A 903390-nucleotide genomic window follows, 5' to 3' on the forward strand; every position below is an offset into this window, starting at 1 on the left:
GCGCTTCATCATGCGCTCGGTCTGTTCCATCTCCATCGTTTCCTGGGCCTTTTCGACCAAGGCTACGATGTCGCCCATGCCCAGAATACGACCGGCTATCCGGTCCGGCTCGAAGGTTTCGAGCGCGTCCATCTTCTCGCCCAGACCGACAAAGCGGATCGGCTTGCCGGTGACTGCGCGCATCGACAACGCTGCACCGCCGCGCCCGTCACCGTCCATCCGGGTCAAAACTACGCCCGAGATGCCGACCTTGGCGTCGAACTCCTCAGCAACCTCAACGGCGACCTGACCGGTCAGGCCGTCGACGACCAGCAGGGTCTCACGCGGATCAACCGCGTTGCGGACCTGCTCAACCTCGTCCATCAGGACTTCGTCAATGTGCAGACGGCCCGCAGTGTCGAGCATATAAACGTCATAACCACCCAGCGTTGCCTGTTGCTTGGCGCGTTTGGCGATATCGACGGGTTTCTGGCCGGGAACGATCGGCAGGGTATCCACGCCGACCTGCGTGCCCAGAACCGCAAGCTGATCCATCGCCGCAGGGCGATAGACGTCGAGCGAGGCCATCAGGACCTTCTTGCCCTCTTTCTCTTTCAGGCGTTTGGCGAGCTTACCGGTGGTGGTCGTCTTACCCGAGCCTTGCAGACCGACCATCAGGATCGGGGCAGGCGGGTTGTCGATTTTCAGCTTGCCGGGGTCTTCCTCGCCCCGCAAGGTATCGACCAGCGCGTCATGCACGATCTTAACAACCTGCTGGCCGGGGGTGATCGACTTGGTGACGGCCTGTCCGGTCGCCTGTTCCTGCACCTTTTTGACAAACGCGCGGGCCACCGGCAGCGAGACGTCGGCCTCAAGCAGGGCAACCCGTACCTCACGTAGCGCGGTTTTGACGTCTTCTTCGGACAGGGCGCCCTGTTTGGTCAGCCGGTCAAAGACGCCGGAAAGGCGTTCGGATAGATTTTCAAACATGCCTTCGGCCTCCTTAGCCGGTTGTCTGGTGGCGCCTCCTAGATAGGATGCGTCGGTTAAATGCACAAACGCCCCCACGGGCGAAACTCGCTGGTGGGGGGCGATCCCTGAACGACTCAAGGGACCGGAAGATCAGACGCTTCCGGATGTTTGGAGGGGCTTTAGGCGGATTGGCTGTCAGAGTCAACCTTATGGGCCGGTAGCCAGTTATTGACAGCATCCACCAGCCGTTGCGCGCCGCGGCCGCTGACATAGGCTTCGACAATCGGGTGACGCCCAGTACTCATTCCTTTTTTGAGGATCAGAACCGGACGATGCATCTTGGAGGTGGTCCTGTCGCGGGGCGAAGTGGTGGTTTCCACCTCAGCATGGGACAGGTTCGACAGTTCATGTTCTACGGTGTCATATCCAAAGACAGATTGGCGACGGATCAAAACACTATTGCTGTTGCGGTCCAGTATGACCTGAACACGGCGCACAAAGACACAGAAAGCGCCGATCCCCATCCCGCCACCGAACAGGGCAAAGAAGAGGCCGAACAAAATGCCCTCGCCGCCTTCGCTGACCATGAACAGGCCGACACCGACAAAGGCGAGGATGAAGAAGACCAGCGAGATGCCAATGAACCATGGTGTGTTGGATAGGATCAATTGGTCCGGGGAATTGCGCGTCACTTTCATGGCGGCACGCTAACACTGAATTTCGCGACTGTCGTGGATTGAATTTGCCCGCTTGTTGCGCGATGAGCATGCTAAACAGGAGATTTCCATGGACGCATCATCCGCTTTTCAGGACACATTGCCACTCAGTTCCGATGCGCTGTTGGCGCAACTGGACGATTGGGGGCTGGCTTATCGCCTGCACACCCATGTGCCACTGCGTACGGTTGAGGACTCTAAGGCAGTCGAAGATCAGTTCATGGTGCCGGGTGAAAACGCGCTGCGGCTCAAGAACCTGTATCTACGCGATAAGAAGAAGCGGAATTATCTGGTGACGCTCGAACAGAGCCGCGAGATCGACCTCAAGGCGCTGGGGGCAGAGCTGGGGGTAGGCAACCTGTCCTTCGGTTCGGCGGATCGGTTGATGCAAAACCTTGGTATCAGACCCGGCGCGGTCAGCCCGCTGGCGATGATCAACGGGGTGCAAAACAATGTGCGGTTCTTCCTGGACGGCGCGGCGCAGCAGGCGGACGTGATTTATATGCACCCGCTGGTCAATGACCGAACGGTTGCGATTGCGCGGGGTGATCTGATGGCGTTCTTTGATCGGATCGGGTGCGAGGTCAGCTGGCTGCCCTGACAGAACGCACCTTGCGGCCGAGATGTTTTTCAACAGAAGATGCGGCGGGCGCTTTAGCCGTCATCCAGCGCCAGTGACAAAGCCTCCGCGACATGGGCGGCGGATGGATTGACGAACAGATGCCCGTCGGCCTCGAAGACCGGGTCGTCGAGGTGATCGGGGAAGGCCAGAGGCAGTTCGGTGCAGGCCAGCAGGATCGCGGTGCCGGGGGTGGCGTGTTTGTTGCAGAAGGCCAGCAGCCGGGACCGGGCCGTGTCCGACGTGCCGCCATAGAAGTCATTGTCGATCATGGCCTGCATTTCTGCGATGTCAGCATCTGGCAAACGGTCGTTGGCCGCGATGCCCTCTTTGGCCAACCGCTGGGCGTAATCTGACGCTTGCATGGTAACAGCTGTGCCCAGAACAAGCGCGCGCGACGCGCCTGTTGATGCCGTGGCTTCAGCGGTTGCATCAAAAATGCTGAGGATGGGCATAGCGACGCCTTGCCGGATCGCGTGCAGGCGCGCGTGTGGTGTGTTTGAGGCGATGATGCCGAAATCGCAGCCCGCGCGCTCCAACGTCAGCAAGGCGTCGCGGAACACGGCGTCGAAACCGGCCCAACTGGCTTCATCTCCGGCCACGCCTCGCAGGGCGCGGGTTTTGGATTGGGTAACAGATTCGATGGTCATCGGCGGGATCGGCAGCGGAGAGCCGTGGCCACGCGCAGCAAAATACCGGCCCGCGCCTTCGGCAATCGCGCGATAGTAGTCGACCGTTGAAGCCCATCCTACGCCACCCAGAATGCCGATCTTTTTCATGATAAACGCCCAGCCTGCTGCTTTCTTTGCCGGTGCAGACTGGACGTTTCGATCAGGAAAGGCCAGAGCGGATCAGGCGGCCAGCTCGGTCACTGCCTGACGCGCGTTGTTCAACGCTGCTTCGGCATCCAGCGCCATTTTGTCGGCGGCGATCACTTCGATTTCGGTGATACCGATGAAACCAAGCACGTGGCGGACGTAGTTTGTGGCAAAGTCGATCTCGGATCCGACCGCCGTACCGCCTGAGGCGATGGCCAGCACCACGCGTTTGCCTTCAAGCAGGCCTTTGGGGCCGTTTTCGGTATACGAGAAAGTCACGCCCGCGCGAGCGACCAGATCAATCCAGGCCTTGAACGCGGCAGGGACCGAGAAATTGTAGATGGGCAGGCCGATGACGATGGTCTCGGCGTCTTGTAACTCGGCCACCAGTTCGTCCGACAAGGCCAATTGGTCCCGTTGCAATGGGTCGCGCTGATCGGCCGGGGTGAAGTTGGCGTTGATCCAGTCTTCGGTCAGCAACGGCAGAGGAGTCGCAAGATCGCGCCGAATGATGCGTGCGGCGCCCAGATGTTTGACGATACGGTCCGACAGCTCTCGGGTGGTTGAGCCATTGCGGCGGGCCGAGGCGTCGATATGCAGGATGGTCTTGGTCATTTCGGTGGTCCTTTGGTTGGTGAATCTTGCTTGGCTCTCGATATGAGTGTTGCGCCACCGAACAAAAGTTCGATATATCAACATTGATTGTTGGAAATTGCACAGAAGATGATTGCCATGGACAATTGGGACGAAGTCAGAACTGCGTATCAGGTCGCGCGCATGGGAACTGTCAGCGGTGCGGCCGAGGTTTTGGGAGTGCATCACGCGACGGTTATTCGCCATATCGACGCCATTGAGGCGCGGCTGGGGACCAAGCTGTTTCAACGCCATGCACGCGGCTATACACCCACTGAGGCGGGAGAGGATCTGATGCGGGTGGCGCAGGCGACCGAGGATCAGTTCAACCAGCTGGTTGGTCGGATGAAGGGGCGTGGGGATGATGTCTCGGGCGAGTTGGTCGTGACCTCGCTGGCATCGCTGGCCCCGCTGTTGGTGCCGACGCTGAGCGATTTCCAAAAGGCGCATCCCGACCTGATTGTGCGCTATCTGACCGGCGACCGCCTGTTTCGGCTGGAATATGGCGAGGCCCATGTGGCCATCCGGGCCGGGTCAGCCCCGGATCAGCCGGATAATGTAGTGCAGCCATTCCAGACTCAGGAAATGGGGCTTTATGCCTCGGCAGAATATATCGCGCGCCGGGGTAAACCATCAGGTGTCGAGGACTTTGCAGACCACGCCTTTGTGGGTGCTGATGATGAAAACAGCCGCGCGCCGTTTTCGCGCTGGTTGCGTGAAAACGCTCCGAATGAGTCGATAACCTTTCGGTGCTCAAACAATTTCACGGCTGCCGAAGCGATACGTGCCGGGGCTGGCATCGGGTTCATGGCCCGATGGGAGGCCGCGCGCTATCCCGATCTGATCGAGGTGATGGAGGTGTTGCCCGAGCTGTCGGGCAAACTGTGGTTGGTGACGCATGTCGATCTGCACCGGACCACCAAGGTTCAGGCTTTCTTGAAGTTTCTCAAAGACCGGGCCGGGGATTGGTTCCCATGAGTCCACAGGCCCGCGGCCACCTGGCCATGCTGACCTTTTCGGCGCTGGTCGCGGGGAGTTTCTCGCTGGGGTCGCTGGTCGCCAATCAAATCGCCCCCGAGGCGATCACGGCGGCGCGGTTTCTGATCGCCGCAGTCGTGATCGGGGTCGCTGCGCTGTTGACCACGGGTCTACCCCGCAGCGCGGCGCAGGCGCCGTGGCGCTATTTGGTGCTGGGCGGGCTGTTTGCCAGCTATTTCGTGCTGATGTTCCACGGGCTAAAAACCGCGCCGCCGGTCAGCGCAGCAGCGGTTTTCACCCTGACCCCCGTGATGTCCGCCGTGGCAGGTTGGGTGCTGTTGCGTCAGGTGACGACGCCGCGCATGGCGCTGGCGTTAACGGTGGGCGCAGTGGGGGCGCTGTGGGTCATCTTTCGTGCCGACTGGCGCGCCTTTACGGCTTTTGAGATCGGTAGCGGCGAGATCATCTATTTCTGGGGCTGCCTGATGCATGCGATCTACACGCCCATGGTGCGCAAGCTGAACCGGGGCGAGCCTGCAGTCGTGTTCACCTTTGGCACGCTGGTCGCGGGATGTGTGTTGCTGGTGCTTTACGGCTGGTCCGAGATAATGTCGACTGACTGGCTAAATCTGCCCCTGATAGTCTGGATCGGTCTTCTCTACGTGTCGATATTTGCAACGGCGGCCAGTTTTGTACTGGTGCAGTTCGCCACCTTGCGACTGCCCTCGGCCAAGGTGATGGCCTACACTTACCTGACGCCCAGCTGGGTGATCTTGTGGGAGATTGCTCTGGGCAATGGCGCTCCGGTCATGCTGATCCTGGTCGGTGTCGTTCTGACCTGCGTAGCGCTGCTGATGCTGCTGAAACCGGATGATCCGGTGAGTGCTGCCTCTGCGCTGACTCCGGGCGCGAAGTCGGATCGAACCGGCCATTGAGGCAGATCAATGTGAACATATGCAGCTTTCTCTATGCTTTCTGCCGAGGAGGAAGCCACCATGTTCAATCACATTATGTTTCCCGTCGACCTGCATCTGCCGCCTGAGGTCCGAAAAGCACAAGACGTGGCCGCAGAGGTCGCCAAGTGGCAGGGGGCAAAGATCACGGTCGTCAGTGTGACCGGCATGCAGCCGGGTGATCCGGTCCAACCTGAAGCAGCCATAAATCAACAGCTTTCTGACTTTGCCGATCAACTGGCCGAAGAAAGCGGGGCCGAAGTCAGTTTCCGCAATATCCATTCAGTCGACGTTGCGGCTGAGGTTGATGGCGATCTGAAGAATGCAGCCGAAGACTTAGGCGCTGATTTGATTGTCGTGGGCACCCATGCGCCCCGGATCACCGATTATATCTTTTCCAGCCACGCAGGATACCTGGCCAAACACGCGAAGGTTTCAGTCTTCGTCGTCCGGTGACGTGTCAGGGGTCGTCACCTGAAGGCAGTTCGGTTTCAAGAAACCGCTCAAACGCATCCAGATTGACCGGTTCGAACTGCCCGAACCCCTGCATCCAGACCGACGCCGCGCGCAGGGCGTCGGGTTCTAGCTTGCACCACTTTACCCGCCCGCGTTTCTCCTGAGATATCAGCCCAGCCTTGGTCAGAATGACCAGATGCTTCGATATCGCGGCCAGGGACATCTCGAACGGGTCGGCCACGTCTGTCACGGCCATGTCGTCCTCTAGCAGCATCGCCAGGATGGCGCGTCGGGTCGGGTCGGCAAGGGCTGCGAATACGGTGTCGAGATCATTGGACATGCAATCGCTGAACCACAGCCTTCGGGTTTGGTCAACCATTTGGTTGAATATGCGGATTCCGCGCAAACGGGGCTGGTTGTCGGCATGCAGAAGGGTTTGACTGCGCTGCGTGATGCATAAAACATATTTAAATCAACGGCTTGGCGTGCGGCAATTCGGGTGCTCAATGCCGTTGACTCTGCGCCCCATGCCCCTTAGCACCCTACCCAAGACTGTGCGAGGGAAACGCCCGTGACCGATGACGACCAAAAGCAGCGTATGGCGCAGCTGGAGGCCAAGATCGACGCGGCGAAAAAGGCCAAAGCGCCGAAGCCTCGGGCAGATGCTGACGTCTCGGGCGGCGAGCTTGCCTGGAGGATGGTCATTGAAATGGTATCCGGTCTGGGGATCGGATTTGGCATCGGATACGGGCTGGACAGCCTGCTCGGGACAATCCCGATCTTTCTGGTGCTGTTCACATTGCTGGGCCTTGTCGCGGGCGTGAAGGTTATGCTCCGCAGCGCGAAAGAGGTTCAAGAGAAACAAGCGGCGGCGACGGCTGCCGAGAAGGACGAGAGGGACTGAACGTGGCAACTGAGACCACCGCAGCAGAAGGCAGCAGCCTGGTTTTCCACCCGATGGATCAGTTCATCGTTAAGCCGTTGTTCGGCGACGGTGCGATTGCGTGGTACACGCCCACCAACGTGACCCTGTGGCTGTTTCTGGCGATTGCGGCGATCTTCGCTCTGCTGGTTCTGAGCACCTCGAAGCGCGCGATTGTTCCGACCCGAATGCAGTCGGTGGCCGAACTGGCCTATGGCTTCATCTACAAGATGCTGGAAGACATCTGTGGCAAGGAAGGCGTCAAGTACTTCCCCTATGTCATGACCCTGTTCATGTTCATCGTCTGCGCGAACTTCCTGGGCATGATCCCCATGTCCTTCACCACCACATCGCATTTCGCCGTGACCATCCCGCTGGCGCTGTCGGTCTTCCTGACCGTGACCGTGCTGGGTTTTGTCAAAAACGGTGCAGGCTTCCTGGGCCTGTTCTGGGTCTCAAGCGCGCCGCTGGCGCTGCGCCCTGTTCTGGCGATCATCGAGCTGATCTCGTACTTCGTGCGCCCGGTCAGCCACTCCATTCGTCTTGCCGGTAACGTCATGGCAGGCCACGCCGTGATCAAGGTGTTCGCAGGCTTTGCTGCGATTGCCGCGATCTCGCCTGTGTCCGTGCTGGCGATCACCGCAATGTACGGCCTAGAGGTCCTCGTGTCCTTTATCCAGGCCTACGTATTCACCATTCTGACCTGTGTTTATCTGAAAGATGCGCTGCATCCTTCGCACTAAGGTCCGATACCCCAAAATCGAAACTTCCAATTCGTAAGGAGATACATCATGGAAGGCGATCTCGCACACATCGGCGCAGGCCTGGCAGCAATCGGTTCCGGCGCAGCCGCAATCGGGGTGGGCAACGTTGCAGGCAACTTCCTGGCCGGCGCCCTGCGCAACCCTTCGGCGGCTGCTTCGCAGACCGCAACCCTCTTCATCGGTATCGCGTTCGCAGAAGCCCTGGGGATCTTCGCATTCCTGGTCTCGCTGCTGCTGATGTTCGCCGTATAATCTGCGGAACCTGATCCTTACGCGCAGGTGGGCCCAAGCCATAGCGGCCCACCTGTTGTAAAGACAAGTTTCCGACGGAGGATATCATGGCGACTGAACCCCTTACAGAAGAGGTAGCTGGCTCGTGCGTCGACTCCTATGGCTCTGCCATCGGGATGCCGCAGCTCTGCTTCGATTGGTTCCCCAACCAGATTTTCTGGCTGGTCATCACGCTGGTCGTCATCTTTCTGGTCCTGTCCCGCGTGGCCTTGCCTCGCATCGCGGCAATCCTGGCTGAACGTCAGGGGACCATTACAAATGACCTGGCTGCGGCCGAAGATCTGAAGGCCAAGGCGGTCGAGGCCGAAGAGGCCTATAACAAGGCGCTGGCCGATGCCCGTGCCGAAGCGCAGCGTATCGCTGCCGAAGCACGTGCGGAAATCCAGGCTGGTCTGGATGACGCGATTGCCAAGGCGGATGCGGAAATCGCTGCAAAGGCGGCTGAATCGGAAAAGGCAATTGCCGACATCCGTGCCGGTGCGCTGGAAAGCATTCAAGTGGTTGCCAAGGATACGGCGGCTGAACTGGTCACAGCACTGGGCGGCGAGGCGGATGCTTCGACCATCGACAGTGCCGTTGACGCGCAGATGAAAGGATAAGTGACATGCGGAACACTCTTGCCCTTATCCTGACCTTCGGCGCAGCCAGCCCGGCATTGGCAGCCAAAGGCCCGTTCTTCTCGCTGGCCAATACGGACTTTGTCGTCACTCTGGGCTTCATCGTTTTCATCGCGGTCCTGTTCTATTTCAAGGTTCCGGGCATGATCGGTGGCGCGCTGGACAATCGTGCCGAAGGCATCAAGTCCGAGCTGGACGAAGCCCGTGCCCTGCATGAAGAAGCACGCAGCCTGCTGGCCTCGTATGAGCGCAAGCAGCGTGAGGTGCAGACTCAGGCGGACGCCATCGTGGCTGCCGCGAAGGACGACGCCGCTCTGGCCGCTGAGCAAGCCAAAGCTGATCTGGAGAAGTCCATCGCACGCCGTCTGGCCGCTGCGCAGGATCAGATCGCGTCGGCTGAAGCTTCGGCTGTGAAGGAAGTCCGTGATCAGGCCATCACCGTAGCCGTTTCTGCGGCAAACGCGGTTCTGGCCAAGCAGATGACGGCCACTCAGGCGAACAAGCTGATTGACGCGGCAATTGCCGATGTCGGTGAAAAGCTGCACTGATCGCTGAATATACGGTTTGAAAGAACCCGAGGGCCTCAGGCTCTCGGGTTTTTTGGTTGTATCAGCCGGTTTTTGTCGATTTGCGCCAACTGATGAACCAAACGATCAGGGCGAGCAGCACGATTGCGATCTCAACCTTGAACGTCCAGTGGTTGAGGAAGGACAGTATCCAGTGAGAGTGGGTCGCCTGCACGGTAACCAATGGATAGGTGGCGTCTGAAAGGGGCCAAAGCCACGCAACCTGACCCGTGATCGAGTCCAGCATCATGTGAACCAAACCACCCGCACCGAAGAAAGCCAGCGCAGTTCCCGCGCGCGGCAGCCAGAGCCTCAGCACTGCACCACATAACAGAAACCCGGCCCAAATGATCGGGCGGTGGGTCAGGTAGGAGTGATGGTGGTGCCCGCGATCGTCAACGAAATAAAACCATAAGATGTCCAAATCCGGCGCAACAGCCCCAACCATGGCGGCGGCAAATGCCAGTTTGCCCAAATTCGGAGTTGCCGCCCGAAAGATCAGGTAAGCGCCGGGCAAGTGGCCGATGAACATCAGACCTTGCCGGTCTCGTGCTGTAACCTTTGCCGGGCGATTTCCTCGTTGCGGGTGGCTTTTTGCTGATCGGCCATGCAGCGTTCGACGAAGCTGAGGTGCTGTTCAACCGCCTGACGTGCGCCTTTTGGGTCGCGATCCTGCAACGCGGTGTTGATTGCACGGTGTTGGTCCAGAATGGCGCCGCGCGTGGTGCGCTGCTGGAACATCATCTGGCGATTGTAGAACACACCCTGTTGCAGCAGGTCATACATCGACCGCATCATGTGCAGCATCACAACATTATGGCTGGCCTCGATGATCGCCATATGGAATTGCGCGTCCAGATTGGCCTCATCGCCCGGCGCGTTTCGGGTGTGGGCGGCCTCCATCTTTTCGAAAATCGCCTGTACGACCTTCAGATCGCTGTCCGATCCAAGACGCGCCGCGCGCTCGGCCGCAAGCCCTTCCATGTCGCGCCGGAAGGACAGAAAGTCGAACACCGCTTCTTCGTGGCTGCTGAACAATTGCACCAGCGCCGGGGAAAAGGCCGAGCCCAGAACCTCGGCCACATAGATGCCGGACCCGGCCTTGGCCGTCAGCAGACCCTGTTCCTGCAAGTTGGAAATCGCATCCCGCAGCGAAGGGCGCGAGACGCCCAACCGGTCCGCCAGTTCGCGCTCGGCCGGTAGCCGTTCGCCGGGGCGCAGAATGCCGCGCAGGATCAGCAGCTCGATCTGTTTCACCACCGCGACAGAGAGCTTTTCGGTCTGGATTTTCTGGAATGGCATAGAGATTTCCGAAATTGGTCAAATCATATGACCACGTATTTCGGGACGGTTCAAGAATGTCGGATCAACTCACCTGAAACATTAGGTCAGCATTATTGACTTTAATGAATCGATGCATAGGCTGCCGTCCAAGAGAATGGAGGAGCTCATGTCGACGAAAGATCTGTTCGCCACGCGGGCGTCGCGGATGAAGGCATCCGAGATACGTGAATTGCTCAAACTGCTGGATCAGCCGGGGATTATTTCCTTTGCGGGCGGCATCCCGGACCCGGCGCTGTTCCCAGCGGACGGGTTTGCCGCAGCATTCCAGAACGCGCTAAGTACCGGCAGCCAGGCACAGGCGCTGCAATATTCGGTCAGCGAGGGCTATGTCCCCCTGCGCGAGTGGCTGGTCGATCACATGCGTCAGATCGGGATCGAGTGTGACCTCGACAACATCCTTATCACCTCGGGTTCGCAACAGGCGTTGGATTATCTGGGTAAGCTCTATCTGTCGCCGGGCGATACTGCATTGGTCGGCTGGCCGACCTATCTGGGCGCGCTGGCGGCGTTCAACGCGTATGAGCCGCGCTTTGACAGGCTCAGCATCAATGGCAACCGGGGGGCTTCAGAATATGCGGCCGCCGCGGGTGAGGGGGCGGTGAAGTTTGCGTATCTGTCGTCCGACTTTGCCAACCCGACCGGAGAGACGGTGGATCTGCGCGGGCGCGAGGCTCTGCTGGATCTGGCTGATGACCTGAACTGTGCAGTTATCGAAGACGGTGCCTATCAGGCCCTGCGTTATGACGGTGAAGCGATTCCACCCGTTCTGGCGTTGGAACTGGCGCGTAAGGGTTCAATCGAGGCCTGTAGGACGATCTATTGCGGCAGTTTCTCAAAAACCCTGTCTCCGGGTTTGCGGGTGGGTTGGGTCGTGGCGGCGAAACCGGTGATATCGCAGTTGGTGTTGATGAAACAGGCCGCCGATCTGCATTCGGCGACGATCAATCAGATGGCGATCAACGAAGTGGCCCGGGTCTGTTTCGACACGCATATCCCCATGCTGCGCCGTATTTACGGTGCGCGCCGCGATGCCATGTTGGACGCCTTGCAGGAACACATGCCGGACCGCGTCGATTGGACCAAGCCCGAAGGCGGTATGTTCGTCTGGGTGACGCTGCCTAAGGGTAGCGTCGGGGCCGATCTACTGGCCCGCGCGCTTGAGACGGTCAAAGTAGCCTTTGTTCCGGGACAGGCCTTTTTCCCGGATGAAACCGGGGCCAACACCATCCGGCTGAGTTTCTCCAACTCGGACGAGGCGACGATCCGCGAGGGTATCCGTCGCTTGGGTGAAGTTCTACGCGCCTGAGGGTTGGAAAGGTTCTGTTAACCAAATTGCGGCAATGTTGGGTGCATGATCCGGTATCTGCCCCTCCTGATGGTGCTGGCCGCCTGTTCGGCCGGCACCCCTTATTTTCGCGATGTGCCGGCAACCCGTGTGGCGGTGAATGGCAGCGTGTTTGATGTGCGCGTGCGCGGAGACATTGCCGAGGCTGTACGTGTCAATGTGCAATACGCCCCTCGGCTGGGGCCAATCCGGGATCGGGCCGGGCTGGCGATGGCGCAGGTTTCGGGCTGCCCTATTCTGGATGTGCTGGGCGATGCGGCAGTGACGGTCGGCGTGCTGGGCTGCGACCGTGAGGCCGGAGAGCGTTTGCTGCTGACCGCCGTTTCGACCCCGAACTACGAATGCGTCGACTACGGTATCTATGAAAATGTCGGCAGTGGTTATGGCTATCAGGTTTTTGAGTGCACACCTTACTAGAATGGGCGTGAATCAGCGCATTTCGGCAAGATATTGTGGATAAGTCGGGATGATATCCCATATCCTGCGCATCATCGTTGACTCACCCCCAATCCGTTGCGCAGACTTCCAGATATAGGAATCACGGGACTCATTGCCTTTGCGCTTCAGCAAACTCAAACTCACCGGCTTCAAAAGCTTTGTCGATCCGACCGATCTGATCATCGCGGATGGGTTGACCGGCGTGGTGGGGCCGAACGGGTGCGGCAAGTCCAACCTTCTGGAAGCTTTGCGTTGGGTGATGGGTGAAAACCGCCCCAAATCCATGCGTGGCGGAGCGATGGAGGATGTGATCTTTGCCGGTGCCGCCACGCGCCCGGCCCGTAACTTTGCCGAGGTTGTCCTGACCATGGACAACTCGGAACGCCTCGCGCCTTCGGGGTTCAACGATACTGACCAGCTTGAGATTGTGCGTCGTATCACCCGCGATGTGGGCAGCGCCTACAAGACCAACGGCAAGGATGTGCGCGCACGCGATGTGCAGATGCTGTTCGCCGATGCCTCGACCGGGGCGCATTCGCCCGCGCTGGTGGGGCAGAACCGGATTGCCGAACTGATCAACGCCAAACCCCGCGCGCGTCGCCGTATTCTGGAAGAGGCGGCGGGGATTTCGGGGCTCTATCAGCGGCGGCACGAGGCCGAGCTGAAGCTAAAAGGCACCGAATCCAACCTGACCCGCGTTGATGACGTGTTGGAGCAATTGGGTGGGCAGTTGGCGCAGCTTGCCCGTCAGGCCCGTCAGGCCGCGCGCTATCGCGAGATTGGCGAGCAATTGCGGCAGGCCGAAGGGATGCTGCTGTATCGCCGCTGGAAAGAGGCTGATATGGCCCGCCAGCAAGCCGAAGAGAAACTGCGCGAGCGGATCACCGAAGCGTCCCGAGCTGAGGCCGAAGCCCGCGCTGCGGCAACAAAACGCGCCGAGATTGAAGAGACCTTGCCGCCGCTACGCGAGGAGGAGGCTATCGCTGCCGCTGTCCTGCAACGCCAGCAGGTGCAGCGCGACCAACTCTCGGATCAGGAAACCCGCGCTCGTCAGACAATCGAAACCCTGACCAACCGAATCCAACAGTTGGGTAATGATATTGAGCGTGAAACCGGTCTGAACCGGGATGCAGGCGAGATGATTGAACGCTTGGAATGGGAAGCGCGCGAGCTGGCCAAAGCCGCCGAGGGTCATGATGAAAAGGTTGCTGAGGCCGCCGAGATCGCCCGTGAAGCTGCTGCCGTTTTGCAGGACCGCGAAGATCACCTTTCGCAGGAAACCGAGGATATGGCGCGTCTGGTTGCCCGCCACCAATCGGCGCAGCGTCTGGTCGAGGACAGCCGCAAGACCCTGGCCCGATCCGAGGGCGAAGAGGAAAAAGCACGCGTTGCGGTTGCGGACGCACGCGAGGCCCTGACCCGTTCAAGCGAGGCGTTTGAAGCCGCACAAGAAGGTGAGGAGGAAGCCCGCGAAGCCGCCGAAGCCGCCGAAGAGGCGCTGGCCGCCGCCGATGAGCTGCGCAATGACACGCAGGCGCGCGAGGCTGAAGCTCGTGCGAAGCGCTCCGAGGCCGAAGGGGAATTGGGTGCCATCCGGGCCGAAACCACTGCGCTGGCTAAACTGGTCGAACGCGACACGGCCGAAGGCGGGCAGGTGCTTGACTTGCTGCGCGTTGCTCCGGGCTATGAAAAGGCATTGGGTGCGGCGCTGGCCGATGATCTGCGTGCGCCACTGGTCGAGGGTGACGGCCCCTCGGGCTGGGTGCAGGTGGCGGGTTATGACAGCGACCAGCCGTTGCCTGAGGGCGCTGAGCCTCTAGCGTTGCACGTATCCGGCCCCGATCGTCTGAGCCGCCGGATCGCGCAGATTGGTCTGGTTGATGCGGATCAGGGCGCGCGAATGCAGGCGTCGTTGAAACCGGGGCAGCGTCTGGTATCGCGGTCAGGTGATCTCTGGCGCTGGGATGGGTTCCGCGCCTGGGCCGAAGATGCGCCAAGCGCCGCTGCCTTGCGGCTGGAACAGTTGAACAAGCTGGAAGCCCTGAAACAGGAACTCACCCGCGCCGAGGCTCAGGCGGATGGTGCCCGTGCCGCGCATGAGGCTCTGTCCCAGCAGCTGGCTGATGTGACCGAAGCCGACCGCCGCGCACGTGAGGCGCGCCGCGCCGCCGATCAGCGGATGGCAGAAACAGCGCGGGCGTTGTCTCGTGCCGAGGCGGACCGCAATCTGGCGCAGGGCAAGTTGGAAACCCTCTCCCTTGCCGTGGATCGCCACAAAGAGGACGCCATGTCCGCCCGCGCCCAACTGCGCGAAGCCGAAGGAGCGCTGGCCGGGTTGGGCGACCTCGACAGCGCCCGCGCGCAGGTCGAAGACATCAAGCAAACGGTCGAGGCAGCGCGGATCACCATGCTGACTCACCGCTCGACCCATGATGAGCTGCGCCGCGAAGGCGAGGCGCGGACGCGCCGAGGCCAGGAGGTAACGAAAGACCTCAGCGGATGGCGGCACCGGTTGGACAGTGCCGAAAAGCGGATTTCGGAACTGGCTGAACGCAAGGAAAGTTCCGAGGAGGAACTGTCAGAGGCCATGGCCGCACCTGCGGAAATCGCCGAAGCCCGCGAAGAGCTGAACGAATTGATCGCCGCCGCCGAAGCCCGCCGGGCCGAGGCCGCCGACAAGCTGGCCGAGGCCGAAACTCAGCAACGTGAGATCGTGCTGGCCGAGCGCGAGGCGGAACGGCTGGCGTCTGAGGCGCGCGAAACACGTGCAGCGGCCGAGGCGCGTTGTGATGCGGCCCGGGAAAGCGTAGCTGCGGCATCAGAGCGGATCGCCGAGGATCAGCAACTGACCCCGAACCAGTTGCTGAACCAGTTAGACGTGAACCCCGATCAGATGCCCGCAGCTGACCAGCTTGAGGCCGAGGTCAACCGCCACAAACGTCAGCGCGATGCGATGGGCGCGGTGAACCTGCGCGCCGAAGAGGACAGCAAGGACGTTCAGGAAGAGTTTGACACGCTCAGCAGCGAAAAGGCCGATCTGGAAGAGGCGATCAAAGCCCTGCGCAGCGGCATCGCCAGCCTCAACCGTGAAGGACGCGAGCGTTTGTTGACCGCGTTTGAACAGGTGAACTCGAACTTTGCGATGCTGTTCAAACACCTTTTCGGCGGCGGTGAGGCCAATTTGGTGATGGTTGAAAGCGACGACCCGCTGGATGCCGGGCTTGAGATCATGTGTCAGCCGCCGGGCAAGAAGCTTTCGACGCTCAGCCTGCTCTCGGGTGGCGAACAGACCCTGACCGCGACTGCGCTGATCTTTGGCGTCTTCCTTGCCAACCCGGCCCCGATCTGTGTGCTGGACGAAGTCGACGCGCCGCTTGACGACGCCAACGTGACCCGGTTCTGCGACCTGCTGGACGAGATGTGCCGTCAGACCGACACTCGGTTCCTGATCATCACGCACCACGCGGTGACGATGGCGCGGATGGACCGGCTGTTCGGCGTGACCATGCAAGAGCAGGGCGTCAGCCAGTTGGTTTCGGTCGACCTGAAGAAAGCCGAGCAGATGGTCGCCTGACCCATCACCGCAATGTCATCCCCGTTTCAGTAGCACTCGGGCTAGGGTGGGGCATGACACGCTTTATGATCTTTGCCCTGTTGATTGCAGCCCCGGTCCAGGCCGCAGACTGGCCGGTGAAGCCCGGTGACGTCCCGCTGAGCCCCGAAGAACTCGAAGCGCTGGAAGGGCGCACGTTGACCTTTTACGATGACGGTCAATCAAAGTATTCGGCGGGCGGGGCCTATTCTTACACCTATGCCAGCGGGCAGTCCGCTTTTGGTACTTATTCCATCGCCGAGGATGGCAGCATCTGCATCGCCTATCGAAACGGCTTTAGCCGCTGTGATCTGTATGTGCGCAGCGGGGACAGACTGATCCTGATCGACGAGAAAGGGGATCGCTATCCGGTGCGGCCGGAATAAGGGCGCATGCGGTCGAAGAAGGTTGTCTCTTCATTTTGGTTACGAAAGTTGCAAGATTGCGGTCCGTAACCTGTAATGTAGTTGCCTAATAAAGGACTTACTAAGTGACCGAAGATAGCAGACTCGCCCGTGGGCGGAAACTTGGATCGCATGGTCGCCAGCAAGAAGATGGGGTGCTCGTCATACGCACCATCGCCATGCCTGCGGATACCAACCCGGCAGGAGATATCTTTGGCGGTTGGCTAATGTCTCAGATGGACTTGGCTGCGGGCAACATGGCAGCGCGGGTGGCACAAGGGCGATCAGCCACCGTTTCGGTCGAAGCGATGCAGTTCCTGCAACCCGTCAAGGTTGGAGATGAGGTGACGCTCTATGCAACGCTAACGCATGTGGGGCGCACTTCCATCCGGGTGCTCGTGGATGTTTGGGCGCGCCCGCGGCAATCGCAGAATGGGAAGAAGGTAACGGAAGCCGAGTTTGTGTTCGTAGCATTGGACGATCACGGCGCGCCGCGTCCGGTTTTCAAAGACGACTAATACTACAGTTGCGCATTGACTTGATCTCTGATTCATTACTGGTGATCTGGTAATTGGGAGGTTTTGGAGATGGCGGTTTCGGTCTGGAGGGAAACGCTTGTTGACTGGCGCAAGTCTCTGGAAGAATTGAAGTCTTTTGTTGCCCCGGCCTTCCGGCGTATTGAACAGCGCCGGACAGCGGGTGCCTTCATAGACGGCTTGCTGTCGGGGGCTGAACGCAAGACGGGCTGGATGCTTTCGGAAGAAGCCGGTTTTGACAAGCCGTATCGGATACAGTCGCTGCTGGGGCGCTCTTCCTGGTCCGCCGATGCGCTGTGTGACCTTGTTCGCAAATATGCCGTTGACATTCTTGGCGATCCTGAAGGTGTTCTTGTTGTGGACGAGACCGGTTTTTTGAAGAAGGGCGAGCATTCGGTTGGGGTTGCCCGACAGTATTCGGGTACAGCGGGGCGGGTAGAGAACTGTCAGATCGGGGTATTTGCCGCTTATGCGAGCCGCTGGGGTCATGCGCTGATCGATCGGCAACTCTATCTGCCGAAGGCGTGGGCGGAGGATCCGGATCGCCGTGCCAAAGCTCATGTCCCGCAGGAGGTGGGATTTGCCACCAAGCCGCAGATGGCTCGCGCGATGGTTTCCCGTCTCCTTGATGAAGGTGTCCCCTGCGCCTTTGTGCTGGCCGATGCTGTTTACGGGTCCGACAGCGGGTTCCGGCGCATGCTGGAGCAGCGCGGGCAGTCCTATGTATTGGCGGTGAAGTCCACGCATACACTGCGTCTTGTCGAAGACGATCACCTCATCCAGACCGATCCCGCCACCCTGACCGGAGAACTGGGCCCCGAAGCCTGGCGACCTCTTGCCGCCGGAGAGGGCGCGAAAGGACCGCGCCTTTACGAGTGGGCGCGTCTGCCCATCGGTAAACAGACCAAAGACGGGTTTATCAAATGGGTTCTGGCGCGCAGGAGCCGTCATGATCGCGCTTCCATAGCCTATTACTTCGCTTATGCGCCCGCCAATACCACCTTGGCGGAACTGGCCGCTGCGGCCGGGCTGCGCTGGACTATTGAAGAGTGTTTTCTCAGGGCAAAGGATGATCTGGGCCTGGACCATTGCGAGGCCCGGTCCTGGCATGGCTGGCACCGGCATATGAGCCTTGTGATGGCCACCGCCGCATTTCTGGCAAAGCTCAGCGCGGACCAGCGCCGCAATGCATTCGGGAAAGTGAACAAAACGAGTCCGGCAACGGGCCGCAGCGCATAGGCTTTCTGCGAACCGAGATATATACTACGCCAAGCTTTCTTTCGACCGTTGAAATCCTCAGATTGATCGCGCGCCTCATTCTCCCAACGCCCCCTTCTGACGCCTTCATTCTCGGATGGTCCCTCTGGCGAAGAACACATCAGGCCGCTGCTGCCAGAGCCCATCGAAAGTCCCGCCTCAATGCGCAACTGTAGTACTAAAGCCTTTCGAGATTAGTTTGCAACATATCCTGCGGCCTTGAAGTAGTTCCAGCACTCTGTTGGATCGTAGAGATCGCAGATTGATCCGATAGCCTCGAAGACTTCGGTGAAGGTTCTCGCCCCGATCCGTCTCAAATGGGCTTTCAGTTTTGAGAAAGCTAGTTCGATGGGGTTCAGGTCGGGCGAGTATGGTGGCAGGTAGAGAAACCAACATCCATGGTCACGCAGGGCCTGTGCTGCCTCTTTGTTCCGGTGCGTGGCTAGGTTGTCGAGGATGACGACAGTGCCGGGCGCTATTTCCTTGACGAGGACTTCTCGGATGTAGGCGGCGAATGCCGGGCCATCCATTGCGCCCTTGATGACCCACGGCGCGATCAACGCGTCCTGAGTCAGCCCCGCGATCAGCGTCTGTGTACCCCAACTGCCAAACGGCGCGTCCATGGTCAGCCGTTCTCCTTGAGGTGCCCAGCCACGGAGCCGGGTGAGGTTCGTCTTTACCGCCGTTTCGTCGATGAACACCACGCGGTCCGGCATTCGGGCGATGGCTGGCGAACGATAAGCAGACCAATCGTCGCGCTGTCGTCTTACCTTGGCGCGACGGCGTTCGGTGGCCACCAGCGACTTTTTTTGTGAGTGAAGCCAAGGCGCTTCAACAATCCGGCAATGGCCGAATGATGAACAGTGATCCCCACAGCATCGGCAAGCGCATCGCGCAACTCGAAAAGGGTAATGTCGGGGTCTTGAGCTAACAACTCGCGGAAGAACCCGACATGGGGTGCCAACTTTCCGCTGCCCGGTGGACGCCCCATCGGGGCAATTTGGGCCGCGCCAGACGCGTGTATCTGGCGTCTCCAACGCGCACCGGTCGCGGCGGACACCTGAAGACGGCGCGACGCCTCCCTCCCTGACAGCCCTTCTTCGATCAAGCGCGCAAAACGATCTCGTAGTTCCTTTGGCAACGGTGCTGGCATATTCCTGATCCTCCCAAAAAGGGTGAATCACAAATCAAACCTCAGGGGAACCCTGCCGATTCAAACTTTGCTCGAAAAGCTTTAGGACTGTTTTACAGCCGGTTCAGCAGTTCAGCTGTAGGCCACGCATCCGCGGGCAGCCCCAGTCGGGCCTGTTCCGCCTGCACAGCCGCTCTTGTTCCAGCCCCGAGAATGCCGTCGATCTTGCCGACATCATAGCCACGCGCTTGTAGCTTGGTTTGCAGCTGTTTCATCTACGCCCCCGACAGCCCCGGCGCAGGGTTTCCTGCGTCGTAAATTTGCACGCCCTCAAGCCGAGTGCCGAAATAGGCTGCGGTCAAGACATAGACAAAGCTCTGGTTCCATTCGAAATAGACATCGAAATTGGGATAAGCCAGAAAGGCAGGCCCCTTATGCCCCTGCGGCAGGATCAGTGAGGCGGGCAGATTGGCCAGCGATCCGCTGCGCGCCTGAACGCCCATGGCCTGCCAGTCACTCACCGAACGAGGTTTGCCGGGGCCGGACAGAGACCAGTCCATCTGAGCGGGCACCGTAACCTCTTGCAGCCAGGGTTGGCCGGGTTGCCAACCCAGATGCGACAGCATCTTAGCACCCGACATCAGCGCATCGGGTGCCGAGGTTTTCAGAGAAACCTTACCGTCGCCGTCCCCATCAACGCCGTTTTCCAGAATGTCGCGGGGCAGCATTTGCACCATGCCGATCTCGCCCGCCCATGCTCCGGTAGTGCGGGCGGGATCGAAGTCGCCGTTCTGGTACAATTCGATGGCGGCAAAGATTTGCGGCCGGAACAGCTCGGGCCGGCGGCAATCATGGGCCAGCGTCACCAGCGCGTTGCGGGTGTTGAAGTCACCCTGAAATGCGCCGTAGTCGGTCTCGAAAGCCCAGAAGGCCAGCAGGACCCCGCGCGAGATGCCGTATTCGCGTTCAATCCGGTCGAACACTGCGTCGTATTTGCGCGACATGGTTTGGCCGCGTTCGATCCGGTTGGCTGAGATCAGGCGGCGGGAAAAGTCGATGAACGGTTTCTGAAACACACCTTGCGCGCGGTCAGCTTTCAGAACCGCGCCGTCCTGTTGCACGCCTTTGAAAAACGCGTTGACGGTGGATTTGTCGAACCCTTGCTGAACGGCCTCTGTCTTTAGCCCTTTAACGAACGAGTTGAACCCGCCGCCGCATTGGGCAAGGGCGGGAGAGGCAAGCATGGAGGCAGCGACAAGGGCGGAAAGAAAGCGCATAGACAGGTCCGTCAGAGAAAAAAGCTGACCCCAACCCACACTGACAGAAGACCAAGCGCAAGCCCCCAAACGCGCCAGAGCATGTTACATGCGCGGAAAACCTCCGGCGCGCCGATGTCACGTGGGGCGTCGCCATTGACCCAAGCCAGATCGCGGACCTTTCCGTCATAGCTGCGCGGACCTGCAAGAGCCACGTTCAAGGCGCGTGCCATGGCGGCCTCGGGCCAGCCTGCGTTGGGTGAGATATGGCGGCGCGCATCCGCCACCATCTGCGGCCAACGCGCCCATTGGCCGGACAGCGCCACGATCATCACGCAGGTAAGGCGGGCAGGGATCAGGTTCAGTACATCATCCAGCCGGGCGGCGGCCCAGCCGAAGTCGCGATATTTATCGGTGCGGTAGCCGATCATGCTGTCGGCGGTGTTGATTGCTTTGTAGACCGACAGCCCCGGCAATCCTGCGACCAAAAACCAGAAGGCCGGCGCGATGACACCGTCGCTGAGGTTCTCAGCCGCACTTTCGATGGCCGAGCGGGCGACCTGCGCCTCGGTCATGTCGCGAGTATCGCGCGAGACGATCATCGCCACCTTGGCGCGGCCTTCGATTAGCGAGGTGCGCAGCCCTTCGCCCACGTCACGCACATGTTCGACCAGAGATTTCTGGGCCAGCAGGATGGCGCAGAGTGCGACCTCGACCACCGGCCCCAGCAGCGCCAGAACCCGGCCAAGGACAAGCGCGCCAAAAACCAGCAGCAAGACCACTGCGACGCCCTTTAGCCGCCGTTGCCCCCCTTGGTTCAGGCGTTTGTCCAGCCATCCGATCACATTGCCCATCATCACCGCAGGATGGCGAATGCGCGACCACAGCCAGCCCGGCTCACCCAACGCCGCGTCCAGACACAGGGCGCAGACTAGCAGGAAAGCGGTGCTCACAGGGCGGCCTCCAGCTTGGCCCACCCATCCGACGGGGGCAGGCCCAGCCGCAGATAGGTTTGCGAGTAGGGAAAGACACGGCTCCAGATTTGTGCGCGGGCCAGACGGTTCTGCCAACTTGCTGCGTCGTCGACCTCATAGAGGCGAAACAGGGTGGTGCCACCGACAAGAGCCGCGCCCCGGTCGGTCATCAATTGATCCAGCCGAGCCGTGTCCATGGTCAGACGTTGGCGGGTTGCGCTGGCCCAGCCTGTATCCCTCAGCGCCTGCTCGCCGACTCGCAAGGCTGGGCCGGACACGGCCCATGGGCCGGTCAGATCGTTTAGCCTGGCGATCAGATTAGGCTGTCCGATGGCAAAGCCCAGACGCAGCCCGGCCAGACCCCAGAACTTGCCAAAACTCTTTAGCACGATAACGCCGGGGCGCGCGGCCAGATGGATCAGGGACGTCTCGGGGCTGACATCGCAAAAGCTCTCGTCGATCACAGTCAGGGGCGCATTTGCATCCGCCTCGGTCCAGATCCGCCCGTCGGGGTTGTTTGGATGCACGACGACGCGCGCCTCGGCAGGGCCATCGGGCTGAACGCGCCAGCCCTGCGCGGCGAAGGCGGCGGCATGTTCGTTATATGTGGGCATCGTGATCTGAACCCGGCCCTCAGGCGCAAGCGCCGGAATTCGGGCGATCAGGGCCGAGGCTCCGGGGGCTGGAAGAATGGCCGCGGCCTCTGGCACGGACCAAAACCGACGGGCGGCTGAGGACAGACGCTCAAACGCGCCGTGATCGGGCAATTCGGTCCAGTCCGAGGGGGTCAGCCCTGAGACCTCGTAAGGGTGCGGGTTGATCCCGGTGGACAGGTCGATCCAGTCCGACCGCGCCCCGCCATAGGTCGCAATGGCCCCGTCCAGCCCACCGCCATGATCACGCCGGGCGCGTGGGTTCAGATTTTCGCTAGGGGTCGCCATGATTGTCGCCGGAATCGCTTGTTTCGGCCCGTTTCAAGCGGATTTTTGCCGGTTATACAAGCAAATCCGCGCCTTCGGGGTCCGCAAAGGGTGGCGTTAACACTTTGTTAAGGAAATCACGTGATCACCAATCACGGGGGTCGGCACCACTCACTCTATCCTGTGCCGAGGTTGTTGCAAATGAATGTTTTGATTGTTGAGAGTAACCCCGATCTTGGTCGGGTCTGGAAAAGACACCTGGAACGGCACGGCGCCGAAGTGACGCTGGTGGCCGGGCAAGAGGCCGCGATTCTGGCGCTGTATGGTCAGGATTTTGAGATCATCGTTCTGGATCTGGTGCTGGAAACGGGCAGCGCGCTGGCCGTGGCCGATTTTGCAAGCTATCGCCGCCCCGAGGCGCGGGTGATTTTTGTCACCAACACTACCTTTTTCTCGGACGGCTCGATCTTTGCCCACAGCCCGAATGCCTGCGCCTATGTGCAAAGCGCAACGCCGCCAGAGGATCTGGCGGCGATGGTGGAACATTACGCGGCGGGCCGCTGACCGCGACCGTGCGGCTCAAGATAGTCCAGCACGGGGTTCACCGGAATGATGCGGTTCGGGTTAATCGTCTCGTGGCTGTAGTGGTAGTGACGCACGATGTGCTTGAAGTTTACCGTCTGCGCCACACCCGGCCATTGATACAACTCACGCGTATAAGCCCATAAGCTCGGGTAATCGACCAGCCGCCGCTTGTTGCATTTGAAATGCAGATGATAGACCGGGTCAAAACGGATCAGGGTGGTGAACAGCCGCCAGTCCGCCTCGGTCACGCGGTCGCCCATCAGATAACGATTGCTGGACAGGCGGCCCTCAAGCCAATCAAGCGTGTCGAACAGGGGCTGGACGGCAGCATCATAGGCCTCTTGCGTGGTGGCAAAGCCCGATTTGTAGACGCCGTTGTTAACATCGGAATAAATGCGGGCGTTGACCTCTTCAATCTCGTCGCGCATCGCTTCGGGCCAGTAGTCGTCGGTATTGCCGGTGATTCCGTCAAATGCCGAGTTGAACATGCGGATGATTTCCGAGCTTTCGTTAGAGACGATGGTCTCTTGTTCCTTATCCCACAGGATCGGCACGGTCACGCGCCCGGAATAGGCGGGATCGGCCTTGGTATAGACCTGATGGGCATAGTCCAGACCATAAAGGCCATCGCCCGTCGCGCCATCGTTGTCGGTTTCGAAAGTCCAGCCTTTGTCCAGCATGTCGGGGTGTACGACTGACACCGAGATCAGGTCGGTCAGCCCTTTCAATTCGCGGAAGATCAACGTGCGATGCGCCCAGGGACAAGCATGGCTGACATAGAGATGATAGCGCCCGGATTCGGCTTTGAAACCGCCCTTGCCGGATTGTCCCGCGCTGCCATCTGCGGTCAACCAGTTGCGAAACTGCGCGGCGTTGCGTTTGAAGGCACCACCCGTAGATTTGGTGTCGTACCAGGTGTCGTGCCATTTGCCGTCAACCAACAGGCCCATTGAAAATCCTCCGCCTTGCGTTTCGGCAAAGATAGGCCCGAGGTGGCACCGTTCCTATGCGATGACGCGCGCAATCAGCCTGCATGTGCGCACAGGTTTTGATGGGATTTCCACGCAACAGCCTGAATTTCAACGTCTCTGTGTGCGCACCTTCACTGGATTTTTACGAAAGGCGGTTCACAATAGAAGATATTGCGGGGGACGTTTTGATATGAGTACCTATGTTTCAAAGGAAATTAGCGCCGAATTGGATGCGGCGCGAATCGCGGGTTTGAAGAAGGCCAGCCGCCTTCGTGTTGAGTTCGGCGACAATACCTTCAAAATCCTCAGATTGTGGAAGGATGGCTTCACGGTCGAGGCCGCCTCGACACCGCAACTGCGTGGTCTGGTCGATATCTACGATGGAGCGCGTCATCTGTACCAATGCCTGATCATCGCGGATGACGCTGAAGCGGGCGAGATGCGGTATGAGTTCAAGCGCAGTACCGCCGCAGCTGACAAGGCTCCGCTGGATTTCTACCGCGCACCGGATGCGCCGATTGCCCTGTTGGGGTACGAGGACTAAGGGCGGATTTCGACGGTGGTGCCATTTGGTGTCAGGCTCCACAACTGCGCCATTTCCGTATTGGAGAGCGCTATGCAGCCTTCGGTCCAGTCTCCGGGCAGGGTCAGACCAACCACGCCATTTGGCTGACCGTGGATGAAAATGTCGCCACCTGGGTCAATGCCCAAAGCTTTCGCGCGTTCAATATCCTCGGGTTGGGGATAGTCGATGCCTAATGACAAGTGAAAGGCGCTCTGTGGATTGCGCCGGTTGATGGTAAAGATCCCAACAGGCGTTTTGCCATCGCCCTCCTGATGTTTGTCCCCCTCAGGTGCGAAGCCCAGCGCAATATCAACCTGCATCACCACCGTGCCATCCAACGTGGCAGTTAGGCGGCGGGCAGATTTCTCAATCAGGATGTGGTCGATCTGCGCAGCTTCGGGTGCCAAAGGCGGTGCCGGCGGGCTCGGCCCAAAGCGATGCCAACCGAACTAGGCCACGCCCGCCAGAACGACAATGAGTGTCAGGAGCGCGAACTTTTGCATTCTTTACTGAAGATCAGAAAACGCGCGTTTCAGCCGGGCACAGGCCTCTTCGACCCGCGTACGTTGGGTGGCCAGGTTGAACCGCTCGAACGTCTCGCCTCCCGCGCCGAAACCGGGGCCGGAAGATGTGGCGATCCGGGCATCCTCGCGCAGTCGCCGGACGAAATCATCATGCGACATGCCAGTGCCCGAGAAATCGACCCACGCCAGATAGGTGGCTTGCAACGGCATTGACCACAGCCCCGGAATCCCGGCGATGGTTGCGTCGAAAAGCTGACGGTTGCCTTCCAGATGCGCGACCTGAGCGTCCACCCAAGCGGCGCCCTCGGGCGTGTAGGCTGCGGTGATCATGGCCACGCCCAAAGCGCTGGGCTCATAGTCCAGCGTATCAAGGCGATGACGCATGGCCGCGCGCAGTTTCGCATCCGGGATAATCATGTTTCCGGTCCGCTGACCCGCGATGTTGAATGTCTTGGACGCTGCCGTCAGAGACACAGTCCATGGCCGCGCATCAGGTGCAGCCACATCCATCGGCACAAAGGTATGGTCGGGATAGACCAGATCGTGGTGAATCTCGTCTGACACCAAAATCAGACCGTTCCGTTCTGCAAAAGCCGCCACGGCGCGCAGCTCCTCAGTTGTCCAGACCCGACCCGAGGGGTTTTGCGGCGAACACCACAGCAGCATCTTTTCGGAGCCGTCCAACCGCGACTGCGCATCGTCCAGATCAATGACATAGCTATCGCCCTCGCGCACCAGCGGGCATTCCACCACGCGACGGCCGGACTTGTTCACTTTGTGGGCAAACTCATGGTAAACAGGGGTGAAGATCACCACACCGTCACCGGGCTCGGTCCACACATCCAGACATAGGGCAATCGCGTTGCCCAGACCTTGCGAGGTCAGCACCCAATCCGTGTCGATGTCCCAGTTATGACGGTTTTTCATCCACCACTGGACTGAGTTCAGATAGTCCGGGTGTTTCCAGGAATAACCGAATACGCCGTGATCGGCGGCTTTGCGGACGGCCTCAATCACGCAGGGCGCAGTGGGATAGTCGGAATCGGCGGTCCACATGGCCAGCCCGTCCTGCGGCGAGACGCCATACAGCTGCTCCATCTTGTCCCATTTTGAACTGTTGGTTCCCCGGCGGTCGATCAGGTCGTTGAAAGTCATGTCTGCTCCATCTGTCCGAGGGAAAGCTAGCCACAATTCCGGCAGGTGCAAGGGGGGCGTTGCGGCGGGGGGCGGGATGGCCTAAATCAACCCCATGAAACGCAATATCCTGATCCATCCCGACCCCCGTCTGAAAAAGGTCTGCGCCCCTGTGGCGGACCTGTCGGATGAGCTGCGCAAACTGGCCGACGACATGCTTGAGACGATGTATGACGCGCCCGGCATCGGGCTGGCCGCACCACAGATTGGTGTGCTGGATCGACTGATCGTGATGGATTGCGTCAAGGAAGAGGGTGAGACCCCGCGCCCGCTGGTCATGTTCAACCCCGAGATCATTGCGTCTTCGGACGAAACCAATGTCTACGAAGAAGGTTGCCTGTCCATCCCCGAGCAATTCGCCGAAGTGACCCGGCCCAAGGTGGTCGATGTGACGTGGATGGACCGGGACGGCAACCTGCAACAAGAGACCTTCGATGACCTCTGGGCGACGTGCGTGCAGCATGAGATTGACCATCTGAACGGCAAGCTGTTCATCGACTATCTGAAACCGCTAAAGCGCCAGATGATCACCCGCAAGATGCAGAAGCTGAAACGCGAAAAGGCGCGCCCATGACCGTTCGCACCTGCCTGCCATGGCCTGACAAACGTCTGCGGACCAAGGCCGAGGACGTTGCCGAGATCACCGACGAAATCCGCGCCACCTGGGACGACATGATCGACACGATGGAGGCGATGCCCGGCGTCGGCCTTGCCGCGCCGCAGATCGGAGTGATGCTGCGGCTGGCTGTCGTTGATGGCTCGACCGAGCGGGGCCGGGCGGTGCGTCTGGCAAACCCGGAAATCCTGCACAGCTCGATTGAGCTGCGCGAGCATGATGAGGCCAGCCCGAACTTGCCGGGTGTCTCGGCCAAGGTAAAACGCCCGCGGGCGGTGACGGTGAGATTCCTGAACGAACAGGGCGCCGTGGATCGGCGTGACTTTGTCGGGATCGAGGCCACAAGCGTGCAGCATCAGATCGACCATCTGAACGGCCGGATGTATTTTGATCGGCTCAGCAAGGTGAAACGTGACATGCTGCTGCGCAAAGCCAAGAAACTGGGGTGACGATGCGCGTTGTCTTCATGGGAACGCCCGATTTCTCGGTTCCGGTGCTGGATGCGCTGGTCGAGGCCGGGCATGAGATCGCCGCCGTTTATTGCCAGCCACCGCGTCCGGCGGGGCGGGGCAAGAAGGACCGCCCGACCCCGGTTCATGCTCGTGCCGAAGCGTTGGGTCTGGACGTCCGTCACCCGGTTTCGCTGAAATCGGCAGAAGAACAAGATGGTTTTGCTGCGCTGAATGCGGACGTGGCGGTGGTTGTGGCCTATGGGCTGCTGTTGCCTCAGCCCATTCTGGACGCGCCCACGCATGGCTGTCTAAACATCCATGCCAGCCTGTTGCCACGATGGCGCGGCGCGGCCCCGATCCATCGGGCGATCATGGCGGGCGATGCGCAGACCGGTATCTGCATCATGCAGATGGAGGCGGGGCTGGACACCGGTCCCGTGCTGTTGCGACAAGCAACCGATATCGGACCGCAGGAAACCACGGCTGAGCTGCATGATCGACTTGCGCCAATGGGGGCTGAACTGATTGTACAGGCTCTGAGCCGCCTGCCTGAGCTGACGCCCGACCCGCAGCCCGAGGACGGGGTCACCTATGCTTCGAAAATCGACAAGGCTGAGGCGCGGGTGGACTGGACCCGCCCCGCACCTGAGGTTGATCGCCAAATCCGTGGCCTTTCGCCGTTTCCCGGTGCCTGGACCGAGATCGGGGGCGATCGGGTCAAACTGCTGAGCTCAAGACTGGCCGCGGGGCAGGGTGCACCCGGAGAGGTTCTGAATGACACACTCCGCATCGCGTGCGGAGAAGGGGCGATTGACCTGCTACGCCTGCAACGGGCAGGTAAAGGGGCGCAGGACGTGGATGTGTTCTTGCGTGGATGGCCAGTTGCGGCGGGAACCCGAATTTAGAAGGACCACAGATTTGTACATGACATTGTTCGGCACGGTGATCATTGCCGCCGCCGTAGGGGCGCTCTCGGAAAAGAGCGGGTTCACCCGCAACGGATATTTACCCTCGATCATTATTTGTGTCGGCGGTGCCTTTCTGTTTTTCTTTGCTCAGATCCTGTTCCGCCGCATGTTCGGGTTCAATCTGATCTTCGGGTCTTTGGGTCTGAATGCTATCGTGTCGTCCATCGGCGCGCTGGCTATCGTGCCGACCCACTGGAGGAAATGAAATGCCCATCATCGCCCTGATCGTCATCGGAGCCGCCGCCGGATTTCTGGCCACGCGTCTGATGCGGATCGAGGCTGACATTCCAACCACCATGCTGATCGGCATTATCGGGGCGTTGGTCGGTGGGTTTGTGCTGCGTGCGTTGATCACTGTGGCTGGCTGGTTGTCCGGGTTTGTCGGCGCGGTACTGGGTGCGTTGTTGGTGATCTGGATCTGGCAGTGTTTCCTGAGACGCTGACCTCTTGACCTTTGGGCAGCTTACCGGCCACATCGCCGAAAAGCTCAACCTGAAAGGTGACCAATGTCTCATGATCTGAACCCCGGTGACGTCGCGCTGATGGGGGTCCCGCTGGACCTGCATTCCTCATTCCTGCAAGGCCCCGCCTTCGCGCCCGGCCGTATCCGCGAGGCGCTGCATTCAGGGGCTGCCAACCTGACCGCAGAAGATGGCACAGATTTGGGCGCAACCGAGCGTTTCAAGGATACCGGCGATCTGGACGTGTTTGAGATGATGGGTCAGGAACCCATCGACCGGATCGAAGCCGGAGCCGTTGATCGTATTGCAAGCGGTGCGCGGCTGTTGTCGCTGGGCGGTGATCACTCGGTTGCATATCCGCTGATCAAGGCGCATGCGGATCGGTATGAGGGGCTGAATGTCCTGCATATCGACAGCCACCCCGACCTTTACGACAGTCAGCAGATCGGCCCGCTGGGCCACGGTTGCCCCTTTGCCCGGGTGATGGAGACCGGCAAGATCAAGCGCCTCGTGCAGGTGGGCATCCGCACCATGAACAAGCACCAGCAGGAACAGGCTGACAGGTTCGGGGTCGAGGTGATCGACATGCGCAACTGGCGCTCCGATCTTGAGATCAGTTTTGACGGCCCGGTCTACCTGTCGCTTGATCTGGACGCGCTTGACCCGGCTTTTGCGCCTGGTGTGTCACACCACGAACCCGGAGGGCTGAGTACGCGCGAAGTGATCAACCTGATCCACCGGTTCGAGGGGCAGTTGGTCGGCGCGGATATCGTCGAGCTGAACCCGCATCGCGACCCCTATGGCATGACCGCGATGGTGGCTGCAAAATTTGTCAAGGAAATTGGCGCGCGGTTGTTGACCCGCTAGCGTTCGTCGCAGATGGCTGCGGTTCCGAGCCTTGGGGCCGCCTGTGTAGTCAGGTCAAACCTGTTCGCCTCGGCCGCCGTCATCCAGTGCATTCCATCCTCGGGGGCTGCATTCAGCGTGAACCAATAGAAATCAGTGTCCACGTCGATGTCTTCGAAGTAGTCGAGATAGCGATCATGCTCGGGGTGGTCCTCGGGCAAGTCCGCAGCGACATAGCCTCCGCCGCCCCAGCTATGAACGCCGACGCAGGCTCCGGGCTCTAACACCCGGGTGTTGCCCGCCAGAAACAGATCGGTGCCGCCAGATGCGACCAGCCCATTCGACGGCACCACCGTATCAAAACCTTCGACCCGCACAACGCGGCTGAAGATCACATTCGAGTCGTCATCAACTGAGCCTTCGATATTCTGAAGAACCAGCGTCCTGATCCCGGGGTTTTCCTTGATGACCCTTTCAAAAGCGCTCAGCGTCGTGTGGTCGATTGTGCCGGAGGCAACGATCTGGTCACCCTCAGCTGTGAAACTGACCGGGGTGTATTGATCCGAGCATGCTGTAACCAGCAAAAGCGATGCGGCAAGGTATGAATACTTGATGATCATCGGAACACCTTGTTTCGGAAGCACCTGCTATTGCCGGGGCGGCCGCGCCTTGTAAACCGGCAATTGCCAGCCGAACAGCAGCGATCCTGCCCTCAACGACCAACAGGCCAGAGCACATAATCCCAGTGCTGGCAGCCCGTCCAACCCAAGACGCGTTGCGAACACCGCCACCAACGCACCTGCGAAAGCGCAAGATACATAAAGCTGCCCCTGTTTCAGCACCAGCGGCACCTCGTTGCAGACCACGTCGCGCATCAGGCCACCCAGACACCCGGTGCAAACCCCCATCAACACCACGATGGTGCCGGGCTGATCCAGCGACAGGGCCGCGCCCGTACCGGCGGCCACAGCGATGGACAATGCGAAGCTGTCCAGCCAGATCAGCCAGTTGTACCGGCTTTCCATCAGGTGGGCAGTGAAGAACACAACAACCGCAGCGGCAACGGCGATCAGGATGTAATAGGGCTGTCCGACCCAGAAGACCGGGTGTCGGTCCAGCAAAAGGTCGCGAACCGTGCCGCCCCCCACTGCCGTCAGGCAGGCGATGAAGGCAAAGCCGATAAGATCCAGCTGCGCCCGGCTGGCCACCAGAGCGCCTGTCAGGGCAAAGACCAGAACCGCGGCAAAGTCCAGCGCGGCCAGACCGTTCATGATTTTGCCTTTTGCGGTTTGAACGGCGCCATGCCTGCGCGGGCCAGTTCGTCGGCCTTTTCGTTTTCAGGATGTCCTGCGTGGCCCTTGACCCATTCCCATGTGACATCATGCCGGGTCTGCGCCTCGTCCAAACGCTGCCAAAGATCGACATTCTTGACCGGCTTTTTGTTCGAGGTCTTCCAGCCGTTCCGCTTCCAGCCGAAGATCCATCCGGTCACGCCGTTTTTCACATAAGCGCTGTCGGTGACAACGGTGATGGTTGAGGCACGTTCCAGCGTTTCCAGCGCGCTGATCGCGGCCAACAGCTCCATGCGGTTGTTGGTGGTTTCGGCCTCGCCGCCCTTGAGCTCCCGCTCTTTCAGGACCTTGTCGCCCTCTGTCGCGCGCAGCAACACGCCCCAGCCGCCGGGGCCGGGATTGCCGGAACAGGCACCGTCGGTATAGGCAAACAGTTCAGGCATGGGCGAGTACCAGAATGAACCCGTCATAGGACCCGGCCAGACCCGTTCCCATGCCAGTGGTGATACGGTCAATGGTGAAATCAGCGTGTGCCATGGCCTCTTCGATCTCAGTCTGTGAGAAATAGGTGTAATAGCGGTCCAGATCGTCGCGATGCTCGCCCGTTCCCAGTTTCAGGCCAAGGAAAAAGATGCCCCCGGGTTTTAGCGCTCGATGGATGGCCGCCAGATGACGCGGGAATTCAGCGCGCGGGGCGTGCAAAAGCGAGAAACTGGCATAGATGCCGTCATACTCGGCCTTTTCGGTGACATCCTCAAAGGTCCCCAGATGCGCATCCACACCGTTTTCACGTGCGTGCTCGACAAAGGCCGGGGTGGCGTCCAGCGCCCGCACCGTCAAACCTTCGCGCATGAAAAACGCGCTGTCCGATCCGGGGCCAGAGCCGAGGTCCAGAATGTGACCGGTGCCGACCGCTTCGGCAAAGGCCATGCGGGCTTCGATCTGTTCGGGCGGCAGTGGAACCTGAAGATAATCTGCCACGCGGGTCGAATACGCGTTGATCGTTCTTTCGTCGGTCACAGATACACTCCCACAGCCAGACAGGCGATCACGATGGCGGTCAGCGTCACACGCAGACGCAGCCACCAGACCGGGGTCAGCCGCCAATAGGCAAAGATGGCGTCCAGCACCAACAGTCCGGCAAAACCATACATCAGGTTGATGCCAGCGCTGATCGGCCCGCCACCGGTTTTGAAAAAGGCCCAAAGGGCGGGCAGGACCGACAGGGTGTAAAAGACCGTCGCCCTGCTGCCTGAGGTTTTGGTGGCAAACCCCCACAGCACGCCGGACATGAAGCTGAGGATCACCGAGCCGTAGAACAGTTGCACATAAGGCCCCACAAAGCGCGCGCCGATGGTCTGCGTACCCCATGCGTGCAGATCGTCGTTCAGATAGGTCAGCGCGCCCCAGATAAACGGGATCAAACCGGCCAGACCGAGGATCAGCGGAACCCTGGGTACTCCGCTCATGCAGGTTGCCTCAGGACACGGGGGACTTTGAATTCTACGTTTTCGACGGCGGTTTCGACCATTTCGACCGTTACGTCGTAGTGGTCGCGGAATGCGTCGATTACTTCATTCACCAGAACTTCGGGGGCCGAGGCCCCGGCGGTAATAGCGACGGACGAGATGCCTTCCAGCGCCCGCCAGTCAATCTCGGTCGCGCGCTGCACCAGTTGCGCGTAATTGCACCCGGCGCGCGAGGCGACCTCGACCAGACGGCGGGAGTTTGATGAATTCGGCGCGCCGACCACCAGCAGGGCGTCCGATTTCGGAGCCACGGCCTTTACCGCCTCTTGCCGGTTGGTGGTGGCGTAGCAGATGTCTTCTTTGTGTGGCCCGACGATCAGAGGGAACCGGGCTTCGAGCGCTGCGATGATGTCTTTGGTGTCATCCACCGACAGGGTGGTCTGAGTGACAAAAGCCAGCTTGTCGGGGTCGCGCACCTCGACGGTGGCCACATCCTCCACCGTTTCGACCAGCAAAACCTCACCATCGGGCAGTTGGCCCATCGTGCCGACCGTCTCAGGGTGTCCCTTGTGGCCGATCATGATCATCTGCAACCCTGCATCGGCATGGCGTTGGGCCTCGACATGGACCTTTGAGACCAACGGGCAGGTGGCGTCGACATAGATCATCTCACGCTGCGCCGCCGTGGCCGGAACGGATTTTGGCACGCCATGAGCCGAGAAAATCACCGGACGATCGTCTGGGCATTCGTCCAGTTCCTCGACGAACACGGCTCCCTTGGCACGCAGCCCGTCGACGACGAATTTGTTGTGGACGATCTCGTGGCGCACATAGACCGGCGCGCCCCATTTTTGCAGCGCCATCTCGACGATCTTTATCGCGCGGTCAACACCGGCACAGAACCCGCGCGGAGCGGCAAGGTAAAGGGTCAGGGGGGGCTTGGTCATGTCACGGTCTCCATAGGCCACAGGTAAGTCTTTTCATGGCCATGGTCCAGACAGGACCTTGTCATTTCCCTGACATGAATCGGTGTTAGCCCAAAGGTGTTTCAGCACCTGTGCATTGTTAAAAAGGCGCGGTCCGGGTGGTGAATCCAGACCGCGCCAATTTCTTTCCCCGGCTTGGTGAGTGCCGGGTTTACTGTCCGCCGGCGGCCGCGACGCTGCGCGGCTCCATCGGCATTTCACGAGGAGGGCGGCCGATAACGTCGCGCAGGTCCTCAAGCTCGATAAAGTTGTCGGCCTGGCGGCGCAGTTCGTCCGAAATCATCGGCGGTTGGCTGCGGATGGTCGAAACGACCGATACGCGCACGCCCTGCCGTTGCAGGCTTGCGATCAGCGGGCGGAAATCCCCATCGCCCGAGAACAGCACAATATGGTCAACCCGCGGTGCCAGTTCCATGGCATCGACAGTCAGTTCGATGTCCATATTTCCTTTGACTTTCCGACGCCCCATGCTGTCGGTGTATTCTTTGGCCGGTTTCGTCACCATGGTGAAGCCGTTGTAATGCAGCCAGTCAACAAGGGGGCGGATCGGCGAATACTCGTCGTTTTCCAAGAGCGCTGTATAGTAGAAAGCCCGAAGCATCTTACCGCGGCGCATGAACTCCTGCCGCAGCAACTTGTAGTCGATATCAAACCCCAGAGCTTTGGCGGCCGCATAAAGATTCGAGCCATCGATGAACAGCGCTAGCCGTTCGTCTTTATAAAACATAAATAGGTCCTTCCGGTACAAACCAGAACGCCGGGTGATAGGTGAGTGAGCTACAAAAATAGGCGGCGCGCTGATGTGTCTATAATTAGGCCTTTTAATGTGTATCGCAAGTATGCAATTCGCCGAATATAGGGGGTTTAATGAGCAATTCTTTGTCAAAAGCCGTGATTGCACTGGGTGCGAATCTCAATTTGAGAGGTTCTGAGCCCAAGGTGACACTTCAAAAGGCTCTTGACGCGATGTCGCGTCAGGGGGTGGTGATTCGCGCCGTCAGCCGCTTTTTTGCGACCCCCTGTTTTCCAGCGGGTGCCGGGCCGGATTACGTGAATGCGGCAGCTCTGATTGAGACGGAAAAGACCCCATCGGAGCTGTTGCAACTGCTGCATGAGGTGGAGCATGAATATGGCCGCGAGCGGGTGCAGCGCTGGGGGATGCGGACGCTTGATCTGGATCTGCTGTGCTATGACGATGTCGTTCTGCCGGACCGTGCCGAATATGACAGATGGCTGACCCTGTCGCCCGAGGCGCAACGGCAGCAAGCCCCGGATCAACTGATCCTGCCGCATCCGCGCCTGCAGGACCGGGCTTTTGTGCTGGTGCCGATGGCTGATATTGCCCCCGATTGGCAGCACCCCGTGTTGGGGCAAAGCGTCTCGGACATGCTTGCAGCACTACCAACTGAGGATATCGAAGCCGTTACCCCACTGTGAACGGCGCAATTGGGGCTATTTCCTGCTTGTCAAGCCGGGGATTCGCGCTTAGATAAACCCCTTCCTGACATAGATTCAGTAACGGAGAGCGCCCAATGGCCCGCGTGACGGTTGAAGATTGCGTAGACAAGGTTCCGAACCGGTTCGAACTGGTGATGCTTGCCGCCCATCGTGCGCGCGAGATTTCTGCCGGCGGTCCGATCACCGTGGACCGTGACAACGACAAAAACCCTGTCGTATCGCTGCGCGAGATCGCCGACGAAACCCAGAGCGCGGACGAGCTGCGCGAGCGCCTGATCGAGGCCAACCAGACTCAGATCGAAGTGGACGAGCCGGAAGAAGATCAGATGGCGCTGCTGATGGGTGCGGAATCGGACAAGCCTGCCGATGACGACATGTCCGAAGAAAAGCTCCTGCGCGCTCTGATGGAGGCTCAAGGCCAGGGGTAAGCCCCAAAGACGAAGGTGCGGACCGGATGATTTCTGCTGACGACCTGATTGCGCTGGTCCGCAACTATAACCCAAAAACCAATGCTGAACGCATCGCCCGGGCCTATGAGTTCGGGAAAGAGATGCATGAGGGGCAGTTCCGCCACTCGGGCGAGCCCTATTTTACCCATCCCGTTGCCGTTGCCGCCATCCTGACCGAACAGCGTCTGGATGACGCGACCATCATCACGGCGCTTCTGCACGACACGATCGAAGACACCAAGGCCAGCTATGGCAAGGTCGCCGAGCTGTTCGGGGATGAGGTTGCCAAGCTGGTCGATGGCGTCACCAAGTTGACCAACCTGCAACTCTCGAGCCGCGAGACCAAACAGGCCGAGAACTTCCGCAAGCTGTTCATGGCCATGTCCAAGGACTTGCGAGTCATTCTGGTCAAGCTGGCCGACCGTCTGCACAACATGCGCACGATCAAGGCAATGCGACCGGAAAAGCAGGTCGTCAAAGCGCGCGAGACGATGGATATCTACGCGCCGCTGGCAGGCCGGATGGGTATGCAATGGATGCGGGAAGAGCTGGAAGACCTCGCCTTCCGTGTTCTAAACCCCGAGGGCCGACAGTCGATCATTCGCCGCTTCATCACGCTGCAACGCGAAACCGGCGATGTGATCCATCGGATCACCGGCGACATGCGGCATGAGTTGGAGAAGGCCGGGATTGAGGCCGAGGTGTTTGGCCGCGCCAAGAAACCCTATTCGATCTGGCGCAAGATGCAGGAGAAGGATCAGGGCTTTTCGCGCCTGTCCGACATCTATGGCTTCCGCATCATCACCCAGACCGAGGAAGACTGCTATCGGACGCTGGGCGCGATCCATCAACGCTGGCGCGCGGTGCCGGGTCGGTTCAAGGATTATATCAGCCAGCCGAAATCGAACGGATACCGCTCGATCCACACCACCGTTTCGGGACGTGATGGCAAACGGGTTGAGGTGCAGATCCGCACCCGTCAGATGCATGACGTGGCTGAAACCGGCGTTGCTGCGCACTGGTCGTATCGAGATGGTGTGCGTTCGGAAAACCCCTTTGCGGTCGATCCGGCCAAGTGGATCGCGAACCTGACCGAACAATTTGACAGTGAGGACGATCACGAGGATTTCCTCGAGGCCGTGAAGCTCGAGATGTATTCGGACCAGGTGTTCTGCTTCACGCCCAAAGGGGATGTGGTCAAGCTACCCCGCGGCGCGACTCCGATTGATTTTGCCTACGCGATCCACACCCGGATCGGTCACGCCTGTGTCGGCGCCAAGGTGGACGGCATCCGCGTGCCACTGTGGACCCGGATCAAGAACGGGCAATCGGTGGACATCATCACCGCCGATGGCCAGACCCCGCAGGTCACATGGCTCGAGATCGCGGTTACCGGCAAGGCTCGCACTTCGATCCGCCGTGCGCTGCGCGAGGTGGATCGTGAGCGGTTCATCAAGCTGGGCAAGGAGCTGGCGCGATCGGGGTTCGATCACGTGGGCCGCAAAGCCACAGACAAGGCTCTGGATACTGCCGCCAAGCACCTACGCCTGAAAGACCGGCACGAGTTGCTGGCCCGTTTGGGCAGTGCCGAACTGACCGCGCATGAGGTGGTCAGCGCGGTCTATCCCGAGCTGACGCAGGATGAAGGCGACGCCATATCCCCGCGCCGCGCGGTGATCGGTTTGGAGCCGGGCCAGAAGTTTGACCGTGCGCCGTGCTGCCAACCGCTGCCGGGTGAGCGTATCGTTGGCATTACCTATCGCGGCAAGGGCGTGGTGGTGCATGCCATCGACTGTGACCGGCTGTCCGACTACGAAAGTGAGCCCGACCGTTGGGTGGACCTTCACTGGCATTCCGGTACGCACCCGGCCGCCTATGGCGTGACGCTGGACCTGACCATCGGCAACGACGCTGGCGTTCTGGGACGTATTTGCACATTGATCGGCGAGAAAAAGGCCAATATCTCGAACCTGGAATTCGTTGATCGCAAACCGGATTTTTACCGTCTGCTGATCACAGTCGAGCTGCGCGATCTGGAGCAGTTGCACTCGCTGATGCTGATGCTTGAAGCGGAGAGCGACGTTGCTGCGGTCGAACGGCATCGGAACCGGGAAAAAGCCGCGGTCGCGGCTGGCTGAGAAGGGGTGATCAGGAGTGGTTTTCAAGCGCCGAGACCGACGCTCGCCCATTCAGATCGCTTCGGAATTCATCTATCCGCGCGGTGGCTGGACCCGTGCATTTCACTACGTCAAACATCGCATTCGCCGGTTGCCAGACTCGCCTGAGCGTATTGCGCGCGGGGTCGGGGCAGGGGTATTTGCGGCCTTCACGCCTTTTTACGGCTTTCACTTCTTTGTCGCCGCACTGCTGAGCCGCTTGATAAACGGAAATTTTCTGGCCTCGCTCAGCGGCACGTTTTTCGGCAACCCACTGACCTATGTCCCTATTGGCGTGGTGTGCCTTCAGACGGGTCATTTCCTTCTGGGGGATGATTTTGAAGAGGGGGAAACCCACGGCCTGATGAACAGCTTCGGTCAGGCGCTGGGCGATCTGAAAAACAACTTTCTGGCCATATTCACCGATCGCGTCGCTGATTGGCGTGGCCTGAGCGTGTTTTATGATGAGGTGTTTTTTCCCTATCTGATCGGCGGGATCATACCGGGACTGATAACCGCTGTTGTCTGCTACTACCTCAGCCTGCCGGTGGTACGCACCTATCAGCAGCGCCGCCGCGCACGTATCAAGGCGAAATTCGAGGAAATCAAGCGTTTGGCGGAAACCAAGGCTGCCGTTCCTGTGGCAAAGCCTCTAGGCTCGGGCGGGAATTCGGGAAAGGAATCAAGCGATGTCTGACAACCAATTGCGTCTGGGCGTGAATATCGACCACGTGGCCACCGTGCGAAACGCCCGTGGCGGCGCGTATCCCGATCCGCTGCGCGCGGCTAAACTGGCCGAAGAGGCCGGGGCCGATGGCATCACGGCGCACCTGCGTGAAGACCGCCGCCATATCTCGGACGCTGACATCGACGGGCTGATGGAGGTGCTGTCGGTGCCTCTGAATTTTGAGATGGCCGCCACGCCCGAGATGCAGCAGATCGCTTTGCGCCATAAACCACACGCGGTTTGCATCGTTCCTGAAAAGCGCGAGGAACGCACCACCGAAGGCGGGCTGGAGGTCGCGCGCGAGGAAAACAAGCTGGCCCATTTCATTGCGCCTCTGCGCGATGTTGGCTGTCGCGTGTCGATCTTTATCGCCGCTGATCGCCGCCAGATTGAGGCCGCCCACCGCATCGGCGCCGAGGTGATCGAACTGCACACCGGTGCCTATTGCGACGCCCATGCCGAAGGCCACGTCGAGGACGCCGCGCGCGAACTGGAATCCCTGCGCGAAATGTCCGCATTCGCGCATTCGCTGGGCCTTGAGGTCCATGCGGGCCATGGATTGACTTACGATACTGTGCAGCCGGTTGCTGCCTTCCCGGAAGTGCGCGAATTGAATATCGGCCACTTCCTGATCGGCGAGTCGATCTTCCGCGGCCTCACCCCGGCCATTGCTGAAATGCGTCGACTGATGGATGAGGCCCGCGCGTGATCACCCCTGGCTTCATCGCCATCTGGTTCGCCTGGCTGATGGCCGGAGGCTCGCCTGGGCCGGCGACTATGGGCATCGCCGGAACTGCGATGAACGAAGGTCGTAAGGCCGGGTTGACCTTCGCGCTTGGTATCTGCGCCGGGTCCGCAGCGTGGGGTGTGGCTGCCGCGCTCGGCTTGTCGGCCATTATGCTGGCCAATGTCTGGGTTTTTGAAGTCATCCGCTATGTCGGTGTGGCCTATCTGGGCTGGCTGGCCCTTAAGGCTCTGCGCCGGGCGATGACATCGGATGAGGTTGCGTTGGGCAAGCCGGTCAAAGGGACCCTGCCGACCATCTTCACCAAAGGAGCAGCGATCCACCTGACCAACCCAAAGGCGATCCTCAGCTGGGGGTCGATCTACGCCATCGTCGCACCCAGCGACGCCAGCCTGTCGATGCTGCTGGGCTATTTCGCCATGCTCTACGCCGGGTCGCTGCTGATCTTCATCGGCTACGCCTTCCTGTTCTCGTCCGAGCGCATGGTCCGCACCTACCGCCGCGCCCGCCGCTGGTTCGACTTTGCCTTCGCCGGTTTTTTTGGCGTGGCGAGCTATAAGATTCTGACGGTGCGGTTGTCCTGACGATCACACCCAAATCACACGTGCCTTTAACCCCAGGAGGCGGCATTGAAGACGATAAGCCTTTGGCAATACACTGTTTGTCTGGTGGCAATCAGATTTCTTCTTCCCATCGCTATTGTCTTGCTGCTTGTACTGACTGGGATCAATCTTACGAATGTGGGAATTCCGGTCTTATCCGCCATTCTGGCTGCGGCAGTTGCTGGACGCGGTGTTGCCCGCTCCGCCCGGCACATGCCGGATTGGCGCGAGCTGTTGACCTTTGCGTGCCTTGCAACACTGATCTTCTTCTTTGTAAATTACGCTGCCTACGTCTTGTTGGCTTGGTCTGAAATCGGGCCAATTTCGCTTTACACGCTGAATGACTGGCATCGCACAGGTCAGGTTATATTTTTGATGGGGTTCCTGACCACAGTTGCGTTTGTGTCGAACGCGGTGGTGTTTCCACTCTGCATCAAAGCAGAACTCAGGTCGCTCGCGAGAAAACAACAGGAAGTAGTAGATCAATGATCCTCGGCATCGGCACAGACCTCGCAAATATCGACCGCATACAGGGCACGCTCGACCGTTTCGGTGACCGGTTCCGCAACCGTGTCTTCACTGAGACCGAGCAGAGCAAGGCCGAGCGCCGCCACGACACCGCAGGCACCTATGCCAAACGCTGGGCCGCGAAAGAGGCGTGTTCCAAGGCGCTGGGCACCGGTTTGCGCATGGGCATCGCGTGGAAGGATATGGCGGTGACAAACCTGGGCACCGGCCAGCCCGTGATGCACGTCACCGGCTGGGCCGCCGAGCGCCTGAAAGAGATGACGCCCGAGGGACATGAAGCGATCATCCACGTGACGCTTACCGACGACCACCCCTGGGCGCAGGCCTTCGTGGTGATCGAGGCGCGCCCGCTTCAAGATCACGCCACACAGCCTTGACTTGCCCCCCACGGCCACGCATGTAGCACCCCAACAACCAAAGGACCGGAGAGCAGTATGGCTGAGGACGTCAAAACCGGAAATCCCGTGTGGGAGACGATCAAAACCATCGTCTACGCCCTGCTGATTGCGGGCATTTTCCGCACCCTGTTCTTTCAGCCGTTTTGGATTCCGTCGGGCTCGATGAAGCAGACTTTGCTGATCGGGGATTTCCTCTTCGTCAACAAGATGTCTTACGGCTATTCCTACGCCTCGTGCCCCAGCCTGATTATTCCCAGCGTTGGTCTGAATATTGATGCCGAGGATATCTGCGGCTGGATGCAGGGCGACGACAATTCCCGCATCTGGGGGGGTGAGCCTGAACGCGGCGACGTTATCGTATTTCGCCACCCCGTCACCGGGCGCGACTATATCAAACGCCTGATCGGCCTGCCGGGCGACCGCATTCAGATCCGCGAAGGGCAGATCATCCTGAACGGCTCGCCGGTTCCACAGCAGCCCGACGGCGTATTCACCGAAGTTGCCGCCCCGCAAGGTCCGCAACGTCTTCGTCCTCGCTGCGAAAATGGCCCGGTCGGCATAGGCGGCGTTTGCGAGAAATCCCGGTTTATCGAAACGCTGCCGAATGGAGTGTCCTACGATGTGCTGAATATCGGCGATCAGGGTTCGGACAATACCGGCATCTACACCGTGCCCGAGGGCCACTATTTCTTCATGGGTGATAACCGCGACAACTCCAGCGACAGCCGCCTGCCGCAATCCGCTGGCGGCGTGGGCTACGTGCCTTATGAGAACCTGATCGGCCGTGCGGACCGGATCATGTTCTCTTCCGCAGGTCGGTCGATGCTGTTCTTCTGGACCTGGCGTAGCGACCGTTTCTTTAAGGCGGTCAATTGAAGCTTTCGGCCGAGATAAAAGCGTTCCAGCAGCGTTTGGGGTATGAATTCACCAACCCTGAACTGCTGGTGCGCGCGCTGACCCATGGGTCGGTATCCTCGGCCACGCGACCGGATAATCAACGGTTGGAGTTTCTGGGCGACCGGGTGCTGGGTCTTGTCATGGCGACGGCCTTGCTGGAAGCCGATAAGAAAGCCTCCGAAGGCCAACTCGCCCCCCGTTTCAACGCGCTGGTCCGCAAAGAAGCCTGCGCCGATGTCGCCCGACAAATCGACTTGGGCGCGGTTCTGAAACTGGGCCGGTCCGAGATGCTGTCGGGCGGTCGCCGCAAACAGGCCCTTCTGGGAGACGCGATGGAGGCCGTCATCGCCGCCATCTATCGCGACGCGGGCTTTGAGGCAGCCCGTGACGTTATCCTCGCCCTCTGGGGCGACCGCGTCCACACGGTCGAAGCGGACGCACGTGACGCCAAAACCTCGCTTCAGGAATGGGCGCAGGCCCGCGGCCAGAAGCCGCCCTCGTATATCGAGGTTAAACGCAGCGGCCCCGACCACGCCCCTGTTTTTACCATCGCGGCCCGTCTTCAGGATGGCACCGAAGCGCAGGCCACGGCAGGCTCAAAACGTCAGGCCGAACAGGCCGCTGCCAAAGCTCTGTTGAACGATCTGCCGAAATAGCCCGCCCCTGTGTCCGGATATGTTCTTCATCTGGCTAAAAATACCTCGGGAGGGGGGCTGGCCCCTTGCCGGTCGGATTGGCGAAGCCAATCCGAAACTCAGACCACGCGAATGAACCCCGTTAAACCGGTCTTTTGATGCTCGATCACGTGGCAATGAAACGCCCAATCGCCCGGGTTATCAGCGACTAGGGCGATCTCGACCACTTCATCCTTCAGCAATAGCATCGTATCCGTCATCAATTGCGGTAAGTTGCGCAGGTTTGATTTTAACGGCAGGAAAGCAAGCCCATGCAGATGGATCGGATGCAGATTTGGTGATTCATTGCGTAGGCGCAGAACGTAGCTTTTGCCCTGTTTCAATACTGCCAGTGGCCCCACACCCGGTGCCGCGTCGCCGGGCCAAGGCATTCGGTTGATGGACCAGAAATTATATCCCAGTGTCCCGCAAAACCCGTTAACGGGTTCTCCTCCTTCGGGGGTCCAGCCAAAGACAAACTCGTGAAGCTCTGCATTGGTTAGATTCGGTTTGGCCAGCGGGTTCTGTGGCAGAGGCCGCAACTCACGCAACTCGCGCGCGACTGACGCCCCAGCCGCCCTTAGCCGTGTCATGGCCCGATGGGGTTGGCCGGGAAGCTTGGCCTTCAGGTCGACGGTTTGACCTTCCCCCGAAGGCATCGCGATAGCGAAATCCACCCGTTGCCCCGGCCCGACCAGCAGCGGCTCGGTAGCGCTTGGCATCGGCACTACATCTTCGACTGGATGGCCGTCCCAGGCGATGATCCGGGCGTCTGCCCCTTCAAGGTGCAGTCGATAGATCCGAGTGGTGTCCGTGTTGACAACGCGCAGCCGCACCAGACTTCCTGCGGTGTGGTCATAGGTCGGGGCCTCCAGCCAATTGGCGGTTTGCACATTGCCAAATGTGCCTGCCCGCGCGGCTCCGCGTGTCGTGTAGGCCGGCAGGAACTGATCGTCGTCGTCCAATCGGAAATCACGCAGGTTGACCACTTGCTCGCTGTCAAAACCAGGGTCTTCGGCCTCGGCGATCACCATCACACCAGTCAGGCCATGGGCCATCTGCTCCATCGTCATGCAATGAGGGTGATACCAGTAGGTGCCTGCGTCGGGGGGTGTGAATTCATAGTCAAAGACCTCATCCGGCCCAATTGGCATCTGGGTCAAATATGGAACCCCATCCATGCCGTTCGGAATGCGCAGCCCGTGCCAGTGCATTGCGGTGTAGTCGCCCAACGTATTGCGCACCGGCAAGCGCATGACCTCGCCCTGTCGGCCATAGAGAACAGGCGGCGGCGCATCCGGCGACAGGCTGACCATCCCGGTCGTGGGCCGATCACGCAGCGTGAAGCTGGCCGGTTGAATGACCAACTCCTCGGCGCCCGAAGCCCGGCTCAGGCCGCCCAGCCCCAACGCGCCCGCAGCGGCTGTGCTGCCCACAAGGAACTCACGACGCTTCATATCTTGTCTCTTCTTTGGAGTGCTGCCTGGCTGGATTTGGCGCGGCATGACCTTATGGTGTCACCGCAAACGCATGGCCGCAATGCGACAAATCCCTCTGGCCCGTAGGCCCTTTCTGCTATAGGGATGCGCACTTGGAAACAGGATCGCATCACACATGACCACTCGTGCCGGATTTATCGCTCTGATCGGAGAGCCCAACGCAGGCAAATCCACTCTTCTGAACCGCATGGTCGGGGCCAAGGTCTCGATCGTGACCCACAAGGTTCAAACCACCCGCGCCCGTATTCGCGGCGTGGCGATGGAGGGTGACGCACAGCTGGTTTTTGTCGACACGCCCGGCCTTTTCAAACCGCGCCGCCGTCTCGACCGTGCTATGGTCGCCGCAGCGTGGGGCGGAGCGGCGGATGCCGATGTGGTTGTGCTGATGGTCGAAGCCCATCGCGGCATCACCGAAGGCGTTGAGCGTATTCTCGAAGGTCTGGAAGAGATCGGGCAGGGGCGCACCATCGCGCTGGCGATTAACAAAATCGACAAGGTGCCTTCCGAAAAACTGCTGGCACTGACCAGCGACCTGAACGCGCGCTACCCGTTTGCAGAAACCTTTATGATCTCGGCCGAGAAAGGCCACGGTGTCGATGACCTGCGCAAATGGCTGGCTGCGGAACTGCCCGAAGGCCCGTGGCTCTACCCCGAAGACCAGATCGCCGATCTGCCGCTGCGCATGATCGCGGCGGAGATGACGCGCGAGAAGCTGACTCTGCGCCTGCATCAGGAACTGCCCTACCAGTTGACTGTCGAGACCGAGAACTGGGAAGAGCGTAAAGACGGCTCAGCCAAAATTGATCAGGTCATCTATGTGATGCGTGACGGCCACAAGGGCATCGTGCTGGGCAAACGCGGCGAGACTATCAAGGCAGTTAGTCAGGCTGCGCGGGCCGAGTTGGAAGAGTTCCTCGACCGCAAGATTCACCTGTTCCTGCAAGTAAAAGTTCGGCCCAACTGGCTTGAGGAATCCGAGCGCTATTCAGAAATGGGTCTGGATTTCAAAGACGGCAACGCATGATACGGGCCAAGAATTTTCGTCGAAAACTCTTTCGGCCGGTGCCGAAGGTGGTGCGATGAGCCGCCTGACTGCCGAATTCTGGGTCCACGCCTATCTGGCGCGTTTAAGGTTTCAGGAAATCCCGGCCTTTGTCGTTGTTCATGGCGATGACACTGCAGGCGCTGTTTTGGTCAAGCTGAATACGCTGGACGGGCAGGCAATTGCGTTTCAGCGCAGCTTTGACCTGATGAGCGGTGAGCGGAAATGGGTGGAATTGTCCTCTGGTCCGGAGGCTGATGTTGATGACGTCATCCAGCGGCAGCGCAGCTTTGATCCCGACCTGTGGGTGGTTGAGGTTGAAGATCGGCAAGGGCGGCATTTGTTGGGCGAAGAGGGGTTGGAGTAATCAACGGCTCACAAGGTGATTATACATTGATACCAAACCTTTTTTCGGCCTTCCTGAATATGTAAGGTTCGCGCATGATTGATCTGAGCAACATTGAACCCCTTCGCAAAAGTCAGAACTATTCCATCTTCAACCACCCGCAGAACCCGGGTGCTTTGCTGAAGGTCCGAACTGACAAGCCCAAGAACAGGCTGATCAAACGGTACTCAGAATTCCGCTATGGAAACTTGCGGCAATGGAGCCGCGAGGCGAATGAATACCTTGCAGCTATGAACCGTGGGTGTTCTGAGATCCGGCGTCTTGCCGGGTTTCTTGGGTATGCGGTGACCTCCAAAGGCCCCGCGCTGGTAGTCGAGAAGATGACCGCCCCGGGTGGCGGGCTGGCGCCGACACTGGCGCAGGAACTCGCAGCAGCGCCGCAGGGCAGCGCAAGGCGCGCTGAGCTGTTGCAGGAACTTGCTGAGCTGCTGGATGATCTCGATCGTGGTCGTATCATCGTCGGCGATATCAGCACCCAGAATATCGTTCGCGCGCAGGAGCGTGACGGAAAGCTGGTGGTCATTGACGGGCTGGGGGAGCGTGTTCTGCTGCCGCTGACTCTGATCAGCGACCGGGCCTTCCGGCTTCAGTCTGCCCGACGTCGCAAGCGCATGTTAGTGTAGGGAATGACGCGGCTTTTTCTCCGCGCATGTCAAAGGACGATGCAGAGTTGGACTGGCGCGATCACGGTATACTTTTGACGTCCCGACGGCATGGCGAGACGGCAGCGATCATAGAAGTTTTTACGGAGGGCCATGGCCGTCACGCCGGTGTTGTACGCGGCGGGACCAGTCGCAAGATTGCACCCATTTTGCAACCCGGCGCACAGTTGGACGTGCTTTGGCGTGCGCGGCTCGAAGAGCATATAGGCACCTTTCAGGTCGAACCTCTGCGGTCCCGCGCAGCTGCGGCCTTTTCGGGGCGACTGGCACTGGCCGGGTTGAACGCAGTGGTGGCGTTGCTGTCCTTCTGCCTGCCGGAACGCGAGCCCCATCCGGCGATCTACAAACAGACCGAGCAGTTGATGGACCTGCTGGGGCAGGATGACATCTGGCCTTTGGCCTATCTGCGCTGGGAACTGGCGCTGCTTGAGGAACTTGGCTTCGGCCTCGACCTGTCCGCCTGTGCGGTGACGGGGGCGACCAGCGGGCTGGTCTATGTCTCGCCCAAAACCGGGCGAGCCGTCAGCGCCGAAGGCGCGGGAGAGTGGGCAGACAAGTTGTTGCCTTTGCCGCCCTGCCTGCGCGGAGAAGGCACCGCGCCGGATGCAGAGATCGCGATGGGCTTGCAGACCACCGGCTATTTCCTTGAACACCGGCTGGCCCTGTCTCTGGGCCATCATCCATTGCCCGAGGCGCGGGCGCGGTTTTTGGATCAGTTCACTCGGCGGCTGTAAATACCATCTCATGCCCGTCATCATTGCGCAGGATCAGCACATCCCCGGACACTTCGGACTGGGTCATGGTTAGGAGGGCGGCAAAATACATACCCTCAGCCTCTAACCCGGCGCAGGCGGCGCGTGTGGCGGCGAGATCTTGAACTTCGAACCAAGGATACGGGGCGTTGAGCGTGCCGTTGTAGCTGTTGCAGGGGGCATTTCCGTCGATCTTACCTTCCTCGGGAAAGCGCAGCCGGGCGCTGGCTTCAAACGGCTGACCGTCGATTTCCTGCAAGACCCAGACCTGATCCGCGGCTCCGTATGCCGCGACAGTTTCGTCCTTGTCGCACTGGAACAAGGCAATCAGGGGCAGGGTCAGTATCAAACGTATCATGTGGCGGCCTTAATCCATTGGTGTTGCGGCGGGAACCGGTATCAGAAAGGGTTGGCTCCGTTCAAAAGCTCTTCGCGAACCTCCAGTCTGGGCCGCCAGTCATAGCGCGTGTCTTCGCGGGTTGGTGCCCAGTATAACGCGCCGCTGTTGCGCCACGGGTCCAGAATGATGCCGTCATACATCGAGTCGCCCTTGGCGCTGATCAGGGCCGAATGGTGGATGATCCGGAAGGCCGTTGGCGGAGACGTCGCCCAGTGCAGATCCAGCGTTTGGAAGTTCTCTTGCTTTAAACGCCTCGTCATGTGCTCGGCCCAGTCATTGCACAGACCATAGTCGCGAAGTCCATTGATGACCTTCGCGTTGTGAATGATGGCCGAGTCGGTGACGTTCCATTCGCGCGCCAGTTGTTGCGAATAGGAGTATGAGATTGTAGCCGCTTTTTGCGCCTCAGCAGGGTCGACATCGGGGCCGAGGGCTTGGATTGCCTGTGCCAGCGCGTCAACGTCGTTCTGGCTGGCGGTGGGCTGCTTGGTGGCGCAGCCGCCTAGGAAAAGGGCTGTAAGTGTTACCCAAAGTGCAAAAAATCGTTTCATGCCAAGTATCCACGGCCACTGCTATCTCGTCGGGTGCAGTACCCGGCTTTCCAGTGCATTTCAAAGGGGAAGTTTCGGGTCGGCGGATCGGTACTGACGACTAAGTAGCAGCGCTTTGGTTGGCAACTCACAAAAATGACCCGGCGCGTGGCCGGGTCAGTCGGGGAAACAGGAGTGCCGAAATCGGTCAGCTCAGCAAACGCCGTGCGATGACCTGTGCCTGAATTTCGGCGGCCCCCTCGAAAATGTTCAGAATGCGCGCGTCGCAGAGGACACGGCTGATCTTGTATTCCAACGCAAAGCCGTTGCCGCCATGGATTTGCAGCCCATTATCCGCAGCCGCCCACGCGACGCGCGCGCCCAGCAGCTTGGCCATGCCAGCCTCAAGGTCGCATCGTTGACCGTGATCCTTCTCCCATGCCGAGAAATAAGTCAGCTGGCGTGCGATCATGATCTCGACCGCCATCATTGCCAGTTTGCCCGACACGCGAGGGAAGTTGATCAGTGACTTGCCGAACTGCTTACGGTCCTGTGCGTATTGCATGGCGATATCCAGCGCGCTTTGCGCCACGCCGATGGCGCGGGCGGCGGTCTGGATGCGGGCGGACTCGAAGGTCTCCATCAGCTGTTTAAAGCCTTTGCCCTCTTCGCCGCCCAGAAGGTTCTCGCCTTTGACCTTGAACCCGTCAAAGCCCAGTTCGTATTCCTTCATGCCGCGATAGCCCAGAACCTCGATCTCACCACCGGTCATGCCAGGCGTGGGTAAAGGGTTCTCATCCGTGCCGGGGGTTTTCTCGGCCAGGAACATGGACAGGCCGCGGTGGTCCGTGGTGTCCGGGTTGGTGCGGGCCAGCAACGTCATCACATGGGTGCGCGCCGCGTGGGTGATCCACGTTTTGTTACCGGTGATCTCATAATCGCCGTCGGCATTCTTCACCGCGCGGGTGCGCAGGCTGCCCAGGTCGGACCCGGTGTTCGGTTCGGTGAAGACAGCGGTGGGCAGTATCTCGGCGCTGGCCAGTTTCGGCAACCAGTTGGCTTTCTGTTCGTCGGTGCCGCCTGCTATAATCAGCTCGGCTGCAATCTCGGACCGTGTGCCCAGAGAGCCGACGCCGATGTACCCGCGTGAGAGTTCTTCAGACACCACGCACATCGACGCTTTGGATAGGCCGAACCCGCCGTATTCTTCGGGAATGGTCAGGCCAAAGACGCCCATCTCGGCCAGTTCCTCGATGATCTCGATCGGGATCAGCTCATCTTTCAGGTGCCAGTCATGGGCGTTCGGCTCGACCTTTTCCTGTGCGTAGCGGCGGAACTGGTCGCGGATCATCTCCAATTCTTCATCCAGACCCGAGGCACCGAACATGGTGGCACCGGCCTGATCCTCCATCAGCGCAACCAGCCGGGTGCGTGCGGCTTGAGAGTTCGCCTGCGCCATCAGCGTCTGCACTTCGGCGCATTGGAAGCCGGACAACGCATCCCAGCCCAGACCCATATCCTGCAGGCGCACGACTTCTCCCTGGTTCATTGGGATGCCACCGGCGACCTGATGCAGGTATTCACCAAAGGCGATCTGGTGCAGCAGCTGTTCGACCTCACCAAATTTGCCATCCGCATTCAGCGCGTCGGCCCAGCGTTGCATCTGTTGCAGCGACTGGTTGTAAGTTGCCAGCCATGCCAGCCCATGGGCTGCGGTCTGGTGCGCCTCAATCAGCGCGCCTGAAACCCGACCGTTTTCGGTAACCATGTCCCGGACGGATTCGCGGGCGCGTTCAAACACCGCCTCTACCGCTGGCACAGCCGCGCGGGTCAGAGTCAGAAGGTCGGGCAAAATCGCGGATGTCGTCATCTGGGTCATATCCTGTCCGTCATGGGCCATGAATCACGTCCTTCTCAGCTGTCGTCTGGTCATATCATGCTGCACGTGCAGCGCAACAAAAATACGAATTACGTGGTGAAATAGTTCAAAAATTGCTTTGACGATTTTGCGGTGCAGCGACTGGCAAGAGTGCTATCACAAGCGCATGACGTTATTTTCCTTGTTCACACCGCAGGACCTGTTGCTGGCCGCCGCCGTTGCTTTCGTGGCGGGCTGGGTCAAGGGCATGGTCGGTTTTGCCATGCCCATGGTTCTGGTATCGGGGCTGAGCATGTTCCTGACACCCGATCTGGCAATCGCGGGATTGATCCTGCCAACGCTGGTGACAAATGGCGTGCAGGCCCTGCGCGAGGGGCCTGCGGCGGCTGTCTCGTCGGTCAGGCAATTCCGCGTCTTTCTGGTCGTCGGGTTGCTGTTTCTGCTGGCCGGAGCGCAGCTTGTCAGTGCCGTACCTACGTCCACCTTCCTTCTGATGATCGGCATTCCGGTCTCGTTCTTCGCTTTGGTTCAGGTCTTGGGCGTCCAGATGACCCTCAGCGCACCGTCGCCGCGTATCGAGGCGGCGGTGGGTGCCGTCGCCGGGTTCGTCGGCGGAATGTCGGGGATCTGGGGGCCGCCTACCGTCGCCTATCTGACGGCGCTGAACACACCTAAAGCGGTACAGATGCGGGTGCAGGGGGTGGTGTACGGTCTTGGGGCAGTGGCATTGATGCTGGCGCATCTGGGATCCGGTATCTTCCGCGCTGACACGGCGCCGTTTTCGTTGTTTCTGGTCGCTCCGGCGTTGGCGGGGATGTGGCTGGGGTTGCGACTGCAGACCCGGATAGATCAGGCGCTGTTCCGCAAAGTCACGCTGCTGGTGCTGCTTATTGCAGGATTGAACCTGCTGAGGCGCGGGCTGATGGGTTAACTGCGGCTGTCGATAAAGCGCAGCGCGAAATACAAACCCAACATCAGGAAAAACAGCCCCGATATGTCGCCGATAAGAAAGGCCACGTATTCGACACGAGCGCTGCCAAAAGCGAGGTTGGTAAGAAGCGATACCAGGAAAGACGTGACGATCCCGACCCCCATGATGCAGGTCCAGCAGGGTTTACGGTCGGGATGAGGGAACAAGTCCCAACCCAACCATTTACACAGGTAAAACACCGCAGGCACCGTTGTCACCGCGATGGCGATTGCCATCAATCGGCTGGGCAGGAACACGTCGTTGCCACCCAAAAAGGCAAAGACCAAAAAGACACCGGGAAGCAGCGCAAAAATCGCCCTCCATCCCAGCAGCCAAGCTGCCAGAACTCGTACCCCGTGGGGCAGAAAAAGCAGGCTGGCGCGGCTGGGATATTCAGGGAAGAACACGTTTTGAAGTGGCATCAGAACCTCAAAAGTAAGGTAGGATGCAACCACATAGGCCAATGAGGCGAAAAACGTGTCAGAGGCGAACCTGCGCACAGTGATCAGCCACCAAAGCGCAGGTTCAAGGCGTCACTTGGGGGCATGAACGATATACCGGCCCCGATTGGCGCTGCCGCTTTGCGACAGATACCCTTTTTGCACCAGCGACTTCAGGGCGCGGAAAAAGGTTGGACGCGAAACGCTTTGGACAAGCGTGTGTTCGATCAGGCCGAATGTCCGCACTTCCTGATCTGCTTTCGACAGCTCTTCGGCTGCATAATAGATGTCGCGCTCAACCGGAGAGAGTTGCTCCAGCCCCAGTGTGCGCTCCATGCTTTGCATCAGCTTGCGTAGTTCAGTCAGTTTCGAGATTTCAGTCATACGTTACCCATCAGTTAATGTGTCAGAGACCGCAATGCTGTGTTGCGTCGAAACAAACTGAGTGTGAGTGTTTTTCAGTAAGTCTCACCTTGACACTAATCCCTTTTTAGTTACACTACTTGCTTGATTAGGTTGCTCATTTTGCTGGTGTGAGAGTCTGCAAGAGCTGCCCAAAAGTTTTTTCATCCCCGCCCGGTGCGAAAGCGCCGGGCTTTTTTCATTTCCGTAGTGTCCCGAGATACCGCAATCGGACATTCCGGGCAACGAATTTGTATACACGTTTTCGTATATACAACTTTGAGAAGATCACTAATTGGTGAGTCTCGCCAAAAGGAAAAGGGGGCGAAATGCCCCCTTTCCTGTCAGCCGATTGCGACGGCTTTGATGTCTTCGTCGATAAACGGCAGGTATTGCTCGAAATTCTCGGCAAACATCTGCACCAGTTTTTCGGCTTGTTTGTCGAATGCGGCCTGATCGTCCCAAGTGCGGCGCGGGTCCAACAGCACCTCGGCGACACCGGGTACGGAAACCGGTACGTCAAAGCCGAAATTGGCGTCCTTGCGGAATTCGGCATCGCGCAGCGAACCGTCCAGGGCTGCCGTCAGCAATGCGCGGGTCGCCTTGATCGGCATCCGGCTTCCTACGCCATAAGCACCACCTGTCCAGCCGGTGTTCACCAGCCAGCAGGTCGCGCCATGCTGGGCGATCTTGTCACGCAGCAGGTTGCCATAGGCCTCAGGGCGACGCGGCATAAACGGCGCGCCGAAGCAGGTCGAGAAGGTGGGCTGAGGTTCGGTCACGCCACGCTCGGTTCCCGCGACCTTTGACGTAAAGCCCGACAGAAAGTGATACATAGCCTGCGCCGGGGTCAGCCGTGCGATCGGAGGCAGAACGCCAAACGCATCACAGGTCAGCATGATGATGTTCTTGGGGTGGCCGCCCAGAGCGCTGCTGGACGCGTTCGAGATATACTCGAGCGGGTAGGCGCAGCGCATGTTCGCAGTCAGCGAGTCGTCGTCGAAATCCAGCTCCTTGGTCTCGGGATCGAACACCATGTTCTCGATCACGGTGCCGAACTTGCTGGTGGTCGCGTAGATTTCCGGCTCGGCCTCGGCGTTCAGGTTGATCGTCTTGGCATAGCAGCCGCCCTCAAAATTGAAGGTGCCGCGATCGGACCAGCCGTGTTCGTCATCACCGATCAGGGTGCGCGCCGGGTCGGCGGACAGGGTGGTTTTGCCGGTGCCCGACAGGCCAAAGAACACAGCGGTATCAACCGGGTTGCCGACCGCGTGGTTGGCCGAGCAGTGCATCGGCATCACGCCTTTTTCCGGCAGCATGTAGTTCAGCAGGGTGAAGACGGACTTCTTGTTTTCACCCGCATACTCGGTACCGCCGATCAGGATCATCTTGCGGTCGAAGTTCAGCGCGATCACCGTCTCGGACCGGCAGCCGTGTTTGGCCGGGTCGGCCTGGAAGCTGGGGCAGTTGATGATGGTGAAGTCTGCGATGAACTCGTTCAGGTCCTCACGGTCCGGACGACGCAGCAGGTGGCGGATGAACAGGTTGTGCCAGGCCAGCTCGGTGACCATACGCACGTTGATCGAGTAGGCCGGGTCAGCGCCACCGACGAGGTCCTGCACAAAGTAATCGCGGCCTTTCATGTGGGCCAGCATGTCTTCGTACAGCGCGTCAAAGCCCTCGGGGCTCATGGCGGCGTTGTTTTCCCACCAGATGGTGTCGGCGACGCTGTCGGTCTTGACGACGTGCTTGTCCTTAGGCGAACGGCCGGTGAACTTGCCGGTGGTGACCAAAAACGCGCCGCCGTTGCCAAGAGTGCCTTCGCCGCGCTTCAGCGCCTCTTCGATCAGCGCCGGTTCCATGAAGTTGTAATAGACATTGCCCAGACCCTCGATGCCCTGATCTTCGAGGCGGAATTGCGGGTTAACCCGTCCAGATGTCATGTGTGTCTTCTCCTGTGGCGGCGCGAAGGCGTTTGGCCGGTGCGCTCTTGGGGCAGTGTGCCGGGAAAATCCGGCGGCTGGGCGCGTCTTATCACGGTCGTTTGGGGCATGAACAGGACGGTTTGGCGCAGTTAGCGCAACCAAGTCCAAGTTTAGCGCCACCAGCAATTTCCTGTCGGAAAACAAGGCAGCTTTCGGTGGATGTTAACGGCTTTTTTGCCGCAGATATGTGACAACAATCGCACGATTCGCAGATACGGATTGATTCGCGGCCATAAAAACGACAAAAATGCCCTACTAATAAGCGAAATATTGCATGAGTGAGCAGGAATAGGGGTAATCCCGATGTCAAAGATTGCACTGGTGGATGACGACAGAAACATTCTGACGTCCGTATCCATGACTCTCGAAGCCGAGGGATTCGAGGTTGAAACCTACAATGACGGGCAGGCAGCCCTCGACGCATTCAACAAGAAACTGCCGGATATGGCCGTGCTGGATATCAAGATGCCACGCATGGACGGGATGGATTTGCTGCAACGGCTGCGGCAGAAGACCCAGATGCCGGTGATCTTTCTGACCTCGAAAGATGATGAGATCGACGAGGTGCTTGGTCTGCGGATGGGCGCGGACGACTATGTGAAAAAGCCGTTCTCGCAGCGCCTTTTGGTGGAACGCATCCGCGCGCTGTTGCGCCGGCAGGAGGCGACAACAGGTGATGCCACAGCTGCCAGTACCGGCGACACCAAAGTGATGGAGCGGGGCGATCTGCGAATGGATCCGCTGCGTCACGCGGTCAGCTGGAAAGGCTCGGATGTCTCTTTGACGGTGACCGAGTTCCTGTTGTTGCAGGCACTGGCGCAGCGTCCGGGTTTTGTCAAAAGCCGGGATCAGTTGATGGATGTCGCGTACGACGATCAGGTCTATGTGGATGACCGGACGATCGACAGCCATATCAAGCGCCTGCGCAAGAAGATGCGTGCGGCAGATCCTGAGTTCTCGGCCATCGAGACCCTGTACGGCATTGGCTACAGGTATAACGAAGAATAAGTGTGGCCGCTTTGAAGGGGTGATCGGGTCTCGTGCGCGATACGGAACAAGCCAGCGAATTGCGGGACGGTGATGTCGTTCTGGGGGATGATTGGGTCATCCCGCAGGATCCCGAGTCCGCCGAACTGCGCGCGTCACGACGCACGCGCAATCTGTTTTCCTTGCGCGGCTCGCCTCTGGCCCGCAAGATCATCACCTTCAACCTCATCGCCCTTGTGATCCTGGTCACCGGGCTACTTTATCTTGACGATTCCCGCGAAGAGCAGGTCCAGCAGACCGCGCGCAATCTGGTCGGCGATGCGCAGCTAGTCAGCAACGTGTTCGAGGCACAGTTGCGCCAAAACCAATCCTCGCCGCAAGACACGGCCGCTCTGGACGTCAAGGATACCCTTGCGGGGCTGAGCCTGCCCGTCGGCGGTGAGGTGTTTGTCTATGATACTGGCGGCACGCTGATCGGCTGGACGCGCGGCGCATCTGCGCCTGATCAGATGTCCGACCTTTTCCGTTCTGAGGCTGATGTTCAGACCGGCAGCACCCTGATCAGTGATGCGCTGAACGCCGTCTGGACCGGGCTGTCAACGGTTTTCACGCGGTCTGAACCCGGTAATGCGCCGACATTAGCCCAGCGAGTGCAGGATATCATACCGCAGGCCCTGAACGGTCAGATGCAGGTTCAGCCGGTCTTGGATGAACAAGGGCAGACCGTCATTGTCGCAGCCGCTCCGATTCTACAGGCCGGTGTGCCGGTTGGTGCCGTCGCCATGGCCGGACCTGCGGGTGAGATCGACGCGCTGGCTCGGCGCGAGCAAGAACGCATTCTGCAAATGTTCGTCGTCGCGCTGTTGGTTTCGATTGGCCTGAGCCTTGTTCTGGCCTCGACCATCGCCAATCCGCTGGCCGATCTGGCGTCGGCGGCTGAGATGGGCAAAGACCGCGGAGCAAGTGTGAACCCGGGCCGTATTCGCATCCCTGACCTGAGCGCACGCCCCGATGAGATAGGTCGCCTTAGCCGAGCGCTGCGGGGCATGGTCACGGCGCTTTACAACCGCATCGATGCCAACGAACAGTTTGCCGCCGATGTGGCGCATGAGATCAAAAATCCACTGGCCAGCCTACAGTCAGCTGTCGGCACACTGCGCATGGTGAAGCGCGAAGATCAGCGCGACAAGCTGCTGGGCGTGATCGAACACGATGTGCGGCGGCTGGATCGTCTGGTCAGCGACATCTCAAACGCCTCGCGTCTGGATGCTGAGTTGGTCAAGGAAGAAGAGCAGCCCTTCGACCTGCTCAATCTCTTGGGCAATATCGGACAGTATCTTGGCGAAGATGCGCGGTCCAAGGGCATCGACTATATCACGGACCTGCCGCCCGATCCGATCGTGATCAACGGGCTTGAGGCGCGTCTGGCGCAGGTCTTCGTCAATCTGATCACCAATGCCATCTCGTTCTGCGAAGATAGCGACGCCATCCGCGTCTGGGTGCGTCGGCGCGAAAACCGGGTGCTGATCGTGGTCGAGGATACTGGCCCGGGCATCCCTGAACAGGCGCTTACCAAGGTCTTCAAACGCTTCTACTCGCAACGCCCGGAAGAGCATTTTGGCAATAACTCGGGCCTTGGCCTTGCGATTTCCAAGCAGATCGTTGAGGCCCATGGCGGGGTGATCTGGGCCGAGAACATCCGCCCGACCGAGGCAGATATTACCTCGGACCCGCAGGGCGCGCGGTTTGTCGTGGGGCTGCCCGTTTAAGCGCATGCTGGGTTCGGCGCTTGCAAACATACAAGATCAGGACAAGGCCATTCTCCATGCCAGCTGCGTTTGCGTCGCAGGGTGCGGCCTGTTGATCGTGGGGAAATCGGGTGCGGGGAAATCTGGGCTGGCCTTGCAGATGATGGCGCTGGGGGCGGGTTTGGTCGCGGATGACCGCGTCGCGCTATGCATGGTAGAGGGCAGGGCGCAGGCCGATGCGGCCCCGAACATTGCCGGCTTGATCGAAGCACGCGGCATCGGGCTACTGAAGGCCATGGCAGCTGGACCTTCCCCTATCACCTATGTTGTGGATTTGGACCAAACCGAACCGGCCCGATTGCCCGAACCGCTCACAACCGTGGTACTGAGGCAAACTGTTCCCTTGCTTCGGGGCGGCGGCGTCCCCAATTTGGCGGCAGCTTTGATGCAACTTCTGAAATCGGGACGTGTAGATACGGAATGGCCCAGCAACTGAAACCGCAACGGCGTATCGTTCTGGTCACCGGCCCTTCGGGTGCGGGGCGGTCTACAGCAATCCGTGTGCTCGAAGACCTTGGCTTTGAGGCCATTGATAACCTGCCGATGGGCCTTCTGATGCGCCTTTTGGACGGGCCGCAAAGCGACCGCCCGATGGCGCTGGGAATCGATGCGCGCAACCGTGATTTTTCGACCATCGGGTTTATAGAACTTGCAGTGCGCCTGCGCCGGATGGAGCAGGTCGACCTGACGACGCTCTATCTGGATTGCAGTGATGAGGTACTGCTACGGCGGTTCTCGGAAACCCGCAGGCGGCACCCGGTGGCTGCTGAGGCGGGCCCCGAAACCGGTGTACGACAGGAAAAAGAGCTGTTGGCCCCGATACGAGAGATTGCCGACACCCTTATCGACACCAGCCCGCTGAACATTCACCAGTTGCGGGAGGAGGTTGAGCGTTGGTTCGCGCCACAGGGCGGACGGCATCTAGCGGTTTCCATCGAATCGTTCTCGTATAAACGCGGGCTTCCGCGCGGCCTGGACATGGTGTTCGACTGTCGGTTTCTTGCCAATCCCTATTGGCAGCCGGAGCTGCGCGCAGAAGATGGTCGAAACCCTGAAGTGGCGCGCTATGTTCAGTCGGATACAAACTATGCACCGTTTTTCGACCGGGTGGTCGATCTGCTGAAACTCTTGCTGCCCAGCTTTCGGGCCGAAGGCAAAGCGCACCTCTCGGTGGCCTTTGGCTGTACCGGAGGGCAACACAGATCGGTCTCAATGGCCGAGGCAGTTGCAAAGGCCCTTGCAGAGGAGGGGCAGCAAGTGGCAATTAGGCACCGCGAAATGGAACGTCGATCGTTGAATGTGAGGCCGGATTGATCGGGATTGTACTCGTTGCACATGGGGGGTTGGCCAAGGAATATCTGGCCGCCATGCAGCATGTCGTCGGTAAGCAACCGGGTCTGGCCGCGATCTCGATCGAGGCGGACCATGATCGTGAAGCCAAACAAGGCGAAATCTGTGCAGCTGCGGACAGTGTCGATGTCGGGGACGGTGTCGTTGTCGTGACCGATCTGTTCGGCGGTAGTCCATCGAATCTGAGTCTGCGCGCCTGTGCGCCACAGGATCGGCGTATCCTTTACGGTGCAAATCTGCCTATGTTGATTAAATTGGCCAAATCCCGCCACCTGCCAATCGGTGATGCCGTGCGGCAGGCGATGGAGGCTGGACGTAAATATATCAATGCGCAAAATGTGACGTTGGAAGAAGATCGGACTGATTAAGAATGACCATCCGAAGCTTGAAAATCATTAATGAAAAAGGTTTGCACGCCCGCGCCTCGGCAAAACTGGTCGAGGTGGTCGAGGGCTTTGACGCAAATGCCGAAGTGTCGAGAGAGGGACTTTCTGCATCGGGCGACAGTATTATGGGCCTTTTGATGTTGGCAGCCTCACGCGGAACGACTATTGACGTCGAAACGTCCGGACCTGATGCTGAGGCGTTGGCTGATGCGTTGGAAACCCTGGTGAACGACAAGTTCGGGGAAGGGTTCTGACCCAATCGGCCGCGATACCAAGAACGGGAAGACCAGGAATTGGCGGAAACAACGCACGAGACCAAGACAGGCCCGATGGTGGATGGGACTGCGGATCAGGGTGAAGTCTACGACCGTAGAACTCTGACATACGCGAACTCGTTCGACGACGCCTGGACTTCGACAGCCATTCGTACCATCGAATGGTGTACCGGCAAGCTGACCATTCTGCGCATGGTCAACAAGTTCGAGAAGAAGAACGAATACTACCGTGGCCAGCGGTTCTGGGGTGGCGCTCTGAAGACGATGGGCATTGACCTGACGACGCCGCAGGAACAAATCGCGCGCATTCCGAAAGAGGGCCCGGTCGTTGTGGTGGCGAACCACCCTCATGGCATGGTGGATGGTATGATCCTGGCCGAGCTGATTGGGCAGGTGCGCAACGATTACCGCATCCTCACCCGCTCGGTCCTGACCGGCCTGGATGAGGCCGCGACCTCATTCATGATTCCGGTGCCATTCCCACACGACCCCGAGGCGCAAGCCAAGATGCTGGAAATGCGTGGCAAGGCGATGGAGCACCTGAAAAACGGCGGCGTCGTAGCCCTGTTCCCGTCAGGCGTGGTGATGTCTTCGGACGATTGGTTCGGCCCCGCGCTAGAGCGTGAGTGGAACGTGTTCACCGCCAAGATGATCCGCCGCTCGGGCGCACGCGTGGTTCCTATCTTTTTCCCGGGTCGCAACTCCCGCGCGTATCAGATCGCCAACAAGCTGTCTCCGATCCTGCGTCAGGGCCTGTTGCTGCATGAGATCGTCCGCTCCTGCAACAAACCGCAGTCGCCGGTAATCGGCGACCCGATATCGGACGAGGACATGCAATTGCTGGAGCGTGACCCGCGGGGTTTCATGGCCTGGCTCAGAAAGCACACAATGGCATTGGGCGAAACGCTCAAGCGCTGATCCGTTTCTTCATCTGGCCGTAAATACCTCTGGGGTGAGCCCGGATAACATCCGGGCGAGGGGGCTGGCCCCTTACTAGCGAGTCGGAACTGGAACCTCTCCTCGATAGTCGTAGAACCCCCGTTCAGTCTTCCGACCCAGCCAACCGGCCTCGACATATTTGGTCAGCAAGGGGCAGGGGCGGTATTTGGTGTCCGCCAGCCCGTCATGCAACACGTTCATGATCGCCAGGCAGGTGTCCAGACCGATGAAGTCCGCCAGCTCCAAAGGCCCCATCGGATGGTTTGCGCCCAGCTTCATAGACTGGTCGATGGATTGAACATTCCCGACGCCTTCATACAGCGTGTAGACCGCCTCATTGATCATCGGCATCAGAATGCGGTTGACGATAAAGGCGGGAAAGTCCTCGGCGCTGGCGGCGGTCTTGCCCAAGCGGTCCACCACGGCCTTGCAGGTGCTGAATGTCGCCTCGTCAGTGGCAATTCCGCGGATCAGTTCGACCAGCTGCATCACCGGCACAGGGTTCATGAAGTGAAACCCCATGAAACGTTCTGGCCGGTCTGTGCGGCTCGCCAGACGGGTGATCGAGATCGACGAGGTGTTGGACGTGAGGATCGTATGGGGTTGCAGATGCGGTTGCAGATCCTCGAAAATCGCCTGTTTGATCGTCTCACGCTCGGTCGCGGCTTCGATCACCAAATCCGTCTCACCGATTCGCGGCAGTTCCAGCGTGGTCTTGATCCGCGCCAACGCCGCCTGCATCTGATCGTCTGAAATCTTGCCGCGCGAGGCCTGGCGGGCCAAATTGCCTTCGATTGTGGTCACCGCAGCCTTCAGCGCGTCCTGATTCACATCGTTCAGAAGCACGTCATATTCCGCCAGAGCCAATACATGGGCGATACCATTTCCCATCTGGCCTGCGCCGATCACTCCGACAGATTTTACGTCCATTGTCTGATGCCTCTGTGTCACGGGTTTGCGCGACAGTATCGGCAGAATGGCATGGGCGGCAAGAGGATCAGGCCCATCGAATTTGCTTCAAATGCGCACATTAGGGTTTTCTCAAGACTTGCGGCTGCAAGATGGCACCCGGGTGAAAAAATGGGTGAGTGTAATGAGCTATCATCAAACAGGCTCGGCTGGTGCCGGGCATGATCATTGCCAATATGGGGAATCGCGTCTTTGGTTTCGTGGGCCAGAGCGATCTCTGGAAACGTCTTTCATGGCTTGCGCAGGCGGCGAGGAGACGTTTGGCCGGTTTGTCGACCGGCCCTATGCCGCGATTCTCGAAGATCGCCTGGATCGGCGCTGCCTGAACTTGGGCAGCCTGTTCTGCGGGGTTGACGCGCTGTGCGGCGATGCGGGCCTTTTCGAACTGCTGAACCGGGCCGAGCTTTGTGTCTTGCAAGCGCCGGGGCTTTTGAGCCAATCAAACCGTTTCTATCGCGTCCACCCCCGGCGCAACGATCGGGTTCTGGCCCCCAGTTCGGAGCTGACACATCTCTATCCCGAGGCTGATTTTACAGATGTACATTTTGTGGGACATCTCATGGTCTATTTGCAGCAATTCCGGGACGCGCGCGTCGAGATCGTGCTGGAGGAATTGCGCCGGAACTGGGTTAAGAAAATTAGCGAACTTCTTGATCGCCTTGAGGTCCCTGTCGTTCTGTTGGGGCTTCGGGTCTTGCAGCACACAGAGGATCATCGCGACCCTGTGTCGGCCGAAGTATCGCCGTGCATGCTGAACGCGGTGCGTCCGCATTGCGCCGGAATGGTGAAGATTGCCGTTCAGGTGTCGGGGCAGTCGGAAGAACTTGAAGATATGTTATTCGGCACGCTTCAGCAGCCGATGGCGGAACACATGATTGGCCCTGCGGCACACAAAACCATAGCAGATGCGCTGATCGAACCGGTTCAGAACCTGCAATGAAAAAGGCCCGCCAATGGCGGGCCTTATCAGATTTTTCATCGAAAAATCTTTAGTCCGATACTCAACCGAGTTTCTCGGTCAGTTCCGGCACGGCCTGGAACAGGTCGGCGACCAGTCCGAAGTCGGCGACCTGGAAGATCGGCGCTTCTTCGTCCTTGTTGATCGCAACGATGACCTTCGAGTCCTTCATGCCCGCCAAGTGCTGGATCGCGCCCGAGATGCCAACCGCGACATAGAGGTCCGGGGCAACAACCTTACCGGTCTGACCCACCTGCCAGTCGTTCGGCGCATAGCCCGAGTCGACCGCCGCACGCGAGGCACCAACCGCAGCGCCCAGCTTGTCGGCCAGACCTTCGATCAGTTTGAAGTCCTCTTCCGAGCCAACACCACGGCCGCCCGAGACCACAACGCCCGCCGAGGTCAGTTCGGGACGGTCGCTTTCGGCAACCTTGTCCTCGACCCACGACGACAGACCTTCGGAGCCGGGAACCGAGATGGTTTCAACCGGGGCCGAACCGCCTTCGCCCGCTGCGTCAAACGACGCGGTCCGCAGGGTGACGACTTTCTTGGCGTCGTTCGACTTCACGGTCTGGATCGCGTTACCCGCATAGATCGGGCGCTCAAAAGTCGAGCCGTCGACCACGCCGGACGCATCCGAGATCACCATCACGTCCAGCAGCGCGGCAACGCGCGGCATCACGTTCTTGGCGTCGGTGGTGGCAGGGGCAACGATGTGCTCATAGCCATCGGCCAGCGAAACGATCAGCGCCGCGGTCGATTCCGCCAGGCGGTGGCCCAGCGACTCGTCTTCGGCGACCAGAACCTTGGAGACACCGTCGATCTTGGCAGTGGCCTCACCAGCAGCGGCGGCAGAACCACCCGCGGCCAGAACGGTCACATCACCCAGAGCCTTTGCGGCGTTGACGGCCTTGGCGGTGGCGTCCAGCGACAGCTCACCATTATTGACTTCAGCGAGAAGAAGAACAGCCATTACACAGCCCCCGCTTCTTTGAGTTTCTCGACCAGCTCGTCGACCGAGCCCACGACGATACCAGCGGCGCGTGCCGGCGGCTCTTCGGTTTTGACGACTTCCAGACGCGGAGTGACATCGACGCCGTAATCGGCGGCGGTTTTCTCATCCAGCGGTTTTTTCTTTGCCTTCATGATGTTGGGCAGCGAGGCATAGCGCGGCTCGTTCAGGCGCAGGTCAACGGTCACGATGGTCGGCATCTTGACGCTGATGGTTTGCAGGCCGCCATCCACCTCGCGGGTGATCTTGGCGCTGTCGCCTTCGATGTCCACCTCGGACGCAAAGGTGCCTTGCGACCAGCCCAGCAGGGCCGACAGCATCTGACCGGTGGCGTTCATGTCGTTGTCGATCGCCTGCTTGCCCGCCAGAACCAGACCGGGCTGCTCTTCCTCGACCACTTTGGCCAGGATCTTGGCAACGGCCAGCGGTTCAATGTCCTGATGCACATCATCAGCGGCCACAACCAGGATCGCACGGTCTGCGCCCATGGCCAGAGCGGTACGCAGCGTTTCCTGCGACTGCTTCACGCCGATCGAAACGGCAACAACCTCGTCGGCCTTGCCTGCTTCTTTCAGGCGGATCGCCTCTTCAACAGCGATCTCGTCGAATGGGTTCATCGACATTTTGACATTGGCGAGATCAACACCGCTTCCGTCCGCTTTCACGCGGACCTTCACGTTATAGTCAATCACGCGTTTGACAGGCACCAGTACCTTCATCGTGCGCTTGCTCCTCACATAAAACGGCAGGCCGCGACGCGACTCCACCAATGCTCTCGAGGGACTGAATAGCGTCTCAATTCACGGTGCAACAGGGCAAAATCGTCACGCCATGGTCTTGGGACGTCGCGTTTCGCGTTTTTTGACGTAGTGGAACGCAGCCCGGAGTTTTGCGTCGGCTTATCGGGCGGGGATTGAGGCTGGGTTTTTCGATATGATCACTAGCTCGCACCTGAGCTGCGAGATGGGGCTGCGCCCGTCCGGTCTCGGCTGCGCCCACTGGACACCTCGCCGCTTTTAGCGGTTCGCTCCTGGAACCCACAACACGTCCTGCGTGCCGTTTTCGTTGGCGCAGCGGGCGGCCACGAAGAACCAGTCGCTTAGGCGGTTCAGGTACTTCACGGCCACCGGGTTCACCGGTTCCATATTTGTCAGCTCGACCGCCAGCCGCTCGGCTCGGCGCGAGACGGTGCGGCACACATGCAAATGCGCCGCCAGACGCGATCCGCCGGGCAGGATAAAGCTGCGCAACGGCTCGAGCGATTCGTTCATGGCGTCGATCTCGGCCTCAAGCCGGTCGATTTGCGCGGCAACGATGCGCAATGGAGGGTAATCGGCGTCTGCGTCCTTTTCCATATCGGGGCGGCAGAAATCGGCACCCAGATCAAACAGGTCGTTTTGGATGCGGGACAGGGCGGTATCAACCTCGCCCCCAGCTTCGGTACGCGCCACGCCGACGAATGAGTTCAGCTCATCTACGGTGCCGTAGGCGGCAACGCGGCCAGAGTATTTGGCAACCCGTTCGCCGTTTCCAAGCGCGGTTTTGCCGTCATCGCCTGTGCGGGTGTAAATCTTGTTCAGAACGACCATGACTTAAGCTCCTTGTCCACGCAGCCAGACGTAGAGCACGATCAGCACGACGGCAATGAATTGAAACAGAATGCGCAGGCGCATCATCTTGTTGCTTTTGAGGGCAGCACTTTTCCCGGGTTTGCCGAAATTCGAAATGCCGATCACAAGCACGACGACAACTGCCGCCATAGCCAAAAGCAAAACGACCATCAAAAGGTCCATGGGTACACCGTCCGGGTTTCTTGTTTCGTTAGGCTATCATCTAGACCCGTGGCTGCGAAAAGCGAACGGGTAATTTCGCCTCAGACGTCCGAGAGGATGCGGTCGATGGTGCGGGTCGGCAGGATGCGGCGCAGGTATCCGGCGATATAGGTTGGGGTCGTGACGTAATACCGCGGGCGGGGCCGTTTTGATTCGACCGCATGCGCAAGCTTGTCGGTGACGGCTGACGCTGGCAGTTCAAATCGGTCGGGGCCGGAGGATTCGTACAGTCTTTTCAACAGCGAGGCTTCGTATTTGCCCCGCAGGGCCGAGTTCTGCCAGTTTATGAACCTTTCAAAAATCGGAATGGAGTTCTCGCGCAATTTCGAGGTGATCGGGCCGGGCTCAATCAGGATGACCTTGATGTCAGTGTCGGCCAACTCCAGCCGCAGAGTATCCGTCAGCCCTTCGATGGCGTATTTGGTCGCCACATAGGCACCGCGCCATGGATAGGCGACAAATCCCAGAACCGAAGAGTTCTGAACGATTCGCCCGTGCCCCTGTGCCCGCATCACCGGGATCACTTGGCGGGTCAGGTCGTGCCAACCAAAAAAGTTGGCTTCGAAGATATGGCGCAGGCCATCGGTCGGCAAATCCTCAACCGCGCCCGGCAGGCCATGTGCGCCGTTGTTGAACAGCGCGTCCAATGTGCCGCCCGTCGCGTCCAGCACTTCGGTCAGGCCGGAGGTGATGCTGTCGGCGTCGGTATAGTCGATGCGCGGGCTTTCAAAGCCCTGCGCGCGCAGCCGGTCGCAATCGCGTTGCTGACGGCACGAGGCGAACACGCGCCACCCACGGGCGCGCATGCCGTGGGCTGCATCCAGACCAATGCCCGAGGAACATCCGGTGATAAGAATGGTTTTCTGCATGATGTCCCCGCTTCCGAACTTCACCTATAGCTATGGCGCGGTTCGGGGCAGGGCAATGTCACGACTGCGTCAGTTGGCCGTTTTTCGCACCAGCGAAGAGGAAATCCATCCGACCTGTTGCTGTGGCAACACGCGCAGGCGCAGCCAGCCGGTACCGGAGTCGCTCAGTACTTCAACCTTCTGGCCGATGGTGACTTTGGCGATGATCGGATAGATCGTACCCGGCCCGTCACGCATGTTTACGCGCGTTCCGGAAATCTCGCGGATGTCCTTTTCAGGCTCGGGCAGGGCAGGTGTTTCGGCCACGTCCTCTGGTGTTTCATCCGTGACCTGACGCAGCCCGGCGACGCCGTCTTCGAGTGAGGCGAGCGTGATATTGGCGCTTTGATCTGCAAACACTGTGATGCCCGAAAGCGAGGCAAGGCTAGCCTCATCGGCAATAATCTCGACGACGTCTTCAACCGCAGGCTTGGGCTGGATGCGCACCGTAGGTACACGGGTCGAAACCTTGGTCACAAGCTCTTCAGCCTGGGCAGGGGCCACAGACGGGGCCGGAACAGCAACAACGCGCTCGGGCTGGTCGGAACGCAGGCCGCGCGGTTCAAAGTCCGGCCCGCCGCTCATGACATAAAAGCACCAGCCGAGTGCAGCAAAAGTCATAACAATAAGGCGCGTCATGGCGCATCCCCCACTAATCACAAGAAAATAGAAATAGGCAGCATTCTAATTCGTTCAGGGTACCATAATTCCGGCCTTGAGTCGAAAAACGGGGGAAATCGGGGGGTTGCCTCCCCCTGTTGCAAAAAGCGCCACTTGTCCCCAGCAAAATGCACGTTGCTTGCTTTACCAGCGCGCTCTTGCGGCGTATCACATTATGTATGAACGACACGATCGACGACCCCAACATGGAGGCCCCCGAAGGTGGGGGCGAGGTAGCTGAACCGCTGCGCCGCGCGATTGGCGAACGCTATCTGACCTATGCTCTGTCCACCATCATGCACCGGGCTTTGCCGGATGCACGCGATGGTCTGAAGCCGGTTCACCGGCGAATCCTCTATGCGATGCGCGAACTGCGACTCAGCGCGACGGGTGGCTTCCGTAAGTCTGCCAAGATTTCGGGCGACGTGATGGGTAACTATCACCCGCACGGTGACGCTGCGATCTATGACGCGATGGCCCGTCTGGCGCAGGACTTCAACGTCCGTTACCCGCTGGTCGACGGGCAGGGGAACTTCGGCAATATCGACGGCGATAACCCGGCGGCCTCGCGATACACCGAGGCGCGGATGACCGTCGTAGCCGAAGCGCTGCTGGAAGGTCTGAACGAAGACGCCGTCGATTTCCGCGACAACTATGACGGCACGCTGACCGAGCCGGTCGTGCTGCCTGCGCAGTTTCCGAACCTGCTGGCCAACGGTGCCAGCGGTATCGCGGTCGGCATGGCGACCAATATCCCGCCGCATAATATTTCCGAGCTGTGTGACGCCTGTCTGCATCTGATCAAAACGCCGGATGCGCGGGACGATACGCTGTTGAACTATGTGCCCGGACCGGATTTCCCGACCGGCGGCGTGATCGTCGAGCCGCCCGAGAATATCGCGCAGGCCTATCGCACCGGGCGCGGCTCGTTCCGTCTGCGCTGCAAGTTCGAGGTCGAGGACCTGGGCCGTGGCCAGTGGCAGATCGTTGTCACCGAGATCCCCTATCAGGTTCAGAAATCCAAGCTGATCGAAAAGATCGCGGAACTGATCCAGACCAAAAAGATCCCGATCCTCGCCGATGTCCGCGACGAATCCGCCGACGACATCCGCCTGATCCTCGAGCCACGCTCTAAGAACGTGGACCCCGAGGTGCTGATGGGGATGCTCTATCGCAATTCGGATCTTGAGATACGGTTCAGCCTGAACATGAATGTGCTGATCGACGGCGTGACGCCCAAGGTCTGCTCGATGAAGGAAGTGCTGCGTGCCTTCCTTGATCACCGGCAAGAGGTACTGCTGCGTCGCTCGCGCCATCGCATGGCGAAGATCGACCACCGCTTGGAGGTCTTGGAGGGCTTTATCGTCGCCTTCCTCAATCTCGACCGAGTGATCGACATCATCCGCTATGATGACGACCCCAAAGCCGCGCTGATGCGCGAGGATTGGGGGATCGACCATGTCCGAGCGACCAGCGAGGCCGATTATGTCTCGCCCCGGCCGGGCGAGGGCGAACTGTCCGAGGTTCAGGTCGACGCCATCCTCAACATGCGCCTGCGCAGCTTGCGCCGCCTGGAAGAGATGGAACTGGTCCGCGAGCGCGACGAGCTGATGCTGGAACGCGCCAATCTCGAGGATCTGCTGGCAGATCCCGCCTTGCAATGGGCCAAGATCGCCGAGCAACTCAAAGAGACCAAGAAGACCTTCGGCAAGGACTACGAAGGCGGCGCACGGCGCACGCAGTTTGCCGAGGCCGGGCAGGTCGAAGAGGTTCCGCTTGAGGCGATGATCGACAAAGAGCCGATCACGGTTGTCTGCTCTCAGATGGGCTGGATTCGCGCCATGACCGGCCATATCGACCTCAAGCGTGAGTTGAAGTTCAAAGACGGCGACGGCCCGCGTTTCATCTTCCACGCGGAGACAACCGACCGGCTACTGGTGTTTGCGTCAAACGGGCGGTTCTACACCGTCAGCGCTGCCAACCTGCCCGGCGGGCGGGGCATGGGCGAGCCGCTGCGCCTGATGGTCGACCTGCCGAATGAGGCGCAGATCATCGACATTTTCATTCACAAGCCGGGCCGAAAGCTGCTTGTGGCATCGGATGCGGGCAACGGATTCATGGTGCCCGAGGATGATGTGCTGGCCCAGACCCGCAACGGCAAACAAGTACTGAACGTCAAAGGCGACGAGACGGCGATGATCTGTAAACCGGTGGATGGGGATCACGTGGCCGTGGTGTCTCAGAACGGCAAGTTCCTCGTGTTCCCGACCGAAGACCTGCCCGAGATGACACGCGGCAAGGGTGTGCGCCTACAGAAATACAACATGGCGCGGGGCCGACAGGGAACGCTGGAGCTGGATGGCGGCCTGTCCGACATCACCACCTTCAACTGGGCAGAGGGCCTGAAATGGTCCATGGGCGGCGACAAAACCCGGCACGAGGCGGACATGTCCCAATGGCTGGCCAAGCGCGCGAGTGTCGGTAAAAAACCGCCCTACGGCTTCCCGCGCGACTATAAATTCTCGTGATCGACCCGGGGTCCAGAGTGGAATTCTGCCGATACGGCTTGGCACAACCCGTATCGGTGCGCTAGATCAATGAAAACAGGCCTATCGAGACGAGACATGTTGCGCATTCTGACCCTGATCACCGGACTGGCCCTGATGGGCGCCTGCACCCAAACGCAGGTGTACGAAGAACCCGAGTCGCTTGGGGAATTCAAGCTGCGCGTGAACTATGCCTTTGCTGAAAAGGCCGTTCAGGGACCTGTATCACGGGACGCTACACCGGAGGAATGGACCGAGGCGATTCAGAACGCGGTGGATATCCGTCTGGGTCGTTATGAAGGTGCACAGGAATATGACATCGGCATCAGCCTTGAAGGCTACATGCTGGCCCCTCCGGGTATTCCGGTCATCTATAATCCGAAAAGCACAGCCATCGTTCTGGTCAACGTATACGATGTGAAGAATGAAGAGTTTCTGGCCAAGCGCAAGCAGTTTCAGGTGCTGGAAGATACGACCGGCGAAAGTGCCCTGACGGGATCGGGTAATACCCGGACCAGGGAAGAACAGATGAGCGGTCTTGCCCTGAAAGTGGCCGACCGGGTCGAGGAGTGGCTGGCCGAGGAACACAAGGACAACGGCTGGTTCGACAAGCGTCCTGATCTGATCCAGCCGCTGGAAACCGACGCGATCACGCAAAATCCGGTGTGATCGGCGCATTTCCATCAGGATGTGCTTGATTTTCCCTCCTGAACCAAATATCTCGCGCGCGCAGATGTAACCACGGGACCAAGGGTCCCCCAAATCGCAAAAGGGCGCCTGAGGAATGGCAAAGGAAAAGTTTGAGCGTACAAAACCGCACGTCAACATCGGCACGATTGGCCACGTTGACCACGGCAAGACCACGCTGACCGCAGCAATCACCAAGTATTTCGGTGACTTCAAAGCGTATGACCAGATTGACGGTGCGCCGGAAGAGAAAGCGCGCGGCATCACCATCTCGACCGCCCACGTGGAATACGAGACCGACAACCGCCACTATGCGCATGTCGACTGCCCCGGCCACGCCGACTACGTCAAGAACATGATCACCGGTGCCGCTCAAATGGACGGCGCGATCCTGGTTGTGAACGCTGCTGACGGCCCGATGCCGCAGACGCGTGAGCACATCCTGCTGGGCCGCCAGGTTGGCATCCCGAAGATGGTCGTGTTCATGAACAAAGTTGACCAGGTTGACGACGAAGAGCTGCTGGAACTGGTGGAAATGGAAATCCGCGAGCTGCTGTCTTCGTATGAATACCCCGGCGACGATATTCCGATCATCGCAGGTTCGGCTCTGGCCGCGATGGAAGGCAACAACCCGGAAATCGGCGAAGAGAAGATCAAGGAACTGATGGCGGCTGTTGATGACTACATCGACACCCCTGAGCGTGCTGTTGACCAGCCGTTCCTGATGCCGATCGAAGACGTGTTCTCGATCTCGGGCCGTGGTACCGTTGTTACGGGTCGTGTTGAGCGTGGCGTGATCAACGTTGGCGACGAGATCGAAATCGTCGGCATCCGCGACACTTCGAAAACCACCTGCACCGGCGTTGAAATGTTCCGCAAGCTGCTGGACCGCGGTGAAGCGGGCGACAACATCGGCGCCCTGCTGCGTGGTGTTGACCGTGACGGCGTTGAGCGTGGCCAGGTTCTGTGTAAGCCGGGTTCGGTTACACCGCACACCAAGTTCGAAGCCGAAGCCTACATCCTGACCAAGGAAGAAGGCGGTCGTCACACTCCGTTCTTCGCGAACTACCGTCCGCAGTTCTACTTCCGTACGACTGACGTGACCGGCACCGTGACCCTGGCCGAAGGCACCGAGATGGTCATGCCCGGCGACAACGTGTCGTTCGGCGTTGAGCTGATCGCACCGATCGCGATGGAAAACGGCCTGCGCTTCGCGATCCGCGAAGGCGGCCGCACCGTCGGCGCCGGCGTTGTGTCGAAAATCATCGAGTAATTGGCTCTGGCGAAATGCTAAGGAAAGGGCGCCCCTCGGGGCGCCCTTTTTGTTTGAAACCGTTAATTCCGAGACGCATACAAGACGATTTGTCGAAAACCATCGCGTAAATAGTGAAGAAGTTGTTCGTTAAATAACCTCGGCCCCGACGGGTGAGAAAAAGAGGGCTCGTATTTTAGCGGCGGCCTTTTTCTTTTCATATTTTTGTCTATCCTACCGAAACGACCCAATCGTATTCAGGTAACATGCTAGATTCCTTGTCTAAATTCTATATGCCCGCTGTCGTAGCTGCCGCCATGGTCGGTGTGAGCAGTGTCAGCGGAAATGCCAAGCCGCTTTTGACAAATTCACAGTCTACCTATTCCTCGGCGTGCCTCGAACAGGTCGAAACGCCTGAGCGTTTAATTGAAATCTGTCAACATGGACTGGACAATGCCGGTGCTTCGGACCGGCAGCGCATTGAGATGCTGGACCGATTGGCCTGGGCGTATTTCGATCTGGGGAACTTTGAACGATCAGACGACGCATTTATGGAAATCCTCGATCTTGACCCAAAGGCTGAGCTGGGATTGCAAGGACGAGGCTGGGTATCGTTTGTCCGGGATGACTTCACCAGTGCCAGCGCATGGTTTCGTAAAGCTGTTTCGCGTACGCCCACGGCAGCAAATCTGTCCGGGCTTGCGGCCAGCGAGCGGCGCGATGGCCAAGTTGAGTTCAGTGAATTCGAAGAACGTATGCGCGTCGCTCTTGCGTTGAACCCTGAATACACGTGGGGGCTTCGGGAACTTGCATGGAGCTTGACTGACTATTCCCGAAATGACGAAGCGCTGGAGCTGTTTCGATCCGCCGTAGAAGTTGATTCCTATGACGCAAATGCGGAATACGGAATTGCCTATACCCTGTCGGAAATGAATGAGTGGGAAGAGGCTTTTTCTCATATCACACGCGCATTGGAGCTGGATCCTGAATTCACCGGGGCCAAGTCCCGTCGTTCTTTGATCCTTTTGATGCTGAACCGTCCGAAACAGGCGTTGAAGGATGCTGAGGCGGTTATTGCGGCTGGCCCAGAGGATGAAGATGGCTATGTCCGCAAGGCGCGCGCCTTGTCAGCTTTGGGTCGCAGGGCCGAAGCGCATTATGTGTTGGAAACGGCAGAAGAAAAGGCGGGACCAAGCGGGTATCTGCTGTATTGGCGGGCCGATCTGCTTGCTGACGATCACGACTTTTCCGCAGCGCTTGATCAGATTCGGCGCAGTGTCGCGTTTGATGATGCGAGCCATTTCAATCATCGCCTGCATGCCGAAATTGCCTTGTGGCTGGAAAAGGTAGACGAGGCTCGCGAAGCCATTGACCTGGCGCTGCAAGGTAATCCAGGCGAACCTTATTTGCAGTTCGTCGAAGCGAGGGTGATGATCGGTGAAGGCGAGTTTAAAGCTGCCGAAACCGCGTTTGATGCTGCGGTCGAAGCTGGTTTGCCCGAGGAGCGGCTAAGCGACTTCCTCACGGATTTGGTGGTTGAGGGTCGATTTATGCAGGCGTTGTCGATGCGCCTTCGCTATTCGACGGCGACTCAGGGTTAAAACGTCAAAGGCATTGCGCCCGGTGAGCCTTTGGCGCACCAAGACGCTGTTTCAGCGGCAACCGACCCAAATGACGTCAGGCGAAAGCAGCCTCAGCAGCCGCGCGAACGGCACGGATGTTTTCACCGTAAACGTCAGGCTGATCCACCGACCCGCCTTTGAACACAGCTGACCCGGCGACCAGAACATCCGCACCAGCTGCCGCAACCAGCGGGGCGGTCGTCGGATCAACGCCTCCGTCGATCTCGATATGCACGGGGCGGTCGCCAATCATGTCACGCAGCTTGCGGACTTTACTGGTCATGTCGATGAACTTCTGGCCGCCAAATCCGGGGTTCACGGTCATGACGCAGACCAGATCGGTCAGGTCCAGCAGATGCTCGACCGCCTCGGCGGGTGTGCCGGGGTTCAGAGCGACGCCAGCCTTCATGCCTGCCGCGCGGATGGCTTGCAGGGTGCGGTGCGTGTGCGGCCCGGCCTCAATATGGGCGGTCAGGATGTCGGCACCCGCATCGGCATAGGCCTGAATATAGGGATCGACCGGCGCGATCATCAGGTGAACATCCATCACCGTTTTCACATGCGGACGGAAGGCTTTGACGGCGGGGGGGCCGAAGGTCAGGTTTGGGACGAAATGGCCGTCCATCACGTCGATATGGACCCAATCGGCGCCTTGGGCTTCGATGGCCTGAATCTCGGCCCCGAAATTGGCGAAATCGGCGGACAGGATCGACGGGGCGATCTTGATGGTACGGTCAAAGCTCATGGCGGCCTCGTATAAGCTGAAGAGTCGGCCCGCGTATACCTGCGCTGTGCCGCGAAGGGTAGCCCCTGCGACTTTCGCACCGTTACAAAACTTTCACCACCCTGACACACAACCGTTGAGCAGCATCTGTAGCTGACCGCCAACATGAACTGGGGGTGGCACGTGCTGCGGATCGATAAACTGACCAAACGCTTCGGCGAAAATACAGCGGTGGATGCGGCGACGCTGGACGTGGACAAACCTTGCATGATCGGGATCATCGGCCGTTCGGGTGCGGGCAAGTCGACCCTGCTGCGCATGATCAACCGTCTGACGGATTCCAGCGACGGTCAGATTCTGTTCGAAGGCCGTGACGTGACCCAGTTGAAGGGTCGTGAGAAACGCGCATGGCAGGCCGACTGCGCTATGATCTTCCAGCAGTTCAATCTGGTGCCGCGGATGGATGTGGTCTCGAACGTGCTGCACGGCACGCTGAACCGCCACTCGACGCTGGCCACCATGTTCAACCTGTTTCCGATGGACGAGATTCACCGCGCAATCGACATTCTGGACCGTCTGGGCATCGCCGAACACGCGCCGAAGCGGGCCGAGGCCCTGTCGGGCGGTCAACAACAGCGGGTCGCCATCGCGCGCGCCCTGATGCAGGACCCCAAGATCATTCTGGCGGACGAACCCATCGCCTCTCTGGACCCGATGAACGCGCAGGTGGTGATGCAGGCGCTGCGCCGTATCCACGAAGAGGATGGCCGTACCGTCATCGCCAACCTGCACACGTTGGACACCGCGCGCCGCTATTGCGACCGCGTGGTCGGGATGCGTGACGGGCGCATCGTCTTCGACGGTCTGCCCGAGCAGCTGACCACCGGCGTCGCCCGCGAAATCTACGGTGCTGATGCCAGCTTCTCGGAAGAGGCAACGTCGACCGAGATCGAAACTCTGGATGCCACCCAGAAGGCCCTGATGGAAGCGGAAGCCACCATCTGAGCCACCCAACCCCCTTTCATCGCCCGGTCCGATGAAAGGCCGGGGCAATCAAACTGGAGAGAGACAGATGAAAAAACTAATGGCTGCCCTTGTTGCGACCACCGCAATGGCCGCGCCTGTATTGGCTGACGAAATCAGCGAGTTCCGCATTGGCATTCTGGGCGGTGAAAACGCTCAGGACCGTCTGAACAACAACGATTGCCTGCGCACGATGCTTGAGGACGAACTGGGCGTTCCGGTGAAACTGTTTGCGCCTGCTGACTATAACGGTGTGATACAGGGCATTCTGGGCGGAACCATTGATCTGTCACTGATGGGCCCATCTTCTTACGCTGCCCTGCATCTTGCCGACGAAAACGCGGCTTCACCGATCCTGGTGAAGGTGAACAGTGATGGTTCGATCGGCTATCATTCGATTGGTTTTGCCCGCAAGGATAGCGGCATCGCCTCGCTGAAAGATATGCAGGGCAAGACCTTCGGCTTTGGTGATCCGAACTCGACCTCGGGCTATCTGATCCCATCCATCGAAATTCCGGCAGCCACTGGCGCGACAATGGAGTCAGGAGATTACTTCGGTGAGGTCAAATTCACCGGTGGCCACGAGCAAACAATTGTTGCTGTGAAAAACGGTGACGTGGATGGTGGTGTGACCTGGGCTGACGGTCAGGGCGATTGGGAAGATGGCTACAACTTTGGCGCGCTGCGCAAGGCTGTGGATGCTGGATTGGTCGACATGAACGACCTTGTCGAAATCTGGCGGTCCAAGCTTATTCCGGGTGAGCCGATTGTGTTGCGCAATGCGTTGCCGCAAGACGTACGCGTTTCCGTTACCAACCTTTTGGATAACATCGCGGAAACTGACGCTGAATGCGCGTACAATCTGGCCGGGGGTGAAATTCAAGGTTTTGATCCGATCACCCACGACGCCTATGTTTCGATTGTCGAAGCACGCAAGCTGAAATCCAACTAAGCCTGCATATCCAATGCGCGGGGTCCGGTGCCAAACCGGACCCCGTTTTTCCACTCAGGAGCATTCCATGACAGACCTGACTGCTGGGTCCACGACCGTCGATCAGATTCGCGATGACTATACCGAGATGGCGCGACGAAAGAGGGTCTATGGTGGTATCCTTCTGATCTTGTTCGTGGCCATGATGGCCGCAGGGTTCCGCACGGCCGACAGCCGCAACGCGGGCAGTTTTGTCGACGGCTGGCACAGGATTTTTGACTACCCGGCCGAGGTTCTGTCCGAGGCTTGGGAAAAGATCGGTGAGATGCCGGCAAACCTGGTTGAGTTCTTCCCGGCGCTGGTCGAGACGCTCAACATCGCCGCAGCGGCAACGTTGGCGGGCACGATATTGGGGACGTTTCTGGCGCTGATGTCGACGCGTGGCATGGCTTATTGGCCCTCGCTTATCCCTCTGTTCCGTCGGATATCGGATGTCTTCCGGGCGGTGCCTGAGATCGTGATTGCTCTGGTGCTGATTTTCATTCTGGGTGGTGGCCCAGTGCCTGCAATGATCGCCATCGCAATCCATACAGCGGGTGCGCTGGGCAAGCTGTTTTCCGAAGTAAACGAAAACGCCTCGTTGAAACCGGTCGAAGGGTTACAATCAGTCGGCGCAAACTGGTCGCAGCGGATGTATCTGGGCGTGATCCCTCAGGTGGGGCCGAACTATGTCAGCTACGCCTTGCTGCGGTTCGAGATCAACATCCGCGCCTCGGCCATCCTTGGTTTCGTCGGTGCGGGTGGTCTGGGATATGAGCTGCGCAACGCGATGTCCTGGGGACAGGGGCGCTATGACGAAGCGGCTGCCATTTTCATCCTACTGTTCGTCACAATCGTCATCGTAGACCAGATATCGGGCTATCTGCGCGATCGTCTGGCCCACGGGTCCGAAAAAGGAGCTTCCGTATGAGCACCTTCGCAACCAATCTGACCACGGCCGAGCTGAAGGCCGAGGCAGATCGTCTGTTCAGCCGCAAACGTCTGGTAAACTTCAGCCTGCCAGCCTTAGTGTTGGTTTACCTGATTTATGTGTTCTTTGCCTTCGACGTGCCGGGTTTGGCGGCTCGGGCGAACTGGGAAAACGGCAAGACGCTGGTCTCAGACAGCTACAGCTATAAGACGCATATCGAACGCGACAACCGCTCGGGCGAAGTGTCCGCGGCCATCGAAGGCGAGCGGAAGGGGGCATACCCTGCCGGTGAAGCACCAGATTGGGTGACGTTGGGCGAGACCACGGTGATTGATCTGGAAGACGGTCACATCGTGCGCTTTGGTCCCGAAACCGTTGAATACGACATCCCCGGATACGGCACCGTACGCGCTACGCCGAACCGCTCGGCCGGGGTGCAGGCGGAATTGCCAGCAGGCGACGTGCCGGAATGGATCAACGTCTCGAAAAACCGTTTGGCGATCACCACGGATGCAGGCCGTTTGACTGTGACCCGCAACCGGTCCGAGGTGTTCCGCTATTTCACGGGGTGGGAACTGTTCTGGTTTACTCTGGACAGCCCGTATTACGGCAAGCCCTTCCCAGAACTGGCTGGCTTGGCCGCACAGGGTGAAGCGGGTGCTATCCTGAACGATTTCTGGACAAACAAGATGTGGCGTCATCAGGACGTGGTCTGGGCTATCTTTGAAACCATCCTGATGGCGTTCCTCGGCACGTTCGGCGCGGCAATGGTTGCGCTGCCGATGGCCTTTATGGCGACGCGCAATTTCAATCCGCTGCGCTCGGTCCGGTTTGCAACGCGCCGTGTGTTCGATTTTGTCCGTGGCGTGGACGCGCTGATCTGGACTGTGGTTCTGGCCCGCGCCTTTGGGCCGGGGCCGCTGACCGGTGCTTTGGCTATTCTGGTGACGGATACCGGCACCTTCGGTAAGATTTTCTCGGAAGCGTTGGAGAATGTCGATCAGAAGCAGATAGAAGGCGTGCAGTCCACCGGAGCCAACGCGCCACAGCGCTATCGCTTTAGTGTGATCCCGCAGGTGACGCCAGTGCTGCTGAGTCAGTTGTTGTACTTCCTCGAATCCAACACCCGCAGCGCCACGGTAATCGGGGCGATTACAGGCGGCGGGATCGGACTGTTGCTGACACAGGCGATCATCACTCAGAAAGATTGGGAAGAGGTCGCCTATTACATCGTTCTCATCATCCTGATGGTGATGCTGATGGATTGGTTCTCGGGCTGGCTGCGGAAACGTCTTATTCAGGGTGAGGCGGTTAAAAAGCGCAGGCAGCGTGATCCGAAAGCCAAGCCTTTCCTGTTGCCCTGAGCAAGGAGGCCAGACATGGCTCGCCTGCGCCCGGATCAGCCTTTTATCCACCCCGATTGCCAGATCACTGGCAGTCAATTCGGACAGTATGTCGAAATCGGCGCGGGCAGCCGGATCGTGAACTCGGTCTGGGGGGATTATTCCTATTGCGACAGGACCTGCGACGTCGCCAACGCCCGGATCGGAAAATTTGCCAATATCGCCAGCTTCACACGGATCGGTGCGACGGATCACCCGATGGAGAAAGCCTCGCAGCATCATTTCTTATACCGGTCCGCTGACTACTGGGAGGACGAGCCGGACGATGCAGATTGGTTCGCGCATCGCGCCAGCCGGACGGCGCAGATCGGGCATGACACCTGGATCGGCCACGCTGCGATCATCAAGCCCGAGGTGACTATTGGCCATGGTGCGATCGTTGCATCGGGCGCTGTCGTAACCAAGGATGTTCCCCCGTATTCCATTGTTGGGGGCGTCACAGCACAACCGATCCGCCCTCGGTTCCCGGAAGAGATCGCCGCGCGGATGCTGGCACTAGCATGGTGGGATTGGGACAATGCCCGCCTGCGCGCTGCGTTACCAGATTTCCGGGCGCTAGGTGCCGAGGCATTTCTGAACAAGTACGAATAAGCTCGTCCTGCCAAGACTAGAAAGGCTCCCGCACCCGCAGGATCATCGGCTGCGCCGATCCCCCTTGGCGGCTTTGGGCTCGGCGCCGCGCCTCGCGCGGCGCTACCCCCAACGGGATGAGGCCTCCGGCAGGAGGGCGAAGACGGGCGGGAGCCTTCCCGGTTCAGGGTGCGTCGATGGTCAGCGTCACGCGATCCCCGGCAAAGATGGTTTTGCCGAACTCGACCGGCTGGCCTTGTAGATCGGCGTTGACGCCAAGCGAGTGCAGGACCGGAGCACCTTCGACAAGGTTCAGGTGCAGAGCCTGCGTTGCGGTGGCTGCGCGGGCTGTCAGACGTGTGGAAACGCGCGTGTAGTCCGGAACGCCGCAGTGTTGCAGCGCCTGTGTGACAGACTGGGTCCGGGACAGGGCGCTCAGGATATCGGGAAAGCGGTCAGCCGGGAAACAGCTTTGGAACAAGGCAACCGCCAGGCCATTGGCCAGTGACAACCCATCATAGACATGCACCGGATCGCCGGGTCGCAGCCCTAAGGCATCGGCCTCAGCTTGATCTGCGGCGCGGGTCGTCAGAGACAGGATGCGCTTGCCGGGGATTTTACCGCTGGCCGAGATGCTTTGGTGATATCTGACACGCTTGCCGATCGGGTAATCCGTGGGCTGGGCGGTTACAAACACTCCGGAACCTCGGCGGGAATGTACCAGGCCCTGATCCGCCAGTTCGGACAATGCCCGCCGCACCGTGTGCCGGTTGACACCATGTTGTGCGGACAGCTGAGCCTCGGTCGGCAGGCGGTCGCCGGTGTTGTATCGCCCCTCGGCGATGTCCGACGTCAGGCTAAGGGCGATGCTTTTCCAAACGGGCGTTTTGTTCATGTCATCAAAGTTTCACAGTGTCGCGGATTGCGGGACTCGGTTTCGGGCTGTATGATTTGTCTAGTTGTATAGTTCACATAGACAACCCATCCAAGAGGGTTAGATGACCGATCAGACAAATATTACGACAGCGGCCCGGCGGGGCTGGATGGGACTGTTGGCCCGCGCCCCGGAAGACGATTTGGTGGCCTTGTGGGACAAATTTGGCGCGCAGCCGGGGTTTGACTGGTTGCGCAGCCCTGAGGTGGGCGGCGTCATGGTTCGCGGGCGGACCGGCGGCTCCGGCGCACCGTTTAATCTTGGTGAGATGACCGTCACACGCTGCTCGCTGGCGCTGAAGGGCGGCGCGGTCGGGCATGGCTATGTTCAGGGTCGATCCAAGCGAAAGGCAGAGGTTGCGGCGCTGATTGATGCGATGATGCAGACCGACGCCGCCGAAGAAATTCGCACGCGGATCCTCACGCCCCTCAGCCAGCAAATGCAGGCCGACAAAACGACCCGGGCGGCCAAAGCTGCCGCTACCAAGGTCGAGTTTTTCACTATGGTGCGAGGAGAGGATTGATGACCGCGCAACCCCAATTCTCAGGCGGTTTTCGCAACGCCCCTATCGACGCGGCCCACGCCTTTCGCGCTGTAATGACGGTCATGGCGCGCCCGGGTGAGGTCCGTGCGATCTCGGGCAGTCACCCTCCGGCCCCTTTGTCGGTGGCCGCCGGGACTGTGCTGCTGACGCTGTGTGACCCGGACACCAAAGTTCATCTGGCGGGTGACGCCAATACCGACGCCGTGCGGCAATGGCTGACGTTTCACACTGGCGCGCCCCTGTCCGATGCGGCAGACGCGGATTTTGCTGTGGGCACTTGGGAGGCGCTGTCCCCGCTTGGGGCCTACCGTGTCGGGACACCTGAATATCCGGATCGCTCGGCCACGTTGATCGTTGAATGCGATACTCTTACGCAGACGGGCGCCGCGCTGACCGGCCCGGGTATCAAAGACGTGGCGCATCTGTCGCTGCCCGACATCGGTGCCCTGCAGTTGAATTCCGCGCTCTATCCCTTGGGGTGTGATTTTTTCTTTACCTGCGGCGACCAAATCGCGGCCCTGCCGCGCAGTACGCAAATCACGGCGGAGGGCTAAGCGATGTATGTAGCCGTCAAAGGGGGCGAGAAAGCCATCGAAAACGCCCACGCCTGGCTTGGTGAAGAGCGGCGCGGTGACACCAGTATCGCCGAGCTGAGCGTTGCGCAAATCCGCGAACAACTCAGCCTTGCCGTTAACCGGGTGATGGCCGAAGGCTCACTATACGATCCCGATCTTGCCGCGTTGGCGATCAAACAGGCGCGAGGTGATCTGATCGAGGCGATTTTCCTGATCCGCGCCTATCGCACGACCTTGCCCCGGTTTGGCTCTTCCAACCCGGTAGAGACGGGCGATATGACCTGCGACCGCCGTATCTCGGCCACGTTCAAGGATGCGCCGGGGGGGCAGGTTCTGGGGCCGACCTTTGACTACACTCACCGCCTGCTGGATTTCAAACTGGCGGCTGAAGGCGACGTCCCGCAGGCCCCCGAAAGCCAGCCGCGCACAGAGCCCACACCGCATATCACCGAATTCCTGAAGGATGAGGGGATCATTCAGGACGAACCCGCCAGCGACGCAACTCCGGGTGATCTGACGCGCGAGCCATTGGAATTTCCCGCGGATCGCCCTCTGCGCCTGCAATCGCTGACCCGTGGGGATGAGGGGTTCGTGCTGGGCATGGCCTATTCCACTCAACGCGGCTACGCCCGCAACCATGCCTTTGTCGGAGAGCTGCGGATCGGTAAGGTTGCGGTCGAGATGGACATTCCTGAACTGGGATTTGCCATCGAAATAGGTGAAGTTGAACTGACCGAATGTGAGACGGTTAATCAGTTCAAAGGTTCCAAAACCGAACCGCCGCAGTTCACCCGTGGTTATGGTCTGGTCTTCGGCCAGTCGGAACGCAAATCTATCGCGATGGCTCTGGTCGACCGCGCCCTGCGGTGGAAGGAATTGGGCGAGGACAATCTGGGTGCGCCCGCACAGGACGAGGAGTTCGTCCTCAGCCATGCGGACAACATTCAAGCGACAGGGTTCCTCGAACATATCAAGTTGCCGCATTACGTCGATTTCCAGTCCGAACTGGAGCTGATCCGCAAGCTGCGGCGTGAGGCCGAAGAACGTATCACCCCAAAGGAGGCCGCAGAATGAAGGCCGTTGTATTTGATATCGGCGGTGTGCTGGTCGACTGGCAGCCGCATCTGGCCTGGGTCGAGGAATTGGGCTCGGAAGAGGCCGCACATGCGTTCATCGAACGAACCGGATTTCGCGACCGCAATGCGCGCGGCGATAACGGAGAGCGGTTTGCCGACATGGCGCAAGAGCTGGACGATGCGGAGGACCAGCGCTTGTTTGCCGCCTATGTCGGCCTCTATTCCCGCACTGTTGAAACCGCGATCCATGGCACGTGGGCGGTTTTGGATCGGCTGAAGGCACAGGGGACACCCGTCCATGCCATTACCAACTGGTCAGCGGAAACATGGCCGGAGGGCCTGAAGGCCCAGCCACGTCTGGGTGAGGTCTTTGAAACGCTTGTGGTTTCGGGGCAAGAGGGGATCATGAAGCCGGACCCCCGGATTTTCCACCTGCTTTGCAAGCGGGCAGGGCTTGCGCCAGCGGACTGCATCTTCATCGACGACGCGCCTTACAATGTCGAAGGGGCGCGGGCCGTTGGGATGGACGGCATCCACTTTACCACACCGCAAGCGCTGGAAGCGGCTTTGGTTGAGCGAGGCTTGCTATGAACAGGATCAGCCCCGAGTTTGAGGAGAGCTTAGGTTTTCGGGAAGGGCGACCGATGGCTTCAATCGCCGCCGCCCCCACCGCAATCTCCGTCTCCGAAATCGCCGCCATTGTCAAACCACGCGCCTGTCGGGCTGTGATCATGGCCACGACCCGGGCGGGGTCGCCGTCTTCGTGTAGGCAATCGCCAAACGTAAAACACGAATGCCAGCGTTCCGAGGATGATCGCGATTTCGGTAGAGGAAATGTCGGTCAAAATCCGTTCTCCGTACAAATTGCCATGAGGACCAAAACGTCATGAGCGAGTATAACTTCGCCTATCTGGATGAACAGACCAAGCGGATGATCCGGCGGGCGATCCTGAAAGGTCTGGCCGTGCCGGGTTATCAGGTGCCGTTTGCCAGCCGCGAGATGCCTATGCCTTATGGCTGGGGTACGGGTGGCGTTCAGGTTTCGGCGGCGACGCTGACGCCTGAGGATACGTTCAAGGTGATCGACCAGGGGGCAGATGACACTACGAATGCGGTTTCGATCCGCAAGTTCTTTGAAAACACGGCGGGCGTTGAGACCACGGAAGCGACCGAAAAGGCAACCGTCATCCAGACCCGCCACCGCATCCCCGAGGCAAAGCTGACCGAGGATCAGATCCTTGTGTATCAGGTGCCGATCCCTGAACCTCTGCGCTTTCTCGAGCCGCGTGAGACTGAGACGCGTAAGATGCACAGCCTCGAGGAATATGGGCTGATGCATGTGAAGCTGTATGAAGATATCAGCCAGCATGGGGCGATCTCGACCTCATATGCCTATCCGGTAAAGGTGTCGGATCGCTATGTGATGGACCCGTCTCCGATCCCGAAATTCGACAACCCCAAGCTGGAAATGGACGCGATCCAACTGTTCGGTGCGGGGCGCGAGCAGCGGATTTATGCGGTGCCGCCGCATACCAAAGTGGTGAGCCTTGATTTCGAGGATTATCCGTTCGAGGCCACCAAGGCAGAGCATCCCTGCGACCTGTGCGGCGCCGAGGACAGCTATCTGGACGAGGTCATCATGGATGACGCTGGCAACCGGATGTTTGTCTGCTCGGACACTGATTACTGCCGCTCACGCCGCGCGGCGGGCCACGTGGGCCGATTGGGCACGGAGGACGCAGCATGACCCCTTTGTTGCAGGTCAAAAGCATCCAGAAACGCTATGGCGCGCGGATTGGTTGCGCGGATGTGAGTTTCGACCTCTACCCCGGTGAGGTGATGGGGATTGTGGGCGAAAGCGGGTCTGGCAAATCGACCCTGCTCAACTGTCTGGCGGGGCACATGCCACCAGATGCGGGGCAGGTGATCTTCGATACTCGGACTGACGGGCCGGTGGATACTGTGACCATGTCAGAGCCCGAGCGCCGGATGCTGGGGCGCACGGATTGGGCCTTTGTCCATCAGCACGCCCGTGACGGGTTGCGCATGTCGGTCAGTGCCGGCGGCAATATTGGTGAGAGGCTGATGGCCGTAGGCGACCGTCACTATGGCGATATTCGGGGCAAGGCTGTGGATTGGCTGGGTCGGGTTGAGATTGACGAAAGCCGCGTCGATGACCGCCCGACCGCGTTTTCGGGCGGAATGCAGCAGCGTTTGCAGATTGCACGCAATCTGGTGACGGGGCCGCGGCTGGTGTTCATGGATGAACCGACCGGAGGCCTTGATGTCTCGGTCCAGGCACGGCTGCTGGACCTGCTTCGTGGCCTGGTACGCGAGATGGGGCTGAGCGCCATCATCGTGACGCATGACCTTGCCGTAGTGCGCCTTCTGGCGGACCGATTGATGGTGATGAAGGACGGCTGCGTGGTCGAGTCCGGGCTCACCGATCAGGTGCTGGACGATCCGCAGCATGCCTATACGCAGCTGTTGGTTTCCAGCGTGTTGCAGGTTTGAAGGGGAAGACGATGATTGAGCTGATCAATGTGAGCAAGAGCTTTACCCTGCACAATCAGGGCAGCGCGGTGATCCCCGTTATGGAAGGCGCATCCCTGAAGGTCGCCCCCGGTGAATGTGTTGCCCTGACCGGGGCGTCGGGGGCAGGCAAGTCGACCCTGATGCGGGTGATCTACGGCAACTATCTGGCCGCGTCGGGGCAAGTGAAGGTGGGTGATCTGGATGTGGCGCAGGCCGAACCGCGCGAGATTCTGGCCCTTCGGCGTGAAACGCTGGGGTACGTCAGCCAGTTCCTGCGGGTGGTTCCCCGGGTGTCGACGCTGGACGTGGTGGCAGAGCCGTTGCTGGCCGTTGGATGCGACAGGCAGGTGGCTTTGGACAAGGCGGCATCCTTGTTGGCGCGGCTGAACATTCCCGAGCGTCTCTGGACGCTCAGCCCAACGACGTTTTCGGGTGGTGAGCAGCAGCGGGTGAATATCGCCCGTGGCTTTGCGCATGACTATCCGGCAATGCTGCTGGATGAACCGACGGCCAGTCTGGATGTACAGAACCGCGAGACGGTCTTGACGCTGATCGAAGAAGCCAAGGCGCGCGGCGCGGCGATCGTAGGAATCTTCCATGACGTTGGCGCCCGTGAACGGGTGTGTGATCGTGAAATCAACGTGTCCGACTTCACTCCCGGGGTGGCTGCATGACCCTCGCACCAGTCATAGCGGTGGTTGGCCCGTCCGGTGTTGGCAAAGACAGCGTGATGGAAGCGCTGGAGGCCCGCGCGCCGGGTATCGCACGGGTGCGGCGCGCGATCACGCGGCCCGAGGGCGAAGAGGGCGAAGATTTCGACCGGGTGTCTGTCGCGGATTTCCAACAGTTGGTTGAGCAGGGTGCCTTTTCCCTACATTGGCCCGCCCACGGGTTGTTGTACGGCGTGCCGAAATCCATTGAGCAGCAGAGACAGCAGGCCGATGCAGTGCTTGTTAATTTGTCACGCTCGGTTTTGCTCAAGGCCCAAAAGGTATTTGGGGATCTGATCGTGATCTCGCTGACCGCCGATCCCGATGTACTGGCGCACCGCCTGTCGACCCGCGGGCGTGAGGATGCGGCAGAACAAATCCGGCGCTTGGCGCGCGCCAAACGCGCGTTGCCCGAGGGGCTGGCGCGGGTGATCGAGATCGACAATTCCGGCCCGCTTGAGGCGACGATTGACGCCATCCTTGAGCAGCTTCAACCGGAAAGGGCGTAGCGTTGGATCAGGTGAAAACGTCCATCCCCGGCCTCGCCCATCAGCGCCAAATCGGCGATGCGGAACGGGCTGGGCAGCAGCGGGGCCAGTTGCGCTTGCAGCGCCTGTTCAACCACGGTCAGCACCGGTTTGCTCAGCTTGCCGCTGAGGGTGATGTGAAAGCGGAACGACCCCATCACGTAGGGATAGCCCCATCGCGTCAGGTTGGCGTCCTGTTCCGGGGTCAGACCGTTGGCGCGGCGACGCTCAAGCTCGGCCTGTGTTGCAGGTGCACGAAACTCATCCAGATCGCGCACGCAGGCGGCAGCCAGTGCGTTCAACGCGGTTTCATCCCCCAAGGTGCGCAGCGCCAGGAACCGGCCCAAACGCGCGATCTCAAGCCCGTCCAAAGTGACCGGCGGCTGCGTTGCGGCCAGTCGCGCGCAGGCCTCATCCAACGCCTCGACCGTCTGCCCGTCGTGCAGGCGAAACGGCGGCTTCATCGTCGCGTGCAACCCGTATTTGCGCGGTACTTCGGTAACGGAGGCGACGTCTACGCCCGCGACCTCGGGATGCGCGGCGGTCGTTCCGGCCTCCATGTCCCACCCCAGCCAGTTGGTGGCGAATTGCGTCCAATCGGCCTGCGCCGGCGGTGCAAAATAGATCGCGTATCGCGTGAATGTCACATTGGCCTCCTATGCGTGGCCTTCCCAATAGCTCAGATCGTGTGAAGTTCAGATGACAGAAGAAATGATCCTTGCCAATGCCACGCTTGTTCTTCCGCATGAGACGGTAACAGGCAGCGTTCGTATCACCGGTGAGACGATAACCGACGTCGCCACGGGCGCGGCGGTTCCGGCCAGGGCAATTGATTGCAACGGCGACTATGTCTGCCCCGGTCTGGTCGAGTTGCACACCGACAACCTGGAACGTCACATCCAGCCGCGTCCAAAGGTCGACTGGCCCCATGCGGCCGCGATTCTGGCCCATGATGCGGAACTGGCCAGTACCGGGATCACCACCGTGTTCGACGCGATGCGTATCGGCTCGATCCCAAGCGGCAGCCGGTACAAGAAATACGCGCGTAACCTGTCCCGGGAACTGTGGCAATTGCGCGAACAGGATGCCCTGAAGATCAGCCATTTCCTGCATCTGCGGGCCGAGGTCTGTTCGGAAACGCTGGTAGATGAGCTGGACGAGTTTGGCCCCGAGGATCGTGTTGGTCTGGTCTCATTGATGGATCACACGCCGGGGCAGCGGCAGTTCCGGGATATGTCGCAGCTCGAAGCCTATATGAAGGGCAAGCACAGCATGAATGACGACGAGTTCCTGCAACATATCGCGCAACTCAGGGCGCTGCGCGACAAGAACGGCGACCGGCATGAGGTTGAGACCGTGAAAGCCGCCAAACGCTTTGGCGCAATGTTGGCCAGCCATGATGATACGACGGATGAACAGGTCCGGGTGTCGGCCGGGCACGGGATCAAGCTGGCCGAATTTCCCACCACGGTCGAGGCCGCGCGGGCCTGTCATGACCACGGTATCAAGGTGATGATGGGCGCGCCGAACGTGATCCGGGGCGGGTCCCATTCCGGCAATGTCGCAGCGCAGGAACTGGCCGATCTGGGCCATCTCGACATTCTGTCCTCGGATTACGTCCCTGCCGCGCTTTTGCTGTCGGCAGTCCGTCTAGGGGATATTTGGGGGGATATGGCCCGTGGTCTGCGGACCGTGACGCAGACACCCGCACAAGCCGTCGGGCTGGAGGATCGCGGTGCGTTACGCGCCGGAGCACGCGCGGACATGATCCGGTTCAGCCTGCGCCATGGTGCACCCGCACTGAACGGTGTGTGGTCCCGCGGGCGGCGTGTTGCCTGATCAGGCGCGGTAGAACAGATATCGGTCCGGCGCGATGGAGTCCGGCCCGGCAATCTGCTCGAACCCGACCAGAGGCTGTCCCGAAATCAGTAACCCTTTGGGCTGCATCACCCGCGCAATCAGGGGGCTGAGCCGTGCTGCTTCGGCCACGTCGTCCTCTTTGATGCCACGTCCGAAATCATAATGCGCCAGCGCAATCTTTGACCCGCCAGCAGCCAGCTTCTCAAGCATGGGTTCGGCTTCGCCCTGCAAAAAGTCCTCGGCCGGAGGGGTGCTGGAAGGATGGCATTGCAGCACCCGGTCCATCACCCAGATACGTCGATCTGGCAGGATCTCCCGCAGGTGATCGTATGTGCGGCCATTGCCGAGCCCCATATCCAGAACATCGCCCTCCATATCGCGGATTTGCGCCACGGCCCAATTCAGCCCGTCGCGCTGCGCGGTCAGGCGGCGCAGCATGGAATCCAGTCGACTCATTCACATCTCTCCGGTTGGGTCATGCACAGCGGTCCAGACGACGCCCGGGCCATTCAGAAGCCTGCGCAGCAGGGTTTCGGTAAAGGTCCAGATGTCCTGATCATGGACCAGATGATGGGTCAGCACACCAAACGGCTCCGTATTGTCGGCGCGCCCTTCGCGCCGGTCGCGCAGCAGCGTGGTTGTTAGGGCGATCAGCTTGTCGGGTGCGATCAACCCGCGCGTGCCACGCCAGTCAATCGGGTCCAGATGGGTGTTAATCTGTTCCAACCCTGGTGCCGGGTTGCGGGTTGTCCGCGGTGTTGCGGTTGAAATGATCCGATAGCCCAGGCTGGGCAACTCGCGCACCGCTTCTGGCGCTATACGGTTCCAGGGAGGCACAAACATCGGGCACAAGGTGTCGAACTTTCCTTGCAGATGCTCCAACCCCGCGCGGGCATCTGCAAGAATGACCTCGATTGGCCGGTGCAACCGGAATTCGGATTTCTTTTCTTCCTGCGGCGCATGATTCAGATGCGCCCAGCCATGCACGACCGGGGTCAATACCGGGTGTTGCGCGATGTATTCCGACAAACCGGCATCCGCATCGCGCGGGATCACGGCCAGATGCACCGGAAGGTCAAGCGACTCGGAAAGCTTTGACAGTTTCTCAAGCTGCGGTGTTTGCGACACTGCATCATCGTCGCGCCACCACAAGGGCAATGCCAGCCCCTGCGCGCGCCAGAGGTTCAGCTCCGAGTCAAGCGGGGACCAATCCACTGTCATGCCTGCTCTCTCAGCTGTGTGGCGATCTCAACGGACCGGGCTGCGCCATCAAAGCCTTCGGTTGAAACCGGGCGTTTGGGGTCGGAGATCACCTCTGCGACCGCCCACGCCAAGGCCTCGCCGTTCAACTCCCGGCTGGGCAGCACAGCGATTGCGGACAAATCAGAGAGGCTTTGCCCGCGCAGGCTCTGTTCGACTTCCTTGCCATCATCAAACGGGATGAAGACCGCAGGCGTCCCGCATTGCAGAATGTCCAGTGCGGTATTGTAACCGCACATACTGACCGAGGCCGCTGCCAATGGCAGCATCTGTCGGAAGTCCGGGCGCACCGACTCCAGCGTTACCGGCGCATCACCGACCTGTTGCTGTAACTGATCTATGCGCGCCCGCGCGTCCTGCCCGCCCACCAACAGGCGCCAGCGCCTGTTGGGCATCTTTTGGGCGGCCTCGATGGCCGCGCGAAAGATCGGCTGGCCGACCGATCCGCCTCCGGCGCTGACCAGAACTTCGCCGTCTCCGACAGCGTCCGGGTGGGCCATGGGGGCTGGGGGCGCGACAAACCCAGTATAGTGCAGATAGGGCCTCAGGCCGTCCGTCACCGGCCAGCTGATATCCAGCGGCACGACCGTTTCATCCGAATGGACCAGAATACCGTCGTAATACCGCGATACGATCTCTTCGGTTCGTTCCGCCTTCGAAGGCTTTGACGGCGGCGCGAGGATGTCGCGGATCGACCCCAGAACAAGCGGACGCCGCCGCAGGCCATGGGCCGCGTCCAGAGCTGCCGTAAACTCGTCACGCAGAGACCGGCGGCCAAAGGGAAACAACTCGGTAATCAACACGTCCGGGGCAAAGCTTTGGACGGCCTCCACCAAAGCGGTCGCGCGCGCTTTCAGATAGGCCATATCGGCGACGTCACCGGTCTGCGTCAGCAGCCGCGTGAAATCAGTGCCATCCGACCGTAGCGGAGGCAGGCCAAGCAATGTCATCCCAGCGCTGTCCAGTTGCGGCGCGGGCATTCCGCCCGATACCACGAAGGTTTCGTGGCCCGCGCGCAGAAAAGCACGGCCGAGTGTCAGCGCGCGGCTCAGATGCCCGGTCCCCAGCAAATGGGTGACAACGATCATCACTTTCATCAGGGGGCCTCGGGCGTTAGCAGGCGAACCGGGTCGGGCAGCGCGGTTAGGGTTGTCATATCGACGATATACAAGCGGTTGCGCTTGATTTTAAAGGGGGCAGGGCCGTCGAAATCCCATCCCCAAGCACGCGCCAGAATGACCCGCATGATGCCGATGTGGCACACGGCGACCGTGTCACCTGTCAGCTGATCCAGCCACGGGCGCAGGCGAGTCCAGACCTCAGCCGGGCTTTCACCATTTGGAGGGCGAAACGCCCAGCTCCAGTCCTCGATGTGGCGGTACCCGCTGTCCGGGTCAGCAATCAGATCGACTCCGCGCAAACCTTCCCAATCGCCCCAGTTCATCTCGGTCAGTGCATCCGAGGTCTGCGGTGCGCGCCCGGCCACCAAGCGGGCGGTTTCGCTGGCACGCAGCAGCGGGCTGGACCAAAGATTTGCTGCATCCCACGGCGCAGGCAGACGCGTGGCGGCCAGTTCCGCCTGCGCCTCGGCGTCCAACGGGATATCGCTGCGCCCCTGAATGCGGCCGGCGCGGTTCCATTCGGTGTGGCCGTGGCGGAGCAGGGCAAGTCGGGTCATGATCGCACCTCAATCAAGGGTCGGGCCGCTTGCCAAAATCGCTCGGTTGCAGCGGGCATCAGGTGGCGTTCCGCCATATGCGCGCGGGCGGCTGCCCCGCGCGATTTGCGCAAACTTGGATCTTGTAGCAGGGCCTGTACCTGTGCGGCCAGCCCGTCTGGTCCCTCCTCGACCGAGGGGTAATCTGCGGGTGCCAACACATCCCGAACTCCGGGACGATCCTGCGCGACAACTGGCACACCGCTGGCCTGCGCCTCTAGGTAGATCATTCCGTACGCCTCGTTCACACCCGGCCAGATCAGCAGCGATGCAGAACCGTAGAGCCGCCAAAGTTTATCGCGGTCACATTGCCCCAGAAACCTGACTTTGGACCCAAACGGAGCCATCAGCGCCTCGACCTCGGGGCGGGCAGGGCCGTCTCCGGCGATGTCCAGCGCCCAGTCGCCCCTCAACCGGGTCAGGGCGTGCGCTAGCAAGGTGTAAGAGGCCAGCTTGTCACCGTGCCGCATCATTCCAACGGTCAGCATCGGACCATCGCAGGACGACGCGGTTGGTAAGTCGGACAGGGGCAGAAAAGGCGGCAGTTCGACAAGGCTCTGGCTCGCGTATCGTTCTCGTTCCAGAGTGATCAGGTCGTTGGCGGTGTGGTAAAAAATCACCTGCGCCGCATCGCAAGCCTCATGCGCGGATTGGGCAAACCCGGCCCAAGGGCCGTTCAGGCGGCTGGTTGCGCGGGTGCTTTCCAGTTGGACATAGGGAATGTTGCGCGCCCTGCACACGTGCGGTCCCAACAGGTCGGGGGCCTTGTAATAGTTGTGATACGTCACCCAAAGCGCCGTGTCGGCAGGCAGTTCGGCGATTAGGCGTTGCGCTTCTGTGTCAGCCTTGGCCCGCAGCGCGGCTTGCACCTGCGCATCCCCCGTCTTGTCATAGATGCGCAGCCGCGAAGGCAGATCGACCGTGTCGCCCTGCGCACCTATTGCCTGCATAAGATTGCGCGCCATTTCTCGGTCGCCGGACGGTACCGGGCTGTCCGGGGCTTTCATCGGGCAGTAGAAGGCGACCCGCGCCATCAGCTTCGATCCGCGCCCAAAGCACTTAGCCGGTTGGACAAGCGGGCAATGCCGGGGTCCATGCGGAAATCGGCGATCAGGCGGTCATAGGCGGCAGTGGCCATCAAGGCCGTCTGCGCAGGGTCGGCAGCCAGATCGGAAATGGCCGCGGCCAGCGCAGCCGGGTCATCGTCAGACAGAATCCCGTGTGTGCCGGTTTCGATAAACTCGGGAATGGCCGAGACCGGAGTCGACAGGATCGGCAACAACTGGGACGCGGCCTCCATCAGCACGTTTGGCAATCCATCGCGGTCGCCATCCTCGGCAATCCGGCTGGGCAGCACGAACAGATCAGCCGCGCGCATGGCGGCGATGACCTCGGGCTGGTCGCAGGCCCCCCGCCACGTGATGCGCTGCGAAATGCCCGCTGCTTCGGCCCGGTTTTGCAACGCGGCACCAAGTGCGCCGCCACCGATATGCGTCCAGTGCCAATCGAGCGTTTCAGGCAGCATGGAAAACGCGTCGATCAGGCGGTCAAAGCCCTTTTTCTCGACCAGACGACCGACGGACAGCATATGAAATGACCCATTAGGTGCGCGTGGCGCTCGGTCGGGCGGGGCAGGAAAGCGGCTCAGGTCCAGACCGTGATAGATCAGATCAACCCGCGAAGGCGTGTCGGCCAGACTGCGCAGATGTTCAGCACCAATGGCGGTGCAGGTTGCGCCAAAGGCCGCGCCATGGGTATCGGCGCGCAGTTTTTCGGCCTTTTCCCAGTCGGGCGATGTCCAGATGTCCTTGGCGTGGGCAGAAAAGCTCCACGGCAGGCCGCGCATGATGGCGGCGTAGCGCGCGACCGAAGATGGGGTGTGCATGAAATGCGCATACAGAACCCGTGTCGGGTCGGGCAGTTCAGTGGCCAAAACGCAGGCCTGACCGAACCGACGGATGCGGTTGTGACTGGGGTCACGGCGCAGATCTGCCCGCCATACGCGATAGGCTTCGGCATAGCCGGGCAGGGCTTGTGCTTTGCTACGGGCGGTCCAGACGCGCTGTGGCTCGTCATAAAGGTATTCCGGCAGGTAATGGACCTGACCGGCAAAGCGGTCGTGCAGCGGGTGCCGTTTCACATCGGTCGGATGGCGCAACGACCAGATGTCAAAGCTGTGCCCGGCCTCCTGCAAGGCGACCAGTTCCTGTGCGATGAACGTCTCGGAGAGGCGCGGCCATCCTTTGACCAGCACCGCCAGTTTCGGTTGTTTTGAGGTCATCCGGTGGCCCGTTCCTGTTCCGGGTTCAGCAGGGCGTCAATGCGGTCGGTGACATAGTCCAACCCGTCCAGAAGGCCCGGCTGGATCGCCTGTGACGGCAGGTGCTGGTGCGGCAAATTGCGGATGGCCCGGATCATCGCGTCAGGTGTCAGGCCGCCGCTTTGTTCGTCCAGCATCCGGACCAGCCCCAGATCTTCAGCGCGCGAGGCCCGTATCCATTGCTCTAGCCGCGGTGTAGTGCGGGGGACGATCACGGCGCGCTTGTCAAAGGACAGAACCTCGCAGAAGGTATTGTACCCGCCCATGCAGACAACTCCGGCAGCACCGGCAAACAGGGTCTCGATCTGCGATTCAAAACCCACGGCCGTGACCCGGCCATTCAATGCGGCGACACGCGCCTCAAAATCTTCGCGCAGCTCACCGGACAGGAAGGGGCCATAGACCAGAACGGCCCGGGGTGAGAGGTCGGGGTCCTGCTCATAGGCCGACAGCACAAGGTTCACCATCGCCTTTCCGTCGCCACCGCCACCCGGCGTGATCAGGATATAGGGTTGTTCGGGGGGCTCACTGACCGGCCCAAGATCGCGGCGCAGATACCCTGTCCAGTGAATGCGTGATTGTGCGGCATTGCTGAGGGCCAGACCTTTGGTCGGGTCATAGATTGAGCGCAGCCCATACACCCAGATTTCATCATAAAACCGCTCGGTCGCGGCAAGAGCTTCCTTACGCTCCCATTCGGCGGCCAGCACCTCGGGCTCGTCAAGGACATCGCGCAGGCCGAGAACAAGCTTGGTACGTTGTGAACGCAAGAGGTTCTCAAGTGTTGGCAGCAGCTCTCCACGAAAGCCGGTCGGTTCTTTGTCGACGATCAGCACGTCGGGGTCGAACTGTTCGACAGCGGTCTGGATCAGACCGGCGCGCAGTTCGGTCACTTCTTCGATACCCATGCCAATGGTGCGCGCCGCATAGGACCCGTCGGCGCGTTTGGTCACACCAGGCAGACGCACGTGGTCGACCCGCCGCGGGAAGGTAAAGCGCCCTGCCACGGGCGACCCGGTCAGGATCAGCGCCGAGGCCAGCGGATTGGCCTGTGTGATGGCCGAGGCCAGCGCGCGCGATCTGCGCAGATGCCCCAATCCGAACGTATCGTGGCTGTAGAAAAGGATGCGCGGCGCCCGGCCGTTTATGTCGTTGTGTATTCCTAGGCTCATGCCTTTGCCTGTCGTGCTTTCAGGTGCAAATCCGCGCGTTTACACCTGTTATCGTATATTCTTTGTCGCCGCTTGCCAAAGGGGGGCTGACGATCACGCAAAATCAGCGAACATTGCGAATTGGCAACATCCGGAGACCCGATATCACCCAGACCTTTCCTGTCCAATGATCGTGATGTTGATGCTGCCATTTCCCATCCACTTTACTGGGTTGGTCATATTCAGTTTTGGCGAAGTTGCAAACACTCTAATCATGGACATTGCATCGCGAACACGAAATGACTCGATATCAACGGCTGTCAGGCTGACTATTTGAATACCGTTGGGGGCTTCTGTAACCTGCGCGGTAAGACGTGTACTGGATAGTGAACTCGATGATAATCAGACTTTTTGCTGCTATGGCCCTGATTGTGTGGGCATTCGCAGCGGCCTTCACCAGTGGTGCTGCGGCACAGGTTCCTTCGATCCCCGGGTATAGCTCGGGTTCCGGCGCTGAAGCCGACGCAACCGAGGACGGTGATCTGGCTGCTGCGATCCGCGCTGCGACCGACGCCGGGGCAAGCGTGATTGTCATCGACAGCACCGGACAGATCGTGTCCTCGGGCGCGCAGCAGGCAGACGCAACCGCAGGCGATGGCGAAGCCGGGTCGATGGGCGAAGGATCGCAACTGATGAAAGCGCAGGAGAGGTTCTCGGATTTCCGTGCCTCGATGCAGTCACGGTTGCAGGCGTTGCCTTATTCGATCTTCGAGGTGCAGTACATCCTGCGACAGACCAGTCCCGATGGCCGGATTCAAACCTATGTCGAGGTCTTGGTCTGGAACATCCTGTTCCTGCTTCTGGGGCGCTGGTTGTCGATTGAGATCTACGGCAAACGCATGGCCAAGCGGCTTGTCGTGGCGCGATCAAAGGAAAATCCGCAAGGCTACCGGGAAAAGATGCCGTTTCTGGTGTTCCGCTTTGTCATGGGAATCGGAGCAACAATCTTCGCGATGCTGATGGCCCTCATCGTTGGGTATCTGTTCTTTGGCGAAGCCGAAAATATCTCAATCCAGTTTACGGTGACGGCGATTTTCACGGCGTTTTTCCTGTCGCGTACGGTGTCCGATCTGTGGCGAATGGTCCTGTCGCCTTACCTCAGCCAGTACCGCCTGCCGCCATTTTCCGACCGGGACGCCAAGCGGCTGTATATCTGGGCTTCGGCGATCGCCACCTACGATATCTCGGTGGTGATGTTTGCCACATGGGTGGCGGACTTCGGGTTGAACTACAACGTCTACGCGATGGTTTATGGTGGCCTGACGATGTTGGGCGCGCTGGGCAATGTCCTTATGATCCTGTTCAATGCCCGCGCCATTTCCAACGCCATTCGCGGTGGCCGGGCACCGGATCAGGTGTCGTGGATTTCGCGTTTTATCTCTTATGCCTGGGCGCCGGTTCTGATCCTCTATATCGTTTTCAGCTGGTTCAAGCTGGCCGTCGATCTGGTGCTGGAGAACGAGAATTCGCTGCCGATTGTGGCCAGCAGCTATGCGATCTTTATGTCTGTGGTCGTGGCCTATGGCGCGATGAACTATCTGCTGGAGCGTTATTTTGACCGCAACCGCCAGATGGAGGATATGAACGCCGAAACCGCAGAGGCCGAGGTTGTTGCAGAACCTGTGGAAACGGCGGCGGCAGAGATGCGCAAGCACACGATCCTGACCTATGAGGATCTGGCGCGGCGCGTGGCGGGGATTCTGGCCTTTGTCGTGGGTCTTTATGCGTTGGTGGTGATCTGGAACCCGGATGCCAGCTGGAGCGAAGACCTGCCGATCGACCGGGCCTTGGATGTGATGATCATCCTGTTCATTGGCTATATCCTGTTCCACTTCTTCCGCATCTGGATCGACACGAAAATCGCCGATGAGATCGACGATGGCGGAGAAGAGGCCGAGCTGGGTGACGAGGGCGGCGAAGGCGGGCAAAGCCGTCTGGCCACGCTGCTACCCCTGTTCCGGGGTGCAATTCTGGCCGTTGTAATCGTCACCATCGTTCTCATCACGCTGATGGAACTGGGCATCAATGTCAGCCCGCTGTTTGCGGGCGCTGGTGTTGTCGGTCTGGCCGTTGGCTTTGGCTCGCAGACGCTGGTGCGGGATATCTTCTCGGGGGCGTTTTTCCTGCTGGATGATGCCTTCCGCAAGGGCGAGTATATCGACATCGGGGATGTGAAGGGCACGGTCGAGAAGATCTCGGTGCGCTCATTCCAGCTGCGGCACCATCTGGGTGCGCTGAACACCATTCCCTTTGGCGAGATCAAGGTGCTGACCAACTATTCCCGCGATTGGGTGATCATGAAGCTGCCGCTGCGCGTGACCTATGACACGGACGTTGAAAAGGTACGCAAGCTGATCAAGAAGCTGGGCCAGCAATTGCTGAGCGACCCGGTGATCGGTGAGAACTTTATCCAGCGGCTGAAATCTCAGGGCGTGATCGAGATGCAGGATTCGGCGATGATCATCCGGGTCAAATTCATGACCAAGCCGGGCGATCAATGGCTGGTGCGAAAGAAAGTGTATCAAGAGATCCGAGAGCTGTTCGCGCGCGAAGGTATCAAGTTTGCCCACCGCGAGGTCACTGTGCGGCTGGCTGATGGCAAAGAATCCGAAGACCTGACGCCGAAACAACGTGAAGCGGTCACTGGGGCCGTGCAGGCGGCGATCGACGAGGACTATCTGGACGATATCGGCCCCGGCGGCGACGACCGCTAGGGCGCACTCCCGCCCCTTTGGTCTGCGTCTCTGACGAGACGCCACCCAAAGCGTTGGGCCGGGCCGCGCGTGCCGCGCGGCGGTTGGATCAAGTCGACAGGGACGGCCAGACTGGTCGGGACGTTCCGAGTTTGGCGGCAGGCAGCGGCCAGGACATATTTGCAGGGCCGACCGTCAGGGCCGGTTTCAGGCGGTGGCCTTTGCCCCAGCCAGAGGTTTCGATCTGTTGCGCGAAGTCGGCGGGCGTTGCGCCGGTGATGTCTTCCTGCGCTTCAGATTTCGCAAGCGCCGCCAGCAACTCGGCCGTGCGGGCCAGAGACAACTGGGCGAGCATAATGGAGTTCCCAGACGCCGCCTCGGCCAGTGCCGACACCACCGCAGCGGCCATCAAATAGCCGGTTGCATGATCCAGCGCCTGAACCGGTAGCGGGGTGGGCTTGTCCGCCTTGGCCCAGGTTTGCCCGGCATCAGCGATGCCCGCGCTCATCTGCACCAGACTGTCAAACCCGCGCCGGGCAGACCACGGGCCCTGCCAGCCATAGGCGTTCAGCGTGACTTCAACCCGGTTCGGAGCCAGCTCATCCCGTTTGATGCGGGTCAAGCCCAAAGCGTCCAGCGCGCCGGGGCGGTATCCGTGGACGAAAACGTCCGCCTGCGCCAGCAGATCGTGCAGCTTCTTCAGCCCATCGGGTGACTTCAGGTCCATATAGGCGCAATGCTTGCCCAACGAGATATCGGGGATGACGCCCGGCTCATCCCATCCGGGTGGATCAATACGCAGAACCTCGGCCCCGAAAGCTGCCAGTGTCCGGGTCGAGACCGGACCGGCCAGAACACGGGTCAGATCCAGAACGCGCAGACCGGCCAGCGGGCGGCTTGCCGACGCTTGGGGACGGTCGCGAAGCGTGATCTGGCGCGGGTTGTCCCAGCCGATCAGGGGCGCGCGGGAGACTGCTCTTCCCTGCGGATGCTCCAACCATTCCGTGCGGCTGCGCATGGCCGCGGCAACGCCGCCTGCTGCCACGATTTCAGCTTCGAGATCTGCGATGGACCACGGCTTGAGGGCCTCAGACACCGCGTCCCGCGTCCCAGCCGTTCCCAGCACTTTCAAAGCCGCCGCCCTGTGGCGGGGCAGGTTGGTGTGCAACCTGACCCAGCCATCCGAGGCCTGATAGTCCCCGGCGATGGCATCCCAGAGGCTGGGCATCTCCCATCCCTCAGGCTTGAACGAAAACCCATACCAGAGCGAGGCCAACCGGTGATCAACCGAAACCACTGGGGTGGCAGGTGCAAGGTTCATTGCAGCAATCAGCCGGGCCAGTTCCTGCCCTACGGCCGCAAAGCTGGCGGTTGCCAGTTCCGACACCGCAAAGGCGCTTGGGCGCGCTCCCCCACCGGTCGTTTTGTAGCGGTCCGGTGCTGGGAGAGCAGAAATAAGTGTCATTGCTGATATGGGTCCAGACTGTCGCGCAGGCCATCACCGAGGAAGTTGAAGGCCAGCACCACCACGATGATCGGCAGCATCGGGATTGCCGTCCACGGGTAAATCTCGATCGAGGCAAGGTTCTGCGCATCATTCAGCATCACGCCCCAACTGACGGCTGGCGCGCGCAGGCCAAGGCCAAGGAAGCTGAGCGCCGTTTCCCCGAGGATCATTGCCGGGATCGACAGGGTGGCCGAGGCGATCAGGTGGGACATGAAGTTCGGCAGCAGGTGCTTGCGGATCACGCGGCCCGAACTTGCGCCCATCATCTCGGCCGCGCGGACGTATTCCTCTTCGCGCAGTGACAGGAATTTCGCTCGCACGGATCGGGCCAGGCCCGGCCAGTCAAGAATGCCGAGGATGATCGAGATGATGAAGAACACCGCAACGGGGCTCCAGTTCGACGGTACCGCTGCCGACAAAGCCAGCCACAGGGGTAGTTCGGGAAGCGAGCGCAGTATCTCAATCACGCGGTTGATGACCCAGTCGATTTTGCCGCCGAAATACCCGGCCATCGACCCGAATATGATGCCCAGAAAGAACGATATCGAGATACCGATCAGACCCACAGTCAGTGACAGTTGCGCACCATAGAGGATGCGGCTGAACACATCCCGGCCTAGACGGTCCGACCCCCACAGGAATAGCGTCGCGCCTTCGGGTGGGCAAAACAGGTGAGTGTCGGACTTGACCAGGCCAGCCAGCTTGTACTCAGCGCCTTCGCAGAAGAACTGGATCGGGCGTGGGTCATCCGTGTCGGTGACGGCTTTCCATTGGAATGTCTCAAGATCGGCCTCGATCACAGTTGGGTATACAAAGGGGCCGAAGAACTTTCCGTCATGAAACCAGTTGATGCTTTGGGGCGGGGCATAAAGATGTTCGTCAATACGCTCGTTGGCGCCATAGGGGGCGATGAACCCGGCGAAGGGCAGCATCAGGTAGCACAGCAACAGGAAGATGCCCGAGATCAGACCCAGCTTATGGGTGCGAAACTTGCGCCAGACCAGAACCCAGTTGGGCGCGTCCAGATCGGCGCGCTCCAGCTGTTGCAGGGCGGCGTCCGGGTCGTAAGGGGCGTCGTCGACATAGCGACCGTCAGGATGTTGGGTCATGCTTCACGCCCCTCGTACCGGATGCGCGGGTCCAGCATGACCAGCAGGATGTCAGAGATCATGGTGCCGATCAGAGTCAACAAGGCCACGAACATCAGGATAAAGGCAGACAGGAACTGATCCTGCGTTTTCAGCGCGGTCAGCAGGGTTGGGCCAATGGTTTGCAGACCCAGAACCACCGAGACCAGAACCGAGCCGGATACCATCGAGGGCAGCAGGTTGCCGATGTCAGCCACAAAGGGGTTAAATGCCACGCGCAGCGGGTATTTCGTCAGCATCCGCGACGGAGCCATACCTTTGGCAATGGCAGTTTCCACGTAGGGCTTACCCAGCTCGTCCAGCATGTTGGCGCGCAGGCGCTGCATCATGGCCGAGGCACCCGACGTGCCGATCACAAAGGTCGGAACGATCAGGTGGACGAGGATGGACTTCAGCTTCTCCCAGCTCATTGGCTGGCCTTCGAACACGGGGTCCATCAGGCCCCCGATGGGGAGGTTGAAATAGCGGTGCCCGTAATAGAACAGGATCAGAGCCAGCAAAAAGTTCGGGGTCGCCAGACCCAGATAGCCGACAAAGGCCGAAGTATAGTCAATCCATGTCCGCGAGCGCGCCGCGGCGAGGACGCCCAGAGGCAGCGCAACCGCGTAGACGAACAGAATCGCGGCCAGATTGACCACAACGGTCAGCCACAGCGTATCGCCTACAATATCGGCCACGGGGCGGTCGAATTCAAAAGACCAGCCATAGTTGCCTTGCAGCAGCCCTTCGAACCCGTGGGGGCCGGGCCAGAACCCCATCCAGATCAGGTATTGTTCCCAGACCGGCCGGTCCAGAGCGTATTCCGTGCGCAAAAACTCAGCCTTGGCAACACCGGCGGATTGGCCCGAGGCCTGCAATTCCGCGATTTGGTTGCTCAGGTAGTCACCGGGCGGCAGGTTGATGATCACAAAGATCAGCACCGACACTACCAGCAGCGTCAGCAGCATCGTGAAAAAGCGATAGACTGCATAGCGCAGCATAACCATTTAGCTGCTCCTGATCAGTCGACGAAGAAGAACTCGTCTGGCCGGTGAACCCCGAAATGCGCACCGGGCTCCCACGCCCACATGGCTTGTTCTGGGACGTTGCGCAAACGGTTGGAAACCACCACTGGCTGTGGCGCGCCGTTCAGAATGCCAATTGCATATAGCTGGTCGGCGTGGATGTTCAGCATCTCGGTCCAGACGGCCTTGCGTTCTTCATCGGTCGTGGCGATTTCCCATTCATGGGCCAGTTCCATCAGGCGTTCGGCCTCGGGCATGTCGGGCGCTTCGCCCACGTCGCCGCCGGTTTGGTAGTACTGACCCCATTTGGGCCATGCGAGAAACACCTGATCTGTCGGCGCCAGATACGCAGGCGAGGTGTGGGTTTGCGGGATACCGTCATCCCAGCCGAACCAAACCGAGGCCATGGTATTGCCCGCAAATACACGGTTGCGCAAAATGTCCCGATCCAGCGGGCGCATGACCAGATCCACCCCGATCTCACGCCAGGTATCGGTGACGATCTGCAAGGCATTCTCGACCTCTTGCCGTTCACCTGCGGTCTCGATGATCAGTTCCATCGGGCGGCCATCGGGCAAGAGACGAATGCCGTTCTTGTCGCGCTCAACCAAACCGGCCTCGTCCAGCAGGGCATTGGCCATCTCGACATCGTATTGCGCCCAGGCCTTGGCGTTGTCTTCATTGTAGAACGGAGACGCGGGCAGCACCGACATCGCGCCCGGCTGCGCCAGCTTGAAATACAGCGCCTGATTGATCGTCTTGCGGTCGATCGCCAGCGACAGAGCGCGGCGCACACGTACATCGCGCAGTATGTTCCGCCAGCCTTCATCGGCGAAGTTCAGGTTCGGATAGATCGCGATCTGCGATGCCACGCCGGTTTTCCAAAGCAAGGTCTTGTAGTTGCCGCCCTCTTCACCCTTTTTCAGGATCGAGGCATCGCGGAATGCCAGCCCACGCCCTTGTAGGTCGGTTTCGCCCGCATTTGTCTTGGCGGCGACGAGGCCCGGGGCCACGATCTCCATCTCGACCACGTCGATATAGGGTAGCTGCACGCCATTGCTGTCGATGCGGTGGTAATAGGGATTGCGCACGAAATTGTGCCGGATTTTCTTGCCCGAACTCGCGTTTAGCCAGGGCTGAAGCGTCGGCAATTCGTGGTTGTCGAACTTGTACAGATTATCCAGCTTGTTGTGCAGCGCCGCCCAGCTTTTGACGCGGGTGTCTTCGACCAAAAAGGCCAGTTCGTCCGCGTCGGCATATTTCTCGTGATATTGTTTCAGAAACTCAGATGGGCGGTAGATGAAGGGCGGTCGCGCCTGTGCCAGAGACTGTAAAAAGTCGGGGTTGGGATCCTGCCATTCAAAGACCACCGTGGTTTCGTCCGGGAAGGAAACTGTCGGCGTCTTGCCCTCGACGATCAGAAAATCCGGTGGGCCCGAGGGGCTGAGAAGCGGATTGTTCGCAACATCTTCCCACCAGTACCGGAAATCCTCGGACGTGAAGGGCGAACCGTCGGACCATTTGTGTCCTTCACGCAAGTTCAGGGTGAACTTGCGATTGTCCTCGTTCTCGAACGACTCCAGCAGGTCAGGAACGATTTCATAATCCTGACTGAATCCCACCAGTCGAGCGTAGCCATAAACCACCATCTGGCGGATATCCTTGGATCGCGTCACCATCGTGCGCAGGGTCCCGCCCGGTGTGCCGAATTCGCGCCCTTTGGCGGACAAATCGACAATCAGTGGTTCTGCTGGCAGGCGTTCGGCAACAGGCGGAAGGTTGCCCGCGCTGACCTCAGAGGCCCAGAATTCGCTTTCCTGGGGGGTAGGAACCTCTGCCGTGGCAGGCAACATCCACGCAGCAGCCAGTGTGGCGGCCAGAAACAGGGGGCGAGGGGTCTTAAACATGGCATCGTACCTTATGGCCGGGTTCCATCTCTACCAGTGAAGGTATCACGGAGTCGGTAAATCGGAAGGCGTCATCCCAACTGTCTGGCGAACCTGCGCCCAACGCAACCAATTTTAGGTCGATGGGTCGGTTGATGTCAGGTTCAGGCTGAGCGGCAATCAGCGCCTTGGTGTATGGGTGGCGGGGATTGTAGAAAAGCGTTTCGGGCGGGGCCTGTTCGACCACCAGACCACGGCGCATCACGGCAACCTCGTCGGCGATGCGCGCCACGACGGCGAGGTCATGAGAGATAAAGAAGTAGGACAGATTCAGACTGTCCTGAAGGTTTTCGAGAAGGGTCAGAATCTGCTCTTGCACGGACACGTCCAGCGCCGAGGTCGGCTCATCACAGACGATCAACTGCGGGTCCAGCATCATCGCCCGGGCGATCGACAGGCGCTGGCGCTGACCACCGGAAAATGCATGCGGATAGCGTTTCAGCATGTCTGCATTCAGGCCCACCCGCTGCAGCATCTCGGCAGCCCTGTCGCGTTGTTCGGCAGGGGTTCCCATCTTGTGAATTTCCAGCGGCTCGGTCATTGCGTCCTGAATCCGCATACGAGGGCTGAGCGAGCTGTAGGGGTCCTGAAACACCATCTGCGCCTTGCGCTGAAAGGCGGTGCGCTGGGCGCGGGTCATGTGGTGAACAGTGATCGGGTCGTCTGAGGCCGAACTGCGAAACAGAACCTCGCCCCCTGAATCCGGCGGTTCTGCGCCCAATGCAATCCGGGCGGCTGTTGTCTTGCCAGACCCGCTTTCACCCACAATGGCCAGTGTCTTGCCGCGGGCCAGCTTCAGATCGACTCCGCGACAGGCGTGGATCAGGCGTTCCCCCTGCCAGCCCTTACTGGACCGCATGGTGTAGGTCTTGGAGACCTCCTTCATTTCAAGGATCAGATCCTCGTCGGGCATGGGAATGCCGACCGCGTCCTTGTCCGGGATCTCGGGGGCCGCGTTGAACAATTGCTGGGTATAGGGATGGGCGGGCGCGGTCAGGATCGGCGCGGCAGCGCCCGATTCCATAACACGGCCCTTATGCATGACAACGACCTGCTCGGCCATGTTGGCCACGACGCCTAGATCGTGCGTGACCAGAATCAAGGCCATGCCAGTCTCGCGCTGCAATTCCTTGATCAGTCCCAGAACCTGAGCCTGTGTCGTAACGTCAAGCGCAGTTGTCGGCTCATCCGCGATCAGAAGTTCCGGCTTGGACACCATCGCCATTGCAATCATCGCGCGTTGGCGCATGCCACCGGACAATTCAAAGGGGTAAGAATCATACGCCCGTTGAGGGTCGGGGAAGCCAACACGCTCGAACTGGGTGATCACCTCTTTGCGAGCCTCAGCCTCGGACGCACCCCGGTGCAGCCACAGAACCTCGCTGACCTGATTGCCGATCTTGTGCAGCGGTGAGAGCGACCGCATCGGCTCTTGAAAGATCATTGACACGCGGTTGCCGCGAATGCCGCGCATCTCGCGTTCGCTAATCTGGGTCAGGTCGACCATGCCTTTGGAATCATTAAGGGTAATCGTACCGCTGCGAATCTGAGCCGTGCGCGGCAAAATACGCAGAGCGGCCCGGCACGAGATGGTTTTGCCCGACCCCGACTCGCCTACCAGGGCCAGCGTCTGACCGGCCTCTACATCGAAGGTCACGCCTTGGACGACGGCCTCACCCGCACCAAAACCGATGCTGAGATCGCGGACGGACAACAACGCAGTCATGCGGGTTTTCCACCCGTTCGGCCGTAGGTCGGCATCGGCTTGATCAACTCCCTGTGTTTTTTTTGTGCAGTTTCGCGCGGTTGGTGCGCGCTAGTCAAACCCGTTCTTGGGCCGAAATGTCGCGAATTTGTGAAACTGACACCAATTTGCCTACACAAAGTCTTGAGGATTTGTCATCAAATGCCTGTCGGCCACATCTGATAAGTCGACTTACTATCAAGGAGATATTTCCACGTGTCCGACGACCAAAGCCGACTCGATCTGTTCATTGACCGTATGGTTTCGCAGCGCGCCTGTCTGGATTTCGCCATCGCCGAAACGCGCGGCATGTCCGGCCCGGTGTTCGAGTTGGGCCTGGGCAACGGGCGCACTTACCATCACATGGTGCAATACGTGAAAAATCGCCCGGTATATGTATTTGAACGGGCTGTCGCCTCTCACCCGGATTCTACACCGCCGGAAGACCGCGTGATTTTGGGCGATGTGCGCGAGACACTGCCGGCCGCCGTGGGCCGGTTCGGGGCAACCGCCAGTTTGATTCACGCCGATTTGGGCGGGCATAATCGCGAAAAGAACGACGCGTTTGCCCGGTTCGTCTCGCCCTTGATTGAGCCGCTGCTGGCAGAAGGTGGATTGATGGTATCCAGCGACCGGATGTATTTTAAAGGCCTGACCGAATTGCCGCTGCCACCTACCGCCGTTGAGGGCAGGTGCTTTATCTATCGGCGCTGAGACACAGGAGCGTTCCATGCTGTTTTACGATTGCTCGACCGCTCCGAATCCACGCCGTGCCCGCATGTTCATTGCCGAAAAAGGGCTGACCATCGAAACCCGCGAGGTCTCGATCGCCAAAGGCGAACAACTGAGCGATGCGTTCAGGGCGATCAATCCCAATGCGACGGTTCCGGTTATGATCACGGATGAAGGGACGACGCTGACCGAAAATCTCGGCATCGCGGCCTATCTCGATGCACGCTTTCCTGAGCCGCCTTTGATGGGGCGCACCCCGGATGAAAGGGGTAGGGTTCTGATGTGGCACAGTATTGCTGAGCATAAAGGCGGCTTGCCCATCGCAGAAACCTTGCGCAATACACATCCCGCTTTTACCGACAGGGCGCTCCCGGGTGTCGAGAATCACGCTCAGATTCCCGAGCTTGCACAGCGGGGCACCAAGCGCATCGCGCATTTCTTTGACCTGCTGGAAACCCGCCTGACAGATAGCCCCTATTTGGCCGGGGACGAATTTACGCTGGCGGACATCACGGCTTTTGTCTTTGTCGACTTTGCCCGTGTGATCAAAACGCGGATTCCACAGGAAAATTCGGCCACTGTGGCGTGGTACGAAAAGATCGGCGCGCGGCCCAGCGCCCAGCTTTAAATCTCTTGGTTTTGGCTGGTGGCGATGTGTGTCTCGAACTGTACAGAAATGTCTAGACAGAAGTGAACAGTGCGTCTAGCGTCCTCTCCGAGTCATGCAGGGGAGAGCAGGATGAAATCGCAATATCGCGTTGTGGTCATTGGGGGCGGCGTTGTGGGTGCCTCGGTTCTGTATCATCTGGCCAAATTCGGCTGGTCGGATGTGGTGATGCTGGAGCGGCGGCGGTTGGCCTCGGGGTCTTCTTGGCACGCTGCGGGCGGCATTCACGCGCTGAACGCTGATCCGAACATGGCCTCTTTGCAGGCCTACACGATCGACCTGCTCAGCGAGATCGAAAAGGAATCGGGTCAGAATATCGGCTTGCATATGACAGGCGGCCTGACCCTTGCCGGGACCCCGGAACGGTGGGAGTGGTTGCAGGCCAATTACCGCATTTTCCAGTCCATCGGCATTGATGACTGTGAGTTGCTGTCCCCGGAAGAAGCGCAAAGGCGCTGCCCCATTATGTCTACCGATGGCGTGCTGGGCGCGATGTGGGCGGATCGTGAAGGTTACATCGACACGACAGGCACGGTGCAGGCCTACGCGACAGCGGCCAAGAAACGCGGTGCCGAGTATTACGAGGAAACCAAGGTCGAAAGCCTGACGCAAACCGCCGATGGCTGGCAGGTTGTGACCGACAAAGGCACCATTACCTGTGAACACGTCGTCAACGCGGCGGGTCTCTGGGCCAAGCAAGTGGGTCGGATGGCCGGGGTGGAACTGCCGGTCTCGCCGCTGAAGCACCATTATCTGATTACCGACACGGTGCCCGAAGTTGCGCAGGCGGACTTTGAGATGCCAATGACCGTGGACCTCGAAGGGTTCACCTATATGCGGCAGGACCAGAAGGGCGTTCTGGTCGGTATCTATGAGGTCGATCACGAACACTGGGCCATGGACGGCGCGCCGTGGAACTATGGCGAGGAGCTGTTTCAGGAACAGCTCGACCGCATCGAGAACGAGTTGACGCTGGGCTTTGAACGGTACCCCTCGATCCAGAACGTCGGCATCAAAACATGGGTGAACGGCGCGTTCACCTTCTCGCCAGACGGCAACCCTCTGGTCGGACCCGTGCCGGGCAAGCGAGGCTATTGGTCGGCCTGTGCGGTGATGGCGGGCTTCCTGCAAGGCGGTGGCGTCGGCAAGACGCTGGCCGAGTGGATGATTCACGGCGAGCCCGAGGCCGACGCATGGCCGATGGACGTGGCACGTTACGGCGATTTCGCTCAAAACAAACGTTACATCCGCGAGACGACGGGCCAGTTCTATTCCCGCCGCTTCGTGATGACTTACCCGAACGAACAACTGCCTGCCGGTCGTCCGCTGAAGATGGCCCCAGCCCATGATGCGATGACCGAGGCGGGCTGCAAGTGGGGTGTCAGCTGGGATCTGGAAGTGCCGCTGTATTTTGCGCCGAAAGGGTTTGAGGAAACGCCGACGCTGAAACGCTCGAACGCGCACGATATCGTGGCCGAGGAGTGTAAAGTGATCCGCGAAGGTGTGGGCCTTCTGGATATCTCGGGCTTCTCGCGGTTCGAAGTTAGTGGGCCGAATGCCGAAGCGTGGCTGGACAAGGTCATGGCCTCGAAATTGCCCGCGCCGGGCCGGGCCAAGCTGGCTCCGATGCTGGGTGAGAACGGGCGGCTCAAGGGTGATCTGACCGTGCTCAACTGGGGTGATGGCACATGGTGGATCATGGGCAGCTATTACCTGCGCGCTTGGCATAAGCGCTGGTTTGATGACCACATGATTGATGGCGTCGATATTCGTGATTTGGGTGAGGAATATTGCGGCTTTGCCGTGGTCGGTCCGAAATCACAGGCCGTGATCGAAAAGTTGGCGGAGCAGGATATCTCTGGCCTGAAATTCATGGGCTGTGGGGATTTTGACATCGGCCTCGTCCGCGCGCGTGTCGCGCGCATGTCCGTAACCGGTGAGAAGGGCTATGAGATCAACTGCCGCTACGGCGATCACATCAAACTGCGCCGGATGCTGCTTGAAGCCGGGGCTGATGAAGGCATCCGCGAATGTGGCTTCAACGCGATGCTCTCGACCCGTTTGGAGAAAAGCTTTGGCATCTGGTCGGCGGAGTTCACGCAGCTTTATACGCCGGGGATGACCGGGATGGATCGCTGGATCGATTGGGACAAGGATTTCGTCGGCAAAGCGGCGGCGGTCGCTGAACGTGACGGCAATGGCCCGGCACAGGTTCAGGTGACGTTGGAGGTCGATGCGCTGGACGCCGATGCCAGCGGGTATGAGCCGATTTGGGCAGACGGAGAACGTGTAGGTTTTGTGACCTCGGGGGGGTATGGCCATTACACGGGTACGTCGTTGGCGATGGCGCTGGTTAACCGGGACAAAGCCGATCCGGGTACGGAACTGACGGTGCATGTGGTTGGCGTCGAACGCCCTGCGCGTGTGGTTGCGCCGTCCCCCTACGATCCGCAGGGCAAGGCGATGAGGGGCTGAGGATGATCTCGCAAACCTCTGAACGCGGTCGGCGGCGGCGTGGGCGAGCGGCTGAAGCTGCGCCTCCGCCCCAGCGCGACGTGAACTATCGCCAGCTCAGGAATCCGTTCCCGCAGATGGAAGTGTTCCCGGCAGATCAGATCGCCGATATGCACGACACTGCCCTGCGTACGCTTGAAGAGCTTGGCGTCAAGGTCCTGCTGCCAGAAGCCCGCCGGATCTTTGCCGCAGGTGGCGCCCGCGTAGATGAGGACACCGAGATGGTTTTCATCGGGCGCGACATGGTCGAGGCCGCCATAGCCTCGGCCCCCAAATCAATTGCCTGTCGGGCAGGCGCGCGGCGACGTGATTTCACATTGGAACTGGGTTCATTGGTTTTTCAGCCCGGTGCCGGAGCCCCCAACGCCACAGATCTGGAACGGGGCCGCCGTCCCGCATCCGGGCAGGATTATCTGGAGTTCCTGAAGCTTACGCATCATTTCGACGTGTTCCAGATGATCTCACCTCAGGTCGAGCCGCAGGATGTGCCGACCCATTTGCGTCACTACTTTACGACAAAGGCGCAGATGGAGTTGACGGACAAATTCCCGTTCTTCTTCTCGCGCGGTACGCCGCAGGTGATGGATTGCTTTGAGATGCTCTCGACCGCGCGGGGGCTATCGGATGACGACTTCCGCGCTGGTCCGCATTGCTACACGATCATCAACACGAACAGTCCGCGCACGCTGGATATCCCGATGGCACAAGGGCTGATCGACTTCGCCCGCCATGGCCAGATGTCGATAATTACGCCCTTTACGCTGATGGGGGCCATGGCACCGATCACTGTGGCAGGCGCGATCACATTGTCTCATGCCGAGGCATTGGCGGCGCTGACCCTGACCCAGCTGATCAATCCCGGCGCGCCGGTGTGTTATGGCACCTTCACCAGCAATGTAGACATGAAATCGGGTGCGCCTGCTTTTGGAACGCCCTCGCATTTTCAGGCGTCACTTGCTGCGGGACAACTGGCACGGCATCTGGGCCTGCCTTGGCGATCCGCCGCTGGCTCGGCGGCGAATATCAACGACGTTCAGGCTGCGAATGAGAACCAGTTTGGCCTTTGGGGGTGTCTCATGGCCGGGGCCACCGTGATCATCCATTCCGCCGGTTGGCTCGAAGGCGGGCTGACTGTGTCCTTCGAAAAGATGATCTGTGACGCCGAAGTGCTGAACATGGTCGCCGAACTGTGCGCGGGGGCGCAGGCCGGCACTGATGAAATCGGCTTTGATACCGCCCTTCGCGAGGTCGAGCCCAGTGGACATTTCTTTGCCTCCAGTCAGACGATGGAGCGATACGACACCGAGTTTTATCAACCTCATGTCCACGACTACGCCAATTTTGGCACCTGGACCGAGCGTGGGTCACTGGATGCCAATAGGCGCGCAACCGGCGTGTGGAAGGACATTCTGAGCAACTTTCAGGCCCCTGACAGCGATAGCGACCGGTTGGGAGCCTTGCAGGATTTCATTGCGCGTCGTACTGCCGAAGGCGGCGCACCGCCGGAGAGTTGAATGAACACCAAACCGATCCTGCACCGGGACGATCCCAAGGCTGAACCGCTGGTCGGCAACGTCAAGGTCACGCGCGACGATTGGCTGAACGTTGCGATGGACGTGCTGATCTCGGACGGGGTGGACCAGATCAAAGTGCTGAGCCTGGCCGAGAGGATGGCCGTCTCGCGGTCGTCCTTCTACTGGTACTTCAAATCCCGGCAGGAGCTTCTGGATGCGCTGCTGGCGCGCTGGCAGGCGACCAATACAGCGGCGCTGATCGCGCAGGCCGAAGCCCCGGCCAACACCATCACAGGCGCGGTGTGCAATGTGCAGCGCTGTGTGGTGAACACTGATCTGTTCGACACCGCGCTGGACTTTGCCGTGCGCGACTGGGCGCGCAAATCGGGCAAGGTGCGGCGAGCGCTGGATCAGTCTGACGCGCGACGCTTGCAAGCGTTACACGCCATGTTCGCGCGATACGGTTACTCTGAGTTCGAGGCCGAAACCCGCGCGCGCGTCCTCTATTACATGCAGATCGGGTATGATCTGGCGCAGTTGAACGAGCCGATGGAAATGCGGTTGTCAATGGTGCCGCATTACCTCTACGTCTTTACCGGGGTCGCGCCGCAACCGGACGAAATCGAAGAATTCAGCGCCTATTCAAAGCGCTATTGGGAAGGAGATTCTGAATGAGCCAACCAGACGCAATCATCATCGGAACCGGTGTGATCGGGGCCGCCATCGCGTTCGAGATGGCCAAGGCCGGGTGGAAAACTCTGTCGCTGGACCGAAATGCGCAGGTCGGTCATGGCTCGACCGCGGGGTCTTGCGCGATCATTCGGATGCACTATTCGACCTTCGATGGCACGGCGTTTGCATGGGAAGGGTATCACTACTGGCGCGACTGGGCCGAGTATCTGGGCTTGCCCGCAGATGCCAATCTGGCGCAGTTTCGCGAAACCGGGTGTCTGGTGATGAAATCCGAGGCCAACGGGATGCTGGAAAAGCACATGCAGAACAGTGCCGATCTGGATTGCCCGTTCGAGGACTGGTCGCCCGAGAAAATCACCGAACGTCTGCCGGTCTACTCGCTGGACAGCTTTACACCGCCCAAACGGATGGATGACCCTGAGTTTGGTCAACCCAACGGACGCAAGATGCAGGGCGGCGTATTCTGGCCTCAGGCGGGATATGTCACCGACCCGGCCTTGTCGGCGCAAAACCTGATGGATGCCGCCAAACAGCACGGGGCCGAGGTACGCACCGGAGCCGAGGTGGTCGAGATTCTGACCGAGGGAGGTCGTGTGGCCGGGGTCAAACTGGCCTCGGGCGAGGAAATCCGGGCCAAGGTGGTGGTCAACGTGGCCGGGCCGGGCTCGGCGATCATCAACAAAATGGCCGATGTGCTGGGTGACATGACCATCGAGACCCGTCCGCTGCGGCAGGAGGTCGTCCACGTTCCCGCGCCGGAAGGGTTCGACTTTGAAAACGATGGGACCATCGTGTCCGACAGCGACATTGCCTGCTATTGCCGCCCCGAGCATGGCAACCACATTCTGGTCGGTTCGGAAGATCCCGAATGCGATCCGCATCAGTGGTGCGAGGATGACGTGCATTATAACCACGAATTCACGGATCAATGGACGACGCAGGCCATGCGCTATGCGCAGCGGGTTCCCAGCCTGGGTATTCCGTCCAAGACGCGCGGAGTGGTGGACCTGTATGATGCCTCGACCGACTGGATTCCGATCTATGACAAATCCAGCCTGCCCGGCTTCTACATGGCCTGTGGTACCAGCGGGAACCAGTACAAGAACGCGCCGATCGCGGGCAAGATGATGACGGCCCTGATCGAATACTGCGAGGGCGGGGCGGATCATGATGCCCAACCGCTGCAATTCGAGCTGCCATATATCAAGCGGATGATCGACGTGGGCTTCTATTCCCGCAAACGTCCGATCAACGAAGAAAGTAGTTTTTCGGTTCTGGGCTAGCCTGCGCGTCTCAATGGCCTAGGTCCTTCAGGAACCGTATGTGGGGCCGCGATGACCGAGCCAATGAACCGAGTTCTGATTCTGGGCAGCGCCCCCGGCGCGGTCGCTGCCCGGGATTGGCCTCGTCGAACCTTCACCCACATCGTGGCGATCAACAATGCCTGGCGCATCCGACCCGATTGGGACGTTTTGATTTACCCCGAGGATTTCCCGACCGCGAACCACCCCGGCAAAGTCGGTGATGGCCAACAAGTCGTCACTGCGCAGGACTATGTCCCGGTGCAAAACGCATTTGGAGGCTTCGTGTATGCTGGGGGTACCATGGCTTTCACCGCCGGATATTGGGCGCTTGCGGCGTTGCAGCCTGCGGTGATGGCCTTTTTCGGCTGTGACATGATCTATCCCAGCACCGGCAAGACCCATTTCTACGGAACGGGAACGGCTGATCCATTGCGCAACGATGTCACCCTTCGGTCGCTCGAGGCGAAATCGGCGCGTCTGGCCCTGTTTGGCGCTGTGCAAGGTTGCCGCGTTGTCCGGCTGTCGCAGGGCAAAAGCCGATTGCTGTTTCCCTCTGTGCAACTGGATGACCTGACAGCGGCTGACTTGCCCGCAACAAACGGGATGGGCGCGATTTTGCAGGCGGAAGACAGATTGGGATACCACGTCCCTTCGGGTCGATACTGGGAAGAGGAAGAAAGGTTCGACGCATCCCAACTGGATGAACTGGATCGTCAATGGCTACAGGCCTATGGGGCCGACATATCAGCGCACATTTCCTGAGCTGCCCCGATCAGGTGGCGAATTTCACCCACGCCCAGACCATCGCGATATAGGTCAGGTTGTGCATGCACTGATCCAACCCGGCTGCGCGCCAGAAAGCGGCCTGTGATGGCACAAGCTTCTTTTTGTCGGAATAACTTGCTTTGGCAAAGTCGATGTTGAAATGCACGATCCATTCCAGCGCGGCGATGATCAGGATGAAGGACCACGGCGCCCCGAAAAGCAAAAAGACGATGACTGAGCCGATAACATGCACGCCAGCATGCTGCGCACGGCCCCAGTGAAAATACTCACCGCGCCCGGACAACATCTTAGGAGTCTGGAGGTAATAGTCCGCAAACATATGTTTGATCTGCAATAAGCAGAGCATCAAAAACACTGCGCCTAGGCTGGCAGTCAAAGTGTTCCTCCCGATATCGTCCTAAAGCGAACATTAGGGGGTAAATGATTTTCGCGCAAATGAACTAGTTCACATAAGGCGGATTAATGTTCATGCCGGAAACTATTTGCGTCATCGGCTGAGATTGCTGTAAATTCAGGGTGTTGGATTTGCGACAGTTTCGGCAAGGTCGGATCGGTGATCCATAACAGGGGCAGGTTCCATAGAACGTACGATTTTCCGGTTTATTTGGAAGTACTCGAAACGCGACCAGCTGGTCCTGCTGGCCGTGACATCGACCTTGTTCCCGCTGCTGTACCTGACGCTGGAGTTGCCCAAACGCATCATCAACGATGCAATTGGTTCCAGCACACCCACGGTGGACGTTCTGGGATACACCCTGCCACAGACCACTTTTCTGATGGTGCTGTGTTTTGCCTTTCTGGCGGCTGTGCTGGCGCATGGTCTCATGAAGATGCGCATCAACACCATGAAAGGTGTGTTGAGCGAACGTATGTTGCGCCGGTTCCGGTATCAGTTGATCAACCGCGCCCTGCGCTTTCCTCAACCCTATTTTGAGCGGGTCAGTCAGGGCGAAATGGTCTCGATGATCACTGCCGAAAGCGAGCCGATGGGCGGGCTGATGGGCGACGCGATCAGTCAACCGGTGTTGCAGGCCGGGCAGATGATCACGATCTTGTCGTTCCTGTTTCTGCAAAGCGTCTGGTTCGGCCTGGCCGCCGTGGCATTGATCCCTTTGCAGGCTTGGTTAATTCCCAAGCTACAACGCCAGATCAATCTGCTGAACAAGAAACGTATTCAAGAAGTGCGCGTTCTTGCGGCGCAGATTGGTGAAAACGCGGCGGGGGCTTCAACCCTGCGCGGAAATGGCGGCTGGCGGTATCGTCGGGCGATGATCTCGGAACAGTTGGGGCGTCTGTTCGGCATTCGGTTCGAGATCTACCAGAAGAAATTCTTCATGAAGTTCATCAACAACTTCATCTCGCAACTGACGCCCTTCATGTTCTATCTGGTCGGCGGGTTGCTGGTTCTACAGGGGTCGGTCTCGCTGGGGGCGCTGGTTGCTGCTCTGGCGGCGTACAAGGACCTCAGTTCGCCGTGGAAGGAACTGCTGACCTATTACAACCAGACTCAGGACATGTCGCTGCGCTGGGACGTGGTGGTCGAACGTTTTGCGCCGCCCGGTATGCAGGACGAAAACCTGTTTGAGGGCGAGCCCGTATCTAAACCGCGTCTGAACGGGGACATCGTTCTGGACCGCGTCTCGGTCCGGGATATGGACGGCAATCAGGTGCTGGACGATCTGAACCTAAGCTTTCCTGCGGGCAAAAACATAGGCATCGCCGCCCCCAGCGAAGAGGATCGCCGCGCTGTGGCCGAACTGCTGACCCGGGAAATCCTGCCCAGTTCGGGCCGGGTCGAGGTCGGCAGTGAAAACCTGTCGGCCCTGCATCAGAGCGTGGTAGCCGCGCGGATCGGATATGCCTCGTCCCGACCGGTCATGTTTCAGGGAACGCTGGGTGACAACGTCATGATGCCGATGCGCCTGAAACCTTTGCAGGACCATTCGGATGAGCCGGGTTTTGCCGAAACCAAACGTGCAGGTAATAGCACCGATCCATTCCGGGCCGATTGGCTTGATCCGTCTTTGGCGGATCTGAACAGTCCGGCAGAGCTGCGCGATTGGTGGCTGCACCTGATTGACGGAATGGGCTCGGGCGCGGCTTTGTTCCAGCGCGGGTCAGAACAGGTTTTTGACGCAGACGAGCACCCGGAGCTTGCGCGCAAGCTGGTCGAACTTCGCCCGCTGGTTCAACAAGCCGTGCAGGATGCCGGGCTGGAACAGCAAGCGCTGGTCTTTGATTGGGATACGTACAACCCGGCCTTACCGGTTTTGGAAAACCTTTTGTTTGCCACCCCCAGCGTGACCGTCACGCAGGAACTGCTGGCGCGCCAAACCATTTTCCTCGGTCAATTGCGAGAGTTGGGGCTGGATGAAACGCTGGTGCATCTGACCCGCGACGTGATCGAAATGCTGCGCCAGATCTTCGGTCTGGATGGCACAGACCACCCGCTGTTCCGTAAGCTGGGGCTTGAGGCGCAGACTTACGAAACCGCGTTGGAGCTGGTCGAACGAACACGTAATGAGGGTGTGTCCGGTTTGGATGACGAGCAACTCGCCAACCTGCTGGCCGTACCCTTCGTGATTTCGGCCGAACAGATCGGACCTGCGTTTACGGATGAGCTCAAGAACCGCATCCTCGAACTGCGCCACAGCCATTCCGAAAAGCTGATGGAGCGGCTGCATGACGTCTTCGTGCCGCTCAAAAAAGACGCGTTCGCCCCCGGCCTGACGGTGATGGAAAACGTTCTGTTCGGTAAGGTCAGCCAGATTGGCGGCGGGCGCTCGGATGAGGCGCGCAAGCTGATTGTCGATGTGCTGGACGAAAACGGAGCGCGCCCTCTGGTGGTCGAGCTGATCTATGACGTGCCCGTTGCGATCGGCGGTCAGAACCTGCCTGCGGTCTTTGCCGAGCCGCTGGCGTTCACTCGCGCCACGATCAAGAAACCGGACATCCTGATCTTGGAAAACGCGCTTGCCAGCTATGACATGGCGACCAAGGTGGCGGTCTACAAAAACCTCCGGTCGCTGTTGCCAGACACTACGGTGATCTACCTGAACGATCACTTTGAGAACCCGGATGTATTCGACACATACGTCGAAATCAGGCAGGGTCGGGTGGTCACGGATGAAGGACCGGCCCAAGTGGAAGAAGACAGCGCAGCCTCAGCCGACCTTGCGCGCAAGTTGCGTGCGTTGGAACAGACCCCACTGTTCTCGGGGCTGGACCGCAGGCAGCTGCGCCTGCTGGCCTTCGGTGCGCGCTGGTTTGATGCCAAGCCGGGTGAGATCGTCTTCCTGAAAGACGACCAGCCGACGGACGGTGCCTATGTGGTGCTCGAGGGCGAGGCAGGGCTGTATCTGCCTCAGATGGAAGGCCCCGACCAGTTAATCACTAAGGTCGGCCCGGGGGCATTAGTCGGAGAGCTGGGGCTGATCCGCAAGGAACCTCGTGCGTTGAGCATGATTGCCGAGACGGACCTGTCCTGTTTGCGGATTGGTGAAGAAGAATTCCTCGCCGTGGTCGAAAACGATGCCGCGACCGCGTTTAAACTGATGCAGGTGATTGCGGGCTACGTTTCGAACTAGGTCTCCGGTTTGCAGAACAGATTGTAAAGCAGCCCTATGACCTGCGCCGTATTCCCATCTTGCAGCGAATAGTAAATCGTCTTGCCGTCTCGACGGGTTGAGACCAGCCGTTCCTGCCGCAGACGCGCCAGCATCTGGCTCACGGCGGCCTGACGGATTTGCAGCAGGTCTTCCAGCTGCCCAACCGATTTTTCGCCCTCGCCCAGATGGCATAAGATCATCAGCCGACCTTCATGGGCCAGCGTTTTTAGAAACGCCGAAGCCCGCGCAGCGCTTTCTTTCATCTCTGCGGGGTCTTCTGGGTGGGCGCCTTTGTCGTCCTGGTCTTTGATGGTCACGCGCGTCCTGCTTCGCAACTTGGGGTTCAGCCAATATGCCCCAATTCAGAGCGGTTTGTCACCCCTCGGTCGCTGGCGCGCCGCCCTGAAAGGAATTTCCGTTCACATAATCACAAGGTTTTTCCTGCATTTGCAGGTGCAACCCGTCGCCGGTGTAGGGATGCGCGCGGGCCAGATCCTCGTCTACCTCGATTCCCAACCCGGGGGCCGTCGGGGCCGTCACAAAGCCCTCATCTACGCGCAGCGCGCCTTTGATCAACTGATCGTGGAACGGCGTTTCGATGGTCTCAAGCAACAACAGGTTTGGGATCGACGCGGCCAGATGGATATTGGCCGCCCATTCCACCGGACCCGCGTAGAGATGCGGTGCCATCTGAGCGTTGAACACCTCGGCCATGGCGGCGACCTTCTTCATTTCCCAGATGCCGCCGGCGCGACCTAGGGCGGGTTGCAGAATCTCGGCGGCCCCTGCGCGCAGAACGGCTCCGAATTCGGCCTTGGTCGTCATACGCTCTCCGGTTGCGACGGGGATGCGGACATTGCGGGCAACGCGGGCCATGTCTTCGATCATGTCGGGCGGGGTGGGTTCCTCGAACCACAGCGGCGCGTAGGGTTCCAGTGCCTGCCCCAGACGGATCGCGCCTGCGGTGTTGAACTGGCCGTGGGTGCCGAACAAAAGGTCTGCCTTGTCACCAACCGCCTCGCGGATCGCTTTGCAGAAGGCCACCGACATTGAAATATCCGACATCGCAGGCATATGCCCACCGCGGATCGTGTAGGGACCGGCGGGGTCGAACTTGACCGCTGTAAAGCCGCGCCGCGCCATCTCAGCCGCGGCCTCTCCGGCCTGCTCGGCAGAGGTCCAGAAATCGGTCAGGTTATGCTGGGGCAGAGGGTAGAGGTAGGTATAGGCGCGGATGCGCTCGTTCATCAGACCGCCCAGCAGGGCATAAACCGGACGGTCGCGATCCTTGCCCAGAATATCCCAGCAGGCAATTTCCAGCCCCGAAAACGCGCCCATCACGGTCAGATCCGGGCGTTGAGTGAAGCCGCTGGAATAGGCGCGGCGGAACATCAGCTCGATATTCTCGGGGTTTTCGCCCAGCATGTGCCGTTCGAATACATCCCGGATCACGTGGCGCATCGCCTCGGGTCCAACCGAAGAGGCGTAGCATTCGCCCCAGCCAGTGATCCCGGTATCAGTAGTGACTTTAACCAGTATCCAATAGCGCCCACCCCAGCCCGGCGCGGGCGGAGCGGTGACGATGATGTCGAGGTCTTGCAGTTTCATCCGGTGTCCTCCCCGGTTCGCGTCAGCTTCTGTCGAACACGATAACGTTGCGCTTGGCCGATCCGGTTTTGGTATCCTCGATCGCCTCGTTGATCTGACCCAGAGACCAGCGGCCCGAGATCAGCTCGTCCAGTTTCAAGCGCCCCTGTTCATAGAGGTCGATCATCCACGGGATATCGCGCTGAATGACAACATCACCCATTTTCGAGCCGACTACACCCTGACCCAACGAGGCCAGCATCACCGGTTCATAGGTGGACATATCACCCGAATGCGGCATGCCGATCATGATCGCCTTGCCACCCCGGCCCAGATAGCGTGGGGCCTGATCATAGGCCGGAATCGCGCCGACCGTGATCAGGACGGCATCTGCGCCTCGCCCGCCCAGCGCTTTGATCGCGGCATTCCACGGTTCTTCCAGGCTCGCCAGAACGCCGTGTGTCGCGCCAAATTCTTTGGCGATTTCCAGCTTTTCCTCGGTCATGTCGACGGCCACGATTCGGCGTGCTCCGGCAAGGCGTGCGCCCTGAATGGCGTTCAGGCCGACACCGCCCGCGCCGATCACCACGACATCCTGACCAGGGCGCAGCTGGGCGGCGTTCACCGCTGCGCCAACCCCGGTGATCACGCCGCAGGACAGCAGGCTGGCCACATCTTTCGGCATGGTGTCCGGGATTTTCACAATCTGCCGGTGGCTGACGACGACTTTCTCGGCAAAGGCTCCGCAGGCCATGGCCTGATCCAACGGGCCGCCATCGGCGGTCTGCAATGGGCCGTTGAGGGTGTCATAAGGTGTTTCGCATATGGTCGGTTGCCCCCCAGCGCAGGACGGACAAGACCCGCAGGCGCGGACCAGAGTTACCACCACAGCGTCGCCAACCTTGAAATCTCCGGCCGCTTCCCCGGTTGCAGTGATGACGCCGGCGGCCTCATGCCCGTAGACAGCAGGCAGATTGCCGCCCCAAGCACCGCTGGCGTAGGTAATGTCGGAATGGCAGATCGCCACTGCATCCAGCGTTACTTCGACCTCGCCCATACCCGGCGGAGCAATCAATACGTCTTCGATGACCAGAGGTTCCTTGAACGCCCGGCAGACGGCAGCTTTGATCGTTTGCATTATATCCCTCATTCCCTTTGCGCCACGGTGGCGCGGGAAAATTCATGCTGCAAGACGGAAACCGTCATCAGCGCGTCGTTGTTACGCCACGGCAGGGCGAGAACGCCAAAACAGCGCGAATCCAACGATCATCAACAGCATCGCCAACAGAAACGGCGCGCCGGGCAGGTAGAACGCTGTGTCTGGTTTGATGAACTGCGCAAAAACGGTCGTCATCACCAGCGGAGAGATCACCATCGATAGCGCATGCAGAGAGGTGAGGACGCCTTGCAACTCTCCCTGCTGCGAATCTGGTGTGGCGCGAGATGTCAGCGCTTGGAGCGCAGGGGTCACGACGGCTCCGATTGCCGTGATCGGGATCAGCATCAGGGCGATGAAGCCGTTGGTCAGGAAGGCCAGCAACAGGAAACTGACGATCTCGAACGCCATACCGTAGATGATCGTGACACGCTCACCCAGATAGCGAGTCGCAGGTCGGATAAGGCCGCCTTGCACGGCGGTCATGCCGATTCCGTAAACGCCGAGGGACAGGCCGATCATCTGTGGCGACCAGCCAAAGCGCTCGGTCGTGAAATAGGCCCAGATCGCGGGGTAGACGTAGATCGACACCGAATAGAGGAAATAGACCCATAGCATCGGGCGGATGCCGGGCAGGGCGGCGATGGCGCGCAGCGAATTGACCGGGTTGGCGCGCCTCAGGCTGAAGGCGCGGCGGGTCTTGTCCGTAACCGTCTCGGGCATGACCAGCAGACCGGACAGAAAGGTCACGGCCGACAGGGCTGCTGCGGCCCAAAACGGTGCGCGGGTGCCATATTCGGCCAGTAACCCACCGATGACCGGGCCGAGTACAAAGCCGACCCCGAAGGCCGCGCCAAGCAAGCCAAAATTTGCAGCTTTCTCATGCGGTTTGGACACGTCCGCCATGAACGCGGCGGCTGTGGCGTGGGTTGCGGCGGTTATGCCTCCGACAATACGCCCTGCCAGCAGCAACCAGATGCTGCCCGCCAAGGCCATCACCACATAGTCCAGCGACATGACGAACAGCGACACCAACAGGATTCGTCGGCGCCCATAGGCATCAGATAAATTGCCAAGGATCGGGCCGAACACGAACTGCATCGCGGCAAAGGCGGTGCTCAGCACGCCTCCCCAGATCGCGGCGTCTGCCAATGTGCCGCCCTGAACCTCAACGATCAGTTCGGGCATGATGGGCAGCACCAGACCGATGCCCATGGCGTCGATCATGACTGTTCCGAGAACGAAGAGAAAAGGCAGACGCATGGCAACCGTTGATGAGTTTCCCCCGGACCCTATCACGCCTGCTGCACCTGTGAAGCGCCAGTTACGTGGGGTTATGCCGCCGGTAGTTTTTGTTCCAGATCGTCAAGGATTTCGGCCAGGTGGCGGGGATGCGAAAAGAACGGGGAATGCGAGCTGTTGATCGCTGCTCGCAGTTCTTCCGGTGCGATGTGGCTCATCTGTTCTTCGTATTCGGGTGGGATCGTGTGATCATCTGTAGCGCGGATATAGGCCTTGGGAACACGCGCGAAATTCTCGGATAAGGGCAGCGGAGTATCCTGCGGAGCGATAGCCTGCGGGCACAGACGTGCAAAAGCATAAGGCACGGTGTCGGGGGGGCAGTCGTGGTAAAACAGGTCCTGCACCATGTCCGGTTTGACCGTGTAGGATACGCCATCTGCTGATTTCTCAACCGCGTCGACGATGGGTTGCCTGGGCGCGCGCTTGCGCATCTCGACCATGGACAGGCCATCGCGGGGGACATAGGCGCAAAGATAGATCAGCGCGCGCATGGCACCCGGCGCAGCCTCGGCCGCGGCGCTGATGGGGTAGCCGCCCCAGGAATGGCCTACGATGATTGTTTGCGGAGTGCTGGCGTCCAGAACCGCATCGCGGCAACTGTTCAGTGTGACGTTGGCAATCGGTGTCGGGTCAGAGCCGTGGCTAGGCAAGTCAATGGCGCGAGCGGTATGGCCGAGTGCCTCAACGGCGGGGATCAGGTCGCGCCAGCACCATGCGCCGTGACAGGATCCGTGGACTAACAGAAAATCTGCCAAAACCGTGCTCCTTCAAATGTGCCCGATATCGGACAGGAAACTGCGCAGCAGGGCGGCGTATTCCTTGGGTTGTTCGACACAGGGCAGATGACCCGCCTTGCGCATCAGCTCGAATCTGGAACCGGGGATCAGGTCAATGGTTTCGCGCACCAGATCGGGCGGGGTTGAGCCATCCTCGCTGCCGGCGATACCCAGCGTCGGCAATCGCAATCCGCTGGTGGGAGTGTAGAAATCCGTTCCCGAAATCGCGGCGCAGCAGCCCAAATAGCCATCGACCGGTTGCCGCACCATCATGTTGCGCCACAGCAGGTGTTCCGGTGACGCCCGGAAGGGCTTCGAGAACCACCGCTCCATCGTCGCATCTGCCAGCGCCTCAATGCCGCCATCACGTACGGCATCAATTCGTTGTTGCCAGATCGGAGGCGTTCCTATCTTGGCCGCAGTGTTCGAAAGCACCAGCGCGCGAACCTGATCCATGCGTTTCACGGCCAGACCCTGTGCAATCAGCCCGCCGATGGACAGGCCGACAAAGACGCAGTCGCGAACATTCAGATGATCGAGCAGGGTCTCAGCATCCCGCACCAGCGCGCCCATCGAATACGGGGCCGGGGGTTGCGACGACAAGCCATGACCGCGTTTGTCATAGCGGATGATCCTCAGCCCCTCGGGCAGGTGCGGCAGCATCGCGTCCCAAAGGCGTAGATCGGTGCCAAGCGAATTGGCAAACACAACAGGCGCGCCATCGGGGTCACCATCGACCCGATAGTGCAACTGCACCTCTCCGAAATCTGCGATTTGCATGACTCAATCCCCTGTGGTCATACGTTAAAACATATATGTGGCCCAACTCTTGATCTATGTCAGGTCAGGAATTCCAGCGCTTTTCCAAAGACTTCCGGGTCCGTATTGCCGCCGGATGCCACAACAATCACCGCGTCGCCTTCGATTTCATCCTTGCGAAACAACGCTGAGGCCAGCGACACCGCACCCCCGGGTTCCAGCACGATTTTCAGGCGCAGAAAGGCTTGGGCCATGGCGCGCATTGCCTCTTCTTCTGTGACCGAAAGGCCCGGGCCGCACAGGCGTTTCAGAATTGGAAAGGTAACGTCTCCGGGTTGCGGCGTCAGGATCGCGTCGCAGATATTGCCCGCAGCGGCGTCGTTTTTCTGAATCTGACCACTGGCCAGCGAGCGTTTCACGTCATCGAATCCTTTTGGCTCGCACGGACGGGCGCGCAGACCGGGCGCGTGGCCTTCAAGCGCCAGAGCGATCCCCGAGGTCAGCCCGCCTCCACCGCAACAGATCAGAACGTCGGCCTGCTCAACACCCATGGTGGCGGCCTGACGGGCGATCTCCAGACCGGTTGTGCCCTGACCAGCAATCACCTGCGGTTCGTCATAGGGGCGGATCAGAGTCAGGCCGCGTTCGCTGGCCAGAGCCTCGCCAATTTCTTCCCGGCTTTCGTTGGCGCGGTCATACAGAACAACCTCACCGCCCAGCGCACGGGTATTGTTGATCTTCAGTTGCGGTGCATCCGAGGGCATGACGATCACAGAGGAGATTCCGTGTAGGGCGGCCGCCCGCGCCACGCCCTGTGCGTGGTTGCCCGAGGAAAAGGCGATCACGCCGCGCGCCCGGTCCGCCTCGTCCAGCGCCGAAATTGCTGACCATGCGCCGCGAAACTTGAAACTGCCGGTATGTTGCAGGCACTCGGGCTTTACCAGAACACGCCGCCCGGCCAGCTCATCCAGAAACGGAGAGGTCAGTAGTGGCGTTTCCCGAACATGGGCCCGCAAGCGTTCGGCGGCGGCTTCGATCATTTCCAGCGTGCTCATACGGTGTCCAATACGTTGCGGATCAGGTCCAGCGACTGCGGTTCGTCCAAAAACGGCACATGGCCGCGATCCGGCACTTCGGCAGATATAAGGTCGGGGTGCCGTTCGTGCATCTCCATCAGCGTGTCCTTGCCGAGGAGGTCGGAATTCTCACCGCGAATAACACCTGTCGGGATTTTGCGCAGAGCTTCGAAGAGTGCCCACAAATCCACGGCCGCACCCTCTGCCGCTTGGTTCAGCAGCGCCGTGCGAAGCGCCGGGTCATAGCGCAGGGACAATCCATGGGCGGTTTGCCGGTATTGGAACTCCGCCTGTTGCCGCCAGCGGTCCAGCGAAACGCCGGGGAATTGCGGGCGCATCACTTGAAGCAGTGCCTGTGCCGCTTCGTCATAGGTTTTGGCGACCGGCTTTTGGCCGACGTAGTCCATGATCTTGGCGATGCCCGTGGGTTCGATCACGGGGCCGACGTCATTCAGGATCACGGCGGATAACCGATCCGGGTAACTGGCGGCAAGGGCCATGGCGATCAGCCCGCCGCGCGAAGTGCCGATCAGTGACACGCGGTCCAGCCCCAGATGATCGAGCAGTTCGATCACATCAAGCGACTCGCGCGGAACACTGTAGTTCATGAAATCCGGGTCAAAGTCCGATCGCCCACGCCCCCGGTAATCCATCGTGATCATCCTCAGATCGGCAATGTGCGGCGCAAGAAATGAGAAATCCTGACTGTTACGCGTCAACCCGGCAAGGCACAGCACAGGGGCGCCGGTTCCGGTGTCCTCAAAATACAAGCGCTTGCCATCGGAGGTTGTGAAAAAAGCCACTAGAGACCGGCCAGTTGCGGGATTGTCGTCAGGTCAGACAGAACATGGGCCGGGCTCCAGGGCAAGCGATCCATCGGCTCTTGGGCGCGGTTGACCCACGCGGTCGTAAAGCCGTAGCCGCTGGCCCCGGCGGCGTCCCACCCGTTTGAGCTGACGAACAGAACCTCATCCCGGTCGCCTCCAAAACGTTGCTGCACCAGATCATAGACGGTGGAGTGGGGCTTGAAGACACCGACGCTTTCGACCGACAGTACGTCATCCAACAGACCGCCAATCCCGGCGGATTGCACCGCGCCATCCAGCATGGGCGGCGACCCGTTGGACAGAATCGCCGTTTGCAGACCTCCGGCCTTGAGATCAGCCAGCATTTGGGGAACCTCAGAGTAGGCCTGCAATTGCCAATACAGATCCAAAAGTCGTTGGCGTAGTGTCGGATCGCTGTCCAGTCGGGTGGCCTCTAACGCCCAGTCCAGCCCATCCTGCGTCACGTCCCAGAAGTCGGTGTGCGCATCGGTGATCGCGCGCAACCATGTGTATTGCAGTTGCTTCAGCCGCCAATGATTGGCGAGTTCCGGCCATTTCTGCTGCAATTTCTCAAAGCCGGGCTCTGCCGCAGCCTGCCGCGCGGCGGCGGCGACATCGAACAGCGTGCCATAGGCATCGAATACGCATGTGGTGATCGGCATCGGCTCTCCCCTCTTGGTTGCGCGCAGGTTGGCACAAGAGTTGACACTGAAAAAGAGGGAAGGGTTTACAATATCGTGTCACCCCCTAGGGTTGCCCGCTCACTTTCCTAACGGCCGGAGGCCACCCATGACCGAGATCAAACAAGGCGACACGGTTCGCATCCACTACAAGGGAACGCTGATGGACGGCAACGTGTTCGACAGTTCCGAAGGACGCGACCCGCTGGAATTCGTGGTCGGGTCGGGCCAGATCATCCCCGGGCTGGATACGGCCATGCCGGGTCTGACGGTGGGTGAGAAAAAGCGGGTCGAGATTGCCTGCGTGGATGCGTATGGCCCCATCAACCCGGCGGCCCGTCAGCAGATCCCGCGTGAAGGCATCCCGGATGACATTCCGCTGGACCTTGGGACTCAGCTACAGATGCAAACCCCGGATGGGCAGGCTTTGCCTGTGACCGTGGTCGAAGTGGATGAAGCAACCGTCACGCTGGACGCGAATCATCCCCTGGCAGGGAAGGACCTGATTTTCGATATCGAGGTTGTTTCGATAAACTGACCGCCATGCAGCGGGATATTGGATCAGCCGGAAATGAGGCTGGTCCAGGTTGCGAGGGTCGCACGGACGTCCGGCTGTGTGAAGAATACAAACAGCATCAGCAACGTGGTCAATGCCAGCAGCGCGATACGGCCGCGTTGACCCAGAAAACCCTGTTTGCCCCGGGAAACCCGGGAGTTGCTTGCGACGATTTGATCAGCTTTGCTCATGCGGTCATCCCTGCCTGCAAAAGATGGTTAAATCTTGGCGCGGGCAGGGAAAGATCAGGTCACATGTGATCGGGTTGCGGCATGCCCAGAACGTGGAAGCCTCCGTCAACGCGGATGATCTCGCCCGAGGTGCAGGCCCCGGCATCCGAGGTCAGGTAAACCGCTGTGCCACCGACCGCTTCCAATGTTGCATTCGCGCGCATCGGTGCGTTCTGATCGCAGAACTTGTAGGTCTTGCGAGCGCCACCGATGGCCGCCCCGGCCAGCGTTTTCATCGGTCCGGGTGAGATGGCGTTGACGCGGATGCCGTCGGGGCCCAGATCGTTGGCCAGATAGCGCGTTGCCGATTCCAGCGCCGCCTTGGCGACACCCATCACGTTGTAATTCGGCACAACGCGATTCGATCCCTGATAAGTCAGGGTCAGCAACGAACCGCCATTCTCCTGCATCAGGGGATAGGCACGGCGCGCGACTTCGATGAAGGAATAGGCCGACACATCCATCGAGTGTTTGAAGTTCGCCCGCGTGGTGTTCAGGAACCGGCCGGTCAGTTCGGATTTGTCTGAATAAGCGATGGCGTGGACGACAAAATCAATCGTTGGCCAGCGCGCGCCCAGTTCGTTGAACGCACGGTCCAGAGACTCGTCGTCGGTGACGTCCGCATCGACCATGAAATCGCTGCCCAGGCTTTGCGCCAGAGGCTCAAGCCGTTTGCCGAATGCCTCACCCTGATAGGTAAAGGCCAGTTCTGCGCCCGCTTCGTGCATGGCCTTGGCAATGCCCCATGCAATCGACCGGTCATTTGCCACGCCCATGATCAGGCCGCGTTTGCCCTTGAGAAGTTCCGACATCGTGTTCACCCGTTATACTTGGACAGAACCATGGATCCGTTGGTGCCGCCAAAGCCGAAGCTGTTGGTCATCACGCTGTCCAAGCCTGCGTTTTCAACTACTTGAGTAGCAATTTCACCGGGCAGGATGCCTTCGGCTAGTGTGTCGACGTTGATCGACGGAGTAATAAAGTCATTGTCCAGCATCAGCAGGCAGAAGATCGCTTCAAGCGCGCCTGCTGCACCCTGTGCGTGACCTGTCATCGACTTGGTCGATGAAATCGGCGGCACGTTGCCTTCGCCAAAAATGCGGCGGACAGCTTCGACTTCGCCGACGTCACCGACCGGGGTCGAAGTGCCGTGGGCGTTGATGTAGCCGACCTTGCGGCCTTCGGGGACAGTGGCCAGCGCCAGACGCATCGCGCGCTCGCCGCCTTCGCCCGACGGGGCCACCATGTCATGACCGTCCGAGGTGGCGGCATATCCTGTGACCTCGGCATAGATTTTCGCGCCACGGGCAAGAGCATGCTCAAGATCTTCCAGCACGACGATGCCGCCGCCGCCGGAAATCACGAACCCGTCGCGGTTTTCGTCGAATGCGCGCGAAGCTTTCTCGGGCGTGTCATTGTATTTTGACGACATCGCGCCCATCGCGTCGAACAGGCAGGACAGGGTCCAGTCCAGCTCTTCGCCACCACCTGCAAACATCACGTCCTGCTTGCCCAGCATGATCTGTTCGGCTGCGTTGCCGATGCAGTGCAGCGAGGTCGAGCAGGCCGAGGTGATCGAATAGTTAATGCCCTTGATCTTGAACGCGGTCGCCAAGTTCGCAGAAATCGTCGAGCACATGCATTTCGGCACGGCAAACGGCCCAATCCGCTTGGTCGCGCCGGTTTTCAGTACTGTCTGATGTGCCGTCAGCATGGCGCTGGTCGATGGGCCACCGGACCCGGCCACCAGGCCGGTGCGCGGGTTGACCACCTGTTCCTCGGTCAGGCCCGAATCCGCAATCGCCTGGCTCATGGCGATATGCGCATAGGCCGCGCCCGGACCCATAAAGCGCAGGGTGCGCTTGTCCACATGCTCGGCCACGTCAATCTTGAGCGTTCCGGCGATCTGGCTGCGGAAGCCATGTTCGACCATCTGTTCGTTGGCCTCGATGCCGGATTTGCCTGCTTTGAGCGAGGCAAGAACCTCTTCGGCATTGTTCCCGATCGAGGAGACGATCCCCAAACCGGTGACGACGACGCGACGCATATGCGTACTCCTGTGTTCCGTTCCCTTTTGCGTGTCCTCAGCTGGGGTCAGCTTTCGGACAATGCAACCTTCATGTCCTTGACCTGATAGATCACTTCGCCATCCGCTTCGACCCGGCCATCGGCCACGCCCATGGTCAGGCGGCGGGTTTGCACGGCCTTGGTGAAGTTGACGTAGTATGTCAGCATCTTGCGGTCGGGGCGCACCATTCCGGTCAGTTTGACCTCACCCACGCCCAGCGCATATCCGCGCCCCTGCCAGCCGCGCCAGCCCAAGTTGAACCCGGTGAGCTGCCACAGACCGTCCAGACCCAGACAGCCGGGCATGATCGGGTTGCCGGGGAAATGGCAGTCAAAGAACCACAGATCGGGCGTGATATCGAATTCAGCCACAACATGGCCTTTGCCATGTTCGCCGCCGTCGCCCGAAATATCGGTGATGCGGTCCATCATCAGCATCGGCGGGGCGGGCAATTGCGCGTTTCCGGGGCCGAATAACTCGCCACGGGCGCATTTCAGCAGATCGTCCTTGTCAAAGCTGCTCGGGAATTGGGCCATTCTGCCGCCTCTCCTGCCAGGGGTCTGTTTATATATCTGGCCTCACCTAGCACCCGTATGCAAGGTCCTGCAAGAGCAGTGGGCCACATCATGTTGTGTTCAGCCTATAGTTTGCGAATGAATTTCATTTGAAATTGCATGACCATCGCCCTTATATATAGCTGAGCAGAGAACAGGTTTCGGATTCATGACGCCTAATAGCCAGAACATAGCCACGAATTGGTTAGTTGACGCAGGTTTGCGTCCAACGCGTCAGCGCGTGGCCTTGGCCGAATTGCTGGTGGGTGATGGTCGTCACCGCCATGTCACGGCGGAAAGCCTGTTTGAGGCGGCAAAGACGAATGGCGATGCCGTGTCTCTGGCCACTGTTTACAACACTCTGCGCGCATTTTGCGAGGCAGGCGTGTTGCAGGAAATCACGGTGGACGGGTCGAAAAGCTATTTCGACACCAATACGCATGATCATCCGCATTTCTTCTGGGAAGACGAAGGCCGCTTGAGCGATGCGCCATCGGACCAGCTGGTGATTCAGCGCCTTCCGGAAGCGCCCGAAGGGGTCGAGATCGCGTCAGTTGATGTCGTGATCCGTCTGCGCAAGAAGTAACATCACCTCATTAGTTTGGTCAGCGCGCATTGGTGTACGCCGTTTTGCGGGCGAATGCGCCCGGTAAGTGCGCCCTAGAAAGATATCGCTTGAACAGAGGGCCGTCTCATGAGCAGATCGCGCAACCCCAAGGCACGGAGACTGACATGACACACCCTCTGGTCACGCAAGAGATGATCGACACCTATCAGCAAGACGGTGTTGTGCTGATCAAAGGGCTGTTTGCGGATCACGTCGATACCCTGCGCGAGGGGGTTGCTGTGAACATGGACGAACCGGGTCCTTTTGCGTCGGACAACAAAAAAGAAGGCCAAACCGGTCTGTTCTTTGACGACTACTGCAACTGGACCCGTATTCCTCAGTTTCGCGAGGTGATCGAGACCTCTCCGGCGGCTGAAGTTGCGGCCGATCTGATGCAATCGCAGAGCGTGCAGATGTTCCACGACCATGTGCTGGTCAAGGAACCGGGAACCTCGATGGCAACCCCGTGGCATCAGGACGGGCCGTACTACTTTGTTGAAGGTCGGCAGACCATCAGCTTCTGGTCGCCGCTGGATCCGGTGAAACAAGCCACGCTGCGCTGCGTGGCCGGGTCGCATCGGTGGGAGAAAGAGGTGCTGCCGACCCGCTGGGTTTCGGAAGAAGGGTTCTTTCCTGACGAAGGTCAGTACATACCGATCCCGGACCCGGATGCCGAAGGCATGAGGGTCGTCGAGTTTGAGATGGAGCCGGGCGATGCCGTAGCTTTCAACTATCGCACGCTGCATGGTGCGCGCGGCAACCATTCCGACAGCCGCCGCCGGGCGTTTTCGCTGCGTCTGGTCGGCGATGACGCGCGCTATGTGGAGCGTCCGGGTCGCACGTCTCCGCCGTTTCCGGGGCATGACATGACCCCCGGCCAGCGTTTGCGCGAAGATTGGTTCCCGGTGCTATTGCAGCGCTAGGGGCGTTCAGAACCACTGCCCTGATTCGATCAGCCCCAGATCTAGCAACTGACCGGACGTCCACTGAAACGGAACTGAGTTTTTCCAACAGAAACTAGGGATGTCAAAGGTGGACCCTGCGTTGGTCTTCAACGCCTTGGCGGCACGGAATGAGCATATGGCGGCGGTCATATTGTGGTGCCACGGGCAGGAATAAGTGTTGTACTCTGGCTCGTTGAAGGTGTGATCGGGGCTCAGTTCCAACCCTTTGCTGGTTTTGAACAGGGCGATCCGGTCGATACGGCGGCGCTCATATGGGATGTGATCCTCGAACCGCCAGCGCAGACCGCCGGACATGTCCAACTGCCGCTCGACCGGGTGGCCCTCGGCGTTATGGCGGGTGTGTGCGTAGTATCCCGTGCTGTCCAGCATCGCGCGATCCGGGGCGACTCCATTTGGAAAGGCGTTCAGGTCATCGGCATAGAGGTCGATGACATGACTCAGCATCGCGTCCCGGCGTTCCTCGGTATGGAAGGCAAGCAACTCTCCGACCGTACGGGTCTCGCAAAACGGAAAGAACAGATATTCGGCGTTGTAGCAGTAATACATCCAGATACCGGGCTCGGCCTGAATGATCCTGTTGATTGTGTCGAATACGATGGCACCGGGGACACAGCTCAGGTTGACGCGATGGATGCGATCCGAAAGCTCGGGGTCCAGTTCAAACTCTGGTGGCATGAGGGCGACCACCGATTTGAACCCTAGTTGCAGGTGGTGCCGGAGGGTGCTTTCAACCTCGACCATGTCTTCGACAAAGATCAGCGCGACCGGACCTTTGGAAAGGGCGGATTTGCCCGCACTTAGGAAATTATCAAGAGAGTCGTATCGCATTGCCTGTCTGGTTCCACTTGGCTGGAATCTGCGGCCAAAATCGGGTATCCGCCTCGGCATTGCAAGCAGCGTTCGTAAGGTATAGACGACGCCGATCCCGCGAATCCAAAGGCCATACTCATGTCAGAACCCAAAAAGCTGTACATCAAAACCTATGGTTGCCAGATGAACGTCTATGACAGCGAACGCATGTCCGAGACGCTGGGCGGGCAGGGCTATGTCGAAACGCAAAGCCCCGATGACGCGGATATGATTCTGTTGAACACTTGCCATATCCGGGAAAAGGCTGCTGAAAAGGTCTACTCTGAGCTGGGTCGCTTCAAGGGTTTGAAGGCGGAAAAGCCTGATCTGAAGATCGGCGTTGCGGGATGTGTAGCGCAGGCCGAGGGCGAAGAGATCATGCGCCGCCAGCCGCTGGTCGATCTGGTTGTCGGGCCACAAAGCTATCACCGCCTGCCCGAGATGGAGGCAAAGACGCGCACCGGTGCCAAGGCGCTGGACACGGATTTCCCTGAGGAAGACAAGTTCGAGAAACTCAAGAACCGCCCCAAGGCCAAACGCGGCCCGACGGCGTTTCTGACCGTGCAGGAGGGCTGCGACAAGTTCTGTGCCTTCTGCGTGGTACCCTATACCCGAGGTGTCGAAGTCAGCCGCCCGGCCGATCGCATTATTCGCGAGGCGCAGGACCTGGTCGAACGCGGCGTGCGCGAGATCACTCTGCTGGGTCAGAACGTCAACGCCTATCACGGCGCGGGCGCGAACGGCGACATGACGCTGGCTGGTTTGATCTGGGAGTTGAACAAGGTCGATGGGCTGGAGCGTATCCGCTTTACCACTTCGCACCCCAATGACATGGCTGATGACCTGATCGAGGCGCATGGAACTTGTGACAAGCTGATGCCTTATCTGCACCTGCCGGTGCAATCTGGCTCGGACCGAATCCTCAAACGGATGAACCGTAGCCATACCGCCGATAGCTATCTGCGGCTGATTGAGCGCATCCGGGCCGCGCGTCCCGATATTGTGATGTCGGGCGATTTCATCGTCGGTTTCCCCGAAGAAACCGACGAGGATTTTCAGGCGACGATGGATTTGGTCGAGCAGGTCAAATACGGGTACGCCTATTCCTTCAAATACTCGACCCGCCCCGGAACGCCAGCGGCAGAGCGGCCTCAGGTTGACCCCGCGGCAGCGGATGAGCGTCTGCAACGCCTTCAGGCCTTGATCACCCAGCATCAGCGGGAAATTCAGGACGCGATGGTGGGTCGCAAGGTGCGGGTGCTGTTTGAGAAAACCGGACGGTTGCCGGGTCAGATGGTTGGAAAATCCGAATATCTGCACTCGGTCCATGTGTCTGAAGCTGACGTTGCGGTCGGTGATCTGCGAGAAGTTTTGATCACTGATTCCGGCGCGAACTCTTTGGCGGGCGCGCTGGTCTGAGAAGTCGCGCCCCAGCGGTTGTAAACGTCACAACTGGCGTATGTTTCCAAAATTTACCCTTGATTTATCACTTGGTTCTATGGTCCGAGAGAGGCCAGATTTTTGCGGGGCTCGCGTTTTGGGTGCCTAAGAAAACGAATCTGTGCCGACCTGAACAAATCGGTCAGGACGATGGAGGGTGCGAGTGGATTTTCAGAAACGTTGTCATAGGCCTAACGGCCTGTTTGCTCTGTCGGTTTTGGTGCTGAGTTCCATATTCTCAAGCGCAACAGTTGCAGGGAATCTTGATCAGGGCCTTTCTGACCCTCCTGTTGTCACCCCTCAGCGTTTTGGCAGTGATGTCAGTGCCTTCTATCTGGGTCTAAGCGGTGGATATGCGACCGACGGCACTGACCGTTTCGGGCTCAGAACACCTGCCGGCGTTTTCGGGCTGGGCGAACTGGATCTAAACGGCAGCTATGGTGGCATCCGAGGTGGCTGGCGCGGTGTCGTTCCGGCCAAGGGCGGTCGCGATTACGTCTATGGTTTTGAATTAGGCTATGATTTCGGTTCGCTAGACGACGAAGTCACGAGCCAGATCGGAGGCACCACCGTAACCGGAAGTTCAGAGGTTTCGAACGTCCTGTCGGTTCGTTTTCGCAACGGTCTGACCAACAAAAGCGGCTCGACTCTGTATTTTGTTTCAGCCGGACTTGTCCGCGGGGATGTGCGTACATCCTCCAGTCTCACTGCTGGTGGCAACACGCAGCCGTTTGAAGAAAATGATCACCGCCAGGGATTTTCCGCCAGTATTGGTGCAGAGCACAGGTTAAGCGACAACTGGTCGATTACCGGTGAGTATGAATATGTGCAGTTCGACTCGGAAGACGTTGTTTTTTCGAACGGCTTTTCGACAAAATCCACGCCGCGCTATCAGGCTTTGAGATTCGGGCTGAACTACACGTTCTAAACTCAGAACGCTGGGTCTTTCGGCGCTTTTACCATCCGTTTCGGAAAAATTGAATCTGTGGCTTGCGCCCACCAGAAATTGTTGTCACGCTCAGGATGAAACGCCAAGACAGGAGAACGGATTGGCCATCGGTGCCCTGACCCCACCGCAAGATGATATGCCCCAGCGTGAGGCATTTGTTGAATTCCCCGACAACCGGTTGTTGATTGATCTTTGTGGTGAATATGACCGCAATCTGACCGATATCGAACAAAAGCTGTCCGTCCAGATCGTGCGCCGCGGCAACCAGCTTGTCGTGATGGGCGACGAGGATTCGCAAAAACAGGCCATCGAGGTTTTGCAGGCGCTCTACACCCGCCTGGAAGGCGGTCGAGATGTGGAAGCCGCGGATGTTGACCGCGAGCTGCGCATGGGCGGATCCGAGCAAGGAACCGGCAGCCGCGACGGCGATCAGCTTGAAATGTTCAAGGGTGGCACGGTCGAGATTAAGACCCGCAAAAAGCTGGTCGAGCCGCGCACCGATGCGCAAAAGGCTTATGTCCAGTCACTGTTCAACAATGAACTCGCATTTGGGATTGGCCCTGCGGGGACCGGTAAGACTTATTTGGCCGTGGCCGTTGGTGTCTCGATGTTCATCGGCGGGCATGTGGACCGGATCATCCTCAGCCGTCCAGCGGTCGAGGCCGGAGAGAAGCTGGGCTATCTGCCGGGCGACATGAAGGACAAGGTCGATCCCTACATGCAGCCGCTCTATGATGCGCTGAATGATTTCTTGCCGGGCAAGCAGCTGGCCAAGCTGATCGAGGAAAAGCGAATCGAAATCGCACCTTTGGCCTTCATGCGCGGGCGGACGTTGGCCAATGCCTTCGTTGTGCTGGATGAGGCGCAGAACGCCACGACCATGCAGATGAAGATGTTCCTGACCCGACTGGGTGAGGGCAGCCGCATGGTTATCACCGGCGACCGTTCTCAGGTCGATCTGCCGCGCGGGGTGCAATCGGGGCTGGCGGATGCGGAACGTCTTCTGAAGACGATCCCGAATATCAGCTTTAACTATTTCACCTCAAAAGACGTGGTGCGCCACCCGCTTGTCGCCGCCATCATCGAAGCGTATGAGGCCGACTCAGGCCGCGAGACGGGGTGATCGTCCGGGGCCGCGGGCTTTGGGCATGGTGATATGAACCTTGAACTGACAATTGAAGATGCGCGCTGGCAGGGGCTGGAGCCTCTGGCCGCGCGGGCCATTCAGGCGGTTCTGGATCATTGCGATCTGGATGCGGACCTGTGCGAGATCAGCCTGTTGGCCTGCGACGATGCCCGGATCGCCGAACTGAACGCCGAGTTTCGGGAAAAGCCTGCGCCGACCAATGTGCTCAGCTGGCCCGCCGAAGACTTGGCCGCCGATCAGCCGGGTGAGCCCCCGGCGCAGGCCGAGCCTGACTTTACCGGAGAAATCGCACTGGGTGACATCGCGATTGCCTATGAAACGTGCGCGCGCGAGGCTGAAGAGGCCGGGAAACCCATGGATGATCACGTCACGCACCTGATCATTCACGGAACATTGCATTTGCTGGGTTTTGATCACATTCGTGACCCCGACGCCACTTTGATGGAAGCTGTCGAAGTCGATATACTTGGCAAACTGGGTATTGATGACCCATATAATGTGTAGACAGGCCTCGGTGGCCGATTATTTGGAACAGGATTATGGGCGATACAGACGGCAGTTCTATGGCGGCGCAGAGCGCGCAACCCGAGGACGGCGGTGAAAAAGAAAAAGCCGGATTTTTTTCTCGAATAGTGGATGCGTTCTCGTCTCAGGGCGAGGATGAGGTTCACGAGGCCAATGGGCATGAGGTTGACAAGATGCAACCCCGTGGAATGATCAACCTGCGCCGGATGCGGGTTGAGGACGTGGCCATACCGACGGCCGAGATCGTCTCGGTCCCTTCGACCATCACCAAGGATGAACTGGCGCAGTTGTTCCGCGAAAGCGGTTTGTCGCGGATTCCGGTCTATGAGGGGACGCTGGATACCCCGTTGGGGTTCGTACACCTCAAGGATTTTGCCCTGACGCATGGCTTTAACGGCGGATCGACCGAGTTTGATCTGGTCTCAATGCTGCGGACATTGCTGTTCGTACCGCCCTCGATGCCAATTGGCGTGTTGATGACCAAGATGCAGACCGAGCGTCGTCACATGGCGCTGGTGATCGACGAATACGGCGGTGTCGACGGGTTGGTGACCATCGAAGACCTGATCGAACAGGTTGTCGGTGAGATCGCCGATGAACACGATGCCGACGAAAGCCAGCTGTGGCTTCAGGAAAAACCCGGCTGCTACATCGTACAGGCCCGTGTCCCGCTGGAAGAGTTCGAGGCCGAGATCGGGCGTTCGCTGACCAGCCATGAGGACGTGGACGAGGAAGAGATCGACACGCTGGGCGGTCTGGTCTTTATGCTGTCTGGCCGCGTACCTGCGCGGGGTGAAGTCGTTCTGCATCCCGAAGGGCCGGAGTTCGAGGTGATCGACGCTGACCCGCGCCGGATCAAAAGACTGCGTGTCATGTTGCCGGACCTTGTTGCATGAACCCAGCTCAGGGTTGGCCATTTTGGCTGAGGTTCCTGCTGGCGGCGCTTTTGGGGGCTGTGGCGGCCTTTGGCCTCGCGCCATTTGGTGTATGGGGTGCCACGCTGGTCGCGCTGCTTCTTTTGGCACCGCTCTTTCTGTCGACGGAAACGCGTGGCCGGGCTGCGTGGCTGGGTTGGGCCTTTGCCACCGGGTATTTCGCCCATGGGCTCAGCTGGATTGTCGAGCCGTTTTTCGTTGATGCTGAACGACATGCTTGGATGGCGCCGTTTGCTTTAATCTTCATGGCAGGCGGGCTGGCACTGTTCTGGGCGCTGGCTTTTTGGGTTGCGCGACGACCGGGTCAAAACGCTGTCGCTCAAGCGGTGTTTCTGGCTGTGGCCATTGCTCTGGCGGAATGTGCTCGAGGATATGTTCTGACCGGGTTTCCATGGGCCGGTCTGGCTCAGGTCTGGGTTGGCTCTTCGGTGGCGCAGCTTATGGCGTTGTTCGGGCCCTATGGTTTGGGTGCGCTGACGCTGTTGGCCACGTTGCCCTTGGGTGCGGCTATGACGCAGCGCAGGGACTTTGCCCTGCCGCTTGGCCTGACGGTTGGAGCCGCGTGTCTGGCGCTTGGCTTTGCCGCCATACGTCCGACCATTACCGAAACCGACCATGTCGTGCGCCTGATCCAGCCCAACGCGCCACAGCACCAGAAATGGGATCCCGATTATGCACCGCTGTTCTTTGCCCGGCAGGTCGAATTTACCGCCGCGCAACCTCGGCCCGATCTGATTGTCTGGCCGGAAACTTCGATCCCTGCATGGTTGGGAAGCGCCCAGCCCTATCTGGATGTTGTCGCCGACGCCGCACAGGGAACGCCGGTTTTTCTGGGTATTCAGCGCGGGGACGGGCCGCGTATCTATAACTCGATGATCTACCTGAATGAGGATGGTCAGCAGCAGGGATTGTACGACAAGCATCACCTTGCGCCATTTGGCGAGTACGTGCCTTTCGGAAATCTCATGGCAAAGTTTGGTATTCACGGCATGGCCACAACGGCGGGCCACGGGTTCAGCTCTGGCCCGGGCGCGGCACTTATGGATGCGGGCAAGCTGGGCAAGGCGTTGCCGCTGATCTGTTACGAGGCGGTGTTTACGCAGGATGTTCTGTCGGCCCCTGGGCGGGCTGATTTTCTGTTGCAGGTTACCAATGATGCGTGGTTCGGAACCCGATCCGGCCCATATCAGCATCTGGCTCAGGCGCAGATGCGGGCGATTGAGCAAGGCCTGCCTATGATGCGCGCGGCCAATACCGGTGTTTCAGCGATGATCGACCCTTTGGGTCGCATCACAGAGTCGCTGCCATTAGGGCAGGCGGGGTTCATTGACGCAAAATTGCCCGCGCCGCTGGCGTCAACCGTTTATGCGCGAATGGGGGATATTCCGGTCTTTGGTCTATTATTGTTCCTGTTTGCGCTACTTTGGCGCACCGCCCGCCGGGGGAACGCTTAATTACCGATTGACCCTGTTTTTCTGTGAGCGTATCCCAACGGGTGCCTGTCACAACGGCTTCCTGGCGTGATGGGGAAATCTTAATGGAGCACTTTCATGTCCCGACAGAACTATACATTTACCTCGGAGTCCGTTTCCGAGGGGCACCCGGACAAGGTCTGTGACCGGATTTCCGATGCCGTCCTTGACGCATTTCTGAACGAAGAACCCGAAGCGCGGGTGGCTTGTGAAACCTTTGCCACGACGAACCGCGTTGTGATCGGTGGCGAGGTTGGCCTGTCGGATCAGGATAAGCTGCACGACTATATGGGCCGCATCGACGAGATCGCGCGCGCCTGTATCAAGGATATCGGCTACGAGCAGGACAAATTCCACCACGAAACCGTCGAGGTGACGAACCTGCTGCATGAGCAGTCCGCGCATATTGCGCAAGGTGTGGATGCGTCGGATAACAAGGACGAGGGTGCTGGTGATCAGGGCATCATGTTCGGCTATGCGACCACCGAAACCCCTGCGCTGATGCCTGCGCCGATCCAGTATTCGCACGCAATTCTGCGGCGTCTGGCCGAGGTTCGGAAGAACGGCACCGAGCCTGCGCTGGGCCCGGACGCGAAATCGCAGCTGTCGGTTAACTATCGCGATGGCAAGCCGGTTGGCGTCAGCTCGGTCGTGCTGTCGACTCAGCATCTGGACGAGGCGCTGACCTCGGACGACATCCGCGCCATTGTTGAGCCCTATATTCGCGAAACTCTGCCTGATGGTTGGTTGAGTGCCGAAACTGAGTGGCACGTGAACCCGACCGGCAAATTCGTGATCGGAGGCCCCGATGGCGATGCAGGCCTGACAGGCCGCAAGATCATCGTGGACACCTATGGTGGCGCCGCGCCGCATGGTGGCGGTGCGTTCTCGGGCAAAGACCCGACCAAAGTGGACCGCTCGGCCGCTTATGCTGCGCGCTATCTGGCCAAGAACGTGGTTGCGGCGGGCATGGCCGAACGCTGCACCATTCAGTTGAGCTATGCGATTGGTGTGTCCAAACCGCTGTCGATCTATGCCGAGACCTATGGCACCGGACAGGTGTCGGATGCCCAGATCGAAAAGGCCGTAGGAGAGGTCATGGATCTGACCCCTCGTGGCATTCGCGAGCATCTGGAGATGAACAAGCCGATTTATCAGCGCACAGCGGCCTATGGCCATTTCGGGCGCGAGCCGGATGCGGACGGGGGCTTTAGCTGGGAACGTACCGATCTGATCGACGCCTTGAAAGCGGCGGTCTAAATTCGGCTACTAAAAAGTGCGCCCGTGCGGGCGCGCTCTATTCTTCGAAAACGGATTGAGGGGCGGCGGGTCAGTGAACGGGCACGACCGCCCCTTGCCTCATCCGCGCTTGCGCAGTATGGGCAGCGCCATGAGCACCCAGACACCCCAACGCCCCCGCAGAAACTTCTATGGCCGCTTCAAGGGCAAAACCCTCAAGCCCAGTCAAAAGACGTATCTGAATGAAGACCTCGACGCTTTGTCGCCGGGCGCTGTGGATTGGGAGAGTAATCCTGAACGCCACCCGTTGGACTTGGATGCGCTGTTTGGCGGCAAGGATGTCTGGCTTGAGGTTGGGTTTGGCGGCGGTGAACACTTGGTGCATCAGGCCGCCAGTAACCCCGATATCGGCATCATCGGGGCCGAGCCCTATATCAACGGCGTCGCCATGCTGCTGGGCAAGATTCGCCAAGCCGGGGTCGAGAACCTTGCCGTGCACCCGGGCGATGCCCGTGACCTGTTCGATGTGTTGCCCGAGGCCAGCATCTCGCGTGCATTTCTGCTTTATCCCGACCCGTGGCCCAAAACGCGGCATCACCGTCGGCGCTTTGTAACGCCTGAGCATCTGGAACCGCTGGCGCGCGCGTTGAAACCGGGATCGATCTTCCGTGTCGCGACTGATATTCCCGATTATGTTCGCCAGACTTTGGAAGAGGTGCCGCGCGCAGGCTTTGAATGGCTGGCCGAGCGCCCGGCGGATTGGCGCGAGCCTTGGGGTGACTGGATTTCCACGCGCTATGAACAGAAAGCCCTGCGAGAAGGGCGCACGCCGCATTACCTGACCTTCCGCCGTAAAGACTGATTGCCGCTGGACCATCTGGCCCCAATTCGCTAATCCGCCTTGAACTGATAGCGAAAACAGGAGCCCCCATGTCCGGACACGGCACGCCCATCCCGATGACCTCGCATCCCTGCGGCCCGCTGACCGGCACCGCCGAGGTGCCGGGCGACAAGTCGATCTCGCACCGGTCGCTGATCCTGGGCGCGATGGCCGTGGGTGAGACCAAGATCTCGGGCTTGCTGGAAGGTGAGGATGTTCTGGACACCGCCAAGGCGATGCGCGCCTTCGGGGCCGAAGTGACCGATCACGGCGATGGCGAATGGACGGTTTATGGCGTGGGCGTTGGCGGCTTTGCCGAGCCGGATCAGGTGATTGACTGCGGCAATTCGGGCACCGGCGTGCGGTTGATCATGGGCGCGATGGCGACGTCTCCGATCACGGCGACCTTTACGGGGGACGCCAGCTTGAACAAACGACCGATGGCTCGGGTCACTGACCCGCTGGCATTGTTTGGTACGCAGTCGGTGGGGCGCTCGGGCGGGCGTTTGCCGATGACCATCGTGGGCGCGGCTGAGCCGGTGCCGGTCCGTTATGAGGTTCCGGTGCCGTCGGCGCAGGTGAAATCCGCAGTGTTGCTGGCCGGTCTGAACGCGCCGGGCAAGACTGTGGTGGTCGAGAAAGAAGCCACCCGTGACCACTCCGAGCGGATGTTGGCAGGGTTCGGTGCAGAAATCACCGTCGAGGATACAGATGAGGGGCGGGTGATCACTCTGACCGGTCGCCCCGAGTTGAAACCGCAGGTCATCGCGGTGCCACGCGACCCGTCCAGCGCGGCTTTCCCGGTCTGCGCGGCGCTGGTCACGCCCGGCTCGGACGTATTGGTGCCGGGCATCGGCCTGAACCCGACCCGCGCGGGGCTGTTCACCACCCTGCGTGAGATGGGTGCGGATCTGACCTATGAGAACGAACGCGAGGAGGGTGGTGAGCCTGTTGCCGATCTGCGCGCGAAATACTCGCCGAACATGAAGGGGATCAAAGTCCCGCCTGAACGCGCGGCCTCGATGATTGACGAATACCCGGTGCTGTCTGTGGTTGCGGCCAACGCGACCGGCACCACGATGATGGGCGGCGTCAAAGAGCTGCGGGTCAAGGAAAGTGACCGGATTGACGCGATGGCCAAAGGTCTGCGCGCCAATGGTGTGACCGTGGATGAGGGCGAAGACTGGTGGTCGGTCGAAGGGCTGGGCATCGGCAACGTTCCCGGAGGCGGCACCTGCGAAAGCTTTCTGGACCACCGGATCGCCATGTCCTTCATGGTAATGGGCATGGGCGCCAAAACCCCTGTCTCGGTTGACGATGGCGGCCCGATTGCCACCTCCTTCCCGATCTTCGAGCCTCTGATGGCCTCACTGGGCGCTAAGGTCGAGCGCACATGAGCTTTACGGTTGCCATCGACGGACCTGCGGCGGCTGGCAAGGGGACGATCTCGAAAGGGATTGCGGCGCATTTCGGCTTTGCGCATCTGGATACCGGATTGCTGTACCGCGCGGTGGGTCGTCGGACGCTGGACGGAACCGCGCCGATCGAAGCGGCGCAGGTTCTGACCGCCGAAGAACTTGAGCAGGGTGATCTGCGGACCGCCGAGATTGCGCAGGCGGCGTCGAAAGTGGCCGTGATCCCCGAAGTGCGCGCCGCGCTGGTGGATTTCCAGCGCGCCTTTGCCCGTCGGGCCGGGGGCGCGGTGCTGGATGGGCGCGATATCGGAACGGTGATCTGCCCCGAAGCCGAGGTAAAGCTGTTCGTCACCGCCAGTGCTGAGGTGCGTGCGGAACGCCGGTATCTGGAACTTAGTGCAAAGGGCGCGGACGTAACCCGTGATCAAGTGCTGGCAGATGTGCGCGAACGCGATGCTCGGGATGCCGAACGTGCGACTGCGCCGATGAAGCCGGCCGAAGACGCCGTGTTGCTGGACACTTCGGATTTAAACGCCGACGCCGCGTTGGCGCAGGCATTGGCCCTTGTTGAGCGGAAACGGCCCGCGACGTTCTGACGCCGCGGGCAATAGGGTCACAGCTCGCCAACCGCGATGCTTTCGATCTTGGCCCATTGATCGTCAGCGGTTTTTGCCGTGCCGGTCACATCCTTCAGGAATGCGGCGCGGGTTTCAGCGTTCAGGAACAGGTACAGCTTGCCATCCGCGACCAGATATTGATCCGGGTCGCCATCGAACTTTTTGCCGACCGACACGCCGAACGAACAGAACCCACCATGCTGGGGCAGATAAGCGGCGGGGTTGGCCTCAAACGCTTCGAGGTTCGCAGCGCTGGTGAAATAGTAAGATGCGCCGTCATAGGTTGAGGAGTGGGTCGCGAAGCCTTCAACCGGATTGCCATCCTGCACCAGTGCCACCAGATCGACCCCATGTGCGGCCAGCGGTGCGCCAGCTGCCGAGATACCGTTCGAGACGTTGATCTCATCCGCCGCAAAGGCCGGTGCCGCGATCAGGGGCAGGGTGGCGATCAGGGTGCTCAGAACCAGAGATTTCATTGTATTTTCCTTTCATGTTCAGGGATGGGCTGGCCTGTCTGCCAACCGCTGAACCAAAGCTAGGGGGCGGGTTCTGAACGGGCTATGATCGTCAGGACGGCAAACCTTGCAGATCGTTCAAAGCTGCGGGCGCGCCGGAAACAGACCTCACCAAGCTTTGTTTGGTCAGCGCGGCGAGGCATTCCTATGCTTGGGGCATAGCTTGCAGGAGAGACGCAATGATCCGATTAGCCCTAATGCTGATTTTTCTGGCCGGAAGTTTGGCGGCCCAGGAGGCTCCCGAGACCGAGCCACCAATGGATTACGAACGTTTGGGCAAGATCCTCTTTGCACTCGATCCCGATGCACAACCGCAGGGCCCGGGGTTCCAATTGGTCGTTTCTGATGTGCCAGTGCTGGTGATCACCGACCAAAACGCCGACCGGATGCGCGCGATGGTTCCTATCCGCAGCGCCGAAGGGCTGACCGCCGAAGACATGCGCCGTATGATGCAGGCAAATTTCGACACCACGCTGGATGCACGTTACGCGATTGCCAACGGTACGCTGTGGGCTGCCTTCATTCACCCGCTGTCGTTGCTGGAAAAGGATCAGCTGATCTCGGGGTTAGCGCAAACTGTGAATATCGCCAAGACCTACGGGTCGCTCTACTCTGGCGGGGCGCATGAGTTCGGTGGCGGCGACAGCGGTAACCTTCAGCGTCAACTGATCGAGGAATTGTTGAAGAAGGGTGAGGAGATCTGACGTCTTTTGCGGTTCACGCCGGTAAAGGAACCGGCGTTCGATCACCCAGCAGGTACCGGATCACGTCGACATAGTCGAAGGCCAGTGAAATGGCGATGGTCAACAAGACGACTCGAATGATCCATTTTGGGGCGACGGGCATATCGTTACGGGCCTGTTGCCGGAACAGGTAGTAGGCAAGCGGCGTCCAGAATACGGCATGGCCCAGCCCCATCAGGCGCACATATCCCAGCTGGTTGAAGACAAACAGAACACCCATTCCGGCCAGAACGCTGCCCAGCACGGTGATGATTGCCGTAAGACGCGTTTGCCGCCAGATCAGCAGAGAGATAGGCAGTGCAAAGGCCCCAAAGCTTAGAATATTCATCCAGACCTGAATCCACTGGGGCTGCTGCGCAACGATGAGGTTGAACTCTTCCATGATCTGACGCCTCTGCTTTGTCTGCCTGAACCACTGGTGCCGCGCTGATACCACAGGCGCAACCGGACCGCAGTAAGTTCAACGGAATGTGAGGTCGGCGGCTTTGATCCTGTTTTTCGCCCTAAATGCTTTGGACTTGCGGGGCAGCAGCCAACCCGCTATAGAGCACCCGTCTTAACAAGGGCGGTTAACGTCCGGATGACGTATCTGAGCAGGGCCGGGTTACCTCGGCCCTTTGTGTTTGTGTAGTCAGATGCGCTCCGGGTCACGCCTGAAGACACCATGAAACAAGACCGGCGGAGACAACCGCTCGGCCAGCAAAAACGTATGTAAAGGAAAACAACGCCACATGGCTAACGCATCCATGGAGGAATTCGAAGCCCTCCTGAATGAAAGCTTCGAAATGGACACGCCCGAAGAGGGTTCTGTTGTCAAAGGTAAGGTTCTGGCGATCGAAGCCGGCCAAGCCATCATCGACGTAGGCTACAAAATGGAAGGCCGCGTTGATCTGAAAGAATTCGCAAATCCCGGCGAAGCCCCTGAAATCGCTGTAGGCGACGAGGTCGAAGTTTACCTGCGCGCCGCAGAAAACGCCCGTGGCGAAGCCGTCATCTCGCGCGAGATGGCCCGCCGTGAAGAGGCATGGGACCGTCTGGAAAAAGCATATGCCGACGACCAGCGCGTCGAAGGTGCTATCTTTGGTCGTGTCAAAGGTGGCTTCACCGTCGATCTGGGTGGCGCAGTTGCGTTCCTGCCCGGTTCGCAGGTTGACGTGCGCCCCGTGCGCGACGCTGGCCCGCTGATGGGTCTGAAGCAGCCGTTCCAGATCCTGAAAATGGACCGCCGCCGTGGCAACATCGTTGTGTCGCGCCGCGCTATCCTGGAAGAATCGCGTGCCGAACAGCGTGCCGAAGTTATCGGCAACCTGTCCGAAGGTCAGACCGTCGAGGGTGTTGTCAAGAACATCACCGAATATGGTGCATTTGTTGACCTGGGCGGCGTTGACGGCCTGCTGCACGTCACCGACATGGCATGGCGCCGTGTGAACCACCCGTCCGAGATCCTGACGATCGGCGAAACCATCAAGGTTCAGGTCATCAAGATCAACAAAGAGACCCACCGCATCAGCCTTGGCATGAAGCAGCTGCAGGAAGATCCGTGGGATCTGGTTGCTGCGAAATACCCGCTGGGCTCGGTCCATCAGGGTCGCGTCACCAACATCACCGACTACGGCGCGTTCGTCGAGCTGGAAGCCGGTGTCGAAGGTCTGGTGCACGTGTCCGAGATGTCCTGGACCAAGAAAAACGTCCACCCCGGCAAGATCGTTTCGACCAGCCAGGAAGTCGACGTCATGGTTCTGGAAATCGACGGCGCCAAGCGTCGCGTGTCTCTGGGCCTGAAGCAGACTCAGCGCAACCCGTGGGAAGTGTTTGCAGAAACACACCCCGAGGGCACCGAGGTCGAAGGCGAAGTCAAGAACATCACCGAATTCGGTCTGTTCATTGGCCTCGAAGGCGACATCGACGGCATGGTTCACCTGTCGGACCTGTCCTGGGACGAGCGTGGCGAGGATGCGATCCAGAACTACCGCAAAGGCGATATGGTTTCGGCCGTCGTTTCGGAAGTTGACGTCGAAAAAGAGCGTATCTCGCTGTCGATCAAAGCCCTGGGCGGTGACAAGTTCGCCGAAGCCGTGGGCGGCGTGAAGCGTGGCTCGGTCATCACCGTTGAGGTCACCGCAATCGAAGATGGCGGCATTGAGGTCGAGTACGAAGGCATGAAGTCGTTCATCCGTCGTTCGGACCTGTCGCGTGACCGTGCTGAGCAGCGCCCCGAGCGTTTCTCGGTCGGTGACAAGGTCGACGTCCGCGTCACCAATGTTGACAGCAAGACCCGTCGTCTGGGCCTGTCGATCAAGGCACGCGAGATCGCCGAAGAGAAAGAGGCCGTGGAACAGTACGGTTCTTCCGACTCGGGCGCATCGCTGGGCGACATTCTGGGTGCCGCGCTGAAGTCCGGCGACTAAGCTTAGGCATCAGTCCAAACCGATTTTACGGCCCCGTGCAGACGCGCGGGGCCGTTTTTGTTGCGAATCAATATGTTCCGTTTTCCGGGCTTTATTCATCTGGCGTTCACGCATTACGCGCTCAAATCACCCCTCCAAGCAAAAAATTGCGCGAGTTAGCAGTAAAATGAAGGGTTTGCACAAAGAGTTGTCGTTCCCCCGATCCGGGTTTTTTCCTATACTGTCCAGAACAATAGAGATGGTTAACCGGTCGCCTGGGAGGGGAACGCTTATGATCCGTTCAGAACTGATTCAGAAAATCGCCGACGAAAACCCGCACCTTTATCAGCGTGATGTCGAGCGGATCGTGAATACCGTGTTCGAAGAAGTGACGGATGCAATGGCGCGCGGCGACCGTGTTGAGCTGCGCGGGTTCGGAGCGTTCTCGGTCAAACAGCGCGACGCGCGTGTGGGCCGTAACCCCCGCACTGGCGAGACGGTTCAGGTCGAAGAGAAATGTGTTCCATTTTTCAAAACCGGCAAGTTGCTAAGGGACCGTTTGAACGGTAAAGCCTAAGGCATGATGCGCTACATTCGATATGCTTTTCTGGCGATCCTCGGGATCGTTCTCATCTCCATCTCTCTGGCCAATCACGAGGCGGTGGAACTCAAACTTATGCCGGATGTTTTTGCCGAGCTGGTGGGTTTCAACCTCAGCACGTCGCTGCCCCTGTTCCTTGTGGTGCTGGGCGGTGTGGTGGCCGGTCTGATCATCGGCTTCCTGTGGGAGTGGATGCGTGAACATAAGCATCGCCGCGACGCCACTGCGAAGAAAAGCGAAGTGCGCAAGCTCGAGCGTGAGGTCAAGAAGCTCAAGAAAAAGCAGAATGAAGGGCAGGACGAAGTTCTGGCACTGCTGGACGAAGCCAGCTGAGGCACCTGAATGTCGGATGTATCTGTCAAAATCTGCGGTCTGACCGCCCCTGATCACGTGCGCGCTGCGGTGGATGCCGGGGCGCGGTATCTGGGTTTCAACTTTTTCCCGAAATCACCGCGATATGTCTCACCTGAACAGGCCGCATCTTTGTCTGGTCATGTTCCGGTTGGAGTGGCAAAGGTGGCGTTGGTCGTGAATGCCTCGGATGCGCTTTTGGATGAAATCACCGCGACCGCCCCGGTTGACATGTTGCAGCTGCACGGGTCGGAAAGTGTGGAACGGGTGCAAGAGGTCAAGGCCCGCTATGGCCTGCCGGTGATCAAGGTTATCGGGGTTGCTGATGCCGAAGATCTGGTTGCGATTGATCCTTACAGCGATGTGGCGGATCAGCTTTTGATTGACGCCAAGGCGCCGAAAAATGCGGTGCTGCCGGGCGGAAACGGATTGGCGTTTGACTGGCGATTGCTGGCAGGGCGCAAATACTGGCGCAAGCCCTGGATGCTGGCCGGTGGGCTGAACCCGGAAAACGTCGCCGAAGCCATCCGTATGACCGGAGCGCGTCAGGTCGATGTCGCTTCTGGTGTGGAAAGCGCGCCCGGGGTCAAGGATGCTGCATTGATGCGGGCCTTTATCGACGCCACCCGGTGATCTGATTGCCAGCTGACCGCGTATCTCCGTCAGGGGGTGCACGGAAATGCTGGCAGCGATTGGTGGAGTTTCCTTGAAACATTGGTACTACGGGCCGGAGTTATTTTGGCGCGCTCATCAGGCTTTGTTGCAGGCGCGTGGCGATCCACTGTGTCTGCAAGCAGACGTGTTCCCGCATCAGGGGCTCTATTTCTCGCTGAGCGTCTGGCAAGACGCTGAGGCGATGCTGACCTTCGCCCATTCAGGTCCCCACCGCCGCGTGGTGCAGGCGGCCTCGCGGTTGGCTGATGTGAACGAGTTTCATCATTTCCCATGCATCGCCGTGCCCAGCAGGGATCAGGCGTTACAGGTTTGGGCGCAACATGTTCAGGCGGCGGAATAGTGCGTTTTGGCATGGCAAATCCCGTCGGCACCTCCTATGAACAACGCATACGACGATGGAGACACCCATGGCCAATGATCTTTTCAATTCCTTCATGTCCGGCCCCGACGAGCAGGGCCGTTTCGGCATCTTCGGAGGGCGGTTTGTCAGCGAAACGCTGATGCCGTTGATTCTGTCGCTGGAAGAGGAATATGAAAAGGCCAAGGACGATCCCACCTTCTGGGCCGAGATGGACGATCTGTGGGCGAACTATGTGGGTCGCCCCTCGCCGCTGTATTACGCGGAGCGCCTGACCGAACATCTGGGCGGTGCGAAAATCTACCTCAAGCGCGATGAGCTGAACCATACCGGCGCGCACAAGATCAACAACGTGTTGGGCCAGATCATTCTGGCGCGCCGTATGGGCAAGACCCGGATCATCGCGGAAACCGGGGCAGGGCAGCACGGCGTGGCCACCGCCACCGTTTGCGCCAAGTTCGGCCTGAAATGTGTGGTTTATATGGGTGCGCATGACGTGCAGCGTCAGGCCCCGAACGTGTTCCGCATGCGTCTGCTGGGGGCCGAGGTGATCCCTGTGACCTCAGGTCGTGGCACGCTGAAAGACGCCATGAACGACGCGCTGCGCGACTGGGTGACCAACGTCCGCGACACGTTCTACTGCATCGGCACTGTGGCCGGTCCGCACCCGTATCCGGCGATGGTCCGCGACTTCCAGTCGATCATTGGCAAGGAAGCGAAAGAGCAGATGATGAAGGCCGAGGGCCGTCTGCCAGACACGATCATCGCCGCCATTGGCGGTGGCTCGAACGCGATGGGCCTGTTTTACCCGTTCCTCGACGACAAGGACGTTAACATCATTGGTGTTGAAGCCGGCGGTAAGGGTGTGAACGAAAAGATGGAGCATTGCGCCTCGCTGACCGGCGGTCGTCCGGGCGTGTTGCACGGCAACCGCACCTATCTACTTCAGGATGATGACGGTCAGATTCTGGAAGGTTATTCAATCTCAGCCGGTCTGGACTATCCGGGTATTGGCCCTGAGCACTCGTGGCTGAACGATATTGGCCGTGCGAACTATGTCTCGATCACAGATAAAGAGGCATTGGAGGCATTCCAGCTGTGCTGCGCCACCGAAGGGATTATCCCGGCTCTGGAACCCAGCCACGCGCTGGCGCATGTGATGAAGATCGCTCCGAACCTTCCCAAGGATCACCTGATCTGCATGAACATGTGCGGACGCGGCGACAAGGACGTGCAGACCGTGGCAAAGTACCTGAACTTCGATATGTCGGACACCGAGGGCCGCACGGCGGATTGACTGACATGGGTGCCACAGTAGTATCTGTCTGATTGTTCAGATGATATGAGGTGCACTGTCTATGCCTGACAAAATCGACTACGGTGCTTGGCAGGACACCTATTTGGACGCGATGCATCCTCAGCCCGGCAGGCATCGGGTGAAATCCACTGTGAGCAGGAACAGGCCAAAGTTGTACCGCGCCTATAGCGACGAGGGAATTGCCGCCGCCTTGATTGTCGCTGAGATATCCGAGGCCAGGATGTCAGCTTTGAATGCGCAGCAACTCGGCATTTTGACAGTCCAGTTGACCCTAAGTGGTGGAATCGCTTTCTTTTGCGTTCAGGTACTTGAGACGAGCGAGATGAACCCTGTGCAGTTCTTCGCGTTGCTGGCGTTTCTTCTGGCGCTGGGCAGTGTGGTTCTGATTGCCTCTTTTCGCAACAGCACCGCCTACTATTATTACTACAAGCAAAGCTCAGAGGCGCGGTATCTGGCGCGCCATCATCATCGCTTGGCCCAGATTCACATTCAGGCCGACCGCGCTTACAAAAAGAAGATTGGCAGGCTTTCCTGGATGTTGGATGTACACAGCATTCAGTGGGTCAACTGGACGAGCCTTGCTTTATCGGCAGGTATGTTGAGTTTGATTGTCGCCAAATATTGCGAATTCTTCTGAACGATGGCGAAAAGATCCGCCGCTTCTACTAAGAACTCGTGACCCGGTGTTGCTGGAGAATGTCCAGCGGTACAGTCTCCAGCGCCCGTTGATGGGTCGCCTCAAGATGTACCTTCGGCGCGCAGCCTTCGTCATGCGCCTGAAGGAAACGCCCCGCGCACAGGCACCAACTGTCACCGGGTTTCAGGCCCGGAAAGTCCAACTCGGGCCGCGGCGTGCTCAGGTCATTGCCGACGTATTTGGAATAGGCCAGAAACTCGGCCGTCATCACAGCGCACACCGTGTGACTGCCCTGATCCTCGACGCAGGTATTGCAGGCACCGTCCCGAAAGAATCCGGTCAGCGGATCACGGGAACACGGGGCGAGCACTCCGCCCAACACATTGATACTGTCTTGTTTTTGCATGGCCCCACCTTACAGGCTTTGGGCGATCTTGCGGAACATTTCTATATTTGCTTCGTTCACACCTTCGTCGCGGAATTTGCGATCCGCTCCGGTTGTGACAATCAAAACCCCGCGCGGTTGGTCGAAATAGATGTACTGACCATAGACACCGCGGGCCAGATACTCGCCCTCATGCGCACCAATGGGCACCCACCACTGATAACCATAGCCGATCTCGCCCGCTTTAGTTGGGGCGCTGGGCAGGACGGATTCGGCGATCCAGTCTGCGGGCACAAGTTGCTGACCGTTATGTTCGCCGTTTTGCAGAATCATTTGACCAAAGCGCGCAAAATCGCGGGTCGTGAAGTTTAGCCCGCCCAGCACAAAGGCAACTCCTGCGCCGTCGGTCACATAATAGCCGTCATACTCCAATCCAAGAGGTTGGATGACCTTCTCGGTCAGCAGCTCAGAAACGCTGCGACCGGTCGCACCCCTGATCACCATACCGATCACGTGGGTGTCGATGGATACATACTGCCAAGTCTCACCCGGGGTGGCGAACGTGTTTTGCAGTGAGGCCGCGAAATCGTCCAGCTCTCCGCCCAAGGCCACCACGCGGCCCATCCTGTTGATGTCCGAATTGGGATCGAAATAGTCTTCGTTAAAGGTCACACCGCTGGCCATGTTCAACACGTTGCGGATCGTGGCTCCGTCATACGCAGTGCCTTCCAGTTTCGGCGCATATTTCGTGACCGGATCGTCCAACGACTCGATTGCGCCTTCGGCTAACAGGACTCCGAACAGGGCTGAGAGATAGCTTTTGGCAACCGACCAGGAGATCCGCCGGTCCTCAGGACCGGTATCCAGATAGTATTCTTCGAACCGGATTTGCCCGTCCTGCATCACCAGCAGAGACGTCACGGCGCGGTCTTCGATCCAGTCATCGGTACCTTCGGGCAAATCAAAGCCGGGGCCATAGGGCAACTCCCAAGTTGGGCCATCGCCGCGTGGCAGCGGAACTGTGAGAAAGGCCTCATCCATATGAGAAAAGTTGTGAACGATCTTGTCTTCGGAAAACAGAGAGTTCACTGCCATAAGACGTTGAATCTCTTCGCGTTTCCAAGCACCTACAACGACCGCTGCCAATACCAGCATCAGAAGGATGCGCAGCATCCACTTCAACACAACTCTCATGTGTCGCCTCCCCTCCACATGCCCTATTGGACCGCGCCTGCGTGCGATCTGCAATTGGGACGTTACGGCACGTGGGTAAGCGCTATTTGAATTTGTCCAACAGCTTTTGCATGGCCGAGCGATCATCGACTTCAGGCTCAGGTGTCGACTTGCTGCCAGGTTTCGGGCTCTCCGCTGGCGATTTTGACGACCGGGGAGGGGCCGTACGCAGCGCAACCGCATTCATGAACTTGCCGCCATCGCCGTCGGCCAAATGCCCGGCACCATCCGACACGCCGCGCAGGACATCATCCAGCCAATCGGCATCAGCTTTGGCGAAATCGCCCAGAACGTAAGGAGAGACCATCTCTTTGCGGCCCGGATGGCCGATCCCCAGCCGCACCCGATCATAGGCCGGGCTGATATGTTCGTGGATCGAGCGCAAGCCGTTATGTCCGGCATGTCCACCGCCCGCTTTAACGCGCACCTTGCCGGGGGCGAGGTCCAGCTCATCGTGAAAAACGGTCACGTCGGTCGAGTCGAGCTTGTAGAACCGCATCGCTTCGCCCACCGACTGGCCCGAGCGGTTCATGAAAGTTTGCGGCTTGATCAACAGCACCTTTTCACTGCCCAGACGCCCTTCGGCGATCTCGGCCTGAAACTTGGATTTCCACGGGCCAAAGCCATGATCGTCGGCGATCCGATCCACGGCCATAAACCCAATATTGTGCCGGTTGCGGGCATATTTCGAGCCCGGGTTCCCCAATCCGACAAACAGTTTCATACTCTCGTCCTTGTGCGATGCAGTTGGTTGATGGCACGGAATGCCACCCACTTTCCAGCCCGTTGGCCAAAAGAAAACGGGGCCCGAAATGAGCCCCGTTTCAAAATCCGAACAATGGGTCCGGACTTATTCTTCTGCTTCTTCCTGACCGACGACTTCAACTTCGTCTGCGGCCACTTCTTCGCCTTCTTCCTCATCGTCGCTGGTCGACAGACCGGTCGGTGCCGAAACGTTGGCGATCACGAAGTCACGGTCGATGGTCGGCTTGGTGCCTTCGGGCAGGTCAACCGCGGAGATGGTGACGACGTCGTTGATGTTCATTCCGGTCACGTCGACGGTGATCTTCTCAGGAATGTCACCAGCGGTGCACAGCAGTTCGACTTCCGGACGAACAACGGTCAGAACGCCGCCCTTCTTGATGCCGGGCGCTTCTTCTTCGTTGATGAACTCAACCGGGATGAACAGCGCGATCTTGGTGGTCCGACGCAGGCGCATCAGGTCCAGGTGAGTCGGCAGGTCTTTGACAACGTCACGCTGAACGTCGCGGCAGATGACGCGAACGTCTTCGTGGCCTTCAACCTTCAGGTTCCACAGGGTCGACTTGAACCGGCCTGCTTTCAGGCGCTTGAACAGAACGTTGAACGGGATCTGGATCGGCAGCGGCTCTTTGTCGCCACCAAAAACAATGCCCGGAACCATGCCGTCGCGGCGTGCTTGACGAGCGGCGCCCTTGCCTGTCCCCGTCCGTTCCAGAGCTACGAGATCAGGAATCTCTCCAGCCATGATAATTCTCCAATGTTAGGGCGGGCATCCTCCAAGGCTGTATGCCCGCGTGAAGCCGCGTCCTTAGCTTGATTCATTGGGTTTGGAAAGGGGTATTTGGCGGTTTTTCATTCTGCGCGAGTCGCTCGATACGGTAGGCAGGGGCAGAAGCCCCCTTTCGGGCATTTCAGCTTTGCCAGCGCCCTCCGAAATCTTCGGGGATCAGCAGATTGTGGCGGCCCAGATCGGTCACCTTACGCTCACCACACAACGCCATGGTGGTGTCGAGTTCTTTGTGGATGACATCCAGCGCAGTGGTGACACCCTTCTGACCCATCGCACCCAAACCATAGACAAAGGCGCGGCCGATATAGGTGCCTTTGGCGCCCAGAGCCAATGCCTTTAGAACATCCTGACCGGACCGGATGCCGCTGTCGAGGTGGACTTCAAGCTTGTCGCCCACGGCGTCCATGATCTGCGGCAGCATGCGAATTGAGCTGAGTGCACCGTCCAACTGGCGGCCGCCGTGGTTGGATACGACAATAGCGTCCGCCCCCAGCTTTGCGGCCATTTTCGCGTCTTCGGCGTCCAGAATGCCTTTTAGGATCACCTTGCCGCCCCATTGCTCCATCAGTTTTTCGACTTTCGCCCAATCGAGGCTGGGATCGAATTGTTCCGCCGTCCATGCGCCGAGAGATGACGCGTCGGAGATGCCTTCGACGTGACCTACGATATTGCCGAACTCGCGCCTTTTGGCGCGCATCATTTCGATGCCCCACGACCACTTGGTCATCAGATTTGCCAAGGTCTTTGCGGTCAGTTTTGGCGGCGCGGAGAGACCGTTTTTCAAGTCTTTGTGGCGCTGCCCCAGGATTTGCAGGTCCAATGTGATCACCAGCGCCGAACATTTCGCATCTTTCGCACGCTGGATCAGGCGGCTGACATAGTCCTGATCCTTCATCGTATATAGCTGAAACCAGAAGGGATTTGCCGTGTTCTCGGCCACATCTTCGATTGAGTTGATCGACATGGTCGACAGGGTAAAGGGTACGCCGAATGCCTCGGCAGCTTTGGCGGCTTTGATCTCACCATCCGCATGCTGCATCCCGGTCAGTCCGACAGGAGCCAGCGCAACCGGCATGGCAACGTCCTGACCGATCATCTGCGATGAAGTGGATCGCCCGGCCATATCCACCGCCACCCGTTGCCGCAGACGGATATCCGCGAAATCGGAGCTGTTGTCGTGGAATGTCTGCTCGGTCCAGCTGCCGCTTTCGGCATAGTCGTAGAACATCCGCGGCACGCGGCGTTCATACAGGCGTCGCAGGTCTTCGATGGTGGTGATAACGGGCATGGAGCAGCGCCTTTAGTGAATGTGTGAACCAGTTCTACTGGCCCAATTCACTTGGCGCAATTGATCTTGGAAGGGGTATGCCGCAGCGCGCCGGTGGAGCGCCACGGTTTCAGGGGCCGTGCCTCAGGGGCAAAAGATCAGGCAGAATGCGCGCCGTCGGCCAAGGTTTTCACAAAGTCCAGAACCTCGGCCACGGGTTTGCCGGCCGCGATCTGGCTGACGATGGCCGAGCCGACCACGGCCCCGTCCGCGACACTGGCGATGGCTTGCGATTTCTCGGGCGTGTTGATGCCAAAGCCGACGATCACAGGCAGGTCGGTTGCGGATTTGATCCGGGCGACATCCGGGCCGACATTGGTGGCTTCAGCTTCGGCGGCGCCGGTGATGCCTGTGATCGAGACGTAATACACAAATCCCGACGTGTTTTGCAGAACCCGTGGCAGGCGCTTGTCATCCGTGGTCGGAGTGGCCAGACGGATGAAATTCAGACCGGCGGCCTGCGCGGGAATGCACAGCTCTTCGTCTTCTTCCGGCGGCAGGTCCACAACGATCAGACCGTCGATACCGGCAGCCTTTGCGTCAGCCAGAAAGGTGTCAACGCCGCGGCTGTAGATTGGGTTGTAATACCCCATCAGAACAATCGGCGTTGTGTCGTCGGTTTCGCGGAAGGCCCGGGCCAGGTCCAGCGTCCGCTGCAAGGTCATGCCCCTATCCAGAGCCCGTTGACCCGCGGCCTGAATGGTTGGGCCGTCAGCCATCGGGTCGGTGAACGGCAGGCCCAGTTCGATGACGTCGACACCGGCACCCGGCAGGCCTTTGACCACCTCTAGCGAGGTGTCATAGTCGGGGTCGCCCGCCATGATATAAGCGACAAAGGCCTTTTTCCCTTCGGCTTTCAGGGCGGCGAACTTGGCATCAATACGGGTCATCAGCAGTCCTTGCATTCAGAGTTGGACCTGATGTGCAGAAACTTTGCCCGGAAATCAATCCCGCCGGGTCAGATTGCTTCAGAACGCGTAATGATATCGCAGCAAGGCCGAGTTGACGCCGGGGTTGTCGTCCTGAGTGCTGGCATTGGATTTATGCGTGATCGCCAGCGAAATCCTGTTGCCGCTGTCCAACGTGTACCCGACGCCCAGCAGGCTGCGAATCTGGAACTCGCCGCCAAGGTCATTCAGGCTGTTACCGTCCGAAAAATAGCCGGGCATCACGCTGCCTTCGACAAACCAATTGTCTGCAAAGGTATAAATGCCGACCAGCCCGATACCGATGTGAAAGTCACCTGCCGTGTCCACGGAAAGCGCGCTGCCCCACGTGGCCGAAAACCGTGTCGCCTCATGAAAGGGCCGGTGCTGGTACTCCAGCGAGAAAATGGCTTCGTCTCTGGCTGCGCTGTCCGAGAAATCAGAGTACCCGGCACCGAAGATAACAGACTGGGCCTGTGCGGTTGGGGCCGCAAGAACCAGCGCGAAGGCTGTTAGATAATGCTTCATATCTGGAGTTCACTATTTGATTGTTCACAACGTCCTACGTGGTGATCTTAGGGCCGGGGTTTCAATCCGGACAAGCTCACGTCTGACGAACAATCCTGTGATGTTGCATATTAGGCTTTTGGCGCGTTTCGTCGCTCTGGCTTGCGCATTGACCCGGACCTGCATAGAAGCACCCCGCAAATGGTATGCAGGAGGCCGTGATGGGCTTTAAAATGGGAATCGTGGGTCTGCCGAATGTTGGCAAGTCGACCTTGTTCAATGCGCTGACCAAGACAGCTGCTGCTCAGGCGGCGAATTTCCCGTTCTGCACCATCGAGCCCAATGTGGGCGATGTGGCTGTGCCTGACGACCGTCTGGACAAGCTGGCGGCGATTGCTGCGTCCAAGCAGATCATTCCCACGCGGATGACGTTCGTGGATATTGCGGGTCTGGTGAAGGGGGCCTCTAAGGGCGAAGGGCTGGGCAACCAGTTTCTGGCCAACATTCGCGAAACCGACGCCATTGCCCATGTATTGCGCTGTTTCGAAGATGGCGACGTGACCCACGTGGATGGCCGCGTCGACCCCGTGGCCGATGCGGACACCATCGAGACCGAACTGATGCTGGCCGATCTTGAAAGCATCGAGAAGCGCCGCGCCAATCTGGTGCGCAAGCTGAAGGGTAACGACAAAGAGGCGCAACAGCAGGACCGTCTGTTGGCCGAGGCGCAAGCGATGCTGGAAAACGGCAAACCCGCGCGTCTGGTCGAAGTGTCCGACGAAGACGCCAAGGCCTGGAAGATGCTGCAACTGCTGACAACCAAGCCTGTGCTCTATGTGTGCAACGTGTCCGAGGAAGAAGCCGCCGAGGGCAATGAGTACTCCGCCAAGGTTGCCGAGATGGCCGCCGCGCAGGGCAATTCGCACGTCATCATCAGCGCCAAGATCGAAGAAGAGATCAGCCTGCTGGAAGCAGGTGAAGCCGAGATGTTCCTGACCGAGATGGGCTTAGAAGAACCCGGACTCGACCGTCTGATCCGCGCCGGTTACGACCTGCTTAAGCTGGAAACCTACTTCACCGTCGGCCCGAAAGAGGCCCGCGCCTGGACCATCCGCACCGGCACCGCCGCGCCGCAGGCCGCAGGCGTGATCCATGGTGACTTTGAGAAAGGCTTTATCCGCGCCGAGACCATCGCCTATGATGACTACATCGCCGCGAACGGTGAGCAGGGCGCGAAAGAGGCGGGCAAGATGCGGGCTGAGGGCAAGGGCTACATCGTCAAGGACGGCGATGTGATGCATTTCTTGTTTAATACGTAAGGTGTTGCACACAGCCTTGCTTCATTCGTTTTGAGATGGGGTCACTCGGCTTCGGTTCGATTCTGGCGATGTCGATTAGGGTCTGTTGACATTTGGGATTCACAATTTGTCTGAACTCTGATTCAAGTTTCCAAAATGGAGGTTTGAATGGACGAAAACCGTTTTGTGATTTCGGATGATCTTTGGGAGAAGATGGCGCTGCTCCTGCCCGGCAAGGCCGGTGACCCGGGGGCGACGGGTCAGGATAATCGACGGTTCATGGAAGCGGTACTTTGGCGCGTACGAACAGGCGCGCCATGGCGTGACCTACCCAAGGATTTCGGTAACTGGAATTCGGTTTTCAAACGCTTTCGTCGATGGGCCAAAGCCGGTGTGTTTGAGAGTCTTTTCAATGCTATAAGCAGAGAGCCCGACCTCGAATACGCTCTGATCGACGGAACAATTGTGCAAGTCCATCAGAAGGCGTCGGGCGCAAAAGGGGGACTCAGCATCAAGCCATCGGACGCTCTCGCGGCGGGCTGACGACCAAGATTGTGGCCCTGGTCGATGCGCTCGGCAACTTGTTCCGTTTTCTGCTTCTACCGGGGCAAGCACACGACATGAAAGGAGTTGCTCCCCTGATCCAGGATGTCTCCTTCGGAGCTTTGCTGGCCGACAAAGCCTTCGATTCTGATTGGCTTCTGAAAGACCTTGATGAGCGCGGCGCTACTGCTGTTATCCCGCCAAAATCGAACCGAAAAATGCTGAGAGACTACGATACCCACATGTACAAGTGGCGTCATCTGATTGAAAATTACTTCGCAAAGATCAAGGAATTCAGAGGTATAGCAACGCGATACGACAAGACCGACATCAGTTACGCTGCTAACTGGCACCTCTGCGCTATGCTCGTCGCCGCACGCTGATTGTCAACAGACCCTAGTGCCGTAGTTGTTCTGTTGCCAGTTCTCACGGCTATTGAATTGACGACGGTGTTCTGGTGAGTTTGACCGCGCAGCGTGCTTGCAAATGCAATCAAACAGTAGGTTTTTATGCGTCATATTTCTCAGATATCGCTCTTGCTCTCTGTTGCTTTCGGAACTTCATCCCTAGCTGAAACAGCGGAAACAGATAATTGGTTCCAGATGTTGGATGCTTGTGAGACGATCGTCTTCGATCAAGACGTCTCTGTTTTCGATGGCCTTGAATCAGCTGAACCGCTTGTGAATGTCGGTGGCTTGCATGAAGTGGCGGTTTTCAACCCGAACGCCTCTTTGGTCGCAAGTGCGGTATCGTCCCAAGGAAGTTGGTTTATGTGCGTCATCGCGGCCAATCCGGCTTTGGAGCCAAGGCTCGCGGGATCACTCGTTCAGGCTTGGTCGGAAACTCAAAACCAAGTTGCTCAATCGGCGGAAAATAATCTCGTCAATTTTAATGACAAAACAACTTTTAACCCGGTCAGAGTGCGCTGCGGAGAAAACGAACGTTTAGTCGTGGCCGCAGCCTTTGCATACGAAAACAGAGAATTTCGTATGGCGATCACGGACAGATTACCGTCGTCCGTAGAAAATCCTTGTTTGCACTAAATCCGGTACTGTGAGGGACATCCCAGATCAAGGCAGCCCCAAATGATCGAAATCCGCGACCTTCAACTCCTCAGCGCCCTTGCGCGGCACCGCCACTTTGCCAAGGCTGCCGAGGAATGCGGGATTTCTCAGCCTGCCTTCTCGATGCGCATCCGTAATCTCGAAGACCGGCTGGGCGTCTCCATCGTCCGCCGGGCCAACCGGTTTCAGGGGCTGACCGAAGAGGGCGAGATGATCGTCCAGCGGGCGCGGCGTATTCTTGATGACACCAAAGCGCTGGAACAGCAGGTGCTGGCCGCCAAGGGTGAGATCACCGGTACGTTGATCCTTGGCGTGATACCCACCGCGATTGCCTTCACCGGTCGCCTGATCAAACGGCTACGCGACGCGCATCCCCGCATCATCACGCGGATCGAAACCATGTCGGCCACAGCGATTCAGCACCGGTTGGATGAGGGTAGTCTGGACGCGGGCATCACTTATGGCGACAGCATCGGAACTGATTTGCGGCAGGTGCAGCCACTGTACGAGGAGACTTATGTTCTGCTGGTTCCGTCGCACATGACGGATGAGACAGGAGAGATCCCTTGGGCGCGGGTGGCGGAGTTCCCGCTCAGCCTGTTGGAGCCGCAGATGCAGAACCGACGCATCCTCGAACGGATTTTCGCCGAACAGGGACTGCACCCGGACGTTGTCGCGGAAACCAGCGGTTTCACCGCTGCGATGGTCATGGCGCGTGAAGGGTTGGCGGCCACCGTTGTGCCTCGGGTGCTGGTGCGCGCGCTGGGTGATTTGAAGGGCACAAGGGTGCTGCCTCTGGTCGATCCCGTGGTCAGCAAACCGATTTGTCTGGCGACCCTGTCCCGCGACCCGGAACTGCCGACGGTCGAGGCTTTGCGTGCTGTTGTGACGTCTTTACGGTGATAAGCTGTCGTTATCGTGCGATAGCGACAAGAGATTTGACGATATGCTATTCTGATGAGACACGGAGCCTCAATCGGAGGGCATCATGGCACCATTAGATACCAAGCCATCGGGCGCACCCAAGGGCGTCTGGAAGTCAGGTAAAGGCAAAGGGCGGCACACGCCCAAAGGCCGTCAGTTCACGGACGAAGCGCAGGCGGAAATCGCGCGCCTGCTGGGCGACCGCCCACGCCGCCGCGACCTGCTGATCGAATTCCTGCATTTGATTCAGGACGAACACGGCCATATCAGCGCCGATCACATCGCCGCGCTGGCGGTTGAGATGCGGATCGGTCAGGCCGAGATCTACGAAACCGCGACTTTCTATGCCCATTTCGATGTGGTGAAAGAGGGCGAGACGCCTCCGCCTGCGCTGACCATCCGGGTCTGTGATTCCCTGTCCTGCGAAATGGCTGGTGCCCAGCAGCTGCAAAAAGCGCTGGAAGATGGTCTGGACCCATCCGAGGTCCGTGTTGTCCGCGCGCCCTGCATGGGCCGTTGTGACACTGCTCCGGTGCTTGAGATCGGTCACAACCATATCGACCATGCGACGCCCGAAAAGGTGCAGGCTGCGATTGCTGCCGATGACACCCATGCGCATCTGCCTGACTACGAAACCTTCGCGACTTACGAGGCCAATGGCGGCTATGCCAAGCTGAAAGAGCTGCGCGAAAGCGGAGATTGGGAGAAGGTGCAGGAAGACGTCCTGTCCTCGGGCCTGCGCGGTCTGGGCGGCGCTGGCTTCCCGTCCGGCAAGAAGTGGGGCTTTGTTCGCATGAACGAAGGTCCGCGCTATCTGGCCGTGAACGGGGACGAGGGCGAACCCGGTACGTTCAAAGACCGTTACTATCTGGAGCGCACGCCGCATGTCTTCCTCGAAGGCATGTTGATCGCCGCATGGGCGGTCGAGGCTGAGACCTGCTTTATCTACATGCGCGACGAATATCCGGCGGTTCTGGAAATTCTGCGCCGTGAGATTGCCGCGCTGGAACAGGCCGGGATCGTAGACCCCGGCTACATCGACCTGCGCCGGGGTGCGGGTGCCTATATCTGCGGTGAAGAATCCGCGATGATCGAGTCGATTGAGGGCAAGAAGGGCCTGCCGCGCCACCGTCCTCCGTTCGTGGCGCAGGTTGGGGTCTTTAACCGCCCGACCTTGGTGCACAATGTCGAAACGCTGTATTGGGTCACCAAAGTGTGCCGTGAAGGGCCGGAATGCCTCAACAGCACCGAAAAGAATGGCCGCAAGGGCCTGCGCAGCTATTCGGTCTCGGGCCGGGTGGCGAAGCCGGGTGTCTATCTGCTGCCTGCCGGGTCGACCATTCTGGACGTGATCGAGGCCGCTGGTGGAATGGCTGAAGGACAGACCTTCAAAGCGTACCAGCCCGGTGGTCCGTCCTCGGGCCTGCTGCCCGCATCTATGGATGACATCCCGCTGGATTTCGACACGCTGCAACCGCATGGCACTTTCATCGGTTCTGCGGCCGTGGTGGTTCTGTCCGATCAGGACACAGCCCGCGACGCGGCGCTGAACATGCTGCGCTTCTTCGAAGACGAAAGCTGCGGTCAGTGTACGCCCTGCCGGGCAGGCTGCGAGAAGGCGGTGAAGCTGATGCAGGCGGACAAATGGGACACCGACCTGCTGGAGGACCTCTGCCAGGTCATGGGCGATGCCTCGATCTGCGGTCTGGGGCAGGCGGCCCCGAACCCGATCCGCCTTGTCATGAAACATTTCGCTGACGAAATCTGAGGGAGACAGAGCCATGCTTGATGCAAGCCCAACCAAGACCGTCACCTTCAACCTGAACGGCGAAGATGTCACCGTGCCCGAGGGCTGGACCATCTGGGAGGCCGCCAAGGGGCAGGGGTTCACCATTCCGCATCTGTGCCACAAGCCGCAGCCGGGCTACAAACCCGACGGCAACTGCCGCGCCTGTATGGTCGAGGTGGAAGGCGAGCGCACGCTGGTCGCTTCGTGCATCCGTCCCGCATCCGAAGGGATGGTCGTAAAAACCGACACTGACCGTGCCGAGAAATCGCGCGCGATGGTAATGGAACTTCTGGTCGCCGACCAGCCCGAGGAAGCACATGACACATCCAGCCATTTCTGGGACATGGCCAAGCTGAACAATGTCAGCGACAGCCGGTTCCCGGCGAAAGAGGCCGAGAAAGTCCCCCTGCTGGATGACAGCCACGTGGCGATGCGCGTCAATCTGGACGCCTGTATCAACTGCAACCTCTGCGTCAGGGCCTGTCGTGATGTGCAGGTGAATGACGTGATCGGCATGGCCGGTCGCGGGCACACGGCGCAGGTTGTGTTCGATCAGAACGACCCGATGGGCGATTCAACCTGTGTGGCCTGTGGCGAATGCGTTCAGGCCTGCCCGACCGGTGCGCTGATGCCCGCTACCGTGCTGGATGACCAGCAGCTTGGCGACAGCAAGGACTATGACAGCGAAACCGAAAGCGTCTGCCCGTTCTGCGGTGTGGGCTGCAAGGTCTCGCTGAAGGTCAAGGACGGCAAGGTGAAGTATGTCGAGGGCATCAACGGCCCGGCAAACGAAGGCCGTCTGTGCGTCAAAGGCCGCTTTGGCTTCGACTACATCCACCACCCCCACCGCCTGACCAAACCTTTGATCCGGCGCGAGGATGCGCCAGAAAAGGGCTTGAACGTCGATCCGGGCAACCTGTCGACCCATTTCCGCGAAGCGACATGGGAAGAGGCGATGGATCTGGCCGCCTCCAAGCTGCTCGCCTTGCGCGACAAAGACCCGCGCAGCGTGGCAGGCTTTGGTTCGGCCAAGTGCACCAACGAAGAAGCCTACCTGTTCCAGAAGTTCATCCGTCAGGGGTTCAAGCATAACAACGTCGACCACTGCACCCGTCTGTGCCACGCGTCGTCGGTTGCTGCCCTGATCGAGAACGTGGGCTCGGGCGCTGTGACCGCGACCTTCAACGAGATCGAAAACGCGGATGTGGCGATCATCATCGGGGCCAACCCGATTGAAAACCACCCCGTCGCGGCGACCTATTTCAAGCAGTTCACCAAGCGCGGCGGCAAGCTGATCGTGATGGACCCTCGCGGTGTTGGTATGCGCAAGTTCGCCGATGAGATGCTGCAATTCCGTCCGGGTGCCGATGTCTCGATGCTGAATGCGATCATGAACGTGATCGTCGAAGAGGAACTCTATGACAGCCAGTACATCCACCGTTGGACCGAAAACTGGGAGGCTGAGAAAGAGCATCTGCGCCAGTTCACGCCTGAGGCGATGGCCCCTATCTGCGGTATCGAACCCGATCAACTGCGCCGCGTGGCCCGCACCTTTGCGCAGGCCAAGGCTGGTCTGATCTTCTGGGGTATGGGCGTCAGCCAGCACATCCACGGCACCGACAACTCGCGCTGCTTGATCTCGCTGGCTCTGATGACTGGCAACGTGGGCAAGCCCGGCGCGGGTCTGCACCCGCTGCGCGGTCAGAACAACGTGCAGGGCGCATCAGACGCGGGTCTGATCCCGATGTTCCTGCCGGACTACAAAACCGTCACGGATGACAACATCCGGGCGCAGTTCACGGATGTCTGGGGCTCGGACGATTTCTCTAACGAGAAGGGTCTGACGGTTACCGAGATCATCGACCAGATTTATGCACGCAATATCAAGGGCATGTATATTCTGGGCGAAAACCCGGCCATGTCTGACCCGGACGTGAACCACGCGCGCGAAGCGCTGGCAAAGTTGGACCTGATGATCGTGCAGGACATCTTCCTGACAGAGACAGCCAACTATGCTGACATCATCCTGCCCGCCTCGGCGCTGTATGAAAAGAACGGCACCGTGTCGAACACCAACCGTCAGGTGCAGCGTGTGCGTCCGGCCGTAGCCCCTCCGGGTGAGGCGCGTGAGGACTGGGCGATCACGGTCGAACTGGCGCAGCGTATCGGGTTGAACTGGGACTACACGGACGTCTCTCAGGTCTTCAATGAGATGAAGCTGACCATGGAGTCGCTGGACAACATCACGTGGGAGCGTCTGGAAACCGAGACGATCACCTACCCGTCGCTGTCTGAAACCGATCCGGGTCAGTCCATCGTTTTCGGCGACGGCTTCCCACGGGCCGAGGGCAAGGCACGGTTCACACCGGCCAGTGTTATCCCGCCGGATGAAGCGCCGGATGACGAATACCCGATGATCGCCACCACTGGCCGTCAGCTGGAGCACTGGCACACAGGGTCGATGACCCGCCGCGCCAAAGTGCTGGACACGGTAGAGCCCGAGGCGAACTGTTCGATGAACCCACGCAAGCTTAAGCTGATGGGCATTGAACCGGGTGAGATGATCCGTCTGACCACCCGTCGCGGTTCTATCGAGATCATGGTCCGCGCCGACCGGGCGATTGCCGAAGACATGGTGTTCATCCCGTTCGCCTATGTCGAGGCGGCGGCGAACATCCTGACTAACTCGGCCATCGACCCCTATGGCAAGATTCCCGAGTTCAAGTTCTCGGCGATCCGGGTCGAAAAGATCGAAGACGCCATCGCGGCAGAGTAACCGACACTCTTAAAGCTCGAAAAAGGCGGCCTGAAAGGGTCGCCTTTTTCGCGTCTTGACAGCGGGTTACTTGCAGCCAACCTTGTCACAGTCCTAGGTGCAAGAGGTGCAAATGGCCCGCCGTTTCGTCGATTTATCCGTTCCGCTGGAAATGGGCATCGTGTCGGACCCGCCGATCATGCTGCCCGAGATCGAGTACATGACCCACGACCAGACCGCCGAACAGGTCATGTCCTTCTTTCCGGGCCTTCAGAAAGACGACCTGCCGGGTGGGGAAGGCTGGGCCATCGAGCGGCTTCAGATTGCCACCCATAACGGCACCCATCTCGATGCGCCGTATCACCATCATTCGACGATGAACAATGGCGAGCGGGCAATCACCATCGACGAGGTGCCGTTGGAGTGGTGCATGAACCCCGGGGTGAAACTGGATTTCCGCCATTTCGACGATGGTTTCGTGGTCTCTGCCGCAGATGTCGAGGCCGAGCTGAAGCGCATCGGTCATGAGTTGCGCCCACTGGACATTGTGGTCGTCAACACCGCAGCCGGAACCCAATACGGGCAGCCGGACTATCTGATGAAGGGCTGCGGTATGGGGCGCGAGGCGACCTTGTACCTGACCGAACGCGGCGTGCGCGTGACCGGCACAGACGCCTGGAGCTGGGACGCGCCCTTTGCCCTGACCGCTCAGGAATATGCCGAAACCCGTGATCCCTCGATCATCTGGGAAGGCCACCGGGCCTCGATGGACATCGGCTATTGCCATATGGAAAAGCTGACCAACCTCGAAGACCTGCCGTCCTCGGGCTTTGAAATCTCGTGCTTTCCGTTCAAGATCAAAGGGGCGTCGGCGGGGTTCATCCGCGCTGTTGCGATCTTTGAGGAGGACACGGATGACTGACCCACTCAGCGGCCATGACGGGCCTTACGATGCGCCGGTTGAAATCCGCGGTTTCCGGGTGCTGCCCGAGTGGGTCGACTATAACGGCCATATGAATGTGGGCTACTACGGTGTGGCCTTCGATATGGCACTGGAAAAGCTGATGGTTGATCATCTGGGCTTGGGAGAGGTGCAGGTCGAAGCGCTGGGGCAGGGGCCGTATGTTCTGCAATCCCACATGAATTTTCTGCGCGAAGTGCAACCCGACGCAACATTCTGGTTTCGGTTCCGTATGTTGGACGCAGACCAGAAGCGCGGGCATTACTTTGCTGAGATGATGTCCGAAGATGGCACGGTCTGCGCCACGCAGGAGGCATTGTTCATGAATGTCAGCCACACCACGGGGCGATCAGTACCGTATCCGGATTGGGCAATTGCGCGTTTGGCGCGAATGGTCCGCGACCACGCTGCGCTAGAGTCTGCGCCACAGATCGGTCAGTCGATTGGCATTCGGCGGTCCTAGTAGTCGCGTTCAAAAAACAGCCCCAGACCCGTTTCCCCACGCCCGTCCACCGTGCCACGCACTGTAAAGTTGTCGGTGACATCCAGATTCAGGTTCACCTCGGTATCGCCCTCGGTGTTGACGGTGAAATCGGTATAGAGGTTCTCGCCGAGATACGCACCGGCCCCCAATACCCCGCCACCGCCTTCCGCTGCACCGACGTCAACTGTGTCCAGCCCGGTCGCCTCGCGCACGCCTTTAGTTGCGTCACCGCCTGCACCGCTGAGCTGTGCCAAGGACGCAGCCATTTGGGCAATTACGAACGGCGACAGTTCTGAAAAACGGTTGCCGAACAGCAGCATGGCCAATGCCTCTTCGGCTGGGCGCTCGGGGTCCGAAAATACGTCAACCTCGGGTGCATCCAACGGCCCGGCGATTTCGATCGTGGCGGTGCCGTCCGAGGTGCTGGCCGAGGATTCAAACTCGATATATGGCGTCAGGTCGCCTTGTAGGGTAACGATGCCTTTGGTCAGCGCCAGCCGGCGCCCCAGAATGTCAAAGTTGCCGCGGATCAGTTCAATCTGACCGGATGGAATGACCGAGGTTGTGGTGCCGCCGATGAAGATCTGACCACCCAGCTCGGCGTTCACGCCCCGACCGCGCACAAACACGGCCTTGGGGGCCAGCAGGCTGATATCCAGCGCGATACGGGAGTCGCTTTTGGCGGCCCCTTCTTCGACCACAAGACCTGCGCGTTCGCGGGTCACATAGCCCGCGGCGCTTTCGTTGACATGTTCCATATCCGGGATCGGCGCGGCCCCAACTGCCCCGGCGGCCGCCGCAAGGTTGATATTGGTTTCGTCAAAGGTGATCTGGCCGGATAGGGCGCTGTTGCCTGCCAGTGCTCCGGTCATGGCGATCTGGCCGTTCATTATGGTCTCGTACAACAGCTGATCAGTCAGCACGAGGTTGTCGAGCCGCGTAGTGATATCCGCATTGAACGGAGGTGTCAGGTCCAACGGCCCGGACACGGTAAAAGTACCTCCGGCCCGCATGCCGCCATTAATCGAAATCGTCGCCCGGCTTTGCGCCAGTTCAACCGAACCGCTGATCCCTGTGATCGTCTGACCCGCTCCGGGGATGGCCAGCGATGTGCCCGAGGTGGTGATCGTGCCGCTGAGTGAGGCCAGCTCGGGTTTGCCTTTCAGTCGCAGGTTATGGCGGGCGGTGCCTTCGATCTTGTTCGGCGAGATAAAGATGTTGGCGATGCCCAGGTTGACGCTGCCCTGACCTTGCAGGTCAGCCTCGCCGCTGGTCTCGTCAAATGTGCCGGCGACGGTGCTGCTGATCTCGGCCGGGCCATTGGCTGATCCGTCGATGGTCCAGACGCCGTTGTCACGCTTTGCCGTCCCTGTCGCGGCAATAGTGCCGGGGAAATCGGGGACGAACCGTTCGATCTTGTTCAGTTTGGCATCGAACTCCAAATCCGCCGCGCCGTCGGTGTCCACCGTACCCTTGAGCGCGGCATAAGAGCTGTCAGGTCCGCTCAGCCGTGCGGTGCCTTCCAGCCCTGACCCGGATGGCGCAACGTTTCCATCCAGCGACAGCGGCCCGGACTGAGTGGGAATGATGCGGCCCAGATCGTCCAACTGCGCCGAGAACGTTAGCCCACCAGCCTGACGGTCCAGCTTACCCGAGGCATTGGCCGACAACGCGGTGCCTTGCAGACGGAACGTGCGGATATCCAACCCCTCATCACCGTTTTCGGCATCGACGTTCAGGGTGGTCCGGCCTTGAATCAACGCATCCACCAAGTCGATGCCGGTGAGAATGTCGTCAGCTTTCACGTCGCCCTGAATATCGAAGGTTCTGTTGGCCAAAGTGCCAAAGCCCTTCATGTTGGCCGCGACAGAGCCGCCCAGATCGCGCTGGGCCAGGCCCGAGAACAGCGACAGGTCCGGCGCATTCACGCGTGCGCTGCCATCGACGGACAAATCGCCCGTGGGGTCGTCAATGGTCGCCGCAACCTGCGCCGTCAGGGCGGTGCCGTTCACGGTCGCGTTGCGGATGTCGATCCGGTCTGCGGTGCGCGCGCCGTCCCATGTGATCGTGGTCTTGCCGGTCAGCAGAGGGTCAATCTCAGCCATACCGGTTGTTATATCCTGCCCAGTCACGCTGGCCGTACCGTCAAACTCCAGCGTCTGGACAGTGCCTTTTCCGTCCAGTTCCGCCTGCACGGAACCACTAAGGTCGCGTTTGGCCAGACCGGAAAACACCGACAGATCAGGGCTGTTCACGCTGACCTGCCCGTCAATGGTCAGGTTGCCATCAGGTGTAGTAACATCACCGCTGGCCTGTGCCTGCGCCGCCTCGCTGTTGAGGTCAAATTCACGAATGGTGATGCCATCCGCACCTCGGCTACCGTCGAGGGTAATCGTCGTCTCGCCCTTGATGATCGGGTCGATATCGTCTCGTCCGGTGATCAAATCGCGGCCTTCGACCACCAGTTTTCCGTCAAAGCTCTGCTCAAGGGGGGAGCCTTTGCCTTCGACCCGGGCCGAGGCCGTTCCGCCAAGATCCAGTTTGGCCAGTTCTGAAAAGCGCGACAAATCAGAGGCTTGCAATTCAGCTGTCCCGTCCACCGTCAAACCGCTGGTCAGCCCGGCGATCAGCGCATCCAGCGCCAGCGTATAGTCGGTACCAACCAGTTCAAACCCCGACAGGTTCAGCGACTGATCGCTGCCATAGTCGAACTGGCCGTCCAGCGTGACACGCTCGCCCAGTGCGGTGGTCAGTGCCTGATCGTTCAGGTCGATGCCGTCGACGATGGCTTGAAGGTCGCCCTGAACGCTGAATGCGTTGCCCTGTTCAAGAACGCCCTGTGCCGTAATCCGGGCGGTGTCCAGCTTGGCTTGTGGGGACTGGAAGGCGTTCGCTGTCAGGCTGAGGTCCCACAGGTTGCCGTTCTTCTGGTCAAACAGGGCCGAGATTTGGGCCGCTTCGATGGATGTATCCCCGCTGCCCACCGGCAACACAACAGCCTGTCCATCTGGCGGGGTGATGCGCCCTTGCAGCGCGGCCAGTTGCAGGCTGCCACCTTCGGCCAGCTGCAACTCACCCTTCAGGTCCAGAGCCTGCGTGGTCAGCTCCAGATCAGAGATATCCAGCGCACCTTCGGGTTGGGTCTGCCCATCGACGAACAGTCGCGTGTCCGGCCCGAAGAACGGGTCCAGATCCTCGGCCATAAAGGGGGTCAGATCGCCGCTCAGATCGGCGGTAAAGGCAATCCCGTCTGCCGCTCCGGTTTCCGCCGCGCGCAGTTGGACCTGGCCTGCAACCCGTTGTTGATTGTCGCTGCTCAGCGCGATATCGGCGGTGAAGTCGGTCAGCGGCCCGGCACCTTTGGCTGACAGACCAATCGGCGGAGTGTCGGGGATATTCAGCGCGGTTGAGATCAATCCGCCCGAGGCTTCGTTCACCTGTAGGTCCAGATTGATCTCGCGCGAGCTGTTCTGGAAGCCCGCGGTCAGCGTGATCTCGTCACCCGCCCGATCCAGACGGGTGATGTCGAGGTTGGTGTCCAGCGTACCGTCAGCCAGCGACAGGTTCCCCGTGACCGACAGATCCGCGGCGACCCCGATCAGAGGTTCGCCGAGGGACAGGTCGTTCACCCGAAGCTCTCCGATCTCGATCGAGACGGGTAGTTCAGGCAGTTGAAAGGGTTGCGTTTCAGCCGATGGGGGCGGCGTTTCCTTGGTTGTTGTGCCGGGCGCGCGGGCGATGTCGATTTCCTGCGCGGTCAGGGCATTGACGGAAAACCGCCCGCGGATCAGCGCCAGCCGGTTCCAGTCCAGCACGGCGTCTTTGATGGTCAGCCAGACGCCTTCATCATCTGCAACGGTGATTTCTTCAATCGTGGCACGCGCGCTCAGCGCCCCTTGCAGGCCCTTGACGGTGACGTTCTGGTCATCGCCCGACAAGGTGTCTTGCAGGAACCGCTCTAACATGCTGCCGCCGCCGTCATCCTCCTGCGCGAAAGCGGGCGGCGCGGTCAGGATCATAACCGTGGTCACAATCGGGTATGAGTATTGCCGTATCAAAACGCCTGTCCGATCCCGATATAGAATTGCAGGCCGCTGCCCGTGTCGCCCTGAACCGGCAGCGCCAGATCAAGGCGCAACGGGCCGAAACCGCCCAGGTCATAGCGCACCCCAAGACCTGCACCCGAATGAAACTCGGCATTGCTGCCGATGAACGAGGACGTGTCCACCGTACCGAAATCATAGAACCCGACAAGCGATATCGTGTCGTTGATCTTGCCGCGCACCTCGCCGGAGAGCCCGACAAAGGACTTGCCGCCCGCGACCCCGCCATTGACCGGAATGCCCAGGCTTTCAAAGGGTTGCCCGCGCACCGTCCCGGCACCGCCCGAGAAAAACAGGAAATCCGGGGTCACATTGCTGGGCGATGGTCCGATTACCGACCCGACCTGTGCGCGCCCGGCCAGAACGATCTGCCCTCCTGTTCCCAGACTGGTATAGGTACGTGCGTCTGCAAACAGCCGGATGCCGGTATCCGTGCCGGAAAAGCCTATGAACGGCATGGCCTGCGCGTCCAGATAGAAGCCACGGGTTGCGCTGACCTTGCTGTCGCGCTCATCCCATTCCGACCGCAGCGGCAGGATAAAGTACTGGAACTTACGGCCAGTGCCATAAGCGTCATCCGCATCCGACCACTGGAACCCGGCCGAGGCTTCGGCATAAAGCCGGTCTGAAAACGTACGCCGCGCACCATATGCCAGCGATGCGATTGATACGTTGTAGTTGTCGGTGTTGCGACGCTCCAGTAAGGCGCTCCAAAATGTGTTATCGTCCGGGCCAAGGCGGTCGGGCTGGTCCAGCCGCAGACCGATCCGTCCGTCCAGGTCTTCGCTGCCGCCGATATTGCGCAGCGCGGCCTCGAACCGCAGCCGCTCTGCGCGGCGAAACACGTTGCGATGTGTCCAAGTGGCCGTCACGTCCAGCCCGGCATTCGAGGCGATCTCGACCCCAAAGGTTAGTCGGCGCTTGGGCAGGTCTTCAAACGTCGCATCGAAATCCAGTGTGCCGTCGGGATTGGGGGTATCCTTTTCCTCAATCGAGACGACGCTGAACGTGCCGGTCCGACGCAAGCGGGTGCCGACTTTCTGGATTTTTTCAGGCGAATAAACTTCCCCTGCGGGAAACCCGGCGATCTTTTCGATCGAGCGGTGGCGTACATCGGTGTCGCCCTTGATGAACATCTTGCCGAATGTCAGGCGCGGGCCGGGGGCAAGGTCGATTTCGGCGTCCAGTTTGTTCTGTGAATGGCGGGCGATCACCTTCTGGCCTTCGACTGCTGCCTTGGCGTGACCGGCATCCCGCCATCCCTGCACCCCGGCTGATGCCGCGCGCTGAATCGCACCGGTGGTGGCCAGTTTACCCGTGGCAAAGCTTTCGGGCAGCTCCGTCTGGGGCGCCATCGGTTCGACGATCGCGGTGCCAAAGGTGAAAGTCGGTCCGGTATCGACCGTGATAACAGCCCGATTGATTTGTGCCGGAACACTGAGTGAGCTCAGCTCAGCCGCCTCCTGACCGTCCAGTTTGATGCTCACGACTGGGCTGAAATACCCCTCGTCATACAAAATCTGAACGATGGTGCGGTAGTCCGACAGGGCTGCCGATAGAACCTCAAGCGGTGTGTCCAGCCCGCGTGCTTCGGCGGTTGTTACCGAAGACGTTTCTTCAATGCGCTGGATCAGTTCTTTCGATGCACCGGGGGCGTTCAGCGTTGTTTCCAGCGCGGCCAGAGAGGTCGGCAACACGGCGGCCATTGTGCCGAGAAGGCAATTCCTCAGATAGGCCCGTGGCCTGCTTCCCTGCATCTATTGGCTCCAACTGCCCCAACTCGAAATCAAAATCGCCGTCTTATGCGGAACAACGGCTGATTACATTCATGTTAGAGCATCAGTTTCCGCGCAGGAAAAGGATTTATCGAATTTGTTGCCGAAATAGCTTTCTTTGCCCGCTCAGGACCCGGCATTGCGGAACCACCTTATGATGGCCTCGCGATCCTCGGGCTCCATGTAAGTGACGTTGGCTGGGGGCATGGCGTGGCTGACGCCCGATTGCAGATAGATTTGCTTGGCATTTCGGGCGATATCGCCCTTGGTCTCCAGCAGCACGCCTTTCGGGGCCCAGAGCAGACCCTCCCACACAGGTTCGCGGGCATGGCACATTGAGCACCGTCCCAGCACGATGTCATGCGCCTGTTCAAACCCGTCCGCGGCGGCGAATTTCTGTTCATAGGGCGTCAGGGGCTGGGCTTCGGCCTCTTCCAAAGGTTTGTACATCGGCGCAGTCGATAGCCACATGATCGCGATAAAAAGCAGCGCAGTGGCCAGCCATGTCCAGGTCGGATTGCCAGCGCGTGCATGGCGGGTATTGAAATAGTGCCGGATGGTGACGCCCATCAGGAACACCAGCGCTGCAATGATCCAGTTGTATTCCGTCGCAAAAGCCAGCGGGTAATGGTTCGACAACATCAGGAACACGACCGGCAGCGTCAGATAGTTGTTATGGGTCGAACGCAGCTTGGCGATCTTGCCGTATTTCGGGTCCGGTGAACGGCCGTTCTTGAGGTCATCCACCACGATGCGCTGGTTCGGCATGATGATGAAGAACACGTTGGCGGTCATGATCGTGGCGGTGAAGGCCCCCAGATGCAGCATCATCGCGCGCCCGGTGAAAATCTGGTTATACCCCCAGCCCATCGCCACCAGCAGCACGAACAGCAGCACCATCAGTAGGGTGGGGCGCTCTCCAAGTCCCGATTTGCAGAGGAAGTCATAGATCAGCCAGCCAACCGTCAGTGAAGCCGCCGAAATCAGTATCCCTTGCCACAGCGCCAGATCAGCCTTTTGCGTGTCGATCAGATAGAGCTCTCCGCCCACCCAGTAGACAATCATCAAAAGCGCAGCACCGCTGAGCCAGGTCGCATAGCTTTCCCATTTGAACCAGGTCAGGTGGTCCGGCATCTGTTCGGGCGCGACCAGGTACTTCTGGATGTGATAGAAGCCGCCGCCATGGACCTGCCATTCCTCGCCATCCGCCGGGCCGGAAATGTTCCGGTTCAGGCCAAGGTCCAGTGCAATGAAATAAAAGGACGATCCGATCCAGGCGATTGCGGTAATGACATGCAACCAGCGCACGGCAAATGCCATCCAGTCCCAGAACACGGCGAAGTCGTACATGAGGGGTCTCTCCGGTAAGTTACCGCCACACTAGGCAAACGGGCTTTTCTTCGGTATTCCCGTATATTGTCAAACTGTATCAAAAAAAACGATAAGATGTCCTATCTCGACAATATCCGTACCTTCGTCAGGGTCTATGATCTGGGCAGCATGTCCGCTGCCGGGCGGGACCTGCGAATCTCGCCTGCCGTGACTTCGGCGCGGATTTCACAGCTCGAGGATCATCTGGGCGTGCGTCTGTTTCAGCGTACGACCCGCAACCTCAGCCCGACCGAGCAGGGACGCGCGTTTTATCCCGGCGCGGTTGCGGTTCTGGATGCCGTTGACGACGCCGAAGCTCAGGTCGTGCACCTGACCGAAGCGCCACGGGGGTCATTGTACGTTGCTGCTCCGCTGGGCGTCGGGAGGCGGTTGCTGGCTCCGCATGTGCCTGACTTTCTTGAGGAATACCCCGAGATCGACGTTCGCCTACGCCTGACGGACCGATCGGTGGACCTGACGACCGAGGGATTGGATCTGGCGTTTTTCATCGGCCAGCCCGAGGACAGCACCCTGCGCATACGCAAGATCGCTGATTGTCAAAGAGTGCTGTGCGCGGCCCCGGAATATGTGGAGCGCAAGGGAATGCCTCAAACGGGGAGTGACCTGATTTCAGGTAAACACGAGTGCCTGAACCTGCGCTTTCCTGGTGCGACAGAGTTCCAGTGGCAGTTGGAAACCCCTGAAGGGGCAAAGCGATTCGCTGTATCGGGTCGGTTCGAATGCGATGACGGGGATGTGCTGACGGACTGGGCGCTGGCGGGACAGGGCATTGCGATGAAGCCGGTGTTCGAAGTGGCTGACCATCTGAAGGCCGGGCGGTTGGTGCCGGTTGCGGTCGATACACCCCCGGTCCCGGTGCAGATGGCGTGTTTGTATACGCATCGCCGCCATCAGGACCCGAAGGCGCGTTTGTTTATGGATTTCATGATTGCGCGGATAGGCAAGGTCGTTCGCAGTTCGGAATCAGTCCCCTGACAAAACCTCCCGCCTCTGTTTGTGCCCTGCGGGCCCGGCACAGCGTTGGGCCCGGCGCTGCGGCTTTGCCGCAGCGCGGTATCGCGAGGTGAAGACGTTCGGTGAGCCATCTGCGGAACCGCGCCTCGCCTGAAAGGCGTGGCGCTTGGCCCAACAGGAGGAGACCCGTCAGGGGCGACCGACGGGCGGGAGCTCTTGCCGTTTGAGATCAACTGCCCCGGTAGGTCGAATACCCGTATGGCGACAAAAGAAGTGGCACGTGGTAATGCGCCGCGCCATCTGACATGCCAAACCGGATCGGCACCTGATCGAGGAACAGAGGGTCCTCGGCAGCCTGCTGGGTTGCGCGCAGGTAGTCACCGGCAAAGAACACCAGTTCGTAACTCCCTGTTTTGAAGTCTTCTTGCGGCAGGATCGGGCTGTTTGTTCGGCCGTCCGAATTGGTTTCCATATCAGCGAGCTTGCGGCGCGTTTCGCCCGTGATTTCGTAAAGCACGATCCTCAGCCCTTCGGCCGGGCAGCCACGTGCCGTGTCCAGAACGTGGGTCGTCAGATAGCCAGCCACGGGGACCTCCTATGATTTACCTTTTGCTTTGCCACAGTCTGGCGCAAAGTTCAAAACAGTGGAAATGCCGAAAGAACCGGAAACAGCGTTCGGATTAGTTTGATAATCATGGGCGTGTTTCTGGGCTAAGGCTGTCGAAACGCTTTAGAACGGAAGATGCCATGCAGCCGCCTCGATACCCTCGTGACATGATCGGATATGGAGCCACCCCGCCTGACGCCAAGTGGCCCGGTGGGGCGAAGTTGGCCGTTCAGATTGTGTTGAACTACGAAGAGGGCGGCGAAAACAACATCCTGCATGGCGATGCCGCATCCGAGGCGTTTCTGTCCGAGGTCGTCGGGGCGGCGCAATGGCCGGGTCAGCGTCACTGGAACATGGAGACGATCTATGAATACGGCGCGCGCGCCGGGTTCTGGCGTTTGCATCGGCTGATGCATGACCTGCCGATCACTGTCTACGGGGTAGCCACGGCTTTGGCGCGATCCCCTGATCAGGTCGCCGCGATGAAAGCGGCAGGGTGGGAGATCGCCAGCCACGGGCGGAAATGGGTCGAGCACAAAGACATGCCTGAAGGTCAGGAACGTGCCGAAATTGCCGAGGCCATTCGGCTGCATACCGAGGTTGTCGGCGAACGCCCACGTGGCTGGTACACCGGGCGCTGCTCAACGAACACCGTGCGGCTGGTGGCTGAAGAGGGAGGGTTTGACTATGTGGCTGATACCTATGCAGATGATCTGCCTTATTGGCTGAACACCGGCGGGCGGGATCAGCTGATCGTGCCCTATACGTTGGACTGCAACGACATGCGCTTTGCCACGCCGCAGGGGTTCAACTCGGGCGATCAGTTCTACACCTACCTAAAAGACAGTTTCGACGCGCTTTACGCGGAAGGCGTGGCAGGTGGGCCTAGAATGCTGTCTATCGGGCTGCATTGCCGACTGATCGGGCGGCCGGGGCGGGTCATGGCGTTGAAACGGTTTCTGGATTACGCGCGCGGGTTTTCCGATGTGTGGTTCGCAACGCGGTTGCAGATTGCCGAACATTGGACAGCACAGCACCCTCCCGCGCAGCACCCCAAGCCATCGCAAATGGAGAAGGCAGCGTTTGTGGAGGCCTATGGAGGGATCTTTGAGCACTCGGCTTGGATCGCCGACCGGGCGTTTGAGCTTGAACTGGGCCCGGCCCACGACACGGCCGGCGGGTTGCACAATGCGTTGGCACGTGTGTTCAGGTCCGCCTCAGACGAAGAACGTCTGGGTGTGTTGACGGCTCATCCCGATCTGGCCGGTAAGCTGGCGCAAGCTAAGCGGTTGACGCAGGAAAGCACGTCCGAGCAGGCCTCGGCCGGGTTGGACGCACTGACGGATGAGGAGCGCACTCGCTTTACCGACCTGAATGATCGGTACACCGAGACTTTTGGGTTCCCCTTCATCATTGCAGTACGTGACCACGATAAGGCGTCGATTCTGAAGGCGTTTCAGCGGCGGATAGAGCAGGATCGCGAGACGGAATTTGCCGAGGCCTGCCGTCAGGTCGAACGTATCGCAGAGTTCCGGTTGCGGGATCTGTTGCCGTCATGAGCCGTCGAATTGTCGCTGCGTCGCTGACGGCTGAAGCTTTTGCACCTTTTGGGGACGTGATCGAGATCGCGGGCGAACCAGACAAGATTATCAATCAGGGACAGTGTGGGCGGTTCCACGACCGAGCGGGAGTGGACTTTGGCGATGGGCGCGCCGGGATTAGCCTGTTCAACGCAAATCCGCGGAGCTTGCCGTATCAGTTGGATATGGTTGAGCGTCACCCCGAGGGCAGCCAGGCTTTCATTCCGATGACACAGCATCCATTTCTGGTGATCGTAGCACCGGACGTTGGCGGCAAACCCGGTAAACCTTTGGCCTTTGTGTCGTCTCCGGGGCAGGCCGTGAATTATCACCGGGGAACTTGGCATGGGGTTTTGACGCCGCTGCATGCTCCTGGGTTGTTTGCCGTCGTCGACCGGATCGGACAAGGCGCAAATCTGGAAGAGGTTTGGTTCGATGATCCCTATGAGGTCGTGTTGGGTTAGCGGGGCTCCCGCCCGGCCCCGGGCGCATCAAAGATGCTTGGGGCCCGTTGGGCCGGGCAGCGCACGGGCAAGCCCGCGCGCTGCGTCAGCGAAGGATCAGGGCCGGGTCATCAGCCGGGCGACGTCCAGCATACGCGCGGAAAAGCCCCATTCATTGTCGTACCAGCCGAAAATCCGAACCTGGTTGTTTCCTGTAAACCGTAACTCAGGCCCTGCTAACACAAGGGATTCTGGTCGCGTGCGCAGGTCGGACGACACAAGCGGGTGATCTGTCCAGCCCAGAACGGGTGATTGAGCAACGGCCTCACGTAGCTTGGCTTCAAATTCTGAGGCCGTCATGTCTTGGTCAAGCGTTGCGATCAAATCCACGGCAGAGACACTGGCGGTTGGCACGCGCACGGCCGCGCCCGAGATGCGGCCCGCGAGATGGGGCATGACGTCGTCAATCAGATGCGTGGCGCTAGTGGTCGTCGGAACCATCGAAAGTGCACCCGCCCTTGACCGGGCCAGATCGCCGCGAGGGGCGTCGACCATGGGCTGACTGTTGGTATAGCAATGGATGGTCGTCATATGGGCCGAGGCGATTCCAGCGATCCGATCCACCACCTTTACCAGAGGGGCCAACCCGTTGGTGGTGCAGGACGCGTTCGACACGATCCGGGCGTCGCCCAGTTGATCCTCGTTTGCACCCAGAACAATGGTGACTTCGGTCGCGGGCGAGGGGCCAGAGATCAGCACTTTGCCTGCGCCCGCGGTCAGCCCCTGGCTTGCGACGTCCGACGTACGCGCAACGCCGGTGCAGTCCATCAGAACGTCGACACCCGTCAGATCGACGCGCGACAGGTCCGGGCTGTGAGTGACCGGAATCGAATGTCCATCGACCACCAACACCCCGTCGCTAGTCTCGACCGGTCCGGGGTAGGGGCCAAAGGTGCTGTCGTATTTGAACAGATATGCACAGGTTTCCAGCGGTGCGATATCGTTGATCAGCACCAGCTCAATATCCTTGCCCCACGGCAACGCCAGCAGCTGCCGCAGGATCGTGCGGCCGATGCGGCCGAATCCATTGATCGCGAGTTTCATGCGCAAGCTATGGCAGTCAGATCAGGCGATCTCAATCAGAGTATTGTACCAATTTCAATTACAACTGACCTGCGAGAAAAACTGGCCTGAGATGTTCTGATACATGCTGGATACGATTGGCTTGCATCCGGTGGCCGCCTGAATGGCCGCGATCGCCTGAAGAGTGCGCAAGCGCGGCGGCGGGCCAAACGGGTTCAGATTGTTGTTGTCGCGGGTGGCGCGGTAGATGACCGGCGTGTCCGAGACCTGTTTTATTTCCCAGGTCCGGCTCAGGACAGAAACCGTTTTGGTTGCCTCTTTGGCGGCAACGGGTGTTGCCTCAAAAGCCGTCAGGCCAACAACAGCTGCCAATGCCAGCAATGATCCGCGCAGTACCATCGAACAATCTCCAGTGCTAAAAACCGGTTTTATTTCACCAGATTAATGCGCTTCTGTGAACCCCTGCGCGGGAAAAATACTGTCACCTTCGCGCCAAAGACAGCGGCATGTGGCGGTTCACATCTTTGTAGAGGAGATAGCGGAATCTCCCCGGACCGCCCGCGTAACAAGCCTGTGGGCAAAAGGCGCGTAGCCACATGTAGTCTCCGGCCTCGACCTCGACCCAATCCTGATTGAGCCGGTACACAGCCTTGCCCTCCAGAACGTACAGCCCGTGTTCCATCACATGGGTCTCGGCAAAAGGGATCACGCCGCCGGGTTCGAAATTGACGATATTGACGTGCATGTCGTGGCGCAAATCCTGCGGATCGGCAAAGCGGGTGGTGGACCAACGCCCCTCGGTGCCGGGCATTTCCACCGGAGTCATGTCGCGTTCGTTGGTGATGATCGGGTCGGGGGCGGGCAGGCCGGGGACGGACTCATAGGCTTTGCGGACCCAGTGGAAACGGGCGGTATCGCCGGTTCTGTTGTGCAGAGTCCAGTCCGAGCCGGGCGGGATATAGGCGTATCCACCTGTGCCCAGCTCATGCGCCGTATCGTTTAATGTCAATGTCACGGACCCTTCGACTACGAACAGCACGCCCTGTGCCTGCGGGTCGGTTTCCGGGTGATCGCTGCCGCCGCCCGGTTGCACCTCCATGATGTATTGCGAGAAGGTCTCGGCAAAGCCACTAAGCGGACGGGACAGCACCCAGAGGCGGGTTTTCTCCCAGAACGGCAGGGCGCTGGTGACAATGTCGCGCATGGTGCCTTTGGGGATTACCGCATAAGCCTCGGTGAACATGGCGCGGTCGGTCAAAAGCTGGTCTTGGCCGGGGTGGCCGCCTTTGGGCGCATAGTAGGTGGGATGTGACATCGGGTGCCTCTGATTGGTGGTCCGGGCACTATGAGCGGATTGAATGGCAGGTCCTAGCTTCAGAGTTCCGATAGGTTTTTTCGGGATATTTTGAAGGTCGCCCGTCAGGGCTTGGCCCCCGTTCGCTGCCGGTATATTCTTGAATGCAAATCTATTTCAGCAAGGCGAGGCGCACATGAAAGCCTGGATTTCTTCTACACTGGTGGCGGTTGTTGTTCTGGGGACGGTTCCGGTCGCGCAGGCCAAGCCGATTTCGCGAATCATTGCCGAGATGGGCCTGACCCCGGCAGATTTCGAGGTTGTTAATGCAGCATCGGACGCGATGCTGTCCGGCGCCATGCCTCGCGTCGGTGAAGAAAGCACCTGGGTGAATGATGAGACCGGATCAAAAGGCACGATTCGAGTGCGCGATGTACGTGACAATTGCGTGCACTTGCAGCACTTCATCCAGCCCGAAGGCGCGGATCAAACGCGTGAGGTCAGGACCCGCCGGTGCCGTGACGCCAACGGCAACTGGATTTTGACGCCGTAGCCGTGGGTTAATATCCGCGCGCCTTGTCGACCTCATGCAGCAATGGCGCGCCGGTGCTGAGACGTCGAAAGTTCTCACCAACATCGGCCAGAGCGTCCCCAAGATGCCAGCCGGACACATGCGGCGTGATAGTGACGCCGGGATGTGCCCAAAGCGGGCTGTCCTGTGGCAAGGGTTCGGTCGAGGTCACGTCCAGTACCGCATGGCCGGGTGTGCCTGCGTCCAATGCTGCGATCAGGGCGGCTTCGTCGATCAGGTCTCCGCGACCCGCGTTCAGCAATTGGCTGCCGGGTTTCATGGCCGCCAGCATCCTGGCGTCGAAAAGCCCGACGGTTTGTGGGGTCGAGGGCAGGATCGCGCAGATGTGGTCGCACTGGCCCAGTAACTCGGGCAGGGCCGCGTCGCCATGCAGGCAAGTGACGCCGTCGATCTGTTTGGGCGAGCGGCTCCAGCCCATGACCTCAAAGCCAACCGCTCGCAGCATTTTTGCACTGCGCGCACCTATGTGGCCCAGCCCCAGCACGCCGACCTTTGTATCCGGCGAGTAAATCGGGGCTTTGGGCGACCATTCCGCGCGGGTTTGTGCGGCCTCGTGAAAGGGCATGTGGCGCTGGTGACGTAGTACATAGGCGACGAACCACTCAGCGATTCCCTGCGCCGGGGCATCAGGTTTCAGCCGCGCGATGCGCGCGTGTTCAGGCAGGTTGGGATTGCTGACAATGGTCTCAACCCCCGCTCCCAGTTTTTGCACCAGTTTCAGGTTGGGCAGGCGATTGGGGTGGTCGTCCTGCAAGTCGACCACGGCGAGCATCGTGATGTCTGCCGGATCGCCCAGATTATCCGGTGTTCGCACGTCCGCATCGGGGTGAAGCTTGCGAATGCCGTCGGCGATATCGTTGTCGCTGATCCAATCGGACAGCCCGGTTTCAATCAGCAAGGCCATATCTCTTCCCCTCGAACTTAAAATTCCGCGCAGTAACGTCCCGTTACGTGGCTGGACATCCCCGTGAGAGCTAAGTCATTCTTTGTCGAAAGGTAAAGCCCGGTTGTCGGGCGGTTTAACCATCATATTTTGAGGCAGCCCATGACCGGCACACCTGACCTGAGCCAGCAGGCCTATTTTCATCTGCGCGGAGATGGCGCTTTTGTTGGCAATGACCCGGCGCGCGGGCCGTGGTCTGCCGATCATTGTCACGCGGGTCCGGTTAGCGGGCTGATCGTGCGCGCGGCTGAAACCGAGGTCGGCCCCGAGAAGATGCTGACCCGCCTTACTGTCGATCTGCTGCGCCCGCTGCCTTTGGCCGGTCTGCGCGTGGCAGCAGAGACAACGCGCCATACCAAGACGTTGGCGACGACGCGGGTAACGGTTCATGATCTCGACGACACGCTGTGCGCCACTGCGACGACCATGCATCTGGCGCGCCGCGATCTTGGGCCAGTTCCCAATGTCTCGATGCCACCGCCGCCGTTCGAGGGCGCGTTTTCCGGTGCTTTCCCTATCGGACTGACACGTCACGACCTGCCGTGCTTTGCCCATTTTTGCGAGACGCGCTATACAAAAGACAGCAAGCAGGGCGCTGGTCCCAAGACGATCTGGATGCGCACGCCGTCACTTTTGGAGGCTGAGACGCAATCTCCGATACAGGCGGTTTGCCCGCTGGCCGATTGTGGCAACGGCATCTCGTGGAATGCTCCGACCAGTGAGATGGGGTTCATGAACACGGACCTCACCTTGCAAATCCATCGCGAACCGGTCTCGGATTGGCTGGCCTCTGACTCGGTGTGTCATTGGCAGCCGTCAGGGATCGGGATGTCTCAGTCCGTGCTGTACGACCCCGAAGGGCCGATCGGCACGGCGCTGCAAACTCTGGTCCTGTTCCCGCCGTCGTGATCCGTTGGCTGGTTTCTGCAAACACCGCGTGAAACGCATTGCCGGGCGTCGGCCAAGCCCCTATCTTTCGTCCATGCGCTGGATATTTTCCATTCTGACCTGTTGCCTGCCAGTCCCGGCTTTGGCGCACCCACATGTGTATATCGACACCGGGTTGGAATTCATCGTGGACGATGCCGGCCAGTTGACCCATGTGCGCGTGACTTGGGCTTACGACGAACTCTACTCGTTGTTCACGCTCGAAGATATGCGGCTGGATCAGGACTCCGACGGTATACTCACCAAAAACGAGGAGCAGTTTCTGTCCGGTTTCGATGCGCAATGGATCGCGGGGTATAACGGCGATCTGGTCGTATTTGCGGACGGAGCGCCTGTGGCCTTGTCCGGCCCGCTAGAGCCTACGGCCACCACTGAGGACGGGCGCATCGTCAGCTCTCATCTACGGGCGGTTGAGGGTGGAGCGGTTTCCGCCGCTGCGCTGACGGCCAAGGCTTTTGACGAGTCATTCTATACAGCTTACGACGTCACCCGACCGGTGATCGTAACGGGACCTGTTTCCTGTCAGATTGACCGGGTTGATCCTGATATTGATGGGCAACTGGCGCAGATGCAGGCTTTTCTGCTGACGCTGGACGCTGATTATGACCTCGAGGAAAACGATATCCCGATGGTCGGTGAAAGCTTTGCATCCGAGATTTTCGTTTCATGTCCAAATACCTGATTGTTCCGGTCGCTGTCGCCATTGCGTTTCTGCTGTGGTTCTGGGGAAGCGGTGGTTTTGACAACCTTGCCGCTTGGGCTGCCGGTGAACAGCGCGAATTCCAAAACCAGATTGCCCGCGCCCTGCGCGCGGCACGGGCCGAACAACCCGAGGCCGTGGCGACTCTGCTGACGGTCTGTTTTGCATATGGGTTCTTTCACGCCATAGGTCCGGGTCACGGTAAGGTGCTGATTGGTGGCTATGGTCTGGGCCGTAACGTTGCGTTCTGGCGATTGTCCGCGATCAGTGTGCTGTCCAGCCTGGGTCAGGCGGTCACCGCAGTGGTGCTGGTCTATGCGGGCGTTCTGATCTTTCAGATGTCCCGCGCCAGCCTTGTGGATACGACCGAGCAGGTCATGGCCCCGATCAGCTATGGCGCGATTGCCGCCATAGGTCTGTGGCTGGTGCTTCGGTCCCTGCGTAGCTTTGCTAGGCGACATCGCAGCGAAACAGCGCATCACCATCATGATCACCATCATCACCAGGACCATAGTCACGATCACGATGACCACGGCGTGTGTTCGGATTGCGGCCACCGCCACGGCCCCACAGCGGAAGAGGTGGCGCAGATCGGAAGCATCCGCGAGGCTCTTGTTCTGATCGCAGGAATTGCCGCGCGTCCCTGCACCGGAGCGCTGTTCGTTCTGATCCTCACCTGGCAGATGGGCATTGCGATGGTCGGTATCGCCGGAGCATTTGCGATGGCACTTGGCACGGCGCTGGTGACGACTCTGGTCGGCTGGACCTCGTTCGGGCTGCGCGGAGGGCTGCTGGCCTCGGCTTCAGCCACACGGTTTGCATCCGTGTTGGCGCCGACGATTGAGCTGGTGGCGGGCCTTGTGGTTGTGGTGATTGCCAGCGGGCTGCTGATGCGCACGATCTAGTCGAACACCGGGTCGGGATAACCGACCCGCGCCAGATACAGACCCTGCGGCGGGCAAACCGGACCACAGGCTGCGCGGTCGGCGGCCTCTAACGCGTCGCGTACATCTTCGGGCGACCACGCGCCCGCGCCAACCCGTTCCAAAGTACCGACGAAACTGCGCACCTGATTGTGCAGGAAGGACCGGGCGCGGACGTGGAAATGCATCTCGGGGCCGGAAAAGCCTTCGACCTCTTCAACCCGCAACTCATCCAACGTTTTCAACGGGCTCGCCGCCTGACAAATCGACGAGCGGAAGGTGGTGAAATCATGCCGCCCGATCAACATATCCGCCCCGGCCTGCATCGCGTCGACGTCCAGCCGGTGATTGATCTGCCAGACCTGTCCCGCATCGTGGGTCGCGGGCGCGCGGCGCATCAGGATGCGGAACAGGTATTGCCGCTCCAACGCCGAGAACCGCGCGTGCCAGTCATCATCCACCCGTGCCGCTTTGACGATGGCCACCGGCTGCGGTTTGAGGTGATAGTTCAAAGCCTCGGACAGGCGAAACGGGTCCCACTCCTTAATCAGATCGCAATGGGCCACTTGTCCCAGCGCATGAACCCCCGCATCGGTGCGACCAGCGGCGGCAATCGTGTGCTCGCCGGGTTGAATACGCGACAGGGCCTGTTCGATTGCCCCCTGAACGGATGGCAATTCCTTCTGCCGTTGCCATCCGGCAAACGGTTCCCCTTGGTATTCGACTTTCAACGCGTATCTGGGCATGGCCCGCTGGTAGCGCGCCGCGCGAAAAGGGGCAAGGGCGGGAAAGCTCTGGTATGTCCGGCGACCTCTACCTATCTTGAGCGAAACGATAAATGCGGGGCGACAGTTTGGTCATCTCTTCTCTGGCAGACAGTCTCGTGCGCGGTGTCGAATCCGTGGGCGACCGCGTGTCCGAGGCACTGTTCGAGCCGGTCATCCGGCTGGGCGTCACCGGGCTGGCGCGATCGGGCAAGACGGTATTCATCACCTCTTTGGTCGCGAACCTGCTGGATCGGGGGCGGATGCCGGGGCTGGTCGCGCAGCAAGAGGGGCGGATCAACTCGGTCTATCTGCAACCACAGCCCGACGATACGGTGCCGCGCTTTGATTACGAAAACCATCTGGCCGCTCTAACCGGCCCGCAACCGCACTGGCCAGACAGTACCCGCGCGGTGTCCGAGCTGCGCCTGTCTTTCAAGGCACGTCCCTCCGGGCTGCTTTCGGGGCTGCAAGGGCCGCGCACAATCCATCTGGATATCGTGGATTACCCGGGTGAGTGGCTGCTGGATCTGGCCCTGCTGGACAAATCCTATGAGGTTTGGTCGGCCGAGACGTTGGAGCGTTTCGCGCACCGGTCCGAAGCGGCGGCGTTTCTGGCGCAGGCCAAAGCGACCGATCCGACCGGAGTGCATGACGAACCCACGGCGCAGGCGTTGTCCAAGGCATTTGCAACCTATCTGACCGATGCGCGGGATGCGGGGTTCTATGACTGCACGCCGGGTCGGTTCCTGTTGCCGGGCGATCTTGAGGGGTCGCCGGTTCTGACCTTTGCGCCCTTGCCAGTCGACGGCCCCGCGTCACGCGGCAGTCTGCATAAGGAAATGGCGCGGCGGTTTGAGGCGTATAAGGCGCAGGTGGTCAAGCCGTTCTTCCGCGATCATTTCGCCCGGATCGACCGGCAGGTGGTTCTGGTCGATGCGCTCGGCGCGATCCACAAGGGACCGCAGGCGGTCGAGGATATGCGCCGCGCGATGGGGGATATCCTGTCGGCCTTCCGACCCGGGCGCAATGCATGGCTGACCCAATTATTTCTGGGCAAACGAGTCGAACGTATCCTGTTCGCCGCCACCAAGGCCGATCACCTGCACCACACCCAACACCCCCGCCTGACCCATATTATGGAGGCCCTGACCCGCGATGCCCGCGATAGGGCCAGCTTTGCCGGGGCAGAAACCGCGGCGCTGTCTTTGGCTTCGCTGCGGGCAACGACCGAGGAAATCCGAACCCATAACGGTGCTGAACTGCCCTGTGTGCGCGGCACATTGCTGGACGGCAAGCAGGCGGCGTTCTACCCCGGCGATCTGCCCGGAGACCCCGCGCACTTGCTGGGACCGGCGCGTAACGGGGCCGAAAGCTGGCTGGGTGAGGACTATGGCTTTATGGCTTTTGCACCGGCTCATCTAACCTTGCGCCCCGGTGATGGCCCGCCGCATATCCGGCTGGACCGCGCCGCACAGTTCCTGATCGGAGACCGCCTGTGACCGTGATCCTCCGACCCGCACGCAGCACGGATGCCGGTGCAACCGGAGAGATTCTGCATGGGTTCGCACGCGAAAACGACTGGATGCCCGAGTTGCACTCGCAAGCTGAAACCATCGCCTTCTGCGGTCGGATGATTGATCTGGATTGGGTAACGGTGGCCGAGACCCAAGGACATGTCATCGGATTTCTGGCCCTGAACGGGCCTGAGGTTCATTCGCTGTACCTCAAACGTGGATCACGCGGGCAGGGGATTGGGCGGAGGCTGTTGGAGCACGCCAAATCCGACAGCGCGCACCTGTCCCTGTTTGCATTTCAGGCAAATCACGGGGCGCGTCGTTTTTATGAGCGCAACGGATTTGCCGAAGTCGCCCGCAGCGACGGGGCGGACAACGATGAAAACCTGCCGGATATCAAATATGTCTGGCGTCGGGAGGGTGCTGAGAATGGCTAAAGGTCCGGTTCTGATTGATCTCGACAACGAGGAGCCGGTCGCGGACGTGGCCGAGGCCCCGCCGGTTCCCGACATCGCGCAACCTCAGGGTCAGGCGATGCAGGCGGCGGTTCGTCTGGCGGCGCGGAAACCTTCCGCTTTGTCGCGCTGGTTCTGGGGACTGGCGCTGGCTGTGGTTGGTGCTGTGGTCTCGGTGGCCGCGTGGGATTTCGTCAATTCGTTGCTGTTGCGCGCGCCGATCTTGGGGTGGGTTCTGACCGGACTGATCGGCGCGTTTGTTCTGGTCGCTCTGATCATCGCCATACGCGAGCTGGCAGCCATCGGGCGCTTGTCCCGCGTGGACGGGATGCGGCAGGCAGCGGATACCGCATTGGCCGAAGGTGATTTGGTACAGGCCCGCGCCGTCACCAACCGCTTAATCGCCTTCTACAAAGGACGCGATGAAACCCAATGGGGACGGGACCGTCTGGCAGAACGCATGGGCGAACAATTCGACGCCTCGACCCTGCTGACTTTGGCTGAGGACGAGTTGCTGGCGCCACTGGACGCCGCCGCCAGCCGCGAGGTTGAGGCCGCCGCCCGACAAGTTGCAACGGTCACTGCCCTGGTCCCGCTGGCACTGGCGGATGTGGTGACGGCGCTGGCAGCCTCATTGCGCATGATCCGACGCGTAGCCGAAATTTACGGAGGTCGGGCCGGTTTTCTGGGCAGCTGGCGTCTGACCCGCGCCGTCTTTGTGCATCTTGTCGCGACCGGGGCCGTGGCCGTCGGTGATGACCTGCTGGAACCCGTGCTGGGCGGGTCTGTCCTCAGCAAACTGTCCCGCCGGTTCGGTGAGGGGCTGGTGAATGGTGCGCTCAGCGCACGGGTAGGCGTGGCCGCGATGGAGGTTTGCAGGCCCCTGCCGTTCTCTGAACGGCATCAGCCTTCGACCCGTGGTATGATCAAGCGCGCGCTCAGCGGGTTGTTTTCAAAAACTTGACCTGACGCAAAGTCAACTGGCCAGCTGGTGTGCATAACAAGCGCGGAGCCAGCCATGACCGACCACGGACACAGCCAGCAGGAAATTATCGCCCGGATCAACGCACCTCCGGGGCGCGGGGTGCTGCGGGATGTGGTTTATGGCGGAATTGATGGGTCAGTTACCACGTTTGCCATTGTGGCTGGGGTTGCCGGGGCGGGTCTTTCGCCGTTTATCATCGTCGCTTTGGGGCTGGCCAATGTGCTGGCGGATGGGTTTTCGATGGCGGCGGGGAATTACTCGGGCACCAAAGCCGAGCTGGACAATATCCGCCGCATCCGCGCCATCGAGGAACGCCACATCAGCCTGTACCCCGACGGTGAGCGCCGCGAGGTGCGCGAGATTCTGGCGCAAAAAGGCTTGTCCGGCCCCGTTCTGGATGACGCGACCGAGGCCATCACATCCAACCACGACAATTGGATCGACCTGATGGTCGAGGGTGAATACGGGCTGGGCAGCGTCGATCCGCATCCCTTCAAGGCTGCGATGGCGACATTCCTTGCGTTTCTTGTCGCTGGGATGGTGCCGCTTTTGCCGTTCCTTTTTTCGGTCGATCAGGCCTTTACCGTATCGGTTTGTATGACGATGGGCGTGTTCTTTGCCATCGGAGCTTTCAAAAGCCGCTGGTCCCTATCGCCTTGGTGGCGGTCTGGGTTGGAAACCTTTGTGATTGGCGGCGCCGCTGCGTTGATCGCCTATCTCGTGGGGTCCTTGTTCCATCCCTGACGGCCAAGATTGTCGCAGCAGTGCCTATGGCTCTGGTCAAATGCGGGACAGTGGTTACGCTGTGATAAACGGATAAAGTGATTGCGCGACCCTTGCGACTTTTCAATAAAAACGTCCTTGTTCTGGGGGCTTATGGATTTATCGGCGCGGCGGTGACACGGTCATTGCGATCTGAGGGCGCTGAGGTGACGGCATTTGTCCGCAGCCTGAAAACGGGCGCGCAGATATTGCCGGGCGTGACGCGGATACAGGGCGATTTGCGGGCCTGCCTGCGACCCGAGGATTGGGAGGCCCCTCTGGCTGGCGTTGACTGTGTAGTGAATTGTGCCGGTGCGTTGCAGGATGGGCCTTTGGATGATCTTGAGGCCGTGCACCACACCGCCGTCGCGGCATTAGGACAGGCTTGCGCGCAAAAGGGTGTTTCTGTGGTTCAGATATCCGCCATCGGTGCAAACCCTGAGGCCGGGACGGATTTCATGCGCACCAAGGCGGCGGGGGATGCGGCGCTGCGGGACTCCGGTGCGCCGCTTTGGATTCTTCGACCTGGTTTGGTGATCGGGCAATCCGACTATGGCGGAACGGCGCTGTTGCGGATGCTTGCAGCAGTGCCGTGGGTGCAGCCCATTGCGCATCCGCAATCGCCGGTTCAAAGCGTGGGTATGCCAGACCTTTGCACGGCTGTGACCCAGGCTGTGGCCAAGGATCTTCCGCAGGGTAGCTATGATCTGGTCGAGGATGCACCATCCCCTCTGTCTGACGTTTTGGCACAGACCCGATGCTGGATGGGGTTCCCGCCCGCCCGGACTAACCTGCCGATGCCGGGTTGGTTGACGCGGCTGATCGCCCGAGGCGCGGATGCGCTGGGCAGGCTGGGATGGCGGTCTCCGTTGCGCAGTAATGCGATGACCGTGATGGCCGACGGGGTTGTTGGCGACCCAGTGCCCTATCGGGCCGCCACGGGGCGGTCGCTGGCCGGGCTGACGCAAGTTTATGCGGATCTGACCTGTGCGCGAGAGCACCGGTTGGCCGCCCGGATGTCCTTGCTGATGCCGCTGGTCATTGCGGTACTCAGCCTGTTCTGGCTGTTGTCAGGCCTGTTCGGCTTGATCGGCGTGTCCGCGGCCACCGCCGTGCTGACTGGTGCCGGATGGAGCACGGCCGCTGCCATTGCCAGCGTTGTGTTCTGGTCAATTGTCGATATCACCCTGGGGCTTGCTATATTATGGCGACCATGGGCAGCGCGCGCCTGCCTTTTGCAGGCCGCGGTTGCTCTGTTCTATCTGCTGGCCGCCAGCTTAGCGGTTCCGGGCCTATGGCTTGATCCGCTTGGGCCGCTGGTCAAAATCCTGCCCGCGATGACCTTGTCGCTTGTCGCGTGGCCCTTATTGCAGAGCCGCTGATGGACCCGGACCTGATCCTGCGCTGGTTTCACGTCATTGGCGCCTGCGTCCTGCTGGGCACCGGGGCAGGGATCGCGTTTTTCATGTTGATCGCGCATCGTACAGGCGATGCCCGGTTTATCGCGCAAACCGCTGGAACCGTCGTGCTGGCGGATATGGTATTCACTGCAACCGCTGTAATCGCTCAGCCCATTACAGGCGGGCTACTGGCATGGCGTCTCGGCTGGCCTTTGACCGAAGCGTGGCTTCTTGCCTCGCTGATATTATACGCCGTGGCGGGGGCGTTCTGGTTGCCGGTGGTGTGGATACAGATGCGAATGCGAGCTTTGGCCCAAAGCGCCGCGGAAGACGGCGTGCCTCTGCCGACCGCATATCACCGACTGTTCCGCATCTGGTTCGCCTGTGGTTTTCCGGCCTTTGCGGCGGTGCTGGCAATCCTCTGGCTGATGATTGCGCGCCCGGTCTTTGGCGGGTTTTGACCATCTGGTGAATTGGAATTTCCGGCTGTTGTATACCGCACGCCTCGGATAGCCTGAGGCCGCAACCACGTCGGAGAAGTCCTTGGAATCCTTGTTTGCTCTTGTCGGATTGATCGTGATGGCCATCCCGGTCTCTATCATCGTGTTGCTGGTGGGCTATACGCGCCTGCGCCGCCGGGTTGAGATGTTGGAGCAGCACATCCTTGCCCTTGGCGCAGACGTTCCAAATCCGCCTGAAGCCCAGACACAAAAACCCGAGCCGCACGAGCCGTCGACGGCACCCGAAAAGGACCCAAGACCCACCCCATGGGCCGCAGCCAAGTCGCCGCCAGCAGCGCAAGTCGCAGAGCAAACGCCCCCCGCAGCCGTTGTTTTCCGCGAGGATCGAATGGCCGCGCTGACCGGTTGGCTCTATGAGAACTGGTTTTATGTGGTCTCGGCCCTGTCGCTGGCACTGGCGGGGATTTTTCTGGTTCAATATGGGGTCGAGAATGGGCTGCTGCCGCCAACAGCCCGAGTGTTGGCTGCGCTGCTGTTCGGCGCAGCGCTGATCTTGGTCGGAGAGGTCATTCGGCGCAAATATGGTGACGATGAAAGCTCGACCACGGCCTATCTGCCCTCGGTCTTTTCCGGGGCAGGTCTGGTCACGCTGTTCGGGGGCATTCTGGCCGCCCGGCAGCTTTATGATCTGATCGGCCCTGAGGCCGCGCTGTTTGCCATGGTGCTGATCGCGTTGGTGGGCCTTGTTCTGGGCTGGTTCCACGGCCCGTTGCTAGCCGCCATCGGCCTGATCGGAGCGCTCGCGGCCCCGTTTGTGGTCGGCGGCACCTCTGAGGACCCGGGGTGGCTGTACCTCTATTTCTTTGTATGCGCTGTTTTGGGCCTTGGCATCGACACCGTGCGGCGCTGGGCCTGGATTTCGGTTCTGACTCTGTTCGGGGCGTATTCCGCCAGTTTGCTGTTGGTTCTGTCCGCCCCTGCCACTGAAGCAGAGTATCTGGTCTGCGTAACGGCACTGGCCCTGATCACCCTAACCATCCCTGTCCGCAGGTTCTGGCCGGATCATGGCGGGGCGATGATCACCTCGACTCTTTGGCGCAAAAAGGGAGAGGCCTGGCCTGAGTTTCCGACACGGATGGCTTTTGCCGCTGTGGCCGTCACCTCGGCCATCATTGCGATACATTGGCCCGACAGTTCGGCAGAGTTCTGGTTGGGCGTTATCTTGTTGTCCGGTCTGACGCTGGGACTGATGACATGGGGCCAGCGGGCCGTGGCGTTGCAGGACGTCACCATATTGCCCGCGTTGGGTCTGATCTGGTTCGCTCTGGTGCATGGCATGGACAACGGCGTAGTCCTGCGCGCCTTTGCTGCGACCTATGCCGAAACGCCCGAGGCGGACTACCCATGGGTCATTACAATCCTAACCGTTCTGGGTGCGGTAATCTCTGTCACGGCGGCCTGGCGGTCGATGCGCGCGTCCGACTATGCTGCGGTCTGGGCCGGTGCGGCTGCGGTATTCGCCCCCGTATTGGCCATTGCGCTTGAGGTCGGATGGCATCCGGCCTCGGTCATCGGGACGTATCCCTGGGCGTTGCACGCTGTTGCGCTGGGCGGGCTTATGGTCCTCTTCGCAGAACGGTTTGCGCGCGTGGACGGCGAAAACCGGATGCGCCCGGCGCTGGCGACATTGTCGGCGTTGTCCTGCCTGACCTTCGCCTGTGTCATCGTCCTGAGTTCGGCCGCCTTGACCATCGCGCTGGTCGCAATGGTTGTGATCGCGGCGGCGTTGGACCGCAAGTTCACCCTGCCGCCGATGAGTTGGTTTATCTGGGCGGGCGTGTTCACGATCACGGTGCGGCTGGTCCTGAACCCGGGGCTGGGCTGGGCCAGCACGGCCCCGGTGGTGGAAATGGCGCTGGTTTACGGCGTCTCCACCATTGGGTTCCTGATCGGCTGGCTGCTGGTCAAACCGTTGAATCGCCCCGTAGCGAAACTGCTATTGGAGAGCGCCGCCTGGGCAACCGGTGGCATCTTGCTCTCGCTACTGCTGGAACGCTGGCTGCAAAGCTTTGGCGAGGGTGGCGCAACCGACAGCCATTGGGGTCTGGGTTTGCTGGCGGTGATCTGGCTGCTGCTGGCTTTTGCGCAAATCCAGAGGTTCGAGTTGGGCGGCAAGCTGAACTACCTGCGCTACGTTTTGGCCGCGTTCTTCGCTGGACATGGGTTGTTGCGATTGGCGCAGGCGTTAACCGAGGCAAACCCGCTGCTCACTCCGGTTGCTCCGCCGGTTCTTGGTGTGCCGGTGCTGAACACGCTGGCGGTGGCCTACCTGCTGCCGGCATTGGCCATCGGATTCTCGGTCTGGCGCATCCAGGCGACCCCGCTTTGGCTAAAGCGAGCCAGCTGGGGGCTGAGCGGCGCTTTGATGGCGGTCTGGCTGGGGCTGATGATCCGTCACGTCTGGCAGGGCGCGAGCGGCATGTTCGAGGGCAACGGAGTGACCCAACCCGAGCTTTATACCTATACCATGGCGCTGCTGATGATTGGTGCGGTGCTGTTCTACCAATCGCTTGCACAGCGCTCTGACCTGATGCGCAAAGCCGGTCTGGCGGTAATCGGTCTGGCCGTGGCCAAGGTGTTTCTGATCGATATCGCGGGGCTGGGCGGGCTGATCCGCGTGTTCTCGTTGCTGGCTTTGGGGCTTGCGCTTGCTGGTCTTGCATGGCTGAACCGTTGGGCCAAGCTGCGCCATTCGCCGCAGCAGGCGGAACCTCTGGACCATTAGGCGCGGGCGTCCTATAAGCGCGGCCATGTATGACCGGATGGCCATCATTATTCGAATTATATCCCCGGCGCTCTGACCCTCTGAGACGCCGGGCAAAGGTGTTTGAGAACTCGCACCGACCGCTTCGATCCATACGACGACCAGATCATCCAAAGGACGCCCCCAATGTGCGCCGACACGATCCAGACACCTGATTACAAAGACACGCTGAACCTGCCCAAAACCGATTTCCCCATGCGCGCTGGTCTGCCCAAGCGCGAGCCTGCATGGCTGGAGCGGTGGGAGACCATCGGCGTCTATGACCGCCTACGTGAAAAAGAGGGTCGTACGCCCTTTACCCTGCACGATGGCCCTCCTTACGCGAACGGCCACCTGCATATCGGCCACGCGCTGAACAAAACCATCAAAGACATGATCGTGCGGTCCCATCAGATGATGGGTCATGACGCGCGTTATGTACCCGGTTGGGACTGTCACGGTCTGCCCATCGAATGGAAGATCGAGGAACAGTATCGCAAAAAAGGTAAGAACAAGGACGAGGTGAACGTCGTCGACTTCCGTCAGGAATGCCGCAAGTTCGCCGAGGGCTGGATCGACATCCAGCGTGAAGAGTTCAAGCGGCTGGGCATCACCGGCAACTGGGCCGATCCCTATATCACGATGGACTATCACGCCGAGGCTGTGATCGCCGACGAGTTCATGAAGTTCCTGATGAACGGCACGCTCTATCAGGGTTCGAAACCGGTGATGTGGTCGCCCATCGAGAAGACCGCTCTGGCCGAAGCCGAGGTCGAGTATCACGACAAGGAAAGCTTCACCATCTGGGTGAAGTTCAAGGTTGTGAATGCGGGCGATCTGGATGACGCATTTGTTGTGATCTGGACAACCACCCCCTGGACCATGCCGTCGAACAAAGCGGTCGTGTATGGCAAGGACATCTCATACGGTCTCTATGAAGTGACCGGCGCGCCCGAGGAATGCTGGGCTGCGGTGGGCGACAAGTTCTTGCTGGCCGACAATCTCGCCGCCGATGTGCTGGGCCGCGCCCGCCTGAACGACGATCAATGGACCCGCGTTCGTGACGTGACCACCGATGAGCTGGAAGGCGTCCAACTGACCCACCCGCTGGCCGGGGCCGAGGGCGGCAATGGCGAATGGGACGACATCCGCGACTTCCGCGCCGCCGAGTTTGTGACCGATACCGAAGGCACCGGTTTCGTCCACTGTGCGCCGTCGCACGGTATGGAAGAATTCGAGCTGTACCGCGATCTGGGCATGCTCGAGCAAGTCATCACCTATAACGTGATGGACGATGGCTCGTTCCGTGCCGATCTGCCGTTCTTTGGCGGTAAATACATCCTGTCCCGCAAGGGCGGTGAGGGTGACGCGAACAAAGCCGTAATCGACAAGCTGGCCGAGGTCGGCGGGTTGCTGGCGCGCGGCAAGATCAAGCACAGCTACCCGCATTCGTGGCGCTCGAAAGCGCCGATCATCTATCGCAACACGCCGCAATGGTTTGCATCCGTTGACCGCAAGCTGGACGACGGCATGGGTGAGATGGGGGACACCATCCGCGAACGCGCCCTACGCTCGATTGACGAGCTGGTGAAATGGACACCGCAGACTGGCCGCAATCGCCTCTATTCGATGATCGAGGCGCGCCCGGATTGGGTTCTGTCGCGCCAGCGCGCCTGGGGCGTGCCGCTGACCTGTTTCACCAAGAAGGGGGCTCTGCCCACCGACGCGGATTACCTGCTGCGCAACGAGCAACTCAACGCCCGCATCAAAGCGGCGTTTGAGAAGGATGGCGCGGACATCTGGTACACTGATGGGTTCAAAGAAAAAATCCTCGACGGCATTGCTAACCCGGACGACTACGATCAGGTTTTTGACGTGCTGGACGTGTGGTTCGACTCGGGTTCGACCCATGCCTTCGTACTGCGCGACCGTGAGGATGGCACTGAGGACGGCATCGCCGATGTCTATATGGAAGGCACCGACCAGCACCGCGGTTGGTTCCATTCCTCGATGCTGCAAGCCTGCGGCACCAAGGGCCGTGCGCCGTATCGCAACGTGGTAACCCACGGCTTTACGCTGGACGCCAAGGGCAACAAGATGTCCAAATCTTTGGGCAACACCATCGTGCCGGAAGAGGTCGTCAAGCAATATGGTGCCGATATCCTGCGTCTGTGGGTGGCTCAGACCGATTACACCGCTGACCAGCGGATCGGGCCGGAAATCCTGAAAGGGACCGCCGACAGCTATCGCCGCCTGCGCAATACGATGCGGTTCATGCTGGGCTCGCTGGCTGATTTCACCGAAGCCGACCGCGTCGCGCCCGAGGATATGCCGCGTCTGGAACGCTGGGTGCTCAGCCGTCTGGCCGATCTGGATGAGCAGGTGCGCAAGGGCTATGCGGAGTTCGACTTCCAGGGCGTGTTCAGCGCTGTGTTTACCTTCGCCACGGTCGATCTGTCGTCCTTCTACTTCGACGTCCGTAAGGATGCGCTGTATTGCGACGGTGACAGCCTGCGCCGCCGCGCTGCGCGGACCGTGCTGGATATCCTGTTCCACCGCCTGACCACATGGCTTGCTCCGGTTCTGGTGTTCACTATGGAAGAGGTCTGGCTGGAGCGTTTCCCGGGCGACGACAGCTCGGTCCATCTGGTGGATTTCCCGGAAACACCTGCCGACTGGCGTTTTGCCGAGTTGGAAGAGGCTGTTGCCAAAGTGCGTCGCGTGCGCCGTGCCGTGACCGCCGCGCTGGAGGTTCAGCGTCAGGACAAGGTTATCGGTTCCAGCCTAGAGGCCGCCCCGATCGTTTTTGTCGAAGACAACGAAACCCGCGATCTGCTGGCAACCTTTGACGTGGATGACCTGTGCATCACATCCGGCCTGACTGTGACCGGCGACCCGGCCCCGGCCGAAGCGTTCCGCGTGCCGGAAATCGAAGGCGTTGCGGTGGTATTTGAAAAAGCCGAGGGCGCAAAGTGTCAGCGTTGCTGGAAAATCCTGCCCGATGTGGGCCGCCACGCCCATGCCGGAGTTTGCGGGCGCTGCGATGAGGCGCTGACCTGATACCGCGAAGCGGAATGTGGGCGGCAGGGTCTTTGGCTAGGCCCTGCCGCGCGCTCCGGGGTATTTGTGAACAGAGAAGCGCCTGGATCGTCAAGAAACGGGTTGCCGGGGCAGTGGGTCCTCTGTCAGCATCCGGCTTATGGGAATAATTGCGATAGAAACCCGTTTCGGGCGCCTGGGTATTGTCGAGGAAGATGAAGCCATCGTCCGCCTGACCTGGGATGGTGCCGAAGGCGACCCGGATACACCCTTGCAGCGCGAGGCGGCGGCGCAGCTGCGCGCCTACGATCAAGGCCGTTTGCAGCAGTTCGATTTACCGTACCGGATCAAAGGGTCCGAGTTTCAACGCCGTGTGTGCGACGCGATGTTTGCCATCCCTTTTGGAGACACCAGAACCTATGGCGATATCGCCAATGAGCTTGGGTATTCGGCGCAGGCCGTGGGCAAGGGCTGTGGTGGCAATCCTATTCCGATCATCATTCCATGCCACCGGGTTTTGGGTGCAAATGGCAAAATGGTCGGGTTCTCGGGGCATGGCGGGGTTGAGACCAAAGTCGCGCTGTTGCGGCACGAAGGGGCGGCGAGCCTGTTGATCTGAGCGATGGAATTCTGTTGCAATCCGGTTGGTTGAAGCCCAACTTGTATCAAATGGAGAATTCAAAGGACCGTATTGCATGACCGCTCAATCTGACCCGTCTGCCCGCAAAAAGGCCATTATCGACCGTCTGATGTCTCTGGAAGAGCAGGAGTTGGCAACGGCTCAGGCCCATTATGATGCCTTCCTGAAGGATTCACAGTTGGATGACCGCGAGGGGCACGACAAGGACGACATCGCCGCCTCGCGCGAGAATGCGGATCTGGCAGCGGCCTTTGATGCGCCGGTTCACGCGCATCACGCCAAGATAGATGTGATCGAGAATACGGATTTCGGCCTCACGGATACCGTGCAGCCCGGCGCCGTGGTCAAGTTCAACAATCGCCGGTTTGTGGTGTGCGTTTCGACGACGCGGTTCGATGTGGATGGCAAGACCTATATGGGAATTTCAACCCAAAGCCCGATCTATCTGGCCATGGTCGGCCTGCAAGCAGGTGATACCTTTACCCACAACGGCACCGAGTTTGAGGTTCAGGACGTGCTGTAATCCCGGCTTTTGCGCTGCGGTATGATCTGCTGCGCGATTCCTGCTGACACCAGATAAAGGCTGGTAATCACCAATCCCCAATGCGCCCAGCTTTCCGGGTGGAAATCGACCCAGGCTGCCCAACCGGCGAAAAAGGTCCAGGCCAAGGCCATGGGCAGTGACAGTGTGCGCCAGCGTTCGGTTCGCACCGGATGGATGAATTTCAGCGGCAGGAACATGGCCAGAGACAGCAGGGACACCAACAGTAGGATGACCCAGAAATTGGGCTCTAGCGCGAATACGACGATGACGAACATGTTCCAGCAACCGGGAAAGCCGGAGAAGGAATTGTCTTTTGTTTTCATGCGAGTGTCCGCGAAGTACATCGCACTGGCGAAGGTGATGACGATGATCGCGAACCATCCGGTCCAGCCGTCCATCAAACCGGATTTGAACAACGCAAAGGCCGGGATGAACACGTAGGTCAGATAGTCGATGATCAGATCCAGCAGAACGCCATCAAACTCGGGCGCGTTCTGTTTGACGTGGTAGTGCCGTGCCAATGGGCCGTCGATGCCGTCCACGATGAAGGACACAACCAGCCAAAGATACATCAGGCTCCATTTCTCCTCGACAGCGGCCAGCATGGCCAGCATTGCGAAAACGGCACCGGTTGCGGTGAACAAATGAACGGAAAGCGCTTTGAATCTGAGAGTCATGCAGGTGTCATGTACGATGCGCCGGGCAGATGCAAAGCAAAAAGCCCGATTGGGATAATCTGATTGGCACGGGCTGGAGATTTGTACACTGTTGTGCCTGCTTTAGATCACGAAGCTTGGGTTCAATGTGATGGCAATGCAACGATTTCGGGGACCAGCGATCTGACTGGAGACGATGCATTATCTTGTTAGCCGATTGCCCTGCAAATCGACCAGGTCAGGCTTTGGGATGGGCGCGGTTGTAGACTTCCATCAGCCGCGCTGTATCGACCGCTGTGTAAGACTGCGTGGTCGAGAGTGAGGCATGGCCAAGCAACTCCTGAATGGCGCGCAGGTCCCCCCCGGCTGACAGAAGATGCGTCGCAAAGCTGTGCCGCATCGCGTGTGGTGTGGCTGTGGTAGGCAGGCCAAGCTGCATCCGTGCGCGGGCCATCACCTCTTGTATGGCACGCGGGTTCAGTGCGCCGCCGCGTACACCGCGGAACAGGGGTTTGTCCTTGGTCAGCGGGTGCGGGCAAAGCTGAAGATAGCGGTCCACAGCAGTGCGGGCGGCGGGCAGGACTGGCACGATCCGTTCTTTGTCGCCCTTGCCGAGAATGCGCAGGGTCTGCGGCAGGGGAGCATCAGCGCCGGTCAGAGACAGGGCTTCGGATATGCGCAAACCGCAGCCGTAAAGCAATGTTACCACTGCCACGTCACGGGCCGAAACCCAGTCGCTGGTCGATTGCAGCTCGACCGTTTCGATCATGGCCCGGGCGGCGTCTTCGGCCAACGGGCGGGGGAGTTTCTTGGTGAATTTCGGCGCGCGGGTCGAAAGGACTGCTGTGGGTTCAAAGCCCTCGCGCTCTGCCAGCCAGCGGTAAAAGCTTTTGACGGCTGAAAGCTTGCGCGCCAGCGAACGCGGACCCACGCCCGAGGCCCTTTGATCAGCCATCCAGGCGCGCATGTCCGATATGGTGATCCGTGCCAACGCCGCCAGCCCCTGCCGTTCGCTATGATGCAAGGTCATAAACGACAGGAAGTCGGTGACGTCCCCACGATATGCGGTCTTTGTGTTTTCAGATCGCCCGGCCAAGGCCCCCAGACTGTCCAGCCAATGCTGAAGCGCATCGCGGCAGGCAGGGGAGATCAGGCTCACGACAGCCAGTGGCGCATTGAGCGTTCAAAGACGCCAGCGAAGAAAGACAACAGATCGGTCCCCAGTTGAGGGGTGAAGTGGTTTGCGTCTTTCGAGCCCATGACAATCATACCCGGTAGGCGGCCTTTACCCAGATCCAGCCTCAGGCAGGCTTCTGACTTGAGCTGGCCAGCCATGGCTCCGAAAATTGTGGGATTGGGATGCCGCACGGGGCGCAGTACAACCTCGCGCGCGGGGCCGCCTCGGTCTTGGCTGAGATAGGCGTCGATCGCGCCCGGCTCGACCACGGTGAGCACGCCGCCCAGTTTTTCGATGGTGGGGTCTTCCTGCACCGCAGTGGTTTCCAGAACCAAGGTGATGTGGTCGACGCGTAGAATCTCGCCGATATCGTTGCCGAGCGTGCTTAGGAAATCCTCGAAATCGACCGGTTCCAGCAGGCGCAGGATTGCCCGGTGGACCTGATTGGTGCCTGCAAGATTTTCATAAGCTGCCGCGATGACCGAGCGGTGGGTGTCTTCAAGGCGGTCCAGTCTCGCCTCAAGCCGTTGCATGGCGATGCCCCGCAGGTCGATGACATTGTTGCCACGCGCCTGTTCGTTGGCCGTCACCAGCGCCTGCATCAAATCTTTGTCGTCCAGCACGGCGTCTGGTTCGGCCAGAATCGCGGCGCGGAGATTGTCCTTGAGTTTGGTGTTGCTGCTCATGTCCCGTCCGGTCTTTTTTTGTTGAGCGGCTTATAACACGGGATGCCGGATTTGCCTTGGAAAAAATGCACGCAAAAGTGGATTTAACGTTGGAATGTGTCGGAAAGGCTCCCGCTTGCAACATTCTGATCCCAGATCAGGTTTTGCAGTTGGGCCCGGCGCGGCGCCTGTCGGCGCCGCGCGGTTGTGCATGGGATCAGAGGATTTTCTGACCAGTCTTGGCCCAGTCAGCTAGGAAGGTTTCCAGACCTTTGTCGGTCAGCGGGTGGTCGGCCAGTTTCTTGATCACGCCCGGAGGGGCTGTGATCACGTCCGCGCCGATGCGGGCGCTGTCGGTCACGTGATTCACGGTACGGATCGAGGCGGCGAGGATCTCGGTTTCGAACCCGTAATTGTCGTAGATCTGTCGGATGTCAGCGATCAGGTCCATGCCGTCGAGGTTGATATCGTCCAGCCGGCCGATGAAGGGAGAAATAAAAGTCGCGCCCGCTTTAGCGGCCAAAAGCGCCTGATTGGCCGAGAAACACAGGGTCACGTTGACCATTTGGCCTTCGTCGGACAGGGTTTTGCAGGTTTTCAGACCGGCCCATGTCAGCGGCACCTTTACGGCGATGTTGGGCGCGATCTTGGCCAACTTACGCCCTTCGGCGATCATGTCGTCGGCTTCGGTGGCGACGACTTCGGCGGAGACGGGGCCGTCGACCAGATCACAGATCTCTTTGGTGACTTCCAGAATGTCGCGGCCCGATTTCAGGATCAGCGAGGGGTTGGTGGTCACGCCGTCCACCATGCCCAGATCGTTCAGTTCGGCAATGGCGTCGATCTCGGCGGTGTCTACGAAGAATTTCATGAGGGCAGTCCTTTGATGGGTTGGCCTTGGTTGCGGATGGCTTTACCTCAAAGAGACCCATGCTGGAACCCCCTGCGAAGGATGTGCCGTGAGCGCTAACGGATTTTTCGACGAAGGAGAGCTTGTTGCGGTGCTGACAACGCAGCCGCTGGACCGGACGTTGGACTACAAAGCGCCCGAAGGTGGGTGCTTTCTGGGCGCGTTTGTCGAGGTGCCGCTGGGGCCGCGAAAGGTGCTGGGCGTGGTCTGGGGGCCGGGGCAGGGCGGCTTTGACCTGAGCAAGGCCCGGTCGGTGATCAGGGTGCTTGAGGTCGCGCCGATGCGCGAGGAAATGCGGGTCTTTCTTGGCAAGGTTGCCGATTACACTCTGACGCCGATGCCCGCGATGTTGCGTCTGGCGACACGCGCGCCGGGGTTGGGAGACCCGCCCTCGATGCGCAAGATCTATCGGTTAGGCGAAGCACAGCCAGATCGGATGACGGATGCGAGAACCCGAGTGCTTGAGGTGCTGCGCGACTATGGCGGGCTTGCCTTCACGCTGAAGGAACTGGCTGAACAGGCGGGCGTGACCTCTTCGGTTGTCAAAGGGCTGGTCAAGCAGCGTGCCGTTCGGGAAGAGGACAGCCCGCGTGATCTGCCCTATCCGCATCTGGACCCCGATCTGCCTGGCAAAGACCTGACGGATGATCAGGCAGCAGCCGTTGACCGCTTGCGGGCGGGGCAGCGCACCGGCGATTACGGCACGACGTTGCTGAAGGGTGTCACGGGATCGGGCAAGACCGAGGTTTATCTGGAGGCGGTGGCCGAGGCGCTGCGGATGGGGCGGCAGGCGCTGGTTTTGCTGCCCGAGATTGCTCTGACCGCCGAATTCCTGACGCGGGTTGAGGCACGGTTTGGCGCGCGGCCGGCCGAGTGGCATTCGGGTGCGACCATGACCGAACGTCGCCGGGTCTGGCGGATGGTGGGGCAGGGGGACGCGCAGTTGGTCGTAGGCGCGCGGTCGGCTTTGTTCCTGCCGTTTCGCGATCTGGGGCTAGTTGTCGTCGATGAAGAACACGACACCTCGTACAAACAGGAAGACGGCGTGCATTACAGCGCGCGTGACATGGCCGTTCTGCGGTCGGCCATTTGCGGCGGGCGCGTGGTTCTGGCCAGCGCGACTCCGTCGCTGGAAAGCTGGGCCAATGCTGAGGCGGGAAAATATGAGCGGCTCGACCTGACATCGCGCTTTGGCGCGGCGGTGCTGCCTGAGATGAAGCCCATCGACATGCGGTCCGAGCAGATGCAGCCGGGGACGTGGATTTCTCCGTCCTTGCGGCAGGCGGTGCGGCAGCGGATTGAGCGCGGTGAGCAGTCACTGCTGTTTATCAACCGTCGCGGCTATGCGCCGGTGACGCTGTGCCGGGCCTGTGGCGAACAGATTGCCTGTGATCATTGTGACGCGCGGATGGTGGAGCACCGGTTCCTGAAACGGCTGATGTGCCATCAATGCGGTGAGACCAAGCCGATGCCCGACGCCTGCCCGTCCTGCGGGGTTGAGGGCAAGCTGGCCCCGGTCGGGCCGGGGATCGAGCGGTTGGCCGAAGAGGCTGAGGCGACGTTTCCTGAAGCTAACATCACGATGCTCAGTTCCGATCTGTTTGGTTCAGCTCGTGCGTTGAAGGCTAAGATCGAAGAAATTGCCGCAGGGGACGCGGATATTGTTATCGGCACGCAGCTCGTGGCCAAGGGCCACAATTTTCCCAAGCTGACATTGGTCGGCGTGATTGATGCCGATCTCAGCCTGCATGGGGCCGATCTGCGGGCGGCGGAACGGACGTTCCAATTGATGCGACAGGTCGCGGGCCGGGCGGGGCGCGCCGACAAACCGGGGCAGGCGTTGTTGCAAACATTCCAGCCGGAACACCCGGTGATCCGGGCGATCTTGTCGGGGGACGAAGAGGGGTTCTGGAAGGCCGAAGCGGCAGGGCGGCAAGCCGCGGGTGTGCCGCCCTATGGTCGCATGGCTGGTATCGTGTTGTCCGGGCCTGAGGTCGGCCCCGTGTTTGATATCGGCAACGCAATGGCCCGCAATGACGCGCCTTTGCGCGATGTGGGTGCGCAGGTCTTCGGTCCTGCCCCGGCCCCCATCGCGCGTATCCGTGGACGGCACCGTGTGCGTTTGTTGGTCAAAGCCCCCAAAGGTGCGCCCATTCAGGACGCCATCGCGCGCTGGATAGCGCCCCTGCGCCTGAAAGGCGACATCCGCCTGACCGTCGATATCGACCCGCAGAGCTTTTACTGACCTCTGCATGTGCGCAGAGCCGCTGTGCACCAACCCCCTCGCCAAACCCAAGAAATGGGCGTAGTGGGAGTCCCATGCTGAAACCCATGCCGCTTTCCGAGGCGCAGAGCCTGCCGTTCTGGCGTCGTCCCATCACGCTTCTGTTCATGATGGCGATGATGATGCCCATTGCGTTCAACGCATGGAGCGCGCTGCTGAATAACTTCGTTATCGAGGTGGCGAATTTCGACGGGGCCGACATTGGCCTTTTGCACACGGTGCGTGAGATTCCAGGATTTCTGGCGATTGGCGTGATCGCGGTGATCATCTTCATCCGTGAACAAGTGCTGGCGATGATTTCGCTGATGATGCTGGGCGTTGCAACGGCGGTGACGGCGTGGTTACCCAGCCTCGGCGGGTTGCTTTTTGTGACGCTGTTCAGCTCGATCGGCTTTCACTACTACGAGACAGTGAACCAGTCGCTGCAACTGCAATGGCTGCCCAAGGATCGCGCCCCTCAGGTGCTGGGCTGGCTGGTGGCTATGGGCTCGGCGGCGACGGCGATCGTTTATGGCCTGATCGTGCTAACCTGGGACCGGTTTGATCTGTCTTATAACTTCGTGTTCATGGCGGCAGGCGGCGTGACAGCCCTGCTGGCGTTGTTCTGTTTGCTTGCCTATCCGCAATTCAACGCGCCGACCCCGCAGACCAAGAAACTGATCCTGCGCAAACGCTACTGGCTCTATTACGCGCTGCAATTCATGGCCGGCGCGCGGCGGCAGATTTTTGTCGTCTTCGCGGGCTTCATGATGGTTGAGAAGTTCGGTTTTGAGGTTCATGAGCTCACCAGCCTCTACCTGATCAACCTTATGATCAATATGATGGCGGCCCCGCTGCTTGGCAAAGCCGTCGCGAGGTTCGGAGAGCGCCGGACGCTGATCTTTGAATACGCCGGTCTGGCCATCGTCTTTGCGGCTTACGGCGGCATCTACTGGTTTGGCTGGGGCGTTCTGCTGGCGGCAATCCTATACGTGATCGACCACGTGCTGTTTGCTTTGGCGCTGGCGCTGAAAACCTACTTCCAGAAGATCGCCGATCCGGCGGATATCGCGCCTACCGCTGCCGTGGCCTTCACCATCAACCATATTGCCGCCGTCTTCCTGCCCGCTCTGCTGGGCTTGCTCTGGGTCGTTTCGCCCGGCGCAGTCTTTGGTCTGGCTGCCGCGATGGCGATGATCTCGTTGCTGCTATCTCTGCTGATCCCGCGCCATCCCGAGCCGGGGAATGAGACGATCCTGTCGAAATACACTCCGGCCCCGGCTGAATAAGCCCGAACGCTTGACCTCGGCTTGCCCACGCCCTAGGCGCTGTCTCAACTGAGACAGGAGGTCCCCATGCCCACATTCACCGCGCTGACCACTCTGACCGGCAAGAAAGCAGCCGAAGGCTTGGGCGAAGCGATGGAGCGTCTTGACCCGGAACCCACAGGCGTCGGTGTGTTCGAGGTCGAAGACGGCTCGGGCCTGTGGGAGGTTGGTGGCTATTTCACCGAAGCGCCCGATGAAACCGCGCTGGCCGTTCTGGCCGCTGCGTTCGAAGCCAAGCCCTTCGTCGTCTCGGAACTGCCCGAAACCGATTGGGTGGCGCATGTGCGCCGCGAGCTGGCCCCGGTCGAGGCCGGGCGGTTCTTCGTCTATGGCAGCCACGATGCCGACAAGCTGCCCGAAGGCCGCATTCCGTTGCTGATCGAGGCGGCGATGGCCTTTGGCACTGGCCATCACGGCACCACGCTGGGCTGTCTCAAGGCGCTGGACCATTTGCTGAACGATGGGTTTTCGGCGTCCAAGGTGGCTGATATCGGCTGCGGCACCGCCGTTCTGGCCATGGCGGCTGCGCGCGTTTGGGACGGCGACATCATCGCCAGCGATATTGATCAGGTCGCTGTGGACGTGGCCGAAGCGAATCTGAAGGCCAACGGCATGTCAGGTCAGGTTCAGTGCGTCGAGGCTGCTGGATTCGATCACCCCGACCTGCAAGCGAACGCTCCTTATGACTTGATTTTCGCTAATATTCTCAAGGGTCCTCTGGTAGCTCTGTCGCCGGAAATCGGGGCGAATCTACGCGACGGCGGCTATGCAATCTTGTCGGGAATCCTCAATGAACAGGCCGATGATGTGGTGTCGGTTTATTCACAAAACGGGTTCAATCTTGCCAAAAGGGATGAAATTGGCGAGTGGACGACGCTAATCTTAAGCAAACAGGGCTTAAATTAGACCATTTGCAGGAGATTCATGGATTCTCGCCTCTTTTTTGTCGCAATCTGCAACTACCGTCATTTCGTGGATACGGGGGCGGTTCTTGAGGAGGCTGCCATGACGGGAAAACAACTGGAATTTGATCAGCGCGTTCACCGCCTGAACAAAAAGCACGCGAAGATGAGCCGCGGCTATCGTGCATCCATGCGCAAAGATGGCCTTGTGGTGATGAAGCCGCAGAGGGTTAAGTCCGCTGTTCCGGCAAAGGTCCTTCTGCTGTGCCTTTGCGGTCTGTTCGTGTTCAAAACGTTTTTGCTCACCAGCTTAGGTGCGTCAGCCTATCAGTACCGGGTCGACAGCCTTGCTGAGGGGACCTCGGTTGAAAAAGCCGGAGCGTGGATGATGCAGATTGACCCAGTGTCCGAGTTCTTTGCGACACAGATCACCACCTATTTGCCGTGGATCAGCCAACTCTGACATCGGCCTGAAACGGTTGCTTCTGACGAAAAACGCCGCCCATCTTGCGATGTGCGGCGTTCTGTTTTGCCCCGAGGGAGATGAGGGCAGAAAAGTGGTAGCTAACCAGGTCTTAACGACGGCCTGCTGCTACAGCGTCGATGTCGCCACGGCACAGTCCGATGTCGTCCAGTTCGCGATTTGAAAGAGTGCTCAGCGCGTTGCGGGTTGCGCGAGCGTCATTCCATTCGATTACGGCATTTACGACCGATGCGAAAATCGCGCCGATACGGCCAACGAGGCCGAACGAGCCAGTGGTGGTGCGGGTGGTGTCCAGTGCAGCCATATCCTGTTTCCTTCTGGTTAGAGTTAAGTTCTCGATCATCCGATCTGAGCGGCATCTAGTGATGTCGAATTGGCGATGCAAGTGCAGAAATTGCATGTGTCCTATGCAATTTCTGCATGCCGCGAAAATCGTTAAAACTCCTTAATTTGTTGGCCATTTTTCGGTCATGAACCGTGTCGAAATCAGACGTTTTGCTGTCGCAATCAGGCCGATCTGTCGCCGGTGGAACAGGTCTGTCGTTTTCGGGTTCCGGGTCAATTTGCTTGGAAAATGTTCACGCTTCGTGCTAATCGGTAAGAAAGATCACAAAAACCCGAGCAGGCCGAGGCAAAATATGCGGATTTTGGGCATTGATCCGGGGCTCAGAACCCTGGGGTGGGGCGTCATCGAATCGCATGGCAGCCGTCTTAGCCATGTTGCCAACGGCTTGTGTAAGTCAGACGGAGACGATCTGGGAGAGCGATTGCTGTCGCTGCACAACCAGATTGTCGAGGTTATTGCCGAACATCAGCCGGATCAGGCAGCCATCGAACAGACCTTTGTCAATAAGGACGGGGCTGGGACTTTGAAACTTGGTCAGGCACGGGGCGTGGCGTTGCTGACGCTGGCGCAGGCTGGATTGCCGGTCGGAGAGTACGCGCCCAATCGGGTCAAGAAGACGGTCGTGGGTGTCGGCCATGCCGAGAAAGAGCAGGTCCTTCACATGGTCAAGCTTCAATTGCCGGGTTGCCAGCCCAAAGGAGCTGACGCGGCGGATGCGCTGGCGATTGCCATCTGTCACTCTTATTACGGCGCAGCGCCTCAGGCGCGGATGAAAGAGGTGCGGGCATGATTGGCAAACTGACAGGGCGTTTGGATTACCGTGCAGCAGATCACGTGCTGATCGACGTGCGAGGCGTTGGCTATATCGTCTATTGCTCGGATCGAACCATGGCCGCCTTGCCGGGGGTAGGAGAGGCCGTCTCGATCTACACCGATATGGTTGTGCGTGAGGACCTGATGCAGCTTTACGGGTTTCTGTCTCTGGTCGAGAAGGAATGGCATCGGTTGCTGTGCTCGGTTCAAGGTGTGGGGGCGAAGGTGTCGCTGGCAATTCTGTCGGCTTTGGGGCCAGATGGGGTCAGCCGTGCGATTGCTTTGGGAGATTGGGGCGCTGTGAAGGCCGCCAAGGGGGTTGGGCCGAAGACGGCGCAACGCATTGTGTTGGATCTCAAGGATAAGGCGCCGGGTGTGATGGCGATGGGTGGAACCGTGACCGAGGCGATGGACGGCCCTGATCTTGAGGTCGTTGAATTGGCCGAACCGGTCCCTGCGCCCAAACCGGCCACCAGACGCGCCTCGGGTTCTGCGGCGTCGGCAGGGGCGTTATCAGCGCTGTCCAATCTGGGTTATGGGCCGTCCGAGGCAGCCTCGGCGGTTGCCGAAGCTGCGGCCAGCCTGCCTGATGCGGGTGAGGCCGAGTTGATCCGTGCGGCGTTGAAATTACTTGCACCGAAAGGGTGATTGAATGGTAGACGCTGATCCCACCCTGCGCCCAGATCCTTTGCCAGAAGATAATGATAGGGCGCTACGTCCGCAGGGGCTGGACGAGTTTATCGGTCAGGCCGAGGCGCGTGCCAACCTGCGTGTTTTCATCCAATCTGCCCGTCAGCGGGGCGAGGCGATGGATCATACGCTGTTTCATGGCCCTCCGGGATTGGGCAAAACCACTCTGGCGCAGATCATGGCGCGTGAGCTGGGGGTAAATTTCCGTATGACCTCTGGTCCAGTGTTGGCTAAAGCAGGCGATCTGGCGGCGATCCTGACCAATCTGGAATCGCGGGATGTACTGTTCATTGACGAAATTCACAGGCTGAACCCGGCGGTGGAAGAAGTGCTTTATCCGGCGATGGAGGATTTTGAGCTGGACCTCGTGATCGGCGAAGGCCCTGCCGCGCGCACAGTTCGGATTGAGTTGCAGCCTTTCACTCTGGTTGGGGCGACCACGCGAATGGGCCTGCTGACCACGCCGTTGCGCGACCGCTTTGGCATTCCGACGCGGTTGCAGTTCTACACGGTGGACGAATTGCATGAGATCGTCACCCGCAATGCCCGCAAGCTGGGCGCGCCTGCCGATGACGATGGAGCTCGTGAGATTGCGCGCCGGTCGCGCGGAACGCCACGGATCGCCGGGCGGCTGCTGCGCCGGGTGGTGGACTTCGCCATTGTCGAGGGCGACGGGCGCATTACCCGCGAGTTGGCTGACGGTGCGCTGACGCGGCTGGGCGTGGACAATCTGGGACTGGATGGCGCGGACCGTCGCTATCTGACGCTGATTGCCGAGAATTATGCCGGTGGGCCGGTAGGGATCGAGACCCTGTCGGCGGCGCTGTCGGAAAGCCGGGATTCGTTGGAAGAGGTGATTGAGCCCTATCTGCTACAACAAGGTTTGATCCAGCGAACGCCTCGCGGCCGGATGCTGGCGCAAAAGGCGTGGGCGCATTTGGGGATGGCTGCGCCCAAAGGGCAGAGCGATCTGTTTGGTTGAAGTAGCCGCGTTTGGATTTTATGCGTCCGGCGGCCGTGTTTAAAACAAGAAGAAGGGACGGGGCGTGACACCCGATCAGATCGAGGCGCTGTTTACGCGCGAAAGTGGCGAATTTCTGCTTGCCCGTTGGGGGCGACCGCTTGTGCCGATCGTTTTTGGCGTCGAGGATGAGACTCTGTCCACCGTCAAGGGCGCCTTTGAGGCGGTTGTTGCTTTGGCGGGTCACAAGATGGCCGAGACCGATCCCGAACTGGGGGCCAATTGCATGGTCTTTTTCTTTCGGGAGTGGCAGGAACTGCTTGAGGTGCCGGATCTCGATCGGCTGATCCCGGACCTCGTGCCTTTGGTTGAACGTCTGGTGGCGGCAGAGGCCAATCAGTATCGGATTTTCCGGTTTGAAGAAGATGGCGCGATCCGTGCGGGTTTCGTGTTTCTGAGGATGGACGCGGAATTGTCAAAGATTCCCGCCGAAACGCTGGCACTGAGTCAGGTGGTTCAGACCATTTTACTGTGGTCAGACACGGCATTCCGCACGCAGTCGCCGCTGGCTGTGGCCGGGAACACAACGGTTCTGCGCCCGGAAATCGGTGAATTGATCCGCGCCGCTTATGACCCCGTGCTGCCAGGTGCGGCGCAGGATGCGTCGCACGCGTTGCGGTTGTTTGCGCGGATGCAGCAGCCGCAATAGGCCTGATTGAACTTTGGCCGACCGAAACTGGAATTTCGGCCCTCGCAGGGATTGCACGTGGTTGCGCATTTGTGTGAATCTGGTTCAGCCCCGCAACCGGCCCTTTGGCGCAGATTGAGTAACCGGGAAAACCGTAATGACCGACCAGAAAGCTGAGCCGCCAAAGCACCTATATTCCGTGCGGGTCTATTATGAAGACACCGATATGGGCGGCGTGGTTTATCACGCGAACTATCTGAAATATATCGAACGCGCCCGCTCGGATTATGTGCGGCGGTTGGGGAATGATCAGAACGCGATGCGCGACGAAGGGATCGTCTGGGTCATTCGACGGATTGAGGCGGATTATCTGGCTCCGGCGCGGTTCGAAGATGAATTGATCATCGAAACCGAATTTCTGTCACGATCCGGCGTTCGCCTGACGATGGGGCAACTGGTCAAGCGGGGTGAGACCGAGATTTTTCGCGCCACCGTCACTGCGGTCTGCATGAATGCACAGGGCAAACCTGTAAGGCTTCCGGCAGAGATTCGCGCATTGCTGTAACAAATTGCGGCGTTGGGGTGGTTCTGTTGGCTTTTCAGGACCAACTGGTTTAGCGTTTGGCAAAACAAGGCCAAACGAACGGCCATCAGGCAGAACAAAGAGCATATCTATGGAAGCTGAAACGCTGGCGCTGGCGCAGGAGATCGATTTCTCCATGTGGGGGCTGTATGCCCGCGCGACCTTTATCGTCAAACTGGTGATGTTGATGCTGATCGGCGCATCCATTTGGTCTTGGGCGATCATCATTCAGAAACTGATCAACTACCGCGCCGCCCGGCGCGAGGCACAGGTGTTTGATGAAAGTTTCTGGTCCGGGAACCCTTTGGATGAGTTGTTCGAGCAGATTGGCACGCAGCCCGATGGAAGTTCCGAGAAGATCTTTGCCTCCGGTATGATCGAATGGCGGCGATCCCATCGCACCGATGGGGGACTGATTGCCGGGGCTACTGCGCGGATTGACCGGTCGATGGATGTGGCGATCGCGAAGGAGGCTGAGACTCTGCAAAAGGGCTTGCCCATTCTGGCGACTGTGGGTTCGACCGCGCCGTTCATCGGCCTGTTCGGCACCGTTTGGGGAATCATGAACGCGTTTATCGAGATTGCCGAGCAGCAGAACACAAACCTCGCCGTTGTGGCACCGGGTATTGCCGAGGCGCTGCTGGCCACTGGCTTGGGCCTGCTGGCGGCGATACCGGCGGTAATTTTCTACAACAAGCTCAGCGCGGATAGTGACCGGATCGTTGGCGGCTATGAGGCCTTTGCCGACGAGTTTGCCACCATCCTGTCGCGCCAGTTGGACAGCTGACATGGGCGCGGCGGTTCAGCAGCCTTCGGGCGGAAACGGGCGCAGGCGCGGGCGGCGTCGCGGTCGGGCGCAGCCTATGGCTGAGATCAATGTGACTCCGTTTGTGGACGTCATGCTGGTGCTGCTGATCATCTTCATGGTGGCCGCCCCTTTGCTAACCGTGGGCGTGCCGGTCGATCTGCCCAAAACGGCAGCCAGCGCCTTGCCGGGTGATAACGAAGAACCCCTGACCGTGACGCTGACCGCAGATGGGCAGGTGCAAATCCAGACCACGGATGTGCAACGCGAAGAGTTGATTGGCAGATTGCGTGCCATTGCGGCAGAACGCAGCAGTGACCGTGTGTTCCTGCGCGCCGATGGGGCGATCCCTTATGCGCAGGTGATGCAGGTGATGGGTGCGTTGAATGCGGGTGGGTTTTCCAATGTGGGCCTTGTGACCGATACCGGCGGGCCGACCCTGGACGAAGGTGGAGAGTGAGGCCGCACGGTGGATACCGGCACCAAGATCTCGGCGATTGCCCATGTGAGTCTGATCGGATGGGCCTTGTTCGGCGGCACCTTCCGGTCCGAGCCGTTGCCCTTGGCCGTGCAGGAGGTTTCGGTGATCTCGGCTGAGCAGTTCGACGCACTATCTGCCCAAAGCAATGCGCCCGTGGTGCCGACGCCCGCCGCCCTACAGCCTCCGGAAGCGCCAGAGGTTGAGGTCGCGCCACCGGAACCGGTTGAAGAGGAACAGCCCCGGCCTGAGGTTTCAACCCCGGTCGAACCCGAGCCCGAACAGGTGCCGGAGCCGGTCGAGGCCCCGCCTGAACCAGAGGTGGTAGAAGAACCGCCGACTTTGGACCAGCCCGAAACTGTGACCGAAGTTCTGCCAGTACCTCCGGGGCCCGAGGCGCAGCCGCGCCCGGCTGATAAGGTCGCGCCGGAACCAGTCGCACCCCCGCCGCCGGAAGCGCAGCCTGATGTCGTGGAAACACCGCCTGTGTCATTGGATGAAGGGGCGGAAACCCAGCAGGAACAGCAGGACCAGACCGCGCCTGAGGAGGCCACCGACCAGATCGTAACCGAGGCGGAAGAGACCGAGGACAACGCCCCTCGCACATCTCCCCGCCCAAGGGTCCGGCCCAACCGGCCCGCGCCTCCGGCGCAGCCCGAGGTGGCTGAGGAGCAAGAGCCTGCCCCGTCAGAACCCGCGGCGACCGAAACCGCAATAAATGATGCGCTGGCTGAGGCGCTTAGTCAGGACAGTGAACCTTCCGGCCCGCCTCTGACCAGCGGAGAGAAAGACGCTATGCGTCTGGCGGTTTCGCGGTGCTGGAACGTAGGCGCGCTTTCGACGGATGCGCTGAGAACGGTGGTGGTGGTCGGGTTTTCTCTGACCCCGGATGGAAAAGTTGTAGGCAACAGCGTTAAACTTCTGAGCAGTTCGGGAGGGACAACCGGTTCCGTCGAGCAGGCGTATCAAGCCGCCCGTCGGGCCGTCTTGCGCTGTGGGGCCAGAGGATATGACCTGCCTGCTGAGAAATACGCTCAGTGGCAGGATATTGAGATTACATTCAATCCCGAGAGGATGCGGATCAAATGATGAGATTTCTGACCAGTCTATTGCTCGGGCTTACGCTTTTAACGGTCCCGGCGCACGCCCAAAACGGGCCGCTGCGTCTGGATGTAACTGCGGGCGTCATCGAACCCTTGCCATTCGCAGCCCCGAGTTTCGTGCCTGACAGCGCAGCTGCGGCGCAATATGCAATCGACATTTCGCGCGTGGTGGCTGCGGACCTGACCGGGACGGGGTTGTTCCGCGAAATCTCACCCGAGGCCTATATCAGTCAGGTCAGCAGCTTTGATTCTCCGGTGCAGTTTCCGGACTGGAAGGCGATCAACGCGCAGGCTCTGGTGACGGGTGCGGTGAATGTCTCGGGCAATCGTCTGACGGTGCGGTTTCGGGTCTGGGATGTCTTCGCAGGGCAGGAATTGGGAACAGGTTTGCAATTCTCTGGAACCACGGATGGCTGGCGTCGCATGGCGCATAAGGTGGCCGATCAGGTCTATAGCCGGATCACCGGTGAAGGCGCCTATTTCGACAGCCGCGTTGCGTTTGTGTCGGAAAGCGGCCCCAAGGATCAGCGCCTGAAGCGTCTGGCGATCATGGATTATGACGGCGCGAATGTGCAGTACCTGACCGACAGCGCAGCCATCGTGCTGGCCCCGCGGTTTTCGCCCTCGGGCGACCGCTTGCTTTATACCAGCTACGAAACCGGCCAACCGCGCATCTATGTGCTGGACGTCGACCGCGTCAGACGGACCGAGTTGAACACGCAGGGCGGAACGATGAGCTTTTCGCCGCGCTTCTCGCCAGATGGGCGATCCATCGTCTATTCGTTGATTCAGGGCGGCAATACGGACCTGTGGAAGATGGATCTGGCCTCGGGCCAGAGCGTGCGTCTGACCAACACACCAGCGATTGAGACCGCCCCCAGCTATTCGCCGGACGGCTCGCAGATCGTGTTTGAAAGCGACCGTTCGGGTACGCCTCAGCTCTATATCATGCCAGCAAACGGGGGTGAGGCGACGCGGATCAGCTTTGGTCAGGGCCGGTATGGCACACCCGTCTGGTCGCCGCGGGGCGATCTGATCGCCTTTACCAAGCAGAACAAAGGCCGGTTCCATATCGGCGTGATGCGCACGGATGGCAGCGAGGAACGTCTGCTGACCTCCTCATTCCTCGACGAAGGGCCAACCTGGTCGCCGAATGGCCGGGTCATCATGTTCACGCGGGAAACCCAGGGTGCAAGCGGTCGGGCGACGCTCTATTCGGTGGATATCTCGGGCCGGAACCTGCGGCCGGTGCGCACGCCGGATGGCGGCAGTGACCCGTCCTGGGGGCCATTGCAGAAGTGATCGGGGCAGGGGCTTGGAAAAGTTCACAAAAATCCTGCACTGTGCTAAAGAGACGGCAATAAACCGATAAAACAACGAGGCACTTGAAATGAATGTATTGGGCAAAATCATGGCCTTGGGCGTGCTGAGCGTCATGGCCGCGTGTACCAACAACGATCCGTCGGCCCTTGGGGGCGGCTTTGGCAATGGCGCAAATGGTGCCATCGCGCCGGGCTCGCCAAGTGATCCGCGCTCGCCTGCGTATTTCCAGCAAACCGTTGGAGACCGGGTGTTGTTCTCGGTGGATCAGTCGACCCTGACACCGCAGGCGCAGACGATCTTGCAGGGACAGGCCGACTGGCTGCTGGCCAACCCGGATTTCGTGGCGACCATCGAGGGCCACGCGGACGAGCAGGGTACGCGGGAATATAACCTCGCACTGGGCGCACGCCGTGCGAATGCGGCACGTGAGTATCTGATCTCGCGCGGTGTGGCGGGCAACCGTCTGACCACGGTCAGCTATGGCAAGGAACGCCCGATCGAGATTTGCAGCACCGAGGATTGCTATTCCAAGAACCGCCGTGCGGTGACGGTGCTGACCGGTTCAACCTTGGGGTAAGACAATGAGAGTTGCAGGATGGGTTCTGGCCGCGGTCGTTGCGACCGCTGGCGTGGCGCAAGCGCAGGATCAGCAAACGCTGGCGGACATTCGTCAGGAGCTGACGGTTCTGCATGTGGAAATTCAGCGCCTGAAGCGAGAGTTTTCGACCACCGGTTCGCCAGCCCCGAACCTGTCCGGCAGTTCCATCCTTGAACGCGTGGACGCTATCGAGGCCGAGCTTCAACGCCTGACACGCCAGACCGAGCAATTGAACCAACGGGTGCAGAATGTTGTAACCGATGGCACAAACCGGATTGGGGATTTGGAGTTTCGCTTGGTTGAGCTTGAAGGTGGTGACCTGAGCGCTATCGGTGAAACCTCGACCTTGGGTGGCGAAACGGAAATCACCGCCGCCGCACCTGCAACAATCGCGCCAGCAAGCCCATCCGTTTCTGAGCAAGGAGAGCTAGCGGTCGGAGAGCGCGCAGACTTCGACGCTGCCGCACTGGCCTTGGCCGAGGGGAATTTTCAAGCCGCAGCCGATCAGTTCGCCCAGTTTGACACTTCGTACCCCGGTAGTCCTCTGGCCCCCGAAGCAAATTTGAAGCGCGGGCAGGCTCTGGAAGGTCTGGGTGACACGCGTGAGGCTGCGCGGGCGTTTCTGGCCAGCTTTACCGGGGATTCTGAGGGTGCATTTGCCCCAGAGGCCCTGTTCGAACTGGGTGCCGCACTGGGTCGTCTGGGACAGACCGATCAGGCCTGTATTACCCTGTCCGAGGTCGGCGTTCGTTTTCCGGCTTCACCCACCGTCTCCGCAGCCACGCAGGAAATGGCGTCGCTGGGCTGTTCTTGAGCGATCAGAGCGAAACTCTAGGGTCCAAACTCCGCGCGCGGCTGCCTGAGAGGCTGCCGTCGCGTTTAGGCGTGGCCGTTTCTGGTGGCGGGGATTCGGTCGCGCTGTTGCATCTGCTGTATGACATCGCGCAGGCCGAGCAAGTGGAATTACTCGCGGCCACGGTTGATCACGGTTTGCGCCCAGAATCTGGGGCCGAGGCCGCTCGGGTCGCCGAACAATCCGCGCAAATGGGCATTTCGCACGAAATCTTGCCGTGGCACGGCTGGGACGGCGAAGGGAACCTTCAGGATAGGGCGCGTCAGGCGCGCTATGGGTTGCTGACCGATTGGGCGCGGCGCAACGACTTGCATGCGATTGCTTTGGGCCATACAGCGGATGATCAGGCTGAAACCCTCCTGATGCGGTTGGGCCGCGCTGCCGGAGTGACTGGCATGTCAGGCATGTCGATCACGCGGGATCAGGATGGAGTGACGTTGCTGCGCCCGATGCTCGGGATTACCCGACAAGCGCTTCGTGATTATCTGGCAGAGATCGGAGCAAGCTGGATCGAGGACCCTTCGAATCACGACCTGAAATTCGACCGGATCAAGGCGCGTCAGGCACTGTCTGAGTTGGGCCCGCTGGGTATTTCTGCTGAGTCGCTGGCGCGTGTGGCTGAAAATCTTGCACAAGCACGTGAGGCGCTGGCGCAGTTTACGCGGGATTCCGCGCTCAAAGTCGCCACTGTTGATCGCGGAGATGTTTGCGTCGACCGCAGCGGGTTCGTGCAGCTTCCTGAAGAAATCCAAAGGCGGTTGGTTATCGGGATCATCGCTTGGATTTCAGGACCGGGATACCCTCCACGCCGATCTGCGGTTGATCAGGCGGTGGGGGCTGTTCGGGACGGCCACACACTGACCCTGTCAGGCTGCCTGCTTGTCCCCAAAGGCGATAAAACGTGGTTTTGCAGAGAGCTAAACACAGTGGCGTTGGAAACTGCGTCGCCGCATGAGGTCTGGGATAACCGCTGGGTTCTGTCCGGTCCTCAGACCCGCGACGCCGAGGTTCGCGCGCTGGGGGAGGTCGGTTTGCCGCAGGTGCCAGACTGGCGCGCCCTGGGCAAACCCCGAGCAGTGCTTTTGTCCTCACCAGCGGTTTGGTGCGGCGAAAACCTGCTGTCGGCACCTTCGGCAGACTATTCCAACGGCTGGACGGCGGAAATGGCCCCGCAATGGCCTGAGTTTTACTCTTCGCTTTTATCGCATTGAACCTGCTTGAATCATCTCTATTTTATAGAGCAACCCGGCAGACCCCCACCTGCCGAAATCTTTTGGGAGATTTTCCTTGGGCAACGCTCGTAACATCGCCTTCTGGGTCGTTCTGTTTCTGCTGATCCTTGCACTGTTCAATTTTTTCAGCGGACAAGGCGGAACGCTTCAGAGCAATGAAAGAACCTATTCCGACTTTGTGACGGCCGTCGAAAGCGGCGAAGTCAAGAACGTGACGCTGGACGGAGAGCAGATTCGTTACTCCACCGAAAGCGGCGCGACCTATGTCACCATCAAACCTGCCGATGCCGAAGTTACCAAGCTTCTGATCGACGAAAACATCCCCGTTCAGGCGGTGAAACAGCAGCAATCGGGCTTTCAGTCATTCCTGATCACGCTGCTTCCCTTCCTGCTGCTGATCGGTGTCTGGGTCTACTTCATGAACCGGATGCAGGGCGGCGGCAAAGGCGGTGCGATGGGCTTTGGCAAGTCCAAGGCCAAGATGCTGACCGAAAAGCATGGTCGGGTGACGTTTGATGACGTCGCAGGCATCGACGAGGCCAAGGAAGAGCTGGAAGAGATCGTCGAATTCCTGCGCAACCCGCAGAAATTCAGCCGTCTGGGTGGCAAGATCCCGAAAGGCGCTTTGCTGGTTGGCCCTCCGGGTACTGGTAAAACGCTGCTGGCCCGTGCGATTGCGGGTGAGGCGGGCGTGCCGTTCTTCACCATCTCGGGTTCCGACTTTGTTGAGATGTTCGTCGGTGTCGGCGCAAGCCGTGTCCGCGACATGTTCGAACAGGCCAAAAAGAACGCACCTTGTATCGTATTTATCGACGAGATCGACGCTGTGGGTCGCCATCGTGGCGCCGGTTACGGTGGCGGTAACGACGAACGCGAACAGACCCTCAACCAGCTGCTGGTTGAGATGGACGGCTTCGAGGCCAATGAAGGCGTGATCATTCTGGCGGCCACCAACCGTAAGGACGTTCTGGACCCTGCGCTGCTGCGTCCGGGCCGGTTTGACCGCAACGTGACCGTAGGCAACCCCGACATCAAAGGCCGTGAGAAGATTTTGGGCGTACATGCGCGCAAGACGCCTCTGGGTCCCGACGTCGATCTGCGCATCATTGCACGTGGTACTCCGGGCTTCTCGGGTGCTGATCTGGCGAACCTCGTGAATGAGGCCGCGCTAATGGCCGCCCGTGTGGGCCGTCGCTTTGTCACCATGGAAGATTTTGAGAACGCCAAGGACAAGGTTATGATGGGGGCCGAGCGCCGCTCGATGGTGCTGACCCAGGACCAGAAGGAAAAAACCGCCTATCACGAGGCCGGTCATGCCGTTGTCGGTCTTGAACTTCCGCTGTGCGATCCGGTGTACAAGGCGACGATCATCCCGCGCGGTGGCGCGTTGGGTATGGTGGTTTCGCTGCCTGAGATGGACCGCCTGAACTATCACCGCGATGAGTGTGAGCAGAAGCTGGCCATGACCATGGCTGGTAAGGCTGCTGAGGTGATCAAGTATGGTGAAGACCATGTCTCGAACGGCCCAGCCGGTGACATCATGCAGGCCAGCCAGTTGGCACGCGCGATGGTGATGCGTTGGGGCATGTCGGACAAGGTTGGCAACATCGACTATGCCGAAGCGCATGAGGGCTATCAGGGCAACACCGCTGGCTTCTCGGTTTCCGCTCATACCAAAGAGCTGATCGAGGAAGAAGTGAAGCGCCTGATCCAGCAGGGCTATGAGCGCGCCCACAAAATCCTGACCGAGAAGAACGAGGAATGGGAGCGTTTGGCGCAAGGTCTGCTGGAATATGAGACCCTGACCGGTGACGAAATCAAGCGCGTCATGAATGGCGAGTCGCCCACCGAAGGCGACGACGAAGGCGACAGCCCGGATGAGGGCAGCGCGCCCAGCGTCACGGCGATTCCCAAGACCAAGGTCAAGAAATCTCCGCCAGATGATGGCGGGATGGAGCCTGAGCCAACAGCATAACCAGAAAACCCGGAGCCGGCCTCCGGGTTTTCTCTTTTCATCGGGCCGTTGCTGCGCATTATGCGGGCACAGACGCGGATCAGAAGGGAAGGCCCATGCCGTTTTTGCGCGAGACTGAGTACACAGGTGAAGTGGTCTGGTTGGGCCATGTTCCAGAGGGGAAATCACTGCGGGCGGAACCTGTTCAATCCTTGGAGTTCGGCTTTAACGGCGTAAGCGGTGAGCGGCATGAAGGGCTGAACCGGGCGTCCTGTGTCCGTGTCAAAAACCTTTATGCGCCGGGTACCGAGATCAGGAATGTCAGGCAGGTGTCGGTTCTTTCCGCAGAGGAACTTGCTGAAATCGCAGACAAGATGGGATTGGACGATCTCGATCCGTCATACCTCGGTGCGTCGATCGTGGTAAAAGGCATTCCCGATTTTTCCCATGTCCCGCCATCATCGCGCCTACAGGCCGGGAACGGTACTACGATCACGGTGGATATGGAGAACGCGCCGTGTGTCCTGCCCGGCCGCGAGATTGAGTCAGATCATTTAGGATACGGAGCCGCATTCAAACCAGCAGCTCAAGGGCGGCGTGGAGTAACCGGTTGGGTCGAACATCCCGGAACCTTGCGGATCGGCGACCAAATGCGGCTGTTTGTACCGGATCAGCCACTCTGGCGGCCTTAGGGTACGTTCGTTTCCGATCTTAACCTCACGATTTCCGGCAACGCCGTTTCGCGGCACAATTATGTCGGAATCTATAGCCATCCAGTTGGTACACAACGGTATGTATTGCCCAGCGCCGGCGCACCGCGTCGGTTTTGCACGGCATTCAATCAGGGACCCTGCCCAATGAGCTACAAATCCGATATCGAAATCGCCCGCGAAGCGAACAAAAAACCGATCCAGGAGATCGGCGCCAAGCTGGGTATCTCCAGCGACGATCTGCTGCCCTACGGCCACGACAAGGCAAAGGTCAGCCAGGACTTCATCAACTCGGTGCAGGACCGTGAAGATGGCAAGCTGATTCTTGTGACCGCGATCAACCCGACCCCGGCAGGTGAGGGTAAGACCACCACCACCGTTGGTCTGGGCGACGGTCTGAACGCCATTGGCAAGAACGCAATGATCTGTATCCGCGAAGCCTCGCTTGGCCCGAACTTCGGCATGAAGGGCGGCGCTGCAGGTGGCGGCCACGCGCAGGTAGTTCCGATGGAGGAAATGAACCTGCACTTCACTGGTGACTTCCACGCCATCACCTCGGCCCACTCGCTGCTGTCGGCGATGATCGACAACCACATCTACTGGGGCAATGAGTGCGAGATCGACATCCGCCGCGTCGCATGGCGCCGTGTGGTCGACATGAACGACCGTGCGCTGCGTCAGATCACCGCCTCGCTGGGCGGCGTGTCGAACGGCTTCCCGCGTGAAACCGGTTTTGACATCACCGTGGCTTCGGAAGTCATGGCGATCCTGTGTCTGGCGACCGACCTGAAAGATCTGGAAAAGCGTCTGGGTGACATCATCGTCGCTTACCGCCGCGACAAGACGCCGGTTTATTGCCGCGACATCAAGGCCGAAGGCGCGATGACCGTTCTGCTGAAAGACGCGATGCAGCCGAACCTTGTGCAGACGCTGGAAAACAACCCAGCCTTTGTCCACGGTGGCCCCTTCGCGAACATCGCGCATGGCTGTAACTCGGTCATCGCGACCAAGACCGCTCTGAAAGTTGCTGACTATGTCGTGACCGAAGCGGGCTTTGGTGCTGATCTGGGTGCCGAAAAGTTCATGAACATCAAGTGCCGCAAGGCGGGTATCGCTCCGTCGGCCGTGGTGCTGGTTGCCACCGTACGCGCGATGAAAATGAACGGCGGTGTGGCAAAGGCCGATCTGGGTGCTGAAAACGTCGACGCGGTTCAGTCCGGCTGCGCCAACCTGGGCCGTCACATCGAAAACGTGAAGTCCTTCGGCGTGCCGGTTGTTGTCGCCATCAACCACTTTGTCACCGATACCGATGACGAAGTGCAGGCAGTCAAAGACTACTGCGCCGATCACGGTGTTGAGGCGGTTCTGTCGCGTCACTGGGAACTGGGTTCGGACGGCTCTGCGCCTCTGGCCGAGAAGGTTGTCGAAATCGTCGAAAACGGTGCCGCTAACTTTGCGCCGATCTACCCCGACGACATGCCGCTGTTCGAAAAGATCGAGACCATCGCCAAGCGTATCTATCGCGCTGACGAAGTTTTGGCCGACAACAAAATCCGCAACCAGCTGCGCGAGTGGGAAGAAGCGGGCTATGGCAACCTGCCGGTCTGTATGGCGAAAACCCAGTACTCGTTCTCGACCGACCCGACCCTGCGCGGCGCGCCCACCGGCCACTCGGTTCCGGTGCGTGAGGTCCGCCTGTCCGCAGGTGCTGGCTTCATCGTGGTTGTCTGCGGTGAGATCATGACAATGCCGGGACTGCCCCGCAAACCGGCTGCGGAATCGATCTGCCTCAATGACGCAGGTGAGATCGAGGGCTTGTTCTAAGCGCCCGAATGATACATCTCGTGGTCCGGGGATATCCCCGGGCCATGAGGAGACGAACATGCCCACTCTGACACCGCCGCAAGACTGCCAGTCCATGCAGGAATTGCGGGCTCAGATCGACAAGCTGGATCGCCAACTGATTGAAATGTTGGTGAGGCGCGCAGGTTACATCGACCGCGCGTCGCAGCTAAAACCCGGCGAGGGGCTGCCCGCCCGTATCCCGGATCGTGTCGAAGACGTGGTGCAGCGCGTGCGCGCGAGTTCCGACGAGCTGGGTATGGACCCCGATCTTGCCGAGAAACTCTGGCGCATACTGATTGACTGGTCGATTGCCCGCGAAGAACGCGTGCTCGGCCCCGACTGAAGAACCGGGTGCGCACGCACCCGATCCGTTTTTGAAAGAAGGGATCAAAGGATGGTAGCGCAGGTTATCGACGGTAAGGCCTTTGCGGCCAAGGTTCGTGGCCAAGTGGCCGAACACGTTGCAAAGCTGAAAGAGCAAAACGGCCTCACCCCCGGTCTGGCCGTGGTTCTGGTGGGCGAAGACCCTGCAAGCCAGGTCTATGTCCGCTCAAAAGGTAAGATGACCGTCGAAGTCGGCATGAACTCGTATGAGCACAAGCTGGACGCCGAGACCTCGGAAGAGGACCTTCTGGCGCTGATCGACAAGCTGAACAACGATCCGGCGGTTCATGGCATCTTGGTGCAGCTGCCGCTGCCCAAGCATCTGAACGAAGACCTCGTGATTAACTCGATCGACCCGGCTAAGGATGTGGATGGGTTCCACATCTCGAACGTGGGTTTGCTGGGCACAGGTCAGAAGTCGATGGTGCCTTGCACCCCGCTGGGCTGCCTGATGATGCTGCGCGATTATCACGGTTCGCTGTCCGGGTTGGATGCAGTTGTGATTGGCCGGTCGAACATCGTGGGCAAGCCGATGGCGCAGCTGTTGCTGGGCGACAGCTGCACCGTGACAATCGCGCATTCGCGTACCAAAGACCTGCCCGATGTTGTGCGCCGCGCCGACATCGTTGTCGCCGCTGTTGGGCGGCCTGAGATGGTGCCGGGCGACTGGATCAAGGAAGGGGCCACCGTGATCGACGTGGGTATCAACCGGATCGAGCGTGACGGTAAGAACAAGCTGGTCGGCGATGTCGACTATGCCAGCGCTGCCGAGCGTGCGGGCGCGATCACGCCGGTACCGGGCGGGGTTGGCCCGATGACCATCGCCTGCCTGCTGGCCAACACGCTGACGGCCTGTTGCCGCGCCAATGGCCTGCCAGAGCCTGAAGGGCTGACCGCCTAAACACTGACTGCGCATGAAATGTTATTGAGGCCGAGGGGTGATATCACTCTTCGGCCTCGTTGCTTTCTGGGGAATTCACCAAGTTAGCATTGTACAGGTTTGAATATGATCTCCATCGGTGATAAACAAACAAATCCAGCCGGTTACGATTTAAAGCTGCGGATCGATGAGGGTGAGGCTGGCCTCTGACCTCTGTTTGTTGGGTAAATATGACAGTTCGACCAACTCCACGATTAACCGCGCTCAATTTACGCAGGGCTATCGCAGGCGTTACGTTCCCTCCGCTGTTGGCGAGCGCGTTTCAACCCTTTCCCGAATTTCACCTGAGTTACCTTCAGCGGTTCGTTTTTTGGCTAGGGGTGATGGGGTTGGCATTGGGCGTCACATGGATCGCCAGGCAAGTGACACAAAAGTGGTTTGCAGACACGCGTTTTTCCTGGCGTGACGTGGCCTTGGTGCTGGTCATTCTTGCTCTTTTCGCCCCTGCGCTTTGGCTCATGTCTTGTCTGTTGTTTACCGTTGGCGGGCAGCAGACGCCGAACTTTCTGTCGGTTGCGCCGTATGGGGCGCTTTTTGCCACCGGGTTGGTTTTGGTCCGCGGCCACAGCCCGGAGAATGAACCGGCGGAAGAGCCGGCCCTCCTGCAACCGCGCTTGATCAAGCGTCTTCCCCAAGGGTTTCATGGGACAGTCTATCGCCTAACGGTGCAGGATCATTTTGTGAATGTGGTGACCTCAGAGGGGACATTCACGATCCGGTCGAGGTTCACAGACGCAATCGCTGAAATGGAGCCGGTCCCGGGCCATTGTACGCATCGGTCTCATTGGGTCACAGACGCGGCCATTGACGGCATTGAAAAAGCCGATGGAAAACTGCGCCTGCGGCTGAAGAACGGCGATCTGGTGCCCGTTAGTCGCAAGTACAAACCGATGCTCGAAGAGGACGGCATCGTCTGACACTTTTACCGTGGCATGGGAATGATCCGCGGCTGAGGGCCGGTCAGAATGGCCATCGCATCGGCCCCCATCAGCGTGCTTAGCGTTTGGTCCGTACTGCGCAGACCGCCGGTGTAGGTTCCGTAGGCAGGTAAGATCAGGCGGGTTTGATCCACCAGAAATGCAGGGCGTGTGATCACGCGCGCCCGCGCCCTTACGCGGGCTTTGGGGTGGTAGTGGCCGGACACTTCGGCATTGGCGGGCGTCTGCGCGATGTGGCGAAAGGTCAACGCGCCAAGCTTGTGTTCAAACAGATGTGTGCCCCCCAGATCAATCGGGCCGGGGTCGTGATTGCCTTCGATCCAGATCCATCGCCGCCCGGCTTGTAGCGCGGCGATGTCGTGCTTTCCGGCCGCCTCCAAAGCTGTCGACGCATCCAGATCATCAAAACTATCCCCCAGACAGATCACCGTCGCGGGGTTCGTCTGATTGATGTCGGCAGCTAGGCGGGCCAAGGTGTCCTGACTGTCATAGGGGGGGAGGGTTGGGCCGCCCCGGCGGGCGACGCGTTCGGATTTGCCCAGATGTAGGTCCGAGAAACACAGAAGGCTCTGCTCGGGCCACCACAATGCCCCCGAACCCAATGCGCGCAAGCTTTGGTTCGCGAAAGTAAATGCCAATTCGTTCATGATACGTTCTTTGCCTGTTTTGCGCCCGGGCGCAAGCTGTATCAGCCGGGTTGCAGCCCTGCGGTTTGCAATAGACGGGCGCTTTCCTCGGCCAGAAGCCGTTCCTCTGCCGCACCTTTGACCGGCACTTTCCCGACCTCAAGGAACAGTGGCGCGGCGAGGGGCGAGACGCGGTCCAGCCGCAACAGGTCTATTCGGTCTCCGATCCGGGCGACCATTGCCTCGATCCGGCCAAAATCCACGAGCCCACGCATCGCTTCTTCACGGGTGATCTGCATCAGCAGGTGTTCGGGGTCGTATTTCAGCAAAGTGTCATAGAGAATATCCGACGAAAACGTCGCCTGCCGTCCGCTTTTGCGCTGGCCGCCGGTATTGCGCTCGATCAGCCCGGCGATGGTGGCCGAAGCGCGGAAGGTCCGCTTCATGACCGCGTTTCCAGCCAGCCATGTTTCCAGCCCGTCGCGCAGCGCGTCCAATTGGAACAGCGGGCGCGGGTCGGTCACTGCATCCAACCCCCAGATCAGCGTCGCATAATCGGTGGCGACGAAGCCAAGCGGAGCCAACCCGGTCTCCTCCATCCGTTTGGTCAGCAACAGGCCCAGTGTCTGCTGCGCATTGCGCCCGGCAAACCCGTAGACACATAAATGTTCACGCCCGTCATTGGGGAAACTTTCGATCAACAGCCGGTCGCGTTGAGGCAGGCAGGACATGTCGCGTTGGAGCGTCAGCCAGTCGGCCGTATGCGCTGGCAGTTGCGGCCAATCTGGTTGGGCGAACATGCGCAGGATACGGTCGCTCAGCTGTGTTGAAGTGGCGAATTTCGTGCCTGAGAACACGGCCACTTTGGGCTTTCGGTCGGCCCGGCGACTGACCTCAACCACCATTTCGCGCAGGCCTTCATACCGCACGATCTGGCCGCCGATCAGAAACGTATCCCCTTGGGTGAGCGAGGCGGCAAAGGCCTCTTCCACCTCGCCCAAAGGCTTGCCGCCGCGATTGCGTTTCAGGCGCACTTTCAGCGTGTCGGTGTCCTGAATGGTACCAAGGTTCATGCGGATGCGCTGCGCTGCGCGCGGGTCTCTTAACTGCCACTGCCCGTCCGGACGTTGTTGCAGGCGCTGCCAGCGGTCATAGGCGCGCAAGGCGTAGCCTCCGGTCGCGCAGAAGTCCAAGCAGGCGTCGAATTCTGTTCGGGTCAGGTCTGCATAGGGGCCGGCGGCTGTCATTTCTGCAAACAGCGCTTCGGCATCAAAAGGACCTGCTGCCGCTGCGATCAGGATATGCTGGCACAACACGTCGCGAGGACCCGCGCCACGCGGCTCACCGTCCAGTTCATGCGCTTTGGCGGCCTCAAGCGCGGCAACGCATTCAACCACCTCAAATCGGTTTGCGGGCACCAGAAGGGCCTTGGACGGCGCGTTGTAGCGGTGATTGGCCCGCCCGATCCGCTGCACCAGCCGCTTGACGTTCTTGGGTGCACCGATCTGGATCACAAGATCGACGTCCCCCCAGTCGATCCCCAAATCCAGTGAGCCAGTACAAACGATGGCGCGCAGGTCTCCACGCACCATCGCCGCCTCAACTCGTTCGCGTTGCTGTCGGTCCAGACTGCCGTGGTGGATGCCGATGGGCAGGGCTTCGTCGTTGGCCAGCCAGAGGTTGTGAAAGAATATCTCAGCCTGCGCACGGGTGTTGTGGAAGATCAGCGTGGTTTTGTGCTGTCTGATCTGCTCCAGTACTGCCGGGATGGAGTAAGCCGCACCGCCGCCCGACCACGGGGGCATCTCCTGCGTCTCAAGCATCCGGATATCGGGGTCGGGGCCGGGGTCGGCCTGCACGATTTGACAGGGATCAGGATGCCGGGCCAGAAAACGCGCGATGGCATCGGGGCCTTCGACCGTGGCCGACAGGCCAACCCGCCGCAGGTCGGGGCGTATGGTTTGCAATCGGGCCAAGGCCAACATCAGCTGATCTCCGCGTTTGCTTTCGGCCAGAGCGTGGATTTCGTCGACGATCACGCGCTGCACACCTGCGAACATGCGTGGCGCGTCCTCATATGAGGTCAGTAGGGCCAGGCTTTCTGGCGTGGTCAGCAGGATATGCGGAGGGTCTACACGCTGACGCTTTTTCTGCGTGGCCGAGGTGTCTCCGGTGCGATCCTCGATCCGAATGGGCAAGCCGATCTCATCCGCAGGGCCGCGTAGATTGCGGCGGATGTCTGCGGCCAAAGCCTTCAGCGGCGAAACATATATCGTGTGCAGCCCGGCGTGATCCTGTTCGGCCAGCTCTGCCAGTGTCGGAAGAAACCCGGCCATGGTCTTGCCGCCCCCGGTGGGCGCGATCAGCAACGTTGCCGGGTCCGAGGCCCGGTCGAACATGTCCTGCTGATGTGGGTGGATGGACCAACCTTTAGAGGCAAACCAATCTGTAATCCGGCCGGGAATCTGCGTCATGCGCGCAGACTACCCGGACCGTCAGGAAATTGGCACGGCGTTATTTGACGATTTTCTCGTCCTTGACGAACATGTTGGCCCATGCTCGGTCGATCAGGTCGGGGCTCATCTGATAGGGGATGCCCTCGAATTCGCAGATCGAGATCATCTGGTCGATCAGGAAGATTGGCTGATAGTTCGCGTAGATGTTGTTGATGGTCGGGTATTTGACCTTCAACAGATGCACCAGCGCAGCTTCGTCCAGCGGCATACCGCGTTTGCGGGCTACCATGGCAAAGATTTTCAGGAAGTTTTCCTGGTTCGGCCCGTCGATCTTGATCTTGAAGAAGATCCGGCGCAGGGCGGCTTGGTCGAAAATCTCATTCGGGTGGAAGTTGGTCGAGAAGATGACCAGTGTATCGAAGGGAACCTCGAACTTTTCACCCGATTGCAAGCCAAGGATATCCTTTTTCTCTTCCAGAGGGACAATCCAACGGTTGATCAGGGCCTGCGGCGGTTCCTGCTGACGGCCAAGGTCGTCCACGATAAAGATACCGCCTGTCGATTTCAGCTGCAAAGGGGCCTGATAGGTCCGCGCCGTGGGGTTATAGACCAGATCGAGCATCGACAGCGACAGTTCACCACCCGTAACAACCGTCGGGCGTTCGCACTGGACATACCGCGTGTCGAACCTTTTGCGGCGGCGCAGGCTGTTGGGGTCTTCGGGCTCTTGCTCGACCGCAGTATGCATGATCGGGTCATAGACCGTAATCACCTGACCCGCGTATTCGATGGCATAGGGTACGTAAACGTTGTCCCCCAGCGCGTCCCTGATCCCGTTCGAGATAGACGATTTACCATTACCCGGAGGGCCATACATCAGAATTGAGCGGCCCGCGCTGACTGCAGGCCCCAGATGGTCCAGCAAGCTGTCGGGCAGAACCAGATGGCCCATTGCACCAACCAGTTGTTCGCGGGTCACCTGAATATTGCGGATCGACTGGCGTTTGACTTGTTCGCGATACACCTCAAGCGGGACGGGCATGGCACCGAAATATTCCGATTGGCTCAACGCGTCCAGCGCGCGGGCCTTGCCGGCGTCAGTCAGTTGATAACCCATCTCGTTGCCGCTGTTGGCGTTCAAGGTACCCGTGGCCTCGATCAGCTTCTGCTCTCGGGCCATGTCGATCAGTTCCTGCGTCACAGCCCCTGGAAGACAAACAGCCTTGGCGACCTCGGACACGGTGTCCACGTTCTTGCGAAACATTGTTTTCAACATGATGTCGCGCATCATGACGATTGGCAGCTTCATTTCGCCCAACCCCTTTGGGGCAGGGGGGGCCATAACCGAGGTCGTTTGCATATTCATGAGTGTTGCCCGTCTATTCACTAATCACGCAAAAAGCCCGTCAAAGGGCCGGTTACGGAAAATGTGAACGGGATTTGTGTCAGCACCAAGGCGCGGAAAAGGCGGGTTAATGATAGTTTACGAGCCGTAAACAGTACCCGCGATCAGATAGATAGCCAGACTTCCACCCAGCGGAAAACCAAGTGGGAACTGCTTGGTCCGGTCCCAGCTTTCCCAATCAGGCGCGATGTTGCGCAGGCCTGTGTTACGGGCCAGTCGATGTGTCGCGAAGGCGGCCATCGTTGTGGCCGTCAGGATATACATCACCAACAGATAGTCCCCGGGCCAGACGAATGGCGCGGCAGCGGCCAGAAACTTGGCGTCTCCGGCCCCCATAATACCTGCGGCATTCAGAAAAACGCCAACGAACAGAACTACGACGAGTTGCAGCAGATGCCAAATATAGGACGGCAGGGGCAGCTGCACCGGGCCGATCCCACCCGTGATCCAGTCGGTGGACCACGGCGGTAGGGCGAAAAGCCCAATGATCACAAAAACGAAGAACAGCGCGACGACCGCGTGGTTCTTGATCAGCATGTTTCGTAGATCCGTGAAGGCCACGTAGAAACATATCGGCAGAACGAAGGGCAGAAACCACAACGCCGCCTGAGCTGGTATTGCCATCAATCAGGCTTCCTCAAGCGCGCGGAGCGAGCGCACCGCCTCGTCATAATGCTGAGGATGGGTGGCAATGGCTTCGCGGAACAGGTTCTTGGCGGTTGAAACGTCACCTTGTTTGACCGCAGAAATTGCCATTGTATTCAACAGCATGGCCCGCTCTACCTGCGTCATCGGGACAACTGGCATACTGTAGTTGCCCTGTGCCGCACGCGCCAGAACCAGATTGTTCTTTGCGGTGAACAGGTTTCTGTCCTGGCGAATTGCTTCTGTGAACAGGCGTTCGGCTTCGGAATATTCGCCGCGCGTCAGTTTGGAATACCCCCAGTTGTTCATGACGCCGCCAGGGCGGGTCGTCAGCCCGACAGCGGTTTCATAGAAATGATCCGCGCTTTTCCAGTCCTTGCGCGAATCCGCGACGACGGCCTCAAGTCGGTAACGCTTGAACGTCTCAAAGGTCGGAGGGATGGAGTCCAAGACCGCCTTGGCCTGGTTCCAGTTTCCGCCCCGCACCAGTGCTCCGGCATATTCAACACGGTCGGTGTTGTTGGCACCGCTCATGGTTGTCACTTTTTTCCAGGCGGAAGTCGCCTCGGTCGTGCGTTTTGCCCGCGTCAGTGAGATGGCGAGGCCACGCTGAAGGTCAATGCGATCCGGGTTTTTTGATGTCGCACCCTGGAAATAGGTCACCGCTTCGTTCGGGTCCGAAGCAGTCAACAGAACCTCATTCAGGTTGGTTTCGTCGATGACGTTGATTTCCTGAAACGTGCGTTCGACTTTTTCTTCTTCGGTCTCTTTCTCGCAAGCGGAAAGGATCAGCCCGCACATCACGAGTGACGGAATCAAGAATTGTTGGCGCATTTTTTGCGTCCCTTACTGCTCTTGCCTCTGTTACGGGAGCTTGCGAAGGCGGAATTGACCGTCGCCCAGTTGCTCCAGCGTATATTCTTGTTCTTCTTCCGTAGTATTAACAGGATTTTCCATTTTTGCGAGTGCTAAGCGCAGATTGTCCCGGATTGCGTCACTTTCGCCATTGTCCAGCGCAAAGGCGCGTTGAAACACCTGCACGGCTTCGGGATATTCGCCTTTTTCGATCAGCAAAACGCCAAGATTGTTCCATGCGACGGGCCAGTCCGAGCCGTCTTCGACTGCGCGTCGTAGCAGAATTTCCGCCGGTCCCAATTGCCGAAGGCCCAGATTGGCCGTTCCCATCGAGGTCAGGATTTCCGGCGTCATGCCCTGTTCAAGCGCAGCGCGGGCAAAGGCGTCCAGCGCCAGATCGTATTCGCCTGCGGACATCAACCGATTGCCCACGGTCAGGTCGTCTACGCCCTCACCCCTGGGGTCAATTCCGGGGGCGTCCAGGCTGTCGGACAGCCCCGCATCCGTGCAAGAGGCCACCAGGGCGATAACCATGGTGGCCTTTAAAACACGGCGTATCCCGGAGTGGATGCAACCGAAACCAAAACTCATTCGGCTATTAGCCTCCGCCTGCAAAATCAGCGATGCCTTTTGCAGAAGGGCCAACAAGAATGACCAGCAACGGCGGCACCGTCAGCATCATTGTGGCAAGTGTCATTTTGGTTGGCAACTTATTAGCGGCCTCTTCGGCGCGCATCACGCGCTTGTCACGCATTTCGCTGGCGTAGACCCGCAGCGCTTCGGCGATCGAAGTACCAAAGGTGGCCGACTGGATCATCACCGTCACAAAGGCACTGACGTCCTGCACCCCGCAACGCGTTCCGAAGTCGCGCAGAACAGTGTCTTTTTCCTTACCGGCCTTAAGTTCATAGGCCACAACCTCGAACTCCTGCGCGATGTCAGGGTAGGAGGCTTTCATTTCGTTGGCGACGCGCACGATCGCCTGGTCCAGCGATTGACCGGCCTCGACGCAGACCAGCATAAGGTCCAGCGTGTCGGGGAACCCAGAAACGATCGCCTCCTTGCGTTCCTCAACGCGGCGGGTGATCCAGTACCGGGGCAGGAAGTACCCCGCCGCGGCCGGAATCAGAACTCGTGTTGCCACCTGCGACGCCGAGAATTCCTGTCCCCCAGACAGTACTGTAACCAGTAGGACACCGATCAGGATGCCAACAATCCCCAGCGCGAATTGCGCAAAATGGAAGAACCGTACCGAATCCTTCGAGTGATACCCGGCCTGACGCATTTTGAGTTGCATGGCCGAATATTCTTCCTGATCCTGAGGTTCAAGGAAGTTCGCAAATTTCTCAAGCTGTTCGTTGCGGCTGGCGTTTCGCAGCTTGTCCTTTTTGGATTTTTTGTCTGGTTTCGGTGCAGCGTTCGAGCGTTGCAGCTTTTTCAGCGGGTCTTCGGGCTGGCTCATCATCAGCGAGGCCGCGATGAGGATCATGAACAGGCCCAGAACCCCCACAACGATAAGCGGTCCGAACTCACCCAGGTGTTGCTTCAGCAATTCGTTGATTTGGTTCACGATTTCCATTGCAATACCCTCAAACCTTAATGTTGGTGAGAATTTTCATGACGATAATGTTCAGGGTCAGCATGATGCCGACAAAGAAACACGCCGGAATGAACCAGGGGTGATCAATCACCTCGTCATAGTAACCCGGATCTTTCACCAGAATGAAAACCAGGCAGAACACAGGGAAGCCGGACAGGAACTTGCCTGACCATTGCGCCTCGGCTGTGATCGCCTTGACCCTGCGGAACAGGCGGAAGCGGGCGCGGATCACCTTTGCCAGACCGGCCAGAATCTCGGCCAGGTTACCGCCGGATTGCTGCTGGATGCCCACAGCAACCGACAAAAAGCGAAGGTCCTGCATGTCCAGCCGCTCGGCCAGGTCTTTCAGGGCCTCGCCCACATCGCGGCCATAGGCGCATTCATCGGCAATAACGCCGAACTCAGTGGCCAGAGGGTCTTCGACCTCATTCGCAACGATCTGGATCGAGGATACAAACGGGTTGCCCACCCGCAGGGACCGGACCATCAGTTCAACCGCATCGGGCAGTTGTTCTTCAATCATGCCCATACGCTTTTTGGCCTTGTGGTTCACCCAGGCATAAACCCCACCGACGCCGATCGCGACGGAAATGGCAACGCGCAAGGCGACGTCAGTGGCCGTGCCAATGCTGAGACCGACGAAGGCAAAGGCCGACACCAATACCATGATCAGTATCAGTTGCCGCGGGGTGAAAGCGATGGCCGCCTTCTGCGCCTTGTCCGCAAGAAGCGAGTAGAGCGGGATGCTCTGCGTCTTCATATGCTGCTGCATTTCTTTGCGCAGCTGTTCCAGAACCTGTTCGCGCCCGACGCCTTTGTCGAGCATGTCCAGACGCCGGTTTACCCGGCTGTTCAGGCTGATGGATTTGCCGAACGCCACCAAATAGATGCCTTCGACCAGAAGGAGCACTGCGACGAAGATCACAACATAGATCAGTGCCTCAACAGGCAGTTGCATAGTCAGATCTCCTACATTGTCGTTGGTTCGTAGATGGATGGGGGCAGGTCAAAGCCCCACAGGCGGAAGCGCTCGGAATAGTGACTGCGCACGCCGGTGGCGGTGAAGTGACCAATGATCTTGTTGTCAGGTGTCAGGCCAACACGTTGAAATCTAAAGATTTCCTGCATTGAGATCACGTCACCTTCCATGCCGGTGATCTCGGTGATCGAGGTCATCCGGCGCGAGCCGTCCTGCAAGCGGCTGGCCTGAACGATCAGGTTCACAGCGCTTGAGATCTGGCTACGGACCGCTTTGATCGGCATCTCAATACCGGCCATAGCGATCATGTTTTCCAAACGCGAGATACCATCCCGTGCCGAGTTGGCGTGGATCGTGGTCATCGAGCCGTCGTGACCGGTGTTCATGGCCTGAAGCATGTCGATCACCTCGGCGCCACGCGTCTCACCCACGATGATGCGGTCAGGACGCATACGCAGGGCGTTTTTCAGACAGTCGCGGGGGCTGACCTCGCCTTTGCCTTCCACGTTGGGCGGGCGGCTTTCCATCCGGCCCACATGGGTCTGTTGAAGCTGAAGTTCCGCCGTATCCTCAATCGTCAGGATGCGTTCCGCATCGTCGATGAAACTGGAGAGCGCATTGAGCGTTGTCGTTTTACCGGAACCCGTACCGCCCGACACGATGATGTTCAGTCGGGTCGAAACGGCAGCCTGAAGGTAGGCGGCCATTTCCTCGGTAAAGGCGCCAAAATTGACCAGATCGTCGATGCCGAGTTTGTCTTTTTTGAACTTACGAATCGACACCAGCGAGCCGTCCACCGCAATCGGCGGAACCATGGCGTTGAAACGCGAGCCGTCAGCCAGACGGGCGTCAACGTAAGGGTTTGATTCATCAACACGACGACCCACAGCGGACACGATCTTGTCGATGATCCGCATCAAGTGCTTTTCATCCTTGAACGTGATGTCGCTGATTTCCAGCTTGCCGTGACGTTCCACAAAGATCTGCTGCGGACCATTCACCAGAATATCGTTGACCGTGTCATCTTGCAGCAAGGTCTCAAGCGGACCAAGACCAGTGACTTCGTCATACAGTTCTTTATTTAGCTGCGAGCGATCCTCGCGGTTCAGAACGATGTTGCGCGCTTCCAGGATTTCGCTGACGATGGCGCTGATTTCCGCACGCAGTTCGGTTTCACCAGCATTTTCAAGCGCTGCGAGGTTCAGGTTTTCCAGCAGTTCACGATGCAGTTCGATCTTGATCTCACCCAAACGTTCCTTGCGTTTGCGGTCGCGGTCCGATCCCACGGGCTCGGCTGCTTTTTTCTGAACTGGTCGTCGGGCGACCGCATTAGCTGCGGGTGCTTTTTCTGCCGGCGCAGCTTGGGCGGGGGCCTCAGCCGGGGTTTGAACCGGCTGCGCGTCGGGCTGTTTCTTGTATCTTGAAAACATGGCGGCTCTCTCCCTGTTAGATGGCGTTACGCCGCTTCGGCGTCGCTGCTGCCAAGGCTGTGCAGCGATTTCGCAAGTTTCGCGATCTCACGGCGCAGGGGGTTCTTGGCGACCGAACTGGCCAGTGGCAGACCGTGATCCCCGGCCTGCATCACAGGCTTACCGCCATCCGGCAGTTGCAAGTCAATCGATATGCCCAGGCTTTCACCCATGCGCTTGACCCGGCCTTTGCCGTTCAGATCGGTGAATTTGGGTGCACGGTTGAGTGCAAAACGCAGCTTATTGAACGGCAGTTCTTCAGCCTGCAGGGCGCGTTTCAGGCGCAAGGCGTTCTGGGCTGAGCGCATGTCCAGTTCAATCAAGGCGAAATACACATGTGCGGCCTGAAGAATATTCTCCGACCACTGAACCAGCGTCGACGGCATGTCTACAACGACATAGTCGAAATGGCGACGGGCGGTGTCGATAACGCGCTCGATATCTTCGGGGGTAATCAGATCCAACGGCACCATGTCCGAGGGTGCGGTTAAGACCTGCATCTTTTCTTCATATGATTGAAGGGCTTGCGAGAACACCTCGTCATCCATTGAGGCTGTGTCCGACAGCATCTCGAACACGGTTTCGCGACGTGGAAGGTCCAGATAGGTCGAAACCGTGCCAAATTGCAGGTCCAGGTCGATCAAGCATACGGATGGCGCATCCTTGTCCGAGACGGTTGCCAGTTCCCAGGCCAGATTGACCGCCATTGTGGTCGATCCCACGCCACCGGCCAATCCATGCATAACGAACAGCGCGCCTTCTTTCGATTCGCCCTGCGTCAGCTGAGCGCCCGCCGGGGCAACGGCAACCGGGTCGGGCTGGTTCATCCGGTCGATCGCTTCCTGCAACTCGCCTTCGGGAAGAGGGTAGGGGACAAACTCGTCCGCGCCCTTGCGCAGCAGTTGGTGCAGAGACGCCGGGGTGACATCTTCTGCGATCAGGACAACCTTGATCTTCTTGTCCTTGGCAAGCGTGATGATCTCACCCATCAAAGACAGGTTGTCTTCGTCTTCGCCATCGATGGCCAATGCAACAAATTCAAGGGAATCGGCATCGGGCTGGCTGAAAAAGGCAAGAGCTTCGGCAAATCCGAGATCCCCCCAACGCTCACCCAGCGCTGCTTCCATATCCTCGATCAGCAGATCAAAATTCTGAACATCGCGGCTGATGGTGCAAGCCAGGATGGTATTCTTGTCGTCTTGCGGCGTTGCGCTGGTCATTAACACAATCCTCGTCGAAAGAGCCGTCACATCCCGCGAGCCGGAAAGGCTCGGTCCGGGTTGCTGTTGCCCCGTTGCGACCAATGGCGGTCACAGTTCACCTAATTGTTGAAAATGTGGCTTGGAACTTAGGCAAGATTTGGGCGCAAAAGAACCAATTGTAGGGAAATGGGCGACGATGTCGCCCATTTCATATTATTATTCACCACTTTCTTCGGTGGATGTATCTTCGCGCTGGATGTAGCTGGTTCTCGTCCCGCTTTCGACATACTCGCGGTAGATAACCTCGGCGTACTTGCCGTCCAGCAGCTGTCCTTTGCGATCCACGAAGCCGGACACTTCCGTAACCGTGCGGCGGTTGCGACGGTCCCGATTCGGTGTGTCGATCAGCGGTCTAGTCTTGCCGAAGGAAACAACAGCCTCAAGCCTTGAGCGTGAGATACCTTGTCGCGTCAGGAATGCGACGGCTGCATTCGCGCGTCGCTGCCCCAGGGCTTGGTTGTACCCGGACGAGCCGACAGCGTCAGTGTGACCGTAGACGCGGAACCGTGCTTCGGGGAACTGTTTGATCCAGTCCGCCTGCCGCAGCAGAATCCGTTGCGCAGTCGCATCCAACTCGGAACTGTTGAAGGCAAAGTTGATCTGAACCGGAACCTCGGCCGCGAATCGCTGACCCAGGATCTGAGCGTAGGTCAATTCGCCATTCATGACTTGCACGTTGTTCAGGGTTGCATTGCCGAAGGCACCCTGGTCGACCTCATAGCCAGCTTCACGCGTACATGCGGTGACGGCGACCGAGAGACCCAATGTGAGTATCCACTTTTGCATTGGTCCTACCCTCCTAATCATTCCAGGACGTAGCCGTAAGAGCTACCGAAGTCCTGTTTGGCGACTTCCGCTGCACCACCGGTACCGACACGCGTGGTGCGTGCAGTCTTACCGTTGATGAACAGATCAAACTCGCTGGGTGGTTTCACGCGATCCGTCGGCAGGGCCAGCGCCTCGCCCCGAGTCGGTGAAACCAGATGCGCGGTGACGATGATGACCAGTTCCGTTTGCTGACGCTGGTATTGCGCGCTGCGGAACAGGGAACCAAGAACCGGGATATCACCAACCCACGGAAGCTGACTGTTCAGATCCGTAAAGTCATCCTGAATCAGACCCGCGATGGCAAAGCTTTCGCCATCTCGCAATTCGACCGTTGTTTTGGTCGAGCGAGAGATAAAGGTCGGCACGTTGTTGCCAGCGATCGTAAAGTCCGAGCTGTCATCAATGCTGGAAACGGATGCGCCCATCTCGAGGTTGATCAGATCACCATCCACAACACGCGGAGTGAACAGAACCTGAACGCCGAACGCCCTGTATTCAATGGCGATATTGCCGTCATCCGCGGGAACCGGGATTGGAACTTCGCCACCGGCTAGGAACTCAGCTTCCTGGCCAGACAGTGCTGACAGGTTGGGTTCCGCCAGGCTGCGCGCGAGACCTTTTGCTTCAAGTGCTTCCAGAAGCAGACGAACCTGAGTTGATCCGGCGCCAAAGCCAAACAGGATTGCGCCTGTGTTGGTTTGCTGGAACGGGATGTTATTGTTGAGCGCGTTTGTCAGAGCACCCTGAGTGTTCAGAGTGTTGAAGCCGCCAGTCACGTCACTGCCGCCAAAGCCCAGAGATGCTGTCAGGCTTTTAGCAACCGAGCGGTTCATCTCAGCGAATCGGACCTTCAGCATCACCTGCTGAACGCCGCCGACCGACATGAGGTTCGAAACCCGCTCGGGCGCGTAGCGTTCGGCCAGTTCCAAAGCACGGGCCATTTTGGCTGCGCTTGAAATTGTACCGGACAGTACGATGCCGTCGTTGGCGGTGCGCACCTCGATGGGCTCAGCGGGCAGAATCTGCCGCAGCCGCTCTTTGAATTCGGAGACATCCGGGGAAACGCGAACTCGAACGTTTGCAAGCAGATTGCCTGCGCCGTCGAACAGAGTCAGCGTGGTCAGGCCCGGAGCCTTACCCAATACGTAAATAGTGCGATCCGAAAGCGACGAGATGTCTGCAATACCCGCATTTGCAATGCTGAGTTCTGCGAACGGTGTTTCACTTTCAACCACGATTGCGCGGTTCATCGGGACATCCAGCGTTTCCGCTGTGCCATTCTTCACCACGCGCAAAGTTTCAGCCACGGCCGCTGTGCCGACCGGACCAAACATGAGCGACAACCCCAGCAGGGTTGCGCTGATCCAAGTATTTATTTTCATGTGACCTGCCTCTCCGATCACGCCTCGTTGTCAGGTTTAGTACCCTATGGTTATTAACACTGCGCGACTCGCGAATTTATTGCAATAATCAAGGGTTTCTGGAATTTTCTTTATGTGGACAATGCGCAACATCCAAAATGAAACAAGCCGCGCTTTCGCGCGGCTTACTATAGGTAAATCTCTGATTTAACGTCAGTTTGTGCAGGGAATCTGGGTTTGCACGATTTCTGCGCCGCGCCGAATATTGGTGAAGCATTTACGTTCTTCGACAACAACCTCGGGCGCGATTTTCTCTATGCCCAGCAGCTTTCCCTGGTCGACTTCGATAGCGCTGGCGACCGTATCGTCCTGAACCCCGACCAGAGCCAGCGACAGGCGTCCGGTGTTTTGCGCTTGCGCCAAAGCTGCGATCTGTTCCGGAGTTGCCGCGACTGTGACCGTGCGCGCAATTGTGGTTCCGGTCAGGTCGGATCCGGCGATCTGGTCAACCGCGATAAGTTCGATATTCGTTTGAATCAGACGGGTAATTTCACCCCCGCCGCCTTCGAGGCCGCGGCTAACGGTACCGGTCCAGTAGACATCAATGCTGTCGCCCGGACGCAGAAACCCGGACACACCCGATGCAACGTCGACACTGATCGCAAAGGCCCGTTTGCCTTTTTCGATCTGCGACGTCAGCCCGGCAGATTCGCCAGGTTCCGTCACTTTGACGGCCATGAGTGCTTCGTCTTTTTCCATGGCGCGCAGGACAAAGCGATCACCTTTCGCGTCTTCTGGGAACAATACGGCCATATCGACAAAGGACCCTTCGGGAATCGCATCCTCAGGCCAGTTCACAACCCGGATATCTTCTTGGGTCAGCCGTTCACCGTATTTCATGGATCGGTTGGAAACAATAACGCCAATCGTTGCGACCGATTTTACATTTGCCAGAGCGTCCTGTGTTGCCTGCCGCTCTCGTGCCAATTGCGCCTGATACTGAGAAATGTAGTCGCGCGCCATGTAAACGGCGCCACCGGCCAGAGCTACCCCGACAATCAGGACAAGTCCAAATACCGCACGCATTTGCGTTACCTCTTATAGTTCTGTTTACGTCTGGCGCCGTCTGTCCACGACTCCGCTTACCCTCGGCTTAAATGTGAATTGTGTCGAAAAGGGGGAGAATTTGGATTTATTTGAGTGTGTGTTTATTTGGCCCGGCTTTTCAGACTTTAGAAATCAGTTGTTGCCCACATTGAATGAAAGATCAGAGACGGTGACGGCAGAAAGTGCGTTACCTGTTTCTGTATCCACATGCTGGATCGGATCTGCCAAATTCACAAACACAAAAGCACCGAATCCGACCAGACCAGCTGTAAGCACGACCCAGTCAACGGTGACGGCCCCGTCTTCAACAGTTATGAAATTTCTGAAATTTCGCATCATAAGATTCCCGGCCACTTTTAAAAAAAAAGGGGGGCGCGCTCTGACGAACGCGGCCCCCTTCGATTTGTCTTAACTTAAAATTATGGGGTCGTCGGGCCGGCATCAGGTGCGCTGACAGTCACACCTGTCAGTGCAGTGTCAATGTCGCCAGCCAGATCGTCGACGCCATCGCCAACCTGCGTGTAAGCAACTGCGGCCAGACCAACGATGGCTGCGGTCAGAACGACCCAGTCAACAGTTACGGCGCCGTCTTCATCTTTGCGGAAGTTCTTGATGAACTTGATCATGTTACGTCCCTCCTAAAGGATCAAACTACAATTAAACCTTGGCGTCTTTCAGAGCTTCGTCTCTCAGTCAGCTCCTGACCGTCTCGGTATGGCATTATGTTTGACGGGTAGGCGTGGCAGGAATTGGGCCAAACTCCATTTTTTTCCGGTGTCGTTTAACTTTTTGGTAGGAATTTCTGTAACGCATTGAAAATAAATGGTAAAAAAATGAACAAAAATATCGTCTTCCGGTGTTGCCGATGCAATATCACGCCAAATGAGGCAAAACTGCCCCATTTCGCTGTGTTTTTCTGGCTTTTCAGCGGGATTTAAGGTTCAAATCTCTCAAAAGAACAAAGATGAGGCGGGCAAATGAATCTCCGGGACGCAATCACGTGCGCCGGTGTTCTGGCATTGATGATGACGGGACCCGTACCCGCCGTCGCAAATGAACTTGAACCCAGAGGCGTATATAAAAGGCTGAAGGCCCCAAAGCCCGGTACGCGCCCGCGTGTGACGGTGCAGATCTCGCCCGAAGAACATGCCGCTGCCCCGTCAGCCCCAAGCACGGGGACCGAGATCGTCATTCCCGAAATAATCGCGCGCACAAAAGTTGTGCCGCCCAGCGTGCCAGATGCGGGTGGCCCGAAAAAGCCGGTCGGGTCCTACAAAGCCTTTTGGGATATCATATCGCCCGCCCTGGCCGAGGCGCGTTCGGGGCGATTGAATGATGCCCTGCGTGCGGTGGCGTCGATCAATGTGACCTCGCCGCGCTTACAAACCCTTCAGAACATCGCCAATCAGCAAGGGATCGAGATTTTGCGTTCGACCGTGGGTACGAATGTCTCGCCAGCCCTGGTGCTGGCGGTGATCTCGGTCGAATCGGCAGGGCGCGCGGATGCAGTCAGTTCCGCAGGGGCGCAGGGCTTGATGCAGCTGATGCCCGCGACGGCCAGACGATTTGGAGTGCAGGACAGTTTCCACCCGGCCCAGAACATCTCGGGCGGTGTGAAATATCTGAACTGGCTGATGGAAGAGTTCGGCAATGATCCGATCCTTGTTCTGGCCGGTTACAACGCCGGAGAGGGCTCGGTGCGAAAGCATGGCGGCGTGCCGCCCTTTGCCGAGACGCGCGACTATGTACCCAAAGTCCTTGCGGCCTTCCAGATCGCTCGGGCGCTATGCTCAACACCCCCCGAGCTGATATCGGATGGCTGCGTGTTTCGGACCAGCAAATAAAAAAGCCCGCCGGAAATGGCGGGCTTTTTGTTTGTTGTGGATCAGTTAACCAGTTTCGCTTCAGTCGCTGCGCGAATCTCGTCCTCGGTGACACCTTCGGCGAGTTCGACAATCTTCAAGCCGCCCTCGACCACGTCCAGAACGCCGAGGTTGGTGATGATGCGGTTGACCACCTTCTTACCCGTCAGGGGCAGGGTGCATTTTTTCAGCAGTTTTGATTTGCCGTGCTTGTTGGTGTGATCCATCACCACGATCACGCGACCCACACCGGCCACAAGGTCCATCGCGCCGCCCATGCCCTTCACCAGCACGCCGGGAATCATCCAGTTGGCCAGATCGCCTTCTTCATCGACTTCCATCGCGCCCAGAATCGCCGCAGCAATCTTGCCGCCACGGATCATGGCAAATGAAGTCGCGCTGTCGAAATAGGCCGTGCGGGACAATTCGGTGATCGTCTGCTTACCCGCGTTGATCAGGTCGGGGTCTTCCTCGCCTTCGAACGGGAAGGGACCCATACCCAGCATTCCGTTCTCGGATTGCAAGGTGATGTCCTTGTCACCCACATAGTTCGCCACCAGCGTCGGGATACCGATGCCGAGGTTCACATACATACCGTCTTCAAGTTCTTGCGCCGCGCGGGCGGCCATCTGATTGCGGTCCCAGGGCATTATGCGTCCTCCTTCTTGCGGGTGGTGCGCTGTTCGATGCGCTTTTCGTGATCGCCCTGAATGATGCGATGCACGTAGATGCCGGGCAGGTGGATCGCGTCCGGGTCCAACGAGCCGCGCGGGACGATTTCCTCGACCTCGGCGATGCAAACTTTGCCGCATGTCGCGGCAGGTACGTTGAAGTTGCGGGCGGTTTTGCGGAAGATCAGGTTGCCAGTGTCGTCTGCTTTCCAAGCTTTGACGATGGCGAGGTCGGCGAAGATGCCTTCCTCCATGATATACGTCTCGCCGTTGAAATCCTTGTGTTCCTTGCCTTCGGCGATCACGGTGCCTACGCCGGTTTTGGTGTAGAATCCGGGGATGCCGGCACCCCCCGCGCGCATCCGTTCTGCCAGGGTTCCTTGCGGGTTGAATTCCAGCTCAAGCTCTCCGGCCAGGTACTGGCGCATAAACTCTGCGTTTTCGCCGACGTAAGAGCTGATCATCTTCTTAACCTGCTTGGTTTGCAGCAGGATGCCGATACCGAAGTCGTCAACGCCCGCGTTGTTCGACGCAAAAGTAAGGTCCTGAGCGCCCGAGTCCTTGATCGCCTCAAGCAGCAATTCCGGAATGCCGCACAGGCCAAATCCGCCCGCTGCGATCAACATACCGTCCGACAGCACTCCGTCGAGCGCTTCGGCGGCATTGGCATAGATTTTCTTCATGGAAAACTCCCCCAATGACATGGTGATGGGCAGGTTGTGCCGCCACGTCAGGGGGAAGTCAACGAATCCAAGGGGGTGGTGGTATTTCTACCTAGGTCGCCGCCTTCTTGGTGGTTTTCTTGGCAGCGGTTTTTTTCTTGGGCGCGGCTTTCTTCTTGGTGCCTTTCTTGGCAGCGCGATCATTGACCAGTTCGATGGCCATTTCTTGGGTTACGTCCTCGGGCTTGATGTCCTTGGGAATGGTGGCATTGACCTTTTCCCATTTCACATAAGGTCCATAACGCCCGTCCAGAACCTGCATCGCGCCACCGTCGGGATGTTCACCCAGTTCTTTCAGAGGTTTGGCTGCCGCGCGACGTCCACGCCCCGGATTGGCGCGCTTTTCCGCCAGCATTTCCACAGCGCGGTTCATGCCGATCTCGAACACATCATTCGGGTCCTTGAGGTTGGCATAGACCGGCTTCGCCTCTTCCGGCAGCTGGTGCATGATATACGGTCCAAACCGCCCGAAATTCGAGCTGATCATGCCACCCTCGGGGTGTTCGCCGATCTGGCGGGGCAGGGACAGCAGCGTCAGCGCCTTGTCCAGATCCATGTCATCCTTGCTCCAACCACGGGGCAGGGAGGCACGAGGAGGTTTCTTGTTCTCAGGCGTCGGCTCACCACGCTGGACATACGGCCCAAAGCGTCCGGATTTCAGCCAGATTTCGTCGCCCCCGTCTTCGCCCAACAGACGTTCGTCGCCTTCCGCGCCTTCGCCCGCAATGGGGCGGGTGTAGGTACATTCGGGGTAGTTGCCACAGCCTACGAACCCACCTGTACGTGAAGTTTTTAGGTGCAGTTGGCCGGTGCCGCATTTCGGGCAGATACGCGGATCAGACCCATCCTCACGCGGCGGATAGAGCTGCGGTGCCAGCGCCTCGTCCAACTTGTCCAACACTTCCGATATGCGCAGCTCTGACGTCTCGCCAATCGCCGCCGAGAAATCGCGCCAGAACTTGCCAAGCAAATCCTTGTAGTCTCGGTCGCCCGCGCTGACATCATCCAGCTGTTCTTCCAGATTGGCCGTGAATTCATAACCTACATACTGACGGAAGAAGTTCAGCAGGAAGATCGTGACGATCCGGCCTTTTTCCTCGGGAATCAGACGGTTCTTGTCCTTGCGCACATACTCCCGGTCCTGAATCGTGGTCACGATTGAGGCATAGGTCGAGGGGCGGCCAATCCCCAATTCTTCCATCCGCTTGACCAAAGTCGCCTCGGTATAGCGCGGCGGCGGCTGGGTGTGGTGCTGCAGCGCCAGAACGGCTTCGTTGTCGGACAGAATGGCGGCCTTGTCCTCGGCCTTTGTGAACTGGTCCTTTAGCGATGTTTTGGCGAACGGCGCGGGATCGCCCTGCATGATCTGAGGCAGGCGCTTTTCGTCATCATCGGCGACGTCATCGCGGCCCTCTTCGTAGACGCGCATGAACCCATCGAACAGAACCACCTGACCGGTGGCGCGCAGGCCAACCTGACCGTCGTCGCTGCCGATCTCAACCGTTGTACGCTCCAGTCGCGCTGCAGCCATCTGGCAGGCGATGGTGCGCTTCCAGATCAGGTCATAAAGTTTACGCTGATCCTCATCCGTGACCTTCAGCGCCTTGGCATCGCGCGACATATCGGTCGGGCGGATACATTCGTGCGCCTCCTGCGCGTTCTTGGCCTTGTTTTTATACATGCGCGGGCTGTCAGGCACATAGTCTGCGCCGTAGCGATCCGCGATTGCATCGCGGGCAGCAGCCACCGCTTCGGGGGCCATGTCGATGCCGTCGGTCCGCATATAAGTAATGTACCCGGCCTCATATAGCCGCTGGGCCACCTGCATCGCGTGGCGTGCGCCCATGCCAAATTTGCGGCTGGCTTCCTGTTGCAGGGTCGAGGTCATAAACGGCGCGCTGGGGTTTCGCGCAGCGGGTTTAGCCTCGACCGAGGTGACGCTCAGCGCGCGGCTTGTGATCGCCTGAACGGCCAGTTCCGCTTGCGTGGCATTGGCTAGGTCGTGCTTGTCTAGTTTCTTACCGGCCAGAGTGACCAGTCGCGCCTCATAAGTCTGGCCGCGCGGTGTCTCGAACAGCGCGCGCACCGACCAATATTCGACTGGCTTGAACGCCTCGATCTCCATCTCGCGTTCGACGATCAGACGCAGGCAGACGGATTGCACCCGACCTGCTGATTTCGCACCGGGCAGTTTGCGCCACAAAACGGGCGATAGGTTGAAACCCACCAAATAGTCCAACGCCCGCCGCGCCAGATAAGCTTCGACCAAAGGCATGTCTACCTCGCGCGGGTTCTGCATCGCCTCAGTCACAGCATCCTTGGTGATCGCGTTAAAGGTCACTCGGCTAACCGGGGTGTCCTTCTTGATCGAGCGACGCTTGGTCAGCGCCTCTTGCAGGTGCCAACTGATCGCCTCGCCCTCCCGATCGGGGTCGGTTGCGAGGATCAGGGCGTTGTCTTCTTTTAGGGCGTCGGCGATGGCTTTGACATGTTTGCGGCTGTCATTGCCGACCTCCCATTTCATCTCAAATTCATGCTCAGGATCGACCGATCCGTCCTTTGGCGGCAGGTCTCGGACGTGGCCGTAAGACGCCAAAACCGTGTAGTCGGGGCCAAGATATTTATTGATTGTTTTGGCCTTGGCAGGGGATTCTACAACAACTACAGGCATTTAAGGGGAAACCTCGCTCGACGGAATGGGCGCCTTCTATGATTGTGCAAAATGTGTAGGGTAAGAGCGAATTGTCAATGCGTTCCTTTCATAACCGAAATTTGACGGTGATTTCAGTGTGCTGAGGGCGCAAAAAGAACGTATTGCACGAAAATCTCCGCTTAGGCCGAAAGCGAAAGCAACCCGCCAGGCTGGCGCTGAATGCGGCCATCCAGTTCAAGATCGACCAGTACCGGCCCGATCTCACCAGCCGATGCGGCGATGTCGCGGATCAGCTGATCCTCTGCGATGGGTGAGGGACCCAGCCGCGCAAGTATTTCGCGATGCAACGCTGCTTCTGATTGCGCGGGTTTTGAGGGGGCAGCGGGCGACGGGGTTTTGAAAAGCTCGGTCTGCTGCTTGGGCAAAGCCTCAATCACATCTTCGGCGGAACGCACCAAAGTGGCTCCGTCGCGGATGAGCAGGTTGCACCCGGCGGCACGCGCATCAAAGGGGTGACCGGGGACTGCCAGCACCTCACGCCCCTGATCCAATGCATCGCGCGCGGTGATCAGGCTGCCCGATTTGGCGGCCGCTTCAACCACCACAACTGCCTGCGCGAGGCCCGAGATAATCCGGTTGCGGCGTGGGAAATGCCGGGCTTGCGGTGTCACTCCCATGGGTTGCTCGGACAGGCGCAACCCGGATTTGGCGATGTCCCGCGCCAGATCTGTGTTTTCAGCGGGGTAGACGACATCCACCCCACCCGCCATGACAGCAACAGTTCCGGTCTCCAGCGCGGCCAAATGCGCTGAGGTGTCGATTCCGCGCGCCAGTCCGGACACAATGACATATCCCTGTTTCCCAAGATCGGTCGCCAGTCCCCGCGCCATCCGCGCGCCCAGCGAAGAACAATTGCGCGCGCCGACCATGGCAATGCAGCGTCTGCGCAAAATCGACACGTCCCCAATTGCCCACAGCATTGGAGGGGCGTCGGAGAGATCAATCAAGGCCTCAGGAAAATCGGCGGACCCAAGGCACAAAAGCTGCGCATTTGCAGCTTTTGCGGCCTTGAGTTCCGCCTCAATCACGCCGGGTGGGCAAATTTCATACCCTTTAATTCCGGCAGCGCGTGCCATTTCAGGCAGCGCGGCCAGCGCGTTCTGCGCCGAGCCATGTTCCCGCAGCAGCCGACGAAACGTCGCCGGACCTACTTTGCGCGAGCGCAACAGACGAAGCCAGGAAAACCGATCCTCTTCCGTGGTGGGTGGGAGTGTGGGGTGATAGGAAGAATGCTGCTCTTCGGTCATCCGTTGCTCCGCCTGATTGCAAAACTGGTTTACGGGGGCAGGAGTTAACAGCTTGTGAATCCATTCAAATTATTCGGATAATTTTTTCAATCAGGTACTCGTCCGGGTTCAATGTTCTGAAAATAAAAGGAAAAATAAAACCTCTGCTTGACGGGTTGTTTCAAGCAGAGGCCGCTATCCGTTCACGCCGACCGTGCGCAGTTAACCCTGAACTCAGCCGATTCTGCGTCAGGCCGCCGAACCACCGACGGTCAATCCGTCCATCAGGACGGTCGGCTGGCCAACACCCACCGGCACCCATTGGCCATCCTTTCCGCAGGTTCCCATGCCGGGGTCCAGCGCCATGTCGTTGCCAAGGCCGCGGATGCGTTTCAGCGCAGAAGGCCCGTCGCCGATCAGAGTCGCACCTTTGACAGGCGCGCCGATTTTGCCGTTTTCGACCCGGTAGGCCTCGGTGCAGGAAAACACGAACTTCCCGTTTGTGATGTCGACCTGACCTCCGCCAAAGCCGACGGCCCAGATGCCGTCCTTGATATCGGCTACCAATGAGGCCGGATCGGCGTCGCCGCCCAGCATTACTGTGTTGGTCATTCGTGGCATGGGTTTATGCGCGTAGCTTTGACGCCTTCCGTTGCCCGTCGGAGCCACGCCCATCAGGCGGGCGTTCTGTCGGTCCTGCATATAGCCGGTCAGAATGCCATCCTCGATCAACACCGTGCGCGAACTGGGCGTGCCTTCGTCATCCACGGTGATCGAGCCGCGCCGGTCTGCGATCGTGCCGTCATCCACAACGGTGACGCCTTTGGATGCAATCTGCTGTCCCATCAATCCGGCGAAGGCTGAGCTTCCTTTGCGGTTGAAATCGCCCTCAAGCCCATGTCCGATTGCCTCATGGAGCAGGATGCCGGGCCATCCGGGGCCAAGCGCGACCTCCATTACACCAGCGGGGGCGGGGATAGCATCAAGGTTCACCAGTGCGATCCGCAATGCCTCGCGTGTTTTGTCCTGCCAATCTGCCGGGTCGATTAGCCCGTCCAGCCCGACGCGGCCGCCGCCGCCCGCAGACCCGCTTTCGCGGCGGCCATTCTGTTCCACGATCACCGAGATGTTCAAACGGGTCATCGGCCGCACGTCACGTACCTGCACGCCGTCAGGGCGCAGAATCTCGACTTCTTGCACCGAGGCCATCAACGATGCGCTGACCTGAACGACACGTGGGTCCAGATCGCGGGCGAAGGCGTCGATCTCTCGCAGGGTTTCGATTTTCACCGGAAAGCTGGCAGAATCAATCGGGTCTTCGTCCGTGTACAGCCGGGTATTGGTCGCCCGGGGAGCCTCGGCCAGCGTGCCGCCTCCGTCGCCGACCGCCAGCCGTGCTGTTTCGGCCGCGCGTTTCAGGGCCGGGATCGAGACGTCAGTGGAATGCGCGTATCCGGCCACTTCGCCCTGTACCGCGCGCAGGCCGAATCCTTCGGATGCGTCATACGACGCCGTCTTCAAACGTCCGTCATCAAAAACCAGAGACTCGGATTTCCGCCGCTCGACAAACAGCTCTCCGTCTTCGGCCCCGGCGGTTGCTGCTTGCAAAACTGATAGCGCTTCATCCTGTGGAAGAGCGCGTTCAAACGGGCGAAACGGGTCGTTGGGCATGGGTCGAAGCCTTTCGAGTTTGATCCAGATCAAAAATAGCGTCTGTTTGACGCAAGCATTTTGCTTTATCTACCCGCCGGAATATGGTTTTTAACGCGGCCAAAGACAACGGGAGAGGTGCGACTGATTCACACCTTTTCGCCAGGGACGCAAAGATCAAACGATCAGGACAGAAAATGAAGAATGCTTTGATGCTTTCGGGGCTCGCTACAGCCCTCTCCAGCCTTCCCGCCATGGCTCAGGAGCTTGAGATTATCGGCAAGCCGGTTGCTGGCGGCTTGGGCTTCCAGCCCGCAGCCACTGAACTGGCCGAAGGGATTCACCGGCTGGACGGAATGATTCTGGTGATCATCACGGCGATCTGTATTTTTGTGGCTGGCCTGATGGTCTACTGCATCGTGCGCTACAACCAGCGCGCCAATCCGACGCCCGCACGTTTCTCGCACTACACTCCGGTTGAGATCGCTTGGACCCTTGGTCCGATCCTGATTCTGGTATTCATCGGAGCATTCTCGCTGCCGGTTCTGTTCAAACAGCAGGAAATTCCCGAAGGCGACGTGGTCATCAAGGTTGTCGGCAACCAGTGGTACTGGACCTATGAATATGTCGATCACGATTTCGCGTTCGACAGCTACATGCTGGGCCATCCCGCGACCCTGGACGAAGGTTCGCGCCCCGCGGATGCGGACGTAAGACCGTTTGTTCTGGATGACGCGATGCGCGCCAAGCTGGCGGATGCGGGCTACAGCGATGACGAATGGCTGCTGGCCACCGATACCGCTGTTGTCGTGCCGGTTGGTAAGGTGATTGTCATGCAGGTGACTGCATCTGACGTGATCCACTCGTGGACCATCCCCTCGTTCGGTGTGAAGCAGGACGGCGTCCCAGGTCGTCTGGCCGAGCTGTGGTTTGCAGCTGAAAAAGAAGGCATCTACTTCGGTCAGTGTTCGGAACTGTGCGGCAAGGACCACGCCTATATGCCGATCACCGTCAAAGTGGTCAGCGAAGAGGCGTATGAGGAGTGGCTGAAAGGCGCGATCGACGAATATGCCGGTTTGCCCGCATCCTATCAGGTTGCCTCGAACTGATCCGGGCCTCGGCCTGATCGAAACATGACGCAGGCTGCGCGGTGATCGCGCAGCTTTCGCCCCAGAAGGACCCGAGATGAGCGACGCAAGCATCAATGCCAGCACCGTTTCCGCGCAAACCCGCGCGGACGAGGCCAGCTTTGGCGACTATTTCGCCCTGCTGAAGCCGCGGGTGATGTCGCTGGTCGTCTTTACCGCTCTGGTCGGGTTGCTGGCGGCGCCGGTGCCTGTTCATCCGTTTGTCGGCTTTTGCGCCATTCTGTTCATTGCCATCGGTGGCGGCGCGTCCGGCGCTTTGAACATGTGGTGGGATGCGGATATCGACAAGGTCATGAAACGCACGAAGGGTCGCCCGATCCCATCCGGCAAGGTCGAGGAAGGCGAGGCCATGGCCATCGGCCTTGCGCTGTCCGGCCTGTCGGTGATCATGCTGGGGTTGGCGACCAACTGGTTCGCCGGAGCCTTTCTGGGCTTTACCATCTTCTTCTACGTCGTGATCTACACGATGTGGTTGAAGCGTTCGACACCGCAGAACATCGTGATCGGCGGCGCGGCGGGTGCGTTCCCGCCGGTAATTGGTTGGGTTGCGGCAACAGGCTCGATGACGCTTGAGCCGTGGTTGATGTTCGCTCTGACGTTTATGTGGACGCCGCCGCATTTCTGGGCGCTGGCGCTGTTCATGCGCTCGGATTACGACGACGCGGGTGTGCCGATGCTGACCGTGACCCACGGTCGCCGCGCAACCCGCTGGCATATACTGGTTTATACCGCGCTGCTGGCCTTGCTGGCCGTTGGCACGGCGTTCTCGGGCATTGGTGGCCCGATCTATCTGACCGTGGCCATCGTGATGAATGCCCTGTTTCTGCGTGGGGCGTGGCAAATCTCGCGCCGGACCGAGGACGATTCTGAGGCGGATAATTTTAAGGTCGAGCGCTCTTTCTTCAAGCTGTCGCTGCTCTACCTGTTCTTGCACTTCGGTGCGATTCTGGCCGAAGCCTTACTGAAACCTTACGGGTTGGGAGGTTGGTCATGAGCCTGCGCAAAAGCCATGAACTGCACCAACGCCGGTTCAGCCGCAATCTGGGTGTGGGCCTGACGCTGGCGGCCTTTATCGTGATCATCTTTGGCCTGACCATCGTTAAGGTCTCGGGCACGAGCCTCGGCCAGCCGACGCAGGAGGTGCAGAACTGATGGCTTTGTCCGGTCCGCAGAAAACAGTGGCGCAGACGGTTGGCGTGGTGGTCCTGATGGGCAGCCTGGCCTGGGCGGCGGTGCCGTTTTACGACTGGTTCTGCCGGGTCACCGGATTTGGCGGCACCACAGGCGTGGCCGAAGCGGCACCAGAGGATATTCTGGATCGCACCGTTACGGTCCGCTTTGACGCCTCAAAAGCGAAATACATGGCTTGGGAGTTCAAGCCAGTTGAGCGTGAGATGGAAGTGCGCATCGGTGAGACAGGGTTGGCCTTCTATGAAGCCTACAACCCGACTGATCGCCCGATTGCAGGGCAGGCGTCTTACAACGTCGCGCCGTATTCGGCTGGTGGGTATTTCCAGAAAATCGCCTGTTTCTGCTTTGAAGAGCAGGTGTTGCAACCCGGCGAGCGGGTGCAGATGCCAGTATCTTTCTTCGTTGACCCGGAAATGGTCGATGATCTGGAAGCCAAATACGTGCATACGATCACTCTGTCGTATACATTCTACGAAATTGATCTGCCTGAGGGCTATGCCGCCCTTGAGACGCAGACTGATACAAACACGAACTAACGCCTTTAGGTGAGGGACACTGATGGCACACGCAAAAGACCATGACTACCATATTCTAAACCCCTCGATCTGGCCGCTGATCGGCGCGATCGGTGGCTTCGTGATGCTGTTCGGGGCTGTGCTTTGGATGCACGGCATCACGCCGTGGATGTTCTGGGCCGGTCTCGTCGCCGTGCTGTACACCATGTTCGCCTGGTGGTCCGAAGTGGTGGTCGAAAGCCGTCAAGGTGATCACACGCCGGTTGTGCGCATCGGCCTGCGCTATGGCTTTATCCTGTTCGTCATGTCCGAGGTGATGTTCTTCTTTGCCTGGTTCTGGTCGTTCTTCAAACATCGCATGTATCCGATGTACGACTATGCCGGCACCGAATACATTCAGCCGGACATTCACGCGGTTGACCCGTTCCACCTGCCGCTGATCAACACTCTGGTCCTGCTGCTGTCGGGCTGCGCGATCACATGGGCGCACCATGCGCTGGTGCATGACAATGACCGCAAGGCTCTGATCAATGGCCTGGCCATCGGTATCGTTCTGGGTATCGCGTTCACCGCGCTTCAGGGTTACGAATACTATGAACTGCTGGCCCATGAAGGCTGGAAGTTCGGCGGTGATCAGTTCTATTCTAACTTCTTCATGGCAACCGGTTTCCACGGTGCGCATGTGATCATCGGGACCATCTTCCTGTCGGTCTGCCTGATCCGGGCGCTCAAGGGCGACTTCACGCCTGAGAAACATGTCGGGTTCGAGGCTGCGGCCTGGTACTGGCACTTCGTTGACGTTGTCTGGCTGTTCCTGTTCTTCGCCGTCTACATCTGGGGCCAGGCGCCGCTGATGTAACGCCGCCCAGGTGATCCAATTGCAAAAGCCGCCCCATGGGGCGGCTTTTCCTCTATTCAGGGCGCAAAATTGCGCCCCATACAATTGCGGTATTGCAATTGCAGCTGTGCCGCCCTTAACAAAGCGCCGGTTTCCGACACGAGGTTTGCCCCCGCCATGCGCCGCATCCTATTCCTGCTGATCTTCGGCCTCGCCGGTTTGGGCGTGCTGTTGTCGCTGGGCATCTGGCAGGTGCAGCGGCTGGCGTGGAAGCAAGGCGTGTTGGCTGAAATCGAAAGCCGCATCTCGGCTGAGCCGGTTGCGTTGCCGCTTCAGGTTTCAGAGCAACACGACAAATACCTGCCGGTGACAATCTCGGGCGATCTGGAGCCTGGGGAAATCCATGTTCTGGTTTCGGTCAAGCAAGTTGGTGCCGGGTATCGCATCATCCAGTCGTTCAGCACCGAGGACAGGACCATTCTGGTAGATCGGGGCTTTGTGCCGACAACTGCCAAACAGGCCGATCGTCTAATCGGCCCGATGGAGATCACCGGTAATCTGCATTGGCCGGATGAGATCGACGGTTACACGCCCGAACCTGATATCGACGAAAACATCTGGTTTGCCCGCGATGTGCCTGCCTTGGCCGCCGCGCTGGGGACTGAGCCGGTTCTGTTGATCGCCCGGTCTGAAACTGACCCGAATGTGACGCCTCTGCCCGTCGATGCGGCGGGCATCCCAAATGATCACCTGCAATATGCCGTTACCTGGTTTGGCCTGGCTCTGGTCTGGGCAGCGATGACCGGTTATTTCCTGTGGCGCAACCGCGCCTCTGCAAAGAGTGGAGAGCAATGAAATACATCTCGACCCGAGGGCAAGCGCCCGAACTGACGTTTGAAGAGGCCATGCTGACCGGCCTGGCCCGTGATGGTGGCCTGTATCTGCCCTCCGTGATTCCGGTGATGAGCCATGACGAGATCGCGGCGTTGGCTGGTCTGCCCTATGAAGAGATTGCCTTCCGCGTGATGTGGCCCTATGTCTGCGGGTCCTTCACTGAGGATGAGTTCAAGGACATCATCGCCCGTGCCTATGAAGGGTTTGGTCACGATGCCCGCGCACCGCTGAAGCAGCTGAACGAGAACCACTTCTTGCTGGAGCTGTTCCACGGGCCGACGCTGGCCTTCAAAGACTTTGCTATGCAACTGATCGGACAGCTGTTCCAAGTGGCTCTGAAGCGGCGCAGCGATCGTGTGACTATCGTGGGCGCGACCAGTGGCGATACGGGATCTGCCGCGATTGAGGCGTTCCGGGGGCTGGATGCGGTGGATGTGTTCATTCTGTTCCCTCATGGCCGTGTGTCCGAGGTGCAGCGTCGTCAGATGACTACGCCTGCGGATAGCAACGTGCATGCGTTGGCCGTGGATGGGGACTTTGACGATTGCCAGGCCGCGCTTAAAGATATGTTCAACGATTTCGACTTCCGCGATGGGGTGAAATTGGCCGGGGTGAACTCGATCAACTTCGCCCGCGTTTTGGCGCAGATCGTGTATTACTTCTCGGCGGCGGTCAGTGTCGGCGCTCCGCGTCGCAAGGTCAGCTTCACCGTGCCGACCGGCAATTTCGGCGACATCTTCGCGGGCTATCTGGCCAAGCGTATGGGCCTGCCCATCGACCGTCTGGTGGTGGCGACAAACCAGAACGACATCCTGCATCGCTGCTTGAGCGGGGAGGGGTATTTCAAGGGCGACACCATCCCCTCGATCAGCCCGTCGATGGACATTCAGGTCAGCTCGAACTTTGAGCGGGCGCTTTACTATGCCTATGACGAGGATGGGGCTGCCGTCGCGCAGTTGATGGATGAGTTGAAGAATGGTGGCTTCAACGTTAGCCAGGGCGCGATGGAGGCTCTGCGCGAAAGCTTTGACTCGGGTCGCGTGTCCGAGGACGAGACACTGGAGACGATCAAGCACACGCTCACTCACAGCGCAGAGCTGGTTTGCCCGCACACCGCCATTGGCATCAAGGTCGCGGAAGAGCACCGCGCAACGGACGTTCCGATGATCACTTTGGCCACCGCACATCCCGCGAAATTCCCGGCAGCGGTCGAGAAGGCGAGCGGCGAACATCCGCCTCTTCCATCCCGCATGTCTGATCTGTATGAACGTCCGGAACGGGTGACGCGGATTGCCAACGATCTGGGTGCCCTTGAGGATCATATCAAAGGGCATATCGCCGAGTGACTGTCAGACAAGACCAACTGAAGAACGGCTTTCGTATCGTCAGTGAACATATGCCGGGGCTGCAATCTGCGGCCATCGGCATCTGGGTGACCGCTGGTGGGCGGCATGAGCGGATCGAACAGAATGGGATCGCGCATTTCCTTGAACATATGGCGTTCAAAGGAACCGAGCGCCGTTCCGCGCTACAAATCGCCGAGGCGATTGAGGATGTGGGCGGTTATATCAACGCCTATACCTCGCGCGAGGTCACGGCCTACTACGCGCGCGTGCTGAAAGACGACGTGGCGTTGGCGATGGACGTGATCGGCGACATCGTTCTGAACCCGGTTTTCGACCCGCGCGAGATCGAGGTCGAGCGCGGCGTGATCCTGCAAGAGATCGGTCAGGCATATGATACGCCCGACGATGTGATCTTTGACTGGTTGCAGGAGCAGAGCTATCACGACCAGCCTCTGGGGCGCACCATTCTGGGTCCTTCCGAACGGGTCAGTGCGTTCTCGCGTGAGGACTTGTCAGGGTTTGTGGCGGAACATTACGGGCCAGAGCAGATGATCCTGTCAGCGGCGGGTGCCGTGGATCATGACGCGCTGATGAAGATGGCCGAAGAGATGTTCGGTCATCTGAAATCGCGCAAAGGTCTGATCCCGGATGCCGCGCGGTTTACCGGTGGCGAGGCGCGGCAGGAAAAAGAGCTGGAGCAGGCTCATTTTGCGCTGGCGCTGGAAAGCCCCGGATACCGCGATGACGCGATCTATACGGCTCAGATTTATTCTACGGCGCTGGGCGGCGGCATGTCCTCGCGCCTGTTTCAGGAAGTGCGCGAGACGCGTGGTCTGTGCTACACGATCTTCGCGCAGACCGGCGCTTATGCGGATACGGGGACGACTACGATCTATGCCGGAACTTCGGCGGATCAGGTGGGTGAGCTGGCGACGATTACCATCGACGAAATGAAGCGCGCCTCCGAAGATATGAGCCCGGAAGAGGTCGCCCGCGCCCGTGCCCAGATGAAAGCCGGGATGCTGATGGGGCTGGAAAGCCCATCGAACCGGGCCGAGCGTCTGGCGCGGCTGGTGCAGATCTGGGGCCGGGTGCCCTCGCTTGAGGATACGGTCGCCAAGATCGACGCTGTCAGCACAGAAGACGTGCGCCGCTTTGCCGAACAAATGGCTGTGCAAGCCCCGGCGGCCTTGGCGCTGTATGGTCCGGTTTCGGGCGCGCCAACGCTGGCCGAGTTGCAGGAGAGGCGCGCCGCGTGATGCTTCTGGGCCGACGCAAGCTGAAACTCGAAACCGAGCGCCTCAGCTTGCGCCCGCCCGTGCATTCAGATTTCAACGACTGGGCTGCGCTGCGGCGGGCGTCCAGAGAGTACCTGACCCCGTGGGAGCCGATCTGGGCCAAAGATCATCTGAGCCGCAAGTCCTTTACCAACCGGGTTTACTGGGCACAGCGATCGGTTGCCAGCGGCACTGCGATTCCGTTGTTTCTGTTCCGGCGCGAGGATGATTTGCTGGTCGGTGCGATCACGTTAGACAATATCCGCCGTGGCCCGGCGCAGGCCGGTACGCTGGGGTATTGGACCGGTCAGGCCTTTGCCCGCAACGGTTATATGCGCGAAGCAATCGGCGCGGTGGTGCATCATGCCTTCACCCGTCTGGACCTGAGCCGGATCGAGGCGGCCTGCTTGCCCGAGAACAAACCGTCACGCGGGCTTCTGGAAAGCTCAGGCTTCAAATACGAAGGCGTGGCGCAGTCCTATCTTCAGATCAATGGGCGGTGGCGGACGCATGTTCTGTATGCCAGCCTGCGGTCGGACCGGCGCGGAAAAACAGACGCAGGGTAGGGCGCTGCCCACACGCCTCCCGCGAGGTTTTTCTGAGCAAAAGAACTAGGGGCATGACTTGGGGCGCATCTGCGCTAATATTGGGTCATGCGCTGGGTTGTTCTGGCATTGATGGTAATCTCGGGCGGGGCTGCGGCGCAGGAGCGGCGGCCGAGCCATTGCATTGCGATTGCGGATGCGGCGCCGGGGATCGAGTATATTCAAAAGGCGGCATGGACAGATCCGATCCCGGAGTTTTCGGTGCGGATCAGTTATATCGCCCATGCCTCGTTCCTGATCCAGACACAGGGTGGGTTGAATGCAGTGACGGATTTTACCGGGTTCATTGGCAGCGCCGATCTGATCCCCGATGTTGTCACAATGAACCACGCGCACAGTACCCATTGGACCGCCCATCCCGATCCGGCCATCCCGCATGTTCTGCCGGGCTGGGGGGAGTTCGGGCAAGGGATCGAGCACCACCTTGATTTGGGTGAGATGCTGGTGAGGAATGTCTCGACTGATATCCGATCTGCCTATGGCGGGGTCGAAGAGCGCGGCAATTCGATCTTTGTTTTTGAGATCGAGGGGTTGTGCATCGGCCATCTGGGCCATTTGCACCATGTCCCCTCGGATGAGCAGTTCGAAGCCCTTGGACGGCTGGATGTGGTGATGGCGGCAGTGGATGGGGGCACAACCATGCCGCTGCCAGATATGATCCAGGTTCTCAAACGGTTGAAAAGTTCGGTCATCATTCCGATGCACTGGTTTTCGAGCTTTTCGCTGGATCGGTTTCTGGTCGATATCCGCGATGACTTTCCGGTCGAGCGGAAGGGCACGTCCGAAATCGTCGTTTCTCTGCGTGACCTGCCGGACCGGCCAACGGTTGTTGTGTTGGAGCCACGCTACCTGATTGAGCAGGAATAAGGGTTGTTGGAGCAGCCCGCGTTGGGCAAGGAATGGGCATGACATTAAACCCTGCCGATGAAACGTTTTCCTTACAAATAGCTGCGGAACTTGGCGATGAGGTTTTGCGCCCTATCGCTGATCGCTATCGGGAAGAGCCACGCCGCCGTTTGGCGGGGCAGGTTGGCGTGTTGGCCCTGCCGCGCACAGTTGACGAGGTGTCGGCGCTGGTACGGCTTGCATCGAACGCGCGGGTGCCGGTGGTCCCGTATGGTGGCGGGACCGGGCTAGTTGGGGGACAGGTCATGCCCGAAGGTCCCGCGCCTTTGGTGATTTCACTAGAGCGGATGACGGCAATCCGGGCGATCTACCCCACCGAGAACATCCTGATTGCCGAGGCCGGAGCCGTGCTTGAGGATGTGCAGAATGCGGCGGAAAGGGCGAACCGGTTATTCCCTCTGGCACTTGCCGCGCAGGGGTCCTGTCGGATTGGCGGCAATCTTGCGACCAATGCAGGCGGTGTGAACGTGCTGCGCTATGGCAATGCGCGCGACCTGTGTCTGGGGCTAGAGGCGGTTTTGCCAAATGGTGAAATCTGGCACGGGCTTAGCCGGTTGCGTAAGGACAATACCGGTTATGATCTGCGCGACCTTCTGATCGGCGCCGAGGGGACGCTCGGGATTATCACCGCGGCCTCACTGAAACTGTTTCCGCGCCCTCAGGCGGTGGGAACGGCGATGATACAGGTCGCTTCACCTGAGGCTGCGATCCAGATGCTGGCACTGGCGCGCGATCAGCTGGGCGATGCGGTCAGCACGTTTGAGCTGATCCACCGACAAGGGCTGCAATTCCTGACCGAGGTTTTGCCCGGCATTCGCCAGCCCTTTGATATGCAACCCGAATGGTGCGTGTTGGTTGAGCTTGGGTTGTTCGCCGGAGCCTTGCCGTCTGCCGCGCTTGAAACGCTGTATGTGGCGGCGAATGAGGCCGGGCTGGTCGGAGACGCAGTCATCGCGCAAAGCGACGCCCAAAGGCAGGAGCTGTGGGCAGTACGCGAAAACGTTCCCGAGGCAAACCGGCTTATCGGGTCGATATCCAGCCATGACATCTCAATCCCGATCTCTCGGATTCCCGATTTCATCAAGCGCGGGGTCGAGGTGATCTCGACGCTGGGACCGTTCCGTATCAACTGTTTCGGACATCTGGGCGACGGGAATTTGCACTACAACGTGTATCCGCCGGAGGGCCACAGCCGTGATGAGTTTGACGGGCAAAGGCACGCAGTTATGCATGCCGTTCACGAATTGGTAGCTCAGTTTGACGGCTCGTTCAGCGCTGAACACGGGGTCGGCAGGCTGAAGGCCGGAGAACTTGCAAATTACGCGCCCGCAGCAAAGCTGAACGCGATGCACGCCATCAAAACCGCGCTGGACCCACAGGGGATCATGAACCCCGGCGCGGTTTTGAGGTCATAGACGCGGCCCAGAGCACTCCGCGCCGCGCCACGAGAGTTTACGAGCCCGGCAGGATAACCTTGTCGATCACGTGGATCACGCCGTTCGAGGTTTCTATGTCGGCCTGCACAACGCTGGCGTCATTCACCATCACGCTGTTGTCCAGATCAATGGTGATGTCCCCGCCCTGAACAGTTGCAGCCGTCATGTCGTCGGACAGATCACCCGACATCACTTTGCCCGGCACCACGTGATAGGTGAGGATCGCGACCAGTTGATCCTTGTTTTCCGGCTTTAGCAGCGATTCCACGGTGCCTTCAGGCAGGGCGGCAAAGGCTTCATCTGTGGGGGCGAACACAGTGAAAGGACCTTCGCCTTTCAGCGTGTCGACCAACTCGGCAGCCTGAACGGCGGCTACGAGTGTTTCAAAGCTACCTGCACCGACAGCGGTATCAACGATATCCTTAGAGTGGCCGTCCGCGTAGGCAGCGGTACTTACGATCAGACCTGCCACACCGGCGAAAGCGATTTTGCGAAACATGATACAATTCCCTTGTTGGAATGCCTTGCTTGGCATCAACAGGGCTACGCGGAATGATTGAAATTAGATCACTGAATATGTCTATGAGATCGGGTTGAACTTGCCCGGAACAGCGCTAAGCCCGCCCGATCTCAAAATTCCACTCACAAATATGTGAAGGAACGGCGCTCAAAGCCCTTCGAATTCGCAAAGAACATGCACATCCATGTCCATCTCTTCCAAAACCTTGCGGCCGCCGAGTTCGGGCAGGTCGATGATGAACGCACAGGATACGATCTCGCCGCCCAGACGTTCGATCAGCTTGATCCCGGCGGCAGCGGTGCCGCCTGTGGCCAGCAAATCATCGACCACAAGAATTTTCTCGCCCGGTTGAATGGCGTCATCGTGGATCTCGACGATGGCCTCGCCATATTCCAGCTTATAGTCTTGGCTGATGGTGGTGCCGGGCAGCTTGCCCTTTTTGCGGATCGGAACAAAGCCGACGCTCAGTTGGTGGGCGATAGCGCCGCCTAGGATGAAGCCACGCGCTTCGAGGCCCACAACCTTGTCGATCTGCTCGCCCGCGTAGGGGTGCAGCATCTGGTCGATGGCCATACGAAAACCTCGGGGGTCGGCAAACAGAGTGGTGACGTCCCGAAACATGATCCCCTCATGGGGGAAATCAACGATGGTACGGATATAATCCTTGACCGATTTGTTTTTGGACATAACCAACCCCTATGACGTCAAAACACGCAGGGCTGTTTGGCCCATTGGGGTCAGTCATGCAAGAAAAGAATACGTTCGCTTAGCTGCGACGCCTCTGAATGAAGTTCGGCAGGCTTTTGTATCGGTACAGCGAAGCGGGCAGCCACGACAGATGCGGTTTGCGCCAATTGCGCTGGTCTCGCAAAAGAAATGCCTGAGCAGTATGAAGGTTCATTGCCATATTCCTTTTTTATTGTTAGGTGCTCGATAACTACAACCTCTATGCTGTGTATATACATTGCATCTCGAAAAGAATCAAGATTTGAACGGGGAAAAGGCGCGTGGCGAAGAAAGATGGTAAGGGATCTACCAAGAAAAACAGTCAGTTGGTCCTGCGACTGGATAAGGATGAACGTGACGCTTTTGTCGAGCTATGCAAAGAATTGGATACTTCAGCCGCGCGGGAAATCCGGCGGTTCATTCGTGGATTCATGAAGGAACACGCCGAGGATTAGGCCCTCAGGCCGGGCGGCGCAGCACCGCGGTTGCGATCCCCATTCCGATCAGAGTCAGCCCTCCGAACCGGGTTATTGCGGTGATCACCCCGGCGCGTCCGATCATGCGGCGCAACTTGTCTGCCAACAGCGCATAAGCCAGCGCGTTCAATCCGGCCAGCCCCACAAAAGTAGCGATCAGGATAGCGAATTGCGGGCCCAGAGGCTCAGCCGGGCGCAGAAACTGCGGCACGAAGGCAATGAAGAAGGCGATGGATTTCGGGTTCAGCGCGGTGACGGCGGCGGCGTGGCCAAACACGCTGCGCGGGGTGACATCACGCCCGGTGTCCACCGTTTCCAATCCACCCGAGGGTGCGCTGCGCAGCAGTTTGATGCCCAGCCAGACCAGATAGGCCGCGCCCACCCATTTCAGCACCGAAAACAGGGTGGCCGAGGCCAGAACCAGCGCGCCCAACCCCATCAACGATGCCGTCATGGCGATCAAATCTCCAACGGCGACCCCTGTGGCCGAGGCGACGGCGACGCTGCGCCCCTTTGACAGGGCGTAGCTGAGCACCAGCAGAACGGTAGGGCCGGGGATCAGCAGCAAGGCGGTCGATGCGGCCACGAAGGCCAGCCAGAGGTCCAAAGGCATGGGGTATCCTATCCAGAAGTTGCCCCTACCAAGCCCCGGCACGGCGCGAAGGTCAAGCTTTGCGTGGCTCGGTCACACGACGCATCAGTGCTTCAAGCGGGCCGCGCTTGAACCAGCGTGACCACAGCAGGGCGTATGCCGACGACAAGGCGCAGAACCCCAACGCATATCCCACAATCACCGTTGGGCTGAGCGTGCCGTTCAGCAAATCCATTTCGTCCAGAATACCCAAACCTATCAGGATATGAGCCATATAGAGCGTAAGACTTTGACGCCCGGGCGCTGCCAGGGCTGGACCTACGCGCAGTCGTTCGATGAACGGCCACAGTTTCAGCAACAGCCCGATCACGACGCAGGACGAGCCTGTCCCGGCCAGAATGTAGAACGGACCCGGAGGGATGCTCTCGGTCCCGAGATAGGCCGCGAGGTCAGGATCAGACACCAGCATCTGCGGGAACAAGGCCAGAACCGCCGCACCAAACCCCCACATGATCAACCGGTGCTGAATACAGACCGTATGCAGATCGGACCGCCCGATTGCCATTCCAATCAGCAGAAACGCGGCCCATGGCAGAACTGGGTGCCAGCCGTTGAACAGCGCGTTGCGGACAAAGCCGGGCAGAGTCCAGAGGTCGATATATGTCAGAGAGGTCCAGTCCCAGCCGCGCTCGTAGTCGAAGGTCAGGTTCGCCAGAACGGACAGCGCGACGATCCCCAGCGCACCCAGCCACAGCGTCCGCCCAGAAGCCTTTAGAAAGGCTGCACCGACCACGAAATAAAGGGCATAGAAATGCAGGATATCCGCGTCGAACACGGTCATGTTGATCAGGCCAACTACGAACAGAAACGCGGCGCGGCGCAGCAGAATACCTGCCTTGATCGTCGAAAGCCCGATGCCGATTCCGGCCAATATGACAAACAGCGCGGCGGCTCGTCCCTCCAGCGCGTCTACAAGGACCGTCGCCCAGCCCTGTCCCGGCGCGACCTGCGCCGCGATGCGGAAGTTCACCAGCACCATGCCGCAGAACGCTAAAAACCGGGCCGCGTCCAAAGCTTCGAGTCGTTTCATGGGGCTCCTTCTTTTCGCCGAGTTCTGGCGGAGGTTTATGGCACAAATGCGGTGCAGTGATTTGTTATTGATAAATAATTCGAGAGGATCGGGGCAGGCCGTCCACGATATCCCGCCCGGCAGACGCCTTGTGGGCGCAGGTTAAAGAATGAATTAAGCCTTGTGCATCTTCCTTGAAACCTCTGATTGAGGTCTCAGGTAACAGGCAACCACAGGATTGGAGGCGACCGTGACGCAGGCTCATCCCGACTATTCACAAGCGTTTCAGAATAGCTCCGGTGCGAGAACCGGTCGGGTGAAGCGCGTGTTGTTATTGTTGTCCCTGATCGCCGTTGCGTCTTACGCGGGGATCGTGGGGTACATGTACGCCAATCAGGGGGCGTTGCTTTATAAACCGTCCGGTGAGTTGCCAGACCCTGCCGCAGTCGGGTTGGCCGATGTGGACGTGGTTCCTCTGACCATGTCGGATGGGGTGACATTGACTGCTTGGACTGCGCCTCCGGCCATCGAAGGCGCGCCGACGGTTCTGTTCTTTCATGGCCAAAGTGGCAATCTGGGCGACCGGGCCGACCGGATGCGGGAAATTCTCAACAGCGGTTTTGGGCTGCTTGCCCCCAGTTATCGCGGTTTTCCGGGCAGCGAAGGCGAACCGTCAGAGCTGGCTCTGATCTCAGACGGGGTCGAGATGTTCGATCAGCTGGACTCCGATCGCATTGTTCTGCATGGGCAAAGCCTTGGCACTGGCGTCGCCGCAGCGGTCGCGCAACAGCGCCCCGAGGCGCAATTACTTGTGCTAGAGGCACCTTTCACCGCTACTGTGGACGTGGCGTCAGAGCGTTATCCGTTTCTGCCAGTGTCCGCCCTGATGAAGGATCAGTTTGCCACCCGCGACCTGATCGACCAGATCACGGTTCCCACACTGATCTTCCACGGGACCGAAGATGAAACGATCCCGCTGCATCATGGTAAAGAGCTGGCTGATTTGTCAGACGGCGCAGCACAGTTGCACGTCATCCCAGAGGGAACCCATAACGACCTGTGGTCGCACGGGCTGTGGGATGAAGTGCAAGCGGCTTTGCCGCAATAGAAGTGTGATCAGAGAATCCGCCCGGCCACGGCATCCAGCTTGGCCAACAGCGCCGGGTCGCGCTTTTCGGGTGCGGTCAGGATCGCATATTCAAGCGCCCGGTCGCAGCCATATGGGCAGGGTTCACGCTCGGTCCCCAACAGATCGGGCAGGCCTTTGACCAGCGCCCGGCCTTTCTCGGCATTCCCGGTCAGGGTGGCGATGATGGCGGTCACATCGACCTCTCCGTGATCCGGGTGCCAGCTGTCGTAATCCGTGACCATGGCGACCGAGGCGTAGCACAGCTCGGCCTCGCGGGCGAGTTTTGCCTCGGGCATATTGGTCATGCCGATCACGTCGCAGCCCCATTGTTCGCGATACATCTTGGATTCCGCCAGTGATGAGAACTGCGGTCCCTCCATCGCCAGATAAGTGCCGCCGCGATGGATGGTGATGCCTGCGGCCTTGCCTGCGGTTTCACAGGCGTCTGACAGGCGGGGACAGGTCGGATGGGCCACGCTGACATGGGCAACACATCCGGTGCCGAAAAAGCTCTTCTCGCGGGCAAACGTCCTGTCGATGAACTGATCGACGATCACGAAATCGCCTGGCACCATATGCTCGCGGAACGACCCGCAGGCCGAGACCGAGATCACATCCGTGACCCCCAATCGTTTTAGCGCGTCGATATTGGCACGGTAGGGGACTTCGGTCGGCGAATGTACATGGCCGCGTCCGTGACGCGGCAGAAACGCCATGCCAACACCGTTCAACGTCCCGGTCAGGATCTGATCCGACGGATCGCCCCACGGCGTTTCAACCGTGACCCATTCCGCGTTTTCCAGCCCGTCGATATCGTAGATGCCTGATCCGCCGATGATGGCGATTTTCGTCTGGGTCATGGTTGCGCTCCGCTAGAAAAAATCCGTTGCAGAATTTCTGCGGGGCTGTGGGGGATTTGGCAAGTGGCTTCAACGGTTTGTGTTGGTTACTGACAAGGTATGCGTTCAGTGCATATCAGGGTCCCGCCTGACGCGGTATCTCAGGCAGGGCTTGACCGCTAAAAGACCCCTTTCGCGCGAACAAAACAGACCGACAGGACCGTCCCATGCCCCGAGCCATGCTGGCAAGCTTTGCCAATCGTATAGCAAAACCCGACTTGCGCTGGGTGCCGGACGAGGGGCTGACCGCCTCACGCTTGCGCATCGAGTTGCTGTCCGGTTTGACTGTGGCCTTGGCTCTGGTCCCCGAAGCGGTTGCTTTTGCCTTTGTCGCTGGAGTGCATCCTCTGGTTGGCCTTTATGCCGCGTTCATGGTGGGTCTTATTACTGCGCTGATCGGCGGTCGGCCGGGTATGATTTCGGGTGCAACCGGGGCTCTGGCCGTGGTGATGGTTGCGCTGGTGGCCGAGCACGGGGTCGAATACCTGTTCGCGACCGTTGTTCTTATGGGCATTCTTCAGGTAATCGCCGGTGCGATGCACTGGGGCCGCTTTATCCGTCTGGTTCCGCATCCGGTGATGTTGGGCTTTGTGAACGGTCTGGCGATTGTGATTTTCCTGGCGCAGCTGGGTCAGTTCAAGGTGCCGGGAACCATGGAAAACACCGGCCATGGCGTCGGTGGGGGTGAGTGGCTATCGGGTTTGCAACTCTACACCATGCTGGGCCTCGTCGCGCTGACCATGGCTGTGATCTGGGTCATGCCGCGCGTCACACGCATTATTCCTGCGCCGTTGGCTGGCATTCTGGTCGTTGCGGCACTGGTCATCGGATTTGGCCTTGATGTACCGCGCGTCGGCGATCTGGCGTCGATCGAGGGCGGCCTGCCGCCGTTCCATATCCCGATGGTGCCGTTGAACTGGGAAACCTTCGAGATCATTCTGCCTTATGCCGTCATTCTCGCAGCAATCGGCCTGATTGAATCCCTTCTGACGCTGAACCTTGTAGGCGAAATCACCGGCAAACGTGGTGGGGCTTCGCAGGAATGTATCGCTCAGGGCGTCGCCAACGTGGCCACTGGTTTCTTTGGTGGCATGGGCGGTTGTGCGATGATCGGTCAGTCGATGATCAACGTAAAATCCGGCGGCCGCACGCGGATCGCAGGCATCGCCGCAGCAGTGTTTCTGCTGGTCTTCATCCTCTTTGCCTCGCCGCTGATCGAACAAATCCCGCTGGCCGCGCTGGTCGGGGTGATGTTTATGGTGGTGATCGGGACCTTCGCGTGGAACTCGTTCAAGATCATGCGCAAAGTTCCCCTGATGGATGCGTTTGTCATCGTTCTGGTGACCGTCGTAACCGTGATGGAGGACCTCGCGGTTGCCGTCGTGGTTGGTGTGATCGTCTCGGCCCTCGCCTATGCGTGGAACAACGCAAAACGTATCCACGCGATCACCCGCGACTCGGAAACCGAAAAAGGTGCTAAGGTCTATGAGATTCAGGGGCCGTTGTTCTTCGGATCATCCGAAGGGTTCGTTGAATTGTTCGACGTTCCAAACGACCCTGAAACGGTGATCGTGGACTTTGCCGAAAGCCGCGTTGTGGATCAGTCGGCTCTGCAAGCTATCGAGAATATCGCGGCCAAATACGAAGCTGCAGGCAAGCACGTGATGTTGCGCCATCTCAGCCGGGATTGCCACAAGCTGCTGAACAAAGCGGGCCACTTGATGGTCGATAGCGACGATGACCCGGATTATCAGCTGGCGGTGGACTACTCTGTCCGCACCGGAATTCTGGGCGGGCATTGAGCAACCAAAGGCGGCCGGACTGGCCGCCTTTATTTTGGGGCAAGGGCCTCCAACGCCTCGATATCACCTTGCAGCAGAGCCTCTTCGGCATTTGTAATGACCCTCGCGGGCCAATCCCACCAACACAGGGATTGTAGTCTTTGGATCACGCTCTTTTGGAACCGAAATCGCCTGATCTCGGCAGGGTTTCCGGTGACTATGGCGTAAGGCGGGACGGCTCCGCGCACCACCGAACCCGCGCCTATTACTGCCCCGTTGCCGATCTGCGCGCCCGGCAAGATCAACGCGCCATAGCCTATCCATACATCGTGGCCGATAATCATGTCGCGCGTATCCGGTTGATAACCGGATATGCGTTCGGGATCGAATACAGGGAATGGAAAACAGGTCATTCCGTCCATCGCATGGTTGGCTGATGACGTTATGAACCTTACCCCGTGTGCGATCTGGCAGAATTTTCCCAGCACCAGTTTTTCCTGTGACGAGGGAAACAGATAGGGAGCCAAACGGGCGGCCCAATCTTGTGGCGCATCGAAGTCTGAGGCAAAGCTGTAAGCGCCAGCCTCAAACCGCGGGTGATCCACCGCCTCGGACAAAAACACGGTCCCCTTATGCTGGGACCCGTCAGGCAACGTAACCGGGTAACGGAGGGAAGGATTCAGAAGCGGCATCAGTCGTCAGGCCTAGAGAGACTAAACACATTCTCAACGACTGAGTAATCCCGATAGCCAAGCCGGGCCAGCGGCTGGAAGGTCGTGACGTCGAACATTCCGTCCCGCAGGCAGTCATCGCGCAGGTGGACGCCTGTGACCTCTCCGAACACGACCCGATTTGCCTCACCCGGCAACGTGACGATCTTGGTCAACTTGCATTCCAAAGCCGCAGGGGCGCCCTCGACCCGGGCGCAGGGGATGGTTTCGCACTCAATCGGTGTCAGGCCGGCATGGTCGAACTCGTCGTGATGTTTGGCCAGGCCCGCAGAACTGGCGTTCATTGCATCGCGGTGCGCGTTGGCGACGACATTTACACAAAACACCCCGGTGGCTTCGATATTTGCGACACTGTCTTTGCCGGCCTCCTGATCATGTTTGGTGCCGGTTGAGGCAAACATCACTTGTGGCGGAGTGTAAGCGACACCGTTGAAGAAAGAATAAGGGGCAAGATTATTGACCCCGTCCGAACTGCGCGTTGAAATCCAGCCGATCGGACGCGGCGTGATGATGGCGTTGAACGGGTTGTGCGGCAAGCCGTGACCGTCTTCGGGGCGATAGAACATATTCTCTCCAAGCGTTTGCCCAAGGCGTACCGAAGTGCTAGGGCGAGTGCCAGCAAAGAAAAGAGGGCCGGGGTGCAGCAGTTCGGGATCAGGCCGGAAGAACCGGAAGATTGGTGGGAGGTCGAGGCCCTCTATGATCTGTGCTTTGCCCCCGGTCGCGAAGCGCTGTCTTCGTACCGTCTGCGCGATGATGTCCCCCCTGTTGCGGGCCTGTCGCTGGTCGCGCGGGACGGGCAAGGAATTCTGGCGGGCGCGATCCGGTTCTGGCCGGTTCATGTGGGGGATCATGATGCGCTATTGCTGGGTCCGGTCGCTGTGCACCCGACCCATCAGGGTGAAGGGTTGGGCGGATATCTGATCCACCAAGGATTGGAAGCCGGCCGGGCAAGGGGCTGGCAGCGCGTGATGCTGGTCGGTGATGCGCCTTATTATGAACGGTTCGGGTTTGCACGTCTGAGCGGGGTTGAGATGCCACCGCCGACCAACCCGGATCGCGTTTTGGGTTTTGATCCGGCGTCGGACTATTGGGATGGGGTGCGTGGCCCCGTCACTCGCTGGAGCCGCTGAGCTATTGAAACCTGCGACCCGAACCCCGATGTCTTAAGGGTAGGAGGGTTTGTATGCAGGACGTTGTCCTTATTGGAAAACTTGATACCGACGCCGAGCTGGATCGGCTGGCCGGATTTTACCGCACCGCTGGCGGCCCGGGCGTCAAGCTGTTGAACAGTCTGGGCGGATCGGCGGAGTCTCTGTTAGAGCAATTACCGGAACCTATCCGGCAGGGCCTGACCGGCGCGACCGAGCAGGCACTGTGGCTTGCCATGCACGCGGCCGAAAAGTCACGGCGCGCAGTGCCCGATCAAAAACCCTGGGTTAATACCACGCTGACCACGGCCATGGGAGCCGCCGGGGGTATGGGGGGTGTTTCCACCGCTTTGATGGAGTTGCCTGCAACCACGGCCATGTTGTTGCGTGCCATTCAAGGTGCTGCGGCGCGCGAAGGGTTTGATCCGTCAGAAGAGGGCGTGAAATTCGATTGCGTGCGGGTTCTGTCCGCAGCAGGCCCACTCTCCAATGATGACGGCGCTGATCTCGGGTTTTTCTCAGTCCGCCTGACGCTGACTGGCCCTGCGATGCAGAAACTGATTGCAGCAGTGGCACCGCGCCTGTCTGTTGTGCTTGGGCAGAAACTGGCGGCCCAATCCGTTCCGGTTCTGGGTGCGATTGCTGGCGGCGGAACGAACTATGTCTATACGCGCTATTACCAGCAGATTGCGCGTGTGCATTTTGGCCTGCGTCGGTTGGCCATTGATGCGGATGTCCCCCATGATGAACTGGTCCGCAAGCTGGCCGCACGGATGTGAGTTCCCCTGCGTCCTTGGCTGTAGCTGCCTTATATGGTATCTGTACATGTAAGGCCCGCTAAATAAGCGAAAAAACCGCGGGCAAAACAGGCAAAGTTCATTCGAAAGGCGGCATGGCGTGATTGACGCAACGCTTTCAACCCGCGCATCTGGCATGACACTGCCGATTATGCCGCAATCGGCCGCCCTTTGTTACCGGTTTGTGCAGGGACAACCCAAAATTCTGTTGATCACAACGCGCAAATCAGGTCGCTGGATCATTCCCAAAGGTTGGCTGATTAAGGGGTTGTCGCCGTCCGGCACAGCGCAGCAGGAGGCCTGGGAAGAAGCCGGCGTGCGTGGCACATGCAACGAGGTGCCTTTGGGTCAGTATTTCTATCAAAAGCGCCGAGCAAAAAAGGGAGACGTGGTGTGTGCCGTGGACGTTTTCCCTCTGCTCGTGCAATCCAGCGCGTCTAGGTTCCCGGAGTGCGGGCAGCGGCAGAAGTGTTGGGTTTCGCCTGAAAAAGCCGCGTTACGGGTCAATTCGCCCGATCTGGCGCTATTGTTCCGAAAGCTGGGTCCTGTTACCCACTGAGATGTGAACGGCGGGGCTTGATATTGCTATGCTGCCCGGTATCTATGTGGCGACCGACATTTGGACGGACCATGATTCAATACGCATTGAAATGCAGCAACGGCCATACATTTGACAGTTGGTTTCAATCGGCCGCAGCTTACGACAAACTGGCATCCTCGGGTATGGTGACATGCGCGGTCTGTGGCTGTGCAGATGTTGAAAAAGCCATCATGACGCCAAGGGTTCGTCCGGCCCGTTCAGCCAAATCGGAGGCAGAGGCAGAGCCTCAGGCGCTGGTTGATGTGGTGTCGCCGACACCGGATGTCGAAACTGTGCTGGCTGAACTCCGCCGCAAGGTCGAAGAGAATTCGGACTATGTCGGCAAGGATTTCGCCAGCGAGGCGCGGAAAATGCACTTGGGTGACGCGCCCGAACGTTCGATTTACGGCGAGGCCAAGCCCGAAGAGGCGAAGGCCCTGATCGAAGATGGGGTGCCGGTAGCACCTCTGCCTTTTGTTCCCACACGAAAGACGAACTGACCAATGCATATAGTAATTACCGGGGTCAATCGAGGGATTGGCCGGGTTCTGGCGGGCCGCTATCAGGGGCGGGGCGACAGGGTTACAGGGACCGCGCGGGATGACAGTGCGCAGGTCAGGTTGGATGTGACCGATCCCGCTCAACAGGCGGAAATGGCTGCGCAAATGGCGGATCAGCCGGTCGATCTGCTGATCTGCAACGCCGGGGTTTATCTGGATAAGGGGCACGACATCGACGGCTATCCGGCTGAGATGTGGGCGCAGACTTTTGCCACCAATGTCACTGGGGTTTTCCTGACCGTCCAGTCGTTGTTGCCAAATCTGCGCGCGGCGCGTGGCCGGATCGTTATCTTGTCTTCGACAATGGCATCGCACACCCGCGCGCCCGGTGGCAGCTATATCTATCGCGCGTCCAAGGCGGCTGCGTTGAATCTGGGGCGTAATCTGGCGACCGATCTGCAAGCGGACGGGATCGCTGTCGGCATCTATCACCCCGGCTGGGTGCAGACGGAAATGGGCGGACCTGCAGCCGAGATTACCACGGATCAGGCCGCGGACGGCCTGATCGAGCGGTTCGATGCGCTGTCGCTAGAAACCACGGGTTGTTTTGAAAACTGGGACGGTCGTCCGCACGCTTACTGACGGATCAGCGCGGCTTTAGGGATCTCGTACACCTCACCGGGGTCAATGAAGATCACCATCAGATCGCCGCGCGTCTCATATGTGAGTTTCGAGGCTGAACTGCTGGAGTTTGGCACGCCATCGGTGAAATAGATGCTGCGCACCTCGCCATCGCCAAGGCCCACGGCCAATGTTGTGGTGCCGTCGTCATGGTGGCGCAGTTCTGCGTGGCAGGTTTTCAGCGGATCGCCCGCATTTGCAGCGCAAGGTATGGTGCCAAGCGAGTTGGTGCCGTCGGTCCCGGCAAGCGAGGTTTCCTGTGCAAGGGCAGGTGAACAAAGCAGGGCAAAGGCGATGGCGGGGCGGATCATGGAAAACCTCGTGTAATATGCGTCACCTAAGGCTTACAGCCAAACCAGCGGTTGTAAAGAAGGGTGATGCGGCATTCAGCACGGTATTGGACCCTTGCCCTTGCGCCCCCCCTCGCATAATAGGCTCAGGACTTGAATTCCAAGGCGCAGAGAGACCACCCCCATGCCCTTACTTGTTATGAAATTTGGTGGCACATCGGTTGCCAATCTTGACCGCATCCGCCGCGCAGCCAAACGCATCGGCGTTGAGGTGGCAAAAGGCTATGACGTGATCGTCATCGTCTCGGCCATGTCCGGCAAAACCAATGAGCTGGTGGGCTGGGTGAACGAGACGTCGCCGCTGTTCGATGCGCGCGAATATGATGCCGTTGTGTCCTCGGGTGAGAATGTGACAGCCGGTCTGATGGCCCTGACGCTTCAGGAAATGGATATTCCGGCGCGCAGCTGGCAGGGCTGGCAGGTGCCGCTGCTGACCACAAGCGCCCACAGCCAGGCTCGGATTGAGGATATCCCGACCGACAATCTGAACCAGAAATTTGGGGAAGGCATGAAGGTGGCCGTTGTGGCCGGGTTCCAGGGTCTCAGCCCTGAGGGACGCATCACCACGCTGGGCCGCGGCGGCTCGGACACCACTGCCGTTGCATTTGCGGCCGCATTCGGGGCCGAGCGCTGCGACATCTACACCGATGTAGACGGTGTCTACACGACAGACCCGCGCATCTGCGAAAAGGCGCGCAAGCTGGACAAAATCTCGTTCGAGGAAATGCTCGAACTGGCCTCGTTGGGGGCCAAGGTGCTGCAAACCCGCTCGGTCGAGCTGGCGATGCGCTACAAGGTGAAACTGCGCGTTCTCTCAAGTTTTGAAGAACAATCCGATGAGGCCGGTACACTGGTCTGCGACGAGGAGGATATCATGGAATCCAATGTTGTGGCCGGTGTGGCCTATTCCCGAGACGAAGCCAAGATGACCGTCGTTTCCGTGGCCGACCGCCCCGGCATCGCCTCGATCATCTTCACCGCGCTCAGCGATGAGGGCGTGAATGTGGACATGATCGTTCAGAACATCTCGGATGAGGGGCGCACCGATATGACCTTCTCGTGCCCGACCGATCAGGTGGCGCGCGCTGAAAAGGCGCTGCTGGCGATCAAAGAGCAAGGTGAGCTGAACTATGCCGAGCTGGTTGCCGACGAAGATGTCTGCAAGGTCTCGGTTGTCGGCATCGGGATGCGTTCGCAATCGGGTGTTGCGGCCAAAATGTTTAAGGTGCTCTCGGATGAGGGTATCAACATCAAGGTCATTACAACCTCTGAGATAAAAATTTCCGTCCTTGTGGACAGGAAATACATGGAACTTGCCGTTCAGGCGCTGCATGATGCCTTTGAACTGGACAAGGCGGCCTGAGCCGATCGGCCTAAGGTCACGCCTGACGCACTAAATTGGTTGGGCCATGGCGGACGGCACCGAAACAGAATCCCGCAAGCTGCTGGGGCGGCTGCGCGAAGAGATGGCGAGCGAAGCCGCCGGTCAGGAACGTCTTGACCGGATCACGCATCTGATTGCGGACAGTATCCGGGCTGAGGTGTGCTCGATCTATCTGTTCCGCGACGACGAAACGTTGGAGCTGTGCGCCACCGAAGGTCTGGCCCCCGAGGCTGTTCACAAGACCCGTATGCGTATGGGCGAGGGGCTGGTAGGTCGCGTTGCTCAGTCGGGCAAGGTGGTGAACACTGCCAACGCGCCCGCGGCCAAAGGCTTCCGCTATATGCCGGAAACGGGGGAAGAGCGGTTTTCGTCGTTTCTGGGTGTTCCGGTTCAGCGGCTTGGCGAAAAGCTGGGCGTTTTGGTGGTGCAATCCCGTGACGCGCGCGAGTTTTCCGCAGATGAAATCTATGCGCTGGAAGTGGTCGCCATGGTTCTGGCCGAGATGGCCGAACTGGGCGCCTTTGTCGGCGAGGGCGCGGCCCTGTCACCGCTGCACCAGCAATCGGTACAGCTGAGCGGCGGACCAGCACAGGAAGGTTCGGCCGAAGGTCATGTCTGGCTGCACGAACCCCGCGTCGTTGTCACCAACCCAATTGCCGAGGACCCGCACCGCGAACGCGAACGCCTGAGCGAAGCGGTTGAAGAGCTGCGCGTGGGCGTCGACAAGATGCTGGAAATCTCGCAGGGCGGTGACAAGGAACAGCTTCAGGTTCTGGAAGCCTATCGCATGTTTGCCAATTCCAAGGGCTGGATGCGGCGGATGGAAGAGGACATTGCCCTGGGCCTCAGCGCTGAGGCGGCGGTCGAAAAGGAACAATCGCAGGCCCGCGCCCGGATGGAGCAGGTGACGGATCCCTATCTGCGCGAGCGGCTGGCCGATCTGGACGATCTGTCGAACCGGTTGCTGCGCATTCTGACAGGGCAGGGCAACACCGACGGGGCGGACCTGCCGCCCGACCCGATCCTGATCGCCCGCAATATTGGCCCCGGCGACCTGCTGGAATATGGCCGCTCTCTCAAGGGTATTGTGCTTGAGGAAGGCTCGGTCGGCAGCCATGCCACCATCGTCGCCCGTGCGCTGGCCATTCCGCTGGTCGTGCATGTGGGGCGCATCACGACCGAGGCATTGAACGGCGACCACATCCTTGTCGATGGCGATCAGGGCGTGGTGCATCTGCGCCCCGAAGACACGGTGGTGAACGCCTTCCGCGATAAGATCGCCATGCAGGCCAAAGCGCAGGAGCGTTATAGTTCGATCCGCGAAACCCCGACGGTGACGCGCGATGGTGAGCGGGTCAATCTGGTGATGAACGCAGGTCTGATGGCCGATTTGCCCTCGCTGGGCAATTCCGGCGCCGAAGGTGTGGGCCTGTTCCGAACTGAACTGCAATTCCTGATCCGCAACCAGATGCCCAAGCGCTCGGAACTGGTGACGCAATACAAGCGGGTTCTGGATGCGGCAGGGGACAAGCGGGTTGTGTTTCGCACGCTGGATATCGGGTCGGACAAGGTTTTGCCCTATATGAAACATGTGGCCGAGCCGAACCCGGCGCTGGGCTGGCGGGCTATTCGTGTGGGTCTGGACAAACGCGGCGTGATGCGCATGCAGTTGCAGGCCCTGATCCGCGCCGCCAATGGCCGCCCGCTGACGGTCATGTTCCCCTTTGTCGCGCAGGCAGATGAATTCCGCGAGGCCCGGTGGGAGGTCAACAAAACCATCGAGCGTGAAAAACGATTGGGACATGTCTTGCCCGAAACGCTTGAGGTCGGCGCGATGCTTGAAACACCGTCCCTCGGTTTCGCCCCGCAGAAGTTCTTTGACGAGGTTGATTTCATCTCAATCGGTGGCAACGACCTGAAACAGTTCTTCTTTGCTGCCGACCGTGAGAACGAGCTGGTCCGCCGCCGCTATGACACCCTGAATGTCAGTTTCTTGAGCTTTATCGAGCGGATCGTCGAACGCTGCAACATCTCAAACACCCCGCTTTCTTTCTGTGGCGAGGATGCTGGCCGCCCGGTCGAAGCACTGTGTCTTGCGGCAATGGGCATTCGGACGCTGTCGATGCGCCCGGCTTCGATCGGCCCGGTCAAAAGCGTTCTGCTGCGCGCTGATCTGCAATCCCTGCGCAAGATCATCGCGGATGCCCGCCACCGGGGGGAACAATCGGTTCGCCCCGCAGTTATGGAGTGGCTGCGCAATCAGAGCTGATTTCCCTATAACGGGCTTGCTTTCTGCGCTTGCTTTGCCTATTCAGTCCGCAAATGTTAGCGATAACATGTGCTCAGTCACAGGCTTCGGGGGTTTCTGATGCTATGGTGACTCTGGTGAACACTGAAGGAGCCTGCTGATGGTTTCACGCGTAATTCCGGTCAACCCGTTCGACCTTGTGTTGTTCGGCGCAACTGGTGATCTGGCGCAGCGCAAGATCCTGCCGGGACTATATCATCGGTTCGAAGTGGGCCAGATGCCCGAAGATGCCCGTATCATTGGAACGGCCCGCACCGATATGGACAGCGAGGCGTTTCGTGAACAAATCCGCGCTTCGATGAAAGAGTTCGCGCCCAAGTTCAAAAAAGATGAATTGGATCGCTTTCTCAGCCAGGTGGAATACGTCCCCGTTGACGCGATGGGTGAGGCAGGTTGGTCCGAATTGGCCAAGACCCTGCGCCCGGATGTTGTGCGGGCCTTCTATCTGTCCGTTGGCCCAAGCCTGTTCTCGGGAATTGCGAAACGACTGCACACCGCCGGGATGGCCACGCCGGACAGTCGTATCGTGGTGGAAAAACCGTTCGGTCACGATCTGGCCTCGGCCAAAGCTCTGAACGAGGGCCTGCGGGCCTGTTTTGAAGAACATCAGATTTACCGGATCGACCATTATCTGGGCAAAGAGACGGTGCAGAACCTGATGGCTCTGCGCTTTGCCAATTCTTTGTTCGAGCCGCTTTGGAACTCGACCCATATCGACCATGTGCAGATAACCGTTGCTGAAACCGTTGGTGTCGAGGGGCGGGGCGCCTATTACGATCAGTCCGGCGCGATGCGGGATATGATCCAGAACCACTTGGTTCAGCTTTTGTGCCTGACGGCGATGGAGCCGCCCTCGAAATTCTCGCCCAACGCGGTGCGGGACGAAAAGGTCAAGGTGATCGAAGCGCTGGAGCCGGTGGACCCGAAAGACATCGCGCGCGGCCAATACCGCGCCGTGGACGGCAATGGCGGCTATGTCGATCACGTTGGTAATCCGGCCAGCCGCACCGAGAGCTTCATTGCCCTCAAGGTTCATCTGGGCAACTGGCGCTGGGCCGGGGTTCCGTTCTACCTGCGGACCGGCAAACGCTTGCGGGCAAGGGAATCCGAGATTGCGGTCTTCTTCCGCGATCCGCCGCATACGATTTTTCCGAATGTAGGCCCGCTGCGCGGCAACGTATTGGTAATCCGCTTGCAACCGGACGAAGGGATTACTCTGCGCACCACGATCAAAGATCCCGGCCCCGGAGGGTTCCGTCTGTCCGACGTGGCACTGGACATGAGCTTTGCCGACGCGCTGGGTGCCGATTCCAGCGCTCCGGATGCCTATGAGCGGTTGGTGATGGACGTGATCCGTGGCGACCAGACCCTGTTCATGCGCGGGGATGAGGCCGAGGCCGCCTGGGCCTGGGTCGACCCCATCATCCAAGGCTGGGAGAACCGCGGAGACCGACCCGCGCGGTACGATCAGGGCGGTTCTGGTCCCGAAGAAGCATTGATGCTGATGCATCGCGACGGTCGTCGCTGGCGTCAGATCGGAGGTTAAATCATGGTTCACTCTGTCATTTCCGACGTCACCAAACGCATTATAGACCGCAGTGCGGACCTGCGTGGCCCGCATCTAGAGCGGATGGAGCAGGCGCGGTCAAAAGGTCCGGCCCGCGCGCATCTGTCGTGCAGCGGTCAAGCCCATGCCTATGCGGGTGCGGGCACGGATCAGCAGGCAATGGCGACCGGCACCGCTGGAAATCTTGGCATCGTCACCGCCTATAACGACATGCTCTCGGCCCACCAGCCGTTTGAGCGCTATCCGGCACTAATCCGTGCCGCGATCCGTGCCGCGGGTGGCACCGCGCAGGTCGCGGGCGGCGTACCCGCCATGTGCGACGGCGTTACGCAAGGAGAAGCGGGGATGGAGCTGTCGCTGTTCTCACGCGATGTGATCGCTTTGGCGACGGGCGTGGCGCTTAGCCACAACACCTATGACGCTGCGGTTTTCCTTGGTGTCTGCGATAAGATCGTTCCGGGCCTGATCATCGGCGCGCAAGCTTTTGGCCATTTGCCTGCCGTGTTCCTGCCCGCCGGTCCGATGACCAGCGGCTTGCCGAACGACGAGAAAGCCAAAGTCCGTCAGCAATTCGCAGCCGGAGAAGTGGGCCGCGACGCTCTGATGGCCGCCGAGATGGCCGCCTATCACGGTCCCGGCACCTGCACCTTCTACGGCACCGCAAATACCAACCAGATGCTGATGGAGTTCATGGGCCTGCACCTGCCGGGTTCCAGTTTTGTTAATCCCAACACGCCGCTGCGGGATGCCCTGACCGAAGAAGGCGCGCGTCGCGCTCTGTCGCTGAGCGCGCTGGGCAACCACTATACGCCCGTCTATCAGGTGCTCGATGAGCGCGCCTTTGTGAACGGTATCGTTGGCCTGATGGCCACAGGCGGATCGACCAACCTGCTGATTCACCTGATCGCCATGGCGCGTGCGGGCGGTATCGTACTGGACTGGCAGGACTTTTCCGAAATCTCTGCCGTGGTTCCTCTGGTTGCGCGGGTCTATCCCAACGGTCTGGCCGACGTGAACCATTTCCATGCTGCGGGCGGTCTTGGCTATTGCATCAGCACATTGCTCGAAGATGGCCTGCTGCACCCCGACACGCTGACGGTCGCGGGGCAGGGCCTGCATCACTACACCAAAGAACCCAAGCTCAAAGACGGCGAGTTGGTGTGGGAAGACGGCGCGGGCCACAGCCTGAACGAAAAGATCGTGCGCTCGGCCAAGGACCCTTTCCAACCCACCGGCGGCCTGTCGCGTCTGACTGGAAATCTGGGTACTGCGGTCATGAAAGTATCGGCCGTGGCCCCTGAACACCAGGTGGTCGAAGCCCCGGTCCGCGTGTTCCACGATCAGGATGAGGTCAAGGCTGCCTTCAAGGCCGGCGAGTTCACCGATGACGTCATCGTCGTTGTCCGATTTCAAGGCCCCAAAGCCAACGGGATGCCCGAGCTGCACTCACTGACCCCAATGCTGTCGATCCTACAGGGCAGGGGACAAAAAGTGGCGCTTGTCACCGATGGGCGCATGTCCGGTGCCTCGGGGAAGGTTCCTGCCGCAATCCATGTCTGCCCTGAAGCTTTGGAAGGTGGTGCAATCGCCTATCTGCAAGACGGCGACCTGCTGCGTGTCGACGCATTGAAGGGTGAATTGGAAATCCTTACTCCGGGGGTACTTGACCGCACCCCCGCGACGGCCGATCTGTCGGCCAATCAACATGGCGTCGGGCGTGATCTGTTCGGCACATTCCGCGCCAATGTCGGGTCCGCCGACACAGGTGCCAGCATTTTCGGAGCATAATCCATGTCAAAAACCCAACGTACCCGCGAGATTTGCGCGCTGGCCCCGATCGTTCCTGTTCTGGTCGTCGATGACGCCGCTCAGGCCCGTCCGTTGGCCGAGGCGCTGGTCGCCGGTGGCCTGCCTGCTTTGGAGGTCACCCTGCGTACCCCGGCGGCGCTGGACGCAATCCGCGCCATGGCCGAAGTTCCGGGCGGCGTCGTCGGCGCAGGTACGCTGGTCACGCCCGAGGATGTTCGCGCCGCTAAGGAAGCAGGCGCGCAGTTCGGCGTCTCGCCCGGCGCAACAGATACCCTGATCGCCGCCTGCGAGGCCGAGGGACTACCCCTTTTGCCCGGCGCAGCGACGGCCAGCGAGGCGATGCGCCTGCTGGAAAAGGGTTATGACATGCTGAAATTCTTCCCCGCCGAGGCTTCAGGCGGAGCGCCCGCGCTGAAGGCCATCGGCGCGCCCCTGCCGCAAATCACTTTCTGCCCGACTGGCGGGGTCTCGCCGTCGAACGCGCGGGATTATCTGTCTCTTTCCAACGTGATCTGTGCTGGCGGCAGCTGGGTTGCGCCCAAAGATATGGTGCAAACCGGCGATTGGGCGGGGATCGAAGCACTTGCACGTGAGGCTTCAAAGCTGATGGATTGACGCGGGTCCCTGTGGCGTTAGGTTGGTCGCCAATTCAAACAGGTTGACCCCATGACAAACCAATCCTCGTTCGCGCAAGGGCGCGAGTATCTGGCCATTCCCGGTCCCTCGGTCATGCCCGACGCGGTGCTGCAAGCCATGCACCGCCCATCGCCCAATATTTATGAGGGCGAACTGATCGAGATGATGCCCGCCTTGACCCGTGATCTCAAGCGCGTGGCCCGGACCAGGCACGACGTAGCCATCTATATCTCAAACGGCCACGGCACGTGGGAGGCAGCCCTGTCCAACGTGATCGCTCCGGGCGAAAGGGTTCTGGCCCCGGCATCGGGCATGTTCGCCCGTGGATGGGCCGAGATGGCCCGAGGCATTGGTGCCACAGTTGACGTGATTGACTTTGGCATGTCCTCGCCTTGGGACATGGACCGCATAGCCGAGGCGCTGACAGCCGACAAAAATCACGAAATAAAGGCCGTTCTTGCGGTGCATGTGGATACATCAACCTCGGTCCGCAACAACATTCCGGCCCTGCGCAACCTGTTGGATGAATTGGGGCACCCGGCACTTCTGATGGCGGATTGCATCGCTTCGCTGGGGTGTGACCGGTTCGAAATGGATGACTGGGGCGTCGATGTCACGGTTTCGGCCTGCCAAAAGGGGTTGATGACACCGGCAGGGGTCGGCTTCGTGTTTTTCAACGACAAGGCTCAGGCGAAACGGGCCAAAATGCCCCGCGTGTCGCAATATTGGGACTGGCAACCGCGCGCCAACCCCGATGTGTTTTACCAATACTTCAACGGCACTGCACCGACACACCATCTGTACGGTCTACGCACCGCACTCGATATGATCCACGCTGAGGGGCTCGACAAAGTCTGGACCCGTCATGAGCGCCTTGCGCAGGCCATCTGGACTGCCTGTGAAATCTGGGCGCAGGACGGGGCATTGCACCTGAACGTCACCGACCGCGGCCACCGCAGTCACGCGGTCACATCGTTGCGTCTGACTGACGGGCAGGGCACCCCGCTGAGGCAGTTTGCACAATCCCGGCTGGGCCTGACTCTGGGCATTGGTCTGGGGATGGAGGATTGGGACGGCTGCTTCCGCCTCGGGCATATGGGCCACGTGAATGGTCAGATGGTGATGGCGATGCTGGGTGGTGTTGAAACAGCACTGGCGGGTCTGAACATTCCGCGCGGCACAGGCGCGCTCGAAGCTGCTGCCGCCATTCTGGCGCATGATCCATAAGCCCGTCTAAACCCGGATCCCCTGCTTCATCTGGCCAAAAATACCTTCGGGGCAAGAGGGTGGCAGACAGCCCCCCTTACCCGTTACCCTCACGCGCCACCGCAAGCGCTTTTGGCAAGGCCGCAGCAAAAGCTCTCAGATCGTCCGTGTCACCGCAACTGACGCGGATGCAGCGGTTCTGCGGTGCTGCAAATGGCATCCGCACAAAAACGCCCTGCGCGACCAGCCCGTCCAATACCGCCTTGGCGAAAACTCCGTCCCGACCGCAATCAATCGCCACGAAATTAGTGGCCGACGGCAGTGCTTCTAAACCGTTTTCCTGCGCGATCCGGCCAATCCGGTCGCGTGCCGCAGTGATTTTCTGCCGAACTTGCGTCAGCCATGCATCGTCATGCAACGCTGCCAATGCCCCGGCCACCGCTGCACGGTTCATGCCGAAGTGATTTCGCACCTTGTTGAACGCGCTGATTAAGTCCGGTGCAGCAATCGCATAGCCGACCCGAGCGCCTGCCATCCCATAAACTTTGGAAAAAGTGCGCATGCGGATAACACGCGGATCATCGGCCTCAACAGGAGCCGCGGTTCCGGCGGGTGCGCATTCGACATAAGCTTCATCCAGAACCAGCAGGCAGCCTTCGGGCAGCGTATCCATCGCGTTGACGATGTCCTGACCGGAATGCCAGCTTCCCATTGGGTTGTCAGGATTGGCCAGATAAACCAGTTTCGCATCGACCTCTGCCGCCTCGGCAAATAGGGCGGCCGGGTCTTCGTGATCATCGCGATAAGGCACTTTGTGCAACGCGCCGCCATATCCGGCCACGTGATAGTTGAAGGTCGGATAGGCCCCGTCCGAGGTCACAACCGCATCCCCCGACCCAACCATCAGCCGCACGAGATAGCCCAGCAGTCCGTCAATCCCTTCGCCCACAACGATATTCTCAGGCCTTACCCCGTGGTGATCGGCTAGTGCATGGCGAAGATCGTGGTTTTCGGGGTCGCCATACATCCAGATATCCGTCGCGGCCATTGCCTCAATCGCGCGAGGCGAAGGGCCGAATACGCTTTCATTTGCGCCCAAACGCGCCACGAACGGAGCGCCGCGCTGGCGTTCCTGCGTTTCTGGGCCAACGAACGGAATTGTGGCAGGCAAGGACAAGGCAAGCGGGGTATAACGAGGACCAGTCATACTGGCAGATAACCGCATGGCAACGGGCCGGGCAAGCCTACCTTGCACTTGCTTGCCGGACAGACTGATCTCGCAATGCGGTGCCGAGACGGACAACGCAAATACTAAAAACCGGGCAGGGCACTTGGAGATCGCAATCGCCGTGGCGTTTACGTCATTGTCGCGACTCAGAAGCCGCCGCGGGCTGACCGAATGCGCATATCTGACCTGCCCCGACGTTGAGGTGGAACTTGTCCACCCTTTCAGGGCATGGTTGGAACAACCGGAAAGAAGAGGCCGCTTATGTCACGCGTATCCGTCACCTACAAAGATCACATTGCCCATGTCACCCTGACGCGCGGCGACAAGATGAATGCCTTGGATGATGCGATGTTCAAAGCGTTGTTGTCGGCGGGGCAAGAGGTTGCCGCCTCGGATGCGCGCGCTGTTGTGCTGTCGGGCGAAGGCAAAAGTTTTTGCGCCGGGCTTGATATGGTCAGCATGGCCGGGCTGGCGCAAGCCGATCCCGAGGCCATGTTGATGCCACGCACCCATGAAGACGCCAACGCGCTGCAAGAGGTCGCGCTTACTTGGAAGCGGGTTCCCGTGCCCGTGATCTGCGCCATTCAGGGTGTCGCCTACGGCGGCGGCCTTCAGATTGCGCTGGGCGCTGATATTCGCATCGCGCACCCCGAGGCCAAACTGTCGGTGATGGAGATGAAATGGGGTCTCATCCCCGATATGGGTGGCATGGTTCTGCTGCCGCAACTTGTGCGCTCGGACGTGCTGCGGCTCCTGACCTATACCGCGCGTCCCATCGGTGCGCAGCAGGCGGCAGAGTGGGGGCTGGTCACAAAACTCTCAGATGACCCTTTGACCGAGGCGCAGGCCTTGGCCGAAGACATTGCGGGCAGAAGCCCCTCGGCCATCCGCGCGGCCAAGCGGTTGATCGACGTGGCCGAGACGAGACCCCGTGCCGAAGTACTGCTGGCCGAGTCCGCTGAGCAGGTCGACCTGATCGGCAAGCCCGACCAGTTGGAGGTCATCGCTGCCCAGATGCAGGGCCGCAAGCCCGAGTTCAAATGATCAGGCGCCTGTGTTTCAGGATTTACGACGCAGCAGATAGGCCACCCCACCGGCAAGCAAACCCCAGACCGCAGCCCCCAGCCCAAAGACGGTGATGCCCGAGGCGGTGATAGCGAAGGTCAGGATCGCGGCCTCTCGCTCATCAGGTTTGTCCAGAGCGGCCTGAGTTGCGTTGGCCAGAACTCCGATCAAAGCAACTCCGGTCAGGGTTCCCATAAGCCTTGGGTCGGCATGTGCGGCGAACGTCGTGATGGCCACGGCGAATACACCAAACAGGCAATAGAACACACCGGCCATCACCGCTGACCAGTAGCGTTGATCGCGGTCCGGATGGCTGTCCTCGTTCGAACACATTGCAGCGGTAATTGCAGCAAGGCAGGTGGCGGGTGCCGCAAACGGCGCTGACAGGATGCTGGCTGCGCCGACCGCGGAAAACATCCGGCCCGGGGCCGGCGTATATCCAAAGCTGCGCATCACGGCGATGCCCGGGATGTTCTGGGTCGCCATGGTCACGATGAACAGCGGGATGCCGATCCCGATCAGTGAGGCCAGCGAAAAGCTGGGCACTGTCCAGACAGGCGAGGCGATCAGATGGGGCGGAGCAACAGACGCATCGCCCGCATTCAGCACGACAACGATGGCAGCGGCTACAACAGCGGCAGGCACCGCGAACAGGCGGTTGATCCGACCGGCGAGGAACCATGTCAGGATCACTGGCAAGGCCTGCCATGGTAGCTCGACAGCAGCCCGGAATGGAACGATGCACAAGGGCAAAAGTACTCCGCCCAGCATGGCTTGTGCCAGCGTGGTGGGGATGGCCGCCGCCAGCCGTCCCAAGGGCCGCCAGAGCCCGGCCAGCATGGTCAGCGCCCCTGCGCAGAGGAACGCGCCGATTGCGTCCGGGAAACCGGCTGCGGGCATTGCGGATGCCGCCAGCAGCGCGACACCGGGGGTTGACCACGCCACGCTGATCGGTTGGCGATACCACAGGCTGAGGCCTATGGCTGTCAGGCCCATGGCGATAGCTGCCATCATTAAGCCCGACGCGGACTGCGGGGCCGAGGCCCCCATTGCTGCGAGCCCCTGCAACACAATCGGGAATGAGCTGAAGAATCCGACGATGGCCACAACCAACCCGGTTGAAACGGTTTGGATCGGGGGATTTGTGCGCGCCATTTCGACCTCAGGGGTTTGTTGTTTGCTCTTGCTAACAAGGGTTTGTGTCGCGGGGCAAGGTCTTTGGTTGCAACAGAAAACCCCGCCGCTGGTTAGGCGGCGGGGTTCTGGAATTTGCGTATTTGGAACGAGAAGAAGATCAGGCGATTTCGGCCAGACGGGCCAGGGCCTCGTTCAGTTTCGCCTCTTCTTCTTCGCGGGCTGCGAGGTTGGCTTTGGCTTCTTCAACTACCTCTTCCGGGGCCGAGGCCACGAATTTGGGGTTGTTCAGACGCCCGCGCAGACCGCCGAGTTCTTTAGCCAGTTTACCCTTGGCCTTTTCCAGCCGTTCCTTTTCTGCGCCGATGTCGATGATATCGGCCAGCGGCAGGCCGAAGGAGGCTCCGGGCGCGGCGATTGAGATGGTGCCTTTGGGTAGTTCATCCGCCTTGGTCAGGCTGTCGATCCGCGCAAGGCGTTTGATCAGCGCTTCGTTGCGGTCCCATGCGGCTTGGCCGTGATCGTCGATTCCTGTAACCAGCATCGGCACATACAGCCCCGCCGGAACCCGCATCTGCGCGCGGGCCGAGCGGGTGTTTTCGATAACCGAGATCACCCAGTTCATCTCACGATCCGCATCCGCGTCAATCAGATCGGCGGCCGCATAGGATGGCCAGTCGGCATGGACTACCATCTTGGTGCGGTTGCCGGTCAGGTCCCAGAGTTCCTCGGTAATGAAGGGCATGATCGGGTGCAGCAGGACCATGCACTGATCCAGAACCCAGCGCATGGTGGCGCGGGTCTCGGCCTGTGCTTCGGCATCGTCGCCTTGCAGCAGCGGCTTGGACAGCTCCACGTACCAGTCGCAGACCTTGCCCCAGACAAAGGCATACAGCCCGTTGGCGGCGTCGTTGAAACGATAGCTTTCCAGCGCCGCGTCCACCTCTTCCCGCACGCGGGCGGTTTCGCCAATGATCCAGCGGTTCACGGCGGCTTTGGGTTTCAGGTCGGCCACGTCCAGTTGCGGCGCGGCGTCGGTGAAGACCTCGTTCATCTCGGCAAAGCGGACGGCGTTCCACAGTTTGGTGCCGAAGTTGCGGTAGCCGGTGATACGTTCGCGGGACAGTTTAAGCACGCCGCCAATCGCCGCCATCGAGGCGTTGGTGAACCGCAGCGCGTCAGCACCGAATTCGTCCACGATCTCCAGCGGGTCGATGACGTTCCCGGTGGTCTTGGACATCTTCTTGCCCTTCTCGTCGCGGACGAGTTGGTGCAGGTAGACGGTGTGGAATGGGATCTGATCGACAACGGCCAGTTGCATCATCATCATCCGGGCGACCCAGAAGAACAGGATGTCGAAGCCGGTGATCAGAACGTCCGTGGGGAAGTAGCGTTCCATCTCTTCGGTCTGCTCGGGCCAACCCAGCGTGCCGATGGGCCAGAGGCCGGAGGAGAACCATGTGTCGAGGACGTCGGGGTCGCGCCACAACGCAACTGGAAGCATGTATCCAGCTTCGTCGCCCATGTCATGCGCATGGATGGCATCCTGAGCTTCACCGATCCATTTGGCATCGGGTCCAGCATTTGCGTAGTAGTACTCCATCGCCTTCGACTTGGCTTCGTCGATAGTCGGCGCACAAAAATGTACTGGGTTGAGGTAGTCGTACTCCCAACCATTTACATCTTCATCGGAAATATCGACTACACGTGGCCCATACCAAACCGGAATCTGATGCCCCCACCACAACTGGCGCGAGATGCACCAGGGCTCGATGTTTTCCAGCCAGTGGTAATAGGTTTTCTCGCCCGACTCGGGGATGATCTTGACCGTGCCGTCCTTGACCGCATCCAGCGCGGGGCCGACGACCTTGGCGGCGTCGACGAACCACTGGTCGGTGAACATCGGCTCGATCACAACCTTCGAACGGTCACCGAAGGGCTGCATGATTGGTTTGCTCTCGACCAACGGAACCAGCTTGTCCGCGCCTTCGTGATCTGGCTTCAACGCGGTCGAACCCAGACGCGGATCGTCCGCGCGGGTCATCACGGCAAGACCGTCGGCGGTGATTTCCTCGACGACCTTCGTGCGTGCCTCAAACCGATCCAGCCCACGCAAGTGATCGGGGATCAGGTTGATCGCGTCGATCTCGTTCTCGGTGAACTCACGACCGCGCGCGTATTCCTGCGCCTTGTCGGCTTCTTCGGCGTAAGGCGCGCCATCGGCCCGCATCGCGCCTTTGGTGTCCATCAGGCGGTACATCGGGATACCGCCGCGCTTGGCGACCATGTTGTCGTTGAAGTCATGCGCGCCGGTGATCTTCACCGCGCCCGAGCCGAAATCTGGATCGGGGTAGTCATCGGTGATGATCGGGATTTGGCGGCGATGTTCTTTCGGACCAACCGGGATTTCACATAGTTTCCCGATGATTGGCGCATAACGTTCATCCGACGGATGAACTGCAACCGCGCCGTCGCCCAGCATGGTTTCGGGGCGGGTCGTGGCGATTGAGATGTAGTCGCGCTCCTCGCGGAAGATCACATTCCCATCTTCATCTTTTTCCAAATACTCATATGTCTCACCGCCAGCCAAGGGGTACTTGAAGTGCCACATATGGCCCGCGACTTCGATGTTCTCGACCTCCAGATCCGAGATCGCGGTTTCGAAATGCGGGTCCCAGTTGACCAGACGCTTACCGCGATAGATCAGGCCCTTTTCGTACATATCGACGAAGACCTTGATCACGGCATCGTGGAAATTGGCCGAGTTCTCATGACCCGTGCGCGGATCGCCCGCAGCGCCGGCCATGGTAAAAGCGTTACGCGACCAGTCGCAGGAGGAGCCCAAACGCTTCAGCTGCTCGATGATCGTGCCGCCGTACTCGCCTTTCCATTCCCAGACTTTCTCAAGGAATTTCTCGCGGCCCAGTTCATTCCGGCTGGGCTGTTGCGTGGCGGCCAGCATCTTTTCGACCTGCATCTGCGTGGCGATGCCCGCGTGGTCCTGTCCGGGCTGCCAGAGCGTATCGAACCCGCGCATACGGTGCCAGCGGATCAGGATATCTTGAAGCGTGTTGTTGAACGCGTGACCCACGTGCAGAGCACCCGTCACATTGGGCGGCGGGATCATGATGGTAAAGCTTTCGTCGCGCGATTTGTTCGCGCCTGCCTTGAAGGCTCCGGCCTGTTCCCAGGCCTCATAGATGCGGGCCTCGGCCTCGGCCGCGTTGAATGTCTTTTCCATCGCCATGGGGTGCGTCCTGCGTCATCAATCCTAGGTCAGCGCCTGCAATAACGAATGCGTGCGGGAAGGGGAAGGGCTTGCGCATTCCGGCCGCGGATCTGGGGGAGAAACCCCACCGCATTCAGGTGATCTGCAACAGCGCGCGGAAGTGAATTGAAAATAACCGTGATCAACTGGACATCGCATGCGCGCAGACTAACCTCGCTCGCAGCGGCGAGAGGTAGTTTTCATGGAAAAATTCGGCAAGAGTCAGCCAGTCAGGCGCATCGAGGATCAGCGGTTTCTGACCGGGCAGGGGTGCTATATCGACGACGACGTACCTGAGGACGCGCTGTTCGCCGCCTTTTTTCGCAGCTCGGTCGCGCATGCCAAAATCACCGCACTGGATGTTGAGGCCGCACGGGCCGCGGATGGGGTGCGGCTGGTTCTGACCTATGATGATCTGAGCGCTGCGGGTATCGACACGCAGATAAGCGCGACGATCGTGGACAATCGGGATGGCACGCGGGCGGCAGCGCCCGCGCGGCATATGCTGGCCAAGGATAGGGTACGCTTTGTTGGTGAGCCGGTCGCCGTCGTGATCGCCGACAGTGTGTCGCAGGCTCGTGACGCGGTCGAGCTGATCTGGATGGAGACAGACGACCTGCCTGCCAAACTGGACATTGCGCCGGGGGGCGAAACCCTGCATCCCGATGAGGCCCACGACAACCGTGCTTTTGACTGGGGGTTGGGCGATGAGGCGGCGACACAGGCCGCGTTCGAGGCCGCAGCGCACACCGTGTCGTTGGACGTGGCCGATAACCGGGTGATTATCGCCTCGCTTGAACCCCGCGGATGCCGCGCACATTGGGTCGATGGGCGGTTGCACTTCGCCTATGGCGGGCAGGGCGTCTGGGCGATGCGGACGCAGTTGGCGGATAAACTGAAGCTCGATGCTGAGACGATCCGTGTCACCACGCCTGACGTCGGCGGCGGGTTCGGCATGAAGGTGATGCCGTATCCTGAATATTTCTGCACCGCCGTTGCGGCGATGAAGTTGGCGCAACCGGTTCACTGGATGTCGGACCGGTCCGAGGCGATGCTGTCAGATCATCATGGCCGCGACCTGACCTCGCTGGCAGAACTGGCGTTTGACGAAGATCACAGGATCACCGCCTATCGGGTCCACAGCAAGGTGAACCTCGGTGCCTATAACAGCCATTTCGGGCAATCGATCCAGACGGCCCTGTTCAGCAAGGTGCTGATGGGGGTCTATGACGTGCAGACCACTTATCTGCGGGTCGAGGGGTTCTATACCAACACCACCCAGGTTGATGCCTATCGCGGGGCCGGTCGGCCTGAGGCGATCTATGTGCTGGAACGCGTTATGGATCGGGCAGCCCGAGAACTGGGGGTCGACCCATGGGAACTGCGGCGCAAGAACTTCATTCGCCCCGATGCGTTCCCATATAAGAGCGCCACTGATGAGACCTATGATGTTGGCGATTTCGACATGATCCTGACGCGCGCAGGCGAGCAAACGCGGGGATTCGAGGCCCGCAAGGCCGCTGACGCCGAACGTGGTCTGATCCGGGGGCAGGGCCTTTGTTACTATATCGAAAGTATTTTGGGTGACCCTTCCGAGAACGCAAAGATCGAATTCAACGAGGATGGCGCAGTGACCCTCTTTGTCGGCACCCAATCGAACGGGCAAGGGCATGAGACGGTCTATGCTCAGTTTCTGTCGGATCAGATCGGAGTTCCGATGGATCGGATCAAAATCGTTCAGGGTGACAGTGATCAACTGCCCCATGGCGGCGGCACCGGCGGGTCCCGCTCGGTGACGGTGCAAAGTACGGCGACTCTGGCCACAATCGACGTGATGATCGCCGCATTCACGCCGTATCTGGCCGATAAGATGGGGGTAGAGGAGGCTGACGTGAGCTTTGATCACGAAACATTCCGCGCGCCCGGATCAAACCTGACACCGACGATGATCGAGGCCGCCGATATGGCCCGCGCCGATGGGCGCTCTGACCTGTTGCAGCATCAGGCGCGCGCCAACCTGGATGCGCGCAGCTATCCCAATGGCGCACATGTTGCCGAAATCGTTATTGATTCTTACACCGGAGAAACATGGGTCGACCGCTATACTGTCGTTGACGATTTTGGAAATCTTATCAACCCTATGCTGGCCGAAGGGCAGGTGCATGGCGGTGTCGTGCAAGGCATTGGTCAAGCCCTGAACGAGCGTGTTGTGCATGATGCGCAGGGGCAACTGCTCACGGCTTCGTTGATGGACTATGCCTTGCCCCGAGCGGCCGAGATACCCATGATTAAGTTTACCTCGGCGCCGGTTCCGTCAACCTCTAACCCGATGGGGATGAAAGGATGTGGCGAGGCAGGCACCGTGGGCGCGCTGGCTGCTGTTGCAAACGCGGTTCAGGACGCGCTCTGGGATCACGGGGTGCGACAGGCGGATATGCCGTTCACACCTCAGAGAGTATGGGAGTTGCTGACGCATGGTTCTGTCGCGGCTGAGTAAAAAGGTACTGGGATGGCTCGGACGGCCTCTGCGGTCCGAACACTCGGCCGAGGCGCTGCACCGCGAGCCTATCAGCCACGTCATTATCCTTGACGGCACCATGTCGACGTTAGAACCGGGGTTCGAAACCCACGCAGGGCAGACGCTTCACCTGTGCCGGGAAATGGGCAGCAAGGTTTCGGTGTTTTACGAATCCGGAGTGCAATGGGAAAGCTGGAAATCCTCGCTGGACGTGATGATGGGGCGGGGCATCAACCGTCAGATCCGCCGTGCCTATGGGTATCTCGCGTCACGCTATAAACCCGGTGACAGGATCTTTTTCATCGGGTATTCGCGCGGGGCGTATGGCGTGCGCAGTCTGGCGGGGGTGATCGACATGATCGGTCTGCTCCGGGCCGAACACGCAACTGAACGCAATATCAAACAGGCCTACCGCCATTATGAATGCAACCCCGGCGGCTCGGCCGCCCGCGATTTCCGCCGCCAATTCTGTCATGAGGAAATCGCCATTGAGATGGTCGGCGTGTGGGACACGGTCAAGGCGCTGGGCCTGCGCCTGCCGTTGCTGTGGCGCTGGGCTGAGGACCGTCATGCGTTTCACAACCACCGGCTGGGGCCATCAATCCGCCACGGTTATCACGCGATGGCCTTGGACGAAACGCGCGAGGTCTATGAGCCGGTGCTGTGGACATGTACGCCAGAGTTCAAAGGCCATGTCGAGCAGGTGTGGTTCCGCGGCACTCACGGCGATGTCGGAGGCCAGTTGAACGGGTTCGAAGACGCGCGGCCGCTCAGCAACATTTCCCTGATCTGGATGCTGGACAAGGCTGAACTGCATGGCCTGCCGCTGCCCGAAGGCTGGCGCGACCGCTTCCCGGCCTCGACCACTGCGCCTTCGGTCGGAACCTGGCGCGGCTGGGGAAAGATCTTCCTGTTGCGTAAGCATCGCAAGATCGGTCGGGACAGGTCCGAGCATCTGCATGTCTCGGTTTCCCCGGATGAGCTGCCGGGCTGGGTGCCGATGCCGGATTTGCCGTCGCATCCGGCGCAGTGAATGGTTGATCATGCGTCAGCGGTTCCATGACGCCGACACCTCAATGTCAGGTTCGAGCCCTACTTACACTATTTCGAAAACAGTTTCGTTGTTTGTGGTGTTGCAGAATGTTAGCCAACTCCTATGGAAAATTTCATGGTCAAAATTCAGGAAATGTTCGGCGTTCAAGAGCTGCCGCATGGCCTGTTTTACTCTTTCGATCTAGCTTTACGATTTGAACTTGGCGGTGAGGAGTTTGGTATGGAGCGCCCCATGCGTCGCTTCACTCAAGCCAACGAAAGATCCAAAGCGATTTCGAAGAAGTTCTTTGAGAATTCACCCGAAGTTTTTGTCCTGCTGTCCAGCTACGGAATGGAGCAACCAGACAAAAAGCGCCTAGCTCCACTCAAGCTTTGCGGAATAGAACAGTCTGAATTCAAATACCTGGGAAAAACCCCACAACAAGATAATGATCATATTTCCGAATTTGGAAGTGATCTTTTCCGGCACTGGGATGTTGTTAAACTTAAAGATAGGCAATCCATTTCGGAAATTCTGTGGCTAGTTATTGCTTCCGAAATGATAATTGAGCCGAGCTTTCGCGGTATGGTGAGCGCATATATTGTGGACTTATCCAACGGGCTGATCCTGCATGTCTACGATGATCGAGGGATGGATGTAATCGCCACCAAATATGCGCCTCTGAAAACTCTCTTCACAACGTATCGAACTTGGTTGCTGGGGCACGATCTCCTGCAAATGACCGCAAAGTTCGAGGACGATACTTAGAGATGCGAACGGCAGCAAAGTCCTGCACAGCTGACGCTCCGGTCAAACACACCCCAGCAACTCTCCGCGAGGGTGTATTCTTTTCAATGGCTCGTTACGTCTTGCGTTGTTCTTGAATATGCATCGCTTTAAGTAAGAGGCGTGGCGAAACGCCTGCGCCCTTTTCACGATCTATAGTAACGATTTAGGTTCTTGTTTTCCCAATCACCGCCGACGATCCCGACGCGAGCTCATGGGCTGGAACGCCACGCCCACATGCGCCTCGCAATAGGGCTTGCCCGCTTCAACCGGCAGGCCACAGAACCAGAAATCCTCGGTCGCGGGGTCGCCCACGGGCCATTTGCAGGTTTTCTCGGTCAGTTCCATCAGCGTCAGCTTCTTGGCCTTTTTCTCAACCTCGTTGACCTTGGCCAATGCCTCAGGGCTGATTTCATTGGCCGAGGGCTGCGGCGGCAGCGGCTGGCCGGCCGGGATGATCTGACGGCGGGCGGGGACAGCGGGTTTGGCCTCGGCTGTCGGGGCAGGGGCCGGGCGCGCCGGTTCGGTCTTGGGGGTTGGTTTTGGCTTGGCCTCGGCCTTTGGCGCGGGGGCCGGTTTTTCCTTGGGCTCGGCCTTGGCCGGGCTGGCACCGGCAGCGCGGTTCGACAGGCCCAGACGGTGAACCTTGCCGATTACGGCATTGCGGGTCACGCCGCCCAGTTCCTTGGCGATCTGGCTGGCCGACTGGCCCTCGCCCCACATCTTTTTCAGCAGCTCTACACGCTCGTCAGTCCAGGACATCATTTGCCTTTCAAAAGCGGAAAGCGGCCCCGGATTCGGGCCGCCTTGGGAAATCGTCTCAGCGCCCTATTCTAATCACTGCTGCCCGAGTTACAAGCGGTCTTCGAATCAGGTTGAGGTCAGATGATGCAGATTCCCCTTGAGCAGAACGAACGCCGTTTCGGAGCGGTCAACTGGATGGGCCTTTACACGCTGGCACAGCGCGAAACACTGCGCTTTCTGGCGGTCTGGACGCAAACGCTGTTGGCGCCTTTGGTTACGGCGGGGCTGTTTCTGCTGATCTTCAATATCGCGATCGGACCCAGCCGGTCTGACGTGATGGGTGTGCCGTTCCTGACGTTCCTTGCACCGGGTATCATGATGATGACGGTGATCCAGAATGCCTTTGCCAACACTTCGTCCTCAATGGTCATCTCGAAAGTGCAGGGCAACATCGTCGATACGCTGATGCCGCCGCTGTCGCCGCTGGAGATTCTGCTGGGCTATCTGGCCGGTGCCATTGCCCGCGGCCTTTTGATTGCTTGCGTTGTCGGGGTTGCGTTGGCGCTGGTCTTGGGTTTGGTGCCGCAAAACCCGTTGATCGCGCTGATCTTTGTGGTTCTTGGCGGGGCATTCATGGGCGCTCTGGGCCTGTTTGCAGGCATCTTCGCCAACAAGTTCGACCAGATGGCGGCAATCACCAATTTTATCGTCACTCCGTTGGCGTTCCTGTCCGGTACGTTCTACTCGGTCGAGGCTTTGCCGCCGATTCTGAATCGCCTCAGCCATATCAATCCGGTCTTTTATCTGATCGACGGCCTGCGCTATGGCATGATTGGCACATCCGATAGCTCGCCATGGCTGGGGATTGCTGTTTGTTCGGGGGCGATAGTGGTGGTCGGTGCCGTCACCTGGCAGATGCTGCGGACGGGCTATCGGCTCAAGGCCTGACGCTGCCGGGTTTCCCGCCAGACCAGAATCAGCCCTCCGGTCAGGATTATGGCCGAACCGATCTGGCTGATGGCATCCGGAACCACGCTGAAAATGGCAAAGTCATAGAACGCAGCAAAAAGCAGCGTCGCATAGCTGATGGGGGCCACAAAGGACGCATCGGCGCGCGCCATGCCATTGACAAAGCACGCCTGCGCGCAGGCCATTAGAACACCAATCCCCGCTAGCGCCGCCCATTGCTGCGGCGTCGGCCATTGAAACACAAAGCTGATCGCAACCGAGGCAATGGTCAGACCCATCGCGTTGTTGATCAGCAGAATCTGGATCGGAATTTCACGACCCGAGAGCTTTTTGATAAAGATCAGCTCCATCCCGATCACGGCCGCCGCCGTCAAGGCCAGCAGGGCCGCAGGCTGAAAGCTTTCCGGTGTCGGGCGCAGCAGAACCAAAGCCCCGGTCAGTGCGACCGCCGCCGCCAACCAGCGCCACGGTCCAACGCCTTCTTTCAAAAGCGGAATGGCCAGCACCATCGCAAAGACGGGGTTCAGAAAGGAAATCGCGGTGGCGTCGGCAATCGGTATGAACGCGACCGAGGCAAACATCAGCGTGATCCCGAGCCAGCCAAAGCTTGTCCGCCCAATATGCAGGCCCCAATGGGGGCGGCTCAGCGACGGGCGCAGGATGCCGACAGCCGTGACAATGACGATAAACGCGAACAAAAACCGCCCATGGCTGATCTGCATCGGGTGCAGCGCGGGGCCGAGCGTATCGGTCCCCAGCGCCTTGGCCAGCAGAGTGGTGCCTGCCAGCAGGGCGCTGGCTGCAACGATAAGCAGGGCCGCAAGGGCAGGGTTCTGGGCGACAGGTTTCATGGTCACAGCGGTGCGTCAGCGGGCACAAAATGGCAAGCGTCAATTGCACGGTCTCGAACTGAAATATCAATCAGGCAATTTTCAGGGTTTTCAGAGGTCACACAGACCGCTATACGGCCCGCATGATCAAAACCGCACATATCCTGCGCCTCCGACGCCGACGCTTTTCTGCGTAACCGGCCCGTTTGATCCATTTGCGTGCTCTAATTCTGCGCAATCCTCACCAAATCAGTTGACGACCATGGCCCCGGTGTATCACTCACAGGGCTTAAACTATCTGAAAAGGATGATCCCATGATCCCGTCCGTTCTGCCGACCTATAATCGTGCGCCCCTGACATTCGTGAAGGGCGAAGGCGCCTGGCTGACCGAGGCGGATGGCCGACGTTTTCTGGACCTTGGCGCAGGGATTGCGGTGAACGCGCTGGGCCATGCGCATCCGGCGCTGGTGGCCGCGCTGACCGAGCAAGCGCATGCGCTGTGGCATGTCTCGAACCTCTATCACATACCGCAGCAGCAGGCGTTGGCCGACAAGCTGGTCGAGCATACCTTTGCCGATACCGTCTTCTTCACGAACTCGGGCACGGAATCCTGTGAACTGGCTGTGAAAATGGCCCGCAAATATTTCTATGACAAAGGTCAGCCTGAACGGGTCGAGATCATTACATTCGACGGCTCATTCCACGGTCGGTCCTCGGCTGGCATCGCCGCTGCCGGGTCTGAGAAAATGACCAAGGGCTTTGGCCCGCTGCTGCCCGGCTTCGTGCATCTGACATTCGGAGACCTCGACGGCGTCACCAATGCCATCACTGACAAAACCGCGGCGATTATGATCGAACCCGTTCAGGGCGAGGGCGGCATCCGCCCCGTTCCTGACGCTGAGCTTAAAGCGCTGCGCCAGATCTGCGACGACAACGGTCTGCTTTTGATACTGGATGAGGTGCAATGTGGTGTGGGCCGAACCGGCAAGCTTTTTGCGCATGAATGGGCAGGCATCACCCCCGATATCATGATGGTCGCAAAAGGCATCGGCGGCGGTTTCCCTCTGGGCGCAGTGCTGGCCACCGAAAACGCCGCCAGTGGCATGACCGCAGGCACCCATGGCTCCACTTATGGAGGCAACCCGCTCGGCTGCGCCGTTGGATGTGCGGTGATTGATCAGGTTGCCACTCCGGCCTTTCTGGAGGGCGTGAACCGCAAAGCAGGTTTGCTGCGCCAGAAGCTCGAAGGGCTGATTGCCGACCACCCCGACGTTTTTGAAGAAGTCCGTGGTTCAGGCCTGATGTTGGGTCTCAAGTGCAAGGCGACCAATATCGACGTCGTCAATGCGGGTTACGACAATGAGGTTATCACCGTCCCGGCCGCCGACAACGTGGTCCGTCTGCTGCCCCCGCTGACCCTGACCGAGGATGACATCGCTCAGGCCCTGATCCGCCTTGAAAAAGCCGCAGGGCAAATCGAAGCCAACCTCGCAACCGCCTGATACTTCATCATTTCCCAAATACCCGGAGGGTGTGAGACTTGATCCCCACCCGCCAAAAGCCAAAAGCGAAACGACATGAACCATTTTCTCGACATTCACAAAACTGAGGCGACCGATCTGCGGGTCATGATCGATCAGGCCGGTGCCATGAAACAAGCCCGTCTGGGTCGCCCCAAGGTGGCCTTGGATGATGATCAGCCGCTGGCAGGTCGCATGGTGGCACTGATCTTTGAAAAACCTTCGACTCGGACACGCGTGTCATTTGACGTTGGTGTTCGCCAGATGGGCGGGCAGACCATGGTGCTGTCGGGCAAGGACATGCAGCTGGGCCACGGGGAGACTATCGCCGATACCGCCCGCGTGCTGTCGCGCTATGTCGACATGATCATGATCCGAACCTTTGACGAGACCATCCTGACCGAGATGGCCGAATACGCGGACGTGCCAGTTATCAATGGCCTGACAGACCGCACGCATCCTTGCCAGATCATGGCCGATGTCCTGACCTTCGAAGAACATCGTGGCCCGATCGCAGGCAAAAAGGTCGTCTGGGCGGGCGATGGCAACAATGTCTGCGCCTCGTTCCTGCACGCGGCAGGCCAGTTCGGGTTTGACCTGACTTTTACCGGGCCGGCCCAGTTCGATCCGGAAGAAGAGTTTATGGGGTTCGCGCGTCAAAAAGGCTCGCGGATCGTTGTTGAACGCGATCCGTTCAAAGCTGTTGAAGGGGCTGATCTGGTTGTGGCCGATACATGGGTTTCGATGCACGATTCCCAATCCGCAAAGGAGCGCCGCCATAACCTGTTGCGTCCGTATCAGGTGAACGCCGAGCTGATGTCGCATGCCAAACCCGACGCGCTGTTCATGCACTGCCTGCCCGCGCATCGCGAAGAAGAAGCGACATCCGAAGTCATGGACGGCCCCAGCTCAGTGGTCTTTGATGAGGCTGAAAACCGCCTGCACGCGCAAAAGGCGGTCATGCGCTGGTGTCTGGACGTTTAGCGTCGTTTGATATCCCAAACCCGCATGCGGGCGAGCGTGCGTACGCTCGCCAGCAGAACCAGCGCGCACAAGGCAGTTTTGGTCATGATTTCCATAGTGCCTTCGATCAGCATCGCGTGCACCACGCTGCCAAGAATGGTCACACTGGCCAGCCCGGTGTGACTCAGCCTCCAGACTCGGAACCGAAGGTTCATGCGGCTCCGAAAAACACCAAATAAGGCCGCCGCAAACGCGGCCCACATGGCGACGACACCCCACGCAGAGAACGGCGTCGGCGACACAAACAGCAACGCATCAACAACATCAGGTGGGCTGGTGATCCAAAGTCCACCGACATGGATCATGATGGCCGCAACAAACGCCAGTCCAACCAATCGGTGCAAATGTCGGTTTGCTATCGCGGATAACCCGGGCAATTCGCGACCCGCCAAAAGTGGCTGCAGCAATAGCAGGCACATGCTGAAGATCCCGGCAAACCCTGCAACGATGTAAACCGGTTCACGCCATGCCAGATAGGGACTAAAGGCTGCCGCAATCACCGGCACCAGAAGGGCAGTCAACAAAGCCGCCCAGATCGCAATTCGCTTCCGCACCAATCAGACTGGCTGCAATACAAAATGCGCCGCGAGGGTCTTGTCGCGTGCGCTGGCCATAACTGGCCGCAGAAACACCGTTTCAAACTCACCACTGTCATACGCCAGATGGCCATGTGGTTGCCCAAAAGCAGGCACAATCTGCGGCATCTCAAGGCGGAATTCTCCATTGGCATCCGTCAGCGTCGCGCCATGGCTGCGCTGGTCGCGCTCATGCCCTTCGGTCGTATGTGCCCAAATCTGGATGCGCTGGCCGGGCAGGGGAGCACCGTCGCCCGCGCGGCGCACGGTTCCCGTCATCCAGAACCCGCCACCACCGATCCGCTCAACGATAGGTGCTCCGGGCCGGTAGTTGTTAGACCCGCCCCGCATCGTTGGTGTCGGCGCAAGACCAGCTGCGCGCGCAGGTACCAGCAGGCCGGATGCTAAAATAGCCCCTCCGCCAGCGATCAGGGAACGACGGTTGAGTGATGAACCAGCCATGAAAACCTCTTGAGATTTTACCTGTCGTTCTAAGATAGCACGATTGCAATTCATTCCGAGGGGGCTGTGGCGAATTGTGAATTCCTTTGACGCACATTCCTGCGCGCTGCAATCCTGATACCCAGACGCCAATCGAACGAAAGGCCAGGCACATGGATCACATCACGCCCGAAGAAATCGCAGCATTCAGGCGCGACGGTGCCGTGGTGCTCAGGTCCAAATTCTCGGAAACTTGGCTGGAAACACTGCGCGAAGGGATAGACGCAGATCTCGCCAACCCAACCGACAACTTTACGCGCCACACAAAAGACCCCGATGCCCCGGCTTATTTTGAGGATTTCTGGGCCTGGAACAAAATCCCACAATTCTCGGATTTTGTTCACAATTCCCCCTGCGCGCCCCTTGCCGCGCAACTGCTTGGCGCCGCGGCGGTCAATCTGGTTATGGACAACTGGTTTCTGCGCGAGGCCGGATCAACTTCGCGCCCACCCTTCCATCAGGATCTGTCCTATTTTGACTTTCAGGGTACTATGTGCGTGCTCTGGCTGCCGCTGGAACCTGTGACCAAGGAAAACGGCATCGCTTTTGTCAAAGGCTCACACCTTTGGGACAAGCTGTTCATGCGCGTGCGTTTCGCCGACGGTCACCCCAGCTATGAACCGACCGAAGTTGCAGGCCAAACCTATCACCCGCCGCCCGATGTAAACGCGGACCCGGATGCTTATGATCTGCTGCAATGGGATATGGACGCGGGCGATTGCATCTTTTTCGACATGCGCACCCTGCACGGAGGCCTGTCTTCGGTCACGCCATCCGAGACGGTGCGCCGGTTCACTTTGCGCATGACGGCACCCGACGGCATGATCCGCTATCGCGGCGATTGGGCCAAGGATGAACGCGCCCAGTTCGAGGCCGCGGGCTACCGCGAAGGCGACCGCCTCGACGGCCCGTTTTTCCCGCAACTCTGGCCGCGCAATACCGTCTGACATGCGCACGGATTGTGTGCGAAATTGCGCGTGTATTGCCGTGATTTCGCCCTATATCCTGCATCAGTGAACAAACCCCTGATCCTAGGAGCCTGAGCATGAGCTGGAACCCAACACATAATCCGGAATGTGTATCAGAGGGCTCTGCGCTGGAGACACTGATCATCCCGCGGGCCCGAGATCTGGGTGGGTTCGAGGTGCGCCGCGCCTTGCCCTCGGTCAAACGGCAACTGGTCGGGCCGTTCATCTTCTTCGATCAGATGGGACCGGCGGAATTTATCACCGATGGCGGTATCGACGTTCGCCCGCATCCTCATATCGGTTTGGGTACAGTGACCTACCTGTATCAGGGCGAGTTTGAACACCGCGACAGCCTCGGAACCCATCAGATGATCTATCCGGGCGAGGTCAACTGGATGGTGGCAGGTCGTGGTGTCACGCATTCAGAACGCACCAGTGAAGAAACGCGGGGCAAAAGGCACAGCCTGTTTGGCATTCAAACCTGGATTGCACTGCCCGAGGCCCAGGAAGATATGGCCCCGGCGTTTGAGCATCACAAACAGGGCGCGCTGCCCCATCTTCAGGATGCCGGTGTCAGCGCCCGACTGATCCTCGGTTCGGCCTATGGTGAAACCAGCCCGGTCACGATGCCGTCGGAAACCTTCTATCTGGACGTACAGCTTGATCCCGGCGCGTCTTTCCCGCTGCCGGACGATCATGAGGACCGGGGCGTCTATGTCACCCAGGGTTCGGTTGAGGTTGCGGGCGATATGTTTGACCAAGGTCGCATGATGGTGTTCCGCCCCGGCGACAGGCTGTCGGTCAAGGCCGGTCCAACTGGCGCCCGGCTGATGCTGCTGGGCGGCGCGACGCTAAACGAAGATCGTTATATCTGGTGGAACTTCGTGTCCTCGTCGAAAGAGAAGATTGAAAACGCAACGCGCGAATGGAAAACCGCCGACTGGGCGAACGGGGCGTTTCATTTGCCGCCCGGGGATGATCAGGAATTCATCCCGATCTCGGCAGAGCTTGAACGCACCAAACCCAGATTGGCACGCTGACCAAGCGTCAGGGGGCCTTGTCTGCCTACCCAATCCCGGCGATCCTTTCCGGCAGGGAGGGGCGCCATGAAGATCGTCATCGCGGGGTCGGGTAGCATTGGCTGTTATTGCGGGGCGTTAATGTCTGAGGCCGGACATAACGTCACCCTGTTCGGCCGCGCGCGTATTCTGGACCCGATCCGGGACAAAGGTCTGACAGTCACGGATTTTTCGGACCTGCACTGTCATGTCCCGGCGCGGGATCTGACCCTGACCGAGGATGCCGCCTGTTTGACCGACGCAGAGTTGGTCATCGTAACCGTAAAGGCCGGTGCAACTGCGACCATGGCTGGCGGCATCGCGCAACATACGCCCAGCTCAATCCCGGTAATGTCTTGGCAAAATGGTATGGAAAATGCGCGCATCCTGCGTACGGCCCTGCCGGAACATGACGTGCGGGCAGGCATGGTGCCTTTCAATGTCGTGCCGTTGGAGCCCGCCTGTTTTCATCGCGCTACATCTGGCGAAATCGTGGTGCAGAGCGGCCCTGGCGCGCTGGACCAGATTCTCAGCAGCGTGGACTTGCCGGTGATCGAAAGCGACGACATCGAGGCTGTGCAGTGGGGCAAACTGGTGATCAACCTCAACAACGCGCTGAACGCCTTGTCCGGACTGACGTTGAAACAGCAACTTCTCAACCGCGAATGGCGGTGTTTGATGGCGGATCAAATGGCCGAGGCACTGGCCGTGCTGAAGGCAGCCGGACATCCGGTTGTGTCGACCACGCCTCTGCCCGCATGGATGACGCCGTATATTTTGCGTCTGCCGACCCCGATCTTTACCCGGATCGCCGCGCGGATGCTCACCATCGATCCCAGCGCGCGTACTTCGATGGCGTATGACCTGAGTGCAGGCCGACCGACCGAGATCGACAGCCTACAAGGTGAGATCATTCGTCTTGGCGCGCAGTCCGGCGTTGCAACACCCATTTGCCAAACGGTGCGTGAATTGATCGAAACCCCGCCAGCAGCCCCGATGTCGCCGGGGCAAATCCTCGGATGAGGCGCGCCTATTGGAACAAGGTCAGAATCCAGAAGATTGATGCCGACATCACGGCGGCGGCGGGGACTGTGATCACCCAGGCCGCCACGATGGTCATGAAATGCGAACGGCGCACCAGTTTGCGGCGCTGATGTTCCTCACGCGCCAGTCGCTGCTGCGGCGGGCGTTGTTGGTTTGACTGCTTCCACCGCCGGTCTGAATGCCATTCGCGGTAGAACCCGACGCCAAACACGGCGCCGACAGCGATATGTGTTGAGCTGACGGGAAGGCCCAGCCAGCTGGCCACGATCACCGTAATCGCGGCGGAAAGCGCTACGCAGAAGGCCCGCATCGGGTTCAGTTTGGTGATCTGGCTGCCGACCATGCGGATCAGTTTGGGGCCGAACAGGAACAGGCCGAACGATATCCCAAAGGCACCGATCACCATGACCCAGCTTGGGATAGCCACTTTTGAGGCGAAATCGCCGAACTCAGCTGCGTGTACGATGGCGGCCAATGGGCCAACCGCATTGGCCACATCATTCGCGCCGTGGGCAAAGCTCAGGAAAGTGGCCGAGATGACCAGCGGCAGACCAAACAGAGTTTTCAGGGATTTGGTGCGGTTTTCCAGCCCCTCGGACTTGTGCCGGACCCAAGGTACCGTCGCCGCCCAAGCCAACAGCCCGGCGGCCAGACCAACCAACAACGCTACCTCAAGGTCAACCTTCACGATCCGTTTCAGGCCTTTGACGGCCAGATAGGTGGCAAACGCCCCCGCCATAAGGGCTACAAGGATCGGAACCCAGCGTCTTGCCGCGGCAATTTTATCGTCCTGATACTGAATTTTGGCCTTAATCAGCGCAAGGAACCCGGCCGCGATCACTCCGCCCAGAACAGGAGAGATCACCCAGCTTGCGGCAATCGTGCTCATCGTACCCCAGCTGACAGCGCTCAGCCCGGCGGCGGCGATACCGGCCCCCATCACGCCACCTACGACCGAATGGGTCGTTGAAACCGGCGCGCCAAACCAAGTCGCCAGATTGACCCACATCGCAGATGAGATCAGCGCCGCCATCATCGCCCAGATAAACACGTTGCTATCCTGAACCGAAGCCGGATCGATGATCCCCTTGGAAATGGTCGAGACCACGTCTCCGCCCGCCAGCAGCGCGCCCGCGCTTTCTGCGATGGCGGCAATGACGATAGCGCCCCCCATGGTCAGCGCATTGGCGCCAACAGCGGGACCCATGTTGTTGGCTACGTCGTTGGCACCGATATTGATCGCCATATAGGCCCCGAAGGCCGCCGCCGCGACGACGATCAGCCCTCCATCGGCCTGCCCGAACAGAACCGCAGCCGTCAGCCCAGCTACAGCGATAAAGGCCAGCGCGATGCCCGGTGCCAGCATTGGGCGCGCGACGTGGACATTTGCGCTTTCGACGCGCGATATCCGGTGTAGATCGCTGTCCAAAGCCTGCCAGCGGGATTTGGTGTTCGAATTTGACATGGGCGCGCTTCAGCTCTTTTTGAATTGAGGCTCGCGGCTATCCGGTTTCGGTTATCCCGGCAACCACTCTGTCATCAAAACTTCGCGAAACTGTTACATTCGAAGCAGTAGTTCGCGCAATTCGGGCTCATTTACACGCTCAGCGGCGGTCGAAGGGGAAACCCAGACCCGTTTGCGTTGACCTGCTTCGGGGTAGTCCTCAGCCAAGTCCTGTACTTCGATCCGGTAAACACTGGTCAACACGGGTTGCGCGGACCCATCCTTGAGGATTTTGTCGTAGGTGAACTGCCCAACCGGTTCATTTTGGGGACGTTGCGCATGCACACCGGCTTCTTCCCAGGCTTCCTGCAAGGCGGTTTCAGCCCCGCTCAGGCCGTCAATCGGCCACCCCTTGGGAATGATCCAGCGGCCGGTGTCGCGGCTTGTGATCAGCAGAACCTCTGGCCCGTTATCCGTGGTTCGGGTACACAGCGCCGCAAACTGCACCCGCCGGGGGCGCAGGAAAAGCGGTCGGGCGACCTCTTCCCAGATATTTCGCAGCCATTTTGTCATTACCTGATCGCTTGCGCGTGTGTGAATGTAAGAAGGCTGTGACATAGCAACGAAACCTTGCATCTTCAATGAACCTTAAGCTGCTTAAAATGGAAACGACTGCCATTCTGGCGCAACTGCCGAAAGGTTTCGTCGAAAAATTTGAACAAACGGTGAAGATTTGCGTCAGTTTCGCCGTTTCGCGCGCAGGGTTGGATCAGCTTGCGTAGGGTCTTCGGGCCACGGATGTTTTGGGTATTGGGCGCGCATGTCCTTGCGCACATCCGCATATGACCCCGCCCAGAACCCCGGCAGATCGCGCGTGATCTGGATCGGGCGTTGCGCTGGGGACAGCAGGGTAATCTTCAGTGCCTCTCCGCCCACAACCGGATGGAGGGTCACCCCAAACAGCTCTTGCAGGCGAACCGAGATCTCCGGCACTGCACCGCTGTAGTCAATCGGCACCCGCCGCCCAAGTGGCGTTTCAAATGAACCGGGGGCGCTGCGGTCCAGCTCTTGCGTCTGGTTCCAGTCCAGACGGGCGCGCAGAGGGGGGAGCAGGTCAAACCGCTTCCAATCTTCGGCGCTGCGCACGCCCGAGAGCATGGGCAGCAGCCAATCCTCCAGCGTGTCCATCAAGCCGTCGATCGAGAAATCCGGCAAGTCGGCCCCTTCGGTGCGCACCAGTTCCACACGGGCAGCCAATCGTGCCGCAGCGCCGTTCAAGCGCAGACCCAGATCGCGGACCCCGTCCAGCATTGCGAGAGCTACGGCCTCATCCGGCACGTCCTTCCAGATGCGGTCATCGAGCGTTACTGCGCCAAAGCATTCCTGCCGTCGCGCCACAACCCGCCGGTCGCGTTTGGACCAGACGCAACTGTCGATCCACTCGATCTGGTCGGCAAACAGGTCGCGAATTTCACCTTCGCTGATCTGAACGGCCATCCGAACTCGGGCTTCGCGTGGGTTCCCGTCGGTGTCTGTGACCACCAGATAGGGCGCGGCGGCCAGAGTGTCGCCGTTGTCCAGCGCAACGCCTTTGCCGCCGGACAGAACGTATCGCGGCGTATCCCCCTTGCGACGTTGCCCAATCCGGTCGGGATAAGCCAGAGCGGCCATAGCGGCCGGGCTCAGATCATCAGACCCGGGCTGCGCGCGTAACCGTTTGGCTTCGGTTTTGATCCGGTCCATTGCGCCTGCATTGACCTGCCAGATCCGGTTGCGCTGAAAGGCGCGAAGGTCGCGCAATGCTTCGAGCCTCAGCAGCAAATCCGTCGGAGCGCCCCTCAGCGGATCCCGTTCCGCCATCAAGGCGGCCAACGGCGCAGCCTCGGACCCGGCGCGCACCAGCATGTGCCCCAGACGTGGGTGCAGAGGCAATGTTGCCAGCGCCCGTCCGTGATCCGTGATCCGCCCGTTGATGTCCAAAGCGCCGAGCATTCGCAACAGCGCCTTCGCCTCGGCCATTGCGCCGTCAGGCGGGGGGGTCAGAAAGGCCAGATCGCCAGCGGCAGCCCCCCAGAGCGCCAGTTCCAGAGCCAGTCCGGTCAGGTCTGCGGCTTCGATCTCGGCCGGGGGGTAGGCGGCCAAGGCGCCGTCTTCGCCTTTGGACCACAGCCGGTAACATACGCCTTTGGCAACGCGCCCCGCGCGGCCTGCGCGTTGTGTTGCTTCGGCGCGCGTTACACGCTCAGTCACCAGCCGCGACATGCCCGAGCCCGGATCGAACCGAGCCCGTCGCGCCTGTCCCATATCCACCACCACGCGTATATCGGGAATGGTCAGAGAGGTTTCGGCAATTGACGTGGCCAGCACCACCTTGCGTCCCGTGCTCACCGGAGCAATCGCCGAACGCTGTGCCGCGAACGGCATCGCCCCGAACAAGGGCTGCACCGTGCAAGTGGCGGGTAAGCGCTTAGACAACGCAGCCTCGGCGCGCCGGATTTCCCCCTCTCCGGGCAGAAAAACCAGCATACCGCCTTCGGTTTCGCGCTCGGCCTGAACGACCAGATCGACGAGCGCGTCCAGACGCCGCGCCTGCGGGCCTAAGGGGCGGTCCAGCCAGCGGGTCTCGACCGGGTAACTGCGCCCTTCCGACGTGACCAGAGGGGCCTGCATCAACCGGCCGACAGGGCCGGCATCCAGCGTCGCCGACATGGCCAGCAGGATCAGATCGTCCCGCAGCGCGCCGGTCACCTCAAGGCACAGCGCCAGCCCGAGATCTGCGTTCAACGAGCGTTCGTGGAATTCGTCGAAGATCACTGCGCCGACGCCGGGCAGGTCAGGGTCGGATTGCAGCATACGGGTCAGAATGCCCTCGGTGACGACCTCGATCTGGGTGCCTTTTGACACTTTCGCCTCACCCCGCACCCGGTAGCCGACGGTCTCACCAACACGCTGACCCAGCGTTTGCGCCATCCGTTCGGCAGCGGTGCGGGCGGCAAGTCTGCGCGGCTCCAGCATGACGATCCGACCGTCACACAGGCCTGCATCCAGCATCGCCAGTGGCACACGCGTCGTCTTGCCCGCGCCGGGCGGGGCCTGCAAAACCGCGCGCCCATGAGATTGCAGGACCTCAAGCAGTTCCGGGATCGCGTCGTCAATGGGCAGGCGTGTCGTCATAGGCGCTTTATCCGCCAAGCGCAGAGCAAGGTCCAGTTCCACTCTTGCCGCTGCTCTATTGGTCTTTCGTATTCCTGCCTCGCCCTGATTTTGCACAGGCGTGAAATACGGGGTCCTAGAACAGTCCGGTCTGGACAAACCCCTTTTCTAGGCTGCAAGTAGTCATGCCGAAAAAGATCGGGGACGGAATGGAAATCAGCAGCCTTGGTGACAGAATCCTGAACGGAGAGCGGCGCGCGCTGGCCCGCGCCATCACTCTGGTCGAAAGTGGCCGCGCGGATCACCGGGCGCAGGCGGCAGAATTGCTTGCTCATCTCAGCGGGGCCGGCCGTCAGTCCTTGCGCATCGGGCTCTCAGGTACGCCGGGGGTGGGGAAGTCCACCTTTATCGAGAGCTTTGGTATGATGTTGATCGGGCTGGGGCTGCGCGTGGCGGTTCTGGCGGTTGATCCAAGTTCAACCCGCTCGGGTGGTTCGATTCTGGGCGACAAGACGCGAATGGAACGCTTGAGCCGCGAGAAAAACGCCTTTATCCGACCCTCACCCAGCCAGTCGCATCTGGGCGGTGTCGCCCGTCGCACCCGCGAAGCCATCGCCCTGTGCGAAGCATCCGGGTTCGACGTGGTGCTGATCGAAACCGTTGGCGTCGGTCAGTCCGAGACAGTGGTGTCTGAGATGTCTGATCTGTTCCTTCTGCTGCTTGCGCCCGCGGGCGGGGACGAATTGCAGGGGGTCAAACGCGGCATCATGGAAATGGCCGATATGATTCTGGTGAACAAGGCGGATGGTGACCTCAAGCCTACTGCCACCCGCACGTGTGCCGACTACGCGGGGGCTCTGCGTTTGTTGCGCAAGCGGCCACAGGACCCCGAGGGTTTTCCCAAGGCGATGACCGTTTCGGCGGTTGAAGAGCATGGCCTGGACAAGGCATGGGACGAGATGCAGGTCCTGACCAAGTGGCGGCGTGACAATGGCCATTGGGATACGAACCGGGCGGCTCAGGCGCAGTATTGGTTCGAGCAGGAGGTCCGTTCGGCCCTGCTTGCGCGTCTGTCCACCCCGCAGGCCCGGTTCGATATGGAACGCTTTGGCGCGCAGGTCAGCGCCGGCCAGCTCAGCCCTTCGGCGGCGGCAACGGATATGCTGGCGACCCTGATTGCCGAATAGGTCGCGGGGCCGCAATCTCAGGTTGAGCTTTGGGCTGACCCGCCAGACAAATGATGCTATGGTCGGAGGGTACAAACCCGGGAACCGTCTGATATGCCCAACATAAATGGGACGAACGGCGACGACGACATTGATGTCACGAACAACAATGGCACCCTGAATGGCACGCCTCAGGGTTCACCCATTGACAACGTTCGGGGGCAGGCGGGCAATGACACCATTGATATCGACGGTAGTGTTGTTTCAGGCGTGGTTCTGGGCAATGCCGGGAGTGATACGATCACCATCACCGGCAGTACCATCGGCGGTAGGGTCGGTGCCGGGAGCGGGGCGGACACCGTGTCAGTCAGCGGCTCCTCAGTGGGCACGATACGACTGGGCAATAACGATGACACCCTGAATTTCAGCAGTACAACCGTATCGACCGATATCCGCGGAGGGAGCGGAACCGATACGCTGAACTTGCCGGTGGGTACGGTAATCACCGACGATACGTTTGGTACCATCACTGTTCAGGACGGTGTCAGCTATTCCCTTTCCAGTGGCTCTTTCACACTGCCCTCGGGCATTACGGTTGCCTACCAGAGCTTTGAAAACGGGTCCGGCGTGCCATGTTTTACCCGTGACACGCGTATACTTTCAGAAAATGGGTCGGTCCCGATCCAGAATATTCGTGTCGGGGACCGGGTGCTGGCGCTGGGCCATGGTGCGAAACCTGTCCGCTGGATCGGTCGCCGCCACTTTGACCGTGCCGCGTTACAGGCTAAACCGCGGCTGTTTCCTGTTCGCATCCTTGCCGGGGCGCTGGGCGAAGGGTTGCCGCAGCGCGATCTTCTGGTGTCGCGCCAGCACCGGATGCTGGTGCAGTCCAGAATCGCCGAGCGCATGTTTGGCGCGTCTGAGGTGTTGATACCGGCAATCAAGCTGACCGCATTGCCGGGTATTTTTGTCGATGAAAGCGTTTCGGAGGTTGAATATTTTCACCTGCTGTTCGACCAGCATCAGGTGATCTTCGCGGAACACGCCCCAACCGAAAGCCTTTTTACCGGACCGGAAGCGCTGAAATCCCTCAGCAATGCAGCCCGGCAGGAGATTTTTGAGATTTTTCCTGAGCTGGCGAACAAAGACTATGCCATGGATCCCGCCCGTTTGATTCCCCGTGGCGCTCAGCAGATGCGGCTGGTAAGTCGGCATCTGAAAAACAACAAATCCCTGCTGCAAAGAGGAGGGTCACAGGAATTCGACGTGCAGGCAAAGATTTCGCACCGCGTGTCTTGACCCTTCTGGCGATTCCCACTACACGCATCCAACCAGTTTTCGGGCGCGACTTCGGGTTGCGCCCCTTGTGATTTGGCCGCAGGCGTTACGCCGGGCCTCCAGAAACAAAGGAAGAAACCATGTCGCGCCGCTGCGAACTGACCGGAAAAGGCCCGATGACTGGCAACAATGTCAGCCACGCCAACAACAAAACCAAACGTCGTTTTCTGCCGAACCTGAACGACGTAACCCTGCAGTCCGAAACCCTGGGCCGTGGCATCAAGCTGCGCATCTCGGCGGCTGCTCTGCGCTCGGTTGACCACCGTGGTGGTCTGGACGCGTTCCTGGCGAAAGCCAAGGACGAAGAACTGTCGTCCAACGCGCTGAAAGTGAAAAAAGAGATCGCCAAGGCACAAGCTTCGGCCTGATCGTTTTTCCGCTTGGAATTCAGCCCTGTACCGCAAGGTGCAGGGCTTTTTCGTGTCTGAACGTCCCTGCCGGTTGATACGAAATATCGATATATGGTGATATTGTTCACATACACTGCCCGTGGATCGCAATATGTTTAAGCATATTCATCCGGCGGAGTTCATTCTCATGTCTTACAAGTCTTCTGATTTCCTCTCCCTGTTGGCGGCCGTTTACGGCAAAACCATTGGGACATGTGTTCGGATGCAGCGTCAGGTGAACAGGTTGCACACCAGCCTGACCAAAGGATCTGTTAAACGTCCCGGAATTGACAGCTGACGGACAGAGCCAAGCTGCGGGCTTCGGACGCACCTGATTGCGCTTGAAGCCTGCTTTTCGCTGGGCCTATACCGGGCGCAGGATGAAACATTCTCGGAACAGGTTTCTGGCATTTGTGCTGTCTCTGCTTGTCGTTCTGACAGGGCAGGGGCTGGCCGCGTCGCGCGGGATGGACCGAGCGGTGGGGCATATGGTGCTGTGTACCGGCACTGGCCCGGTGGTGGTGTATATGGATGCCGAAGGGCAGCCGACCCGTCCTCCGCACTATTGCCCGGACTATGCGTTGAGCGTGCTGGGGGCGATTGCCGAGGTGGATCAGGTGCTGCCCACGGCCCCGGACCGGGTTCAACCAACCCCTGTGCGCGAGGCTCAGAGCCTCGTTGCGTCGCCGGTTCCTGCCAGTCCTGCCCGGGCGCCTCCGGTTGTGATCTGAAGATTTCGTAATTCTATCAGACACCTAACACGGAGAGGCGCAATGGCCCTCAAAACACACTTTCTGGCAGCGCTTGCTGCCGCAACTTTGGCCACCGCAGCATTTGCAGAGGCTACGATCACCGTTGACGACGCTTACGCGCGGTCGTCCGGCAAGTCGGCCAAAGCCGGCGCAGCTTTTATGATGATCCAGAATACAGGCGACAGTGATGACCGGTTGATTGCCGTCGAGTCGGATGCTGCCGTACGGGTTGAACTGCACAGCCACCTCATCGACGACAATGGCGTCGCAAAGATGGTTCACATCGAAGATGGGTTTGTCATTCCTGCCGGTGAAGCGCGTATACTGAAGCGGGGGGGCGATCATGTGATGTTCATGGGGCTGACGGGCCCGTTTGAGCAGGGCGCAACAGTGCCGGTAACACTGATCTTTGAAAAAGCGGGCGCGGTTGAAATCGAAGTGCCAGTTGATCTGGAGCGTCAGGACAAGGGCGGTCACGGATCGCATTCTCACTAAGACCACGCCTGTCTTCAGGCCGCGCTGCGGCCGTCATCCATGCGTCAGGCCGGGCTTTGCCCGGCCTGCTGTCGTTCCGAGGGCAAGTTCAGCGGTTCACAACCCGCATCTCCACAACCCGCATCTCAATGCGTTCATGGGCACGTTTGAATCGGGCCGCCAGCCAGAACATCACAGCTGCGAAGGCCAGCGCCGCGAAGGCAATTGCCCAACCCAGTGCGACCATTCCGCCAGCGGGCCAGAAGATCAGAGCCAGGCCGATGACCAGTGCGACGATCCCGGAATTGCGGACCGAGGGCGCATCGGGATGTTGATCGGTCATTTGCCGCCACGCCATCAACGAACCGACGCCGACGATAAACGCCCATGCGCCCAGCAGGAAAAAGGTCAGGCGGGCCACGCCTTCGGGCCATATCAGCAACACCAGCCCGATCAGCAGGGCTCCGACCCCGGCACCGCCGATCAGGCCGCGCCGTCCGAAGCCCAGCAGAGTCAGGCCGCCGTCCAATACCAGCAACAGCCCGAGCAGTCGTAGCAGCAGTGATATGCTGCTCGTCGGCCAGAACAATGCCGCGACCCCCAGCAACGCGGCGAAAATACCGCGCAGCAGGAAGGTCCACCACAAGCCTGCCAACTGATCTCCAAGCGCATCGCGGTCCTCAAAGCTGCTGCTGTCCAGGATTTCTTCGCGTGGGGGTTGGGGATCGGTCATAGGGGCCTCCGGGCGTGTTACGGCTTTACTATAAACGGAAAATTTGGCCTGTGTCTGCGGGCTGTGCGCTCAATGACTGCCGAGCAGTCCGTCGACCCAACGAGGAACGGTTTCCGTGGCCGGACCCAGAATGACCTGATCGAAAACGGATGCGCCATCTGACGGGTCGAGGTTCAGCTCAATCGTCTGCGCTCCGGAAAGCCGGGCCTCGTGCACGAAGGCAGCAGCGGGATAGACCTGACCAGAGGTGCCGATCGAGGCAAAGAACGCAGCCCCTGCCAGATGGTCGTAGATTGCGTCCATATAATAGGGCATCTCACCGAACCAGACCACATCGGGCCGTGCGGTGGGCGCAGCGCAGGCGGGGCAGGGCTCAGCCACGGCCATTTCGGGCGGGGAGGTCCATCGGTGGCCGCAGCTTGCGCATAAGGCACCGGCCAGAAGGCCGTGCATGTGGACGACGTTCTCGGCGCCACCGGCCTCGTGCAGGCTGTCGACATTCTGGGTGACGATCACCACCTCTCCGGGCCAGTCACGTTGCAACCGGGCCAGCGCGATATGCGCGTCATTGGGCTTAGCCTTGGCGGCCTGAACCCGGCGGGCGTTGTAAAACGCGTGGACCAGGGCCGGGTTGCGGGCAAAGCCTTCGGGTGTGGCGACATCTTCAATCCGGTGCTGCGCCCAGAGCCCACCCTCATCGCGGAACGTACCCAACCCGCTTTCGGCAGAAATCCCGGCCCCGGTCAGAATGACGATCTTTTCCATCTTTGCCTCACACGCTACACCTTGGCCCATGACACACCGTATCCTCTTTGTCTGTCTGGGCAATATCTGCCGATCTCCCGCCGCTGAGGGCGTATTCCGCGCCCGTGCGCCCCATCACAGCACCGACAGTGCCGGAACCTCGGACTGGCATATTGGCGATCCACCCTATCGGCCGATGCAAACGGCGGCGCGGTCGCGTGGTATTGACCTGAGTGACCTGCGGGCGCGGCAGTTCGTGGCCGAGGATTTCAACCGTTTTGATCTGATCATCGGTATGGATGCCAAAAACATCGCCCGAATCGAGGAACTGCGACCACTGGGGAATGACACCCCGGTGCGCCTGCTGACTGATTTTGCCCCTCATGCCGGGGCAGATCACGTGCCGGATCCTTATTACACGCGTGATTTCGATGGGGCGTTAGACCTGATCGAGGCGGCGGTTGAAGGGTTGGACGCGCACCTGCGCGGTTAATTCATCACTTTCAGCCTGTCCGCCAGCCAGGGCAACTGCGTCAACGCCGGATCGACGATCTGGCTGCGCATCAGGCGGCGCATCATTCCTGCGACCTCTTGCGGTACCTGATCGGACCAGTCCGTGCGGGTAAACAGCGATATGGTGCGCGAGAACTCTCCGAACGGGGCAGGGTGCGCCTCGAGCCCATCGTGGAATCGTGCAGCACGCATATAGCCCAGCGGCGTGGTGATCGCCCAGCCAAGGCCTCGTGCAACCATCGCCATCAGCGCCAGATGCGAGCCGATCTCGAACCGTTCCTCAAAGTTCAGCTGTTGCCGTGCCAGATGCGACTCAATCTGCCGGCTGATCAGTTGCTCGCGGGCGTAGCGCAAAAAGGGCAGGGTCTGTGTGGCGTTTTCGGCGCCTTTGGGCGTCACCAGAATGAACGGGTCCTGCACCAGAGGGTATTCGACCACGCCTTCCAGCAACTCGCCGGTATGGGCCGAAACGGCCATGTGCAGGCGCTGCGCCTCAAGATCGGCGAACAGATCAAGGCTGGGCAGGGTGATCAGCTTGAACTTGGACCGGGTGAGGCTGTCGGCCAGCAGAGTGGCCAGTCGCGGGGTCAAGTCGTTGTCGAAATCGTCAATCAAGCCGATGGACAGCGTCGTGAGATGCCCAAGGTCCATCACGGTCAGTTCGCTCTGCGCCATCTGTAGCTCGGCCAGAACCGCTTCGGCCCGCGCCTGAAAGCTGCGCCCGGCCTGTGTCAACCGCATGGGGCGCCGACCATGGTCGACCAGTTCGGTTCCCAGGGCGTTTTCAAGATTGCGTAATTGCTGCGACACCGACGGCTGGCTGAGCCCTGTGATCTGGGCTGCCTGCGCCACCGATCCCGTTCGCGCCAAGGCCTCGAATACCTCGAGCCCGCGCAGGGTCAGCCCTTTCATAACCATCACATATCCCTTTCGCTGCGCCATTTCTGGGGCGCAGTGCAGATCAGGTCAAGGATTGAGGCAGGTTAGCTACAGATCGCCTGCGCCATCTGGCCAAAGTTCTGGTACCGATCCCACAGCGCATCATCACGCGCAGTCCGCGACATCTTTAGTTCCTGGGCCTGATGGGGGTCGGTGAACCACTGTGCGACGGTTTTTTGATCGCTCCGGGTCAGCGCCTGATTTGCGACACGTTGGATGCAGTTGCACCGATCCCGTGTCGCCGCATCACGATCCGACGCCAGACAGGCGCGTTTGATCTGTGCGGCTTCAACCGCCACAGGAGACGCTGCAACGGTTGCAGCGCAAAATGCGATTAAAAGAAACTGTTTCATGCTCATGCCTCGTTTTTGCCTGCCCGGAGGGATCTTGCGCCCCTCTCGGCTTGCGCGGGAGTATGAATCAAACGGGAATCCTGATCAATGGACAAGATTTCCCGCATCAAAAATCCTGCCTCCCTTCTGCTAAGGGATAATCTTGCCGTTTTTGTGGCCGATGACGCCATCCCGGCCAGATCGCCGAAAAACAAGGCGTCCGGGTTGCTGTTGCATGTCACCTGAGACGCCAAAAGGCTTTCCGAAGCCGCCCCGTTGGCGTCGATCACGTTATGCTGATCCAGCAGAAGGTGAAGGAAGCACGCCGTCTTCTCATCCGACAACCGCGCGATCCCCGCGTCGGCAAGACTGATGGCAGGTACAAACACGTCCGTCACGCCGAAATGCAATTCGGCGACCGGGTGCGTGATCAGCATCCTGTGCTGCTGAGAAACCATAAGCGGCGCAAAGTTTGAAAGAACATCGCGTGGGATTTCAACAAGCCTGAATCGGCCGGTTGCAATCACGCTCTGGGATCCGACCCAGCGGACCGGCTGAAAGCCTGCGTCCTGCGTCCAAACCGTGTCCTCGGGTTTGAGCGCCTCTATTGGTACATACCCTTTGTCGGTTTGTATCAGCGTCCCGCGGCGGTAGCAGATTGGCGTGACATACTCGGTCGCCGCAAAGCTGGGTCCTTCCTGAGTGCTGACGACGGTCAACTCCACCCCAGTCGGAGGGAACTGTCCCGGCCCGCCAATAAACGCAATCCCTTCGACCGTCCCGAAGGCCGGCGAAGAGTTGTTGACGTTGAATGCAATGGCTTGCCAGGTGTTCGTGCCGTCAGTCAGGGTGATGCCATATTCGGCCTCGACTTGCGTGCCGTCGGAAAACAGCGTCCCGTCAATTGTCTGATCACCGTCCAGCCTTTGGTTTCCGTCGTTGTCAGCAAAGTCTGCGTCAGCCCCGGCGTCGGTGATGAAAACCTCGGTCACTGCAAGAGTGTCTATGGTGATGGTCTCACCAATCAGATGTACGCCTGTACCCTGATTGATGCCATCCAGCCCCTGCGCAACCGAGATCGTCAGCTGGCTTTCACCTAGAACAAATATCGAATAGTCGGCCAATGTTTGACTGCTTTCTCGTTTGGGATTGGGCCGTTCAGTGGCAGCATCTTAGCTATTCGCAAATATCGGGTAAACGCCGTCAGGCGCAAAGACGCCCTGCGCGCCTTTGGTGCAACGCTTCAACGCTTGACGAGGCCACAAACTCCGGACATATCCCACTCCATGACAGACCTCGCTCATATCCGCAATTTCTCCATCGTCGCGCATATCGACCATGGCAAATCCACCCTTGCTGACCGGCTCATCCAAGAGACCGGAACGGTCAAGGATCGCGACATGAAGGAACAGCTGCTCGACAGCATGGATATCGAGCGCGAACGCGGTATCACCATCAAGGCCAACACGGTCCGCATCGACTATACCGCCGATAATGGCGAGCAATATGTGCTGAACCTAATCGACACCCCCGGCCACGTGGACTTTGCCTATGAGGTCTCACGGTCCATGCGTGCGGTCGAAGGGTCTCTGCTGGTTGTGGACTCGACCCAAGGAGTTGAGGCGCAGACGCTGGCGAATGTCTATCAGGCCATCGACGCGGATCATGAGATCGTGCCGGTGCTGAACAAGATCGACCTGCCAGCCTCCGACTGTGATCGCGTGGCCGAACAGATCGAGGATGTGATCGGTATCGACGCGACTGACGCCATTCAGGTTTCGGCCAAAACGGGGCAGGGTATCCACGAGACGCTCGAAGCCATCGTGCAGCAACTGCCCGCACCGCAGGGCAATCTCGACGCGCCGCTCAAGGCGATGCTGGTGGATTCGTGGTACGACGCCTATCTGGGCGTCATCGTTCTGGTCCGCATCATGGACGGCACGCTGAAAAAGGGCATGCGGGTCAAGTTCATGTCGAACAACACCCTCCACCACGTCGACCGCGTCGGTGTCTTCCGGCCAGAGATGGAGATGGTCGACAGCCTTGGCCCCGGCGAGATCGGATTCCTGACCGCCTCGATCAAACAGGTCCGCGACACCCGCGTCGGCGACACGATCACCAATGACCGCAACGGGACCGAAGACGCTCTGGACGGCTTCAAACCCGCGCAGCCGGTGGTGTTCTGCGGCCTCTTCCCCGTCGACAGTTCCGAATTCGAAGACCTGCGCGATGCGATCGACAAACTGGCCCTGAACGACGCCTCGTTCTCGTTCGAAATGGAAACCTCGGCAGCACTTGGCTTTGGCTTCCGCTGCGGCTTCCTGGGCCTACTGCACCTTGAGGTCATCCGTGACCGCATCGAACGCGAATACGATATTGAGCTCATCACCACCGCGCCGTCGGTGATCTATCACGTCTACATGAAAGACGGCGAGATGATCGAGCTGCACAACCCCGCCGACATGCCTGACCCGTCCAAGGTCGATCATATCGAGGAACCGCGCATCAAGGCGACTATTCTGGTGCCCGACGAATATCTGGGCGACGTGCTGAAACTCTGCCAGGACCGCCGCGGCATCCAGCTGGACCTGACCTATGCGGGCAGCCGTGCGATGGTCGTCTATGACTTGCCGCTGAACGAGGTTGTCTTTGACTTCTACGACCGCCTGAAATCGGTGACCAAGGGCTATGCTTCGTTCGACTATCAGATGACCGGCTACACCGAGGACAATCTGGTCAAGATGTCGGTGCTGGTGAATGACGAACCGGTCGACGCTCTGTCGACCATGGTTCACCGCGACCGGGCCGAGATGCGGGGCCGGGCGATGTGCGAAAAGCTCAAGGACCTGATCCCGCGCCACATGTTCAAAATCCCGATCCAGGCTGCGATCGGAGGCAAGGTCATCGCCCGCGAGACCCTCTCGGCCCTGCGCAAGGACGTGACCGCCAAATGCTACGGAGGCGACGCCACGCGGAAACGCAAACTGCTGGACAAGCAGAAGGCGGGTAAAAAGAAGATGCGGCAGTTCGGGAAGGTGGATATCCCGCAGGAGGCGTTTATTTCAGCGTTGAAGATGGATAGCTAAATTCGGCTTTCAATTCGAGGCGTTCGGAAGAGTAGGGCTATTTCCTTATAAAGTCAGGGCGCGCGTCAGCCCCTGGGCTGTGGTTGTGCTGGCGTGTGACCCGCATATCGAATATCTTCGATTCTTCAGGTTTTGATGCGTGAGTTACGGCGTTAAACTACTCTGAAGGTAGTCAAAATGTGGCATTATCTTGTTGTTTATTTTGACTAAAGTCGCCTTTTTGCCATTTGATTTCGTGGACAAAATGTTCAAAGCTTTCATCTTGAAGTTGTTGGTCTGACAGCTTTCAATTAAACTAGAAGGAAGTGTGTATGTCTGCAATCAAGCCGCAAAAGCCGTTCGAGGTGGAGCAGGACGGTGAAAGTGCGGTGGTTCATTTCAAACCCACCAGCAGGTACGAAACAAGCTCAACCGCCGTCATGTTCAGGTTCAGTATTCTTGGCGTCATCGTTGGTTGGGTTCCTGCGGGGATCATAGGCTTTGCCCAAAGTGGTCCACGAGAAGACTTTTCAATGGGGGCATTTCTTGCCGCGTGGTTCCTGCCAATAGCGATACTGGTCGTTTGGCGCTCGGTAATCCGAAACAAGGCTCTGGCTCGGGGTTCTTCTGCGGTAACACTGGTTTTGTTTGAGGATTTTATCCAAGCTCCTGGATGGCCGACCTCCAAGAGCTATGAACGGAATGACTTGGGGTCGATCTATTCGCAAACCCCGGATATGTCGTTTACCTATAAGACCGGCGGCATAGCGGGCTCGAACTATCATTCAAAAAAAGCTCAGGCTGAAGCCTTTGGAAAAATTGGGTACTCGGTTACTGCTGACTTTGGGACAGAACGGATTGAGCTTGTTCCCGACTGCCTGACAGAACCGCAAGCCGAAGCTATTCGAGATTTGATCGCCACATGGCGAAATGATCCCGGCGAAGTAATCGCGCACGTTTCGCAAGAGAGTGCTGCCTAACTGCAATGCGACTTCGGCATTCTGGGGTTGTCTTCCATTATAGCAACCATGAATGTCTGAACTCATGTAGAGGAGCACGTCCATAGGTCATGTTTTATTGACTAACTTAGTCTTCATCAGGCCCGGCGGTATCGCCGGGTCGTGTCAAACCACCTTGATGGTAGGGTACTGCCCTCTGCTCAACCGACCAACCGAGTGTGACCGACCTCACAGCCTCGAAACCTCCCACCTGCTATCGTTGACCTAACGTCAATTCTGACGGGAGGCCCAAATGTCCACATCGCTCGTCCCCCTTATCGCTTTCGGATCGGCGGGCCTTTATTCCGTGGCCATGATCGCGATGAAGTTCTGGTGGAAAATCCCCGGAGTCGGCCTCAGCCTGTTGATCGTCGCGACCCTGCTGGCCGCCGCATCGCTGGAACTCGCCGCCTTGCGCGAGGAGCGGTTGGGCATCATCTATACCGGCATTCTGGGGGCCGAGGTCATCCTGATCGCCATCGCATCCTACTTTCTGTTCGGCGAGAATTTCTCGTACCGCGAAGTTGCGGGGATCGGCCTTGTCCTGATTGGAACAGCTCTGGCATGGGCCTGATTGGGCTGCGCTTTCTGACCCAGATCAAGGACCACTATTGGCCTCAGTTCTAAGGTCCGCGAAAACAGACTGACAAATACGAGGCCCCTATGTCGCCCCTGACTCTGATCCTTCACATTTTCCTTGGTTCCACCCTTGCCGGGTCCGCAGTGATTGCGGTTCTGGTCATGGGCTACGTATCGTGGATGGCCATGCTGATCGCTGCCGTCGTGGGGTTTGTCGCGGCGTTCCCGGTCTCGGTTCTCGTGGCCCGCAAGCTGGAAGGCTGAGCGCCCGGTTTAGACGCAAAGATCGGAATGTGTTATCCTCCGCGCGGGGGAACCGCGTTCAGGCGGTTTTATTCTTTACATGCTTGCAACGCCAAACCCTCAGAAATGAGAGGTTATTATGCACAAGTTCTTAATTCCGACCGCGATCACCGTGCTGGCCATGGGCCTGAACGTCCCGGCGCAGGCCGAGACCTATGACGCTGATGGCAAGGGCATGGGAGTGAATGCCAACCAAGTCTATCCCATCTCGGACGGTCACGCGGTGATCAAGTCGCAAACCGATTATGACAGTTTCGAAGTCGCCGCCGGCCATCCTCTGGAAGGTGCGACCGGATCCTGTTTTGGTGCCATCATGGTCGCTGGGGCCGGGGTCTCGGGTACGGGCAACTGCGTGTTCGACACGGCCTCGGGCGAAAAGGCGGTGATGAGCTGGACGGCGACGGGGTTGGGGGCTGATGGGGCTCTTACCGGGGACTGGACCGTCTCGGGCGGCACCGGGAGTTGGGCTAGTGCGTCTGGGGGTGGGGCTTTTTCCTCACTGACTGATCCCGACACCAACAAGTTCGTCAATTCGATCACGGGCAGTATCACGATCGAATAAACCTTGTTTAGGAATAACCACTTAGGGCAGGGGCGCGCGGTTTTGTGTGCCCCTTTTCATTTGCGTCTGGTGAGGGTTCCATGAACCAATCATGAAGTTTCCCTTAGGTAAGTTGTAACCGCGGCGCGCCCTCCCAATCTGTTCAGCAGGCCAGCAACGGCCCAGACCTCAGGGAGGAAGAGACCATGACCAGATTTATGACTGCCGGAGCAGCCGCTCTGGCCACGAGCCTTACTCTTGCCACTGCTGCCATGGCCGATACGCCGGACCTGCGCGGCACGTGGGTGGGCAGCTACACCGCCGTTTCGCCGTCGGATGCGGCCATCGGCAAGACACCGCGTTTCAACAGTGCCGAATGGGTGCTGCATGTCGAAAAACAGCAGGACAACGTGTTCTGGGGGCCCAGCAAGTGGCGGCGCAATGCCACCGATGACTGGACCGTGTATGAGGCCACCGGCACCGTCAGTCTGGACGGCTCGGGAGGCATCGGGATCGTCGAAAGCTCATCTGATCCGACAATTGGAGTGAACGCGCTGATTGATGCGCGGTACGAGGACGGCAAAATTTTTGCCGATTTCCGTAGCCTGCGATCCGGAACGACCTATAGCACCGTTCTGGAACGTCAGGTGAACTGAAGCGTCTCCGGCCCGGCCGGTTGTAGGGGGTATGAACTGTCGCCTGAGTGGAGGTGGCACGTGTAGTAGGTTGCCCCGGCCGGGTCGGAACGCTTCTCAGGGCCTGTGTCGAATCGTGCAGCCCTCACATCGGGGGATTTCTGCGGGTCATTTCTGATGAGCGACAACCAAGTTGACCGGCACCGACAGCCAAGTTGGCCGGTGGCTTGAACCGGAATGAGGGCGGAGCCCGATTGGAGGTTTGAGCCACCGGATCGGCCCTTTTGGGAGGGGTACGGGGTAGGTGCTGGCCGCTGTGGCCCGGTAGGTTGGAGACCTCTGAACGTGAATACGGAGGTTCCGAATGCCGGGGAAACCCGTCACCGACCAGCAAATGAGATTGTACATGTCCGACCGACCCTTTCATAACCAACGTGTTGCCGCAGCCCGTGCCGGTTTCAGCGAACGCACCGGGCGCAGGATTGAAGCAAACCCGGTACTGCCTTCGCAGCGCAAACCAGTCCGTGGTCGCACCGTCCCTGATCCTTTGGAGGCTGTGTGGCAGCCTATCCTGATCCCGCTCCTCGAACGGGATTCTTCCGTGCAAGCTGTGACGTTGCTCCGTCATTTGCAGATGCTGGATCCTGACGGCTTCCCCGATGATCGGGTCCGGCGGACGCTGGAACGACGGGTTCGGGAGTGGCGCGCCCTGCATGGCCCCGAGCGCGACGTGATCTTTCGCCAGTCCCCGGAGCCAGGGCGTATGGGACTGTCGGACTTCACCGATGCGACTGAACTCGGCGTGACAATCGCCGGTCATTTGCTGCTTCATCGGCTTTTCCACTTTGTTCTCGCCTACAGCGGCTGGGAGCATGCCGCGCCGGTTCTGGGCGGGGAGAGTTTCACGGCACTGGCTGAAAACCTTCAGAATGCGCTCTGGACACTTGGGGGCGTGCCGCAGGAGAGCAGAACCGACAGCCTGTCGGCCGCGTATCGCAATCTCGACAAGGATGCGACCAGGGATGTCACCGAACGTTATGAGGCGTTCTGTCGGCACTATGGGATGGTCGCGAGCCGCAATAATCCCGGCGAAGCCCATGAGAATGGCGCGATCGAAGCACACAACAATCATCTCAAGGTGGCTTTGGATCAGGCTCTGATCCTGCGGGGATCGCGGGACTTTCCCGACATCGATGCCTGGCGCCGGTTTGTCGACGAAGTTGTCGCCCGCCGCAACCGCCGCCGTGAGGACAAGATAAAAGTCGAGTTGCAACACCTCAAGCCGCTGCCCACGCAGCGCACCACCGACTTCACCGAACTTGTCGTGCGTGTTGTCAGGACCGGAGGTTTCCTGGTCCACAGCGTGTTCTATTCCGTGCCCTCGCAGTTCATCGGCCAGCGCTTGCGCGTTCACGTCTATGACGACCGGATCGAAGCCTATCTCGGGGCCACGCATGTGGTCTCCCATCCCCGCATGCGCGGGCGCAAGGACGGTAAACGTATCCATAGCATCAATTACCGGCATGTCATCCATGCCCTGCGTCGCAAGCCTCAGGCTTTGGCAAATTCCGTCTATCGCGACAATCTCTTCCCCAGGTCCGAATACGCTGAGGCCTGGAACCGCCTCTCCGAGGTTTTGCCCCGCAAAGAGGCTTGCAAACGCATGGTCGATCTGCTCTGGCTGGCCCATAGCGAGAACTGCGAGGCAGACCTGGCCGCGCTGATCGCCGGGGACTTTGCAAATGGCGCATTGCCAGATGCCAAAACCCTGCGGAAACAACTCCTTGGGTCACGCACGGAATTGCCGGAAGACCGAAAGGTCAGACTGACGGATCTGTCCAGCTTCGATCGCTTGCTGGAGGTGCGCACATGACACAGGTGTCCAAACCACAAACTGTCGATGTGCACGCCTTGCCCGCCCTGTTCACCGCTTTGCGTCTGCCCAGCTTCCAGCACCACTGGGAGCGCTTCGCGCAACAGGCCGATACCGAGAACTGGCCTGCAGCCAGGTTGCTGGCCACTCTAGCCGAGATCGAATTGGCTGAGCGCGAGGAACGCCGCATTCGACGCCACCTGGGCCAATCGGGCCTGCCCGGCGGAAAAACCCTGGCCACATTCGAGTTCAAAGCCGTACCTGAGCTGTCACAAGCCCGGATCGAGGCGCTCGCAGCAGGCGACTGGGTTGAAACCGGCGCCAATCTGATCGCCATCGGAAACTCCGGCGCGGGCAAGACGCATATTCTTTGCGCCATAGGACATGCTCTGATCGAAGCCGGGAATCGCGTCCTCTACACGCGAACAACCGATCTGGTACAGAAACTTCAGGCTGCCCGGCGAGATCTCGTGTTGGAAACTGCACTGGCCAAACTCGACAAATTCGATCTCGTCATTCTGGACGACATCACATATGCCCAGAAAGACCACGCCGAAAGCTCTGTTCTCTTCGAACTTATCGCACGGCGCTATGAAAACCGAAGCCTTGCGATCGCTGCCAACCAGCCATTCAGTGCATGGGGCAAAATCTTCCCCGACCAAGCTGTTACCGTCGCAGCCATCGACAGGTTGGTTCATCACGCCACGATCCTCGAGATGAACTTCGAAAGCTACAGGCGACGCTCAGCTGAAAATCAACGTCGGCCAAAACAAAAATCCACCGGAAAAGCCAAAACCTGAAGGAGAAGCAAACCAGACCATAAACACGTCATGAACTGCGGCTAAAACCGGACAACGAGGTTGTCGCTACCGGACAAAATGGTTGACGGCGTACACATTTCGGCTCAACGGGCCTTTGCAGGTGCAGAAAAGCCCTAAAATTTCGATTTTTCGACATGTTTTGACTTATCCGTTTTCAAACCAGCGCAGCGCCACGATTTCTGGGGTTATCCACAAAGCTCTCCCGGCAGATATCAACAATTTATCCCCGGCTAATTTTCATGCCGCAGTGCTATTTTCTTGCCGTGTTGCGAGCCCAATGTAACAGTCAGATCACCGCAACGGTTCTTAGGAGCCAGGGTGGGACGCAAAGGCCAAGGGGGTCAAGGCGGAGACGGGCGAGTTTTAGGATTTGCACTTTTCTGCAAAGGCTTACCGGTGGATGGTCAAGTGGTCCGGGTGTCAAATCCGGGGTGTCTGACCAGACTCTCAGAAGGTCAGTGCGTGTTGCAGGGTGCCCTCGGGTGTGCTGCGACGGCTGTGATCCCTTCGGGGGCCAGAGCAACTGGATCGGGACGTCCCTCGGGCGTGTCGACCCGGCAAGGCGTCAGGGGTGTCCGCAAGGGCACGTGCAAAGACCGCGTCTGCGCACCTGACGCCTTTTCCTTTTGCCGGATAACAGGTTTCAACGGGCTGCCACTCAACCCTTAAACGGGAACGGGGTTCTTGCATGTGTGCAAGAACCCCGTCTACGTGTCAGAAATGCAATGCCGCGTCTATGCACCTGTTCCCACAGTATACCGCATATATATGCCGGATTCAACTATATGTAGGGGTGGGGCGTCTGAATCCTGCTATATTCAGGCGTGTTACAGGCTTTCCTGTACGTCAGACGCCGCGTTCTGGATTGCGTCGCCAGCTTTCTCGATATCTTTGCCGGCGCCTTTTGCGGTCTCGCAAGCGGTGAGGGTGAACAGGACCAGTCCAATCAAAAATGCGCGGATCATTGAAGTCTCCATTGGTGTCAGTTCCGTGTTGCCTAGCAGTTTTTGGATAGCGGAACCAGAGGTTTGAGGCGTAAGAACACGCCGCACCGCGATGGAGCGTTTGAGGCGTTCAACCGAGGTGTTATGAGGGCGATCTCAATGGTACAGACAGTGCGCCGGGCTTAGTCTTTCTGATCACCGCAGAACAGTTCATACACCACCTCCAGCATGCGGCGCGGGCGGTCATCGGCCAGGCGGTAATAGATGGCTTTGCCTTCCCGACGCGGTGTGACCAGCCCTTCCAGGCGCAGGCGCGACAGTTGCTGCGATACCGCGGCCTGACGGGCCGACAGCAACTCCTCCAGTTCGGTCACGGATTTCTCGCCGGATACAAGGTGGCACAAAATCATCAAACGCCCTTCGTGGCTGATGGCCTTAAGGAAATTCGACGCCTGAGTCGCGTTCTCAACCATCTTGTCGAACGAGTCGCTGGGCATGTTTGGCGAAAGCTGGGGAAGGGCCATCGTTGGTATCCTTGTTTGCCCCTAGAGCGGAGGGGTTATTTCGGTGAGTGGAGTCACTGGTGAGAGTTTAGAGCTACATGAGTACACATATTGACCATGTTTTTCTATATGCACGGATCAAAATAGTGTGATGTGATAACGCCAAGATTTGATGAGCAAGCCAAACGCACGCAAAGAGTGGGCGGCCGAAGACCCTAAAATGTGCTTGCAAGACGCGAAGTATCCGGTCCCCCTTGCAGCCCCCCTGTGGCGACACTAAGACTCGGGTAACGTTTCTTCGGGTACTGTCCCGATCCATAGCAAAGCAGGCAGGTTCAGAATGTTCGATCCAGTTGATACCTATATGAATACGCTCGTCCCGATGGTGGTCGAACAGACCAGCCGGGGCGAACGTGCCTACGACATCTTCTCGCGCCTTCTGAAAGAGCGGATCATTTTCATCAACGGCCCGATCCATGACGGGATGAGCCATCTGGTCGTGGCCCAGCTGCTGCACCTTGAGGCAGAAAACCCAAGCAAAGAGATTTCGATCTACATCAACTCGCCCGGCGGTGTTGTGACCAGCGGTTTGTCGATTTACGACACAATGCAGTATATCAAGCCGAAATGTTCGACATTGGTAATCGGTCAGGCGGCCTCGATGGGGTCGGTTCTGCTGGCCGGTGGCGAGAAGGGAATGCGGTTCTCGCTGCCCAACAGCCGGATCATGGTGCATCAGCCCAGCGGCGGCTATCAGGGTCAGGCCAGCGATATCATGATCCACGCGGCCGAGACGCAGAAACTGAAAGATCGCTTGTATGACATCTATGTGCGCCATACAGGGCAGACCAAAAAGGCAGTGGAAAAGGCGCTGGATCGCGACAATTTCATGAGCCCTGAGGAAGCGAAAGACTGGGGTCACATCGACGAAATCGTTGAAAACCGCGCAAAAATGGACGGTGACGACGCCTGAATTAAAGCTCCCGCGCCACCGGCGCGGGACGCATTTTGAGATTGTAGCCGCCCCGGTGCTGGCCTAAGCTGCACCAACAGACGGCAAGCGCGGTCCGGTACGGATCGCTGGGATGGAGCCCGAAAGGTAGAACATGGCGACGAATTCAGGCGGTGACGGCAAGAACACGCTCTACTGTAGCTTCTGCGGCAAGAGCCAGCATGAGGTGCGCAAGCTGATTGCCGGGCCAACAGTGTTTATCTGTGATGAATGCGTCGAACTTTGCATGGACATCATCCGCGAGGAAACGAAGGCCAGCGGTCTGAAAGCCTCGGACGGTGTTCCGACGCCGAAAGACATCTGCGAGGTTCTGGACGATTACGTGATTGGTCAGGCGACGGCCAAGCGGGTTCTGTCGGTTGCCGTTCACAACCACTACAAGCGCCTGAACCATGCCCAGAAAGCGGGCAGCGATATTGAGCTGGCGAAGTCGAACATCCTTCTGATCGGCCCGACCGGTTGCGGCAAGACGCTGCTGGCGCAAACGCTGGCGCGCATTTTGGATGTGCCGTTTACGATGGCCGATGCAACCACGCTGACCGAAGCCGGTTATGTTGGTGAGGATGTCGAAAACATCATTCTCAAACTGTTGCAGGCCAGTGAGTACAACGTCGAACGCGCGCAGCGCGGCATTGTCTACATTGACGAGGTCGACAAGATCACGCGCAAGTCCGAAAACCCTTCGATCACTCGCGACGTATCGGGTGAGGGCGTGCAGCAAGCGCTGCTGAAGCTGATGGAAGGCACTGTCGCCAGTGTTCCGCCACAAGGGGGTCGCAAGCATCCGCAGCAGGAATTCCTGCAAGTGGATACCACGAACATCCTGTTCATCTGTGGCGGCGCCTTTGCCGGTCTGGACAAGATCATCGCGCAGCGCGGTAAGGGCTCGGCCATGGGCTTTGGTGCCGATGTGCGTGACAATGATGAGCGCGGCGTGGGCGAGATATTCAAGGATCTGGAACCCGAAGATCTGCTGAAATTCGGCCTGATCCCGGAATTCGTCGGTCGTCTGCCGGTTCTGGCTACGCTGGAGGATCTGGACGAGGATGCTCTGGTCACGATCCTGACCAAGCCCAAGAACGCTCTGGTCAAGCAATACCAGCGCCTGTTCGAACTGGAAGACGCGGAGCTGGCCTTTACTGACGATGCGCTGAAAGCGATTGCCAAGAAGGCCATCGAACGGAAAACCGGCGCACGCGGATTGCGCTCGATCCTCGAAGATATCCTTCTGGATACTATGTTCGAACTGCCCGGCATGAAAAACGTGACCGAAGTTGTGGTCAATGAAGAGGCGGTCTCGTCCGACAAACAGCCCCTGATCATCTACGCGGATGCGGCTGAATCGGCCTCGGCTGGTTAAGTTCAAAACGATTTACGAAACACGGCGCGGCGCAGACCGCGCCGTTTTCATGTGAGGGTATCATGACGATCAAACGCATTTCATCCGGTGGAGAATTCGAAGCAAAAATCGGTTATTGCCGCGCTGTTGTGGCTGGAGGTTGGGTGCATGTCGCCGGAACGGTGGGGCAGGGTGATGACGTCACAGCACAATGCCGGTCGGCATTGGAGGTGATCGGCAAGGCTCTGTCTGAGGCCGGCGCAAGTTTCGCCGACGTGGTGCGTGTGACCTACATGTTGCCGGATCGGGCTGAATTCGAACCCTGCTGGCCGATCCTTCGAGAATATTTTGGGGCCAACCCTCCGGTCACGACCATGATCGAATGTGGCCTGATTGACCCGAAATATCGGATCGAAATCGAAGTCACGGCTTATTTGCCGGAATAGTGACTGCGGCCCTTGTGACACTGGACCTTGGCGCGCCTTTGGTCCATATCTGCGGGAACAGAATTGCCGGAGGCAGCCGATGGGTATCCTGAACACGTTATTAAGGGCCGTAACCTGGTGGAACGGGGCCACCCTCAACACGCAGATTTACACCTCGCGCAAGGGGGTCAAAGTTGGTGAGGATAACGAAGGCAACGTGTTCTATCGCACGGCCGACGACAGCAAACGCTGGGTGATTTTCAATGGTGAGGCCGAGGCTAGCCGGATTGATCCCGACTGGCATGGTTGGCTGCACCGGACCTGGGATGAGCCGCCGACGGACAAGCCATTGCAGCACAAAACCTGGGAAAAACCACATCAGGAAAACCTGACGGGTACAGCGCTGGCCTATACGCCTGCGGGGTCTCTGCGGCGGGCCGATCCGGTCGAACGCGCGGACTATGAGGCCTGGAGCCCGGAATAAACGAGGCGATCAATGTCGAGCTATAATGTGACCGAAGTTCTTGTCGGTGGGGCTGTTCTGGCCTGCGCCGTTGCCTTCGGTGTCTATGCAAGTCAGTCCACGGGCCTGTCGCAAAGCGCTACGGGTTATGAGTTGGGCGCATCCTTCCGCTCGCTCGAGGGTGTCGGCGTGGGCACCGATGTGCGTCTGGCAGGGGTCAAGATTGGCACCGTTACAGGTGTGGATCTGAACCCGGATACATATCGCGCGGACACCACGTTTTCAATTCGGGATGGCATTCTAGTGCCGGATGACAGCGCCATCGTAATCTCTTCGGAAGGGCTGTTGGGCGGCAATTTCGTCGAGGTGATGCCGGGCGGATCACCGTTTTATTTCGAGCCGGGCGATCAGGTCGAAGACACTCAGGGCGCGGTCAGCCTGATTTCACTGCTGGTCAAATTCGTGGCCGGGAGCGGCGACGAATGAGGCATCTGGCCCTGATCTCGGCCTTGTTGCTGGCAACCGGTGCATCGGCCCAGCAAAAGGTGCAATCCGCCCCCGGGGCGATGTTGCGGGGACTGGATAAGGTCAATGGCCAGACTGTCGATGTGGAAATCCAAAGTGGTCAGAGCGGTGAGGTATTTGGTCTGGACGTCGCCCTTGGGGATTGCCGCTATCCGGTCGATAACCCAACCGGTGACGCTTTTGCTTATCTGACGATCTGGGAAAAAGAGAAGTCAGATCAATTGTTTGACGGGTGGATGATCGCGACGTCTCCGGCCTTGAATGCGCTGGATCATGCACGTTATGACGTCTGGGTGATCCGCTGTATCACGCCATCGGGCAACTGATTCAACGGCGCGGTGAAGTCTGCGCTGGCGTTGATGGCTTCTTCCAGTTCCAGACGATACTGCGCGCGCGGAATTTCGATTGCGCCCAGCGATGCCAGATGCGCGGTCAGGAATTGTGTATCAAACAGTCGAAATCCGGTTTGGCGCAAGCGGTCCACCAGATAGGCCAATGCGATCTTTGACGCATCTGTGCGGCGCGAGAACATGCTTTCTCCGAAAAACGCCGCGCCGACTGTAACGCCGTAAACACCGCCTACGAGATGATCCCCGTCCCAAACTTCAAGCGAATGTGCTTGGCCTGAATCGTGTATCTGCTGATACAGGTCGCGTAGTTCTGCATTGATCCACGTATCGGCGCGGTCGGCGCAGCCGTCGACCACGCCCGCAAAATCCTGATTGATCGTTACTGAAAACCCGGATTTGCGGATACGTCGCGCGAGGCTCCGCGAGACGTGAAAACCGTCCAATGGGAAGACACCCCGCAACTTGGGATCAACCCAGAACAGCTCGGCAGCATCGCGGTGCTCGGCCATCGGGAAAATGCCGATGGAATAGCCGTGTAGTAGAAGTTCCGGTGAAAGGCTCATACAATATGCTCAAAGGGCGAAGGGAAAACCCTTCGCCCCCAGTATGTTAGTCGGCCATATTCTCCGCAAGCCAGCGCTCCAGCCAGTGGATGTTGTAGGTCCCGCTGTGAAGATCGGGTTCCTGCAACAGGGCATGGAACAGTGGCACGGTAGTGTCGATGCCGTCGACGATCAGCTCACCTAACGCACGCTCCAGACGTGCCAGCGCCTCGGCGCGGTCGCGGCCCTGAACGATCAGTTTGGCTATCAGAGAGTCGTAGTAGGGCGGGATTGAGTAGCCATCATAAAGCGCCGAATCCATCCGAACGCCCAGACCGCCCGGTGCGTGATACGCGGTGATCTTGCCCGGACACGGCGAGAAGTTCGGCAGTTTCTCGGCGTTGATGCGGACTTCAATGGCGTGGCCGTTGATCTCCAGATCGTCCTGACCAAACGACATCTCTTCGCCAGCGGCGACGCGGATTTGTTCACGCACCAGATCGACACCAAAAATGCCCTCGGTCACAGGATGTTCGACCTGCAAGCGGGTGTTCATCTCGATGAAGTAGAACTCACCGTTTTCATAGAGGAACTCGATGGTGCCTGCGCCGATATAGTTGATCTTGGCCACCGCGTCGGCACAGATCTTACCAATCTTGGCGCGTTCTTCGGGGGTGATGCAGGGGCCGGGGGCCTCTTCAAACACCTTTTGGTGGCGGCGTTGCAGCGAACAGTCGCGTTCACCCAGATGAACCGCCTTGCCTTTGCCGTCGCCAAAGACCTGAATCTCGATATGGCGCGGTGTGGTCAGGTATTTCTCAATATAGACCTCGTCATTGCCAAAGGCAGCCTTGCCCTCGGCGCGCGCGGTCATGAATGCGCTTTCCATCTCATCGGCGTTCATCGCGACTTTCATGCCGCGCCCGCCGCCACCGGCGGTGGCCTTGATGATTACGGGATAGCCGAATTCCTCACCGATACGCTTGGCGTCGGCCAGCGTGGGAACGCCGCCATCTGAGCCGGGAACACAAGGAACGCCCAGTTCCTTCATCGTGTCCTTGGCGGTGATCTTGTCACCCATGACGCGGATATGTTCAGCGGTGGGGCCGATGAATGTGATGCCGTGGTCTTCGACGATCTGCACGAACTCGGCGTTTTCAGACAGGAAGCCATAGCCGGGGTGGATCGCCTGTGCGCCGGTGATCTCACAAGCCGAGATGATGGCGGGAACAGACAAATAGCTTTGCGGGCTGGGCGGCGGGCCGATACACACCGATTCGTCGGCCATGCGCACATGCATCGCGTCGCTGTCGGCGGTGGAATGCACGGCGACCGTCTTAATCCCCATCTCGCGCGCGGCACGGATCACGCGCAGGGCGATCTCGCCTCGGTTGGCAATCAGGATCTTGTCGAACATGGGCGCGCCTTACTCAACAATGACCAGAGGAGTGCCGAATTCCACAGCGTCGCCGTCGCCGACCAGAATACGCTTGATTGTACCCGACTTGGGCGCGTGGATGTGGTTCATGGTTTTCATCGCTTCGACGATCAGCAGCGTGTCGCCTTCGGAAACGGATGCGCCGACCGAGATGAACGCGGGCGCACCTGGCTCGGGCTGCATGTAAACGGTGCCGACCATGGGCGAGGTCACGGCGCCGGGGTGGCTGGCCGGATCTTCCTGTACCGCTGGTGCTTCGGCAGGGGCAGCGGCTGCGGCGGGTGCAGCTACCGGTGCGACAGGCGCGGCCGCAGGAACGGCGACTTGAACCGGAGCGGCAACAGCCTGCGTTGCGCGGCTGACGCGGACATTCAGGCTGTCGTCATCGCCATATTCGCGCATAACCTCCAGTTCGGTCAGGTCGTTTTCACGCAGCAATTCGGCCAGTGCCTTGATGAATGCCACATCCGCTTCGTGTTTGGTATCTGTCATGAGTGTCCTCGACGGTTCCCCTTTGGCCCGTCTGTTACCTGCGGGCTTTGATCTAATTACGCAGCGTTATAAGCCAAGCGTCCGGCCATGAAAAGCGCAGTCTGGCCCTATTGGAAAGGGGTTTGGCCAAGAATTCGGGGGTGAGACGGGGTTAAAGCGGCATTCCCGAAAGTTTCGCCACCAGTTCCGGCAGTTTACGGGCTCCGAATTTCTCAAGCAGGCGCGCACGATAGGCTTCGATGGTGCGATAACTGAGGTTCAGTTCCATCCCGATTTCCTTAGCCGACAGGCCGCGGCAAGACAGAATGGCCACTTCGCGTTCGCGGACGGTCAGTTCGACCAACGGGCGTTCCTCCGAGATGTCAGAAAAGCTCCAGATTCCATGGCGGAAGGGGTCGTCGGGGGTCAAGGATCGCCCGCGGGCGCGGCACCAGAACAGATCACCGTCGCGACGGCGCATGACGCGTTCGTCGGTATAGTATCCGGTGTCGCGCATCACCTGAAGACTGCGCGCTCCGATGCGTTCCCAGTCGGCGACTGACGGGTAAAGGTGCAGCAGGGGCATGTTGCGGTAGTCAGCCGCCTCACCACCAAAGGTCCGGGCGAACTGCAAGTTGCAGCGCCGGATAATCCGGTTTTCCAATTCGACCAGGCCGATTGGTGCATATTCAAAGGCTGGGTCGCTCATTCCGCTATCGTGCCGGGAATTCAGTGGAATGAGAAGGGGCGGGGCGTCGATTTTGCTTCTGGTCGCCGTGTTTGCTCACAAAGCATGTTGTTAAGGATGTAAATTGAATTTGATAACGTCACCATAACCTTTAGAAACATATCAAGAGTTCTGAAAACCAATTGGGGCTGTTGAGGAGGTTCGCGAGGGAGGGGGCGAGGCCATGCGCGATACATTAACAGGCAGCCGCATCCGGGAGAGGCGCCAGATCGCCGGGTTGCGTCAGGCTGCGTTGGCGCGGCAGGTCGGAATATCTGCTTCTTACCTGAACCTGATCGAACACAACCGTCGTCGGATCGGTGGCAAATTGCTGGTCGATATCGCCGGGGCGCTGGCGGTTGAACCTTCGGTACTGACGCAAGGGATCGAGGCCACTCTGATCTCGGCGTTGCGTGAAGCGGCGGCGGATGCGGTTGGTCAACAGGCGGAACTGGACGCGTTGGAGGAATTCGCCGGGCGTTTCCCCGGTTGGGCCGGGGTTTTGGCGCAGATGCACCGTCGGGTCGTATCGCTTGAGCGCACAGTCGAGACTCTGTCGGATCGTTTGACCCATGACCCGCATCTGGCCGCGTCGATGCATGAGGTGCTGTCCACCGCTGCTGCGATTCGCTCGACTGCGGCGATCCTGGCGGACACGCAAGAAATCGAGCCGCAGTGGCGCGACCGGTTCCACAGTAACCTGCATCAGGATGCGGAACGGTTGGCCGAAAGCTCCAAGTCGCTGGTGGCCTATCTTGATGACAGCGATTCTGCCGAAGACCGCCGCGGTGTACCGCTGGAGGATGTCGAGGCCTTTTTCGATGCGAACGGCCACCATTTCCCACAAATCGAACTGGGTGGTGAGAGTGAGGATATCGACCTGACCGCTCTGGAATCGCAGTCCGCGAAGTCGCTTACACAGGATTTCCTGAGGCTATACGCAGACGATGCGCGCGCGATGCCTCTAGATCGGGTGCAGGACGCGCTGGCAGAATCGGCGTTGGACCCGTTGCAACTGGCGGCGCGGTTCTCGGTGGATCTGGCGACGGTGTTGCGACGGTTGGCAGCTTTGCCGGACGGGTATCTGGGCCGGCCTACGGGGCTGGTGGTGTGTGACGCCTCTGGCAGTATCCTGTTTACCAAGTCCGTTTCCGGTTTTGCCATGCCACGGTTCGGTGAGGCCTGCCCACTTTGGCCGCTGTTTCAGGCCCTGAACCGGCCGCTGGTGCCGATCCGGCAGCGCGTGGTTCAGCTGGGCCGGACGGCTGCCGTGTTTGACTGCTACGCTTATGCCTGGCCGCAATCCGCAGCGATCTATGACGAGGGGCCGGTCTACCGGTCCGTCATGCTGGTGCGTTCCGTCGAGGATGTGGTGCAGGACACTCAGTCGGTCGCACGGGTCGGCCCCAGCTGCCGGGTCTGCCCGCACAGCGAATGCAGATCCCGTCGCGAACCATCAATTCTGAGCGAAGGTTTTTGACAGTTTCCTGACACTGCGCGTAAGCTGACCACGACGGGTCCGCCAGACCGCGGCCTGTCACGGGGAGGACAGACAATCATGAGCCGAAAGGTTCTGTTAATTGAGGATGAGCCCAACATTGCTGAGGCCATTCGTTTCCTGCTGACGCGTGAGGGTTGGCAGGTTGAAACTCATGCCGAAGGTACGGATGCTGTGCAGGTCATTCAGGGGGCCAGCCCTGATCTGGTTATTCTGGATGTGATGCTGCCGGGCAAAAGCGGGATGGAGATTCTGCGCGATCTGCGCCAGCTTGACGGGATGCAGGCCCTGCCTGTTCTGATGCTGACGGCACGCGGTCAGTCCCGTGATCGGGAAATGGCGGAAAATGCCGGTGTCAGCCGGTTCATGACCAAGCCGTTTTCCAATACCGAGATGCTGACGGCGGTGCGCGACCTGCATGCGCAGGCAACGCAATCATGAGTTCCGGCGAAGACCGACAGCCCTCGGGCGTCCGGCCTTCGGTCTTTCTTGAACGGCAGAGCTATCGCCGACGCAGATTGTCGGATGCGGCACGGTTGTTACCTTTTCTTGGGGCCGCTCTGCTGGCCATACCGTTGTTGTGGAAAGATAATCCGGGCGTGCCTTTGTCTTCGGCGATCTTCTACATCTTTGCCTGCTGGGTGGGTCTGATCGTGGCCAGCCTTGTGTTCGGTTTTGCTGCCCGCCGCATGACGACACAGGACGAATCCGAATCTGAGACGGATCAATGGCCACGCTGAACGTTCTGATTCTGGTCTGCCTGGGCTATGTCGTGCTGCTGTTCGGCGTTGCCTTCGCCGCAGATCGGATGGCGGCGGCAGGGCGCGGGGCTTGGCTGCGGTCACCGCTGATTTATACACTGTCGCTGTCGATCTACTGCACCGCCTGGACGTTCTATGGCGCGGTCGGAAATGCGGCGCGGTCGGGATTGGAGTTCGTGACGATCTATCTGGGGCCGACGCTGGTGATGATCAGCTGGTGGTGGGGCCTGCGCAAGCTGGTTCGAGTCGGACGGAGCCAGCGGGTAACATCCATTGCCGACCTGATTTCGTCGCGCTACGGCAAGTCCAACACGCTGGCGATCTGTGTGACCATTCTGGCCGTGCTGGGCGGCACGCCGTACATCGCGCTGCAATTGCAATCCATCACCCTGTCGTTCTCGATTTTTGCCGAGGCCGATCCTTCTGGCCTCTACCGCGAAGGCTCCAGTGTATTTTGGGTGGCAGCGGGTCTGGCGATGTTCGCGATCCTTTTCGGAACCCGCAATCTGGACGTCAACGAGCGTCACCATGGGGTCGTGACGGCTATTGCGCTGGAGTCTGTGGTAAAGCTGTTTGCGCTGCTGGCGGTTGGTGCTTTTGTGGTCTGGGGCATTGCCGGTGGGATCGGTCCGATGATGGACCAAATTGACGCCTCCGAGATCGGTCAATGGAACGTGGACGCAGGCCGCTGGACTACATTTATTTTCTTATCTGCGGCGGCTTTCATCTGCCTGCCGCGCATGTTTCAGGTGATGGTCGTTGAAAACGCGGATGAGGGGCATCTGCGAACAGCGGCCTGGGCCTTCCCGCTGTACCTGCTTCTTATGAGCCTCTTCGTGGTGCCCATCGCCGTCGTCGGACTGGACCTGATGCCCGAGGGTTCGAACCCGGATCTCTTTGTGCTGACCGTGCCGCTGTCGCAGGGGAACGACTGGCTGGCGATGTTATCCTTTATCGGCGGGTTTTCCTCGGCCACTTCAATGGTCATCGTGACTGCCATGGCGTTGTCGACAATGGTTTCGAACCACGTAGTCATGCCGATCTGGCTGAGCACGCAAGAGGGGACGGGCTCGGTGTCAGGCGATGTTCGCCATGTTGTTCTGATGGCGCGGCGGATTTCGATTGCCGTGATCATGGCGCTGGGTTTCTTCTACTATCGACTGTCGGGGGGTGGGGCTGCTCTGGCCTCGATCGGTCTGGTGGCTTTTGCCGGAATTTCCCAGATTCTGCCGGCGCTTGTGGGTGGCCTGTTCTGGCGCGGGGCGACGCGCACGGGCGCTCTGGTCGGGTTGACGGTGGGGTTCCTGTTGTGGATTTACACGCTGCTGCTGCCGGGGATGGGCGGTGTTCTAATAACAGAGTCCGTCTTGCAGAACGGCCCCTTTGGTTTTAGCTGGCTGCGCCCGCAAGCCCTGTTCGGGATCGAGGGGATGGACCCGATGGTGCACACTGTCATGTGGTCACTTTCCCTGAATACGGTCGCCTTCTGTGTTGCTTCCCTGCTGAGCTTCCCCAGCCCGCTGGAACGCTTGCAGGGCGCGCAGTTCGTCAACGTCTTTGATCATTCGGTTGCACCACGTGGCTGGACCGGTTCGGTGGCGCAAAGCGAAGACCTGATGATCATGACCCAGCGAATTCTGGGTGCAGGTCCCGCGCAGGAATTCTTTCAGGCCGAGGCGGAAAATCAGGGCAGCCGTTCCAACTTGCCGGAACCCAACCCGGCCTTTCTGGAACGTCTTGAGCGTGAGCTGAGCGGGTCCGTCGGGACTGCCACTGCCCATGCGATGATTGGACAGATCGTGGGCGGATCCTCGGTTTCCGTCGAAGACCTGCTGGCCGTGGCCGACGAGTCTGCGCAAATGCTGGAGTATTCCAGCCAGCTCGAGACGAAATCGGCCGAGCTTGCCCGTACCGCCCGGCAATTGCGCGAGGCGAACACCAAGTTGACCCAGATATCGGAGCAAAAGGACAGTTTCCTCAGTCAGGTTAGCCACGAGTTGCGCACGCCCATGACTTCGATCCGGGCTTTTTCCGAGATCATGCGCGATACCGACGAGTTGGGTCCCGAGGAACAGACACGTTATGCGGCGATCATCCATGATGAGGCGCTGCGACTTACCCGGCTGCTGGACGATCTGCTGGACCTGAGCGTGCTGGAAAGTGGCCGTGTCAGCCTGAACTTGGGTGGAGACACGCTGCGTTCGGTGCTGGACCGGGCTGTGTCCAGCGCACTGGCCGGAAGCGGGCAGAACCTGACTGTCCAGCGCAACAAACCGGCTGAGCGGATACCGCTGATGACTGATCTGGACAGGCTGGGGCAGGTCTTTATCAACCTGATTTCCAATGCGCAGAAATATTGCGATGCCGATCACCCGGTTCTGACGATCTCGACCCATGATGTGGGCGGGCAGGTGGTGATCGACTTTGTCGACAATGGCAGCGGCATCCCGCCCGATGCGCGCTCGATGGTGTTTGAGAAATTCGCCCGTGTTGGCGGCGACAAAGCGGGCGGAGCCGGCCTGGGTCTGGCCATTTGTCGTGAGATCATGCAGCGTCTGGGTGGTGAGATCACCTATCTGCCGGGGCAGGGCGGCGCGGCGTTCCGGGTTAGGTTGCCATTGGCGTATCAGCAGGCCGCTCAGTGATACGGACGTAAAGACATTCGTAACCAACGTCGGGTTAGACCGGATCAGGCACAGAACACACATCGGATTCGGAGTATGACGCAGACGGTCAGCGCGGCTTTGGCGCGCAAGCTTTCAGTCGGGCAGGAAGAGCAGGGGGATAAGCCCCGCTCGGTCCTGCGGGCGCTGCGTCTGGCTTTCGCCCGCGCCGCAGGGGACCGGTTGCAACTGCCCTTGGTTGTGATTGGTGCAAAACAATCCTGCTGCACGCCGGATGCCTTGCCGGATCGGGTGGCGGAAGATTGGCTGCTGCTGCGCTTTGCGGATGATCAGGGGTTGTCAGCCGCGGTCTGTATGGATCAGGGGGCGGTCTCGGCCATTGTTCAGGTGCAGACCATAGGCGAAGTGATGGCCGACGACCCCTTGCCGCGTTTGTTCACGCACACGGATGCCGCAATGGCTGCCCCCTTGGCCGAAGAGGCGTTGTCGCGCGCTGTTGCCCTTGTCGATGCACCTGCGGATCAGACCTGTTTGTCCGGCTATGAGTTTGCCGCACGCCTTGGCGATCTGCGCACAATGTCGCTGGCGCTGGCAGAGGACGCTTACCGTGTGTTCGAGCTGACGCTGGAATTGGGCGGTGGGGTACGGCAGGGGCGGATATCAGTCTTCTTGCCGGAAAGGCTTGAGGTCGAGGGTGAGGTGGTTGCCGAAGCTGAAACCGGCCCCAATCTGGAACAGGCATCGGGCGTTTTACGGGCCGAGCTCAACACGGTGATCTGCCGCATGTCGCTGCCGCTGGCGGCTTTGTCTCATCTGGCGGTCGGTGATGTCGTGCCGTTGGCGGGGGCGCGGCTGGAGCGTGCCGAAGTACTGACGATTGACCGAACGCGCGCGGCGATTGGCCGATTGGGGCAATGCGGTGGAATGCGCGCGGTGCGGTTGAATGAATACGCATCCCTTACTGCGCTGACACAGACCGAGGCAGAAGACTTTATGGAAGCCCGTTCTTCTGTCATGGCCAGTGAGCCGCCGCCTGCACCGACAGGTATCTCGCAGGTGCCCGCTGCATTCGACACCGCGATTGCCGACGATTTGGAGACTGGCCTGAACTTTGCCGACTCAGATCAGATGGTTGCCGAGATATCGCAATTGGCCGGGCTGAGCCCGGCAGATACCGATCTGGGCCGCGACGGATAACTCAGCTGTCGCCGCGGGTTTGTTCCAGAATCGGGCGCAAGTTTTCCAGCGCGTATCCTGCTTTGGTGGTAGCGTCCAGAATGTCGTCCGTGCTCATCCGGTCGCACTGACCCAGCGCCCATACAACCGAACAGCGGGTGCCCGAAGCGCAGTAGGCCAGCACCGGCCCAGTGCAACTTTCAGACAGTTCGCGTTGCAGCGCCACGTTTTCGGGTGTCATGGTCTGATGCGTCAGCTCCAGAACTTCGTATTCCAAGCCCGCCGCACGCACAGCATCGCCTATCGCATCCGACTGCATGTCCTGTGGCACTTCGACATTTGGCCGGTTGCAGATCACTTTCACAAAACCGGCTTCGGCGATGGCTGGAACGTCCTCGACCGTGATTTGCGGCGAGACGGCGTAGCGGGGGGTAATCGGGCGAATCTCCATGGCAATTGCTTAGGCCGCGTTTGCGGCTGTGTCCAGTTGTGCGCCAAGGGGCGGAGCCGCGGCCATCCCGGCCAACATTGCGATCAGGAATGCAGCTCCGCCCACCCCGCCATAACTGATCGACGCCAGCGCAGGCCCCGGGCATAGCCCGACCAATCCCCATCCAACGCCAAATAGGGTCGATCCAATGACCAAACGGCGGTCAGCTGCGCCAGAAGCAGGCTCGGGGAACTGCCCGCCCGTCAACGGGTGACGGCCGCGCGACAGACGCCAAGCAATCAGCATTGGAAGGATCGCACCCCCCATCACAAAGGCGAGAGTGGGATCCCAACGTCCGAAAACATCAAGCCAGCCCTGCACTTTGGTCGTGTCGGTCATTCCTGAGATCAACAGACCTGCGCCAAACAATGAACCGGCAACCAGAGAGATAAGCGCGCGCATCAGATCAGCCCCCAGACATGGCGCAACAGGGCAACAGTAAGCCCTCCAGCCATGATGTAGATAACGGTCGCAATAATCCCGCGCAGGGAAAGCCGCGAAATTCCGCAGACGCCGTGGCCGGAGGTACACCCATTGGCGATACGGGTGCCCAAACCGACCAATAGCCCGGCGAGAATCACGATGACGATGTTACCGGTCAGATGCGTTTCAGCATTGGGCAAGAACAGGGGCCGCAGCAGCATGGGCATGCCGATCACACCCGCTACAAAACTCCACCGTTCCAGCGAGCGGTCGCCGCCATCGACTAACCCGCCCAAAATCCCGCTAGCCCCCATGATGCGCCCGTTGCCCAAAAGGTAGATTGCGGCGCCAAGGCCAATCAGAAGGCCTCCACCCAATCCCCAGAGCCATTCCGCTTGCATGTTCTGTCCTCTTCCCGCGTTTCAGAGCTTGTTCAGGGGCAGCTTCAGAAACACGTCACCCTGTTCGTCGGCGGGCGGCATCTGCCCTGCGCGCATGTTGACCTGCAAAGACGGCAGGATGAGTCGCGGCATCGCCAGCGTGGCATCGCGGGCATCGCGCATCTCAACGAACTCCTCGACCGAGCGTCCCTGACCGATATGGACGTTCAGGGCCTTTTGCTCGCCGACCGTTGTTTCCCAAGCGTATTCGTCGCGACCCGGCGCTTTGTAATCATGCCCGACAAAAATCCGGGTCTGGTCGGGCAGGGACAGGATCTTTTGGATCGAGGCAAACAACATCTCCGAGGATCCTCCCGGGAAATCGCACCGTGCCGTGCCGAAATCCGGCATGAACAGGGTATCCCCCACAAACGCCGCATCGCCGATCACATAGGTCAGGCAGGCGGGGGTGTGTCCGGGCGTGTGCAGGACATCGCCTCGCATTTGACCGATGTGAAAGCTGTCCCCTTCGCGGAACAGGGCATCGAACTGACTGCCGTCGCGCTGAAACTCGGTCCCTTCGTTGAAGATTTTGCCAAAGGTTTCCTGAATAGTGACGATCTGATCGCCGATACCAATTTTACCACCCAATTCCTGTTGCAGGTAAGGGGCTGCCGACAGGTGATCCGCATGGACATGACTTTCCAGTATCCATTCGACCCGCAGGCCGTTTGCCCTCACGTATTCGATGATCTGATCGGCCGATCCCGTGCCGGTTCGGCCAGAGGCGTGGTCGAAATCCAGAACGCTGTCGATAATGGCGCAGGCGACGCCTTCGGGTTCCCGAGCCAGATACGAAACCGTAAAGGTTTCGGGATCAAAGAACGCTTTTACCTCTGGTGTCATCTTGCCCTCCGCTGGCTCTGTGCTTTTATATATTAAATATGGAATATATTGTAATCAACACCGCGTGAATTGATGCCAGTCAAGGCAGCTTAATCGTATTCAGAGTAAAATTTAACCAAACCGTGTTTGATTGCCGAAACCGCGCAATCGGCAGGCAGGTTTCCGCGCGAATCCGGGCTAGCATGAGCAGGTCTTAAAACGGTTACCTATATGCGGCTAAAGTGAAGACATTGGGAGGATGGAAATGTCATCAATCAATTTGTATTCTGAAGCAGAGCAACTTGAAGAAAAGCTGAATGGCGCATGCCTGGATACACGCCTTGCCCTTCAGCCAAGCGTCACCAAAGTGATTGAACGGATGCGCCAGCAGGGTATGCACGTGCCGTCACGACTGCGCCGGCTGGATGCGGCCCTGTGCGAAGATGCGATGGAAGCTCAGTTCGATAACCTGCCGGTTTAAAGTGCGCGGTTAACCGAAGGAAATCCCAACGATCACCACCATCAGGCCGATCACAGACAGAAACAGCGAAGCCAGATTCCAGGGCAGAACGCTTTGAACCACAGCGCGCAGATCGTCGTCCGAAAGGCCGGATTTGCGCGCTTTCGCCACACGCAGGATGCACCAGATAAGGCCAACAAGCCCGGCAATCGACAGGGCGGCCCCGCCCCAGGTGATGTATTCGAACATGGTTCCCCACATCTGCTGTCCGTTTCCACCTGCGCTTAGCGGATAGGCACAGCTGGTACAAGCCCGACCGAGATTGGACGCTTGCGGCCCGGGCGGCGGCACTGTATCCGGCGTACTGCCCACTGTCGCAGCATCACAAACCCACCCCGAGGGAGAGACGTAAATGGATGACATGACCGAAGATCAGGCCGCCGCAAATTACCGCGTAACTGCGGGCGAGCTACGCCAGTTCATCGAACGGTTTGAACGTCTGGACGCCGAAAAGAAAGACCTGGCCGAACAGCAAAAAGAGGTGATGGCCGAAGCCAAAGCCCGCGGCTACGACACCAAGGTCATGCGCAAAGTGATTGCGCTGCGTAAGCGCGACAAAGACGACATTGCCGAAGAAGAAGCCGTGCTGGAAATGTACAAAGAAGCTTTGGGCATGAGCTAAAAGCACGTATTGCCTGTCTGGGTCTTCTGACCCGGCAGGCAGTGGTGTCATTCCAGGGTAACCCTGACGCGCGCAAAACTTGGAAACAGGTCAGGGTTCCAGCATCCGCACTCCCGACATTTTGGCCAGTCGCGCCATGTCCTGTTCGTACAGCTCGGAAAAAGCGTCGACGATTTCGGTGCTCCAACCGGGCAAGTCCAACTCTTCTTCGATTGCATCATGCTGCGCGTGATCGTGGAAGATCTGCGCCATGGCGTCGTGTTGGTTCGGGATATCCTGATCTGCGCCTTGTTCGACCAGCGCACGCAGTTTGCCTTGACCCATTTCGTCAAGCAGGGATAGCAGCAGATCGTTTTCGTCGGGCAACGCGGCCTCTTTTTTCAAACCGCCCATGGCACGAATGATATCTCCCCAGATGAACGGGGTATCTTCGTTGCGCCAAATGGTCAGTTGAACACCGGGCGCGAGATCACGGATATCCTCGATCATGCCAATCCAGCTGAGGCAGCTTAGATCTGTATCCCGGATGATGTTTCCTCGGGTCTCTTGCGGCAGTGACATCAGCAGCTTGGGTATGAAACTACCGGGGTTTCTCAGACCTATGAACAGCTCGATCTGGTGATTGGGAAAGGCGTCCTCCAACAGGGCCATCCTGCGTCCGGCAAATGGATAGAGCTGTCCTTCGCGCAAAGCAGACGAGAGTTCACCCGGGAAACTTTCGCTTGAAAAGACAGCTCTTTCATCCGTCGGGCTGTCTGGCAAGAAATTCCTGAGTTTCTCAAACTCCGCCGTATCGACAATCCCTGTTTCCAGTTGGTCAAAAGCGGGCTTGAACACCTGCCTGTACCGCCGTGGTCCAAAAATCGAAAGTTTGCCTTCGGTCAGAGCGGCCGCGTTTTTCTGCAATGACGCCAAAAGCCTGCCGTCATCCGTAAATGCCGCTCCCGCGTGGATAATAACCTGCATATTCGGCTCTTGCCCTTGCTTTTCGCCCTGCGTGCCGGGTTACAGTCTGCGATCCCGACAGTCAAACCTGGGCCGCTTATAAGCTTTGTGTCATTGAGAAGGAAAGAAACCCGACAATCTCTAATTCAAGGTAAAATATAGGCTTGCAGTCCCGCACAAGAGAAAGTAATCGACACCCAGTGCCCCTATAGCTCAGCTGGTAGAGCAACTGATTTGTAATCAGTAGGTCCGCGGTTCGAGTCCGTGTGGGGGCACCATTTAATCATTAAAAATCAATAAATTACGCGCAAACTGGCTGCGCAATCCTGCTGCCGATCAGGCGATCAGACATATAGCAGACATTTCGCACAGGCCGACATTGTCAGCCACAGGGGCCGTGATTCTCGGCGCACTATTCGATGCAAATGAGCGTGTGAGTTGCGCAACCAAAACGCCAGCTACATAGTTGAAACTTTCTGGTAGTGCTCGCGCTAAAAATGTGTAGTATCACCTTGAGACTACAGGAGAATCTTATGGCTGTTTATGTGGTTACGTGGAATTTGAACAAAGAGAAGTCAAATTACGCGGCTGCTCGTAGCGCTTTTATCAAGCAATTGGAAACTTACACTAACAAAGCAGACTCTGGCTTGGAGTCGGTAAGGTTTATTTCGACAAATCAAAGCGCCGATCAAGTCGACGCCCATCTGCGCAAGAAACTGGACACGAACGACCGACTTCTGGTGTCGAAAATGAATAACGGTGAGCATCAGGGGTGGCTGAGCAAAGACACATGGGAATGGATCAATGCCCGACTATAGTTATGACGGGATTGCCGACGATCTTGCACCACGACCTTTTTGACGGAAAGCCGCCCCTCCTGTAAATCCCGGCTTGGTACAGTGACCACAGGGTGCGTTGTCATGGGGGCGGCGTATCTCAAGCGCCTTTTTCAGCCGGAAATCTGGTGCATAAGTAAATGGACACCTCCATCTAGATCGGACCCCGCCCCCCACCTATAGGGGGGTATGTTATACCAGACCATGCAGCCGACGCCGCGACCGCACGTCTCGGCACCTAATACCTAAGCGGCAGCAAACTCAGCAGGGCGCATAGGGGTATGCAGGGCAATACTGTTCAATCCGCATCAAACCCGCTGGAACGTAACGGGCATAACAGAAACGTAACGGATGCACTCCCCTTAAATCATTGTTTTTATTGTATTGTTATGTTTGTTATATTTGTTACGTACATAAGTTCATCATAATATAAATATCAACAGTACGTATATACTGCAAAGGCAACGCGTACTTGCGCCACGCATCCCCCGTGAAAATCGTCCGAAAAACACACGATTTAAGGCCCCTTTCACAACGTAACAAGCGCCGAAAATCCACTTTTATATGAATGATTCCAATGCGTTGATGTGTTATTTTGAAACGTAACCACGGTACACGACGCTTCTTGAAACGAGGGGCGAAAAGGATTCGAATTGAAGATTCTTCACTACAAGGATCTTCAGGATGTTCGGATTTCTCCTCACCCCTCTGATGACAACGCTAAGCCCACATTTTGATCTGAGCAAGACGCGATTGGAGACCCTGGCCATAATGCTGATTGGTCTGGCAAACGGTCGAACTGTGAACCTTGGTCATCTGGCGAGTCAGTTCCCCGGCAGCGCTCTTCATGCATCGAGTTATCGCCGCCTTCAGCGCTTCTTCCAGCATGTTCGATTGGATGGAGATGTGGTTGCGCGGTTGATTATCTGCCTGCTTGATCTGAAGGGTCCAAAGCTCCTTGCGCTGGACCGGACCAACTGGAAGTTGGGCAAGACCGATATCAACTTTCTGGTTCTGGCGATCGTGACACGCCGCTTCAAGGTGCCTCTGATGTGGTCGCTTCTGGGTAACAGCGGTAATAGCTCAACGCGGCAACGCAAGAAGTTGATCCGACGATATCTTCGAGTGTTCGGGGCATCTTCCATTGAGGCTCTGCTGGCAGACCGGGAGTTCATTGGGGATAAGTGGTTGGATTTTCTCGCTGAAAACAACGTTCCATTCGTCGTCCGCTTACGCGAAAACATGCACATCCACACCGAAGACGGACGCCGGTTCCAGTTGCGTTCGCTGCTGCGCAAACGCCGCAAGGGCCAATGGAAAGGCTGGCTGGGCGGCATGGCGCACACGCCCAAGAACCTATTTCGCTTTCAGGGGAAACGGATCAAAGGTGGCGAGTTGATTTGGGTCGCAACAAACATCGACGCCCCAAAAAACCCACTCAAACTCTATCGCAAAAGGTGGGGCATTGAATGCCTCTTCGCAGATGCCAAAACTCGTGGCTTCAATATCGAAGACACTCACATCACCGACCCGCACAAGCTTGCGACACTCCTTACGATCGTTGCGCTGGCCATGACCTGGGCATACCGATGCGCAAGTCAGGCGATGGGCCGACAGGGGATCCCGAAAAAAGCCCACAAGCGGCGGGCAACGTCATGGTTCAGGGTCGGGTTCGACGCGCTCCGACGTTGGATCTTATATAACCCGGAAAAGGCTCTTCAGGCCTGGCGACGAACCTGCCCAAAGCGGTCGCTTTCAAGCCCCAAAATGGAGCGCGTTTGGCCATGAGTCGTGTACCATGAAACGTAACAAATAGGGGGCAGGTTCAAGTATGACGCCATATAGCCCACCGGATATATCGAATAAACACGGAAAATGGGTGGGGTGAGGCGAGACGCGCCAGCATGAATACCCCTCAGAACCCGGCTCAATGGGCACAAAAAAGCCCTCATGCCAGTGACACGGGGGCGAGGATGTCCACCGGCGACATGAACCCTGTGGACACTAGAATGGGGATTGATCAGTTCGACTATGCGCGGGCGTGTTGTTTCAGAGCCGCCTGAGATCGCTCTGCCTCTGCTTCCCACGTTTCGACATTCATAACCGGGACCATCATCAAGCCGGATGTTCGGCTTGTATTGGCGGCGTGTTCTTTTGCCAGCTTGTCTCGGGCCACAATAGTTTTGAATAGCCGGTCGAATGCTTTGGAGGCGGCGTCAGCCTCGGCTGCGGTTAAACTCTCTTGGCCCATGTATTCGCCAAATCGCTTTTGCAGTTCATCCACGTTGGCGCAGTCATCAAACTTGACGGGTCGCACCTGTTTGGCGCGTTCCGCAAACAGCAGCTTGGCGGCGTCCACGTTTCCAGCACGGGCCTTGAGTTCCAGCGCCTGCCGGACGCCCTGTTCTACTTCGGGGGTCATGTCGAAATCCTCACATCTGCCCACAACAATATGGCGGCTGAATCTGCGTGGCAAACGGTCTCAGAATGTGGGGTGTAAACGCCATCTCATTACCCTGTGGAAACGTGGATTACCGTTTGGGAACAATCGCCTAAGCGAATAAAATGGGGGCGTAAACTGAGGATGGATCAATGCTTGAAAATGACGTGCCAACCGGGATGGAATTTGATGAAAAGGACATGCGCAAGGACTTGGATTGGGCGATCCAAAACCGACCCATGTTCGGTGCGTTTAACCTGCTCTCAAAGGACAAAAGCCTGTACGCGCGAAAGTTTTTCTGCTTCCCGGATTTCGAACTGGCGCTGGCAGACATGCAGGACAACGCCGTTGAATACTTCCGTCGCAAGTCTGGTCCCAGAGTGACCCACGCCCGCGTCTATGTGTTGGACGGTCGGCGCGGCAAATCTGAGTTTCATGGTTTTGAATGGAATCCGGTCAATGGCGGCGGGCAAGGGCTGACTCGGATTGACTACCGAACTGAGTATGAAGAGAGTGACCCATATGCAGGTTACGCGATGATGGCTCTTATGGAGCAAAAGGGGCCGCAAAAGGTAGCCACAGTGGCCCGGGCGGCATGGACGATGATTGGCGACAAAGTTTCCGACCTATATCCGACCGCCGACTACCCCAAAGCCGCCCATATGATCCTGCTCCGCAAATCCCTGCTGCGCATGTCGCACCTGAACCCCTGCATCATGCGCACCCGTGGCAAGGACTTGCGTGGTCACGACACCATGATTGAGCATCTGGGCATCTATGATCAGCAACGGCACTGGTTCTTTTGAAGCACACAGAATTCAATCGAGTTTGTGGCTAGGTTTCATGCCGTTGGCAGAAATCCGGCGAGTACCTAGCCTTGAAGGAACTCGGGTCGCGCTGTAGTTGTTGACGACCGGTAATTTTCATCGCAGTCCAATTTTCCAACGAGTTAGGTAGTGTATTGGCGACCAAGGCAAACCATCATTTTATCCCGCAGTTTTACCTTCGTGGTTTTTCGGATGGTGTCGGGCGCAAAGCGAAGGTTTTTACCTTCGATAGCGACACCAAGACAGCATTCGTTACACTTGTTAGAAACGTTGGAAGCCGACGCCACTTCTTTCGAATCGAAGCGGACGGTGTTGACCCAAATGCGATTGAAGATGCAATGGCGGTAATTGAGGGTGAGTTTGCTGCGCATCTAGCGGATGTCATTAAGGCGAAAGCGTTTCCGACACCCGAGCACTTTAACTCAGTAATGAATATCTTGGCCAATATTTCAGTGAGAAATCCAAGGCTTAGGGAGCTCATGTCTGACTTTCACAAGGACATCGCAGAGAGGGTTTCTCACATGATGCTTTCATCTAAGGAGGTGTGGGAAAGCCAGACGGAGAAGATGCGCAGGGATGGCTATCCAGTCAATGACGACTTGACATACGAGGATATGAAGGAGTTTCACGAAAGTAAAAACTACGACATTATCATTGACCAAACCCATCTGATCCAAATGGAATTCAAGATGCTGGACCCGGTTTTGGAATGTTCCGCGCGTCGAAACTGGTGCTTTGTCAGTGCCCCCGAGGGGCATCAATACATTTGCAGCGATGATCCCGTTGTCTTGTCTTGGATAGATGAAACCAACAAAGGTCCGTACCCGCCTGGTCACGGCCTTAAGGGAACAATGGTTTTCTTCCCTCTGACCTCGAACCTACTTCTGATCGGTACCTACGAAGACTTACCCAAACAAATGACACACGAGCCGTTCCAAGTAGTCGCGACCAACACTCACATAGCTAGATACTCAACCAAACAGATATATGCCCGTGACGGTTCTTTCTTGATCGATTTGCACAATAGATCGAATGTTCGCGGTGAGGACTTGCCTCGCTTATTTGACCAGAAAGTACCGGAGCAGAGCTGATCGCTTTAACCAAGCGTTAAGCAATTACACTGTGGAAACTGTGCTTAGAAAATTATCCGGCCTGAACATGTCACAGGAAATCACAACGCAGATCCAGAAGTGGGGGAACGTGTCAAGAAAACGCCTAACGCCCCCACATACCACGCCCCAGAGGGCGACAGGGCCAGTGCTAGGCCGTGGCCCAGTCGTCGCTATCGTCGCCCCAATCAAACGATTGAATGCCCATGTGATCCAGGAACATTTGCCGCGCCTCGGGAAGCGGTGGCAGGAACAGGTGGCGGGCAACACTGGAAAAGCCGTTAATCGTTGATCGAGCATTTTTTGCCCCTGTGGTGACTGGTTTCACGGCGGCGCTGCCACCCCGCGCCGACAGACCTTTGCCCGCATAGCCTTGGCGCACAAAGTGTTCATGCAGAAGGTTCGCCCTGACTGCCCATCCTTCGGCTTTCAGTTCTGAACCGATTGGCAAAATTCCTTCCCGAAGCAGTTCACGCAAAATCCGGTCTGGGCCGGTGGCGGATTCCATTTTCTGCTCATCCCGACCTGCGGTGTATGGAATGCGTGTCGCCTTGAAGTGACCAATATCCCGTGTCCACAGGTGGTGCATGAATGCGCTCAACTCGGCTTTGTAGGTCGCCCGGAACTGGCCCCAGAATGCCCGATCTTCGGCATGTTTGGGTGATACCTTGAGAACAAACATACGCCGGTCATGACGGGCGAGGTGTGCGACATAGGCGGCGTTGGACGTCATGAATATGCGGGCGCAATTCCGTGCCTCGACTGCCGCGATGCCTTTGGCGTTGTAGCTCAAGGTTTCATTGGTAATCAGGGCCTTGATCTTGCTTTCAAGTTTGCGGTCGTTTGGTGCTACAGCCTCCTCGAAATGTAGGAGCAGCTTATCTTTGGCGGCGGAATTGAACTGACCGACAAACGTATCTGCGTCTGCCGTTGTTCCGCAGTATTTCGGGCCAAACAACTCTCGCAGAATTTCCACGAAGGTCGATTTCCCGGTGCCCTGTTCTTCGCTTTGTAAAATGATGGCTGTTCCGGGCAAGTCCGATGGCTGTTGCACCATGTGGGCAAGGTAGTCGAGAACGTAAGCCTCGCATGTATCATTACCGGCGCAAACAATATCGCGGATCAGATAGTGGATAGCAGGCCATTGCCCCGCGACAGGCTGAGTACCCCATCCCTCAAATGTATTCAGGACACGTCCCTCGGGCTGCATGACAACCCGCTCCGTCATCCCATAGCACATTTCTCTTTTGAAATAACGGGGTGACATTGGGGAATCTAACCAAGTTTGAGCGGCTGAACCAATGATAGGCGCGCCGTTTTCATCCCATCCAGCCAATACTTTATCTTGGCGGCGCGCGCGGACAAACTCGGGTTCTGTCCAGCAGGCATATGCCCCTGTGAACCCATCCGGCCGGTTGAGAAATACCATTTTCTTACCGCCATAGTTCTCGATGATGTGGTACATTTCCTTGTATTTACGGAACACATTTCGACGGTCTATCTGCGCTTCTTCGAGGACCATAGCCATCATGTACCGGTTCATTTCAGCGGACTCGGGAAAGTCATCTCCGAAGGCTTCAAATGCCATCTGGATTTCCAGCAATCGCTCGACTGCCCGCTGTTTATCCCGTTTCTCAAATACGTCCCGTACTTCCCCCAAGTCGCGGACGCCGCGTTCGAGATAACCCACAATCGGGGCCAACGCGTCTGTGTCGCAGTGTCGCCGCATAACGGCTTGTTGCAGAAGGGAAAGGGCATGATGCTGAACGCGGTAATTCACGTAGTCGCTCTGTTCTGACAAGCATTCACGGGTCAGGTCACCGACCACTCCATCCTGACCTTCGGACAACGCGCGCTGTCTACGGTTCGCCTCTGTTGTAGCCAGCGCAGCCTTCCAGTCTTCGGGCCATAAACGCTCCATCTTGGCCAAACGAGTTTCGCCCCGGCCGTCATCAATCTGCATAAGTGGACTGTTCGTCAGCACGCTGTAGGCCCGCCGCTCGTCCGTACAAAACTCGGCGAGTGTGTGAATGATGCCGATCCGGGCCTGTGAAACGTCGCGGCACTCACCAGTGCGAAATGCGTGGCCATGTACGCCATTGCCGATGATAGCCCTCAATCGCGTCTCGCTGCTGATATACGGGGTAACCTTAGTGTCCACAGTTGGCCGCGCCACCGGCTTCTTGGCGAAGTCGCGCAACAAGTTATTTGCCGCCTCGCTAATGTCTGGGGTTTCGGTGCAATCATTGACCGCGTTACCGGTGATCAAAAGGCAGCTGGTAAAAAGCAAATCCAATTCCACATCTCGGACAGGCAGCTTTTCTTTGTGGTGCCGCACATCAGTGCCGCGACCAATGTAGTGCAATCCGCGTCCAGAGATAGATCGTTCGCAATAGGTGAAGCCAATTAGCGCCGATGCCAGAGCTTCGCGGAGCCTTGTCGCCATCGGCACGAAGCTAGGTGCGACCTTCTCCATCGGATCGAGGTCAAGGCAGATGAAATCATTGCCGACGCCTAGAACGAACATGAGGTTCAGGCTGGGATCGTGCTCGACTGCTTCAAGCACTTCTTCATACGAGCATAGGTAATCCGGATTTTTCCATCTCGCTCCGGTATCGGCGTTGTCAACGATGACTTTGCCATTGCGGACGGGGAACGGCTTCTTCTTCCCGCCTGTGGATACCAACCAGCTGCGGCTGTCTTTCATTTCAGGTGGGATCATTGCAAAGCGCGTCGCTGCGGTTGGGATGGGGGCCACTGCGGAAGCATCAAATGGTGTGGTAAATCGCGGCATGACTTCTGCCTCATTCCGTGTCGAAAACGGGATTTTGTCTGACATACGTCTGCTTGGAAGCAGTAGGTCAGATTACCCCTTTGATTTTTATGGGTAGTTTGTAGTAGGCCCGCTGATCATTTGTCAGCGAGCCGATTTTTGAGGGCGATACAGGCTCAATGCCCACCGCTCGGCCCGTCCTTCTTCGCAGGGGGCTGTTCCGCGCCGATGGCTTTTTCAAGTTCGCGCTGTGCCTCTGCCAAGAACTTGCCGTCAGCCTGTTCTTGGACTCGTTTCAGGTCCACGTCGGTCATGTTTTGCCATGACGCTACGGTCTCGATTGTAACGCCTTGCGCCTGAGCCGTCACAGCGAACGCCTTGAGACGGTTTTGGGCATGGGATTGCATTTCCCGAGCCTGCTTTACCTGCTCAATTTCGGAGGCGTGTTTAACGGTGTCCACAGGGTTTGCCGTCATCGGGGCTGGGTGGCTGGCCTTGGATGTAGCGCCAGAAAACAGTACGGCCCCGGTCATGTCGCAGATCACGGATTGGCGGACAAAGGCGTCAGGGGCGATATGACGCAGCGGCTCATATTTACTTTCCAGTCGATCTTTCGGGTTGATGAACTGGTGGCCTGCCTGCGGTGGCTGATTGAAACGGCGGATGGCATCGTGATACCGCGCCGTGCGAGCCAACAGTCGCGCGAAACCGGGACAAGCTTGCATAAACTCACGCATCAAGGTGTGCAGTTCAGCACCCTCATTTTGCAGCGCCGTGTAGTCGCGCTTTTGCTGTTCATCGCGCACCCGGACAGTGACCAGCCGATGCAATTCCTCCAATCGTGGCAAGGCATCGCTGAACATGTCCAGTTGCCCTTGCAGCGCCAACAGATCACGTTTCGCACTTTCGCGGTCCTCGTCTTCGGTGGTGATGTCCCGGACAACCTTCTGCTTTTCAGTAATTTCGCCTTCCAGATCGCCGATGAGGTTTTGGGTTTCGTCGGTGAGATGTTGAACCGCGTCTGGCGTGAAGGACTTGCCGTGGGTTTTCAAAGCCCGCTTAATCTCGCCGCTCAAGTGCAGTTCTTTTGCGATTGCCTTGGTCATTTCAGCGTTCCACTTCTTGGAGTGATTGTACCCATGCCGAGACGTCTGAGTATCGCCACGCCACGGTGTTTGCGCTCGTCTTGAGCGGTTTGGGAAATTCGTTGTTTCGGATTTTTGCGTACAGGGTCGAGACGGACAGACCCGTCAAATCGACAACCTGCTGACGCCGGAGAAGTCTGATCTCGTCCATTGTGTCGCCCTCAATTGCTGTGCTGCAATCAACGTATTCGGCTCAATCGGGGGGTGCATGTGATGTATGGGGAGGCCCCCCAAAAATCACACAATAGTATGGTCTCCACAGGTGGCTGGGGGCATCATCCGGGCGCGTGGCGCCCCTTTACGCATCTTCAAATTCCGCGTTGTACGGCGGTTTTGAAGACGGCGTGTATGTCGGGGCATTTAAGGGCGTTGTCGCGTTGTGAACCTAGCAACAACGCGACAGACAGGCGGGATCGACGCTTCTTTGTATCGGGTGCAACAGGTGGGGCCGTTAGCCCCGGTAATAAGCCGTCCAAGCGGCGGACTCTGTGAAACGAACAGTGTCTTCGAAATGGGCGGCGCAAACGCGGGCAACGATTGCGCAAGCGCAATCGTGTGAATTGTCCTTGCTATGCGAGGCTTTGATTCCAAGTTCTTTGACTAGGATAGTCACAAGCGTTTTCATCAATGCTTTACGTTGATCACCCCCATTGGGGTCGGATCGCCGTTTCCCGGGTTTTGGACGTGGAACCAGATTAAGTTCAAATTGAAGGTCGCGGAAGTGACGGTGTTCAACACCCCAGATTTTATATGCCTCGGCCATTCGGCCAACCAAATCCGCTGCCTCGTCCCATGCTGCTTGGTTTTGCTTTTCCAATGCCGCTTCCAACAACCGCAGAATCAAGTCCCGTTGTGCCTCAGGATCAAGAGCGCAAAAGTCGTTGTATGCTTGAACTCGGTCAGGGATAGCCGGGTAGCCCAGTTCACGCAGTAGCACGGCATCGTCGGTCCGAATTGCAGCAATGATCGGATCGGGGAAGGTGCGCCGAAGGTAGCGGGTCAGCAGGCCCACAGGATCGGTTGCGCTTGTCATACAGCCAACCTCACAACATTGGATTCCCGCTGCGTGATCAATGCGGCCCATTCATCCAGCACCTTGGCACGTTGGGGTAGTTGGCTGGACATGTTGTAGACCCGCGCGACGGCTGATGCCGCTGACCCTGTGGCTGCATGATTGAGGATGCGATCCACAACACCTTCATTGGCCCCGGATTCCGCCATGACAGTGGCAAACGATGTGCGGAAATCATGAAACCGCCAAGGCTCAAGATCAGGCAGCAGTTTGTCCAATTCTCGCTTCATCTTGCTGAACCCTGATACCGGGCTGTTGCCTGTGGTCGTGAAGAGCAAATCCCAATCGCCTTGCTCTGGCAGTTCCGCCAGTGCTGCCTCTGATAAGTGAACAATATGCGCCCGTCCTGATTTGGTGCGAGCGGCAGGCAAGGTGAAGCGCTGCTTTTCAAGTTCGACCTCGGACCAGCGCAGGTGCGCAATGTCCGAACGGCGCTGTGCGGTCAGGATGAGCAGACGAACTATCGGTGTCCACAGGGGGCTAAGGAACGCGGCTGCATCATAGATAGCGCGGATTTCGTCCAACGTCAGAACCCGGTCGCGCGGTTTTTCACGCACTGCATTCGACAGGCCTGCACCAATGTTCTCGTCCGTGTATGATCTCTGCCACGCAAACTTGCCGAACGCGCTCAATGCAGCCTTGTATCGGTTTGCGTGAATCGGGGCATGGGCTGCGGTCGCATCAATGAAAGCCTGCATGTCGCGCCGGGTCAGCTTGGAAATCGGTTTGGTCGAATGGTCAGCCAATGCGGCCTGTAACTGGCGGTAACGCTCAGAGCCGGATTTCAGGTTGTCGAGATGAAGCGTCTTATATGCGTCCAAAACTGTGGCGACCGTTGTCTTGCGGATTTGCTCGGCTTTGCGGTCGACGCCTTCCATGGCCTCTTTCTCAAGCGCGATAGCTTTCTCTCGTGCCTCCGACAGGGTGATGGCAGGAAAACGGCCAAGGGTGTGGCTGCGCAAGGGACCGCCACGAATGCGCTTTTCAAATATCCATGTTTTGATCCCGGTTGGGGTTACTCGAACGCGAAGACCGACCCGCAGGCTGTCCGATACGTCATAGCGCTTGTCCCTCGCCTTGAGCGCAGCAACCGAGCGATCCGTCAATCTGACACGTTCAACCATATCCAATCCCTTTCAAACTGGCCGACCTACTTCCGGTCTGGCCTCTTCATCCGTAGGGCGACGAGGATCTGTGCATCAACAAGAAATAAGATCACTTTTCTTGGTCTTAAATCATCATTTCAAATCAGCATGTTGAGGCTTGGCTGAACATTGCCCGGCACATGACGGGGTCAGTCTCTCAATCCAGATAAGGCCAGTCTCTCATTTCATCCTGTCAGACATATGGCAGACAATTTCACAAATCACGCGTCGCATTCGCATGTAATGAATGATAACGCCTCGCAATGTGGCTGGCACCGTTAATGTAATGAAATCAATCTCTTAGATGCAACGCATCGCAATGGATCGCACGCCGTCGCAACGCCCTTGCTACTTGATTTGTAATCAGTAGGTCCGCGGTTCGAGTCCGTGTGGGGGCACCATTTAAACACCAGTCAAATCCCTTGTAACTAAGACGTTTCCTCAACAATTTGAGGTGCTTACCGAATCTTCGGTTGGGTTTGATTATGGTTAGAACGTATCATGAACCTTGTAACGAAACGGTCATTACAAGGATGTGGTATGCCGCAGATTAAGTTCACGGATTCGACGCTCAAGTCGCTGTCCACAACCAAGACAACGTGGTTCTCAGATCCGTCCTGCAAGGGGTTGCGCCTCTGCGTGACCAAAAGCAGGGTCAAAACTTGGTACGTGACCAAGTGGGATTCTGGCGCGCAAAAAACACGGTCGGTCAAGCTGGCGCAGTGGGCGAGCAAAGGCGCGCACTGCGCTTGGGCCAAGAAGCAGATGGGCGCGACGCTGCTCGACATCCACGAGGGCAATGTGCTGACTCGCGATGAGCGCGAAACTCAGAAGGCGGCTCTTGGTATTCCGACATTTGCCGAGGCTCTGGAACAGTACATCGAACACCGCACAAGTGAACGGGCGTCGGGTAAGGCTCCTATGGTTGAGAAAACCGCCAAGGATTACCGCAACACATTCAAGCTGCGTTTCGCGCGCTGGGCAGACGTTCATGTGGACGAACTGCCGATTCTCGAAATCAATCAGTACCTAAACACGCTGCAATTGACGCGCCCGCATGGCGCGCGGACGGCATCTGTTCTGGCCGGGGCAGTGGTTCGTTTCGTAAACCGGCTGTGCGCCTTGGCGCTGCCGATTCCATCGCTGCTGGACAACACCACGATCAAGAGCCGCGTCGAAACCGGCAAACTCGACCTGTCCGTGCCATGGGCTGACCGCTGGGCTGAGATCGAGCAGATACCTAATGAACATATCCGCCTCTGGTGGATGCTGACTTGGTACACGGGATTTCGGCAAGAGACGTTCCGCGCCCTCACGTGGGATCAGGTTGATCTTAAGAACGGTGCAATCACGTTCCGGCGCAGCAAGCACACCTATGACCGCAGTATTGCCGTTTCAGATGATGCGGTGCGGATGCTCAAGCGCCTGCGCAAAATCCGGTATGACGATTGCGATTGGGTGTTCCCGTCCCGGCGCATCATCGGAGACAAGCGCAAACACCTCGGCCAGATGGATGGGCTTGAGCTGACCAATCCCGGCGACCTGCGGCATTTCTGGATGACGGCGGCACGCGAGGTTTGCTCGCGCCATGTGCACCGCTGGCTTGCGCAGCAGACGCTGACAGACAATGACCTGCGCATGCTCGGGCATTATGGTGAACCGAGCTTTGATGAGCAGAAGCGCGGGGCGGATGCCATCGCCGAGGCGATAAATAAGCAGCTTCAGGATACACCTTGCAATGTTGTTGAAATTGGTCGAAAGCACGCCTAAGTTGAAATCACTTGCCCCTGACCACAGGAAAAACCTCGGTTGTGATCAGGAGGCCGATTGGCGTCTGCGTCGGTGAAAGATCTGACAGAAGCAGTCCGAGACACGCCACGGCGATATGGGCTTCATCATCATATGGAGTTACCATGACTATCGACGAGCTCGGTCAGCAATTGGCTGGCCTACGCGTGGACCTCGTCCGCGCAAATCCACCCCAAGTAATGAACCCAGAAGAAGCGGCGACGTTTCTTGGTGTCACCACGGAAACGCTGTTCCGGTGGCGCAAAGATCGTTTTGGCCCGCCGTATTCGCAGCCAACGAGCCGGGTAGTTCGCTACCTGCGTGATGATGTGGTCGCATGGATGAGGGAGCAGGGCTGATGATCACCAAGATTGAATTGCACGAAGATGGTGAGAGCTGTGACGTTCACACGGAAGATGGCTTTGTCGTTTCAATGAGAGTCGCCGCTGCTCGAGCCAAAACCCGGTTCGAGCGCGCATATACGCAACAGACGAACCGCGTTTGGACGTATCGCGGTGATCACAAGGCGCTGGTCGAACCTCTGTTGCGCAACGCCGAGACACGGTGCCCTGTGACTGGTCAATGGCGCGCGACCCGCAACTGGGCTCTCGATTACTGTCACCAGAACCATCTGGATCGCGGGTTAGATGACGCGAAGTTCTTTTCAGGCGCAGCGTTGTTCGAGCATGGCCGGTACATCGTGCAACGCAAGTCGCTGCTCTCGAACGCGCGGGAACATGGTTTCTGTGGGCATGACCAACGCTTTAGCAAAGACCTAAAGGCAGCAGGGTTGAGACTCGGGAAACCTACGACGATTGCCAACACGTCAGTAAGGCCATGGGTGCTTGATTTGTCCGAGGAGGAGCTCGCATGATTACGCGCGAATGGGTTCTTGAATACTGCCATCAAAACCATCGTCTGCGTTCGCGTGGGCTAAAGGACGCACCGTTCCATCAGGGAGCGGCGTTGTTCGACGGTGAGCGATATTTGGTTAAGTGGGCACCGTTGAAGGCCGGTGCCAGAGCGGCTGGTTGGTCAGGATCGGCAGCCGAGTTCGCAAAGGCATTGCGCGCGGTCGGTATGGTGTCGAGACAGAACACGACGGTGGCAAAAAGACAGTGTCGCCCGTGGGTGCTGGAACTGACAGAACAGGAGAAACAGACGGTCGAGTGTGAACCGTGTGGTTAGAAAACTGCGTTACGCGTGCGCGCACACAACGCGTACGCGCGTGTACTGCTCGTTTTCGGGAGCGATGCCCTGTGTTTTGTGCGGTTTCTGCGGTTTTGGGTAGTATCACCTTGGTTTCAGGTGGTTTTTCCGACGCTACAGGACCACCAAAGTTTGACCACAGGCAAAAGTGCGTGCGGTCCCGTGTCCAGAATGCTTTGTAGCAGTGATCAGTAAGGCGTTTTTGTTTGACGCCTCGCGCGCGCGTACGCGAAGAGATCGCCAAATCCTGGGATTATTGCGCCCATCTGGGTATGGACGCATCTCTGCACATATGTCCCTGACTCCCGGCGGATATCCGTCATCTGCGCACAAATGCCTATAGCAAGTGATGTTCTGTCACTTGGTCTGACCACTCAACCGATTGAACTAACAGCACAATCCTGCCCGAAATCCTTGTGACAATCCTTGTAACGACGGATTTGACTGGTTTATCGCGGTCAACTGCCTCGACCACCCCTTTTCTCTGAGCCAGCGGCGGTGGCCCGGGGGAAGACAGAAGATCACAATTCTCACGTTTACCCTTCGCCAGCCAAACCTTAGCCACACCTCCGGCTCATTAATCCGCCGTATCGCCCGCTCTGCTCAACGCTGACGCCCATTTCGCGCCATTCCCCCACCATCATGCCCGACGCCCCAAAACCCCGCCTCTCTGACGCGCTCTGCGAGTCCCGCATTCTCCCTGAGTTGTACCTAAACTTCCGGTCGCGCGCTCAATTTTGAGTTGCAATAACGAATTGCGAGTGTTTCGCGCCGGGTGGGTGCTCGCTGACCAGAAGCCGCTTCCTGTCCTTGTCGGCTTCGCCTTTCAGACCCACCCGGCATCACTTCACCGGGGAGCCCCCAATGCAAGAATTTCAGATCGTTGAAAGCCCGGAGGGCTGCCGATTGGTGGGGATCGACATCCACACCGCCACACATCTGCCATTACCGATCACGCCCGAAGACGCGAAAGCCCTGATCTTGGCCGCGTTCAAATCGGACGATGACAAACCCCGCGCCGAATTCCACGGCGTCTTAGCCGACAAAACAGCGAACGGAGTTCGTGTTCACCGCGTCGCCAATGACAGCTGGTTCGAAATTCCCTGGACGGTCATCGCGCGTGACCTGACATGACTAAGATTTACCACCGCTCATACCATGACCGCCGGGTCGAATATGACAAAATCCGCGATGTGATCGAAGACGAAGACCGCCTGAAAAAGCAGGGCGAGATTTATCTGCCCAGACCCGAAGGAATGACCCAATCGCAGTTCACGCGCTATCTCACCGGCGGTTCCTTCTACGCCGTTGCGGAGCGCACACTGCGCGGTCTCGTTGGCGCGGCAACGCGCAACGCCCCGGTGATCGAATTGCCAACCCGGCTCGAACCGATGCGGGATACCGCGACGTTTGAAGGCAATTCGATCACCACCCTGATTGACGACACACTGCGCGAGGTGATGTCCATCGGACGCCGCGCTCTGGTTCTCGACTATCCGCAAGAAGGGGCGGCACCTGCATCCGCTCCGTTCATCTCAACCTTCGATGCGGAGTCAATTCTGGATTGGCGTAATGAACTGGTCGAAGGTCGTCAAAAACTGACCTATCTGCGCCTGCACGAGGACGACGCCGAACTGGAAGATAGCGGCGTTGAACGACACCTCGTCCTGACCCTCGACCCTGTCTACACGGTGCGGCGTTACCATGTGACACGTTCGAAAACCGATGCGTCCACCCAAGAAGTTGAAATTCACGAGCCGATTACTCCGGTGGTGAACGGCAAGCATCTGGACCATATCCCGGCTGTTGTCATTTCGCCCTACAACCTGAAAGTCGATGTGGAGAAGCCGCCGTTCCTCGACCTCGTTAACGTCAACCTGGCTCACTGGCGCGTGTCGGCTGACTACTACTGGTCGCTGTTCCTGACGTCCCAGCCGACGCCTTGGATCGCGGGCAGCATCAACGAGGCAAACAAGCCGCAGCAAATCGGTAGCGGTGCGTTCTGGGTTCTGCCGCAAGGTGCGACAGCAGGGATGCTGGAATTCACGGGCGCTGGCATTGCCGCGCAGAAGACAGCTTTGGATGATCTGACGGCCCAGATGGCGACCTTGGGCGCGCGCATGGTTTATGACGGCAAGGGGCGCAACGAAACGACAGACACAGCCAAGCTGCGCCATCGGTCGGAATTGTCCCTACTGCATTCGTCGGTTGTCATGGTCGAGCAAGGCATCCTGAAACTGCTCAAGATCGCCGCTGAATGGACGCAACCGGGCACGGCTGACGACGTGAAGGTGTTCATGCACCGCGACTTTGTCACGGCCCAGATTGACCCTGCGGTTCTAACCGCTCTGCTCAAGTCATGGCAGGCGGGCGCGATCTCGCACGACACTTTCCTGATGAACCTCAAGAAGGGTGAGCTAATGGATGTGAACCGAACCCTCGACGACGAGAAAGATATGATCGACGAGGACGGGTCGATCCTTCCGGGGGTGACGTGACCTATGATCGAGACGACAGACCCGACCCGTCAGACCCCTGCGTCCCAGCTTGCGGCGGCGGTCATCATGAACGCCGTGCTTGAACTGTTCTATGTTGCCGGAGCGACGTCCCAACTGCACCTGTCTGACAAGCGCGACAACATCTCTTTCTTTACTGCGACGACAGGCGAGTGGGCTGAATCACGACGCAGTTGGTGCGATATGGCGGGATTTGACGAAGGCCAACTCCGAAAGCGCGTTATTGCGTACCTAGAGGGCGACGAGGAACTATTCTGGACAACGAATTCCGCACACTCTCTTCGAGGTGATAAAGCTCGAGTAAGGGCAAAAGGGGGCGCACAATCGCGCGAGATATGGCGAGAAAGGAACGCCCGTCCTGCGCCCGTATCTCATTCCAAGCCGGTCAAACTCCCCCGTATCGTCAAACCTACCCCCAAACCCGAACCCCGCAAATCTCCTAAACCCACTGCTACGCGATCCACTCCCGAGCAACGGCAACAGCGCATTCTTGATGCCCTCAAAGACAGACCTTTGACTATCCGGCAGCTTGTGTTCGCCACAGACGGTGATTTCGACACAACGACGATCCGAACGCACCTTGAGCGTTTACAGAGCCTTGGGCTTGTCGAAAAAGACGGCCCCGAATGGCAAGTTGCACCTAAACTTCCGGTTGCGGCCTGCGCCGGATAGGGGCCAGCGTCAAGTTGCATGACGTGAGCCGGGGGCTCGCAGTGCTCCCTATCTGATGAAAAGGAGCGAGGCGGGTTTCAGTGATTTTCCCGTCTCGCTTTTTCATTATGGAGCACACCAATGGCAGACAGTAACGATGACCAAGCTGCAAAGCTGATAGAATCCCTCTCCGGTAAAATGGTTGAGGCTATCCTTCCCAAAATTGCGGAATCCGTGGAGGCCCAGATTCAGGGCGTCGTCAAAAAGAACGACGAACTGCTGGATGAACTCAAGTTGAAGAAATCGGAAGACGAAGTCGAGGCAACGAAGAAGCTGCTCGCCGGGCTTGAGGCCAAACAGCGGCAGGAAAAGACCGACAAGAATGGCTTGCTGCAATTCGGCTCTGAGGGTCAAAACATCCGGCTGTCCAAAGCCGACGCGCGCGACCCGGTCAAATATCGGTCAGCCAAGAAGCTGGCCGCAGATCGCGGCGTTGACCTTGAAATTGTTCGCGACGAATGAGCCGGGGTCAGCAACATAAACTCCTGAACTTGCCCGATAAGGTTCGGCAGGATGTCGTCCGGGATATCGTTCTCGGGCGGCGTTCCATGGACCGGGTCACGAAAGACCTGCAACGCGACCTCAAGTTTAAAATCTCGACCACGTCCGTCAGTCGGTTCATGGCTCAGCATGTTGGCGAAGAAGAACGCCTTGGCATCTTGGCGCAGGCCGCACATGACGCCAAAATTGCCGACTTCAAAGCGCGCGGCGAGATGATCGACGAGTTCGGCGAGGATACCGACAAGGACCTGAAATGGGTTTTGCGTGAACTGAAATCGTTGCTGCAAGATGCGAAGGATGACGACGAAAAGGCAATGCGCCTTGGTACGTTGAAAGAGTTGCGCCAGTCCCTCATGGCGCTGGCGGACCTGCACGGCAAGTTGAACAAGAAGATGGATATCCATCTGAATCTCAACGAGAGCCCGCAGTTCATTCAACTGCGCCAGATCATCATGCGGGTTCTTGAGAACCTCCCAGCGGCCAAACACGACTTTCTGGACGAAATGGACCGGCTGGGCGTGATCAAGGAACCGGTTCTGATCGATGACCGCCCCTGATCCTCATCTGCTGTCTTTCCTGCAAGGGCTGACCGTTTCGCTCGATCCCGTCGAGCGTTTCCGTCTTGCCATCGGTGAACCGGATGCTTGGCAGGTTGATCTGCTGCGGTCGGATCCGCGTTTAAACGAGGCGGATCGGATGATCCTTGCTCTGTGTGGTCGCCAGTCGGGCAAATCGACCACGGCAGGCGGTCTCGGTTATGACGACTTCTCGCGCGGCAAGACGGTCATCCTGACCGCGCCATCCCTGCGCCAATCAACTGAGTTATTCCGGCGCATTCTGGAATACAAAAACACCGATCCGTTCTGCCCGCCCATCGTGCGCCAGACCCAGACAGAGCTTGAGGCGCACCCCCGGCATGGCGGGCGGATCATCGTCGTGCCTGCGACCGATCAGGCGCGCGGTATGACGGCGGATACGATCATCGCGGATGAGGCGTGCTTCTTGGATGACGACGCCCTGACCGCCTTCTTCCCGATGCGGAAAGAGACAGGTCGTATCTTCCTCTTGTCCACCCCGAACATGCGGCAAGGGTATTTCTATGAAACATGGGCATCGGCAAAGCGGGTGCGCCGCATCACGGCGCGGTCCATCGACATCCCAAGGCGTAAGGCGCAGGTCGAGTTTGACCGCGCAACGATGTCTGAGGCGACCTTTAGACGGGAACACCTTTGCGAATTCATCGGCGCTGGAACGCCGCTGGTGTCTTGGGAGGCGCTTGAGAAAGCATCTAATCCGCACGTCAAAGCACTGGAGCTTGTGTAGCAATGGCAAAGCCAGAATTCATCTTTCACAAAGACGGTACGGTCACGTTGCCATCAAACTCTGATCCCGCAGCAGCCGGGATGCAGAAACGCGGATGGGTGCGCCATCACGTCGGCATGGACCTTGGGCGCAACGACCCGTCGGCAATCGTCGTGGTGCGGGACGAATGCTATCCGCAGTTCACAGGGCGTGGTTTCGAACAGGAATTGGGTCCGAGGCAGGCAACCGTTGTATTCCAAGAGACGATCCAACTTTTCTCCTACACCGACCTTGCCGATTACCTCGCAAAACGCCTGCAAAAAATCCCGCACTGGACCCTGACCGTGGACGCCTCGGGCCTTGGCCAGCCATTCTCATCCGTGCTGGATCAGGCGGGCATCGAACACTTGGGTGTCGTGATTACCGCCGGGTCAGCCATCACCCGCGACGGCAATACGGTGCGCTGCTCCAAATCGCTGTTGGTAGAGAACCTCGCTGCTGGGATAGAGACGGGCGGATTGACGGTCGCCGATGATCTCGACGGCAAACAGGATTTGATCAATGAGATCGCGTCTTTTGAACTGACTTCGACCAGTGCCGGAAATCTTGTGCTGGCTGGTGGTGGCAAAGGGCACCACGCTGACCGCGCCATTGCTGCTGCGCTCGCGTATCTCCGCATAACTCATCTGGGTGCCCAGCAAGGCGGTATTGAGCACCGGCTGCGCGGATGGGCGTGACACTGACGCCCCAGCCCAATCGCTGAGTAATTCTCGGCAGTTGCGGGCAGGTACATCGGGGCTTTCTAGCCTTGTGTTGGCGCCTACGCTTGCCAATCTTTGTTGGCGATAGCTTGATCAAGTGCCGTCATGCTTTTAACGTCTGTGTTGGTTGCTTCGCCAGAAACAGCGTGATCGAATTCCACTAATTTCAGTTCTTCACAAGTGGTGTTGTTACCCGCAACGGCTTGCTCAAAATCCGCCAGATTTTCCTGCTCACGGTGGAGGCCGCCGTTTGTCCGTTCCTTTTCTAGCGCCTTCTTATGAGATTTCTGCCCCTTCCGATACCACTCAATCACGGTGGCGACTTGGACATTAGGGTCATTGCCCATGTATTTCTTGATGTACCGAACGGCACCAGCCTTCCGCCCGTCGACCTTTGGGCCGTCGGGACCATCTGAATCGAGCCAAGCGTTGATGATGGCAAAGACGGACTCAGGATTATGCTCCGGCCATTGCTCACCGACGATGGCGAGGGCAGCGTGAGCCGACGCTGGCGACAGGCTGCCGCGCGGGCCTAAGTCTCCGATGATGGCAGTTGCCACATCGCGCAGGTAGTTGGCGATCCAGTGAGGGAGAGGCACCATTGGATCGTGGCGCTCAAGATATTGCCACGCCTGAAATGCAAGCTCCCGTTTGTAACGCTTGGGTGGCGGCGCGCCTGTTGCATCGCCGCTGTCCATCGGTCTTTCGGCTGGCAGATCGTCGAACTCTCGGGGCTCGAACTCGTTAAGTTCGCGCCCCGGTGACTCCGTATCGGCAGTTCGATTTTTGTGTGACCAATCCATCAAGTCACCATTCATCAGGAAGGTGGCGATTTAGTGGCTTAACATGGAGACCCAGCATGACTTTGAACAAAGAATCCGCAGAAGTTCGGAAAATTGAATTACGCGATGAGTTGGAGCGCAGCATCCGCTACGAAAGGGTGTTTTACGGACGACCTACAGAACGTCTCGCTGCACTAATTGCTTCTCAACTAATCGGCAGGGATCGATATTCGCCGCAGGCACTTTGTTACACAATCGACTGCATTGACGAACTGAGAAGCAGACTAACATCTGCAAAAGTTTGAAAACTCATCTTTTCAAACAGCATTTGGAAATGAGCGATGTTTCGACATCGCTCATTTTTCGCTCTCGCGGTGCTCGCTGCATTCGCCCGGGACGGTGTGCCTTGAGTTCAACGAGAGACCGGGTTCTATTGCGGCTCTGATGGGGGTTAAAGGTTTTGGGCGTCGACATCCCGTCATCTTGCAAAACCGCGTTGGCGCATTGTTTCTGCCATGCAAGATGGCAGGTTTCCGTGCCTTGGGATCATTGTTTTTGCGCACCCGGTTCGTGACAGCAATTGCGGGCTTGCTCCTACCTACCGATCAGATTACCGATGGGACTATCGATCAGACTAACGATAGGAATGAGCATGTCGCTTGACCACGCTCCGTTTTGGTCCGCCGTCAATGAACGCGAAGCCGATAAACTCCTTTCGGAACTCGCAGAAGCGCCGAAGTACGACAAGGTCGTGGCGACATTGTTCGCTGTGATGCAAGCAGGTTACGGAAATACAGCGATGCCTGACGAAGTCAGGTTTGACCTAGATGACGTTCGGGCCGTGATGGGGGCGCTCAAGGATCGTGGCAATATCGACAAAGTTGTAAAGAACGTCGCGGACGTGAAATACACCTACGACGCACGAAAGGACCATCCGGCATCGATACTTAGGAGCGGGCATTGGGTCTGGCTTCAAAATGGCAAAGGTAAGTACATCTTTAAGCGTACACACCGCCCAAACCTAATAGATCTGGAGCACGAGTTCCCCGAGGAAACGGAAATTCACCATGTTCCAGATGGCTTGCCGGAATCAATCTCTGCACTTCTCGGTATCGATGAGCAAGCCGTGCTCGCGAGGGTAAGAAACGGCGGTCTGATTGAACGCTTCTTGAACCTTTCGGGCAGAGCCCATGCTCTACAGGGGCATCACCGGACTACCGTCAAGTACGGGCAAATCGAAATAGACGAAGTTTATGGATACGAACCGCGTCGAGGGGAAGTTGGTATCGTCCCTATTTCGGCAAAAGGTGGAAACGACAAGCTGTCATGGTCGCAGGCGCTAAACCTCAACGTCTACGGGTACGAAAAATACCGCCACCGGAAGGCTGATATTCGCAGCTTAGGAATCCTGCATGATGCAACATCTTTATGGATTGCCGAGTTTTCAAACGACACATCCATCGACAGCATTCAATTGACCCGAGCTAAGCGGTACAGCTTCTTCCATTGAAGCGGCCTCGATTTCGGACTGCTTGCGCTTCTTAGCACCGCTCTTTTTGTCCCGGCGCCCAATAGGGTTGTCGATCCCGAAGTGTGCCGCTGCCTCGGTATTACCCATTGTCAGTAGAGCCGCGTCGCCGAGTTCTAGCGCTTCGGTAGGGCGCGTACCGCGTTTGCCGAGGGCCTTGATGATCGAGGTCGCGACGGCGCGTGCCAGCGGTGGTGGAACGGCATTGCCGATCTGCCTTGCTCCGTGCCACTTCGTTGCATTGAAGCGGAACCAATCGGGGAAACCGTGAAGTCGTGCCATTTCGCGGACTGTTACGCATCGGTCGAAGGCGTAGTGGATCGGACGGGGGCTTGTGAACGCGCCTCTGGCGGAATCTGTTCCGGCTCGTAGGGTGTTGGATACGCCATCTGCTGGCAGCTTGAAGAAGCGTGAAATCGGCTCTACGCGACCTTGTTCAGTTTCACGAAAGCGTCTTCGGGAAATATCGGTGTGTTCAGTACGTGCGCTGGACGTCAGTGTACCCGGCTTCCAACTACGCGGATGACCATAACCCCACGCGTCGTTACCTTGCCCTCGCAGGGGCTCCGCATATTTACTGGGTTTGCCGAATGCGACACCTGCGACGGCATCCGACAATCGAAGTTGTTCGAACGCTTCTGCATCCGGCAGATCGCCCAGCGCATCCTCGCAGGTTGGACGCTTCGAAATCACCTTGGGATAGTCGGGCAGCTTGTTTCCCTGCTTCGTACCCATCAGGATCAACCTTTGCCGGTCCTGTGGAACGCTATAGTCGGCAGCATTCAAGACACGCCAATCCTTTTGAACGTCGTATCCGAGCGCCTCGAACTCTTCGATCAGTTCGAACAGGAATTTCCGGTGCTTGCCGACGGTCAGGCCTTTCACATTCTCGAAAACAAAATAGGTGGCGTCCAACTCCCGCACGATGCGAACGAAATCCTTCACCAGCGAGTTACGTGGATCGTCTAACGCACGCTGGCCGATCAACGAAAACCCTTGGCAGGGTGCGCCGCCAAACACGACATCGACCTTTCGATTACGGATACCCGCGGCCTTTCTGATGTCCTTGCCAGATACATCTGTTACCGATTTCGGGATAATGGCACACTGGGGGAAATTATACTTGTGCACAGCGGCGTGAACCGGGTCGAGCTCTACAGCCGCCACGACATCAAACCCAGCTTGCTCAAAGCCGAGGCTCATTCCGCCCGCACCTGAAAAGAGATCGACACCAATCGGTCGCGCCATGCTCTGCCTCCCGTCGTTTTCGAACAACATATCGGTACGATGGGGCAATGACCAGCAAAACCTAGCGACTTAGGTAGTCCTCGACACGACGGACGGTTGCGTCGAGATCGCGTATTTCGCATTGCCAGATGACCATCGAATCCCAGCCAATGTCATGTAGTTCGGTTAAAACCCTGTTATCACGTTCTTTGTTTGTTTCAATCTTCGGAACCCAATACTCAGGTCTGGATTTAGGAAGTTTGCCCCAGCGGCAGCCATGCCCATGCCAAAAGCAGCCATGGACGAAAATCACCTTTCTTCGAGATGGAAAAACGATATCCGGACGTCCGGGCAGATCACGGCGGTGGAGCGAGTAACGGTACCCAAGGCGGTGAAGAGCGCGCCTAAGCGAGAGTTCCGGTTTCGTGTCCTTCTGGCCGACCTGCGACATGATGAAGGAGCGACGTTCTGGCGATACATGATCTGGCATTGCAACAGTTATACGGCGCCAATCGCAATTTCACGAGACATCGGTACAACCGGTTGTTTCATTGGAACAACCGGTTGTCTGCCAGGCGTTTGCCGAATGCCTCAACCTTGTTCAGGAATGGTGGTTTCGGTTGGAGCAATTTCACCAGTAGCGCGATAGTAGGCTTTTTCGACTTCCGACCACCGTCCAGTCATTGGCAGTGCGATTAAGTGCAAAATTAGCCAGCAAGCGTATGTCACTTCGGGATCCCAGAAGTTACCCACGGCCATCTTGCCGTGTGCTATCTCGTGCCTAACAGCCGTGCCACCTGCAAAAGAAAACAATGACTCTATCTCGTGAATGAAGCCGTCGGGAAACATTTTTTCCAACTCAGGTTTCCATTGCCTGTCTCTGTTAAGCAATAGAGACAAGGTCGCCTCGCTTTGGAGGCCGTTTTCATTTGTTAGTGTGCAGTCGATGCCGTTCAGCGTTAGCGCGTGCCTAAGAGTGTTCTCCAATTGTGGGATTAGCATTGATGCAGCGTCAATGTTCTCCCCTTGGATGAACGCAGCGATGCCTCTGGCAAATATCCTATGGTGACCCGGGGGAATAAGCACGCTTTCTCGCAGCATCGCTTCAATGGCATCAACCGAAACTGGATGCTCATCAGCCAACGTATGTTTGGTGGGGTTAATCACTCCGATGACCGCTATCTCTCGGGCTTGCTTTCGATTGAAGCTCATTAGCCAGCGCATTTGGTTCTCGTCGTCCAAACCAGATGACTTGAACGTGACACGGCCTTGAGAGTCGTAGACCTGCATGGGCATCATAGCCTGCAGAGGATTTTCCGCAGAATGCTGTTCGGCCTGTTGTCTGCAAGCTGCTTCGCTCGGAACTTGATCGCAAAAAAGAAGCCGCAGCAAAGCGTTGGGGAAAGGTTGACCACTTACCTCTGAAATCGCTGCGTCGACTAAATCCGATAGATCAATTTCCGTAGAAAAACTGCCCATCTCGTCGCGGATATTCACCTGAACTTCGCGCAGTTTTTCTTCAATGGCCACCCGTTCATCGCGAGTGTTAGGTGCCTGACGGAGAACTTCGATGGCATCCTGTAGACAGGAGCTTTTCAACATAGCTGAATCGGCCATTTCTGCCTTTTGTTCGTGGCAGCCAGCAATGCCGCGGATACAACGATGACGCCCATTGTCGTCATTGACCAATCGAAAAGAGCGTGACGCGGTTTCTAACAGCCATTTCCGCGTGTCAGGGTTGTTGGCATATTTCTCTAGTTCCACCATTCGCTCTGCATCGCCCGCAATGGTTTCGGGTGCCGACAGTCGGTGATCAAGGTCTACTTCCGCCAATCTGCAAAAATCAGCCCCTCGATCTTCTGCAGCCGCCTGACGCACTAAATCTGAAATTAAGGACTTGGTTCGCTCAGCCGAACTTAATTGCCACCGCGTTATCCGCGATATTCGGGCGGCGCGAACCGCCATTTCCTTAGCTCGAACACACCAAGCGGAATCATTTTCGAAAGCCATAGATATACCGCCAGCTAGCAATGCCTCAATGGCATCACAGTACGCATGTACCGCGAGATCAGCGGCGTCTTGACGTCTACGCTGAACCGTCCAAGCAACGTCCCCAAGCCTTGCTCTAAGTCCGGCGTTCTCTATCGAGGGAGCAATTTCAGCGATGATTTCAATTTGGTCTGCGCACAGATCGCCGGGAACAAGTGATCGGCGGCCTTCCAATACCATCATTGGCTTAAATGGCTCAGCCGCGTTGTCAGGGTCCATGTGGTAGTTGCACAAACCTTGCATCAATTGAAGGGCCGATGCCTGGGCATCAGGCCTTTCGCCGACAAGCTGAGCGAACTGCCGGTTTATGTCATAGCAATCAATGCTGCATAGTTCGTTCAAGGCAGCATTGATGCTCAATGCCTCCAACTCATTTAGGGACACTGCGAAAGTTACGCCGGGGATCTCTGCTTCTATATCCTGTTCGGTCATTCAACTGCCTCAACTTTGAGATGTATGAACTATCTGATCAACGTCGGCACTAAAAGAGCAACCAAAGGTGAGACTTGCGAAATCCTCGTAACCCTCACGACACGCCCTAAAAACGCTGAAGTTCCATATGGGCTTCCCATTCGGTTTGCGCTTGTTTAGCGCCAACCAACATTGAATGCCTCATTAGGCTCTCGAAGACGTCGAGCAAGGGCGTCAATCGACGCGGCTGTCTGGCGGATTTCGGGAATGCCACTTTCAAGATCATCGAGGTTCATCAGATCAATAGATTGAAATCTCTCATCAACTGAGCGCAGCAATCTGGCTCCATGTGTGCGAAGTGCGTCGGTTTCCTGCTCCTCCTTCGTTGGTTCAAAAGGATTGGCGCTTAGCATCATGCCTTTGGACCGGTCGTGTTGCCGCCACTTTTCGAGGTTCAAATCGCAGTCCGATGCGAGCTTTTGATAGCTCCCTCGGACGTCTGCCAGTGCAGACCGGGCTTGGAGCCTAACGTCCCGCTCATGTGCCTTGTCAGCGGATAGGAATGATTGCCTTGCGACACCCAAAGCCAATACTGCAATACGCACGGCAATAATGCTCGATACCACTGCAATGAGAGTGGCGGTCAGCATAATTGCTTCCATCCAGTTGTTTTGAAACCATGAGATCAAATTAGACACGACGGCACCTTATTTAGATATTCTTATTCAACTGCATCTACATATGGTGCCACAGATGCCCGATCACAAGCCCGCCCCACTACTTCAAACGACCCTTGCAAAATCCTTGTAACGCCGAACGCCCACCGCGACTAACGCTTTGCCAACAAGCGGTTAGCGTCTAGCCCTAGGTATTTGTAATCAGTAGGTCCGCGGTTCGAGTCCGTGTGGGGGCACCACTTCACCTAGTGCTTACACTTAGCGTCTTTTCCAACGCTAGATACACGATCCTTGGACCAGTCGATGAGGGCGGGTGCTGCGGAGATCCAGAACCAATTCATGTAGATCCCACGATAGCCGGTCACCAGTAGCGATACCAAAAAGCTCGCGAGCGACAGAACCACAATGCAGCGCAGGGCGGCATCTTCAAATCTGCTCAGTATTGCGATCAGAAGGTAGAAGGTCGCCAGACCGAAGCAGAATAGTGCTGGCCAGCCTTCCTCAAACACCCGGGCAACGACAAAACTGTTGACGCCTTTGGGCAACAGCAATAATGGGAACCCCATCTCTTGAGCAACTGCGAAGGCTCTGAGCGTCACGGCCTCGTTGTTGCCCAGACCGACTCCGAAGGCTTCTCCGTTTTCGAGGACCGACAGGCCGGTTTTGATTGTGATGAGGCGCAGGCCCATGGATCGCAGTGCCGAACCTTCGGCCCGTTGCAGGTAGAATTCAGTGTAATAAAGCTGAAGTGCGACCGTCAGGACTGCGGTTCCCAAGACGACACCAAGCAACCCGCGATATGTCAGGGGACGTCCTTTGAGATAGGCCATGATGAGGATGGCAGGCAGGACGATCAATACCGATGATGATTTCGACAGAAACAGGCATGTCACAGCGATGAAAAGCATCGGGATCACTCCGCTTAGCCTGTCGGTTTTGGACTCACGGCTGCTGCACCAGAAAACAGTCAGGACGGCGAGAAGGTAGATTGTGTGGGTCGCAAAGGTGCTGACTTCGGGGAAAAGCCCGAATCCGCGTTCGTGTTGTGGTGGTAGCGAGAAGCTGGTGTTGGTTCTGAAATCCAGACTGTCCGCACCTATGGCGACCTGCGCCAGAAAGAGGGCGCAGGACATTGCGCCTCCGAAAACTAAACTCTTCAGGAAAGCAATGCGTGCAAAGTCGCGTTGGATTATGTGGCTGATCGTCATCAAGAATGGCGTCACGAAAGCAAGATAGTAGATCAGGATCGGAAGCGACCCGGCCCCCCGATACGCCAATAGCGCTGAGAGGCAGGACATCGCGATGACCACAGCAGATCGAGGCCGTATTTTCGGCAAATACGCGATCACAATCGGCCATGAGGCAAAGGCCAGAAGGTCCATAAGTTGCAGGGACAGTGGCCCCGCGGGCAGCCCCAGCGCTGGAAACCAGACAAAAAATCCAAACGCCGAAGCAAAGGCGCGTAGCAGCGTTTGGTCTGTTCTGGTTTCCGCTCGAAGCAATGCAGCTGACTTATGTTCTCGTTTACTCAGCCTTCTCGGTACTTCAACCTAGGGTAGTGGGCAAGATATACCGGTGCCTACGCCCGTCTGGCGCCACTCGGGAAGTCAGGCTGTCCCTGCGGATCTGGCGGCATAGTAAGCCCGAATGGTCTTTTCTTCGCCTGCGGTCGGAACCCGGTTCATGTGAATGCCACCATAGTCGCGAATGCGCGCGGAATTTGGGCCAAAGATGCTGTATGGGCTGGCGTTGCCCTCGGTTAGGGTCACACCCGCTGCTGTGGAAACCTTGCCGTTGACATTGGCTGTCTGAACCGCGGCAGTGTTCGATGTGGTGACGATGGTATCGACACCGACCAGCGACGCACCGGTTGTCACAGCATTCTGCACCCCGCCGAATGAGCACACGATGCGGGCAGGGGCCGATTGCAGCGTAAAGATCAGGGGCTGACGTTGCTGGGGGTCGTTGGTTCCACCGCCCCGGTGGTTGATGATGTGAGGAAACGCGCGGCTGAGCGCGATCGTTCGAAACGCGACCGCCTCGAACACGTTGACCGAAAACGGAACAGCTCCCTGAAACTCCAGGATGTCGTTGACGCCATCGCTTTCCACCCAGTGGTGGGTGCCGTCAGTCTGGTAAATCGGGGACTGGTCGTCACTCGGGGCCAGAAAGTGGCCGCCCAACGTGCCCTTATTGTTGATCCGCTTTACCGGATCACCCGCAGACGTCACCGGAATGGTCGCAGCTGCGTCCTGAAACATCGTCGCCAGATCGGACGGATCCCGCCACAACAGGGGTTTCAATGCCCCCATGCCTCCGCTTTTACGAAAAACGGCAAGGGAGGTGAGTGAGAGGCTGAGGTCAATCATGCTGCCGCACCGTGATTTTTCGCTGTCGTTGCCCGGAACCCGCCGTATCGGCTGCACGTGGCAGAGATACTGATTGCAGTATTGCGACCAAGGGTGTTGTTGTGCCTAAAGGGGTGGAAGTTGGATGTGTCAGCCATTGGGTCCTCTTGGAATGATATCGTTGCTCAGGGGCAGGACCGCAAAGGCGCGGCGCTGAACCGGCACAGCTGCATAGTCAGTGCCTTCATCAGGGTCCCCTCGGCCATACGCAGCATTCGTTTTAGTGGACTAAGTGTGGAGATTTGCCCAAACGACAGTCCGCACCTTGCGCAACATAACCGTCCCTATGGGACAGGCAGGGGAGATCATTGATCAGGGAATAGCGACTTACACCAGCAAAACGGATTGTACTCGTGGCCCGTTGGGCTTACTGGTTTTTTCAGGCCCGAAACGGGCCGCCTAAAAGGTGCCCGCGTGGTGGAATGGTAGACACAGGAGACTTAAAATCTCCAGGCGGAAACGCCGTGCCGGTTCGAGTCCGGCCGCGGGTACCAGTTCAATGTCAGATCGGAAAGCCCAGCTGCCCGATCAGACGCCAGATGTCCCGGTTTGCGGCCGACAGATCGGCGACGATCTTTTCAATGTCCTGAATGGCCTTTTCGTCGACAGTGTCCTCGCGCCCAAGCTTGATGTCGGTCTTACGGTCCGCGATGCGCATCAGGATCGTCTTGGGATTCCCGCTATCGGCGTCAAACGAATAGATGCAGTGATTGTACCGATTTCGGATCGAGGACAGTTTGCTCAGCCGCTGGGTATGTTCCAGAATCGGATCGCGAATCTCGGCAGGGCGGCCCTCCATCTTGGCAAGCCGCTCTACCATGTCGATACGTGCCCGAGTGGTGTTCAGGGTCAGAAAGATGATGACCGCCACGTCCTTTTTCGTTTCTGTGAGGCCTGCAATCAGGTGGATCAACAGGCTTTCCGTGTTGGTCCACATGTAGTTCAACCGGCCGACCAAAAGGATCAGGCGGTCAAAGCGGGCTTCCAGCGTCTCAGTCAACGGGCTGTCCGTGTGCATTGCTTGCGGTCATCTCAAAGTAAAACTGAGCCGCCGCCGTGCGATTGCTGACACCGATCTTGCCCGCCACATTGTGGACGTGCAGCTTGACCGTGTGTTCGGTGATGCCAAGGTTTGCCGCGATAATTTTGTTGCTCTGACCTTTTGAGACCAGGCGCAGTACCTGCTTCTCACGCCGTGTCAGACGGGAATACAGCGGATGAGCGACCTTCGCCTCGGGTTCCGCTTTGGTATCGCTGACAAGACGGTGCGTCTTTTGGTTTGGGGCGGCCGGCATGCAATCGGCCAAGAAGCTGGGCAGATAGAGTTCTTCGTGCATCAACAGCCGTAGAATCGAGCGCCAGACGTCCGGCGCAACATTCATTGGCAGATATCCGATATCGCCGAACTGCTGCCGGTCCCAGCGTTGGAACAGGAAACGGGCCATTTTGTCTTTGCGATAGGCAAACGCGAGGCAGCCAGAGCCTACTGCGGCGGTATAAACTTCTGGGCGGTTGATCAGATCGTCGAGCATGACCTGATCCACCACAACGACTTTGCCATCCGCTGCGCGTGCTGAATCGGCATTCGCCAATTCACCAATGTCATCAAACCTATGAGCGGCAACTCCAAATTCTGTCTGGACGCTTCTCAACGTCTGGTTCGAGAAGAACAATTCTTTGCCGATGAAGCTGATCGAGAATTCTTCAGGACTTACGTTTAATTGGGTAACACTATCCTGTAACGGATTGCTCATTACTTCCCCCTGTAAACACACGCCTCAAAATTGGGGCGCAATCGTAACCAAAACTTAGAACTTACATTAACGGTAAATTAATAACTTCGTGAGGGGGAGTATAGCTGAAAGAGCGATTTTCATCAACTTCACCGATCGACCTGCCGATTAGGACTAGAACCATCGGGTAGGTTTTGCACAGGTCTTCTCGTAAAAGTAGAAAGAAATTAGGGCCTTAAACGATCCGGGGATTTTGACCGTATTTTTGACGTATGAAGCCATTAATTTTGCGTTAATCGAGAAAAAACTCGATTGAAAACAGAATCATAGCCCTTCTAATGCTTTAGTGCAGCTATTCAGAACGCCTTCCTGCTGCGACCATGGTCCGGCTTCAATTTACGAAGCTTGGGTTCCTAGAGCGACCGTGACTCGCGAATTACCGCGAATCTCACTGTAGCGGTCGCCACATCGGCTAAGCCGAGAAAGGAAGGTGGACAACTCAGTCACTAAACGATCTCGCAGACATGCGCGTTATGCGCCTGACTGCCAATTTTTTGTTCAACTGCGCCGGTAGCCGTTTTGTAGATGAATGACGGTCAGGCGCCTAGTAAGTGGAATTTTGTTATGGATAGACGCCAACAACCGGCAAACGACATTACTGCTATTGGTGAAGTTGAAGTCGAAGAAGCACACTTCGATGTCGAAGCAGAGGTAACGGTCGAAGAAGCCGATATCGATGCGAACCTGAATGAACAGGAACAGACCAACGACAACAGCGTCGATAACGAAAACGGTCAAGAACAGGGCCAGGAGCAAGGTCAGGAGACAACTGTCGAGAACGGCCAGGAACAGGGCCAGGAGCAAGGTCAGGAACAAGGCCAAGAACAGGGTCAGGACCAGCACCAGTACAACGGTGACAACACCAACGACAACTCGAACTCGGTACATATCGACTTTGGTGAAGAAGGTCTGCGTCCGAATGACGATGATCTGGTCGATGTCGACGTGTATGGTGGCGGTTCGGTCGAAGATGTCATCACCGTTGGCAATGACTTCGACTACGATCCCGGCGACGATCTGAACCTGGATATCTCGCTGGATGGTCAAGGCAATGACATGTCGCAGATCAACAACCAGCTGGCTAACCTGAATGACGACGACCATCTGGGTTCGGCGAGCGTTTCCAACAGTGGCTACTTCGAACAGAAGGGCGACGCACATGGCGGCCACGCAACCGCAGATGAAGGCATCGGTTCGCATACCGATGGTGGAAACTCGGGAAGCGGCGGCACGACCTATGCGGGCGACGCAAGCTCATCCTCGACCGGTAGTACGGCATTTGGCGCTGGCGGATACGGCGGTAACGCTGACAACGACGCAAGCGCTGGTAATGGCGGCGACTCGGGCGACGCAGGGACCATTGGTCTGGGTGTTGGCAAGTCTGACGCGTCTGCGGACGGCGATAGCGATGGTGGCGACAGCGGCAATGCCGACTCCGACTCTCATGCTGACAATGACGCCAGTGCAGATACCGATGCCCACGGCGACGGTGGTGCAGGTGGCAATGCCGGTTCTATCGGGCTGGGTCTGGGCGTAGGCCTGTCGGGTGCTGGCAATGACGGTGAGTCGACCGGTGGTGCCAATGACTCGGCTGCTGGCGCTCTGGGTGCCGGACTTGGTGCAACTGACGCGTCGAATGGTAACGCAGATGGTGGCAGCGGATTTGGCGGCAACCTTGGCGGTGCTGACAACGACACTGACGCCGACAATGATGCGGATGACGCAACATCTGGCGGCAACATCGGTCTGGGTCTTGCAGGCGGTCTTGCTGGCAGCGACGCCAGCGGTGACGGTGGTAACGGACCCGGTGGTAACGGCAGCGGTGCTGCAGGAACCGGCGGTGAAGGAACCGGTGAAAACGGTGGCGACGGCGGCGACGGTGGTGCCGGTGGACCGGAAGCACTGGAAGAGCTGCTTGCCGGTGGCGGTGATGGCGGCGACGGCGGCGAAGGCGGCACCGGAATGGGTGGCGACGGAACCGGCGGTGACGTGGACGGCGGCGCGGGCACAGGTGGCTCGGGCGACGGCGGAACCGCGGATGCTGCAGCAGACGCGCAAGGCGTTGGCGATCAGACCGCAAGCGGTCCGGTTATCACGCAGAGCCCAGGCGACGTAAATGGTACGGCTACCAACGACCAGAACGCTGATGTAGATGGCGGTGCTGGCGGAACCAACACAACCAACGGCAGCGCCGATGGTACCGGAACCGGTACTGCGACTGCTGACGGCGTTGGCGGTGGCGGTGGCGCCATTGATCTGGACGCGACCTCGGACGGCAGCGGCACAGGCTCTGCAGACGCAGACAACGACGCCGGTGCCGGTGGTGCCAACCAGCTGTGGTCGACAGCGGATACCGACGGTACTGCGGACAGCATGGCTCAGGCAATTTCGGGTTACGGCGGCGACGCCATGTCGGACAACGACGCCACGTCGACCGGCACCGGAAGCGCAACGGGCACCGCGACTTCGGGTATCGGTGGCGGCGGCGGAGCCGCGATGGCGACCGGTGGTACTGGCGGAGACGCCGGGTCTTGGGTCCAGGGTGGCCAGACTGACGGCAGCATCGTGACCTCGGGTGACGCAAGCGGCGCCTACTCGGGCGCAGGCGGTAGCGGCGGCAACGCAGGCTCGTGGGGCTCGAACAATGCTGGTGACGGCATCGTGACGGGTGAATCCTATGCGTCCGCAGCGGCTGTGGTCGATACGTCCGCCTTCAACCAGTCGATCGTCATGGGTGCCAACGTACTTGGCAATTCGGTCGATACGACAATGGTCGGTGGCAACATGTCGTCGAGCTATTCCAGCGACGACACCGACGCGTAACAAGTGACCAGAGCCCGCTATTGGCGGGCTCTGACTCTTTCAAAGAAAATGCCGGGGGCGCGTATGTGGCCTCGGCCCAACTTAACCCAAAGCCGGAAATATTCTGCCGGGCAGGGGAAAGGAAACCAATATGGCGCTCGACAGTATTACGGAACAGATTGCACATTTCGTTGGAGCATTTGAACTTACGACCGAACAGGCCCGTTTGCGGGATCAGTACGAAGAATTCGTCGCCCTGAGGCGTAAGGCCGAACTGGAAGATCTGGAAGATCCGACCAGCGTTCAGATCAGTGCCAATCTTGCTCTGGAATCGAGCGACCACGACGCACTCAGCTATAATTTTGCCGCGGCGCAGGCCAGCGCGCCTGCGATCCCTTCACCCACCGGACCTGCCGGTGGCTCAAATGTCAGCTCTGGACCCGCTGCGGATTCGGATGTGCCAGCCCCAGATATTTTTATGGGTGGTCCGACTACTATCGAGATGGTCTTCGAGCTTGAGTTTGACACCGAACTGGCAGGCTCTGCCGTAACTTACACATTCCAGACCATTCGCCTGAGCGACAACGATACGATCGGCGAGGGTGACTTCCGGGACGTCGAAGCCCTGATGGAACAGGGCCAAGAGATGCTGGATATCGCGATGTCGCTGCACGCGGTGTCTTTCCCGTCCTTGAACATCGACGATTACCTTTCGGGCGAGGCGGTGGATGAACTGATCGAACAGATACAGTCCGGCGAATGGGCCGAGATCGAGGGTGCCGTTGTCTATCAGTTCGAGGGCGATGCCGCCACGGGCGTGATCGTAAACGGCGAGTATGTCGAAGAAGCGCCGGAATTTACCGATCTGCTACCCGAGCATCATCAGCCCGAGGACGAGGACGTCGATGAAGACGAAGCCCCCGATCTGTTGCCTGCTGAATGGGATCAGTCCGACAATCTTGAATTTGAAGATGGCCACTCGATCGTGGCAGGCGGCAATCTGGCTGTAAATCAGGTCGCAGTGAATGTTGGCTGGGTCGATGCGCCCAATATCGTGGTGGGCGGCAAAGCTTTAAGTGTGACCGTGGTCAGTCAGGTTGCCGTCGTGTCCGACACGGATCAGGGCGAAGAGGGCGTGCAAAGCAACACCAACGTGGTTCAATCTTCGGAAATCACCGTGGACGCCAGCGAAGCCGCTTGGCTGGATGAAAACGTGTCCGAGGATCCGGAAGACACCCCATTTGTCGCTGTCGATTGGATTTCGGGCGATCTGTTGGTGACGAACTTCATCGAACAGACTATCGACGCCACGGATATCGACCAGATCAGCACTGAGATCACCGCATCCTCTACGTCGTATATTCTGGGCGACAACGTGATGGTCAATTCGACAGAACTTCTGCAACTTGGCAGTTTCTACGATCTGATCATCATTGGTGGTGACATGATCTCGATTGATGTGGTGTCTCAGACCATCGTGCTGTCCGACAATGATGTCATCGAAGGTGCGCAGCCGACCGAGGCCGAAGAAAACCTGGTGATGAACGAGGTCACGCTGACAACTACCGGCGAAGATACGTATGAAGATGTCTCGGAATCACTGGCTGGTGTCATTCCGCTGGAGGAGATGGATTCGGACGCGCTGGAAGATGCGTTGATGAACGATCCGATGTTCGCAGGAACCGAACTGGTGCGGGTTCTCAAGATCGAAGGCGATCTGTTGCAAATCAACGCGATTGAGCAGGTCACGATTTTGCAGGATGATGACGATATCCTCATCGCCGGTGAGCAAGGGGCAGAAGCCTCGGCGCTGGGCGCCGGCAATGCCATTCTGAACTCGGCCAGCGTGAACAAAATCGGGGTCGATTCAGTGGTGATGGCGCAGGGCGGGGAATACTCAGATCTTCTGCTGCATCAGGCCAGCCTGATCGACGCGCCCGAGGATGAAAATCCCGAACTTGGCAATGATGCGGTGGCAATTCTGCTGCAAGAAGTTGATGCGCCGGGTAACTCCGAAAATGCGCCGGGTCACAGTGATCTTACCTCATCCGAGGCGGCAGGCATCGACGGCGGCATGGAAACCATGCTAGTATAACAACCGTGTATTGTTACGAGTGACTTGAAAGTTTTGATATGTCGATTGTTTTTCCGTCGCGCCCAAGTCGTTGCGCCAGCCCATTGGATCGAAATGGGGGTGCCGTGTCGAATCCGACCCGAACCAACCGCTCTGATAAGAATTCAAAAAAAACACCCGGATTGCGCCTGAGCGAGGACCTGCGCGTGAGTGATCCGCAAAATGCCAAACCCGAGGCCGTCAAAAGCGATGCGAGCACTGGCGAAACAGTAAAGCCAGAACCTGCAAGTGACGATACCAAAGCGGATTCGCACCTGCACGCCGGGTCTACGCCCCGGCGTAAGCAGCCGCAGCCTGCCGAAGACAATGACCAACAGGGCAGCGGTGATGGGGTGGCCGACGCCACGGACCCCGATCCGGAAACCGTCAACAAGACGAGCGACCGTATACCCCCCGCGTCGCGCTCGAGTGGCGGTGATCGCATGGGTGCCACTATCGAGGCCAAGGCGAACCAACCATTGATGCGCAGCAGTTCTGGCGGCGGCGATGGGAAGGGGCCACCCCAAACATTTCACAAGCGCACCCCGCCCGAAGATTTCCGCAAGACGCTGCGCACTTCACTCAAGGCGATCTATCGCAATCTGTCCTTTGTGTTGGTTCTGACTTGCGCAACGAACGTCCTGATCCTGGCCATCCCGATTTACCTGTTTCAGATTAGTGACCGGGTTCTGACCAGTCGCTCGCTGGATACGCTGATCATGCTGACGGCCATAGTAGCCGGAGCCGTCATCTTCCAGTCAGCATTTGACGCAGTAAGGCGGTTTATGTTGATGCGCACCGCGGTCGAGGTTGCGGCCCGGCTTGGGGCGCCGATCCTGAGTGCGGCTGCGCATGCCTCGCTGCATGGGACCGGGCGCGAATATCAGACACTGGGCGATCTACAGCAGGTGCGGGGCTTTCTGGTCTCGGGTACGCTGATATCATTCCTCGATGTGCCATTCGCACCGCTGTTCATCCTGATGATTTTCCTTGTGCATCCGCAGCTTGGAATGATCGTGATTGTGACGGCGGTCCTGCTGATGATCATCGCGCTGATCAACCAGCGCATGACCGCCAAACCCTTTGCCGAGGCGAACAAAGCGCAATCTCTGGCAAACCAGCATCTGGATTCTATGTCGCGTAACAGCCAGATCATCAACGCATTGGCGATGATACCCGAGGCTGTGCGCATCTGGGGTCGTGACACGGCGCAATCCCTGACATGGCAGGTGCGCGCGCAGGACCGCAACGTGATCTTCGCGGCAATCTCTCGCGCTGTGCGCCTGTTGACGCAAATCTGCATTTTGGGCTGGGGCGCGTTTCTGGCGCTGCAAGGGCAGATCACCGGCGGGATGGTCATCGCAGCCTCGATTATCGCAGGGCGTGCCTTTGCGCCGATCGAAGGCTCGATTGAAGGGTGGAACAGTTTCTTGCTGACCCGTGCGGCCTATGGTCGGATCAATCAGCTGCTGTCCAACTCGGCCCTGCAATTTGAGAAACTGCGCCTGCCGCGCCCGGAAGGCCGGCTGGATGTTGAGCGCCTGCTTTTTGTTCCCGGCGGTACCAAGCGTGTCGTGCTGAACGGCATCAGCTTTTCGCTGAATCCGGGTGAAACGCTGGCCATCATCGGTAACTCGGGTGCAGGGAAAACCACGCTGGGTAAAACGTTGGTCGGGTCGATCTTGCCCACATCCGGCAGTGTGCGGCTGGACCTGATGGACATCCGCAACTGGGACCCGCGCCAGTTCGGCGAAAGCATCGGTTATCTGCCGCAGGACGTGCAGTTGTTCCCCGGCACGATCAAGGACAACATCGGCCGTATGCGTGCGGACGCGACCGACGAACAGATCCACGACGCCGCTGTGCTGGCCGATGTTCACAACATGATCGCAACCCTGCCGCAGGGATATGAGACGGTGGTGGCGGCAGATGGCTCGCCCCTGTCCGGTGGGCAGAAACAGCGCATTGCTTTGGCCCGAGCCTTCTTTGGCAACCCGCGCATGGTTGTTCTGGACGAACCGAACTCGAACCTGGACGTTGCGGGCGACAAGGCGCTTGCCCGCGCCATCGAACAGGCCAGAGAAAGCAAGATCACCGTGGTGGTGATCACGCAGAAACCAACCCTGTTGAACGTGGTCGACAAGATCATGCTGCTGACGGACGGGCGCGTGGCGCTGTTCGGTCAGCGCGAGCAGGTGCTGCAACAACTGCACGGGCCGCGTAACAACCAGCCCGGCATTCAAAATCAATAAGGGGGGTGCGACATGAATGATCTGGTACCCGTAAACAACAATCCTGAGGACCCGACCGTTTGGTATGCCGAGGTTCCGCGCTCGATCAGCCGCTTCATCGTGATTGGGATGATTATGCTGGTCATCTGCTTTGGCGGTTTCGGCGTCTGGGCCTTCCGCGCGCCTCTGGCCGCTGCGGTGATTGCGCAGGGCAGCTTTGTCGCCACGGGTCGCAACAAGATCGTGCAGCATCTGGAAGGCGGCATCATTCAGGACATCAAGGTGATCGAAGGGCAAACCGTCCAGGCCGGTGAAGTGTTGATGACGCTGGACCAGACCTCGGCCGAAGCCAATGAGCGAGAGCTGTTCATCCGCAAAATCCGCCTTCAGGCCATGTCCGAGCGACTGCATGCAGAATACGACGAACAGCAAGAATTGGAGTTTTCGCCCGAGCTGGTGACCGCCTCGGAAGATACTGAGGTGATGACCATCCTTGACGGGCAGAAGATCAGCTTTGAGCTGTCCCGCAAGACTTTGGTGAATGACATTGCCTTGCTGGAACGCAACATTGAGGCGTTGAAAATCCGTTCCAGCGGCTTTGAGGCGCAGTTGGACAGCATGGTGCGCCGCGCCGAAATCCTGAAAGAGGAATATGAAACCAAGGAGACTTTGTTCAAAAAAGGTCTTGTCCGTAAGGGTGAGTTGAACACGATCCGCCGGGTTCAGGCCGAAGCCGAAGGCCAACATGCGCGTCTGACTGCCGAAGCGGCTGAAATCAGCCAGATGCTGTTGAAATACGACGAACAGATCACCCGCACCCGGGCCGCCTATCGTGAGGCTGCACTGGATGAATTGGGCGTGATCGAAGCCGATCTGGAAAGTGTCCGCGAAAAGGCCCGACAGGCCCGCAGCGTTCTGGACCGCGCGGTTGTGCGGGCTCCGGTCACAGGGACGGTGGTGCGGTTGCATTATCACACACCCGGCGGCGTGATCGAAACCGGTGAACCCATCGCCGAAATCCTGCCCGCAGACGCCCCCCTCATCATCGAGGCACAAATCCCGCGGACTGAGATCGACAGCGTCGTAACCGGTCAGGATGCGACTGTGCGTCTGGTGGCTCTGAATCAGCGCACGACGCCGGTTCTGAATGGACAGGTCTTCTATCTGTCGGCGGACTCTCTGGTCGAAGACTCCAACGGTGCCCCGCAAGAGGTCTATTTGGCCCGTATTTCGTTGGAACCGGAAGAGATCGACCGCGTGCGTGGCTTCATCCCGACGCCGGGCATGCCCGCCGAGATCATGATCCAGACCGAGGAGCGCACCTTTGCGGCCTATATCGCGAAACCTGTGACAGACAGCATGTCGCGCGCCTTCCGCGAACAATAGGCGAGGGCGGTCTACACCTTCCAATTTTTGCATGTTAACCTCCGGTGACATTCACCGGAGGATTTCTGATGGCCCTGACCGTAAAAGATATGATGGAGGCCGCGAATGCGGTTGTGGAGCGCGTGGATACTGCGTTTGCCCAACAGGTGATGGGGCAGGGCGGGTTACTGCTGGATGTGCGGGATGCCGTCGAATTGCAGCAGAGCGGGCGGGCCACCGGTGCCCATCACATCCCGCGCAGCATGCTTGAATTCCGTGCCGATGACAGCTTGAAATCCCATGATCCCGAGCTTCGCAAAGATCGCCCAGTCGTTCTTTATTGCGCTGCCGGTGGCCGTGCTGCTTTGGCGGGCAAGTTGCTGAAAGATATGGGGTATGAGCGGGTCTACAACCTCGGCGGATTGTCCGATTGGGTTAATGGCGGCGGTGAGGTTTCGGCTTAAGCGTTCAGGAACGTCCGCACGGCGGCCTCGAACTCACGCGGTTTTTCAGCGTGCAGCCAGTGACCCGCGCCGGGGATTTTGGCGAATCTGGCGCTTGGGAACAAGGTGCGGATCAGGTCGCGATGCTCGGGCAGGACATAGTCAGAGTCGGCCCCTGACAGAAACAGGGTCGGGCCGTCCCAATGCGTGTCCATCTGCGGAAAGCCCATGATTTTCGGCATTTCCGCCGCAAGAACGTCCAGATTCAGCAACCAACGCTGCCCTTTGACATCCAGCGATTGCGTAAAAAAGCTCTGCAATGCGGGTTCGACACCCAAGTCGGCCAGTTGCTCTGACGCGTCCGAGCGGCGCTCGACCTTCGACAGATCAACGGCGCGCATCGCCTCGATGAACTGAATCTGACTGTGAGTGTAGGCCACAGGGGCAATATCCGCCACCACCAGTTTGCGCAGCAGGTCGCCATGGTGCAGCGCCAGCGTCATTGCCGCCTTGCCACCCATTGAATGCCCCAGAACGTCGGCCTTGCCCCCGAAATGGTCAATCACCTCGGCCAGATCATTGGCAAGGTCGGGATAGCTGTGCTGATCGGTCCACAAGCTATAGGCGTGGTTGCGCATATCAACCGCGATCACCTGCCGTTCATCCGACAGCCGCCGGGCAATTACACCCCAGTTCCGGGCCGAACCATACAGCCCGTGTGCAATCAGCAAAGGTGGGGTATCGGTCGGCTCACCATGTAAGATCGTATTCAGCATACCGCCTGTGATAACTGCGGCACTCAGAAACAGCCAGCCCCATTGTCGCCCCCTCGCGGGGAGGTTACAGTGCCACGCTTGGAGGCCACGCCATGTCGGATCACACAGATGTTCAAACCCAGATTGCGCAGACGCTTTTATTGCTGCGCAAAAAGCTCGGGGTGCGGGACAAGACCCTGACGGCCTCGATCCGCAAGGCCAAGCGGCGTCTGCCCCGTCGGATCTATAAGCAGGCCTTGCTGTTGGCAAATGCCGAACCGATGGCGGCGCACCCCAAATTGCGCTTGGTGCTGGACACCCCGAAACTCGCGCGCGCATCGGAAGAGGTTCAAGAGCATCTGGGCCGCATCAATCTGGCCGACCGGCGCTGGGGGTGGTTTCTGGGTATGCTGGGTGGGCTGGCATTCAATGTTCTGGCCTTTTCGGCCCTGCTGCTGATCTTTCTGCTGTGGCAGGGGCTGATCTGACCTTTTGGCAAAAGAAAACGGCGCCCCGGGGGCGCCGCTCAACTCTTGGATCGTAATCCGCCTTACAGGTTCGGATAAAGCGGGAAGCGCGCGCAGAGCTCGGCGACTTCGGCTTTGACCTTGGCTTCGACTTCACCATTGCCATCTTCACCATTGGCGGCCAGACCGTCGACGACCTCAATGATCCAGTCCGCGATCTGGCGGAACTCGGTCTCGCCAAAACCACGGGTGGTGCCGGCAGGCGAGCCCAGACGGATGCCCGACGTGATGGTCGGCTTTTCGGGATCAAACGGCACGCCGTTCTTGTTGCAGGTGATATGTGCGCGGCCCAGGGCCTTTTCGGTCGCGTTGCCTTTGACGCCTTTGGGGCGCAGGTCGACCAGAACAACGTGGGTATCGGTGCCGTGAGTCACGGTGTCCAGACCGCCCTTGATCAGCTGATCCGACAGCGCCTGCGCATTGACGACAACCTGCTTGATGTAGTCCTTGAATGCGGGCTGTAGCGCTTCGCCAAAGGCTGCGGCCTTGCCAGCAATCACGTGCATCAGCGGGCCGCCCTGAATGCCGGGGAAGATGGCCGAGTTCACTTTCTTGGCGATTGCCTCGTCATTGGTCAGGATCATGCCGCCGCGCGGGCCGCGCAGGGTTTTGTGCGTTGTGGTGGTGGCCACATGCGCGTGCGGGAACGGGCTGGGGTGTTCGCCTGCTGCGACCAGACCGGCGAAGTGCGCCATGTCCACGTGCAGATAGGCACCAACCATATCGGCGATCTCGCGCATGCGGGCAAAGTCGATCTGGCGCGGAATGGCCGAACCACCAGCAATGATCAGCTTGGGCTGGTGCTCTTTCGCCAGCGCCTCGACCTGATCGTAGTCCAGCATGTTGTCTTCTTTGCGGACGCCGTATTGCACCGCGTTGAACCACTTGCCCGACTGGTTGGGGCGCGCGCCGTGGGTCAGGTGGCCGCCGGCATCCAGGCTCATGCCCAGAATGGTGTCGCCGGGCTGGATCAGCGCCTGGAACACACCTTGGTTCGCCTGGCTACCGGAGTTAGGCTGAACGTTGGCGAATTCGCAGTTGAACAGCTGTTTGGCACGGTCGATGGCCAGATATTCGGCGATGTCGACGAACTGGCATCCGCCATAGTAGCGGCGCCCCGGATAACCCTCGGCGTATTTGTTGGTCATCACCGAACCCTGTGCCTCCATCACGGCAGCAGAGACGATGTTCTCGGACGCGATCAGCTCGATTTCGTCGCGCTGGCGGCCCAACTCGGACGTGATCGAGCCAAACAGCTCAGGGTCACGATCGGCGAGGGATTGGGTGAAAAATCCGGTGTCACGGAGGTTGGCGTTCATTTGGGGCTCCACATGGCTAGGGTAATTCTTGCGGATTTCCTATAGGAAACTGCGCGAGGGAAAAAGCGCGAAAGCGACGGATTGGCCCGCAGTGACGTCGAGTCTGGCGTATTGAAGAAAGGTATGTTTGTTTCGGAACCAAATGTGCAGCACCGGAAACCGGAAAAGATGACCAAGAGAATCGCCTTTCTCGCCAGCGACGTCAAAGTGGCGCAAACCGCGCGGGACAGCCTTGTCGAACGTTACGGCAATGTCGCGCCCCGGGATGCGGATGTGGTGGTCGCCTTGGGCGGAGACGGCTTCATGCTGCACACGCTGCACAACATGCAGCACCTGGATACCCCGGTTTATGGCATGAACCGCGGCACCATCGGATTCCTGATGAACGAGTTTCACGAAGAGGACCTGATGGAGCGTCTGACGGCGGCAGAGGAAGAGGTAATCAACCCTCTGGCCATGCAGGCGATGGATCAGTCCGGCAAGCTGCATGAGGCGCTGGCGATCAACGAGGTATCGCTTCTACGGGCCGGTCCGCAGGCCGCACGGCTTAAGATCAGTGTCGACGGGCGGGTGCGCATGGCCGAGCTGGTCTGTGATGGCGCTTTGCTGTCTACGCCTGCTGGATCAACGGCTTACAACTACTCGGCGCACGGACCGATTCTTCCGATTGGGTCGGACGTACTCGCCTTAACGGCGATTGCCGCCTTTCGGCCCCGTCGCTGGCGCGGGGCGCTGCTGCCTAAGATTGCAAAGGTGCGATTCGACGTTCTTGATGCGGATAAGCGCCCGGTCATGGCGGATGCGGATTCGAATTCGTTCAAGGATATCGACTGGGTCGAGATTCGCTCGGAACCCTCAATCCGACACCGCATTCTCTTTGACCCCGGGCATGGTCTGGAAGAGCGGCTGATCTCAGAACAATTTACCTGAACTATCAAAAGTGAACCTTTTTCCCGCTTATGTGATCCAGTTCACAGGAGTTTGATTCATCGTTTGTTAATCTACTCTTGTCTGGAGAAACGCCCAGGTGGGAGTGAGTGGCCATCGAACGGCGTTAAAGAATGATCGCGCAGTTTTCGCGCCAGCGAGGGTAGGTGGTGCTACGCTTGTTGTCAGATTTCCAGGCTTATTTAAGCAAGCGGACCCCGGGTACAAAACCCCGGGGTCTATTTCGTTTTGGGGGTCAGGCTGTCCGCGTGCATCTTGTCCCACAACGGCAGGCACATCTGGCCCACACGCGATTCGATTGCGGCGGCGGCGTCAACGGCCATGTCCTCGCGCAAACGTTGCGCTGCGATCTGGACATTTATCGGCTGCGGCCCGTTCGGTAGGTCGGCCAACCGGGCCGGGACACAGGCCGCCGGTAGTCCCAGAAAATTCATCGCATAGGAATAGACGGCGCAGCCCAGAACCTCGTGCACACCCTCGGCCCCTTCGGTGTCGCGGTCAGGTCCGAAGAACGGCTGTGGCAAGAAGGGGGACAGGACCAGCGGATAGTCCTGCATGAACATGGCCCATTCGCGGGCAAAATGCGTGCGCTTGGCCATCATCTGGATCAGCTCTGTGCCAGTGATAGGCGGGAATTCCTGAAAATAGACCTCAAAGATGTCTCGGATGGTGTCCGAGCCCGCAGCTTCGATATCGGATTTCAGCAGGGTCAGAACTTCGCCCATAAGAGCGCGGTATCCACTGCGGCCACAGTCGAACGCGTCGGGCGGGCTGACCTCAACCACCTGATAACCCGCGTCAAGCAGCGCCTCGCGCGCAGTATCCAGCGCCTTGTCGACTTCGGGGTGCAGGGCATAGCCGAAGGTCTCTTTGGTGAAGGCGACCTTGATCGGGCCGTCCATTGGCTCTGCCCCCCAAGGCATTGGAACATGAAACGGATCGCGCGGATCTGCCGCGATCAGGCTGGGCATCGACAAATGCAGGTCTGCGGCAGAGCGCGTAATCAGCCCTTGCACCGACATGGATTGCGCCAGCAGCCCGCGCTCGGCCCGTTGGCTGGGGTTCCATGCCGGGACACGGCCAAGGCCGGGTTTGACCGTGACCGCTCCGTTTGCGGCGGCTGGGAAGCGCAGGCTGCCGCCGATATCATTGCCATGCGCCAGCGCGCCGATCCCGGCCATCACCGCAGCACCGGCCCCTCCAGAGGAACCGCCAGCTGAGATATGTCGCCCCCACGGGTTGTGCGTGCGCCCATGCAGCGGGTTGTCGGTGTCAGCGCGGAATGAGAACTCGGGCGTGTTGGTGCGGCCGATCACCACGGCCCCGGCGTTTTGCAAATTGCGGACTATCGGCGCGTCGTCGGGGGCGATCACATCTTTCAGAGCAACGACGCCGTTTGACGTGGCATGACCCTTTTGATCGACGTTTATTTTGATCGTCACGGGTACCCCGTGCAGCGGTCCTGTCGGCACCCCCTGCGCCCGGGCCTCATCCAAGCGGCGTGCACGTTCCAGCGCTTCGGTGCTCAGGTCTTCGACCACAGCATTCAGGTCGGGGTTTACCTGATGCATCCGGTCGATGGAGCTTTGCACCGCGTCCTCGGCGCTCAGGTCTCCGCTACGGGTCAGGGCGGTCAGGTCGGTGGCGCTCAGACGCCAGATGTCGGATTTTGTCATGCGGCCTCACTGTCTTGGTCAGACAGTAGAGGCCATTAGTCCGGTTGCAAGCGAAAGCCTGAGGGGCGGGCGACCGATGGTCGCCCGCAGCCCCGCTATTGCGCAAACCCGATGGATTTCAGAGCTACGGTGATTTCGTCCAGAATGGCCGGATCGTCGATGGTTGCGGGCATCTTGTAGTCTTTGCTGTCCGCAATCGACACCATCGTACCGCGTAGGATTTTACCTGACCGAGTCTTGGGCAGACGATCCACCACGACGGCTTGTTTGAACGCCGCCACAGGCCCGATCTTTTCGCGCACCAGCTTGACCACGTCCTGCACCACCTCACCGTGGTCGCGGTCGCAGCCTGCATTCAGGCACAGGAAGCCAACCGGCATCTGACCTTTCAGCTGATCCGACACGCCAATCACCGCGCATTCGGCGACGTCGGGGTGGGCGGCCAGAACTTCCTCCATCCCGCCGGTCGACAGACGGTGGCCCGCGACGTTGATGACATCGTCGGTGCGCGCCATGATGTAGAGGTATCCGTCCTCATCAATCATGCCCGCATCGCCGGTCTCATAATAGCCGGGGAACTGGTTGAGGTAGGAACTCCTGAACCGTTCCTCGGCATTCCAAAGCGTCGGCAGAGTACCCGGCGGCAGGGGCAGCTTCACCGCAATCGCACCCAGCTCACCGGGTTTCATGGGGTGGCCGCCTTCGTCAAGGATTTGAACGTCGTAGCCCGGCATCGGCTTGGCCGGAGAACCCAGTTTCACCGGCAGCTCCTCAATTCCCAGCGGATTGCCCGCGATGGTCCAACCGGTTTCGGTCTGCCACCAGTGGTCGATGACAGGCACCTTCAACGCGTCTTGCGCCCAGACGATTGTATCCGGGTCGGCCCGTTCACCGGCCAGGAACAAGGCGCGCAGGTGGGACAGGTCGTATTTCGCCAGCATCTCGCCCTTTGGGTCCTCGCGTTTGACGGCGCGGATCGCAGTCGGGGCGGTGAAGAAGCTTTTGACTTTATGTTCGGAAATCACCCGCCAGAACGTGCCTGCGTCAGGGGTGCCAACCGGTTTGCCCTCGAACACGATGGTGGTATTGCCGTGGATCAGCGGGGCATAGCAGATGTAGGAATGCCCCACGACCCAGCCTACGTCTGACGCCGCCCAAAACACGTCACCCGGATCGACGTCATAGATATTCTTCATCGTCCAGTTCAGCGCGACCAGATGGCCCGCAGTAGGGCGCACAACGCCTTTGGGTGCGCCGGTCGTGCCGGAGGTATAGAGGATATAGGCCGGATCGTTGCCGTCGACCGGAACGCATTCCGCCGGTTCAACGCCATATTGGAATCCGTGCCAGTTATAGTCTCGGCCCTCAATCAACTGCGCCACTTCCTGTTCGCGCTGGAAAATCACGCAGAAGTCGGGCTTGTGGCTGGCCATCTCGATGGCGCCATCCAGCAGGGGTTTGTAGTGGACCACACGGCCCGGTTCCATCCCGCAAGAGGCGGCGATGATCGCCTTGGGCTTGGCGTCGTCAATCCGGACGGCCAGCTCGTTGCTGGCAAAACCGCCGAACACCACCGAATGCACCGCGCCAAGACGGGCGCAGGCCAGCATGGCCTCGAGCGCTTCGGGGATCATCGGCATATAGATGATGACCCGATCGCCCTTTTCGACGCCTTTCGCCCGCAGCGCCCCAGCCAGCGTGGCCACGCGGTTGCGCAGCTCGACATAGGAAATCTCGCGCTTGGTGTGAGTGATCGGGCTGTCATAAATGATGGCCGTTTGCTCACCGCGGCCATTTTCGACATGTCGATCTACTGCGTTCCAGCAGGTATTGACCTTGGCATCGCAAAACCATTCATAGAGCGGCGCATTGTCGTCAAACAGCGCTTTGGATGGGGGGTGAACCCAATCAATCCCTTTTGCTGCCTCCATCCAGAATGCCTCTGGATCGGATTTCCAGCTCTCGTAAACGTCGCGATAGGCCACGATTGTCTCCTCCTAAAACTCCCACTGCAGTGTGTAAGGCCGCCGGGGGGGCGCAAACAAGCAACGGAAGTGACACGGCGTCACTTTATCGCAAAATCTTTGCAGGATACGCCAAAACGGCCTGCAAATTTTTGCAAATTAGTTTTCTGATGCATCCTTACGCGCAATGATCATTGGGTTTTGCAAATCTGCAAATTTTTCGCTGCAAAGAATCAGAGCCCAATCGCCCAGGCGCTTGCTTGAAACGCCTGAGCTTTGTGCTGGACCTAGCCGTAATGCGTGACCGGGGTGCCTGCGATAGCGGCCATGTTCAGCAAGCCGCGCGCTGTGATCGAAGGGGTCACGATATGCGCTTTGTTGCCCATTCCCATCAGGATCGGGCCAACTTCCAGCCCGTCAGCCTTCATTTTCAGGATATTCTTCACTCCGCTTGCGGCATCGGCATGGGCAAAGATCAGCACATTTGCGGGGCCTTCCATGCGCGAGTTGGGGAAGATCCGCGACCGCAATTCCGGATCAAGCGCCAGATCGAGGTTCATCTCACCTTCATAGGTGAAGTCTCGCGGCTCGGCGTCCAGAATGTCCAAGGCAGCCCGAAGTCGTTTGCCTGAGCCTTCGGCCTGGTTGCCGAATTGAGATTGCGAACAGAAGGCGATCTTGGGTTCGATCCCGAACCGGCGCACGTGGCGGGCGGCTCCGATCGTGGTTTCGGCAAGTTCCTCGGGCGTTGGCAATTGCCGCACATGTGTGTCGGCAATGAACAGGGGACCGTCCTCAAGGATCATTAGGGAGAGTGCACCATGGGGGCGCAGATCGCCGTCGGCCAGAACCTGCTGCACATAATTGAGGTGCCAACGGTATTCGCCGAACGTGCCGCAGATCAGGCTATCAGCCTCACCTCGATGCACCATGATGGCCCCGATGGCTGTGTTGTTCGTGCGCATGATGGCCTTGGCCAGATCAGGGGTCACGCCCCGGCGCTGCATGATCTCGTGATACGAGTTCCAGTAGTCATAGTACCGGGGATCGTTCTGCGGGTTCACGATCTGGAAGTCCTGACCAGGTCGTACTGTCAGGCCCAGCCGTTCGCAGCGGGCCTCGATCACATCGGGGCGGCCGATCAGTACTGGTGTCTCGGTGGTCTCTTCCAAAATGGCCTGAGCTGCGCGCAGCACGCGCTCATCTTCGCCTTCGGCAAATACGATACGGCGTGAGGCCGCGGCGGCGGCCTCAAAGACCGGGCGCATGAGGAGGGCGGACTTGAACACAGTCTGGTTCAAGCGCTCTTTATAGGCCTCAATGTCGGCAATCGGACGCTTGGCAACACCGCTGTCCATTGCGGCCTTGGCGACGGCCGAGGACACCACGCCGACAAGGCGTGGGTCGAAGGGTTTCGGGATCAGATAATCCGGACCAAATGTCAGTTGTTCGCCCTTATACGCAGCGGCGGCCTCGGCGCTGGTGGTGGCGCGGGCCATCTCGGCGATGCCTTCGACACAGGCAATCTGCATCTGGTCGTTGATCTCGGTCGCGCCCACGTCCAGCGCACCCCGGAAGATAAATGGAAAACACAGGACGTTGTTGACCTGATTGGGAAAGTCGCTGCGCCCGGTGGCGATGATCGCGTCCGGGGCAACCTCACGTGCCGCGTCGGGCAAAATTTCGGGTGTGGGGTTGGCCAGCGCGAAAATAATCGGGCGCTTGGCCATCTTCTTGACCATCTCTGGCTTCAGTACGTTCGGGCCACTGAGACCAAGGAACAAGTCTGCACCGTCAATAACATCGTCCAGTGTGCGCAGGTCGGATTTCTGCGCGAACTGGTCTTTGTGCGGATTCATATCTTCGGTTCGGCCCTCATAGACCAGCCCATGAATGTCGCACAGCCAGATATTCTCGCGTTTGACGCCCAGCTTGACCAACATGCTCAGACACGCAATCCCCGCTGCGCCACCGCCGGTCGAGACGATTTTTATGTCCTCAAATTTCTTGCCCGCCACGTGCAGAGCGTTTCTGGCCGCCGCGCCGACCACAATCGCTGTGCCATGCTGATCGTCGTGGAAGACCGGAATGTTCATCCGTTCGCGGCACAGTTTTTCCACGATAAAGCAGTCGGGGGCCTTGATGTCCTCAAGGTTGATGGCCCCGAATGTCGGCTCCAAAGCGCAGACGATATCGGCCAGCTTTTCCGGGTCAGGCTGGTCGACCTCAATGTCAAAGCAGTCGATGCCAGCAAATTTCTTGAACAGTACCGCCTTGCCTTCCATCACGGGTTTTGATGCCAGCGCGCCGATATTGCCCAGCCCCAACACCGCTGTACCGTTGGAAACAACCGCCACAAGGTTGCCGCGTGCGGTGTAAAGCTCGGCATTGGCGGCATCGGCCTTGATCTCAAGGCTGGCCTCGGCGACGCCGGGCGAATAAGCGCGCGCCAAATCCCGACCGTTTGCCATCGGCTTCGTCGCCTTGATTTCAAGCTTCCCGGGCTTTGGGTGGGCATGATAGTCAAGTGCGGCCTGTCGCAGGCTGGGTGTGTCGGGCATCGGCTTATGATCTCCTTGCGAAATTTGATTTAGTGCTAAACGGTTTTCATTGATTTGGCTACGTTGTGTGGCTTTGCAACAGTTTCGTAGCGCCTCTTGAGCGCCGGTTGAATTCTGTCACGAACTTATTACATTCCGCTATCTTTCATTTTCTGGCGCAACGATAAGGCACGGAATACAGGCATGAGCTTCAAGGATGAGTTCCAGGCGGGGAACGCATTTCCCGCCGCTGGCGCGCCCTTTGGCGTAGATCGGTTTTCCCTGCATACGGCTTTGGTTGTGGCCTTTCTGGTCCTTGCCGCAGTGGCTATCTGGCCGGTTCAGGCATCCGCTCTCAATCAGGAAGGCGGTCCGTTCGAGACGATTTCAGCCGCAGCTCTTTTTGCCGCAGGGCTGGCCGCGTTGTATCGGTTTCCCGGTTTGAAACGCCTATATATCGGTGTGGTCTGCCTGCTGTTGGCCGAGCGTGAGCTTGAGGCAGATATCTATGCCGTTGATAGCCTGCCGTTTTATGTGCTGAACGGGTTGGATGTGGCGCTGGACATGACCATTGTGCGCGTCGTACTGGCGGTAGTTGTCTTGGGCGGTCTCGTCTGGCACGGCATCCCGACCGGGTGGAAGGCATTCAAGGCGCGGGCTCCGTTTCTGTTGGTGTTTGTGCTGGCAGGCACTTCTGCCTTTGTGGCGCAGCTGCTGGAAGAGATCAGCGGGGTGCTGGGCGCAGGGATTTCTGAACTCATGGTCACACGCCTGTTTGTTATGGAAGAAACCCTTGAGATGTTCTTTTCGATTGGCATTTTGGCCGCTGTTCTGATCGGATGGCCGAAAACCAAGACTGATGAGACATCACATGAGCAAATCGACCATCCGGACATGCGCTGAAGTCCGCCTGCCGACGCAGGAACTGCGCGACGACATCCCGTTTTACACCAAGGTTCTGGGTATGCGGATGGATATGATCTATCCGGCCGATGATCCAAGCACTGCTGTATTCTCGGGGCATGGCCTTCGTGTGAGGATCGAAAAAGACGCCCCCGAGGCTCCCGGCACGTTGCGTATTCTGACCGAAAACCCGGACGGGTTCACCGATGGGCAGCGCAGCCTTGTGGCCCCGAATGGCACTCGCGTTGAAATTGATGAGCTGAACCCGCCACTGGTCATGCCAGAAACGGTACATTCCTTCGTGGTGCGCCGGCTCAAGGATCAGGCCCCATGGATCATCGGGCGAGCGGGCATGCATTACCGCGATCTGGTACCGGACCGGTTAGGCGGCTCGATCATCGCCAGCCATATCCGCATTCCCGACGGTGGCCCGGTGCCCGACATGGTGCATTTCCATAAGGTTGGGTTTCAGCTGATCTTTTGCATCCACGGTTGGGTGGATGTGGTCTATGAAGATCAGGGCGACAAGATGCGCCTGACCGCAGGCGATTGCTTTATCCAGCCGCCGGAAATCCGTCACCGCGTATTGGAAGCCTCGGACAACGTGCAGGTAATCGAGATTGGCGTACCGGCTGAACACGTCACCGAGATTGACCACGACATGGACCTCCCGACGCCTTACTACCGGCCCGAGCGGGAATGGGACGGTCAGCGGTTCGTCTTTAATCAGGCCGAAGGGGCCGAATGGCAGCCTTTCCGCTTACCAGGCTATATCTGCCGCGACACGACCATTGCCGAGAACACAAAGGGCGTTGCCGGGGTTCAGGTTGTGCGCAAAGGGCAGGGCGATCCGGTCTGGGCCGCCCACGATACGGATATCCACTTTACCTTTGTTATGCAGGGTGAGGTCACGCTGGAGGGTGAGGGGCGCGAACCCTATCGGCTGGAACAGGGCGACGCCTTTGTCATTCCGCCGGGAATGCGTACCCGGCTGGCCGACCCGTCCGAGGATATGGAACTGCTGGAGGTCACTCTGCCCGGGACGTTCAACACGACGCTGGGCTAAGGAAATTTTCGCCCGGGGCTTCAACTCCCCGGGCAGTTTCATTTAGGGTATGACTTTCTGACCAGATGATCAAAAATTGGGGAATCGCCATGACTTTGAAAGACGCAGCATTGTCCGTCCGGGAAAAAGCCTATGCTCCCTATTCCAATTTCAAGGTCGGCGCGGCGATCCGGGCCGCATCGGGAGAGGTTTTTTCGGGCTGCAACGTGGAAAACGTAGCCTATCCCGAAGGCACCTGCGCCGAGGCCGGAGCCATTGCCGCTATGGTCGCAGCGGGTGAGCAAAACCTGACCGAGGTCTACGTGGTCGCCTCCTCTCCGCAACCCGTACCGCCCTGCGGTGGATGCCGCCAGAAGCTGGCCGAGTTCGGCAAACGCGACGTAAAGGTAACTCTGGCCACGGTCGACGGGGCCGAGTTCGTGACCACGATCGGAGACCTCTTGCCGGGCGCGTTCGACGCTTCGCATATGGAGGACGTCTGAGCATATGGACGCCCGTTCAATCATTGCCAAGCTGCGCCGGGGGCAGGTGCCTGGTGCCGAAGAACTGACCTGGTTCGCGCAAGGTCTGGCCGATGGCGGCGTCAGCGACGCGCAGGCCGGGGCCTTTGCAATGGCCGTCTGTATGGGCGGTCTGGGCGCGCAGGGGCGCGCGGATCTGACCGTGGCGATGCGCGACAGCGGCGACGTGCTCAGCTGGGATTTCGATGGCCCGGTGATCGACAAACATTCCACTGGCGGGGTAGGCGACAGCGTTTCACTGGTGCTGGCCCCGGCCTTGGCTGAGCTGGGCGCATATGTGCCGATGATCTCGGGCCGCGGGCTGGGCCATACGGGCGGCACGCTGGATAAGCTGGAAGCTATTCCCGGTGTTTCAACGCAGATCGGGCAAGAGCGTCTGACCCAGATCCTGCGCGATACCGGCGCGGCCATCGTTGGCGCAACCGGGCAGATCGCGCCTGCGGACAAGCGGCTCTACGCGATCCGCGATGTAACGGCGACGGTGGAAAGTCTCGACCTGATCACCGCCTCGATCTTGTCCAAGAAGCTGGCCGCCAGCCCTGAGGCTCTGGTGCTGGACGTGAAAGTCGGCAGCGGCGCCTTTATGAAGACGCTGGAGGATGCGCGCAAACTGGCGCAGGCGTTGACGGATACCGCGAATGCGGCGGGGTGCAGAACCTCGGCGGTGATTACAGACATGCATCAACCTCTGGCCCCGGCGCTGGGCAACGCTTTGGAAGTGGCTGAGGTGATGAAGGTTCTGACCCAAGCGCATTACGCACCTCTGGTCGAAATCTCGGCCGAGTTGGGCGGTGTTCTGCTGGCCGATGCCGGTATGTGCTCGACAGCGGATGAGGGGCGCGACAAGATCACGGATGTCATTCGCGATGGCCGCGCGGCCGAAAGGTTTGGCCGAATGATGGCTGCCGTCGGCGGGCCGTTGCAGTTTGTCGACAACTGGTCCCGCTACCTGCCGGAGGCGAGTGTGATCCTCGAGGTTTCCGCCCCAGAAAGTGGCTATGTCACCGCAATTGACGGTGAGGCGCTGGGCCTTGCCGTAGTGGCGCTGGGCGGCGGGCGGCAGGTCGAAGGTGACGTGATCGACCCGGCGGTTGGTTTGTCCGGCATCATACGGCTTGGCGACAAGGTCGACAAAGGCGGTCCTTTGGCGGTCGTCCATGCAGCGCGCGAGGACGCAGCTCGTGAGACCGCAGAGGCGGTTTCGAAAGCGATCACTATTGGGGCCGAAGCACCGACAGAGCCCACGCTTGTTCACGAAAGGATCACACCGTGACACGTGCGTTCCTGGTGGTGATGGATTCGGTAGGCATCGGCGGAGCGCCGGACGCGGATCGGTTCTTCAACGGCAAGACCCCGGATGCCGGAGCCAACACTCTGGCCCATATCGCGCAGGCCTGCGCCCAAGGGCGGGCCGGGGAAGGGCGGTCAGGCCCATTGCACCTGCCCAATCTGGATGCGCTGGGGCTGGGGGCAGCGACACGTCTGGCTTCGGGCGCAGAGACGCCGGGTTTGAAGGTCGAACCGTCGGGTCTCTGGGGGTGCGCACGCGAGCATTCGCCGGGTAAGGACACGCCTTCAGGCCATTGGGAACTCGCTGGTCTGCCGGTGCCGTGGGACTGGCACTATTTCCCGGACACCCAACCGTCCTTCCCAGCCGATCTGAGCCGCGCCGCCGCTGAGGCTGCCGGAACGAGAGGCATTCTGGGCGACTGCCACGCCTCGGGGACAGCGATCATCGCCGAACTGGGGGCCGAGCATATGCGGACCGGCTGGCCGATTTGCTATACTTCGGCGGACAGCGTTTTCCAGATCGCCGCGCATGAGGAGAGCTTTGGCCTCGACCGCCTGTTAGACCTTTGCAAGGCATTGGCCCCGCGCTTGCACCAGAAGAAAGTGGGGCGCGTTATCGCCCGGCCTTTCATCGGCTCGCCCGAAGAGGGTTTCACCCGCACGACAAACCGCAAGGATTTCGCCATCCTGCCCCCCGCGCCAGTACTGACCAACTGGGCGCAAGATGCGGGGCGTCGCGTGCATGCGGTGGGCAAGATCGGCGACATCTTCTCGATGCAGGGTATCGACACGCTGCGCAAAGGCTCGGATGCCGAGCTGATGGCACATCTCTCCGATCTGGTAGATGAGGCCGAAGAGGGCAGCCTGACCTTCGCCAACTTCGTCGAGTTCGACAGCCTCTACGGCCACCGCCGCGACATCAGCGGGTATGCCCGCGCGCTCGAATGGTTCGACCGCGAGATCGGCAGGATTCTGTCCCGCCTGCGACCCGGAGACCTGATGCTGCTGACCGCCGATCACGGCAATGATCCCAGCTGGATCGGCACCGACCACACGCGCGAACAAGTTCCGGTTCTGATCGCCGGGCAGGGGGCCGGGGAAATCGGCGCCGTGAATTTCGCCGACGTCGCCGCCAGCATCGCGCACCACCTGAATATTCCGGCGCAAGGGCCGGGAAAGAGTTTCCTATGACCGTCGCAGACTTACCCAAAGTCGAACTACATCTGCACCACGAAGGTGCAGCCCCTCCTGCATTCATCCGTCAGCTTGCGCATGAAAAGCGCATTGACCTAAGTGGTATTTTCAAGCCCGACGGCAGCTATGACTTCCGCGATTTTGCGCATTTCCTCAGCGTCTATGAGGCTGCCTGCGAAGTTCTCAAATCGCCCGAGGATTTCCGGCGTCTTACGCTGGCGATCCTAGAAGAAAGCGCGGCGAATGGTGTTGTCTACTCGGAAACTTTCCTCAGTCCCGATTTCTGTGGTGGCGGGGATCTGCACGCCTGGCGCGACTACCTGACCGCCATTCAGGACGCCGCCGACGAGGCCGAGCGCAAGTTTGACATCACTCTGCGCGGTGTCGTCACCTGTGTTCGCCATTTCGGACCGGAACAAGCCAAGATCAGCGCGTATTGTGCTGCGGAAACTGCCGGAGACTGGATCACCGGATTCGGCATGGGTGGCAACGAATCCGTGGGCACTCAGGGCGACTACAAATGGGCCTTCGATTGCGCCCGAGAGGCCGGGTTGCGGCTTACCACCCATGCCGGAGAGTTCGGCGGCCCCGAAAGCGTACGCGATGCAGTACGCAGCCTTGGCGTCGAACGTATCGGCCACGGTGTCCGTGCTATTGAGGACCCCGATCTGGTTCATGAACTAACCGACCGCGAGATCACACTAGAGGTCTGCCCCGGTTCGAACGTGGTTTTGGGCCTGTTCCCCGGTTTCGACGCGCATCCGATCGCGAAACTGCGCGACGCTGGTGTCAAAGTCACCGTGTCCACCGATGACCCGCCGTTTTTCCATACCACCATGCGGCGTGAATATGAGATGCTGAGCCACGCCTTCGGCTGGCAAGCTGAGGATTTCGCCGCCCTGAACGAAACCGCCCTGAACGCGGCTTTTTGCGATGAAGACACCCGTGCGCGGGTCAAGAAAAGACTGGAGACATCATGAGCGAACACCTGACCGTCGTTGACCACCCGTTGGTCCAGCACAAACTGACGCTCATGCGGGACAAGGGCACCTCGACCGCCGTTTTCCGGCAGTTGCTGCGCGAGATCACCCTACTGCTGGCCTATGAGGTGACGCGCGAGCTGAAACTGACCACCCGCCACATCGAAACCCCGATGGAGGAGATGGACGCCCCCATTTTGGCGGGTAAGAAACTGGCGCTGGTCTCGATCCTGCGGGCGGGCAACGGGATGCTGGACGGCGTGCTGGAACTGATCCCTTCGGCCCGCGTTGGCTTTGTCGGGCTTTACAGGGATGAAGAAACTCTGAAGCCTGTGCAGTACTATTTCAAAGCACCCGAAGGGCTGAAAGATCGTCTGGTCATCGCCGTGGATCCGATGCTGGCCACCGGCAACAGCTCGGCCGCCGCGATTGATTTGCTGAAAGAGGCGGGTGCCACCGATATCCGTTTCCTCTGCCTTCTGGCCGCGCCCGAGGGCGTGGAACGCATGAAAGAAGCGCACCCGGATGTTAAGATCGTAACTGCAGCGCTGGACCGAGAACTGAATTCCAAAGGCTACATCATGCCCGGCCTCGGCGATGCGGGCGACCGGATGTTCGGGACCAAGTAAGTTATTCGCCGCAGATATTTTGCAGCCGGACCCAATCTCGGTCCGGCAGCACCTGTTGCAGGGGGCGACCTGCCATCGGGTCAGCCTCGATCAGGCCCAAAACAGACTCACCTGTGACATCCATTGCGTAGGCATAAGGCGTCGAGGGCAGGGCGGTGCGCGCGAACATGCTCAGCACCGCGTCATCTGGCAGGGATGGCCGGGGTTCTGACAATACCTGTTCGGTGTAGGTGTCGATGATCCCCGGTGTAAGCTCTCCGGTCGTGAGCAGGCGAAAGGCGGTTGTGGCCCCGGTGCGGTCCAGAAGGTCGTCCAGAGGGTCCTGTGCCTCGGACCGGGCGCGTTCGGCGATGATATAGCCTGCGGCGACGGAAGGGTCTTCGTGATCCTCAACCAACGCCCGGTTCAGCAACACAATGCCGCCGGGCAGCATCAGGCTGCTTTGAACTCCGGCGGGCAGGATAACGACTTTTTGTACCCCGGTTCGCGCCGCCAGTTGATCCAGCGCGGGCTGCGCATCCTCGGACGTACAGGCGCGGCCCGAAACCCGCTCGATCCGTTGCAGGATCGTATGGCCAATATCCGCGCGCTTGATGTCTGGTACCACTGAGACGACGTGGTTCTGCAACGCAACCGGCATCCACAGCAGCAACAGCGCGGCCACCGCGGCCAGAACCCCCAAAACACTGACCCAGCGCAGCCGACCAGGATGCGGACGCGCCCGGTCGATGGCGCGTTGCAGCCGGTCGATGGCCTCGATCATCATGGTCTCAGATTCGTCCAGCTCCAGCGTTTCATCCGGGTCGCCGTCCGGGTTGAAAATGGCGGGAAACGCGCCCGGATTCTGCCGTTCCAGCGCGGCCAGTGACCAATGGGTCAAGGCCTGCTCGTTGAAATCCGAGATTGTCAGAGTTGCCTCGCCAATCGACACCACAACCTCGCGCCGCTGAATGTCGGGCGAGGGGCGCCACAGACCGGTGGCTTCGATCCGTTGGTACTGTTTAAATGCCGTCTTCAAGATGAAGTGTGCTCGTTATAATTTTATCCCAGCTTAGCATGGGAAAATCCAAAGGCGCAAACCTGTTGCGCGTTGCATAGAAAATGTGCTGGATGTCACGACGCACGGCAGATTGGTCCGGCGTCCCACTTTCAGACCGAGGCACAGAATGCAGGCGGAAACTCAGACCTCACCGATATTGGCGGCTGTGCTGATGGTGAGCTCTATGGCGATCATCGGGGTCATTGATAACGTGGTGGTCTTGCTGTCCGACACAATCGGCCTGTGGCAATTCCACCTGAGTCGCGCTTTGCTGATGTTGCCGCTGATTGCCGGTTTGTCCCTGCTGGGCATGGGTACAATGCGCCCCCGACGGCTGGGTCCGGTCATCGTGCGCAGTCTGCTGATCACCGTGGCGATGCTGTTTTACTTTAGCTCACTGGCCCTGATGCCGATTGCGCAGGCGCTGGCTGGCCTGTTCACCTCTCCGATCTTTGTACTTTTGATCTCGGCCTTTGCAATGGGGCAAAAGATTGGGCCATGGCGCATTCTGGCCGTTCTGATCGGGTTCTCGGGTATCCTGTTGGTGTTGCAACTCAACCCCTATGAATTCGACGCCAAAACCCTGCTGCCCGTGGCCGGAGGGTTCTTCTATGCGCTCAGTTCCATCGTCACACGCAGCCATTGCGCGCAGGAAAGCACGGTCGCGCTGCTGGCGGCGATGACTGTCACGCTGGGACTGGCTGGTATCGCCGGATTGGCCGTACTCTCGCTTGTGCCGCATTCCTTCCCTGACGGGTTTGTAACGCGGGGCATGGTCTGGGATGTGCAGCCTGTTCTGGTTTGGATCGTTTTGCAGGCGGTCGGCTCTACAATCGCCGTTTTCATGTTGATCAAGTCCTATCAGGTCGGCGAAACGTCTTACGTGGCGGTGTTCGAGTATTCGGTCATGATCTTCGGTCCGCTGTTTGCCTGGGTGGCGTTTGGTCAAACGATTGGCATCATGCAGATCGCCGGGATCGGGCTGATCGCGGCGGCCGGGGCCTTGCTGGGTTGGCGGTCCAGACGCGCTGCGCAAATAGAAGCGACGTGATTATCTCTCGGGGGGCGGGGCTATGTGTTTGTGCATATCCCCAAAATCAGCGACACCTCACTGGCGCAGGCAGTGTCCAGAGCCTGCGCCGAAGATATCCTGAGATTCGGATACAGTTTTAAACTGGCCGCTGGCTGATAATTTCCATTTTGGGATCAATGGCATTTCAGACGCATATGTTGTTGCTGAATATCTGGCCTAAACGCCAGTTAAAGGCCCGAATTTGGCGTCAATATGTCAGAAATAAGACGTATCCATTCATCCTGTGTTAATCGTTCAGTTCAGTATTTTGTGTGACAGAAGTGGGTTGGTTCGTGTTGAAAGTAGAGAGTGTTTTGGGTTTTTCCGACCGTCCGGGCTATCGAAAAAAGGATAAGCCAACAGCCGCGCTGAACGCGCGCCGCGGGGGACTGGTTCACGGAACAAAGGTTGCGACAAAAGGGGGCTGGACGCCTGTTGAAGAGCTTCGGACAGGTGATCTTGTACGGACCGCGAATAACGGGTTCCAGCGGATCAACCGCATCGCGACGGATTGCATCACGGTGGCTGCAAATGAAACCAAGCCGGAAAACCTGCCGGTCCGCGTGCCGTCACACGCCGCCTATAACGGGCGTCCTATCTGGTTGATGCCGGAACAGGGTGTCGCGCTGGACAATTCAAAACTGGGACATGATCCGAATGTCCGTACCATCAGCCAGCCGGTGGTCTCGGCCCGGTTCCTCAGCGGTATGTTCCGCATTACATCGGACACGCCAGCATCGTATTTTGACATCAGCACCCTGTTTTTCGACGAAGATGAGGTGATCGTGATTGAGGGCGGCTTTCGCGCCTATTGCCCATCGGGCCGCTTTGGGTCGCGCAGCATTCGTACCGCCGCTGCCTATGAAGTAGTGGGTGAGGACGCTGCCGCCAGTTTGATCCACCTGACAGCACGACGCCGCGATCTGAGCGTTCTGGCCGAGTCTCAGGGGTCACTGCCTGCGCCGATTTTCGACCATCCGATTGTTCCTTCGCGGCCCGTTCGCGGCACGCGCCGTCCGGGTCGGCCCGGACGACCAATGATGATGATCTGACAGATTTGGGTAACGCTGGCGCATTTTGCGATGCGCCAGCATTCTTGGTTCAGGCGGCTTTTGCTTCGGGGTCGAAGCGGCCGTAGAAGCTCTGACCTTTTTCGGCCATTTCGCGCAGCAACGGTGGGCAAGCGAAACGGTCGCCGTAAGCCTCGGCCAGTTGGTCACAACGCTCGGCCGCGTAGGGCGTGCCGATGATGTCCAACCAGCTGAGCGGACCACCGGACCACGGCGCAAAGCCCCAGCCCAGAATCGCGCCCACATCACCTTCGCGGATGTCTTCCAGAACGCCTTCCTCCAGCGCCCGCACGGCCTCGAGAACCTGCGCGAACATCAGACGTTCCTGCACTTCGATCAGGTCAGGTTGGTCCTCTGCATGGGGGTATTTCTCGGCCAGACCTGTCCAATACCCGGTGCGCTTGCCCTTTTCGTCATAGTCAAAGAAGCCTGCATTGGCCTTGCGTCCAAGTCGTCCCTCAGCCTCCATCCAGAAGATCAGATCGTCCGACGGGCTTTCGGGATAAGCGTTGCCCATCGCAGCCTTGGTGGCGCGGGCGATCTTGGCACCCAGATCAATCGAGGTTTCGTCGTTCAGTTGGATCGGTCCCACGGGGAAGCCCAACTGACGCGCCGCGTTGTCGATCAGCACAGGGCTGACGCCTTCGGTGATCATCCGCAGACCTTCGTTGATATACGGAATGATGCAGCGGTTCGCGTAGAAGAACCGCGCATCGTTGACCACAATCGGCGTCTTCCGGATCTGGCGCACGTAGTCCAGAGCCTTTGCAACGGCGCGGTCACCGGTTTCCTTGCCCTTGATGATCTCAACCAGGAACATCTTTTCAACCGGTGAGAAGAAGTGGATGCCGATGAACTGATCCGCGCGCACGCTCGCCTTGGCCAGATCGCTGATCGGCAGGGTCGAGGTGTTCGAGGCAAAGATGCAATCCTCGGGGATGATCGCCTCGACCTTTTTGGTCATCTCGGCCTTGACGCCCATGTCCTCAAAGACGGCCTCGATGATCAGATCGCAGCCTTTGAGGTTGTCTAGATCCGGGGTCGCGGTGATGCGAGCCAGCATGGCCTCTTTCTTCTCAGCCGTGACCTTGCCGCGTTTCATGCCCTTGTCCAGGTAGGTCTCGGTATAAGCCTTACCCTTGTCGGCGGCCTCTTGGTCACGGTCGATCAGCACAACTTCCATACCGGCCTGAGCCGACACCAGGGCGATACCAGCACCCATCATACCCGCACCCAGAACGCCGATCTTCTTGACCGACTGATCCGGCACGCCTGCCGGGCGCACGGCGCCTTTTTCCAGCGCTTCTTTGTTCAGGAACAGCGAGCGGATCATCGCACCCGAGGAGGGGTTCATCAGCACGGATGTAAACCAACGCGCCTCGATCTTCAGGGCGGTGTCGAAATCGACCAGAGCGCCTTCGTAAACCGCGCTCAGCAGCGCCTTGGCGGCAGGGAACGCGCCTTGGGTCTTGCCATTCACCATCGCCGAGGCACCGACGAAGTTCATGAAGCCTGCAGGGTGGTAGGGGGCACCGCCGGGCATCTTGTAGCCCTTAGCGTCCCACGGTTTGACCAGATCGGAGTCCTTTGCGTTCAGCACCCACTCCTTTGCCGCAGTCATCGGGTCTTCGGCGATCTCATCAATATAGCCCGCGCCCTTGGCTTTTTTGACGTCCAGCATTTTGCCTTCCAGCAACAGCGGAGCCGCCGCGATCGCGCCAACCTTGCGCACCATCCGCGTGGTACCACCCGCGCCGGGGAAAATGCCGACCATGATCTCGGGCAGGCCATATTTCGCCTTGGGGTTCTCGGCGGCAAAGATACGGTGCGTGGACAGTGGCAGTTCCATGCCGATGCCCGCAGCGGTGCCGGGCAGGACGGTTGCAATCGGCTTGCCGCCTTTCTTGGACTTGGGGTCCATACCCGCCATCTCGATCTTGCGCAGCAGGGCGTGCATCTGCATCGTACCCTCGAACAGACCTTTGGCCGGATCGTCGCCCGCTTGTTCCTTCATCACCGCCAGCAGGTTCAGGTCCATGCCGCCAGCAAACGAGCCTTCCTTGCCCGAGGTGATGATGACGCCTTTGATCTCGTCATCGGCCAGCGCCTCATCAATGCAGCCGTTCAACTGCGCCAGCCCGTCAAAGGACATCACGTTCATCGTCTTGCCGGGCACATCCCAGGTGATGACGCCCACGCCATCGGAGTCTTTTGTCAGAGTGAATTCAGTCATTGTCATCTCCAATCTGGTCAGCCGTCAGCGGGCTGCCGTCTTTTCGGGTAAAGCGAAAGCCGTCGGCATCGAACTTCACCATCATGTCTATGTCGCTGTAATAGCCGGTCTCGGTCGGGGTCCGTGTGCCCACCACCAGAAAGGTCGCGGGCGCATCGGTTTTGTTCACAAAGTGATGGCCGTTGGGTTCACCAGCGGGCCAGGCGGCGCAATCGCCGGGCAGCATCTCGTGCTCACCATCGTCGTCGATCAGCGTGCAGGTGCCACTGAGCATGATGGCAAACTCGTCTTGCTCCATGTGGTAATGGCGCAGCGAAGACATGCCCTGCGGCTCCAACCGCACGATGTTGACCCCGTATTGGGACAGCCCGCCTGCATCGCCCACACGCTGCACGAAACGACCGGCGGTCGCCTCGGCCAGCTTGCCGGGATAGGACGAGCCGCCTTTGAACGGGATCTGAGAGAGATCCAGCTTGGGCATCAGACCCGCTCGATAATAGTTGCCGCACCCATGCCGGACGCAATGCAGAGCGTGGCCAGACCCATTTCCTTGTCCTGACGCTCAAGCTCATCCAGCAGGGTGCCGATGATCATCGCTCCGGTCGCGCCCAGCGGGTGACCCATCGCGATCGAGCCGCCGTTGACGTTGACCAGCGCAGGATCGACGTCGAACGCCTGCTGGAAGCGCAGCACGACCGAGGCGAAGGCTTCGTTTACTTCGAACAGGTCCAGATCGCTGATCCTCATGCCATTGTCGGCCAGAATCTTCTCGGTCACCGGAACGGGGCCGGTCAACATGATCGTCGGATCGGTGCCGATTTTGGCGGTGGCCTTGATGCGAGCGCGCGGCTTGAGACCGTATTTCTCACCAAATTCCTTATTGCCGATCAGCACAGCCGCCGCCCCATCCACGATGCCCGAGCTGTTGCCCGCGTGGTGGATGTGATTGATCTTCTCCAGATGCGGGTATTTCAGCATCGCCACCTTGTCGAAGCCCGGCATCTGCTCGCCCATCATCGCAAACGAGGGGTTCAGCGCGCCGAGGCTTTGCATGTCGGTGCCGGGGCGCATGTACTCGTCGCGGTCCAGAATGGTCAGGCCGTTTTGATCCTTGACGGTGATCACCGATTTCTCGAACCGGTTCTCTTCCCACGCTTTCGCCGCACGGTTTTGCGATTCAACGGCCAACGCGTCCGCCTGATCGCGGTCAAACCCGTATTCGGTCGCGATGATATCGGCCGAGATACCCTGCGGTACGAAATAGGTGTCCATCGCCAGCGAGGGGTCAACGGCGATCGCCGCGCCGTCGCTGCCCATGGCCACGCGACCCATCATTTCCACGCCGCCCGCGATGTAAGCCTCGCCCGCGCCACCTTTGACCTGGTTCGCGGCCAGGTTCACCGCTTCCATGCCGGATGCGCAGAACCGGTTAATCGCCAGGCCAGGGATCGACTGGTCCAGATCAGACGCCAAAACGGCCGAGCGCGCCAGACAGCCGCCTTGCTCCATCACCTGCGTGACGTTGCCCCAGATCACGTCCTCGACGGCGTGGCCTTCCAGATTGTTACGCTCTTTCATCGCGTTCAGGGTCAGGGCGGACAGGCGCACCGAGGTTACCTCGTGCAAGCTGCCATCCTTGCGCCCTTTGCCGCGCGGGGTGCGCAGGGCGTCATAAATATAAGCTTCGGTCATGGGGCTTCTCCTTAAGCTCGATCCGACGGGTTGCCGGGCATCAGGTCATAGGGGTGTTTCCAGCCTGGCTGTTCGCTGAGGCGCGTCAGCCAGGCGTCGATATGGGGCCAGTCGGCGCGGTCAAAGCCGAATGGTTCGGGGTAATAGAGGTAGCCGCAGCAGCTGATATCAGCGTTGCTCACGCCGTCGCCAACGATCCAGTCGCGGCCTTCAAGGTGGTTGTTCAGGATGCCATAGGCCGCCTTCAGCCGTCCCTGATTGAAGGCGATAACATCAGCATTGCGATGTTCTTCGGGCAGAAAGTTCATCAGGAACCGAGTCATTCCGGCCATCGAGCTTAGCTTGTGATTGTCCCACAATACCCAGCGGAGAACCTCATACCGTTCTTCCTGACTGCGGCCGCCGAACTTGCCCGATTTCTCGGCCACATATGCCTGAATTGCGCCGGATTGGCTGAGCCGGAAATCTCCGTCGATCAACGCGGGGGCTTCGCCCATCTCGTTGACCTCTGCGCGATACTCAGGTGTCCGCGACGCTCCGTTGAAGAAATCGACAAAAACAGGCTCCCAATCCAGCCCGGACATCTCAAGCGCCAGCGCCGCCTTGTAAGAGTTACCGCTTTCTCCGAAGCAATGAAGTTTGATGGTCATACGATCGCCCCTCCCGTGGCGCGCGTGGTCAGGTCAGAATTTCCGTATTTGAAACGAGAAGAAGCATGTGGTTCGCTCATTTTCGTAACGGATTCTTAAGGTTAACGGTCTTCAATCCTTTGTGCGGTACAGGCTGCCGAGCCGATGACCGTACGAGGAGAAGCCCCGCCGTCCCGGCTGATTGCCGCTTGGTGAAACCAGTTCCCGGATGGCGGGGTGGACGCACCCGCCCGCATTCTTCTCGTACCAAATACGGCCGCCGGAGGCGGATAGGACGCAAGACAGGTGCGGTTCAGTTGCCATTTTCCGTTATCCCTCACCGTTTGCGTGCCTCAAGCTCGGAATTGAAAACGCGCAAGCGGCGGGTCAGGTTCTCCTCATCAATCACGCTGTTGAAGTTCTCGAACAGGAAAGACAGCGCCTCACCTTCGTCCAGACCTGCCTCATGCGCAAAGCTGCGAAGCTTGCGATAGCCGTCCTCGGTCATTGCAACCGGGAACCGGCGGGTCAGGCGAAAGCGTTTTGGCATTGTTTCTCCTCATTGAAACCGGCCCCGGGGATTGACCCCGGAGCCGGGTAGAGATCAGAAGTTGGCGGCCTCCAGAGCCATAACCGTATCTGCGCCAGTCTGAATACGTGCCAGATGCAGAGCCGTAGCGGGCAGGCGGCGGGCCATGTAAAAGCGGCCGGTGTTGATCTTGGTCTCGTAGAATTCTTTGTCCGACGCACCACCGTCCAGAGCATCCTGCGCGGCCTTGGCCATCTGTGCCCACATCAGGCCCAGACAAACATGGCCGAACATGTGCATGAAGTCATAGGAACCGGACAGCGCGTTGTTTGGGTTCTTCATGCCTTCCTGCATGAAGTACATGCCCGCAGCTTGCAGATCCTTGGATGCTGCTTTCAGCGGTTCGATGAAGGCCTGGTCATAAGCCTCGTCCTTGCCGCCGTTTTCCTTGCAGAAAGACTTGACCATCTCGAAGAACGCCATGACGTGCTTGCCGCCATCCTGCGCCAGTTTACGACCCACGAGGTCCAGCGCCTGAACACCGTTGGCCCCTTCGTAAATCATCGCAATACGGGCGTCGCGGGTGTATTGCGACATGCCCCATTCTTCGATGTAGCCGTGGCCGCCATAGACCTGCTGCGCCTGAACCGTCATGTCATAGCCCTGATCGGTCAGGAAGCCCTTGATGACCGGCGTCAGCAACGAGATCAGACCATCTGCATCTTTGTCACCCGAGCGGTGTGCCTTGTCGATCATAGTAGCGCCCCACAGAAGGAAAGCGCGTGCGCCTTCGGTAAAGCTTTTCTGATCCATCAGGTTACGGCGGATGTCGGGGTGGACGATCAGCGGATCGGCGGGGCCGTCCGGGTTCTTCACTCCGGTCACATCGCGACCTTGCAAGCGGTCCTTGGCGTATTCCAGCGCATTCTGGAAGGCAGCTTCCGCCTGTGACACGCCCTGCATGCCCACACCCAGGCGCGCTTCGTTCATCATTGTGAACATGGCGCGCATGCCTTTGTGCTCTTCACCCAGCAGCCAGCCGGTGGCCTCGTCATAGTTCATGACGCAGGTCGAGTTGCCGTGGATGCCCATTTTCTCTTCGATCTTGCCAACCGAAACGCCGTTGCGTTCCCCCAGGGAGCCGTCTTCGTTGACGATGAACTTGGGCACGATGAACAGCGACACGCCTTTGATGCCCTCAGGGCCGCCGGGGATTTTGGCCAGCACAAGGTGGATGATGTTGTCGGCCATGTCGTGATCGCCGGACGAGATAAAAATCTTCTGGCCCGAGATCTTATAGCTGCCGTCACCCTGCGGTTCTGCCTTGGTGCGCATCAGGCCCAGATCGGTGCCGCAGTGCGGTTCGGTCAGGTTCATGGTGCCGGTCCATTCGCAGCTGACCATGTTGGGCAGGTACTTGTCCTTCTGTTCGTCGGTTCCGTGCGCCAGAATGGCTGAGGCCGCCCCGTGGGTCAGGCCCTGATACATGACAAACGCCTGGTTCGCGGCAGAGAACATCTCACCCACTGCCGTTCCAATAACGTAGGGCATGTTCTGGCCGCCATACTCTTCCGGCATGTCGAGGCCAGTCCAGCCACCTTCTTTCATCTGCTCGAAGGCGTCTTTAAATCCGGTCGGCGTGTAGACAATGCCGTTCTCCAGACGGCAGCCTTCGGTATCACCTACCGCGTTCAGCGGATGCAGAACGTTTGTGGCAAGTTTGCCTGCTTCTTCCAGAACGGCGCCGGTGAATTCGGCTTCCAGTTCGCTATAGCCCGGAACATCGGATTCCGAGATTTTCAGCACATCGTGCAGAATGAACTGAGTGTCTTTGGTAGGCGCGTTGTAAACGGGCATTTGAAGCTCCCTTAAATTCAGATGTCCGGGGGTATGGCCGACGGGCTTATTCGGCGGCCTTTTTTTCGTTTTTCATCGAGGCGATGACCTTTTCGCCCCAGCGCAACTGCTCTTGCAGCTCATCAATGGCCTGAGTCAGCTCTTCTCGGCGGGCTTCCATATCTCCCAGACGTTCCCGCGCGATTTCGATGGTGCGGGTCATCTGGGTCATTTGCTGGTCGCCCACATGGTAGAGGTCCAGCAATTGCCGAATCTCTTCCAGGCTAAAGCCGAAACGTTTTCCGCGCAGGATCAGTTTCAGGCGCGCCCGGTCACGTTTGGTGAACAGGCGTTTCTGGCCCTCGCGGATCGGAAACAAAAGTTCCTTGGCCTCGTAAAATCGCAAGGTGCGTGGCGTGACATCATATGTCTCGCACATTTCACGGATGGTCATCAGCTCTTCGGTCATGGTTTCAGCACTCTCGTCACTGGCGTCTATGTAGATCAGGTGCGCAGTCGATGCGCAGGTTACAACACGGAGATGACGTTCACGTAATGCAAACGCTACGTCACATTGAAAGTTGACGTAACACCCCTTCACGTCAAGATGCGGAATGCTCACAATTTTCGATGTAACGCAGCGGAACTTTGGCTCGGGCAATAGTTCAGAGGCGGGGTCAATAACCCCGTGAAACCGGAAACCCGTTGCTCATGAAGGTTGCGAAACCGGCCCCGACGGGGGCCTTAACGCAGCATTTTGGCGGTTTTGTCTCGCAGCCGTTGCAATTCTTCGATCGCTTCGTCCAATTGCTGGCGCTGCTTGATCAGCTCTGCTTTCTGCCTGTCCGCCAGGTCGACGAACTTGGCGAATTGGGCCTGATCCCCCTGATCTTCGTAGATCAGCAGCCACTGACGAATCTCTTCAAGTGAAAACCCAAACAGCTTTCCGCGCATGATCAGCTTCATCCGCGCGCATTCTCTTGGTCCGTAATATCGGGTGCGGCCTTCGCGTTCAGGCTGCAACAACTCGATGTACTCGTAGTAACGCAAGGTGCGTTTGGTTACGTCGAACTCTTCGCACATCTCGTTTAATGACAAACGGTTGTCGGTCATTTCGGGCCTCCTTGGCAGCACCGTAGGGAGTCGTGGCGGCAATCGCAACAGTCGGGCTTGCCCTTTACGTCATCCGCGGCTCATAAAGAGGCGACACCATGACGGGAACACATAAATGGCGGATATATCAAAATTCGCGCGTCAATTCATTGAGGCCATTCCTCATGCCAAAGCACTGGGGCTGGAACTGACGCATATCAGCAATGGTGAGGCTGAAATCACCATGCCTTACAACGAGGCGCTGATTGGCGATCCCCTGACGGGTGTGATCCATGGCGGAGCTGTGTCGACCATGCTGGATACCTGCTGCGGCGCTGCAGTCATGAGCCACCCGATGCAACCGATGAGCACCGCAACGATTGACCTGCGGATTGACTACATGCGGACCGCAACGCCGGGGCAGACCATAACGACACGGGCAACTTGCTATCACATCACGCGGAACGTGGCCTTTGTGCGCGCGACCGCGACCGATGAAGATCAGGACAACCCGGTTGCGACCGCTTCCGGCGCATTCACTGTGGAGGGAAAATAATATGGCCCGGTCCCGTCCCGAACCCATGCAGGTTGTGAAACAGCGCCGGGATGCCGCGCTGACCGCTCTGGTCGAGGGTGTTCCCTATATCCGTTTTCTGAACATCAGCTTTGACCGGCGCGGAGATGAGCTGACGGGTGTGCTAAACTTTGACGAAAAGCTAATTGGCAACCCGCTGCTGCCTGCGCTGCATGGCGGCGTGACGGCCGCCTTTCTGGAAGTCACCGCTGTCATCACCCTAAGTTGGGAGCGTTTGTTCCCGAAGATCGAAAGCGGTGAACTGGACGCGGCGGATATTTTGAAGTCCGGAGAGACGCGCTTTCCCAAGACCATTGACTTTACTGTCGATTTTCTTCGTTCGGGTCTGCCGCGCGATGCCTATGCGCGTGCGTTTATCAACCGGTCTGGGCGCCGTTATGCCTCGGTCCGGGTTGAGGCCTGGCAGGATCATCACAACAAGCTGTTTGCGCAAGGCACTGGCCACTTCCTGATGCCGCAACCCAAGGCGGATAAAGAGTAAGAATGCAGCCCAGCTCGGCACCCCTGACACATAAACGGGTGTTGAAGATCGCGGTTCCGATCGTGCTGTCCAACGCCACCGTGCCCATTCTGGGGGCGGTTGATACCGGCGTGGTGGGGCAGATGGGGCAGGCGGCCCCGATCGGGGCTGTGGGCATGGGCGCGGTCATTCTGGCCAGCATTTACTGGATCTTCGGTTTTCTGCGCATGGGCACCACCGGTCTGGCGGCGCAAGCGCGCGGGGCCGGGGACACGGCCGAGACAGGCGCGCTCTTGATGCGCGGATTGCTGCTAGGTGGCACGGCGGGGCTGTTCTTTATCCTCATCCAATTCTGGCTGTTCTGGGGCGCCTTTGCACTGTCACCCGCCAGCCCCGAAGTCGAGGCGCTGACACGGGACTATCTGCAAATCCGTATCTGGGGTGCCCCGGCAACGATTGCGCTTTATGCTGTGACGGGCTGGCTGATCGCGGTTGAACGGACACGGGGTGTGTTTGTTCTGCAAATCTGGATGAACGGTCTGAATATCGTGCTCGACCTGTGGTTCGTGTTGGGGCTGGGCTGGGGTGTCGAGGGCGTGGCCATTGCAACACTGATCGCTGAATGGACAGGTCTGGCGCTCGGCCTATACCTGTGCCGTGACGCGTTTGGAGGCGATCAATGGCGCAACTGGCCCCGGATATTCGACGGCGCGCGCCTGCGCCGAATGATGCAGGTGAACGGCGATATCATGATCCGTTCGGTCCTGCTGACCGGAGCCTTCACGACTTTCCTGTTTGTCGGTTCCGATCTGGGTGACGTGAACCTTGCCGCCAATCAGGTGCTACTGCAATTCCTTGAGATCACCGCTTTTGCATTGGACGGCTTCGCCTTTTCCGCCGAGGCACTGGTCGGCAGTGCAGTGGGGGCCAAAAACAGGTCCCAGGTCCGCCGCGCCTCGATCATGGCGTCACAATGGGGCGTGGGCGGGGCGCTTGCCTTGGGGGCGGTATTCTATCTCGCCGGTCCCGCCCTGATCGACCTGATGTCGACTTCGCCCGAGGTTCGGCTTGCGGCCCGAGAATACCTGATCTGGGCCGCGCTGGCCCCGGCTATCGGCGTGGCCAGCTGGATGTTCGATGGTATCTACATCGGTGCCACCTGGACCCGCGCGATGCGCAACGCGATGATTCAGTCGGTTGCTATCTACGTGGTCGCACTTTTTGTGCTGGTGCCGATGTTGGGCAATCACGGGCTATGGGCCGCGCTGATGGTTCTGAACATCGCGCGCGGCGTCACCATGGGCTGGCGGTATCCGAAGCTGGAAGCGCAGGTGGCTTAAAGCAGTGCCAGCAGGTTCTCGGGCGGACGACCGATGGCCGCCTTGCCCCCGGCAATGGCCAGAGGGCGTTCGATCAGGATCGGGTTTCCGGCCATCGCGGCGATCAGATCGTCTGGGGCTGAGGTCTTGGTCAGGCCCAGTTCCTTGAACCGCTTCTCGCCCGTCCGCATCATGTCGATGGGTTCGACCTCCAGCTTGCTGAGCACAGTGCGTAGTTCATCGGCCGAGGGTGCATCCTCAAGATATTTGCGGACCGCGACTTGCGCGCCGTTCTCTTCCAGCAACGCCAATCCAGCGCGGGATTTCGAACAGCGGGGATTGTGCCAATATTCGATCACAGCCAGTCCTCTCGTTTACTTCCAACGGCTTCTGCAACGGTGTTGAACCCGTCCCGCGCCAGCAAGTCGTCCAACCCACGAGCGATTTCCGCCGCCAGAGAAATGCCGCCATAGACCAGCGCGGTATAAAGCTGCACCGCCGAAGCTCCGGCGCATATCTTGGCATAGGCCTGCTCAGCACTGCTGATGCCTCCGACGCCGATCAGAGGGATTTCCCCTTTGGTCAGCTGGCTGAGATGGGCCAGCACACGGGTCGATTTCTCGAACAAAGGCGCGCCCGAAAGGCCGCCCATTTCGCCCTTGTGTCCACTGCGCAACCCGTCGCGGGACAAGGTGGTGTTGGTGGCGATCACCGCGTCCACGCCGGTTTCAACGGCAACATCGGCGATGTCCTGCAACTCGGCCTCGGTCAGATCGGGCGCGATTTTCAGGAAGATCGGGATGCGTCGGGACAGCCCGTCGCGAGTTTCGATCACGCCACCCAGCAAAGCGCCAAGCGCGGCTTTGCCCTGCAAATCCCGCAGCTTCTCGGTGTTGGGCGAGGACACGTTCACCGTGGCGAAATCCAGATGTGCGGCGCAATGGGCCAGTACCTTGGCGAAATCTCCGGGGCGGTCGTCACTGTCCTTGTTCGCGCCAAGGTTCAGGCCGATCACCGCATTTCTGGGGCGGTCGGCAAGACGGCGGGCCATGACCGCCATGCCTTCGTTGTTGAAGCCAAAGCGGTTGATGGCGGCCTTGTCTTCGGTCAGGCGGAACAGGCGGGGCTTGGGGTTGCCGGGCTGCGGGCGTGGGGTAACGGCGCCCACTTCGATGAAGCCGAACCCGGTGCGCGACAGAGGCGTCAGAACCTCTCCGTTCTTGTCGAAGCCTGCGGCCAGTCCGACCGGGTTGGGCAGCTCCAGCCCGGCAACCTGAGTTTTCAGACGTGGCGATGTCACCGGCCCGGGCATTGGGGCCAGTCCGGCCTTCAGCGCCTTGATCGACATGCCGTGGGCGGCCTCGGGGTCCATCTTGTGCAGGACGGCGAGCCCCAGTTTCTCGGTCAGTTTCATCCGAAAGTCTCTCCACCTTTGGTCGGCGCACAACGGATCAGGCGCGAGGTTTCGACTGCGGCCTGCCGATGAATGACAGCCTTCTGGTAGTCGGGGTCAGTCACCATTTCCATGAACGCATGCGCAGTCGGATAACGGGCGATGAAGACTTCATCCCAAACCTCATCCTGCGGGCCGATCAGAGTGGTCTGAAACGCGCCGCGCCAGAGGATCGAGGCCCCAAGCCGCGCGATGATCGGGGCCGTATCGGTTCCATAATTGCGATACGCCTGCGCGCCGGTCAGTCCTGCACCCGCCAATTCATGCTCGCCGGGATATGCGGCCTTGGCGCGGAACTTCACAAGGTTCAGCATCTCGACCGGGTGATCCCGGTCCAGCGCTTTGAAAGCATCGAACTGCGCGCGGTCAGGGTCGATGAACGCGGTCATTCCATCTCCTCGGGGAATTGATGCGCGGTTCCGTCAAAGGGCAGGGGGCGGGACCAGACGACATCCGACATGCGGATCTGGCGATAGAGATGCGGGAACAAGGCTCCGCCGCGCGAGACCTCCCATTTCAGGTCATCGCCCATCGTGTCAGCGTCACAGGCCAGAAGGGTCAGCCCTTCTACACCAGCGAAATGCTTGGCGGCGGTTTCGGCGGCCTGTTCGGCGGTCGAGAAATGGACATAACCGTCCGAGACATCAATCGGCGCGCCGTCCGAGGCACCCTGATCCTGCAACGTGGCCCATTCATCGGCCCGGAAAATCTTGTAAATCAGCATAAGGCTCTGATGCCCCGCACGACGGGTAGAATCAAGCTGCATTTCCCCCTTTGACTCTTCGGTCGCGGCATCGCACCATCGCGCCAATCAATTATAAGGAGTATGAAGATGTTGACCCGTTTTCTGGCGTCAGTGGCGGTGTTGGGCCTGACCGCAGGCATGGCTGCTGCCGAGTACAAGCTGACGATTCTGCATACAAACGACATTCACAGCCGCATCGAGTCGATCAACAAATATGACTCGACCTGCGACGCCGAGGATGAGGCCGAAGGCAAGTGTTTTGGCGGCGTTGCCCGATTGAAAACCATTGTCGATGCCAAGCGGGATGAGCTTGCCGATCAGAATTTCCTATTGCTGGACGCGGGTGACCCGTTCCAGGGTTCGCTGTTCTATACAACCTACAAAGGCGCAGCTGAGGCCGAGTTCATGGAGGCTATCGGTTATGACGCCATGGCGGTGGGCAACCATGAGTTCGACGATGGCCCCGAAGGGTTGGCTGCGTTCATTGACACCGTGAGCTTCCCGGTGATTTCGGGCAACCTCGATCTGTCCTCTTCGGCCGAGCTGAAGGGCAAGGTTGAGAACCATCTTGTGCTGGACGTGGGCGGGCAAAAGATCGGTATCGTTTCAGCGCTGGCCACGGATACAGTCGACACGTCGAGCCCCGGCAAGGATGTGGTGTTTCAGGATGAAATCGAAAGCCTGACCGCAGATGTCGAAGCGTTGCAAGCCGAGGGCGTCGATATCATCATCGCTCTGAACCATGTCGGTCTGGCTAAGGATATCGAGATCGCCGAGAATGTGCCGGGTCTGGATCTGGTGATCGGCGGGCATTCTCATACGCTGCTATCGAACACGCAGGAAAGTGCCGCGGGGTCCTACCCACTGATGGTCGGTGATGTGCCGGTGGTTCAGGCCTATGCCTACTCCAAGTATCTGGGCGAGGTGACGCTCACCTTTGATGACGACGGCAATCTGATCTCAGCCGAGGGTGAACCCATTCTGCTGGACGCATCGGTTGAACCCGACGCAGACATCGCCGCCCGTGTGGCCGAGATGGGTGCGCCGATTGAAGAGATGAAAAAGCGCGTCGTCGCCAACTCTGCCGCGGTCATCGAAGGGGATCGTAATGTTTGCCGGGTGCAGGAATGCGAGATGGGCAATCTGGTGGCTGACGCCATGCTGGCGCGGGTCGCCGATCAGGGCGCTCAGATCGCGATTGCGAACTCAGGCGGGTTGCGGGCCTCGATTGATCCGGGTGAGGTGACAATGGGTGAGGTGCTGACGGTGCTGCCGTTCCAGAACACTCTGTCCACCTTCGAGATCAGCGGTCAGGGCGTGATCGACGCGTTGGAAAACGGCGTCAGCCAGGTTGAAGAGATCAAAGGCCGCTTTCCGCAGGTCGCGGGCCTGACCTTTACCTGGGACCCGTCTGTTGCGCCGAACGAAGGCCGCATCACCGAGGTCATGGTGGCCGAAGGTGACGGGTTCGTTCCGATTGATCCGTCGGCCACTTATCTGGTTGTGACCAACAACTATGTTCGCAATGGCGGTGACGGCTACAGCATGTTCGAAGGCGATGACAAAAACGCCTACGACTATGGCCCTGATCTGGCGGATGTGACGGCGGAGTATCTGGCCGCGAACGCGCCGTATCAGCCTTATGTGGATGGCCGCATCAAGCAGAAATAAGTCTGTGCTACAGAAAAGAAAAAGGCCGCATCCCCGGATGCGGCCTTTTTCTAACCCTATTGGGTGAAATCATACTCCGGCCAAAGCGCCGGATCGAAGCCGTCCAGCATCGGGCGCAGGTGCTCTGAGACGCTCTGCCAACCGCCAATCGACTTGGTTGAGATCTTGTTGCGCACCTGATCAATACTGGCCGTTCTGACCTGCTTGGTGTTTTCCTCGGGGTGCATCATGGTCTCGTTCCATTCAATTTCACAGAACGCGGCGACCTGTTTGCTGTAAGTCTCTGGATCGGCGACCAGCTTTTCGTAAGGCATTGTCAGGATTTTGTCGCCGAAAACCTCCTGCCAATGGGCCATGTACTGACGATACATGTTGGCTGAATGCGCAATTGAGTCCAGGTTCGAGGCATAGCGCATGCCCCCCGCCGGAAAGCGCCTGATCCATTTCGACAGACCAACATCGCGCGGGTCCCGCAGCATGTTGATGACTTTGGCATTCGGGAAGGCCGCTAATAGGAATCCCACGCGCTGAAAGTTGTGTGGCATCTTGTCAACAAATGCGGTCGAGCCGTCGGGGATCGGCGGCATCTGCTCGCGGAATTCCCGCGCGAATTTCGACGCGTCGGCCGCAGTGAACGCGGTTTTTCCATCCTCGAAGTCACGCGACAGGTCTGCACCCAACATCAGTTCTCCGCACCCGGCAATACCGGGGACGGAACTGAGCATCATCTCCATCAACGTGGTGCCCGAACGCGGCTGCCCAAGAACAAAGATCGGCACGGGTGTGTCGCTATGATCGGCGGTCTGGAGCTCTGAACCGACTGGGAACAGGCCGGTGATGTTGCGCAGTTTTTTCTCTTCTTCCGCAAAGTTGTACGGATTGCTGTCATGCTGAATCCGATTGGCCCGCGCAAATTGCGGCAGCGCCGCGTTCAGACCATCGGTCTTGGACATCAGATGCGCTTTGGCGAACTCGAGCTCCAGCAATTCGTTATCGTTTTTGTCGATAGCGGCCTCAACCGCGCCCATCAGCTTTGCTGCTTCGTCTTTGCTCACCATGGTCGATAATTGCAACAAAGCCGAAGCGTGTTCGGGGCTGTCCTCAAGAATGCGGTGCAGGATCTCAGTTGATCCTTTCTTGTCGCCGCTTTGATGCAGGCTGACCGATTTCTGGAAGGCGATCTTGATATCATCCGGCTTCAATTCGTAAGCCCGCGCAATATCGCGTGTGTTGTCCGCGTCAAATCCGATCTTGGCGTAGGCCCGTGCCCTTTTGGACAACAGATCGACATTGTCGGGATCGGTCGCCAGCTTGCTGGTCGCATGTTCGATGATCGACCGCCAAGAGGTACCCTTGAGGTGGATTTCATCCAGAACGCGATTAAGTTCCTTGTTGTTGGGAAACTGCTCCAGCTTGTGTTCAGTGTATTCCAGCGCTTTGGGAATCTGGCCAGTTTGCATCAGCGCGTTGGCCAGGTTTTCCACAAATTGCGGATCGTCCGGTTTCATCCGCGAGGCTTCGACAAAATGAGGGATCGACTTTTTATATTGCTTCAACTCGGTCAGGACAAACCCTGAGATGGCGTGAAAATCTGAATCCTTGGGGAACTTCTTGACACCCAGTTGCGCTTTTTTCAGCGCCTGTTGCAGTTTGCCCGCCTCCAGGGCCGCCACTGCCTTGTCTTTGAGGGCTTTCGCTGTTTGATTCTGCATGTGACCCCGGGACACCCTGTTCCTGTATGAAACGACTAATGATGGTTCATTACCCATGTGCGGACGGTTTGCAATAACCCTTCCTAACGACGCCATGGCGCAGCTGTTTTCAGCGCGCCCTGCGAATACGTTGCCGTCGGTGCCGAATTTCAACGTCTGTCCAACAAATCAGGTGCATGTCGTCCGGGCCGGAGAGGCCGGGCGCAGGCTGGACCCGTTGCGCTGGGGGTTTCTGCCCCACTGGTACAAGACCGAAACCGCCGGGCCGCTGCTGATCAACGCTCGGGCTGAAACACTGGCCGAAAAACCCGCCTTTCGCACCGCTTGCCGTGAACGGCGCTGCCTGATCGTTGCGACCGGGTTCTATGAATGGACCAAGACCGAACAAGGCACACGGCTGCCGTGGTACATTCACCGCAAGGATGGTGCGCCGATTGCCTTTGCCGGGGTCTGGCAGGACTGGGGCGCTGAAGAGGCCCGTCAAGGCACCTGCGCCATCGTGACAACGGTCGCCAATCGAAACCTCAGTGCCATACACCACAGAATGCCGTTGATACTTGAGCCGGAGGACTGGCCGCTCTGGTTAGGCGAGGCGGGCAAGAGAGCTGCCCGTTTGATGCAGCCCGGAGCCGACGGGGTGTTAGAGTATCACCGCGTCGATCCGGCGGTGAACTCCAACCGGGCCAGCGGGCCTGACCTGATCGAACCTGTCGAGGCGTGAGGGGGCTTTTCATGCCGCCTTGCGCGGGATAGATCATTGACATGGCTTTGAAATTCACTGACCTGCCCAGCCTGTATGCGCATGATTTCGACACTGTGATCGACGTGCGCAGTCCTGCGGAATATGCCGAGGACCATTTGCCTGGCGCCATCAACCTGCCGGTTCTGAATAATGACGAGAGGGCCGAGGTCGGCACGATCTACGTTCAGCAAAGCCCGTTTTTGGCTCGTAAACTGGGCGCGGCGCTGGTGTTCCGCAATGCCGCCAATCATATCGAACACCGCCTGTCGCATCACGAAGGTGGGTGGAAGCCGCTGGTCTATTGCTGGCGCGGGGGGCAGAGGTCGGGGTCGTTCACCTGGATGCTGCAACAGATCGGCTGGCGGGCTGAGGTGGTCGAGGGCGGCTATCGCACGTACCGTCGTCTGGTGAACCGTTTCCTCTATGACGATCCCTTGCCGCATCGTTTACTTGCGTTGGATGGCTACACAGGAACGGCAAAAACTGAATTGCTGGCGCATCTGAAAGGGCGCGGCGTTCAGGTACTGGATTTTGAAGGGCTGGCCAATCACCGCGGGTCGCTGTTGGGTGAGATGCCGGATGGGCAACCCAGTCAGAAAGCGTTCGAGTCCGCTCTGGCTGCCGAGCTGTGCAAGCTGGACCCGGCACGCCCGGTGGTCGTCGAGGCAGAGTCGTCCAAGATCGGTTCACTGATCCTGCCGCCAACTCTCTGGTCTGCATTATGCGCCGCGCCTCGTATTCAAATATCGGCCTCTATCGAGGCGCGGACGGCCTATCTGGTGACGGCTTATGACGATATCCTGTCTGACGCGGATCGGTTGCGGGACCGGTTGTCGCCCTTGCGCGCGCATCGGGGTCACGAAGTGGTGGATGGCTGGCTCGCTTTGGTTGATGCCGGAGACAAACCGGCACTGACGCGAGCGTTGATGGAGCAGCACTATGACCCGTCATACGCCAAATCCCGTCGTGCGCGCGCTGCAGACGTCATTGCCCGGATTGAGGCACCTACTTTGGACGACGCGGGCTTGAGCAAGGCTGCGGCACAGATCGAGCAAGTTCTGGATCAGCTTTGAAGGCGCAGGCCCCGTGTGTCAGTGATCTGTCCTATGATCACTGCCGGGTAGCCTACATGGCGCAGCGTCTCACACAATCCCTGCGCCTGATTGGCCGGGACGGCGGCCAGCAACCCTCCGGCGGTTTGCGGGTCGAACAGCAGGTCGGCCTTGTCGCCTGTCGGAAGGTCCGGTGCGAGGGAACGATTTTCGTCGAAAATCGTGGAGCGCACCGCCCGGGTGCTCAACTCTCTCGCGCCAGACATCAGTGGGATGGCGTCCAGATCGAGAGTTGCGCCGCAGTCGGAGGCCTCGCACATACCCATCAGGTGTCCGGCAAGGCCAAAGCCGGTCACGTCGGTCATGGCATGTGCCTCGGCCAGTATCCGCGATGCCTCACCCTGAGGTTGGGTCATCTGGCGCAAGGCGTCGGCAACCCAATGCCCCTCGGCCTGACCAGCCATTTCGGCCGCCATCAGCACTCCACTGCCCAGAGGCTTCGTCAGGATCAGGGTATCGCCAGGACGTGCGCCAGACAGCGTGATCGGATCGCGGTCGCACAGGCCCGTAAGCGTGAAACCTATCGTCATTTCATCGCCCATCGAGCTATGGCCGCCGACGATCTCGGCCCCCGCCTCGCGGATAACCTCGCTCGCGGTGGCCATGATCTCAGCCAGCGTACGATGCTGCAATGTGGGGGACATGCGCGGCAGGATGATCGTGGCAGTCGCCGCCTGCGGGCTGGCACCCATGGCCCAGATATCCCCCAAGGCGTGAACGGCAGCGATGCGCGTCATCATTACCGGGTCATCGGTGACTCCGCGCAGGTGGTCCGACGTCATCACCTGCCGTAGGCCGCCGGTCATCAGCAGAGCGGCATCATCACCGGGCAGAGGCGTAACATCGGCGCGCTTCGGCGCAGGCATATCCGTAAGGGCGGCTTGCAAAGCACCGCGCCCGACCTTGGCTCCGCAGCCGCCGCACATGGGCTTTTCGCCCAACGCTTCCTGCAAGCCAGCGGTGTGATGGCGGGGCAGGGCCGGAGCCCTCATGTGCGGCAAGTCGCGAAACTTGTTCATGAAACTCTGGTCGATGTGGTTTTTCCATTTCCACATCAACGGCCCGCTGAACGAAGTGCCAAGCCGCTCGGCCAGTGCAGATTTTTCACCCAGTGAGATCAGCTTCAGATAGTCATTCTGTGGCTGGTACACCCGCATACGTCCTGCGCCCATCGCAGCGCGCAGGTTATCGAACAGAACAGGGGCTTCACGCACAGCATAGACTCCGGCCTTTGGGCGCGGGTTGTCGGCCAGATGCGCGCAATCCCCGGCGGCAAATATCGCCGGTTCGCTGGATTGCAGATGCCCGTTCACACGAATGTAACCGTCGTGCAGGTCCAGCCCGGTTTGGGCGATCCAATCATAGGGGCGGGCTCCGGCGGCCCCGGTTACGAAAGTGGCTGGGATCTGGCGCCCATCTTCAAGAGCAACGTGATCCTTTTCGATGCAGGCGATGGACGCCTGTTCGATCAGGTTCACACCCAGATCGGTCATTGCCTGCCTGATGGTCGCCGCAGCCTTTGCGCCCGTCGCGGTCAGGGCCTGAGCGCTGTCGATGAGCGTCAGTTGCGCCGCACGGCCTTTGCTGCGCAGGGCGTGGGCCATCGCCATCACTACCTCAACCCCGGCAACACCACCACCGATCACCGCGACCGAGGCGGGGCCGGAACCGTCCAGATACTTGGCCCAACTAGAAGCAAATGGCCCCAACGGCTTGGCCGGAACCGCGTGTTCGACAAAGCCGGGCAGGGCGGGCATGTCGGACGTGATCCCCACGTTCACCGATGCGATGTCGAAGGCCACTGGTGGGCGGCCTGGAACATGAACCTGACGGCGGTCCGGGTCGATCCCCTCAACCGGGCCAAGAATGACGCGCGCGCCCGCAAAACGGGCCAGACGGACAAGATCAATATCCAACTCGGCGCGGTCGTAATGCCCGGCGACAAAGCCGGGCAGCATACCGGAATAAGGCGCGGTGGGGCCGGGATTGATGACCGTCACCCGCGCGCCGGGCAGTGGGTTCATGCCCCATTTCCGCAGCACCAGCGCGTGGGTATGTCCTCCGCCAATCAGAACCAGATCACGGGTCAGGGGCAGCGGAGGGTGGTGCATGGAACTCAGGTCTTGCTGTGGTCTGGAACGTCTTCGACCTGCTCGACCGCGTGCGTGGCCCAAAGCTCATCTTCGCCCGCGTCCGGCAGATCGCTGGGTTTTTCATGACGGTGAATGTGCCATTTGGCAATGAACAGAGCCGTGATCGGCGCTGTCAGGAACAGGAACAGGGTGATCAGAAGCTCATGCAGCGACAGTTTGCCCTCGAGCAAAACCGAATGGGCAATCGACGCCAGCAACACGCCACCCACGCCCAGCGTGGTCGCCTTAGTGGGTGCGTGCAGGCGCGACATCGGGTCCTTCAGCTTGATCATGCCATAAGAGCCGACAAAGCCGAAGATGCCCGAGACGATCAGAAAGAAGGCGATCAGCAGTTCAATCAGGAATGTCATGCCGCCCTCACTCGATGATGTTGCCGCGCAGCATGAAGCGCGCATAGGCCACGGTTGAGACAAAGCCGAGCATGGCGATGATCATGGCGGCCTCGAAGAAAATCTCGGTCCCCAGCGCCAGTCCATACAGGATCATCAGCGCGATGGTATTTATCACCATCGTATCCAGCGCCAGAACGCGGGTGCCGACACCCTCGGCTGAGATGATCCGATACAGGCACAGCATGATGGCCGCTCCGAAACAGGCGAAGGCAAACCAGATCGCAATTTCGATCATTCGAAAATCTCCTTCAGACGGCGCTCATAACGTTGCTTGATCTGATCGCGTACGGCATCCCTGTCGGGGGCGTCCAGGCAGTGAACTAAAAGGTTGTGCCCTTGTGCTGACAGATCGCAGCTTACCGTGCCGGGGGTCATGGTGATGGTGCCTGCCAGCACAGTGATCGCTTCGGGCGTGCGCAGTTCCAGCGGAACGCAGACAAAACCGGGCTGGCGGTCGGCGTCGCGTTTGAACAGGATGATCCGCGCGACGGTGATGTTTGCAATCACGATATCCCACAGCACGACGAGCATATATTCGACCACCATCGGCCAATTGCGCAGTTTGGGGCGGTCGGGCCAGTAGGGTTGCGTGATGAACGGAATGATAATTCCCAAAAGCAGGCCAAAGACCAGCGAGTTCAGTGATCCGTTATTGGCCAACAGAACCCAAACCACCGTCAGCAGGAAGGTCAGGTGAGGGTGCGGGAATATCCGGTGCAGAAGTTTTATCATTCCTCTCCTCCCAGTACGGCCGAGATATAGTCGTCGGGTGTGAACAACTGTTCGGCCGTTTTGTCAGCGTAGGTCAGGGCAGGGCCTGCGAACAGAGTCAGCATCACAAGGCCAAGAACCGCGCCGAAGACGGCGGTAAAGGCCAGCCCCGGATACGGTTCGGGCGCGGGCAAGGCGGGGGCTTCGTCGTCGCCATCCGTAGGGGGCGGGTTGTGCTCTGCGTCGTGGCTTTTCCAGAAGATCAGCGTACCGGCGCGTGCCAGTCCAACGATCGTGACGAAAGAGCCAATCAGGATCACAGCCCAGATCGCATTTGCATCCGGGGCGTCACGGGCCGCGTCCAGCACCAGCAGCTTGCCGATAAAGCCCGACAACGGCGGCATGCCCGCCAGCGCGATGGCACCAACAAAGAACAGAGCCGAGATCAGTCCGCTTTGCGGCATAGGCGCTGTGGGGGCGATGGCACCGCCCCGACGTTCCATCACCAGATCGGCCACAAGGAACAGCAGCGCGGTCGCAAGGGTCGAGTGGAAGATATAGTAGAGCGCCGCCGCCGTTGCGGTTTCTGTAAACAGCGAAATAGCGATCAGCAGCGTCCCCATCGAAGCGATGGCACAAAACGCCACCATCCGGGCGATGTGCTGTGTCCCGAGGATGCCGATGGCCCCGACGGCCAGCGTCACCAGCGCGGCGGGTTGCAGCCAGTCGCCGATAAGGCCCTGCGTGGCCTCAACCTCGGGGCCGAAGCCCAGCGTATACATCCGCAGGATCGAATAGGCCCCAACCTTGGTCATGATCGCAAACAGCGCAGCCACGGGTAGCGGCGCGTTGGCATAGCTTGCGGGCAGCCAGAAATGCAGCGGCAGAACGGCGGCCTTGATACAGAACACCAGCAACAGCAGCACCGCCCCTACACGCAACAGCGCAGTGTCGTCGGCAGGCAATTCCGCAACGCGCACCGCCATATCCGCCATGTTCAGCGTGCCGGTCACGGCATAGAGCGTACCCAGCGCAAACAGGAACAGGGTTGAGCCGATCAGGTTATAGGCCACGTACTGCACCCCGGCCTTGAGCCGCACAGAACCACCTCCGTGAGTCATCAGACCGTAGGATGCGATCAGCAGTACTTCGAAGAACACGAACAGGTTGAATGCGTCGCCTGTCAGAAACGCTCCGCACACGCCCATAAGCTGGAAATGCAGCAGCGCGTGGAAATGTTTCCCCCGTTCATCCCAGCCCGACGCAATGGCGTAAAGCACAATGGGCAGGGCAAGCAGCGCCGTTAGAAGCACCATCATCGCAGACAAACGGTCCAGAACCATGACAATGCCAAATGGGGCGGGCCAGTTGCCCAGCTCATATACCTGAATATCGCCGCCCGACGCTTGCGCGGTGATTGTCAAGGCGATGCCCAACAGACCCACCACTCCTGCGACCGAGAAGATGCGTTGCAGGTCCAGATGGTATCGCAGGACCATGATGATGAACGGGGCCAGGATCGCGGGCAGGACGATCGGCGCTACGATCCAATGGTTCATGCGTCTTCTCCTGCGCCGTCCACGCTGTCCTGCGGGGTCATGTCAATGTGGTCATCTTTCGAGGACAGATAGGCCGACAGGGCAACCATCACGATCACCGCCGTCATCCCGAATGAGATCACAATGGCCGTCAGCACCAGCGCCTGCGGTAGGGGGTCGGTATAAGCGACCTCTTCGTATTTGTTCAGAACGGCGGGCGCATCCAGCGCCAGCCGCCCGGTGGCGAACAGGAACACGTTCACCGCGTATGTGATCAGCGACAGGCCCAGAATGACCGGGAATGTGCGGCGACGCAGGATCAGGAAAATCCCGGCGGCGGTCATGATGCCTACGGCTGAGGCTACGAGCGCTTCCATCAGGCCTGCTCCTTCTCTTCGTCTTCTTTGAGGTCGTCCCGCAGCGGGTTAATATCCATCGGGAATTCCTGCGCCATACCCGGCTGCCACGCAAACCGTGACAAGCTGTCCAGCGCCAGCATCACAGCACCCAGAACGGCAAGGAAAACTCCGGTGTCAAACAGGATCGCCGTGGCCCATTCGAACTCTTCCAGCGGGGGCCAATTGATGTAACCGAAGTCACTGGTCAGGAACGGGCGTTCGTTGAACCACGCGCCCAGACCGGTGGCCGCAGCGATCAGAACTCCCCAGCCGATGGTGCCGTGGTAGTAGAACCTCTGTCGTTCAATGGCCCATGTGTACCCACTGGCCATATATTGCATCAGGAACGCAATCGCGACGACCAGACCGGCAATGAAGCCACCGCCCGGCTGGTTGTGACCGCGGAAGAAGATATAGGCACCGACCATCAAGGCAATCGGCATCATCACGCGGGTCGCGACCACCATCATCAGTGGATGTGAATCCCCCGATTGCGGCCAATGTGGTTTACGGTTCAGCAGATAGCCACGGACATCGGTGCCCAGAACGGTTTCAGTCAGGGCAAAGATGATCAGGGCGGCGATACCCAGAACAATGATCTCGCCGAAGGTATCAAAGCCTCGGAAGTCCACGAGGATCACGTTCACGACGTTGGTGCCGCCGCCGCCTTTGTACGAGTTCGCCAGATGGAATTCCGAGATCGTCGGGAAGGCAAAGTCACGCAGCATCAGCGCATAGATCAGCGCTCCGGTACCAAGGCCAGCCACGACCGAGATCGCCGCGTCGCGCCAGCGCCGCGCGGCGCTGCTGTCCCATGGGGTATCCGTGGGCAGGAAGTTCAGCGACAACAGCAGCAGGATCATCGTCACCACCTCAACCGAAATCTGCGTCAGCGCCAGATCCGGGGCCGAGAGGTAGTTGAACGCCATCGAGACGATCAGGCCAACGACACCAATTAGCACCAGCGAGAGCAAGCGGTTGCGGTGGAACCACATGATCGCCAGCGTCGCGCCCACAAGGCAAATCCAACCGATGAAGGGGATGATCTGAATGGGCAGAGGCTCTCGTGTCACCGGACCAATCGTGCCGGTTGTGAAAGCGTAGTAACCAAGCCCCACAGTGAAGGCGACGAGGATGATCGCATAGCGGCTGATCACGCCATTATGCAGCGTATCGGTGATCCAGCGGCTCAGCACGGTCAGAACACCAATCACGGCTTCGAAGATCACTTTGGCCTCGGGACGGGGCAGGGCATTCCACAACTGTTCACCCCGGCGGTGCAGGGCCAGCAGGAACAGGCCTCCCAGCGTTGCCACAACCGACATGTACAGCGCGGGCGTGAGGCCATGCCAGAGTTTCAGCGAGTAGTAGGGTAGCTTTTCTCCGCCAATCACCGCGCTGGCAACCACCGCGACCAAAGGTCCGACAATCGCCGCCGAGTAGAGGCCGATCAGCACTACGAGCACCACCAGGAAGGCCGGGGCCAGCCACAGACCCACAGGCGGGTCATGTGGGTGATGCGGATAATCCTCGCGCTGCGGGCCAAGGAAAACATGGCTGATGAAGCGGAAGGAATACGCCGCCGAGAACAGCGCCGCCAACAGCGCCAGACCCGGCACCAGATAATGCGAGTTCAGCCATGTTGTATGAACTGTCTCCTCGAGCATCATTTCTTTGGACAGGAAACCGTTCAGAGGCGGCAGGCCCGCCATGGACAGGGCCGCAATGGTGCCGATTGTAAAGGTGATTGGCATCAGGTGGCGCAGACCACCCAGACGTTTGATGTCGCGGGTTCCGGTCTCGTGATCCACGATCCCGGCGGTCATAAACAGTGCAGCCTTGAAAGTTGCGTGGTTGATGATGTGGAACACCGCAGCCACGGCTGCGAACTTGGTGCCAAAGCCCAGCAGCATCGTCACAAGGCCCAGATGCGAGACAGTCGAAAACGCCAGCAGTGCCTTCAGGTCGTCCTTGAACAGGGCAATGCAGGCGCCAATCAGCATCGTCACCAGACCGGTGGTTGCGACGATATAGAACCACGCATCGGTCCCTGCCAGAACCGGCCACATCCGCGCCATCAGGAACAGACCGGCCTTCACCATCGTCGCCGAGTGCAGATAGGCTGAAACCGGCGTTGGCGCGGCCATCGCGTGTGGCAGCCAGAAGTGGAACGGGAACTGTGCAGACTTGGTGAAAGCGCCCAGCAGGATCAGGATCAGTGCGGGCATGTAATAGGGTGACGTTTGGATCAGCTCTTTGTTTTGCAGAATGACACTTAGGTCATAAGAGCCAACAATATTGCCAAGGATCAGCATCCCCGCGATCATCGCCAACCCGCCGCCACCGGTCACGGCTAGAGCCATGCGCGCGCCCTGACGGCCCTCGGGTAGGTGTTTCCAATAGCCGATCAGCAAGAATGAGCTTAGCGACGTAAGCTCCCAGAAAATCAGCAGAAGAAGGATATTGTCGGACAGAACGATCCCGACCATTGCGCCCTGAAACAGCAGCAGATACGTATAGAACTGCCCCATCGGATCCTCGCGCGACAGGTAGAACCGTGCGTAGAGGATGATCAGCAAGCCGATCCCAAGGATCAGAAGGGCAAACAGAAACCCAAGACCGTCCAGCATGAAATTCGCGTTCAGGCCGAGCGCCGGTATCCACTCGAACCGCGCGGTGATGACGTCTCCGCGCATAACGGACGGGATGTGGATCAGCAGCCCCATCAGGGCCAGAAAGGTGGTCAGCCCGGCGGCCGATGCTGCTGCGTTTCGTCCTGCCCGGATCAGAAGGGCTGGAAAAACAGCTCCGAGGAAGGGAAGGGCCGCGATGAGGAATAGGGACAAGTGCGATACTCCGGTCTGGGCGGTCAAAAGTAGTCCCAATTTTGTAAGGATAATTTTCTGACTGTCCAGCTATTGCAAGATTTTCACGCAGTTCTAAGGCTGATGTTTTGGCTGCGAAAAAATGACGCGAACTTGATCCGTGCGCCGGAATTCGGCGCAGCGCTAATGTCTGAGCTGTGATAAAAGCGTCGCGTCAGGTTAGGAGAGGGCCGGATGGCAGATAAGCTGAAACGGACCCGGAGATGGGTTTTGCTGGGCGCAGGCGCAGCCGTGGTCGGTGGCTTTGCCGTTCGCGAGTATCGCCTGATTCCACCCGTTTACGCGGGGGGTCAGCTCAACGCTGAAGAAGCGCACCGACAAGCGCTCTCCGGCGATATCCTTCTGGTCGATATTCGCACGCCACGGGAATGGCAGGCCACTGGCATTGGCGAAGGGGCACAACCGCTGGATATGCGCCGCGATGACTTTGAACAGGTGCTGGCACAGCTATTGGATGGGGACAAGAATGCGCCGGTCGCGCTGATCTGTGCGCGCGGGGTTCGCTCGGCCCGCCTGAGCAACCGGTTGACCGAGGCCGGGTTCACCAACATCTTCGACGTGCCTGAGGGCATGTTGGGGTCGGCTGCCGGTCCGGGATGGGTACGTTCCGACTTGCCGGTTCGACGCAGTGAAGATACCGTAATGGCCCCGGCGCGAATCACGAACGTTTCGCTTGTTGCAGACGTGGAGATGCGGTGTCGTTGCCCCAGACACGCGAGGCGTGTCCGTCTCCACGGGATCATCCCCGAGGGGCGTCCCAGCAACTGAATACGAACAGGAGCAACGACGTGAGTGTTTTATCGGAGTAGACGTGTCCTTGGCAAGCTCGGCCATTTGCATTCTTGGCGAAGGCGGCAAAATCATCAAAGAGGCCAAGATAGACAGCGAACCGGCTGCGTTTGTCGCCTTCATGCAGAACCTGCCCTACGAGATCACCGGGATCGGCATGGAGGCCGGTCCGCTGTCGCAGTGGCTGCACAAGGCTCTGGCCGATGCGGGGTTCCAGGTTGTGCTGATGGAAACCCACAGGGTGAAGAAGGCGCTGTCCGCCATGCCCATTAAGACCGACAGGAGGGACGCCGAGGGGATCGCGCACTTGCTCCAGCTCGGCTGGTTCAGTGCGGTGCATTGCAAGTCGGTCACCGCCCAGGAGACGCGCGCGGTTCTGACTGGGCGCAACGCACTGAAAAAAGCGCTCATTGCCATGGAACTCTCCATGCGTGGGATCCTGCGCAACTTTGGATTGAAGATGGGGCAGATCTCCAAGAAGGGCTATGAAGAACGGGTCCGGGAATTGATCGACGGCAATGACATGCTGAAGCAGATGGCGTTGCCGATCCTGGCGGCGCGGGCAGAACTGCGCAAGCAACTGGCTGTCTTTGAGCGGCAGGTACGCAGCATGGCCATGAAGGACCCGGTATGCCGCAAGCTGATGACCATGCCGGGGGTCGGGCCGGTTGTCGCACTGACCTACCGGGCGGCGATTGATGATCCGACCCGGTTCCGCAGATCGAAGGATATCGGCCCGTGGGTCGGACTGACGCCCAGTCGGGAAGAGTCCGGCGAGCGCTCTGTTGTAGGGGCAATCTCCAAGACTGGGGATGTCGGTTTGCGCTGCGCACTTTTCCAAGCGGCGAATAGCATGCTGAACTGCGGAAGCGAGAACTGGTTGAAAACCTGGGCGCAGCAACTCGCTGAGAAGTGCGGCAACAGACGGAAGGCTAAGGTCGCGTTGGCGCGGCGGATCGGCGTGGTCCTGCACCGCATGTGGATGGACAACACCGACTTCCGGTCCATTCGTGAAGAGGCGATGGCGCTGCGCGCTGCCTGAGAAACCGAGGCAATACACGATGAACGTAACACGAGCAAAAGGAGCAAACGGCGACGCCTGAAAGCGTCTGCCCAGCGGCGTCCCCAACCGGGACGCGGTCCCCGATGATGCACGAGACCCCCTGGTCGCCAGCCCTTGCAGGGTTGAGCACGTAGTGAAGATAGGCACTCGGGACTGCACTGGACAAAGTATCAAGTCGGCAACCACAGCAACGGCGTTGTGCGTTGACCACGAACGGAAGGCAGAGCCTGGTGGAGACATATCAGTTGCGCGGAACAGCACAGACGAAAGCCAAGCATGATGAACATAATCTTCTGAGAACCAGGGCCATGACACCTGTGTGCTCTGCATATGACCGACCCCGCGAAAACCAAATCGGTCTCGCGGCGCGCCCGGTTGCCAATGTAGCGCTTGACACGGAGAGGGCCATTACGGAAGGGGGAACGGAATGATCCGTGAAATGACCTTGGCGGCAGGATTCGCTTTGGTGGGGCCTGTGGCAATGGCTGCCTGTGCCGATCAGGAAGGCATGTGCGAGACCGCTTCGGGCGGCTACCACATCGAACTTCCCGAAGCTGAGAACCCGCCGCTGGTAGTGTTCCTGCATGGCTACGGCGGTTCAGCCACTGGCACGTTGAAGAACCGCAGCATGGTCGAGCCGTTGCTGGCGCGCGGCTATGCGGTCATGGCCCCCGAAGGATCCGAACGGAATGGCCGCCAAAGCTGGAACTTTTTTCCCGGATGGGAAGGGCGGGACGAACCCGCCTTTCTGACCGAGGCGGTTCAGGATGCCTCGGACCGGTTTGGCGTGGATTCGGACCGTGTTGTTTTAGGCGGTTTCTCGGCGGGCGCGTTTATGGTTTATTACCTCGCCTGCGCGGCGCCCGACACGTTCTCGGCCTATGTCCCAGTGTCCGGTGGGTTCTGGCGGCCTCACCCCGAGGCGTGCGACGGCCCGGTTCGGATGTTCCACACCCATGGCTGGACCGACAATGTGGTACCGCTGGAAGGGCGTATTCTGGGCGGTGGCCGGTTCCATCAGGGCGATATCTTTGCCGGTTTGGAAATCTGGCGTGTGGCCAATGAATGTGCCGACACCAAGCCCAGCGGCTTTTCCACCACAGGCCCGTTCATGCGCCGTTACTGGAGCGGATGCGCCGAAGGCAGCGCGCTGGAATTTGCGCTGTTTCCGGGCGGCCACAATGTCCCCAAAGGTTGGGCGGACATGATGGTGGATTGGTACGAGGGGTTGCCAGGCGGCTGATCATTCGGCTGGGGTCATCACGCCTTTACCCTCGATGACGCGCTTCAGCTCATTCCGGTGACGCCGGGCTGAACGGGTGATGGCGGGTTCCTGAAAGTCCTCTTTCATCCCCACCATGCGCCGTGCCGCACCTGCCGAGACACCGCTCAGCGCCGACAAAGGGATTGCCAGCGCAAGGCTGATGGCAATTGGGGCCAGCCAGATCGACACGAGGCCCGACAGGATACCGACGCTCAGCGCGATGCCGCTGATGGTTTCCAGCGTGTGGCACATGACCAGCGTCTTCAGGCCATAGGTGCCGCCGTCTCGCGCTTGCGGGGACCACCCCTTTTGAATGCCCAAAGCGGTGCGGAACACCGCAATCATCTGCTGAACCATCAGGATGGGTGCGTAAAGGATCGACAGAATAACCTCGGCCAGGAACGAGGTCAGAAACTTGATGCCGCCGCCGAAATCCGCGTAACGCACACCGCTGAGGGGCAGGGCCAGAACGCCCAGAACCTTGGGGGCCAGCAGCATTGCGTACATCACCAGAATGATCAGCACGTGCCGGGTTTCCGACATCTCGGGCCATTGCGGGAACAGCGGGTTATCAGGGCTGAAATAATGCAGAACGGATGCGTCCTCACCCTGACCGATCAGCGCCCACATCACCAGCAGCGCGAACCACAGCGGAGACATAAGGTACCCCACCGCTCCGTGGAACATATGGAACCGCGAAACGGCACGGAACCCGGTCGAGCCGAGCAGTTTCAGATGTTGCAGGTTGCCCTGACACCAGCGGCGGTCACGCAGGGCGTGGTCAATCAACGTGGGCGGAGTTTCTTCGTACGACCCACGAATGCGTGGCAGGAACCGCACGCCCCAACCTGCACGGCGCAGCAGACCAGCCTCGACGAAATCGTGGCTCATGATCAGCTTTTCCTGACCGTTAAAAGCGCGCAGCTTGGGCAGACCCGCGCTTGAGGCAAAGGCCCGCGTGCGGATGATGGCGTTGTGACCCCAATAGTTGCCTTCCTGACCGCACCACCGGGCCAGTCCCTCGGCAAAAGCGATGCCGTAGACGCCGTTGGCAAACTGCTGCATCCGGGCAAAGACAGATTGCGCCCCAATCAGTTGCGGATAGCTCTGGATCAGGCCCGCACCGGGGTCACGCGCCAGCGAATCCGTGAGGCGTGTGATGGCGCGGCCGGTCATCAGGCTGTCGGCATCCAGCACCAGCATCGCATCCCAGTCGGCACCCCAACGGCTGACCCAATCGGCGATGTTGCCAACTTTGCGGTCGGTGTTTTCTTCGCGGCGGCGGTAGTAGAGTTCCAGACCGGGGGCGAGCGTGGTCCGCAGCGCCTCGATACTGGCCTGCTCCTGCGCCGCGATCTCGGGGTCACGGGTGTCGGACAGGATGAACATCGCATAGTGATGCTGACCGCCCCGCGCCTGCAGGTCCTCAAGCATCGAGCGGGCATTGCCCAGAACGTTCCACGGCACTTCGTTGTAGACCGGCATCAGCAAGGCCACGCGCAGCGGCTGTGGACGCCCCTCGCGTTTGGGGGCTTCCTGCCGTGACAGGGAAACCATGCCCAGTAGCACGGTGCAGACCGTGAAAGAAATCCAGAAGAAGTTGAATGAGATCAGCCCCAGCAGGATCGCCTCGATCAGATTGATCCCTTCCGCGCCGAACCAGTCGGTCATCACCCACAGCAGGCCCAGCGTGGCCGCCATAGCGGGCGAGAACGCCAAAGCGCGCCAAAACCCGGCCGAGGGACGCGTGCCACCCGGCACCTGCGCATCGCGGAACCCTGCGCTGAAATCCTGCGCGGGCATGGCCAGAGGCGCCTCGGGCGGCATGATATGAAGATCCCGGTTCATGCGGTCCAACGGTAAAGCCAGACCTCAGAGGCTGGCTGCTTGTCCTTCAGCAACTGCGCGCGCAGTTCCACGTGATTGCGCTCGCCCGGTTGGAACGAAAACGCCAGCCGCAGGCCGCCGGTATCGGGGTTGCGTTGCAATACGCCGTCTGATGTTTCGGCATGGGGCGAGTTTACAAATATGGTCATCGCCTCAGGGTCGTCGAATAGGTCTGAGGCTTCAAAGTCGATGACGGCCAGACGCCCCTCACCAAAGGTGTTGTCACCCATCGCCGTGTTGATCACACGCGGCATCGGGGTGCGCTGCGGTTCCTCGCCCCAGATCAGGCGGTAAGACAGATCGACCTGACTGCCGGCTGCATAAGGCTCAGCCGGGCGCCAATAGGCGACGATATTGTCATAGATTTCCTGATCCGCCGGAATTTCAACCAGTGTTACGGTGCCTTTGCCCCAATCGCCATTGGGTTCGACCCATAGGCCGGGGCGTTTGTGGTAATTCGCCTCAAGATCGGCGTAGTCCGAAAATTCCCGTTTCCGCTGCATCAGGCCAAAGCCGCGCGGGTTCATGTCAACGAAAGAAGAAATCTGCAATCGGGTCGGGTTCGCCAGCGGTCGCCACAGAACCTCTCCGGCACCGTTGCGGATCAACAGGCCGTCGCTGTCATGCACGGCGGGTCGGAAATCGTCGAACCGGCTGTGGTTGGTCTGATCGAACAGGAACATTGATGTGCCGGGCGCGATGCCCACATGCGGCAGTTCCTCGCGCGGGAACAGTGTCGCCTCGATATCCATCACACAATCCGCACCGGCGGTGACGTTGAATTTGTACGCGCCGGTTACACTGGGGCTGTCCATCAGCGCGTGGACGACCATGTCGCGCTGGCCGGGTTTGGGCCGTTCCAGCCAAAAGCGGATGAACTCGGGGAATTCCTCGCCATCCGGATCTCCGGTCTTGAGGGCCAGACCACGAGCGGACAGACCATAAACCTCATGCAAACCAATGGCGCGGAAATAGCTCGCACCCTGCCAGACGCAGAACTCGTCGGTCTCACCGGGGCGGTGCATCTCGGTGCGCAGGCGCAGACCCGAGAAACCCAGCGTGTCGTCGATGGGCAGTTGTGGCACGTCCTCGGATTTGTCGAACATCGACAGATCGAAGGCGACCGGTTTGGCCATGCCGTCCTCGACCGTTGCCACTTTCACAGTGCGCGGGAAGTACAGGCCGGGTGTGAAGAAATCGACGTTAAAGGGGGTCTCGGTCTCAAACCACAGGGCGCGGTCCAGGCGGAACCGGATCGAGCGGTATTGCTGATAGGTCAGGTCCTGCCATTCCTGCGGCACCATCTCACGTTCGGCGTACGGGCGGCTGGCCAGATCACGGGCCAGCGCAATCACGTCGTTGCGGTCGAACGGGGTTTCCCCGCCTGTGGCAAAGGTGGCCGGAGCGAAGGCAAGCGCCGAGGTTGAGGCCAGAAATGCGCGACGTGTGAAATTCATTTTTTCGACTTCCAGGGTTGTGACTTGAACCAGCCGGCCAGATAGGCCACGCCGATGATCATCGCAAAGCCAATCATGTTGGCGACGAACACACTGGCAACATCCCGCCCACTCAGGTCCAGTCCGACGCCGATAAGCCGTGCTGCTGCCATGGAAAATACGAACACTGCCAGCGATTGCTGTCCGACCTTGGTGATCACGGTCAGCAGGAATTGCCAGACTTTGGCCGCAGCACCCTGACCAGTGGCAATCAGGCGGTGGCCATGCTCACCCGCGACGACCCAGCCCAGGTAGGCCAGCGAGAGAAAGTGCAGGTAACGGAACAGGCCAAAATCGGTCTTGTTGCGGAACTCTGCCGTCAGCGGCCAGACCTTGCGGATTTCGGCCGCCAGATCGGGCGCTGCCGCGTTGATCCATGTGAACACTTTCCACGACCCGAACGGCATCGAGAAAATCAGGAACAGCGCCGCTGCCCAGATCAGCGTTTTCGAAACCGGAGGGGCCGGAATCCAGCCGCGCATAAACGCAAAGCCGGTAAAGAACAGAAGTTGCCAGCCGAACGGGTTAAAGAACCACTGGCGGTCTGACCACGGCTCAGCCGGAAGGTCCAGGTAGTCGAATTGCGCCACCAGCCAAATCAGGACCGAGGTCAGCGCAACCGCCCAGAACCCGATCCGTGACAGGCCCATGAACAGCGGCATCATCGCCAGAACCACCAGATACATCGGTAGGATGTCAAAGTAGTTGGGCACATAGGTCAGCGTGAACAGGCCAACGATCTGCGGTGCGGGATCGTTGAAAAAGTGCTGGAGGTTCAGCGAAGAAATATATGTTTTCTGGAACAAACCCGTCTGATCCAGCGCCGCCATCGACATGGCGACAAAGAAGAACAGACAGATATGCGCCCAGTAGACCTGCCAGATACGGAAGGAGACACGGGCCGTGCCCATCCACCAGCCTTTGCGCGCGAATGCGCCGCCAAAGGCGATGGCCGAAGCCATGCCCGAACAGAAAACGAAGATTTCAGTTGCGTCCGAAAAGCCGAACCGCGCGGGAATCCATTTGGCCCAGGGATCGTTCGGAATATGCGCGATCAGAATGATGAACATCGCGATACCGCGATAGAAATCCAATCGCGGGTCGCGCACGCGGGCAGGGGCGGCCGCCGAGGCCGCCACAGGCGCAAAATCAGAAGCGGGCGATACAGTCGCCATACGTTTTCTGTCCTTCTTTGGTCTTTTGTTTTGTTATTCAGCCGGAACGCTTTGTGCGTCTCCGTTGTCGCGGGCCGCGTCAATCAATGCGCGGCGCGCCAGAGCGTAATTGTCCTCGCCCCCGGCTCGTTTTGCGCGCCGGTCGTCCAGAATGCGCTCAACCGCATCCAGACGGCCTGCGCGCAGGCCGGAATCAATTGTGATGCGCTCGAATACATCACGTTGGGCGTGGCTTCCACCTGCCAGTTGCATGCCTGCTCGTGCGTTCGACAAAAAGTCGAAGGCTTCGCCGTAAAGGCCTTCGCCAAAAGCTTCAAGCCCTTTGGCCGCTGCAACACCCGGATCGGACATGCGGATCGGGGTGTCACCTTGATTACGCTGCGCATCCTTTTGGATACGCTGCAACATTTTGTTGGTCGCGTCGCCGCGGTTGTCGCCGGTCAGGGCCAGCAGATAATGTAGATCGGCAAAGATCAGGCAACCATCCTCGGTCCGCGCAGCGCTGAGGTCAGCCAGTTCTTCCCAGCGGTTGCCGACATTGACGCCTTCCAGCTCAAGCCGCGACAGCAGCGAGGTCGCGTTCGAGATGTCGCGGTAGTCGTCGGTTTTATCCTGACGGATGTAGTTGTCATAAAGCTCCATCACCTGATCGACTTGTCCCAGATCGAGGTGCATCAGCGCTTTGTGCCACCAGACGTGATAACGGAAGTTGTTACAGTGGGTCCACGCATCCTCGCGCCCGGCCAACCAGTCCAGACCCAGTTGCGCGTTGCCCGTCATCTCGTGCACGTGGGCAACCGCATGCAGGCCCCATGCGTCGTCCGAGACCATCCACAGCGCCTGCCGACCGGCAATCTCGGCCTTTTCATAGGCACCGGTTTCCTCCAGCGCGAAAGAGTGGCAGCCCAGCAGATAGCCACGGCCTGCGTGGTCGGGCTCATAGGCAGGCATCACCCGCTCAATCGAGCGGCGCATGCCGGCCGCATCACCCAGCACGAACCGGGTGGCGTGGCTGAGTTTCATAGCCAGCGTGTCTTCGGGATGGCTGCGCAGGATTTCCTCGAATTTTTGGATCGCTTGCGAGGGCAGATCGGCCAGATACATTTCCAGCGCCTGTACATACAGCTTTTCACGGGTCGAGACCGGCTGCCGCTCCATTGCGGCATTGGCCGTCGCCAGCGCATCGACCGCGACGGCGATCATCTCACGCCGTCCCAGCAGGACCATGAACAGACCTTTGATCGCATGACCCAGCGCAAAATCGGGCTCAAGCTCTAGCACTTTGCCCAGATGTTGCGGGGTGCTGGCCGAGTGCGCCATGAACCCAAGCAGAACACCGTTCCACGCCTCGACGCCCGCCGGATGGCTGAGGGTGTTCATCTGTCCGAAAACATCTTGTTTCATGCGTGTGGTCCGATCCGATTACAAATTTCTACATTATTCGATGTAGCAGAGACTTCGGCGGCGTCGTATCAGTATCGCCGCTGCTCTCGAATTGGTGAAAGGCTGTGTGTGTAAAACGTGAAAAAAACCGCCGATTCAACGGCATGTTTCAGCAACATGCCGCCGAATTGGGCACAGTGTTTCAATCTTCGAATGGGTTTTCCGCGTTCAGAACGGCCTGAGTGTCCGCCCCGAATTCGGGCGGAGCGCTGCGATAGGTGACCGGAGTGCGCGACAGTTTCAGAGGATTCCCGATCAGTTTCACCTCTCCGGGCGCCGCCTGCATGTCGATCTGCATCTGCCGTGCGGCGACCTGATCTGAGGCGAAAACCTGATCCAGCGTCCGCACCGGACCAACCGGCACTTTGCGTTCTTCAAGCCCGGCAATCACCGTGGCCGTGTCGAGGGACCGCATGGCCGGGCGCAGTACCTCGTTCAGCGCGTCGCGATGTTCTAGACGCGCCGGGTTAGTGGCAAAGCGCGGGTCCTCAGCCAGTTCGGGATGGTTGATGAACGCGCAATAGCGGCGGAACTGACCGTCATTGCCAACGGCCAGAATGACATGGCCATCTGCGGTCTCGTAAACCTCATAAGGCACGATGTTCGGATGCCCGTTACCACGACGCTGCGGCACCTTGCCAGATGTCAGGTAATTTACACCCTCATTGATCAGCCACGCGATCTGCGCATCGACCAGGGCCAGATCAATCTGCTGGCCTTCGCCGGTCAGGTCCCGGTGGCGCAGCGCGGCCAGAATCCCGACCGAGGCATACATGCCGCACATGACATCGGCGATGCCGACGCCAACCTTCATCGGCGCGCCCTCAGCTTCGCCGGTCAGCGACATAATCCCGCCATACCCTTGCGCCATCAGATCATAGCCGGGTTTCGAGGAATTCGGCCCGGTCTGGCCATAGCCCGAGATCGAGCAATAAACGAGGCCGGGAAATTCCTGCGACAGGCTTGCATAATCCAACCCGTATTTTGCCAAACCGCCGGGTTTGAAATTCTCGATCAGGATATCCGCGTGCGAGGCCAGCCGCTTGATTTCGGCCTGACCTTCCGGCGTTGCGATGTCAATGGCCACGGATTTTTTGTTGCGGTTCGTCGACATGAAATAGGCGCTCAGGTCTGATCGGTTACCCTCAGCATCTTCGACGTAAGGAGGGCCCCATTGCCGCGTGTCATCGCCCCCGGTGGCCGGGTTTTCGATCTTGATGACGGTGGCCCCCAAATCACCCAACAATTGCGTACAGGTTGGCCCGGCCAGAATACGCGAAAGGTCCAGAACTTTGACGTCCTTCAGCGGTCCTTCAGATGCGGCCATCATATCCTCCACGCTCGATTTCTGCGGCGATGACGGTAAAGCGGTCGGCCTTGACAGCCTGCTCCAACGCCGACCGCAGTTCTGCGCGGTTTCGAACGGTATGTCCATAGCCCCCAAAGGCTTGCCCCATGGCGGCAAAGTCGTGACGGTCGAAATCCACGCCCATGTTACCCATCTGACGTTGGCGCTGTTTCAGCTCGATCAGGGCGAGGCTGGCGTCGACAAAGACCAGAAAGATCGGGTTGCCACCCAATTCGGCAGCAGTTGACAGCTCTCCGGCGACCATCAGGAACCCGGCATCGCCGGAAAAGCTGATGACGGGGCGGTCCGGTTCGGCCAGTTTCAAACCGATGGCCATCGGCACCGCGCAACCCATCGTACAAAGCGCCGAGGATTGAATTAACCCGCGTTCTTCGTGGCAATCCCACATCTGGCTCAGCAGAATGCGGTGCGCGCCGCTATCGGCGGTAGCGAGTGTTTCAGGAGGCAGGGCAGAACGGGTTTCGGCGATGATAGCCGCCGGTCCCCATTCGTCGTCTTTCGGGAAAGCCTGCGCCAGTGTGGCTTTGACCTTGGCAGGTTCACCGCCCGGCCAGGTCGCGCGCGCGGGGTTGCCCTTGGCGATGGCCTCTAGCGTTGCGCCGGTATGGGCAACCAAATTCAGGCCCGCTTGATGCATATAGTGATCATTGACCACAGCCGAGATGTCGATGACGCGCTTTTCTTCGGGATCCCAGATCTCGCGCCAGCCGGGGCGCATTTCGATCGGGTCGTAACCCAGACACAGAACCAGATCGGATTGCTCGACCAGCGGCACCAGATGTTTGTCGGCCAGCGGAGACAACCCCGCGCCGCCAAGGCATAGGGGGTGATCTTCGGGTACCACGCCCTTGGCTTTGTAAGTAGTGACGAACGGAATGTTAAAATGCTCTAGAAACGCCTGCACGACGTTCCGCGAGTCATCGTAGAGCACATCCAGACCCACAATCGCGATGGGTCGTTCCGCCTCGGTCACCCAACGGCGGGCCTTTTCGACGCAATTCCCTTCGGGCGCGACGGCGGCGGGTTTGGTCAGGCGGCGGCGTTTGACACCAGATACGCGCGTATCCGCGACCGAGATCGGCACGTCGATATGAACCGGACCGGGGCGCGGCTGGTTGGCCAGAGATACAGCCTTGTCAGCGACAATATCTGCGCCTTGCGCCGTCAGGGTAAAGGTACCCTTGGTGATCGAGCGATAAACCTGCGCATGATCCATGACCTGATGGGTGTAGGTCAGCGCCTCGTCGGCATCGACGCAACCGGTCAGTACGATCATCGGCACGCGGTCCTGCAAGGCGTTTGCAACCACGTTGATCCCGTTCATCGCGCCGGGACCAAGAGTTGCGACCAGAATCGCAGGCGCGCCGTCGCGGTGATGCACTGCCTCAGCCATAAAACCGGCGGCGTTTTCATGTTTACACAGGTGGAACGTGATCCCGGCCTGTTCCAGCGCATCTACCAGCGTCAGAACCTCACCGCCCGGCATACCAAAGGCGTGGCGGCACCCGGCCTCATAGAGTCGTTGCGCCAGAAGGTCAGCCGCGCGTAAGGGGAGGTCCTGCATCATCATGCTCCGAAATTTTTGTTGCACAGGAGATTGCGGAGGACGCGCCCGGACGCAAGCAGGTTCACGTCAGTGTGACTATTTGACGGCGGATTCCGCCACTGCCTGAAACTTTGTGTCAAGTTCCGCCGCTATTTCTTGCAGAGTTTCACCGCCTTCCGCCGCATAAGGCGCGAAGACAAAGCTGGGCGTTTTGTAGGACAGGGTGGCCGTGCCGTCGGTGTTTTCTGTGACGTAAAAGCGGATCGGCGCCTCAATCATGGCGTGGACCGAGGTCTCGAGAACCCGAACGGCATAGTCGTTGTTGAACGCCCCGATAACCAGATTTCCGGGAATGGTGATGCCGCGCGCCGCCGCCGCCTTAGTTGGCCCGGCCTGCGTGACCACGATCAGCCCGTTTTCCTTGACCGCAGTCCGGGTGTCCTTGACCAGCGCGTCAAAGCTCTTTCCCGTCGGATATTCCGCCCAACCCTCAGGCGGTTCCGCCCAGACCGGCAGGGCCAGAAGACAGAGAAAACCCAAAAGCGCGCGCATGGTGGTGCCTCGTTTATTGTGAAGGGTCAGTGATGCCAGAAAACCTAGGGCAGCGCACCGACATTTCACGTCAGACCCTGCGCTTCTTCAGCAGGTAAATGTCCATGATCCAGCCATGTGCGGCGCGACATCTGGCCCGGTTGGCCAGAATTTCCTCGGCCACTTCGTTCAGAGGGCCGTGAATCAAAAGCTGCTGCTTCATGCCCACATAAGCGCCCCACCAGATGTCATACTGATCCATCTCAAGGCTCTGGAATGAGCATTCTCCATCCAGCATAACCGCCACTTTTGAGGCATTTACGGGCCAACCCTCATCCCGAATGCGCCGCCCGGTCGTGACCACGTAAGGCGCACCCAGATCATTGATCGGAATTGCATGAGCCGCAGTCAGCGCCTGCAAAGCGGTGATGCCGGGAATTACCTGCGTCTTCGGTTGCGGATTCAACCGGGATGCAATTCGCAGCGAACTGTCATAGAGCGACGGATCCCCCCAGATCAGCAGCGCTACGTGGCGCGCTTCGGGATGGTCCGAGATCGCCTCGTGCCAGCGCAAAGCAATGGCGTCGTGCCATTCATCGACGCCACGCAGATAACCATCGTCAGCCCGGCGTTTTGGAATGTCGAAATAGGCGATTTGCGGCGGTGTGTCGGTGACGGTCGCAATGATCTCCTCCCGCAGCCCGGCCAAATCGGCCTTGTTCTCGCCTTTGCGAGGGATCAGGATCAGGTCCGCGTCCCGGATCGCCTGTGCGCCCTGAAAAGTCACGTGATCCGGGTTGCCGGTTCCAATGCCGATGAGCGTCAGGTCAAACATCTTCAAACTCTGCCAACGGGCCATAGAGGATCAGGGCCGGAGCCGTTCCGATTTCGGTGCTCAGATGTTCGGACAGTGCGCCAATGGTGGAACGGTGCAGCTTTTGATCCGGTGTCGAGACGGACTCGGCCATCATTGCGGGCGTCTTCAGCGGCAAACCGTGTTTGTGGAGGGTTTCAACCAGCAAGGGGAAGGTCCGCTTACCCATGAACACAACGGTCGTCGCATCCGGGTCAGCCAGTGCGGGCAGGTTCAGGTCCTCGGGCAACTTGCCGCTGACGTCGTGGCCGGTGACGAATTGCACCCGCCTTGCGGTCAGACGCCGTGTCAGTGGAATGCCTGCCGCCGCTGCCGCCGCAACCGCAGAGGGGATGCCGGGTATTATTTCGTAGTTGATACCAGCCGCGCGCAGGGCGACGAGTTCTTCCTCGAGCCGCCCGAACATACCGCCATCGCCCGATTTCAGTCGCACCACATGCTGCCCGGTCTGTGCGTAATCCACCAGCAACCGGCTCACGTGGTCCTGCTTGGGCGAAGGCCGCCCCGCGCGTTTTCCAACTCCTACCAGATCGGCATCATCACGCGCATGGCTCAGGATCGGCCCACTGCTGAGGTCATCGAATAGTACCGCATCAGCCTTTTGCAGCCGGTCGACGGCCTTCAGCGTCAACAACTCCGGGTCACCGGGGCCGGAGCCGATGAAGGACACGAAGCCGCTCATGCCGACGCCTCGGCGATCAAGTGAAAGAACGTGCCGGTGACGTTGCCGCGTACTGATCCGGTCTGAGGACCTTCGGCCCCTTCCGCATCAAAAACCCGCGCCAGAGGCGCATCGGGTTGTTCGACAATTGAGGAATAATGGAACTCATGCCCCCGCAGCGCGGTCTCCGCCGCAAAGCCCGGCATCGGCGCCAGCAATTCCGCCCGCCGATAACCCAAGTTGAACTTGCGCTTCTCATACGACGTCACCAGCCCCAGCAAGCCAGCCATCTGGTGCTGAACGCCGTCCTTGTCGACCAACGCCTGACCCAAGGCCATATAACCGCCGCACTCCCCATGCACCGGTTTGGTCTCGGCATGCTTGCGCAACCCGTTTAGGAAGGTCCCTGCGGCGGCCAGAGTCCCCGCATGCAGCTCAGGATACCCGCCCGGCAACCAGACCAGATCAGCATCCGCCGCCGGAGCCTCATCCGCCAGCGGCGAAAACGGCAGAATCTCAGCACCTGCCGCGCGCCAGCCTTCCAGCAAATGCGGGTAGGTGAAGGAAAACGCGGCGTCCCGGGCCAGCGCGATTCGCTGGGCAGGGGGGCGCGGCAGCGCGGCTGACGATGGCCCAATGGGGCCTGAGGAAGCCGCCCGCTTGATCGCCTCCAGATCGACATGCTCACGCAGAAACGCAGCGTAGCCTACGATGGCGCTTTCCAGATCGGGATGCTCGACCGCCTGAATCAATCCCAGATGACGTTCGGGCAAGGTCAGGTCTCCGCGTCGCGGCAGAACGCCCAGAACCGGCAGGCCCGCGCGTTCCATGCCCAGACGCGTCAGCCGCTCGTGCCGGGGACTGGCGCAGCGGTTCAGGATGACGCCGGCAAAGGGTAGGTCGGGGTTATACATCTTGAACCCCAGCGCCGTGGCCGCCGCCGATTGCGCCTGTCCACCGACATCCAGTACCAGCACCACCGGCCAGCCCATCCGCTGCGCGGTTTCTGCGCTGGAGCCATGCCCCAGCTCTCCGGGCTTGGCAACGCCATCAAACAGCCCCATCGACCCTTCGGCCACCACGATATCCGCACCTTCGGCCTGCGCCGAAATCGCGCTGAGCAACGGATCACCCATCGCCCAACTGTCCAGATTGAACGAGGACCGCCCCGCCGCCGCCCGGTGAAAGGCCGGGTCGATATAATCAGGTCCGCTTTTGAACGGCTGCACGGTCAGCCCATCTTCGGCCAGCGCCCGCAACAGGCCCAGCATGACGGTCGTTTTCCCAGTACCCGACGAGGGTGCAGAAACCAAAAGGCCCGGAGGGTTAGTCATCACCGTGGCTCCAGCTTGACCAGGGGCTGTCGGCGCTTTGCGGGCGATACCGGCGGTCGTAATCCTTGGAATACAGGCAGCTTTCGTCGAATCCTTCACCCGCCAGCGCCGGGCCGACCATGATCAGTGCCGTGCGCGCGATGCTCTCGTCCAACGACTCTTTCAGGGTCGCCAATGTCGCACGGATAATCCGCTCATCCGGCCAACTGGCACGGTAGACCACGGCGACCGGGCAATAGGCCCCATAGGCGGGGGTCAGATCGGCGATCACCTTGTCCAGATTGCCGATCGACAGGTGGATGGCCAAAGTCGCCCCTGTGCGCGCGAAATTCTCCAGCGTCTCGCCTTCGGGCATTGACGACGCCCGACCCGGTGTTCGGGTAAGAACCACCGATTGCGCCAATCCGGGCAGGGTCAGTTCGGTCTCCAAGGCCGCCGCCGCGGCGGCAAAGGACGGCACGCCAGGGGTCACGCTGACCGGGATGCCCATCTCTTTCAGGCGACGAATTTGTTCGCCCATCGCCGACCAAACCGACAAGTCACCGGAATGCAGCCGTGCGACATCCTGACCGGCCTGATGCGCGGCCTCGATCTCAGCCATGATCTGATCCAGATCCATTGGTGCGGTGTTGATGACCTTCGCACCCTCGGGGCAATGGCTGAGAATTTCCTCAGGAACCAGCGATCCGGCATAGAGGCACACCGGGCAGGACGCGATAATATCGCGCCCGCGCAGGGTCAACAGGTCGGCGGCGCCCGGTCCGGCGCCGATAAAATGAACGGTCATGTTTGTCCTCCGATGGCGACGGCGCAGGTGGCAAGCCGGTCGTCCGAAATCTGTCTGGGTGAAGCCAGCCGCGCGCCAGACCCGGCGGCGGCAAGGGCGGATGCTTCGGCCACGCTGCCGGTGCCATAAGTGGCGCGGCTGCGGGTCGAGCAGGTTAGGGTACGCTGCCCGGCCAGATCAGCGGGTGCGATGAAATGCAGGGGCAGGGCGGTTGTTTCTGCGAATTCGGTCAGGGCGGCGTGGCCTTCTTTGTCTGCCACAGTAGCCAGAGCGTCCACGGTCTGACCCGCACTGGCCCGGTCAAACGCCGCGCGCAGGCTATCTGCTGTGGCCGACGAGGAAAATCCGAAACCCGCAACGATCATAGGGTGACGCTCCACTGCACGACTGGGTAGGCGGATTTCCAGCCGCGGCGAGGACCAAGTGCCGAAGCGTGCGCCAGTTCGATGCGCAGAAGGTCTCCGCCCAACTCATTGTGCCACTGCGCCAACAGAGCCTCACTTTCCAGCGTCACCGCGTTGGCGACCAGTCGCGTGCCTGTTGGCAGAGCATCGCGCAGCCAAGCCAGCAGGTTGGCGCTGAGTCCGCCGCCGATGAAGACGACGTCGGGAAAGGGAAGACCGCTGAGTGCATCCGGGGCGGTGCCGTGGATGACGTTCAGCCGGTCCTGACCCAGAGCATCGGCGTTGCGCCGGATCCGCTCGGCCCGATCCTCTCGCGGTTCGATAGACGTGGCCGTCAGCGTCGGATCGCACATCAGCCATTCGATACTGATCGAGCCGGTGCCGCCGCCAATATCCCATAAATGGTCGCCCCTTTGCGGTGCCAAGGCGGACAGGGTCAGCGCCCGCACTGGGCGTTTGGTGATCTGACCATCGGTTTCAAAAATCTCGTCCGGCTTGCCCGAGGCCTTATGAAAGGCGCTGCCCGCACCAGCAACCTCAAGCCCGACGCAAACCGGGTGGTCGAACCCGCCCAGCAGCGCTTCGGTCAGGGACACGCTGCGCGACCGTTCGCGGGGGCCGCCGAGCGCCTCCATCACATGCAGGCGGGTGTCGGCAAAGCCGGTCTCGGTCAGATAGGTCGCCAGTTCCGCCACCGCCGCGCCATTGCGTAGCAACAGGATGGCGTGCAAACCGACGGCCAGATGTGGCCGCAGCCGCGTCAGCGGGGCCGCGTGCAGGCCGAAGGTCAGCGTGCTTTCGAGCGGCCAGCCCAACCGTGCGGCGGCCAGAGAAAAGGTCGACTGACCGGGCAGGGCGGCCCATTCACCGGCCTCGAAATTGCGCGCAATCACGGAACCCGCGCCGAACCAGAACGGATCGCCCGAGGCCAGAACAACAGTTGGCCGACCGCGGAACCCGGTCAGGATCGGCAAGCCGTCAGCGAAGGGTACCGGCCACTCCACCCGCTGCGCGCTGGTCTCGGGGACCAGCGACAGGTGGCGTGGCGGGCCCATTATAATTTCGGCGCGTTCCAGCACTTGACGGCTTGCGGGGGGCAGGCCATCCAGTCCATCTTCGCCCAAGCCCAGAACGGTCAGCCACGGAGCCTCAGACATGACACATCTCCTGATCCTTGGCGGTACGACCGAGGCCAATGCGTTGGCCAAAACCGTGGCCGAGCAAGGTATCTCGGCGACCTATTCTTACGCTGGCCGTGTGGACAAACCGCGCCCGCAGCCTTTGCCGGTGCGTGTTGGCGGCTTTGGCGGAGCGGAAGCTTTGGCGCGGTTTCTGCGTGATCACGCAGTTACCCATGTGGTCGATGCCACACATCCCTTTGCCGCGCAGATGAGCCGCAATGCTGTTGCCGCTAGTCGCGAAGCGGGCGTGCCATTGGCAGCGCTGACCCGCCCGCAATGGGAGGCGCAGCAGGGCGACCACTGGCAGCATGTTGCAGATGTCGAGGGCGCGGTGGCGGCCTTGTCCGGTCCGGCGCAGCGCGTTTTTTTGGCCGTTGGCCGGATGCACCTTGAGGACTTCGCGGCTCAACCCCAACACCACTACCTTTTGCGATTGGTGGACGAACCCGATGCTCTGCCCTTGCCAAATTGCGATGTGGTTGTTGCACGTGGGCCGTTTACCGAGGCGGACGACCGGGCGCTGATGCAGCGTCACGGTACCGAGCTGGTTGTGTCCAAGAACGCAGGCGGCACCGGAGCACGCGCCAAGCTGGACGCCGCGCGGGCGCTGGGCGTGCCGGTGCTGATGATCGACCGTCCGGCCCTGCCGCAGCGGACCGAATTGTCGAATGTCGCACAGGTTCTGGACTGGCTGGCTCATTCCGGCGTGAACCTCGGAGTGTAAACGATCGGGGTGCTGTCCCGTTCTATCACACGTGTCAGCGAGGACCCCACGATAACCACCGTCTGCATGTCGGCCATATCCGGCGTCGCCTCGGCCAGCGTTGAAATCCGGATCGCCTCATCCGCGCGCGACACTGCACGGGCGAACAGGACCAGGCGCTCGGGTTCGCATTCCTCACGCAGGATTTCCAGAGTTTTTACAAAACTTTCCGGGCGGGATTTCGAGCGCGGATTGTAGAACGCCATCGCAAAATCCCCTTGCGCCGCCAGACGCAGGCGCTTTTCGATCAGGGACCATGGTTTGAGATTGTCGCTGAGGTTGATGGCGCAGAAATCATGCCCCAGCGGCGCGCCTGCTCGAGCGGATGCCGCAAGCATCGCGGTGATACCGGGCAGAACGTCGATGGGTATATCGCGCCATTCGGAAGGGCCGTTTTCCAGCGCTTCAAACACCGCTGCCGCCATGGCAAAAACGCCCGGATCACCCGAGGACACCACGACCACACGTTTCCCCTCAGCCGCCATTTGGAGCGCGTGCTGAGACCGGTCGATCTCAACCCGGTTGTCGCTGGCGTGAAGCGTCAGGCCGGGGCGTTCCGCCACGCGCGCGACGTAGGGGATGTAGCCCACGATATCCGTCGCCTCGGCCAGTGCGGCAGAGACTTCGGGAGTCACAAGGTCTTCGTTGCCCGGCCCAAGGCCTGCGATCTTGACCCAACCGCTCATGGGCGTCGCCCCTGACCATGCACGATGATGATCGAGAAATAGGGGGTCACTTTCTCGCAGGCCTCGGACAGTTTTGTCACCGTCTGGTTGGGCATCTGTGCGAACTCAACGATCCACGCACGGTCATAAAGACCAGCCGTTTTCAGCGCCCGTTTCACTTTGTCGATATTGCGTCCGATTTTCATCACCACCAGCGCGTCCGTCTGCGCCATGCGCTGCGCCAGATCATCCTCAGGCAAGGTGCCGACCAGCACGGTCAGCACGTCATCGCCCCATGTGATCGGGTCGCCGGTGGCGGTCCATGCGCCGGACATCCCGGTTATGGCAGGCACGACTTCGACATTAGCCTCTTCACGTAACCGGCTGTAAAGGTGCATGAAAGAGCCGTAGAAGAACGGGTCGCCTTCGCACAGAACCACCACATCCTCGCCCTGATCCGACAGGGTTTTCAGATGTGCCGCGCAGTCTTCATAAAATGCAGACAGAAGTTCATTGTAACGCGGATCGGTCAGCGGAATTTCCGTCGTAACGGGGTATTCCATCGGGAATTCAACCGCATCGCCGGGGATCATCCCGTTGACGATCTTGCGCGCCTGGCCGCTGCGGCCCGGTTTGCGGAAAAAGGCCACATGACGCGCATTGCGCAGCAGGCGGTCGGCCCGAACACTCATCAGGTCGGGGTCGCCAGGGCCGAGGCCCACGCCATATATCTTGCCCGCGCTCATTCGGCGCGGCTCGCGATAGCGTTGACAGCGGCGACGGTGATGGCGCTGCCGCCCAGACGGCCTTTGACGATGCAGGCCGGCACAGGTTGCGCTTCCCACAGGGCATCCTTGGACTCGACCGCGCCGACAAAGCCCACAGGGCAGCCAATGATGGCGGCAGGGCGCGGGCAGGCGGGGTCTTCCAGCATGTTCAATAAGTGGAACAGTGCGGTTGGCGCGTTGCCGATCGCAACCAGCGCGCCTTCCAGATGAGGCCGCCACAGCTCCAGCGCGGCGGCGGAGCGGGTGTTGCTCATTTCGGCGGCCAGAGGGCGTACGCGCTCGTCATGCAGAGTGCAGATAACCTCATTGTCAGCGGGCAGGCGGAACCGGGTCACACCTTCGCTGACCATGCGCGCATCGCACAGGATCGGCGCTCCGTTTTCCAATGCCGTGCGCGCGGCAGATACAAACCCGTCCGAGAAATGCACGAACTCTTCCAGCCCCACCATGCCAGCAGCGTGGATCATGCGGACGGCGACCTGTTCCTCATCGGCGTTGAACCGGTCCAAATTGGCCTCGGACCGAATAGTGGCAAAGCTTTCCTTATAGATCGCCGCACCGTCGGTTTCGTATGTGTAGGGCATCAGGTGAAGTCCATATTCATCAGTGTTTCTTCGGTCAGGCCGTGCTGGCAGGGCTCATCCCCTGCACGGCCTCGTTTGACAAGATCAAATCGCCCGGCATTGCCGATCAAAGTGACATCCGCGGGTCCCATGCGGGCGCACCCTTTGCCGCATCCCGAGACATGCAGGCTGCCGGTGACGCGCGGAGCCAGAGCGCGGGCAATTTGGCGGGTTTCAACCTGCGCCTGCGGGCAGAACGGCGCGCCGGGGCAGGCGTCAGTGGTCATCAGCGGGTCGGTGCCGTCGGTGACAAAGGCCGGAGCGGGTATCGCCGCCCCGCCTTCCAGCAGGAACAGTCGCCAAGGGGTGACGCGCAGGGCAGATGCGCCGGTGTCTTTGATCAGGTTTGCAAGACCTTTCGCAGGCAACTGTCCAAAGGCCGCGCCGTAAAGCGCACCCAACGCGCACGGCCTGGGTTGCAGCGCGTCACCCGCAGCATCCGGGGCACTGCCTTGCCACTCGGGTGGCAGGGTTTTTTCGGCTACAACTCGCGCCATTCGGCGCGCTTCTGCGGTTTGGTTTTTCGCGAACCAGCCCGCCAGCGTAACTAACTGATTGATGGCTTCGCCTTCGGTCACAACTCGCCCGGTCTCGCATCCATCTGCGCGCAGGGTCAGTCCATCCACACCGGTTTCCAGCCGGATATCGGCAGAATCCTCTACCAACAGCCGGGTTGGCCCTGTGTCGATAGCAAAACCGAATTTTGCAGGCAGAGCAGGGAGTTCCCCAAGCCGGTCGGTCAGTTCTTGCGCCAGTCGTGCAGTCCGATCTCCTGGTTCATACAACGGTGAGACCAGAATATTGCGCCGCACTTCGATCCCCGGTTCGGCGTCCAGTAGGTCCAGCGCGGCAAGTTCCGCAAGTAATTGCTGATGGTCAACTTCGCGAATGCCGCGCAGTTGCAGGTTGGCCCGGTTGGTCAGGTCGATGGTGCCGTTGCCAAACCGCTCGGCCAAGGCGCACAGTCCCAAAGCCTGTGCCTTGTCGAGGCGCGCCAGCCGGGGTCGCACCCGCACCACCAGCCCGTCGCCGGACATCATCGGACGATGCGCGCCGGGGCACCAGCCTTGGACGACAGGGGCGCTCACCCCAGCCCCTCCAGATCGGCGCGGATCGAGTTCCGGCGGGTGTTCCAAAGCCCGGCTTCCAGCAAAGCGCGGAACCGGTCCTGCATGGCCTGATGCGCCTTGGGGTTGGCCTCTTGCAGGAAGGCCTCGACTTCGGCGTCGCCCAAAGTGGCATCGTGGTAGAGGTCAAACAGATGTGGTGCGACCGTGCCGGACAGATGCGCGAAAGAGGCCATGTGATCCAGCGTTGCCGCGATCTCGGCAGCGCCTCGAAACCCATGCCGCTGCATCCCGGCGATCCAGCCGGGATTGGCAGCGCGCGCATGGACGACGCGGCTGATTTCCTCGGGCAATGTCCGTGCGCGCGGGTTTTCGGGGTTGGTATTGTCCAAATGATAAAGTTGCGCGGTGCCGCCGGTGATCTTCTTGGCCGCGGCAAAACCGGCCTCATGCGTGGCGTAGTCATTGGCCAGCAACAGGTCGGTTTCGGTCAGGTCTTGCAAATGAACAAAGCTGTCGGCATTGGCGACACGCTGGGTGATCCCGTCCTTGTCCTGCGCGATATGCTCGCCTTCTAACGCGAAAGAGCTGGCCTCCAGCCACGCTTTACCCGCCTGTGCGCGGGCTTCATCGGTGTAGACCTCGGACAGTTGGGTCATGTTGACGCCGTAGCTGCCGGGGGCAGGGCCAAAGACGCGGGCCGAGGGGGCCTGACCGGCATAGGGGTTCCAGTCGGTCGCCTCATCTCTTGCAGACAGTGCTCGAACCGCCTGACCATAGAGTGCGGACAGCGTCGGGAACACATCGCGGAACAGGCCCGAGACCCGCAGAGTCACATCCAGACGCGGGCGGCTAAGGTCGGTGATCGGCAGAACCTCGATGCCCGAGACCCGCTCAGACCCCTTGTCCCAGATCGGTTTGACGCCCAGCAGGTGCAGCGCCATGGCGAACTCTTCCCCGGCGGTGCGCATCGTGGCCGAGCCCCAGAGGTCAACGATCAGACCCTTGGGGTAATCGCCTTCCTCTTGCAGATGCCGACGCACCAGCTCCTCGGCCAGCTTCACGCCCTGCGTATAGGCTGCACGGGTCGGCACCGAACGGGGGTCGGTGGTATAAAGGTTCCGCCCGGTCGGTAGTACGTCAGAGCGGCCACGATAAGGCGAGCCAGAGGGGCCGGCCTCGATCCGCTTCCCGGCCAGCGCGTCGATCAGAGCGCTGCGCTCGGCATGGGCCGAGGGCGCAGGATCGAAATTGCCTGTAACTTCGGGCGCGCGGCCAAAGATGTGCAGCCCGTCGCCGAACTGGCTTTCCTTAATGTCGCAGACAAAACGGTCGATGCGGGTGATCGCCTCGGCGGTGCAGGTGGCTTGGTCGAGGCCCAGATCGTTTTCCAAACCAATGGCCTGCGCCTCGTCGCGTATATCCTCTTGCAGCCGGTCGCGGCGCTTGGGGTCCAGCCCGTCGGCGTTCGAGAACTCGTCGAGCAGTGATTCCAGCCGCACCATCCGATCCGGCGTACCGCTCTCTTTCATCGGCGGCGGGATATGGCCCAACGTGACGGCTCCGATCCGGCGCTTGGCTTGTGCGGCCTCGCCGGGGTCGTTAACGATGAAGGGGTAGATCACGGGCAAGTCGCGGATCAGCGCTTCGGGCCAGCACTCGGCGGAGAGAGCGACGGACTTGCCGGGTAGCCATTCCAGCGTGCCATGCGCGCCGATATGGATCAGCGCGTCCGCACCGAGGCCCTTTCGCAGCCAGAGGTAAAAGGCGACATAGCTGTGGCGCGGCGTGCGCGACAGGTCGTGATAGTCGTCATCCCGCAGCTCGGGGGTGCCGCGTTCCGGTTGCAATGCGACCAGAGCCTTACCCCGGCGCAGCGCGGTGAAATGAAAGGCCCCATCTGAGAAGGTCGGGTCGTCTTCGGGTTTGCCCCAGACGGTTTGCAGGTCACTGCGAAGTGTTTCGGGCAATTCGTTCAGCGCGGTTTTGTATTCGTCCAATGACCACGAAATGCGTGCATCCAACAGTGTCTCTGCAATTGGTTCTGCGGGCGCTGTATCGTATCCTTCACCTTGCAGGTCCGACAGCATTGCCTCGGCCGAGGCAAGGGCATCCAGACCCACTGCATGGGCCATTTGCCAGTCTTTACCGGGATAGGTCGACAAGACCAGCGCCGGAATTTGGTCTGCCTTCGGCTTGTCGTGCAGGGCCAACCAGCCGTTAACGCGGTCGATGATCGCTTCGATCCGTTCAGGCTCGGCCCGATGGGCAAAGCGGGAGTATTCCAGATGCGGATCGCGCTTGCCGGGTTCTTTGAACGAGGCAATGCCCGCCGAAATCCGCCCGTCCACCTCGGGCAGCACCACATGCATGGCAAGGTCGGCAGGGGACAGACCGCGTTCCGCCTCGGCCCACGCTTTGCGGCGTGAGGTGGCCAGCGCCACCTGAAACACCGGCACGTTGGCGGCGTCCAACGGGGAGGTGCCTGACGCGCCTTTGCCAGAGAACGAGGTGGCGTTGATGATCGCAGATGGGGCCAGTGCCACAACGTTCTCACTCAGCCATTTGGCAGCGACTGGGGCTTTGAGGGAGGGGGCGAAAAGGCCCACCGCCTCAAACCCTCGGGCACGCAGGCTGCGGATCAGGGCCGCGACCGGGGCTGTGTCGGCAGACGTCAGATAGGCGCGGTAGAAAGTGACCAGAATGCGCTTTGCGTCGCCCGTGAACGCGGTATCCGCAGGGATCACACCCCGATCCGGGCACCATGCGCCGCAGTCTGGGATGGTTTTTGCTCCCATCACCGGCCCGGCATAAAGACCCGCTGCGAGCGCCATTTGTGCCAAAGCTGCCTGTGCCGCAACCTCGCCGCCGGTGTCACACAGATGCGCCAGACGCCGCAGTGTCGAGACGGGCAGGGTGGAATACTCGTCCAGCCGCGTATCCTCGCGCCCATCGGCGGGTAGGACGGCAAGTGCAATGCCTTTGGCCTGCGCCAGCGAAAGAACCTGCTGCAAGCCGTAGGACCAGTAAGGGACGCCACCGATCAGACGGATCAGAATGCCTTTCGCGCCCTCCAGCGTCTGCTCGACATAGGTGTCGACGGACAGTGGATGTTTGAGCGCCGTCAGGTTGGCCAGTCGCAATGTCGGCATCCGACCTTCGGGACCGCCACCACGATGCCAGCCCGCCGCGAAAGCGCCAAGGTCACTGTCCGAGAAAGACAGCACCACCAGATCCGCCGGGCTCTGGCCCAGATCGGTTGGGGTCTCGGTCTCTTCGAGCCCGTGGCTTTCGCGGAAGACGACGTGCATGGGTTACTCGGCGGCCTCGGTCACACCTGCGAGGATCTCGCGGATCTCGGCCTCTTTGATGTCGTCGTGCTCGGCAATGACCACCAGTCGCGAGCGGCGCTCTTCACCGGGTTCCCACGGGCGGTCGTATTGGTGACGCACGCGGGCGCCAACGGCTTGAACCAGCAGGCGCATCGGCTTGCCTTGAACGGCGGCATAGCCTTTGACGCGGAGGATGTTCAGTTCGGTCGCAAGACGTTCGATCTTGGCAACCAGATCGGCGGGGTCGATCTGTTCCGGCAGCTCAACGATGATGCTCTCGAAATCGTCATGCTCGTGATCGTGGTGGCCGTCGTGGTGCGACGGACGCGCGTCCATGTCATCCTCGGCCGCGGCCTCAAGGCCCAGCACGACGCGCACGTCCACGACACCTTCGGCAACCTCGACTACGGGCAGGGGGCGAGGGGCTTCGGCGGCGATGACCTCTTTCGCCTTGGCGATGCCTTCGGGACCAGCCAGATCGGGCTTGGTTAGCAGGATGATATCGGCGCAGGAAATCTGATCTTCGAACACCTCGGACAGTGGTGTTTCGTGATCAATTGAGTCATCGGCCAGACGCTGTGCATCTACGGCCTCGACATTCGGCGCAAAACGACCGGCGGCCACGGCCTCGGCATCGGCCAAAGCGATCACACCGTCCACAGTAATCTTCGAACGAATATCCGGCCAGTCGAACGCCTTCAGCAGCGGTTTCGGCAGCGCCAGGCCCGAGGTTTCTATCAGAATATGTTCGGGGCGCGGTTCCAGCGCCATCAGAGCCTCGATGGTCGGGATGAAATCATCGGCCACGGTGCAGCAAATGCAGCCATTGGCCAGTTCCATGATGTTTTCAGTCGGGCAATCCGGGATGGCGCACGATTTCAGGATATCGCCATCAACGCCCACATCGCCGAATTCGTTAACCACAACGGCCAAACGTTTGCCCTGCGGGTTCTGCATCAGATGCTTGACCAGCGTGGTCTTGCCCGAGCCCAGAAAGCCGGTGATCACAGTGACGGGGAGTTTTTCAAGGTTCGACATGATCTCAGGCTCCAATCGGGGGAATGCGCGAGGCGCAGTTTTTGCGGAAGTGTTCGGGGCGCTCGCGCCATTTGACCAAGCCATCTTCGGTGGCCAGATATTTGGTCGCGCCGTCGACAATAACGTCGACATGATCAACCTCGTTCAGGTTCTCGTAGACAAAGGTCCAACGATCCGGGCCGCCGCGCAGCACGATGGAGCAGCCCTGATCGCAGTTCGACAGACATTCGACGGCTTTCAGGGTGATGCCCTTGGGCAATTCCGCCTGTTCCAACGCTTTGTGTAACAAGGTACCCGGCCGTTGCGCGTCATCCTCAATGGGCAAGCCACGGCGGCAAGTGGTGCAGACCAGCAGCTCGACGGGTGCGGTCTCGGTCATGTCTCTCATCCCCCCAAATCCTCTTTTCGGGGGACGGGGTTTCATGCGGGCCACGTCTGCACATGGACCCGACACCGGAACACCCCGTCCGGTTTGTTGTTTCGGGCGCTGGCAGGTCTCCCGGCTTGCGGATGTCAGAGCGTTTGCCCTGTCGGATGTCCCGCCTTCCCGGCCTTGCAGGCCAGTGGCTTTGGGCACCCTCTCCGGTCACGGTCGCGGGGGCGGCTGCGTTTGGCGGAAGATCCGTTGACGCATTCCCTTTTCATCCATCGCGTGATGGACACCAACGCAAGGGACATGCGGCACGGGCAGGGGGCTTGTCAAGCACGAGACGCAAGGCGAAATCGTTCAGGTCAGAAAAGCGACCAGCCCAAGTCAAACAACGGCATCCGACGCCAGCCGTTCCTTTAGCCAAGCGCAAAACAGCCCCGCAGCAGCGGTTGGGTGATCGGCCCCCTGAGCGCTGATCAGGTAATGCGATTGCGCAAAGGGAATCGCAGGGCCTGCGATTTCAATCGGCGCGCCTTGTTGGATCGCGTTTTTGGCAAAGCGTTCGAGGATCGTCACATAACCAGCGCCCGCCATCACAAGCTGTAGCGCGGCTACCGAGGTGTCGACCGAATGGCAGGGCGGCTTATCCGGAGGCGCCATGTCGTTGGCTAGAAAATATCGCGCCCAGTTGTCCTCGTACCCAAGGATGTGAATAAGCGCGCCTGTTGTCATGCTGTTCAGGTTCGCAGAGCCGTAACCGGCGCGGCAAACCGGAACCAGCTTTTCGTCGGTCAACTTTTCGGACCTCACTCCGGGCCAGTCGCCATACCCCAGCCGGATTTCCACATCCACATCACCGGGGGCGACACTGTCGTTCCAAATATGCGAGATCAGTCGCACCGGGATATCCGGGTGTTGAGCTGAAAAGTCAGGCAGTTCCGCTGCGATCCAATAAGTTGCGGTCGAAATCGCCGCTCGGATCGTCAGGGTCTGGCGCGATGCGGGGCCGAACAGGCTGTTGGTGGACAGAGCGATATCGGCCAATGCACGCCGCACGGTCAGGGAATATGACTGCCCAAGTTCGGTCAGTTCCAACCGTCGGGCGTTCCGCGTGAATAGCCTTTCCCCCAAATCGGCCTCAAGCGAGCGGATATGCAGCGAGACCGCCGTCTGAGTCAGGCCAAGCTCGCGCGCAGCCGTGGTGAAATTCAGATGCCGCGCGGCCGACTCAAAGCTGCGCAACCACGAGGGGTTTGGAAGGCGGTCCATTTATCACCAAAATTTTTTGACTATAACGATCCATATTATTCATTTTCGTTTCCGCTGGGCAACACAGATACTCAGGCAAAATGCGACCGTCAGGAGGAAGATATGAAAGTCGGATTTATCGGTTTGGGGAATGTCGGCGGCAAACTCTCGGGCTCGCTGTTGCGAAACGGCATTGACCTAACGGTTCATGATCTGAACCCCGATCTGGTGGCTGACTTCGTGGCGCAAGGGGCCACAGCCGCGGATAGCCCGGTACAAATGATGCGGGATTGCGATGCGGTCATCACCTGTTTGCCATCGCCCGCAGCCTCGGACGCGGTGATGCAAGAGATGCTGCCCGAGGTCGGACCGGGCAAAATCTGGATGGAAATGTCGACCACTGACGAAGCCGAAGTCAAACGCCTTGGCGCTATGGTAATCGAGCGTGGGGGTGCGGCTGTCGACTGCCCGGTCTCTGGCGGGTGCCATCGGGCAGCGACAGGTAACATCTCGATCTTCGCGGGCTGTGATCGTGAGACGTTCGACCGGATTTTGCCATTTCTCACCACGATGGGGCGACGCGTGCTGCACACAGGGGAATTGGGAACGGCGTCGGTATTGAAGGTGATGACGAATTATCTGGCCACGGCCAACCTGATTACCTGTGCCGAAGCGCTGGTGACGGCCAAGGCGGCGGGTATGGATCTGAACACGACCTATGAGGCGATCAAGATTTCCTCGGGCACGTCATTTGTCCATGAGACCGAGAGCCAGGTCATACTGAACGGATCACGCGACATTTCCTTTACGATGGATCTGGTGAAGAAGGATATTGGCCTGTTTCAGGACGTCGCCGACCGCGCCGGTGTCCCGCTTGAGATCAATCCGGTTATGATTGGCATCTTCGAAGACGGCATCGCGCGCTATGGTGACCGAGAGTTGTCTCCTAATATTATCAAGCGTTTGGAAGACGCGACCGGGCTGGACATCACCGCCCCCGGCTTCCCGCCCGAGATGCTGGACGATGAGCCGGAAGAACCGGGCTATGAGGTCATCCCACAAGGACGTGAGGCCGAATGACGCGATATTGGAGCGTCAGGCAAATGCGTCGTGATTTGAAGAGTGGAGGCGAGTACCGGAATCGAACCGGTGTACACGGATTTGCAATCCGCTGCGTCACCACTCCGCCAACTCGCCTTTTCAAGTAAAATCAAATACTTGCCGTGGTGTGGCAGGCGTTTTAGCACCTTTCGTCTGGGGCGTCCAGTGGGTTGGACGCAAAAATCTGACGCTCATCGTTGTCTGCCTGAGCAACTTGCTGCGATCAGGCAAAACTTTCGGTGTCAGGCCGTTGCCGGTTTCGTCAGGATGTGGCACAAGCCGGTCATCCTTGGCACTAACATGAGCGATCCAATGACTGATTTCGCAACCCGGCGCCGCACCATGGTTGATACGCAGGTCCGGCCCTCAGACGTCACGAAATTCCCAATCATTGACGCAATGCTGACCGTGAAGCGTGAGAATTTCGTGCCGAATGCACAGCGCGAAGCGGCCTATGCCGAAGGGATAATAGATCTGGGCAACGGGCGCTGCATGCTTGAGCCGCGGACGCTGGCCAAGATGCTGGATGCGCTGAACATCTCGAATGATGAGGTGGTTTTGGATATCGCCCCCGCGCTGGGATATTCCACTGCTGTTGCGGCCCGTATGGCGCAGTTGGTTGTAGCGGTTGAAGAGGACGAAGATCTGGCCACCGAGGCGCAGACGACTCTGTCCGAAGCTGATGCCGACAACGCAATCGTGCATGTCGGTCCGCTGGCAGACGGCGCCAACGAGCATGGCCCCTATGATGTCATCATGATTCAGGGTGGGGTTGAGCAGGTGCCACAGGCTTTGACCGACCAGCTCAAGGATCACGGGCGCATCGCCTGTCTGTTCGTTGAAGGTGAGCTTGGGACCGTTCGCATTGGCCATAAGTCCGGCGACCGCGTGACGTGGCGTCATGCCTTTAACGCCAACGCCCCGGTTTTACAGGCATTTTGCGCCGAGTGTGCATTTTCGCTATAGTTCTCAGGCATATTATTCAGTTGCCTTGATTAGTTGAACATATCCGCGCAAACTACGCTCAGGGCAGCGTAATTTTGATTTGAGAAGGATTTCGTTATGCGTGCATCTTCGGGGCGGGGGATTATGAAGGCGTTGGCACTGACGGCGGGAATCGCCCTGAGTGCCGTGCCGGGACGTGCGGTGTGGGCGGATAACCTGACCGATGCGTTCATCGGGGCCTACAATACAAGCGGCCTGCTGGAGCAGAACAGGGCGTTGCTGCGTGCGGCGGACGAAGACGTCGCCATCGCGCTGTCAGCGCTGCGTCCGATCATCAACTGGACGGCTTCGGTCAGTCAGGATTACACCCGCTCATCAACCAGTCTGGGTGTCACCAGAAACGAACCAACCAACTTTTTCACTGGCCTCACTCTGAGCCAATTGATCTACGATGGCGGATTCTCGGTGCTGGGCAAGCAATCGGCGCAGGAAACGGTGTTGGCCACGCGGCAGACGCTGCTGGATGTCGAGCAAGCGGTGCTATTCCGGGCCGCAAACGCCTATCTGGACGTGCTCTTGCAGGAAGAGGCGGTTCAGATTCGGCAGAACAACGTCGATGTGTCCGCCGAAGAATTGCGTGCCTCACAGGACCGGTTTGAAGTGGGCGAAGTAACGCGAACGGACGTTGCACTGTCCGAGGCGCAATTGGCCAGCTCGCAAGCCGATCTCGCGGTAGAGCGTGGATTCCTGTCGCAGGCGCAGGCCGAATATGTGAACGCGGTCGGGAACGCGCCGGGCCGGACAGCGGGCCAGCCAAGCCTGCCCAACCTGCCGCGCTCTGAATCCGAGGCTGTCAGCCTTGCTCAGCGAAACCATCCGGCGATTCAGTCTGCGCAGCATCAGGTGCGTGCGCTTGATCTGGTCGTTCAGCAGCAGCGCGCGAATCTGGGGCCGAATGTCGGCCTGAGCGCCGATGCCGGAATCACCGAAAGCTACGACAACAGCGACAGTCTTGAGGATGCAGGCATCGCTCTGACCTTCAATCAGCCGATTTATGCCGGTGGTCGACTGGCGGCGAGCGTTCGTCGGGCAATGGCCACACGGGACGCCTCGCGTGCCAATCTGCTGAACGTGCAAAAGGATATCACCCAGGGCGTGGTGGATGCTTATGCGGGATTCCAGGCGGCATCGGCCAGCCTTCGGGCTTCGACCGAGCGGGTCCGGGCGTCACAGGTTGCGTTCGACGGTATCCGTGAGGAAGCGACCCTTGGTGCCCGTACAACGCTGGATGTTTTGAATGCTCAGCAGGACTTGCTGGACGCGCAGTTGGCCGAAGTTGGTTCGCGCGTTGAACGGTCTCGCGCGGCGTATCAGCTTTTGCAGGCGCAGGGTTTGCTGACAGCCGAACGTCTGGGGCTGGCGGTGCAGATCTATGATCCGACCCTCTATTACAACCTGGTCAAGAAAGCACCGGCACAGGTCAGCCGGCAGAGCAGGGATCTGGATCGCGTCCTCAAAGCGTTGCGCCGCGACTAAGGGCCAATACTACCTGTTGTGAGGTTCGCTTTGTTTGGCTACACTCTGTCTCAAGGATAGAGCGGTAGAGAACAATGACGGATAAAGTCGTAAATGCGGGTATCGAGGACGTGTTGTCCTCGATCAAACGTCTGGTTAGCGAAGAGGATCGGAAAATCCCGAGCCTGCTGTCGACGACAATGTCTCGAAAACCGGGTCGATTGGTTCTGACCGATGCGCTGCGCGTCGGCGAGTCTCAGCCGCCCGAAGCACAGCCTGCACCAACTGACGAGGCTCATGCCTATCAGGCAGAGGATTCGGTCAAACCGATGCTTCTGCGCGCCTGTGATATCGTCGACCATTCAGAACCGGCTGCGGAACAGATGGCCGCGCCGGAACGTGAAAAGACCCCAATCAAAAGTCTGAGCGCCAAGATCGAAGCGCTGGAGGCTGCCATTGCCCGGACCGAAGACCAGTGGGAGCCCGATGGCGATAGCGACGATGCCTATGCCGGTACGCCGAATGCGACGCTGGCTTGGGCGGGTGAGGAAGAATTCGATCTGGTCGATGTCAAAGGCGACACTGAGATCGAGGATGAAGCTGCCCCTGTTGCCACTTTTGTAAGAGGGCAACGCCCGTCAGAGCAGGAAACACCCAAGACTGCGCCCACCAGCGAACCGGCTGTAGCGACACGACCGCAGACGACGTCCATGGATGAAGAGGCGTTGCGCACGCTGATCGCTCAGGTCGTCCGCGAAGAACTTCAGGGCGTTTTGGGTGAACGGATCACCCGCAATGTCCGCAAGCTGGTTCGGCGTGAAATCTACAAGGCGTTGGCCGAGCAGAAGGTGGAATAAGCCTTACGCCCGCTTCGGCGTTGCAGCCATCTCAAGTAGCAAGTCCAAATCCATGTGCTGTTCCAGATGATCGGCCAGCGCGTCCAGCGTGTCTTCGACCCCATCCTCGTAGGCTAGATCGGACACAGCCCCCAACTGCACCAGGTAATCGGCGCGGAAGGCGTCTGATGTGAAGATGCCGTGCAGGTAGCTGCCGCGAATACGACCGGTCTTGTCTGTTGCGCCTTCGGGCCGGTTTTCGATCTCAAGCCACGCGCGGTCGCAATCGGGGCCTTCGGTTCGGCCCATGTGAATCTCATATCCCTCAACGGGCAGGTTTGCAGGCACCGTACGCGCGGTACGAAGCGTGACCTGCTTTTTCCCCGCCATGATGGTGGTGACGTCCAGCAGACCCAACCCTTCTACCTTGCCCGGACGGCCATCGACGCCATCGGGATCGTCTATGATTTTGCCCAGCATCTGATAGCCGCCGCACAGGCCCAGAACATGACCACCCCGGCGCACGTGCGCGTACAGGTCAATGTCCCATCCTTGCGCCCGGAAATAAGCCAGATCGCCAATGGTGGACTTGCTGCCGGGCAGCAGCACCAGATCGGCGTCGCCGGGCAGGGGACGTCCGGCGGGTACGATCTCGACGCTGACGCCGGGTTCGGCTGACAGAGGATCGAGATCGTCGAAATTGGCCATCCGTTCCAATTGCGGTACGACCACCTTGCAGGCGCCTCCGCTGTGCGACCGGATGTCCATCATATCCTCGGCTGGCAGCTTCCACGCGTCGTGGAACCACGGTACGACGCCCAGACAAGGCCAGCCAGTGCGCGTGGCAATGTCATCGCGACCTTCGTCAAACAAGGACACGTCACCCTTGAACCGATTCACCGCAAAGCCGCGGATCATGGCGAGATCGCTCGCGTCCAGAACCGCCTGCGTCCCCACGATCTGCGCGATCACGCCGCCCCGGTGGATATCTCCGACCAAAACCACAGCCACCCCAGCGGCACAGGCAAAGCCCATATTGGCGATGTCGCCCTTGCGCAGATTGGTTTCGGCCGGGCTGCCTGCGCCTTCGATCAGTACCAGATCGGCATCAGCGCAGAGTCGGTCGAAACTCTCTAGCGCGGCCCCCAGCAGCTTGGATTTGTCCTTGCGGTAGTCGCCCGCTTTCATAGTGCTTGCGCGCTGACCCTGCACAATAATCTGCGCACCGGTGTCGGTCTCGGGCTTCAGCAGGATCGGGTTCATATCTGTGTGAGTAGGGCGCTGGGCTGCACGGGCTTGCAAAGCCTGCGCGCGCCCGATCTCTCCGCCATTTTCGGTGACGGCTGCGTTGTTCGACATGTTCTGCGGTTTGAACGGAGCCACCCTCAGCCCACGCCGTGTATAGGCACGCGCCAACCCGGCCACCAAAACCGATTTTCCGACATTGCTGCCGGTGCCCTGAATCATGATGGCGCGAACCATGGTCGTCTCCTATACGTTGAGGTGCAGATGACCTGATTTGAGGCCAAAGGAAAAGCCCCGGATGAACACGCCCGCGCATCTTTTGATCGGCGCTGCCGCATTCGCGCGGCCTGCAAAGGGTGCGACCCTCTGGGCCGCGGTGCTCGGGTCCTTGCTGCCCGATCTGTCGCTGTATGTTATGGCAGGGGTGTCGCTGTACGTTCTGAACATCCCGCCTCAGGTGGTATTTGACGAACTTTATTTCTCAAACGCATGGCAGACAGTCTTTGCCATCGACAATTCGTTTTTCCTGTGGGGGCTGGCGCTGGTACTCGGGCTCTGGCGCGGGTGGCGGTTTCTGATCGTTGCTGCGTCCGCTGGCCTTCTTCATCTGGCGATGGATTTCCTGCTGCACGCAGGGGACGGGCGGCCGCAATTCTGGCCGCTGAGCGATTGGGTCTTTCACAGCCCTGTCAGCTATTGGGATAGAACGCATCACGCACTTTGGGTCATGCCGGTTTCGGTCACATTGTGCGTGGGGTCTTATGCGGTGCTGTGGGCCCGAGGACTATCGGTTTCGGCAAAACTGTTTTTCGCTTTGCTTTTAGCCGCTGAGCTTTGGGTCGCGCGCCAATGGTTGTTGTTCTTTTAAACGGCCCAAAAGAAAAGCGCGCCCCGGACTGCGGGAGCGCGCTTTTTCATTCGGAAGTCGCCTTGGTTTAGGCGGCTTCGGCTTGCTGAGCGGCGTTGCGACGCTCGCTTTCTTCACGCGACAGCGCGACCGAGGTGCGCACGCCACGACCAACGAACTCCATCAGTCCGCTGACAACCCGTTCGTTCGGGTCAATACCCGCACAAGACAGCACTTCGCGGCCATCGCGCGAGCGCGCCCAGCGGGCGATTTGTTCGGGGCCATTGCCGTATTTCTTGTCATCGGCGATAGCGTCATCCAGTGCAGCCAACACAACGGCCGCGAAAAGTTTGCGTGCACGATTGCCTTGTTCATTGTTAAAGGCAGTGCCGTCAACGAAATCTCTCATCTCGTCTTCCTTGTTGTTCTTGCTCTTGCATTTTCGGCGTGAGGGTCCTTATGACCTATTAGGTGTGATTCGGATACAGCTAATATGCATAGTTGCGTTGCGTCATTTGCATAGCTTGCTGCACGTGCAGCACTAAGTCTCGTTGTCTTGTCAGGTGTGGTCCCGCCAGATATAGGGACGGGAACTGACGCATCAACCGTTTGTGAAGGATTTATGTCATGCCCAAGATAAATGGGAACGAAATTCGCCCCGGCAATGTGCTTGAGCATAACGATGGGCTGTGGGCCGCTGTTAAAGTGGATCACGTAAAGCCCGGTAAAGGCGGTGCTTTTGCACAGGTCGAACTGCGCAACCTGCGCAACGGGTCTAAACTGAACGAACGGTTCCGTTCGGCGGACAAGGTCGAGCGCGTGCGCCTTGAGCAGAAGGATCAGCAGTTCCTGTACGAATCCGACGGCATGCTGGTGTTCATGGATTCCGAAACGTATGAGCAGATCGAACTGCCCTCGGATCTGCTGGGTGAACGCCGCCCGTTTCTGCAAGACGGCATGACCATCGTGGTCGAATTCTATGAATCTGAGGCGCTGAACGCGACGCTGCCACAGAAAGTAACCTGCAAGATCGTCGAGACCGAGCCGGTGGTCAAAGGTCAGACCGCTGCGAACTCGTTCAAACCGGCGATTCTGGACAATGGCGTCAAAGTCATGGTGCCGCCTTTCATCGGTCAGGACGAGATGATCGTGGTGAATACCGAGACCATGGATTATTCCGAGCGCGCGTAATCTAGCGTATTTACGGAACGAATGAAGACCGCGACGGCATTGGGCCGCGCGGTCTTTTTTAGTTCCGGGCTTGGAGGTTTCGATACCGTTCCGGGTTAGGACCAAATAATTCCAGCATCAGTTCGTATTTGATGCGGTTGGCGCTGACCTGACGGTAGAATGCGATCAGAAACGCGGTCGGTCCCTGAATGCGGCCAAGGCCGCTGACGGCGGCCACCACGGTGCCGACATCGGTGCGGCCCTCCAGAACCAACCACCCACCCAGCATCAGGACTCCGACGGTGCCTGCACCGTTGATGACGCTCAGCAGAAATTTGGCCGAGAGTTTCCACAGGAACATACGGCGGCGGGTCTCAAAAATCTCATCGAATTGAGCGTCAATGTCCCGCGTGACCGCGTTGATCTCTTCAACCGTCAGCTTGTCGGTGGCGTTGCGCAGGATACGGACACGCTCGGCCACGAAGACATTCACTTTGCGCTGCGACACCAGCACGATGATGATCTGCGGCACGATCATTGAAAAGGCGATCAGGCCCAGCCCGGGTTGCGTAGAAGAGATATAGCCGATCACGCTGATCAACGTACCGATTTGCACGACAGGATCGGAAAAGGCCCCACCCGCGAATTTGCCCAATTCTTCGGCCTCGGCCGAAATGGCGGTGGTCATGGTCCCCTTGCGTACCGTTTCGCCCGTGTCGCGCAGATCACCAGCGCGCACCAGCAGACGCTGGCGGATCAGGCGGATGATGTCCTCTCCCAATGTGCCGGCGCGATAGCCCAGCAGCCATTTCAGCGCGAGGCTCAGCAGGATGACCGCCATCATGCCCGCGCCCAGTGAAAGCAGTTGATCGGTGCTGGTGTCACCTGCGGTCAGATGGTTGACGATGTCACGCTGGAACTCCAGCGGCACCGCGGCAAGGGCCGCGATGGCGATAGACAGGACAATAAGGACAACCTGCCGCCCGGCGCTGGCGCGCCAGATCGCGCGGTATAGTTTGAACATATGCGCATCCGCTCAGTGACCCGTGGCCACTGTGACAGCCCGGCAGGCGTGGTTCAAACCATGCCGTCTTAGGCCCGGCGGCAGCCGTGCCGGATCGGCAACATATCAGCTTTCGACCGTCACAGAGGCGTCCCCGGCCTGCATTTGTCCGGTTGCGCGATCAAAACGCAGATAGGCGATGCCGTGCCCGTTCGAGTGCGTGAATAGCGTGCCGGCCTGTTTGCCGCCCGAGGTTATCTCGGTCCCGACCGGGGCAGAGCCATCGACCCGTACACGACGCAGGCCTTTGCGCAGCTCGGTCTTGTGTTTCATGCGGGCGGTGACTTCCTGCCCGACATAACAGCCTTTTTTGAAATCGACGCCATTCAGAACCTCGAACCCGGATTCGAGGATGTAGCTGTCAGGTGTCAGTTCGATGCCGGTTTCGGGGATGCAATGCTGCACGCGGATGGCGTCCCAATCAGTGCCATCGTCTCCGTCGGGGTCCGTCGAATAAGCCCGCCAGCCCATGTCCGGGTGGCGAGGGTCGGGTAGGGCGCCTTCGGGTGGGGTGCCGGTGCCGCGTTGCAGGTTCAACCCACTGTCCTCAATCGCCACATCGGCGCGCAGTTTGTACATGCTCAACCGTTTGACAAAGCCGTCTGCAATGTCGTCGGCGACATCAAGAAGCACCGTCTCGCCATCGCGTTTCAGAAAGAAATCGGCCAGATACTTTCCCTGAGGTGTCAGCAGGGCAGCATAGACCAGCCCACTCTCCAACCCCGATATATCGTTTGTCACCAGCCCCTGAAGAAAGCTGTCAGTGTCTGAGCCGCTCAGGCGCAGAATACGGCGATTGGGCATGGAGTGGTCCTCGTCTTTTCCCTTGGCCCCGTGATATAGGAGATCGCGCCGCCATGACCAGAGGGTATACGCCTTGCCAGCACCGATCAGCATCGTCATTCCGACCCTGAACGCGGGTGAGGCCCTGTCGGAGTCGTTGCCCGCCCTGATGGAGGGGCTGCACACCGGCCTGATCCGCGAGTTGATCGTGACCGACGGTGGATCGACCGATGCAACCCTTGAGATTGCCGATGAGGCCGGGGCCGAGATCGTCACTGGCGCGCCCTCACGCGGCGGACAGCTGCGCCGCGGATGTGCGGCGGCCAAAGCTGAGTGGTTATTGATCCTGCACGCAGATACCGTGTTGCGGGAAGGATGGAGCAAAGAGGTGGGTGAACACTTGCCCTCAGGCAATCCTGCCGCTTTTTGTCTGGCGTTTCGCGCCAAGGGGTTCTGGCCCGCCTGGGTCGCGGGCTGGGCCAATCTGCGCAGTCGGGTGTTCGGGTTGCCTTACGGGGATCAGGGGCTGCTGGTGCCGCGCGGCCTCTATGAACAAGCCGATGGATACCCGGATCAGCCGCTGATGGAAGATGTCGCACTGGTGCGCGCCTTGCCTCGCATCACCTTGCTGGATAGCCGCGCGATTACGAGTGCGGACCGCTATGCACGGGTGGGGTGGCTGCGCCGGGGGGCGCGGAATCTGTGGACTCTGACACGGTATTTTCTTGGCGCTGATCCTGAACGGCTGGCGCAGGCGTATCGGCGATAAGGGTTGTTCGCAACTCGACGATGGATTTACCCAGTCGGAAGGGCGCGGCAAAGCTGACCAGACACAAGGCGATAATCTGCAAGACCAGAATATGAGCGTTGGCCTGTAGGTATTCCCATTCGTCCTTCAGCTTGCTGACCTGTTCGATCAGGTCGTCATAGCTTTGGGCGAGGATTAGGTAATCTCCGGCAATGGCAGGCACCTTGCGGCGCATGTTGTCTATGGCGGTCTGAGTGGTGTCGTCCAGCGTGGTGAACACCAAAAACTGGTCGATATCGAACGCGTCGGCTTTGGCTGACATCTGGTCCATCTCATCCTTTTCCTGCCGCCCGAACAGAAAATGCAGCCCTTGCAACGGGGCGACCTCGTTGGTTACGGCGATGAACAGGGGCAGGTCAGCATTGCTGGCGGTTGAGGCGGACAGGAATTCGACCTTATCGCACAAGACAGCGGTATCCGGGTCATAGGCGGGATCACAAAACCGCAGCCGGAACCGCGCTGCGTCGCGGTCGAACGCCAGCGTTGCGGCATAAGCCACGTCAATCTGCCGGTCCAGCCGCGAACTGTCCGAGGTGTAAAGCCCGGCCAGAACTGCCACCAGCGCGCCAATGCCGCCCAGAACCACCCAGACTAGATCGGCCAGTTTCCACGCCCGATGCCCTGCCGGTTTGCGGAACAGAAAGGCTGTGCCGACGGACCCGATCAGAAAGAACAGGATCAGCAGGGGCAGCTGGTTTTCGGTCACAAAGGTCATGACACCAAAGTGACGGCGCACCCGCGCGCTGGCAACACTCCTCACGGTCAGTTGTAGAGATTCCGGGTTAAGAGCCTGAGCTTTGGCCGAATTTCCGGAATAGTTTGGTCCGGTCGAAGGCCTGTTCCAGCTCATCTGTGCGGTCTTTGACCGAATCCCACAAGCGCTCCTGCACCTCGGCGATGACGCATTCCATCAGCATCAGAACGGCAGCCATCGAGTCCCACGCCGATGGAACCGCAATCCGGGCGGCGAAAGTGTGTTTGGCCAGCCGATGCAGCGGAGAACGCCATTGATCGGTGAACAGCACAACCTCGGCCTCGCGTTCCTGGCACAGCTGCCCGATCAGCAGGGTCGAATTCTCGTAACGCCGCACGTCCAGCGCGATCAGCACGTCCCCCTTGCGCACATCCAGAAGGTCATGGGTCCACGATGCCGCAAACGGCAGCAGTCTCACATCAGAGCGGATCATTTGCAGGTGCAGGTACAGGTATTGCGCCAGCGTGCCGGTGATGCGCCCACCGGTAATAAATATGCGGCGGTCCGGGTCGCTGAGCAGGGTGCAGAGGCTGTCAAACTCGGTCGGGTCGACCTCATCAATCGTGCGTTTCTGGTTGGCCAGCGTTCGCTGGGAATAGCGGTTGAGGATATGTTCTTCGGGCAGATCATTCTGCCAGACATCCCGTTTGGCGGTCGGCCCCGAAATCATCTCTTTCACTTCGCCGCGCAGGGCCGCCTGAAACTGCGGATAGCCATCAAATCCGGTCTTTTGCAGCATCCGCGCGACAGTGGTGGTCGAGACCGAGGCCGCGCTGGCCAGTTCGGTAATGCTGCCCAGACCTGCCATCGGGTAGTCATCCAGCAGCACGCTGATCAATTGCCTCTCGGACGGGGTCATTTCGTCCCGATGGGCCAGCAGCCTGTCCGTTACCCGCACCAGTGGGTCCTCCTTAACGCTTCGTGCAGAATTTTTCAGCACGTTCCGTTCTGACCAATTTTGTACAGGAAAAATATTGACAGGTGAATGTGCTGTGTGGAATTTTTTCCGCAGATGTCATTTTGGGAATCTCGGGGCAGAGCGTTGGACTTCGGAAAAGTTGTTCATACCGATACAGCAAACGGCACACCTTTGGTGCTGTTGGTTTGCGAACATGCCTCGAACCGCATTCCCGGATTTCTGGGTGATATGGGGCTGTCGGCAGAGGCGCTGCAAAGCCATATCGCGTGGGATCCGGGTGCGCTGGGCGTCGCACAGCATATGGCGGCGCAGATGTCCGCGCCATTGGTGCATGGCGGCGTGTCGCGGTTGGTTTACGACTGCAATCGTCCGCCCGAGGCCACCAGTGCAATGCCTGCAAAAAGCGAGGATTACGTCATACCCGCGAACGCAGCCCTGACAGACGCCGAGCGGCAAGCGCGGGTCGAGAACATTTATGAGCCGTTTACACGTGCCGTTGACGCCCAGATCGAAACCCATCGCCCTTCGCTGCGGCTGATGGTGACGATGCACAGTTTCACCCCTGTTTATCACGGTCGCCCGCGTGAGGTTGAACTGGGCATCCTGCACGGCAAAGACGACCGGTTCGCATCCGGTATGATGCAGTGCATACCTGCGGACATCCCTTTTGTGACCCGCCTGAATGAGCCCTATTCGGCCACAGACGGGGTGGCGCACACGCTTGATGCCAGGGCATGGCCCAATGGGCTGCTGAATGTCATGATCGAGCTGCGCAACGATCTTATCCGCACGCCCGAGCAGCAGCAGGCCATTGCGGATCATCTTGTGCCATGGATTGAGCGGACATTGGCTGGGTTCCAGGAAAAGGGCGCAGCATGATCCCGGCCAGCGAGGTTTAATCAGATGGCAATTGCCGGCTTTTTGATCGAGATTTTCGCGGCGACCATGTTGCTGCTGTTCGCGGTGCGGCTGGTGCGCACGGGGATCGAGAGGCGCTTTGGCGCGCTGTTCCAGTCGATCCTGACGCGCCACTCCAACACATTCGTCGCGGGCGGGGCCGGTATGGTTCTGGCGACGATCCTGCAAAGTTCGGCTGCGGTGACGGTTCTGCTGACCGGATTTGCGGCGGCAGGGATGGTCAGCTTTGGCCTCGCACTGGCCGGGGTGCTGGGGGCTGATCTGGGTGCAGCGCTGGTCATTCAGGTGCTGTCATACGATCTGGGATGGCTGCAACCGGTGCTGCTGGCGCTGGGCGGGTGGCTTTACCTGAAATCCGAACGACCCAATGTGCGGCTGATCGGACGGATCGTTCTGGGCATCGCTTTCATTCTGATTTCGCTTCAGTTTCTGCGCGATGCGGTCGATCCGATCCGCGAAAGTGCCTTTCTGCCTGCCATTTCGGGCTATTTGGAAAGCGATTATTTCAGCGCGTTTATCGTCGGGGCGGTGCTGGCCTTTGTCATGCACAGCTCGGTCGCCACAATCCTGATGTGCGTGACTTTGGTGCAGATCGGGGCGATCCCGTTTGCCGCCGGGCTGTCGCTGGTGCTTGGGGCCAATCTGGGCTCGGCTTTCATCCCGATCTGGCTGACGCGCGACATGCCCATCTCGGCGCGGCGTATTCCGCTGGCCAATCTTCTGCTGCGAGGTAGCGCGGCGCTGGTGATGCTGATGGTGGTCAACCTGACCGGCATGCATGAGGCGCTGATGGTCGCCGGGGCAGGGCAGTCTCTGATCCTGGCGCATATCGGTTTCAACCTGGCCGTCTTTGTACTGGCCACGGGCTTTGTGAACTGGCTGGAACAACCGATGAGCGTTCTGCTGCCGGAACCTAAGCCCGAGACGAACGCGATGGACCAGTTCTCGGACGCGCTCAGCCCGTTGGGCGATCCGGGCGCGTCAGGGGCGAATGTGGCCATGTCCTCGGTCCGGCATGAGCTGCTACAGATGGTGACGCAGGTTGAACGCATGTTCCGTCCGGTGCTGGATATCTACGAGCAGGATGACAGCGATGCGATCTCTGCCCTGTGGCAACAGGATGAGAGGGTGAACGCGCAGCTCACTGAAATCCGCCGCTTTGTCGCACGGATGCCGCGCCAGAACATGAGCAAAGCTCAGGTCAAAGCCGCGCGCGGGCTGGTGGAATACGCCATCCGGCTAGAGGCGGCAGGCGACGTGGTCTCGAACCGGATGACCCGTACGGCGCAGATCAAGCACACCGAACGTGCTGAGTTTTCGACGCAGGGCTGGAAAGAGCTGAAGGACCTGCACGCAGCCATTCTGGAAAGCTTCTCACTGGCGCGTCACGTGCTGCTGGTCGACGATGTGGACTGCGCCCGTCGGCTGGTGCTGGACAAGGCCGAGGTCAAGCGGCTGTCGCGCCAGAGCCGCAAGGCCCACCTGAAACGGTTGGAGCGCGGGCAGACGGAGAGCTTCCGGTCCAGCGATCTACATCTTGAGACGTTGCGCGCCATGCGGGACCTGCACGGCCATATCGCCGCCGTTGCGTATCCGATCCTCTACAAGAGCGGACAGGTTCTGGAAACACGGCTGGTCATGGAAATGGAAAAGAACGCGGCCGAGGACTGACGGCTGCAAGTAGGAACACGGGGCCGGGGCCTCGCAAGGTGACAAAGGATGAACGGGATGGGCAATGACGCACGTTTGGACGACCTGAAAGCCAAGGTGAATACCGGCGAAGTCGATACCGTGCTGGTCTGTATGGTTGATATGCAGGGACGGCTGATGGGCAAGCGCTTCCACGCAGGGCATTTTGTGGCCAGTGCGTGGGAAGAGACCCATTGCTGTAACTATCTGCTGGCAACCGATCTTGAGATGGGCACACCTGACGGCTACGCCTCGACCAGTTGGGAGCGGGGCTATGGCGACTATGTCATGAAACCGGACCTGAGTACGCTGCGCCCGGTGCCATGGCTGGAAGGCACCGTGATGGTGATGTGCGATGTGCTCGACCATCATACGCATGAAGAGGTGGCGCACGCGCCTCGGTCCATTCTGAAAAAGCAAGTCAATCGCCTTAAAGCCATGGGCTATGACGCCATGTGCGCGACCGAGCTGGAGTTTTTCCTGTTCGAAAAGAGCTTTGATCAGATCCGCAAGGAAGGCTTTCGCAATCTGGAGCCGATCTCGGGCTACAACGAAGATTATCACATCCTTCAGACCACCAAGGAAGAACATGTGATGCGCCCGATCCGAAACCACTTGTGGGATGCAGGGATACCGGTTGAGAACTCGAAGGGTGAGGCAGAGACCGGGCAGGAAGAGCTGAACATCAAATATGCCGGGGCGATGGAGACGGCTGAGTATCATTCGATCGCCAAGAACGCGGTGAAGGAGATTGCCTGGCAGCATGGGCATGCCGCGACGTTCCTGCCGAAGTGGCATCATGACAAGGTGGGCAGTTCTTCGCACGTACATCAGTCGCTGTGGAAGGATGGGCAACCGGCATTCTATGACAAATCGGATGAGCTGGGCATGTCGGCGCTGATGAAAAGCTACATGGCCGGTTTGCTGAAATACGCCCCAGACTACACGTATTTCATGGCCCCCTACATCAACAGCTACAAGCGGTTCATGAAGGGCACTTTCGCGCCGACGCGGATCATTTGGTCGGTGGATAACCGCACTGCTGGGTTCCGTCTGTGCGGCGATGGAACCAAGTCGGTGCGCGTCGAATGCCGTATTCCCGGCTCGGACATGAACCCTTACTTGGCGATTGCCGGGATGCTGGCTGCCGGGATTGCGGGGATCGAGGAAGGGCTGGAGTTGCAGCCCGCCGCAACGGGCGATGTCTATCAGGGAGACACGGGCATGATCCCGGGCAATCTGCGTGCGGCGCGGGATGCGCTGCATGAATCGGCCATGTTACGAGCGGCTATGGGGGATGAGGTGGTCGATCACTATGCCCGCGCGGCTGAAGTTGAGATCGAAGAGTTCGAGCGTGTGGTGACCGATTGGGAAGTTGCCCGAGGGTTCGAGCGGGCTTAGTGGGCTGGCTGGAGGCTCTGCCCGCCGCCATTGGTGCTCGAACCAATGGCGCACCAATAGCGGCCTCCGGGGTATTTTTGGCCAGATGAAGCAGGGATCCTGTTTCTTTCGGAAATGGAGTGACTATGGGGCAGATGTTGAAATGTGTCTCGCCGATTGACGGATCGGTTTTTGCGGAACGAGAGGTGTTGTCTCGGGACGCGGCGTTTAAGGTTGCAGAGCGTGCGCGTGCGGCGCAGACCGACTGGGCAGCGCGGCCGTTGCAAGAGCGGATTGATCTCGTGATGGCGGGGGTCGCGGCTGTGGGCGCGATGAATGATGAGATCGTACCCGAATTGGCGCAAATGATGGGTCGTCCGGTGCGCTATGGCGGTGAGTTCGGCGGTTTCAATGAGCGCGCCAGCCACATGGCCGAAATAGCCGAGACTTCGTTGGCGGACATAGCTGTGGGAGAAGATGAGACTTTCAAGCGTTACATCAAGCGTATCCCGCATGGTGTGGTGTTTGTGGTGGCACCCTGGAATTACCCCTACATGACCGCGATCAACACGGTGGCTCCGGCGTTGATTGCGGGGAACACCGTTGTTCTGAAACACGCCACTCAGACGCTTTTGGTGGGCGAGCGAATGGCGCGGGCTTTCCTTTCGGCAGGTGTGCCGCAGGATGTGTTTCAGAACGTTTTCCTGAGCCACGACGTGACGAATGACCTGATCGCGGGCAATGCGTTTGATTTTGTGAACTTCACCGGCTCAGTCGGTGGTGGACAGGCGATGGAACGCGCGGCGGCGGGTACCTTTACCGGTGTCGGGACCGAGCTGGGCGGCAAGGACCCGGGTTTCGTCATGGATGACGCTGATCTTGACGCGGCCGTGGAAACTCTGATCGACGGGGCGATGTTCAACTCGGGTCAGTGCTGTTGCGGGATCGAACGGATTTACGTGCATGAGAACCTGTATGACGATTTTGTCGCCAAGGCGGTTGGTATCGTAAGAGGGTATAAGCTGGGCAACCCACTGGACCCGGAAACGACCCTTGGGCCGATGGCCAATGTGCGTTTTGCTGACGAAGTGCGCGCGCAGATCGCTGAGGCGGTGGCCGACGGCGCGGTGGCCCATATCGACACCTTTGCTGAGGATGACGGCGGTGCCTACCTGACGCCCCAGGTTCTGACCAATGTGACCCATGACATGCGGGTGATGCGGGATGAAAGCTTTGGTCCTGTCGTTGGCATCATGAAGGTGTCCTCGGATGACGAAGCAATTACGCTGATGAATGACAGCGAATTTGGCCTGACCGCCAGCCTCTGGACCCGCGATGTGGACCGGGCGGCGCGTGTGGGTGACCAAATCGAGACCGGCACCGTGTTCATGAACCGCGCCGATTATCTGGACCCGGGCCTGTGCTGGACTGGCTGCAAGAATACCGGGCGCGGCGGTGGCTTGTCGGTCATCGGCTATCACAACCTGACGCGTCCCAAATCCTACCATCTGAAAAAGGTGACATCATGAGCCTTGTTGGAAACTGGTCCTATCCGACCGCAATCAAGTTCGGCGCCGGCCGTATCAAAGAATTGCCCGAGGCCTGCGCGGCTGCGGGGATAAAACGCCCGCTGCTGGTCACCGATAAGGGGCTGGCGGACCTGCCGATCACCACTGCGACGTTGGACATTATGGAGGCCGCCGGTTTGGGCCGAGGTCTGTTCAGCGATGTTGACCCCAATCCGAACGAAAAGAACCTGGAGGCTGGTGTAGCGGCCTATAACGCGGGTGGGCATGATGGGGTAATTGCGTTTGGCGGAGGCTCGGGATTGGATCTGGGCAAGATGGTTGCCTTCATGTGTGGTCAAACGCGACCGGTGTGGGATTTCGAAGATATCGGAGACTGGTGGACTCGTGCTGATGCCGACGCCATCGCGCCCATCATCGCAGTGCCGACAACGGCAGGCACTGGGTCTGAGGTTGGCCGCGCCAGCGTCATCACAAACTCTGAAACTCACGCCAAGAAGATCATCTTTCACCCTAAGGTGCTGCCCACTGTAGTGATTTGTGACCCGGAACTGACCGTGGGGATGCCCAAGTTCATCACCGCAGGCACCGGTCTGGATGCTTTTGCCCATTGCGTTGAGGCCTATTGCAGCCCGCATTACCATCCGATGAGTCAGGGCATTGCGCTGGAAGGCATGCGCTTGGTTAAGGACTACCTGCCGCGGGCCTATGCCGATGGCAATGACATCGAGGCCCGTGCCCAGATGATGAGCGCGGCAGCAATGGGCGCGACGGCCTTCCAGAAAGGGTTGGGGGCGATCCACGCCATGAGCCACCCCATCGGCGCGCATTTCAACACGCACCACGGTACCACCAACGCGGTCTGTATGCCTGCCGTACTGGAATTCAACGCCCCGGCCATCGCAGACCGGTTCCAACAAGCCGCTGCATATCTTGGCATTGAGGGCGGCTTTGACGGCTTCCGCACCTTCGTGCAGCAATTCAATGACGCGCTTGGCATCCCGCGTACGCTCTCTGATCTGGGCGTGAGCGAGGCCGCGATCCCCGAACTGGTCGCTGGGGCGATCACCGACCCGTCCTGTGGCGGCAATCCAATTGAACTGACCGAAGTTAATCTGACAGGCTTGTTCAAAGCGGCATTGTGAACGCGAAAACTGTGTGCAACCTAAGGGCCGGTCCGATCTAGGGGCCGGTCTTTCACAGGAAAGGTGCGGACGTGACGCCGTTTGTCATCGCAATTATTCTGACGGCTGCGTTGCTGCACGCCGTGTGGAACGCAATCGTCAAATCCGCCGCTGATCGGACAACGACGATGGGACTGGTCGCGTTCGGCCATGTCCTGCCCGGGGCTGTGATGGTCTTGACGCTGCCGCTGCCTGATCCCGCAAGCTTTCCGTATATCCTGATTTCAACCGTCGTGCATTTCGGCTACTATTTCATGCTGGGCAAAGCCTATCAGCATGGCGATCTGAGCGTGGTCTACCCCATTGCCCGCGGTATTGTACCGGCGCTGGTGTCTCTGTGGGCGATGCTGCTGGTGGGCGAGATGCTGCCCCTGCAAGCCTGGATCGGGATTGCGCTGATCGCAGTAGGGATTCAGCTGAGCAACTGGCAGGCGCTGCGGTCTGGCGTGGGCCGCTCGGCGTTGCTGTTTGCGCTGGGGACGGGGGTCTGTATCTCGGTCTATTCGGTGTTTGACGGGATCGGTGTGCGCCTGTCTGGCAATACGCTCAGCTACTGGGCGTGGGGTGCGTTTTTGCACCTGTTTATTGCTGGGTTCGTGGGTGTCCGCAAACGGCACACTCTGGCCGATCTGCCCTGGACCGTCTGGGCGGTTGGCCTTCTGGGCGGGTTGGTGTCAATGGCGGCCTACGGCCTCGTGCTCTACGCCAAGAACTTCGCCCCTCTGGGTGCGGTATCGGCGTTGCGGGAAACCTCGGTGATCTTTGCGGCGCTGATTGGTTTTATCTTCTTGCATGAAGGCAACTGGATGCGCCGTCTGGGTGCTGCGGTCCTGATGGCCATCGGAGTGGCGCTAATCGGGCTTGCCGTCTAGGCACAACCCGGCCTTGCTGCGAACGCCCCCGATCTTTCATACTGACCCAAGACGGAGGAGCGTTTTCATGACCAAAGAGATTGTTCTGATCCACGGAGCTTTTGCCGGACCGTGGTGCATGCAGGATTATGCAGGCTTTTTCCGCGCACGCGGGTGGACTGTCCACACCCCCGCGTTGCGCTATCACGGAGGCGATCCCAAGGCCGAGCCAGACCCCGGGCTGACCGATACCAGCGTGATGGACTACGTCGATGACATCGCCGATTTCGTGCAGGGGTTAGAGGGTAAACCAGTGCTGCTTGGCCATGCCATCGCCGGGGTAGTGGCGCAGCAGGTGGCGTCTCGCGGCTTGGCCAGCGCTATCGTCCTGATCAATCCGAACGCTGCGTGGGGGACGCTGCCCGAAACCGACGACGAACGCGCGGTCCCACGCGCGTTGATGGAGGGCGGGGCGTTCTGGAAACAGCCCATGCGCGTCGATTTCGACCTGATGGCCCCGTTCGCGCTCAACAAGATGCCCGAGGCGCAGCAGCACGCGGTGTTCGACCAGCTTGGCCCGGAAAGCGGGCGGGTGATGTTCGAGATGTTCTTTTGGATGTTCGATGACCACCACGCGATGAAGGTCGACATCGACAAGGTCGATTGCCCGGTGCTGATCGTATCCGGCACCGAGGACCGTGCCGTGAACCCCAACACCTGCCGCGCGCTGGCGGACCTATACGGAGATCGCGCGACCTTTATGCCCGTCGAAAACCACGCGCATTTTCTGTTCATGGAGCCCGACTGGGAGCAACCCGCCGGACAGATCGTGGACTGGCTGGAGGGGAAGGTGGGCTAGGCCGCCCACCGTTTCGGGTCAGCGATTGACCTGAATACCGCTCTCCGGTTTCCACTTCATGACGCCATCACCACCTTTGATACAGCGCAGAAGGTGTTCTTCGCGTGCGCTGGATGTTTCGGTCACAGTGTTGTTGCCAGAGATCACAACAAAGGCGTCCACCGAATAAGCGAGGCCGTTGTAATAGCAGAATCGTAACTCTGCCCCGACCGGAATAGGCGACGCGCCGATCAGCGCCTGTTGCGCGCCTGCCTGGCTGGCCAATAGGGCAAAAGCCAGCCCGAGGGTTAGTGATTTCATATTGTCCTCCCGTTCGAAATGAGCTCGTTCAAATTGGATCTTGGACGCTCGAAACCTCAGAATGTCGTTCTTGTATATCGAATTGAGCGCAACTGTGAACGAGATCAACGGGTTAGGCAAGGGGCGTGTTTGCGGGGTGTTTGTATATGTCCCGCGCAATCCATCCAATGCTTGATGCGCAAGATCGAATAATTGCTCTACGTGCTCCCAGGGATGGGTGCGTGGTTTGTGGTACGCGCGAAAACCAAAAAGTAGAAACTCTGCATTGGAGCTACTTGTTTTGATCTTTATTCGATTCCGTTATCCAAACACTCGATCTAGGGGGAAAATTTCCCCACACAGCTTTATGAATTCTCGTCAAAAAAATCCAGCGAATTAGGTTGGTTTGTCTTTTGGTTTTGAAAGGGATGAACGTCGAGAAAAGAAACAGGGTCGAGAAAGCCAATACAGCTAGTGAGGCTATAGCAAGGCTTTTGTGTAAGGGGACTGATCTGTCGTCAAAAATAGTGTAAACCGAACTTTGCAATACGTAGTAAAGCGCTGCTGCCGCAGGCGTCAAAATAGCAAGTATTATCAAACCAAATATGGCTGATCTGATTGTGTGCGCCCATCTCGATGGTTCAAGAAAAACATCGTGATACGGGGGGGCGACAAAGTCGTCCAAATCAACGTCTTTCAGAAAAACTAACATTTCGTAGTCAGTTCTAAAGCGGCCAAAGTAGTTTTTGAATGCCGTTGAAAATGCAATCAATTGACTCGCTGTGATCACTGCCATGCACACTGAAAACCACAAAATAGAAGAAATAAACAACAAGTATACTGCGGGGATTGAGAATGAAAAAAAGGTCGTTTTGATGTTTAGCATCCCGTTAGTTGCTGATGCTATGAACGCAGCTGAAACCACTACAAAGGCTGCGGAGGCCTTTGCAAGTCGCAAGTTCGAAGCGGCCATCTGCGCTTTTAGCTTCGGATACGCCTCAATTGGCTCACCACCGGTGCTAGCATAATGCTGCAGGGCTTTTTTAAACCGATGTTTGTAGAATGTTATTGATGATACACGTGGTGCGGACTTGCCAGCCATCAAACATCCAACTCCTCCACAAACCGCGCGTTTTCCTGAATGTACTGAAACCGCAGTTCGGGTTTTTTGCCCATCAGGCGCTCGACCAGATCGCCGGTCTCGCCGGGTTCGTCCTCGTCTATGGTGACGCGGATCAGTTTGCGCGAAGCCGGGTCCATCGTGGTCTCTTTCAGGTCTTTAGCGTCCATTTCGCCCAGACCCTTGAAGCGGGACACGTCGATCTTGCCCTTGCCGCCCAGACCTTTCTCAAGCCATTCATCGCGCTCGGCCTCGTCCAGACAATAGACGCGCTTAGCGCCTTGGGTCAGGCGGTACAAAGGCGGGCAGGCGAGGTACAGGTGGCCCGCGTCGATCATCGGGCGCATCTGGGTGAAGAAGAACGTCATCAGAAGCGAGGCGATATGCGCTCCGTCCACATCCGCGTCGGTCATGATGATGACCTTGTCATAGCGCAGGTCGTCAACGTTGAACTTGGTGCCAAGGCCCACACCCAGCGCTTGGGTTAGGTCGTTGATCTCGGCGTTGGTGCCCAGTTTCGAACTGGCCGCGCCCAGCACGTTCAGGATTTTGCCGCGCAGGGGTAGCAGGGCCTGTGTCTTGCGGTCGCGGCCCATTTTGGCGGACCCGCCCGCCGAGTCGCCCTCGACGATGAATAATTCCGTGCCGTCGCGTGTTGAACTACTACAGTCCACCAGCTTGCCGGGAAGACGAAGTTTCTTAGTGGCGGACTTGCGTTGTGTTTCCTTCTCGGCCCGTCGGCGCAGGCGTTCCTCAGCCCGTAGGATGAGGAAATCCAGTATCGCGCCGGCGGATTTCGTGTCCGCGGCCAGCCAGTTATCGAAATGGTCGCGGACCGAGTTTTCGACCAGCCGTTGTGCCTCAACCGTGGCCAGACGGTCTTTGGTCTGGCCGACGAATTCTGGCTCGCTGATGAAGCAAGACACCAAGGCGCAGCCGCCGGTCATCAGGTCATCGCGGGTGATCTGCGCGGCCTTCTTGTTGTTGATCAACTCGCCATAGGCTTTGATCCCTTTGAGAACTGCGGCCCAGAAGCCCGCCACGTGCGTGCCGCCTTCGGGGGTGGGGACGGTGTTACAGTAGGATTGGATGAACCCGTCACGCGAAGGCGTCCAGTTAATCGCCCATTCGACCTTGCCGGGGGTTCCGAATTTCTCGCTGAAATCCACAGTGCCGGCGAAAGGATGCTCGGCATAGGTCGAGGAGCCGTTCATCGTCTCTTTCAGGTAATCCGAAAGACCGCCCGGGAAGTGAAAACTCGCCTCGGTCGGGGTTTCGCCGTCGTCGATTTGGGACTTCCAACGGATTTCGACGCCCGAGAACAGGTAGGCTTTGGAGCGGATGGATTTGAACAGCCGTGCGGGTTTGAACCGGTGGTGGCCGAAGATTTCCTCGTCGGCGTGGAAGGTGACGGTGGTGCCGCGCCGATTGGGTGCCGCGCCGACTTTTTCGACGGGACCCAACGGAATACCGCGCGAGAACCGTTGTTCAAACAGGATCTTATCGCGCGCCACCTGAACGACCATCGAATCCGACAAAGCGTTTACCACGGACGCACCCACGCCATGCAGACCGCCCGAGGTTTGATAGGCTTTACCCGAGAATTTACCACCCGCGTGCAGGGTGCACAGGATCACTTCCAACGCGGATTTGTCGGGAAACTTCGGATGCGGGTCGATCGGAATGCCGCGCCCGTTGTCGCGCACGGTCAAAGCGTAATCCGAGTGCAGTTCAACCTCGATCCGGTTGGCATGGCCCGCAACCGCTTCGTCCATCGAGTTGTCGAGAATCTCGGCGACCATATGGTGCAGCGCGCGCTCATCCGTGCCGCCGATATACATGCCGGGGCGTTTTCGGACCGGCTCCAAACCTTCAAGCACCTCGATGGACGAGGCGTCATAGGTGGCGGTCGCTTCTGGTGTCAACAGATCGTCGGGCATATGGGCTGCTCTTGTTTTTGGGTTTGCCCCATTATGGCAGGTGATGTGGTCCGGGGGAAGAGGGGCGCGAGGTGTTGTGGACACTGAAAGCTGAGTCACCCCAGTCAGATTGGAGCCTTTATAAGCCAATGTGATGTAGAAAGGCGAATGCAGGCGCGATCTTGCGTGTTCGCAATTCTTGAATAACGCCGTGGCTACGGTTCGAACTCAGAGCAATACCAGCGGTCCTGTTAACGAAGGGTTCGCTTGTTCACTAATAAAGGCCGGGAATGAGCTTGTGCCGAGCCAGCTTTGCATAGGCCGGGTCCTTTGAAAGGATCCGTTCTTCCGCGTGAATGCGCCACAGGAATAAGCTCCAGCAAAGGCATAGAACGATGGCGTTGTTCAGTGTGGGACCGGCCAGCAAAAGCCCGGCCTGAGACATCATATAACCGGTATACATCGGGTGTCTGACGATTTTGTACACGCCTGTCGCCTTGACGCCCCGGTTGGCGGCAACAACGCCAAAGCTCCGCCGCAATGTCAGCTTGGCATTCAGGTGTACAAACAGGCCTCCAATCAACAGGCCGTTAAAGACTACCGGAGAGACAATCGCGTCACCGCCGGTGGGGCCAAACATCAAAGCAAGGAATGTCCCGGCAAATCCAACCAGCCAGTCATCGACTCTTGTGCTGATATTTTCGGTGCGTCTTCTGAAAAGCACGAACATCAGTACGATGAACTGATCACCAAGATACAACAGCGTAACGGATGAACCGGTTTCCAGATAGCCGTTGACCATTCTGTACGCGAAAACCGAAAAGATAACGCACAGAAGATATTTCTCGAGCGTGTCGAGGAACGTGGGGTTTTTAACCAGGAAACCTTTTACCATTCTAAAACTTTCATTGCAGGCTTGCTCAGTCAGAGGAATGTTCTGCGCCGATGCTCTGATAATACCCCGATTTGACGGGAATGACAGCGAAGGCGCGGCAGAACGTGCAAGTTGCTGTTCATTGTGGGTTTTAAGCTGCAAGGAGCTTATTGCTTCCGGTAGAAGGTGCGGACCATTGAGGGATTTCCCTTTGCCTTTTCTGTCGGATAGACCTCCTCTTGCGTATTGAAACGTTATCCTGACATGGTGGGGTGATCCGGTTTTAACAGGCGGGCCGCGCCGGGGGCGACTAGTCAAGTAGAGAGATTATGAGCTGGATAAAAACCATTCCATTCGAGCAAGCGACCGGCAAGCTGAGACGACTTTATAATCGGGTCACGGGGCCGGACAATAATGTAGACAACATCATGATGGCGCATTCGCTGCGGCCGCATTCGATGGAGGGCCACATGGCGCTCTATAAGAATGTGTTGCATCACTCGGCCAACCAGATTCCGAAATGGTTTCTTGAGGTTCTGGGGGTCTGGGTTAGTTCGCTGAACCGGTGCGGTTATTGCGTGGAGCATCACTTCAGCGGGTTGCAGCGTCTTTTGGCTGATCCCGAGCGCGGAGGCGCCATACGCGCGGCGATTGAGGCGCGTACGCCCGAAGACGCCCCGCTGGACGCGGCGCAGATTGAGGCGATGGGCTATGCGCGCAAACTGACCGAAGCGCCTGCGGATATGGTTGAAGCGGATGTTCAGGCCCTGCGGGATGCAGGGTGGGATGATGGAGAAATCCTCGAGATCAATCAGGTCTGCGCCTATTTTTCTTATGCGAACCGAACGGTTCTTGGATTGGGGTGCTCGACCGATGGCGATGTGTTGGGGTTGTCGCCGAACAACTCGGATAATCCCGAGGATTGGGGACATCGGTGAGGGTCGGAGCGAGGGGCCAGCCCGCTGTCGATGGCGTTCGAACCAATGAAGGCTCTTAGGCGCGAATAAGCCAGGCAAAGGGCGGGTCAGGTGTGTTGAGTCCAGTCCAGGATAGCTTGAGCCATTTTCCTGGTTGCTGGTGGTGCAGCCAGTGATCTGAGTCGGGGATTTCCATGCGGGTCAGATTAGGAGCGAAAGATTCGAGTCCTTCTGTGGATTCTGGCAGCAGTGCTTTGTCGTCGGGACCCCAAAGCAGCAGATGGGGGCATTGGATCATCAGCCGGTCTAAGGGGAGGTCAGGCAGATTAGCGCGAGGTTCTCCGGGCTTGGCGACGACCAGAGGCGAGGCGCGATACCAGTTCAGCATCGCGTCCAACCGTCCGGGACGCGCCCATTCGGTGCGGTAGCTGTCCATGAGCGTGTCCGACAGCCAGTCCACGCCCATGCCGTGCCGAAAGAACTGTTCCAGACGGGCGAAGTTGTTGGATGAAAACCGGGCTGCCGCATCCGGGGCGCGCAGAGCATTGATATATTGCGAGGCTGCGGACTGTGCGCCTCCGGCTGCCATGGCGCGCTGAAACGGCACCGGATGGACGCCGTTGGCAATGATCAGCCGTTTCACCAGCTCGGGGCGGAACATGGCCAGCCCATAGGCCACAGATGCGCCCCAGTCGTGGCCCAGAACGGTGATCGGCGTCTCAAGCCGTTCTGCCAGTGTTGCCATGTCCGAGACCAGTTTTGACAATGTATAGTGGTCGACGCCCTGAGGTGCCCAGCTTTGTCCGTAACCGCGTTGATCCGGGGCGAGGCAGTGAAAATCATTGGCCAGATGTTGGGCAAGGTCGCTCCATGCACCGCCATATTCTGGAAACCCGTGGAGCATCAAAAGGGGCTGTTTGTCCGGTGCGCCCCAGCTGCGCAAAAAGAATGACTGTCCGTTCAGGTCGATAAAATCCGTTTCCATGCGCCGCCCGCCTGTCAGATTGTTCTCAGCATTTTCCTTCTGCACATCGAAGTCAAACAAGGTCGTTCAGCGGCGACTTCTTATTGTCTCAATTTGAAATTTGTCAGAAGGCCTCTTGCCCCGGCTTTGGGGCAGGCATATGGCTGAGAGGATGAATAAAGTGATGACATATCGCGGCCATTTCCGGGCCATTGCGGTGCTGGGTCTGCCATTGATCGGCGGGCATTTGGCGCAGTTTGCCATAGGTCTGACCGACACGATCATGTTGGGCTGGTACGGGGTCGAAGCACTTGCTGCTGTGACGCTCGCCAGCAGCTATTACTTTGTGCTGTTTCTGTTTGGAGCCGGGTTCGGCTGGGCGGTGATGCCTATGGTCGCGACCGCTGCGGCCGAAGAGGATGAGACCAGCATTCGCCGCTCGACTCGAATGGGGCTGTGGCTGTCGCTGATCTACGCGGCATTGATGATGCCACTGATGTGGTGGTCCTACCCGATCCTGATCGGGTTGAAGCAAGACCCGCAAGTGGCTGAAACAGCGTCAGAATATTTGCGCGTTGCGGGGTGGGGACTGTTCCCGGCCTTGATCGTGATGGTGTTGAAATCCTACTTAGCCGCGTTGGAACGCACCCAGATCGTTCTATGGATCACCGTTATCGCTGCCGTGGTGAATGCGGTGACGAACTATGCGCTGATCTTCGGAAATTGGGGCGCGCCTGAGTTGGGCGTCATGGGTGCGGCCATCGCCTCGGTGGTGACGCAGGTGGTGTCGCTGGTCTTCGTGGTGATCTACGCCGTGCGGGTGCTGCCCGAGCACAGGCTGTTCCAGCGTTTCTGGCGCCCGGATTGGGAGTTCTTTTTCAGCGTCCTGCGCCTTGGTGTTCCCATCGGCCTGACCACGCTGGCCGAGGTCAGCCTGTTTGCCATGTCGGCCATCATGATGGGTTGGCTGGGGCAGGTGCCGCTGGCGGCGCATGGGATCGCTCTGAACCTGGCGTCGGCCACGTTCATGGTGCATCTCGGCCTGTCTAACGCCGCGACGATCCGGGCCGGGAATGCTCTTGGGCGGAGAGACCGTCCGCATCTGGAAAAGGGCGCGATTGCGGTGACGGGGATGTCATTGGTGATGTCCATACTCACCGTCATCCTCTTCCTGACCTGCGCCGAGCCGCTGATTTCATTGTTCATGGAGCCGGATGATCCGCAGCGTCCCCAGATTCTGGCAATTGGTACAGGCTTGTTGGCCATGGCCGCATTGTTCCAACTGGTGGATGGGGCGCAAGTGATCGCGCTGGGCCTGTTGCGCGGGTTGCAGGATGCCAAGATTCCGATGGTAATGGCTGGGCTCAGCTATTGGGTCGTGGGGATCCCGGCGTCCTATTACTTTGGCTTTGAGCGGGGGATGGATGGGATCGGCATCTGGCTGGGCCTCGTTCTGGGCCTTGCCTGTGCTGCCGTTTTGCTGATGGCGCGGTTCTGGCTGCGCTCGGTGCGTGAGATCGGGGTGCCGGCAGAGTAGCCGGTCAGTCTTTGGTCAGACGATCGGCCTTTTTGCGCACCAGAACGCTGCGCAGATCGTGCATCGCCAGCAATAGCCGGTCTGTGACATCCTCAAGCTGATCCTCCGTCGCCTTGGACTGCGCCCATTGCGTGGTCAGGTTCAGATAGTCAACCGCCCGGTGGATGTCGTCTATATCGCGCTGAGCCAGCAGGGCTTTGCGCTCTTCCATCCAACAGGCGATTTCGGCTTGATCAGCCTCGGTCAGGGCACGCTGACCCTGCGGTTTGACCTCGCCATTGCGGATGTTGATGACCGCGATCTGATCCATCTCGATCCGCCGCTGGCGGTTCTCAGTGTCGATCCGAAAAACCGCCGCGCCGTTTTCGCGGACGCGGAAATAGTACTCAGGCAAGTCTGCGGTCATCGTCTTCTCCGGTCAGGTCAGGGCGGCGCAGAAGCGCTGGATGCGAGTGCAGGCCTCGGTCAGGGCTTCGTCCGAGGTCGCATAGCTGACCCGGAAATTCGGCGACAGGCCAAAGGCTGCACCAAAGACCACGGCCACGTCCGCCTCTTCCAGCAGGGCGGTGGCGAAGGCCTCATCCGAGTCGATAACCGTGCCCGCGGGCGTGGTCTTACCGATCAGCCCTGCGATCGAGGGGTAGACATAGAACGCGCCTTCGGGTGTCGGGCACGAGATGCCGTCGATCTCGTTCAGCATGCTAACCACCAGATCGCGGCGGCGTTTGAAGGTTTCCGCGTTGGGTGCCAGGAAGGACTGCGTGCCGTTCAGGGCCTCAACCGCTGCCCATTGACTGACCGAGCAGGGGTTCGAGGTCGACTGCGACTGCACCTTGCGCATCGCGGCGATGATCTCGACCGGTCCGGCGGCATAGCCGATGCGCCAGCCAGTCATGGCATAGGCTTTGGAGACCCCATTGCAGGTCAGCGTTCGGTCATAGAGGCCGGGCTGGACCTCGGCCGGGGTGCAGAATTCGAACCCGTCATAGGCGAGGTGCTCGTACATATCGTCGGACATAATCCAGACATGCGGATGGCGCATCAGTACATCGGTCAGCGCCTTCAACTCATCGCGGCTGTATCCGGCACCGGTTGGGTTCGACGGCGAGTTGAAAATGAACCACTTAGTCTTCGGCGTGATCGCGGCCTCAAGCTGTTCGGCGGTCAGTTTGAAGTTGTTCTCCAGCGTCGTTTCAACAATGATCGGCGTTCCCCCGGCCAGCAGCACCATATCCGGGTAGCTGACCCAGTAGGGCGCTGGGATAACGACTTCGTCGCCTTCGTTCATCGTCGCCATCAGCGCGTTATACAGAGTTTGCTTGCCGCCGGTTCCGACCGAAATCTGCGCAGGCGTATAGTCCAGCCCGTGGTCGCGCTTCATCTTGGCGCAGGCGGCCTGTTTCAGCTCGGGGATGCCGTCGGGGGCAGTGTATTTGGTCTTGCCCGCGGCGATGGCTGCAACGGCGGCGTCCTTGATGTTCTGCGGGGTGTCGAAATCCGGTTCGCCCGCGCTCAGGCCGATTACGTCGCGCCCGGCGGCCTTCAATTCGGCTGCTTTGGCCGTCATCGCGATGGTTGGTGATGGTTTTACGCGTGACAGTGTCGCAGACAGGAAACTCATGGTCGGCCTCGGTTTGTATGTTCAACCTGTCTGTCATAGGGTGCGCCCGAATGACGATCAAGCCGTATGGAACACTGAATTAGGAGACCCCGATGAGCGACGAATTCGACTGGTTCGGACCAGAGGCCGCGACCTTTGGTGACCGACTGGCAGGCGCGCGCGAGGCAGCGGGGATGACGCAGTCGCAGCTGGCCCGTCGGCTGGGCGTCAAAAAGGCGACCATCGCGGCGTGGGAAAACGATTTGTCCGAGCCGCGCGCCAACCGGTTGTCGATGATGGCGGGGATGATCAACGTCTCGATCAAGTGGCTGCTGACAGGCGAGGGCGAAGGCATGGAGGTTCCCGCCGAAGACGATGCCGAGAGCCTCGAGCTGTCGGAAGCCGTAGCCGAATTACGTGCGATCCGGGGCGAAATGCGGGCCAGTGCCGAACGCGCGGCGCGGCTGGAAAAGAAACTGCGGCTGATGTTGGAGCAAGGCAAGTGAGCGAACCTCGGGACATCAGGATCAAACGCATGCAGATGCGGTCGATGCGGCGCGGCATCAAGGAAATGGACCTGATCCTTTCGGCCTATGCCGAGCGTAATCTTGAGGGCATGGATGCCGCTGGTCTGGACCTGTTTGATGCGCTGCTGCATGAAAACGATCAGGACCTGTATCAATGGGTCACGGGGCAGGTGCAGCCACCCGCGGCCTTTGGAGCCTTGATCGCGGATATCGCGCAGACCTTTCAAAAATAAAGAAAATCCGGCTTAACCGATTCTTCGGGATTTCGATTCATGCTGCCTGAAACAGCACGACTGAATCGGAGGGTCGGATGAGTATGGAAATGCAGGTCTCCGCGCCGGAAACCCGGGGTTTCATGACCAGCTATCTTGAGGCGCTTGCCTTGGTCGAACGGCTGCACCGCTTGTTGCTAGACGTCATCAAGGATGAGTTCGAGCGGGTGGGCGTACTGGAAATCAACGCCGTGCAGGCCCTACTGCTGTTCAATATCGGCGATCATGAGGTGACGGCGGGCGAGTTAAAAAGCCGTGGTTACTATCAGGGCAGCAATGTCAGCTACAACCTCAAGAAACTGGTCGAGATGGGCTATATGCATCACCAGCGGTGTGAGATCGATCGACGCTCTGTCCGGGTTCGGCTGACGCCACGTGGGCGGGAAATAAGGGATATTGTGGCCAAACTGTTCGCGCGCCATGCCGAAGGGTTGCAATCGCGCGGTGTGCTGGGCCTTGAAGGGATTGACGATATCACAACATCACTGCGCCGAGTCGAGCGGTATTGGACGGATCAGATCCGCTATATCTACTGACCCACGGCCAAGATCGGACAGGACCAGCCCGTCAAGTTCCCGGATCAACTTGCGGGTCATGGTGTCTTCAAAGGCTTCAAAACCCAGGGCAACCTCGACAAAGGCGTTTGGCCCCAGAATGACCCAGGCATTGTAATAGGCGGAAAGCTCTCCGATCTGGACATAGCGTTTGTCGTCAAAGCCGGGGTCGTCGGCACCAACCACCAGGCCATTTATGGTGATGCCCGAGGATGTTAGCTGGTCTTTGACCACTCGGGGTTCCGGTCCCAGATTGCTCTTGCCATCACCGGAAAGGTCCAGCGTGCGCCGCCAGCACCCTGTCTGCCTAGACAGCAACTCGGCCCCGAACAGCATCGCGGAACCAACGGCTGTACCGGGGGGGGCGGCGCTGCGTTTGGTGTTGTTCAACAGGGTTGATACCCGATCCAGATCGCGGGTGGATCGTATGTCAGACCAATCCAGCAACAGACGGTGATGACCGGGTTCGCTCCATTCAAAGATAGCCAGCCGAATGGGGGCGCCGGTGTCAGTCAGGATCAGTTGCATCACCTCAGGGCGCTGCAATGCAGCAGCCAGCCCATCCAGTTGCAGCCGGTATTCCTGACGGTCGACCGAGCCTGACACATCCAGCCCCAGTGCCAGCGCCTGTCGGCAGTTTGCTTGCACAGACCCAGCCAACAGGCAGAACAGAAGGGCCATCCCCCGGATCATTTCCACTTTTCGTCTTTAAGCGCGCCAATCTGCAACCCTTTCAGCTCTCGCTCCAACTTGCGGCGCATGGCGCGCTCGAAGTCCTCGAAACCTTGCGCGACTTCCAGAAAGGCACCGGGACCGTGCAGCACGTTGTTTTCAAAGAAAGGGATCAGGTACAGCTCGCCCTCAAAGTCTGCGGCATTGATGACCAACCCGTTGACCACCGTGTTCTCGAACGGAAAGTGGCGATAGGCAGAATCCGGGCCATAGCCGTCGTTATTGGACCCGTCCCCGGACAGGTCGATGGTCTGGAACAGGCAGGGCGGTGCCTGCTGCATCAGGTTAGCGCCAAAGGCCAACGCATAACCCATCGCCGTGGCTGAGCCGCTGTCCGACCGGACCGATTGCTGCACAGTCAAAGCGGCTGCCAGCAAGTCCGCCTGCGTGTTGATCATGGTCCAGTTCAGGATAACCCGCTGATTGGTCCGACCGCTCCACTCATAAACGGCCAGAGCCACCGGCATGGGCGAGGAAAAGAACGCCTCGGTCACTTCGGGCGCGACCAGGGCGGCGGCCAGGCCCTGCCGCTGTAACGTGTCCTCGGTTGCGTCCACTGAGGTGGAGATGTCCATAGCCAAGGCAAGGGCCAGGCGGCAGGTCTCGGCCCGAAGCGGGCTGGCCAATCCGGCCAACCCCAATGCTGTCAGCCAGCGGATCACCAGTGGCCGGTGCTTTCCATGCTGGCCCAGGGTTCGGCAGGCTCCAGTGCATCCCCGTTTTGCAACAACTCGACTGAGATATTATCGGGTGAGCGCACAAACGCCATGCGCCCATCGCGGGGTGGGCGGTTGATCACAATACCATTGTCCTGAAGGTGCTGGCAGGTCTCGTAGATGTTGTCGACGCCATAGGCGAGGTGTCCAAAATGACGGCTGTCGCTGGGCAGCGCGTCATCGCCATCCCAATTGTAGGTCAGCTCGATCGGTCGGTCTTCTTCTCCCGGAGGGGCCATGAAGATCAACGAAAACCGCCCTTGTTCGCTGTCATAGCGGCGGGTTTCTTTCAGGCCCAGCAGCTCGTAAAACGCCATCGACTTCTCCAGATCCTTCACGCGGACCATGGTGTGAAGATATCTCAGCCCCATATGTGGCTTCCTTTCTGTTCAGGTAATGCAAAGCACCTTAGTGCGCGCGCCAACCGTGTCGAGGGGTAACGCGGACACATTTTCGGTTAACCGGGAAAACGCGCACATATGGCGGTTCCTGTCAGAGTATTGCCGAGATATAGTGGTGGCCGACTCATTGCTGGAAAGGAACTTTCATGCCGCTGTCCTCTGACCAACTGGCCGAGATCGAAGCGCAAAGGGCGCAATCGCATCCAACTCGCCGCGTTGTGGCAGAGGGGATGGAAGAGCACCTGTATTCCGCGCATCAGGTCCTGGACCACGGATTCGTGCGTGTGATCGACTATATGGGCGATGATGCAGCGATCTGTCAGGCGGCGCGCGTGTCTTACGGCAAAGGCACCAAGTCGCTTCAAAATGACGAGGGGCTGATCCGCTATCTAATGCGCCACTGGCATTCGACTCCGTTTGAGATGTGCGAGATCAAGCTGCACGTCAAATTGCCCGTCTTTGTCGCCCGGCAATGGATTCGCCACCGCACGGCGAATGTAAACGAATACTCGGCGCGCTATTCGATTTTGGACCGTGAGTTTTACATCCCCGCGCCCGACCATGTGGCTGCCCAGTCCGAGGTGAACAATCAGGGCCGCGGCGATGCGCTTCAGGGGGAGGAGGCCGCGCGTGTTCTTGAGATGCTCAAGGTCGACAGTGCGCGTTGCTATGACAATTATGAGGCGATGATCAGCCAGGATGGTCAGCAGGGATTGGCGCGCGAACTGGCGCGGATGAACCTGCCTGCGAATATCTATACGCAGTGGTATTGGAAGGTGGACCTGCACAACCTGTTCCACTTCCTGCGTCTGCGGGCCGACCCTCATGCCCAATACGAAATCCGCGTCTACGCCGACACCATGTGCAAGATCGTCGCCGACTGGGTGCCTTTCGCCTACAAAGCGTTCGAGGATTACCGTCTGGGTGCCGTGAACCTGTCCGCGCAGATGGTCGACAGCCTGCGCCGCATGTTGGCGGGTGAGGCCGTGACGCAGGAGAACTCAGGCATGACCGCGCGGGAATGGCGCGAGTTCGAGGCCGTTATCCGCAAGGACTGATCGCGCATATCGTTTGTCTATACAGAGTGTCATGGAGCTGTTACATATAGCTCATGACATTCTCTGCGATAACCCGCGTAACTTTCCTGAGCGTCGCTCTGGCTTCACCTGTGGTTGCCAAATCGCCAATTGCCGAAGTGATCTGCGAACCGACGGCCCGGATGCACGATAAGCTTGAACGTCAGTTCCGGTCGGAACGGACCGCAACCGGCATGCGCGGACCGGAACAGGTGATGGAAGTTTGGACCAGCAAATCCGGCGACTGGACGATGGTGGTTACCTACGCCACTGGGACGTCCTGTATCGTGGCGATGGGCGAAGACTGGCACACTCATGCCGAGAGTGACCCGGCGCGAGGGTAAGGTTTTCTAACCTTGGAAGATCGGTCAACGGCCGGAAATTGGCCGTTGGCCTGTTTTGGTATCCCGCAGAAAGCGGAGTGTCTTATAACGGCTTCAAATCAGCTGCCATTTGGCGGCCATCACGTCCGTCTTGCAACTCGTATGAGACTTTCTGATTGTCAGCCAGTCCGGTCAGACCGGACCGTTCAACGGCCGAGATATGAACAAATACGTCCTTGCCGCCTTCATCGGGGGCAATAAACCCGTAGCCTTTCGTGGTATTAAACCATTTCACGGTGCCAGTTGGCATTTCCCGTGTCTCCTTCTACTTACACGTTGTCCCACAAAATTAGTGGGGGCAGTGATTGACGCCGCCGCAAAACATCACCGTACCGCCCACACGATACAGCCCGATTTGCGTGTTTCGTCTTTTTCAACATTGCACGGTGAAGTAAAAAATCAAGAAATACCGGAAGTCGCAGACGAATTTGCGAAAAGTTGAACAAAAAACAGGAGCCTTCGAAAATGCGCCTTTATGGCTTGAAAAACTGCGACACCTGCCGCAAGGCGTTGAAATCACTTCCGAATGCTGAGTTTGTGGACGTCCGCGCCGACGGTGTGCCGGATTCTGTGATGCAGCAGGCTTTGGACGCCTTCGGCGGGGCCTTGCTCAACACGCGCTCTACAACCTGGCGTGGATTGGATGAGGCCGAGCGCGCGCGACCTTCGCTAGACCTGCTGGCCGATCACCCGACTCTGATGAAACGCCCGTTAATCGAGCACGATGGCGCCCTGTATCTGGGTTGGACGGCAGAAACCAAGGCGGGGCTTGGCGTTGCCTGACCGGGTAACTATGTGAAGTGACGCAAGTTAGAGGGTACTGAATGCGCAACGCAGCTATGATTTTGGGCGTGATCGCCGGTTTAATCGGGATGATCGTAGGCTTCTTCGGCTATGGCCGGGTCGAACTGATCGAACACATCGGAGAGATCGAAGGGATCCTGCAACAGCCTGACAATCCGGGTTTGGTGCAGGCTGTTTCGATCTTTGCGCCGCTTCTGGCCATTGCAGGTGGCGCAATGGCCCATGCGCGGGCCTTGGTCGGCGGGGCATTGCTGCTGATCTCAGCTGCCGGGATGTACTACGCGTTTGGGTTCAACGTGTTTACCATGTTCCCGGTGGCATTTGCGGCCGTGGCGGGCCTCCTTGGGCTGGCCGCGGGTAAACCGGACGAGCCCAAGGCGCATTTTTAAGTTACTTCAGGCGCAGGATGCGATCGAGTGAGATCGGGCCTGCGCCGTTGATGAGGATTACCAGGAACAGGAAGGTCCACATCACGCGCTGGTCCATCAGCGAGATAGCGTTGTCGAACAAACCGCCCAGTTTTACGCCGTGGCCGGTGACGTCGGTCAAGGTCTGAACCCAGATAAAGCCGATCATGCCAATGGCCGCCAGACGGGTGAACAGCCCGACCAAAAGCAGCGCAGGCAGGACGAATTCAGCGACGGTGCCAAAGAAGATCACAATGCGCTGGAAGAACGTCATCTGAGTCACGTCATACAGGACGGCTTCGGCAGCTTTTGGAAAGATTTGACCAAAGGCGCCCGCCGACGGCGAAAAGATCGAGCCGTCGACTTTCGTCATGGCCGAATTCCAGAAGTAAAACAGCAGGACTGCGATGAACACGACTCGGGCAAGGGTCGGTGTCAACCAGCCGGAGGTCACCTCCAAACGTCCCAGGGTGTTGTTGTGTAATGAGATCAGGGCAGTCATGTTGCCAGCCTTTCGATAGTCACAGATGTAATGGCGCCGCCCTGCAAGAGCAGCGCCAGAGTGGCCCCAAGGTCAAATTCGGGGGATGCGGCGGCGGTTTTTTCAAACGCGCTGCCAATGGTTTGTCCGGCCTGAAGGCCCGCGATCCAATGCGCACCGCCTTCGGGCAGCAGGTGCGGGGCCGGGTCATATTCAGGTCTGGTGATCAGAACGTCTTCGGCTTCGGCGGCAGGTTTGGGCGCGCCGTCTTCGGTATTGAAGCGCCAGATCGAATAGATCGGCCAGTCCGATTGAAGAACTTGCATCGACGGGGCCAGACCCAGCCGCGCCTGCATGATGTCTTCGGGGGGGATGGCCAAGGCATCTGACGGCGCGGCCTGACTGTCGGCGGCGTGGTAGGACCGGCGCAATGCCAGTTCCAGCCGCGCGACGTCTGGCAGATAGCCAAGATGCGAAAGCTGTTCCATCCCAGCCAGAAAGCCGGGGAAATCTTCGCCATAGAACATCATAAGGGGGGATGAGGGCGGATGCTTGCGCAGGAAAATCCCTGCCAGCCCATCCATGTTCTGAGGGCCAAGCAATTTGGTGATGACCGGAAAGGCCTGATGCATCGCCTCGGTCAGGGACACGGCGACATTGTTGCGATAGACGCTGAACCGGCGTCCGGCGGGTTGTTCCGCAGCGTCCAGCAACCCCTCGGGTATGGCTGCCGTTGGGTCCAGCAGCGCAGAGTGAAAGGTGGTTTGCGAAACGCTCATGCCGGGATGCGGTCCAAGGCCGCCTGTGCGCGGTCTGCCTCGGCCCTTAAAACAGGCCAGTCGGGTACATCCGTATCCCATTCGACCAGCAGCGGTTTCGGGCCGGACTTGTCCAGCACATAGTCCAGCAGGGCCCAGACCGGGTCGACAACCTCGCGCCCGTGGCTGTCGATCAGCAGCGGGAGGCCGTGGTCATCCTCATCCTCATCATGACCGCCAAGGTGGATTTCGCCGACCTGATCCAAAGGATAGGCGTCGATATAACCTTGCGGCGAGAAATCCAGATTGGTGGCCGAGACAAAGACGTTGTTCACGTCCAGAAGCAGGCCACAGCCCGTGCGGCGGGAGATCTCACGCAGGAAATCGGGCTCGGACCACGTGCTTTCCTCGAAAGCCAGATAGCTTGAGGGGTTCTCTAGCAGCATTTTCCGCCCGACGGTTTCCTGGACCTGATCAATATGCTCGCAGATACGGGCCAATGTGGCGTCGGTGTAGGGCAGGGGCAGCAGGTCGTTCAGGAAGTGACTGTCATGGGTCGACCACGCCAGATGTTCTGAAAAGCTGGCGGGGTTTAGCCAGCCGACCAGATGTTTCAGACGGGCCAGATGATCGGGGTCCAGCGGGCCTTCGCCGCCAATGGACAGGCCAACGCCGTGAACCGAGATCGGAAATTGTTCAGAGAGATGGCGCAGCTGGGCCAGAGGACGCCCACCGTCACCCATGTAGTTCTCGGCGTGGATTTCAAGCCAGGAAACCGGGTGCGCATTGTCCAGAATCTGCGCGAAGTGCTGAGGTTTGTAGCCGACGCCCGGCGCGGCAGGCAATCTGTTTGGTCTGGTTGTGTTGTCCAACATATGTTTGCTCCCCAGTCACGACGAAGAGGCGGGCGATATGGCCCGCCCCTTCGGTTTTTCGAAAGCTCAGGCTTATGCCGGCAGATCGCGTTCCAGCGGCTCCAGCGAGCCTTTGCGGTTGTCCGGCAGTTCGATATCGGCGCAGGTGCCCGCGTCGACCAGAGTCCAGGCGTTGCCCTGATAGTCTACGGTCGAGGTGCCCGCGCAGGTGGTGCCGGGGCCAGCGGCACAGTCGTTCTGACCGGCCAGCGATACGCCATAGCATTTTTCTTTGGCTTGTGCGGTGGCAGTGGTGGCTGCGCCCGAAACGGCAGCTGCAACAGCGCTTGCGATGACCAGTGTTTTTGCGGTTTTCGACATCTCGATAATCCCTTTTGATGATTGCGTATGTCTGCTTGTGACAATGACAAAGGTAGTAGTTACAGGGCCACAGTTAAATTCACGAGCCCGTGTCTCACAACCCCGTCAGGATATGACATGCCCACTTGAAGGTTAACAAGTTGTTTTTGAAATAAAAAATGGCAATTGTTTCAATCCGGCCCCTTGTTTGGGGCCGGATTTCCGGCAAATTGCTGCCGAATGTTACAGCAGGTCGGGTGGGGTAGCCGCCTGTGAAAGCTCAATTGTTACAGCGTCAAGCGGTTGAACCTGTGTTTGTTTTTCGCCCAGACGGCGGACACTGACTGTGCGTTCCTCGACTTCGCGGTGTCCGACGGCCAGAATGACCGGCACTTTGCCAACCGAGTGTTCACGCACCTTGTAGTTGATCTTCTCGTTGCGGATGTCGGCCTCGGCCCGGACACCAGCAGCTTTGAGCGTTTCAACCACTTCGTTCACGTAATCGTCTGCCTCGGAGGTGATCGAGGCGACTACGACCTGACGCGGAGCCAGCCAGAAGGGCAGCTTGCCTGCGTGTTCCTCGATCAGGATACCGATGAAGCGTTCGAACGAACCCAGCGTCGCGCGGTGCAGCATGAACGGACGGTGTTTCGCACCGTCAGCCCCGATAAAGCTGGCGTCCAGCCGCTCGGGCAGGTTGGGGTCAACCTGCAAGGTGCCGCATTGCCATGTCCGACCGATGGCGTCGGTCAATGTGAACTCAAGTTTGGGACCGTAGAACGCGCCTTCGCCTTCGAGGATTTCATACTCGTACCCGGCGGCCTTGCAGGCATCGCCAAGGGCTTTCTCAACCAAATCCCAGCTTTCATCCGACCCGATGCGTTTTTCCGGACGAGTGGACAGTTTGATCGTCCAGTCGTGGAAGCCCAGATCGGCATAGACCTTGGACAGGAAGGCAATGAACTTGGCAGTCTCGGATTCGATCTGATCCTCGGCACAGAAGATATGACCGTCATCCTGCGTAAACCCGCGAACCCGCATGATGCCATGCAGTGCACCTGAGGGTTCATAGCGTGCGCAAGATCCGAACTCGGCCATGCGCAGGGGCAGGTCGCGGTAGGATTTGAGGCCCTGATTGAACACCTGCACGTGGCAGGGGCAGTTCATCGGTTTCAGCGCGTTGATCGCTTTTTCGCGGGCATGGTCCTCGTCGACTTCGACGATGAACATGTTTTCCTGATACTTGTCCCAGTGGCCCGAGGCCTCCCACAGCTTACGGTCGACGACCTGAGGGGTGTTCACCTCGACATAGCCGTCGCGTTCCTGCATCCGGCGCATGTAGTCCTGCAGGGTGGTGTAGATTTTCCAGCCGTTCGGGTGCCAGAAAATCTGGCCCGGGGCCTCTTCCTGCATGTGGAAAAGGTTCATCTCACGGCCCAGCTTGCGATGGTCGCGCTTGGCGGCCTCTTCCAGCATGTGCAGGTGGGCTTTGAGCTTTTCCTTGCCGGTGAAGGCCACGCCGTAGATGCGTTGCAGCATGGCGCGGTCGCTGTCGCCGCGCCAATAGGCACCGGCGATGGACATCAGTTTGAACGCGTCGCCAGGCACCTGACCGGTGTGCTGCAGGTGCGGGCCGCGGCACAGGTCCTGCCAGTCGCCGTGCCAATACATGCGCAGCGGTTCGTCGCCCGGAATGGCGTCGATCAACTCGACCTTATAGGGCTCGTCATTGGCGGTGTAGAAATCAACCGCGCGCTGACGGTCCCAGACCTCGGTGGTCACAGGGTCGCGCTTGTTGATGATTTCCTTCATCTTTTTCTCGATCAGGCCGAGGTCTTCGGGCGTGAACGGTTCCGCCCGGTCGAAGTCGTAATACCAGCCATTGTCGATAACGGGGCCGATGGTGACCTTGGTGTCGGGCCAGATTTCCTGCACCGCGCGGGCCATGATGTGCGCCAGATCGTGACGGATCAGCTCATTTGCTTGCGCCTCATCCTTCATGGTGTGGATGGCGATCTGCGCGTCTGACTCAATAGGCCATTGCAGGTCCCAATGCTCGCCGTTCACGGTGGCCGAAATGGCCTTTTTCGCCAGCGAGGTTGAGATATCGGCAGCCACCTGCGCGGGCGTTACGCCTGCGTCGTAAGAACGTGCATTGCCATCGGGAAAGGTGAGTGAGACGGATTTTGAATCCAGGGCCATATCGGCTCTCCTCGTCGGTTTGGCGCCCACTGAACGCCCGGTTGCGGGTTATGGTGTGTGGCTGATTTGGCAGTTGCAGCATGACCTGTCAAGACCAGAAGGCCGACGCGCTGACGCTGCGGGAAGGTAGAAATCGGGAATTGCGACCTTGGGGCTGCCGTGCATGATGTCACTCAAACGAAAAGAGGGTTTCATGGCAGCGACGGATTTTCTGGAAACACCGCAGGGACGGCGACTGGCTTATCACAAGAGTGAGGGTGCAGGACCGACCATCGTTTTTCTGGGTGGGCTGAAATCGGATATGGAAGGCACCAAAGCGGTGCATCTTGAAGCCTGGGCGCAAGCGCGCGGGCAGGCATTTCTACGGTTTGATTATTCCGGGCATGGCGAGAGCTCCGAGACCTTCACGGATGGATGTATCGGCGATTGGCATGAGGATACGGTCGCCGCAGTGACCGCGCTGACCGATGGGCCTTTGATCGTTGTGGGGTCGTCCATGGGCGGATGGCAGGCGCTGTTGCTGGCCAAAGCGATGCCCGAGCGAATTGCAGGCATGGTCACGATCGCAGCCGCGCCGGATTTCACCGAGGACGGTTATTGGGCCTCGTTCAACGATGAGCAGAAGGCCGCGCTGAATAGTGTCGGTCACGTGGAACTCCCGTCGGATTACATGGAGCCGTACATCATCACCAAACGGATGATTGAGGACGGACGGCAGCGTTTGGTGCTGCGGGACCCGCTGGACTTGCCGTTTCCGGTGCGGTTTCTGCAGGGAACGGCGGATACGGCGGTATCCACTGAGACGGCAGTGCGTTTGCTGGAACATGCCACCAGTCCTGATATGCGCCTGTTGTTGGTCAAGGATGCGGATCATCGGTTCTCGGACGGACCATGTCTGGGGCTGATCGAGAACGCGGTTCTTGAGGTGATGGGAGGCAACTGATGCGACGCTTTGGATGGTTTTTGGGGCGTCTGCTGCTGGCGTTGATTGTTGTCGGTGGGCTGATCTATTGGTTCGGGCCGCGTGAAGAGGTCGACCTGCATCCCCGCTTTGATCCGCGCAAGTTTGGCGAGGGCGTTCAGGTGTATTTTGAAAGCACCGAGTCTGCCTACGACGACATTGTTCCGGGTGTTGAGAAGCGCGTGGTCTGGCAGGACGGGTTCAAAGAACAACGCACGCCAATTTCAGTTCTCTATGTCCATGGCTTTTCAGCCTCGTCCGAGGAAATCCGTCCGGTGCCTGATATGGTGGCCGACGCCTTAGGGGCCAATCTGGTTTACACGCGCTTGCAGGGCCATGGCCGGGACGGCAGCGCGATGGCCGAGGGGACAGCTGCGGGCTGGATGCAGGACATGGCCGAAGGGCTGGCGGCAGCACGGGCCGTTGGGGACAGGGTCGTTGTGATCTCGACTTCGACCGGCGGAACGCTTGCAGCCGCAGCTGCGCTGGATGAAGAGCTGATGCAAGACGTGGCCGGTTTGGTGTTCGTTTCGCCCAATTTCGGAGTGAACACGCCGGGCGCGTGGATACCCGGCCTGCCATGGGCGCGGACCTGGCTGCCCATGCTGATGGGGCAAGAACGTGACGTGTCCGGCCCGGACCCGGAAAAGAACAAATACTGGTCAGCGGTCTACCCGTGGGAGGCTGTGGTGCCGATGACTGTGTTGGTCGAAACGGTCTATGCGCTGGATTTCTCGGGAGCGCAGGTTCCGGCGCTGTTTTGGTTCTCGGATGACGATCAGGTGGTGCGCCCCGATCTGACGCACAAAGTGGCCGAGGCCTGGGGTGGCCCTGCAACGGTTGAACTGGTGACGATGGGGCCGGGGGACGATCCCATGTCGCACGTGATTGCAGGACGCCTGATGTCTCCGGGCCAGACCGACGCGACAGTGGCAGGTATTCTGGCGTGGCTTGAAAGGATTGGAGTGCTGTAAGCGGGCAGGGAGATGCGATTGGCTATGTTGTTTGCCGTGATGCAACGGGGCTTTCGGGATGATCTGGCATGCTAAGCACGCACGCTTCACATCAGGTTGCGGAGTATATTCAGGCGCGACTTCCGAAAGACGAGCGTGGCTTTAACGACCAAGCAATGACTGCCTGGCAGTTTGGGTGCATGACCCTGTGTGCATTGGGATATGCCAGGCCAGAGCCATGGGGTGCAGTTCCGCTACCCCTGCCGAATGAGCCGAGCGTCCGACCTTTGTGCGATGACCTTGCCTTTGCGGTTCTGACGCTCGCCGGGCAATGCCAAGAGGTCACGTGGCTGCGAATGAACGGGCTGCCGCCAGCTGTGACGACCGCGCCACGTTGGATGCGGATTGGCGAGACCAGTCCATGGCCACCCGCGCCGCCAACTGTCAAAAGCGCGCATGGGCTCGGTTCGGCGCGGATTTCACCTGAGGCCCAGAGCCTGCTTTCAGAACTGGGTGTAATCGAAGGCGCATACTGGACCGCGACGGCACCGGCCACGCTGTGGCGTCTGCAACCCCGAGCATGGCAATTGGATGTGCCTGGCACGAGCGAATTCTCAGAAGGTCTTGATCGCTGCATCGCAACTATACCGCACGACCTGATGGGGCAAATTCAGGCGATCGGTGCACCCCCTGACCGGGATGAGATCGAACGGTTAGTGCAGGATGCCATACTCAAAGAAGAGGAGTGGGCGCAAAGCGTCCAAAGCCAGGGTTTCACGCGTCCGCCTCTTGACGAAAACAGGTTGCGTGCAAGACTGGTGGCCGGATGGGAGCGCTTGAAAACCCATGAAGTTGAGCAAAAGTTTTTTGAAAGGTGGCGCTTGGATCATGGATGGTATCCGAAGGACAATCATCTGCTGCCCCTGTTTCACGATGCCTTGGCCAGCCAAATGCTAAAGGCTGTGCGTCAAAAGGTAGGCTGATGCGCAAGCCGGGTAGCATGTGGAGCCTTGAGACGCTGGGCCGCGTGCGTCTGTCCCGGCATTTCTTCATGCGGGATTTCCTGTATTCCGAGATCGGGAATTTCCATGAAAAGCAGAACTTTCCCGAAAAACCCGACCTGGCCATCGAGACCGGACGTGCCTTTTGCCAGACCTTGCTGGACCCGTTGGAGGAAACATTCGGACGCATCGCGGTGCGGTCTGGATATCGTTCCCCTTCGCTAAATCAGTTTGGCAATGAAAACCACCTGAACTGCGCGCGCAACGACAACCCGATAGAGTGCCATATCTGGGATCGCGGCGAGGGCGACGCGCGGATTGCCGGGGCCTCGGTCGTCATTCCTTGGTTTGCCGATCAGTACGATGCCGGGCGGGATTGGCGTGATCTGGCGTGGTGGATGCACGACTACTTGGAGTATTCCGAGATCTGGTTCTTCCCCAAACTCTGCGCGTTTAATCTGGTGTGGCGGCCCAAACCCCTGCGTCGGATTGACAGCTACATCGCGCCGCGCGGCTGCTTGTTGCGACCGGGGGACGAGCCGGAAGAAGACTCGAAAACGCGCCGCAGTCGATATGCGGATTTCCCGGCCTTCCGAGGGATCAATTATCCCTGAGGTTTGACTTGCTCGCCATCACATTTCGCCTCATTCTGGTGCCAATGAAGAGTGTTTAATAGTGAATGTTGTGTGAGGCCCTGCGTGATCGAGCCGCTGGTTTTACTGCCTGAAATGATGTGTGACGCGCGGCTGTTCGAGCCTCAGATCAGCGCCCTGTCACGGCAACGCGCCGTCATGGTCGCTCCGGTCTCGGTAGGAGAGCGGATTGAAGAGATCGCATCGGCCCTGCTGGATCAGCTACCGCATCGCTTTGCGCTGTGTGGGTTGGGCATGGGAGGCGTGGTCGCGCTGGAGCTTGTGCGACGCGCGCCGGACCGCATATCGCGTTTGTGTCTGATGGCGACGGATGCGCAGGCCGATACACCCCAGCTGGCGGCCATGCGTGAGGAATATCTGGTCGGGGCAAAAGCCGGGCGGCTTGAGGATGTGATGTGCCGAATAATCGGTTCGGATTCAATGGCGCCCGGGCCTCAGCGCATCCCGATTTTAAATCAGGTCATCTCAATGGCGCAGGATCACGGGCCCGAAGTGTTCGAGCGTCAGATCCGCGCCTTGCAGCGCCGCCCGGACCAACAGGCCGAGCTGCGGCAGATTAAGGTGCAATCGCTGGTTCTGTGTGGGGCGCATGATACGTTGACGCCAGTACGGCGGCACAGCTTTATGGCGGATCTGATACCCAATGCCGAGCTGAAGGTCATCGCTGATGCCGGGCATTTGCCGACGCTTGAAACGCCTGAGATCGTGAACGGCGCGCTCGCCGATTGGCTCAGTACTCCTGTGCCGTTGGCTTATGCGTAAAACTTGGCTCGTTCGGCTTTGCTTAGGATTGTTGGCTGCGCTACCGGTTCACCAGTCCCAGAGTCAAAGAACGGCGTGTTCTTCCAACTGCCGGAAATCCATGACCGACCCAGCCGCCCTAGCAAACCTAAAGCTTTTCGAGCAAAGTTTGAATCGGCAGGGTTCCCCTGAGGTTTGATTTGTGATTCACCCTTTTTGGGAGGATCAGGAATATGCCAGCACCGTTGCCAAAGGAACTACGAGATCGTTTTGCGCGCTTGATCGAAGAAGGGCTGTCAGGGAGGGAGGCGTCGCGCCGTCTTCAGGTGTCCGCCGCGACCGGTGCGCGTTGGAGACGCCAGATACACGCGTCTGGCGCGGCCCAAATTGCCCCGATGGGGCGTCCACCGGGCAGCGGAAAGTTGGCACCCCATGTCGGGTTCTTCCGCGAGTTGTTAGCTCAAGACCCCGACATTACCCTTTTCGAGTTGCGCGATGCGCTTGCCGATGCTGTGGGGATCACTGTTCATCATTCGGCCATTGCCGGATTGTTGAAGCGCCTTGGCTTCACTCACAAAAAAAGTCGCTGGTGGCCACCGAACGCCGTCGCGCCAAGGTAAGACGACAGCGCGACGATTGGTCTGCTTATCGTTCGCCAGCCATCGCCCGAATGCCGGACCGCGTGGTGTTCATCGACGAAACGGCGGTAAAGACGAACCTCACCCGGCTCCGTGGCTGGGCACCTCAAGGAGAACGGCTGACCATGGACGCGCCGTTTGGCAGTTGGGGTACACAGACGCTGATCGCGGGGCTGACTCAGGACGCGTTGATCGCGCCGTGGGTCATCAAGGGCGCAATGGATGGCCCGGCATTCGCCGCCTACATCCGAGAAGTCCTCGTCAAGGAAATAGCGCCCGGCACTGTCGTCATCCTCGACAACCTAGCCACGCACCGGAACAAAGAGGCAGCACAGGCCCTGCGTGACCATGGATGTTGGTTTCTCTACCTGCCACCATACTCGCCCGACCTGAACCCCATCGAACTAGCTTTCTCAAAACTGAAAGCCCATTTGAGACGGATCGGGGCGAGAACCTTCACCGAAGTCTTCGAGGCTATCGGATCAATCTGCGATCTCTACGATCCAACAGAGTGCTGGAACTACTTCAAGGCCGCAGGATATGTTGCAAACTAATCTCGAAAGGCTTTAGTACTACAGTTGCGCATTGAGGCGGGACTTTCGATGGGCTCTGGCAGCAGCGGCCTGATGTGTTCTTCGCCAGAGGGACCATCCGAGAATGAAGGCGTCAGAAGGGGGCGTTGGGAGAATGAGGCGCGCGATCAATCTGAGGATTTCAACGGTCGAAAGAAAGCTTGGCGTAGTATATATCTCGGTTCGCAGAAAGCCTATGCGCTGCGGCCCGTTGCCGGACTCGTTTTGTTCACTTTCCCGAATGCATTGCGGCGCTGGTCCGCGCTGAGCTTTGCCAGAAATGCGGCGGTGGCCATCACAAGGCTCATATGCCGGTGCCAGCCATGCCAGGACCGGGCCTCGCAATGGTCCAGGCCCAGATCATCCTTTGCCCTGAGAAAACACTCTTCAATAGTCCAGCGCAGCCCGGCCGCAGCGGCCAGTTCCGCCAAGGTGGTATTGGCGGGCGCATAAGCGAAGTAATAGGCTATGGAAGCGCGATCATGACGGCTCCTGCGCGCCAGAACCCATTTGATAAACCCGTCTTTGGTCTGTTTACCGATGGGCAGACGCGCCCACTCGTAAAGGCGCGGTCCTTTCGCGCCCTCTCCGGCGGCAAGAGGTCGCCAGGCTTCGGGGCCCAGTTCTCCGGTCAGGGTGGCGGGATCGGTCTGGATGAGGTGATCGTCTTCGACAAGACGCAGTGTATGCGTGGACTTCACCGCCAATACATAGGACTGCCCGCGCTGCTCCAGCATGCGCCGGAACCCGCTGTCGGACCCGTAAACAGCATCGGCCAGCACAAAGGCGCAGGGGACACCTTCATCAAGGAGACGGGAAACCATCGCGCGAGCCATCTGCGGCTTGGTGGCAAATCCCACCTCCTGCGGGACATGAGCTTTGGCACGGCGATCCGGATCCTCCGCCCACGCCTTCGGCAGATAGAGTTGCCGATCGATCAGCGCATGACCCCAGCGGCTCGCATAAGCGGCAAATACCCCGATCTGACAGTTCTCTACCCGCCCCGCTGTACCCGAATACTGTCGGGCAACCCCAACCGAATGCTCGCCCTTCTTCAAAAAACCGGTCTCGTCCACAACAAGAACACCTTCAGGATCGCCAAGAATGTCAACGGCATATTTGCGAACAAGGTCACACAGCGCATCGGCGGACCAGGAAGAGCGCCCCAGCAGCGACTGTATCCGATACGGCTTGTCAAAACCGGCTTCTTCCGAAAGCATCCAGCCCGTCTTGCGTTCAGCCCCCGACAGCAAGCCGTCTATGAAGGCACCCGCTGTCCGGCGCTGTTCAATACGCCGGAAGGCCGGGGCAACAAAAGACTTCAATTCTTCCAGAGACTTGCGCCAGTCAACAAGCGTTTCCCTCCAGACCGAAACCGCCATCTCCAAAACCTCCCAATTACCAGATCACCAGTAATGAATCAGAGATCAAGTCAATGCGCAACTGTAGTATTAGGGCCGCAAAACGTACCTTTTCGTGCGATTGCTTGCCATCGGGCTGAGGGACGAACCCGCGTGTGGTGACAGGCCCCAATTCTTGGGGGTCTGCGATCCTCTTGACGATGAACCCGGCAAACGGAAACTTCGCGGTTCTCGTGGTTGTTGCAATCGGTGCGTTGCAGCAACTGGCGTACCACCGCAACATTCCTTTCGGGCTAAGCTGCATCAACGCAAGATGCTCGGCCCCGCTGTCGATGCGGATCTCTTCGGGGCTCATCTGTAGAATGTCGACAGGGCCGGGGGCAGGGTCCGGTTGCCCGAAATAGAGCTGCGCCGCGCGGCAATCATGGCAGAAGCAGCTCACATGAGTGCCCGATTTCACGCCATTGGCCGTGATATGCCCGTGCAGCGCGCCACAATTGCAAGAGAAGGGCGTTTTATGTGCCGCCCTCCGACCCATGAGGATCAAGCGACCTTATTTTTGTTGGCAGCCCGACGCCTGGGTTTGCGAGAATTGGCGTTCATGAAGTCGATCACCAGTGGCCGGATATTGTCGCGCCAGCTGCGCCCGGCGAAAATGCCATAGTGACCGGCACCGGGTTCGACATGGCTGGCTTTCTTCGCATCCGGCAGGCCGGTACACAGATCGAGCGCCGCGATACATTGGCCGGGGGCCGAGATATCGTCATTCGCGCCTTCGACCGTTTTGACGGCAACGTCGGTGATTTTGCCGATATCGACCTTGTGGCCTGCGACTACGAACTCATTCCGGGCGATCTCGCGGTTTTTGAACACACGCTCGACCGTGGACAGGTAGAATTCGGCAGTCATATCCATGACGGCCAGATATTCGTCGTAAAAGCGGTTATGGGCGTCGTGGTCCGAGGCCTCATCCCGCATAACGCGTTGAATTTGATCCGAAAACGCCTTGGAATGGCGATCCGCGTTCATTGACATAAAGGACGCCAGTTGCAGCAGGCCCGGATAGACCATGCGGCCCACGCCTTTGTATTTGAAACCGACCCGCTGGATCATGGTTTCCTCAAGCTGTCCCATGGTCACGCGGCGGCCGAAATCGGTCACGTCGGTCGGGGTGGCGTCGGGGTCGACGGGGCCACCGATCAGGGTCAGAGTGCTGGGCTGCGCCTTGGGCTCGACCTCGGCCAGATAGGCGGTGGCGGCCAGAGTCAGCGGCGCAGGCTGGCACACGGCGACAACATGGGTGTCGGGGCCAAGCTCTTTCATAAAATCGACAAGGTAGAGGGTGTAATCCTCAACATCGAACTTGCCTTCGGACACGGGAATGTCGCGCGCGTTATGCCAATCGGTGATATAAACTTCGCAATTGACCAGCAGGCTTTTGACGGTCGAGCGCAGCAGCGTGGCATAGTGGCCCGACATCGGTGCAACCAGCAGCACTTTGCGGGGCTGTTCCTTGCGCCCGTTAACCCGAAAATGGATCAGATCGCCAAATGGGCGTTCCAACACGGTTGTGATATCGACCAGGTGATCCTTGCCATCTTCGCAGGTGAATGTTCGAATACCCCAGTCTGGTTTGACGACCATTCGCTGAAACGTACGCTCGGTTACCTCGCCCCACGCGGCCATCGCACTGAAGGCCGGGTTCGGCATCATCGAGAATATCGGGTAAGACGCGACCGCACTGGCTGTTGCGCCCATCCACTGGTTGGTATTGCGCATCGTTTCCATCAGGTCGTACGTCAGCATATAACGCATGGAAAAGGGCCTCCTAAATGTCAGCCTGAGAGTTCGGACCATTCGCCGCTTTGACCCCCCGAGGTCCACGACGTTATTCTGCATAGCAGCGAGAGTACGGGGGAATTGTTAAAATGACAACAAGTGAAGACCAGATGCCAGAAGCCACCGAAGAAAACATTGAACGCCTTAAAGAAAATATGGAAAAGGTCGAACAGCTCTCGAAGCGATTGATTGAAGTGATGGCGGTGAAAAAACCGCATACCGCCGCTTTGGACGGGCCGAATCAAGAGCTTTTCGCACGAGCAGCAACGGCATATTGGACCGATGCTTGGCAAAATCCCGCTAAACTTCTTGAGCAGCAATTGGAGTACTGGGGCAAGTCGGTTCTGAACTTTGCCGAAGCGCAACAGGCGATGACCACGGGCGAGGTCGGCGAAGAAGAACCCGCGCCCCGTGACAAGCGATTTTCCAATCCCCTGTGGGAAACAAACCCCTATTTCCGCCTGATCCGCCAGCAATACCAGACAAACTCGGACGCTATTGCGCAGGCCGTCGCCTCGGTCGAGGATCTGGATGCCAAGGACAAGCGACGTCTTCGGTACTTCTCGCAGCAGATCGTCGACATGATGTCCCCCACGAATTTCCTGGCGACGAACCCGGATGCACTGCAAAAGGCTGTTGAGACCGAAGGGCAGTCCCTGATCCGGGGGCTTGAAAACCTCGTTTCTGACTTAGAGGCCAACGACGGCGAATTGGTGGTCAAGCTGGCCGATGAAAGCGCGTTTCAGGTCGGCGGCAATCTGGCAACCTCACCGGGCGATGTGGTCTATCGCAATCGGATGATCGAGATCATTCAATACAAAGCAGCGACCGAAACCGTCCATGAAACGCCCATTGTTCTGTTCCCGCCCTGGATCAACAAGTTCTACATCCTCGACCTGAAGGCGCAGAACAGCATGATCAAATGGCTGACCGAGCAGGGCTTTTCCCTGTTTGTCGTCAGCTGGGTGAACCCGGACGAATCCTATGCGGAAACCGGCCTTGAGGACTATGTTCAGGATGGTTTCCTGGCTGCCGTCGAAGAGGTCAAGAAAATCTGCAAGGTCAAGCAGGTTAACGCGGTGGGCTATTGTATTGCGGGCACCACGCTCAGCCTGACATTGTCGCTGATGAAGCAACGCGGCGACAAGTCGATCAAGTCAGCCACGTTCTTCACGACGCTGACCGATTTTTCGGATCAGGGTGAGTTCACGCCGTTCCTGCAAAATGATTTCATCGACGGGATCGAAGACGAGGTGAACAAAGAGGGCCTGCTACGCTCGTGGATTATCTCGCGCACAATGTCCTTCCTGCGCTCACGCGACTTGGTCTATGGCCCTGCGGTGCGCAGCTACATGATGGGTGAGACGCCGCCCGCGTTCGATCTGTTGTTCTGGAACGGGGATGGCACGAACCTGCCCGGTAAGATGGCCATTCAGTATCTGCGCGGCCTGTGCCAGCGCAATGAGTTCGCGGAAGGTGGGTTCGAGTTGATGGGCCACAAGCTGCGCCTGTCCGAAGTGGACGTGCCGGTAATGGCCATAACGTGCGAAACCGACCACATCGCGGCCTGGAAGGACTGTTACCGTGGCGTGCAGAAAATGGGCTCGCGCAACAAGACCTTTGTGGTTTCGGAGTCGGGCCATATCGCCGGAATCGTCAACCCGCCCAGCAAGAAGAAATACGGTCACTACACCAACCCCGATCTGAAACCTGATGCTGACACTTGGTTGAAAGAGGCTGATTTCCACGAAGGGTCGTGGTGGCCCTTGTGGGAGGCGTGGTTGAAGAAACGCTCGGGCAAGCAGGTTCCCGCCCGTGAAGCAGGCGATTCGGATCGTCCCAGCCTGGCACCGGCGCCGGGTACATATGTCGTGGCCAATCCAAACGACTGATTTCACTTTGAAACTAAAATATTCTGCATCGCAGCAAGAAAAAACTTGCAATGCTGCGATGCAGCAATCATATTGTCCTCAAGCTGATGAAAGCCGGGGTGGGCCCGGTTCGGCAAAAGGATTAGGACAATGGCAAAGACTCAAGACTTTACCGCGACCCTGAAAGACATGATGGGCGCGTTCCCTGTTGACACCACCGCTCTGGAAGGTGCCTTCAAATCGACTGCTTCGCTGAACGAAAAGCTGTCGGGCGTTGCTCTGGAAGCAGCTGAGAAATCGGCTGAGATCTCGAACAAATGGACCAAAGACACTCTGTCCAAACTGACCGAGATGTCGAAAGCCAAGGCAGAGCCTGCTGACTACGCAAAAGCTGCAACCGACTTTGCAAGCGCGTCGGCCGAAGTTGCAGCTGAAAACATGGCTGCTTTCGCTGAAATCGCGAAAAAACTGCAGTCCGAAACCGTCGAGCTGCTGATGGCTGCTGGCAAAGAAGCTGCCGAAGACGCAACTGCTGCCGTCAAAAAAGCAACCAACGACGTAACAGCCGCTGCGAAAAAAGCCGCTGCTGCGAAGTAATAGACGACCGCGACACGCACCCGTTCCTCCCATCTGGTGCAATCGCGTTGGGCAGGTCCATTGACCTGCCCTTTCTTTTTGTGCTGCGCTCGCATAATCTCTGCTGCAACGCATCATCCTTGGGGAGGGTACCCGGTGTCAGAAAAAGAAAAACCGCTGTTGATCAAACGGTATGCCAGCCGCCGGCTGTATAACACCGAGACCAGCGACTATGTCACGCTGGAAGATATCGCGTCGTTTATCCGGGACGGTCGCGAAGTGCAGATCATCGACCTGAAAACCGGGGACGACCTGACCCGCCAGTACCTGCTGCAAATCATTGCCGAACATGAAAGCCGGGGCGAGAATGTGCTGCCGGTGAACGTGCTGAATGATCTGGTGCGCAGCTATATGATCCCGGGCGGGGGCGTGATGCCGCAATTCCTGCAAAGCTCGTTCGAGATGCTGCGCGAAAGCCAGAACAAGATGATGGAAAACATGAATGCCATGAACCCGATGTCTCAGATGCCGGGGTTCGAGGCGATGCAGGCGCAGCAGCAGGCGTTTTTGAAGGCGATGACCGGCGGGCTGTCCGGAGGATGGTCGGGGCCGGACAAAGACGAAGACAAGTCCGAATCCAATGAAGATCTGGACGAAATCAAAAAGCAACTGGCCGAGTTGCAGAACAAGCTTTCCAAGCTGAACTGACCTCACCTGCATGCGCTGGCTGGTCCTGAGTATTGCGCTACTGTGGGCCGGTCCGGTGGTGCCCGAGGACCAGTTCATTTGTGCGCTGGGCGGGCAGGCCGAAGCCGGGTGCGATGATATCCGCGCACGCGCAATCCTGAACGCCAGCGCGGAGCCTTGGCGCGCGATAGGCCGGGTCAATTTTGCCAGCCGCGATCAGCGGTCCCACTGCACCGGTGTTCTGGTGTCGGACCGGTTGGTTCTGACCGCTGCTCATTGCCTATACAACAACGCCCGCCAACGTTGGATTCCAGCTGCCAGCATCCGCTTTGCCGCCGGATATCAGCGCGGTGAGGCCACCGCCGTTTCAACCGTTGCGACTTATCGGCTGCCCCCTGAGCAGGACACTGGTGCCGGGTTCAACCGACGCGCCGATCTGGATTGGGCGGTGCTGGAATTGGAAGCGCCTCTGGGTCAGCAGGTTGGGTATCTGTCTATTGCAGATGCCGACGCGACCGATCCTTTTGTCGCCGGATACCCGGGGCTTCGCCCGCACGTCCTCAGCCGCACCGAAACATGCGATCCACGCCGTGTTGAGGGCGGCCTGTTGCTGGCGATCTGTCCACTTATGAAAGGGGATTCCGGCGCGCCGCTGTTGGGACAGACCTCAAATGGTTTGCAGGTTGTCGGGATTGTGTCCCGCGTGGCTGCAACCCCCGAGGGGATCACAGCGTTGTTTCTGTCGACCAGTCTGTTTGACGTGAATGCTGACTGATTATCAGGTGCCGTAGGCCGGAACCGGGCCTGTCACTTCGCCTACAGATGCCAGCAGAATATCGGCAATGACATCCAGCTCTTGCTTGGTCAGACGCACCGGAAGGCGGACGTCGCACGCTTTCATCAGCATGTCGCGGGTTTGCGGCAATTCGAACGTCTCGGGCAGGAACTGCCAGTTCCAGAACGCACGAGCGTTATCTTCGCTCAGGCCAAAGACCTGAACCTTCACACCACGCGCTTCTGACGCAGCGGCAAAGGCGCGAATCTCGGCCTCATCCATTCCGACCAGATTGAACTGGATCGAGTCCGGCGCGCGGCGCTCGGGCGCCAGCGGGGCAGGGACCGTGATATTGGGCGAGCTGTTCAGCCGGTCCGCCACATAGTCGTGGTTCGCCAGACCATCGCGAACCCGTCGTGCCAGTTCAGGGATCTGAGGGCGGATCACGGCAGCGCTGAGGTTGCTCATCCGCAGGTTATACAGCGGCATTTTGTTCTGCCAGCGGGCAAAGGCTTCTTCCAATTCAGGCGAGTTGTCGCCTTGCGGGCCTTTGTGTTTCTTCCAGTTATGCTCATAAGCGCCCGACATGATGACGGCGCGGGCCACAAGATCGGCGTCGTCGGTGATCAGGATACCACCTTCGCCCGCGTTGATCATCTTGTAGGACTGGAACGAGAAGCACCCGACCTTGCCAATGGTGCCGATATTGCGCCCATGCCAGGTGGTCCCCAGCGAGTGCGCCGCATCCTCGATCACCGGAATCTCGCGTGCGTCACACAGGGACATGATCGCGTCCATGTCGGACGTGTGGCCGCGCATATGGCTGATGATCACCGCCTGCACGCTGTCCAGTTTGGCCTCGAAATCCGCCATGTTGATGCGGTAGTTGTCGGCCACTTCGCACAGAACCGGAATGCAATCGGCATGAACCACAGATGACGGCACGGCCGCAAAGGTAAAGCCTGGGATCAGAACCCGCGCATCCCGCGGCAGGCCCAGTGCCTTCAAAGACAGGAACAAAGCAGCCGAGCAGGACGACACCGCCAGCGCGTATTTCGTACCCAGCAGCGCGGCAAATTCCGCCTCGAGCAATGCCACCGGAGCATCCTGCGGCGCGGTGTAGCGAAACAGGTCGCCCGATTGCATCAGAGCGTCGATGGCTTCTCGGGCCGCTGCGGGGATGGGTTCGGCGTCATGAACATTTGGAGGAAGCGTCATATTTGATATTCCCAAATTCTATCTTTGGTAAAGATAAAGCTAAACGTGGGGCAAAAAAACCCCTCAAACGCCAGCCCGGCGAATTTTCACGAAACTGTTGCATTTCCTTAAGATTAGATTCCCAGTCGATCCCGCAGGGCAAACCACGTCATTGCCAGAACCAGCAGCGGGCTGCGCAGGGCGGGGCCGCCGGGAAAGGGCACGGCGGGGACGCGGGCCAGCGTGTCGAACCCTTCAGCCTGACCCTGAATGGCGAGCGCCATCAGCTGACCGGCATGGGTGGCTGTACCCACCCCATGCCCCGAATAGCCCGAGGCCGACAGAATGTTTGGCGCAACGCGCGCCACATAGGGCATACGGCGCATGGTAATGCCCAAGGTTCCACCCCAGGCATAGTCGATCCTTACATCGTGCAGATGCGGAAAAATCTCGGTCATCGGCTTACGAACCTTGGCGGCGATATCCGAGGGGAAGCGATAGCCATAGCTCTCGCCGCCGCCAAACAGCAACCGCCCGTCGGCGCTGAGGCGGAAATAGTTCACAACGAACTTGGTATCGGCGACCGCAACGTCTCGGGTCAGCACCTGGGTTGCATCAGCCCCCAGAGGTTCGGTCGCCGCGATGAAGTTGTTGATCGGCATCACCCGCGCGGCCACTTTGCGGTTCAGCCCGCCGAGATAGCCGTTGCAAGCCAGAATGACATGGTCGGCTGCAACGGTGCCAGTGACAGTTTGCACTCTGGCCGGTTGCCCCTCATCAATCCCGGTGACCTCGCAGCTTTCGTGAATACGCACCCCGGCTTTGGCTGCCGCCCGCGCCAATCCCAGAGCATAGTTCAGCGGATGCAGATGCGCCGCGCCCATATCCAGATATCCGCCCTTGTAAGTGGGGGAGGGGCAAAGCGCGTGCGCTGCGTCTTCGTCCAGCAGCTCAATCTGATCGTACCCGTAGCGTTCTGACAAATGGGCGGCGTGGTCGTGAAGTTCCCGCTGTTCCGATGCTGACAGGCCCAGCCCGGCCACACCGGGTTTCAGGTCGCAGTCAATCTGGTGCTTTGCGATAAGAGATTTGACAAGGTCCTTTGCATCCTCGGCCAGATCCCACAGCTTGGCCGCGTCATCATCCCCGACCAGACGTTCAAGGTCTTCCTGATCCATCCGCTGCGCGCTGCCCAGTTGACCACCGTTGCGCCCCGATGCACCGAACCCGACACGGTGGGCTTCCAGCAGCACAACGTCAAATCCGGCTTCGGCCAGATGCAGCGCAGCGGACAGGCCGGTGTACCCGCCGCCGACGACACACACATCCGCTTTTGCGTCGCACTGCAATGTTGCAAACCGATCCAGTACATGCGCAGTTGCCGCATACCAACTGGGTGGATACTCGGCCTTTCGATCATTGGAATACAGCAGGTTCATACCGGACCCTGTCTTCTTCTCGTTAAAAATACGGATATCCCGACCGACCCACAGGGCCTAGACGTTTAGCAGCAGATGCTCACGCTCCCACGGAGAGATCACTTGCAGGAACTCTTCATATTCGGCGCGTTTGACAATGCCATAGACCCGCGCGAATTCGGGGCCGAGCACTTCATGCAAAGCGGTGGCCTCGTCAAACAAATCCAGCGCGTTGCCCATGACCTGCGGGATATCGCCGTCCCCCTCATAGGCGTCGCCATAGAATTGTCGGCGCGGGCGCTCCTGCTGTGTCAGCCCCAGATAGCCGCAAGCCAGTGACAGCGCGATACCCAGATAGGGGTTGCAGTCCATCCCAGCGATGCGATTTTCCACCCGGCGCGCCTCGGGGCCGGACAAAGGCACGCGGATGCCCGTGGTGCGGTTATCCCGCGCCCATTCCAAATTGATCGGCGCGGCGTGGTCCCGGACATAGCGTCGATAGGAATTCACATAGGGTGCCATCACTGCAAGACCCGAAGGCAAGTGGTTTTGCAGACCGGCAATGAAGTTGTAGAACGCATCCGTCTCACCGCCTTGCGGCCCCGAAAAGATATTCTGGCCGGTTTCCATGTCGATGATCGAGTGATGGATGTGCATGGCCGAGCCCGGCTCATCCTCAATCGGTTTTGCCATGAAAGTGGCAAAGCAGTTATGCCGCAGAGCGGCCTCTCGGATCAGGCGCTTGAAATAGAACACCTCATCAGCCAGTTTCACTGGATTGCCGTGGCGCAGGTTGATTTCCAGTTGGCCCGCACCGCCTTCCTGCGTGATGCCGTCGATCTCGAAGCCCTGATGTTCGGCAAAGTCATAGATGTCGTCGATCACCGGGCCGAATTCATCCACTGCCGTCATCGAATAGGCCTGACGCGCGGCCGCCGGACGGCCCGAACGGCCCATCATCGGCTTGATCCCCTGCGCCGGATCAACATTGGGGGCCACCAGAAAGAACTCCATCTCTGGCGCCACAACCGGTTTCCAGCCCCTGTCGTGATACAGTTGCACGACCCGCTTAAGCACGTTTCGGGGGCTGAAAGGGATCGGGTTGTCGTCCCGGTCATAGGCGTCGTGGATCACCTGCAACGTCCAGTCACCAGTCCACGGCGCAGCAGACGCGGTAGAAAAATCGGGTTTGAGAATCATGTCCCGCTCGATGAACCCGTCCTCACCCGCGGCCTCGCCCCAATCGCCGGTGATGGTCTGGTAAAAGATGCTGTCGGGCAGATGGAAATAGGCCTGTTTGGCGAATTTCGACGCTGGCACAGCCTTGCCCCGGGCAATACCGGGCAAGTCGGAGATAACGCATTCGACCTCATCCAGCCTGTGGCCTTCGAAATATGAGCGGGCTGCCTCTGGCAGTTGATCTTTCCAGTCGGCCATTAGGCCCTCTCTTTCTTTAGGAATTCAGCCATTTGCTGCCCGATCTTGGGATTGTCATTGCGACTGGGCAGGCGGTTTACGGCAGCCTGCATAAGGTCATCGGGTACAACACCTTTGCCGCGCGTCTCCATCAGCCCCTGAATGAAGGCGTCGCCGTATTCCGGATGGGCCTGCACCGTCCAGACATTGTCCCCATATGTGACCATCGCGTTGCGGCAAAAGGTGTTTGATCCAGTCACTTTTGCGCCGCTGGGAAGGGCGACAACCTGATCCTGATGCCAGGCGTTCAGGGTTACTATTTGACCGTCATAGTCATAATCTGTGCGCCCGACGGCCCAGCCCCCTTTGAACTTTTCGACCTTGCCACCCAGCGCCTGCGCAATGATCTGATGGCCAAAGCAGACGCCGATCAACGGTCGCCCGCTGGCCTGAATTGCTCGGATCAGGTCCTCTAGCGGGGGAATCCACGGATGATCCTCATAGGCCCCATGGCGCGAGCCGGTAATGATCCAGCCATCGGCCTGAAATTCATCTTCGGGGAACTGATCGTCCACAACTGCAAAGGTTTCGTAGGTAAAGCCGTTGCCGTCCAGCAGTGCGGCAAACATCGCGTCATATTCGTTGAACTGGTCTTGCAGCTCAGCTGGGGGGTGGCCGGTCAGTAGGATGCCGATTTTCATGGGTCACCAAATTTGATCAAATTTATTCTAGCCCACCGAATCTCAGCGGGCAAGAGGGGTCATACCGCCTCGAGATAGCTGAGCCAGTGTTCTTCCGGGGGGCGCTCTGCAAAGCGATGGATCTCCTGCCGCTTGGTCATGGCGAAAAAGCGGATCAGATCGGCGTGGAAAATACGCGCCACCATCGGGTCGGTTTCGAACGCGGTGACGGCAGAATGCCAGTCTTCTGCCAATTGCGGCAGACCGTCGATTTCGTAGGCGTTGCCCGAGATCGGGGCTGGTGGGTCGGTCTGATCTTCGATCCCATTGAGCGCGGCACCCAGCACAGCAGCGAGCATCAAATAGGGGTTGATGTCGCCGCCGGCCACACGGTGTTCGATCCGACGCGCCGCAGGGGCTCCGCCCGGTATGCGCAGGGCTGCGGTGCGGTTTTCATAGGCCCAACTTGCGCCGGTGGGGGCGTGAGCGCCCGGGACAAGCCGGGTATAGGAATTGCCGTGCGGTGCAAAGATCAGCGTGCAGCCGGGCATTGCCGCCAGACATCCCGCAACGGCCCAACGCAGCAGGTCGGTGCCTTCGGGGCCGCCATTGTCGAATACGTTTTGCCCTTGATCGTCGACCACTGAGAAATGAACGTGCATCCCGTTGCCCGCATCGTCGGCATAGGGTTTGGACATGAAGGTGGCCGTGAACCCGTGTTTACGTGCAAGACCACGCGTCAAGGTCTTGAAAAGCCAAGTATCATCGGCACAGCGCAAGGCGTCCTGATGGTTCAAGTTGATCTCGAATTGGCCGATGCCGCTTTCGGATATGGCAGTCTGCGCGGGGATGCCCATCGCGGCGCAACCGTCATAGAGGTCGGTGAAAAACGCATCAAACGCGTCCATCTCGGCCATGGACAATACGGCCTCATCCGCCAGCCGCCGTCCGGTGACAGGATTGATCGGAGGTTGCGGCTGAGCACCTGACGCATCCAGCAGGGTGAACTCCAACTCAGTCGCCGCAACGACGGACCAGCCGCGCTGGGCATAGCGTTTCAGAACAGTGGCCAGAGCATGACGGGGATCACCCGCGAAGGGCGTTCCTGCATCGTCGTACAGACACATCGGAACCAGCGCCGTATCCGCGGCCAGCCAGGGCATCGGCACCGGCCCGCGATCTGTCGGCAGCAACATTCCGTCCGCATCACCGGATTCGAACACCAGCGGGCTGCCATCAATATCCGCGCCCCACAGGTCCACGTTCAGCGCGGAAAACGGCATCCGCACAGTCCCTTTGGTCAGTTTGTCGGCGTATGAGGGCGGCACGCGTTTGCCGCGCATCTGGCCATTCAGGTCACAGGCTGCGACGCGAAAACTGTGCAGGGCGCTCAGGTCCATGAGGGTCTCCATTCCTCTCGTTACCCGAGGTGTACTGGAACCTTCGCGACTTGTCACCAAATTTGATCAAATTATTTGCGGCGCTCACCCGGACAGAAAAACCGCGCCGCCCATGGGGCGACGCGGTGATTTCAAAATGCTTGGTCAATCAGACGAAGCTGACGCCGTTTTCTGCCATCGGCAGGCTGGTGACTTTCACACCCGACAGCGCGCGAATGGCGTTTGCCAGCGCCGGAGCCGACGGGGGCGTGCCGGGCTCACCGACGCCTGTGGGGGCTTCGGCAGACTGCACGATATGCACGTCAATTGCGCCGATATCGCTGATGCGCAGCGGTTCGTAATCCGGGAAGTTGGATTGATCCACTGCACCTCCGGTCAGAGTAATCTGGTCACGCATCACGTGGCCGATACCATAGCCGACACCGCCCTGAATCTGCGCCCGGATGACGTCGGGGTTCACCGCGATGCCACAGTCGACGGCACAGGTAACCTTTTCGATCTTGATGCCGTTCTCCGCATCGCCGGACACTTCGACCACTTCTGCCACATACGAGCCAAAGGACTTGTGTACCGCGATACCCTGCGCGCGACCTGCCGGAGCGTTGCCCCAGTTGCCTTTTTCCATCGCCAGTTTCAGAACGCCTGCTTTGCGCTGCTGATCCGCATTGCTGTCGTCGGCCAGATGCGCCAGTCGGAACTCAACCGGATCGCGGCCAGCGGCTTCGGCGGCTTTGTCCATCATGGTCTCCATGACATAGGCCGTGTGGGTGTGACCCACCGAACGCCACCACAGAACCGAAGTCGCCTTGGGTGTGTCCGTCAGACCCAGCGCCATTCCGGGGATCACATAGGGGCTGTCGGCAATACCTTCGACTGAGCTGTGGTCGATGTCATTGTGAACCAGAACCGACTCAAAGGCGGTGCCCTTCATGATCGACTGGCCTGCAACCTGATGCTGCCAGCCGACGATGTTGCCCTGACCGTCCAGACCGACACGGACCTTATGGCCGAAAGCCGGGCGGTAGTAACCGCTGCGGATGTCATCTTCGCGGGTCCAGACCAGTTTGACCGGGCGGGTTCGATCAGTGACAACAAAGGCCAGCGCCGCCTCGACCTGATAGTCGGAGTCCGGTGTTGCCCGGCGACCGAATGAGCCACCAGCCAGCTGGGTCTTGATCTGGATCTTCTCCCACGGCAGCTCAAAGATCTGCTGATAGGCGAAATGGGTCAGTGTCGGAATCTGGCTGGCATCGTGCAGGACGATGGTGCCGTCTTCGGTCTGTTCGATGGTGCAGTTCATCGGCTCCATCGGAGCGTGGGCCAGCAGCGGGAAGTAGAAGGTCTCTTCCAGAACCGTGTCAGCCCCGTCGATAGCGGCGGCAATCTCGGCCGCATCAGCGCCATTCACGTTGTACTGCGGATCGGCGTCCAGTGCGGTGCGGATTTCCGCTTCGATCTGGTCCGAGTCGCGGGTTTCCGCGGCCGACATGTCCCACTGAACCTCAAGCGCTTCGCGCGCCTGAATGGCTGCCCATGTGTTCTCGGCGTAAACCGCAACACCGGCCTGGTTCGGCAGAACGGCTGCATTGATGTAGCCTTTGACCTCTTTCGACGCGGTGTCGTCGAAGCCGGTGGCCACACCGCCACGCGATTCAGGACGCTTGATCATGGCAACCATGTGGTTGGGCAGGTGCAGGTCCATGCCATAGATGGCGGTGCCATTGCCCTTGATGGCCGAGTCCTTGCGGCGCACAGCTTCATTGCCGATCAGGCGGAATTCTGACGGGTCCTTCAGGCGCGGCTCGGCAGGGGCCTCCAACTGTGCAGCGGCGGCCACGAATTCGGCAATCGGAGCCGACTTATCGCCTGCTTTGACGACGCCTTCCTCGATGGTGATGCCCGATGCGTCCACGCCCCAAGCCTGAGAAGCCGCCGAGATCAGCATCTCGCGTGCGGCGGCACCGGCCTGACGGTATTGCTGCCATGAGTTCGGCATCGCGGTTGAACCACCAGTACCCTGCGCCTGTCCGAACGCCAGGTTGGCATAGACCTGCGGGTTGGACGGTGCGAAGTCATACTCGATCTGGTCCATACGCAGACCGATTTCTTCGGCGATCAGCGTCGGCAGGCCGGTAGCGGGGCCTTGACCCATTTCAAAGTGCTTGACGATCGCGGTGACGGTGCCGTCAGCGTCGATGCGGACAAAGGGGTTCAGCTGCGTGCTTTCAGCAGAAGCAGCGGCAAGCGCGCCGTCAGGGCGGGCACCGACCAGAAGAACGGCACCGGCGGCGGCAGCACCTTTCAGAAATCCACGGCGGGAGGTGTTGATGGTCATGGATCAGACCTCCAGAATTTCAGATGCGCGCTGAATTCCGGCGCGGATGCGTTGATAGGTGGCGCAGCGGCAGGCGTTGCCCCACATGTATTCGTCGATCTCTTCGGCGGTCGGCTTGGGGTTTTCGGACAGCAGGCCAACGGCAGACATGATCTGACCCGACTGGCAATAACCGCACTGGACCACGTCCAGCTCAACCCAGGCTTGTTGTAGGGCCGCGCCGATTTTGTCCTTGCTCATCGCCTCGATTGTGGTGATCTCGGCGCCTTCGACGTCTTCGATATAGGTCTGGCACGAGCGGACAGGCTGGCCATCCACATGCACGGTGCAGGCACCGCATGACGCAACACCGCAGCCGAATTTTGTTCCGGTCAGCTTCAGTTCATCCCGGATCACCCACAGCAGGGGCGTGCCGGGTTCGGCGTCGACCGTATGGGTCTCGCCATTGAGCTTTAAATTCAATGCCATTAGGGGACTCTCCTGTTAGCGCTTGTTTCCTGAATCGGTAAACTGGCGAGTTTACGTATAGCGGCCAATTCACGACCTGTAAACTGGTGAGTTTACGTAGTGTTTGACCTGGTCCCGTCAATGGGTCTATAGCTCAGGTATGAACGAATTCAGCGCTCCGAATGCGACCAAGCACGCTCAGATCATCGAAGCAGCCGTTTCCGAGTTCCTGGAAAAGGGGTTTCCGGCGGCCAGCATGGATCGTATTTCAGCGCGGGCCGAAGTCTCAAAAAGAACGCTTTATAAGTACTTTGAAAGCAAAGAGAATCTGTTTCGGTCAATTGTGGTCGAATTGTCTAATCGTTTCGCCGAAGTATTGGAAATCCGGTACGAAAAAGGCCGCGATATTCGCGAGCAATTGACTGATCTGGCTTGGGCAGAAGGACGCATTCTGATGTCTTTGGACGTCATCAGAATGTCCCGAATGATCGTTAGCGAAACCTTGCGCAATCCGACGCTTGCGGCGCAGGCGCAAGGCAAGCTGGACAAGACCGGAATTTTCATCGCCATGCTCAAGGACGCCGCTGAAGACGGGCAGTTGCGAATCGATGACCCCGAGCGTGCGGGACAGGAATTCATCGGGCTGATCAAGGCCCGGGCGTTCTGGCCAATGGTGTTTGTCGGCGATGTGCTGTCGCAAGAAGAGATGGCCGCAACCATCGAAAACAGCGTCGAGATGATGTTGAGCCGGTATGGTGTTGCGGCCGAGTGATCTGCCCGTTGCAGCCGTAGTTGGGTGGCGGCAATAGATACCCTGAACGAAAATGATACCGGTCGCGGGTGACGAATTGCTGGGCAGTTCACTTCTCTGGCACGCCAAGTTGCCGCAGAAATACCGAAATACGTTCCAAAGCGTCCGAAGAAAACACCATCGCCTTTTTGTAGCTTTCGATTGTCAGGTCCGGATACTCTGAGAACAGGACATCGCGCGAGGCCATCGCCTCTTGCTTGCGCCCGGCAGCCCAAAGGACGGGTGCAAGGTTGCGGTGAATCCAGTGCGCTGTGGGGCGTTCTGTGAGAGCACGGCGGAAATAGTCGGCGGCGGCATCATACTCTTCAACGATCTGATGGACGCTGGCGATTCCAACGTAGTTGTTGAAATTCATCGGGTCGATCGGGCTTAACCTGATGGCGCGCTCAAAATGGGGCAGGGCGGATTTCGGACGGTCTGCATAGACCTCAAGCCAGCCAAGCCGGGAATGTGCCCAAGCCGAGTTGCTGTCCAGCGTGATGGCCCGCTCTAGCATCACCCGGGCGTCGTCATGATTGCGGGCGAATGTGTGGACTGTTCCCAGTACGGCAAGGATCAGAGGGTCCTCCGATGACAGGGCAGCCGCGCGCTCGGCAAGTTCCAGCGCTTTGGCCTTGGCGGCCTCATTGTCTTTGACCCAGTTGTAGACCGAATGCTGAGCCCAGCACCATGCGGACAGGGCTAGGGCCAACGGGTAATTCGGGTCTATTTCCAAACCCTTGTCCAGCAAGACCAACGCCTGGGCCGCTTCGTCCTTGTCCAACATCCACACATGTCGCATCGCGCGCATTGTGTAGTCATAGGCCCCGAGGCTTTCCGGGGGTTTGCGGCGCACCCGCTCGATCTCGGCTTTTTGGATCGAGGGCAGAATGGCTCCGGCCACTTGCTCGGTGATCCGGTCCTGAAGCTCGAACAAGTCCTCTTCGGACCCGTCATAGCGTTCGGCCCACAGGTGGGCGCCGGTCTTTGTTTCGATCAGTTGGACCGTGATCCTTAATTTTCCAGCCGCCCGCTGTACGGAGCCTTCCAAAAGATAGGCGACACCCAGTTCCGAGCCGATTTGCCCGACATTCTTGTGCGAGCCCTTGTAGGCAAAGGCCGAATTCCGCGCGATGACAAAGAAGGAACGGATACGCGACAGATCAGCTGTCAGTGCCTCGACGACACCATCCGCGAAATAGTCCTGCCCCGGATCGCCCGACATGTTGTCGAAGGGCAGCACGACGATTGACGGCTTGTCCGGGACGTCCCGAACGCCTTCGGTGGTGTCACCAATTGTATCTGCGGGCCAAAAGTAGGTGCGCACCGGCTGCGAAACGTTTTTCAACTGCCGCTCGCCGCCAAAGCCAAAATCCTCGGCCACTTTCCCTTTGACCTGATCATAGGCACCGGAACTCAGAACAATCCCGCCCGGTGGCGCAATCGTCTGCAACCGTGCCGCGACATTCACGCCGTCGCCGTAAACATCGGACCCTTCCAGAATGACATCGCCGAGATTGATGCCGATCCGCAGTGTGATTTTTTCCCCCGCAACGTGGTGGTCATTCGACCGTTTCAGCGCAGACTGCACTGCAACGGCGGCATTGACGGTATCGACAACGCTGGTGAAAAGGATAATTGCGCCGTCACCCATGACTTTGACAAACCGGCCACGGTAGGCCGCGACTTGCGGGGCGATGACCGCCTGACGCAAATGCTTTAACGCGGCCAGAGTGCCTTCTTCGTCCTGTCCCATCAGCCGCGTATAGCCAACGACATCCAGCACGAGGATTGCGGCCAACCTGCGGTCGATGCGGGGCTGGGTCACGGCAATATCCTCTCCTCAACCATGCCCGCCTGAACTTCGGTCCACGCGGACGTTATCGTGTCGACGACTGTTTCAACCTCGGTCAGGCCCGTTGCGGAGCAGATCACCGAGATTCGCATGACCCAGGTCTCTTTCCAACGGGCGCCCCCGACGAAGATCACACCTTGGTCGCGAATGCGTTGTATGACCGCTTCCGTAGACGCCTTGCGGTCGTCGCCCGAGGCGTTCGGAGCGCCAAAATCAATAACAATCTGGTTCAACTGAACGTCGTTGAGCACCCGGACGCCGGGAACGCGATCCAGCTTTGCAGCGACCTGTTTCGCAACACTGCAATGGCGATCCACAAGCTCTTCTATCCCGGCACGTCCCAACGACTTTAGCATTGCCCAGGTCGGGACACCTCGCGCTCGGCGGGACAGCTCTGGCACCAGAAAACACGGGATGCGTTCAGCCCCGGTTTGCGCGGGTAAATAGCTGGCGTCGATTTGCATGGCTTGCCGCAACGCATCCGTATCGCGAACAATTGCATAGCCGCTGTCAAACGGTGTTTGCAGCCATTTGTGCCCGTCAACAGCCCATGAATCTGCAAGCTCAACGCCGGTTGTCAGCGACCTGTAACTCGGGTGCGCGCGCGCCCACAGACCAAACGCACCGTCCACGTGCAGCCATGCCTGTGCGTTTCGGGCGATATTCACAACCGCGGGGAAGGGATCGAACGCCCCGGTGTTGATCTGGCCGGCCTGAGTGATGATGATTTTGGGGCCGGTCGTGTCGGCGACCTTGCGCTCCAGATCAGCTGGCTCCATCCGACCTTGGGTGTCGGTTTGGATGCGGCAAACCCGTCTGCGCCCTAGACCGAGGTACCCCAGCGCAGAAAACACCGAAGTATGCGCGTCATCGCCAACCAACACTGTGATCGGCGGCGCACCGAAAAGCCCGTCGGCATCCGGGTCCCAGCCGTGTCGTCGCAGGATCGCTCCTCGTGCCGCCGCCAGTGCTGTAAAATTGGCTACCGTTGCGCCGGTTGCGAAACCCACGGCCGCGGTGCGGGGCAGATCAAGAATATCAAGCAGCCATTGCCCGGCAATCTGTTCAATCGCAGACACAGTCGGCGAGGATTCGTGGAAGGCCGCATTTTGCCCCCATGCACTGACCAGCCAATCGGCCGCAACACCCACGGGGTCCGACCCGCCCAAGACCCAACCAAAGAACCGTGGATGGGCCATGGGTGTCAGGCCGGGTTCACCCTTTTGAACCAGCTCCTCGATGACCGCTTTTCCGGCTTTTCCGTATTCGGGAAGCGGTTCATCAAAGGTCTCTAGCATCTCGCCATAACCGCGTGCCATCCCGCATGGGCGATCTGGGATCCCCTGGCGATAGGCTGCGGCTTGGGAAAACCCGGTCCTGAGTATTTCAAGTCGGTCTGACATCGTCAGCCCATCTGGCTGCCGGGGGTTGATTTAGAGATGGCGATTTCTTCTTCGGTCATCTCTTCGGCGATCCCTTCGAAAAGAGGCGTCGACAAATAGCGCTCGCCCGTATCGGGCAACATGCACAGGATCGTGGCACCGGGGGCGGCAGTTTCAGCCATCTTCATCGCTATAGCGAAAGACGCGCCGCCTGAGATTCCGGTCAGAATACCCTCTTTGCTGGCCAGTTTGCGCGCCCATTCCACGCCAACCGGGCCGGGAACAGGGTGCAGTTCGTCATAGTATCCGTTGTCGACCGACTCTTGCAGAACGGCGGGGATAAAGTCCGGCGTCCAGCCCTGAATCGGATGTGGCTCAAATGCGGGATGGCTGCCAGTCGGAGAGCCGTCGTCATTCCGATCAGTCGGGATGCCGCTGCCAAGCAGCTGCGCATTCGCTGGTTCGGACAGGATGAATTTAGTGTCGGGCCGTTCCGTGCGCAGGACGCGGGCAACCCCGGTCAGGGTTCCGCCGGTGCCATATCCGGTGACAAAGTAATCCAGCCGCTTGTCCTTGAAATCGCAAAGGATTTCCTGTGCCGTTGTCGACGCGTGAATCTCGGCATTCGCTTCGGTTTCAAATTGACGTGCCAGCAGCCATCCATGCGCTTCTGCCAGTTCGACCGCCTTGCGGTACATGCCAAAGCCTTTTTCGGCCCGCGGGGTCAGGACGACCTTGGCGCCCAGCATCCGCATCAGCCGCCGACGTTCCACCGAAAAGCTGTCGGCCATTGTGACGACCAACGGATAGCCCTTTTGAGCGCAAACCATGGCCAACCCGATGCCGGTGTTACCGCTGGTGGCCTCGACAACCGTTTGACCGGGTTTTAACGCACCGCTGCGTTCCGCCGCTTCGATGATGTTGAGCGCCAGCCGGTCCTTCACAGATCCCGCCGGATTGAAGGCCTCGAATTTGACGTACATGTCGACGCCTTTTGGCCCCAGATTGTTGACCCGGATCACCGGGGTATTACCAACGGTATCCAGAACGCTGTCATAAAGGCGTCCGTTGCCTTGTGTTGATCTGAGTTGTCCTTCGGTCATTGCAATCCCTCATGTCTGAACCCCAACGGCACCGGTTTGAGCGCCGCGTTCTCAAAACAGTCTGCATCGAAAAGACGTGTCAGTCTTGAGCAGTTTGTGAGGATTTCGTGGGGAATAGGGTGAGGAAGACGCTAAGCCACTAGGTTTCGGGGATATTATGGCGGCTTAGCGCGCTGGAAAATCGCTGGCGGATAATGCTGTCGGAAAATGGGAAGGACCGAAAGAAATGTTCCTGAGTGATGCCGAGGCGGCTGCTTCTCAGTCGTTTAGCCCAATCCGCCGCTTCGTTGTGGTTGCCAGCCAATTCGTTTGTAAAGACGGCAATCATCGCAATCAGGTCATGCGCTCCGGGCGCGTTCGCGGCCCTAACGCCCCAATCGGCGGCTTCTTCATAATTCTCATCTATTGCATGGCTCATCGCGCGTGTGCCGAGCATGGCGTACAGCATCGGGTCCAGCGGGCTGAGCACCCGTGCCTCATCTGAAAGACGTCGTCCGGTGTCGGTGTCGCCGGACACAGTTTCGGTCCATGCGCGGGCGTAAATCCCCTGCGCAAAGTTAGGGCTCAGCGTGGTTGAGCGGTTTAGCCAGCTTTTGGCCGCTTCAAGATCGCCTACCAGCCACAGAGACCGGCCCATGCTGAAATTGGCAAACGGGTCCATCGGATCCAGCTCGATCGCCCGTTCCGCAGCGGCTCGCGCGGCTTTGACGGCGCGGTCACGGTCGTCGGAATAGTGCATGAAGGCCGTTTTGAAGTGCGAAAAGGACAAAGCGGCATGGGCACGGGCAAAGCTGGGTTCAAGCGAAATGGCCTTTTCAAACCTTGAAATCGCCATATCGTTTTCGTTTGCTTCGAACTTGTACAAGGACTGCAAACCCAGATGATACGTGGCCCAGACGTCGATGTTTTCGGGGGACCGCAGACGCGCTTTTGTGGCCTCGCTCAGGGGGATTTGAACCTCAACAGCGAATATGACCTGCGCCAGGATGTTTTCGCGCACCTCGTGAATGTCGTCCATGCCTGCACGGAACTGGTCGGCCCAGATGACCTCGCCATCTTCGGTGTCGGTCAGCACCACACCTATCGACACCTGCCGCCCCAGAACTTCGACAGTGCCGGTGACGCAGTATTTCACGCCCAGGCTCTGATGTATTTTCCCGAAGTCATCCAGGGATGAGCGAAAACGAAAGGATGATCCTCGGGCGATGACCGATATCCAGCGCAATCTGGCGATTGTCGCAATCAATTCATGGGGAATGGCCTCGCCGAGTGTTCTGGCCTCTTCGCTTGTTCCGATCGTTTCAAAAGGCAGGATCGCGATGGACGGGCGCTGCGCCGCCTCGGCCCAGGCATCATCGCTGCCATCAAGGTCGACAAGCGGTTGTTTGACGGTTGGGTGAGTGTTGCTTTGCCCCTGAGCAATCCAGCGGAACCCTTTTCCGTGAATGGTTTTGATAACCTCTTGCAGGTTGCCCGTATCGCCGACGGCGCGTCTGGCCGATTTGATACATGTCGACAGGGCGGAGTCGGACACGGCCCGATCGTTCCAAAGCAGAGAAAACAGCTCTTCTTTCGAAACCAGCCTTTCCCGATTTTCGATCAGGAAATGTATGAGCTGAAAGACCATCGGCTCGACATCAACTCGCACCCCGTGCCGGAGAAGCTCCTGACGGGCGATGTCCAGTTTGAGATCGCCAAAAGTATAGATCATTCTGGGACTTTAACACATATTCAGGGTTCGTCGATTGACCCTGCGGTTGGGCCAGATATGGCCGCCGTGGAAAAGCCGATCTAGCGGGTTTTTGGTGCGCGACGCGTGAGGGGCTAACTGAGCGTGCTCACGGCGGCGTAAAGCTTGCGAAATTTGTCCAACCGGTCGGGCAATGCCGCCATTTCGGTCGGCTCAAACCTGTCTGTTGTCGGCGGTTGAAGGCCAAGGTCGCTTAGGCCCAACGCGCCGTCGGCGCAGGCCGCCAGCCGGGCGGCGCCGTAGGCCGGGCCGGAGTCCGCGTCGTCTGAGCGCACGATGGGTTTGCCGATCACCGTTGCGATCAGACCCAAAAGCAGGTCAGATCGGCTGCCCCCGCCGATGGCGGATAGTTCGGGTAAGCTGTCAATGGTGTCGCCAAAACTCTGCGCGGCGTCAGCAAAGCAAAAAGCAATCGCCTCGACCACGGACCGACAGATATCCGCGCGGGTTGTCGAATCCTCAAGGCCAAAGAAGCAGGCGCGGATGTGCGGGTCGCCAAGCGGGCTGCGCTCGCCCGTCAGATAGGGCAGGAATATCGGCACGCGATCTCTGCTGACGGTTTCGGCAAGTGCCACGACTTCGGCGGCAGAAAGCCCCAGTTGACCACCGATCCACGATATCGGTCTGGCCCCGTTCAACATTGCTGCCATCTGATACCAACGGTCAGGCAGGGTGTGCGCAAACGCATGAACATAGCGGTCCGGGTTGGGTTTGTATCTGCGATCCGCCACGAACAGCTGACCTGAAGTTCCCAGCGAGATGAATCCGCGCCCCGGTTCCGTCGCGCCCAAAGATATGGCTCCGGTTGCCGCATCCCCTCCGCCGGCCACGACAGGTATACCGGGCCTCAACCCGGTCTCAGCCGCCGCTTGTGCTGTTACAGACCCGAAGACCGCGTGGCCATCGAATACCGGCGGCAGCCAATCGAGCATCACGTTCGTTGCCTCGGCGATCCCGGCGTGCCAGCTGCGCGACGCCTGATCCAGCCACATTGTCCCTGCGGCATCGGACGTGTCGGTCGCCAACTCCCCATGCAGGCGCAAGCCGACGTAATCCTTGGGCAGCAGAATATGGGCCAATCGGGCGTAGGTGCCGGGCTCATGGCGTTTCAGCCACGCAATTTTGGGAGCGGTAAAGCCGGGCAGGGGCAGCACGCCGGCGATCTGGCCTATCTGCGGCTGGGCCGCGCGCAGTTCGTCGCACTCAGGCGTTGCTCTGCTGTCATTCCAAAGGATGGCCGGGCGGATCGGGCGCATATCACGGCCCAGCAAAACCGCCCCGTGCATTTGGCCGGACAAGCCGATGGCCTTTACATCGGACAGCATCACCTGCGCTGCCAACTGGGCCATGGCTTCGCACGTCGCCTGCCACCACTGATCGGGGTGCTGCTCGGACCAGCCGGGTCGTGGCGATGAGGTTTCCATCGCCACAGAGGACGTTGCAAGAATTCGATCACCCTGCGCGCAGACAAGTTTGACCGCTGACGTTCCGATATCAATCCCGAGATACATTCAAACCCCTTGCCCGCGCGAACACCTGGAACTGCTCTGGCTATTGATTTTTTGGCGCGCGCAAAGAATATGTAAAACTATGATAAGATCAAGACGGCGATATTCCGCAGGCAGACCGGCATGACCAAGATTAAGAATATGGAAGAGTTTGCAGCCCTCAGCGGCATCTCACGGCCCACGGTTTCCAAGTATTTCCACGATCCCGACAGTGTCCGCCCAACGACACGCGCCCGCATCGAAGAGGCACTGGAACGGTTCGACTATCGCCCGAATATTTATGCCGTGAACCAGAACCGGAAGCTGACCAAGAATATTGGCATCGTCGTGCCATATCTGGCTGATCCGTTTTTTGCCGAGATTGCGCGCTATCTGGAGCAAAGCTGTATTGCGGCCGGGTATCGGCCATCGCTTTTCAGCTCTCACGGTGAGCAAAAGCTGGAAAACGATATTCTGGACGGCTTGCAATCCCTGAAGCCCGCCGGAGTCTTGCTGGCCCCGCTGGGGCGGGTATCTGACAGATCTGCGATCGAAAAGTTCTGTGCCAATGTGCCAACAGTTCTGTTTGACAGTAATCTGGATGGCCTAGGGGCCGCGTTCATCGGGTCTGACAATTTCAGTTTTGTGTCGCAAACCGTGGAATACATGACCCGGACGGGCGAACCGCCTTCGTTCTTTGAAATGCGCACTCCGGCGAACCCAAACGCAAACAAACGCCGCAAAGCCTATATCGAAATGATGGAGCGCCTTGGATTTGAGCCGCATATCATCAAAGTCGAAGGCACCGGGTGGGCGTTTGAAGAGATCGGTCACAGAGGCGCATTAAAAGTGCTGGCAGAGCGCGGTCTGAAGACGGATTCGGTTTTGTGCAGCAATGACCGGCTTGCCATCGGCTTTCTGGCTGCCTGTTTTGAACAGGGGATTCGGGTCGGTCGGGCAGAGGGCTGCACACTGCGCGTCGCCTCGAATGATGATCATCCGTTTGCGAAATTTACCTGCCCGTCCTTGACCACGGCTGCGCATGATTACGACAACGTGGCCAAGCGGAGCGTTGAGACTCTGTTCGAACTTATTGAAAACGGTGGGAAATTTGAAAGCCGTACTGAAACATTGTTCCCCGCAAGGCTTGTTTTAAGGGACTCTGCGTGATCTAAAAATTTAACGCGCGTAAAGTTTTTATTGACTGCGCGACAATTTATACCGTACGCTCTCTGCACGACATCCAAGCTCAGGGAGGACAGGGATGTATCTGAAGCACGCACTTCGCGCGGCGACTGCAATGATATTCGTCGCCACGGCAGCGGCCCATGCACAATCCATCACGATCGCCACGGTGAATAACGGCGACATGATCCGGATGCAGGGCTATACCGACAAATTCACCGAAGCGACGGGGATTGACGTCGAATGGGTGACTCTGGAAGAAAACGTGCTGCGTCAGCGCGTGACCACCGACATCACCACCAAGGGTGGTCAGTTCGACATCATGACCATCGGCATGTACGAAACGCCGATCTGGGGCGCGAATGGCTGGCTGGTCCCGCTTGAGGGTATGTCCGCGGAATACGACGTGGACGACATCCTGCCTGCCATGCGCAATGGCCTCAGCAATGACGGCACGCTTTACGCTGCGCCGTTCTATGGCGAAAGCTCGATGGTGATGTATCGCACCGACCTGATGGAACAGGCTGGTCTTGAGATGCCAGACGCCCCGACATGGCAGTTCATTCGCGAAGCGGCGGCAGCAATGACCGACCGGGACAATGACATCAACGGCATCTGCCTGCGCGGCAAAGCCGGTTGGGGTGAGGGCGGTGCGTTCATTACCGTGACCGGGAATTCCTTTGGCGCGCGTTGGTTCGACGAGAACTGGAAACCTCAGTTCGATCAGCCTGAGTGGAACCAAGCGCTGACATTCTTCGTCGACATGATGAATGAGTCTGGCCCGGCAGGTTATGCCACCAACGGCTTTAACGAAAACCTGTCTCTGTTCCAGCAGGGCAAGTGTGGCATGTGGATTGATGCGACCGTCGCGGCATCCTTCGTGACGAACCCTGATGACTCGACCGTGGCTGACAAGGTTGGCTTTGCTCTGGCGCCAAATTCCGAAGGTGTCGACAAGCGCGCCAACTGGCTCTGGGCATGGGCGCTGGCCATCCCGGCAGGCACGCAGCAGGAAGACGCCGCCAAGCAGTTCATCGAATGGGCCACGTCCAAAGACTACATCGAACTGGTGGCTGAAAACGAAGGTTGGGCCAATGTGCCTCCGGGTGCGCGGACATCGCTGTATGAGAACCCCGAATACCAGAAGGTGCCTTTCGCCCAGAAAACGCTGGATTCGATCCTTGCAGCCGACCCGGATAACTGCTGTGCGCAACCGACGCCTTACGTTGGCATCCAGTTCGTCGCGATCCCGGAATTTGCAGGTATCGCCACACAGGTGAGCCAGGAGTTCTCGGCGGTCTACGCCGGACAGCAAACGGTGGAAGAGGCGCTTGAAAAAGCTCAGGCCTTCACCGCCGAAGAGATGGAAGCCGCAGGGTACTGACGTCTTCTCCCCGCGGGTGGGCAGAGGTCTGCCCCCCGCCTTACTCTTCCACAACTCGTGTTTTTCTCGCAGGCTTGTATGGCGCCTGAACAGAGAGGTCTTGCATCATGGCAACCCAACATTCCCGATCCGTTGCACGCCTGATGATGGCACCCGCAGTGGTCCTGCTACTTGGCTGGATGCTCGTGCCTCTGACGATGACGCTGTATTTTTCATTCAAGAAATACCTGCCTCTGCGCGGGGGTGATCTGGGCTGGGTCGGGTTCGACAACTATGTCCGGTTCGTTTCCTCCAGCTCGTTCTGGCCCGCCGTTCAGGCAACGCTGATGATTGTCGGAGGCGTTCTGGTGATCACGGTGGTTCTGGGCATCCTTTTGGCCATGCTGCTGGACCAACCGATGTGGGGGCAGGGCGTTGTCCGCATCCTTGTGATCGCACCCTTCTTTGTGATGCCAACCGTATCCGCATTGGTCTGGAAGAATATGTTCATGGACCCGGTCAACGGCCTGCTGGCCCATCTGTGGCGCTTTTTCGGAGCCGAGCCGATCTCGTGGCTGTCCGAGGCGTCGATGACTTCGATCATCATGATCGTTTCGTGGCAATGGCTGCCCTTCGCGACGCTGATCCTGCTGACCGCGATCCAGTCGCTGGACAGTGAACAGTTGGAAGCGGCCGAGATGGACGGTGCGCCAGTGCTGAAACGCTTTTACCACATCGTCCTGCCGCATCTGAGCCGCGCGATCACCATCGTGATCTTGATCCAGACGATCTTTCTTCTGTCGATCTTTGCCGAGATCTTCGTGACCACCGGCGGCGCGTTCGGCACCCGCACACTCACCTACCTGATCTTCCAGCGCGTGTTGGAAAGCCAGAACGTTGGCCTGGGATCAGCCGGAGGTGTCTACGCCATCATCCTTGCCAATATCGTTGCCATCTTCCTGATGCGCATCGTCGGCAAAAACCTGGACGCGTGAGGAGGAACGAATATGGCCCGCGCCGTCACACCCCGCCGCAAATCGCTGAACACCGCCCTTGCCTGGGCCGTTGGACTGCTGATCTTTTTCCCGATCCTCTGGACCATCCTGACCAGCTTCAAGACCGAGGCTCAGGCGATTGCCAGCCCGCCGATCTTTCTGAATTTCAACTGGACGCTTGAGAATTACGCCATCGTGCAGGAGCGCTCGGATTATATGCGGTTCCTGTGGAACTCGGTCATCATCGCGGGTGGCTCTACCATACTGGGTGTGATCATCGCCGTCCCCGCCGCATGGGCCATGGCTTTCGTGCCCTCAAAGCGCACCAAAGACATCCTGCTGTGGATGCTGTCCACCAAGATGCTGCCTGCGGTCGGCGTGCTCTACCCGATCTACCTGCTGTTCATCCGGCTGGGTCTGCTGGACACGCGCGGAGGGTTGGTCGTTGTCCTGATGCTGATCAACCTGCCGATCATCGTCTGGATGCTGTACACCTATTTCCGCGAAATTCCTGGTGAAATTCTGGAAGCCGCGCGGATGGACGGGGCGACTCTGAAGGAAGAAATCCTCTATGTCCTGACACCCATGGCCATCCCCGGCATCGCCTCGACCGTGCTGCTGAACTTCATCCTGGCGTGGAATGAGGCGTTCTGGACCCTCAACCTGACAGCCGTTGACGCGGCCCCGCTGACGGCCTTCATCGCCAGCTATTCCAGCCCCGAGGGCCTGTTCTTTGCCAAGCTCAGCGCGGCCTCGACCATGGCGATTGCACCAATCCTGATCCTTGGCTGGTTCAGCCAGAAACAACTTGTCCGCGGCTTGACCTTCGGCGCTGTGAAATAAGGAAGACGAAACATGGGACGTATCCAACTCAAGTCCGTGACCAAAAGCTTCGGCGACGTGCAGGTCATTCCCCCATTGGACCTGACCATCGAGGATGGCGAGTTCACCGTCTTCGTTGGCCCCTCGGGTTGCGGTAAGTCCACGCTTCTGCGCCTGATCGCCGGGTTGGAGGATATCACCTCAGGCTCCATCGACATTGACGGGGCGGATGCCACCGACGTGCCACCTGCCAAGCGCGGTCTGGCGATGGTGTTCCAGTCTTACGCTTTGTACCCGCATATGACCGTGCGCAAGAACATCGCCTTTCCGCTGCGCATGGCCAAGCTGGATCAGGCCGAGATCGACAGGCGCGTTGAGGGGGCAGCCAGCGTCCTGAACCTGACCGATTATCTGGACCGCCGCCCCGGCCAGCTGTCTGGCGGTCAGCGTCAGCGGGTGGCCATTGGCCGCGCGATTGTACGCGAACCGGCAGCATTTCTGTTCGATGAGCCGCTCTCGAACCTCGACGCCGCCCTGCGCGTTGGCATGCGTTTGGAGATCAGCGAACTACACGAACGTCTGGCCACAACGATGATCTATGTGACCCACGATCAGGTTGAAGCCATGACCATGGCCGACAAGATCGTGGTCCTTCAGGCCGGGGTGATCGAACAGGTCGGCTCGCCGCTGGAATTGTACCGCACGCCGCGAAACCTGTTCGTTGCAGGCTTCATCGGCTCACCGAAAATGAACTTTATCGAAGGTGAAGAGGCCGCAAAACACGGCGCCCATACAATCGGTATACGCCCCGAACATATCGGCGTGTCCGATTCCGAGGGCACATGGTCCGGTGTTGTCGGTGTCTCGGAACATCTGGGTTCGGACACGTTCTTCCATATTCACGAAACCGGTCTGGCCGAAACCATCACAGTTCGCGCCGATGGTGAGGTGGGGTTCCGGCACGGAGACCGCATTCACCTGACACCACGCGCCGATGTCATCCATCGGTTTGACGCGAAAGGCTTGCGCATCGAATGAAACGGCTGGACGGCAAAACTGCCCTGATCACCGGGGCTGCGCGCGGCATCGGGCTGGCCTTTGCCAAAGCCTATGTCGCCGAAGGCGCGCGTGTCGCCATTGCCGACATCGACATCGCGCGCGCTCAGGATGCAGCAACTGAGATAGGCGAGGCAGCTTGCGCCATCGAAATGGACGTGACCAACCAGCAGAGCATAGACGACGCCGTTGCACGAACCGCTGATCATTTCGGCCCAATCGACGTCCTGATCAACAACGCCGCCATCTTCACCGCCGCGCCGATCACAGAAATCGACCGCGCCGACTACGCCCGAGTGTTTGACATCAACGTTGCGGGCGCACTGTTCACAATGCAGGCCGTGGCGCGACATATGATTGAGCATGGTATCAAAGGCCGGATCATCAACATGGCCTCGCAAGCCGGACGGCGCGGCGAACCTTTGGTCGCCGTTTATTGCGCCAGCAAAGCCGCAGTGATCTCGTTGACGCAATCAGCGGGTCTGAACCTGATCCAACACGGGATCAATGTGAACGCCATCGCGCCCGGTGTGGTCGACGGCGAGCACTGGGACGGGGTCGATGCGTTCTTCGCAAAACACGAAGGCAAGCAGCCGGGCCAAAAGAAACGCGAAGTGGCTGCGGCCGTTCCCTATGGCCGGATGGGGCGGGCTGACGATCTGACCGGGATGGCGGTGTTTCTTGCCTCGGAAGAGGCCAGGTACATCGTCGCGCAAACTTACAACGTCGATGGCGGAAATTGGATGAGCTGATGGACCCTGTGGCGAGCGCAAAACCTCCGGTGCGGCTGCGGCGTGACAGCCTGCCAAGCCTGCCGGAAACCGTCCGGACACCGGCTTACGACCGATCCGATCTGAAACCGGGCATCCTCCATATCGGACTTGGCAATTTTCACCGCGCGCATCAGGCTTGGTACATTCACCAGTTGATGCAGCAAGGGAAGGCCCATGACTGGGCGATCATTGGGGCCGGCGTACGCGACTACGACGCCGAGATGCGAGACCGCCTGCTGGCGCAGGATTGCCTGACAACGTTGATTGAATTGGACCCAAAGGGGATCTCGGCTGAAGTGATTGGCCCGATGATCGACTATTTGCCGATTGAGGCCGGCAATACCTCACTGATCCGCAAAATGGCTGACCCGTCCATCAGAATTGTGTCTATGACGGTTACTGAGGGTGGGTATTACCTGGACGCCAATACCGGCGCATTCGACGTAGATCACGAGGATGTTCGCCATGATGCGGCGCGCCCTGATCAGCCTCGGACGGTTTTTGGTGCCATTGTTTCAGCCCTCAGGCAGCGTCGCGCAAATGGCGACATGCCCTTTACCGCGCTGAGTTGCGATAACCTTCAGGGCAACGGAGCGATCTTGCGGAACTGCGTTGTTAAATTGGCGCGCTGGTCCGACCCTGATCTGGCGAATTGGATTGACCGGAACGGCGCATTTCCCAATTCGATGGTGGATTGTATTGTGCCTGCGACGACAAATCAGGTGGTGTCGCAATGCCGCGCGTTGGGCGTCGATGACCGCGCGCCCGTTACCCACGAGAACTTTCGCCAATGGGTGATCGAGGATGACTTCTGCGCCGGTCGCCCGCCTTTGGAACAGGCCGGGGTCACGCTGACTCATGACGTTCATAGCTATGAGATGATGAAGCTGCGCATTTTGAACGGGGGTCATCAGCTGCTGGCCAATGTCGGCGAAATACTGAACGTGCCGACGATTTCCGACTGTATGCAGGACCCGGACATCCTGGCGTTCTTCAAAAAAGTGCAGTCCGAAGAAATCCTGCCGCATGTCGAAGCGGTGCCCGGAACCACGGCCTCTGAATATCTTGGGTTGGTCGAACGGCGTTTTGCGAACACTGCGATCCACGACACAACGCGCCGGGTCGCGTTCGACGGTTCGGCGCGACACCCCGGGTTCCTGCTTCCGTCCCTGCGGGATGCGCTGGCATCTGGCGTATCTGTGAACGGACTGGCACTTGCCGAGGCGTTCTGGTGTCGGATGTGTGCCGGTGTTCGGGAAGATGGCTCTGAGATCGCGCCGAACGACCCCCAGTGGGAGCAGCTTCAAAAAACCGCGCTCGCGTCCAAAGTCGACCCTGAACTATGGGTGAGGCAGCGCCAGTACTATGGTGATTTTGGGGACAGCGCAGTTTTTCTGGACGCCTTTGCGTCTTGGCTGACGACAATTTGGCAGCAGGGTAGCAGGACAGCCATGGTCGAATTTATCGCGGGTCGTTGAATAGCCGCTGTTCCGCAGCAAGCACCGCAGCCTTAAGTGACAAGAGTGACTTTGGCATCCATCAAGTCCCAGCGTCCGATAGCTTTATGCACTTGCGCTACATAATGGCACCCAGTATTTCCCCGTCTTTGTTTTTGGGAGCGCTGCGGATATAGACTTGCGGCAATCTGAGAACTCAAAATTTGGACAAACCCGGAAAAGTAAGGCCCGGACAGGTCAGCAAAGATTGCCTAAATGACAGACAAGCCCTCGATCACAAAAGCCGCGAGGCTGTCGGTTGCGCCGATGATGGACTGGACGGACCGCCATTGCCGGTATCTGCACCGGCTGCTTAGCCGCGAGACGCTGCTGTACACCGAAATGGTGACAGCTCCGGCATTGGTGCGGGGTGGGGCGTTGCACTTGCTGGATTACAGCCCTCAGGAACATCCGGTTGCGCTGCAATTGGGGGGCTCGGACCCACAAGAGCTGGCGCAGGCTGCGCAGTTCGGGGCTGAGGCGGGGTATGATGAGGTCAACCTGAACTGTGGCTGCCCCTCAGACCGGGTACAGTCCGGCACATTCGGGGCGGTGCTGATGAAAGACCCGGCCCGGGTGGCCGAGTGTGTGGCCGCCATGCGCGAGGCAGTCTCGGTCGAGGTGACTGTGAAATGCCGCATTGGTGTGGACGACCAAGACCCCGAAGAGGTTCTGCCCGCGTTCCTTGAGCAGATCCGCACCGCCGGATGCCAACGGGTGACGATCCACGCGCGCAAGGCATGGCTGCAAGGGCTCAGCCCCAAGGAAAACCGCGATATCCCGCCGCTGGACTATGATCTGGTTCACCGGATGAAGGCAGCGTTTCCCGATCTGCACATCTCAATCAACGGTGGCATCACCTCGCTTGCGCAGGCGCGCACGCATCTTGAGGCCGGGTTGGATGGTGCGATGATCGGGCGCGCGGCTTATCACCAGCCAACCGACATTCTGGCCAAGGCCGATCCAGAGATCTACGGAACCGGCAGGGAAACGGACCCGATTGAAGTTGTCCGGGAAATGGTGCCGTATGTAGAGGCTCGTTTGGTCAAAGGTGGTCGGTTGCACCAGATCACGCGCCACATGCTGGGACTGTTTGCAGGGCGACCGGGTGCGCGGGCGTGGCGACGGGCCTTGTCCAAAGGAGCGGTACACGAGGGCGCAGGCCCCGAAATCATGCTTGAAGCGCTGGAACGTGTGGCGCCTCTAGCCGAGGTTTGAGCGAACGAAAACTAGGCCGCAGGCCGCGATGGGGGAACGATGCCCGAGACGATGTTGCTGGCCCAGATGCTGGGCCTTTTGCTTGTGATCGGGGCGCTGGCCGGCGTTCTGGCCGGTTTGCTTGGGGTCGGTGGCGGCATCGTGCTGGTGCCTGCGTTTTTCTATGCGTTTCAAACACTTGGATACGGCGGCCCGCAGTTGATGCAGCTGTGTCTGGCGACCTCATTGGCGACCATCATCGTGACGTCTATCCGGTCGGTGCTGGCCCACAACAAAAAGGGCGCAGTGGATTGGGATATCCTGCGCGGCTGGGGGCCGGGGATCGCCATTGGTGCGATCATTGGCGTAACCGTGGCCTCGGCCCTACGGACCGAGGCGTTGCAGGCGCTGTTCGGAGTTCTGGGGATGGTAATCGGGGCCTATCTGGGGCTGGGCAAATCCGAATGGCGACTGGGCGATGCGATGCCCAAGGGCATTGGCCGTGCGGCGCTCTCGCCGTCGGTGGGTTTTCTCTCAGTACTGATGGGGATCGGGGGCGGCAGTTTTGGCGTGCCGCTGATGAGCCTGTTCAACACCCCCATCCACCGCGCTGTCGCCACAGCGGCTGGGTTTGGCGTAATCATCGCGGTGCCTTCGGTGCTGGGCTTTTTGTTTCTGAACATTGCGCCGGAACATCGCCCGCCATTGACAATAGGTGCCGTCAATCTGGTCGCGTTCGCCATCGTCGTTGCCATGACCATGATAACCGCCCCTTGGGGCGTGAAGCTGGCCCATGCGATGGACCCCAAGCCGCTTAAACGCGTCTTTGCTGTGTTCCTGACGCTGGTTGCCCTGAATATGCTGCGCAAGGCGCTGGGCCTGTGAACGGATTTCACGAAACGGGATGGATCAGGTTTGCGCATGATCCGGCTCTGGCCGATTGGGTAAGCCACGCCCGACCCGCAGCGCAGGCGGCGATTAACGATCCGGCTCACGCCCAGTGGCTGGATTGTGAGGGGACGTGGTTCATCGGCGTGGACGCGCTGGATAATGATCCTAAGGGCAGGGTTGGACAGTCCGGCGTTCTGTCCGGGCAGGCCATGCGGTTTCTGGCTGATGAATATGGCGAGCTGCCATTGCACAAAGGTCAGGTTTCAGTGATCTACCCCGGCTATCCCCGTGCCCGTCGTGGTGAAAGCGAGAGCGCAGGGCGATATCGGCTGAAACGGGATGCGGCCCATGTGGATGGCCTGCGGCCCATGGGCCCCGACCGGCGGCGGCGGGTGGATGAGCCGCACGCGTGGATATTGGGCATTCCCTTGACCGAGGCCAGCGCGGATGCCGCGCCGATGGTGCTGTGGGAGGGCAGCCATAAAATTCTGCGCGCCGCGTTCCGCCGCGCGTTGGAAGGTCATCCCCGCGACAGCCTGCATCAGGTGGATATCACCGATATCTACCAAGAGGCCCGGCGCGAGGTGTTTGATACCTGCCCACGTATCGAACTGCCCGCCAAACCCGGCGAGGCCTATGTGCTGCACCGTCACTGCCTGCACGGTGTCGCGCCTTGGGGCGAGGGCGCCTCTGCCGATCCGGATGGTCGCATGATCGCCTATTTCCGACCCGAATGCGCCGGGGGAGTAGCCGAATGGATCGAATCCGCCTAACGTCCTGCCATTGTTAAGGTTTGGAGGTTTTTTGGATGATTACGGTTCACACCAATTCTGACGGCGCGCTGATCGAAGTCGAATTGTCCGGCGAAGTGACCAGCAAGGATTACAGCGAAACCCTTGTTCCCGCGATTGAGGCCGCGCTGGCCGAACATGACACCGTGCGCCTGCTGGCCGTGGTGCAGCCCGAATTCAAGGGCTACGACCTGGGCGCGGCCTGGGCTGACACGAAGCTGGGCCTCAGCCATTGGCGCGGGTTCGACCGGATCGCGGTCGCTGCGGATCAGGGCTGGGTCCAGACCAGCATCCGCTTGGCGGCTCCGATCCTGCCATGCCCGGTGCAGGTGTTTGAGCTGTCTGAACTGGAAGCCGCCCGTCGCTGGATGCGAGAGTCTCTGGGGGCCATTCATGTGATTGATCTGGGCGGCCCCTGTGTTCAGGTCAGCCTGCTGGGCAAGCTCGACCCTGAGGAATATGGGCGCGCCGAACTGGACCTCGACAATCTTCTGGAGGATAAAGAGGGATTTCGCCTGTTGGTCGACCTGCGCGAATTTGACGGCTGGCAGGGACTGACGGCGCTGGCCTCGCATTTTCAGCTGGTGCGCAAACACGTCGGGTTGCTGGATCGCGCGGCCATCGTCGGGGACAAGGCGTGGCAACATCTGGCGCAAAGGGCAGCCGGTCATATCCTGGGAACGCGGACGCAGTTTTTTCCGTCGGACGACATTGAAAACGCCAAGTCCTGGCTTGCTGCCGGGTAAACGCTCAAGTTTACGTGAGGTTATACGGTTGCCGGTTTGGTTATTATTGCCAGGGTGCCGACAACCAGTCTACACAGTGCCTGTTCTTTCGTTGACCACTGCGGAAGACGGCAATCAAGAAGCGCGCCGCTGTGGGCCACCACTCACTCGCACACATGTTCGGACTTGACCCCCTCGAGGTTCGAACCGGCCAGCAGCGGCGCAGGCTTCGCCTTCTCTGGGAATTTGGTTTACGACTTGTTCAGGCGCGCAGAACGACCGCCCCGTCGCTTGGCCAGTTGCGGCTTGCGCGAGGGCAGGGCATCCATGATTTCGGCGCGTTCGGTGCTGTCCATTTTGGACCAGCGCGAAATCTCGTCGATCGTACGGTAGCAGCCGGTGCAGATACGTTCGGTCGGATGTACAACGCAGATCTGGATACACGGGCTTTCGACCTCGTTCCTTTTCCACACCATATTTGTCATCGACGTACTCCGTCCGTTACAAAAAGCGCAGCCTGTCCAGCGCACCTTGTAAGATATAACCTGCCGCGACGTGGTCGATAACCTGTCCGCGACGTTTTCGTGTCGTATCCGCCTCAAGCAGTGCTTTTTCAGCCGCAACTGTGCTGAGGCGCTCGTCCCAAAACCCGATGGAAACCTCGGTCAGGCGCGACAAATTGCGGGCAAAGGCGCGGGTCGACTGGCACCGCGGCCCTTCGGTACCATCCATGTTTTTTGGCAGGCCCAGAATGATGCCACCGATCTCACGATCAGCGATGATCTCAAGCAGCCGGGCGGAATCCAGCGTGAATTTCTTGCGCCGTACGGTTTCCAGAGGGCTGGCAACGCCGCGCATCCGGTCCGACACGGCTACGCCAATAGTTTTTTCGCCAAGATCCAACCCCATAAGCGCGGTCATCGGCGACAAATTGGCCGAGAAATCTTCGAATGCGTCGTGGATCATTGCGCGATTCCTGCCTGCAAAGCGGCAGCGTCGATCATCTCGAGCGCCTCGGGGTCGTCGGCAAAGACCTCCATGGCTTCCTTCTTGATGTCGATGGCGCGTTGACCTTCACCCAGAACCCCCAGTGCCGCGATCAGGCGAGCCCAATCCTCGGGCGATCCGCCTTCGGTGGCCAGCCGGTTGGACAGTTGGTTAACCATGCCCCAGATCATCTCTTGCCGTTCTTCCGGGGTTAGCGCAGCGGCGGCTTCGATGTCGTCCTGGCTGGGACCAGAGGCAGGAGGGATGTTCGGCGCATTAAACACACCTGCGCGGAAAGCCAGTTCATCCAGCTGCGCCCGGATGGCATCGCCCCATGGCGCACCAGCAGGCGCATTCCGCAGCGACTCGACCCAGATGCGATAGGCAATATCCGGGCGTCCGACCTGAGCCATCATTTGTCCCAGATAATACTGCGCCGGACCATGGCGCGGATCGCGCCGCAAAGCCTGCCTCAGCGCCTCTTCGGCCTCAGGCGAGACGTAGCCACCTACAGAAAGGATCATCATCTCGGCCAGATGAGAATAAGCGTCCGCCGGTGCGGCATCACCGGACAGCTCGATCACCCTCTGCTGGGCCTTGTAGGCGGCGGGAAAATTGCCCGCGTTTGCCTCATGCTGGGCCAAAAGCATGTGGCCTTGCAGATCGTCGGGCCGCGCTGCAACTGTTTTACGCAACTGGTTCAGAAGATTAGCATAACTCTCATCCAGTTCCGGCAGTTGCGCGGGTGGGGCGGCCGCTTCGGCCTCGGCCTGGCTGGGGCGTTCCGCGCGCAGGGCTTCGGCCTGTTCCAGCCTCTGTTGCAGGGGTTGATCCGGCAACCCGGCCGCACCCATCTGGCGGTACATTCCCACAGCACCACCGACCACGATCAGTGCGATGGCAGCAAACGCTGTGAACGTCGCCCAGCGGGGCGGTCCGGCCTGTTCCGTCGCGGCCTGCATCTGCGCATCAGCTGCCAGAATTCGGCGGGATATCTCAGTACGCACCCGCTCTGCGTCGGATTCACCGATCACACCGCGGGCCAGATCCCGGTCCACGCCAGCCAATTGCTCGCGGTACACGCGCAGGTCATAGGCCGCCGCAGGCTCGCGCATTTTGCGACCGCGCAACAGGGAATAGCCCAGAAACACCGCAATCAGCAGCGCGCTTAGTAGAGTGACGACCAGGAACGACATGGTTTCTCCGATATGGCTGCCCTGACTTAGACCTCTCGACGCGCCGAAAAAAGGGGCAAATGGACGCGAGACGACGACGTGTCGCAATAATCGGGCGGATGTCGCAATAGTTCTATATTGTGGCGTAGTCCGGCAGGGGTAAACTGTTCACACACGGCATACCTGCGCCAATCACCGAACCGGATGGATTCGCTCATGAAACATTACTCAGCCTTTGCTGTCGCGCGGGAGGCCCTGCGCTATCACACCGGATGGGAGCGCGCGTGGCGCTCGCCCGAACCCAAGAAGAAATACGACGTCATCATCGTTGGTGCAGGCGGGCATGGTCTGGCAACGGCGTATTACCTTGGTAAGAACTACGGCATCCAGAATGTCGCCGTGATCGAAAAAGGCTGGCTGGGCGGCGGCAATACGGGGCGGAACACGACCATCATCCGGTCGAACTATCTGCAAGACCCGTCGGCCGCGATCTACGAAAAGGCGCGGGGGCTTTACGAAGACCTGAGCCAGGAGCTGAACTATAACGTCATGTTCAGCCCGCGCGGCGTGATGATGCTGGCGCAGACCCAGCACGAAATTCGCGGCTACCAACGCACGGCACACGCCAACGCACTGCAAGGTGTGAAGACCGAGTGGATCACCCCCGAGCGTGTCAAAGAGCTGGTGCCGATCATCAACATCGACGGCCCGCGTTATCCGGTTCTGGGCGCGCTGTGGCAAGAACGCGGCGGCACTGCTCGTCACGATGCTGTGGCGTGGGGCTATGCTCGGGCCTGTTCTGCGATGGGTATGGACATCATCCAGCAATGCGAAGTGAAAGGCGTCCGGTCCGAGAATGGCCGCGTTGTTGGCGTCGACACCACCAAGGGTGCCATCGACTGTGAAAAGCTGGGCATCGTTGTTGCTGGGCATTCCGGTCAGTTGGCCGAGATGGCGGGCTTCCGTCTGCCGCTTGAGGCGATTGCCCTTCAGGCGCTGGTGTCCGAGCCCATCAAACCTTGCATGGATGTGGTTGTGATGGCCAACACCGTACACGGCTATATGTCTCAGTCCGACAAGGGCGAGATGGTGATCGGCGGCGGTACAGACGGGTTCAACAACTACACCCAGCGGGGCTCGTTCCATCATATCGAAGAAACCGTCCGCGCGCTGGTCGAGACCTTCCCGATGATCTCACGCCTCAAGATGCTGCGCCAGTGGGGCGGGATCGTGGATATGACCGGTGACCGGTCTCCGATCCTGTCGTCAACGCCTCTGGGCAACTGCTTTATCAACTGTGGTTGGGGCACGGGTGGCTTCAAGGCGATCCCGGGTTCGGGCTGGGGTATGGCGCAGCTGATGGCCACTGGCCATTCGTCGCTGACCGAGGCCTTCTCGCTGGACCGCTTCAAAGAGGGCCGCTTCATCGACGAAAGCGTCGCCGCCGGGGTGGCACACTAAGGGCGCTACCCAAGGTTGCCAGCTAACAGAATTCAGGGCGGCCCCTGTGCCGACCAACCGCCAAAAGGATGACCATATGCTGATCCTGACATGCCCATATTGCGGCGTAGCCGCCGAAGAAACCGAACTGACGGCCGGTGGAGAAGCGCATCTGAAGCGCTTTGGCCCAGGATCGTCGGATGACGAGTTCCATGACTACCTGTTCATGCGTGAAAACCCCAAGGGCGTTCATTTTGAGCGCTGGCGCCACAGCAACGGCTGCGGCAAGTGGTTCCATGCCGCGCGCTGCACGCAGACGCTCGAAGTGTTTGGGACCTATTCGGCCCAAACCACCGAGCCGCCGCAAGAGATCAAGGACGCCATCACCGCCAAGCGCCCGGGATGGGCGTGGAGAGAGTTCTCCGTATGATCCGTCTTTTCCAAAATACTCCCGCCGGGGGCTCTGACGCCTCCACCTGCGAAAGGTCCGCACCATGAGCACCCGTCTCGCAAAGCAAGGCCGGCTGATTGACCGGTCGAAACAGGTCACCTTTACCTTCAACGGCACTTCCATGCAGGGCTATGAGGGCGACACGCTCGCCTCAGCGCTGCTGGCCAATGATCAGATGATGGTGGGCCGGTCGTTCAAATACCACCGTCCCCGCGGCGTTGTCGCCAGCGGCGCGGAAGAGCCGAACGCGCTGGTCGGGTTGGGGCAGGGCAATCGGTTCGAGCCGAACCAACGCGCCACTACAACCGAACTGTTCAACGGCCTGACCTCAATCTCGCAGAACCATTGGCCAAACTTGGAATTCGACATCGGGGCCGTGAACACAGCGCTGGCGCGGTTCCTGCCCGCCGGGTTCTACTATAAGACATTCATCCATCCGAAACCGTTCTGGAAACACGTCTACGAGCCGTTCATCCGTCAGTCTGCCGGTCTGGGCAAAGCGCCCGACAAGGACAGCCGGGATGCGGACACCTATGAGCACTTCTATGCCTTCACCGATGTACTGGTGATCGGCGGCGGTGTGGCGGGCCTTCAGGCGGCCAAAGCGGCGGCGCAGTCCGGTGCAAAGGTTATGCTGATCGAGCAGACGGCCCATTGGGGCGGCCGCGCGCCGGTCGATGGTGGAACCATCAACGACGAGCCTGTGGATAAGTTCGTGGAACAAACTGTTTCTGAATTCGAAACAATGAGCAACGTTACCATGCGCTCGCGATGCATGGGTGCGGGTGTCTACGACCATGGTTACGTGCTGGGTTATGAGCGTCTGACCGATCACAAACCGGGAACCCAAGGCCCGCGCCATCGCCTGTGGCGCATCCGTGCCAAGCAGGTCGTTACCGCGACCGGAGCCATCGAGCGCCCGCTGTCTTTTGCTGGCAACGATGTGCCCGGCGTGATGCTGGCCTCTGCCATGCGCGACTATGTGGTGAACTGGGGCGTGACGCCCGGTGAGCGCGTGATTGTTGCCACCAATAACGACGACGCCTACCGCACTGCCATCATCCTGAAACAGGCTGGTGTTGACGTTCTGCGCATCGTCGACGCGCGCCCCGCCGCCGGACGTCTGGCCGACGAAGCACGTGAGCTGGGCATCCGCGTCGATCCCGGCAAAGCCGTCGCCAAGGTCAAAGGCGGCAAGCGTGTAAAGATGGTCGCGATCTGCAACCAAGAGGGGATCGGCGGCGCGCGCGAAGAGGTCGAGTGCGATGCGGTCGCCATGTCGGGCGGCTGGTCTCCGGTCGTTCACATGTGGTCCCATTGCGGCGGCAAGCTGATCTGGGATGAGGCCAACGCTCATTTCCGCCCCGATCCCGCACGCCCGCCACTGGGAGCGGATGGCGAAGGGTTCGTTCTGGCCGCTGGCAGCTCGAACGGTCCGCTGGCTTTGGGAGAGGTTCTGACCGACGCCGATGCTGCGGGCAAAGCGGCAGCGAAAGCAGCGGGTCACAAGCCCAAGCGCACGAAGGCTCCGGTTGGCGAAACCACCGCTGAGGCAGCGATGGCTCCGGTCTGGCTGATGCCTGCCAATGCCGAGATCGACCTGCGCATGAAGTCCTGGCTGGACTTCCAGAACGACGTTAAAGTCTCGGACGTTCAACTGGCCGCGCGCGAAGGCTATGAAAGCGTCGAACACACCAAGCGGTACACCACGCTGGGCATGGCGACGGATCAGGGTAAATTGAGCAATATCAACGGACTCGCGATCCTTGCTGATGCACTGGATGCGGAAATTCCCAAGGTCGGGACAACGACGTTCCGCCCGCCCTATACGCCGATCTCTCTGGCGTCGATTGGCGGTGAAGCACGTGGTGAGGTGTTCCAGCCGATCCGCCAGACCCCGATGCACAACTGGCACGACAAGAACGGTGCCGATTGGGAGCCGGTCGGTCATTGGCGTCGGACCTATGCCTATGTCCGTCCCGGCGAATCCGTGCATGACGCGGTGAATCGCGAAGTGAAGAATACCCGCGAGAACCTCGGCCTGCTGGATGCTTCGACGCTCGGCAAGCTGATCGTCAAAGGCCCCGATGCGGGCAAGTTCCTCGACATGATGTACACCAACATGATGTCGACGCTGAAGGTCGGTAAGTGCCGCTATGGCCTGATGTGCTCGGAAAATGGCTTCCTGATCGACGACGGCGTTGTCGCCCGGATCGACGAGGACACGTGGCTGTGCCACACAACCACCGGCGGAGCCGAGCGTATCCATGGTCACATGGAAGAATGGCTGCAGACCGAGTGGTGGGACTGGAAAGTTTATGTCGCCAACGTGACCGAGCAATACGCTCAGGTCGCCGTGGTCGGCCCTAACGCCCGCAAGGTCTTGGAGAAGCTGGGCGGCATGGACGTCAGCAAAGACGCCCTGCCGTTCATGGAGTGGCGCGATGGCAAGATCGGTGAGTTTGACTGCCGTGCCTACCGCATCTCGTTCTCGGGTGAGCTGTCCTATGAGATCGCCGTTCCTGCCAGCCAAGGGCAGGCGTTCTGGGATGCCCTGATCGAGGCAGGCCAAGAGTTCGGCGTAATGCCATATGGTACCGAATGTCTGCACATCCTGCGGGCAGAGAAGGGCTTTATCATGATCGGGGACGAGACCGATGGCACCGTGATCCCGCAGGATCTGGGGCTGCACTGGGCGATCTCGAAAAAGAAAGAGGACTTCCTGGGTAAACGGGCGCAAACGCGCAGCCATATGACCGATCCGGACCGCTGGAAGCTGGTCGGTTTGGAGACTGTGGATGGTTCTGTCATCCCTGACGGCGCTTACGCAGTCGGCGAGGGCGTCAACGCCAACGGTCAGCGCAACATGATCGGGCGTGTGACCTCGACCTATTACTCGGCCAACCTGGGCAAAGGCATCGCCATGGGGCTGATCAAGCACGGCCCGGATCGGATGGGTGAGATTGTCGAGTTCCCGGGCACTGACGGTAAAACCTACAAAGCCAAGGTCGTGGACCCGATCTTCTATGACAAAGACGGGGAGAAGCAGAATGTCTGAGCCCATCAGCGCACTGAACCACGCCAGCTTTGACGGCATTTCCAAGATCGAGGAATGCGGCTTGCAAGGTATGATAACCCTGCGCGGCGACCTCTCGGACAAGGTACTTGCCAAAGCGGTCAAGGACGCCACCGGTCAAAAGGTTCCCGGCCAGCGCGAGGTGTTTGTCAACGGCGACACCGGCGTCTGCTGGATGTCCACGGACGAGTTGCTTGTGCTTGTTCCTTACGCCGAGGTTGAGGCCAAACTGGCCGCAATGACCAACGCGCTCAGCGGAACGCATGCGTTAGCGGTCAACGTCTCGGACGCCCGCGCGGTGTTCCGCATCTCTGGCACCAGCGCACGCGAAGTGTTGGGCAAGCTGGCGCCGGTCGATCTGTCATCCGATGCCTTCCAACCCGGCCAGATCCGCCGGTCGCGGCTGGCGCAGGTGGCCGGCGCGTTTTGGATGGACGATGCAGAAACCTTCCGTGTGGTTTGCTTCCGCTCGACCGCGGATTACGTGTTCAAACTGCTCAAGGTTGCGGCGCAACCCGGTAGCGAGGTTGGGGTCTATTAACTTCAACTGACTTTTGAGAAGACCGCCCGCGCGATCGGGCGGTTTTTTTTGTGCCACGACAGCACCACTTTGAGAAAAATTCTGCGAACTCTCCAGATACGCCAGAGCTGTATTGTGCAGCTGCACACTTTTAGTAAGAGTGAATATGGTAAGTCTCTCGTATTACATGTAGTGGGGACATGGCCTGAGCAATAAATGTCGAGCAGAAATAGCAGGAGAACCCCAAAACAAATGACGTTATCCAAAACGTTGGCAGTTTGCCTTGCGTTTCTGTCTGTTGCGCCCCTATCGGCAGGTGCACAGACGTATAAGGAAAGCTTTGAATGTGAGTTTGGACGCGGCCTCGCTAATCGCCCGACGCCTGAGCGTGTGGTGTTTTCTCTGGGCACCAGGGGGCGGACGGCCGAGCTGCATGAGGTCAATATCCCAGAAATCGTAACGCCGACGAGCACGGCCAGAGTGCGCAAAAACAGCTTTCTAGTCCTGTCCATCGTTTGGTCAGGCGAAACGTACACTTATGCCAATAGTAGGAAAAACGTGACCACAAACGAAGGTCATGCCTATGCCGTTGATTTGAGAAGGCAAGAATTCTCTTTGTTCCTAGATAGAAGAACGATGAAAGCAATTGCACGCTCGCGCTCCTCAGACATCAGACCCAGAGAGGGCAACGCCACAGGCGGCTGCGTCGTTGTCGATTCACCAAACTAAAATTTATCGGAGTAGTAGAAGAATATGAAAACATCTGTAGCTGATGAGCGACAACCAAGTTGACCGGCACCGACAGCCAAGTTGGCCGGTGGCTTGAACCGGAATGAGGGCGGAGCCCGATTGGAGGTTTGAGCCACCGGATCGGCCCTTTTGGGAGGGGTACGGGGTAGGTGCTGGCCGCTGTGGCCCGGTAGGTTGGAGACCTCTGAACGTGAATACGGAGGTTCCGAATGCCGGGGAAACCCGTCACCGACCAGCAAATGAGATTGTACATGTCCGACCGACCCTTTCATAACCAACGTGTTGCCGCAGCCCGTGCCGGTTTCAGCGAACGCACCGGGCGCAGGATTGAAGCAAACCCGGTACTGCCTTCGCAGCGCAAACCAGTCCGTGGTCGCACCGTCCCTGATCCTTTGGAGGCTGTGTGGCAGCCTATCCTGATCCCGCTCCTCGAACGGGATTCTTCCGTGCAAGCTGTGACGTTGCTCCGTCATTTGCAGATGCTGGATCCTGACGGCTTCCCCGATGATCGGGTCCGGCGGACGCTGGAACGACGGGTTCGGGAGTGGCGCGCCCTGCATGGCCCCGAGCGCGACGTGATCTTTCGCCAGTCCCCGGAGCCAGGGCGTATGGGACTGTCGGACTTCACCGATGCGACTGAACTCGGCGTGACAATCGCCGGTCATTTGCTGCTTCATCGGCTTTTCCACTTTGTTCTCGCCTACAGCGGCTGGGAGCATGCCGCGCCGGTTCTGGGCGGGGAGAGTTTCACGGCACTGGCTGAAAACCTTCAGAATGCGCTCTGGACACTTGGGGGCGTGCCGCAGGAGAGCAGAACCGACAGCCTGTCGGCCGCGTATCGCAATCTCGACAAGGATGCGACCAGGGATGTCACCGAACGTTATGAGGCGTTCTGTCGGCACTATGGGATGGTCGCGAGCCGCAATAATCCCGGCGAAGCCCATGAGAATGGCGCGATCGAAGCACACAACAATCATCTCAAGGTGGCTTTGGATCAGGCTCTGATCCTGCGGGGATCGCGGGACTTTCCCGACATCGATGCCTGGCGCCGGTTTGTCGACGAAGTTGTCGCCCGCCGCAACCGCCGCCGTGAGGACAAGATAAAAGTCGAGTTGCAACACCTCAAGCCGCTGCCCACGCAGCGCACCACCGACTTCACCGAACTTGTCGTGCGTGTTGTCAGGACCGGAGGTTTCCTGGTCCACAGCGTGTTCTATTCCGTGCCCTCGCAGTTCATCGGCCAGCGCTTGCGCGTTCACGTCTATGACGACCGGATCGAAGCCTATCTCGGGGCCACGCATGTGGTCTCCCATCCCCGCATGCGCGGGCGCAAGGACGGTAAACGTATCCATAGCATCAATTACCGGCATGTCATCCATGCCCTGCGTCGCAAGCCTCAGGCTTTGGCAAATTCCGTCTATCGCGACAATCTCTTCCCCAGGTCCGAATACGCTGAGGCCTGGAACCGCCTCTCCGAGGTTTTGCCCCGCAAAGAGGCTTGCAAACGCATGGTCGATCTGCTCTGGCTGGCCCATAGCGAGAACTGCGAGGCAGACCTGGCCGCGCTGATCGCCGGGGACTTTGCAAATGGCGCATTGCCAGATGCCAAAACCCTGCGGAAACAACTCCTTGGGTCACGCACGGAATTGCCGGAAGACCGAAAGGTCAGACTGACGGATCTGTCCAGCTTCGATCGCTTGCTGGAGGTGCGCACATGACACAGGTGTCCAAACCACAAACTGTCGATGTGCACGCCTTGCCCGCCCTGTTCACCGCTTTGCGTCTGCCCAGCTTCCAGCACCACTGGGAGCGCTTCGCGCAACAGGCCGATACCGAGAACTGGCCTGCAGCCAGGTTGCTGGCCACTCTAGCCGAGATCGAATTGGCTGAGCGCGAGGAACGCCGCATTCGACGCCACCTGGGCCAATCGGGCCTGCCCGGCGGAAAAACCCTGGCCACATTCGAGTTCAAAGCCGTACCTGAGCTGTCACAAGCCCGGATCGAGGCGCTCGCAGCAGGCGACTGGGTTGAAACCGGCGCCAATCTGATCGCCATCGGAAACTCCGGCGCGGGCAAGACGCATATTCTTTGCGCCATAGGACATGCTCTGATCGAAGCCGGGAATCGCGTCCTCTACACGCGAACAACCGATCTGGTACAGAAACTTCAGGCTGCCCGGCGAGATCTCGTGTTGGAAACTGCACTGGCCAAACTCGACAAATTCGATCTCGTCATTCTGGACGACATCACATATGCCCAGAAAGACCACGCCGAAAGCTCTGTTCTCTTCGAACTTATCGCACGGCGCTATGAAAACCGAAGCCTTGCGATCGCTGCCAACCAGCCATTCAGTGCATGGGGCAAAATCTTCCCCGACCAAGCTGTTACCGTCGCAGCCATCGACAGGTTGGTTCATCACGCCACGATCCTCGAGATGAACTTCGAAAGCTACAGGCGACGCTCAGCTGAAAATCAACGTCGGCCAAAACAAAAATCCACCGGAAAAGCCAAAACCTGAAGGAGAAGCAAACCAGACCATAAACACGTCATGAACTGCGGCTAAAACCGGACAACGAGGTTGTCGCTACCGGACAAAATGGTTGACGGCGTACAGTAGCCGCATTGGCTTTCGCTATCGCCGCCGGAACTGCCCAAGCTGAAATCCTCACCTATGACTGCACCCTTCATCGTCTGGAGCAGGGGTGGATTTCCGAGAAAGTCATCCTGAGCATTGATGCGGAAAATGCGCGTGCGCGCGCCTATGATACCTATATTCACCATCTCGATGGTGAGCCCAAGGATGTCAGGTTTAAGACGACCCGCAAGGGCACCTACAAAATGATGTGGAAGATGAAAGTTCCTGCCAGCGATGGTGAGCTTGTCTATGTGAACTACACTGCCACGCTGAACCCGGAAGAACAGCGTCTGGACCTGATTGCGAGGTTCCCGCAGATCAACGTGACCAATAGGCCGTCGGGCTATGGTGGGTGTTCCGTCTCGTCAGGTGAGTCGCTGTACGACTCGTGATAACTCTTCTTTTGAGAACAGAAGAATAAAAGCCCCGGCAAATCCGGGGCTTTTCTTATTTAACAACCGCGCAAGTGCCCACGCCATAGGGTTTGTTTGTGTAGTTTGCATGCGCCCAAGACATGCGCACTTTTACCGTCTCTTGTTGTGGGTTCAGGTTGGCCTGGTACTTCACCCGTTGCTGCGTGCCATCGGAGAGCGGCGCGGTGATGTTCCAAAAAACGCGGTATCCTTTTGCACCGCGATCTTTCAGTTGCGCATTTGTCCAGTCATGGTTGTTGCTGGCAGCCATTGCCGCTCCTGAGGCTGCATCAATCCGAAAAGCATATTCTTGCGCAATCCAGCCCAAACTATCCTGTTTAGTCATCTTGCAACGGTATGTAACGTTTTCTGCGATTGCCGCCTGAACTGCCAGAAAACTTGCGGCGGCCACCATAAAATAGAGCTTCATTTATCCATCCGACTATTTGTACGCAGGAAAATTCAGCAGTTATTTCTGCTATTTGCAAATCACATTCAGCTTTTTCGGGAAAAAATGTCTGGAAACTCTACTCTCTGAACAAAAGGGTATGATACCGTGTCAGGTCCATGGAATTCGCGATGTCTTCGATGGTGAGTTGCTGCCCATCTGCATCGCGAACCCGTGGATAGAAGGACAAGCTTTTCAGCAACGCAATCGTTTGCTCATGCCTTGTCTCCTCTGCCAGCAAAGGCGAATGAAGCGACAAATACAGTGCGGGACGGACCCTTTGAAGCCAAGGCAGGAGGCTGGGCAACACAAAGAACTCGGCCCCCTCGATATCCATTTTGACCAGTGAGACCCCGGACAGGTCATTGGCGCCCTCGAACTGGTCCCATGCAATGGTCAGTGCGTCGGTGCCGTGCGCCGCGTCGTGCAGCAGGGAGCTGGTGGAGTCGCCGGGCTCTCCCCGGACCGAGGCCATGCGGGCCACCCCGAATTGATCTGACAATGCCACCCCGAAGGCCGAGACGTTGGAAATGCCGTTCAGGTCCAGATTCCATGCCAGATGCCGGAACGCGGTTGGGTCAGGTTCAAAACACCACACCTGCCGCGCGCGGCGGGCACCGTAAAGGACGGTCGGACCGATCCACGCGCCGATATCCAGATAGTCACTGTTAGGCGACAGGTATTCATCTAGAACCGCAAAGGTATCAGGCTCCCACGCACCGGCGGATGCTCTGCGCCAGAACTTTGAATGATAGGGGTCCAGACGAAACGGCTCTCCGTTCAGGTTGCCTGCATAGTAGCCGCGGGCGCGGTAAAACATCTTGCGCGCCTGTGTCAGCATCGCGGACCTCCGGGTTTTCTTGTCGCGGCCCTTGACCTGCGGCGCTTGCCAAAGCATTTAACCTTGGGAAACCGCAACATTCATTTTCAACAGGGGGCCGAGATGGCTTTTGAACTTCCTGATCTTCCTTATGCACATGACGCGCTGGCAGCCAAGGGTATGTCCGCGGAAACGCTGGAATATCACCACGACCTGCACCACAAGGCCTATGTCGACAACGGCAACAAGCTGATCGCCGGCACTGAGTGGGACGGCAAGTCGCTGGAAGAGATCATCGTCGGCACTTACGACGCAAATGCGGTCGCGCAGAACGGTATCTTCAACAACATCAGCCAGCTGTGGAACCACAACCAGTTCTGGGAAATGATGGGCCCCGGCGGCAACGCCATGCCCGGTGAGCTGGAGAAGGCGCTGACCGAAAGCTTCGGCTCGGTTGACGAGTTCAAATCGCAGTTCAGCGCTGCTGGCGCTGGCCAGTTCGGCTCGGGCTGGGCATGGCTGGTCAAGAACGCAGACGGCTCGCTGGCCGTGACCAAGACCGAAAACGGCGTGAACCCGCTGTGCTTTGGTCAGACCGCGCTGCTGGGCTGTGACGTGTGGGAGCATTCCTACTACATCGACTTCCGCAACAAACGCCCGGCTTACCTGTCGAACTTCCTCGACAATCTGGTGAACTGGGAAAACGTTGCATCGCGGATGTAATCTTTGACCCGCAGAGGGTTCATAAAAGGCCTGCTGGCGACTACGCTGGCAGGCCTGTTTGTTGCAGCCTACGGGTTCTTTATCGAGCCCTCGCTGCGGCTGCGCGTGCGCAAATGGCGTGTCCGGCGCGATGACTGGACTGCCAAGCCGTTACGGATCGCAGTTTTGGCCGATTTGCACGCGGGTGAGCCCTATGTCGGTCTGGATCGGATCAGGCAGGTGGTGCGCCGCACAAATGCGCTGAATCCAGACCTGATCTTGCTGCTGGGCGACTATGTCGGACATCACAAGGTCATCACAGATCAGATCGAAGCCGAGGATCTGGCCCCGGTTCTGGCTGAGCTTAAAGCACGCAATGGTGTCTATGCGGTTCTTGGCAACCACGATTGGTGGGACGACGACGCAGCCCAACGGCGTGGTGCAGGGCCGAACAAACATGCCGAGGCGTTTCAACAGCACGGCATTAAAGTACTGTCCAACGAGGCCGTGCGTCTGGATGATGCAGGTATCTGGCTGGCCGGGCTTGAGGATCAGCTTGCCTTCAGGCGCGGCGGCAAGGTCATCGGTCTTGACGACCTGCCCGGAACACTTGCACAGATCACCGATGATGCGCCCGTTGTGATGATGGCGCATGAGCCTGATATCTTCCCAAAAATACCCGACGGCGTGGCTCTGACTTTGTCAGGGCATACACATGGCGGGCAGGTGCGTCTGTTCGGGTGGTCGCCCGTGGTGCCGTCGAAATTCGGCAACCGCTATGCCTATGGTCACGTGCGCGAGGGCAACCGTGATTTGGTAGTCTCTGGCGGTATCGGATGCTCGATCCTACCGGTACGTTTTGGCGTGACACCCGAGATCACCGTGGTTGAGATGTCCGCCTGACAGGTGGAAACCTGCCTATTAAAAAAGTTTCACACTGAGACGTCTTTGCGGGCCGCACCTCAATGCCTACCTTAGTGGGGCGGAGGGAGAGAACCGCACACCATATGAAACACAGTCAGGCAACGCGCCGGTTTTCATCGGTCGCGCAACGGTACCCCTTTGCCTGACGCATGAGGGATGGCCGCGTAAGCCATAACAAGGAGAGCATGATGGTCGCACTTGAACAGGGAACATGGGTTGTAATTGCAGACGGGGAAAAGGCGTTATTCGTTGAGAATATCACCGATGCCGAAGACCCCAATCTGGTTGTTGTCTCGGTCGAAGAACAGGACGCACCCTCGGGGCCGAACGACCGGGCCGGGCGCAGGTTCGACGGTGGACCAAATCAGAAATCCGCAATCGAAGAACCGAACTGGAAATCCCATGCGAAAGCCCTGTTTGTGCAGGATTTGGCTAATCTGCTGAACCGCAAAGGATTGAAAGGGGCGTTCAACCGTCTGGTGCTGGTCGCCAGCCCGCATGTGCTGGGCCTGCTGCGCCGTCGCTTGCACAGTGAAGTTCTGGCCAAAGTGGTGGCCGAGGTCGACAAGACCCTGACCAACCATCCGATACACAAGGTCGAAAAATTGCTGACCAACCGATTCAAGCCGGCACCTCAGGCCGTTTGAACCGGGCAGGGCAGTTAGGTCAGGAGCCCCCGCAGCGTGGACATAGCTGATGCCGGGTCATCAACCCAAGTGATGTAATCCGCCAGCGACCCATCCGCGAACCCCTGACCGATGACGCGCTGCACCAACGTGTGCAGCGCGTCCCAGTAACCATCTACATTCATCACCAGAATAGGTTTGTCGTGCAGGCCAAGTTGCCGCCATGTCAGGGCCTCGAACAGCTCATCCAGTGAACCCGGACCGCCGGGCAGGACCACTACGGCGTCCGCATTCATGATCATGACCTTTTTACGCTCGTGCATCGTCTCGGTGACGACAAAGCGGGTCAGGTCGGTTTTGCCGACTTCGCGCTTTAGCAGGTGTACGGGGATCACGCCGAACGTGTCCCCTCCGGCGGTTTGAGCCGCGCGGGCAACTTCGCCCATCAGGCCTACATCTCCGGCACCGTAAACCAGACGCCAGCCTTCCTTTGCCAGCAAGGTTCCGAAGGTGCTTGCGGCCTCGGCATAGGCGGAATTGGTGCCATTGCGTGACCCGCAATACACACAGACAGATTTCTGAGTCATCCGAGAGCTTCTCCGGGGTTGTGCCTGGGGTTTTGACCCCTGATAGCGGTATTGATAGATTGGCTCAACCGTCAGGCAGAATGTGTGAAAGACAAGGCACTTGGCCTGCGGAGTGAAAGGAAAAGAATGAACGCCGAGTCGGGAAGCGGAAGCTCCGGTACTTTCATCTGGGGGGTGATCGCCGGTATCGCAGTTTTGGCCGGAGCAGGTGGACTATACCTGACCGGCATCATCGGGGGTGAACCGGAAGACTCCGCGCCGCAGGCGGAGGTCGCTGTTCAGGAGCCAGCCGAGACGGAAGAGCAGCCTTTGGCCGAAGAAACTGTGACCGCATCGCAGGAGGAAACGCCTGATGTCCCAGTCGCCACTGAGACCGAAGAGGCTGAGGTCGTTTCCGCGCCACCAACGCTGGACCAGATTTTTGTCGAACCTGATGGCAATGCCCTGCTGTCCGGCAACGCCGAGCCGGGTTCCGAGGTGCATGTATTGCTGGACGGCGAGAAGGTTCACAGTTTCACCGTTGATCCCAGCGGTCAGTTTGCTGAATTCCTGTCGATCCCGTTTTCCGATGCGGCGCGTGGCCTGACACTTGAGGCGCAGGGCGACCAGCCGGTGCGCTCGGATGACTACGTGATCGCGGCTTTGCCCGCACCAGTTGCCGAAGAACCGGCGGAACCTGCTGTGGAAACGGCGCAAGCAGAATTGCCAGAGCCCCAGCAGCCGGCTGAAACAGCCGATACCGCTGAACCTGACACGACCGAAACCGCCGACGTGCCAGCGGCCTCTGAAGAAGAGCCTGAGCAGGTTGCGGAAACCTCAACCGACGAAGCGCAGGACCAGCAGGTTGCCATTTTGCGCTCAGGCGAAGATGGAGTTGAGCTTGTGAACCCTCCCGCAGTGGAATCTGAGGCGCCCGAACAGGTTGCTCTGGATACCATCGGCTATTCGGATACCGGTGACGTTGAGTTGACGGGCCGCGTGCCGGACGGTTCGGTTGTGCGGTTGTATCTGGACAACCAGCTGGTGGATGATCTGTCCCCCACCGAAGAGGGTAAGTGGCGCAGCGAGCTGGACGATATTGAACCCGGTATTTACACCCTGCGCGTTGACGAGGTCGACACCGACGGCACCGTGGTCAGCCGCCTTGAAACCCCTTTCAAGCGCGAACCGCTTGAGGTTCTGCGCGCCGCCGATCCAACCAATGAACCCGACGCCGAGGCGGAAACCCCCGCGATCCGATCTGTGACCGTGCAGGAGGGCGACACCCTCTGGGCCATTTCCCGCGAACGGTTCGGCGACGGTATCCTTTATGTCAGGCTGTTCGAAGCCAACCGGGATTCGATCCGCGACCCGGATTTGATCTATCCGGGGCAAATCTTCACGATCCCCGAATAAACTATTGCCTTTGGCCCTTTCCGGGGCCGGGCTTATCTCAGACCGCAGTTTAGGTACGTGATGAGACGGACAGCCCCGATGACTTCTGACGACATGCCCCAATCCGACGAACGCCGCTCAGGCTGGCGTACCATCCGCAAGGTCATGCCCTATCTTTGGCCCGAGGATGAGCCTTGGGTCAAACGCAGGGTCGTGATCGCGATGGGGATGCTGGTGCTGGCCAAGCTGATCGCGGTTTACACGCCGATCCTCTACAAAGGTGCCGTGGACGCGCTGGCGGGTGAAGGCGTGCCGCCGTTGGCGCTGGGTGCGGTCGGTTTGACCGTCGCCTATGGCGTCGCGCGAATGATGACCGTGGGATTTCAACAGCTACGCGATGCAGCTTTTGCGCCGGTCGGGCAGCGGGCCTTGCGGGCGCTGGCATTGGAGACCTTTCAGCACATTCACCAACTGTCGATGCGCTATCACGTGACACGCCGCACCGGGGGTCTTAGCCGGATCATTGAACGCGGTGTGAAAGGCGTGGATTTCCTGCTGCGTTTTCTGTTGTTCTCGATCGGGCCGCTGATCCTGGAATTGTTGCTGGTCGCGATCATCCTGATGTGGCTGTTCGACGTGTGGTATCTGGTCGTCGTGGCGGTGACCATCGCGCTGTATATCTGGTTCACATTTGCCGTGACCGAGTGGCGCGTGAAGCTGCGGCGCGAGATGAATGATCAGGATACCGAGGCGAACCAACGCGCCATCGACAGCCTGCTCAACTTCGAAACCGTCAAGTATTTCAACGCGGAACAGCGCGAAGCTGAACGGTACGATGTGTCGATGAAGGCCTATGCAGGGGCAGCTTTGAAGACCGCGTATTCGCTTGCTTTCCTGAATTTTGGCCAGTCTTTCCTGATCACCTGCGGACTGATCGGGGTGATGGTTCTGGCGGCCATCGGGGTGCAGAACGGCTCGTTGACCGTTGGGGATTTCGTCATGGTCAACGCTTACATGATCCAGATCACCGTGCCGCTGAACTTTCTGGGCACGGTGTACCGCGAAATCCGTCAGTCGCTGGTGGATATGGGGCAGATGTTTGACCTGTTGGAGCAACCCTCCGAGGTCAAAGACAAGCCCGGCGCGCCTGCGCTTGTGGTCAACGGGGGTGAGGTCACGCTGGACAATGTGCGCTTTGGCTACGATGCAGATCGGGAAATCCTCAAGGGTGTGTCGCTGACCGTTCCGGCAGGGCAGACCGTGGCGATTGTTGGGGCCACGGGGTCGGGCAAGTCCACCATTGGGCGGCTGCTGTTCCGGTTCTATGACGTGACCGGCGGGGCGCTGAAGATCGACGGGCAGGATGTGCGCGACGTGACCTTGACCAGCCTGCACGCCGCCATCGGTGTGGTGCCGCAGGATACGGTGCTGTTTAACGATACTATTCGCTACAACATTGCCTACGGCCGCGACGGTGCTACGCAGGAAGAGGTCGAGGCCGCCGCCAAGGCCGCCCAGATCCACGATTTCATAGTCACCCTGCCCGAAGGGTATGACACCAAGGTGGGCGAACGCGGGTTGAAATTGTCCGGTGGTGAGAAACAGCGGGTGGGCATTGCGCGGACACTTTTGAAGAACCCTCCGATCCTGTTGCTGGATGAGGCGACCTCGGCGCTGGATACTGATACAGAGCAGGACATCAAGGACGCTCTGGCCCACGCTGGGGAAGGGCGCACTGTTCTGACCATCGCGCACCGGCTCAGCACAATTGCTGAGGCAGATCGCATTGTGGTGCTGGAGCAGGGCGAGATTCTGGAATACGGCACCCACGATGAGTTGCTGCTGCGCGAAGGCCGATACGCGCAATTGTGGAGCCGCCAGCAAGCAGACGCGCAGGTGGCCTGATCCTGTGGTATACTGCCTGCGCTTTGCAGGAGAAATTTGATGCCCGGATTGAAGACTAGAACCGCTTTTGCCATTGCAGCCGTCCTTATGCTGCCGGGTGTTGCCGCGGCTGATCCGATCGTCGGTGTCTGGAAGACAGAACCCGACCGGAAGAACCTGATCTCGCACATCAAGATCTCTGCGTGTGGTGACAAGTTTTGTGGTGAGATTGAATCGGCCTATGACCAATCCGGCAAGCAGGTGCAGACCCCGAATATCGGAAAGAAACTGTTCTGGGATGTGGCCAGCGAAGGTGGCGGAAAATATGGCGGTGGGGATTTCTGGATACCCATGGTCAATGTGGATGTGGTGCCTCAGATGACGCTGAGCGGGAATTCCCTGACCGTCCGCGGATGCGAGCATGTTGTGTGCGGGCATCAGAAGTGGACCCGTTTGTCCGACTGAATCGTTACCAGTTATCCAAATGAAAATGGCGAGCCTCGCGGCTCGCCATTTGCTTTATTCTGCCGCTTTCAGCGGCGGTGTTGGGGGGTGACCCGGATCTTGTCCGGGGTCGGCATCGGGCCGGGCAGGGGGTGTGTCGTCGTCCCAGACCACCTCGGTCGCCTGTGCCTGACGGATGGCTTTGCCGATGGCCATGTCCTGCGCGATCTGGCTGGAGCGTCCTGCCGTTGCGCGTGCCAGAACCCGGCCCAGCCAGACGGCGTAGGTCGAAACCCAGACCCGCAGCGCCAGCAGGGATGGTGTCACGATCAGCGTCAGGATCGTGGCGATGCCCAGTCCGAATACAACGGCTGTCGCCAGCTGCTTCCACCACAGCGCTGTGGGGCTGTCGATGGAATAGCCGCCGTTGATGAAGTCGAGCGCCAGGCCGAACATCATCGGCATCAGGCCAGCCATTGTGGTCAGCGTGGTCAGCAGAACCGGGCGAATACGCGCCTCGGCGGTGCGGACGATGGCCTCGATCCGGGGCATGTAGCGGCTGTATTCCTGATAGGTGTCGATCAAAACGATGTTGTTGTTCACCACGATCCCTGCCAGCGCCACGATGCCGGTTCCGGTCATGATGATCGAGAAAGGCTGCTGCATGACGATCATCCCGATCAGCACACCCGTGGTCGACAGCACAACGGCCAGCAGAACCAGCACCGAGTTGTAGAACGAGTTGAACTGAGCCAGAAGGATCACGAACATCAGTCCCAGCGCACCGAGGAAGGCGTTCATCAGGAAGGCACCGGATTCTTCCTGATCCTCTTGGTCGCCGGTCCATTCCCAGCTGACCGCGTTTGAGAACGGGTTGGCGCTCAGCCATTCGGTCAGAACCGCAATCCGTTCGTTTGGATTGATCAAGGCGAACCGCGCCTCGCCATCGGCGACCACCGTGCGCAGGTCATCAAGCGTTTCGGCACCGGTCAGCTGGAACAGATCATAAGAGGTTCCGTCCGGTGCCGTGAGCGCGGCCTCGCTGGTGTCTTCCCCGTCTTCAATTGCGCGGACCAGAGCCAGGCGTTGTTCGGTCCCGTCAGGGCCATCGACGACCACCTTAGACAGGCCGGGTTCGACATCCGCCTTGACGTCATAGTACCGCTGCTGGTCGATCCGGTTGATCTCGGCCAGTTTGGCGACAGGTTGGCGGGTGACAAAGTTGGACAGCGGCACCAGTCCGTCTGGCGTGCGAACCTTGAGCGTATCCAGCGTTGAAAGCACCCGGTCCTGTTCGGGCAGACGGACGCGAATTTCGACCTCTTCATCGGTGGTGTCGGGGCGCATCTCACCCAGCAGGATGCCGCGCGTGACGAGTTGCACCATGGCACCGACGGTGGCGACGTCTGCGCCGAACCGACCCGCTTTGGCCACATCCACGTCGATCTGCCAGTCAATGCCGGGCAGGGGCATGGTGTCTTCGATCTTGATCAGGCCGGGGGTTTCGTCAAACGCAGCGCGTGCGGCCTGGGTTGCGGTGGTCAGTTCCGCCCATCCGTCGCCCTTGATGCGCAGATGCACGGGCTTTGCCGAGGCAGGGCCTTGTTCCAAAGGCGTGATCTCGACAATGAAGCCGGGCAGCTTGGCAAGCTCGGCGTTCAGTTCATCCAGCACCACATCGCCGTCATATTCAGGAACGATGACTTCGCGTTCGATCAGGCCGAAAAACGCGGGTTCTGTCTGTTTCGGCCGATCTTCCCACGGGGTGATTTCGAACTGAACCCGTCCGACCGTATCGGCAGGTGCGGAGGCGCCGCCGTCATTTTGGGTCAGACCGCCTTCGCCGGCAAAGGCAAAGACGTTGGTGACGGCCGGGTGCGCTCCGATAACCTCTTCGGCGGCCAGAACCATTTCGTCTTTTTCATGCAGAGACAGGTTGCCCCGCGCCCGGACAAATGCTGTGGCCTGTTCCGGTTCAGTTTCGACAAAGAACTCGACCCCGCGGTTGTTGGCCATGAAATAGGTCATCACCGTCATGACGCAGAAGGCGACCACGATGATCGAAACAACGGGCATGATCGGATTGCCAACAAGGAATCGGATCACAGAGCCAAATCGGCTGTGCTCCCGCGCGGTGTGGACACGCTCTTCCGTGTGGCGCTCGATCTTGGCTGCGCTCAGCGTTACCGACCCGGCAAAGCCACCCAGCACGAACAGCAGCGCACCAAAGATCACGCCGCCTGAGGTGCCCTCGGGCAGCAGGTAGCCGGGGTTCAGCATCTGCATCGCGCCGAGGAAGATCATATACAGCGATGGCGGCACCAGAACTGCCCGCACCCACCACGGAGCCACACCGCGCAGCCAGTTGGAGGTTCGGTCGAAAGTCCGGCTGAGACGACCCGAGACACCGCCAACAACCGGCAGGTAGATCAGCGCAACGATCAGCGATGAGGACAGAACGAAGATCAGCGTGATCGGCAGCATCTTCATGAACTCACCCGGCACACCCGGCCAGAACAGCATCGGCAGAAATGCGCAGAGCGTCGTCGCGGTGGACGACACGATGGGCCAGAACATGCGCTGCGCCGCCTCGACATAGGCATGCATTGGACCGATGCCTTCCTTGATGCGCTTGTCGGCGTATTCCACCACCACGATCGCCCCATCAACCAGCATCCCCACGGCCAGGATCAGCCCGAACATCACCATGTTCGAGATGCTGACACCCATGATGGCCAGGAACGCAAAGCTCAGCAGGAACGAGGTCGGAATAGCAAAGCCCACCAGCAGTGCGGCGCGTGTCCCCAACGAGGCCAGAACAACGATCATCACCAGCGCGATAGCGGTCAGAACTGAATCTTCAAGCTGGCGTACCATCGAGGCGACGATGCGGCTTTGGTCGTTTGACGTGCCCACGTCCACCGCAGCGCGCAGTTCGGCGGGCCATTTTTCCTGCGCGGCGGCGAGGGTTTCCTTCACCTGCGCAACCGTGTCGATCAGGTTGAAGCCTTTGCGCTTGACCACTTGCAGCGCCACGGTGGATTCGGTGTCGAACCGGGCGGTGCCTTCGCGGTCTTCAAACGTGTAGTTGATCTGCGCCAGCTCACCCATGGTCACGACGCGGTCGCCGTTGACCTTGACGGGAAGGCTATAAACATCCTCGGCGGTTTTGAACGAAGACGGGATCTTGACCGAGAAGGTTCCCTGTTCGGTTTCAACCTCACCAGCGGCGATCAGTTGGTTGTTGTTGCGCACGACATTGATCAGTTCGTCCGCAGAGACGTTGTAAGCCTCAAGCCGCAGGGGGTCGATGATGACCTCAAGCAACTCATCCCGATTGCCTGCGATACCGGCCTCAAGCACCGAATCCAGCGCCTCAAGCTCGTCCTGCAAGTCTTTGGCGATGCGCGCCATTGTGCGTTCGGGGACGGCACCGGTCAGGTTCACGATGACAATCGGAAATTCCGACAGGTTGATTTCGGTCAGAGTGTATTGCTCGGCCCCTTCAGGGAAATCGGCCTGCGCGCTGTTCATCGCATCGCGCACATCGGCGGTGATTGCGGTTTTGTCCCAACCGAAATCAAACTCGAGCGCGATACCAGCATAACCTTCGGCGGCGGTGGCAGTCATCTCCTTGAGACCGTCCAGATCCGCCAGTTCGGTCTCCATCGGCTTGATCAAAAGGTTTTCTGCATCCTCAGCCGAGATGCCGGGGAACTGGACCGAGACGAACAGGGCCGGGATTTCGATATCCGGCTCGCCTTCTTTGGGCAGGCTGACATAAGCGAACCCGCCGATGACCAGCGAGATCGCGATAAAGGCCAGAACCATTCGGGCCCTGTCGGCGGCCCAGCCAACCAATCCCGTCATTGCGCGGCTTCCCGATAGGTGGGCCTGACCATGACGCCTTGTGTCACGAACTCCTGACCGATGACGATGACATCCGCAGATTCCGGCAGGCCATCGACCCAGACGCCTTGGGCGGTGTCGCGCAGCAGGCGGATCGGCATGAACTCAACCTTGTTGTCTGCCCCAACGGTGCGGACGCCGACCTGTCCGTCGTTGTTCAGGGTCAGCGAGGATTGCGGCAACAGATGTGCTTTTGCCCCTGCCGCCGAGATGCGGATATCAGCAGTTTGACCGTCGCGGATTGCCAGCTCGGGGTTTGGGACGGTGATCTCAACTTCGAAGGTGCGGGTTGTTTCATCCGCAGACCGGCTCAGGAAGGTCACACGCCCCCCGACCTCTAGTCCAGTGATCAGCCGGGCCGACGCCTCGGAGCCAACGATGATCTTGTTCACATCCGCTTCGGGTACGAACCCAACCAGCTTGATCGGGTCCAGCTGGATCACGGTGGCACACAGAGAGCCCGGCTGCATCAGGCTGCCCAGTTCGGCGGTGTCGCTTTCCAGCAGCCCCTTGAATGGGGCTTCGATGGTCTGGCGGTCAATTTCGCGCTGGGCCGCTTCAACCTCGGCGGTTGCGGCCTCGATCCCGGCGCGGGTGGCTTCCAGTCCTGCCTCGGCTGTCTTTACTCCGGCCTCAGCCGAGCGCATTGCGGCCTCGCTGGAAATCCGGCGGGTTTCCGAGCCAAAGCCGGTTTCCGAAAGCTTTTTGGCAGCCGTCAGATTGATCTCAGCTTCAGCGACCAGCGCGTGTGCTTCTTCTAACCGGGCCTCAGCCTCGGGGATGCGGCTTTCGGCCTCAAGCTTGGCGGCCATTGCCTCGGCCAGACTGGCGGGGCGGGTGCCGGGGTCCAGTTCACACAGCAGATCACCAGCTTCGACAAAAGCACCCCGGCGCTTGGGCTCTGACACGACGGTCGAGGTGGTTTCGGCCAAAACTTCGACCTGACGATTGGCCCGGGTCTGACCGCGCAGCAGCACGGCGCTGTCAATTTCGCGGGCTGTTGAGCGCAGAACGACCACGCCGATCGCATCCTGATCCTGCGCCGTACCGGATGCGGTGTCCGTCTGTGCAGCCGTATCGGTCTCGGCGTCGCCGCGGCCCGCGAAAGCAAACAGCGCGTCGCGTTCAAAGACCAGAAGGAACAGTGCACCAATCACCAAAAGCGCATTCACGAATGAAATTAATCGCATGCGGGGCCTCTCATAAAATTCATCGCCGATTGTGCGTCGGCGTACTTGTCTGAAAATGGGGTCAGACATGTATCATTTCTACGCTAAACTGAATAGTTCGGTTCACTTTTTTGCGCAAGGGTGGCGTGACGCCGCGAAAATGTGCGAATTCCGGCTCTTGGCTTAACAGGGGCACCGGGGTATGACATGGCGCCATAGCGCAGAACTAAGCCTGGGGAGCAGGGATGAGCGATACAGACAGTTTCATTGACGAGGTGACTGAAGAGGTCCGCCGCGATCGTCTGTTTTTGCTGCTGCGCCGCTGGGGGTGGGTTGGTGTTTTGGCCGTCGTTCTGATCGTCGGGGGCGCTGCGTTCAACGAAGTGCGCAAGGCGCGTATCGCCGGGCAGGCGCAAGATTTGGGTGATGCGATTCTGGCGGCGTTGTCGCAGAACGACTCGGCCGAGCGTGCCGCCAGCCTTGCAAATGTCGGTTCTGACGCGCCCGGAGGAGATGCGGTTCTGAACATGCTGCTGTCATCGGCACAGGTTGAGGCCGGATCGCGGCAAGAGGCGGTGGACAGTCTGAACGCCATCGCCACTCAGGGTGATCTACCCGAGATTTACCGCGCAATAGCCACGTTCAAGGCGTTGCTGCTGCAAACCGAAACACTGCCAGCCGCAGATCGCCGCCAGCAGTTCGAGGCACTTGCCGCGCCGGGCGCGCCTCTGCGCCTGCTGGCCGAAGAGCAACTGGCCCTGATCGACGTCTCCGAAGGCAATGTGGATGCCGCAATCGAGCGGTTGCAGGCCCTACGTCAGGACGCTGAAATCAGCATTGATCTGCAACAACGCGCGGCGCAGCTGATCGTGGCGCTTGGTGGCGAACCGGAACCTCTGGTCGCCCGGCAGGGCTGAACCGGCGGCGTTTAGTATGACAGGCGAGTTCGGAGTATCATGGTGACTAGTCTCTTTTCCCGCATAGGATTGTCGGTTGCGGCCCTTTCTCTGACTGCGCTTGCCGCCTGTGAAGAGCCCGAGAACATCCTGCCGGGTGCCCGCGAGGATATCCGCCCCGCATCAGACACCGAAACGGTTGAGACACAGGGCGCCAAACCGATCAGCCTGCCGTCCCAAAGCGCCAATGCGAACTGGACACAAAGCGCCGGTACGCCCGCCTACCGGACCAACAATGCCGCCTTGCGTGCGACCCCGCAGCGGATCTGGTCCGCTTCGATCGGCAAGGGAGATTCGCGCAAGCAGCGCATCACGGCAGAGCCGGTTGTCGCAAATGGTCTGATTTACACATTGGATTCCGGCGCGACCGTATCGGCGGTGTCGTTGCAGGGACAGCGGGTGTGGGACACCACGCTGATCCCGCCGACCGACGGTGACGAGGATGCGACGGGCGGCGGATTGGCCTATGCCAACGGTGTGCTTTACGTGTCTTCGGGTTTTGGGCGTCTGACGGCGCTGGATGCGAAATCCGGCGCGATCAAATGGCAAAAACGCCTGAACGCAACAGGCAGCGGTGCGCCGCTGGTCAATGATGGCCTGCTGTATCTGGTCGCCGGGGATGAAACCGGCTGGACCATTGATGCCAAAGACGGTCGCATCGCGTGGCAGGTTCAGAGTACACCCAGCGTGGGTAACGTGCTGGGCGCTCCGGCCCCGGTCATCGCGTCGGACTTTGCGGTCTTTGCCTTCGGCTCGGGCGACATCAGCGCGGCCTTCCGTCGGGGCGGCATCCGCCGTTGGAGCGCATCGGTCGCAGGTGGCCGTCGCGGGCGCGCGGCGGGGCAGATCGTCGACGTCACCGGCGGGCCGATGGTCGTGGGCGACACGATCTATATCGGCAATCATTCCGGCCGCACAGTCGCGTTCGATGCCAACACGGGCGAGCGTAAATGGACCGCCAGCGAAGGTGCCGTCGATACGGTCTGGCCAGCGGGCAACAGCATTTTTCTGATCAGCGACCGCAGCCAGCTGGTGCGGCTGAACACCGCGGATGGCTCTGTTGTCTGGGCGCAGGATCTGCCGGGCTTCGTCAAGGACAAGCCGGGCCGCCGTGGTCCGATCTTTGCCCACTATGGCCCGATTCTGGCGGGAGGTCGCATCGTGGTTGCCTCGAATGACGGCTTCCTGCGGTTTTACAGCCCGGTTGACGGAACCTTGGTTTACACGGTCGAAGTTCCCGGCGGCGCGACCACGGCCCCGGTTGTCGCCGGGCAGACCTTGTACGTCGTATCGGCCAAAGGTGATCTACACGCTTTCCGTTGACGAAAAGATGCGCTAAAGGGCGCGTCTGAGTCTTGAAAGAATGGTATCATGTCGCTGACCCTCGCCATCGTGGGGCGCCCGAATGTGGGCAAATCCACACTGTTCAATCGCCTAGTGGGCAAACGTCTGGCTCTGGTCGACGACCAGCCCGGCGTAACGCGTGACCTGCGCGAAGGCGAAGGGCGTCTGGGCGATCTGCGCTTTACCGTGATCGACACGGCGGGGCTTGAGGACGCGACCGATGACAGCCTTCAGGGCCGGATGCGCCGATTGACCGAGCGTGCGGTGGACATGGCCGATGTCTGCCTGTTCATGATCGACGCGCGCGTGGGGCTTACGCCGACCGATGAGATGTTCGCCGAGATTCTGCGCAAACGCTCGAAACACGTGATCCTGGCAGCCAACAAGGCCGAAGGCAGCGCGGCCGATGCCGGTGTCCTGGAAGCCTACAACCTGGGTCTGGGCGAGCCGGTACGCCTGTCGGGCGAGCATGGTGAGGGGATGACCGACCTCTATGCGCAGTTGATGCCTCTGGCCGATGCGGCTGAGGAAAAGGCCGAAGACGACGCGCCTGAGACTGATATCGAACTGGATGAGGATGGTGAGGGCGAAGCGCCTCTGATCACGGCGGCTAAGCCTTTGCAGGTCGCTGTCGTCGGGCGTCCGAATGCCGGAAAATCTACTCTGATCAATAAGATCATCGGCGAAGATCGCCTGCTGACAGGCCCCGAGGCCGGGATCACACGCGACGCCATCAGCCTACGGATCGACTGGGCCGACCCGGATGGCGACAGCACTCCGATGCGGATTTTCGACACTGCCGGGATGCGCAAAAAAGCCAAGGTGCAGGAGAAGTTGGAGAAACTCTCGGTTTCTGACGGTCTGCGCGCGGTGAAATTTGCTGAGGTGGTCGTGGTTCTGCTGGACGCTGCGATTCCGTTTGAACAGCAGGACCTGCGCATTGCCGATCTGGCCGAGCGTGAGGGCCGTGCCGTGGTGGTCGCCGTCAACAAATGGGACATCGAAGAGGATAAGCAGGAAAAGCTGCGCGACCTGAAAGAGTCGTTCGAGCGTCTGCTGCCGCAACTGCGCGGCGCGCCTCTGATTACGGTTTCGGCGAAAACCGGGCGAGGGTTGGAACGCCTGCGCGCCGCCATCTTGCGCGCCCATGACGTCTGGAACCGGCGTGTGCCAACTGCCGCGTTGAACCGCTGGCTGACCGCGATGGTGGAACAGCACCCGCCGCCAGCCCCGCAGGGCCGCCGGATCAAGCTGCGTTACATGACACAGGCCAAGACCCGTCCGCCGGGATTTGTGGTGATGTGCTCGCATCCGGACAAGATGCCCGACAGCTATACCCGCTATCTGGTCAACGGTTTGCGCCAGGATTTCGACATGCCGGGAACGCCGATCCGTCTGACGTTGCGCGGGCAGGGCGACAAGAACCCCTATAAGGGGCGGCGTAAGAAAAACGCGGGCGCGTTGGCCAAACATCTTAAAGGCCGCGCGTAACTGCGCCAATTTTCAGCATTTTTGCTTGAGGGGCGTGACAGCCCCTTTGCCGCAGGCTAGCATTCACCTGCGTGCATTTGTTTTTGCGCGGGCTGCTTGTATATGAGTAAAACGCAAATAGTTTCGATTTGAGATTACCGGGCCATACGTGGGGACAGGCTGAATGAATTTGCGGGAATACACACGACATTATGCGGTGCAGGACAATCGTCTGGCCGCGCTTAGCTATTTTGGCACATTTGCGGTGTATTTCGCCTCGCTGACATTGGCGGTAGTTTATGTGGACCGCTGGTACATCATGGTTCCGGCTGGCGTGGTCTTTGCCTTCTCGGCGGTGCGCCTGTACGTACTGCAACATGATTGCGGGCACCATTCCCTGTTCGAAACACGGCAGCAGAATGAATGGGCCGGGCATGGGCTATCGCCTTTCACCTTCGCTCCGTTCGAAGTGATGAAGCAGAACCACAACCTGCACCACGCGGGCATTGGCAATCTGGAACATCGCGAAACCGGCGAAATTCACACAATGACGCTGCGCGAATGGAATACGGCGGATTGGAAAACACGTTTATACTACCGGCTTTACCGCAATCCGTTCATCCTTGTCCCTGTGGGGGCGCTGTTCACGTATTTCATTCGGTATCGTTGGCCTAAGAACACCGTGCGGTTCGGTGTGATGGGTGTTTTGCTGCACAACCTGTCGATCGTGATCTTCCTTGGGCTGCTCTATCTGATTGCCGGGACAACGGGTATTCTGGTCTGGCTAATCTTCTCGCTGCTGGGCGGGATGCTGGGTGTTTTCCTTGTCTACCTGCAACATAACTTTGAGGACACCTACTGGGACCGTCGCCCTGATCTGGACCCGCAACTGGCGGCGTTGCAGGGATCGTCGGCTTTGGATTTTGGCTGGTGGTTCGACAACGCAGTGGCTTGCATTACGTTGCACGACATCCACCATTTCAACGCGCGCATCCCGTCTTATCGGCTGCGTGCCTGCCACTATAACCTGCCGCCCGAATACACACCGCGCCGGATCAAGTTCCCCGAGGCGGTGGCGGCACTGAACCTGAAACTTTGGGATGAGGATGCAAAACGCCTTGTTCCGTTCCCAAAAAAGGACCGAACCGGCAATCTGGTCCCGAGTAATTAACCCCTGAACGCTGTTTAGACCGTCAAGCGGCTTGCCGATGTGTATATCCAGTGTATATGCATATAGCGGACAGGGAGAAAAAGGAAGGACGTGTAATGACCGCAGTGACCGAAGTAAAAGGTGTGGGTGAGGCGCTGGCAAAGGCGCTGAGTGCCAATGGCTTCAAAACCGCCGAAGCCATCGCCAAGGCGAACCCGGCTGATCTGGTCAAAGTCCCGCGCATTGGTGCGGCTCGTGCGTCCGTTCTGATCGCTGCTGCGAAAGAGGCAATTGCGACCAAGCCCGCAGCAGACAAAACGGCAGCGAAGCCCGCTGCCCGGAAGCAGGCGGCAGCGAAACCTGCAACGCGCCGCGCACCCGCGCGCAAGACTGCCGCGCGCCGGTCAACGGCCCGCAAAACCGTCGCTGCTGCTGCTGCCGAAAAGCGTGCGGAAGAAGCTGCGCGCAAGGCTGCCGAAGAAAAAGCCGCCGCTGAGGCTGCCGAGGCCAAGGCACGCAAGAAGGCCAAGGCGAAAGCCAAGGCCGAGAAAGCTGCCAAAAAGCTGCAAGAGATGGAGGCCAAGTTCTCGAAGGCCAAGGACAAGGTGAAGGCCAAGGCCAAGAAGGACAAAAAGTCCAAAAAGGACGACAAGAAAAAATCTGAGTCCAAAAAAGACAAGAGCAAGGACAAAAAGAAAGACAAAAAGAAGGATAAGAAAAAGGCGAAGAAGTAAGTCGTCTTCGCCCTGTTTTTTGTCAGACCGGCGCTCGCACAAGCGCCGGTTTTTTTTATGCCAGTGTTCCGTCTGTTTGCAGGGTGCGCCTGCCGCCCAGATAGGGGGCCAGAACCTCGGGCAGGGTCACGGTGCCGTCCGCGTTCTGACCGTTCTCCAGCACCGCAATCAGGCAGCGTCCAACCGCCAGACCCGAGCCGTTCAGGGTGTGAACATATTCCGGTTTGCCGCCGCCTTCGGGGCGGAAACGGGCGTTCATGCGGCGGGCCTGAAACGCGCCAGTGGTCGAGACCGAGCTGATCTCACGATAGGTGTTTTGACCGGGCAGCCACGCTTCGATATCGAAGGTGCGGCGCGCGCCAAAACCCATGTCTCCGGTACACAGGACGACTGTACGGTAGGGGATGCCCAACTGCTCCAGCAGGTCCTCGGCACAACGCAGCATGCGCTTTTGTTCGTCATCCGACTTATCGGGATGGGTGATTGAGACCATCTCGACCTTTTCGAACTGGTGCTGACGCAGCATACCGGCGGTGTCCTTGCCTGCACTGCCGGCCTCAGACCGGAAGCAAGCAGTGTGGGCGGTCATGCGGATGGGCAGGGCGGCCTCGTCCAGAATGTCACCGGCCACCGAATAGGTCAGCGTCACCTCAGAGGTCGGGATCAGCCACCAGCCATTGGTGGTCTGATAGCTGTCATCGCCGAATTTCGGCAGTTTGTCGGTGCCGTACATCGCCTCATCCCGGACCAGAACCGGGGTCTGCATCTCGGTCAGGCCGTTCTTGTCGATATGGGTGTCCAGCATGAACTGGGCTAGCGCACGGTGAATGCGAGCCACGCCTTTCGACAGGTTCACGAAGCGGCTGCCGCTGGTCTTGGCAGCGGTTTCAAAGTCCATAGCAGCAGCGACGGCGGGAATGTCGAAATGCTCTTTCGGGGCAAAGTCAAAGTCGCGGGGGTTGCCCCAGCGGTTCACCTCGACATTGTCATCCTCATCCGCACCTTGTGGTACGTCTTCAGCCGGAACGTTAGCGATGCGGGCCAATTGGTCGATCAGCAATGCGTCGAGGTCCTTGGCCTCGTTCTGCATCCTGGCGACTTCGGCCTTTTTCTCGGATACCAGAGCGCGCAAGCGTTCAAACTCCGCCTCATCTCCACGGGCTTTGGCTGCACCAACCTCTTTGGAGGCTTTGTTCTGTTCGGCCTGCGCGGTCTCGGCGGCCAGAATCTTGGCCCGGCGGCTTTCGTCCAGCCTCAGCAAGTCCGACGACACCGGCGCGTCCCCACGGCGCGCAAGGGCGGCGTCGAAGGCGTCAGGGTTTTCGCGAATGGCGCGGATGTCGTGCATGGTTCAGATCCTTAATGCGTGAATCACTAAGGTCGCTTATGCACCATCTGATTGGCGGGGTGTAGCACCGGTTACGGTTTATCCGCATCCTCGTGTGTTTCGTGCGCCAGATGGCCATCCCATTCCTCGGCCGGGATCTTCGGCTCGGGTGGATCGGCCATGTAAGAGGGCGTCATGATCTGCACGTTATTCTCGTTGAACACCGCCACAATGTTGCGATGCAGGTCCGACCGGATTTTCGGAATGATACTGCCGCGCGTCGTATAGCCGTTGATCTGATAGTTGATCGCGTAATCGGCCAGCGCGGTCCACAAAACAAAAGGTTCGGGCTTGGCCTTGATCCCCTTGGTGCGGTTGGCGGCTTCGATCAGCATCGCCTCGACCTTTTCAGGGGGCTCTTCATAGCCAATTCCGACGGTGGTGTGCAGCAACAGCCCGCTACCATCGGTTTTCTTTGAGAAATTCACCACGTCCGAGTTCATCAGCTGCGCGTTGGGGATCGAGATCAGCTCATTCTTGATGGACTTCAGGTGCGTCTCCATCAGCTTGATCTGTACCACGTCGCCGATGTGCTCCCCTATTTGGATACGGTCCCCAATCGAAGTTGACCGTCGGTAGATCACAAACAGCCCAGCCAGCATGTTCGACACGACCGAGTTTGCGCCCAGCGACAGCATCGCGCCGACCAAAATGGTCAGGCCCTGAAACGCTGCCGAATCTGAGCCCGGAATGTAAGGCACCGCAAAGACCAGAGCGATCAGGATGACGACCACGCGGGCGATGTTGAAGGTCGGGCTGACCCAGTGTTTTTCGAAATCACCAAGGTCGAAAGAACCGGCCTCAACCGCGTCAAAGAACACTCGCATCCCCTTGATAATATACATCGTTACCCAGATGATCAGACCCAGCATGATCATGTTGGGGAAGTAGCTGAGAATACCTTTGAAGATCAGCAGGACGGGTTCGGTCAGATAAGTGAGGAGCAGCTGCGCGAAATAGCGGGTTTCGGCAAAGGCCAGCAGGACGAAAGACAGATAGTAATAAAACCCTAGGAAGAAGATGATCAGCAGAACGAAATTCAGCCCGTACCGGACCAGCGCGGCGATTGCTTCGGCCTGAACGCTTTTGGCGGTGGCGGTCTCGACATCCTTGAGGTGGCGTTTGACAAATTTCAGTGTCTTGCGCCGTATTCGGCGGTGCAACCACAGGATGGCTACGACAAATACCACAAAGCCGAACGTCCAGGCGGCGGCCTCGATTGCGCCAGAAACGCGCGCCTGATCGGTTCGGTTCAAGCGATAGGCTTCGATGGATTGTTTTATCGCACTGCCGTGCAGCACGCTGAGGACGCTCAACTCCATCTGGTCCAGTTCGGCATCGGCCTCTGTGACGATGGATATTCTCTCTCCGTCGGCCAGAATCCAGATGCCGAACTCGGTCTCTTCATAGGTGATCTCAACCGAGGGCGCGTCCGAGGCTTCGGCAATCTCTATGATCTTGTTCTGCACACCTTCTGCACGCTCGGGTGCGGGCAGGGCGCTGGAGCCGCGGACCTGAAACAATACGTCCCCATCCACGATGACCGGAGCCATGAATGCTTCGGTCTCTGAGACCTCAGATGCAGGGGCATCAACGGGTAATTCCTGCGCCAGGACCGGGCCCGCAGACCACAGGCCCCACACCAGTGCGGTCAGCAAATAAAGTAACAAAAGGAAAGGCTTGAATTGCCGTGCCATATGTCCCCCCTACCATGAACTATACCCGGTTTCCGCTTTCTTCCTAGGACATATCTGCAACGCTTTATATGTAGATGCCGTGCCGCGATCGAATTCAGGTGGGACACAGCGCCGCCTTTGCTTGCAAAGGGGCAACTCAAAGCATAGGTTCTCGCCAAATTTGCGGAGCCTATCCGCAGTACCAAACCAAAAGGAATATCCCATGGAAGGTGGCGAAATCGCCCAGTTTCTCCCGCTGATCCTGATCTTCGCGATCATGTATTTCCTGCTGATCCGTCCGCAGCAGAAGAAGATGAAGGAACACCAAGCCATGGTCGAGGCCGTGCGCCGGGGCGATCAGGTGGTCACTCAGGGTGGCCTGATCGGTAAGGTGTCGAAGGTCAAGGAAGGCGAGAACGAGATCGAGGTCGAACTGGCCGAGAACGTCAAGGTCCGTGTGGTCAAATCGACCATCGCTCAGGTTCTGAACAAGACCGAACCGGCGAAGTAACTTCGCGCGACAATTCCTTGAAAAGGCAGGGTAATGCTGCAAATTGATACCTGGAAGCGGGTTCTGATCTGGTCGGTCTGCGTGATCGGTCTGCTCATGGCCCTGCCGAATGCGTTTTACACGCGCGTCGAGCAATCCAACGATGCCAAGGCCGCGATTGAGCTTGGCATCGACACCCCTGAGATGCAGGCCGAGGCGGCGCAATGGCCGAACTGGCTGCCGTCTTCTTTGGTCAATCTGGGCCTCGACCTGCGGGGCGGTGCGCATCTGCTGGCCGAAGTGAAGGTCGAAGATGTCTACGAATCCCGGATGGAGGCGATGTGGCCGGAAATCCGCGATGCCCTGCGGGACGAACGCGCAACCGTCGGCACCATCCGCAAACAGGACTCGGCACCGGATGAGATTCGCGTCCGTATCAGCCAGCCCGAGGGCATGTCCCGCGCGCTGGAAGTTGTGCGCGGTCTGGCCCGTCAAGTTCAGACCCTGACCGGGGTGGGGGCGACCGACATCGAAGCCCGCGCCGAGGGTGACACAATTGTTGTGCAGCTGTCTGAAGCCGAGAAACTGGCCTCGGACGATCGCACCGTGCGTCAGGCGCTGGAAATCATCCGCCGCCGGATTGACGAGGTCGGTACCCGTGAGCCGACCATTCAGCGCCAAGGCGCGGACCGTATCCTGATTCAGGTGCCGGGCATCGGCAGCGCGGGTGAACTCAAAGAGATCATCGGCACCACCGCACAGCTGACCTTTAACCCGGTTGCTGGGCGTGGAAGTGACCCGGATACCGTACCGGGCGTTGGTCAAAAAGTTGTGCCGTCCATTGACGAAGACGGAGTGTATTACACTCTCGACGCCGCCCCCGTCGTCACCGGCGAGGAGCTGGTCGACGCGCAGCCTTCCTTCGACCAGAACGGCCGCCCGGCGGTCAGCTTCCGGTTCAACACCTCTGGCGCGCGTAAATTCGGCGACTACACGCTGGAAAACATTGGTGCGCCCTTTGCCATCGTGCTGGATGACGAAGTGATCTCGGCGCCTGTGATCCAAAGCCACATTCCCGGTGGGTCGGGCATCATCACCGGCAACTTTACCGTTGAGGAAAGCACCAATCTGGCGGTCCTATTGCGCGCTGGTGCGCTGCCTGCGGGGATGGAGTTTCTTGAAGAACGCACCATTGGCCCCGAGCTTGGGCAGGACAGCATTGACGCAGGTAAAGTCGCTACTATTGTTGCCTTTGTCGCGGTGCTGACGTTCATGGCGCTCAGCTATGGTCTGTTCGGCGTGTTCGCCAATATCGCGCTGATCGTCAACGTGGGTCTGCTGTTTGGTCTGTTGTCACTGATCGGAGCGACGCTGACCCTACCGGGTATCGCCGGGATCGTTCTGACGGTTGGTATGGCAGTGGATGCCAACGTTCTGATCTTTGAACGGATTCGCGAGGAACTGAAATCCGCCAAAGGCCCGGCCCGCGCGATTGAGCTGGGCTATGAAAAGGCGCTGTCGGCCATTCTGGACGCCAACGTCACCACATTCATTACGGCCGTTATCCTGTTCGCCATGGGCAGCGGGCCGGTGCGCGGCTTTGCCATCACGCTGGGTCTGGGTATCCTGACCTCGGTCTTCACCGCGATTTTTGTGACCCGCCTGATGATTGTGATGTGGTTTGAACGCCGCCGTCCGAAAATGATCGAGGTTTGACATGAGACTGAAACTCGTACCCCAGAACACCTCGTTCGACTTCTTTAGCCGCTGGAAGATCTGGCTGGGCATCTCGGGCCTGATGATGGTGATCGCCTTCACATCTTTCATGCTGCAAGGGCTGAACTTCGGCATCGACTTCCGGGGCGGTACTGAGATTCGCACCAAAAGCGCTGAGACAATCGATATCGGCATATATCGCGATGCTCTTGTTCCACTGGAACTAGGCGATGTGACAATTGTCGAAATTTTTGACCCAACTTTTGGGCCAGATGAAAACGTCGCGATGATCCGTATTCAAGCGCAGGCAGACTCGGAAGCAGTAACTGCATCAACGGTAACCGCAATTGAAGACGCTCTGGTTGCTGCCGTGCCGGGTCTAAAAATCGAATCCGTCGAATCCGTGGGACCCAAAGTGTCAGGCGAGCTGATCCAAACTGCCGTGATCGCGGTGGTCCTCGCTATCGGAGCGGTGCTTGTCTACATCTGGCTGCGGTTCGAATGGCAATTTGCGCTGGGGGCCGTTGCCGCGCTGGTGCATGACGTGATCCTGACCATCGGCATCTTCTCGGAACTGCAAATCCGCTTCGATCTCGCGATCATCGCAGCGCTGCTGACCATCGTGGGCTACTCACTGAATGACACCGTGGTGGTCTTCGACCGCGTGCGAGAGAACCTGCGGAAATACAAAAAGAAAGACCTGAAAGAGGTCCTCAACATCTCGATCAACGAAACCCTCAGCCGGACGGTGATGACCTCGGTTACCACACTGTTGGCGCTGATCTCGCTGTATGTGCTGGGCGGGGACGTGATCCGCGGCTTTGTCTTCGCGATGATCTGGGGTGTGATCGTGGGGACTTATTCCTCGGTCTTTGTGGCCTCGACCATCCTGCTGTGGCTGGGGGTCAAGCGCGACTGGTCCAAGCCGTCGAACACAGCCGGTAACCAGTTTGCCAATATCGACGCCTGAGTATTTCGGCCAGTCCCCAACGGGGCTGGCCGTCATCCTTTTTGCCGCTTTCCTGAGCGGAGTGGTGCGCGGCTTCTCTGGCTTTGGCACCGCGCTGATCTTTCTGCCTATTGCTACACCTTATCTTGGCCCGTTCGGCGCGCTAATTGGCCTGACCATCATGGACATCTTCGGGCCGCTACCGAACCTGCGGCGGGCGTGGAGCGTTGTGCATCGCAAGGATCTGGCGCGCCTACTTGCGGGTTGCGTGCTTCTTTTGCCGGTTGGGTTGTGGGTGCTCACGTTGGTCGCGCCCGAAGTGTTCCGCTATGCCGTGAGCCTGCTGGCCCTGTTCATGCTCGCCGTTCTGATCCTTGGTTTGCGATATAACGGACATGTGGGCCGCACGATGGTCACAGGCATCGGCGCAGCAGCAGGGTTTTTAGGCGGCGTCGCGGGTTTGCCGGGGCCGGCTGTCATCCTGTTCTACATGTCGCGCCCCGTACCGGTTGAGGTGATCCGAGCCACGATCCTGCTGTTTCTGTTTGGTTTCGATTTCTTGCTTTTGGGATATCTGACCGGGATGGACCGCATTACCTGGTCCAGCGCGGTGCTGGGTCTTCTCCTTGCGGTGCCAAATCTTGCGGGCAATTGGCTGGGCGGATGGCTGTTCCGACCTGACCGAGAAAAAGCCTATCGCGCCGCTGCCTATCTTGCGATTGCGCTTGCAGCCTTGTCCGGCCTACCGCTTTGGGGATAGAAGACGCCCATGCGCTTGAATGAGATCACCTATAACAACGCGGCACCTGTAGATGGCTACGGCCCCGGCTTTTTTCGGATCGGCGGACAGGTTTTTGAGGGGGCGGTCCTGACTGGCCCCTCCGGAACTATCGCTTGGGGTGGATATTCGGACACCGCGCCTCTGCTTGACCTGTCCGAGGTCGTGGACGTTCTGTTCATCGGCACGGGCGCGGACCTTGCGCATATCCCCACGGACCTGCGCACGAGCTTGGAAAGCGCTGGGATCGGTGTCGAGATCATGAACTCCCCGGCCGCGTGTCGGACCTACAACGTACTGCTTTCCGAGGGCCGCCGCATAGCACTCGCACTTATCCCCGCGTAACGGGATCCCCTTTCATCTGGTTAATAATTCCACGGGAAGCGCCCATTGTTGCGCCATTGGTTCGAGCACCAACGGCAGTGGGCTGACCCCTCGCTCCGAAGCCTTCCACAATCGCCTCCAATACAATCTGCGTCAAATCTCGCCTTTTGCCCCTCACGGCAATGAGATAAGCGGGACTCATGACACTGACTGTGACTGATCTTGCCATCGCCCGCGGCGGCGTACCCGTGCTTGAGGGGCTGAGTTTCACGCTACACCCGGGCAAGGCGCTGATCCTGCGTGGTCCAAATGGCATCGGTAAGACGACTTTACTACGTACGCTGGCAGGGTTGCAGCCGCCGTTGGCCGGGCAGATAGAGGGGGCCGAGGATCAGATCGCCTATGCCTCGCATTCTGACGGGTTGAAGCCAACGCTGACCGTGGTCGAGAACCTGACTTTCTGGGCATCGGTCTTTGGGACAAACGCAATCCAGTCTGCGCTGGACGCTTTTGCGCTGAACGACTTGGCCGACCGGCACGCTGGCAACCTGTCGGCTGGGCAGAAGCGGCGGTTGGGGCTCGCGCGGATGCTGGTTACGGGGCGGCCGATCTGGATGTTGGATGAGCCCACCGTGTCGCTGGACAAAAATGCCGTGCAGATGTTCGCCGATGCCGTGCGCGCGCATTTGGGGCAAGGGGGCTCGGCTCTGATCGCCACCCATATCGATCTCGGCTTGGACGGAGATGTTCTGGATGTCGGCCCCAACAAGGCCAAGCCCAAACCCATCGACGATTTCGACGGAGGTTTCCTGTGATCGCTCTGTTGTTGCGCGACCTGAAACTGGCCTTCCGTGCGGGCGGAGGGTTTGGCCTCGGGTTGGCCTTCTTTCTGATTGTTACCGTACTGGTGCCGTTTTCCGTGGGGCCGCAGTCCTCGCTGCTGTCCACCATAGCGCCGGGTGTTCTGTGGCTGGGCGCGTTGCTTGCCTGCCTGCTGTCGCTGGACCGACTGCTGGCGCTGGATTGGGAGGATGGGTCGCTCGACCTGCTGGCCACTGCGCCCCTACCGCTTGAAGCCGTTGTGACCATTAAGGCTCTGGCGCATTGGTTGACCACCGGCCTGCCGCTGGTCATTGCCGCACCCTTTCTGGGCGTGCTGCTAAACTTGCCGGTGCCGGGGTTCTTCTGGCTGGTCATTTCACTGCTAATAGGTACCCCAGCGATGAGCGTCATCGGCACATTCGGAGCGGCCCTGACCGTTGGCCTGAAACGCGGCGGCTTGTTGTTGTCACTGCTGGTCCTGCCGCTATACGTTCCCACCTTGATCTTCGGCGCCGAAGTCGCCCGTCGCGGCGCCACGGGGATGGAGACGCAAACTCCTCTGCTCATGCTGGCCGGGATTACGGCTGCTACCATCGCGCTGCTGCCCTTTGCCAGTGCAGCGGTGCTCAGGATCAATCTGCGGTGAAGCGCCACATCTTTGATTGATGTCAATTGAGAACGAAGCGGACTCAGACTAAATACAGCCCATGAACATCGCAGCCAAAGCCAACGCCCTCTGGGAATATGCCAACCCGCGAAAATTCCTCGCGACCAGTGAACGTGTGTTGCCGGTTTTCTGGATCGCTTCGGCTGTCTGTATCGTTGTGGGGTTGGTGTGGGGCTTCTTCTTCACTCCGGATGACTACAAACAGGGCTCGACCGTCAAAATCATTTACCTGCATGTGCCTGCCGCGCTGATGGCCATCAATTGCTGGCTGATGATGCTGGCGACCTCGTTGGTTTGGCTGGTGCGGCGACATCACGTCAGTGCTCTGGCCGCCCGCGCCGCGGCCCCTGTTGGCATCGTCATGACGCTGATCGCATTGGCGACCGGCGCGATTTGGGGCCAGCCCATGTGGGGAACATGGTGGGCATGGGACCCGCGCCTGACTTCGTTCCTGATCCTGTTCCTTTTCTATCTGGGCTATGTCGCCCTGTGGGAGGCGATCGAAGATCCCGATACTGCTGCCGATCTGACCTCTGTCCTGTGTCTGGTCGGCTCGGTCTTTGCGATCCTCAGCCGCTATGCAGTGAATTTCTGGAACCAGGGCCTGCATCAGGGCGCATCGGTAATGCGCGCGGCCGCAGTGACGGGGGCGGACACCGAAGAGAAGGTCAGCAACATCTATTTCTATCCGCTGCTGCTGTGCATGATCGGATTTGTGCTGCTGTTCATCGCACTGGTCCTGTATCGCACAAACACGGAAATCCGGGCGCGGCGGATCAAAGCGCTGTTGGCGCGTGAAAGGGTGAACGGATGATCCCTGATCTTGGAAAATACGCCGATACGGTTCTGTGGTCCTATGCGGCCTCGATTGCTCTGCTGGTGCTGCTGATTGGATACAGCATCGCCCGCGGGCGCAGGGTTCGGGCCGAGATGGAGAAGATCGAGGAAAGGATGACGCGCAATGGCTAAAATCTCGCCCCTGATGCTGGCACCGCCTTTGATCTTTGGCGCGTTTGCCGTGCTGGCGGGTATTGGAATGTTCCGTGACGATCCCGACGCGTTGCCCTCTGCGCGCGAAGGGCAACCTGCGCCTCCGGTCGTGCTGACTGAGTTTCCGGGCAAAACGATGTTCGACGATGCAACCTTGCGTGATGGCGAGGTAAAGCTGGTCAACTATTGGGCCAGCTGGTGCGCACCCTGCCGTGCCGAGCATCCGAACCTTGAGGCGCTGTCTCAGGAGGGCATCCCGGTCTACGGTATCAACTACAAGGATTCGCTGGGTAATGCCGAGGCGTTCCTGACCGAACTGGGCGATCCTTATGAGTCCATTGGACGCGACGAACAGGGCCGCATGGCGCTGGATTGGGGTCTTTATGGCGTGCCGGAAACTTATGTGATCGACGGAGAGGGGACGATCATCCTGCGCTTTGCCGGGCCGATCACGCAGCGTGTGATCGAAAGCACGATCCGACCAGCGCTGGAAAAAGCAGCGCAATAGTACGGACCATTGCTAAGCGGAGCGTGCCTGCGGCACGCGCTCGATTTTTTGGATGGTGTGGATGACGTCTGCACCACGAAACGAAAAGCCCCGGCGCATTGGCCGGGGCTTTGCTTTTAGCCAGCTTTCGCCAGATTGCGCAGTACGTATTGCAGCACGCCGCCGTTCTCGATGTATTCGATCTCGGGTGCGGTATCTATGCGGCACTTGAGAGTGATGGTCTTCTCAGTGCCATCGCCGAAGATGATGGTGCAGGGGACCTCTTGCAGTGGTTCGACCGAATCCAGACCGTGGATCGAAACGGTCTCATCCCCTTTCAGGCCCAGCGTTTTGCGAGTGTCGCCGCCGGTGAATTCGAACGGGATGACGCCCATACCAACCAGATTCGAGCGGTGAATACGCTCAAAACTTTCGGCGATCACGGCTTTGACGCCCAGCAGTGCTGTACCCTTGGCCGCCCAGTCGCGAGATGAGCCTGCTCCGTATTGCTCACCTCCGAAGACAACCAGCGGAACGCCTTGTTCCTGATAGGCCATCGACGCCTCGTAGACCGAGGTCTGCTGACCGTCGGGGCCTTTGGTATAACCGCCTTCAACGCCATCCAGCATCTCATTCTTGACGCGAATATTGGCGAAGGTGCCGCGCATCATGACCTCGTGGTTGCCCCGGCGTGAGCCATACGAGTTGAACTCACGTGGTTGCACCTGACGGTCTGTCAGATACTTGCCGGCGGGGGTCGTGGTCGCAAACGATCCGGCGGGCGAGATGTGGTCGGTGGTGATCATATCGCCCAGAATCAGCAGAACCTTGGCGCCGTCGATGTTAGAGATCGTCCCTGGCTCGGGTCCCATGCCCTGGAAATAGGGCGGATTCTGGATGTAGGTCGAATTCGGTGGCCAGTCATAGGTTTCCTGCTGCGGAACCTCGACGTTTTGCCATTTGTCGTCGCCCTTGAAGACGTCGGCATATTTCGACTGGAACGCCTCTCGGGTCACGGTTGCTTCGACCAGTTCCGCGATCTCGCTCTGGGTCGGCCAGATGTCCTTCATGTAGACGTCGTTGCCGTCCTTGTCCTGACCAATCGGCTCTGAGGTCAGGTCGATATCCAGTGTTCCGGCCAGGGCGTAGACCACGACCAGCGGCGGCGAGGCCAGATAGTTGGCGCGTACATCTGGCGAAATCCGGCCTTCAAAGTTGCGGTTGCCGGACAGAACCGAGGTGGCGACCAGATCACCTTCGGCGATGGCTTCGCTGATTTCCCTTTGGATCGGACCTGAATTCCCGATACAGGTCGTGCAGCCATAACCGACGAGGTTAAAGCCAATCTTGTCCAGATCTTCTTGGAGACCGGCCGCCTCTAGATAAGCCGACACAACCTGTGAACCGGGGGCCAGCGAGGTCTTGACCCACGGCTTGCGATCCAGACCCAGCGCAGCGGCTTTGCGCGCCACCAGACCGGCCCCGATCATCACATAGGGGTTCGAGGTATTGGTGCAGGATGTGATCGAGGCGATCACGACCTTGCCGGATTCCATCCCATAGTTTTCACCTTTGACCTCGACCTGTTTGCCCATTGGGCGTTTGAAGGTCTCGGCCATTTCTTTGGTGAAGGCAGCCTTGGCATCGGTCAGCGCAACATAGTCCTGCGGGCGTTTCGGACCCGAGATGGCCGGAACGATGGTGCCCATGTCCAGCGACAGCGTGTCGGTGTAGATCGGCGCATAGTTCTCATCGCGCCAGAAGCCGTTTTCTTTGGCATAGGCTTCAACCAGCGCCAGACGATCCTCATCACGGCCCGTGTTGCGCATGTAGCGCAGGGTTTCGCCGTCGATTGGGAAGAAGCCACAGGTCGCACCATATTCAGGGGCCATGTTGGCAATAGTCGCGCGGTCGGCCAGCGGCAGGTGATCCAAACCTGCGCCGTAGAATTCGACGAATTTGCCCACAACGCCCTTTTCGCGCAGCATCTCGACGACCTTCAGAACAAGGTCGGTGCCAGTGGTGCCTTCGACCATGGAACCGGTCAGCTCAAAGCCCACGACCTCGGGGATAAGCATCGAGATCGGCTGGCCCAGCATCGCAGCCTCGGCCTCAATCCCGCCGACGCCCCAGCCGAGAACGGCCATGCCGTTCACCATGGTGGTGTGGCTGTCGGTGCCGACCAACGTATCGGGGTAGGCGACCTCTTCCCCGTTTTGGTCAGTGTCAGTCCAGACGGTCTGGGCCAGATACTCCAGGTTCACCTGATGGCAGATTCCGGTGCCGGGTGGCACGACGCGGAAATTATTAAACGCGTTTTGACCCCATTTCAGGAACTGGTACCGCTCCATGTTGCGTTCGTATTCGCGATCCACATTCATCTGGAACGCACGCGGATTGCCGAACTCGTCGATCATGACCGAGTGGTCGATGACCAGATCGACCGGGTTCAGCGGGTTGATCTTTTGCGCGTCACCGCCCAGACCCTTGATCCCGTCGCGCATCGCGGCCAGATCGACCACGGCCGGAACGCCGGTGAAATCCTGCATCAGCACGCGGGCCGGGCGATAGGCGATCTCACGCGGGTTTTTGCCGCCATTCGCGCCCCATTCACCAAAGGCCTTGATGTCGTCGACCGAAACCGAAAATCCGTCATCCTCGAACCGCAGCATGTTCTCCAACACCACCTTCAACGCGGCGGGAAGTCTGGAAAAATCGCCCAGACCGGCCTGTTGCGCGGCGGGGATGGAATAATAGGAAATGGATTTGCCATTCACGCTCAGGCTGCGGCGTGTCTTGGCGGTATCCTGTCCGACTTTGATGGGCATCTTTTGGCCTCCCTCTCAAATGACGTGAAATGTGGGACTCGCTGACAGATATCTGTATCACGTTTGGGCGTGGTTCAAGCTTTAACGGGTACGTTCTTTTGAATTTTGTATACCATTGCACACATTTTTACGACTCTTTGGTAACCCGGTCTCAAGAAACCTTGATTGGTGGGTGAGGGGCAAAGAGTCTAAACCATTAAGACACCTTATCGATTCCAGATGAAAAAGCTATCAGCCCCGAGGTCAGACATGCTCAGATCCGCCGCCATATTGTCCGTAGTTTCCCTTTTTGCCGCTGCCCCTGTTGCGGCTGAAGGTGATCCGGTGGTGATTGAGCTGTTCACCTCGCAGGGATGTTCTTCCTGTCCGCCAGCCGATGCAATCATGCACGAACTGGCCGAGCGTGACGACGTGATCGGTTTGGCGCTGCATGTGGATTACTGGGACTATATCGGGTGGAAGGACGAATACGCCGATCCCGGCCACACCACCCGTCAGCGTGCCTATGCGCGGCAGGGGGGGCGGTCGATGATCTACACGCCGCAGATGGTGGTGAATGGTCAGCAGGATGTGGTGGGCGCGCAAACGGTTGAGCTGGACCGTCTGATCGAAGCGCATCTTTTGGCCGCACCCGAGGCCTCGGTAACGGCGACGCGGGCGGGCAATGCAGTGACCGTCGACGTCACCCCTGTCGAGCTTCCGGCAGGAGAACGTTATGACGTGCGCCTTGTGCAGTATTCGCCGATGCGCCACGCCTCGATACGCCGTGGAGAGCTGGCCGGGCACGAACTGGATTACGCGAATGTCGTGGAGTCCTGGCAGGTCGCTGGGCAATGGGACGGGGTCGCGCCGCAACAGTTTTCGGCAGAGCTGACCTCGGACTTGCCAGCCGTTGTTCTGGTGCAGCAAGCCGGACACGGGCCGATCGTCGCTGCCACAAGGGTCAAGTGATCAGGGCGTATCCTCGGACCGCGCTTGCATTCTGGTCCAAGCCTTCCAACGGCGGTGAATCCAGAACCACTGGCCCATATGTTGCCGGACGATGCCCTCAAGATCATCATTGGTGAACTGGGTCATCGTCTTGGCATCGGTATGCGGGACCGGGTCGTGCAGGATGATCTCAAAGTCCAGCCCGTTGGGTTGACGCACCGCGTAGCAGGGGATCAGAACCGCCTTGTTCTTGATGGCCAGTTCGGCGTTCAGAACTGATGTCATCGCGGGTTTGCCGAAGAATGTCAGCATCTCACCGCCATAGACATGCAGGTCCGATACGATTGCGATGATGCCGCCCTGTTTGAGCGAGCGCACCATCTCGACCATGCCGCGGCGGCCTTGTTCGAACATGGGCGAGCCGGTTTTGTAGAAGGCGTCAACATACATGTCGTTGAAATACGGGTTCGCCATGCGGCGATAGAGGCAACCGATAGGCTTACCACTCCGCGCTTGCAGCGCGATGCGCGCCGCGAGGTAATGGCCGAAATGGGCAGTGATCATCATCACTGGCCGCCCCTCGGCCACGGCGGCGTCAAACGCGGCGATACCGGGGCCACTGATTTTCGCCTTGCTCTGCCGTTCAGAGAAACCCTCGGGCGAAAAATGCTCCATGATCGCACGGCCCGCATTGTCGGGAACGGCGCGGCAGATGCGTTTGACTTCGGCCTCGGGCAGGTCGGGGCAGGTGAGCTTCAGGTTGTCGCGCACCCGTTTTGAATATCCGATGAAGGGCGCGACGGCGCGGACAATGGCGCCCATGGTTCCGATGCGCCGCTCGTAAGGCAGCAGGCGCATCGCGCGGATCACGCCTTTGAGAAACAGTCCGGTGATGTAGTATGTCCTAAGCTTTGAACGGCTTAGTTCCGACTTTTCGACGGGCATTGATGGGTCTCACCGGCTGTTAAGAGTTGCCGGGTCAGACATACAAGGCACGTCCAGCAACCTCAAGCGTTCGGTTATGCCGTTACCTGCGCTACTCTTCATTCTCCTCTTCGATCAGGGTTATCGCGCCGTCATCGGCAAGGGTTCGGATGGCTCCGACGATCTGAGCCATCGCCCCTTCGGCATCGGCTTGTTTGACCTTGCCGCGCTCGGCCATCTCTTCGCGCAGGTTATCAGCCATGCGGGTCGACATGCTGGTCAACAGAAACTCGGCTGCGACCGTATCATCTTCAGACACCGCCCCGGCCAGAGCAGTCACCAGATCGGCCTGTTCAACGCCACGCAGAACGGCGGGGACATCACGCGGCAATAGCCGGGCAGGGATATGTGCGAAGGTAAAGATCGAGCGGCGCACAACGCTGGCAAAGTCCGAATCCTCTTCATCCAGCGCAGTCAGCAAACCATCTCGGGTCGAGGCCGCCGACTGGTTCAGAATGGCCCCCACCCGCGCACCGGGGCCGTCTGCAAAGGCCTGCGAGGGGCGCTGATCCAGCTGTGCCGCCAACGACCAGCCGATGCGTTCAACGGCCTCGGGCGTCACATTTGCCGTCTTCGATATCGCATAGGTGATGCGCCGCGCAACCGGGCCGGGCAAGTGCCCCAACAGTTCCGCCGCCTTGGCCGTTTCCAGTTTCGACAGCATCACGGCAGCAATCTCGGTGCTTTCTGCTTGCGCCATCGCGGCAAGATCCTCGGTCGGGATTTCGCGCAGACGTTGCCAAGGATCACCGATCTGCCGCACCCCGGCCACCTTACGTAGCCGCGCTGCGGTGGCCGGTGCGATCTTGCCATCGACGGCGTCCAGTGCGCCGGCCAGGCCATGCGGAAAAGACAGGCCGACGCTATCCAGTGCCTCGGCAAATTCCTGCGCTACGGCGTCCAGCGTCACCCGGTCGACCAGACCCATCTGACCCAATTGGTGGGTGAGTTTTTCCTGTAACTCGTCGGGGAGTTCCTCAAGCGGGATATCCGCACCTTCGTTCAGCAATAACCGTACTACGACTGCGGCCTTCTGACGGTTGCTGAGCGTGCGGGGGACAACGCGTGGCGCGTCGTCATTCTGATCGACCATCGGGGATGCCCCCGAAGCCACCTGTACCAATGTGTTTGTATCCTGCATCTGCCTGCGGTGCCAAAGTTACGGTCCACAGGCAGATTACGGAGAGTCGGGTAAAGAAACCCTGAAGCTTAGTAGCTGTAGGTCAGTCCGGTGCGGATTGCCTCGCGCAGGGACGCCTCGGCCCAGGTGCCTTCGCCACCGCGGGCCTTGATCTCGCGCCATTGTTCGATGGCCAGATCGGTGCGGCCTTCGGTAACAAAGCCCTGACCCATATAGCTGCGCGCAAGGATATTGTCAGGGTTGGCCTCAATGGCGTTGGTGTAGAACGCATTTGCCAACTCAAGCTCGCCCATTTTACGGTAGGTGAAACCCCAATAGGTCAGAACGCGGTCATCGTTCTGATCCATGATGCGCAGAATGTTCTGAGCGTTCTCGAGTTGTCCGTCATAAGCCAGCTCGCGCACGGCGTCATACAACTCATCCTGGGTAAAGTTGGTTTTGTTCGGTTTGACACAGCGTCCGGCGTCCTTGTCATAGACACGGCCGAACAGGCATTTCTTGGTTGTGTTCGTCGGCTTTGGCGCGGTGCTGCCGCCACCGCCTGCGGCAAATGCAACAGGTGCGAAGACAAAAGCCTGAAGGGCAATAGCTGAAACTAATACAAGGCGCATTTTCCTACTCCGTTCACTGGGCTGCTCTGATCAAGCATAGCGCGATCTGGTAAAAAGCTAACAATCGAGCTCTCGCTTTTATTCACAAGTAGGAAAGACTTTTTTCAACTGTCGACGATTTTTGCGCAGGTGTGCGTCTCAGAATCCCAATAAGTACCGTCGGCGCAGGATTGGGTTTGCTGGGTATGCGCGCTGCATGCCAACGCAACGGAAGCCGAGCAGCTGAGGGCGAGGGCGCAAATCAGTGTACGGATCATGATGCTTCTCCGAGGCTAGAATATGGTACCAATCATAGCCGAATTTTCGCCATCGGGCAAAAGAACAAGGCCCGGAACGCATCAAGCAAACCGGGCCTGTCGAAGTGTTTGATAGGAAGAGATTTATTCGCCGAACACGCGGGCGAAGATCGTGTCGACATGCTTGGTATGGTAGCCAAGGTCGAACTTCTCTTCGATTTCTTCGGGACTCAGCGCGGCCGTCACATCGGCGTCCGCCAGCAGTTCTTCTTTGAAATCGGTGCGGTGTTCCCAGACCTTCAGCGCGTTACGCTGCACCATGGCATAGGCGTCCTCGCGGCTGACGCCCGCTTGGGTTAGCGCCAGCAGAACGCGCTGGCTCATCACCAGACCGGGGAACTTGTTCATGTTCTCCAGCATGTTCTCTGGGAAGATCAGCATCTTGTCGACCACACCTGTCAGGCGGGCCAGTGCGAAATCCAGCGTGATAGTGGCGTCCGGCCCGATCATGCGCTCGACCGAGGAATGCGAGATATCGCGCTCGTGCCAGAGCGCTACGTTTTCCATCGCAGGGATCACGGCAGCGCGGACCATGCGCGCCAGGCCGGTGAGGTTCTCGGTCAACACGGGGTTTTTCTTGTGCGGCATCGCCGAGGAGCCTTTCTGGCCCATCGAGAAGAATTCAGCGCCTTCGAGCACCTCAGTCCGCTGCATGTGGCGGATTTCGATGGCGATGTTTTCGATGCTGCTGGCGATGACGCCCAGCGTGGCAAAGAAGGCCGCGTGGCGGTCACGGGGGATGACCTGCGTGCTGATCGGCTCGGGCACCAGACCCAGTTTGTCGCAAACATGCTCTTCCACCTGCGGGTCGATATTGGCGAAGGTGCCGACCGCGCCGCTGATCGCACCGGTGGCGATCTCCGCACGAGCATCGCGCATGCGGGACAGGTTGCGGTCCATCTCGGCGTAGAAACGGGCAAAGGTCAGGCCCATGGTGGTCGGCTCGGCATGGATGCCGTGGCTGCGGCCGATGCGAACGGTGTTCTTGTGTTCGATCGCGCGGCGCTTCAGGGCGGCCAGCAGGCCTTCCAGATCGGCGATCAGAAGGTCGGCGGCGCGGGTCAGCTGCACGTTCAGGCAAGTGTCCAGCACGTCCGAGGACGTCATTCCCTGATGGACAAACCGCGCCTCTTCACTGCCCACATGCTCGGCGAGATGGGTCAGAAAGGCGATGACATCATGCTTGGTGACGGCCTCGATCTCATCAATGCGGGCCACGTCAAACTCCACGTCCTTGGCTTTCCACACGGCCTCGGCATTTTCACGCGGGATCACACCCAGATCAGCCATTGCGTCGCAAGCATGGGCTTCGATCTCATACCAGATGCGGAACTTGGTCTCGGGCGACCAGATGGCGACCATGTCGGGGCGGGAATAACGTGGAATCATTGGCGGCGAGACCTTTTTGTGTTTGGGATAGGGCGTTCGCGCGCGGTTTAAACCCGCAGCCCTTGGGGAACAAGGCAGGAGTGCAGGTATGAGACGGTTTGCCCTGATTTTGGCCCTTTGGCCTGAGTTTTTGACCGCTGAAGAGTTCCAAACGCTGACCGGGGACGAGATTCTGGCGGCCCTGACCGGTCAAAAGCTCGATTACGGAGACGGTGTTTGGCAGACCTTCGATGAGGCGATGCTAACCCAGCACTATTCGGGCAGCCCCAGTTCCGGGCGCTGGGCGGTGCGTGACGATCGGTATTGCTCGCTCTGGCCGCCGTCGGATTTATGGGCCTGTTACGACGTTCAGCAAAGCGGGAAGGTGATCCGGTTTGTCGATGACGCTGGCGGTACTACCGACGGCACTTTTGCCGAGTAGAACTCTATTCGGCTTCAATTTCTTTGGTGGCCAATGCGCGGATGCTGGACAAAACCACTTTGCGCAGGCCAATCTGAGTTCAAGGAAATTATCAGGTTATTGAGATATGCGTATTCAATTAAAAACGGCGCTGGCCACGTGTGCCGTGGTATGGCTGGGGACAGCGGCCTTAGCGGACACTCCGGTCACTTATACTGATGCAGGCCGACCGCTGTTCAGCTTTGCAGTTCCCGACTTCTGGGCCGTACGAACCGGTGGCCCGCGCGAGATTGAGGATACTGAACTGGGCGATCTGCGCGCAGTTGCGCGTGTCATGGGCGTTAAGCCGGTCACGGATGACAATGTCTGGATGGGGTTTGTGTCGCCCGCAGGTGTCGCCTCGATTGAAGGCGGGCTGCGTTATCTTGAGGATATCGACAGGTTTCTGGTGAAGGACCCCAGCGTGTCCAGCACCTCGGACACGCGCATCGGCGGTTTGCCAGCGCGGGTGATCCGCGGCACCGGCACCCGCGATGGTCGCGGCATCAATTTTACTGCCACGGTGATCGATCTGCCAAATGGGCGTGTGGCTGTTGTTGTGGCGATCCTGCGCGATGGCGCTGATCCCGCCTTTGTGGATGATCTGAACGCCGTGTTCGCGTCGTTCCGGTCCGCGCAATAAGGGAGAGGGGCAGATGACCAGCAGATTGATCAAGCGCACAGTCCTTGCCTTTGGCCTTGGCGCCGCCAGCCTGACGCTTTCGGCCTGTGACGGGGTCACGGTCGGCGTTGGATATGGGTATGACCCGTTTTACGACTCGATGCTGTGGAACGATTACTACCACGATGTCGATGTGGATATAGACGTAGATCGGCCCGTGCGCCCAAGGCCGCCAGAGGGCAAACCGCCCGCGCGGCCAAAACCGCCAATCGCCAAGCCACCGGCACGACCGCGACCACCCGTAGCCCGGCCGCCTGTGGCGCGGCCACCCATTCACCGCCCGGCCAGACCTCGGCGGTGACATTGACAAGGGGGCAGGCCAAACGGTGGTCTGACCCCCTAGATCAACTATGCGGTATCAGGTGTCCGGCGACGATGGTTCCTGTTCCAGGCTGGCATCTTCCCAAACCCGCTTGACCCATGTTGCAGGCCACATGAATTGCCGCAACGCCTTGAGCTTTCGTTTTGAGCCAAGCGCGCGCTTGATGTGCTGCAAAGGCGGCAGGTGCGGGTTCTTGTCGTTATATTGGCCCAGAATCGCATCCGTCGGATTCAGGCCGCCTGCGAAGATCACGACGCGCGCGTTTTTCGGCTGACGGGGTTCAAGGAAGTAGTTCAGGGGAAAGGCCGGGATACACTCAATCCGGTAATGGCGCACCCATCCCGAAGGCCAGAATTTGATACCATTGGGGGCATTCTTGGTCACGAAATGCTGCTCGAACCGGTATTTGTCGGCGACGCCCTGCGGATCGGCGGCGAACATCTCTTGCAACGACGCGAGCGCGCCGACCGGCATCCGGTAAATCGACGTCTGACCCAGCTTATGCAGCGGTTTCGCGACGTTTCGGGCCAGTACCACATCTTGCTCGTCCCCAAACTCAAAGAACGGATCCAGCGAGCCGGTGATAGCCACATCAAGGTCCATGAACAGGAAAGAGCCTTTTAAATCAGCAAGTTCTTTGGCCCACAAACGGGATTTGGGCCATTTGCCGATGGTGCGCTTGGGCATGAAGCCGGGCATCTCGGGCAGGTCGAAACACTCAATCTCGGGGTCCACGCCCTCGGTTACGTCAGTGAAGGCGACAAACCGGAAAGGAGGGGTAATGTTGGCGCGCACCATCCTGTAAAGACGGTTGATATACGGCGCGCCGTAGGTTGTGCCCCAATTGATACAAACAATCTGCTTTTCCATGTCCGCATGGCTAACAGCCGGTCATAGACGCATCAAGTTTGAAATCTGCTCAGTCGTGTTCCGTATTCAATCCGGCAGCAACTCGGTCGTGATATGGGCTGAGCCTTCCAAGGTACGGTGTACCGGGCATTTGTCCGCGATTTCCAGCAGGCGCGCGCGCTGTTCGGAATCCAGTGGACCAGTCAGGCGGATTTTGCGGCGGAACTGGTCGATCTTACCCTCGCCAGCCAGCCCGGCATCTTGCGCGTGAACTTTATTGTGGCAGACATCGACCGTGATACCGGTCAGAGGCCACCGTTTGCGCCGCGCGTACATGCGGATCGTCATGGACGTACACGCCCCAAGGCCTGAGGACACAAAGCCATAAGGCGACATCCCCTTGTCTGTTCCGCCATAGGACTCGGGCTCGTCCGCCACGGCATGATGGCGCGGACCAGACTGGATGTCTTGCAAAAAGCCTGAGGGGTCGGCTTCGCTTACGCGCACCACGCCCTCGGGTGCGCCCGGCGGTGGTGCAGGTGGGCAAAGCGGGACATAGCGCGTGATCCATGCCGCGATAACATCCGCTGCATATTCTGCGTCCGACGCCCGTGTGATCAGGTGGTCGGCATCGTCCAGCGTGACAAAGCTTTTGGGATGTTTGGCGGCCAGAAAGATATCGCTGGCATTGTCGATGCTGACGGTTTCGTCCAGCGGTGCGTGCAGGATCAGCAGCGCGGCCTTCAGATCGGCAATTGCAGGGGTCAGGGCGGATTCGGCGATGTCATCGACAAAGGCCTTGCCAATACGGAAGGGCCGACCACCAAGCATGACCTCGGCTGAGCCGTCCTGTTCGATCTGTGGCAGGGCGTCGGTAAAATGGTGCGACACGTGTCCCGGATCGGCAGGTGCGCCCAGCGTCACCACCGCCTTGACGCTGGGAATGCCGGCACGTGCGCGCAGAACCGCGGCGCCGCCCAGCGAATGCCCAATCAGCAGGGCAGGGGCCATGTTGCGTCCGGCAAGATAGTGCGCGGCGGCAATCAGATCCTCGACATTCGAAGTGAAGGTGGTGTTGGCGAATTCTCCGCCCGAATGCCCCAGGCCGGTGAAGTCGAACCGCAGCACGGCAAACCCCATCGCGGCCAGACGGGCGGCGATGCGGCGGGCGGCGGGAATATCCTTGGAGCAGGTAAAACAATGCGCAAACAAGGCGGTCGCCAGCACCGGCCCGTCCGGAAGATCCAGTCGGGCAGCCAATTGATTGCCGTCGTGACCGGCAAAGGTGATGCGTTCGGTGGGCATGGGTATTCCTTGCGTATCGGGATGGGACCAATACTGTGTGCTTCGGCCCGGGGGCTCAACCCCATTGTAAGAAGCGTCACGAGAAGGTGAGTGAAATGAAGATCTTCAACCGTAATTCGACCTGATATTCCGATCACAGAGTGTGATGGCGCAGTCGTAAGGCATTTGTTTCGCCAATGGGCTGCGCGACTTTCCCTCGCTGCGATTGGGTTGGCAGAAGTGGGTATTTGGTCCGTGTTGAGGCTTTAGTCCCGACCCATCAACTGCCGATCAAACGGATAGGTGGTGAGGTTTTCATACCCGTCCTCGGTGATAAGAACCTGATCTTCCAGCTTGATTGAAAAGTCGCCGCCAACCTCGCCAACGGCTGCCTCGACACACAGGACCATACCGGGTTCCAGCGGATAGTCATATGCGCCCGCCACCGCCTGATCCGGGTAAGCGACCAAAGGCCATTCATCGCACAGGCCGACGCCGTGCATCAGGCACCCGTATTTCTGCGCCTGAAACTTATCGTCCAGCTTGTGGGTGTTGGCGGTCAGTTCAGGGATCATTACTCCGGGTTTCAGCATCTCCATGTTGGTCATGATGTGCTCATGCGCGTGTTGCATGGCATAGATCATGTCTGGGCGGGGTTTCTCATCGCCAATCCACCACGTACGCGAGATGTCGACGCAGATGCCGTATGAGCCAATCAGGTCGGTATCAAAGGCAATGATCTCGTTTCTCTGCGTGATCCTTGGCCCGCATTCCTGAAACCACGGGTTTGTGCGCTGGCCCGAGGCCAACAGGCGCGTCTCGATCCATTCACCTCCGCGGCGGATGTTTTCAGCGTGCAATACAGCCCAGATGTCATCCTCTGAGGTCTTGCCGTCGCCAACATTGGCGCGGGCGAATTTCTCCATCTCGGCAACGGCGGTTTCGCAGGCATGGCTGGCGCAACGCATGGCGAGAATCTCATCCGGTCCTTTGATGGCGCGGGTCTTTTCGGTGAGCTCCTCTCCGTCCATGATCTCGAACCCTTGCGCCTCAAGCGCGCGCAGGCCGTGCAGCATGATCTTGTCGACGGCCAGACGTTTGTTGCCGCCGCCATGTTCCTCGATCAGCACCCGGATTTCGTTCGAGAGCACATCGGCTGCCACATCCACCTTGTCGCCCCGATCGAAATAGAACAGATCCGCGCCCGAGCGCTGTTCCCGCACCAGCGGGTTGAATGTCGAAAGAAAGGGCGAGTTCTTATAGTCCCAGATGACCATATAGCCGTCGGCACAAAGTAATACGGCGCGGAACGGGTTATGGGTGTTCCACAGCTGCATATTGGTGCTGTCGGTCGCATAGCGGATGTTCAACGGATCGAACAATAAAACCCCGCCATAGCCGCGATCCACGACGGCTTGGGTCAAGCGTTTCCAGCGGTATTCACGCATCCTTGCCAGATCAGGGAGGCTCAGCCCAGCGGCTTGCCATTCGGCAAACGCCAGCTGGGTCGGGCCGATCTCGATCCGGTCATTGTCGTTCGGAGTGCCGTCGCCAAGCGTTGCACCCTTGTTCGGATCTATCTTGCGTGCATCGCGGTAATGCTTGTTCATGTTGGCCCTCCCTGCCTTGTGGCCAACCGTGAAGATGCATTGCCGCACCGTCTAAAATATTTGCGACTGCGCGTAAGTCGCTTTTTGACCGACAATATTGCAGTCAGGTGATAGGCCGGGTGTATGACGATCCTTCAGACCTCACTTCCCTATGATCCCCTAGCGCCAAAACCCTTGCCGGGCATTCAACCCGGCAGCATGAATGAATGGCTGCATTGCGATGAGGCCTTTGCCGCGCAAATGCAGCGCCGAGCGGCGTTGTTGGCGGAAAGACGAGCAGACGTTCTGGCGCTGCACCCGGACGCCAAACCAGCCGCGCAGGAGTTGCTGGAGCTTGTCCTGCACCAGACCTATCCCGATTGCTCGGACAAAGTCACCCGTCCGGATGGGCAGAAGGTCGATATCGACCGCAGCCGCCCGCTGGATACGCTGTGCCATCTGGTGCAAGAGGATTTCTGTATCCTTCAGAAGCACGGGGATGAGCATGTTCTGACCGGGGCGATCCTGTGTTTCCCGGCCAGTTGGCGCCTGTCCGAGAAATTCATGCGTCCGCTGATTGATATTCACATTCCGGTCGCTAGCTACGACACCAACATCGCCCGCCGCGTTCAGCGTTTGTTTGACGGGATACAGCCGGACCGACCTTTGTGGCGGTTCAATGCGCTGTGGTACGAAGATGCGGAATTGCACCAGCCGCGCAGCGCCAGCGAACCGCGCGAGAAAAAAGATCCCGGCAAAACTCAGTACCTGCGCAGTGAGCGGCAGACATTGCTGCGTCTGCCCGAAACGCGGGCCGCGGTCTTTTCGATCCATACTTATGTGCTTGCGGCACAGCATGTGCTGAAAATGGAAAACCCCGCCTGATGGCGGGGCCTCCAAGGAGGGTCTTAGGAGTGTGCTGTTACATGCCCAACGCGTTCGCGACGCCTGCGAATGCTCCGCTTGTGCTGAGAGCGGAGATTGCGACGGTATAGGCAAGCACCTGAGTGTTCAGGCGAAAGTCTTCGCCCTTGATCAGGTTCACAGCGGCCATGGAGGCCGCGATCGGAACTGACACACTAGCCACGGCACCCGTAAGTCCCCAGCTGCTCAGCCGGAGAATATCGCTTGGTCTGTCGTGGTCGAGGGGGGGTGTGTCTTCCCGATCCTGCTGCTGCTCGATAGGATCTGTCCGGAAGGCGATGCTGAGCAACTGCTCATCCGAAAGCTGGATCGGCCGGGCTGCATGTGTCTGCGCCTCTTTTTGTGGCTCATCCAGGTCCTCTGCTTCAGGAATCTCCAGCCCCGCGAACGGGCCTGTTACTGCCTCGAAAATCTGTTTCCTGCCTCGTGGTTTGGAGGGGGTCAGCGTGTCAAACGCACTCATGAATTGCTCAATGGTCAGAACAGTATTGGGCGACAGCCACTCAACCCGTTTCGTCGCGCAGATATCAACCATCCGGTAGAGAGTGACCACCAGCATCAGCTCGGATATTTCGCTGTCATCCAGCAGAGGCGATACCGGAGTGATGGTGATCGTCAGCCGGTTCTGCGGCAATCTTACGATTGGTTTTTGCGCGGTCTTCAGGCCAGCTGCGCGGTCCATGCGTTCAAACCGGGCTTCGGTTCCAACCACATGCGTGTCCAGCGTCAGCCGTACCAGATACTGGCTTGATACGATGCTGGCTTCTGTGGTGCTCAGCTCGTTCTTGCGCTCGATCAGGTGGCCATAGTCCTGCAACGTTGCTGCAACGATGTCGCTGAAGCGCTCAATCGCGCCTTCGGCATCACCGTCGAATTGCAGACCACCATGATAACTGTGCTTCGGAGTCACCGCACTGTCCCTTGTCGCATGTTCTTCTGACAACCAAGTTAACAAGCGATGTGGGGCAGAATTGGGCGAAAAAGGAAAAAAATCACAAATCGAAAGGATTGATTACGCTTTGGAAACCAAGGCATTTTCGGGGCCGTTTAACGTTCGTGGCAATAATGTGGCTGGAATTGGGAGCGATCACGTAAACCGCGCGGCCCTCTTATCCGTCGATTCGTGCGGCCATGATCGCGATGGATTGCTGATAGACAGTGGCGGCGTTCCATTGCTGGATCACGGCGAAGTTTGGTTGACCCTGCTGGTAGCCGCGCCCCGGTTTCCAGCCCTTTTTGCGTAGAAAATTGGCCGTTGAGGCCAGCGCGTCCGTCATATTGTAGAAATCGACCTGTCCGTCGCCTGTGGCGTCGACTCCATAGGTCAGGGCGTTGCCGGGCAGAAACTGAGTGTGGCCAAGCTCGCCATGTTTTGCCCCTTTTGTGGCCGTCGTAATGCTGCCTTGATCCACCAATTTTAGTGCTCCGATCGCATGGGGGATGAAGAATTCGGACCGACGGCAATCGTACGCAAGTGTTGTGATTGCAGAAACCACTTGACTATCGCCCATAAAGTTACCGAAGCCCGTTTCCATCCCGTGAATCGCAATCAACACCCCGGCGGGGACGCCATATTGGCGTTCCAGTGCGGCGTAAAACTGGGGGTTTCGGGCCTTACGCTTGCGCCCCTGCGCCACGATTGTATCGGCACCGCGGACCCGCATGAACTTGTCCAGCGAGTATTTGAAGCTTTTCTGATTTCGGTCAGCGGCAATTGTGCGGGTGGCATATTGGCTCTGCGCCAGCGCTTGCAGGCCTCTCTTTTTTACTCCGGCCTTGCGGGCCTGTTTTGCAAAGCTCTGCTTCCACGTCTCAAAGCCTGCGCTTGTGTTGCCGCAGGAGGCGGCCAAACCGGAAGAGGCGATGGAAATGACCAGTGCCGCTATCGGACCAACGATGAGTTTCATGTACCGCTCGCTTTCGTTCTGATGACCGTTTTCATTACGATAACCGGCCTGTTGTTTGCATAGAAGTGAAATGAGCACACAACGCGGACGCCCGCCGGGATCACGCCAGCCTTGACCGGGCTTTCCCGCCGCGTGTTCAATAAGAGAGAATTCAGTTGGTTAAAGGTGGATTGCCCATGAGCACGGATGGAAGCAGACGCTGGTGGATACTCGGGGCAATGGGCGCAATCCTTGGGGTCATCCTGCTGGATGAGACTGTTGTGGGGGTGGCGCTGCCGACGATCCAAAAGGATATCGGCCTCAGCAGCCTTGAGGCGCATTGGGTCGTCAATATCTACCTGCTGGTGCTTGCGGCGTTGGCAGGCGCGGCGGGGCGGCTCGGCGACATCGTTGGGACGCGCGCCCTTGTTGTGGGTGGTTTGCTGCTGTTTGGGCTTGCGTCTTTTGCGGCCGGATTTGCCCAAAGCGGAACAGCCCTTGTGGTTGCCCGGGCGGTGCAGGGGGTCGGGGCCGCGGCGATCTTTCCTCTGTCTCTGGTTCTGGTGTCCATGTCCTTTGACGAAGCTGACAGAGGAATGGCGCTGGGGATATATGGTGCCATCGGGACCAGCTTTCTGGCGCTGGGGCCGGTCGTTGGTGGCCTGCTGACCGACTACCTGTCCTGGCGATGGATCTTCTGGATCAACCCTCCGATCGTTTTGGTCGTAGCCTGCATCACCTGGATACTCTGGCGCGATCCGCCGCATCGGGATGAATCCGGGTTTGACTGGGCCGGGCTGCTGTTGCTGGTCGGAGGGCTGGGTCTGACCGTGTTCGGCATCATGGAAGGCCCCGAGCGCGGCTGGGGCCGGCTAGACGTGCTGGTGCCGTTGATCCTTGGCATTGCAATGTTGATTCTCCTGGTGGTCACGGAACTGCGCGTAAAGGCCCCGCTGATCGCGATGCGGCTTTTTTCAAACGGGACATTTGCGGCCTCGAACATGATCGTGTTGCTGGCGCAGTTCGTGAAGATCGCCACGTTTGTCTTTGGCGCGATGTATTTTCAGACCGTTGTCGGGCTGTCCCCGCTGATGTCCGGCGTTGCCTTGTTGCCAGCCGTTGTACCTCCGGTTCTGACGGCGGCCTTTGCTGGAAAAGCGGCGGACCTCTATGGCACGCGATTGCCGTCTTTGGGCGGAGTTCTTGGAACGCTGATCGGGCTGATTTTCATGGCGATCGGCATGCAGGCGGGTGTGAACCTGTTCGTGTATGCCGGGCTGCTGCTATCCGGTACCGCGATTTCGTTCCTGTTTGTGCCACCGCAACGCGCGGTCATGATGTCGGTTCCAATGGGAATGCAGGGGCAGGCAGGGGGCATTGTCCTCAGCAGCCAATTGTTGGGCGGGACGTTCGGAATGGCGATTTGCAGCACGACCTATGCCATGACCGGGTCATTTCAGTCGGTGTTCTGGGTTACAGCCGTCTTTTCCGCCGTGATCCTGATCTATGCCTATCTGGCCCTGGCACAAACCGACCCGGCACGGACCGAGACCGCCTGAACGAAGAAGGGCGCCCCGATGGGACGCCCTGAATCTTGGGATACAGCCTGACTTAGCAGCTGTAGTACATGCCGTACTCAACAGGGTGCGGCGTATGCTCGTAGGTTTCGACCTCTTCCATCTTCAGTGCGATGTAGCCGTCGATCTGGTCTTTGGTGAACACGTCGCCCTGCAGCAGGAAGTCGTGATCGGATGCCAGAGCTTCTAGAGCCTCACGCAAGCTGCCGCAAACGGTCGGGATGTCGGCCAGTTCTTCGGCAGGCAGATCGTACAGGTTCTTGTCCATGGCTTCGCCCGGATCAATCTTGTTCTTGATGCCATCCAGACCGGCCATCAGCAACGCGGCAAACGCCAGGTAGGGGTTTGCGGCTGGGTCGGGGAAGCGAGCCTCAACGCGCTTGGCTTTCGGGCTTTCGGTCCACGGAATACGTACACAACCTGAACGGTTACGGGCCGAGTAGGCGCGCAGAACGGGGGCCTCAAAACCGGGGATCAGGCGCTTGTAGCTGTTAGTCGCCGGGTTGGTGAAGGCGTTCAGTGTTTTGGCGTGCTTCAGAATGCCGCCTATGAAGTACAGCGCTTCGTCCGACAGGTCGGCGTATTTGTCGCCAGCGAACAGAGGCTTGCCGTCTTTCCAGATCGACATGTTCACGTGCATGCCGGTGCCGTTGTCACCCGCGATCGGCTTCGGCATGAAGGTCGCCGATTTGCCGTAGGCGTGTGCAACGTTGTGGATGACGTATTTGTACTTCTGCAGCTCGTCGGCTTGCTTGGTCAGGCTGTCAAAGATCAGACCCAGCTCGTGCTGGCAGGACGCAACCTCGTGGTGGTGCTTGTCGACCTTCATGCCCAGACGTTTCATGGTCGACAGCATTTCGGAACGCAGGTCTTGCGCTTCGTCGATCGGGTTGACCGGGAAGTAACCGCCCTTGACGCCCGGACGATGGCCCATGTTGCCCATCTCGTACTCGGTGTCGGTGTTCCACGATGCGTCAGTTGCATCAACTTCGTAGGATACTTTGTTGATGCTGTTCGAGAAACGAACGTCGTCAAACAGGAAGAATTCGGCTTCGGGGCCCATGTAGGCGACGTCACCGATGCCGGATGCTTTCAGGTAAGCTTCGGCTTTCTGAGCGGTGCCGCGCGGGTCACGCTCATAGGCTTCGCCGGTGTCGGGCTCAACAACCGAGCAGTGCACGCAGATGGTTTTTTCTGCATAGAACGGATCGACATAGGCGCTGTCGGTGTCGACCATCAGCTTCATGTCGGATGCTTCGATCGACTTCCAGCCCGCGATGGACGAACCGTCGAACATGAAGCCTTCTTCCAAGAAGTCTTCGTCGACCTGATCGGCCATCAGGGTCACGTGCTGTAACTTGCCGCGCGGATCGGTGAAACGAACGTCGACGTATTCGGCGCCTTCGTCCTTGATCAGCTGAAGAACTGCGTCCTTGCTCATTCTCTATGTTCCTCTGATTTGAGTGTGTTCGATTACAGGGCGTCCGAACCGGTCTCGCCGGTACGGATGCGAATGGCTTGTTCGACGGGTGAGACGAAGATTTTACCGTCGCCGATCTTGTCGGTTTTGGCGGCCGAGACGATGGCCTCGATGGCGGCGTCAACCTGATCGTCGTCCAGCACGACCTCGACCTTCACTTTGGGCAGAAAGTCGACGACATATTCCGCGCCGCGATAGAGTTCCGTATGACCTTTCTGACGGCCAAATCCTTTGACCTCGATCACGCTGAGACCCTGGACGCCGACGTCCTGAAGGGCCTCTTTCACTTCGTCCAGTTTGAACGGTTTGATGATCGCTTCGATCTTCTTCATACCGGGCTCCCTTTAACTCTTGTCAGGATGGCACTGACCACGTCTAAGATCGGGCGGCAATCTGATTGCGAAAATGGTCGCGCTCATGTGCGGAGAAAATAGGCGGCAGGTGAAATTTTGATCGACTTGCACAAAAAGTAGTCAGAATTGAATCGCCCGGGGAATTTGAGATGACGGAATTGCTGACAGCGGCCCAGATGCGGGCCATCGAACAGGCCGCGATTGAGTCCGGAGGCGTGACCGGACTGGAGTTGATGGAGCGGGCCGGGCTGGGCGTTGTCGCAGCGATTTTCGAAGAGTGGCCAGAGTTGGCGAAATCCTCGGGCAGAGCTGTAGTTCTGTGCGGGCCGGGGAACAATGGCGGGGACGGGTTTGTTGTTGCCCGACTGCTGAAAGAGTGGGGATGGGCGGTCGAGGTTTTTCTGTATGGCGATCCAGAAAAACTGCCGCCGGATGCGCGAGTGAATTATGAGCGGTGGCTGGAATCAGGTAGCGTTTCTCCTTTGCCCGAGGGATTTTGGTTGCCGAGATGCGATCTACATGTTGATGCCTTGTTTGGGACGGGGTTGAAACGATCAATTTCTAGTAAAATTTCCTACTCATTGTCCTATCTTAATAAGAGCCATCCGCACTTTGTTTCGGTCGCGGTGGATATCGTCTCCGGCATATGTGCCGATAGTGGCCGCCCGATTGGCGTTTCGGGCAACGCAGATTTGACCGTCACTTTCCATCGAGCAAAAGTCGGTCACTACTTGGGTCAGGGGAGCGAGCGTTCGGGACGCATTGTCGTTAAGGACATCGGCCTGCCTGGGAGTAGTTTCGCAGCTGTTGCTGACCTGTTCGCCTATTTGAATGATCCGGCAATAAACCACATTAGTGCAGAAGAAATTAAGGACACGAGAGAAGAGGCCGACCGCAATATTAAGGCGATCACAACGCTGGCGAAATCGTCAAACGTGAATATTAAGAAAAGTAATGGCCAAAAATTCTCGCACGGACACGCCCTGATCCTCTCTGGTGGCGCGGGCAAAACTGGCGCGGCGCGTTTGGCAGCCCGAGGCGCTCTTCGGATTGGTTCTGGGCTTGTGACATTAGGAGTTCCTCCGTCCGCCCAAATGGAGGTCGCATCGCAGGTGACGGCCATTATGCTGCAGCGGGTTGAAGGTGCGGATGGGTTTTCCGATGTTTTGCAGGATGCACGGCTGAACGCTCTCTGTCTTGGGCCCGGCCTTGGGGTCGACCGCGCGCGAGAACTGGTGCCGGTGGCTCTCGCAGCCGAGCGGGCGACGGTTCTGGATGCGGATGCACTGACGGCTTATGCAGATGACCCCTCGGACCTGTTTGCGAAGCTGCATGAGAATTGTGTTCTGACTCCGCATGGGGGTGAGTTCGCGCGGCTGTTCCCTGACGTTGCCGAAAAACTGGGCGCTGTGCCCACCAAAGGTCCGGCATATTCCAAGGTGGACGCTACGCGCGAGGCGGCAAAACGGGCAGGGTGTGTGGTACTGTTCAAAGGGCCGGATACGGTTATCGCCGCTCCGAACGGTCAGTGTTCGATCAATGCGGCCCTGTATGAGCGCGCAGCTCCGTGGTTGGCGACGGCAGGCTCAGGCGATGTTCTGGCCGGGTTCATCACTGGCCTTCTGGCTCGTGGTTTTGGTGCCATGCAAGCGGCGAAAACGGCGGCTTGGCTACATGTGGAATGCGCGCGCGCTTTTGGGCCGGGTTTGATCGCCGAGGATTTGCCTGAGCAGCTTCCCAATGTGTTTAAAGAATTAAATATATGATTATTTGAGCGACTTTTGGCCGATCACGCCCGCGCTCGGCGGCAAATGGCCGATGCGCGCACGGCGACGCCACTGCAAGTGTTTGCAACACGTCTGGCCCAGAGCGAGACTTCTTACAGAGCAAAGCTCTGGCTGCGAAGAGTCGCAGGCAATTCATTGATTAAAAAGGGGGAATTTTCTGCCGTCAGATGCCTGTTTGGCTGCGTAGTGATGTTGGAAATGCATCAAGTAGGGTCGCCGTTTTTTATGGTGATCTGTGTGAGCTTCTCGAGCGGACGCTGGAAACTTCAAAGTGAGTGATATGACCCACAAGCTGAAACTGTCTTCGGTTGCCATAGTACTGGGGGCCACAACTGCTGCGCCGGCAATGGCAGAATTGAAATACGAAAATAACAGCGGTGGCTATGTGCAGCTATACGGGCAGTTCGACCCGGTGATAGTATCCGTTGATGACGGGGCAGAAACTGAAACTCGGCTGCTGGACAACGATCTGTCAAACAGCCGTGTTGGTTTGCGCTTGATGCAGCCATATGGTGCCAATGAATTCATGTTCCGGTTCGAAACTGGCTTGGGGTTGCCGAGCACCGGCAGTGCCAACCAGAATGGCACCAACACCAATGGCTGGACACGGGAAGACATTCGACACGTAGATTTCTCGCTGAAAGGCGGCTACGGTAAATTCTCAGCTGGTCAGGGCAGCATGGCTTCGGATGGGGCCGCTGAAACTGACCTGTCCTACGTCGGTACGGCGCTGTATTCGTTCACGAACGATGAAAACGGCGCTTTCTTCTATCGCGATACAATTGGTGTTCTGAGTGGCATCACTGTCGGAGACTCGGCCAGCAACTTTGATGGCGGGCGCCGGGGGCGAATTCGCTATGATACGCCGGATTTTAACGGCTTTTCGGCGGGCATAGCTTATGGTCAGAACATCCTGTCCAGCAGCGATGACGACGACTATTACGACATCGCGCTGAAGTATAGAAACACCTTCTCTGGTGGTGTCGAGTTTGCGGCCACGGTAGCTTATGCCGTGCGTGATTTTGACGGCGTTTCGGGCGAACAAAAGGATACGATCGGGTCCGCTTCGGTTCTGTTGCCCAGCGGTTTCAGCTTCACGGCCGCATTAGGCTCGCGGGATGATACCTCCACGGGGGCCAGCGATCCAGACTATTGGTATGCTAAGCTGGCCTATGAAGGGGACTGGGTGTCCTGGGGAAAAACCGGCGTCGGCATCGACTATTTTGACGGATCGGATTTCGAAAATACCGGCTCCAGCACTAAGGCGTGGGGCGTCGCCGTTGTGCAGCGGATCGACAGCGTTAATACAGATGCATACCTGAAGTATCGCAGTCACGATTTCGATGACACGGTCAATTTCGACAAGAACGAAGCCTGGGTTCTGGGCGCTCTTTGGAAGTTCTGATCCGGGGCTAACGTTGGAACACGCGCTCCGGTCTTTTCCGGGGCGCTTTTTTGTTCAAATCGGCGGCAAAACAAGGCTGATCCGGGCTTTGCCCCTTGCACGCGGGCGGCAGGGCAAATAGAAGGCGTCAAATTTGCCCGGCGCGCCGTTTTGCGCGCCCCGAATCCTATGGGGACTACCATAATGCAGGTAACTGAGACGCTGAACGAAGGTCTGAAACGCGGCTACAACATCGTCGTATCCGCAGCTGAGCTGGACGACAAAGTAAACGAAAAACTGGTCGAAGCGCAGCCTGAGATTGAGATGAAGGGTTTCCGCAAAGGCAAGGTGCCGATGGCGCTGCTGAAAAAGCAGTTTGGTCAGCGTCTGTTGGGCGAAGCGATGCAGGAATCCATCGACGGCGCGATGAACAAGCACTTTGAAGACAGCGGCGACCGCCCTGCCTTGCAGCCCGAGGTCAAGATGACCAACGAGGACTGGAAAGAAGGCGACGACGTGCATGTCGAGATGTCTTACGAAGCGCTGCCCGCGATCCCCGAAGTTGACCTGAAATCGGTTGAGCTGGAAAAGCTGGTCGTAAAAGCAGATGACGCAGCCGTCGAAGAAGCGCTGAACAACCTGGCCGAAACCGCGCAGGACTTCAAAGCGCGTCGCAAGGGTTCCAAAGCCAAGGATGGTGATCAGGTTGTGATCGACTTCGTGGGCAAAGTGGACGGCGAAGAGTTCGAAGGCGGTTCGGCGGAAGACTACCCGCTGGTTCTGGGTTCCAACAGCTTCATCCCCGGCTTCGAAGAGCAGCTGGTTGGCGTGAAGGCCGAGGAAGAAAAAGACGTCAACGTCAAATTCCCCGAGGAATACGGCGCCGAGCATCTGGCCGGTAAGGACGCGGTCTTCACCTGCACTGTGAAAGAGGTCAAAGAACCTGTCGCCGCCGAGATCAATGACGAGCTGGCCACCAAATTCGGTGCCGAAGATCTGGCAGGTCTGAAATCCCAGATCGCAGAGCGTCTGGAAGCGGAATATGCTGGTGCCTCGCGCGCGGTCATGAAGCGTGCGTTGCTGGACGTGCTGGACGAGAAGGTTTCGTTCGACCTGCCGCCGTCGCTGGTTGACGCTGAAGCCAAGCAGATCGCTCACCAGCTGTTCCACGAGGAAAACCCGGACGTGGAAGGCCACGACCACGGTGAGATCGAGCCGACTGATGAGCACAACAAGCTGGCCGAGCGTCGCGTGCGTCTGGGCCTGCTGCTGGCCGAACTGGGCCAGAAGGCCGAGGTTGAAGTCACCGATGCCGAGATGACTCAGGCGATCATGAACCAGGCGCGTCAGTACCCGGGTCAGGAGCGTCAGTTCTTTGAGTTCGTTCAGCAGAACGCTCAGATGCAGCAGCAACTGCGCGCGCCGATCTTCGAAGACAAAGTCATCGATTACATCGTTGAACTGGCGCAGGTTGCCGACAAAGAAGTCAGCAAAGACGATCTGCAAAAAGCCGTTGAGGCACTGGAAGAGGAGTAATCCTCTTCCGCCCATCCCCGTGGGCGAAAAAAAGCGGAGCCGCCTGTTTATCAGACGGCTCCGGTGGGTGGCTTTCTACTTATGAGGTGAGGGGGTCAGGCCTCATGAGCAAAAGCACGGGGGGTTCCTAGCAAAGCGATCTTTTGCTCTGGGGTAAACGTGTCTGACAGCGCTTCGATCAGCTTCAGCACAGCCTGTCTTTCTGCTTCGTTCCGAGCAGCGCTCATCTGCTCTACAAAGTACTTCTCAAGGCTCGACAGCGGCTGGTGATCCTGATTGGCCGGGCTCTGTTGTGCGGCCTTCTTAGCCTCGAAAAGCTCCAGCGCGGCGTCGTCTTCCAAAAAGACGTCTTCTTGGATGTTTGCAAATTCGCGCAGTCCCGAAATACGCTCTTCGGTGCAGTCCAGCAGCGCGGCCAGTGCCGGAACCTTGCCCATTGGCACGGTTTTACCGACGTAATCATACGGCGCGCAGTTCGATCGTTTCAGAACACGGTCCATGACCGGGTCGATCACGGTGATAATGTCCTGAATGCCCGAGCGGCGAGCATATTCGAGCGAGCCGATCATCAGCTCACATGTGGCGTATGAGACTGAGTTCTTCTCTTTCCCGCGTGTCAGGCGCTGCGTGTCGACGCAGAAGCGCGTGGATTCCCACATGGTTGCACTGCGGATTGGTGCCTCGCCGTCCAGAATTGCGTGGAAGACGTCCGACAGCATGTGTGGGCCAGTGGTCTGAAGGGCACGCACGGCAGCGACGACATTCCCCCCGTCGTCGAGGCCGATCACATATGCCGGATCCAGATGATCGAACTCGTCGATCTCTTTTCCATTTGTGATGTTAACGTCCCATCCGAGGCGGCCGCCGAAGACACGAGCGCGCAACTCAAACATTTCGTCAAGGATCTCGCTGAACATATGTCTGTTCAGCCCATCTACTACGATGATCATTTCTTCCCCCTTCGAGTGGTTGTTCGGTAAATTAGACGTTACCGGGATGGGGAAGATTTTCTATTGGGGGTTTCCCGTATTTTGAGCGGAAATCGGCAAATTTCCGTTCAGCCGGGGGTAATTAAGCCGATCGCGATGGCGCGCCCAACAGCCTGCGGAGTAGTTAACGCGCTAAGCTTTTCCCGGCTTGAGCGCAAGTGAACTTCAACCGTCCGATGCGAAATCGACAGAATGTCGCCGATGTCTTGCTGAGATTTTCCTGCCGCGACCCATTGCAAAATCTCGGCCTCGCGGGACGACAGGGTCGGGTGATACAGCGCGCTGGTGGCCGCGTCTGAGGTCACGACCGAGTCATGGATGTGAACGGCCATGGACTGCAATTCGGTGATGACATTCGGGACCAGTTTCCGCCATTCGTCCTTGCTGCAATCGCGCGTGGCGCTGAGCAGGCCGATATCGCCATAAGGTCCCCGGACCGGGATGGTAATGCCCTGATCAGAAAGGCCAAAATCATTAGCATCCCTAAAAACCCGCTGAAACTCCGGGCTGCGTTCAAGACGGCTCCAATCCACGGGGGCAATGCTGCGGCGGCTCATGTGCAGGGTGGGGTCGATCATGATCAGGCCCTGCTGCTGGTAATGTTCCTTCCAGTCGTCGCCGTAGGTCACATAGCCCGACACCTTACCGGCCGCAGGATTCATACCCGCATAGGCGGCGTGATCCATGTCATGCTTTTCGCAGACTTGCCGAAGAAACTCGGTATAGCGAGTTTCTGAATCTGGTAGGGTGCTTAGATCGACTATTTCCATACGTCGTTACCAACAGCCGTCCAACACGCGGCCCGACTGCCATTTCATCCCCGTGAAAGGATCAATACGATCCCAAACTGACCTCACGGCAAGCAGGACATCATATTTTACAAAACATGACAAGGTGACGGGCTTAATGTCTGCTCTTTTTCGACCGCGCATTGCTCAATACTGTATTTTTGTCACTGTCTTCGCATATAGGTTGCGCAACAGATTTGTCACCCTTGGTTTACTGGGCCGGAACCAACCCGGTTTCGACTAGCATTCCCCGGGCCTTGGCCTCGGGCCAGTAGCCTTTGGCGTAGAGGAAGATGGCACGCTGTTGGTCGCCATCCGACAACAGCCACGCTCCGCGTAGGTACTTTCCGGCGAATTCCAGGTTGGTGTCCGCGTCCAGAAGGCCCTGCGCATTACCGGTGTAGCCCATCGACCGAGCTGTGGCCGGAAGGATCTGTAGCAGGCCGTAATAGGGCCGGTTCACGGCCCAGGGGCGATGTGTGCTTTCGCGGATCGCCAGTTTATGCACCAGTTCGCGCGGCAATTCGTAGTGATCCGCCCACTTGTTGATCGAAGCCCGAAGCTCGGGCGTTTCGTTGGGATAGAGCGGGGGGTCGAACACGGCGTCCTGTGTTGGCGTCTCTGGTCCTCCGCAGGCGGCAAGGGGAACGGTCAGCAACATGGTCAGCACAGCGCGGCGCAGGATGGGGGTCATTTGTGTACTCCGAATTTCAGGCCGCGATGATAGGATTTGGCGGACCCGCTGCAAGCATAGGTATAAATTTTGGCTGAAATTTGCCGTTTGGCTTGTGCAAGAAAAAAGGCCGCACAAAACATGCGGCCTTTTCAGAATGTGCTGTAGCCGGATCAGGCTTTGGCTTCGTCTTCTTCAGCCGGTGCTTCTTCGGCAACCAGTTCATCGTCGTCCGATGCGGCCGAGCCGATATCGTCGAACAGTTCGGCGATTTCGAATTCAGCGGCGGCTTCTTCTTCGGCAGCCAGTTCCTGGATCGACTTGCCCGACGCTTGCAGTTCGGCTTCTTCTTCCGAACGGGCGACGTTCATTTTGATCTCAACTTCGACCTCGGGGTGCAGTTTGACTGCCAGCGAGTGCAGACCCAGTTCCTTGATCGGAGCGATCAGGGCAATCTGTTTCTTGTCGACGGTGAAGCCAGCTTCGGTTGCGGCGTCTGCGGCGTCACGCGGGGTGACCGAGCCGTACAGGGCGCCGGCATCCGATGCCGAGCGAATCACGATGAACTGCTGACCGTCCAGCTTTTCAGCCAGTGCTTCAGCTTCTTTCTTGGTTTCCAGGTTGCGCGCTTCCAGCTGCGCTTTCTGGGCTTCGAACGAGGCGATGTTCGACTCGGACGCGCTGAGCGCTTTGCCTTGGGGCAGCAGGAAGTTGCGGGCGTAGCCGGGCTTGACGTCAACGACGTCGCCCATCTGACCCAGTTTCGCAACGCGTTCCAGAAGGATAACTTGCATGTCAGTCTCTCCTTACTTCACAGCGTAGGGCAGCAGGGCGAGGAAGCGGGCGCGCTTGATAGCACGGGCCAGTTCACGCTGCTTCTTCGCCGAAACGGCGGTAATGCGCGAAGGTACGATCTTGCCACGCTCAGAGATGTAGCGCTGCAGCAGACGGGTGTCTTTGTAGTCGATTTTCGGCGCGTTCTCACCCGAGAACGGGCAGACCTTGCGGCGGCGGAAAAATGGTTTTGCGGCCATGGTTTATGTCCTTTCGTCAGGCTTAGATCAGCGGCGCTCGCGGCGGCCTTCGCGCTCATCGCGCTTCTGCATCTGGACCGAGGGGCCCTCGGCATGCTCGTCGACCTTGATGGTCAGAACGCGCATAACGTCGTCATGCAGGCGCATCAGGCGTTCCATTTCCTGTACCGCGCCCGAGGGGGCATCAGTCTTCAGGAAGGCGTAGTGGCCTTTGCGGTTCTTGTTGATCTTGTAGGCCATCGTCTTGACGCCCCAGTACTCGCTTTCGACGACGTTGCCGCCGTTGTCAGCCAGAACGGTGCCGAAGTGTTCGACGAGGCTTTCTGCCTGCGCGTTGGACAGGTCCTGACGCGCGATCATTACATGCTCATACAGTGGCATGTGCACTCCTGTTTGTATCAAGGCGCATTTCATAGGCGGGGCCATTTGGTCCTTCGCGACCCTGCCACGAGAGGCTGCGCGATTCATATGAAAGCGAAGGATGGCCCGATATACACGTTTGGGCGCGGGTCGCAAGCCCCGTCTCACCGCCTTGCCGGTGTCGCTCTATTAACATCCAATTAACATTGCGCTGCCCAATTCCTGACGCTTTTCGGCTCAAAGTTGTTTTCATACCGGGGAGCAACCGGCCAGACCGGACCCAGAACGGAAACCTGAAAAACAGGGTGAGAGATATGACCGCGATGAACACGAACGCCTTTGAAGAGTCTGCAAGCGCCGCGAGCTATGAGAAATCTGTACCGGTTCTGATCACGTTCGCGCCGAACTGGAAGGTTCGGATGGTTCTGGCCCGCCTTGTCGGGGCCTTTCTGATCGTGATGGCCTTTTCCATGTGGCTGGTGCCCGGCTCGGCAATGGCGACTGAGGTTTGGCCGATCAAACTGGCGGCATCGCTGATGTTCCTGATGGTCGGTGTCAGTCTGTTGACGATCCAGATCCTGGACGCCCGCCCGGATGCCTATTTCGATCCGATCCGCCGTGAGGTTCGGGTGCTGCAAAAGAATGAAAACGGTCGCCCTCAGACCGTTCTGCGCCGCAGCTACGACACGCTGGGCGGCGCCCGTTTCGCAGATGATCAGGTCGAGCTGTTCGATGTTGACGGCAGCCTGCTGATGAAGCTGCCGCTGGATTCGGCGGATGTCAGCCGAGCACTCAAAGGTCAACTAAGCGGAAGTGTGACGATTTTCGCCTGAATTCGGTTCTGTTCATCTAAGAACAGATTCTGTGAGAGATTAGAGGTTGTGTGCCGCCCTAGGGCGGCACATCTTCGTTTATGTGCAACCAAACTGGTTTGCGCCCCTAATCTTGCGGAGAGTATTATGAAATCCACCCTTCTTGCTGCTGCACTGATTGCGTCGTCTACGGCCGCTTTCGCCGAAGCTCAGAAATTTGCTCTGGACCCCAGCCATAGCCAAGTTGTTTTCAGCTACAATCACCTGGGCTATTCGACCACCACCGGCATGTTCTCGGGCTTTGAGGGCGAGATCACATTCGACGAAGCCAACCCCGAAAACTCCAGCGTGTCGGTTTCGATGCCCGTGAAGTCCATGTTCACCGGCTGGGAAGCCCGTGAAGGCCACTTTATGTCCGAAGATTTCTTTGGCGCCAAAGACGGTGATCTGATCACCTTCACGTCAACAGGTATCGAAGTGACTGGCGACAAAACCGCCAACATCACCGGCGATCTGACAATGAACGGGATCACTAAGGCGGTCGTTCTGGCGGCCAATCTGAACCAGGTCGCCCCGTACCCGTTTGGACCGAACGAAGGCGTTCCGACTGCTGGTTTCAACGCAACGACGACCGTTGTGCGGTCCGATTTCGACCTGGGCCAGTTCGCTCCTTACGTCAGCGACGAAGTTGAGATCAGCATCTCGATCGAGGCGTTCCAGCAGAAGTAAATCCCGACCGGGTAAAACCAGAACCGCCGGTTCCACTGGGACCGGCGGTTTTTTCTTGCGCTGTGCAAGGGGGCTATTCTTCACGTATGGCTGTCAACTCCACATCCACGTCGACGGCAAAGGCGACCGAGCCCTCTTGCGGCATGTGCTCTCCTACACCGAAATCCAACCTGTTGAGTTGCACGCTGCCGGACATTGTCGCCTCGTTCCCCTGAAGGTCCAGCGTGAAGGGCAGGACGATGTCCAGGGTCTTGTCGCGGATGGTCAGCGGGCCACGGGCCTCGTATCCCGTTTCGGTTTTGAACAGATCGGCCTTGAATTGGGCCGTGGGGAACTGGCCGCTATCAAAGAACTCGGCACCCATAGCCTGATCGGTGACAGTACCAAGGGTCAGCGACCCGATGGCGATGGTCACGTCTACTGCGCCTGCGGGGCCGGGGGCAGAAGGCTCATCAAAGGTGATTGCGGCGGTCCAGTCAGCAAAGCTGCCTGTGACAGGGTTGCCGACCTGAGTAATCCTAATCGCCAGCGTCCCGTCCTGTACCTGCCAGTCAGACTGCACCTCGGTCAGTTCTGAGGTGTCAGTGGCAGCGGCCGAATGATGCGAGAACACACCCAATGACCATCCGCCGACCAAAACCGCACCCCAGATCGCAACCGCTGCAAAGACGGGCAGGGCAGAGTGATGTTGCGCGGGCGGTTCCGGCGCGTCAGAGCGGCCGGGCAACATCCGGCGCAGCGTGCTGTCTTTATCCACCACGTGGTGCTTCAGCGCGCCCATGATATGCAGCGCAAGCGAGATACCGAGAACCCAGATGAACAACCAGTGCAGGCTCGCCGTCAGTTCAGACAGGAACGGTGACTTGGGTACGAAGGGCAGGGTTTGCCCGAACGGCCACAGGATCGGCGCAAAGCCTTCAGACGCCGCATGATGGACCCAGCCGGTCAACGGGACCAGCACCAACGAGGCATACAGCATCCAATGCACGGTTTCGGCAGCAAAAGCCTCGGACTTGTTTTCGGCGTTCAGCAGGCCGGGTTTGGTCTGGGTCATGGCCCAAAGGATGCGGGCAAGTGCGACGAAAAATACTGTGACGCCGATGGTTTTATGGGCGGAAAACAGGCGTGCAGCCCAGATGATATCCGCTTCGGTCACCGGGATATTCGGGTCATAAATCTTGTGTGCCAGCTGATTGGCGAACCAGCCCAGCGGCAGGGCGGTAAAGATCAGCAGGGCGGTCAGCCAGTGAAAGGTCTTGGTGACACTGCCATAGCTGGAAAAGGTATTGGTGGACGACATCGGGTGCTCCGGGCTGGGGTGGCTGTGTTCAACCTATCGCCACGGGAACAGGACTCAATAGCGCAGCGCGCACAGATATGGTGCCGTCGTGCAGACCTCAGGCAATGCTTGTGCCGCGCCGTTACACGGTTTACACCCCGCCGCAACCTAACGTCATCCAAGAGGTCGCAATGACACGCGCATTCGTTTTTCCGGGGCAGGGCGCCCAAACCATCGGAATGGGCAAAGCTCTGGCCGAGGCTTACCCGGCTGCTCAGGCAGTGTTCGACGAGGTCGACGAGGCGCTGGGCGAAAAGCTGAGCAGCCTGATCTGGGAAGGCGATATTGCCGAGCTGACGCTGACGCAGAATGCGCAACCGGCTCTTATGGCAACCTCGATTGCTGCGATGCGCGCGCTAGAGGCCGAAGGCGTCGCTGTCACAGATGCTGCATTTGTGGCTGGGCACTCGCTGGGTGAATACTCCGCTCTGGCAGCTGCTGGCGCGCTGTCGGTGGCGGATACAGCCCGGTTGCTGCGGACCCGTGGTCAGGCGATGCAAAGTGCCGTGCCGGTGGGCGAAGGCGCAATGGCGGCCATTCTGGGTCTGGACCTTGAGGCCGTGCGCGCCGTGGCCGAAGAGGCCGCGCAGGGTGAGGTCTGTCAGGCTGCGAATGACAACGACCCAACACAGGTCGTGGTTTCGGGGGGCAAGGCCGCCGTTGAGCGCGCCGCTGAGATTGCCAAGGAAAAAGGCGCGAAACGTGCAGTTATGTTGCCTGTAAGTGCTCCATTTCACTGTGCGTTGATGCAGCCTGCGGCAGATGTAATGGCAGAGGCGCTGGCAACAGTTGAGATCAAGGCCCCCGCTGTGCCGCTGATCGCCAACGTGCGGGCCGAGGCGGTCTCGGATCCGGATTTGATCCGCCAGTTGTTGGTCGAGCAGGTTACGGGTTCGGTCCGGTGGCGCGAAAGCGTGCAATACATGGCCGCTCAGGGTGTGACCGAGACCTGGGAAATCGGTGCCGGCAAGGCGCTGTCGGGAATGATCCGTAAGATCGACCGTGCCATTGCAGGCAAGGCCGTAGGGACGCCCGAGGATGTTCAAAAGGCCGTTCAGGTCGAATCGTAAGGACTAACGCGCCCCAGCGGGCGCAGCACGAGGGAAACAGAATGTTTGACTTAACTGGTAAGAACGCGCTGGTTACTGGCGCTTCGGGCGGAATCGGCGGTGAAATCGCACGCACCCTTCATGCCGCTGGCGCGACCGTGGCTTTGACAGGTACGCGGGTCGAGCCGTTGCAGGCGCTGGCTGATGAACTGGGAGAGCGCGCGCATGTGCTGCCTTGCAACCTGAGCGATTCCGAAGCCGTCGCCGCGCTGCCGAAGCAGGCGATTGAGGCAATGGGCTCGGTTGATATTCTGGTCAACAACGCCGGGATCACGCGCGACAACCTGTTCATGCGCATGTCGGACGACGACTGGCAGAGCGTCATCGACGTGAACATGACCGCGACGATGAAGCTGTGCAAAGGCGTCATTCGCGGCATGATGAAGGCGCGTTGGGGCCGGATCGTGAATATCTCGTCCGTCGTGGGGGCTATCGGCAATCCGGGTCAGGCGAACTATGCGGCATCCAAAGCCGGAATGGTGGGCTTTTCCAAGGCGTTGGCGCACGAAGTTGCCACGCGCGGGATCACTGTCAACGCGGTTGCACCGGGCTTTATCACCACTGCGATGACAGAAAAGCTGACCGACGATCAGAAAGCGGGCCTGTTGCAGCAGGTTCCCGCAGGGCGCATGGGCGAGGCGAACGAAATCGCAGCTGCGGTTCTGTATCTGGCCAGCCCCGAAGCGGGTTATGTGACCGGAAGCACCTTGCATGTGAACGGCGGCATGGCCATGTTGTGAGCGCAGATCGGGGCAGGCGCGAAAGCGTTTGCCTCAGGCGTTGTCTGTGCTATAGGGCGGCGCATGTATGCAGGGGTCGGCCGCTTGGTCGGCCTTCTACTTTCCCGGTCTTCCGGGACCCAACCGCCCAGACCGGGCAAATCAAAGCCAGCCTGAGCGGGCAAGGGCAGAACCGGGCACTAGGCCCTGAAATGGAATGAGGAATAGACATGAGCGACGTCGCAGATCGCGTTAAGAAGATCGTTGTTGAGCACCTGGGTGTTGAAGAAGACAAAGTAGCAGAAAATGCTTCTTTCATCGACGATCTGGGCGCAGACAGCCTGGACACCGTTGAGCTGGTTATGGCCTTCGAAGAAGAGTTCGGCATCGAGATCCCCGATGACGCGGCCGAAACCATCCAAACCTTTGGCGACGCAGTCAAATTCATCTCTGAAGCGTCCTAATCGCTTCGAAATCTATAAAAACGGCGCTTCCGGGCAACGGAGGTGCCGTTTTTTTATGCCCGATTGGAATTCGGGCTTGTCAGCTGGTGATTTCGTTCGCAACCATTCTTGCGAGGCAAAAATCACTGAGCGGGTTAGGGCAATGGTAAGATCCACCCCGACGATTAATACGGCACGCCTGATGCTTTGCGCAATGCGGCCTGAGGATTTCAACCGGTTCGCCGAGATTTGGCGCAACCCCTGTATCGCGCGCCACATCAGTGGCAAGCCGCGGTCGCGGGGCGAGGCGTGGGATTCCTTTCTGCGTAATGCAGGACACTGGCAGATGGCAGGGTTTGGTCAATGGGCCGTTTTACAGCAATCGAATCGTCAGATGATCGGGCAGGCCGGATTTTTCTACGGCAATCGGGAGATGGGCGAAGATTTCGACAGTTTCCCAGAGGCCGGATGGATTCTGGTCCCCGAGGCACAGGGGCAGGGACTGGGGTTCGAGGCCGCTCAGGCCGCTCATGACTGGTTTGATCGCGTCATGCCTGGGCCATTGGTTGCAATGGTAAATTCGGCGAATTCCGTCTCGCAAAAGCTAGCTGAAAAGCTGGGATACGCGCCGATGCGAGAGTGTGAGTACAATGGTACTCCGGTCGTATTGCTGCGCCGGAACGGTCCTCCAAGACGCATATAAATCTCTCTTCTGCGATGCCGCAAAATGTCTCTGGTTTGCCGAAACTGGTAAAATCCGGCGTTGTTCCCGTGTGTATGGTACACTGGATTGCAATGCGAATGAGCGGAGGAGCGGGCTCATGAGGATTTACCCAACTATGGAATTGCAGAACGGCCGGTGTGTCACGCTGGACAAAGGCCGTCTGGACAACGCCATGATATGGCATGTGGACCCGGTGGAGACGGCGCGCGGCTGGTCGGCCGCCGGGGCCGAATGGATGCAACTGACGGACTTCGATGCGATCGAAGGGCGAGACACAAACGCAGAGCTGGTTGAGGAGATCATTCGCTCGGCCGAGATGCCTGTGCAGCTTGCCGGTGGTATGCGCTCGCGCGAGCAGGTCGAGCACTGGATCGACAAAGGCGCGGGCCGGGTTGTGATCGGCACGCTTGCCGCACGGGACCCCATTCTGGTCAAAGAGCTTGCAAAGCTCTACCCGGATCAAATCGTGCTGGCGGTAGATGTCTGGCAGGGTTTCGTGATGACCGATGGTTGGCGCAGTCAGAGCGCCTTTACCCCGGAAGCATTCATCGAAGCATTTGCGGATACTCCGTTCGCCGGCATCGTAGTGACAGATATCGATAGCGATATGGAAGATGTCGAGGCGCAGTTGGGTCTGATCTCGGGGCTTGCGGAAAAATCCCGCACTCCGATCATCGCCAGCGGCGTGGTGCGCACGGCGGACGATATCTCGCGTCTGGCGTATATCTCGAATATCTCGGGTGCGATTGTCGGGCGGGCGCTGTTCCGCAAGACGCTTTCGCTGGTCGACGCCCTTGACGTTGCCAAGGCAGCCCACGAGCCGGTCGCACAGTTCCAGTAATGGAAGCGACGATTGAAGCCGCCCAATGCGTCCGGCGCGTGGGCGGTTTTCCTTTTTGCGAATATTATTTCCGATTTGGCGGGATGATGTCGGCAGGGAATAAACCGTGGCTCTTGCCCCCGGACCCCGGGCCGGGGTATGAGCGGTTCTCATAACAGGAAGCAGGCAAGAGGCACTTCATGCGCAGAGTCGTTGTAACCGGTCTGGGATTGGTCACTCCGTTGGCCAGTGGGGTCGAGGAAACCTGGTCGCGGCTGCTGGACGGAGAATCCGGCGCAGGCCCGATCACGCAGTTCGATGCAGAGGCAAGCGGGGTCACAACGACCTATGCCTGCGAAGTGCCACGCGGCGATGGCACCAACGGGACGTTTAACCCAGACGATTGGATGCCGCCGAAAGAGCAGCGCAAGATCGAAGATTTTATCCTCTATTCCATCGCGGCCGCCGAAATGGCCTGTAAGGACGCCAATTGGCTGCCCGAAGATGAGGAAGACCGTCTGCGCACGGGCGTTCTGATCGGGTCCGGTATCGGCGGCCTGGGGTCGATTGCAATCACAGCGAACCTGATCCGCGACAAAGGTCCGCGTCGGGTGTCTCCCTTCTTTATTCCCGGCGCGCTGATCAACCTGGCCTCGGGTCAGGTGTCGATCCGCCATGGCTTTAAGGGACCGAACCATTCGGTTGTGACGGCTTGTTCGACGGGTGCGCATGCGATTGGTGATGCCAGCCGGATCATCCGCGCGGGCGATGCAGACGTGATGATTGCGGGTGGCGGCGAAGGTTGCATCTGCGAGATCGGCATCGCGGGCTTCAACGCGTGCAAGGCGTTGTCGACCAAATATGCTGACGATCCGAAGAAAGCGAGCCGTCCCTATGACGTGGACCGTGACGGGTTCGTCATGGGTGAGGGCGCAGGTATCGTGGTTCTGGAAGACTACGAACACGCCAAGGCGCGCGGCGCGAACATTTACGCCGAAGTTCTGGGTTATGGCATGTCCGGCGACGCCTATCACATCACCGCACCTTCTGAGGATGGCGACGGTGCAGAACGTTCGATGAAAGCCGCGTTGCGCAGTGCTGGGCTGGAGCCGAAGGATCTGGACTATATCAACGCGCATGGCACCTCGACCATGGCGGACACGATTGAGCTGGGCGCGGTTGAGCGTCTGTTGGGGGACCACGCCGCAAATGCGACCATGACCTCGACCAAATCAGCCACCGGTCACCTGCTGGGTGCGGCTGGCGCGATTGAAGCGATCTTCTCGATATTGGCGATCCGCGATCAGGTTGCGCCGCCGACGATCAATCTGGACAACCCGGCGGTTGAGACTCCGATTGATCTGGCGCCGAATGCCAAGCGTGAGCGTGAGATCAATGTGGCGCTATCGAACTCGTTTGGGTTTGGCGGCACCAATGCCAGCGTGATCTTCGGAAAGGTCAGCTAAATGTGGCGGGCTTTGGCATCGAACGCGCTGACCATTCTGGTGGTCGGCCTGTTTCTGGTCGGCGGCCTGATCCTTTGGGGGCAGTCGCAGTACACGTCCGAAGGCCCGCTGGAAACCGCCATCTGCCTTCAGGTTAAAAGCGGTTCAAACATGACGCGTGTCAGTCAGCAGTTGGAAGACGACGGCGCAATCAACAATGCTCTGATCTTCCGGCTGGCTGCCGATTACACCGAAAAAGCGCAGCAGCTGAAGGCGGGCAGCTTTCTGGTTCGTGAAGGCGCGTCGATGGAACAGATCATTGACGAGATCACCAGCAGCGGCGCCAGCACCTGCGGGTCCGAGATTGAATACCGCATCGGCGTGACCCGGGTTCAGACCCGAGTGCGCGAACTGGACCCGGCGACTTTGGACTTTGTAGAGATTGCCAACTTTGTGGTCGGCTCAGAAGAGGCCCCAGCCGCATATGCTGAAAAGCGTCAGGATTCGGACACCCGGTACCGCGTGTCGCTGGCCGAGGGCGTAACCTCGTGGCAGGTGGTCGAAGCGCTGAAAGGGATCGAGGCGTTGACCGGTGAAGTGGCTGAGATACCTGCCGAAGGCGTGTTGGCCCCTGACAGTTACGAAGTTCAGCCGGGGGATGACCGGACCGCTATTCTGCAAGACATGCAGAACAGACAGCAGCTGCGGATCAATGCGGTTTGGGAAAGCCGTGAGGACGGGCTGCCGATCAGCAGCCCCGAAGAGATGTTGATCCTTGCGTCCATCATTGAAAAAGAAACAGGTGTTCCGCATGAGCGTGGACAGGTCGCAAGCGTCTTTGTGAACCGGCTTGAGCGGGGAATGAAGCTGCAAACCGACCCGACCGTGATCTACGGTGTGACCGAAGGAAAGGGCGTGTTGGGTCGCGGCTTGCGACGGAGTGAATTGCGTCGCGCAACACCTTGGAATACCTATGTGATTGATGGTTTGCCACCGACACCAATTGCCAACCCCGGGCTGGCCAGTCTTGAGGCCGCCGTGGCCCCGGAAGAGACGAGCTATGTCTTCTTTGTTGCCGATGGCACGGGTGGACACGCCTTCGCGGAAACTCTGGACGAACACAATCGCAATGTTGCCAAATGGCGCGAGATTGAGGCCGAGAGAAACAGCTCAAGCAATTAAGAGAAAGGGCCGCGTCGATGAACGCGGCCCTTTCTCTCTTATGCGGCCGGACGCCTGCGCGGGCGACGCCGTTTGGACGACGATGGTTTCGACGTCGAGTTGGCCCCTTGCGGCTTGCGGCCTCGGAACCCACCCCGCTTATGCGATTTCTTAGGTTCAGCCACTTCGGGCATGGTGCCGCTGGCAATCGGGATTTCGATCTTCATCAGCTTCTGAATCTGGCGCAGTTGGTCCAGCTCGTCCGGCGCGCAGAAGGCGATGCCTTCCCCTTCACGCCCTGCACGAGCGGTTCTGCCGATGCGGTGGACGTAATTGTCCGGCACTTCGGGCAGGTCATAGTTGACCACATAGGCCACGCCGGGAATGTCGATGCCACGCGCCGCCACATCGGTAGCAACCAGCACGGTGACTTCGCCGGCGCGGAATGCCTTGATCGCCCGGTCGCGCTGACCCTGGCTTTTGTTGCCGTGGATCGAAGCCGCGTTGAAGCCATCGGCCACCAGCCCTTTCATTAGCTTTTCCGCCCCGTGTTTGGTGCGGGCAAAAACCAGTGTCAGGGCATCCATGTCAGCGGACAGGATTTCGCGCAGTTTGCCCGGCTTCTCTGCCCGGCTGAGGAAATGCACCGACTGGGTGATCTTGTCCGCCGCCTTGCCTGGGGGCGAGACTTGCACGCGCTGCGGGTTGGTCAGGTAGGATTGGCTCAGTTCCTCCATCAGTTTCGGCATAGTGGCCGAGAAAAGCATGGTCTGGCGCGGCGAACCCAGGGCGGGTTCAATTTTCCGCAGGGCGTGGATAAAGCCCATGTCCAGCATCTGATCGGCCTCGTCCAGCACCAGATGGCGGACAGAACTGAGGTCGACGGCCCCGCGCTCCATCAAGTCAATCAGGCGACCGGGGGTGGCGACCAGAATATCGGTGCCGCGCGACAGGAACGAGATTTGCTTGCCGATCGACTGACCGCCGACCACGGTCGCAACGCGCAGTTTCGTCCTTTTCGTCAGGTTGCGCAGGCTTTCTGCGATTTGGTTCACCAGTTCACGGGTCGGAGCCAGGATCAGCGCCTTGACCGTTTTGGGTGCGGGTTTGCCCGGCTGCGCCAGCAGGTGATCAATCAGCGGCAGACCAAAGGCCAGCGTCTTGCCGGTGCCGGTCTGCGCCAGCCCGAGGATATCATGACCTTTCAGCGCCAGCGGGATCGCCTGGTTCTGGATCGGAGTGGGTTGGGTAAAGTTGGCGCGTTCAAGCGCCTCATTCAGGGCCGGGGCGAGGCCCAGCATATCAAAGTCGAACAAATGCCATTCCTTTTTGATCCGCGCCGATAATTCAGCCACGGACAAGTGCATTGGCCGCGCGGACAGCGCGACCGGCAGGGATTATGCGAAGTCTCAGGACAAACAGGCGCACCCTGCACGTCCGACCGTCGCAACAAGAACCCTGCGTGAAGGGGAACTAGGGGATGTGTAGTGCGCTGTGGGGGCTGAGAGGGCCCAATAGCTCACGCGTCAGCGCTGTGATCGCGCGCTGATGCAAGTTTGACGTGGGTTTGTCAAGCAGTTGTCGCCTGTTCAGAAATTCTGGGCGGTGCCGGTGCATGGGTGTCGCAATAGTTCTCGTCGTCCTTAACGGACCGGTAACTGTGACCGTCCGTTGCGTCGCCGTTGCGCAAAACATTGACTTTGCGTGCTTTTATGCGTATAAGTTGTGTCATGCTAGAAGAAGTGGGCAAACGGCCCCGGGGAAACCCGGCGGCCGTTTTTCGTTTCTCTCGTGCGGAGAAAACTCACGCATGAGGTCACAGGCAAACATGACTTTGATTACCCCGGAAGAGCGGATTTCTCAGACGGCTGATTTGTTGCAGTCGCTCGAAAGGTCCATTCGCGATCTGCGTCAGGCAGCGGAAGAACTGCGAAAACAGATCGGTGCCGGGGAGGATGCAGACCTTGCCGGAACAGGCAAGCAACTCGGTCAGCTAGAGGGGTTGATCCGAAGTTGCCAGAAAGTGGAGACAAGCTTTGTCGAACAACATCACAGACAAGCCGGAATTGCCCAAGGGGGGTATGCGCTCGACCTTGACCGGGCTCGGTTTGAAGTCGGGTGCAGGCTGGCTCGCCTCCGCACCTGTCGCGGTGCAGGACAGATTTCTGAGTGAGATCGGGGAGGGGGGGCTATGTGCCCTCCCTTTCCTGTTTGAGTTCTGGGCGCTGCCGCATCAGCTGCCGCCCGAGGGCGACTGGCGATCCTGGGTGATTATGGGGGGGCGTGGGGCCGGCAAGACGCGGGCTGGGTCTGAATGGGTACGGTCTATGGTCGAAGGCGCCAAACCGCTGGATCGAGGGCAGGCGTGCCGTGTTGCGCTGGTTGGTGAGACTTTTGATCAAGTGCGCGATGTAATGATCTTTGGCGATAGCGGCATTTTGCAGTGTTCTCCACCAGATCGTCGGCCACAATGGAAGGCATCTGAGCGCAAGCTGATCTGGCCCAGTGGGGCCGAGGCGCAGGCGTTTTCGGCGCATGATCCTGAGGGGCTGCGCGGCCCTCAGTTCGATGCGGCCTGGGTGGATGAGCTAGCCAAGTGGAAGAAGGCAGGCGAGACCTGGGACATGCTGCAATTTGCGCTGCGACTGGGGGATCAGCCTCGGGTCTGTGTGACGACCACACCGCGCAATGTGAAGGTTTTGAAGGAGTTGCTGGCGTCACCGTCCACGGTGCAGACTCATGCGCCGACCGAGGCGAACCGGGCCAATCTGGCAGACTCCTTTCTAAAGGAGGTGCGCGCGCGCTACGCGGGCACGCGGCTGGGACGGCAGGAATTGGATGGGGTGCTGCTGTCGGATGCCGAAGGCGCGCTGTGGACGGGCTCGATGCTGGAGGCGGCGCGCTGTGCGCAGGTGCCTGATTTGGATCGGATCGTAGTGGCGCTGGACCCGGCGGTGACATCCGGTTCAAGCGCGGATGCCTGCGGGATCGTGGTCGTTGGTGCGCAGGTGCAGGGGCCGCCCGAAGACTGGCGAGCCTATGTGCTGGCTGACCGGACGGTGCAGGGCGCGGGTCCTGCGGGCTGGGCGCAGGCGGCGATCGACGCGATGGATGAGTTCGGGGCCGAGAGGCTGGTGGCCGAGGTCAATCAGGGCGGGCAACTGGTCGAGGAGGTCGTGCGGCAGGTGGACCCTCTGGTCCCTTATCGGTCGGTGCGGGCCTCACGCGGCAAGGTCGCGCGGGCCGAGCCTGTGGCGGCTCTGTACGAACAGGGACGGGTGAGCCATGTGACCGGGTTGGACGCGCTGGAGGAGCAGATGTGCCAGATGACCGCGCGCGGGTTCGAGGGGCAGGGCTCGCCCGACCGGGTCGACGCGCTGGTCTGGGCGCTGCATGAGTTAGTTGTGGGGCCTGCGGCGGCGTATCGGCGGCCTAGGGTGCGGAGTTTGTAAAGCTAAAACTCGTGAGGTATGTCACGCAACAGGAAAAGCAGTTTTAGATAGAATGCTGCCCTGGCAATTTCGGTGTGCACGAGAGCATCCCGTTAGCGTCGCGATTCATTGGGTTTTCCGAAACGCATCAACAACAGCTTGGCGACGGGCCTCGTCTTCAAACTTCACTATAGCCTCCATTTCCATCAGATCGGCCATTCGGTTCAGTGTGAAAATTTCACCTAAGCGCGCCATGGTTTCGTTACCAACTTCTTCCATGCTCGCTAGCAACTCGGGGAAATGCTCCAATAACGGTGCGCCTGCTCCCTCTTGCGCGAATGTAATGTAATCATTCAAAGTCACCTCAGACAGGCCCTGTGCAAGTAAGACCTGACCTTCATCGCTTCGATAATAGTCGGCTAGGGCAGCTATTTCCACGTCTGTCATCAGCTCCTGATATGCGGCAGCGGAAGTCTTGCGTATGTTTGATATGAGTGTTTTTTCAAAGTCACCCATCAGCTCGTCCATAAAGCGATCTGGGTCAACGATTTGCGCGCCAAGCGTTTCGAAGGCCGGACGCATTTGCGCCATCACATCCGTTAAAAGCGTATCCAACTTTTCTTCGGCTTTGGTCGAAATGATGTGTTGCTCAGCAATATATGATGCATCGGTCGCCGGATCCGACAGCGTAAATGTTGTGGTTCCGAAAAATACGCAGCAAGCGAGAATCAATGTCTGTTTCATATCCGTGCAACTGGCATGAAACTCTGACCACATTGTGTCGTCGACCGTTGCAACCTGTGTACAGTATAAGGCATCGGGGAATTGCGGTGACTGCCAAGGGAATTAACCGTTGCCCAACCCCCGTACGCCCCATTCCCAAGGCTTAAACTTCTTTCCGTCATAACTCCTTTCAACAAGCCGGGCAGAGCGGCGGCAGAAAGGAGCACAGATGGTATTCGATTTCTTGCGTCGTGGATCGGCTGGCGAGGCACCCGAGGCGAAAGCGAGCGCGGCTGGGCCTGTGGTGGCGTGGCAGACGGGCGGGCGTGTGGCGTGGAGCCCTCGGGATGCGGTGTCGCTGACACGGACGGGGTTTTCGGGGAATCCGGTTGGGTTTCGCTCGGTCAAGTTGATTGCCGAGGCGGCGGCGGCGTTGCCGTTGGTTCTGCAGGATCAGGCGCAGCGCTATGACGCGCATCCGATCCTGTCGCTGATGCGCCGTCCGAACGCGGCTCAGGGGCGGGCCGAGTTGATGGAGGCTCTGTTCGGGCAGCTGCTGCTGTCGGGCAACGCGTATGTCGAGGCCGTGCAGGCCGAAGAGGGCTTGCCGATTGAGCTGCACGTCCTGCGCTCGGACCGCATGAGCGTGGTTCCGGGCGCGGATGGCTGGCCCAAGGCGTATGATTACACGGCTGGCGGAAAGACGCACCGGTTTCCGGCGGATGCGATCTGTCACATCAAGTCCTTCCACCCTCAGGACGACCACTATGGGTTCTCGCCCATGCAGGCGGCGGCGATGGCGATTGATGTGCATAACAGCGCGTCGCGGTGGTCGAAATCTCTGCTGGACAATGCGGCGCGGCCTTCGGGGGCGCTTGTGTGGAAGGGCGATGGCCATGGGGTAATGGCCGAGGATCAGTTCCGGCGTCTGTCCGATGAGATTGAGCAGAACTATCGCGGTGCGCGGAATGCTGGCCGCCCGATGGTTCTGGAAGGGGGGCTGGATTGGAAGCCGATGGGGTTCTCTCCGTCCGATATGGAGTTTCAAAAGACCAAGGAAGCCGCCGCCCGCGAGATCGCGCTGGCCTTTGGGGTCCCGCCGATGCTGCTGGGAATACAAGGCGACGCGACCTATTCGAACTATCAGGAGGCCAACCGGGCGTTTTACCGCCTGACCGTGCTGCCTCTGGTGACGCGGGTGGCGGCGGCGGTGTCGGAATGGCTGACGGGTTTCACCAACGAGGATCTGGTGTTGAAACCCGATCTGGATCAGGTGCCGGCGCTTTCGGCGGAACGCGATGCTCAGTGGGCGCGAGTCAATGGGGCCGATTTCCTGACCGATGCCGAGAAGCGCGCGCTTCTGGGGCTGCCGGAGCGAGCGGATGTCTGAGGGGTATCCCCCGTTTGATTGCGCGCCGGGCCTGCGTCTGGCCGCGCATGAAAGGGTGGCCGAGATCCAGCACGCACATTTGTGCAAACGGCTGGATCAGATCGAAGAGATGATGGAACGGCTGGAGCGACGGTTGTGGCTGACGGTCTACGGTGTGGCAGCAGTGATCCTGGCGCAGGCCTTTCAGTCATTCCTTGTGGTAACGCCATAATGTCAGTGAGTTACATGGAGAAGTTCATGGATTTAGAGCATAAATTTGCACGGTTCGGAGACGGGTTGTCAGTCACGGATGATGCGGTGATCGAGGGCTATGCCAGTCTGTTCGGGCAGGTCGATCAGGGCAGCGATGTGGTGCGGCGCGGGGCGTATCAGGGCTCGCTTGCGGGGCTTAAGGCCGCGGGTCAGCGGGTCAAGATGCTGTGGCAGCACGACCCGGCGCAACCCATTGGTGTATGGGACGAGGTGCGCGAGGACGACAAGGGTCTGTGGGTCAAGGGGCGTCTGCTGGAAAGCACGCAGAAGGGCCGTGAGGCGGCGGAGTTGATCCGTGCTGGCGCGATGGACGGCCTGTCGATCGGCTATCGTACCAAGCGGGCCGTGAAGAATGACAAGGGCCAGCGGGTCCTTACCGAACTGGAGCTGTGGGAGGTGTCGCTGGTGACCTTCCCGATGTTGCCCAGTGCGCGGGTGGCGGCGAAGGGGACGAACCCCGAGGCCGATAACACTTGGCGTAGTATTGCCGAGGTGTTCAGCGACGCCCGGCAGGAGCTGGCGCGGATCTAGCGCGCCTCAAACCCATCCAAAAACAGGACATGCTGATGAGCAAGACCGAAACCCCGGCCTTGACCGGAGAGGGTGCGCCCCTGGTTCAGGAGGTGAAGCGGGCGATGGCTGGCTTCGTAAATGAATTCAAGGGCCTGAAGGCTGAAGTTAAAACCAAACTGCAACAGACAGAAGAGCGACTGACCATGCTGGATCGTAAATCAACCATCGCGGCGCGTCCGCACCTTGCGGCCTCGATCGAAGAAGGCGCACCGCATCAGAAGGCATTCGACGCCTATGTGCGTTCGGGCGAAGATGACGGCCTGCGCGGGCTTGAGATGGAGTCGAAATCGCTGTCCAGCGCGGTCAACAGTGACGGCGGTTTTCTTGTCGATCCGCAAACCGCCGAGATCATCAAGTCGGTGCTGAAATCCACCGCTTCGATCCGCTCGATTGCGTCGGTTGTGAATGTCGAGGCGAACTCGTTCGATGTGCTGATTGATCACACGGATGTGGGTGCAGGCTGGGCCGATGAAGCCTCGACCGCGACCGAGACGGCGACCCCGTCGATTGACCGTATCTCGATTGCACTGCACGAGCTGAGTGCGCTGCCGAAAGCCTCGCAGCGCTTGTTGGATGACAGCGCCTTTGACGTCGAGGGCTGGCTGGCCGGTCGTATTGCCGACAAGTTCGCCCGCGCCGAAGCCTCGGCGTTTATCAGCGGCGATGGTGTCGACAAGCCCAAGGGCATTCTGGACCACGCCAAGGTCGACAACGATGTCTGGGATTGGGGCAATATCGGTTATGTGCCGACTGGTATCGACGGTGGTGTCGACGCCGATGCAATTGTCGACGTGGTTTATGCGCTGGGCGCGCAGTACCGGGTCAACGGCACCTTCGTGATGAACTCCAAAACCGCAGGTCTGATCCGCAAACTGAAGGACAGCGACGGCCGCTTCTTGTGGTCAGACGGTCTGGCGGCGGGCGAGCCTGCGCGTCTGATGGGCTATCCGGTGCTGATTGCCGAGGACATGCCGGACGCGGGCTCCGATAGTTTCTCGATTGCGTTCGGCGACTTCCAAGCCGGATACACCATTGCTGAACGCCCCGATCTGCGCGTCCTGCGCGACCCGTTCAGCGCCAAGCCGCATGTCCTGTTCTACGCGACCAAGCGCGTGGGCGGCGACGTCAGCGACTTTGCCGCGATCAAGCTGGTGAAATTCGGCACCGCCTAAGGCGGGCTGAATCCGGGGGGCGCAAGCCCCTCGGAGCGGCGGGTACGGGCCGGGGTGAGATCCCCTGCGTTGTCTAGCTGCTCCCCTCCGTCCGAGCAACGTGGGGCGGCGCGTGCCCGTCATTTTCCAAGGATACGGCCCCGGAGGGGTCCGAGATTGCGGAGTGAATGGATGATGTTGATCGAAGAAACCGCCATCGCGGATGCGGCGCTGCCGGTGGATCAGTTCAAGGCCCATCTGCGGCTGGGAACCGGCTTTGCCGAGGGCAGCGTGCAGGATGAAGTACTAAAGGGCTTTCTGCGGGCAGCGGTTGCCGCGATTGAGGCGCGCACCGGCAAGGTTCTGATTGAACGAGAGTTTTCCTGGAGCCTGAACGGTTGGCGTGATCCTGCGGGTGAGGTGCTGCCGGTGGCTCCGGTGGTGACTGTGGACACTGTCAGTGTCACCGATGCCTTAGGCGCGGAAACTGAGGTCGCACCAGGCGCATATCGGTTGGAACAGGACAGCCAGCGCCCGCGGATGCGCCCGGTTGGGGCAACGATGCCGACAATTGTTACTGGCGGCTCGGTGAAGATCGCATTTACCGCTGGCATGTCGCCGGATTGGGGCGGATTGCCTGCTGATCTGGGACAAGCGGTACTACTGCTGGCAGCGCATTATTACGAATACCGCGACGAGACCTCGTTGGGTGCGGGTTGCATGCCATTTGGCGTAACCAGTCTGATCCAACGCTACCGAACGGTGCGCTTTGGTGCAGGGGTGACGCAATGAAAGCGCCGCGACTGAACCGAAAGCTGGTGCTTGAGGCACCAGTGCGCGGCGCTGACGGCGCAGGTGGATACACTGAGACATGGGCAGCGTTGGGAACCGTGTGGGCTGAAGTCACCGCGCGTACTGGAGCCGAGCGTCAGGTTGCCGGAGTACCGTTATCGCGCGTTGGATATCGCATCGTCGTGCGGGGCGCGCCCGAGGGGTCGGCAATGCGCCCGTCACCAGATCAACGCTTTGCAGAAGGCACGCGCCGCTTTGTCATTCGCGCCGTCGCTGAGCGCGACCCACGCGGCCAGTATCTGACCTGTTTCGCAGATGAAGAGGTGGTGGCATGAGCTATGGCATTTCAGCTGCCTTGCAAGCGGCGGTCTATCAACAGTTGTCTGGAGATGCACAGGTTAGCGCACTGTCAGATGATGCGATTTACGACGCCGTGCCAGCCGGCTCAGTTCCTAAAACCTACGTCACGCTGGGCCCGGAAGAGGTGCGGGACGCTTCGGACCGCTCGGGGGCGGGCGCAGTGCATCGCTTCACCGTTTCGGTGGTTTCTGAGGCCGCGGGATTTGGCGCGGCCAAAGCATTGGCCGGAGCGGTATGCGACGCGCTGGAGGGGGCTGACTTGACCCTCGATCGCGGGCGGTTGGTGGGGCTGTGGTTTGAACGCGCCTCGGCCCGGCGCACGGGAACCGGCGGCGCAATCCGCCAGATCGACCTGAGATTCCGCGCCCGCGTGGAAGACGACTAAGCAATCAACGGAGAGAGCATATGGCTGCCCAGAACGGAAAAGACCTGTTGGTCAAAGTAGACATGAACGGCGCGGGCCTGTTCGAGACCATCGCGGGGCTGCGTGCCACGCGGGTCAGTTTCAACGCAGAAAGTGTGGATGTGACGACGCTGGAAAGTCAGGGAGGATGGCGCGAACTGCTGTCAGGGGCGGGTGTCAAGTCGGCGGCGATCTCGGGTTCGGGCGTGTTCAAGGACGCAGGCACCGATGAGCGCGCGCGTCAGCTGTTTTTTGACGGTGAGACGCCGGGTTTTCAGGTGATCATTCCCGATTTCGGCATCGTCGAGGGGCCGTTTCAGGTAACCGGTATCGAATATGCCGGCTCGCACAACGGCGAGGCGACCTATGAAATGAGCCTGGCGAGCGCCGGCGCTCTGACCTTTACGGCGCTGTAATCCGATGGCCAATCCGTGGACGGGTGAGGTGGTATTGACCATCGACGGGCAGCGACGGGTGCTCAAGCTGACGCTGGGTGCTTTAGCGGAATTGGAACAGGAATTGGGCGCCGGATCTCTGGTCGAGCTGGTTCAGCGATATGAAGGCGGAGCTTATTCCAGTGGTGACGTGCTGGCGCTGGTCGTGGCCGGGCTGCGCGGCGGCGGAGCGGATGTGACACGCTCCGACCTGCTGAGCGCCGAGATCGAAGGCGGTCCCATGGCCGGCGCCAAGGCGGCAGCCGAACTGCTGGCGCGCGCCTTCATGGTGCCGGGGGGCGCATGAGCGGGTTCGACTGGCCCGCCCTGATGCGGGCCGGTTTCCTCGGCCTGCGGCTGACGCCGGATCAGTTCTGGCGTCTGACCCCGGCCGAGTTGCGGCTGATGCTGGGGCAGGGCGCGGGGATGCCCGCGATGAACCGGGAGGGTCTGGACGCGTTGTTGGCGGCCTACCCGGACAAGGAACAAGGAGAGCGTGATGACGGATCGTGACGGTTTGGACGATTTGCAGGAACGGGGCGAGGCGCTGGGCGACTCGTTGTCTGATGCGGCGTCGATGGCGGCGGCATTTGATGGCCAGATGAAGCGGATCAGTGCGGCCTTCGAGGAAACCGGTAAGGACGTCGCCACGTTGGAGCGCGGCATGTCCGGCGGGTTGCGCAAAGCGTTTGACGGGGTGGTGCTGGACGGGATGAACCTGTCGGATGCGCTGGATATCCTGAAAAACTCGATGATCCAGACGGCGTATGCGGCTGCGATCAAGCCTGTGACGGATCATTTTGGCGGATTGCTGGCCAATGCGGCGGGCGGGTTGGTCCAAGGTATTCTGCCTTTTGCAGATGGCGGCAGTTTTTCGCAAGGTCGCGTGATGCCCTTTGCCAATGGCGGCGTGGTCAGTGGCCCGACAACCTTTCCGATGCGCGGTGGTACCGGGCTGATGGGTGAGGCCGGACCCGAAGCGATTATGCCGTTGGCACGCGGTCCGGATGGAAAGCTGGGCGTGCGTACGTCGGGCGGCGGGCGCGCGGTGAACGTGGTGATGAATATAACCACGCCCGATGTGCAGGGTTTCCGTCGCAGTCAGGGGCAGATTGCAGCACAGATGAGCCGCGCTTTGGGTCGCGGTAATCGCAACAGATAACCAAGGGAGCAGGCCATGAATTTCCACGAGGTGAGATTTCCCGCCAGTCTGAGCTTTGGCTCGGTCGGCGGACCAGAGCGGCGCACGGATATTGTGACGCTGGCCAACGGGTTCGAGGAGCGCAATACGCCCTGGGCGCATTCACGCCGTCGTTACGACGCTGGTCTGGGAATGCGGTCGCTGGATGACGTCGAGACGCTGGTGTCGTTCTTCGAGGCCCGTCAGGGTCAGATGTTCGGGTTCCGCTGGAAAGACTGGTCCGATTACAAATCGGGGGCAGCTTCAGCGGATGTGGATCAGGGCGATCAGGTGATTGCGCGCGGCGATGGCGTGCAGACCGCGTTTCCACTGATCAAGACCTACAGCTCGGGCGGGTTCAGCTATGTGCGACCTATCGTTAAGCCGGTGTTGGGAACGGTGCGGGTCGGGCTGGAGCAGGATGAAATGCGCGAAGGTGTCGACTTCGAAGTGGACCTGAACAGCGGTTTGATCACATTTACGGCCCCACCTCCCGAGCAGGTTGAGATCACTGCCGGGTTCGAGTTCGACGTCCCGGTCCGGTTCGACACCGACAGGATTCAAACCAGCGTGGCTAGCTTTCAGGCGGGCGACGTCCCCAATGTTCCAGTGGTTGAGGTGCGTGTGTGATGAGCGGGGATAAGCAGGGGCTGCACACCCATTTGCAATCGGGTCTGACCACTACCTGCCGGTGCTGGGCGATCACGCGCGCCGACGGGCAGGTTTATGGCTTCACTGACCACGATATGGAACTGCGCTTTGACGGGCTGACCTTCAAAGCTAGCACCGGCCTGACCGCCACGGCGATTGAACAGGCCACGGGGCTATCCATCGACAATTCCGAGGCGATGGGGGCCTTGTCGGACGCTGCGGTGAGGGAAGAGGATATCGAGGCTGGGCGCTTTGACGGAGCCGAGGTCCGCGCGTGGCTGGTCAACTGGGCCGCGCCGGAACAGCGTGCCATGCAATTCAGGGGCTCGATCGGTGAGATGCGCCGCGCGGGTGGTGCTTTTCATGCCGAGCTGCGCGGTTTGACCGATCTGCTCAACCGCCCGTTGGGTCGGATTTATCAAAAACCATGCACCGCCGTTCTGGGCGATGGATCGTGCAAGTTCAACACCAACGCGCCCGGCTATTGGGCCGAGGCTGAGATTGCAGGTTTGACCAGCGGCAGCTTTCTGCAATTGAAAGGGGCCGAAGCATCGGACGCCGCCTGGTTCGAGCGTGGCAGGCTGGATGTCATCTCGGGGCAGGCGCGCGGGCTTTGGGCCTCGATCAAGCAGGATGAACAGGTAGCGGGTGGTCGCAATATTACGCTTTGGTCGGGCATCAGTGGCGGGCTGGCTGTGGGGGATCGGGTCAGGCTGACTGCCGGGTGCAACAAGAGCATGCAAGCTTGTCGGCAAAAGTTCAACAACTTGCTGAATTTTCAGGGGTTTCCCGATCTGCCCGGCGAAGACTGGATGATGGCCGTTCCCAAACAGGGCAACCCGAACACCGGGGGCAGCATACGATGACCGTTTCGCGTCAAGACATCGTGGACGAAGCCCGCAGCTGGCTGGGAACGCCCTATGTACATCAGGCCTCGGCCAGAGGGGCAGGCACCGATTGCCTTGGCTTGCTGCGCGGGGTTTGGCGCGCGCTGCACGGGGCAGAGCCTGAAGCTGCGCCAAGCTACAGCATGGACTGGTCGGAACCACAGGGTGAGGAGCGCCTTTGGGCCGCCGCGCGCCGTCACCTGATCGGCAAAAGTTTTGATGAGCTGGCCGCAGGGGACATCCTGTTGTTCCGTATGCGCGCTGGGCGTGTCGCCAAACATGTAGGCATTGTAAGCGATGCCGGAACCGTGCCGCGCTTTATCCACGCATATTCCGGCCACGGGGTCGTCGAAAACACGCTGAGCGATCCCTGGCGCCGCCGGGTTGTCGCCTGTTTTGAATTCCCGCAGGAGGCAAAATAAATGGCAACAATAGTTCTTTCCGCAGCCGGTGCCGCGATCGGTGGCGCAATCGGCGGCACCGTTCTGGGCCTGTCGACTGCTGTAATTGGGCGAGCAATCGGCGCAACTCTGGGCCGGGTGATTGACCAGCGCTTGATGAGCCAATCGGTGATGGGCGGTGGCAGCGAAGTTGTCGAGACCGGCCGCCTGGACCGTTTCCGTCTGACCGAAACCGGCGAGGGCGCGCCCGTTGCGACAATCTTTGGTCGTATGCGGGTGGGGGGACAGGTGATCTGGGCCTCGGACTTTTTGGAAACCCGTAGCACCAGTACCGTCACACAAGGTGGTGGCGGCGGCGGCAAGGGCGCCCCAAAGGCGCCCGAGGTCACGACGACAACACACAGCTACAGCTACTCAATCTCGCTGGCCGTTGCCGTGGGTGTGGGGCAGATATCGGATGTGCTGCGCGTCTGGGCAGACGGGGAAGAACTGGAACGCGCGGGTCTGAACATGCGCGTTTACCACGGGACGCAAACACAGCTGCCGGACCCTTTGATCGAAGCCATTGAGGGTGCAGGTCAGGTTCCGGCCTATCGTGGAACCGCCTATGTGGTGATCGAGGATCTGCAACTGGCCAATTTCGGTAACCGAGTGCCGCAGTTTTCCTTTGAGGTCGTGCGGCAGGAACAGCCCGGGTTGCCGGATACTCCGACCGCCCTGTCCCGAACGATCCGGGGCGTTGCGCTGATGCCGGGCACCGGTGAATACGCGCTGGCCAGTCAACAGGTCAACTATACCAAGGGGCCGGGCGAGAGCTGGGCGGCGAATGTCAATTCGGCCTCTGGTATCTCGGATATGGTGACGTCGATCCGCGCATTGCGGACCGAACTACCCGCCTGCGATGCGGCATCGCTGGTGGTTTCGTGGTTCGGTGATGATCTGCGCGTCGGCCAATGCCGTCTTGAACCCAAGGTACTGCACAAGAATATCGAAGGCGAGAACATGCCCTGGCAAGTTGCTGGCCTTGATCGACAGGCGGCAAAGGTCGTTCGGCACGAAAACAATCGCCCTGTTTATGGTGCTACTCCGGCCGACGCGTCGGTCGTGCAGGCGATCCGTCACCTGAACAACGTTGGCAAGCGCGTGATGTTCTATCCGTTCATCCTGATGGATCAACTGCGTGGCAACGGTTTGCCCGACCCTTGGTCGGATGCCGGGCATCAGCCGCATCTGCCTTGGCGTGGACGGATTACATTGGACACCGCGCCGGGCCGGGCCGGATCGCCAGATCAGACCGCTGCGGCAGATGTTCAGGTCAACTCGTTTTTTGGGACTGCGCGGGCCAGTGATTTTGTAGTCGGCGATGGTACGGTTACATATACCGGCCCTCAGGAATGGGGGATGCGCCGGTTCATCCTGCACTATGCGGCGCTGTGCAAAGCGGCTGGCGGGGTGGCTTCGTTCTGCATCGGGTCCGAGATGCGCGGGCTTACCCAAATTCGCGGCCTGACCGGCTTTCCCGCCGTGGCGCAACTGCGGTCGCTGGCGGCCGAGGTGCGCGCCATTCTGGGGCCGAACACCAAGATCGGCTACGCCGCCGACTGGAGCGAGTATTTCGGTTATCAGCCGAGTGATGGCTCAGGCGACCGGTATTTTCACCTCGACCCGCTTTGGGCCGATGACAACATCGACTTTATCGGTATCGACAACTACATGCCTCTGTCCGACTGGCGCGATGGTGAGGATCACCTCGACCTTCAGGGCGGGGCTGACGCGATCTACGATCTTGAGTACCTACGCAGCAACATCGAAGGCGGCGAGGGGTATGACTGGTATTATGCTTCGCCCGAAGAAGCCGAGGCGCAAATCCGCACGCCGATCGAAGACACCGACCACAATGAGCCGTGGATCTGGCGCTACAAAGACCTGCGGAATTGGTGGTCGAACCCGCATCACGAGCGAATTGGGGGCGTGCGGCAAACCAATCGCACAGATTGGGTGCCAAACTCGAAACCGATTTGGTTTACCGAGCTTGGATGTGCTGCCATCGACAAGGGGACAAATCAGCCGAACAAGTTTCTGGACCCGAAATCGTCTGAATCCAGCCTGCCTAAGTACTCAAATGGCCTGCGCGATGATTTCATTCAGGTACAGTATCTGACGGCCATGCTGGGGTATTGGTCCGATCCGAAAATCAACCCGCCATCCGATGTGTATAGCGGCCGAATGGTCGACATGAACAACGCTTATGTCTGGGCTTGGGATGCGCGCCCTTACCCGACCTTCCCCAATCTGCGCAGTCAGTGGAGCGACGGTGAAAACTACGCCCGCGGCCATTGGCTGAATGGACGGTCCGGGTCGCGCGCTCTGGCTTCGGTCGTGACAGAAATCTGCCATGGGGCAGGGGTGACGGATATCGACGTGTCGCAGCTGTATGGCGTGGTCCGGGGGTATGTGATCGAGGATGTGTCGACCGCTCGGGCGGGTTTGCAGCCGTTGATGCTGCGCTATGGGTTCGACGCGATTGAGCGGGATGGCCTGTTGGTGTTCCGTATGCGCGATGGTCGACATGTCGAAGAACTGAACACCGACCTGCTGGCGGAAAGCGCCGATATCGAAGGGCGCATCGAGTATCGCCGAGAGGCTGAGGCCGAACTGACCGGGCGCGTGCGCCTTCGGTTCGTCCAGTCCGATGCAGATCACGATATCGTCTCGGAAGAGGCGGTGCTTCCGGATACCGAAACGCATGCGGTTTCGTTGAATGAAATGCCTTTGTCTCTGACGCGGGCCGAGGGGCGACAGACGGCCGAACGCTGGTTAAGCGAGGCGCGGGTGGCCCGTGAAACCGCCCGGTTTGCATTGCCTCCGTCGAAGCTGCATCTGGGGGCGGGCGATGTCGTCACTTTGGGCGGAGATGGGCAGGGCGCACGTTATCGTATCGACCGTCTGGAGCAGGCGGATCTGCAAATTGCCGATGCCGTCCGCATCGAACCGGGCGTCTATGCCGCAACCGATCTGCCGGATGATGTGGTGACAGCTCACCCCTTCGTGGCGCCGGTCCCGGTTCTGCCGGTATTCATGGATCTGCCCCTGATCACCGGAGCCGAGCAACCCCATGCGCCCTATCTGGCCGCAACCGCAAATCCATGGCCGGGCGCTGTCGCGGTTTACTCGGCGGCGAGCGATGAGGATTACGCCCTGCAAGAGGTGATCTCGGGGCAGGCTGTCATAGGCTTCACCGAAACGCCACTGATGCGGGCCAGCGCTGGCATCTGGGACGAGGGTGCGCCGCTGCGGGTCAATCTGGTCGACGGCTTGCTGGAATCCCGCCCACGGACGGCCTTGCTGAACGGAGCGAATCTGGCCGCCATCGGAGATGGGACGTCCGGGAATTGGGAGCTTTTTCAGTTTGCCGATGCGTCCCTTGAGGAAGCCGGGGTCTTTTCCCTGTCCAGTCGATTGCGAGGACAATTAGGCACGGATGCAAACATGCCGGATGTATGGCCCGAGGAGTCGATGTTCGTTTTGCTGGATCAACGTGTCTACCAAACCAGCTTGTTGCGGTCCGAACGCCGCGTGGCAAAACACTATCGCATCGGCCCCGGGTCGCGCGGTTATGACGATCCCTCATTCGTGCATCTTGTCGAAGCCTTTGAAGGCAACGGTCTGCGCCCCTATGCGCCCGTGCATTTGCGGGTCGCTTCATCACCGGCTGGGGATCACCTGTCATGGATACGGCGCACCCGTCAGGACGGGGATGACTGGGCCGGGTTGGACGTGCCGCTTGCAGAGGAAAGCGAAGCCTATCTGGTTCAGATACGATCCGCTGGTGTTTTGGTGCGGGAACACGTGGCGACACAGCCAATGTGGACCTATTCGGACGCAATGCAGTCACAGGACGGGATCAACGGGCCGTACGAAGTAAGCGTTGCGCAGATCTCGGCAAGTTTCGGGCCCGGACTGCCAGCACGGCTGACGGTGGGACAGGGCTGATCATGCGCCCTGTCCTGCACGGAGACGTCAGTGCCGCGGCGCGGGTCTTATTGACCGCGCCGCCCGCAAACCGAGACCGCCTGTGCGCCCGGATGATCCATGAGGCGGAATTAGCCGATAAACATGTCGTGAAGACTGGAACGCTTCATCCGCTGTTCGGCAACGGCTCATTAATGGCAACCGCGCGTAACAGACTGCTGGCTGACGAGCCGGGGTTTGACGATCTGAACTATTGCCAGTGTTTCGAATTGGTCCTGCGCCACCTGATCCGATTTCAGATTAACCAGATGCGCAACTGACACATTTGGTGGCGGCGAGGTCCAGTTTCAGCCGGCCCTCGGGAATATCCTCGCCGCAGTCCTTACAATAGCCGTACTCTTCCTCTTGAATACGGTTCAGTGCGGCTTGAAGCCTCAACACTTCATTGTCCCGGTTGACCTGTTGCGCCTTGGCCATGGCCTGATTCTGCAAAGCATCCATCCGGCTCAGGCGACCGATGGCTTGCTGATCCAGTTCGACGATGGCCTGCGCCTGTTTTTCCGCGGCAGAATGGACTGCAAGCTCGGCCAAACGCGCCTCTATCTGGGCTTGGAACTGGGCCAACACAGTCTCATTCATTTTTGTTACCTTGCCGATCATGGGTTTGCGTTTGGAAATTTTGCAACTAAATGGCATTCTAGGCGCAGCAAAGGAACAAAAGCCATGTTGGAAACGCGCAGTCATGTGACACCGGTTGATCCGGTCTGGAATCGCATCACGACAGAAGCTCAGGCGGCGGTCGAGAACGAGCCGTTGATGGGTGGTCTGGTTCACGCCTGTATTCTGCACCACCGCAGTCTTGAGCGGGCGCTGTCATACCGGGTGTCGGCCAAGCTGTGCTCGAACGAAATGTCGATGATGGTCCTTCGCGAAATCGTGGACGAAGCCTATGCCGATGATGCCTCGCTGATCGAAGCGGCGCGCGCGGACCTGATGGCTGTGTACGAGCGTGATCCGGCCTGCCACCGGTTGTTGCAGCCGATTCTGTACTTCAAGGGCTACCAGGCGATGCAGGCCTATCGCGTCGCGCATTGGCTATGGAACAAAGGCCGTCATGATCTGGCGTATTTCTTCCAGATGCGCTCATCCGAGATTTTCGGGATCGACATCCACCCGGCCGCGAAGATCGGTAAGGGGATTATGATCGACCATGCCCATTCCATCGTGATCGGTGAAACGGCCGTTGTCGGAGACAACGTGTCGATGCTGCATTCGGTGACGCTGGGCGGGACCGGCAAGGAAGAAGAACAGCGCCATCCGAAGATCGGCAACGGTGTTCTGATCGGGGCTGGGGCCAAAGTTCTGGGTAATATTGAGGTCGGCCATTGCAGCCGCATTGCCGCTGGATCGGTAGTTTTGCAGCCAGTGCCTGCGTGCAAGACCGTCGCTGGCATTCCCGCCAAGATCGTGGGCGAGGCCGGATGCGATCAGCCCTCGATCTCGATGGATCACATGTTAGGCAAAGACCAGTAAGAATTAGTTCGAGCGGTTTTTCTTTCGGTTCAACCGCTCGAGCCGTTTTTCTTCGCGCCGCTTTTTCCGATCTTCGATGCGTTTTTGTTGTTCGGCTCGTTGCTGTGCAATGACGGCTGGGTCGTTGGATTTGAACTTTGAGTTCTCACCCGGATAGCTGTTTGGCTTCGCGATTCCAGCTGCGGGCAATGTGGTGGCGGTCAGAGCAACCAAGAGCAGGATTTTCGTCGAATTTGTGAAGGCCATAGCTCACCTCTTGCATCTGCGTTTCCTGTGCAACCAAGGTGGTATGGTAATGGCGATTGAGCAATCGCCCGGCTGATCACGTCTGCTCACATCACGGCTGTGATCGGTTTGGCTGCGCAAGGTCAGTGACCCTGCGCAACCTTTGTTCAAGGTCAGGCCAGCATGACCATCGGGTTTTCCAGATTGTCGACGATGGCTTGCAGGAGCTCTGCCCCAAGCGCGCCGTCGATGACCCGGTGATCGACGGACATGGTGACGGACATGACAGTGGCGACCGCCAATTCTCCGTCATCGCCGACGACTGGCTTTTTGACGCCTGAACCGACCGCCAGAATGCCTGCATGTGGCGGGTTCACGATGGCGTCGAAATTGTCGATGCCGAACATGCCGAGGTTCGAGACCGCGAAGGTGCCGCCCTGATATTCATGCGGTGCCAATTTGCGCTCGCGGGCGCGACCGGCGAGGTCCTTCATCTCGGTCGACAGAGCGGACAGCGACTTAGTGTCAGCATCTTGCAGGACCGGAGTGAACAACCCACCCTCAATGGCAACCGCAACGGCAACGTCCGAGGGTTTCAGTTGCAGAACCCGGTCACCGGCCCAGACTGCGTTACAGGCAGGAACCTGTTGCAGGGCGTTGGCGACGGCTTTGATGATGAAATCGTTGACGCTCAACTTCACGCCACGGCCTTCCAGCTGCTTGTTCAGCTGGCTGCGGAATTTCAGCAGTGCATCCAGCTTGATATCGCGGCGCAGGTAGAAATGCGGGATGGTCTGCTTGGCCTCGGACAAGCGCGCGGCGATGGTTTTGCGCATCCCGTCGAGCTTGATTTCCTCGTATTCGCGGCCCTCGTACATACGGGCCACGGCATCTGCCGAAGGACCAGCCGGAGCAGCCGCCGCTGGCGCTGTTGAAGCAGGAGCAGGGGCTGCGGCCGGAGCCGTCGCGGTTGCGCCTTCGACGTCTGCCTTGACGATACGACCATGCGGGCCGGAACCGGTGATCTGTGCCAGATCGAGCCCTTTCTGCGCGGCGATACGACGGGCCAGAGGCGAGGCAAAGATACGACCGCCATCCGCCTTGACCGGAGCGGCCGGGGCAGGAGCAGGCGCCTCGGACGCCGCTGGCGCGGCAGCCTCGTTGCCCGCGGCGGCTGGTGCAGCCGAAGGCGCTGCGGCAGGTGCTGCGCTAATATCATCTGCGCTTTCGCCATCTTCCAGCAGAACTGCGATGACGGTGTTGACCTTGACCCCTTCGGACCCTTCGGGGATCAGGATCTTGCCAACGGTTCCTTCGTCGACGGCCTCGAACTCCATCGTGGCTTTGTCGGTTTCAATCTCAGCCAGCAGGTCGCCAGAGGAGACAGTGTCGCCCTCTTTGACCAGCCATTTGGCAAGTGTGCCTTCCTCCATGGTCGGCGAAAGGGCGGGCATCAGAATTTCTGTGGGCATCTGTCTGTCGCTCCTTACCGGTAGGTCACTTGTTTGACGGCAGCGATCACCTCATCGGTGGTGATCAGTGCCAGCTTTTCGAGGTTCGCGGCGTAGGGCATCGGGACGTCCTTGCCGGTGCAGTTGATCACGGGCGCGTCGAGGTAATCGAACGCTTCCTGCATCACGACCGAACTGATGTAGCTGCCGACCGAGCCTTGCGGCCAGCCTTCTTCGACAGTTACCAGACGGTTGGTTTTCATCACCGAGTTAATGATCGCACCGGTATCCATCGGGCGGATGGTGCGCAGGTCGATAACCTCGGCGCTGATGCCGTCCTCGGCCAGTTTGTCGGCGGCTTCCAGTGCGTATTGCATGCCGATGCCGAAGCTGACGATGGTCACGTCCGAGCCTTCGCGCCAGATGCGGGCTTTGCCCAGCGGGATGGTCAGATCATCCACTTGCGGCACATCGAACGACCGACCGTAAAGGATTTCATTTTCCAGGAAGACCACAGGGTTGGGGTCACGGATCGCCGATTTCAGCAGGCCTTTGGCGTCGGCTGCCGAGTAGGGCATCACGACTTTCAGGCCGGGGATCTGCATGTACCAAGCGGCGTAATCCTGCGAGTGCTGGGCAGCCACGCGGGCTGCGGCACCGTTGGGGCCACGGAACACGATGGGGCAGCCCATTTGCCCGCCGGACATATAAAGCGTTTTGGCGGCGGAGTTGATGATCTGGTCAATCGCCTGCATGGCGAAGTTGAAGGTCATGAACTCGACAATTGGCTTCAGCCCACCAAAGGCAGAACCAACCGCGATACCGGCAAAGCCATGTTCAGTGATCGGGGTGTCGATCACGCGTTTAGAACCGAATTCGTCCAGCAGGCCTTGGGAGATTTTATACGCGCCTTGATATTCGGCGACTTCCTCGCCCATCAGGTAGACGTCTTCGTCGCCGCGCATTTCCTCGGCCATCGCGTCGCGCAGGGCTTCGCGGACAGTTTCGGATTTCATCTCGGCATCTGCGGGCCAGTCTGGCGACAGGTCCACGACCGGAGCGGCGGGTGCAGCGGCAGGAGCGGGGGCCTCAACCGCCGCAGGGGCGGCCTCGGTCACCGCTGCGGCTGCGGGCGCAGCCGTGGGCAGGGCGGAGGCGTCTTCGCCTTCTTCCACTAGTACTGCGATAGGGGTGTTGACCTTGACCCCTTCGGTGCCTTCGGCAATCAGGATCTTGCCAACGATGCCCTCATCGACAGCTTCGAACTCCATCGTCGCCTTGTCGGTTTCGATCTCGGCCATGATGTCGCCCGAGGATACGGTGTCGCCTTCCTTGACCAACCATTTGGCCAGAGTGCCCTCTTCCATCGTGGGCGAAAGGGCGGGCATGAGAATTTCGGTTGCCATGTCTTATTCGTCCTCTCAGGCGTAAATGTCGGTCCAAAGCTCTTCGACGGAAGGCTCGGGGCTTTCTTTTGAGAATTCGGCGGCTTGATTGACGATCTCTTTGATCTCTTTGTCGATCGCCTTCAGGTCATCCTCGGTCGCGTGTTTGCCGGTCAGCAGCAGCTCGCGCACATGTTCGATAGGATCGCTTTGTTCGCGAACCTTCTGCACCTCTTCACGGGTGCGGTACTTGGCCGGGTCTGACATCGAGTGGCCGCGGTAGCGGTACGTTTTGACCTCAAGGATGTAAGGACCCTTGCCCGCGCGGCAATGCGCAACGGCCTTTTCGCCCGCAGCCTTTACGGCCAGCACGTCCATACCGTCGACGATCTCTCCGGGGATGCCGAAGGCTTCTCCGCGATGGTAAATATCCTTGGTCGAGGTCGAGCGTGCCTGCGATGTGCCCATGGCATACTGGTTGTTTTCGATCACGAAGATAACCGGCAGGTCCCAGATCGCCGCCATGTTGAAGGTCTCGTAGACCTGGCCCTGGTTTGCGGCGCCGTCACCGAAATAGGTGAAGGTCACGCCGCCGTTTTCTTTGTACTTGTCAGCAAAGGCCAGACCCGCACCCAACGGAACCTGCGCGCCAACGATGCCGTGGCCGCCATAGAAGTGCTTCTCTTTCGAGAACATATGCATCGAGCCGCCTTTGCCTTTCGACAGACCGCCTTCGCGCCCGGTAAGTTCGGCCATGACGCCGCCCGGGTCCATTCCACAGGCCAACATGTGGCCGTGATCGCGGTAGGAGGTGATCCGCTTGTCACCTTCCTTGGCTGCGGCCTCTAGGCCCACAACAACGGCTTCCTGCCCGATATAGAGGTGGCAGAAACCACCAATCAGACCCATACCGTACAACTGGCCAGCCTTTTCCTCGAATCGGCGGATCAGCAGCATCTCTCGGTAGTAGGTGGTAAGCTCTTCTGCAGAAACATTTGGTTTCTTTGTGGTTTTTCGCGCAGCCATTGTGGCGATCTCCCCCTTTCGGACAGATAGTTTAGCGTTAAACTATCTCATAAAGCATTTCCGGCTTTCTGGCGAGGGTAAATGTGACGCAGCGTAGTTTCGCGCAAAATCAGGCCGTTCTGCGAAGATCGGAAATTCAGCGCGTCAGTTATTTTCGAAGATTCTGATCCGGGATCAGCGGATGACGATTTCGTCCGAGCGGATCATGCCCAGGATTGATCGGGCCTGCTGATCCAACAGATCGAGGTCGAGGTAGGTGTCGGACAAACGGCGGGTCAGGTTTTCCATTTCCGCGATCTCGGCCTCAAGCTTGGCGAGGTCGCGCGACAGGGCGTCCCGTTCCGCTGCAATCTCGACCCGTCTGAACAGGCCGTAGTCGCCCTGCACGGCGGCGAAGGTGAAATACACACCCAGCATAAATGCCACCATGAAGAAAACGACTGCGCCCAAACCGGGCCGATGGGAACGGGACACTCTGTTTACCGCCGTATGAACTGCCTCAATAACGTGCCCTTTCCGGGCATCTGCAAGCACTATGTCACAGGTGATTCGGCTTGTGAATCCCCTGATTCGCAAAAAGCGTGTCCGCAGGTGAATTTATTCTTCCAATGCCGCGACGCCGGGCAGGGTTTTGCCTTCCATCCATTCCAGGAACGCGCCTCCGGCGGTCGAGATGTAGGAGAAATCCTTGGCCGCACCTGATGCGTTCAGAGCCGCGACCGTGTCACCTCCGCCCGCGACTGAGATCAACTGACCCGACCGCGTCAGTGCCGCCGCTTTAAGCGCAGCAGCATTGGTTGCGGTATCGAAAGGTTCGATTTCAAACGCACCCAGCGGACCATTCCAGATCAGGGTCTGGCTTTTGCCAAAGATGTCCGAAATGCTGGCGACGCTGTCAGGACCGGCGTCCAGGATCATACCGTCATCGGTGCATTGATCCGCAGGTAGCACTTGGTGCGGAGCGTTGGCTTCGAACTTTTCGGCGACAACCACGTCCGAGGGCAGGACGATCGTGCAGCCCGAGTTTTCCGCTTTGGCCAAAATCTCTGCCGCAGTGTCCTTCATTGCGGTTTCGGCCAGTGATTTCCCGACGTTCAGGCCTTGGGCCACGAGGAACGTGTTCGCCATGCCGCCGCCGATCACCAGATAATCCACTTTGTTGATCAGGTTGCCTAGCAGCTCCAGCTTGGTGGACACCTTCGCGCCGCCTACCACAGCGGTCACGGGGCGATTGGGCGCGCCCAAAGCACCCTCCAGCGCCTCAAGCTCGGCCTGCATCAGACGTCCTGCGCACGAAGGCAACAGGCGGGCGATAGCCTCGGTCGAGCTGTGGGCACGGTGCGCGGCTGAAAACGCGTCGTTGCAATAGACCTCACCCAGTTTGGCCATGCCTGCGGCCAGATCGGGGTCGTTTTTGGTTTCGCTTGCGTGGAAGCGGGTGTTTTCCAACAGCAGTACCTGGCCGGGTTGCAGGGCGTCGGCGGCCAGTTCAGCCTCGGTGCCGACACAGTCTGCGGCGAACAGGACGTTCGCGTCAAAGGCGGCCTCAAGCGTGGGGATCAGCTGCTTCAGCGACAGGTTCTCGCGTCGTTCACCGCCGGGGCGCCCGAAATGGGCCAGCAGGATGGGTTTGCCACCAGCGGCAATGATGTCGCGAACTGTCGGAACGATGCGCTGGATACGGGTTGCGTCGGTCACGACACCGTCCACCACCGGGACGTTGATGTCCACGCGCACCAGCACGCGTTTGCCGTTCAGGTCCATATCGTCCAACGTTTTCCAGCCCATCGTTCCATCCTTGCCGTTAAAACCGATTTAGGCGGTTCTTTTCCTGCATTTTGCCCTCAGGTCAATGCGTCACTTGGCATTCATGCGTCCGCGTCATAGGTATTTGCGCAAGACAAACGACAGGAGGGCCTCATGGCCGAGATCAAGGATCCCGAAAACACCATCATCATCGAGCTGAAAGACGGCAATGTCGTCATCGAACTGCTGCCCGACGTGGCCCCGCAGCACTCGGCCCGGATGAAAGAGCTGGCGCGCGGTGGTGAGTATGACAACGTGGCCTTTCACCGTGTGATCGACGGCTTCATGGCGCAGACCGGCGACGTGCAGCATGGCGACATGGAAGACGGGTTCAACCTGCGTATGGCGGGCACTGGTGGGTCGGCGCTGCCGAACGTTCCGGCGGAATTCTCGAAGCTGCCGCATGATCGCGGTACTCTGGGTGCGGCGCGCTCGCAGAACCCGGACTCGGCCAATTCGCAGTTCTTCATCAACTTCAAGGACAACCACTTCCTGAACGGCCAATACACCGTTTACGGCCGCGTCATCGACGGGATGGAACATGTTGATGCTATCGTACGAGGCGAGCCGCCTGCGAGCCCCGATCGCATGATCAGCGTCAAGGTGGCGGCCGATGTATAAGCTCGCCGCCGCGTTTGCTCTGCTAGCCAGCCCCGCGCTGGCGACAGGGCTTCAGATCGAGATCGAAGGTGAGGGCGCCAATGGCACCGTCACCGTCGACCTGTTCGAGGATATCGCCCCCAAACATGTCGAGCAGATCAGCGCTCTGGCCGCCGAAGGCAAGTACGATGGCGTGGTGTTCCACCGCGTGATCGACGGCTTTATGGCGCAGACCGGAGACGTTGAGCATGGCCGTCTGGGCAGTGACCTGCGTCGTGCGGGTACAGGCGGATCTGACCGCCCCGATCTGCCGGCAGAGTTCTCGGACTTCAACTATGACCGGGGTGTCGTGGGCATGGCCCGCGCGCAGGACCCGAACAGCGCGAACTCGCAGTTCTTTATCATGTTCGAGCCCGGACCGTTCCTGAACGGCCAGTATACGGTTGTGGGGCAGGTCACGGATGGCATGGATGTGGTCGATGCGATCAAGCGCGGGGACGGCCCCAACGGTGCTGTGATCGGTCAGCCGGACGTGATGAAAAAGGTCACCGTCACCGAATAAAACACTGCCCGGTGCGACTGCTTCGCGCTGGGCCAGCCTTATCCGTCGCGGCGCTGTACCTCGTGGGCAGCTAACCCCCTCGGGACAATGAGACCCTTAAGGCGCGCGATCAGCCCGTTCTGGTCAATGTGGCGCTTGTAGGCCCGATAAGAGGGGACTTTCGACAGGCACCTCTCTTCATACCACGCCCGCATGAAATAGATGAAATTCACGCCCAGCAGAGCCAGGCAATTCGCCAGCCCGGTCCAAAAGTCGACGGCGAAGAATGGGATCGAGATCATCCACCAGCTCAGGTTCTTGCTCAGATAAGCCGGGTGTTTGCTGATGTTATAGGGGAAATCGCAGGCCAGCCCGCGATAGGTCAGGTTGGAAAACCTGAGCCCCATGCGCGCTTCGGACATTGCGTAAATGGCCAGAAGGGCCAGGATTGTGCTGCCCCATAGGGCATATAGAACCGGATAGTCTCCAAGCCACACGCCCCAGGTGAACCCATCTTCGTCATAATTGAAGTACTCGCGCGACAGCAGCTGCCAGAACGGCGCATAGCAGGCGATGCAGACCAGCCATCCGCCAACAGACGTTTCAGTCCACCGAATGTGAGAGTTCAGCAACCGCGTTGCAGTGGCATACCCAATCACAACAATTGTCAGGTCGAAGAAGAACGAGAACCTGAACAAGTACTGATACACATCGGGAAAACCGGCCGAGTCCCAAAGCGGGGTGGAGGCCAGATAGGTCCAGTCCTCAACCAGATAACAGAACATAAGCGGCAGGAAATAGCCTTTGATACAAAGGCTGAGAAGGTAGACTTTCAAACCGCGGCTCTCGGTTCTGGGCGCCGTCGGAGCCAGCACCAGTCGCCCGAGTTGCCATAATCCGTCACGCCGGTGCCGCATTGAGAAATGAACGGCAGTAACGTTGATCAGCACGACGCCAAGAATGAGCGGCCAGAAATCCGCGACCAACGAAAAGAAAGGTTGATACCACGGGTCTTTGTATAGGTCTGCGGTGGAATAAAACGCGGCGAGCAAAGCGAGAGTGGCAGCAAGTCCAACCAATTTATCAAGGTAATCGCGCAGATATCCGGAATTTTGAAAGTTCGCCGGATTGAACACCAGACCTGACCCCAGCGATCGGTGAGGCCCGGAAAGAGCGCGTTCGGACAGCACGAGAATGACGAATATGGTCAGTACAAACAGTGCGGCCTGATCACGTGAAGACACGTCCGGCATGGCAGGCCACAGATAGTGAACAAGCGGGATGGCCGCCATCGTCACAAGGCCAGTCTTACCGGGAATGGCGGATGCCGGGCGCTTGACTTTGGAGTTTGCCATTCTGTTGCCGGACCTTCCACTGCCTGGTGGCATTGTTCCCTTATTGAGGAGCGGTTTCAACAGTTTCGTGGAAAGGCCGTGCAATCGCCTTTGGGGTGTGAATTGGACCCCGGGCGGAATGTGACTGACGCCGTAAGTCCGGCGTCAGCAGTTTCTTCAGACGATTAGTCGTCGCCCATCGCCTGCCAGATCAGCGCCCCAATGGCCGCTCCGATCAAAGGGGCCACCCAGAACAGCCAGAGCTGCGACAGGGCCGGGGCATCCGCAAACAAGGCCACGCCGGTCGAGCGCGCCGGATTAACGGATGTGTTCGTCACCGGGATCGAGATCAGGTGGATCAGCGTCAAACACAGGCCAATGGCGATCGGGGCGAAGCCTTCGGGGGCAAAGTTGGATGTTGCGCCCAGAATGACGATGATGAAGAACGCGGTCATCACGATCTCGATCACCAGCGCGGACATCATTGAATAGCCCTCGGGAGAAGCTTCTCCGTAACCGTTTGAGGCAAAGCCACCGACGCCTTCAAACCCGGGCGCGCCGCTGACTATCAGGTAGAGAACGGCTGCCGCGGCGATTGCGCCGATCACCTGCGCGATCCAATAGGGGATCAGGTCTTTGGCCGGGAACCTGCCGCCGATCATAAGGCCGAGGCTGACCGCCGGGTTGAAATGCCCGCCCGAGATATGCCCGACCGCATAGGCCATAGTCAGAACTGTCAGACCGAAGGCAAAGGAAACACCCAGCCAGCCTATGCCCACATCGGCGACGCCTGCTGCCAGGACGGCGCTGCCGCACCCGCCCAGCACCAGCCAGAACGTGCCGAAGAACTCGGCCATAAGTTTTGATGACATGAAGTATCCTCCTGAAAATACTGATTTAAGGTTAATTCAAAAATCATATTTTGTGAAACGGAGAGGAACGGGGAAATTTCTATCGTTCTGTTCACGGCTGAGGTCTGAACCCTAGCGCCAGCTGACCGGGTCCAGCCGGAACAGTTTCGACAGTTGGTCGTACACCTCAGGTACAGCAGCTTTCAGGTCGCGCGGCTGTTCAAAGAAAACCTCGACCGAGACGGCAAAGAACTCCTCGTGCCCGGTCGCACCGTAAGGGTCGATCACGGTATGTTGGCCGCGTTCCACGGCGCGGACATGGGCGTCATAGGCGGTCAGAAAGACACGCTCCCACTCTGCAAAACTCTGACCGTCGCTGAGGATTGGAACGCCGTTTGTGCCACCCGAGAGGTCGTCGACCTGATGCGCAAATTCATGCAGGACGACGTTCTGGCCATCATGATCGTTCGCAGCGCCTTGTTTGCTGTGAGACCACGACAGGATGACCGGCCCGCGATCCCAGCTTTCGCCAGTGCGGATGATTTCTTTTTCACTGACGACGTAACCATCCTGCCTGCGCTGACGGGATTTGAAGGCGCTGGGATAAATCAGGATGGTCGTCAGATGATCGTACCATTGGTCGCTGTTGACCAGCAGCAGGCTGGCTTGCGCAGCGATGGCCAGTTCCATTTCTTCCGTGACTTCCAGCCCGTCGCAGCCATGAAACGTGACCTGATCCAGAAACAGGTTCACCTTGCCATCCAGCTTTGCGCGCAGATCTGCGGGCAGGCGGCGGATCAGGGGTACTTGCTGTTCTATCACGTTGCGCTGACGCGGACTCAGAGGCGTGGAGAGCAGTTCCTGGCGGGCCTGCGACTTGGACCAGTGGCGGTAAACGAAAATACCTGCGATCAGCAGCAGGAGTGAGAAAAAGATCAACATGTCAGAACCCTATACCGACAATGTACAGCGGCAAGGGCAAAAGAAAACGCCGCGGGAAAGCCCACGGCGTTCGATCTTCAAAAGTGTCAGGTCAGCGTTACTGCTTGACCTCGGAGGCCGGGTTGGCACCCGATTTGCCGCTGCGACCCGGGTTCAGCGGGTCGTCCTGACGCTGCACGGAACCTTCGAAATGCGCGCCGCTTTCGATGGCGATTGTCTTGTGGATGATGTCGCCTTCGACACGTGCGGTCGAGGTCAGGCGTACTTTCAGACCACGCACGCGGCCCACGATCCGGCCGTTGATCACAACGTCATCGGCGGTGACTTCGCCCTTGATGGTCGCGGTCTCACCAATGGTCAGCAGATGCGCGCGGATGTCGCCTTCGACTGTGCCTTCGACCTGAATGTCGCCCGATGTCTTCAGGTTGCCTGTGATGTGCAGGTCCGAGGACAGTACCGATGCCGGCGGCTTGGGCTTGGGCGCGGTGCTGGCCTTGCTTTCCGACGGGGCAGGTGCAGCCGGAGTTGCCGGAGCAGCAGGTTTTGCTGCCTCAGTCTCTTTCGCTCCGGGCTCGTTGATTTTGCTCTTAGAAAACATTTCTCGCAGCCTTGATGTATGTCATTGGATTTACAGGTTTTCCGTTCGCACGCACCTCATAGTGCAGATGTGTGCCGGTAGACCGTCCGGTGCTACCCATATCAGCAATATGATCCCCGCGCGAGACCCTTTGGCCAACCTTTACGCGGATCTTGGTGTTATGAGCGTAAAGAGTCTCAATTCCAAAGGCGTGCTGGATCTTAACCAGACGCCCAAAGCCAGACTGCCAGCCCGCATGAGTCACAACGCCATCGGCAGTGGCGAAGATATCCGTGCCGGGCGCGCCCGCGAAATCCGCGCCGTTGTGCATGCGGCGGCCGCCGGTCTTGGGGTCTCGGCGATGGCCAAATCCGCTGGTAAAACGCACAACGTCACGCACCGGGCTGGCAAAGGGGGCCTTTTCGGCTGCGATGCGGTACAGGTTCAGCTGATCCATCTGTTGCAGCAGGGTATTTGCGCGGATCTCGTCGGGGGTCAGGTCCTCACCACGCGTGCTGAAAGAGATAGGAGTCAGGGGTCCGCCCATACCGCTGTAACCACGGCGGACCTCTTCAATGATACGGTCGGTTGGCATACCGGCCTGGCGGAACATCTTGTCGAGCGGTTCGACCGAGATCACCATCGCCTCTTCCAGCTGGCGGAAGATCTCGTCGCTGCGCTCCTGCATCAGCTGAATTTCCAGCTCAAGCTCGTCGCGTTGCGCCAGCGCATCCTGCGCATCTGCGGCGATCTGATCGCGCTCTGCGGCTGTTCGAACCAGAGCTTCGGTCATGAAATTCATCTGCTCGGGGTCGGACAGAGCGGCGAGGTACATGTCGCCTTCGTCAGCCTCAACCTGCATGCTGGCCAGTTCGGTGCGGGCTTCTTCGCGCTGCTTCATGGTGGCGCGCAGGGTGGTCTGAATGACCTCGATACCTGTTTCTAGCTCGCGACGCCGGTTTTCCGAAGCCAGCAGTTCCGACTGCATCGCCGAAATCTGTTCCAGCGCGGCGTTGAACCGGTCTTGCGCCATCAGCGCCTCTTGCGCGCGGGCATCGCGTTCAGCGGACAGGATGTTGAGGCGTTCCTGATAGGTTGCCTGATCCCGTTTGGCCTGTTCGCGGAAATTCCCCGATCCGATGCTGTCCATCAACAGGATCGCCGTGGCCACCGCGGTCCAGCCGACGATCACGGCAACACCGGCCACCGCAGCCACCTGCGTTTCCGAGCTGAGCCGGATGAACCGTGTGTCGTTGTCAGATTTCAGAAAGACCCGGCGCTCCGGGAAATGCCGTTCAAGCAGTGAGTGTAGTTTTATTGCCAGACGGGTTCGCACGCGTCTTTACCTCTCATCCCCAAGATTCGGGACCGGTCGTGAGTGATAGCCGTCCCTTGGGCGAAGTGCATAGAGGGCGACTGGCGTTTGGGCAAGTTTGTTAACCAGTTCACACATAAAACCCTCATATTCCCGCCAATTCTCGGCGGGAATTTGCCGATAACGTCAACTTGAGCGTGTTTATTGCGCGGTTCCCGGCGCGGGCAGGTCTTCGGTCAGCGGCCAGTAGAAATCTGGCGGCAACCCAGCTTCGGCGCGTTTTTCCTCGTTAAACGGCGGTTTAAGGACGCCGTGGAAATAGCGCCGGACCAGTTCGTGAAAGACATCCTTGGGGTCGGCGTTTTCACGCCCGCACAGGAAATGGAACCATTTTGAGCCATAGGCCACATGACCGACTTCTTCGGCGTAAATCACTTCAAGTGCGGCGATGGCCTGATCTGCCTTGGCCTTGCGGAAGATGTCGATCATGCCGGGGGTCACGTCCAGCCCGCGCGCCTCAAGCACCATCGGGACCACGGCCAGCCGACCCATCAGATCTTCGGCCGTATCCTCAGCCGCGCGCCACATTCCCGCGTGGGCGGGCAGGGCACCATAATGGCTGTCCATGCTTTCCAAACAATCGCAGACCATCTCGAAATGGCGCGATTCCTCTTCGGCGCATTTCACCCAATCATCGTAAAACCCGATCGGCATCGGCACATGACCAAAGCGAGCGATGATGTCCCAATGCAGGTCGACCGCGTTCAACTCGATATGCGCAACCGCATGCAGCAGGGCGATGCGGCCCGCCTCGGATCCCGGTTTGCGTTTGGGAACCTCGCGCGGAGACAGCAGTTCGGGGCGATCCGGGCGCGCCGGTTGCGGCGGAGGCGATGCAGTGCCGATCTCTATGGCTGGCGCATCGCCGGTGCGAGAAGCAAACCACGCGGCGGCGTGGCGTTTGGACAGGGCGGTCTTTTCCCGCCCATCCGCCGTGGTCAGAACTTCGGTCGCCATCTGGGTCAGCGTCTTGGACACCGGCTTTCTCCGTTAATTGAATTGCGCGGGTCTTAGACCGGATGGCGACCGTGGTCGAGAGGGGTCACAGGGTGCGCACGGCCTCCAGCACCTCATCCACGTGACCGGGGACTTTGACCTTGCGCCAGAGTTTGGCGATCTTGCCCTCGGCGTCGATGATAAAGGTCGAGCGTTCGATGCCCATCGACTTGCGCCCGTACATGTTCTTTTCAACCCAAACGCCATAGTCCTCGCAAACGGTCGAGCCTTCGTCCGACAAAAGCGGCGTGGTCAGGTTATGCTTGGCGACGAATTTGTCATGCTTGGCCACACTGTCGCGCGAGATGCCGAAAACGTGAGCACCCGCATCAGCAAAGGCTTGAAGTTGTTCTGAGAAACCGATGGATTCCTTGGTGCAGCCCGGCGTATCATCACGGGGATAGAAGAACAAAACCACCGTGCCACCGCGCAGGGCGGACAGGGTAACCTCGCCACCCCCATCGCGGGGCAAAGTGAAATCAGGGGCGATGTCTGAAACGTCGGGCATTGGAAACTCCGCTAAAGTTTTTTAAGGGCTGCCCGTGATCATAGGGCGGCACGAGCGGGTTGGAAGGCGTGGATAAAAAATTGGTGCAGCACGAAGACGACAGTGCGGCGCAGGCAGAGGCCCCTCCGCGCCGCCGCTCGCGCCGTCGCAAAGCTGCGCATTTTTCCGGTTGGACGATCCTGTCGCTGGGCCTGCTGGTATTTGCGGGTTGGTTCTTTCTGTTCGGCCAGAACCTGCATGCGCCCGAATGGCTGCGCAAAAGGGTCGAGCAGCGGTTAGAGCAAAGCCTTGGCGGCCTGCAATTCCGCTTTGGCGATGCCAGTTTCATCGTCAACGAAGAATGGCGGCCCCGGCTTAGGCTGACCGATGTGACAATCAGCGACGCGGCTGGGCAACAGATCGCTCAGGTCTCGGACCTGCGAACGCGGCTGTCGATGCGGGCCTTGCTGCGAGGGCAGATTCGCCCGCGCCGGATCATCGTACGCGACGCGCAGTTTGCGCTGACCCGAGGCATGGATGGCGCTCTGTCGCTGACGGTTGGGTCGGGCAGTGCGCCAGTGCAGCAGGCACCGGACCTCGCACAACTGATCGAGGCGTCGGATGACGTTTTCCTGTCCCCCATCCTGTCAGGGTTGCGATCCGTGGATCTGGAATCCCTTACGCTCGACTACCAAGACCTGCGCTTAGGCCGTGCCTGGATTTTCGACGGGGGCCATATCGCCCTTACCCGCAGCGGGGATGAGATGCGGCTGGCCACCGGATTTTCGGTGCTGACCGGACGGGACTATGCCAGCTCGATTGAGGCGAATTACACCAGCGTTCTGGGAACGCCGCAGGCGAGTTTCGGGTTTTCGATCACGGATGTTCCAGCGGAAGACATCGCCAGTCAAAGCCTCGCGCTGTCTTGGTTGCAGGTATTGGAAACTCCGATTTCCGGGGCGTTGCGCGGCAGTATCGACGACAAGGCGGCTCTGGGGCCGGTCTTTGCCACCCTGAACCTTGGCGCGGGCGTGGTGCAGCCAACTCCGGAAACCCGTCCCATCCCTTTTGAATCCGCGCGTACCTACTTCACCTATACTCCGACAAATCAGGAACTGGATTTTAACGAGGTCTCGGTTGTTTCGGCCTGGGGGTCGATACAGGCCGAAGGCAAGGCTTTTCTGCAAGGCATCGAGTCCGGCGCGCTGGAAAGCCTGACTGCGCAACTGAGCCTGAGCAACATCAACATCAACCCGGCTGACCTGTTCCCCGAACCGCTGCAACTGGCGCGGGCAGAGGTGGATATGCAGATGAAACTTGCCCCATTCCAGCTGCGGCTGGGTCAGGTCACGGTCGAAGATGGCGAACACCAACTGCGCGCCACGGGTATGCTGACCGGCGAAGCCGAGGGCTGGGCCGCCGCATTGGACGCGCATCTGGACAATATGGGCTATGACCAGTTGCTGAACTACTGGCCCGGGTTGTTGGCACCCAAGCCCCGCGAATGGGTGGAGGAGAACCTGTACAAGGGTCAGTTCTCCGACGTGGACTTCGCGCTGCGCCTGAAGCCCGGTGTTGCGCCGGATATCTATCTGGATTTCGGTTTCGACGAAGCCACTGTTCGGTTCGCCAAGACCCTGCCTCCGGTCGTGAATGGGCAAGGGCAGGCCAGTCTGATCAACCGCCGCTTTACGGTCACTGCCGAAGCTGGACAGGTCAATGCGGATCAGGGTGGGGCCATTGATGCTTCGGGCACGTCGTTCATCATTCCCGACACCAGTCTCAAGAAACAGTCGCCGTCGATCACCCGGATCACCGCCCGCGGCAGCACTACGGCGGCTTTGTCTCTGCTGGATCGCCCGCCGCTGGAGGTGCTGACAAAAGCAGGTCTGCCGGTGGACCTGTCGGAAGGCGAGGTGAGCCTGTCGGGTACTTTGGCCCTGCCGATGAAGAAAGAGCTGAAATTCGACGATACCGAGTTCCACTTTATGGGCGAGATCGACAATGTATTCAGTGACAAACTGGTCCCTGGCTTTTCGGTCAGTGCTGCCCGGCTGGGTTTGCAGGGGGATCAGACAGGGGTTGAGGTCTCGGGCCAGGGGCTATTTGGCGACGTCCCGATTCAGGCCAACTGGCGGCAACCAATCGGGAGCAGCACGGCTCAGCGAAGTGAACTGACAGGGCAGATCGAACTGTCGCCGCGTCTGATGACCGAGTTGAACGCGGGCCTGCCGCAAGGGATGCTGACCGGGCAGGGTGTTGCGGATATCACGCTGGGCATCGGCGCGGATGAACCGCCGAAACTGACGGCGTCCTCTGACTTGACCGGCGTTGCGTTGGCGATCCCCGAACTGGGCTGGCGCAAAGGTCCGGGGACTGCGGGTTCTATGACGGTCGCTGCCACGCTGGGTGACGCGCTGCGCGTGGATGAACTGACCCTGGACGCCGCTGGGCTACGCACCAATGCGTCGATTTCTTTCCGCGACGGTGATTTCGACCGGATGCGGTTCAGCTCTTTCGATCTTGGGAACTGGCTGGCGGTTCCGGCTGAACTGGTCAACCGCGGCGCTGCCGTGCCGGATATCCGCGTGCTGGGTGGTGTCATGAACTTGGGCCGTTCGACATTTGGCAGCGGCGGCGGGGGCGGCACCGGGCCAAGGCTCGACGTTGCCCTCGACCGCCTGCAAATCACCGAGACTGTCGCGTTGACCGGGTTCAACGGCGCGTTTCAGACAACGGGCGGGGTAACAGGGTCGTTCACGGCCGGAGTAAACGGCGGCGCACCGGTTCGCGGTCAGGTCACGCCGCGCGGAGGGCGCAGTGCCGTCACGCTGACCTCGGGCGATGCCGGGGGGGTGCTGCGTTCGGCCGGAGTGATTACGCAGGCGCAGGGCGGGGCGTTGGACTTGCAGCTTGAACCGGTCGCGGGACCAGGCGTCTATGACGTAATCCTGAAAATCACCAATACGCGGGTAACGGATGCGCCAGCGATGGCCGCGCTGTTGAACGCCATCAGCCTTGTAGGGCTGTTGGATGAAATGTCCGGGCAGGGCATCTTTTTCTCGACCATCGACAGTCGGATGCGGATCACACCAACCGAGGTCAAGGTCCTCAGCGGCAGCGCTATTGGTCCGTCGATGGGCCTGTCTTTTGACGGTACAATCGACACTGTGGCCGGGATGCTGAACCTGCGGGGCGCGATTTCTCCGATCTATTTGCTCAATGCCATCGGCAGTGTTTTTACCAAGAAAGGCGAAGGGGTTATCGGCTTCAATTACACTCTGACCGGCCCGCTGAGCCAGCCGAAAGTATCGGTGAACCCGCTGTCCGGCCTGGCGCCTCTTTTCCTGCGAAACCTTCTGCGGGCTCCGGCACCCAAGGTCACGGACGGTCCGAACGCTACGCCCGCCAAGCCAGATGAGCCAAAACGTACATTCGGTGCGCCCCCGTCGGATCGCTGAAAGGGCGGTGGCCGAATCTGAAAAGGCACGCTATGGCGCGCGCATGAAACTCAGCGATTTTGATTTCCACCTGCCCGAAGACCTGATTGCCACGCGGCCTGCCAATCCGCGTTCGTCTGCGCGTTTGCTGGTCGCGAATGGGGATACCGTGTCGGACGCTCAGGTTTTCGATCTGCCGGGCTGGCTGCAACCGGGCGATCGGCTGGTGCTGAACGACACCCGGGTCATTCCTGCTCGTTTGAACGGCCGCCGCCACCGCGACAGCGCGCAAGGGGCGGTTTCTGCCGCGATTGAGGCTACCTTGCTGGAGCCGCAGGCCGACGGCACCTGGAGTTCACTGGTAAAGCCGCTGAAAAAGGTCAAACAGGGCGAGGAGATCCGCTTTTCCGACGACCTGAGCGCAACGTTGCAGCGGGTCGAGGACGGGCAGGCCTATCTGCGATTCAACCTGACCGGCGAGGATTTCGACGCCGCGCTGGAGCAGGCGGGCGCGATGCCGCTGCCGCCATACATCGCCGCGAAACGTCCGGCGGATGAGCAGGACAAAACAGATTACCAGACCATCTGGGCGCGCAATTCAGGTGCGGTTGCGGCCCCCACGGCCTCGCTGCATTTCGATGACGCATTAATGCAGGCTCTTGACGCAAGGGGCGTGACGTTCAGCCATGTGACGCTGCATGTGGGCGCTGGCACCTTCCTGCCGGTTAAGGTCGAGGACGTAACGACCCACAAGATGCACGCCGAATGGGGACGGGTCAGCGCACAAGCTGCCGAAGAGATTCGCGCCACCAAAGCTGCTGGTGGGCGCGTCATCCCGGTTGGCACGACTGCTTTGCGTTTGATCGAGAGCGCTGGGCGCTCAGGCCAGATCGAACCGTGGGAGGGTGAGACGGATATCTTTATCTATCCCGGCTTCAAATTCCACGTAACCGACGCGCTGATGACCAACTTCCATCTGCCAAAATCCACTCTGCTCATGCTGGTTTCGGCATTGATGGGGCAGGGCCGGATGCGCGACGTCTATGCCCATGCAATTGAACAGAAATACCGGTTCTTTTCTTACGGGGACGCGTCGCTTTTGATCCCATAAAGGGCGTGTTGTCGGGATCAGCACATGGCAATGTCGTAGACAAGCACGACCAGAGCCGTTTTTCATATCAAAACGAATCCAAAGTTCCGATCGGCATTTAACGGAGGCCCCAATGCTTCAGGTTCTGTCCAGCGCATGGGCGCTTCTTCTCGGCATCGGCCTGCTTATGGTTGGCAACGGCCTGCAAGGCACAATCCTGGGTGTCCGGGGTGAGATTGAGGGGTTCTCGACCCTTCAAATGTCATTCGTGATGTCGGCTTATTTCCTTGGCTTCCTCGGTGGATCACGCCTTGCGCCTGAGATGATCCGGCGCGTCGGTCACGTGCGGGTCTTTGCGGCGCTGGCCTCTTTCATCTCTGCCGTGATGATCCTTTACCCGCTGATGACTGACCCGATTGTCTGGATTCTCGGGCGCGTCGTGATCGGTTTCTGCTTTTCCGGGGTGTATGTCACCGCCGAAAGCTGGCTGAACAACGCGGCCAGCAATGAAAACCGTGGTCAGGCGCTGTCACTTTATATGATCTTCCAGATGACCGGCATCATCAGCGCGCAGGGGCTGGTCTTGCTGGGCGATCCGGCGGGGTTCGATACGTTCGTTATCGCTTCGATCCTAGTTTCGGTTTCATTCGCGCCGATCCTGCTGTCAATCTCGCCGACTCCGGCGTTTGACACTACCAAACCGATGACCTTGCGCGAGTTGATGGGCAAATCTCCACTGGGCTGCGTTGGTATGTTTCTGCTGGGCGGGATCTTCTCGGCTCAGTTCGGTATGGCTTCGGTTTATGGCGCGCGGGCTGAGTTGTCGCTGGTCGAGATTTCGACCTTTATCGCCGCGTTTTATATCGGGGCCGTTGTGCTGCAATATCCGCTGGGCTGGTTCTCGGACCGGATGGATCGTCGGGTTCTGATCATGATCGTTGCTGCGACCGGGGCCTGTGGAGCGATCATGGGGATGCTTTTCGGGCTGTCTTTCCCGATCCTTCTGGTTTCGGCCTTCGTGATCGGCGGTATGTCGAACCCGCTTTATTCTCTGCTGATTGCCCACGCGAATGACTTTCTGGAGCATGAGGACATGGCCGCAGCTTCGGGCGGTTTGCTGTTCATCAACGGCCTGGGCGCCATTGCTGGCCCACTGATCACCGGTTGGATGATGGGAGACGCCGTCTTTGGTCCCCAAGGGTTCTTCCTGTTCATCGCCGCACTGCTTGTGACGACCGCGATCTATGCTCTGTACCGGATGACGCAGCGCGCCGCGATCCCTGTTGATGAGACAGGCACCATGTCTCCGGTCTATCCAACGGCCTCTCCGGTTGCGCTTGAGGTGGCTCAGGAAGTGGCCATCGAAGCCGCCGAGGCCGAGCAGGAAACGCAAGATGTTGCCTAGGACACAGGATTATGTCGCAAGTGTTGCAATTTTTTACTGTAACAAATCTGTAAAACGGATTTAAATTACCTTACGTCCTGGGGAGGGCAACACGACGGAGTTTAGGGCGATGGTAGGTCCTGAAGAAGTATTGAGTTATTGGTTAGACAAGGTCGGTCCAAAAGGTTGGTATCTACAGGACGACGCGTTGGATGCAGACATTCGCGAGCGGTTTTTGACCACCTGGGAAGCCGCGAATGAAGGCAAATTTTCTCTCTGGCTGACATATCCGAGCGGCTCACTGGCGTACATCATTCTGATGGACCAGTTCCCTCGCAATATGTTCCGCGGTAGCGCCAAGGCATTCGCCTCGGACCGCGCCGCCTTGACTGCCGCGAAATGTGCGGTGGACAAGGGCTGGGATCTGAAAATTGACGAGCCTGCACGGCAGTTCTTTTACCTGCCGATGATGCATTCCGAAAACCTCTGCGATCAGGAGCGCTGCGTGCGACTGATGTGCCAGAACATGAGCGGAAGCGATCCTAGCAACCTGTTGCATGCACGTGCGCATCGCGAAGTGATCCGCAAATTCGGTCGGTTCCCTTATCGGAACGAAGCGCTGGATCGCCCGATGACCACGCACGAAGCGGCCTATGTCGATATGGGCGGCTATGGCGCCACCGTGCGCGAGCTTCAGGCAGCTGGTTAAGACGCCGGCACGCAGCCGCGCAGAGTGTCAATTCGGTCGGTGACTACATCGGCCGATTTTTCTATGGCAGTGTTAATCAGGTTTTCCGGGGCGTCCGTAATTTCAGAGATGCGGGATTGCGTGGCTTGCATCTGCTCTTGCAAGTTATCCAGCGTGTTCAGTGCTGCGGAAACTCTCTGTGCCGCCGCTGTATCCGCGACCAACCCTTCAGCCTGAATATTGGCCAGATCGCTGCGCAGGGCGGTCAATTCCCCCCGGATGCTGCGAATGTCTTCCCGCAGCGGGGCCACAACCGCGACCTTTTCTGAGAATGCAGTGGTGATGCCGTCCACGGTCGACGCCAGTTTCCAGCCCAGGAACAGACAGATCGCCAACAGGATAAGAGTGGCATTGAGCAGCGCAAGTAGCAAGTCTTTGAGTGTTCTGGCCATGGTAAGTCTTTCGAATAACATGATTTTGAAAATGGGCAGCGGCGCCCGTTTTCTATGTTCTAGCCATTGATGAATGCTCGGTATAGGCTGAAAAATGCCAATTGCGCTTCAGTTGACCCTGCGTCCTATTTGTCGCGGGGGTGCTATATTGATGCGCTGTGAGAAATAGTTTAATGGTAAACTAAATTTTCAACTGACCTGCGCCGAGAGGGACACATGGCTGCACAATCCTATGATCTGATCGTAATCGGGGCAGGCCCCGGAGGCTATGTTGCTGCTATTCGCGCGGCTCAGCTGGGTCTGAACACGGCCGTTGTCGAACGTGAGCACCTCGGCGGTATTTGCCTGAACTGGGGTTGTATCCCGACCAAGGCGCTGCTGCGTTCGTCCGAGGTGTTCCACTTGATGGAACGCGCCAAGGACTTTGGCCTCAAGGCGGACAAGATCGGATACGATCTGGATGCGGTGGTCAAACGGTCTCGGGGTGTTGCGGGCCAACTTTCGGGCGGTATTGGTCATTTGCTGAAAAAGAACAAAGTCACCGTTGTGATGGGCGAGGCGACGATCCCCGCCAAGGGCAAGGTCACTGTTAAAACCGATAAAGGCACCGAAGAGCTGACCGCCAAGAATATCGTTCTTGCCACCGGCGCGCGGGCACGGGAATTGCCGGGTCTTGAGGCTGACGGCGATCTGGTTTGGACCTATAAGCATGCGCTGCAACCGCCACGGATGCCTAAGAAGCTGCTGGTCATCGGCTCGGGCGCGATCGGTATCGAATTCGCCAGCTTCTACAACACACTGGGTGCCGACACGACAGTGGTCGAGGTGATGGACCGCGTATTGCCGGTCGAAGACGCCGAGATCAGTGCGCTGGCCAAGAAGGCGTTCACCAAGCAGGGCATGACCATCATGGAAAAGGCGATGGTCAAACAGCTGGATCGAGCCAAAGGCAAGGTCACTGCGCATATTGAGGTCAAAGGCAAAGTAGAGAAGCACGACTTTGACACGGTGATTTCCGCCGTTGGTATCGTCGGGAATGTCGAAAACCTGGGCCTTGAGGCTCTGGGCGTCAAAATCGACCGCACCCACGTCGTTACAGATGAATACTGCCGCACAGGGATCGAGGGGCTCTATGCCATCGGCGACATCGCGGGCGCGCCCTGGCTGGCGCACAAGGCGAGCCATGAAGGCGTCATGGTCGCGGACCTGATCGCTGGCCAGCACGCGCATCCGGTCAAACCTGAAAGCATCGCGGGCTGCACTTATTGCCAGCCGCAGGTGGCGTCGGTCGGATACACCGAGGCGAAAGCCAAGGAACTGGGCTACGACATCAAAGTCGGCCGCTTCCCGTTCATCGGCAACGGCAAGGCCATCGCGCTAGGTGAGCCCGAGGGCCTGATCAAAACCGTCTTCGATGCCAAAACCGGAGAGTTGCTGGGTGCTCACATGATCGGCGCGGAAGTAACTGAGTTGATTCAGGGCTACGTGGTGGGCCGCCAGTTGGAAACCACCGAGGAGGATTTGATGAACACCGTCTTCCCGCACCCGACGCTGTCCGAAATGATGCACGAAAGCGTGCTCGACGCCTATGGGCGCGTGATCCACATGTAAGGGAAGGGGGCTCTGCCCCCGCCGTGGCAGGCCGTGACCCTCCCAAGATATTTATAGCCAGATGAAGCGGGGGATTCGTACTTCATCTGGCCGAAAATACCGCGGAGCGCGAGGCAGAGCCTCGCAAATGCCTATTTCGTCAAAGCGTCCAGAATACGCGCCCAAGAGCGGATGCCTTTGTGAAAGCTCTTCACGTCGTATTTTTCGTTAGGAGAGTGAATGGCATCGTCGTCATTGGCAAAGCCCACCAGCATCGAATCCAGCCCAAGTTCCGTGTTGAAGTATCCAACAACCGGGATTGAGCCGCCCATACCGGTAAAGACAGCTTCACGCCCCCATTCATCGGACAGCGCGCCTCGGGCGGCCTCGAATTCGGGGCGGTCAAGGTTCATGACTGAGGCTGGTGCGCCCTCGAGGTCGTTGTCCCATTCGACGGCCGCATCAGGCGACAGGCGGTCTTCGACATGTTTGCGGACTTTGTTGCGCAGCGCGTCGGGGTCCATGTCCCCGACAAGACGGCAGGTGATCTTGCAATGGGCCTGCGACGGGATCACTGTTTTCGAACCCGCGCCGTTATATCCGCCCCACAGGCCGTTGACCTCAAGCGTTGGGCGCGCCCATTGCTGTTCCAGCGCTGAATATCCCTTTTCACCATGGGGTTGGGTATAGCCGACTGAATTCAGATACTCGGTTTCGTTGAACCCGCAGCCCTCCCACTGGCGCAGCTGTTCGGCGGGAACTTCGTGGACGCCTTCGTAGAAACCCTCGACTGCCACCCGGCCGGTTTCATCGTCATAGAACGAAGCGACGATTTTCGACAATTCCCGCAGCGGGTTCAGCCCTGGACCGCCATAGTGGCCCGAGTGCAGGTCGATGCGGGGGCCGGTTATGGTGAACTCGTCCTTGAGCATGCCTCGCAGCTGCGACGCAATCGACGGCACGCCGCGCGACACCATCGACGTGTCGCACACCAGAGCCAGGTCAGCTTTCAGCTCGGCTGCATTCTCCCGCAGGAACGGGACCAGTGAGGGTGACCCCGATTCCTCTTCGCCTTCAAAGAAAAAGGTGATGCGGCACGGCAGAGAACCGTTCACGGCCTTCCATGCCCGGCACGCTTCGACAAAGGTCATCAGCTGGCCTTTATCGTCCGACGAACCGCGCCCACGGATAACCGGGCCGTTGTCTGTGTCTTCGATGGCTGGATCGAAAGGGTCGCGATTCCACAGGTTCAGCGGGTCGACGGGTTGGACATCGTAGTGCCCATAAAACAAGACATGCGGCGCGTTATTGTCCTCTCCAACGTGGCCAACAACCATCGGGTGGCCAGTCGTTTCACGTTTTTCTGCCGCAATTCCAATGCTTTTCAGGTCAGCCACCAGCCAGTCGGCCGCCTGATCAACCTGTGCGTCATAGGCTGGGTCCGTAGAGATGGACGGAATGCGCAGCAGTTCCATAAGGCGGGCGATCGAGGTTTGCAGATCAGTGTCGATGCGGTTCAATACGGCGTCCAGCGACATAGGCGTCTCCTGCTTATGAGATTTGCCGGAACCCTAGCAGCGCTATCTGCGTCGTCCAGTGCGCTTTGGCGGAAATCTGGTACAATATCGGAAACCCGCGCGGGTGCCTGCGTCGTTTCCCCGCGTCCAATAGCCGTAACTTTACTTGTCGCGGCGGGTGCGAGGGGATATTTGATGCAAATCAAGTGTGTGGTCCCAATGTCGTTTATAGGTAGAGGGCACAAGGGAACGCATTGGCGCCAAAGCGGATTCGTCCGATAACAGCGTCGGGAATATCGTCCGGCTGATGACGCCAGTGGTCGGGCAGGTAAGGAGAAACCGGTGGACTATACTGCTCAGCTCGATACAGCGATTGCCAGGCTGCATGATGAAGGACGCTACCGGACCTTCATTGATATCGAACGCCGCAATGGTCATTTCCCACATGCTGTTCGGACGCGCCCGGACGGGTCGCAGCAGAACATCACCGTTTGGTGCGGTAACGACTATCTGGGCATGGGGCAGAACCCGGTTGTCCTGAGCGCGATGCACGACGCAGTTGATGCGGCTGGCGCAGGTTCGGGTGGAACCCGCAACATCTCGGGCACGACGGTTTACCACAAACAGCTTGAGGCTGAGCTGGCCGATCTGCACGGCAAAGAGGCGGCTCTGTTGTTCACCAGTGCCTACATCGCGAATGACGCGACGCTGAGCACTCTGCCGAAACTCTTCCCCGGACTGATCATCTATTCTGATGAGTTGAACCACGCCTCGATGATCGAAGGCGTGCGCCGCAACGGCGGAGCCAAGCGTATTTTCCGTCACAACGACGTCGCCCATCTGCGCGAGTTGCTTGAGGCCGACGACCCCAAAGCGCCCAAGCTGATCGCATTTGAATCGGTCTATTCGATGGATGGCGACTTTGGTCCCATCGAGTCGATCTGTGATCTGGCCGATGAATTCGGCGCTCTGACTTATATTGACGAAGTTCACGCCGTAGGCATGTACGGCCCGCGCGGCGGTGGCGTGACTGAACGCGACCGTCTGGCCCATCGTATCGACATCATCAACGGCACCCTTGCCAAAGCGTTTGGCGTGATGGGCGGCTATATCGCGGCCAGCGAGAAAATGTGTGATGCCGTGCGCTCTTATGCACCGGGCTTCATCTTTACAACGTCGTTGCCGCCGGCAATTGCTGCGGGGGCTGCGGCTTCGGTGGCGCATCTGAAAGTCACGCAAGAGCTGCGTGACCAGCACCAGACTCAGGCCAAGATACTCAAGTTGCGCCTCAAGGGTCTGGGCTTGCCGCTGATCGACCACGGCAGCCACATCGTCCCAGTGATCGTGGGCAATCCGGTGCATACCAAGATCCTGAGTGATCGCCTGCTGGATGATCATGGGATTTACGTGCAGCCGATCAATTTCCCGACCGTCCCGCGCGGAACCGAGCGTTTGCGCTTTACCCCGTCGCCCGTACATGGGCCTGACGAAATGAACCGTTTGGTGCAGGCTATGGACGAACTTTGGTCACATTGTGCGCTAAATCGCGCCGAACTTGCAGGTTAACCTCACGCCAAAGTGTGCAATTTGTTTGCCGCGTGTTAAGCTTAGGCTAACAAAATGAACGGACGAATCGTTAATGGGGCGATTCGCCGTTAGCGTGAAACGCACGCGGGCAGAATGGGGCAGCAGGGATGATTGGGCGCAGATCTCAGCGCGAATCCAAGGGCGAAGCCGACGTCAGGCCGAAAGGGTTTGATGATTATGAGGTGCGGCTTGGCGACCGAATGCGGGGCGAACGCGCCACGATGGGCAAGTCGCTTTTGGACGTTCAGCGCGAACTGCGGATCAAAGCCAACTACATTGCAGCTATAGAAGACGCCGATCCTGACGCGTTTGATACACCCGGCTTTATCGCCGGGTATGTGCGTTCCTACGCACGTTATCTGGGAATGAATCCCGACGAAACTTTCGCCGAATTTTGCCAAGAGAGCGGTTTCGAAGTCGCGCATGGCATGTCGGCTGAGGCCTCGGTCGTGCGGAAGGCGACCGGAACGGTAGCCGCAAAGGGGCCGATGGGACGCGATCCATTTGTGTCGCCAAACACGCCTTATTTGCCGGGGCGGGAATCCTTCGTCAGTCAGATCGAACCGCGCGCCATTGGGTCCTCGCTGGTTCTGGTCGCGGTCATTTGCGGCATTGGTTATGGCGGCTGGTCGGTGCTGAACAAAATTCAGCAGGTGCAGGTCAGTCCGGTTGAACAAGCGCCCGTCGTACTCTCCGATCTTGACCCTCTGGATGCTGCGCGCAGCTCGGTCGATACCGAAGTTGCGGTAGTTGACGCACCTAGTGCCGAGGCGCTGGACCGGCTGTATCGCCCGCAGGCTTTGGACGTACCGGTTCTGGTAGCCCGCGACGCGCCGATCTCAACTCTGGATCCGCGCACGGTTGGCACTTTCCTGCCGCAGGAACTGCCGCAGGTTGAGATTGCTGAGGTTCACACAGTTGAACGCCCGGCTCTGCCGCAGGTGGTTGAGCAAATTGATACCACCCTCAAGATTGTTGCTGTTGATCCGGCCTGGATGCGTGTCACCGCCGCCGACGGCAGCGTGATTTTTGAAGGCACGCTGGGGACCGTCGAACAAGGCAGTGTATTCGAAGTGCCATTGACCGAAGAGCCGCCGCTGCTGCGCGCGGGCGCGTCGGGATCGGTCTTCTTCTCCATGAACGGCGAACACTATGGCCCGGCGGGTGCACCCGGCACAGTTGCCAAAGGTGTGGTCCTGTCAAAAGACGCTGTGGCCGAGATCTATGCCGTGGCCGATCTTGAGGCCGAGCAGAACAGCGCTTTGAAACAGCTGGTCGCGGAACTTCAGGCGCAGGCAGACGAAGCTCCGGCTGAGTGATCTAGCCATTGCGATGCCCCTTTAGGCGGACTATCTAACCCGTAACTCTGGCTGTCTTGGATACGTCCTTATGTCGCTCAATCACGTACGTCCGTGGCGCAATATCTACCGCCGCAAATCCCGTCAGATCATGGTTGGGGATGTTCCCATCGGGGGCGACGCGCCGATTGCCGTGCAGACGATGACCAACACGCTGACCACAGATGTGGTAGCGACCGTAGCGCAGGTGCAGGCAGCGGCTGAGGCGGGCGCAGATATCGTGCGGGTCTCGGTCCCGGATGAGGCGTCTTCTAAAGCGTTAAAAGAGATCGTGCGTGAAAGCCCGGTGCCGATCGTGGCCGACATCCATTTTCACTACCGCCGCGGGATCGAAGCCGCCGAGGCCGGTGCCGCCTGTCTGCGGATCAATCCAGGTAATATCGGCGATGAAAAGAGGGTGAAAGAGGTTATCAAGGCCGCCCGCGACCACAATTGCTCGATCCGTATTGGTGTGAATGCGGGGTCTCTGGAAAAGCATCTGCTTGAGAAGTACGGAGAGCCTTGTCCCGAGGCGATGGTCGAAAGCGGATTGGAACATATCCGTATCCTTGAAGACAACGACTTCCACAACTTCAAGATCAGCGTCAAAGCCAGCGACGTCTTCCTGTCTGCCGCCGCCTATCAAGGCATTGCCGAGGCCACGGATGCACCGATCCATCTAGGCATCACCGAGGCCGGAGGGCTGGTCAGCGGCACCATCAAATCGGCCATCGGTCTGGGTAATCTGCTGTGGATGGGCATCGGCGACACGATCCGTGTCAGCCTGTCTGCGGACCCGGTCGAAGAGGTTAAGGTGGGTTACGAGATCCTCAAGTCTCTGGGCCTGCGTCATCGCGGCGTGAACATCATCTCATGCCCTTCCTGCGCGCGGCAGGGGTTCGACGTGATCAAGACGGTCGAGGCGTTGGAGCAGCGGCTGGAGCACATCAAGACCCCGATGTCCCTGTCGATCATCGGTTGCGTGGTAAATGGTCCGGGTGAGGCGCTGATGACCGATGTGGGCTTTACCGGAGGCGGGGCCGGTTCGGGTATGGTCTATCTGGCCGGCAAGGCCAGCCACAAAATGTCCAACGATCAGATGATCGACCATATCGTCGAGCAGGTCGAGAAGAAGGCGGCCGAATTGGATGCTGTGGCTGAGGCTGCCGAATAAGTTTCCGGAATTCATCACCTGATGCCATGTTCTGGCCTGATTGGCCGTTACTAGTAGCGGCAAAGAAATGAATTTCAGGAGCAGTGAGCATTGAAACTCAAAGCGATTTGCGCGGGGCTGCTGGCCACCGCTTTGGCCGCATGCAGCAGCCCTTCGAGCGACTTCGACAGAGGACCCAGTTTTATACATGTCCCGGTTCCGCCAACGCAGGGCACGCAACTTGGCTACTTGTCCGTCCACGTGTCAGGATTCAATGAAAATGGCACCACGACGCGCGCCGATGTGCGTATCAGTCCGGGCGGGAGGGGCAAACCAAAGGGTAGCCTGACGCCAATCATGACAGTTGATCCGCAGCTGACGTCTCGGGTTGCTTTGTCGTTGCGAGATGGTCGTGATGCCAAAGCGGCGTTTGCGTTTGCGCAACAGATCGCGCGGACGACCTATTGTCCATCTGGCCCGATCACCGAAAATACCGGAATCCGCAAATACACCAATCCGCAAGACTTGCAGGCAATCCTGACGGAAAGCCAAAGGCAGGGACGCGATGTCATTCCCGCCGGTATCAAGGGTGAATCAGTTCCGGCGACTGATTTCAGATCGAATGGCACGCCGACATGGGTCGTGTCCATGAAATGCGACGCGCCGTATCCCTACGACTAGTATGAGCAAAGGGGCGGTATGACCGCCCCAATCACGCTTAGCCTTGTTCGGCGCGTACTCCGTTCGCGATCTGCTGCATCTGATCTGCGGGCAGGAAGCCGCGCAGCATTTCGGTGCCCAGAACAAAGGACGGCGTCCCGGAAATCTGCATCCGCTGCGCCAGCTCACGAGTGCTTCTGATCTCCTCGGTCACCTGATCGCTTTCCATCGCCGCGAAAATTGCATCGCTGTCCAGGCCCAGACCATCTGAGATACGGCGCAGAGTCACCTCAGAGGGCTCTCCGCTGAACTCCAGCAGGGCGTCATGCACTTGCTTGTAGGCGTCGTCGCCTGCCACGTGCTTGGTCGCGATTGCGAAGCGCGATGAGATCACGGACGCCTCGCCCAAGATCGGGAACTCTTTGATGACCAGACGGATGTTGCCGTCTTCGGCCAGCAGGTTGGCCACTTCGGGTACCGCACGGCGGCAGTAACCGCAGCGATAGTCCATGAACTCGACCAGGGTGATATCGCCGTCGGGGTTGCCGCCCACCCAGCTGAATCCGTCATTGAAAAGCTCATCAGCATTGGCGGCGACCAGTTCCTTGTCTGCGGCGGCTTCGGCTGCGGCGTTACGCTGTTCAAGGATGTTGATCGCTTCGATGATCACCTCGGGGTTTTGCAACAGGTATTCGCGAACCTGCGCGCCGAACTCGGCCTTTTCGGCCTCATTCATGGCGTTGAGGTCCAGCGCCTGCGCCGAGCCTGCCATCATGGAAAGCCCCAGAAGGGCCGGTGCAGCATGTCTGAGGATCATTTCCGTTTCCTTTTCTGCTTTTTCGCGTGTTCAGAGGCAATCAGCACATCCTGCGCCCTTTGCCAACCGGGTGAGCCTACGGGAAGTTGCCCGATGGCCCGTTTTGCATGAATACCCGCATCGTCCAACCGGCCTTGCAGGGCAAAGCGTTCGGCAGTCACTGCGGATGCCATTCCATTGTTGCCGTTGCGTGCATAAGCGACACTGAGGTCCTGCAACAGCCGTATATTCTGAAAATCCCTTGCGCGCGCTTTTTCAAGAGCTTGCAAGGCACTCTTCATCTGGCCTTGCGTCAGCAGTGCGCGCCCGTATCCGGCAAGGATCAGCGCATCGTTCGGCGCCATCTCGACCGCTTTGCCATAGGCTGTGACGGCCTCAGAGATCTGTCGGTTTTCCAATAAGATCTGGCCCTTCAGCTCATGATAGAATGGGTCGTCCGGGCGAATCTCGAGGGCGCCATCAATCGCAGCACGCGCGTTGGCGAGGTCGCGGTTCTGGTGATAGGCGGCGGCTTCGCGCATCAGGCGGATGTCCGGTGCGCTTTCTTCACGTGCACGCCGCATGGTCCAGCCGGGTGAGCGCAGAAAGGCCGACAATTTGCCTTTGACGCGCGCGAACCAGTACTCGGCGTTTGGGTCCATGGTGGACCAGTCGCCGAATTGTTCCAAATTCGCTTCAGCCGCGCGCAGGCGTTCGCGGCTGGTGGGGTGGGATCGCATATAAGGGTCCTGATTGGCCTCGCTCAGCAATTCCTGACCAACGAATTTTTGATGCAATGCAACCATCCCAGCAGGCGAGATACCTGCCCACCGTAGGTAGCTGGCCGCGCTTTGATCGGCCGAGGATTCTTCGGCCCTCGTGTGGCCCAGAAAACTGCGCAGCGCTGCCGATTGGGTGCCTGCGGCGATCCCCGCGGCGGCCTCGCCGCCCCCGGCAGCGGCGACGATCAGGGCAAGGGCAGTTCCCAGCCCGGCATTGCGGTTCGCGGCCCGCAGGTTTTCCACCCGCCGGGCAAGGTGGCCATTGGCGATATGGGCGGCCTCATGGGCGATCACGGCCTGTAACATCTCGGGGCTTTCGACACTCAATATCAGGCCGTAATTCACATAGATCGCGTTGTAATCAATGACGAAGGCGTTGAAGGTCCTGTCATTGACCACAATTATCTTCACCCGGTTGGTGTTCAACCCGGCAGCGCGCAGTACCGGAAAGGCCAGTTCGCGCAAGCCATACTCGATATCAGGGTCGCGGATCAGGCTTTGCGCGGTCGAGGGCACAGCGCTTGTGATCCATGTTACTGCCACCAGTAACAGGGCCGGGATTGACGCCAGCCTGGATACACGTTCAAAAGCCATGGCCAAAACATGGGAGATGGGCATGAGAAACTCAACCCGGTCCGGGGTCGATCCGTTTATTGTGATGGACGTGATGGAGGCCGCTCGAAAAGCCGAAGAGGCCGGGCGTCACATCATTCACATGGAGGTTGGCCAGCCCGGAACCGGCGCGCCCAAGGGGGCGGTGCAGGCTTTGGCCGGGGCGATGGAGCAAGCCCCGCTGGGCTATACGGTCGCTTTGGGCTTGCCCGCGCTGCGTCAGCGGATCGCGCAGATGTACGGTGAGTGGTACAATGTCGATCTCAATCCGGACCGAGTGGTGATCACCCCCGGCTCGTCGGGTGGGTTCCTGCTGGCCTTCACAGCTTTGTTCGACAGTGAGGACCGTGTCGGGATCGGCGCGCCGGGCTATCCGTCTTACCGACAGATTCTCAAGGCGCTGGGTCTTGTCCCCGTTGATCTGCCCACCGCACCGGAAAACCGCCTGCAACCGGTGCCAGCGGATTTTGCCGGGCTGGACCTGCAAGGTCTGATGGTGGCTTCTCCGGCCAACCCCACCGGCACGATGCTGAACCATTCCGCGATGGGCGCGCTGATCGAGGCCGCGCACGGGGAGGGGGCCTCGTTCATAAGTGACGAAATTTACCACGGCCTGGAATATGAGGCGAAAGCCGTCACCGCACTTGAACTGACGAATGAGTGTTATGTGATCAATTCGTTCTCCAAGTATTTCTCGATGACAGGTTGGCGTGTCGGCTGGATGGTGGTGCCCGAGGATCAGGTCCGCGTTGTGGAGCGTATCGCGCAAAACATGTTCATCTGCGCGCCACACGCCAGTCAGGTGGCCGCATTGGCTGCGATGGATTGCGACGAGGAGTTGCAGGCCAATCTGGATGTTTATCGCCGCAACCGTGCGCTGATGCTGGAAGGCCTGCCCAAGGCGGGCTTTACCAATATCGCCCCACCGGACGGGGCGTTCTATGTTTACGCCGATGTCTCGGACCTGACTGATGACAGCCGCGCCTTTGCGGCAGAGATTTTGGACAAAGCCGGTGTTGCGGTCACGCCGGGGCTCGATTTCGACCCGGAACGCGGCCATCACACATTGCGCTTTTCCTACGCCCGCTCAACGGCGGATATTGAGGAGGGGTTGGTGCGCTTGCAACGCTTTATGTCTGAGCGCGGCGCGATCACAACTCTGGCCTGACCCGTTCACAAAATCGACGTGGTCGGATAGGGTGGCGGTCAAACGATCTCGGGAAAACTTGAGGCCATGAGCAGGATTTTCTACGCCATCGCGCTGATCTGGGCGCTGAGCAGTGCTGCGTTTGCGCATGATTTCAGTGCGCTTGCACGCGTGTTGCCGGATCAGAGCCGTATTACTGATGACGGTCGGGCCGGAGTGCGCATTGAGCTGGGGCTCAGTCAGGGGGTGCCGTACCGGGTTTTCACCCTGCGCGATCCCTACCGCATGGTTGTGGACTTTCAGGAGGTTGACTGGACCGGGCTGAACGCGGACACATTCCTGCAAACCGACCGCATCAGCGGCGTAAAGTTCGGAGCTTATGTTCCGGGCTGGTCGCGGATGGTGCTTGAGCTTGGCGCGCCGCTGGCTGTTGAGACTTCGGACCTGAGGGTGGACCAGGTGAATGGGACAGCGCATCTGGCGCTGATCTTAGGTGGCACCGATTTCGACAGTTTCACCGCCAGTGCCGGCGCGCCGCGTCAGCCGGGTTGGGACCTTCCGGAACCGGCGGTGACGCCAGCCGCGCCGGGGTCGGATGGCGCGCGCCCCTTGCTGGTGATGCTGGACCCGGGCCATGGCGGCATTGATCCGGGGGCCGAGGCGGGCGGCACCGATGAGAAAACCCTGATGCTGACCTTTGCGCGTGAACTGCGCGAAACGCTGCTGCGCGCCGGAGGGTATCAGGTTGTACTGACCCGCGTGGACGATCATTTCGTCAGCCTCGAACGCCGCATCGCTCTGGCGCATCGGGCCGGGGCGAATGTGTTCATCTCGTTGCACGCCGATATCCTGTCCGAGGGGCGGGCGCATGGGGCTGCGGTTTATACTTTGTCCGATGATGCCTCGGATGTGGCCAGCCATAAACTGGCCGAACGGCACGACCGGGGCGATCTGATCTCGGGCGTCGATCTGAGTGGCGCGGACGATCAGGTGGCGGACGTTTTGCTGGACATCGCGCGTCAGGAGACCCGGCCCCGCACCGATGCTTTGGCACGGGCATTGGCGGACGGGATGGCGCAGCAGGGTGGTCCGATGAACAACCGTCCGATCCGTACGGCTTCATTCTCGGTGCTCAAGGCGGCGGACATCCCGTCGGTTCTGGTCGAACTTGGATTTCTGTCCAGCCCCAGAGATTTGAAAAACATACAGAATCCAGAATGGCGTCAGGGTATGGCGCGGGGTATTCTGAATGGTCTTGAGAACTGGCGTCAGGACGATGTGATCAAACGAGGCCTGATTGGTCAGTGACGCTACGGCGCAAACCGGCTAATATTGGCCATCGTGTTTTGACCCTGTGCCGGGGCATCACTATATAGGCGGCACCGCGAGTAAAAGGCAGTAACGTGATCCGGTTCATTCTTTCGTTTTTCGGGGCGATTTTCAGCCTCGTCACCTTGGGTATTTTCATGGCCGCGCTGGTGATTGGCGCGGTGTTCTGGATGTATGGGCGCGACTTGCCCAGCCATGAATCGCTGGCGCAATACAAGCCGCCGACGATCAGCCGGATTTACTCGGGCGAAGGGCAGCTGATCGACGAATTCGCGCAGGAACGCCGCCTTTTTACCCCGTCCGAAGAAATCCCCGATCTGGTGAAACAGGCGTTCATCTCGGCGGAAGACAAGAATTTCTACACCCATCAGGGATATGACCCGCGCGGTATCATCGCCGCCGGGGTTGAGGCGGTGAAATCCAAAGGGGCCAATGTCCGTGGTGCCTCGACCATCACACAACAGGTGATGAAAAACTTCCTGCTGTCCGGCGACCGCCGGGCCGAGCGTAAGATCAAAGAGATCATCCTCGCCACCCGGCTTGAGGATACGCTGGACAAAGAGCAGATCCTCGAACTCTACATGAACGAGATTTTTCTGGGCCAGAACTCTTACGGTGTGACAGCTGCCGCCCAGACTTATTTCAACAAGACGCTGCAAGAGCTGGAGCCGCATGAGGCCGCAACGCTGGCCGCAATGCCCAAGGCGCCGTCGGATTATCATCCGGTGCGGGAAAAGGAACGCCTGTTGGCGCGCCGTAACTATGTGCTGCGCGAGATGAACCAAAACGGGTATATTGATCAGGCGACTTTTGAGACCGAAGTCGACATGCCCTTGCGCTCGGTCCAAAACGGCGACTTTGAAAGCTTCCGCACGGCTTTGCCTCCGCGCGACTATTTCACTGACGAAATCCGCCGCCAGCTGAGCGAGGATTTCGGCGAGGGTGAGTTCTTTACCGGTGGCTTTACCGTTCGCGCCTCAGTGGACGAAGAGATGCAGGTTGAGGCCGCCAAGGCCTTGCGCACCGCGTTGCAGAAATATGACCGCTCCCGCGGGAAATGGCGCGGCACGGGTGAGGTGATCCCCGAAGAAAAACTGGCGGATGAAACCCAGTGGCGCGAGGCGCTGGCCATCATGGAGATCCCGCGCGACGTGGTGCTGCCAACACAGTGGTACCCTGCGGTCGTGCTGAACGTTGCCGAGCAGTCGCTGACCGTCGGTGTTGAGGATGGTCCCGCAGACGGCGTTGTCCCACGCTCGGACATCCAGTGGATGCAGGGCAATTTCTTCGACAATTTCAAACGCGGCGACGTCATTCTGGTGATGGCCGGGGAAGAGGGGCAATGGTCCGCCCGTCAGGTGCCTGAAGTGCAGGGCGGCTTTGTTGCAATGGACGTGAACTCAGGCCGTGTTCTGGCGATGCAGGGTGGGTTCTCGTATCAGGATTCAGTGTTCAACCGCGCCACTCAGGCACAGCGCCAACCGGGATCGAGCTTTAAACCCTTCGTTTACGCCGCCGCGCTGGACAGTGGTTATAGCCCAGCAACTATCGTTGTGGATGCCCCGATTGAGGTGAACACACCGCAGGGTCTGTGGCGGCCCAAGAACTCGTCGAACAAGTTCTACGGCCCGACGCCTTTGCGCACCGGGATCGAGCAATCTCGAAACCTGATGACCATTCGTCTGGCCCAAGAGGTCACGATGCCGGTGGTTGCCGGTTATGCGGAACGGTTCGGGGTTTATGACCGGATGGGCGCGTTCCTTGCGAACTCGCTGGGGTCAGAGGAAACGACGCTTTACAAGATGGTCGCGGCCTACGCGATGTTCGCAAACGGTGGTGAGCGGGTTGAACCCACTCTGGTCGACCGTATTCAGGACCGCTTCGGCAAGACGATTTATCGCCATGACGATCGCCAGTGCGTGGACTGTAACTCAAGCTGGTTGGAGCCGGACGAGTCGCCCACAATCGTTACCGATCGCTGGCAGGTGATGGATGCGATCACGGCGTATCAGCTGACCTCGATGATGAAGGGCGTGGTGGATCGTGGCACCGCGTCGGCCCATGTGAACCTGCCGGTGCCGACTGCTGGTAAGACCGGTACGACCAACGAATCCAAGGACGCGTGGTTCATAGGCTTTACCTCGAACATCGTGGCGGGTTGCTATATCGGATATGACCGTCCGCGCCCGATGGGGCGGGGGGCCTATGGTGGCACTATGTGCGGTCCGGTATTCCAGAGCTTCATGGAACAAGCGGTTGAGAAATACGGCGGCGGCCCGTTCGAAGTGCCGCCCGGTGGTCACTTCATCAAGATCGACCGCTTTAGCGGCGCGCGTCTGGCACCGGATGCGACCGGTGACTACGTGGTGGCTGAATATTTCCGTGATGGCGTCGACGGTTTCATCGACCGTGTCTATGACGGTGGCTTTGCGATGGGGTCTGACTTGCCTCTGTTTGAAGAGGCCAGCTCGGGCCGTCAGGTCACGACATCGACCGGCAGTACCGTTACCGTTGGTCCCAATGCCAGCCAGGGTGATCTTCAGGGCGGCGGACTTTACTGACAACTGATGCGTTTCGGAGCTCGGCTGTCTTGTGGTGCCCCGAACCTCTTGCTATCACGCAAGCCTGATTGAGCAAGTTGGGACAAGACCATGCGCGCCGAAACCCAGAATACCGTGGCGGAAATCGAAAAGTCGCTGGAGCTGCTGGCGCAGCGTATGGACTATGAAACCGCGCCTCATCGTCTTGAGGAATTCAATGCGCGTGTTGAGGACCCCAACCTGTGGGACAATCCCGAGAATGCGCAGAAACTGATGCGTGAGCGTCAGATGCTGGTCGACGCCATCGAAACCTATGAGTCCATCAAGACCGATCTCAGCGACAATGTCGAACTGATCGAACTGGGTGAGATGGAAGAAGACGAAGAGGTCGTCTCGGACGCCGAAGCTGCGATCAAGTCGCTCAAGGCCAAAGCGGCCAAGAAAGAGCTTGAGGCGCTGCTGGATGGCGAGGCTGACGGCAATGACACGTTCCTTGAGATCAACTCGGGCGCGGGCGGCACGGAAAGCTGCGATTGGGCCTCGATGCTGGCGCGGATGTATGTCCGCTGGGCCGAGAAAAAGGGCTATACGGTCGAGCTGCAGTCTGAAACCGCGGGCGAAGAGGCAGGGATCAAGTCTGCTGCCTACAAGATTTCCGGCCACAACGCGTATGGCTGGTTGAAGTCGGAAAGCGGCGTGCATCGTCTGGTGCGGATTTCGCCCTATGACTCGGCGGCCAAGCGGCACACCTCGTTCAGCTCGGTCTGGGTCTATCCGGTGGTGGACGACAATATCGAGATCGAGGTGAACCCCTCAGACATTCGGATCGACACCTATCGGTCTTCGGGCGCGGGTGGGCAGCACGTGAACACCACTGACTCAGCCGTGCGGATCACACACATCCCGACCGGGATCGTTGTGACCAGTTCCGAAAAGTCGCAGCACCAGAACCGCGATATCGCGATGAAAGCGCTGAAATCGCGGCTGTATCAACAGGAATTGGATCGTCGCAACGCGGACATCAACGCGGCACATGAGGCCAAGGGCGATGCGGGGTGGGGCAACCAGATCCGGTCCTATGTTCTGCAACCCTATCAGATGGTCAAGGACCTGCGGACCAACCATGAAACCTCGGACACCAAGGGTGTTCTGGATGGTGATCTGGACGGATTCATGGCAGCGACGCTTGCGTTGAACGTTGCGGGTAAAAGCCGGTCCGAGGCGCAGGGCGAGTAAGTCCGACAGGGGGCTTTGCCCCCGTCTCCGCAGGCGGCGACTCCCCCGAGGTATTTTGGGACAGATGAAGCGGATTCCTGTTCTAAACCGGACCGGAAAAGATACATTTAAACAATGGGTTTAAATGGGGGTGCGGCCCCGCTAGGCTGATCTTGTTGGGGGGATGAGCCTGAGATGGATTTGAGTCAAACGACCGCAAAAGACCTGCTGATTGATCTGAACGCCGGGCGGATGTCGGCCGTCGAGTTGATGCGCGCGACGCTGGATCGAGTTGCGGCGATCAATGGATCAGTGAACGCCATCGTTGCCTTGCGTGACCCTGACGAATTGATGGCTGAGGCCCGGGCGTTGGATGAAGGCCCAAAGCGGGGTCCGCTGCATGGATTGCCGATTGCGGTTAAGGACTTGGTCAATGTCGAAGGGATTGTGTCATCTCAGGGCTCACCAATCTTCAAAGGTTTTGTTCCGGAAAAGGATGATTTGATCGCCGCGCGGATGCGGGCGGCAGGGGCGATCCTGATTGGCAAGACGAATACGCCCGAGTTCGGACTGGGCTCTCATACTTTCAACCCGGTCTATGGGGCGACGTCCAACCCCTATGATCCCGAGCGGACATGCGGGGGATCTTCTGGTGGTGCGGCGGTTGCGTTGGCCACCGGGATGCTGTCGCTGGCGGACGGGTCCGACATGATGGGCAGCCTGCGCAACCCAGCCGCCTGGAACAATGTCTATGGGTTCCGGCCTAGCTGGGGCCGGGTTCCGTCTGAGCCTGCGGGGGACGGGTTCCTGCATCAGTTGTCGACGCTTGGCCCAATGGCGCGTTGCCCCGAGGATCTGGGCCTGTTGCTGGATGTGATCTCGGGTCCCGATCCAAGACATCCGCATCGGGTGACCGGAGAGGATGTTTCCCCAGTCGGTGCAGTTGACCCGAAAGGAATGCGGATCGGCTGGCTGGATGATTGGGGCGGGGCTTATCCGTTTGAACAAGGCATTCGGGATATGTGTCAGGACGCGCTATCGGTACTGACCCAACTTGGGGCTGAGGTTGAACTGCTTGCGCCTCCGATTGAGGCTGAACGGATCTGGGACAGTTGGGCCACTTTGCGATCTTGGAGCGTCGCGGCGGGCCTTGCTGACCTCACTGAACACCGGGCCGCATTGAAGGACACCGCACAGTGGGAGTTGGACCGGGGGTTGAACATGACCGCAATGCAGGTGCATCGGGCCAGCGTTGCCAGATCAGCGTGGTTCCGGCGCGCGGTTGGGGTGTTCGGGGACTGTGACGCTCTGGTTCTGCCTTCGGCGCAAGTCTGGCCGTTTGAGATTGAGGTTCCGTATCCCACAGAAATTGCAGGGAAAAGGATGGATACCTATCATCGGTGGATGGAGGTCATGGTGCCGGTCAGCCTCATCGGGCTGCCATGTCTGTCCGTGCCCGTCGGGTTTGGTGAAGAAGGGCTTCCGATGGGAATGCAGATTTTCGGTCCGCGCGGATCGGACGCGCGCATCCTGTCGCTCGGTGCTGCTTATCACGCCGCCACCGGGTGGCCGCAAAAACGACCGGCCCGACCATAAGGCCGGCAAGGAAGGAGGAGAGGACATGGACAAGCCATTTGGCGTTCCGGATATGGGACCGGTGAACGCGGCTATGTTGCGAGAGGCTTTGCGCCGGGCCTGGGCGGATTACCGGCGGGCTCCGCTCTTTGGATTGGTCTTTGCTGGGTTCTATGTTGTGGCCGGGTGGGCGATGGCGTGGCTTACGGTTCAGACCGGCACATCCTATTGGCTGGTGCTGGCAGCCATCGGTTTCCCTTTGCTGGGGCCGTTCGCGGCGGTGGGGCTGTATGAGGTCTCGCACCGGCTGGAACAGGGGGAGGCATTGGATTTCGGTGCGATATTCGGTGTTGTGGTGCATCAGGGGCGGCGTCAGTTGCCCTCGATCTGTGCCATCATCGTGGTGATGTTCCTGTTCTGGTTTTTTCTGGGCCACATGATCTTTGCACTATTCATGGGGCTGTCGACCATGACCAATGTGTCAACGTCGCTTGAGGTGTATTGGACAGCCAACGGTCTGACCATGCTGGCGGTAGGCTCGGCTGTTGGCGCCGTGTTTGCGACGATCCTTTACATGATCACGGTGCTGTCTATTCCCATGCTGCTGGATCGCGAGCTGGATTTCGTGACCGCCATGATCGCCAGCTTCACTTACGTGCGGGACCACTTTGCCGTGATGCTGGGTTGGGGCATATTTATTGCGGTCCTGACCTTTGTGGCCATGATCCCATGGTTTCTAGGGCTTTTGATCGTGCTGCCACTGCTTGGGCATGCAAGCTGGCACCTGTATCGCCTGATCACTCAGTCGCAAAACGAGGCGGGTGCGGCTTAACCAACAGGTTCGGGTGAGGGGCGCTCAAGGCGGCGGGCGGTGCGGACCGCAGTCAGCACGGCTGAGGGGTCATCTCCCAGGTGGCGCAGCAGAACCCGGCGCGTTGTGGTCGCACTGGCTGTGGTTTTCGACAGGCATATCGCAACTCCGCGCCAGCGATCGGACTGTGCATCCGTGCCACGTGTGAACAGGTAAATTCGGCTGTTTTGTGAGGCCCGGCAAGACATCAGCATATAGATCTGCCGCCCGGCGCAGGCCGCGATACCCTGAACCTCGCGCTCATTCGGCGCGGCTTGGGGCATCCCGGGGCGCGGCTCATAACTGCGGACCAGCGTGCATTGCGGCAAACGGCGGGCATGAAGCAGGCGATGCCGCGAGGGTTGCTGCTCATCCAATTCGGTTTCTGTGGCATAGTAGAAACCTGCCGGAAATAGACTTTCGGTCAGGGTAGACGGGCCAGAGCCAAGAAAATCGGTAAGAGCCGCAGCTGCCGGGTGCGTCGGAGCGCGCTCGATCTCGTCCAGAGGTCGCAGCAGGATGCGGGCGTCGACCTCGAAGAACCGGCAAATCCGATCCAGAACGTCGGGGCGGGGAAAGCACTCTCCTCCGAGGTATCTGTTGAACTGGGTGCGGTTAATCCCAAGTTGGCGGCACAGCTCGGACACGGATGCGTATTGTTTGGACAATTGCCTTAGGTTGGCGCCAAACATCCTGCGCAATTCAGCTGGGTTACGGATGTCTTTGGTCATTTGTGTCCCAGGTTCCCGCGTCTTGTTTTTGAGTGCGCAACTTGTCCGACCTTTTGGTCGAATACGTATGGAAATCGTACAGATGACACTAACGCGCGCATCCCACCGCTGCGTTACCCTGTCGAGGCTAACGTCCAATGCTATAAAGGCAATAGGGTTTATCTTATTTTGTGTGATCTTTTTCGGCTATTTCGCGCCGAAAACTGTCATCAGGACCAAATTTGGAACGTGTGTCACCATCGGCCGATGCAGAACAGTCCACCCGATCCCGCGCACAGGACCGGGCGGACAAGGTGGTTAGTCACCACGCAGCAGTGCTGCGACGCCGGTACGGGCGATTTCAACGAGGCCCAGAGGGCGCATCAAGTCAGCAAAAGCGTCGATCTTGTCGGGCGCGCCGGTGATCTCGAAGATGAACGAGTTCAGCGTGCTGTCCACCACATTGGCGCGGAAGATATCGGCCAGACGCAGCGCCTCGACCCGCTTGTCGCCTTCGCCAACAACCTTGATAATGGCCAGCTCACGCTCGACCGAGGGGCCTTCGACGGTCAGGTCATGCACGTCATGCACCGTGACGATACGGCCCAGCTGCGCCTTGATCTGTTCAATCACCTGCGGGGTACCGGTGGTGACAATGGTGATGCGGCTGAGATGGCCGGTGTGGTCAACCTCGGCCACGGTCAGGCTTTCGATGTTGTAGCCACGGCCCGAAAACAGGCCGATCACGCGTGCCAAGACACCGGGCTCGTTTTCAACCAATACCGCGATTGTGTGGCGTTCCTGCACGTCCGAGAAGGTGGGGCGTAGGTTATAGGCCGAGTGGCGGGTAGAGCCTTTTTTGATATGTAGGGCAGACATTTATGTCCCTTTCATCATCCTTGTGGTGTCGGGCGCGCGACCGCGCCCAACAAGAATTCGTCAAACCAGAACCGAGCCTTTGGAGTCGATTACGCCCTGCGTTTCGGCCTCGCCCAGCAGCATCTCGTTATGGGCCTTGCCCGACGGGATCATGGGGAAGCAGTTCTCGTGCTTTTCGACCAGACAGTCAAAGATCACCGGACCGTCATAGTTGATCATCTCCATGATCGCATCGTCCAGATCAGCAGGGTCAGAACACAGGATGCCTTTCGCCCCAAACGCTTCGGCGAGTTTCACGAAATCGGGCAGAGCTTCGGACCAGGAATGCGAATACCGCTCACCATGCAGCAGTTCCTGCCACTGGCGGACCATGCCCAAACGTTCGTTGTTCAGGATGAATTGTTTCACCGGCAGACGATACTGAACGGCAGTACCCATTTCCTGCATGTTCATCAGCCACGAGGCCTCACCGGCCACGTTGATCACTAACGCGTCCGGGTGCGCCATCTGCACGCCGATCGACGCCGGGAAGCCGTAGCCCATCGTGCCCAGACCACCCGATGTCATCCATCGGTTGGGGTCTTCGAACCCCAGATACTGCGCGGCCCACATCTGGTGCTGACCGACTTCGGTCGTGACGTATCGGTCGTGCTTCTTGGTCAGCTCTTCCAGCCGTTGCAGCGCATATTGTGGCTTGATGGACTTTTCGCTGTTTGCGTAGGCCAGACAGTTAATCTTGCGCCATTCGCTGATCTGCGCCTGCCATTCCTTGACTGCTGCCGCATCTGTTTTGCGGCCGCGCGCTTTCCAGACCTTCAGAATGTCCTCAAGCACATGCGCTACATCGCCGACAATCGGGATATCGACGCGGATCACTTTGTTGATCGACGACGGATCAATGTCGATATGCGCTTTTTTCGAGTTCGGCGAGAATGCATCAATGCGTCCGGTGATCCGGTCATCGAACCGCGCGCCGATATTGATCATCAGGTCGCAGTCATGCATCGCAAGGTTGGCCTCATAGAGCCCGTGCATCCCCAGCATGCCCAACCAGTTCTTGCCCGAGGCCGGGTAGGCACCCAGACCCATCAGGGTTGAGGTGATCGGAAAGCCGGTCGCATCGACCAGTTCGCGCAGCAGCTGGCTGGCTGCGGGGCCGGAGTTGATCACACCGCCGCCGGTGTAGAAGACCGGCTTTTTGGCGGTTTCGATCGCGGCAACCAGTTCGGTGATCTCTTCCAGATCGCCCTTCAGAACCGGCTGATAATGCGAGGTTGAGGGCTTGGGTCCGGTATACTCGCCGGACGCAAACTGGACGTCTTTCGGGATGTCGATCAGGACCGGCCCGGGACGGCCCGAGGTGGCAACGTGGAACGCCTCATGCATGGTCTCGGCCAGCGAGTCCGTGTCCTTGACCAGCCAGTTATGCTTGGTGCAGGGGCGGGTGATGCCAACAGTGTCAGCCTCTTGGAACGCGTCCGAACCGATCATGAAGGTCGGCACCTGTCCGGTCAGAACGACCAGAGGGATCGAATCCAGCAGCGCGTCCGTCAGGCCGGTGACGGCGTTAGTGGCCCCGGGGCCGGACGTCACCAGCGCAACGCCGGGCTTGCCGGTCGAGCGGGCATAGCCTTCGGCGGCGTGGATCGCACCCTGTTCATGACGCACCAGAATGTGGCGAATGTCATTTTGCAAAAAGATTTCGTCATAGATGGGTAGCACGGCGCCGCCTGGGTATCCGAATACCGTGTCCACGCCCTGATCCTTGAGGGCCTGAACCACCATCTTTGCGCCGGTCATCTCACGTGTCATCTGTTTTGCTCCGTTCGCGACATGTGTCTTGCGTTCTGCATAAAAAAAGCCCCCGATTTTTCGGAGGCGCATGGGTTCGATTATGGTTTACCGTTACCGGCCCATGCGCGTGGTTCCTACGATTACGACTAGCGTTCTCATCGCCAGAGGCTCCTTCTTTGCGTGCAGGGACATTATGGTCGGGGGGAAGGGGCGTCAACAGGGAATTACGCCAATTTTCTATCCCGAAGGGCGGAATTTCCTGAGTCACCCTGATTTCATAGGAACAGTTCAGCGAGGCGGAAGATGCTGCAAGATTTGATTGATCTTGGCCGGTATCCGATCGACCGACCGGATTCCCGCGCCTACGAACAGATGGTTGCCGACCTGCGGCGTGAACTTGACGCTGACGGCTGCGCGGTACTGCCCGGATTTGTACATGCGGAGGGGTTGGATTTGCTGGTGCAAGAGGCTGATGCTGTCGCGGCACAGGCGCATCGGTCCTTCAGCCGGACAAACGCCTATTTCACCCGGGACGATCCGCGCTTTGGGATTGGTCATCCGATCCGCCGCTTCTATGATCGCTCGAACGCGTTTGTTCCTGCGGACAACTTCCCGACCTCCGGACCTTTGCGCCGTATTTATGAATACGAGTGGTTCATGCCCTTTGTTCGGGATGCGTTGGAGGAGCCGGAAGACCGGTTCTTTCGCTATGATGACCCGCTGGCCGATGTGATCATCAACGTGGTTGAAGAGGGGCAGGGCTTTCCCTGGCATTTTGATACCAACAATTACACCGTCACTCTTGCCATTCAAAACGGTGAGGCCGGAGGGACCTTTGAGTATGTGCCGAACCTGCGCAGCGCAGAGGATGAGAATTTTCGGTCGGTCGCCTCGGTTCTGGATGGCAATCGGGCGCAAGTGTGCGAGCTGGAGTTGCAGCCCGGTGATCTACAGATTTTCAAAGGGCGATATGCTTTGCACCGGGTCGCGCCGTTGACGGGCGCACGCAGCCGGTACGTGGGGATATTCTCATTCGTCGAAGCCGAAGGCATGTGTGGCGGGGTCGAGCGGACAAAGCAGCTCTATGGTCGCGTGTTGCCACATCATTATGAGAGGGAAGGGAACAGAAAGGATCAGTTGCTGGACTGAGACGTGTTAGCCTGAAACCGGGTCATTTTACCGGAGGCGCTTATGCCAAAGATTTTACAGCTTACACCTTTTGTTTTGTGCTCGTCTTTGCAGACACAGATCGACTTTTATTGTGACCGGCTGGGATTCACCTGCGGTTTTCGGTAAGACAATTATGCGTTTTTGTCTCTGGGATCAGTGGCTGTGCGGCTGTTGGAATGCCCGCCCCGCGAAGATGGCCGCCCGTTGGGTGAAGATCAGTCCTTTTACGTGGATGTGGACGGGATCGACGAATTGTATGAGACTCTGCGCCCGGGCCTCGCAGGATTGCCCGAGGGGCGGGTACGGCCACCCTTTGACCAGCCTTATCTTCAGCGAGAGTTCCACGTCTTAGACGAAGACGGAACACTGATTTTCTTTGGGCAGGATATTCGACCACGCGGGTAGGGCTCCCGCCCGTTGTCGATGCGCCTGTGGCGCAACTCCGCCGGTTGGGCCGGGCGGCGCTGCGCGCCGCGGGTGGCACCTAGAAGCCGCGGCTGGTGCCTTGCAGGACGCCATGCTCAAGCGCATAGCGGGTCAGGCCTGCGGTTGACGAGATACCGAGCTTGCGTTTGATGTTCTTGCGGTGCGTCTCGACCGTTCGAACCGAAATTTCCAATGCCAGCGCGACCTCTTTGTTTGATTTGCCCTGTGCCAGTTCCAGCAGGATTGTCTGTTCGCGCCCGGTCAGCGCCTCGCGCGTGCTGTCCTGTTTGGGTTGCAGAGAGCCGCTGGCGCCCGTGCACAGATACTGCTCGCCCCGCATCACCGCGTCGATGGCCTGTTTGATCTCTTCGGTGGGGACGTCCTTGAGGACATAGCCTTTGGCCCCGTGGCTGAGTGCGGTCGAGATATATTCGGGGCTGTCATGCATGGACAGGATCAGGATGCGGGTATCCGGCAGGCGTTCAAGGATGATTTCGGTTGCACTGAGGCCGCCCAGCCCCGGCATGTTCAGGTCCATCAGGATGACATCCGGGGCCAGGTTCGCGGCCTGATCGACGGCCTCCTGACCGGTGCCGAGTGTTCCGACCACTTCGATCCCGGGGTAGCTTTCTAGGATCGACTGAATCCCCTCGGCTACCATCGGGTGGTCGTCAACAATGAGAACTCGGGTATTCATGTACCGGCCTTTCGGGTCTGAGTGGCATCTTCCTGTGGTGGGAGAAGGCGGCTGAGCGGCAGGGTGACTTCGATCACGGTGCCGCCGCGCGGACCCCGGGACGACAGGATGCGCAGCGTTCCGTGAAGCTGTTCGATGCGTTCCTGCATGTTGCGCAGCCCGATACCCGAGCCTGCCTGACCCGGTTCGCGGGGCAGGCCGCGGCCATTATCGGTGATCCGCATCGTCGCGCCTTTCTTGTGACCGCGCAGGTCGATTGTCACGCGGCTAGCATCGGCATGACGTTCGATATTGGTCAACGCCTCTTGGGCGATGCGATAAAGAGCGATCTTGGCGTCCTGATCCAGCCGGTTGCGGAACACGACGGTTGAGAACTCGGTCTCGATCCCGGTGCGTTCGCGGAAATCGTCGGTCAGCGCCTTGAGCGCCGGGCCGAGGCCCAGATCGTCCAACACACCTGGGCGAAGATCGCGACTGATGCGGCGGACCTCGGTGATGGCGGTGCCAAGGTGGTCGATCCCCTTGTCCAGCGGGTCACGTGCGCCGGGATCGTCACCGCGTGAAAGGCGGCGGCGCGCATTGTCCAGCGCATAGCGCACACCCACCAATATCTGGCTGATCCCGTCATGAAGTTCGCGCGCCACGCGGCCCCGCTCTTCTTCTTGCGCGTCGAACACCCGCTGGGTCAGTTCCTTGAGCTTGGCGTCCGCCAGACGACGTTCGCGCAGATTCAGAAACGTACCTGAGGCAAAGACGACCAGAACCGCCGCCAATGTGATCCCGCCGATGTAGTAGAAGGTTCGCCGCACGCGCGCCTCGACCTCGGCCCGTGCCGCTGCGATTGAGGCGACGACGTCGTCGATGAAAACCCCGGTCCCAACTGCCCACTGCCAGCTGGGGAAGCTGGTGACATAGGTGATCATCTGAGCCTCTTCACCGGTCGAAGGCTTGGGCCAGAGATAGGTATGGTATCCGGCACCCTGCCGGGCAATGCGGATCAGCTCGTCCACAATAGGGGTTCCTTCGCTGTCGCTCAGGCCGCTCCAGTTTTTGTTGATGAACTCGGTCTGGCGAGGGCTGACCAGATTGGTGCCGTCATAATCATAGACAAAGAAGAACCCGTCATCGCCGTAGATCATCGCCGACAGAATCTGTGCCACCTGATCCTTGGCCGCCTGATCGTCGGGCTGGGCTGAGCCATAGACAAAATAGAACCCGTTGCGCGCCTGCGTGACGTAGTTTCGCAATTCGGCTTTCTTGGCCTCGATCAACTGCGCTTCGAGCTGGGCGATTTCCCTTTCGGCCAGTTTTCGGGACTGATGGGCGACAAGGATCGCAATCGCAGCAACCGCCACGATCAGCGGCAATGTCGCCAGCAGCGACAGCTTCTGCGCGTAATTCGGTCGAAAAGCGTTCCGGAATCTCCCCATGCTTCTGCGATAAGCAAAATCGGTGAAAAATGCAAAGTTCGGCCTTTGGGGCGGGGTAAGTTCAGGGCAAACCTGCGCCAAATCCAACAGTTTGAGCGTATTTTGGCGTTCATCTACGTAGTAGTAGGTATTTTCATCATCGAATGCAGCGATATGATCCACGCCATCGACAACGATCAACTGCCCCAAGAGGCAGATCACGACTTTGGGAGGATTGACTTGATGGATCGTCGTTCATTTTTGAAAACCACTGCACTGGGAAGCACAGCGGCTGCCGCGACAACGCTGGCAGCGCCAGCTTACGCGCAGGGCAAGCGGACCCTGACCATGGTGACATCCTGGCCGCGTGGCTTTGCCGTTCTGGATGATGCCGCCAGCTATATGGAGCAGATGGTCGGTGAGATGTCGGATGGCCAGCTGACAATCGAAAAGAAAGCGCCGGGTGAACTGGTGGGTGCGCTGGAAGTGTTCGACGCCGTGTCGTCGGGTCAGGCCGACATGTATCACTCGGCCGATTACTACTTTATCGGTCAGCACCCCGGCTACGCCTATTTCACCGCCGTGCCGTTCGGTGGGACCGCACAGGAACTGACCAACTGGTACTATCATGGCGGCGGCGAAGAGATGCATGATGAGCTGGGCCAGATCTTCAACCTGAAAGGCCTGCTGGCCGGTAACTCGGGTTCGCAATCAGGTGGCTGGTTCCGCAATGAGATCAACTCGGCTGCTGACTTCAACGGTCTGAAATTCCGCATGCCCGGTCTGGGCGGCAAGGTGCTGGGCAAGCTTGGCGCATCGGTTCAGAACATTCCGGGCGGCGAACTGTATCAGGCGCTGTCTTCGGGCGCGCTGGACGGTCTGGAGTGGGTTGGCCCAATGGCTGACGAACGCGCGGGCTTCCAGGAAGTTGCCAAGGTCTACTACACTGCTGGTTTCCACGAGCCGGGCTCGGGTCTGGCGGCATCCGTCAACCTGGACGTCTGGAATGACCTGACACCGGCGCAGCAGGCGATCATGCGCTATGCGTCGATGGCGACCACCCACTATCAGCTGGCCGAAACACTGGCCAACAACGGTGCCGCGCTGGCGCGTCTGCAAGCGCAGGGCGTGAAGACGCTGCAATTCTCGGACGATGTCTGGGATGCGTTCGGCAAAGCCTCGGCCGAGGTTATGGACGAGAACATGGATGACGAGCTGTTCGCCAATATCCGTGGCTCGTTCGAGGAATCGCTGGCCAACTCGGCGTCCTGGATCAACAAATCCGACGGCTACTATGTCCAGCAGCGCGTGCGCGTTCTGGGCGGCTAAGCAAACACCTGAAAAATCGGGGGCCTCACGTTTGTGGGGCCTCTTTTTCAATGCGTGTTCTCTGAATCGTGGTGGCCCTGCTAAAGTGGCAACCACAGATATTCAGCTGAGTGAGGGACATCATGGACGACAGCAGCTCGGTTGGTTTGACCGACGCTCTTGCCGCAATTGGCGGTGGGATTGTCTGGGCTCTGCAAAATCTGGCGCAAGCCTTCTACAACATCGGTTATGCGGTGACACATCCAAGCCTCTGGCTGGATTGGTCCGACAAAGAAGCTGTCATGCGCTTCGTCTACTATGGCGGATCGGTTGAGTTCTTCTTTGCGGTTTTTGCCATCTTTGTGGTCATCACCGCAATCGGGGTGGTCCGCACCAACTTTATGTGGGGATGTGTGCGCGGGCTGGAAGGGTTCACCAATACGCTGGGCCGGTTCTTTGCCTGGGCTGGCCTGTTGATGGTGTTGCAACAGATCATCATCGTGATCATGCAGCGGATTTTCACCCGCCCGGACATCGTGATCGCCTTTGGTATTCCGCTGCAATACGACATCAGCTGGTATGCTGAAATGCTCAAGTTTTACAACGCTTTGGTCGTGTCTCTTTGTGTGGGTTACACCTTTGTGCAGGGCGGACATGTGCGGGTGGACCTGTTCTACGCTCCGGCGCGGTTCCGCACTAAGAAGGTGATCGACATGCTGGGCTCGGTCTTTTTCATGATGCCGCTGGCGGTGCTGGTCTGGATGTATGGCTGGTACTTTATGTGGCGGCACCTGATCGTGCCAAAACCCTCGGCCAGTGATACGTTGGATCGCCTTCTGCTGAAGGCAAAAGCCATGCGCTGGAACGTTGAAACCATCGGGTTCAGCCCCAACGGTTTCACCGCCTATTTCCTGTTCAAGATCATGCTGGTGGCTTTCGCCGGGCTGGTCTTCCTGCAAGCGATCGCCTTCCTGTACCGGTCGTATCTGGAATACGTGGAAGGGCCGGAAAGTGAAGGAAAGTACCTCGACAAGGACAGCCTTGGTGAGGGTGAAGAAGCCTACGAAGGCGCACATTAAGGACGGAGACCCAGACTATGCTATTCGGACTTGATGGCGTCGAGATTGGCCTCATTATCGTATTTTTCTGCCTTTTCGGGGGCATCCTGTCGGGCTTTCCGGTGGCCTTTGCCATTGGTGGGGCCGGTATCATCTCATTCGGGATCATCGCGGCGCTGGACAGCGCCGGGTTGTTGATCCACCAGGCGGTGGACACCGGCACGCAAGCGTACCGGGATCTTGTGAATTCAGGGGTCAAACCCGACACGATATCCGTCTTCCGATACCCCGAGCTACCAACCTATGGCGAGCCGGTGTTCCCTTCGGGCTGGGAAACTGCGCTGGACCGCAACGTTTCGTTCATCGTGAACCGCATCAACGAACGCGTTCTGGCCGGGCAATCCATCGAGACTCTGCTGGCCGTTCTGATGTTTGTCCTGATGGGGATCACTCTGGAGCGGTCGAAAATCGCCAACGATCTGCTGACCACGATGGCGCGGGTTTTTGGCCCTCTGCCGGGTGGTCTGGCCGTGTCGATTGTGGTTGTGGGCGCGTTTCTCGCGGCCTCGACCGGTATTGTGGGCGCGACCGTTGTGACGATGGGTTTGCTGGCGTTGCCGACCATGCTGCGAAACAACTACTCGCCAGAACTGGCTACGGGTGTGATTGCAGCCTCGGGGACGTTGGGGCAGATCATTCCGCCATCCATCGTGATCGTTTTGCTGGGGACACTGGCCGGGGACCTGTATTCAACCGCTCAGGAAACCCGCGCGGTCGAGGCCGGGTGTACCGATGCGCTGACCTATCTGGGTGAGCCTGCGGTGGTCTCAGTGGGAACGCTGTTCCAGGCCGCGTTGCTGCCGGGGATCATGTTGGCGCTGCTCTATGCGCTTTATGCCTTTGGCTATGCGCTGCTGAACCCCGAGAAAGCTCCGGCCGTGGAACTGGGCGGCGGCGGTGGTGAGCCGATCACTCGCAGCGAAGGTCTGACCTGGTTGCTGGGTGCGCCGGTTGCGCTGATCGTGGGCGCTGTTTTGCTGGGAAGCGCAGGAGTAATTGGCAGCCAGAACATTACCGTTTCGGCGTTTTCCGATATCGGCGAGGGCGCGTCGCTGCGCACGAATGTTTCCGAAGAGTGCAAGGTCTCGATGATCGAGCTGCACGGTCAGTCCGCCTGGGATCAGGCCGTGGCCGAGCAGGAGGCGCTGGATGCAGCAGGCGGCGTGTCTCAGGCACAGCGTCTGTCTGAGGAAGAATTGGCCGCGGCCAAGGACGCCAAGATCGCAGCCGCAGCGCCGATTGGGACCGGTGTAGCAGTCATCGTTGTTCTGCTGGGCCTGACCCTGCTGATGGGACGCGGTATCGCACCGTCGAAATCGTCGCAGCCGCTGATTGTCGGGGCCATTGGATTGCTGCTGATGGTGTTGGTGGACATCCTGCTGGTCAAACCGGCGACCTCATCCGGGGTGACGTTCCTGATGATGTTGCCGCCCTTTGCCCTGGCGATATACGGCTGCCGGTTTGCGGCTGAGCGCTGTGCTACCAACGATCTTATCCGCGTGGTCTTCCCGCCGCTGGTTCTGATCATCGCAGTGCTGGGGTCGATCCTTGGCGGTATCACCAACCCAACGCCCGCAGCGGCGCTGGGGGCGGGCGGTGCGATCATGTTGGCGGCCTATCGCAAGCTTCAGGATCAGGACCGATCGGGCAAGGTGATCGTCTGGTCGACATTTGCCATCATCATCTGCCTGATATTCGGCGTGAATTTCGATTTGCGTGTCAATCAGGGAGATATCACTGTCGAAACCTGGATCGCCTTTATTCTGGCCTATGCCGCGTATCTTTATGCGCTGTTCGGCCTGATCTACGCGTGCTGGGTGCTGTTTTCCAGCGGTGTGCTGACACCAGTGGTGCGGGAAACGGCCAAAGTGACGTCGATGGTGTTCACCATTCTGATCGGCTCGCAATTGCTGAACCTTGTGGTGATCTCTTTCGGGGGCGAACACTACATCCAGCAGTTCCTACGCAGTTTCGACAACGAGTTCACGGTCTTCCTGATCGTGATGCTGGTCTTGTTCATTCTGGGTTTCGTGCTGGATTTCCTCGAGATCATCTACATCGTGATCCCCATTGTGGGTCCTGTGATCTATGGCGGGTCGTTTGATCCGAAATGGGTGACGATCATGGTGGCGGTGAACCTTCAGACCTCGTTCCTGACGCCACCATTCGGGTTCGCGCTGTTCTACCTGAGGGGGGTTGCGCCCAAAGAGGTGACGACAGGACATATCTATCGCGGGATCATACCGTTTGTGATCATTCAGGTGGTCGGCATCGCGATCCTATGGTCTTTCCCGTCGATTGTGACAATCGTACCCGATCTGATCCCGAATTGATGGTTCCCGGTGAACCAATGGAAAAGGGGGCCGTTTGGCCCCCTTTGCTTATTTGTTTGGCGGAAGGGGCCAGACCCTTCTTGACCTGTGGCCAATTCATCCCCGAGGTATTTTGGGCCAGATGAAGCGGCGGATCATGTGAACTGGATCAGGTCCCAACGATTTCCGAACGGGTCGCGCCAAACTGCGACGCTGCCATATGGTTCGTGTCTGGGCTCTTCTTCGAAATGAACGCCGCTGGCGCGCATCGCTGCGTAATCGCGTTGGAAATCATCGGTTTGCAGGAAGAAACCGACGCGGCCTCCGGTTTGATTGCCGACGGCGGCGATCTGGGTTGGGCCCTCAGCCTGTGCCAGCAGCAACGAACCGCCATCTGAACCCGGCGGTGTGATCAGCACCCAGCGTTTGCCACCGCCTAATACTACAGTTGCGCATTGAGGCGGGACTTTCGATGGGCTCTGGCAGCAGCGGCCTGATGTGTTCTTCGCCAGAGGGACCATCCGAGAATGAAGGCGTCAGAAGGGGGCGTTGGGAGAATGAGGCGCGCGATCAATCTGAGGATTTCAACGGTCGAAAGAAAGCTTGGCGTAGTATATATCTCGGTTCGCAGAAAGCCTATGCGCTGCGGCCCGTTGCCGGACTCGTTTTGTTCACTTTCCCGAATGCATTGCGGCGCTGGTCCGCGCTGAGCTTTGCCAGAAATGCGGCGGTGGCCATCACAAGGCTCATATGCCGGTGCCAGCCATGCCAGGACCGGGCCTCGCAATGGTCCAGGCCCAGATCATCCTTTGCCCTGAGAAAACACTCTTCAATAGTCCAGCGCAGCCCGGCCGCAGCGGCCAGTTCCGCCAAGGTGGTATTGGCGGGCGCATAAGCGAAGTAATAGGCTATGGAAGCGCGATCATGACGGCTCCTGCGCGCCAGAACCCATTTGATAAACCCGTCTTTGGTCTGTTTACCGATGGGCAGACGCGCCCACTCGTAAAGGCGCGGTCCTTTCGCGCCCTCTCCGGCGGCAAGAGGTCGCCAGGCTTCGGGGCCCAGTTCTCCGGTCAGGGTGGCGGGATCGGTCTGGATGAGGTGATCGTCTTCGACAAGACGCAGTGTATGCGTGGACTTCACCGCCAATACATAGGACTGCCCGCGCTGCTCCAGCATGCGCCGGAACCCGCTGTCGGACCCGTAAACAGCATCGGCCAGCACAAAGGCGCAGGGGACACCTTCATCAAGGAGACGGGAAACCATCGCGCGAGCCATCTGCGGCTTGGTGGCAAATCCCACCTCCTGCGGGACATGAGCTTTGGCACGGCGATCCGGATCCTCCGCCCACGCCTTCGGCAGATAGAGTTGCCGATCGATCAGCGCATGACCCCAGCGGCTCGCATAAGCGGCAAATACCCCGATCTGACAGTTCTCTACCCGCCCCGCTGTACCCGAATACTGTCGGGCAACCCCAACCGAATGCTCGCCCTTCTTCAAAAAACCGGTCTCGTCCACAACAAGAACACCTTCAGGATCGCCAAGAATGTCAACGGCATATTTGCGAACAAGGTCACACAGCGCATCGGCGGACCAGGAAGAGCGCCCCAGCAGCGACTGTATCCGATACGGCTTGTCAAAACCGGCTTCTTCCGAAAGCATCCAGCCCGTCTTGCGTTCAGCCCCCGACAGCAAGCCGTCTATGAAGGCACCCGCTGTCCGGCGCTGTTCAATACGCCGGAAGGCCGGGGCAACAAAAGACTTCAATTCTTCCAGAGACTTGCGCCAGTCAACAAGCGTTTCCCTCCAGACCGAAACCGCCATCTCCAAAACCTCCCAATTACCAGATCACCAGTAATGAATCAGAGATCAAGTCAATGCGCAACTGTAGTACTAAAGCCTTTCGAGATTAGTTTGCAACATATCCTGCGGCCTTGAAGTAGTTCCAGCACTCTGTTGGATCGTAGAGATCGCAGATTGATCCGATAGCCTCGAAGACTTCGGTGAAGGTTCTCGCCCCGATCCGTCTCAAATGGGCTTTCAGTTTTGAGAAAGCTAGTTCGATGGGGTTCAGGTCGGGCGAGTATGGTGGCAGGTAGAGAAACCAACATCCATGGTCACGCAGGGCCTGTGCTGCCTCTTTGTTCCGGTGCGTGGCTAGGTTGTCGAGGATGACGACAGTGCCGGGCGCTATTTCCTTGACGAGGACTTCTCGGATGTAGGCGGCGAATGCCGGGCCATCCATTGCGCCCTTGATGACCCACGGCGCGATCAACGCGTCCTGAGTCAGCCCCGCGATCAGCGTCTGTGTACCCCAACTGCCAAACGGCGCGTCCATGGTCAGCCGTTCTCCTTGAGGTGCCCAGCCACGGAGCCGGGTGAGGTTCGTCTTTACCGCCGTTTCGTCGATGAACACCACGCGGTCCGGCATTCGGGCGATGGCTGGCGAACGATAAGCAGACCAATCGTCGCGCTGTCGTCTTACCTTGGCGCGACGGCGTTCGGTGGCCACCAGCGACTTTTTTTGTGAGTGAAGCCAAGGCGCTTCAACAATCCGGCAATGGCCGAATGATGAACAGTGATCCCCACAGCATCGGCAAGCGCATCGCGCAACTCGAAAAGGGTAATGTCGGGGTCTTGAGCTAACAACTCGCGGAAGAACCCGACATGGGGTGCCAACTTTCCGCTGCCCGGTGGACGCCCCATCGGGGCAATTTGGGCCGCGCCAGACGCGTGTATCTGGCGTCTCCAACGCGCACCGGTCGCGGCGGACACCTGAAGACGGCGCGACGCCTCCCTCCCTGACAGCCCTTCTTCGATCAAGCGCGCAAAACGATCTCGTAGTTCCTTTGGCAACGGTGCTGGCATATTCCTGATCCTCCCAAAAAGGGTGAATCACAAATCAAACCTCAGGGGAACCCTGCCGATTCAAACTTTGCTCGAAAAGCTTTAGGTCGATGTCTTGCGTCAGCGTGAAGTTCAGTGTTTGCGTGTAGAAGGCGATGGCGGAATCGTAGTCCGGCACCACGAGGGTGACGGCGTGCAGGGTCTGCTTCATGTGTGGTTAGCCCTTGGTCGGGTGGCGGTCCGGCAGCTGTATGTTGGCAACCTGTTCGGCAATCGGCGCTGTGGACAGCGGATGGTGATTGTTCTCTGTCAGATTGGTGGGATCGTCGATACGCTTCCAACCGCCCTGCATGTAGGCTTCGAGCCCAGAAAACCGCGCTTTGTAGCCCATCTTGGGGCTGCCCGGCACCCAGTATCCCAAGTAAACATAGGGCAGGCCGGCTTCGCGCGCGATGTCGATATGATCGAGGATCATATACGTTCCCAATGAGCTTTGGGGCTGTTCGGGGTCGTAGAACGAGTAAACCATGCTCAGCCCGTCATCCAGAACATCGGTCAGGCTGACCGCGATCAGATTGCCGGTTTCCGGGTCGGCATATTCAACTACGCGGCTGCGGATCGGGGTTTCCTCGATCATTGCGGCAAACTCGAACACGTCCATGTCAGCCATGCCGCCATCGGCGTGGCGGGAATCGAGATAGCGGCGGAACAGATCGTATTGCTCATCCGTGGCCCAGGGTGAATTGGCCCGGCGCTGCAGATAGGCGTTGCGCTTTGCTGCGCGTTTCTGGCTTTTGCTGGGCCGAAAGGCCGAGACGTCGATGCGCGCGGATAGACATGCGGCGCAATCGGTGCAAGAGGGGCGGTAAAGCACGTTTTGAGACCGTCGAAACCCCTGTTGTGACAAAGAGTTATTCAGCTGGTCCGCGCCTTCGCCTTGCAAGGCAGTGAACAGCTTCCTCTCCATCCTGCCCTCAAGGTAAGGGCAGGGCTGGGGGGCAGTCACATAGAATTGCGGCGCGATTGGCAGCGTGTGTCGCATGAAGGTCCCGTGTTTCCTGAAGTCGGATGATAACAACGGTTCCTTGAGCCGCCAAGTGATTCACGACGCTGATTTTTCACGCCCGCTGATTGATCATGACTGTTCCGAGGAACGAGTCCGTCAGGCCCTGGCAGCGTGCGCTGGTCAGCATCATGATGACCGACACGATCTGCACCACGAAGAAGGCCATGCTGATGAAATACCCGGCTGTATGGGCCACGGCTTTGCCCATATCCATGCGTGCGCCAAAGGCATCCCGCAGTTCGATTCCCATGAAGCGCATGCCCAGCGTGGCCGAGCCGTTGGCGATGGTGACGACCCGATAGACAAAGCTGATGACGCCGTAGATCAGCGGAAGGAAGATTATTCCCAAGCCTAATGTCAGAAAGACCGGGATTATGCACAGCAGTGAGATAAGGGCGATGTCAAAGAGCCACGCGACAAAGCGTTTGGTCGCCACCGACTGGTAAAACTCGGGCTGGCTGTCTGGATCGGGCAGGTGGGTCATGTCTTAATATCCGGAATTTGTTCGCAAATTTACCCTGTCCCGAAAGGTGGGACAGGGCAAGTCTGGATCAGGCGCGTTCGCCGTTTTCAGCCTCGTCGCGGTTTTCGCGGGCGCGTTCGTCCATGAATTGGTCGAACTCGGCCTTGTCCTTGGCTTCGCGCAGGCGGCGCAGGAAGGATTCGAAGTCTTTCTGCTCACGCTCCAGCCGGGCGAGGGTGTCAGCCTTGTAGGCGTCGAACGCGCTGTTGCCCGAGGGTTTCATGGCGCTCATGTGACTGTGCCAGGATTTGCGGCGGCTACAGGATTTGCTGAACATGCGTTTGCTCCAGATCATATAGGCCAAAAGGGCAAGGCCCACGGGCCAGAAGAAGATGAAACCAAGGACCATGGCGGCGATCCAGGCCCCTTTGCCTTTGTCGTCCATCCAGGCTTCGGCGCGGTAGAGCCATCCCGGGTTTTCAGGGACAGCGTGGTCGGACAGTGCAGTCATGTGTGGTCTCCGGGTTGATGTAAATTGTTTTCACATTGAATAGATGGGAAGTATCAGGCTGGTTGCAAGGGGTGATGTGAAAAAGATTTACATTGAGTGCAAGGCCCGAGTTCGGTTGACCTTACTTGGGGAACAAAGCAGGTTGCAAAAATGGCTGATGAAGAACGAAAAACTGCCCCGTCGCTTGAGGAAATACTGGATCTGGAAAAACAGGTTTGGACCGCTTTGGTCGAAGGGAACGCGCAAGCAGACCGGGCCTTATTGAGCGCAGACTTTCTGGGGGTGTATCCGACCGGATTTTCCAACCGGGATGACCACGTCAGTCAATTCGCCGACGCCCCGACAATGGCGCGGTACGAGTTGAGCGAGACCCGAATGCGGGTATTGAGCCCGGATACGGTGCTGCTGACCTACCGCGCGGACTACCAGCGTCCCGAAACCATGGCGTGGGAGGCGATGCTGATCTCTTCCTTGTGGGAGCGTCGCCTTGACGTCTGGGTCAACAGTTTCAGTCAGGACACTCCGTTGGAGGCTCAATGACTGGCCCGCTTTCCATCCACCGTGTTCCGCGTGCTTTCGATGCTTCTTTGGGTGATGAGGCGCTGAATTCGATATCGGGCGTGACTGGTGAACAAGGGGAACTGATCGCCGGGACAGCGGGGTCCAGCCCGTACCTTAAAGGGCTGATCGAGCGTGAGCGCGAATGGTTGCCTGAGGCTCTGCAACAACCCGATCAGGCGTTGGCCGATATTATGTCTCATGCGCGGGCCTTGCCTGCGGATCAGCTGAAACCCGGTTTGCGGCAGGCCAAGCGTCGTCTGGCGCTGCTGACCGCGCTGGCTGATCTGGCGGGGGCGTGGCCATTGGAGAAGGTGACAGCGGCGCTCACGGATTTTGGCGCGTTGGCCGCAGATGTGGCCGCCAAGGCCGAGATCGCGGCCTTGATCCGGCGTGGGAAGTTGCCGGGAATGACCGAGGGTGACGTTGAGACCGCCGCAGGGATGATCATTTTGGCGATGGGCAAGATGGGCGCGCATGAGCTGAATTACAGCTCGGATATCGACCTGATTGTGCTGTTCGACGAAACCCGCTTTGACCCGGATGACTTTTACGATGCGCGACAGGGAATGGTTCGCGCCACGCGGAACTTCTGTGCCACGCTCAGCGAAAAGACTGCCGATGGCTATGTCTTCCGTACCGACCTGCGCCTGCGCCCAGATCCTGCGGTCACGCCGGTTTGCCTGGCGGCAGAAGCGGCCGAACGGTACTATGAAAGCCTTGGCCGGACTTGGGAACGAGCGGCCTATATAAAGGCTCGCCCATGCGCAGGCGATCTGGGGGCGGGTCAGCGTTTTCTGGATGCGTTGCGACCCTTTGTCTGGCGCCGACATCTGGATTTCGCGGCCATTCAGGACGCCCATGACATGCGCCTGCGCATTCGCGAGAATAAAGGCACCGGAGGAGCGCTGACCATTCCGGGTCACGACATGAAGCTGGGGCAGGGCGGTATCCGTGAGATCGAGTTCTTCACCCAGACCCGCCAGTTGATTGCGGGTGGTCGCGACCCCGATCTGCGTGTGCGCGGCACCGTGCCGGGTCTGGCCGCGCTGGCCGAGAAAGGTTGGGTTCCGCAGGACGTTGCCGACAAGCTAACCGACCACTACCGCGCCCATCGCGAGGTCGAACACCGCATTCAGATGGTGCATGACGCCCAAACCCACAAGGTGCCGCAATCTGAGGACGGGATCGCAAGGGTCGTCTGTCTGATGGGGATCGACAGCGCCGAATTGACCGCCGACCTGACCCGGCGGCTGACCGAAGTGCATGAATTGACCGAGGGGTTCTTTGCCCCCGGCTCGTCGACGCCGGCTCCGACCAGAGAGGCCGAGTTTGATCAGAGTGTTCTTGCCCGCTGGCCCACCTATCCGGCGCTGCGTTCACAGCGGGGTGCGCGGATATTTGAAAGGTTGAAGCCCGAACTGCTCTCGCGCCTGTCGAAAACCGCGAAACCGGATGAGGCGCTGCTGGCTCTGGACGGTTTCCTGTCCGGCCTGCCCGCCGGGGTGCAATTGTTTTCCCTGTTCGAAGCCAACCCGCATCTAATCGACCTGCTGGTTGATATCGTTGGCACCTCGCACGCGTTGGCCGCGCATTTGTCGCAGAACGCTGCGGTTTTTGATGCGGTCATTGGCGGCAGCTTCTTCACGGATTGGCCGGGGCAAGCGATCTTACAGGCTGAGCTGGAAAAAGCGCTGGATCAGGAAGGCGATTATGAAACCCAGCTGGATTACGCGCGCCGTTGGTGCAAGGAATGGCATTTCCGCATAGGCGTGCATCACCTGCGCGGATTGATCGACGGGACGCAGGCCGGACAGCAATATGCCGAACTGGCCAGCGCGGTCATTGCTGCGATCCTGCCCTGTGTAACCGAGCAGTTTGCCAGAAAACACGGGCCTGCACCCGGGCGCGGCGCAGCGGTTCTGGGCATGGGCTCGCTAGGAGCGGGGCGGATCAACTCACAATCCGATCTGGACATGATCGTGATCTACGATCCGCTGGATCAGGACATGTCCGACGGCCCACGCCCTCTGGCCACGCGCACCTATTATGCGCGCTTCACACAGGCCCTGATCACCGCACTCTCGGCACCGATGTCGCAAGGTCGGCTTTATGAGGTCGACATGCGCCTGCGCCCTTCTGGTAATCAGGGGCCGGTAGCAACCAGTTGGGCCAGTTTTACCAACTACCAGCAGAACGAAGCCTGGGTGTGGGAACATCTGGCCTTGACGCGCGCGCGCGTGGTGGCGGGAGATGCCGCTCTGGCGGAGGATATCGAAGCATTCCGCACCGATCTGCTGTCACAGCCCGAGGATCAGGGGAAGGTTCTGCGCCAAGTGGCCGAAATGCGTGCGCGTCTTGCGGCGGCCAAATCTCCGGCGGGGATTTGGGATGCCAAGAACGGTGCAGGTCGGATGATGGATATCGAGTTGATGGCCGAAACCGGTGCGTTGTTGTCCGGTATTCCGCAGCGTGATGTCCATGCCGGTCTGGACGGTGCGGTCGCAGCCGCATTGCTGGACGTCGCTCAGGCGCAAACACTTAAGGACTGCTATGATCTATGCTGGTCTGTACAATGCGCCGCACGGCTTCTGTCGGGCAAGGTGATCGAGGCTGACAAAATCGGCGATGGCGGAGCGGCCTTCCTGTGCCGGGCGACCGGGTTCGAGCAGGTCGAACACTTGCAGGGCGCGCTACAAGACAGTTACACCGCTGCCGCTGACATCATCGGCCGCGTGATCGAAGGGGATGAGAATGCCGCGCAGTGATGATCCAAACGATCACAAGGGCCTGATCCGTGAGGCCTACAACATCGACGGCATTACGTTGAAGGAATGCCGGACCATCTTTCTGGACTGGGCGCTTAGCCTGCCCGCAGAACGTGATCAGACGCAGGCCCTGACCGATTTACACGCCCTCTATGCCACCCAAGAGGCCGACCATCCGATGACGCAAGTGCTGGCCGAGGGGTTGCAATCGGCCAAGGCTCCGAAACGGCGGGGCGGCTGGCGATCCCGTCCCCGCTAGGGCTTTCCCCCCGGCGCGTTCGCCTCTAATACGGCGTCATGACCCAAGCCACCGACCGTCCCCGTATCCGCCTGAAACCCAAAGCCAATGCGCGTGGCCTGCGCCACGGCTTCCCCTGGGTCTATGCCAATGACATCGTCACCGACCGCCGCACCCGCAAGATACCGGCGGGTGCCTTGGCTGTGCTTGAGGATGACAAACGTGCGCCCATTGCTCTGGTCGCGGTGAACCCCGAGTCAAAGATCATGTGCCGCGTGCTGGATCGTGATCTGGACGCCGAACTGGACTCCGAATGGTTCGAAACCCGGCTGCGTCGCGCCCTTGCGATGCGCGAGCGTCTGTTCGACGCGCCATTTTACCGCCTGATCCATGCCGAAGCAGATGGCTTTCCCGGTGTCATCATTGACCGTTTCGGCGATGCTTGTGTGATCCAGCCCAATGCCGCATGGGCCGAGGCGCATCTCGAAACCCTGACCAACGCGCTGACCAAAGTGACTGGTGTGACGACTGTGCTGAAAAACGCATCGGGCCGGACGCGGGGGCTTGAGGGATTGGATGATGTGAACCAGACCCTTCGGGGCACAACACCGGATGCGCCGCTGCCTGTGCCGATGAACGGTGCGACCTATATGGCCGACCTGACCGGCGGTCAGAAAACCGGGCTGTTCTACGACCAGCGCCCAAACCATGCTTTCGCCGCCCGGCTGGTGCAGCCGGATGCGCAGGTGCTGGATGTCTTCAGCCATGTGGGCGGCTTCGGTTTGGCAATGCTGGCTGGCGGCGCGGCGCAGGCTCTGTCCGTTGACGGCTCCGCCGCGGCTTTGGACCTTGCGACGCAGGGCGCGCAGGCTTCGGGCTTTGCCGACCGTTTACAAACCCGGCAGGGCGACGCCTTTGAGGTGCTGGCCAAACTGGGTGAAGAGAACGCTCAATTTGACGTGGTGATCTGCGATCCGCCCGCCTTTGCACCGTCAAAACAAGCACTGGATGCAGGGCTGCGCGCCTATGAACGTGTGGCGCGTCTGGCGGCGCCATTGGTGAAGCCGGGCGGCTACCTCGGCCTGTGTTCCTGCTCACATGCGGCTGATCTTGGACGGTTCCGCGACGCATCATCACGCGGCATCGGGCGGGCAGGGCGACAGGCCCAACTGATCCACACCGGATTTGCCGGACCCGACCATCCGCAACTGCCACAACTGGCCGAAAGCGGCTATCTCAAGGCGGTGTTCTACCGCCTATGAAAGCCGTTCTCGATACCTGCGTCATTTACCCGACTGTGATGCGGGAAATGCTGCTGGGCGCGGCCCGGCTGGGCCATTTCACGCCCATATGGTCCGCCCGCATCTTGGAAGAATGGGCCCGCGCCGCCCGCAAACTCGGCCCCGAGGGTGAAGCGCAGGCTCGCGGCGAAATCGCCCTGACACAAGCGAGTTGGCCCAAAGCCGAACATCCACCCGCACCGGGTACGGAACAACGCCTCTGGTTGCCTGACAGTGCTGATATCCACGTGCTGGCGATTGCCGTTGCAGCCTCGGCAGACGTCATCGTGACCGTCAATGCCAAGGACTTCCCCAAAAACATACTGGCGGAAGAGGGGCTTGACCGCCGCGACCCGGATGGTCTGCTGCACGGTTTCTGGCTGAACGACCCCGACGGTATGGCCGACATTGCCAATCGCGTGCTAACCGAGGCCAACCGGTTGTCCGGTGGCGAGTGGACCCTTCGCGCACTGATGAAAAAAGCCCGCTTGCCGAGACTGGGCAAAGCCCTGACGCAGTAGCGCGGTGAGCGCGTGAGGCTGGCCTCTCGCGTCCTGATCTAGCCTTCGGCACCCCAGCGCTGTTCCAGAGCCTCAAGCGCTGCAATGCGTTCATCGGTTTTTGGGTGGCTCATCAGCCAGGCTGGAACAACTCCGGCCCTTTGTTGTGTCAGGTCTTCCAACTTGTGAAACAGGGATTTCTGCGGACCGATCCCGATGCCTGCCTTGGTCAGCAATGCCGCGGCGTATTCATCTGCTTCGTATTCATCCCCACGTGACAGACGCGAGGCCAGAAGATGGGTCAGCATATTCGCAATCCACGCGCCGATGAACGGGATGAACCGGTTCAGCAGCATCATCAGTGCCGCCCGCAGTGCGTTCTGACCGGAAAAATCAATCATCCGCCGCCGCGCATGTCCCAATGCCACATGCCCAAGCTCATGCGCGATGACGCTGGCCATTTCCTCGGCCGAGACCTCACCGCTGCGGAATTTGCGATAAAAACCGCGGGTGATGAATATCCGGCCATCAGGTGCGGCCAGCCCGTTTACCGGGTCGATCTCATAGATATAGACCGGCACCCGGTCGATCCCCAGCGCGGCCGCAAGCCGGTCGGTCATGCGTTTAAGAGCCGGATCCGCCAATTCAGTCGATTTTGCATCCAGCTCGCGATGCGTGCGCCAAACGGAAACCCTGTACATGACAATGGCATAGGCAACGGCAAGCAGGATCGGAGTAAGGCGTAACATGCTCAAGATATGGGCCACAGCCGCAGGGCTGGCAAGGGTTAGAGGGGTAACGGTGCCGAGATGCCAGATACCTCAAAATCCCATTGGGCGGACCAGCCCGCCTTGGCGTGTGTCAGGATCAAATAGTTCCGTTCGGCAACATAGCGCAGCTTTTGGCCCGGAATGCGGCGAATGTGGATGGGGTGGCCGGGCAGGGGTGTCTCACCCACCGTGGCCAGCGCCCCGAGAACCCGCGCCCAGGCCTTGGGCGGAGCGCGGTGCGCAACGCCCGACGCCACCAGTTGATGCAGCAGCTTACCATGATCCAGCTTCATTTCGCCGCGCGTCGCAAGATGGATTTCACCGGATACCACAGTCACGTCCTGATCCGCAGGTGCTGCAATGCGTTGCATCAGCTCCAGCATATGAGCCCAGCTGTCGCGATGGGCGCGGCTTTGCCACTGGTCGCGCAGGTCGTCCTCGTATTTCTGCATCCGGGGCGTCAGCACCATCAGCAGCTCCAGCAAGGACAGCCGCGGCCCTAGCAGAGGCACACTGGACATCACCAGCGTGCGGCCCGGTGCCGGGGCCGCTGCCAGCCCCTCCATCCATTGCCAACCTCGTTTGCCCAACACCTCGCGCCGGGTCCGTTCCGAGCGCAAATCCGGCCCGATCAGCCGCAGACCCGGGGCCGCAACCGACCAGCCCAAATGCAGGCCTGAAGGATCGGCAAACCGCGCAGGCAGATCGCCCTCAACGGTGCCATGCTGGAACAGCAGCGCTGCCTCGCGGGCCATATCGAACAGCACCTGCCCAACCGGTGAATAGGTGCGCGACCGCCGCAGGGACCCCCAGCCGTCGCAGATGTCATGGTCGTCCCACTGCATCAGAGAGGGCACACGGGCCATCACATAGGCGACCTCGGGGGCCGTGTAATTGGCCAGATACCTCTCTAGAAACCCCTCGCGCAGATGAGAGCGCAAGTCCACAAGGTCGGCGCGCGCCGGGTCCGAGGGCAGATGATCTGGCCACCCATCGCTCAGCGGATGGCCCTGCGTGACTTCGTCGGCATAGACCTGATCCCCGCCATGCAACAGCAGCGAGAAAGGCGCGCGCCGATGCTCGTCTCCCATCCGGGCCCACATTGCATTGCGCTCGGTCCCGTCGCGGTCCATGTCGCCATGTTCCTCGCCGTTACAAGAGGCGTAGGCGATGCGCAGATCGGCGGTCAGGCCAGCGACGTTATATTCAGTGTCGTTCCAGCGATAGGAGGACTGGCGATCCGCAGGAAGCGTAAAGCGAACGCGATACACATCATGCGCCGCATACTCGGCCAATAGTTGTGGGGCGATGGTTTCGAAAGGCGTTTCGACGTGGCTTGGAGTGTCGCTTTTGGATGCAATAAACAGCGCGGCCAGATGCAACTGGCCATCGCGGATGTCATCAAGGATCAGAATCGGGCCGGTAGTCGGGGTCGCGCTGCTCATATTGCGTTGAGAGCTATGATGCTCTTGAATTGGTTTCAAGGCGTTCCCGCATACCGTGTGTCATCAACTTGGTTCTGTGAGGAAGTAAGGCAACCTATTCGATAACCGTAACCTGCGAAGGAAAGACTCCAAAGCTCGTTCCTCTTCCGTCTACCCTGATGGTAGTACCGGGTTGAAGCGTGCCGCGCAGGGATTGCGGCACCCTGCACAGGTCGTCCATTGCAAAAGGAAGACCTTCCAGCTTGATTGGACGTGTGCAATATTTGCTGTTGCCGCCGTCTGCGGCTAGGACCATGAAACTGGCCTCTGTATCTTTTCCGATAATCGCCGAAACGACCAACGGCCCGCCGACAGTGAATGCGGTGATGCCTACAAAAAACCCAAAGAACGGTGCAGCTACCACGACAAGGACAGTTTTTAACGGACCATTGGCTTTAGGGTTCTGAGCCAAGCCCTTGGGGGTGAACCAAAGGTAGATGAGACCTGTCGCGATCCCAAACACAACCGATGGCCAGAATGCTTGAGACACCCATTTGACCGTCGGAAGAAACTGATAGCCAAAAATAGAAGAAAAGATCGGTAACGCGCCAAGGAAGAGAGTTGAGAAGAAAAACACCGCAAACGGCTTTCTGAATTTCATGTCTTTTGTTTTATTCATTTGCATCAAATATTTGGTTGTATTTCTTGGTTTGAACTATGTGTCTTGCGATTTTGCGCGTTCGTCAAGTCACCGCGTCAATTCCCGCATCCCGTGTTCCAGCCCGGCCAATGTCATAGGCACCATACGGTCCTCGAAAATCTCGCGGATCATGCCGATGGAATGGGTGTAGTCCCAGTATTTCTCGGGCACCGGGTTGATCCACAGGTTTGACGCCCATTGCTCACGTGCGCGTTGCAGCCAGACCTGACCGGCTTCCTGATTCCAGTGTTCGTTGGCGCCGCCGGGATAGGCGATCTCATATGGGCTCATCGAGGCGTCGCCGACGAAAATGCACTTGTAGTCCGCGCCATAGGTCCGCAGCACCTCATGTGTGGGGGTCTGCTGGTCCCAGCGGCGGCGGTTGTCGCGCCAGACGCCTTCATAGAGGCAATTGTGGAAGTAGTAATATTCCAGATGCTTGAACTCGGTGCGGGCGGCCGAAAACAACTCCTCCACCACTTTGATATGCGGGTCCATCGAGCCGCCCACATCCAGGAACAGCAGAACCTTTACGGCATTGTGGCGCTCGGGCCGGGTCTGGACGTCCAGATAACCGTGTTCTGCGGTGGCGCGGATGGTGCCGTCCAGATCCAGTTCCTCGGCCGCACCCTCACGCGCCCAGCGGCGCAGGCGCTTCAGCGCAACCTTGATATTGCGTGTGCCCAGTTCAACTGTATCGTCTAAGTTCTTGAATTCGCGCTTGTCCCAGACTTTCACTGCACGCTGGTGGCGACTTTCCTTCTGGCCGATACGCACGCCTTCGGGGTTATAGCCATAGGCCCCGAACGGAGAGGTCCCGGCGGTGCCAATCCATTTGTTACCGCCCTGATGGCGGCCTTGTTGCTCGGCCAGCCGTTCGCGCAGTGTGTCCATTAGTTTGTCGAACCCGCCACGCGCCTCGATTTCGGCTTTTTCTTCCTCGGACAGATGCTTTTCGGCCATTTTGGCCAGCCAGTCGCCGGGGATATCGACCGCCTCAAGCACCTGATCGAAACTGATCTGTTCCAGCCCTTCAAAGCTGGCGGCAAAGGCGCGGTCGAATTTGTCGATGTTGCGCTCGTCCTTCACCATCGAGACGCGTGCGAGGTAGTAGAACGCCTCGACATCATAAGTGGCGAGGCCCTTTTTCATACCCTCAAGAAAGGTCAGGTATTCGCGTAAAGATACGGGAATGCCAGCTTTTCTGAGGTTTTCGAAAAAGGGCAGAAACATGGGTTACACCACGAACCGAACAAGGATCAGCGACAGGATCAGCCCAAGCAGGGCAAATGCGATGCCGTAACCAGCAGCATATTGCGCCATGTCCGCGCGGCTGCCGTTGCGCTTGCGCGCTGTCCGCGCCCCAAGGATTGCCCCCAGTATCGCCATTCCCAGAACTACGACCATGCGCTACCCGCCTCTTTCCCTAGTCACGTCTTCGGGCAGGTCTTCCGCTTCGTCCTGCATCAGCGACCGGACCACCGTTTCCGAGCCGAACCCGTAGCGCGCCCATCCCAGACTGTCCAGCCTGACGGAACGTGCCTGAGCGGTCTTACCGGCCTGATTCAGCGCCTCGGATTTCAACAGCAGCAACGTCGCCAGCTGCGAGGCATTCTCGGCCCGCATCATGACCCCGATGGCGCGGTCCAGTTCGGGCAGGATATCGGGGCCTTGGCCTTGCGCCAGCGCATAGGCGGCGGTCTGGGTAGTTATATAGGCCTGATGCACGTCGGTGCCGGGGGACATGCGCAGATAGTCCAGAGCGATTTGGTAATTGCGCAACGCGTCTAGAGGTTTGTCGAACTGTCCCATGCGCCCCATCAAATAATAGGGGTAGGCGCGGCGGTGATCGGTCCAGCCCAGCTCTTTCCCGATCCGCGCAGCTCTTTGCGCCGATGCCAGACGCCGTTGTGCGCTGCGATCCGGGCGCAGTGACTTTTGGATGGCCTGTTTCCAGGCGCGCGGGGTTTCGGACACCGGCTGAGCGGGCAGGGCGTCGCCGCGCGGATTGAGGCGGCTGAGGACATCAGGGATCACGGCCTCGACCTCTTCTCGGGTCATGCCGCTGCGCAGTTCGGGCGCGTAGGCCGCGCGCAGGATCAGCATGTCGAACCCGGTCAGAACGGTGTGGATATTGTCATCGTTGAACACCGAATCCGGCAGATGATACAGGTCGTTCAGCGGCCCCAGCGCTTGCGCGATCTCTTCATGCAGGCAGTCGCGCTTTTCCTGCGGACTGACGTCGTAGGGGATGAAGATGCCAATCCGCTCGCGATTGCGCAGCCGGGTCCAGCTGCTTTTCTGTTTGCGGCGGTCGCGTGTGTATTCCTCGAAACTGGAAGAATTTGGCACCACGAAACAGGCGGCTTGCGGCAGAATGGCGTGGATCTGGTCTTGACTGACGGCCTCGATGGTCAGATTGGCAGGGCCGTCCTGAATTTGGTTGATGTCGATCCCGGCCTCGCGCCGCAACCGGGACAGTAGCCGCGTCAGGTCCCTTTGCATGGACGGGGTGGGCGTGCCGGTCAGGCGCACAGTGATCGGAGTTTCAAACCGGGTGAACACCGGCAGTTGCGCGCCGCCTTCCAGCGCGAAATGAAGCGATACGAAATCATCCGCAATATTGTCGTTCGACCGCCCCGGAGGAGTCGGGGACGCGCGTGTGAACGACTTGGCGGGCGGCAGAATTTCCTCGATTGCCTTGACGCGGGTAGGCACCTCGACCGGCTCGACCGTGGCGCATCCCGCCACGGCAAACCCTGCGAGGATCAGCGCCCAAACCCTCATGAGCGGTTGTAGCGGATGAACGGCGTCTGTGTACCGATCCGGTCATAGAGCTTGCGGGCGGTGTGGTTGAACTCTTGTGTCAACCAGTAGACCGACGGTGCACCTTGCCGGTCGGCCTCATCATAAACGGCCTGAATCAACGCCCGCCCAACCCCGGTTCCGCGCGCCTCTGGGCGGGCGAAGAGGTCTTGCAGGTAACAGACGGATTCCACTTTCCACGCATGGCGGTGAAACAAGTAATGAGTCAGGCCAACCAATTGCCCTTCGTTTTCGGCAACGAAACAGGAAAAATCATGCGGGTCATCGCCCAGCAGGCGGGCAAATGTGCTGTCATAAGTTTCGGGGGGGACGGTCGTTTCATAAAACGCCAGATAATCCCGCCACATATCTGCCCATTCCCGGCGGTCCTCGGGCCGCAATGCGCGGATCGTCAGAGTTTCAGCCAATCACCATGCCTCGTCTGTTCGCGTTTGGGCGCGCCCCAAACGAGCGGGGCGCTATGAGTCAATGCTGACATCCGGCCCCCTGCAAGGCAAGCAGGGATCACCGGATGTTCATCTTTCTCAGCGTTTGCTGCGCGCCATAAAGGCGAGACGCTCGAACAAATGCACGTCCTGTTCGTTCTTCAGCAACGCTCCATGCAGCTTGGGCAGCGCATTGGCACCATCGCGCTTGAGGTCCTCGGCGGTCAGATCTTCGGCCAGCAACAGCTTGAGCCAGTCCAGCACTTCCGAGGTCGAGGGTTTCTTCTTCAGCCCCTGCGTGTCGCGGATTTCGTAGAACTGCGTCAGCGCGGTGGTCAGCAGAGCATCCTTGATGCCGGGGTGGTGGACCTCAACGATCCGGCGCATCGTCGCCTCATCCGGGAAGCGGATATAGTGGAAGAAACAGCGGCGCAAAAACGCGTCGGGCAGTTCCTTTTCGTTGTTCGATGTGATGATGACGATGGGCCGGTGCTTGGCCCGGATCGTTTCGCCGGTTTCGTAGACGTGGAACTCCATTTTATCGAGCTCCTGCAACAGGTCATTGGGAAACTCGATATCGGCCTTGTCGATCTCGTCGATCAGCAGAACGACCTTTTCGTCGGCCTCGAACGCCTGCCACAGCTTACCCTTGCGGATATAGTTCGACACGTCATGCACGCGTTCTTCGCCCAGTTGGCTGTCGCGCAACCGGCTGACGGCATCATATTCGTACAGGCCCTGCTGCGCGCGGGTGGTGGATTTCACGTTCCACTCGATCATATTCAGACCTAGCGCCCCGGCCACCTGTTTGGCCAGTTCAGTCTTGCCGGTGCCCGGCTCGCCCTTGACCAGCAACGGGCGTTCAAGCGTTACGGCAGCATTCACCGCAATGGTAAGGTCGTCGGTGGCAACGTATTCTGCGGTGCCCTGGAAACGTGCGGTCATCTGCCCCTCATGTGGTTTCGCGCAAACTGTGCTGTCCGGGTTACAGAGGGGCAGGGAATTTGACAAGCAGTCCGCCGCGTCGCGCGGCCCGAATTTCGTAACGACTCCAATCTGTTTTGCGTGATTCGGTTGAAACGGGATGACGTTCCGGTTGTATGGTGCCCACAAAATGCCTGACTATTTCCACAGAAAAACAAGCTTTTGCTGTAGGTTGTCTCATATTTAGACAAGTCGGAGAGCTGACGCGCCGCGCCTACGTTTGTGTAGTGACATTCCTACGCGCGTCAGATAAACGCTCCGCAGAAGGGGGAGCCAAATGTCACGCGAAACAACCGCAACCGACGTTTCTGGCCATACCGAGGGAGCAAAGATGAAGCAGGAAGTTTTTCTGCCGGAAGATTATCGCCCGGCCGAAGATGAGCCTTTCATGAATGACCGACAGCTTGAGTATTTTCGACGCAAGCTGCTGGATTGGAAGAATGAACTTTTAGCAGGCAGCCGCGACACGATCGAAGGGTTGCAGGACAACACCCGTAACATTCCGGACGTTGCAGACCGCGCGAGCGAAGAAACCGACCGCGCGCTGGAGCTGCGCACCCGTGACCGTCAGCGTAAGCTGGTGGCCAAGATCGACTCGGCCCTGCGCCGCATCGACGAGGGTGAGTACGGATATTGCGAGATGACCGGCGATCCGATCTCGTTGAAACGTCTGGATGCGCGTCCGATCGCGACCATGACGCTGGAGGCGCAAGAGCGTCACGAGCGCCGCGAGAAAGTTCACCGCGACGATTGATCGCTGGGAAATTCTGGAAAACACAAACGCCGGGGCCTTTCGCTCCGGCGTTTTTGCGTTAAGCCTGTGCCATGAATATCGACGGTCTGAAATTCAGTGTCATCGGCGGCGGAATAGGGGGGCTGGCGGCCGCTCTGGCGCTGCGGCAACGCGGCGCGCAGGTCACGCTGCTGGAACAGGCCGCGGCCCTGACCGAGGTTGGTGCCGGGTTGCAGATCAGCGCCAACGGCATGTCAGTCCTGCGGGCCATGAATGTGGTCGGAGAGACCCCTGATGGCGGGCAACTGTCCCATGGCACAATCCTGCGGGACTATCGAAAAGGCCGTGCCATAAGCCGCATTCCCCCGCCCGCGGCCGGACCGACCTACTATTACCATCGTGCAGACCTGTTGGATCTGTTGCACCGGGCCGCGCTGGACGCTGGGGTCGATATCCGTCTCGGTGCGCAGGTGATTGAGGTGGTCAAACACCCCGGCGAGGCCGAAGTGGTTCTCGACAGCGGTGAACGTCTGCGGTCCGAATGTGCTATTGCAGCAGATGGTGGGCGCAGCGCGATACGGCCCGTCCTGAATGGCCCCGAAGCCCCCCAGTTCACGCATCAGATCGCATGGCGGGCGACGATCCCATGGTCTCATCGTGATGAAACGCCGTCTGCGTCCTTGACCATGGGGCCGGGGCGGCATGTGGTCACGTATCCGCTGCGCGACCAGCGGTTGATGAATGTCGTCGCGATCGAGGAACGCTCGGACTGGCAGCAAGAGGGCTGGCGGCTCACAGGTGATCCAGACGACCTGCGCGCGCGTTTTGCCGATTTTGGTGGGCCTGTGCGCGATGTCCTGTCTGAGGTGACGCAAACCAACCTTTGGGCTCTGTTCCTGCGCCCCGTTGCGCAAAACTGGCAAAACGGGCGTTTGGCACTTTTGGGTGATGCCGCGCATCCCACGCTGCCATTTATGGCGCAGGGAGCGTGTTTGGCTTTAGAGGATGCCTGGATTTTGGCCCGTTCGTTCGAAGAACAGTCGGGTGTGACGCAAGCGCTGGCCGCATACGAATCCCGCAGGCGAATTAGGGCGACCCGCGTTGTCGCTGCCGCCGGAGCCAACGCGCGTAACTTCCACTTGCGTGGCCCTATGCGGCTGGCTGCGCAGATGGCGCTGATGGCCATCGGTCCCCGGCTCTCGCGTAAGTACGAATGGATCTACACCTACGACGCGACCGCCTGAGCATCAGAGATCAAGGTCGACCCAAACCGGAACATGATCCGAGGGTTTTTCATGCCCGCGCACTGCGGCATCAATCTGACAGTCACGCATCAGATCGGCGGCCTGCGGTGTCAGCAGAAAATGGTCGATGCGGATGCCGTCATTCCTGTTCCACGCACCGGCCTGATAATCCCAAAACGAATAGTGACCAGGCCCTTGAGTGCGTGCGCGGAATGCCTCGGTAAAGCCGAGGTTCAAAATCTTGCGAAAGGCCGCCCGACTCTCTGGCCGAAACAGAGCATCCTCCCGCCACGCGTCAGGGCGCGCGGCATCCTCTGCCTGAGGAATGATGTTGTAGTCTCCGGCCATCAGCGCGGGTTCTTCTCGGGCCATCAGGTCCTGAGCACGGCGATACAACCGTTCCATCCAGGCGAGCTTATAGTCGTATTTCGGCCCGGGTGCCGGATTTCCATTGGGTAGATACAAACCGCAAACGCGCAACGCCTGCTTGCCAACCACAGTCGCCTCGATCCACCGCGCTTGCTCATCGCTCTCGTCACCGGGCAAACCGCGCGTCACATCTTCCAGAGGCAATTTCGACAGGATGGCGACGCCGTTGAAGCTTTTCTGACCATGAGTTTCCACGTTATATCCACGCTCTTCAAACAACTCGCGCGGAAAGTTCTCGTCTACCGATTTAATTTCCTGCAAAACCGCGACGTCTGGTTGAGCCTCATCCAACCAACGAGGCAACGCCTCAGCCCGCGCTTTGATGCCGTTGATGTTAAACGTGGCGATTTTCATGCGCGGTCCTCCTGTGGCTTCTGGCAACCTATCGCCCAGAACTGGCCCAGCGGCAAGGTGGATGGCGGGTTAGCGAGGCTCTGCCTCGCGATCCGAGGAATTTTTGACCAGATGATGAAGCGGATTCGTAACCAATTTGGCTGAGAATTAAGTCGGGATACAGACTGAGGTGCCAATGACCGCGCCAGGTGAAGCTCTTTAGCTTGTTGAAAGTCAGGGATGTTCGGTTTCTTCGTCGCAACGTTGATCCAACACAGCCTCGGTCGAGCTCTACAATCTACAGAGTCAATGGTTAAGTATTTTCGGCAGCGCGTTACGCTGCATCACAGTAAGGTAGCTTTGAGCCCACAGCAGAAGTCTTCAAATCGTGATGCACGCGCGCAGCACGAAAATCGCTGCATCTGCGCGATTGTATGCGCTGCTTTGATGCGAGAAAATCGGTCATTGACGCTCGTAGCAACGAAGATGGATCGCGTAATTCACAGTTCGCAGGACAGTGTTGACCTTGTCCACAATGACCCAAACTCTTGCTTTCGAGTGTGAGATTGAAAACCATCGATGCCGACGCGAAAGTCAGCCAATCTTGGAAACGGTACTGAAAGTCAGCAGTTTGCGCATATTCACCCAGTCTTGGGCCTGATCGCTTCAATCGAATTGAACTTGCCCGCGATGAAATCTGTAAAGGCACGCGCGCGGGGTGGTGGCGTACGTGAGGGAGAGCGGACGGCGAAAATACCCCATTCGGGCAGTACCTTATGTTCGGTCAGGACCTCGGTAAGGCTACCATCCTCAAGATGCTCGACCACTTCCCACCGGCATTTTCGCGCGATGCCCATGCCCGATAGCGCGGCCTCGGTGATTGCCTCGGCCAGGTTGGTGTTGAACTTGCCTGATACCTTCACATCCGCAACCGCTCCATCCGGCGCGCGTGTGCTCCAACTGCGGATATCTGAGCGGATCAAGCATTCATGATAGCGCAAGTCCATCGGGGTGGCGGGCACGCCCCGGCTTGCGAGATAACTGGGTGCTGCGACCATGATGCGCGCACTTTCACCAATGCGCCTTACTTTGAGCGTGGAGGACGCCAGCTCTCCCAGACGGATCGCCAGATCAAAGCCGTTTTCCACGATGTCAAATGCGCTGTCGCTAAGGTGCAGTTGCAAAGACAGCTTTGGGTAGAGGTCCAGAAACTCCGACACATAAGGGGCTAGATGTTTGCGACCAAAGGAAGCCGAGCTTGCCACGCGAAGCTCTCCGCTGATCGTTGCTGGATCGTTTTGAAGATCAGAGAACGCATCTTCAATGTTTTCAAGAATGCGTAGGGCATGGCCTAGAAACACCTCTCCGTCAACGGACAGAGACACCGTTCTGGTGGTACGGTGCAAAAGCTGCGCGCCAACGACATTTTCCAGATCTTGGATGCGTTGCGTAGCTGCTGTGCTTGAGAGCCCGAGTTCCGCACCGGCCTTACCAATTGCCCCCAAGGCAACGACACGGACGAACAGCTCCAGTGATTTCGGGTCCAGACTCATTATTTGTAAAAAGCGGATAGTATATCCGCATATCTCCCTATTATCCTGTGCTTTCGCCCTCTTATCTTACAGCCTGAAAACAAGTCCAGAGGATAAAGGGCGTATGTCGATGCATAAATGTCTTTCCGCATTTTTGGCCGGGGCGGTTTTGATAAACGCGGCCTACGCAAATCCCAGCGTTGAGGTCGTCACACGGGATGATTTTGAACTGATCCCACTCAATCCGTTGCGAGGTGATGCCAGCCCCAAGGCTGGCGTGCTTTGGGGGGATTTGCGAGAGGATGTCGCGTCTGGTGCTCTCATTCAATTTGCCGACGGGTTCTCATCGCCGCCTCATATCCACAACATCACCTACCGTGCTGTAGTGATCGAAGGGGTTGTGCACAATGACGATCCGACTGCGGCCATGTTCTGGATGGAGCCAGGATCGTTTTGGACCCAGCCCGCCGGTGAGACACACATCACCGCCGTGGGACCCGGTGGCGGGTTGGCCTTTCTTGAAATCGAGGCTGGTCCCTACCTGGTGCGCCCATCTGAAGAAGCATTCGATAATGGCGAGCGGCCCATCAACAATGAAGCGCGAAACGTTGTCTGGCTGACCGCAGCCGATACCACGTGGATTTCGGGCGAGACTGGCGCTGAGATTTCGTTTCTGTGGGGCGAGCCATCAGCGGGCGCGCGGAACGGAAGCTTTGTGAGATTGGACCCAGGTTCTGAAACCCGCCTGCACACGGACGGCACGCCGCTAAAACTTGTTCTGGCCATGGGCGAACTGGCCCATTCCGTCGATGATCTCTCCGACGTGCAAACCCTAACGTCAGGCAGCTATGTGGGGTCCGAAGGGGAGGTCTCTCATAACATAACCTGCAACGACGCGGCGTCCTGTTTGCTGTATGTCAGCGCGACGGGAACCTACCGGATTTCTGGCGCCGAATGATCGGCGCGGCGATCTTACTGACGGATAGGCGCAGCTGACCCAATGGAAAACGCAATCGACCAGCAGTGGGATGCAGACGTCGCCCGCGAAGAACGGGCGAGCCTTAACTACATGTTCCACAGTCGCATTCTGGTGCTTGCGCTGCTTGCGCTTTGGGTCGCGATCACCCTGCCGCTTGACCGCTCCAGTGCGTATATTGCGGTGCTGTTGTTGTTCTTTCTCTTTGGTGCAATTCCTTATGCTCTGGCGCTCCGTGGGTATTGCAGCACACAGGTTTTTGCCGTGTTTCTTTTTCTGGACGCGTCAGTTTTGAGCTACCTTCTTATTTTTCCCAACCCCTATGGTCTCGAAGGGTGGTCACCGCAGATGAACCTGCGCGCGCCGGGTTTTCTCTATCTGGGGCTTTTCCTAGTCTACATGTCGTTGAGCTACAAACCCAAGCTTGTCGTCTGGGCCGGGATTGCCGCAGCTGTGTCTTGGAGCGCGGGATACATCTGGGGCCTTGGTCTACCTCAGACACAGGTTTTTACCTCACAAAACGTGCTTGATGCGGGTCTCAGCCTTGAGGCGGCCCTCGTTCGGGTGCTTGATCCCGATGCAGTCGGCGTGGCGCGACTGGTCAATCAGCTCGTATTTCTCGCCGCTGTCACGCTGATTTTGACGCTCACTGTCTGGCGATCACGAAAGCTGGTCTTTCGACAACTGGCTTTGGAACGCCAGCGCTCTTCCTTGTCACGGTATTTTTCACCAAACCTTGTCCGGGAACTCACATCCAGTCGCCGCAATCTGGAGGCGCCCAAGGTGCAGCCTGTCGCTGTGCTCTTTGCCGATATGGTGGGATTTACGACACTATCGGAACGCCTTGCGCCAGAAAACCTAGTTGCGCTGCTTCGGGATTTTCACGGTAGGTTTGCGCGGATCGCCCTGAACCAGGGGGCCACCATAGACAAATTCATCGGTGACGCGATTATGCTTCACTTTGGCACCCCGGAACCACGCGCAGATGATGCCGCGCGAGCTTTGCGTTGCGCAGCAGAAATGTTGGCCGAGGTGGAGCGCTGGAACGCCACTCGTACGGCGAAGGACGACACGCCAATCCGTGTTGGCATCGGCCTGCACTACGGTGATGTGATTGTCGGCAATATCGGCGATGAACGGCGTCTGGAATACACTGTTCTGGGCGACACCGTGAATGTGGCAAGCCGGTTAGAAACACTCACCCGGTCGTTGAATTCGCCTTTCGTGACAAGTGACGCTTTGATTGACGCTGCCCGCGAGGCCGGTGCGGATCCCGCGCAGGTGTTGCCAAACCTGCGCCCTGGGGAGCCCGCGCAGGTGCAAGGCCGCACAAAACCTGTTGGCGTTTGGCATCTCACAACACCAGAGGCCGAATATGAGGTTATATCCCAATGACGCAGTCACCGGATAGATTGGCCAAGAGCTTGCGAAATGCCTGTTCAGCCATGATCCAAAAACTTCTCGCCGTGGCCCTGATCAGCTTGTCCTTGCTGCTGCAAACGCGCGCCGCGATGACACACCCGCATGTGTTTGTCGATGCGCGGATAGACGTTGGGGTGGATCGTCGCGGAATGTTGCAGGTCATACATGTCACCTGGCGTTTTGATCAGTTCCACACGCTTTACATTCTGTCTTTTGACGGCATCACACCGACAGAAGACGGTCATCTGAATCCTTCTGACCAAGAAGCTCTTTCTGCCTCTTACACGGATTGGCAAGGCGGGTTTAATGGATTTGCGAAACTGTTGATAGATGGCGCTCTGGTTGCACTGGAGCCGCCAAGTGCCGTGAGCGCTCGCCTTCAGAACGACCAACTGGAGATCAGCTTTTCCCGCGTTTTGTCCAGCCCTGCGAACTTAACAGACGCCAAAGCCGAGATCGAGATCTACGACGCGACTTATTATCACGACATCGCGATGGCCGCGTCACCACGCATACTCGGTGACGCGCAGGGCTGTCATGCCAGCCTGCTGCCTTTTGACCCCGATAGCCTCACTGCTTCGGCTGAGACCGCACTGGCTGAGCTTGAAAAAGAACAGTCCTCAACGGTCGAAGATGTAGGCCGTCTTTTTGCAGATAGGATCACACTCTCATGCGAATAACTCTACGGAACACGCTACCGTTGGTGTCCCTTGTTTTGCTGACCGTCTTTTTGTTGATAGCCGGCAATGACCTTTGGCAGGATTTTGCCCGCTGGGCCGGTACCCAACAACGCGCCTTTCAAAATGAAATGGCATCGGCTATCCGCTCGATCCAAGCAGGCAACCCTGGCGCTTGGGTCGCCTTGCTCGCAGCCACAGGGCTCTACGGCTTTGTCCACGCTTTGGGGCCAGGCCACGGAAAATTCGTGATCGGCGGCATCGGGCTTGGGACAAAAGTCTCGGCGAGGCGTCTGGCTACCGTCGCCCTTACATCAAGCCTAGCCCAATCAATCTGGGCCATCTTGCTGGTCTATGGCGGTTTTTTCCTGTTTCAAGCCTCTGCCGCGCAGTTTACGGATGTGGCAGACACATATCTAGCCCCAGCCAGCTATCTCGCCGTAACTGCGGTTGGCCTGATCCTCGTGGTGCGTAGTGTTAAAGCTCTCCGGGCCCGGACATTACGGCCAATGCACACCCATCACACTCACGCCTCTTGCGGCTGCAGAGGGCACGGGCCCTCTGCCCATGATGTAACACGAATGACCTCTTTGCGTGGTGCCCTGCTTGTTGTGGCAAGCATCGCCATAAGGTCCTGTACAGGAGCGCTTTTTTTGCTTGTCATCGCTTGGCAAACCGGTATCGCTACCGCTGGCGCGATTGCCGTCATCGTGATGGGCGTTGGAACGGCTACCACTACTATTCTAATTGCCATCTCCAGCGTTTTTGCGCGAGGTGTCGTAGGTTTGTCATCGCGCAACCTCGGAGGCATGACACTTGCCGCACCGTCGCTTCAGCTTCTTTCCGGTTTGGTCGTTTTTGGTTTCGCTCTAGCGCTTTTGGGGACCGATACATTCTAAGAGATTCGAGTCCACAGTTTGTTCATCAGCCATCAATGCTGCCCCAAACAGCTGCTTCTGGGCGAAAAGCGTGACTACGATTAAGCGCATGGGGCTGACCTGTATGGCGCGAAACTGAACGGCGGCGAAAGGTGATGTTATAGTGGTAGTGGAAAGGTTCTAGTCACCAAACGGCTTTGGGCGGGAGACCAATTGAGTAGGCTATGTAAACGACGTTTGAACGTCCGCTATGGCGACACATGCTACTATGCAGCGAAAATGGTGCCGCGTCAGCAACACGCCAAACAATCAATGGCGGCAAAGTCCGCACTCCCGTCATAAGGTCGGATGTGCCAGATGTTTGGGGTAGCTTTGCATGATACGCTGAATTGATGGGATTCAGTAAATCCGGTTCATCGGGTCAATAACACGAGGGGCTCCAAACCGGCATCGCAGGTGGCGAGCAAATCTCTCGTTGTCTTGTGAAAAAATTGCCGAGGGTGTAGGGGCAAAGCCCCCGCCCGTAGTTACATCGAAAAAGAAGTGCCGCAGCCGCATGATGACGTGGCGTTTGGATTTTCGATTACAAAGCGCGCGCCGATCAATTCTTGGGTGAAATCGATGACCGCGTTTTCCAAAAAGGGCAGCGAAACCGAGTCCACGATGACTTTCTGACCTTTACCTTCCAGTATCAGGTCGTCCTCTTTTGGCTCATCCAGTGCGATTTCGTATTGAAAACCGGAACATCCGCCGCCTTCTACCGCGACGCGCAGGGCTTGGCCCTGATCGGCTGCGCCGATTTCGGCGAGGCGCTCGAACGCCCGTTCAGTCACTGTTGGCGGCAGATTCATGCCAGCCTCCAAAGGTTTATTTCCTAAGCACGGTACAATATATGAAACCTAACGACAGGCGACAAGGACAAGACCTTTGACAATAGCGGGTTTTGCCTCAGACCCAGGCCGCGCACGGGGGCGGCTTGTGCCAGAGGAAGAAAGCAGTTTCCGGTCATGCTTTCAGCGTGATCGCGACAGGATCATTCATGCCAGTGCCTTTCGACGGCTCAAACACAAGACGCAGGTGTTTGTAGAGCATGAAGGCGACAGTTATCGCACGCGTCTGACACATTCCATTGAGGTGGCGCAGGTGGCGCGCACGATTGCCGGTGCATTGCGTCTGAACCCGGAACTGACCGAAGCTGTCGCATTGGCGCATGATCTTGGGCATACGCCGTTTGGTCATACCGGAGAAGACGCTCTGCACGCACTCATGGCACCCTATGGCGGGTTTGATCACAACGCGCAGGCCATTCGGATCGTCACCAAGCTCGAACGCCACTATGCTGAGTTCGATGGCTGCAATCTGACATGGGAATGTCTGGAAGGGATCGCCAAACATAACGGGCCGGTTGTGGGTGAGCTGCCTTGGGCCTTGGCAGAATGTAATGGCGGGTTCGATCTGGAGTTGCACACCCATGCCAGCGCCGAGGCGCAGGTGGCGGCGTTGTCCGACGACATAGCCTATAACAACCACGATTTGCTGGATGGGTTGCGCGCGGGCCTGTTCACGGATGATGAAATTCAGAGCCTGCCGATTGTTGGTGACTGTTATGCCGAGGTGGATCGCAAATTTCCGGCGCTCGATCCGTATCGCCGCCGCCACGAAGCGCTGCGGCGGGTGTTTGGTGTCATGGTTTCGGACGTTATCGACACGTCGCGCGACCTGATCGCCAATTCAGGAGCGCAGACGGTCGAGGACATTCGGCATCTGGGCTACCCGGTGATCCAGTTCTCGGACGGTCTTTGGGTGCAGCTCAAGGAAATCAGAAGCTTTCTGTTTTCCCGGATGTATCGCGCACCGAGTGTCATGAAAGTGCGGGCTGAGGTCAGCAGGGTCGTAGAAGAACTATTCCCTCTGTACCTTAACGACCCCAAACAGATGCCCGCCCGTTGGCATGCCGAGATCGAGGCGGCATCGGATGAAATCGCCTTGGCCCGGATCGTGTCGGATTACATTGCGGGTATGACCGACCGGTTTGCATTGCAGGATCATGCGCGGCTGACAGGACGCTGATCACTCGATGCCGATATAAGCCAGTGCCCAGACCTGCTGGCCGGCTTGTTCCTGTGCCAGATCGGCGTCGTCGGTGGGTGGAAAGACGATCATCGTTGGGCCATAGCCGCCGATTCCCATCGGGTTCCCATCGGCATGGGTCGCGACGATGGGTTGATGCGCGGCGATGCTGTCCCACGGGATTTCAGCCTGATAGCCGTCCATCGCCATCGGTAGGGCTGTTTTCCCTTCAGCTCCGGCCAAGGTCATCACCTCGGATAGGCGCGGGCCGGAAAAGGTGATGTTGCGCTGATTGCCTTCGGGTCCATAGGCAATAGTGATTTCAACCTGCGTAAGGTTGTCCAGCGTCGTCGCATCAAACCCAGCCGCGCCGTCGTGCTGGACCTCAAGGTAGCCCAGCAGACCGCCGTCGTTCTCTCCACGTGCGGGTAGGTTGGTCTCGGACACAGCGCCGCCCAGCGTCAACAGCACGTGGCCCTGCGGCGCGGGCATCTCTGCCCAGACCGGCAAGGCGGTGGTCAGTAGCAGGGAAAGGGGCAGGGCAAGGCGCATCATCTGGTCTCCGGTTCGTTGATTTATGCCGACACTAGCGGGCTTTGGCGTTAAACCAAGCGTAAACTGCGCGCTTCCATTGACCTTGCCGCCTTGCGTGATAAACCCCGCGGCAAGCAAAAGGACATCCGAAATGAACCTGTTTTCCGAGATCCGCGGCCTGGTACTGGACGCGCTGGCGCAGATGCAGTCCGAAGGCGCTCTGCCCGAGGGGTTGAGCTTTGACAACGTGGCGGTTGAACCTCCGCGTGATGCGGCGCATGGCGATATGGCGACCAACGCGGCGATGGTGCTGGCCAAACCCGCCAAGATGAAGCCTCGTGACATTGCGGATGTGCTGGCCGGGAAACTGGCGGCGGATGACCGGATCACAAGTGCCGAGGTTGCGGGGCCGGGGTTCCTGAACCTGCGTCTTGCGCCCAATGTCTGGCAGGGCGTGCTGGCGGCGGTGTTGGAGAAGGGCACCGACTATGGCCGCTCGACCATGGGGCAGGGGCAGAAGGTCAACGTGGAATATGTCTCGGCCAACCCCACCGGCCCGCTGCATGTGGGGCATACGCGGGGCGCGGTGTTCGGCGATGCACTGGCAAGTCTGCTGGCCTATTCCGGCCATGACGTGACCCGCGAGTATTACATCAACGATGGCGGCGCGCAGGTGGATGTGCTGGCGCGTTCGGCCTATGAGCGCTATCGCGAGGCCAATGGCCTCAGCCCCGAGATTGCCGAGGGGCTGTATCCGGGTGACTATCTGATCCCGATCGGCGAGGCTCTGAAAGAGAAATATGGCGACAGCCTGATCGACAAGCCGGAAAGTGAATGGCTTGAGGACCTGCGGGAGTTTTCGACCGACGCGATGATGGACCTGATCCGCGCCGACTTGAAGGCGCTGGGTGTTGAGATGGATGTGTTCTTCTCAGAGAAATCGCTCTACGGCACAGGCCGGATCGAGGCGGCGCTGGCGTCGCTGACCGACAAAGGGCTGATCTATGAAGGCGTGCTGGAGCCGCCCAAGGGCAAGAAGCCCGAGGATTGGGAACCGCGTGAGCAGACTCTGTTCAAATCGACCGAGCATGGCGATGATGTGGACCGTCCGGTCAAGAAATCGGACGGGTCGTGGACCTATTTCGCCCCGGATATCGCCTATCACTATGACAAGGTCAGCCGTGGCTTTGATGCGCTGATCGACGTGTTCGGCGCGGACCATGGCGGCTATGTCAAACGGATGAAGGCGGCTGTGTCGGCTCTGTCCGATGGCAAAGTGCCACTGGACATCAAGCTGACCCAACTGGTGAAGCTGTGGAAGAATGGCGAGCCGTTCAAGATGTCCAAGCGGGCCGGAAACTTTGTCACCCTGCGCGATGTTGTCGATCAGGTTGGCCCGGATGTGACCCGTTTCGTGATGCTGACCCGCAAGAACGACGCGCCGCTAGACTTCGATTTCGACAAGGTGCTGGAACAAAGTCGCGAAAACCCCGTGTTCTATGTGCAATACGCCCATGCCCGCGTCATGAGCGTTCTGCGTCGTGCTGCTGAGGCCGGGATTGCCGCTGATGATGCGACGCTTACCCGTGCTGACCTCAGCAAGAACGACCACGCCTCGGAACTGACCGTTGCCAAAAAGTTGGCGGAATGGCCGCGTCTGGTGGAAATCGCTGCGCGCACCAACGAGCCACATCGCGTTGCTTTCTACCTCTACGAACTCGCGGGTGACTTCCACGCGCTGTGGAACAAGGGCAATGATGAAACCCAGCTGCGGTTCATCCAGGATGGCGATGTTGCCACAAGCCAGTCGAAAATCGCTCTGGCCCGGGCTGTTTCTGTTGTGATTTCAGCGGGCTTGGGTATTCTTGGCGTTACTCCGGCGCAGGAGATGCGGTAATAAACTCCGCCCGACGCGCCGGTTCGAGGTAGGCAAGAAATGACCCGCGCGCCTTATTTTCAGGCGCGTACCGGGCGGTGAGGCGGACATGGCACGTAACGATTACGCGGGACAAATGCGTCCCGAGCAGATGCATTACACGAATCAACCGCATCCTCAGGATGGGTATGATTATTCCGACGACATGCACGGGTATGAGCAGCCTCAGCGCACCGCGGGGCTGGGCCGTATCGTCAATGCCATGGGGGCAGTGGCCTCGCTGGCGCTGGTCGCCGGGATTGGTGTCTGGGGCTACAAGCTGGTGATGCGCGATGTCAGCGGCGTGCCAGTTGTGCGGGCCATTGAAGGGCCGATGCGCATTCAGCCGGAAAATCCCGGTGGAACGCCAGCGGATCATCAGGGACTGGCCGTGAACGCTGTGGCTGCGGTCGGAACTGCGGCCCCTCCGGCGGACCGTCTGATCCTTGCACCACGTCCGGTGTCTCTGACCGACGAAGACACGCCAGTCGAAACGCTGCGTGCAACCCCCGCCGTGCATGTGGTCGAGGAAGAAATTACCAATCAGGAAGCCGCGCAGTTGCGTCAGGGTTCGGTTGACGCTTTGGTCGCTGAACTGGCAGGCGAGGCGGCACAGATTGACCAACCGGAAGAGCAGGGCGTGCAACTGGCTGCTCTGGCAACGCCCGAAGAAGAGCCCGCGATTGACCCCGCTGATCTGGCCGCACAACTGCCAGACCCGGAACTGGCTGCTCTGCCGGGGGTTCGTCGCTCTTTGCGCCCGATCACGCGCCCTGCGCGCGCGACGGCCAGCCGGATCACGCCGAACAGCAGCACCGAAGATGCCATCAATGCCGCGGTCAAAGCGGCTGTTGGCTTGGATGTTGATCCCAACACGCTGTCCAAGGGTGCTCGCATGGCGCAGCTGGGCGCTTATGAAAGCTCGGACGTGGCGCGCGCAGAGTGGAGCCGCCTGAGCGGACGTTTCGGTGAATATATGGATGGAAAACAGCGCGTTATCCAGAAAACCTCAAGCGGGGGACGTACCTTTTACCGTCTGCGTGTTCTGGGTTTTGACGATCTGAGCGACTCGCGCCAGTTCTGTGCCGCGCTACAGGCGCAGGGTGCGGATTGCATCCCGGTAGCCGCCCGGTGAGTTTCGGCGCGGCGATCACCGACGCCGAGGGCCTGCGCCTGACGTCCGAGGAAAAGAGACTGTTTCGCGAAATGAACCCATTCGGGTTCATTTTGTTTGCCCGTAACATCGACAATGCCGATCAGGTCCGCGCCCTCTGCGATGATTTCCGCGAGGCTGTGGGCCGCAATTGCCCGATCACCGTTGATCAGGAAGGCGGCCGGGTACAACGCCTCCGTGCCCCTCTGGCGCGCGAATGGCTGCCGCCCTTGGACCATGCCACGCAAGCAGGGGAGCAGGCAGAGCGCGCGATGTATTTGCGCTATCGCCTGATCGCAAACGAGCTCTTTGAGCTGGGTATCGACAGCAACTGCGCCCCTATGGTCGATCTGGCGCGCGAAAACACCCATGCCTTTCTCAAGAACCGCTGCTATGGGTCTGACCCTCAAGCGGTTTCTAAGATTGGAAGGGCGGTCGCCAAAGGGCATCTGGACGGGGGCGTTTTGCCGGTCATCAAACATATGCCGGGCCATGGCCTGTCTACGATGGACAGCCATCATGACCTGCCGCATGTGGATCTGACGCAGGACGCGCTTGAACAAGCCGATTTTGCGCCGTTCCAGGCGTTGAACGACTTGCCGATGGGGATGACGGCCCATTTGGTCTATGACCGGATCGACCCGCAACCGGCGACGATTTCACCTACGATGATCAGCCTGATCCGCGACAAGATCGGTTTTGACGGGCTGATCTTGACCGACGATATCTCAATGAAAGCCCTCAGCGGCGCGCCCGAAGAGATCGCCAAACAAGCGCTGACCGCCGGCTGCGATGTGGTTTTACATTGCAACGGTTCATTTGAGGCGCGCGCCAAAGTGTTGGAAGTGGCCGGAGAGATGACCGCCCAGGCGCAAAAACGCGCGGAAAAGGCGTTGGCGATGCGTCAAAAACCAGCGGAACTTGACATCCCAGCCGCCGAGGCGGAACTATCTGCCCTAATGGGCGGGCAGGTATATGAACGATAACCTTTTCAGCGAAGACCCGGTCTCGGTCGCCGATCGGCTGGCTGCCGAGGCGCTGATCGTTGATGTCGACGGATTCGAAGGCCCGCTCGATGTGTTGCTGACCCTGTCGCGGACGCAAAAGGTTGATCTGCGGAAAATCTCGGTTCTGGCTTTGGCACAGCAATACCTGGCTTTTGTCGAAAAGGCCCGAGCGCTGCGGATTGAGCTAGCGGCGGACTATCTGGTGATGGCCGCTTGGCTCGCCTATCTGAAATCCCGCCTGCTGCTACCACCGGACCCGGATGACGATGGCCCCTCGGGTGAGGAACTGGCAGCACACCTGGCGTTCCAGCTGGAGCGCTTGCAGGCCATGCGCGACGCTGCCGCCCGTCTGATGGCGCGCGACCAACTTGGGCGTGACTTTTTCAAACGCGGACAGGGCGAGGATATTACCCGCATCCGCACCGTGACCTACTCTGCCACTTTGCTGGACCTGATGCAGGGCTATGCCCGCATCCGCACCCGCGATGAGTTCCGCCCCTTTGTCATGGACCGCGACGCCGTTTTCACCATGGAGCAGGCGCTGGAACGTATGCGTCCTTTAATCGGGTTCGCGGGGACTTGGACCGATATGGAGACCTATCTACCCCAAGGTTGGGACGCTGATCCGGTGCGTCGCAGGTCGGCCACGGCGGCGACCTTTGCGGCTTCGCTGGAACTGGTGAAAGAAGGACATATGGAGATCAAGCAGAGCGAGACCTTTGCCCCGATCCATCTGCGCAAGAGGACTGACACACGTGACTGACGCCCCCGAAGAGACCGGCACCCTGTTCGAAGCGCCCCCTCTGGCCGAGCAGGAACGCATGGTCGAGGCCGTGCTGTTCGCCAGCGCCGAACCGGTGACGATTGCCGATCTTGAGGCGCGCATGCCCCATGGCAGCGACGCGGCGCAAGCGGTTGAAATGCTTCAGAAACGCTATGAAGGGCGCGGTGTGCGCGTGGTGCCGGTTGGCGATGCCTGGGCTATTCGCACTGCCCCTGATCTGGGGTTTCTTATGCAGAAGGAAACGGTTGAGACCCGAAAACTCAGCCGTGCGGCGATCGAGACACTGGCGATTGTCGCCTATCACCAGCCTTGTACGCGGGCTGAGATTGAAGAAATCCGCGGCGTTTCGGTGTCGCGCGGAACCATTGACCAGTTGCTTGAGATGGAGTGGATCAGGCTGGGCCGTCGTCGTATGACACCGGGCCGTCCGGTGACCTTCGTGGTCACGCCGCAATTCCTGGATCATTTCGGGCTGGAGAACGCCCGCGACCTGCCAGGACTGAAAGAATTGCGGGCCGCGGGCCTACTGGAAAACAGGCCGCCTCCGGGTACAATCCCATTGGGCGAGGGGCGCGAAGACGAAGAAGACGAAGATCAGACAGAACTGTTCGAGGAAGAGTGATCACGCGGCCCTTTTGTTGTCGCAAAGATCACCTATGTTGAGGCTCAGGAAACGGAGTTGAGCAATGAACGCCAATCGGATCATCGACATGATCGTGCGTCAGGTGATGCGTCGCCTTATCAATAAAGGCGTGGACAAGGGTTTTGATATGGCAGGTCGCATGGGTGGCCAGTCGGATGAACCCAACCGCACAAAGAATGGGCCGCGCCCGTCGCAGAACCTGAAACAGGCGCAGCGGATCACCCGCCAGATGCGCCGGTTCACCAAATTCTGATCAGCTTACAGCCTTGAAATGTTTGGACAGTTTCAATCCCTGTCCCTGATAATTCGATGCGATGCCAGCGCCGTATAGCTGCGTGGGCATCTCGGACATCTTTTCATAGACCAAACGCCCGACGACCTGTCCGTGCTCCAGCACGAAGGGGGCCTCGTGGCAGCGTACTTCCAGCACGCCGCGCGATCCGGCTCCGCCAGCGGCGGCATGGCCGAAACCGGGGTCAAAGAAGCCCGCGTAGTGAACGCGGAACTCACCGACCATCGCCAGATACGGGGCCATTTCGGCGGCGTACATCGGCGGGATGTGGACGGCCTCGCGGCTGACCAGAATATAGAACGCGCCGGGGTCGAGGATGATGCGGCCGTCACTGGTGCGCACTTCCTCCCAGTATTCCTGCGGGTCGTATTCGCCGATGCGGTCGAGGTCGATCACGCCGGTATGCGGCTTGGCGCGATAGCCCACGAGATCGGTGTCAGGCAGTTGCAGATCGACCGAGAACCCCAAGCCATCCTGAATCACCGCGGGACCGTCGACCAGCGGGGACTCGTTGTGTAGTGCGGTCAGTTCCGTATCGCTAAGCACGGCTTGACCCTGACGAAAACGAATCTGGTTCAGCCGCATCCCGGGACGCACCAGAACCGAGAAGGAGCGCGGGCAAATCTCGGCGTAGAGAGGCCCGGTATAGCCTGCAGGAACGCGGTCGAATTCGGTGCCGCCATCGGTGATCGTACGGGTCAGCAGATCCAGCCGCCCGGTCGAGCTTTTGGCGTTGGCCACAGCGGTCACGCCCTCGGGCAGGGCCAGCGACTCCATCAGTGGCACAAGATAGACGCAGCCCTTTTCCAGCACCGCGCCGTCCGAAATGTCGATACGGTGCATCTCGAACTCGGTCAGGCGATCTGAAACCGAACGCCCTTCGCCTGCCAGAAACGAGGCGCGCACACGGTAAGCTACTGTTCCCAGACGTAAATCCAGACTGGCTGGTTGCACCTGAGCGGGGATGACCTCGGGGCTTGCGGTGATCTCACCGCGCGCAATCATGCCTTCGATCTGTTGGTTTGGGCATACACCTGTCATTCCGATCCCCCCTGATGCCAGAGCGGGATCTGGCCTGTCTGCCATAAACGTCGGTGTGATTTGGTCGGGCTAGCAGGACTCGAACCTGCGACCTTCCGTCCCCCAGACGGACGCGCTACCAGGCTGCGCCATAGCCCGACGTTGAGGTGTTCATAAAGACTTTCCCGGCAGGGGCAAGAGGAAATCATCGCCTTTTTTTCTTATCCCGCCGTTCGGTTTTCAATGCGGTTCAATACAGCGCGCAGGTCCTTTGCCACTGGTGCAATCTGCTTTAGCAACTGGTCGTCAAATTCGGTGCGGTTCCAGGCTTGCGTGGCGATTCCACCCAGTAGGGGGGCTTCGTCCAGATATTCAGGCACAGGTTCCGCAGATTTTGCTGCCGCAGGTTCGGCGGGAGGCACCGGTGTCGAAGCAGGTGCCGACTCGCCCAGATCAAGATTGATCTGCTCGCTCGCCGGTGCTGGCTTGGACGCGAAGGGGACAACGACGCTGTCGTTCACCGTGTCCTCAGGCTGTGCCACTTCATCCAGCCCCTGAGACAAAGCGGCCACGTGGTTCACACCCTGTTCGCGCAGGATACGTTGCACGCCTTTGATGGTGATCCCATCCTCGTGCAGCAGCTTCTTGATGCCGCCCAACAAGCGCATGTCATTGGGCCGGTAATAGCGCCGACCGCCGGCACGCTTGACCGGTTTGACCTGACTGAAACGGCTTTCCCAGAATCGCAGCACATGAGCTTGAACGCCCAGCCAGTCCGCAACTTCACTGATGGTGCGAAAGGCGTCGGGAGACTTGCTCATGACCGTGCCGTCCTGATCTTACTTACGGTTCCCTGCGGCGACGCGATCCTTCATCAGGTGCGACGGGCGGAAGGTCAGAACGCGACGGGGTTGAATCGGAACTTCTTCGCCGGTTTTAGGGTTCCGGCCAATACGGGCGGTCTTGTCCCGAACGCTGAACGTGCCAAAAGACGAAATCTTCACCTGTTCCCCGCGTACCAGCGCGTCAGACATATGGTTCAGAACGCTTTCGACCAGTTGCGCGCTTTCGTTGCGTGACAGGCCTACCTCGCGAAAGACCGCCTCGCTCAGATCCATTCGGGTCAGTGTTTTATCGCCCATGCCAATTCCCCCTGTTGATGCCATAGAATATGGCGGGGGGAAATTCACTGTCAATATCAATGAATTGCAAGTCGGTGTGTAAGCCGTTTTGCGCCGGTTACCAGCGCAGGACAACCGCACCCCAGGCAAGACCGCCGCCAATGGCTTCGGTGACCAGAAGGTCGCCCTGCTTGATCTGACCGCGCTCTTTGCCGACGGACAGAGCAAGCGGAATCGACGCGGCAGAGGTGTTGCCATGGTCCTGAACAGTCACCACGACATTCTCCATCGGCAGGCCCATTTTCTTGGCAGTGCCTTGAATAATACGGATATTTGCCTGATGCGGCACGATCCAGTCGACGTCTGCGCTGCTGAGGCCAACGCTGCCCAAAGCGGTGTTGGCTGTTTTCGCAAGCTTTTCAACGGCATGGCGGAAGACCTGATTCCCTTGCATCCGCAGGTGACCGGTCGATTGGGTCGACACGCCGCCATCCACATAGAGCAGATCCTTGTAACGACCATCCGAATTCAGATCGGTCGCAAGAATACCGCGATCCTGGGCGGTGCCTTCGCCCTCTTGCAGTTCCAGCACCAGCGCACCGGCACCGTCGCCGAACAGAACGCAGGTGGAGCGGTCGGTCCAGTCCATGATTCGCGAGAAGGTCTCGGCCCCGATCACCAGTACACGCTTGGCCTGACCGGATACGATCAGCGCGTTGGCATTGCTGAGGGCAAAGACGAACCCTGCGCAGACGGCCTGAACGTCAAAGGCGAATCCTTTGGTCATCCCCAGCCGCGCCTGAACCATAGTCGCCGCAGACGGAAAGGTCAGATCGGCGGTTGATGTCGCAAGAACGATGGCGTCGATGTCATCGGCGGTCAGCCCAGCATCTGCCAGCGCAGCCTCAGCCGCCTTGGTGGCCAGATCCGAGGTGGTTTCATCATCGGCGGCAAAGTGGCGGCGTTCGATGCCTGAACGGGTTCTGATCCACTCATCCGACGTATCGAGCGTCTTTTCAAACTCGGAATTCGGAACGATGCGCTCTGGCAAATAATGTCCGACACCTACAACAACTGAACGGCCTGCCATTTGGGGGTACTGCCTTTATTGTTATTCGCCCGCCTTTGGCGGTACGTGCGCGGCATCTTGTGCAAGCTCGGCTGTTGATGCAACCCGTGCCGCCAATTTTTCGGCGAAACCAGACTGGGCCAGGGTAAAGGCCAGCTTGACTGCCGCTGAGACTCCGGTGGCATCCGCGCCACCGTGGGATTTGACCACAGTTCCGTTGAGGCCAAGAAACACCCCGCCATTCACACGGCGCGGGTCGATACGTTTACGCAGGCGCTGCAACGATGTGATCGCCAGCACGGATGCCAGACGAGAGAGGGGGGAATATTTGAACGCTTCGCGCAGCAGATCGCCAATCAGGCTGGCTGTGCCTTCACCCGTTTTGATCGCTACGTTGCCGGTAAATCCATCGGTAACAATGACATCCGCCTTGTCGCCAGGGATATCACTGCCTTCAACGAAACCGACAAACTCAAAGTTCGCCTGATCTGCGAAGTCCGAGATCATCGCGTGCGCTTCTTTTAGCTCGGCGCGGCCTTTGTGTTCTTCGGTGCCGACATTCAGCAAGCCGATCCGCGGACGTTCCAGTGCCATTCCGTTGCGCGCGTAAGAGGCGCCCATCAGCGCGTATTGCAGCAGATCCTTGGCGTCGGCCCGTACATCCGCGCCTACATCCAGCATCACGTTGAACCCCTGTGGGTTGCGCGATGGCCACAGAATCGCAATAGCCGGGCGGTTCACACCCGGCAATTTTCGCAGCCGCATCATCGACAGCGCCATCAGCGCGCCGGTATTGCCGCAGGACACAGCACCATGAGCCTCGCCCTGCCGCACTGATTCCAGCGTCGACCACATCGAGGTCTGCTTGCCGCTGCGGACAACCTGACTGGGCTTGTCCTCCATCGTGACCACGTCGGGGCAATCACGAAAAACGACGCGCCCCTGAAGGACACGCCGTTTGGCGACAAGTTTGCGCAGCGTTTGCTCAGGCCCGTGCAGGATGAATGCGATCTCGGGGTTCTTGTCCGCCGATTTGGCGATCCCCGCCACCACAGCGGCGGGTCCCGAGTCTCCGCCCATAGCGTCAACCGAGATGGTAATCCGTCCGGCCTGCGTGGGCTGTTCCGTCATGCCTTGCCTGCGCTTTTAGAGGCTTAGGCCGCGTCTTCGTCCAGGTCGATTTCGTCGGCCTGTGCGACGACTTCACGGTCATCGTAGTGGCCGCAGGACGCGCAGACGTGGTGCGGGCGCTTGAGCTCACCGCAGTTGGGGCATTCGTTCGGGTTTGCAGCAACCAGAGCGTCGTGTGCGCGACGGTTGTTGCGACGCGACTTGGAAACTTTGTTCTGTTGGACGGCCATGGTCTCAACCTTTGTCTACTGAGGGTCAGCAGATTCGCCGCCGACCGGGTTTCATTCTTCGTTTTTCTCGTGGTTTGACGCGCGTTTAGGGCACGAGCCCCACGTTGTCCAACCCAAATTCCGATGAGCGCGCGAAAATACTGCGATTCTCGACATGTTCAAGCGATTTTTCTGAGGGCGTGCTATGACAGGAAAACAGACCTATGTCACTCGTCTTTTTTCAGTGCATCACGCAGGCCGGCCAGACCGGCAAAAGGTTTGACGTCCTCATCTGTCATGGCCTGTTTGCCCGGCTCGGTGAAATCGCTCTGATCCAATTCGGCACCGTCTTTGCGCGGATATTGGGGCAGGGACAGCGACAGAGCTTCGACCATGACTAGTGCCGGGTCGATCTCGGGGCCCAGCGGTTCGGTCTCATCTCCTTCGGGAATTTCAAACTCGGGTTCATCCGGGTCCTCCCAGTCGGCTACAAAGACTCGCATCACCGGAGTGTCGATCCGAGTGGTCACCGGTTCCAGCGAAACCACACAAGGCTGAATCACCGTGGCCCCAAGTTTGCCCGTCAGCACCCAGTCGCGTTTGCCCTGTGCCTTTACGTCACCCACAAAGCTGAGCTTGCGCAGCCCCAGCAGGCCCAGCTCGTCCCTTATGGCCTCAAGCCCCTTGTTATCGGGGCGCAGTTCAAAAGGTGTTGGTGCGTTCTGGGGCAGGTCGGCCACCCGCAGCGACGTTTGTTTGCTCATTCGTGACCCTTTCCTGTGTTGAACCGGGGCGTCGGTTTCTGTAATCGGATAGGGTCCGCACGGGGCCAAGGCAAGAGGGTGTAAATGTTGAAGTGTGTGAACAGGTTGAAACCGGCGGCTAAAACGCTTGTCTTTGCAGCCTGTCTGGCAGCGGTTGCCGGGTGCACTCCGATTTTCAGGAATCACGGATATATCCCTCCGGCTGAGGAACTGGCTGAGATTAAGGTCGGCGTCGATACCCGCGACAGCGTGATCGAGGCGGTGGGTGCGCCCAGCTCATCCGGCGTGGTGCGGGATTCGGGCTTTTATTACGTCCGCTCGCGCATTCGTCATTATGGACCCAAGCGACCCGAGGTCGTCTCGCGCGAGTTGGTGGCGATCAGTTTCGATGATCGTGGAGTGGTCCGCAATATCGAGCGTTTTGGGCTTGAGGACGGCATTGTTGTGACGCTGGATCGCCGCGTGACCGAGTCGACAATCCAAGGCCAGGGCCTGCTGCGGCAACTGCTTGGCAATATCGGCAACTTCAACCCGGCCAATATTCCGGGCCAGTCGTAACAATCCGACGCCACGCCTTGCCATGGTCACATGACAGTCACACATACTGTGGTAGGGACACCGCAAGTGTGAACAGGTCAGCAACCGCGGAGGATGCGACCATGGCAGTTTTGCTTTGCAAGGGTCGGTATCGCGCCCGTCTGGCGCAATCGCCACGGGATGTGGCAGATGCGCAGAAGCTCCGGACCTTGGCCTTCGGGACTGGTCAAACAGATCAGGACGCGTTCGATCCGGTCTGCGCCCATATTCTGGTTGAGGATACTCAGGCGGGGCATCGGCTGGTGTGCTGTTTCCGCATGCTGACCATGCGGGATGGCACTGAGATCGGCCGCAGTTACTCGGCTCAGTATTATGATCTGTCGGCGTTGGAAGGCTTTGACGGACGCATGGTTGAGATGGGGCGGTTTTGCATCCATCCGGACTGGAAAGACCCGGACATCCTGCGGGTCGCGTGGGGGGCAATGACAGCGTATATCGACCAGAACGGGATTGAGATGTTGTTCGGTTGTTCGTCCTTTGCGGGGACCGAAACCGACGACTATCTGGACGCCTTTGCGATACTCAAACATCGTCATCTTGCGCCAAAGCGATGGTTGCCGCGGGTAAAGGCACCGGATGTGTTCCGGTTTGCATCCCGTTTGCGCCGCAGACCGGATGCGAAAAAGGCGATGCTGCGGATGCCGCCCCTGTTGCGGACCTATCTGATGATGGGGGGCTGGGTCAGTGATCATGCGGTGGTGGATCGGCATATGAACACGCTGCATGTATTTACCGGGCTGGAAATCGGAGCGATTCCCCCGGCGCGGAAACGTCTGCTGCGGGCGGTGGCCGGGTGATTCCGTATTTTTGACGAGAAGAAGCAGGGGCGTTGACGCGCCAGCCCAGCCGGTTTAGCTGGCGGGCATGGCGAGAATTCCTTTGTTGCAGATGGCCGGCATTTCCCTGACCTTCGGGGGCGATCCGGTGTTTTCCGAGCTTGATCTGGTGGTTCAACCCGGGGATCGGGTGGCTCTGGTCGGGCGGAACGGTTCAGGTAAATCCACACTTATGAAAGTGATGGCGGGTCTGGCCGAGCCAGATCAGGGCGACATCGTGGTGCCTCCGGGCAAGTCTGTTGGATATATGGAACAGGATCCGACGATGGCGGGGTTTGCCACGCTGGGCGACTATGCCTCAAGCGGGTTGGAGCCGGGCGAGCTGTATAAGGTTGAGCGTGCGGGAGAGGGGCTGAAATTCGATCCGGCGCGCGCGGTCGAAACGGCCTCGGGCGGGGAACGGCGGCGGGCGGCTTTGGCGAAGCTGATGGCCGAAGCACCAGACCTGATGTTGCTGGATGAGCCGACCAACCATTTGGATATCGAGGCCATTGCCTGGCTGGAGCGAGAGTTGGGGTCTACGCGGGCTGCGTATGTACTGATCTCGCACGACCGTGCGTTTCTGCGGGCTTTGACGCGGGCGACTCTGTGGATTGATCGCGGTGCGGTGCGGCGGCAGGAACAGGGGTTCGATGCCTTCGAGGCCTGGCGCGACAAGATCTGGGAAGAAGAGGACCAGCAACGCCACAAGTTGAGCCGTCTTATCAAGTCCGAGGCGAAATGGGCTGTTGAGGGCATCAGCGCGCGGCGCAAACGTAATCAGGGCCGGGTGCGGGCATTGCAGGCGTTGCGGGCCGAGAAAGCGGCACAGATCAAGCGGCAGGGTTCAGCGGCGATGACGCTTGAGGCTGGACCAAAATCCGGGCGAAAAGTCATTGAGGCCAAAGGCTTGTCCAAGTCATTTGATGCGCAACAGATCGTGCGTAACTTTGATCTGCTGGTGCAGCGCGGCGACCGCGTGGCCTTTGTTGGACCCAACGGCGTGGGCAAGACGACGCTGCTCAAGATGCTTTTAGGGCAAGAGCAGCCGGATGACGGCTCGGTGAGTTTGGGCACCAATCTTGAGATTGCCGTGTTCGACCAGACCCGCGCGCAGCTGGACCCAGAGATGAGCCTGTGGGACAGTTTGACCGGCGACCCCGAGATGCGGGTTTCGGGCAAGGCCGATCAGGTGATGGTCGGCGGGCAGCCGAAACATGTGGTCGGTTACCTCAAGGAGTTTCTGTTCGACGAGCGGCAGGCAAGAGCGGCGGTTAAGTCTTTGTCAGGTGGCGAGAAAGCGCGGCTGCTGCTGGCCAAGCTGATGGCGAAATCCTCGAACCTGCTGGTGCTCGACGAACCGACCAACGATCTGGATGTGGAAACGCTGGATTTGTTGCAGGAGTTGTTGGACGATTACGATGGCACTGTTCTTCTGGTCAGCCACGACCGAGACTTTTTGGATCGCGTCGCCACGACGACCATCGCGATGGAGGGCAATGGCCGGGCGACCGTCTACGCGGGCGGGTGGTCGGATTACATCGCTCAGCGCGGTGATGTGGCTGAGAAGAAGATCGAAAAATCAAAGCCCTCTAAGCCAAAGGTAAAGCAGGAAAGCCAGCCTAAATCAGGGCTTTCCTTCTCGGAAAAGCACCGGCTTGAGAAACTGCCTGCTGAAATATCTCGTCTCGAAGCAGAGATCGGCAAGCTGGAGGAACTCATGTCCGATCCTGAGTTGTTCACCCGTGAGCCTGTCAAATTCCAGAAAGCGACCGAAGCGCTGGTTGAGCGGCAAGAAAAGCTGGCCGCTGCCGAAGAGGAGTGGCTGTTGCTGGAAGAAAAGGCTGAGGGCGCTTAAGCGTTTATTGGCCGGGCCGGGTTACCGACCACCGTCTGGTCGGTCGCGACGTCCTTGGTCACGACGCTGCCCGCGCCGATGATCGCGTTGTCGCCGATGGTGATGCCGGGCATCAGGATGGCCCCTCCGCCGATCCAGACATTCTGGCCAATGGTCACAGGCAATCCGATCTCAAGACCTCGGGCGCGGTCAGCCGGGTCTTTGGCATGCTGGGCGCAATAGATCTGCACATGCGGGCCGAACATCGTACCGTCTCCGATCCGAACGGGTGCCGTGTCCAGCACCACGCAGCGCGTCAAGTTCGGGGTCCAGGCAGCAATACCATTGCCCCGCCTCCATTTTCTCGCGTTCGGTCATAAGACAGGCCTAGCGCATGCGCAGGGCGCCGTCGATGCGGATAACCTCTCCGTTCAGATAACCCATTTCCACAATGAACCCGGCAAGCCGCCCGAATTCGCGCGGATCGCCCAAACGGGCAGGGTTTGGGACATCAGCGGCCAGTTGCTGCTGCACCTCTTCGGGTAGGCCCGCCAGCATTGGTGTCATGAAGATGCCCGGAGCGATCGTCATCACCCGCACCCCGGAAGACGCCAAATCGCGCGCCATTGGCAGGGTCATGCCCACAACGCCACCCTTCGACGCTGCATAGGCCGCTTGCCCCTTTTGCCCGTCGAATGCAGCGATCGAGGCGGTGTTGATGATCACGCCGCGCGCGCCGTCCGGTTCAGGTTCGTTCTTGATCATCGCGGCAGAGGCCAGCCGCGAGACGTTGAAGGTACCCACGAGGTTAATGTCGATGGTGCGCTGAAACGCATCCAGCGGGTGGGGGCCATCCTTGCCGAACGTTTTGATGCCATAAGCAATCCCGGCGCAATTCACCGTAGCTGTGATCCGCCCCATCTTTTCCATCGCAAGCGCAATGGCCGCAGCAACCGAGGCTTCGTCGGTGACATCAGTTTGCGCGAAATACCCACCGATCTCAGAAGCGACCTGTGCTCCACGCTCTGCATCGCGGTCAAGGATCGTGACGGTAGCCCCCTGTTCGGCGAAATGACGAGCGGTGGCTTCTCCAAGGCCTGACGCGCCTCCGGTTACGACGGCAGCTGTGGTGGACAATTGCATGTGGGTTCGCCCCTCTGAGATATGAACACCCGTTCATTTACCCGTGTGAGGGGGCGGCTGTCTACATGTCTATCGCTCTATTTCATTGCTGCGTTAGCTCAGTTGAAAACAAAGCGACCGCCCAGTGGGGCGGCCGTTCTGTGTTTTCGTTTTGGGTATGTTCAGCCCAATTGCACCAAGGCATGCCGCTTTTTCCCTGCGCTCAGCTTAATCGGCGACGACAGTGCGTCCGCGTCGATCATCAGGCCCGCGTCGGTCAGTGGTGCGTCGTCCAACCTCGCGCCGTTTTCGGCGATCAAGCGCTTGGCCTCTTTGCCCGATTTTGCCAGACCGGATTTCACGATCAGTTGCACGATGGACGCGGGCAGGTCTGCCTGGCTGAGGGTCAGGGTTGGAAGATCATCTCCAATGCCACCCTTTTCGAACACCTCACGCGCGGTGGCTTCGGCGGTTGCTGCGGACTCGGCCCCGTGGGCAAGGGTGGTCACTTCGTTGGCGAGGCGGATTTTGGCCTCGTTGATCTCGGACCCTTGCAAGGCACCCAGGCGGTCACACTCATCCACCGGCATTTCGGTGTAGAGCTTCAGGAACCGCCCCACATCCGCATCCGTGGTGTTGCGCCAGAACTGCCAGAACTCATAGGGCGAGCGCATGTCGGCGTTCAACCAGACAGCCCCGTCCTGAGACTTGCCCATCTTCTTACCGTCGCTGGTGGTCAGCAGTGGCGAGGTCAGTCCGTAGATTTCGTGATCCAGCACCCGGCGGGTCAGGTCGATCCCGTTGACGATGTTGCCCCATTGGTCCGAACCACCCATTTGCAGAACACAGCCATAACGGCGGTTCAGCTCAAGGAAGTCATAAGCCTGCAGGATCATGTAGTTGAATTCGAGGAAGGACAGTGATTGCTCGCGATCCAGCCGTGATTTCACGGACTCAAACGAAAGCATCCGGTTGACCGAGAAATGCCGCCCGATATCGCGCAGGAAATCGAGGTAGTTCAGGCCGTCCAGCCATTCGGCATTATTCAGCATCAGCGCCTTGTTCTCGGCGTCGCTGTCATAGTCGATATAGGCCGAGAACACCTTTTTGATGCCGGCGATGTTCTCGTCGATCTGTTCGGGTCCCAGCAAGGGGCGTTCATCCGCGCGGAACGACGGATCGCCCACCTTTGTGGTGCCGCCGCCCATCAGGGTGATCGGCTGGTGGCCGGTCTTCTGGAACCAGCGCAGCATCATGATCTGGATCAGGCTGCCCACATGCAACGACTTGGCCGTTGCATCAAAGCCGATATAGGCCGGTTTGCACCCACTGATCAGCGCTTCGTCAAGGCCCTGATAATCGGTGCAGTCGGCGAGAAAGCCGCGCTCGATCATCGTGGCGATGAAATCCGATTTGGGGTGGTAGGTCATATCGTGCCCTTTGGGTTGATGTTGCGGGGCAGTGTATAGGCGGTGGGGGTGGCAAGGAAAAGGCACCTTTTCCAAGAAAAACACGTGGCCTGCGCGATGTGGCTTGCCTTGGGTTTGCGTTACCGTGCAGGTTGTGGGCAACGCGCCGGAGAAACGGGCGCGATGAGGATCAAAGAGGGCAAACGTGGGCCGGGCTATCAGCAGAACAGGCGCGATCAAAGCATTGGGTGCAATGTCCGGGACATCTCTGGACGGTGTGGATGCGGCGGTGGTCGAAACCGATGGGCGTCAGATTCTCGGGTTCGGCCCCAGCGGGTATCGCCCGTATTCCGACAGCGAGCGCGAGGATCTGCGCGCAGCCCTGGGTCAGTGGCACGGTGCAGCGGTGGACAAGGCGGCGGAACTGGCGACATTTGCCCATGCCGAGGCGCTTTCGGAATTCGAAGATGTCGACCTGATCGGTTTTCACGGCCAGACGCTCGCACATGAGCCGCGCGGGCGGGGAACCCTGCAAGTGGGCGACGGCAAGGGGCTGGCGCAGGCGCTCGGTGTGCCGGTGGTCTGGGATTTCCGCACCGATGATGTTGCTATGGGGGGTGAAGGCGCGCCTCTGGCCCCGTTCTTCCACTTCGCCTGTGCCAAATGGATTGGCGCGACCGAGCCGCTGTGTTTCTTGAACCTCGGTGGGGTGGGCAACCTCACCTATGTTGATCCTGGGTTTGATGGACCTGAAGCACCCGGTGCATTGCTGGCCTTTGACACTGGCCCCGCCAATGCGCCCGTGGATGACCTCATGCAGGCGCGTTTGGGCCTTCCAATGGATCGCGACGGGGCCGTTGCGCGCGGTGGCACGGTTGAGACTGGCGCGCTGGAGCTGTTTCTGGCCGAGCCATATTTCAAACGGATGCCGCCGAAATCGCTGGATCGCAACGACTTTGCCGAGATGATCGGGTTGGTGAGTGAGCTATCCGATGCCGACGCCGTTGCCACTCTGACCGGGATGTGCGCTGCGGGTGTTTTGCAAGGGATGGAGCATTGCCCCAAACCGCCCTCACGTTTGCTGGTGACGGGTGGCGGGCGGCACAACCCGGTGTTGATGGAGATGCTGCGCGTCTCGCTGGATTGCCCGGTCGAACCGGTCGAGGCGGTTGGTCTGGACGGAGACATGTTGGAGGCGCAGGCATTCGCCTACCTCGCCGTCCGCGTGGCGCGTGGCCTACCGACCTCATGCCCGGGGACAACCGGGGTCAAGGCTCTGGTCGGCGGTGGCGTGGTGAGTTCGGTTCAGGGGTAAAGCCAGCCGTCGAGGTTCGCCATACACTACAACTCCGTCAGGTCGTCACAGCGACAATGGCAACAGCGGCGAGGGCCGCGCAGGCAAAGATGGCCAGTATCGCCAGCCTGTCCCGCAACGCGCGGCGCTTTTCCGTGATCAGCGCGGCCCGTTCTTCGTCCGACAAAGCCGTTGGGGCCGGTTCGGGTCGCAGCCAGAAAAACAGCATCAGCCCTGCTAGCGCGAGATAGGGCAGGAACACGACAAGCATCAAGCCAAGGTGGTACCCGTCCGATCCCGGGGTCAACGCAGTATGCAGGTAACCGCTCCCGAGCTGATACAGCATGAACAGGTGCAGGATCAGAAAGCTACCCAGTGTCAGGACAACAAGGTGCAACCTATTGCTGCGCCCGTGGCGGTCATGCCGGCGCATCCCGTCATCAGCCAGCTTTTTCGCGCTGAGCATAAACAGATCCAACAGGCCAAGGCCAAAGACCACGAGTAGGGGAATTGACAGATAATGCACGGCCCCGGCACCGCTGCCCGATCCGTGCGAACCAAACAGAATAAAGGCCAGACAGGCCAGCAACCCGGCCCCACCGACACCCAGCTTGATCCACATGAGCACGACATTTACGTCTCGGTTTTGGCCGCGCCACATGGGGCCTCGGGGGTCTTGCGGATACTCATGCTGTGACATGACAGGTGGCCTCTAAATGCTTGATCGAAATATATCTCCTTAATTTGCACTGATTTGCGGTCGGAATAAGGCCGCACGTATTAGAAGACTTATTTGTGTGGTTTCTCTGCCATAGGGAGAGGTCTTAGCCACGCGGAATATCAAACTCCGGCTCAGCCAGTTCAAACCCGTCGAACTCGAACCCCGGTGAAACGGTGCAACTGACCAGAGTGTAGTCTCCGGTCGACTGCGCCGATTGCCAGTGATCTTTGGGAACGATCAGTTGCGGCGCGCCCTGCGACAGGTCCGGGCTCAGAACGTGGTCAGTCGCGGGGCCTGCGTCCGTGGGGCTGAGGGACAGGGTCAGGGGCGCTCCGGCGTGGTACAACCAGATCTCGGTGGCATCGACGCGGTGCCAGTGGCTGCGCTGACCGGCTTGCAGCAGGAAATAGATACAGGTGCCGGTGGCGCGACCTTCGTTTTCAGCCCGCCATGTTTCGCGGAACCAGCCGCCTTCGGGGTGAGGTTGCAGGTTCAGATGGGCGATGATCTCTTGGGCGGTCATTTCAGTCCTCGTTGTGTTGGCGCGATTATGCACGGGATGGGTCGATCCGCTATGGTATTTGCGCGTTCGGGGAATATGTTTGCCGCATGACTTTGACGATCCCGTTTGACAACAGCTACGCCCGCCTTCCCGATACGTTCTACGCTAGGCAGGCCCCGATGCCCGTGCGTGCGCCTCATCTGGTGGCGTTCAACGATGACCTCGCGCGAATTCTGGGCATTTCCCCCGGTGACGCGCAGGAGATGGCCGAGGCCTTTGCCGGTAACACATTGCCCGCGGGGGCCGAACCGATTGCGCAGCTGTACTCCGGACATCAGTTCGGTACGTACAATCCGCAGTTGGGCGATGGGCGTGCTGTCTTGCTGGGAGAGACCGTCGGCACAGATGGTGTGCGCCGGGACATTCAGCTGAAAGGGTCGGGCCAGACCCCATTCAGCCGTCAAGGTGATGGCCGGGCGTGGCTTGGCCCGGTTCTGCGCGAATATGTCGTGTCCGAAGCGATGCACGCGCTGGGCGTTCCTACGACACGCGCCCTTGCTGCGGTCGAGACCGGAGAAACGGTGTTTCGCGAAGGCCCTATGCCGGGGGCGGTTCTGACCCGCGTGGCGCAAAGCCATCTACGGGTGGGAACGTTTCAGGTTTTTGCCAGCCGACGTCAGACCGACGCCCTGAAAAGGCTTACCGCCTACGCGATTGAGCGTCATTACCCACAAGCCGACGGGCCGATGGGCCTGCTGCGCGCTGTCCGGGATGCGCAGGCACAGTTGATTGCTAAGTGGATGAGCGTCGGGTTCATTCATGGGGTGATGAACACCGACAATTCCTCGATTGCTGGCGAGACGATCGACTATGGCCCGTGTGCATTTATGGACACGTATCACCCGAACACGATCTACAGCTCAATCGATCGGATGGGCCGCTACGCCTATTCCAACCAGCCTGATATTGCGGTGTGGAATCTGGCGCAGCTAGCGACCGCTCTGATCCAGCGGATGGACGAACCCGAAGCCGCAGTGCAAGAGGCCACCGAGATCGTTCACGCGATGCCAGCACTGATCCAAAAGGAATGGCTGACACGGTTCCGCGCCAAGATCGGTCTGAGCACCGAAGAAGAAGGCGACGAGGCGCTGATTACCGATCTGCTGACTCGGATGGCGCAGAATAGCGCGGATTTCACCAATACGTTCCGGGCGCTGGGCGGGGACAAGGCCCGCGATCAGTTTACGGACCCTGGCGCCTTTGACACTTGGGCCAGAGGTTGGCAGGACCGGTTGGCGCGTGAAGACGACCCTCAGGCTGTAATGACCGCTGCGAACCCGGCCTTCATTCCTCGCAACCATCGGGTCGAGCAGATAATTCAAGCCGCCGTTCAGGGGGACTATGCACCGTTCCACCGTCTGAACACGGTTCTGGCCCGACCTTATGAGGATCAGCCTGAGGCGGCTGACCTGACGCGTCCTCCGACCGAAAGTGAAGTGGTCCACGCGACATTCTGCGGAACGTAAGCGCGGGATATTACTTTCGAACAATCTCCAACACGGCGGCGCTGACGATAAGAATGGCACCAAGCAATTCGCGTATCCCGAAATGTTCACCCGACAGGGCGGCAGCAGAGGCAAGGCCGACCACAACCTCGCTCATCAACAGCAGGCCGACACGGGCAGGGGACAGCCGTGTTGCCGGCCAGATCGTCATGAAGGTCATCGGCAGGATGTAGAGGGCGGATAGCAGCACAAAACCCAGCACTTTGGTCGTATCAGGCCCTGCAATATGGGGTGTTATTGGCCCCGGCAGAAAGGCAAGACTCAGCACGGACAGCGCTACCGCACCCAGAACAAAGGCCAACACCTGCCCGGATGGCGCAATGTTGCGTGTGCGGTACAGCCCAAGAGTTCCAAGCGCCCAGCATATGCCAGACGCCAGCGCCAGCCAGTCGCCGATGTTCTGCGGCAGGGGAAACCCACCTGCACCGCCCAACACAACGAATAACCCGCCAAGTCCGCAAACCAGCCCAATGATCCGCCTGGGGCCCAGGCCCTCTTTCAGAAAGATCAACCCCAGCAGCGTCCCCCAGATGGGTGTCAGATAGAACAACAGGATCGAGCGCACCACGTCGGTATACACGAGGCTGATGGAATACATGCTGAAGGCCGCGCCGGTGAACATGCCGCTCAGCACCAAGTCTTTCCATTGCGACGCCAAGGCCTGCCGATCCCGCCACACCAGCGGAAACAAAAACAGCAGGGCCGAGCAATACATGGCGATACCCGGCCATGGACCGGTCAGGCCGAGGTCAAAGAAGAACCGAACGGGGATCCAGTAAAGGCCCCACATCATGCCTCCGACAACAAGGACGAGGCTGGCCCGCATTGTGTCGTTGTGCTGCATCTCGCTCGAAACCATCTTGCCCTCACTGCACCGGGTCCCTGTGCGCGAATTAATCGTCGGTTGCAGCGGGATCAAGGGCGGTCATGTTCGGGGTGACTGCGCCCTAGGGATATCAGGGGTTGCACCCGGCGGCTGGCGTGGCACTCTGTGGGTATTCGCCTGATCGGGACCTCATGAAACCTCATTCAACCCTGCGCATCGCCAGTTACAACATTCAGAAATGCGTCGGGCTCGATTTCCGGCGGCAGCCTCAGCGCATCATGCAGGTCATTGACAGCATGCAGGCCGATATCGTGGTGCTGCAAGAGGCTGACAAGCGTTTGCCACCGCGCCCCGCCGCATTACCGCATTTCATGCTGGACGAGGCTGGGTGGCAGATCGTCGAGTTGGGCGGGGCAGGCAGTCTGGGCTGGCATGGCAACGCTGTGATCTGGCGCGGCGATAGCATTCAGGTGCGGCAGACTGGGCATCACGATTTGCCGGGTCTGGAGCCCCGGGGTGCGGTTCGGGTCGAGTTTGACACCCAGATCGGCCCGCTGCGCGTTATGGGGATGCACCTTGGGTTACTGCCAGCCTCGCGTCGTCAGCAGATCACCCACATCCGCCGATTTGACGACCATCTGGATAACATGCCCACTGTCTGGGCTGGCGATTTCAATGAATGGTCCCGCCAGCCGGTGCTGGACCATCTGGCCCCGGACATGCGTTTTCTGCCTCCGGTTCCCAGTTTCCCGGCAGCGCAGCCGTTGGGCGCGCTGGACCGGATCGCGCTGGGCGCAGGGCTTGAGGCGGTGCTGCATGGCGTTCACGATGCGCGGCCTGCGCATATTGCCTCGGACCACCTGCCGATCTGGGCCGACCTGCGCCGCGCGGCATAGGAAAAATCCCCTGTGGCGCCAGCCGCGCAGACGTATTAAGACAGAGACCCGAACTACTCCGAGGGGTCATTCATGTCCGATACGATCATCGCCCGGTGCGAAGCCAAAGGCCTGCGCATGACGGGGCAGCGCCGTACAATTGCGCAGGTGCTGCAGCAAAGCGAAGATCATCCGGACGTCGAAGAGCTGTACGCGCGCGCCTCAAAGGTAGATTCGGGTATTTCCATCGCCACCGTCTATCGCACCGTGAAACTGTTCGAAGAGGCCGGGATTCTCGAGCGTCTGGAATTCGGTGACGGCCGCGCCCGCTATGAGGATGCCGAACGGGACCATCACGACCACCTGATCGACATGCAGTCGGGCGAAGTGATCGAATTCGTCGACCCCGAGATCGAAGCGCTACAGGAAAAAATCGCGGCCAAGCTGGGATATAAGCTAAAGGGTCACAGACTGGAACTGTACGGCGTGCCGCTGGAGCAGGACTGACTCATCACAAATCGCGAAGGGGCGGCGCACGGGATATCATATTTCCGGTGCTGATATGTGTTGCCAGACCGGTCAGCATTTGTGAATGCTATGGCAGCCGCGGCAATTCGGGCCGCCTTTCCCTGTGGACACGCTTATGAACAACGTAAACGCCATCTTAATGGTTGTCGCTGCTATGGCTGCCTTTTCGCTTGAGGACATGTTCATCAAGCACCTGTCGACCAGTGTGTCGACGGGGCAGATATTGGTGGTGTTGGGAATAGCATGCGGTTTGGCCTTTGCCGTGATGGCCGTGGTGACGCGTCAGCGTATTTTTGATCCGGTCGCGTGGCAGACCCTGCCGCTTATGCGGGCCGCGACCGAGGCCGTGGCGGCGCTGTCCTTTATCACGGCGCTGTCGCTGATTGATCTGTCGACCGTCGCGGCGGTGTTTCAGGCCTTGCCGCTGGTCGTGACCATGGGCGCGGCGTTGTTTCTGGGCGAGCAGGTCGGCTGGCGACGGTGGAGCGCAATCGGCGTCGGTTTCATCGGGGTTCTGATGATCATCCGCCCGGGGTTCGTCGGATTTCAGCCGGAAACTCTGCTGGTTATCATTTCTGTTGTCGCTATTGCCGCGCGGGACTTGATTACCCGGCGTCTGGACGCCCGCATCGCCTCATCCGTTGTGGCGTTGCAGGCCTATCTGGTCGTCGCTCTGGCAGGGGCCGCCTTCATGGTCTTTAACGCGCAACCGGTGGTGCCGCTTCAAGCAGCGCAAATCGCCCCCTATGTCGGCGCAATCGGCTTTGGCATGCTCGGCTATCTCGGCATCGTCACCGCCATGCGGATCGGAGAGGCCTCAGCCCTGACCCCGTTCCGTTACTCGCGGCTGCTGTTTTCGACCATGGCCGGGGTGCTGATGTTTGGTGAACGCCCCGATACGATGACGTTGACCGGGGCCACGTTGATCATCGGGTCCGGCCTCTACACCTTTATCCGAGAGCGCAGGCTGGCGCACCAGATCGCAGTTGCCGCTTGACGGATCGTCGCAGGTTGGCGCAAACATCTGCCTTAGAGCCTGACCCAAAAGTCTCAGGAGTTCAAAAACCCCGACCTTGTGACCGGAATTTGGCCCCAACAGACACACGGAGGCAGTGAGAACTGATGCGTGGACACTCAAAATCGGCCCGAAATCAGGGTCTCGGGGACTTTTGGGTCAGGCTCTTAGATCGTGTTAGCGATAACATGAACGGTTTACTTTTCGCCCGGTGATGCTAAGAGGCGTGCAACTGATTGCAGCCACAGGGACGCACCTCATGAGCACCATCATCGACATCCACGCACGCGAAATTCTGGACAGCCGGGGCAACCCGACGGTCGAAGTCGACGTGATCTTGGAAGACGGCACTATGGGCCGAGCTGCCGTGCCCTCGGGCGCATCGACCGGTGCCTATGAGGCAGTGGAAAAGCGCGACGGTGACAAGGCGCGCTACATGGGCAAGGGCGTGCTGGAGGCCGTCGCAGCGGTAAACGGTGAAATCGCCGAGGAACTTGTGGGCTTTGACGCGACCGAGCAAGTGGCCATCGACCAGGCGATGATCGAGTTGGACGGGACCGAGAACAAGGGCCGTCTGGGCGCCAATGCCATTCTGGGTGTCTCGCTGGCGACAGCGAAGGCTGCCGCAGATTTCACCACGCAGCCTCTGTACCGCTATGTCGGTGGCACCTCGGCGCGGGTTCTGCCGGTTCCGATGATGAATATCATCAATGGCGGTGAGCATGCCGACAACCCGATCGACATTCAGGAATTCATGATCATGCCGACCTCGGCCGCGAACATCCGCGAGGCGGTGCGCATGGGCTCCGAGGTATTCCACACGCTGAAGAAAGAGCTGTCGGCTGCTGGTCTGGCGACAGGTGTCGGCGATGAGGGCGGCTTTGCCCCGAATATCGCGTCGACCCGTGAAGCGCTGGATTTCATCCTGAAGTCTATCGAAAAGGCGGGTTACAAGCCAGGTGAAGAAATCCATCTGGCGTTGGACTGCGCGGCAACCGAATACTTTAAAGACGGCAAGTATGTTCTGGCGGGTGAGGGTATTTCGCTGTCGTCCGAAGAAAACGCGGCCTATCTGGCAGCGCTGGTCAATGACTATCCGATCATCTCGATCGAAGACGGCATGTCCGAGGATGACTGGGACGGTTGGAAAGCCCTGACCGACGCCATCGGCGACAAGGTGCAGCTGGTTGGCGACGATCTGTTCGTGACCAATCCCGAGCGCCTGGCCGAAGGCATCGACCGGGGTTGTGCAAACTCGATGCTGGTTAAGGTGAACCAGATCGGTTCGCTGACCGAGACCCTGCGCGCCGTCGATATGGCCCACCGCGCGCGCTATACCAACGTGATGTCTCACCGCTCGGGTGAAACCGAGGATGCCACCATCGCCGATCTGGCCGTGGCAACCAATTGCGGTCAGATCAAAACCGGCTCTCTGGCGCGGTCAGACCGGTTGGCCAAGTACAACCAGCTGATCCGTATCGAGGAATCGCTGGGTGAAGTTGCAGAATACGCGGGCGCTTCGATCCTGAAACGCTAAGTGTTAGGCTGATCCTCAAATCTGAGTGAGGATCAGCGCTTGCTAAACATCATAGAACCCAGAACGCCGGACCACTTCGATGCGGTCCGGCGTTTGTGTTGGGAGTATCGGGATTTCCTACTGATGCTGGATGAACGATCCCGGAGCATTGTCCGAACCTTCTATCCGCGTGAAAAATATGCGCGTTTGATGACTGCGATTGAGGCTGAACACAGCCCTCCGAACGGTGGTACTTGCCTTGCGATCAAGGGGGATCAGCCCGTCGGATGCGGTATGTTCCACACGATTGAACCGGGCGTGGCCGAAATCAAACGTGTCTTTGTAGCGGATACTGCGCGCGGAACAGGGGCAGGCTTTGCCATCATGCAATACCTTATCAAGCAATGCCGTGACTTGGGTTTTGACTACATCAGAATGGACACCGGAAAACCACTGGAGGCAGCGACTCGGCTATATCTATCAATGGGGTTTCGATTGCGGGACGCGTACTCGGAAATTCCGGAAATCGCCGACGGTCATCTGCTGTTTTTTGAGATGGATTTGCGTTCGAACCGCCCTGACTAAGGAAGTATCGAAATTTTCTTATTCCGTATTCCCTATGTAATTGTTGGGAAATTTCCATTTGTCAAAGTTGTCCTGACATAAATTCACTTATGTGTGAACTTTTTCATACAAGTATCACTTTGAACTGACGTATTCTGAGGCCATTACAGAAAGGAGCACACCATGACTGGTTCAAAATTCCTTCTCGTAGCTTCAGTGATCAGCACTGTTTTTCTGGCGGCCTGTGCGGGCCCGGGGACCTATCCGATTTCGGGTGAATCGGTGTCGGCCAATGATCCGGTTCTGGAGATGGACAACGTGTCCATGATGTTCCGGGGAGAGGCGCGCTAAAGCGTCTTGCTCATCAGCATGTAACGGTCGCGCGCTTTGAAACCGGTGCGCAGATAGAGCTTCTGCGTTCTCTCGTTCATACGGTCGACCTCAAGATGCAATGCGGTCAGACCTGCGCTGGCCAAGGCTTTGGGCAGGTCCAGTAACACTTCGGTTGCTATTCCTCGGCCACGGACGGCGGGGCGGATGTAAATCTCGTCGATAAATCCATCCATGCCACCGAATTCCACTGACCAACCGAAGGTCAGCACGACATAGCCCAACGGCGCACGGCCGGGACCGATCAGATAAACACAGCCGTGCGGAATGCCCTCAAGCAGCGGCAGCAACGCTTCACGGCGCTGATCGGCGTCCTGTTGAATTCCAGCCTCAGAGTGGAAAGCCGAAACCAGCCCCATCAAACGATCCAGGTCTTCGGGGCGGGCGAGTTTCAGTGCAGCGCTCATAGGCGGGCCAACCTTTCTGTAAGCAGGTCGAAAAACCCGGCTGCGTCGACGTCTCCCATGAACATGGCGTTTGGTGCGCGGCCCGTAACCCGCCACCAGTCGGCCACGGTCATGCCCAGTGTCAGCTCTGACTGAGTTTCTATTTCAACATTGATATGACGACCCGAGAACAGCTCTGGGCGGATTAGGTATGCGGTCACGCAGGGATCGTGCAGGGGTGCCCCGTCCGAGCCGTATTTTTCCTTGTCGAAGCGTTCGAAGAAATCGGTCATCTCGGCCACGGCATGACCAACTTTGCTGTCCAGCGCCCGGAAGGCATCGTTGCGATGGGGCGTGACCAGTGCGTCGTGGGTCACATCCAACGGCATAACCACGATGGGAGCGCCTGATTTAAACACGATTTCAGCGGCTTCCGGGTCGACGTAAATGTTAAACTCTGCCGCCGGAGTGATGTTGCCGACCTCGAAATACGCTCCACCCATCAACACGATTTCCTGTACCCGGTCGACGATGTCGGGCGCTTTCTGAAAGGCTGTTGCGATGTTGGTCAGCGGCCCCAGCGGGCAGAGCGTCACGGTACCCGGCTCATGCGCGTGTAATGTGTCGATGATGAAGTCCACCGCGTGACCATCGGTCAGAGGCATCTGCGGGTCCGGCAGGACAGGACCGTCCAGCCCGGTTTTGCCATGCACATGTTCAGCAGTGACCAGTGGGCGGTTCAGTGGGCGGTCGCATCCGGCATAGACAGGTACGTGTGTATGCCCGGCCAACTCACAGACGATGCGCGCGTTCTTGGCTGTCAATTCTAGTGGGACGTTTCCAGCGACGGCTGTGATGCCCAGCACGTCGATCTCTTCGGGGCTGGCAAAGGCTAACAGGATGGCGACGGCGTCGTCCTGACCGGGGTCGGTGTCGATGATGATTTTGCGCGGTGCCATACTGTGCCTCCGAGGTCTTGAAGGGCGGACACTCGCAAGTGTCACCGCACTTGTCTAGCCGATTTACGTGTCGGCCACGGCATCCACCGGCGGTAGTTTGCCGTTGGCGCGATGTTCTTCGACCTTCACCTCGTCCCACAACGCATCCATCTCGGCCAGATCGCTTTGCGAGGGGGTCTTGCCCCGGGCTGCCAACCGCGCCTCGACCTGTTCGAAACGGCGGGTGAACTTGGCATTGGTACGGCGCAGGGCGGCCTCGGGCTCGATCCCCAGATGTCGGCCCAGATTGACTATCACGAAAAGCAGATCGCCGAATTCATCTTCCAGGGCATCCGCGTCCATGCTGTTGCGGGCCTCTTCCAACTCGGCGGCCTCTTCGGTGATCTTGGCCAGAACATGGCTGGCATCGGGCCAGTCGAATCCCACGCGGGCGGCGCGCTTTTGCAGCTTATGGGCGCGGAGAAGGGCGGGCAGGTTGGCGGCAACACCGTCCAGAGCGCCTTTCTGTTCCTTGCCCGCGCGCTCGGCGGCTTTGATCGTTTCCCAGTCGCGGGTCTGTTGCTCAGCTGACTTATCGCGAGATTCGTCGCCGAATACATGCGGGTGGCGGTCGACCATCTTGTCGGACATTGTCCGCACTACGTCCTGAAAAGTGAAATGTCCGGCTTCTTCCGCCATTTGTGCGTGGAAGACGGACTGGAACAGCAGGTCGCCCAGTTCGCCCTTCAACTCATCATAGGCCTCACGTTCGATGGCGTCGGCGACCTCATAGGCCTCTTCGATTGTGTAAGGGGCAATTGTTGAAAAATCCTGTTCGATATCCCATGGGCAGCCGGATTGCGGGTCGCGCAGGCGGCGCATGATTTCCAGCAAACGCTCTATACCCGCATCGCTGTCGTGGATCAGAGGATTTTCGGCCATTGCGAACCCTTTCGTTCCGGTGTCAGATGCATCCATTCCGCAGTCAGGATCAGGAGTCCACCCCAGATGCCCGTCGTCAACCGAATTGCCGATTTCTCTGCCGATATGACCGCGTGGCGGCAGCACCTGCATAGGATCCCCGAGCTGGAGTTCGAGTGCCACGAGACCGCCGCCTTCGTGGCCGAGCGTTTGCGTGAGTTTGGCGTGGATGAACTGCACGAAGGCATCGCCAAGACCGGCATCGTGGCGATCATCAACGGTCAGGGTGAGGGACCTACGATTGGCCTGCGCGCCGATATGGACGCGCTGCCGATCCCTGAAGAAACGGGGGTGGCGTATGCCTCGACAAACCCCGGAAAGATGCACGCTTGCGGCCATGACGGGCACACCACGATGCTGCTGGGTGCAGCGCGCTATCTGGCTGAGACCCGGAACTTCCGGGGGCGGGTGGCGCTGATCTTCCAGCCCGCCGAAGAAGAGGGCGGCGGGGCCGGCGTTATGGTCGATGAGGGGATCATGGACCGTTTCGACATCTCTCAGATCTACGCGTTGCACAATGCGCCGGGCTTTGTCGAAGGCGCGTTCTACACCACGCCGGGTCCGATCATGGCGGCGGTGGATACGTTTGAAGTGCATATTCAGGGTGTCGGTGGCCACGGTGCCATGCCGCATGAAACTAAAGACCCGGTGATGGCTGCCTGTGGCATCGCGCAGGCGATCCAGACCATTGTGAGCCGGAACCATTATGCGCTGGACGATCTGGTGGTATCGGTCACGCAAATCCACACCGGCACGGTCAACAACGTGATCCCGGATACCGCCTATATCAATGGCACCGTGCGCACCTTTGACCCGTCTGTCCAAAAGATGGTGATGGAACGGATGGAGCAGATCGTGCAGGGGCAGGCGACCTCATATGGCGTCGAGGCGCGGCTGGACTATGAGGTCAACTATCCGGCCACTATCAACGATGTTCACAAGGCCGAGTTCGCCGCGGACGTCGCGCGTGAAGTCTCGGGCCCCAACCGCGTGACCGCGAATACCGGGCGTGAGATGGGGGCCGAGGATTTCTCGTATATGTTACAGGCCCGCCCCGGTGCCTATCTGTTTCTGGGGCAGGGCGATGGGGCCGGGCTGCACCACCCGAAATACAACTTCAACGACCAGATCGCGCCGGTAGGAGCTTCGCTCTTTGCGCGCATCGTGGAAAAGGCCCAGCCGCTGGGCTGATGAGGGGAAGATATGGCACTGGAAGACGCAAAAAATCAGGTGGATGAGGCATTCACCAACCCGGATCTCAAAGGGTTGTCCTATGAGAATACTTTTGGCGGTGCGACCTCGTTCCTGCGCCGCCTTTACACTAAGGACCTGACCGGAGTGGATATTGCCGTCACCGGAGTGCCGTTTGATCAGGCAGTAACCAACCGCCCCGGCACGCGCCTTGGACCGCGCGCGATCCGCGAGGCCAGCGCGTTGCAATCGCCAGACGCGCCTTATGGCTGGCCCTTCGATGCGCTGAGTGAGCTGGCGATTATCGACTATGGCGACATGGCCTATGACTACGCCAACATTCCGGCCTTTCCCGATACTTTGACTGACCATATCCGCACCATTCTGGCGGCAGATGTGGCCTCGGTTTCTTTGGGTGGGGACCACTATATCAGCTTCCCGATCCTTAAGGCCTATGCCGAGAAATACGGACCGATGTCGCTGCTGCAATTCGATGCGCATACCGACACCTGGGCCGATGACGACATGTCTCGCGTCGATCACGGGACCATGTTTTATAAGGCGGTGAAGTCGGGGATCGTGGACCCGAAACGCTCGGTTCAGGTGGGGATACGCACCCATAATGAGGACACGCTGGGCGTCAACATCATCGACGCGCGCGAGGTCTACGAATCCGGTCCCGCCGCCGTGGCGCAAAAGATCAAAGACATCCTCGGCGACAGTCCCGTCTACCTGAGCTTCGACATCGACGGTCTGGACCCGGCCTTTGCCCCCGGCACTGGGACGCCGGTCTGGGGTGGGCTGACCTCGATCCAGACGCAGATCATCCTGCGTGACATTGCCGGGATCAACATCAAGGGCGGCGACGTGGTCGAGGTCTCTCCGCCTTATGACACCTCCGGCGCGACGGCAATTGCGGGCGCGCATGTGGCGACACAGATCGTTTGCTTGTTGGGGTGGAACAAGCTGGTTCCTTAACCTTTGGTTAGCCATCTTTCCGCTATCAGGTTAACCAAAAGACCGGACGGGAGACAGACAGGCATGACAGAGTTTAACCAACCCATCAGCGGCAACGACCTGGCGCGGTTTTCGGGGCCGAATACGTTTATGCGCCTGCCGCAGGCAGACTCGCTGGCGGGGCTTGATGTGGCCGTGCTGGGGATACCGATGGACATTGGCACCTCGTGGCGGTCGGGCACCCGGTTCGGGCCGAAGCAGATCCGCAGCGAAAGTGCGATGATCCGGCCCTACAACATGGCGAACGCGGCAGCTCCGTTTGATAGTTTACAGATCGCGGATATCGGTGATCTGGCCATCAACACATTCTCGCTGACCGAAAGTCTCACGATCATCAAGGAAAGCTATGACGCTATTCTGGCGCAGGGCGTGATTCCGGTTGCGATGGGCGGGGATCACTCGATCACCCTGCCGATTCTACGCGCGATTGCGGCCAAGAGGGGGCCGGTCGCTCTGGTCCACGTGGATGCCCATGCGGACGTCAATGACGAGATGTTCGGCGAGCGTGAAACCCACGGCACCGTCTTCCGCCGCGCCTATGAAGAGGGGCTGATCGTCCCCGACAAGACCTTTCAGATCGGTATTCGCGGCTCGGGCTATGCGGCGTCGGATTTCACCGAGGCCAAGGGTTGGGGCTTTCGCCAGTTCCCGGCCTGGGACCTCTGGCAGCAGAACCTGACTGAGATCGGTGCGCAGATTCGCAAGACGGTTGGGGATCATCCGGTCTATATCTCGTATGACATCGACAGCCTCGACCCGTCCTTTGCCCCCGGCACCGGCACGCCCGAGATCGGAGGTTTGACCACCCCGCAGGCGCTGCAACTGATCCACGCGCTTAGCGGTATGAACGTGGTGGGCTGCGATCTGGTCGAGGTCTCGCCGCCATATGATCCTTCGGGCAACACGGCTCTGACGGCCGCGAACCTGCTGTTCGAGATGCTGTGCATTCTGCCCGGAGTGACGTCACGGTAACGGGATCGCATCCTTGTCCGACGAACCGATCCGCATATGGTTTGCAGCAGGGCTGGGTTTAGGATGAAGAAAACGATGCTTTGGGTGATTGTGGGACTGGTGGTGGTGTTGGGCGCCTATATTCGGCTGGCACCGTCCGACCCTGAGAAGTGGCACGTAGCGCCAATGGCCGAAGCAGACCGCGATTTGGAAGGTGGCGTTCTACGTGTGGTAAATACCGGACCGGATGGCTTGGCTCGATTGGACGCAATTGCGCGCGCAACGCCGCGCACCTCGCTTCTGGCCGGGTCGGTAGACGGTGGGATGGTTACCTATATTACCCGCACCAAAGTGATCGGCTTTCCGGACTACACGACCGTTCAGCAGGATGGTGACATCCTGCGCATCCATGGACGGTTAAGATTTGGACGGTCAGATTTTGGGGTGAACAAAGCACGAGTAGATGAGTGGTTGGGCACTCTGCAATAAGTTGAACTTTTGGATTTAAGTGCACATTTACATTGCATGAATGACTATGAAAGAAAGTTCAGGCTGGCGTCTGCAGAGTTGGAAGCCGCTGGTTGGCAGAATTCCGGGAAGCCATCGCCAGACGTTCGTATTTTGAGGCACATTGGCTTGAAGCCAAGACCATTTGTTTACAGAACCAGGGTCTCACGCATGGTTAGTGCAACCTTGACTATGGGTGGTTTGTGGGGGCTGGGCATGTATGTTTTCAGCTACGCCGCGCAATGTAGGTTTCCGTCCTTGGTTCTGGCCTCTGCGTGCTTCGGTGTGGGTATGTGGTTTTTCTCGGAAATTGGCATCTGGCGCGTTTCCAGGAAGCATAAGTTCAGCCGTTGGGAGGACCTGTAAAGATTTATCCGGAAGAGCTTTCTGCCTCTGGCCCTAACAAATCTCGAGATCTGTTCAACCCCGACGACAAACACCCTTCCTGAACCTCGCGCCACATCGGCACGTTCAGCGACATCTGACATTGCGCTGTGAACATGCGGCCATCGACCTGAAGGCAGATCAACTCTCCCAATTCGATGCGGGAGCCGGATTTATCGGTGCAATAGCAATCTCGAACTTTCCCATCGGGCCCGACATAGTCGGCCATTGCAGGGGCAGCTGACAGCGCAAAAACAAGCACAAACCGTTTCATAAGCATCAGCATAACACAGGGCAGGGCCTTGACCATAGCCTCGGATTAAGAGACACCGCCCGGATGATCCCCGAAGAACGCCTTGAACAGTTAACCCAGCGATTCCAATACCTCGAAGCGGCCATGGCTGATGGCGCCTCGGGTGGGGACATTGCGGCCTTGGCCAAGGAATACTCGGACCTTAAGCCAGTGGTCGATCAGATCATGGCATGGCGGCAGTTGGTTTCCGATCTGGCCGAAGCCGAGGCGATGCTGTCCGATCCCGATATGAAAGAACTGGCCGAAGAGGAAATCCCAGATCTGCAAGCACGTATTCCCGAGGCCGAACACGCGTTGCAACTGGCGCTGCTGCCCCGCGATGAGGCCGACGCGCGTCCGGCAATGTTGGAAATCCGGCCCGGCACCGGAGGCGATGAGGCTGCTCTGTTCGCGGGTGACCTTTTGCGGATGTATCAGCGCTATGCGGAAAGTCGTGGGTGGCAGTTTGAGATTATCGAAGAATACGCGACCGATCTGGGCGGGGTCAAAGAGGTCGTGGCCCATATCAAGGGCGACAACGTGTTTGCGCGGATGAAATATGAATCCGGCGTCCACAGGGTACAGCGTGTCCCCGAAACCGAAAGCGGCGGGCGCATCCACACCTCGGCAGCCACGGTCGCGGTTCTGCCCGAGGCCGAGGATGTGGACATTCAGATCGACGCGAACGACATTCGGATCGACACCATGCGCAGCTCGGGCGCGGGGGGGCAGCATGTGAACACCACCGACTCGGCGGTGCGGATCACGCACCTGCCCAGCGGCATCGTGGTGACCAGCTCCGAGAAATCCCAGCACCGCAACCGCGAGATCGCGATGCAGGTGCTGAAAACGCGTCTGTATGATCTGGAGCGGCAGCGGATCGACAGCGAACGCTCAGCTGACCGCGCCAGTCAGGTGGGGTCGGGCGACCGGTCCGAGCGGATCAGGACCTATAACTTCCCGCAAGGCCGAATGACGGATCACCGCATCAACTTGACGCTCTACAAGCTGGATCAGGTCATGCAGGGTGATCTTGACGAGGTGATCGACGCGCTGACGGCTGATGATCAGGCACGGTTGCTGGCGGAGATGGCACAATGATCGCGGCCCTGACAGCGGCACAAGCCATGGTCACGGCAACGGCACGCCTGCGGGCGGCGGGTGTGGATGACCCGGCGCGGGATGCGCGGGTTCTGCTGGCCCATGCCGCGCGGATTGAAGCCAGCCGGGTTACGCTAATCGCACCCGAAGAGCTGTCTCCCGAGATTGCCGAGCGCTATGACCAACTGATCTCGCTGCGGGCCATTCGGGTGCCGGTATCGCATCTGCTGGGCGAGCGGGAATTCTACGGCCGACGGTTCAGCGTCAGCCCGGATGTTCTGGACCCGCGGCCTGAAACCGAGACACTGATCGAGGCCGCGCTGAGCGAGCCGTTTGATCATGTGCTGGATCTGGGAACCGGATCGGGCTGCATCCTGATCACTCTGCTGGCCGAGCGGACAAGCGCCTCGGGCGTTGCGGTTGATCTCAGTGAATCTGCCTGCCTTCAGGCCAGCGCCAACGCCGTGCAACATCAGGTGCAGGACCGGGTCGAGATTTTGCGCTCGGACTGGTTTGAGAACATTGATGAGAAATTTGACCTGATTGTTTCCAATCCCCCATATATTGCGTTGGCCGAGATGAACGAGCTTTCGCCCGAGGTGCGCGAACATGAACCCCGCATGGCGCTGACGGACGAAGGTGACGGGCTTGGCGCGTATCGCCATATTGCGGCTTCGGCGCCGGATTTCCTGATCTCGGGAGGGCGCATTCTGGTGGAAATCGGTCCAACTCAGGGACTTAACGTCGCAGCCCTGTTCCAGGCGGCGGGGCTGGTAGAAACAAGAATTATCCCTGATCTGGATGGCCGTGATCGGGTTGTTGTGGCCAGAATGCCGTAAATGCCACAGAGGGTGAGGCTGAAAAGCGCCGATAATTGTAAAAAAGCTGCGAAATTTTGGACAAAGCTCTTGTCTGCGCGCGCTGGACATGCTTACTCAGAGATAGTCGGAGAGGTTGACGCTGTTGCAGCGGGCCCCTGACGCCAAGCCCAAAAAGTCGACATCGTGTGACGGCTACAGCCCTTATGAGCAGTGCAGAACGCGACTATATCGGCACCGAATGACAAGGCTGACGTAAAGTAAGATGAGATCTTCCAAATCCCGCTCGCGGGCCAAAAATAACCGCAATCGTCCTTCTGGCGGTAACGTCGTTAACCGGGTCTTTGACAGCTCGGGTCCCGAAGGCAAGGTGCGTGGCACGCCCCAGCAGATTATTGACAAATACAACCAGCTGGCGCGTGACGCCCAGTTGTCGAACGACCGCGTGGCCGCCGAGAACTTTCAACAGCACGCCGAGCATTACCTGCGTTTGCTGAGCGAAGCGCAGCGCGAAATTGAAGCGCGCCGTGAAGAGCAGGAACGCCAGAACCGCGAACGCCAGGCCGAGCGTGACCGTGAGCGCGCCGAGCGTCAGGAACGCGAAGCCGCCCGTCAGGCCGACCCGGCCGAGGCGCCGCAGCCCGACGTGATGGATTTCGCGGGAGAGGCGGCTGCACCTGAAAGTGGCTTGGTCGAAACTCCGGAAAGCAAGGGCAATGCCCCAGCTGCCGAGGCGGCTGAGAAGAAAGAGAAACCCGCACGCCGCCCTCGCGCGCGCAAGCCTAAGGCTGCGCCGGCTGAGGATGCCCCCAAGACAGATGGGGACGCGCCGGAAGCGGCTGAGTAAAATCTGGTATGAAACAAATAAAAAGCCTCGGCATCGTCCGGGGCTTTTTCTTATTGTGGTCAGGTTTTTTGCACTTCGCGGGCCAAGGCACAGAACGCCTCAAGCGGGACCTGTTCTGCACGTTCGGTGGGTTGAATACCTGCGGCCAGCAACCGGTCTTCGATATCAGGCGCGACGCCTTTCAGCGAGGCGCGCAGCATCTTGCGGCGTTGGTTGAAGGCGGCGGCGACGACGCGGCTTAGGGTGGCAGCGTCAGCGGGGAAGCGTGGCTCGGGCAGGGCGGTCAGGTGAACCACGGCGCTTGAGACTTTGGGCGGTGGAGTGAACGCTCCGGGCGGCAGCGACATGGCGATGCGCGCCTCGGCCCGCCATTGGGCGAGGATGGCGAGGCGGCCATAGGCTTTGCTGCCGGGCTGGGCGACGATACGTTCGGCCACCTCACGCTGGAACATCAGGGTCAGGCTTTGCCAGAAGGGCGGCCATTCGGGTGGAGTCAGCCATCGGACCAGAAGTTCGGTCCCGACATTATAGGGCAGGTTGGCCGCAACGCGGATCGGTGGCGTCAGGTGTTCGAGCGGGTTGATCTCCAGCGCATCGCCGTTGATGACCTCAAGCCGACCGGGATAGGCAGCAGCGATGTCGTTCAGGGCAGCGATACAGCGGGTGTCTTTCTCGACCGCGACAACCTTGCGCGCGCCTTCGGACAGCAGCCCACGGGTCAGGCCGCCGGGGCCGGGGCCGATCTCTAGCACGTCACATTGGGTCAATTCCCCGGCCTGACGCGCAATTTTGGCGGTTAGGTTCAGGTCCAGCAGAAAGTTCTGCCCCAGCGACTTGCGCGCCGAGAGCTGATGTGTCGCGATGACCTCGCGCAGAGGGGGAAGATTGTCGATAGCGCTCATAATCTGTTTACCGCGACGCAGGCCGATGGACGCGCCAATGAAATTTCGCCTCCGGCGGGGATATTTTCAGCCAGGTGAAGGATCAAGGGCTTTTTGCCATGCGGTGGGCGAGTTTCAGGGCTTCGATCAGGCTGGTGGGGGTGGCCTTGCCGGTTCCGGCGATGTCCAGCGCGGTACCGTGGTCAGGAGAGGTGCGGATGAACGGCAGACCAAGCGTCACGTTCACGCCACGGTCGAAATCCAGCGTTTTGATCGGGATCAAGGCCTGGTCGTGATACATGGCGATGGCGGCATCGTACCGGGCGCGGGCGGCGGCGTGAAACATCGTATCTGCCGGATGCGGACCAGAGACAGTGTAGCCATCAGTTGGCAGGTCAGCGATCAGCTGGGCAATCCAGTTCATCTCTTCATCGCCCATTTTGCCGCCTTCGCCCGCATGCGGGTTCAACCCTGCGACGGCGAGGCGGGGATGTGCGATACCGAATTGGGTGCGCAGCCCTTCGGCGGTGAGGGCGATGGTGTTGCGCAGCAGGTCTGGGGTCAGGGCAGCGGGGACGTCCGACAATGCAATGTGGATCGTCGCGGGCACCACGCGCAGCTGGTCGCTGGCCAGCATCATCACGACCTGATCGCGGTCTGCGAGGGCGGCCAGAAATTCGGTATGGCCGGGATAGGCGAACCCGGCCCCGTCGATGAGCGCCTTCTTGTGGATCGGACCGGTACACAGCGCCGATGCGGCGCCAGACTGCACCAGCGTGACGCCTTGTTCGATTGCGGCAATGACGGACGGCGCGTTTTTCGGATCAGGTTTCCCCGGCACGTTCGGGGCAGGGAAATCCAGGTGCAGAACAGGCAATGCGTCGATACAGGCCGTCAGTGCCTGAGACGGGTCCGAGATTTGGGCTACGGGCGTGCCTGCCGGCAGATGCGCTGCATCGCCGATATAGAAGAACGGACAGGTGTCGCGAAGCTCGGACCACGCTTTGGCGGCAATCTCGGGGCCAATGCCCGCGGGTTCACCGCAGCTGAGCGCGATCGGGGCCGTCATTGCTCGACGATGTTGGCTTCGGCACGCAGTTGTTCCAAAAGGCTGTCAGCCAAGGCGGTAAGCCGCTGTTGAGTCAGCGCATTGGCCACATCGGCGCGTGTCGTGTCCTCGCCCAGGTCACGGGTGCGTGTACACAGCATGAGGAACGACAAAGTCTGGCCGTTGTTCCCGGTCAGCGTGGTCGAGACCTCGTTCAGGTCAAGCTTGGCCAGTTCCAGCGCGACGTCACGCGGGATTTCGGCCGGGCTGGCCTCATTGCGTTGCAGGACCTCGGTGGGGTTTTCCTTGGCCAGACCGTAAAGGTCATCGCAGGTGTCGATCTCTTCTCTCAGGCGCGCCGCCCGGGCCAGCGTTTCAGCGCTGCGGCCGCCGGGCAGATTGTAGATCGCATAGTCGATCTTTGAATAAGTGGGCGTGCCGGGGGCTGTTTCCCGCAGGCCGCGCATCTGGAACAGGGCGATGGCGTTCGGCAGGTTCAGCGGCTGAGTGATATCGCCGTTTTTCAGGCTCAGGATCACAGGTTGTAGTGCCGGAGGCAGATCGCTGATGTTCAGCCATTCAAGTCGGCCGCCATTATTGCGGGTGGCTGCGCCTGAATATTGCGTGGCTGCGGCTGAGAACGCATCAAAGCCCTCAAGCTGTGAGATCTCCTGCGCCAGCAATTCGGCCTGCGCCACGGTTTGTTGATTCACCGGGATGATGATTTCGGACAGCAGGGCCTGCAGACCGCCGCTGCCGGACTGACCCAATGCGCGGTTGATCTCGTCCGCTGTCGGACGGGCCTGAGACAGAAAGCGGGCGCTGATATAGTCGCGCCATGACAGCTGGTCCGCCACGAAATCGCGGACGGTTTCGCGGTCAACGCCACCTTCGGCCAACAATTGCAGGAACTGGTCCGTGCTCAACTGACCCCGCGCCGCGAATTCGTCGATGCCCACCTGAATGGCTTCGGGCGAGGCCTGAATACCCGCCTCGCGCATAGCCTGTTTGCGCAGGCGGTCGTCGATCAGCGCTTGTCGAACCTCGGCCTCGGTCGCGCCTTGCGCGCCCAGCAGGTTCAAGAATTGCTGGCGCTGATTCAACTCGTACCAGGTGACGATGTCCTGATTCACCTTGATCGCCGGAGAAAACAGGCTTTGGGCCACACCCTGTAGGGGCGTCAGAGCCAGAACGGCTCCGATCAGGGCGGGAGCGACCGGTTTAAGCCAACCGGAACGAGCGAAACTGGTGAAACGTGAAATCAACTGCATTTTCTCTTGAACTGTTGGGCGCCACTTTCAACGGAGTATCCTGTCAGGGCTACGGTAAAGCCGAATTCCGTCGAAGGCTCAATACTTGATGACGAGGTAAAGCGGCGGTTGACGCTCATGTTAACTTGTACACATTCGTTCTGATAGGTGACACCCAGGCCAAATCGGATCGGCTCGGACGCGTTCAGATCATAGCGCGCCAATGCCGTGGTGCGCCAGTTCTGATCCACCGTGTAACGTCCGGTCAAGCGGATTTCGGATGTCTCGTCGGTCAGGTTTTCTGCCGGGTCCGGCTCTTGCCAGACATAGCTGCCGGTTACTCCGGCGGTTTGCTGTTGCCATGCGGCGCGCAGTTCGGCCTTGGCAAAACTCATATCCCCGTTCAGCAGGCCACGCCCGGCCAGCGACCAGCCATTGGCCGTCTGCAACTGACCGGCCAGCAGCAAGTCCGATGTTGTGCCCTGAAGACCCGAGGTCAGGTTGAAATTGGGGTCCGCCTCGCTACGAAAGACCTGACCAACTGTGGCCAAGGCTCGCCAGCCGCCGGTGCCATAGCGGGACCAGTTCACACCAACCACACCGGTGACGCCGTCTTCGCGCTGATCGGGGGCGGGAAAGCGCGACAGGGACAGCAGGTTGCCCTGATCGAATTCCTGAAACGTGCTTTCGTCATTTGGCACGTTGTCGTCCGACACATGGGTCCAGCCGATTTGTGCAATCGGCTCAAGTATCTGCGTCGCACCGGATTGTTCGCGCCGCCGCATCGGATAGCGCAACGTCAGTGCCGCGCGCGGTGTGGTGCGGGTCACGTGATCCGGGAACTGGCTGTCGTGGCGGACGTCGAACGTGTCGACCGAGGCCCCGACACGCGCATCCGCCCGCAATCCGGTTGAAAATGTCCAGCTGCGCAGCCACTCCGCATCCAGCGTAGCACGGGCGACATCGCGCCCGACGATATCAGCATCGCTGGTCCTTTCATGGGCATGCGTGATAAAGCTCAGCCGGGCTTCTCCTCCGACCGAGGTCGGGAACAGACGTTTCTGATAATACAGGTCGAAAATGCGCGACGGGATTTCATCCTGATCCTCGCTGTCACGCAAGGTCTTGTAGTGGATGAAACTGGTGCGGAACGCGGTGTCACGCTTGATACGCTCCAATGCGATCTCGCTGCGCAGGCGGTCGAAATCCGGCAGGCCGTAATCGGCCAGATAGGCGTCGTCGGATGTGGTCTTGAGGTCAAAGGTAAAGCGAAAGCTGTTCTCAAGGTTGAACCAGCCATTTGCAAAGAAATACCCGCGATCCTCGCCCTCTTGCAGGTCATCGCGGGTATGTGCGCCCTCAAGCTGTATGCGCCCGCGCTTGAATGCCTGACGATAACGGTATCCCAGCGTTCTGGTCTTTGGCGAATAATACGGTGTTAGCGTCAGGTCCTTGTCGTCGCCCAGCTTAATGAAGTAGGGGACCTGAAGGCCGGTTCCCAACTGCGACGTGGTCCGCACCGACGGCACCAGAAACCCGGTTGCCCGATCCAGCGTCGGGTCGGGCAGGCGCAAATAGGGAAAATAGAAAACCGGCACATCCAGAACCCGGAACTGCGCGCCTTCAAAGTACAGCTGTCGTTCTAACTGGTCATGCGTTACCTTGCGGGCGCGGATCTGCCAGAGCGGCGGCTTGCCGTTTGCACAGACATGGCAGGACGTGGCGGATACCTTGCTCAGCTGTGTGTACCGTCCGCCGGCACGTGCGGCCTGAACCGAGGCGATCTGCACCTGCTGGTCAAACACCATCCGCGCGCCGATCAGCAGCCCATTCTGAAGCCCTTCATCCAGTTCCGCCGAATCCGCCAGAATTGTGGATTGTCCGCCCTGATCAATGCGCACTGGGCCTTCCAGTTGCAGCGCGCCGGTCTCGCGGTCATAGGTGACCCGGTCGGCGGTGATTTTGACGTCACCCTGAAAGGCTTCGACATTACCTTCGGCGACTAGAACGCTGTCGGCAGTGATGAATACTTTGTCGGCCACCAGCAGGGCCGGTTGATCCTCTTGCGCGGTGGCAGGGGGTGGGGCAGGCTGGCTTTGGCCGTAGGCACCCAAGGGTAGCGCCAGCGCTACGGCACCGGACAGGAACAGACGTGTGAGTAAGCGCATCAGCCGTCCTCCGCGTGCAGCAAAAGCCCCAGAGACAGTAGAATGGCTGCAAAGGGCGGAGCCCAGGCCGCAACAAGGATAGGCAACTGACCGTTTTCCCCCAGAATTTGGGCAAAGTTTCGAACGAAATAAATCCCGAAGCCCAGCAGGACGGCGGACAGAACCGCGATTCCGGTTCCGCCAAATCGCACGTGGCGCATGGTAAAGGCCGCGCCGATCAGCACCATCGACATCAGGAAAAAGGGCCGTGCAAGCTGCACCTGAAACCAAACCTCGTATTGTTTGGTGGAAAAGCCCGCCTCGCGCAGATCGCTGATCAATTGCGGCAAGTCGTAGACCGAGACCGAGTCTTTCTGCCCAAGCGTATCCAGAATCCTCTGCCGTGTCAGAGTGGTGGGAAGCTCGATCCGCTGATGCTGGGTCGCATCTATTTCTGGGTTTACGTCATCAGCCAGCGGCCAGATTTTCGCGTTGGTCAAAAGCCAACTGCCGTCTGTCAGCCGGGCGCGATCCGCCACGATCTGCTGCGTTGGTCGACCATCTGGCGAAAAGGTGACGACTGTAACATCCAGCAATTCTAGCGTGTTGCCGTTGGTGGTTCCCTGAGCATGAATAACGGATTGCCCGTCTTGGGCACCCTGACGCAGCCACAGCCCCTCGCTGGTGATCGACAGGGCCGAGTTGCCACGGTTCTTGTATGTGTCTGACAATCGTCGATATTCTTCGGACGTGGCGGCCGCAAATGGGTTCAGCAAGCCAACGGCCAACGCACCGATACCCAAAGCCAGAACCACCGGGGCCAACAGCGCCCGGATACCTGACCGGCCAATGGCGCGCGTCACCACCAGTTCCGAGCTGCGCGCAAGGCCGATGAACAGGGCGATGGTCGACAGAATGATCAACAGGGGCAACATCTCGCTGATCGCTGCCGGGGTGTTGAGCAATGTCAGGTGCAGCAAACGTCCGAAGGATAGGTTTTCCGAGTCGAACCGGCGTGCCTGTTCCACCAGGTCGATCAGAATCAGCAGGGTCAGAAAGATACCGCCAATGACCAGAAAGCTCTGGGTGAACCGGCGCGCAAAGTAACGGTCGAGGATCACGAAGCAGCCCCCGCCAAGGCGTATGTGCTGCGGAAACGGGCAAATTTCAGGCCAGAATCGCCAATGCCTGCGCGGATGCGCAACGGCTTATGCCTGCCCTGTCTCGCCAAGTCGTTCTCCCCCGATCCTGCCGGAATTTTTTCGGGACTGTAATGCAATTGGCAGGCGGGGAAAACTGCTATCTGGTCAAGCCGTGCCGCGCGGGCTAGGTCTTGGGGAACAGTTTTTGAGGAGTTTGCAATGAGCAGTCTTGTACCGATCGGTTTTCAGGCCTTTGACCTTGACGCAATGGCGCAGGCCGAGGGGCGCGTCGCCATCATCATTCCGTCGGATGGCAAGATGAACCCCGCCGCCCGACGCGCCAACCGACTGACACGTGGCGCTGTCGCCCGGCTGGTTGAAAGCGCGCGGTTTGAAAAGGTGAAAACAGGCGACGTGATCACGCTGGCATGGCCCAGCGGTATGGCGGCCGATGCGCTGGACATTCTGGTTCTGCCCCGACGCCCCGACGCGGATGAGGCGCGCAAAGGCGGCGCGAAACTGGCCAAGCTGACCGGAGGCAAACCGCTGCTGGTTATGGCTGGCAATCAGGTCCGGGCCGAGGAACTGGCAATGGGCATTGCGCTGCGCAGTTATGATTTCGACGCGCATAAATCCAAAGACTCCGACGCGCCCGGCGCCGTCACCGTCAGTCACCAGAAAGCCGACGAGGTCGAAGCTGCGTTTGCCCCGCTCTATGCTGTGGCAGATGGCGTGCGGATGACCCGCGATCTGACCAACGAACCCGCCAACGTCCTGACCACCACTGAATTCGCCGACCGTCTGGCCGAGATGACGTCGCTGGGCCTTGAGGTCGAGGTGCTGGAAGAGGACAAACTGGCAGAACTGGGCATGCGCACGCTGCTGAGCGTGGGGCAGGGCTCGGTTAGCCCGTCGAAGGTTGTGGTGATGCAGTGGAAAGGCGGCGACAAAGATGACGCGCCGCTGGCTCTGGTCGGTAAAGGCGTGGTGTTTGATACCGGTGGTATCTCGCTGAAACCTGCGGGTGGCATGGAAGACATGACCATGGACATGGGCGGCGCGGGTGTTGTCGCTGGCACCATGCGCGCGCTGGCCAAGCGCAAGGCAAAGGCCAATGTGGTTGGGCTGGTTGGTCTGGTCGAGAACATGCCCTCGGGCAACGCCACCCGCCCCGGCGATGTGGTGAAGTCGATGAAGGGTGACACGGTCGAGATTATCAACACCGACGCCGAGGGCCGTTTGGTTCTGTGCGACGTGATGTGGTACGCGCAAGAGCGATTCAAGCCGGTGGGCATGGTTGATCTGGCCACATTGACCGGCGCAATCATCATTGGTTTGGGGCATGAGAATGCCGGGGTTTTCTCGAATAACGACACGTTCTGCGATGCCTTCCTGAAATCCGCCAAGGCCGAAGATGAAGGTGCGTGGCGGATGCCCTTGGGTTCGAAATACGATGAACTGCTGAAATCGCGCATCGCCGACATGAAGAACGTGGGCGGACGTGCGGCAGGTTCGATCACCGCGGCGCAGTTCCTGCAACGGTTCGTGAAAGAGGAAACGCCGTGGATTCACCTCGATATTGCGGGTGTGGCTTCGGTGTCGTCCGAGACCTCTTATGCGCCCAAAGGCGCGACCGGCTGGGGCGTGCGCGCGCTCAACCGTCTGGTGCAGGACAATTTCGAGTAAGCAGATGGGGGCCGTCTATTTCTACCACCTGACCCGGCAACCTCTGGAACGTACCTTGCCGGTTCTGCTGGACAAGGCGCGGCAGGCCGGGTGGAAGATCGCCGTGCGGGGCACCGATCCCGCGCGCATGGACTGGCTGGATGAAACGCTGTGGCTGGGACCCGACGAGGGGTTCCTGCCGCATGGTTGCGCCGGGGGTCCGCATGACGCGGCGCAGCCAATCCTGCTGACGACCGGGCCTGAGGCGGCTAACGAGCCGGCCTGTGTTATGGCTGTGGACGGCGCAGCAGTCGAGCCGGAAGAAGTTTCAGCACTGGAGCGCGTTTGCATTCTGTTCGACGGCAATGACGAACGGGCTGTTCAACACGCGCGGGGGCAGTGGAAAGCCCTGACTGGCGCGGGATGCGCGGCGCAGTATTGGTCTGAAGAATCGGGCCGGTGGGAGAAAAAAGCCGAGGCGTAGCTTCAGGTTTCAGGAATATTTTCAGGAGATTAGCGGATGGAAATGAAGCCTTTGGGCCGTACCGGCATCATGGTGACGGATCTGTGTCTGGGTACGATGACCTTTGGAACGCAGACGTCCGAAGCTGACGCGCACAAACAGATGGACATGGCGCTGGACGCGGGGATCAATTTCGTCGATGCGGCCGAGATGTATCCGGTGAACCCGGTCTCGAAAGAGACTGTAGGCCGTACCGAAGAGATTCTGGGCAATTGGAACGCGGACAACCCGTCGCGGCGCGCGGATTATGTTCTGGCGACTAAGCATTCAGGGGCCGGGATGAACCATATCCGTGACGGCGCGCCTATCACGGCCCAAACAATACCCGGCGCGATCGAAGGCTCTCTGCGGCGCTTGCAGACCGAGTGTATTGATCTCTACCAGTTTCATTGGCCGAACCGGGGCAGCTATATGTTCCGTCAGAACTGGAACTATGCGCCGTCGGGGCACAACACCAACGAAGTTCTGGACAACATGCAGGAGTGTCTTGCGGCTCTGCAAGCGCAGGTCGACAAGGGCAACATCCGCGCCTTTGGCCTGTCCAACGAAAGCGCGTGGGGGACGGCGCAGTGGCTGCGGATCGCCGAGCAGATGGGCGCGCCACGGGTGGCCTCGGTTCAGAACGAATACTCGCTGCTGTGTCGCCATTTCGATACCGATATGGCTGAATTGAGCGTGCATGAGGATGTGGGCCTGATGGCCTTTTCGCCCTTGGGTGCGGGGTTCCTGACTGGCAAGTATCAGTCCGGTGCAGTTCCGGAGGGTTCTCGCATGTCACTGGTGGCCAGCATGGGCGGACGTACCGGCCCACGCGTGTTTGAGGCTGTGGCGGCTTATCTGGAAGTTGCCGATCGCCATGGCCTGGACCCGGTGCATATGGCGTTGGCCTGGTGTCGGACGCGGCCGTTTATGATGTCGGCCATTTTCGGTGCGACTTCAACGGCGCAGCTAGAGCATATTCTGGCGGGTAGGGACCTGCGGTTGTCGGATGAGGTCGTAAAGGACATTACTGAGGCCCATCGCGCGCATCCCATGCCGTTTTAGGGGGCGCTGCCCCCGACGCGCCTTGGGCGCCTCCCCCGAGATGTCCTTGGCCAGATGAAGCGGATCCAGTCAGTGATGAGTGGGGTGGATGCGCTCTTGTCTAAGGTCGCGGGCCGAAAGGCCGTGTGCAGTGCGGAAGGCGCGCGCGAAGCTGGATTGTGAGCCGAAGCCGGTGGCCAAGGCCACATCCATCAGGGACATGTCGGTATCGGTGACCAGTCTGCGGGCCTCGGCCAGACGTAGTTGCAGATAGTGGTCTTGCGGCGTTGTGTTCAGGCGCAAGCGGAACTGTTGCTGCAGGGTGCGTGGGCTGGTGCCGAGGGTTTCCGCAATAGTGACCAAAGGCAGGGGATCGTCCAGCGAGGACTCCATCAGCGTGTTCGCCTTGGCCGTCAGGGCGGTGTGGCGATGGGGCGCTCCGGTGCGGCTTTGAGGTTTTGTGGGTTCCGGCGCTCCGTCATACAGGAACAGGCCAGAGACACGCGCGGCGAAACCAGCGCCATGGCGGGCGGCGATGATGTGCAGCATCATTTCGACCGCCGGGATGGCTCCGCCGGAAGTCAGACGGTTTTCAGAGACCGTGAACCGATCAGGCCGCACATCTACCTCGGGAAAACGGGCGGCGAAGTTGTCCAGATCTTCCCAGTGGGTGGTGGCGCAGTGGCCGTCCAGCAAGCCTGCTTCGGCCAGCAGCCAAGGCCCTCCGTCAATGCCTGCCATCGTGGCCCCGGTGTTTGCAATACGGCGCAGCCCGGCCAATAGGCTGGGCGTTGCGTGGCGAGCCAGTTGGAACCCCGCGACGACGATCATCAGGTCGCAGCCTTGCAGCCTTGCCAATGGGATACCGGGCACGTTCAGCGCGCTGGTCAGCATCGCCGGTTCCGCCGTGGCGGTCACATAGTCCCAATCGAAGGCAGGGCGATCCGCCAGACGGTTGGCGGCGCGCATCGGATCAACGGCTGAGGCGAAGCTGAGCGTGTTGCATTCGTCCAGCACCAAAACCGCCGTTTTCAGGGCGCGATGTTCGGGCTGAAGTATGTTTTTTGCGGATTTCATCAAGTTCGATTCGCATTCTGGCAAGTGTTTCCACAAGGCTGCGTCAGAGTCGCGGGCAACGCAAATCGGAATCCGGGGAGAAGCCTGGGGAAAACTCACGGCAAAACCGGGTATAACTTGGGGAAAACGCAATGCCTCTGGAAATGAACCGCGACGTCTTCATCACCTGCGCTGTGACCGGCTCGGGCGGAACGCAGGATCGCAGCCCGCATGTACCACGCTCGCCGCAGCAGATTGCCGACAGCGCGATTGCCGCCGCTAAGGCGGGCGCAGCCGTGGTACATTGCCACGTGCGCGACCCCGAGACTGGTGCGCCGAGCCGCCGGCTGGACCTGTATCGCGAGGTGACGGATCGTATTCGCGACGCTGAAGTCGACGTGGTTTTGAACCTGACCGCGGGCATGGGCGGTGACATCGTATTTGGTGGGGTCGAAAGTCCGTTTCCCGTAAACGAAGCGGGTACCGACATGATCGGCGCAACCGAGCGTGTGGCGCATATTGCTGAGTGTTTGCCAGAGATTTGCACCTTGGATTGCGGCACGATGAATTTTGCCGAGGCCGATTATGTCATGACCAACACCCCCGGTGCGCTGCGGGCGATGGGGCAGATGATGACAGACATAGGCGTGAAGCCCGAGGTCGAGGCCTTTGACACCGGTCATCTGTGGTTTGCCAAGCAGTTGGTGAAAGAGGGGATTCTGGAACCCAACGCTCTGGTGCAGCTATGCATGGGGGTGCCGTGGGGCGCGCCGGATGATCTGAATACCTTCATGGCGATGGTGAACAACGTGCCGGATGACTGGACGTTCAGCGCATTCTCGCTGGGAAGAAATCAGATGGCCTATGTCGCGGCGACGGTTCTGGCGGGCGGCAATGTGCGCGTCGGTTTGGAGGACAACCTGTGGCTAGATAAGGGGGTTCTGGCCGAGAACTGGCAGTTGGTCGAACGGGCCGGGACCATCATTGAGAATATGGGCGCGCGAGTAATCGGACCGCAGGAGGTGCGTGAGAAACTGGGGCTCACCAAGCGCGCGCCAGTCACCGCAGCGAGTTGATTGACATGACAAAAACAGCAGCAATCGTCGGTGGTGGCGTCATCGGCGGCGGATGGGCCGCGCGGTTCTTGCTCAACGGTTGGGATGTGCGGGTGTTCGACCCTGACCCCGAGGCTGAGCGTAAGATAGGCGAGGTTCTGGACAATGCACGACGCTCTTTGCCGGGGCTGAGTGACGTTCCTCTGCCGCCTGAGGGTACTCTGACATTCCACGAGGATTTGGCCGACGCGGTTTCGGGTGCTACATGGATTCAGGAAAGTGTACCCGAACGGCTGGATCTGAAACTGAAGGTTTACAAAGGCTTGCAGGAGGCGTGCGATACGGGCGCGATTATTGGGTCCTCGACCAGCGGTTTCAAACCGTCCGAGTTGCAGGAGGGCGCATTAAGGCCTGAGCAGATCGTGGTGACGCATCCATTCAACCCGGTTTACCTGTTGCCGCTGATCGAGCTGGTGCCGACTGATAAGAATCCGCCTGAGATGGTCCAACGGGCTCAGGAGTTATTGAAATCGGTGGGGTTCTTCCCGCTGCATATCAAAAAGGAAATAGACGCACATATCGCGGACCGGTTCCTCGAAGCCGTTTGGCGCGAGGCGCTGTGGCTGGTCAAGGACGGCATCGCAACGACCGAAGAAGTGGACGAGGCGATCCGTATGGGCTTTGGCATCCGCTGGGCGCAGATGGGGCTTTTTGAGACCTACCGCGTGGCCGGAGGCGAGGCGGGGATGCGGCACTTCATGGCGCAGTTTGGACCGGCTTTGAAGTGGCCTTGGACCAAGCTGATGGATGTGCCAGAGTTCACCGACGAGTTGGTCGATATGATTGCCGATCAGTCGGATGCGCAATCGGGGATGCACTCGATCCGCGAGTTGGAGCGTATTCGTGACAACAACCTTGTTGGGATGATGCGCGCTCTGAAAGCGCAAAACTACGGCGCTGGGGCGGTGCTGAACCAACATGACGCTCTGCTGAAACCCGGTGCTCTGCCGACACTGGAGCAGGCGGACCTGAGCCAGCCGATCCTCACCCTGTCTCGCGCTGTGCCATTGGATTGGACCGATTACAACGGCCACATGAATGAAGCGAAATATGTCGAAGCCTTCGCCGCCGCCACGGATCGGTTCATGGAGATCATTGGCTGTGACGCGGATTACATCTCATCCGGTGGCAGCTATTTCACGGCCGAGAACCACATCCGTTACATCGACGAAGTAAACGCAGGCGCGAAGATCGAGGTGCGTACGCAGATGCTGTTGGGGCAGGGTAAGAAGCTACACGTGTTCCACAGCATGTACGAGGGCGAAAAACTGCTGGCCACGGGTGAAAGTTTCTTGCTGCACGTAAGCCTTGAAACCCGTCGCCCAAGCGCCCCATCACCGGATATTGAGGCGGCAATGGCACGTATCGCCGAGGCTCAAGCCGGGTTGCCTTACCCTGAAGGCGCGGGTGCTGCGATCCGCAAACCATCGTGACACAACGCGTTCTGATCACGGCTGGCGCGTCAGGCGTTGGCCGCGCGATGGCCGAGGCGTTCTATGCGTCTGGCGCGCAGGTCTGGGTGGTGGACGTGGATCAGGTTGCTCTGTCCGATTGCCCGGCACATTGGCGCCAAAGCAGGGTTAATGTGACGGATGAGGTGGCTGTGACCACTTTGTTTCATGAGGTTGAAGCTGAATGGGGTGGGCTGGATGCGCTCTGCGCCAATGCCGGGGTGGCTGGGCCAACGGCCTTGGTCGAGGACGTGGCGCTGGAGGATTGGCGCGCGTGTCTGGCGGTCAATCTGGAAGGTGCGTTTTTATGCTCGAAACACGCTGTTCCAATCCTGAAGAGGCAAGGCAGTGGGGCAGTGTTGATCACTTCTTCGACGGCTGGTCAGTTCGGTTATCCCAATCGCGCGCCGTATGCGGCGGCGAAATGGGCGGTTATAGGGTTGATGAAGACCTTGGCGATGGAGCTTGGCCCACACGGCATCCGTGCCAATGCGATTTGCCCCGGTGCAGTCGAAGGTCCTCGGATGGAGGGAGTGCTGCAACGTGAGGCTGAGGCCAAGGGTATGACCCGCGATCAGGTCTACGAAGGCTATGCCTCGGGCACTTCAATGGGTCGCTTTGTCGAGGGGGAGGACATCGCCAATATGGCAGTCTTCCTCGCCTCAGACGCGGCGCGGCTGGTGTCGGGTCAGGTTATCGCCGTGGACGGGCATACGGTGAACCCTGACCCGAAAATCTAGATGGTTTCAGCCCTGGTTGGGGCCGCGAATCTGGCGGATGGACTGGCGAACTGCCTGCCAATCCTTGGCTTCCTGTTTATTCCCCGCAGCCTCGCATTCGCGCATTTTCTGTGCAGCTTCCGCCTCGGCCCGGTCGCCATGAGCGGTGTACAAAGCCCGTGCGTATTGAGCGGTTTGTAGTGCGTCCATTCCTGTCGTCCTCCGTCTGTGATCGGAATACCCGAAGGTTCGCGCCGATTGACGATAGCATAAGATGAACGTCCGTGCATCCTCAGGGCGCGGAAATCTCCGCGCGCAGCTGTTTCAGGTGCTCCGAGAAGTCACGCGCAGTCAGGTCGGCTTCGCGCACCAGCGTGTCAAAATGGCGGGTGAAGGTCTCAATCCGGTCGCGGTCGCGGAAGGCCATATAGTGACTTCCCGCATAGAAAACGCACAGCAATGGGCCGAAGATCGTTACCGGGGCCGAGTAAAGCCGTTTTGCGTCAAACAGATAGATGCGCAGGCGCGGGTAGAGCTGTTCGCAGATCGCCAGCAGGTGGTCTATCTGTTCAAGCCGGATATTGGGGCAGAGCCCTTCGTAATACCCTGTGGCGTGGGCGAAGCTGTGAATCTCATAAAGCGGCATGGCGATCTCATAGTCGGATTGCGCGCTGCGCATCCATTTCAGCCGGTCCGCCGAAGCTCCGATGGCCTGATCCGCTGTGCGGCCCAAATGCGGGGCGTACTCCCATTCCAGAACGGTGCGGGTCTTTAACATGTCGGGCAAAGTGGCTGGAACATAGCGGATTTTGTAACCCGCCGCTTCCTGATGCCATTCGAAGATTCGTTCATCCACCAGCGCGCGAGGTGCTTCGGTCATGGTCAGAGAGCTTGCCAGCAGCTCCGCCGCGCTTTCAGGCCGATCTGAGATACTGAGAAGCCAGTCAGCCGAAACCCCCAGCGCCGAGGCGCAGCTGCCCACCACATGCGCGTTCGGCAAACGTGCGCCTGCGTCGGTCAGCAATTGCGATACGGTTGAGCGATCCACACCGATGTGACGCGCTAGCGCACTTTGGCTGACGTGACGCTCTTCCATCGCGCGGGCAAGACGCAGGCGAAACTGTGCCGCACGGTCTCGTTTGTCGATTTTATCCGTCATGTGTTTGAAAATATCATAGATGATGAGTTTTGTTAATCATATTCAGAATTTTCAACGGATGCGCCGTCCCGTAATTTTTAAGACATAACAATAATATGGGTGACGGAATGGAAACACGACGCAGATCAGTCGTGAAAGCGGTGCTGTGGAATGTCATGGGACTGGCCGTAATGACGCTGGTGGGATTGGTGGCCACCGGGTCGGCAGCTGTGGGCGGAACGCTGGCAATTGTGAATACCGGTATCGGTCTGACGATGTACGTGATTTACGAACGCGTCTGGGCTGGAATTGCGTGGGGTCGCAATGTCTAGGCCCGCACAGCCCGAGTGGGGCACCTTCGTGTTGATACTGGCCTGTTACGGGGCGTGGTTGGCCGTCATCTTCTGGCTGCCTGTATGGCTGGCGATACCGGCGATGGGGTTGGTTGCTACTCTGCATTCGTCGCTGACCCACGAAGCGCTGCATGGTCATCCTTTCCGTTCGAAAAGGCTGAACGAGGCCTTGATGGCGCTGCCTCTGACGCTATTCATCCCGTATCATAGGTTTCGGGATCTGCATCTGGCGCATCACCGCGACGCCACACTGACGGACCCCTATGACGACCCCGAGTCGAATTATCTGGACCCAAAGGTCTGGGGGACTTTGCGCGAATGGCAGAGGCGGGTGCTGACCGCGAATAATACCCTGCTGGGCCGGATCGTGCTGGGGCCGACGATCGGGCAATATGTGTTTATGCGTAGTGAACTGCGCGGTGCTTTGCGCGGTGATCGAGATATCCTACGGGCGTGGGCTTTGCACTTGCCCGGTGTGATTGCGGTATTGTGGGTCGTGTCCCACACGGCGATGCCGATCTGGGCGTACATTCTGTCCGCGTATATCGGGTTGGCTCTGGTGAAAATCCGTACCTTTCTTGAGCATCGCGCGCATGAGAACTCAAACGCTCGAACCGTGATCATTGAGGATCGCGGCCTTCTGGCTTTTCTGTTTCTGAACAACAACCTGCACGTCGTTCATCACATGAATCCGGCAGCGCCATGGTATCATCTGCCTGTGCTCTACCGGGCTGGAAAAGACCGATACCTGACCAGTAACGAGGCCTATGTCTACCGCTCTTACGGTGAGATATTCCGATCTTTTTTCTGGCGGGCGAAAGATCCGGTGCCGCATCCGCTCTGGCCAAAGCCCTGATTTCACGACAGAAGGGAAGCCATGAGCTTATGGATTCCCGTCACGATCTCGGCCGCGTCTTTTCAGACCGTGCGCTTCATGCTGCAAAAATCGCTGAGCAGCGTGAAACTGTCTGCTGCCGGGGCGACCTTTGCACGCTTTGCCTATTCTATGCCGCTCGCTGTAGCTGCGCTGTTGGCCATGCTGTGGGCAGGGCACGAATTGCCGCCGTTGACGGCTCGGTTCTGGGTGTTTGTCGCAATCGGAGGGACGGCCCAGATTCTGGCGACGATCTGCGTTGTCGCCCTTTTCAAACAGCGTAACTTTGCGGTTGGCATCACCTTTAAGAAAACCGAAGTGATTCAGACGGCTATCGTTGGTTTCCTCATCCTTGGAGATGAGGTTTCGATGGGCGCCTTGGGCGCAATCCTTTTGGGGCTGATGGCCGTGTTGCTGCTGTCGAAAACACCCGGAGGAGACGGCGCGTGGTGGCGGCATCTGACCAACCGGGCCTCACAATTGGGGCTGGGTTCGGGCGTGTTGTTTGCCTTTTCCGCCGTCAGCTATCGCGGCGCTTCGCTAGAGCTTGGGGACGTAAACGCCTGGTTCCGCGCCTTAATCACGCTGGCGGCAGTGGTCTCGTTCCAGTTCCTTAGCATGTGGCTTTGGCTGCTGTGGCGCGACCGGGCCGAACTGCGCGCGGTGTGGGAGACTCGGGCAACCGGTGTTTTTGTAGGCCTGACCAGTCTGGGCGGATCGTTCTGCTGGTTTTTGGCCTTCACGTTGCAAAACGCGGCCTATGTCAAAGCGCTGGGGCAGGTCGAACTGATCCTGAGCCTGCTCGCGTCGATCCTGTTCTTCCGCGAAACCATAACCCGGCGCGAGATCGCCGGGATGGGACTGTTGGGTCTGTCGATTTTGGTGCTTGTTCTGGCGATTTAGCCCGCGCGACGCTCATCAAAGCTGAGGGCGATGAAGCTGGGCAGGTGATCGCCCATGCCGACCACGGCAGGGCCGCTATCATCTCTGCGGCCACGACTGCGCCCTTTGGGTTCGCGATCCTTCTTGCCCTCGCTGCGCTTACCTTCAGAAGACTTCGCCTTCTTCTCAGGCTTCGGAGTCTCCGGTTTCGGCTCATCCTTGACAGGGTTGTCGAGGCGCGGGATCTCTTTCTGGATCAGCTTTTCAATAGCATCCAAGGCTTTTTCATCGCGGCCCGAGCAGATTGTGACAGCTTTGCCCTCACGCCCCGCGCGACCCGTACGGCCGATGCGGTGGACGTAATCTTCGGCATGGCCGGGGACGTCGAAGTTGAACACATGGCTGACCGACGGAATATCCAGTCCACGTGCAGCCACGTCAGAGGCCACCAACAGGCGCAGAGAGCCATCGCGGAAGCCATCCAGCGTTTTCATCCGCTGCGACTGATCCAGATCGCCATGAATGGCGGCGGCGTTATAGCCGTATTTCTTCAGCGATTTCGCGCAGATATCCACATCCGTCTTTCGGTTGCAGAAGATGATCGCGTTGGTGCATTTCTCGCCTTCAGAGTCGATCAGCGCGCGCAGAACCTTGCGCTTGGCGCTGGCCTCACGGTCGCGGCGACCGCCTTTGAACATGACCACGCCCTGTTCGATAGTCTCAGATGCTGTGGCCTGACGAGCAACCTCGACCCGGGCAGGGGCGGACAAGAAGGTATCGGTAATACGTTCGATCTCGGACGCCATGGTGGCCGAGAAGAACAGCGTCTGGCGCGTGAAGGGTGTCAGCGAGAAGATGCGTTCGATATCGGGAATGAATCCCATATCCAGCATCCGGTCGGCCTCATCCACCACCATGATCTGAACGCCGGTCAACAGCAGCTTGCCGCGCTCGAAATGGTCCAGCAGGCGGCCCGGCGTGGCGATCAGCACGTCAACACCACGGTCGATCAGGGCATCCTGTTCCTTGAAGCTAACGCCGCCGATCAACAGCGCCTTAGTCAGTTTCAGGTGTTTGGTATAGGTGTCGAAATTCTCGGCCACCTGCGCTGCCAGTTCCCGCGTAGGGCACAGCACCAGCGAGCGCGGCATACGCGCACGTGCGCGGCCACGGGCCAGCAGTGTGATCATTGGTAGCGTAAAGCTGGCGGTTTTGCCGGTGCCGGTCTGCGCGATCCCCAATACATCGCGACCCTCCAAAGCGGGCGGAATGGCTCCGGCCTGGATCGGGGTGGGGGTTTCATATCCCGCTTCCTCAATGGCTTTGAGGACCTTCGGGTTCAGGTTCAGTTCGTTAAACTTTGTCATGTGTGTCCGGTTCATGCGGACACTAGACCTGGCCCGCGCGTCAAAGGTGTGCCGGGCCCGGATGGCCATACGCTGAATTGCGCATTTTCGGCTTGAGGCGGGACATAACAAAAACGTTGACCGGGGTCAAATGAACTCCCCTTTAGGGTATCGGGGTTGGTGATGATGCGGATTTCTCGCAACAATTCAGAGGCTTCCGGGGAAATGTTTCGCAAGCTTTTCATCTAATCCTAATGGTCGATGCAGGATCATCCCCCATTGTTCCAACCGTGCCCGAACGCCGGAGTCGGTACCGCTCATCTCATCAAAAAAGGCGCGCAGGCCGTCGGTGCCGCCTTCAGCTTCAATCCAGCTGAGCAGTTCGTTCATATTCATGCCACCACGGTCCCGCGCGACGTTGGGCGACATGCCGGGCCGGTAAGAGCCGCGCGCCAACCGGAATTTGTAATGCGCCAGCCAATGTTCCCAGTCTGTCGCATGGCAGTGGCAAAGATCGACCTGTGGCAATTCTGTTTTGATGCGCAGGTCCTCACCGCCTTGGAACACGTTGTGGATGCGCAGGCTGATTTTTGGCAGTCCGGTGCGGACGAGAATTTTACCTTGTATGTGGCTGAAGAAGCCGCCCAGCACAAAAGCCCCGTAGTTGGGGTAGAGGGCCTGCACAATGCCGTCGCGATCAGCGCCTGACGGGATGTAGGCTTTGAACTTATCCTCGCCCCCGGCCATGGATTCAACCGGGCGCACGCGCACGCCGGGGATATGGTCGGGAACCTCGGACAGTTGTTCAGCAATAGGGCGGTCCGGCCACAGGAACTCGTCGACGTCGATATGGGCCAGCCAGTCTTCGGTCGCCTTGCGATAGGTGAACGAGGCGTTTGCGGTCTGCCGTGTCTGGTGTTGCTCTGGCCGTTCCCTTTGGCGGAAGGCCCAGAACCTGTCGTCGCAAATGCGAACCACGACCTTGGGATGCTGGTTCAGGGCGTCAAAGGCCTTGGGGTTGGGTTCATCCAGAAAGATGTAAATCCGGTCCACCCCGAGATCGAGGTGATAGGCCACAAAACGCAAAATGTCCGGGGCGGACCCCCGGACAGTCGAGACGATGCCCCAGGTCGGGTCAGCGGCCATAGGCTGCCCCGGGGCCGGTCACGTCATCATTTCCTTTGTGGCCGTCAGGGTCAGCTCGGGGTGATCTCGCACGACGCGGTCGATGTCCCACTGCAAGCGCGTAAGGTAAACAATGTCGCCATCGTGATCATGGGCGATGTGCTGTTTGTTGGCGTTGACGAATTTGTCGACCGCCAGCTTGTCGCCGCTGACCCAGCGGGCTGAGGTGAACTGAGACGCCTCAAAGCGCACGGGCAGGCCGTATTCCATCTCAATGCGGCTGGCGAGCACTTCGAACTGCAACGCGCCGACTACACCGACGATAAAGCCCGAACCGATCGAGGGTTTGAATACCTTGGCCGCGCCTTCCTCGGCGAATTGCATCAGGGCTTTTTCTAGGTGCTTGGCTTTCATCGGATCGCCCGCGCGCACCGTTTGCAGCAGTTCCGGCGCAAAAGAGGGAATGCCGGTCACGCGCAGCGCTTCGCCCTCGGTCAACGTGTCGCCAATGCGCAGCTGGCCGTGGTTAGGGATGCCGATGATGTCACCGGCCCAGGCCTCTTCGGCCAGCTCCCGGTCCGAGGCGAGGAACAGCACGGGGTTCGAGATCGCCATCGGCTTTTTCGACCGCACATGTGTCAGTTTCATGCCGCGTTTGAAGTGGCCGGACGCCATGCGGACAAAGGCCACGCGGTCGCGGTGCTTGGGGTCCATATTGGCCTGCACTTTGAAGACAAATCCGGCGACCTTCTTTTCATCGGGTGCAATCTGACGGGGTTCGGCCGACTGAACCTGCGGCTGCGGGCCATAGGCGCCGATGCCTTCCATCAGTTCTTTTACACCGAACGAGTTGATGGCCGAGCCAAACCAGATCGGGGTCATGTGCCCTTCAAGCACCGCCTGCGGGTCGAGCGCGGGCAGCAGTTCGCGTGCCATCTCGACCTCTTCCAGCAGCTTGTCCAACAGATGCTCGGGGACGTGTTCGGCCAGTTTCGGGTCGTCCAGACCGTCGATCTGGATGCTCTCGGCGACCTTGTTACGGTCCGCACGGTCCATCAGCTCCAGCCGGTCGCGCAGCATGTCATAGCAGCCGATGAAGTCACGGCCCACGCCAATCGGCCACGCGGCGGGCGTGACGTCGATGGCCAGCATCTCCTGAATTTCGTCGATGATCTCGAACGTATCACGGCTTTCGCGATCCATCTTGTTACAGAAGGTCAGGATCGGCAGATCGCGCAGGCGGCAGACTTCGAACAATTTCTGCGTCTGGCTTTCCACACCTTTCGCGCCGTCGATCACCATCACGGCGGCATCCACAGCGGTCAGCGTGCGATAGGTATCCTCGGAGAAATCTGAGTGGCCGGGCGTGTCCACCAGATTGAACCGGAAGTTCCCATAGTCGAAGGACATGGCCGATGCAGAAACCGAGATACCCCGATCTTTCTCCATCTGCATGAAGTCCGACCGCGTCCGTCGCGCCTCGCCCTTGGCGCGCACCTGACCGGCCATCTGGATCGCGCCCCCGTACAACAGGAACTTTTCCGTCAGCGTCGTCTTGCCCGCATCCGGGTGCGAGATGATGGCGAATGTCCGGCGACGGGCAATCTCGGGCGGCAGGGAGGGTTGGTTCGAGGTATCAAGCATAACCGCGCGTATAGGGGGGGAATCCTGCCGAGGCAAGACAAAGGGGTGGTCCGAATCGTTCCTCTGTGGCAATAAGAACATATAGTGAACAAATGATGGAGAAGATCAATGAATTTGAAAGAAATCGCTGACGAACTGGTGGCCGGATGCCGCGAGGATCGCGCAAAAGAGAATTTGGCGAAGCTCTACGCCCCGGACGCCGTTTCGGTCGAGGCGCAAGACTTTATGGACATGGGGCGCGAAACCCACGGCGTCGATGCAATCCGTGGCAAGCACGAATGGTGGGAAGGCGCCCATGAGGTCTCGGGCGCGTCGGTCAGTGACCCTTTCCCGCATGGGGATGACCGGTTCGCGGTGATCTTCGAGGTGCAGGGAAAGGTCAAGGAAACTGGCGAGGCGTTCGATATGCGCGAAGTGGGCGTCTATCACGTGGCAAATGGCAAGATTGTTCGGGAAGAGTTCTTCTACTGATCAACGAACCGTTTCTGGTCTTCCTCGTCTGGCCGGTGCTAGACATGCGGGCAACGACAGACGGGGAGGATAAGATGGATCTGGGAATAAAAGGAAAACGCGCGCTGGTTTGTGCCAGCAGCAAGGGTTTGGGTTTGGGCTGCGCCGAGGCATTGGCGGCGGCGGGCGTTGATCTGGTGATGAATGCGCGTGGGGCTGAAGCATTAGAGGCCGAGGCCGCGCGCTTGCGGTCCGAGCATGGCGTGGATGTGCAGACGGTGGCCTGTGATGTGACCTCGCCCGAGGGGCAGGCGCAGGTGATAGACGCCGCGCAGGGCTTTGATATCCTTGTGACAAATGCCGGTGGCCCGCCTCCGGGTATGTGGTCGGATTGGGAGCGTGAGGATTTCATCAACGCGCTCGATGCGAATATGCTGACACCGATAGCCTTCATGAAAGCGCTGTTGCCCGGAATGATGGACAAGGGTTGGGGTCGGGTGGTGAACATCACCTCGCAATCCGTGCGCGCGCCGATAGCGGTGCTGGGCCTGTCGAATGCCGCTCGTACCGGTTTGACTGGCTATGTCGCAGGTACGTCCCGTCAAGTTGCGCCCCATGGGGTGACGATCAACAACCTGCTGCCCGGCATTCATGCGACGGACCGCGCGGACGCGCTGGATGGCAATGTGTCTTTGCAAAAGAACATCTCGATCGAAGACGCGCGCGCTGAACGTGCTGCGACCATCCCCGCGCGCCGCTATGGCACACGGCAGGAATTTGGTGCCGCCTGTGCCTTTCTGTGCTCGCAACATGCAGGGTTCATCGTCGGCCAGAACATTTTGCTGGACGGTGGCGGAACAAATCTGACGATGTGACCATGGCGCAGAATTTCTCACTTAAAGATCAGCTGTTTAATGCCGAAAAGACCCGCTATCTGGCGGGGCTTTTTGCTGACGCGGATACGTCTTTTGATGCACCGGCCTTTGAAGCTCAGGTCATGTCCCGCCTGCCAGAGCTTGAATTGAAAGAGCGCATGGCCTGGATCGCGGAATGCCTGCAACAGGCCGTGCCGGGGGACTTGCCGGATATCGCACCTGTGCTTTTGCGCGCATTGCCGCCGCCGCTGGACCCCACCAAGTCGGATGACGATTTTGGCGATTTCATCTTTGCACCCTTGGGCGATTGGGTCGTGGCGGTGGGGTTGGACCATCCCGATCTGGCGCTGGATGTGCTTGAAGAACTGACGCAAAGGTTTTCGATGGAATGGGCCATCCGTCCCTTCCTCAACCACTACCCGGATCAGGTATTGGCACGGATGGAACAATGGTGCGGGCATGACAGCTATCACGTCCGCCGTCTGGTCAGCGAAGGGACGCGCCCGCGTTTGCCATGGGGGCAGGCGGTGGGGCTGGAATTGACCGATCCGTTGCCCTTGCTGGACCGGCTGCACACTGACCCGACCCGCTATGTCACGCGCTCGGTTGCGAACCACCTGAACGACATTACCAAAAAAGACCCCGATCTGGTGCTGGGGCGGTTGCGGACATGGTCCGGCGCTGGTCAGCAGGCGGCGGATGAACTGCGGTGGATGACTTCTCATACCCTGCGCGGGTTGGTTAAGGCGGGACACCCCGAGGCGATGAGGATGCTGGGCTATGATCCCGATGCCGATATCACAACATCGGTTCAGGTCCGGGGCGAGGCTCGGGTCGGAGCAGCACTTGAATTTGACGTGACGTTGGACGGCGACGGGGACCATCCGGTTCTGGTTGATTATATCATTCACTTTCAAAGACCTGGTGGAAAAACTTCAGCTAAGGTCCACAAGCTGAAACAGGCGGTCTTGCGCGGTGGCACGTTGCTAAGGTCCACAAGCTGAAACAGGCGGTCTTGCGCGGTGGCACGTTGAACCTGAGCAAGAAACACAAGCTCAAGGGCGATGCGACCACGTTCAAACTGGTCCCCGGTGCGCATCGGTTGGAGATTCAGGTGAACGGACGCGTCCGGGCAAGTGTGGATTTCGAACTGCTGGCGTAAACCCTCACGCTTTTGTCAAAATCCGGCCGACAGCATTGCGCAAGCGGCGGTGCTGCATTAGCTGCGTTTCAACCCATGGGAAAAGGATTGCCACGATGAAGCATGAGTCGGTCCAGAATTATTACGGTGAAGTTTTGCAGAGCAGCTCGGATTTGCAGACCAACGCGTGCTGCACACCCGACGACATGCCGGATCACCTGAAACGCATCCTGTCCAAGGTGCATGACGAAGTGCTGACGCGTTATTACGGCTGCGGCCTGATCGCGCCGCTGGATCTGGAAGGGATGAGCATCCTCGATCTGGGGTGTGGTGCCGGTCGTGACGTCTATGCCCTGTCTGCCATGGTCGGCGAAAAGGGCCGGGTGGTCGGCGTCGACATGACACCCGAGCAGTTGGACGTGGCCCGCGCCCATCAGGATTACCACGCCGAAGCCTTTGGCCATGCCGCCAGCAATGTGGAATTCCATCACGGCTATATCGAAAAGCTGGATGAGCTGGACCTTGAACCCGGCTCGTTCGATATCATCGTTTCGAACTGCGTGATCAATCTTGCCACCGATAAAGAGGCGGTTCTGCGCGGTGCGCATCGGCTGCTGAAAGAGGGGGGTGAGATGTATTTCTCGGACGTCTACGCCGACCGCCGCGTGCCTCAGGCGATGGCAGAGGATGAGGTGCTGTATGGCGAATGCCTCTCGGGCGCGTTGTATTGGAACGATTTCCTGTCGATCTCGCGCAAAGCGGGCTTTGGTGATCCGCGCCGTGTCACGCATCGTCCTCTGACCATTGAAAATCCGGTGCTTGAAGAGCGTGTCGCGCCACTGAAATTCCTGTCGGCCACGTATCGTTTGTTCAAGCTGCCCGAGCTGGAACCTGCCTGCGAGGATTACGGTCAGGCAGTGATCTACAAAGGCACCATCCCGAACGCACCGCATCTGTTCGAGTTGGACGATCATCACGCGATTGAGGCGGGCAAGGTCTTTCCGGTCTGCGGCAACACCTGGATGATGCTGAAAGACACGCGTTTCGCGCGGCATTTCGAGTTCATCGGTGATTTCTCGACACATTATGGCATCTTTGACGGCTGCGGCGGAGAAAGCCCGTTTGAAGCCACCGGTGCAACAGGGACCGAGGCCACCTCGGGCGGTTGCTGCTGATCTCTTGCGCCTGACGGGCGGGGTTGTTATCCCCGCCTAAGCCCGATGGTTTTGATCGGGAAAAGGCAATGGGACCTATCGGTGAACGTAGACACTCCTCCACGGCTGGAAATCCGCAATCTGGTTGCCCGGTATGAGGGGCGGGTTGTTGTCGATAATGTTTCGCTGACCGTTCAGGCGGGGCAGGTGACGTGCCTGCTGGGGCCGTCAGGCTGCGGAAAATCGACCACGCTGCGGATGATCGCCGGGGTCGAGATGCAGGAATCCGGTGAGATATATGTCGACGGTAAGCTGATCTGCGACACGGTGTTCCGGGTTCCGCCCGAACGTCGCGAGATTGGCCTGATGTTTCAGGATTTCGCCTTGTTCCCGCATCTGAGCGTCGCCGACAACGTGGCGTTTGGCCTGAAAGGTCACAAGGACGAAAAGCGCGCGCGCGTGGACGAGTTGCTACGCAAAGTTGATCTGATCCGGTTCATCGACAAGTACCCGCATCATTTGTCCGGCGGTGAACAGCAACGCGTTGCGTTGGCACGCGCGCTGGCGCCGCGACCGCGGATCATGTTGATGGATGAGCCGTTCTCGGGCCTCGACAACCGTTTGCGCGATGGTATCCGGGACGAAACGCTGGCGATCCTCAAGGAAGAGGATGCTGCCGTCGTACTGGTCACGCATGAGCCGGAAGAGGCGATGCGCATGGCCGATGAAATCGCGTTGATGCGGCGCGGCAAGATCGTGCAGCAGGGTGCGCCCTATAACGTCTATACCCGGCCGGCGGACAAGGCAGCAGTGGCATTCTTTAGCGATGTCAACGTGTTGCCCGCGCAAGTGAATGGAGCCTTGGCCGAAACACCGTTTGGTCAGTTTCTGGCGCCGGGGGTGCCCGACGGCACGGATGTCGAGATTGTATTCCGCCCTCAGCACGTACGGCTGGATTTTGACCGCAACGGCAAAGGGCCTCTGCCAACCGCCACGGACGGCGTTGCGGCGCGCGGCGTTGTTCAGCGCGCGCGGTTTCTGGGCAATGAGAGCCTTGTCGAGTTTCGGATGGACCATGATGGCTCGATCCTGAAAGCGACGGTGCCGAATGTCTTTGTACCTAATCCGGGCCGGGTCATGTGGCTGACAGTTCGTCGAAACCGGTGCTTTGTTTTCCCACGTTAGACGCTGAAGACACAGTTTAGCGGCAAGTGGTGCGCGAAAGCCTCAGATTGCGCGCGCGCTTTGCTTGCCGCCACGCGGGGGCGGGTCTATCAAGGGCAAAACGCTGCGGTGGATGGGGCATATGCGTATTCTTCTGACAAATGATGATGGTATCAACGCACCGGGCCTGATCGCGTTGGAGGCAATTGCTGCCGATCTGGCCGGACCTGACGGTGAGGTTTGGGTCGTGGCACCCGCGTTTGAACAATCGGGCGTCGGCCACTGCATCAGCTACACCCACCCGATGATGGTCGCCAAACTGGGCGAGCGCCGCTTTGCTGCCGAAGGCTCGCCCGCTGATTGTGTGCTGGCTGGCTTGCATGACGTGATGAAGGACGCGCCGCCTGATCTGGTTTTGTCCGGGGTGAACCGGGGCAATAACTCGGCGGAAAACACGCTCTATTCCGGCACCATTGGCGGCGCGATGGAGGCGGCATTGCAGGGCATTCCAGCAATTGCGCTATCCCAGTATTTCGGCCCGCGCAATTTGGGGCTGGAAGATCCGTTTGAGACGGCGACCCGGTTCGGAGCCGATCTGGTGCGGAAAATTCTGGACGCAACCCCGGCAGAGCAAGGCGATTACCGTCTGTTTTACAATGTGAATTTCCCGCCGGTTCCCGCAGATGAGGTGTTAGGCACCCGCGTTGCGGCGCAGGGCTATCGTCGTGATACCCATTTCTCGGTCGAGCCGCACAGTTCGCCTTCGGGGCGGCGGTTCCTGTGGATCAAGGGTGGCTATCAGCATAACCCAACGGCACCGGGAACGGATGCGGCGGTCAATCTGGCCGGATATATCTCGGTCACGCCGATGCGGGCCGATCTGACGGCGTATGATACGCTTGAGGCACTGAAGACAATCGAATGACCGGACCGGACGCCGAAACCAAGATGCAATTTTTGTTTGCCCTGCGGTCGCGTGGGGTGACGGATGCGCGCGTGTTGGCGGCTATGGAGCAGATCGACCGGGGGCGGTTTGTCAAAGGCCTGTTTGCCGAGCGCGCCTATGAGGACACGCCTCTGCCAATTGCCTGCGGTCAGACGATCAGCCAGCCTTCGGTCGTGGGGCTGATGACGCAGGCATTGGACGTGCGCCCGCGCGATACGGTTTTAGAGGTCGGTACAGGCTCGGGCTATCAGGCCGCGATCCTGTCGAAGTTGGCGCGCCGGGTCTATACGGTTGAGCGTCACACCCGGCTGGTGCGAGAAACCGGCGCGCTGTTCCGCGAGATGGGCCTGACCAATGTCACCGCGATGCTGACGGATGGCTCCTTTGGCCTGCCCGAGCAGGCTCCGTTTGATCGAATTATTGTGACAGCCGCCGCCGAGGACCCGCCCGGGCCGCTCTTGGCGCAGCTCAAAATCGGCGGTATCATGGTGTTGCCGGTGGGACAGTCGGATGCGGTTCAGACCCTGATCCGGGTCAGGCGCACCGAGACCGGTTTGGACTATGATGAATTATTGCCCGTTCGTTTCGTACCCTTGCTGGAAGGGCTTGGGAAGGACGGGGCGTAAAGGAACATTCTGCAATAAGCACCGGAACCCCGGCGAACAGGGGCAGGTGTCGAGGACAGTAAAATGAGAGCAGTTTCCAAATCAGCGATGCTTCGTTGCGCGACCGGAGTGGCAGCTTTGACGTTCCTTGCGGCCTGTGAAGGACCCTTGGACTACGATCTGAGGGGCCAGATTGGCGGATTTTCGACCACAGGTGCTGCGCAAACCGCAACCGCCAGCCGCCCGACACCGGATGCGCGCGGCGTCATAACCTATCCAACCTATCAGGTCGCCATCGCTCGTCGTGGTGACACGGTTCAGGACGTTGCCGCGCGCGTCGGCCTGCCCGAAGGCGAACTTGCCGTTTTCAACGGGCTGCAACCGACAGACAAGTTGCGCGATGGCGAAGTGATCGCCTTGCCCCGGACGGTGGGGGCGAGCAGCAACGTTGATATTGCCTCAATCGCTGGCAACGCGATTGATCAGGCTCCGGCCGATGGGACGGTTCGGACTTCTACACTGGAACCGGTGCAGCCCGCCGCAGCACCCGCTCCGCCCCCGGTGCCGTCCGGACCGGAACCGATCCGTCACAAGGTTAAACGTGGCGAAACGGCCTTTACCATTTCCCGGCTGTACGATGTGCCGATTGATGCGTTGGCGGACTGGAACGGTCTGGATTCCGATTTCACCGTGCGCGAGGATCAGTTCCTGCTGATCCCGGTCAAAAACCAGCCCGCGCCGCAACAAGCGGCTGCTCCGGCCACCAATGTCACCCAACCGGGGGAGGGGTCGCCGACGCCGACGCCTCCAAGCGCGACGCAACCTTTGCCGGACGAGGTGATCGCGCCAGCGCCGCCCGCACCGGACATAACGGCCGAAGCCCCCACCAATCAAAGCAGCGCGGCCTTGGGCTTGCCGGTGGTTGGCACGATTATCCGCACCTACGACAAGGGTAAGAACGAGGGAATCGACATCGCCGCTGGGCCGGGTACTGCCGTCAAGGCAGCCGAGGCAGGCACGGTTGCCGCGATCACCGCCGATGCAGATCAGGTGCCGATCATCGTGATCAAACACAACAATGATCTGCTGACCGTCTATGCCAATGTCGACAAAGTCACCGTCAAGAAGGATGATCGGGTGCGGCGTGGGCAACAGATCGCGTCACTGCGCGGCGGGGACAATTCCTATGTCCATTTCGAAGTGCGTCAGGGATTTGAATCCGTTGATCCCGAGCCATATCTGAAGTGAGGCGAATGGCCCGTTGCGGGCCATGCCTCCGGCGGGGATATTTTTAGCCAGATGTAGGGTGGATCAGCCGTGCGGGTCGTAGTCGCTCAGGCGTTTTCCGGGTTCGTCGGCGAAGATTTCTGGCAGGGGTGAAACTGCCTCGATCAGGTCGATACGGAACACGCGGAACCCGTTGCGAAGCTCGCACCACGCTGTCAGGGTCCAAACGCGGCCCCAGTATTCCATGTGCAGGGGGCGGATCGTGCGCTCGGTCAGCACTCCGTCGATGCGGCGATAGGACAGGCGCAATTTTTGGCGTGATTTTATGGCTGCGCGGATCGGAGCCATATGAGCCAACCCTCGGGCGGCATCGGCAAAGGGGTAGACGGCGAATTTCCACGTATCTGCCTCGGCCACCACTTGCGTGGGCAGTACTGCGTCAATCTTCTCGGCCAGCGTTTCAGCGGCGGCTTTGAGGTCCGGGTCGGCAGCTTCGGCCACAATGGCCATGCCAAGGTTCAACGCCTCCAGTTCCGCCGGGGTGAGGTTTAAGGGGGGCAGGGTGATCTGCTCGCGCACCATGTAACCCACGCCGCGTTCGCCTTCGACCGGAACGCCCGAGGCAACCAGCGTGTCCATGTCGCGATAGATCGTACGGACCGACACTTCGAGCCGGTCCGCGATGTCCTGCGCGCGGTGCAGTTTGCCGTCGCGCAGGATCTGGATGATATCAAACAGGCGGTCAGAGCGGCGCATGACACGCCGTCCGGGCCGCGCTCAGGCGGTCATGTTCCATAGTACATTCTCATGGCGAATCTGGACGCTGTCAGGTTGAATCGCGGCGATCAAGGCTGGGGCGAAATCCTGCTGCGGGAACTGGGCCGCCACGTCCTGCGCGGCTTTCATGTCCTGCCAGATGACATAATCGGTCCAATGGCCGTCCGCGCCCTGGCTCAGCTGGCGGTGCGCAAAACCGGGGGCTGCTCGGACAAAGGCCTCGGAGGTCTGGCTGAGTTTTACGAACTCTTCCGGGGTTACGCCGTCCGCAAGCGTAAAGGTGACGATTTCTGCAACATGGGTCATTTGAATCTCCGTTGACCAGGTTTCGATGCTCTGTTCCTAGTCGCCTACAACTGACATAAACCTGTCAGTTGTCTTTTGCCAACCCGCAAAAAACGGGGGAACCCTTCACATTTGGGCGTGGAACCGGTCCGAGGTGCTTTTGCAATCGCACCGGCAGGCGTAAACACGGCCTCAGATCACATTCCCGGCGCAGTGCGCCGACCTAATAGGAGAAGAGACATGCTCAACAATATCGGCCTTCCCGGTCTGCTGCTGATCGCCGTTGTGGTTCTGGTGCTGTTTGGCCGCGGTAAAATCAGCTCGCTGATGGGCGAAGTGGGCAAGGGCATCACCTCGTTCAAGAAGGGCGTGAAAGAAGGCGCGGACGAGCTGGAGCAGGACGCCGCCGAAGTGGCCAAGGACGTCACGCCCGAGACCGACAAAGACAAGGCCTAAGTCCAGATGTTTGATCTGGGCTGGACCGAGCTTCTGGTCATCGGCGTTGTTGCCCTGATCGTTGTGGGGCCAAAGGACCTGCCGGTGTTGTTCCGCAATGTCGGGCGCTTTGTTGGCAAGGCGCGCGGCATGGCGCGCGAATTCAGCAGCGCCATGAACGAAGCAGCAGATCAGGCGGGCGTGAACGAGATCAAGAAAGGTCTCAACGCGGCCACGAACCCTGTGGGCAGCGCCATGGACGGCGTGAAGGAAGCTGCACAGGATTTGGCCAAGAGCATCGACCCGACCAAGTTCGATCCCGAAAGCGAAACCGGCAAACTGGCCGCTGAACGGGCTGAACAGGCCAAAAAGATTCAGGCCTCGACCGCACGTGCCGCTGCTGAGCGCAAGGCCAAGGAAGCTGCCGAAGCATTGGCCAAGGCCGAAGAGGCTGAAGCCGCGCTTAAAACCGAAAGCAAGACATGACCAAGACCGACGAGATCGAAGACAGCTCGGCCCCATTGATCGAGCATCTGGCGGAATTGCGCACGCGACTGATTCACTGTGTCGTGGCCTTTCTGGTCGGCATGATCGTCTGCTTTACAGTGGCCACGCCGCTCTTCAATTTCCTGACGCAGCCGCTCTGCGATGTTCTGGCTGAACGGGGGCAGGACTGCGGGCTGATCTTTATCTCTCCGCAGGAAGGCTTCTTCGTTGCCATTAAAGTCTCGCTTTTAGGCGGGTTCATTCTGGCGTTCCCTTATATCGGGATGCAGATGTGGCGTTTTGTGGCTCCGGGCTTGTACAAGTCTGAGAAGAACGCGTTTCTGCCGTTCATGTTGGCCTCGCCCTTCATGTTCTTGCTGGGCGCAAGCTTTGCCTTCTACGTCGTCACGCCGCTGGCCTATGACTTCTTCCTTGGCTTCCAGCAATTCGGTGCTGAGGGCGAGGCTGTGACCGAAGGCGCAACAGCCGCGCCGCTGAGTGTGGTGTTCCAGGGCTCAGCACAAGAGTATCTGAACCTGACCATTAAGTTCATCGTGGCTTTTGGTCTGTGTTTCCAGCTTCCGGTTCTGCTGACCCTGATGGGCAAGGCCGGTCTGGTCACCGCTGAAGGGTTAGGATCGGTTCGCAAATATGCCGTGGTCGCCATTCTTGTGCTGGCCGCACTGGTAACACCGCCGGACGTGATTACTCAGGTGATCCTGTTCGTCGTGGTTTACGGTCTTTATGAAATCTCGATCTTCCTCGTCGCTCGCGTCGAGAAAAAGCGCGAGGAACAATTGCGCGCCGACGGTTACTACGACGACGAAGAAGAGGCAGACGAAGAGATCGTCCGCGAAGAAGACGGCAAGTAGTCCTGCTTAAGCTTTAGAAACAGGCGCGCTGCATTTGGCGCGCCTTTTTCGTGTCCAGCACTTGTTGCGCCGTACGGAACGTGGTTTGAAACCGCCCAAGACACGACCGGAGACCTCAATGGACGATCAAGCCCTGAACCGCATTGCCGACGCATTGGAACGCATGGCCCCGGCGCCATTGGCTGCACCGGACTTTGCGGCAGCCCCGGCTTTTGTCTGGCATGTGGAGCCGGACCGTTTGGAGCCTGTGAAAGAGGTTAACCGCGTCGATCTGGATTTGCTTGTTGGGATCAACCGGTCCCGCGATACCCTACTGGACAACACGCACCGCTTCGCTGCTGGGTTTAAGGCCAACAACGCTTTGCTCTGGGGCGCGCGGGGGATGGGGAAATCCAGCCTCGTCAAGGCAGTCCATGGCACACTGCAATCCGAGCACCCCGATCTGAAACTGGTCGAGCTTCAGCGCGAAGACATGGGTTCGGTCGCGCGTCTGCTGAACCATCTGCGCGCCGCGCCGCATCGGTTCATCCTGTTCTGCGACGACCTGTCGTTCAGCCACGATGACCAGCACTATAAATCGCTCAAGGCCGTGCTGGATGGTGGTATCGAAGGTCGCCCAGAGAACGTTGTGTTTTACGCCACCTCGAACCGCCGCCACCTGATGCCGCGGGATATGATCGAGAACGAACGTTCAAGCGCGATCAACCCGTCCGAAGCGGTCGAAGAAAAAGTATCGCTGTCTGATCGTTTCGGCCTCTGGCTGGGGTTCCACCCATGCGATCAGGACGAGTATCTGGCGATGATCGACCGCTATTGCGCGGCCTATGGCGTTTCAGTTGCGCCCGAAACCCTGCGTGCTGAGGCCATCGAATGGCAGGCAACACGCGGCGCACGTTCGGGCCGCGTGGCATGGCAGTTCTTTGTCGATCTGGCCGGGCGAAACGGCGTACACATCGCCTGATCCCAGCTTCATCTGGCCAAAAATTCCTCCGCCGGAGGCATGGCCCAATGGGCCAATCCCTAAAGCATTGCCAAAATCCGCGCAGCCTCATCCGCTGTGCTGGTCAAGGCGTCGCGATCCTCGCCCGGGTGGAACCGCGCGCGCACGGCTGTGGGCATCGGCTTGGGTTCGATGATCGACACACGCGGCCCAGTGCGCTCGGACTCGCGCGCCCAGCTGCGGGCCAGTGCCATCTGTGCGCCCTTGGTCGCGCCGTAAATGCCGTAAAACTTCTCACCCGCCTTGGGATCATCAAAAAACACCGCATGGCCAGTGTCGCCCAACAAGGGTGCAACGTAAGGGATCAGAACCGACGTGGCGGTCGCGTTGGTATTGAGCGCCTTGGCCCATTCCTTGGGGTCAACGAAATGCGTGGGCGTCAGTGCCGAGGTGTGGATGGCCGTATGCAGCCAAAGATCCACCTTGCCCCAACGGTCATGGATGCCTCGGCACAGGGTCGCCATGGCGTTCGGATCGGCAACGTCCATAGGTGCCAGCGTGGCTGCGCCACCTTTGGCCTGAATGCGGTCGTCCAGCTCTTCCAGCCCGCCGGTGGTGCGGGCGACAGCGACGATGTGGTATTCGGGGGCCAGCGCCTCGGCCAGAGCTGCGCCGAGCCCGCGAGAGGCCCCTGTGATAAGGGCGATTTTGGTCTGATCGGTCATGACAGCGGTTTGAACCCCTGCGCGCAGGGCGTCAAGGCAGGATTAGCTACCGGGAATGGCGATCCGTTTGGTTTGGCCGCTTTGTCGCAGCATGACGCCATCGCCATCAATGGCGACCACAGTGGCAGAGGACACGCGGCTGCCAAGCTTGACCTCTTTCACACGGCCAGACGATAACCGCACAAGCGCACGCATTTCGGCCTTTGGACCGAATACGCCAAGCAGGGAAACAGAGCTCTTCTTCAACGCGCCTTTTTGAGTGGCCGCGCTTTCGACGGTTGCGTTTGGCATGAGTCGCGGCCCAGCCGCAGCGGCCAGACCCCTTGTTATGAGTGGTTGGTAGGGCGTGAGGTAACAAACCCTTGGACCAAGGGAAAGACCGGCGACCTGTCACATCCCCGTGGGCAATTTACTGCCTGTCGAAGCCCTTGCGATTGCGTCGCCTTCCCCAAAAAGTTGTGGGCGGATTTTCACCAATCAGTCAAAGAAAGCAGGCAGAAAAAGGCCCGCATCGCATTTACGAAACGGGCCGGTCGATAGTTTGATTCGGTTCGGGTGCTACCCCGATGCCAGCTTTGCGCTGTTCCACGAGCCGCCGGGAACCTGCATGTCCTCGCGCTTTTTGCTCACCCGGCTGCTGTTTTCCAGACTGTCCAGATAGTCGTCGCTGACACTGCCGGTGATGTAGTTGCCGTCAAAGCAGGAACAGTCAAAGGCTTCGATGTCGGGATTGCCCTCTTTCGCAGCCCAGATCAGATCGTCGAGGTTCTGATAGAACAGGGCATCCGCGCCCAGTTCCTCGCGGATTTCCTCGATTTCTTTGCCGTTTGCGATCAGCTCATGCTTGGTGGGCATGTCGATGCCATAAACATTAGGGAATTTCACCGGCGGCGAAGCACTGGCGATGTAGACTTTTTTGGCCCCGGCATCACGGCACATTTGAACGATCTTTTTGATCGTATTGCCGCGCACGATGGAGTCGTCGATCAACAGGACATTGTGCCCGTCGAATTCCAGCGGAACCGCGTTCAGCTTGCGGCGCACCGACTTTTGACGTTCGGCCTGGCCCGGCATGATGAAGGTCCGGCCCACATAGCGATTTTTAACCAGCCCTTCACGATAAGGGATGCCGGTGATCTTGGCAGCCTCAAGCGCAACAGGGCGGGCGCTGTCAGGGACGGGGATGATCCGGTCGATCTCAAGCCCCGAGTCCTGGATCTGTTTGGCCAGCGTCTGCCCCATACGCATCTGGGTTTTGTAGACCGACACGCCATCCAGCAGTGAATCCGGGCGGGCCAGGTAAACGTATTCGAAAATACAGGGCGTCAGTTTGCCTTCGACCGCCTGAAACTCGTGCATATTGCCTTCAAGGTCAATCAGGATCGCTTCGCCCGCGCGCAGGTCGCGCAGTTTTTCGAACCCGTTGATACCAAAGGCCACATCTTCGGACGCAAAGGCAAAGTCATCACCGGCACCGTCGACGGAACGCTTAGCGACGGACAGAGGGCGAATACCATATGGGTCGCGGAAGGCCAGCATGCCAACGCCCGCAATCAGGCAGATGACGGAATAGGCGCCCTGAACACGCTCCATCGTCATCTTCACACCGGCGAAAATGTTACGGATCGGGTCCGCGTTGCCGTTCACCTTGATTGCGTCGGCCACTTTGTCGGCCAGCACGTTCAGCAAAATCTCGGAATCCGATGTCGTGCGTAGGTGGCGGCTGTATTTGCCGGTCACTTTTGCACGTTGTGCGGCAGTGTTGGTGATGTTGCCGTTATGGACCAGATAGATGCCATAGGGCGCGTTTACGAAAAACGGTTGCGCCTCGGATGCGCTTAGCGAGCCGGCGGTTGGATAGCGGACGTGGCCCATGCCGATCTTGCCCAAAAGGGTCTCGGCATCGTTGGCGTTGAAGACGTCCTTAACCAGGCCGTTGGCTTTCTTTTCGCGGAAGAACTCGCCGTTATAGGTGACGATCCCCGAGGCATCCTGACCCCGGTGCTGCAACATCAGCAGCCCGTCATAGATTTCCGCAAAGACATCATGTGTCCTGCTTGCGATCCCCAAAATACCACACATGTACGGGCTCCAACCTCTATGACGTTACTGTGTCGATTTGCGCTGCGGTTCGGAGGATTGCTGCGCACTGCCTGCCCGGCAGGGGGCTTATACGCGCAACCGCTGTCGGTACAAGCGCGAAAGAAAACAGATGCAGCAAGATCGGTAGCTCCGATTCCATGTCAGTTCGGCTCTCACATAATGCCTATCAGGGCCTGTGTCATCAAAGGATCACATTTGTGTTCTGCCTCGCGCGGATTTTACGAAAAACATCATGAATTGGTGACAGCGACGCAGGCCTGTGCTGTCATGGTGAGAGTAACAAGTGATTTATCAAAGTTCAGGTAATGATTGGGACCCAGCCATGTGGGAACACAAGCAAGGTATAAAGAAAGATGAACCCGTAAAGCGGCGCTGTCATCGCTGCCGCGGGCAGGGGCGTGCGCCCTGTCCGATTTGCAACGGGGCCGGGGAGGTTGTCAAAAGCCGGGATATCCACGGCAAACCGATCATGAGCCGTTGCGACGGATGTTTCGGGCTAAAGAACACAAGATGTACAGTTTGCGCGGGTGAGGGCTTTGTCTGAAGCGACGCGCTGATGCAATGAAAAATGCCCAGGCAGGACCCGGGCATTTTGCTTATTCGGTGGTGGTGGCCGGTGCTTCCGGTTCCTCGGACCCTGCGCCACAGCTGGCAACCAGCTCTTCGTATTGGCTGGTAATCCAGCCCAAAGCCTGCTCAGGGTTTTGTTCCTCGATCTGATCGCTGAACTGTTCGAACACCTTGGCCGAGCGGCTTTCGTCGACCATTGTATAGGACTGGCCCGTCATTACCGTGTCATAGACAAAGAAGGCGATAGCGACCAAAAGGATGCCGCGCGCGATGCCAAAGAAGAATCCCAGTGCCTGATCCAGCCCGCCAATGGCCGAGCGTTGCACGATCGACGAAAATAGCGGTGTGAAGATGCTGACCACGATCAGTGCAATCGCAAAGACGGCGGCAAAGCCGGTGATTACCGACAATTCGCAGCTGTCGCGCAGGAAATCTCCGACCACCGGAATCTCTTTCACCAGTGGAACGGCTTGTGGCGCGAAGATGAATGCAAGTACAGCGGCTGCGACCCAGCCCGCGATGGCCAGAATCTCTCGCAAAAGACCGCGGGAATAGGCCAGAAGGCCCGACACGACGATGATCAGGGCAACCACCCCGTCAATAATTGTAAAACCTTCCATGGCCCTCGCCCGTAATTTTTTCTGCCCCTCAAGGCGTTATCTTAACCTGCTCCGAAGGTTTCGCCAACAAACCCCACCAAATCAGAGGGTCGGGTGAGTGTCAGACCTGCCACAGTGCCGGTTTTGCCGCCCGCCGGGGCGATGGCCGACGTGAAACCAAGTTTTTGTGCTTCTTTCAACCTGTTTTCGGTCTGTGGGGCGGGTCTAAGTGCCCCGGATAGCGAGATTTCTCCGAAAACGACTGTGTCTGCGGGCAAGGCTGTGTCTTCTCGGGCACTCAGTAAGGCGGCAGCCACGGCAAGATCGGCTGCGGGTTCGCTGACCTTCAGCCCTCCGGCGACGTTCAGGTACACATCGAGACCCGCAAAAGGGATACCACAGCGCGCTTCGAGCACCGCGAGGATCATCGCCAGCCGCCCGCTGTCCCATCCCACGACGGTGCGACGGGGTTGCGAATGTGGAGACGGGGCGACGAGCGCTTGCAGTTCGACCAACACGGGGCGAGTGCCTTCTATACCGGCAAAAACGGCCGATCCGGGGCTGGGCGTGCCGCGTTCCGACAGGAACAAGGCCGACGGGTTGGTGACCTGCGCAAGACCCTTGCCTGTCATCTCGAACACGCCGATCTCATCAGCGGGGCCAAATCGGTTTTTGACGGCGCGCAGGATGCGGAACTGATGGCCGCGTTCGCCTTCGAAATACAGTACGGTGTCGACCATGTGTTCGACCACGCGGGGGCCGGCGATCTGGCCTTCTTTCGTGACATGACCAACCATGACGATCGACACACCGTGTCGTTTCGCAAACGTGGTCAATTCATGCGCCGCAGCCCGGACTTGTGACACCGAGCCTGGTGCGCTGTCGACATTGTCGGCCCACATGGTTTGAATCGAGTCGATAATGGCGAGGCCGGGCTTTTCGGCCTCAAGCGTCGTCAGGATATTGCGCAGGTTGGTCTCGGCGGCCAATTGGACGGGCGCATCCTCAAGCCCCAGACGACGCGCGCGCATGCGGACCTGCGCGCTGGCTTCCTCGCCCGAGACATAGATGGTTTTGACACCCGCGCGGGAAAAACGTGCCGCAGCCTGTAGCAGTAGGGTAGATTTGCCGATGCCGGGATCTCCGCCCACCAGCAGGGCCGAGGCAGGGACGAGGCCGCCGCCCAGCACGCGATCCAACTCCTCAACCCCGCAGAGGGTGCGCGGCGGGGGCGTTTCCTCGGTGGACAGGTCCGTGAGTGCGATGGACTGGCCGCGTTTACCACCGAGGGACTTTTTCGCGGGGCCAGCCGAAAGGGGGACGTCCTGCGTGATCGTGTTCCACTCACCACAAGCGTCGCATCGCCCGGACCAGCGCGAATGCGACGCGCCGCAGGCCGAGCAGGAGAAAGTCGTCTTTGCCATGCGGCCTTGGTGCCTGAGGGCGGGCGGTTCTTCAAGCCCTTGCAGGGCTTTCATCTCCGCCGGAGGGGCGCCGTGTCCTCAGGCCCTGCGGGCCATCGTCCGCAGCGGGCGCTGGCGCGCCTATTCAGCGGCGCGCGGAGGCGACATGGGAACAACGCTGGACTCGCCAGTGGCGCGGTCATCCGGCAGCGACTGCAATTGCACGGATAGTTCAGGCAACAGCTCGAACAACTCGTCGCGCAGGCGGGCCAGTTGCGATCTGGCGATGGACTCCTCCATCTCGACATCGCGGGTCCATTGGCGCAGTTCGTTCTGGATGACCTGTGCCTCTTCGATCCGGCCTTGGAATTGTTCGATCTCTTCCTGACGTTGTTGCAGGAACAGGCGCGCGCGAGAGACTTTGGCATCCCCATAGGTTTCAGCCAATTCGTGGCTGATCTGGCTCATTTGTGCGGCCAGTTCCAGGATCTGAGGTTCAAGCGTTTGAAGGTCGGGGTGATGCCGCAAAAACCCCATGCGTTCTTTGACCGCGTCAAATTCTGAGGACATCATGAACAGCCCCTCGCGATCTGCGGCGTGGGCCATCTGATAGGCCTCGGCGATGTCATGCATGTTCAGGTCGAACTTACGATGCGTGTTTTCCAGCGCCATCATGCGGGCATTGGCTGGCAGGTAAAAGGCAAGCATCAGAATCAAAGCGGTTAGGCCGATCTGGATATACATCCCGGCATCCGTGACCGGGCCAGTGCCGAAACCGGCCTGCATGGACAGCCAGGGCAGTACACCAAAAGCGGCTAAAACTGTGGCAGAAACCGCCGCCAATGCGGCTGCGCAAATCAGGGTAAATGTAAGACGTAAAAAGATATTCTGAAATTGAAATGTTATGTTATGGAGGGCGGTCATGTTCGACGAACTCCTTTTTTGAACCGATACACATCGGGCCGAAGCGGAGAACAATCAAACACACGATACGATCCGCTACGGACCCGTAAACTACAAAACTTGCTGCTCGAAATATTAAGATGATACTCAGATTAGTGTTTTCAATCAATTAGCTCTGAGGATTTCGTGATCTGGATGTCATCTCGGTAATATGGCCCAGTGCGATTGAGGCCAAAATGCAGGCTGTGAAGAGGTATAGGCCCCAAGCGGTTTCGATGGTGGCGTAGGAAATGCCCTTGGCCAGCGTGATGTAGAGCGCGATCAGGAAAATGTCGGCCATGGCTAGTTTGCCGAGGATGTTCAGCGCGGGCTGGACGCGGGCATCCAGCAGGTCCCATTGGATCAGGGCGGTGCCGATGGTTTTGATATAAGGCGCGAAGAGGGCGAAGATGGTGACGATCAGCGCCAGGAAGACGTCGGATTTCCAGAGCGATTGGAGACCGGTGATGACGCTGATTTCGCTGAGGCCGAAGATCGGCAGAAAGCCTGCACGCATCAGAGGGGCGAACCACGCGATGGGGTAGAGGATCAGGAGGGAGAGGGTGGCGAGGCGGAGGGTCATATTCACAGTCCAGTAGTCTTGTTGGGGCCCAGTAGTCCGGCCGCTCAATCGAAGAGTGACATACGTTGGCTGCTAAGCCTCTTTGAAAGCTAAGGTACCGCTAACCATTTTTGGGGCTATTGCTTTTCTTCACTTTGATGAATTTCCAAAGCATGTTCAAGAACAGGAGTGGAAGGATGAAATAAAGGCAAAAGTCGAAAAGCAAAGAATAACGGGTTTCGTAGTAGCTATCGGGAAAAACAAACTTGTAGATAGCTACAGGTGCTACAATCGCGACAAGCTTTAAAAGTAAGGAATTGAAGGCCAAATATTCTTTCAAAAGCTGAAAAAACTTCGCCAAACCGTTGGTAGGCATAGTAACTGGTCGCCTCCTAGCGTTTTTTTGGCCGTTGAGTGCTGAGGTTATCCAAAACCGCCCAATGTTCAACCGACTGGCTAGGGTCTGTTGACATTTGGGATTCACAATTTGTCTGAACTCTGATTCAAGTTTCCAAAATGGAGGTTTGAATGGACGAAAACCGTTTTGTGATTTCGGATGATCTTTGGGAGAAGATGGCGCTGCTCCTGCCCGGCAAGGCCGGTGACCCGGGGGCGACGGGTCAGGATAATCGACGGTTCATGGAAGCGGTACTTTGGCGCGTACGAACAGGCGCGCCATGGCGTGACCTACCCAAGGATTTCGGTAACTGGAATTCGGTTTTCAAACGCTTTCGTCGATGGGCCAAAGCCGGTGTGTTTGAGAGTCTTTTCAATGCTATAAGCAGAGAGCCCGACCTCGAATACGCTCTGATCGACGGAACAATTGTGCAAGTCCATCAGAAGGCGTCGGGCGCAAAAGGGGGACTCAGCATCAAGCCATCGGACGCTCTCGCGGCGGGCTGACGACCAAGATTGTGGCCCTGGTCGATGCGCTCGGCAACTTGTTCCGTTTTCTGCTTCTACCGGGGCAAGCACACGACATGAAAGGAGTTGCTCCCCTGATCCAGGATGTCTCCTTCGGAGCTTTGCTGGCCGACAAAGCCTTCGATTCTGATTGGCTTCTGAAAGACCTTGATGAGCGCGGCGCTACTGCTGTTATCCCGCCAAAATCGAACCGAAAAATGCTGAGAGACTACGATACCCACATGTACAAGTGGCGTCATCTGATTGAAAATTACTTCGCAAAGATCAAGGAATTCAGAGGTATAGCAACGCGATACGACAAGACCGACATCAGTTACGCTGCTAACTGGCACCTCTGCGCTATGCTCGTCGCCGCACGCTGATTGTCAACAGACCCTAATTCAATCGCAAATCTAAGTGGATTGCCGGCATTAGTTTCAGTTTCTTGATAACTACCGCACTGCCTCAATCGGTCCTTCCGCGCTCCCACTGATAAACTGTTCCACGTAAGGATCACCGGACGCGTCCATCTGGCTGACCGGGCCGGTCCATTGGATGACGCCTCCGTGCAGCATGGCGACGTTGTCGGCAATCGCGCGGACCGAGCTCATGTCGTGGGTGATGGTCATCGCCGTGGCACCCATCTCGGTCACGATCTCGCGGATCAGGTCGTTGATGACGCCGGACATGATCGGGTCCAGCCCTGTGGTGGGCTCATCAAAAAAGATGATTTCGGGCTCGGCGGCGATGGCGCGGGCGAGACCGACGCGTTTTTGCATCCCGCCCGATAGCTCCGAGGGAAAGCGGTCGGCCACGTCGGATTTCAGACCCACGCGGCGCAGTTTTTCGATGGCGATCTCGCGGGCGTATTCCGGTGGACGCTTCAGCGGACCGCGCAGCAGGCGGAAGCTGACGTTCTGCCAGACGGGCAGCGAGTCAAACAGCGCGGCGCCCTGAAACAGCATCCCGAACCGGGCCAGAAACTTGTCGCGGTCGCCCTTGCTGGCGTCTTTGCCGTCGACATAGATCATGCCACTGTCGGGTTTGATCAGGCCGAGGATACATTTCAGCGCCACCGATTTCCCGGTGCCGGACCCTCCGATAATGACCATCGAGGTGCCTTTGGGGATGTCCAAGCTCATGCCTTGCAGCACGTGGTTGTCACCAAAAGCCTTATGCACGTTCTCCATCCGGATCATAGCGAGAAGAACACCCCTGTCAGAATGAAGTTGGCGGCCAGAATCAGGATTGCAGCGGATTCGACCGAGGATTTGGTAGCCCGGCCCACACCCTGCGCGCCACGGCCCGAGTTCATGCCATAATAGCAGCCCATCACGGCTGCGATCAGGCCGAACGCGGCGCCCTTGACCAGTGAGGACACGATATCTCGTGTCTCAAGGAAATTGACCGTGTTCAGCAAGTACGTCGCGGGATTGAAACCCAGGTTCTGGGTCGCGACGACATAACCGCCTGCGATGCCGATGATATCTCCGATCCCGACCAGCAAGGGCACGGTGATAAGTGCGGCCAGAACGCGCGGGGCGGTCAAGTATTTCATGGGATGGGTGGACAGAGTGACCAGCGCGTCGATCTGCTCGGTCACTTTCATCGTCGCGATCTCGGCCGCGATGGACGAGGTCACGCGTGCTGCGATCATCAGGCCGACCAGCACCGGGCCAAGCTCTCGTACCATACCAATGGCAACAATCTGTGGCACCACCGCTTCGGCGTTAAAACGCGCGCCGCCTGCGTAGATTTGCAGGGCCAGCGCGCCGCCAGTGAAAATGGCGGTCAGGCCGACGACCGGCAAGGACAGCCAGCCGACATTCATCAGCGCCACCATGAATTCACGCGGGTAATAGGGTGGGCGGAAGATGTGCGAGATCGCATCCAGCGCAAACAGCGTGACTTTGCCGAAAGTGGCAAAAAAGCGAAGAACCGCGCGGCCCAGACCGCCCAGCAGAGAAAGAGGGTTCATTCCACGTAGCCCCGGGAATAGCGCGCGCCAAGCGATGTGAGGATTTCATACCCGATGGTGCCAGCGGCCTCGGCCAGATCATCGACTGTCTGGTGGCCGTTCAGAATGCGCAGACGCTCGGGGTCTTCGGGCAGGTCGGTGACGTCGACTGTGATCAGATCCATCGAAATGCGACCCACTACAGGGCAGGGCTGATCACCTGCAAAGGTGTCGATGCCGCCCCCGATTGCGCGGTGCAGGCCATCGGCGTATCCGGCGGCCACGGTGGCAATCCGCGACGGACGCCGGGCAACCCAGCTGTTGCCGTAACCGACAGTCTCTCCGACCGCGACAGGGCGCACCTGAATGACCGGCAGATCGACCGTCACCACGGGTTTTGCGTCGGCAAAGGGCATGCCGCCATAGAGGCCAACGCCGGGGCGGCAGAAATCGAAGTGGAATTCTGGTCCCATCAAGCTGCCACCCGTGGCGGCCAGAGACCGGGGCGCTGTAACACCATCGGTCATCTCGCGGAACGTCTTCAACTGCTGCTGGTTCATCGGGTGATCAGGCTCATCCCCGCAGGCCAGATGAGACATGACCACGACCGGGTTCAGCGGTTCGCCGGTTTGGCGCAGCTCGGCCCAGTCGGCGGGTTCCAGCCCCAGCCGGTTCATGCCGCTGTCCAATTGAATCCCAAAGGGAAGGTCAGGCATTGCCTGCTGTAGGCGTTTGAACTGTTCCGGCGAGTTGATCAGGGGGGTCAGGCCGCTGGCAAAGTGAAGACCGTTGTCGCCCTCCATGAACCCCGAGAACACAAAAATATCGGGTCCGGGGCCGACGGCCTCACGCACAGCGGCGCCTTCTTCGGCGGCAGCAACAAAGAATTTGCGCACGCCCTCCTCGGCCAGCGCCGCAGAAACGGGGCCGGCGCCAAGGCCGTATGCGTCCGCTTTGACAACTGCTCCGGTTTCTACTTTTGTCTTTGCATCCAATGCCCGCCAGTTGCTGGCGATGGCATGGAGATTGATCGTTAAGCGTGCGGTACTCATGGCACTGTTCATGACATTGGATCGCGGCAGGTCAAGGGGGGAATTCCACAATTCGTGCGGAGTTGATCCGAATGCTGAGCGGCTTGTGGCAACACACGCAGTGTGATGAGCAACTTTGTGACAATCCGGGCCTTTTGGCCGCGCTCAGGGCATTGTGTCTGCGGGGTAATCAACAGATGCTGGGCGGCAGTACCGTTTACCTCAAATCAACGTGACTGCGCCGGGATTCGAAATCATGCTGAACTTGTCATTTGGTCATCAGAGATGGGGCGCAGCGATCCCCGAAATGTTTCGGGATGCGTTTGCCGCATCTGAAGGCGCGGATGAGGGCGAAGCCATTCGAGGTCTGGTTCAAGATTTGATCTCAACGACGCCAAAAGATGATCTGCTTGGATATGTAGCGGCCGATGGGGCCACAGTTCTGGGCTGCATTTTCTTCTCCCGCGTTACCTACGAGAACGACCCGCGTCAGGTCTTCCTGATGTCGCCGGTGGCGGTCAAACCGGATCAGCAAAGAACCGGGATCGGGCAAAAGCTGATCGGGTTCGGGTTAGAGAATTTACGGCAAAAGGATGTGGATTATGCTGTGACCTACGGTGACCCGGCCTACTACGCGAAGACCGGGTTTCAACAGATCACCGAGGCGTTTGCTCGCGCGCCGATGCCGCTGAGCCAGCCACATGGCTGGCTGGGGCAGTCTTTGACTGACAGTGATGCGCCAATTGTTGGCCCGTCACGTTGTGTCAGTGCGTTTGACAGGCCAGAGCTTTGGTAGATCAATACTCGATCTGACCGTCCTGTTGCCAGGGTTTGACCAGATTGCCAAAGCGGGTGAACTGCGCCTCGAATGAGAGTTCAACAGTGCCGATAGGGCCGTGGCGCTGCTTGCCGACGATGACCTCGGCCTTGCCGTGCAGACGTTCCATGGCCTGCTTCCACTCTTCCATCTTTTCCAGCTCGTGATCGCCGGGCTTTTCGCGTTCTTTATAGTATTCCTCACGGAATACGAACATCACTACGTCGGCGTCCTGCTCGATCGAGCCCGATTCCCGCAGGTCAGATAGCTGCGGGCGTTTGTCATCCCGGCTTTCGACCTGACGGGACAGCTGGGACAGGGCGATGACGGGGATATTCAGTTCCTTGGCGATGGCCTTCATGCCCATCGAAATCTCAGCTATTTCGTTGACGCGGTTGTCGGCCATGCCGCGACACAGTTGCAGATAGTCGATCACCAGCAGGTCTAGCCCATGGGTCCGCTTCAATCGCCGCGCGCGCGCGGCCAACTGAGAAATCGGCAGCGCGGGGGTGTCGTCAATGAACAGGGGGCAAGCCTCAAGTTCCTTGGCCGCATCGACAAAACGCCGGAACTCGGCCTCGGTCATGTCACCCTGACGGATCTTGTGGCTGGAAATCTCGGAAGCTTCGGCCAGAACCCGGCCCGCCAACTGCTCGGCGCTCATCTCAAGCGAGAAGAACCCGACCACGCCGCCATCAATCGCGCCCTCAGAGCCATCAGGTTTGGTGCCGCGCTTGTACGCCTTGGCCACGTTGAACGCCACGTTGGTCGCCAGCGAGGTTTTACCCATCGACGGACGACCCGCAAGAATGATCAGGTCGGACGGGTGAAGGCCCCCGAGCTGTTTGTCCAAGTCGGCCAGACCGGTGGAAATCCCCGCCATGCCACCACCGCGCTGGTACGCTTCGTTGGTGACGTTGACGGCTTCTGTGACCGCCTTGAGGAAGGATTGAAATCCCTGTTCGGTCTGGCCCTGCTCGGATAACTGATAAAGCTGTTGCTCGGCCTCGACGATTTGTTCCTTCGGCTCGCTGGACACATCGACCCGCGCCGCCTTGTCCGAGATGTCACGGCCCAGCCGGATCAACTCACGCCGGATGGCGAGGTCATAGATCATCTGGGCGTAGTCATGCACCGCAAAGGCACTGATCGACGCCCCGGCCAGTTTGACCAGATAGGCCGGACCGCCCAGTTCCTTCAGGCCTTCATCTTCGGCCATAAAGGATTTCAGGGTCACGGGCGAGGCGAGCGCATTCTTGGCGATGCGATTGGCTGCCACTTCGTAGATGCGAGCATGAACCGGATCATAGAAATGCTCAGCCCCGATGATCGAGGCGACCCGGTCATACAGATCGTTGTTTGTGAGGATCGCACCCAGAAGCTGCTGCTCAGCCTCAATGGAGTGCGGCATGGTTTCGGCATTCTGAATCTGTGCCGCTGCCTGCTCGATACTGCTTATCTCGTTCATTTTGTCCCCGCTGCCCTGCGGCAGTTCTAATCAATCAGACCCTGCTTGGGCCATCTGTAAATGTCTGAAGATAAGTCGCGTATAACTTTCCTTCAGCTTGGGATAACTTTGGACAACTCTGCCAAAAAATACCTCACCACGCAATATTTAGTACGGCCTATCATCAGCCGCACAAGATGCGAGAGGTCAGGGGGCGATTCTGTATCGAGTTACCCCCAGCTTATGCACAGGCCGTTTAAGAAGATTTGTGGGCTTCTTGCCAACCGCGTGGGTCGTTCAGAAAGGCCTCGACACCGCTAAGCGTCTCTTCGTCAAAGGCCTTTTGCGCTTTGGCTTCAGCCAGAACGTCCCACCAGGTACACAGGTGATGCAGCTGTACGCCGTGATCGCCCAGCGTTTTCTCGGTCTCAGGGAAAATGCCGTAGTAGAAGATGACTGCCGTGTGCCCGCAAGTGGCGCCGGTTTCGCGGATCGCATCGACAAAGGACAGTTTCGAGCCACCATCGGTGGTCAGGTCCTCGACCAGCAGTACACGCTCACCCTCGCTCATCGCGCCTTCGATGCGGGCGTTGCGGCCATAGCCTTTCGGCTTCTTGCGCACATAGGTCATCGGAAGGGCCATACGCTCGGCCACCATGGCGGCAAAGGGGATGCCCGCGGTTTCACCACCTGCGATATTGTCGAACGCCTCAAAACCCGCGTCGCGCATCACTGTGATGGTCAGGAAATCCATCAGGGTCGAACGGATACGCGGGTATGAGATAAGCTTGCGGCAGTCGATATAGGTCGGGCTGGGCAGGCCGCTGGCCAGCGTGAATGGCTCGCGCGAATTGAAGTGGACGGCTTTGATCTCCAGCAGCATACGCGCGGTCAGGCGGGCGATTTCGGTGCTGTCGGGAAAGGAACTGGGGATCATGGCGCAAACCTCGGGGCTGAAAACACGTTGCGGGCTGATAGCCCGACCGTGGACCCGGAGTCGAGAGGGCGATAAAAGAAAAGCGGACCCTCAAGAGGTCCGCTTTTCGCCCTTACGGGCAGAGCACGCTAAGGTGGGCTTAGCTGCTCATGTCATAGGCCCGCTCGCCGTGTACCGACAGGTCGAGCCCGTTTGTTTCGGTCTCGGCGTCTACGCGAAGCGGGGTGATGAGCGCAACCACCTTCACCAACACAAATGTGATAACTGCCGTAAAGACACCCACGATAACCAAACCACCCAGCTGTGCCGTCCAACTGCCAAGGCCAAAAGCAGCGATCATGATGGTACCAAAGATACCGCCCACTCCGTGAACCGCAAAAACGTCCAGCGTGTCGTCGATGTTCAGCATGTTGCGAACGACGTTGACGGCCTCTTGGCACAGTACGCCAGCAACAGCACCGATGATCAGTGCTTGCACCGGGTCGACATAACCCGAGGCTGGGGTGATCGAAGCCAGACCGGCAATGGTACCTGTAACCAGACCCACCATCGAGGCCTTGCCATATTTAATCCGCTCGTACAGCGCCCATGTCAGAGAGGCGGTTGCAGCCGAGATATGCGTGACTGTCATCGCCGTAGCCGCTCCGCCGTCAGCGGCCAATTGCGAACCGCCGTTAAAGCCGAACCAGCCGACCCACAGCATCGCAGCGCCTACCATTACGAATCCGGGATTGTGCGGAGGCGTGGTACGGTTCAGCCTCGGCCCTAGCGCCACTGCGATGATCAATGCGGCCAGACCTGCGGTTTCGTGGACCACGATGCCGCCTGCAAAGTCGCGTACGCCGATTTCACCCAGAATACCTCCGTCGGTCAGCATACCGCCGCCCCAAATCCAGTGAACGACAGGGGCGTAACACAGCAGCATCCACAGCCCTGAGAAGATCATGACAAAGCCATAACCGACTCGTTCCACATAGGCGCCAACGATCAGGGCGGGGGTGATGATGGCGAAGGTCATCTGGAAGGCAAAGAACAGAACCTCGGGCAGGGTGCCTGACAGGCTGTCGGCATCGACGCCGTTCAGGAACGCTTTGCCCAGACCACCCCACAGGCCGCTGTCGCCGTCGCCGAATGCGATGGAGTACCCGGCGACCAGCCACAGGATGCTCATCAAACAGGCGATGCTGAAACAGTGCATGAAAACGCTCAGCACGTTGCGGGCGCGCACGAGGCCGCCATAGAACAGGGCGAGGCCCGGCAGTGTCATAAACAGGACCAGGGCGGTTGCCACGATGATCCAGGCGGTATCGGCTCCATTCATCGGCCGGTCTCCTCTTGGTCTTCAACTTTCGCGGCGTGTTGAAGCGGAGAGCGGTTGAGGAAAAAAGAGGCAAGGTTGGAATTTAGCGCCTATCTTGCGGGCTTTTTTGCAAGTGGTGATTAAATGTGCATCACTTTTGGCTATTCGCTTTATTTTTGGGCGAGAGTGAAAAGGCCCTGAGACAGCATCTCGAGCGCGTGATCGCGCGCCGCCATGCGTACCTTTTCGCGGCCAAGCGCGCCGAATTCCACTGTTTTCGTGCGGGTTGGTACGCCGTCAGCGGCAAGGCCAAAGCAGACCCGACCTTCGGGCTTGAACTCGGACCCGCCGGGGCCTGCGATGCCGGTGATGGATACTGTAAGCTGCGCGCCCGAGTTCCTAAGCGCGCCTTCGGCCATCTCGCGTGCGACCTGTTCAGAGACGGCGCCATGCGCGTCCAGAGTTTCAGCTTGCACGCCCAGCATCTGTTGCTTGGCGGTGTTGGTATAAGTAACAAAACCACGCTCGACCACGGCAGAACTGCCGGGGATATCGGTCAGGGCCGCCGCGACCATGCCGCCGGTACAGCTCTCGGCGGTGGCGATCATCACGCCTTGCGCCTTGGCGCGGTCGAGAAGTTCGGCGACTGTCACAGGCCCATGACCCCGTGCGCGATGCCAGCAAGGATCAGAACGCCAATCGCAGCGAGAACGCCAGCGATCACATCGTCCAGCATGACGCCCATCGCGTCATTGCGCCGGTCGGCCCAACCAACGGGGCCGGGTTTGGTGATGTCGAACAGGCGAAACAGGACGAATCCCGCGACCCAGCCGGGCCACAGGGCCGTGATCTCGATCCCGTGCGCCCAGGACGGGTAAGAGATCGCCCAAAGCGCGATGAACTGCCCGGCAACCTCGTCAATGACGATCTCGGACGGGTCGTGATTGTCCTGACCCTCTGTCATCACGCGCGTGGCCCATAGACCACCAAAAAATACGGCAAGGGTCGCGATGACGAGTAACGGAAACCCGCCCAGCGTATGTAGTATCCAAGCCAAGGGCAGGGCGGCGAGCGATCCCCACGTCCCCGGAGCGGGGCGCAGATATCCAACACCGCAGACGGTTCCGATCATGCGCGCGGCAGTCATGGCTTCACCAGACAGGCGGTAGCCAGCGAGGCAATCCCCTCGCTGCGGCCGGTAAAGCCCAGCCTTTCCGAAGTGGTCGCCTTGACCGAGACCTGATCCGCGCGCAGCCCCATGATGCGCGCCATTTCCTCACGCATGGCGGGCGCGTGGGGGCCGATCTTGGGGTGTTCGCAGACCAGCGTGCAGTCGACATTCGAAATGCGGTATCCCATGTGACCGGCCAGCTCGACCGCGTGACGCAAGAAGATTTGGCTTGCGGCACCTTTCCATTGTGGGTCCGAGGGCGGGAAGTGCTGGCCGATATCGCCCTGCGCCAGCGCGCCATAGATCGCGTCGGTGACGGCGTGCATGCCCACATCCGCGTCTGAATGGCCTTGCAACCCTCGGTCATGCGGCACTTTCACGCCGCACAGGATCACGTGATCCCCGTCGCCAAACCGATGCACGTCGTACCCGTTGCCCAGCCTTACATCCATATCCGTTCCCAATATGCGTTCCGCCCTAGAAAAATCCTCAGGCCGTGTGATTTTGATATTGTCTGCATCGCCCGGCACGATGGCCACTTCAAGCCCGGCCGCGCGGGCAACTTCGACGTCATCGGGGGCGCCTCCGGGGTGTGCGGCGTGTGCCGCGACGATGGCGTCATAGTGAAAGCCCTGCGGTGTCTGTGCCGCAAACAAACCAGTGCGATCCTGAGTGCCGGTGACAACGGTTCCGTCCGCGGTCCAAAGCGCATCCGTTACCGCAAGCCCCGGTGCGGCGGCTTGCTGGGTCTCCAGCGCGTCCAAAACCTGTTCAATGATCTGAGTGCTGACGCACGGCCGTGCAACGTCGTGGATCAGAACTTTTTGCACCGCAAACGCGTCAAGGGCCGACAACCCGTTGCGCACGGACCCGGATCGATCACTGCCGCCTTGGGTCAGAATCAGATCGGTGCCTGAAAATTCGTCCCATGCGCCCTGATCCTCTTCCGACAGAACTAGCACGATGTGGTCCACGCGTCCCCGAAACTTCTCAATGGTCCAGTCGGCCACGCGTCGTCCAGCCAACGCGCGCCATTGTTTGGGAACTCTCCCTCCGGCGCGCTGCCCGCGTCCTGCGGCGACGATGATGGCGGCGGTGGTCATGGGGCGTGATCTCCGGTGATTTGAGGGCAATGTTTAGGGTGCGGTGAATGCAGAGGCAATCACCCGCGTAATTGTGCCTAAAAATTAAGCAAGTGATGATTTTGCGGGCTTGATGGTCGCCGATTTGTTGTTCATATGCGCTCAATTCGATATCACAGCCGCAACTGCCCAAGGATTAAGCACGTTGACTCTGCAACTCGCTGACAAAGCCCTGAACCCGCCAGTACTGCTGGCTCCAATGGCCGGAATCACCGACCGGCCATTCCGCGATCTGGTGATGCGCTTTGGCGCGGGCATGGTCGTGAGCGAGATGGTCGCCAGTCAGGAGATGGTGCAGGCCAAGCCCGGCGTGCGCGAACGGGCCGAATTGTCGGCAGATGTGGAGAACACCGCCGTGCAATTGGCCGGTCGCGAGGCACACTGGATGGCCGAGGCTGCTCGTCAGGTCGCCGACCGCGGCGCGCGGGTGATCGACATCAACATGGGCTGTCCGGCAAAAAAAGTGACCAACGGCTATTCCGGGTCCGCCTTGCTGAAAACGCCGGACCACGCGCTGACTTTGATCGAAGCGGTGGTTGAGGCCGTGGATGTTCCGGTCACTCTGAAAACCCGGTTGGGCTGGGATGACAATCTGCTGAACGCGCCCGATGTCGCGCGCAGAGCCCAGGACGCGGGCATTCGTATGGTCACGATCCACGGCCGGACCCGGTGCCAGTTTTACAAGGGTAGTGCTGACTGGCAGGCGATCCGGGCCGTAAAAGAGGCGGTCTCGATTCCAGTTATCGCCAATGGAGATATCGTGGATTCGACTGTGGCCCGCACCGCGTTGGACCAATCCGGTGCAGACGGGGTAATGGTCGGACGTGGCGCGCAGGGCAAGCCGTGGCTGTTGGCGCAGATTTGCCATGACCTTTACGGCGAAGTCGAACCCAAAATTCCGGTGGGTAATGAGCTGACCGAAATGGTGCGCGCGCATTATCAGGCGATGCTGGAGTTCTACGGCACGGACCTCGGTCTGCGCGTCGCGCGCAAACATCTGGGTTGGTACATGGATGAGGCCGGAACGCCCGCAGCCCTGCGCCGCGCCGTTTTGACCTCACGCGATACTGCTGAGGTGCTGCGCCTGTTGGGCGATGCGCTGACGCCGGGCGCAGAGGTGGCCGCATGACCTCGGATCAAAGCATCTGGACCTCGCTGCCGGTTCCCGCCTTCATTATTGATGCCAACGATCGGATTTCCGATGTGAATTCCGCGGGTGAGGGGTTTTTGAACGCCTCACGCAAGGCCGTAATTGGGCATCCGGTCTGGGATCAGATCGCGGTGGATGCCCCGCTAGAGGAAGCCTTTGAGCGCGCAAGGGAACAGGGAACGCCGCTGTTCGTCAACGATGTGGATGCCGGATCGGGTAACCGTGCACCGCTGCAATGCGCGCTGCAAATTGCACCGCTGGTTGGGCATCCGGGGTCGATGATCATGATCATCTCGCCGCGCGAACTGGCAGGACGAATGACGCGCGGCAACACGGTGAAATCGGCAGCGCAATCGGCGATTGGCATGGCTGAAATGCTGGCGCATGAGATCAAGAACCCGCTGGCTGGGATCACTGGGGCCGCGCAGCTTCTGAGCATGAATATCCCGCCGCAAGACCTTGAACTTACTGATCTCATCGTGGCTGAAAGCCGTCGCATCGTGAAGCTTCTGGAGCAGGTTGAACAGTTCGGCAACCTGTCGCAGCCCGATTTCAAACCGGTCAACATCCACGACGTTCTGGACCGCGCGCGCCGTTCGGCGCTGCTGGGGTTTGGGGCGCATATGACGATCATCGAGGATTACGATCCGTCGCTGCCGCTGGCCTATGGCGACCCGGATCAGTTCCTACAGGTGGTTCTGAACCTGCTCAAGAACGCCTCAGAAGCTGCAGACCCCAAAGGTGGGACCATTCGCCTGCGGACCTACTTCGAACATTCCTTCCGCTTGCGCCGCAGTGACGGTTCGGGTCATTCGCTGCCGTTGCAGATCGAGATCATCGACGACGGTCCTGGCCTGCCCGAGAAAATCCGCAGCGACATCTTCGACCCGTTCGTATCGGGCAAGGAAAATGGCACCGGCCTAGGGCTGGCGCTGGTGAGCAAGATCATCTCGGACCATGACGGCTGGATTTCCGCCGACTCGGTTCCGGGCCGCACGGTGTTCCGCATCTCGCTGAGGCGAGCACCAAAAGACGCAACTTAAACAGCCGATAAGAGCACGAAAATAAGGAGAGCACCCGATGGATGGCACTGTACTGGTCGCAGATGACGACCGCACGATCCGCACCGTTCTGACTCAGGCCCTGACGCGGGCGGGGTGCAAAGTTCACGCCACATCCTCGCTGACCACGCTGATGCGCTGGGTTGGTGAGGGCAAGGGTGACGTGGTGATCTCGGACGTGGTGATGCCGGACGGGAATGGGTTAGAGATGCTGCCCAAGATTGCACAGGATCGGCCGGGTTTGCCGGTCATCGTAATCTCGGCCCAGAATACGATTATGACGGCCATTCAGGCGGCTGAGGCCGATGCCTATGATTATCTGCCCAAACCCTTCGATCTGCCCGATCTGATGAAGCGGACGGCGCGCGCGCTGGAACAAAAGCAACGCGTGCAGAACGAAGTGGGCGAAACGACAGAAGAACGCCCCGAAGAGCTGCCGCTGGTCGGGCGTACACCGGTCATGCAAGCGCTGTATCGGTTGGTCGCGCGGGTGATGAACACCGATCTGTCTGTGATCATCTCTGGGGAAAGCGGGACGGGCAAGTCTCTGATTGCGCGCGCTATTCACGATTTCTCGGACCGGCGCACATTGCCGTTTGTTACCGTAACGGCGGCTGATTTACGCGATTTGGAGGGACCGGCTCGGGTTATGGCGCGGGTGCGTGGCGGGACCCTTCTGATCGACGAGATTGCTGATATCGAGGACGAGTTGCAGGCCCGTATCGTGCGGATGATGGATACGCCCGGCGACCACATGCCCCGGTTCATGGCCACCAGCCAGACCGACCTGACCGAAGCGATGGAGAGCGGGCGGGTGCGTCAGGATCTGTATTACCGCCTTTGCGGGGCGACGGTGCATGTCCCCGCGCTGCGCGAACGGGTGGACGATATCACGCTGCTAGCCGATCACTTTCTGTCGCGGGAAGAGCGGGAACACGGCACCAAACGCTGGCTTAGCGCGGATGCGGTGGAACTGGTCCGGCGCTATTCGTGGCCCGGCAACGTGCGGCAATTGGAAAACGCCATTCGCCGCCTTGGCCTGACCAGCCGCGCAGATGAGATATCGAAAACCGAGGTCGAAGCCGTTCTGGGCAGCCAGCCCGAGGCCGAACCGGTTCTGGGCGGCGGGGAACGCGAAAAACTGTCGGCCTCAGTTGCCCGCCATTTGCGCCGGTATTTCGACCTGCATGGCAATCTTTTGCCGCCTCCGGGCCTGTATCAGCGTATCCTGCGCGAGGTTGAGGCACCTCTGATCGAAATCGCCCTGGATGCAACCGGCGGAAATCAGGCAAAATGTGCTGATCTTCTGGGGATTAACCGGAATACGCTGCGGAAAAAGATCACGGACCTCGATATTCAGGTGACACGCCGCCGCAAACTGATGTAATATCGCCACACAAAGCGTGGCATCCGGGTTCGCACTCGGGAAAGACCACAAAATACGGCGGTAAGCCGCGCAAGCGGCACATCAGAATGAGGGCAGACGGTGGCAACCCGAGCACAGAGCGGGCTGGTTCTTTCCATCAATCGGTGGCGGAAATCCCGAAAACTGCGCAATTTCGGCACCTTGGGGCTGGTTCTTCTTGGGCCAGCGCTGGCGCTTGCCACCTATCTTGTCATCGGTCCGTTTGATCTTGGGGCAACCGCGCCAACGCTGCGGCTGATCCTGCTTGCTGATCTTGTCTATGTGCTGGTCGTTGCGGCGCTTGTTCTGGGGCAAGTCTTTAACCTGATCGCCGCACGCCGGGCGAAATCGGCAGGGTCCCGTCTGCACCTTCGTCTGATCGGTGCCTTCACCTTACTGGCACTGGTGCCCACGGTGACGGTTGCGATCTTCGCCGGGCTGACAGTGAATATCGGCCTTGAAGGTTGGTTCTCGGACCGGGTGCGTCAGGTGGTGGGGTCATCCCTGACAGCGGCGGAAGCGTACGAACAAGAACACCGCGAGGGCCTGACACAGGATGCGGTTGTGCTGGCGCGTTTCCTCGATGCTGCGCGGTCGCGGGACTATTTCGTCTCTGACGCAGAATTGCGCGAGGTTCTGGCGCAAGGACAGGGACAGATTCAACGCGGCCTGCGTGAGGCATATGTCATTGATGGTAGTGGAGAAATCCGGTCACGTGGGGATCGGTCCTATTTGTTCAACTATGAAGCCCCGACGCCGGACCAGATGATAGAGGCGGCGGATAGCGGCCTGCTGATCATCGCGGATTGGCAGAATAGTGAGTTCCGCGCCCTCGTTCCGTTGCAGGCTTATCTGGACAGGTACCTGTATGTCAGCCGAGAAGTCGACGGTCAGCTGCTGACCCTGCTGGATGACACCAAGGAAACGGCGCAGTTCTACCAGCAATTGGAAAGCGACCGAGGCAGGGTGCTGTTTGAATTTGGTCTGCTCTATCTGGGATTTGCGGTGATCCTGATTCTGGCGGCGATGTCGCTGGGCATGTGGTTCGCCGAGCGCCTCTCGCGTCCGGTTGGGCGGTTGACGACAGCGGCGCAGCGCGTCGGTGCGGGCGATCTGAGCGTACAGGTGATCGAAGAGGCCAGCGATGACGAGATCGCGATGTTAGGCCGTTATTTCAACCAGATGACACGACAACTTAAAGGGCAGCGCGATACTCTGTTGCAGAACACCCGCCAGATTGAACGCCGTCGACGCCTGTTTGATTCGGTTCTCAGCTCGGTAACGTCCGGCGTGGTCGGGGTGGACCCGGATGGCTGCGTAACGTTCGTGAACCGTTCGGCCGAGCGGCTTCTGGACTGGTCGCACGCCGATGAGCAACTGGCCATCGGTATCGCGGTGCCGGAATTCCTGCCTCTGTTTGAAAGTCTCAAGGACAGCGGGCAAGAGGCCGTGCAGGGCGAGATTAAAGTCACCCGCAAGGGGCGGGCAGAGAACCTGCTGGTGCGGATGGCCACCCGACGGGGCGAGGATGGCGGGCTTGAGGGCTATGTGGTGGCCTTTGACGATGTGACCGATCTGGTCAGCGCGCAGCGTATGGCCGCGTGGGGTGACGTCGCCCGCCGGATTGCGCATGAGATCAAGAACCCGCTGACCCCGATCCAGCTGAGCGCGGAACGGATAAAGCGCAAGTTCTCTCGCAAGCTGGATGAAGAGGATTGCGATAGCCTGGAATCCATGACCGACGTGATTGTGCGGCAGACCAATGACCTGCGCCGGATCGTCGACGAATTCTCGAAATTCGCGCGGATGCCAGAACCGGACCGCCACGAAGAGGATGTGGTTGGATTGGTGCGCGAGGCGGTGCTGTTACAGCAGGCCGGGCAGCCGGACGTTCAGATTGAAGCAACGCTTCCGGATCAACCGATCCTGGCGGATGTCGATGCAACCATGTTGAATCAGGCGCTGACCAACCTGATCAAGAATGCCGGTGAGGCCATTGAAACGCTGAAACAGAAAGGCCCACCTGAAAACCTGAAGCCACAGATCAATGTGGACGTGACCAGCGATGACGCGGGTACGGTTATCACCATCGCAGACAACGGCATCGGCCTGCCTGAAGACAGGGCACGGCTGTTCGAGCCGTATGTGACCACACGGGACGAGGGCACCGGTCTTGGCCTGCCCATCGTCAAGAAGATTATCGAAGAACATGGCGGAGCGCTCACGCTTGAAGATGCGCCCGTCTTTGCCGGACAGGACCATTTTGGCGCAATGGCCGTGATCCGCTTGCCGGGGGCGAATTTATCCCCAACCGCAGCGCCACAAAAGCAGGCAATTCAAACCAATAAACTGAAAGCAGGCCAAAGATGAGCGACATTCTGATCGTAGATGACGAACGCGATATTCGCGAGCTTGTGTCCGATATTCTGGAGGACGAAGGCTATTCCACCCGGCTGGCGGCAAACTCGGACGAGTGCATGTCGTCGATCAACTCGGAACCGCCGGGGCTGTTGATTCTGGACATATGGCTGAAGGACAGCCGCATGGACGGGATCGACATTCTGAAGGCAGTAAAACGCGACAACCCGGATGTTCCGGTGGTGATCATTTCCGGCCATGGCAACATTGAAATTGCGGTGGCGGCGATCAAGCAGGGGGCATACGACTTTATCGAAAAGCCCTTTAACATCGACCAGCTGATGGTGGTGATCCGCCGCGCGATGGAGACCTCTCGCTTGCGCCGCGAGAATGCCTCGCTGAAGCGCAAAGAGGTCACCAGTTCCGACATGATCGGTAAGTCCGCCGCCTTTCGTGCGATGCAGAGCCACTTGGACAAGGTCACCAAATCCAATGGCCGCGTGATGCTGAGCGGCCCGGCTGGGTCGGGCAAGGAAATCGCCGCCCGGTATATTCACGCCCATTCGAACCGCGCCAACGCGCCCTTCGTCACGGTGAACTGCGCCGGGATCGAGCCCGAGCGGGTCGAAGAGGTTCTGTTCGGGCGCGAATCCTCGGAACGCGGTATCGAGTCTGGCCTGCTGGAAGAGGCGCATGGCGGCGTGATCTATTTCGACGAAGTGGCCGACATGCCGCTGGGAACGCAGTCCAAGATCCTGCGTGTGCTGGTTGACCAGCAGTTCCAGCGCGTGGGCGGTTCGGACAAGGTGCGGGTCGATCTGCGGGTGATTTCATCGACCAACCGCGATCTGGAGGAGGAAATCGCCGCCGACCGTTTCCGTGAAGAGCTGTACCATCGTCTGAACGTGGTGCCGATTGCGGTTCCGTCTCTGGAAGAACGGCGCGAGGATATCCCGGTACTGGCGCAGCATTTCATTGAGATGTGTAATGAGACGCAGGGTCTAACGATGCGCGAAATCTCGGAAGAGGCGGTCGCGCTGTTGCAGACAATGACCTGGCCCGGCAACGTCCGTCAGTTGAAGAACCTGATCGAACGTGTGCTGATCCTCGGCGACGGCTCTGGCCCGATTGAGGCGCGGGAACTTCCGGCAGAAGAGGAAAAAGCCGACGAATCCGGCCGCGTGGTCCTGTCCGGTGCCTTGGCGACCCTGCCTCTGCGCGAGGCGCGCGAGGCGTTCGAGCGCGAATACCTGCTGACCCAGATCAATCGCTTTGGCGGCAATATCAGCCGTACCGCCAGCTTTGTCGGGATGGAGCGCAGCGCGCTGCACCGCAAACTGAAATCCCTGGGGGTTGTGACTTCGAACAAATCGGGCGCTCGGGTCGCGCAGTTGGACGAACCGGAACCGGCGGAATAATCCGCCGGGCCTTTACCCGGGCTGACCGGGGTTGAGTATCTGGATCGCGCCGCTGTCGAGTTTCACATAGCACGACTGGGTGGTCAGCGGCGGTAAGGTCGTTGTCGCTACAGCGGGTGCCTGTGATCTGACGCTTTGCTTGCAGGGCGGCAGGCTGATCGGGCGATAGCCTTTTTGGGCCATGCACTGGGTCTCGACCTCATTTCGCAAGCCCTGGTTGACGTCCACGGTATAGACCCGTCCGGGCTGCCACCATCCGGGTGAGCGATAGCAATGGCCGCGACCGTCGCAATAGGTGCGGCCGGGCCAGTAGGTGGGCGGGCTTTGCCGCACCTGATTGGCCACCGGCACCTGGTTGGCCGCGTTCACCTGACACTGCGTTGTCTCGGTCTGAAGACGCGAAACGCTTTCGCCCTCGCGGTAATACAGCGACAGCGGACCCTCGCACGCGGACAGGACCATCACGGGAAGTAGCAAACGAAGCACTGTTTTCATGCACTTATCTTGCCCCAGCTGCGCGGGGATGACAAATCAATTGACCGCTTTGGGGGCATCTGTCATTCAAACCATTCAGGCAGAAGGGCCAGGAACATGAAGGTCATCATATGCGGTGCCGGTCAGGTTGGCTGGCAGATTGCGCGGCACTTGTCGGGCGAACTGAACGACGTGACAGTGGTGGACAACAACCCCGATCTGGTGCGCCGCGCGACCGAGACGCTGGATGTACAGGGCATTGCCGGGTTCGCCAGCTATCCCGACGTGCTGGACCGGGCAGGGGCGCGGGATGCCGACATGATCATCGCAGCGACCCATTCGGATGAGGTGAACATGGTCACCTGTCAGATGGCCCATTCGGTGTTCGCCATTCAGCGTAAGATCGCGCGGTTGCGGTCGAAATCCTATCTTCAGGCGATCCACTCGGACCTGTTCCGGCGCGATCACCTGCCCATCGACGTTGTGATCAGCCCCGAACGCGAAGTGGCTGCGGCCGCCATGCGCCGCCTGTCTGCGCCCGCGGCCTTTGACACCGAGATGTTTATGGACGGCAAGGCGCAGCTTTTGGGTATTCGCATCGAAGAAGACTGCCCCATCGTGAACACGCCCCTGCGGCAACTGACCGACCTTTTCTCGACGCTCAGCGCGATCGTGGTGGGGGTGCGGCGCGAAGGCAGCCTGTTTGCGCCGGAATCCGAAGATCAGCTGTTTGTCGGGGACGAATGCTATGTCTTTAGTGGTGTTCAGGACGTTGCCCGCACCATGGAGGTCTTTGGCAAGGTTCAGAAGAAGCAGGATCGCGTGGTGATCGTCGGTGGCGGCAATGTCGGGCTTGAAGTCGCGCGCACGCTGGAAGAACGCGAAAGCCGGGTTCGCGCCAAGATCATCGAACGCGACCGCCAATGCGCCGAACAGGCAGCCGAGTCGCTGGAACGCACGATTGTTCTGAATGGCGACGGGCTGGATGCTGCGCTGTTGCGCGAGGCCGGGATCGAACGCGCCGATGCGATGCTGGCCGTCACTGATGATGACCGTGCCAATATGCTGGCTGCAGTCCGGGCCAAGGCCGAGGGCTGCGCGTTGGCGATTGCGCTGATCAACGATCCGAGCATGGTGGCGCTGATGGGGCCGCTTGGTATCGACGCCTATATCAACCCGCGCGCCACCACCGTCAGCTCGATCCTGCGTCATATTCGTCATGGGCGCGTGCGGCAGGTTTACTCTATCGGCGATGCCGAGGCCGAAGTGATCGAGGCCGAGGTCCTGTCGACTTCGCCCATGGCCGGGCAGCGGCTGCGCGACATTGACTTTCCCGAAGGTGTTCTGGTCGGGGCGGTTCTGAAAGGTGACGAGCTGCTGCGTCCGACAGGTAGTCTTCGGATCGAAGAGAAGGACGTTGTGTCGATCTTTGCCATGGCCAAGGACGTGCCCGAGGTCGAGCGGTTGATGCAGGTCTCGATAGATTTCTTCTGATGATGCGAGCGGGAACACAACGGATCGGGCTGATGCGACGGTTGCCACTGTTCCTGCTGATCTGGGCGGTGTTTGCTCTGTCGATGTGGATACCGGCGATCTATGCGCTGGCGCTGGACGACCACGCAGCCTCGCGCTCGTTTTTCTATTCGGGGCTGTTGGGGCTGTTTGTGGTGGCCTCAATTGCGTTGGCATCCTCGAACCGGGTGCCGCGCCGGGGCACGCTGGGTCAGTTGGCGGTTCTGTTGGGTTGCTTTACCGTTTTGCCGCTGTTTCTGGCCCTTCCCCTGCATGATGCGCTGGGGAACACCATCTTTCTGAATGCCTATTTCGATATGGTCAGCGCGTTGACGACCACGGGCGCAGATATCTTTCCCGACCCTGACCGGCTGACAGCTCCGTTGCATCTGTGGCGTGCGTTGGTGGGTTGGATGGGCGGCTTGTTGATGTGGATATCCGCCGCCGCGATTCTGGCGCCGCTGTCGCTGGGCGGGTTTGAGGTCACCGCGCGCGGACAACCCGGGCGCCCGGTATCCGGTGCCGCGCAAAGTGAACTGGTCGATCCGCGCGGGCGTTTGATCCGCGTGGCCCGAACACTAACGCCGGTTTATGCGGGGTTGACGGCGGTGATCTGGTTGCTGCTGCTGATCGCGGGAGAGCAGGGCCTGACTGCTATCTGTCACGCCATGTCCACCATGGCCACTTCCGGCATCTCTCCGGTCGGCGGGCTTGAAGGCGCGCAGGCGGGAATCACGGGTGAGGCGATCCTGTTTCTGTTCCTGTTCTTCGCCCTGTCACGGCTGACCTTTTCGGCAGACACCGCGACCACCGGCTATTCGCGGCTGGACAAAGACCCCGAATTCAGGATCGGTCTGATGATCGTGATCGCCGTGGCGGCGCTGTTGTTCTTCCGGGTGCTGGCCGGGGTGAATGAGATCGGAGGAACAGTGCAGCCGCTGGAGGCGGTGCATGTGGCCTGGGGGATGGTGTTCACGGTGCTCTCATTCCTTACGACTGCCGGGTTTGAAAGCGCCAACTGGAACGATGCGCAGCAACTGTCGGGACTAGGGACACCGGGTCTGATCCTGATGGGGCTGGCCCTGATTGGTGGCGGAGTTGCCACCACGGCGGGTGGGGTCAAACTGTTGCGTGTTTTTGCCCTGTATCTGAACGGCGCGCGCGAGATTGATCGGCTGATCTACCCCTCATCGGTCAGTGGTGTGGGAGGCGGCAATCGGCGTATTCAAAGCGACGGGGCGTTCATTGCGTGGATCTTTTTGATGATGTTCGCGCTGACGGCAGCCTTGTTCAACTTGCTCTTGGCGATGATGGGGGCGGGGTTCGAGCAGGCCATGGTGTTGACCGTCGCAGCGCTAAGCACGACAGGCCCGCTGATCGAACTGGCCACGGATATTCCGATCCGGATCGTGGATTTGTCTGGCAGCGCCAAGCTGACTCTGTGTGCGGCGATGGTGATCGGGCGGTTGGAAACTCTGGCGATTATCGCGCTGATCACGCCAAGCCTCTGGCGCGACTGAGATTCAACACATGCCGAATGACTTATTTTTAATCTGGAAACTCGGTTAATACCGCTCCATACTCTGCCGGAGGGAGCGCGTTGGTCCGCAGCGCGTAGCAAGAACAATGGCGAGATTATAGAAATATGGCTTCGGACAGACAGAATCTACAGGACGCGTTCCTGAACAATGTACGGAAAGCAAAGGTCCCGGTCACAATTTTCCTGATCAACGGTGTGAAATTGCAGGGTGTGATCACCTGGTTCGACAATTTCTGCGTATTGTTGCGCCGCGACGGACAGTCGCAGCTGGTCTACAAACACGCGATTTCGACAATCATGCCGTCGCAGCCGATCAGCCTGTATGAGGGCGAAGACGCCTCTTGATGGAACATGACAGGACGCGCACCCGGGCCTGGGTGCTGCATCCGGAAATCAAATCAGATGAACAGCGCCGTGTCCCGGAACCAGCGCTGGAAGAGGCGGTGGCGTTGGCTGCCGCTTTGCCCGATCTGGATGTGATCGGGTCGGAAATCGTGCGCCTGCAACGCGCTCACCCGGGGTTGCTGTTCGGCAGTGGCAAGATCGAGGAACTGGCCGAACGTCTGCATGACGCTGAGATCGAACTGGTTCTGATCGACGGGCCGGTGACACCAGTTCAGCAACGTAACTTGGAGAAGGCGTGGAAGGTTAAGATCCTCGACCGGACCGGTCTGATCCTTGAGATTTTCAGCGACCGCGCCCGCACCCGAGAGGGTGTGTTGCAGGTCGAGATGGCCGCGCTGAGCTACCAGCGCACGCGTTTGGTGCGGGCCTGGACCCACCTTGAGCGCCAGCGGGGCGGTTTGGGGTTTGTTGGCGGTCCGGGCGAAACACAGATCGAGGCCGACCGTCGTGCCATCGACGAACAGCTGGTACGCCTGCGCCGTCAGCTTCAGAAAGTGGTCAAGACCCGCACACTGCACCGCGCCGCACGGGCCAAGGTGCCGTATCCAATTGTCGCTTTGGTTGGCTACACCAACGCGGGCAAATCCACGCTGTTCAACCGGCTAACCGGGGCCGAGGTTATGGCCAAGGACATGCTGTTCGCCACGCTTGACCCCACCATGCGCCGGGTTGAATTGCCCGATGGCCCCGAAGTGATCCTGTCAGACACAGTGGGGTTCATCTCGAACCTTCCGACGGAACTGGTCGCCGCATTCCGAGCCACGCTCGAAGAGGTTCTGGGCGCGGATATCGTCGTCCATGTGCGCGATATCAGCCATGAGGAAACCGACGCGCAGGCGCAGGATGTTGAGGCGATTCTGACCTCGCTGGGCGTGGATGATGAACGGCCCCGACTGGAAGTTTGGAACAAGATTGATCTGCTGAACGAGGACGAACGTGAGGCCGCATTCAAACGCGCGGACCGGGATCCGTCGATCTTTGCCATCTCGGCAGTGACGGGCGAGGGGGTCGAGCCGCTGTTGGCCGAGATTGCCACCAAGTTGCAAGGCGTCCGTCGCGAAGAGACCCTGGCCCTGAGCTTTGCCGAAGGCGACAAACGCGCCTGGCTGTTCCGGCAGGATGTGGTTCGGTCTGAAAATCAAACGGACGACGGTTTTGAGATCACCGTGCTTTGGACCGACAAGCAGGCGGCACAGTTTTCCGGGCTTTAACCATCAGGCCCCGTCGATTTGCCGCTGCATGTCCTCGGTATCAAACCAGCCCTGCGATGATAGAACCTTGTGATCTTCGTTCAGGTCCCATTCTTCCCATCCGCGTGTGAGAACGTGGTTGCCGGTTTTGGCGTGATGGCCTTCGAACGTCCAGACAAAGATGGCATGGCTGCCTGCCCATCGCATCATGTCGCAACGCAGCTCCAGATCGGGAAAGTCGGCTTGAAACCCGCGTGCCATCTCTGCAATGGCCGCGCGTCCTTGCAGAGTGTCCTTTCGGTTCATGATCATCTGCCCATCAGGCGCAAAGAACTCGGCCACCGCGTTTGGGTCGCCTGAGCTCCAGGCGATTGCGTAATCGCGTGCGAGATTGTTCAGAATGTCACGAATGCTCGCCATCTGTGCCCCCGGTCCCAAGTCTTTGGCTTGCAGATCGTAGGCGAAAACGGACACCTCCGTCCACGACCGCGCAAAAAAGGGGCGAGGTCTTGCCGAAACCTTGCGATCATCGCGGGATCAGGTTGGTCACGCCAACGGCCGCAGCGCGGGCCAGATCGAGGTCCAGCGACATGGGAATATACTCGCCCCGACGCCACAGCTGCGCCTGATCGTCGTAGTAGCGCGACAGGAAATGGCCCGATTGGCCGGTGGCGGTGATAAAGACCGAACTGTCCGGGTCGGCGAAATCATACACGCCGCGATAGCCCGCGCCGTGGACGTTCTGAAACGGATCCTTGCCTTCGCCAGACGTGCGTCCGCGCAGCAGAGTGTTGTCTCCGCCGCTGGTCGACTGGCGGATATTGACGAAGAAGCGCAGCACCGGGACCGTCCCCAGAACCGGGTGGTCATGGGTGGCCTGATGCGCGTCGCCCCAACGCAGGGATTCCAGCGCGGTGCCGTAGTTCTCGGAAATCCAGATGATGGCGTCGTCCAAAGCCAGCCGCGCCATGTCGGTGCAGGTCTCGGTTGGGGCGCTCTGGCGCACGTCACACCAGACCGACGCGCCGTCAATGTCGCGATAGACACGTTCGATGAACAGCGGTTCGACATGTTTGTATTCTGCCGCCAGCGGTCCCAGATCGTCCGAAATCAGGCGGATTTGCAGCGCCCGCAGCCAAGCCGCATAGATCAGCGGCTCGGGCAGATGTTCGTTCATCTCGCCATTCCATTCTGCCAGAAGGGACAAGGCGATTTGGCGCTGGCGCTCAGGCGTGCCTTCGGGTGCAGAGGCCCCGGTAAACCAAAGGTCCGCGCCGATCAGCGGCAGCAGCGAGCGGGCGGTGAAGCTGACGGTGTCCAACTGCGCTTCGATAAAGCTGTCGCGGGTGTGGACCTCGCGCGATTGCATCAGGCGTTCCCAGCGATGCACGCGCTGGGTATCGCCCCATTCATACGAGACATGTTCAGGGAATGGACGGTCGATGATCTTGTTATTGGTATTGCCCAGAATGCCGCCCGCAGGAGCCACGAATTCAGGGTTGTCTTCATAGGGCAGGCGGCCCTGCCAAAGGTTCTCGGCCAGCCAACCGGGCGTTGGGATACGCCCCCGGCTTTGGTTGCGCAGGTCGCGTTTGGGCATGGCGCCAATCAGCTTCATGCCAATTGTGTCCTTGTCGACCAGCGACAGGTTTTGCGAGGGCGATATGAACTTCTCGGCTGCCGTAATCGCCTGACGGACATTGTCGGCGTTCATCAGGGCCATGGAAGCCGACATCGACGTGTCACGAGGGCTGAGCGCGGTCCATGACAGTGACGCCACATGACCCGGTGGTGTGATCGTTTCCAGATCATAGTCGCTGCCGGGCAGGACGGGACCATTTTCCGTCCAGCGCAGGGTCAGGGTGATGGGGGCTTCGTCCTTGATCTCGATGATCGAAGGGCGCGAACGGAACTTTTTGTACCCGTCTGGTGTCAGATATTCCTCGGGGTTATCGGGGTTCAGTTTTTCGATATGGACGTCTTGATCATCCAGATAGGACGAGGTCAGGCCCCAGCCCAGACGATCGCTGCGTCCGGTCATCACGGCGGGGATGCCGGGAATGGTGGCTCCGATCACGCCACCTTTGGCCAGTTCCAGCCGGGCCAGATACCAGACACCCGGTGCGGTGAAGCCCAAGTGGGGGTCATTGGCCAGCAATGTACTCCCGCTGGCCGAGCGTGAGGGCGCGGCGGTCCATGCGTTGGACGCTCCGGCCAACCCGCGTTTTGGGATCGGCGACAGTGGCGATTCAAGCGTCGGTGTGCCGTGCGCATAACGGGGAAGGCCGGGAAACAGTGTCGCATATTCGGGCAGGGCGGCGATGCCTGCGCCCGGCACGTCTGGCAAGATGTCAGCCAGCCGCGCGGGGTCGTTCAAAATCAGAGAAGTGCGGGCGCGCAGCACTTCATCTTGCAGATGCCCCGAAAGTTGCAGGCCCATCAGTTTGATCACCGCGATGCTGTCACCGGGCTGCCACGGGGAAACCGGCGCGTTGAACAGGAACATTTCGGGTGCGCCGCGGCCCAGTGCGGCCTCGTTAATCTCATCCAGCCGTGCATTCACCCCGGCGGCATAGGCGCGCAGCGCGGCTTTGGTGTAGTCGTCCTGCACGTCAACCGAGCGGTGCGCCAGCCCATACAGATCCAGACGGCGCAGCAGCTTGTCGATATGCACGGTGCGTGCGCCAAAGACTTCGGACAGGCGGCCCTGCGCGGTGCGGCGCATGACTGTCATCTGCCAAAGACGATCCTGCGCATGTGCATAGCCCAAACCGAAGAACAAGTCTGGGTCATTCTGGGCCAGAACATGAGGTACGTTAGCAGTGTCACGAACGATCTCGACCGGGGCGCTCAGCCCTTTGACTTCGACAGTTTGGTCGTAGTCGGGCAGCGACTGACTGGCCAGAAAATACACCAGTACCACAGCGCCCAAAGCCAGCAGGATCAGGCCCGAGGTAATACGCACAAGCCAGCGAAACACAAATCCCATTTACCGCCCACAATCCTGTCTAATCCCTGTTTCGGCAAGATTAGAGGATGGCCGGTCCGACCGAAAGAGGAACAGCGCGGGAATATCCGTGTTTCCAGCGGTATAAATGAAAAGCCCCGCCACACTTGGATGACGGGGCCGTTTCAGAGGGGGGTAATTCTGAATTACGGAATGATCCGGGTGTATTTTGTGCCTTCGACGGTGGCTCCGATCTGAAGCCCAGCCTGACCGAACACAGCCGCCAGAACAGGGCTGCGCAGCGTAGTCGTGTCAGTCGAAAGCGAGTCACCCTGATCGCTGACCACGTAGCCGATATCGGCGCCGGCGGTCCAACCGCTGGAGCGGCGGAAATCGTTCAGCGCGTCTTGCGTCATGAAGAACAGAACGTGGGCATATTGCTGCGCGCCAATCTGCAACCCGGCGGTGCCTTTCACGGCCGAGTAGTAATCGACGGTTGCCCCATTGATCCGCAGCGCGCCACGACCATAGCCACCGCCAAAGACAAACCCTGCTTCGGTGATCAGCGGCATGACCAGCATACCGTTGGCCTTTTCCGCGATCTCAACCGTGTTGGGATAGCGCGAATACATTTCAGTAAGGGTGGCATCGACACGCGCGTCGATGGTGGCCGCGTTGGAATTGCCGACACCATTGCCGCAAGCGGCGGTCAGTGTCAGCCCGGCCATGCCAAAAGCAAAGCCACGACGATTCAGTCGGGGAGAATTGGAACTGCTCATGTGTTTTTTCTCTGTATAACTGCCTGATATGTCGGGTGTTCCCGATCTTATGTGCAAGAATACGCCGATTGCGGCCTCGTGTCACGGGAAAGCTGCGCAGACACGGACCACAATCGGCGAAAAATTGCGACAATTGGTGGTTTTAGCCCTGAAGGATACGCGCGACTTCCGGGGCGAAATAGGTGAGGATGCCGTCGCAACCCGCGCGCTTGAATGCCAGCAGGCTTTCCAACATCACCTTTTCGCCATCAATCCAGCCGTTCTGCGCCGCCGCCTGGATCATCGCGTATTCACCTGACACCTGATAGGCGTATGTCGGCGCGCCGAAGGTGTCTTTCACCCGACGGCAGATGTCCAGATAGGGCATCCCGGGCTTGATCATCACCATATCTGCGCCTTCGGTCAGGTCGCGTTCGATCAGCCGCAGCGCCTCGTTCGAATTGGCCGGGTCCATCTGATAGGTCTTCTTGTCCCCGGTCAGCGCGCCGGATGCACCCACTGCGTCACGAAAAGGTCCATAAAACGCGCTGGCGTATTTCGCGGCATAGCTGAGGATCATCACGTTCTGATGCCCCGCCGATTCCAGAGCCTTGCGCATCTCACCAATTCGGCCATCCATCATGTCAGAGGGGCCGATGATATCCGCCCCGGCCTCGGCCTGCGCGAGCGTCATTTTGACCAGCGCCTCGACGGTTCGGTCGTTCACAATCTCGCCATCGACCACATAGCCGTCATGGCCGTTGATGTTGTACGGGTCCAGCGCGACGTCGGTCATCACGGCGATGTCCGGCGCGGCGGCCTTGATCGCTCGGATCGCACGGTTCGACAGGTTGTCGGGGTTCCACGCCTCGGCGCAGTCCTCGGTCTTTAAGCTTGGATCGGTGTAGGGAAAGATGCAAATCGCCGGAATTCCCAGCGCCTGAGCCTCAACCGCGGCCTTTTCGATCAGATCGACAGACCGGCGCATCACACCGGGCATTGAAGGTACAGGCTCTTCCACACCCTCGCCATCACGCACGAAAACCGGCCAGATCAGATCATCCGTGGTAAGCGTGTTTTCCCGCACAAGCCCGCGCACGGCCTGTGATTGCCTTGCCCTGCGAAAGCGGGTCAGGGGATAGGGGGCGATGGTCGGTTTCATGGCGCGCTCTCCTTGAATATTCCCGCATTGGGTGGCATGAATTCCACAAGGTCTCAAGGGTAACGATGGACGCGGCTGCGCAAAGAAAGCCCCTAAGGACAGTGAACAAAGGGCTGACGCTTGGACTTATACTCATCGGTTTTCGAAATCATCGACATGCGCAGCTTTTCGAATCTGTGGTATTGGATCGGTTTGGCTGTTCTTTGGTCTTCTGCCAGTCACTGGGCGATGGGCGTTCCGTATGATCTGGTGGTGCGCGCGCGCCGAAACGGGGGGCAGGCCGAACAAGACTTGCTGGACATCGTGCGTATCAACGGAAATCGGTTGCTGTATATCGTTGATGTGTCCGGTCTGGCCATTCTGGCGCTGGGGTGTTTCTTTTTTACCGGCCTTGCGACGCTTGGGTTTTATTACGGTGTCGAGTTTGCTCAGGCCGTGTTTTTGTTGTTGTTCCCAGTGGGGTTGGTCATGCTGATTAACATCCGCGCGGCGCGCAAGCTGCAAAAGGGTGAGCCAACGCTAGAGTTTGTCGGCAAGGTTTTAACCCGTTGTCGGATTTACACGCAGATTATTGGTATGATCTCGATCTTGATCACCTCGCTCTGGGGCATGTATCAGAACTTTTCGATCGGCGTCCTGGGCTAGGGATTTCAGAAAGGCGAGGCGATGACGGCTCCGAACCACGTAACTGTTGGCGGCGCCCCTGAGGGGTTTGACGCACAGCTTGTCCTGAACGAGATCACGCGTTCGGGCGGTCCGGTGTGTCACGTCGCGCGCGACGACAAGCGGATGGAGGCGATGCGCGCTGCGCTGGCCTTTTTTGCGCCTGACATGCCTGTGTTCGTGTTCCCGGGCTGGGATTGTTTGCCCTATGATCGGGTCTCGCCTAATGCCGATATTGCAGCGGCCCGAGTGGCAACCTTGGCGGCGCTGGTGCATCAGATGCCGGATCGGTTCGTGCTGCTGACCACGTTGAACGCCGCGACCCAGCGGGTGCCCGCGCGGGATGTGCTGCGCGAGGCCGCATTCACCGCCCGTGTGAACCATCGCGTGGACGAGGACGCATTGCGCAAGTTTCTGGTGCGGATGGGCTTTACCCAAAGCCCCACGGTGATGGAACCCGGCGACTATGCGATCCGGGGCGGGATCATCGACATTTTCCCTCCGGGCGAATCCGGCCCTGTTCGTCTGGATCTGTTCGGAGACGTTCTGGACGGCGCGCGCCGGTTCGATCCTGTTTCGCAGCGTACGACCGAAAAGCTGGATGTGGTCGAACTCGCCCCTGTGTCAGAGGTCATTCTGGATGAGGCCGCCATCACCCGGTTCCGCCAGAACTATCGCATCGAATTCGGCGCGGCGGGCACCGATGATCCGCTTTACGAAGCGGTCAGCGCAGGTCGCAAACACCAAGGCGTCGAGCATTGGTTGCCGTTCTTCCACGAAAAGCTGGAGACGCTGTTCGACTACCTGCCGGGGGCGACGATCTCTCTGGACGATCAGGTTACGCCTGCGCGTCTGGCCCGGTGGGAGTCGATCGCGGATCAGTATGAAACCCGTCGTCTGGCGCTCGAGAACCGCTCTCGCATGGACACGGTTTATAAGCCGACACCGCCCGGATTGCTGTATCTGGACGATACCGCTTGGAATGAGGCAGTCGGCGACCGGCGGGTGCTTCAGTTCAGCCCTCTGCCACAGGCCAGCGGGCCGGGTGTGATCGACGCAGGCGGCCGGATCGGGCGCAATTTTGCGCCCGAGCGGCAGCAGGAAAGCATTAGCCTGTTTGGTGCGCTTGCCAGCCATATCACCGATAAGATGACCAAAGGTCCGGTGCTGATCGCGTCTTATTCCGAAGGCGCCAGGGAACGTCTGACCGGGCTGATCGAGGATGAAGGTCTGGCCGAGGCCATTCCCGTCACCGACGGCACCCGCGTCGGAAAACGCGGGCTGCATCTGGCCGTCTGGGCCTTGGAACATGGGTTTGAAACCCCTGATCTGACCGTCATCGCCGAACAGGATGTCCTGGGCGACCGCCTGATCCGCCAGCCCAAGAAACGCCGCAAGGCAGAGAACTTCTTGACCGAGACTCAATCTCTGTCACCCGGTGATCTGGTGGTGCACGTGGATCATGGCATCGGTCGCTATATAGGGATGGAGGTCGTCACGGCGGCGGGTGCGGCCCATGAATGCCTGCTGCTGGAATACGCCGAGCAATCAAAGCTTTATCTTCCGGTCGAGAACATCGAGCTGCTGTCCAAATACGGCCATGACGAGGGTCTGCTAGACCGTCTGGGCGGCGGCGCGTGGCAGGCCAAGAAGGCCAAGCTGAAAGAGCGCATCCGCGAGATGGCGGACAAGCTGATCCGCATCGCCGCTGAGCGTGCCTTGCGCAAAGCCCCAGTCATGGACCCGCCGCCCAATGCGTGGGACGAATTCAGCGCGCGCTTCCCATATCAGGAGACCGACGACCAAATGCGGGCGATTTCCGAGGTGATGGAGGACATGCACTCCGGCGCGCCAATGGATCGCCTGATCTGCGGTGACGTGGGTTTCGGCAAGACCGAGGTCGCCATGCGCGCAGCCTTTGTCGCCGCCATGTCGGGCGTGCAGGTGGCGGTGGTTGCGCCAACCACATTGCTGGCTCGTCAGCACGCCGCGTCGTTCAAGGAACGGTTCCGAGGGTTCCCTCTGGAGGTCCGGCAGCTGTCGCGCTTTGTTTCTGCAAAGGAAGCGCAACAGACCCGAGACGGGTTGGCGCGCGGGACAGTCGATATTGTGATTGGCACTCATGCTCTGTTGGCCAAAGGGATACGGTTCAACAACCTCGGCCTACTGATCATCGACGAGGAGCAGCATTTCGGCGTCGGTCACAAGGAACGCCTGAAACAGTTGCGCAGCGATATCCACGTGCTGACCCTAACGGCAACGCCAATCCCGCGCACGCTGCAACTGTCGCTGACCGGCGTGCGAGACCTGTCGATCATCGGCACCCCACCCATAGACCGACTAGCGATCCGCACCTATGTCAGCGAGTTCGACGCGGTCACCATTCGCGAGGCGCTGCTGCGCGAGCACTATCGTGGCGGGCAGAGTTTCTATGTGGTCCCGCGCATCTCGGATCTGCCGGAAATCGAGGAATTCCTGAAGGAGCAACTGCCCGAGCTGACCTATGTGGTGGCGCACGGCCAGATGGCGGCAGGCGAACTCGACGACCGCATGAACGCCTTCTATGACGGCAAGTACGACGTGCTGCTGGCGACGACGATTGTGGAAAGCGGGCTGGATATCCCGACCGCCAATACGATGGTCGTGCATCGGGCAGATATGTTCGGTCTCGCACAGTTGTACCAAATCCGGGGCCGTGTTGGGCGATCCAAGACCCGCGCCTATGCCTATCTGACCACGAAACCGCGCCAGAAGCTGACCGCCACGGCCCAGAAACGCCTGCGGGTTCTTGGCTCGTTGGACACGCTGGGGGCGGGTTTTACCTTAGCCAGCCAAGACCTCGATATTCGTGGCGCAGGCAACCTGCTGGGTGAGGAACAGTCCGGCCAGATGCGCGACGTGGGCTACGAGCTTTACCAGTCGATGCTGGAAGAGGCGATTGCCAAGATCAAAGCCGGGGAGATGGAGGGGCTGTCGGATGCCGACGACCAATGGGCACCGCAGATCAACCTGGGCGTCCCGGTCCTTATCCCCGAGGATTACGTGCCCGATCTGGACGTGCGTCTGGGTCTCTACCGCCGTCTGTCGTCGCTTTCGACCAAGGTGGAACTGGAAGGCTTCGCCGCCGAACTGATCGACCGCTTCGGCAAACTGCCGAAAGAGGTGAACACCCTGATGCTGGTCGTGCGGATCAAAGCAATGTGCAAACGGGCTGGTATTGCCAAGCTGGACGGAGGACCGAAGGGCGCTACGATCCAGTTCCACAATGACAAATACGCCTCGCCTCAGGGGCTGGTCGAGTTCATCCAGAACCAGCGTGGGCTGGCCAAGGTCAAAGAAAACAAGATCGTTGTACGGCGGGATTGGAAGAAGGACAGCGACAAGATCAAAGGAGCCTTCGCCATAGCTCGCGATCTGGCCGAGAAGCTGATGGCCGAGAAGAAAAAGGCGAAGGCCTAGTCACCGCTGACAAACGTACACAATTGCCAGCCTCCCGCATCCGATTTAACGAACGCGGCGCGGTGGCCGGTCATGGGCCACAGAAAGTCGCTGTGCATGTATCCCTGCGTTCCGTCAGTTAGCAGAACACGCTGATATTCGGCGCTGCTCTGGTGATCGCGCAGGATGACGACCTCATGACTGATCCGTGTGATCAAAGGCGCGTCTCGGTTTGGTTGCTGGCGTAGCGATACGTTCTGTCCCGTCACAAAGTACGCCAGATGCGCATCCAGCGAGGCGGGTAGGGTGATTTGCCACTGATGTGGCATCCAGAACTCGCCCTCATCGTCGAAATAGCCGGGTTGCGATAGGGTGTTTTCCAGATCGGTCCAATACTGCTCGCGCATCGCATCGGCGTCTTCGCGGTATTCTTCAGAGAGGGTCTGAGGATCGAGAACCAGATTGGCGCGCAGCTCCTCGGGGCCGCCGTCGCCGCCATGGCTCAGGTAGATATCGGGGCAGGCCAGGGCGACAATGGTATCGACATCCCGTGCTGCGATCTTGGCCAATAGGGTTTCGCGAAACTCCACCAATGAGGGGTCACGGTCCGCTTCGTCGACCGGCGGGAAGGATTGGCGGTCGGCCAGAGCGGGACCGCAAAGAAACGCGGCCAGCAGCAAAGCAGTTCTCATTCAGCGGCCCTCATCGCAGCTTGAGCGCAGAAGCACGACGCACCTACCGCGCGGTCAGCGCGCGCAAGGGCTAGGTCAAGTCGTTGCTTAATTTGAACGATTTCAACAGCTTCACCGCGTGCTTTCAGGCAAAGGTGCAAGCCCTTGAGGCTCCAGACGTTGTCAGGATGGATCGAGGCACGGCTGAGGTCGCCGCCCAGCCCCAGATCCTCGCGATAGACCGCTTCGGCCTCGGTCACGTGTCCTTGTTCGAACAGCAGCGCCCCCAGAGCGTGGCGGGTGGGCTGCATCCAGCCCCAGGGTTCATCATAGGGTAGCGTGTCGTCCAGTTCGACCGAGCGGCGAAGGTGGGCAAAGGCGATGTCAAAATTGCCCTTGCGGTATTCGATCTCGCCACGCAGCATTTCTGTTGCGATTTCAAGCAAGTCGATGACGCGGTTATTGTGCAACCTGCGGGTTTCAGGGACGCAGGTCTTGGCGGCAAGAAACAGGTTTTCTTCGACCTCGGCCTGCGCCACATCTCCGGTCGCCGCATGGGCAACGGCGCGGGCGTAGTGCGTCGTTGCTGTCAGCGTTCGATAGAGATCCGGGTCCGAGGGCAGCTCAAGCGCTTTTGCCTCCTCCCACCGACCAAAGCGGATCAGGATATGCGGCCCCATAGACATGTAGCTTTCGAAGTAGTCCGCCATAGGCGGACTTTCGATGCGCAGCATCTCTTCGGGTGTGGTGTCCCACAGCCCCTGATTGGCGCGCAGGGCGGGTTCCATCTGGCCCAGAAACAACGCGCCGTAGATGGCGAAGTGATAGTTGTGCTGCCGATAGCCGGTGTAGATGTTGAATGCGCCCTCACGCTCGAAATACTTCAGATCAGCGACCGTGGCCTTTTCGTTCCAGTGAACGACGTTGTGATAGTGACCACACAGCACGTCGATATGTGTCGGCATATGCACCAGATGGCCCGCGTCGGGGACCAGTGTGCGCAGGATATCCCCGGCTTTCAGGGCTTTTTCCGGGGTCGGTGACATCTCCATCAAGTGAACATAGAGGTGCAGCAGGCCTGGGTGGGACATCGCGGCGGGATCGCCGGCCATCGCGTCTTCCAGCGCCTTTTGTGCCTCTTGCGTGGCGGCGCCTTCGGCAGGTTGGCCGGATTTCAGGTCCCACATCTGCCAGGGTGTCAAGTTCATCAGCGCTTCGACATAGATGGTGCGCAGGTCCAGATTGTCCGGTTGGTCGGCAAAGGCCGTACGCATGGCGTCGGCATAGTCATAGTCCCAGCCGTGCATCTCAGGGATCGGATCGCGTTGTGGGTATCGTGCGGGCAAGGCGCGGATCAAAGCCTGCTCGACCGGGTTGCAGCCATCCAGTAAAGCCAAAGCTTGCTGCGTGGCGTCATAGGCCTGCGCCAGCGCCTTTTGTTGGCCATTCTCGTCTCGTAAATCCCAAGGCAGGTTGTAGTTCGGACCAGCGGCATATGCGATGCCCCAAAAGGCCATGGCGCAGTTCGGATCATGCTCGGCCGCGCGCTGGAAACAGACGACGGCTTCGTCATGGTTATAACCGTAGGTCCATGCTAGTCCGCGATCGAACCAAAGCTGTGCTTCGGACGAGGACGTGCTGACCGCACAGGAATATGTACCCAGATCGTAGTCGTATCTCATTGCAACCCCCTCAGTTCGACCCCAACGTCCAAACTCTGGGAGTTTGCTTTGTCTGCTCCCTGAATTGAACAACATAGACGGATATTGCGAAAATCGCGAGAAACACCAAGAAGTTCACACTCAATGCCCTGACGATGCCGCGACGATAAATGCGCCCTTTCCAAGTACCTTTAAACTCGTTTGGTTTGCGTGATCTTGGATTGGGGTGTTCAAATTTCTTTGGCATATCTGCACCTCAAACTGAGGGCAGGATAATAGGATTCGTGCAGGCTGCACAGATCAGGCGGGTACTCTGTTTTCGATCCGCCCCATATGCAGCATCAGGCCAAACCCCGTCAGGCTCATGACCAGAATGCCGGTGGTCAGAGGGGTCAGGGACCCGTCGAACAGCAACCCGATTGGTCCAGCGATGACTGCGGCAAGCACGGTGGATACTGCGCCGATGACAGACGCGGCCATGCCGGCGATATGACCCATCGGCTCCATCGCGATGGCGTTCAGGTTGCCCATGGTCATGCCCGCCATGAAGAAGATCGAGGTCTGCCAAAAGACGAACATCGCAAAGGAAAGGTTCGCCGAAAGCGGCATCATATCCAGAACGATAACGCCCGTTGTGATAACGATCTGCGCGCCAAGGGCCCAGGTCACCAGCCGCCGCATCCCTACGCGGATCACAAGTGCTGCGTTCAACAGACTGGCCGAGCCTGCCATCAGGGCCACGAAGCCGAACCAAAAGGGGAAACTGTCTGCACTGTCATGGATCACGTCATAGACCGGCTGCACCATGGTCAGCATGGTGAACAGCATTCCCAGGCACAATGTCTGAACAAAGATCGACACGCGCACGGTCGGATGCGCGAACATCTCACGCGCGGCCGAGGCCATCAGGGGCAGGCGCAGCGGTCGGCGATTTTCGGGCTTCAACGGCTCCGGCAGGCGGAGGCCCATCCAGACCATCGTGATCACCGAGAACAACATGAACGACACGAAAATGCTGCGCCATCCTGCGATTGCAATCACTCCGGCCCCCAGCATCGGGGCTACGGCTGGCACGAGCGTAAAGATCATCATGGCGATGGACACGATCCGCGCCATTTCGCGGCCCGAGTACAGGTCTCGGATGATGGCCATAGCGACCACGCGCGGCGCAGCGCAACCGACGCCCTGCGCAATTCGGGCCATCAGCAACAGTTCCAGCGAAGAACTCGCCCAAGCCACGGCCGCCGCGCCGATATAGAGCGCTGAGCCCACATAGATCACCGGCTTGCGTCCGAAGGCGTCTGACAAAGGCCCGACGAAAAATGTGCCGATCCCCATGCCCAAAACGAAAGAGGTGAGGATCAGCTGCGCCCGGTTGACGTCATCGGGGCTGAGCTGCGCGCCGATCTCGGGCAGGGCCGGCAGCATCGAGTCGATGGAAAACGCGATTGTCGCAAACATCATTGCGACAAGTGCGACGAACTCTCCTGAAGACATGCGACTGGCCATACCGCCCCTCCTGACCTGTTCGCGCTATCACGACAGGGCGGGCGACGCTAGGCATCAATGCGCACAGGGGGCTGTGCTAATTTGCAGGGGAGGCCTCAATCTGAGACATGATCTCGCCGATCACTTTTTCCCACATTTCAGGCGGTTGCGCGCCGGGAACGGCGTGTTGATTAGCGACAATGTAGGTCGGGACGGAATTCACGCCCATCTGCCGCGAATGGGTGTCGCGGGTGCGAATATCCTCGCGGTCGGCGTCAGAATTCAACAATTTCAGCACCACCGCCGCGTCCATACCAACACCGTCGGCGATATCGGCCAGAACTTCGTGATCACCGATATCGCGCGCCTGCGCGAAATACGCGTCGAACAGGGCGTCCACGACCTCATTTTGTTTGCCCTCAATCCCGGCCCAGTGGATCAGGCGGTGGGCGTCCAGCGTGTTGGGAGTGCGTTTCATGCCCTCGAAATCAATGCTCAACCCTGCGTTCTCGGCATGTTCGACCACAGGGGCATAGGCGCGAACGGCGCCGTCCTTGCCACCGAATTTACGCTCAAGATATTCACGGCGGTCCATACCCTGATCCGGCATGTCGGGATTCAATTGGAAAGGATGCCATTCGATGACAAAAGGATGGTCCGGGATGGCGGCCAGCGCCTTGTCTAGATGGGTTTTGCCGATATAGCACCACGGGCAGATCGGGTCTGACATGATGTCGAGTTTGACGGTCTGGGTCATGGTGTCGTCGCCTTGAAATAGGCCGGCAGCGCCCGGCGCAGGAGTTTGCCGTTTCCGCCGGTGGGCAGTTCGGGCAGGTGGATAAACGCGCGCGGTTGTTTGTATCGCGCCAGATTGTCCTCGACATAGGTGCGCAGGGCGACCTCGTCCAGCTTTTCCGGCCCGGTATAGAAGGCCGCTATCACGAATGTGTCCTGTTTGACCTCGACCGCTGCCGCGCCCACCTGCGTGATGCCGGGGTATTTGGACAGCGCGGCCTCGACCTCGACCGGAGAGACGCGGTAGCCGCCTGCGTTCATCATATCGTCGTCGCGGCCCAGATAGGTGATCTGACCATCCACAGCCATTGCACCCTGATCTCCGGTAAGGAACCAGTCGCCTTGCATCCGTGCCTCGGCCTCAGCGGGGGCGTTCAGATAGGTCAGCATCAGGCCTGGGTCCGAGCGGTGGATGGCGATGGTGCCTTCTTGTCCTTGTGGCACCGGTCCGTCCGGCCCAAGGATGGCCACGCGGCGACCCGGCTGCGGTTGTCCCAGCGCCTCGCCGCGCGCGGGATGGGCGGGGCTGGATGAGATGAAGGTCGAGCATTCGGACATACCGAAGGCCTCATACAACTCGGTCCCGGTTGTATCAGCCCATTGCGCCTGCAGGTGGCGCGAGAGTTTCTCACCAGCACACAGCCCATGACGAAGGTCCGGCAGACGCAGACCGTTCGGAGTTTTCAGAAGTTTGCGGAATACACCCGGTGCCGCGGCGAAGATTGTGGCGCGGTGCTGGCGCAGCAGGGCAGGCAGCGCGTCCGGGTCGGTACCCGGTTCTGGTATTAGGGCCGTTGCGCCGATGGTCCAGGGATCCATAAGCCCGGTACCCAGCGTATAGGTCCAGTTGAACGCCCCCGCGTGACACAGACGATCCGAGTCTCGCAGCCCGTACCAACCATCCACCATCATCTGCCGCGCCCAGATGGCACGATGCGCGTGCGCCACAGCGCGCGGCTTGCCCGAGGTGCCAGAGGTATAGACTACGTAGGCCAACCGGTTCGGATCGCCGAATTGAAACTTGGCCGGGGGCAGGGTGCGCATCTGCGCCAGTTCGTCCAGCGTGATCTGGACCGGATGCTCGGCGCAGGCGACTTTGGGGTCTCTCAGGATCGCGGCTGGGTTCAGATCCGCGATCATCCGCGCGGTTTCGGGTTCGGTCAGTTGCGATGAGGTGGGAACAGGAATGATACCGACAGCAATCGCCCCGAGATAAGCAATCGGAAAGTCTACCGTGTTCCCCAATCGCATCAATGCGATGTCGCCCGGCTTTAATCCGGCGCTCAGCAATCCCGAGGCCGTGCCCAGAATGGCAGACTTCAGCGCGCGATATGTCCAGTCCTCGGTCCCATCCGGGCGCAGCACGGACAGCGCAACCTTGTCAGAGTCTGCGTCCGCCTGGCGCAAAACATGAGCTGCCAGATTGAACGGTTCGGGGCAGGTCGGGGGCGGCCCCTGATCGAAAACAGAAAGCATGGCAACTGGCTAACGTGCCACCTGCCGCGTTGCAAGCGGGACGGGCTGGGCCTATAGAGTTGCGCATGACCACGAACGAACAGCCCTCTCTGATCCGCATCGCCCGCGACTCGGGTGAGAATACCGAGCTTGAACCGCTGGACCTTGGCGCGCGCGTGCGCCAGCTGCGCAAGGCGCGGAACTGGACACTGGAACAGGCAGCCTCACAGGCGGGGTTGGCGCGGTCCACGCTCAGTAAGATCGAAAACGGGCAGATGTCGCCGACCTATGAGGCGTTAAAGAAGCTGGCCACCGGTCTTGAGATTTCGGTGCCGCAATTGTTCACCCCACCGCAGCGGGAGCAGGTCATTGGCCGCATGGCGGTGACGCGAATGGGAGAAGGCTCGGCGCATCCGACGGTCACATATGAGCATGAGTTGCTGGCTGATACGCTGACTAAAAAACAAATGCTGCCGTACCGCGCCCGGGTGCGGGCGCGCTCAATGGACGAGTTCGACGGCTGGGTGCGCCATGATGGCGAGGAATTCCTGTATGTGCTGACCGGAGTGGTGAAGCTGTATACCGAGTTCTACGAGCCTGTCGAAATGCGCCGTGGAGACACCGCATACTACGATGCCAGCATGGGACATAACGTTATTTCCGTCAGTGACGAGGATGCGACGATCCTTTGGATCACGTCACTTGCTTAATGCTCTGCTGAATTCGCGGTTCAGACCTTCTGTGAACAGAAAATCCTCAAGCTCTTCGTGTGCTTCGGTGACGGTCAGGTGATGGCGTTCGGCCAGATACGCTTCAAACCCTTTTCGATCTTTACTCAGCCGTACCTTGTCCTGATCCAACAGGTTTGGAAAACGCCGTTTGGCGCGCGAATACATGGCATCCCAGTCTTGCGTCAGGTCGGTCCAGTTCAACATCAGTCAGCTTCCGTAGTTTTGGTTGGCTCAGTTCGTAAATCGTATGCAAGCTTCACGTTTCTGATATGATCTTGGGAAAATCGAGGAGGTATTGACAGTGGATCACAAGCAGTTTCAGGAGTGGTTATCCCGCATAGACGGTCTCAGTCTGGCGCAGAGGCAGCAAGCACAGGCTGTGTTGCTGGGGGAAACTGAGCCATCCGCTTCGCTGGCAGCGATCGAAGCGCGCGTCGCCGAGGACCGTGAGTGCCCGCATTGTGGCACGCCTGGCGCGGTTTCGCGGGGCAAAGCCCGAGGGCTACAGCGGTATCAATGCAAGGCCTGCAACAAGACTTTCAACGCGGCAACGGGCACGGCTTTACAGGGCCTGCACAAGAAGGACAGATGGCTCGCCTTTGGGGGCTGCCTTGCGGATGGGCTGACCGTTCGCGCGTCTGCAAAGCGCTGTAATTTTGCCGTCTCTACGGCGTTTCGTTGGCGGCACCGATTTTTAGGCACGAAGGACCAGGACCCTCCAAAACTCAAGGGCATTGTCGAAGCCGACGAGACCTATGTTCTCAAGAGCCGCAAGGGCGATCGCAAACTTGATCGCAAGGCGCGCCGCAGGGGCGGCAAGGCCAGCAAGCGCGGTCTGTCAGACGAACAGGTTCCGATATTGGTTGCCGTGGACCGAGGCGGCACAACGGCGTGTTCCGTCCTTCCATCTGTCACAGCTGACAGCATACACAGCGTTCTGGAACCCCGGATTGATGATGACATCCTTCTGGTCACTGATGGAAACAACGTTTACCCGCCCTGCGCCAAGTCACTTGGGGTCAGACACGAAGCATTGAACCAGTCCGCCGGTGAACGGGTGCGTGGGGTGGCTCACATACAAACAGCCAACAATCGGCACAGTGGGTTGAAGGACTTCCTGCGCCGCTATCGCGGCGTTTCGAGCAAATACCTCGAAAACTACCTGCGATGGTTCGAACGGTGTGACCTGCTGAAATCATCGGCCAGATCCTGTCTCGCGACCGCGATTGGGACCTCATGCACACAATTTGCGAACTGAGCCTTTTGGTTACTCGGTTGCTCTCCCCTTGATCAGGGTACGGACCGCACCGGTATCCACGCGCATGACAAAATGTCGCACTCTGAGAGAGGGTGACTTAAGGTCAAAAAGCCCGTTGCGAGGTTTCCGCAACGGGCTGACGGACCTGAGATTGGAGTGAGTGGAGGCCGGTCCGCAAATTCCTGACGTACCGGGCCGCTTTCCAGGCTATCCAGCGAATTTCACAGAATTTTTCTGATCAAACAGCACGGTACAATAGCTACAACGTACAGGGCAGGACGGTCATCCGTAAAGCCCCTTGTGCCAGTTTTTTCCGCTGCGCCTGAAAATAGACATCCACCGCATTTGTAGCGGAGTCGCCATGTTGATGCACAATATAGGGTATTGTTTTACGGCTGTGCTAATTTCCGCCGACGACCAAAGCGTTCCAATCAACTGAACCGCAGAATGGGCATTTCAAATGCAGCAAATCCTGTTCTGGTTGATGCAGGGCTTTTCAGCCCTGTGTTTTCATTCCTCGTACCACCAAACCTGCGGCATATATTCTGGCCCGTCGCCATAGATCGGCAAGGTCTGTGGTTGCCGCAACTCCTTGGCGTGGGCAATACGCCCTACGTCGAAATTCCACAGTGGAATGACATAGCGTCCGGCGGTCAGAACCCTGTCCAGCGCGCGGGTGGCGGCGACGAAATCCTCATGGCTTTCCGAGGCCAGCATGGCGTCGATCATCCCGTCAACAGCGGGCGAAGAAACACCCATCAGGTTACGGGTGCCGGGGGTGTCGGCATTTCCGCTGCCCCAGTAGAGCCGTTGTTCATTGCCGGGTGACAGGGACATGGCGCGGCGGAAAAACGTCATGTCGAAATCCAGTTCGGCTTTGCGGCCGGTGAATTGCGCGTTGTCCACCTGCTCGACATTGACCTGAATGCCCAAACGCTCCAACGCGCGGGTATAGATTTCAATCGCCGTCTGGCCTTCGGTATCGCCCTGTTGCAGCAGAACTGTGATCGCAAAATCCTCACCGTCCTGATTGCGCAAGACGCCGTCCTGCACGGTCCATCCAGCCTCAGCCAGCAGGGCGTTGGCCTTGCGGATATTGGCGCGATTACGGGCGGACCCGTCGCCTATGGGCAGCTCGTAGCCCTCCAGCGCGCCAGGCGGCAGATCGTCGGCATAGGGCTGCAACAGGTCCGAGACCCGACCAGAGGCAGGGCCGGGCTGCATCCCCAGATCCGAGCCCGAGAAATACGAGGTGATCCGGGGCTGTACGCCACCAGTAATCGTGTCGTTGATGAATTCAAAGTTGAAGGCCAGCATCAACGCCTCGCGCACACGCCAGTCATCGAACGGAGCCTTTCGGGTATTCATAACGAACCCGGTCATGCCCGAAGGTTTACCGTGCGGGATCTCAGTCTTGACCACATCACCGCGCTGAACGGCCGGGAAGTTGTATTGGGTGTCCCATTTGTCCGCGTTGAACTCACGCACGGCGGTCAGTTCCCCAGCTTTGAACGCCTCGAACAGGACGGTGCCGTCGCCGTAGAACTCGATCCGTATCTCGTCCAAATTCATGGTGCCACGGCGGAAGGGGATATCCGCACCCCAATAATCCGGGTTGCGGCGCAGGTTCACGTAACGACCAGCCTCATAGCTGTCGATCACATATGGGCCTGTTCCGATCGGAATGTCATGCAGGGCGGCGTTGGCGAAGTCTTTACCCTCCCACTGCGCCTTTTGCAGGATCGGACGCAGCGCGGCGATCAGCGCCAATTCCCTGTCGGGTTCGTTGAACGAAATGCGAACCGAGCGAGGGCCGGTCTGCTCGATACTGTCAATCTTGTCCCAAAGCCCGCGATAGCGCAGATGCCCCTCAGTCCCCAACGTCTCATACGACCAGATGACATCGTCAACCGTCACCGGGTTGCCATCGGAAAACTGGGCGTCTTCACGAAGGGTAAATTCTACCCAAGACCGGTCCGGTGCAGTCTCAACTGATTCGGCTAACAACCCGTAAAGAGTGAAAGGTTCGTCCCAGGATCGGCCCATAAGGCTCTCATGGGTCCAAAATCTTAGCTGCCAGGGCGAGGTGCCTTTTTGCACAAACGGGTTCAAACTGTTATAGCCGCCGGTATTTCCAAAAACGACCTGTCCGCCTTTGGGCGCGTCGGGATTGGCATAGGGCAGAGACACAAAATCCGGTGGTAGGGCCGGGTCTCCGTACATAGCTATGCCATGGGCCGATTCTGCATGGACCATTGAGGCGGCAAAAACCGAGGCGATTCCCACGATCAGAGAACGAACGGGGCGTAGAAAATCGGTACGCATTTTGGAAACAATCCTGCTCAGGCCTTATTTTGTTGGGATTCACCGTACCGATGATTTTTCTTATTTTCAAACTTTTAGCTTGGACGGATGCAAGGAATTGCGTATAAAGGTTGCACTGCTCGATAGGTTTCTTGCCTGTATGAAACCTGCCTCAATAACTTAACGCCCGCTTCGTGCGGGCGTTTTTTTTGGCGTTTTTTCCCGGTGATATCGAAGCCTGTTGTTTCCCCGTTCACTTTGCAGGTGCAGCATGGCACTGTGCGGCCAAAGCGGATTTTGAGGGAGAGAGCCAATGAGCCTGTCAGGAAAAACGGCAATTATCACGGGGTCGAATTCAGGGATCGGACTAGGGGTCGCACGCGAGCTGGCAAAGGCTGGGGCAGATGTGGTTCTGAACTCGTTCACCGACCGGGATGAGGATCACGCGCTGGCAGCTGAAATCTCGAATGAGACGGGAACCAACGCGCGCTACATCAAAGCCGACATGTCCAAAGGTGACGAATGCCGGGCTTTGATTGAAAAGGCGGGCGCCTGTGACATTCTCGTGAACAACGCGGGCATTCAGCATGTCGCACCGATTGATCAGTTCCCGGTCGACAAGTGGGACGCGATTATCGCGATTAACATGAACTCGGCCTATCACACGATGGCGGCAGCTCTGCCGATGATGCGCAAGGCCGGATGGGGCCGCATCGTGAATATTGCTTCGGCGCATGGTCTGACGGCATCGCCCTTCAAGGCCGCATATATCGCAGCGAAACACGGCGTGGTCGGAATGACCAAAACCGTGGCGCTGGAAACCGCACAGGAGCCAATCACCTGCAATGCCATCTGTCCGGGTTATGTTCTGACACCTCTGGTCGAAGCACAGATTCCGAACACGATGAAGGAATACAACATGAGCCGTGAGGACGTTGTGAAGAACGTTCTGCTGGAGCGTCAGCCTTCGAAAGAATTCGCAACGGTCGAGCAATTGGGCGGCACGACAATCTTCCTGTGCTCGGACGCTGCGGCGCAGATTACGGGGACGACGATTTCCGTGGATGGGGGCTGGACGGCTCTTTAAGTTCCGATGGTTTATTTGGACCTTGGAGTTTTCGTGAAAGGGAAATCAACTGAATGAGAAACACTGAATTTCGCTACTTCAAGTTGGTTGATGAGAATGCGGTATCGACCCCATGCTTGCAGTACTTCAGAATTTCTAATGAAGGTGCGGTTTTAGAAAGCATAAATCACTATCCACCTACCTCACCAAAAAGAATCTCCAGCCCTGAAGTCTTAAGTGTAAGCGAGAATAATCTCATAGGATCGCTGTCGATTGATCCAGAACCTCCAGATGAGTTCGAAGAGGAATGGGAAGGTGGTTATTCCATAGAGATTTCAAGAGACGAATATGAGAATGCTCTGGATGCTGCTCTCAAAAATGAATGACGGAGGCCGCAAGTGAAACGGATAAATCTGGCTTTGCAGGGTGGAGGCGCGCACGGCGCGTTTACCTGGGGCGTTCTGGATCGTCTGTTGGATGAAGATGACGTTGAGGTCGCGGCGATCACCGGGACCTCTGCCGGGGCGCTCAACGGGGCTGCGTTCAAGTCGGGCATGGTCCACAACGGACGTGATGGCGCACGGGCCAATCTGAACGGGCTGTGGGAGCGTATGGGCGCGGTCGGGGACATGCGCCTCGCCAACTGGATGCAGGCGATGGAGCCTGCGCAGATCGCCCATGCAATGGAGTATTCCTTACCGTTTTCCGTGGGGGATGCTTGGTCGCGGCTGGTGTCGCCCTATGCCTATGGTCCGTTTTATCGCAATCCTTTGGAATCGGTGGTGGATCGGTTCAATTTCGACGAAATCTGTGCCGACCAAGGGCCGCGTCTGTTTGTCTGCGCCACCTGTGTGCGCAGCGGCAAGATCCGGGTGTTTACGGGCGAAGAGGTCTCAACCAACGCAATCCTAGCGTCGGCTTGTTTGCCGAACCTGTTTCAGGCCGTTGAGATTTTCGATCCGAAATCCGGCCGGACCGAGGCGTATTGGGATGGCGGCTATACTGGAAATCCGGCGCTTTACCCACTGTTCAACAGCGACTTGCCAGAAGATGTGGTGATCGTGAACATCAATCCGCTGGAACGGGATGAAGTGCCCAAGACGCCTCAGCAAATTCAGAACCGGATCAATGAGATCAGCTTTAACTCTTCGTTGTTCCGCGAGCTGCGCGCGATAAGTTTCGTGCAGCGCCTGCTGGATGAAGGTAAGCTGAAAGCCGGTGAGATGAGCCGGGTTCTGGTTCACATGATTGCCGACGACGAACTGATGAACGATCTGTCGGTTGCAACAAAGACGGTACCAAACCCTGTGATTCTGCATAAGCTGAAAGAGGCCGGGCGCGCGGCGGCGCACCGTTTCCTCAATGATCACAAGTCGGATTTGGGCAAAACCAGTACGGTCAATCTGCCCGTAATGTTCGGCTGATTACTCGGGCGGTTGCGTCGGGTCTTTTTCGTTGGGGTAAACCAGTCCTGCCGAAATCACCAGCTTGGCGGCGTCTTCGATGCTCATGTCCAGCAGGATCACGTCTTCGGCGGGGAAGAACAGCAAAAAGCCCGAAGTTGGGTTTGGTGTGGTCGGGATGAACACGCTCAGCAGGTCGCCCGCGGTTTCGGCGCGTGTACTGACTTCGCCCTTGGCTGTGGTCGACACAAACCCGATGGCCCAGATGCCCCGGCGGGGGTACTGCACAAGGCAAGCTTTCTCGAATGACCGTTCCGTCTGCGCAAAGACCGTTTCCGAAATTTGCTTGATCCCGGAATAGATCGAGCGGACGACTGGCATCCGGTCGACGAGGCTTTCGGTGAACGAGATGAACGAGCGGCCCAGAATACCCTTGGCCACCCAACCAACGAGAACGGTGAACACCAGAAAGATGATGACACCGACGCCGCGCAGGTTGATGCCCACGTATTGTTCCGGCTGAAACTGCTGTGGGATCAGAGGCAGGACCGCGCTGTCGATCCAGCCGACGACGGACCAGATCAGCCAGATCGTCAGCCAGACAGGGGCAATGACCACAATACCCGTCAGGAACGATGCGCGCAGCCGGGAAAACAGGCCGGGGCGGCGATGGGGTTCTTCGTCAAACGGAGTGTTCATTGCGATCCTGAGTGGTTTGCCGATTTAAGTAAGCAGTCCCGGGGTTTGGTACAATAGGGTAATCCTACGCCTGTCGCGTCAGTGCAATTGCGATACCAGCAGCAAGGCGGGCATTGTTGCGTACCAGCGCGATGTTGGCGGTGAGAGAGCGGCCCTCGGTCTGTTCGTAAATGCGCTGCAACAGATAGGGTGTTACGCCCTTGCCAGTGATCCGATGCGTGTCCGCGTCGGCCTGGGCAGAGGCGATGATAGGCGCCAGTTCCTCAGCCGGGATTTGGTCCTCGGTGGGGATCGGGTTGGCGATCAGCTGGCCGCCGGGTAGACCAAGCGCGCGGCGGGTGGCGTGGGCCTTGGCGATATCCTCGGCGTTGTCCATCCGCAAAGGCGCGGCATAGGGCGACTTGGCCGACCAGAAGGCGGGGAATTCGTCCTGCCCATGCGCGATGACGGGGACGCCGAGCGTTTCCAATACCTCAAGCGTTTTGGCCAGATCGAGGATGGCTTTCGCGCCCGCGGCGACGACAGTCACAGGGGTCTGTGCCAACTCATGCAGGTCGGCAGAAATGTCGAATGAGGTCTCGGCCCCCTGATGGACGCCACCGATGCCGCCCGTGGCAAACACGGCGATCCCGGCGTAATGCGCGGCGATCATCGTGGCGGCAACCGTGGTCGCCCCGGTGCCGCCGGTGGCGATGCAGGCGGCCATGTCCGCGCGGGACAGTTTGGCGACGCCTTGCGCCTGACCCAGTGACTTCAGCTCATCGGCTTCCAGACCCACGTGCAGTTGACCGTCGATCACTGCAATGGTGGCCGGTATGGCGCCTGCATCGCGGATATCCTGTTCGACCTGTGCTGCGACTTCGATGTTCTGAGGGTAGGGCATCCCATGCGTAATGATGGTGCTTTCCAGCGCAACGATGGGCTGGCGTGCGTCTTTGGCGGCGCGGACCTCGGCTGAGTATTGAATGTCGATCACAGTGGGGTTTCTCCGGAAACGTATGTTGCTGCGGCGTGCAGGGCGCGGCTCAGGGCCTCGTGGCTGGATGCTCCGCCGGATTCTGAGGCGATATGGGCCGCCATGAAGGTGTCACCTGCGCCGGTCACGCGGGTGACCAGAACAGGCGGGGGTGTTTGGGTGAGGATTTCATCCGCGTTGCCCACCGTGGCCGAGTTGCCTCCGTCCGTGACCAGCACGCGCAGCGCCCCACGATCCAGCAGCCCTTTGGCAGCGCTCTCGGAGTCGGTGAACTCGCGTTGGCACAGGATACCGGCCTCTTCGAGGTTCACATATAGCGTTGCGCGGGCATGTTTGAGAAACGGCAACAGGCGCTCGGCCTTACCGGGCGAAGCCGGTGCCACGCGCAAATCCGCCTTGGCAAATGCCGGGCTGCGCGCGATCTCCTCAAGCAGGTCCAACGTCAGGTTGCCGTCCAATGCAATCGGGCCTTCATACGGGGTGTTTTCACAGCCCAAAGGCCCGTGCATCAGCGGGCGCAGAATCTTGGCCCCTGCGGCCTCGAGCGAATGCGCGTCGGCAATGGCGGCGATCAGTCCGTTGGCCCCTTCGACGGCCATATAACGGTCGGTCGGCAAATCCTGCGAGCGATAGATGTGGTCCGTGACCATCCCCAACCGTGCGCAGGCATTGACCAATTCATCGCCTTCGGGGTCGCGGCCAATGGCGGTCAGCAGGGTCGGCGTCATGCCGAACCGGACCAATGTCATGGCGATGTTCATGGCCACACCGCCGGGCAGGCGGGTGATCCGCCCCGGCACGTCCGAGCCCTGCCGCATCGCGCTGGCCGAGCGTCCGATTACGTCCCAAAGGACCGAACCAATACACAGGATTTCGCTGTTCTGAGTCATGCGAAACTCATGCCGCAGCCCCGGCGCGTGCGCAAGGGTTAACGCTCACATCGCGTCGGTCAGAGTTTTCAACGCGGCCAACGGGTCATCCTGCGACCAGATTTCATCTCCGATGCCGAAGAAATCGGTGTGAGGGGCAAGGTCCCGGATCAGATCGGAGGTCAGGCCACCTTCGGCCACGACCGGAACCTCGATCATCTCGGACCACCACTGGAACAGGTCCTTTTTTGCTGTTGTTCCATCACCCAAAGCCGACGCGCCGACGGGGCCGAACGCGACATAATCCACGCCGGCCTCGCCTGCGGTCATGCCGTCATGGCTGGAGGCTCCGCAGAAGCTGCCGACGATAGCATCTGCGCCCAACTCTTTGCGCGCAGCCCGGACCGAGCGTGCCGCGTCGTCCAGATGCACCCCATCCAGCCCCAGCCGTTGCGCCAGCAGCACGTGGTTCGAGATCACCAGCGCCACGTCGCGCGCATGGGCAACCTCGCGGCAGGCATCGGCGGCGCGGGCGATGGCGTCCTCATCCGCTCCGGCCAGCGCCAACCGGATACAGGCGATCTCAGCCCCGTCCAGGACGCGGCCCAGTTGCTCGGGGAATGTGCTCAGGGTGATCGAGGGTGGGGTGATCAGGTAAATCTGCGGTTGCTCGGGGGTGTCCATGGGCGCGTCCTTCGCTTTCAGTCTTTGGCGCGGTTTAGCGGATTGCGCGGGGGAAGCAAACTTTTATGCCTGCCGAGCGGGTATTTGGGGCCGGAAGGAGCGGATCGGGTTGCTCTGCTGCATCTTGGGGATTAGAGCGGGCGAAGATTTTCGGAGACAGCCATGCCCAGCGATACATCTCAGCCTTCCTTCGTGCTCGTGCGCCCTCAGATGGGGGAAAACATCGGTGCCGCTGCGCGGGCGATGTGGAATTTCGGGCTGGATCGAATGCGGATCGTGGCCCCGCGCGACGGATGGCCGAACCCCAAGGCCGTGGCGATGTCCAGCGGCGCGGGGCGGTTACTGGACGAAGCGCAGTTGTTCGACGATTTGGCCGGGTCTTTGGCTGATAGTACCTTTGTCTTCGCAACCACAGCGCGGCAGCGTGGCTTGACCAAGCCAGTATATAGCCCCGAACGCGCGATGAAGCTCGCGGCCGAGAAGGTTGCTGCGGGTGAGAAGGTGGCCGTTCTGTTCGGGCCGGAACGGGCAGGGCTTGAGAACGAGGATATCGCCAAGGCCAATGCCATCATTTCGGTTCCGGTAAATCCCGAATACGCCTCGCTGAACCTTGGTCAATGCGTTTTGCTGACCGCCTACGAGTGGATGCGCCAAACCGGAGATGTGGTGCATGAGGCCACCGATCTGGGCAAGGGCGACTGGGCGACGGGGATCGAGGTCGAAAAACTGGTCGAGCATTACGAGGACCGGCTGGACGAGGCGGGCTTTTTCTACCCGCCCGAAAAAGCCGAAGGGATGAAGACCAATCTGCGCAACTTGTGGTCGCGGATGCGGATGACGCGGGCGGACGTGCAGATGCTGCACGGGATCATGCGTCAGATGGTCCGCTGGAAGGAGAAGGGCTGAGGCTGGACCTCGGCCTCCCATAGCCCTAGCTTGCGGACAAATCAAAGACATGAGGACGGCATGAGCGGTAAGCGCAGCATCTTCCAAGAGGTCTCGGACACCGAAAAACAACAGGCGGTGCAGCCGGGCATGATCGACCGGGGCCGGGGCGGCGCACGCAAGGCGATCCGCATCTGGTTGATGATCCTGTTCGCTCTGGTCGAGATAATGATCGCCGTGGGTGGCCTTACCCGCCTGACCGACAGCGGATTGTCGATCACCGAATGGCGGCCGATCACCGGAGCCATCCCGCCAATGAACGAAGCCGATTGGCAGGCGGAGTTCGACAAGTACAAAGAGATCGACCAGTGGCGCATCCAGAACCAGTGGATGGAACTGAATGATTTCAAATTCATCTACTGGTGGGAATGGGGCCACCGCCAACTGGGCCGCGTGATCGGTCTGGTCTGGGCGGTTGGGTTCTTTGGTTTCCTTGTGGCGCGGAAAATCCCAACAGGTTGGACCAGTAAGCTGCTGATCCCCGGTGCATTGGGGGGCGTGCAAGGCGCGGTCGGCTGGTGGATGGTCGCCTCGGGCGTCACGCAGGGCGAGGGGATGACTGCGGTCGCCAGCTATCGCCTAGCCGTACATCTGGGGCTGGCCTTCGTGATCCTGGGTTTCCTCGCATGGTATATCTTTGAGCTGGGCCGTGAGGAACGTGACCTTATGCAGGCCCGACGTGCGAAAGAGCCGAAACTGTTCTCGCTTTCGACTGGGCTGCTGCACTTTACCTTTTTGCAAATACTCATCGGCGCGCTTGTCGCCGGGATCGACGCTGGGCGCTCTTACACCGACTGGCCGCTGATTGGCGGGCAACTGCTGCCGCCTGATGCAACCATGCTGGAACCGCTGTGGCGCAATTTCTTTGAAAGCCCCGGTCTGGTTCAGTTCATCCATCGTTGTGTGGGCTATCTGCTGTTCATCTTCGCCATCATCGTTTGGCGACGCGGCAGCGCCAGCGCGCACCCGCAGACACGATTTGCCTTCAACGCGGCCTTTGCGGCTGTGTCGCTGCAAGTGGTGATCGGCATCGTGACGGTGGTTTACGCCGCCCCGTGGCAGATTGCTATCGTCCACCAGCTCATGGCTGTTGTTGTCTGGACCCTGATCCTGCGCGCTCGTTTCCTGACCGCATACCCAATCGCCACCTCAATCCGCGGAGCTTAATCCTGATGACCGCTTATGATGACCTGATGGCCTTTCAACGTGAAACCTCGGCCCTCGGGCAGATTGCCGGGCGGTTGGGCTGGGATCAGGAAACGGTGATGCCGCGCGGTGCCGCACCTCAACGCGCCGAGGAAATGGCCGCGATCGAGGCGGTTCTGCACGCCCGCCGCAGCGATCCGCGTGTAGCTGAGTGGCTGGAACACGCGGCGCCTCAGGATGAGGTCGGCATGGCCCAATTGCGCGAAATCCGCCGCGCTTACGAGCGCGCGGTTAAGGTGCCTGCGGATCTGGCGACAGCGATTGCCCGCGTGACCTCGTCCGCTCAGGGCACATGGGCGCAGGCGCGTGCTGATGAGGATGTCTCGGCCTTCTTGCCGGTGCTTGAAGAGGTTGTCTCGCTAAAACGGCAGGAGGGAGAGGCCCTTGCGCAAGGCGGAGACGTCTATGACGCGATGGTCGAGGATTACGAACCCTACACGACCGGTGTCCAGATCGGAGCAATATTCGATGCGATGCGCCCGCGGTTGGTGGCCTTGCGCGCAGCGGTTCTAGACCGGCCCGAGCCTGCCGCGTTGAGCGGAAATTTCGATGAAACCATCCAGATGCGCCTGTCGCAAAAGCTGGCTGAGATTTTTGGCTATGACCTAAGCCATGGCCGGGTCGACAAGGCGGTACATCCGTTCAGCTCGGGTAGCGGTCTGGACGTGCGGATCACCACCCGGACCAGCGAAACCGACCCGTTCAACTGCTTTTACTCGACCGTTCATGAGGTCGGGCATGCCGCTTATGAGCAGGGGATTAGTCGTGATTATCTGTTGACCCCACTGGGACAGGGTGCGTCCATGGGCGTTCACGAAAGCCAAAGCCGGATCTATGAAAATCAGCTTGGCCGCTCGCGCGCCTTTACCGGGTGGCTTTACGGCGAGATGACCGAGGCCTTTGGGGATTTCGGAATTGCCGATGCAGATGCGTTTTACGCCACGGTGAACCGCGTCCACAACGGCTATATCCGGACCGAGGCGGATGAGGTGCAGTATAACCTCCATATCATGCTGCGCTTTGATCTTGAGAGGGCGCTGATGGCGGGTGATCTTCAGGTCCGCGATCTTGAGGCGGCGTGGAACGACCGATTCAAAGCTGATTTTGGATACGCGGTGGACACGCCGTCGAACGGATGTTTGCAGGATGTTCACTGGTCGGTCGGCCTGTTTGGATATTTCCCGACCTATGCGCTGGGGAATGTCTATGCCGGTTGCCTTTATCAGGCGCTGCGCGCCGCCGTGTCCGATCTGGACGCGCAACTGGCCGAAGGGAATACGTCTGGCGCGACTGGATGGCTGCGTGAAAACCTTCAGCGTCACGGGGGGCTATACGCTCCGCGCGAGAGTATACGTCGCGCGAGCGATATGGAACCGGGGCCAGAACCGTTGCTGGACTATCTGGAACAGAAGTTCGGGGGTATCTACGGCTTATGATCCGCCGCCGTGGCATCAGAATACTATCCATTTCGGTGGCGGCACTTGCGCTTGTTCTGGCGTTCAAACCAGAGCGTGAAACAGATCCGCTGGCACATCTGAAGCAGGACACAGAGTGTGGTGGTGTTGGCTTGCCGTGCAAAATCGCCGACCGGGAATACAACGTTCTGATCCCCAAGGGGACAGGACCATTTCCGGCCGTTGTCTTTTTTCACGGCTCAGGTGGTTCGGGGTCGCAAGTCATTCAAAACCTTAACCTCGTTCGTCCTATGCTAGAACGTGGCTATGCAGTCATCGCGCCAACCGCCTTGGAGATTCAATACAGAAACGGCCCGGGAACCGGATGGGTGTGGGACACGCAGCGCAATGAAAGGGATGACTTTGGGTTTGTAGCGGACATGCTCGGCGATGCGCTTAACCGCTTTTCGATCGAACCAACCCGGATCGTCACTGCGGGCCATTCCCGAGGCGGGTCGTTTTCGTGGTATCTGGCATGCGCGGATGTGGACGACCGGTTACAGGCCTTTGCTCCAATCGGCGGGACCCTGTTGCGAGAACAGCCCGGCGCGTGTGGATCATCACCGCTCGATTTCGATATGTTCTACAGCCATGGCTACTCCGACACCGTGATTCCGTTTCAGGGTATCGGGTCGTGGTTGGGAGGTTCTGGCTATATGGGCGCGATAGAGATTGCGATACGGTTTGCGCATGAGGCCGGGTGTCAGGCGGATGAGCTGATTGCGGCAGAGGGCTATGACAAGCGAATTATGAGTGATTGCCCGTCCGGATTAAGCCTGTCGGTAATCGGCTATCAGGGCGGGCACGGTATACCGGTCGGCTGGAGCAACCTGATGTTGGATTGGTTTGAAGAAGTGACAGGGTCAAACCCGAGCAGTTCATGAAAAAGCCCCGCCGGACGCCAGCAGGGCTTTTCATTCGATCTATTCTTCGGCGTCGACCTCTTCATCGCCCTGATCAGCGATCCAGGCGACTGAGACGACCTCTTCCCCTTTGCCGGTGTTGAACACCCGCACACCGCCCGCGCTGCGGGACCGGAAGGAAATGCCATCGACCGGAACCCGGATCGACTGGCCTTTCGAGGTTGCCAGCATGATCTGGTCGTCGATCTCAACCGGGAACGAGGCCACAAGTTCCCCGCCACGCATTGCCTTGTCCATTGCGGCCACGCCCATGCCGCCACGCCCGCGCACCGGATAGTCATGGCTGGAGCTGAGCTTGCCTGCGCCGCCAGAGGTGATCGTCAGGATCAGGTTCTCGGCCGCCGACATCTCGGCATAGCGCTCCTGCGTGATCGAGCCCGGGGCTGCTTCGTCTTCGTCGGTCTCGCCATCATCCGCGATACCAGCCACGGCGCGCCGCATTTTAAGATAGGCGGCGCGCTCATCGGGGTCGGCCTCGAAGTGACGGATCACCGACATCGAAACCACGCGGTCGCCGTTGGTCAGCTTGATGCCGCGCACACCGGTGGATTCGCGCGAGTTAAAGACCCGCACATCGGTGGTGCGGAAGCGGATTGCGCGGCCTGAATTGGTGACCAGCATCACGTCCTCGTCTTCCGAGCAGATGCGGGCGTTTACCAGTTCGACGTCCTCTGGCAGTTTCATCGCGATCTTGCCGTTGCGGCGGACATTGGTGAAGTCCGACAGGCGGTTGCGCCGAACATCGCCCGCGCTGGTGGCGAAAACGATTTGCAGGTTTTCCCACTCTTCATCCGGTACATCCACGGGCATGATTGCTGCGATGGAAACCCCGGTTGGGATCGGCAGGATGTTGACGATTGCCTTGCCCTTGCCGGTCCGGCTGGACTGTGGCAGGCGCCAGGTCTTGAGTTTGTAGACCATGCCTTCTGTGGTGAAGAACAGCAGCTGGGTATGCGTGTTCGCCACAAAGAGGTTGGTGACCACGTCCTCTTCCTTGGTCTGCATCCCCGACAGCCCCTTGCCGCCACGCTTTTGCGCCCGGAAATCGGCCAATGGTGTCCGCTTGATGTAACCGCCTGAGGTAACGGTGACGACCATATCTTCCCGCTCGATCAGGTCTTCATCTTCCATGTCGCCGGACCAGTCGACGATCTCGGTGCGACGGGGGACGGCGAACTGTTCGCGGACGCTGCGCAGCTCATCACCGATGATCGACATGATCCGCTCACGCGAAGACAGAATATCCAGGTATTCCTTGATCTTAGCCGCCAATTCTTCCAGCTCGTCCGTAACCTCTTTGACGCCCAATTGGGTCAGACGTTGCAGACGCAGGTCAAGGATGGCGCGGGCCTGAACTTCGGTCAGGTTGTAAGTGCCATCGTCGTTCATCTTGGACAGAGGATCGTCGATTAGACGCAGATAGCCTTCGATCTCAGACGCGGGCCAGCGGCGAGTCATCAGCTTTTCGCGCGCCTCGGCAGCGTCCGCCGACGAGCGGATAGTGGCGACCACTTCGTCCACGTTCGAAACAGCCACAGCCAGCCCGCACAGGATGTGGCTGCGCTCACGCGCCTTGCGCAGGTCATAAGCGGTGCGGCGGGCAACAACATCCTCGCGGAAGTCGATGAACGAAGTCAGGAACCGGCGCAGGGTCAGCTGCTCGGGGCGGCCACCATTCAGGGCCAGCATGTTGCAGCCGAACGACGTTTGCATCGGTGAGAAACGATAAAGCTGGTTCAGGACCACCTCGGGCGTCGCATCGCGTTTCAGTTCGACTACCACGCGCACGCCGTTGCGGTCGGATTCGTCCTGCACATGGGCCACGCCTTCGATCCGCTTTTCACGCACCGCTTCGGCGATCTTTTCGATCATCGAGGCCTTGTTCACCTGATAGGGGATCTCATCCACGACGATGGCGTAGCGGTCCTTGCGGAGTTCTTCGACACGGGTCTTGGCGCGGATGATGACGCTGCCACGGCCTTCCAGATAGGCTTTGCGGGCACCAGATCGGCCCAGCATCACGCCGCCAGTCGGGAAGTCGGGACCGGGCACGTATTCGATCAGTTGCTCGGATGTCAGGTCCGGGTCGTCAATCAGCGCCAGCGTGGCATCGACCACTTCGCCCAGATTGTGCGGTGGAATATTGGTTGCCATACCCACGGCGATACCACCGGCACCGTTCACCAGCATGTTCGGGAAACGAGCGGGCAGTACGGTTGGTTCCCTGTCTTTGCCGTCGTAGTTGTCCTGAAAATCGACCGTTTCTTTTTCGATATCGGCCAACAGGGACGCAGCGGGCTTGTCCATGCGCACTTCGGTATATCGCATAGCCGCCGGGTTATCGCCGTCCATTGAACCAAAGTTGCCCTGACCATCCAGCAACGGCAGCGACATCGAGAAATCTTGCGCCATACGCACCAGCGCATCGTAGATCGCGCTGTCGCCATGGGGGTGGTATTTACCCATCACATCGCCAACAGGGCGGGCCGACTTGCGGTACGCTTTGTCATGCGTGTTACCGGTTTCGTGCATCGCATACAGAATGCGCCGGTGGACCGGTTTCAGCCCATCACGCAGATCGGGGATCGCGCGGGACACGATGACCGACATGGCATAGTCCAGATAGGACGTGCGCATCTCGGATTCGATGGACACCGTCGGGCCGTCGTAAACGGGGCGCTCGGGCGGGGTTTCATCCATGTTTTCTGGGGTTTCTGGCGTATCGCTCACGTAAACTGCCCGTATTTTGTGCTGGGTCTATATCTTGTGGATACACCTTATCAGACCCGGCACATAAGGTGCAAGCAAGCAACGATTTTGCACGCGAAAAACCGTCGTAACACCTGAGTAACATATTGTTAACCAAGGGTTGGGAGGTTTTTGTGCTACCATAAAGAGACCTTGCAACAAATTTGGAGGTCTGCATGGAGCAAAGCGAAACCGAATTGATGCTCAAAGGATACGGGCTGACGACGGCGGAATTCTTCTACCACATGCCCGACTACATCCACGTTCTGAACACGTTCATCTGGCAGGATTACGATCTAGCGCCAGATCATCCCAAACTATTCGATTTCATCGACTTCTGGCAGCGCGAGATCGAAGGACCATTGCATTCGGTCCGGTTCACGCATCGCAAGATGATCGCGCCCGGAGAATGGCGCAATGTCGTGGGTGAGTTCCGCGTAAACTGAGTGTCGGGCCGTATTTTCGGCCAGTAACGATTGAGATGTGTTTAATTCATTGGTGCTTGGGTTAAGGTGTCGGCCAAGTCATGTGGTCACATATGGAATCGCTTTATGCCCCGAGCTTTGTTTCTTGCCGCCGCTCTGATCATTGGTGGCCCCGCCGCTTCTGAGGGCGTTCTCAATAAAATCAAAAAGGGTGCGGCGAACACAGCTGACGCCATTGGGCAGGGCGTAGAAACCGTCGGCCAAACAATCGGAAAAGGCGCGGATGCGGTTGACGAGACCATTACTTCGACCACCGACCTTGTGACGAACGAAGCCACCCCTGAAGAAACACGCGCGAAACTGGACGTTATGGCCAGCGACGTTCTCACCCAGCTTTTGGCAGAGAACCCGGACGCCGATGCGCTTTATGCCATCAGCGCGGGCTATGCGGTGTTCGACTCGCGCAAGGTTACGGTCTTTCCGGTTTCTGCCGGATATGGGCGCGGTGTGGCCGTTTCGAAGGATACCGGGCAGCACACCTACATGAACATGGGAACGGGGGGCGTCGGCGCTGCCATTGGAATCGGCGGGTTCGAGACAAAATTTGTGATCCTGTTCGAAACGCAGGCCGATTTGGAAAAATTCATCGCACATGGATATGACGCAACCGCCGAGACAGGTGCGATGTACGGGGAAGACAGCACAAGTGAAACCGTGCGCTTTACGGATGGCCGGTCGTTCTTTGTGTTGTCCAAAAAGGGCTGGCGTGTGTCTGCCGGTGCCTCAGGAACAAAGTTCTGGAAGTCCCCGGAACTGAACTGATCAGCCCGAGCAGCTCGCCCCGCCCAAAACGCAGAACTTGGCGCAATGCGGGTGCTTGAGGTGGACGTCCGCCTCGGCCTCGGCCAGAGTGTGGCCCATCTCGAACTCAGGCGCGTAGGGCAGAAGCGTGCAGGCCAGAACAGCGGGGCGTTCAGCCCCTTTGCGTTTGACCACCATGCGGGCGCTGGCACACATCACTGCGTCGGGTGACTTGTTCAGAATACCCCAGCAAGCCGTTGTGATTTCAGGAACTTCGACGGTTTCATCCATCTCGGGGAACAGAACCGTTTTGCCCGGATTCTGTGCGTCGATGTCGAACCCATGCTCAGCGAAAAACGCCGCATATCCGGCGCGGCTTTCAGTGTCGCTGTCGCCCCAGACGGTGCGCCCTGCAATGGCCATGTTGAAACCATTATCGCGCAGCCATTCCATCCCGGTGACAGTCTTGGCAAAGCTGCCTTTGCCTCGTTCTTCGTCATGCAATTCGGGTCGGTAATGATCGACCGAGATCCGCAGGGTCAGCTTGTCACCATAGTCGCGCTGCAACTCCAGCAGCCCTTCGCGCATCTTGCGGCGCATCATCGGCAGCATCGCGTTGGTCAGGATCAGAACCTTATAGCCACGCTCCAGCGCAGCGCGGGTCATGTCGATCATTTCGGGGTTCATGAAAGGCTCACCGCCGGTAAACCCGATCTCGCGCACCGGCCATTTCCGAGCCTCGATCTGATCCAGATAGTCGCGCACCTCATCCGCGGTGATATAGACCAGCGCATCGTTCGTCGGGCTGCTTTCGATATAGCAGTTGACGCATTCGATGTTGCACAAGGTACCGGTATTGAACCACAACGTCTCGGGGTTGCTGAGAGTCACGGTTGCCCGCGTTTGCCCGTCAGCTGTCACCAATTTGTCCTGAAACTTGCCGATATTGGCGCTCTGAGAGGCGTTGTCTTTCATTCCGGTATCCGGTTCTTTGAAGTCTTCAGGATGACTTAGCCTTTCAGACCCGGTTAGTTAAGTGCGACGCGCCTGATCTGACAGAGTTTTGATGACGGGAAAAAATCCACGTATGCTTGCGCTAACATTAGACATGACCGCAGGGGTAAGGTAGGGGAAACGCATGGTTTCTCGTGTCATACCCGTTGACCCGTTCGATCTGGTCATCTTTGGCAGCACCGGCGATCTTGCGCAGCGCAAGATCCTTCCGGCGCTGTTTCGGCGGTTTTGCGCGGGGCAATGGCCAGGGGATGTGCAGATCATCGGTGCCGCGCGGGCCGAATACGACCGGGAAGCGTTCCGTCAGATCGTCTCCGAATCGTTGCTTATACATGCGCCTGACCAGAGTCAGGATGCTGCCGCGCTAGAGGCGTTTCTGCGTCGGGTCGATTATGTCTCGCTGGATGCGCTGTCTTCGGTTGGGTGGGATCAACTTGCGGCGAAGCTGACTGTCGACCGGGTGCGGGCGTTTTATTTCTCGGTCGGGCCGCGCCTGTTCGGGCCGCTGGCCGAGCGGATCAAGGCCCATGATCTGGCGACCGGGAAGACCCGGATCGTGGTCGAAAAGCCGTTCGGTCATGATCTGGAAAGCGCACGGGCGCTGAACGCCACATTGGCCGAACATTTCCAAGAGGGGCAAATTTACCGGATCGACCATTATCTGGGCAAGGAAACGGTTCAGAACCTGATGGCTGTCCGTTTTGGCAACATGCTGTTCGAGCCGCTGTGGAACAGCCAGTATGTCGATCACATCCAGATCACGGTTGCCGAATCCGTTGGTATTGACGGGCGCGAGGAATATTATGAGCGCGCAGGCGCCATGCGGGACATGGTGCAGAACCATTTGATGCAACTGCTCTGCCTGATCGCGATGGAGCCTCCGGCCAAGTTCGATCCGGACGCCGTGCGGGACGAAAAGCTGAAGGTGATCCGCGCGCTGGACCCGGTTGAGCCGCACCATATCGTGCGCGGTCAGTTCGAGGGCGACGGCCCGAGCTATCGCCAGACCGTCGGCAACCCACGTTCGACGACGGAAAGCTATGTCGCGCTCAAGGCGCATGTCAGCAATTGGCGATGGGCGGGGACTCCGTTCTATCTGCGCACGGGCAAGCGGCTGGTCGCGCGGTCCTCGGTGATCAATGTCATGTTCAAGGACGCCCCGCATTCGATCTTCGGTGCGGATGCCGGGCGGCACGCCAATGTGCTTTCGATCCGGTTGCAACCAAACGAAGGCATCACTCTGAAGGTGACGATCAAGGAACCGGGACCGGGCGGTATGCGTCTGGTCGAGGTTCCGCTGGACATGAGCTTTGCCGAAGCACTGGGACCGGAAAATCAAAACCCACCGGACGCCTATGAGCGGCTGGTGATGGACGTGATCCGCGGCAACCAGACCCTGTTCATGCGCGGGGATGAGGTCGAGGCCGCCTGGGCCTGGACCGACCCGATCATCGCGGGCTGGGAGGCGCGTGGTGACGTACCCAAACCATATGAAAGCGGCAGCACCGGACCGGGCGACGCCGAGCTGCTGATGAAACGAGACGGTCGCCGTTGGCAAGGGATAAACCCATGAATATAATGGAATACGCCGACCGGGACATGCTGGCCATCGACGTTGCAAACGTGCTGGCGGGCGAGTTGGAATCTGCCTTGCTGCATCATGATGTGGTTTCGCTGGCCGTTCCGGGCGGTACCACGCCGGGACCAGTCTTTGACGTGCTATGCGCGGCAGATCTTGAATGGGACCGGGTGCGGGTTCTGCCCACCGACGAACGCTGTGTGCCGGGCGATCACGAGCGGTCGAACGAACGCCTGATCCGCGAGCGGTTGCTCACCAACCGCGCCTCATCCGCTCAGTATATCCCGCTATATGTGTCGGGTAAGCAGCCTGAGGATGTGCTGCCCGAGTTGGAAAGCCTGATCACGCCGATTCGGCCTCTGTCGGTGCTGGTATTGGGGATGGGAGACGACATGCACACGGCGTCTCTGTTCCCCGGTATGGACGGGCTGGAGGCTGCTTTGGACAGTCACGCTTCGCCTCTGGCCGTTGCCCGACCCGAAACTCAGCCCGAAGCCCGCATTACGCTGACCGCGCCGGTTCTGGATGGTGCCTTGTCCAAACACCTGATTATCTTCGGTGCCGCCAAACGCGAGGCGTTGGAACGCGCCATGTCCTTGCCGCCTGAAGAGGCGCCCATCGCGGCGGTTCTTGGTGGTATGACGGTCCATTGGGCGGAGTGAGCGTAATGCAGTTGGACACCCTAAACGCCCTTGCCGCTGCGCGGAAAGACCAAACCATCCTTGATCTGTTCGGCAACGATGCGAACCGGGCTCAGGCGTTTTCGGCCGCGACCGGTGATCTGTTGTTCGATTATTCCAAAACCCTAATCGACGCAGAAATCCGCGAAGCCCTGACCGACCTCTGCAACGCCGCCGGGCTGGCTGAGCGGCGCGAAGCGATGTTCTCGGGCGCGAAGATCAATGAAACCGAAGGGCGCGCTGTGCTGCATACCGCATTGCGCAATCTGGATGGTGGTCCGGTTGAGGTCGATGGTTTGGATGTCATGCCCGAAGTGCTGGATACCCTGCACCGGATGCGCGTCTTTGCCGAAGAAGTGCGCGGCGGCGCAATCTCGGGGGTAGGGGGCAGCTTTACCGATGTGGTCAATATCGGCATCGGTGGCTCGGATCTTGGCCCGGTGATGGCGACCTACGCGCTGGCCCCGTATCACGATGGACCGCGGCTGCACTACGTCTCGAACGTCGACGGCGCGCATATCGCCGATACACTGCGCCAGCTTGATCCGACGCGGACGCTGGTGATCGTTGCGTCGAAGACCTTTACCACCATCGAAACCATGACCAACGCCCGCACCGCGCGGGCGTGGATGGCGGACGGTGGCGGCGATCCGACCCAACAATTCGCCGCCGTATCCAGCGCCGTGGATAAGACACAGGCGTTCGGCATTCCGTCAGAGCGTGTGTTCGGTTTCGCCGATTGGGTTGGTGGGCGCTATTCGGTCTGGGGGCCTGTGGGCCTGCCGGTGATGATCGCAGTTGGTTCGAATGCCTTTGACGCTTTCCTGCGCGGCGCTCAGGCGATGGACGTGCATTTTCGCGCCGCTGATTGGGCGGAAAACACGCCGGTAATGCTGGCGCTGGTCGGTGTCTGGCATCGTCAGGTGCTTGGCCACGCCAGCCGCGCGGTTCTGCCTTATGATCAACGACTTTTGCGCCTTCCGGCCTATTTTCAGCAGTTGGAAATGGAATCGAACGGTAAATCCGTGGCGATGGACGGCAGTGCGCTGACCATGCCGTCCGGACCCGTTGTGTGGGGCGAACCGGGCACGAACGGTCAACATGCGTTCTACCAGTTGATCCATCAGGGCACAGACGTAATCCCCTGCGAATTCATGGTTGCAGCCGAGGGCCACGAACCCGAACTGACCCATCATCACCGCCTATTGCTGGCGAATTGCCTGGCCCAATCCGAGGCGCTAATGCGTGGCAGATCACTGGACGAGGCGCGTCAACGCATGGCCGACAAGGGGCTGACCGGTGACGAGTTGGATCGTCAGGCCCGCCATCGCGTGTTCCCGGGCAACCGACCGTCTTCGACCTTGATCTATCCGAAACTCACGCCTTTTGTGCTGGGCCAGATCATCGCCCTCTATGAACATCGGGTCTTTGTCGAAGGAGTTCTGCTAGGCATCAACTCATTCGACCAATGGGGCGTGGAACTGGGTAAGGAACTTGCGACCTCACTTGGCCCTATCGTGGACGGTGAAGAAGGTGCAGAGGGCAAAGATGGCTCGACCGCTGCGTTGGTGGCCTATGCGATGCGGCACCGTGATTAAGCCAGGCTGAATTTGCGGGCTTTCCTTGCGGTAAGCCGCATTCTTTTATTGTCAGACAATTAAATGATTGGCAGGGTTCTTCCCAAGGAATAGCCATAAAGCCCGGCTTGTGCCGGCGTCGAAAATGGCACCACCAAAGGGAGGACACCCATGCTGGGACAGATGATGACGCAGCCCTTGCTGATTTCGTCACTGATAAATCACGCAGATCGCTATCACGGTCAAACCGAGATTTACTCGGTCGAAACCGATGGCACGGTGACCGAGACCAGTTGGAGACAAGTGGCAGAAAACGCACGCAAGCTGGCGTCAGCGTTGACTAAACTGGGGCTAGAGCCGCAGGCCCGTATCGGCACGTTGGCTTGGAACAACCGGCGACATCTTGAGATCTACTATGGCACGTCCGGGGCCGGGTTCGTCTGCCATACGGTCAACCCGCGCCTGTTCCCCGAGCAAATGTCCTTTATTATCAACCACGCTCAGGACCGGGTGTTGTTCTTCGACGCAACCTTCATTCCTCTGGTCGCGGCGCTGCGCGAGCATCTGCCGGATGTGCAGCATTTTGTTCTGATGGGCGCGCGGGACGAGGACGCCATTGCCCAAATTCCCGGCGTGCAATTCTATGACGAATTGATCGCAACCGGTGATGCAAACTTTGAATGGCCCGTTTTTGACGAAAACACTGCCTCAAGCCTGTGCTACACGTCCGGGACGACCGGTAATCCTAAGGGCGTGCTGTATTCGCATCGCTCGACAGTGCTGCATAGCTTCGGCTCGAACACCCGCGATGTGATCGGGTTTTCGGCAATGGATGTGGTGATGCCGGTGGTGCCGATGTTTCACGTCAACGCATGGGGCTCTCCCTACGCCTGTGCCATGTCCGGGTCTCGGATGGTTTTGCCGGGACCGGGGTTGCATGGTGAGGCGCTGGTCAATCTGATCGACACATATGGGGTTACTCTGGCCATGGGCGTGCCGACGATCTGGCAAGGTTTGCTGGCCCATGCGGAACAGTCGGGCAGCCAGCTGACCAGCTTGCAACGCACTGTCATTGGGGGCGCGGCATGCCCGCCGTCGATGATTGAAACCTTCCGCGAAACTTACGGCGTAGACACGATACACGCCTGGGGTATGAGCGAGATGAGTCCGCTGGGGACGGCGAACCACCCGTTGGCCAAGCACAAGGACTTGCCGGTGCAAGAGCAGCACAGGTTGCGCGAAAGCCAGGGGCGGCCTTGTTACGGTGTCGAACTCAAGATTGTGGACGATGACGGCAATGATCTGCCGCATGACGGAGAGACTCAGGGCGATCTTCTGGTGCGGGGATATTGGGTGTTGGACAGCTACTTCCAGATGCAGGATGAGGCGTTGTTACAGGACGGCTGGTTTGCCACTGGCGACGTGGCAACGGTGGATGCAGATGGATTTATGACGATCAGGGACCGATCCAAAGACATCATCAAATCCGGTGGTGAATGGATCAGTTCGGTCGAGTTAGAGAACATTGCCGTGGCCCATCCCAAGCTGGCCACTGCCGCAGTGATAGGGGTGCCGCATCCAAAATGGGACGAGCGCCCGCTGCTGGTTGCCGTCAAATCAGAGGGTGAAGACCCGAGCGAAGCCGAACTGCTGGAGTTCTTTGACGGCAAGATTGCCAAATGGCAGGTGCCGGACAAGGTGGTGTTTGTCGAGGCGTTGCCGTTGAACGCAACCGGCAAGGTTCTAAAGCGCAAATTGCGCGCGGATTTTGAAAACGCGCTTAGCGGCTGAAGGGAAGTATGGCTCCGGCGGTAGGGATCGAACCTACGACCAATTGATTAACAGTCAACTGCTCTACCGCTGAGCTACGCCGGAACGGTTCGCGCCGTATAGCAACCCGCACCTACGGCGTCCAGAGGGTGCAGAATATTTTTCGACGAAAAATCTTGCACCACAATCTGCACAATAAGTCTGCGCTACGGGTGGCCGCAATATAGGGGATTTTGGCTCCGGCGGTAGGGATCGAACCTACGACCAATTGATTAACAGTCAACTGCTCTACCGCTGAGCTACGCCGGAACTGAGGGGCGTATAACAATCCGAATTTTCCCCGTCCAGAGGGGAATGTTACGTTTTCGCAAAAAAGTTTTCCGGGTTCAGCCTTGCGGGTAAAAGCGGCTGTCCCACGACAAAGCACCTTTTGCCGTGACCATGGATTTCCCAGAAAGATCAACCAGATGCGCAAGGACGTTCCGTTCTGCTGCGGGCAGCAACGCTGCCGGGGTTTCCACATAGATTCTTTCGGCCAGTTCCCGGGCAGTGCCGGGGCGTTCTCTTAAAGCTCCCAGAATCTGCGTCTCGCGGGTTAGGCGGTGTGAGATCAGCCAGTCCAGCCTTGCAGCAGGCTCTGTCATCGGCGCCCCGTGCCCGGCATGAAACACCTTCCAGTCGCGTGCGCGCAGGCGTTGGCAAGACGCCATGAAATCCGTCAGGTCTCCATCGGGTGGTGAGACCAGTGAACTGGCCCAGCCCATCACATGATCTCCGGTGAAACAGGTATTACCCCAACCCAGTGCGATGTGGTTGCCCAGATGCCCAGGAGTGTGAATCACCTCAAGCTGCCAACCTTCGCCAATGATGTGCTCGCCGTCGGACAGCTCGACATCCGGGGCGAAATCTATGTCGATGCCTTCACCGCCGCCTGCCATCCCGTGTCGCGCCAACGTCGTCATGACAGCACTGCGCCCAGCCTCGGGGCCGCCAAAGGCCAGCATGGGTGCGCCGGTGCGGTCCGCCAGTGGCCTTGCCAGCGGCGAGTGATCCAGATGGCTGTGCGTCACGATAATGTGGCTGATGCGCTGTCCCGGCTGCACGGCGTCCAGAATTGCCGCAAGATGCGCATCGCTCAGCGGACCGGGGTCGATGACGGCAAGTTCGTTGGTTCCCAGCAGGTATGTATTCGTCCCACGATACGTCATCGGCGAGGCATTCGGGGCCACGATTCGCCTCAGACCCGGTTGCAGCGTAATGGCTGGGCCGATAGGCGGATCGAAATCGTCGGGGGGCTGCATTCTGCGGTCTTTCTCTTGTCGGTTCAGCCCGTTAGGTTTAGCGCATGTCCGCACAATGGCTCAAACCCTATATGCCGCGCAGCCTCTATGCCCGTGCTGCGTTGATCCTGATTCTGCCGGTGGTGGTTCTGCTGCTGGTGTTGGGCGTCGCGTTTCTGCAAAAGCACCTAGAGGATGTGACCGCGCAGATGACCCGGGCGGCCTCGCGTGAAGTGACGCTGGTCGTTGAAACCATGGATGGGTACGAGACCCAGCAACAGGCGCTGGCGGCAGTGCGGCCTGATTTGCAAGCGCTTGAGATGAAGGCGCGGTTTCTGGGTATCAGCGAAGAGCCAATGAATGGCGCCCGCCGCTGGTACGATTTCATCGCGCCACAAGTTGAGGCGGATCTGCACGCGCGTTTGCCCGAGCTCGAAGTCGTCGCCTTGCCCAGCGGGCAGGAGGCGCGGTTGTATCTGCGAACCGATCTTGGGCTGTTGCAACTGACATTCGACCGGCGTCGGTTATCGCCGGTTGCGCCGCATCAGTTGATTGTGACGATGGTGTTTTTTGCGATTGTGATGACGTCGATTTCCTTCTTGTACATGCGCAATCAGCTGCGGCCGATCACCCGTTTGGCCGAGGCGGCACAGGCCTTTGGCCGTGGACGCGTTGTGCCGTATTCGCCAGGCGGGGCCATCGAAGTACGCGCTGCAGGAAGTGCCTTTCTGGATATGCGCGCACGGATCGAACGCCAGATGGAACAGCGCACAATGATGCTGTCCGGGGTCAGTCATGACCTCAGGACGCCTCTGACACGCTTGAAGCTGGGTCTGTCCATGCTGCCCGAAGACGAAGCGGTCCCATTGCAACGGGACGTTGATGAGATGCAGCTGCTGCTGGATGCCTTTCTGGAGTTTTCACGCGGGGCATCGGAAGGCGCGCCCGAGGTCGTTAACCCTCAGGCCCTGCTGGAACAGATCGTCAAAGACGCGCGCCGCGCCGGGCATGAGGTTGACCTTGTCAGCATGGAGGGTGAAGGGACCGTCATGCTGCGGCCAACTGCCATTCGCCGTGCGGTCGAGAACCTGATCGGAAATGCCATGCGGTATGGGCAGCACGCGGATGTCAGCCTGTCCGTCACACCCAAATCCCTGCGTATTCGGGTTGAGGATGATGGTCCCGGCATCCCGCCGGATCAGCGTGCTGAGGCCGTAAAGCCCTTTTCGCGCCTTGATCCCGCGCGGAACCAGAATCAGGGAACCGGCGTTGGTCTGGGGCTTGCAATCGTATCGGACATCGCACGTGCGCATGGCGGAGTGTTGCGGCTGGGCAAAAGCGAACGCCTTGGCGGCCTTTGCGCCGACATCATTATCGGTCGTTAACGCGCGACCAGAACAAGGATTTCTGGCGCGAGAGTGACACAGAACATCGCGTTATGGTGGCTGCCTGCGATCAGCGAAAAGGCTGCCGTCCAGCAAGAGGGCTGGAAGTTTTGGGTTAAACGGAGGTCGATTGACAGTGCAATTTGCGTCATCTTCAATAGAACGACGCTTCAGGTTCCGAACTAGTTCGGTTCGACCCGTGTCTGGCGAGTTGCCGAATCGACTGCGGCCGTAGTCAACGTTGTCGCGGTGCCGAGCGTCGGCTGCATCAAATTGCATATCGCGATGGCGCATAGACACTGATGTCTGTGTTCGGGGTTCGCCCGGTGACCATCTGCGACAAAAGACGCCCGGTTTTTGGCCCGCCGGTCAGGCCGATGTGATGGTGGCCAAATCCCATGTAAGCACCGCGAATGCCTGGAACCTCTCCGATCACGGGGATTGAATCCGCAGGCGCGGGTCGGTGTCCCATCCACTCCAGCTCTTCCTTCCACGTCACGCCCGGAAAGGTCTCTCGGGCATTTTTGCGCATCAGTTCAAATGGCGCCCGCGAGGGCGGTGCATCCAGCCCGCCGAATTCTACGATCCCGGCCAGCCTAATGCGCCCATCCATCGGTGTGGCAACAAATTTGCCTGAGGCCACCATCACCGGACTTCTGAGCGTCACGGAAGGCTCCACCAGCTCAAGATGGTATCCGCGCTCGGTTTCCAGCGGAACGGATATGCCCAGTTTGCGGGCCAGAGGGCCGGACCACACGCCCGCCGTCACAATCGCCGTATCGCAGGGAATGGTCTCGCCACCCGCCCGCACACCTGTCACAGCGCCGTTTTCGCGCACCACGTCATCCACGGCGGCGCGGATTATCTGGCCACCTTTCGCTTCGACATGCGCGGCAAGGTCTTTGACATAACGCCCGGGATCAGCAATGTCGCCGTGATCCGAGAGTTTGGCTGCGAAACCGAGCCTTTCGCTGAAAATCGGGTCATAGCTACGCAGCGCCTGACCCTCCAGTTCGTCCCATTCAAAACCGTGTTTGCGCCGGATGCCCCAGCCAAAGGCATCGCCTTCAAAATGTTGCCGGTTTTCATACAGAAACAGGTAATCGGACGCGTTCAGCCACTTTTCGGCCCCGGTTCCCTGTGCAAGAGTCTGATGATCGCTCAGGCTGTCTCCGATGATGGGCATCAGGGCGGCAGCGATGCGTTCAACGTCAGCCGCATTGGCGTGTTTCAGATAGCGTACCAGCCACGGCATCAGTTTGGGCAGATAGCTCCATTTCAGGAATAGCGGCTGAGAAGGACTGAACAGCATCCGCGGCGCTTTTTTCAGCAATCCTGGCACTGTGACGGGAATGATAGAGCACGAGGCCAGAACCCCGCCATTGCCATAAGACGTCCCTTCGCCGGGTCCTGCTTTGTCGATCAGGGTGACCTTGTGACCGTCGCGTTGCAGCCAGACAGCTGCCGAAACTCCGACAATTCCGGCCCCTATTATTGCGATGGTCTTAGAGGCGCTCATGCAGCTACGTCCTTTGCGACCGTATAATGGTCGAGTTTGCCTGCGTCCGGGCGGCCGCCCAATCCGGGCCTATCTGGAACGACAACCTGTCCGTTTTCAACACGGAACGGTTCTTCGAGGATGTCTTCTTTCAGGAAGTATGAGGCCTGATAGAATTCACATCCCAGCGTGATTTCCGGCGTTGCAGCAATCATGTGTACTCCCGCCAGATGCGCTAGGCCAGATTCGAACATATCGCCTCCATAAGCGCTGAGCCCGTGCGCCGCGGCGATGCGGGCGACGGTCTGACCGCGGCTTAGCCCACCAGATTTCATGATCTTGACCGAGACACCATCGCAGATACCTTCGCGCGCTGCACGCTCCATATCTTCGGGGCCGAAAACGCTTTCGTCCGCCAGCAGAGGCAGGTCGATTTGCGCCCGCAATCGCGCCATCATCCCATAGTGATGCGCCCGAACGGGTTGTTCGATGAAATCCGGTTTGAATTGCGCCACATCGCGCACTTGTGCCGGGGCGTCGTCAATCGACAGGCCCTGATTATAGTCTACACGGACTGAGAATTCGGGGTAGTGCTGTGCCAGATGCTCCAGCCGCATGATGTCAAAGGCGTGGTCTTTGAAGCCGGTCTTGAGCTTGACAATTCGGACGCCATCTTCGCGCAGTTGCTCTAACAGCTTGATGTCCTGCGCGAAATCGGGGTCGGCGATTGAGCAGCTCAGTGGGATGGAATCGCGGCACTTGCCGCCTAACAGCGACCAAACAGGCGCGCCCATAATGTGCCCGGCGAGGTCGAGCAGAGCGGCCTCCAACGCCGCCTTGGCCTCGGTGCAATGGGCGACGGCATAGGCTGCCTTGGCCATGATCGCCGCACGGTCTGATACCCGAGATCCAACAACCAGCGGCCGGATATAGCGATTCAGCGCTGCATAGGTCGCCTCGGGCGTTCCGGTAAAGACGGACCACGGTGACGCTTCGCCGAATCCTTGCGAGCCATCCTCGGAGGTCAGGCGCAGGACGACGACCTCGCAGGTTCCTTCGACCGACCCAATTCCGTGGTCGCGTCGCGATGTAACAGGCAGTTCAAGATGCCAAAGATCAAAACCGGTGATGGTTTGGTGTAAATCGGTCATTGGTCCTCCAATCGTTGGCGGGAACCGTGCCGTGTCGAGTGTATCATTTCAAATACTATATTATACAAAGGGCATCATAAAAAATGATGAGGTGAGTCGATGTCTCTGCGGTTCCGGCAATTGCAGGCCTTTCACGCGATTATGGAGACGGGGACGGTGACCGGGGCCGCCTCGGTTCTTGGGATTTCGCAGCCCGGCATCAGTAATTTGCTGTCTCAGCTGGAACGCGAAGCGCGCCTGTCTCTGTTCGAGCGCAACAAGGGGCGCTTGCTACCAACCCCCGAGGCCGAGCTGCTGTTTCGTGAGGTGGATACCGTGGTTCGTGGGCTGGATCACGTGGCGCAGGTGGTCACGGACCTGCAAAACAAACACCCCGGTCAGCTACAGGTCGCGGCACCATATTTGCTGTCCTTTCGCTTCATGCCCCGAGAGATTACGCGGTTCGCAGCCAGTCGTCCGAATCTTTCGGTCAGTTTTCAATCTCAATATTCGTCGAAAATTCAGGAATGGGTGAACTCGGGTCTGTTCGAGATCGGCATCGTCGAAACGCCGATTTTGCATGAAACGCTGAACTTTCAGGTATTCCAGTTCGAAACTTTGGCAACATTTGCCAAAGGAAGCCATCTGGCGCAGCACGACGTGTTGACCCCGGAACTGCTTGAGAATGAGCCCTTCATCGTGATGGGGCCCGAGCACCAGACTTACCACCGAACCCGCGATATTTTTCAGGCGGCGGGGCGGGTTTGGCGGACTCAGGTTCACACGCATCTGTCCGAAAACCTACTCAGCTTTGTCAAACAAGGCATGGGTGTTGCGTTGATCGACCCCTTTACGGTGAACTTCGATGACGAAAGCGGCTATGAAACCCGTCCGTTCCGCCCGGCGGTGACGCTGGACCTTGCCATCATCACCGCCAAGGGGCGTCCGCTGTCAGCCATCGCACAAGAGTTTCTGGAGCAACTGACGCCTTCAATCGCGTCTTATGCCACCCATTCCGAAACCGGCGCGGCGGCTTCGTGAAGTTGTTGCGAGTGGATGTCCACCAAGGTCGGTCCGTCATGTTCAACGGCTTCTTTCAGCACCCGGCGCAGGTCAGCAGGGTCTTTGACCGTCCATGATTTGACCCCAAAGGCCGAGGCCACAGCGGCGTGGTCCGTGCGGTTGAAGTCGACGTTGTAATACCGCTGACCAAACCCGGAGTCCTGACCGGCCTTGATCCAGCCGTAAACCGAGTTCGAGAAGACGATCGAGGTGATGGGCATCTTGTGCCGCACCATGGTTTCGAATTCGCCACAAGTAAATCCGAACGATCCGTCCCCCATAACAGCCAGTGTTTTGACTGAGGGGCGACCGACATGCGCGCCCATCGCGGCGCCCAGCGAATACCCCAACGCGCCATGTGCGCGGTTTGTGATGAATTGTCGCCCGGGTTTCTGCCAGCGGTAATGCGCGCTGAAATAGGGGCAGGGCGTGCCGGGGTCGGCCACCACAATGGCATCGTCGTCCAGAATATCCATCAACGCGGCCATGACGGCTTCGGGTCGGATCGGAGTGTCCTGACTTGCTGCCAACGGAGCGTACGCGGCCAGTTTTGCGTCCCATGCGGCCTTGGCCTTGGCTGCACCGCCTTGTGCAGCCAGGTCGCTGCGCGCCTCCAAGGCATCCGCCAGAGCCTCTAGCGCGAGGCGGGCGTCGGCGCAGATTGCAACCTCGGTCTGATAATTCGCGCCGATCACCATCGGATCGCTGTCGATATGGATGACGGTCACGTCGCGCGTCGGGCTGCGCCAACGCTCGGTTGTGACCGACCCGGCGCGGCAGCCGATGAACAGGATCACATCCGCTGCATCCACCACCGCGCGGGTGGCCGGAACACCTCCGTTCGAGCCGACGACGCCCAGTGCCAATGGGTCTGTTTCGGCGATCGAACCCTGACCGGATACCGTTGTCGCGACAGGCATATCAAGCAATGCAGCAACTTTGCGAAGTGCATCGGTTGCGCCGGACAGAACAGGGCCGCCGCCGCAGATTACGACGGCTGACTTCGCCTTGGCCAACACCTCGGCCGCGGCGTCGATGTCTGACTGATCAGGACCAGCCCGTTCCGCCGGGAAACTGCGGTGACGGGCATCGGCCCAGATTTCGGCCTCATCCACCTGCGCTTTCTGGGTGTCAAAGGGCAGGGCGAGGTGAGTCGCGCCCGGCGTGCCGGTGGTCATCGCGCGGAACGCGGCACGCACCATTGCGGGCAGGCGCGTGGCGTCGTCCAGCGAGGTGTTCCACTTGGAGAGCGGCTTGAACAGCGACGCCTGATCCAGCTCGGTCAGCGGGTATTTACCCCGGCTCGACGTCGCTACGTCCGAAGTGATTGCCAGAATCGGGACCGAGCTTTCGTTGGCCTCGATCACACCTGGCAAAATATAGGTCGCGCCGCCACCCGATGGTCCTTCGCACACGCCGGGCCTGCCGGTCACGCGGGCGTACCCGTCCGCCATATAGGCAGCGTGACGTTCATCGCGGGTCAGGATGTGCTGAATGCCGTGATCCATGCGGGCCAGCGCATCATAGAAGGGCAAGGTGGTATCGCCGCACAGGCCGAACATATGCTTTACGCCATGCGCTTCGAGCATACGCACCATCGCTTCGGCCCCAGTGAGGTAATTTGTTCCCGACATTGCTTGCCACTCCCGTTCAATATCTGTGCGCAGAGCTGTATACAGTTTTGTATATTGATTTCAAGCGTCGTCTATGGCACCTCTGCTGAAAAGTGGAAAAGGCGGTCAAATGGCGGGTCCCCGGGTCGACGAAATCTATGAACAGGTCAAAGCGATGGCCGTGTCCTTCCGCTTGCGGCCGGGTGATCGGTTGAACGAGGTCGCGCTGTCCAAAGAGCTGGGCGTCAGCCGAACCCCGCTGCGCGAGGCGTTGAACCGGTTGGTGGCCGAAAGGTTGTTCGACTTTCGCCCCGGACAGGGGTTCTTTTGCCGACCACTGGATGCGCAGAGCGTGTTTGACCTGTTCGAACTGCGTCAGATCATCGAAATCGCGGCGGTCCGTGCGGCCTGCCAAAAGGCGACGGACGCCGAGTTGCAGGCGCTGCATGACGAGCTTTATGCGACCGGTATCGACATTACCGGCCTGACGGTTGCAGAGGCGGTCAGCCGCGATGAGGCTTTTCACCTTGGTATTGCCCAACTGTCCGGCAACGCCGAGTTGTTGGAGACCCTTCGGCGGATCAATGAACGTATCCGCTATATCCGTTGGATTTCGATGAGTCCGGATCGGGTGCGGCAGTCAAAGCAGGAGCACAAGCAGGTGATGCAGGCACTGCTGGAGCGTGACGCTGAAACCGCCGCCACGACAATGAACACGCATATCGCCAAGCGGATGGATCAGGTTCAGGATGCGGTCCGTCAGGGGATTTCGACGATTTACATGGAAGGGTCCGAGGGTATCTCGACCCGGATCATAGAAGAGGCTTAAGGCATGATCGCGACAGGCGGCAAAACAATCTATGGCGCATCGGTGGGTATACTGATGCTGGACGCGCGGTTTCCCCGCATTCCGGGCGATATGGGCAACGCGCTGTCATGGCCGTTCCCGGTGCAATACCGCATTGTTCGAGACGCTTCACCCGACCTGATCGTGCGCCGTGGCGCCGAAGGCACGCTGGGCGCCTTCATCGACGCGGCCCGAGAGCTGGTCGCTGATGGGGTCGACGGGATCACCACCAATTGCGGCTTCCTGTCTTTGTTCCAAGAGGAACTGTCTGAAGCAGTTCCTGTTCCAGTCGTAACCTCGTCGCTGATGCAGGTGGAAATGGTGAACCGGATTTTGCCAGCAGGCAAACGGGCAGGGGTGCTGACAATTTCCGCCTCGACCCTGACCGAGGCGCATCTGCGCGGCGCACGGGTGCCTGAGGGAACGCCTATTGGTTCAACTGAAGGCGGTCAGGAGTTCACGCGGGCGATCCTCGATAATGAGTTGACGCTGGATGTGGAAAAAGCCCGCGCCGATAATGTCGAGGCCGCGCTGGCGATGAAAGAGGCGCATCCCGATCTTGGCGCTCTGGTGTTGGAATGCACGAACATGCCGCCCTATGCCGCCGATATTCAACGGGCGACCGGGCTGCCGGTCTATTCCATTCTCTCTCTGGTCAGCTGGTTTCAGGCCGGTCTGCGACCGCCGACTTTCTAAACGCCCAACCCGGTGTTGGCCGTCAATTGCCGGGTTCGGTCTCTATCGGATAATGAGCATCCGAAACAGAAAGTACACTCCGACCAAACCAAGCAAGACAAGCGCAGGGTTGCTTTCCAGAAAATTCATCCAAGACGAAAAGCTAGCCCCACCTCTGCCGGAGCCCAAATAACCCGAGGCGCTTCCGCCCCCGGTGACGATTCCGTATTCAGCTAACATGATTACCCCCTAAACAAACGAAACGCGGGTCGCAGTATGCCACAAATTGCTTCGCAAATCCAAAACGGGGCCGCGGGTTTGATTTTGAGGGGCAGTGTGACGATGCCAACCTATGGTGGGCGCCGAGTCGGGTTTGACCCGGAACAAAAGGCTGAATTGGCCTGGAATGGCGCTGAAAACGGTCTGTAACAGGGGATGTGGTAGGCCCGGCAGGACTTGAACCCGCAACCAAAGCGTTATGAGCGCTCTGCTCTAACCAATTGAGCTACAGGCCCGCCTGAGCGCTTTGAGTATCACGGTGAACGCCCGCGTCAAGCCTGACCGTTGCAACATGCCCAACAATCGACTAACCCGCGCGGGAACCATTCATAAGGGGCTGGCCATGACGACGGGCAAGAACGGAATCACCTATGCCGATGCAGGCGTTGATATTGATGCGGGAAACGCTCTGGTCGACCGGATCAAGCCTGCGGCCAAGCGGACAAACCGCTCGGGCGTGATGAGCGGGCTGGGGGGCTTTGGAGCCTTGTTCGATCTGAAGGATGCCGGTTATCAGGATCCGATTCTGGTCGGCGCGACCGATGGAGTGGGCACCAAGCTGCGGATTGCGATTGATACCGGTGTCGTCGATGGCGTGGGCATCGACCTGGTGGCGATGTGCGTCAACGACCTGATCTGTCAGGGTGCCGAGCCTCTGTTCTTCCTCGACTACTTCGCCACCGGCAAGCTGGACACCGACACCGCTGCGCGGATCATCGAAGGTATCGCCGAGGGTTGTGTGCAGTCCGGTTGTGCTCTGATCGGCGGTGAGACGGCTGAGATGCCGGGCATGTATCCTGACGGCGATTTCGATCTGGCCGGGTTCTCGGTCGGCGCGATGGAGCGGGGCGCGCATTTGCCCGCCGATGTGCAAAAGGGTGATGTGCTGCTGGGTCTGGCCTCGAACGGGGTGCATTCCAACGGCTATTCGCTGGTGCGGAAACTGGTCGAAATGTCGGGGCTGGGCTGGGATGCCGAGTCACCCTTTGGTGACGGTTCGCTGGGCGAGACGCTGCTGACGCCGACTCGGTTGTATGTCAAACCCGCGTTGCAGGCGATCCGGGCAGGGGGCGTGCACGCGCTGGCCCATATCACCGGTGGCGGACTGACGGAAAACCTGCCACGCGTGCTGCCCGAAGAGCTGGGCGCGCAGATCGACCTGAACGCATGGGATCTGCCGCCCGTCTTCCGTTGGATGGCTGAAACCGGTGGCATTGCCGAGGCCGAGATGCTAAAAACCTTCAACTGCGGCATTGGCATGATCGTGGTCTGCGCCGAGGATCACGCTGACGAGCTGGCCGCGCTGCTGACCGAGGCGGGCGAGGCGGTCTCGCGTCTGGGCACCGTTACCGACACACCCGGCATGGCCTATTCGGGCAACCTGTTGTGAGCCACAAGCGCGTCGCCATCCTGATTTCCGGGGGTGGGTCCAATATGGTGTCGCTGGTCGACAGTATGGTTGGCGACCACCCGGCGCGGCCCTGTTTGGTCCTGTCAAATGACGCCGAAGCCGGAGGCCTGAAAAAGGCCGCCGATCGTGGCATACAGACGGCCTCGGTGGATCATCGCCCGTTCAAAGGCGACCGCGCGGCGTTTGAAGCCGAGTTGCTGAAACCTCTGGAAGAGGCGCAGCCGGACATTGTTTGCCTTGCCGGATTCATGCGGGTTCTGACCGGGGATTTTGTCTCGCGGTTTCAGGGGCGGATGCTGAACATCCACCCGTCGCTGCTGCCGAAGTACAAGGGCCTGAATACCCATGCCCGTGCCATTGAGGCCGGGGATGCCGAGCATGGGTGTTCGGTGCATGAGGTCACGGCGGCACTTGATGATGGCCCGATCCTGGGCCAGGCGCGGATTGCTGTTGAGCCAGGTGACACGCCCGAAGCTCTGGCCGCCCGGGTGCTGGAGTGGGAGCATAAACTCTACCCCGCAGTGTTGCGCCGTTACGCCAGTGAGGATCGGACTCCGGTGTTGCTGCCCTGAACGCCTCAGGGAGATTTACAGGCGTGTCATAATCGGCCTATGGTCTGCACTACGGCCAGGTACGGACAAGACGATCGGCCGAATAAAACAAGAGCAAGAACAGCACGGCGCATGAAAACCCTGACAACGACGCAAGAGCTGGCCGATTTCTGCAAGGCCGCGGCGGAATATGACTATGTCACCGTAGATACCGAGTTTCTGCGCGAACGGACTTACTATTCCAAACTCTGCCTTGTGCAGTTGGCGGTTCCGTCCGAAACAGAGGACAGCGCCGTTCTGGTCGATCCGCTGGCTGACGGTTTGTCTTTGGACCCGCTGTATGAGCTGTTCAAAAATGAGAAAGTGGTCAAGGTCTTCCACGCTGCCCGTCAGGACCTTGAGATTTTCTGGGTCGAGGCGGGTGTCTTTCCCAAGCCACTGTTCGACACTCAGGTTGCAGCCATGGTCTGTGGCTTCGGTGAACAGGTCGGGTATGAGACGCTTGTGCGCAAGATTTGCAAGCAGGGGGTCGACAAGACCTCGCGCTTTACCGACTGGTCCCGGCGGCCCTTGTCCGAAGCGCAAAAGACCTATGCCTTAGCGGACGTAACTCATCTGCGCCAGATTTACGAACATCTCGCGGCCCAGCTGAAGAAGACGCAGCGCAGCCATTGGGTGGCCGAAGAGCTGCGGACGCTGACCCAGTCCGAGACCTATGACATTCGCCCCGAAGACGCGTGGAAACGTGTGAAAACGCGGACGAACTCGGCCAAATTCCTCGCCGTGGTGCGGGAACTTGCGAAGTTCCGTGAGGGCTATGCGCAACAAAACAACGTTCCCCGCAGCCGGGTGTTCAAGGATGACGCGCTGATCGAGTTGGCCTCGACCAAGCCAAAATCGCCATCCGATCTGGGGGGGGCGCGCCTGTTGCTGCGCGAGGCGCGCAAGGGAGCGATTGCTGATGGGATTTTGGCCGCCGTCAAGAAAGGCGTGAACTGTCCCGCCGATGAGTTACCGCGCGTCGACACCAGCCGAGACAAGCTAAAGGTGAACCCTGCGCTGGCCGATCTGTTGCGGGTGCTGTTGAAATCGAAAACCGAAAGCTCGGGTGTGGCGGCCAAGCTGATCGCCACCAGCTCGGAGTTGGATCAGATCGCCGCAGGCGAGCGGGAACTGCCCGCGATGTCCGGTTGGCGGTTTGAAGTGTTTGGTGAGGACGCGCTGAAACTCTGTGAAGGCAAGATCGCGTTGGCCGCAAAGGGCCAGACGGTCAAGGTCGTGTCGCTGTAAGCTGCCTCAACGACGTCGCGATTCCAGCGCGTTCTGCTGACCCGTTACCCGCACCAGACGGACGCTTTGCAGATCGTCCCGACTGACGTTGATGGCGTCCGACACCATCCGCGACCGTTCAGTCCCCTGATTGGTTGCACGATTGGGATAGTTGACGCGGAAGGTGAACTCCAGAACGCCGTTCTTCTGATTCTCTTCGCTTTCTACTGGCACAAGCTGCGCGTTATACGCGCCTTGGCGGGCGGCGGTGCCTGAGACATATACGATCGCCCCTGCGGGCGTCGGGTCGATCCGCAGCTCATCAATACGCGCAATCGGAACACTGGTGTCTTCGGCCTCGGGGCGGGTGAAGAGACCTCCGCCTTCGGTTTGCTCGGGTACAAGGGCGTTGGGGTCGTAAGCCGCCGTTTCGGTTGGCGCCGCCGGAGTGCTGGATCCGAACCAGTTGGACGGGTTCACTCGGGACTCGCGCCAGCCGCTACAGGCGGTCAGGCCAAGTGTGGCAACCAAAAGAACGGTAAATGATTTTTTCATGGTCCCCACGTCCACATCAGTAATTCCAGCAATGGGTTATCGCAATTTCCTGCTTTTGAAAAGCCACGCAGGGGGGTGGACAGGCCCGGTTCCGCGGCATAGTTCACAATTGTGAATGCAACGAAAGGACTGCCGCACATGGCCACGCCTGCCTTTGAAGAAATCGTCGAAGACTTCGAGTTTCTGGAGGACTGGGAAGACCGGTACCGCCATGTCATCGACCAGGGCAAAGCGATGGAGCCTCTGGACGATGCGCTCAAGGTTCCGGCCACCAAGGTCAATGGCTGTGCCAGTCAGGTCTGGTTGCATCCGATCATTGAAAGCGGAGTTTTTCGGTTCGACGGCGACAGCGACGCGCTGATCGTGCGCGGGCTAATCGCGGTGCTGCGGTCCCTGTATAACGGTCTGCCGGTCAGTGAGGTTCCCAAAGTTGATGCAGGCGGAGAGCTGGCGCGTTTGGGGCTGAACGACCACCTGTCGGCGCAGCGGTCGAACGGATTGCGGGCGATGATCGAGCGTATCCGTGACGTCGCACAGGAAAACGCCTGATACGCTTTTCGCTTATGGTTTGCGGTTGGCCCAATCCGTTAGCGTGGTTTCCAGATCGCCATAGCCGGTAAAGCGGCGCTCGAACTCCAGCCCCATTTTCTCGGCGCAGTCGCGGGCGCGGGCCGTCAGATCGGGATCGTCGATCTGTGCCTGATAGATCAGCTTAGTGTAATTGCCGAAGTACATGTCGCGCAGCTCTGGGTGGCGATCCAGACCCAGAGGTTTCCAAACGAAAGCGTCGAACTGTCGGGCCAGAAAATCGGTCAGGTAAAAGGCTGTGGTTTCGTCTTCGCCGCGCGCCTCAAACGCTTGATTTCCTTCGAAGAAGGAATAGCAATGCGGGCCCTTCACCATCTCGACCCCAAGCTCCTCGCACGCTTTTTGCAGCAACCCACCGGTGCCGCAATCCGCATAGACGACATAGATCTGGTCATAATCATCGCGGTGCTTGGCGACGGCATCCTGAACGGCCTGAGTTATTTTCTCTGGGTGAATATGCAGAATCGCAGGCAAACATGTCAGAGCCATATGATCCCAGCCGTTGCGCCTCTTTAAATCCAGAATCTCGCGGGCGAGGGCGCCACAGGCCAGCAGCAGGATTTGGCCCTGCGTATCGGACTCGTATCCTTTGGTGGTCAGGCTGGCATCGTCTGGCAGGTGATCCGGCTGCATTGAGTGCCTCTTTGAATTTGTTCTGTGGGTGAAACCAAAAAGGGCCGCCCGATTACCGGACGGCCCCTGAACAATCTATGTGTCCGGTTAGCCGGCCAGTTGGTTATGCTTGCGCGACACAAAATCTTTGGCTGTTTCAACTGCCACAGCCGCGTCACGGCAATAGGCGTCTGCGCCGATGGCTTTGCCGAATTCTTCGTTCAAAGGCGCGCCGCCCACCAGAACGATATAGTCTTCGCGCAGGCCTTGTTCGACCAATGTGTCGATCACGACCTTCATGTATGGCATTGTCGTGGTCAGCAGGGCCGACATGCCGAGAATGTCGGGCTGTTCGGTTTCCAGCGCTTCCAGGTAGTTTTCGACAGGGTTGTTGATGCCGATATCGACAACCTCAAAGCCTGCGCCTTCCATCATCATCGACACAAGGTTCTTGCCGATGTCATGGATGTCGCCCTTCACGGTGCCGATAACCATCTTGCCGACGCGCGGAGCACCGGTTTCGGCCAGCAGCGGCTTCAGGATGAACATACCACCCTTCATCGCATTGGCGGCCAGCAAAACCTCAGGCACGAACAGGATGCCGTCGCGGAAGTCGTGGCCAACGATCGTCATGCCGCCGACCAGAGCTTTGGTCAGGATGTCGTAAGGGGCCCATCCGCGTTCCAGCAGGATGTTCACACCTTCTTCGATCTCTTCCTTCAGGCCGTCATAAAGATCGTCGAACATCTGTTCGACAAGTTCGTCGTCATTCAGTTCGGACAGGACGATGTCGTCTTCTTCAGACATGGGGCGTTTCCCTGAGCTGTGCGGACCATCGGTCCGTGGTGGCATTTTTCCCGTTTTGGCCAAAACGTCGCAGTTTGACTGTGACGATTGCGACCTCAGTGGTTTCGGGACCGACCTATAGGCCAGATTTTCCCGGCGCTCGATAGAAAATTCTGCATGATGATCGTTCATTTTATTCAACAGGTTCTGCTGCGACGGTTTGCACGCAAATATTTGAATTGTCTTTGGGTGGTTGCCCCATCACCCGGTGTTCCTTATATCTAGCGCAAGAACATAAGGCGAACAAAAGTGAAAATCCCAAACGTCAAAGGCCGAGGGGCCACGACCAACTCAGCGGGACGGTTCGAGCAATTCGAAACTGTTGCCTGCGATGATGGCTGGGATATCGAAGAGGACCTGCCACCTCTGCGCACGGATGTCCGGGATGAGGTCGCGCGCAGTGTCATCAATTATAACCGCTCGCCTGATCTGCCATTTGACCGTTCGATCAACCCGTATCGCGGATGCGAGCATGGGTGTGTCTATTGTTTCGCGCGCCCGTCCCACGCGTATCTAGGGCTGTCCCCGGGCTTGGACTTTGAGACCCGTCTGATCGCACGTCCAAATGCGCCACAGGTCCTGCGCAAAGAGTTGTCGTCCAAGGGGTACAAAGTGGCGACCATTGCCTTGGGTACGAACACAGACCCGTATCAACCGATTGAGAAAGTGCGCGGTATAACAAGGGGCTGCTTGTCCGTTCTGCAAGAATTCAACCACCCCATCGGCATTGTCACCAAGGGGGCGCTGATCGAACGCGACGTGGATATTCTGGCTCCGATGGCGGAAAAGGGGTTGGTGCGGGTCGGGATTTCCTTGACCACATTAGACGCTGACCTGTCCCGCAGGATGGAGCCGCGCGCGCCGTCTCCGCAACGGCGGCTGGCTATTATCCGGCGCCTGACCGGGGCAGGGGTGCCAGTGCGGGTCATGACCTCTCCGGTGGTGCCAGGATTGACGGATCATGAACTGGAAAACCTGCTTGAGGCGGGTGCCGAGGCCGGGGCGGATGCGGCCAGTTGGATCATGCTGCGCCTGCCGCGCGAGGTGTCGGAGCTCTGGCAGGGCTGGGTTCGGGATCATGAACCTGCCCGCGCTGACAAAATCATGTCCAAGCTGCGTGAGATGCACGGCGGCAGGGATTATGACCCACGTTGGGGGCATCGTATGCGGGGAGAAGGTGAATATGCGGGGCTGATTGCCAAACGGTTCCAACTGGCGGTGAAACGGCTGGGTCTTGCGACAAGAACGCCGCAGCTGAGATGCGACCTGTTTGAACGCCCAACCCAGATCGGCGATCAGTTGACCCTGTTATAAGAAAAGCCCCGGATTTTGGTCCGGGGCTTTTTTGATTGGTCACGGTGATCAGCGCTTTTCGATATCCACATAGTCGCGCGTCGTCTCACCCAGATACAGCTGACGCGGACGGCCGATCTTGTTCTGCGGATCGGCGATCATCTCTTTCCACTGGCTGACCCAACCCACGGTGCGCGACAGCGCAAAGATCGGGGTGAACATCGAGGTGGGGAAGCCCATCGCCTCAAGGATGATGCCCGAATAGAAGTCCACGTTCGGGAACAGTTTCTTCTCGGCGAAATACGGGTCTTCCAGCGCTTCGCGTTCCAGTTCCTTGGCGACCTGAAGCTTTGGATTGTCGTCGATGCCCAGTAGATCCAACACTTCGTCTGCCGATTGCTTCATCACCTTGGCGCGCGGATCGAAGTTCTTGTAGACGCGGTGGCCAAAGCCCATCAGGCGGAACGGATCGTTCTTGTCCTTGGCGCGGGCGATGAATTCAGGAATACGGTCAACGGTGCCGATTTCTTCCAGCATCTCCAGACACGCCTGGTTGGCACCACCATGCGCCGGACCCCACAGACAGGCGATACCAGCGGCGATACAGGCGAACGGGTTCGCGCCCGAAGACGACGCCAGACGCACGGTCGAGGTCGAGGCGTTCTGCTCGTGATCTGCGTGCAGGGTAAAGATACGGTCCATCGCACGGCTGAGGATCGGGTTGACCTCATATTCTTCGGCCGGAACGCTGAAGCACATGCGCAGGAAGTTCGACGCATAGTCCAGATCATTGCGCGGATACACGAAGGGCTGGCCGGTGTGGTACTTGAAGGCCCATGCCGCAATAGTCGGCATTTTTGCGATCAGGCGGTGCGAGGCGACCTCACGCTGATGTGGGTCCGAGATATCGGTAGAGTCGTGATAGAAGGCCGACATCGCGCCAACCACACCGACCATGATCGCCATGGGGTGCGCGTCACGGCGGAAGCCACGATAGAAATACTGCATCTGCTCGTGCAGCATGGTGTGACGGGTGATCGTGGTTTCGAACTTTTCCAGATCCTTGGCGGCCGGCAGCTCTCCGTACAGCAGCAGGTAGCAGACTTCGAGGAAGTGCGATTTCTCAGCCAGCTGATCAATCGGGTACCCCCGGTGCAGCAGCTCGCCTTTTTCACCGTCGATATAGGTGATTGTGCTGTCGCAGCTGGCGGTTGAGGTAAAGCCCGGATCGTATGTGAACACACCCGCCTGACCGTACAGCTTGCGGATATCAATTACGTCGGGTCCTGCGGTCGGCGAATAAACCGGCAACTCATAGGTTTCACCATGAACAGTCAGAGTGGCTGGTTTTTTGTTGTCGGTCATCTTGTCCCTTCCTCATTCAGGTGCACGCCGGTTGAGTGTCCGGCCCTGCTGTCATCCGGTCATGCACCAAAGTGCTGACCGGGTCATAGCGAAGCAGCGTTACCTGAATATGAAGTCAGGACTAATTTGCTGCGTCGGAAAGCCGCGCCAGGGTTTCATCGCGCCCCAGCACAAGCATCATGTCAAACACCGAAGGTGTTACTGCCCGGCCTGCCAATGCTGCCCGCAGGGGGCCAGCCAGTTTGCCGAACTTGATACCCTTCTCCTCAGCAAAGGTGTTGAGGGCTTCCTCCAGTTCGTTCCGCGTCCAGCTAGCATTTTGCACGTGCGGCGTCAATTCATTCAGTATACCATCGGATGCAGTTTGTAGCGCCTTAGTTGCTTTTTCATCCGGCTCAATCGGTCGGGATGCCAACGCAAAGTGAGCTTTTTCAAGCAGTTCCGGGAAAGTTCGGGCGCGATCTTTCAAGCAATACATCGCGCGTTCAAGATCACCGGATTGTGTCTCGGTCAACGCGGGCAGTTCTGCGGCGGCCAGATAGGCTTGGATTTCCTGCCGCAGTGCGGCGTCATCGGCGATCGCGATATGCTGACCGCAGAGGTTTTCCAGCTTTTTCAGGTCAAAACGGGCAGGGCTTTTGCCAATTCCACCCAGATCGAACCATTCCTTGGCCTGTTCGTCGGTAAAGAACTCATCGTCGCCATGGCTCCAGCCCAGCCGCGCCAGATAGTTTCGCATACCAGCGGCGGGGTACCCCATGGCCTGATACTCCTGAGCACCCAATGCACCGTGGCGTTTCGACAGTTTCTTGCCGTCGGGGCCGTGAATCAGCGGGATATGTGCCCAGACCGGCACGTCCCAGCCCATTGCCTCGTAGATCATCATCTGGCGGGCGGCGTTGTTCAGATGGTCATCGCCCCTGATCACATGCGTGACGCCCATGTCATGGTCGTCCACCACCACGGCCAGCATGTAAACGGGTGTTCCGTCCGAACGCAGCAGAATCATGTCGTCCAGCTGATCGTTGCGAATGGTCACATCACCCTGCACCTGATCGCGGATCACGGTCGCGCCGTCCTGCGGGGCCTTGATGCGGATCACAAAAGGCGCATCCGGGTGGGTCGACGGGTCCGCGTCGCGCCATGGGCTGCGGAACAAGGTCGATTTGCCCTCTGCCTTGGCCTGTTCACGGAATGCGGCGATTTCATCCTGAGTGGCGAAACACTTGTACGCCTTGCCCTCGGCCAGCAGCTGATGCGCGACCTCGGCGTGACGCGCAGCGCCCTCAAACTGGCTGATCACATCGCCATCGTGATCCAGGCCCAGCCACGCCATACCTTGCAGAATCGCTGCTGTCGCCTCGGGGGTCGAGCGCTCGCGGTCGGTGTCCTCGATCCGCAGCAGGAACTTGCCGCCACGTCCGCGGGCATAAAGCCAGTTGAACAGAGCGGTGCGCGCGCCGCCAATGTGCAGAAAACCAGTAGGCGAAGGGGCGAAACGGGTGACGACCTGATCGGACATGGGGGTGATTAACCTTTTAGTAACCGTGGCGGGCATAGATTTGCGTCTGTCTAACGAGCCGGAAGGACGGGGGCAACCATGCGTGTTCTGGCACGGGTCGAGGCCGCATTGCTGAACCAGACGGGCTATTTGTTTCAGTGGTCTCCGGTGTGTCTGGCGATTGGGATTGGTCTGTACTTTAGTCTTCGGTTTGAACCGGGAGGGCCGGTCTATGTCTGCTTGCTGGTCTTGGCCGCGGTTCTGGCCCTGATCGGACGCCGGGCGCGTACAGGATGGGCTGCGTTGGCAATGGGGATTGCGCTGATTGCCGCCGGGTTTGTTCTGGCTGGCGCGCGCGCCCATTCGGTCGCGGAGCCGGTCTTGTCATGGCGTTACTACGGCCCGATCGAGGGGCGGGTCGTTGCCATAGATCGCTCTGCGTCGGACGCGTTGCGGGTGACGCTGGACCGGGTGCGTCTAGAGGATGTACCCGATGACCGCCGACCGCAGCGCGTCCGGCTTTCCCTGCATGGCGGGGACAGTCCATTGGTCCCTGGGCAGAGGGTCATGACAACAGGGCATTTGTCTCCGCCCCAAGGACCGGTCGAGCCGGGTGGGTTCGATTTTCGCCGTCACGCTTGGTTTCAACGCTTGGGTGCTGTTGGCTATACCCGGGTGCCGGTGATGACCGTTGCACCGCCTGACGCCGCGACCGAAGGAGTGCGGATCACGGCGTGGCGCATGGCGATCTCGGACCGGGTGCGGGCGATTCTGCCCGGTGAAACAGGCGGTTTCGCGGCGGCTGTCACGACCGGAGACCGCAGTGGAATGGGGCAGGAGACCCTGAAATCCCTGCGCGCCTCGAATCTTGCGCATCTGCTGGCGATATCGGGCCTGCATATGGGGCTTTTGACCGGCTTCGTGTTTCTGGTGTTCCGGGTAGGTCTATCAGCCATCCCGTTCGTCGCGCTGCGCCTGCCTGTTCGCAAACTGGCGGCGGTTGGGGCGCTGATTGCAGCTGTGATTTATTTGATGCTTTCGGGGGGGAACGTCGCCACGGAACGGGCCTTTGTGATGGCCAGCGTCATGCTTGGGGCAATTCTGATTGACCGTCGTGCAATATCGCTCCGCGCTGTTGCTGTGGCGGCGCTGATCGTACTGATTCTGCGCCCTGAATCCCTGTTAAGCCCGGGCTTTCAGATGTCTTTTGCAGCCACCACCGCGCTTGTCGCGGTGTTTGGAGCGTTACGGGACTATGGACCGCTGCCCGGCCCGAAATGGGTGAAGCCTGTGGCAGGCTTGCTGATGTCATCTGCTATCGCCGGACTGGCGACCGCGCCGATTGGGGCGGCTCATTTCAACACCATGTCCCACTATGGGTTACTGGCCAACATGCTGTCGGTTCCTGTGATGGGAACAATCGTTGTCCCTGCCGCCTTTGTGGCTGCGGTGCTGGCGACCGTCGGGTTGGAGGCAACAGCGCTGCACGTCATGGGTATAGGGCTGGATTGGATTCTGTTCGTTTCGGACCGTGTGTCCAAGTTGGACGGCGCACAGGGTTACGTCTCCAGCCCGCCGTCATATGTGCTGCCGATGTTTGCCCTAGGCGCTGTGTGGCTGGCGTTGTGGAAGGGGCATGCGAAATGGGTGGGACTTGTTCCTGTCGTGGCGTCCTTTCTGCTCTGGGGGCAGGGAAGCCGACCCGAGGTTTTGATCGCCGACTCCGGCGGGCTTGTGGGCATCATGACCGAAGATGGCCGCGCGCTGAGCAAGGAAAAAGGCAGCGGGTTCGTTGCGACAGTGTGGCTCGAGAATGACGGCGACGGCGTGGATCAGGCCACAGCGGCTGGCCGCTGGCCGCAACAGGCAAACGGTGTCCGCCGTAATGTCTGGCGGGGTAAAGAGCTGGTGCATATCACCGGCAAACGCGCGGCAGCGGGGTTTACGGAATGCAAAGAGGATCAGATCGTTGTGTCCTCGGTCGCATTAAGTTTGAAAGGAGAGTGCGGAGTGTTCGACCTCGACCGATTGACACAGACCGGCAGTCTGGCTTTGTCCGAGGGCAAAATAAGAACCAGCCGAGCAGCCATCGGACACAGGTTGTGGTCCCCGGCACTGGCCGCGAACCACAGAGCTAAGCGGGGTCAATAGCTGCGGATCAATCCGACCAACCGCCCCTGAACTTTGACCTTGTCTTCGGGCAGAACGCGGGTTTCGTAGGCTGGGTTTGCCGCCTCCAGCGCGATGGCGTTGCCCCGGCGGAAAAAGCGTTTCAGCGTGGCTTCCTGATCTTCGACCAGCGCGACGACGATATCGCCATTGTCAGCGACCCGGGTCTCACGGATCACCACAACGTCACCGTCATTGATGCCTGCGTCGATCATCGAATCCCCGCGTACTTCAAGCGCGTAATGTTCGCCTTTGCCCGATACCATGCTGCCCGGCACCGCCACACGATGCGACACGTGGCTGATCGCCTCAATCGGCACGCCAGCCGCAATGCGGCCCATCACAGGTAGCTCTAGTGCGTCTACGGTAACCGGTTCAAAATTGGCAGGGCGCGGGCCTTCGGGCTTGTCCCCGTCGATCACGCGCGGCTTGAATGCGGCCGTAGGCTCACCGCCCAGACTTTCCGGCAGCTTTACGATCTCGATCGCCCGGGCACGATGTGCCAGACGGCGAATAAACCCGCGTTCTTCCAAAGCGGTAATCAGGCGGTGGATGCCGGATTTGGATCGCAAATCCAGGGCGGCCTTCATTTCATCGAAACTGGGTGGAACCCCATCCGCCTGAACGCGTTTGTGGATGAATTCCAACAAATCCAACTGTTTTTTGGTCAGCATTGCTCACACCTCGTCGGTCATGCGTTTTCTTTTGTTCTACGCATGTTCACGTTTTGTGTCAATGGATTTGAGCGCTCAGATCGGCAGGTACAGAACCTCGTCCCCCTTGGCGCGGGCCGGATCATGGGGGTCGCGCACCAAAAGAGCGTTGGCTTGCGCCAGAACACTAAGCAACGAACTGTCCTGATCGGCGCAGGCGCGAATACCGTCTTCGCTTAGGACAGCGCGCATGTAGTGTTCCCGCGGTCCGTTCTTGTCGATGGGTTCGGCCAGCTGAGCCCGTTGGAACGGCATCAGAACCTGTTCAATTCCAAGCATCCGGCGCACCATGGGGAGCAAGAATAAATACCCGCAAACCATTGCGCTGACAGGGTTTCCCGGCAATCCGACCATCGCCGTCTGACCCAATCGACCGGCCATAAGCGGTTTGCCTGGTCGCATGCGGATTTTGTAGAATGACCGCTCCATCCCCAAGGCTTGAGACACATCGGCAACCAGATCATATTCTCCAACCGAGGCACCGCCGATCGTCACCACCAGATCGGCCCCCGCGGCGAGGCCGAACGCGGCTTCAAGCGAGGCGACAGTATCCTTAGCGATTGGAAGAATACGGACCTGCGCGCCCGCGCTTTCCAGCATCGCTTTCAGACCAAACGTGTTTGAGGCGATAATCTGGTCGGGGCCGGGTTCGTCGCCGGGCATCACCAGTTCGTCGCCGGTTGAGATCAGGGCTACCACGGGTTTGCGCGCAACAGGTACGGTCGGGATATTCATCGCGGCCATTAACGCGACATCTTCGGGACGTATGATGCGCGGTGCTTGGATCGTTGTGCCAGCGGTAAAGTCGATGCCCGCCGGACGGATGTTGGTTTTTGGTCCGGGCTCTTCGGTAATAGTGATCAGATCACCGCGCCGGTCCGTATCCTCTTGAATGACAACGAAATCAGCGCCCTCAGGGATCGGCGCACCTGTGAAGATCCGCACGGCCTGACCGGCACCGACTCTCCCTTCGAACCGTCGTCCGGCCGCAGATTCGCCGATGACCTTGAACATGGCATGCAGCTCGACCTCGGCCGACTTCAGGGCGTATCCATCCATGGACGAGGCCGCGAAGGGCGGCTGATCTCTTGTTGCACTGACATCCCGAGCCAGTACTCGGCCTGCGGCGTCGGTCAACGGGACCTCTTCTGACGCAAGAGGCGAAACGAGGTCAAACAGCAGCGCGCGCGCCTCTTCTACGGTAATCATTGCGCCTCGTAACGGCCTGATTTTCCGCCGTCTTTCAGCAAAACTCGAATGCCGCCGATCTCCATCGCTTTGTCGACCGCTTTGGTCATGTCATAGACCGTCAGGGCTGCGGTTGAGGCCGCTGTAAGCGCCTCCATCTCAACCCCGGTCTGTCCCGAAGTTTTGACCGTAGCCTCAATCTGAACGCCGGGAAGCTCGGGGTCCAGTGTCAGTTCAACGGCGACCTTTGTCACCGGCAACGGGTGGCACAGTGGGATCAGGTCAGGCGTCTTTTTTGCCCCCATAATGCCCGCAAGACGTGCAACACCCAGAACGTCCCCCTTTTTGGCGCGGCCTTCTGAAATTAAATCAAAGGTTTCTGGTGCCATCTTGATGTATGCGGCGGCCACCGCCACGCGGTCTGTGACGGCCTTTTCCGAGACATCGACCATATGCGCCTGTCCCTGAGCATCAAAATGGGTCAGCGGCATCACATCACTCCGGGGATCAGGGGGTTTGAAAGGATGTGCTGTGTTGCGGCGGTGACGTCATCCTGTCGCATCAGGCTTTCACCAATCAGGAAGCACCGCGCGCCATAGCGGGCGATATCGGCCAGATCTTCAGGAGAGTTCAAACCGCTTTCGCACACGATGGTCCGGTCCTCGGGTACCAATTTTGACAGACGCCGGGTCGTATCAAGTGTGGTCTCGAAGGTCTTGAGATTACGGTTGTTTATCCCAAGCAGAGGGCTTTTCAGATGGGTTGCACGCTCTAACTCGGCCTCATCATGAACTTCGATAAGAACATCCATGCCCCAGTCAAATGCGGTTTGTTCCAGTTCCGCCGCCTGACCATCTTCGACCGAAGCCATAATGATCAGAATGCAATCCGCACCCAAGGCACGGGCTTCGACCACCTGATAAGGGTCGTACATGAAATCCTTACGCAGTGCAGGCAGCGACGTCGCGGCGCGCGCTGCGGCCAGATATTCTTTTGCGCCCTGAAAACTGGGCGTGTCAGTCAGCACGGACAGGCATGTTGCGCCTCCGTCCTCATAGGCTTTGGCCAGCGCTGGCGGATCGAAATCCGGGCGGATCAAACCTTTGGACGGGCTGGCTTTCTTGACCTCTGCGATCAGGCCGTATCCTTTGCGTGTAGCCGAATGCAGTGCGTTGGCAAAGCCGCGCACCTCTGAGGCCTGCCGCGCCTCACTTTCCAGCGTTTCCAAGGACTTCTGCGTCTTGTCGAATGCGACTTCTTCCAGCTTATAGGCTTTGATTCTGTCCAGTACCGTCTCTGTCATGCGGCCTCCTGAGTCTTTCGGGCCAATGCGGCGATTTTTTCTTTGGCTTTCCCGCTGTCGATGCTTTCGACGGCTTTGGCGACCCCGTCCTTGAGGTCGCTGGCGGCATCAGCAACAACCAGCGCTGCCGCGGCATTCAACAGAACCGCGTCGCGATAGGCGGACGGTTCACCGTCCAGCAATGCGCGGAAGGCGACCGCGTTTTCTTCGGGCGTGCCGCCGAGGATATCTTCGAAGGGATGTATCGGCAGACCCGCATCTTCTGGATGCAGTTCGACCTCTTTAACCATGCCATCCTCAAGTGCGGCCACCCAGCTGATGCCGGTTATGGTCAGTTCATCGGTGCCGTCCGAACCATGCACAAGCCACGCGCGATCCGATCCAAGCAGACCCAGCGTTTCCGCCATGGGTCGGATCAGGTCCCGACTGAACGCGCCGGTCAGCTGGCGTTTAACGCCTGCGGGGTTGGTCAGGGGGCCAAGGATGTTGAAAATCGTGCGGGTCCCAAGTTCTTGCCGGGACGGCATGACATGGGCGATGGCCGGGTGATGCATCGGGGCCATCATGAAGCCGATACCGACCTCATTCAAAGCGTTTTCAACCACGTCCGGGCCAACCATTACGTTGATTCCCAACTGCCCCAGAGCGTCCGCCGCCCCGGATTTCGAGCTGAGATTGCGGTTGCCGTGCTTGGCCACGGTCACCCCGGCACCTGCAACCACAAAGGCTGTGGCGGTCGAGATGTTCAGCGTGCCTTTCCCGTCCCCTCCGGTGCCGACGATGTCCATCGCGCCAGCGGGCGCTTTGACCGCGTTGCATTTGGCGCGCATCACAGCGGCGGCGGCTGCGTATTCGTCGACCGTTTCACCACGGGTGCGCATCGCCATCAGCAAGCCGCCAATCTGGCTGGGCGTGGCTTCGCCGTCGAACAGGATGGCAAAGGCCTGCTCGGCTTCGGCACGGGTCAAAGGCCGGTCGGCGGCTGCTCCGATCAGCGGTTTCAGAGCGTCGCTCATGCGGGGACTTTCATCTCGGACAGGAAGTTCTTGAGCAGGGCGTGACCATGCTCGGATGCAATGGATTCGGGGTGAAATTGCACGCCGTGAATGGGCAATTCTTTGTGTTGCAGGCCCATGATGGTGCCGTCTTCCAACTCGGCCGTAATCTCAAGGCAGTCGGGCAGGGTGGCGCGGTCAACCACCAACGAGTGATAGCGGGTCGCCTCGAATGGCGATGGCAGCCCTGCAAATACGCCTTTGCCGGTGTGCTTCATCGTACCCATCTTACCGTGCACGATCTCGTGACAGCGGATGACGTCACCACCAAAGGCCTGCCCAATGGTTTGGTGGCCGAGGCACACACCCAGAAGGGGTATCTTCGTCTCAGCTGCCGCTTCGGTCAGAGCAAGGCAGATTCCAGCCTGATCCGGGTCGCAGGGGCCGGGGCTAAGAAGGATGCCTGATGGGTTCATGGCCATGGCTTCCTGCACATCCAAGGCGTCATTCCGCCGAATGACCATCTCGGCGCCAAGTTCGCCTAAATAGTGGACCAGATTGTATGTAAACGAGTCGTAGTTGTCGATCAGCAGCAGCATTTGGGCACTTGTCTCGTATTGGGCATTTCGGGCTGGCGATACAGCCCCGAGCCGCGATATAATGTTGGCACATACATGCTCAGGCTTGCGCGGCAGCGTCAAGAGGACATCCCGTTCCTTGCGCTGCGGTAAGTGAATGCCGCATCAGACGGCGTACATGCGATCGAAGCAGGACTAAGACGAGAGGCGATAGTAATGAGCGGATTTGTCAGTGGTATGATCGTGGGCACAGGTGTTGTCCTGGGCTTGGGGGCCGCGTTGTCCCTGACTTTGCCTCTGAATAGCAAGCCAAATGTTGTGGTCGCCGTAGCTGAACCTAAACCGGCTGAAATCCCAGAGGTGCAAGCCGAGGCGACGGATGCCGTCGGCGATGCGGACTTGGTGGAGCTGGCACCTACAACTCCGGAATCGTCGGAAGATCAGACAGACACTTTGGCTGAATTGGCGGATGTTGAGATCCAGCCAGATTCGCTACCGGAGATTCAGGACAATTCGGTTGAGGTCAGCGCACCCACCAATGTCGAAGCGTCCGAAGTCTCAGTGTCCGCAGTAGCGCCGGTTGCGCCGCAAGCACCGCCGTTGGAGCAGGAAACGCCGAATGTTGAGGTTCTGCCCGAGGTGTCTTTGGATGTTCCGGCACCGCAACCGGAGCCTTCCGCCGAACCGCAGCCTGCACCGGTCACAGAAGCCATTCCACAGCCCGAACCAGCGCCCGAGCCAAATACCGAAGTGGCCGCGCTGGAAGAGGAAGTTGAAGAAAACCCCTTTGAAGACAGCCCTATTGCCGTTGAAGGTGATGAGGATACTGCGCCGCGCAAACTTCCCCGCATTGCATCTGTACCGCAGATCGGAGCAGCGGATGAGGGCGCAGAAAACCGCACCGTTGGCACCCGTGTTGTCCCTCTGACCGAGCGGGATGATGCGCCCGAAACACCCACGGACACCGCGACCCCGGTTGCTTTGGGTAAACCGATCGAGGCATATGCCGCTGTTTTCGACAACCCAGAAGCCAAGCCGCTGATGTCGATCATTCTGATTGACGACGAAGGCGCATTCGGGGCCGAAGCGCTCAGGGATTTTCCTTATCCGCTGAGCATCGCCGTCAGCCCGTCTGACCCTGAGGCGGTGGAAAAGATGGCGCGCCATCGCGATGCGGGTTTCGAGGTTCTGGCTATGGCAGACCTGCCCGAAGCCGCCAGCGCGCAGGATGCCGAAGTTTCTTTGGCCGTCTGGCTGGAAACTCTGCCGGAAACGGTTGGTATCCTCGAAGGTGTGCAGTCCGGGATTCAGGGCAACCGCAAATTGGCCGATCAGGTGGCCGCCATTGCCGCTGGAACCGGACGCGGGTTGATCACGCAAGACAATGGCCTCAACACCGTGCAAAAGCTGGCCGCCCGCAACGGGGTGCCGTCAGGTGTGATCTTCCGAGACATTGACGGTGCGCGGCAGGACCCCAAGATCATGCGCCGTTTTCTGGATCAGGCCGCATTCCGGGCCGGGCAGGAAGGCACTGTGGTGATGCTGGGCCGTCTGCGCCCAGACACAATCTCGGCCTTGCTGCTATGGGGGCTTGAGGATCGCGGTGGTCGGGTCGCCATGGCCCCGATCTCGGCCGTGATGATGAAAGAAGTTCAGTAAAATCTGAAGGCAAGATGGGATGCCCATGCGGGGCAACCCATTTTTTAGCTGTTACCTGTACCAGTAAACCGCGCCGCGTCTGCGGCCGCACGCCGGATGGCGTTCGATTTGTGAACGGTCTCCATATATTCGTATTCGGGGTCGCTGTCGTATACGACGCCGCCACCGGCCTGAATATAGAGCTTCTGATCCTTCACAATCGCCGTCCGCAAGGCAATGCACATATCCATGTCGCCGCCAGCGCTGAAATAGCCCACACCACCGCCGTAAACGCCGCGCTTTTCGGGCTCTAGCTCGTCGATGATCTCCATCGCGCGCACTTTCGGCGCGCCCGAGACGGTACCGGCAGGCATCCCGGCAAAGAACGCATCCAGCGCGTCCTTGTCTTCGGCCAGTTCTCCGACCACGTTCGAGACGATGTGCATAACGTGGCTGTAGCGTTCGATTATGAACTCTTCAGTCGGACGCACGGTACCGATCTTGGCGACACGACCTGTGTCGTTACGACCCAGATCCAGCAGCATCAGATGCTCGGCCAGTTCTTTCTTGTCGGCCAGCAAATCGACCTCGTTGGCCTTGTCTTCTTCGGGCGTCGCACCGCGCGGGCGGGTGCCGGCGATAGGACGGATCGTCACCTCATCCCCAAAGACACGCACGAGAATCTCGGGGCTGGCACCCACGACCTGAAAGCCGCCGAAATTGAAATAGAACATGAACGGCGACGGGTTCGTGCGCCGCAAGGACCGATAGAGCGCAAACGGAGGTTGCGGAAAATCCTGCGTCCAGCGCTGCGCCGGGACGACCTGAAAGATATCGCCCGCGCGGATGTATTCCTTGGCCTTCTCAACCGCTTCCATGTAGCCGGATTTGGTAAAATTCGACACCGGAGGTGCGACCTCGGATGCGTCGCCCAGATCGCGGGTTTCGGCAGGCATGGCGCGTTCCAGATCACGCACCGCATCCATAACGCGTTCTGCGGCCTGCGCATAAGCGGCTTTGGCCGACTGACCCTCGGCGACCCAGGCGGGGGAAACGACTGTGACTTCACCCTTCACGCCGTCCAAAACGGCGATGACCGAGGGGCGCAGCATGATCGCATCCGGCAAGCCCAGCGGATCCGGGTTCACATCCGGAAGATATTCCACCAGCCGCACCATGTCATAGCCCAGATAGCCGAACAGCCCGGCAGCGGCCTGAGGCAGGTCGTCGGGCAGCGCGATGCGGCTTTCGGCTAGCAGTTCGCGCAGATTGTCCATCGGGTTGCCGTCCTGCGGCTCGAACGCTTCGGTATCAAACCGTGCTGAACGGTTCAGCTCGGACGTCTCACCCCGGCAACGCCAGATCAGGTCCGGCTTCATCCCGATGATCGAATAGCGCCCACGCACCTCGCCTCCGGTCACGGATTCCAGCATGAAGGCGTCTTTCTGCGCGCCCGTCAGCTTGAGCATCAGCGAGACAGGCGTGTCCAGATCGGCTGCAAGCCGCGTGTAAACGACCTGATTTTCGCCTGCCTCATAGGCACGCGCGAAACTGTCGAACTCGGGGGTCAGTGCCATTTTCGGTCTCTTTTAATAGCTCGACTGCACGGCGTTCAGCGCGCGTTGGTCAATCACAGGGCGGGCGCGGGTCTGCGCGTCGCGCACGTAGGCGTCAAAGATGTTCTGTGCCAGCGCCTGATTCAGCTGCGCCTGACGCAGTTCGTCGGTTTCGGCGGGTGGCAGCAACTCGTCCAAACGCACGATAAAGGCGGAGCCGGCACCGGGAATAACGCGCAGCTCACCGGGCTCCATCTCGAACACCTGAGTCATGAACTCGGTCGGCACATCGTCAAGAAACGCGGTGCGGGTCAGGGCGTTTTCCACACGGAAAGGCAGGCCCGTTTCGGTGAAATCGCTGTCGGCGTTCAGGCTTTCCAGAACGGAAGCGGCCTGTTCTTCAAGCGCTTTGTTGGTTTCCGCCTGAGTCCACGCCGCAGCCACCCGTTCACGTGCGGTTTCCAGAGGTTCGGGGCGACGGGGCAGAACTTCGTTCAGACGCAGCGCAAAGATCGAGCCATCTTCAAGGAACGCAACCTCGGGGAAGTCACCTTCGTTTACAGCTTCGGCGGCTGAGCGGAAGCCGTCATAAGCGGCGACGCCATCGTCGCTCTGACGGGTCCAGTCGATCAGGCCCAGTTCCATCTCGGTTTCACCGACCAGCTCTTCCAGCGTGGTGCCACCGGCCAGCAGGTCGTTGATGTCTTCAGCCTGTGCCTCGATTTGACGGCGGGCGCGTTCGGCGGCCAGTTCCTCACGCAGGGCAGGCTCGGCATCCTCAAACGGCGTGTTGTTTTCCGCCAGCGAGCCGTTGATGCGGAACAGCGCGGGGCCGAAGGTCGACGGCAGTGGTCCGACGACAGTGTCCAGATCAGCGGCAAAAACGGCATCAGCAGCCTCGCCCAAATCTTCGCGGGTCACATCACCAAGGTCGATATCGCTGAGTTCCAGCTGACGGTCACGGACCAGCTGTTCAAACGTGGTGCCGCCAACCTCAAGCTGCGCTTTGGCGCTTTCTGCGGCTTCCTGGTTCGGGTAGGTCAGGCGCTCAACCAGACGGCGTTCGGGTTGATAGAACTCTGAGGCGCGCTGATCATAGAGACGGCGCACTGTCTCTTCATCGACCTCAACGCTGTCCAACAGCATTTCGGGAGACAGGATGGCATAGGTCAACTGCTTGGTGCGGGGCAGGGTAAACTGATCCTGGTTCTCATCGTAATATGTCTGGATTTGGTCATCCGTGGGCGCAGCAACCGGCGCGGGCAGGGCGTCCGGCCCGACGGTGGCAACGGTAAAGCTGCGGCGCGCGCCGACATAGTCGGTCAGCACCTGAGTCAGGGTCGCTGGCATCTCGACACCGCTGACCACGGCATTCTGAACGATGGTGCGCGCGGATTCCTTGCGCAGGTCCGATTCGAACTCAGTATCGGTCATGCCGACCTGATCCAGCTGAAACTGATAGGCTTCGCGGTCAAATGTGCCGTTGACGCCTTGAAACGCAGGGATAGCGACTATCTCTTTTTGCAGGTTTTCGTCCCCGATCGAGATACCCAGCTCAGCAACTTCGTTGTCCAGCGCGGCCAGAGCGGTCAGGCGCGAGAGGGCCAGTTGATCCAGCCCGAATTCATGTGCCTGCGAGATTTGCAGTGGCTGACCGGTCTGTTGTTCGACGGCGCGGATTTCGCGCTGCAACTCGCGGACATACTCGTTGATCGAGATATCTTCGTTGCCGACCTGCGCGACGGTCCGCACGGTGCCGGTCAGGCTGGTTGCGCCAAAGCCCGCAAGGCCCAGCATCAATAGGCCCATGAGAATCCAGACAAAGGTCTTCGATAGGTTTTTCATGCCTGCGGCCATGGTGCCCTCTTATTCTGTGGCAAAAACTGCCCTGTCGGTTGCGGCCCTGAATACGACGCACACCGCCGGGGGGCAAGCTCAGAAGGACAGGGAGTGCAAGCGGTCGAACAATTGGGCGATTCCCGCGCGGTCGAGGTTGGCAAAAGCGATGCGGACCTGACGTTTTCCAGCCGGATCGCCTTTGGGCATGAACATCGTGCCGGGAAGCAGCAGAACACCGGCCTCGGGCACCAATCTGCGGGCCAATTCATCCGAGGGAATGTCGAACGGATGCTCAAAATAGGCGAAATACGCGCCCAGCCCCAACAGGCGCCAGCCCTTATCCTTCAGACGCGGGACCTGTTCCTGTATCGCGGCGCGGCGATCAAGGATTTCGTCGCGCTCGCCTGCCACCCACTGAGACAGGTTCTGCAAGCCCCAGTGGGCCGCAAACTGGCCGATTTGACCGGGACAAATCGCAACGGTGTCGAGGAATTTCTCAATCTCGGACAGCAGATCAGGGTGGGTCGCGATTGCGCCAACGCGGTGGCCGGTCAGGCGATAGGCTTTGGAAAAGGAATACAGGTGAACCAGCGTCTCGTCCCAGCCCGGTTGCTGAAACAGTTCATGCGGAGGGCAGCTGCGGCTGTCGAAATCTCGATAGGTCTCATCGACCAGCAGGCGCAGTCCGGTTTCGCGCGCCAGATCATAGAAGGCCCGGACAAGCTCTGCCGGGTATTCCACGCCGCCGGGATTGTTCGGCGTCACCAATGCGATGGCACGGGTCTTTTCAGTGATCAGCGCGCGGGCGGTGTCCACATCAGGCAATAGGTGGTCGTTGGTTTTCAGATCGACAGCGCGCACCCCCGTCATGTCCAGCCACATTTTATGATTGAAATACCATGGGGTTGGCAGGATGACCTCATCCCCTTCATCGGTAATGGCCGATATCGCAGCGGCGAAGGCCTGATTGCAACCGGAAGTGATCGCAACCTGATCTGGCGCAACATTTGCGTCGTAGTGAGAGCCGATCTGAGCTGCCAGTTCAGCGCGTAGCTCGGGGTTGCCAAGAACCGGCCCGTAAAGGTGCGCATGATCTTCGTTAATGGCGAACTCTGCCATCGCTTCCCGCAACGCCAGTGGCGGTGGATCGACCGGAGCGGCCTGACTGACGTTGATCAGCGGCCGATCTTCAGGAAAGTTCACGCCTTCCAGCCAACGCCGCGCCTCCATCACCGGAGGTGCGAAGGTGGCGGCGGTGCGGGTCCGGGTCATACGTGGTCCTAGATTTTGCGCTGAGTATCAGTCGGTGCCGCGATAGGGCTCGACATATTGCAGTGCCATATCCCAGGGGAAGAAGATCCAGGTGTCCTGACTGACCTCAGTGATGAAAGTATCCACCATCGGACGGCCCTTGGGTTTGGCGTAGACGGTCGCGAAATGCGCCTTGGGGTACATGTCGCGCACCAGTTCCAACGTTTTGCCGCTGTCGACCAGATCGTCGATGATCAGAACGCCTTCGCCATCGCCCATCAGATCGGCGTCTGGGGCTTTGAGAACTTCAGCTTTGCCCTGTTCCTGATGATGGTAAGAACGCACGCTGATCGTATCCACGGTGCGAATGTCCAATTCGCGGCTGACGATCATCGCCGGAGCCATGCCGCCGCGAGTGATCGCAACAACGGCGCGCCACGCGCCGTCGTCAGGGCCCTGACCGTCCAGGCGCCACGCCAAAGCACGCGAGTCGCGGTGAATCTGGTCCCAGCTGATGTGAAAGCCTTTTTCGTGGGGCAGGCGGTCCTTGGCGCTCATGGTCTTAACCTTTTTCAACGTCTGGGGCGTCGACGGCTTTCATGCCGACGATGTGATAGCCCGAATCCACGTGCAGGTTCTCACCCGTGACGCCGCTGCTGAGATCGGACAGCAGGTACAGAGCCGAATTGCCCACATCGTCGATGGTCACGTTGCGGCGCAGGGGCGAGTTATACTCGTTCCACTTCATGATATAGCGGAAGTCGCCGATGCCGCTGGCGGCCAGCGTTTTGATCGGACCGGCCGAGATCGAGTTCACGCGGATACCATCCTTGCCCAAATCCTCGGCCAGATATTTCACCGACGCCTCAAGCGCGGCTTTGGCGACACCCATCACATTATAGTGTGGCATCACTTGCTCGGCACCGTAATAGGTCAGGGTGACAGCGCTGCCGCCTTCTGACATCATCTTTTCGGCGCGCTGCATCACTGCCGTGAAGGAATAGACAGACACGTCCATGGTCAGTTTGAAATTCGCACGGCTGGTGTCGACGTAACGACCGCGCAGTTCGTTCTTGTCAGAGAAACCAATGGCGTGAACGACAAAGTCCAGCTTGCCCCATTTCTCTTCCAGCGACGTGAACAGGGCGTCAATCGAAGCCTCGTCACTCACATCGCAAGGCAGAACAATCTCACTACCCAGTTGCGCGGCCAGCGGGTCGACCCGTTTCTTCAGCGCATCGCCCTGATAGGAAAAGGCCAGTTCGGCCCCGGCCTCGGACAAAGCCCGGGCGATTCCCCATGCGATGGATTTATCATTGGCCAGTCCCATGATGAGGCCGCGCTTTCCGGCCATCAACTGATTTGACATGTTCGGTTCTCCGCCTGTCTTCGCGTTAAGTTGGCTTGGTTTATGCCATTGGGTGCGCTGCATCAAGGCCGCGAACCCTTGCCCGTGGCGGGTTCTCGCCCTAGGGTGGTGAACAAAGGTTTCCGGGGGATGGAAATGACTGAGCGCGACGGCATATTCGCCGGGGCCGATCCGTTTGAAATTGCGGCTCGGTGGCTGGATGACGCCAAAGACAGCGAGCCGAACGATCCGAACGCGATTGCGCTGGCAACCGTGGATTCGGACGGTTTGCCGAACGTGCGCATGGTGCTTTTGAAAGAAATCGAAGCAGGCGCTTTTGTCTTTTATACCAACTACGAAAGCGCCAAAGCGGCTGAGCTGGACAGTGCGGGCAAGGCGGCTTTTGTGATTCATTGGAAATCATTGCGGCGACAAATCCGTGTTCGTGGTACAATCACCCGAGAAGACGGGCCGCAAGCAGACGAATATTTCGCGTCACGTTCGCTGAAAAGCCGTTTAGGGGCCTGGGCCTCGAAGCAATCTCAGCCTCTCAGCAGCCGGGCTGCGTTGATGGCAGAGGTTGCAAAGGTTACGGCGAAACAGGGTCCTAACCCTTCGCGGCCACCGTTTTGGGGCGGTTACAGGCTGGAACCGTTGGAGATCGAGTTTTGGGCCGATGGGGCATTCCGCCTGCATGACCGGTTTCAGTGGCGACGGGATCAGGTGGGCTCTGCTTGGCAAGTGCAAAGGTTGAATCCATGACGTTCGCGTATCGTGAAATGCAACACACAGAAACCAAAGGGTTTTTTCAGCTTGAATTTGCGCGCCATTCCCATACACATCGGACCCTTAACGGATTGTTAATTTTCGCGATGGGAAAACCGTGCCAGAAGATCTGAACAATATGTATCGCGTTCGTGGACACGTAAAATGGTTCGATCCCGCCAAGGGGTACGGATTTGTTGTGTCTGACGAAGGCGGCCCGGATATTCTGTTGCACGTGAACGTCTTGCGTAACTTTGGTCAAAGCTCGGTCGCGGATGGTGCCGGAATCGAGATCATGACGCATCGCACTGACCGTGGTGTTCAGGCGGTTGAGGTCGTCAGTATTGATCCGCCCGAGCGGGCCGACTCAATGCTGCTGGCGGATTTTGCCGAGCTTGATCCGGTGATGATTGCGCAGGCACCGTTAGAAGCGGCGCGGGTGAAGTGGTTCGACAAAGGCAAGGGCTTTGGTTTTGCGAACGTCTTTGGGCGTGGCGAAGATGTCTTCCTGCATATTGAGGTTCTGCGGCGTTCCGGTCTGGCCGATCTGCAACCGGGCGAAGCTCTTGCGATGCGAGTCATTGACGGCAAGCGCGGGCGTATGGCGGCTCAGGTATTGGCCTGGGAATCTGCATTGGACGACTGACCCGGAATGATCGGACTGCGCGCGGCTATTGCTTGTTTGATGGTCCTTTGGACTGGTGAGGCTGTTGCCGCGTGTCGTGATGATCGGGTCAATCTGCGCAACGACAAATCTCAGATCAGTTTCAACGTTGAACTGGCGATCAGCCCGCAAGAACGCGCACGTGGTTTGATGTTCCGTGAAACGATGCCGCAGCGATCCGGCATGTTATTTGTGTTCGACCCACCACAGCCTGTGGCGTTCTGGATGAAGAATACTCTGATTCCACTGGATATCATTTTCCTGGACCGTGAAGGCACCGTTGTTCATGTGCATGAAAACGCGATTCCGGGGGATGAGTCCCTGATCGAAGGGGGCGATTCGATCTATGCCGTTCTGGAAATCAACGCCGGGTTGGCCGCGCGTTACCTGATTTCCCCCGGCACTGAGATGCAGCACAAAGTTTTTTCACAAGGTCCTGCAATTTGGCCCTGTTAGGGCTTTTCAAATCAGAACAGCATCGTTAGGAAGGCGCACGGTCCGGGGCGTGGCGCAGTCTGGTAGCGCACCTGTTTTGGGTACAGGGGGTCGTAGGTTCGAATCCTGCCGCCCCGACCACTTCTCTCCACTATGTTGGTGATCCACCCATATGCTGATAGAGCGCACTGAGCGCTTTATCGAGCGTTTTACTTTCCACCGGAACCTTAACGTCCTGACCGGTTTTCTGCGGCACGTTAAAATACAGTTCAGCGTCCACCCGATATCCGGCGGTGTTTTTTGTTGTGGTCATGCGCATAACGCTTTTGGGCAAGTCCTGCGGGTAGCCGTCATAATTTAGAATCAGGAAGGCGGTGGTTTCGGGCGGCAGAAATTCGGTGCATTGAAAAACCCGATTCCCGATGCTTTCAAATTTCTCGCCCGGGCCCGCGCATTGCGTCTCAAACGTGTCGATCAGCCGTTTCGGAAAGGCATCGAACTGCGCGCTGCGGGACGGCTGGGGCACATCTTGTGGTGTACAGGCCGCGACAAACACCACTGCCGGGAGCATACGGAACACCAACATACGCCTTACCTCCCTCAATCTGAACGGCCAAGTGCATACAACGCACAGTGTCGGCCCCTCGCTGATTCTGATTCTTCACGTCCATCTTAGCTCTGGTTTACGAAATGCCGATAACTGTGCTGAAAAAAACAGTTAATCCCGATGCGTAAACTCGGGCCCGTGAATGGGTCTCCGTGGATGAACCTGTGGAGGAATCGGTTTTCTGGGGTCGAGGGGTTTCGATAACTTTCAGGTCAACAAAAAAGATTACAAAAATGGCTGAAAAAGGTCGTTGACGTTGTATGGGTGAATACGTCAAGTTGTATGGGCCGAATGTGGTGCCACTAAATCTGGTAGCAAATCCAGAGTAAGGCACAGGGCGAGGGTCGGAAAGCACATCATTTGAACGTGCAACCGTTTGATCGGTTCTGCGCTGTCATAGGCAGCGTCCGGTCCCATTCGCCCTCATTTGCAGGCACGGCGGTAGGTTCGCGTATTCGAACCTGATGCCATCGGACAAGTTGATTGAATCTAGGGCGTGCGGACATGAAGATTGACAGGAAGTTTACCAAACCGGGGCAGGACGCTTACGCAGATCTGGACTTTGTCTCTGCGACATCTGAAATCCGAAACCCGGACGGTACCATCGTTTTCCGTTTGGACGAGATCGAAGTTCCCGCAAAGTGGAGCCAGGTGGCAAGCGACGTCATCGCGCAGAAATACTTCCGCAAGGCCGGCGTTCCGTCCGCTTTGAAAAAGGTGAAGGAAAAGGACGTTCCTGAGTTCCTATGGCGCTCGGTTCCTGCTGACGGCGCCGAATTCAGCGGAGAAACCTCGTCCAAGCAAGTGTTCGACCGTCTGGCCGGCGCATGGGCTTATTGGGGTTGGAAGGGCAGCTACTTCTCGACCGAGGAAGACGCGCGCGCCTATTTTGACGAGATGCGCTATATGCTGGCGACCCAACGGGCCGCACCGAACAGCCCTCAGTGGTTCAACACCGGTCTGCACTGGGCCTATGGGATCGACGGCCCGGCGCAGGGGCACCACTATGTCGATTACAAAACCGGCAAGCTGACCAAATCGAAATCCGCCTACGAACATCCGCAGCCGCATGCGTGCTTCATCCAGTCCGTCGATGACGATCTGGTGAATGAAGGCGGCATCATGGATCTGTGGGTGCGTGAGGCGCGCCTGTTTAAATACGGCTCGGGCACCGGGACCAACTTCAGCCATCTGCGTGCAGAAGGCGAGGCGCTGTCGGGTGGCGGCAAGTCCTCGGGCCTGATGGGCTTTCTCAAGATCGGCGACCGCGCCGCTGGCGCGATCAAATCAGGCGGCACAACCCGTCGAGCAGCAAAGATGGTAATCGTCGATGCTGATCACCCCGACATCGAGCAATTCATCGAATGGAAGGTGATCGAAGAGCAGAAGGTGGCCTCGATCGTTGCCGGATCGAAGATGCACGAGAAGATGCTGAACGGCATTTTCGAGGCCATCCGAAGCTGGGACGGCGCGCAAGACGACGCGTATGACCCCAACAAGAATGACAGCCTGAAGAAAGCGGTGCGCGAGGCGAAAAAAGTCGCGATCCCAGAGACTTACATCAAGCGTGTGCTGGATTATGCGCGGCAGGGGCACGACAGCATTGAGTTCCCGACCTACGACACGGATTGGGATTCGGAAGCCTATAGCTCGGTCTCGGGTCAGAACTCGAACAACTCGATCCGCGTGACCAACGCGTTCCTGACTGCCGTTGAGAAAGACGCCGATTGGGAGCTGATCAACCGTACCGACGGCAAGGTCGCTCGCACCGTAAAGGCGCGCGATCTGTGGGAAAAGGTTGGCCACGCCGCTTGGGCCTGCGCCGATCCGGGCATCCAGTTCCACGACACCGTGAACGAGTGGCACACATGCCCCGAAGATGGTGAGATTCGCGGCTCGAACCCGTGCTCGGAATACATGTTCCTCGATGACACGGCTTGTAACCTGGCGTCGATGAACCTGCTGACCTTCCTCAAGGATGGTGAGTTCCAGGCGGCAGACTACATGCATGCCTCGCGTCTGTGGACCCTGACGCTGGAAATCTCGGTGACAATGGCGCAGTTCCCGTCGAAGGAAATCGCGCAACTGTCCTATGACTTCCGCACGCTGGGTCTGGGCTATGCCAATATCGGCGGCCTGCTGATGAACATGGGCTACAGCTATGACTCGGACGAAGGTCGGGCGATCTGTGGCGCGCTGACCGCGATCATGACCGGCGTGGCCTATGCAACCTCGGCTGAGATCGCCGGTGAGCTGGGACCGTTCAAGGGGTACGAACGGAACGCAGACCACATGCTGCGCGTCATCCGCAACCACCGCCGTGCGTCGCAAGGTGTGACCGACGGTTATGAGAAACTGGCCGTGAAGCCGGTCCCCTTGGATCATAACAACTGCCCGGACAAACGTCTGGTCGATCTGGCCATGTCGGCTTGGGATGAGGCGCTGAGCCTGGGTGAGAAGAACGGCTACCGCAACGCGCAGGCCACTGTTATCGCGCCCACCGGCACCATCGGTCTGGTGATGGATTGCGATACAACCGGGATCGAGCCGGACTTTGCATTGGTCAAGTTCAAGAAGCTTGCCGGTGGCGGTTACTTCAAGATCATCAACCGTTCGGTGCCGTCAGCGCTTGAGAAGCTGGGCTATTCCTCGTCTCAGATCGAAGAGATCGTGGGCTACGCCGTTGGTCATGGCACCATCGGTAACGCGCCGGGGATCAATCATACCTCGCTGACCGGTCACGGCTTTGGCCCGAATGAGCTGGCCAAAGTGGACGCTGCGCTGGAAAGCGCCTTTGATATCCGGTTCGTCTTCAACCAGTGGACGCTGGGTGAGGATTTCTGCACCGGCGTTCTGGGCATCCCGGCGACCAAGCTGAATGACCCGACCTTCGATCTTCTGCGGCATCTGGGCTTTACCCGCGCGGATATCGACGCGGCCAACGATCACGTCTGTGGAACCATGACGTTGGAAGGCGCGCCGCATCTGAAGGAAGAGCACTATTCGATCTTCGACTGCGCCAACCCTTGCGGTAAGAAAGGCAAGCGTTTCCTTGGGGTTGATAGCCACATCACCATGATGGCGGCGGCGCAAAGCTTCATCTCAGGCGCGATTTCGAAGACGATTAACATGCCGAATGACGCGACCATCGAGGATTGCCAGAAGGCCTATGAACTGTCGTGGTCTCTGGGTGTGAAGGCCAATGCGCTCTATCGTGACGGCTCGAAACTGTCGCAGCCTCTGGCGGCGGCGCTGGTCGAGGATGACGACGAAGCGGCGGAAGTGCTTGAAAGCGGTTCGACGCAGGAAAAAGCTGTCGTTCTGGCCGAGAAGGTGATCGAGAAGGTTGTGGTCAAGGAGATGATCCGCAGTCATCGCGAGAAACTGCCGCATCGCCGTAAGGGCTATACCCAGAAGGCAATCGTCGGCGGCCACAAGGTTTACCTGCGCACCGGTGAGTTCGAAGACGGCAAGTTGGGTGAGATTTTCATCGACATGCACAAGGAAGGCGCTGGCTTCCGGGCGATGATGAACAACTTTGCCATCGCGGTCTCGGTCGGCCTGCAATACGGCGTGCCGCTGGAGGAGTTCGTGGATGCGTTCACCTTCACCAAGTTCGAACCGGCGGGGATGGTGCAGGGCAACGACTCGATTAAGAACGCGACGTCGATCCTGGATTACATCTTCCGCGAACTGGCCGTGTCCTATCTGGACCGCACCGATCTGGCCCATGTGAAACCCGAAGGCGCAACCTTCGACGATCTGGGCCGTGGCGAGGAAGAGGGCGTCGCGAACGTCTCTGAGATCAGCGACAGTGCGGCCAGCAAGTCATTGGAAGTGCTGAAACAAATTAGCTCGACCGGGTACCTCCGTAAACGTCTGCCGCAGGACCTGATGGTCTTCAACGGTGGTCAGGCCGAAGCGAACGGGATGGCCGAAGCAGCGCCGACATTCGAAGCGCCAGCAGCAGAAACTGCCGTCGCGACTAGCATGGATGCACGGACCAAAGCCAAGATGCAGGGCTATGAGGGCGACCCCTGCGGCGAATGCGGAAACTACACGCTGGTACGCAACGGCACCTGCATGAAGTGCAACACTTGCGGTGCCACCAGCGGGTGTAGCTGAGGATTAACGCCCCGGCACCCCGGGGCGTAGGGGTCGGACGCTGCCCAAGGTAACCGACCCCGACGAATACGGAGAAAGGACGCAAGACTTACCTGATGACCTTTCTCCACTCGGCCGACATGCCCGTGTTGGCCGGGAATAGGGTGGGGCGGAATATTTGCTCTTTCCCACTCTTTCACGGGGCGGGTGCGCTCGCCCCATGCGCAGTCCAGGCCGCAGGCAAAAAAACACCGGGCGGTCAACGAAATGAGCCTGGAAGGCGAAACTGACAGGGGGCTTCGGCCCCCTTTCTTTTTTCCACAATGATATTTGCGAATTTGAGCCAATCCTTGCCGGATAGTCGCATCAGCGTCGGGCAAGAACCGCCGAGGGCCGATGGGGGAATTTTGCCCAGCGATTGATTGCAGATGCGACTCTGCCAAACACGCGGAGATTGGCGCGAAACCCGCCGGTTCTGGCATTCCGGGTGACAGGGGGCTGGGTTGCGGTGTTTGTGATGCGTGTCCGGACAGAAAACTAAAAAACTCAATCAGGAGGCATCACAATGAAACCGCAAAAACTGGCCGCTGTTACCGCCATTACCCTTGCACTACCAGCGTTGGCCGTCGCGCAATCTGCGGCTGATACGAATGGGGACGGTGTTTTGACCATCGAAGAAGTGCAGGCTGTCATGCCTGACGTGGATGCTGAGGGCTTCTCGGCGATGGATGCCAATGGAGACGGCGCTTTGGACGCGGATGAGATTGCCGTGGCGCAAGAGGCAGGACTGTTGCCGCCGACCAACGGCTAACACCGACCGGGAAGGCGGCCAGAAGTATTCTGGCCGCTTTTCTAAACTGTTATGTGTTGAGGTGAATGTTGAATCTATTGCGGATATCAGCATCCAAAAGCGGGTCGAACCGGGCCGGAGACGGCGTGGACAGGATCTCTTCCTTCCGTTTGATCGCCTTTTCGATCAGGTCCGGCTTACCCAGCTCAACCCATTCTTTGGGCGACGAGCGGTCCCCAAAAACCGGATAGACGTAATCAGCCTGCATCCGGCTGAGCGTGGCATCGGTACCCAGATAATGACCGGGGCCACCCATGCAGACCTCAGCAATCTGATCCAGCGCCAGCGTCTCGTCCGAAACCTCGATCCCACGCACACAGCGTTGCGCTTGTCCGATCAGGTCGTCGCTGAGGATCAGGCTTTCATGGCAGAACCCCAGCAGAGAGGCATGCATACCCGCTGCCTCATACACCATGTTCAGGCCAGAGAGGCCCGCCATCACGTTGGAACACATCTGTTCCCACCCGGCCTGCATGTCGGGTAGTTTCGAATCTGAGGCGCCAGCGGCGGCACCGCCCGGCAGATCGTAGAAACGGTGCATCTGAGCGCAACCTGCCGTTAGCAGGGCCTGCTCGCCGGACCCAATTGACATTGCGCCCGTGCGCAAGTCCAACCCGAAGGGCCAAGTGCCAAAAATGGCGGGTGCGCCAGGGCTTACGGCGTTTACGTAAACCAACCCCGCCAGACATTCTGCCGTTGCCTGAGTGATCGCTCCGGCAATAGTAGAGGGCGCAGTGGCCCCGGCCATCCCGGCAGACAGCAGCAAGACGGGCATCCCGGCCTTGATACACTCCTCCATAACTTCGCAGCTTTCCGTGGCGAATTTCATCGGCGGCACCACGAAGCAGTTCGAGTTGGAAACGAATGGCCGCTCGCGATATTTGTCTTCGCCACCTGCGATCATGTGCAGCATTTCCATCGCCGGGGCGACATGGCTGGGTTCGGTGAAAGAAGTACCGATATGTTTGAACGTACCCGAACAGGCGGCGTAGATCGTGTTCAGATCCATCTCGAGGTTATCGGCGATGTCGCGACACACCATGGGGCGCTGAACAAAGTGTATGTTTTCAAGCTGTTCGCAAATTCGCGACGCGTCGTGCAGGTCTTGTACAGTTGAATCGCGATATTCCTGACCGTGAACGTCGACCATGCTGACCGCCGCGCCTGCGGTGCCGTAATGAACCTTGGTCCCCGATAACTCCAGATCGGTTTTCCCATCCCGGCTGTGCAAGGTGACAGAGCGGTTTGCCTTGGCAATTGTGTCTTCAACAAGGGCGCGAGGGAATCGAATGCGGCCATCGTCGCCCAGGATGCAGCCAGCGCCGACCAGATAGTCGATGCCGCTCTGCGGTGCGTCCGCAAGTCCGATGGTTTCAAGCGCGGTCAGGGCGGCCTGATGAATGCGTTCGATCTGTGCCTGTGTCAGGACGTTCAGAGTACCGCCCTCCATGCCGGGGCGGACGGGGCGTAGATGCTCTGGCAGGGCGGATGCGCGGGCAGCACGACGGGCGGCGCGTCCGCCGCTGCGTGATGAGTTACGGGTTTGTTCGTTCATTGTTTGGAATCCGGTCGTAGTGATGTGAGCAGAATGGCTGAGGTCACATCGCCCGGGGTCGCCCCCGCGCGGCACGGCCACGATCAGCACCGATAGTGCGGCTGATCAGTCGTACTTTCCAAACATCGTTCTGCATAGGGTTCCTCAGATTCTTGCAGCTTAGTATTCAAATGTGCACTGCAAGGGTCTGTCCTGTTTGCGACCTCGGCACCCAAAAGCGAAGCATTCCGGCATCACATACGCGCTTTTGCCTTGATTGGTCGAGATTTTTTCCCTGACGTAGCGGAAACCTGTTATCGTAACTTCACTTATTTAAGAGCGATCTGTGATCTCAATTGAATATTAACAGTTGGGGTCCATGTGTTTGAGTTACGATACCCTGAACGATCCCAACCCCGGCGCAAGGTTTGTTTGGAGACATTTATGAAAGCCCTGAATGCCCTCATAGTCACATTGGTGACGACCATGGCCGCTCCGGCAATGGCTGAGGATTGGACAGGGGTCTATGGCGGTTTCAGCTTTGGTTATACAGACGCCGATGGGCCAAACGGCAGCAGTGGCGATGATTTCAGTTTCGGTCCCCATATCGGATATGACCGTGACTTCGGGAACTTTGTTCTGGGGGGCGAGCTGGAATATAATCGCCTGTCTCTAAACCTCGGTCAGGGCGAAGGCAGCCTTGACAGCATGACCCGCCTCAAGTTCCGCGGCGGTTATGATTTTGGGTCGGCGCTTGGCTATGTGGTGGTTGGTGCTGCGCGGGTGGACAGCTCGGTCGACAATGACACAGCGGCGGTTTACGGGATCGGCGTGGCTTATCCCGTCACGGACAACTTCATCATCAGCGGCGAAGCCCTGCGGCAGGATTTTGATGATGTGACCCGCACGGATGGCGGGCTGGATTCGAACGTCTTTAACCTGCGGACAACCTTCCGATTCTGATTCTTCTATTCAGCGGCGCGCCTATCGGCCAGTTCGGCCGCGAAGGTGCAGATCGTGCTGAGGGCCGACGAAAACCTGTCATCGTCAATCGTCATTGCGACGCGGATATGACCCGCCGCTGCTTTGCCAAAGCTTTCCCCGGGCATGACGGCAATGTCCTGCGTGTCCAGCAGCGCATTGGCAAACTCATTCCCGCTTAGCGCGGTCGCTCGGATATCCAGCATCAGATACATCGCCCCCTGAGCCGGGATCAGCCTGATCGTGTTCTGCGCGTTCAGGATCTCGACGGCCAGAGAACGCCGTCTGCGGAACGGCGCGGCCACATCTTCTTCGAGCGCCGGACCTGCGTTCAAAGCAAAACTGGCAGCATCCTGAATGAATCCCGGCACCCCATAGGTCGTGTGGGTCGACAGGTTGATAAGATGAGAAATGACGTGTTCCGGTCCCACAACCCAACCGCATCGCGACCCCGTCATCGCGTGGGATTTGGACATCGAACCCACGACCAGACTGCGCTCGGCCATGTTCGGAAGCATGCGTGGCGAAATATGTGTGCCGTCCCATACCTGCGTGTCGTAGACCTCGTCCGAAATCAGCCAAAGGTCGCGCTTTTGGCATATGTCGGCGATCTGGTTCAGGGTCTCGGGGGAATAGACGGCGCCGGTCGGATTGTTCGGCGTGTTGATCAACAGCGATACGGCCCCATCGGCGGCGGCGTCAATCTGAGAAGCCCTTGGTTGAAACGCGTGTTCGGCAGAAGTTTGGATCGTGCGCGCGACTGCCCCAGCGGCGCGGATCGTGCCGGGGTAGGTGGCGTAGTAGGGGTCAAGGTACAACGCCACATCCCCGGGATTGCAAACGGCGACATGCGCGGCAAACAGTGCGGCCTGACCGCCAGACGTGATCACGACGTTGTCGCGCCGGGTCGGAACGCCCGTGCGCGCCTCAACGCGCGCTGCAACTGTATCGCGCAGCAGATCCGTTCCCGGAACCATCGCATAACCCGTGTGGCCTTGCCGTGCCGACAGGTCCATGGCTGCAAGTATTGTTGGATCGGTGCGGATGTCATGCTCGCCAATGGTCAGTTCGGTAATGGCACGCCCGTCACTGATCATCTGGCGCGCGCGGTAGAACACATCCCAGCCATCATTGCCGTCTTCGATAAGGTGGGCGAGACGATCCGACACTTTCATGAACTGCTCCTGACTGGCCTGCTGCGCCCGACTGGGCCAGAGGCGTTGTGAAAAGTCAATCAGCAGCGTGGCGGAAGAGTGGCCTGTACCTTTTTGGTTAACGATTCCCGAACCAGATCGTATGAGGCGTTCAGGCGGTGATGCAATTCATCCGGGGCGCAGTCATAGGGCAGCCGAATCCAGCTGCGGTGGAAATAGGGTGCTTTTACACCCACACCGGCATCGATCAGCATCTGAGCCGTTTCGATATCCGGGGTTTTGACTGAGACGCCGTCGTCAGCCGTGCCGATGCAGGCAAACATCTTGCCGCCAACTTTCCATGCGTCATGGCCACCGCCCCAGGGGTCCGACCACTCGGCCCCGGGCAGCGTTTTGCAGATGGCGTTCACGGTTTCACGTGTCATGGTTTTGATCCTGCGCGGTGACCCGGCGAAACTCAAGGCTTGGCGCATCGCGCCTGCCGTGGTAGGAGACGGTCATGAAACCGATGACCTGCATCATTATTTGCTGCATTACCTGCTGATCCTTCAAGCGGGCCGGTTTCTTTCGTTTTCATCCCTGAGACAAGTTGCTAAGCCCGCGTCAACGCGACACGACATGCTGTCTTTAGGAGCCGACCGATGACGACAATCAAACTGCACAACACCCGGACGCGGACGAAAGAGGATTTCGTGCCGATCAAGGCTGACGATGTGCGGATGTATGTCTGTGGCCCGACTGTCTACGATCGCGCTCACCTGGGCAACGCGCGCCCTGTGGTCGTGTTTGATGTGCTCTATCGATTGCTGCGGCAGGTCTATGGCGTGGATCATGTGACCTATGTGCGCAATTTCACCGACGTGGATGACAAGATCAACGCGACCGCGTTGGCGCGAAAAAAGGCCGGGGCAGCGGGTACGTTGGAGCAGCTGGTTCAGGAGCGCTCGGACGAGACGATCAGCTGGTATCTCCATGATATGGGGGCGCTTGGGGCTTTGGAACCCAATGAAATGCCGCGTGCGACTCAGTATATCGATCAGATGATCGAGATGATCGAGGGCCTGATTGAGAAAGGTCACGCCTACGCGGCCGAGGGCCATGCGCTGTTCGCGGTGGACAGTTGGAAAGAGCAATATGGAGCGCTTTCGGGTCGATCCGTGGATGACATGATTGCAGGTGCGCGAGTCGAGGTCGCGCCCTACAAGAAGAACCCGATGGATTTTGTGCTTTGGAAGCCGTCGACCGATGAGCTGCCGGGCTGGGACAGCCCTTGGGGCCGCGGGCGTCCTGGGTGGCATATCGAATGCTCGGCCATGGCGTATGAGCTGTTGGGAGAGAGTTTCGACATCCACGGTGGTGGCAACGACCTGATGTTCCCGCACCATGAGAACGAGATTGCCCAAAGCTGCTGCGCGCACCCCGAGGGCGAGTTCGCTCGGATCTGGTTGCACAATGAGATGTTGCAGGTGGAAGGCAAGAAGATGTCCAAATCGCTGGGCAATTTCTTCACCGTCCATGATCTGCTGGAGCAGGGCGTGCCGGGTGAGGTGATCCGCTTTGTCTTTTTGCAAACCCATTATCGCAAGCCGATGGACTGGACCGAGAAAAAGGCGCGCGAGGCCGAGGCAACGCTGCGCAAATGGCGGGCGCTGACAACGGGCATCGAGCCCGCCGCCAGCGCGGCGCCCTCGGTCATCGCTGCGCTGAGTGATGATCTCAACACAGCGGGCGCATTGGCCGAGCTTTACCGTTTAGCGGCAGATGGAGATGCTGCCGGGTTGCTGGCGGGTGCACAACTGCTTGGCCTGTTGAATCCCGAAATGGGGAGCTGGGCGGATACGACTGCGGTTGATCTGTCTGCACACGCGGACCGCTTGGCGACTGCGCGAGCCGTTGCGATGCAGAGCAAGGATTTCTCGGAAGTAGACCGTCTTAAAACGGCCTACATCGCCGCCGGTCTCGAGGTTCGCATGAGCAAGGACGGGGTAGAACTGGTACCGGGTGCCGGGTTCGATGCCGCCAAGCTGGAGGAGGTGTGATGCAGAAGGAGCGCCTGTATCTGTACGATACGACCCTGCGCGACGGGCAGCAAACCCAAGGGGTTCAGTTCTCGACCGCCGAAAAGGTGCAGATCGCGCAGGCTCTGGATGAGCTGGGTGTGGACTACATCGAAGGTGGCTGGCCAGGGGCGAACCCGACGGACAGCGCCTTTTTCGAGGCTGCCCCAAAGACATCTGCGCGCTTGACGGCGTTTGGCATGACCAAACGCGCGGGGCGGTCCGCAGAGAATGACGATGTCCTCGCGGCGGTCATGAACGCCGGGACGCAGGCAGTCTGTCTGGTTGGTAAATCGCATGACTACCATGTAACCCACGCTCTTGGGGTTTCGCTGGAAAAGAATGTCGAGAACGTCCGCGCCTCGGTCGCGCATATCGTGGCGCAGGGGCGCGAGGCGTTGTTTGATGCCGAGCATTTCTTTGACGGGTACAAGGACAATCCAGACTACGCGCTAGAGGTCTGCCGGGCGGCGCTGGACGCGGGCGCGCGTTGGGTCGTTCTGTGCGATACAAATGGCGGTGCCTTGCCTGCTGAGGTGGCACGGATCGTGTCCGAAGTGATCGCAGCCGGATTGCAAGGGGATCGTCTGGGCATTCACACGCATAACGATACCGAAAACGCGGTCGCCTGTTCGCTGGCCGCGGTCGATGCGGGCGCACGACAGATTCAGGGCACGCTGAATGGGTTGGGGGAACGCTGCGGCAATGCGAACCTGACCGCTCTGATCCCGACCTTGTTACTGAAAGAACCTTATGCTTCGTCCTTTGAAGTTGGTGTCAGCGCCGGGGCATTGGCCGGTCTGACCCGCATTAGCCGGATGCTGGACGATATCCTGAACCGGGTTCCCAGCAAACAGTCGGCCTATGTGGGTGCGTCGGCTTTTGCTCATAAGGCGGGGCTGCATGCCAGTGCGATCCTCAAAGACCCGTCGACTTATGAGCATGTCGATCCGGGGTCAGTCGGGAACGCGCGGATCATTCCAATGTCAAACCAAGCCGGGCAGTCGAACCTGCGCAAACGCCTGACCGAGGCCGGACTGGTCGTGGAAAAGGGCGACCCGGCCTTGGGGCGCATTCTGGACCGCATCAAGCAGCGCGAAGCTGAGGGGTATTCCTACGACACCGCTCAGGCCAGTTTTGAACTGCTGGCGCGGGACGAACTGGGGCAGCTGACCGAGTTCTTTGAGGTCAAGCGCTACAAGGTCACGGTTGAGCGGCGCAAGAACAAGTACAACAAAATGGTCAGCCTGTCCGAGGCGGTCGTTGTCGTGAAGGTCGACGGGGAAAAGAAACTGTCAGTCAGTGAATCTCTGGACGAGGATGGCAGCGACCGGGGGCCGGTCAACGCGCTGTCCAAGGCGCTGGCCAAGGATCTGGGGCAGTATTCTCAGGTTCTGTCCGATATGAAGCTGGTCGACTTTAAGGTGCGTATCACTCAGGGCGGGACCGAAGCCGTAACGCGCGTGATCATTGACAGCGAAGACGGGCAGGGGCGCCACTGGTCCACCGTGGGGGTCAGCGCGAACATAGTCGACGCCTCGTTTGAGGCGCTGTTAGAGGCGATCCAATGGAAACTGGTGCGCGACTGTGGGCCGCAGGCCGTGGTGGCCGAGTGACCTTGGAATTCGACGACGACGTAAAATCCTGCGCGGCGCTTGTGCATCGTGCCGATCCTGATCGCTTTATGGCGGTCATGGCCGCGCCAGTTGCCGTGCGGCCCGTGCTGTTCCCACTTTATGCTCTGAATGTCGAGGTGGCGCGCGCGCCCTGGGTCACGCAAGAGGCGATGATTGCCGAGATGCGCCTGCAATGGTGGCGTGACGCCTTGCAGGAGATCGCTGAAGGTCAGACTGTACGCAGGCACGAGGTCGTGACGCCTCTTTCCCAGGTGCTGACGCCTGAATTGGCGGCTATGATGGATGAGTATGTGGCCGTAAGGCGTTGGGATATATACCGCGATCCGTTTGAGGATGAGGCACATTTCGACGCTTACATCGACCACAGCGCGGGGTCTTTGATGGTCGCGGCGGCGCAGGCGTTGGGGGCGGCAGACAAAGATGTGGTGCGGGATTTCGGATATGGAGTCGGAGTCGCGAATTGGTTGCGGGCGATTCCTGATCTGGAAGCGCGCGGTCGGATACCTTTGTTGGACGGCACTCCCGAAGGTGTGCGGGCGCTGGCACAAAAGGCGATGGAAAGGCTACAACGCGCCCGATCCACTGCGTCATCGGTTTCGTCGGAGGCCCGTCCCGCGTTGTTCTCAGGGTGGCAGGCAGAGTGGGTTCTGAGACGCGCAGTAGCGCGCCCGGATCGTGTTGCTGCCGGTGATCTGGCGCAGGGCGAAATACGACGCCGCCTGTCATTGATGTGGGCAGTCACCCGCGGGCGCTGGTAGGCGTCAGGCGGTTTCCGGCTCGGACGGTTTCAGGACCAGCCACAAAAGCGCGCCGCCTGCCAAAGTCAGCAGTGGGATCATGGCTAGGTTCACAGCTGTCCAGCCTTCGACCGGTGAGCCGCCGGAGCAGTTCATCAGCCCGCCCGAGGCCAGCGATGCAACCGTCACTCCTCCGAACACCAGCAGGTCATTCAGACCCTGCATGCGCCCGCGTTCATTCACATCATGCGATGCGGCCAGCATGGTGGTGGCGCCGATAAAGCCAAAGTTCCAGCCGATGCCCAACAGGATGAGGGCGATAAAGAAGTTCCCAAGCTCGACCCCTTGCAGGGCGACCACGCCCGCTCCGGCCAGAATGGCGAGGCCGAGGGCGACGATCTTCTCCACGCCGAACCTTGCGATCAGCTGGCCGGTGAAAAAGCTGGGAATGTACATCGCCAGAACGTGGCTGGTGACAACATCGGCGGCGTCATTGGCGGTAAATCCGCAACCCACAACGGCCAGCGGTGTGGACGTCATCACCAAATTCATCAGCGCATATGAGACCATGGCACAGATAATCGCCACTGCAATACGCGGAGTTTTGAGCATTTCCAGACGTGTCCGGCCTTTAGGCGCATCCTCGCGGGGCTTTTCGGGCGTCGGAATATCAAGAAAGAAAAACAGTACTGAGCCGATTATGTTCACTGCAATCACGGCCAGATAGGTGCCGAGGAAGGGGATGACATAGGCAGTTGAGGTCAGTTTAACGATCTGCGGCCCGATGATGGCCGCAGCCAGGCCACCCGCCATAACGTAGGAAATCGCCTTGGGGCGGAACGCATCAGATGCCGTGTCTGCGGCTGCAAAGCGGTAGAACCCGTGAGCGCTCATGTATATGCCTGTCAGCAGGCTGCCCAAGAGGAAAACCGGGAAGGACCCAAGGAACAGGCCATAAGCGCCAACGATCCCTCCGCAGGCACCCGCGGTTGCGCCGACCAGAAAGCCTGCGCGGCGGCCCCAGCGCTGCATAATCGCCGAGATTGGCGTAGCCGCCAGCATCGAACCCAGAACGATCAGGGAAATGGGCAGTGTGGCCAGACAGGGGTTTGATGCCAGTGATTGCCCGGCCAACCCTCCGACGATGAAGATCATCGGCATCTGCGCACCCAGCACAGCCTGAGCCGCAACCAAAACCGCAACGTTGCGTTTGGCTTGTCTGTTGTCCCGGGTGGTGGCGGTCATCGTCATGGGCTCATGCGTATCCGTGAAAGGCCAGTCATACAAGCGGGTTGCATCTGCGACAAAGCAACCTAACGTGAGCGCATTGCCAACCGCTCCGGAGCGCTCATGTCCGTTGGACGCATCATAGAAACTCCTGATTGCGTCGCCGAGGGGGCCACGTGGCTGGCCGGGGCTTGTCCGCGCATGGCTTGGGCGATGGAGCAGACCGGGCCGCTGCCGTTGCGCCGCCGCCCGGACGGGTTTGCCCAGCTTCTCAGCGCCATTGTCAGCCAGCAGGTTAGCGTGGCCTCGGCCAATGCGATCTGGAAGCGGTTGCAGGAGGCAAAACTGACCGGACCGCGCAAGATCATGCGGGCGACGGATGAGGATTTGCGCGCCGCGGGCCTGAGTCGTCAGAAGATCCGCTATGCCCGTGCGCTGGCCGAAGCACGCATTGATTACAAAGCTTTACGTGATGCAACGAATGCAGATGTTGTCAGCACTTTGACCGAAGTTCCGGGTATCGGGGTCTGGACGGCTGAAATCTACGCCATGTTCTCTCTGGGCCGCGCCGACGTGATAGCGCCCGGCGATCTGGCACTGCAAGAGGCGGCGCGAATCCTCTATGACCTGCCCAAACGTCCCACCGACAAGGAGTTGCGGCAGATGGCCGAGGCCTGGTCGCCATGGCGGTCGGTTGCGGCGCGGGTTTTGTGGGCCTATTACCGGGTGGCCAAAGAACGAGAAGGGATCAGATGACACGGGTTTTGAATGCGCTCAGGAAAGAGCCGGTTTCGGGCGATACGCGCTCGGTCGTGGTGTTCGTGCATGGCTATGGGGCCAACGGGGCCGATCTTCTAGGGCTGGCTGATCCGCTCGGTGAACACCTGCCGGATACGTTGTTTGTCGCCCCTGATGCGCCCGAGCAAATCCCCGGTATGCCCAATGGGTTCCAGTGGTTTCCTATCCCGTGGATCGACGGCTCGTCCGAGGAAGAAGCCCGACGCGGTATGGAAATGGCGGTTGAGGATTTCAACGCTTTCCTCGACGCGCTGATGGTGGACGAGGACGTTTTGCCGGAACAAGTTGTGCTGTTCGGGTTTTCCCAAGGCACGATGATGAGTCTGCATGTTGCTCCGCGGCGCGAGGATCCCGTGGCGGGTATCGTCGCCTTCTCGGGTCGGCTGCTGGAGCCTGACTTGCTACCGGATGAAACTGTCAGCCGAATGCCGGTGCTGCTGGTGCATGGCGATGCCGACGACGTCGTGCCGCCGCAATCTTTGCCCGAGGCGGCAGAAGCGCTGCAAGCGGCTGATTTTAAAGAAGTCTACGCACATGTCATGAAGGGCACCGGCCACGGTATCGCGCCGGACGGTCTGAGCGTCGCGCTGGCATTCATGCGCGACAAGTTGAGCCTTTAAGCGATGATCGCGGTCCGCCCCATGATGCCAGAGGATGTGGCCACAGCCTGCCGCATCCTCAATGATATCATCGAGATTGGAGGCTCGACCGCGTTTGAAATCCCTTTTTCTGAGGCGTTGTTCGCGCAGATTTATCTGGACGGGGCCGACAAAATCTGCTGCCACGTTGCCCTCGATGAACAGGGCGAGGTGGCGGGTTTTCAATGGCTGGGTATTCACGAAGACTTGCCGACCGACTGCGCCGACATCGCCACCTTCACCCGGCGTGAGCCGGTCTTGAAAGGGGCAGGGCGGGCATTGTTCGCGGAAACCTCTAAACACGCGGCGGCACTGGGGTTTGCTCAGATCAACGCAACGATCCGCGCGGATAACCGGATGGGGTTGAGCTATTATGACAAGATGGGGTTTCGCGACTACGCGGTCGATTACGGTAGGCCGCTGCGCGACGGAACGCCTGTGGATAGAATCACCAAACGGTTTGATCTGAGGAAAGGTGAGACATGCTGATCGTAACGGGAACGGTTGAGATCGCGCCGGAAGGTGTTGAAAAAGCAGCCAAAGCGGCACAGCAGATGGTCGCTGAAACCGTCAGGGAACCGGGCTGTCTGGTCTATGAGTTCAGTCAGATTCTGGACCACCCCAACCGCTTTCGTGTTTATGAAGAGTGGCAGGATCAAGCCGCACTCGAAGCGCATTTTGGTGCTCCGCATATGGCAGCGTTTCAGGCGGCGCTGGCTGAGGTTGGGGTTGTATCGTCCGACATCTACCGTGTGGTCGGCGGTGAAAAGCAACCGTTGCGCTGAGCGTCACGCCCACAAATGTCCTTCAGCGAACTCGACGGAATTCCCGGATGGGTCCCGGATGTAAAGTGATCTCACACCGTTGGGCCAGTCAAACTCGGCATCAATCGGGATGTTCCAGTCCAGCAGATGTTTGCGCATCACGGCGATTTCGTCGCGGGTTAACACAAGGCAGACATGTCCGGGGCCGCGCGCCCCGTGGGGCGGAACGGGAAGGTCAGGATTGCCCGGTGGTTTTTCGGTCTCACTTGCATTAAACAAAAGCAAGACTGAGCCGCCGATCCGGTAGAAAACATGTCGGTCGGCCATCCGCTGGATTTTCTCCAACGCTAGGATCTCACCATAAAACCGCTCGGCCGCGTCCAGATCATCAACGTAGAGAGCGGCTTCGAGAATACCTTGTGGGGCCGGGATGTCTGGCGTGACTTTCATGACCTAAGCCTATCACAACACGCGGTTTTTGTCACCGCCGGGTGCGGCGGTCCCGTTTGCGCTGTGGGGCGGCATTCAATGTCGGTGCCGGTAAGCTGTCCCATTGGCCCGGCTCCAACCCGTCCAGTGCCCAGTCGCCGATCCGCGCGCGGATCAGGCGCAGGGTTGGGTGGCCTACGGCTGCCGTCATACGTCGAACTTGCCGGTTGCGGCCTTCGCGTAGGGTCAGTTCGACCCAGCAATCGGGAACCGTCTGACGCACCCGGATCGGAGGATTGCGGGGCCATAACCCCTCGGGTTCATCCATCAGCCGTGCTTTGGCGGGGCGGGTCAGACCGTCCTTCAATTCGATCCCGTCGCGCAGGGCCTTTAGGACAGCGGCATCAGGAAGCCCTTCAACCTGAACCCAATAAGTTTTGGCCATCTTGTGTTTGGGGTCGGAAATCTGCGCCTGCAACCGCCCGTTATCGGTCAGCAACATCAGCCCTTCGCTGTCCCGGTCCAACCGACCGGCGGGATAGACGCCCGGCAGGTCAATGTAATCCGACAGTGTACTGCGCGGCGAATCCGCATTGGCGCGGTCGGTGAACTGCGGCAGCACGTCGTAGGGTTTGTTGAATCGGATGAACCAGCTCATGACTTCCGCCATAGCTCGCAGGCCACATGGGCGCAAGCTGTGGATAAGTGTCACGATGCTGTTACGGATTCGGCTTAACCAATCCCCGAGATATTGTGGAAACTCAGGGCTTGTCAGAGTTTTAACACGATATATAGTTAAGTTAAGGCCGGGGCGGGTGTTCCCCGCTCTGATGTCAAAAACGGGCAGAGCAGAGCGAGGAGCGATTCTGATATGGACGGAGAATTCAGGACCGAATTTGTCAGGGAACCCGGTGCGCTAAAGCATCATCCGGCATTGGTTTTGAACGCCGACTATCGCCCCTTGTCCTACTACCCCTTGTCCCTTTGGCCGTGGCAAGAGGCGATCAAGGCGGCCTGGCTGGACAGGGTGGACATTGTGGCCGAATACGATGAGGTCGTCCGAAGCCCGAGTACCGAGATACGAATACCGTCGGTCGTTGTTCTCAAAGACTATGTAAAACCCAGAAAGCGCGTGGCCTTCACGCGCTTTAATTTATTTCTGAGAGATGAATTCCGCTGCCAATACTGCGGTTGCCGCGATAACCTGACCTTTGATCATGTCGTGCCACGCGCCGCCGGTGGCGTGACCAGTTGGCAGAACGTGGTGGCTGCATGCAGCCCGTGCAACCTGAGGAAGGGATCGAAATCGCTGCGGCAGGCTGGGATGAGTTTGCGCAAGCCTCCGCGTCAGCCGGATGCCGAAGCGTTGCGCAATATTGGCCGAAAGTTCCCGCCGAACCACCTGCATGACAGCTGGATCGACTTCCTCTACTGGGATGCGGAACTGGACGAGTTCTAACGACCCGCCCGCCACGCGGCGAGCCAAACCAAAACCAGCACGCCGGACAGCACGGCGTTCCATCCGGCCATAGACAGGCCGAACATCTGCCATGGAATATCGTCGCACCGAACCAGCGGTGCCGACATGATCTGGTCCATCAGTTCCTGCGTTGAAAGTCCTCCGATATCGCCGGACGTGCAGCTGGTGGGGCCTTCCCACCATGCCCACTCGACCCCGGTGTGGAACACGCCAATTGCGGCTGTAGCCAATGCAGCTAACGCGCCCAGAAGTGGCAGTAGGTTCACCCGCGGCAAAGCCAGAGCCATGGCTCCGATCACAACGGCTGCACCGTGCGGGTACCGCTGCCAGATGCACATTTTGCAGGGGGCAAGGCCGCCAAGGTATTGAAATCCCCAGGCCCCCAGAAGCAGGGCGGCGGATCCTCCGGCGGCGATCAGAACCAACGTGGATTTGCGTGTCATAGGAATTTCACCACGTAAACGCCGCCGAATAGCAGGATGATAAACAGGGTGAACATCAGGCCCAGACGCTTTTCAATGAAGTCCCGGATCGGCTCACCAAATTTCCACAGCAGCCCGGCCACCAGAAAAAACCGCAACGCCCGCGCCAGGATCGAGGTTGCAACAAATGTGGCAAGAGGCATCCCGGTCCAGCCGGACATGATCGTGATGACCTTGTAGGGAAAAGGTGTAACCCCTGCGGCCAGAACAGCCCAAAAACCGAAATCGTTGAATCGGGTGTTGAACTCTTCCATGGCATGGGCCTTGCCCATCGCTTCTAGCACCGGCTGGCCGATACTGTCGTAAAAGAACGCCCCGATCGCATAGCCCAGCAACCCGCCTAGAACCGATGCCACAAGGGCAACTGTTGCAATAAGCCAGGCGCGGGATGGGCGCGCCAGGATCATTGGAATCATCAGGACATCTGGTGGGATTGGAAAGAACGAACTTTCGATAAATGCCACAACAGCCAGCGCCCACAGGGCATGCGGATGTTCGGCCAGACGGATGGTCCAGTCATAAAGCGAGCGCAACATTAGGTGCTAAAATCCCATTCCTTCGTTGAGAAAGGCAAATCACGCGTCTGGCGAGGCGTCAACCACTGCTATCAAAACATTCTGGAATTGGGTTGGTTTTTGCCTCTGGACCTTCCCGGTCATGGACGCTAATCACAGTTCCTGTGGCCCAAGTGGCGGAATGGTAGACGCAGGGGATTCAAAATCCCCCGATGGCAACATCGTGAGAGTTCGAGTCTCTCCTTGGGCACCACACCTTCTTCATCAAATAGAAGAATTCCACCTGAATGAATGCCTGGGGCATCGGTTGTGGCTACTTTGCACACGCCTCGATTGCGTTGACTTGAAGTGCATCCCGCTTGGCGGTAGCAATTGGCAGGCATTTATTTCAGGCTGAGGCATTTCATGAATTCGGATCAAAATTCCTTTCAGGATCGGGTGGCACGCATTCAGTCGCGCGCAGATGAGGCAGCGCAGAACGCACCGCGTTTGAAAAAAGAAAGCATCTGGCGGCGGCTTGGCTATCCTTTGGCCTTCTTTGGGGCCTTTGCCTTGGGGGTGATCGCGGTTTTCATCACGCGCTACATTCAAGTTCAGATGGTCGGGGTACCAGGAGCGGGTGAATTCGGCGTTCAGGAAATTATTGGCGTCGTCATGGCAAGTGCCGCTGGCTTTGTCATTTCGCTGTTTCTGAAAGACCGGCAAAAAGAATTTGCAACAGCCTGCACCGTTGGTGTGATGGCGACGACCTTCAGTTACCACAATCTGGTCTGGGCATATCCAGGCAGCTTTGAAGTGATTTATGGCGAGGATTGGGTGGAGTTCGTGCAAAAGATCACCGAACCATCAAGCCTGTATTTGTTCGGAAACTCTATCGTCTTCAGCTAAATCCCCGGCGATCACTCTCAGACGCGCGGATTTGGCGCGTTCGGGGGGAAAGTTTCAGGTTTTTCGTCAGAAATGCGGCTTGGCGACCTCGATATGCGCACAGGGGTTGACAAGATGAGTATCTGAATGAAACGTCGAATATGTTGGGAGATTTTTAGAATTCAAGCGCTTGGACCGGTTGCAAGACGGGTTCGCATTGCGTACTGGCGGGCCCCGTGGTGGGAGCGCTACCAGTCTCCCATGCAAAAAAGAATTGGGAGTTCACAAACATGAAACACAGCAGCAAGCTTAGCCTCGGCGCGGTTGTCACCGCGGCCCTTATGGCTCCGGCAGCGTATGCGGAAGAGTTTATTACAATCGGCACCGGCGGCGTAACCGGCGTTTATTATCCGACCGGTGGCGCGATCTGCCGTCTGGTGAACAAGGGTCGCAAAGAGCACGGCGTGCGCTGCTCGGTCGAGTCGACTGGTGGTTCGGTTTACAACATCAACACCATTCGCGAAGGCGAGCTGGAGTTCGGCGTTGCGCAATCCGACTGGCAGTACCACGCCTATAACGGCAGCTCGAAATTCGAGGAAAATGGCCCGTTTGAAAACCTGCGCGCCGTGTTCTCGGTACACCCCGAGCCGTTTACCGTTGTGGCCCGTGCCGATTCCGGCATCACCAACTTCGAGGACCTGAAAGGCAAGCGCGTCAATATTGGCAACCCCGGTTCCGGTCAGCGTGGCACCATGGAGGTTCTGCTGGGTGAAATGGGCTGGACCACCGGCGATTTTGAACTGGCGACCGAGCTGAAGGCGGCTGAACAGTCGGCAGCCCTGTGCGACAACCAGATCGACGCAATGGTTTACACCGTGGGTCACCCGTCGGGTTCGATTCAAGAAGCGACCACAGCATGTGACTCGGTTCTGGTGAACGTCAGCGGCGACGCCGTGGACAAGCTGGTCAACGACAACTCGTTCTACCGCACCGCTACCATCCCCGGTGGCATGTATCGCGGTTCGGACGGTGACACCGCGACCTTTGGTGTTGGCGCGACCTTCGTGACCTCGGCTGACGTCTCGGATGACGCGGTTTATGCGGTCGTAAGCTCGGTCTTCGAGAACTTCGACGACTTCAAAAAGCTGCACCCGGCATTTGCCAACCTCAAGCCTGAAGAGATGATCGCCGACGGCCTGTCGGCTCCGCTGCATCCGGGCGCTGAGAAGTACTACAAAGAAAAAGGCTGGATTCAGTAAGCCAGACCTAAAGCAGGGTGCCTACGGGCGCCCTGCATCAAACCCGTAGCAAACGGGTGTTTCAGAAGGCCGAAAAAAGGCCACGACGGGGAGACATTTTTATGAGTTCCGACACACAATCCAATCGTCCGCTATCCGAAGAAGAGCTACAGGAGCTTGTAGCCTCATCCGATGCAGGCGGGCGCAATCCGATCGGCAATGTCGGGATTTTTCTGGCCATTGTGGCGGCTATCTGGTCGATTTTTCAGGTGGTTCTGGCCTCACCGTTGTCCAACTATATTTTGCCGGGCAGCGTGGTGAACAACTCGCGGCAATTCCATCTGGCCTTTGCGATGTTTCTGGCGTTTGCCGCCTATCCGGCACTGAAATCCAGCCCCCGCGACTATATCCCCGTCCAGGATTGGATCATGGGGATTCTGGGCGCGTTTGTCGCGCTTTACGGATATTTCTTCTATCAGAAAATCGTCGATGCCGGCGGGCTTGCGGACGACACTGATAAATGGGTCGCGCTGGTCGGCCTGCTGCTGCTGTTCGAGGCCGCGCGGCGTGCGCTTGGCCCGGCCATGGCGATCATTGCTACGATCTTTTTAGCCTACGTGTTCTTTGGCTCATCCGAATGGGTGCCTGAAGTTATCCGCTGGAAAGGCGCAAGTCTGAAAAAGGCGATGAGCCACATGTGGATCACGTCCGAGGGCGTGTTTGGCATCGCCTTGGGCGTCTCGACGAAATTCGTCTTCCTCTTCGTTTTGTTCGGGGCCTTGCTGGATAAGGCCGGGGCAGGGAATTACTTTATCAAGATGGCCTTTGGTGCCCTCGGCCACCTGCGTGGGGGCCCAGCCAAGGCAGCTGTTGTGGGTTCGGCGGCAACCGGTCTTATCTCGGGTTCGTCGATTGCGAACGTTGTGACCACGGGAACGTTCACCATTCCGCTGATGAAACGTGTAGGCTTTAGCAGTGAACAGGCCGGTTCGGTCGAAGTTGCATCCTCGGTCAATGGCCAGATCATGCCACCCGTCATGGGTGCCGCGGCTTTCCTGATGGTGGAATATGTGGGCATCTCATACGTCGAGGTCATCACCCACGCTTTCCTGCCTGCTGCGATTTCCTACATCGCGCTGGTCTATATCGTGCATCTTGAAGCGGTGAAGCGGAACATGCCCACGCTGGGCGACCGCGACGTACATTTGGCGCGCACGGTTGTTGGCATGCTGTCCTTCTTCCTGGTCTTTGCTGGCCTCTGCTATGGCTCGCAATTCCCGGTCGAGGCCGTCACCAGTTGGACACCGTCCTCAGCGGGTCTGATCCTCAGCCTTGTGGTCTGCGCCATCTATGTCGCGCTGCTGTATCTCGCCGCTCAGGTGCCGGATCTGGAACCCGATGACCCGAACGCCAAGGAAGTTCAACTGCCGGTCATCGCAGAGATCTACAAGGCCGGTCTGCATTATCTGCTGCCGATCATCGTGCTGGTCTACTTCCTGATGATCGAGCAGAAATCGCCGGGTCTGTCGGCCTTCTGGGCGACCGCATTGCTGTTCGTGATCCTGTTGACCCAGAAACCGCTCAAGGCGATCTTCCGGGGGCAAAGCCACGTTTATAACAGCTTCATCGACGGTGTTGCCGACCTGTGGCAGGGCCTGATTGACGGCGCGCGGAACATGATCGGAATCGCCTTGGCCACGGCCACGGCGGGCGTGATCGTTGGTACGGTGACCCTGACTGGTGTTGGCCAGGTGATGGCCGATCTGGTCGAGTTCCTTTCGGGCGGCAATCTAATCCTGATGTTGGTCATGGTCGGTATCCTCAGCCTGATCCTTGGGATGGGTCTGCCGACCACGGCGAACTACATTGTTGTCAGCTCGCTAATGGCCGGAGTGGTGGTCGAACTGGGCGCGCAAAGCGGTCTGATCGTACCGCTGATCGCTGTCCACCTGTTCGTGTTTTACTTTGGCATCATGGCGGACGTGACGCCTCCGGTCGGATTGGCCAGCTTTGCGGCGGCGGCGGTGTCGGGCGGCGACGCGATTAAAACCGGATTCACGGCGTTCTTCTATTCCTTGCGCACCGTGGCGCTGCCGTTTGTATTCATCTTTAACACCGACCTGCTGTTGATTGATGTAACTTGGGTCGAAGGAATAATCGTCGCCATATTCGCTACCATAGCGATCCTTGTTTTTACCGCAGGAACGATGGGTTACTTCCTGACCCACAGCCGCATCTATGAAAGCATCGCGCTGATCTTTGTGGCCTTTGCACTGTTCCGGCCGGACTACTTCATGGACCGTATCGCACCACCCTTCGAGTCGGTCGAACCTGCCGCCTTTGTGGAGACCATAGGGCAAACGCCACCGGGGTCCGAAGTGCGTCTGGTCATCAGTGGCCCCGACTTCGACACGCTGGAGATGACAGATACCACTGTTGTTGTAACCGTCGGCGATGAAGAAGGTGGTGAGTCGAGGGTCGACGCCATGGGCCTGCTGCTTTTCGAAGAGGACGGTCTGGTCAAACTGGAAGAGCCGCTCTTTGGCTCGCCAGTGGCCGACAAGCTGGGCAACTTTGACTATTACGGGGACGAGGCCGTGCGTCTGACGTCGGTCAGCCTGCCGTCCAGCCAGCCGCCGAAACAGTTGGTCTATATCCCGGCAATGATCCTGTTGGGTCTGATCGCATTCCTGCAACGCGGCCGCGCCGCCAGACAAGAAGAGGTGCCCGCATGACAAACTCGGTTCTCTGCGCCGTCGATATCAGCAACGGCGATCTGGACGTAGATGTGTTGAAAACCGCAGCGCGTCTGGCCGATCAGGATAACGCGCAGCTGGATGTCGTGACTGTGTTGCCGGATTTCGGGGAAAGCTGGGTGTCCGGCTTTTTCCAGCCGGATTTTCACGAAAAGGCTCTGGATGAGGCGCACGAAAAACTGGTTGAACTTTGTACGGCAACGCTGGGGGCGGATCGCAATGCAAAGATCCGCCATGTGGTTGCCACCGGTACAGCCTATCTCGAGATCCTGAAAACCGCGGAAAGCGCAAAGAGCGATCTGATCGTGATCGGGGCGCATAAGCCGGATTTGAAGGACTACCTGCTGGGCCCAAACGCCTCGCGGGTTGTGCGGCATTCAACGGTTTCGGTCTACGTGGTGCGCTAGGGTCAGTACCCCGTCATCTCAAGGTATCCTCGGCCCTTGTGGCTGCCGGATACCGTGACGGGGCCTTCCCAGTATTCAAACCGGGTGGCCATCCAGGCTTCGGGCGTTAGGGCCGAGACTTCGACATCCAGATCGCGGTCAGGCAGCATGACGCGCCATGTTACCGGAATGTTCCGCCCCGCAACTTGGGCCGTGTTCAGCGGTGTGAATGATGCCGAGCCGTCGGGCAAGGGCGTCGCGGTTCCGTCGGGGCTGATCCATGTGGCGGCTGTGAAGTCTCCGCGCCCGCCACGCAGGCGGAAAGCCATCAGCTTGTCGCCATCATCAAAGCTGAGCGAAAACCAGTCCCAGCCGCTCTGATCCGCCGCCAGAGGTTGCGACGACCACTCGCGGTCCAACCAACCCTGACCCGTGACTGCGACATCGCCATCAGGCAGGCGCA

At 59.1% G+C, this 903390-nt stretch carries 899 protein-coding genes, 10 tRNA genes, 6 pseudogenes and 2 riboswitches (2 of these 917 cut by a window edge); of the genes and pseudogenes, 500 read left to right on the forward strand and 415 right to left on the reverse strand.

Features of this window, described 5'->3' with window-relative positions; translation table 11 throughout:
- Together ffh and ACOQOY_RS15260 are read right to left on the reverse strand one after the other, a co-directional pair.
- Positions 1–969, reverse strand: the 5' portion of a protein-coding gene (gene ffh, locus ACOQOY_RS15255; protein WP_420586222.1) for a signal recognition particle protein. Its footprint begins 537 nt before the window's first position; only the first 969 of its 1506 coding nucleotides appear in the window; it begins with the start codon at positions 967–969; its stop codon lies beyond the left edge, outside the window.
- 161 nt (positions 970–1130) lie between these two features.
- Positions 1131–1649: a hypothetical protein gene (locus tag ACOQOY_RS15260; protein WP_420586223.1), complete on the reverse strand. Its 519-nt coding sequence runs from the start codon at positions 1647–1649 to the stop codon at positions 1131–1133.
- Between the two features lie 88 nt (positions 1650–1737).
- Between ACOQOY_RS15260 and ACOQOY_RS15265 the strand changes: the two genes are divergently transcribed.
- Positions 1738–2268 (forward strand): prolyl-tRNA synthetase associated domain-containing protein, encoded by a 531-nt coding sequence (locus ACOQOY_RS15265; protein ID WP_420586224.1) that lies wholly within the window; start codon positions 1738–1740, stop codon positions 2266–2268.
- Positions 2269–2321: 53 nt separating this feature from the next.
- Here the strand turns inward: ACOQOY_RS15265 and ACOQOY_RS15270 are convergent, their stop codons facing one another.
- Together ACOQOY_RS15270 and ACOQOY_RS15275 are read right to left on the reverse strand one after the other, a co-directional pair.
- A complete protein-coding gene (locus ACOQOY_RS15270) occupies positions 2322–3065 on the reverse strand; it encodes an aspartate/glutamate racemase family protein (protein ID WP_420586225.1) in 744 nt (247 codons plus the stop codon).
- Between the two features lie 72 nt (positions 3066–3137).
- Entirely contained in the window at positions 3138–3719 is a 582-nt protein-coding gene (locus ACOQOY_RS15275; protein ID WP_420586226.1) for an FMN-dependent NADH-azoreductase, read from the reverse strand.
- 117 nt (positions 3720–3836) lie between these two features.
- Here ACOQOY_RS15275 and ACOQOY_RS15280 point away from each other — a divergent pair, with 117 nt between their 5' ends.
- The 3 genes from ACOQOY_RS15280 to ACOQOY_RS15290 are packed head-to-tail and all read left to right on the forward strand — an operon-like array spanning position 3837 to position 6124.
- The gene (locus ACOQOY_RS15280) at positions 3837–4715 is read left to right on the forward strand and encodes a LysR family transcriptional regulator (RefSeq protein WP_420586227.1); all 879 of its coding nucleotides are present in this window, start codon (positions 3837–3839) and stop codon (positions 4713–4715) included.
- Entirely contained in the window at positions 4712–5650 is a 939-nt protein-coding gene (locus ACOQOY_RS15285) for a DMT family transporter (protein WP_420586228.1), read from the forward strand. Before ACOQOY_RS15280 ends, ACOQOY_RS15285 begins: the two co-directional genes overlap by 4 nt.
- 60 nt (positions 5651–5710) lie before the next feature.
- Positions 5711–6124, forward strand: a complete 414-nt coding sequence (locus ACOQOY_RS15290) for a universal stress protein (RefSeq protein WP_420586229.1) — start codon at positions 5711–5713, stop codon at positions 6122–6124.
- A 4-nt stretch (positions 6125–6128) separates the two neighbouring features.
- Here the strand turns inward: ACOQOY_RS15290 and ACOQOY_RS15295 are convergent, their stop codons facing one another.
- Positions 6129–6464 carry an ArsR/SmtB family transcription factor gene (locus tag ACOQOY_RS15295; protein ID WP_420586230.1) on the reverse strand — a complete coding sequence of 112 codons (336 nt, stop codon included), beginning with the start codon at positions 6462–6464 and terminating at the stop codon, positions 6129–6131.
- Positions 6465–6695: 231 nt separating this feature from the next.
- Here ACOQOY_RS15295 and ACOQOY_RS15300 point away from each other — a divergent pair, with 231 nt between their 5' ends.
- The 5 genes from ACOQOY_RS15300 (at position 6696) to ACOQOY_RS15320 (ending at position 9266) form a co-directional block, all read left to right on the forward strand.
- Positions 6696–7028 carry an AtpZ/AtpI family protein gene (locus ACOQOY_RS15300; RefSeq protein WP_170561238.1) on the forward strand — a complete coding sequence of 111 codons (333 nt, stop codon included), beginning with the start codon at positions 6696–6698 and terminating at the stop codon, positions 7026–7028.
- Between the two features lie 2 nt (positions 7029–7030).
- Entirely contained in the window at positions 7031–7789 is a 759-nt protein-coding gene (locus ACOQOY_RS15305; RefSeq protein ID WP_170797851.1) for a F0F1 ATP synthase subunit A, read from the forward strand.
- Between the two features lie 48 nt (positions 7790–7837).
- Entirely contained in the window at positions 7838–8062 is a 225-nt protein-coding gene (locus ACOQOY_RS15310; protein ID WP_005981269.1) for a F0F1 ATP synthase subunit C, read from the forward strand.
- 86 nt (positions 8063–8148) lie between these two features.
- Positions 8149–8700 (forward strand): F0F1 ATP synthase subunit B', encoded by a 552-nt coding sequence (locus tag ACOQOY_RS15315; RefSeq protein ID WP_420586231.1) that lies wholly within the window; start codon positions 8149–8151, stop codon positions 8698–8700.
- A gap of 5 nt (positions 8701–8705) precedes the next feature.
- Positions 8706–9266 (forward strand): F0F1 ATP synthase subunit B, encoded by a 561-nt coding sequence (locus tag ACOQOY_RS15320; protein WP_420586232.1) that lies wholly within the window; start codon positions 8706–8708, stop codon positions 9264–9266.
- A 61-nt stretch (positions 9267–9327) separates the two neighbouring features.
- Here the strand turns inward: ACOQOY_RS15320 and ACOQOY_RS15325 are convergent, their stop codons facing one another.
- Positions 9328–9816, reverse strand: a complete 489-nt coding sequence (locus ACOQOY_RS15325; protein ID WP_420586233.1) for a metal-dependent hydrolase — start codon at positions 9814–9816, stop codon at positions 9328–9330.
- Positions 9816–10586 (reverse strand): FCD domain-containing protein, encoded by a 771-nt coding sequence (locus tag ACOQOY_RS15330; protein WP_420586234.1) that lies wholly within the window; start codon positions 10584–10586, stop codon positions 9816–9818. Before ACOQOY_RS15330 ends, ACOQOY_RS15325 begins: the two co-directional genes overlap by 1 nt.
- A 148-nt stretch (positions 10587–10734) precedes the next feature.
- Between ACOQOY_RS15330 and ACOQOY_RS15335 the strand changes: the two genes are divergently transcribed.
- The 6 genes from ACOQOY_RS15335 (at position 10735) to ACOQOY_RS15360 (ending at position 18182) form a co-directional block, all read left to right on the forward strand.
- A complete protein-coding gene (locus tag ACOQOY_RS15335; protein ID WP_420586235.1) occupies positions 10735–11934 on the forward strand; it encodes a PLP-dependent aminotransferase family protein in 1200 nt (399 codons plus the stop codon).
- Positions 11935–11979: 45 nt separating this feature from the next.
- A complete protein-coding gene (locus tag ACOQOY_RS15340) occupies positions 11980–12390 on the forward strand; it encodes a hypothetical protein (protein ID WP_420586236.1) in 411 nt (136 codons plus the stop codon).
- Positions 12391–12529: 139 nt separating this feature from the next.
- On the forward strand, positions 12530–15985 hold the full coding sequence (locus ACOQOY_RS15345) for a chromosome segregation SMC family protein (RefSeq protein ID WP_420586237.1): 3456 nt from the start codon (positions 12530–12532) through the stop codon (positions 15983–15985).
- Between the two features lie 53 nt (positions 15986–16038).
- Complete coding sequence (locus tag ACOQOY_RS15350; protein ID WP_420586238.1) at positions 16039–16389, forward strand: hypothetical protein; 351 nt, start codon at positions 16039–16041, stop codon at positions 16387–16389.
- 197 nt (positions 16390–16586) lie between these two features.
- The gene (locus ACOQOY_RS15355) at positions 16587–16925 is read left to right on the forward strand and encodes an acyl-CoA thioesterase (RefSeq protein ID WP_420587252.1); all 339 of its coding nucleotides are present in this window, start codon (positions 16587–16589) and stop codon (positions 16923–16925) included.
- A 69-nt stretch (positions 16926–16994) separates the two neighbouring features.
- Positions 16995–18182 (forward strand): IS701 family transposase, encoded by a 1188-nt coding sequence (locus tag ACOQOY_RS15360; protein WP_420583698.1) that lies wholly within the window; start codon positions 16995–16997, stop codon positions 18180–18182.
- 212 nt (positions 18183–18394) lie between these two features.
- Here the strand turns inward: ACOQOY_RS15360 and ACOQOY_RS15365 are convergent.
- The 4 genes and pseudogenes from ACOQOY_RS15365 to ACOQOY_RS15380 form a co-directional block, all read right to left on the reverse strand.
- Positions 18395–19353, reverse strand: a protein-coding gene (locus ACOQOY_RS15365) for an IS630 family transposase (protein ID WP_420583699.1) whose coding sequence is annotated in 2 segments (ribosomal slippage) — positions 18395–19009 and positions 19012–19353 — 957 coding nt in all. Because the reading frame shifts where the segments join, the coding sequence is not laid out codon by codon here.
- A gap of 92 nt (positions 19354–19445) precedes the next feature.
- A pseudogene (locus tag ACOQOY_RS15370) lies at positions 19446–20609 on the reverse strand (lytic murein transglycosylase).
- 11 nt (positions 20610–20620) lie between these two features.
- Positions 20621–21541, reverse strand: coding sequence for an adenosylcobinamide-phosphate synthase CbiB (gene cbiB, locus ACOQOY_RS15375; RefSeq protein WP_420586239.1), 921 nt, complete (start codon positions 21539–21541; stop codon positions 20621–20623).
- Positions 21538–22503, reverse strand: a complete 966-nt coding sequence (locus ACOQOY_RS15380; RefSeq protein ID WP_420586240.1) for a threonine-phosphate decarboxylase — start codon at positions 22501–22503, stop codon at positions 21538–21540. Before ACOQOY_RS15380 ends, cbiB begins: the two co-directional genes overlap by 4 nt.
- 180 nt (positions 22504–22683) lie before the next feature.
- On the opposite strand from ACOQOY_RS15380, the gene ACOQOY_RS15385 reads away from it, so the two are divergent.
- Positions 22684–23046, forward strand: coding sequence for a response regulator transcription factor (locus tag ACOQOY_RS15385; RefSeq protein WP_420586241.1), 363 nt, complete (start codon positions 22684–22686; stop codon positions 23044–23046).
- Here the strand turns inward: ACOQOY_RS15385 and ACOQOY_RS15390 are convergent.
- Positions 23028–24017, reverse strand: coding sequence for a glutathione S-transferase family protein (locus ACOQOY_RS15390; RefSeq protein WP_420586242.1), 990 nt, complete (start codon positions 24015–24017; stop codon positions 23028–23030). The two genes, ACOQOY_RS15385 and ACOQOY_RS15390, sit on opposite strands and share 19 nt — an antisense overlap.
- A 211-nt stretch (positions 24018–24228) precedes the next feature.
- Between ACOQOY_RS15390 and ACOQOY_RS15395 the strand changes: the two genes are divergently transcribed.
- The gene (locus ACOQOY_RS15395; RefSeq protein WP_420586243.1) at positions 24229–24582 is read left to right on the forward strand and encodes a hypothetical protein; all 354 of its coding nucleotides are present in this window, start codon (positions 24229–24231) and stop codon (positions 24580–24582) included.
- Here the strand turns inward: ACOQOY_RS15395 and ACOQOY_RS15400 are convergent.
- Both ACOQOY_RS15400 and ACOQOY_RS15405 read right to left on the reverse strand, forming a co-directional pair.
- Complete coding sequence (locus ACOQOY_RS15400; protein ID WP_420586244.1) at positions 24579–25010, reverse strand: L,D-transpeptidase family protein; 432 nt, start codon at positions 25008–25010, stop codon at positions 24579–24581. The two genes, ACOQOY_RS15395 and ACOQOY_RS15400, sit on opposite strands and share 4 nt — an antisense overlap.
- A gap of 99 nt (positions 25011–25109) precedes the next feature.
- A complete protein-coding gene (locus ACOQOY_RS15405; protein WP_420586245.1) occupies positions 25110–26282 on the reverse strand; it encodes a MalY/PatB family protein in 1173 nt (390 codons plus the stop codon).
- A 94-nt stretch (positions 26283–26376) separates the two neighbouring features.
- Between ACOQOY_RS15405 and def (ACOQOY_RS15410) the strand changes: the two genes are divergently transcribed.
- The 6 genes from def (ACOQOY_RS15410) to speB (ACOQOY_RS15435) all read left to right on the forward strand — a co-directional run bounded on the left by def (ACOQOY_RS15410) (position 26377) and on the right by speB (ACOQOY_RS15435) (position 29685).
- On the forward strand, positions 26377–26895 hold the full coding sequence (gene def, locus ACOQOY_RS15410) for a peptide deformylase (RefSeq protein WP_420586246.1): 519 nt from the start codon (positions 26377–26379) through the stop codon (positions 26893–26895).
- A complete protein-coding gene (gene def, locus ACOQOY_RS15415; protein WP_420586247.1) occupies positions 26892–27386 on the forward strand; it encodes a peptide deformylase in 495 nt (164 codons plus the stop codon). The genes def (ACOQOY_RS15410) and def (ACOQOY_RS15415) overlap by 4 nt, the downstream gene beginning before the upstream one ends.
- Before the next feature lie 2 nt (positions 27387–27388).
- Positions 27389–28294, forward strand: a complete 906-nt coding sequence (gene fmt, locus ACOQOY_RS15420) for a methionyl-tRNA formyltransferase (RefSeq protein WP_420586248.1) — start codon at positions 27389–27391, stop codon at positions 28292–28294.
- 13 nt (positions 28295–28307) lie between these two features.
- Positions 28308–28562 (forward strand): hypothetical protein, encoded by a 255-nt coding sequence (locus ACOQOY_RS15425; RefSeq protein WP_420586249.1) that lies wholly within the window; start codon positions 28308–28310, stop codon positions 28560–28562.
- Position 28563: 1 nt separating this feature from the next.
- The gene (locus ACOQOY_RS15430) at positions 28564–28800 is read left to right on the forward strand and encodes a GlsB/YeaQ/YmgE family stress response membrane protein (RefSeq protein ID WP_420586250.1); all 237 of its coding nucleotides are present in this window, start codon (positions 28564–28566) and stop codon (positions 28798–28800) included.
- Positions 28801–28863: 63 nt separating this feature from the next.
- Positions 28864–29685: an agmatinase gene (gene speB / locus ACOQOY_RS15435; protein WP_420586251.1), complete on the forward strand. Its 822-nt coding sequence runs from the start codon at positions 28864–28866 to the stop codon at positions 29683–29685.
- On the opposite strand, the gene ACOQOY_RS15440 is transcribed toward speB (ACOQOY_RS15435), so the two are convergent.
- The 7 genes from ACOQOY_RS15440 to ACOQOY_RS15470 form a co-directional block, all read right to left on the reverse strand.
- Entirely contained in the window at positions 29682–30284 is a 603-nt protein-coding gene (locus ACOQOY_RS15440) for an alpha/beta hydrolase (RefSeq protein WP_420586252.1), read from the reverse strand. The genes speB (ACOQOY_RS15435) and ACOQOY_RS15440 overlap by 4 nt on opposite strands.
- Before the next feature lie 27 nt (positions 30285–30311).
- Positions 30312–30935 (reverse strand): trimeric intracellular cation channel family protein, encoded by a 624-nt coding sequence (locus ACOQOY_RS15445; protein WP_420586253.1) that lies wholly within the window; start codon positions 30933–30935, stop codon positions 30312–30314.
- Positions 30932–31399, reverse strand: a complete 468-nt coding sequence (gene rnhA, locus ACOQOY_RS15450; protein ID WP_420586254.1) for a ribonuclease HI — start codon at positions 31397–31399, stop codon at positions 30932–30934. Before rnhA ends, ACOQOY_RS15445 begins: the two co-directional genes overlap by 4 nt.
- Positions 31392–31976, reverse strand: coding sequence for a class I SAM-dependent methyltransferase (locus tag ACOQOY_RS15455; protein ID WP_420586255.1), 585 nt, complete (start codon positions 31974–31976; stop codon positions 31392–31394). The genes rnhA and ACOQOY_RS15455 overlap by 8 nt, the downstream gene beginning before the upstream one ends.
- On the reverse strand, positions 31973–32425 hold the full coding sequence (locus ACOQOY_RS15460) for a DUF3429 domain-containing protein (RefSeq protein WP_420586256.1): 453 nt from the start codon (positions 32423–32425) through the stop codon (positions 31973–31975). Before ACOQOY_RS15460 ends, ACOQOY_RS15455 begins: the two co-directional genes overlap by 4 nt.
- On the reverse strand, positions 32422–33372 hold the full coding sequence (gene ispH / locus ACOQOY_RS15465; protein WP_420586257.1) for a 4-hydroxy-3-methylbut-2-enyl diphosphate reductase: 951 nt from the start codon (positions 33370–33372) through the stop codon (positions 32422–32424). The genes ACOQOY_RS15460 and ispH overlap by 4 nt, the downstream gene beginning before the upstream one ends.
- 190 nt (positions 33373–33562) lie before the next feature.
- Positions 33563–34138: an NYN domain-containing protein gene (locus tag ACOQOY_RS15470; RefSeq protein WP_058283597.1), complete on the reverse strand. Its 576-nt coding sequence runs from the start codon at positions 34136–34138 to the stop codon at positions 33563–33565.
- 140 nt (positions 34139–34278) lie between these two features.
- On the opposite strand from ACOQOY_RS15470, the gene folK reads away from it, so the two are divergent.
- The 10 genes from folK (at position 34279) to rnc (ending at position 42027) form a co-directional block, all read left to right on the forward strand.
- Complete coding sequence (folK, locus tag ACOQOY_RS15475) at positions 34279–34848, forward strand: 2-amino-4-hydroxy-6-hydroxymethyldihydropteridine diphosphokinase (protein WP_420586258.1); 570 nt, start codon at positions 34279–34281, stop codon at positions 34846–34848.
- Between the two features lie 95 nt (positions 34849–34943).
- Complete coding sequence (gene rpoZ, locus ACOQOY_RS15480; protein WP_010437681.1) at positions 34944–35297, forward strand: DNA-directed RNA polymerase subunit omega; 354 nt, start codon at positions 34944–34946, stop codon at positions 35295–35297.
- A 26-nt stretch (positions 35298–35323) separates the two neighbouring features.
- Complete coding sequence (locus ACOQOY_RS15485; RefSeq protein WP_420586259.1) at positions 35324–37456, forward strand: RelA/SpoT family protein; 2133 nt, start codon at positions 35324–35326, stop codon at positions 37454–37456.
- Positions 37457–37472: 16 nt separating this feature from the next.
- Positions 37473–38171: a DUF2062 domain-containing protein gene (locus ACOQOY_RS15490; protein ID WP_420586260.1), complete on the forward strand. Its 699-nt coding sequence runs from the start codon at positions 37473–37475 to the stop codon at positions 38169–38171.
- Complete coding sequence (locus tag ACOQOY_RS15495) at positions 38164–38910, forward strand: pyridoxine 5'-phosphate synthase (RefSeq protein WP_420586261.1); 747 nt, start codon at positions 38164–38166, stop codon at positions 38908–38910. The genes ACOQOY_RS15490 and ACOQOY_RS15495 overlap by 8 nt, the downstream gene beginning before the upstream one ends.
- On the forward strand, positions 38907–39530 hold the full coding sequence (locus tag ACOQOY_RS15500) for a LysE family translocator (RefSeq protein ID WP_420586262.1): 624 nt from the start codon (positions 38907–38909) through the stop codon (positions 39528–39530). The genes ACOQOY_RS15495 and ACOQOY_RS15500 overlap by 4 nt, the downstream gene beginning before the upstream one ends.
- Positions 39531–39575: 45 nt before the next feature.
- Positions 39576–40037 (forward strand): ABZJ_00895 family protein, encoded by a 462-nt coding sequence (locus tag ACOQOY_RS15505; RefSeq protein WP_420586263.1) that lies wholly within the window; start codon positions 39576–39578, stop codon positions 40035–40037.
- Positions 40034–40453 carry a holo-ACP synthase gene (acpS, locus tag ACOQOY_RS15510; RefSeq protein ID WP_420586264.1) on the forward strand — a complete coding sequence of 140 codons (420 nt, stop codon included), beginning with the start codon at positions 40034–40036 and terminating at the stop codon, positions 40451–40453. Before ACOQOY_RS15505 ends, acpS begins: the two co-directional genes overlap by 4 nt.
- A 57-nt stretch (positions 40454–40510) precedes the next feature.
- The gene (lepB, locus tag ACOQOY_RS15515; RefSeq protein ID WP_420586265.1) at positions 40511–41350 is read left to right on the forward strand and encodes a signal peptidase I; all 840 of its coding nucleotides are present in this window, start codon (positions 40511–40513) and stop codon (positions 41348–41350) included.
- On the forward strand, positions 41347–42027 hold the full coding sequence (gene rnc, locus ACOQOY_RS15520) for a ribonuclease III (protein WP_420586266.1): 681 nt from the start codon (positions 41347–41349) through the stop codon (positions 42025–42027). The genes lepB and rnc overlap by 4 nt, the downstream gene beginning before the upstream one ends.
- A gap of 98 nt (positions 42028–42125) precedes the next feature.
- Here rnc and ACOQOY_RS15525 read toward each other — a convergent pair whose 3' ends face one another.
- On the reverse strand, positions 42126–43502 hold the full coding sequence (locus ACOQOY_RS15525; RefSeq protein ID WP_420586267.1) for a multicopper oxidase family protein: 1377 nt from the start codon (positions 43500–43502) through the stop codon (positions 42126–42128).
- A gap of 157 nt (positions 43503–43659) precedes the next feature.
- On the opposite strand from ACOQOY_RS15525, the gene era reads away from it, so the two are divergent.
- The 4 genes from era to recO all read left to right on the forward strand — a co-directional run bounded on the left by era (position 43660) and on the right by recO (position 46388).
- Positions 43660–44568 carry a GTPase Era gene (era, locus tag ACOQOY_RS15530; protein ID WP_420586268.1) on the forward strand — a complete coding sequence of 303 codons (909 nt, stop codon included), beginning with the start codon at positions 43660–43662 and terminating at the stop codon, positions 44566–44568.
- A 55-nt stretch (positions 44569–44623) separates the two neighbouring features.
- Positions 44624–44953: a DUF1491 family protein gene (locus tag ACOQOY_RS15535; protein WP_420586269.1), complete on the forward strand. Its 330-nt coding sequence runs from the start codon at positions 44624–44626 to the stop codon at positions 44951–44953.
- A gap of 74 nt (positions 44954–45027) precedes the next feature.
- The gene (locus ACOQOY_RS15540) at positions 45028–45615 is read left to right on the forward strand and encodes a YrbL family protein (protein WP_420586270.1); all 588 of its coding nucleotides are present in this window, start codon (positions 45028–45030) and stop codon (positions 45613–45615) included.
- Between the two features lie 47 nt (positions 45616–45662).
- Positions 45663–46388, forward strand: a complete 726-nt coding sequence (recO, locus tag ACOQOY_RS15545; protein ID WP_420587253.1) for a DNA repair protein RecO — start codon at positions 45663–45665, stop codon at positions 46386–46388.
- On the opposite strand, the gene ACOQOY_RS15550 is transcribed toward recO, so the two are convergent.
- The 3 genes from ACOQOY_RS15550 to ACOQOY_RS15560 all read right to left on the reverse strand — a co-directional run bounded on the left by ACOQOY_RS15550 (position 46372) and on the right by ACOQOY_RS15560 (position 49236).
- The gene (locus ACOQOY_RS15550) at positions 46372–46764 is read right to left on the reverse strand and encodes an META domain-containing protein (protein ID WP_420586271.1); all 393 of its coding nucleotides are present in this window, start codon (positions 46762–46764) and stop codon (positions 46372–46374) included. The genes recO and ACOQOY_RS15550 overlap by 17 nt on opposite strands.
- Before the next feature lie 41 nt (positions 46765–46805).
- Positions 46806–47357 carry a hypothetical protein gene (locus ACOQOY_RS15555; RefSeq protein WP_420586272.1) on the reverse strand — a complete coding sequence of 184 codons (552 nt, stop codon included), beginning with the start codon at positions 47355–47357 and terminating at the stop codon, positions 46806–46808.
- Positions 47358–47544: 187 nt separating this feature from the next.
- Positions 47545–49236, reverse strand: a complete 1692-nt coding sequence (locus ACOQOY_RS15560; protein ID WP_420586273.1) for an acyl-CoA dehydrogenase family protein — start codon at positions 49234–49236, stop codon at positions 47545–47547.
- 145 nt (positions 49237–49381) lie between these two features.
- Between ACOQOY_RS15560 and ACOQOY_RS15565 the strand changes: the two genes are divergently transcribed.
- Positions 49382–50146: a sulfite exporter TauE/SafE family protein gene (locus ACOQOY_RS15565; RefSeq protein WP_420586274.1), complete on the forward strand. Its 765-nt coding sequence runs from the start codon at positions 49382–49384 to the stop codon at positions 50144–50146.
- Here the strand turns inward: ACOQOY_RS15565 and ACOQOY_RS15570 are convergent.
- The 3 genes from ACOQOY_RS15570 to ACOQOY_RS15580 form a co-directional block, all read right to left on the reverse strand.
- Positions 50143–50607, reverse strand: a complete 465-nt coding sequence (locus ACOQOY_RS15570) for a hypothetical protein (protein WP_420586275.1) — start codon at positions 50605–50607, stop codon at positions 50143–50145. The two genes, ACOQOY_RS15565 and ACOQOY_RS15570, sit on opposite strands and share 4 nt — an antisense overlap.
- Positions 50608–50718: 111 nt before the next feature.
- Positions 50719–51009, reverse strand: coding sequence for a hypothetical protein (locus ACOQOY_RS15575; protein WP_170764026.1), 291 nt, complete (start codon positions 51007–51009; stop codon positions 50719–50721).
- A gap of 362 nt (positions 51010–51371) precedes the next feature.
- The gene (locus ACOQOY_RS15580; RefSeq protein WP_420586276.1) at positions 51372–52970 is read right to left on the reverse strand and encodes a phosphoenolpyruvate carboxykinase; all 1599 of its coding nucleotides are present in this window, start codon (positions 52968–52970) and stop codon (positions 51372–51374) included.
- Between the two features lie 345 nt (positions 52971–53315).
- On the opposite strand from ACOQOY_RS15580, the gene ACOQOY_RS15585 reads away from it, so the two are divergent.
- Genes ACOQOY_RS15585 through ACOQOY_RS15615 form a run of 7 tightly spaced genes read left to right on the forward strand, consistent with a single transcriptional unit; the run spans position 53316 to position 58736 of the window.
- The gene (locus tag ACOQOY_RS15585; protein ID WP_420586277.1) at positions 53316–54020 is read left to right on the forward strand and encodes a response regulator transcription factor; all 705 of its coding nucleotides are present in this window, start codon (positions 53316–53318) and stop codon (positions 54018–54020) included.
- A gap of 32 nt (positions 54021–54052) precedes the next feature.
- Positions 54053–55768 carry a sensor histidine kinase gene (locus tag ACOQOY_RS15590; RefSeq protein ID WP_420586278.1) on the forward strand — a complete coding sequence of 572 codons (1716 nt, stop codon included), beginning with the start codon at positions 54053–54055 and terminating at the stop codon, positions 55766–55768.
- 4 nt (positions 55769–55772) lie between these two features.
- Positions 55773–56243, forward strand: coding sequence for an HPr kinase/phosphorylase (locus ACOQOY_RS15595; RefSeq protein ID WP_420586279.1), 471 nt, complete (start codon positions 55773–55775; stop codon positions 56241–56243).
- On the forward strand, positions 56228–57121 hold the full coding sequence (gene rapZ / locus ACOQOY_RS15600) for an RNase adapter RapZ (RefSeq protein WP_420586280.1): 894 nt from the start codon (positions 56228–56230) through the stop codon (positions 57119–57121). The genes ACOQOY_RS15595 and rapZ overlap by 16 nt, the downstream gene beginning before the upstream one ends.
- Entirely contained in the window at positions 57118–57525 is a 408-nt protein-coding gene (locus tag ACOQOY_RS15605) for a PTS sugar transporter subunit IIA (RefSeq protein ID WP_420586281.1), read from the forward strand. The genes rapZ and ACOQOY_RS15605 overlap by 4 nt, the downstream gene beginning before the upstream one ends.
- 2 nt (positions 57526–57527) lie before the next feature.
- Positions 57528–57797, forward strand: a complete 270-nt coding sequence (locus tag ACOQOY_RS15610) for an HPr family phosphocarrier protein (RefSeq protein WP_420586282.1) — start codon at positions 57528–57530, stop codon at positions 57795–57797.
- Positions 57798–57836: 39 nt separating this feature from the next.
- On the forward strand, positions 57837–58736 hold the full coding sequence (locus ACOQOY_RS15615; protein ID WP_420586283.1) for a lysophospholipid acyltransferase family protein: 900 nt from the start codon (positions 57837–57839) through the stop codon (positions 58734–58736).
- 75 nt (positions 58737–58811) lie between these two features.
- Here ACOQOY_RS15615 and ACOQOY_RS15620 read toward each other — a convergent pair whose 3' ends face one another.
- Positions 58812–59687 carry a 3-hydroxybutyryl-CoA dehydrogenase gene (locus tag ACOQOY_RS15620; RefSeq protein ID WP_420586284.1) on the reverse strand — a complete coding sequence of 292 codons (876 nt, stop codon included), beginning with the start codon at positions 59685–59687 and terminating at the stop codon, positions 58812–58814.
- A 163-nt stretch (positions 59688–59850) separates the two neighbouring features.
- Here ACOQOY_RS15620 and ACOQOY_RS15625 point away from each other — a divergent pair, with 163 nt between their 5' ends.
- On the forward strand, positions 59851–60666 hold the full coding sequence (locus tag ACOQOY_RS15625; protein WP_420586285.1) for a DUF6473 family protein: 816 nt from the start codon (positions 59851–59853) through the stop codon (positions 60664–60666).
- A 61-nt stretch (positions 60667–60727) separates the two neighbouring features.
- Here ACOQOY_RS15625 and ACOQOY_RS15630 read toward each other — a convergent pair whose 3' ends face one another.
- From ACOQOY_RS15630 to ACOQOY_RS15655, 6 genes are all read right to left on the reverse strand, one after another.
- Positions 60728–61657 (reverse strand): electron transfer flavoprotein subunit alpha/FixB family protein, encoded by a 930-nt coding sequence (locus tag ACOQOY_RS15630; RefSeq protein WP_420586286.1) that lies wholly within the window; start codon positions 61655–61657, stop codon positions 60728–60730.
- Entirely contained in the window at positions 61657–62415 is a 759-nt protein-coding gene (locus tag ACOQOY_RS15635) for an electron transfer flavoprotein subunit beta/FixA family protein (RefSeq protein WP_420586287.1), read from the reverse strand. Before ACOQOY_RS15635 ends, ACOQOY_RS15630 begins: the two co-directional genes overlap by 1 nt.
- 297 nt (positions 62416–62712) lie before the next feature.
- On the reverse strand, positions 62713–63285 hold the full coding sequence (locus ACOQOY_RS15640) for a cob(I)yrinic acid a,c-diamide adenosyltransferase (protein WP_420586288.1): 573 nt from the start codon (positions 63283–63285) through the stop codon (positions 62713–62715).
- Between the two features lie 3 nt (positions 63286–63288).
- A complete protein-coding gene (locus ACOQOY_RS15645; RefSeq protein ID WP_420586289.1) occupies positions 63289–63489 on the reverse strand; it encodes a twin transmembrane helix small protein in 201 nt (66 codons plus the stop codon).
- An 80-nt stretch (positions 63490–63569) separates the two neighbouring features.
- Complete coding sequence (locus tag ACOQOY_RS15650; RefSeq protein ID WP_420586290.1) at positions 63570–64397, reverse strand: SDR family NAD(P)-dependent oxidoreductase; 828 nt, start codon at positions 64395–64397, stop codon at positions 63570–63572.
- A 69-nt stretch (positions 64398–64466) separates the two neighbouring features.
- Positions 64467–65075: an SH3 domain-containing protein gene (locus ACOQOY_RS15655; protein ID WP_420586291.1), complete on the reverse strand. Its 609-nt coding sequence runs from the start codon at positions 65073–65075 to the stop codon at positions 64467–64469.
- A 200-nt stretch (positions 65076–65275) separates the two neighbouring features.
- Between ACOQOY_RS15655 and ACOQOY_RS15660 the strand changes: the two genes are divergently transcribed.
- The 4 genes from ACOQOY_RS15660 (at position 65276) to ACOQOY_RS15675 (ending at position 71182) form a co-directional block, all read left to right on the forward strand.
- A complete protein-coding gene (locus ACOQOY_RS15660) occupies positions 65276–67624 on the forward strand; it encodes a DNA topoisomerase IV subunit A (RefSeq protein ID WP_420586292.1) in 2349 nt (782 codons plus the stop codon).
- Between the two features lie 96 nt (positions 67625–67720).
- Positions 67721–68311, forward strand: a complete 591-nt coding sequence (locus tag ACOQOY_RS15665; RefSeq protein ID WP_420586293.1) for a hypothetical protein — start codon at positions 67721–67723, stop codon at positions 68309–68311.
- Positions 68312–68426: 115 nt separating this feature from the next.
- Positions 68427–69602, forward strand: coding sequence for an elongation factor Tu (tuf, locus tag ACOQOY_RS15670; protein ID WP_420586056.1), 1176 nt, complete (start codon positions 68427–68429; stop codon positions 69600–69602).
- Positions 69603–69859: 257 nt separating this feature from the next.
- The gene (locus ACOQOY_RS15675) at positions 69860–71182 is read left to right on the forward strand and encodes a tetratricopeptide repeat protein (protein WP_420586294.1); all 1323 of its coding nucleotides are present in this window, start codon (positions 69860–69862) and stop codon (positions 71180–71182) included.
- Between the two features lie 76 nt (positions 71183–71258).
- On the opposite strand, the gene rpe is transcribed toward ACOQOY_RS15675, so the two are convergent.
- Positions 71259–71948: a ribulose-phosphate 3-epimerase gene (gene rpe / locus ACOQOY_RS15680; protein WP_420586295.1), complete on the reverse strand. Its 690-nt coding sequence runs from the start codon at positions 71946–71948 to the stop codon at positions 71259–71261.
- A gap of 162 nt (positions 71949–72110) precedes the next feature.
- Here rpe and phnC point away from each other — a divergent pair, with 162 nt between their 5' ends.
- The 5 genes from phnC to ACOQOY_RS15705 all read left to right on the forward strand — a co-directional run bounded on the left by phnC (position 72111) and on the right by ACOQOY_RS15705 (position 76845).
- Positions 72111–72932, forward strand: a complete 822-nt coding sequence (phnC, locus tag ACOQOY_RS15685; protein WP_420586296.1) for a phosphonate ABC transporter ATP-binding protein — start codon at positions 72111–72113, stop codon at positions 72930–72932.
- 67 nt (positions 72933–72999) lie between these two features.
- Positions 73000–73902: a phosphonate ABC transporter substrate-binding protein gene (phnD, locus tag ACOQOY_RS15690; RefSeq protein ID WP_420586297.1), complete on the forward strand. Its 903-nt coding sequence runs from the start codon at positions 73000–73002 to the stop codon at positions 73900–73902.
- A gap of 67 nt (positions 73903–73969) precedes the next feature.
- The gene (gene phnE / locus ACOQOY_RS15695) at positions 73970–74851 is read left to right on the forward strand and encodes a phosphonate ABC transporter, permease protein PhnE (protein WP_420586298.1); all 882 of its coding nucleotides are present in this window, start codon (positions 73970–73972) and stop codon (positions 74849–74851) included.
- Entirely contained in the window at positions 74848–76215 is a 1368-nt protein-coding gene (gene phnE / locus ACOQOY_RS15700) for a phosphonate ABC transporter, permease protein PhnE (RefSeq protein ID WP_420586299.1), read from the forward strand. The genes phnE (ACOQOY_RS15695) and phnE (ACOQOY_RS15700) overlap by 4 nt, the downstream gene beginning before the upstream one ends.
- Before the next feature lie 15 nt (positions 76216–76230).
- Complete coding sequence (locus ACOQOY_RS15705) at positions 76231–76845, forward strand: chloramphenicol acetyltransferase (RefSeq protein WP_420586300.1); 615 nt, start codon at positions 76231–76233, stop codon at positions 76843–76845.
- Between the two features lie 163 nt (positions 76846–77008).
- On the opposite strand, the gene phnF is transcribed toward ACOQOY_RS15705, so the two are convergent.
- Positions 77009–77719, reverse strand: coding sequence for a phosphonate metabolism transcriptional regulator PhnF (gene phnF, locus ACOQOY_RS15710; protein WP_420586301.1), 711 nt, complete (start codon positions 77717–77719; stop codon positions 77009–77011).
- 103 nt (positions 77720–77822) lie between these two features.
- Between phnF and phnG the strand changes: the two genes are divergently transcribed.
- Genes phnG through ACOQOY_RS15730 form a run of 4 tightly spaced genes read left to right on the forward strand, consistent with a single transcriptional unit; the run spans position 77823 to position 80544 of the window.
- Positions 77823–78281 (forward strand): phosphonate C-P lyase system protein PhnG, encoded by a 459-nt coding sequence (phnG, locus tag ACOQOY_RS15715; RefSeq protein WP_420586302.1) that lies wholly within the window; start codon positions 77823–77825, stop codon positions 78279–78281.
- Positions 78281–78856: a phosphonate C-P lyase system protein PhnH gene (phnH, locus tag ACOQOY_RS15720; protein WP_420586303.1), complete on the forward strand. Its 576-nt coding sequence runs from the start codon at positions 78281–78283 to the stop codon at positions 78854–78856. The genes phnG and phnH overlap by 1 nt, the downstream gene beginning before the upstream one ends.
- Before the next feature lie 3 nt (positions 78857–78859).
- The gene (locus ACOQOY_RS15725) at positions 78860–79951 is read left to right on the forward strand and encodes a carbon-phosphorus lyase complex subunit PhnI (protein ID WP_420586304.1); all 1092 of its coding nucleotides are present in this window, start codon (positions 78860–78862) and stop codon (positions 79949–79951) included.
- Entirely contained in the window at positions 79948–80544 is a 597-nt protein-coding gene (locus tag ACOQOY_RS15730) for an HAD family hydrolase (protein ID WP_420586305.1), read from the forward strand. Before ACOQOY_RS15725 ends, ACOQOY_RS15730 begins: the two co-directional genes overlap by 4 nt.
- Before the next feature lie 59 nt (positions 80545–80603).
- Here ACOQOY_RS15730 and ACOQOY_RS15735 read toward each other — a convergent pair whose 3' ends face one another.
- On the reverse strand, positions 80604–80798 hold the full coding sequence (locus ACOQOY_RS15735; RefSeq protein ID WP_420586306.1) for a hypothetical protein: 195 nt from the start codon (positions 80796–80798) through the stop codon (positions 80604–80606).
- A gap of 41 nt (positions 80799–80839) precedes the next feature.
- Between ACOQOY_RS15735 and ACOQOY_RS15740 the strand changes: the two genes are divergently transcribed.
- From ACOQOY_RS15740 to phnN, 4 genes are read left to right on the forward strand one after another with little or no spacing between them, the layout of a single operon-like run.
- A complete protein-coding gene (locus ACOQOY_RS15740) occupies positions 80840–81700 on the forward strand; it encodes an alpha-D-ribose 1-methylphosphonate 5-phosphate C-P-lyase PhnJ (RefSeq protein ID WP_420586307.1) in 861 nt (286 codons plus the stop codon).
- Positions 81697–82467: a phosphonate C-P lyase system protein PhnK gene (gene phnK / locus ACOQOY_RS15745; protein WP_420586308.1), complete on the forward strand. Its 771-nt coding sequence runs from the start codon at positions 81697–81699 to the stop codon at positions 82465–82467. Before ACOQOY_RS15740 ends, phnK begins: the two co-directional genes overlap by 4 nt.
- A gap of 11 nt (positions 82468–82478) precedes the next feature.
- Positions 82479–83162 (forward strand): phosphonate C-P lyase system protein PhnL, encoded by a 684-nt coding sequence (gene phnL / locus ACOQOY_RS15750; RefSeq protein ID WP_420586309.1) that lies wholly within the window; start codon positions 82479–82481, stop codon positions 83160–83162.
- Positions 83159–83707, forward strand: coding sequence for a phosphonate metabolism protein/1,5-bisphosphokinase (PRPP-forming) PhnN (gene phnN / locus ACOQOY_RS15755; protein ID WP_420586310.1), 549 nt, complete (start codon positions 83159–83161; stop codon positions 83705–83707). The genes phnL and phnN overlap by 4 nt, the downstream gene beginning before the upstream one ends.
- Here phnN and ACOQOY_RS15760 read toward each other — a convergent pair.
- Positions 83689–84372 carry a DUF1045 domain-containing protein gene (locus ACOQOY_RS15760; RefSeq protein ID WP_420586311.1) on the reverse strand — a complete coding sequence of 228 codons (684 nt, stop codon included), beginning with the start codon at positions 84370–84372 and terminating at the stop codon, positions 83689–83691. The two genes, phnN and ACOQOY_RS15760, sit on opposite strands and share 19 nt — an antisense overlap.
- A 52-nt stretch (positions 84373–84424) precedes the next feature.
- Between ACOQOY_RS15760 and ACOQOY_RS15765 the strand changes: the two genes are divergently transcribed.
- Positions 84425–85564, forward strand: coding sequence for an alpha-D-ribose 1-methylphosphonate 5-triphosphate diphosphatase (locus ACOQOY_RS15765; RefSeq protein ID WP_420586312.1), 1140 nt, complete (start codon positions 84425–84427; stop codon positions 85562–85564).
- On the opposite strand, the gene ACOQOY_RS15770 is transcribed toward ACOQOY_RS15765, so the two are convergent.
- From ACOQOY_RS15770 to ACOQOY_RS15800, 7 genes are read right to left on the reverse strand one after another with little or no spacing between them, the layout of a single operon-like run.
- A complete protein-coding gene (locus ACOQOY_RS15770) occupies positions 85565–86041 on the reverse strand; it encodes a class I SAM-dependent methyltransferase (RefSeq protein ID WP_420586313.1) in 477 nt (158 codons plus the stop codon). It abuts the gene before it with no gap.
- Positions 86042–86806 (reverse strand): polysaccharide deacetylase family protein, encoded by a 765-nt coding sequence (locus tag ACOQOY_RS15775; protein ID WP_420586314.1) that lies wholly within the window; start codon positions 86804–86806, stop codon positions 86042–86044.
- Positions 86803–87942 (reverse strand): glycosyltransferase family protein, encoded by a 1140-nt coding sequence (locus ACOQOY_RS15780; RefSeq protein WP_420586315.1) that lies wholly within the window; start codon positions 87940–87942, stop codon positions 86803–86805. The genes ACOQOY_RS15775 and ACOQOY_RS15780 overlap by 4 nt, the downstream gene beginning before the upstream one ends.
- On the reverse strand, positions 87942–88523 hold the full coding sequence (locus tag ACOQOY_RS15785; RefSeq protein ID WP_420586316.1) for a histidine phosphatase family protein: 582 nt from the start codon (positions 88521–88523) through the stop codon (positions 87942–87944). The genes ACOQOY_RS15780 and ACOQOY_RS15785 overlap by 1 nt, the downstream gene beginning before the upstream one ends.
- The gene (locus ACOQOY_RS15790) at positions 88520–89596 is read right to left on the reverse strand and encodes a glycosyltransferase family 4 protein (RefSeq protein ID WP_420586317.1); all 1077 of its coding nucleotides are present in this window, start codon (positions 89594–89596) and stop codon (positions 88520–88522) included. Before ACOQOY_RS15790 ends, ACOQOY_RS15785 begins: the two co-directional genes overlap by 4 nt.
- Positions 89596–90843, reverse strand: a complete 1248-nt coding sequence (locus tag ACOQOY_RS15795) for a glycosyltransferase family 4 protein (protein WP_420586318.1) — start codon at positions 90841–90843, stop codon at positions 89596–89598. Before ACOQOY_RS15795 ends, ACOQOY_RS15790 begins: the two co-directional genes overlap by 1 nt.
- Positions 90840–92054: a glycosyltransferase family protein gene (locus ACOQOY_RS15800; RefSeq protein ID WP_420586319.1), complete on the reverse strand. Its 1215-nt coding sequence runs from the start codon at positions 92052–92054 to the stop codon at positions 90840–90842. Before ACOQOY_RS15800 ends, ACOQOY_RS15795 begins: the two co-directional genes overlap by 4 nt.
- 374 nt (positions 92055–92428) lie before the next feature.
- Between ACOQOY_RS15800 and ACOQOY_RS15805 the strand changes: the two genes are divergently transcribed.
- Positions 92429–94807: a mechanosensitive ion channel domain-containing protein gene (locus tag ACOQOY_RS15805; protein WP_420586320.1), complete on the forward strand. Its 2379-nt coding sequence runs from the start codon at positions 92429–92431 to the stop codon at positions 94805–94807.
- Between the two features lie 88 nt (positions 94808–94895).
- Here the strand turns inward: ACOQOY_RS15805 and ACOQOY_RS15810 are convergent, their stop codons facing one another.
- The 5 genes from ACOQOY_RS15810 to ACOQOY_RS15830 are packed head-to-tail and all read right to left on the reverse strand — an operon-like array spanning position 94896 to position 102117.
- Positions 94896–96251: a CoA transferase gene (locus ACOQOY_RS15810; protein ID WP_420586321.1), complete on the reverse strand. Its 1356-nt coding sequence runs from the start codon at positions 96249–96251 to the stop codon at positions 94896–94898.
- A complete protein-coding gene (locus ACOQOY_RS15815) occupies positions 96248–97402 on the reverse strand; it encodes an ABC transporter permease (RefSeq protein WP_420586322.1) in 1155 nt (384 codons plus the stop codon). Before ACOQOY_RS15815 ends, ACOQOY_RS15810 begins: the two co-directional genes overlap by 4 nt.
- Positions 97399–98427 carry an ABC transporter permease gene (locus tag ACOQOY_RS15820; protein ID WP_420586323.1) on the reverse strand — a complete coding sequence of 343 codons (1029 nt, stop codon included), beginning with the start codon at positions 98425–98427 and terminating at the stop codon, positions 97399–97401. The genes ACOQOY_RS15815 and ACOQOY_RS15820 overlap by 4 nt, the downstream gene beginning before the upstream one ends.
- A 14-nt stretch (positions 98428–98441) precedes the next feature.
- On the reverse strand, positions 98442–100352 hold the full coding sequence (locus ACOQOY_RS15825; RefSeq protein ID WP_420586324.1) for an ABC transporter substrate-binding protein: 1911 nt from the start codon (positions 100350–100352) through the stop codon (positions 98442–98444).
- Complete coding sequence (locus ACOQOY_RS15830) at positions 100345–102117, reverse strand: dipeptide ABC transporter ATP-binding protein (RefSeq protein WP_420586325.1); 1773 nt, start codon at positions 102115–102117, stop codon at positions 100345–100347. The genes ACOQOY_RS15825 and ACOQOY_RS15830 overlap by 8 nt, the downstream gene beginning before the upstream one ends.
- 234 nt (positions 102118–102351) lie before the next feature.
- Here ACOQOY_RS15830 and ACOQOY_RS15835 point away from each other — a divergent pair, with 234 nt between their 5' ends.
- From ACOQOY_RS15835 to ACOQOY_RS15865, 7 genes are all read left to right on the forward strand, one after another.
- On the forward strand, positions 102352–102849 hold the full coding sequence (locus tag ACOQOY_RS15835) for a class I SAM-dependent methyltransferase (RefSeq protein WP_420586326.1): 498 nt from the start codon (positions 102352–102354) through the stop codon (positions 102847–102849).
- A 16-nt stretch (positions 102850–102865) separates the two neighbouring features.
- Positions 102866–103495, forward strand: a complete 630-nt coding sequence (locus ACOQOY_RS15840; protein ID WP_420586327.1) for a glutathione S-transferase family protein — start codon at positions 102866–102868, stop codon at positions 103493–103495.
- Positions 103496–103606: 111 nt separating this feature from the next.
- Entirely contained in the window at positions 103607–106009 is a 2403-nt protein-coding gene (locus tag ACOQOY_RS15845; protein WP_420586328.1) for a GcvT family protein, read from the forward strand.
- Positions 106010–106011: 2 nt separating this feature from the next.
- The gene (locus ACOQOY_RS15850) at positions 106012–107562 is read left to right on the forward strand and encodes a trimethylamine methyltransferase family protein (protein WP_420586329.1); all 1551 of its coding nucleotides are present in this window, start codon (positions 106012–106014) and stop codon (positions 107560–107562) included.
- Positions 107563–108237, forward strand: a complete 675-nt coding sequence (locus tag ACOQOY_RS15855; protein WP_420586330.1) for a TetR/AcrR family transcriptional regulator — start codon at positions 107563–107565, stop codon at positions 108235–108237.
- On the forward strand, positions 108234–109538 hold the full coding sequence (locus ACOQOY_RS15860; protein ID WP_420586331.1) for an NAD(P)/FAD-dependent oxidoreductase: 1305 nt from the start codon (positions 108234–108236) through the stop codon (positions 109536–109538). The genes ACOQOY_RS15855 and ACOQOY_RS15860 overlap by 4 nt, the downstream gene beginning before the upstream one ends.
- 63 nt (positions 109539–109601) lie before the next feature.
- On the forward strand, positions 109602–110321 hold the full coding sequence (locus tag ACOQOY_RS15865) for a hypothetical protein (protein WP_420586332.1): 720 nt from the start codon (positions 109602–109604) through the stop codon (positions 110319–110321).
- A gap of 10 nt (positions 110322–110331) precedes the next feature.
- On the opposite strand, the gene ACOQOY_RS15870 is transcribed toward ACOQOY_RS15865, so the two are convergent.
- Positions 110332–110691 (reverse strand): DUF3307 domain-containing protein, encoded by a 360-nt coding sequence (locus ACOQOY_RS15870; RefSeq protein WP_420587254.1) that lies wholly within the window; start codon positions 110689–110691, stop codon positions 110332–110334.
- A gap of 244 nt (positions 110692–110935) precedes the next feature.
- Between ACOQOY_RS15870 and ACOQOY_RS15875 the strand changes: the two genes are divergently transcribed.
- Positions 110936–113932 (forward strand): ABC transporter transmembrane domain-containing protein, encoded by a 2997-nt coding sequence (locus tag ACOQOY_RS15875; RefSeq protein ID WP_420587255.1) that lies wholly within the window; start codon positions 110936–110938, stop codon positions 113930–113932.
- On the opposite strand, the gene ACOQOY_RS15880 is transcribed toward ACOQOY_RS15875, so the two are convergent.
- The 9 genes from ACOQOY_RS15880 to ACOQOY_RS15920 form a co-directional block, all read right to left on the reverse strand.
- Positions 113929–114216, reverse strand: coding sequence for an ArsR/SmtB family transcription factor (locus tag ACOQOY_RS15880; RefSeq protein ID WP_420587256.1), 288 nt, complete (start codon positions 114214–114216; stop codon positions 113929–113931). The genes ACOQOY_RS15875 and ACOQOY_RS15880 overlap by 4 nt on opposite strands.
- 112 nt (positions 114217–114328) lie before the next feature.
- Positions 114329–115561 carry a mandelate racemase/muconate lactonizing enzyme family protein gene (locus ACOQOY_RS15885; RefSeq protein WP_420586333.1) on the reverse strand — a complete coding sequence of 411 codons (1233 nt, stop codon included), beginning with the start codon at positions 115559–115561 and terminating at the stop codon, positions 114329–114331.
- 22 nt (positions 115562–115583) lie between these two features.
- A complete protein-coding gene (locus ACOQOY_RS15890) occupies positions 115584–116678 on the reverse strand; it encodes a Zn-dependent alcohol dehydrogenase (protein ID WP_420586334.1) in 1095 nt (364 codons plus the stop codon).
- An 81-nt stretch (positions 116679–116759) separates the two neighbouring features.
- Positions 116760–117959 carry a TCR/Tet family MFS transporter gene (locus ACOQOY_RS15895; RefSeq protein WP_420586335.1) on the reverse strand — a complete coding sequence of 400 codons (1200 nt, stop codon included), beginning with the start codon at positions 117957–117959 and terminating at the stop codon, positions 116760–116762.
- Positions 117960–118030: 71 nt separating this feature from the next.
- Complete coding sequence (locus ACOQOY_RS15900; protein ID WP_420586336.1) at positions 118031–118753, reverse strand: alpha/beta fold hydrolase; 723 nt, start codon at positions 118751–118753, stop codon at positions 118031–118033.
- Between the two features lie 12 nt (positions 118754–118765).
- Positions 118766–119554, reverse strand: coding sequence for a 3-oxoadipate enol-lactonase (gene pcaD / locus ACOQOY_RS15905; protein ID WP_420586337.1), 789 nt, complete (start codon positions 119552–119554; stop codon positions 118766–118768).
- Positions 119555–119613: 59 nt separating this feature from the next.
- Positions 119614–120588: a threonine ammonia-lyase gene (locus tag ACOQOY_RS15910; protein WP_420586338.1), complete on the reverse strand. Its 975-nt coding sequence runs from the start codon at positions 120586–120588 to the stop codon at positions 119614–119616.
- Positions 120585–121412 (reverse strand): alpha/beta fold hydrolase, encoded by an 828-nt coding sequence (locus ACOQOY_RS15915; protein ID WP_420586339.1) that lies wholly within the window; start codon positions 121410–121412, stop codon positions 120585–120587. The genes ACOQOY_RS15910 and ACOQOY_RS15915 overlap by 4 nt, the downstream gene beginning before the upstream one ends.
- Complete coding sequence (locus ACOQOY_RS15920) at positions 121412–122098, reverse strand: haloacid dehalogenase type II (protein ID WP_420586340.1); 687 nt, start codon at positions 122096–122098, stop codon at positions 121412–121414. The genes ACOQOY_RS15915 and ACOQOY_RS15920 overlap by 1 nt, the downstream gene beginning before the upstream one ends.
- A gap of 127 nt (positions 122099–122225) precedes the next feature.
- Between ACOQOY_RS15920 and ACOQOY_RS15925 the strand changes: the two genes are divergently transcribed.
- Positions 122226–122654, forward strand: coding sequence for an FKBP-type peptidyl-prolyl cis-trans isomerase (locus tag ACOQOY_RS15925; protein WP_420586341.1), 429 nt, complete (start codon positions 122226–122228; stop codon positions 122652–122654).
- 23 nt (positions 122655–122677) lie between these two features.
- Here the strand turns inward: ACOQOY_RS15925 and ACOQOY_RS15930 are convergent, their stop codons facing one another.
- From ACOQOY_RS15930 to fabA, 4 genes are read right to left on the reverse strand one after another with little or no spacing between them, the layout of a single operon-like run.
- A complete protein-coding gene (locus tag ACOQOY_RS15930) occupies positions 122678–122863 on the reverse strand; it encodes a hypothetical protein (RefSeq protein WP_420586342.1) in 186 nt (61 codons plus the stop codon).
- A 59-nt stretch (positions 122864–122922) separates the two neighbouring features.
- Positions 122923–123714: an enoyl-ACP reductase FabI gene (locus ACOQOY_RS15935; RefSeq protein ID WP_420586343.1), complete on the reverse strand. Its 792-nt coding sequence runs from the start codon at positions 123712–123714 to the stop codon at positions 122923–122925.
- Positions 123715–123719: 5 nt separating this feature from the next.
- Positions 123720–124949 (reverse strand): beta-ketoacyl-ACP synthase I, encoded by a 1230-nt coding sequence (fabB, locus tag ACOQOY_RS15940; protein ID WP_420586344.1) that lies wholly within the window; start codon positions 124947–124949, stop codon positions 123720–123722.
- A gap of 47 nt (positions 124950–124996) precedes the next feature.
- Positions 124997–125506: a bifunctional 3-hydroxydecanoyl-ACP dehydratase/trans-2-decenoyl-ACP isomerase gene (gene fabA / locus ACOQOY_RS15945; protein ID WP_420586345.1), complete on the reverse strand. Its 510-nt coding sequence runs from the start codon at positions 125504–125506 to the stop codon at positions 124997–124999.
- A gap of 187 nt (positions 125507–125693) precedes the next feature.
- Between fabA and irrA the strand changes: the two genes are divergently transcribed.
- Together irrA and ACOQOY_RS15955 are read left to right on the forward strand one after the other, a co-directional pair.
- Positions 125694–126110 carry an iron response transcriptional regulator IrrA gene (gene irrA, locus ACOQOY_RS15950; protein WP_420586346.1) on the forward strand — a complete coding sequence of 139 codons (417 nt, stop codon included), beginning with the start codon at positions 125694–125696 and terminating at the stop codon, positions 126108–126110.
- 146 nt (positions 126111–126256) lie between these two features.
- Positions 126257–127054: a phytanoyl-CoA dioxygenase family protein gene (locus ACOQOY_RS15955; protein WP_420586347.1), complete on the forward strand. Its 798-nt coding sequence runs from the start codon at positions 126257–126259 to the stop codon at positions 127052–127054.
- Between the two features lie 6 nt (positions 127055–127060).
- Here the strand turns inward: ACOQOY_RS15955 and ACOQOY_RS15960 are convergent, their stop codons facing one another.
- On the reverse strand, positions 127061–127924 hold the full coding sequence (locus ACOQOY_RS15960) for a hypothetical protein (protein WP_420586348.1): 864 nt from the start codon (positions 127922–127924) through the stop codon (positions 127061–127063).
- 120 nt (positions 127925–128044) lie between these two features.
- On the opposite strand from ACOQOY_RS15960, the gene miaB reads away from it, so the two are divergent.
- From miaB to ACOQOY_RS16010, 10 genes are all read left to right on the forward strand, one after another.
- Entirely contained in the window at positions 128045–129364 is a 1320-nt protein-coding gene (miaB, locus tag ACOQOY_RS15965; protein WP_420586349.1) for a tRNA (N6-isopentenyl adenosine(37)-C2)-methylthiotransferase MiaB, read from the forward strand.
- Positions 129365–129548: 184 nt separating this feature from the next.
- Positions 129549–130313: an outer membrane protein gene (locus ACOQOY_RS15970; RefSeq protein ID WP_420586350.1), complete on the forward strand. Its 765-nt coding sequence runs from the start codon at positions 129549–129551 to the stop codon at positions 130311–130313.
- 121 nt (positions 130314–130434) lie between these two features.
- The gene (locus ACOQOY_RS15975) at positions 130435–131457 is read left to right on the forward strand and encodes a PhoH family protein (RefSeq protein ID WP_420586351.1); all 1023 of its coding nucleotides are present in this window, start codon (positions 130435–130437) and stop codon (positions 131455–131457) included.
- A gap of 33 nt (positions 131458–131490) precedes the next feature.
- Complete coding sequence (gene ybeY, locus ACOQOY_RS15980) at positions 131491–131985, forward strand: rRNA maturation RNase YbeY (RefSeq protein ID WP_420586352.1); 495 nt, start codon at positions 131491–131493, stop codon at positions 131983–131985.
- Between the two features lie 35 nt (positions 131986–132020).
- Positions 132021–132902 carry a hemolysin family protein gene (locus tag ACOQOY_RS15985; RefSeq protein ID WP_420586353.1) on the forward strand — a complete coding sequence of 294 codons (882 nt, stop codon included), beginning with the start codon at positions 132021–132023 and terminating at the stop codon, positions 132900–132902.
- A complete protein-coding gene (gene lnt / locus ACOQOY_RS15990) occupies positions 132899–134395 on the forward strand; it encodes an apolipoprotein N-acyltransferase (RefSeq protein WP_420586354.1) in 1497 nt (498 codons plus the stop codon). Before ACOQOY_RS15985 ends, lnt begins: the two co-directional genes overlap by 4 nt.
- A gap of 42 nt (positions 134396–134437) precedes the next feature.
- Positions 134438–134486, forward strand: a riboswitch (SAM-SAH riboswitch).
- A gap of 5 nt (positions 134487–134491) precedes the next feature.
- Positions 134492–135673 (forward strand): methionine adenosyltransferase, encoded by a 1182-nt coding sequence (metK, locus tag ACOQOY_RS15995; RefSeq protein WP_420586355.1) that lies wholly within the window; start codon positions 134492–134494, stop codon positions 135671–135673.
- A gap of 130 nt (positions 135674–135803) precedes the next feature.
- The gene (trmB, locus tag ACOQOY_RS16000) at positions 135804–136514 is read left to right on the forward strand and encodes a tRNA (guanine(46)-N(7))-methyltransferase TrmB (RefSeq protein ID WP_420586356.1); all 711 of its coding nucleotides are present in this window, start codon (positions 135804–135806) and stop codon (positions 136512–136514) included.
- A 68-nt stretch (positions 136515–136582) separates the two neighbouring features.
- Positions 136583–137929, forward strand: a complete 1347-nt coding sequence (gene aroA / locus ACOQOY_RS16005; protein WP_420586357.1) for a 3-phosphoshikimate 1-carboxyvinyltransferase — start codon at positions 136583–136585, stop codon at positions 137927–137929.
- A complete protein-coding gene (locus ACOQOY_RS16010) occupies positions 137926–138543 on the forward strand; it encodes a (d)CMP kinase (protein ID WP_420586358.1) in 618 nt (205 codons plus the stop codon). The genes aroA and ACOQOY_RS16010 overlap by 4 nt, the downstream gene beginning before the upstream one ends.
- Positions 138544–138560: 17 nt before the next feature.
- On the opposite strand, the gene ACOQOY_RS16015 is transcribed toward ACOQOY_RS16010, so the two are convergent.
- On the reverse strand, positions 138561–139040 hold the full coding sequence (locus ACOQOY_RS16015; RefSeq protein ID WP_420586359.1) for a YHS domain-containing (seleno)protein: 480 nt from the start codon (positions 139038–139040) through the stop codon (positions 138561–138563).
- A gap of 218 nt (positions 139041–139258) precedes the next feature.
- Here ACOQOY_RS16015 and ACOQOY_RS16020 point away from each other — a divergent pair, with 218 nt between their 5' ends.
- Complete coding sequence (locus ACOQOY_RS16020) at positions 139259–139783, forward strand: hypothetical protein (RefSeq protein ID WP_420586360.1); 525 nt, start codon at positions 139259–139261, stop codon at positions 139781–139783.
- Positions 139784–139796: 13 nt separating this feature from the next.
- Here the strand turns inward: ACOQOY_RS16020 and ACOQOY_RS16025 are convergent, their stop codons facing one another.
- Positions 139797–140204 (reverse strand): hypothetical protein, encoded by a 408-nt coding sequence (locus ACOQOY_RS16025; protein WP_420586361.1) that lies wholly within the window; start codon positions 140202–140204, stop codon positions 139797–139799.
- Positions 140205–140553: 349 nt separating this feature from the next.
- On the opposite strand from ACOQOY_RS16025, the gene rpsA reads away from it, so the two are divergent.
- The 7 genes from rpsA (at position 140554) to ACOQOY_RS16060 (ending at position 146149) form a co-directional block, all read left to right on the forward strand.
- Entirely contained in the window at positions 140554–142230 is a 1677-nt protein-coding gene (gene rpsA, locus ACOQOY_RS16030) for a 30S ribosomal protein S1 (protein ID WP_039532111.1), read from the forward strand.
- Between the two features lie 271 nt (positions 142231–142501).
- Complete coding sequence (ihfB, locus tag ACOQOY_RS16035; RefSeq protein WP_037310872.1) at positions 142502–142786, forward strand: integration host factor subunit beta; 285 nt, start codon at positions 142502–142504, stop codon at positions 142784–142786.
- A gap of 6 nt (positions 142787–142792) precedes the next feature.
- A complete protein-coding gene (locus ACOQOY_RS16040) occupies positions 142793–143143 on the forward strand; it encodes a lipopolysaccharide assembly protein LapA domain-containing protein (RefSeq protein WP_420587257.1) in 351 nt (116 codons plus the stop codon).
- A gap of 9 nt (positions 143144–143152) precedes the next feature.
- Complete coding sequence (locus ACOQOY_RS16045; protein ID WP_420586362.1) at positions 143153–143794, forward strand: phosphoribosylanthranilate isomerase; 642 nt, start codon at positions 143153–143155, stop codon at positions 143792–143794.
- A 46-nt stretch (positions 143795–143840) separates the two neighbouring features.
- Positions 143841–144176 carry a hypothetical protein gene (locus ACOQOY_RS16050; RefSeq protein WP_420586363.1) on the forward strand — a complete coding sequence of 112 codons (336 nt, stop codon included), beginning with the start codon at positions 143841–143843 and terminating at the stop codon, positions 144174–144176.
- 67 nt (positions 144177–144243) lie between these two features.
- A complete protein-coding gene (gene trpB / locus ACOQOY_RS16055) occupies positions 144244–145491 on the forward strand; it encodes a tryptophan synthase subunit beta (RefSeq protein WP_420586364.1) in 1248 nt (415 codons plus the stop codon).
- Positions 145492–145552: 61 nt separating this feature from the next.
- Complete coding sequence (locus ACOQOY_RS16060) at positions 145553–146149, forward strand: hypothetical protein (RefSeq protein ID WP_420586365.1); 597 nt, start codon at positions 145553–145555, stop codon at positions 146147–146149.
- A 28-nt stretch (positions 146150–146177) separates the two neighbouring features.
- Here the strand turns inward: ACOQOY_RS16060 and ACOQOY_RS16065 are convergent, their stop codons facing one another.
- From ACOQOY_RS16065 to ACOQOY_RS16095, 7 genes are all read right to left on the reverse strand, one after another.
- Positions 146178–146555: a DUF2237 family protein gene (locus ACOQOY_RS16065; protein ID WP_420586366.1), complete on the reverse strand. Its 378-nt coding sequence runs from the start codon at positions 146553–146555 to the stop codon at positions 146178–146180.
- 9 nt (positions 146556–146564) lie between these two features.
- A complete protein-coding gene (locus ACOQOY_RS16070; protein WP_420586367.1) occupies positions 146565–147728 on the reverse strand; it encodes a serine hydrolase domain-containing protein in 1164 nt (387 codons plus the stop codon).
- Between the two features lie 82 nt (positions 147729–147810).
- Positions 147811–148491 (reverse strand): aminoacyl-tRNA hydrolase, encoded by a 681-nt coding sequence (gene pth, locus ACOQOY_RS16075; protein WP_420586368.1) that lies wholly within the window; start codon positions 148489–148491, stop codon positions 147811–147813.
- A 126-nt stretch (positions 148492–148617) separates the two neighbouring features.
- Positions 148618–149274, reverse strand: coding sequence for a 50S ribosomal protein L25/general stress protein Ctc (locus ACOQOY_RS16080; RefSeq protein WP_420586369.1), 657 nt, complete (start codon positions 149272–149274; stop codon positions 148618–148620).
- Positions 149275–149440: 166 nt separating this feature from the next.
- Positions 149441–150607, reverse strand: coding sequence for an alpha-hydroxy acid oxidase (locus ACOQOY_RS16085; protein ID WP_420586370.1), 1167 nt, complete (start codon positions 150605–150607; stop codon positions 149441–149443).
- Positions 150608–150744: 137 nt separating this feature from the next.
- Positions 150745–151536 carry a tryptophan synthase subunit alpha gene (gene trpA, locus ACOQOY_RS16090; RefSeq protein WP_420586371.1) on the reverse strand — a complete coding sequence of 264 codons (792 nt, stop codon included), beginning with the start codon at positions 151534–151536 and terminating at the stop codon, positions 150745–150747.
- A gap of 78 nt (positions 151537–151614) precedes the next feature.
- Positions 151615–152100 (reverse strand): acyloxyacyl hydrolase, encoded by a 486-nt coding sequence (locus tag ACOQOY_RS16095; RefSeq protein ID WP_420586372.1) that lies wholly within the window; start codon positions 152098–152100, stop codon positions 151615–151617.
- A gap of 200 nt (positions 152101–152300) precedes the next feature.
- On the opposite strand from ACOQOY_RS16095, the gene ychF reads away from it, so the two are divergent.
- From ychF to ACOQOY_RS16135, 8 genes and pseudogenes are all read left to right on the forward strand, one after another.
- A complete protein-coding gene (gene ychF / locus ACOQOY_RS16100; protein ID WP_420586373.1) occupies positions 152301–153398 on the forward strand; it encodes a redox-regulated ATPase YchF in 1098 nt (365 codons plus the stop codon).
- Positions 153399–153590: 192 nt separating this feature from the next.
- A pseudogene (locus tag ACOQOY_RS16105) lies at positions 153591–154303 on the forward strand (IS5 family transposase).
- A 126-nt stretch (positions 154304–154429) separates the two neighbouring features.
- On the forward strand, positions 154430–154963 hold the full coding sequence (locus ACOQOY_RS16110) for a hypothetical protein (protein ID WP_420586374.1): 534 nt from the start codon (positions 154430–154432) through the stop codon (positions 154961–154963).
- A gap of 42 nt (positions 154964–155005) precedes the next feature.
- Positions 155006–155887 (forward strand): LysR family transcriptional regulator, encoded by an 882-nt coding sequence (locus ACOQOY_RS16115; protein WP_420586375.1) that lies wholly within the window; start codon positions 155006–155008, stop codon positions 155885–155887.
- Positions 155888–155972: 85 nt separating this feature from the next.
- Complete coding sequence (locus tag ACOQOY_RS16120) at positions 155973–157676, forward strand: NAD(P)H-dependent oxidoreductase subunit E (RefSeq protein ID WP_420586376.1); 1704 nt, start codon at positions 155973–155975, stop codon at positions 157674–157676.
- A gap of 13 nt (positions 157677–157689) precedes the next feature.
- Positions 157690–160473 carry a formate dehydrogenase subunit alpha gene (gene fdhF / locus ACOQOY_RS16125; RefSeq protein WP_420586377.1) on the forward strand — a complete coding sequence of 928 codons (2784 nt, stop codon included), beginning with the start codon at positions 157690–157692 and terminating at the stop codon, positions 160471–160473.
- A gap of 112 nt (positions 160474–160585) precedes the next feature.
- Positions 160586–161374 carry a cyclase family protein gene (locus ACOQOY_RS16130; protein ID WP_420586378.1) on the forward strand — a complete coding sequence of 263 codons (789 nt, stop codon included), beginning with the start codon at positions 160586–160588 and terminating at the stop codon, positions 161372–161374.
- Complete coding sequence (locus ACOQOY_RS16135) at positions 161367–161876, forward strand: thioesterase family protein (protein ID WP_420586379.1); 510 nt, start codon at positions 161367–161369, stop codon at positions 161874–161876. Before ACOQOY_RS16130 ends, ACOQOY_RS16135 begins: the two co-directional genes overlap by 8 nt.
- On the opposite strand, the gene ACOQOY_RS16140 is transcribed toward ACOQOY_RS16135, so the two are convergent.
- The 3 genes from ACOQOY_RS16140 to ACOQOY_RS16150 all read right to left on the reverse strand — a co-directional run bounded on the left by ACOQOY_RS16140 (position 161873) and on the right by ACOQOY_RS16150 (position 169125).
- On the reverse strand, positions 161873–165955 hold the full coding sequence (locus tag ACOQOY_RS16140; RefSeq protein WP_420586380.1) for a translocation/assembly module TamB domain-containing protein: 4083 nt from the start codon (positions 165953–165955) through the stop codon (positions 161873–161875). The genes ACOQOY_RS16135 and ACOQOY_RS16140 overlap by 4 nt on opposite strands.
- Positions 165952–167757 carry an autotransporter assembly complex protein TamA gene (locus ACOQOY_RS16145; RefSeq protein ID WP_420586381.1) on the reverse strand — a complete coding sequence of 602 codons (1806 nt, stop codon included), beginning with the start codon at positions 167755–167757 and terminating at the stop codon, positions 165952–165954. Before ACOQOY_RS16145 ends, ACOQOY_RS16140 begins: the two co-directional genes overlap by 4 nt.
- Before the next feature lie 144 nt (positions 167758–167901).
- Entirely contained in the window at positions 167902–169125 is a 1224-nt protein-coding gene (locus ACOQOY_RS16150; RefSeq protein WP_420586382.1) for a urate hydroxylase PuuD, read from the reverse strand.
- Between the two features lie 96 nt (positions 169126–169221).
- Here ACOQOY_RS16150 and ACOQOY_RS16155 point away from each other — a divergent pair, with 96 nt between their 5' ends.
- The gene (locus ACOQOY_RS16155) at positions 169222–170142 is read left to right on the forward strand and encodes a LysR family transcriptional regulator (protein WP_420586383.1); all 921 of its coding nucleotides are present in this window, start codon (positions 169222–169224) and stop codon (positions 170140–170142) included.
- A 208-nt stretch (positions 170143–170350) separates the two neighbouring features.
- Here ACOQOY_RS16155 and uraH read toward each other — a convergent pair whose 3' ends face one another.
- Positions 170351–170707 carry a hydroxyisourate hydrolase gene (uraH, locus tag ACOQOY_RS16160; protein WP_420586384.1) on the reverse strand — a complete coding sequence of 119 codons (357 nt, stop codon included), beginning with the start codon at positions 170705–170707 and terminating at the stop codon, positions 170351–170353.
- A gap of 161 nt (positions 170708–170868) precedes the next feature.
- Here uraH and puuE point away from each other — a divergent pair, with 161 nt between their 5' ends.
- Together puuE and ACOQOY_RS16170 are read left to right on the forward strand one after the other, a co-directional pair.
- The gene (gene puuE, locus ACOQOY_RS16165) at positions 170869–172287 is read left to right on the forward strand and encodes an allantoinase PuuE (protein ID WP_420586385.1); all 1419 of its coding nucleotides are present in this window, start codon (positions 170869–170871) and stop codon (positions 172285–172287) included.
- Positions 172284–172772 (forward strand): ureidoglycolate lyase, encoded by a 489-nt coding sequence (locus ACOQOY_RS16170; RefSeq protein ID WP_420586386.1) that lies wholly within the window; start codon positions 172284–172286, stop codon positions 172770–172772. The genes puuE and ACOQOY_RS16170 overlap by 4 nt, the downstream gene beginning before the upstream one ends.
- Positions 172773–172868: 96 nt before the next feature.
- Here ACOQOY_RS16170 and ACOQOY_RS16175 read toward each other — a convergent pair whose 3' ends face one another.
- From ACOQOY_RS16175 to ACOQOY_RS16185, 3 genes are all read right to left on the reverse strand, one after another.
- Positions 172869–173855, reverse strand: a complete 987-nt coding sequence (locus tag ACOQOY_RS16175) for a type I glyceraldehyde-3-phosphate dehydrogenase (RefSeq protein WP_420586387.1) — start codon at positions 173853–173855, stop codon at positions 172869–172871.
- 54 nt (positions 173856–173909) lie between these two features.
- Positions 173910–174233, reverse strand: coding sequence for a hypothetical protein (locus ACOQOY_RS16180; RefSeq protein ID WP_420586388.1), 324 nt, complete (start codon positions 174231–174233; stop codon positions 173910–173912).
- An 82-nt stretch (positions 174234–174315) separates the two neighbouring features.
- On the reverse strand, positions 174316–175149 hold the full coding sequence (locus tag ACOQOY_RS16185) for a bifunctional allantoicase/(S)-ureidoglycine aminohydrolase (RefSeq protein ID WP_420586389.1): 834 nt from the start codon (positions 175147–175149) through the stop codon (positions 174316–174318).
- Positions 175150–175324: 175 nt separating this feature from the next.
- On the opposite strand from ACOQOY_RS16185, the gene ACOQOY_RS16190 reads away from it, so the two are divergent.
- Positions 175325–175681: a hypothetical protein gene (locus tag ACOQOY_RS16190; protein WP_420586390.1), complete on the forward strand. Its 357-nt coding sequence runs from the start codon at positions 175325–175327 to the stop codon at positions 175679–175681.
- A 7-nt stretch (positions 175682–175688) separates the two neighbouring features.
- On the opposite strand, the gene ACOQOY_RS16195 is transcribed toward ACOQOY_RS16190, so the two are convergent.
- The gene (locus ACOQOY_RS16195; protein ID WP_420586391.1) at positions 175689–176624 is read right to left on the reverse strand and encodes a 2-hydroxyacid dehydrogenase; all 936 of its coding nucleotides are present in this window, start codon (positions 176622–176624) and stop codon (positions 175689–175691) included.
- 141 nt (positions 176625–176765) lie between these two features.
- Here ACOQOY_RS16195 and ACOQOY_RS16200 point away from each other — a divergent pair, with 141 nt between their 5' ends.
- From ACOQOY_RS16200 to ACOQOY_RS16210, 3 genes are read left to right on the forward strand one after another with little or no spacing between them, the layout of a single operon-like run.
- A complete protein-coding gene (locus ACOQOY_RS16200) occupies positions 176766–177572 on the forward strand; it encodes a thioesterase family protein (protein ID WP_420586392.1) in 807 nt (268 codons plus the stop codon).
- A gap of 28 nt (positions 177573–177600) precedes the next feature.
- Positions 177601–178293: a DUF1007 family protein gene (locus ACOQOY_RS16205; RefSeq protein ID WP_420586393.1), complete on the forward strand. Its 693-nt coding sequence runs from the start codon at positions 177601–177603 to the stop codon at positions 178291–178293.
- Positions 178278–179216, forward strand: a complete 939-nt coding sequence (locus ACOQOY_RS16210) for a nickel/cobalt transporter (protein ID WP_420586394.1) — start codon at positions 178278–178280, stop codon at positions 179214–179216. Before ACOQOY_RS16205 ends, ACOQOY_RS16210 begins: the two co-directional genes overlap by 16 nt.
- On the opposite strand, the gene truA is transcribed toward ACOQOY_RS16210, so the two are convergent.
- Positions 179213–179980, reverse strand: a complete 768-nt coding sequence (truA, locus tag ACOQOY_RS16215) for a tRNA pseudouridine(38-40) synthase TruA (RefSeq protein ID WP_420586395.1) — start codon at positions 179978–179980, stop codon at positions 179213–179215. The genes ACOQOY_RS16210 and truA overlap by 4 nt on opposite strands.
- Before the next feature lie 107 nt (positions 179981–180087).
- Here truA and ACOQOY_RS16220 point away from each other — a divergent pair, with 107 nt between their 5' ends.
- The 10 genes from ACOQOY_RS16220 (at position 180088) to ACOQOY_RS16265 (ending at position 192583) form a co-directional block, all read left to right on the forward strand.
- Complete coding sequence (locus ACOQOY_RS16220; protein WP_420587258.1) at positions 180088–181500, forward strand: YcjX family protein; 1413 nt, start codon at positions 180088–180090, stop codon at positions 181498–181500.
- Positions 181497–181952: a GNAT family N-acetyltransferase gene (locus ACOQOY_RS16225; RefSeq protein ID WP_420586396.1), complete on the forward strand. Its 456-nt coding sequence runs from the start codon at positions 181497–181499 to the stop codon at positions 181950–181952. Before ACOQOY_RS16220 ends, ACOQOY_RS16225 begins: the two co-directional genes overlap by 4 nt.
- Positions 181945–182934 carry a YcjF family protein gene (locus ACOQOY_RS16230; RefSeq protein ID WP_420586397.1) on the forward strand — a complete coding sequence of 330 codons (990 nt, stop codon included), beginning with the start codon at positions 181945–181947 and terminating at the stop codon, positions 182932–182934. The genes ACOQOY_RS16225 and ACOQOY_RS16230 overlap by 8 nt, the downstream gene beginning before the upstream one ends.
- A 54-nt stretch (positions 182935–182988) precedes the next feature.
- Entirely contained in the window at positions 182989–183699 is a 711-nt protein-coding gene (locus ACOQOY_RS16235) for a VIT1/CCC1 transporter family protein (RefSeq protein WP_420586398.1), read from the forward strand.
- A 77-nt stretch (positions 183700–183776) separates the two neighbouring features.
- Positions 183777–185099 (forward strand): SDR family oxidoreductase, encoded by a 1323-nt coding sequence (locus tag ACOQOY_RS16240; RefSeq protein WP_420586399.1) that lies wholly within the window; start codon positions 183777–183779, stop codon positions 185097–185099.
- A complete protein-coding gene (locus ACOQOY_RS16245; RefSeq protein ID WP_420586400.1) occupies positions 185099–185578 on the forward strand; it encodes a DUF2269 family protein in 480 nt (159 codons plus the stop codon). Before ACOQOY_RS16240 ends, ACOQOY_RS16245 begins: the two co-directional genes overlap by 1 nt.
- Before the next feature lie 82 nt (positions 185579–185660).
- A complete protein-coding gene (locus ACOQOY_RS16250; protein WP_420586401.1) occupies positions 185661–188363 on the forward strand; it encodes a DUF2339 domain-containing protein in 2703 nt (900 codons plus the stop codon).
- Between the two features lie 165 nt (positions 188364–188528).
- Positions 188529–191441, forward strand: coding sequence for an isoleucine--tRNA ligase (ileS, locus tag ACOQOY_RS16255; protein ID WP_420587259.1), 2913 nt, complete (start codon positions 188529–188531; stop codon positions 191439–191441).
- Positions 191442–191580: 139 nt separating this feature from the next.
- Positions 191581–192039, forward strand: a complete 459-nt coding sequence (locus ACOQOY_RS16260; protein WP_420586402.1) for a methylated-DNA--[protein]-cysteine S-methyltransferase — start codon at positions 191581–191583, stop codon at positions 192037–192039.
- A gap of 76 nt (positions 192040–192115) precedes the next feature.
- Complete coding sequence (locus ACOQOY_RS16265) at positions 192116–192583, forward strand: hypothetical protein (protein WP_420586403.1); 468 nt, start codon at positions 192116–192118, stop codon at positions 192581–192583.
- Here the strand turns inward: ACOQOY_RS16265 and ACOQOY_RS16270 are convergent.
- From ACOQOY_RS16270 to fsa, 4 genes are all read right to left on the reverse strand, one after another.
- Entirely contained in the window at positions 192568–193281 is a 714-nt protein-coding gene (locus tag ACOQOY_RS16270) for a CDP-alcohol phosphatidyltransferase family protein (RefSeq protein ID WP_420586404.1), read from the reverse strand. The two genes, ACOQOY_RS16265 and ACOQOY_RS16270, sit on opposite strands and share 16 nt — an antisense overlap.
- Before the next feature lie 217 nt (positions 193282–193498).
- On the reverse strand, positions 193499–194419 hold the full coding sequence (locus tag ACOQOY_RS16275) for a tyrosine recombinase XerC (RefSeq protein ID WP_420586405.1): 921 nt from the start codon (positions 194417–194419) through the stop codon (positions 193499–193501).
- A complete protein-coding gene (locus ACOQOY_RS16280; protein WP_420586406.1) occupies positions 194416–195123 on the reverse strand; it encodes a DUF484 family protein in 708 nt (235 codons plus the stop codon). The genes ACOQOY_RS16275 and ACOQOY_RS16280 overlap by 4 nt, the downstream gene beginning before the upstream one ends.
- Before the next feature lie 196 nt (positions 195124–195319).
- Positions 195320–195973: a fructose-6-phosphate aldolase gene (gene fsa / locus ACOQOY_RS16285; RefSeq protein ID WP_170332816.1), complete on the reverse strand. Its 654-nt coding sequence runs from the start codon at positions 195971–195973 to the stop codon at positions 195320–195322.
- Between the two features lie 88 nt (positions 195974–196061).
- Between fsa and ACOQOY_RS16290 the strand changes: the two genes are divergently transcribed.
- The 4 genes from ACOQOY_RS16290 to ACOQOY_RS16305 all read left to right on the forward strand — a co-directional run bounded on the left by ACOQOY_RS16290 (position 196062) and on the right by ACOQOY_RS16305 (position 200968).
- On the forward strand, positions 196062–198257 hold the full coding sequence (locus tag ACOQOY_RS16290; protein WP_420586407.1) for a primosomal protein N': 2196 nt from the start codon (positions 196062–196064) through the stop codon (positions 198255–198257).
- A gap of 74 nt (positions 198258–198331) precedes the next feature.
- Positions 198332–199564, forward strand: coding sequence for an MFS transporter (locus tag ACOQOY_RS16295; RefSeq protein ID WP_420586408.1), 1233 nt, complete (start codon positions 198332–198334; stop codon positions 199562–199564).
- 66 nt (positions 199565–199630) lie between these two features.
- Positions 199631–200509 (forward strand): 50S ribosomal protein L11 methyltransferase, encoded by an 879-nt coding sequence (locus ACOQOY_RS16300; RefSeq protein ID WP_420586409.1) that lies wholly within the window; start codon positions 199631–199633, stop codon positions 200507–200509.
- Between the two features lie 99 nt (positions 200510–200608).
- On the forward strand, positions 200609–200968 hold the full coding sequence (locus tag ACOQOY_RS16305; protein ID WP_420586410.1) for a hypothetical protein: 360 nt from the start codon (positions 200609–200611) through the stop codon (positions 200966–200968).
- A 112-nt stretch (positions 200969–201080) separates the two neighbouring features.
- Here the strand turns inward: ACOQOY_RS16305 and ACOQOY_RS16310 are convergent, their stop codons facing one another.
- Complete coding sequence (locus ACOQOY_RS16310) at positions 201081–201293, reverse strand: DUF1127 domain-containing protein (protein WP_420586411.1); 213 nt, start codon at positions 201291–201293, stop codon at positions 201081–201083.
- A gap of 334 nt (positions 201294–201627) precedes the next feature.
- On the opposite strand from ACOQOY_RS16310, the gene ruvC reads away from it, so the two are divergent.
- From ruvC to ACOQOY_RS16400, 18 genes are all read left to right on the forward strand, one after another.
- Positions 201628–202125, forward strand: coding sequence for a crossover junction endodeoxyribonuclease RuvC (gene ruvC, locus ACOQOY_RS16315; RefSeq protein ID WP_170326920.1), 498 nt, complete (start codon positions 201628–201630; stop codon positions 202123–202125).
- Positions 202122–202796: a Holliday junction branch migration protein RuvA gene (ruvA, locus tag ACOQOY_RS16320; protein WP_420586412.1), complete on the forward strand. Its 675-nt coding sequence runs from the start codon at positions 202122–202124 to the stop codon at positions 202794–202796. Before ruvC ends, ruvA begins: the two co-directional genes overlap by 4 nt.
- A gap of 4 nt (positions 202797–202800) precedes the next feature.
- Complete coding sequence (gene ruvB / locus ACOQOY_RS16325; protein WP_420586413.1) at positions 202801–203820, forward strand: Holliday junction branch migration DNA helicase RuvB; 1020 nt, start codon at positions 202801–202803, stop codon at positions 203818–203820.
- A 64-nt stretch (positions 203821–203884) separates the two neighbouring features.
- The gene (locus ACOQOY_RS16330) at positions 203885–204508 is read left to right on the forward strand and encodes a hypothetical protein (protein WP_420586414.1); all 624 of its coding nucleotides are present in this window, start codon (positions 203885–203887) and stop codon (positions 204506–204508) included.
- Positions 204509–204644: 136 nt separating this feature from the next.
- A complete protein-coding gene (gene ybgC / locus ACOQOY_RS16335; protein ID WP_420586415.1) occupies positions 204645–205052 on the forward strand; it encodes a tol-pal system-associated acyl-CoA thioesterase in 408 nt (135 codons plus the stop codon).
- 109 nt (positions 205053–205161) lie between these two features.
- The gene (gene tolQ / locus ACOQOY_RS16340; RefSeq protein ID WP_420586416.1) at positions 205162–205857 is read left to right on the forward strand and encodes a protein TolQ; all 696 of its coding nucleotides are present in this window, start codon (positions 205162–205164) and stop codon (positions 205855–205857) included.
- A 1-nt stretch (position 205858) separates the two neighbouring features.
- Positions 205859–206335, forward strand: coding sequence for a protein TolR (gene tolR, locus ACOQOY_RS16345; RefSeq protein WP_420586417.1), 477 nt, complete (start codon positions 205859–205861; stop codon positions 206333–206335).
- A gap of 9 nt (positions 206336–206344) precedes the next feature.
- Positions 206345–207442, forward strand: a complete 1098-nt coding sequence (locus ACOQOY_RS16350; RefSeq protein WP_420586418.1) for an energy transducer TonB — start codon at positions 206345–206347, stop codon at positions 207440–207442.
- Positions 207439–208758, forward strand: a complete 1320-nt coding sequence (gene tolB / locus ACOQOY_RS16355) for a Tol-Pal system beta propeller repeat protein TolB (protein ID WP_420586419.1) — start codon at positions 207439–207441, stop codon at positions 208756–208758. Before ACOQOY_RS16350 ends, tolB begins: the two co-directional genes overlap by 4 nt.
- Before the next feature lie 88 nt (positions 208759–208846).
- The gene (gene pal, locus ACOQOY_RS16360) at positions 208847–209356 is read left to right on the forward strand and encodes a peptidoglycan-associated lipoprotein Pal (RefSeq protein WP_420586420.1); all 510 of its coding nucleotides are present in this window, start codon (positions 208847–208849) and stop codon (positions 209354–209356) included.
- A gap of 4 nt (positions 209357–209360) precedes the next feature.
- A complete protein-coding gene (gene ybgF, locus ACOQOY_RS16365) occupies positions 209361–210191 on the forward strand; it encodes a tol-pal system protein YbgF (RefSeq protein ID WP_420586421.1) in 831 nt (276 codons plus the stop codon).
- Positions 210188–211441 (forward strand): tRNA lysidine(34) synthetase TilS, encoded by a 1254-nt coding sequence (gene tilS / locus ACOQOY_RS16370; RefSeq protein ID WP_420586422.1) that lies wholly within the window; start codon positions 210188–210190, stop codon positions 211439–211441. Before ybgF ends, tilS begins: the two co-directional genes overlap by 4 nt.
- A gap of 76 nt (positions 211442–211517) precedes the next feature.
- On the forward strand, positions 211518–213437 hold the full coding sequence (ftsH, locus tag ACOQOY_RS16375; RefSeq protein WP_420586423.1) for an ATP-dependent zinc metalloprotease FtsH: 1920 nt from the start codon (positions 211518–211520) through the stop codon (positions 213435–213437).
- Between the two features lie 95 nt (positions 213438–213532).
- Positions 213533–214108: an MOSC domain-containing protein gene (locus ACOQOY_RS16380; RefSeq protein ID WP_420586424.1), complete on the forward strand. Its 576-nt coding sequence runs from the start codon at positions 213533–213535 to the stop codon at positions 214106–214108.
- A gap of 165 nt (positions 214109–214273) precedes the next feature.
- Positions 214274–215950, forward strand: a complete 1677-nt coding sequence (locus tag ACOQOY_RS16385) for a formate--tetrahydrofolate ligase (RefSeq protein ID WP_420586425.1) — start codon at positions 214274–214276, stop codon at positions 215948–215950.
- A gap of 58 nt (positions 215951–216008) precedes the next feature.
- Positions 216009–216314 (forward strand): chorismate mutase, encoded by a 306-nt coding sequence (locus tag ACOQOY_RS16390; protein WP_420586426.1) that lies wholly within the window; start codon positions 216009–216011, stop codon positions 216312–216314.
- 51 nt (positions 216315–216365) lie between these two features.
- Positions 216366–217256: a bifunctional methylenetetrahydrofolate dehydrogenase/methenyltetrahydrofolate cyclohydrolase FolD gene (gene folD / locus ACOQOY_RS16395; RefSeq protein WP_420586427.1), complete on the forward strand. Its 891-nt coding sequence runs from the start codon at positions 216366–216368 to the stop codon at positions 217254–217256.
- Between the two features lie 362 nt (positions 217257–217618).
- Positions 217619–218212 carry a LytTR family DNA-binding domain-containing protein gene (locus tag ACOQOY_RS16400; protein ID WP_420586428.1) on the forward strand — a complete coding sequence of 198 codons (594 nt, stop codon included), beginning with the start codon at positions 217619–217621 and terminating at the stop codon, positions 218210–218212.
- 5 nt (positions 218213–218217) lie between these two features.
- On the opposite strand, the gene pdeM is transcribed toward ACOQOY_RS16400, so the two are convergent.
- From pdeM to ACOQOY_RS16475, 15 genes are all read right to left on the reverse strand, one after another.
- Entirely contained in the window at positions 218218–218880 is a 663-nt protein-coding gene (gene pdeM, locus ACOQOY_RS16405; protein WP_420586429.1) for a ligase-associated DNA damage response endonuclease PdeM, read from the reverse strand.
- A gap of 41 nt (positions 218881–218921) precedes the next feature.
- Entirely contained in the window at positions 218922–221333 is a 2412-nt protein-coding gene (locus ACOQOY_RS16410; protein ID WP_420586430.1) for a ligase-associated DNA damage response DEXH box helicase, read from the reverse strand.
- 40 nt (positions 221334–221373) lie between these two features.
- Positions 221374–222681 (reverse strand): ATPase, encoded by a 1308-nt coding sequence (locus ACOQOY_RS16415; protein ID WP_420586431.1) that lies wholly within the window; start codon positions 222679–222681, stop codon positions 221374–221376.
- Between the two features lie 117 nt (positions 222682–222798).
- Positions 222799–223344 carry a prepilin peptidase gene (locus tag ACOQOY_RS16420; protein WP_420586432.1) on the reverse strand — a complete coding sequence of 182 codons (546 nt, stop codon included), beginning with the start codon at positions 223342–223344 and terminating at the stop codon, positions 222799–222801.
- A 3-nt stretch (positions 223345–223347) separates the two neighbouring features.
- Positions 223348–224199 (reverse strand): tetratricopeptide repeat protein, encoded by an 852-nt coding sequence (locus tag ACOQOY_RS16425; RefSeq protein WP_420586433.1) that lies wholly within the window; start codon positions 224197–224199, stop codon positions 223348–223350.
- Between the two features lie 30 nt (positions 224200–224229).
- A complete protein-coding gene (locus tag ACOQOY_RS16430) occupies positions 224230–224754 on the reverse strand; it encodes a tetratricopeptide repeat protein (protein ID WP_420586434.1) in 525 nt (174 codons plus the stop codon).
- Between the two features lie 64 nt (positions 224755–224818).
- Positions 224819–225799: a type II secretion system F family protein gene (locus ACOQOY_RS16435; RefSeq protein ID WP_420586435.1), complete on the reverse strand. Its 981-nt coding sequence runs from the start codon at positions 225797–225799 to the stop codon at positions 224819–224821.
- Positions 225800–225809: 10 nt separating this feature from the next.
- Positions 225810–226778, reverse strand: coding sequence for a type II secretion system F family protein (locus ACOQOY_RS16440; protein ID WP_420586436.1), 969 nt, complete (start codon positions 226776–226778; stop codon positions 225810–225812).
- An 11-nt stretch (positions 226779–226789) separates the two neighbouring features.
- On the reverse strand, positions 226790–228229 hold the full coding sequence (locus tag ACOQOY_RS16445) for a CpaF family protein (RefSeq protein WP_420586437.1): 1440 nt from the start codon (positions 228227–228229) through the stop codon (positions 226790–226792).
- A 26-nt stretch (positions 228230–228255) separates the two neighbouring features.
- The gene (locus ACOQOY_RS16450) at positions 228256–229488 is read right to left on the reverse strand and encodes an AAA family ATPase (RefSeq protein WP_420586438.1); all 1233 of its coding nucleotides are present in this window, start codon (positions 229486–229488) and stop codon (positions 228256–228258) included.
- A gap of 198 nt (positions 229489–229686) precedes the next feature.
- A complete protein-coding gene (locus tag ACOQOY_RS16455) occupies positions 229687–230316 on the reverse strand; it encodes an OmpA family protein (RefSeq protein WP_420586439.1) in 630 nt (209 codons plus the stop codon).
- Between the two features lie 17 nt (positions 230317–230333).
- Positions 230334–231740, reverse strand: coding sequence for a type II and III secretion system protein family protein (locus ACOQOY_RS16460; protein ID WP_420586440.1), 1407 nt, complete (start codon positions 231738–231740; stop codon positions 230334–230336).
- A gap of 192 nt (positions 231741–231932) precedes the next feature.
- Entirely contained in the window at positions 231933–232805 is an 873-nt protein-coding gene (gene cpaB, locus ACOQOY_RS16465) for a Flp pilus assembly protein CpaB (RefSeq protein WP_420586441.1), read from the reverse strand.
- 153 nt (positions 232806–232958) lie between these two features.
- Entirely contained in the window at positions 232959–233165 is a 207-nt protein-coding gene (locus ACOQOY_RS16470) for a hypothetical protein (RefSeq protein ID WP_420586442.1), read from the reverse strand.
- Between the two features lie 80 nt (positions 233166–233245).
- Positions 233246–233452 (reverse strand): Flp family type IVb pilin, encoded by a 207-nt coding sequence (locus ACOQOY_RS16475; RefSeq protein WP_420586443.1) that lies wholly within the window; start codon positions 233450–233452, stop codon positions 233246–233248.
- A gap of 351 nt (positions 233453–233803) precedes the next feature.
- On the opposite strand from ACOQOY_RS16475, the gene ACOQOY_RS16480 reads away from it, so the two are divergent.
- Entirely contained in the window at positions 233804–234670 is an 867-nt protein-coding gene (locus ACOQOY_RS16480; protein ID WP_420586444.1) for a lytic transglycosylase domain-containing protein, read from the forward strand.
- 41 nt (positions 234671–234711) lie between these two features.
- On the opposite strand, the gene ACOQOY_RS16485 is transcribed toward ACOQOY_RS16480, so the two are convergent.
- From ACOQOY_RS16485 to tldD, 5 genes are all read right to left on the reverse strand, one after another.
- Positions 234712–235338: a CoA transferase subunit B gene (locus ACOQOY_RS16485; RefSeq protein WP_420586445.1), complete on the reverse strand. Its 627-nt coding sequence runs from the start codon at positions 235336–235338 to the stop codon at positions 234712–234714.
- Positions 235338–236042: a CoA transferase subunit A gene (locus ACOQOY_RS16490; protein ID WP_420586446.1), complete on the reverse strand. Its 705-nt coding sequence runs from the start codon at positions 236040–236042 to the stop codon at positions 235338–235340. Before ACOQOY_RS16490 ends, ACOQOY_RS16485 begins: the two co-directional genes overlap by 1 nt.
- Positions 236043–236133: 91 nt before the next feature.
- On the reverse strand, positions 236134–238752 hold the full coding sequence (gene topA, locus ACOQOY_RS16495; protein WP_420586447.1) for a type I DNA topoisomerase: 2619 nt from the start codon (positions 238750–238752) through the stop codon (positions 236134–236136).
- Between the two features lie 161 nt (positions 238753–238913).
- A complete protein-coding gene (dprA, locus tag ACOQOY_RS16500) occupies positions 238914–240041 on the reverse strand; it encodes a DNA-processing protein DprA (RefSeq protein ID WP_420586448.1) in 1128 nt (375 codons plus the stop codon).
- 228 nt (positions 240042–240269) lie between these two features.
- Complete coding sequence (gene tldD, locus ACOQOY_RS16505) at positions 240270–241691, reverse strand: metalloprotease TldD (RefSeq protein WP_420586449.1); 1422 nt, start codon at positions 241689–241691, stop codon at positions 240270–240272.
- 176 nt (positions 241692–241867) lie between these two features.
- On the opposite strand from tldD, the gene coxB reads away from it, so the two are divergent.
- The 11 genes from coxB (at position 241868) to ACOQOY_RS16560 (ending at position 251805) form a co-directional block, all read left to right on the forward strand.
- Positions 241868–242779 carry a cytochrome c oxidase subunit II gene (coxB, locus tag ACOQOY_RS16510; RefSeq protein WP_420586450.1) on the forward strand — a complete coding sequence of 304 codons (912 nt, stop codon included), beginning with the start codon at positions 241868–241870 and terminating at the stop codon, positions 242777–242779.
- A 76-nt stretch (positions 242780–242855) separates the two neighbouring features.
- Entirely contained in the window at positions 242856–243812 is a 957-nt protein-coding gene (gene cyoE, locus ACOQOY_RS16515) for a heme o synthase (protein ID WP_420586451.1), read from the forward strand.
- Entirely contained in the window at positions 243809–243970 is a 162-nt protein-coding gene (locus ACOQOY_RS16520) for a hypothetical protein (RefSeq protein ID WP_420586452.1), read from the forward strand. The genes cyoE and ACOQOY_RS16520 overlap by 4 nt, the downstream gene beginning before the upstream one ends.
- Positions 243970–244545, forward strand: coding sequence for a cytochrome c oxidase assembly protein (locus ACOQOY_RS16525; RefSeq protein WP_420586453.1), 576 nt, complete (start codon positions 243970–243972; stop codon positions 244543–244545). Before ACOQOY_RS16520 ends, ACOQOY_RS16525 begins: the two co-directional genes overlap by 1 nt.
- A gap of 22 nt (positions 244546–244567) precedes the next feature.
- A complete protein-coding gene (locus ACOQOY_RS16530; protein WP_420586454.1) occupies positions 244568–245383 on the forward strand; it encodes a cytochrome c oxidase subunit 3 in 816 nt (271 codons plus the stop codon).
- 156 nt (positions 245384–245539) lie between these two features.
- Positions 245540–246217: an SURF1 family protein gene (locus ACOQOY_RS16535; protein ID WP_420586455.1), complete on the forward strand. Its 678-nt coding sequence runs from the start codon at positions 245540–245542 to the stop codon at positions 246215–246217.
- Positions 246214–247602, forward strand: coding sequence for a threonine synthase (gene thrC / locus ACOQOY_RS16540; RefSeq protein ID WP_420586456.1), 1389 nt, complete (start codon positions 246214–246216; stop codon positions 247600–247602). The genes ACOQOY_RS16535 and thrC overlap by 4 nt, the downstream gene beginning before the upstream one ends.
- Positions 247599–248861: a M16 family metallopeptidase gene (locus tag ACOQOY_RS16545; RefSeq protein ID WP_420586457.1), complete on the forward strand. Its 1263-nt coding sequence runs from the start codon at positions 247599–247601 to the stop codon at positions 248859–248861. The genes thrC and ACOQOY_RS16545 overlap by 4 nt, the downstream gene beginning before the upstream one ends.
- Positions 248861–249445 (forward strand): GNAT family N-acetyltransferase, encoded by a 585-nt coding sequence (locus tag ACOQOY_RS16550; RefSeq protein WP_420587260.1) that lies wholly within the window; start codon positions 248861–248863, stop codon positions 249443–249445. Before ACOQOY_RS16545 ends, ACOQOY_RS16550 begins: the two co-directional genes overlap by 1 nt.
- Before the next feature lie 87 nt (positions 249446–249532).
- Positions 249533–250351: an MBL fold metallo-hydrolase gene (locus tag ACOQOY_RS16555; protein WP_420586458.1), complete on the forward strand. Its 819-nt coding sequence runs from the start codon at positions 249533–249535 to the stop codon at positions 250349–250351.
- 38 nt (positions 250352–250389) lie between these two features.
- On the forward strand, positions 250390–251805 hold the full coding sequence (locus ACOQOY_RS16560) for an FAD-binding oxidoreductase (RefSeq protein WP_420586459.1): 1416 nt from the start codon (positions 250390–250392) through the stop codon (positions 251803–251805).
- Between the two features lie 37 nt (positions 251806–251842).
- On the opposite strand, the gene ACOQOY_RS16565 is transcribed toward ACOQOY_RS16560, so the two are convergent.
- Both ACOQOY_RS16565 and ACOQOY_RS16570 read right to left on the reverse strand, forming a co-directional pair.
- Positions 251843–252325: a fasciclin domain-containing protein gene (locus ACOQOY_RS16565; protein WP_420586460.1), complete on the reverse strand. Its 483-nt coding sequence runs from the start codon at positions 252323–252325 to the stop codon at positions 251843–251845.
- Between the two features lie 168 nt (positions 252326–252493).
- On the reverse strand, positions 252494–253033 hold the full coding sequence (locus ACOQOY_RS16570; RefSeq protein WP_420586461.1) for an adenine phosphoribosyltransferase: 540 nt from the start codon (positions 253031–253033) through the stop codon (positions 252494–252496).
- 320 nt (positions 253034–253353) lie between these two features.
- On the opposite strand from ACOQOY_RS16570, the gene ACOQOY_RS16575 reads away from it, so the two are divergent.
- Positions 253354–253527, forward strand: a complete 174-nt coding sequence (locus tag ACOQOY_RS16575; RefSeq protein ID WP_170384937.1) for a hypothetical protein — start codon at positions 253354–253356, stop codon at positions 253525–253527.
- Positions 253528–253531: 4 nt separating this feature from the next.
- Here the strand turns inward: ACOQOY_RS16575 and ACOQOY_RS16580 are convergent, their stop codons facing one another.
- Positions 253532–254161 (reverse strand): LysE family translocator, encoded by a 630-nt coding sequence (locus ACOQOY_RS16580; protein WP_420586462.1) that lies wholly within the window; start codon positions 254159–254161, stop codon positions 253532–253534.
- A gap of 52 nt (positions 254162–254213) precedes the next feature.
- Positions 254214–255230, reverse strand: a complete 1017-nt coding sequence (locus tag ACOQOY_RS16585) for a DUF418 domain-containing protein (RefSeq protein ID WP_420586463.1) — start codon at positions 255228–255230, stop codon at positions 254214–254216.
- Positions 255231–255459: 229 nt separating this feature from the next.
- Here ACOQOY_RS16585 and ACOQOY_RS16590 point away from each other — a divergent pair, with 229 nt between their 5' ends.
- Entirely contained in the window at positions 255460–256317 is an 858-nt protein-coding gene (locus ACOQOY_RS16590; protein ID WP_420586464.1) for an alpha/beta hydrolase, read from the forward strand.
- Positions 256318–256325: 8 nt separating this feature from the next.
- Here the strand turns inward: ACOQOY_RS16590 and ACOQOY_RS16595 are convergent, their stop codons facing one another.
- Entirely contained in the window at positions 256326–257198 is an 873-nt protein-coding gene (locus ACOQOY_RS16595) for an S-methyl-5'-thioadenosine phosphorylase (RefSeq protein ID WP_420586465.1), read from the reverse strand.
- A 206-nt stretch (positions 257199–257404) separates the two neighbouring features.
- On the opposite strand from ACOQOY_RS16595, the gene ACOQOY_RS16600 reads away from it, so the two are divergent.
- On the forward strand, positions 257405–259039 hold the full coding sequence (locus ACOQOY_RS16600) for a SulP family inorganic anion transporter (RefSeq protein ID WP_420586466.1): 1635 nt from the start codon (positions 257405–257407) through the stop codon (positions 259037–259039).
- Positions 259040–259068: 29 nt separating this feature from the next.
- On the opposite strand, the gene ACOQOY_RS16605 is transcribed toward ACOQOY_RS16600, so the two are convergent.
- Both ACOQOY_RS16605 and ACOQOY_RS16610 read right to left on the reverse strand, forming a co-directional pair.
- Positions 259069–259710: a CatB-related O-acetyltransferase gene (locus tag ACOQOY_RS16605; RefSeq protein WP_420586467.1), complete on the reverse strand. Its 642-nt coding sequence runs from the start codon at positions 259708–259710 to the stop codon at positions 259069–259071.
- Positions 259710–260315 (reverse strand): flavin reductase family protein, encoded by a 606-nt coding sequence (locus tag ACOQOY_RS16610; protein ID WP_420586468.1) that lies wholly within the window; start codon positions 260313–260315, stop codon positions 259710–259712. Before ACOQOY_RS16610 ends, ACOQOY_RS16605 begins: the two co-directional genes overlap by 1 nt.
- A 72-nt stretch (positions 260316–260387) precedes the next feature.
- Here ACOQOY_RS16610 and ACOQOY_RS16615 point away from each other — a divergent pair, with 72 nt between their 5' ends.
- The 5 genes from ACOQOY_RS16615 (at position 260388) to ACOQOY_RS16635 (ending at position 263419) form a co-directional block, all read left to right on the forward strand.
- Entirely contained in the window at positions 260388–260882 is a 495-nt protein-coding gene (locus ACOQOY_RS16615; RefSeq protein WP_420586469.1) for a GNAT family N-acetyltransferase, read from the forward strand.
- A gap of 53 nt (positions 260883–260935) precedes the next feature.
- Positions 260936–261679: an EcsC family protein gene (locus tag ACOQOY_RS16620; protein WP_420586470.1), complete on the forward strand. Its 744-nt coding sequence runs from the start codon at positions 260936–260938 to the stop codon at positions 261677–261679.
- Positions 261680–261797: 118 nt separating this feature from the next.
- Positions 261798–262256 (forward strand): NUDIX hydrolase, encoded by a 459-nt coding sequence (locus ACOQOY_RS16625; protein WP_420586471.1) that lies wholly within the window; start codon positions 261798–261800, stop codon positions 262254–262256.
- Positions 262257–262327: 71 nt separating this feature from the next.
- Complete coding sequence (locus ACOQOY_RS16630; RefSeq protein ID WP_420586472.1) at positions 262328–262777, forward strand: DUF1178 family protein; 450 nt, start codon at positions 262328–262330, stop codon at positions 262775–262777.
- Between the two features lie 3 nt (positions 262778–262780).
- On the forward strand, positions 262781–263419 hold the full coding sequence (locus ACOQOY_RS16635; RefSeq protein ID WP_420586473.1) for an SDR family NAD(P)-dependent oxidoreductase: 639 nt from the start codon (positions 262781–262783) through the stop codon (positions 263417–263419).
- Here ACOQOY_RS16635 and ACOQOY_RS16640 read toward each other — a convergent pair.
- A complete protein-coding gene (locus ACOQOY_RS16640) occupies positions 263413–263769 on the reverse strand; it encodes a hypothetical protein (protein ID WP_420586474.1) in 357 nt (118 codons plus the stop codon). The genes ACOQOY_RS16635 and ACOQOY_RS16640 overlap by 7 nt on opposite strands.
- Before the next feature lie 163 nt (positions 263770–263932).
- On the opposite strand from ACOQOY_RS16640, the gene ACOQOY_RS16645 reads away from it, so the two are divergent.
- The 6 genes from ACOQOY_RS16645 (at position 263933) to ACOQOY_RS16670 (ending at position 272739) form a co-directional block, all read left to right on the forward strand.
- A complete protein-coding gene (locus ACOQOY_RS16645) occupies positions 263933–265171 on the forward strand; it encodes an aspartate kinase (protein ID WP_420586475.1) in 1239 nt (412 codons plus the stop codon).
- 46 nt (positions 265172–265217) lie between these two features.
- Positions 265218–267461 (forward strand): phosphoenolpyruvate--protein phosphotransferase, encoded by a 2244-nt coding sequence (gene ptsP, locus ACOQOY_RS16650; protein ID WP_420586476.1) that lies wholly within the window; start codon positions 265218–265220, stop codon positions 267459–267461.
- A 139-nt stretch (positions 267462–267600) separates the two neighbouring features.
- Positions 267601–269046, forward strand: coding sequence for a glucose-6-phosphate dehydrogenase (gene zwf / locus ACOQOY_RS16655; RefSeq protein WP_420586477.1), 1446 nt, complete (start codon positions 267601–267603; stop codon positions 269044–269046).
- Positions 269047–269049: 3 nt separating this feature from the next.
- Positions 269050–270855, forward strand: coding sequence for a phosphogluconate dehydratase (gene edd, locus ACOQOY_RS16660; RefSeq protein WP_420586478.1), 1806 nt, complete (start codon positions 269050–269052; stop codon positions 270853–270855).
- Positions 270856–270858: 3 nt separating this feature from the next.
- The gene (locus ACOQOY_RS16665; RefSeq protein ID WP_420586479.1) at positions 270859–271491 is read left to right on the forward strand and encodes a bifunctional 4-hydroxy-2-oxoglutarate aldolase/2-dehydro-3-deoxy-phosphogluconate aldolase; all 633 of its coding nucleotides are present in this window, start codon (positions 270859–270861) and stop codon (positions 271489–271491) included.
- 51 nt (positions 271492–271542) lie between these two features.
- Positions 271543–272739 (forward strand): pyridoxal-phosphate-dependent aminotransferase family protein, encoded by a 1197-nt coding sequence (locus tag ACOQOY_RS16670; protein ID WP_420586480.1) that lies wholly within the window; start codon positions 271543–271545, stop codon positions 272737–272739.
- A gap of 76 nt (positions 272740–272815) precedes the next feature.
- Here the strand turns inward: ACOQOY_RS16670 and ACOQOY_RS16675 are convergent, their stop codons facing one another.
- Entirely contained in the window at positions 272816–273925 is a 1110-nt protein-coding gene (locus ACOQOY_RS16675) for a pyridoxal phosphate-dependent aminotransferase (protein ID WP_420586481.1), read from the reverse strand.
- Between the two features lie 282 nt (positions 273926–274207).
- On the opposite strand from ACOQOY_RS16675, the gene ACOQOY_RS16680 reads away from it, so the two are divergent.
- Complete coding sequence (locus tag ACOQOY_RS16680) at positions 274208–274990, forward strand: crotonase/enoyl-CoA hydratase family protein (RefSeq protein ID WP_420586482.1); 783 nt, start codon at positions 274208–274210, stop codon at positions 274988–274990.
- Positions 274991–275005: 15 nt separating this feature from the next.
- Here the strand turns inward: ACOQOY_RS16680 and ACOQOY_RS16685 are convergent, their stop codons facing one another.
- Together ACOQOY_RS16685 and ACOQOY_RS16690 are read right to left on the reverse strand one after the other, a co-directional pair.
- Positions 275006–276280 carry a benzoate/H(+) symporter BenE family transporter gene (locus tag ACOQOY_RS16685; RefSeq protein ID WP_420587261.1) on the reverse strand — a complete coding sequence of 425 codons (1275 nt, stop codon included), beginning with the start codon at positions 276278–276280 and terminating at the stop codon, positions 275006–275008.
- A gap of 25 nt (positions 276281–276305) precedes the next feature.
- Positions 276306–279392, reverse strand: a complete 3087-nt coding sequence (locus ACOQOY_RS16690; RefSeq protein ID WP_420586483.1) for a valine--tRNA ligase — start codon at positions 279390–279392, stop codon at positions 276306–276308.
- A gap of 223 nt (positions 279393–279615) precedes the next feature.
- Here ACOQOY_RS16690 and ACOQOY_RS16695 point away from each other — a divergent pair, with 223 nt between their 5' ends.
- From ACOQOY_RS16695 to ACOQOY_RS16705, 3 genes are all read left to right on the forward strand, one after another.
- On the forward strand, positions 279616–281910 hold the full coding sequence (locus tag ACOQOY_RS16695) for a xanthine dehydrogenase family protein molybdopterin-binding subunit (protein ID WP_420586484.1): 2295 nt from the start codon (positions 279616–279618) through the stop codon (positions 281908–281910).
- Complete coding sequence (locus ACOQOY_RS16700; RefSeq protein WP_420586485.1) at positions 281888–282964, forward strand: DUF2235 domain-containing protein; 1077 nt, start codon at positions 281888–281890, stop codon at positions 282962–282964. Before ACOQOY_RS16695 ends, ACOQOY_RS16700 begins: the two co-directional genes overlap by 23 nt.
- A gap of 135 nt (positions 282965–283099) precedes the next feature.
- A complete protein-coding gene (locus tag ACOQOY_RS16705; protein WP_420586486.1) occupies positions 283100–283732 on the forward strand; it encodes a DUF3885 domain-containing protein in 633 nt (210 codons plus the stop codon).
- Positions 283733–283936: 204 nt separating this feature from the next.
- Here the strand turns inward: ACOQOY_RS16705 and ACOQOY_RS16710 are convergent, their stop codons facing one another.
- Positions 283937–284512 (reverse strand): GcrA family cell cycle regulator, encoded by a 576-nt coding sequence (locus ACOQOY_RS16710; protein ID WP_420587262.1) that lies wholly within the window; start codon positions 284510–284512, stop codon positions 283937–283939.
- Positions 284513–284635: 123 nt separating this feature from the next.
- On the opposite strand from ACOQOY_RS16710, the gene ACOQOY_RS16715 reads away from it, so the two are divergent.
- Complete coding sequence (locus tag ACOQOY_RS16715) at positions 284636–285442, forward strand: ABC transporter permease (protein ID WP_420586487.1); 807 nt, start codon at positions 284636–284638, stop codon at positions 285440–285442.
- On the opposite strand, the gene ACOQOY_RS16720 is transcribed toward ACOQOY_RS16715, so the two are convergent.
- Positions 285424–286314 carry a DMT family transporter gene (locus ACOQOY_RS16720; RefSeq protein ID WP_420586488.1) on the reverse strand — a complete coding sequence of 297 codons (891 nt, stop codon included), beginning with the start codon at positions 286312–286314 and terminating at the stop codon, positions 285424–285426. The two genes, ACOQOY_RS16715 and ACOQOY_RS16720, sit on opposite strands and share 19 nt — an antisense overlap.
- Positions 286315–286608: 294 nt before the next feature.
- On the opposite strand from ACOQOY_RS16720, the gene ACOQOY_RS16725 reads away from it, so the two are divergent.
- Positions 286609–287796, forward strand: coding sequence for an aspartate aminotransferase family protein (locus tag ACOQOY_RS16725; protein WP_420586489.1), 1188 nt, complete (start codon positions 286609–286611; stop codon positions 287794–287796).
- Positions 287797–287871: 75 nt separating this feature from the next.
- A complete protein-coding gene (gene argF / locus ACOQOY_RS16730) occupies positions 287872–288798 on the forward strand; it encodes an ornithine carbamoyltransferase (protein ID WP_420586490.1) in 927 nt (308 codons plus the stop codon).
- On the opposite strand, the gene ACOQOY_RS16735 is transcribed toward argF, so the two are convergent.
- Together ACOQOY_RS16735 and ACOQOY_RS16740 are read right to left on the reverse strand one after the other, a co-directional pair.
- On the reverse strand, positions 288795–289358 hold the full coding sequence (locus ACOQOY_RS16735) for a ferric reductase-like transmembrane domain-containing protein (protein WP_420586491.1): 564 nt from the start codon (positions 289356–289358) through the stop codon (positions 288795–288797). The genes argF and ACOQOY_RS16735 overlap by 4 nt on opposite strands.
- Before the next feature lie 36 nt (positions 289359–289394).
- Positions 289395–289874 carry a twin-arginine translocation pathway signal gene (locus ACOQOY_RS16740; protein WP_420586492.1) on the reverse strand — a complete coding sequence of 160 codons (480 nt, stop codon included), beginning with the start codon at positions 289872–289874 and terminating at the stop codon, positions 289395–289397.
- A gap of 152 nt (positions 289875–290026) precedes the next feature.
- Between ACOQOY_RS16740 and ACOQOY_RS16745 the strand changes: the two genes are divergently transcribed.
- The 3 genes from ACOQOY_RS16745 to ACOQOY_RS16755 all read left to right on the forward strand — a co-directional run bounded on the left by ACOQOY_RS16745 (position 290027) and on the right by ACOQOY_RS16755 (position 292962).
- A complete protein-coding gene (locus ACOQOY_RS16745) occupies positions 290027–290860 on the forward strand; it encodes a phytanoyl-CoA dioxygenase family protein (RefSeq protein ID WP_420586493.1) in 834 nt (277 codons plus the stop codon).
- Positions 290861–290958: 98 nt separating this feature from the next.
- Positions 290959–291921, forward strand: coding sequence for a pirin family protein (locus ACOQOY_RS16750; protein WP_420586494.1), 963 nt, complete (start codon positions 290959–290961; stop codon positions 291919–291921).
- A 66-nt stretch (positions 291922–291987) separates the two neighbouring features.
- On the forward strand, positions 291988–292962 hold the full coding sequence (locus ACOQOY_RS16755; RefSeq protein WP_420586495.1) for a 2-dehydropantoate 2-reductase: 975 nt from the start codon (positions 291988–291990) through the stop codon (positions 292960–292962).
- Between the two features lie 7 nt (positions 292963–292969).
- On the opposite strand, the gene ACOQOY_RS16760 is transcribed toward ACOQOY_RS16755, so the two are convergent.
- The 3 genes from ACOQOY_RS16760 to hrpB form a co-directional block, all read right to left on the reverse strand.
- On the reverse strand, positions 292970–294448 hold the full coding sequence (locus ACOQOY_RS16760) for an inorganic phosphate transporter (protein WP_420586496.1): 1479 nt from the start codon (positions 294446–294448) through the stop codon (positions 292970–292972).
- Between the two features lie 93 nt (positions 294449–294541).
- Positions 294542–295000 (reverse strand): NUDIX hydrolase, encoded by a 459-nt coding sequence (locus tag ACOQOY_RS16765; RefSeq protein ID WP_420586497.1) that lies wholly within the window; start codon positions 294998–295000, stop codon positions 294542–294544.
- 165 nt (positions 295001–295165) lie between these two features.
- Positions 295166–297601 carry an ATP-dependent helicase HrpB gene (gene hrpB, locus ACOQOY_RS16770; RefSeq protein ID WP_420587263.1) on the reverse strand — a complete coding sequence of 812 codons (2436 nt, stop codon included), beginning with the start codon at positions 297599–297601 and terminating at the stop codon, positions 295166–295168.
- A 188-nt stretch (positions 297602–297789) separates the two neighbouring features.
- On the opposite strand from hrpB, the gene meaB reads away from it, so the two are divergent.
- From meaB to ACOQOY_RS16800, 6 genes are all read left to right on the forward strand, one after another.
- Positions 297790–298767, forward strand: a complete 978-nt coding sequence (gene meaB / locus ACOQOY_RS16775) for a methylmalonyl Co-A mutase-associated GTPase MeaB (protein WP_420586498.1) — start codon at positions 297790–297792, stop codon at positions 298765–298767.
- Between the two features lie 93 nt (positions 298768–298860).
- A complete protein-coding gene (locus ACOQOY_RS16780) occupies positions 298861–300045 on the forward strand; it encodes a Hint domain-containing protein (protein ID WP_420586499.1) in 1185 nt (394 codons plus the stop codon).
- Between the two features lie 119 nt (positions 300046–300164).
- Entirely contained in the window at positions 300165–300452 is a 288-nt protein-coding gene (rpmB, locus tag ACOQOY_RS16785) for a 50S ribosomal protein L28 (protein WP_420586500.1), read from the forward strand.
- Between the two features lie 133 nt (positions 300453–300585).
- Entirely contained in the window at positions 300586–300771 is a 186-nt protein-coding gene (locus ACOQOY_RS16790) for a hypothetical protein (RefSeq protein WP_420586501.1), read from the forward strand.
- A gap of 82 nt (positions 300772–300853) precedes the next feature.
- Positions 300854–301204: a hypothetical protein gene (locus ACOQOY_RS16795; protein ID WP_420586502.1), complete on the forward strand. Its 351-nt coding sequence runs from the start codon at positions 300854–300856 to the stop codon at positions 301202–301204.
- A gap of 42 nt (positions 301205–301246) precedes the next feature.
- Positions 301247–301720 (forward strand): copper chaperone PCu(A)C, encoded by a 474-nt coding sequence (locus ACOQOY_RS16800; protein WP_420586503.1) that lies wholly within the window; start codon positions 301247–301249, stop codon positions 301718–301720.
- Between the two features lie 88 nt (positions 301721–301808).
- On the opposite strand, the gene ACOQOY_RS16805 is transcribed toward ACOQOY_RS16800, so the two are convergent.
- Together ACOQOY_RS16805 and ACOQOY_RS16810 are read right to left on the reverse strand one after the other, a co-directional pair.
- Positions 301809–302432 (reverse strand): HdeD family acid-resistance protein, encoded by a 624-nt coding sequence (locus tag ACOQOY_RS16805; RefSeq protein ID WP_420586504.1) that lies wholly within the window; start codon positions 302430–302432, stop codon positions 301809–301811.
- 69 nt (positions 302433–302501) lie between these two features.
- Complete coding sequence (locus tag ACOQOY_RS16810; protein ID WP_420586505.1) at positions 302502–303197, reverse strand: NAD-dependent deacylase; 696 nt, start codon at positions 303195–303197, stop codon at positions 302502–302504.
- 28 nt (positions 303198–303225) lie between these two features.
- Here ACOQOY_RS16810 and ACOQOY_RS16815 point away from each other — a divergent pair, with 28 nt between their 5' ends.
- Positions 303226–303669, forward strand: coding sequence for a low molecular weight protein-tyrosine-phosphatase (locus tag ACOQOY_RS16815; protein WP_420586506.1), 444 nt, complete (start codon positions 303226–303228; stop codon positions 303667–303669).
- Here ACOQOY_RS16815 and ACOQOY_RS16820 read toward each other — a convergent pair.
- The 3 genes from ACOQOY_RS16820 to ACOQOY_RS16830 all read right to left on the reverse strand — a co-directional run bounded on the left by ACOQOY_RS16820 (position 303666) and on the right by ACOQOY_RS16830 (position 306084).
- The gene (locus ACOQOY_RS16820) at positions 303666–304607 is read right to left on the reverse strand and encodes a LysR family transcriptional regulator (protein ID WP_420587264.1); all 942 of its coding nucleotides are present in this window, start codon (positions 304605–304607) and stop codon (positions 303666–303668) included. The genes ACOQOY_RS16815 and ACOQOY_RS16820 overlap by 4 nt on opposite strands.
- Before the next feature lie 65 nt (positions 304608–304672).
- Positions 304673–304981 (reverse strand): hypothetical protein, encoded by a 309-nt coding sequence (locus ACOQOY_RS16825; protein ID WP_420586507.1) that lies wholly within the window; start codon positions 304979–304981, stop codon positions 304673–304675.
- A gap of 2 nt (positions 304982–304983) precedes the next feature.
- Positions 304984–306084 carry a Hint domain-containing protein gene (locus tag ACOQOY_RS16830; protein ID WP_420586508.1) on the reverse strand — a complete coding sequence of 367 codons (1101 nt, stop codon included), beginning with the start codon at positions 306082–306084 and terminating at the stop codon, positions 304984–304986.
- A gap of 162 nt (positions 306085–306246) precedes the next feature.
- Here ACOQOY_RS16830 and lepA point away from each other — a divergent pair, with 162 nt between their 5' ends.
- The 8 genes from lepA (at position 306247) to istB (ACOQOY_RS16870) (ending at position 313754) form a co-directional block, all read left to right on the forward strand.
- Positions 306247–308046: a translation elongation factor 4 gene (lepA, locus tag ACOQOY_RS16835; protein WP_170560953.1), complete on the forward strand. Its 1800-nt coding sequence runs from the start codon at positions 306247–306249 to the stop codon at positions 308044–308046.
- A gap of 311 nt (positions 308047–308357) precedes the next feature.
- Positions 308358–309005, forward strand: a complete 648-nt coding sequence (locus ACOQOY_RS16840; protein ID WP_420586509.1) for a hypothetical protein — start codon at positions 308358–308360, stop codon at positions 309003–309005.
- A gap of 271 nt (positions 309006–309276) precedes the next feature.
- Positions 309277–309597: a hypothetical protein gene (locus tag ACOQOY_RS16845; protein ID WP_420586510.1), complete on the forward strand. Its 321-nt coding sequence runs from the start codon at positions 309277–309279 to the stop codon at positions 309595–309597.
- An 89-nt stretch (positions 309598–309686) separates the two neighbouring features.
- Positions 309687–309866, forward strand: coding sequence for a CTP synthetase (locus ACOQOY_RS16850; protein WP_420586511.1), 180 nt, complete (start codon positions 309687–309689; stop codon positions 309864–309866).
- Positions 309867–309984: 118 nt separating this feature from the next.
- Positions 309985–310467, forward strand: a complete 483-nt coding sequence (locus ACOQOY_RS16855) for a hypothetical protein (protein WP_420586512.1) — start codon at positions 309985–309987, stop codon at positions 310465–310467.
- A gap of 185 nt (positions 310468–310652) precedes the next feature.
- Positions 310653–311102 (forward strand): hypothetical protein, encoded by a 450-nt coding sequence (locus ACOQOY_RS16860; RefSeq protein ID WP_420586513.1) that lies wholly within the window; start codon positions 310653–310655, stop codon positions 311100–311102.
- Positions 311103–311445: 343 nt separating this feature from the next.
- A complete protein-coding gene (istA, locus tag ACOQOY_RS16865; protein WP_420583780.1) occupies positions 311446–312954 on the forward strand; it encodes an IS21 family transposase in 1509 nt (502 codons plus the stop codon).
- A complete protein-coding gene (gene istB, locus ACOQOY_RS16870; protein WP_420583779.1) occupies positions 312951–313754 on the forward strand; it encodes an IS21-like element helper ATPase IstB in 804 nt (267 codons plus the stop codon). The genes istA (ACOQOY_RS16865) and istB (ACOQOY_RS16870) overlap by 4 nt, the downstream gene beginning before the upstream one ends.
- Positions 313755–314602: 848 nt before the next feature.
- Here the strand turns inward: istB (ACOQOY_RS16870) and ACOQOY_RS16875 are convergent.
- Positions 314603–314740, reverse strand: coding sequence for an entericidin A/B family lipoprotein (locus ACOQOY_RS16875; protein ID WP_420586514.1), 138 nt, complete (start codon positions 314738–314740; stop codon positions 314603–314605).
- Positions 314741–314901: 161 nt separating this feature from the next.
- Positions 314902–315243 carry an ArsR/SmtB family transcription factor gene (locus tag ACOQOY_RS16880; protein ID WP_420586515.1) on the reverse strand — a complete coding sequence of 114 codons (342 nt, stop codon included), beginning with the start codon at positions 315241–315243 and terminating at the stop codon, positions 314902–314904.
- A 319-nt stretch (positions 315244–315562) separates the two neighbouring features.
- Between ACOQOY_RS16880 and ACOQOY_RS16885 the strand changes: the two genes are divergently transcribed.
- The 6 genes from ACOQOY_RS16885 (at position 315563) to ACOQOY_RS16910 (ending at position 319312) form a co-directional block, all read left to right on the forward strand.
- Entirely contained in the window at positions 315563–316195 is a 633-nt protein-coding gene (locus ACOQOY_RS16885) for an ATP-dependent Clp protease proteolytic subunit (protein ID WP_170384786.1), read from the forward strand.
- 133 nt (positions 316196–316328) lie between these two features.
- A complete protein-coding gene (clpX, locus tag ACOQOY_RS16890; protein WP_420586516.1) occupies positions 316329–317594 on the forward strand; it encodes an ATP-dependent Clp protease ATP-binding subunit ClpX in 1266 nt (421 codons plus the stop codon).
- A gap of 62 nt (positions 317595–317656) precedes the next feature.
- On the forward strand, positions 317657–318019 hold the full coding sequence (locus tag ACOQOY_RS16895) for a RidA family protein (protein ID WP_420586517.1): 363 nt from the start codon (positions 317657–317659) through the stop codon (positions 318017–318019).
- A 79-nt stretch (positions 318020–318098) separates the two neighbouring features.
- Positions 318099–318482 (forward strand): NADH:ubiquinone oxidoreductase subunit NDUFA12, encoded by a 384-nt coding sequence (locus tag ACOQOY_RS16900; protein ID WP_420586518.1) that lies wholly within the window; start codon positions 318099–318101, stop codon positions 318480–318482.
- Positions 318483–318494: 12 nt separating this feature from the next.
- Positions 318495–318947, forward strand: coding sequence for an outer membrane lipid asymmetry maintenance protein MlaD (gene mlaD / locus ACOQOY_RS16905; RefSeq protein WP_420586519.1), 453 nt, complete (start codon positions 318495–318497; stop codon positions 318945–318947).
- Entirely contained in the window at positions 318944–319312 is a 369-nt protein-coding gene (locus ACOQOY_RS16910; protein WP_420586520.1) for a DUF2155 domain-containing protein, read from the forward strand. The genes mlaD and ACOQOY_RS16910 overlap by 4 nt, the downstream gene beginning before the upstream one ends.
- Here the strand turns inward: ACOQOY_RS16910 and aat are convergent.
- The 4 genes from aat to ACOQOY_RS16930 form a co-directional block, all read right to left on the reverse strand.
- Positions 319267–319899, reverse strand: a complete 633-nt coding sequence (gene aat / locus ACOQOY_RS16915) for a leucyl/phenylalanyl-tRNA--protein transferase (RefSeq protein ID WP_420586521.1) — start codon at positions 319897–319899, stop codon at positions 319267–319269. The two genes, ACOQOY_RS16910 and aat, sit on opposite strands and share 46 nt — an antisense overlap.
- A gap of 46 nt (positions 319900–319945) precedes the next feature.
- On the reverse strand, positions 319946–321295 hold the full coding sequence (gene accC / locus ACOQOY_RS16920; protein WP_420586522.1) for an acetyl-CoA carboxylase biotin carboxylase subunit: 1350 nt from the start codon (positions 321293–321295) through the stop codon (positions 319946–319948).
- Positions 321296–321304: 9 nt separating this feature from the next.
- Entirely contained in the window at positions 321305–321808 is a 504-nt protein-coding gene (accB, locus tag ACOQOY_RS16925) for an acetyl-CoA carboxylase biotin carboxyl carrier protein (RefSeq protein ID WP_420586523.1), read from the reverse strand.
- A gap of 151 nt (positions 321809–321959) precedes the next feature.
- Complete coding sequence (locus ACOQOY_RS16930; RefSeq protein ID WP_420586524.1) at positions 321960–322496, reverse strand: LuxR C-terminal-related transcriptional regulator; 537 nt, start codon at positions 322494–322496, stop codon at positions 321960–321962.
- 202 nt (positions 322497–322698) lie between these two features.
- On the opposite strand from ACOQOY_RS16930, the gene ACOQOY_RS16935 reads away from it, so the two are divergent.
- The 5 genes from ACOQOY_RS16935 to ACOQOY_RS16955 all read left to right on the forward strand — a co-directional run bounded on the left by ACOQOY_RS16935 (position 322699) and on the right by ACOQOY_RS16955 (position 328594).
- A complete protein-coding gene (locus tag ACOQOY_RS16935; protein WP_420586525.1) occupies positions 322699–323994 on the forward strand; it encodes a short-chain fatty acyl-CoA regulator family protein in 1296 nt (431 codons plus the stop codon).
- Between the two features lie 78 nt (positions 323995–324072).
- Entirely contained in the window at positions 324073–324453 is a 381-nt protein-coding gene (locus ACOQOY_RS16940; RefSeq protein ID WP_420586526.1) for a response regulator transcription factor, read from the forward strand.
- Positions 324450–324752: a hypothetical protein gene (locus ACOQOY_RS16945; RefSeq protein WP_420586527.1), complete on the forward strand. Its 303-nt coding sequence runs from the start codon at positions 324450–324452 to the stop codon at positions 324750–324752. The genes ACOQOY_RS16940 and ACOQOY_RS16945 overlap by 4 nt, the downstream gene beginning before the upstream one ends.
- Positions 324740–327418 carry an ATP-binding protein gene (locus ACOQOY_RS16950; RefSeq protein WP_420586528.1) on the forward strand — a complete coding sequence of 893 codons (2679 nt, stop codon included), beginning with the start codon at positions 324740–324742 and terminating at the stop codon, positions 327416–327418. Before ACOQOY_RS16945 ends, ACOQOY_RS16950 begins: the two co-directional genes overlap by 13 nt.
- Positions 327419–327493: 75 nt before the next feature.
- Positions 327494–328594, forward strand: a complete 1101-nt coding sequence (locus ACOQOY_RS16955) for a FliM/FliN family flagellar motor C-terminal domain-containing protein (protein WP_420586529.1) — start codon at positions 327494–327496, stop codon at positions 328592–328594.
- Between the two features lies 1 nt (position 328595).
- On the opposite strand, the gene ACOQOY_RS16960 is transcribed toward ACOQOY_RS16955, so the two are convergent.
- From ACOQOY_RS16960 to ACOQOY_RS16975, 4 genes are read right to left on the reverse strand one after another with little or no spacing between them, the layout of a single operon-like run.
- Positions 328596–329024: a TIGR01244 family sulfur transferase gene (locus tag ACOQOY_RS16960; protein WP_420586530.1), complete on the reverse strand. Its 429-nt coding sequence runs from the start codon at positions 329022–329024 to the stop codon at positions 328596–328598.
- A gap of 9 nt (positions 329025–329033) precedes the next feature.
- On the reverse strand, positions 329034–329465 hold the full coding sequence (locus ACOQOY_RS16965) for a DUF6691 family protein (RefSeq protein WP_420586531.1): 432 nt from the start codon (positions 329463–329465) through the stop codon (positions 329034–329036).
- On the reverse strand, positions 329465–329887 hold the full coding sequence (locus tag ACOQOY_RS16970; RefSeq protein ID WP_420586532.1) for a YeeE/YedE family protein: 423 nt from the start codon (positions 329885–329887) through the stop codon (positions 329465–329467). Before ACOQOY_RS16970 ends, ACOQOY_RS16965 begins: the two co-directional genes overlap by 1 nt.
- A gap of 21 nt (positions 329888–329908) precedes the next feature.
- On the reverse strand, positions 329909–330772 hold the full coding sequence (locus ACOQOY_RS16975; RefSeq protein WP_420586533.1) for an MBL fold metallo-hydrolase: 864 nt from the start codon (positions 330770–330772) through the stop codon (positions 329909–329911).
- Positions 330773–331016: 244 nt separating this feature from the next.
- Between ACOQOY_RS16975 and ACOQOY_RS16980 the strand changes: the two genes are divergently transcribed.
- On the forward strand, positions 331017–331232 hold the full coding sequence (locus tag ACOQOY_RS16980; RefSeq protein ID WP_420586534.1) for a hypothetical protein: 216 nt from the start codon (positions 331017–331019) through the stop codon (positions 331230–331232).
- A gap of 9 nt (positions 331233–331241) precedes the next feature.
- On the opposite strand, the gene ACOQOY_RS16985 is transcribed toward ACOQOY_RS16980, so the two are convergent.
- Positions 331242–331460 carry a hypothetical protein gene (locus tag ACOQOY_RS16985; protein WP_420586535.1) on the reverse strand — a complete coding sequence of 73 codons (219 nt, stop codon included), beginning with the start codon at positions 331458–331460 and terminating at the stop codon, positions 331242–331244.
- A 163-nt stretch (positions 331461–331623) separates the two neighbouring features.
- Between ACOQOY_RS16985 and ACOQOY_RS16990 the strand changes: the two genes are divergently transcribed.
- Positions 331624–331893: a DUF2312 domain-containing protein gene (locus tag ACOQOY_RS16990; RefSeq protein ID WP_170493552.1), complete on the forward strand. Its 270-nt coding sequence runs from the start codon at positions 331624–331626 to the stop codon at positions 331891–331893.
- A gap of 90 nt (positions 331894–331983) precedes the next feature.
- Here ACOQOY_RS16990 and ACOQOY_RS16995 read toward each other — a convergent pair whose 3' ends face one another.
- Positions 331984–332859, reverse strand: coding sequence for a hypothetical protein (locus tag ACOQOY_RS16995; RefSeq protein WP_420586536.1), 876 nt, complete (start codon positions 332857–332859; stop codon positions 331984–331986).
- Positions 332860–333040: 181 nt separating this feature from the next.
- Between ACOQOY_RS16995 and ACOQOY_RS17000 the strand changes: the two genes are divergently transcribed.
- The 3 genes from ACOQOY_RS17000 (at position 333041) to ACOQOY_RS17010 (ending at position 335462) form a co-directional block, all read left to right on the forward strand.
- Positions 333041–333116, forward strand: a tRNA-Thr gene (locus tag ACOQOY_RS17000).
- 255 nt (positions 333117–333371) lie between these two features.
- Positions 333372–333656 (forward strand): hypothetical protein, encoded by a 285-nt coding sequence (locus ACOQOY_RS17005; protein WP_171105563.1) that lies wholly within the window; start codon positions 333372–333374, stop codon positions 333654–333656.
- 702 nt (positions 333657–334358) lie between these two features.
- A complete protein-coding gene (locus tag ACOQOY_RS17010) occupies positions 334359–335462 on the forward strand; it encodes an IS4 family transposase (RefSeq protein ID WP_420583443.1) in 1104 nt (367 codons plus the stop codon).
- A 241-nt stretch (positions 335463–335703) separates the two neighbouring features.
- Here the strand turns inward: ACOQOY_RS17010 and ACOQOY_RS17015 are convergent, their stop codons facing one another.
- Positions 335704–336096: a hypothetical protein gene (locus ACOQOY_RS17015; protein WP_420586537.1), complete on the reverse strand. Its 393-nt coding sequence runs from the start codon at positions 336094–336096 to the stop codon at positions 335704–335706.
- A gap of 170 nt (positions 336097–336266) precedes the next feature.
- Between ACOQOY_RS17015 and ACOQOY_RS17020 the strand changes: the two genes are divergently transcribed.
- Both ACOQOY_RS17020 and ACOQOY_RS17025 read left to right on the forward strand, forming a co-directional pair.
- On the forward strand, positions 336267–336920 hold the full coding sequence (locus tag ACOQOY_RS17020; protein ID WP_420586538.1) for a hypothetical protein: 654 nt from the start codon (positions 336267–336269) through the stop codon (positions 336918–336920).
- Positions 336921–337075: 155 nt separating this feature from the next.
- Positions 337076–338032 (forward strand): DUF4238 domain-containing protein, encoded by a 957-nt coding sequence (locus tag ACOQOY_RS17025; RefSeq protein WP_420586539.1) that lies wholly within the window; start codon positions 337076–337078, stop codon positions 338030–338032.
- Between the two features lie 169 nt (positions 338033–338201).
- Here the strand turns inward: ACOQOY_RS17025 and ACOQOY_RS17030 are convergent, their stop codons facing one another.
- The 5 genes from ACOQOY_RS17030 to ACOQOY_RS17050 form a co-directional block, all read right to left on the reverse strand.
- The gene (locus ACOQOY_RS17030) at positions 338202–340844 is read right to left on the reverse strand and encodes a DUF5906 domain-containing protein (protein WP_420586540.1); all 2643 of its coding nucleotides are present in this window, start codon (positions 340842–340844) and stop codon (positions 338202–338204) included.
- A gap of 155 nt (positions 340845–340999) precedes the next feature.
- Positions 341000–341929, reverse strand: a complete 930-nt coding sequence (locus tag ACOQOY_RS17035; RefSeq protein ID WP_420586541.1) for a hypothetical protein — start codon at positions 341927–341929, stop codon at positions 341000–341002.
- A 1-nt stretch (position 341930) separates the two neighbouring features.
- A complete protein-coding gene (locus tag ACOQOY_RS17040) occupies positions 341931–342119 on the reverse strand; it encodes a helix-turn-helix transcriptional regulator (protein ID WP_420586542.1) in 189 nt (62 codons plus the stop codon).
- Between the two features lie 300 nt (positions 342120–342419).
- A complete protein-coding gene (locus tag ACOQOY_RS17045; protein ID WP_420586543.1) occupies positions 342420–342980 on the reverse strand; it encodes a hypothetical protein in 561 nt (186 codons plus the stop codon).
- Between the two features lie 17 nt (positions 342981–342997).
- A complete protein-coding gene (locus ACOQOY_RS17050) occupies positions 342998–344164 on the reverse strand; it encodes a tyrosine-type recombinase/integrase (RefSeq protein ID WP_420586544.1) in 1167 nt (388 codons plus the stop codon).
- Positions 344165–344515: 351 nt separating this feature from the next.
- Here ACOQOY_RS17050 and ACOQOY_RS17055 point away from each other — a divergent pair.
- The 12 genes from ACOQOY_RS17055 to ACOQOY_RS17110 all read left to right on the forward strand — a co-directional run bounded on the left by ACOQOY_RS17055 (position 344516) and on the right by ACOQOY_RS17110 (position 352949).
- Positions 344516–344586, forward strand: a tRNA-Thr gene (locus ACOQOY_RS17055).
- A gap of 139 nt (positions 344587–344725) precedes the next feature.
- Positions 344726–345955, forward strand: a complete 1230-nt coding sequence (locus ACOQOY_RS17060) for a tyrosine-type recombinase/integrase (protein WP_420586545.1) — start codon at positions 344726–344728, stop codon at positions 345953–345955.
- A 143-nt stretch (positions 345956–346098) separates the two neighbouring features.
- Positions 346099–346332: a helix-turn-helix transcriptional regulator gene (locus ACOQOY_RS17065; RefSeq protein WP_420586546.1), complete on the forward strand. Its 234-nt coding sequence runs from the start codon at positions 346099–346101 to the stop codon at positions 346330–346332.
- Positions 346332–346847 (forward strand): hypothetical protein, encoded by a 516-nt coding sequence (locus ACOQOY_RS17070; RefSeq protein ID WP_420586547.1) that lies wholly within the window; start codon positions 346332–346334, stop codon positions 346845–346847. Before ACOQOY_RS17065 ends, ACOQOY_RS17070 begins: the two co-directional genes overlap by 1 nt.
- Complete coding sequence (locus ACOQOY_RS17075) at positions 346844–347161, forward strand: hypothetical protein (protein WP_420586548.1); 318 nt, start codon at positions 346844–346846, stop codon at positions 347159–347161. The genes ACOQOY_RS17070 and ACOQOY_RS17075 overlap by 4 nt, the downstream gene beginning before the upstream one ends.
- An 885-nt stretch (positions 347162–348046) precedes the next feature.
- Positions 348047–348316 (forward strand): hypothetical protein, encoded by a 270-nt coding sequence (locus ACOQOY_RS17080; RefSeq protein WP_420586549.1) that lies wholly within the window; start codon positions 348047–348049, stop codon positions 348314–348316.
- A complete protein-coding gene (locus tag ACOQOY_RS17085; RefSeq protein WP_420586550.1) occupies positions 348313–349680 on the forward strand; it encodes a DUF4055 domain-containing protein in 1368 nt (455 codons plus the stop codon). The genes ACOQOY_RS17080 and ACOQOY_RS17085 overlap by 4 nt, the downstream gene beginning before the upstream one ends.
- 3 nt (positions 349681–349683) lie before the next feature.
- The gene (locus ACOQOY_RS17090; RefSeq protein WP_420586551.1) at positions 349684–350370 is read left to right on the forward strand and encodes an ArsR family transcriptional regulator; all 687 of its coding nucleotides are present in this window, start codon (positions 349684–349686) and stop codon (positions 350368–350370) included.
- Positions 350371–350490: 120 nt separating this feature from the next.
- The gene (locus ACOQOY_RS17095) at positions 350491–350871 is read left to right on the forward strand and encodes a hypothetical protein (protein ID WP_420586552.1); all 381 of its coding nucleotides are present in this window, start codon (positions 350491–350493) and stop codon (positions 350869–350871) included.
- Between the two features lie 86 nt (positions 350872–350957).
- Positions 350958–351467, forward strand: a complete 510-nt coding sequence (locus ACOQOY_RS17100; RefSeq protein WP_420586553.1) for a hypothetical protein — start codon at positions 350958–350960, stop codon at positions 351465–351467.
- Positions 351454–352233 carry a terminase large subunit domain-containing protein gene (locus tag ACOQOY_RS17105; RefSeq protein WP_420586554.1) on the forward strand — a complete coding sequence of 260 codons (780 nt, stop codon included), beginning with the start codon at positions 351454–351456 and terminating at the stop codon, positions 352231–352233. Before ACOQOY_RS17100 ends, ACOQOY_RS17105 begins: the two co-directional genes overlap by 14 nt.
- Before the next feature lie 2 nt (positions 352234–352235).
- Positions 352236–352949 (forward strand): hypothetical protein, encoded by a 714-nt coding sequence (locus ACOQOY_RS17110; protein WP_420586555.1) that lies wholly within the window; start codon positions 352236–352238, stop codon positions 352947–352949.
- 83 nt (positions 352950–353032) lie between these two features.
- Here the strand turns inward: ACOQOY_RS17110 and ACOQOY_RS17115 are convergent, their stop codons facing one another.
- Entirely contained in the window at positions 353033–353776 is a 744-nt protein-coding gene (locus ACOQOY_RS17115) for a hypothetical protein (protein WP_420586556.1), read from the reverse strand.
- 631 nt (positions 353777–354407) lie between these two features.
- Here ACOQOY_RS17115 and ACOQOY_RS17120 point away from each other — a divergent pair.
- Positions 354408–355265, forward strand: a complete 858-nt coding sequence (locus ACOQOY_RS17120; RefSeq protein ID WP_420586557.1) for a hypothetical protein — start codon at positions 354408–354410, stop codon at positions 355263–355265.
- Here the strand turns inward: ACOQOY_RS17120 and ACOQOY_RS17125 are convergent.
- From ACOQOY_RS17125 to ACOQOY_RS17150, 6 genes are all read right to left on the reverse strand, one after another.
- Positions 355200–356531, reverse strand: a complete 1332-nt coding sequence (locus ACOQOY_RS17125) for a DNA cytosine methyltransferase (RefSeq protein ID WP_420586558.1) — start codon at positions 356529–356531, stop codon at positions 355200–355202. The genes ACOQOY_RS17120 and ACOQOY_RS17125 overlap by 66 nt on opposite strands.
- A 61-nt stretch (positions 356532–356592) precedes the next feature.
- A complete protein-coding gene (locus ACOQOY_RS17130) occupies positions 356593–357000 on the reverse strand; it encodes a very short patch repair endonuclease (protein WP_420586559.1) in 408 nt (135 codons plus the stop codon).
- Between the two features lie 101 nt (positions 357001–357101).
- Complete coding sequence (locus tag ACOQOY_RS17135) at positions 357102–358991, reverse strand: DUF7380 domain-containing protein (RefSeq protein ID WP_420586560.1); 1890 nt, start codon at positions 358989–358991, stop codon at positions 357102–357104.
- Positions 358992–359146: 155 nt separating this feature from the next.
- Positions 359147–359668: a hypothetical protein gene (locus tag ACOQOY_RS17140; RefSeq protein ID WP_420586561.1), complete on the reverse strand. Its 522-nt coding sequence runs from the start codon at positions 359666–359668 to the stop codon at positions 359147–359149.
- Positions 359669–359892: 224 nt separating this feature from the next.
- On the reverse strand, positions 359893–360780 hold the full coding sequence (locus ACOQOY_RS17145; protein ID WP_420586562.1) for a hypothetical protein: 888 nt from the start codon (positions 360778–360780) through the stop codon (positions 359893–359895).
- A gap of 474 nt (positions 360781–361254) precedes the next feature.
- Positions 361255–361959, reverse strand: a complete 705-nt coding sequence (locus ACOQOY_RS17150; protein ID WP_420586563.1) for a hypothetical protein — start codon at positions 361957–361959, stop codon at positions 361255–361257.
- 504 nt (positions 361960–362463) lie between these two features.
- Here ACOQOY_RS17150 and ACOQOY_RS17155 point away from each other — a divergent pair.
- Positions 362464–362549 (forward strand) — tRNA-Leu (locus ACOQOY_RS17155).
- A gap of 8 nt (positions 362550–362557) precedes the next feature.
- On the opposite strand, the gene ACOQOY_RS17160 is transcribed toward ACOQOY_RS17155, so the two are convergent.
- Both ACOQOY_RS17160 and ACOQOY_RS17165 read right to left on the reverse strand, forming a co-directional pair.
- A complete protein-coding gene (locus ACOQOY_RS17160; protein ID WP_420586564.1) occupies positions 362558–363055 on the reverse strand; it encodes a hypothetical protein in 498 nt (165 codons plus the stop codon).
- A complete protein-coding gene (locus tag ACOQOY_RS17165) occupies positions 363048–363809 on the reverse strand; it encodes a helix-turn-helix transcriptional regulator (protein WP_420586565.1) in 762 nt (253 codons plus the stop codon). The genes ACOQOY_RS17160 and ACOQOY_RS17165 overlap by 8 nt, the downstream gene beginning before the upstream one ends.
- Before the next feature lie 603 nt (positions 363810–364412).
- Here ACOQOY_RS17165 and ACOQOY_RS17170 point away from each other — a divergent pair.
- The 5 genes from ACOQOY_RS17170 (at position 364413) to ACOQOY_RS17190 (ending at position 372823) form a co-directional block, all read left to right on the forward strand.
- Positions 364413–366671: a hypothetical protein gene (locus ACOQOY_RS17170; RefSeq protein WP_420586566.1), complete on the forward strand. Its 2259-nt coding sequence runs from the start codon at positions 364413–364415 to the stop codon at positions 366669–366671.
- Positions 366672–366801: 130 nt separating this feature from the next.
- Complete coding sequence (locus ACOQOY_RS17175; protein ID WP_420586567.1) at positions 366802–368745, forward strand: type I secretion protein; 1944 nt, start codon at positions 366802–366804, stop codon at positions 368743–368745.
- Positions 368746–368930: 185 nt separating this feature from the next.
- A complete protein-coding gene (locus tag ACOQOY_RS17180) occupies positions 368931–371015 on the forward strand; it encodes a type I secretion system permease/ATPase (RefSeq protein WP_420586568.1) in 2085 nt (694 codons plus the stop codon).
- A 12-nt stretch (positions 371016–371027) separates the two neighbouring features.
- Complete coding sequence (locus ACOQOY_RS17185; RefSeq protein WP_420586569.1) at positions 371028–372380, forward strand: HlyD family type I secretion periplasmic adaptor subunit; 1353 nt, start codon at positions 371028–371030, stop codon at positions 372378–372380.
- 68 nt (positions 372381–372448) lie between these two features.
- A complete protein-coding gene (locus ACOQOY_RS17190) occupies positions 372449–372823 on the forward strand; it encodes a rhodanese-like domain-containing protein (RefSeq protein WP_420586570.1) in 375 nt (124 codons plus the stop codon).
- Here ACOQOY_RS17190 and ACOQOY_RS17195 read toward each other — a convergent pair.
- Positions 372820–373578: an alpha/beta fold hydrolase gene (locus tag ACOQOY_RS17195; protein WP_420586571.1), complete on the reverse strand. Its 759-nt coding sequence runs from the start codon at positions 373576–373578 to the stop codon at positions 372820–372822. The two genes, ACOQOY_RS17190 and ACOQOY_RS17195, sit on opposite strands and share 4 nt — an antisense overlap.
- A gap of 92 nt (positions 373579–373670) precedes the next feature.
- Here ACOQOY_RS17195 and ACOQOY_RS17200 point away from each other — a divergent pair, with 92 nt between their 5' ends.
- Positions 373671–374045: a hypothetical protein gene (locus ACOQOY_RS17200; protein ID WP_420586572.1), complete on the forward strand. Its 375-nt coding sequence runs from the start codon at positions 373671–373673 to the stop codon at positions 374043–374045.
- A 62-nt stretch (positions 374046–374107) separates the two neighbouring features.
- Here the strand turns inward: ACOQOY_RS17200 and glyA are convergent, their stop codons facing one another.
- Positions 374108–375403: a serine hydroxymethyltransferase gene (glyA, locus tag ACOQOY_RS17205; protein ID WP_420586573.1), complete on the reverse strand. Its 1296-nt coding sequence runs from the start codon at positions 375401–375403 to the stop codon at positions 374108–374110.
- A 168-nt stretch (positions 375404–375571) separates the two neighbouring features.
- Here glyA and ACOQOY_RS17210 point away from each other — a divergent pair, with 168 nt between their 5' ends.
- Positions 375572–376333, forward strand: a complete 762-nt coding sequence (locus tag ACOQOY_RS17210) for an NAD kinase (RefSeq protein ID WP_420586574.1) — start codon at positions 375572–375574, stop codon at positions 376331–376333.
- Positions 376334–376569: 236 nt separating this feature from the next.
- Here the strand turns inward: ACOQOY_RS17210 and ACOQOY_RS17215 are convergent, their stop codons facing one another.
- From ACOQOY_RS17215 to ACOQOY_RS17225, 3 genes are all read right to left on the reverse strand, one after another.
- A complete protein-coding gene (locus ACOQOY_RS17215; protein WP_420586575.1) occupies positions 376570–378027 on the reverse strand; it encodes an amidase family protein in 1458 nt (485 codons plus the stop codon).
- Positions 378028–378122: 95 nt separating this feature from the next.
- Positions 378123–380012, reverse strand: a complete 1890-nt coding sequence (gene prpE / locus ACOQOY_RS17220; RefSeq protein ID WP_420586576.1) for a propionate-CoA ligase PrpE — start codon at positions 380010–380012, stop codon at positions 378123–378125.
- 266 nt (positions 380013–380278) lie between these two features.
- Positions 380279–382552, reverse strand: coding sequence for an NADP-dependent malic enzyme (locus tag ACOQOY_RS17225; RefSeq protein WP_420586577.1), 2274 nt, complete (start codon positions 382550–382552; stop codon positions 380279–380281).
- Positions 382553–382735: 183 nt separating this feature from the next.
- On the opposite strand from ACOQOY_RS17225, the gene ACOQOY_RS17230 reads away from it, so the two are divergent.
- The 7 genes from ACOQOY_RS17230 to upp all read left to right on the forward strand — a co-directional run bounded on the left by ACOQOY_RS17230 (position 382736) and on the right by upp (position 389114).
- Positions 382736–383434, forward strand: a complete 699-nt coding sequence (locus tag ACOQOY_RS17230) for a hypothetical protein (protein ID WP_420586578.1) — start codon at positions 382736–382738, stop codon at positions 383432–383434.
- On the forward strand, positions 383403–384500 hold the full coding sequence (locus tag ACOQOY_RS17235) for a cupin domain-containing protein (RefSeq protein ID WP_420586579.1): 1098 nt from the start codon (positions 383403–383405) through the stop codon (positions 384498–384500). Before ACOQOY_RS17230 ends, ACOQOY_RS17235 begins: the two co-directional genes overlap by 32 nt.
- 89 nt (positions 384501–384589) lie before the next feature.
- On the forward strand, positions 384590–384982 hold the full coding sequence (locus ACOQOY_RS17240) for a cytidine deaminase (protein WP_420586580.1): 393 nt from the start codon (positions 384590–384592) through the stop codon (positions 384980–384982).
- A 4-nt stretch (positions 384983–384986) separates the two neighbouring features.
- Positions 384987–386294, forward strand: coding sequence for a thymidine phosphorylase (locus ACOQOY_RS17245; RefSeq protein WP_420586581.1), 1308 nt, complete (start codon positions 384987–384989; stop codon positions 386292–386294).
- Complete coding sequence (locus ACOQOY_RS17250) at positions 386291–387502, forward strand: phosphopentomutase (protein ID WP_420586582.1); 1212 nt, start codon at positions 386291–386293, stop codon at positions 387500–387502. Before ACOQOY_RS17245 ends, ACOQOY_RS17250 begins: the two co-directional genes overlap by 4 nt.
- Positions 387499–388485: an adenosine deaminase gene (locus tag ACOQOY_RS17255; RefSeq protein WP_420586583.1), complete on the forward strand. Its 987-nt coding sequence runs from the start codon at positions 387499–387501 to the stop codon at positions 388483–388485. Before ACOQOY_RS17250 ends, ACOQOY_RS17255 begins: the two co-directional genes overlap by 4 nt.
- Positions 388482–389114, forward strand: coding sequence for a uracil phosphoribosyltransferase (gene upp, locus ACOQOY_RS17260; RefSeq protein WP_170349314.1), 633 nt, complete (start codon positions 388482–388484; stop codon positions 389112–389114). Before ACOQOY_RS17255 ends, upp begins: the two co-directional genes overlap by 4 nt.
- A 1-nt stretch (position 389115) precedes the next feature.
- On the opposite strand, the gene ACOQOY_RS17265 is transcribed toward upp, so the two are convergent.
- Complete coding sequence (locus ACOQOY_RS17265) at positions 389116–390132, reverse strand: hypothetical protein (protein WP_420586584.1); 1017 nt, start codon at positions 390130–390132, stop codon at positions 389116–389118.
- Positions 390133–390280: 148 nt separating this feature from the next.
- On the opposite strand from ACOQOY_RS17265, the gene ACOQOY_RS17270 reads away from it, so the two are divergent.
- Positions 390281–391204, forward strand: coding sequence for a DMT family transporter (locus ACOQOY_RS17270; RefSeq protein ID WP_420586585.1), 924 nt, complete (start codon positions 390281–390283; stop codon positions 391202–391204).
- 335 nt (positions 391205–391539) lie between these two features.
- Positions 391540–392277 carry a Hint domain-containing protein gene (locus ACOQOY_RS17275; protein WP_420586586.1) on the forward strand — a complete coding sequence of 246 codons (738 nt, stop codon included), beginning with the start codon at positions 391540–391542 and terminating at the stop codon, positions 392275–392277.
- A gap of 49 nt (positions 392278–392326) precedes the next feature.
- On the opposite strand, the gene ACOQOY_RS17280 is transcribed toward ACOQOY_RS17275, so the two are convergent.
- From ACOQOY_RS17280 to ACOQOY_RS17315, 8 genes are all read right to left on the reverse strand, one after another.
- Positions 392327–394528 (reverse strand): 3-hydroxyacyl-CoA dehydrogenase NAD-binding domain-containing protein, encoded by a 2202-nt coding sequence (locus tag ACOQOY_RS17280; protein WP_420586587.1) that lies wholly within the window; start codon positions 394526–394528, stop codon positions 392327–392329.
- Complete coding sequence (locus ACOQOY_RS17285) at positions 394521–395009, reverse strand: cupin domain-containing protein (protein WP_420586588.1); 489 nt, start codon at positions 395007–395009, stop codon at positions 394521–394523. Before ACOQOY_RS17285 ends, ACOQOY_RS17280 begins: the two co-directional genes overlap by 8 nt.
- A complete protein-coding gene (locus tag ACOQOY_RS17290; protein ID WP_420586589.1) occupies positions 395009–396220 on the reverse strand; it encodes an acetyl-CoA C-acetyltransferase in 1212 nt (403 codons plus the stop codon). Before ACOQOY_RS17290 ends, ACOQOY_RS17285 begins: the two co-directional genes overlap by 1 nt.
- A gap of 11 nt (positions 396221–396231) precedes the next feature.
- Positions 396232–396870, reverse strand: a complete 639-nt coding sequence (locus ACOQOY_RS17295) for a glutathione S-transferase family protein (protein ID WP_420586590.1) — start codon at positions 396868–396870, stop codon at positions 396232–396234.
- Between the two features lie 316 nt (positions 396871–397186).
- Entirely contained in the window at positions 397187–397399 is a 213-nt protein-coding gene (locus tag ACOQOY_RS17300; RefSeq protein WP_420586591.1) for a hypothetical protein, read from the reverse strand.
- 54 nt (positions 397400–397453) lie between these two features.
- Positions 397454–399235, reverse strand: coding sequence for an acyl-CoA dehydrogenase C-terminal domain-containing protein (locus ACOQOY_RS17305; protein ID WP_420586592.1), 1782 nt, complete (start codon positions 399233–399235; stop codon positions 397454–397456).
- A 46-nt stretch (positions 399236–399281) separates the two neighbouring features.
- On the reverse strand, positions 399282–399683 hold the full coding sequence (locus ACOQOY_RS17310; RefSeq protein WP_420586593.1) for a MerR family transcriptional regulator: 402 nt from the start codon (positions 399681–399683) through the stop codon (positions 399282–399284).
- A gap of 275 nt (positions 399684–399958) precedes the next feature.
- The gene (locus ACOQOY_RS17315) at positions 399959–400327 is read right to left on the reverse strand and encodes a MerR family transcriptional regulator (protein WP_420586594.1); all 369 of its coding nucleotides are present in this window, start codon (positions 400325–400327) and stop codon (positions 399959–399961) included.
- Positions 400328–400442: 115 nt separating this feature from the next.
- Here ACOQOY_RS17315 and ACOQOY_RS17320 point away from each other — a divergent pair, with 115 nt between their 5' ends.
- The 3 genes from ACOQOY_RS17320 to ACOQOY_RS17330 are packed head-to-tail and all read left to right on the forward strand — an operon-like array spanning position 400443 to position 402701.
- On the forward strand, positions 400443–400862 hold the full coding sequence (locus tag ACOQOY_RS17320; RefSeq protein WP_420586595.1) for a PaaI family thioesterase: 420 nt from the start codon (positions 400443–400445) through the stop codon (positions 400860–400862).
- A gap of 1 nt (position 400863) precedes the next feature.
- On the forward strand, positions 400864–401382 hold the full coding sequence (locus tag ACOQOY_RS17325) for a PaaI family thioesterase (RefSeq protein ID WP_420586596.1): 519 nt from the start codon (positions 400864–400866) through the stop codon (positions 401380–401382).
- A 2-nt stretch (positions 401383–401384) separates the two neighbouring features.
- Positions 401385–402701 (forward strand): MATE family efflux transporter, encoded by a 1317-nt coding sequence (locus tag ACOQOY_RS17330; RefSeq protein WP_420586597.1) that lies wholly within the window; start codon positions 401385–401387, stop codon positions 402699–402701.
- Here ACOQOY_RS17330 and arsC read toward each other — a convergent pair.
- Genes arsC through ACOQOY_RS17350 form a run of 4 tightly spaced genes read right to left on the reverse strand, consistent with a single transcriptional unit; the run spans position 402698 to position 404857 of the window.
- A complete protein-coding gene (gene arsC / locus ACOQOY_RS17335; protein WP_420586598.1) occupies positions 402698–403039 on the reverse strand; it encodes an arsenate reductase (glutaredoxin) in 342 nt (113 codons plus the stop codon). The two genes, ACOQOY_RS17330 and arsC, sit on opposite strands and share 4 nt — an antisense overlap.
- Positions 403036–404094: a quinone-dependent dihydroorotate dehydrogenase gene (locus ACOQOY_RS17340; RefSeq protein WP_420586599.1), complete on the reverse strand. Its 1059-nt coding sequence runs from the start codon at positions 404092–404094 to the stop codon at positions 403036–403038. Before ACOQOY_RS17340 ends, arsC begins: the two co-directional genes overlap by 4 nt.
- The gene (locus tag ACOQOY_RS17345; protein WP_420586600.1) at positions 404091–404522 is read right to left on the reverse strand and encodes a DUF1330 domain-containing protein; all 432 of its coding nucleotides are present in this window, start codon (positions 404520–404522) and stop codon (positions 404091–404093) included. The genes ACOQOY_RS17340 and ACOQOY_RS17345 overlap by 4 nt, the downstream gene beginning before the upstream one ends.
- The gene (locus ACOQOY_RS17350; protein ID WP_420587265.1) at positions 404519–404857 is read right to left on the reverse strand and encodes a DUF952 domain-containing protein; all 339 of its coding nucleotides are present in this window, start codon (positions 404855–404857) and stop codon (positions 404519–404521) included. Before ACOQOY_RS17350 ends, ACOQOY_RS17345 begins: the two co-directional genes overlap by 4 nt.
- A gap of 108 nt (positions 404858–404965) precedes the next feature.
- On the opposite strand from ACOQOY_RS17350, the gene ACOQOY_RS17355 reads away from it, so the two are divergent.
- Positions 404966–406549, forward strand: coding sequence for a bifunctional metallophosphatase/5'-nucleotidase (locus tag ACOQOY_RS17355; RefSeq protein WP_420586601.1), 1584 nt, complete (start codon positions 404966–404968; stop codon positions 406547–406549).
- 56 nt (positions 406550–406605) lie between these two features.
- Here ACOQOY_RS17355 and ACOQOY_RS17360 read toward each other — a convergent pair whose 3' ends face one another.
- The gene (locus tag ACOQOY_RS17360) at positions 406606–408261 is read right to left on the reverse strand and encodes a tetratricopeptide repeat-containing sulfotransferase family protein (RefSeq protein WP_420586602.1); all 1656 of its coding nucleotides are present in this window, start codon (positions 408259–408261) and stop codon (positions 406606–406608) included.
- A 55-nt stretch (positions 408262–408316) separates the two neighbouring features.
- On the opposite strand from ACOQOY_RS17360, the gene ACOQOY_RS17365 reads away from it, so the two are divergent.
- Both ACOQOY_RS17365 and mnmH read left to right on the forward strand, forming a co-directional pair.
- Complete coding sequence (locus tag ACOQOY_RS17365; protein WP_420586603.1) at positions 408317–408982, forward strand: SOS response-associated peptidase; 666 nt, start codon at positions 408317–408319, stop codon at positions 408980–408982.
- A 41-nt stretch (positions 408983–409023) separates the two neighbouring features.
- Positions 409024–410076: a tRNA 2-selenouridine(34) synthase MnmH gene (gene mnmH / locus ACOQOY_RS17370; RefSeq protein ID WP_420586604.1), complete on the forward strand. Its 1053-nt coding sequence runs from the start codon at positions 409024–409026 to the stop codon at positions 410074–410076.
- Here mnmH and selD read toward each other — a convergent pair.
- From selD to ACOQOY_RS17405, 7 genes are read right to left on the reverse strand one after another with little or no spacing between them, the layout of a single operon-like run.
- Complete coding sequence (selD, locus tag ACOQOY_RS17375; protein WP_420586605.1) at positions 410067–412226, reverse strand: selenide, water dikinase SelD; 2160 nt, start codon at positions 412224–412226, stop codon at positions 410067–410069. The two genes, mnmH and selD, sit on opposite strands and share 10 nt — an antisense overlap.
- A 5-nt stretch (positions 412227–412231) precedes the next feature.
- Positions 412232–412618, reverse strand: a complete 387-nt coding sequence (locus ACOQOY_RS17380; RefSeq protein WP_420586606.1) for a Na+/H+ antiporter subunit G — start codon at positions 412616–412618, stop codon at positions 412232–412234.
- A gap of 7 nt (positions 412619–412625) precedes the next feature.
- A complete protein-coding gene (locus ACOQOY_RS17385) occupies positions 412626–412895 on the reverse strand; it encodes a K+/H+ antiporter subunit F (RefSeq protein WP_058282485.1) in 270 nt (89 codons plus the stop codon).
- Positions 412892–413389, reverse strand: coding sequence for a Na+/H+ antiporter subunit E (locus tag ACOQOY_RS17390; protein ID WP_420587266.1), 498 nt, complete (start codon positions 413387–413389; stop codon positions 412892–412894). The genes ACOQOY_RS17385 and ACOQOY_RS17390 overlap by 4 nt, the downstream gene beginning before the upstream one ends.
- Complete coding sequence (locus ACOQOY_RS17395; RefSeq protein WP_420586607.1) at positions 413389–414930, reverse strand: monovalent cation/H+ antiporter subunit D; 1542 nt, start codon at positions 414928–414930, stop codon at positions 413389–413391. The genes ACOQOY_RS17390 and ACOQOY_RS17395 overlap by 1 nt, the downstream gene beginning before the upstream one ends.
- Positions 414927–415286 (reverse strand): Na+/H+ antiporter subunit C, encoded by a 360-nt coding sequence (locus ACOQOY_RS17400; protein WP_420586608.1) that lies wholly within the window; start codon positions 415284–415286, stop codon positions 414927–414929. Before ACOQOY_RS17400 ends, ACOQOY_RS17395 begins: the two co-directional genes overlap by 4 nt.
- The gene (locus ACOQOY_RS17405; RefSeq protein WP_420586609.1) at positions 415286–418153 is read right to left on the reverse strand and encodes a monovalent cation/H+ antiporter subunit A; all 2868 of its coding nucleotides are present in this window, start codon (positions 418151–418153) and stop codon (positions 415286–415288) included. Before ACOQOY_RS17405 ends, ACOQOY_RS17400 begins: the two co-directional genes overlap by 1 nt.
- 213 nt (positions 418154–418366) lie before the next feature.
- Between ACOQOY_RS17405 and ACOQOY_RS17410 the strand changes: the two genes are divergently transcribed.
- The 3 genes from ACOQOY_RS17410 to ACOQOY_RS17420 all read left to right on the forward strand — a co-directional run bounded on the left by ACOQOY_RS17410 (position 418367) and on the right by ACOQOY_RS17420 (position 421287).
- Complete coding sequence (locus tag ACOQOY_RS17410) at positions 418367–418960, forward strand: rhodanese-like domain-containing protein (protein WP_420586610.1); 594 nt, start codon at positions 418367–418369, stop codon at positions 418958–418960.
- Between the two features lie 31 nt (positions 418961–418991).
- The gene (locus ACOQOY_RS17415) at positions 418992–420023 is read left to right on the forward strand and encodes an IS110 family transposase (RefSeq protein ID WP_420587267.1); all 1032 of its coding nucleotides are present in this window, start codon (positions 418992–418994) and stop codon (positions 420021–420023) included.
- Between the two features lie 448 nt (positions 420024–420471).
- A complete protein-coding gene (locus ACOQOY_RS17420; RefSeq protein ID WP_420586611.1) occupies positions 420472–421287 on the forward strand; it encodes an alpha/beta hydrolase family esterase in 816 nt (271 codons plus the stop codon).
- Here the strand turns inward: ACOQOY_RS17420 and mdoH are convergent, their stop codons facing one another.
- The 13 genes from mdoH to cbiE form a co-directional block, all read right to left on the reverse strand.
- Positions 421288–423156, reverse strand: coding sequence for a glucans biosynthesis glucosyltransferase MdoH (mdoH, locus tag ACOQOY_RS17425; protein WP_420586612.1), 1869 nt, complete (start codon positions 423154–423156; stop codon positions 421288–421290).
- Positions 423153–424652, reverse strand: coding sequence for a glucan biosynthesis protein (locus ACOQOY_RS17430; protein WP_420586613.1), 1500 nt, complete (start codon positions 424650–424652; stop codon positions 423153–423155). The genes mdoH and ACOQOY_RS17430 overlap by 4 nt, the downstream gene beginning before the upstream one ends.
- Positions 424649–425866, reverse strand: coding sequence for an OpgC family protein (locus ACOQOY_RS17435; RefSeq protein ID WP_420586614.1), 1218 nt, complete (start codon positions 425864–425866; stop codon positions 424649–424651). The genes ACOQOY_RS17430 and ACOQOY_RS17435 overlap by 4 nt, the downstream gene beginning before the upstream one ends.
- 33 nt (positions 425867–425899) lie before the next feature.
- Entirely contained in the window at positions 425900–427270 is a 1371-nt protein-coding gene (locus ACOQOY_RS17440) for a tetratricopeptide repeat protein (RefSeq protein ID WP_420586615.1), read from the reverse strand.
- A 181-nt stretch (positions 427271–427451) separates the two neighbouring features.
- Positions 427452–428636, reverse strand: coding sequence for a CaiB/BaiF CoA transferase family protein (locus tag ACOQOY_RS17445; protein ID WP_420586616.1), 1185 nt, complete (start codon positions 428634–428636; stop codon positions 427452–427454).
- Positions 428623–430242 (reverse strand): thiamine pyrophosphate-binding protein, encoded by a 1620-nt coding sequence (locus tag ACOQOY_RS17450; RefSeq protein ID WP_420586617.1) that lies wholly within the window; start codon positions 430240–430242, stop codon positions 428623–428625. Before ACOQOY_RS17450 ends, ACOQOY_RS17445 begins: the two co-directional genes overlap by 14 nt.
- Before the next feature lie 78 nt (positions 430243–430320).
- Positions 430321–430776: a DUF302 domain-containing protein gene (locus tag ACOQOY_RS17455; RefSeq protein WP_420586618.1), complete on the reverse strand. Its 456-nt coding sequence runs from the start codon at positions 430774–430776 to the stop codon at positions 430321–430323.
- A 70-nt stretch (positions 430777–430846) separates the two neighbouring features.
- A complete protein-coding gene (gene cobF, locus ACOQOY_RS17460; RefSeq protein ID WP_420586619.1) occupies positions 430847–431590 on the reverse strand; it encodes a precorrin-6A synthase (deacetylating) in 744 nt (247 codons plus the stop codon).
- A complete protein-coding gene (gene cobA / locus ACOQOY_RS17465; protein ID WP_420586620.1) occupies positions 431583–432311 on the reverse strand; it encodes a uroporphyrinogen-III C-methyltransferase in 729 nt (242 codons plus the stop codon). Before cobA ends, cobF begins: the two co-directional genes overlap by 8 nt.
- Positions 432308–433624, reverse strand: a complete 1317-nt coding sequence (locus ACOQOY_RS17470) for a cobyrinate a,c-diamide synthase (protein WP_420586621.1) — start codon at positions 433622–433624, stop codon at positions 432308–432310. Before ACOQOY_RS17470 ends, cobA begins: the two co-directional genes overlap by 4 nt.
- Positions 433617–434411 (reverse strand): precorrin-4 C(11)-methyltransferase, encoded by a 795-nt coding sequence (gene cobM / locus ACOQOY_RS17475; RefSeq protein ID WP_420586622.1) that lies wholly within the window; start codon positions 434409–434411, stop codon positions 433617–433619. The genes ACOQOY_RS17470 and cobM overlap by 8 nt, the downstream gene beginning before the upstream one ends.
- Positions 434408–434776 carry a cobalamin biosynthesis protein gene (locus ACOQOY_RS17480; protein WP_420586623.1) on the reverse strand — a complete coding sequence of 123 codons (369 nt, stop codon included), beginning with the start codon at positions 434774–434776 and terminating at the stop codon, positions 434408–434410. The genes cobM and ACOQOY_RS17480 overlap by 4 nt, the downstream gene beginning before the upstream one ends.
- Complete coding sequence (cbiE, locus tag ACOQOY_RS17485; RefSeq protein WP_420586624.1) at positions 434773–435972, reverse strand: precorrin-6y C5,15-methyltransferase (decarboxylating) subunit CbiE; 1200 nt, start codon at positions 435970–435972, stop codon at positions 434773–434775. The genes ACOQOY_RS17480 and cbiE overlap by 4 nt, the downstream gene beginning before the upstream one ends.
- Between cbiE and ACOQOY_RS17490 the strand changes: the two genes are divergently transcribed.
- Entirely contained in the window at positions 435971–436720 is a 750-nt protein-coding gene (locus ACOQOY_RS17490) for a cobalt-precorrin-6A reductase (RefSeq protein ID WP_420586625.1), read from the forward strand. The genes cbiE and ACOQOY_RS17490 overlap by 2 nt on opposite strands.
- Here the strand turns inward: ACOQOY_RS17490 and cobJ are convergent.
- From cobJ to ACOQOY_RS17530, 8 genes are all read right to left on the reverse strand, one after another.
- Positions 436693–437445 carry a precorrin-3B C(17)-methyltransferase gene (gene cobJ / locus ACOQOY_RS17495; RefSeq protein ID WP_420586626.1) on the reverse strand — a complete coding sequence of 251 codons (753 nt, stop codon included), beginning with the start codon at positions 437443–437445 and terminating at the stop codon, positions 436693–436695. The genes ACOQOY_RS17490 and cobJ overlap by 28 nt on opposite strands.
- A complete protein-coding gene (locus ACOQOY_RS17500) occupies positions 437442–438170 on the reverse strand; it encodes a precorrin-2 C(20)-methyltransferase (RefSeq protein ID WP_420586627.1) in 729 nt (242 codons plus the stop codon). The genes cobJ and ACOQOY_RS17500 overlap by 4 nt, the downstream gene beginning before the upstream one ends.
- Positions 438167–438796 carry a precorrin-8X methylmutase gene (locus ACOQOY_RS17505; protein ID WP_420586628.1) on the reverse strand — a complete coding sequence of 210 codons (630 nt, stop codon included), beginning with the start codon at positions 438794–438796 and terminating at the stop codon, positions 438167–438169. The genes ACOQOY_RS17500 and ACOQOY_RS17505 overlap by 4 nt, the downstream gene beginning before the upstream one ends.
- Positions 438796–439923, reverse strand: a complete 1128-nt coding sequence (gene cobG / locus ACOQOY_RS17510; protein ID WP_420586629.1) for a precorrin-3B synthase — start codon at positions 439921–439923, stop codon at positions 438796–438798. The genes ACOQOY_RS17505 and cobG overlap by 1 nt, the downstream gene beginning before the upstream one ends.
- Positions 439920–443213, reverse strand: a complete 3294-nt coding sequence (gene cobN / locus ACOQOY_RS17515) for a cobaltochelatase subunit CobN (protein WP_420586630.1) — start codon at positions 443211–443213, stop codon at positions 439920–439922. Before cobN ends, cobG begins: the two co-directional genes overlap by 4 nt.
- Before the next feature lie 3 nt (positions 443214–443216).
- A complete protein-coding gene (cobW, locus tag ACOQOY_RS17520) occupies positions 443217–444272 on the reverse strand; it encodes a cobalamin biosynthesis protein CobW (RefSeq protein ID WP_420586631.1) in 1056 nt (351 codons plus the stop codon).
- A gap of 4 nt (positions 444273–444276) precedes the next feature.
- Positions 444277–444651, reverse strand: a complete 375-nt coding sequence (locus ACOQOY_RS17525) for a DUF1636 family protein (RefSeq protein WP_420586632.1) — start codon at positions 444649–444651, stop codon at positions 444277–444279.
- A 92-nt stretch (positions 444652–444743) separates the two neighbouring features.
- Positions 444744–444954, reverse strand: a riboswitch (cobalamin riboswitch).
- A 72-nt stretch (positions 444955–445026) separates the two neighbouring features.
- Positions 445027–445911, reverse strand: coding sequence for a LysR substrate-binding domain-containing protein (locus ACOQOY_RS17530; RefSeq protein WP_420586633.1), 885 nt, complete (start codon positions 445909–445911; stop codon positions 445027–445029).
- A 102-nt stretch (positions 445912–446013) separates the two neighbouring features.
- On the opposite strand from ACOQOY_RS17530, the gene ACOQOY_RS17535 reads away from it, so the two are divergent.
- Complete coding sequence (locus ACOQOY_RS17535) at positions 446014–446970, forward strand: NAD(P)-dependent oxidoreductase (protein ID WP_420586634.1); 957 nt, start codon at positions 446014–446016, stop codon at positions 446968–446970.
- Positions 446971–447013: 43 nt separating this feature from the next.
- On the opposite strand, the gene ACOQOY_RS17540 is transcribed toward ACOQOY_RS17535, so the two are convergent.
- Positions 447014–447087, reverse strand: a tRNA-Cys gene (locus ACOQOY_RS17540).
- Positions 447088–447303: 216 nt separating this feature from the next.
- Between ACOQOY_RS17540 and ACOQOY_RS17545 the strand changes: the two genes are divergently transcribed.
- The 3 genes from ACOQOY_RS17545 to ACOQOY_RS17555 all read left to right on the forward strand — a co-directional run bounded on the left by ACOQOY_RS17545 (position 447304) and on the right by ACOQOY_RS17555 (position 450308).
- Positions 447304–447957 (forward strand): protein-L-isoaspartate O-methyltransferase family protein, encoded by a 654-nt coding sequence (locus ACOQOY_RS17545; RefSeq protein ID WP_420586635.1) that lies wholly within the window; start codon positions 447304–447306, stop codon positions 447955–447957.
- A 96-nt stretch (positions 447958–448053) separates the two neighbouring features.
- Positions 448054–449472, forward strand: a complete 1419-nt coding sequence (locus tag ACOQOY_RS17550; RefSeq protein ID WP_420586636.1) for a TolC family outer membrane protein — start codon at positions 448054–448056, stop codon at positions 449470–449472.
- A gap of 74 nt (positions 449473–449546) precedes the next feature.
- A complete protein-coding gene (locus ACOQOY_RS17555) occupies positions 449547–450308 on the forward strand; it encodes a hypothetical protein (RefSeq protein ID WP_420586637.1) in 762 nt (253 codons plus the stop codon).
- A gap of 3 nt (positions 450309–450311) precedes the next feature.
- On the opposite strand, the gene ACOQOY_RS17560 is transcribed toward ACOQOY_RS17555, so the two are convergent.
- Positions 450312–451769 carry a cobyric acid synthase gene (locus ACOQOY_RS17560; RefSeq protein WP_420586638.1) on the reverse strand — a complete coding sequence of 486 codons (1458 nt, stop codon included), beginning with the start codon at positions 451767–451769 and terminating at the stop codon, positions 450312–450314.
- A 61-nt stretch (positions 451770–451830) separates the two neighbouring features.
- Between ACOQOY_RS17560 and ACOQOY_RS17565 the strand changes: the two genes are divergently transcribed.
- Positions 451831–452400, forward strand: a complete 570-nt coding sequence (locus ACOQOY_RS17565; RefSeq protein ID WP_420586639.1) for a cobalamin biosynthesis protein CobQ — start codon at positions 451831–451833, stop codon at positions 452398–452400.
- A gap of 67 nt (positions 452401–452467) precedes the next feature.
- On the opposite strand, the gene ACOQOY_RS17570 is transcribed toward ACOQOY_RS17565, so the two are convergent.
- Positions 452468–452788, reverse strand: coding sequence for a DUF6280 family protein (locus ACOQOY_RS17570; protein ID WP_037310273.1), 321 nt, complete (start codon positions 452786–452788; stop codon positions 452468–452470).
- A gap of 218 nt (positions 452789–453006) precedes the next feature.
- On the opposite strand from ACOQOY_RS17570, the gene efp reads away from it, so the two are divergent.
- Complete coding sequence (gene efp / locus ACOQOY_RS17575; RefSeq protein ID WP_420586640.1) at positions 453007–453570, forward strand: elongation factor P; 564 nt, start codon at positions 453007–453009, stop codon at positions 453568–453570.
- Between the two features lie 58 nt (positions 453571–453628).
- Here efp and ACOQOY_RS17580 read toward each other — a convergent pair whose 3' ends face one another.
- Positions 453629–454573: an ABC transporter transmembrane domain-containing protein gene (locus ACOQOY_RS17580; RefSeq protein WP_420586641.1), complete on the reverse strand. Its 945-nt coding sequence runs from the start codon at positions 454571–454573 to the stop codon at positions 453629–453631.
- A 105-nt stretch (positions 454574–454678) separates the two neighbouring features.
- The gene (locus tag ACOQOY_RS17585; protein WP_420586642.1) at positions 454679–455416 is read right to left on the reverse strand and encodes a YgfZ/GcvT domain-containing protein; all 738 of its coding nucleotides are present in this window, start codon (positions 455414–455416) and stop codon (positions 454679–454681) included.
- A 73-nt stretch (positions 455417–455489) separates the two neighbouring features.
- Here ACOQOY_RS17585 and ACOQOY_RS17590 point away from each other — a divergent pair, with 73 nt between their 5' ends.
- Positions 455490–456164 carry a TIGR04283 family arsenosugar biosynthesis glycosyltransferase gene (locus ACOQOY_RS17590; protein ID WP_420586643.1) on the forward strand — a complete coding sequence of 225 codons (675 nt, stop codon included), beginning with the start codon at positions 455490–455492 and terminating at the stop codon, positions 456162–456164.
- A 7-nt stretch (positions 456165–456171) separates the two neighbouring features.
- On the opposite strand, the pseudogene ACOQOY_RS17595 reads toward ACOQOY_RS17590, so the two are convergent.
- Positions 456172–456918: pseudogene (locus ACOQOY_RS17595) on the reverse strand (hypothetical protein); the annotation flags it as partial.
- A 67-nt stretch (positions 456919–456985) separates the two neighbouring features.
- Positions 456986–457855: a MurR/RpiR family transcriptional regulator gene (locus tag ACOQOY_RS17600; protein WP_420586644.1), complete on the reverse strand. Its 870-nt coding sequence runs from the start codon at positions 457853–457855 to the stop codon at positions 456986–456988.
- Positions 457856–457999: 144 nt separating this feature from the next.
- Between ACOQOY_RS17600 and ACOQOY_RS17605 the strand changes: the two genes are divergently transcribed.
- From ACOQOY_RS17605 to ACOQOY_RS17635, 7 genes are all read left to right on the forward strand, one after another.
- A complete protein-coding gene (locus ACOQOY_RS17605; protein ID WP_420586645.1) occupies positions 458000–458755 on the forward strand; it encodes an N-formylglutamate amidohydrolase in 756 nt (251 codons plus the stop codon).
- Between the two features lie 24 nt (positions 458756–458779).
- The gene (locus ACOQOY_RS17610) at positions 458780–460465 is read left to right on the forward strand and encodes a Na/Pi cotransporter family protein (protein WP_420586646.1); all 1686 of its coding nucleotides are present in this window, start codon (positions 458780–458782) and stop codon (positions 460463–460465) included.
- 57 nt (positions 460466–460522) lie between these two features.
- Positions 460523–461884: a glutamine synthetase family protein gene (locus tag ACOQOY_RS17615; RefSeq protein WP_420586647.1), complete on the forward strand. Its 1362-nt coding sequence runs from the start codon at positions 460523–460525 to the stop codon at positions 461882–461884.
- Between the two features lie 125 nt (positions 461885–462009).
- Positions 462010–463392 carry an aldehyde dehydrogenase family protein gene (locus tag ACOQOY_RS17620; protein WP_420586648.1) on the forward strand — a complete coding sequence of 461 codons (1383 nt, stop codon included), beginning with the start codon at positions 462010–462012 and terminating at the stop codon, positions 463390–463392.
- Positions 463389–464534 (forward strand): iron-containing alcohol dehydrogenase, encoded by a 1146-nt coding sequence (locus tag ACOQOY_RS17625; protein ID WP_420586649.1) that lies wholly within the window; start codon positions 463389–463391, stop codon positions 464532–464534. Before ACOQOY_RS17620 ends, ACOQOY_RS17625 begins: the two co-directional genes overlap by 4 nt.
- A 71-nt stretch (positions 464535–464605) precedes the next feature.
- Positions 464606–465445 (forward strand): EamA family transporter, encoded by an 840-nt coding sequence (locus ACOQOY_RS17630; RefSeq protein ID WP_420586650.1) that lies wholly within the window; start codon positions 464606–464608, stop codon positions 465443–465445.
- 67 nt (positions 465446–465512) lie between these two features.
- Positions 465513–466283, forward strand: a complete 771-nt coding sequence (locus ACOQOY_RS17635; RefSeq protein WP_420586651.1) for an alpha/beta hydrolase — start codon at positions 465513–465515, stop codon at positions 466281–466283.
- A gap of 18 nt (positions 466284–466301) precedes the next feature.
- On the opposite strand, the gene ACOQOY_RS17640 is transcribed toward ACOQOY_RS17635, so the two are convergent.
- The 4 genes from ACOQOY_RS17640 to ACOQOY_RS17655 all read right to left on the reverse strand — a co-directional run bounded on the left by ACOQOY_RS17640 (position 466302) and on the right by ACOQOY_RS17655 (position 470637).
- Positions 466302–466583: a hypothetical protein gene (locus tag ACOQOY_RS17640; RefSeq protein ID WP_420586652.1), complete on the reverse strand. Its 282-nt coding sequence runs from the start codon at positions 466581–466583 to the stop codon at positions 466302–466304.
- 271 nt (positions 466584–466854) lie between these two features.
- Complete coding sequence (locus ACOQOY_RS17645; protein WP_420586653.1) at positions 466855–467664, reverse strand: hypothetical protein; 810 nt, start codon at positions 467662–467664, stop codon at positions 466855–466857.
- On the reverse strand, positions 467664–469622 hold the full coding sequence (parE, locus tag ACOQOY_RS17650; RefSeq protein ID WP_420586654.1) for a DNA topoisomerase IV subunit B: 1959 nt from the start codon (positions 469620–469622) through the stop codon (positions 467664–467666). The genes ACOQOY_RS17645 and parE overlap by 1 nt, the downstream gene beginning before the upstream one ends.
- 253 nt (positions 469623–469875) lie before the next feature.
- The gene (locus ACOQOY_RS17655; protein WP_420586655.1) at positions 469876–470637 is read right to left on the reverse strand and encodes a methyltransferase family protein; all 762 of its coding nucleotides are present in this window, start codon (positions 470635–470637) and stop codon (positions 469876–469878) included.
- Positions 470638–470804: 167 nt separating this feature from the next.
- Here ACOQOY_RS17655 and ACOQOY_RS17660 point away from each other — a divergent pair, with 167 nt between their 5' ends.
- On the forward strand, positions 470805–471413 hold the full coding sequence (locus ACOQOY_RS17660) for a carboxymuconolactone decarboxylase family protein (protein WP_420586656.1): 609 nt from the start codon (positions 470805–470807) through the stop codon (positions 471411–471413).
- A gap of 55 nt (positions 471414–471468) precedes the next feature.
- Here ACOQOY_RS17660 and ACOQOY_RS17665 read toward each other — a convergent pair whose 3' ends face one another.
- On the reverse strand, positions 471469–472377 hold the full coding sequence (locus ACOQOY_RS17665; RefSeq protein ID WP_420586657.1) for an alpha/beta fold hydrolase: 909 nt from the start codon (positions 472375–472377) through the stop codon (positions 471469–471471).
- A gap of 151 nt (positions 472378–472528) precedes the next feature.
- On the opposite strand from ACOQOY_RS17665, the gene ACOQOY_RS17670 reads away from it, so the two are divergent.
- A complete protein-coding gene (locus tag ACOQOY_RS17670) occupies positions 472529–473893 on the forward strand; it encodes an MATE family efflux transporter (RefSeq protein WP_420586658.1) in 1365 nt (454 codons plus the stop codon).
- Between the two features lie 4 nt (positions 473894–473897).
- Here the strand turns inward: ACOQOY_RS17670 and ACOQOY_RS17675 are convergent, their stop codons facing one another.
- Both ACOQOY_RS17675 and ACOQOY_RS17680 read right to left on the reverse strand, forming a co-directional pair.
- The gene (locus ACOQOY_RS17675) at positions 473898–474299 is read right to left on the reverse strand and encodes a hypothetical protein (protein ID WP_420586659.1); all 402 of its coding nucleotides are present in this window, start codon (positions 474297–474299) and stop codon (positions 473898–473900) included.
- A gap of 12 nt (positions 474300–474311) precedes the next feature.
- Positions 474312–475514, reverse strand: a complete 1203-nt coding sequence (locus tag ACOQOY_RS17680; protein WP_420586660.1) for a pyridoxal phosphate-dependent aminotransferase — start codon at positions 475512–475514, stop codon at positions 474312–474314.
- 92 nt (positions 475515–475606) lie between these two features.
- On the opposite strand from ACOQOY_RS17680, the gene ACOQOY_RS17685 reads away from it, so the two are divergent.
- From ACOQOY_RS17685 to ACOQOY_RS17695, 3 genes are all read left to right on the forward strand, one after another.
- On the forward strand, positions 475607–475999 hold the full coding sequence (locus ACOQOY_RS17685) for a helix-turn-helix domain-containing protein (protein ID WP_420586661.1): 393 nt from the start codon (positions 475607–475609) through the stop codon (positions 475997–475999).
- 29 nt (positions 476000–476028) lie between these two features.
- The gene (locus ACOQOY_RS17690) at positions 476029–476253 is read left to right on the forward strand and encodes a succinate dehydrogenase assembly factor 2 (protein ID WP_420587268.1); all 225 of its coding nucleotides are present in this window, start codon (positions 476029–476031) and stop codon (positions 476251–476253) included.
- Positions 476254–476330: 77 nt separating this feature from the next.
- Complete coding sequence (locus tag ACOQOY_RS17695; protein WP_420586662.1) at positions 476331–476828, forward strand: MarR family winged helix-turn-helix transcriptional regulator; 498 nt, start codon at positions 476331–476333, stop codon at positions 476826–476828.
- Here ACOQOY_RS17695 and ACOQOY_RS17700 read toward each other — a convergent pair.
- Genes ACOQOY_RS17700 through ACOQOY_RS17710 form a run of 3 tightly spaced genes read right to left on the reverse strand, consistent with a single transcriptional unit; the run spans position 476775 to position 478665 of the window.
- Positions 476775–477527, reverse strand: a complete 753-nt coding sequence (locus ACOQOY_RS17700) for a DUF1194 domain-containing protein (protein ID WP_420586663.1) — start codon at positions 477525–477527, stop codon at positions 476775–476777. The two genes, ACOQOY_RS17695 and ACOQOY_RS17700, sit on opposite strands and share 54 nt — an antisense overlap.
- An 8-nt stretch (positions 477528–477535) precedes the next feature.
- Positions 477536–478240: a DUF1194 domain-containing protein gene (locus tag ACOQOY_RS17705; RefSeq protein WP_420586664.1), complete on the reverse strand. Its 705-nt coding sequence runs from the start codon at positions 478238–478240 to the stop codon at positions 477536–477538.
- Entirely contained in the window at positions 478237–478665 is a 429-nt protein-coding gene (locus tag ACOQOY_RS17710; RefSeq protein ID WP_420586665.1) for a VOC family protein, read from the reverse strand. Before ACOQOY_RS17710 ends, ACOQOY_RS17705 begins: the two co-directional genes overlap by 4 nt.
- Positions 478666–478841: 176 nt before the next feature.
- Here ACOQOY_RS17710 and thyX point away from each other — a divergent pair, with 176 nt between their 5' ends.
- A complete protein-coding gene (thyX, locus tag ACOQOY_RS17715; protein WP_420586666.1) occupies positions 478842–479753 on the forward strand; it encodes an FAD-dependent thymidylate synthase in 912 nt (303 codons plus the stop codon).
- Between the two features lie 53 nt (positions 479754–479806).
- On the forward strand, positions 479807–480115 hold the full coding sequence (locus ACOQOY_RS17720) for a hypothetical protein (RefSeq protein WP_420586667.1): 309 nt from the start codon (positions 479807–479809) through the stop codon (positions 480113–480115).
- An 82-nt stretch (positions 480116–480197) separates the two neighbouring features.
- Here ACOQOY_RS17720 and ACOQOY_RS17725 read toward each other — a convergent pair whose 3' ends face one another.
- A complete protein-coding gene (locus ACOQOY_RS17725) occupies positions 480198–480404 on the reverse strand; it encodes a cold-shock protein (protein WP_008758035.1) in 207 nt (68 codons plus the stop codon).
- 215 nt (positions 480405–480619) lie between these two features.
- Between ACOQOY_RS17725 and ACOQOY_RS17730 the strand changes: the two genes are divergently transcribed.
- Positions 480620–480937, forward strand: coding sequence for an ArsC/Spx/MgsR family protein (locus tag ACOQOY_RS17730; protein WP_420586668.1), 318 nt, complete (start codon positions 480620–480622; stop codon positions 480935–480937).
- A 41-nt stretch (positions 480938–480978) separates the two neighbouring features.
- Complete coding sequence (locus ACOQOY_RS17735) at positions 480979–481347, forward strand: hypothetical protein (protein WP_420586669.1); 369 nt, start codon at positions 480979–480981, stop codon at positions 481345–481347.
- A 1-nt stretch (position 481348) separates the two neighbouring features.
- Here the strand turns inward: ACOQOY_RS17735 and ACOQOY_RS17740 are convergent, their stop codons facing one another.
- The 5 genes from ACOQOY_RS17740 to thrS form a co-directional block, all read right to left on the reverse strand.
- A complete protein-coding gene (locus tag ACOQOY_RS17740; protein ID WP_420586670.1) occupies positions 481349–481867 on the reverse strand; it encodes a DoxX family protein in 519 nt (172 codons plus the stop codon).
- Positions 481864–482625 carry a putative DNA-binding domain-containing protein gene (locus ACOQOY_RS17745; RefSeq protein WP_420586671.1) on the reverse strand — a complete coding sequence of 254 codons (762 nt, stop codon included), beginning with the start codon at positions 482623–482625 and terminating at the stop codon, positions 481864–481866. The genes ACOQOY_RS17740 and ACOQOY_RS17745 overlap by 4 nt, the downstream gene beginning before the upstream one ends.
- A complete protein-coding gene (locus ACOQOY_RS17750) occupies positions 482622–483479 on the reverse strand; it encodes a DUF692 domain-containing protein (protein ID WP_420586672.1) in 858 nt (285 codons plus the stop codon). The genes ACOQOY_RS17745 and ACOQOY_RS17750 overlap by 4 nt, the downstream gene beginning before the upstream one ends.
- A gap of 72 nt (positions 483480–483551) precedes the next feature.
- A complete protein-coding gene (locus tag ACOQOY_RS17755; protein ID WP_420586673.1) occupies positions 483552–483839 on the reverse strand; it encodes a DUF2282 domain-containing protein in 288 nt (95 codons plus the stop codon).
- 222 nt (positions 483840–484061) lie between these two features.
- Positions 484062–486020, reverse strand: a complete 1959-nt coding sequence (gene thrS / locus ACOQOY_RS17760) for a threonine--tRNA ligase (RefSeq protein WP_420586674.1) — start codon at positions 486018–486020, stop codon at positions 484062–484064.
- 193 nt (positions 486021–486213) lie between these two features.
- Here thrS and ACOQOY_RS17765 point away from each other — a divergent pair, with 193 nt between their 5' ends.
- The 6 genes from ACOQOY_RS17765 (at position 486214) to ACOQOY_RS17790 (ending at position 491521) form a co-directional block, all read left to right on the forward strand.
- Entirely contained in the window at positions 486214–486963 is a 750-nt protein-coding gene (locus ACOQOY_RS17765; protein ID WP_420586675.1) for an alpha/beta fold hydrolase, read from the forward strand.
- Complete coding sequence (locus ACOQOY_RS17770) at positions 486963–487955, forward strand: alpha/beta hydrolase (RefSeq protein WP_420586676.1); 993 nt, start codon at positions 486963–486965, stop codon at positions 487953–487955. The genes ACOQOY_RS17765 and ACOQOY_RS17770 overlap by 1 nt, the downstream gene beginning before the upstream one ends.
- Before the next feature lie 155 nt (positions 487956–488110).
- Entirely contained in the window at positions 488111–488917 is an 807-nt protein-coding gene (locus ACOQOY_RS17775; protein WP_420586677.1) for a hypothetical protein, read from the forward strand.
- 17 nt (positions 488918–488934) lie between these two features.
- Positions 488935–489549: a hypothetical protein gene (locus ACOQOY_RS17780; RefSeq protein WP_420587269.1), complete on the forward strand. Its 615-nt coding sequence runs from the start codon at positions 488935–488937 to the stop codon at positions 489547–489549.
- Between the two features lie 84 nt (positions 489550–489633).
- The gene (locus tag ACOQOY_RS17785; RefSeq protein WP_420586678.1) at positions 489634–490350 is read left to right on the forward strand and encodes an alpha/beta fold hydrolase; all 717 of its coding nucleotides are present in this window, start codon (positions 489634–489636) and stop codon (positions 490348–490350) included.
- 212 nt (positions 490351–490562) lie between these two features.
- Positions 490563–491521 (forward strand): IS630 family transposase gene (locus ACOQOY_RS17790; RefSeq protein ID WP_420583699.1). Its coding sequence is split into 2 segments (ribosomal slippage): positions 490563–490904 and positions 490907–491521, totalling 957 coding nucleotides; the frame shifts between segments, so codons are not numbered across the junction.
- Positions 491522–491733: 212 nt separating this feature from the next.
- On the opposite strand, the gene ACOQOY_RS17795 is transcribed toward ACOQOY_RS17790, so the two are convergent.
- The 3 genes from ACOQOY_RS17795 to phaZ are packed head-to-tail and all read right to left on the reverse strand — an operon-like array spanning position 491734 to position 494715.
- Positions 491734–492921, reverse strand: coding sequence for an IS701 family transposase (locus tag ACOQOY_RS17795; RefSeq protein ID WP_420583698.1), 1188 nt, complete (start codon positions 492919–492921; stop codon positions 491734–491736).
- Positions 492922–492937: 16 nt separating this feature from the next.
- Positions 492938–493438: a DUF6151 family protein gene (locus tag ACOQOY_RS17800; protein WP_420587270.1), complete on the reverse strand. Its 501-nt coding sequence runs from the start codon at positions 493436–493438 to the stop codon at positions 492938–492940.
- Between the two features lie 5 nt (positions 493439–493443).
- Positions 493444–494715: a polyhydroxyalkanoate depolymerase gene (gene phaZ, locus ACOQOY_RS17805; protein ID WP_420586679.1), complete on the reverse strand. Its 1272-nt coding sequence runs from the start codon at positions 494713–494715 to the stop codon at positions 493444–493446.
- Positions 494716–494828: 113 nt separating this feature from the next.
- On the opposite strand from phaZ, the gene ACOQOY_RS17810 reads away from it, so the two are divergent.
- The 4 genes from ACOQOY_RS17810 (at position 494829) to ACOQOY_RS17825 (ending at position 498648) form a co-directional block, all read left to right on the forward strand.
- The gene (locus ACOQOY_RS17810; RefSeq protein WP_420586680.1) at positions 494829–496631 is read left to right on the forward strand and encodes a PHA/PHB synthase family protein; all 1803 of its coding nucleotides are present in this window, start codon (positions 494829–494831) and stop codon (positions 496629–496631) included.
- A gap of 129 nt (positions 496632–496760) precedes the next feature.
- Positions 496761–497207: a phasin family protein gene (locus ACOQOY_RS17815; RefSeq protein WP_420586681.1), complete on the forward strand. Its 447-nt coding sequence runs from the start codon at positions 496761–496763 to the stop codon at positions 497205–497207.
- 135 nt (positions 497208–497342) lie between these two features.
- The gene (phaR, locus tag ACOQOY_RS17820; protein ID WP_420586682.1) at positions 497343–497894 is read left to right on the forward strand and encodes a polyhydroxyalkanoate synthesis repressor PhaR; all 552 of its coding nucleotides are present in this window, start codon (positions 497343–497345) and stop codon (positions 497892–497894) included.
- A 10-nt stretch (positions 497895–497904) separates the two neighbouring features.
- On the forward strand, positions 497905–498648 hold the full coding sequence (locus ACOQOY_RS17825; RefSeq protein WP_420586683.1) for a trypsin-like serine peptidase: 744 nt from the start codon (positions 497905–497907) through the stop codon (positions 498646–498648).
- 3 nt (positions 498649–498651) lie between these two features.
- Here the strand turns inward: ACOQOY_RS17825 and ACOQOY_RS17830 are convergent, their stop codons facing one another.
- The 7 genes from ACOQOY_RS17830 to ACOQOY_RS17860 form a co-directional block, all read right to left on the reverse strand.
- Positions 498652–499866, reverse strand: coding sequence for a DegT/DnrJ/EryC1/StrS family aminotransferase (locus ACOQOY_RS17830; protein ID WP_420586684.1), 1215 nt, complete (start codon positions 499864–499866; stop codon positions 498652–498654).
- 113 nt (positions 499867–499979) lie between these two features.
- Positions 499980–501284: an NAD(P)/FAD-dependent oxidoreductase gene (locus tag ACOQOY_RS17835; RefSeq protein WP_420586685.1), complete on the reverse strand. Its 1305-nt coding sequence runs from the start codon at positions 501282–501284 to the stop codon at positions 499980–499982.
- Positions 501285–501341: 57 nt separating this feature from the next.
- Positions 501342–502700 carry a glutamine synthetase family protein gene (locus ACOQOY_RS17840; protein WP_420586686.1) on the reverse strand — a complete coding sequence of 453 codons (1359 nt, stop codon included), beginning with the start codon at positions 502698–502700 and terminating at the stop codon, positions 501342–501344.
- A complete protein-coding gene (locus ACOQOY_RS17845; RefSeq protein WP_420586687.1) occupies positions 502700–503380 on the reverse strand; it encodes a type 1 glutamine amidotransferase in 681 nt (226 codons plus the stop codon). Before ACOQOY_RS17845 ends, ACOQOY_RS17840 begins: the two co-directional genes overlap by 1 nt.
- 59 nt (positions 503381–503439) lie before the next feature.
- Positions 503440–504759, reverse strand: coding sequence for a glutamine synthetase family protein (locus ACOQOY_RS17850; RefSeq protein ID WP_420586688.1), 1320 nt, complete (start codon positions 504757–504759; stop codon positions 503440–503442).
- A 148-nt stretch (positions 504760–504907) separates the two neighbouring features.
- Entirely contained in the window at positions 504908–507094 is a 2187-nt protein-coding gene (locus ACOQOY_RS17855) for a molybdopterin cofactor-binding domain-containing protein (protein WP_420586689.1), read from the reverse strand.
- 3 nt (positions 507095–507097) lie between these two features.
- Positions 507098–507562 carry a (2Fe-2S)-binding protein gene (locus ACOQOY_RS17860; RefSeq protein ID WP_420586690.1) on the reverse strand — a complete coding sequence of 155 codons (465 nt, stop codon included), beginning with the start codon at positions 507560–507562 and terminating at the stop codon, positions 507098–507100.
- Between the two features lie 139 nt (positions 507563–507701).
- Here ACOQOY_RS17860 and ACOQOY_RS17865 point away from each other — a divergent pair, with 139 nt between their 5' ends.
- On the forward strand, positions 507702–508313 hold the full coding sequence (locus tag ACOQOY_RS17865; protein ID WP_420586691.1) for a TetR/AcrR family transcriptional regulator: 612 nt from the start codon (positions 507702–507704) through the stop codon (positions 508311–508313).
- Between the two features lie 88 nt (positions 508314–508401).
- Here ACOQOY_RS17865 and ACOQOY_RS17870 read toward each other — a convergent pair whose 3' ends face one another.
- The 5 genes from ACOQOY_RS17870 to xylB all read right to left on the reverse strand — a co-directional run bounded on the left by ACOQOY_RS17870 (position 508402) and on the right by xylB (position 515932).
- A complete protein-coding gene (locus ACOQOY_RS17870) occupies positions 508402–510159 on the reverse strand; it encodes an adenylate/guanylate cyclase domain-containing protein (RefSeq protein WP_420586692.1) in 1758 nt (585 codons plus the stop codon).
- Positions 510156–511589, reverse strand: coding sequence for a pyridoxal phosphate-dependent decarboxylase family protein (locus tag ACOQOY_RS17875; RefSeq protein ID WP_420586693.1), 1434 nt, complete (start codon positions 511587–511589; stop codon positions 510156–510158). The genes ACOQOY_RS17870 and ACOQOY_RS17875 overlap by 4 nt, the downstream gene beginning before the upstream one ends.
- Positions 511590–511591: 2 nt before the next feature.
- The gene (locus tag ACOQOY_RS17880; RefSeq protein WP_420586694.1) at positions 511592–512671 is read right to left on the reverse strand and encodes a PLP-dependent cysteine synthase family protein; all 1080 of its coding nucleotides are present in this window, start codon (positions 512669–512671) and stop codon (positions 511592–511594) included.
- Between the two features lie 139 nt (positions 512672–512810).
- Positions 512811–514382 (reverse strand): winged helix-turn-helix domain-containing tetratricopeptide repeat protein, encoded by a 1572-nt coding sequence (locus ACOQOY_RS17885; RefSeq protein WP_420586695.1) that lies wholly within the window; start codon positions 514380–514382, stop codon positions 512811–512813.
- 113 nt (positions 514383–514495) lie between these two features.
- Positions 514496–515932 carry a xylulokinase gene (gene xylB, locus ACOQOY_RS17890; protein WP_420586696.1) on the reverse strand — a complete coding sequence of 479 codons (1437 nt, stop codon included), beginning with the start codon at positions 515930–515932 and terminating at the stop codon, positions 514496–514498.
- A 120-nt stretch (positions 515933–516052) separates the two neighbouring features.
- On the opposite strand from xylB, the gene ACOQOY_RS17895 reads away from it, so the two are divergent.
- From ACOQOY_RS17895 to ACOQOY_RS17945, 11 genes are all read left to right on the forward strand, one after another.
- Positions 516053–517078, forward strand: a complete 1026-nt coding sequence (locus ACOQOY_RS17895; protein ID WP_420586697.1) for a LacI family DNA-binding transcriptional regulator — start codon at positions 516053–516055, stop codon at positions 517076–517078.
- Between the two features lie 94 nt (positions 517079–517172).
- Positions 517173–518477 (forward strand): ABC transporter substrate-binding protein, encoded by a 1305-nt coding sequence (locus ACOQOY_RS17900; protein WP_420586698.1) that lies wholly within the window; start codon positions 517173–517175, stop codon positions 518475–518477.
- A 107-nt stretch (positions 518478–518584) separates the two neighbouring features.
- A complete protein-coding gene (locus tag ACOQOY_RS17905; RefSeq protein WP_170435930.1) occupies positions 518585–519451 on the forward strand; it encodes a carbohydrate ABC transporter permease in 867 nt (288 codons plus the stop codon).
- 12 nt (positions 519452–519463) lie between these two features.
- Positions 519464–520294, forward strand: a complete 831-nt coding sequence (locus ACOQOY_RS17910) for a carbohydrate ABC transporter permease (protein WP_420586699.1) — start codon at positions 519464–519466, stop codon at positions 520292–520294.
- A gap of 12 nt (positions 520295–520306) precedes the next feature.
- Positions 520307–521311, forward strand: coding sequence for an ABC transporter ATP-binding protein (locus ACOQOY_RS17915; RefSeq protein ID WP_420586700.1), 1005 nt, complete (start codon positions 520307–520309; stop codon positions 521309–521311).
- Positions 521308–522081, forward strand: coding sequence for an L-iditol 2-dehydrogenase (locus ACOQOY_RS17920; protein ID WP_420586701.1), 774 nt, complete (start codon positions 521308–521310; stop codon positions 522079–522081). Before ACOQOY_RS17915 ends, ACOQOY_RS17920 begins: the two co-directional genes overlap by 4 nt.
- The gene (locus ACOQOY_RS17925) at positions 522081–523580 is read left to right on the forward strand and encodes a mannitol dehydrogenase family protein (RefSeq protein WP_420586702.1); all 1500 of its coding nucleotides are present in this window, start codon (positions 522081–522083) and stop codon (positions 523578–523580) included. Before ACOQOY_RS17920 ends, ACOQOY_RS17925 begins: the two co-directional genes overlap by 1 nt.
- A gap of 234 nt (positions 523581–523814) precedes the next feature.
- Complete coding sequence (dusA, locus tag ACOQOY_RS17930) at positions 523815–524816, forward strand: tRNA dihydrouridine(20/20a) synthase DusA (protein WP_420586703.1); 1002 nt, start codon at positions 523815–523817, stop codon at positions 524814–524816.
- Between the two features lie 39 nt (positions 524817–524855).
- On the forward strand, positions 524856–525680 hold the full coding sequence (locus ACOQOY_RS17935; RefSeq protein WP_420586704.1) for a sulfite exporter TauE/SafE family protein: 825 nt from the start codon (positions 524856–524858) through the stop codon (positions 525678–525680).
- Complete coding sequence (locus ACOQOY_RS17940; RefSeq protein WP_420586705.1) at positions 525677–526459, forward strand: hypothetical protein; 783 nt, start codon at positions 525677–525679, stop codon at positions 526457–526459. The genes ACOQOY_RS17935 and ACOQOY_RS17940 overlap by 4 nt, the downstream gene beginning before the upstream one ends.
- Before the next feature lie 35 nt (positions 526460–526494).
- Positions 526495–527223 carry an STAS/SEC14 domain-containing protein gene (locus tag ACOQOY_RS17945; protein ID WP_420586706.1) on the forward strand — a complete coding sequence of 243 codons (729 nt, stop codon included), beginning with the start codon at positions 526495–526497 and terminating at the stop codon, positions 527221–527223.
- A 230-nt stretch (positions 527224–527453) separates the two neighbouring features.
- Here ACOQOY_RS17945 and ACOQOY_RS17950 read toward each other — a convergent pair whose 3' ends face one another.
- The 3 genes from ACOQOY_RS17950 to ccmI are packed head-to-tail and all read right to left on the reverse strand — an operon-like array spanning position 527454 to position 529385.
- Positions 527454–527687, reverse strand: a complete 234-nt coding sequence (locus ACOQOY_RS17950) for a DUF1289 domain-containing protein (RefSeq protein WP_420586707.1) — start codon at positions 527685–527687, stop codon at positions 527454–527456.
- 16 nt (positions 527688–527703) lie between these two features.
- Complete coding sequence (gene ruvX / locus ACOQOY_RS17955) at positions 527704–528168, reverse strand: Holliday junction resolvase RuvX (RefSeq protein ID WP_420586708.1); 465 nt, start codon at positions 528166–528168, stop codon at positions 527704–527706.
- Positions 528165–529385, reverse strand: a complete 1221-nt coding sequence (gene ccmI, locus ACOQOY_RS17960; protein ID WP_420586709.1) for a c-type cytochrome biogenesis protein CcmI — start codon at positions 529383–529385, stop codon at positions 528165–528167. Before ccmI ends, ruvX begins: the two co-directional genes overlap by 4 nt.
- A 195-nt stretch (positions 529386–529580) precedes the next feature.
- On the opposite strand from ccmI, the gene ACOQOY_RS17965 reads away from it, so the two are divergent.
- The 8 genes from ACOQOY_RS17965 (at position 529581) to ACOQOY_RS18000 (ending at position 538628) form a co-directional block, all read left to right on the forward strand.
- Entirely contained in the window at positions 529581–530825 is a 1245-nt protein-coding gene (locus tag ACOQOY_RS17965; protein WP_420586710.1) for a sarcosine oxidase subunit beta family protein, read from the forward strand.
- Between the two features lie 76 nt (positions 530826–530901).
- Positions 530902–531234: a sarcosine oxidase subunit delta gene (locus ACOQOY_RS17970; RefSeq protein ID WP_420586711.1), complete on the forward strand. Its 333-nt coding sequence runs from the start codon at positions 530902–530904 to the stop codon at positions 531232–531234.
- A 64-nt stretch (positions 531235–531298) separates the two neighbouring features.
- Positions 531299–534313 carry a sarcosine oxidase subunit alpha family protein gene (locus tag ACOQOY_RS17975; RefSeq protein WP_420586712.1) on the forward strand — a complete coding sequence of 1005 codons (3015 nt, stop codon included), beginning with the start codon at positions 531299–531301 and terminating at the stop codon, positions 534311–534313.
- Positions 534306–534872, forward strand: coding sequence for a sarcosine oxidase subunit gamma (locus ACOQOY_RS17980; RefSeq protein WP_420586713.1), 567 nt, complete (start codon positions 534306–534308; stop codon positions 534870–534872). Before ACOQOY_RS17975 ends, ACOQOY_RS17980 begins: the two co-directional genes overlap by 8 nt.
- Before the next feature lie 231 nt (positions 534873–535103).
- The gene (locus tag ACOQOY_RS17985; protein WP_420586714.1) at positions 535104–535580 is read left to right on the forward strand and encodes a hypothetical protein; all 477 of its coding nucleotides are present in this window, start codon (positions 535104–535106) and stop codon (positions 535578–535580) included.
- 230 nt (positions 535581–535810) lie between these two features.
- A complete protein-coding gene (istA, locus tag ACOQOY_RS17990; RefSeq protein ID WP_420583780.1) occupies positions 535811–537319 on the forward strand; it encodes an IS21 family transposase in 1509 nt (502 codons plus the stop codon).
- Positions 537316–538119: an IS21-like element helper ATPase IstB gene (istB, locus tag ACOQOY_RS17995; protein ID WP_420583779.1), complete on the forward strand. Its 804-nt coding sequence runs from the start codon at positions 537316–537318 to the stop codon at positions 538117–538119. The genes istA (ACOQOY_RS17990) and istB (ACOQOY_RS17995) overlap by 4 nt, the downstream gene beginning before the upstream one ends.
- Positions 538120–538223: 104 nt before the next feature.
- Positions 538224–538628 (forward strand): hypothetical protein, encoded by a 405-nt coding sequence (locus ACOQOY_RS18000; protein ID WP_420586715.1) that lies wholly within the window; start codon positions 538224–538226, stop codon positions 538626–538628.
- A 55-nt stretch (positions 538629–538683) separates the two neighbouring features.
- Here ACOQOY_RS18000 and ACOQOY_RS18005 read toward each other — a convergent pair whose 3' ends face one another.
- Together ACOQOY_RS18005 and ACOQOY_RS18010 are read right to left on the reverse strand one after the other, a co-directional pair.
- The gene (locus tag ACOQOY_RS18005) at positions 538684–539079 is read right to left on the reverse strand and encodes a hypothetical protein (RefSeq protein ID WP_420586716.1); all 396 of its coding nucleotides are present in this window, start codon (positions 539077–539079) and stop codon (positions 538684–538686) included.
- Between the two features lie 97 nt (positions 539080–539176).
- Positions 539177–539938, reverse strand: a complete 762-nt coding sequence (locus tag ACOQOY_RS18010; RefSeq protein ID WP_420586717.1) for an FkbM family methyltransferase — start codon at positions 539936–539938, stop codon at positions 539177–539179.
- A gap of 102 nt (positions 539939–540040) precedes the next feature.
- On the opposite strand from ACOQOY_RS18010, the gene ACOQOY_RS18015 reads away from it, so the two are divergent.
- From ACOQOY_RS18015 to ACOQOY_RS18025, 3 genes are all read left to right on the forward strand, one after another.
- Positions 540041–540640 (forward strand): superoxide dismutase, encoded by a 600-nt coding sequence (locus ACOQOY_RS18015; RefSeq protein ID WP_113789565.1) that lies wholly within the window; start codon positions 540041–540043, stop codon positions 540638–540640.
- Positions 540641–540643: 3 nt separating this feature from the next.
- Positions 540644–541522: a metallophosphoesterase gene (locus ACOQOY_RS18020; protein WP_420586718.1), complete on the forward strand. Its 879-nt coding sequence runs from the start codon at positions 540644–540646 to the stop codon at positions 541520–541522.
- A gap of 206 nt (positions 541523–541728) precedes the next feature.
- Positions 541729–542190 carry a host attachment family protein gene (locus ACOQOY_RS18025; protein ID WP_420586719.1) on the forward strand — a complete coding sequence of 154 codons (462 nt, stop codon included), beginning with the start codon at positions 541729–541731 and terminating at the stop codon, positions 542188–542190.
- 14 nt (positions 542191–542204) lie between these two features.
- On the opposite strand, the gene ACOQOY_RS18030 is transcribed toward ACOQOY_RS18025, so the two are convergent.
- Positions 542205–542756 (reverse strand): TIGR00730 family Rossman fold protein, encoded by a 552-nt coding sequence (locus tag ACOQOY_RS18030; protein WP_420586720.1) that lies wholly within the window; start codon positions 542754–542756, stop codon positions 542205–542207.
- 126 nt (positions 542757–542882) lie between these two features.
- Between ACOQOY_RS18030 and ACOQOY_RS18035 the strand changes: the two genes are divergently transcribed.
- The 3 genes from ACOQOY_RS18035 to ACOQOY_RS18045 all read left to right on the forward strand — a co-directional run bounded on the left by ACOQOY_RS18035 (position 542883) and on the right by ACOQOY_RS18045 (position 546479).
- On the forward strand, positions 542883–544151 hold the full coding sequence (locus tag ACOQOY_RS18035; RefSeq protein WP_420586721.1) for a LysM peptidoglycan-binding domain-containing protein: 1269 nt from the start codon (positions 542883–542885) through the stop codon (positions 544149–544151).
- A 78-nt stretch (positions 544152–544229) separates the two neighbouring features.
- Complete coding sequence (locus tag ACOQOY_RS18040) at positions 544230–546035, forward strand: ABCB family ABC transporter ATP-binding protein/permease (RefSeq protein ID WP_420586722.1); 1806 nt, start codon at positions 544230–544232, stop codon at positions 546033–546035.
- A 39-nt stretch (positions 546036–546074) separates the two neighbouring features.
- A complete protein-coding gene (locus tag ACOQOY_RS18045; protein ID WP_420586723.1) occupies positions 546075–546479 on the forward strand; it encodes a DUF2147 domain-containing protein in 405 nt (134 codons plus the stop codon).
- A 54-nt stretch (positions 546480–546533) separates the two neighbouring features.
- Here ACOQOY_RS18045 and ACOQOY_RS18050 read toward each other — a convergent pair whose 3' ends face one another.
- Together ACOQOY_RS18050 and ACOQOY_RS18055 are read right to left on the reverse strand one after the other, a co-directional pair.
- Positions 546534–550328, reverse strand: coding sequence for an efflux RND transporter permease subunit (locus tag ACOQOY_RS18050; RefSeq protein WP_420586724.1), 3795 nt, complete (start codon positions 550326–550328; stop codon positions 546534–546536).
- Positions 550325–551557: an efflux RND transporter periplasmic adaptor subunit gene (locus ACOQOY_RS18055; protein ID WP_420586725.1), complete on the reverse strand. Its 1233-nt coding sequence runs from the start codon at positions 551555–551557 to the stop codon at positions 550325–550327. The genes ACOQOY_RS18050 and ACOQOY_RS18055 overlap by 4 nt, the downstream gene beginning before the upstream one ends.
- Before the next feature lie 224 nt (positions 551558–551781).
- Between ACOQOY_RS18055 and ACOQOY_RS18060 the strand changes: the two genes are divergently transcribed.
- The 5 genes from ACOQOY_RS18060 to ACOQOY_RS18080 all read left to right on the forward strand — a co-directional run bounded on the left by ACOQOY_RS18060 (position 551782) and on the right by ACOQOY_RS18080 (position 557190).
- Positions 551782–552453 (forward strand): hypothetical protein, encoded by a 672-nt coding sequence (locus ACOQOY_RS18060; RefSeq protein ID WP_420586726.1) that lies wholly within the window; start codon positions 551782–551784, stop codon positions 552451–552453.
- Between the two features lie 39 nt (positions 552454–552492).
- Complete coding sequence (locus ACOQOY_RS18065) at positions 552493–553815, forward strand: PQQ-binding-like beta-propeller repeat protein (protein ID WP_420586727.1); 1323 nt, start codon at positions 552493–552495, stop codon at positions 553813–553815.
- A 48-nt stretch (positions 553816–553863) separates the two neighbouring features.
- Entirely contained in the window at positions 553864–555327 is a 1464-nt protein-coding gene (gene der, locus ACOQOY_RS18070) for a ribosome biogenesis GTPase Der (RefSeq protein ID WP_420586728.1), read from the forward strand.
- Positions 555328–555490: 163 nt separating this feature from the next.
- Positions 555491–556477 (forward strand): fatty acid desaturase, encoded by a 987-nt coding sequence (locus tag ACOQOY_RS18075; protein ID WP_420586729.1) that lies wholly within the window; start codon positions 555491–555493, stop codon positions 556475–556477.
- 95 nt (positions 556478–556572) lie between these two features.
- Positions 556573–557190, forward strand: coding sequence for a helix-hairpin-helix domain-containing protein (locus ACOQOY_RS18080; protein WP_420586730.1), 618 nt, complete (start codon positions 556573–556575; stop codon positions 557188–557190).
- 55 nt (positions 557191–557245) lie between these two features.
- Here ACOQOY_RS18080 and serS read toward each other — a convergent pair whose 3' ends face one another.
- Both serS and ACOQOY_RS18090 read right to left on the reverse strand, forming a co-directional pair.
- On the reverse strand, positions 557246–558538 hold the full coding sequence (serS, locus tag ACOQOY_RS18085) for a serine--tRNA ligase (RefSeq protein WP_420586731.1): 1293 nt from the start codon (positions 558536–558538) through the stop codon (positions 557246–557248).
- 71 nt (positions 558539–558609) lie between these two features.
- The gene (locus ACOQOY_RS18090; RefSeq protein WP_420586732.1) at positions 558610–560274 is read right to left on the reverse strand and encodes a mechanosensitive ion channel family protein; all 1665 of its coding nucleotides are present in this window, start codon (positions 560272–560274) and stop codon (positions 558610–558612) included.
- Positions 560275–560476: 202 nt separating this feature from the next.
- On the opposite strand from ACOQOY_RS18090, the gene yajC reads away from it, so the two are divergent.
- From yajC to ACOQOY_RS18140, 10 genes are all read left to right on the forward strand, one after another.
- Complete coding sequence (gene yajC, locus ACOQOY_RS18095; RefSeq protein WP_420586733.1) at positions 560477–560764, forward strand: preprotein translocase subunit YajC; 288 nt, start codon at positions 560477–560479, stop codon at positions 560762–560764.
- A gap of 33 nt (positions 560765–560797) precedes the next feature.
- A complete protein-coding gene (gene secD / locus ACOQOY_RS18100) occupies positions 560798–562459 on the forward strand; it encodes a protein translocase subunit SecD (RefSeq protein WP_420586734.1) in 1662 nt (553 codons plus the stop codon).
- 1 nt (position 562460) lies between these two features.
- Complete coding sequence (gene secF, locus ACOQOY_RS18105; RefSeq protein WP_420586735.1) at positions 562461–563429, forward strand: protein translocase subunit SecF; 969 nt, start codon at positions 562461–562463, stop codon at positions 563427–563429.
- Positions 563410–564168 (forward strand): TSUP family transporter, encoded by a 759-nt coding sequence (locus tag ACOQOY_RS18110; protein ID WP_420586736.1) that lies wholly within the window; start codon positions 563410–563412, stop codon positions 564166–564168. The genes secF and ACOQOY_RS18110 overlap by 20 nt, the downstream gene beginning before the upstream one ends.
- Before the next feature lie 9 nt (positions 564169–564177).
- On the forward strand, positions 564178–564531 hold the full coding sequence (locus ACOQOY_RS18115; protein ID WP_420586737.1) for an Mth938-like domain-containing protein: 354 nt from the start codon (positions 564178–564180) through the stop codon (positions 564529–564531).
- A gap of 179 nt (positions 564532–564710) precedes the next feature.
- Positions 564711–565325 carry a heme ABC exporter ATP-binding protein CcmA gene (gene ccmA, locus ACOQOY_RS18120; RefSeq protein ID WP_420586738.1) on the forward strand — a complete coding sequence of 205 codons (615 nt, stop codon included), beginning with the start codon at positions 564711–564713 and terminating at the stop codon, positions 565323–565325.
- The gene (gene ccmB / locus ACOQOY_RS18125; protein ID WP_420586739.1) at positions 565322–565978 is read left to right on the forward strand and encodes a heme exporter protein CcmB; all 657 of its coding nucleotides are present in this window, start codon (positions 565322–565324) and stop codon (positions 565976–565978) included. Before ccmA ends, ccmB begins: the two co-directional genes overlap by 4 nt.
- A 61-nt stretch (positions 565979–566039) precedes the next feature.
- Positions 566040–566813: a heme ABC transporter permease gene (locus tag ACOQOY_RS18130; RefSeq protein ID WP_420586740.1), complete on the forward strand. Its 774-nt coding sequence runs from the start codon at positions 566040–566042 to the stop codon at positions 566811–566813.
- Positions 566810–566968 (forward strand): heme exporter protein CcmD, encoded by a 159-nt coding sequence (ccmD, locus tag ACOQOY_RS18135; protein ID WP_420586741.1) that lies wholly within the window; start codon positions 566810–566812, stop codon positions 566966–566968. Before ACOQOY_RS18130 ends, ccmD begins: the two co-directional genes overlap by 4 nt.
- The gene (locus ACOQOY_RS18140) at positions 566961–567497 is read left to right on the forward strand and encodes a DsbE family thiol:disulfide interchange protein (protein WP_420586742.1); all 537 of its coding nucleotides are present in this window, start codon (positions 566961–566963) and stop codon (positions 567495–567497) included. Before ccmD ends, ACOQOY_RS18140 begins: the two co-directional genes overlap by 8 nt.
- 116 nt (positions 567498–567613) lie before the next feature.
- Here the strand turns inward: ACOQOY_RS18140 and acnA are convergent, their stop codons facing one another.
- Positions 567614–570304 carry an aconitate hydratase AcnA gene (gene acnA / locus ACOQOY_RS18145; RefSeq protein WP_420586743.1) on the reverse strand — a complete coding sequence of 897 codons (2691 nt, stop codon included), beginning with the start codon at positions 570302–570304 and terminating at the stop codon, positions 567614–567616.
- 249 nt (positions 570305–570553) lie between these two features.
- On the opposite strand from acnA, the gene ACOQOY_RS18150 reads away from it, so the two are divergent.
- Positions 570554–571255, forward strand: a complete 702-nt coding sequence (locus tag ACOQOY_RS18150) for a DUF1223 domain-containing protein (RefSeq protein ID WP_420586744.1) — start codon at positions 570554–570556, stop codon at positions 571253–571255.
- Here the strand turns inward: ACOQOY_RS18150 and ACOQOY_RS18155 are convergent, their stop codons facing one another.
- The 4 genes from ACOQOY_RS18155 to purB form a co-directional block, all read right to left on the reverse strand.
- Complete coding sequence (locus ACOQOY_RS18155; protein WP_420586745.1) at positions 571256–572179, reverse strand: lysophospholipid acyltransferase family protein; 924 nt, start codon at positions 572177–572179, stop codon at positions 571256–571258.
- A 91-nt stretch (positions 572180–572270) separates the two neighbouring features.
- Positions 572271–573311: a flagellar motor switch protein FliG gene (locus ACOQOY_RS18160; protein ID WP_420587271.1), complete on the reverse strand. Its 1041-nt coding sequence runs from the start codon at positions 573309–573311 to the stop codon at positions 572271–572273.
- Positions 573312–573427: 116 nt separating this feature from the next.
- Complete coding sequence (locus ACOQOY_RS18165; protein ID WP_420586746.1) at positions 573428–573970, reverse strand: tetratricopeptide repeat protein; 543 nt, start codon at positions 573968–573970, stop codon at positions 573428–573430.
- Between the two features lie 380 nt (positions 573971–574350).
- On the reverse strand, positions 574351–575655 hold the full coding sequence (purB, locus tag ACOQOY_RS18170) for an adenylosuccinate lyase (RefSeq protein WP_420586747.1): 1305 nt from the start codon (positions 575653–575655) through the stop codon (positions 574351–574353).
- A gap of 88 nt (positions 575656–575743) precedes the next feature.
- On the opposite strand from purB, the gene ACOQOY_RS18175 reads away from it, so the two are divergent.
- The 3 genes from ACOQOY_RS18175 (at position 575744) to ACOQOY_RS18185 (ending at position 577077) form a co-directional block, all read left to right on the forward strand.
- Positions 575744–576076, forward strand: coding sequence for a hypothetical protein (locus ACOQOY_RS18175; protein WP_420586748.1), 333 nt, complete (start codon positions 575744–575746; stop codon positions 576074–576076).
- 106 nt (positions 576077–576182) lie between these two features.
- Complete coding sequence (locus ACOQOY_RS18180; protein WP_420586749.1) at positions 576183–576737, forward strand: hypothetical protein; 555 nt, start codon at positions 576183–576185, stop codon at positions 576735–576737.
- 13 nt (positions 576738–576750) lie between these two features.
- On the forward strand, positions 576751–577077 hold the full coding sequence (locus ACOQOY_RS18185; protein WP_420586750.1) for a hypothetical protein: 327 nt from the start codon (positions 576751–576753) through the stop codon (positions 577075–577077).
- Positions 577078–577134: 57 nt separating this feature from the next.
- Here the strand turns inward: ACOQOY_RS18185 and ACOQOY_RS18190 are convergent, their stop codons facing one another.
- From ACOQOY_RS18190 to dddP, 3 genes are all read right to left on the reverse strand, one after another.
- Complete coding sequence (locus tag ACOQOY_RS18190) at positions 577135–577968, reverse strand: glycosyl transferase (RefSeq protein ID WP_420586751.1); 834 nt, start codon at positions 577966–577968, stop codon at positions 577135–577137.
- A 66-nt stretch (positions 577969–578034) separates the two neighbouring features.
- Positions 578035–579252: an alpha/beta fold hydrolase gene (locus tag ACOQOY_RS18195; protein ID WP_420586752.1), complete on the reverse strand. Its 1218-nt coding sequence runs from the start codon at positions 579250–579252 to the stop codon at positions 578035–578037.
- 245 nt (positions 579253–579497) lie between these two features.
- Positions 579498–580841 carry a dimethylsulfonioproprionate lyase DddP gene (gene dddP, locus ACOQOY_RS18200; protein ID WP_420586753.1) on the reverse strand — a complete coding sequence of 448 codons (1344 nt, stop codon included), beginning with the start codon at positions 580839–580841 and terminating at the stop codon, positions 579498–579500.
- Positions 580842–580964: 123 nt separating this feature from the next.
- Between dddP and ACOQOY_RS18205 the strand changes: the two genes are divergently transcribed.
- Positions 580965–581705, forward strand: a complete 741-nt coding sequence (locus ACOQOY_RS18205; RefSeq protein WP_420586754.1) for a heme-dependent oxidative N-demethylase family protein — start codon at positions 580965–580967, stop codon at positions 581703–581705.
- A gap of 37 nt (positions 581706–581742) precedes the next feature.
- Here ACOQOY_RS18205 and ACOQOY_RS18210 read toward each other — a convergent pair whose 3' ends face one another.
- The gene (locus ACOQOY_RS18210; RefSeq protein ID WP_420586755.1) at positions 581743–582654 is read right to left on the reverse strand and encodes a hypothetical protein; all 912 of its coding nucleotides are present in this window, start codon (positions 582652–582654) and stop codon (positions 581743–581745) included.
- Positions 582655–582853: 199 nt separating this feature from the next.
- On the reverse strand, positions 582854–583651 hold the full coding sequence (locus ACOQOY_RS18215; protein ID WP_420586756.1) for a lytic murein transglycosylase: 798 nt from the start codon (positions 583649–583651) through the stop codon (positions 582854–582856).
- A gap of 176 nt (positions 583652–583827) precedes the next feature.
- Here ACOQOY_RS18215 and ACOQOY_RS18220 point away from each other — a divergent pair, with 176 nt between their 5' ends.
- Positions 583828–585189: an MFS transporter gene (locus ACOQOY_RS18220; protein ID WP_420586757.1), complete on the forward strand. Its 1362-nt coding sequence runs from the start codon at positions 583828–583830 to the stop codon at positions 585187–585189.
- A gap of 52 nt (positions 585190–585241) precedes the next feature.
- Here the strand turns inward: ACOQOY_RS18220 and glnA are convergent, their stop codons facing one another.
- Together glnA and ACOQOY_RS18230 are read right to left on the reverse strand one after the other, a co-directional pair.
- Positions 585242–586648, reverse strand: a complete 1407-nt coding sequence (gene glnA, locus ACOQOY_RS18225; protein WP_170325302.1) for a type I glutamate--ammonia ligase — start codon at positions 586646–586648, stop codon at positions 585242–585244.
- Positions 586649–586680: 32 nt separating this feature from the next.
- Positions 586681–587019: a P-II family nitrogen regulator gene (locus tag ACOQOY_RS18230; RefSeq protein ID WP_050602105.1), complete on the reverse strand. Its 339-nt coding sequence runs from the start codon at positions 587017–587019 to the stop codon at positions 586681–586683.
- Between the two features lie 170 nt (positions 587020–587189).
- Between ACOQOY_RS18230 and ACOQOY_RS18235 the strand changes: the two genes are divergently transcribed.
- The 4 genes from ACOQOY_RS18235 to tig all read left to right on the forward strand — a co-directional run bounded on the left by ACOQOY_RS18235 (position 587190) and on the right by tig (position 591747).
- On the forward strand, positions 587190–588806 hold the full coding sequence (locus ACOQOY_RS18235) for an NAD(P)H-hydrate dehydratase (protein WP_420586758.1): 1617 nt from the start codon (positions 587190–587192) through the stop codon (positions 588804–588806).
- A 15-nt stretch (positions 588807–588821) separates the two neighbouring features.
- The gene (locus tag ACOQOY_RS18240; RefSeq protein WP_420586759.1) at positions 588822–589106 is read left to right on the forward strand and encodes a hypothetical protein; all 285 of its coding nucleotides are present in this window, start codon (positions 588822–588824) and stop codon (positions 589104–589106) included.
- A gap of 1 nt (position 589107) precedes the next feature.
- Positions 589108–590232, forward strand: a complete 1125-nt coding sequence (locus ACOQOY_RS18245) for a porin (protein WP_420587272.1) — start codon at positions 589108–589110, stop codon at positions 590230–590232.
- A gap of 183 nt (positions 590233–590415) precedes the next feature.
- On the forward strand, positions 590416–591747 hold the full coding sequence (gene tig, locus ACOQOY_RS18250) for a trigger factor (RefSeq protein WP_420586760.1): 1332 nt from the start codon (positions 590416–590418) through the stop codon (positions 591745–591747).
- A gap of 95 nt (positions 591748–591842) precedes the next feature.
- Here tig and ACOQOY_RS18255 read toward each other — a convergent pair whose 3' ends face one another.
- From ACOQOY_RS18255 to rpsF, 6 genes are all read right to left on the reverse strand, one after another.
- Positions 591843–592697, reverse strand: coding sequence for an acyl-homoserine-lactone synthase (locus tag ACOQOY_RS18255; RefSeq protein ID WP_420586761.1), 855 nt, complete (start codon positions 592695–592697; stop codon positions 591843–591845).
- 107 nt (positions 592698–592804) lie between these two features.
- Positions 592805–593506 (reverse strand): LuxR family transcriptional regulator, encoded by a 702-nt coding sequence (locus ACOQOY_RS18260; RefSeq protein WP_420586762.1) that lies wholly within the window; start codon positions 593504–593506, stop codon positions 592805–592807.
- A 229-nt stretch (positions 593507–593735) separates the two neighbouring features.
- The gene (locus ACOQOY_RS18265) at positions 593736–594218 is read right to left on the reverse strand and encodes a transglycosylase SLT domain-containing protein (protein ID WP_420586763.1); all 483 of its coding nucleotides are present in this window, start codon (positions 594216–594218) and stop codon (positions 593736–593738) included.
- 152 nt (positions 594219–594370) lie between these two features.
- Entirely contained in the window at positions 594371–594991 is a 621-nt protein-coding gene (gene rplI, locus ACOQOY_RS18270) for a 50S ribosomal protein L9 (protein WP_420586764.1), read from the reverse strand.
- Between the two features lie 12 nt (positions 594992–595003).
- The gene (gene rpsR, locus ACOQOY_RS18275; RefSeq protein ID WP_005608650.1) at positions 595004–595231 is read right to left on the reverse strand and encodes a 30S ribosomal protein S18; all 228 of its coding nucleotides are present in this window, start codon (positions 595229–595231) and stop codon (positions 595004–595006) included.
- Between the two features lie 27 nt (positions 595232–595258).
- Positions 595259–595612: a 30S ribosomal protein S6 gene (rpsF, locus tag ACOQOY_RS18280; protein ID WP_068332653.1), complete on the reverse strand. Its 354-nt coding sequence runs from the start codon at positions 595610–595612 to the stop codon at positions 595259–595261.
- 293 nt (positions 595613–595905) lie between these two features.
- Between rpsF and ACOQOY_RS18285 the strand changes: the two genes are divergently transcribed.
- Both ACOQOY_RS18285 and ACOQOY_RS18290 read left to right on the forward strand, forming a co-directional pair.
- Positions 595906–596424 (forward strand): hypothetical protein, encoded by a 519-nt coding sequence (locus tag ACOQOY_RS18285; RefSeq protein ID WP_420586765.1) that lies wholly within the window; start codon positions 595906–595908, stop codon positions 596422–596424.
- A 126-nt stretch (positions 596425–596550) separates the two neighbouring features.
- Positions 596551–597132 carry a YceI family protein gene (locus ACOQOY_RS18290; RefSeq protein WP_420586766.1) on the forward strand — a complete coding sequence of 194 codons (582 nt, stop codon included), beginning with the start codon at positions 596551–596553 and terminating at the stop codon, positions 597130–597132.
- A gap of 73 nt (positions 597133–597205) precedes the next feature.
- On the opposite strand, the gene ACOQOY_RS18295 is transcribed toward ACOQOY_RS18290, so the two are convergent.
- Positions 597206–598432 carry a cytochrome b/b6 domain-containing protein gene (locus ACOQOY_RS18295; protein ID WP_420586767.1) on the reverse strand — a complete coding sequence of 409 codons (1227 nt, stop codon included), beginning with the start codon at positions 598430–598432 and terminating at the stop codon, positions 597206–597208.
- 170 nt (positions 598433–598602) lie between these two features.
- Between ACOQOY_RS18295 and fabD the strand changes: the two genes are divergently transcribed.
- The 7 genes from fabD to mltG all read left to right on the forward strand — a co-directional run bounded on the left by fabD (position 598603) and on the right by mltG (position 604913).
- On the forward strand, positions 598603–599541 hold the full coding sequence (gene fabD / locus ACOQOY_RS18300; protein WP_420586768.1) for an ACP S-malonyltransferase: 939 nt from the start codon (positions 598603–598605) through the stop codon (positions 599539–599541).
- 41 nt (positions 599542–599582) lie between these two features.
- Positions 599583–600320: a 3-oxoacyl-ACP reductase FabG gene (gene fabG / locus ACOQOY_RS18305; RefSeq protein ID WP_420586769.1), complete on the forward strand. Its 738-nt coding sequence runs from the start codon at positions 599583–599585 to the stop codon at positions 600318–600320.
- Between the two features lie 209 nt (positions 600321–600529).
- Positions 600530–600763 carry an acyl carrier protein gene (locus ACOQOY_RS18310; RefSeq protein WP_008756330.1) on the forward strand — a complete coding sequence of 78 codons (234 nt, stop codon included), beginning with the start codon at positions 600530–600532 and terminating at the stop codon, positions 600761–600763.
- Positions 600764–600905: 142 nt separating this feature from the next.
- The gene (locus ACOQOY_RS18315; RefSeq protein WP_420586770.1) at positions 600906–601445 is read left to right on the forward strand and encodes a GNAT family N-acetyltransferase; all 540 of its coding nucleotides are present in this window, start codon (positions 600906–600908) and stop codon (positions 601443–601445) included.
- A gap of 118 nt (positions 601446–601563) precedes the next feature.
- Positions 601564–602307, forward strand: a complete 744-nt coding sequence (locus ACOQOY_RS18320) for a HisA/HisF-related TIM barrel protein (RefSeq protein ID WP_420586771.1) — start codon at positions 601564–601566, stop codon at positions 602305–602307.
- Between the two features lie 179 nt (positions 602308–602486).
- Positions 602487–603752: a beta-ketoacyl-ACP synthase II gene (gene fabF / locus ACOQOY_RS18325; RefSeq protein WP_420586772.1), complete on the forward strand. Its 1266-nt coding sequence runs from the start codon at positions 602487–602489 to the stop codon at positions 603750–603752.
- Positions 603753–604913, forward strand: a complete 1161-nt coding sequence (mltG, locus tag ACOQOY_RS18330; protein ID WP_420586773.1) for an endolytic transglycosylase MltG — start codon at positions 603753–603755, stop codon at positions 604911–604913.
- Between the two features lie 38 nt (positions 604914–604951).
- Here mltG and ACOQOY_RS18335 read toward each other — a convergent pair whose 3' ends face one another.
- Positions 604952–606208 (reverse strand): DEAD/DEAH box helicase, encoded by a 1257-nt coding sequence (locus tag ACOQOY_RS18335; protein ID WP_420587273.1) that lies wholly within the window; start codon positions 606206–606208, stop codon positions 604952–604954.
- 909 nt (positions 606209–607117) lie between these two features.
- Here ACOQOY_RS18335 and ACOQOY_RS18340 point away from each other — a divergent pair.
- Positions 607118–608344 (forward strand): DNA-packaging protein, encoded by a 1227-nt coding sequence (locus tag ACOQOY_RS18340; RefSeq protein WP_420587274.1) that lies wholly within the window; start codon positions 607118–607120, stop codon positions 608342–608344.
- A gap of 105 nt (positions 608345–608449) precedes the next feature.
- On the opposite strand, the gene ACOQOY_RS18345 is transcribed toward ACOQOY_RS18340, so the two are convergent.
- Positions 608450–609067: a hypothetical protein gene (locus ACOQOY_RS18345; RefSeq protein WP_420586774.1), complete on the reverse strand. Its 618-nt coding sequence runs from the start codon at positions 609065–609067 to the stop codon at positions 608450–608452.
- A gap of 208 nt (positions 609068–609275) precedes the next feature.
- Here ACOQOY_RS18345 and ACOQOY_RS18350 point away from each other — a divergent pair, with 208 nt between their 5' ends.
- From ACOQOY_RS18350 to ACOQOY_RS18425, 16 genes are all read left to right on the forward strand, one after another.
- Entirely contained in the window at positions 609276–610436 is a 1161-nt protein-coding gene (locus ACOQOY_RS18350) for a phage portal protein (RefSeq protein ID WP_420586775.1), read from the forward strand.
- Complete coding sequence (locus ACOQOY_RS18355) at positions 610429–610647, forward strand: GTA head formation protein, RCAP_rcc01685 family (RefSeq protein WP_420586776.1); 219 nt, start codon at positions 610429–610431, stop codon at positions 610645–610647. Before ACOQOY_RS18350 ends, ACOQOY_RS18355 begins: the two co-directional genes overlap by 8 nt.
- 26 nt (positions 610648–610673) lie before the next feature.
- Positions 610674–611219, forward strand: coding sequence for an HK97 family phage prohead protease (locus tag ACOQOY_RS18360; protein ID WP_420586777.1), 546 nt, complete (start codon positions 610674–610676; stop codon positions 611217–611219).
- A gap of 35 nt (positions 611220–611254) precedes the next feature.
- Positions 611255–612433, forward strand: a complete 1179-nt coding sequence (locus ACOQOY_RS18365; protein ID WP_420586778.1) for a phage major capsid protein — start codon at positions 611255–611257, stop codon at positions 612431–612433.
- A gap of 171 nt (positions 612434–612604) precedes the next feature.
- A complete protein-coding gene (locus ACOQOY_RS18370; RefSeq protein ID WP_420586779.1) occupies positions 612605–613204 on the forward strand; it encodes a head-tail connector protein in 600 nt (199 codons plus the stop codon).
- Complete coding sequence (locus ACOQOY_RS18375) at positions 613201–613539, forward strand: phage head closure protein (RefSeq protein WP_420586780.1); 339 nt, start codon at positions 613201–613203, stop codon at positions 613537–613539. Before ACOQOY_RS18370 ends, ACOQOY_RS18375 begins: the two co-directional genes overlap by 4 nt.
- The gene (locus ACOQOY_RS18380) at positions 613536–613949 is read left to right on the forward strand and encodes a DUF3168 domain-containing protein (protein WP_420586781.1); all 414 of its coding nucleotides are present in this window, start codon (positions 613536–613538) and stop codon (positions 613947–613949) included. The genes ACOQOY_RS18375 and ACOQOY_RS18380 overlap by 4 nt, the downstream gene beginning before the upstream one ends.
- Before the next feature lie 20 nt (positions 613950–613969).
- Positions 613970–614383 (forward strand): phage major tail protein, TP901-1 family, encoded by a 414-nt coding sequence (locus tag ACOQOY_RS18385; RefSeq protein WP_420586782.1) that lies wholly within the window; start codon positions 613970–613972, stop codon positions 614381–614383.
- Between the two features lie 4 nt (positions 614384–614387).
- Entirely contained in the window at positions 614388–614708 is a 321-nt protein-coding gene (locus ACOQOY_RS18390; RefSeq protein WP_420586783.1) for a gene transfer agent family protein, read from the forward strand.
- Complete coding sequence (locus ACOQOY_RS18395; RefSeq protein WP_420586784.1) at positions 614705–614914, forward strand: rcc01693 family protein; 210 nt, start codon at positions 614705–614707, stop codon at positions 614912–614914. Before ACOQOY_RS18390 ends, ACOQOY_RS18395 begins: the two co-directional genes overlap by 4 nt.
- Positions 614901–615563, forward strand: coding sequence for a phage tail tape measure protein (locus ACOQOY_RS18400; RefSeq protein ID WP_420586785.1), 663 nt, complete (start codon positions 614901–614903; stop codon positions 615561–615563). The genes ACOQOY_RS18395 and ACOQOY_RS18400 overlap by 14 nt, the downstream gene beginning before the upstream one ends.
- A 15-nt stretch (positions 615564–615578) precedes the next feature.
- Complete coding sequence (locus ACOQOY_RS18405; RefSeq protein ID WP_420586786.1) at positions 615579–616211, forward strand: phage distal tail protein, Rcc01695 family; 633 nt, start codon at positions 615579–615581, stop codon at positions 616209–616211.
- Positions 616211–617098 carry a DUF2163 domain-containing protein gene (locus ACOQOY_RS18410; RefSeq protein ID WP_420586787.1) on the forward strand — a complete coding sequence of 296 codons (888 nt, stop codon included), beginning with the start codon at positions 616211–616213 and terminating at the stop codon, positions 617096–617098. Before ACOQOY_RS18405 ends, ACOQOY_RS18410 begins: the two co-directional genes overlap by 1 nt.
- On the forward strand, positions 617095–617541 hold the full coding sequence (locus ACOQOY_RS18415) for an NlpC/P60 family protein (RefSeq protein ID WP_420586788.1): 447 nt from the start codon (positions 617095–617097) through the stop codon (positions 617539–617541). The genes ACOQOY_RS18410 and ACOQOY_RS18415 overlap by 4 nt, the downstream gene beginning before the upstream one ends.
- Complete coding sequence (locus ACOQOY_RS18420; RefSeq protein ID WP_420586789.1) at positions 617542–621513, forward strand: baseplate multidomain protein megatron; 3972 nt, start codon at positions 617542–617544, stop codon at positions 621511–621513.
- Positions 621514–621515: 2 nt separating this feature from the next.
- Positions 621516–621812 (forward strand): hypothetical protein, encoded by a 297-nt coding sequence (locus ACOQOY_RS18425; RefSeq protein ID WP_420586790.1) that lies wholly within the window; start codon positions 621516–621518, stop codon positions 621810–621812.
- Here ACOQOY_RS18425 and ACOQOY_RS18430 read toward each other — a convergent pair.
- Positions 621793–622152, reverse strand: coding sequence for a TraR/DksA family transcriptional regulator (locus tag ACOQOY_RS18430; RefSeq protein ID WP_420586791.1), 360 nt, complete (start codon positions 622150–622152; stop codon positions 621793–621795). The two genes, ACOQOY_RS18425 and ACOQOY_RS18430, sit on opposite strands and share 20 nt — an antisense overlap.
- Positions 622153–622215: 63 nt before the next feature.
- Between ACOQOY_RS18430 and cysE the strand changes: the two genes are divergently transcribed.
- Entirely contained in the window at positions 622216–623025 is an 810-nt protein-coding gene (gene cysE, locus ACOQOY_RS18435) for a serine O-acetyltransferase (RefSeq protein ID WP_420586792.1), read from the forward strand.
- Positions 623026–623028: 3 nt separating this feature from the next.
- Here the strand turns inward: cysE and ACOQOY_RS18440 are convergent, their stop codons facing one another.
- The 6 genes from ACOQOY_RS18440 to ACOQOY_RS18465 all read right to left on the reverse strand — a co-directional run bounded on the left by ACOQOY_RS18440 (position 623029) and on the right by ACOQOY_RS18465 (position 628900).
- Positions 623029–623271 (reverse strand): hypothetical protein, encoded by a 243-nt coding sequence (locus ACOQOY_RS18440; RefSeq protein ID WP_420586793.1) that lies wholly within the window; start codon positions 623269–623271, stop codon positions 623029–623031.
- A gap of 152 nt (positions 623272–623423) precedes the next feature.
- A complete protein-coding gene (locus ACOQOY_RS18445; protein ID WP_420586794.1) occupies positions 623424–624722 on the reverse strand; it encodes a pyruvate dehydrogenase complex dihydrolipoamide acetyltransferase in 1299 nt (432 codons plus the stop codon).
- A gap of 14 nt (positions 624723–624736) precedes the next feature.
- Entirely contained in the window at positions 624737–626107 is a 1371-nt protein-coding gene (locus tag ACOQOY_RS18450) for a pyruvate dehydrogenase complex E1 component subunit beta (protein WP_420586795.1), read from the reverse strand.
- 15 nt (positions 626108–626122) lie between these two features.
- A complete protein-coding gene (pdhA, locus tag ACOQOY_RS18455) occupies positions 626123–627112 on the reverse strand; it encodes a pyruvate dehydrogenase (acetyl-transferring) E1 component subunit alpha (RefSeq protein ID WP_420586796.1) in 990 nt (329 codons plus the stop codon).
- A gap of 174 nt (positions 627113–627286) precedes the next feature.
- Positions 627287–627586 carry an FtsB family cell division protein gene (locus ACOQOY_RS18460; RefSeq protein ID WP_420586797.1) on the reverse strand — a complete coding sequence of 100 codons (300 nt, stop codon included), beginning with the start codon at positions 627584–627586 and terminating at the stop codon, positions 627287–627289.
- Between the two features lie 123 nt (positions 627587–627709).
- A complete protein-coding gene (locus tag ACOQOY_RS18465) occupies positions 627710–628900 on the reverse strand; it encodes a phosphoglycerate kinase (protein ID WP_420586798.1) in 1191 nt (396 codons plus the stop codon).
- 132 nt (positions 628901–629032) lie between these two features.
- Here ACOQOY_RS18465 and ACOQOY_RS18470 point away from each other — a divergent pair, with 132 nt between their 5' ends.
- Both ACOQOY_RS18470 and ACOQOY_RS18475 read left to right on the forward strand, forming a co-directional pair.
- Positions 629033–629539: a peptidylprolyl isomerase gene (locus ACOQOY_RS18470; protein ID WP_420586799.1), complete on the forward strand. Its 507-nt coding sequence runs from the start codon at positions 629033–629035 to the stop codon at positions 629537–629539.
- Positions 629532–630080 (forward strand): peptidylprolyl isomerase, encoded by a 549-nt coding sequence (locus tag ACOQOY_RS18475; RefSeq protein WP_420586800.1) that lies wholly within the window; start codon positions 629532–629534, stop codon positions 630078–630080. The genes ACOQOY_RS18470 and ACOQOY_RS18475 overlap by 8 nt, the downstream gene beginning before the upstream one ends.
- Before the next feature lie 38 nt (positions 630081–630118).
- Here ACOQOY_RS18475 and ACOQOY_RS18480 read toward each other — a convergent pair whose 3' ends face one another.
- The 7 genes from ACOQOY_RS18480 to ACOQOY_RS18510 all read right to left on the reverse strand — a co-directional run bounded on the left by ACOQOY_RS18480 (position 630119) and on the right by ACOQOY_RS18510 (position 636642).
- Complete coding sequence (locus ACOQOY_RS18480) at positions 630119–631414, reverse strand: hypothetical protein (protein ID WP_420586801.1); 1296 nt, start codon at positions 631412–631414, stop codon at positions 630119–630121.
- A gap of 164 nt (positions 631415–631578) precedes the next feature.
- Positions 631579–632265, reverse strand: coding sequence for an aquaporin Z (gene aqpZ / locus ACOQOY_RS18485; protein WP_420586802.1), 687 nt, complete (start codon positions 632263–632265; stop codon positions 631579–631581).
- A 111-nt stretch (positions 632266–632376) separates the two neighbouring features.
- On the reverse strand, positions 632377–633186 hold the full coding sequence (locus ACOQOY_RS18490) for a zinc-dependent peptidase (protein ID WP_420586803.1): 810 nt from the start codon (positions 633184–633186) through the stop codon (positions 632377–632379).
- 97 nt (positions 633187–633283) lie between these two features.
- Positions 633284–633784 carry a bactofilin family protein gene (locus tag ACOQOY_RS18495; RefSeq protein ID WP_420586804.1) on the reverse strand — a complete coding sequence of 167 codons (501 nt, stop codon included), beginning with the start codon at positions 633782–633784 and terminating at the stop codon, positions 633284–633286.
- The gene (locus tag ACOQOY_RS18500; protein WP_420586805.1) at positions 633774–635099 is read right to left on the reverse strand and encodes a DUF5930 domain-containing protein; all 1326 of its coding nucleotides are present in this window, start codon (positions 635097–635099) and stop codon (positions 633774–633776) included. The genes ACOQOY_RS18495 and ACOQOY_RS18500 overlap by 11 nt, the downstream gene beginning before the upstream one ends.
- Before the next feature lie 180 nt (positions 635100–635279).
- Positions 635280–636095, reverse strand: a complete 816-nt coding sequence (locus ACOQOY_RS18505) for a ferritin-like domain-containing protein (RefSeq protein WP_420587275.1) — start codon at positions 636093–636095, stop codon at positions 635280–635282.
- An 85-nt stretch (positions 636096–636180) separates the two neighbouring features.
- The gene (locus ACOQOY_RS18510) at positions 636181–636642 is read right to left on the reverse strand and encodes a peroxiredoxin (RefSeq protein ID WP_420586806.1); all 462 of its coding nucleotides are present in this window, start codon (positions 636640–636642) and stop codon (positions 636181–636183) included.
- Between the two features lie 68 nt (positions 636643–636710).
- Between ACOQOY_RS18510 and ACOQOY_RS18515 the strand changes: the two genes are divergently transcribed.
- The 4 genes from ACOQOY_RS18515 (at position 636711) to ACOQOY_RS18530 (ending at position 643244) form a co-directional block, all read left to right on the forward strand.
- Positions 636711–640082: a DUF3971 domain-containing protein gene (locus ACOQOY_RS18515; protein WP_420586807.1), complete on the forward strand. Its 3372-nt coding sequence runs from the start codon at positions 636711–636713 to the stop codon at positions 640080–640082.
- 43 nt (positions 640083–640125) lie between these two features.
- Positions 640126–641172 (forward strand): tRNA preQ1(34) S-adenosylmethionine ribosyltransferase-isomerase QueA, encoded by a 1047-nt coding sequence (queA, locus tag ACOQOY_RS18520; protein ID WP_420587276.1) that lies wholly within the window; start codon positions 640126–640128, stop codon positions 641170–641172.
- Positions 641173–641284: 112 nt separating this feature from the next.
- A complete protein-coding gene (locus ACOQOY_RS18525; protein ID WP_420586808.1) occupies positions 641285–642556 on the forward strand; it encodes an MFS transporter in 1272 nt (423 codons plus the stop codon).
- A 109-nt stretch (positions 642557–642665) separates the two neighbouring features.
- Entirely contained in the window at positions 642666–643244 is a 579-nt protein-coding gene (locus ACOQOY_RS18530; RefSeq protein WP_420586809.1) for a DUF924 family protein, read from the forward strand.
- Here the strand turns inward: ACOQOY_RS18530 and ACOQOY_RS18535 are convergent.
- Positions 643241–643675: a hypothetical protein gene (locus ACOQOY_RS18535; protein WP_420586810.1), complete on the reverse strand. Its 435-nt coding sequence runs from the start codon at positions 643673–643675 to the stop codon at positions 643241–643243. The genes ACOQOY_RS18530 and ACOQOY_RS18535 overlap by 4 nt on opposite strands.
- Before the next feature lie 216 nt (positions 643676–643891).
- On the opposite strand from ACOQOY_RS18535, the gene lpdA reads away from it, so the two are divergent.
- Positions 643892–645286 carry a dihydrolipoyl dehydrogenase gene (gene lpdA, locus ACOQOY_RS18540; protein ID WP_420586811.1) on the forward strand — a complete coding sequence of 465 codons (1395 nt, stop codon included), beginning with the start codon at positions 643892–643894 and terminating at the stop codon, positions 645284–645286.
- 131 nt (positions 645287–645417) lie between these two features.
- On the opposite strand, the gene ACOQOY_RS18545 is transcribed toward lpdA, so the two are convergent.
- On the reverse strand, positions 645418–646803 hold the full coding sequence (locus ACOQOY_RS18545; protein WP_420586812.1) for a M20/M25/M40 family metallo-hydrolase: 1386 nt from the start codon (positions 646801–646803) through the stop codon (positions 645418–645420).
- Positions 646804–647124: 321 nt separating this feature from the next.
- Here ACOQOY_RS18545 and hemA point away from each other — a divergent pair, with 321 nt between their 5' ends.
- From hemA to ACOQOY_RS18565, 4 genes are all read left to right on the forward strand, one after another.
- The gene (gene hemA, locus ACOQOY_RS18550; protein ID WP_420586813.1) at positions 647125–648348 is read left to right on the forward strand and encodes a 5-aminolevulinate synthase; all 1224 of its coding nucleotides are present in this window, start codon (positions 647125–647127) and stop codon (positions 648346–648348) included.
- A gap of 128 nt (positions 648349–648476) precedes the next feature.
- Entirely contained in the window at positions 648477–649688 is a 1212-nt protein-coding gene (locus ACOQOY_RS18555; protein ID WP_420586814.1) for a helix-turn-helix domain-containing protein, read from the forward strand.
- A gap of 70 nt (positions 649689–649758) precedes the next feature.
- Positions 649759–650880, forward strand: coding sequence for a flavodoxin-dependent (E)-4-hydroxy-3-methylbut-2-enyl-diphosphate synthase (gene ispG / locus ACOQOY_RS18560; RefSeq protein WP_420586815.1), 1122 nt, complete (start codon positions 649759–649761; stop codon positions 650878–650880).
- Between the two features lie 336 nt (positions 650881–651216).
- Entirely contained in the window at positions 651217–651540 is a 324-nt protein-coding gene (locus ACOQOY_RS18565) for a hypothetical protein (protein WP_420586816.1), read from the forward strand.
- 37 nt (positions 651541–651577) lie between these two features.
- On the opposite strand, the gene ACOQOY_RS18570 is transcribed toward ACOQOY_RS18565, so the two are convergent.
- Together ACOQOY_RS18570 and ACOQOY_RS18575 are read right to left on the reverse strand one after the other, a co-directional pair.
- Positions 651578–652336, reverse strand: a complete 759-nt coding sequence (locus ACOQOY_RS18570) for a DsbA family protein (RefSeq protein ID WP_420586817.1) — start codon at positions 652334–652336, stop codon at positions 651578–651580.
- On the reverse strand, positions 652333–653715 hold the full coding sequence (locus tag ACOQOY_RS18575) for a M48 family metalloprotease (RefSeq protein ID WP_420586818.1): 1383 nt from the start codon (positions 653713–653715) through the stop codon (positions 652333–652335). The genes ACOQOY_RS18570 and ACOQOY_RS18575 overlap by 4 nt, the downstream gene beginning before the upstream one ends.
- Between ACOQOY_RS18575 and ACOQOY_RS18580 the strand changes: the two genes are divergently transcribed.
- The 6 genes from ACOQOY_RS18580 to ACOQOY_RS18605 all read left to right on the forward strand — a co-directional run bounded on the left by ACOQOY_RS18580 (position 653714) and on the right by ACOQOY_RS18605 (position 662347).
- The gene (locus tag ACOQOY_RS18580) at positions 653714–654877 is read left to right on the forward strand and encodes a pyridoxal phosphate-dependent aminotransferase (RefSeq protein WP_420586819.1); all 1164 of its coding nucleotides are present in this window, start codon (positions 653714–653716) and stop codon (positions 654875–654877) included. The genes ACOQOY_RS18575 and ACOQOY_RS18580 overlap by 2 nt on opposite strands.
- A 66-nt stretch (positions 654878–654943) precedes the next feature.
- Complete coding sequence (locus tag ACOQOY_RS18585) at positions 654944–656164, forward strand: N-acetylmuramoyl-L-alanine amidase (protein WP_420586820.1); 1221 nt, start codon at positions 654944–654946, stop codon at positions 656162–656164.
- A gap of 95 nt (positions 656165–656259) precedes the next feature.
- Positions 656260–658746, forward strand: coding sequence for a penicillin-binding protein 1A (locus ACOQOY_RS18590; RefSeq protein WP_420586821.1), 2487 nt, complete (start codon positions 656260–656262; stop codon positions 658744–658746).
- A gap of 90 nt (positions 658747–658836) precedes the next feature.
- The gene (gene prfB, locus ACOQOY_RS18595) at positions 658837–659961 is read left to right on the forward strand and encodes a peptide chain release factor 2 (protein ID WP_420586822.1); all 1125 of its coding nucleotides are present in this window, start codon (positions 658837–658839) and stop codon (positions 659959–659961) included.
- A 174-nt stretch (positions 659962–660135) separates the two neighbouring features.
- A complete protein-coding gene (locus ACOQOY_RS18600; protein WP_420586823.1) occupies positions 660136–661536 on the forward strand; it encodes an amidase in 1401 nt (466 codons plus the stop codon).
- 25 nt (positions 661537–661561) lie between these two features.
- Entirely contained in the window at positions 661562–662347 is a 786-nt protein-coding gene (locus tag ACOQOY_RS18605) for a DUF2189 domain-containing protein (RefSeq protein WP_420586824.1), read from the forward strand.
- Here the strand turns inward: ACOQOY_RS18605 and ACOQOY_RS18610 are convergent.
- From ACOQOY_RS18610 to ACOQOY_RS18620, 3 genes are all read right to left on the reverse strand, one after another.
- The gene (locus tag ACOQOY_RS18610) at positions 662344–663096 is read right to left on the reverse strand and encodes a helix-turn-helix domain-containing protein (protein WP_420586825.1); all 753 of its coding nucleotides are present in this window, start codon (positions 663094–663096) and stop codon (positions 662344–662346) included. The genes ACOQOY_RS18605 and ACOQOY_RS18610 overlap by 4 nt on opposite strands.
- Before the next feature lie 297 nt (positions 663097–663393).
- Complete coding sequence (gene ilvN, locus ACOQOY_RS18615) at positions 663394–663954, reverse strand: acetolactate synthase small subunit (protein WP_170382781.1); 561 nt, start codon at positions 663952–663954, stop codon at positions 663394–663396.
- Between the two features lie 60 nt (positions 663955–664014).
- Entirely contained in the window at positions 664015–665766 is a 1752-nt protein-coding gene (locus ACOQOY_RS18620; RefSeq protein WP_420586826.1) for an acetolactate synthase 3 large subunit, read from the reverse strand.
- 285 nt (positions 665767–666051) lie between these two features.
- Here ACOQOY_RS18620 and ACOQOY_RS18625 point away from each other — a divergent pair, with 285 nt between their 5' ends.
- Together ACOQOY_RS18625 and ACOQOY_RS18630 are read left to right on the forward strand one after the other, a co-directional pair.
- Positions 666052–666897: a HalD/BesD family halogenase gene (locus ACOQOY_RS18625; RefSeq protein WP_420586827.1), complete on the forward strand. Its 846-nt coding sequence runs from the start codon at positions 666052–666054 to the stop codon at positions 666895–666897.
- A 183-nt stretch (positions 666898–667080) separates the two neighbouring features.
- Positions 667081–667323: a hypothetical protein gene (locus ACOQOY_RS18630; protein ID WP_420586828.1), complete on the forward strand. Its 243-nt coding sequence runs from the start codon at positions 667081–667083 to the stop codon at positions 667321–667323.
- 79 nt (positions 667324–667402) lie between these two features.
- Here ACOQOY_RS18630 and ACOQOY_RS18635 read toward each other — a convergent pair whose 3' ends face one another.
- Both ACOQOY_RS18635 and ACOQOY_RS18640 read right to left on the reverse strand, forming a co-directional pair.
- The gene (locus ACOQOY_RS18635; protein ID WP_420586829.1) at positions 667403–668041 is read right to left on the reverse strand and encodes a response regulator transcription factor; all 639 of its coding nucleotides are present in this window, start codon (positions 668039–668041) and stop codon (positions 667403–667405) included.
- Positions 668038–669471 (reverse strand): cache domain-containing protein, encoded by a 1434-nt coding sequence (locus tag ACOQOY_RS18640; RefSeq protein WP_420587277.1) that lies wholly within the window; start codon positions 669469–669471, stop codon positions 668038–668040. The genes ACOQOY_RS18635 and ACOQOY_RS18640 overlap by 4 nt, the downstream gene beginning before the upstream one ends.
- Positions 669472–669693: 222 nt before the next feature.
- Here ACOQOY_RS18640 and ACOQOY_RS18645 point away from each other — a divergent pair, with 222 nt between their 5' ends.
- From ACOQOY_RS18645 to ACOQOY_RS18655, 3 genes are all read left to right on the forward strand, one after another.
- The gene (locus tag ACOQOY_RS18645) at positions 669694–670779 is read left to right on the forward strand and encodes a TRAP transporter substrate-binding protein (RefSeq protein WP_420586830.1); all 1086 of its coding nucleotides are present in this window, start codon (positions 669694–669696) and stop codon (positions 670777–670779) included.
- 122 nt (positions 670780–670901) lie between these two features.
- Positions 670902–671837: a TRAP transporter small permease subunit gene (locus ACOQOY_RS18650; protein WP_420586831.1), complete on the forward strand. Its 936-nt coding sequence runs from the start codon at positions 670902–670904 to the stop codon at positions 671835–671837.
- A gap of 17 nt (positions 671838–671854) precedes the next feature.
- On the forward strand, positions 671855–674209 hold the full coding sequence (locus ACOQOY_RS18655; protein WP_420586832.1) for a TRAP transporter large permease: 2355 nt from the start codon (positions 671855–671857) through the stop codon (positions 674207–674209).
- A 134-nt stretch (positions 674210–674343) separates the two neighbouring features.
- Here ACOQOY_RS18655 and ACOQOY_RS18660 read toward each other — a convergent pair.
- The 7 genes and pseudogenes from ACOQOY_RS18660 to ACOQOY_RS18690 form a co-directional block, all read right to left on the reverse strand.
- A pseudogene (locus ACOQOY_RS18660) lies at positions 674344–674628 on the reverse strand (VOC family protein); the annotation flags it as partial.
- A gap of 196 nt (positions 674629–674824) precedes the next feature.
- Entirely contained in the window at positions 674825–676012 is a 1188-nt protein-coding gene (locus ACOQOY_RS18665; RefSeq protein ID WP_420583698.1) for an IS701 family transposase, read from the reverse strand.
- An 85-nt stretch (positions 676013–676097) separates the two neighbouring features.
- A protein-coding gene (locus ACOQOY_RS18670) for an IS630 family transposase (protein WP_420583699.1) occupies positions 676098–677056 on the reverse strand; the annotation gives its coding sequence in 2 pieces (ribosomal slippage) (positions 676098–676712 and positions 676715–677056; 957 coding nt in all).
- Between the two features lie 34 nt (positions 677057–677090).
- Complete coding sequence (locus ACOQOY_RS18675) at positions 677091–677246, reverse strand: VOC family protein (RefSeq protein WP_420586833.1); 156 nt, start codon at positions 677244–677246, stop codon at positions 677091–677093.
- A gap of 6 nt (positions 677247–677252) precedes the next feature.
- On the reverse strand, positions 677253–678077 hold the full coding sequence (locus ACOQOY_RS18680) for an arginyltransferase (protein ID WP_420586834.1): 825 nt from the start codon (positions 678075–678077) through the stop codon (positions 677253–677255).
- 76 nt (positions 678078–678153) lie between these two features.
- Positions 678154–678585, reverse strand: coding sequence for an RDD family protein (locus ACOQOY_RS18685; RefSeq protein WP_420586835.1), 432 nt, complete (start codon positions 678583–678585; stop codon positions 678154–678156).
- A gap of 67 nt (positions 678586–678652) precedes the next feature.
- Complete coding sequence (locus ACOQOY_RS18690; protein ID WP_420586836.1) at positions 678653–679075, reverse strand: DUF2852 domain-containing protein; 423 nt, start codon at positions 679073–679075, stop codon at positions 678653–678655.
- Positions 679076–679225: 150 nt separating this feature from the next.
- Between ACOQOY_RS18690 and ACOQOY_RS18695 the strand changes: the two genes are divergently transcribed.
- From ACOQOY_RS18695 to ACOQOY_RS18715, 5 genes are read left to right on the forward strand one after another with little or no spacing between them, the layout of a single operon-like run.
- On the forward strand, positions 679226–679615 hold the full coding sequence (locus ACOQOY_RS18695; RefSeq protein WP_420586837.1) for a DUF4440 domain-containing protein: 390 nt from the start codon (positions 679226–679228) through the stop codon (positions 679613–679615).
- The gene (locus ACOQOY_RS18700) at positions 679612–682401 is read left to right on the forward strand and encodes a glutamine-synthetase adenylyltransferase (protein WP_420586838.1); all 2790 of its coding nucleotides are present in this window, start codon (positions 679612–679614) and stop codon (positions 682399–682401) included. Before ACOQOY_RS18695 ends, ACOQOY_RS18700 begins: the two co-directional genes overlap by 4 nt.
- Positions 682388–682660, forward strand: a complete 273-nt coding sequence (locus ACOQOY_RS18705) for a hypothetical protein (RefSeq protein ID WP_420586839.1) — start codon at positions 682388–682390, stop codon at positions 682658–682660. Before ACOQOY_RS18700 ends, ACOQOY_RS18705 begins: the two co-directional genes overlap by 14 nt.
- Positions 682661–682698: 38 nt before the next feature.
- Positions 682699–683901: an RSP_2647 family RNA methyltransferase gene (locus ACOQOY_RS18710; protein WP_420586840.1), complete on the forward strand. Its 1203-nt coding sequence runs from the start codon at positions 682699–682701 to the stop codon at positions 683899–683901.
- Positions 683898–684440, forward strand: a complete 543-nt coding sequence (locus tag ACOQOY_RS18715) for an RSP_2648 family PIN domain-containing protein (RefSeq protein WP_420586841.1) — start codon at positions 683898–683900, stop codon at positions 684438–684440. The genes ACOQOY_RS18710 and ACOQOY_RS18715 overlap by 4 nt, the downstream gene beginning before the upstream one ends.
- Positions 684441–684478: 38 nt before the next feature.
- On the opposite strand, the gene ACOQOY_RS18720 is transcribed toward ACOQOY_RS18715, so the two are convergent.
- The 8 genes from ACOQOY_RS18720 to ACOQOY_RS18755 form a co-directional block, all read right to left on the reverse strand.
- Entirely contained in the window at positions 684479–685168 is a 690-nt protein-coding gene (locus tag ACOQOY_RS18720; protein WP_420587278.1) for a M48 family metallopeptidase, read from the reverse strand.
- A gap of 38 nt (positions 685169–685206) precedes the next feature.
- Positions 685207–686634 carry an alkaline phosphatase D family protein gene (locus ACOQOY_RS18725; protein WP_420586842.1) on the reverse strand — a complete coding sequence of 476 codons (1428 nt, stop codon included), beginning with the start codon at positions 686632–686634 and terminating at the stop codon, positions 685207–685209.
- Positions 686635–686728: 94 nt separating this feature from the next.
- On the reverse strand, positions 686729–687292 hold the full coding sequence (locus ACOQOY_RS18730) for a hypothetical protein (protein WP_420586843.1): 564 nt from the start codon (positions 687290–687292) through the stop codon (positions 686729–686731).
- Positions 687293–687361: 69 nt separating this feature from the next.
- Entirely contained in the window at positions 687362–688546 is a 1185-nt protein-coding gene (locus ACOQOY_RS18735; protein ID WP_420586844.1) for a vWA domain-containing protein, read from the reverse strand.
- A 3-nt stretch (positions 688547–688549) separates the two neighbouring features.
- Entirely contained in the window at positions 688550–688720 is a 171-nt protein-coding gene (locus ACOQOY_RS18740) for a hypothetical protein (RefSeq protein ID WP_420586845.1), read from the reverse strand.
- A gap of 3 nt (positions 688721–688723) precedes the next feature.
- Positions 688724–690100 carry a DUF2927 domain-containing protein gene (locus tag ACOQOY_RS18745; RefSeq protein ID WP_420586846.1) on the reverse strand — a complete coding sequence of 459 codons (1377 nt, stop codon included), beginning with the start codon at positions 690098–690100 and terminating at the stop codon, positions 688724–688726.
- Entirely contained in the window at positions 690097–690546 is a 450-nt protein-coding gene (locus ACOQOY_RS18750) for a GNAT family N-acetyltransferase (protein WP_420586847.1), read from the reverse strand. The genes ACOQOY_RS18745 and ACOQOY_RS18750 overlap by 4 nt, the downstream gene beginning before the upstream one ends.
- Before the next feature lie 117 nt (positions 690547–690663).
- On the reverse strand, positions 690664–691509 hold the full coding sequence (locus ACOQOY_RS18755) for an AAA family ATPase (protein WP_420586848.1): 846 nt from the start codon (positions 691507–691509) through the stop codon (positions 690664–690666).
- A 370-nt stretch (positions 691510–691879) separates the two neighbouring features.
- On the opposite strand from ACOQOY_RS18755, the gene dksA reads away from it, so the two are divergent.
- Positions 691880–692302, forward strand: a complete 423-nt coding sequence (gene dksA, locus ACOQOY_RS18760; RefSeq protein ID WP_039531267.1) for an RNA polymerase-binding protein DksA — start codon at positions 691880–691882, stop codon at positions 692300–692302.
- A gap of 71 nt (positions 692303–692373) precedes the next feature.
- Positions 692374–693525, forward strand: coding sequence for an FAD-dependent monooxygenase (locus tag ACOQOY_RS18765; protein ID WP_420586849.1), 1152 nt, complete (start codon positions 692374–692376; stop codon positions 693523–693525).
- Positions 693526–693528: 3 nt separating this feature from the next.
- On the opposite strand, the gene xth is transcribed toward ACOQOY_RS18765, so the two are convergent.
- Both xth and ACOQOY_RS18775 read right to left on the reverse strand, forming a co-directional pair.
- Positions 693529–694308, reverse strand: a complete 780-nt coding sequence (gene xth, locus ACOQOY_RS18770) for an exodeoxyribonuclease III (protein WP_420586850.1) — start codon at positions 694306–694308, stop codon at positions 693529–693531.
- A gap of 620 nt (positions 694309–694928) precedes the next feature.
- Positions 694929–695840 carry a LysR substrate-binding domain-containing protein gene (locus ACOQOY_RS18775; protein ID WP_420586851.1) on the reverse strand — a complete coding sequence of 304 codons (912 nt, stop codon included), beginning with the start codon at positions 695838–695840 and terminating at the stop codon, positions 694929–694931.
- Between the two features lie 103 nt (positions 695841–695943).
- On the opposite strand from ACOQOY_RS18775, the gene ACOQOY_RS18780 reads away from it, so the two are divergent.
- Genes ACOQOY_RS18780 through ACOQOY_RS18795 form a run of 4 tightly spaced genes read left to right on the forward strand, consistent with a single transcriptional unit; the run spans position 695944 to position 699793 of the window.
- Positions 695944–696777: a DUF4437 domain-containing protein gene (locus tag ACOQOY_RS18780; protein WP_420586852.1), complete on the forward strand. Its 834-nt coding sequence runs from the start codon at positions 695944–695946 to the stop codon at positions 696775–696777.
- 42 nt (positions 696778–696819) lie between these two features.
- Positions 696820–698190 (forward strand): adenylate/guanylate cyclase domain-containing protein, encoded by a 1371-nt coding sequence (locus tag ACOQOY_RS18785; RefSeq protein WP_420586853.1) that lies wholly within the window; start codon positions 696820–696822, stop codon positions 698188–698190.
- A gap of 50 nt (positions 698191–698240) precedes the next feature.
- Complete coding sequence (locus tag ACOQOY_RS18790) at positions 698241–698897, forward strand: DUF1007 family protein (protein WP_420586854.1); 657 nt, start codon at positions 698241–698243, stop codon at positions 698895–698897.
- A 23-nt stretch (positions 698898–698920) separates the two neighbouring features.
- Entirely contained in the window at positions 698921–699793 is an 873-nt protein-coding gene (locus ACOQOY_RS18795; RefSeq protein ID WP_420586855.1) for a nickel/cobalt transporter, read from the forward strand.
- A gap of 506 nt (positions 699794–700299) precedes the next feature.
- On the opposite strand, the gene ACOQOY_RS18800 is transcribed toward ACOQOY_RS18795, so the two are convergent.
- On the reverse strand, positions 700300–700623 hold the full coding sequence (locus ACOQOY_RS18800) for a HesB/IscA family protein (RefSeq protein ID WP_420586856.1): 324 nt from the start codon (positions 700621–700623) through the stop codon (positions 700300–700302).
- A 76-nt stretch (positions 700624–700699) separates the two neighbouring features.
- On the opposite strand from ACOQOY_RS18800, the gene ACOQOY_RS18805 reads away from it, so the two are divergent.
- Positions 700700–701842: a deoxyguanosinetriphosphate triphosphohydrolase gene (locus tag ACOQOY_RS18805; protein ID WP_420586857.1), complete on the forward strand. Its 1143-nt coding sequence runs from the start codon at positions 700700–700702 to the stop codon at positions 701840–701842.
- On the opposite strand, the gene ACOQOY_RS18810 is transcribed toward ACOQOY_RS18805, so the two are convergent.
- Positions 701843–702397 carry a hypothetical protein gene (locus ACOQOY_RS18810; RefSeq protein ID WP_420586858.1) on the reverse strand — a complete coding sequence of 185 codons (555 nt, stop codon included), beginning with the start codon at positions 702395–702397 and terminating at the stop codon, positions 701843–701845.
- Between the two features lie 130 nt (positions 702398–702527).
- On the opposite strand from ACOQOY_RS18810, the gene argS reads away from it, so the two are divergent.
- From argS to ACOQOY_RS18840, 6 genes are all read left to right on the forward strand, one after another.
- Positions 702528–704273, forward strand: a complete 1746-nt coding sequence (gene argS / locus ACOQOY_RS18815) for an arginine--tRNA ligase (protein WP_420586859.1) — start codon at positions 702528–702530, stop codon at positions 704271–704273.
- A gap of 88 nt (positions 704274–704361) precedes the next feature.
- Positions 704362–705426, forward strand: coding sequence for an SPOR domain-containing protein (locus tag ACOQOY_RS18820; protein WP_420586860.1), 1065 nt, complete (start codon positions 704362–704364; stop codon positions 705424–705426).
- Positions 705423–706430 carry a beta-N-acetylhexosaminidase gene (nagZ, locus tag ACOQOY_RS18825; protein WP_420586861.1) on the forward strand — a complete coding sequence of 336 codons (1008 nt, stop codon included), beginning with the start codon at positions 705423–705425 and terminating at the stop codon, positions 706428–706430. The genes ACOQOY_RS18820 and nagZ overlap by 4 nt, the downstream gene beginning before the upstream one ends.
- Positions 706420–707214 carry a segregation and condensation protein A gene (locus tag ACOQOY_RS18830; protein ID WP_420586862.1) on the forward strand — a complete coding sequence of 265 codons (795 nt, stop codon included), beginning with the start codon at positions 706420–706422 and terminating at the stop codon, positions 707212–707214. Before nagZ ends, ACOQOY_RS18830 begins: the two co-directional genes overlap by 11 nt.
- Positions 707207–707857 carry an SMC-Scp complex subunit ScpB gene (gene scpB, locus ACOQOY_RS18835; protein WP_420586863.1) on the forward strand — a complete coding sequence of 217 codons (651 nt, stop codon included), beginning with the start codon at positions 707207–707209 and terminating at the stop codon, positions 707855–707857. Before ACOQOY_RS18830 ends, scpB begins: the two co-directional genes overlap by 8 nt.
- A 64-nt stretch (positions 707858–707921) precedes the next feature.
- Positions 707922–708131 carry a hypothetical protein gene (locus ACOQOY_RS18840; protein ID WP_420586864.1) on the forward strand — a complete coding sequence of 70 codons (210 nt, stop codon included), beginning with the start codon at positions 707922–707924 and terminating at the stop codon, positions 708129–708131.
- Here ACOQOY_RS18840 and ACOQOY_RS18845 read toward each other — a convergent pair whose 3' ends face one another.
- The 8 genes from ACOQOY_RS18845 to ACOQOY_RS18880 all read right to left on the reverse strand — a co-directional run bounded on the left by ACOQOY_RS18845 (position 708132) and on the right by ACOQOY_RS18880 (position 713484).
- Positions 708132–709211, reverse strand: coding sequence for a 2'-deoxycytidine 5'-triphosphate deaminase (locus ACOQOY_RS18845; protein ID WP_420586865.1), 1080 nt, complete (start codon positions 709209–709211; stop codon positions 708132–708134).
- A 61-nt stretch (positions 709212–709272) separates the two neighbouring features.
- A tRNA-Pro gene (locus ACOQOY_RS18850) sits at positions 709273–709349 on the reverse strand.
- A gap of 62 nt (positions 709350–709411) precedes the next feature.
- Positions 709412–710011, reverse strand: coding sequence for a MerR family transcriptional regulator (locus ACOQOY_RS18855; RefSeq protein WP_420586866.1), 600 nt, complete (start codon positions 710009–710011; stop codon positions 709412–709414).
- A gap of 18 nt (positions 710012–710029) precedes the next feature.
- Positions 710030–710332, reverse strand: a complete 303-nt coding sequence (ihfA, locus tag ACOQOY_RS18860; protein ID WP_008755922.1) for an integration host factor subunit alpha — start codon at positions 710330–710332, stop codon at positions 710030–710032.
- Positions 710333–710429: 97 nt separating this feature from the next.
- Entirely contained in the window at positions 710430–711401 is a 972-nt protein-coding gene (locus ACOQOY_RS18865) for a beta-ketoacyl-ACP synthase III (RefSeq protein WP_420586867.1), read from the reverse strand.
- A gap of 21 nt (positions 711402–711422) precedes the next feature.
- Positions 711423–712511, reverse strand: a complete 1089-nt coding sequence (gene plsX / locus ACOQOY_RS18870; RefSeq protein WP_420586868.1) for a phosphate acyltransferase PlsX — start codon at positions 712509–712511, stop codon at positions 711423–711425.
- A gap of 23 nt (positions 712512–712534) precedes the next feature.
- Positions 712535–712741: a 50S ribosomal protein L32 gene (gene rpmF / locus ACOQOY_RS18875; protein WP_008756996.1), complete on the reverse strand. Its 207-nt coding sequence runs from the start codon at positions 712739–712741 to the stop codon at positions 712535–712537.
- Between the two features lie 206 nt (positions 712742–712947).
- The gene (locus ACOQOY_RS18880) at positions 712948–713484 is read right to left on the reverse strand and encodes a YceD family protein (protein ID WP_420586869.1); all 537 of its coding nucleotides are present in this window, start codon (positions 713482–713484) and stop codon (positions 712948–712950) included.
- An 84-nt stretch (positions 713485–713568) separates the two neighbouring features.
- Here ACOQOY_RS18880 and ACOQOY_RS18885 point away from each other — a divergent pair, with 84 nt between their 5' ends.
- The 3 genes from ACOQOY_RS18885 to ACOQOY_RS18895 all read left to right on the forward strand — a co-directional run bounded on the left by ACOQOY_RS18885 (position 713569) and on the right by ACOQOY_RS18895 (position 716754).
- Positions 713569–714042, forward strand: a complete 474-nt coding sequence (locus ACOQOY_RS18885; RefSeq protein WP_420586870.1) for an outer membrane protein assembly factor BamE — start codon at positions 713569–713571, stop codon at positions 714040–714042.
- 101 nt (positions 714043–714143) lie between these two features.
- Positions 714144–714878, forward strand: coding sequence for a GNAT family N-acetyltransferase (locus ACOQOY_RS18890; protein WP_420586871.1), 735 nt, complete (start codon positions 714144–714146; stop codon positions 714876–714878).
- A gap of 67 nt (positions 714879–714945) precedes the next feature.
- The gene (locus ACOQOY_RS18895; RefSeq protein WP_420586872.1) at positions 714946–716754 is read left to right on the forward strand and encodes an ABC-F family ATP-binding cassette domain-containing protein; all 1809 of its coding nucleotides are present in this window, start codon (positions 714946–714948) and stop codon (positions 716752–716754) included.
- On the opposite strand, the gene ACOQOY_RS18900 is transcribed toward ACOQOY_RS18895, so the two are convergent.
- From ACOQOY_RS18900 to tyrS, 3 genes are all read right to left on the reverse strand, one after another.
- Positions 716751–717053, reverse strand: a complete 303-nt coding sequence (locus ACOQOY_RS18900) for a DapH/DapD/GlmU-related protein (protein WP_420586873.1) — start codon at positions 717051–717053, stop codon at positions 716751–716753. The genes ACOQOY_RS18895 and ACOQOY_RS18900 overlap by 4 nt on opposite strands.
- A gap of 67 nt (positions 717054–717120) precedes the next feature.
- Entirely contained in the window at positions 717121–717876 is a 756-nt protein-coding gene (locus ACOQOY_RS18905) for a 3-hydroxyacyl-CoA dehydrogenase (protein ID WP_420586874.1), read from the reverse strand.
- A gap of 161 nt (positions 717877–718037) precedes the next feature.
- Positions 718038–719285: a tyrosine--tRNA ligase gene (gene tyrS, locus ACOQOY_RS18910; RefSeq protein WP_420586875.1), complete on the reverse strand. Its 1248-nt coding sequence runs from the start codon at positions 719283–719285 to the stop codon at positions 718038–718040.
- A gap of 232 nt (positions 719286–719517) precedes the next feature.
- Between tyrS and ACOQOY_RS18915 the strand changes: the two genes are divergently transcribed.
- Complete coding sequence (locus ACOQOY_RS18915) at positions 719518–720579, forward strand: anhydro-N-acetylmuramic acid kinase (protein WP_420587279.1); 1062 nt, start codon at positions 719518–719520, stop codon at positions 720577–720579.
- Between the two features lie 37 nt (positions 720580–720616).
- Here the strand turns inward: ACOQOY_RS18915 and ACOQOY_RS18920 are convergent, their stop codons facing one another.
- Positions 720617–721258, reverse strand: a complete 642-nt coding sequence (locus ACOQOY_RS18920; protein ID WP_420586876.1) for a hypothetical protein — start codon at positions 721256–721258, stop codon at positions 720617–720619.
- Between the two features lie 124 nt (positions 721259–721382).
- Positions 721383–721802, reverse strand: coding sequence for a cupin domain-containing protein (locus ACOQOY_RS18925; RefSeq protein ID WP_420586877.1), 420 nt, complete (start codon positions 721800–721802; stop codon positions 721383–721385).
- Between the two features lie 86 nt (positions 721803–721888).
- Between ACOQOY_RS18925 and ACOQOY_RS18930 the strand changes: the two genes are divergently transcribed.
- Positions 721889–723307, forward strand: a complete 1419-nt coding sequence (locus ACOQOY_RS18930; RefSeq protein ID WP_420586878.1) for a protein adenylyltransferase SelO — start codon at positions 721889–721891, stop codon at positions 723305–723307.
- A 10-nt stretch (positions 723308–723317) separates the two neighbouring features.
- On the opposite strand, the gene ACOQOY_RS18935 is transcribed toward ACOQOY_RS18930, so the two are convergent.
- Positions 723318–724205, reverse strand: coding sequence for a DMT family transporter (locus ACOQOY_RS18935; protein ID WP_420586879.1), 888 nt, complete (start codon positions 724203–724205; stop codon positions 723318–723320).
- Between the two features lie 158 nt (positions 724206–724363).
- Between ACOQOY_RS18935 and ACOQOY_RS18940 the strand changes: the two genes are divergently transcribed.
- The 6 genes from ACOQOY_RS18940 to ACOQOY_RS18965 all read left to right on the forward strand — a co-directional run bounded on the left by ACOQOY_RS18940 (position 724364) and on the right by ACOQOY_RS18965 (position 729021).
- Positions 724364–725068: an endonuclease/exonuclease/phosphatase family protein gene (locus tag ACOQOY_RS18940; protein ID WP_420586880.1), complete on the forward strand. Its 705-nt coding sequence runs from the start codon at positions 724364–724366 to the stop codon at positions 725066–725068.
- Between the two features lie 72 nt (positions 725069–725140).
- Complete coding sequence (locus tag ACOQOY_RS18945) at positions 725141–725554, forward strand: Fur family transcriptional regulator (RefSeq protein WP_170556884.1); 414 nt, start codon at positions 725141–725143, stop codon at positions 725552–725554.
- 136 nt (positions 725555–725690) lie between these two features.
- Entirely contained in the window at positions 725691–726572 is an 882-nt protein-coding gene (locus ACOQOY_RS18950) for a DMT family transporter (RefSeq protein WP_420586881.1), read from the forward strand.
- Between the two features lie 277 nt (positions 726573–726849).
- Positions 726850–728127, forward strand: a complete 1278-nt coding sequence (gene eno, locus ACOQOY_RS18955; RefSeq protein ID WP_420586882.1) for a phosphopyruvate hydratase — start codon at positions 726850–726852, stop codon at positions 728125–728127.
- 39 nt (positions 728128–728166) lie between these two features.
- Positions 728167–728691: a GNAT family N-acetyltransferase gene (locus tag ACOQOY_RS18960; protein WP_420586883.1), complete on the forward strand. Its 525-nt coding sequence runs from the start codon at positions 728167–728169 to the stop codon at positions 728689–728691.
- A gap of 162 nt (positions 728692–728853) precedes the next feature.
- Entirely contained in the window at positions 728854–729021 is a 168-nt protein-coding gene (locus ACOQOY_RS18965) for a hypothetical protein (RefSeq protein ID WP_420586884.1), read from the forward strand.
- Here the strand turns inward: ACOQOY_RS18965 and ACOQOY_RS18970 are convergent.
- The 3 genes from ACOQOY_RS18970 to mazG all read right to left on the reverse strand — a co-directional run bounded on the left by ACOQOY_RS18970 (position 729018) and on the right by mazG (position 731326).
- A complete protein-coding gene (locus tag ACOQOY_RS18970; protein ID WP_420586885.1) occupies positions 729018–729467 on the reverse strand; it encodes a GNAT family N-acetyltransferase in 450 nt (149 codons plus the stop codon). The genes ACOQOY_RS18965 and ACOQOY_RS18970 overlap by 4 nt on opposite strands.
- Positions 729464–730405, reverse strand: a complete 942-nt coding sequence (locus ACOQOY_RS18975) for a nucleoside hydrolase (protein WP_420586886.1) — start codon at positions 730403–730405, stop codon at positions 729464–729466. Before ACOQOY_RS18975 ends, ACOQOY_RS18970 begins: the two co-directional genes overlap by 4 nt.
- A gap of 63 nt (positions 730406–730468) precedes the next feature.
- Positions 730469–731326 (reverse strand): nucleoside triphosphate pyrophosphohydrolase, encoded by an 858-nt coding sequence (gene mazG / locus ACOQOY_RS18980; RefSeq protein WP_420587280.1) that lies wholly within the window; start codon positions 731324–731326, stop codon positions 730469–730471.
- A 66-nt stretch (positions 731327–731392) separates the two neighbouring features.
- Between mazG and ACOQOY_RS18985 the strand changes: the two genes are divergently transcribed.
- The 5 genes from ACOQOY_RS18985 (at position 731393) to ACOQOY_RS19005 (ending at position 735397) form a co-directional block, all read left to right on the forward strand.
- On the forward strand, positions 731393–732556 hold the full coding sequence (locus tag ACOQOY_RS18985) for a M20 aminoacylase family protein (RefSeq protein ID WP_420586887.1): 1164 nt from the start codon (positions 731393–731395) through the stop codon (positions 732554–732556).
- 12 nt (positions 732557–732568) lie between these two features.
- Positions 732569–733534, forward strand: a complete 966-nt coding sequence (gene speB / locus ACOQOY_RS18990; RefSeq protein ID WP_420586888.1) for an agmatinase — start codon at positions 732569–732571, stop codon at positions 733532–733534.
- Between the two features lie 63 nt (positions 733535–733597).
- Complete coding sequence (speB, locus tag ACOQOY_RS18995) at positions 733598–734545, forward strand: agmatinase (RefSeq protein ID WP_420586889.1); 948 nt, start codon at positions 733598–733600, stop codon at positions 734543–734545.
- Positions 734546–734620: 75 nt separating this feature from the next.
- Positions 734621–735013, forward strand: a complete 393-nt coding sequence (locus tag ACOQOY_RS19000) for a DUF1499 domain-containing protein (protein ID WP_420586890.1) — start codon at positions 734621–734623, stop codon at positions 735011–735013.
- A 36-nt stretch (positions 735014–735049) separates the two neighbouring features.
- A complete protein-coding gene (locus ACOQOY_RS19005) occupies positions 735050–735397 on the forward strand; it encodes a DUF6404 family protein (RefSeq protein ID WP_420586891.1) in 348 nt (115 codons plus the stop codon).
- Between the two features lie 4 nt (positions 735398–735401).
- On the opposite strand, the gene ACOQOY_RS19010 is transcribed toward ACOQOY_RS19005, so the two are convergent.
- Positions 735402–735689 (reverse strand): hypothetical protein, encoded by a 288-nt coding sequence (locus ACOQOY_RS19010; RefSeq protein ID WP_420586892.1) that lies wholly within the window; start codon positions 735687–735689, stop codon positions 735402–735404.
- 63 nt (positions 735690–735752) lie between these two features.
- Between ACOQOY_RS19010 and prfA the strand changes: the two genes are divergently transcribed.
- From prfA to ACOQOY_RS19025, 3 genes are all read left to right on the forward strand, one after another.
- Positions 735753–736808, forward strand: coding sequence for a peptide chain release factor 1 (gene prfA / locus ACOQOY_RS19015; protein WP_420586893.1), 1056 nt, complete (start codon positions 735753–735755; stop codon positions 736806–736808).
- Complete coding sequence (prmC, locus tag ACOQOY_RS19020; RefSeq protein WP_420586894.1) at positions 736805–737647, forward strand: peptide chain release factor N(5)-glutamine methyltransferase; 843 nt, start codon at positions 736805–736807, stop codon at positions 737645–737647. The genes prfA and prmC overlap by 4 nt, the downstream gene beginning before the upstream one ends.
- Before the next feature lie 244 nt (positions 737648–737891).
- On the forward strand, positions 737892–738473 hold the full coding sequence (locus ACOQOY_RS19025) for a DUF4167 domain-containing protein (RefSeq protein WP_420586895.1): 582 nt from the start codon (positions 737892–737894) through the stop codon (positions 738471–738473).
- 59 nt (positions 738474–738532) lie between these two features.
- Here ACOQOY_RS19025 and rsmA read toward each other — a convergent pair whose 3' ends face one another.
- The 5 genes from rsmA to lptG all read right to left on the reverse strand — a co-directional run bounded on the left by rsmA (position 738533) and on the right by lptG (position 744920).
- On the reverse strand, positions 738533–739375 hold the full coding sequence (rsmA, locus tag ACOQOY_RS19030) for a 16S rRNA (adenine(1518)-N(6)/adenine(1519)-N(6))-dimethyltransferase RsmA (RefSeq protein WP_420586896.1): 843 nt from the start codon (positions 739373–739375) through the stop codon (positions 738533–738535).
- Between the two features lie 82 nt (positions 739376–739457).
- Positions 739458–740423: a 4-hydroxythreonine-4-phosphate dehydrogenase PdxA gene (gene pdxA / locus ACOQOY_RS19035; RefSeq protein WP_420586897.1), complete on the reverse strand. Its 966-nt coding sequence runs from the start codon at positions 740421–740423 to the stop codon at positions 739458–739460.
- Positions 740420–741673: a peptidylprolyl isomerase gene (locus ACOQOY_RS19040; RefSeq protein ID WP_420586898.1), complete on the reverse strand. Its 1254-nt coding sequence runs from the start codon at positions 741671–741673 to the stop codon at positions 740420–740422. The genes pdxA and ACOQOY_RS19040 overlap by 4 nt, the downstream gene beginning before the upstream one ends.
- Positions 741664–743820 carry an LPS-assembly protein LptD gene (locus ACOQOY_RS19045; protein ID WP_420586899.1) on the reverse strand — a complete coding sequence of 719 codons (2157 nt, stop codon included), beginning with the start codon at positions 743818–743820 and terminating at the stop codon, positions 741664–741666. Before ACOQOY_RS19045 ends, ACOQOY_RS19040 begins: the two co-directional genes overlap by 10 nt.
- Positions 743820–744920: an LPS export ABC transporter permease LptG gene (gene lptG / locus ACOQOY_RS19050; RefSeq protein ID WP_420586900.1), complete on the reverse strand. Its 1101-nt coding sequence runs from the start codon at positions 744918–744920 to the stop codon at positions 743820–743822. Before lptG ends, ACOQOY_RS19045 begins: the two co-directional genes overlap by 1 nt.
- A 240-nt stretch (positions 744921–745160) precedes the next feature.
- Here lptG and ACOQOY_RS19055 point away from each other — a divergent pair, with 240 nt between their 5' ends.
- The 3 genes from ACOQOY_RS19055 to ACOQOY_RS19065 are packed head-to-tail and all read left to right on the forward strand — an operon-like array spanning position 745161 to position 748173.
- Complete coding sequence (locus tag ACOQOY_RS19055; protein ID WP_420586901.1) at positions 745161–746627, forward strand: leucyl aminopeptidase; 1467 nt, start codon at positions 745161–745163, stop codon at positions 746625–746627.
- Between the two features lie 4 nt (positions 746628–746631).
- Positions 746632–747090, forward strand: coding sequence for a DNA polymerase III subunit chi (locus ACOQOY_RS19060; RefSeq protein ID WP_420586902.1), 459 nt, complete (start codon positions 746632–746634; stop codon positions 747088–747090).
- A 36-nt stretch (positions 747091–747126) separates the two neighbouring features.
- Complete coding sequence (locus ACOQOY_RS19065) at positions 747127–748173, forward strand: aldo/keto reductase (protein WP_420586903.1); 1047 nt, start codon at positions 747127–747129, stop codon at positions 748171–748173.
- Between the two features lie 69 nt (positions 748174–748242).
- On the opposite strand, the gene ACOQOY_RS19070 is transcribed toward ACOQOY_RS19065, so the two are convergent.
- On the reverse strand, positions 748243–749229 hold the full coding sequence (locus ACOQOY_RS19070; RefSeq protein ID WP_420586904.1) for a GlxA family transcriptional regulator: 987 nt from the start codon (positions 749227–749229) through the stop codon (positions 748243–748245).
- Positions 749230–749360: 131 nt separating this feature from the next.
- Here ACOQOY_RS19070 and ACOQOY_RS19075 point away from each other — a divergent pair, with 131 nt between their 5' ends.
- From ACOQOY_RS19075 to ACOQOY_RS19085, 3 genes are read left to right on the forward strand one after another with little or no spacing between them, the layout of a single operon-like run.
- On the forward strand, positions 749361–750284 hold the full coding sequence (locus tag ACOQOY_RS19075; protein ID WP_420586905.1) for a 3-keto-5-aminohexanoate cleavage protein: 924 nt from the start codon (positions 749361–749363) through the stop codon (positions 750282–750284).
- 5 nt (positions 750285–750289) lie between these two features.
- The gene (locus ACOQOY_RS19080; protein ID WP_420586906.1) at positions 750290–751756 is read left to right on the forward strand and encodes a carnitine 3-dehydrogenase; all 1467 of its coding nucleotides are present in this window, start codon (positions 750290–750292) and stop codon (positions 751754–751756) included.
- A complete protein-coding gene (locus tag ACOQOY_RS19085) occupies positions 751753–752514 on the forward strand; it encodes an SDR family oxidoreductase (RefSeq protein ID WP_420586907.1) in 762 nt (253 codons plus the stop codon). The genes ACOQOY_RS19080 and ACOQOY_RS19085 overlap by 4 nt, the downstream gene beginning before the upstream one ends.
- A 6-nt stretch (positions 752515–752520) precedes the next feature.
- Here the strand turns inward: ACOQOY_RS19085 and ACOQOY_RS19090 are convergent, their stop codons facing one another.
- Positions 752521–752703, reverse strand: coding sequence for a hypothetical protein (locus tag ACOQOY_RS19090; protein WP_420586908.1), 183 nt, complete (start codon positions 752701–752703; stop codon positions 752521–752523).
- An 82-nt stretch (positions 752704–752785) separates the two neighbouring features.
- Complete coding sequence (locus ACOQOY_RS19095) at positions 752786–753652, reverse strand: helix-turn-helix domain-containing protein (protein WP_420586909.1); 867 nt, start codon at positions 753650–753652, stop codon at positions 752786–752788.
- 107 nt (positions 753653–753759) lie between these two features.
- Here ACOQOY_RS19095 and ACOQOY_RS19100 point away from each other — a divergent pair, with 107 nt between their 5' ends.
- Genes ACOQOY_RS19100 through ACOQOY_RS19110 form a run of 3 tightly spaced genes read left to right on the forward strand, consistent with a single transcriptional unit; the run spans position 753760 to position 755761 of the window.
- Positions 753760–753963, forward strand: a complete 204-nt coding sequence (locus ACOQOY_RS19100) for a DUF2061 domain-containing protein (RefSeq protein ID WP_420586910.1) — start codon at positions 753760–753762, stop codon at positions 753961–753963.
- Entirely contained in the window at positions 753956–754840 is an 885-nt protein-coding gene (locus ACOQOY_RS19105; protein ID WP_420586911.1) for a fatty acid desaturase, read from the forward strand. The genes ACOQOY_RS19100 and ACOQOY_RS19105 overlap by 8 nt, the downstream gene beginning before the upstream one ends.
- A gap of 21 nt (positions 754841–754861) precedes the next feature.
- Entirely contained in the window at positions 754862–755761 is a 900-nt protein-coding gene (locus ACOQOY_RS19110; protein WP_420586912.1) for an EamA family transporter, read from the forward strand.
- Here the strand turns inward: ACOQOY_RS19110 and ACOQOY_RS19115 are convergent.
- The 3 genes from ACOQOY_RS19115 to ACOQOY_RS19125 form a co-directional block, all read right to left on the reverse strand.
- On the reverse strand, positions 755758–757107 hold the full coding sequence (locus tag ACOQOY_RS19115; RefSeq protein ID WP_420586913.1) for a DEAD/DEAH box helicase: 1350 nt from the start codon (positions 757105–757107) through the stop codon (positions 755758–755760). The genes ACOQOY_RS19110 and ACOQOY_RS19115 overlap by 4 nt on opposite strands.
- Before the next feature lie 186 nt (positions 757108–757293).
- Complete coding sequence (locus ACOQOY_RS19120; protein ID WP_420586914.1) at positions 757294–758232, reverse strand: glycosyltransferase family 2 protein; 939 nt, start codon at positions 758230–758232, stop codon at positions 757294–757296.
- Positions 758233–758250: 18 nt separating this feature from the next.
- The gene (locus ACOQOY_RS19125) at positions 758251–759855 is read right to left on the reverse strand and encodes a peptide chain release factor 3 (RefSeq protein WP_420586915.1); all 1605 of its coding nucleotides are present in this window, start codon (positions 759853–759855) and stop codon (positions 758251–758253) included.
- Between the two features lie 108 nt (positions 759856–759963).
- On the opposite strand from ACOQOY_RS19125, the gene ACOQOY_RS19130 reads away from it, so the two are divergent.
- The 8 genes and pseudogenes from ACOQOY_RS19130 (at position 759964) to ACOQOY_RS19165 (ending at position 767438) form a co-directional block, all read left to right on the forward strand.
- Complete coding sequence (locus tag ACOQOY_RS19130; protein WP_420586916.1) at positions 759964–760326, forward strand: nuclear transport factor 2 family protein; 363 nt, start codon at positions 759964–759966, stop codon at positions 760324–760326.
- A 74-nt stretch (positions 760327–760400) separates the two neighbouring features.
- Positions 760401–761180: an SDR family oxidoreductase gene (locus ACOQOY_RS19135; protein ID WP_420586917.1), complete on the forward strand. Its 780-nt coding sequence runs from the start codon at positions 760401–760403 to the stop codon at positions 761178–761180.
- 2 nt (positions 761181–761182) lie between these two features.
- Positions 761183–762342: pseudogene (locus ACOQOY_RS19140) on the forward strand (hypothetical protein).
- A 95-nt stretch (positions 762343–762437) separates the two neighbouring features.
- Entirely contained in the window at positions 762438–763496 is a 1059-nt protein-coding gene (locus ACOQOY_RS19145; protein WP_420586918.1) for a methyltransferase domain-containing protein, read from the forward strand.
- Positions 763497–763541: 45 nt separating this feature from the next.
- Entirely contained in the window at positions 763542–764660 is a 1119-nt protein-coding gene (locus ACOQOY_RS19150; RefSeq protein ID WP_420586919.1) for an ABC transporter ATP-binding protein, read from the forward strand.
- 121 nt (positions 764661–764781) lie between these two features.
- A complete protein-coding gene (gene surE, locus ACOQOY_RS19155) occupies positions 764782–765564 on the forward strand; it encodes a 5'/3'-nucleotidase SurE (RefSeq protein WP_420586920.1) in 783 nt (260 codons plus the stop codon).
- On the forward strand, positions 765561–766211 hold the full coding sequence (locus tag ACOQOY_RS19160; RefSeq protein WP_420586921.1) for a protein-L-isoaspartate(D-aspartate) O-methyltransferase: 651 nt from the start codon (positions 765561–765563) through the stop codon (positions 766209–766211). The genes surE and ACOQOY_RS19160 overlap by 4 nt, the downstream gene beginning before the upstream one ends.
- A gap of 63 nt (positions 766212–766274) precedes the next feature.
- Positions 766275–767438 (forward strand): peptidoglycan DD-metalloendopeptidase family protein, encoded by a 1164-nt coding sequence (locus tag ACOQOY_RS19165; RefSeq protein WP_420586922.1) that lies wholly within the window; start codon positions 766275–766277, stop codon positions 767436–767438.
- 63 nt (positions 767439–767501) lie between these two features.
- Here ACOQOY_RS19165 and ACOQOY_RS19170 read toward each other — a convergent pair whose 3' ends face one another.
- Positions 767502–768173 carry a helix-turn-helix transcriptional regulator gene (locus ACOQOY_RS19170; RefSeq protein ID WP_420586923.1) on the reverse strand — a complete coding sequence of 224 codons (672 nt, stop codon included), beginning with the start codon at positions 768171–768173 and terminating at the stop codon, positions 767502–767504.
- A gap of 21 nt (positions 768174–768194) precedes the next feature.
- Entirely contained in the window at positions 768195–768500 is a 306-nt protein-coding gene (locus ACOQOY_RS19175) for a hypothetical protein (protein ID WP_420586924.1), read from the reverse strand.
- Positions 768501–768719: 219 nt separating this feature from the next.
- On the opposite strand from ACOQOY_RS19175, the gene ACOQOY_RS19180 reads away from it, so the two are divergent.
- The 4 genes from ACOQOY_RS19180 (at position 768720) to ACOQOY_RS19195 (ending at position 771233) form a co-directional block, all read left to right on the forward strand.
- A complete protein-coding gene (locus tag ACOQOY_RS19180) occupies positions 768720–768935 on the forward strand; it encodes a twin-arginine translocase TatA/TatE family subunit (RefSeq protein ID WP_170348913.1) in 216 nt (71 codons plus the stop codon).
- A 6-nt stretch (positions 768936–768941) separates the two neighbouring features.
- Entirely contained in the window at positions 768942–769400 is a 459-nt protein-coding gene (gene tatB / locus ACOQOY_RS19185) for a Sec-independent protein translocase protein TatB (protein ID WP_420586925.1), read from the forward strand.
- On the forward strand, positions 769397–770272 hold the full coding sequence (gene tatC, locus ACOQOY_RS19190; RefSeq protein ID WP_420586926.1) for a twin-arginine translocase subunit TatC: 876 nt from the start codon (positions 769397–769399) through the stop codon (positions 770270–770272). The genes tatB and tatC overlap by 4 nt, the downstream gene beginning before the upstream one ends.
- A gap of 118 nt (positions 770273–770390) precedes the next feature.
- On the forward strand, positions 770391–771233 hold the full coding sequence (locus ACOQOY_RS19195; protein ID WP_420586927.1) for an ATP-binding protein: 843 nt from the start codon (positions 770391–770393) through the stop codon (positions 771231–771233).
- A 59-nt stretch (positions 771234–771292) separates the two neighbouring features.
- Here the strand turns inward: ACOQOY_RS19195 and ACOQOY_RS19200 are convergent, their stop codons facing one another.
- The 7 genes from ACOQOY_RS19200 to ACOQOY_RS19230 all read right to left on the reverse strand — a co-directional run bounded on the left by ACOQOY_RS19200 (position 771293) and on the right by ACOQOY_RS19230 (position 778137).
- Positions 771293–771937 (reverse strand): SDR family NAD(P)-dependent oxidoreductase, encoded by a 645-nt coding sequence (locus tag ACOQOY_RS19200; RefSeq protein ID WP_420586928.1) that lies wholly within the window; start codon positions 771935–771937, stop codon positions 771293–771295.
- Positions 771938–771979: 42 nt separating this feature from the next.
- Positions 771980–772228 carry a hypothetical protein gene (locus ACOQOY_RS19205; RefSeq protein ID WP_420586929.1) on the reverse strand — a complete coding sequence of 83 codons (249 nt, stop codon included), beginning with the start codon at positions 772226–772228 and terminating at the stop codon, positions 771980–771982.
- Positions 772229–772495: 267 nt separating this feature from the next.
- Complete coding sequence (purF, locus tag ACOQOY_RS19210; protein WP_420586930.1) at positions 772496–774019, reverse strand: amidophosphoribosyltransferase; 1524 nt, start codon at positions 774017–774019, stop codon at positions 772496–772498.
- Positions 774020–774636: 617 nt separating this feature from the next.
- Positions 774637–775230, reverse strand: a complete 594-nt coding sequence (locus tag ACOQOY_RS19215) for a CvpA family protein (protein ID WP_420586931.1) — start codon at positions 775228–775230, stop codon at positions 774637–774639.
- Positions 775231–775271: 41 nt separating this feature from the next.
- Entirely contained in the window at positions 775272–776633 is a 1362-nt protein-coding gene (gene radA, locus ACOQOY_RS19220; RefSeq protein WP_420586932.1) for a DNA repair protein RadA, read from the reverse strand.
- A 120-nt stretch (positions 776634–776753) separates the two neighbouring features.
- Complete coding sequence (locus ACOQOY_RS19225) at positions 776754–777536, reverse strand: DNA repair protein (protein WP_420586933.1); 783 nt, start codon at positions 777534–777536, stop codon at positions 776754–776756.
- A gap of 148 nt (positions 777537–777684) precedes the next feature.
- Entirely contained in the window at positions 777685–778137 is a 453-nt protein-coding gene (locus tag ACOQOY_RS19230) for a paraquat-inducible protein A (protein ID WP_420586934.1), read from the reverse strand.
- Between the two features lie 552 nt (positions 778138–778689).
- Here ACOQOY_RS19230 and ACOQOY_RS19235 point away from each other — a divergent pair.
- Positions 778690–779402 (forward strand): annotated as a pseudogene (locus tag ACOQOY_RS19235) (IS5 family transposase).
- 69 nt (positions 779403–779471) lie between these two features.
- Here ACOQOY_RS19235 and ACOQOY_RS19240 read toward each other — a convergent pair.
- Genes ACOQOY_RS19240 through alr form a run of 3 tightly spaced genes read right to left on the reverse strand, consistent with a single transcriptional unit; the run spans position 779472 to position 782028 of the window.
- On the reverse strand, positions 779472–780218 hold the full coding sequence (locus ACOQOY_RS19240; protein WP_420586935.1) for an ABC transporter ATP-binding protein: 747 nt from the start codon (positions 780216–780218) through the stop codon (positions 779472–779474).
- Entirely contained in the window at positions 780215–780997 is a 783-nt protein-coding gene (locus ACOQOY_RS19245) for an MlaE family ABC transporter permease (protein ID WP_420586936.1), read from the reverse strand. The genes ACOQOY_RS19240 and ACOQOY_RS19245 overlap by 4 nt, the downstream gene beginning before the upstream one ends.
- Positions 780994–782028: an alanine racemase gene (alr, locus tag ACOQOY_RS19250; protein WP_420586937.1), complete on the reverse strand. Its 1035-nt coding sequence runs from the start codon at positions 782026–782028 to the stop codon at positions 780994–780996. The genes ACOQOY_RS19245 and alr overlap by 4 nt, the downstream gene beginning before the upstream one ends.
- Before the next feature lie 235 nt (positions 782029–782263).
- Between alr and ACOQOY_RS19255 the strand changes: the two genes are divergently transcribed.
- Entirely contained in the window at positions 782264–782803 is a 540-nt protein-coding gene (locus ACOQOY_RS19255; protein WP_420586938.1) for a GNAT family N-acetyltransferase, read from the forward strand.
- 1 nt (position 782804) lies between these two features.
- Here the strand turns inward: ACOQOY_RS19255 and ACOQOY_RS19260 are convergent, their stop codons facing one another.
- From ACOQOY_RS19260 to ACOQOY_RS19285, 6 genes are all read right to left on the reverse strand, one after another.
- Positions 782805–784292, reverse strand: coding sequence for a replicative DNA helicase (locus ACOQOY_RS19260; protein WP_420586939.1), 1488 nt, complete (start codon positions 784290–784292; stop codon positions 782805–782807).
- A 235-nt stretch (positions 784293–784527) separates the two neighbouring features.
- Positions 784528–785208 (reverse strand): orotate phosphoribosyltransferase, encoded by a 681-nt coding sequence (locus tag ACOQOY_RS19265; protein ID WP_420586940.1) that lies wholly within the window; start codon positions 785206–785208, stop codon positions 784528–784530.
- 139 nt (positions 785209–785347) lie between these two features.
- Positions 785348–786529 carry an ammonium transporter gene (locus tag ACOQOY_RS19270; protein ID WP_420586941.1) on the reverse strand — a complete coding sequence of 394 codons (1182 nt, stop codon included), beginning with the start codon at positions 786527–786529 and terminating at the stop codon, positions 785348–785350.
- 149 nt (positions 786530–786678) lie between these two features.
- Positions 786679–787161, reverse strand: coding sequence for a CinA family protein (locus tag ACOQOY_RS19275; protein WP_420586942.1), 483 nt, complete (start codon positions 787159–787161; stop codon positions 786679–786681).
- Entirely contained in the window at positions 787158–787655 is a 498-nt protein-coding gene (locus ACOQOY_RS19280) for a phosphatidylglycerophosphatase A (protein ID WP_420586943.1), read from the reverse strand. Before ACOQOY_RS19280 ends, ACOQOY_RS19275 begins: the two co-directional genes overlap by 4 nt.
- Positions 787652–788782 (reverse strand): bifunctional 2-C-methyl-D-erythritol 4-phosphate cytidylyltransferase/2-C-methyl-D-erythritol 2,4-cyclodiphosphate synthase, encoded by a 1131-nt coding sequence (locus ACOQOY_RS19285; protein ID WP_420586944.1) that lies wholly within the window; start codon positions 788780–788782, stop codon positions 787652–787654. Before ACOQOY_RS19285 ends, ACOQOY_RS19280 begins: the two co-directional genes overlap by 4 nt.
- 184 nt (positions 788783–788966) lie before the next feature.
- Here ACOQOY_RS19285 and dusB point away from each other — a divergent pair, with 184 nt between their 5' ends.
- The 5 genes from dusB to ACOQOY_RS19310 all read left to right on the forward strand — a co-directional run bounded on the left by dusB (position 788967) and on the right by ACOQOY_RS19310 (position 796213).
- Positions 788967–789950, forward strand: coding sequence for a tRNA dihydrouridine synthase DusB (gene dusB, locus ACOQOY_RS19290; RefSeq protein WP_420586945.1), 984 nt, complete (start codon positions 788967–788969; stop codon positions 789948–789950).
- The gene (locus ACOQOY_RS19295) at positions 789947–791014 is read left to right on the forward strand and encodes a two-component system sensor histidine kinase NtrB (protein WP_420586946.1); all 1068 of its coding nucleotides are present in this window, start codon (positions 789947–789949) and stop codon (positions 791012–791014) included. The genes dusB and ACOQOY_RS19295 overlap by 4 nt, the downstream gene beginning before the upstream one ends.
- A gap of 37 nt (positions 791015–791051) precedes the next feature.
- Positions 791052–792419, forward strand: coding sequence for a response regulator (locus ACOQOY_RS19300; RefSeq protein WP_420586947.1), 1368 nt, complete (start codon positions 791052–791054; stop codon positions 792417–792419).
- Positions 792420–792518: 99 nt separating this feature from the next.
- On the forward strand, positions 792519–794807 hold the full coding sequence (locus tag ACOQOY_RS19305; protein WP_420586948.1) for an ATP-binding protein: 2289 nt from the start codon (positions 792519–792521) through the stop codon (positions 794805–794807).
- Positions 794804–796213 carry a sigma-54-dependent transcriptional regulator gene (locus ACOQOY_RS19310; protein WP_420586949.1) on the forward strand — a complete coding sequence of 470 codons (1410 nt, stop codon included), beginning with the start codon at positions 794804–794806 and terminating at the stop codon, positions 796211–796213. The genes ACOQOY_RS19305 and ACOQOY_RS19310 overlap by 4 nt, the downstream gene beginning before the upstream one ends.
- A gap of 12 nt (positions 796214–796225) precedes the next feature.
- On the opposite strand, the gene ACOQOY_RS19315 is transcribed toward ACOQOY_RS19310, so the two are convergent.
- Positions 796226–796708, reverse strand: a complete 483-nt coding sequence (locus ACOQOY_RS19315) for a hypothetical protein (RefSeq protein ID WP_420586950.1) — start codon at positions 796706–796708, stop codon at positions 796226–796228.
- A gap of 96 nt (positions 796709–796804) precedes the next feature.
- Here ACOQOY_RS19315 and trkA point away from each other — a divergent pair, with 96 nt between their 5' ends.
- The 4 genes from trkA to hflX all read left to right on the forward strand — a co-directional run bounded on the left by trkA (position 796805) and on the right by hflX (position 801355).
- Positions 796805–798181, forward strand: coding sequence for a Trk system potassium transporter TrkA (trkA, locus tag ACOQOY_RS19320; RefSeq protein WP_420586951.1), 1377 nt, complete (start codon positions 796805–796807; stop codon positions 798179–798181).
- Positions 798181–799719 (forward strand): TrkH family potassium uptake protein, encoded by a 1539-nt coding sequence (locus ACOQOY_RS19325; protein WP_420586952.1) that lies wholly within the window; start codon positions 798181–798183, stop codon positions 799717–799719. Before trkA ends, ACOQOY_RS19325 begins: the two co-directional genes overlap by 1 nt.
- A 125-nt stretch (positions 799720–799844) precedes the next feature.
- The gene (gene hfq, locus ACOQOY_RS19330; protein ID WP_010440340.1) at positions 799845–800084 is read left to right on the forward strand and encodes an RNA chaperone Hfq; all 240 of its coding nucleotides are present in this window, start codon (positions 799845–799847) and stop codon (positions 800082–800084) included.
- Positions 800084–801355: a GTPase HflX gene (gene hflX / locus ACOQOY_RS19335; protein ID WP_420586953.1), complete on the forward strand. Its 1272-nt coding sequence runs from the start codon at positions 800084–800086 to the stop codon at positions 801353–801355. The genes hfq and hflX overlap by 1 nt, the downstream gene beginning before the upstream one ends.
- Before the next feature lie 3 nt (positions 801356–801358).
- Here hflX and ACOQOY_RS19340 read toward each other — a convergent pair whose 3' ends face one another.
- From ACOQOY_RS19340 to hemB, 4 genes are all read right to left on the reverse strand, one after another.
- Positions 801359–801754, reverse strand: a complete 396-nt coding sequence (locus tag ACOQOY_RS19340) for an ester cyclase (protein ID WP_420586954.1) — start codon at positions 801752–801754, stop codon at positions 801359–801361.
- Positions 801755–801860: 106 nt separating this feature from the next.
- Entirely contained in the window at positions 801861–804323 is a 2463-nt protein-coding gene (locus tag ACOQOY_RS19345) for a penicillin acylase family protein (RefSeq protein WP_420586955.1), read from the reverse strand.
- Positions 804324–804487: 164 nt separating this feature from the next.
- Positions 804488–805060, reverse strand: a complete 573-nt coding sequence (locus tag ACOQOY_RS19350) for a YSC84-related protein (protein WP_420586956.1) — start codon at positions 805058–805060, stop codon at positions 804488–804490.
- Between the two features lie 142 nt (positions 805061–805202).
- Positions 805203–806201 carry a porphobilinogen synthase gene (hemB, locus tag ACOQOY_RS19355; RefSeq protein ID WP_420586957.1) on the reverse strand — a complete coding sequence of 333 codons (999 nt, stop codon included), beginning with the start codon at positions 806199–806201 and terminating at the stop codon, positions 805203–805205.
- Positions 806202–806321: 120 nt separating this feature from the next.
- On the opposite strand from hemB, the gene ACOQOY_RS19360 reads away from it, so the two are divergent.
- Both ACOQOY_RS19360 and mfd read left to right on the forward strand, forming a co-directional pair.
- Positions 806322–806846, forward strand: coding sequence for a component of SufBCD complex (locus ACOQOY_RS19360; RefSeq protein ID WP_420586958.1), 525 nt, complete (start codon positions 806322–806324; stop codon positions 806844–806846).
- A 21-nt stretch (positions 806847–806867) separates the two neighbouring features.
- The gene (mfd, locus tag ACOQOY_RS19365) at positions 806868–810323 is read left to right on the forward strand and encodes a transcription-repair coupling factor (protein WP_420586959.1); all 3456 of its coding nucleotides are present in this window, start codon (positions 806868–806870) and stop codon (positions 810321–810323) included.
- On the opposite strand, the gene ACOQOY_RS19370 is transcribed toward mfd, so the two are convergent.
- From ACOQOY_RS19370 to ACOQOY_RS19390, 5 genes are all read right to left on the reverse strand, one after another.
- Positions 810320–810994 (reverse strand): SH3 domain-containing protein, encoded by a 675-nt coding sequence (locus ACOQOY_RS19370; RefSeq protein WP_420586960.1) that lies wholly within the window; start codon positions 810992–810994, stop codon positions 810320–810322. The two genes, mfd and ACOQOY_RS19370, sit on opposite strands and share 4 nt — an antisense overlap.
- Positions 810991–812655 carry a tetratricopeptide repeat protein gene (locus tag ACOQOY_RS19375; RefSeq protein WP_420586961.1) on the reverse strand — a complete coding sequence of 555 codons (1665 nt, stop codon included), beginning with the start codon at positions 812653–812655 and terminating at the stop codon, positions 810991–810993. Before ACOQOY_RS19375 ends, ACOQOY_RS19370 begins: the two co-directional genes overlap by 4 nt.
- Positions 812656–812934: 279 nt before the next feature.
- Positions 812935–814143, reverse strand: coding sequence for a multidrug effflux MFS transporter (locus ACOQOY_RS19380; protein ID WP_420586962.1), 1209 nt, complete (start codon positions 814141–814143; stop codon positions 812935–812937).
- 76 nt (positions 814144–814219) lie between these two features.
- Complete coding sequence (locus ACOQOY_RS19385) at positions 814220–814879, reverse strand: DsbA family oxidoreductase (RefSeq protein WP_420586963.1); 660 nt, start codon at positions 814877–814879, stop codon at positions 814220–814222.
- Complete coding sequence (locus ACOQOY_RS19390) at positions 814876–816393, reverse strand: AMP-binding protein (RefSeq protein ID WP_420586964.1); 1518 nt, start codon at positions 816391–816393, stop codon at positions 814876–814878. Before ACOQOY_RS19390 ends, ACOQOY_RS19385 begins: the two co-directional genes overlap by 4 nt.
- A 65-nt stretch (positions 816394–816458) precedes the next feature.
- Here ACOQOY_RS19390 and ACOQOY_RS19395 point away from each other — a divergent pair, with 65 nt between their 5' ends.
- Positions 816459–817082 carry a helix-turn-helix domain-containing protein gene (locus ACOQOY_RS19395; RefSeq protein ID WP_420586965.1) on the forward strand — a complete coding sequence of 208 codons (624 nt, stop codon included), beginning with the start codon at positions 816459–816461 and terminating at the stop codon, positions 817080–817082.
- Here the strand turns inward: ACOQOY_RS19395 and ACOQOY_RS19400 are convergent.
- The gene (locus ACOQOY_RS19400; protein WP_420586966.1) at positions 817071–817307 is read right to left on the reverse strand and encodes a hypothetical protein; all 237 of its coding nucleotides are present in this window, start codon (positions 817305–817307) and stop codon (positions 817071–817073) included. The genes ACOQOY_RS19395 and ACOQOY_RS19400 overlap by 12 nt on opposite strands.
- 97 nt (positions 817308–817404) lie before the next feature.
- Here ACOQOY_RS19400 and ACOQOY_RS19405 point away from each other — a divergent pair, with 97 nt between their 5' ends.
- The gene (locus tag ACOQOY_RS19405; protein ID WP_420584042.1) at positions 817405–818361 is read left to right on the forward strand and encodes an IS1595 family transposase; all 957 of its coding nucleotides are present in this window, start codon (positions 817405–817407) and stop codon (positions 818359–818361) included.
- Positions 818362–818871: 510 nt separating this feature from the next.
- Here ACOQOY_RS19405 and ACOQOY_RS19410 read toward each other — a convergent pair.
- Positions 818872–820686: an extracellular solute-binding protein gene (locus tag ACOQOY_RS19410; RefSeq protein ID WP_420586967.1), complete on the reverse strand. Its 1815-nt coding sequence runs from the start codon at positions 820684–820686 to the stop codon at positions 818872–818874.
- Positions 820687–820978: 292 nt separating this feature from the next.
- On the opposite strand from ACOQOY_RS19410, the gene ACOQOY_RS19415 reads away from it, so the two are divergent.
- Genes ACOQOY_RS19415 through ACOQOY_RS19425 form a run of 3 tightly spaced genes read left to right on the forward strand, consistent with a single transcriptional unit; the run spans position 820979 to position 823155 of the window.
- Positions 820979–821752 carry a 3-hydroxybutyrate dehydrogenase gene (locus tag ACOQOY_RS19415; protein WP_420586968.1) on the forward strand — a complete coding sequence of 258 codons (774 nt, stop codon included), beginning with the start codon at positions 820979–820981 and terminating at the stop codon, positions 821750–821752.
- A 53-nt stretch (positions 821753–821805) separates the two neighbouring features.
- A complete protein-coding gene (locus ACOQOY_RS19420) occupies positions 821806–822117 on the forward strand; it encodes a hypothetical protein (RefSeq protein WP_420586969.1) in 312 nt (103 codons plus the stop codon).
- A 12-nt stretch (positions 822118–822129) separates the two neighbouring features.
- Positions 822130–823155 carry a patatin-like phospholipase family protein gene (locus tag ACOQOY_RS19425; protein WP_420586970.1) on the forward strand — a complete coding sequence of 342 codons (1026 nt, stop codon included), beginning with the start codon at positions 822130–822132 and terminating at the stop codon, positions 823153–823155.
- Here the strand turns inward: ACOQOY_RS19425 and ACOQOY_RS19430 are convergent, their stop codons facing one another.
- From ACOQOY_RS19430 to ACOQOY_RS19445, 4 genes are all read right to left on the reverse strand, one after another.
- Positions 823156–823833: a DUF502 domain-containing protein gene (locus tag ACOQOY_RS19430; protein WP_420586971.1), complete on the reverse strand. Its 678-nt coding sequence runs from the start codon at positions 823831–823833 to the stop codon at positions 823156–823158.
- 64 nt (positions 823834–823897) lie between these two features.
- The gene (locus tag ACOQOY_RS19435) at positions 823898–824809 is read right to left on the reverse strand and encodes a pseudouridine-5'-phosphate glycosidase (protein ID WP_420586972.1); all 912 of its coding nucleotides are present in this window, start codon (positions 824807–824809) and stop codon (positions 823898–823900) included.
- Positions 824806–825699, reverse strand: coding sequence for a PfkB family carbohydrate kinase (locus ACOQOY_RS19440; protein WP_420586973.1), 894 nt, complete (start codon positions 825697–825699; stop codon positions 824806–824808). The genes ACOQOY_RS19435 and ACOQOY_RS19440 overlap by 4 nt, the downstream gene beginning before the upstream one ends.
- 45 nt (positions 825700–825744) lie before the next feature.
- Positions 825745–826362, reverse strand: a complete 618-nt coding sequence (locus tag ACOQOY_RS19445; protein WP_420586974.1) for a thiamine phosphate synthase — start codon at positions 826360–826362, stop codon at positions 825745–825747.
- A 162-nt stretch (positions 826363–826524) separates the two neighbouring features.
- Here ACOQOY_RS19445 and ACOQOY_RS19450 point away from each other — a divergent pair, with 162 nt between their 5' ends.
- The 4 genes from ACOQOY_RS19450 to ACOQOY_RS19465 are packed head-to-tail and all read left to right on the forward strand — an operon-like array spanning position 826525 to position 830851.
- Entirely contained in the window at positions 826525–827268 is a 744-nt protein-coding gene (locus tag ACOQOY_RS19450) for an RNA methyltransferase (protein WP_420586975.1), read from the forward strand.
- Between the two features lie 60 nt (positions 827269–827328).
- Entirely contained in the window at positions 827329–828474 is a 1146-nt protein-coding gene (gene ctaA / locus ACOQOY_RS19455; protein WP_420586976.1) for a heme A synthase, read from the forward strand.
- Between the two features lie 5 nt (positions 828475–828479).
- Positions 828480–829949, forward strand: a complete 1470-nt coding sequence (locus ACOQOY_RS19460) for a carboxypeptidase M32 (RefSeq protein ID WP_420586977.1) — start codon at positions 828480–828482, stop codon at positions 829947–829949.
- Positions 829946–830851, forward strand: a complete 906-nt coding sequence (locus ACOQOY_RS19465) for an alpha/beta hydrolase family esterase (protein ID WP_420586978.1) — start codon at positions 829946–829948, stop codon at positions 830849–830851. The genes ACOQOY_RS19460 and ACOQOY_RS19465 overlap by 4 nt, the downstream gene beginning before the upstream one ends.
- Positions 830852–830890: 39 nt before the next feature.
- Here ACOQOY_RS19465 and gyrA read toward each other — a convergent pair whose 3' ends face one another.
- The gene (gene gyrA, locus ACOQOY_RS19470; RefSeq protein ID WP_420586979.1) at positions 830891–833620 is read right to left on the reverse strand and encodes a DNA gyrase subunit A; all 2730 of its coding nucleotides are present in this window, start codon (positions 833618–833620) and stop codon (positions 830891–830893) included.
- Between the two features lie 194 nt (positions 833621–833814).
- Here gyrA and ACOQOY_RS19475 point away from each other — a divergent pair, with 194 nt between their 5' ends.
- Positions 833815–834084, forward strand: a complete 270-nt coding sequence (locus ACOQOY_RS19475; protein ID WP_170481731.1) for an usg protein — start codon at positions 833815–833817, stop codon at positions 834082–834084.
- Between the two features lie 105 nt (positions 834085–834189).
- On the forward strand, positions 834190–834885 hold the full coding sequence (locus ACOQOY_RS19480) for a hypothetical protein (protein ID WP_420586980.1): 696 nt from the start codon (positions 834190–834192) through the stop codon (positions 834883–834885).
- Here the strand turns inward: ACOQOY_RS19480 and ACOQOY_RS19485 are convergent, their stop codons facing one another.
- Positions 834886–835839 (reverse strand): radical SAM protein, encoded by a 954-nt coding sequence (locus tag ACOQOY_RS19485; RefSeq protein WP_420586981.1) that lies wholly within the window; start codon positions 835837–835839, stop codon positions 834886–834888.
- A 163-nt stretch (positions 835840–836002) separates the two neighbouring features.
- Between ACOQOY_RS19485 and zwf (ACOQOY_RS19490) the strand changes: the two genes are divergently transcribed.
- The 4 genes from zwf (ACOQOY_RS19490) to ACOQOY_RS19505 all read left to right on the forward strand — a co-directional run bounded on the left by zwf (ACOQOY_RS19490) (position 836003) and on the right by ACOQOY_RS19505 (position 841505).
- Positions 836003–837451, forward strand: coding sequence for a glucose-6-phosphate dehydrogenase (zwf, locus tag ACOQOY_RS19490; RefSeq protein ID WP_420586982.1), 1449 nt, complete (start codon positions 836003–836005; stop codon positions 837449–837451).
- Complete coding sequence (gene pgl, locus ACOQOY_RS19495) at positions 837448–838119, forward strand: 6-phosphogluconolactonase (RefSeq protein WP_420586983.1); 672 nt, start codon at positions 837448–837450, stop codon at positions 838117–838119. Before zwf (ACOQOY_RS19490) ends, pgl begins: the two co-directional genes overlap by 4 nt.
- Before the next feature lie 5 nt (positions 838120–838124).
- Positions 838125–839735: a glucose-6-phosphate isomerase gene (pgi, locus tag ACOQOY_RS19500; RefSeq protein ID WP_420586984.1), complete on the forward strand. Its 1611-nt coding sequence runs from the start codon at positions 838125–838127 to the stop codon at positions 839733–839735.
- A gap of 150 nt (positions 839736–839885) precedes the next feature.
- Entirely contained in the window at positions 839886–841505 is a 1620-nt protein-coding gene (locus ACOQOY_RS19505; RefSeq protein ID WP_420586985.1) for a long-chain-fatty-acid--CoA ligase, read from the forward strand.
- Positions 841506–841514: 9 nt separating this feature from the next.
- Here the strand turns inward: ACOQOY_RS19505 and ACOQOY_RS19510 are convergent.
- From ACOQOY_RS19510 to ACOQOY_RS19520, 3 genes are all read right to left on the reverse strand, one after another.
- Positions 841515–841589 (reverse strand) — tRNA-Asn (locus ACOQOY_RS19510).
- A 129-nt stretch (positions 841590–841718) separates the two neighbouring features.
- A tRNA-Asn gene (locus tag ACOQOY_RS19515) sits at positions 841719–841793 on the reverse strand.
- 77 nt (positions 841794–841870) lie between these two features.
- Positions 841871–842785: an MBL fold metallo-hydrolase gene (locus ACOQOY_RS19520; RefSeq protein WP_420586986.1), complete on the reverse strand. Its 915-nt coding sequence runs from the start codon at positions 842783–842785 to the stop codon at positions 841871–841873.
- Between the two features lie 44 nt (positions 842786–842829).
- Between ACOQOY_RS19520 and ACOQOY_RS19525 the strand changes: the two genes are divergently transcribed.
- Positions 842830–844149, forward strand: coding sequence for an ATP-binding protein (locus ACOQOY_RS19525; RefSeq protein ID WP_420586987.1), 1320 nt, complete (start codon positions 842830–842832; stop codon positions 844147–844149).
- Positions 844150–844417: 268 nt separating this feature from the next.
- Here ACOQOY_RS19525 and ACOQOY_RS19530 read toward each other — a convergent pair whose 3' ends face one another.
- Together ACOQOY_RS19530 and ACOQOY_RS19535 are read right to left on the reverse strand one after the other, a co-directional pair.
- Positions 844418–845668, reverse strand: coding sequence for an NAD(P)/FAD-dependent oxidoreductase (locus ACOQOY_RS19530; RefSeq protein WP_420586988.1), 1251 nt, complete (start codon positions 845666–845668; stop codon positions 844418–844420).
- On the reverse strand, positions 845665–846798 hold the full coding sequence (locus ACOQOY_RS19535) for an enolase C-terminal domain-like protein (RefSeq protein WP_420586989.1): 1134 nt from the start codon (positions 846796–846798) through the stop codon (positions 845665–845667). The genes ACOQOY_RS19530 and ACOQOY_RS19535 overlap by 4 nt, the downstream gene beginning before the upstream one ends.
- Positions 846799–846897: 99 nt before the next feature.
- Here ACOQOY_RS19535 and ACOQOY_RS19540 point away from each other — a divergent pair, with 99 nt between their 5' ends.
- On the forward strand, positions 846898–847818 hold the full coding sequence (locus tag ACOQOY_RS19540) for a LysR family transcriptional regulator (RefSeq protein WP_420586990.1): 921 nt from the start codon (positions 846898–846900) through the stop codon (positions 847816–847818).
- On the opposite strand, the gene ACOQOY_RS19545 is transcribed toward ACOQOY_RS19540, so the two are convergent.
- The gene (locus ACOQOY_RS19545; RefSeq protein ID WP_420586991.1) at positions 847779–849473 is read right to left on the reverse strand and encodes a thiamine pyrophosphate-binding protein; all 1695 of its coding nucleotides are present in this window, start codon (positions 849471–849473) and stop codon (positions 847779–847781) included. The genes ACOQOY_RS19540 and ACOQOY_RS19545 overlap by 40 nt on opposite strands.
- A 73-nt stretch (positions 849474–849546) precedes the next feature.
- On the opposite strand from ACOQOY_RS19545, the gene ACOQOY_RS19550 reads away from it, so the two are divergent.
- Both ACOQOY_RS19550 and ACOQOY_RS19555 read left to right on the forward strand, forming a co-directional pair.
- The gene (locus tag ACOQOY_RS19550; RefSeq protein WP_420586992.1) at positions 849547–850281 is read left to right on the forward strand and encodes a GntR family transcriptional regulator; all 735 of its coding nucleotides are present in this window, start codon (positions 849547–849549) and stop codon (positions 850279–850281) included.
- Positions 850282–850284: 3 nt separating this feature from the next.
- A complete protein-coding gene (locus ACOQOY_RS19555) occupies positions 850285–850995 on the forward strand; it encodes an aspartate/glutamate racemase family protein (RefSeq protein ID WP_420586993.1) in 711 nt (236 codons plus the stop codon).
- Between the two features lie 417 nt (positions 850996–851412).
- Here the strand turns inward: ACOQOY_RS19555 and ACOQOY_RS19560 are convergent.
- Positions 851413–851489: transfer RNA gene (locus ACOQOY_RS19560), tRNA-Ile, on the reverse strand.
- Positions 851490–851596: 107 nt separating this feature from the next.
- On the opposite strand from ACOQOY_RS19560, the gene purM reads away from it, so the two are divergent.
- From purM to rnd, 3 genes are all read left to right on the forward strand, one after another.
- On the forward strand, positions 851597–852643 hold the full coding sequence (gene purM, locus ACOQOY_RS19565) for a phosphoribosylformylglycinamidine cyclo-ligase (protein ID WP_420586994.1): 1047 nt from the start codon (positions 851597–851599) through the stop codon (positions 852641–852643).
- Positions 852640–853236: a phosphoribosylglycinamide formyltransferase gene (purN, locus tag ACOQOY_RS19570; protein WP_420586995.1), complete on the forward strand. Its 597-nt coding sequence runs from the start codon at positions 852640–852642 to the stop codon at positions 853234–853236. The genes purM and purN overlap by 4 nt, the downstream gene beginning before the upstream one ends.
- Before the next feature lie 111 nt (positions 853237–853347).
- Positions 853348–854505, forward strand: coding sequence for a ribonuclease D (gene rnd, locus ACOQOY_RS19575; protein WP_420586996.1), 1158 nt, complete (start codon positions 853348–853350; stop codon positions 854503–854505).
- Between the two features lie 6 nt (positions 854506–854511).
- On the opposite strand, the gene ACOQOY_RS19580 is transcribed toward rnd, so the two are convergent.
- A complete protein-coding gene (locus tag ACOQOY_RS19580) occupies positions 854512–855039 on the reverse strand; it encodes a hypothetical protein (protein WP_420586997.1) in 528 nt (175 codons plus the stop codon).
- Positions 855040–855177: 138 nt separating this feature from the next.
- On the opposite strand from ACOQOY_RS19580, the gene ACOQOY_RS19585 reads away from it, so the two are divergent.
- Entirely contained in the window at positions 855178–855588 is a 411-nt protein-coding gene (locus ACOQOY_RS19585) for a SufE family protein (protein ID WP_420586998.1), read from the forward strand.
- A gap of 12 nt (positions 855589–855600) precedes the next feature.
- Here the strand turns inward: ACOQOY_RS19585 and ACOQOY_RS19590 are convergent, their stop codons facing one another.
- Together ACOQOY_RS19590 and ACOQOY_RS19595 are read right to left on the reverse strand one after the other, a co-directional pair.
- Positions 855601–856260 (reverse strand): DUF1638 domain-containing protein, encoded by a 660-nt coding sequence (locus tag ACOQOY_RS19590; protein ID WP_420586999.1) that lies wholly within the window; start codon positions 856258–856260, stop codon positions 855601–855603.
- An 87-nt stretch (positions 856261–856347) separates the two neighbouring features.
- Positions 856348–857046, reverse strand: coding sequence for a corrinoid protein (locus ACOQOY_RS19595; protein WP_420587000.1), 699 nt, complete (start codon positions 857044–857046; stop codon positions 856348–856350).
- 288 nt (positions 857047–857334) lie between these two features.
- On the opposite strand from ACOQOY_RS19595, the gene ACOQOY_RS19600 reads away from it, so the two are divergent.
- Positions 857335–858399 (forward strand): PA0069 family radical SAM protein, encoded by a 1065-nt coding sequence (locus ACOQOY_RS19600; protein WP_420587001.1) that lies wholly within the window; start codon positions 857335–857337, stop codon positions 858397–858399.
- A 48-nt stretch (positions 858400–858447) separates the two neighbouring features.
- Here ACOQOY_RS19600 and gltA read toward each other — a convergent pair whose 3' ends face one another.
- Both gltA and gltX read right to left on the reverse strand, forming a co-directional pair.
- Positions 858448–859743: a citrate synthase gene (gene gltA, locus ACOQOY_RS19605; protein ID WP_420587002.1), complete on the reverse strand. Its 1296-nt coding sequence runs from the start codon at positions 859741–859743 to the stop codon at positions 858448–858450.
- Between the two features lie 121 nt (positions 859744–859864).
- Positions 859865–861265: a glutamate--tRNA ligase gene (gene gltX, locus ACOQOY_RS19610; RefSeq protein WP_420587003.1), complete on the reverse strand. Its 1401-nt coding sequence runs from the start codon at positions 861263–861265 to the stop codon at positions 859865–859867.
- Between the two features lie 78 nt (positions 861266–861343).
- Between gltX and ACOQOY_RS19615 the strand changes: the two genes are divergently transcribed.
- Positions 861344–863395, forward strand: a complete 2052-nt coding sequence (locus tag ACOQOY_RS19615) for a ComEC/Rec2 family competence protein (protein WP_420587004.1) — start codon at positions 861344–861346, stop codon at positions 863393–863395.
- On the opposite strand, the gene lexA is transcribed toward ACOQOY_RS19615, so the two are convergent.
- From lexA to ACOQOY_RS19645, 6 genes are all read right to left on the reverse strand, one after another.
- Positions 863389–864087 carry a transcriptional repressor LexA gene (gene lexA, locus ACOQOY_RS19620; protein WP_420587005.1) on the reverse strand — a complete coding sequence of 233 codons (699 nt, stop codon included), beginning with the start codon at positions 864085–864087 and terminating at the stop codon, positions 863389–863391. The two genes, ACOQOY_RS19615 and lexA, sit on opposite strands and share 7 nt — an antisense overlap.
- A 75-nt stretch (positions 864088–864162) precedes the next feature.
- On the reverse strand, positions 864163–865335 hold the full coding sequence (gene glp / locus ACOQOY_RS19625) for a gephyrin-like molybdotransferase Glp (protein ID WP_420587006.1): 1173 nt from the start codon (positions 865333–865335) through the stop codon (positions 864163–864165).
- The gene (gene moaC / locus ACOQOY_RS19630) at positions 865332–865805 is read right to left on the reverse strand and encodes a cyclic pyranopterin monophosphate synthase MoaC (protein WP_420587007.1); all 474 of its coding nucleotides are present in this window, start codon (positions 865803–865805) and stop codon (positions 865332–865334) included. Before moaC ends, glp begins: the two co-directional genes overlap by 4 nt.
- Positions 865805–866617 (reverse strand): indole-3-glycerol phosphate synthase TrpC, encoded by an 813-nt coding sequence (trpC, locus tag ACOQOY_RS19635; protein WP_420587008.1) that lies wholly within the window; start codon positions 866615–866617, stop codon positions 865805–865807. Before trpC ends, moaC begins: the two co-directional genes overlap by 1 nt.
- A complete protein-coding gene (gene trpD, locus ACOQOY_RS19640) occupies positions 866614–867633 on the reverse strand; it encodes an anthranilate phosphoribosyltransferase (RefSeq protein WP_420587009.1) in 1020 nt (339 codons plus the stop codon). The genes trpC and trpD overlap by 4 nt, the downstream gene beginning before the upstream one ends.
- Positions 867630–868211, reverse strand: a complete 582-nt coding sequence (locus ACOQOY_RS19645) for an anthranilate synthase component II (protein WP_420587010.1) — start codon at positions 868209–868211, stop codon at positions 867630–867632. The genes trpD and ACOQOY_RS19645 overlap by 4 nt, the downstream gene beginning before the upstream one ends.
- A 195-nt stretch (positions 868212–868406) precedes the next feature.
- Here ACOQOY_RS19645 and ACOQOY_RS19650 point away from each other — a divergent pair, with 195 nt between their 5' ends.
- A complete protein-coding gene (locus tag ACOQOY_RS19650; RefSeq protein WP_420587011.1) occupies positions 868407–869849 on the forward strand; it encodes a divergent polysaccharide deacetylase family protein in 1443 nt (480 codons plus the stop codon).
- 44 nt (positions 869850–869893) lie between these two features.
- On the opposite strand, the gene trpE is transcribed toward ACOQOY_RS19650, so the two are convergent.
- The 5 genes from trpE to fabI all read right to left on the reverse strand — a co-directional run bounded on the left by trpE (position 869894) and on the right by fabI (position 875843).
- On the reverse strand, positions 869894–871405 hold the full coding sequence (trpE, locus tag ACOQOY_RS19655; protein WP_420587012.1) for an anthranilate synthase component I: 1512 nt from the start codon (positions 871403–871405) through the stop codon (positions 869894–869896).
- Positions 871406–871417: 12 nt separating this feature from the next.
- Positions 871418–873241, reverse strand: a complete 1824-nt coding sequence (locus ACOQOY_RS19660) for a peptidyl-prolyl cis-trans isomerase (RefSeq protein ID WP_420587013.1) — start codon at positions 873239–873241, stop codon at positions 871418–871420.
- A 78-nt stretch (positions 873242–873319) separates the two neighbouring features.
- A complete protein-coding gene (locus ACOQOY_RS19665) occupies positions 873320–874495 on the reverse strand; it encodes an aminotransferase (RefSeq protein ID WP_420587014.1) in 1176 nt (391 codons plus the stop codon).
- A 27-nt stretch (positions 874496–874522) separates the two neighbouring features.
- Positions 874523–875032 carry a xanthine phosphoribosyltransferase gene (gene gpt / locus ACOQOY_RS19670; protein ID WP_420587015.1) on the reverse strand — a complete coding sequence of 170 codons (510 nt, stop codon included), beginning with the start codon at positions 875030–875032 and terminating at the stop codon, positions 874523–874525.
- Positions 875033–875036: 4 nt separating this feature from the next.
- The gene (fabI, locus tag ACOQOY_RS19675) at positions 875037–875843 is read right to left on the reverse strand and encodes an enoyl-ACP reductase FabI (RefSeq protein WP_420587016.1); all 807 of its coding nucleotides are present in this window, start codon (positions 875841–875843) and stop codon (positions 875037–875039) included.
- Positions 875844–875978: 135 nt separating this feature from the next.
- On the opposite strand from fabI, the gene pdxH reads away from it, so the two are divergent.
- From pdxH to ACOQOY_RS19695, 4 genes are all read left to right on the forward strand, one after another.
- Positions 875979–876584 carry a pyridoxamine 5'-phosphate oxidase gene (gene pdxH / locus ACOQOY_RS19680; RefSeq protein WP_420587017.1) on the forward strand — a complete coding sequence of 202 codons (606 nt, stop codon included), beginning with the start codon at positions 875979–875981 and terminating at the stop codon, positions 876582–876584.
- 142 nt (positions 876585–876726) lie between these two features.
- The gene (locus ACOQOY_RS19685) at positions 876727–877233 is read left to right on the forward strand and encodes a cold-shock protein (protein ID WP_420587281.1); all 507 of its coding nucleotides are present in this window, start codon (positions 876727–876729) and stop codon (positions 877231–877233) included.
- A 6-nt stretch (positions 877234–877239) separates the two neighbouring features.
- Entirely contained in the window at positions 877240–877707 is a 468-nt protein-coding gene (locus ACOQOY_RS19690; protein WP_420587018.1) for a DUF192 domain-containing protein, read from the forward strand.
- A gap of 43 nt (positions 877708–877750) precedes the next feature.
- A tRNA-Pro gene (locus ACOQOY_RS19695) sits at positions 877751–877827 on the forward strand.
- A 10-nt stretch (positions 877828–877837) separates the two neighbouring features.
- Here the strand turns inward: ACOQOY_RS19695 and ACOQOY_RS19700 are convergent.
- Positions 877838–878245: a hypothetical protein gene (locus ACOQOY_RS19700; protein WP_420587019.1), complete on the reverse strand. Its 408-nt coding sequence runs from the start codon at positions 878243–878245 to the stop codon at positions 877838–877840.
- Positions 878246–878797: 552 nt separating this feature from the next.
- Between ACOQOY_RS19700 and ACOQOY_RS19705 the strand changes: the two genes are divergently transcribed.
- Positions 878798–882418 (forward strand): vitamin B12-dependent ribonucleotide reductase, encoded by a 3621-nt coding sequence (locus ACOQOY_RS19705; protein ID WP_420587020.1) that lies wholly within the window; start codon positions 878798–878800, stop codon positions 882416–882418.
- A 544-nt stretch (positions 882419–882962) separates the two neighbouring features.
- Positions 882963–883208: a hypothetical protein gene (locus tag ACOQOY_RS19710; protein WP_420587021.1), complete on the forward strand. Its 246-nt coding sequence runs from the start codon at positions 882963–882965 to the stop codon at positions 883206–883208.
- Between the two features lie 49 nt (positions 883209–883257).
- Here ACOQOY_RS19710 and ACOQOY_RS19715 read toward each other — a convergent pair whose 3' ends face one another.
- A complete protein-coding gene (locus ACOQOY_RS19715; protein WP_420587022.1) occupies positions 883258–884802 on the reverse strand; it encodes a trimethylamine methyltransferase family protein in 1545 nt (514 codons plus the stop codon).
- 423 nt (positions 884803–885225) lie between these two features.
- On the opposite strand from ACOQOY_RS19715, the gene ACOQOY_RS19720 reads away from it, so the two are divergent.
- Positions 885226–885744: an outer membrane protein gene (locus ACOQOY_RS19720; protein ID WP_420587023.1), complete on the forward strand. Its 519-nt coding sequence runs from the start codon at positions 885226–885228 to the stop codon at positions 885742–885744.
- A 5-nt stretch (positions 885745–885749) separates the two neighbouring features.
- On the opposite strand, the gene ACOQOY_RS19725 is transcribed toward ACOQOY_RS19720, so the two are convergent.
- Both ACOQOY_RS19725 and ACOQOY_RS19730 read right to left on the reverse strand, forming a co-directional pair.
- Positions 885750–886937, reverse strand: coding sequence for a pyridoxal phosphate-dependent aminotransferase (locus ACOQOY_RS19725; RefSeq protein WP_420587024.1), 1188 nt, complete (start codon positions 886935–886937; stop codon positions 885750–885752).
- A 59-nt stretch (positions 886938–886996) separates the two neighbouring features.
- Positions 886997–887341, reverse strand: coding sequence for an MmcQ/YjbR family DNA-binding protein (locus tag ACOQOY_RS19730; protein ID WP_420587025.1), 345 nt, complete (start codon positions 887339–887341; stop codon positions 886997–886999).
- Between the two features lie 216 nt (positions 887342–887557).
- On the opposite strand from ACOQOY_RS19730, the gene cysS reads away from it, so the two are divergent.
- From cysS to ACOQOY_RS19745, 3 genes are read left to right on the forward strand one after another with little or no spacing between them, the layout of a single operon-like run.
- Positions 887558–888955: a cysteine--tRNA ligase gene (gene cysS / locus ACOQOY_RS19735; protein ID WP_420587026.1), complete on the forward strand. Its 1398-nt coding sequence runs from the start codon at positions 887558–887560 to the stop codon at positions 888953–888955.
- Positions 888955–890589, forward strand: a complete 1635-nt coding sequence (gene cimA, locus ACOQOY_RS19740) for a citramalate synthase (protein ID WP_420587027.1) — start codon at positions 888955–888957, stop codon at positions 890587–890589. The genes cysS and cimA overlap by 1 nt, the downstream gene beginning before the upstream one ends.
- The gene (locus tag ACOQOY_RS19745; protein ID WP_420587028.1) at positions 890541–891368 is read left to right on the forward strand and encodes a squalene/phytoene synthase family protein; all 828 of its coding nucleotides are present in this window, start codon (positions 890541–890543) and stop codon (positions 891366–891368) included. Before cimA ends, ACOQOY_RS19745 begins: the two co-directional genes overlap by 49 nt.
- A gap of 3 nt (positions 891369–891371) precedes the next feature.
- On the opposite strand, the gene ACOQOY_RS19750 is transcribed toward ACOQOY_RS19745, so the two are convergent.
- Positions 891372–892598 (reverse strand): MFS transporter, encoded by a 1227-nt coding sequence (locus ACOQOY_RS19750; protein ID WP_420587029.1) that lies wholly within the window; start codon positions 892596–892598, stop codon positions 891372–891374.
- Between the two features lie 99 nt (positions 892599–892697).
- On the opposite strand from ACOQOY_RS19750, the gene ACOQOY_RS19755 reads away from it, so the two are divergent.
- Genes ACOQOY_RS19755 through ACOQOY_RS19770 form a run of 4 tightly spaced genes read left to right on the forward strand, consistent with a single transcriptional unit; the run spans position 892698 to position 894795 of the window.
- The gene (locus ACOQOY_RS19755) at positions 892698–893330 is read left to right on the forward strand and encodes a DNA-3-methyladenine glycosylase family protein (protein WP_420587030.1); all 633 of its coding nucleotides are present in this window, start codon (positions 892698–892700) and stop codon (positions 893328–893330) included.
- Positions 893327–893992, forward strand: coding sequence for an alpha/beta hydrolase (locus ACOQOY_RS19760; RefSeq protein WP_171183335.1), 666 nt, complete (start codon positions 893327–893329; stop codon positions 893990–893992). The genes ACOQOY_RS19755 and ACOQOY_RS19760 overlap by 4 nt, the downstream gene beginning before the upstream one ends.
- A 3-nt stretch (positions 893993–893995) precedes the next feature.
- The gene (locus tag ACOQOY_RS19765) at positions 893996–894499 is read left to right on the forward strand and encodes a GNAT family N-acetyltransferase (protein ID WP_420587031.1); all 504 of its coding nucleotides are present in this window, start codon (positions 893996–893998) and stop codon (positions 894497–894499) included.
- Positions 894493–894795, forward strand: coding sequence for a putative quinol monooxygenase (locus tag ACOQOY_RS19770; protein ID WP_420587032.1), 303 nt, complete (start codon positions 894493–894495; stop codon positions 894793–894795). The genes ACOQOY_RS19765 and ACOQOY_RS19770 overlap by 7 nt, the downstream gene beginning before the upstream one ends.
- Before the next feature lie 3 nt (positions 894796–894798).
- Here the strand turns inward: ACOQOY_RS19770 and ACOQOY_RS19775 are convergent, their stop codons facing one another.
- A complete protein-coding gene (locus ACOQOY_RS19775) occupies positions 894799–895224 on the reverse strand; it encodes a VOC family protein (protein ID WP_420587033.1) in 426 nt (141 codons plus the stop codon).
- Between the two features lie 31 nt (positions 895225–895255).
- On the reverse strand, positions 895256–895861 hold the full coding sequence (locus ACOQOY_RS19780; protein WP_420587034.1) for a pseudouridine synthase: 606 nt from the start codon (positions 895859–895861) through the stop codon (positions 895256–895258).
- 213 nt (positions 895862–896074) lie between these two features.
- Here ACOQOY_RS19780 and ACOQOY_RS19785 point away from each other — a divergent pair, with 213 nt between their 5' ends.
- Positions 896075–896662 (forward strand): HNH endonuclease, encoded by a 588-nt coding sequence (locus tag ACOQOY_RS19785; protein ID WP_420587035.1) that lies wholly within the window; start codon positions 896075–896077, stop codon positions 896660–896662.
- Here the strand turns inward: ACOQOY_RS19785 and ACOQOY_RS19790 are convergent.
- A complete protein-coding gene (locus tag ACOQOY_RS19790; RefSeq protein ID WP_420587036.1) occupies positions 896659–897126 on the reverse strand; it encodes a disulfide bond formation protein B in 468 nt (155 codons plus the stop codon). The two genes, ACOQOY_RS19785 and ACOQOY_RS19790, sit on opposite strands and share 4 nt — an antisense overlap.
- Positions 897123–897701, reverse strand: a complete 579-nt coding sequence (locus ACOQOY_RS19795) for a YqaA family protein (RefSeq protein WP_420587037.1) — start codon at positions 897699–897701, stop codon at positions 897123–897125. Before ACOQOY_RS19795 ends, ACOQOY_RS19790 begins: the two co-directional genes overlap by 4 nt.
- A 146-nt stretch (positions 897702–897847) precedes the next feature.
- Here ACOQOY_RS19795 and ACOQOY_RS19800 point away from each other — a divergent pair.
- The 5 genes from ACOQOY_RS19800 (at position 897848) to ACOQOY_RS19820 (ending at position 902948) form a co-directional block, all read left to right on the forward strand.
- Positions 897848–897933, forward strand: a tRNA-Leu gene (locus tag ACOQOY_RS19800).
- Between the two features lie 152 nt (positions 897934–898085).
- The gene (locus tag ACOQOY_RS19805) at positions 898086–898568 is read left to right on the forward strand and encodes a hypothetical protein (protein WP_420587038.1); all 483 of its coding nucleotides are present in this window, start codon (positions 898086–898088) and stop codon (positions 898566–898568) included.
- Between the two features lie 269 nt (positions 898569–898837).
- Positions 898838–899806 (forward strand): TAXI family TRAP transporter solute-binding subunit, encoded by a 969-nt coding sequence (locus ACOQOY_RS19810; protein WP_420587039.1) that lies wholly within the window; start codon positions 898838–898840, stop codon positions 899804–899806.
- Positions 899807–899907: 101 nt separating this feature from the next.
- Positions 899908–902520, forward strand: a complete 2613-nt coding sequence (locus ACOQOY_RS19815) for a TRAP transporter permease (RefSeq protein ID WP_420587040.1) — start codon at positions 899908–899910, stop codon at positions 902518–902520.
- Complete coding sequence (locus tag ACOQOY_RS19820; protein WP_420587041.1) at positions 902517–902948, forward strand: universal stress protein; 432 nt, start codon at positions 902517–902519, stop codon at positions 902946–902948. The genes ACOQOY_RS19815 and ACOQOY_RS19820 overlap by 4 nt, the downstream gene beginning before the upstream one ends.
- A 2-nt stretch (positions 902949–902950) precedes the next feature.
- Here ACOQOY_RS19820 and ACOQOY_RS19825 read toward each other — a convergent pair whose 3' ends face one another.
- A protein-coding gene (locus ACOQOY_RS19825) for a lipocalin-like domain-containing protein (RefSeq protein ID WP_420587042.1) crosses the window boundary here: on the reverse strand, positions 902951–903390 show its 3' portion. The gene runs 601 nt beyond the window's last position; only the last 440 of its 1041 coding nucleotides appear in the window; the start codon falls outside the window, past its right edge; its stop codon occupies positions 902951–902953.

Origin of the sequence: Ruegeria sp., assembly GCF_965221235.1 — a bacterium.
Classification (GTDB): Bacteria; Pseudomonadota; Alphaproteobacteria; order Rhodobacterales; family Rhodobacteraceae; genus Ruegeria.

Coding starts and splice junctions, on each gene's coding strand:
- ACOQOY_RS15260 (WP_420586223.1), bottom strand. CDS start 1,649: ATGAAAGTGACGCGCAATTCCCCGGACCAATTGATCCTATCCAACACA.
- ACOQOY_RS15265 (WP_420586224.1), top strand. CDS start 1,738: ATGGACGCATCATCCGCTTTTCAGGACACATTGCCACTCAGTTCCGAT.
- ACOQOY_RS15270 (WP_420586225.1), bottom strand. CDS start 3,065: ATGAAAAAGATCGGCATTCTGGGTGGCGTAGGATGGGCTTCAACGGTC.
- ACOQOY_RS15275 (WP_420586226.1), bottom strand. CDS start 3,719: ATGACCAAGACCATCCTGCATATCGACGCCTCGGCCCGCCGCAATGGC.
- ACOQOY_RS15280 (WP_420586227.1), top strand. CDS start 3,837: ATGGACAATTGGGACGAAGTCAGAACTGCGTATCAGGTCGCGCGCATG.
- ACOQOY_RS15285 (WP_420586228.1), top strand. CDS start 4,712: ATGAGTCCACAGGCCCGCGGCCACCTGGCCATGCTGACCTTTTCGGCG.
- ACOQOY_RS15290 (WP_420586229.1), top strand. CDS start 5,711: ATGTTCAATCACATTATGTTTCCCGTCGACCTGCATCTGCCGCCTGAG.
- ACOQOY_RS15295 (WP_420586230.1), bottom strand. CDS start 6,464: ATGTCCAATGATCTCGACACCGTATTCGCAGCCCTTGCCGACCCGACC.
- ACOQOY_RS15310 (WP_005981269.1), top strand. CDS start 7,838: ATGGAAGGCGATCTCGCACACATCGGCGCAGGCCTGGCAGCAATCGGT.
- ACOQOY_RS15315 (WP_420586231.1), top strand. CDS start 8,149: ATGGCGACTGAACCCCTTACAGAAGAGGTAGCTGGCTCGTGCGTCGAC.
- ACOQOY_RS15320 (WP_420586232.1), top strand. CDS start 8,706: ATGCGGAACACTCTTGCCCTTATCCTGACCTTCGGCGCAGCCAGCCCG.
- ACOQOY_RS15325 (WP_420586233.1), bottom strand. CDS start 9,816: ATGTTCATCGGCCACTTGCCCGGCGCTTACCTGATCTTTCGGGCGGCA.
- ACOQOY_RS15330 (WP_420586234.1), bottom strand. CDS start 10,586: ATGCCATTCCAGAAAATCCAGACCGAAAAGCTCTCTGTCGCGGTGGTG.
- ACOQOY_RS15335 (WP_420586235.1), top strand. CDS start 10,735: ATGTCGACGAAAGATCTGTTCGCCACGCGGGCGTCGCGGATGAAGGCA.
- ACOQOY_RS15340 (WP_420586236.1), top strand. CDS start 11,980: ATGATCCGGTATCTGCCCCTCCTGATGGTGCTGGCCGCCTGTTCGGCC.
- ACOQOY_RS15350 (WP_420586238.1), top strand. CDS start 16,039: ATGACACGCTTTATGATCTTTGCCCTGTTGATTGCAGCCCCGGTCCAG.
- ACOQOY_RS15355 (WP_420587252.1), top strand. CDS start 16,587: ATGCCTGCGGATACCAACCCGGCAGGAGATATCTTTGGCGGTTGGCTA.
- ACOQOY_RS15360 (WP_420583698.1), top strand. CDS start 16,995: ATGGCGGTTTCGGTCTGGAGGGAAACGCTTGTTGACTGGCGCAAGTCT.
- ACOQOY_RS15380 (WP_420586240.1), bottom strand. CDS start 22,503: ATGGCGACCCCTAGCGAAAATCTGAACCCACGCGCCCGGCGTGATCAT.
- ACOQOY_RS15385 (WP_420586241.1), top strand. CDS start 22,684: ATGAATGTTTTGATTGTTGAGAGTAACCCCGATCTTGGTCGGGTCTGG.
- ACOQOY_RS15390 (WP_420586242.1), bottom strand. CDS start 24,017: ATGGGCCTGTTGGTTGACGGCAAATGGCACGACACCTGGTACGACACC.
- ACOQOY_RS15395 (WP_420586243.1), top strand. CDS start 24,229: ATGAGTACCTATGTTTCAAAGGAAATTAGCGCCGAATTGGATGCGGCG.
- ACOQOY_RS15405 (WP_420586245.1), bottom strand. CDS start 26,282: ATGACTTTCAACGACCTGATCGACCGCCGGGGAACCAACAGTTCAAAA.
- def (WP_420586246.1), top strand. CDS start 26,377: ATGAAACGCAATATCCTGATCCATCCCGACCCCCGTCTGAAAAAGGTC.
- def (WP_420586247.1), top strand. CDS start 26,892: ATGACCGTTCGCACCTGCCTGCCATGGCCTGACAAACGTCTGCGGACC.
- fmt (WP_420586248.1), top strand. CDS start 27,389: ATGCGCGTTGTCTTCATGGGAACGCCCGATTTCTCGGTTCCGGTGCTG.
- ACOQOY_RS15430 (WP_420586250.1), top strand. CDS start 28,564: ATGCCCATCATCGCCCTGATCGTCATCGGAGCCGCCGCCGGATTTCTG.
- speB (WP_420586251.1), top strand. CDS start 28,864: ATGTCTCATGATCTGAACCCCGGTGACGTCGCGCTGATGGGGGTCCCG.
- ACOQOY_RS15440 (WP_420586252.1), bottom strand. CDS start 30,284: ATGATCATCAAGTATTCATACCTTGCCGCATCGCTTTTGCTGGTTACA.
- ACOQOY_RS15445 (WP_420586253.1), bottom strand. CDS start 30,935: ATGAACGGTCTGGCCGCGCTGGACTTTGCCGCGGTTCTGGTCTTTGCC.
- rnhA (WP_420586254.1), bottom strand. CDS start 31,399: ATGCCTGAACTGTTTGCCTATACCGACGGTGCCTGTTCCGGCAATCCC.
- ACOQOY_RS15460 (WP_420586256.1), bottom strand. CDS start 32,425: ATGAGCGGAGTACCCAGGGTTCCGCTGATCCTCGGTCTGGCCGGTTTG.
- ispH (WP_420586257.1), bottom strand. CDS start 33,372: ATGACCAAGCCCCCCCTGACCCTTTACCTTGCCGCTCCGCGCGGGTTC.
- ACOQOY_RS15470 (WP_058283597.1), bottom strand. CDS start 34,138: ATGTTTTATAAAGACGAACGGCTAGCGCTGTTCATCGATGGCTCGAAT.
- folK (WP_420586258.1), top strand. CDS start 34,279: ATGAGCAATTCTTTGTCAAAAGCCGTGATTGCACTGGGTGCGAATCTC.
- rpoZ (WP_010437681.1), top strand. CDS start 34,944: ATGGCCCGCGTGACGGTTGAAGATTGCGTAGACAAGGTTCCGAACCGG.
- ACOQOY_RS15485 (WP_420586259.1), top strand. CDS start 35,324: ATGATTTCTGCTGACGACCTGATTGCGCTGGTCCGCAACTATAACCCA.
- ACOQOY_RS15495 (WP_420586261.1), top strand. CDS start 38,164: ATGTCTGACAACCAATTGCGTCTGGGCGTGAATATCGACCACGTGGCC.
- acpS (WP_420586264.1), top strand. CDS start 40,034: ATGATCCTCGGCATCGGCACAGACCTCGCAAATATCGACCGCATACAG.
- lepB (WP_420586265.1), top strand. CDS start 40,511: ATGGCTGAGGACGTCAAAACCGGAAATCCCGTGTGGGAGACGATCAAA.
- ACOQOY_RS15525 (WP_420586267.1), bottom strand. CDS start 43,502: ATGAAGCGTCGTGAGTTCCTTGTGGGCAGCACAGCCGCTGCGGGCGCG.
- era (WP_420586268.1), top strand. CDS start 43,660: ATGACCACTCGTGCCGGATTTATCGCTCTGATCGGAGAGCCCAACGCA.
- ACOQOY_RS15535 (WP_420586269.1), top strand. CDS start 44,624: ATGAGCCGCCTGACTGCCGAATTCTGGGTCCACGCCTATCTGGCGCGT.
- ACOQOY_RS15540 (WP_420586270.1), top strand. CDS start 45,028: ATGATTGATCTGAGCAACATTGAACCCCTTCGCAAAAGTCAGAACTAT.
- ACOQOY_RS15550 (WP_420586271.1), bottom strand. CDS start 46,764: ATGATACGTTTGATACTGACCCTGCCCCTGATTGCCTTGTTCCAGTGC.
- ACOQOY_RS15555 (WP_420586272.1), bottom strand. CDS start 47,357: ATGAAACGATTTTTTGCACTTTGGGTAACACTTACAGCCCTTTTCCTA.
- ACOQOY_RS15560 (WP_420586273.1), bottom strand. CDS start 49,236: ATGGCCCATGACGGACAGGATATGACCCAGATGACGACATCCGCGATT.
- ACOQOY_RS15565 (WP_420586274.1), top strand. CDS start 49,382: ATGACGTTATTTTCCTTGTTCACACCGCAGGACCTGTTGCTGGCCGCC.
- ACOQOY_RS15570 (WP_420586275.1), bottom strand. CDS start 50,607: ATGCCACTTCAAAACGTGTTCTTCCCTGAATATCCCAGCCGCGCCAGC.
- ACOQOY_RS15575 (WP_170764026.1), bottom strand. CDS start 51,009: ATGACTGAAATCTCGAAACTGACTGAACTACGCAAGCTGATGCAAAGC.
- ACOQOY_RS15580 (WP_420586276.1), bottom strand. CDS start 52,970: ATGACATCTGGACGGGTTAACCCGCAATTCCGCCTCGAAGATCAGGGC.
- ACOQOY_RS15585 (WP_420586277.1), top strand. CDS start 53,316: ATGTCAAAGATTGCACTGGTGGATGACGACAGAAACATTCTGACGTCC.
- ACOQOY_RS15595 (WP_420586279.1), top strand. CDS start 55,773: ATGCTGGGTTCGGCGCTTGCAAACATACAAGATCAGGACAAGGCCATT.
- rapZ (WP_420586280.1), top strand. CDS start 56,228: ATGGCCCAGCAACTGAAACCGCAACGGCGTATCGTTCTGGTCACCGGC.
- ACOQOY_RS15610 (WP_420586282.1), top strand. CDS start 57,528: ATGACCATCCGAAGCTTGAAAATCATTAATGAAAAAGGTTTGCACGCC.
- ACOQOY_RS15620 (WP_420586284.1), bottom strand. CDS start 59,687: ATGGACGTAAAATCTGTCGGAGTGATCGGCGCAGGCCAGATGGGAAAT.
- ACOQOY_RS15625 (WP_420586285.1), top strand. CDS start 59,851: ATGAGCTATCATCAAACAGGCTCGGCTGGTGCCGGGCATGATCATTGC.
- ACOQOY_RS15630 (WP_420586286.1), bottom strand. CDS start 61,657: ATGGCTGTTCTTCTTCTCGCTGAAGTCAATAATGGTGAGCTGTCGCTG.
- ACOQOY_RS15635 (WP_420586287.1), bottom strand. CDS start 62,415: ATGAAGGTACTGGTGCCTGTCAAACGCGTGATTGACTATAACGTGAAG.
- ACOQOY_RS15640 (WP_420586288.1), bottom strand. CDS start 63,285: ATGGTCGTTCTGAACAAGATTTACACCCGCACAGGCGATGACGGCAAA.
- ACOQOY_RS15645 (WP_420586289.1), bottom strand. CDS start 63,489: ATGGACCTTTTGATGGTCGTTTTGCTTTTGGCTATGGCGGCAGTTGTC.
- ACOQOY_RS15650 (WP_420586290.1), bottom strand. CDS start 64,397: ATGCAGAAAACCATTCTTATCACCGGATGTTCCTCGGGCATTGGTCTG.
- ACOQOY_RS15655 (WP_420586291.1), bottom strand. CDS start 65,075: ATGACGCGCCTTATTGTTATGACTTTTGCTGCACTCGGCTGGTGCTTT.
- ACOQOY_RS15660 (WP_420586292.1), top strand. CDS start 65,276: ATGAACGACACGATCGACGACCCCAACATGGAGGCCCCCGAAGGTGGG.
- ACOQOY_RS15665 (WP_420586293.1), top strand. CDS start 67,721: ATGTTGCGCATTCTGACCCTGATCACCGGACTGGCCCTGATGGGCGCC.
- tuf (WP_420586056.1), top strand. CDS start 68,427: ATGGCAAAGGAAAAGTTTGAGCGTACAAAACCGCACGTCAACATCGGC.
- rpe (WP_420586295.1), bottom strand. CDS start 71,948: ATGAGCTTTGACCGTACCATCAAGATCGCCCCGTCGATCCTGTCCGCC.
- phnD (WP_420586297.1), top strand. CDS start 73,000: ATGAAAAAACTAATGGCTGCCCTTGTTGCGACCACCGCAATGGCCGCG.
- phnE (WP_420586298.1), top strand. CDS start 73,970: ATGACAGACCTGACTGCTGGGTCCACGACCGTCGATCAGATTCGCGAT.
- phnE (WP_420586299.1), top strand. CDS start 74,848: ATGAGCACCTTCGCAACCAATCTGACCACGGCCGAGCTGAAGGCCGAG.
- ACOQOY_RS15705 (WP_420586300.1), top strand. CDS start 76,231: ATGGCTCGCCTGCGCCCGGATCAGCCTTTTATCCACCCCGATTGCCAG.
- phnF (WP_420586301.1), bottom strand. CDS start 77,719: ATGAACAAAACGCCCGTTTGGAAAAGCATCGCCCTTAGCCTGACGTCG.
- phnG (WP_420586302.1), top strand. CDS start 77,823: ATGACCGATCAGACAAATATTACGACAGCGGCCCGGCGGGGCTGGATG.
- phnH (WP_420586303.1), top strand. CDS start 78,281: ATGACCGCGCAACCCCAATTCTCAGGCGGTTTTCGCAACGCCCCTATC.
- ACOQOY_RS15725 (WP_420586304.1), top strand. CDS start 78,860: ATGTATGTAGCCGTCAAAGGGGGCGAGAAAGCCATCGAAAACGCCCAC.
- ACOQOY_RS15730 (WP_420586305.1), top strand. CDS start 79,948: ATGAAGGCCGTTGTATTTGATATCGGCGGTGTGCTGGTCGACTGGCAG.
- ACOQOY_RS15740 (WP_420586307.1), top strand. CDS start 80,840: ATGAGCGAGTATAACTTCGCCTATCTGGATGAACAGACCAAGCGGATG.
- phnK (WP_420586308.1), top strand. CDS start 81,697: ATGACCCCTTTGTTGCAGGTCAAAAGCATCCAGAAACGCTATGGCGCG.
- phnL (WP_420586309.1), top strand. CDS start 82,479: ATGATTGAGCTGATCAATGTGAGCAAGAGCTTTACCCTGCACAATCAG.
- phnN (WP_420586310.1), top strand. CDS start 83,159: ATGACCCTCGCACCAGTCATAGCGGTGGTTGGCCCGTCCGGTGTTGGC.
- ACOQOY_RS15765 (WP_420586312.1), top strand. CDS start 84,425: ATGACAGAAGAAATGATCCTTGCCAATGCCACGCTTGTTCTTCCGCAT.
- ACOQOY_RS15770 (WP_420586313.1), bottom strand. CDS start 86,041: ATGAGTCGACTGGATTCCATGCTGCGCCGCCTGACCGCGCAGCGCGAC.
- ACOQOY_RS15775 (WP_420586314.1), bottom strand. CDS start 86,806: ATGACAGTGGATTGGTCCCCGCTTGACTCGGAGCTGAACCTCTGGCGC.
- ACOQOY_RS15780 (WP_420586315.1), bottom strand. CDS start 87,942: ATGAAAGTGATGATCGTTGTCACCCATTTGCTGGGGACCGGGCATCTG.
- ACOQOY_RS15785 (WP_420586316.1), bottom strand. CDS start 88,523: ATGACCCGACTTGCCCTGCTCCGCCACGGCCACACCGAATGGAACCGC.
- ACOQOY_RS15790 (WP_420586317.1), bottom strand. CDS start 89,596: ATGGCGCGGGTCGCCTTCTACTGCCCGATGAAAGCCCCGGACAGCCCG.
- ACOQOY_RS15795 (WP_420586318.1), bottom strand. CDS start 90,843: ATGACCTCAAAACAACCGAAACTGGCGGTGCTGGTCAAAGGATGGCCG.
- ACOQOY_RS15800 (WP_420586319.1), bottom strand. CDS start 92,054: ATGAGCCTAGGAATACACAACGACATAAACGGCCGGGCGCCGCGCATC.
- ACOQOY_RS15805 (WP_420586320.1), top strand. CDS start 92,429: ATGATAATCAGACTTTTTGCTGCTATGGCCCTGATTGTGTGGGCATTC.
- ACOQOY_RS15810 (WP_420586321.1), bottom strand. CDS start 96,251: ATGACACTTATTTCTGCTCTCCCAGCACCGGACCGCTACAAAACGACC.
- ACOQOY_RS15815 (WP_420586322.1), bottom strand. CDS start 97,402: ATGACCCAACATCCTGACGGTCGCTATGTCGACGACGCCCCTTACGAC.
- ACOQOY_RS15820 (WP_420586323.1), bottom strand. CDS start 98,427: ATGGTTATGCTGCGCTATGCAGTCTATCGCTTTTTCACGATGCTGCTG.
- ACOQOY_RS15825 (WP_420586324.1), bottom strand. CDS start 100,352: ATGTTTAAGACCCCTCGCCCCCTGTTTCTGGCCGCCACACTGGCTGCT.
- ACOQOY_RS15830 (WP_420586325.1), bottom strand. CDS start 102,117: ATGACTGCGTTGTTGTCCGTCCGCGATCTCAGCATCGGTTTTGGTGCG.
- ACOQOY_RS15840 (WP_420586327.1), top strand. CDS start 102,866: ATGCTGTTTTACGATTGCTCGACCGCTCCGAATCCACGCCGTGCCCGC.
- ACOQOY_RS15845 (WP_420586328.1), top strand. CDS start 103,607: ATGAAATCGCAATATCGCGTTGTGGTCATTGGGGGCGGCGTTGTGGGT.
- ACOQOY_RS15850 (WP_420586329.1), top strand. CDS start 106,012: ATGATCTCGCAAACCTCTGAACGCGGTCGGCGGCGGCGTGGGCGAGCG.
- ACOQOY_RS15855 (WP_420586330.1), top strand. CDS start 107,563: ATGAACACCAAACCGATCCTGCACCGGGACGATCCCAAGGCTGAACCG.
- ACOQOY_RS15860 (WP_420586331.1), top strand. CDS start 108,234: ATGAGCCAACCAGACGCAATCATCATCGGAACCGGTGTGATCGGGGCC.
- ACOQOY_RS15865 (WP_420586332.1), top strand. CDS start 109,602: ATGAACCGAGTTCTGATTCTGGGCAGCGCCCCCGGCGCGGTCGCTGCC.
- ACOQOY_RS15870 (WP_420587254.1), bottom strand. CDS start 110,691: ATGCTCTGCTTATTGCAGATCAAACATATGTTTGCGGACTATTACCTC.
- ACOQOY_RS15880 (WP_420587256.1), bottom strand. CDS start 114,216: ATGAAAGAAAGCGCTGCGCGGGCTTCGGCGTTTCTAAAAACGCTGGCC.
- ACOQOY_RS15885 (WP_420586333.1), bottom strand. CDS start 115,561: ATGAAACTGCAAGACCTCGACATCATCGTCACCGCTCCGCCCGCGCCG.
- ACOQOY_RS15890 (WP_420586334.1), bottom strand. CDS start 116,678: ATGCAAACGATCAAAGCTGCCGTCTGCCGGGCGTTCAAGGAACCTCTG.
- ACOQOY_RS15895 (WP_420586335.1), bottom strand. CDS start 117,959: ATGCGTCTGCCTTTTCTCTTCGTTCTCGGAACAGTCATGATCGACGCC.
- pcaD (WP_420586337.1), bottom strand. CDS start 119,554: ATGCAAATCGCAGATTTCGGAGAGGTGCAGTTGCACTATCGGGTCGAT.
- ACOQOY_RS15910 (WP_420586338.1), bottom strand. CDS start 120,588: ATGAGCACGCTGGAAATGATCGAAGCCGCCGCCGAACGCTTGCGGGCC.
- ACOQOY_RS15920 (WP_420586340.1), bottom strand. CDS start 122,098: ATGCCGATCACCACATGCGTATTCGATGCCTATGGCACGCTGTTCGAT.
- ACOQOY_RS15925 (WP_420586341.1), top strand. CDS start 122,226: ATGACCGAGATCAAACAAGGCGACACGGTTCGCATCCACTACAAGGGA.
- ACOQOY_RS15930 (WP_420586342.1), bottom strand. CDS start 122,863: ATGAGCAAAGCTGATCAAATCGTCGCAAGCAACTCCCGGGTTTCCCGG.
- ACOQOY_RS15935 (WP_420586343.1), bottom strand. CDS start 123,714: ATGTCGGAACTTCTCAAGGGCAAACGCGGCCTGATCATGGGCGTGGCA.
- fabB (WP_420586344.1), bottom strand. CDS start 124,949: ATGCGTCGCGTCGTCGTCACCGGTTTGGGGATCGTCTCCTCGATCGGG.
- fabA (WP_420586345.1), bottom strand. CDS start 125,506: ATGGCCCAATTCCCGAGCAGCTTTGACAAGGACGATCTGCTGAAATGC.
- irrA (WP_420586346.1), top strand. CDS start 125,694: ATGACGCCTAATAGCCAGAACATAGCCACGAATTGGTTAGTTGACGCA.
- ACOQOY_RS15955 (WP_420586347.1), top strand. CDS start 126,257: ATGACACACCCTCTGGTCACGCAAGAGATGATCGACACCTATCAGCAA.
- ACOQOY_RS15960 (WP_420586348.1), bottom strand. CDS start 127,924: ATGCGATACGACTCTCTTGATAATTTCCTAAGTGCGGGCAAATCCGCC.
- miaB (WP_420586349.1), top strand. CDS start 128,045: ATGTCAGAACCCAAAAAGCTGTACATCAAAACCTATGGTTGCCAGATG.
- ybeY (WP_420586352.1), top strand. CDS start 131,491: ATGAACCTTGAACTGACAATTGAAGATGCGCGCTGGCAGGGGCTGGAG.
- ACOQOY_RS15985 (WP_420586353.1), top strand. CDS start 132,021: ATGGGCGATACAGACGGCAGTTCTATGGCGGCGCAGAGCGCGCAACCC.
- lnt (WP_420586354.1), top strand. CDS start 132,899: ATGAACCCAGCTCAGGGTTGGCCATTTTGGCTGAGGTTCCTGCTGGCG.
- metK (WP_420586355.1), top strand. CDS start 134,492: ATGTCCCGACAGAACTATACATTTACCTCGGAGTCCGTTTCCGAGGGG.
- trmB (WP_420586356.1), top strand. CDS start 135,804: ATGAGCACCCAGACACCCCAACGCCCCCGCAGAAACTTCTATGGCCGC.
- aroA (WP_420586357.1), top strand. CDS start 136,583: ATGTCCGGACACGGCACGCCCATCCCGATGACCTCGCATCCCTGCGGC.
- ACOQOY_RS16010 (WP_420586358.1), top strand. CDS start 137,926: ATGAGCTTTACGGTTGCCATCGACGGACCTGCGGCGGCTGGCAAGGGG.
- ACOQOY_RS16015 (WP_420586359.1), bottom strand. CDS start 139,040: ATGAAATCTCTGGTTCTGAGCACCCTGATCGCCACCCTGCCCCTGATC.
- ACOQOY_RS16020 (WP_420586360.1), top strand. CDS start 139,259: ATGATCCGATTAGCCCTAATGCTGATTTTTCTGGCCGGAAGTTTGGCG.
- ACOQOY_RS16025 (WP_420586361.1), bottom strand. CDS start 140,204: ATGGAAGAGTTCAACCTCATCGTTGCGCAGCAGCCCCAGTGGATTCAG.
- rpsA (WP_039532111.1), top strand. CDS start 140,554: ATGGCTAACGCATCCATGGAGGAATTCGAAGCCCTCCTGAATGAAAGC.
- ihfB (WP_037310872.1), top strand. CDS start 142,502: ATGATCCGTTCAGAACTGATTCAGAAAATCGCCGACGAAAACCCGCAC.
- ACOQOY_RS16040 (WP_420587257.1), top strand. CDS start 142,793: ATGCGCTACATTCGATATGCTTTTCTGGCGATCCTCGGGATCGTTCTC.
- ACOQOY_RS16045 (WP_420586362.1), top strand. CDS start 143,153: ATGTCGGATGTATCTGTCAAAATCTGCGGTCTGACCGCCCCTGATCAC.
- ACOQOY_RS16050 (WP_420586363.1), top strand. CDS start 143,841: ATGCTGGCAGCGATTGGTGGAGTTTCCTTGAAACATTGGTACTACGGG.
- trpB (WP_420586364.1), top strand. CDS start 144,244: ATGGCCAATGATCTTTTCAATTCCTTCATGTCCGGCCCCGACGAGCAG.
- ACOQOY_RS16060 (WP_420586365.1), top strand. CDS start 145,553: ATGCCTGACAAAATCGACTACGGTGCTTGGCAGGACACCTATTTGGAC.
- ACOQOY_RS16065 (WP_420586366.1), bottom strand. CDS start 146,555: ATGCAAAAACAAGACAGTATCAATGTGTTGGGCGGAGTGCTCGCCCCG.
- ACOQOY_RS16070 (WP_420586367.1), bottom strand. CDS start 147,728: ATGAGAGTTGTGTTGAAGTGGATGCTGCGCATCCTTCTGATGCTGGTA.
- pth (WP_420586368.1), bottom strand. CDS start 148,491: ATGAAACTGTTTGTCGGATTGGGGAACCCGGGCTCGAAATATGCCCGC.
- ACOQOY_RS16080 (WP_420586369.1), bottom strand. CDS start 149,274: ATGGCTGGAGAGATTCCTGATCTCGTAGCTCTGGAACGGACGGGGACA.
- ACOQOY_RS16085 (WP_420586370.1), bottom strand. CDS start 150,607: ATGCCCGTTATCACCACCATCGAAGACCTGCGACGCCTGTATGAACGC.
- trpA (WP_420586371.1), bottom strand. CDS start 151,536: ATGACCCGTATTGATGCCAAGTTCGCCGCCCTGAAAGCCGAAGGGAAA.
- ACOQOY_RS16095 (WP_420586372.1), bottom strand. CDS start 152,100: ATGAAGCATTATCTAACAGCCTTCGCGCTGGTTCTTGCGGCCCCAACC.
- ychF (WP_420586373.1), top strand. CDS start 152,301: ATGGGCTTTAAAATGGGAATCGTGGGTCTGCCGAATGTTGGCAAGTCG.
- ACOQOY_RS16110 (WP_420586374.1), top strand. CDS start 154,430: ATGCGTCATATTTCTCAGATATCGCTCTTGCTCTCTGTTGCTTTCGGA.
- ACOQOY_RS16115 (WP_420586375.1), top strand. CDS start 155,006: ATGATCGAAATCCGCGACCTTCAACTCCTCAGCGCCCTTGCGCGGCAC.
- ACOQOY_RS16120 (WP_420586376.1), top strand. CDS start 155,973: ATGGCACCATTAGATACCAAGCCATCGGGCGCACCCAAGGGCGTCTGG.
- fdhF (WP_420586377.1), top strand. CDS start 157,690: ATGCTTGATGCAAGCCCAACCAAGACCGTCACCTTCAACCTGAACGGC.
- ACOQOY_RS16130 (WP_420586378.1), top strand. CDS start 160,586: ATGGCCCGCCGTTTCGTCGATTTATCCGTTCCGCTGGAAATGGGCATC.
- ACOQOY_RS16135 (WP_420586379.1), top strand. CDS start 161,367: ATGACTGACCCACTCAGCGGCCATGACGGGCCTTACGATGCGCCGGTT.
- ACOQOY_RS16145 (WP_420586381.1), bottom strand. CDS start 167,757: ATGCAGGGAAGCAGGCCACGGGCCTATCTGAGGAATTGCCTTCTCGGC.
- ACOQOY_RS16150 (WP_420586382.1), bottom strand. CDS start 169,125: ATGTACGACTTCGCCGTGTTCTGGGACTGGATGGCATTTGCCGTGCGC.
- ACOQOY_RS16155 (WP_420586383.1), top strand. CDS start 169,222: ATGTCCTATCTCGACAATATCCGTACCTTCGTCAGGGTCTATGATCTG.
- puuE (WP_420586385.1), top strand. CDS start 170,869: ATGCAGCCGCCTCGATACCCTCGTGACATGATCGGATATGGAGCCACC.
- ACOQOY_RS16170 (WP_420586386.1), top strand. CDS start 172,284: ATGAGCCGTCGAATTGTCGCTGCGTCGCTGACGGCTGAAGCTTTTGCA.
- ACOQOY_RS16175 (WP_420586387.1), bottom strand. CDS start 173,855: ATGAAACTCGCGATCAATGGATTCGGCCGCATCGGCCGCACGATCCTG.
- ACOQOY_RS16180 (WP_420586388.1), bottom strand. CDS start 174,233: ATGGTACTGCGCGGATCATTGCTGGCATTGGCAGCTGTTGTTGGCCTG.
- ACOQOY_RS16185 (WP_420586389.1), bottom strand. CDS start 175,149: ATGTCACATCCCACCTACTATGCGCCCAAAGGCGGCCACCCCGGCCAA.
- ACOQOY_RS16190 (WP_420586390.1), top strand. CDS start 175,325: ATGAAAGCCTGGATTTCTTCTACACTGGTGGCGGTTGTTGTTCTGGGG.
- ACOQOY_RS16195 (WP_420586391.1), bottom strand. CDS start 176,624: ATGGCCTTGCTGATTGAAACCGGGCTGTCCGATTGGATCAGCGACAAC.
- ACOQOY_RS16200 (WP_420586392.1), top strand. CDS start 176,766: ATGACCGGCACACCTGACCTGAGCCAGCAGGCCTATTTTCATCTGCGC.
- ACOQOY_RS16210 (WP_420586394.1), top strand. CDS start 178,278: ATGTCCAAATACCTGATTGTTCCGGTCGCTGTCGCCATTGCGTTTCTG.
- truA (WP_420586395.1), bottom strand. CDS start 179,980: ATGCCCAGATACGCGTTGAAAGTCGAATACCAAGGGGAACCGTTTGCC.
- ACOQOY_RS16230 (WP_420586397.1), top strand. CDS start 181,945: ATGGCTAAAGGTCCGGTTCTGATTGATCTCGACAACGAGGAGCCGGTC.
- ACOQOY_RS16235 (WP_420586398.1), top strand. CDS start 182,989: ATGACCGACCACGGACACAGCCAGCAGGAAATTATCGCCCGGATCAAC.
- ACOQOY_RS16245 (WP_420586400.1), top strand. CDS start 185,099: ATGGACCCGGACCTGATCCTGCGCTGGTTTCACGTCATTGGCGCCTGC.
- ileS (WP_420587259.1), top strand. CDS start 188,529: ATGTGCGCCGACACGATCCAGACACCTGATTACAAAGACACGCTGAAC.
- ACOQOY_RS16260 (WP_420586402.1), top strand. CDS start 191,581: ATGGGAATAATTGCGATAGAAACCCGTTTCGGGCGCCTGGGTATTGTC.
- ACOQOY_RS16265 (WP_420586403.1), top strand. CDS start 192,116: ATGACCGCTCAATCTGACCCGTCTGCCCGCAAAAAGGCCATTATCGAC.
- ACOQOY_RS16270 (WP_420586404.1), bottom strand. CDS start 193,281: ATGACTCTCAGATTCAAAGCGCTTTCCGTTCATTTGTTCACCGCAACC.
- ACOQOY_RS16280 (WP_420586406.1), bottom strand. CDS start 195,123: ATGAGCAGCAACACCAAACTCAAGGACAATCTCCGCGCCGCGATTCTG.
- fsa (WP_170332816.1), bottom strand. CDS start 195,973: ATGAAATTCTTCGTAGACACCGCCGAGATCGACGCCATTGCCGAACTG.
- ACOQOY_RS16295 (WP_420586408.1), top strand. CDS start 198,332: ATGCTGAAACCCATGCCGCTTTCCGAGGCGCAGAGCCTGCCGTTCTGG.
- ACOQOY_RS16300 (WP_420586409.1), top strand. CDS start 199,631: ATGCCCACATTCACCGCGCTGACCACTCTGACCGGCAAGAAAGCAGCC.
- ACOQOY_RS16305 (WP_420586410.1), top strand. CDS start 200,609: ATGACGGGAAAACAACTGGAATTTGATCAGCGCGTTCACCGCCTGAAC.
- ACOQOY_RS16310 (WP_420586411.1), bottom strand. CDS start 201,293: ATGGCTGCACTGGACACCACCCGCACCACCACTGGCTCGTTCGGCCTC.
- ruvC (WP_170326920.1), top strand. CDS start 201,628: ATGCGGATTTTGGGCATTGATCCGGGGCTCAGAACCCTGGGGTGGGGC.
- ruvA (WP_420586412.1), top strand. CDS start 202,122: ATGATTGGCAAACTGACAGGGCGTTTGGATTACCGTGCAGCAGATCAC.
- ruvB (WP_420586413.1), top strand. CDS start 202,801: ATGGTAGACGCTGATCCCACCCTGCGCCCAGATCCTTTGCCAGAAGAT.
- ybgC (WP_420586415.1), top strand. CDS start 204,645: ATGACCGACCAGAAAGCTGAGCCGCCAAAGCACCTATATTCCGTGCGG.
- tolQ (WP_420586416.1), top strand. CDS start 205,162: ATGGAAGCTGAAACGCTGGCGCTGGCGCAGGAGATCGATTTCTCCATG.
- tolR (WP_420586417.1), top strand. CDS start 205,859: ATGGGCGCGGCGGTTCAGCAGCCTTCGGGCGGAAACGGGCGCAGGCGC.
- tolB (WP_420586419.1), top strand. CDS start 207,439: ATGATGAGATTTCTGACCAGTCTATTGCTCGGGCTTACGCTTTTAACG.
- pal (WP_420586420.1), top strand. CDS start 208,847: ATGAATGTATTGGGCAAAATCATGGCCTTGGGCGTGCTGAGCGTCATG.
- ybgF (WP_420586421.1), top strand. CDS start 209,361: ATGAGAGTTGCAGGATGGGTTCTGGCCGCGGTCGTTGCGACCGCTGGC.
- ACOQOY_RS16380 (WP_420586424.1), top strand. CDS start 213,533: ATGCCGTTTTTGCGCGAGACTGAGTACACAGGTGAAGTGGTCTGGTTG.
- ACOQOY_RS16385 (WP_420586425.1), top strand. CDS start 214,274: ATGAGCTACAAATCCGATATCGAAATCGCCCGCGAAGCGAACAAAAAA.
- ACOQOY_RS16390 (WP_420586426.1), top strand. CDS start 216,009: ATGCCCACTCTGACACCGCCGCAAGACTGCCAGTCCATGCAGGAATTG.
- folD (WP_420586427.1), top strand. CDS start 216,366: ATGGTAGCGCAGGTTATCGACGGTAAGGCCTTTGCGGCCAAGGTTCGT.
- ACOQOY_RS16400 (WP_420586428.1), top strand. CDS start 217,619: ATGGGGTTGGCATTGGGCGTCACATGGATCGCCAGGCAAGTGACACAA.
- pdeM (WP_420586429.1), bottom strand. CDS start 218,880: ATGAACGAATTGGCATTTACTTTCGCGAACCAAAGCTTGCGCGCATTG.
- ACOQOY_RS16410 (WP_420586430.1), bottom strand. CDS start 221,333: ATGACGCAGATTCCCGGCCGGATTACAGATTGGTTTGCCTCTAAAGGT.
- ACOQOY_RS16415 (WP_420586431.1), bottom strand. CDS start 222,681: ATGAATATGCAAACGACCTCGGTTATGGCCCCCCCTGCCCCAAAGGGG.
- ACOQOY_RS16420 (WP_420586432.1), bottom strand. CDS start 223,344: ATGGCAATACCAGCTCAGGCGGCGTTGTGGTTTCTGCCCTTCGTTCTG.
- ACOQOY_RS16425 (WP_420586433.1), bottom strand. CDS start 224,199: ATGCGCCAACAATTCTTGATTCCGTCACTCGTGATGTGCGGGCTGATC.
- ACOQOY_RS16430 (WP_420586434.1), bottom strand. CDS start 224,754: ATGGTTATCGCCCTGGTGGCCTCTTGCACGGATGCGGGGCTGTCCGAC.
- ACOQOY_RS16435 (WP_420586435.1), bottom strand. CDS start 225,799: ATGGAAATCGTGAACCAAATCAACGAATTGCTGAAGCAACACCTGGGT.
- ACOQOY_RS16440 (WP_420586436.1), bottom strand. CDS start 226,778: ATGCAACTGCCTGTTGAGGCACTGATCTATGTTGTGATCTTCGTCGCA.
- ACOQOY_RS16445 (WP_420586437.1), bottom strand. CDS start 228,229: ATGTTTTCAAGATACAAGAAACAGCCCGACGCGCAGCCGGTTCAAACC.
- ACOQOY_RS16450 (WP_420586438.1), bottom strand. CDS start 229,488: ATGACCAGCGCAACGCCGCAAGACGACAAGAATACCATCCTGGCTTGC.
- ACOQOY_RS16455 (WP_420586439.1), bottom strand. CDS start 230,316: ATGCAAAAGTGGATACTCACATTGGGTCTCTCGGTCGCCGTCACCGCA.
- ACOQOY_RS16460 (WP_420586440.1), bottom strand. CDS start 231,740: ATGAAAATAAATACTTGGATCAGCGCAACCCTGCTGGGGTTGTCGCTC.
- cpaB (WP_420586441.1), bottom strand. CDS start 232,805: ATGCGTGCGGTATTTGGACTTGTCCTGATTGTCGGGGTAGCTCTGGCC.
- ACOQOY_RS16470 (WP_420586442.1), bottom strand. CDS start 233,165: ATGATGCGAAATTTCAGAAATTTCATAACTGTTGAAGACGGGGCCGTC.
- ACOQOY_RS16475 (WP_420586443.1), bottom strand. CDS start 233,452: ATGATCAAGTTCATCAAGAACTTCCGCAAAGATGAAGACGGCGCCGTA.
- ACOQOY_RS16480 (WP_420586444.1), top strand. CDS start 233,804: ATGAATCTCCGGGACGCAATCACGTGCGCCGGTGTTCTGGCATTGATG.
- ACOQOY_RS16485 (WP_420586445.1), bottom strand. CDS start 235,338: ATGCCCTGGGACCGCAATCAGATGGCCGCCCGCGCGGCGCAAGAACTT.
- ACOQOY_RS16490 (WP_420586446.1), bottom strand. CDS start 236,042: ATGAAGAAAATCTATGCCAATGCCGCCGAAGCGCTCGACGGAGTGCTG.
- topA (WP_420586447.1), bottom strand. CDS start 238,752: ATGCCTGTAGTTGTTGTAGAATCCCCTGCCAAGGCCAAAACAATCAAT.
- dprA (WP_420586448.1), bottom strand. CDS start 240,041: ATGACCGAAGAGCAGCATTCTTCCTATCACCCCACACTCCCACCCACC.
- tldD (WP_420586449.1), bottom strand. CDS start 241,691: ATGCCCAACGACCCGTTTCGCCCGTTTGAACGCGCTCTTCCACAGGAT.
- coxB (WP_420586450.1), top strand. CDS start 241,868: ATGAAGAATGCTTTGATGCTTTCGGGGCTCGCTACAGCCCTCTCCAGC.
- cyoE (WP_420586451.1), top strand. CDS start 242,856: ATGAGCGACGCAAGCATCAATGCCAGCACCGTTTCCGCGCAAACCCGC.
- ACOQOY_RS16520 (WP_420586452.1), top strand. CDS start 243,809: ATGAGCCTGCGCAAAAGCCATGAACTGCACCAACGCCGGTTCAGCCGC.
- ACOQOY_RS16525 (WP_420586453.1), top strand. CDS start 243,970: ATGGCTTTGTCCGGTCCGCAGAAAACAGTGGCGCAGACGGTTGGCGTG.
- ACOQOY_RS16530 (WP_420586454.1), top strand. CDS start 244,568: ATGGCACACGCAAAAGACCATGACTACCATATTCTAAACCCCTCGATC.
- ACOQOY_RS16535 (WP_420586455.1), top strand. CDS start 245,540: ATGCGCCGCATCCTATTCCTGCTGATCTTCGGCCTCGCCGGTTTGGGC.
- thrC (WP_420586456.1), top strand. CDS start 246,214: ATGAAATACATCTCGACCCGAGGGCAAGCGCCCGAACTGACGTTTGAA.
- ACOQOY_RS16550 (WP_420587260.1), top strand. CDS start 248,861: ATGCTTCTGGGCCGACGCAAGCTGAAACTCGAAACCGAGCGCCTCAGC.
- ACOQOY_RS16555 (WP_420586458.1), top strand. CDS start 249,533: ATGCGCTGGGTTGTTCTGGCATTGATGGTAATCTCGGGCGGGGCTGCG.
- ACOQOY_RS16560 (WP_420586459.1), top strand. CDS start 250,390: ATGACATTAAACCCTGCCGATGAAACGTTTTCCTTACAAATAGCTGCG.
- ACOQOY_RS16565 (WP_420586460.1), bottom strand. CDS start 252,325: ATGTTTCGCAAAATCGCTTTCGCCGGTGTGGCAGGTCTGATCGTAAGT.
- ACOQOY_RS16570 (WP_420586461.1), bottom strand. CDS start 253,033: ATGTCCAAAAACAAATCGGTCAAGGATTATATCCGTACCATCGTTGAT.
- ACOQOY_RS16580 (WP_420586462.1), bottom strand. CDS start 254,161: ATGCCTTTGGACCTCTGGCTGGCCTTCGTGGCCGCATCGACCGCCTTG.
- ACOQOY_RS16585 (WP_420586463.1), bottom strand. CDS start 255,230: ATGAAACGACTCGAAGCTTTGGACGCGGCCCGGTTTTTAGCGTTCTGC.
- ACOQOY_RS16595 (WP_420586465.1), bottom strand. CDS start 257,198: ATGACCCAGACGAAAATCGCCATCATCGGCGGATCAGGCATCTACGAT.
- ACOQOY_RS16600 (WP_420586466.1), top strand. CDS start 257,405: ATGCCCCGAGCCATGCTGGCAAGCTTTGCCAATCGTATAGCAAAACCC.
- ACOQOY_RS16605 (WP_420586467.1), bottom strand. CDS start 259,710: ATGCCGCTTCTGAATCCTTCCCTCCGTTACCCGGTTACGTTGCCTGAC.
- ACOQOY_RS16610 (WP_420586468.1), bottom strand. CDS start 260,315: ATGTTCTATCGCCCCGAAGACGGTCACGGCTTGCCGCACAACCCGTTC.
- ACOQOY_RS16620 (WP_420586470.1), top strand. CDS start 260,936: ATGCAGGACGTTGTCCTTATTGGAAAACTTGATACCGACGCCGAGCTG.
- ACOQOY_RS16630 (WP_420586472.1), top strand. CDS start 262,328: ATGATTCAATACGCATTGAAATGCAGCAACGGCCATACATTTGACAGT.
- ACOQOY_RS16635 (WP_420586473.1), top strand. CDS start 262,781: ATGCATATAGTAATTACCGGGGTCAATCGAGGGATTGGCCGGGTTCTG.
- ACOQOY_RS16640 (WP_420586474.1), bottom strand. CDS start 263,769: ATGATCCGCCCCGCCATCGCCTTTGCCCTGCTTTGTTCACCTGCCCTT.
- ACOQOY_RS16645 (WP_420586475.1), top strand. CDS start 263,933: ATGCCCTTACTTGTTATGAAATTTGGTGGCACATCGGTTGCCAATCTT.
- ptsP (WP_420586476.1), top strand. CDS start 265,218: ATGGCGGACGGCACCGAAACAGAATCCCGCAAGCTGCTGGGGCGGCTG.
- zwf (WP_420586477.1), top strand. CDS start 267,601: ATGGTTTCACGCGTAATTCCGGTCAACCCGTTCGACCTTGTGTTGTTC.
- edd (WP_420586478.1), top strand. CDS start 269,050: ATGGTTCACTCTGTCATTTCCGACGTCACCAAACGCATTATAGACCGC.
- ACOQOY_RS16665 (WP_420586479.1), top strand. CDS start 270,859: ATGTCAAAAACCCAACGTACCCGCGAGATTTGCGCGCTGGCCCCGATC.
- ACOQOY_RS16670 (WP_420586480.1), top strand. CDS start 271,543: ATGACAAACCAATCCTCGTTCGCGCAAGGGCGCGAGTATCTGGCCATT.
- ACOQOY_RS16675 (WP_420586481.1), bottom strand. CDS start 273,925: ATGACTGGTCCTCGTTATACCCCGCTTGCCTTGTCCTTGCCTGCCACA.
- ACOQOY_RS16680 (WP_420586482.1), top strand. CDS start 274,208: ATGTCACGCGTATCCGTCACCTACAAAGATCACATTGCCCATGTCACC.
- ACOQOY_RS16690 (WP_420586483.1), bottom strand. CDS start 279,392: ATGGCGATGGAAAAGACATTCAACGCGGCCGAGGCCGAGGCCCGCATC.
- ACOQOY_RS16695 (WP_420586484.1), top strand. CDS start 279,616: ATGGAAAAATTCGGCAAGAGTCAGCCAGTCAGGCGCATCGAGGATCAG.
- ACOQOY_RS16700 (WP_420586485.1), top strand. CDS start 281,888: ATGGTTCTGTCGCGGCTGAGTAAAAAGGTACTGGGATGGCTCGGACGG.
- ACOQOY_RS16705 (WP_420586486.1), top strand. CDS start 283,100: ATGGTCAAAATTCAGGAAATGTTCGGCGTTCAAGAGCTGCCGCATGGC.
- ACOQOY_RS16710 (WP_420587262.1), bottom strand. CDS start 284,512: ATGTCCTGGACTGACGAGCGTGTAGAGCTGCTGAAAAAGATGTGGGGC.
- ACOQOY_RS16715 (WP_420586487.1), top strand. CDS start 284,636: ATGATGCAGATTCCCCTTGAGCAGAACGAACGCCGTTTCGGAGCGGTC.
- ACOQOY_RS16720 (WP_420586488.1), bottom strand. CDS start 286,314: ATGAAACCTGTCGCCCAGAACCCTGCCCTTGCGGCCCTGCTTATCGTT.
- ACOQOY_RS16725 (WP_420586489.1), top strand. CDS start 286,609: ATGATCCCGTCCGTTCTGCCGACCTATAATCGTGCGCCCCTGACATTC.
- argF (WP_420586490.1), top strand. CDS start 287,872: ATGAACCATTTTCTCGACATTCACAAAACTGAGGCGACCGATCTGCGG.
- ACOQOY_RS16740 (WP_420586492.1), bottom strand. CDS start 289,874: ATGGCTGGTTCATCACTCAACCGTCGTTCCCTGATCGCTGGCGGAGGG.
- ACOQOY_RS16745 (WP_420586493.1), top strand. CDS start 290,027: ATGGATCACATCACGCCCGAAGAAATCGCAGCATTCAGGCGCGACGGT.
- ACOQOY_RS16750 (WP_420586494.1), top strand. CDS start 290,959: ATGAGCTGGAACCCAACACATAATCCGGAATGTGTATCAGAGGGCTCT.
- ACOQOY_RS16755 (WP_420586495.1), top strand. CDS start 291,988: ATGAAGATCGTCATCGCGGGGTCGGGTAGCATTGGCTGTTATTGCGGG.
- ACOQOY_RS16760 (WP_420586496.1), bottom strand. CDS start 294,448: ATGTCAAATTCGAACACCAAATCCCGCTGGCAGGCTTTGGACAGCGAT.
- ACOQOY_RS16765 (WP_420586497.1), bottom strand. CDS start 295,000: ATGACAAAATGGCTGCGAAATATCTGGGAAGAGGTCGCCCGACCGCTT.
- hrpB (WP_420587263.1), bottom strand. CDS start 297,601: ATGACGACACGCCTGCCCATTGACGACGCGATCCCGGAACTGCTTGAG.
- meaB (WP_420586498.1), top strand. CDS start 297,790: ATGGAAATCAGCAGCCTTGGTGACAGAATCCTGAACGGAGAGCGGCGC.
- ACOQOY_RS16780 (WP_420586499.1), top strand. CDS start 298,861: ATGCCCAACATAAATGGGACGAACGGCGACGACGACATTGATGTCACG.
- rpmB (WP_420586500.1), top strand. CDS start 300,165: ATGTCGCGCCGCTGCGAACTGACCGGAAAAGGCCCGATGACTGGCAAC.
- ACOQOY_RS16790 (WP_420586501.1), top strand. CDS start 300,586: ATGTTTAAGCATATTCATCCGGCGGAGTTCATTCTCATGTCTTACAAG.
- ACOQOY_RS16795 (WP_420586502.1), top strand. CDS start 300,854: ATGAAACATTCTCGGAACAGGTTTCTGGCATTTGTGCTGTCTCTGCTT.
- ACOQOY_RS16800 (WP_420586503.1), top strand. CDS start 301,247: ATGGCCCTCAAAACACACTTTCTGGCAGCGCTTGCTGCCGCAACTTTG.
- ACOQOY_RS16805 (WP_420586504.1), bottom strand. CDS start 302,432: ATGACCGATCCCCAACCCCCACGCGAAGAAATCCTGGACAGCAGCAGC.
- ACOQOY_RS16810 (WP_420586505.1), bottom strand. CDS start 303,197: ATGGAAAAGATCGTCATTCTGACCGGGGCCGGGATTTCTGCCGAAAGC.
- ACOQOY_RS16815 (WP_420586506.1), top strand. CDS start 303,226: ATGACACACCGTATCCTCTTTGTCTGTCTGGGCAATATCTGCCGATCT.
- ACOQOY_RS16820 (WP_420587264.1), bottom strand. CDS start 304,607: ATGGTTATGAAAGGGCTGACCCTGCGCGGGCTCGAGGTATTCGAGGCC.
- ACOQOY_RS16825 (WP_420586507.1), bottom strand. CDS start 304,981: ATGAAACAGTTTCTTTTAATCGCATTTTGCGCTGCAACCGTTGCAGCG.
- lepA (WP_170560953.1), top strand. CDS start 306,247: ATGACAGACCTCGCTCATATCCGCAATTTCTCCATCGTCGCGCATATC.
- ACOQOY_RS16840 (WP_420586509.1), top strand. CDS start 308,358: ATGTCTGCAATCAAGCCGCAAAAGCCGTTCGAGGTGGAGCAGGACGGT.
- ACOQOY_RS16845 (WP_420586510.1), top strand. CDS start 309,277: ATGTCCACATCGCTCGTCCCCCTTATCGCTTTCGGATCGGCGGGCCTT.
- ACOQOY_RS16850 (WP_420586511.1), top strand. CDS start 309,687: ATGTCGCCCCTGACTCTGATCCTTCACATTTTCCTTGGTTCCACCCTT.
- ACOQOY_RS16855 (WP_420586512.1), top strand. CDS start 309,985: ATGCACAAGTTCTTAATTCCGACCGCGATCACCGTGCTGGCCATGGGC.
- ACOQOY_RS16860 (WP_420586513.1), top strand. CDS start 310,653: ATGACCAGATTTATGACTGCCGGAGCAGCCGCTCTGGCCACGAGCCTT.
- istA (WP_420583780.1), top strand. CDS start 311,446: ATGCCGGGGAAACCCGTCACCGACCAGCAAATGAGATTGTACATGTCC.
- istB (WP_420583779.1), top strand. CDS start 312,951: ATGACACAGGTGTCCAAACCACAAACTGTCGATGTGCACGCCTTGCCC.
- ACOQOY_RS16875 (WP_420586514.1), bottom strand. CDS start 314,740: ATGATCCGCGCATTTTTGATTGGACTGGTCCTGTTCACCCTCACCGCT.
- ACOQOY_RS16880 (WP_420586515.1), bottom strand. CDS start 315,243: ATGGCCCTTCCCCAGCTTTCGCCAAACATGCCCAGCGACTCGTTCGAC.
- ACOQOY_RS16885 (WP_170384786.1), top strand. CDS start 315,563: ATGTTCGATCCAGTTGATACCTATATGAATACGCTCGTCCCGATGGTG.
- clpX (WP_420586516.1), top strand. CDS start 316,329: ATGGCGACGAATTCAGGCGGTGACGGCAAGAACACGCTCTACTGTAGC.
- ACOQOY_RS16895 (WP_420586517.1), top strand. CDS start 317,657: ATGACGATCAAACGCATTTCATCCGGTGGAGAATTCGAAGCAAAAATC.
- ACOQOY_RS16900 (WP_420586518.1), top strand. CDS start 318,099: ATGGGTATCCTGAACACGTTATTAAGGGCCGTAACCTGGTGGAACGGG.
- mlaD (WP_420586519.1), top strand. CDS start 318,495: ATGTCGAGCTATAATGTGACCGAAGTTCTTGTCGGTGGGGCTGTTCTG.
- ACOQOY_RS16910 (WP_420586520.1), top strand. CDS start 318,944: ATGAGGCATCTGGCCCTGATCTCGGCCTTGTTGCTGGCAACCGGTGCA.
- aat (WP_420586521.1), bottom strand. CDS start 319,899: ATGAGCCTTTCACCGGAACTTCTACTACACGGCTATTCCATCGGCATT.
- accC (WP_420586522.1), bottom strand. CDS start 321,295: ATGTTCGACAAGATCCTGATTGCCAACCGAGGCGAGATCGCCCTGCGC.
- accB (WP_420586523.1), bottom strand. CDS start 321,808: ATGACAGATACCAAACACGAAGCGGATGTGGCATTCATCAAGGCACTG.
- ACOQOY_RS16930 (WP_420586524.1), bottom strand. CDS start 322,496: ATGAGCGACCCAGCCTTTGAATATGCACCAATCGGCCTGGTCGAATTG.
- ACOQOY_RS16935 (WP_420586525.1), top strand. CDS start 322,699: ATGCGCGATACATTAACAGGCAGCCGCATCCGGGAGAGGCGCCAGATC.
- ACOQOY_RS16940 (WP_420586526.1), top strand. CDS start 324,073: ATGAGCCGAAAGGTTCTGTTAATTGAGGATGAGCCCAACATTGCTGAG.
- ACOQOY_RS16945 (WP_420586527.1), top strand. CDS start 324,450: ATGAGTTCCGGCGAAGACCGACAGCCCTCGGGCGTCCGGCCTTCGGTC.
- ACOQOY_RS16950 (WP_420586528.1), top strand. CDS start 324,740: ATGGCCACGCTGAACGTTCTGATTCTGGTCTGCCTGGGCTATGTCGTG.
- ACOQOY_RS16955 (WP_420586529.1), top strand. CDS start 327,494: ATGACGCAGACGGTCAGCGCGGCTTTGGCGCGCAAGCTTTCAGTCGGG.
- ACOQOY_RS16960 (WP_420586530.1), bottom strand. CDS start 329,024: ATGGAGATTCGCCCGATTACCCCCCGCTACGCCGTCTCGCCGCAAATC.
- ACOQOY_RS16965 (WP_420586531.1), bottom strand. CDS start 329,465: ATGCGCGCGCTTATCTCTCTGGTTGCCGGTTCATTGTTTGGCGCAGGT.
- ACOQOY_RS16970 (WP_420586532.1), bottom strand. CDS start 329,887: ATGCAAGCGGAATGGCTCTGGGGATTGGGTGGAGGCCTTCTGATTGGC.
- ACOQOY_RS16975 (WP_420586533.1), bottom strand. CDS start 330,772: ATGACACCAGAGGTAAAAGCGTTCTTTGATCCCGAAACCTTTACGGTT.
- ACOQOY_RS16980 (WP_420586534.1), top strand. CDS start 331,017: ATGTCATCAATCAATTTGTATTCTGAAGCAGAGCAACTTGAAGAAAAG.
- ACOQOY_RS16985 (WP_420586535.1), bottom strand. CDS start 331,460: ATGTTCGAATACATCACCTGGGGCGGGGCCGCCCTGTCGATTGCCGGG.
- ACOQOY_RS16990 (WP_170493552.1), top strand. CDS start 331,624: ATGGATGACATGACCGAAGATCAGGCCGCCGCAAATTACCGCGTAACT.
- ACOQOY_RS16995 (WP_420586536.1), bottom strand. CDS start 332,859: ATGCAGGTTATTATCCACGCGGGAGCGGCATTTACGGATGACGGCAGG.
- ACOQOY_RS17005 (WP_171105563.1), top strand. CDS start 333,372: ATGGCTGTTTATGTGGTTACGTGGAATTTGAACAAAGAGAAGTCAAAT.
- ACOQOY_RS17010 (WP_420583443.1), top strand. CDS start 334,359: ATGTTCGGATTTCTCCTCACCCCTCTGATGACAACGCTAAGCCCACAT.
- ACOQOY_RS17015 (WP_420586537.1), bottom strand. CDS start 336,096: ATGACCCCCGAAGTAGAACAGGGCGTCCGGCAGGCGCTGGAACTCAAG.
- ACOQOY_RS17020 (WP_420586538.1), top strand. CDS start 336,267: ATGCTTGAAAATGACGTGCCAACCGGGATGGAATTTGATGAAAAGGAC.
- ACOQOY_RS17030 (WP_420586540.1), bottom strand. CDS start 340,844: ATGCCGCGATTTACCACACCATTTGATGCTTCCGCAGTGGCCCCCATC.
- ACOQOY_RS17035 (WP_420586541.1), bottom strand. CDS start 341,929: ATGACCAAGGCAATCGCAAAAGAACTGCACTTGAGCGGCGAGATTAAG.
- ACOQOY_RS17040 (WP_420586542.1), bottom strand. CDS start 342,119: ATGGACGAGATCAGACTTCTCCGGCGTCAGCAGGTTGTCGATTTGACG.
- ACOQOY_RS17050 (WP_420586544.1), bottom strand. CDS start 344,164: ATGGTTGAACGTGTCAGATTGACGGATCGCTCGGTTGCTGCGCTCAAG.
- ACOQOY_RS17060 (WP_420586545.1), top strand. CDS start 344,726: ATGCCGCAGATTAAGTTCACGGATTCGACGCTCAAGTCGCTGTCCACA.
- ACOQOY_RS17065 (WP_420586546.1), top strand. CDS start 346,099: ATGACTATCGACGAGCTCGGTCAGCAATTGGCTGGCCTACGCGTGGAC.
- ACOQOY_RS17070 (WP_420586547.1), top strand. CDS start 346,332: ATGATCACCAAGATTGAATTGCACGAAGATGGTGAGAGCTGTGACGTT.
- ACOQOY_RS17075 (WP_420586548.1), top strand. CDS start 346,844: ATGATTACGCGCGAATGGGTTCTTGAATACTGCCATCAAAACCATCGT.
- ACOQOY_RS17080 (WP_420586549.1), top strand. CDS start 348,047: ATGCAAGAATTTCAGATCGTTGAAAGCCCGGAGGGCTGCCGATTGGTG.
- ACOQOY_RS17085 (WP_420586550.1), top strand. CDS start 348,313: ATGACTAAGATTTACCACCGCTCATACCATGACCGCCGGGTCGAATAT.
- ACOQOY_RS17090 (WP_420586551.1), top strand. CDS start 349,684: ATGATCGAGACGACAGACCCGACCCGTCAGACCCCTGCGTCCCAGCTT.
- ACOQOY_RS17095 (WP_420586552.1), top strand. CDS start 350,491: ATGGCAGACAGTAACGATGACCAAGCTGCAAAGCTGATAGAATCCCTC.
- ACOQOY_RS17100 (WP_420586553.1), top strand. CDS start 350,958: ATGGACCGGGTCACGAAAGACCTGCAACGCGACCTCAAGTTTAAAATC.
- ACOQOY_RS17105 (WP_420586554.1), top strand. CDS start 351,454: ATGACCGCCCCTGATCCTCATCTGCTGTCTTTCCTGCAAGGGCTGACC.
- ACOQOY_RS17110 (WP_420586555.1), top strand. CDS start 352,236: ATGGCAAAGCCAGAATTCATCTTTCACAAAGACGGTACGGTCACGTTG.
- ACOQOY_RS17115 (WP_420586556.1), bottom strand. CDS start 353,776: ATGGATTGGTCACACAAAAATCGAACTGCCGATACGGAGTCACCGGGG.
- ACOQOY_RS17120 (WP_420586557.1), top strand. CDS start 354,408: ATGTCGCTTGACCACGCTCCGTTTTGGTCCGCCGTCAATGAACGCGAA.
- ACOQOY_RS17125 (WP_420586558.1), bottom strand. CDS start 356,531: ATGGCGCGACCGATTGGTGTCGATCTCTTTTCAGGTGCGGGCGGAATG.
- ACOQOY_RS17130 (WP_420586559.1), bottom strand. CDS start 357,000: ATGCCAGATCATGTATCGCCAGAACGTCGCTCCTTCATCATGTCGCAG.
- ACOQOY_RS17135 (WP_420586560.1), bottom strand. CDS start 358,991: ATGACCGAACAGGATATAGAAGCAGAGATCCCCGGCGTAACTTTCGCA.
- ACOQOY_RS17145 (WP_420586562.1), bottom strand. CDS start 360,780: ATGTCCTGCGCCCTCTTTCTGGCGCAGGTCGCCATAGGTGCGGACAGT.
- ACOQOY_RS17150 (WP_420586563.1), bottom strand. CDS start 361,959: ATGGGGGCATTGAAACCCCTGTTGTGGCGGGATCCGTCCGATCTGGCG.
- ACOQOY_RS17165 (WP_420586565.1), bottom strand. CDS start 363,809: ATGAGCAATCCGTTACAGGATAGTGTTACCCAATTAAACGTAAGTCCT.
- ACOQOY_RS17170 (WP_420586566.1), top strand. CDS start 364,413: ATGGATAGACGCCAACAACCGGCAAACGACATTACTGCTATTGGTGAA.
- ACOQOY_RS17175 (WP_420586567.1), top strand. CDS start 366,802: ATGGCGCTCGACAGTATTACGGAACAGATTGCACATTTCGTTGGAGCA.
- ACOQOY_RS17185 (WP_420586569.1), top strand. CDS start 371,028: ATGAATGATCTGGTACCCGTAAACAACAATCCTGAGGACCCGACCGTT.
- ACOQOY_RS17190 (WP_420586570.1), top strand. CDS start 372,449: ATGGCCCTGACCGTAAAAGATATGATGGAGGCCGCGAATGCGGTTGTG.
- ACOQOY_RS17195 (WP_420586571.1), bottom strand. CDS start 373,578: ATGCTGAATACGATCTTACATGGTGAGCCGACCGATACCCCACCTTTG.
- ACOQOY_RS17200 (WP_420586572.1), top strand. CDS start 373,671: ATGTCGGATCACACAGATGTTCAAACCCAGATTGCGCAGACGCTTTTA.
- glyA (WP_420586573.1), bottom strand. CDS start 375,403: ATGAACGCCAACCTCCGTGACACCGGATTTTTCACCCAATCCCTCGCC.
- ACOQOY_RS17210 (WP_420586574.1), top strand. CDS start 375,572: ATGACCAAGAGAATCGCCTTTCTCGCCAGCGACGTCAAAGTGGCGCAA.
- ACOQOY_RS17215 (WP_420586575.1), bottom strand. CDS start 378,027: ATGACAAAATCCGACATCTGGCGTCTGAGCGCCACCGACCTGACCGCC.
- ACOQOY_RS17225 (WP_420586577.1), bottom strand. CDS start 382,552: ATGCCCGACACACCCAGCCTGCGACAGGCCGCACTTGACTATCATGCC.
- ACOQOY_RS17230 (WP_420586578.1), top strand. CDS start 382,736: ATGAGCTTCAAGGATGAGTTCCAGGCGGGGAACGCATTTCCCGCCGCT.
- ACOQOY_RS17235 (WP_420586579.1), top strand. CDS start 383,403: ATGAGCAAATCGACCATCCGGACATGCGCTGAAGTCCGCCTGCCGACG.
- ACOQOY_RS17240 (WP_420586580.1), top strand. CDS start 384,590: ATGACTTTGAAAGACGCAGCATTGTCCGTCCGGGAAAAAGCCTATGCT.
- ACOQOY_RS17245 (WP_420586581.1), top strand. CDS start 384,987: ATGGACGCCCGTTCAATCATTGCCAAGCTGCGCCGGGGGCAGGTGCCT.
- ACOQOY_RS17255 (WP_420586583.1), top strand. CDS start 387,499: ATGACCGTCGCAGACTTACCCAAAGTCGAACTACATCTGCACCACGAA.
- upp (WP_170349314.1), top strand. CDS start 388,482: ATGAGCGAACACCTGACCGTCGTTGACCACCCGTTGGTCCAGCACAAA.
- ACOQOY_RS17270 (WP_420586585.1), top strand. CDS start 390,281: ATGCAGGCGGAAACTCAGACCTCACCGATATTGGCGGCTGTGCTGATG.
- ACOQOY_RS17280 (WP_420586587.1), bottom strand. CDS start 394,528: ATGACTGAATTCACTCTGACAAAAGACTCCGATGGCGTGGGCGTCATC.
- ACOQOY_RS17285 (WP_420586588.1), bottom strand. CDS start 395,009: ATGCCCAAGCTGGATCTCTCTCAGATCCCGTTCAAAGGCGGCTCGTCC.
- ACOQOY_RS17290 (WP_420586589.1), bottom strand. CDS start 396,220: ATGACCGAAGCTTATATTTATGACGCCCTGCGCACCCCGCGCGGCAAA.
- ACOQOY_RS17295 (WP_420586590.1), bottom strand. CDS start 396,870: ATGACCATCAAACTTCATTGCTTCGGAGAAAGCGGTAACTCTTACAAG.
- ACOQOY_RS17300 (WP_420586591.1), bottom strand. CDS start 397,399: ATGCCAAAACGCTTTCGCCTGACCCGCCGGTTCCCGGTTGCAATGACC.
- ACOQOY_RS17305 (WP_420586592.1), bottom strand. CDS start 399,235: ATGCCCGTTTACAACGCGCCTACCAAAGACACTCAGTTCATTCTGCAC.
- ACOQOY_RS17310 (WP_420586593.1), bottom strand. CDS start 399,683: ATGACCGAAGAGCTGATGACCATCCGTGAAATGTGCGAGACATATGAT.
- ACOQOY_RS17315 (WP_420586594.1), bottom strand. CDS start 400,327: ATGACCGACAACCGTTTGTCATTAAACGAGATGTGCGAAGAGTTCGAC.
- ACOQOY_RS17320 (WP_420586595.1), top strand. CDS start 400,443: ATGGCGGATATATCAAAATTCGCGCGTCAATTCATTGAGGCCATTCCT.
- ACOQOY_RS17325 (WP_420586596.1), top strand. CDS start 400,864: ATGGCCCGGTCCCGTCCCGAACCCATGCAGGTTGTGAAACAGCGCCGG.
- ACOQOY_RS17330 (WP_420586597.1), top strand. CDS start 401,385: ATGCAGCCCAGCTCGGCACCCCTGACACATAAACGGGTGTTGAAGATC.
- ACOQOY_RS17340 (WP_420586599.1), bottom strand. CDS start 404,094: ATGAAACTGACCGAGAAACTGGGGCTCGCCGTCCTGCACAAGATGGAC.
- ACOQOY_RS17345 (WP_420586600.1), bottom strand. CDS start 404,522: ATGACCGCGTTCATCGACCCTGACCGCGCGCAGTTCGATGCTTTCAAA.
- ACOQOY_RS17350 (WP_420587265.1), bottom strand. CDS start 404,857: ATGCTGATTTACAAGATTTTCCGGGCCGATGAATGGGCCACGTTGCAG.
- ACOQOY_RS17355 (WP_420586601.1), top strand. CDS start 404,966: ATGTTGACCCGTTTTCTGGCGTCAGTGGCGGTGTTGGGCCTGACCGCA.
- ACOQOY_RS17360 (WP_420586602.1), bottom strand. CDS start 408,261: ATGCAGAATCAAACAGCGAAAGCCCTCAAAGACAAGGCAGTGGCGGCC.
- ACOQOY_RS17365 (WP_420586603.1), top strand. CDS start 408,317: ATGTGCGGACGGTTTGCAATAACCCTTCCTAACGACGCCATGGCGCAG.
- mnmH (WP_420586604.1), top strand. CDS start 409,024: ATGGCTTTGAAATTCACTGACCTGCCCAGCCTGTATGCGCATGATTTC.
- selD (WP_420586605.1), bottom strand. CDS start 412,226: ATGCACCACCCTCCGCTGCCCCTGACCCGTGATCTGGTTCTGATTGGC.
- ACOQOY_RS17380 (WP_420586606.1), bottom strand. CDS start 412,618: ATGACATTCCTGATTGAACTGCTGATCGCCTTCTTTCTGATCGTCTCG.
- ACOQOY_RS17385 (WP_058282485.1), bottom strand. CDS start 412,895: ATGATCGAAATTGCGATCTGGTTTGCCTTCGCCTGTTTCGGAGCGGCC.
- ACOQOY_RS17395 (WP_420586607.1), bottom strand. CDS start 414,930: ATGAACCATTGGATCGTAGCGCCGATCGTCCTGCCCGCGATCCTGGCC.
- ACOQOY_RS17400 (WP_420586608.1), bottom strand. CDS start 415,286: ATGGAAGCGCTCGTAGCCTCAGCCGTAGGCATCATGACCGCCGCCGGG.
- ACOQOY_RS17410 (WP_420586610.1), top strand. CDS start 418,367: ATGGCAGATAAGCTGAAACGGACCCGGAGATGGGTTTTGCTGGGCGCA.
- ACOQOY_RS17420 (WP_420586611.1), top strand. CDS start 420,472: ATGATCCGTGAAATGACCTTGGCGGCAGGATTCGCTTTGGTGGGGCCT.
- mdoH (WP_420586612.1), bottom strand. CDS start 423,156: ATGAACCGGGATCTTCATATCATGCCGCCCGAGGCGCCTCTGGCCATG.
- ACOQOY_RS17430 (WP_420586613.1), bottom strand. CDS start 424,652: ATGAATTTCACACGTCGCGCATTTCTGGCCTCAACCTCGGCGCTTGCC.
- ACOQOY_RS17435 (WP_420586614.1), bottom strand. CDS start 425,866: ATGGCGACTGTATCGCCCGCTTCTGATTTTGCGCCTGTGGCGGCCTCG.
- ACOQOY_RS17440 (WP_420586615.1), bottom strand. CDS start 427,270: ATGAAACAAGATGTTTTCGGACAGATGAACACCCTCAGCCATCCGGCG.
- ACOQOY_RS17445 (WP_420586616.1), bottom strand. CDS start 428,636: ATGGCCGCATCTGAAGGACCGCTGAAGGACGTCAAAGTTCTGGACCTT.
- ACOQOY_RS17450 (WP_420586617.1), bottom strand. CDS start 430,242: ATGCAGGACCTCCCCTTACGCGCGGCTGACCTTCTGGCGCAACGACTC.
- ACOQOY_RS17455 (WP_420586618.1), bottom strand. CDS start 430,776: ATGCGCGCGCTTTTGGGTTTTCTCTGTCTTCTGGCCCTGCCGGTCTGG.
- cobF (WP_420586619.1), bottom strand. CDS start 431,590: ATGTTTGACCTGACGCTCATCGGCATTGGAACCGGCAACCCGGATCAC.
- cobA (WP_420586620.1), bottom strand. CDS start 432,311: ATGAGCGGCTTCGTGTCCTTCATCGGCTCCGGCCCCGGTGACCCGGAG.
- ACOQOY_RS17470 (WP_420586621.1), bottom strand. CDS start 433,624: ATGACTAACCCTCCGGGCCTTTTGGTTTCTGCACCCTCGTCGGGTACT.
- cobM (WP_420586622.1), bottom strand. CDS start 434,411: ATGACCGTTCATTTTATCGGCGCCGGACCGGGCGCCGCCGACCTGTTG.
- ACOQOY_RS17480 (WP_420586623.1), bottom strand. CDS start 434,776: ATGATCGTTGCGGGTTTCGGATTTTCCTCGTCGGCCACAGCAGATAGC.
- ACOQOY_RS17490 (WP_420586625.1), top strand. CDS start 435,971: ATGACACATCTCCTGATCCTTGGCGGTACGACCGAGGCCAATGCGTTG.
- cbiE (WP_420586624.1), bottom strand. CDS start 435,972: ATGTCTGAGGCTCCGTGGCTGACCGTTCTGGGCTTGGGCGAAGATGGA.
- cobJ (WP_420586626.1), bottom strand. CDS start 437,445: ATGAGCGGTTGGGTCAAGATCGCAGGCCTTGGGCCGGGCAACGAAGAC.
- ACOQOY_RS17500 (WP_420586627.1), bottom strand. CDS start 438,170: ATGAGCGCGGGCAAGATATATGGCGTGGGCCTCGGCCCTGGCGACCCC.
- ACOQOY_RS17505 (WP_420586628.1), bottom strand. CDS start 438,796: ATGCCCTACACATACGAAACCGACGGTGCGGCGATCTATAAGGAAAGC.
- cobN (WP_420586630.1), bottom strand. CDS start 443,213: ATGCACGTCGTCTTCCGCGAAAGCCACGGGCTCGAAGAGACCGAGACC.
- cobW (WP_420586631.1), bottom strand. CDS start 444,272: ATGTCGAACCTTGAAAAACTCCCCGTCACTGTGATCACCGGCTTTCTG.
- ACOQOY_RS17525 (WP_420586632.1), bottom strand. CDS start 444,651: ATGACCGAGACCGCACCCGTCGAGCTGCTGGTCTGCACCACTTGCCGC.
- ACOQOY_RS17530 (WP_420586633.1), bottom strand. CDS start 445,911: ATGGACCGCCTTCCAAACCCCTCGTGGTTGCGCAGCTTTGAGTCGGCC.
- ACOQOY_RS17535 (WP_420586634.1), top strand. CDS start 446,014: ATGAAAGTCGGATTTATCGGTTTGGGGAATGTCGGCGGCAAACTCTCG.
- ACOQOY_RS17545 (WP_420586635.1), top strand. CDS start 447,304: ATGACTGATTTCGCAACCCGGCGCCGCACCATGGTTGATACGCAGGTC.
- ACOQOY_RS17550 (WP_420586636.1), top strand. CDS start 448,054: ATGCGTGCATCTTCGGGGCGGGGGATTATGAAGGCGTTGGCACTGACG.
- ACOQOY_RS17555 (WP_420586637.1), top strand. CDS start 449,547: ATGACGGATAAAGTCGTAAATGCGGGTATCGAGGACGTGTTGTCCTCG.
- ACOQOY_RS17560 (WP_420586638.1), bottom strand. CDS start 451,769: ATGGTTCGCGCCATCATGATTCAGGGCACCGGCAGCAATGTCGGAAAA.
- ACOQOY_RS17565 (WP_420586639.1), top strand. CDS start 451,831: ATGAACACGCCCGCGCATCTTTTGATCGGCGCTGCCGCATTCGCGCGG.
- ACOQOY_RS17570 (WP_037310273.1), bottom strand. CDS start 452,788: ATGAGAGATTTCGTTGACGGCACTGCCTTTAACAATGAACAAGGCAAT.
- efp (WP_420586640.1), top strand. CDS start 453,007: ATGCCCAAGATAAATGGGAACGAAATTCGCCCCGGCAATGTGCTTGAG.
- ACOQOY_RS17580 (WP_420586641.1), bottom strand. CDS start 454,573: ATGTTCAAACTATACCGCGCGATCTGGCGCGCCAGCGCCGGGCGGCAG.
- ACOQOY_RS17585 (WP_420586642.1), bottom strand. CDS start 455,416: ATGCCCAATCGCCGTATTCTGCGCCTGAGCGGCTCAGACACTGACAGC.
- ACOQOY_RS17610 (WP_420586646.1), top strand. CDS start 458,780: ATGGCAATTGCCGGCTTTTTGATCGAGATTTTCGCGGCGACCATGTTG.
- ACOQOY_RS17615 (WP_420586647.1), top strand. CDS start 460,523: ATGGGCAATGACGCACGTTTGGACGACCTGAAAGCCAAGGTGAATACC.
- ACOQOY_RS17620 (WP_420586648.1), top strand. CDS start 462,010: ATGGGGCAGATGTTGAAATGTGTCTCGCCGATTGACGGATCGGTTTTT.
- ACOQOY_RS17625 (WP_420586649.1), top strand. CDS start 463,389: ATGAGCCTTGTTGGAAACTGGTCCTATCCGACCGCAATCAAGTTCGGC.
- ACOQOY_RS17635 (WP_420586651.1), top strand. CDS start 465,513: ATGACCAAAGAGATTGTTCTGATCCACGGAGCTTTTGCCGGACCGTGG.
- ACOQOY_RS17640 (WP_420586652.1), bottom strand. CDS start 466,583: ATGAAATCACTAACCCTCGGGCTGGCTTTTGCCCTATTGGCCAGCCAG.
- ACOQOY_RS17645 (WP_420586653.1), bottom strand. CDS start 467,664: ATGGCTGGCAAGTCCGCACCACGTGTATCATCAATAACATTCTACAAA.
- parE (WP_420586654.1), bottom strand. CDS start 469,622: ATGCCCGACGATCTGTTGACACCAGAAGCGACCGCCACCTATGACGCC.
- ACOQOY_RS17660 (WP_420586656.1), top strand. CDS start 470,805: ATGAGCTGGATAAAAACCATTCCATTCGAGCAAGCGACCGGCAAGCTG.
- ACOQOY_RS17665 (WP_420586657.1), bottom strand. CDS start 472,377: ATGGAAACGGATTTTATCGACCTGAACGGACAGTCATTCTTTTTGCGC.
- ACOQOY_RS17670 (WP_420586658.1), top strand. CDS start 472,529: ATGAATAAAGTGATGACATATCGCGGCCATTTCCGGGCCATTGCGGTG.
- ACOQOY_RS17675 (WP_420586659.1), bottom strand. CDS start 474,299: ATGACCGCAGACTTGCCTGAGTACTATTTCCGCGTCCGCGAAAACGGC.
- ACOQOY_RS17680 (WP_420586660.1), bottom strand. CDS start 475,514: ATGAGTTTCCTGTCTGCGACACTGTCACGCGTAAAACCATCACCAACC.
- ACOQOY_RS17685 (WP_420586661.1), top strand. CDS start 475,607: ATGAGCGACGAATTCGACTGGTTCGGACCAGAGGCCGCGACCTTTGGT.
- ACOQOY_RS17690 (WP_420587268.1), top strand. CDS start 476,029: ATGCAGATGCGGTCGATGCGGCGCGGCATCAAGGAAATGGACCTGATC.
- ACOQOY_RS17695 (WP_420586662.1), top strand. CDS start 476,331: ATGAGTATGGAAATGCAGGTCTCCGCGCCGGAAACCCGGGGTTTCATG.
- ACOQOY_RS17700 (WP_420586663.1), bottom strand. CDS start 477,527: ATGGCCCTTCTGTTCTGCCTGTTGGCTGGGTCTGTGCAAGCAAACTGC.
- ACOQOY_RS17710 (WP_420586665.1), bottom strand. CDS start 478,665: ATGGGGCTGAGATATCTTCACACCATGGTCCGCGTGAAGGATCTGGAG.
- thyX (WP_420586666.1), top strand. CDS start 478,842: ATGCCGCTGTCCTCTGACCAACTGGCCGAGATCGAAGCGCAAAGGGCG.
- ACOQOY_RS17720 (WP_420586667.1), top strand. CDS start 479,807: ATGACATTCTCTGCGATAACCCGCGTAACTTTCCTGAGCGTCGCTCTG.
- ACOQOY_RS17725 (WP_008758035.1), bottom strand. CDS start 480,404: ATGCCAACTGGCACCGTGAAATGGTTTAATACCACGAAAGGCTACGGG.
- ACOQOY_RS17730 (WP_420586668.1), top strand. CDS start 480,620: ATGCGCCTTTATGGCTTGAAAAACTGCGACACCTGCCGCAAGGCGTTG.
- ACOQOY_RS17735 (WP_420586669.1), top strand. CDS start 480,979: ATGCGCAACGCAGCTATGATTTTGGGCGTGATCGCCGGTTTAATCGGG.
- ACOQOY_RS17740 (WP_420586670.1), bottom strand. CDS start 481,867: ATGACTGCCCTGATCTCATTACACAACAACACCCTGGGACGTTTGGAG.
- ACOQOY_RS17745 (WP_420586671.1), bottom strand. CDS start 482,625: ATGAGCGTTTCGCAAACCACCTTTCACTCTGCGCTGCTGGACCCAACG.
- ACOQOY_RS17750 (WP_420586672.1), bottom strand. CDS start 483,479: ATGTTGGACAACACAACCAGACCAAACAGATTGCCTGCCGCGCCGGGC.
- ACOQOY_RS17755 (WP_420586673.1), bottom strand. CDS start 483,839: ATGTCGAAAACCGCAAAAACACTGGTCATCGCAAGCGCTGTTGCAGCT.
- thrS (WP_420586674.1), bottom strand. CDS start 486,020: ATGGCCCTGGATTCAAAATCCGTCTCACTCACCTTTCCCGATGGCAAT.
- ACOQOY_RS17765 (WP_420586675.1), top strand. CDS start 486,214: ATGGCAGCGACGGATTTTCTGGAAACACCGCAGGGACGGCGACTGGCT.
- ACOQOY_RS17770 (WP_420586676.1), top strand. CDS start 486,963: ATGCGACGCTTTGGATGGTTTTTGGGGCGTCTGCTGCTGGCGTTGATT.
- ACOQOY_RS17775 (WP_420586677.1), top strand. CDS start 488,111: ATGACTGCCTGGCAGTTTGGGTGCATGACCCTGTGTGCATTGGGATAT.
- ACOQOY_RS17780 (WP_420587269.1), top strand. CDS start 488,935: ATGTGGAGCCTTGAGACGCTGGGCCGCGTGCGTCTGTCCCGGCATTTC.
- ACOQOY_RS17795 (WP_420583698.1), bottom strand. CDS start 492,921: ATGGCGGTTTCGGTCTGGAGGGAAACGCTTGTTGACTGGCGCAAGTCT.
- ACOQOY_RS17800 (WP_420587270.1), bottom strand. CDS start 493,438: ATGGGTCGGAGGGCGGCACATAAAACGCCCTTCTCTTGCAATTGTGGC.
- phaZ (WP_420586679.1), bottom strand. CDS start 494,715: ATGCGTTATATGCTGACGTACGACCTGATGGAAACGATGCGCAATACC.
- ACOQOY_RS17810 (WP_420586680.1), top strand. CDS start 494,829: ATGACAACAAGTGAAGACCAGATGCCAGAAGCCACCGAAGAAAACATT.
- ACOQOY_RS17815 (WP_420586681.1), top strand. CDS start 496,761: ATGGCAAAGACTCAAGACTTTACCGCGACCCTGAAAGACATGATGGGC.
- ACOQOY_RS17825 (WP_420586683.1), top strand. CDS start 497,905: ATGCGCTGGCTGGTCCTGAGTATTGCGCTACTGTGGGCCGGTCCGGTG.
- ACOQOY_RS17830 (WP_420586684.1), bottom strand. CDS start 499,866: ATGACGCTTCCTCCAAATGTTCATGACGCCGAACCCATCCCCGCAGCG.
- ACOQOY_RS17835 (WP_420586685.1), bottom strand. CDS start 501,284: ATGAACCTGCTGTATTCCAATGATCGAAAGGCCGAGTATCCACCCAGT.
- ACOQOY_RS17840 (WP_420586686.1), bottom strand. CDS start 502,700: ATGGCCGACTGGAAAGATCAACTGCCAGAGGCAGCCCGCTCATATTTC.
- ACOQOY_RS17845 (WP_420586687.1), bottom strand. CDS start 503,380: ATGAAAATCGGCATCCTACTGACCGGCCACCCCCCAGCTGAGCTGCAA.
- ACOQOY_RS17850 (WP_420586688.1), bottom strand. CDS start 504,759: ATGGACCTGAGCGCCCTGCACAGTTTTCGCGTCGCAGCCTGTGACCTG.
- ACOQOY_RS17855 (WP_420586689.1), bottom strand. CDS start 507,094: ATGACCATCAACACCTCCCGCCGTGGATTTCTGAAAGGTGCTGCCGCC.
- ACOQOY_RS17860 (WP_420586690.1), bottom strand. CDS start 507,562: ATGGCATTGAATTTAAAGCTCAATGGCGAGACCCATACGGTCGACGCC.
- ACOQOY_RS17865 (WP_420586691.1), top strand. CDS start 507,702: ATGAACGAATTCAGCGCTCCGAATGCGACCAAGCACGCTCAGATCATC.
- ACOQOY_RS17875 (WP_420586693.1), bottom strand. CDS start 511,589: ATGTCAGACCGACTTGAAATACTCAGGACCGGGTTTTCCCAAGCCGCA.
- ACOQOY_RS17880 (WP_420586694.1), bottom strand. CDS start 512,671: ATGACCGAAGGACAACTCAGATCAACACAAGGCAACGGACGCCTTTAT.
- ACOQOY_RS17885 (WP_420586695.1), bottom strand. CDS start 514,382: ATGATCTATACTTTTGGCGATCTCAAACTGGACATCGCCCGTCAGGAG.
- xylB (WP_420586696.1), bottom strand. CDS start 515,932: ATGTATCTCGGGATTGATATCGGAACGTCAGCGGTCAAACTTGTCTGC.
- ACOQOY_RS17895 (WP_420586697.1), top strand. CDS start 516,053: ATGACCAAGATTAAGAATATGGAAGAGTTTGCAGCCCTCAGCGGCATC.
- ACOQOY_RS17900 (WP_420586698.1), top strand. CDS start 517,173: ATGTATCTGAAGCACGCACTTCGCGCGGCGACTGCAATGATATTCGTC.
- ACOQOY_RS17905 (WP_170435930.1), top strand. CDS start 518,585: ATGGCAACCCAACATTCCCGATCCGTTGCACGCCTGATGATGGCACCC.
- ACOQOY_RS17910 (WP_420586699.1), top strand. CDS start 519,464: ATGGCCCGCGCCGTCACACCCCGCCGCAAATCGCTGAACACCGCCCTT.
- ACOQOY_RS17915 (WP_420586700.1), top strand. CDS start 520,307: ATGGGACGTATCCAACTCAAGTCCGTGACCAAAAGCTTCGGCGACGTG.
- ACOQOY_RS17920 (WP_420586701.1), top strand. CDS start 521,308: ATGAAACGGCTGGACGGCAAAACTGCCCTGATCACCGGGGCTGCGCGC.
- ACOQOY_RS17925 (WP_420586702.1), top strand. CDS start 522,081: ATGGACCCTGTGGCGAGCGCAAAACCTCCGGTGCGGCTGCGGCGTGAC.
- dusA (WP_420586703.1), top strand. CDS start 523,815: ATGACAGACAAGCCCTCGATCACAAAAGCCGCGAGGCTGTCGGTTGCG.
- ACOQOY_RS17935 (WP_420586704.1), top strand. CDS start 524,856: ATGCCCGAGACGATGTTGCTGGCCCAGATGCTGGGCCTTTTGCTTGTG.
- ACOQOY_RS17945 (WP_420586706.1), top strand. CDS start 526,495: ATGATTACGGTTCACACCAATTCTGACGGCGCGCTGATCGAAGTCGAA.
- ACOQOY_RS17950 (WP_420586707.1), bottom strand. CDS start 527,687: ATGACAAATATGGTGTGGAAAAGGAACGAGGTCGAAAGCCCGTGTATC.
- ruvX (WP_420586708.1), bottom strand. CDS start 528,168: ATGATCCACGACGCATTCGAAGATTTCTCGGCCAATTTGTCGCCGATG.
- ccmI (WP_420586709.1), bottom strand. CDS start 529,385: ATGTCGTTCCTGGTCGTCACTCTACTAAGCGCGCTGCTGATTGCGGTG.
- ACOQOY_RS17965 (WP_420586710.1), top strand. CDS start 529,581: ATGAAACATTACTCAGCCTTTGCTGTCGCGCGGGAGGCCCTGCGCTAT.
- ACOQOY_RS17970 (WP_420586711.1), top strand. CDS start 530,902: ATGCTGATCCTGACATGCCCATATTGCGGCGTAGCCGCCGAAGAAACC.
- ACOQOY_RS17975 (WP_420586712.1), top strand. CDS start 531,299: ATGAGCACCCGTCTCGCAAAGCAAGGCCGGCTGATTGACCGGTCGAAA.
- ACOQOY_RS17980 (WP_420586713.1), top strand. CDS start 534,306: ATGTCTGAGCCCATCAGCGCACTGAACCACGCCAGCTTTGACGGCATT.
- ACOQOY_RS17985 (WP_420586714.1), top strand. CDS start 535,104: ATGACGTTATCCAAAACGTTGGCAGTTTGCCTTGCGTTTCTGTCTGTT.
- istA (WP_420583780.1), top strand. CDS start 535,811: ATGCCGGGGAAACCCGTCACCGACCAGCAAATGAGATTGTACATGTCC.
- istB (WP_420583779.1), top strand. CDS start 537,316: ATGACACAGGTGTCCAAACCACAAACTGTCGATGTGCACGCCTTGCCC.
- ACOQOY_RS18005 (WP_420586716.1), bottom strand. CDS start 539,079: ATGAAGCTCTATTTTATGGTGGCCGCCGCAAGTTTTCTGGCAGTTCAG.
- ACOQOY_RS18010 (WP_420586717.1), bottom strand. CDS start 539,938: ATGCTGACACAGGCGCGCAAGATGTTTTACCGCGCCCGCGGCTACTAT.
- ACOQOY_RS18015 (WP_113789565.1), top strand. CDS start 540,041: ATGGCTTTTGAACTTCCTGATCTTCCTTATGCACATGACGCGCTGGCA.
- ACOQOY_RS18025 (WP_420586719.1), top strand. CDS start 541,729: ATGATGGTCGCACTTGAACAGGGAACATGGGTTGTAATTGCAGACGGG.
- ACOQOY_RS18030 (WP_420586720.1), bottom strand. CDS start 542,756: ATGACTCAGAAATCTGTCTGTGTGTATTGCGGGTCACGCAATGGCACC.
- ACOQOY_RS18035 (WP_420586721.1), top strand. CDS start 542,883: ATGAACGCCGAGTCGGGAAGCGGAAGCTCCGGTACTTTCATCTGGGGG.
- ACOQOY_RS18040 (WP_420586722.1), top strand. CDS start 544,230: ATGACTTCTGACGACATGCCCCAATCCGACGAACGCCGCTCAGGCTGG.
- ACOQOY_RS18045 (WP_420586723.1), top strand. CDS start 546,075: ATGCCCGGATTGAAGACTAGAACCGCTTTTGCCATTGCAGCCGTCCTT.
- ACOQOY_RS18050 (WP_420586724.1), bottom strand. CDS start 550,328: ATGACGGGATTGGTTGGCTGGGCCGCCGACAGGGCCCGAATGGTTCTG.
- ACOQOY_RS18055 (WP_420586725.1), bottom strand. CDS start 551,557: ATGCGATTAATTTCATTCGTGAATGCGCTTTTGGTGATTGGTGCACTG.
- ACOQOY_RS18060 (WP_420586726.1), top strand. CDS start 551,782: ATGAGCGATACAGACAGTTTCATTGACGAGGTGACTGAAGAGGTCCGC.
- ACOQOY_RS18065 (WP_420586727.1), top strand. CDS start 552,493: ATGGTGACTAGTCTCTTTTCCCGCATAGGATTGTCGGTTGCGGCCCTT.
- der (WP_420586728.1), top strand. CDS start 553,864: ATGTCGCTGACCCTCGCCATCGTGGGGCGCCCGAATGTGGGCAAATCC.
- ACOQOY_RS18075 (WP_420586729.1), top strand. CDS start 555,491: ATGAATTTGCGGGAATACACACGACATTATGCGGTGCAGGACAATCGT.
- ACOQOY_RS18080 (WP_420586730.1), top strand. CDS start 556,573: ATGACCGCAGTGACCGAAGTAAAAGGTGTGGGTGAGGCGCTGGCAAAG.
- serS (WP_420586731.1), bottom strand. CDS start 558,538: ATGCACGACATCCGCGCCATTCGCGAAAACCCTGACGCCTTCGACGCC.
- ACOQOY_RS18090 (WP_420586732.1), bottom strand. CDS start 560,274: ATGGCACGGCAATTCAAGCCTTTCCTTTTGTTACTTTATTTGCTGACC.
- yajC (WP_420586733.1), top strand. CDS start 560,477: ATGGAAGGTGGCGAAATCGCCCAGTTTCTCCCGCTGATCCTGATCTTC.
- secD (WP_420586734.1), top strand. CDS start 560,798: ATGCTGCAAATTGATACCTGGAAGCGGGTTCTGATCTGGTCGGTCTGC.
- secF (WP_420586735.1), top strand. CDS start 562,461: ATGAGACTGAAACTCGTACCCCAGAACACCTCGTTCGACTTCTTTAGC.
- ACOQOY_RS18115 (WP_420586737.1), top strand. CDS start 564,178: ATGCGCTTGAATGAGATCACCTATAACAACGCGGCACCTGTAGATGGC.
- ccmA (WP_420586738.1), top strand. CDS start 564,711: ATGACACTGACTGTGACTGATCTTGCCATCGCCCGCGGCGGCGTACCC.
- ACOQOY_RS18130 (WP_420586740.1), top strand. CDS start 566,040: ATGAACATCGCAGCCAAAGCCAACGCCCTCTGGGAATATGCCAACCCG.
- ccmD (WP_420586741.1), top strand. CDS start 566,810: ATGATCCCTGATCTTGGAAAATACGCCGATACGGTTCTGTGGTCCTAT.
- ACOQOY_RS18140 (WP_420586742.1), top strand. CDS start 566,961: ATGGCTAAAATCTCGCCCCTGATGCTGGCACCGCCTTTGATCTTTGGC.
- acnA (WP_420586743.1), bottom strand. CDS start 570,304: ATGCCCATCAAAGTCGGACAGGATACCGCCAAGACACGCCGCAGCCTG.
- ACOQOY_RS18150 (WP_420586744.1), top strand. CDS start 570,554: ATGCTCAGATCCGCCGCCATATTGTCCGTAGTTTCCCTTTTTGCCGCT.
- ACOQOY_RS18155 (WP_420586745.1), bottom strand. CDS start 572,179: ATGCCCGTCGAAAAGTCGGAACTAAGCCGTTCAAAGCTTAGGACATAC.
- ACOQOY_RS18160 (WP_420587271.1), bottom strand. CDS start 573,311: ATGGTCGATCAGAATGACGACGCGCCACGCGTTGTCCCCCGCACGCTC.
- ACOQOY_RS18165 (WP_420586746.1), bottom strand. CDS start 573,970: ATGCGCCTTGTATTAGTTTCAGCTATTGCCCTTCAGGCTTTTGTCTTC.
- purB (WP_420586747.1), bottom strand. CDS start 575,655: ATGATTCCACGTTATTCCCGCCCCGACATGGTCGCCATCTGGTCGCCC.
- ACOQOY_RS18175 (WP_420586748.1), top strand. CDS start 575,744: ATGAGACGGTTTGCCCTGATTTTGGCCCTTTGGCCTGAGTTTTTGACC.
- ACOQOY_RS18180 (WP_420586749.1), top strand. CDS start 576,183: ATGCGTATTCAATTAAAAACGGCGCTGGCCACGTGTGCCGTGGTATGG.
- ACOQOY_RS18185 (WP_420586750.1), top strand. CDS start 576,751: ATGACCAGCAGATTGATCAAGCGCACAGTCCTTGCCTTTGGCCTTGGC.
- ACOQOY_RS18190 (WP_420586751.1), bottom strand. CDS start 577,968: ATGGAAAAGCAGATTGTTTGTATCAATTGGGGCACAACCTACGGCGCG.
- ACOQOY_RS18195 (WP_420586752.1), bottom strand. CDS start 579,252: ATGCCCACCGAACGCATCACCTTTGCCGGTCACGACGGCAATCAATTG.
- dddP (WP_420586753.1), bottom strand. CDS start 580,841: ATGAACAAGCATTACCGCGATGCACGCAAGATAGATCCGAACAAGGGT.
- ACOQOY_RS18205 (WP_420586754.1), top strand. CDS start 580,965: ATGACGATCCTTCAGACCTCACTTCCCTATGATCCCCTAGCGCCAAAA.
- ACOQOY_RS18215 (WP_420586756.1), bottom strand. CDS start 583,651: ATGAAACTCATCGTTGGTCCGATAGCGGCACTGGTCATTTCCATCGCC.
- ACOQOY_RS18220 (WP_420586757.1), top strand. CDS start 583,828: ATGAGCACGGATGGAAGCAGACGCTGGTGGATACTCGGGGCAATGGGC.
- glnA (WP_170325302.1), bottom strand. CDS start 586,648: ATGAGCAAGGACGCAGTTCTTCAGCTGATCAAGGACGAAGGCGCCGAA.
- ACOQOY_RS18230 (WP_050602105.1), bottom strand. CDS start 587,019: ATGAAGAAGATCGAAGCGATCATCAAACCGTTCAAACTGGACGAAGTG.
- ACOQOY_RS18235 (WP_420586758.1), top strand. CDS start 587,190: ATGACGGAATTGCTGACAGCGGCCCAGATGCGGGCCATCGAACAGGCC.
- ACOQOY_RS18245 (WP_420587272.1), top strand. CDS start 589,108: ATGACCCACAAGCTGAAACTGTCTTCGGTTGCCATAGTACTGGGGGCC.
- tig (WP_420586760.1), top strand. CDS start 590,416: ATGCAGGTAACTGAGACGCTGAACGAAGGTCTGAAACGCGGCTACAAC.
- ACOQOY_RS18255 (WP_420586761.1), bottom strand. CDS start 592,697: ATGATCATCGTAGTAGATGGGCTGAACAGACATATGTTCAGCGAGATC.
- ACOQOY_RS18260 (WP_420586762.1), bottom strand. CDS start 593,506: ATGGAAATAGTCGATCTAAGCACCCTACCAGATTCAGAAACTCGCTAT.
- ACOQOY_RS18265 (WP_420586763.1), bottom strand. CDS start 594,218: ATGACCCCCATCCTGCGCCGCGCTGTGCTGACCATGTTGCTGACCGTT.
- rplI (WP_420586764.1), bottom strand. CDS start 594,991: ATGCAAGTTATCCTTCTGGAACGCGTTGCGAAACTGGGTCAGATGGGC.
- rpsR (WP_005608650.1), bottom strand. CDS start 595,231: ATGGCCGCAAAACCATTTTTCCGCCGCCGCAAGGTCTGCCCGTTCTCG.
- rpsF (WP_068332653.1), bottom strand. CDS start 595,612: ATGCCACTGTATGAGCATGTAATGATCGCGCGTCAGGACCTGTCCAAC.
- ACOQOY_RS18285 (WP_420586765.1), top strand. CDS start 595,906: ATGACCGCGATGAACACGAACGCCTTTGAAGAGTCTGCAAGCGCCGCG.
- ACOQOY_RS18290 (WP_420586766.1), top strand. CDS start 596,551: ATGAAATCCACCCTTCTTGCTGCTGCACTGATTGCGTCGTCTACGGCC.
- ACOQOY_RS18295 (WP_420586767.1), bottom strand. CDS start 598,432: ATGTCGTCCACCAATACCTTTTCCAGCTATGGCAGTGTCACCAAGACC.
- fabD (WP_420586768.1), top strand. CDS start 598,603: ATGACACGCGCATTCGTTTTTCCGGGGCAGGGCGCCCAAACCATCGGA.
- fabG (WP_420586769.1), top strand. CDS start 599,583: ATGTTTGACTTAACTGGTAAGAACGCGCTGGTTACTGGCGCTTCGGGC.
- ACOQOY_RS18310 (WP_008756330.1), top strand. CDS start 600,530: ATGAGCGACGTCGCAGATCGCGTTAAGAAGATCGTTGTTGAGCACCTG.
- ACOQOY_RS18315 (WP_420586770.1), top strand. CDS start 600,906: ATGGTAAGATCCACCCCGACGATTAATACGGCACGCCTGATGCTTTGC.
- ACOQOY_RS18320 (WP_420586771.1), top strand. CDS start 601,564: ATGAGGATTTACCCAACTATGGAATTGCAGAACGGCCGGTGTGTCACG.
- fabF (WP_420586772.1), top strand. CDS start 602,487: ATGCGCAGAGTCGTTGTAACCGGTCTGGGATTGGTCACTCCGTTGGCC.
- mltG (WP_420586773.1), top strand. CDS start 603,753: ATGTGGCGGGCTTTGGCATCGAACGCGCTGACCATTCTGGTGGTCGGC.
- ACOQOY_RS18345 (WP_420586774.1), bottom strand. CDS start 609,067: ATGAAACAGACATTGATTCTCGCTTGCTGCGTATTTTTCGGAACCACA.
- ACOQOY_RS18350 (WP_420586775.1), top strand. CDS start 609,276: ATGGTATTCGATTTCTTGCGTCGTGGATCGGCTGGCGAGGCACCCGAG.
- ACOQOY_RS18355 (WP_420586776.1), top strand. CDS start 610,429: ATGTCTGAGGGGTATCCCCCGTTTGATTGCGCGCCGGGCCTGCGTCTG.
- ACOQOY_RS18360 (WP_420586777.1), top strand. CDS start 610,674: ATGGATTTAGAGCATAAATTTGCACGGTTCGGAGACGGGTTGTCAGTC.
- ACOQOY_RS18365 (WP_420586778.1), top strand. CDS start 611,255: ATGAGCAAGACCGAAACCCCGGCCTTGACCGGAGAGGGTGCGCCCCTG.
- ACOQOY_RS18370 (WP_420586779.1), top strand. CDS start 612,605: ATGATGTTGATCGAAGAAACCGCCATCGCGGATGCGGCGCTGCCGGTG.
- ACOQOY_RS18375 (WP_420586780.1), top strand. CDS start 613,201: ATGAAAGCGCCGCGACTGAACCGAAAGCTGGTGCTTGAGGCACCAGTG.
- ACOQOY_RS18380 (WP_420586781.1), top strand. CDS start 613,536: ATGAGCTATGGCATTTCAGCTGCCTTGCAAGCGGCGGTCTATCAACAG.
- ACOQOY_RS18385 (WP_420586782.1), top strand. CDS start 613,970: ATGGCTGCCCAGAACGGAAAAGACCTGTTGGTCAAAGTAGACATGAAC.
- ACOQOY_RS18390 (WP_420586783.1), top strand. CDS start 614,388: ATGGCCAATCCGTGGACGGGTGAGGTGGTATTGACCATCGACGGGCAG.
- ACOQOY_RS18395 (WP_420586784.1), top strand. CDS start 614,705: ATGAGCGGGTTCGACTGGCCCGCCCTGATGCGGGCCGGTTTCCTCGGC.
- ACOQOY_RS18400 (WP_420586785.1), top strand. CDS start 614,901: ATGACGGATCGTGACGGTTTGGACGATTTGCAGGAACGGGGCGAGGCG.
- ACOQOY_RS18405 (WP_420586786.1), top strand. CDS start 615,579: ATGAATTTCCACGAGGTGAGATTTCCCGCCAGTCTGAGCTTTGGCTCG.
- ACOQOY_RS18410 (WP_420586787.1), top strand. CDS start 616,211: ATGAGCGGGGATAAGCAGGGGCTGCACACCCATTTGCAATCGGGTCTG.
- ACOQOY_RS18415 (WP_420586788.1), top strand. CDS start 617,095: ATGACCGTTTCGCGTCAAGACATCGTGGACGAAGCCCGCAGCTGGCTG.
- ACOQOY_RS18420 (WP_420586789.1), top strand. CDS start 617,542: ATGGCAACAATAGTTCTTTCCGCAGCCGGTGCCGCGATCGGTGGCGCA.
- ACOQOY_RS18425 (WP_420586790.1), top strand. CDS start 621,516: ATGCGCCCTGTCCTGCACGGAGACGTCAGTGCCGCGGCGCGGGTCTTA.
- ACOQOY_RS18430 (WP_420586791.1), bottom strand. CDS start 622,152: ATGATCGGCAAGGTAACAAAAATGAATGAGACTGTGTTGGCCCAGTTC.
- cysE (WP_420586792.1), top strand. CDS start 622,216: ATGTTGGAAACGCGCAGTCATGTGACACCGGTTGATCCGGTCTGGAAT.
- ACOQOY_RS18440 (WP_420586793.1), bottom strand. CDS start 623,271: ATGGCCTTCACAAATTCGACGAAAATCCTGCTCTTGGTTGCTCTGACC.
- ACOQOY_RS18445 (WP_420586794.1), bottom strand. CDS start 624,722: ATGCCCACAGAAATTCTGATGCCCGCCCTTTCGCCGACCATGGAGGAA.
- ACOQOY_RS18450 (WP_420586795.1), bottom strand. CDS start 626,107: ATGGCAACCGAAATTCTCATGCCCGCCCTTTCGCCCACGATGGAAGAG.
- pdhA (WP_420586796.1), bottom strand. CDS start 627,112: ATGGCTGCGCGAAAAACCACAAAGAAACCAAATGTTTCTGCAGAAGAG.
- ACOQOY_RS18465 (WP_420586798.1), bottom strand. CDS start 628,900: ATGGGCTGGAAAACGTTGGACGATATGGACCTGAACGGCAAACGCGTG.
- ACOQOY_RS18470 (WP_420586799.1), top strand. CDS start 629,033: ATGGCCGAGATCAAGGATCCCGAAAACACCATCATCATCGAGCTGAAA.
- ACOQOY_RS18475 (WP_420586800.1), top strand. CDS start 629,532: ATGTATAAGCTCGCCGCCGCGTTTGCTCTGCTAGCCAGCCCCGCGCTG.
- ACOQOY_RS18480 (WP_420586801.1), bottom strand. CDS start 631,414: ATGGCAAACTCCAAAGTCAAGCGCCCGGCATCCGCCATTCCCGGTAAG.
- aqpZ (WP_420586802.1), bottom strand. CDS start 632,265: ATGTCATCAAAACTTATGGCCGAGTTCTTCGGCACGTTCTGGCTGGTG.
- ACOQOY_RS18490 (WP_420586803.1), bottom strand. CDS start 633,186: ATGTTGATCTTTTTCTCACTCCTGCTGCTGATCGCAGGTATTTTCGTT.
- ACOQOY_RS18495 (WP_420586804.1), bottom strand. CDS start 633,784: ATGTTTTCTAAGAGCAAAATCAACGAGCCCGGAGCGAAAGAGACTGAG.
- ACOQOY_RS18505 (WP_420587275.1), bottom strand. CDS start 636,095: ATGGCGACCGAAGTTCTGACCACGGCGGATGGGCGGGAAAAGACCGCC.
- ACOQOY_RS18510 (WP_420586806.1), bottom strand. CDS start 636,642: ATGCCCGACGTTTCAGACATCGCCCCTGATTTCACTTTGCCCCGCGAT.
- queA (WP_420587276.1), top strand. CDS start 640,126: ATGAAACTCAGCGATTTTGATTTCCACCTGCCCGAAGACCTGATTGCC.
- ACOQOY_RS18525 (WP_420586808.1), top strand. CDS start 641,285: ATGCTTCAGGTTCTGTCCAGCGCATGGGCGCTTCTTCTCGGCATCGGC.
- ACOQOY_RS18530 (WP_420586809.1), top strand. CDS start 642,666: ATGGTAGGTCCTGAAGAAGTATTGAGTTATTGGTTAGACAAGGTCGGT.
- ACOQOY_RS18535 (WP_420586810.1), bottom strand. CDS start 643,675: ATGGCCAGAACACTCAAAGACTTGCTACTTGCGCTGCTCAATGCCACT.
- lpdA (WP_420586811.1), top strand. CDS start 643,892: ATGGCTGCACAATCCTATGATCTGATCGTAATCGGGGCAGGCCCCGGA.
- ACOQOY_RS18545 (WP_420586812.1), bottom strand. CDS start 646,803: ATGTCGCTGGACGCCGTATTGAACCGCATCGACACTGATCTGCAAACC.
- ACOQOY_RS18555 (WP_420586814.1), top strand. CDS start 648,477: ATGATTGGGCGCAGATCTCAGCGCGAATCCAAGGGCGAAGCCGACGTC.
- ispG (WP_420586815.1), top strand. CDS start 649,759: ATGTCGCTCAATCACGTACGTCCGTGGCGCAATATCTACCGCCGCAAA.
- ACOQOY_RS18565 (WP_420586816.1), top strand. CDS start 651,217: ATGACAGTTGATCCGCAGCTGACGTCTCGGGTTGCTTTGTCGTTGCGA.
- ACOQOY_RS18570 (WP_420586817.1), bottom strand. CDS start 652,336: ATGATCCTCAGACATGCTGCACCGGCCCTTCTGGGGCTTTCCATGATG.
- ACOQOY_RS18580 (WP_420586819.1), top strand. CDS start 653,714: ATGAGAAACTCAACCCGGTCCGGGGTCGATCCGTTTATTGTGATGGAC.
- ACOQOY_RS18575 (WP_420586818.1), bottom strand. CDS start 653,715: ATGCCCATCTCCCATGTTTTGGCCATGGCTTTTGAACGTGTATCCAGG.
- ACOQOY_RS18585 (WP_420586820.1), top strand. CDS start 654,944: ATGAGCAGGATTTTCTACGCCATCGCGCTGATCTGGGCGCTGAGCAGT.
- prfB (WP_420586822.1), top strand. CDS start 658,837: ATGCGCGCCGAAACCCAGAATACCGTGGCGGAAATCGAAAAGTCGCTG.
- ACOQOY_RS18600 (WP_420586823.1), top strand. CDS start 660,136: ATGGATTTGAGTCAAACGACCGCAAAAGACCTGCTGATTGATCTGAAC.
- ACOQOY_RS18605 (WP_420586824.1), top strand. CDS start 661,562: ATGGACAAGCCATTTGGCGTTCCGGATATGGGACCGGTGAACGCGGCT.
- ACOQOY_RS18610 (WP_420586825.1), bottom strand. CDS start 663,096: ATGACCAAAGACATCCGTAACCCAGCTGAATTGCGCAGGATGTTTGGC.
- ilvN (WP_170382781.1), bottom strand. CDS start 663,954: ATGTCTGCCCTACATATCAAAAAAGGCTCTACCCGCCACTCGGCCTAT.
- ACOQOY_RS18620 (WP_420586826.1), bottom strand. CDS start 665,766: ATGACACGTGAGATGACCGGCGCAAAGATGGTGGTTCAGGCCCTCAAG.
- ACOQOY_RS18625 (WP_420586827.1), top strand. CDS start 666,052: ATGCTGCAAGATTTGATTGATCTTGGCCGGTATCCGATCGACCGACCG.
- ACOQOY_RS18635 (WP_420586829.1), bottom strand. CDS start 668,041: ATGAATACCCGAGTTCTCATTGTTGACGACCACCCGATGGTAGCCGAG.
- ACOQOY_RS18640 (WP_420587277.1), bottom strand. CDS start 669,471: ATGGGGAGATTCCGGAACGCTTTTCGACCGAATTACGCGCAGAAGCTG.
- ACOQOY_RS18645 (WP_420586830.1), top strand. CDS start 669,694: ATGGATCGTCGTTCATTTTTGAAAACCACTGCACTGGGAAGCACAGCG.
- ACOQOY_RS18650 (WP_420586831.1), top strand. CDS start 670,902: ATGGACGACAGCAGCTCGGTTGGTTTGACCGACGCTCTTGCCGCAATT.
- ACOQOY_RS18655 (WP_420586832.1), top strand. CDS start 671,855: ATGCTATTCGGACTTGATGGCGTCGAGATTGGCCTCATTATCGTATTT.
- ACOQOY_RS18665 (WP_420583698.1), bottom strand. CDS start 676,012: ATGGCGGTTTCGGTCTGGAGGGAAACGCTTGTTGACTGGCGCAAGTCT.
- ACOQOY_RS18675 (WP_420586833.1), bottom strand. CDS start 677,246: ATGAAGCAGACCCTGCACGCCGTCACCCTCGTGGTGCCGGACTACGAT.
- ACOQOY_RS18680 (WP_420586834.1), bottom strand. CDS start 678,077: ATGCGACACACGCTGCCAATCGCGCCGCAATTCTATGTGACTGCCCCC.
- ACOQOY_RS18685 (WP_420586835.1), bottom strand. CDS start 678,585: ATGACCCACCTGCCCGATCCAGACAGCCAGCCCGAGTTTTACCAGTCG.
- ACOQOY_RS18690 (WP_420586836.1), bottom strand. CDS start 679,075: ATGACTGCACTGTCCGACCACGCTGTCCCTGAAAACCCGGGATGGCTC.
- ACOQOY_RS18695 (WP_420586837.1), top strand. CDS start 679,226: ATGGCTGATGAAGAACGAAAAACTGCCCCGTCGCTTGAGGAAATACTG.
- ACOQOY_RS18700 (WP_420586838.1), top strand. CDS start 679,612: ATGACTGGCCCGCTTTCCATCCACCGTGTTCCGCGTGCTTTCGATGCT.
- ACOQOY_RS18705 (WP_420586839.1), top strand. CDS start 682,388: ATGCCGCGCAGTGATGATCCAAACGATCACAAGGGCCTGATCCGTGAG.
- ACOQOY_RS18710 (WP_420586840.1), top strand. CDS start 682,699: ATGACCCAAGCCACCGACCGTCCCCGTATCCGCCTGAAACCCAAAGCC.
- ACOQOY_RS18715 (WP_420586841.1), top strand. CDS start 683,898: ATGAAAGCCGTTCTCGATACCTGCGTCATTTACCCGACTGTGATGCGG.
- ACOQOY_RS18720 (WP_420587278.1), bottom strand. CDS start 685,168: ATGTTACGCCTTACTCCGATCCTGCTTGCCGTTGCCTATGCCATTGTC.
- ACOQOY_RS18725 (WP_420586842.1), bottom strand. CDS start 686,634: ATGAGCAGCGCGACCCCGACTACCGGCCCGATTCTGATCCTTGATGAC.
- ACOQOY_RS18730 (WP_420586843.1), bottom strand. CDS start 687,292: ATGAATAAAACAAAAGACATGAAATTCAGAAAGCCGTTTGCGGTGTTT.
- ACOQOY_RS18735 (WP_420586844.1), bottom strand. CDS start 688,546: ATGTTTCTGCCCTTTTTCGAAAACCTCAGAAAAGCTGGCATTCCCGTA.
- ACOQOY_RS18740 (WP_420586845.1), bottom strand. CDS start 688,720: ATGGTCGTAGTTCTGGGAATGGCGATACTGGGGGCAATCCTTGGGGCG.
- ACOQOY_RS18745 (WP_420586846.1), bottom strand. CDS start 690,100: ATGAGGGTTTGGGCGCTGATCCTCGCAGGGTTTGCCGTGGCGGGATGC.
- ACOQOY_RS18755 (WP_420586848.1), bottom strand. CDS start 691,509: ATGACCGCACGTTTCCAGGGCACCGCAGAATACGTTGCCACCGACGAC.
- dksA (WP_039531267.1), top strand. CDS start 691,880: ATGAAGCAGGAAGTTTTTCTGCCGGAAGATTATCGCCCGGCCGAAGAT.
- ACOQOY_RS18765 (WP_420586849.1), top strand. CDS start 692,374: ATGAATATCGACGGTCTGAAATTCAGTGTCATCGGCGGCGGAATAGGG.
- xth (WP_420586850.1), bottom strand. CDS start 694,308: ATGAAAATCGCCACGTTTAACATCAACGGCATCAAAGCGCGGGCTGAG.
- ACOQOY_RS18775 (WP_420586851.1), bottom strand. CDS start 695,840: ATGAGTCTGGACCCGAAATCACTGGAGCTGTTCGTCCGTGTCGTTGCC.
- ACOQOY_RS18780 (WP_420586852.1), top strand. CDS start 695,944: ATGTCGATGCATAAATGTCTTTCCGCATTTTTGGCCGGGGCGGTTTTG.
- ACOQOY_RS18785 (WP_420586853.1), top strand. CDS start 696,820: ATGGAAAACGCAATCGACCAGCAGTGGGATGCAGACGTCGCCCGCGAA.
- ACOQOY_RS18790 (WP_420586854.1), top strand. CDS start 698,241: ATGATCCAAAAACTTCTCGCCGTGGCCCTGATCAGCTTGTCCTTGCTG.
- ACOQOY_RS18800 (WP_420586856.1), bottom strand. CDS start 700,623: ATGAATCTGCCGCCAACAGTGACTGAACGGGCGTTCGAGCGCCTCGCC.
- ACOQOY_RS18810 (WP_420586858.1), bottom strand. CDS start 702,397: ATGATGCGCCTTGCCCTGCCCCTTTCCCTGCTACTGACCACCGCCTTG.
- argS (WP_420586859.1), top strand. CDS start 702,528: ATGAACCTGTTTTCCGAGATCCGCGGCCTGGTACTGGACGCGCTGGCG.
- ACOQOY_RS18820 (WP_420586860.1), top strand. CDS start 704,362: ATGGCACGTAACGATTACGCGGGACAAATGCGTCCCGAGCAGATGCAT.
- ACOQOY_RS18830 (WP_420586862.1), top strand. CDS start 706,420: ATGAACGATAACCTTTTCAGCGAAGACCCGGTCTCGGTCGCCGATCGG.
- ACOQOY_RS18840 (WP_420586864.1), top strand. CDS start 707,922: ATGAACGCCAATCGGATCATCGACATGATCGTGCGTCAGGTGATGCGT.
- ACOQOY_RS18845 (WP_420586865.1), bottom strand. CDS start 709,211: ATGACAGGTGTATGCCCAAACCAACAGATCGAAGGCATGATTGCGCGC.
- ACOQOY_RS18855 (WP_420586866.1), bottom strand. CDS start 710,011: ATGAGCAAGTCTCCCGACGCCTTTCGCACCATCAGTGAAGTTGCGGAC.
- ihfA (WP_008755922.1), bottom strand. CDS start 710,332: ATGGGCGATAAAACACTGACCCGAATGGATCTGAGCGAGGCGGTCTTT.
- ACOQOY_RS18865 (WP_420586867.1), bottom strand. CDS start 711,401: ATGGCAGGCCGTTCAGTTGTTGTAGGTGTCGGACATTATTTGCCAGAG.
- plsX (WP_420586868.1), bottom strand. CDS start 712,511: ATGACGGAACAGCCCACGCAGGCCGGACGGATTACCATCTCGGTTGAC.
- rpmF (WP_008756996.1), bottom strand. CDS start 712,741: ATGGCCGTCCAACAGAACAAAGTTTCCAAGTCGCGTCGCAACAACCGT.
- ACOQOY_RS18880 (WP_420586869.1), bottom strand. CDS start 713,484: ATGAGCAAACAAACGTCGCTGCGGGTGGCCGACCTGCCCCAGAACGCA.
- ACOQOY_RS18885 (WP_420586870.1), top strand. CDS start 713,569: ATGTTGAAGTGTGTGAACAGGTTGAAACCGGCGGCTAAAACGCTTGTC.
- ACOQOY_RS18890 (WP_420586871.1), top strand. CDS start 714,144: ATGGCAGTTTTGCTTTGCAAGGGTCGGTATCGCGCCCGTCTGGCGCAA.
- ACOQOY_RS18895 (WP_420586872.1), top strand. CDS start 714,946: ATGGCGAGAATTCCTTTGTTGCAGATGGCCGGCATTTCCCTGACCTTC.
- ACOQOY_RS18905 (WP_420586874.1), bottom strand. CDS start 717,876: ATGCAATTGTCCACCACAGCTGCCGTCGTAACCGGAGGCGCGTCAGGC.
- tyrS (WP_420586875.1), bottom strand. CDS start 719,285: ATGACCTACCACCCCAAATCGGATTTCATCGCCACGATGATCGAGCGC.
- ACOQOY_RS18915 (WP_420587279.1), top strand. CDS start 719,518: ATGTCCGGGACATCTCTGGACGGTGTGGATGCGGCGGTGGTCGAAACC.
- ACOQOY_RS18920 (WP_420586876.1), bottom strand. CDS start 721,258: ATGTCACAGCATGAGTATCCGCAAGACCCCCGAGGCCCCATGTGGCGC.
- ACOQOY_RS18925 (WP_420586877.1), bottom strand. CDS start 721,802: ATGACCGCCCAAGAGATCATCGCCCATCTGAACCTGCAACCTCACCCC.
- ACOQOY_RS18930 (WP_420586878.1), top strand. CDS start 721,889: ATGACTTTGACGATCCCGTTTGACAACAGCTACGCCCGCCTTCCCGAT.
- ACOQOY_RS18935 (WP_420586879.1), bottom strand. CDS start 724,205: ATGGTTTCGAGCGAGATGCAGCACAACGACACAATGCGGGCCAGCCTC.
- ACOQOY_RS18940 (WP_420586880.1), top strand. CDS start 724,364: ATGAAACCTCATTCAACCCTGCGCATCGCCAGTTACAACATTCAGAAA.
- ACOQOY_RS18945 (WP_170556884.1), top strand. CDS start 725,141: ATGTCCGATACGATCATCGCCCGGTGCGAAGCCAAAGGCCTGCGCATG.
- ACOQOY_RS18950 (WP_420586881.1), top strand. CDS start 725,691: ATGAACAACGTAAACGCCATCTTAATGGTTGTCGCTGCTATGGCTGCC.
- eno (WP_420586882.1), top strand. CDS start 726,850: ATGAGCACCATCATCGACATCCACGCACGCGAAATTCTGGACAGCCGG.
- ACOQOY_RS18965 (WP_420586884.1), top strand. CDS start 728,854: ATGACTGGTTCAAAATTCCTTCTCGTAGCTTCAGTGATCAGCACTGTT.
- ACOQOY_RS18970 (WP_420586885.1), bottom strand. CDS start 729,467: ATGAGCGCTGCACTGAAACTCGCCCGCCCCGAAGACCTGGATCGTTTG.
- ACOQOY_RS18975 (WP_420586886.1), bottom strand. CDS start 730,405: ATGGCACCGCGCAAAATCATCATCGACACCGACCCCGGTCAGGACGAC.
- mazG (WP_420587280.1), bottom strand. CDS start 731,326: ATGGCCGAAAATCCTCTGATCCACGACAGCGATGCGGGTATAGAGCGT.
- ACOQOY_RS18985 (WP_420586887.1), top strand. CDS start 731,393: ATGCCCGTCGTCAACCGAATTGCCGATTTCTCTGCCGATATGACCGCG.
- speB (WP_420586888.1), top strand. CDS start 732,569: ATGGCACTGGAAGACGCAAAAAATCAGGTGGATGAGGCATTCACCAAC.
- speB (WP_420586889.1), top strand. CDS start 733,598: ATGACAGAGTTTAACCAACCCATCAGCGGCAACGACCTGGCGCGGTTT.
- ACOQOY_RS19000 (WP_420586890.1), top strand. CDS start 734,621: ATGCTTTGGGTGATTGTGGGACTGGTGGTGGTGTTGGGCGCCTATATT.
- ACOQOY_RS19005 (WP_420586891.1), top strand. CDS start 735,050: ATGAATGACTATGAAAGAAAGTTCAGGCTGGCGTCTGCAGAGTTGGAA.
- ACOQOY_RS19010 (WP_420586892.1), bottom strand. CDS start 735,689: ATGAAACGGTTTGTGCTTGTTTTTGCGCTGTCAGCTGCCCCTGCAATG.
- prfA (WP_420586893.1), top strand. CDS start 735,753: ATGATCCCCGAAGAACGCCTTGAACAGTTAACCCAGCGATTCCAATAC.
- prmC (WP_420586894.1), top strand. CDS start 736,805: ATGATCGCGGCCCTGACAGCGGCACAAGCCATGGTCACGGCAACGGCA.
- ACOQOY_RS19025 (WP_420586895.1), top strand. CDS start 737,892: ATGAGATCTTCCAAATCCCGCTCGCGGGCCAAAAATAACCGCAATCGT.
- rsmA (WP_420586896.1), bottom strand. CDS start 739,375: ATGAGCGCTATCGACAATCTTCCCCCTCTGCGCGAGGTCATCGCGACA.
- pdxA (WP_420586897.1), bottom strand. CDS start 740,423: ATGACGGCCCCGATCGCGCTCAGCTGCGGTGAACCCGCGGGCATTGGC.
- ACOQOY_RS19040 (WP_420586898.1), bottom strand. CDS start 741,673: ATGCAGTTGATTTCACGTTTCACCAGTTTCGCTCGTTCCGGTTGGCTT.
- ACOQOY_RS19045 (WP_420586899.1), bottom strand. CDS start 743,820: ATGCGCTTACTCACACGTCTGTTCCTGTCCGGTGCCGTAGCGCTGGCG.
- ACOQOY_RS19055 (WP_420586901.1), top strand. CDS start 745,161: ATGAGCAGTCTTGTACCGATCGGTTTTCAGGCCTTTGACCTTGACGCA.
- ACOQOY_RS19060 (WP_420586902.1), top strand. CDS start 746,632: ATGGGGGCCGTCTATTTCTACCACCTGACCCGGCAACCTCTGGAACGT.
- ACOQOY_RS19065 (WP_420586903.1), top strand. CDS start 747,127: ATGGAAATGAAGCCTTTGGGCCGTACCGGCATCATGGTGACGGATCTG.
- ACOQOY_RS19070 (WP_420586904.1), bottom strand. CDS start 749,229: ATGAAATCCGCAAAAAACATACTTCAGCCCGAACATCGCGCCCTGAAA.
- ACOQOY_RS19075 (WP_420586905.1), top strand. CDS start 749,361: ATGCCTCTGGAAATGAACCGCGACGTCTTCATCACCTGCGCTGTGACC.
- ACOQOY_RS19080 (WP_420586906.1), top strand. CDS start 750,290: ATGACAAAAACAGCAGCAATCGTCGGTGGTGGCGTCATCGGCGGCGGA.
- ACOQOY_RS19090 (WP_420586908.1), bottom strand. CDS start 752,703: ATGGACGCACTACAAACCGCTCAATACGCACGGGCTTTGTACACCGCT.
- ACOQOY_RS19095 (WP_420586909.1), bottom strand. CDS start 753,652: ATGACGGATAAAATCGACAAACGAGACCGTGCGGCACAGTTTCGCCTG.
- ACOQOY_RS19100 (WP_420586910.1), top strand. CDS start 753,760: ATGGAAACACGACGCAGATCAGTCGTGAAAGCGGTGCTGTGGAATGTC.
- ACOQOY_RS19105 (WP_420586911.1), top strand. CDS start 753,956: ATGTCTAGGCCCGCACAGCCCGAGTGGGGCACCTTCGTGTTGATACTG.
- ACOQOY_RS19110 (WP_420586912.1), top strand. CDS start 754,862: ATGAGCTTATGGATTCCCGTCACGATCTCGGCCGCGTCTTTTCAGACC.
- ACOQOY_RS19115 (WP_420586913.1), bottom strand. CDS start 757,107: ATGACAAAGTTTAACGAACTGAACCTGAACCCGAAGGTCCTCAAAGCC.
- ACOQOY_RS19120 (WP_420586914.1), bottom strand. CDS start 758,232: ATGGCCGCTGACCCGACCTGGGGCATCGTCTCGACTGTCCGGGGGTCC.
- ACOQOY_RS19125 (WP_420586915.1), bottom strand. CDS start 759,855: ATGCTTGATACCTCGAACCAACCCTCCCTGCCGCCCGAGATTGCCCGT.
- ACOQOY_RS19130 (WP_420586916.1), top strand. CDS start 759,964: ATGAATTTGAAAGAAATCGCTGACGAACTGGTGGCCGGATGCCGCGAG.
- ACOQOY_RS19135 (WP_420586917.1), top strand. CDS start 760,401: ATGGATCTGGGAATAAAAGGAAAACGCGCGCTGGTTTGTGCCAGCAGC.
- ACOQOY_RS19145 (WP_420586918.1), top strand. CDS start 762,438: ATGAAGCATGAGTCGGTCCAGAATTATTACGGTGAAGTTTTGCAGAGC.
- ACOQOY_RS19150 (WP_420586919.1), top strand. CDS start 763,542: ATGGTTTTGATCGGGAAAAGGCAATGGGACCTATCGGTGAACGTAGAC.
- surE (WP_420586920.1), top strand. CDS start 764,782: ATGCGTATTCTTCTGACAAATGATGATGGTATCAACGCACCGGGCCTG.
- ACOQOY_RS19160 (WP_420586921.1), top strand. CDS start 765,561: ATGACCGGACCGGACGCCGAAACCAAGATGCAATTTTTGTTTGCCCTG.
- ACOQOY_RS19165 (WP_420586922.1), top strand. CDS start 766,275: ATGAGAGCAGTTTCCAAATCAGCGATGCTTCGTTGCGCGACCGGAGTG.
- ACOQOY_RS19170 (WP_420586923.1), bottom strand. CDS start 768,173: ATGCGCCGCTCTGACCGCCTGTTTGATATCATCCAGATCCTGCGCGAC.
- ACOQOY_RS19175 (WP_420586924.1), bottom strand. CDS start 768,500: ATGACCCATGTTGCAGAAATCGTCACCTTTACGCTTGCGGACGGCGTA.
- ACOQOY_RS19180 (WP_170348913.1), top strand. CDS start 768,720: ATGCTCAACAATATCGGCCTTCCCGGTCTGCTGCTGATCGCCGTTGTG.
- tatB (WP_420586925.1), top strand. CDS start 768,942: ATGTTTGATCTGGGCTGGACCGAGCTTCTGGTCATCGGCGTTGTTGCC.
- tatC (WP_420586926.1), top strand. CDS start 769,397: ATGACCAAGACCGACGAGATCGAAGACAGCTCGGCCCCATTGATCGAG.
- ACOQOY_RS19195 (WP_420586927.1), top strand. CDS start 770,391: ATGGACGATCAAGCCCTGAACCGCATTGCCGACGCATTGGAACGCATG.
- ACOQOY_RS19200 (WP_420586928.1), bottom strand. CDS start 771,937: ATGACCGATCAGACCAAAATCGCCCTTATCACAGGGGCCTCTCGCGGG.
- ACOQOY_RS19205 (WP_420586929.1), bottom strand. CDS start 772,228: ATGCCAAACGCAACCGTCGAAAGCGCGGCCACTCAAAAAGGCGCGTTG.
- purF (WP_420586930.1), bottom strand. CDS start 774,019: ATGTGTGGTATTTTGGGGATCGCAAGCAGGACACATGATGTCTTTGCG.
- ACOQOY_RS19215 (WP_420586931.1), bottom strand. CDS start 775,230: ATGGAAGGTTTTACAATTATTGACGGGGTGGTTGCCCTGATCATCGTC.
- radA (WP_420586932.1), bottom strand. CDS start 776,633: ATGGCAAAGACGACTTTCTCCTGCTCGGCCTGCGGCGCGTCGCATTCG.
- ACOQOY_RS19225 (WP_420586933.1), bottom strand. CDS start 777,536: ATGACCGCCCTCCATAACATAACATTTCAATTTCAGAATATCTTTTTA.
- ACOQOY_RS19230 (WP_420586934.1), bottom strand. CDS start 778,137: ATGACCCTCCGCCTCGCCACCCTCTCCCTCCTGATCCTCTACCCCATC.
- ACOQOY_RS19240 (WP_420586935.1), bottom strand. CDS start 780,218: ATGATCCGGATGGAGAACGTGCATAAGGCTTTTGGTGACAACCACGTG.
- ACOQOY_RS19245 (WP_420586936.1), bottom strand. CDS start 780,997: ATGAACCCTCTTTCTCTGCTGGGCGGTCTGGGCCGCGCGGTTCTTCGC.
- alr (WP_420586937.1), bottom strand. CDS start 782,028: ATGAGTACCGCACGCTTAACGATCAATCTCCATGCCATCGCCAGCAAC.
- ACOQOY_RS19255 (WP_420586938.1), top strand. CDS start 782,264: ATGCTGAACTTGTCATTTGGTCATCAGAGATGGGGCGCAGCGATCCCC.
- ACOQOY_RS19260 (WP_420586939.1), bottom strand. CDS start 784,292: ATGAACGAGATAAGCAGTATCGAGCAGGCAGCGGCACAGATTCAGAAT.
- ACOQOY_RS19265 (WP_420586940.1), bottom strand. CDS start 785,208: ATGATCCCCAGTTCCTTTCCCGACAGCACCGAAATCGCCCGCCTGACC.
- ACOQOY_RS19270 (WP_420586941.1), bottom strand. CDS start 786,529: ATGAATGGAGCCGATACCGCCTGGATCATCGTGGCAACCGCCCTGGTC.
- ACOQOY_RS19280 (WP_420586943.1), bottom strand. CDS start 787,655: ATGACTGCCGCGCGCATGATCGGAACCGTCTGCGGTGTTGGATATCTG.
- ACOQOY_RS19285 (WP_420586944.1), bottom strand. CDS start 788,782: ATGACCACCGCCGCCATCATCGTCGCCGCAGGACGCGGGCAGCGCGCC.
- ACOQOY_RS19295 (WP_420586946.1), top strand. CDS start 789,947: ATGACCTCGGATCAAAGCATCTGGACCTCGCTGCCGGTTCCCGCCTTC.
- ACOQOY_RS19300 (WP_420586947.1), top strand. CDS start 791,052: ATGGATGGCACTGTACTGGTCGCAGATGACGACCGCACGATCCGCACC.
- ACOQOY_RS19310 (WP_420586949.1), top strand. CDS start 794,804: ATGAGCGACATTCTGATCGTAGATGACGAACGCGATATTCGCGAGCTT.
- ACOQOY_RS19315 (WP_420586950.1), bottom strand. CDS start 796,708: ATGAAAACAGTGCTTCGTTTGCTACTTCCCGTGATGGTCCTGTCCGCG.
- trkA (WP_420586951.1), top strand. CDS start 796,805: ATGAAGGTCATCATATGCGGTGCCGGTCAGGTTGGCTGGCAGATTGCG.
- ACOQOY_RS19325 (WP_420586952.1), top strand. CDS start 798,181: ATGATGCGAGCGGGAACACAACGGATCGGGCTGATGCGACGGTTGCCA.
- hfq (WP_010440340.1), top strand. CDS start 799,845: ATGGCTTCGGACAGACAGAATCTACAGGACGCGTTCCTGAACAATGTA.
- hflX (WP_420586953.1), top strand. CDS start 800,084: ATGGAACATGACAGGACGCGCACCCGGGCCTGGGTGCTGCATCCGGAA.
- ACOQOY_RS19340 (WP_420586954.1), bottom strand. CDS start 801,754: ATGGCGAGCATTCGTGACATTCTGAACAATCTCGCACGCGATTACGCA.
- ACOQOY_RS19345 (WP_420586955.1), bottom strand. CDS start 804,323: ATGGGATTTGTGTTTCGCTGGCTTGTGCGTATTACCTCGGGCCTGATC.
- ACOQOY_RS19350 (WP_420586956.1), bottom strand. CDS start 805,060: ATGAGCAGTTCCAATTCTCCCCGACTGAATCGTCGTGGCTTTGCTTTT.
- hemB (WP_420586957.1), bottom strand. CDS start 806,201: ATGAAACCGACCATCGCCCCCTATCCCCTGACCCGCTTTCGCAGGGCA.
- mfd (WP_420586959.1), top strand. CDS start 806,868: ATGACGGCTCCGAACCACGTAACTGTTGGCGGCGCCCCTGAGGGGTTT.
- ACOQOY_RS19370 (WP_420586960.1), bottom strand. CDS start 810,994: ATGAGAACTGCTTTGCTGCTGGCCGCGTTTCTTTGCGGTCCCGCTCTG.
- ACOQOY_RS19375 (WP_420586961.1), bottom strand. CDS start 812,655: ATGAGATACGACTACGATCTGGGTACATATTCCTGTGCGGTCAGCACG.
- ACOQOY_RS19380 (WP_420586962.1), bottom strand. CDS start 814,143: ATGGCCAGTCGCATGTCTTCAGGAGAGTTCGTCGCACTTGTCGCAATG.
- ACOQOY_RS19385 (WP_420586963.1), bottom strand. CDS start 814,879: ATGACCCAGACCGTCAAACTCGACATCATGTCAGACCCGATCTGCCCG.
- ACOQOY_RS19390 (WP_420586964.1), bottom strand. CDS start 816,393: ATGCTTTCTGTTTTCGATCAGGGGCCGCCCCCGACCTGCCCCGAACCG.
- ACOQOY_RS19395 (WP_420586965.1), top strand. CDS start 816,459: ATGACCACGAACGAACAGCCCTCTCTGATCCGCATCGCCCGCGACTCG.
- ACOQOY_RS19400 (WP_420586966.1), bottom strand. CDS start 817,307: ATGTTGAACTGGACCGACCTGACGCAAGACTGGGATGCCATGTATTCG.
- ACOQOY_RS19410 (WP_420586967.1), bottom strand. CDS start 820,686: ATGCGTACCGATTTTCTACGCCCCGTTCGTTCTCTGATCGTGGGAATC.
- ACOQOY_RS19415 (WP_420586968.1), top strand. CDS start 820,979: ATGAGCCTGTCAGGAAAAACGGCAATTATCACGGGGTCGAATTCAGGG.
- ACOQOY_RS19420 (WP_420586969.1), top strand. CDS start 821,806: ATGAGAAACACTGAATTTCGCTACTTCAAGTTGGTTGATGAGAATGCG.
- ACOQOY_RS19430 (WP_420586971.1), bottom strand. CDS start 823,833: ATGAACACTCCGTTTGACGAAGAACCCCATCGCCGCCCCGGCCTGTTT.
- ACOQOY_RS19440 (WP_420586973.1), bottom strand. CDS start 825,699: ATGACTCAGAACAGCGAAATCCTGTGTATTGGTTCGGTCCTTTGGGAC.
- ACOQOY_RS19445 (WP_420586974.1), bottom strand. CDS start 826,362: ATGGACACCCCCGAGCAACCGCAGATTTACCTGATCACCCCACCCTCG.
- ACOQOY_RS19450 (WP_420586975.1), top strand. CDS start 826,525: ATGCCCAGCGATACATCTCAGCCTTCCTTCGTGCTCGTGCGCCCTCAG.
- ctaA (WP_420586976.1), top strand. CDS start 827,329: ATGAGCGGTAAGCGCAGCATCTTCCAAGAGGTCTCGGACACCGAAAAA.
- ACOQOY_RS19460 (WP_420586977.1), top strand. CDS start 828,480: ATGACCGCTTATGATGACCTGATGGCCTTTCAACGTGAAACCTCGGCC.
- ACOQOY_RS19465 (WP_420586978.1), top strand. CDS start 829,946: ATGATCCGCCGCCGTGGCATCAGAATACTATCCATTTCGGTGGCGGCA.
- ACOQOY_RS19475 (WP_170481731.1), top strand. CDS start 833,815: ATGGAGCAAAGCGAAACCGAATTGATGCTCAAAGGATACGGGCTGACG.
- ACOQOY_RS19480 (WP_420586980.1), top strand. CDS start 834,190: ATGCCCCGAGCTTTGTTTCTTGCCGCCGCTCTGATCATTGGTGGCCCC.
- ACOQOY_RS19485 (WP_420586981.1), bottom strand. CDS start 835,839: ATGAAAGACAACGCCTCTCAGAGCGCCAATATCGGCAAGTTTCAGGAC.
- zwf (WP_420586982.1), top strand. CDS start 836,003: ATGGTTTCTCGTGTCATACCCGTTGACCCGTTCGATCTGGTCATCTTT.
- pgl (WP_420586983.1), top strand. CDS start 837,448: ATGAATATAATGGAATACGCCGACCGGGACATGCTGGCCATCGACGTT.
- pgi (WP_420586984.1), top strand. CDS start 838,125: ATGCAGTTGGACACCCTAAACGCCCTTGCCGCTGCGCGGAAAGACCAA.
- ACOQOY_RS19505 (WP_420586985.1), top strand. CDS start 839,886: ATGCTGGGACAGATGATGACGCAGCCCTTGCTGATTTCGTCACTGATA.
- ACOQOY_RS19520 (WP_420586986.1), bottom strand. CDS start 842,785: ATGCAGCCCCCCGACGATTTCGATCCGCCTATCGGCCCAGCCATTACG.
- ACOQOY_RS19525 (WP_420586987.1), top strand. CDS start 842,830: ATGTCCGCACAATGGCTCAAACCCTATATGCCGCGCAGCCTCTATGCC.
- ACOQOY_RS19530 (WP_420586988.1), bottom strand. CDS start 845,668: ATGAGCGCCTCTAAGACCATCGCAATAATAGGGGCCGGAATTGTCGGA.
- ACOQOY_RS19535 (WP_420586989.1), bottom strand. CDS start 846,798: ATGACCGATTTACACCAAACCATCACCGGTTTTGATCTTTGGCATCTT.
- ACOQOY_RS19540 (WP_420586990.1), top strand. CDS start 846,898: ATGTCTCTGCGGTTCCGGCAATTGCAGGCCTTTCACGCGATTATGGAG.
- ACOQOY_RS19545 (WP_420586991.1), bottom strand. CDS start 849,473: ATGTCGGGAACAAATTACCTCACTGGGGCCGAAGCGATGGTGCGTATG.
- ACOQOY_RS19550 (WP_420586992.1), top strand. CDS start 849,547: ATGGCACCTCTGCTGAAAAGTGGAAAAGGCGGTCAAATGGCGGGTCCC.
- ACOQOY_RS19555 (WP_420586993.1), top strand. CDS start 850,285: ATGATCGCGACAGGCGGCAAAACAATCTATGGCGCATCGGTGGGTATA.
- purM (WP_420586994.1), top strand. CDS start 851,597: ATGACGACGGGCAAGAACGGAATCACCTATGCCGATGCAGGCGTTGAT.
- rnd (WP_420586996.1), top strand. CDS start 853,348: ATGAAAACCCTGACAACGACGCAAGAGCTGGCCGATTTCTGCAAGGCC.
- ACOQOY_RS19580 (WP_420586997.1), bottom strand. CDS start 855,039: ATGAAAAAATCATTTACCGTTCTTTTGGTTGCCACACTTGGCCTGACC.
- ACOQOY_RS19585 (WP_420586998.1), top strand. CDS start 855,178: ATGGCCACGCCTGCCTTTGAAGAAATCGTCGAAGACTTCGAGTTTCTG.
- ACOQOY_RS19590 (WP_420586999.1), bottom strand. CDS start 856,260: ATGCAGCCGGATCACCTGCCAGACGATGCCAGCCTGACCACCAAAGGA.
- ACOQOY_RS19595 (WP_420587000.1), bottom strand. CDS start 857,046: ATGTCTGAAGAAGACGACATCGTCCTGTCCGAACTGAATGACGACGAA.
- gltA (WP_420587002.1), bottom strand. CDS start 859,743: ATGACCGACAACAAAAAACCAGCCACTCTGACTGTTCATGGTGAAACC.
- gltX (WP_420587003.1), bottom strand. CDS start 861,265: ATGTCCGATCAGGTCGTCACCCGTTTCGCCCCTTCGCCTACTGGTTTT.
- ACOQOY_RS19615 (WP_420587004.1), top strand. CDS start 861,344: ATGCGTGTTCTGGCACGGGTCGAGGCCGCATTGCTGAACCAGACGGGC.
- lexA (WP_420587005.1), bottom strand. CDS start 864,087: ATGCTGACCAAAAAACAGTTGGATTTGTTGGAATTCATCCACAAACGC.
- glp (WP_420587006.1), bottom strand. CDS start 865,335: ATGATTACCGTAGAAGAGGCGCGCGCGCTGCTGTTTGACCTCGTTTCG.
- moaC (WP_420587007.1), bottom strand. CDS start 865,805: ATGCCGCTGACCCATTTTGATGCTCAGGGACAGGCGCATATGGTCGAT.
- trpC (WP_420587008.1), bottom strand. CDS start 866,617: ATGACAGAGACGGTACTGGACAGAATCAAAGCCTATAAGCTGGAAGAA.
- trpD (WP_420587009.1), bottom strand. CDS start 867,633: ATGAGCGACGCTCTGAAACCGCTGATCGGAGCAGCCGCCGACCGGCCT.
- ACOQOY_RS19645 (WP_420587010.1), bottom strand. CDS start 868,211: ATGCTGCTGCTGATCGACAACTACGACTCGTTTACATACAATCTGGTC.
- ACOQOY_RS19650 (WP_420587011.1), top strand. CDS start 868,407: ATGAGCGGATTTGTCAGTGGTATGATCGTGGGCACAGGTGTTGTCCTG.
- trpE (WP_420587012.1), bottom strand. CDS start 871,405: ATGGCACTGACCCCCGAGTTCGACAGTTTCGCGCGTGCCTATGAGGCA.
- ACOQOY_RS19660 (WP_420587013.1), bottom strand. CDS start 873,241: ATGGCCGCAGGCATGAAAAACCTATCGAAGACCTTTGTCTGGATTCTC.
- ACOQOY_RS19665 (WP_420587014.1), bottom strand. CDS start 874,495: ATGACCCGGACCCGCACCGCCGCCACCTTCGCACCTCCGGTGATGGAG.
- gpt (WP_420587015.1), bottom strand. CDS start 875,032: ATGAGCGCCAAGGACCGCCTGCCCCACGAAAAAGGCTTTCACATCAGC.
- fabI (WP_420587016.1), bottom strand. CDS start 875,843: ATGTCAAATCAGTTGATGGCCGGAAAGCGCGGCCTCATCATGGGACTG.
- pdxH (WP_420587017.1), top strand. CDS start 875,979: ATGACTGAGCGCGACGGCATATTCGCCGGGGCCGATCCGTTTGAAATT.
- ACOQOY_RS19685 (WP_420587281.1), top strand. CDS start 876,727: ATGTATCGCGTTCGTGGACACGTAAAATGGTTCGATCCCGCCAAGGGG.
- ACOQOY_RS19690 (WP_420587018.1), top strand. CDS start 877,240: ATGATCGGACTGCGCGCGGCTATTGCTTGTTTGATGGTCCTTTGGACT.
- ACOQOY_RS19705 (WP_420587020.1), top strand. CDS start 878,798: ATGAAGATTGACAGGAAGTTTACCAAACCGGGGCAGGACGCTTACGCA.
- ACOQOY_RS19710 (WP_420587021.1), top strand. CDS start 882,963: ATGAAACCGCAAAAACTGGCCGCTGTTACCGCCATTACCCTTGCACTA.
- ACOQOY_RS19715 (WP_420587022.1), bottom strand. CDS start 884,802: ATGAACGAACAAACCCGTAACTCATCACGCAGCGGCGGACGCGCCGCC.
- ACOQOY_RS19720 (WP_420587023.1), top strand. CDS start 885,226: ATGAAAGCCCTGAATGCCCTCATAGTCACATTGGTGACGACCATGGCC.
- ACOQOY_RS19725 (WP_420587024.1), bottom strand. CDS start 886,937: ATGAAAGTGTCGGATCGTCTCGCCCACCTTATCGAAGACGGCAATGAT.
- ACOQOY_RS19730 (WP_420587025.1), bottom strand. CDS start 887,341: ATGACACGTGAAACCGTGAACGCCATCTGCAAAACGCTGCCCGGGGCC.
- cysS (WP_420587026.1), top strand. CDS start 887,558: ATGACGACAATCAAACTGCACAACACCCGGACGCGGACGAAAGAGGAT.
- cimA (WP_420587027.1), top strand. CDS start 888,955: ATGCAGAAGGAGCGCCTGTATCTGTACGATACGACCCTGCGCGACGGG.
- ACOQOY_RS19745 (WP_420587028.1), top strand. CDS start 890,541: ATGGAAACTGGTGCGCGACTGTGGGCCGCAGGCCGTGGTGGCCGAGTG.
- ACOQOY_RS19750 (WP_420587029.1), bottom strand. CDS start 892,598: ATGACGATGACCGCCACCACCCGGGACAACAGACAAGCCAAACGCAAC.
- ACOQOY_RS19755 (WP_420587030.1), top strand. CDS start 892,698: ATGTCCGTTGGACGCATCATAGAAACTCCTGATTGCGTCGCCGAGGGG.
- ACOQOY_RS19760 (WP_171183335.1), top strand. CDS start 893,327: ATGACACGGGTTTTGAATGCGCTCAGGAAAGAGCCGGTTTCGGGCGAT.
- ACOQOY_RS19765 (WP_420587031.1), top strand. CDS start 893,996: ATGATCGCGGTCCGCCCCATGATGCCAGAGGATGTGGCCACAGCCTGC.
- ACOQOY_RS19770 (WP_420587032.1), top strand. CDS start 894,493: ATGCTGATCGTAACGGGAACGGTTGAGATCGCGCCGGAAGGTGTTGAA.
- ACOQOY_RS19775 (WP_420587033.1), bottom strand. CDS start 895,224: ATGAAAGTCACGCCAGACATCCCGGCCCCACAAGGTATTCTCGAAGCC.
- ACOQOY_RS19780 (WP_420587034.1), bottom strand. CDS start 895,861: ATGAGCTGGTTCATCCGATTCAACAAACCCTACGACGTGCTGCCGCAG.
- ACOQOY_RS19785 (WP_420587035.1), top strand. CDS start 896,075: ATGGACGGAGAATTCAGGACCGAATTTGTCAGGGAACCCGGTGCGCTA.
- ACOQOY_RS19790 (WP_420587036.1), bottom strand. CDS start 897,126: ATGACACGCAAATCCACGTTGGTTCTGATCGCCGCCGGAGGATCCGCC.
- ACOQOY_RS19795 (WP_420587037.1), bottom strand. CDS start 897,701: ATGTTGCGCTCGCTTTATGACTGGACCATCCGTCTGGCCGAACATCCG.
- ACOQOY_RS19805 (WP_420587038.1), top strand. CDS start 898,086: ATGAATTCGGATCAAAATTCCTTTCAGGATCGGGTGGCACGCATTCAG.
- ACOQOY_RS19810 (WP_420587039.1), top strand. CDS start 898,838: ATGAAACACAGCAGCAAGCTTAGCCTCGGCGCGGTTGTCACCGCGGCC.
- ACOQOY_RS19815 (WP_420587040.1), top strand. CDS start 899,908: ATGAGTTCCGACACACAATCCAATCGTCCGCTATCCGAAGAAGAGCTA.
- ACOQOY_RS19820 (WP_420587041.1), top strand. CDS start 902,517: ATGACAAACTCGGTTCTCTGCGCCGTCGATATCAGCAACGGCGATCTG.